The sequence below is a fragment of the Leptospirillum ferrooxidans C2-3 genome (assembly GCF_000284315.1).
Classification (GTDB): domain Bacteria; phylum Nitrospirota; class Leptospirillia; order Leptospirillales; family Leptospirillaceae; genus Leptospirillum; species Leptospirillum ferrooxidans.
The window spans coordinates 632,214-1,554,959 of record NC_017094.1 but is presented as its reverse complement, the minus strand read 5'-3'; the positions used below and the strand labels follow the sequence as shown (position 1 = coordinate 1,554,959).

Sequence of the window (922,746 nt, the reverse complement as noted above, 5' to 3'; positions counted from 1 at the left end):
AAGGTTGCCGTCTGACAGAGCAGCGAGATATTATTTTGAAAGCAATCCTCTCTTTTCCTCTTACCTTTTCGCCCATGGATCTTGAAAAGCTTTTGATGGTCTCTGATCCGGCATTGGGACGTGCGACGATCTTTCGTGCCATTGACCTTTTTTTAGAGATGGGGATCCTTGAAAAAATCCACAGGGAATCGGGAGATGATGTCTATCTTGTGGGATCTGTTGGCCACCATCATCATTTGATATGTCGTGTTTGTGGTGAGATTCGTGACATTGACTCTTGCCCCTTTGAAGAGGGAATTCACGAAATTATGCGGCAGGCAGGTTACTCGGAAGGGTATCACCGGATTGAAATAGAGGGAATCTGTGGGGTTTGTAAAAAGGTTTCTGAAGAAAATCCGGAAGAACATTCTGGCCGATCAAGGGCCCATGGCGGTAAAGTGAGGCAATTCCATTGAGCCCAGATATAGTCCAAAAATCAGGAGTATGACAAGGCCAATAATCATGAGCGCACTATTTTTAAGAGGTTTTCTAGGGGTCGACATGATCAGGATTCTATGGGGTTTTGGTATGGGAGTCAAGCGAAAAAAACTGTTAGGATTTCGAGCTGTTTCCCTATCTGGTGTTTTGTCCATGCTGATTTTTTTTTCCGTTCTGGGATGTTCAACGGAAAGCACAGCTCCCATTAAGGTTTCAAAGATTACTCCCACCATCCTTCGCTTTGACGGAGATCCCGTTCCGACACTGATTCCTACGACCAATCTTTATATCTTTTTAAATTCTGACCGCCCCCTGTATTTTTCTGATGGGCAATATTTTCAATCATTCAAGGGACACTGGTTTTCTTCAAATGGGTTGGAAGGTCCATGGATGACTTGTGAGGAGATGGATCTTCCGGATCTCTTAAGAAGCGTTCCTCCTGAATATTACTATGACAACTTTCCCTCTCAGTTAAAAAAGGACCGATAATCCTGTCGAAAGAAAAAATCCCCTCCCATGGAGGTGGTATGGATATTGATTGCATTTCTTTTTCTTACCGGATCTTCTTTTTGATGTTATCCGGTAGAGTGTCGGATTCCCTTTGTTGTCTCATAGGGAAAACGTTTCCTTTTGTTATCGCACTTCTTTTGTTTTCATCCTGTACAACCCCATCGGCGGCTTCCCATCACACCGAAATGCGCTCCCTGCTCTTCCATAAAAAGTATTCAGCCCTGTTTTTATTATCCAGAAAAAATGCACTGAACGGGGACCCTGAGTCCGAGTTTATTCAGGGATACCTCAGGGAGTACGGGCTGGGAACATCTGTCAATCAGAAGAAGGCTGTCTTCTGGTATGAAAAAGCGGCATCTCACGGAAACAGGGAAGCGATGAACAACCTTGGTGTTTTATACAGCCATGGGTTGGGAGTCCGAAAAAGCAATCGTCAGGCCATTGAATGGTTTTCTCGTTCTGCCCGGTTAAAAAATCCCGCAGCCTATAATAATCTGGCTCTCCTCCTTGAAGAAAAAGGGGGGAGTCATGATAAACGGGAAGCCGCCCGCTATTTTCTTCTGTCGGCAAAAGGAGGAGATGCTGACGCGATGAATAATTTGGGCCTTGTTTATATGAGAGGGGATGGTGTCCCTGTCGACCGGGAAAAAGCTCGTTTCTGGTTTCAAAAGGCAGCGGATCATGGTCTTTTGGAAGCAAAAAAGAATATTGACTTCTTGAGGCCCCGCAGATCTCCTCCCTATGATCCAAAGCCGTCGATCGTGACTCCCGATGGCATCAATAGGACCCCAATAGAGTCCTGGATACAGAATCTTGATCCAGCGCAACAGGTCAAGGCTCACAAGAGCTGGGTCGCTGTCATTATTGGTGTTGACCACTATCTTCTCAAGGGCGTTCCTTCCGCAGAGTTTGCGGATAACGATGCGCGATCTATGGCCGCTTTCCTAAAAAAGATGGGTTGGTCGACGATTTTGCTTGAAAACGGGGATGCAAGCTATTTTGCAGTCAAAAACAGGATTCTGGTCTGGAAAGGATATCCTCTCCATCGTTTCCTGGTCTATTTTTCCGGACATGGCACACTATCTTCTTCGGGGAGTCCTGGTTTGGCCCCTTCCGATATCCTTCCGACAGGGGAAGGGGCCATTCCATTAAAAACATTGAAAAACTGGATCAGCCAGTCTGCTGCACAAAAGAAGTATCTGATGGTTGATGCCTGCTTTTCCGGAGGAAAAAGATTCTTCTTTCCCAAAGGAACCAGACCGTTGATATCGGTTCGTCGCCAGTCCTCTGACCCGATTGATCTTCTGGAGTTTGATGCATCGCAAAGAAACCAGGAAAGCCATGTTGACCCTGTCGCGCACCATGGATTGTTTACGGAGATCTTTCTTGAAGCGGTCAGAAGGTATCTGCCTGATCCGAAGTGGAGCGATGTTTCCCGGGAGTTGCTCTCCCGATTGCCTTTTGAGGCCAGATCAAATGGATTTGATCAAACTCCCTCCATCCGGCCGTCTAACTCTCCGCTCCTTCCGGGATATATCGGCGCTCCGTAGAGGGGTTTCTCCGGTTCTTCGCAAGATCTGTCCTGATCAGATCGGTTCGGTAATCTTGAGTCGCCCCAAATGGTTTTCTTTTTTATTCCCATTTGGGTGGAATGGAAAGAGGCAAGACGGAGTCCGCGATTCTACCTCCCCCCATCTGATGAAAAGTCACAGGTTCCCGTTGGAATGGAATCTATGACTTTTCATGGGTTATTTTAAAAAAGTAACGGATCCAATAGAGTTTCCTCCAGCGTCTTCCCCTCCGACAAGCATGATCCTTCCATCAGGCAGAAGCGCTGCACCGAGCTCTTTCCTTTTTGTGATGTCAGGATGAACATTGCTGTTCCACTGATTTGTCATCGGATCGTAGATGTCGAGCTTGTCGAGAACGCCATTTCTGTTGAATCCGTCGGCCATGAGAACTTTCCCGTCCGGAAGGAGCAATGATGTTGCGTAGAGTCTGGGGGTTGGTGAAGGTCGAATGGATTTTCCCCACACTCGAGTCTTGGGATTGTAAAGATTTCCTGTTCCTGAGATTCCGTTTTCTCCTTCAAATCCTCCCATAAAAAGAACCAACCCGTTGTTCAGAAGAACTCCTGTGCCTCCCATTCTGCTTGTGGGTGCGGATGGAAGGGTTTTCCATTTTCCTGATCGGATGGAGTATTCCTCTGCCAATGAGAGGAATCCGGATTCAGACTGGCCACCAACCACGAGAACATTTCCATTGGGCAATGAAATGGCAACAGCCCCCATTCTCGAGACAGGATCCGGTAAGATTTTGTTCCATGTTCCTGTTTTTGGTGTGTAGATAAAGGCTTCCCTGAGAATGCCCGTACTGTTGAACCCGCCGGAGACAAAAATCCTGTTCCCAGGCATGGATGCCGCGGCTGTATAGGAAACAGACAACGGATAGTCCGGAATGGTTTTTTCCCATTTGTTTTTTAAGGGGCTAAAGACTTCGACTGTCGGGACGATTCCAGCAGCGGCCTCTCCTCCGATGGAGACAACTCGACCATCCGAAAGCGTTACGAGGGCGCCGGAGTCTCTTGGAACCATAAGCGGAGGACCAGAGATTCTTTGTGTCCCAAGGGGAGGGGCATAACGGGCAAAGTCCATGATGATTTTTTTTGCCATCATTCGAGATCTCTTTTGATCGGGCGCGTCTGTTGCCTTGAGCAATCCACGGGAAAGATAGGAGGTCGCAAGGATAGCCGGAGACCATTGTCTGCATAGGGGGATCTTTTTGCCCCACTTCAAGCCATCGGCTTCCCCATCAGAGAGGTCTTCGACAATTGCCCAGGCAAGCAGGCTTGATGGTGTTTCAGCGATGGAGATCTTTGATATGGCAAGGTCAATCAGAGACTCCGCCTTATTCTGTTTCTGCAGGGTTTTGAGGGTGATCAGAAGACCTGAGTGCTGTTCTTGTTCATGGAGATCCTTGAGCGTTGAAAGAACTCCGATTTGTCTTTTTTCTCCTGGTTTCTCGATCATTGCAGAAAGAAACGGCTGATGGTGTTTTGGTCGTTGAGAGCAGTCGGAAGGGACTCTTAATGGAAGAATGACCCTGGCAGGAAAAATGGACCGGGGGAGCTGTATTGAGAATTGTCCTTTCCCATCCAGTTTTCCCCGGATTTCTTCTGAGGCGATTTTTTTGTTTTTTGAGTTGGTTATGGGGCGAATAATCACTGGGCCGGATTGTTCAAGGAGCGTGCTTCCCAGAAGTGTGACCGTTTCTTCCGGAGTGGCAGTCTGATGCATGAGAATAATGGAGATTGGGATAAAAAAGAGAAATGGAATGCGAAAAAAACGGGTCATAGATGGCTCCGGCTCAGTCTGTTTATCCATGGAAAAAATTGGGACACAGTTTGGAACATCTTTATTGTTAGGGTGTTTTTGATCTGATTGAGAGTGATTATTGAATTCGATTCTATCTTTTGGTGCTGAATTTTGTCAAATAAGTGCCACTGATGAAAGAGTGGTTACAAGCTTTTGTATTCGCCCCCTTCCAGAAGGATCCTGATCCTATCTCCTTTTTGGAGGTTCCAGAGTTTTTGGGCGGAGCCCTCCCGTTGAAAGATTTCAAGCCAGCCTGAGCTATTGATAAGAATCCCCAAATTACCAACCGGTACATCCTGGTAAAAACGGACATATGGAATAATCATCGGAGCATCAGGTAGGAGAATCCTTTCGGGTGGGGAACTGACATGGCATCCGAGAAGAATGTTTCCGAAGTGGTCCACGTTCCAGATCCGGCACATTCCGCTTGGAGTTGGATCAAATGATCTTGTTAACGCATCAGGATATAAAGGTGTTCCGAGATGGGTCCCTTTTTTGGCTTTTGCCTGCTGGATCAGTGCCCGGGCAAAAAGATCCCTTCCCTGAAAGGTTGGAGATCTTTCTTTTTCAGGTTGTCCCTCCAGATAAGGGATCCTTCTAAACGAGAGATTGGGGAACCATTCATTCATCAATGCCGGTAGCCCATTGTCGGGCAGGAAAATCCAGCCGAAGGGGGAGTGTATCTGAAGGGGAATCCTGTCTGATCCAACTCCGGGATCCACAATAACCAGATGAAAACTATCCTCAGGAAACCAGGTAATGGTGTCTTTTAAAAAAGGGAGGGCATTACATGGTTTGAAAACATCGAGCTCATGAGTCAGGTCAATTATGGAGGCATCCGGGATGGCTGAGAGGAGAACTCCTTTTATGGCTCCTACATAGGGATCCTTTGTTCCAAAATCCGTCGACAATGTAATGATCGGCTTCAATGGTTCCTCACTGATAATCGCCTCTTGAAAAGAAAGTACATAAAAGTTGTCAGTATGATACCGGAGGCAAACCCTTCCCAGAAAGCCTGGGTGTTTCCTTTCAGGATGAATCCGGAGAATCCTCCAAGAAAGGAGATGTTGAGAAATTCGGAGCGGATTCCTGATGATAGGTTTGCTCCCTCATTTTCGTCAAAGGGATGCAGAAATGTCCTTAAAGGATGGCTGTTGGGAATGAACCCGGGAACGTTTTTTCGGTATTTCTCGAACTCCGGGAAGTGTTTCAGGAGAAATTGGTCCTCATGGTTCGCCAGAAAAAAGATAAAAGGAATGGCAAAAAAAAGGATGATCCCGGCAGAAACGGGAGAGTTCATCGGGGCCAGTGAAAGCAGTATGAGCATTGAGCCCAGATGAATGGGGTGTCTGATCGATCCATATATTCCCCTTGTTTCGAGTGCGCGGGCTCTGGGCATTCCCCCCCAGACGGTCTCAGATCCCAGAATGGAGGATCCGGAGATCCTAAGCCAGAGTCCTGCTATATAAAAGCCCATCAACAAGGTATACGAAAGCCGGATGGCAGATGTGGAGGCGAGTCCCAGCTTGTTGAGAAGGAGGAAGATCACTGGATAGGGGTGCAACATGTTGATTTTCCATAGTCCGGCAAAAACAAGAATCAGGATTGGCACTCTCGCCCGGTAAAGGGTTTGGGATATCATTGTTTTCCCTGATATTTTTTTCTGTTCTTTGATCTTTTCATCAGTATTTCGCGCAGGATACCCTCTCCGGGATAGTCGTTTCATCAGGAGACGGGAGGAATGCGCTTCTCCTTCATCATCTGTTAGGAATTGAGACAGGAAACAATGTTTCCTGTGATGGGTCTATGAAAAAAATATTGAAGGCCAAACTGACCCCGACCAAAGAACAGGCCAAGTCTCTTCTGGAGACGATCGAGACCTTCAAGGAGGCCTGCAACTGGATTTCCAGAAAGTCCTTCGAGGCCGGAACACCTTACCAGATGAAACTCCACCATCTGGTCTATTTTGAAGCGAAGGAGATGTTTCCCGCCCTCACCTCCCAGATGATCGTCCGGGCCATTGCCAAGGTCTCCGGCAGCTACAGGACGGAGAAGAAAACGCTCCATTCTTTCAAAAAGCATTCGGCCATGGAATACGACAAGCGTCTTCTGTCTTTCAAGTCCCTCTCCCACGCTTCCATGGCCACGGTCCACGGACGGATCACCGTTCCGCTGATCTTCGGCCATTACGCTCCGCTCGACCGGAACAAGATGCTCGGACAGGCGGATCTCACCACCTCCGGCGGGAAATTCTTCCTGAATCTCGTGATCGATGTTCCGGACGGAACACCCTATGATCCCGAAGAGTGTCTCGGAATCGATATGGGCATTGTGAATCTCTCCACCGACTCCGATGGAGAATCGTTCTCCGGAGAAAGGGTGGATCAGGTTCGGGAAAAGATCCACACCCTGAAAAAAGTGTCTGGCAAAGAAGCGCGATTGAAAAAAGACACGAATCACTGTCTTTCCAAACGAATCGTTTCCAAGGCAAAAGGCGCCGGACGTGGTATCGCCCTTGAGGATCTCAAGGGATTCAACGGCCGGACAATGGTTGGAAAGAGCCAAAAGGAACGATTCGGAAAATGGACTTGACCAGTTGAGACGCTTTATCGCCTACAAGGCTGTTCTGGAAGGCGTTTCCGTGGTTTTGGTCGATCCACGGAATACCTCCCGCATATGCTCTGTCTGTGGACATTGCGAACAAAACAACCGAAAGTCTCAAGACCAATTCTCCTGTTTGACCTGTAACCACACCGAACATGCGGACATCAATGCCGCACGGAACACTCGCTTCAAGGCCGCAATCAATCGGTCTATCGCAGTCTGAATCGAACGCTTGAAATTTAAATCTCCCACTACAGCCTCGGCTGAGTGGCGGGTAAGTTGATGAATGGATCGAGAACTTCCAGAACCGCTTTTTCTAAAAGTCTCTGGTATTCCTCGACATCAATCGTGGGAACCTCATGGCTGCCATCGGCAACCACATGGTCCCCCATGTATCCCGAATGACGGCCGGCTAGCCAGTATTGGATCCTTGTACCAGCAGTATCATCCGATCCTTTTTTTTGAGCAGCCCTGACAAAATCCGTCATTTTTTTATAGTCGGATAGGTTTTTGGATAAACGAATATTGATAAGAAGATCTTTTAACGGGACGAGCCTGTCATTCAGATCCGACTTCTTTTCCAATGATTGGGCCAAAAGGGATGGAATCGCTTCAATGATTTCTGATGTGGAGTGATAGTGTCCCATTTTTTCCAGAATTTCTTCCTGAACGTCCCTGATGAACCCAGGCGTTGAAGATTGTCTGGACATTATTCCCCTGCATTTGATCCTTCCGTCTGAAAACTTTCCAAAGTACTTTGTCGAGCTTGCTCTTTCCGGATCGGCTGATCCCCGTGGAAAGGCAATCCAGTCATAAATGCCTTCCATAAGGATTGCCACTCCCGTTTTGCTTTCGATTGCTGCGAAAAGGTGATCGAGCTGTGTTTTATGGTCAGGTGCAACAGGGCCAAACCATAATGCATCAACGATGCCATGAATAACTTTATATCCGGAGTCTTCGACAAGATCTCTGGCAACAAGCAGCGTTTCTCTTCCCCATGCGGTTACACACTCATGTGCTTCGACGCTTCCAAATCGAGCATTGTGATAACCAAGATATCCAAAACAGACAACAAGAATCCACTTGAGAGCTTTTTGGCGTGAGTCTAGGTTCTCCCGATCTTGCTGATCAAGCGTTTGTATCTTAAGGTTTTTAAGATACAGGCGTTTTTTAAGGATGGGGAGAAGGACCTCAGGTATGAATCCTTTCCGGCAGCAGCATATCCGGTGGGGGCTGTTGGGTACTGGAGTGCCGGTGCAACAGGTTGTATTGATTGTTTCAGGGGAAATATTTTTTTCGACCATCAGTGATGGATACATGGAGGAAAAATCGATTTCAGCAACCTGATTGTGGACTCCGCTTCTAGGAATCAGCACCATTCCTCCCCGATCTTTTTTCAGCAAATCCGATGCGCGGGAGAAGTGTTCGACGGATTGTCTTTTCCAGGGAATTAAAATCTTTCTTTGAAATGCATGTGCCAGTTGTGCGGACGAGATGGCTTTCCCTGGGGTTGAGCGAGCAAGACCCTGAAGGTCTGTCTGTGCAAAGCGACTGACTTCCAACAGGCCGGGAAGTCCTGATTCTTTTAAGAAAAAAGATGTTTTCGTATCGAGATGCCATCGCCCCCGGAGATGAGGTTTGTTTTCTGCAGAAAGACCTTTTTTGATCGGTGAAGTGGTTTTTCTATGAGGTGGCTGCATTCCGATTCTTTTAAACAGCGGAAACAAAGCATTATCTCCCCCGATTGTCATCAGGATGTCGGGGTTGTGAGTTTTGAAAATGTGTTCCAGATAACTCTTGAGTGCGCTTCCTCTTTCTTCAAGAATGCGTTCTTCATGTTCATCGCAGAGAATAAGTGTATCGGAAGAGATTTTCATTGAAAGGATATTGAGTGCAGAGAGATCTTCAAGGGGCGATTGTTGAGAATCTTCCCGATGGATCAAGTAGCCCTGTTCAGATGTTTTTTTATGGATCTGGATAGGGCAAAGCGGATAGAGGTTTTTTGTGTAAAAATAACGCTGAAGAATGTCTATATCGATGTTGTAGAGAGAGATGGGGCTATTTCGATATTGCTCTGCTGATCTTTGAAACCGACGGAAAGAGTGCAGATGGAGAAATATGATCTCCATGCATGAAACATCTTTTCCTGTTTCAAGATCGTGCCATACGGAGTTTTTGATTTCTATGGATGAAGCGATGGGATCGAGTGTTTTCAAAAATTCCTGACATTGTTTCGACGACCCTCTGGCGATGATGGAAGGTTTGAAGCTGTCATCAGGGAGATAGAGAATCTCTTTTTTGCCAGAAGGGAGAATCCATACCCCGATCGTTTCCAGTTCTTCTGTTACATCGAAAAGATAGGCTGTATCATTCGGAATATCGTGGATCATCGTTCCTCTGGAAAGATTTTTCCTGAGTGTTCTTCCTCAAGCTTTTCAATTCGGGATTCCATTTCCATGAATATGTTCATGATCATGAGCATCAAAGGGTCTTTTTTTCCAGCCATTTCTCCTGCTGCAGGGGAAAGAAAGAGAGCTTTGTTGAACAGCCGTTCAAATCGTTTTTTTTCTTCTCGCGACAATGAATGTGTGTAGTTGTTCCATAATTGTTTTTCGAGTTGGACGAGTTCTCTGAATGTTGGGGTCGATTTTCCCATGATGTTTTGTTCTCCAGATAAGATTTCCCTTGATGGGTTTTGATAAGCGTTTATGAATGATAAAAATGCCTCAATGTTTTGAGGGGATGAGAGACTATTGATGCTGTCCGGTCCGAGAATGAAGCTGATAATGCTCGGTTTTCCACGCTGTTTTACGATCAGCTCCATTTGAGAAACGAGCATATTTTTCAATCGCCTCTTATGAGAGGTGTTATTGTCTTGGGGGAATCCGGAGAAAAGACATATGGAAAGGGATTTTTCTGAAGCGAGCCTGTTTGATAAACGGGAGAGGATGGATTGAGTCTGCTGGACGTTGAATCCTCGGCAAATGAAAATGTTGTGCATAATGCTCTCCCATTCATTTCGGGAGAGTCCATTGCTGGAGATCAGATCGAGCGGATTGGCTATGGAATCCGTTTCTGCGACGACCCAGAAAACGACTCCACCGATGGAGACGGTTTTTCTGATCATATCCCTGAGTTCACTAAGCGTTATGGTCATTATGCTTTCCACAGAATCCATCCATTGTGAGTGTGATGAGTGCGTTCCCATCACCTAAAAGTGAGCCACCCCGTTATTCCTGAATCTCTATACGCATCGATTGGAATCGGACTGTATTTTTTTAATGTACGGAATCTCCCCCAGAAAGAATCCAGAATCAAAATTATTATAGTACATATTTTTTACCCACAATTATTTATCTAGTCAATGGCTGCTTTCTGACCATAGGTTTCCATTCGCGTAGCGCTCTGTCTCGCCAATCTTTGGAGGGGTGCGTTAATGATTTGATATACAAAGATATTTTCTTACTGATGGATATCTTTTGAGTCTTTGGGGACTTCTCTTCGGAAGGGCTTTATTTTCACATCTTTTTGAGATATGATTAAAAGATTCCAAGCCGTAGAATGCGGCGAGCAGGGGGGTTCATTTCGAATGTCAAAAGAGCAGAATTTAGTTCAGGATCATCAAGTCAATGTTGAGGAGTCAGAGTTTACTCCAGAGATGATGGAAAGTCTTTATGCAGAGACTCTCCGAAATCTCGAGGAAGGGTCTGTTGTTGAGGGCCGAGTAATTGATATCTACCCGAATGAAGTCGTGGTTGATATCGGATACAAGTCTGAAGGACACATCGCAAAGTCAGAATTTTCCGACGAGGAGATTCAGGGACTTAAGGTGGACGATATTATCCATGTCTATCTTGAGGAACGGGAAGATCTTCACGGGAATCTTGTCCTGTCCAAGGAAAAAGCGGATCGGATGAAGGTCTGGGATGCGATTGAGGAAAGCTTCAATCGTGGCGATGTTATGGAAGGTAAGGTTGTTGCCCGTATCAAGGGTGGCATGACCGTCGACGTCGGTCTCAAGGCATTCCTTCCTGGTTCCCAGATCGATCTGCGTCCTGTGAGGGATATGGATCGCTTGATCGGGCAGACGATTCAGGTTCGCATTATAAAGATGAACAAAAAGCGTGGAAACATCATTGTTTCCCGTAGAGTTCTTCTTGAAGAGTGGCGTGATCGTCGGAAGAAGGTCACGATGGATGCCCTTAAGGAAGGCGAGGTTCTTGAAGGAATTGTCAAGAATATCACCGATTATGGTGCCTTCATCGATCTCGGTGGCATTGATGGTCTTCTGCATATTACCGATATGTCGTGGGGGCGCGTTAGCAATCCTCAGGATCTGATGAATGTCGGCGATAAGCTTAATGTTGTTGTCCTGAAGCATGATCGTGATACCGGAAGGGTTTCCCTGGGCCTGAAACAATTGAGTGCAGATCCCTGGACTCTTGTGGCCACCCGTTATCCCGAATTTTCCAAGGTTGCAGCCAAGGTCGTTTCCATTACGGATTACGGCGCTTTCCTTGAAATCGAGCCAGGTGTTGAGGGCTTGATGCATGTGACGGAAATGAGCTGGAATCATGAAGTCAAGCACCCCAGCAAGATTATGAATGTCGGGGATGTTGTTGAGGCCCGCGTCCTGAAGATTGACGAGAAGAATCGCAAGATTTCTCTTGGATTGAAGCAGCTTGGACCTAACCCTTGGGATAGTGTTGAAGAGCGTTATCCGATCGGGACCGTTGTGTCCGGGAAGGTCAAGAGCTTGACCGACTTTGGTGCATTTGTTGGTCTTGATGAGGGAATTGACGGCTTGATTCATATTTCGGATATGTCCTGGACAAAGCACGTTCGTCATCCTTCTGAACTCTTTAAGAAAGGCCAGAAGGTTGAGGTTGCTGTCCTTAAGATTGAGAAAGAGCGTCAGCGGTTGTCACTGGGCTTCAAGCAACTCTCCCAGGATCCATGGGACTCTGAAATTCCGGAGCGTTTTGCCGTTGGCGTATCCGTTGATGGAGTTATTACCAAAGTAATGGATTTCGGCTTCTTTGTTGAGTTGGCTGAGGGAGTCGAAGGACTCGTTCATGTCAGCGAGGTCGATATTGAGTCTGGCCAGCGATTGGATCAGTCCTATCAGGTAGGCTCAACCATTTCTGTTCGTGTGATCAAGCTTGATCCAGCTGAAAGGAAAATCGGTCTTTCCGTAAAGCCGATGCCTGAAGGCGGATATCAGGCAGAACCTGCAGTTACACCCGTGGCAGCGGCTCCATCTCCTTCAGTGAGTGCGATGGAAGATGCCATGAAATCGGCTCGCAAAAAAGGCCGAAAAGGGCAAGACTCAGATTCAGAGGAATAAATCACGACAAAAAAGATCTTGTTCGTGGCTAGCTTAGGCTGGCCACGAATTTTTTTGTCTTGGGATGTATATTCTTGCCTCTTGGTTCGCTATGATAAATACTCGCCTTCTTGGAATCATGTTTTCACTCATCGGACTGTCAGCAACTTTTTAGAAAGGCTTGCCTTTGAGCGGGATCCCTTCCGTTCGGGATAAAATATGATGATGAGACTCGGTAAGTTCTTCAAATACATCTTTGTGTTGATCATTGTGACTGCCTCGGTATATCTTTTGGCTCAGATGGCATCTTATATGGGAAAGAGTATCCCTCTGATTGGGGGAGCGCGGATTGGAGTTGTCAGAATTTCAGGGGTTATTGTATCATCCGCTGAAACGATCCGTCAGTTAAGAGCTCTCGATGGGGATCCATCCATCAAGGCCATCATTCTGAGAATAAATAGTCCCGGTGGTGCGGTTGTTCCGTCCCAGGATATTTATGAAGAAGTTGGAAAGATTCGGGCAAAAGGAAAGCCTGTTATTTCATCTATCGGAACACTTGGAGCATCAGGTGCTTACTATATCGCCTCAGGTACGGACTATATCATGGCGAGCCCTGGTTCCCTGACTGGGTCGATTGGTGTCATCATGGAGCTTGCAGAATTTAAGGATCTTTTGGACAAGATTGGCATCAAGAGCGAAGTGCTGAAGGCTGGAGCAATGAAGGATGCCGGATCTCCATTTCGCCCGATGACTCCTGCTGAACAGGAATACATGCAAACTCTTTTGGCAAATATTCATGCCCAGTTTATACATGATGTTTCAAAGGGCAGAAAAATACCGGTTGAAACACTGAAACCCTTGGCAGATGGACGGGTTTTTACTGGGAAAATGGCGTTGGGTCTTCATCTCGTTGATGGTTTGGGTGATTATAGGGATGCCGTTTCGAAAGCCCAGCAGATGGCTCATCTTTCTGGAACACCTGAGTTGAAGGAGTTTCCAAAAAAGACTTTTTTGGATTCGCTTTTTTCCTCGAAGATGTCCTCTTATTTGACAGGCGTAACCGGTGGTTCCGGTGGTTTTTGGGCGATCATGCCCGGCCGAGGTTTTTGAAATTCCTCATTCGTGATTTTTCTTACTGATTAGGAGGATCCATGACGAGAGACGATTTAATTCGAAGAATCGCAGAAGAGATGCCTGGTATTTCAATCCCTGAAGCAAGGAGGTTGATCCTGCTTTTTGTTGAAGGAATGAAGAAAGGCCTTAATGAAGCTGAAAATCTGGAGTTTCGGCGATTTGGCGTTTTTGAGGTTCATCACAGGAAAGCCAGAATAGCGAGGAACCCAAGAACAGGGGCTTCTGTCCAGGTCGGTTCTCGTCGTAGTCTTGTTTTCCGTCAAGGAAAAGTTTTGAAGGCCAGAATGAAAAATCTTACAAAAAGAACAATCTGATGTTTGAAGGATTGTCGCAGCGTTTTGATCAAATTCTGAGAAAAATCACCGGAAAAGGTCTTCTGACTGAATCTCAGGTTGCGGAAACACTTCAGGAGATCCGGATAGCTCTTCTCGAAGCCGATGTGACACTTGACGTTGTCACAAAGCTTGTCGATGCATTGCGCCAGAAGTTAGTCGGCGCAGAGATTGCAAAAGCAATGACTCCTGTCGAGACGGTTTTGAAGGAGCTCTACCTTGAGATTGTCCGGATTCTTGGAGAGAATAAGTCAAATATACAGCTCTCCTCAAAGCCCCCCACAATTATCTTCCTGATGGGACTGCAAGGTTCCGGTAAAACCACAACCGTTGCGAAGCTTGCATATCATTTCCGACAATCGGGAAAACGTGTCCTGATGGTGGCATCGGATCTCCAACGTCTCGCAGCTGTCGAACAGCTGAAGGTGTTGGGCGAGCAGGTTGGTGTTCCTGTTGTTTTGCCAAAGGAGAATGTCACAAGGCCAAAGGATATGTATCCGGATGTCCGGCGCCGGTGGATTGAAGGTATGCACGAGGTTGTCATCATCGATACTGCAGGGCGGCTTTCGATCGATGAAGATCTTATGCAAGAGCTTAAAGAACTGAAGGCTCTTTACAACCCAAAAGAGTCCCTCCTTGTTCTTGACGCAATGACCGGTCAGGAATCTGTTCGAGTTGCACAGGCATTTGACCAGAAGATTGGCCTTGATGGATTGATCTTCACCAAACTTGATGGTGACGCAAGAGCTGGTGCAATCTTGTCAATTCGAAGCGTCCTTGGAAAGCCAATCAAGTTCATTGGTACGGGAGAAAAGACGGATAGACTGGAACCATTCTATCCGGACAGGGTCGCTTCCAGAATTATCGGAATGGGAGATATCCAGACCCTTATTGAAAAGGCTCAGCATGCAGTTACCAAAGAAGATGCTGAGAAAATGGTCAATCGGGTTACGAAAAACCAGATCACGTTTGATGATTTTCTGGATCAGATCCGCACGATGCGAAAAATGGGATCTGTTAATGATATATTATCGATGATTCCTGGTGCATCAAGTGTCAAGGATAAGCTGGACATGGGTGTGGTTGAGAAAGAGATGAAGAGGACCGAAGCCGTTATCTTGTCCATGACCAAGAAAGAAAGGAATTCTCCCGAGATTATTGATGGGAGCCGAAGAAGAAGAATTGCTTCCGGTTCGGGCACAACTGTGCAAGTGGTCAATCAGGTATTGCGTCAGTTCGAACAAGTGAGAAAAATGATGCGCACAGCCCTTAAGCCAAATGGTAAAAGAGCCTTGCGTTCGATGCTTCCCTTTTAGTCATAAGGAGAGGCTTTTGGATATTCAATTTAAGCTAAGGAGATTATTTTGTCAGTAAGAATTCGTCTTTCCCGACTTGGAAGAAAAAAGAGCCCTGTCTATCGCATTGTTGTTGCTGATTCCCGGTGCCCCAGAGATGGTCGCTTTCTGGATATTGTCGGAGCTTACTCTCCAAGAGACAATGATCAGGTGACTTTTAAAACCGAGAAGCTTGAGTCATGGCTCCAAAAGGGAGCAATGCCAACAGATACAGTGGCTCGTCTTATCCGTAAGGCAAAACCATAATAGGTTTTGCCTGATCTTTTCGGGAGGTGATTCTTGGACAACAAGGTTGAATCTCTGGATACTACGCTTGTTGTTGCGAAGGTCGGTCGATCTTGGGGGCTGAAAGGTTTTTTTTTGCACATTTATTAAGTGATAATCCAAATCGCTTTTTAAAAGATCTCGGCGCCACGTTCGTTCTTAAGTCGCCGCTTGGAGCGATTGAGCCGCGCAAGCTTCTTGAATGCAAAAAGACGGAAGGGAAGGACTCGCTTCTTCTCAGTCTGGAAGGGATTGATTCCCCAGAGTCAGCCAAGGAACGTTCAGGTTGGGCTATTTGTTTGGGCAACGCGCTTCCTTGGGTTCCTACGGATGAAAATGTTTACCTGATTTCCGATCTGGAAGGAATGTCTGTTATCGACATTGATTCCGGACAGTCTGTTGGGGTTGTCTCGGGGTTTTATGAGCGTCCTGGTCAGGATATCCTGTCGGTGGATTCAAATGGAGTAGAAGTGTTGGTTCCATTTGTTGAACCGCTGGTCCCGCTTGTTGACCGAAACGCCCGGGAGGTTCATGTTCGATGGAAAGTCCTAGATCCTTCGGCCTGATTACCCTTTTCCCCGATGCTCTGGCTGGAATGCTTGATTTCAGTATTTTGAAAAGGGCCAGGGAAAAAAATCTTGCTGAGTACCGGATGTGGAACTTGCGGGATTTTGGTACTGGACGTTATCGCTCAACCGATGACTACCCCTATGGCGGTGGTTCTGGAATGATTCTTCGTCCGGATCCCATTTTTCGGGCGATAAGAGCGGCCTCTTCGGCTCTAACGGGTTTTGACCCATCTCCGCCAGGAAGTGTGAGACTTGTATATCCGTCCCCTCAGGGACAGATCTTTAATCAATCTGTTGCATGGAGTTGGGCAGAGGATCCTCGTCCGGTTCTTTTTTTGTGCGGCCACTATGAAGGAATTGACGAACGGGTATTGTTGGCACACCCGTTTGAAGAGTGGACCATCGGAGATTATGTTTTAACCGGAGGAGAAATTCCGGCACTTGCCATGATTGACGCTGTGGTAAGATTGATTCCGGGTGTTCTCTCTGACCATCAATCTGTGATGACAGAAACATTTTCTGCTTCTGAAGATTTTGATTTTCCACAGTATACGCGCCCCCCGGATTATGAGGGGTTGGCTGTTCCCGAAGTCCTTCTTTCAGGGCATCATCTTCGGATCCAGCAGTATCGCTCTGAAAAAGCACGTGAAAAGAGAGATCGGGTTCGCCCGGATCTCCGGGCCATTTCCAGAAAAAAATCAGAAATGGCTGTTGCCCCTCAAGAACAACAAGAAAGGATTGAACGTAATGAATGTCATTGATCAAGTTGAGCAGCTCTATATGAAAGAAAATCCACCGGAAGCAAGAATCGGGGAGACCGTCAGGGTTCATTTGAAAATTGTGGAAGGTGAAAAAGAGCGTATTCAGGTTTTTGAGGGCGTTGTCATCGCATTAAGGGGGGGAGGCACCCGCTCGATGATGACTGTCAGAAAGATTTCTTTCGGTGTCGGCGTTGAACGTATTTTCCCTCTTCACTCTCCCCAGATCATTAAAATCGAGCGGATCAGGGTTGGTAAGGTAAGACGGGCAAAGTTGTACTTCTTGAGAACGAAGAAAGGGAAGGCTGCCAGGCTGAAAGAAGTCGAGACCCGAAGAGAGCCCAAAGGATAGTTTTTTGCCACATAAGCGACCCGATGGCTCACTTGAACAATCTCTTTTAGCTCAAGGCTGTTTCAGAATAGCAGCAGTTGATGAGGTTGGTCGGGGGGCTATCGCTGGTCCAGTTGTCGTCTCGTGTGTGGTCTTGACCCCTTCCGTACAGGATTTTTTAGGCCTTGGTATTACTGATTCAAAAGTCTTGACACCGTCGGCTCGGGAGCGCATTTTCAAGTATCTTGATCGTTGGGCTCCCAGTTGTACTTTTGGTGAAGCTTCGGTTGCAGAAATTGACTCGATGAATATCAGAGAAGGAACATTCCTGGCCATGAAGAGGGCGATCCTTTCCTTAAAAGAGGCCCCTGACATTCTTCTTGTCGATGGAAATGAATCTATCCCCTCCCGCTATTTTTCAGGTACTCCTTATGAAAATATGAAGCAGAAGTCCATTGTTGGCGGAGATCGACTGGTGCTGTCGATTGCCGCAGCTTCCATAATGGCAAAGGTCACCCGCGACCAATTGATGAATGAAATGGACTCTTTATTTCCTGGTTACGGCTTTTCAAAAAATAAAGGTTACGGCACTGCCGAGCACAGGGATCAAATGAAGAAGAATGGGCTCACTCGCTTGCATCGTAAAACATTTTCCAAAACGTTTCTGACTCCCAAATGAAGATCCTTGCGTCTTTCTTGTGCGTATCCCGCATTCCTTGAGAGGGAATTTCCGTTTGAAGATCCTTTCCGATGACAGCCGTCCTCATATTATAACCCCTTTAATCTTATCAAATGGAGATTTAGGGGGATGATCCGTTCTTATTCTTTTTTCAGACAATTTGTTTCAATTACCTTTTTTTCATTGCTCTTTTGCGTTTTCTTATGGATGATTTCTTCTTTTCTGATGGTCGAACAAATCAGGACATCTTCTCTTGAGAATACTCATATGGTTGTTGTTCTAGATCAGAAGATCTCGAATTCGGACTATCAAAAGATTTTTGGTCAGCTATCTTTTATCACGACCAATATCAAACCCCTTTCTCTGGATGAAGTGAATCAGTTCGCACAGCCTTCAATAAGTGATCCGATCTCTGGAACAACTAAAAAGATGATCCTTCTGACTCTTTCAATGGGAAAAAACAATAGGGGAGAGAGGGTGACACTGGCTGATCAAGCCCTTTCCATTCACAAAATTCTTTCTGGAAATAGACATGTGCTTCTTGTTGAAGACAATTTGCCTTGGGCGGAAAAACTTGACTCATTAGACCTTTTAATGATTCATCTTAAACGCTCTGGACTCATGCTATTAGGACTTGTGGTCTTGATGCTGATCCTTTTTTGGAGTTTTTTGGGGGGTGTTACCGAGAAGGATGCCGGTGCAGTGGATCCTTCTGGAAATTCTTTTTGGAAACAATCGGATCCTTCTTCTTTCTCGTTTAACCGAGAAGGTTTTCGTTTGGGTTTTTTTGCTGCCTTGGGAGCATGTATTCTTCTTTTTCTGGCTCACCCGGCTCTTTATAGTCCCTCTCTGGATCCATTCCTTGCATCCTCTCAGCTTGGAATCCATTCTAAGTGGGTTTATTTTTTCTTTTCTTTTCCGGTCATTGGCGGGGGGCTCGGGTGGTTGTCTTTTCAGCTGGGAAAATTTTGGCGCAGGGTATTGCTCTCACACTAATTTCTTTTTTTGTTTTTCCTTGTGTTCAGCCATCCCTGGCATCGGAGTCTCATCATTCCATTAAAAAACTGCAGGAAGAGTTGCATCAACATCGCAGTGAATACAATCGATTAAGAAAGGAGTGGATTCGTAATCACAGAAAGGAGATCCGATTCCGTTCCAAAGGCCAGGATTTGAAGTATCGGATATTGGAGTTGAAAATGGATAAGGAGAACTTGCATGTCAAAATTGAAAATGCAAGGATCGATCTTATCCGAATGAATAGAAAGCTGGACTTTTTCAACAACAAGATCAGTTCCGAAAAACTCTTACTGGAGTCTGATCGGAATCAACTGGAAAAGACCAGGTTTGCCTACCTCTCTGATGCGCTCAAGGGGTATTTGATCGAGCTTGACCAAGCACCTTCCCCTCTCTTTTACAAGATTGCCCTTCTTTCTCTCTCTTCCCGTCAGAATACACTCTCCAAAAGGATTGCTATCGAGAAGAGCAATGAGATTCGCTCTATTAATGAGCTTTCTTCGTGGAGGATGAAAAAAAAACGTCTCTTGGCCGATAGACAGAAGACGATCAAAAAAGAGGCAAGAGAAAGATCCAAAATGAATTCGATGAGAAATGAGCTTAAGCATCTTCTTGTAATGGAAAAGAGATTGAAGAAAGATGATACCCGGATCGAGCGCAAGAAACGGCATTTACTTCACCTGATTCAGCATCTTGAAGCAATCTCATCCCACTATCGAACCCATTTTCATGCTATTAAACGACTTCATCTTCTGCCGGGAAGCCTCAAATGGCCAGTTAGAGGAGAGATCGTTGAAGGCTTTGGACATTTTCATGATGGTGTGGATATTCGTGTCCACCCAGGAGAGGTCATTCACTCCTCTGGTGACGGACAGGTTATTTTTGCCCGTCACTATACCGGATATGGACAAATGGTGATTCTTGATCATGGAAATCATATCTATTCTCTTTACGGACATTTAGGCCGAATCGCTGTGAAGAAAGGAGAGAACATTTCAAAAGGGGCTGTCATTGGATATGCGGGAGGTGGCGGGTCACATGGGAAAGATACATTATTTTTTGGACTGACACATGGTGGTAACCCTGTTAATCCAGTTCCTTATCTCTCAAGATAACACTCTTTTCTTAAATCCCTTGCCGATTGGAGAATAGGGTGATACTCTGAAAAGAGTCAGTTTTTGGAGTACGGAAATGGACTTTCCTCTTTTTCTTCTGTGATGTCCTTATTATATCAGGACTTCATTGTCACCTATCATTGGATCCTTGGTCATAGTGAATTTGTTTAGGTCAATATGGGATTACCTCAGGTGAGTCATTTGGAGGTGCAGCAAGAAATGGGGAAAACCATGAAACCCTGTAAAAGAAGGATCGTGATAGAAAATGTGGAAGATGGTCATGAAAACCAGTAGGGTTTTTCTTGTGTTGGCAATTGGCATCCTTGTTGGTGGGGTCGGTCACGCTGTTTTTGCCGATGGAGGGACGGATAAATCATTAAAAGTCTTATCAATGGTTTATTCCTTGATTCAAAAGGATTATGTTGACCCTCTTTCAGGCAAGCCTGTCCTGACATCAGCGATAAAGGGTATGGTCGCTTCGCTGGATCCTCATTCCGAATACATGACTCCCCAGGAATATCACGAGTTGGAAATTGATACGAAGGGACAGTTTGGGGGAGTTGGGATCAAGATCACCACAAGAGGGAAAAAGATCATTGTTCAGTCACCTATCCCCAATGCTCCGGCGGAGAGAGCCGGAATCAAGGCTGGTGATCAAATTGTCAAAGTCAACGGATTGTCAACCGAAAAGCTGGGATTGGCTCAATCTGTTCACTTGATGAGAGGCCGTGTCGGTACTGCGGTGACTTTGACCATTCGCCGAAAAGGTGTTTTTGAAGCCAAGGATTTCAACGTTGTCAGGGAAGTGATTCAAATTCATACAGTCAAGGCAAAAATGATCTCTCCGACAATCGGTTATATCCTCGACAGGGAGTTTTCCGAAAACAATGCGCGCGATATGGGAAAGGCCATTGTTGAATTGAGGAGCCAGGGAATGAAGGCCCTGATTATCGATCTCCGCAATAATCCTGGAGGATTGTTGAATGATGCTGTGGATTCGGCCTCTCTTTTCCTTCCGGAACACAAGGTTGTTGTTTCGATGAAAGGACGTCGCCAGTTTCACGCATTCCATGCGAGAAATGAAAAACCTTTTGAGCATTTCCCCATTGTTGTCCTTGTAAATACGGAGTCTGCCTCTGCAGCGGAGATTCTTTCCGGAGCACTTCAGGACTATCATCGGGCAACAATCCTAGGAACCCAAAGTTTCGGGAAAGGATCCGTACAGACTATTTTGCCATTGTTTGACGGATCTGCATTGCGTCTCACGACAGCTCGTTATTTTACGCCTTCCGGACGTTCCATCCAGGATTATGGAATCACCCCGGATGTGATCGTGAAAGAGGTTATCCCAAAAGGAATGAAGTCGATCAAGGTGCCTAGAGAAGTGGATCTGAAGCATCACTTTCTGAATCCGGATGGAGCAGAAGCAACAATCCATATTCCCAAGTCAAATGTCCAGTATCATCTTCCTATGGGGAGAATTCCAATGAAAGATGATACCCAAGTTCAGGCGGCTATACGTATTCTGGATAAGGATCTGGTGGCTTCGCGCTAGTCATGTGGAGTGTTTTTTTGAGGGGGAAGGGGATAGATATCTCCTTCCCCCTTTTTGATTTCAAGGCCATTTTATCGCCTGAATGTATGGCACACTGGATTTCCCCTTGCAAAGGAATTGGACCTCTGGTATTCTATTATCACTCATGAGGGGTGAGTGCTAATCACCACAAGAGAAGCGTTATTCATCTTAAAGGAGGAGGATCGATGAAGTTTAAACCGTTGAAGGATCGTGTTTTTGTAAGTTATTCCGAGGAGGCCGAAAAAACTCAGGGTGGCCTTTATATACCTGATGCGGCTAAGGAAAAGCCCCAGAAGGGGAAAGTCGAAGGAATCGGCGATGAAGTGAAGTCGCTTAAGGTTGGGGAGATTGTCCTTTTCGATAAATATTCCGGTTCAAAAATCACGATGGAAGGCACTGAATATCTGATCCTGAAGGAAGAAGATATTCTCGGAGTCTTGACCGCCTGATCCATCTTCAAATGATGGGTTGAGTCTCTTTGGATTTTTCTCATTATTTTTGGAGCTAAATGATCTCAAACTTTTCAGGGAGGTTTTCTTAAATGGCAAAACAAATGAGCTACAGTGAAAGCGCTCGTTCCTCGATTCTTCGTGGTGTGACCGCTCTAGCCGATGCAGTTAAGGTAACACTGGGTCCAAAGGGCAGAAATGCTGTGATTGAAAAGAAATTTGGAGCCCCTACCATTACAAAGGACGGCGTGACCGTAGCCAAGGAGATTGAGCTCAAAGATCCTTTTGAGAACATGGGTGCCCAGCTTGTTAAAGAAGTTGCTTCCAAAACAAGTGACATTGCTGGCGATGGTACCACCACAGCCACCGTTTTGGCCCATGCGATCTACCGGGAAGGTGTGAAGAACGTGACTGCCGGTGCCAATTCCATGGATCTGAAGAGAGGAATTGATCTTGCTGTCCAGGCTGTCATTGCTGAGCTGAAGAAAATGTCCAAGCCTTGCCAGGATAAAAAAGAAATTGCTCAAATCGCGACAATTTCTGCAAATAATGATCCTGAAATTGGTCGTTTGATTGCAGATGCAATGGACAAGGTTGGCAAAGACGGTGTTATCACTGTTGAAGAAGCAAAAAGCATGACAACCTCTCTTGATGTTGTGGAAGGTATGCAGTTCGACAGAGGTTATACCTCGCCATATTTCATTACCGACCAGGATCGCATGGAAGTCAGCCTTGAAAATCCATATATCCTGATCCATGAAAAGAAAATCAGCAGCATGAAGGATCTTCTGCCGATTCTTGAGCAGACTGCCAAAATGGGCAAACCAATCATGATCATCGCAGAAGAAGTTGAAGGTGAAGCTCTTGCAACGCTTGTTGTGAACAAGCTTCGTGGAACACTTCAGGTTGCTGCAGTCAAAGCTCCTGGTTTTGGTGATCGCAGAAAAGCCATGCTTGAGGACATCGCCACATTGACTGGCGGTACCATGATTGCCGAGGATCTCGGAATCAAGCTCGAAAGCATCAAGCTTACAGATCTCGGACGTGCCAAGAGAGTGACCATCGACAAGGATAATACCACTATCGTCGAGGGAGCTGGTGAGCATGCCAAGATTCAGGCTCGTGTCAAGCAGATCAAAAATCAGATAGAAGAGTCCACCTCTGATTATGATCGCGAAAAGCTCCAGGAGCGTCTTGCCAAGATCGTTGGTGGAGTTGCCGTCATCAATGTTGGTGCTGCAACAGAAACCGAAATGAAAGAAAAGAAAGCTCGTGTTGAAGATGCCCTTCATGCAACCAAGGCAGCTGTGGAAGAGGGTATCGTTCCAGGTGGCGGTGTTGCACTTCTTCGCTCTATCGATGCACTGAACTCCGTTCAGGCCACAGGAGATCAGAAGATCGGTGTCAACATTATTCGCCGAGCACTTGAAGAGCCCCTTCGTCAGATCTCACAGAATGCCGGACTTGAAGGTTCCGTTGTGGTCCAGAGAGTTCGCTCTGAAAAAGGTACGATGGGATTTGATGCGGCTTCAGAAACTTATGTTGACATGATTCAGGCTGGAATCATTGACCCGACAAAGGTCACCCGCTCAGCGCTTCAAAATGCGGCGTCTGTTTCAAGCCTGATGCTGACAACTGAAGTCATGATTGCTGATATTCCGGAAAAAGAGCCCAAGGCCCCAGCAATGCCAGGTGGCGGTATGGGTGACATGTATTAAATCCGAATGCGTAAGCGTTTGGATCTTGTTTTCAGGAAAGAGGAAGGCAGAAATGCCTTCCTCTTTTTTTTACTGGATAGATTCTGTTTATCTGTTTTTTTAAGGATTTTTGTTTGACAGTCCCGGGATTCGCCTCATACAATAGCGGGATAGGAGATTAATCTGTCTTTTGTGATTTCCCTTGAACGTTATTGATCAAGCTTCTAGCTCTTCGGGAACTTTTGGGAAATCTTTCCCGTGATGGGTTGGGGTATGGTTTTTTCATTTAAAGCAGTGAAGGAGGGTTCATGGCAGGGTCAGTAAAGGAAGTTGGCAGTCAGGAGTGGGAAAAGGACGTCCTTGGATCAAAGGGACTGATGATGGTCGATTTTTGGGCTCCATGGTGTGGTCCTTGTCGCTCAGTTGCTCCTATTGTAGAAGAGCTTTCCGTCGAATATGCCGGAAAGGTCCAGTTTGTAAAGCTCAACACTGATGATAATCAGGATATTGCTGTACGATATCAGGTAATGGGTATTCCAACACTCATGTTCTTCAAGGACGGACAGATTGTTGATAAGGTTGTCGGTGCACAGAGCAAGAAAAACTTCAAAGATAAAATCGATACTCTTCTTGCTTCATAATCGTTGTTGATGCCTCAAATGATCGGGTGCCAGAGTTTTTTTGGCACCCGTTCATTTTCCTTCCGTATTTCCAGGGATATTCTTGATGCTTGAGTTTCTCAATATTCGTTCGATTGCCACGATTGATCAGAACATGATTTCTTTTGGACCGGCTCTGACAGTGGTGACTGGCGAAACAGGTGCGGGAAAATCATTGTTTGTTGATGCAATCGATTTTATTTCCGGAGGGAAACCCAAAGGTTTGAGCATAAGGCCAGGGCATAATGAAGGGGTTGTTGAGGCGGGATTTTCTCCTCTTGGGATCATACCGGAATTTATGAAAGACATTGTGTCTGAAAATGAGGATATCGTCATTCGGCGTGTCCTTCTTGAAAATGGGAGAACGCGCCAGACAGTTAATGGGCACTCTGTATCTGCTGGACAGTTGCTGGAGGTTGGGCGGCTTTTACTCGATATTGTAGGTCAGGGAGAAAGTTTCCGGCTTCTTGATGCTCGCCTGAATCGAAAAATTCTGGATGTTTTTTCGGAAGCAGAGTCTTTGGTCGAAGATTATGAGGTTCTCCGGTCAAAAAGGAAATTGCTTCTTGCCGAGCTTGATCGCCTCTCGGAGATTGAGGGAAGGCTCCTAGCAGAAAAAGATTCCATGATGGAGAAATTTGACGACAGGACTCTTCTTTCCCCCGTGGAGGGAGAGTGGGCAGCTCTTTCTGATCTTCTTTCGGCACATCAACATGCAAAGGAGCTGGAAACCTGTGTCGGGAACATTATCGATACTGTTTATGATGGAGATGTTTCCGTTCTGGGGCAGCTGAGGCATCTGGAGGCGGAGCTCAATCGCTTGACCGAATATGATAGCCGATTGATTGGAATCCATAAGTTGCTTGCAGAGTCCATGACCATTCTTCGGGAACTTTCGGGAGATGCCAGAAGTTATCTTGAAAATCTTGAATTTGATCCCCAAGAGGCGTTGAGAGTTGAGACTCGGTTTGATCTTTACCAGAGGTTATCAAGAAAATATCGGGTAGATCCTCAACAATTATGGAGTTTTTTTTCGGATATCACTCTTCCCCCCTCGGATGAGATTGAGGCACAATTGGCTACAACGCGTTCCGAGATTGGGACTGTTGAGGATGAGCTTTTTGTGCTTTCAGGATTGATCCGGGAGAAGAGAATTGAAGGGGCAAGGAAGCTTGAGCCCATGATGAAAGATCGCCTCACGAAGCTTAAGCTTGAAAATGCCGTTTTTATCGTTGACAGGATGGATCTTCCCCAAGGAGATTTTCCTCCGGGAGGGGCGGATTCTGTCCGATTCCTTTTTTCAGCCAACCCAGGCATTCCTCCCAAGCCCCTTGATGAAGTTGCTTCGGGTGGAGAGGTTTCGAGACTTCTTTTGGTATTGAAATGGATTCTTTCAGACAGGGATGCAGGATCAACCCTTATTTTTGATGAGGTCGATTCCGGAATCGGCGGAGAGGTTGGAGAGGTATTGGGAGACCTTTTGTCAGAAATTGCCCAACACCGTCAAGTGGTGACGATCACTCACCTGCATCAAGTTGCCAGAAAAGGGAATGCCCATTTGCTTGTTCAGAAAAACCTGGTCGGGGATATCGTTCAGTCGAGTGTTCGTGAGATTGAAGGAGAGGTCAGGGTGGGAGAGATTGCCAGAATGTTGGGAGGGGATGCAATGTCTCCTTCGACAAGACTTCTTGCCCGAGAACTTTTACAAGACCGTTTGGGGTAATCCGCACGAAAGAATCCTTTCTGACTCTTCTCTCTCCCATCTTGTTTTCTAGGGGTGTTTTCTAATGGTATTCAGGATTTTTTTCATATCAGCTCCCAGTCTCTGAAGATCTCCATTTCTAAGGGCCCCGTCAGCATCTTTTTCTAGGGCATGGAGTTCTACCCATCCATCTTCTTCCCCAATCCTGGATCGGACTTCATGTTTTTGTGGTGGATTGGCTTCATTCCCGGAAGCGTTGTTAAAAAGGGCGTCGATCGCTTCAGAAAGCGTTTTTCTCATCACGACACGATCACCCATCGAGACAATAACCCTCCTGAGCTCCGGAAGTGCTCCCTGACTGGTGGCCTCAAGATACAGTGGTTCTACATAAAGGAGTGTGCCCGCAACAGGAATGATGAGAAGTGTTCCCCTGACAACATGTGATCCTTGCTGATTCCATAAGGTGAGCTGTTTTGAAATGGGCCCCCTCTGGTCTATGCGGGCTTCGATCTGATCAGGTCCGTAAATGAGTCTTTCCTTGGGAAAGGTAAAGACCTTCATTCCGCCAAGGTGTTTTCCATCAGACCGCCCGACGAGCCATGCGGAAAGATTCTGGCGTTGTGATGGGGTGTAGGGAAGCATCAGGACGTATTCTTCCTTGCTGGAGCCAGGGAGTCTCATGACGGTGTAGTAAGGGCTCATCGACTGCTCATTTCGTGTGGGCAGGTCCCAGAGATCTTCCCTATTAAAAAAAGTATGCGGATCTGTCATGTGATAAGACTCATAGACTTTGGCAAGAATCGAGAAAATACCCGGGGGAAAGCGAAGATGGCTTTCAAGGTCCGTTCCCATCATTTCCATCGGTTTGTAGAGATCCGGGAAAATTGCCCTGTAGGTGGCAATCATGGGGTCACTGGGGTCTGTTACATAAAAGGTTGGTATTCCTGACTGGGGATCGACTATGACTCGGACCGGATTATGGATCATGTTGATTTCCCGGTGCCAGCTTCCCAACGCAGACAGATGTCCACCCGCGAAATGAGACCTCGGGTTGATCATGGCCAATGGACCCGGAACTTCCTTTGAATATGGGACATGAGAAGATGTTGTGTATGCATCAATCATCCAGAGTAATCGGCCGTGAGCGGTGACAATCGGGACGGGATCAGGGTCCAGTGTAAGGTAGGGCGCTAGGTTATGGACGATTGTAAAAATGTTGCGATGGAAAAGAATCCGACTTTCAGGGGTAATGGCATCGGAGAGAAAGATTTTGGGTGTTCCGAAATGATAACTGAACAAGATCTTCCTCATGGTTGAGGATAATCTGATTCCACCCTTGCCGTTATAGTGGCTGTAGACATTTTTATTTCCGCTGGGATAATCAAATTCACCGACTTGTGTATTGACAATCGCATAGGGCAAGTTCCGGTCCGCAAAATAGATCCTTGAATGTTTGAGTGGAAGGGATGCGGGTGTCTCCGGTGGGATATTTCTGATCCAGAAGATAGGGAGTCCCTCGTCTGTTACCCTGTTGACCGGAGCCATGATCAATCCATGTCCATGTGTATAGGCCAGATGAAGATTAATCCAGTTAGGCGAAGGCAGGTTGCTGTAAGACAGCTCCCGTGGTGCCAGAAGAACCTGCCTGAGTTGCCCATTGACCGTGTAACGGTCGGGTGCCAGCAAGGGGAATTGATAGTAAGTCCGTATTTGTTGCAATTGTCTGACTGTCGTCAAAAGGGGACGATGATCCCAGAGCCGGATATTATTGATGGTGGGTGCATTTTTTTCAAAATCCTGTTGGCTGGGTGTCTTGAGTTCCGAAATATGTTCCACTTTTACCCGGTCGAGCCCATAAGCCATTCTCGTCCACTGGATATTTTTTTCGATATAAGGCTTTTCCCGATGGAACTGGTCAGGCAGAACGACAAATCGCTCAAGCATATCAGGATAAATGACTGCTCCGATAAAGTATGCTGCCGCCGCAGTGGTTCCAAGTCCGAGTGGAAGGAGACTCTTTGACTCTGAAAATGCTGCAAGAAGACAGGCAGCCGTTGTCAGAAATGCCATGATCGATGCGAATAGGAGTGCAGGTATTGTTGAGTGAGTCTCTGTATAGCCTGGTCCAGTGATCATTTCATGTGTTTTTGTCAAAAGATCATACCGTTCAAGGAAAACCGATAATCCGAGAGATCCGACTGCTACGGCCAGAAGAAAGAAAAAACGCTTTCTATAAATGGGTTCAAAATGAAAACCTGTCTGAGAGGCCCTCAGAAATCCGGTTAGTTTTCCCAAAATGAGTGAGACAATGACGGATATGATCAGGACTGCAGTCGTGAAGTTAACGAGAGGTTCCCAAAAAGGCAGGTCAAACAAGTAAAAAGAGAGCGGGTGATGAAAGACCGGGTCAGATGGGCCGCCATTGGCTGCCTTGATAACAGATAGGAACGACAGCGCCGAGTTGGGGTCAGAGAACCCTTCTCCCACAAAAAGAGAGAGCAGGAAGATGGCAATGGTGAGGGTCTTTCTGATCCCGGCAACAGGAATTTCCTGCAGCCTTGGACCTACCCGGATGGTGATGGGAGGTATCTTCCCCGGAATGGTTCTGAGTGCGGAGAAAAGAGTGATGAAGAAAAGGCTTCCGAAGATGATACCGGAAAGGAGCCGAGCCCAGAAGTATGTCCAGAAGATTGACAGGGCGTTCAGGGATGAGAACCACAGATAGTCCACGGATTCGTCCATGAGTGTTTCTATGGCCCACCCTGAACCAATGAGAAGGATGAGCAAGAGCCATGGACCATTTCTGACAAGACGATTCATCGGGACCTCTGGAGAGTAAGGGAAGAATCAGACGATATTGATCAATCTGTTGTCTGAGTCAAGACCATCAAGTGTGGCCCCTGTTTCACGCATGAGGATCAGGTGGTCGAGTACTGTTTGTGTTATTTCTTCTCCCGGAATCAGAAGGGGGATTCCCGGAGGATATACGGTCACAATGTCTGCAGCGGTTTTTCCAAGGGCCTCTTCAAGAGGAACGGATTGATGGGAGGAAAAAAAGGCTTCCCTGGGATTCATCCGTGAAGAGGCAATGGCATAAGGTGGCTTGACATTGATTGGAATGATCGATTTTAACGTCATGGCTTGGTGTGAGATGGCCTCCATCGCTCGAACCAGCCGGTCAAGATCTTCCCTGTGATCTCCGATACTGACAATGACCAAAACATGGTGGAGATCGGCCATTTCAACCTGAATGCCAAATTCGTGGTTCAGTTTTTGTGAGACCTGATAGCCGGTCAGTCCGATTCCTTTCACCCCAATCGCAAGCTTGGTCTCGTCAAGGTCGTTATCCCCTCCGGAGGCTGCTTTCACTTCATCTCGGTCAATACAGGTCAGTCCGGGGATCTTCCGAATCCGCTCCCTGGCTTTTCTGGCAAGGTCGATTGCCTTGCTCAGGAGTTTTTTTCCTTCCGTGGCCATTTGCATGCGAGCCAGATCAAGGGATGCCATCAATATGTAGGAAGGACTTGTTGTTTGAAGGTATCGGAGGACGCTGGTCAATCGTTCGATGTCAATATTCGCTTTTTTTGCATGCAGAATGGACGCTTGAGTCATTCCGCCGATGATTTTATGGGTGGACTGAACGCAAAGATCGGCGTTTGAAGCCATAGCACTGGGCGGCAGGTCATCATGAAAGTGGAGATGGGGGCCATGTGCCTCATCCACAAGAACGGTTACTCCGCGGCTATGCGCCTCTTGAATGATGGTGGGGAGATCCAGTGTGACGCCATAATAGTTTGGGGAAGTTAAAAAAAGCTTTTTGGCTTCAGGATGACGGTTCATTGCCTGAATAATGGTGTCTGTCCTGTCATTCAGCAGCAAGTCGCAGTCCGGAGTGGATTGAAGCGGAATGAAGATGGGTTTGCAATCGGTCATGATCAAGCCGGAGACCACTGACTTGTGGAGGATGCGAGTGAGCAGAATAGGCTCCCCCGGTTTCATCACGGAGAGAATCATGGCCTGATTCCCCCCGGATGTTCCGTTGACGAGGAAAAAAGATTGGTCCGCTCCATAGATGTCCGCGGCCAGTTCCTGTGCTTCCCTGATTACTCCGCGAGGTTTTTGGAGGGAGTCAACCTCATCGAGGCAGGTCAGATCTATGGAAAAGACCTTCGGTCCGACAAATTTCCGAAAACGGGTCGAGATTCCCTTTCCACTTTTATGGCCTGGTGTATGGAAAGAGACCTTTCGACTCTCGGCAAGCGCCACCATCGCGTCAAATAGAGGTGTCCGATTATGATCGTATGGAGTCATGTCAGCCGATTAATTAATGGTAAGAGAAAATTGGACGGTTATCCTCAATTACAACATTCGTGGAAGAGAGTTCTTTCCGAATATGTTTGGGGAGGCTGAAGAGACCCTGGTGACAAATCCCGTCATAAAAATCATTGGTTCCCTGCATTCTTTCAAGGATCATCGAGTCAACGCTGTTGGAGTCAAATTTGCGTGGATCCCTGTCTTTGCTGGCAACAATAAATCCCCATGGAAGGCCAAAAGAGGGGATGAATGCCTGATAGGGGGCCACCACCGGAAAGACGGAGGAAAGAGTCTGGAAGACAGCTCCGAAGTTAAAAAGATACGGAATGGCAGCTGTCCCGGCCTGGAGGGATAGTGTTCCCGATGGGCTCAGATGGGAGACAGCAATCTGGTAAAATTCTTTTGTATACAAGAGATAGGCAGGGCCTTCCTCGACCGGTTCCGATAGGTCCGTGATGATAACGTCGAAGGTATCCTTGGATTCCTCAAGATATTTCCTGGCGTCTGTGGCGATAACGACAGACCTTTGATCATCAAAGGACCCCTTGTGCCATTCCGGAAGATGTCTGCGGCTCAGTTCGATGACCTGATCGTCTATGTCGACCATAACCGCCTGTCTCACAGTCTTGTGGCGAAGGACCTCACGCAGTGTCGCTCCTTCGCCGCCTCCTATGATGAGAACTTTTTCCGGCCTGGGATGGGCAAGCATCGCAGGGTGGACCAATGCTTCGTGATAGATGAATTCATCGACCGAAGTGGACTGCATCTTGTCATCAAGAATCAGACATGTGCCGAATGCTCCGGACCTTAGGATATCCATCTTCTGGAAGTTTGTCCTGAGAGATACAACGAGCTCCGATAGCCCATGCATGTGCCCCAGGTAGGGTGAGGAGTACTCAATATACCACTTCGAAGTCCGAGGCTCGCTCATGATCAACCGTTTCCTCTCCTGGCAGTGTGTCTTTTGTCGTTGGTGCCTTTCCGGCGTCTTCAGATTTATGGGGGCGATGGATATTGTCTATCCCGATGATTCCCCTCTTGACTTCATGAATACTTGGGTTTCTGGAAGCAAATGCTTTTGCTAGCGCAATGGCTGCCACTTCCGGCTGGAGTGTGTCACCACAGGTAAAGACATCAACTGCGGCGTATTTATACTCAGGCCAAGTGTGGATCGCAAGGTGGGATTCGGCAATAACGACCACCCCACTAATGCCAAAAGGGCTGAATTCATGAAACTTGAAATCCACAATTGTAGCTTGAGCGTCGCGGGCAGCAGAAAGCATGGCTTCCTGTACAAACTGAATGTCGTTTAATCCGTCATTCTGGCAATCCTTGAGGTCAACGAGAAGGTGTGTGCCGAGAGCGTGCAATTCTTTCCTCCAATCTTTGGGCTAGGTCAGCCCAAATCCCTTGGGCCAGACAAAATGGAGACCCCACCCTCTAAAAGAAAAGGTGAAAAGTGGTCCCAGTTTATCCTTTAAGGGAATTAAAAATAATCTTTCCTGCCACATCCAATCGAACCTTCCGGCCGACATTTTGTGAACTCCTGTGTTTTTCCGGTCGTCAAATGAGATGCGGAGTGCCCGAAAGGAATTGACCGGATCTGTCTCTCGGCTCCCACTGTGAATTCTCGGGGCTTTTGTCCCTCATGTCAAACAGCGGCAATATCATACTCTTTTATTGAGCTATTTCAATACATGCTGCAAGCTGAGTTCGTTTTGAGGCTAAGTGTTTTTGATGATTGGATTTTATTCATGAGGTGAAGGGTTTTATGATCCGTTAAGCCATCAAAAGTCTCAAACGGGTCACAAAACCCCAAGGTCAAAGGAATAAATGGGTTATTTGACAGCCCATGAAATCACCGGTTCCGTATTAATCCTGTTGGCGAAATCCTGAAGAAATGTTGCAAAGGGAACCAGTGCAATTTGCTTGCTGTGACGAATGCGCACTTTTACATAGAGTGATTTGTCTCCCTGGACAAATGTTCCGACATCCTGGAGTTCAACCCATTTTCCATGAAATAGGTCTTTGATCATCATGGAAACAAAGACTCCCCTGTCAAAAACTCCATGATGGATAAGGTGTCCGTTTTTATCGTAGGATTTGACGACAATTCCATCCAGAAGTCTTGGTTCATGCCTGGGGTGCCAGAATCGGAAGGTGACCTCATTGGCGTTTTTGAAAATTGCATTGCGGGGGATGGCAACGATCCTGCCATTGGGATCCCTGTATGGTTTTGTCTTGGTGATATCAATGAAAAGATTTTGATAGTTGATGATGTGTTTCGGGGAGAAGCTTGTTTTTCCATCAAACGCTGAGATGTGTTTGTTTGAAACCATCAGCACTCCGGTCGTCTCCTTTGCTGAAGAGAGAGATGGCACAAGGAGAGTGGTGGAAAACAAGAGAGTTGCCATTGAGAAAATTCCTCGGAACCACGAGAGACCCTTTTTTGATGTTTCTCTGGAAAATGTCATGAAATCTCCTTTTTTATTACAAAAGGTTTTTGATGGATGTTTTTTTGGGCAGTTCACCGAAGTTCAGTCTATCATGAATTTTTGGCCAGTTTGCAATGCTGAAACAATATGAAACATGACTGATCTTCCCCTCGGGGCATGGAAGAGAATGCTTTTGGGGGGCAGCTTTTTAATCTCCCAGCCTCTTTAAAACATCCTTAATCTTTTTGCTGAAACCATCCTTGCCACAGCAAATAACTTCTGTCAAACTTGACTGTGGAACTTTGTATTCCCTGTGTTTTTGCGAGATACACTCAATCCATCCGTTCACGGCCACTTCTGACGAGGGAGAATTTTGTGCGTTTGTTTGCTCTTTCCAGAATTTTCAAGGGAACACTTTCTTTGGGGCTTTTATTTGTTGCCGCGGGTTGCTCTTCAGGGGGGCCTTCCTATTTATTGATCGAGTCGACAGGAGATGATGCGGCAGGCCCCAGTATCCATTGCGCGATTGACCATGTCTGTGCCATTGAACTCAAGTCGGGGCAAAGAATTCGGGATATGCAGGTTGGTTCCTCCAGTGGATGGACGATTACTCGATCGACCTCCGGGGAAAATGATACATCACGTTCTGTTCTGATGATTGAAGCAACAGACAAGGCAAGGAAAAGCAATATCCTGATCACGACAAATGAGGGCACCCTGAATTTCCAGCTGATCCCTTTGAAAAAGTAGTTCTACTAACCTTTCAGAAGCATGCGCTTCTGAACCCCCTTGAAAGAGCAAACAATGTCCAATGCGGCTTTTATTCCCTTTCCGTCACGTGAGATACCTTATGTCAGAATCAATGGAGTCCTGGTCGATCCACAGCTTTGGATGACTGTTTATGACTGTAATGTGACAACTCAAAACTGTCATTCTATGTGCTGTTATCGATCCAATATTTTGGCCCCAGGGGAGGCGGACCGGATTTTCCCCCATATGGAAGGGATTCTGCCCTATATGACCCCCCAAAAACAAAAGATCTTTGAAAAGAGGGGGACATTCGTCGCAGACTGTCGAACCCAGTGCCCTGATGGATGTGAGCTTGACGGAGATGAAGTCCTTGCGATGGCCAGGGCGATCGATCTTGAGTCGGACTACCGCTGTAACGAGATTGTGCGGCAGGGAGGGGAAGGCGGTGAAGAAATGGACTCCTGTATTTTTTTGACAAAAAATGACCGGATGGAAAATGTTTGCTCGATTCATGCCTATGCCATCGATCAGGGAATGAACTGGATGGCGCTCAAACCACTTGATTGTGTCCAGTATCCTCTGGGTGTCTATAACAAGGATGGGGAAACGATCCTCCGATCCCAGTCAACTCCCTACCTCTCCCACCTTCCTTGTCACGATAGCGGAATCGGTCCGCTTATGTACCGCTCGATGGAAGGCACTATCCGATTTTTGATGGGGGATGATTTTTTCGTGGCTCTGGACCATCATGTCCGAAGTCTTGGTTTGTAAGATCCGGAAAGGAATGCTGTTTATCAGGCTGGCCGAATGAAATGGGTCTATACCGTCTTCGGCCTTGGCTATTTCCCTTATGGTCCAGGAACCATAACCAGTCTGGCAACAGTTGTCGTTTGGGCACTCTTTCCAAGTCCGGCGTTCACAACCAAGATCCTTTTGATCCTTGTCATTGTTCTCCTTGGTCTTTTTGCAAGCCATAAGGCTGTTGCCGAGCTTTCTGATCCGGACCCTTCCTGTGTCGTCATCGATGAAGTTGCGGGCCAACTTGTCGCACTTTCAATCTTACCCCACACTCCTTCAGGAATGATGCTGGCATTTTTTCTATTTCGTGTTTTTGATATCAAAAAACCCTGGATCATCGCTGATCTGGAGCGATTGCCAGGAGGGTTGGGCATTATGGCGGACGATGTTCTTGCAGGTTTGGTCGCAGGTCTTCTTGGACAGCTTATTTTTATCGGTCTCAATGCCGGAGCCTCCTTTCAGCCCCATTTTTAGTGGAAAAGAGTTTTTCTATTTCAACATGGGGGGGCTTTTGGTGTAAAATGGAGAACCGTCTGGATTGAATGAATTTTTGTGGGTGGAATTATAGTCTGTTTTGAATGTGGCATTCTGCCACGCGATATCGTACTGATGATTGCGAAATACCTGCTGGTATTTCGGAAGGGGGAATGTTGGCCGAAGAAAAAGAAGTAAATCGTCAAAGATCATTGGAACTTGCCTTGTCCCAGATTGAAAAGCAATTTGGTAAAGGTTCGATCATGCGGCTGGGAAAAGATCAGCCTGTTGTGGTTGTTCCGGCGATTCCGACAGGATCGCTTTCGCTTGATCTGGCACTGGGTATTGGCGGATATCCTCGGGGAAGGGTTGTCGAGATCTTTGGCCCGGAGTCATCCGGAAAGACGACATTGACCCTCCAGGCAATCGCGGAAGTTCATAAACGGGGTGGGATAGCAGCCTTCATTGATGCTGAGCATGCTCTTGACATCAGTTATGCGAGAAAGCTTGGGGTCAAGACGGAAGATCTGCTGATTTCCCAGCCGGATACAGGGGAACAGGCTCTTGAAATTGCAGAGACACTCGTTCGTTCCGGATCCATTGATCTTGTTGTGGTTGATTCGGTAGCTGCACTTGTTCCAAAGGCAGAACTTGAAGGAGAAATGGGGGATTCCCACATGGGGCTTCAGGCGAGACTTATGAGCCAGGCCCTTCGAAAGCTGACCTCCTCGATTTCAAAATCGAATACGACCGTTATTTTCATCAATCAGATCCGGATGAAAATCGGTGTGATGTTCGGCAATCCCGAAACAACCACTGGTGGAAATGCTCTGAAGTTCTACGCTTCCGTTCGTTTGGACATACGGAGAATCGAAGCGATCAAGGATGGGGATCAGGTCCTTGGAAACAGGGTAAGGGTTAAGGTTGTCAAAAATAAGATGGCTCCTCCCTTCAGACAGGCGGAGTTTGACATCAGCTTCAATGAGGGGATTTCCCGAATTGGCGAACTCATCGACCTTGGTGTTGAGAATGGGGTCCTTGAAAAAGCAGGCTCATGGTATTCTCTCGGAACGGAAAAAATAGGCCAGGGTAAAGAGGCTGTCAAAAGTTATTTCAAATCACATCCTGATGTAGCGCTCAAGGTTGAGGTGGCTTTGCGGGAAAAACTGTCAATGCCTTCTTTGCCATTCGATCAGACTGGTGCACCTCCGGCCAATCCGTCGACAGGTGCGAGAAAGGGGCGTGAGTAAAACCCATGACATCCTGGGAAATCAGGCAGAAGTATCTGCATTTTTTTGAATCACGGGGCCATGCTGTCACACCTTCATCCTCACTGATTCCAGCGGGGGATCCGACCCTGTTGTTTACGAACGCCGGGATGGTTCCTTTCAAGGATATCTTTTTGGGACTTGAATCGCCCAGGACTTCCCGTGCTGTTTCTATCCAGAAATGCATTCGGGCCGGCGGAAAGCACAATGACCTGGACAGGGTTGGTTTTACCAGGAGACATCATACCTTTTTCGAGATGATGGGAAATTTTTCTTTTGGAGACTACTTCAAATCAGAGGCCATTGCCTATGCCTGGGAATTTCTGACACAAGAGCTTGCCATCCATCCGGATCGACTTTGGATAACGATCTTTCGGGATGATGATGAAGCCATGGCCTTATGGTCGGCCCTTCCGGGAGTCGATCCCTCCCGGATTGTTCGTCTGGGGGAAAAGGACAACTTCTGGCAAATGGGGGACACGGGTCCTTGCGGCCCATGCTCAGAGATTCTGGTGGATCAGGGGCCAGCGTTTTCCTGTGGATCTCCTGACTGTATGGTTGGGTGTGACTGTGACCGGTATCTGGAAATCTGGAACCTTGTTTTTATGCAGTTCAATCGCTCAAAAGATGGAGTCCTGACGCCACTTCCCAGACCATCGATTGACACAGGAATGGGACTTGAGCGAATTTCCGCAATTATGGCGGGAGCAACAAGTAATTACGAGACAGATCTTTTTCTGCCGCTGATCAACTCCATTTCCGAGAAAGCCAAGGTTCCCTATGAAAATGGAAATGGCCCATTGGACTATGCGTTTCGGGTGATCGCCGACCATCTTCGTTCCGGCGTTTTCCTTCTTCATGAAGGAGTCATTCCATCGAATGAAGGACGGGGTTATGTCCTCAGAAGGATCCTGCGCAGGGCCATCCAGTTCTCCCTGGAACTGGAATTGCCTTCTCCTGTTCTATCGAACCTTGCAAGACAGACAGTGATTATGATGCATCAACCCTATCCTGAGCTAGAGCAATCCCTATCGAGGATAGAGGCGGTTCTTTCCCACGAAGAAGACCGTTTTACAAGGACCCTCTCCGAAGGACTTCCTGTACTCCGCGGATTTATTGACGAAGTGATTTCCCGAAATGAAAAGGTTCTTCCCGGGGAGATGCTATTCAAGCTCCATGACACGCATGGTTTTCCCATCGACGTCTGTGAGGATGTCGCAAGACATCAGGGGATTCATCTTGACTTCAAGGGCTTTGAAGAAAAGATGGAAGAACAGCGGGAAAGGGGGCGTCAGTCCTGGGTTGGGAAAAAAGAGGACTTTCCTGTTCCGTCGTCTCGCATTGCGACTCCTGTTTCCTTCTTGGGGTATGAACGGGATCAGGTAATGGGGGAGGTGTTGCTCCTCGTAAGGGATGGAAAAGAGGTCCCTGAGGTTCATGAGGAGGAGGATGTTTCGATCGTTCTCACTCCAACGGTTTTCTACGGAGAAGGAGGAGGACAGGTTGGGGACCGTGGCCTTTTGCGGGGTCCTTTTGGTCAAATTACCGTTTCAGGTACGAAAAAACCTTGGCCAGGATGGATCCTCCTTGTGGGCAAAGTGTCAAGTGGAACCATTCGGAAAGGGGAACTCGTTGACCAGCAGGTGGATCTCATTGCCCGACGGCAAACAGAAATCCATCATACGGCAACCCACCTTCTTCATGCCGCTTTAAGGCAGGTTCTTGGTGAGCATGTTCGTCAGGCTGGTTCTTTGGTGACACCTGATCGACTGAGGTTTGATTTTTCGTCACCCCATCCGGTTTCAAAAGATGATCTTCTGGAGATAGGGACTCTTGTCAATGAATGGGTCCGACTCGACCGGCCTGTTAATGCATTGGAAATGGAGAAGGCGAAGGCGCAGGAAGTTGGGGCACTGGCTTTTTTTGATGAAAAATATGGGGATATTGTCCGTGTCGTTTCTGTGGAAGGAACTTCGACCGAGTTTTGCGGAGGGACCCATGCCAAGCGCACCGGTCAGATTGGAACCTTTCTGATTCTTCAGGAAAGCGGTGTTGCTGCCGGGATCAGAAGAGTGGAAGCTGTTTGTGGATCTGCAGCCTATGACCGTATTCTTTCCTGGAAATCTTCCCTTGAATCTTTCGAGCAGGAGATGGGCGGTGTAAAATCCGATGAGGCTTTGTCTCGTCTTCTTGCCTTGAAGTCTGAGAGAGACAAGCTTTCGAGAGAAGTGGCCGCTCTCAAGACAAAACTTTTTGTTTCGGAAGATCGTCAGAGAGAGAAGGATTGGATCAAGCTGGATGGCCGATCATTCCTCTTTACAGATGTGGAGATCGATGAAGCCAAGGATTTGAGACTTCGTATTGATGCATTGAAGTCGAACGTCACCTCCGGTGCCGTTCTTCTCCTGGGTATTTTGCCGGACAGGGTGGTCCTTTTGGGTTGGGCTTCAGAGGATGTTGCAAAAAAATTCCCTATTTCCGATCTCGTAAAAAACTTTTCGATTCGCTTGGGTGGAAGAGGTGGTGGAAAACCAATCTGGGCGGAGGGTGGTGGCCCATTGCCGGACAATATGACGGCCCTCTTGTCTGAGATGCGCGAAGCAGCCATCCTGGCGTTTGAAGGCGCTTTTAAGGTCTCATAACCCTTTCGAGCCGACGGGAATGAACGGAGATTGTTTGAATGGTTCCTGATCCGATGACTCAATGGGAATTTCCCGCCGGTCAGGATTCTTTGCAGGGTGTTTCATTATCCGTTGGGGAAGGGGTTCTTCTGGGAGTCGATTGGGGTGATCGAAGGGTCGGATTTGCCCTTTCCGATCGCTCGCGGCGTTTTGCCTGGCCAATCGATCCTTTTATACGGAAAGTGCCGGGAAAGTTTTCCCATGTGAAGGATCTCTCTCTTGTGGAGTCTATTCGTAAACTGATTGCTGAGGAAGAAATCGTGGGCATGGTCTTTGGTGTTCCATACTACCATCTGTCCGGGGACAGTAACCCTAAGGCGCAGGATTTTCTTGAGTCGGGCCGAAAACTGTCCTCGGCGATTTCTCTACCGATCCTCTTTTGGGATGAGGGTCTATCTTCCGATACTGTCAGATCCAACCCCTTTACCCATCAGGGAAAGAAAAAGGGCCGATCTTTTTCTAAAGATCCATGGATTGACTCCCGAAGCGCTTCTCTGGTTCTTGAAAGCTTTCTGACATCGTGTGCACTCTGGTCAAAAAACAGAATGAACCAAGTCTTTTCCAACAAGTTCGGGGTTGACCCCGAATGAGCCCTGAACGGGAGGAAGGGGAGAGTGTGAACAACCACCCCTCTGAATCACTTCATCGTATTTTGGGAAAAAACCCCGTCCGATCCGTTTCCTGGATCTTTTTGATTGTGTTCGCCCTTTTCTCCGCATGGAATATCAACGCGCTCTTTTATGAAGGAAATACCCGCTCGCGCTCTATTCTCCTTGATGTGCTCCCCGGGGATTCCTTTCGGAAGGTCATCACCAAAATGTATGAGGAGGGAATCACCCATTATCCGGAAACGCTTGTTTTCTGGGGTGAGATCCTGGGAATTGATACCAATATCCGTTCGGGAGAATATGGGATTTCTGGAGATATGTCCCCGATTCGGGTGCTGATGGATTTGCATGAGGGACAGAAATACTTTTATAAGGTTACGATTCCGGAAGGCTTTACCCTGAATCAGGTGGCCAAGCGTCTTTCCTCGATCGGAATGGGGTCCCGCGCGGCCATTTTGAAAATCGCACAGGATCCGGCTTTTGTCAAAAGCCTCGGAATTGATTCTACATCCCTTGAAGGATATTTATTTCCCGATACGTATTTTTTCCCAAGAATGGCAACTCCAAGTGATGCATTCCGGATGATGGTTTCACGTTTTTGGCATGACATGAACAAGGATAAAAAACAGAAAATGGAGCGGGAGCACCTTTCAGTGGAAGAGATGGTTACTCTTGCATCCATTGTGCAGGAAGAAACCGGAAACCCCAAGGATATGCCCTATGTCGCGAGTGTTTTTATGAATCGCCTGACAAGGCATATGCGCCTCCAGAGCGACCCAACAGTCATTTATGCTCTTAATGGCAGAAGGCACTTGCACTCAAGAGATCTTCAGGTGGATTCTCCCTATAATACCTATAAATATCCAGGGCTACCTCCGACACCGATCGCAAGTCCCGGAGAGCAGGCCATAGAGGCGGTCCTCTCCCCCAGAGAAACGCCTTTTCTCTATTTTGTTTCGGATGGGCATGGTGGACACCTCTACGCAGAGACACTCAAGGATCAGGATGCCCATATCAGGAAGCTGATCCGGTCCAAAAAGGAGCCATAGACGGGCAGTTCTGGTGCGGTCAGGATACGGAGTGACCGAAAAGGTCGCATGATCGCCCACCGCAGTTCATTTTTTTGATTTTTATTGGAAAGGAATGTTTTTTGTCTACTTCAGAAAATCCACCATTTCAGGAAGATCCGGATTCCAACTCTTTTGGCCGTCTCTCAAGCCGCTATGAACCCGGAACCGTTGAACCACGCCAGCTTGTTGCACTTGAGACGTTCAGCCAGTCTCATCCCGGATCGCCTTCTGCGCCTTCCTTTTCGATGGTTATCCCTCCTCCGAATATTACGGGAAGACTTCATATGGGTCATGCGTTGAATTTGACTCTTCAGGACGTTGTTGCCCGATTCAGAAGAATGGAAGGGGATGATGTCCTCTGGATTCCCGGAACGGATCATGCGGGTATTGCCACCCAGAATGTTGTCGAGCGACAGCTCAGCAAAGAGGGAATTTCTCTCGAGAAAATTGGCAGGGAAGACTTTATCAAAAAAGTCTGGGAGTGGAAGTCCAGCATCCAGGGTGGCATTTTAGACCAGATCAGGAGACTTGGAGCCTCCCTGTCCTGGGATCATGAACGGTTTACGATGGATCCCGGTTTTTCCAAGGCTGTCACAAAGGTTTTTGTCAAGCTTCACGATGAGGGGTTCCTGTACCGTGGGGAACGGATGATCCATTGGTGTCCAAGATGCCTGACCGCCCTTTCCGATGTCGAAGTGACACATGTTGAGCAGACAGGGACCATGTACGAGTTCCGTTATGTGGATTCATCGGACAAAAGCCAGTTTCTGGTGGTGGCAACAACCCGTCCGGAGACCATTCCGGGAGATATGGCGATTGCGGTTTCCCCAGAAGATCCCCGCTATCTCTCCTGGATTGGCCGGACAGTTGTCACTCCTTTTGGTGGAAGAATTATTCCTGTCATTTCAGATCCTTCGGTCGACCGGGACTTTGGAACGGGAGTTCTCAAGATTACCCCCTCCCACGCCATGGTGGACTGGGAGATCGCCCAGCGTCATGGCTTGGGGAACTTCGAGGTCATTGATGCTCATGGTCGCATGAATCCGTCTTCTGGAAAGCTTTCAGGGCTGACCAGGGAAGAGGCCAGGGAGAGGGTTGTGAGCGATCTTGAGGGTCGGGATCTCCTGGTTTCCAAAAACCCATATCCCGGGACAATAGGCGTTTGTTATCGCTGCCAGACCGTTGTCGAGCCCAGGCTGTCGTTGCAATGGTTTGTGAAGATGGATCGTCTGGCGGAAAGTGCGATAGAAGTCGTGAAGGACCGGAAAATCCGTTTTTATCCCGATGGGTGGAAGAATACCTATTTTGACTGGCTTGTGAATATCCGGGACTGGTGTATCTCTAGACAGATTTTTTGGGGACATCCCATTCCGGCATGGCATTGTTCCGCATGCCATCATGTCACGGTCAGGGAAGATGTTCCCTCAAAATGTGAAAAATGCCAAAGTCCGGATATCCTGAAGGATCCGGACGTTCTTGATACCTGGTTTTCCTCTGCCTTGTGGCCGTTTGTGACAATGGGGTGGCCGGAAAAAACGGCCGATCTTGAACGTTTCTATCCCACAAGCCTTCTGGTGACAGGTTTTGACATCCTCTTTTTCTGGGTCGCCAGAATGGTGATGATGGGACTGCACCTTACCGGGAAGATTCCATTTAAGGACGTCTATATCCACGCTCTGGTCCGGGATCAGTTTGGTCAAAAAATGACCAAAAGTCGCGGAAATGTGGTGGATCCTCTTGAGATCATGGAAAAATATGGTACGGACGCTTTCCGGATGACTCTCGTCCAGATGGCTTCTCCGGGAAGGGACATTCGCCTCTCAACGGATCGTGTCGAAGGGTTCAGAAATTTTGTTTCAAAGTTGTGGAATGCGTTCCGATTTGTCGATCGTTCTGCTCAGGGAGAGCTTCTTCCAAAGGAACTTTACCCTGAAGAGGTCTCCGGGATCGCAAACCAGTGGATTCTCATCGAGCTTTCAAGATCTGTCCGGGAGATGCGTGAAGCCATTTCCTCCTACCGTTTTGATGAGGTGGCGAATACGCTTTACCACTTTACCTGGCATCAGTTCTGTGACTGGTATATCGAAGCATCCAAGCCATCACTCGATCTGCCTGACAATGACCCCCTCCGGATCGAAACCCGCAGGACACTTCTTTACACGGCCTCTGTCCTGCTCAAGATGGCTCACCCGATCATGCCGTTTGTCACATCTGAAATCTGGAGCCTCTTCTTTCCGGATGAGCTTCCCATTGGCGCCCAGCGCTTCCCTGAATTCAAGAGTGAGAAATCCCCAGCTGAAACCAATTCAGCCGGATTTTCCAGAGTCATGACTCTGGTGGGTGAAATTCGTCAAATCAGAAGCCATCTCAAGATTTCCCCTGCCCAGGAAATTCCCGGTGTTTTTGTGATCAATGACAAAAACGGGGCAATCCTTGGTGAGAATATGGGACTTGTTTCCCGACTGGCAAAAGTCCGTCCCCTGGTTTCGGTTTCTCCCGAGGATGTTCCTCCAGGAATCAGGGCATCGGTTTCCGAAGGATTTGTTTCCCTTGATATTGCTGGCCTTGTTGATGTGAAAATGGAAGAGGTCCGTCTCAAAAAAGAGGTGGAAAAAGTCCGCCAGAAAAAAACATCGATCGCCCAGAGGCTGGCTAGCCGGGAATATCTCGATAAAGCCCCGCCGGAGGTGATTGAGAAAGACGAGCGGGCGAAGCAGGAGGCTGAGGATGAGGAGCTTGCAATCATCTCGGCCCTCGAGCAGGTCAGGATTCTTGTAACCCGAGATTTGGGAGGATCCGGCAATGGTTGATCTTGCGCCAATGATTTCCTATGACGAACAGCTCAAGCGATTTTTGCTGGAAGATGTTGGCAGCGGAGATGTTACAACACGCTCTGTTTTTTCTGGAGAGAGCCGCCGACGGAAGGTCACTGCAACGATTTTCGCTGAATCCGATGGTGTTTTTTGTGGCGGCCCCTTTGGTGCAAGGATCCTCTCGTTTTCCGATCCGGCAGCAACGTTTGACGCAATCCCCGATGGCCAGTCTTATCGTGCGGGGGAGCGTCTTGTTGTGATGGAGGGGGCTCTCGAGTCGATTCTTCTTTGCGAGCGTGTCATTTTGAACCTCCTGAAACATCTATCAGGGATCAGCTCCCTGACTTTCCTCTTTGTGGAGAAAGCGCGTCTTGGGAGAAACTCTGACCGCCCGCTGAGAATCACCGGAACAAGGAAAACCTTGCCGGGACTTCGGGACTTCCAGCGGTATGCCATACGGGCCGGTGGAGGAGATGATCACCGAATGAGGCTTGATGACGGCATTCTGATCAAGGATAACCACATTGCGGCTTCAGCCAGTCTTCCGGAGCTGATCGCTCGGGTCAGGAGGCAGGCTCCGCATCCATTGAGAATCGAGATGGAAGCCGACACCCCCGAGCAGGCGAGAGAGGCGTGTCGCCTCAAGGTGGATATTCTCCTTCTGGACAATATGTCTCCGGATCTTATGAAACAATTGATTCCGGAGCTTCGTTCCATCCATCCGGGTGTTCTTCTGGAGGTCTCCGGAGGAATTACCCTTGATCACATTCCCGCTCTTTCCACTCTGGATGTGGATATCCTGTCTGTGGGGGCATTGACGCACTCCGCTCCGGATGCATCCATGAGACTTGATCTTTTATCCTGATGCGCCAGTCCCTCCCGGAGGACCTTCTTCGCGAGGATCCGCCGCTTTTCCACTTTTCTGAAGTTCCCTCCACACAAAACTGGCTGAAGGAACGTCTTGAGAGCAATGCTTTTCCCCCCGCAACAGCGGTCGTTGCGGAGAGGCAGACCGCCGGACGAGGGAGACCGGGAAACACTTGGCACCATCTCCCGGGTAATCTGGCGATGTCCTTATGGATCCCTCAGGACAAGACAAGAATGGCACTTCCCTGGACAATCCTGACGGCACATTCTGTTTTATTGGTCCTGGAAAGGGCAATGGGAAAAGTTTTTGGGATCAAATATCCCAATGACATCATCATTCTGGAGTCCGGATTGAAAGTGGGAGGTATCCTCGTGGAATCCATGGGTGAGAAGGGGGATTTGATCGGAATCGGTCTCAACCGCAATACCCCTCCGATATCCGGTGCTGGCGGAATGGTTGTTTCCGGAAAACCATTGCCACCCGGTCCATTGGAGCTGCCATTTTGGATCCAGAATGTCATTCTTGAGCATTTTGGGGGTGGATTTTCGGCTCAGGATCTCCTGAGTTTTCTCGATGACCGGCTACTGTGGAAGGGGCAATGGATCTCCTTCAGCGAGGGAGGGAGAGGTGCCAGAATCGGAAAGATCCTGGGGTTGGGAGAACGTGGACATCTTCGTGTCCTGGATCCGCAAGGGATAGAGTTTCTCCTTCCTGTCACGGTCCGGGATGTGCGACGGGTTACCCCCTGATGAAATCCTTTCTCCCGGTAACCCTGACCTTTAAGGTAGGGATTTCCCGCTGTGTCGCGGTATTTTGGGAAAATGGAAGGACCATCCACTCCATCCGCACACTCAAAACACCTTCGGACGGCTCTCTTGTTCCGGAGTCCATTCTGGATGGCTATCTGGAAAAAGAACACCCCATCGAAAGGGTTTTCCTGTCATCGGTCAGCTCTTTCTGGAGTGCGTCTTTTTCTGAGTATTTCAGAAAACGTTTAAGCATAGCCCCTGTTCTCTTTTCTCTATCCACCTATCCCTTTCCCATCAACTATGCCCCCCCCGACTCCATGGGGTCAGACCGGTTGTTGTCCGTTTTGGGAGTTGTGGAGCGTTTTCCGCATTTTGTGGAGAAATCCTTTGCTGTCGCCGACTTTGGTAGCCATACGACAATGACGGTTTTCCATAACGGCCAGGTGATTGGTGGTTCGATTGCTTCCGGGATACCCCTCTCTCTCGGTGTGATTGGTGGCGGCCGTGTTGTTCTTGGTGACCCGGGAAGAACTCTTCGCCCTTCAAGAATTTCTTTTCCCGGAGGTTCGACCGAAGAGTCCATACAGGCCGGAACAGTCCTTGGGGCCGTTCGTTCGGTTGAGGGTCTCCTCTTTGATGCGGAGGATTCTCTTGGTTGCTCTCTTGAACTTTTTCTGACAGGTGGTCTTGCACCTATCGTGAAACCAATGTTCCATCGGCCTTGTTTTATGGATCGCCACCTTCTTCACCGGGGAGCCATCCGGCTTCTTCGGGGGGAATCGGAAGGTCAGATGACGCGATCAGATGCTCAGAAAAGCGTTTGACAGCAAATCGTCGATTTTTTTTGTTTTGACCAGATGATGTACAGTGTATGTCAAGATCTTTTTCAATGATACAAAAAGGTCAAGATCCACAGACTTATCCACAGGCCATCCCGGATTCAGCCTTGTTTCACTCAACTCTCCCTGACAGAGAAGATCCGGCCGAGCAGTCCATCTGGAGTCATTCCTCTCCCTTGTTTGTTTTCCGAAAACTCGCCGGGACCCTATGGAGAATCTTTTGGACATCCCTTTTATAATCGAACTTCTTATAGGTCGGGGAGGAAGGGTTGTGGCAAGTGATGCAGGTTTCCTGGCCAGGAGCGGCGACAAGACCTGATTCTTTGGCTTTGTGGGGATCGATCATGGTGCTGTAGCGGGAATAGTCTTCTCCGGGACCATGACAGGATTCGCATTGGACCCCATCGGATTTTCGAAATGAGGAAGTGATTTCCGGAAGACTGGCTTTGGAGGCTGTTGTATGACATGAAAGACAGCGGGAACTCTTTTGAGGATCTCCAATGCCCATCTTTTCTGCGATTGAGTGGGCTTCCGGAGAGGAAAGATCGCTGTAGGCCCGGCTATGGGGAGAGTTCTTCCATTTTTGGAACTGATTTCCGATTCTCTCCGATGAATGGCAAACCTCACAGCTCTCGTCTCCAACATATCGATGGATTTGGGCTGTATCGTTCACTCCTGCGTGAATGACTCCGATGGTCCCAAAAAATACGAGAGAGAAGAGTATGGAGAAATAGGCGATTCGCCCGATCCTCACCCGGTTTTTTTTTCCCGAAATACGATTTTCCATCAGTCTTTCCCCTTGATGTGACAGATTATTTGTTGATCGGCAATAATCCGATCTGCCGTTCTTCCTCGTCCTGGATCATCTTGTAGCGGTATCTGTCCGCGATCAGTTCCTCCTGAGCAGAAAGGTACTGCGCCTGGGACTGGATTCTTGTGACGGAGTCGACCAAACCTTTTTGAAAGCTTTTCTCAACCATATTTCTGTTGATCCTGGCATTTTCACGTTTGGCTTCATCGAGGGCTATCTTTTTTTCCTGAGTCTTCAGATCAAACCAGGCTTTTCGAACATTCCGGATCACCCGGATCCGGGCCAGACGGGTTTTGGCCCGCTCTCCCCGGAGCTTGTCCCGTTCGGACTGTGTTTCATGAAGGATCTTCATTCCTGTAAAGATGGGGACAGACAGGGTGATTCCTGTCTGGTAGGTGGGAAGGAAAAGTCCACTGCCCGGGGGCGCTCCGGATATGCCCGGAGGAACCCCATAGAGAAAAAGCCCGTTGGCAAAAGCGGAAAGGGTTGGAAGATTTTCGTCGTAGGCTCTTTTGATCAGCGCATTTCTCCTGTCGTCGAGACTTTCGAGAGACTTGATCAGCGGTCTGTGATCAAGAGCGTAGGCGATCAGGGTGTTTGGATCTTCCGGAATATTTTCCCGTTCTCCTTTTTCAACGGCATGGAAGGCCGAAAAACGACTTGCCCCCATCGAGTACCCCAAATCCGTCTGAGCTTTTCGAAGTTCGTTTGAAAGCGTCATGACGGCATAACTGGCTGTTTCCCAATAGACTTTGGCCTGGGTGACGTCAGGAAGGATCGCCAGCCCTTTCGAAAGTCGTTTTTCTTCGGAGTCCAAGTGAATCTTGGCGGCTTTTTCATTTTTTTTGGCAGCATTGAGGAGATGTTGGACCATGGCCAAATGGTCAAAGGCGATCTCGGCATTCCACACAACATTCAATCGTGCTTCCTCGAGACTCCATCGGGCCGAACGTTTTGCCAGACGAGCCGCCAGAACGTCATTTTTTCTTTTTCCAAAACCACTGATTTCCTGATTCAGTGTCGGATTGAAAAGAGTCAGGGGAATCCCGGTTTCATTGGGCAATGAAATTCCGACAACCGGAGAGTTCAGAAAGAGTTCATCAAGGTTCATGGCAATCTGGGGATAATAGGTCGCTTTCTTGATCCCGATTTCCTCATTTTTGGAGCTGAATTCACTCGCATAAATAACAATTGACGGGTTATTTTCGAGCGCTTTTTGTGTGATCTCGGCTCTTGTGACCGGCACCTCGGGAGATTCAAGCCCGTCCTGTCCGTTTTCTCCCAGCGCATCATCAAGACAGAGAAAAAATGGGAGGAAAATCAGAAAAAGAATGGAAATGGCCCGTATCGGCATTCGGGACAGCTCCCTCATCGATGATCCTTTCCAGATCGGGATAATGGAGACGTTCTGTCGATCCTGACCTCTGCCGACATCCCGGGCAGGAGAATCCGGTTTTTGAGGGAGTCGAAGACGATCCGGACTGGAACTCTCTGGACGACCTTGACAAACGTTCCTGACGCATTTTGTGTCGGTAACAGGGAAAAGGCCTGGGAAGCAGCCGGGATAAACTCCAGGACATGTCCCGTAAAGGTGTCTTTGGGCCAGCCATCGATATGAATCTGCACTTTTTGTCCAGCCCGGATTTTCCAGACCTGTGTTTCCCGGACAAATGCATCAAGCCATATGTTATTGAGGTCCTTCAGATTGATGATGCTGACAATGGGTTGGTCAGCCTTGACCGACTCTCCGAGATTGACAAGCCGTTGAGCGACTTGTCCTTCAATGGGCGCGTACACAATCCGGTTTCTGGGATGAACCTCTGAAATGTCCAGAGACTGCTGTTCCGCTGAAATCAGTTTTCGGCTCTCGACGATTTCAACATGGGTCTGTTGCCAGTTGGTTTTGAGATCTTCCAGTTTTTGTGGAGACATATATCCTTCGGAAAGAAGTGCTTTTGCTCTTTGATAGTGATCGCGTTCATCTTTTTCTCTTTTTTCGAGGCTCCGGAGCTTTGCCATGTCTCGTTTGATCCTGGTAAAGGCCTGAAGATTTTTAGTCGTGTCTTGGGGTCTCAGGTAGGCGTCCCCGGTCCGGTCGATCGTGGCAAGAATCTCTCCAAACTGGACTGGATCACCCTCGTTGACTGCGAGTCCGATCAGCCGTCCGGGTTGCCTTGAGGAGACGTAAGTGATCTTTCCCTGTACATAGGCGTCATCAGAGGATACGTAGCGGGTCTCTCCGTACCAGTGGCTGATTCCCCACAGAACTGTCAGAAGAAAACCCAAAAGGGGGGTGACCACGGCAAAAGAGAAAAGACTGCTTCGTTTTTCCGGACTGTGATTCTGACTTTCTTCGGCCATTCTGATCTCTCCCTGGTCATGATTCGATTTTAAGTGATTTCTGTTTCTTATCTTTTGCCGTTGGCCGGCAAACCTGCCAGTGTTTCTTTTTCCTTGCGATCGCTTTCTCCCACCCTTTTCTCAGATAGGAAAAAAATGAGGACAAATGCCAGAAAAGCTCCGATAAGGCCAATAATTCCAAGGTCATAAAAGATGATGTTGGATGTATAGGACTGTGCGAGCCTATCCGCAAGAAATATGTCGGAATGGCCCATCCTGTGTGTGGAGAGCTGGGGTAACATCTGTGAAAAGACAGGTTTTACATGGAGGACCAGATGTCTTCCAAGCATTGTCCCCCATGCACCTCCAATGAATTGGGCAAAAAGAAGATAGGTTGTTGCGGCCCGGACCTTGCTTTGAGGAAAGAGCTTTGATGCAAGAGGTGGAAGCGAGATTTGTGTCAATGCCAGCCCCGCTCCAAAGATCAATTGGGATTTGACAATAAAGGAGAGGCTGAATCCTGTTGCCGGAAGAAATAGAAAATCGATATTGGAAATGGAGACGAGAATGCAGCCTGTTGTGAGGAGAATTGCCCACTTGCCCGCTAAAAATCGGGAGAAGAGAAAGGAAAGGGAGAGAAGGATTTCGGTAAGGGCTCCGACAGCCACCAGGGCTCCGGCATCATGAGCCATGAAATGGTAGTTTTTTTCGAGAAACGGTGCCAGAAGATAGAGTCTTCCAAAGCTTTGTGTGGACTGCATGAATACGATCGCAAGAATCCCGATGAATAGAGGTTTTCTCAAAACTTCTGTCGGAAGGATGGGATCTCTTGAGAGCGCGGACCAGATCCAGAAGAGAAAAAACAATAAAAGTCCGGAAAAAAGGAGAAACCCCGTTCCAGAAGAGTGCCATCCGACCCATTCTGCCCGCATGAACCCGGTAAAAAGGCATCCAAGGGATGTTGCCATCAAGACAAATCCTGTCCCGTCAAATCTTCGGGGGTCTTGTCTCGGGTGGTTCGAAAGAAACGCCTGTGCAAAAAATATGGCCAGGAATCCGATGGGGATATTGATTGCGAAGGCCCACTGCCATCCGGGATTGTCGATGATGAATCCCCCGATTGTGGGCCCCAGAGTGACCCATACGGCCCCAAAAAGCGCAAAGTAGGACATGGCAAGGGACCTCAGATTTTCCGGAAAAGATTCCTGAATCAATATGGGTGCAAGAGGAAGGAGTATCCCTGCGGATAGACCCTCAATGCCCCGGCTCAGCATCGCTTCCGTAAAATTGACGGAACCGGCCATGCACAGGGATCCCAACATAAAGGTCAGAATCGCTCCGGAGTAAAGATCCTTTTCTTCAAGAAATCCCCTGAGACGATGAGAGAGCGGAACGCCGACAGCAAGAGCCAGGCTATAGCTTGCAGTGAGCCATCCTGCCTCATAGCTGGTGACACCCAGTGTGCTCACGATGAAGACACGTCCGACATTGGTGATCGTTGTGTCGGCAAGAGGCATTCCCACGCCAAGGATAACTGTGGCCAGGACAAGCCATGGGGAGATTTCCCGACTGGAAAAAAATGGGGAGAGTCTCATCTGGAAACCAATGGATAAGGGAGATTGGTAAAAGAGAACTCTGGCCAGTCAAAGGAGGATTCAAAGGCGAGAAAGACAAGTAAAAAGAATGCGGCCAGACAACGAAGTGGCTGTGTCCTGATGAATGCGAGAAAGGCCATTTTCTGTTTATGGGAAGACTTTTCGGGTGCCCTGATCAATGATTCGAGGAACCAGACCAGAAAGAAGGAAGACAGAAGAAGAATCTTGAAAAAACCATCATCGAATAGCACAGCTCCCCCTACTTTTTTAAAGTAGGGGTCATCATCATCCGGTGTCATATCAAACACCGCTGCCGTTCAGGCGAACCCCATCGCCCATGATTCGGAATGATTCAATCCACCATCCCATGACCGGTTTATTATGGATGAAAAGACGATGGAAAACAAGCATTGTTTTCGGGGTTCCGGGTCCATGTTCAAACAGGTTGCTGAATCTTGTTTCCATTCTCCCATGCGGAGCGGACTGCCATTATGATTCTTGTCATAATGGCAGTCCGGAATGACCGTTTCATCTCCTGTCCATCGCACGATTTTCAGGTCCATGAGCCTCTTTGATCTTTTTCAGGAAAAAACAAGGTCTCACTTGTCTTTTTTCCTATGGTGGGGATGGGGAGATCTGTTTTTGTCCTTGTCTTCTTGGCACTATTCGGCTAGTATTTCTGGAATCAGTGATGCTTTGGCCGGTTTTATGCCGCAGTCAGCCGACCTGTCTGTTTTTTGCACAGGGGCGTGTCGTGTTTTGCTTGGATCAGACCGAATACTTTCATCAGATAATTGAAGGGAGGGGCTTTTGGGCCAGAGGAAAAGAAGGACAGTCTCGATTATCGGGGCTGGAAATGTAGGTGCCACAACAGCCCAGAAGATCGTTGAGAATGGATTGGCTGATGTTGTCATTCTTGACGTCCGGGAAGGTATTGCCCAGGGCAAGGCCCTGGACATGCTCGAGTCCGGGCCATTATTGGGTTTTGATACCCGTGTGACGGGATCCGGTAATTACGCTGATATCGAAGGATCATCGGTCGTAGTTGTCACCGCAGGATTTTCCAGAAAACCCGGAATGACGAGAGATGATCTTCTCCACAAGAACGGGGAGATCATGATCGAGATTTCGGAAAAGATCAAAAAACATGCTCCCGAAGCCATTGTCATCATGGTGACCAATCCCATGGATTTGATGGCTTATACCCTCTGGAAGGTCACTGGCTTCAAGAGGGAACGGGTCATCGGCATGGGTGGGGCTCTTGATTCTTCCCGGTTTGCCTATTTTGTCAGCGAGGTCAGCAAGACATCGGTGTCGAATATCCAGACGCTTGTCATGGGAGGGCATGGTGACCTGATGGTGCCGCTTTTGAACTTTTCGACGATTTCCGGTGTTCCTCTTCCGAAGGTTCTCGACCCCAAGACCTTGGAATCCCTTGTCGCCAGAACCCGGGACGGGGGCGGTGAAATTGTCCGTCTGATGAAGGATTCCTCAGCCTATTTTGCTCCAGCGGCAGCGGTTTACCTGATGATTGAGTCTATCCTTCATGATCGTCACCGGGTTGTTCCCTGTTCGGTCTATCTTGAAGGGGAGTATGGTGTCCAGGGCGCTTTTTCTGGTGTCCCGATCCGTATCGGAAGTGCCGGCCTTGAAGCGGTTGTCGAGCTTCCCCTTTCTTCTTCAGAGAAGTCTGCCTTTGAGGCTTCCGTTAAGGCCATTCGCGAAGGGGTAGCCTCCCTTCATCGGCATTTCCCCGATAAACTTTGATCATTCTTTTTGGGTGCGGTGGTTCCTTGGAATGTTGCTCTCCTGAATCGGTGGGGATGAAGGACCCCTTGGAGAGCTCCTGATGGCAAGAGTTTCCAAATGGCGGACTTTGTTCCAAAACAAACCATTCGTCCTTTTCCTTGCGGCGATACCGATCGTTCTGACCCTTGGGGGGCTTGGATATATCGCCCACCGTCACGTTGTTTCAAGAGGGACGGTCCCGGTTGATACCCATCCGGTTCCTCGGGCACAGGTGGTTATTTCGGGGTTTCTGTACACCCGTTCTGTGGATGGCCAGACAAAGTGGTTCATCAAGGCGATGAAGGCCTCCATCGGAAAAGGGGAGACAACGACCCGTCTCTGGAATCTTTCGGCTCATATTCTTGTTAAGCCGGATCTGGTTCTGGACATATCGGGAGACAAGGGTGTGATCGACCAGATCTCCCATCAGTTTTATGTCAAGGAAAAGCAGGTTCCGGTTGCAGCGCGATTTTCGAATGGTCTGGAGATTGTTTCAAGTCGGCTTGACTATGATGATAAGGCCGATTCTATCCATACGAATGGGCAGGTTTTGATTCTGGGCCGTTCAATGATCATTCACGGCAGGGGGCTTCACTCCACGCCAAAAAAGCAGTTTTTCCAGCTTGATGAAGGAGTACGGGCTGTATTTGCGGGCTGAATTCCAGAGAAGATCCTTGATCACTCGTATTCCAACCTGTTCTTTCGGCCGGTTTTATTCCCGGATATTGTTGGGATTTTTCATTTGGTGTTCGTTTTTTCCCCAAATCAGTAATGCGGCATCGGGTGCTTCTCCGGATACCCATGGGGAAGAACCTCCTGTTGTGACCATCATCAAGTCTGATCACATGCTTGCGGAAAACATTGAAAATAAAATTCATTTTTCAGGTCATGTGCATCTTGTGAAAGGTCATCTGAAACTGACAGCCGATACGCTGGATGTTTTTTTTGTTCCCCCCGGAAAGGGGGGAACCCTGATGGAAAACATGCAGGGAAAATCCGGAACACAAAAGGTTCAGACGATGGTGGCGAGAGGGCATGTTGTGATCCTGAAAGATCTTCGCCAGGCTTTTGCTGGAAAAGCTGTCTATATCGAATCAAGCCACCTGTTCGTCCTGACGGAGTTGCCGGTTGTGATTGAAAATGGTGATAGAATTTCCGGAGAACGGATCACCTTTTTTACCAGAATCAATAAAAGTCTTGTCCAGGGACATGGGCTTATGCTTTTAAATGGAAAGGGAACCAAGAAGAAATCCGATGTTTCCTCTCCCGGGAAGAGGGAGCCTTAATGGCAATCACTGTTTCTGACCTGAAAAAAAATTACCGAAAAAGGTGGGTTGTCGGAGGAGTGAACCTGAATGTTTCCCAGGGAGAGGTTGTCGGTCTTCTGGGGCCAAATGGAGCCGGCAAAACGACAACTTTTTACATGATTGTCGGTCTGGTCAGACCTGATGGGGGTAAAATCCTGATGGACGATGACGAGATTTCCCATCTGCCGGTCCATATGAGAGCCAGAAAGGGGATCAGTTATCTCCCTCAGGAAAGTTCCATCTTCCGAAAGCTGACGGTTTCTGAAAATATCATGGCTGTCCTTGAGTATATGGACCTTTCACGATCTGAGAGGCAAAGCCGGCTGGAAACCCTTCTTGGAGAGCTGAACATCTCCCACCTGACAAAGAACAAGGCTTACACCCTGTCCGGGGGGGAGCGAAGACGTGTTGAGGTGGCCAGGGCTCTTGCGACAAAGCCGAGATATATCCTTCTTGATGAGCCTTTTGCAGGTGTGGATCCCATTGCAGTGATCGATATCCAGAAAATCATTGCCGATCTCAAAAGGCGTGATATCGGAGTGCTGATCACCGACCATAACGTCCGGGAAACACTTGAGATCACCGATCGGGCTTATGTCATCAACCAGGGAATGATTCTTGAGGAAGGTACACCGTTTGAAGTTGCCAACAGTCCCAAGGCCAAGGCGTTTTATCTGGGAGAGAAATTCACATTGAACACGCCTGCGGGGGACCATTCATGATTCGGCAGTCGCTGGAAATCAAGCTGGGTCAAAAGATGGTTTTGACACCCCAGCTCCAGCAGTCGATTCATCTTTTGATGCTTTCCCGACTCGACCTTGTCGATGAAATGATCGAAGAGGTTCAGGTCAACCCTCTTCTTGAAATGCTGGAACCCGGGGAAACGGCGACTCCTGACGGAGAAGAGTTTTCAAGTGATCCGGGCTCTGACAGTGAATCGTTTGCTCAGGAAGAGATGGATTCATGGGATGTGGATGCCGCATCCACGCGAGGAGATCCGGAGGATCAGCCATCGGATCCTCTCTCAACATGGGAGCATCCCATGCTTGAGGGGCTTGATGCGGCGGACAGCTTTCGCGATGAACAGCTGAACCGGGAAGAGCCATCTTCCGATTATTCCTACGAGAAATTTCTGGCGGGGGGGACCTCCCTTGAAGAGCATGTCAACTGGCAGCTTTCTTTTTCGGACCTGAATCCCAGGGAGAGGGATCTTGCCTGCTTTCTTTCAGGAAATCTGAATGAAGACGGCTACCTGCAGATCTCCAAAGAGGAAATTCCCGCGGAGTTGCTGGAGGGGGTTTCCTTCGAGCATGTTTTGGGAGTCCTTCAGGAGTGTGACCCGCCCGGTGTCGGGGCCAGAAATCTTCGAGAGTGCCTATTGATCCAGGCGAGACAGCTTGATCTTGTCGATTCCCTGGTTTGGCGCATCCTGTCCGATTGCATGGACGAGTTCCTGGCTTCCCAATTCAAGTCGATCATGAAAACGCTTCATGCGACAGAGTCCGAACTGGAATCGGCTATGGCCATTATCCGTCGTTTTGAGACCAAGCCGGGCCGACCGTTTGATCAGGATGCGCCGACAGCGATTGCCCCTGATGTTCTCTTTCGCGACGCTGGTGGCGGGGAGATTGAAGTCAGCCTGATTGAGGCAGGGATTCCAAGGGTCAGGATTCACCCGACGTACCGGGATCTTCTCAAAAATATGAGGAAGGACGATGTTTCCCGATCCTATTTTGAGGACAAGCTGAAAAATGCCCAGTGGTTTTTAAAAAGTATCGAGCAACGAAAAAAAACGATCCTCCGTGTCGCAGAGGCAATTTTGCGCTATCAGAGGGATTTTTTCTTTCAGGGTCCATCTGCCCTCAAACCGCTAGTCTTGAAAACGATAGCCCAGGATCTTGGCCTTCACGAGTCGACCATATCCAGGGTGACAAACAAAAAATATGCGGATACCCCATTTGGTCTGACCGAGCTGAAGTTTTTCTTTTCCGGTTCAATTGCATCCTCAAACGGGGACGATCATTCTTCTGTGAGCGTTCGTGAAAAATTGAGGGAGATTGTTCGAAAGGAAAGTCCTGAACATCCTTTTTCTGATCAGGAAATCATGGAACAGCTTTCTAAAGAGGGTATCGTCATTGCCCGAAGAACGGTGGCAAAGTATCGAATGGAGCTTGATATACCTCCAGTGAATAAAAGAAGGAAGGCCACCCATTAGGGGTGGCCCCACCTTCGGGAGAATGTTTGTCCCTTAAGGAAATGTTTCCGTCTTTTCGTTGACATATTCTCTTGCTGGATCTAAGTTATGCTCATCTGTTTTTGGGAGGAATTTTATCGGGGGTTTTCTGGAGATCTCTTGCCCTGTCGGGATATTGTGGCTTTCCCGAAAGAGAGGACCGTATTTCGTGAGGATCTGATGTCCATGCTGTTCCTGACCTGTTCCTGGGGTCGAATGCCAAATGCCAAGATGCTTGGTCGTTGATGGGTAATCCATCAGATTGGTTCTAACAAAAACTGAAAGGAAAAGGGAGAGACCGAATGCAAACACTGATGACTGCACGACACATGGAGCTGACTGAGGGTATCAAGGAAAGAATGAATGAAAAAATGGCTGTCCTTGATCGGGTAGCTCCAGAGAACAGCCATGCGGAAATAGTGATGTCGGTGGAAAAGATCCGTCAAAAAGTGGAAGTGACTCTCCATGCCAATGGCCGCATTATCCATGCCGAGGCTGTTACGAACGACCTGTATGGCTCAATGGATCTTGTGATTGAAAAACTCCAGCGCCAACTGGTCAAATTCAAGGAGCGACTTGGCCACAATCGGACAACAGGTGTGATGCCCGTTCCGACAGAGTCTTCGTCTCCAAAGACTCTTCCTCCACTGGTGAAGAGCAAACGTTTTCCCGTGAAGCCGATGAATCAGGATGATGCGATCTTTCAGATGGAGCTTCTCGACAAGGACTTTTTTCTCTATCTGGATTCTTCCGATCAGGTCATGATGCTTCTCTATCGGCGACGGGACGGTAGTCTCGGTCAGATTCGTCCGGAATACTAGAGGTTTTTGGAGAGGGAGATGGACCGGATGCATTTTTTATTTGTAAGTGGCCTGTCCGGTGCCGGAAAGAGCCATGCGATTCAGGTTCTTGAGGATCTGGGTTACTTTTGTGTCGAAAATCTCCCGTCTCCATTGCTTTCAACTTTTGCCGAGCTTTTGTCCCATAGTGTGCCGGCCATTACGAATGTTGCCATCGGTATCGATATTCGGGAAAGAGGCTTTCTGGATGTTTTTCTCCGCTTTTATGAAGACCTTAAAAGTCAGGGGCGAAACTCTGAAATCCTTTTTCTTGAGGCCGATGATTCGGAATTGATTCGCCGTTTTTCTGAAACAAGGAGACCTCATCCGCTCTCCGGATCCAGCGGGATCTCCCTTGTTGAGGCCATACAGGATGAACGGGAAAAACTGGCATCCCTCAAGTCCAGGGCAGACCGGCTGATCAATACGACAGGGGTCAAAACTTCCGAGCTCAAAACAATCCTGTTCAAACTCTATGGTCATGGACAGGAGCACAAGGGGCTGAAGCTTTTCATCATGTCTTTTGGTTTCAAATACGGGGTTCCCATTGAATGTGACATGGTTCTTGATGTCCGATTTTTGCCAAACCCGTATTATGTTCCTGAACTCAGGGAGAAGACCGGACTTGATGAACCGGTTTGCAAAATGGTTTTTGCGGAAGGTGGAGAGTCCTTTCTCCGGGAACTCCATTCTTTTCTTTCCTATCTGCTTCCCAACTATATTTCGGAAGGACGGTCTGTTTTCACTCTCGGACTGGGATGCACAGGCGGAAAACATCGTTCTGTAGCCTTGGCACAGGCATTGGGTGCCGAGTTGCTGGACAAAGGATATGACATGCGGGTTATTCACCGGGATTTGGGGAAATGATGGACTGTTGCCAAGAAAAGATGAATCAGATGGATTGTGCGGAAAATCCCGGAAAGGGGGGCATGGCGCTTTTATCGAGCCTGTTGGCCTGTTCTCTCCTTTTTTTGTCCGGGTGTTCCTCTGCTCCCCCCAAAAAACAGATCTATTCCTATGAGCTTCCATGGTCCGGAAGTTCCATCCATGTTCAGAGCGTGACACCCACTCCTTCCGGGAAGGTCATGGATGGAAATGCCAGACTATCCGCTTATTTGAAGGATCTTGATGAGAATAAACAGAAGATGATTGAGACGATCAGGACACTGTCCCTCTCAGGCAACCAGACCGTGGGCCAGGCGATGGCTACCCAGCCGGCGCTCCTGAGAAGGATCAACCTGTTTTTAAACCAGGCGAAAGTCACTTCGATCCAGAATGTTCCCGGAAAAGGAATTCTGGTTGCCCAGAGCGTCTATCTTGGAGCGGATTTTCAGTCTCTTCTGGGTGTGACATTACATCTTGTTCCCCATAAGAAGAAAAAGAAGATGGGACCAGACAACACAAAGCCGGGCGGTGGGGCCGGTGGTGGAGGCGGTATGCCAATGATGCCGATGATGCCTTGATTCGCTTTCTCACGGCAGGAGAATCTCACGGTCCGGCTCTGGTCGGGATGATCGAGGGAATCCCCTCGGGAATGCCGCTGGATTCGGATATGCTTCGGGAAGATCTTTCAAGGCGAAAAATGGGGTACGGCCGGGGTGGCCGAATGCGGATAGAAACTGATGAGGTTCGTTTCTTGACCGGCGTCCGCCGGGGGGTGACCATCGGAAGCCCCATCACGGTCATCCTTGAGAACAAAGACTTTTCCCATTGGGAAGAGGATATGGCCGTCGGTCCCAGAAGTGGGGAGCCGGAGCGCCAGGTTTTGATTCCCCGTCCAGGACATGCGGATTATGCGGGGGGCATCAAGTACGGCATGCGTGACCTGCGGAATATTCTTGAGAGGGCCAGCGCCAGGGAAACGGCGATGCGTGTGGCACTCGGCGGCGTTGCCCGTCAATATCTTCGCCAGCTCGATATCGATGTGACCTCCTTTGTCCTTGAGATTGGATCTGTTTCCATGAAATCTCCACACATGGAGGTGAAGGATTTTTCGGAGCTCAGATCGCTTGTCATGGCATCAGAGGTGTTTTGTCCTGAGGTGGAGGCATCTCTGGCCATGATTGAGGCGATCCGGACCGCCAAGAGAGAAGGGGATACTCTTGGTGGTGTTTTTGAGGTCAGGACAACACCTCTTCCTGTCGGTCTCGGAACGTATACCCAATGGGACCGTCGTCTTGACGGGCTCCTTGCCCAGGCGATGATGAGCATTCAGGCCATCAAGGCCGTTGAGATCGGGTTGGGTATGGAAGGGGCCCGAAAGCATGGATCAAAGGTTCATGACGCTTTTCTTCCAGCTGGACCAGGCCAGCCTCCAGTGAGACCCACCAATGGTGCCGGAGGACTTGAGGGAGGGATGACGAACGGCCAGCCACTCTTGATTCGGGCCGGAATGAAACCGATCTCAACCCTTTATAACCCGCTTCCTTCTGTCAACATTCGTACTGGGGAATCCGCTCCGGCAACCATTGAGCGCTCGGATACCTGTGCGGTTCCTGCTGCTTCAGTTGTCGGAGAGGCCATGGTCTGCCTGATTCTGGCCCAGGCAATTTCGGAGAAGTTTTCGGGGGATTCGATCGGAGAGCTTAAAGCTCACATGGAGTCCAGCGAACGTGTCGAACAGATGTATTATCCCGGAAATATTGTTTGATGGACCATGAGATCCATCCTGGCAAATCTTCGGGGCATATCTTGCTCGTTGGGCCGAGAGGGAGCGGAAAGACGACGATTGGCCATTCCTTGGCCCGCGTCCGGGATCTCGCATTTTATGATACGGACAGGATGGTCGAAGAGGTCATTCGTGAACCGATTTCGACTTTTTGGGCTCGGGAAGGGGAACCTTCTTTCCGAAATCTGGAATCGGGCGTTCTTCAAAAGCTTCCGGGGGTGAAAGCGGGGGTGGTTTCAACGGGAGGCGGAATCGTTCTTTCTCCTGCAAACAGGGAGCTGATTTCCAAAATGGGGTTGGTTCTCTATCTTTCCGTCTCGGTGGATGTGCTTGAAGGGCGTCTCTCCCATTGGGGGAACTCCCGTCCACGGCTGAACCCCCAAATCCCTTTGTCCGAAGAGATTGCTTTGACGGTCAGGGAACGCGATCCGCTGTATCGGGAAATCGCCGATTATGTTGTTGAAACCGGCGGAATGAGCGTTCCCCAGGTCGTTTTCCAGATCTCCCGACTTTTGGGGGAGGACTGGGCTTCAAAGGTGGGTGGAGTTTGATCAGACATGATGTCCGCTCCCGTCTGGGGGATTATCCGGTCCTGATCGAATCCGGTCTTTTGAAAGGGCTCCCTTCCCTGTTGTCAGGGATGGGATGGCGTTCGGAAGGCCGGGTTGGACTCATTACCAATCCTGTTGTCTACCCCCTTCATGGAGAGAGAATCGTCAAGAGCCTCCTTTCAGGCGATTTTCGTCCGGAGACAATGCTTCTTCCGGACGGGGAGTCCCACAAGACTCTGGGATCTGTTTCTTCACTTCTGGACCAACTCCTGGCGCTCCGGTGGGAAAGGCGCGAACCTCTTCTGGTTTTGGGCGGTGGCGTAACGGGGGATATGGGAGGATTTGCGGCATCGATCCTTTTGCGTGGAGTTCCGGTTGTCCATATCCCATCGACCGTTGTCGCTCAGGTCGACTCTTCCGTCGGTGGAAAAACAGGTGTGGACCACAGCATGGGCAAAAACCTCATTGGATCTTTTTATCCCCCAAAGGCTGTCTGGATTGATCCTGATCTTTTGTTGACCTTACCATTGAAAGAAAGACGCGCCGGACTTGGAGAGGTCATCAAATATGCGATGATCGGGAATGCCCGGCTTTCCGATCTTCTGGAGAAGAACATCCAAAGACTTGGTGGGGAAAAATTCGAGAGGGATCTCTGGTCTGCTGCCATTTCAGAGTCGGTCTTTGAAAAATCCCGGATTGTATCGGAAGACGAACATGAAGGCGGACTTCGGATGACCCTGAATTTTGGCCATACATTTGGTCATGCTCTGGAAGGGGCACTGGGATTTGGAGGGATGCTGCACGGAGAGGCGGTTGGTCTCGGGATGCTTCTGGCCTCCCGTGTCTCTGAGCGGATGGGATTGTCCCGGGGAATTTCGGAGAGGCTTCTTGCCCTCCTGAAGGGAGCTGGCCTCCCGTATCAATGGCCCAAGGATGTTTCCATCGAAGATCTGAAAAAATTCTGGGGGTCCGACAAGAAAACACAAGGTGGCAGGGCGACAATCATTCTTCCTGTGTCCTGGGGAAAGGTTCTGATGACTCGTGACTATGATCTGGAGACCGTTCGTCAGTCTCTTTCCGATCTCTAACCGGAAGACTTTTTGATAAAGGAAACAAGGTGAAGAAAAGTGGAGCAGACGGTCCAGCTCAGGATGAGGACGGCATCAGCCGTCCGCCGTTGGGACATCTTGAAAGTCTGAGGGATGATCGTAATCAGGAAGAGCTGAAAAAGGAGCTACGCCTTCTGCGGGGTCTCCTGCGGATCACTCACAGCGAGTCTCCCCTGGAGGAGCGCCTGGACCTTGCCATCCGGCTCTCCCGGGAGATCCTCAATTTTGATGTGGCGCTGATTTATCTTCTTGATGAAGAAAAGACCCATCTTGTTCTGAAGGCTTCTTCCCTCACACTTCCGGGCTTTTTAAGCCATTTTTCCCTTCGTCTCGGGGAAGGTCTCACCGGTTGGGTGGCCCGTGAGCGATCTCCGGTGATCATCTCCAAAAAAGCGTGGCTCGATCCCAGGTTCAAAACCTTTCCCTCCCTGAGTGACGAATCTTGTGAAGCCTTTATCTCGATTCCTCTGGTGGCAAAGGATCGTCTCCTTGGGGTCATGAATTTCCAGTTCAGGGATGTGTATGAGCCTTCCGACCGGGAAGTTGAGCTTCTGGTGGTTTTGGCTCTTGAACTTTCCCTTGTGATCGACCATGTTCTCCTGTTTGAAGAAGCCAGGAAAAAGGCTAGACAGATTGAAGCGCTGTCCCAGGTCAGCGAATCGATCACCTCCAGCCGGTATCTTGAGGAAATCCTCCATCTGATCGTGACGGTTACAGCCGAAATGACAAGCTCTACACTCTGCTCTCTCATGATTTACGACCAGGAGGAAGGTCTTGTGATCCGGGCGACCCAGACGCTGTCCCAGGAGTACCGGAACAAACCTCCGATCAAGATCGGTGAAAGCATCTCCGGACTGGTGTTTCGGGATGGGCGTCCGATCTGGGTGGAAAATGTCCAGGCAGATCCCCGCTATTCCTTCAAGGATCTCGCGAAGAAGGAAAATCTGGTTTCTCTCCTTTCTGTTCCCATGATGATCAAGAATCGTCCGATTGGTGTCATCAATGTCTATACCAGCAAGGTTCATCGTTTTTCCGAGGATGAGGTGACCGTCTTGCAGACGGTGGCCAATCAGGCGGCCATCGCCTGGGAAAACACAAGCCTTCTCCAGAAAAACATCGAGATGGAAGAAGCCCTCGAGTCCAGAAAAAAAATTGACAGGGCCAAGAGTATTCTGATGAAGACCAACCATATCACCGAAGATGAAGCCTACAGACTGCTTCAGAAGAAAAGCATGAACATCCGCAAATCCATGAAGGAAATCGCAGAGGCCATCTTGTTGGCGAATGATCTGAAGGAAGGGTAGACCGGCTAGCTGGTCTTTGGGGGAAAACGATGGATCACGGACTTCTTTTGGTTGGAGCCATTTTTTTAACGATCGGCTCTCTTTTTGGTGTTGTCCTCGTCACTGCGGAAGTTATGAAGAAATCGTTTCCGAAGCCTTTGGGTTTTATTCATCCAACGCTTGCGATGATCGGCTTCCTGATGATTGTTGCCCGTCATTTTATTCTTGGTCCCCTTAAGTATATGGATTGGGGAATCCTGAGTCTTGTCGGTTCTGTTTTTTTCGGCCTGGCACTTCTCGTCCGGGGATTTCGTGGTCTGGCAATGCTCCGCCTGTTTACTTTTTGTCACGGAATGCTGGGGCTTCTGGGTCTGGGTCTGGTCCTTTACCAGGTCTCTTTGCGTCCTGGTCCCCTGTTTTCGATCGGATCTTGATGAAAGGGTTTCTGAAAAAACGGTTTTCAAACACTGCTGCAAGAGTTTTTTGGGTTGTCTTCTTCCTCTCTGGATCCTCTCTGGCCAGTGGGTTCCCTGATGGGCTTCCTGATCCGCTCCGGCCACTTCTTCCTCCGGGATCAGTTCTCTCTCCTGGGCCCTGGCGATATGATGAAGCCGCCGGTCGGGCCATCGTCCAAGGCGAACACAAGACTACCCTTTCCCTTACCTCATACCGTTGTCTTGTCCGAACCTTCTATCATGAAGAAAAAGTGGGGAGACGTCTGAAAGCGGACGAAAAAATGATTCTTTCGGTCCGTGCACCAGGTGATATCAGGGTCGACCTGCTTCGTCCGAGAAAGGGTGCCTGGCTGATCTATCGAAAGGATACGAACCAGGTTCGGGTCAAGCCTTTTTCTTTTCTTCCGATGATATTGGCTCTGGATCCGGACTCCTCCCTGATCACATCCCGCTTTGGCCATACGATCAACCATGCGGATTACGAAAGTTTTTACTCCAGGGTGCTGGCTCCAGCCTGTCTTCTGGGTGGCTGTGTCTATCTCGACAGGGGGACTTCCATGGACCATGAAGTTCGCATCATCAACGTGGCCCCGGTTTTTGGCATCGCCCGCCCGATTTTCGGAAGGATGTGGGTCAGTTTCGACAGGAAGACAGGACTTCCTGTTTCCATTTCGACAATGAATTCCCGGGGGAGGTTCATGGAGAGAATCACCTATGCCCACTGTCAGTGGAATCCCTCGTTTTCCAAGAAGTTTTTCAGGGAATAATTCCTAGCAATCGTTCTGTTTCTTTTCTCCCTAACGCTTTTTGGAAGATTTTCCGGTGGCTTTTCGCATCTCGGAGTCGATGCTGATGACGGTCTTCACGTTCCCCCTGACATTGAAGTCTCCCTTGACCTCCAGAAAGCTGGGCTCCAGCAGATTCATTAAATCGCGATAAATCAGGGCTGTTACCGCTTCATGAGAGATGGCCCTGTCCCTGAAGCTGTTCAGATACAGTTTGAGACTTTTGAGTTCGACAATCTTTTGGGCAGGCCGATAGCGGATGAGGATTGTCGCGAAGTCCGGATATCCGGATCTTGGGCACAGGCATGTGAACTCCGGGTAGGAAATGTTCGTTTCGTAGATTTCCTCCGGTGCCGGATTGGGCCAGGGCTCAAGGATCGCTTCCTGAATGGCTTGTGTTCCGTAGGGGGAAGCTGGAATGGGGATATGGGAAGGCACGTGTTTTTTTGACATGTGGTGAAACTCCTGAAATGTGATAGAATGCAGGTATTTGGTGTTTGTTTCCCAATCTCAAGGATAGGGGAAAAATCTGGCGTCTGCAATCCTGGACGGTCAATTTTCATTGGGAATGGTTCTTTTGTCTCTTAAGGAGGGTTTTGATGCTGAATTGCAAAAAAGTGCTGTCATTGGGTGCTTCGTTTCTGAGTGTGGGAACTTTTATTGCCTTGGCGGCTTGCAGTTCTGTACAGCAACCTCCAAATCCGTACGGGATTGAACATGAGGTCGCTCATTCCAAAGGATCCCGTCCTGAGTGGATCGACAACATGAGGGCTTACCAGAAATCCCATCCGGACCGAAAGTACTTTACCGGAGAGGCGGATCACGAGTTTGACATGGAAGGCGGACGGACGGACGCTGTTGCCAATGCCCAGAAAGGAATTGCCACGACCATCAAAAATACGGTCCATAACCTTTATATCAAGGCCCGAACCGTTGATGCGACACAGAGTGCCGGTTCCTACAATGCAGATACCCAACAGGCCATAGAAGACGGCACTCTGCAGGTTGCAACCGGTATCATCACCGGAGCTCAACCAGACCGCTTCTGGTGGAGAAGATACTGGATCCAGACCAGCCCGGGTGCTCCGGTCGAATATTTCAACGATGTCTACGTTCTGGAATCGATGTCGAAGGCGGACTATCAGCAGACCGTCTACCAGACCCTGAACGGTGTCAAAAAAGTGGTACAGGCTCCGAAGGCCCATCGGGTCATCAAGACCATGAAAAATCTCTGGCTCAAGCAGAACGCCGGGTAATCGCTAAAAATATCCGGTCAATAAGGGGCCCCTTTTACAGGGGCCTTTTTTTTTGGAATTTTTTATCCGGATGTTTCAGGTTTGTACAGATTGATTGACCAATCAGTCCGCTCTGTGATCCAATACAAAAAATGTTGATTGATTGATCAATCAATTTTTGGGAACCATTGTGTGATCCACGCCAACCAATAGGTCGACAATATGGAAAAGAATTCTTTTTCTACCGATACAGGCCGATCCCCAAGATGCCGGAATATTCTTCAGTCAGCACTGTCCTGCTTTGCGGAGGAAGGATTCCACCGGACGACAAATAAGAAGATTGCGGCTCGTGCAGGAGTGGCAGAAGGGCTTTTGTATCATTACTTCCCTGATAAGGAAGCTCTTTTGTTTGCCATCATCGAAGAGAAGTTCTCTCAGGAGTCTTCTCCGATCCAGAAGGTCTATGCCGAGTGGGAAGAGAAGCTTCAAAACAATGAGATCTCCGGAAAAGATCTGGAGGTTTTTCTCCAACAGGTGGGGGAGGCGACCATTTCGTCCCTCATCTTGCATCGTGATGTCTTCAGGATCGTTGTCTCGGAATATCGTCTCCTTGAAAAAGATCGTGAGCCCCTGTATCCGAGGATGGTCTATGAGCTCAGTCTGAACCGATTCAACCGGATTGTTTCGGTGCTTGCGGGATGGTCAGAGATCAGGGATGTTGCCCAGTACTTTCTGGGGGCACTCTTTTCCAATTTCTTTTTCCAGGAAATCCTTTCAGGAAAAAAAATCTGGCCAGTGGACGACAAGATTTTTCTCTCAAGATTGATTGATCATTTTATGAAGGGATTGGGACCGATTGCAGGATCCAATCTTTTAGAGGGCCAGAATGGAATGGAATAAAAAGTGGTTCAGGTGGGGATTTTCGTTCCTGATTTTTCTGATTGTCGTTTCCGGCGCTCTTGGTATTATCCATGAAGGCCATGCGGGTGCAACGGAAAGCATGTTCCTGCATCGATATGTCGGAGTCCAGTCCTGTGAGGCCTGCCATTCATCAGGCCTTTTAGGGCGGCAATTCCAGGCTTGGAAATCCAGTCCCCATTCCCGCGCCTTTCTCGATCTTTCCTCAAGGGAGGCACTGGATATAGGAAAGCGTCTCGGTGTTTCAGATCCGAAAACCAGCCAGAGATGTCTGTCCTGCCATGTTACGGCGCCAAACGCTGCCTTGCCGGAAGCGGTTTCGACATTCCGGATGAAGGATGGCGTTCAGTGTGAATCCTGCCATGGTCCGGGGGAAGACTATACCCACTACAGCGTTATGATTGATCCCAAAAAAGCCAGGGAAGCGGGTCTGGTGATCCATCCTGATAAGAAAACCTGCCTGACCTGCCATAATCCTTCATCCCCCACTTACAAGGGATTTGATGAAAAGACGGCCATGAGCCAGATCGCTCATCCTCTCCCGCCGGCCATGAGTGAGAAGTTCGGTTCCTCCTTAACGGGAGGTGCCCCATGAGCGAAGGGAGTGATAAAAGGAGCGATGTGACCCTTTCCCCCATGCGATCGCTTCTGTCACCCAAAAAACTGATCCCCATCCTGGGTATCATTGGGACTCTTGTAGTCGTTTTTCTCTATTCAAGATACCTTGATTACTATGTCACCGCGGAAGATGCCATGGTGGATGGAAACATTATCCTGATTTCGGCAAACACCCAGGGGCGGATCATGTCCTTGCCCTACAATATCGGAGATCCTGTTTCAAAGGGGATGGAGCTTGCGAGAATCGATATCACCGGATTTCATGCCCTTTCGGGGATCAACCGGATGAATGCATCGGATTACCGGAATCTGGAATCGAGCCTCAAGGATGAAGAATCCCTCACCCTTCGGGAGAAGCAGGCAAAAGATGATTATGCCAGGGGTGTGAAGCTCCACAAGAACGGATTCATTACCGCACAGGACCTGGAGGCTCTGAAAACCCGGCTGAAGGATCTTGATGTTCAGCTTTACCGTACGAAAAGACTGGTTATGACCGATCGGATGGCATTGTCTATCTCGGAATCCCACCCGCTGAACTATACGGTTCATTCTCCGATCAACGGGCAAATTGTGGAACGGATCGGACAGATCGGGCAGGTTGTCTCTCCGGGTCAGCCGATCTTATCGGTGTCGGACCCCAATGTTTTCTGGATTCTTGCAAAGGTCAAGGAGACCAGGATGGGACATGTCAGGGTCGGACAACCGGTCGACATCGACATTGATACCTATCCCTCACGTCATTTCCACGGCCATGTGGAGAGGATCCTTCCCACCTCCGCCGCCGCAATCTCCCTGTTGCCCGCGGAAAATGCGTCAGGAACCTTTGTGAAGGTTGTTCAGAGAATTCCTGTCCGCATCCAGGTGGATGATGCGAAATCTTTAAAGCTGTTGCCGGGAATGTCGGCCGAGATCAAGATCCATATCAGGAAGGGAAGCCCTTGGTGAATGTCGCGGAAGGACTGTTTGACGAATCTCCCAATTACCGCTGGTGGGCTCTTGGAGCGGTCATGCTGGGGCTTTTTCTTCCGGTTCTGGATACGACCATTGTCAATGTTGCCCTTCCGAATATGGTGGGAAGTCTTGATACCGATATTGACGAGGTTCGCTGGGTCATTTCGGCCTATGCCATGAGTTTTGCCGTAATCACTCTTGCTTCGGCGTGGGGAAGGTCCCTGGTCGGCGCAAAAAAGCTGTATCTGTTTTCGACCTTTCTTTTTACCCTCTCTTCCTTTTTCTGCGGTCTTTCCCCCAATTTGAACGCGATGATTTTTTTTCGGGTCATTCAGGCGATCGGCGGTGGTCTCATGATGCCCCTTGGATTTACGATCATTACAGAGGCGTTCACCCCGGCGGACAGGTCGAAGGCCTTCGGTTTCTTTGGTATCGTGATCGTTCTGGCACCGACGATCGGCCCCATTCTGGGCGGCTACCTGATCGACAATTTTAATTGGAGAGATATTTTTTTCGTAAATATCCCGGTGGGAATCCTGTCGTTTTTTGTCACCTTTCTGATTCTGAGAAATGATCCTCCCGCCAAGGTCCTTCCTTTTGATTATGCGGGCTTTATCTCTCTTGGAATGACTCTTGCCTTTCTGCAGATGGGGATTACCGAGGGGGAACGGTGGGGGTGGGATTCAAGATTTGTCTACGAATGCTGGACAGTCATGAGCATTTCATTCTGGGTGTATGTTTATACAGCCTTTTCGGTCAAACATCCGATCCTTGACCTGTCGATTTTCAGAAACTGGGACTTTTCTCTGGTGATCCTGCTGTCGCTGACAAGGGCGATCAGTCTTTTTGGGCGGATGTTCCTTCTTCCCCTGTTTGTGCAGAGCTACAATCGCTTCCCGTCGATCGATGCCGGACTGGTCCTGTTGCCGACTTCGTTGATGGCGGGAATCTTTATGCCAATCATGGGTATTCTCTCCTCACGGAGTACCGACAGGGGTAAGCGCATAATTCTTTTTGCAGGATTTGCGCTTTTGGGTCTCTCCCAGATGTTTTTCACGTTTTTAACGAATGTCCCTTCGTTTTATCAGCTGCTGTTTCCACAGCTGCTTTTTGGTCTTTCGATGGGTCTGATCAATGCCTTGCTCTCAAGTCTTCCCCAGAATCTGGTGGAGCCTCGTCATATCGGTCTGGCATCGATGCTTCAAAGCAACACTCTCCAGCTGGGTGGAGCGGTTGGAGTTGCCATATTGGGAAATATTCTTGATCATAGAACAGCTTCTTTTGTGGACCAATATCGTTCCCATGATATCCTGAGCGCTTACCCGATGCAGAAAACGCTCGCCCAGATTCACCTTGAAGCCCATCATGGGCTTTTGATCAATGAGAGCGGATCGGGAGTTGCCAACGGGCTTCTTTCCCAGATGATCCATATGCAGGCCAGTATCTCTGCCTATAACAATACGTTTCTTTACGCCGGTCTGTTTGGTCTTTTGGGGATTCCGATCATTTTTCTGATGAAGAGGTTTACCCACGAGTCACTGGCGGGAAAACCAACAGACAAGTCAACAATGGGGGGTTTTGCTGAATGAGGCCTGTTGTTTCAGTAAAAAGGCAAGTCGATCAACAATCCGGTCTTTTGGGGAAATCAGGGAAAAAGCTTTTTTGGATTTTTGCTTTTTCCATTCTTGTATTTTCTCCGCTGTCAGTGGGAAGAGCCCTGGCGGATTCCGGTAACATGACCTTAAAAGAGGCGCTCGACGAGGCATTCAAGCTCCGACCCAACCTGAAGTCCGAAAAGGATCTCCTCAAGTCCAGAACCTATGATGTCCGCGGTGCGAAATCTTCTTATCTTCCCCAAGTGCAGGCAAGTTACCAGAACAACTACGGAAACAGCTTTCTGGGGTATTTCCTTTTTCCGGGCTACCAGTTTCTGGACTATCAGCTTTTTACCGTTGGGGTCAATCAGCTGATTTATGATTTTGGGCGGACAGGCCATCAAGTCTCCTTTGAGAGACGGGCAAGGGATGAGGAGAAAGAAAAACTTCGCAAGCTGTCTCTGGATTTGATCCATGAAGTGGATATTGCCTACCTGAATGTCCTGGACAAGGAGCAGGGACTCAGGGTTGCGATCGCTGGTGAGGATGATGCCAAAAAACATCTAGAAGAAGCGGAGTCACGACTGTCGGCCGGTGTGGGGCTCAAGATCGATGTGACACAAGCCAGGGTCAACCTTGAAAATGCTATCATGTCGAAAATTCAGGCGGAAGGGGATCGGGATGTCGCGCTCGTGACGCTTCGAAAGGCCATAGGACTTCCAAAAGGAGCCCATATTCAGGTCCAGCCGTATTTTCCCGGTGACAGTAGCTTTGGCCATACAAAAGAGGGTGATCTGGAACTGGCCTACCAAAACCGCCCCGATCTGCTGGCTTCCCATGACGCGGTCCTTTCAAGTCATGAAACCCTTCTTGGAGCGAAAAGCCAGAACTATCCTACGCTGACGGGAAACGGATCCTATTTCCTGGCGCAGATACCGACACAGGCATTGGGGAGTCCCGCTATTCCCAACAACGCATTCTCGAGTTTTTCCATCGGGGGCATGCTCAACATCCCCATCTATCAGGGAGGACTTGTCATGGACCAGGTGCACGGAGCCAGGGCCCGTGAAAGTGCTGCGAAAAACCAGTATGAAGAGACCCGTCAGGAGGTCCGCTCACAGCTTCGTTCTGCGGCTATTCTTCTTCGCGAGGCAAAGTCACGGCTCTCCGAAGCTAAGCTTGCCAAACAGTATGCCGAAGAAAATGATGAGTTGATGGAACGGGCATTCAGGGTCGGCACGGCCAGATCGGTGGATGTTGTGGATGCCGAAACGCAATTGAGAAGGTCTCTTTCCATTTATGTCCAGGCTCATTATGACGTGATCATGCGATGGGTGGACTATAAGTATGCGGAGGGGCTTTTAAGCCCCGACGGACATGAAGCGATTCCTTGACGGATGGATTTCTGAAGAAGACCTTGGATTGATCGGGAGGATTCATTGAACAAGCATTACTTGAAGTTTCTGGCAGGCGGTACTTTCATTTTGGCACTTGTCCTGATGGGACTATGGTGGGTCAGGGACCGTGAACGAAATGTTTCCACGACGGATGCCTTTATGACTGCCCGTCCCCATATGGTGACAACACGTATCCCTGGTGTTGTCACCAAAATCTATGTTCATGACAATCAGATCGTCCATCCGGGAGACCTTCTCCTGGAGCTTGATCCCAAAGATGTTCTTGCCCGCCTTGATGTTGAACGGGCGGACCTTGTTTCTGTGACCAGAAAGATCCCCCTTGATGTCAGCCAGATGCGGATTGCCGAACAGAATCTTTTAAAGGCACAATCGGACAGGGACAGGGGAGTGGTCCTTTCCAGGGGAGGATATGCGACGGAGGAGGATCTGGAGCATCTGGACGTTGCCCTGAGGATTGCCCATCACGAGCTATCAAAGGCCAAAAAACAAATTTCCCTTGACCGGGCGATGGTGAAGAAAATGCAGGCTGCCCTGGCAGCCGACTTGCTGAACAAGCACTATCTCAAGATTGTCTCTGATGTTTCCGGGCGATTCACCAACCGGACGGCAAGTCTTGGTATGTATGTCTCTCCCGGACTGTCCCTTGCAACGATCATTCCGTTTCACACCTGGGTGATTGCGAACATGAAGGAGACCAGAATCACGCACATGAAGGTCGGTGATCCTGTCACGATTCATGTGGATGCCTATCCTGACCGGGTCTTCAAGGGGAAAGTCGAGAGTATCCAGCAGGCGACAGGTGCGATCATGGCCCTTTTGCCCCCCGAAAATGCCACCGGAAACTTTACAAAGGTTGTTCAGAGGGTTCCTGTGCGCATTGCCCTTTTGCCGGACTCGGATCCGGACCACCTTCTCATTCCTGGTCTTTCGGTTGTTCCCACAGTCCATGTTGACCCTTCCTACCATCCGGCTTTTGGCCATTAGGAGATCGGGATGACGGAGACTCCTGTCGCCACGGCTGCCCATGAGGGTGATCTGGGCTATCCGATGCGGGAAAGGATCCTTGTCACTGTCTGTGCCATCGGAGCCACACTGATCGAAACGGTCGACTCGACGGTTGTCAACGTCGGTCTTCCGAAGATGATGGGCGGGCTTGATGCCACTGTCGATGAGGTTGCCTGGATCATTACCGCTTATTCGATCGGCAATATCCTGATGATCCCCATGACCCGTTTTTTTGCCGATAAAATTGGCAGAAAAGTCTATTTTACGGGGTCGGTGTTTTTTTTCACCATTTTTTCCTTTTTCTGCGCACAGTCGACATCCATGCCGGAACTCGTGATCTTCAGGATGTTGCAGGGGGTGAGCGGAGCGGCTTTTTTTGCGACAAGCCAGGCTCTTTTGATTGAAGCGTATCCTTCAAGACTTGTTGGTCTGGCCAATGCGCTTTTTGCGATCGGCATCAGCCTTGGCCCTGCGGTAGGTCCTGTGATCGGCGGATATATCGCCTATCATCTCAGCTGGCCGTGGATGTTTTACATCAATGTGCCGATCGGGATCGTCCTGACCGCATTGTCCTACAAGGTGATCAGGAACTCTCCGTTTACCAATCACGAAGAGACCGCTGATGTCTGGGGGATCCTTCTTCTCGCCCTCGGCATTCCTGCCCTCCAGATCTTTCTGGAAAATGGCCAGGAGTTTGCCTGGTTCGATTCTCCGCTGATACGGGCCAGCTTCTGGATCGCTGTGATCAGTCTCCCGCTTTTTATCGTTCGGCAGTTTATGGCGAAGCATCCCCTCATCGATCTCAGGGTTCTGAAAAACAGATCTCTTGCGGCAGGCTGTTTCGGTCTGTTTTTTCTGGGGATTGTGTATTTCGGAACGCTGTTTACCGTTCCTCTGATGGGACAGATCCTTCTCGGCTGGAACCCCTATAAAATGGGGGTTGTCCTTCTTCCGGGTATCCTTTCCTTTACCTTTACCGCCATGTTTGTCGGTGGAGCGATGGGAAAGGCTCCTCTTTTACCCATCATGTTTGCCGGGATGGGCATTCTTCTTCTTTCCCTTCATGGACTCTCTTCCCTTTCGATCCAGATCGGCCCCGATGCGGTTTTCTGGCCCCTGATCGAAAGAGGGATCGGACTTGCCTGCCTCTTCCCGCCGATCATGACCTTGGCCATGTCGACTCTCTCCAGGGAGAAGGTCTCTTCAGGTGCAGCGTTGGTCAGTATGATGGGCCAGATCGGGGGAACGGTCGGCATTGCCTTCATGACGACGATGCTTGAGCGGTTCGAACAGCAACATCGGAGTGACCTTTCGGCACACCTCTCGAATTCCGCTCCCTTTTTTGAGCAACACTCCCAGATGCTGAACTCACTCTTTATCGCCCATGGTGTCTCGCCCCAGGCGGCGGGTCCATTGTCCTTTGCCCTTATGAACCAGACTCTTGATGCCCAGGCGATGATGCTCTCTTTTGGGAATCTCTACCTTTTGACCTCCATCTCCTGTCTGCTGCTTCTGTTCGCAATCTTCGGCTTTGAGCGCTCCGCGATTTCCCATCCGCAAAAAGCGACGGTGGCCGATTAGGTTTTTCTGGTTTGTCTGTCCTTTACCTTGTGCTCCCTGATGCAGAATGGAGCCCTGTTTGCTTGACATCGGGATATGTGCCCTGATATCGTTTTAGCACTCACTTGATGCGAGTGCTAATTTTTGATGGGCACCTGTGCAGATGCAGTAGAGGTGGCAGACATGGATGAAAGAAGTTGGGAAGTTTTAAATGCGACGGTGGTGGGGTATATTAGGAATGCCAGTCCGATTGGTTCCCGGGCGGTCAACCGGCAGTTCGGGCTGAACTATTCCCCGGCCACGATCAGAAATGTCATGGCGGATCTTGAGGAAACGGGTTATCTGATGCACCCGCATACCTCTGCAGGAAGGGTTCCGACCCCAAAGGGTTTTCGGTATTTTGTGGACAACACCCGATTCCCGGGGCTCGAGTCCGAGTCGGTGGATCAACTGGCGCATCTTCTTGATGCGGTTCTTGCGGATACGGCATCGCCGGATTTGCTCTCCGTCCTGTCAACAGTCATCAATCTGGTCAGTAGGATGACTCGATCCACGGGGATTCTCCTGGGAACCGGGACAAATCTTGAGGAGTGCCTTCTCTCTCTCGATCTTGTCCAGATTTCTCCACGGCATGTCCTGATGGTTGTGATAACCGAATCAGGTTCGTTGTTGAAAAAGACGCTTTTGATCCCGGAAAATGTGGATATCCAGGAAGTCATCTCCATGGGGCAGGAGCTCAGCCGGAGAGCCCGTCACAAGACGCTGCTTCAGGTTCGGAGCGAGATCGTGTCGGAGCTTGAGGCGCTGGGAAGGTCGTTGCTGGATGTTTTTACCCAGTTGACATCGCTTTCCCCCGAGCCCGATGTCAGGGTGTTTTGCACCTCTTATTTTGCAGAAGTTCCCGAGTTCAAGAATGCAAATACCTTACGGGAGATCATGGAGGTCTTCGAGGAACAGTCCGCTCTCTACAGGATTTTTGAAGAGCTGCTCACGGAAGACCAGATGGCTCTGAGGATTGGAAACGAAATACCGGTGAGGGCTCTGGAGCCGTGTACCCTGATCTCCATTCCTCTTCGTAACGGGAATGTCTGGCTTGGCTCGATCGGCCTGGTCGGGCCAATCCGGATGCAGTATGACCAGGTTATTCCCATCATGATGTATTTGTCCGATCGTCTGAACTTATGGATTGAAGAGGTGATGCCTCCGACTTCGCACATCAATTCGTAGCGAAGCTCCGGTTATGGATTCGGGGTGTTGATCGTCTTTCCGATTGGTTGTTTGTGTGTTGCGTATCGGTGTGTCAGTCAGGAAAAGAGAACGGGGACTCAAAAAAGACATAAAGAAGAAAAGAGGAACGATGGAAGAGGAATTTCGTGAGGAGAAACCATCCGGAGCAGCGTCTCCGGAAGGGGAAGAGCAATCTGAAAATCCCGTCGGAGGCGAGGATCAGAACGCTCCTTCCGAACAGGAAAACTGGAAAGAGCAGTATATTCGCCTTTTTGCCGACTTTGACAATTACCGAAAAAGGGTCGGAAGGGATACGGAAGAGTCCAGAAAATTTGCGAATGAATCCCTTTTGTCCGCCTTTCTGCCTGTTCTGGATAACCTTGACCGGGCACTGCACCATTTTGAAAAGCAGCAGTCAAGCGGAGCGGATATCAAGTCCCTGATCGATGGGGTCAGACTGACTCAAAAACAGTTTGAGGAGCTTCTGGAGAAGTACCATGTGACAAAAGTGCCGACCCATGGGGAAGTTTTTGATCCGAATGTCCATGAGGCTATGGGGTATTCGGAGACTTCGTCTGTCCCGGAGGGGACGGTCGTTGATGTTTACCAGCAGGGGTATCGTCTGCACAATCGTTTGTTGAGGCCAAGCCTTGTGACTCTGGCAAGGAAGCCTTAGATTTGCCCGGTCTTTCGATTGTCTCCACAATCAAGGACGGGTTCAGTGAGTGATCAGATCGGATGTGCAGTCGCAGTTCATAACGGATAGTCTAAAAGAAGGGACGGTGTTCAAAATGGCAAAAGTCATCGGAATTGATCTTGGAACGACAAATTCAGTGGTCAGCATCATGGAGGGGGGAGAACCGGTTGTCATTCCCAATCAGGAAGGTTCCCGGATCACTCCATCGGTTGTGGCATTCACCGACAAGGGGGATATTCTCGTCGGTCAGGTCGCAAAGCGCCAGGCGATCACCAACCCGGAAAACACGATTTTTTCGGTAAAAAGACTGATCGGCCGGAAATTCAACTCCGACGAGGTTGCCGATGCCCGTAAAAAGCTTCCCTACAAGATCGTTGCTTCTCCAAATGGTGATGCCCATGTCGAGATTCGGGGAAGGGTTTACAGCCCGGCTGAAATCTCGGCAAAAATCCTTGGAAAGCTCAAGCAGGCGGCTGAGGACTACCTTGGCGAGAAGGTAACGGAAGCTGTGATTACGGTTCCGGCCTATTTTAACGATGCCCAGCGTCAGGATACCAAAAACGCCGGACAGATCGCCGGACTGAACGTTCTCAGGATCATCAATGAACCGACTGCGGCCTCCCTGGCCTATGGTCTCGACAGCAAGAAAGAAGAGAAAATTGCTGTTTATGACCTCGGTGGCGGTACGTTTGATATCTCTGTTCTCGAGATCGGCGATGGAATCTTTGAGGTGAAATCTACCAACGGAAACACCTTTCTTGGTGGTGATGACTTCGATATGAAGATCATCGATTTCCTGATCTCAGAGTTCAAAAAGGAAAACGGAATCGACCTTTCAAAAGACAAGATGGCACTCCAGCGATTGAAGGAATCGGCCGAAAAAGCCAAGATCGAGCTTTCGACCGCGATGGAGACTGAGGTCAATCTTCCTTATATCACCGCAGATCAGACCGGTCCAAAGCATCTGGTCCTGAAAATCTCCCGCTCAAAGCTCGAACAGCTTGTGGACGATCTGGTCACCGGCTCCATTGAACCGGTGAAAAAGGCCATGAGCGATGCTGGCCTGACAACCTCCCAGATTGACGAGGTTGTGTTGGTGGGCGGGCAGACCCGTATGCCCAAAGTTCAGGAGACTGTCAAGAAATTTTTTGGAAAAGAGCCACACAAGGGTGTCAACCCCGATGAGGTCGTGGCCATTGGAGCAGCCATTCAGGGCGCTGTCCTGAAGGGAGAGGTCAAGGATGTTCTTCTTCTTGACGTCAGTCCGCTGTCTCTCGGTCTTGAGACGCTCGGAGGGGTGTTTACAAAGCTCATCGAGCGGAACACGACGATTCCGACAAAGAAAAGTCAGGTTTTCACCACAGCCTCCGACAGCCAGGGATCTGTTTCCATCAAGGTCTATCAGGGCGAGCGGGAGATGGCTGCCGACAACAAGCTGTTGGGAGAGTTCGACCTTGAAGGCATTCCGCCCGCACCCCGCGGAGTTCCCCAGATCGAGGTGACCTTCGACATCGATTCGAACGGAATTGTCCATGTTTCTGCCAGAGACAAGGGAACCGGCAAGGAGCAGTCGATCCGTATCACAGCCCAGGGTGGTCTTTCGAAGGAAGATATCGAGCGTCTGATCAAGGAAGCGGAGATGCATGCCGCCGAAGACAAGGCCAAGAGAGAAGCCATCGAGGCCAAGAACAACCTTGAATCGCTTGTCTATTCAACGGAAAAGTCCCTGAATGAGCTCGGAGACACAATCGGGGATGTCGAGCGCGGAACGTATAGGGAAGCCATCGAGACGGCCAAGAAAGCTCTTGAGTCGAATGATCCGCAGGTTCTGACAGCGGCTCACAAGGAGCTTGAAACACATTCCCACAAGATTGCCGAGATGGTTTACAAAAAGTCCCAGGAGGCAGCGGCACCTCCTTCCGATGGTCAGGCACCTCCTCCTCCAGGCGGACCGGAAGTGGTTGATGCAGAATATGAGGATGTCAAAAAGGACAATCACTGATATGATAAACCCCATCTTTGGTGGGTGGACGGAGGGACGCCAGGGTGGCGTTCCTCCGTCTTTTTGTTTCTCATGACAGGTCAGGGTCATTTTGTCCTGACTCATTGTGGTAATGAATGGCCCCAATGGGCCAGTAGGGGTTCCCGGGCATTCTGTCGTTTTTCCCGGTCATCTGTTTCTGAAAAAGGGAGATTGTAGATCGTGGCATCCAAGGATTATTACAATATATTGGGCGTAAGCCGTTCGGCGAGTCAGGAAGATCTGAAAAAGGCTTACCGGAAGCTTGCGATGCAGTACCATCCGGACCGAAATCCCGGAGACAAGGCCGCAGAAGCCCAGTTCAAATCCATTAACGAAGCCTATGAGATTCTGGGAGACCCCAAGAAAAGGGCCCAATATGATAACGGCGGTTTTTCCGAAGGCTTCGACATGGGAGGTTTTTCCGGAAGGGGAGCCGGCGGTGGACATTTCGGGGATGTTTTTGCGGATGTCTTTTCGGAGTTTTTCGGAACGGCTCAGTCTGGCGGTTCCCAGGCCCAACAGGGAGAGCATATTCTCCGTCAGGTCGAGTTGACCTTTGAGGAAGCTGCCCTTGGGCGGGAGATCTCCGTCAAGGTGCCCCGATGGGAGTCTTGCGCTCCCTGTCAGGGAACAGGTGCCAAGGCGGGAAAGGCTGTCAAGGTTTGTTCGACATGCCGGGGCTCCGGTTATGTCCGTATCCAGCAGGGATTTTTTGCCGTACAAAGGGCCTGTACAACCTGTAATGGCGAGGGGAGCCTGATCACGGATCCTTGTCCTGTGTGTTCTGGGCGAGGTCGACAATCGGTTGAGCGGACCATTACCCGTTCGATTCCTCCGGGCGTTCAGACCGGAATGCGGGTCCGTATCGGTGGAGAGGGGCATGCCGGTAGCCATAACGGCCCTCCCGGAGATCTGTTTCTGGACATCATTGTCCGTCCCCACGATATCTTTTCCCGTGAGGGGGATGATCTGGTTGTCGAGAAAAACCTGTCTTTTATCCAGGCAATCTTTGGCGACGAGGTTGAAGTTCCGACCCTTGGAGCCAGTATCAAGCTGAAGGTGGATCCCGGGACCCAGCCCGGAACGCTGAAGCGGTTCCGGGGAAAAGGCCTGGTCAACCCCCAGAACCGCCAGATGGGGGACCTTCTTGTCAGACTGAAGGTGGAGATTCCCACGCAGCTTTCCAAAGAGCAACGTGAGCTTTTGGAAAAATATGCCGAAATATCCGGCAATGTTGTCCATGATTCCGGACATCATGACGGCGGGATTTTCTCCAAGGTCAAATCGATGTTCGAATAGGCCATTTCATGGCCGGTCCCAGAATCTTTTGGATCACTTCCGAAGAGCGGATACTCCCTTCTCTGGAGGAAGGGAGTACACTCATTCCGGGTGAAGAGCTCTCCCTTCATCTGAAGAAAAGTCTTCGTTGCAAGGTGGGGGACTGTTTCTCTTTTTGCCAACCGGAATCCGGTCAGCTTTTTCAGGGGGAGGTCATCCGACTGTCTCCCCTTTCCCTTTCCCTCACCCCGCAGGACTCCCGGAGATCTTATAGGGGACAGCATGGACGTTGCCGATTTTCACTGGCAATTGCTCCGATCAAGGGAGATTTTCTCTCCCAGACTCTTTCTCAGTCGACCATGTGCGGCATCGATCGGCTGATCTGGCTTTCCACCGATCGGGGAGTCGTCAGATGGGATGCAGAAGAGTTTTCCAGAAAAAAAGGGCGGATGGAGGCGATCATCCGGGAAAAAAGCCAACTGTCAGGAAGAACGGACCAGATGAATATGGATGCGCCGATGACTCTGCGGGAGTTGGCGGCTGATCCGGCCGTCTCCTTTCTCTTTTTTGACGAAGCGATTTCCTCCTGGACACCTCAAGCGCCATGGTGGGAGAGAGTGGTTTCCGGACTGGCCGGTATGGAGGGAAATCATGAGCTTGTCGCTCTGGTCGGTCCGGAGGGCGGGTGGTCGGATCGGGAGCGTGGCTTCCTGGAAACTCTGCCAAAAGACCGGTTCTATCCCGAAACGCTCGGTCCGCTAATACTGTCGGCAGAAGCCGCGATTTTGTCGGTGATCTCCCTTTTGGGACTTTCCGGCAGTTATTACAGAAATCATTTTTCTGGCGAAAAGTGATTTTCGTTTTGAAACCGTCTCCGGGAGAATTCAATGGTTCTTGACCGTATCTTGGCATTTGTTCTAGATCTTTCCCTGATCCATTTCCTTTCGACCGGATGGATCACGGTTTTTCGAGAGATTATCCTGAAATCAGTGTCTCCTGAAGAGTTCGACAACCCTTTTCTTTTATGGGCCCAGTCCAATTTTCACCCTGTTTTTTCCATTCTGATCTGGTTTTTGTATTTTTCCGCTTTCCTGACTTTTTTTTCAGAAACCCCGGGGATGTCCATCTTTGATCTGAAGATCCGGAGAATATCGAGATCTTCCGGGGGGATCGGGTGGAGATCGGGGCTTGTCCGTACCTTGGGACTTGTTCTGGAATTTCTGACTCTGGGGTTTGGCCTTCTTCCTGTTTTGTTTTCTTCTTCCGGCCGATCTCTCCATGATTGCCTTTCCGATACGATGGTCGTCAGGGCAAGTGCCCAGGATCTTCCGGTTTTAGATGAGGTCGGACGGATTTGATGGGACTCATTTCGCTTCATTTTAAAGAAAGGATGTTTTGATGCCAGACAAGGATTTCTGGAATTCACGATATGTTGAAAAGAATACGGGATGGGATCTTGGCCTTGTTTCCCCTCCACTTGTGTGGATGGTCGAGGCAGGCTGGCTTCCGCCGGGTTCACGCGTACTGATTCCGGGTGCGGGACGTTGCTATGAGGGAATTTATCTGGCGGGGCTCGGGTACTCTGTGACAGCCGTGGACTTTGCTCCGGAGGCGGCCCGGGAGGCACGGGAAAATGCGGAAAAAAACGGTGTCTCACTCTCTGTCCTTGAACAGGATCTTTTCTTGATGGATCCCAAGGTCACCGGGACCTTTGATATTTTGTTCGAGCAGACCTGTTTTTGCGCGATCGACCCTGAACGAAGGGTTCACTACAAGGAGATGGCGGAAAGAATGATCCGGAAGGGAGGGGAGCTTCTTGGACTTTTCTATGCGCATGGCCGGGAAGGTGGACCTCCATGGACAACGACAGAGGAGGAGGTCCGGGCCCTTTTTGGGGAATCATTCGACTTTTCAGAGTGCGCCATCACCCCCCATTCGGTCGATAGCCGAAAAGGGGAAGAGTTGATGGTGCGGTTGATCAGACGTTAGGCGTTCTATTCTGAAGACGGGAAGAAAGTGATGAAACTTGTGATGGTGACCGGTGGAATCCGTTCCGGAAAAACGGACTATTCAGAGCGATATGTTCTGGAACATGGGGTTTCCCCGTATTTTTACCTTCCGACGGCACTTCCCGGTGATCCTTTGTGGGAAGCCCGCATCTCCCTGCATCAGGAAAAACGTGAGGCCCGTTTTCTGACACTTGAAATAGAGCCTGCCGCACTTCTCAAGAAGGCGGATTCAGGAGAGGTTTTAAAGGAGCATATCCTGCATTCCCTGACCGTTGAGGGGAGTCTTCTCTTGGACAGCCTCGGACTTTTCGTGGCGGCATGTCTTGCTGAAAATGATGCCGTATGGCAGGGGACCGTCAACGGTGTCCTTGATCTTATCAAGCGAAGAACACACCTGACGGTCGTGGTCGCTGAAGAGGTTGGCATGACGCTCGTTCCGGGAACCAGGGAAGGAAGATTGTTCACGGACAGACTTGGAGAATTTCGTCAAATCATCGCCGGATTGTCGGAAGAGGTCATTTTTGTTCTTTCCGGTCTTCCCCTGATGTTAAAAACACGAACCATTCCCGGATGAAAGGGAATGGGTTCAGGATCTTGCCTTAGGCCTATAACGAATTGGGTGAACGCTTAAATGACGATTTTTGAACAGGTGGACCTTTGGGCATCACGCGTACCCATTGATGAAGAAAGAGCACACGAACGGAAAGAGATATCACGCGAGATCCTGTGCCGGTTGAACTCCTTGACGAAACCTCAGGGGTCGCTTGGAAGGCTTGAGGATCTGGTTTTATGGTATGGACTGGCCTGTGGTCAGTCATTGTTCCCGGATCCCGGCGGAGTCGTTTGCGTATTTGCCTCCGACCACGGAATTGCCATGAGCGGTGTTTCAGCCTTTCCTCAGGTTGTAACCGTTGAAATGGTCAAAAACTTTGCAAACGGAGGGGCCGCTGTCAATGTGCTTGCCCGCCAGGCCGGGCTGGAGTTGATGGTTCTCGATATGGGGGTGAATGCCGATCTTTCTTTTCTTCCCTCGGTCGTGAATGCCAAGGTGGCCTACGGGACACAAAATTTTCTGACCCAGAGGGCGATCTCACCATCTGAAATGGTACAGGCGATGAAAACAGGCTTTGACCTTTCTGTAAAACTGAAAGTCCAGGGAAAGGGATTTCTCGTTTTGGGGGAGATGGGAATCGGAAATACCACCTCTGCCTCCGCCCTGATCTCGGCTCTTCTGGAGTTGCCCCCGGTTCTGGTGACAGGGCGTGGAACGGGTCTCGATGACAGGGGTTACCGTAAAAAGCTCGAGGTGATCGAACAGGCTCTGTCCCTGCATGGACCGACCATCAGTTTTCCTCTGGAATGGGGAATGGCTGTCGGTGGTTTTGAAATTGCGGCGATGGCAGGAGCGATTCTCGGGGCGTCGACTGTCGGGTTGCCGGTCATCCTTGATGGGGTGATCACTTCCGCCTCAGCACTTCTGGCCTGGAGGATTTGCCCACGGGTCAAGCATTTTCTTCTGGCGGGACATGTCGGTCACGAAATTGGACATAAGGCCGTTCTGGAGCATATGGGACTGACTCCGGTTCTGGATCTGGATTTGCGTTTGGGGGAGGGCACCGGAGGGGTTCTTGCGTCTCAGCTTCTGAAGTCCGCCATTTGCCTCTTCCATCAGATGGCCACATTTGAAGAGGCCAGCGTGTCCGGAAAAATCTGATGGAATTCTTTGACCGGTTCCGGTCAACGGTTCTGTTTTTAACCCGTATACCGATGGGGACTTCCAGTCTTTCCATCAAGATCTGTCCCGAGCAGTTTCCGATTGTCGGTTTTTTTCTGGGAAGTGCCCTCTGGGGCCTATGGGTTGTAACCTCCTCCTTCCCTTCATTGATCCGGTCGGTTCTCTTGGCCATTCTTTGGGCGATCCTGACCGGAGGGCTTCATTTTGATGGCTGGGCCGATACATGGGAATCCGCCCTGTACTCCGGCACTCTCGAAGACAAGCTCCGGATCCGGAAAGATCCTCATGTTGGTGTGTACGGTGTTCTGGCCCTGGTTTTTCTTCCTGTTTTTAAAATAGCCTGTCTTGATGCACTGAACGATCGTTCTCTCTGGATCATGGCCGTTCCGATTTTTGCAAGGGGCATTCTTCCATTGTCTATGAAGACACTTCGGTTTTTAAATCCCGGAATCCCTGACTCGCCCGGATTGGGAACGATAGCCATGACATCCTTTTCCGGAATATCCTTTTATTCGGGACTAGTGATAACGTTTCTTTCCTGCGGAGTTCTTTTGGGTATCGGGGGGGCTCTTTCTGTAGCAGCAGGATGGGTGGTATGGGTGATGATCGCCCTTTGGGTCCTGAAACGAAGTGATAGCCTTTCGGGAGATTTTATGGGTTGGTCGATTGAGGGTCTTGAGGGCGTTGCCCTTTTTGCGCTGGTGCTTTTTTCGATCAGAGGGTGATGGCTCGACCGTATGGACTTCCCTTAGGGCATGCAAAAAAACGAAAAGAAAAAGAATGCGTTTTGGAAAATACCCGGGAAAATATATGGGCATTGCCGGGTCATCCGGGAAAAGGGCCTTGATTTCCATGCATGATCATTCGAGATTCTGCTCTCAGTCATGATGTTCTATAGGGTGCTGCTGCCCTCTTGAGAAGAGAAGATTTTGAAAATGCCAATCTTCAGGACAGTGGATCTTGAACAGTGGATCTTGAACAGTGGATCTTGAACAGTGGATCTTGAACAGTGGATCTTGAACAGTGGATCTTGAACAGTGGATCTTGAGTGGATTGAAATTAGGAGAAGTCAGGTTGACAGCCTCTTTTTTCCATACAAACGCTGGAAAGCGAAAGCTCTCTTTTCTGTTTTTATTTCTGGGATTTTCCTTTGTTGTTTTTCCCTCTTTCTGTAGGGCCGATTCTTCTCCAATATTGGAGCTGTCCGGTGGAGAAATGATCTTTTCCCAGCAAGCGGCATTCTATGATGCCATGGTCGGGGGACTCTTTCCCCTGGAGGGACTGAAGAGTCTTGCCGATGGACCTGAGCCAGCCTTTCTACATGTATTTGCTGCGGGCAATGTCATCAATTTCAACCAGCCTGCAGTCTCTCCTGAGCAATCGGTGGATGGTTTGACTCGCGAGTCCTATACAGGAGGCGTGGGAGCTGTTGGGCTTCGTATCCCGACCTCTTGGGGGTTCTGGGAGGGGGATATAGGCGGGGCCTATTTTAATGTTGACCAGACATTTTCTCCGGTGAGCACAGTCTCCGGAGTCTATGTCCAGACCGAATTTCTTTTTGATCGGATGGGTCCTGGCGCTCTTGATCTTTTTGGAAGTTATATCGGAAGCATTAACTATTTATTGGGTGAAGGGCGCTACATGATGGATGCCGGAGAGCTTTTTCGCAGGAAGGCGCTTTTCTATGCCGGACCCGAGATCATCGGCCAGGGGAATAGCAGTTACGAAGTTGTGCAGGGAGGAGGAGTCTTCTCAGCAGAATTCCCTTCCCTGCATACTACTTTCTCTCTTGAGGCCGGAGTGCTCAACTCTTCTGTCTGGCCGGGTGTGGGAGGCTACGAGGGGGTATCTTTTTATTATTCCTACTGAGAAGACGATGACCCATTAATGAAGTGGGCACTCATTCCCAAGAGGACAATGGATAGAGTGCCCAGATTATAGACCTTCAAAACTCCCGATCTAGGGAGAGGGAGGAGGAGGCGGTGATCCGCTTGGAGGAGGTGGTGGTGGTGATCCGCCTGGCGGAGGAGGAACAGGTGTCAAACCTGTTGCTACGCCGGAGACAACCTGTCCATGCTGATTGGCGATAGCCGAAAGAGCCTGTCCGGTCATTCCTGACTTGGCATCCTGGGAAATGGTCTGCCCTTGGGAAGAAGCGACTCCTGAGACCGTTTGACCAAAGTTTGCAGGAGTCGGACTCATGTGGGCCATCCCCATGTTGGCCCCACCTGCCGGATGAACATGAATTCCGGGGTGCACCGGAGGATGAACGGGTGGTGTGATTCCGCCCGGATGAGCCATAACGGGGCTCGCAAGAGAAAGAACAAAAAGAAAACCGTTCGCCAGATTGACGGCCGGCCGTATTTTGGGTTGGCAAGTCATGGCTACCTCCTTATATCTGTGGATCTGTTGAACGACTTATGCCAATACCCTCATTTTATTCCTCTTGTTTCAGGCGATTCAAGGTATTCTCCAGTGATATCCATCACGCAATGGTTCAGAAAAATCTCCATAAAGCAAACGGCTGTTCATTTTCTTGGTCAAAGCTCGCTATGGGGAGAGAAGAAAGAACGGAGGTACCGAAGGGAGCTGATTTGAAGATAAAGGTCGAAATGATACCTCCCGCTCCGGCTTCTTGGCGGACTCACCGGTTGGATATCTTGTGATAGGCAGCCTGCCAGAGCAACCTGCTCGCTACCTATCGTTCTGAAGAGTTACCATCGGTTCCGGGAATTTCTTCCTAGTGTGCCGCCCCTGTGGACTTAGGCTCCGGGGCAGGCGGCATGTAGACTCTCTTTAGGGCTTCCTCAGGATATCTGAGCCCCTTGGCGATTCCCAGCGGAAAAAGGTCGGTCAGCCTGACCAGTTCCTGAAAGGGAACGGGAATCGCCAAGCCGTCGACGAACTCATCGATATGGGAAATACGGGAAGACCCCGGAATGGGGACGATATCCGGGCCCTGTGCCAGAATCCATGAAAGAGCCAGCTGGGCGGGCGTCATATGGTTTCTGGTTGCCATTTCCCGGACTTTTTCAGCAAGTTCCTTATTCTTCAGGAGATTTTCTGACTGAAAACGGGGATGGGATTTGCGGACATCTCCGTCCTTGATCTCCGATGCGGAAGCAAAAGATCCGGTGATGAGCCCTCTTCCCAGCGGACTGTAAGCCACCAGTCCGATTCCCAGTTCCCGGCAGGTTCCAAGGACATCGATCTCGATCTCTCTTGTGACAAGGGAGTATTCATTCTGCAAGGCAGCGATCGGCTGGACCTTGTGGGCTTTCCTGATATCCGAAGGATTGGCCTCTGAAAGCCCCACATGCCGGACCATTCCCTTTTGGACCAGTTCCGCCATGGCACCCATGGATTCCGCAATGGGTACCGAAGGGTCGACACGATGAAGATAGTAGAGGTCGATCGTCTGGATGCCTAGCCGGTCCAGACTTTTCTGACAGGCTTCGAGGATATATTCCGGACGTCCATTGACCCCTGTCGGCCGATTGGTCGCCTTGTCCCGGACGATCCCGCATTTGGTCGCAATGGTCAGCCCTTCGCGGCCATGGCTTTTCACAGCCTCTCCCAGAAGTCGCTCATTGTCTCCATCTCCATAGACATCTGCCGTATCCAGAAAAGTGATACCCCTCGAGATGGCATGGAGAAGGCTTTTCATGGCCTCTTCCTTGGAAGGTGGACCATAAAAATCGGATAATCCCATGAGGCCGAAGCCGATGGAAGAAACGCTAACGCCACTGCGACCCAGGTGCCTTTTTTGCATCAGAAGGACTCCTTGTTCAAATTCAAAGGGAAAAATGTTTTTTCATCGGACCATCCTAGCAATTCCTGATTTTGAGGGCAAGCTGCGGGGGAGATGTTCGGGTTCGGGATCGGATGGTGTCAGGAGGAAAAGGATGAATGGGATGTTTGATCCGGATTCGCTTTCAAGGATCCCCCTCTTGGAGATTCGGAGAGAAGCCCTTTCCTACATCAGGGGGCGTCGTTTGGAAACAGGCGGTTTCTGTTATTTCAAATCCATGGGATCAGGGGCGCCTTCTGTTCTGGACACTCATGCTGCCGCTCTTGCCTTTAGACTTCTGGATCCGGGTGGACGGCAAAACCTTCGATCCGATTCCAGGACCCACTCATGGCTCATGGAGAGACTTCTTCTGGAGCTTTCCGGCGAGGATATCACGGGAGTTTGGCATCTGTGCTCGTCTCTTCGACTGATGGGAGATTTTCTTTCGGAGGAGCTGCGACTCCGGGTGATTGCCTTCCTTGAAAAAACGGCAAAACATTTTTTCAGGGAAGGGATTCTCCCGGATGGCCCGCTCGGGAAGACGGGCACTTCCGGATCACAGTCGAGCCTGATCGCATGGAACCGGCTGGCGGATCTTGCCAGATGGAATGGTGATCGTCCTTTTCTGCCAGTCTCAGACGATCCTATCGGGAGCACACTGATCGAAAGATTTTACGAATGGGAGATGGATATTTCAGGATGGTATCCGGGCCGGATCTTCGGATCTTCCGATCTGTCTCCATTTGTCCATGCGGTTTTTGGATACGTCCTGTCGGAGGGATCGACGGCAACGGATATGGCGGTTATTGCAAGCGGGGTCATGAGGGATGTGAAGGAGCGGAAGGGCTGTTCCTTTTCAAAAGAAATTTTGGAGTGGGTAATGGATTCCCGGAGCGTATCCGGAGGATTCGGACGGATTCCGGGAGCCATTCCGGATCTTCTCTCGACCGCCCAGGCAATCTTGATCCTTGAACTTTTGACAGGAGAAGGTTTTTGTTTTGATCAACTGCTTCCCCAAGGTCTTTGGTGGAGCCTTCAGGAAAAATGATTTTGCTGGTTTGTCCGGGAATTTTCCCGGATGGATGTTGTGCTATAATTTTTCCCGAAAATTCCATCGTTTTCCAGATGGACGGAGAGGATCTCCTGTCTGATTTCCCTTATACGCCGGAGTTGTCCATTGACCAAGTCTTCCGACCAGATCCCTGACCGACTGAGAGTTCACCTGTTTCGTCACGGCCATCTTGAAAACTCCGAAAAGAGCCTGATCAATGGCTCGACCGATATTCGCCTTTCGGATAAAGGACGGCGTCAAATGGCTTTTTGGGGAAGCCATCTCCATGGGATGTCTGCAAGTTTTTTTATTTCGAGCACCCTTACCAGAACAAAGGAGAGCCTCTCTCTCGTCCAGTCGGATCGAAAAGGGGAGACTCTGGCTCTCGAATCCCTCAGCGAACGCCGCTTTGGATCATGGGAAGGGTTGACCCGGGAAGAGATTTCTTCACGTGATCCGGAGGGTTACAAACGTTGGCTTGAGGTGGATCCCTCATTCGCGCCTGAAGGTGGTGAGAGCTTGTTCGGATTTTCCAAAAGGGTCCTTTCAGGATGGGATGAAGTTCTTCACAAGTCGGGATTCGGAATAGAAATTGTGATGGTCTGCCATAGCGGTACAAACAGGATACTGATCCTTCATGCCCTTGGCCTTTCCATTCAATCCTATTTCCGGTTTTCGCAGGAACACGCCGCCCACAATATCATCGACTTCTACAGGGACCATCCTCCCTGTCTGATGACGCTCAATCAGACTCCGGAGAGCATTATGGGCAGTGGCAATGTCTGATCGAAGAAATGGACTCGTTGTTGCGGGTCTTTCATCAGGTTCAGGAAAAACGGTTGCCACCATGGCCCTTCTTCGTGGTCTTTCATCCCGGGGATTGGATGTGGCTCCGATGAAGTGCGGACCGGACTTTATCGATCCCCGTTTTCATGAAGCTTGTGTGTCCGGCCCGTCTTTCAATCTGGACAGGTACTTCCTTTCGGAGGAAGGGCTCATAAAACGCTACGAGACTTCGATCTCCGAAAAATCCGGCGGGGTGATCGAAGGCGTGATGGGGATCTTTGACGGAGAGACAAAAGGGACATCGACCGCAGATATTGCTCGGACGCTTGATCTTCCGGTCATTTTGGTGATCAACTCAAAAGGTTTGGCCGAGACGATAAAAGCCTTGGTGAAAGGGGTCATGGTCCATGCTCCCGGGCTTCGGATCCTGGGTGTGATTGCGACCTTTACCGGATCGAAACGGCATGGAGATATCCTGAGGGAGGCTCTTGGGAAAGACGGCTTGCCTCCACTTCTGGGGACGATTGAGCGGAATGTGGCCCTTGAGCTTCCGGAGCGTCATCTGGGGCTGGTTGGTGTGAAAGAGCTTTCGTTGAACGGATTCTTGGAACGTTTTATGGACACGATCGATTCGGAGATTGTTCCTGGATTTTCCTGGGAGCTGATCGAACAACATTTTCAAAAAAGAGATCCCAAACCGGAGATTCCTCAGAATTCGGGCCCCGTCCCTTTTTGGGGGGGGATTCATAGGGGACACAATCTCCAGACGGCAAAGGTGCGTCTTGGAATCGCATGGGATCGTGCCTTTTCTTTTTATTATCCCGAAAACCTTGAAATGCTCTCCGAATTGGGTGTTGACCTGGTCCCTTTTTCTCCGATGGAAGACTCCTCTCTTCCCGAAGATCTTGATGGATTATTGTTTGGCGGGGGGTATCCGGAGCTTTATGCGGAGGAATTGTCAGGAAATCAGGCCATGAAAGAATCGGTCCGTTCCTTTTCAAGGACCGGAGCGCCCATTGTCGGTGAATGTGGAGGCTTCCTGTATCTGACGAGGGGACCCAGAAATCGTCAGGATGGCGAGCTTCTTCATGAATTCACAGGTCTTTTTCCGACCAGTTTTGTGATGGGAGAAAAACTCCGGCGCTTGGGTTATGCAGAGGTGTCCCACCCGGGAAGCGGCCCTTTTGCAATGGCTTCTGGATTTGTCCGCGGCCATATTTTCCACTATAGTTTTCTCCTGAATGATCCATCGGAAGAGGCTTCGACTTCTCCCGCATTTTTGAAAAGCGGGGAAAATGAGGGCATGAAAATGGGCAATGTCATGGGATCCTATCTCCACCTTTATTTCCCATCCAACCCGGAATACGCACGTTCGCTTGTGGCAAGCCTTGCTCGGTCACAAGTGAACAAGGTGAGATTCCTATAATACTAGAGGTTCAGGACGTTCCTGAACGATCAGGAGTGAGGAGAAAACTTGAAGCCAGCCGTTGTGGTCCTGAGCCAAATCAGAAGAAATCATCTCGAAGGAATCCGAAACCAGCTTTCCCGCCATGGGGGCCATCCTGTTTCGGCATCGATCGCGCTTTCGGAAGGTGTCGCCCCGGTCAGGGATTTTCTGGAAACATTATCCCGGTCGGGAGTCCGTCAGCTCGCTGTCTTGACGATGGATGAGGATGCGGTAAAGGCGATCGAGTCATTTGACCGCATGATTGCCGATCTCAAGCCGGAAGGACTTGATATCCGCCACATATTTGGTTTTATCGATACACAGCCGTTCATACGTGCCCTGTCGGAAAAGGTTCGACGGACATTTGCCCCTTCCGAAGAGGATCTTCGTCCGGTCATTCTTCTTCCTGAAAAGATTGAAGAAGAGAGCTTCAGAATTATCGACGAGACGCTTTCAGGGTATGGCCTTGAGAGTCACTGGCATCAGGTGGTCAGAAGGGCCATACACGCCGCTGCCGACTATGAAATGGCCGATATCATGGATGCACATGAAAAAGCCCTCGAGAGTACCGTTTCCGCTCTTTCCGGAGGATGCCGGATCATTGTCGATGTCCAGATGGTGGAGTCAGGACTCTCAAAACCCCATCTTACGGCCAATGGAAACACTGTTTTTTGCCATGTTTCGGATCAGGATGTCAGGGAAGAAGCCATTCGCCTTGGTCTGACCAGATCAACGATGGCCATGAGAAAAGCCAAGAACGCGATGGACGGCTCTGTGATCGTCGTGGGGAATGCACCAACCGCTTTGTTTGAGGTGGTCCGGCTGATCCGGGAAGAGGGTGTCCGTCCCGCAGGAGTTGTGGGCGTCCCTGTGGGATTCGTCGGTGCATCCGAGTCCAAGGAACTGCTCTCGAGGGTCAGGGAGGTTCCATGGATTGTGACGAGGGGACCAAAAGGGGGGTCGACCGTAGCCGTTGCGATCACGAATGCTTTGCTGAGATTGGGTAAGTGAGGAATATTCAAGGGAAAAGTGGATGGTGCCGAGGGGCAGAATCGAACTGCCGACACGAGGCTTTTCAGGCCTCTGCTCTACCGACTGAGCTACCTCGGCACGGGGGGTGACTATAAAGAGATTGATTGATTGTGTCAAGGGGTAAACTATGCTTTGATAGTCTCCCGACCGATTAAAGAACCATTCTCGGGTCTTATTTTGTGATTGTGCATTTTTATTGGACGTTTTCGATGGTTTTTTCTATACTTTATCGGAGAGGTCTCCAAGGACCGTTCCATCTGTTTTTGATTGCATCAGCAAGTCCATTCGATATTAACGATTTCTTGTCAGAGCTGGCATGATTCCATTAATGCAGGGTTTCGTCTTTTTTTGGCAGGCCTCGACTGAAAGGGTCCATTGCGTAATTTTTTCCTGAAACAGAAACAATGGATTGTCCTCGGACTTTTGATGGGTTTTTCTCCTCTTTATCCGCTTTATGCTGCTGATGAGCCGCCAGGTCTCCTGCCGGAGCCCCCTTCACTCTCTCCGACAAAAAGCGCGGCATCGACAGAAAAGCCCATTCTGGTCAGAAAAATCGATTTTTCCGGAAATCACCGCATCGATTTTGAAACCATCCGGAACAAGGTTCACACAAAGGTGGGTGATGTCCTGTCGATCGCATCCCTGGATGCGGATCTCAAGAGTCTTTACGCCACAGGATATTTTGAAAAAGTCGACCTTTATGTCCAGGGCTTTGAAGGTGGCGTCAGGGTCATTTTCAAGCTGAAAGAAGAGCCGACGATAGAAAAGATCGATTTTATCGGAAATAGTGCAAAGAGCTCGTCGGATCTGAGGAAAAAAGTCACGATCCTTCCAGCCTCTTTCTATGATGGCCGCCAGGTTCACGATAACGTCGAGCGGATCAAGGCATCATACCGGTCGGCCGGATATTACAACTCGAAGGTTGTTCCCATTCTCAAACGCATGGGCCGTCACAAGAGAGAGCTTGTTTTCATGATCGACGAGGGCGGTCAGACCAGAATCACGAAAGTGACCTTTTCTGGCAACAAGCACTTTTCTTCTTCCGTTCTGGCAAAACAGGTGAAAACAAAGCCTTATTTTGCACTGACCTCCTGGTGGACCGATGCGGGAATCTACAAAAAATCGGAAACGGACCAGGATGTCCAGCGGCTGAGGAACTTTTATCTGAACAATGGGTATATCAATATCGGAGTGGGACAGCCGAAGGTCGTTTTTACCCACCACCGGAAATCCATGACGATTGTCTTTCCCATTCAGGAGGGTGAGCAGTTCCATTTGGGATCGATCGCCATTTCGGGCAACAAGCTGTTTTCGAACAAACGTCTCCTGAAGGCGGTCAAGCTCAAGCCGCCGATGGTTTTTTCGAGGAAGATGCTTCAAAAGGACATCACCACCCTGACCCGTATGTACGGACACAAGGGGTATGCCTTTGCCATCGTGACGCCACAGATCGTTCCGAACCTTCAGAACAAGACCGTTGACCTGACCTATTCCGTGACGGAGGGGGGGCTCGTCCATATCCGCCGGATCAACATTACCGGAAACGAACTTTCACGGGACAAGGTGATCCGGCGTGTTCTGGGCGTTCAGGAGTCGGATATCATGGACACCCAGGAGCTTCAGAACTCCTACAGGAACCTTCAGAACCTGAACTTCTTCTCGAATGTCCAGATTGTTCCCAAACAGGTCGGGAGCAACCTTGTGGACCTGAATGTATCGGTCAAGGAAAAGCCAACCGGCACCTTCTCGATCGGTGGCGGGTACAGCACACTGTTCGGTGTCATGGGTATGGCGACGATTGCCCAGAACAACATTTTCGGCACGGGAGATTCTGTTTCCCTGTCCGGTGAGCTTGGCGGATTTATCACCATGTACTCTCTTACGATCTCGGATCCCTGGTTCCTCGATACTCCGACGTCGGCGTCTTTGTCGTTGTTTGATACGTTCATGGATTACTTTACTTACTGGAATAGCGCCATCGGAGGATCGCTGACCTTCAGCCGCCGTTTCGGGTATTATTTCTCCACATCGCTTTCCTGGCTTGCGGAATCGGAAAATATTTTCCTTGTCTCTCCGACTCCCCAACAGGCCCTGACCGCCCCGATCCTCGCTCCTTTCCTTGCCCAGCAAGGGTTCTGGACCCAGAGCGGACCATCTGTCGGTGTTTCTTATGATCGTCGGGACAACTATATGAATGCCCATTCCGGATACCATATCTGGGGCAATGTTGGTGTTTACGGCGGTACCTTTGGCGGAGATACAGCCTTCTACTCGACAACCGGTCATATGACGGTCTTTTTGCCGGTGACGGAACATTCAACGCTGTCGTTCCATGTCGGAGGAGGACTTGTGGAGCCGATCGGTCCGGACGGATTCATTCCTGTCTGGGATCGTTTCTATGTCGGCGGTATCTACTCAAACCGGGGATACAACTTCGGTTATGCAGGCCCGATGCCCTATGGCTATCTGGTTGGCGGAAACAAGGAGATTCTCTTCAACTCCGACTATATCTTCCCGATTTTCCCGAAATTCGGGTTCTACGGGGATATCTTCTTTGACGACTCTGGTGAGTTTGTGCCCGGTCAACCGGTCACGCTTGGCGGTATCGACTGGCCTGGTGCCGGTGTCGGAATCATGTGGAATTCACCAATGGGTCCCCTGACTCTTGATCTTGGATGGCCGCTGATCAGCAATGCGCAGATGCAGGCGTTCCCGGGGAACTATCCAGGGCCGGTGGTCAACTTCCAGATGGGATCCCTCTATGGAGGGTAACTGTCCAATCGGGTGCATCTTGCCCAATAATAACAATAAGGAGATTTGACTTATGAAGCTTCAACAAGGATCAAAACTGACAGGGAAGATGACTGTTACGATTGCTGCGGCATTTTCGCTCGCCGGGATTCTTTCGATGGCCACTCCCGCCCAGGCGGCTTCCGATGTCGCGGTTGTGGATGTCATGAAAACCTTCGAGGAAACCGATCTCGGCAAGTCCATCCAGACCCATGTGAAGCGATACTCCCAGTCCAGGGCGAACAAGCTCAAAGGAGAACAGAAAGCCCTTCAGGATGAGAACAATGAGATTCGCCAGCAAAGCGGAGTGATCAGCAAGGATGCACTGAAGGCCAAGGAGATGGAGTTCCAGCAGCATATTGATGCCTATAAGAAGGAAGCCCGAAAGCTCCAGACCGAAATGGCCTCCGAGACAGTGGTGGGACTTCGGAAGTTTATTGATGCCGAAAACGCCGCAGCGAAATCCGTTGCCAAGAAATATGGTTTTTCCATCGTGATAGGGGAACATCCGATCCGTATGCCGATCGGTCCGACACCTCCCATTTTTCGGGGACCCAGATTCTTGTACATCAACAAGAAAAATGACCTGACAGAGTCCGTGATCGCCAAGATCAACAAGGATCACCCTGCCGGCGGCGGAAATTAATGACGCTTTCAGAGATTTGCTCCCTGGTGTCCGGGGAGCTTTTTGCTCCAGTGGGGAGCGAGTCTCAATCCATACGGGGAATACGCTCCATGTCGGAGGCCAGGGAAGGGGATATCACCTTCCTGGCCAACGTCCGCTATCGTCCCGAGCTTAAACGGCTGAAAGCATCGGCTGTCCTCCTTTCACAACACGAGCCGGATGCGACCATTGCCCAGATTGTGGTCCGGGATCCTTATCTTGCCCTCAGCATCCTGATGCAGCATTTTTATCCGATGCCAAAAGGGAGCGGACAAATCTCCCCGATGGCTTTTGTTTCTCCGACAGCCCGCATCGGTTCCGGTGTGGATATCGGCCCCATGTGTGTCGTTTCCGAAGGTGTGACCATCGGTGAGGGCTCTGTCCTGACCTCGGGGATTCATGTCGGCAAGAACACCACCCTCGGAAACGATGTGTATATTCATCCCAATGTGGTCATACGGGAGGATTGCCGCATCGGGAACCGGGTCATCATCCAGCCAGGCGCAGTGATCGGATCCGATGGTTTCGGGTATGCGGTGGATCCTTCCGGGAAAAGGTTCCGCATTCCGCAGGTCGGCATCGTTGTCATCGGAGATGATGTCGAGATTGGCGCAAACTCGACTGTCGACCGGGCAACCTTTGGTGAGACCAATATCGGCAGGGGAACCAAAATGGACAATCTTGTCCAGATTGCTCACAATGTGAAAATCGGTCAGGATTGTGTTCTTGTTGCCCAGTCGGCGGTTGCCGGTTCGGGGCGTCTCGGTGATCGGGTGATTCTCGCCGGCCAGGCGGCGGTTGTCGGTCATATTGAGGTCGGCTCCGATTCTGTCATTGGCGGTCAGAGTGGTGTGGCTTCGAGTCTCTCCGAAGGTTCGAGAGTCTCGGGTTCTCCTGCGATTCCGCACAATATATGGCTCAGGGTGCAGTCCATCGTCAAGGATCTGCCATCGATCCTTGCGCGCATCCGGAAGCTTGAACGCTTGTTCCGAAGTTCGGAAACGGCTGTTTCCGGAAATGAAATCCAAGAAGGAGGAACGGAAAAAAATGGATGAACTGCTTGATGGTCTGGATATTCAGGAGATCATGGAGATCCTTCCTCACCGCTATCCATTTCTTCTTGTGGACAGGGTCCTTTCTGTCGAACCGGGGAAAAAGATTGTGGGTTTGAAAAACGTCACGATCAATGAACCCTATTTTGCCGGCCATTTTCCTGGCCATCCCATCATGCCGGGAGTCTTGCTGATCGAGGCTATGGCCCAGCTCGGGGGGGTTCTCGCGATACTTTCGGGACAGGACAAGACCGAAAAGATCCCCTACTTCATGGGGATTGACGAGGCTCGTTTCCGTCATCCGGTGCGTCCAGGTGACACATTGACCATCACCATGACCAGCAAGGCTGTCAGAGGCTCGACCTGGAAAATGGCCGGTGAGATCCATGTGGGATCAAAGCGTGTATGCGAAGCAGTGATCATGGCCATGATCGCCTCTCCTCCTTCTGCTGGCAAATAGCGGTTGTCCAATCAGGAATCGGCCAGACCGGATAAAAATGCAATGGTCTTATCTCTGGCCAAGACTTTGGGAAGGGCTAACGTTTGAAAAAAGAGCATAAGTCTTCACAGGAACCCGAGGAGTCTTCATTGGACCAGGGTGAAGTGTTTATCCACCCTCTGGCATCTGTCTCCAAGGGAGCGGAACTTGGCCCGGGTGTTTCTGTCGGCCCGTTTTGCACAGTCGGGCCACAGGTGGTCATCGGAGCGGGTACCAGGCTGATTTCTCATGTGGTCCTTGACGGGAAAGTCATCATCGGGCAGGGGAACACCTTCTATCCCTTTTCGTCGGCTGGACTTGTTCCACAGGATCTGAAATACCATGGAGAGCCGAGCTGGGTCGAAATTGGTGATAAAAACACGATTCGCGAATCTGTCACGATTCACAGGGGGACGGAAGGCGGAGGGATGTTGACAAGGCTGGGAGACGGAAATCTTCTCATGGCCTATGTCCATGTTGCTCATGATTGCCGTCTGGGGTCGCGGATCATCATGGCCAATGCGGCCAATCTTGCGGGTCATATCACCATTGAGGATGGAGCCATTATCGGAGGGCTCACCGGAATCCACCAGTTTGTGAAGATCGGAGCCTTGTCGCTTGTTGGCGGCATGAGCGGAATTTCAAAAGACGTCCCTCCTTATGTATGGGCCTCCGGGAACAGGGCGTTCCTTTACGGTCTGAATATGGAAGGTTTGCGCCGGGCCAGAGTCTCTCCGGATTCGATCGCCGCATTGAAGAAGGCCTATGGGATCCTGTTCCGGGGTGGCAAAAACCAGAAGAGTGCCATTGGCGAAGTCAGGGACACTGTGTCTTTGACTCATGAGGTTTCTCATTTACTGAATTTTATCGAACAGTCCGGCAGAGGTGTCCTGACGGCAAGACGCTCCGATGAAAAATCCGCATCAGGTGACCAAACTGCTCAGGAATAGCGGAAGGCTCCTGTCTTCAGATGAGGGAGAGACAATCGGATGACATCCAACGATCGTGTTTCTGGTTCTGTTTCCCCGGCAACCACTCTCCCTGAAAAAATCGGAATGATTGCCGGAAACGGAACCTTTCCACTTCTTTTTCTGGAATCAGCAAGAAAAAAAAAGATTCCGGTGGTTGTTCTGGCCCACAAGGGTGAAACGGATCCCGAGATTGAAACATTCGGTTACCCGGTGACATGGGTAAGGGTCGGACAGGTGTCTCCGATCTTTGATCTTTTTCATAAGGAGTCGGTTGTTCATGCCGCTTTTGTCGGTGGTATCAAAAAACCCAGCCTCTTTGAATTTCGCCCGGACCTGAAAGGTCTTTCCATCCTGGCAAAAGTCGCCATCCATCACGATGACCAGGTCCTTCGGGCTTTGGCGGATGCTTTTTTGAAAGAAGGAATCACTATTGTTCCCTCGACGATTCTCCTTCCCGAGATTGCCGCAGGCGAAGGTGTCCTTGGTGCTTGCCAGCCGACAGATGAAGACATGGTGGACATTCGACTTGCCTTTACCGTCGGAAAGGCTCTGGGGGAGCATGATGTCGGCCAGTGTGTCGTTGTCCGGGAAAAAGTCGTTTTGGCCGTGGAGGCGATCGAGGGAACCGATGAAACGATCCGCCGGGGAGCGCTTTACGGTCCGAAGGGTGTGGTTGTCGCAAAGATGGTGAAGCCCGGCCAGGATCTCCGCTTCGATCTTCCCGCTGTGGGTATGGGAACCCTTGCCGTGATGGAAGAGGTCGGAGCCTCAACCCTTGCGATTGAGGCGGGTAAAACCATCATTCTGGACGGCCATGTTTTCATCTTGAAGGCCAATCAGGCGGGAATTTCGGTTGTGGGGGTGAAATGGGATTGAGATTCGGTGTGATCGGGGTGGGTTATCTTGGCCAGCATCATGCCCGGGTTCTGACGGAAATTCCGGGGGTGACCCTTTCGGGGATCATCGATTCCGATCCCGGGCGCGCCCGGGAAATTGCCGGCCGGCTCATGGTGCCTGTTTTCGACAGTATTGCCGCCATGGCCGCATCGGTTGACGCTGTTTCCATCGTGACTCCGACCACGACCCATTTTGAGATTGTCAAGGAAGTTTTCTCCGGAGGAAAACCGCATATTTTTCTGGAAAAACCCATCGCCGACACTCTGGAAAACGCCCAGAAAATTCTGGATCTGACGGAGCTTCACGGGGTCAAGCTTCAGGTCGGCCATATCGAACGGTTCAATCCGGGGATAGAAGCGATCTTTGAAGCGAATCCCCGACCGGCCTATATTGAGGCGCAAAGACTATCCCCGTTTGGAATCCGGGGGACGGATGTGCCTGTGGTCGTCGACCTGATGATCCATGATATCGATATTATCCTGTCTCTAGTGAGATCGCCTATCGCCGATATCCGGGTGGTGGGAACACCGGTGATTACCGGCCATGTGGATATCGCCAATGCCTGGATCGAGTTTGAAAACGGATGTCTCGCCCAGGTTCTGGGAAGCCGGGTCTCTCTCGACCGACTTCGGAAGTTCCGGATCTTTGATCGTGGAGGACGTTATTTTTCCCTGAACTATGAGACAAGGGAACTCAAAACCGCAAAGGTCGAACTCGAACCCGGAAGTCTTCCGAAGATCAACAGGGACAAGAAAACCTTTGAGCAGGTGGAACCTCTGAAAAAGGAACTCTCAAGCTTTGTCTCTGCCATCAGGGACGATCTTCCGGTGAAGGTCACGGGAGCGGAGGCCCTTTTGGCACTGAAGGTCGCTCTTCAGGTGACAAGACTTGCCAATGAAAGCCTTGCCAGGTTTCATGCGCAAGATGAGCTGAAACTCTCCTGATGGACGGCGATCCTGAAGGAAAAACCAATTCTTCAGGCCAGCCCCATTGAAGATGAAAGTGGAAAACCTGTCCGATGACCCTTTCTTCCAACTCTTCCGCATCTCCCCGTAGTCTTCTGATTGTCACAGGGGAACCATCGGGCGACCAGCATGGAGCGCGTCTCCTCCTTGCCCTTAAAGAGATTGAACCGAATGTTCAGGCCTTTGCCGTTGGAGGAGAAAATCTCCGGAAAGCAGGTGCCGGGATCCTGGTTGATATTGCCGAACTCTCCGTCATGGGGCTTGTTGAAGTTGCCCAAAAAATTCCGGTCCTCCTGAGAGCCAAAAATCGCATTCTGGAAGCGGTTCGCCTTCACCATATCAAGACTGCCGTTCTGATCGACTTTTCAGGGTTTAATCTGAGACTTGCCAAAAGTCTGAAAGCGATGGGTGTCCGTATTTTTTATTACGTCAGCCCACAAGTCTGGGCATCAAGAAAGGGGCGCGTCAAAAAAATCCGGGAGCTTGTCGATCACATGTTTGTGATCTTTCCCTTTGAGCGGGATTTCTACGAAGCGGAAGGGGTTCCGGTGACCTTTGTGGGCCATCCGCTTCTCGATGAGGCCAGACCCCAGGAGGATCCCGAAACCCTCAAAAGACGCTTCTTTCCTGGAATTGCCCCATCGATCACCAAGGACGGGGATCTCCCTTTTCCTAGAGTGATCGGACTTCTCCCGGGGAGCAGGGCGTCAGAGATCCGATACCTTTACCCTCGAATGCTTGCCGCATTCGATCTGTTAAGGACGAAATACCCGGGTCTTCGCGCAGTCGTTCCACAGACGCCCCATTTGAATGACTCCCTTTTCAGTCCGATGGAGTCGATCTATCCCTGGGCTTTGGATCCGGATGTGTTCAGGAGGGTTCCGGGCCGCTTCAGGGAGGTGACAAAGGCCTGCGATCTGGCGATCGTCACAAGTGGAACCGCAACGCTGGAAACCGCTCTTCTTGATGTGCCGATGGTCGTGGTTTATGTGATGAATGCTTTTTCCTACCAGATTGCCCGACGGCTTGTGACGGTGCCGGCAATCGGAATGGTCAACCTGGTTGCAGGTCTGTCTTCTGACGGGAGGACCGCGATGCCAGAACTGATACAGGAGAAGGCTTCTCCTGAGAGGATCTTTTCCGAGGTCTGCCAGATTTTTTCAGATCCCGGAAGGATCAAGCGGATGAAGGAATCTCTTGCCCGGGTTCAGGGCTCTCTTGGGGAACCTGGCGCCTCAGGGAAAGCCGCCGCAGAAATGGCCCGTCTTCTGGGCTGGAAAAAGGAGGACTCTCTCTCATGATGGCGTTCTGGCGGGATCCCGTCTATCTGAAAACCAGAAAGCGTCTCCACCGATGGATTCATCCCTACAGGTTTCTCCTGATAATGGGAATCCTCATGGCCATCATCGGAGCCGGAGTTTCCAGCGGAGTTCCGATTCTCTTGAAAGAGCTGATCGACAAGGTCTTCAGTGAAAAAAATCCGAAACTTCTTTTTATCCTGCCGGCGGCGTTTTTCGTTTTGTATTCTGTCAAGGGGTTGACCGCTTACCTTCAGGCGCTTTATCTCAAAAAAGCGGCCCTTCACATGGTGAGCGATGTCCGAAGGGACCTCTTTGCCCATGTGATCCGTCTTCCCCTGAGCGCTTACGGCTCAGAGGGAACCGGATCGCTCATGAGCCGGGTCACAAACGATACCCAGATCCTTCAGGGAGGAATTGCGGAGATCATCAGGGATCTCATCCGGAACTCCTTTACAGCCATTGGCATGCTGGTGGCGCTTTTCTGGATGAATCCAAAGCTGACTCTCTTCATTCTGCTCTCCGTTCCCTTCACCCTGATACCCATTCGGAAGATCGGCAAGAAGATCCGAGGATCTTCCCGCCATTATCAGGGAAAAATCGGAGACATGAACCAGCATCTTTCAGAGAGCCTGTCATCGGTTCGCCTGATCAAGTCGGTGGGATCGGAAAATATTGAGATCGACAATTTTGAAAAACATTCCGAAGAGTTTACCTCCATACAGTTAAAGCTCGTCAAATATGAAAACATGCTCTCCCCCATCATGGAGTCGATTGGCGCCCTGGGCGCGGGTATTGCCGTCTGGCTTGGGGGATACTCGGTCATTCACGGGACATTGACCCTGGGAACGCTCGTTGGCTTCATCACGGCTGCCCAAATGCTCTACCAGCCGATCAAAGGTCTGGGAAATGCCCAGTCGGGGATCCAGTCCTCCCTTGCGGCGGCGGAGAGGATCAATGAAGTGCTGGACAAGCCTCTTGAGGAGATGAACCTTGCGTCTGGCCTCAAGGTGTCCACACTCGCCACCGGGATTTCCTTTGAACATGTTTCCTTCCGCTACCCGAACAAGGAACAGTCGGCCCTTCTCGATATTTCGATGACGATTCCGGCCGGCCGGTTTGTCGCTGTCGTCGGTCCTTCCGGTTCGGGAAAAAGCACTCTGGTGAATCTTCTTCCAAGATTTTTCCATCCGACATCGGGAAGGATTCTCTGGGATGGCCATGATCTGGAGTCGCTCGATGTCTCATCCCTTCGGGACCGGATCGGTCTTGTGACCCAGGATGTGATTCTCATGAACCAGACGATCCGGGAAAATCTTCTCTATGGCCTTAAGCGGGAGGTTTCCGATGATGAGCTGAATGCGGCGCTATTGTCTGCCAATGCCACCGATTTTATCGATCGGCTGCCTGACAAGGTGGATACCCGTGTTGGAGAACGTGGCGTTTTTCTGTCGGGTGGCGAGCGTCAACGGATCGCCCTTGCCAGGGTTGTATTGCGGGATCCGAGCCTTTTGATCCTTGATGAGGCGACAAGCGCGCTCGACTCTGAATCCGAATTCCTGATCCAGAAAGCCCTTGACCGGATCATGGAGGGTCGAACGACGATTGTGATCGCCCACAGGCTCTCGACGATCAGACATGCCCAGTGGCTCTATGTCGTGGAAGGGGGCCGGATTGTCGAAGAGGGAACGCATGACGAGCTTTTAAAAAACAAGGCCGGCCGATACCTCTCCCTTCTGAAAGCTTCTCTACGCGGAAGCGAGGGATCGGACGGATCCCTGGGAGATCAGGCTGCCCAGGTTCCTGCAGACAGGACCCTGTGAGTCCCGCTGTTCTCCTGAAGGTCGGGAAACTCCTGAATCTTCTCCTGTGGCCTTTTCTCCTGTTGCTATTGCCGCTGGTTCTTCTTTTTTTTCCAAGAGCCAGACCGCATCTCCGGGAACGTTTTGGTCTCGGGGCTGCAAAAGCTTCAAAAAATGCCAGATCCATTCTGTTTCACCTGGCAAGCCTTGGTGAGGCCAATGCGGCAACCCCTCTCATCAGGGCCCTTGAGGGTGATGGCGCTCCCCTGATTCTGACAGCGACATCAGAGTCGGGAAGGGGTGCCCTTGTGAAAGCCTTTCCCGATACCCCCGTTTCCCTTTTGCCATTGGATCTTCCCGGATTGTGGGAACCCTTCTGGAGCTCCCGGAGAGTCTCCCGGATCATTCTTTTTGAAACGGAAATCTGGCCGATGATGCTTTTGACCGCCTATTCCCGAAGGATCCCGGTGATGGTCGTCAATGGCAGACTCTCTCCGGCCGGATTTTCCGCGATGAAGAGATGGCGATTCTTTCTCAAGCCTCTTTTTTCCGGTCTCTCCCGTGTTCTGGTCGCATCTGCTGATGATCGGGAACGGTATCTTGAAATGGGAGTGAAGCCAGATATTCTCGATGTGACAGGAAATATCAAATGGGACATGTCGCGTCCCGAATCGATTCCCGAGACTCTGAGGGAAGAGCTTTCAGGATGGGTTGTCCGATTTGAAGAAGCCTGCAGCCGATTGCTGGGGGAGGGTGGCCGTGTGGCCGCTCCGGTCGGGAATTCTCCTAAAAAGGATTATCTTCGTGTGGTTCTGGGATCGGGTCATCCTGGAGAGACGCTCCGCATTGTCGAAGCGATCAGAAAGGATCCTTTCTTGTCCAGCCGACTCCATCTTCTGGTCGCCCCCAGACATCTCCAGAGATTGTCTGAGTGGATCGGGGACGGATTGACCCTCTCCCGGCTGAATCTGCAGTTTCGCTCCGGAACAAACGAAAACCGGCCCCCTTCCTTTCCGAATGGACCCATTGTCTCGATTCTCGATACCCATGGAGAGCTCAGGACGCTTTATTCCCTCTCTCACATTGCGATTACAGGGGGAACCTTCGATCTGGTCGGAGGACATAGCCCGGTCGAGGCGGCTTCCTGTGCCATCCCCCAGGTGTCTGGTCCCTTTACGGATCATGTTTCGACCCTGATCGACCGTCTTGTCAAAGGGGGAGGGCTGTTTCTCGAGAAGGATGAGCCATCCCTTGTTTCAAGACTCAGATGGTTCTTGGAAAACCCCGGAGAAAGAGAGCGAAGTGGTGAGATGGCCTTCAAGGTTTTTCTTTCCGAACAGGGGGCTCTCTCCAGAACGCTTGCGATTCTTCGGGATTTCCTGAAAGAGGATCCGGGAGAGGGAGTGAAAACTCCATGAATCCCTTGAGGATCTTGCTGCTCCCTTTTTCCTGTCTGTACGGGCTGGGAATCGCTCTCTGGAAAGGGCTGTACCGTTCCGGAGTTTACAGGACAGGGAAGGTCCCGGTCCCGGTCCTTTCCGTCGGGAATGTCACTGTCGGGGGAAACGGGAAGACTCCTATGGTGATCGCCCTGGCCAAATGGCTGGAGGAGAGGGGTCACCATGTCGGGATCCTGTCAAGAGGATATGGTCGGGAGAAATCCCCGGGGAGAGAGGTGGTTGTTTTTTCCGGGAGGGGGATCGGGAAAAAGCTGGTCGGAGATCCTCCGGATCCGAGAGTCACGGGGGATGAACCGGCCCTGATCTCTTCCAGAGTCCCTTCAGCGACAATCGCCCTTTCCTCCGACAGGCTGGAGGGAGCCAGGGCGCTTTTGCCCTTTTCTCCTTCCGTGATCGTGATGGATGACGGCTTCCAATCCCTGGAGCTCTTCCAGGATCTCTCTTTTGTACTGGTCTCCGAGAGCGATTTCCTGAAGATCCTGGACCGATCTGGATGGGGTTGCCGGGATCTTCTTCCCTCCGGACGATTCCGGGAGGGGGAGGAGGCGCTTTTCCGCGCTTCTGCGGTTGTCGTCACGCTTGAGGAGGATCGTTCTCCTTTGGAAATGGAGCGGCTGCGTTCACGTTTTGACCTGTATTTCCAAAAACGCTTTCCAGCCAGAGGGGTTCTTCCGGTTCTCTTTCAGAAAGTGGTCGTGTCGGGGATCTTTTGCCAGAATGAAATGGGAAGTGGGGAGACGGGAAAAGGTCAGGGTCCCGAAGCGATCAAGGGGAAACGGGTGGTTCTGGTATCGGGTATCGCCGCTCCCGGGAGGTTCTTTCGGATGGTTTCGGGATTTGGTGCGGAGGTTCTTGGCCATCTCTCCTGGAGCGATCATGCCTCCTGGAATGAAGGTCGCCAGAAGGAGATTCTCTCCTTTCTGGAGTCTGTTTCCGGGAACGCCAATCCGGAGATGATCCTGACGACCGAAAAAGACCTTGTGAAATGGCCGAAACCCATCCATTTGCCTTATACTGTGTATTCTGTCCAGATAGAATCGTGTCTTTTGGAACCCGCTCACTGGGAGTCGATCTTGTTGTCTGTTGTCCGGAAATCGTCTGTTGCCCCCGAAGGGGAGACCCCTGATGGGGATTGAAACGAAAACACCGATGTGGCTTTTGAACAGCCTTGCCCTTGGGGTCCGGGCCATGGGGCCGGAGTTCGGCTCCAAAGCCGGCTCCCTTTTGGGAGATACGCTTCGGTTTTTGATGAAGTCCAAGGGAAGGCTTGCGAGAGAAAATCTGAGGGCCGCATTCCCTGACGCCAGCGACTCCTGGATCCGCGATACGGAAAAAAAGATGTTTCGCCATCTGGGCAGGATGGGTGTGGAATTTTTGCAGTTTCCCGACAAGGACGAAGCATGGCTCAGAAAGCATGTCCAGGTTTCAGGGATCGAGCGGGCTTATGAGGCGCTGAAGCTTGGGAAAGGAGCACTCATCCTGTCCGCCCATTTCGGGAACTGGGAATACATCTTCAAGCGGTTGTCCTACGATTTTCCCAAGGATGTCTACGCCCTGACACGGCGGATCAAGGATCCCAATGTCGATCTTTTTGTGAAGAAATACCGGGAAGCCAATACGGGGGCGACCTGTATCCTTCAGGACAACGCCGGAAGCCAGATCGTCCGGATCTTGAAGAGAAACGGAATTGTCATCACCGTTCTGGACCAGAACGCCGGGCTCAAGGAAGGTGCGTTTGTCCCGTTTTTCGGAAGGCTTGCCGCAACGTATACCAGTACGGCAAGACTCTCCCTTCGACTAGGCCTTCCTGTCATTCCGGTTTTGGGTCACAGGACGACAGGGCTGGACCACTTTGTTTGCGTGATGGATCCGATCATCCCTGATCCATCTCTTTGCGGGGAAAACGCGGTGGAGGTTTTGACCGCCCGATTTACGGGTCTTCTTGAAAAAGCGATCCGGGAATACCCCGAGCAATGGATCTGGCTCCATAACCGCTGGAAGACAAGGCCTCCTGAGGAAACAGGAGAGACTGTCCAGAACGGGAAAAGTGAGGAACTCACGGCTCCTGGGGATGGCGCTTGAAGGTGGCCGGAGAGGATTGTGTGGAAGGGAAACAGCAGACTTTTGATATCGACGGTGAAAGCCAGGGTTTTGTGTCCGGAGAGAAAGAGAAGGATCCTCTTCCGGGAGTGAAAAATCTTCCCCCGGGATCGAGTGTTCTGGTGGTTCTCCTGGGTCGCATCGGGGATGTGGTGATGACTCTTCCGGCCGTTCTGGGACTCAAGATGGCCCGTCCGGATATTTTGATCGACTGGGTGGTGGAGGATCGCTGCGCCGATCTTTTGGTGAATCATCCGGCGATCAGGAGATTGATCCTTCTCCACAGGCGGGATTTTGAGGGAGATCTCAAAAAGGGAGCCTATCTATCGGCCCTTTCCAACCTGATCGCTTTCAGAAGGGATCTCCGGCAAGAGCGGTATGCCGCGGTTCTCGATTTTCAGTCTCTTTTGAAAAGCGGAGTGGTGGCATTTCTGGCCAAGGGGAAGATCAAGCTCGGTTCTCCTTCCACCTATGGGCGCATGAAAGAGGGGAGCTGGCTTTTCTCTCGTCAGGTGAATCTTTTCGACCCGAAGCTTCATCTGGTCGATCGACATCGTCTCGTGATCAGGGAGCTTCTGGGAGAAGATCCCCCGGTAGCCCCTTTTGTTCTGGGAATCGATCCCGGGGAGGAATGGGGTGTTCTGGAAAGGCTGGATCTCTGGGATCAAAGAATCCGGGAAAAGTCAGATTCGCCAAAAAGACCTCTGGCGCTTCTTCATCCTTTTGCCAGCTGGGTGACGAGGCGCTGGCCGATTGAGTCTTTCGGCCAGGTGGCCATTCGTCTTATCCGGTCCGGTTTCCGGGTCGGGGTGATCGGGGGGGGAGGGGCCGAGCAGGAGATTGCCTTTCTCAAGATCCGTGAGGCGATCGAATCGGGGGAAGAGGAGAAGCCTTTACCCGTTTCCTGTCTTGAAAGCTTTCTTGGGATACTGTCATTAAAGGAGTCGGCGGTCTTGATGAGTAAAGCGGAGATCGTCATCGCCTGCGATTCGGGACCGATGCATCTGTCTTCGGCCATGGGGGTCCGCACTTTGGGAATATTCGGGCCGACCGATCCGCAAAGGCTGGGTCCGGTCGGGAATCTGGGGATGGAGATCCATGCCGATCTTTTGTGCCATCCCTGCATGGGAAGGCGTTGTCCGATCGGGACGGTCTGCATGCGGGATTTGTCACCCGGGAAGGTTATCGAAGCGGCCTTTTCCCTTCTCAAAAAGAGCCCGACGGAAAAGACTTCTCTTTTGGAAGGGCTCTGATTGTCCACCTCACAAACCGGAAATGTTCTTTCTCGAAAAACTTCAGCGGCTGCTCCCTCCGTCCACCGCATTCTTCTGGTGAAGCCAAGCTCCCTTGGTGATGTCATCCATGCCTTTCCTCTGCTCTCTGCTTTGAGGGGGTCTTTTCCGGAGGCGTCGATAGACTGGCTGGTCAACACGGAGTTTTCGTCTTTGGTGGGCCGTCATCCCGGAGTTTCCAAGGTGATCTCCTTTCCGAGATCCCTCTGGCGTAAAAAGGGATTTTTTAAGGCCATGGGGGAGATGCGACGGGAATTTGGCCCTGCCGGCTATGATCTGGTTCTGGATGCACAGGGGCTCATGCGTTCGGCACTTCTTTCAAGGCTTGCGGGCGGCTCCCGGATTATCGGTTTTTCCGATGCCCGGGAAGGGGCCGCATTTCTGTATCATGAACGGGTCGATCCATTCGCCGGTGGGAAAAAAGAATTGGACGGGTCTCCGAGGGTTCTCCATGCGGTTTTGAAAAATCTTTCCCTTTGGCGCCATCTTTCAGGGATGGAGCCAGAGTTTTCCTCACATCCTTTTGAGATCCATTATGGCGATGAAGATAACAGGCATTTGTCGGAGCTCCTTCAGTCGATCGGACTTTCCCCCAATCTTCCCTTTGTGGCGATTCATCCGGGGGCGAAAAGGGAGATCAAGCGGTGGCCGTCCCTGTATTTTTCTGAACTTCTGGATCTTGTCCGAAATAAACTGGGGTTGAATGTCCTTCTTCTGGGGAGTGCGGGAGAGTCCTCGCTTCTGTCGGAGATTGCGACAAGAAGTGGCCCGGGTGTTTACATATCGGCGGGGGATGTTCCTCTTGACCTGATGCCGCTTTGTCTTTCCCGCGCGCGGTTTTTTGTGGGAAATGACTCCGGTCCCCTTCATATGGCGGTGATGATGGGAACGCCAACCTATTCGTTTTTCGGATCTTCAGATGTCCGGAGAACGGGGCCATTTTCTCCGGGGAATACGGAACACCGGACCTTTACCGATCCGGTGCCCTGCGCCCCATGCGGGGATTTCAAGACGAAGTGCAGCCACCTATCCTGTCTTGTCGGGGTCACTCCCAATGTGGTTTTCGATGAGATCCTGAAAAAAACTCAACATTAGATCCGAAAAAGCTATGAGATAATCAGGAATGATCAAATCAACTGAGTTCTATGTTCTGATTCTAAAAGATTAATAGCAAAATCTGGTAAAATATTGGAGATGATTTTCTTTTGGGATGATTTGAGTCTTGATTTATGATTGATCGGACCTTTCTTTTCTTTATTTAAAATATTTTTAAGAGTAAAAAAAGCTTTATCCAAGCTCTATATTTGGACTCATTATATGCTTAAGCGATTTCCGATTCGAAGCAGAGCATGGGGTGTCTGCGGGAAGTGTAGATCAATGGTCTGGAAGGTTTTTTAGCTCGGAGGCTTCGACTCGGAGATGCTCCTGATTTTAACAGTGAGCAGATAAGATATTTTGATCAGGATCCTGTAAGCCGGATATTACTCTAAAGGTTTTTTGAGCAATATCCGTTTATAAATGTAAGGTATTCTTTTTTCAATTATTTCTTAACTCGATTGATTCAGGATTTTAAAATCAGGGTGAGTTTATCTGTTTTCATTTAACCATAAACTCTTTCAGTTGGGTGATGAAGACATCTTTACTGAATTTCTCATGAAAGGTCAGCAATGTCTAAACCTTTAGTTTCTGTTGTTATTTCTGTTTATAGAGAGGGAGAGATTCTGTCAGAAACAATAGAATCTGTTTTAGTACAAACATTTAGAGATTTTTAAATCGTCATTGTCAACAATAATGCAGATGATGTATCTCTTTCAATCATGAGAAAGTATGCGAGTGAGTATCCTGATCTGATCCGTATTGTCGATCAATCGGTTCAAGGAGTTCCAAGCGCAAGAAATAAGGGAATTCTTGAGAGCCGTGGCCATTATATCGCCATGCTTGAGGGAGATGACATGATGCTCCCCAATCGTCTCGAAAAATAGTTGAAATATTTTGAAGAGGAAAAAGATGGATTTTTACTGCTTTCCTCTTACTTTGACCGAGTTGATTGGGAGAATAAGACTCTATTGAATCCCGGAGGAATCGATAAAAACTTTTGGATGTCCTCCCTTAAAATAGACAAAATTTTTGGGTCTCACCCTTCAACTTGGTTTTTTGAAAAAAATACTTCCGTATCAGTAGGAATGTTTGTTTAATGAGGCCTTTAATCCAAGGCTCATCAAAGATGATGATTTCAACTTTAAAATGTTTCTTGCAGGGAGATTGGCGTGCATCCCTGAGAGTCTGGTTCGAGTAAGAATGCCGTCAGTATTCTATAATGACATCAAAGAAGCACAAGCAACCTCACTTCATGTCATTAACAAGCTCGATTTATTTTTTAATATCCTTAAAGAAAAACTATCAGATAATAAGACGGTAAAGATTGATGAAAAGGGATTCAGCACGATTCGCTCCCAGTGGTTGATGGAGCAGGCTACCGGGTTTATTTTGTACGAAAATGGAAAAAAAATTGCTCAGCGTCTGATAATAGAAGCAATAAAAGAAAAACCCTTTGATTACAAAAATTGGAAGGTTTATCTTCGGAGCTTTTCTCAAAAAAAGAAAGTAAAAAATGGAGAGCCAAAACGCCTTTTGCAGGAAGACATTGATTATCTGATGAAGAAAGAGTTTTTTCGACTGAACTGATTTTGATTATAGAAAAATAAATTTTTAAGGCTTGCATTTATGGAGGTGTCGAAGATTGATTAATCTTCCGTATAGATCAAGAACTCCAGTATGTCTAGTCCAAACTTTATTGAGAAATCCCTCACTATTAGAGTTTTTATCCTGTATATTGGGAAGGGTCAAGTCCTAAAAGTGCTGTAAATTGTCTTCCCGAGAAATGGAATAAATTGATCATTCGACCACCGAAAGAAGAGAGGGCGTTTTGAAAGGTTCCTGTTTCTTCCACTCCCAATATTCGGCCATGTCGAAATACTTCTTTCCCGTGCTCCATTGTTCGTGGAATTCCGAAAGAAGGGCTCCAATGAGTCGGATGGCCGAGTCTTCGTTGGGGAAGATCCGGATCACCCGTTCCCGTCTCCGGACCTCTTCATTCAGTCTCTCCTGGGAGTTCGTGCTTCTGAGCCTGACACGATATTTCCGGGGAAAGGACAAAATCGTGAGCGATTCCTCAAATCCTTCTTCGAGACAATCCATCGACTTGGGGGCCTTCTTCTCAAAAGTCTCCAAAATTTCGTTCTTGATCGCTCGGGCTTCTTCTTTGGTATCGGCCCGAAACAGCCGTCCCAGGGCCAGCGCCAGAGGCCCTCGTTGGGAGGCCGGGGCATGACCCAGAAGGTTGCGGAGAAAATGGACCTGGCATCGTTGCCATCGAACCCCTTGAAAATGTCTCTGAACGGCTTTTTTCAGCCCTTTGTGGTCATCGGAGACCACCAGATCCACCCCAGACAGTCCCCGGCTCTTGAGATCCCGCAGCATGTCGTCCCAGGAAGCTTCGTTCTCGCTGTCTCCCAACGTCAGTCCCAGGATCTCCCGCTGTCCATCTTCCGAGATGCCGGTCGCAATCAATGCGGCGACCGGCACCACGCTCTCATCCTTTCGGACATGGATCACCAGGGCATCCAGCAGAAGAAAGGGATACAGACCATTCAGACGACGGTTTCGCCAATGGTTAACCCGGGCCGAAAGCCCCGTGGCCAAAGAACTCACCGTGGACTTCGAAAATGTCGCGCCGCACAACTCTTCCGTGATATGCGTGACTTTGCGGGTCGAGACCCCCTGGACCACCATCTCCATCAGAGCCAGAACCAGAGCTTGTTCGGAACGCTGGTAGCGACGGAACAGATCGGTCGAGAAATTTCCGTCCCGGGTTTGGGGAACCCGAAGGATCAGCGTTCCCACCCGGGTCGTCAGTTGCCGTTCCCGATACCCGTTTCGATATCCCGTCCGATCGCTCGATCGTTCATGCCGATCTGCTCCCAGGTGGTCAACCATCTGGGCTTCCAGAACCTGATTCAAGACCGATTCGACCAGTTTTTTCATTCCTTCGCCACTATCGGACAAAAGATTTGTCAAAAGATCCGGATTCAGGGTAACGTCAATATTGGCCATTGTTCTTCCTCCTTGTTGAGAATAGGTTGTTTGGACAACACCCATTCTCGGGGAAGACAGTGGCCTTTTTCAATTTCAAGCCAACTTCGAATTTACAGCATTATATGGACTCAATCTTGGGAAGTAATCATCTTGAGAAAAGAAAGCATAGGATAATCTGGTCATTACATTCATTGTATAGTGGCTAGGATTGTTTATTTTTTTAGGCATTAGTTCTATCGATCGTCCCGATTGGATTTCGTAAGAATCTTCTGTGATTTTTAATTTCTTGAGTTGTTCTGGAATGCTCATGATTAGCCATAAATAAGGATCAAATACGGTAATAAAGATCATGTATACCTTGAAAAAAAGTGAAAATGATTCCTTTGAATTCTGTAGGTCCTTCTGTGAATGAGGATGATAACGCTTCTTTTGAAAAAGAACGTCTTTCGGTTTGCCTGATCACTAAGAACGAGGAACAAAACCTCAAACGTTGTCTGGATTCTTTAATCGGGCTTGCGGATGAAATCATTGTCGTGGATTCTGGGAGCACCGATCGGACATGCGAGATCGCCAAAGATTTTGGTGCAAAAGTCTTTCAGCATCCTTTTGATGATTTTACCCGTCAGAAGACACGCTCCATCGAGAAGGCCTCATCTTCATGGGTGATGGTGATTGATGCCGATGAGAGGGTGACTCCGGAGCTCAAAGCGGAAATCCTTCAATACTTGATCCATCCGGAAACAATCAGGTCCATCAACGGATTCTATCTCAATCGACTGAATTTTTTTCTGGGAACCCCAATCCATCATTCCGGATGGTCTCCGGATTGGCTGTTGCGTGTCTTCCGGAAAGAATCGGGGGGATTGGATGGCCGGGCGGTCCATGAATCGATTGTCGTTTCCGGACAGACCATGAGACTTCATGGGCTCCTTCTTCATGATACACATCCGACCATCGAGAGATTTGTCACAAAAAATCTGGCCTATGCGAGACTTTGGGCCAAGGAGAGATCTTCCACCAGGGGGCCTTCCCTGATGGGAGTTCTTTTTCATCCGCCTGCAATGTTTTTGAAAATGTATATTTTGAAAATGGGTTTTCTGGATGGTTTTTTGGGATTTGTTCTAGCCGTTCTTTATAGCTATCATGTTTTTATAAAATATCTGATGCTTTACAAAGTCAATATTCCTTTAACCGACAGGGACGGTGTCGATTCATGATTGTTTCAGAAGGGGGGAGATCGGGGGAAACCTACCATTGTAGAGTGATTCCTGAAGACCGTCTTCCTGATGCTTTTCCATGTTCTGGAAATCTGAAGATTAAATGAATGTCTCCCACTCTCCAATCTCTCCCATGATTCCAGAGCATGGTTTATTCTGGGATGGCTTTCCGCTTTTTCATATCCATGATTTTTCTCCTGACTTTTCTGGAAAGATATTTTTTGTTCTGGGACAGGGACTAGGGGATCATCTGAACGGATTCAGGGCTATTTTTGAAATTCGTCTTCGTTTTCAAAAAGCTTCTTTGATTGTTTACGCTGATTTACGCTGGGAAGAACTTGTCCGGAGAATGGACGGAGTTGAAATCAGGTGGTTTCCAAAGGCGTTGGAGGTCCGCTCAAAGGAAGGGACCAATGATCCTTATGCTCTGGCTCACTCTGAGATCAGAAAAGAGATGGATGCTGCGCCAGCTTCTTCCTTTCTGGGATATGACCACTTTCCGATGCCTGATCGGCATGCCAGAGGAGAGGCAACAATACAGGCCACCCTTCGAACGGTAGGATTATCTCTCGGAAAACACCTTCGCCCTTTTGTGCCAATGAAAAAATCAGATCTCTTATGGGCAGATGAATTTCTCAAAAGAAATGGACTTCAATCTGGGAGCTATGCGGTCATCGCCCCTTATACATGGGAAAACAAGCGATGGCCTAAAGATTTCTTCTCGATAACGATCGATCTCCTATACCGGAAACTGGGAATTCGATCTCTTGTGATTGCTTATCCGGAGATGGGAACGTTTGAAAATGAAGGGGCCTTGTGCGCCTACGATCTTTCTCTTTCGCAAATAGCCGCTCTACTGTCCCGCTCCGGAGTCTATCTTGGGCTTGATTCGGGACTCAGCCATATGGCAGCGGCGCTGGATCTGCCATCGCTTGAACTATTTATTGAAAAAAAGGTGATGCCCTTTGAAGTAAGGGCCTGTTCGCCATTTTTTCTCTATAATGTTGAGTCGTTTTTTCTTGATAAACGGATTCCGGAGCCAGAATCGGTTTTTGCATCCATATCTTTTATATGGACAAATAGAGATCATCTTTCCTCTGTGATTCCTCTTTGTCCTGGATGCCGTTCCAGAATGCAATATATTCAAAAGTGCTCTGCAGAAGTCATCGATTTTATGTGCGTCTGCGGCACCTCCCTAACAACACCGAATGGGGATAATGTCAATCTCTCTCTATCCTCAAGAGCGAATTCGGTGGATGACAAGGAGGCGGTCACTGGAAAAACCACTCATGTCAGCCTTGAAGCCGGGTCTGACTTGTCTTCGATCATCTCCTTGATTTCCTGGGAGAAAAGACTAAAAGACAGTTCAGACATTGAAACAGTCGAGGTGTTCTATGAAATTCCGTCAGAGGACAAATCCTGTAGTGATGTCCAGGATTTGTCTCCAAGGATCAATTGGAGGATGGACGGGATTTTCTATTGGATAGAGAGAATGGGATACAGGCCTCTTTCATTCAGTGTATCCCTCAAGAGAGCAGTGATCTGCTTTGCTCCTTTCGTCTCAAAAATCAAATCGGTTTCGGTTCCTTTCACTCTTCCTTGGGGCGGAACCATCCTTAAGATCAACTCTATCGACCAATATCTGAAATGGTATAGTTTTGAGTCTTGGGGAAAGCCGCAGGATCTTGTCGGAATCGTTAAGTCCATGTCGTCTCTGGGGTATAAAAAGGATGCGCTTGAAGCGGCTTGGGTTGCTTTTCGGGCCAATCCGGGATTGAGATCGTTCAGATGGCTTGTGAAGTCTTACTGGGCTTTTTATATCAAGAGGGATTGATTGCCCTTGGAATCTGAACCCAAAAGGATGAAAGTGAGAAAAATGATTGTTTCCGGATTTACCTTTTGCAGAAATGTTTCAAAGCTAGACTATCCCTTTCTTGAGTCCATTCGATCGATCCTTCCGATCGTCGATGAAATGGTGATCAACGTTGGGGATTCAGAAGACAACACACTGGAGCAGATCCGTTCCATTAGAGACCCCAAGATAAAGGTGATTGAGTCCGTCTGGGATCAGGCAATGAGAAAAGACGGACTTATCTATGCACAGCAAACCAATATCGCTCTTGAGCATTGCCGAAAGGATGCCGACTGGGCATTTTATCTTCAGGCAGATGAGGTCTTGCATGAAAAAGATTATGAAGGTTTGCTGAGATCGATGGCCCAATATAAGGATAAAAAGACTATTCTTGGTCTGATGTCGAGGTACAAGCATTTTCTGGGAGACTATCAATCGATTGATCCTTGGGCATACAGAAGGGCCATGAGAATTGTTCGCCCGGGGGGATCTGTGATTTCGGTGGGTGATGCGGTCGGGTTTGCCAGAGCCAGCGACAATCTCTATATCGGAAAAAAAGAAAGGCACTTATGGGAATATGCCGAAGGGCATATTTATCATTACGGTTGGGTCAAAAGTCCCGAGCTTTTGCGAGAAAAAGTCAAAACACAGGTTGAATATTACTGGGAAGGCACGCCCAATGTCGGAGATAAGGAAGTTTTGGCCTCAAAAAAGTTTATCCCCGAGCGTTATTTTATCTTGAAAGACTTTGACGGAACGCATCCTGCGGTCATGAAAGAGCGTATCAGCCAGTTTCCTGCCTTTCCCCCTAGAAAGAACCGTTGGCTTAATCCAGATTTTTATCGCTATGTTTTAAGACATGGGTTCAAGGGATGACAGAGGGAAGACTCACAGCGCCTGAACCTTTAATGGATCTTGTCGTCCCCATTCATGGCCACCTTGAACTGAACCGGCTGTTTTTTCATTACCTTGCAAAAAATACCCATCACTCTTTTCGTCTTATCGTTGTGGATAACTTTTCCCAGGATCAGTCGGCCGCTTTTTTTGAGGAACAGCAGAAGGCCGGACATCATATTCTTGTGATCAGAAATCCCGGAAATCAGTGTTATCCCGTGTCAATCAATCAGGGGGCCATGGCTGGAAGTGCGCCTATTATCGGTCTTTTGAACAATGATATTATTGTTGCCCCAGGTTGGGACAAGCCTCTTGTGCGGTCGCTAATGGAAGACAGAGTTCCTGTTGTCAGCCCGGCCGGTCTTGAGCATTTTCCAGACAAAAAACTGGAAGATGTTCTCTATTACCGTTGGAGATATGTAAACAGGCGAATATGGGATCGAAACCAAAGAGAAAATCTCGAAAAAAAAATATCCATCATGTACGGCGACTTCAATGATATTTCAAGCAAGATTCAAAAAAAATATGAGGACATATCATTTCAGGGGATTATGGGCCATTGTCATTTGATCTCCCGGACTGTTTTTGAGCAACTCGGAGGACTCGATCCGAGGATCCAGTCTGCCGACTGGGACCTTTACCTCCAGATCGAAAAATTGAAGAGAGAAGGGAGGTTTGATCAAAGTCCAATGATCTTGGGAAGCTCTTTTGTTCATCACTTCATTCGGGCAACGGATGCCAGCTCCAAGAGATTACCTGTTGTCTGTTCCCATCCACCGCATTTAAAGCTTGAGGAAAAGTGGAGCAGATCGGATATCATCGATCTATGGCCCTTCAAGGATCAGGTTCCTGGCAGCAAAAGAAGTCTTTCCCAAAAGACAAAAAAAAGGATCCTCAAAATGAAAACCTGGCTCTATTCCTGGAAGAGCGATTTGAAGGAAATTATCTCCATGTAGTGATATTGTCTTTTTTGGAATAAGGGCTCTTCCTTGGATTCATTATTTTCCCAATTTCTGTAATGGATGCAAAAATGCATGAATGGTTTTTTGGTAAAAAGATAGATTTTTTATTTGCCTTAAGGAAATGATGACTCCACTAGTCTCTGTTGTCATTCCAATGACCCGGTATGAATTGGAACTTGATGAAGCACTTTTATCTGTTTTCCAGCAAAAAGAGCATGATTATGAAATTGTTCTTGTCAATAATCATGCCTTGCCGGGTGTTTTGTCGGTAGCTGAAAAATGGCACCTCAAACATCCGGATAGGGTCCGTATTGTTACGGAACCTATTCCAGGAGCGGTATCCGCTCGAAATAAAGGGATCCTTGCCAGCCGCGGAGAATTCATCGCTTTCCTTGACAGTGATGACAGAATGAAGCCGGATAGACTCTCTTTACAGCTTTCAGCTATTCGACAGGATCCTGATATTACGCTGGTGGGATCCTGGAAGGATGAAATATCCCCTGATGGTGAAGTGATCGGGAAAGACTCTGCTCCGCAGATTCCGAGATGGGCTTCCATACTGTTTGGAAAAACGGAGAGATGGCAGCGAGACCCATTTTACGAGCCGCAGACATCAACATTCTTGATCAGGGCTTCAGCGATACAGAAGGCCGGTATGTTTGACTCAAGGTTCGACCCATTTTGGCTCGAAGATACAGACTTTTCTTTCAGGATGTATGAAAAGGGCAGGGTGGTTATCGTCCCGCAGTCATTGGTCGAATATCGGGTACACCCTAAAGCGGATAGTATTCGGAGAATATTCGATTTTGGACTGATTTTAAAACACGATGTATTCTTTTCCATTCTGAAAGAAAAGTATTATCTGAAAGACAATCCAGATTCCAGATCCGCTTTTTTAAAACTCAAGTCAAGATGGCTCAGAGAGACCGGGATCAAGATGCTTGCATACCAAAATGGTGAACGCTATGGAAAAGAGCTGATCCAAAAGTCGCTGGCTTTGAACCCTTCTGATCTTCAGAGCTGGGAGGCTTTTCTCCGAAGCCGCTTTATCAGGAGTTTCTATCCCAGAGCATTTGGCATAAAAGGTCCGATTGATGCAGTTCTTCCGGAATATGTTGATGATGCTTGGGTTTCAAATTTATTTTCTCTGGACAGATAGCTTATCGATTTTTATTGTATGGAAACATCAAAAGATTCAATGTAAATAGTGAGTTACGGGCAATTGGAAGATTCCCAGTTTTTTAGGATCGACTTTTTTGCTTAAAATCCGACTTTCGGATCTGAGGGGGCTTTGACATCTGTGTTACCAACTCGGATCATTGTAAGAATCCCCAACTGGATAGGGGATGCAATTGTTTCCCTATCCTCCATCCAGGCGATACGATCACGCTATCAGAATGTTCAAATCTCTGTAATGGGTCCGGAACCCATTACAGCTCTCTTGTCCGAATTCTCGGATGTGGTGTCCTATAACCCCACCAATATTTCATCGAAGATTTTTTTTGATTTGGGGTTTTGTTTTCCCCTTTCGTTTCGCTCCGCCTATGAACTCTGGAGAATTCCCTGCAAGGAGAGAATCGGCTACGCCCATGAGGGGAGATCTTTTTTTCTCAGCCGCCGGCTGAATTATCCTGCATGGGCCAACCATCATTTCCATCAGGTTACTTACTATCAGGAGATGGTGCAGTCTGTTTTTCACGACCTCTCCTTTAACCCTCCGAAGCTTGTTGTCCCGGATTCCCGCAGAAGGGATGCGATGGCTCGCCATTTGGGAGCTCTTGATGGTCGAGAGATTCTTCTTGCGGTCAATCCCGGTGCTTTTTTTGGAAGCGCCAAGACCTGGCCATCCTCCTATTTCATCTCCCTTCTTTCCCGTTTGCTGATCGATTATCCCAGTATTCGGATCATCCTTTTTTCCGGGGGGAAGGATCGTGAAAAAGCGGATGTGCTCGAACAGGCGCTTCCGAAAGAGAAGGTCGTGGCTCTTCAGGGAAAAACCGCTCTTTCAGATAGTCTTGCGATCCTATCCGGATGTGATTATCTTTTGACAAACGATTCGGGAATGATGCATATGGGTGCGGCTCTTGGTCTACCCGGTACTGTATTTTTTGGTCCCACCGACCCTGTAGCGACAGGGCCATTGGGTGGAAAAATACGAGTTCTGAGCCATCATGTGACTTGTGCTCCGTGCCTTCTCCGGGAATGTCCCATCGATCACAGGTGCATGACCGGTCTGACTTGGGAAATTGCACATGGTCCCATTTTTGAGGATCTGCGGAGAATCCGGATGCAAAAAGAACAGGGAGCGACACCATCAGAATTGGAGAGTTCAGGAAGTGAGGTCATGAACACTTGAAAAAAAGGCCCATCGTTCTTGCCGACAGGGATGGCACCCTGATCCGGCATATTCCATACTTGTCAAAACTGTCCGATGTTGAATTTCTTCCGGGGGTTCTTTCATCCATCAGAAGGCTCAATTCCTTGAAGATTCCGGTTGTGGTGGTCACCAATCAGTCCGGAGTGGCCAGAGGATATTTTGGAGAGGATTTTGTCCGGGAAACACACTCTTATATGAACGGAATCCTCAAAAAAGAAGGAGCTCATCTCGATGGATTCTTCTATTGCCCCCATTTCAGGGAGGCTTCCGTGGATCGTTACCGGGTCTCTTGTGGTTGCAGGAAGCCTCTTCCGGGAATGCTGGAAGAGGCTTTGGAAGTTTTTCATGGGGATCCCGGATCTTCGATGATGGTGGGGGATTCAGAAGGGGATGTTCTTGCGGGGAAGTCTTTGGGATGTCATAATTTCTGGATACTTCCCCAAGAAGCAGGAAAGAGGGATGATCTCGCCTTTCGAGTATCCTCCTTCGAGGAGGCGGTCAACCTCTTTCTGTCAGATACCGAATTGCTGGAGTAGGTTTTTAGACTTGCCCAAATGTGAAAATTGGGGCGACAGAAATTCACTCTTGTTTGAAGTCGAAAGGAACATCATGGCTCTTGACCCGTTTTTAAAGTCCATTCTCGTCTGCCCCAAGTGCAAGGGGGATTTGATTGAGGAAACCTCTCCGCCCGGGCTTGTCTGCGAGAGTTGCCAGCTGGTCTATCCGATCAGGGAAGATATTCCCATCATGCTGATTGAAGAAGCTCATGCGAAGGGTGACCATTCTTCTCCGTGATCACCCCCCCTTTGTTGAGCAGGTTGGAGAATACCAAAAAAAAGAACGTTCTGTTGGTCGGCTTGCGGGCATTTGGTGATATGGTCCTGACACAGCCGGCCATTTCCGCTGTCAGGGACTCCTGTCCCGATGCTCGCATCGACTATGTCATGGAAGCGGCGTATTCTTCGCTCTTCGATGAAGAGCCGGATTTGACGCGGGTGCTTTCACTCCCCAGGCGCAATCAAGAGAAAAATGAATCGTCTTTTGACTATTACAAGCGATACGGATCTTTTCTTCGGGAGATCCGGAGCGCATCGTACGATGTGGCTGTTGACCTTTTCTCCCGTGGGCCCCGTTCGAGATCCTTGGTGTTCGCAAGCGGAGCGGGAAGAAGGGTTGGTACGGCCGACCACAAAAATCTCTTGATCGACCACGTTGTCTATACGGATCAGATTGTCGTTCCCAATCAATTGACCCATCTGACGGATCAGATCCTTCATGTCATGAGTCGTCTCGGTTTTAAAACCCAACGCAATCTCCCCAGATTTGTCGTGACCCCGGAGAATGATTTGTCTGCCCGGAGTCTTCTTGGAAGCTTTGGAGAAAAATACGCTGGAGAATTCATGATCCTTTTCCCGGGATCGGGATCCCCCACAAAAAACTGGCCGGCAGACCGATATGTCGAATTGGGCTTCGAACTTTTGCGAAAGGGGTTTCCCTTGCTGGTTCTGGGTGGAAAGAATGATTCCGATGCTGTGGGATCCGTCGTTCGGGGACTGGGTGCTTTGCCTGGAGTTTATCTTTCCCGATTCAGGGGAATCGTTCAGAATGACCTGAATACCTTAAAGGGAATCATTTCCTTGTCGACCGGTGCGATCGGCAATGATTCCGGCCCTCTTCACCTGACCCAGTCCATCGGAAAAAAGGCGCTTGTCCTTTTTGGACCCGGAGATCATGTGAGTTATCGACCATTCTCCGGGGGAATGGTCCGGAAAGGTTTGGCCTGCAGTCCGTGCCAGAGCTTTTCCTCGCTCTGTCCCGACAATCAGTGCATGAAATCCATAGACGTAAACTCTGTTCTTTGTGCATGGGACGAATTGGAAAATCCACTCTGATGGACAGCATGGTGATCCTGAGGATGCGTTATCTGGGGGATAGCCTTCTTCTCGTTCCAACGTTAAGAAAACTTCTTCTTGCCTATCCGGGAATTTTCCTGACGGTCGTTGTCAATCGAGGGACGGAGTATCCCCTCAAGAACCTTTCCGGGATCAGGGTGGTTGTCTTTGACAACCGATCTTTTTGGGGGAAACTGAAAAGCTCTTATGACATGGTCAGACTTGCCCGCGAACGGAAATGGGATTTGTGGGTTGACTGGACCGTCTCTGATAGAAGCCGACTCTTTTCAAGGCTGGCAGATGCCTCCCGAAAGCTTTCTTGTGGCTGGAAAAAGGATGAAAGGCCTTCTTCCCAAAACTCCATTTATGTTCCAGTCGACTTCAACCATGGTCCCGACCCGGTCATGAATCAGTATGAGTCCTCTCTTCGAAAGATCGGAGTCCATCTTTCAGCCACGTCCGACCCTCTTGTCTCTTCCTCCGCGTCTTCCCGTATGGAAATAGAGACTTGGAGAAAAGAAAACAGGCTGGATCAGGAGACTCCCATTTTGCTGATCCATCCCGGAGGGCGCGAGTGGTACAAAAGGTGGCCTCCAGACAGATTGGCCCAGGTCGGAAACTGGTGGAGCAAGGTTCATAAAGGCGTCGTTGTCATTATCGGTACAAGGGAAGATCAAACGTTGATTCTCTCCGTTACCAGCGGCTTTCAGCCGGAAACCCGATTCCTGATCGTTCAGGAATCGATTCCTTTTATACACGCACTGATGGAATCATCGACACTGTTTCTGGGAAACGACAGCGGTCCGCTTCATCTGGCGGATGCAGCAGGTCTGTATGGAGTCGGACTGTTTGGCTCAACGACTCCCGCAGTGTGGGGGCCTGTGTCAACGGGGCGACTTCTGACCCTTTACGATCCTCCCGCGTGTTCTCCCTGCAGCCATGAAGGTTGTTCCCAGGGGGTGGATAACTGCCTTCGCCGGATTGAAGTCAATCAGGTGATCGAAGGGCTTTCAAGGCAACTGAAGCTTCGGGAAAAACATTTGAAAGAGGTTTCGTTATCTTGAAAACGGAAGAAGGGAAGTTTGTTCCTCCGATTCTTTACTATCACCGGGTTGATCCGGACCTCTCTCCTCACGCTGGAGTGACGCCGGATCAATTTCGAAGCCAGCTTTCCATTTTGAAACAGGCTGGATTTCAGGGAACGACGCTTGATTTTGCAATGAAAAATGGCCATACGGATCCGGTCACTGGCAAAAAGATCGTCGCAATCACCTTTGACGATGGATACCAGGACAACTACCGATATGCGATGCCGATTCTCCAGGAGTTTGGTTTTCTGGCAACCATTTTTTGTCTCTCCGGAAAGATCGGCGGGATTTCCGACTGGACCGAGGATCCCATATGGAAAGGACATCCTCTTTTGGATGCGCCTCAAATGAGGGAGCTTTCCTCCTTGGGCTTGGAAATCGGCAGTCACACCAGAACCCATGTCGATCTTTCCCGGCTCTCATCAACGGATGCCCGGGATGAGATCGTCCACTCCAAGAGCGACCTTGAAGAGCTTCTGGGAGTTCCTGTCCGCTCCTTTTGCTATCCTTTTGGGGCCTACAGGGAGGAAACGCCCACCCTTGTGAGAAGTGCAGGGTATTCCTGGGGGAGATCCGTCACAAGACGTTCGCTTGCCCCGGTGGTCTCCTCGATGCTTCTGCCTTGCAGGCCTGTTTCAGGAAGGATGTTTCTTCCCCGTTTTCTTTCATGGACCCTTCTGACACGGATTACCGGATGAATGTATCGTACAGCGAACCGACAGCGGCACCTTTGAATATACTCCATCTCGACTGCACCACCGGTTATGGAGGGCAGGAGAGGGATCATATCGCAGAAGCCAAAGGGATGAACTCCCGAGGCCACCGTTATGTGATCGGTGCCCGTCCCGGAACGCCTTTTTTTGAGGAGGCCAGATCTCGGACCGAGACGGTCGGGTTTTCGATGAAAAGCAACTTTGATCTCGAGTCGTTCTCCAATCTTCGCCAATACCTGATTCGTGAAAAAATCGATGTTCTCGTGACGACAAGCTATATCGATTCTTTTCTGGGGTATGTCAGTGCGGCATCGCTTGGAAATAATCGTCCCCTTATCATTCGTCAGAGACATCTTTTGAATGTGCCCAAAAGCATGATCCCCTTTCGCCAGTTTTGTGATCGTCTGGTTGTGGTCAGCGAGGCCCTGAGGATTTTTTTTCTGGAAAAGAATCTTCCTTTCTGGCATGTTGTGACCATTCCACGGGGAATCGCCATCAAGGAAAAAAAGGAAGCGAAAGAAATCACGGTTTTGGGCCATAATCTCGATTTGGCCCAGAAACTTGTCGGGAAAAAGATTCTCCTGCAGATCGGCATTTTCCAAAGGGATAAAGGCCATCATCTGATGCTGGATGCGCTGGTCATTCTTTTTCGTCGATTCCAAGACCTTCATATGGTTTTTTTGGGTATAGGGCCGCTTTTCGAAGAGGTCCGGGATCGGGCCCGTCGGCTATTGGGCGAGTCCGGTTTTGCAAGACTTCATTTTATGGGTTCGCAGGATCCGGGACCCTATCTGGCCATTGCCGATCTGGTTCTCCTTCCATCTGTGAGGGATTCCTTTCCGCTGGTGGTGCTTGAGGCGATTTCGGCAAAAAAAGAAGTGGTTGCTTTCCGGGTCGGGGGATTGCCGGAGATGGGAAATGTTTTGCCCGGGATTCATCTGGTGACTCCAAAAGATCCTGTCTCTCTTGCTCAAAAGGTGTCATCACTGTTGTCTGTTTCCGGTCGCCAGGTATTCAAGAAAGAGGATCCATGCAATTATGTGGAGAGAGCGTTTTCCATCGAAGCCTGCAATATCCGGACCGAAATGATTTACCGAAATGCCATCTTGTTGTTAAAAGAGGGAAAGATTGCTCAAAATCCCTATGCTTCCAAGGGTGGGCTGGCCGATCCCTTTCTCTCATGACACCCAATGTAGGGTGTCTTTAGGCCGGTGTCTGGATAAACGATGTTTTATCTTGAAGGAGATTGAATATGGCGAAACAAATACGGATGAACCCGAGAATCGCCCGGGGACTCCCCTGCATCGCCGGGACACAAATTCCCGTTACGGTTTTTCTGGAGCTTTTTAAAAAAGGATATACCCCTGAGCGTATAACGACGGAGTGTTACCCTGATCTGACAGAGGAGGATCTGACAGCAGCGATTGATTTTATGATCGATTGGGTAAGACGCGCTCCGATGTATCTTCCCGACATGATGGAAAATCCAAAGTAAGATTCATGGTGGTTGGACCTTGCCGTGATGTTATGAGGAAGCCGTTTTGGGATGGATCGAAAAAAGGACAGACCGGTCAGAGACGGTGATGAGAGCCGGTAGGGAGATCTCCTCACCGTCGGCCTGACTTCTCCCTGTCCCCCTGATTCCGACCGAACGTGCTTTTTCGAATAGGATGCGCCTGGAGGGGATTTTCCCGGCGAGGATCCCCGTCAAGGCGATCCAGAGATCCATTTTCGATCGTCCTCGAATCAATGTCACCGATAGATTCTTTTGCCAGGGATTCCAGCCCGGATTGATGGTAAAAGGAGGAAAGTAAGAAGGGGATTTCGCCACAATGGCCCAGAGTACGGTTTCTCGATGGAAAACTCCTTCCGTGTCTTCATATTCAACGGATAGTTCGGGAACCGGAGTGTTCAGAAGAGACAAAAACATCTCCAGCGGGTAGGACAATTTTCCCAGCCAATACTTTCCCCGCCTTGACTGATGATGAATGGCTTCACCGTCAAGTCCCGTTCCCACCATCAATACAAAGGGACGCCCATCTGAAATCCCCGGCGCGAAGGATCTGGTCGGGTACTTTTCCGGATTCTTCAGCAAGTCGGTCGGGTTTTTGATTCCGAGAACATACCTGGAAAAAAGATTGCCTGTTCCAATGGGCAGGATCCCGACCGGAAGGTTTGCATCCAGAAGATCCGGCAAAAGCCGGTTGAGGGTTCCATCTCCTCCTCCCACGTATAGATAGTCGCATCCCGATAAAATACCTGCACGAAAACCTTTTTGCCATTCCATGGAGGTTGTTGGATCAATGGGAATATGGATCCCTTTTGGGAAGAGATTCCGGAAGAGATTGGCCATTCTGGGATGTCGCCATCTGAAAAGGGCGGGACCGGAAGTTATGTTATGAAGAAAAATCGGGCGGATTGGCTTCCGCCCAACTTTTTCGTTGGTCAATGAGGTCCGGGTCCTGCAGGAAGGAAGACCCTTTTAAGTCCATCTGGCAGGTCGAACTGGCTGGTGTTTTCTGCTTCGACCTTGATATTGGAAATTCTGGAGTCCTCCACTTCGGTCGCCGGAACCTTGGAGAGATCGTACAGACCGATAGCATTGAGCATTCTTGAAATGAAGCCCGCCTTATAGGCGGTCTCTTTGTGGACGAGAAGGGAAATGGTTGTTGCCTCATCTTTCCGGACGGTTTTTGGATCGATTTTCCGGTCGAGCAAGACGAGGTTTTTCTGGAAAGATTTCAGAAGATCGATTCCAGGAATGCTCTCAGTCCGGCAGATCTCAATGGTTTGATCGCCATTGATCATCCCGACGACAACGCCCCTGAATTTGTGCAGGAGTTTTTCATCGGTGCAGGCGACTCCTGAGACTGTCTCTGTGTGGGGTTTTTCCAGAACCTTGTCTCCCGGATTCTTTCCGGAATGTTTTCCGAGAAGATCGGACATCGTCTGATAGGACAGGACATGATCGAGAGTATCCTGATGATAGGTCTTTTTGGCCGTGTCGATCGCATAGACCAGTCCGGCATCGGTTCTCCAGATGAAAATCTGGGATCCGGAGGCGGTTGTCTGGTCGATCCTCATCATGGTTGGGGTGATGTGATAGGTGATGGTCTGGATAACCGGTTTTGCATTTCCCTTTTGATCGGAAATATTGAGCGTCCATGAAAGTGTCTGGGCATCCGGTGATGCATACGCTTTTTTCAGGGGAAGAAAGGCTCCGAAAGAAAAGAGGGCTCCCAAGGCGATGATTCGTGAAAAACGGATAGTCCGAGGGATGAGTCCTTGTGTTTTAAAAGCCGTTTGCGGAAATATTGGTTTCAATGAAAATCCTTTCAATGCTGGTGTTTTGTTTGACATGTCACGATGGACTCTCCAAGAATCCGGCACATTGTCATCCATTCCTCCATGGAAACCGAGAGGGGAGGAAAGAGGTATGCAATATTTCCCAATGGGCGAATGATCATCCCCTGTTCATGGCAAAGTTGCCTGAGTGCATCCATCTTATCAGATGAGGTGGGCATCTCCCCATCATAAAGGTCGACTGCGATGATCAGACCAATGGATCGATAGTTTTTGACTCCCGGAAGGCCGGCGAGGAGATCGTTTAAAATCGTCCTGGCAATCGCGTTTTTTTCATGAACTTGATCGATGAGCCGGTTGTCTTTGAGAAGGGAAAGTGTGGCTCTGGCGGCGGCAGCTCCAAGGGGATTGGCCGTGAAACTGTGTCCGTGAAAAAAAGCCCCTGGGGCCTCCCGGACCCTTTGGTAGACCTCTTCGGTCATCAGCGTTGCGGCAAGGGGCAGATATCCCCCGGTCAACCCTTTCCCCAAGCATAAAAAATCCGGAGAAACATCTTCAAGATCCGAGGCAAACATGGCTCCCGTTCTCCCGAACCCGGTCGCCACTTCATCAAGAATCAAGGGGATGCCAATCTCTTGGGTAAGGTCTCGGATCTTTGAGAGATACCCATGGGGCCAGACAATCATTCCCCCGGCGGCCTGAAGCGCAGGTTCGCAAATCACGGCGCACGTCTCGTCTTTGTGTGTTGTGAGGGATGCTTTGAAAAGATCAAAGCATTCCTGATGGCAGGATTCTTTCCGGAGACCCACCGGACATCGAAAGCAGTCCGGAGCGGGGACTTTGATCGATGGTGTGAGAAGTGGTCCGAACTCCTGATGAAAAAGGTCGATGCCACCAACGCCCACGGCTCCCAATGTATCTCCGTGGTATCCTCGGGAAAAGGAGAGAAATCGCGATGGGGGAGAGCTTCCATTTTTTCGGGATCGGGAGAGGTAGGAAAGTTTCAGGGCGGCTTCCACCGCTGTGGAGCCATTGTCTGAAAAGAAGACTCTTGTCAACCCCTTGGGAGCGATATCGACAAGCTCCTGAGCCAGGAGAATTCCGGGCTCATGGGAGAGTCCCAGAAAGGTTGAGTGGGCCCAGCGTTCGAGTTGGTTCTTGACAGCCTGATCGATGACGGGGTTTTTGTGGCCCAGAAGATTGACCCACAGGGATGCTGTCCCATCAAGTAGCCTCTCGCCCTTTTCATTGATCAGATAGCTGCCCTCGGCACCCGTGATGAGAGAGAAGGGATCCGCTTCCCACCGGGCAAGAGGCGTAAAGGGATGCATGATCGTTTTTCTGTCGATTTTTCGAAGAAGCTCGATTCCTGTGGGGTCCTGTAGGCTTTTTCCCCTCTCCTGGAGGGATGGAAAAGGAGCCCGGTGGGTGTTTGATTCCTTTTCTGGCATTCCGGCTTGGGTCCTTATTGAAAGCAAGAAAATCTTTGGGTTGAAGGTTATTGGGCGGATGAATCTGAGAGGGATTGCTGGTCAAAAACTCTCTCATCCGCATTATTCCATCCAGTTTTCTGATTGCGCATCTGGGAAAAGATGGTATTGATCATAACAGATTTCCTTTATGAGAAATCTGTTTCCAGTTCGATCTGTTTTGTGACGGGTGATGAATTGAATCCATAATGTATTGCAATCATTTTTCCAATGATTTTTGCTTTGGTCTTCAAGGACCTTTTGATATAATCGTGGCGGCCCCGGGGATGGATGTTTTGAGCGGGAAAGACTAAACAGCGGTATCTTAAAAAGAGGGGAATCCTTTCATTTTATTGGCTTCAGTCGTATCTCTTGATTGAAAATCACCGGAAAAATGATGTAATGGAGATTTCCTGTTTTTGATATTATTAAGACAAGGACTGATCACTTGACTGAATCCGGTAGTGTTCCGAAAGTTTTTCAATCGCCCGATTCAAGAATCCAATCGTTTTCACAGCTGGTATTATCATCCCGGTATGAATCTGTTTTGATTTTTTTTCTGTGCCTTTTTGTGTTCAATCTGAGTTTTTCCGAGGCCATTAAGGAAATCGCGCTTTCTGTCTCCGTTGTCATGGTTATCCCATGGATAATGAAAAAAGCGGATCGGTCATTCTGGCGTCAGCTTTTCCGGAGGAGTTGGCCCCTATGGATTTTTTTAGCCGTATCCCTGTTGTCCGCCCTCAATTCCATTAATTTGTTTCAGGCGATGAGGGGGTTTTGGGGGGACTTGATGACACTTTCGGGGCTTCTTCTTTTCTGGTCGGTCGCTACCTATGGGAGAGAGCCTCTGAATATTGTCCGATGGATGATTCTCTCGCTTTTTGGGGGTCTTCTCTTCGGAGGGATTCTCGGAACTTTGACCCTCCTCATCCAGAAAAAGGATAATCTCGGAATCATGAACCTTGGCGATAAAAACTCGACCGCCCAGTTTCTCTCCTTTTCGCTGATTCTGATGGTTGTCTGCCTTTTTCATCGGGATAAACTCAGACTACCGAAAGCATTTTTCCTTTTGGGATTTCCCTTGATGATTTTTTTCGTTTTGTTGTGCCATAGCCGGGCCTTCTTGATTTCATTGCCCACAGCGATTGTGAGCATGTTTTACCTTCGTGGCCCCAAAATAGCTTTCTTTAAGGCACTCTCGACTGTTGGAGCGGTGTTTATTGCGTTGCTTCTTGTTCCTTTCATCAGGAAAGAAGTCGAGACCGCACTGGCGCCAGGCCATGACGGATCATTCATTTCCCGATACGAGACATGGAAGGGGGCCATTCTCATGTGGAAAACCCATCCCTTTTTGGGGATCGGTCCGGATAATTTCCAGATGAAGAATATTCATGAGATCTACCACCTTCCTCCCTATGCTTCCCATGGCCACAATTTTTTTGTCAACCTTCTGGGCGAGTACGGGACTCTGGGAGTTGTCTCGATGTTTTTATGGCTTGTCCTCTGGGGGTTTTATGCGGTTGGACAGAAAAAGAGACATCTTGACCCTGTCTATGGCAAGGTCCTGTTTGTTGGCGTCCTGCTCAACCTTTTGATGGCCGGTATCGCCCATCCCATATGGGGCGGCTCCGGGTCGCTTCTTCTGATGCTTCTGATGACACTCTCCCTCTCGCCATGGAATGAACGGACGTCCAACCATGAACCTCTTCCGGCAGGTGGTTCGGAATCTGCCGACATTGTTTTAAAAAACCGGAACGGAACCCTCTGATATGAAAAAACTCACGCGCTCCATGATTACCCAGATGCTGTTTCTTGTCGTCACGGCAGTTGCCGGAATCTATGTCTTTACCGTCATCAGGGAGGATCCCTGGCCGGTCGGGCTTGGGATCGGGATGGCGGTCGGCGGCTCCGCCATCCTGGTCCAGTATCTTTTCGGGAAATTTCCTCTCAGGATTGTTTTGGGAGGGCTTGTCGGCCTTTATGGAGGTCTCATCGCCGGCGGTCTTCTCACATACTCCACCGGGACCCTGTTTCACATGTCCCTTGAGCAGACAGCGCCGATGGATGTTTTCATCGGCCTGATCATGGGGTACTTCGGACTGATTACCGGGATCCGCGCCGGCAGGGAATTCCAGCATGCCGGATCCATTCTCTCCTTCTGGCTTGAGGGCTACAGGGCGATTCCTCCGAAGATCCTCGATACGAGTGTGATCATCGACGGGCGTATCGCCGATATCTGTGCCACCGATTTTCTGGAAGGAATCTTTTATCTTCCCCAGTTTGTCATTCAGGAGCTTCAATACATCGCTGATTCGGCTGACGGCCTGAAACGGGCCAGGGGTCGTCGAGGGCTGGATATCCTGCACAGGATGCGATCCATGAGCCAGATCAAGATCCAGATCACCGACGAGGATTTTCCCCATATCAAGGATGTTGACGCCAAGCTTGTAGCGCTGGCGCGCCGGATGAAGGCCCGCATCATCACAAACGACCTGAATCTGAACAAGGTGGCAGAGTTGCAGGGCGTGAGGGTTCTCAACATCAATGACCTTGCCAATGCGGTCAAGCCGGTTGTTCTGCCCGGAGAGGTGATGAAAATCTACCTGGTGAAGGAAGGGAAAGAATTCGGGCAGGCGATTGCCTATCTGGACGACGGGACGATGATCGTTGTGGACAATGCCAGAAAGTCGATCGGAAAAAATGTGGAAGTCTCGGTGACATCGGTTTTGCAGACCTCTGCGGGAAGAATGATTTTTGGAAAGCTCAGGGACGATGGTGACCAAAGACAGGAGTAATCCGCAAGGAGCGCCCGTTCATGTATTGATGGCCGCGGGAGGATCCGGACTTCGGGTGGGAACGGCTGTTCCCAAACAGTTTCTGCTGTTGGGGGACAAACCGATGTACTGGTATTCTCTCGATCTCTTTTTAAACGATCCCTTGGTTGGCCATGTTCTTATGGGACTTTCCCGGGAGCGCATCCCACTGGTGAGAGAAGAGCTTGAACGCTATTTTCCCGAAGATCTTTCTTCTGGCCGCCTTCTTCTCTATGAAGGCGGGCGAAGGCGACAGGATACCGTCTATCGGGGAATGGACCTTCTAAAAAACCTTTCTGAAAAAGAATCTCCCCTACTTGTTCATGATGCCGCCAGGCCTTTTCTCTCCAGGGAAATTCTGGACCGGGCCATCGAGTCGCTTCTGGAGAATCACCCGATGGCGGTGGGGATCCCTCTGGCGGACACCCTCTGGAGAAGCCAAGCCGCTTTGCAAAGGGAAGAGGGTTCTGCCGGGAAAACCATTCCCGAAATTGAATCCCTGGTTCCAAGAGATCTCCTCTATCGGGCCCAGACACCTCAAGGGGCTCCCTTGTCCTGTTTTCTGGAAGCCCGGCAAAAGGCGCTTGATGCCGGTGATCCGGATTTTACCGATGAGGCGGGACTCCTCCTCTGGGCGGGATTTTCCGTCAGGATTGTCTATGGTTCGGAAGACAACCGCAAAATCACGACCCCTGAAGATCTGTCCTGGGCGCAAAAACGTGTTCTGGAAAAAGAACACATACAATCCGGTCGGGACAGTCGGAAAGAGTATTTTGTGATGGACCGTCAACCTCATGAACAAGGAGTCAAGAAGAATGTCTGAACGTTATCCAAGAGTGGGGCAGGGAGTGGATGTCCATCCTTTTGCCGAAGGGCGAAAACTGATTTTGGGAGGTGTTCATATTCCCTTCGACAGGGGGCTCATGGGCCATTCTGATGCGGATGCTGTCGTTCATGCCCTGTGCGATGCTCTTCTTGGTTCTTGTGGCCTTGGCGATATCGGACGACATTTTCCTCCTTCCGACCCAGCCTACCGGGGAATGGACAGTTTGTTCTTCTTGTCCAAAATCGTTTCACTGGTTCGGGGCAAAGGATATGTCCCCTATCAGACGGATATCACAATTCTTGCTGAACGTCCCAAAATGGCTCCCCATGTATCGGCGATGCAACAGATTCTGGCTCCCATCCTTGGCATTTTGCCGGATGATGTGGCCATCAAGGCGACAACGACCGAGAAGATGGGATTTACCGGACGGGAAGAGGGAATTGTCGCGATGGCTGTGGTCACCGTTGTTCCTGTCTGACCCGTTGGCTTAGAATACGAAGATGGATAGTGACAAGGCAAACAGCGGCCGCCTGGAGGCCGACCGAAATCATTCCCGTTCCGGGTTCTGGGAGACACTCCGGTACGATCTTCGCGCCGTGTTCGACCGGGATCCCGCCGCAAGATCTTCCCTTGAGGTCCTTTTGACCTATCCGGGTTTTCATGCCTTGTTTCTCCACCGCTTGGCCCATCCCATCCATCGAAATGGTTTCAGGCTCTTTGCGAGGATTCTGTCCGCCTTCAGCCGATGGATGACCGGAATCGAAATCCATCCGGGAGCCACGATCGGAAGAGGTTTTTTCATCGATCACGGCATGGGTGTCGTTATTGGAGAGACAACGATCATCGGGAGTGATGTGACCCTCTTCCAGGGTGTGAGTCTTGGGGGAAACGGGAAGGACAGGGGACACAAGCGCCATCCGACCTTGGGCAACCACGTTTTGGTGGGGGCAGGGGCCAAGATTTTGGGAGATATCCGTATCGGGGATGGTGTTCGTGTTGGAGCCAATGCGGTTGTATTGAGGTCGGTTCCATCAAACTGTACCGTTGTGGGCATTCCCGGCCGTGTGGTCAGATCCCTTGATGCGGGCTATCCTGAGGAGTTTCTGAATCATCAGGATATGCCGGATCCTTATCTTGAGCGGATTGAGTCGCTTGAAAGGATCATTTCCGATCTCCGGGAGGAGCTTCGTTTCAAAAAAGATCCGTCGGGAAACAGGAAAGAAGGCGGCAAGGAGTGATCGATTCTCTGCAATCACTTGACCGATCACTCTACAATACCGTTTTGTTCGGTCCTCACCCCCATTGGTTGAATTCCGTCATGGTGTTTATCACCGTGCCGGAAAACTTTGCGTTGGCCGCCGTTGTCGCAGCCCTGTTTTTGCTGACGACCTGTGGCAACAGGGGAAGACGTCTGGTTACTTCCCTGTTGTTGGGAGTTGGGGTGAGCGACCCTCTGTCCAGCTTTGGAATCAAGAGTCTGGTGGCTCGCCCAAGGCCATGTCATGGGATTGTCTCGGACCATTTGCTGAAGGGGTGTTCGGATTCCTGGTCTTTTCCTTCGTCTCATGCGGTCAATATCTTTTGCGCAGCCACGATTCTTTCCCGCATCTATCCTAAAGCCACCATCCCGGCCTATTTTTTTGCGGCGGCGGTCGGTTATTCAAGAGTGTATATCGGGGTCCACTATCCGCTTGATGTCATCGGTGGCGCGGTGATCGGAACCCTGTTGGGTTTGGCTGTCACCTGGTCTGTTCTGAAACTGGTCGGACGATTTCCTTTCCTTTCCCCCATCGGGTAGAAATGGATCCGTCTTTTGGACCCTGAAATCCATAAAACCCTACCGGGTGGTTTCCGGGGGCTTTTCTCCGATCGCGTTGTATGGCTCTGGATCCTGGTGCCGTTCATTTTCCGGATGCTTCTGATCGGACGTTTCGACCTTGGAAACGACGAGGCCCATTACTATATGTACGCGGCTCATCCGGACTTCAGCTTTTTTGATCACCCGATGATGATCGGGGTTCTGATTCGCGGCGCAATGTCCGTTTTTGGACAGAACGAATTTGCCGTGCGTTTCTTCGCACCGGTCTGTTTTCTGGTCTCGTCGATCCTTTTTGTATTGATCGCTGAGTCGGTGACCAAAGACAGGCGCATCATCCGACTCTCTATCATCTTGCTGAACGTGATACCCCTGTTTGGAATACTGGGGTCAACACTGATGATTCCCGATGATCCACTCTCTGTTTTTTGGCTTTTGTATCTCTATATTGCCATCACATTTTTTCCAAGGCTCGCTGTGACATTGAGGCAGCCGGACTCTTCATGGTCGATCCGGAAACCGTCGATCCTGACGAACTGGCTAATTCTGGGGCTTTTGTTCGGACTGGGACTTTTGAGCAAGTACAATGCGGTTCTTCTTCCGGCCATCACTTTTTTGATCTTGTTTTTGGAACCTTCCCTCAGAAAAAGTCTCTGGACTCAAGGCCCATGGATTTCCCTTTTTCTGGGGCTTTTGGTGTCTTGGCCGATCTTTTACTGGAACAGTGTCCATGGGGGAGCGTCCTTTCTCTTTCAGCTCACCCATGGGCTTGGCCATTCGGGATTCGACTATGTGCGCTATTACCAGATGATCTTCGGACAGGCAGGTTATCTGTCGCCGATTCTCTGGGTTCTCTTGATGCTTTCGCTGGTCTTCCTTTACCGGAAGATCAAGCATGCCCCGGAATCGGTCGACCGGATCAAATGGAGGATTGTTTTCCTCTTTTCACTGGTTCCGATTCTCTTTTTCAACGCCATTGGAATCCTGCATCCCATTTTGCCCCATTGGCCGGCATTGGGTTATCTTGTGGCCATTCTGGCGCTCTCCTTCTGGCGTTACAACGGGGGATCTCCCCGCATGATTTCGTGGCTTCGGGCGGGTATGGTTTTGGGGGCATTCCTGACGCTTCTGGCGCCTCTTCAGGTTGTTTTCGCTTTGATACCTCTTCCGAAAGAGGCTCCTGACATTCGGTTGACGTTCCATCCACTGGCCATCTTGACATCATGGAAACCGGTGCCGCCATGGGTCGACATCACCAACGACCTTTTCGGGTTTCGCCGTCTGGCCAACCATCTGGGAGATCTTCTTGGTCCAGGTGGAGACCGGAATATGATTTTTATATCGAAGCGTTTCAATACGGCGGACGAACTGGCGTTTTATGAAAACGCTCCTGACAGGACTCTATGCCTGTCCCCGAATCCGAACCAGTTTGATTTCTGGAACCCTCCTCAAAAATTTATCGGGATGGATGCGATTTATGTGGCCACGGACAAGTACCCCAGAGATCCGAGAACCTACTTTCCACCGGGAACATTCGAGTCGATCACGAAGCTTCCGTCTTTTAGGATTTACAGGAATGGACATCTGGCAAGGATCTTTTATATTTATCGGATGAGAAAATTTTTAAAAAATCCCTGGCCCTATAAACAATAATCGGGGGAGCCCTTTTTCGGGTCGATCAGATGAAACATTGCCGTTGGGGCGATTCCAACCAAAGCTCTTTTTAGAGGAGAGAACCCTTGATGAAGCTTTCCGTTTTTGGAAAAGACACAGCTCATTCCATTGAGGTGGCGCTTGATTGCCGGCATTACATCGGGGACAGGCCCTGCAAGTTTAACAGGGAGTGCAGGGAGTGTCCCGAGTATTCCCCCCAGGGAACAAGAATCCTGATCATCAAGACAGGCGCTCTGGGCGATGTCCTGAGAACGACGATCCTTTTGGGCGGGATCAAGCGAAAATACCCAGACAGCCATCTGACCTGGATCACCGCTCCGGGTGCGGTTTCTCTGGTTCCAAAATCCATTGTGGACCGGGTGTGGCCCTATTCGGTCGAGGTGATCGCCCGATTGTCAGTGGAAGAGTTTGATCTTGTTCTTTCTCTCGACAAGGAGCCGGAAGTCGCTGCTCTTTCCATGATTGCCAGATCGAAGGACAAGAGGGGCATGGGGGTTGATGGTTGCGGGGCGGTCTACCCACTCAACAAGGAAATGTCTTATTATTATCGTCTCGGTCTGGATAATGACCTAAAGTTCCATCATAATCGGCGAACCTACCCGGATCTTCTCGCCGAAGCCGTCAATATTCCCTACGATCCCGCGGTTGATGACTACCATCTGGATCTCGGGGAGGCCGATCGGGAAAAGGCCCGTTGTCTTTTCCTGGGGACAGGGCTTTCACCGGGGCAAAAAGTTCTGGGCATCAATACCGGTGCCGGTGGGGTTTTCGTCAACAAGGACTGGACCCTTCTCGGCTATGTAGCCCTTCTTCAGGAGCTGGAAAAGCGCGGCATAACGGTCCTTCTTCTGGGTGGGGACCGTGAGTCCGACCGGATCTCCGAACTCCATCGCCGGTTTGAGGGGCCATTTATCAAGGATGTGGGAACCGGCCACTCCCTTGGAGTGTTTGCCTCCCTGGTGTCGATGTGCCATGTCGTTCTGACCGGAGACACATTGGGAATGCATGTGGCTCTTTCCGTCGGAGCCAGGGTTGTGAGTCTTTTTGGCTCTACACAGCCAACCGAAATCGAAATGTTTGGAAGAGGAGAGAAAATCATCACACCCATCGAGTGCGCTCCTTGCTACAAAAGGTCCTGTGACATCCACCCGTCCTGTATGGAAATGATCCGTCCGGAGACGGTTCTGGCGTCCATATTGCGTCAATGGGATATGCCTTCGGCCAAAAATCTTCGAACGATCGGAAAAAGTTTATGACCTCTCTTTCTTCAAAGGGTGAAGAAGGTGCTGTTCCGGACTTGTCAGGACTATTGGCCCGTCTCTCCGAAAAATCCAATTCCCGGCTGGTTTCTCCCAATGGCTTTACTCCGGGAGATTTTCGTTATGTCATGATCATTCCGACCTACAACGAGAGCATGAACATTATCGCCATGATCGAACGCGTTCTGGCGCTCAACAATGGCGGGGCGGTCATGGTCGCCGATGATAACTCTCCCGATGGGACATCGAGAATCGTTGAACAGTATATTCTGGAGAAAAACGAACCGGTTTACCTTCTGGAAAGGCTTCTGGACCGCGGGCGGGGACCGGCAGGAATCGAGGCGATGGTTACCGCCATTGTTCTTGGTTTCCCTCTGATCGGGGAGATGGATGCGGACGGGTCACATGCGCCGGAAGATCTTCCTGTCCTTCTGGCCGGTGCCGCCGGGACGGACGGAGCGATCGGATCAAGGCTCGTTCCGGGAGGCCGGCAGGTAGGGCGCCCCACATCCAGGGTTCTTTTGACCACATTTGCCAATATCTACGCCCGGGCCGTTCTGGATCTTCCTTACCGCGACATCACCTCTGGTTTCCGGCTCTTTACCCGCGAAGCGCTTTCCGCGGTTCCATGGGAAGATCTTGAAAGTCGTGGGCCCTCTGTCCTGCAGGAGATCCTGATGGTCCTGAACCAGAAAGGGTATTCTTTTTCGGAGGTTCCGATCACCTTCACAGACCGCATTCTGGGGGTCTCCACCCTGAATGGAAAAATCCTTCGGGACAGCCTTTTGAAACTGTTGCATTTTCGAAGGCGCTATCGGAAGGGCCTGGCGCATTGAAAGAGTTTTTCAATCGCCATCCCGGGCGTATTGCCATTGTTGTCACGATGGGAAGCCTTCTTCTCCATCTGGCCCTTTCACTTGGAACAGGGCTTGCCCCGGATGAGGCCTATTACTGGACATGGTCGCTATCTCCCCAGGGGGGCTATTTCGATCATCCGCCCCTGATCGCCTGGATTATACGGGGCTGTACGGATTTATTCGGGAACAATATTTTTGCGATCCGGTTTTTTCCTCTTATTTCAACGATCATGCTTGCCTTCATGCTCTATTGGGCAGGAAAAACCCTTCTGAGAGACCGTTGGGCAGGTCTCTGGTCGGTGGTGATCATCAACGTGACCATCCTCTTTTCGGCAGGAGGATTCCTGATGACCCCGGACACCCCGGAGGTCGTCCTGTACTTTTGGACAGCGCTGGCTTTTTACAGGGGGATTACGGAAAACCGGAAGGGGACCATCCTTTTCTCCGGTCTTTTGTTCGGGTTGGGGCTTTTGGCCAAATATCCGATGATCCTTCTTTTGCCGGAAATCGGACTGTACCTGCTGTTGCTTCCCCAGAGGAGAAAGTGGATCTATTCACCCGTCGTTCTCCTCTCTGTCGGGATTGCCTTTCTGGTCTTCCTGCCGGATGTTCTGTGGAATAAAAATCATGGATGGGCCTCCTATCTTTTTCAGTGGCACCATGGCATGGGTCTTCATCAGTCGCCACCTTGGCAGACCGTTCCCGATTATCTGGGCGGACAGCTTCTGATGTTGACCCCCGGAATTTTTCTCATGGTTCTGGCGGCCGGCTGGAGAGGGTTCTCGAGATGGGTCTCCGGAAAAATCTCCGATCCGGAATTCTATCTTTGGCTGATCTCCTATCCTGTCCTTTTTTTCTTCGGTTATTCGGCCCTTCACGGAAAAGTGGAGGCGAACTGGGCTGTGGAAGGCTATCTTGGTGCTTTTGTCATTTTGGGCGCCCTGATTCCCAGATGGCTTGAAGCCACCGATCGTCTCCGTAAATTCGTACTGTTTTCTGTGGGTCTCGGGTGTTTTATGGTAGGGCTCGTTTCCGTTCAGGCGTTGGTTCCTGTCATCCCCCTGAATCCCCAGAGAGATCCGACCGGGAGACTCCACGGCTACCGGATGCTCGACAGGGAGATCAGGGAGGTCGTTGCATCGCTTCCTTCCGGAGATCGGCCGGCGGGATGGATCTCGGACGGGTACACCAACACAGGGGAGCTGAAATTTCTGGAGTATGGCCGAACACCAGTCTATCAGGTTCACCCGGTCCGCCACTTCCGGACAACAGAGATCACGGCAAATGAAGCGCAAGGACTTTTGGGAAAACCCGTTCTTCTCGTTCAGAATGGTCCTCATGGCCATTTTTTCGAGGAACTCGGCGGAAAGTGGGGAGAGCCTGTTTACCTGAAGACACTTGAAATCCCGAGAAGAGGAGCTCTTTCCAGTCTTCCCATACTGGAAGTGGATCTATACCTGATCCCCTCTTTCAAAAACCCTTTCGGAGCGGGAAAGTCCGCTTCTTGAAAGATGAAAAGCCATTTTTCCACACATTAGCCATCCTGAAGGAGTCAACGACCGATGCAGACAAAAAGCTGGAATCATAAACGGGCACTGATCAGTGTTTCTGACAAGACGGGGATTGTGCCTTTTGCGAAAGGTCTCAAGAATCTCGGCATGGAAATTCTCTCCACGGGGGGCACCGCCAAACACCTTCGGGAAAATGGCGTAGAGGTCACCGACGTCTCTTCTGTCACAAACTTTCCGGAGATGATGGATGGCCGGGTCAAGACGCTTCATCCGGCTATTCATGGGGGGCTTCTTGGACTCCGGAACAATCCCGAGCATATGTCCGCCATGGAAAAACATCAGATTCGCCCAATCGATATGGTCGTCGTCAATCTTTACCCATTTGCGAAGACGATTTTAAAGCCAGGTGTCACACCAGAGGAAGCGATTGAACAAATCGATATCGGCGGCCCGTCAATGATCCGTTCTGCTTCCAAAAATCATGAGTCGGTCCTGGTTCTGACCGATCCGTCCGATTATGAAATGATCCTCCCGCTTCTTGAGAAAGGACCGGAAATCGGGATGGATATTCGACGGAATCTCGCCAGGAAGGCCTTTGCCACCACCGGGGAATATGACCGGAGAATTGCGCTGTATTTTGAAGGGCTGCTTTCTGGAGAGGAGACTCAAACCTCCGAGTCGCAGCTTCAGGAGACACTTTCCCTGTCCCTTACGAAGATCCAGTCTCTGCGCTATGGGGAAAACCCCCATCAGGCCGCGGCTCTTTATGCTCCGGCCGGGGAAAGGACCGGTTTTGCCAATGCTTCCAAACTTCATGGAAAAGAGCTTTCCTACAACAATTTTCTGGATGCTCAGGCGGCGTGGTCTCTCGTTTCGGAGTTTTCTGATCCGTCGGTCGTGATCGTCAAGCATAATAATCCCTGCGGTGTTTCTCTCGGAAAGACTCTTTTATCAGCTTATATCCAGGCCAGGGATACCGATCCGGTCTCTTCTTTCGGAGGTGTTGTCGCCACCAATCGTCCGGTCGATCAGGAAACGGCCCAGGAGATGTCAAAGATTTTCCTTGAAGTGGTGATCGCTCCCGGATTTAGCAAGGACGCTCTGGACATTCTGATGAAGAAGAAGGATATCCGCCTTCTTGTCCTGAAAATGGAATCCTCTTCGAAACGGGGACTGGATCTTCGAAACATCGATGGAGCCTTCCTGGTCCAGACGCCGGATACCCTGGTGGCTCCACCCCTTTCCGATCTAAAGTTTGAGGGGGATATCAAGCCGACCGATGCACAGGTGGCCGATGCCCTTTTTGCCTTTGCTGTCGGAAAGCATGTGAAGTCCAATGCGATTATCCTGGTGAAGGACCGCATGACCATCGGGATTGGAGCAGGACAGATGAGTCGTGTCGATTCGGTCCGTCTTTCGGGAATGAAGGCGACTCGAAGCACTCAGGGAACCATTCTGGCCTCCGATGCCTTTTTTCCGTTCAGAGACGGTATCGATGAGGCTGCCAAACTGGGGGTCGCCGGAATCATCCAGCCGGGCGGCTCCATCAGAGACGCCGAGGTTTTCCAGGCGGTGAAAGATCACGGCATGTTCATGATTCTGACCGGGATGCGCCACTTCCGCCATTGATTCATTCTGATTCGGCCATATAAAGGGCTCCTGTCGGCCATCTTTCAAGATGGCCAGGGGGCCCATTTTCAAGAAGGTGAAACACACTATGTCAAAAAGATCCCCAAAAAAGTTTATTGTTGTCGGGCAGGGGGGACGGGAACATGCCTTGTCCCATGTCCTTTCCCTTTCTTCCGGGGCGGATGTTCTTGTTTCTCCGGGAAATCCGGGTATGGACGATGGTCGTCTTGGTTTTCTTCCGTCCTTCCCCGACGATCCGAAAGAGGCATCCGAGCGGATCGCTGCCGAAAAGCCGGATGTGGTCATCATTGGTCCTGAAAAGCCTTTGGTCGCGGGACTCGCGGACTGTCTGAAGTCAAGATCGATTCCTGTTGTGGGACCGACTTCAGAGGCGGCACGTATTGAGGGGTCGAAACTGTTTGCCAAGGAGATCATGAAGCAGTCCGGAATCCCGACCGCCGAGTTTTCGGAGGTGACGACGGTTGAAGAGATCCGGACTCTGGTCAGAAAGTGGGGATATCCCCTTGTCCTGAAAGAGGATGGACTGGCCCAGGGGAAGGGTGTCTGGGTCATGAAAAATCCAGATGATCTCGATGAGGTTCTGGATCGCTATTTTGACCGGGAAGGCAAAAAGCAGAATGTCGGCAGGATCTATGCTGAAAAGGGGCTATCGGGTCCAGAGGTCTCCTATATTGTCATGACAGACGGGGAACGCTTTCTGCCTTTTCCAACGGCCAGAGACTTTAAACGCGTCGGAGACGGGGACACCGGCCCGAACACCGGTGGAATGGGGGCGCTGACCCCCGTCCCGGGATGGACATCCCAGGATGATGAGTCTGCCCGCATGGTGATTGAACGGTGCCTATGGGGTCTTAAAAAAAACGGGACTCCCTTTATGGGTTTCCTCTATGCCGGTCTGATGAAAACAGCATCAGGGATTATGGTTCTCGAGTTCAATGCCAGATTCGGCGATCCGGAGGCTCAGGTGCTTCTTCCCCAGGTAGGGGAAGGGTTTGCCGATCTGATGGAGGGTCTCGCCAGGGGATCCTTGCCCACTAGCCATCCATTTAAGGGAAAGCCAACGGTAGGGGTCGTTCTGGCCTCTCCCGGATACCCGGAAAAACCGGTGACCGGCGGTCGTATCATCGGGATTGATAAAGTCCGGAAGCTGGAATCGGTGAGTGTCTATTCCGCAGGAATATCCCTTGCTCCCGGCGGAGGTAAAACGGATCTTGTCTCCTCAGGCGGAAGGGTTCTGACGGTTTCGGCGGAAGGGGACTCTCTCCAAGCTGCCCGGGCCCTGGCCTATTCGGCCCTTGAACTCCTTCATCTTCCCGGAGGCCACTACCGTTCGGATATTGCCCTTTCCGAAAGCAATGAACCTTTGTGAGTGTTGCCGTTTATCCCTCTCTATCGGAGCGCTCCGGATGGTGGTCCATCCGGGAGGCACTCCGGAGGGGGGAGGTTCTGGCTGTCCCGCTGGAGGACTCATGGTGTCTTGCCGAGTCTCCAATGGACCTCCCGTTCAATCCATCCGGGAGCGGGATCGATCCACAGGAAGGCTTTTTTCTTTCCAATGTTCACCGGATCAAACGAAGGCCGTCTCAAAAACCTTTTCTCTATATGGTCGGGAGCCTGTCGGCCATTCTTCCATTCGCAGTTCTCCCTCATTCTCCCTGGTGCAAGGTTTGGGTGGACTCCTGGCCGGCATTTATAACGTTGGTCCTTCCGGCCAAACATCTGGCAGTTTCTCTGGGGATGAGCCGAAACGGAGGCGTGGCATTCCGGATTCCCCGGGATCCGGTCCTTCGATCTTTTCTCTCTTATCTGAAAACTCCCATTACCGGAACAAGTCTCAATATTTCCGGATCTCCTCCGCTTGTCTCCATGGAGGAAATCCGGTCGCTTTTTCCCGATCTCGGAGGGATCGTCTCTTCAGAGGAGAAAAACGCCAGCAGGATCTCTCCCATTCTTGACCTGTCGAAGGGGAGCCCTCGTGTCATACGTCCGGCAGGAGGGATGGGGCCAATCTGTGATTTGCGTTACAGAAAGGTGTGACGAAATCCCGATATTCAAAGCGAATTTTTCTTGACTACTCTCCATGGTGTTGATAGGATAACTACCGGTTCCCCGCAATAAAGCGGGAATAACCGGGGATCGAGTGATCCATGATGAGGTTTTCTCAGGAGGTAAGTCTGAACATGAAGAAATTCGGCCGTTTTTTTGGAGCCAAAACCGGAATAGCTTTTACCGCCGCCATTTCAGGTATGGCCATTTTTGCCTTGTCCTTTCAGAGCATGACCGTCGGAACCCCCGCCTTTGCCGATCCGGCTGCCGCTCCGATGGCTCCTGTCCAGGGTATGGCTGGTGATGTCAAGTCAGCAGCAGGCGCCGATGTGAAGGCAACCAAAAAAGAGGTGAAAAAGACTTCCGGAAAGGTTGTCAAAAGCGGCAAGAAAATGGGTCGCCACATGGTCAAGGCTGGAAAGCGCAAAGCTTCCGCCTACATGATGAAAGTGCAGAAAGCCCTTATCGCCAAGGGTGCCAAAATCAAGGCCGATGGTTTCTTTGGGCCAGCCAGCCGGAAAGCTCTTATGGATTACCAGAAGGTCCACAAGATGAATGTAACCGGTCGCGTGGATGCAGCAACCAAAAAAGCACTTGGACTTTAATAACGTCCATCCCGAATTTAGGGAAAAGGGAGTCCCTCAGGGGACTCCCTTTTTTTGTGGCACATGATCCGGATTCAGTCAGGTATTTTGAAGGGGATGTCCCTTCCTTTTGTCCCGGACCCGAAGACCAGGCCAACGACACAGAAGGTCCGAGAAGCTCTCTTGAACAGCCTTGGCGATGCTGTTTCCATGGGATCTTTTGCGGATCTTTTTGCCGGTTCAGGGGCTGTGGGGATTGAAGCGGCATCGAGAGGCGCCCGGGAAGTTCTCCTCGTTGAAAAAGACCGGAAGGTTGCATTGCCTCTCGAACAGTTTCTAAAGACCGATCGAAGAATACAAAAAGCAGGAATACGGCTGATCCGGGAAGATGTTCTTTCGTTTCTGGAAAAATATGAAGGTGATCCCTTCGATATTGTTTTCCTCGACCCTCCTTACGAATATCCCGACTGGGAGAAACTATTGAGGTGTCTTGCCTCAAGTGGTATAGTCCAAAAAAAGGGATCCATCATCGTTCTGGAATATTTTCATCGCGACGATCCTTCTGGAGTGGTCCGGGAAATCTTTCCAGACCATCAGACCAAGGTCACATCTTATGGAGAGAGCCGTATCTTGTTTGCCCGTAATGTGAATCCGTGATACGCCGAGCGGTTTATCCCGGTACATTTGATCCTGTGACGTACGGTCATCTTGACATGCTTACGCGAGGGCTTTCCGTTTTCGACGAAATCATTATCGCTGTTGCGGAAAATCTGAGAAAATCTCCCCTTTTTTCATTGGAAGAACGCATCAAGCTTCTCCAGTCCGTTGTTCCTGCTCCCCCCCCTGTGATCAGAGTGGAAGGATTTTCGACCATGCTGGTCGACTTCGTTCGCTCAAAGGATGCCTGCGCCATTCTCCGGGGTGTCAGAGCCGTTGCGGATTTTGATTTTGAGCTGAGAATGGCTTTGGTGAACCAGACCTTTGCGAAAGAAATCGAGACGGTCTTTTTAATGCCAAGCGAGAAATATATTTTTATTACATCGACAATGATCCGCGAAGTGGCGGAACTGGGTGGGGATCTCTCTTTTTTCGTTCCACCGGCAGTAGAAAAAGCGCTTTTTGACAAGTTTTCCGGAGAAAATAAATGAACCATTCGTACCATCTGGCCGATCGCCTGTCCAATCTCAAACCCTCCCCAACCTTAAAACTTGCCTCGCGGGCAAGGGAAATGAAGGCCAATGGGATTGATGTCCGTGACTTTACGGGGGGCGAGCCGGATTTCGATACACCCGAACCCATCAAGGATGCTGCCATTGCCGCTCTGAAGTCCGGGTTTACCAAGTATACGGCTGTCGGAGGGATTCCAGAGCTCAAATCGGCGATCATTGAAAAGTTTGAACGCGATCAGGGGATTGTGTACAAACCATCCGAGATCGTTGTCTCGAGCGGGGCCAAGCATTCTCTCTTCCAGATCTTCCAGGCGCTGGTCAACCCGGGCGATCATGTCCTTCTTCCGACTCCGGCCTGGGTGTCCTACCCCGATCAGATCCTCTTGAATGGCGGGGTGGTCATCGGTGTCCCATGCCTTCCTTCCGACGGCTTCCGGTTGAGGCCGCAAGCTCTTCTCGAAGCGATCACTCCCCGATCCAGGGTGCTGGTCCTGAACTCCCCCAATAACCCTTCCGGGGCCATCATTCCGAAAGAGGATCTCCTCCGGATCGCCGAAATTGTGAAAAAGCACAATCTGATTGTGATCTCTGATGAGATTTATGAAAAAATCGTTTTTGACGGTCAGGAGACCTCATCGATCGCTTCTCTCGTTCCGGAAATCAGAGACAGGACCGTCATTGTCAACGGCGTTTCGAAGACCTATGCCATGACCGGCTGGAGAATCGGTTATGCTGCCGGCCCCGCTCCAATTATCGAAGCGGTTGAGACCATCCAGAGCCAGACCGCTTCAAACCCCACCTCGATTGCCCAGAAAGCGGCGGTGGTGGCGATCAGAAGCGGAGAGATCTACTTCAAGCCAATGCTCGCAGAATACACGAGAAGACGCGCCATGCTCCTGGAAAGCCTGAACGCAATCGACGGAATTAGAATGAGCCCTCCAGACGGGGCTTTTTATGCGTTTCCGGATGTTTCTGGCCTACTGGGCAAACGTTTTGGGGACATGGAGATCCGAACCGTCACCGACCTGTCCGAATTTTTCCTGGCGGAAGCAAGGGTGGCTCTTGTTCCAGGTTCGGCTTTTGGAAGCGATCACCATATGAGAATGTCTTTTGCGACGAGTCCTGAAAATCTCGAGGAAGGAGTGCGACGGCTGAAAGAAGCCTGTGCGCTTCTGACCTGATTTCTGAAGACATTCCGAGGCAATTGTTTTTTCCGAAGAAAGCCCGGTCGGGTGAAGAATCATCCCGACCGGGCTTTCTTTTTCTGAAGACAAACCTCCGTAATGAACCCCCTCTCAACCCTCTGTATTCAGGGAGCCCCGGAACATTGAGTGAACTCAATGGATTCAAGTTGCGAACAGGCCCTAGTGGAGTGATTCGGCCTGACAGTACCAGCCATCTCCCTTGACATTATTGATGGCATTGATTAAATCCGCTTCTTTTGGGCCATCTGACGCTTCTGCGATGCTTACTTTGTCCTGGCTGCTATTGAACGAAATGTTTCCAACGCCATGAAGCTTCCTCAGAGCATGTTTCACATCGTCAAGATAAACCCCGCAATACTGACCACCCAGTTTGAGCGTGATGTCCTTCTGAGCGCCAAAGGCCATTTGGGGAAGAGACAGCAACCCTAGAGACATCAACAGGACCGTCGCCGTTTTTTTGCGAGCACCACTGATCCATCCCATATCCACCTCCGAATTCTTCTTCTTTAACATGGGTGGAGATCCGCCCTTTTTTTGAAATCATCAGATATTCCGGATCTCCCCCCCCGATATCCTTATTCTCATCTGGGGGGCATATCGGCCCCCCTCCACTTCTTAACGGGTGCAATGATGAGGCGAACCGGGCAATTCCTCGAAAATCTCTTTCAAAATCCTGAGGCTTATCGCTTTTTCCGTCTCTTTATCCCTTGCATTTAAAGGAAAAGGGATCCCTTCATAAGGTTGGGAGCTCAACAGTTCTTCAAACCCTTCTTTCATGGCTGCCCAAATCTCTCCCCTCAATCCCTCTTCCACACCGACCTCGTGGATCAGGTTATCGGCAGCACAGCCAAAATAAACAAGCAAATCCTGTTTCCATTCCGCGATTCCGTCAATCGTTGGATCCGGAACCGCAATGACAGGAGCTCTTGCCCCGGCCATCCTCGCCATTTGTAAAACCTCGTTTTTCGCCACGGTAATCATGACGTTCTCCTTTATCCTGATGGATCTTCAAAAATTCTTTAATAGCCTGACTCTCCAGAGGAAACAGCCTCCAGGCCGGAAGAACTGTTCCCAGAAGTTTTATCCAGTGGTTCCACGATGCCACTTATTTGCTATTTATCAAGACTGATGGGTTATTTTTTTAATTATTTTTAAAATCTATCTATTGTAAAATACCTTTTGGGAGGGAAAGTGAGGCAAGAGATCAGGGGACTATTGCTGATAGCCCTATATGTTCGCTATCCTTAAGGAGAAAATAAAAAGAAGGAGGCTGTCCTTCTGTTATAAACGCTTTTGGATATTTTTATGGAGGTTTTGATGCCTATTTACGAGTATCATTGTGACAAGTGCAATACGACGATTGAGCGAATCCAGAAGTTTTCCGATCCTATCCAGACGGTCTGTGAAGTTTGCGGAGGACCTGTGAAAAAATTGATGGGGAAACCGGCACTTCAGTTCAAGGGGACAGGCTTCTACATAACCGATTATGCCCGAAAAGGCATGACCGATGCCGGATCCTCGGAGTCTTCGTCTTCTTCCGAAGGATCCGAAAAGAAAACCGCAACCGAAAGCTCCCCGACGCCATCAGCTCCTTCCTCGACAGCTCCCTCGAGCGGTTCGGACACAAAAACAGCCTGATACAGGGGCTTTCAGGGTTTTTTTCTTATCCCCCGGAGATCCGGCCATCTTCCATGATGATTATGCGGTCCGCGCGTTCAGCAAGGGCTTCATTATGGGTCGCCATGATCAGGGTGATACCCTGTTCATGGTTGACCGTTCTCAAGAGATCAAAGACTTCAAAACTTGTATGGGTGTCGAGATTCCCGGTCGGTTCATCCGCGAGGAGAATGGACGGGTTCATGACCAGGGCCCTTGCGATGGCTACCCTCTGCTGTTCACCTCCCGAGAGTTCCGATGGCTTGTGGGAGAGTCTTCCTGAGAGACCGACCCGGTCCAAAAGCTCCCGGGCTCTGTTTTCGATAACGCCGACTTCTTCCATGAGGGATTTTCCTGCAATCCACGATGGCATCAGGACATTTTCAAGAGCGGTAAACTCCGGAAGAAGATGGTGGAACTGAAAGACAAAGCCGATATGCCGGTTTCTGAAGGAGGCGAGGTCGTATTCGGACAACTCCGAAACATCCCTGTCTCCATGGATGACCCGGCCCATGGTGGGGCGATCAATGGTGCCAACCAGATGAAGAAGCGTACTTTTTCCGGCACCTGATGCTCCGGTGAGTGCGACAAAAACTCCGGCAGGAAGATCAATATTGATCTCCTTTAAAACAGGGAGTTCTTTTTTCCCCATCATGTACGATTTTGAGAGGTTTTCACACCTGATCCGGTATCCTCGGCTCATTCGTACCGTATCGCCTGAATGGGATCAAGCCTTGAGGCCCTGATCGATGGGTACAGTGTTGCCGCAAAGCTCACGCCGATGGCGGCAACAGAGACGGAAAGGATATCGCTCATCCGGATGATCACCGGAATATGGCTGACAAAGTAAACATCGTTCGGCAGCCGATAGAAATGTTCAAGAAAAAAGCAGATCAGATATCCCAGGGGGAGACCGACCAAGGTTCCGACCCCTCCTATCATGAGTCCATCGATCATGAAAATATGCATGATCTGCCTTTGTGTGGCGCCCATTGCTTTCATGATGGCGATTTCTTTTCCCTTGTCCATGACCGTCATGGTCAGTGTGCTCACAATATTGAAAGAGGCCACCAGAACGATGAGAACGAGGATGATGAACATTACGGTTTTTTCGAGAAGAAGCGCCGAGAACAGGTTCTTGTTCATCTGTAGCCAGGACCTTGGCCAGTAGGGGAATCCCAGCGATTTTGAAAGAGTCTTTGCGATCGGGGAGGCATTCATGATCTTGTTGACCCGTATTTCAAGACCCGAGACATCACCGGGTGGAATCGCAAGAAATCCTCTGGCCTCATCGATGGAGAGAAGGGCCAGTGTGTTGTCATATTCATAGAGACCGCTTTTAAAGATGCCAACGAGGACGAAATGTCGAATTTTGGGGATCATGCCAAAGGCTGAAGGGGTTCCTGTGGGGCTGATGACATCGACCGGGTCGCCTGGGGTCAGGTTCAGGTGATCCGCCAGATCCTTTCCAAGTATGATTCCGGGGAGTTTGGCTTTTCCGTTGGTGGTCAGGAGATCCCGAAGATGGCCGGAAATCATATATCTTGAAAGACTCGTGACTTTTTTCTCTCCTTCAGGATCAATGCCCCTGATGACCGTTCCCGAGACGGTTCCGTCGGAAGAAAGCATCGCCTGTCCCAGAATGAACGGTGAGACAGCGACAACGCCTTTGGTTTTGGAAATCTGTTCCTGAATCATCTCTGGATGTGCCATGGGAACCCCCCGGCCATCCGTCAGGATAATATGGGAATTGATCCCCAGGATCTTGGATCGCAGCTTGTGCTGAAAGCCTGTCATCACGGCAAGGGTTGCCATAAGAGCGGCAACGCCCACGGTCACCCCTGAAATGGAGATGAATGTCTGGAAGGAGAGTCCGCTCTGCTTTCGCTGGGATTTGAGATAGCGAAGCGCAACCGTCCATTCAAAACGGGCCATCAGCCCTCCGGCTTCATTTGCGGAAAGAGGAGGACATCCCGGATGGAGGTTTGTTCGGTGAGAAGCATGACAAGACGATCGATTCCGATGCCTTCGCCGGCGGTGGGGGGGAGCCCGATCTCAAGCGCCCGGATGTAGTCCAGATCCGGGGGGGGAGCCTCCAGGTCGCCAGCCTGTCGCGATTCCATCTGGGCCTCAAAGCGCGCGAGCTGATCGTCGGGATCGTTTAACTCCATGAATCCATTGGCAATTTCGATTCCTCCGATGAAAAGCTCGAATCGGTCGGTAATCTCAGGGTTGTCCTTTGAAGAGCGAGCCAGCGGGGATATCGCTTTCGGATAACCCGTGACGAAGGTTGGCTGAATCAGTCCCTTTTCAATCGTTTCTTCAAACAGGGCATTCTGAAGGTCTGCAAAATAGGGTTTCCCGGCTCTTTTGGGGGGGATAGGGATTTTTGCACCCTTCAGGCATTCGATGAGTTTTGTCTCATCGAACAGATCCTGTTCGGAAAGGGCGAAATGATCCTTGAGGGAGCCAAGATAGGAGATCCTCCGGTACGGTCCCATGAGTTCGATTTCGTGTTCACCAAACTGGACTGTCGTTTTCTGACGGATCTTCTGGCAAAGCTCCGGGATCAGAGCTTCGGTCAATGCCATCAACTCTTCGGGGGAGTGATAGGCCATATAGAATTCCATCATGGTGAACTCGGGATTGTGTCTCGGACTGAATCCTTCATTCCTGAAGTTTCGATTGATTTCGTAGACTTTTGTAAATCCTCCGACCACCAGTCGCTTGAGGTAGAGCTCCGGGGCGATGCGGAGATAGAGGTCCGTTCCAAGAGAGTTATGATGGGTGACGAACGGGCGTGCGAGCGCTCCGCCCGGAGACGGATGCATCATGGGTGTTTCCACTTCAAGAAAACCCCGATCATCCATGAATCTTCGGATCAGGGACAGAATCCGGGATCTGTCTTCAAAAACCTGACGGGCGGGAAGATTGACGATCAGGTCTATGTAACGTTGCCGGTAACGGGTTTCAATATCCGATAGACCATGCCATTTTTCAGGAAGGGGATGGACCGATTTGCCAAGGAACCAGAGGCTGGAGGCTTCAAGGGTGGGCTCTCCCGTCTTGGTTTTGAAAAAAGTCCCCTCGATACCCAGATGGTCTCCCATATCCAGGGTATCGTTAAAAATGTCGAAAACCCCTTCGGGAAGGCGATCCTTTTTGACGTAGATCTGAAAACGGTCTCCATTATCCTGAAGAGTCGCAAAAAAGGCTTTTCCGAAGCGCCTTAGAAGAACGACTCTTCCTGCAATCCGGCTTTTGATCGGGGATTCAGGCAAATGGTCCTTGTCTTGTCCTTCCTTCGTCCATGGCAATAGTTTCCTTTTCAGATCCCGGATGGATTCCCGATCCGGAAAAGCCATCCCGTAAGGATCGATTCCGTTTGAGAGGAGGATCTGTCTTTTTTCCCGGCGAACGCGTTCCTGTTCAGGGAGTTCTGCGTGATCTTGGTTCGTTGTGTTCACCTGATTTTCACCTGTCTGGTTCGTTTGGGATATTTTAGAATGTCTTCTGGATTGAAGGGATTTGATGAATCAGGTCCTGAGGTTTGAAAACGCCGCGCTCCGTGATGATTCTGGTGATGAGCCCGGCAGGGGTGACATCGAAGGCGGGATTGTAGACATCCACACCGATCGGTGCCACACGATTACCATGACCGATGGTCGTCACCTCTTCCGATGAGCGTTCCTCAATGGGAATCAGATTGCCTGTTTCCATGACAAAATCGATTGTTGAAAAGGGGGCCGCGACATAAAAGGGAATCTTGTGATAATGGGCGAGTACCGCCAGGGCGTAGGTTCCGATCTTATTGGCAACGTCCCCGTTTCGGGTAATTCTGTCGGCACCGACAATGACCGCTGAAATCTTGCCCTTCGCCATCAGGGAGGCGGACATTCCGTCGGTGATCAGTGTCGTGGGGATGTTATCGGCCATGAGTTCATATGCGGTCAAGCGGGCCCCCTGAAGATAGGGCCTTGTTTCATCGGCGAAGACATGAATTTTTTTTCCGGCCTCGACTGCCGCTCGGATGACTCCGAGTGCTGTTCCGTAGCCTCCTGTTGCCAAGGCACCGGCATTGCAGTGAGTCAAGACCGATCCCGATTCCGGAAAAAGCTCCTGGCCAAACTTTCCCATGGACCGATTCTGGGAAATGTCTTCCTCGTGGACAGATCGCGCCTCGTCGTAAAGAACCCGTGTGATCTCAAGCGGTGTCAAGCCTTTTGCGTAAAGGTCCGACCAGAGAGTTCTCATCCGGTCGATCGCCCAAAAAAGATTGACAGCGGTCGGACGGGTTTTTCCGAGGGTTCTTGAAACCTTTTCCATCCAGTCGGGATAGGCGCCATCGATCTTTTCCCGGGTAAACTCGTAAGATCCGATGGCAATTCCATAAGCCGCGGCGATTCCGATTGCCGGTGCTCCCCGGACAACCATTTCGCGAATGGAATTGGCAACATCATGATGATCGGTCGAAGTAACGGTCACCGTTTCAAGGGGCAAACGCCTCTGGTCGATCAGATGGAGGGACGGTGGTCCGTTTTTGGGAGTGTCGAAGACGATTGCATTTACCATGGGTCTGTATTGTAACGATGGATCAGACGAGAATCAAGAAAAAGGGAAAAGCGGAAAGGGGATGGAGGTTCCTTTCTTTAGATTTGCAGCTCCTTACGGCACGACGTGGAGAAAAGATTCCATGTGAGAATATCCTTATCAAATTGCTTATGATTGCTGTCGATAACAACTCCTAATGGTTCTAATGTTTTCTTGCAATTTATGATTTGCCACAAGTACAATCCGTTATGTGGCTATAACCTGATCTTTTATCGTTGGAATGGTCTTCCCCAAAACTGAAATCAGGTCTTGGTCCTTCCTTTTTGTTTTATAGAATCGGGAAGTTTTTTCCAGATTTCTCCAGAAAGCACCTGTTGAAATGCTCGACAATGGTGTTTTTCTTCATAACCTGTTCGACCAATCTTCGTTCGCTCATGTATCCTGAATCGAAAATTGGCAATAAGAGAAAGCTTCAGTCTCCCCCTTTGAGGGAGAATCGGCTCCGTCCTTTTTTATTTAAAGAAAGTTCGTTCATTGCTCACAGGCTTGATATTTCCTCCTTCTTTTTTTTCACTTCAACTTCTTCTTTTGATTATAAGCCAGCTTTTTTCCTGTTGCTTTATAACTTGTCTAAAATTTGAGGGTACCGTCTTCAAACAAGGACAAAACTCACTGAATTCTCTTTTCAACGGGTGCATTATATGGCAAAAGTGCTGATCTTCGGATGTAAAAGGGGAAGCGTATCTTTTTAAATGGAGTGAAAGAGTTGTGAGGCTCATAAACGGTTGGCTGTTCGTTCTCTGTCTTATGGTCGCTGATTTGTCGGCCTTCTATTTGTCATTGACAGTCTCCTATTTTTCAAAAGTTCTCTTTTTGGGTCCTCTTTTCGGTGTTGTGGAACCGCATGCTCTTCTGTATTTCCTCTCCTTGTGGTGGATGCCACTTGTGCTGGTTGTGGTCTTTTCCTTTGAAGGACTTTATGGGCGAAGACTTCCTTTTTGGTCCGAGACCCAGAAAGTGACAAAGTCCATTTTCCTTTCTTTCCTGATGCTTTTTACCATCATTTCCCTCGACAAGCTATCGGGAAGTACCTCCCGTCTCATTTTTCTGGAAACAGGGTTTTTCTGCGTTTTTCTCATTCCTTTAGTCCGTCATTTGATCAAACCCCTTCTCCATAGATGGGGTCTGGGGACGCTTGATGTGGTTCTGGTGGGTGGGGAAGAAGGCGTTCGGCTGGTTTCTCTGGGTCTGACGAGAGACCACTACATGGGAATAAGACCGATGGCCTGGATCTGTGCCCCTGCCGGGCTTCCTGTCGAGGAAATCTCCTGCCGTCCCGGGCGATCGAAGGAAGGCAATTTTCTTTCGGAAAAAAAGCCTCCAACCCTTATGTGCCTCGGAAGCTGGGAAGACTGGAGAAGAGGGAATATCCCCCTGGCAGTCCGGGGTGCCGTGGTTGCGGCACCCTCTCTTCACGCCAGGGAGGTAACAGGGATAGCCAATGAGCTCCATCGCGACTTTCGCGATGTCTATATTGTCCCCAATGTCTCCCAGGTCAACCTTGTCAGTAGTGAGCTGATTTTCCTGTTCTATGAGGAAATCTTCCTTCTGGGCATTCGAAACAGCCTTCACTCCCGCTTAAACCGAAACATCAAATCTGTTGTCGATTGGATATTTGCATTTTTTCTTTTTCTCATTTTCTTCATTCCAGCCCTTCTGATTGCCTTGTTGATCCGGGTCTCCTCTCCCGGTTCTGTGATCTTTACACAAAAGCGATATGGCTATCAGGGTAGAACCTTTTCGATCCTGAAATTTCGGACGATGTACAAGGGGGCTCACGAATCGCTTGAAGAGATGTTGTCCAAAAATGTGGAGATCAATACTGAATATCAAAGGAATCATAAACTGAAACACGACCCGCGTGTGACCCCGATCGGGCGATGGTTAAGGGCGACAAGCCTTGATGAGCTTCCCCAGCTCATCAATGTGCTGAAAAGGGAAATGAGCCTTGTTGGTCCTCGCCCCGCTTTTGAAAAAGAGGTCTTCGAACACTATGGGGATCAGGCGAGCGAGTATATGCTTGTGCGACCGGGAATAACGGGGCTCTGGCAGGTTACCGGCAGGAATGATCGTCCTTTCGATGTCCGGGTCAGGCTTGATCTCTGGTACATCCGCAACTGGTCTCTCTGGCTTGATATCATGATCCTGTTCAGGACCATCGGGGTTGTATTGCTCAAAAAAGGATCATACTGATTGCTGTTCCGGAGCGATTTGAGATCCCTTTTTGGGGGTGGTTCATTTTCCCGATTCTCATTTCGAAATGGTCTCGTTCTTTTTGGGATTCTCTGTTTTGTTTCAGGGGAACTTCAGGGGAATGCCAGTGGGCAGACACTTGAGTTTGACGGAGGAGAAACGGTTTTTTCCCAAAATAGCCAATATTATTTTGCCGAAGCCGGTGATTTTCTGAATATTGGAGGGTTGGAGGAAAAGAAAAGCTCGTCGGATCATCCTGAAGTGGGAACTGCCTCAACGGATCTTCCCACACTCCATCTTTTTGTGGTCGCCTCCTACTTTGCCTACGAAACCCCCGGAACATCCACGATGATTGAAAACTCCTACAATGGAATCACTCCGGCTTTGGGAGTGAGGATTCCTTTTCAAAACGGATTTTGGGAAGGGGATCTTGGAATTGCCCTGGCAGAGGCCTATCAGACGTCGACTCCAATCATTTCCCTGATTGGACTGTATGCCCAGACCGAGTATTACAGGACATTCGGACCGGGAGCCCTGGATATTTTTGCCAACTATACCGGTTATATCCAATATATTTATGTCCAGAGCCGATACCTGACTCCCGTATGGGAGGCGAAGAAAAAATCGGTCTCGCTTTATCTTGGACCTGAACTGATAGGACAGGGGAACAACTCCTACAATGCAGGGCAGGGAGGAGTGGCCCTTGGAGTTTCTTTTCCCGCCATCCATTCTTACCTCACCTTTGATGGTGGTCTTCTAAGGTCTTCCGTTTCGTCGGGGTGGGGTGGTTATCAGGGGTTTTCCTGGTATTGGTCTTTCTGAACATCAACTCATTGTCCGGGAAATCAAGAAGACGTCCTTCTGCGCTTGGCAAGCGTTTCGGAAAGCCAGTCTCCAAGAGCAGTCAACAGAGCAGTGGTTGAGAATCCAGTCACAACTTCATTCTGCCACCCCGAAAAGATGTTCCATTTCACTTTCCCCCATGCGATCAAAATCATCCGGGACGCTGACCTGCCCTGACATAAAGCCAAGATGACTCATTTGCCCGGATTCGGGTGCATCAAGGCGGACGACTTTCACCGATGGTTTTCCGGATTGTGCTGTGATGGAGTGCTCAGTATTGACCGCTTGGGCAATGCAGAGCAGTGAGAGACAGGTTTTGTCTTCGTGGATGTTCACGTCTTTCATCATGTCTCCTTTCAGATTCACTTTAAAGGAATGCGTCTAATATCACTATAGAAATCCTCAACCAAAAATATCCCGATTTCCTTTATACTTTTGGTAGATATCTGAGGCTTTTATTTTCCTCCTTGGATTGCAATATACTATCCATGGGTATAGTATCTATTTATGAGAAGATCCACCGTTTTGCACCTGAAAAATATTCAAAAGATCTGAAGGGACAGAAAATTGATGAAAAGCCCCGCTGAACTGATTTCTGCCGGACTTTCCTATTTCGGTTTTGATGGCTTATCAGAAGAGCATGATGCTCACAACCATACCTCTTCGCATTCCCACACACATGGCCATCTCGACACCACCATCACGGCGACACAGGAAGGGATCCGGGCCGTCAAGTGGTCCTTTCTCATCCTTTTGATCACAGCCGGGTTGCAGTTCGGAATCGTCTTGTATTCGGGTAGCATCGCGCTGGCATCGGACATGATCCATAATATTGCCGATGCCACGACCGCCTTTCCCTTGTGGGTTGCATTCAGGTTGGCCCGCTTGAAGCCCAACGCCCGCTTCCATTATGGTTTTGGACGTGTGGAGGATCTGGCTGGGGTTGTCATTGTGCTCATTATCCTTTTGAGCGCCTCACTTGCCGCTTATGAGGCGATCTGGCGACTCGTTCATCCCAGGATCCTTAGCCATCTGGGCTGGATTGTGGTTGCAGGAATGGCAGGATTTTTAGGAAATGAAATGGTGGCTATTTTTCGCATTCGCATCGGGCGAAAAATCAAAAGCGCCGCATTGATCGCCGATGGGTTTCATGCGAGAACGGACGCCATCACAAGCCTCGCTGTGGTGGGGGGAGCCATTGGAGTCTGGATGGGATTCCCTCTTGCCGATCCAATCGTGGGTTTTTTGATATCGATTGCCATTTTCGGGATCGTCTGGCAATCGGCCATGGCTGTTTTCAGAAGGATGCTCGATGGCAGTGAGCCAGCCATTCAGGATGAGGTCAGCCATGCAGCAGCTCATGTCCAGGGAATCTTCTCCCTAAAAGGCATTCGCGCCCGCTGGGTTGGTCACAGGATTTGTCTTGAGGTCGATGCGATCGTTGACGGAAGTTCTTCTGTTTCTGATGCCAACAAATGCGCGACGGCCCTTGAGGAGGAGATCAGGGAACATCTTCCCGCCACGCTCTTTGTTCATGTCCGTATTTGTCCGGATCAAGAGTGATTAATGCATATCCAGAAGCTCTTTTTCCTTCATCGTTGTCTCAGAGGGCATGGATCCCCATGAGTGTTTGGAGAAAGAGGGGGCATTCTTTTTTCCGAGGCATGGATTGATGCGGGAAGCCCATTTCCATAAGGATTCTCCGTAAAAAAGCAGAGGACACCCCTGCCTCTTTACGGAGAATGGGTCTTGTCTCAATCTTCAGGCGACAAAAGAAGCTGGAAGAGCTGGCTTGAATCCGGCATTCTCAAGAATCAAAAGGGTTCTTTCCCGAACCGTTTCCCAAAGATCCTCTTTTTTGAGCCCCAAAACGCCCCAATAGTCTTCAAATCGAATCGGGAGTGCCGCTTCGGTCAGAAGATAGATCTGTTCGAAGATGTCAAGGACTCGTTTCAGCTGTTCTTCCTTCTCGAGATCCGAGCAACCGGCAAGAAATTCATTCCATTCGACAACCCCGAATGATGTCTGTCTCTTTTCATCAATAATGGGGATCCTGAGGGATTCCTGGATAATGGGATCGGCATGTTTTGAAACCCTTTCAACGATCGCGATTCCAATTCCTTCAATTCCCAGCTGAAGCCCGGCAAGAAATCCGAACCAGTCCTGATTGGAAAACCATTCCTTGATTTCACGCCGCTTTTCAAGTGTCAACACCGGCGTGAACGGCATATGAAGCTTTTCAAGCGTCCGGTCCTGAATGCTGAAATGGATGACCTCTTCATTGATCTGGTCCATCAGCTCTTTCCGACCTTTTGCAGAAGGGGCGAATGGGAGTCTGTCGGTGCACAGTTCCAGTGCCAGAAGATCGATATCGGCGTATACCCGAAGAAGCGTTCCTGAAGCCATTCTTGTTTTCTCATCCATCTTTATTCTCCTTCGAAGTTTGAATACAGATCCGACGGCCGAGAAAAAGGGATTTTCTGGCAGTCGGGGGATCACCGGTCCCGATAGACCCGGTCTTTAAAGACTCCGTAGCGAAGAAGATGCCACAGAGGCTTTTTGTAGCCGACAAACCGGATAAGTTTTTGGGTAATCGGGCGAAGCGGCGCCACAACCCCTGGAAGGATCCAGTTGCCCCTTTTGGCTGCGAATTGTTCGAGGTAGGGAAGCAGAAATGTTTTGACGGAAGGGTCTATATAAAAGACAGGTGCCAAAAAGTCTTTCGCTTCCTTGACGTGGCCGGTTTCGAGGGCCCAGTCCCCCATTGGGGTTCGGGGATAAAGCCTGACTCCGGCCATGACAACCACGGCCATCGGCTTGGTCTCATCAATGGTTCTGCAGGTATTTTTCACCGTTTCTGGCGTTTCTCCGGGACCTCCAAAAATCAGGCTGTGGCAGAGGGCAATACCTGCCTTCCGGCAATGTTCCGAGACATCGAGGATCTGGTCTCTGGAAAATCCTTTTCCCAGAGCCACGAGAGTCGACTTGTCAGCGGAATCGCTGCCGACTTCAAGTCCATCACATCCCGCTGCCGCCATTTTCTGGAGAATAGGAAGCGTCAATCCGGATGGAGAGGCATAGGCGGACCATCTGATCCTGAGTTTTCTTCGAATCAGTGCGTCAGCAATCCCCTCGGCGTGGGAGGTGGGAATATTGAAGACACTGTCGACAAAGAAAAATGAACGGATATGGTCCCGTTCAACGATTTCCTGAATTTCATCAGCGACACTTTCCGGATCCCGGAGCCTGTGGGTTGATCCCTCAAGAACAGGGTAGGTGCAGTAGCGGCAATGAAAGACGCATCCCCTTTTGGTCTGTATGTTGGCCATTCCTCCGACACGGCCATATCGTCTGATCTGGAAAAGATCCCGGGCCGGTATCATCCGGCTCCATGTCGAGCCGTCAAAAGAATATTTCTTTTGCGATCGGGAGATGCCCCCTTTGAAGGATTGTTCGGAAAATGCGAGGGGAAGGGGAATCTGCTCTGCCCCAAAGACTCCGGGGATATCGAGAGGTGAGAGACCTTCCTCCAATGCCCAAAGAAGGGCTGGAAAGGCATCTTCTCCTTCTCCCTCGACCCCGTAATCAACACCCAGTGCGTCAAGCATCATCCTTGGCATCAGGCTGAATGCCGACCCACCGGCAATCAGCCAGGGCCGCCCTGATGGCGTTTTGATTTTTCGAGAAAGAGCTGCGGCATCCTTTGCCGTTTGAACAAGAGTCTGATAATCGGGAAGGTAGAAGCGGGTTAGGGGATAGGCAGCGTTGTCCAGATTCCGAAAGGAAAAGGCGATGACTTCAGGAGATTCTTCTGCAACCACCCGGGCGATGTCTTGAACGGGAGATTTTGAAAAAGCCAGATCCAGTACCCTGATTTCATGGCCTTGCCGACGCACGGCCTCTGCAACATAGGCGAGACCAAGAGGAAAAACCGGATCCGGGAATGGTTCCCTGTTTGCTGAAATCAGAAGAAGTTTCAAATGGACCCTCCCTCACCGGAAAACGGGAGCGTTCTACTTAGAGAATGAAGGGCAATGGTTGAATCCGGGATTGGGAGACTTTTGTACGTGGATAAGAAGTCTCTATACCTTACTCCATTTGAAGGATCCGTCAAGGGGAGTTGTTTTTATATTGAGCAAAGCTCAGAATTTTCAGAAACTGAAAAAGAACAATTGATAAAATTACGCAGTAAAGTACTGGCTGTTGGCTCCGGAGACATGCGCGTCCTGAATCGCCGAATACAGATTATCGAACAGCTTTGTGGCCTGCTCGGTTGTTTAGGGGTAGGGCTCTGGTCGTTCGGAATTTCGGTCTGGTTCTTGGCCTTCGTAGATCTCGGGGTCAGCTTGTCGTGGGCTTCAAGTGTCTTTGCCATTGCTTTTGTTCTCTCCCTTATCGCTATTGCACTTGATGCGTAGTTTCCAACTCAGCCAACATTTCTTCTGCCACATTCCAAGGTAGCCTTCGACCATGGGCACGCATGATTTGATACGCGTTGCGGGCGACATGCACCGTAATCTTGCCGGATTGCACCATTTTATTAACCAACCACAGTGTTCCGCGTACTTCGACATTTTCAGATTCAGCCGCCGCTTTCAGATTCTTGTCTTTTGTAAGCAGAGGGCATTGCTCGCTTGCAGCCAGAACCAGAGCAAATAGATCATTGCGGCCTGGTCGTGGATACTTTGTGGCGAATTCGCTAACGCGAGCGACCATTGCCTCATCGAGCTCCTTTGGCTGGAGCCCCATATCAAGCAGATGGGCGTGCTGCCCATCCAACTCCTCATAAAAGAGAATGTCAGGCACTGCAAATTGATATTCGAGCCTGAACATGGGCGCAATGAGACCGCCAATCTCAATATCAATCAGAATGTTCGCATCACTGATGAGTAGCAGCATTACTGCCTTCCAGAGATCGGATTGTCTGGAAGGTTGTGAGCGACATTTTCATCAACTCAGCTGCCTTTGATTCGCCGATGTAGTCTTCACCGAGAGCATGAAAAACTAGTTGCTCGAAGACGTGTGCTTCCTCTGGCGGATAGGGCTTGCCTGGCTCTGTTAGATGCCACCCTTTTATGCGAAACATTTTCGCCTGATCATCACGCCATGCCGTAGAAACGATACCCAAGTCGCGAGCGCGGTAAAGAATGGCAGACATACTAAGCCCAAATTCTTCCTTGAGCAGAGCTAATTCCTTTGGCTCAATGTAGTTGCGATGAGCTCCAAGTTCTTGTGTGACCGATTGACGCGGAATGAGAAATGCACCGGCAAATCGGTTGCATGCAATTTCCTCATTGATGCCATCTGCCAGTCGATCGCCGAGCATTAGATGCCCAAGTTCATGGGCAAGAGTGAAGCGCTGGCGGTCACCCGGCCAGTTGCTGCCAACAACAATGACTGGCATATGATTGACGGAAGCAGCCAGACCATTGAATTTTGGATCGGCATTGACCTCGATCATGAATACGCGAATGCCATGCGTTTCCAAAACGTCGATTAGGTCAGGGATAGGGTCATAACCGAGATCCCATGCCTTTCGGACGGCTTCTGCAGCATCTTCAATTTGCGCGATGTCGCTAACCAATTCAGGCAAACCTTGAACAAGCGCAAACGGAAGAACCGGTGGCGACGGGAATAGATTTTCAAGCTCAATCCGCCGCTCGATCTGATCGATTACTTCGTGCGCAATCGCTTCAAGCCGCTTCTTCGGCAGAGAGCTGCGCTTGCGATACTCGATTCGATCGAGTGCAACCGTTTCCGGACGGAAGAAATATTCTGTGCGTACGTTGAGTGCGCGTGCGAGTTTCAGTAGGGTTATTGACCGGGGGGTTGCCAGCTCATCTTCATATTTCTTGATGGCGGCATGTGTGAGTCCCACTCGGGCCCCTAGATCACGCAGCGACAGACCTGCTGCTTTTCGTGCTCGGTACAACCGTTGACCAATCATGGCAGCTCCTCCTTTGGCAGTCTACAACTGTAGATAATGCACTATGTTTTGTAAACCATAGTCTAGGCCCCAAAACTAAAATTGATTTTTGAAACAATCCCTGAAAGGAGGGTGAAGGAGAGGAATCCTGATCTCAAAAATAAGGATTCCTCTCCTTATACTTTCTTTTTGCTTCGAGATGGATTGAACGTTCCATAACTCCCGTTTTTTCAATCCTAAGGCCGCATTTTTACGCAGATCCACCTTGATGTTCTTGCGGTTGCTTGAAAAATGAAGAGAAGATCCGGGTGGATTTGTTCAGGAGACTCCTTCCCGGAGAAAAAGACCAAAATTTCTTTTCCGGAGAGCCTGAAAGAGGGAGAGAATATCTGGAGACACCTTCAACAGGATGTCCAAATCATGGCGAACCACTTTTCCGGCAACATACTAGAGATTCCAACGTGTTTTCTGGGTCTGGGTATGGCCGAACTTTTGCTCTGTAGACATCGATACCTGCTATTTATCCAGAAAAGATAAGAAGGTATCTTGATTTTAAATCGATTTTATCTCCACTCAATTAGAGTTCTTATGATTTTCAGTGAGGTTGGCTGTGGGATAAGTCGACAAATAATTGAGAATCAACTGGTTTTGGAAGGTGAATTCTGAGGAAAACCTTTTCTGATGCCCCGCTGAGGGGATAACCGCTCAGCGGGGAAGACAGTGAAGAGTTTGAAGATATTCTCTGGAGTGGTGATTCGGTCAGTAGCCGGAGGAGAATCCTAAGAGTTCGACGGTCACATTTTCCGCTCCGAGCTTAGCCTGGCAGGCGAGACGGGATTTGGATCCCACACCGACGACCGCATCGAGTCGTTCATTTTCGAGACGTTCCGTTTTGGATAGGGTCTTTCGTCCTTCGTTGACAAAAATATGGCACGTTCCGCAGGATGCCTTTCCGTCACATTTGTGGCCGATGTTTTCTCCGGCCTCGACGAGGATGTCGAGAATTCTTGTTCCGCTTTCTGCTTCTTTGGTTTTTCCCGATGGCATGATGGTGACGATTGGCATTTCTGTTTCTCCTTTTAAAGTGTTTGTCTGATCCTATCCCTGAGGGATAGGGCAGTTCCAAGACGCCGTTGTCTTTCCGGATTTTGAGCAAAATGAGAGTTGGGCCAAGGCGTGGGAATGGAAGCGCACATGGTCGGATGTTATGGCGTTCTTTGTGACTGCGTCGTCTTTTTGAAGTTGGGGGAGGTACCCGGCCGTCGAAGGTGAGGGTGGAAACCCTTCAGGTCTCGGCAGGTATTTGAGATGGTTGAAAAGATGGGGACTTCTTCGTCCCATTTTTGAATTGGAACAAAAGCCAGGAGACAAACTTCCTGACCTGAACAACATCCAGTCTAAAGATAACGAATTCCCTTCTGTTTCGTCAATTCCTCACCGCTTCCCAAGAACCGCGATTGAAAGAGAAAAAGTGAGGAAAAAAACAAGAAACCCCTTGTCGTTTCTGGTAAAATGGATGTTGTCAAAGACAACCATTTACCCACCCGAAGGGTGAAACGAAAGGGGCGACTTCATGGTACGACAAACCGTTCTTCCATTCAAACTCGAATCGACCGACGACACGATCACCTCTCAGGCGGGGCTGGTTCTGTTTGGGGAGTTTCTTCAGTCTCTCGGACTGAAGAAGAAGATTGACCGGGCCTTCGGGAAGCCCGGAAGCGGAGCGGGGTACAGAGCCTCGTCCTATGTGGTCCCCCTGTTGCTGATGCTGCAAGGCGGAGGACGGAGCCTTTGTGACCTTCGGATGATCGCCCGGGACAAGGGACTGTTGGGGCTTCTTGGTATCGGAGAGGTGCCGTCGACGGACGCGTTCGGCCGGTGGCTCCGGCGGATGGGGGCTTCCGACACCGGGTTGTCGGCACTGGAGTCGGTCATCGCCCGGGTTCTGTCGGTTCTGGGCAAGACACTTCGGAAGAGGTGGAAGAAGGCCGGCCTGTCTTGGGTCCGGGAGGTGACCCTCGACATCGATGCCAGCCAGATCGTGGCGGAAAAGGCCGAAGCCCTGTGGACCTACAAGGGGGAGAAGGGGTACATGCCTCTGGTGGGGCACGTGAAGGAACTCTCCGGGATGGTGATACACGAAGAATTTCGGGAGGGGAACGTCTCTCCGGGAGCGGACCATGTTCCGTTTCTGAAGGACTGCCTCCGGCGTCTTCCGGCAGGGATCCGGATCGCCCGGTTTCGGGCGGACAGCGCGTCGTACCAGGCCTCCGTCATCAATTTCTGCCAGGAGCGGGGAATCCGGTTCGTGATCGGAGCCGATCTGGATGTGGCGGTGCGGGAGGCGATCGGAAGGATCCCCGAGAGCGACTGGAGGCCCTATCAGGACGGTCATATCGCCGAGACGGTGCACACGATGAACAAAACCCACAACGCCTTCCGGCTCATCGTGGTGCGCCGGCGAGTGCAGACCCCTTTGCCGGGAATGGAGGAGGAAGGAGAAAAAGAGGCTTCTCCCGATGTCCGATACAAGGTCCTGGCCACCAGCCACAAGGAGATCCCCGAATGGGTCGTGGCCTGGTACAAGCAGCGGGGAGAGGATTCCGAGAACCGGATCAAGGAGCTGAAGATCGGGTTCGGGATGGAGCGGATGCCCAGTGGAGACACGAAAGCCAACGGGATCTTTTTCCGGATCGGAGTGCTGGCCTACAACCTCTTTCTCCTGTTCCGGGGACAGATTCTGGACGAGAGCTTCAAGCGGGCCCAGGTCCAGACGGTCCGATGGCAGATCTATCAGATGGCCGGGAAAGTGGTGCGTCATGCGGGCGTTCTCGTTCTCAAGGTGGCGGAGGATGTTCTGGCCCCCTTTCGGAGCTTTCGGGAGAGGTGCTGGCGGCTCTGGTGCCGGGAAGGAAGTCCGTAAGACTTCCCTCTTCGTCCACGCCTCCCTGAAAACGCACCCGACCGGATCGGAGGGGAACCTGCGTCCAAAAGAGAGGGGAAAACCCGGAAAAAGCCGAAAACGACCCCGGTTTTCCCTCTTCTGGCCATTAGATCGGGATGCGGTGGGGAATCCTTCCCTTCAAAAATGAAGGCTCCCTCTCTTTACCCCTCTTGCGAGGGCCGGTTTTAAAATCAATTTCGGTTTTTGGGCGCTTCTGAAGATGCGATGGCTCCGGAAGAAGGGAGTGTGTCCGGTCATAAAAAAAGACTTGACATATACTCTAGGGGAGTACATAATGTGGACGCTTTTGAGAGTGTCCGGATTATCATTGATGCAATGATCGTGATCCTCCCTCAAAAAAGCGGGTACGGGAATAGGGTTCCCGTATTTTTGTCATTCAACGCTGCCGGTGTCGGATGATTGTCTGGCAGTTTCGGGAAAAAAGAGCGACGGGCCGTTTTTTTTAAGAGATTTTTAAAACGGGTACCGCCCAAAAGTGAAGGAGTCATTGTGGACGAAGGTCCTAGTCCCATGCGGATGGAAAAGGGGGTGCAGCGACTGACTGATTGATGTCCGTTTTTCGATCGCTGTTCTGTTCTTCCTGTGTTTTTCCCTTTTTCGCCTCCTTTTCCTCCGCACATTTGATTCATCCATTCAACAACTTAAATGACGGAGAGTCTTGCCTTTTTTAGGCTCGGGCTGTTGATGCCCTTTTTGAGCCTTCAGAAAGCATCTCCGATGGAGGTAAACCATGCGAAAAATGGAAACTGTATTGGATCGACTGATCCACTGGTTCAGGAGGATTGTGAAGGATCTTCAGGATGTCCTTTCTGGCCCAGGAACCATGGGTCGGCTTGTGCCCTAGTCGGGTCAAAAAATAAAAAAAGAGGCCATGAAAGAATTACTTCCATGGGCTTAGGAATCAGAGGATCTCTCCCGGGAGTGTCCCGGGGGAGGTCCTTTCCAATGACAAAAAGAATGGCAGGAGTTGCGTGATGATTTTAAAAACAGTCTTTCATTTGAGAACAGGATTGTCTGTTTTTCTGTTGGCAGTGTTTCTTTCCGGATGTGCGGAAACGACTGAACCGGCTGTCAGAGCCTATATTCATGAGAAAAAAGCCTACGCTGAGATTCAGGGCGGCAAGCTTCAGCTGGCCAGCCTGGATCTGAGAAAAGCATTGAAAGACAATCCAGAAGAGCCTTCTATCCTGAACAATATGGCTCTTATTGCCTTTAAGGAAGGCCATACCCGGAAAGCGGTCGGTTTTCTGGAGCAGGCCCGGGCATTGAAACCGGGAAGCAACGATGAGCCCTATATCCTGAATGAAGCCCGAATTTTGATCGCCCATCATGAATATCAGAGAGGACTTTCACTCCTTTCACTGATCGAGCCCCGGCAGAAGTGGCCAAAGGGTTATCGGAAAATCATGGCGGAAGCTCTTCTTCATAATGGGGAGTCCTCCCATGCCCTGGCAATCCTCTTAAAGAAACACGATCTCTCAAATACGATCTCCCGGCAGTAATGGCTGCCTGACGATAAACGATTCTTGATTCCAAGGGGTCTTAAAATGGTGCGGATGCGACCAGGGGAAGTCTTGCGTTTTTTTTGTGTCTTATTTTCAGTAGTGGTTCTCTTGATTCCAGAGTTGGTTTGGGCAGATTCACCGGTGATGGGGGCGGGCACCGGTGAAATGCCATCGGCCGTTCCCTTTTCGAGCGATAGTGATATCTCGAAGGAATTCCAGGCTCTGGCTCCCCCTTTTCTTCCTTGGGGACCCAATACGAGCGGACCTTTTTTTACAGGCACGGCCGAGGTTGAACCGATCGGATCCTGGTATCTTGAGCCCTTTGCATATGATGGGCTTTCACCAGGAAGCTCGTCTCTGTATATGCCCATGCGTCTTGCGATAGGACTTGGTCATAACCTGGAGTTTGATAGCTTCATTCCTCTGGTCCAGAACTGGCAGGGTTTCCCTTTAACGCCTCAGGGAACTTCTTCCAGCCACTTCGGAGTAGGGAATACCCATTTTGAAGTCAAATGGGGTCTGACAAGCGATGAGGACGTCTACCTACCCTTTGCCAGGCCGGCAATCGCCCTGACCTTCGATTTCTGGATTCCGAGTGGGCAGTACCAGAATCTGAACCCGCAGGACTTCGGGGCCGATCAGCTGGGAAACGGTACGTATAATGAAGCGGTCATGTTACTTGTGAGAAAGCATTTCAAGCCATTCATGATCTATTTGCAGGCAGGTGACATTATCGAGAATCCCTCGACAGTCGGAGTCGGGTATACCTTCAACAATGGCATTACCCAGAATATGACCCCCGGATACCATATGGTCGATGGAAACCTTTTGTATTATGCGGGGGCATTCGAACATGTGATCAATACCGATTGGGGTGCTGGCTATCTTCTGGAAATCTACGGACAGTCCCAAAGCGGAGAAAATCTGATCTTTGGACCGTCAAACGCTCCGGAGTTTTCTTTTCTATGGTGGGCTCCAGAGATTGAGATGACCTGGCCATCCACTCCAAAGTTTGCCGCGACATGGGGTGCCGGTGTGGCGATGCCCATTTATCAGGACAATTATCCCAGAACGGTGACCCCAATGGGGACCGTTACCCTTTACTTCAACGGTCCATTCGGATACAGGGGCATGTGACCCGAAATGGATTGGAGTTATCCCCCTTCCGCCAAAGTGAAAGGAAACGACGGGACCCTCACTTTTTTCCACTCTTCAGTTTTCTTCAGAAAGTCTGCAATGTTGTCAGCCGGGGGGAAGTGCCCGTCGTCCTCACCCCTCCGGTTCACTTTCCCTGATGGTGGTCATTGGGACCATCCTCAGGGCCTTCCATCTTTTCTTGAACTCTCCGGTACCTGTCTAAAAAAACAGTTTATTGCAATAGATCGGATTCCATCGATGTTTGAGCTTGGTCCCGACCATGACATCGGCACAGAGACACGATTGAAAATCGCTCTTGAGCAACGGAACAAAAAGGATCTGGTGACTGAATTCGCGTCTTTGATGGGGATGCTGTTCTGGTTGTCATCACATCCCGGCATCAGGTCGTGGGCCGTACAGTCGAGCTTCCGAGATATCCGTGACAGAGGTTTAAAACAGACCTTCGCTCCATTGACGGTTACCTCCCTTCTTTCAGATTCATACCATATTGAGATGAGGCTATTCATTGACATATACGTTCATCGTCCGTATGATCAAAGACGTAGGAGGGATCTATGAGTACAATTGCAGTCAAAAATGCCCGCGTTGAGTTAAAAACTACGAAGGAAGCCAAAGAACTGCTTAGTAAGGCGGCTATTCTTGACGGGTTGGATTTATCTTCATTCATGCTTGCCGCTGCCATCGAAAAGGCGCGAGCAATCCTACGGGACCATACTTCGATTGCTCTCTCAGAAGAAGGTCAGATTCTGCTTTCCCGCTTGTTGCAGGCTCATCCAATGCCCACTGACAAGATGATCGAACTGCGTAGCCTTCCTAGACTACCGGTAAGGAATGAGTGAGTTTTATTATTGAGCTTTTTGACCCTCAAAAAATTTATACTGACTACAAGAAGTTTAATTGTGGGCATAGTGTTACTGACAGTTTTGTTCGATCTTCATTAAGAAATCAGATAATGCAAGGGTTCAGTGTAGGCTATGCCCTTTTAGATACCAGCCAAAATGATCGCTTCGTTGGTTTTTTCACGATTGCAAATCACTCGATTTCTATGAATCAGCTAACTGCCTTGAACCTTGGTTCTTTACCGAAGACTATTCCCTGTGTTCGTTTGATCATGTTGGGGGTCAATAAAAGGGATTCAAGAGCCGGATTAGGGAAGCAATTAATCAACCTCGCCTTTGACCTCGTAAAAATTTCATCTGAGTCCATAGGCTGTTTCGGCATGTATTTGGATGCAGACCCCCAGGCTATTGATTTCTACACAAGCCTAGGATTTTCGCTTCTGGAAGGAAATAAAAACCCACATCCTTCCCCGATGTTTATTCCTGTGTCTGCTATTCCCTGAATTTAGGAAGAGTAATATGGCGAAACGGGCATATTCTTTTCCCCCAGGGTTGGGGTCCATGGCCTTCTTTGACAATTCGAATTAATGATTTTTGCTATAATATCGGGAGATAAAAGCGTATACTGTTCAGGTCTAGTTTATCTTTTTCCAGAGAAGAGCTATTTGGTCGGCCGCGCTTCCCCCAAAAAAGCCAGATGTAAAACTTCTCCTCATACAAAGTTCTCAACCCCCTTTTAACGTCAGGATCCTTTCCATGTCTTTTTCAGCTCTTGGCCTTTCCGAAGAAATTGTGCGCGCTGTTACCGAAAGGGGTTATCTGACCCCGACACCGATCCAGGTTGCTGCGATCCCGGCTGTATTGTCGGGAAGGGACCTCATGGCCGGAGCCCAGACTGGAACCGGAAAAACAGCGGGTTTTACCTTGCCAATCATTGAGATCCTTTCCAGAAAAAATGATAAAAAGGAAAAAGGAAGAAGGGTTCCCGTCAAGGCTCTTATCCTGACTCCCACCCGTGAGCTTGCGGCTCAGGTTGAGGAGTCCGTTGTCGAGTACGGGAAGCATATGAAACTCTCCTCAACCGTTATTTTTGGCGGTGTCAGCATCAATCCCCAGATTCAGAAATTAAGGACGGGAGTGGATATTCTGGTTGCGACCCCGGGGCGTCTCCTCGACCATGTCCAGCAAAGAACGCTGGATCTCTCGCATGTCGAAATTCTGGTTCTCGATGAAGCGGACCGCATGCTGGATATGGGTTTTATCCGGGATATCCGGAAGATCATCTCTCTTCTTCCGAAAACTCGACAGAATCTTCTGTTTTCGGCGACGTTTTCGGATGAGATCAAGAGTCTTTCAAGCAGTATTTTAAAGGATCCGATTCTCATTGAAATCACCCCTAGCGGAAAACCGGTCGAGAAGGTGTCCCAAAAGATCTACCTCGTCGATCGCGACAAGAAGCGAGCGGTTCTTTCAAAGTTGATCAAGCAGCATGATTGGTTTCAGATCCTGGTTTTTACGCGAACAAAACATGGGGCCAACCGTTTGGCGGAACAGTTGAATAAAGATGGAATCTCTTCCCTTGCAATCCATGGCAACAAAAGTCAGGGAGCGAGAACACATGCCCTTGCGGAGTTCAAGACCGGCACCCTTCATGTTCTGGTCGCTACGGACATTGCGGCTCGGGGCATCGATATCTCGGAACTTCCGCATGTAGTCAACTTTGATCTTCCAAACGTTCCGGAAGATTATGTCCATCGGATTGGACGCACCGCCCGTGCTGGTGCCGAAGGAGAGGCCATATCTCTTGTCTGTATCGATGAGCACAAGCTTCTGGAAGGAATCGAGCGTCTGATCAAGATATCTTTACCGAGGGAGGTGGTTCCAGGATTCGAGCCAGATCCAAATGCCAAAGCGGAACCTATCGATAATGGGCAGGGAAGGAGGGGTTTCTCGGGTCGCCCGAAGCCTTCGAGTCGATCTCCCCAGAAAACTTCCTCCGGAAATGATCGCTCGGGAGGGGGTGAGTCCAGACGATCTGGCTCTTCAGAGGGAAGAACCAGAAGGGGGTAAGCTCATTCTTAATAGAGATAAAAGAAGGGTTGTTTCATGCTCGCCAAGTATGAGTTCTTTTCGTTAGCCTAATTATTCTATCTATGATTTTTAAGAGATCTTGATAATGGCTCAAATCGTCATATCTTTTTGGTTTTGAGAGATTAGCTTGCACGTTGGATTAAAAGATAATTTTTCTGGAGATGGTATGGCCGATCCATTGGTATCAATCGTAATTCCCGCTTATAGGTCAGGGGAATTGATTAAGGAAGCTATTCAATCTGTTTTCAATCAATCCTATGAAAATTATGAGTTAATTATAGTTGATAACAATGCAAATGAAGAAACAAAAGAAGTTATCCAAGAAATGATTGCTGAATCAAATAAAAAAATCAGACTCGTTTATGAATCTGTTCAAGGAAATAGTTCTGCCAGAAATAAAGGTATTCTTGATGCTAAAGGATCTTATATAGCTCTCTTAGATGATGATGACATGATGCATCCCTGGCGTATTGAATCACAGCTATCAATCGCGCTTCTTCACCCAGAGGCATCAATTATATATGGTGGTATTGATGTCTGTTCCTACAATGGGGAGGAAATTCATGAACAAAATCTTGCTCCTAATGTCGAGTTTTTTGTAAAACCAATTATGAAATCTCATCATAGATTTAAAGAAGATCCCCCTCTTTTAATACTTCCGTCTGTTATGTTTTTTCAAAAAGAGAAGGCCATAAAAGCAGGACTTTTTGATACGAAATTTAATCCGTGTCATACGGAAGACACAGATTTTTCTTTTCGTATGTGGCACTCTGGCCCCTTTTTCGGCGTTCGGAAATCTGTTTCAATCTACCGTAGGGCGACAGCGTCATTTTTTGAAAAAAAACGTCAAGGGATTTTAGATTGGTATCAAACAAGGAAAAATCAGGATCTATTTTTTCAAAAACTAGTAAGTCAATATTTTAATAAAAATGATTCAAAAAACATTAAAAACTTTCAATTATCACAATCACAATTATTGAGAGAAACTTCTCACAATATCTTAAGATATTCAGATGGAAGAGCTTTCGCTAGAAGACTGTTGTTACGGGCTATCTACGCAGATAAATTGGATTTGAAAAACTGGAAATGGTTTTTGAGGACTTATTATTCTGATGGTAGATTGAAAAATAGTCTTAATATAAAATCATTTGCAAATGGTAAGTTAAAAGATGATGTCAATATTGAAGAATTGGAGAAGTTATTTTTGTTACCATGATTTTTCTCAAAAATCTAAGACAAGAATTGATTTTGCGCTGGTCTCAGGAAAATTAATGTCGGTTTTTATAGAAATGAATTAGAATTTTATTTCATCAAGTGTGAATAAGTTTTTCAATAAAGATTCATCAACCTTCATTGGTAAACTTCCCTTAACTATTTTTTCAAAATGAAAAAAGGATGGATAGTATTTTTGAGGGAAAAAGGTTCGCAAATAAATTTTCCATGTTTTTAGGTTGAAAGGCTGATCTGCTAGTGCTCTAGTCAGAAGCTCCCGAGCGTAAGTTTTTCCTTCTTGATAGGCTAAAAACTTTATGCTTAATTCTCGCATCCATTGGGCCCTGATTTTTTTTAATGCTTTTCGAGAGACAGGATCTTTATCTGATCCAAATTTTTTGCAAAGAATACTAAAAAAATAATTCAGGTTTTTGATCGCAACCCAGTCAAAATCACCTTGGCGTGTCTTAAGATATTCTTTTGATGATAACCGGATTTGGGTTAATGATTCTGGTATTAGATAAATTGGCCCTTTTTCATACATTCTTAATGAAAACTCAGTATCCTCTGTCCAATAAGGATTGAATCCCTCGTCAAAAAGGCCAACCTCAAGGGCTAAGCTTTTACGAAAGAACATCGTAGATGGGTGGGGGTTGTAAAGGGGATATTTTTGATAGTGTTCAGTCTTTCCTAAAAGCTCAGTTGCCCAGAATTGAGGAGAAAAGGTTTTTCTGGACTCAACAACACGACCATCTTCATAAGATATGAAGTCAACAAGATTCGTAACGATCGAATATTCCGGATGTTTTTTTTGGACATTCAATTGTTTCAGAAGCTTATCAGGCATCCAGATGTCATCCTCGTCACAAAAAGTAATAAAATCTCCAGTCGATTCTCTGACTCCCCGATTCCTGGCAGATGCGATTCCCTGAGTAGGTTCAGATACTATTCTGACTATTGTCGGATAACGGTCTCTATATTCCTTGGCTACCATCAATGTTTCAGGGAGAGCATTATTATCGACAAGAATAATTTCAATGTTTTTAAAAGTTTGATTAAGAATGGAATCAAGTGCTTGAGACAGTTTTTGCTTGTGTTTATAGATTGTAGATATAACAGAGATTTTATCTTCAGATTCCAAAAAACCCACTTTTACCTCTAAGTTCATTGAATAAGTCAGGGTAAGATATCAATTATTGATCTGATTATCTTCAATCATATCCATCCGGGATTTTTGGCTTTTATAAAAACATACCTTTCAGCCCATTGTTGAGCTTGTCCATTGATTGCGGTAGCAATCCCTCTTTAGGGACAGCCTCCACAACGGCACGAACAATCCTGACAGGAAGTCTTTTCCCCGGAGAGTGCCGATGTAACCAGAGTCTGAAGTCCGGAGATAAAGTCCTGTCTGGTGTTGAGGGCTGGAGCGCGTAAAAAACGCTTCAAGGGAAGAGTCGAAGCGAGATCCCTGTAGAGAATATCCATTTCATAGAGTGTTTCCTGATGGTCGGAGACGAAGCTTACAGGAACCAGAATCAGGTTCTTGGTACCTTTCTCAGCAAGGGAAACAATTGTTGCCTTCGTTTCCGGACCCAGCCATTTGAGAGGTCCGACCCTACTTTGGTACGCCAGGGAGAACACCAGCTTCCTGTGGGGGAATTCCCGCCGAAGATAAGCCTCTGCCGCCTGGCAGGTGCTCTCCGTATCTTTTTGATAGGGATCACCCTCTTTGGTCACCATGAACTCCGGAATGCCGTGGGCCGAAAAGAGGATTGTGGCCGGCTCATCCTCGGGAACGTCCCGGATCTTTTCCGCAATGGTTCCCGAAAGAGCCGCAATGTAGTTGCTTTCAACGGGATAAGCCGGAATGACTGTTCTCGGGAGATCCGCGAGTTTTGGGAAACCCTTTGAGATCGCCTCGAGGGCTTCCATGAAAGAGGACCTTGTGGTGGTTTTCGAGCGTTGGGGATAGAGGGGAAGAAAGACAAGGTGGTCGGGTTTGAAGCCATCAAGCGCCACAAGAGCTTCCTCGATTCTGGGTGGAGCGTATCTCATGGCGACAACCACCTTGTATTCTTTTCCGGACTCTCCGGCATTGAGGATCCTTTCAAGCGAGCTGGCCTGATCGGAGGTGATTTTTCGAAGAGGAGACCCACCGCCGATCTGGGCATAGTAGGATCGGCTGGTCGGAGCCCTTCTCCGGGCTACAATCCGGGCAATCAATGGCTGCAGGAGTCTTGGAACCCGGAAGATCTCCGGGTCGGAGAAAAGATTCAATAAAAACGGATAGACATCGTCGAGGGTTTCCGGACCACCCAGATTGAACAGGAGCACTCCGATCCTGTTTCCCTGAAACGATGGCTGCCGGTTTGAAGTATGGTGGTCATGGGCATAAGTCATATGGTTCTCCCTGCATTTTCCCCGCGATGAACGGGATGGCCAGAAGTCGATGATTGGTGGCTATTCGTGATTCATGTCCTGTTGATCATCAGGTACAGGACAAAGGCGACGGAAAAGACAATGATATTGGCAAACCATGCCCCCAGCCAGGGAGAAATCACTCCCCCCCTGCCCAGGGAAATTCCCAACGAGTATATAACCCAGTAGGACAGGGAAAACATGAGGCTCAGTCCAAACCCCTTGGCGATCCCGACCTGGCGTCCTTCCCGTATGCCAAAGGGAATCGCCAGGAGAACCATCAGAAACGACGCGACGGGAAAGGCCACAAGGCCATCTTTGACCGTTTCGAATCGTATGGTCGGAAGCTTGCTGTCTTTGAGGACATGGATCGTTTCCACAAGCTCGGGATAGGTCATCCTGGAGATCCGGACGCTTTGATAGGAAAAGTCTTCCGGGCGTCGGTCAAGAGGAGCTTGTTTTTTAAGGAATGGGATCCTTTTCAGGGATCCGTCAGGATTCATTGTTGTGATGACCCCATTCACAAACTCCCAGTGATTTTGGGTCCAGAAGACCTTCGGAGCCGAGATGGTTTCCAGCAGATGAAAATCCTGGCTGATCTCATATTGGGTCACCCCGAAAAGATTCGTACCTCCCGATTCGACAGAGAGCGTGTGAAAAAGATAACGGTCTCCCGAGCGGATCCAGAGATCTTTCAGGATGCTCTGTGAAACTCTTTTTCCCCCCTGGTCGATCAGGACGTCCTTGATATAGTCCGTGTGGGTGTAGGCTGATGGGATAAAGGTGTAGTTCAGTCCGATTTCAAGAAATGTAATGATGATACCCAGAAGGAGAAAGGGCTTGGTGGCCCGGATCAGACTGATCCCGGAGGCCCTGATGGCGGTGAGTTCATGGTTTTTGGAGAGGATTCCCAATGTCAGGATCGTGGAGAGAAGCCCCGCCATGGGAAGAACCCTGAATCCAACCTCTACGAATCGATAGGCAAAATAGAGCCCGATTGTCGCGAGGGGCGCGTGATGGCTGAAGAAGTCTTTCAGTTTTTCCACCGAGTCGATCACGCCGTAGATCGCTTCAAGAGACACCGCGCTGATCAGGAAGATCTTGAAAAGCTCGGATGCGATGTACTTTGAAAGGATCGTCACGCCGAAGCCTTTTTCCGGAAGCGGAACTTGGGGAGGGTCATCTGGGGGATCTCGATCTCCCTGAAAACCAGAATTAGTAGAAACACCATGACCGATCCCAATACAAGATCGGGAATGAGGGATGCCAGAAGGGGAGGAAGAAGTTTTCTCGCAACCAGCAGGTCATCGATCGTATTGAGCATATAGAACACGATGACGGAGGTGGTTGCAAAGACAAACCCTGAAAGCTTTCCGGATCGTTTGGCATAGATTCCGAAGGGGATCCCCATAAAGGCAAAAATGATGCAGGAAAACGGATAGGTGTAGTTTTTGTAACGGTCTTCAAGCTGGCGAAGATCATCCGATTTGGGTGTTTTGCTTTCGCGGATTTTTTTCTGAAGCTCGGAGATGCTCAGGATGTGCCGGGACTCTCCCTTGGGGATGGATCCCAGAATAGTCAGGTCATAAGAATCGAAGCGGACAAATTGCTGGTAGGTCCCTTCCCGGTAAAGGGTGCCCGATGTCAGCTTGAGCCTGAGCCCTGGGGGATTGATCTCATTTTCAAGATGGCCTTCCTTTGCGATGATGACCGATCCGGCATCGTTTTTCCCGACAGGTTTTTCATAGATGAAAATCCCGTTCATCCGCGAAAAAGTCGGCATCCGGTCGACATAGATCACAAATTTGTTCATGAAGTTGTTAAAAGACTGGGGTTTGATCCCGAGAGAAAGTTTTTTCTGCAGAACCGTCAGAAGCATATCCTGTAGCGACATCCCCTGGGTTTCCATGGCTTTTAACGACATTCCCAGACTCAGAGCGAATCCGATGAGGGCAAATAGGGCCAGCGGAGGAATCAGCCGGGAGATTCCGATCCCGGAAGCCTTGATGGCGATGATCTCTCCATCCGATGCCAGCCGGTGAAAAACAGCCGTCGAGGCGGCAAGGACGGAGACCGGGATGATCATGGTCAGAAACTGGGGAAAGATGGCAAGGATTAGCCTTGCCACCGTTCCGGGGGAAAGTCCCTTGTTGACGAGAAGGTTCATGATCAGAAGGGTCTGCTGGGTCAGGATCAGGATCACCAGAATGAAAAGCCCGATAATGAAGGGAGGGATCAGCTCCCTGAAAATATAACGGGAAAGAATGCTCATTAAAGCCCGATACCAACCGCAAGCTCTGTTACCCATTCCCCCTTGAAGCCCGATCGGGTGGTTTCCGTGATCCGGACCCTGGCAATCGAGCCCTGGGAGGGAAGAAGTTCCCGGATGGATGGGCCGTCCCAGGGAAAGGACGGTTGGGCACGGACATTCTGGAACCAGGGAGCCCTTCCAAAAACCGCTCCCGTTTCCGGATCGGCCCGATCGACCAAAATATCGATGATCTCGCCGATATGTCCACTGTTTTTCTTGTGAACGAGCTCTTCGATCCTTTTCTGGAGAAGGTTGAGTCTTGCGACGGAGACGTCTCTCGCCGGCATTCCTTCGAGCTTTTCAGCCGGAGTGGACGGTCTGGGGGAATAGATGAAGGAAAAAGCGCCATCGAAGGAGAACTCCTCGACAGCCGACAGCGTTTCTTCAAACTCTTCCTGTGTTTCACCCACATATCCGACAATCAGGTCGGTGGTGATCGCAATTCCCGGGATTTCATCACGGAGATGTTCAATCCAGCGGGCGAATTCCTTTCGGGTATAGCCTCGGTTCATCCGGGCCAGAACCGCGTCCGAGCCCGATTGCATGGGAAGATGAAAATGGGGCATGACTTTTTTGACATCCTTCATGGCCCGGATCAAATCAATGGACATGTCCCTTGGGTGGCTCGTTGTGAACCGGATGCGTGAAAGACCCTCGACCTCGTCAAGAGCCCTCATCAGATTGGCCAGGGAGGTCCCCTCCTTGATCCCGAAGGCGTTGACATTTTGTCCGAGAAGGGTGATTTCCCGATACCCTTCCCGGACGAGTTGCTCAACTTCTTTTTTGATATCCGAGATCGTCCGGCTGATCTCGGGACCTCTAGTCGCTGGTACGACGCAATAGGCGCAGGATTTGTCACATCCTTCCTGGATGGTCACATAGGCCATGATGCCTGGGGGTCTTGCTGCCGGAGGAGTTATGAGTGGAGCAGGAGGGAGATCCCGTCCCATCACCTTGTGAGATCCTTGTTCCACTTTTTCAAGAAGGGGAATGAGGTTCCTGATCTGGGAGGGACCCATGACCAGATCGGCATCGGGAACCATCCTGAAAAGCTCCTTGCCCTCGCGTTCGGCCATGCAGCCGGTGATGACAAGATGGCGGGAATGTCCATCTTCGGCCACTGATCTGAGCCTTCCGATATCGGAGAGCGCCTTTTGGTCAGCCTTGTCCCTGACCGTACAGGTGTTGACCAGAATGACCGACGCATCGGAAGCTTCCGAAACGGGGGTGTAGCCTGCCTCGGCCATGAGACCCGACATGCGCTCGGAATCATGGACATTCATCTGGCAGCCGAATGTCCGTATAAAAAATGTTTTTCCCTCTTTTGGGGTGGGGTTGTCCTTGCCGATCATCTGGATTCTGTCCTTAATATGTCTATAGGGTCGCTCCGGAGAAATCAGGGGCCACCCGGGTGAAATATCTATGTGAATCTGTAGGTTCTTATCGAGATTCCTCTGATTCAAGCTGATTTAAAAGCCGGCTGTTTCTGACAAGAAAGACGGAAGCAAAAAAACTGTCCCGTCTTCCAATGGCCGATTCATCGTGGGAAGACGTCCGCAAGGAAAGTCGTTCCAGAATAGCGGCATCAAACTCTTCACGGGAGGCCATTTCACCCTTATCCCCGTTTTTGACAAGATCGATAAACTCTTCTGGAGATATCTTCAGATGGTTTAAAAGCTCCATGTCCATTCCGCAGGGAAACTCGTAATCCCCGATGCTGCCGGCATTGATCATCCTGGCTTTGTCGATCATCCGGCCAAGCCAGGGCAGACCACCCACAAGCTCTCGCCCATTTCTCGGAAGAGTGCTCAATCCTGACTCTTTTGCGCTTCGATCACCAGATGCATCGAATAGATTTCCCAGGAACGGATCAGGGAAAATCCTGCCTCCAGAAGGGAAGTGATGATTCCCACCTCTGGAACCCGCTCCGACAGGGGGGGGCCCATAGGTGTTTCTTCGGGTTTCCAGTCGACGATGAAGAGAGAACCGCCGGGGGCAAGGACGCGGAAAATCTCTGAAAGGGAGGTTTTCCGATCGTCGATTTCATGGAACACATTCACCATCCACGCGAGACCCACGGAACCGTCGGAAATGGAGAGCGGGAAGGCTTCAAGAAGGTGGGGTTCCATCCGGGCTGAAAGTTCTTGCTCCTTGGATCTTTTAATCAGATGGTCCAGCATTTCCTTCTGGATATCGACGACATGAACCGGATTGTTCTCCGGAAAAGCCCTGGCGATGGGGAAGGTGAAATATCCCGCTCCCGCCCCGAAATCCAGAAGGGAGGTGTTGGCAACAGGATGCATCTTTTCGATCAGGCTCTGGGGATTTTGATATTCCTGACGCTTGGGGTCATCGAGACGGTGAAGAAGGGACGGGTTAAAAACATGAGCCATGGTTCTATCCTTGTAAAGAGGGTCGATAACGTTATGTCTTTCGGTCTTCGAAAACAGGCAGGATCGGACAAGTGGCCAAGGTCTGTAATGACCGGTGATCCGAATGGTTCATGGCTCTCTCTTCCAATGCTCTTTTCCCAGCGATCGGTCGGGTGTCAGAGAATGGGTACTCAATCATGGGAAGAGAGCCTTTTCGCCTAATATACCCCAATTGGCCAGATCTAAGCCATACATTGGTTTTTCCAGACTAATACGAAGAGTTGTCTTTTCTTTTCAGATTCAGCATTGACCTGTCTGCGAAAAGTGTTAAAGTATCTTTAACCAATCCCTCCTAAACTGTAAGTTGATAGTTTATAAAAGCTTTTTATCATATGCTGTCATTGGTGCAAGAAAAGGGTGCTATCATCGGGAGCATTTCCCGGTGATGTGTGGCCCTCATGACGGCCGTTTCGCCTATCTTCATATTGCTGAAAGGGTACAGGGTCTTCTGGTTCGTATGTTCCGGCTTTGTCTTTACAGCAAGGTCGGGCAACCCATCTGATTCCTCTGATTGATGAGCCGGATCTTGGAGTTCGTATTTCGCTTTTTTGTTTAGGCAGCTCATTTCGATCTGATCGCCAAGGGAACGGGGGACGCCACGGCTATTCTGGATCTTCATGTTTGTCCATGAAATCATTTCATGAGGACGCACGATGAAAGAGCCCCGATGGGTGTGAGGGTTTCGACCGAAAAGAAGATTTTCCTGGGTTTTGGCATCGCGGTATCCGCTCTTGCGGTTTCTGCTCTCATGGCTTTTAGGTCAGCCGGGGATTATCTTCAGTCCGCCGAATGGGTGGACCATACTCAAAAGGTCCTCCGAGCACTTGACAACAGCTGGGCGTTGATCAACGAGGCCGAATCCGCCCAGCGCGCATACCTTCTCACATCAAGCCCTTTCTATCTCCGGGAACGCCAGAATGCCATCCGACGTCTTGAAACCGTTGTAGACGAATTCCCCAAAAAAGTCTCGGACAACCCCCTCGAAGAACGCAGGGCCCTTGAAATCCGGCAACATGTGCAGATGCGGATCCAAATTCTGGAGACCGTTCTCTCCACCTATCAAAAACATGGATTGGGATCAGCTCAGGCGCTTCTTCGGGCCGGAGCAGGCATCGGGGAAATGACAGCGATTCACGATCTGGTCAATGAGATGCATGCAACGGAAAAAAATCTGTTGCGGGAGCGAACGGAAGCCTCCAGGGTGGCAGGGCAAGAAACCCTGTGGGTAATAGCAACTGCGGCAATCTTTCTGATGGCTTTGCTTGGAGGGTTGCTTTGGCGGATCCGGGCAGAAATGCGTGACCGTCTCGAAGCGGAAAACGCATTGGAAGAATCGCTTCTGATCGAAAAAAGCCAGGGGAAAATCCTTTCTCTCTTCAGCGGTTCCGTTTCAGGACTCTCCGAGACACTCCAAACAGTACTGAATATATTGGCAGAGGATCATCCCTTTCCGGTTTCGGCCTTTTATCGTTATGACGAGTGGCAGGGAGTGTTTCTTCTGGAAGCGCACAAGGGTACCGATGATCAGTTGGAAAGAAGTTTCCATCGGGGAGAAGGGATATTGGGAGAGGCCGCCATGGCGGACTCTCTCCAACGGTTGAGACAGCCCGGTGCCACTCCCGGATTCTTGATCAGGACAGGCATCTGTCAATTTTCACCTGTGGAGATCGCAATGCTTCCGATCCGGTTTCAGGACCAACGGTTCGGGGTGATTGTGTTGGGTTCCATTCGGGCTATTGGCGACCGGGAGGCTTCTTTTCTTGAAAAGCTTTCCCTGCAGCTCGGAGCAGCCCTCAACAGCTTTCTACAAAAAGAAAATCAGCAGATCATGGCCTCGGAACTGCGCTCCCATAGCGGGGAGTTGCTCCAGAAAAATCAGTTATTGCGAATGGCGGATCAGGCCAAGTCGGATTTTCTGGCGAACATGTCTCATGAACTCCGCACTCCTCTTAACGCTGTCATCGGTTTTTCCGAGTTATTGAAGGACGGGATCCTGGGTAAACTCTCTCCGGAACAGACGGACGCCGCAAAAGACATCTTTGAAAGCGGAGAGCATCTTCTCTCCCTCATCAACGATATCCTGGATCTCTCGAAGGTTGAGGCGGGCATGATGAAGCTCGAGCTTGAGGCGACCGATCTTCAGAACCTTCTTCAAAATGCATTGGGAGTTGTGCGGGAAAAAGCGGCTGCCCACCAGATATCCCTTAGCATAGAAGTCGATCCGGACTCTCCTCCCGTCGTTCTGGACCAAAGAAAAACCAAGCAGATCCTCTATAATCTTTTGTCCAATGCCGTCAAGTTCAATGTCAAGGGGGGCCGTGTCATTCTTCAGGCACGACGCCACAGCGATTTGAAAGAGCCAGAATTTTCAGATTTTCCCACCTGGCTTGAAATCAGCGTGAAAGATACGGGAATCGGTATCTCAAAAAAGGATCTGGACCGTCTGTTCCAGCCATTCGTGCAGGCGGACAGCGGTCTGGATCGACATTATGAAGGGACGGGACTTGGGCTTTCCCTGCTCAAGCGTATGGCAGAACTCCACGGCGGAAGGGTTTCGGTGGAAAGCGTCCTGGGGGAAGGTTCGACCTTCCATGTCTGGCTCCCGTGGAGAAGCGATCACGAAGAGCAGGAGATCTTGACCTCTCCCGCGTTTCAAAGGAAAAATTCGGACCGGATGACCCTGCTGATCGAAAGTGACGATGAATCTTCGCTTCTTCTGGAGCGATCCCTATCAGAAGATGGCTTTCGGGTTCGGCGTTCCAAAACGGCCATGGAAGGGCTGGCGATGGCCAGGCAGGAGAGACCGGACCTGATTATTCTGGAAATGAAACTTCCCGATATGGACGGCTGGGATTTTCTGTTGGCTCAGAGAAACGACGAGCTCCTATCGGGTATCCCCGTGGTGATCACAACCATGGATTCCAGGGAAGGTTCCGGCTTTTCCCTTGGCAGTGTTCAGGTTCTCCAGAAACCTGTGGATACGAACGAGCTGAAAAAAATTCTCAACAAACTGGGACTGTCTTCCACCCAAAAAGAGCGACATCTGGTATTGGTTGTCGACGACGATGCCCATGCGGTCGAAATCCTGCGCAGACAGCTGACCAATGGAGGATATGAGGTCCTGAGCGCCTATGGCGGTCAGGATGCGGTCTTGATGGCCCGGAATTTTCATCCGGAGCTGATCCTTCTGGATTTGATGATGCCGGATTTCAGCGGATTCGATGTGGTTGAAGCCCTTCAGTCCGATCGCTCTACAAACGCCATTCCGGTGATTGTTCTGACGGCAAAAGTGATCACCACCGAGGATCGTCACAGACTGAACGGATCCATTCTCCAGATTCTGGAAAAAGCCGGATTCCAGTCCGATCGTTTCTTGGGGGAAGTTCATCGGGCACTGGCGAGTGGTGCGTCTGTCCAGGAGAAAGGGACTTCTTGAATCCAATCGTTTGATATCATGTGTTTTTGACCCTGATGTTCGGGGAGGGAGAAGATTTTGTCGAGAAGAATTCTGATCGTTGAGGATAACGAGATCAACTTGAAACTTGTCGAGATCATCTTGCAAAAATCGGGTTACCGGATCCTTTCTGCAAGGGATGCGGAAGAAGGGATTGAGCTTGCCAAATCGCTCCGTCCGGATCTGATCCTGATGGATATACACCTGCCTGGAATGGATGGTCTTGTGGCCATTGGCATTCTGAAAAAGGATCCTTCTACCCGGGAGATTCCGGTTCTGGCCCTGACAGCGCTTGCGATGAAAGGGGATGAGGACAGGATCATCGCCTCCGGTTCCGATGGATACATCCAGAAACCGGTCGGACATGAACATCTCCTTCAGAAAGTCTCCGCTCTTCTCTCCGGAAAAGGTCCTTCCGATGTCTGATCGTCTTCCCGTGGTTCTGGTCGTGGATGATGAGGGAAGCAGTCGCCGCCTCATCACCGCGCTTCTGAAGTCGGAACCCTATACAGTGCTGACCGCGTGTTCGGCGCAGGATGCGCTCGACCAGATGGAGTCGTGTCACCCGGATCTGGTCCTGACGGACGGAATGATGCCAGGAATCAGCGGTTTTGAGCTGGCGGCCAGAATCAAGGGGGACCACCGGTATGGAACGATACCGGTGGTGATCGTCACGGCGCTCGATGATCGGTCGGTTCGGCTCAGAACCCTTGAGGCCGGAGTGGACGACTATCTTTACAAGCCGATCGACCGGGCTGAGCTTCTGGTTCGGGTCAGCAATCTCCTTCGTCTCAAGGAGTACAGCGACCACATTCAAAAAAGTAATGAGCGGCTTGAGGAGGCGGTTCATCAGAGAACCATTCAACTACAGGAAAGCTATCGCCAGACGATTGAGACGCTGATCCGGGCCGCGCAAAAAAAGGACGAGGAAACGGGCGCCCATTTGAAGCGCATTGCCTATTACTGCAAAGAACTGGCCATACGGCTTGGGATGAGCGCTGACTATACGGACCTCATCTTCCGGGCCAGTCCGATGCATGATGTCGGGAAAATCGGGATTCCGGACCGGATATTGCTAAAGCCGGGACCTCTCGACCGGGACGAGTGGTTCATCATGCGAACCCATACGACCCTTGGAGCCAATATTATCGGAGAGAAGAATCTTTCTTTGGAACTTGCGATGGGATATGACATTGCCCTTGGCCATCATGAACGCTGGGACGGTTGCGGTTATCCTTTGGGGAGAAAGGGGGAGGAGATCCCGTTGTGCGCCAGGATCATGGCCCTGGCTGATGTGTACGATGCCCTCAGGAGCCGGCGTCCCTACAAAGAACCTTTCGACCATGACCTGTCGGTCGAGATTATCCTGAAAGGGGACGGAAGGGTCTGTCCGGATCAGTTTGATCCGCAACTGCTGGCGATTTTTCCGTTGGTGGTACCAGCATTTGCCGAGTATTTTGCCACATTGACCGACACCTTAGAACAGTAACCCTCCATGATCGAAAGACGGTTGGAGATTTATCGGGGGAGAGAATTTGTATGGTTGATTTCTGGCAAGAATACAAAACTCGATTACGAGGCTACATCGCCAAGCGCGTTAGAGAAAGCGAGGCAGTGGACGACATACTCCAGAATGTGTTCCTCAAGGCCCACACGAGCCTGCATACGATCAAATCACACGGCAGTATTGCAGCTTGGTTGTTCCGTATCGCCGCAAATGCCATAGCGGACCACTACCGTTCACAGAAGTTGTGGGTTGAGCTTCCCGAGGAACTCGCCGCACCCGAGCCAGAATGCAATTATGTCGCAGAGTTGGCAGCATGCCTTCAGCCATTGATCGCGGATTTGCCAGAGACTTACCGATCAGCCCTTGTTCTATCGGATCTGGAAGGCCTGCCCCAGAAAGAGGTAGCCAACCGACTGGGTCTCTCTCTCTCCGGTACAAAATCCAGGATCCAACGTGGGAGGGAGAAACTGCGTCAGCGTTTGCTCGAATGCTCTGACATCGAAACCGGACGAGTCGGCATCATTGGCTACGAGCCACGCGGCAAGAACTGTGATGGGGGTTGCTACTGAAATAAAGGCTTGAGAGGGATTGCGTCTTTTTCATTGGATCTCCGTCTATAGAGTACGACGCAACGAGCGTCGCAACCTTGAACGACAGGAGAAATTCATGGATGCCTTGAAAAATGACGAAATCCGTCAGGTCGTACGCCAAAAATATGGTCGTGTGGCTGAGGGGTTAGAAACAGGCTGCGGCTGCGGTCCGACATACAGCAGCAGAGCATCAATGGCAAGCTCTGAAAGCTTATCCCAAGGGTTCGGGTACACTGCAGACGATGTCGGTACTGTTCCTCAGGGGTCGAACATGGGCTTGGGTTGCGGAAACCCGCAAGCCATCGCCGCACTGAAACCGGGTGAGATTGTTCTCGATTTGGGTAGCGGTGGCGGTTTTGATTGTTTTCTCGCCGCGCGTCAGGTTGGCGTGACGGGACGAGTCATTGGTGTGGACATGACCCCTGAAATGATTTCTAAGGCCCGTGTCAATACGGAGAAGGGCGGCTACCTGAATATCGAATTTCGCTTGGGTGAAATCGAGAATTTGCCGGTGGCGGATGCGACTGTAGATGTCATCATCTCGAACTGTGTCATCAACCTTTCGCCGGATAAGCCCCGTGTGTTCAGCGAAGCGTATCGCGTACTGAAGCCTGGTGGCCGGTTGGCAATTTCGGATGTCATCGCCTTCGCCGAGTTGCCGGAGGCCGTCCGGCAAGACATGGCATTCTATGTAGGTTGTATAGCCGGTGCTTCCATTGTTTCGGAGGTCGAAGCGTTGCAAACAAGCGGATTCACGGATATTCTTGTGCTCCCAAAAGACGAGAGCAAATTGTTCATCCGCGATTGGGCGCCAGGGACGGATATTGAGGAGTATGTGGTGTCGGCCTCCATTGAGGCCATCAAATAGGGTCAACCCGGACGCACGATTAATCGCGCGTCCGGGTTTTCGGCAGGTTGTGGTCACATTGCACGGTCACTGAAGGATTTGAGGCCAGAGATTGATTGAGATTCACCGCAGGCGCGAAGTGTATTCCGTTTCCCAGCTTCTCACGAAGCTCAATCATTTTCTACCCACATGAGATTCTGTTGATTATGTGCTCTTCGACGTTATGTGTTTGTTCCTTAAAAAACTCCTGCGCCTCCTCGTTCATTCCTTTTTGGAATTCACAAAGATCTGCCTGATTAGCTCGATTGTTCAAGCGACGCTTCGTCTCAAGGCCCTGCACATGCGTCTTTTGGCAGCTACTCTCTCAACTGGGTCCCGTCCGGAGGCTTGGTACGCCTGGCTGAACAATCGTGCTAATCAGGATGCTTTTTGGGGGCTTTGAGCAATCCGGAGAGGAACCGTTAGACACAATCCTCCCGCCAGAGACAATGGATCTGACCGCAAATCTCCGCTTGTCCGGATTCGAAACAGTCGTTATTTCCCTCTGCTCTCTGAATCATTCTGATCAGATCGGCTTTCCGGGATTTTTGGGGCGAAATTCCTTTATCTTGTGCAATTTTTCGGATCTCTTCCATTTTCATCGATTTTCTCCAAGCAAATGTTTGGCATCATGGAAATTGGGAGATCTTGGAGAAAAAGCACTCTTTCACCTGAACCTTCAAGAGTTTCTGCAAGAATCCCTTCAAGAAAAGAAGTGTGGAGATTGGGAGAAATCTCACGAGAAACAGATATCACGATAGGTTTGGCCTGTCAATTTAGGGTTTGGCATCCTGATTCAGATGGTGAAATTTGTTTTAGAAGAGTTTTTGAACCATTTCTCAGGATTTTCCCCGTTATCAGCAGGGGTTCCGAATTCTGACAGAGGAATCGATCAATCAAATTCAGAACTTTTTTGTGAAAGGATATGATCTTTTTTCAGAGATTCTCTTTCAGGAAGAAAGAGGTTGTTCTTTACCATTTTTTAACGGTGTCGAAATGTCGGATGGAAATAATGGAAAAGATGTCCAGGGTTGAACAGGAGCTCTTTCTTGAAGAGGTTTCCGATCATGAAGGGACGTCTGTGAAAAATGAATGGACGGGTCGAGGACTGATATCGTATCGACTCTTTTTTCCGGTTTGTCCTGACGACTGGATTCTTCGGAAAGAATGCTCAAAAGCCATAAATTGAATGCAATCATATGGCATTTTCAATTCTCCCGGTGAAATCTTTTATCCCGGCGGGGAATCCTGTCCAGAGTTTGGGGAGATGAACCCATTGAAATCACTCCGAAAATTCCTTCTGTCTGTCCTCTTCATATCCATGGCTATGATTATTCTGACTGTCGGGGAAGGGAGGGCAGGGGATCTTCCGACAGAGACACCGATCAAACATGTCATCGTGATCATCGGTGAAAATCGCTCCTTCGACGATACATTCGGTGCTTTTGTTCCTCCCCTAGGGCAATTTGTCCTGAATATCCTGTCGGAAAGAATCATTGGAGCGGATGGAAAACCAGGCATAAATGTTCAGTCGGGCCGTCAGAGAGAGGCCTCCGATTTGAGACGCTACAGTGTTGCCCCTAACATCATTGGCGAATTCTCCACTCTACCGTCTCCAGGCAACAGCGAGGTCTTCGGGAGCCACTCGATTGGGGCGGACCCGATGTTCCCCCCGGTCCTTCCGAACGCTCCCTTTCAAATCACGCGCTACGTTCCCTATCGGGATACGTTTGTTGGCAGTCCGGTCCACCGCTTTTTCCAGATGTGGCAGGAGACCGACAAGGGGGCCATGGACCTGTTCCCATGGGTCGGGATGACCGCCGGAGAAGGAGGGGATGGAAACGCTCCGCCGTCTCCATTTGGCCAGGAAACGACGGGAGAGGGATCGGTGTCGATGGGGTTCTACAACATGAGCGCCGGCGACGAACCGGTTCTTTCCCGTCTTGCCCGTCATTATGCTCTGGCGGACAACTATCACCAGGTGATCATGGGCGGAACGGGAGCAAACCATATCGCGATCGGAACGGCCGATGTGGCTTTTTACAGACCTTCCGGAATTCCCTCCACCCCTCCGTTGGCTCAGATTGAAAATCCGGATCCCCGGAAAGGGGGGCTGATCTCAGCTTCCGGAGTGGCGGAGGGAAATGTCTACACCAATGACGGATATGGAGACCACCGGACAGGAATGGGCGGAAATTACGTGGAGTGCGAAAATCTCAAGAGTCCTGGCGTCGGCTCGATCAGGCGCTATCTTTCGCAGCTCCCCTACCGGGTGTTTTCTCCCGGTGGGCCGGCAGACTGCGCTCCCAAGACCTATTATCTGGTCAATAACTATGACCCCGCCTACGATGGACAGGGAGTCAGGATTCCTCTGGTGAAGACTCCGTTTCTGGCTTCGCCCCAGAGCATTCCTTCGATCGGGGATGCTCTGTCGGCCAAGGGAGTTTCCTGGGGATACTTCGGACAGGGCTGGAACCATGGGCACCCCACGAAGGAATACTGCGCACACTGTAATCCGTTTCAGTTTGAAACGTCGGTCATGACCACAGACCTTCGAAAGAATTTGCAAGGGTATAAGGATTTTCGCATTCGGGTCGAAAAAGGAACGCTTCCTTCCGTGTCTTTCGTCAAGCCGGGCAACAGCGTTGATGGACATCCTGGCTATTCATCCCTCTCGAAGTTCGAGCGTTTCCTTGAGAAAACCGTCGCTCTCATCCGGAGCCACCCCGAACTTTATAAGAATACGGCCATTTTCATCACCTTCGACGAAGGGGGAGGTTATTACGACTCTGGCTATATCCAGCCCCTCTGGTTTTTCGGAGACGGGACGCGGGTTCCCCTGATCCTGATTTCGCCTTTCGCCCGAAGGGGGTTTGTCGACCACACCTATTACAATCATGTCTCACTGATCAAGTTTATTGAGAAAAACTGGCATCTTGGCCCGTTGTCGAAAAGGAGTCTGGACAATCTCCCCAATCCGATTATGCCTCGTTTTCCCGAACATCCTGAATCCCTTCCTCCGGATCGTCAAAGGAGCTTTTATATCCCTCAAAATCGACCGTCCATCGGAGATCTGACGAACCTGTTCGATTTTTCCCACAGAGACTGATTCAATCTGAGTTGGGAAGGATAACATGTCCGCTGTGGCCATTTTATGGTTTGGGGGTAGTATCGTTCCAAGGTTTTAACGAAAGAATACATTGATTTTCTTCCTTAGACGGAAAACAAAGGACTGTGTTTCCGGTCGCTGGAACAGATTGTTAGAGATCAAAGACGTGATCACCAGAGACGCTCCCAAAATTTCGCCGGAACTCACATGTTCTCCCGTCATGAAAGAAATACCGAGAGCGACAACCGGCACAAGATTGATAAAAAGAACCCCGTTTACTGATCCCAAAAGGCGATTGCCTGCATTCCAGGCAAAAACGCCCAAGATACCGGCACCAAGGATCATGTAACCAAGATCCCATGTCACCGAATAAAGCTGTTCCTCGTTCGGGAGATGAAGCCAGCCGATCATCGTTCCAACTCCTGTCAATCCGATGATGGAAAGACTTCCCAATGCGCAGGAAAGAGCCGTATACCGAAGCGGCGACCAATCGGGAAACTGGTTCCCTCCCCTGGTGTAGAAAACCCAGCAAAAGACCCCCGCCAATATAATCGTATCGGCAAAGAGACGGGATCCCATTGACTTCAGAAGACTGAAATCACCTTTCGTAACCACAAGAAGAACTCCAATAAATGCGAAGACAAGCATCAATATCGTAAAGGATGCCGGTTTTTTTCCGGAGGCATACCATGTCACGAAGGCCGCCAACAAAGGCATGGTAGCCGTGATGACCGCTGCGATAATGACCCCGTCGTGTCCCGAAATTTCCTGCTGTCCCTTAAACACCAGAAAGCCAAATCCCGCAAAACCCAACGTTCCGAAAACCCAAAGGGAGATCTCCCTTCCTTCTGTAGCAAACGCATGCCGCCCTTCCAAGAAGAAAAGGATCACCAGAAACAAAATGGAGGCAATCCCATAACGAATCGCCGTTAAATAAAAAGGATCCATAAATCTCAAGGCATGCTCCATCACTGGGAACATCGCTCCCCAAGAGGTGACCGCCAAGACACACATGAGAACGCCCAGAAAAAACGAATTCCCCATCACGATCACCTCCTTAAAATACAAATATCGCTTCTTGCCGACTGTTCTATTAAATGATAAAGTGCAAAATTACATTAGTAAAATTAATAATTATCATTTAAAGGATGAGAATAAATTCATATGACAATCATTCAGCTGCGTGTTTTAATGGAATTGAAAGACTTGGGAAACTTTACGGAAGTGGGAGAACGTCTTGGAATTACCCAATCGGCGGTTTCCCATGCGTTGGCGTCTTTTGAAAAGGAAATAGGCCTTATCCTTTTCAACAGGGATCGGCGGGGAGTCGTCCCGACGGAAGCGGGACACCGGATTCTCGAGCACGTTCGGGAAATCCTGCTTCGTGTGGACCGTATTCAGGAGGAGGCGTCATCCCTTTCCGGACTCAAGATCGGCAAAGTCAGGGTCGGCGCTCTCCAAAGCGCAGCGATTCGTATGATTCCTGGGATTATGGGGACCATGAGACAGAAATTTCCTGGGATCGAGATTTCCGTCTTTGAGGGAACCGATCAGGAAGTTCTGGAATGGATGAAGTCAGATACAGTAGACCTAGGAATACTGACGGCCCCTTGCGCTAGTAGTCTGGAGGTATTTCCACTGATCTCGGACCGGATGTTCGGAATCCTTCCAGAAAATCATCCTCTCGGAAACCGGCAATCTCTTTCACTCGACCAGCTCTCCTTGGAACCGATTATCCGGTCTTTGGGAAGTTGCGGAACTCTTGTGGCCTTGGGATTCTCAAAAGCCGGACTATCCCCGGGACTGAAAACAATCGAAGCGAGAAATATTTCAACGGTTTCCGCCATGGTTCGCTCCGGAGCAGGTTCGGCCATCCTGCCTGGATTGGCCGTACCCAAGGACCATACGGGAATCCGGGTCATTCCCATCGACCCTCCCATTTTGAGACAAATTGTCCTTGCAGCTCCAAAGTTCCAATCCTTATCTCCAGCCGCCAAAGTCTTTGTTGAACATACCAGGGAGTGGGTCGGTAAACGGTTTGAAGATTTGGGCTGATGGATTTCCTTTTTTGTTTGATTATTCATTCGGGAATCAGGGAAAGTGAGTGATATTATCCCGAAAATTCTCAGAGAAGAATTTTTAGACCTGAAAAAATCAGAAAACTGACACATTATTCTTGCGGCAGGTGACAATTCATCGTTCGACTCCTACATCCGAGTTTTTTCTATCCAATCTTCCATGTCCATGGACGGAACTGCCGAACATTTCCGTCCATGGCTCTGATTCCAGACCACTCCCAATGCTTTTCCTTTCTAAAAATGGAACACCGTCGGAAGGATCAATGACAAGACGATCAGTCTGGGCAGATCTTTCAAGAGATCCAATTGGTGAATCCCAAAATCGGGAAATTTTTTCAAATATTCTCCGGAGGATCATTAAGTTATTCTGCAAGAGATTTTGGTGATATAATCTTTTTTGCATATTGATCATTTTTTGACAACCAGAATGGGTTTAAGGGGACATAATGGCAAGCCCAATTGGATATCAATGGATTATCGACAATTTGGATCTTCGGGTTCCCGGGAGTACGACCATATCGACCATTGGGGAACCCGGAGAGTCTTACAGAAAAGATCACCCGTTTCAGAATATCAGGGTCTTCCGGAAGGAGTATGCGGTTCCGGATACTCCGATGGCTCACCTCTCTTTTGCACTGAAACATGAAGAAACGGATCTCTTCCTGATCCAGTGCATTTTTGACAAAATCGGAGAAGACGTGATTTCGGATTTTGTCATGATGAATCCGGGAGGGCTTTATGAGCGGAAAATCGGATTTCTCTATGAGTTCCTGACTGGAAGGACACTGCCAGACCCGAAAATCCATAACGGAAATTACGCCGGGTTGATCGATGGCAACTTGTATTTCACCGGAGAAATTCGGAAAAATAAAAAGTGGAGGATCGATGACAATCTTCTTGGGGACCGGACGTTCTGTCCGGTCGTCAGAAAAACCCCGCTCATTTCCGAATATCTGGCCAAGAATCTTGGAGAGAGAGCCAGGGAGCTTCTCAAGTCCTATTCTCCTGAACTGGTCCATCGAGCGAGTCAGTACCTTTTCCGGAAAGAAACGAAATCCTCTTTTCTCATAGAGAGAGAAACGGCCAGTATGAGCCGGATCGAACGGTTTTCCAATGCTCTTGAGAAAAGCTCCTCATATCCCTGTGAATCACTCCGTGACTTTGTACGGATACAAAATCTTGTCGTCGATCCCTCCTATCGGGAATCAGGCTATCGTTCCGCCCAGAACTATGTCGGGGAATCCCGGGTTGGCGGGGAAGTGGTCCATTATATCGCTCCGGATCCCCAGGATGTGGAATCTCTGATGTCGGGACTTGTCCACTCGATGAACCGAATGCAATCGGCCGTGCCGCCTGTTGTCGAGGCGGCGGTCGTCTCTTTCGGATTTGTGTTCATTCATCCTTTTTCGGACGGGAACGGACGGCTTCACAGATTTTTGATTCACAAGATTCTTTCAGAAAGGGGACTGACTCCGGACAGTGCCATTTTTCCTGTCTCTTCCAATATTCTGGCCCATCCGGTCGAGTATGATCACTGTCTTGAGACTTTTTCAAAAAAGGTCATGGCGTTGACGGACTATTTCATCGACAGGGACGGGATCATTTCCAGGGAAAATCGTTTTCCGGGACTCTATCGATACTTCGATGCGACTCCGATGGTCGAATATCTTTACAAGACGATCGAGCGTGTTATCGAAGAGGACCTGAAAGAAGAACTTTCCTTTCTGGTCCGCTATGACGGGGCCAAAAAGGAAATCCAGAACAGGTTCGAACTGCCTGACCGGTTGGCGGATCTTTTTATCAGACTTTCATTGGAGAACAATGGGGTGGTTTCAAAGAACAAACAGAAATCCCTTTTCGGAAATCTCCCTGAAGAGGAGATGGAAGGACTTCGGGAGATTTATGGCAACCATTTTTCACAAGAGGAGATGCCGCGAGAGATCTCCTGAGAGACTTTTGATCAGCAAAGGAGATCTTCTCCTCTGCCTCTTCGTAAAGATGGGTCTTGATTATTTGACGGTGACATCGATCGAGCCTCTGGCTTTTAGCAGATTATGATGGACCGTTGCGGCTCGAAGCATGATCGTGTGAACTCCCTTGCCGAGCGTGAGAGCAAGAGGATTTTGATGAGTGGACTTCAGGAAGTTTCCATCGATGAAGACATGGACATGGTCGGCCCGCCATTCGTGATGAAAGGCATATTTCACCATGACATGCTTTCCGACCACTGCGCCGTTTTTGGGGGAGATAATCTCAACCACAGGTTTTTCCCAGGCCGCTCCGCAAAAAACAAGAACGGACGCTCCCATTATGATGCGACCCAACCACCTGTTCATTTTCCCCCCTTTTGATGATGGTGAACCCCAAAAAAGAGATTTTGGTCTCGTCTTCTTTTTGTGGTTCTCTGCTTTCGACATAACGCCGGAAGGAGGAACCCACAATCGGAAGGGTAGCGTTCAGCGGGCAATTCGATTGTCTTTAAAAGATGGAGCAAAATTTTCTGAGACTCATTTCCTGAGACTCTATGACGAGATTCTATAGGATCTATGACACGAGAAAAAGTCGCTCTCCCGGCGTTTGTTTAAGTTGTTTTGACATTAATAAGACTAGTCTTTAGACTAGGTCGATGAAGGTTAATGTCAGGACATCTTTCACACCCATGGCGACTTACGGAATGGTATCAAGAAAAAAAAGGAGATGCGCCCATTATCCCCGCTTTCACTAAAGGGCCTCAAGGAAAGAGGGGATGTTGCGCTAAACATGATGAAAACAGAAATCGGTGCTTATGAAGCGAAAACGAAACTTTCCGAGTTGTTGCGGTTGGTTGGAGATGGGCAGAGTTTTACGATTACCAATCGCGGTGAGCCGGTTGCGGATCTTGTTCCAAACATTGGCATTAAACGGAAAGACAGGGCTCTTGCGGTCAGGAAACTGAAGGAGTTGATGATGGTTCACCCTGTTCGGGATGTGAACATCAAGGAACTGATCTTGGAAGGCCGGAAATGAATTTTGTTCTGGACAACTCCATAACAATGCGCTGGTTCTTTGGCGACGGAATGCATCAAGAATTAGCCTATGCCACGGGTGTTCTTTCTGCCATGGAAGCTAACGTTGCCGTGGTTCCTGTGATCTGGAGGCTTGAAGTCTCCAATGTCCTCGCCAGAGCAGAATGGAAGGGATTGGTGACAGAAGCCCGGAGTTCATCATTCCTTTCGCTCCTTTCGGAGTTGGATATTGAAGTGGATATGAACACGGTGGATCATGCTCTTTCGGATACCCTTCAACTGGCTCGGCGGTATGCCCTATCCTCTTACGATGCTTCTTATCTTGAACTGGCGCTGCGTCATGGCCTGTCACTTGCGAGCCTGGATGAAGATCTGATGAAAGCTGCCGAAAAATCGGGAGTGAAGAGATTTGTTCCCTGATCTGGGGTTGGAGTTGTCCACGGTGAGATCTGAAGTCGTTTACCGTTTCTGGCATCTGGCCTACTCTGTCGAAAGTGTCGGGGAGGCGACACCAGAAAGCGTCCGTTGTTATGTCGAAAGCCAGGGGAGCAAGGAAAAACCGCGCAAAGCCAAACCGCCCGCTTGAGCCATTCCTGCCTTACAGTCCAAGAAGGGGAATGGGTGGGCTGTTCAACGAACGCTATCGTTCCTGGTCTCTGGATACGGAACACCTTGAGGCGTGTTGCATGCGATAGAGCACCAGAAGCGACATGGCCGCTATGGCCGTGCTTTGCCGATTTCGATGATCTGATTCATACAGTCGCAGACTGCCGTAAACTGGGAATCCGGCAGTCTGCCCATCGGGTGGGGTCCGGCCTTACGAACACGCCAGTCAAACGATTTGGGCTGATGGCACAACACGTAACTTGTTTGCCAGCGTTTCGGTTTTTTGCCGTCCCGACGGGGATGGCGAATGGATTGTCTGCGTTGTACTCGGCCGTTGTCATGGGCAATCCGATGACGAGGGAGGTTCTTTCGTTGAAAATCCGGGGAGAAAGAACCAAGAAGGGGTGGACGTTGCGCATTTCTCGGCCGGACTGCGGGTAGCCGTCGATCCAGATAATGGTCTGGCGCTCCGGTACCCAGAGTGGACCAGCCATTTCTGCAGGTTTCTTCACGGCCAGTTTTCGGCTCCGACCGATTCGGCTGCCATCGATTCTCCTCCGTGCCGGCTCGGATCGAATTGTGCCAGTTTCTCCTTCAGGGAAATATCGCGATTTTTGATCTCCGTGATCACTAAGTGGTTGTTTTCGACCGTGATCCGGACCCGGCTGTTCTCGTGCAGTCTCGCCTCCTTTGCGATGGCGGACGGTATTCTGAGACCCAAGCTGTTTCCCCAGCGTTTGATGTCGAGAACCTCTTCGGAAATGAGCCACCTCCTCATTAAATTGTATAAACATTAGTTTATACAATTTTGCGTCATTGTCTCAAACGGCTAGCCTCCTCCAATATGTGATGATTTTAGGGGAAGGGCCAGATCCCGAAACCCGAAGTCGTTCGAAAAAACAGGAAAGCTTCCCAGGAAAGAATCTCCTGAAGTTCGGATAGCTAAAATCTGGAAAGACCGCTGTAGTTCTCTCTCCAGAAGGCCGGAATGGCCGTGGGACCGATCTTGATCGTTCCATTGACCTTGATGGTGAAGTGAACACCCAGAAAGGGTTGCCCCAGATTGGGGAAGGGGTGATATTGGTCTTGAGCGGTCGATCTTCCGGAACACTCGAATCGTATTCCAGGTAAATGCCCTTTGAAGAGGAGGTTGGTCGTTTCGGTAGAATACCCGAAGTCACGGGCAATGTGGTCGGCATAGAGTCCAGCGGCATTGCTAAGAGCTCGATAGGTGAAGCTTCTTTCGACATCTCCTGTGCATCTGATCTCTTGGAGCCATGTCTTTTTTGGTAAGAAGTTTTTAAAGAATCGCAATCTTCCTCAACCGGCAGAGCCGGATCCCGGCTCTGGCCTGGTTTTTCAATGAAAAGCAGGAAGATCGATCAATCTGCACTCCGAATTTTTTCAAGGATTTTTGATTGGAAGACAATGCATCCTTGTTTGTCAGGAGATAGAGCGGTTTTTTAGATTTTTGAACATATTCATGAACTTTTTTATCCCAAAAGGGAGAAGCAATGCCGCCAAGATTTCCGATCGTGAAATACCGGAACTCTTCTGGCAGTTCAGGAATCACAAAAGCCAACGGTTTTGATCCCACCAGAACCAGAGCCTCTTTCGGAAGTCCTTTTGGGATTCCCCGCACTTGAAAATAGCTTTTCCCCCAGGAGATTCGCCCCCAGTCGGGATAATGGGGATTCATGGCATTAAAGAGAATGAAAGAGAGGGTGACGATCACGGCTCCCTTGCCGAGGAGGTATCGGAGAAGAAGAAAAATCAGAATGGGCGCAAGTTCTTCAAGGGGAGACAAATATCGGTAATAAGAAAAAGTCACTTCCCAGATGATAAAAGAGGCAACAAAAAAGGTCAGGAAAAATTGTTCATCCAAGGGAAAGGTCTTTTTTTCTACTTCTTTGATCTGTCCCACCGGAAAGGCTCTGGAAACAATCATCTTCAGTAAAACGAGAAGAATGAGAACATAGATGAACATAAAGGAATAATTTTCAATGCTCAGTTCGGCAATCTGATGTTGTTTTGTGAAATAGAATGGAAAGAAAATCCATTCGGCAAAAGATGACGGAAACCACCGATAGTCATGGGAATCGACGGAAAGTCCGTAGGGGGAATGAAAGAGAGTGTTGTAATAAGGAAAAAAGGGGTTCCCGAAGCGCTGATAGATTTTAAGAAACCAGAATCCTCCGGTGACAGCAAAACCAACACCACTTCCGGAAAGAAAAGAGATCAGGCGTTTGCTGTTCGTCGTGTTGATTCCCATCGAAAAGAGGACAGCAACGGCTATTCCCAGGATGTAAACGGCGTTCGTAAGTTTGAGTCCGACCCCCATTCCCATGAGTATACCGCCCCATATCCATCCGGAACTCGACTGATCGCCCATGCGGTGGAGGAGTATGGTCAGTCCGGACAATACAAAAAGTCCGGTCATAACATCTCCATTGGTGTTTCCAAGCTGAGAGAGAAAGTTGGGAACATAGAGTCCGGAAAGGGCAAGAAGAGTCTTGAAAACAATGCGGTAAGACGTTCTCTCAATCCTTTTGTCGATGAATATGCCGGCGATAAGATACAGGAAGATAAAGCCAAGACCGTCGAGTGTGCCGATAAGAAGTCCGACCGCGATCGGCGGAAGATTGTGAATCAAGAGAAAAATGAAGATGTTATAAAGCGGTTCGAGTAGGGACTGGATACCGGCTGGCATCATGTCTTTTTGCCAGGATCCTGTCCAGAAGGCATAGCCTGTGTAGTAATGGTAGTTCAGGAGATCCCAGTTCACATCCTGGCCCTGTGTCAGGGCCAGAAGTCCAAAAAGAAAGGGAGGCAGGATGAGAAGTGTCCTTTCGATCAATCGAAAACGACCGGGGCTCTCTTTCAACTGTCCAGAATCTTTCCGTCAAATGGATCAAGAGAAGTGATCTCTGAATGGTCAGGGGAGGGAATGCTCAGAAAGGCAAGCATTTTTGCCTCTTTTCGTCCACGGCTGACGGTATCGAGAATGAGACCCGCGAAAAAGCTTAGAAAGGCAAGAATCATCATACCCGTTGAGAGAAGGGCTGTCGGCAAGCGGGGGACAAGACCCGTCTGGAAATATTCCTGAATGACCGGGATTCCGACGGCCAAAGACATTAACGTCAGGTATAGACCAAACAGTGAAAAAAGGAGGAGCGGTTTTTCCTGTTTCAAGAGTATCAAGATCTGCATGAGGATCCTTTGTCCATCCCTGAAAGAATGGAGTTTGCTCTGGGATCCGGGAGGCCGGCTTCGATAGGGAGCTTTGACATTGATGATCGATACGCCCAATTCCAGCGCATGCACGACAATTTCTGTTTCGATCTCGAACCCTTCTGAAAAGACAGGAAAAGATTTGACAAAGCGGCGCGAAAGGGCCTTGTATCCTGAGAGCATGTCTGTTACCGCATCGCCGAAAAGGAGTTGGACAGTATCGGTCAGGACAATATTGCCGATTGCATGGCCCGGGCGATATGCCTCACGCGTCTTTTCTGCGACGCGTACACCATTTACGAGGTCATATCCTTCCGAGACCAGCTTCACCATTGATCCTGCGATTTCCGGATCATAAGTATCGTCGCCATCCACAAGGAGATAGATCGAAGCGTCGATATCCCGAAACATTCGGGATACGACAAATCCTTTTCCTTTCCGGTGTTCATGAAGGACGGTGGCTCCCCGGAGTCGGGAAATCTCGGCCGATTGATCGATTGAAGCATTATCGCAGACAAAAATAGAACAACCGGGAAGTGATTTGTGAAAATCATCAATAACTTTTCCGATGGTCAATGCTTCATTGAGGCAGGGAATCAGAACGGCGATACGGATCATCTTCCCTCACCGGGGAAATGGCGTGACACAATATCAAGAATCATCAAGTGTGCACCGTAACTTTCTATAAATGAGTCTTTAAAGGTGCCACTAAAGTCGTTGTTTAAAGAGAAACCTTTACAATTATCGCTTTAATATGGAAGGATTTCCAGAGAGGGTTCGCTTGTCCACGAGATAGTATCCCCATGCGAAGAAACCGAATTTTTAAATCAGGCTAATGTGAAACCATCTCAGGAATTGCCTGATCCAGTCTTCCATCCTTCTCCAGTTCTATATCGCTCGAGAATCCATCGGGCGAAAGGAAGGCTTCCGGTAAAAGCGGGGGAGACGGCATTCAAGACATGGATCGACTCCCGGTCGCCTTCGACTAGGAAGTCTGAAACCAGTGTCCGGGTTCTTGTGTTTAAAAGCTGTGCCCGGATGCCGGGTTTTCCCCAATGGGTAAACCGGGAAGGATCGATCTTTTTGACAAGATTTCTGGCCTGTTCGGCCATGTGGAGTTTTCGGTATTTCAGGATCTCATGAAGGGCCAGATCCCGAAACCCGAAGTCGTTCGAAAAAACAGGAAAGCTTCCCAGGAAAGAATCTCCTGAAGTTCGGATAGCTAAAATCTGGAAAGACCGCTGTAGTTCTCTCTCCAGAAGGCCGGAATGGCCGTGGGACCGATCTTGATCGTTCCATTGACCTTGATGGTGAAGTGAACACCCAGAAAGGGTTGCCCCAGATTGGGGACAGGGGTGATATTGGTCTTGACCGGCCGATCTTCCGGAACACTCGAATCGTATTCCAGGTAAATGCCCTTGAAGGGGAGAATGGTCGTGTCGGCAGAATACCCGAAGTCACGGGCAATGCAGTCGGCATAGAGCCCGGCGGCATTGATAAGAGTTCGATAGGTGAAGGTTCTTTCGACATCTCCTGCGCAAGTGATCTCATGAGGGCCAAGTCTTTTTTTGTAAGATGTCCCGTAAAAGAATCGGACGCCAGAAGAGACAAGGTCTTTTTCAAGAGTTCTGCAAATGGCAACCGGGTCGACGGTGGTCGTATTTGGGGACCATAGTGCGATCCCGGAAGTTCGGGCGTTGGGTTCAATATCAGAGAGCTCTTTTTCGTCGATGACGGTGACATTGACACCGTTTCTGTCCCCTCGTTTTTTGAGCTCGAGAATGCCTGCAGCCTCTCCTTCATTCTGGGCGACGACGACTTTCCCACAGGGGTTCATAGGAAGATTTTTTTCCAGGCAATACTCCCGCCAGAGACGATTGCCATCCCGAGTGAATTTTGCCTTCAACGAATCGCCGGTGTAGTAGAATCCGGCATGGAGAACTCCACTATTTCGCCCGCTGGCGTGAAAGGCCGGAGTTTGTTCCTTTTCGATCACGCACACAGTGGCCAGCGGCTCCGATTTCCGGAGTTCTTGTGCCAGAGCAAGCCCCATGATTCCCGCGCCGATGATCAGATAGTCCGTTGATACGGTTTTTTCTTCTAAGTCCGATTTCCTTTCGATGAATACCTGCCTAAAGGTCTTTATGTCGCAACATCTTAACATTCTGAAGGTAGAGCGACAATTTTTGAACTTTTCATCCTTACTGATTGAGTGTTGATCTCCTGATTACCTAATCTGGATCCTGATTGGGATCTGTTGAAAGAATTTCATTTTTGCTAGGATGTAAAGAACTTTTACTTATTTATCGGGATGTCCGGGACAGAGGATTTTTTGTCGCTCCTCTATTCGACAAATATGCCGAATAGATATGGGTAAGGCGACACAGGCTGTTTTGTCTTGAGTTGTCTAAAAACACACTATCATGGAGGGGATTTCAGGGCATTGGGTAACAGAATGGTCGAAAAGGCCTCAGACGATATTCGGATTAGCCTTCTCTCTTATCCTCTCTGGATGACTCTTGGATGGCAGGACATCAAACAGCGCTACCGACGATCCTCACTCGGGCCTCTCTGGATCACCCTGAGTCTCGGAATTACCGTCCTGACCATGGGATTTCTCTATGCGAAGCTGTTCCATCAGGATATCCATACCTATCTGCCCTTTCTCTCGGTGGGAATGGTTTTTTGGGCTTTGGTCTCCTCTTTGATCACCGATAGCACCACCGTTTTTATCGGTGCTGAAGGGATCATCAAGCAGATCCCCATGCCTTTTGGCATCCATGCTCTCAGGATGATCTGGAAAAATATCATTATCTTTTTGCACAACATGGTCGTTGTGGTTGCTGTAATGCTCTTTTTTGGAGTTGCTCCTGGCGTTAATCTTCTTCTTTTTCCCTTGGCTGTTTTTCTGATCATGCTAAACGGCTTCTGGGTTGCAATCCTCCTGGGGATACTGGGAACCCGGTATAGGGATATCTCCCAGGTCGTCTTGAGTGTCGTCCAGATCCTTTTTTTTATTACGCCGGTGATGTGGTCTCCATCAAGTATTCAGGGCAAGGTTTGGATCATGGAGTGCAATCCTCTCTTCCATATGATGACAATCGCCAGAAATAGCCTTCTCGGCGGGCCAGTATCTCTTGGGTCTTGGGGTGTGGTGGCTGGCATGGCTGCTCTGGGATGGCTTGTCGCCTTTCGGATGCTGGTCCGCTATCGCTCCCGCATCGCTTACTGGCTTTGAAACTTCCGAATGACAAGGATTCTCTAAATTGAGCGTTTCGATCATCGCCGACAATGTGACAGTGGATTTTCCGATTTATAGCACCCCCCACCGTTCTCTCAAGAAGAGTCTTCTGAAGATCGCAACCGGGGGCCGCATTTCTTCCGATGCCGGAGGGGCAGTCGTTGTGCGGGCCTTGGATGGGATCAGTTTTGAACTTAAAGAAGGGGATCGATTGGGTTTGACCGGCCACAACGGCTCTGGAAAGAGCACGCTTCTCCGTGTATTGGCGGGAGTCTATGAGCCTACAGGCGGGAGTCTATCAGTACAAGGACGTATTGCCTCACTTCTTGATATTTCAATCGGTATGGATCATGAAGCATCCGGTCTTGAAAATATCTTTCTACGGGGGATTCTTCTCGGGCTTTCCAAGTCAGATATTCAGAAAAAGACCGAAGAAATTATCAACTTTTCAGGCTTGGGAGATTTTATCGATCTTCCGGTCCGGACTTACTCTTCTGGAATGACAATGAGATTGGCATTTTCGATTGCAACGAGCGTGGAAGCGGATATTCTCCTCATGGATGAATGGCTTTCAGTTGGGGATGCCGATTTTGTGAAAAAGGCGGAAGACAGGCTCAAGGCACTGGTCAACAAGACTCCCATTCTGGTCATGGCCTCTCATTCGCCTGAGATTTTGAAAGAAGTGTGCTCTCGTGTCATGCGGCTTGAGAAGGGGAAGATCTGTCTCGAAGGGGGCTGATATGCATTCCAAGCCGATAGGGAGCAGGGGATTCCTCCGATGAAAACCGTCCGGATGTTCGGGATCTCCGTGGCATCGATTACTTTGAGTGAAGCGTCAGAAGTATTTTCTGAGATGGCACGGAAAAAAGAAACTCGAGTGATTTTTACGGCCAATGCCGAACATATTGCTTTGTTAACATCTAACAGGGAGTTTCAAAAGGCTTATCATGAGGCAGATTTTGTTCTTGCCGACGGAATGCCTCTGGTCTGGTTCAGTCGTTTGATCGGAGAAAGACTTCCGGAGAGGGTGACGGGATCGGACCTTCTTCCGGAGCTTTGCCGAATGGCCGAGAGAAAATCGCTAAAAGTTTTCTTTCTGGGTGGAACGGAGGATGTAACTCCCAAAGCCATCGAGAATCTCCTCAAGCGGTTTCCAAGCATGAATGTGGTAGGTTTTGCGACTCCCTGGATCGATTTTGCTCATGACGAAAAGATCCATTCCGATCTTCTCGAAACGATCAATCAATCAGGTGCGGATATTGTTTTTATCGGATTCGGTGCGCCCAAGCAGGAAATCTGGATCGCAAGGAACCAAAAAAAATTAAAGACAGGCATTGTTCTGGCGGTTGGGGGAACTTTTGATTTTTTAGCAGGAAAGACCATTCGGGCGCCTCTTTGGATGCAGAAAACAGGACTGGAGTGGTTTTGGCGACTTATCCATGAGCCTAAGCGTCTCTGGAGGCGGTACCTGATTGGAAATGTGATATTCCTTCTTATAGCTTGGAACGAGTGCCAAAAAAAATACAAAAATGATTTGCACTTCAAATGATATAATATATCATCTGAATTTTTGATATTTAGACGTTAATTTTTTTGTTATTCCCTTTCAACCTTTTTAACCTTTATAGAGGGTCAAAATTTATTCTGGTTTGCTCAAGAGAAGGTTTAAAATGCCTGAGGAATCGATACCTGTTTTGAATTATCGGAGTTGGATATGTATCAAGTCGAACATGACCACCCCGCTAGATTTTTGGCGATCAAATTTGTCCACCTGATTGAATAAAAATCTCTGCATCCCCAATGTCCTGGTTAGAAAATGGGGACCTGCGGAGTGAAAAAGACCTCGCTAAGCCACCGGTTCAAGGATGACTTTCTGTCCCAGTCTGGTTAGAAAATGGGGATCTGCGGAGTGAAAAAGACCTCGCTAAGCCACCGGTTCAAGGATGACTTTCTGTCCCAGTCTTTCAAGCTGTTTTACATATCGCCGGATGGCATGATCTTTCTCCCGCTTCTCCAGAGAGACCGCTCCGAGTTCGGCATAAGGCTTCCGGTCGGAGAGGATGTGATAACTGATGCAGAGGATCGAATGAGCCACCGCCACAATCGCCTTCTTGTGACCCCGATGCCGCATGATTCGGCGGTATTGGGCCGACAGGGACGAATCGGTCTCTCGGACCGCCGCCAAAGCGGATTCGGTGAGCGCGATCCGGAGCCACCGATCCCCCTTCCGGGTCTTGCCGGACTTGTGTTTTCCGGCACTTTCGTTGTTGCCGGGACACAACCCCGCCCAGGAAGCCAGGTGTCCCGACGAAGGGAAGCGTCCCATGTCGGGCCCGATTTCCGCAATGAGGACTTCGGCCGTGCGGCGGTTCACCCCGGGAATGGTGTCCAGCAGGGCAACCGCCTCATCGAAAGGGGTGATCTCCTCCGCGATCCTCTGGCTGAAGGCGTCGATCTCATCCTCCAGGTAGTCCAGATGGGCGAGAATCCGGCTGACCAGAAACGCATGGTGCGACCGGAACCGACCCGTCAACGCCTTCTGCAAAGTCGGCAGCTTCTTCTTCAGTTTACCTCTGGCCAGATCCGACAGTGCGACCGGATCGGCCTTCCCTTCCACCAAAGCTTCAATCATGGCCCGTCCCGAGACCCCCAGAATGTCCGTCGCCACCGACGACAGCTTGATCCCGGCGTCCTGCAAGAATTTGTGCAGGCGATTGGCTTCCCGCGCTCGCTCCTGGATCAGGACCTTCCGATGTCGAGTCAGATCTCTCAGATCCCGGATCGGCTTGTCCGGCACAAAGCTTCCCCGCAGAAGCCCGTGCTCCAGAAGTTGCGCGATCCAGGCGCAATCCACCACATCGGTCTTCCGGCCCGGCACGTTCTTGATATGGGCCGCGTTGACCAGAAGAACAGTGAACCCCTCTTCCAGAATATAGTAGACGGGCTTCCAGTAGACCCCCGTGCTTTCCATTGCCACATGGGTCACTCCCAGGGATTCAAGCCAGTCCCGAAGAGCCAGAAGATCTGGCGTCATCGTCCCGAAGGTCTGGATCTCCTGAACCGTCTTTCCACCTGCTCCGGAAAGGTGGACACAGACCGCTACCGTGTCCTTGTGCACATCCAGTCCTGCACATCGCTCAATCAGCTGTTCCATTGGGGTCCCTCCTGCCAGAATGGTTACGACGGATCAATGAGTTGTCGTTCTCGGGGAGTCCCTCATCAGCGACTCTGGTTGGCGTGCTCGAGGCAACAATGCGGGGTTCCGGAAGCCTCCCTCGTCAGACTAGATACGGACTCTTGTTTCGGTACCAAGAAAACGCGACGTATAGCGAGAACGACAGCAAGAAGGATACCCCATTTTCATCCTGCAGGGTGAGCCCTGCTCATGACGACTAGATAATAATTAAGCAAGAGACATTGCGAAAGACGGGGTATCTACGACTGACTTTTTTTCCTACCTTTTTTATTGTATTGACTCCTGAAACAATTTGAACAGACATCAATGATATAAAGGAAAAAACCCAACTATATAGAGTCACTTAATGAGCTTATATAAAGAGTAGTCCACTCAGTGTTATGAGGGTAAAAAGGTGTTACAAAATGCCGAACAAGAAACAAGGATTGTCTTTTCACAAGAAAATCCTGAATTTTTAAATAATGTTTATATAATTATTCTTAATTATAATAATTATAAAGATAGCTTAGAATGTCTTGAAAGTGTTTTCAGGCTTAAATATGCGAAATTTACTGTTATTGTTTGTGACAATGGTTCGACAGACTCTTCTCTAGAGTTTCTGCAGAGATGGGCACAAGGTAACTTTATTCCTCAGTTTTCAGGGTTGGGAGCATCTTTTCTGGCTGGAAACGTAGTCCCAAAACCTATTCCATATCTCTTTCTGGATAAAGATAATCTAACACAAAGAACAATTAACCAAATTGAACAATTTCAACTTATTTTTTTAGATAATGGAGAAAATATAGGTTTTGGTGCAGGTAACAACGCAGGTATACGATTGGCATTAACGGACCCTAAGCTAGACTATGTTTGGGTACTGAATAATGATACGGTGGTTGACCCAGATTCACTGATACATCTCGTTAGGAAAATGATCTCAGATCCTTTATTAGGAGCCTGTGGTAACACAACCCTTTATTACCACGATCCTGAAATCATACAGGCTTTAGGTGGATTTTCTTTTATTCCTTGGATCGGAATGTCTAGGCAACTCGGTCACCTAAAAAAATGGAGGTCCTTTATTCATCGAAAAGATCTTGAAGAAAAAATAGAACAGAAAATGTATTGGATTCAGGGAGCTTCAATTTTTCTTAAAAGAGAATTTCTGGAAAAAATCGGATTGATATCAGAAGATTATTTCCTGTATTCTGAAGAACAAGATTGGGGTATTCGGAGTAGCCAAATCTTTCGCTCAGGATATGCGTCAAAGAGTATTGTTTACCATAAAGAAGGCCGAACGACAGGGTCAAATTCAATTAGGAGGGAAAAAAAATCCCTTTTTTCTGAATTCTATTTGACTAGGAGTCGGATAGTCTTTACAAAAAAGCACTACCCTCACTTTCTACCACTTATCTGCAGTGTTCAACTTTTTTTAGCTCTGATGAGGCTTTCTAAAAATCAACTAGGGAATGCTTTAACTATTATTCTTTGTATAATCTTTACTGGGAAAGAGAAAGCGAAGCAGATTGAAAATGAACATCCTTTTGAGGAATTTAAAGATTGGATTTTTAGTTCAAAAATTTTAGAGTTAATAATGAGTAGATTTTTTTGAAGGATTATTAAGAATGTGGTTAGTAATTTAAAAGTGAACCAACCGACCCCTCCTTTTAAGTTGTTGACCTCATCGTCAATGCTTTATAAGCGAGATAGGAAGCTTGGTGACGATCCGTAACGCGATTGAGATAACGGAAGCTCCCCGGTGCCAGATTATTTCTGAGAAGTCGACTCCTGTCATAGGACCAATAAAGGCCGTCATTGAAAACTGTCTCAAGAAAGACTTGAACATTCTTTAATGGAGCTTATTTATCATCTTTTTTATGAGTAATAACCTAACTTCTCTTTTGAAAGGAATAATTTTCCTTGTTATTAGGTAGATATCGGATTCGTACCTCGATAGGACATCATGCATGCCGAATATCGACTGTGCTGAATATTATTCTTCCGGTCATCAGTGTTAGATTCCTATGAAAACATAGGGAAAAAGGTGATTTTGTGAAGAAGATGGAAAAAGCCAAGAAGGCGTTATCAATCAGGGAGTACTTGAGATTTTTCCCGGATTTACGGGCATCAGTAAGAGCCCGGGAAACCGGGAATTTGATCGACAAGAACTTGAGCCTGGGGGTGCTATTTGGGAAATTGACAGGTTTTCCATGCACGAAGAGTTCTGAAAATCATGCGTTATAACTAGTGATATCTACAAGTAACAGAATGTAATCGCCTTTAAATCATATTTTGCATTGTTAGTCTTCTAGAAGAAAACTATCCATTTTGATCTATAATTCTAGAAAGGTATACTCCAATTTTTTGGGATTATGTTTATAAATTATTTTCTTTTAAAAATAATGAATTAAAAAATATTTTTCTTAATCACAATAAGGGTTCGCAAATGAAAATTGAAGAACAAGAATTATCTGGTATACTTTTGATTACGCCAAACGTTTTTGGAGATCAAAGAGGTTCTTTTTTTGAAAGCTGGAACCAAAAAGCTTTTAAGGAAGCTAATCTTGATTTTACTTTCCTTCAAGATAATCATAGCCGATCTCAAAAAGGTGTTCTTCGGGGTTTGCATTATCAAATTCAACAACCCCAAGGTAAGTTGGTTCGAGTAGCTTATGGTTCTATATTTGATGTTGCAGTTGATTTAAGGCGATCTTCTTCTAATTTTGGAAAATGGTTCGGTGTTGTTTTATCTGATGAAAACAATCAAATGCTATGGATTCCTCCTGGTTTTGCTCACGGTTTCTACGTACTCTCTGAGAGAGTGGACTTTTTATACAAAACAACAAATTTTTATGAGCCTAGTTTAGAACGCTGTATTCTCTGGAACGATCCTGATGTTGATATTAACTGGCCGTTCAAAGATCTTTCATCACCTATATTGTCAGTTAAAGATAAAAATGGTATCCACCTCAAAAATGCTGAGATTTATCCATAGTAAGATATTATCTATTTCGTATGATTTATTTGTCTACATTTCTAGTGGAAAATAAGTTTTAACCTTACTAATAAATTACTAATTAACTTAATTCTTTTATTTAGGGAGTGAAATGACAGGAAATTTTTTAAAATTTTTCTCTTTTTTAAAAAAATATGGATTTTTAAATACGATATTCTATGCATTTTATAAAATATTTCCAGGGAGCTTTCTTCTTCTTTTATCCAAAGGAAGGGGAGAAGTGCCTATTGCAGAGAATCCAGTTTATGATTATACGGATTGGAGTTCATTTGGAGGTGCACAAAAAATAACTGGCCCTCCCATGGCCAAAAAAACCTTTATCTGGTTTGTGCCCGATTGGTCAAATGTGTGGGGGGGAGGTCATTACACATTATTCCGATTTGCAAATTATTTTGCTCAAAAAGATACCCGGAATATTATTTACGTGTATAACAATGAACGGCATTTATCCAGCAATAATCTCCAGACTGAGTTAAACGAAGCACTACCTGATTGTAGATTAGAAGTTTATGTTGATGGACGATGTCTACCTGAGTGTTCAGCTGCAATTGCTACTACATGGCAATCAGCATATCAAGTCAGGTCATTTCCATTTTCAAAGGAAAAATATTATTTTATGCAGGATTATGAGTGTTATTTTTATCCATTTGGAACGACATCTTTACAAGCAAAAACAACCTATACATTTGGCTTTAAAGGGATCACTGGCGGAGGTTGGCTGAAGCATTGTTTTGAAATGCATGGAGGAAAAGCACAGGATTATTTTTTTGCGGCTGATAAGGAAATTTTCTTTCCATTTAGAGAAGCAAACTTTATTCGTCCTAAGGTAAAACGGATCTTTTTTTATGGAAGACCCTCTACTGAGAGACGCTGTTTTGAGCTTGGTATGAAAGTATTAAAGAAAATATCTGAGAATTATCCAGACGTTGAAATAGTTATAGCAGGGCTTAAACTAGCATTTAAGCCAAACTTTCAAGCTACATTATTAGGGAATATGAGTCTAAAAGATACAGGGAATCTGTATAGAACATGTGATATAGGTATTGCATTTTCTGCGACTAATCTATCCTATTTGCCGGTTGAGTTAATGGCATGTGGCGTTCCTGTTTTGTCAAATAATGGTCCACAAGTTGAGTGGATGCTAAAGAATCAAGTAAATTCATATTTAACCGATCCTGTACCTCAAGCTGTATTTGATGGATTTAAAAAGCTATATGATGACTTCGATTTGCGGCAAATGTTAGGCATAGGTGGGGTAAATACGATGAAGAATATTACTTGGGATAGTGAAATGGAAAAAATATATCATTATATAAACAACGAATAGCTATATTTTTATGGATATAACATGCATTGAACCATAAATAAAGGGGTACTACCCGAGCTTCATCGAATTTAGGAAGTGGCATCTATGCAAAGATGGAAGTGGTCTTCAAGTGGATGTTCCTCTTGCCCGAAGCAAAGAAAAGTCCCTGAGGACACCTTCAAGCAATAAACCATGAGCCATGACTGGATGAAAGAAGAGGAAGAGAAGCTAAAGTGCTGGATCTCGACAAGGTGAAGTAGACTGGGTAGGAGTTCTCCCGTAGAAATCGGTATTCTTTCCAACAGCGCTTTTAGAAAAGTACTCTCCAAGGAAGCGATCATCCGGGCAGAGGGAAAGATTGTGTTTCAGGAGGAAAAGCTGACATAAATCCTGAAAACGAAAGCGGAGCTTAAAACTCAGTAAGAGAAAGATAAACCCGCAAAGAGATGGAGACAAGAAGGAGATCTAGTTTTCGGATCTGGGGATAATCGAGTCTTCATGAAAAATAGCGAGAGTATGTGTACAACGCCCTGCTGGCGGTGAACATGGAGACCAAGATCCATTCTGGGTGGACCATTGTAAAGACGGAGGGCAAAGAGACCGTTTAGGTCTTATCGGGATTAGTTCCAGAAGAAGTGGTTGAATTATTGATGCACTTAGCTGTCCCCTCTAAACTCTTTTTCTCAGGGTTTGTCTGTTCTTCGAAAGGAAATGAATCTCGCGGACAGAGGGATAAGCATGCTTCTGGTGCTGTCCGGTGACTCCATCGTTCCAGACTCCCAGCGGAAAAACTGCTTTCAGGAGATGGTTTGTTTGATTGTCTTTGGATGAACAGATCCACTACACCTTAAGAATTATAAGGGTTGCCGGTGTACTTTTTGTTTAGGTGGTGTGAATAATCAGGGGAAAAATATTTTCTATTCATTTTAGACTAGATCCCTTTATTTTGTATGGAAATAGTCTATTATGATTCCCGTTTTGAGGGGACACTTTTTTCCTCGCCCAAAATACTGTCGGAGGAGCCCAAGTATTCCCAGTATACATGGGAGGAAGTATTTCCCCAAAAATAGCATTAGCGATATCGGGAACACGAATCCGAACGAGCTGTGATTGCCACAATTCATAACGAAACTGGTCAATCAATTCTATGTTGCACGAAGAAGAGGAAGTGAAAATGATAATAATGTTAAATTAGACTTTATACTTAGAACTGGGGGAGAAAGATTAGTGGATTTAAACACATAACATTTATTCTTGAGAGAGAAAATATTAAAATAATATTGTTTAGAGTGATCTAAGTAGGATGCTCCTGATCTTGCTGATCTAACCCTAGTTTATAAAAGGAATTATAGCTCCTTAGTCAATTGATAAAGGTATAATTCAAAAAATTTGCCTTTTTAAACGCTTTATTCATGTTTTGGAAATTATAAAACAATATAAGAGTCTCACGAATCAAATGACAGTTTTTGTTTTTTTACTATGCCCCTTCATTCGTAGAGGAAAAAATGAAGTTAATAAAAAGGTTATCACTAAATGGTGTAGTTCTGTTAGAACCTAATGAGGAATTAAATTCATACTGTTATTCTAATGTGTCATATAACAATGACGATTTCGATTCTTTAATAGGAAAAAAGGTAAGTTTCACTGAAGACAGAGTATTTTCTTTAAAGCAAGCAGAAATTCAAGGACTACATTATCAGATTCAAGACACCCAAGGAACACTGATTACCGTGTTAAGAGGGGAAGTTTATTGCGTAGCAGTTGATATTATGAAAAATTCCAGATTCTTAGGACATTGGAGAGGGGAGGTTTTGTCTCAAAAAAACCATACCCAAATGTGGATTCCAGAAGGTTATGCTAGAGGTTGGTTATCTTTAACAAACGAAACTCTAATTTATTCTAAATATACAAAAAAATGTAATGAATACTATCAGAGATATATTCACCACGATGATCCAATCATTGGAATTAAATGGCCTTTAATTCCTTATGAATATCCAATCGCCTTAGGGTATATCGTTAACAATAAGGATGGCCATTATAAAAAACTCAAAGATTCAGAATTATTGGAGGTAACAAATGAGTAATTTGCTAATAACTGGTTCGACAGGTATGTTGGGTTCTTATATCAGCCGTAATTTGAGTTTGTCCAATTTTAATTTGGTCATTCCACCGAGAAATGAGCTTGACTTAGATAACCCCCAAACTTGTTATGAGACGATATTGAAATACCGCCCGTATTGTATTATCCATATGGCAGCAGAAACTGATGTTGATTTATGCGAGAGAGCACCTCAAATAGCTGCAAGAAAAAATGCTCTTGCGACACAATCAATTGCGCAAGGAGCACGGGAATGTGGATCATATTTAGTATACATATCAACCTCAAATATTTTTAGCTCAGCCAATCAAATAATCTTTAATGAGTTAGATATTCCAAACCCGTCTAATTATTATGGGAAATCTAAATTTTATGGTGAGCAAGCTATAGCAATGTTTGGGCCCAAAGACTTTTTGATTATACGGGCCGGATGGATGATTGGCGGAGGAAGAGGAAAAGACCATAAATTCGTTGGTAAGATAATTGAAGCAATTGAATCAGGGGTTCCTGAAATCAAAGCTGTTAGTGATCGAATCGGTTCAATAACTGAAGCCGAATCACTTTCTTGTTTTATAAAATGGGCAATCGATAATAGACCAGCAGGCATTGTTCATTATGCAAGTATTGGGGGAATAAGCCGTTATGAGATTGCTTTGGAGTTATCTAAGATCCTAAAATATCGTGGCAAAGTGACTTCAGTTTCATCCTCTATGTTTCCATTATCAGCTCCAAGACCTTTGTCTGATGCAATTGAATCAATATACCTTCCATTAATGACTAGTGCTCCTTTTCCAGGCATGTGGAGAGAAGACCTTGAACGGTATGTGATGAATTTCTAGAAGATAATGTCAACAGATCAGATCATAGTTCTTGGAATCGAATTAAAGGTAGAGTATAAAATACGATTCCGTATACTCTTCCCGCATGATCAGCATCCTTTATTCTCACATCCTCCGAACAAGACTTAGGATCTTCTTTATAAACCACATCCAGTAGTTCTCCAAGAGGAGCAGGGGGATTTTAAGTGATTTTCCTTTAACGGTATTTTTAGAAAATCTTTCTCTTTATTTTTTATATCTGAATGCGATTTAATGCTTCTCAACAGAGTGAATTAGACCCATGTGTTAAGATCATTTTTTACTTTCTTAAAGACAATAGCTACAAATGAGGATGAACTGTCACCTTGCTCCTTCAGTGTATTTGACATTAAAAGAAATCTCACTATTCATCATCGGAGCAATCAGTCTCAGGGATGCTTCACCAAAAAGAGACGATTCTGACCATGATATTTAAGCTGGGACTTTCTGCCTAGAAACGGTGGAGAAAGCTCAAGGGACCAACCCCCTGACTCTAATTCTGGAATGAAAAAAATTTAAAGACAGAATCCTGGAGGGAAACTTAAAGCAGGATGCAGCCTGATGCTTTTAAACACGATTTTTGGCTATTTCTCATAATTGGCCCATCCCCGAATGATCGGGTTCAGCAGACCGCTGACGGCTTCTTGCGTCAGCGGTCTAGATTCCTTCAAGAAGTCCCGTACCATGCCCAGAAATGCCTTCACATTGTTGCATAACGCCCACATCCAGCAGTTCTCTCGTGAAGTTTTTGGAGATTTGTAAGTGATTTTCCTTTAACGATATTTTCTTACGAGAAATTTTACTTGATTTTTCATATCTGAGTGCGATTTAATGGTTCTCGACAGAGTGTAATCGGTAGGCATGGGTGGAAGAAAATGGACTCTTATCGCAGGTTCGCCGGATCGACCATCTGGGGATCGTCTCGGGTGTGGCTCGGAAGATCCGTCTGGTGGAGATCATCGACCGGATGATTCCGCCGGCTCCCCAGCGGGGTGTGACAGCAGGAGAGGCGGTCCTGGCCCTGGTGTTGAACGGCCTGGGCTTCGTCAGTCGTCCTCTCTATCTGACTCCGGCCTACTTCGAGACGAAGCCGGTGGGAACGCTGATTCGTTCGGGACTGACGGAAGAAGACCTCAACGAGTTCACCCTGGGCCGGGCTTTGGATGATCTGCACGAAGCGGGGCTCTCCGCGCTCTTCCTGCACCTGGCCAGTTCCGCCGTGGGGTTGTCGGAGAGAGGAACCACCTTCTTCCACCTCGATTCGACCTCTTTCACGCTCTCCGGACGGTATCCGCAGAGCGAAGCCCGGGAGGACGAAGAGGCGGAGGATGAGGGGGAACCGGCCGTGATTCGGATCACCCATGGGTTCTCGAAGGATCACCGTCCGGATCTGAAGCAGTTCGTGCTCAATATGATCACCCTGCACAAGAGCCGGATCCCGATCTGGGTGGAAGCCCTGGATGGGAACACCGTCGACAAGACCAGCTTCTCCCGGACGATCCAGTCCTTCCTGCAGCAGGTCCAGGGAGCGGAGACTCCCATGCTCTTCGTAGCCGACAGCGCCCTCTACACCAAGAAGACGATCGGAGAGCTGTCAGGCAAGATCCAGTGGGTCACGCGGGTACCCGAGACGGTTGGTCTAGTCCGCCACCTGCTGTCGGAGGTTCCTCTCGAGGCCTTCCGTCCGGGAGGAGAGGATCTTCCGGGGATCCGATTCTGCGAGGTGGGAACCACCTTCGGAGGCATTCCTCAGCGATGGATCCTGGTCTACTCCCAGACGTCCCGGGAACGGGAGGAGAAGACGCTGTCTCGAGCGGTGTCCCGGGAAAAGAAAGCGCTAGAGGCCTCCCTGCGCGCTCTGTCCCAGACGGTCTTCTCCTGTTCGGAGGATGCCAGGACCGCCTGGGAGGAGATCTTTGGAAAAGCCCGGTACCACCGGGCCTCCGAATGCGTCGTGTCCGAGGAAACGGGCCATGTCCGTTCCGGACGTCCCAAAAAGGACGCGAAACCGGAGATTCAGGGGTACCGGATCTCGGGATCCTTTGAGCCGGATCCCGAAGGGATCGATCGGGAGCTCCATCGCAAAGGGTTCTTTGTCATTGCCTCAAACCATCTGGATGACAAGGCCCTGCCCGCCCCGGAGATGATCGCGCTCTACAAGTCCCAGGGAACCTCGATTGAACCGGGGTTCCGCTTCTACAAAGATCCGCTGTTCTTTGCGGACGCGTTCTTCCTTAAGAGCGAGAAGCGCATCATGGCCCTGACGGTGGTCATGGGGATCGCCCTCTTGATCTACTCCCTGGCCGAAGAGGAGCTGCGCCGAACCCTCAAGACCCTGAAGGGGTCTGTTCCGGATCAGAAGAAGAAGCCGACCAGTCGCCCCACGATGCGCTGGATCTTCCAGTTGATGGAGGGCATAAACTGGATGCCCTCCCGAGGGGATCCCGCCGGGGCGATCTGGATGAAGGAGGTGCAGAAAAAGATCATCTCCTTCTTCTCCCCGGAGGTGAAAGCGATCTACGGCGTTCCCTGACCCGATGTCTTTTTAAAAGACATCGGGTCTTAAAATAGATCACGTCTTCAACAAGAAGTGCTGAAAGTGGGTTGAGAGTTCTACTTAACTAATTTAATAATTAATTTATTCAATGACTTAATCCAGACATCATTAATTAATATAAGAGGATAAGATATAATCACACTTATTAACAAAGTAAACAAAATTATTAAGATAAAGTAATGAGGATAATTATTTGATATCATATAAATATATAAAGAACTACTAAATGAACAGATAATTAATACATGGATAAGATAAAGAGGGAATGATATCTTTCCTAGAACAACAGCGATTTTCGATTTGAATCCACTCAATCTTAAGTTATAAAGAGAAAATATTAGAAGACAGGATCCAACTGTATTAGAATAAATATAATTTATATTTTTAAAATATAAATAAGCTCCACATGACTGATAATGACCTAAAAGGTATAATCCAATTCCTCCTAAGACAAACTTGAAAGCTTTATATAAAGAATTATTTTTTTCAATTTCAGGGAAATATATTGCACAAGTAATCCCTGCGACAAAGGGCAATAACCAGATATTATTATAAATTACTATCATAAAAATAATTAATAAAAAGTATAAGATAATAACTCTGAGTTCTTTTTTTCTAGAATTAAAATTTAAGATCCAAAGAGCAAGACCAAAGACAACGAAACTCCCTAAGAATTCATTATGCATAGTCCACATAGAAGAGTCATAATAGAGCCTCATCCAATATGGTATGAGTCTGAAAGGGGGTTCGTGATTCCAGTAAGAAATGAGTCTGAAAGAGATCGAATCGTTCATAATATAGGGCATGGTGATCAATATGGACGAGGCGAAGCTCAAAACGCTGATGCAAGTAGAAGAGTTTTTGAAAGGAATAGAGAGCCTGTTCTGTGTGGTCAAGGAGGAACGATACCCCTTTGTTCAGCGCACCCTGACGCGGTTTGGGTATGAGAAACTTGGACGGAAGGAGAAGGGTGTGGTCCTTCGGTATCTTGAACGGATGACCGGACTCTCCCGCCAGCAGGTGACCCGGCTTGTCCGGAAATTTCAGGCCACGGGGACGGTGACACTGGGATACCAGTCGCCCAGGCAGGGATTCAAGAGAGTTTTTACTCCTCGCGATGTGGCTCTTCTGGCAGAGATGGATGAACGGCATGGAACCCTTTCCGGACCCGCCACGAAGAAGCTGATGGAGCGGGCCGTTAAGATCTACGGAGAAGAAAAGTATGCTGTCCTCTCCGGGATTTCGGTCTCCCACCTGTACAACCTGAGGGGCGGCAAAGAGTACATCTCAAAACGCCGGCATTGGACGAAAACCCGGTCCACGAAAGCTCCCATTGGGGAACGACGCGCTCCCCGTCCGGAAGGCTCTCCCGGGTATCTCCGGATCGACAGCGTGCATCAGGGAGACCAGGACGGGCAGAAAGGGGTCTATCACATCAATGCCGTCGATTGCGTGACCCAGTACCAGGTGGTGGCCACTTGCGAGAAGATCAGCGAAGCCTACCTGATCCCGGTTTTAAAAGAGATGATAGAGGCCTTTCCCTTCGTGATTCTGGGCATTCATGCCGACAACGGATCGGAATATATCAACTATCAGGTCGCCAAGCTCCTGAAGAAGCTTCTGATCGAGCTTACCAAGAGCCGGCCACGACACTCAAACGACAATGCCCTGGCAGAATCCAAGAATGCTTCCGTGGTGAGAAAGCATCTGGGATATGCCCATATTCCCCAAGTCTTTTCCAAGGAGGTCAATACCTTCTGTCGGGAGCACCTGAACCCTTACGTGAACTTCCACCGGCCCTGTTTCTTCCCCAGAACCGTGACCGATACAAAAGGAAAGGAGAAGAAAAGCTATCGATATGAGGACATGAAAACACCTTTTGAAAAGTTCAAGTCCCTCCCCTCTTCGGAGAGTTGCCTGAAACCGGGTGTGACCATGTCCCAACTGGAAAAGATCGCCTTGTCAAAGACGGATAATGAAGCGGCAGAACAGATGAATATCGCTAGGGATTCCCTTTTTCAGTCCTGGACAGAAAGACCTGAAAAACGGGCCTGAGGATCAGAAAGCCAAAAACTCAGATCCAGACTTTTAACCAGAAACGATTCTGATCTTTTTCCTCATCGGAGGATCTGATTTTCAGACTCATTCTTCAATTGGAATTGACTAATAGTAATCTCCAATTATAAAAGTTTTCCATAATCCTTGATTTAATGCATCCCAAAATGAGAACAGGAATGGATTGCCAGACGTATATGAATTAGCAAAGCTGCTTAGCCATGGAGAATTAGTAATTTTTCCTGCCTCTTTGAAATGATAAAAATTTAAATAAAAAAAAGTCCATGAAATAAGCGTTGCTATTGTTGTTAAAACCGCTAATCTTGGCAATCTTTTAATGGAATTTATTAAAATATTTTTTTTATTTTCATTTACCAATGCGGTTCTACTTAATACAAAACCTGATAAAACAAAAAATAAAATTACTGCGCCAGTTCCGTTCATTAATACGAAATAATACTTGCAAGGCAATCTGAAATTTATTGAAGAATTTTGAAATATACCAACCCATTCTGGATGGAATCCAAGTATAGAATGCCATAATACAACAATTATAGATGCTAATCCTCTCAATGCTTCTAATGATTCTTTCCTTTTTCCACCCTGTTGGATCCCCATCTGCATTCATCTCTCCTATGCCTGTGCAAGCGAATTTGTGAAAAAAGTTGAGCGTTGATCTACTTTGAAGGTACATATATTTTTCCGGAAATACTAACCAGTTGGATGAGGAGTCATACGAGTTATGATGGAAAGTGGTGTTTGGAGGGATTGAAAAGAAAAGGCGTGTCCTGCTGAAATGTGGTTGCCGAACCACAACAATTCAGCCAAGGGAGCACGCCACATGGAAGAGAATACACTGATCGGGTTTGTGAAGCCAGGGACAGCCTCATCCAATATGGTATGAGTCTGAAAGGGGGTTCGTGATTCCAGTAAGAAATGAGTCTGAAAGAGATCGAATCGTTCATAATATAGGGCATGGTGATCAATATGGACGAGGCGAAGCTCAAAACGCTGATGCAAGTAGAAGAGTTTTTGAAAGGAATAGAGAGCCTGTTCTGTGTGGTCAAGGAGGAACGATACCCCTTTGTTCAGCGCACCCTGACGCGGTTTGGGTATGAGAAACTAGGACGGAAGGAGAAGGGTGTGGTCCTTCGGTATCTTGAACGGATGACCGGACTCTCCCGCCAGCAGGTGACCCGGCTTGTCCGGAAGTTTCAGGCCACGGGGACGGTGACACTGGGATACCAGTCGCCCAGGCAGGGATTCAAGAGAGTTTTTACTCCTCGCGATGTGGCTCTTCTGGCAGAGATGGATGAACGGCATGGAACCCTTTCCGGACCCGCCACGAAGAAGCTGATGGAGCGGGCCGTTAAGATCTACGGAGAAGAAAAGTATGCTGTCCTCTCCGGGATTTCGGTCTCCCACCTGTACAACCTGAGGGGCGGCAAAGAGTACATCTCAAAACGCCGGCATTGGACGAAAACCCGGTCCACGAAAGCTCCCATTGGGGAACGACGCGCTCCCCGTCCGGAAGGCTCTCCCGGGTATCTCCGGATCGACAGCGTGCATCAGGGAGACCAGGACGGGCAGAAAGGGGTCTATCACATCAATGCCGTCGATTGCGTGACCCAGTACCAAGTGGTGGCCACTTGCGAGAAGATCAGCGAAGCCTACCTGATCCCGGTTTTAAAAGAGATGATAGAGGCCTTTCCCTTCGTGATTCTGGGCATTCATGCCGACAACGGATCGGAATATATCAACTACCAGGTCGCCAAGCTCCTGAAGAAGCTCCTGATCGAGCTTACCAAGAGCCGGCCACGACACTCAAACGACAATGCCCTGGCAGAATCCAAGAATGCTTCCGTGGTGAGAAAGCATCTGGGATATGCCCATATTCCCCAAGTCTTTTCCAAGGAGGTCAATACCTTCTGTCGGGAGCACCTGAACCCTTACGTGAACTTCCACCGGCCCTGTTTCTTCCCCAGAACCGTGACCGATACAAAAGGAAAGGAGAAGAAAAGCGATCGATATGAGGACATGAAAACACCTTTTGAAAAGTTCAAGTCCCTCCTCTGTTCGGAGAGTTGCCTGAAACCGGGTGTGACCATGTCCCAACTGGAAAAGATCGCCTTGTCAAAGACGGATAATGAAGCGGCAGAACAGATGAATATCGCTAGGGATTCCCTTTTTCAGTCCTGGACAGAAAGACCTGAAAAACGGGCCTGAGGATCAGAAAGCCAAAAACTCAGATCCAGACTTTTAACCAGAAACGATTCTGATCTTTTTCCTCATCGGAGGATCTGATTTTCAGACTCATTCTTCAATTGGAATTGACTGGGACGATTTCAGACCCGTTGACCGAACTTTTGAGGATGGGAGCCCGGAAATTGATCGAAGCAGCCATTCAGGCGGAATTGTCTGAATTCCTTGGGCAGTTCGAGCAACGGAAGACCTCCGAGGGGAAAAGAGGAGTGATCCGAAACGGGTATCAACCGGAACGGGAGATTCTGACGGGGGTCGGAGCAGTCTCCGTTCGGATTCCGAAGGTCCGGAGCAGGACAGGAGACGCAGTAACCTTTCGATCTGCGCTGGTTCCTCCGTATGTTCGGAAAACAAGATCTCTGGAAGCGGCGCTTCCCTGGCTCTACCTCAAGGGGATTTCGACAGGTGAGATGCAGGAGGCTCTCTCCGTTCTAGTGGGACCCGAAGCCAAAGGACTCTCCCCTGGCGTGATTCGACGACTGAAGGAAAGCTGGCTCCAGGAAGACTCCGAGTGGAAGAAACGGAGTCTGGACAAAGACCGCTGGGTGTATCTCTGGGCGGACGGAATCTACAGCGGAATTCGGGCCAGTTCGGAACGTTTATGCGCTCTCGTGATTGTTGGAGTGAATAATCGGGGAGAAAAGCACTTCTTGGCGATCGAGGATGGAATGAGAGAATCGATCCAGAGCTGGAAGGATGTCCTTCTGGATCTGAAGGAACGGGACCTTTCTTCTCCCAAACTGGCCATTGGGGATGGGGCCATGGGGTTCTGGGGAGCCATGGAGGCGGTCTTTCCCCAAACGACGCATCAGCGGTGTTGGGTTCATAAGACAGCCAATGTTCTCAACTACCTTCCGGACTCCCTTCAGGAGAAGGCCAAGAAAGGACTCCATGAGATCTGGATGTCGGAAGGCCGAGAACCGGCTCAGAAAGCGTTCGACACGTTTCTAAAAACCTACGAAGCCAAATACCCGAAAGCCACGGAATGTCTCCTGAAAGATCGGGAACCGCTCCTGCCTTCTACGACTTTCCGGCGGAGCATTGGATTCACATCCGGACGACCAACCCGATTGAATCGACCTTTGCCACGATTCGACCTCGGACCAATCAGTCCCGAGGATGCTTCAGCAAAGAGACAATCCTGACCATGATGTTTAAGTTGGGACTTTGTGCCGAGAAACGGTGGAGAAAGATCAAGGGGTTCAACCACCTGACTCTGATTCTGGAAGGGAAAATATTTAAAGACGGAATTCTAGAGGACAACTCAAAGCAGGACGCGGCTTGATGCTCTCAAACACCACTTTTGACTATTTCTCAGTTCCAGTCCCCGCGCCCCTAGAAATGCTTCTACTATGGGGAGTACATCCTGTTCCAGAAATTCTTTCGATCTTCCGGTAATGACGAAATCGTCCGCGTACCTCACCATATGGACCAGATGTCTGGAGTGGAAGAGTTCCTTGAGTTCATGTTCCAGACCATCCAGCGCCCAGTTCGCTACCGTTGGGGAAATAATTCCGCCCTGAGGCGTTTCGGCCACTGTGGGAGAGAAGAGTTGACGGTGAATAAACCCTGCCTTGAGCCACTTCTGGAGAATCCTCTTGTCCGTTGGGACATTGGTCCTCAACCAGTTATGGTCTATGTTGTCAAAGCAGCCTTTGATATCCCTTCCATTATCTACTGAGGCGAAGCGCGTTTTGCGAGCAAGGTAAAGCATTGCCCCATGGCATCCGCTGTGGACCGAAAAGGTCGGAACCCATAGGAGTTCGGATCGGCCGCTTCTTCCGAGACGGGGATGAGGGCTAAAAGAAACGTTGCCTGCATCACCCGGTCTTTCATCGTCGGAATGCCCAGCCCCCGAAGCTTTCCGTTTTTCTTCGGAATGAAAACGCGACGGAGAGGAAGGGGGTTGTACCCTCTTCTTCTGAGCGACAACACGGCTCTGGATTTTTCCTCCGGGGTTTTCCAGAGCATTCGGTCCACACCCGGAGTATTTTTCCATTGGTTCGTCGTCACCCGCCGGACCGCAAGAACTTTGGCGGCCAGCGAGCGGGTCAGGATGTGTTGCAAGGATTTGACCTTGCTCTTCTTCCCTTCCCGAAATGCCTTTGCAAGTCGGGTAACCACCCCCTGTGTCAGGATAATTGTCGCATGACTTTGAGAAGTCTTTGAGGGAAGATTGATTCAAAACTAAACAGGCGAGGAGAGAAAACATGGGTCAACAATACGCATTGGAATTCAAGGAAAGCATCGTCAAGAGAATGCTTTCTCCTCAGAACGAATATATCCCCACCTTGTCCCGGGAAACCGGGATTCCTGTCGATACTCTTTATACCTGGAGGGTTAAATATCGATCCCGGTTCATGGGCGCAGCCCTTTTGAAAGATCGGGAAACGTCTTCCCTGAGCTCGGAAGAGAAGCTTTCAATCCTTCTCGAAACAATGTCCTTAAATGAACACGAGTTGGGAGAGTATTGTCGTCAAAAGGGCCTCTACCCGGAACAGATTGAGGCCTGGAAGAAAACGGTTCTGGAGGGGTTGGGCTCTCTCCCTGAAAAGACGCAGAGGGAAAAGGTATCTCAGCAAGCCAAAACGATCCGGCAGCTGAAAAGCGAGCTTCTTCGGAAGGAAAAAGCCCTGGCAGAGGCGGCCACTCTCCTGATGCTTAAAAAAAAGTGGACGCTCTTTTGGAGGAAAAAGAGGTCGGAAGATCGATGGGGAGTCCCGTCAGGAAATGACACGTTTGATCGAGGAAGCCCGAAAGGAGGGGGCTCGCCTTTCCAGGATCTGTGCCGTTCTGGAGATTTCTCCCAGGACGTTCCAGCGACATGGGAAGAAGAAAGCGGGAGGAGAGGACGGGCGCAAGGCAGCCCAGACGAAACGAGCCCCTGCCAATGGGCTCACTTGCGAAGAGGAGGCCATGATTGTATCAACGGTGAACGAACCTCGCTTCGCCTCCATGTCTCCGGCCCAGATCGTTCCGATTCTGGCCGATGAAGAGCAGTATCTGGCATCGGAGTCGACTCTCTACCGAATCGAGGGCAGCTTGCCCATCGTGGGCGTTCCAAGGCCCCGACGCACAAGCGTCCTTCGCCGCTTGAAGCCACCGCTCCGAATCAGGTCTGGACATGGGATATCACCTATCTCTCCCCGACCGTCAAAGGCCATTTTTTCTATTTGTACCTGATTCTGGATCTTTACAGCCGAAAGGTTGTGGGATGGGAGGTCTATGCGGAAGAATCCTCCGAACATGCGGCCGAGACGATCCGGAAAACCGTTTTTCGGGAGAGAAAAGGAGGGATCGCGCCGAAGGTCGTCCTGCACTCGGACAATGGGGCGGCTATGAAGGGAGCCACAATGCTTGGAACGCTCCAGATGCTGAGAATTCGCCCCTCATTCGGGCGTCCTTCCGTCAGTAATGACAACGCCTATTCGGAGTCACTCTTCAAAACCCTGAAATACCGGCCGGACGACCCGGTGGAAAAGCCCTTCGACACACTGGAAGAGGGGCGGAAATGGGTCTCATCTTTCACAGGGTGGTACAACGAAGAGCACCGCCACAGTGCCATCAAGTTTGTAACGCCTTCACAGAGACATAGAGGAGAAGATCGAGAGATTCTGACTCGAAGGGACCGAACTTACCATGAAGCACAAAAGAAAAATCCCGAACGATGGTCCGGAAAAACGAGAGACTGGACGCCTATCGAAAAAGTGACTTTGAATCCTCAAAAAGAGGTGGTCAGTAAAGACCAAAATTTTAATGAGGAAAAGTCCAAGAAAATGCGACAGATTGTTTGACAATTACCGCTACCCTTACCTGCTGAAAAACGTCGTGCCCCAACACCCTCAGCATATCTGGGGCATCGACATAACGTACATCCGTCTTATGGGGGGATGGCTGTACCTGGTGGCTGTCATCGATTGGTATTCACTGTATGTGGTGAGCTGGGAGCTGGATCAAAGCATGGAACAGCCATTTGTCATGAGAGCGGTGGAGAGCGCTTTATCGAAGGGGGTTCCTGTGAGCTGGAACAGTGATCAAGGATCCCATTTCACAAGTGATCTTTACACCAAAAGGCTGGAAATGGAAGGCATTAAAATCAGTATGGACGGCCGTCGGCGAGCCATCGACAACATCTTTAGCGAAAGGCTCTGGAGGAGTCTAAAATATGAGGACATATACCTGAAGGAATACCGCTCTCCACGGGAAGCCAGAACAGGAATTGAAAATTCTTTCCGGTTTTACAATGAAGCGCGACCTCATCAGAGTCTTGACTACAAAACACCGTTAGAGATTTATAAGATTTCTTTGAAGGTCAAAGACACTGAACGACCAAGTGAAGTTCATTCTCATTTGAAGCAATTGTGCTTAACAAAGTCAAAAAATGGTCTTAATACATGGGTCCAATTCAAGAGGTGACAAGAACGGGCCGTGGTTTTACCTGTGCCCCATCTACAAAAGGGACTTGGTAGATATAGATGTTTCCGGGTATGACATCATCATGCATGCGTATATCGCTCCCAAAGGACATCCTCTTCCGGATCGTCGTCGACAACTGTTGCGTAGGCCGCAAGATTGAAGCGGTCATCATCGCTTAGACTTTCAAATTCAGATTTGGGGCGTAATGGCATCAGTATGACCTCGAACTCATCACCCATATCGAGTGGAACATTGATGTGAAGCTGGTGATTCCCATCGACGCGAACGATTTCACGAATGACTTTCTGTTTCATGAGAGTGTCTCCAAACAGGCTCTTATCCCGTGAACTTCATTAATTGTTTTGGAAAATGGATGACGGGTCAAAAGGTACGGACTTTCTTGGGAGTGACGATAACGCACTCTAGGAATCGCTCTCCAATCAAACACGACCGTATTCCTGAATCTGTTCCAACACGACGTTACGAATGTCTTTTTGGTACTGATAGGCGCGGTACCAGACGGAGGTCTCTTCCAAGGCGCTTAGAAGATTCCATCTTGGCCGCCATCCCAGCCGTGCCCTGGCCTTTGAAGAGTCCAGCCTGAGGGAATTGGCTTCATGGGGCTGTTCTCCATCAGAAGTTTTCCATCCGGCCTTCTCACCCCACATGGTTGTCAGCCGATCGGCAATCCAGGAGACCGGACGGGCATCGTCGTCATTCGGTCCGAAATTCCACCCCTCGGCCAATTCCGGACCATTCTCCCATAATTTTTCAGCCAGAAGAAAATAGCCCGAAAGAGGCCAAGAACATGTTGCCAGGGACGAAAGGCTCTGGGATTCCGGATGATGACCGTCTCCTCATTCATGAACGCCCGCATGATGTCCGGAATCAAACGATCCTCTGCCCAGTCCCCACCGCCTATCACATTTCCGGCTCTTGCCGATGACAGTGCCACGCCATGGCAGCTAAAATCCCCAGAAGGGAAAAAGGAGTTTCTGAACGCTGATGTCACGAGTTCAGAACAGGCTTTGCTGTTGCTGTAGGGATCATATCCCCCATCGGTTCATTTTCCCGGTACCCCAAGACCCATTCCCGATTTTCATAGCACTTGTCGCTTGTAACATGTTAGTAGCAAGTAGAGTTGTCCGGTTTTATAGCAAATGAGTTGTCCACTTTTTTTCATTTAAAAACTCCGGGTTTCCCCGTTCTCAGACATGAGCTTCGACCGGGCGGATTCCGGTCGAAAGAGCTTTGGTTCGTGGTTCCTTTTTCGTTTTTGGAATCTCCGGTTTTTCGACAGGATAGTCGGAAAGCTTCCGGGGTCCATGAAACAGGGAGAGCGATCCGTCGGGATGCCGGTGGATCTTGCTGTGGCCCGGACGTAATGGAGCCGGTACCGGTCGGAAGGGATCTGAAGGGTCCGTCCTTCGAAAGACACGCAGTTGTCGTTGCCAACAATCCGTTCGTGGTGCTCGCAGAGAATCTCGTCTATAGAGTCTCCGGTCCAGGGAACGAAGGCCGATCCTTCCTCCGGGGCCCGATGGGAAAATTCGGTATTGAAGGCTGGAAGATAGACGTCGGACAGATAGCGGTTGGCCGCTTCCATCGTCGTGATTCCCGCCAGGGCGAGCTCTTTGGGAAGACGCTCCTGATGGGTCCGGAAAGCCCGTTCACTGCGTCCCCGCGCTTCGGGGGAGTAGGCGGCAATCATTTCGATGCCCAGCTGTTTCATCGCCCGTCCAAACTGGGTGAGGTTCTTCTTGTCCACCTTCCCTCCCGCTTCCGGCGTGACCCAGTAGTGGCTGCCCCGGTCTGTGTACAGGGAGGAAGGAAGCCCTTTTTTCCCGATCACCTCCCGTATCCCCTGAAGGCTGGACGCGGTTCCCTCCTCCTCCACAAAGAACATGCTGTAATGCTCATTGGTCGCATCATCCATCGTCACCACCAGATCCCAGATCTGTCCGGACACCCAGGGATGACTGCTGGCATCCTGATGGATCATCATCCCTTCCCAGGCCGCACGTTCCCGTCTCTTCCGGTGCTTCCCCTTGCCAGGAGCTTTCCGGACCGCTCCGTTCTCCTGAAGCGTCTTCTTGACCCAGGTATAGCTCCGTTTCCCGCCTTCTTTCCGGTACCAGAAGTGAAAGTGTTTCACGTTCCAGCCATCATGCCGGCTCCGGTACTTTTCGACCAGTCCCAGGGCTTCATCGACCGGGGCCCGTCTCGATGAGGCCTGGGTGAGTCGTTTGTCCAGAATCCCCTGGATCCCTTCCTCCTCGACTCGCCGGACATATCTCCGGAAGGTCCTTTCACTCATCCCGAGAATCCGGCCGGCCTCTTCCTGAGTGAGGCATCCTTTCTTCCATTCATTCCAGGTGTCTTCAAAACGCATCTTCCGGATCTCCTGTAGCACATTTGTTCGGTCCATTCTGGGTCCTCCTTGGACCCATTATGGAACCGGACAAGTCTTGCGCTACAAAACCGGACAGATTATGTGTTCCCTACACTTGTCGCTTGTAACATTGACGACAACCCGGGTTCCGGGGATCCGGCGAACCGCGTCCAGAAGGTTCACCATTCCCATGACATTGGTCGCATAGGTTTCGACCGGATTCTGATAGGAGGGTCTGACCAGAGCCTGAGCGGCCATATGGAAAATAACTTCGGGCCTGTGGGATTGGATAGAGGATGGCTGATCCAGATCCCTCACATTTCCGGTGAGAGAAACCATTCCGAAAGCGACGTCTGCAAGCTCAAAGAGGCTGGGATTGGTCGGAGGAGGAAGGGCATACCCCACAACGTTCGCCCCCGCACTTTAAAGCCAGAGAGAAAGCCAGCTTCCATTGAAGCCTGTGTGACCGGTGATCAACACCTTTTTTTTATTCCAGAAAGAAGGATCCATATGTCGTCCCTTTACCACATCTTCCAGGGAGCCTTGCCGGAAGACCATAACTCCTCAAGATGGGTCTTAAGGTATCCATCGGCTCCCAGAATCCCTCATGCAGGTAGGCCGAAATCTGACCTTCTTTTGCCAGTCTCTCCATCGGGGCTCTTTCCCAGATCGTCTCGTCGCCTTCAATATAGTCGAGAACCTTCGGGGAGAGGATAAAAAATCCCCCATTGATCCATGCGCCGTCCCCTTCAGGCTTTTCCTGAAAGTTGATAATCTTGTTTTCACTCATATTGATCGATCCGAATCGGTCGGGAGGCTTGGTGGCGGTCAATGTGGCCAATGTTCCATTTGTTTTATGGAACTCGATCAGGCGAGCGATATCCACGTCACCCACGCCGTCTCCGTAGGTGCAGCAAAAATCGTCCTCTCCAAGATAGCTCCTGACCCGTTTGATTCGTCCGCCAGTCATCGTGCTCTCGCCCGTATCGAGCAAAGTGACGCGCCATGGCTCGGCACTGTTCTGGTGGACCTCCATTTGTCCGTATCTATCCTGAAGCCAATCATCCTCAGTATGACCCCAGTAGCTCCATCCTCCATGTTTCTTATTTTCAGGGGGGAAATGAGGATCGTTTCTCCTTCCTGTCGAGTTTCTTTCAAGGTGCGGAGTGTGTTCCGAAGGCTGAAAGCCTTCGTTCTGATGAGTTGATCCGACGTTGTCCTGATCATGTGTCCTGGATACAGCCGTAGATCTCTTCAACAACAGTCCGGAACAGTGTTTCTCGCAACCATCCTTCCCGACCAATGGATCGCGACCTGAAGGTTACAGTGTCTTCTATTATTCTGGAAAGAATTCTTTTAAGACCACTCTGGAAATCATTTGCAAAAATGAGTCTTCCGCATTTCATTATTTCATTTGTTCCCTCCCAACCGGTAATCCCTTGGAATTGGCCGTTCTGGTCTATATTCAAATATCGGGAAAGATCAATCGGAACAATCTTCCATATCTCGGAGGAATCCCTTCACTCCGATTGATTGGCAATACGGGGAGGGTGAGATGTGGCCCGGATTCTGGTGGTTGGCTGTTTTTCTGATAACGTTCCTTGCCGTGACGCTTCCTCAAAAATCGGAAGGATCTCCCGTTCCGACCGTTGAGATCTCCGGCTTCACTCCCCGCTGGGGAGCATCAGCCGTTCGCCTTTCAAACGGAACAGTCGTTATTACAGGAGGTTTCTCCGGGGAGGATCTGGGCACCACAGAAATCTGGCATCCCGGGTCTCGAACCTGGACCCGTGCCGCATCCGATCCCCAAAGCCGGACAAGCGCTTCGGCCGTGCCCCTTCCCGACGGTACGGTCATGGTGACCGGCGGATATAACGGTCACTATCTCCAGACGAATGAGATTTTTGACCCCGTCCGGAACCGGTGGAAAAAGATCGCTTCCGATCCTGTTCCCCGGGGAGGGGGCGCAGCCGCCCTCCTGCCGAATGGAGATGTTTTTGTCACGGGAGGGTTCAACGATACCGGATACCTGGACTCCTCCGAGATCTACCGGCCCCGTTCCGGACTATGGCATCCTGTCCGCCCAGACCCTGTTCTCCGATGGGCTTTTGTCGCCGTCACCCTGAATAACGGAAACGTCCTGGTGGTCGGAGGGTATAACGGTCAGACATTGGGCTCGGCTTCCCAATACGACCCAAGATCGGATACCTGGAAAACAGTGGCTCCTGACCCTGTCCCCCGATGGGGAGCATCGACGGTTCTCCTCCCCTCCGGAAATGTTCTCGTGATCGATGGCTACCATGGGAGTTATCTGGCCACTGCCGAGATTTATTCCCCTTTAAAAAATACCTGGACCCCCGTGGCACCCGATCCCGTTCCCCGCGAGAAAGCCATCGCCGTTTTGCTATCCGACGGCACTGTTCTTGTGGAAGGAGGATTGAATCCCGGAGGATTTCCCTCAGTCGGAGAGATCTACAATCCCGGAACGGACAAATGGGCGCATCTGCCTTCATCGAATGATAAAACCCCGTGAAGGGCAGGCTGTTCCAGCATTATGGGAAAGGAAGCTCCTTTGCAGAAGGTCGCGATCGTTTACCCAATAACGCTCCTTATGGCCAAAATGGCCAAATTTTTGGAAGAGTCGGGGAAAGCGGACCAGAAGAACGCGATAGCCCATCCGGCAGGCTTTGTGTCCCAAGGCTTCTCCCAGATAGCTTTTGCCCACTCCGGTCGGGCCGGTGATGAGGAGGTTCTGGCGGTTGGCGATCCACTGGCCGGAGAGAAGCGTCTGGAGCAGTGCCTTGGGAAGGTTCCGGGGACTCAGGAAGTCGAGATTCTGTCCCCGTGGAGATCTCGAAGGGGAGCCTTCAGGCGGGAAAAATCTCGGAAAGAAGAATCGATAACCCGGGCAAAAGGGGCGTCTCGAGCCGGTCCTCAATCCCGAATTCCAGGGCGGCCGCATAGTGTCCATCAATAAGACGGAAGACCTGGATCATATTCAGCTTGGGATCCACGATCCAGTACTCGGGAACGCCGAACCGCTCGTAGAGGGAATGTTTCTTCCGTCGGTCCATGATTTCGGTCCCTTCGGACAGGATCTCGACAAGAAGGTCCGGAATCCCCTGGATATTCTGTTCAGTAATGATGGACAAACGATCTTTCGAGACGAAGACCAGATCTGGCTCGACCACCTGAGGCGGGTCTTTGGAAAAAACAACGTCGTAGGGGGCGGAAAAGCTCCTCCCTACCGGTCTTGTTTTCAAAAAAGACCAGAAGAACCCGGAAAGGTTCCAAGAAATTTCCTGATGGCGAGTATTGGGGGACGGGGTCATGCAGAGACCTCCATCGAGGATCTCGTAGCGAACCGGGCCTCCTTCGGGAAGCGACATGAATTCTTCATAGGTCCATTCTTTGAGACTGGTCGTTTTCATCGGAACCTCCTTCTTACCGCAACGCAGGCATGTTGCCATTATACCCCGTTTTTGGGTCCGTTCCAACCTCAAAAAACGTGATGAGAAGAGGCTAGGAAGGGGGAAAGCCAAGGATATGGAAGGCCGCTACTCCTGGAACAGACGCATGATTCGATTCGTGTCTTTTTTGGGTATACCCCATCCTGACGTAAGGCACAGGGTGCAAAACGCGTCAGAATAAGGTCCTTTTTCGCATTATTTGACCCTCTCCCTCAAGGGTCTTAGACTCCAACTGACACTTTTAGACCGGATCTTCCTTATCTGTCCCCTTGCCCCCAGAAAGGCCGGGCCGGACGAAAGACCACCACCCGATGGCTCTTGATGAGAAGAGGCTCGCAGGTCTTGGGTTTGGCCCGTACGATCCGCTCTCTTCCATATCTCGAATGTCCCAAACCCCGTCAGATTGACCACCTTGCCATCCAGAACGGTCTGAGTGATCTCCCCAATTACGAAACCCAGAGCCTCGCGAACAGTCTTCCGTGGAAGATCGGTCCCTCCTCCCTGGCTCCGTGTGGACCGGGCGATGTCGGTTCGATTCAAGCCCCCTTTTTTCCTGTGTGTTTTTTCAGCCTTGGAAAGTGCTCTGTTTTGTTGCACGGGCCAAGTATATCCTTATGCTCCATAAAAACAAAAAATCATATTCGATAAGCGGAAGATTCCTCGGATACTTTATGTTTGTATTTTTGAGCCTTGGCCATTTTATGTTTGCTTTTCTCATCTGGCATTCCCGAGTTTTTGGAAATCTCCAAGAGATTTCCAATGCCAAAGAAGGAATTTCCTTCAGGAAACATCCTTTGATCGATAACAATGGAAGATCTGGAAGAGACTCCCAAGTCGAATTTTGCTCGAAAATTGGAACGATAATGTGTCCGAACGATAATATATTCCTATAAAAAACCATAAAATCTCCGATTCGGGCATTTTATGCTTCCCAACTCATGACTGATTTCTGAAAGGGGGCTGAGTCTACAAGTAGGGTAGCCGGAGACCCTTTCAGCTCCCAAGCCCCCGAGGAACCCGGCGTGAAAGTTTCCCTTCACCGGGCTCGATCACCTCAAAAGCGTTGGCTGTCAGGCCCGCCCGCCTCACTCCCATCCATCGTGGTCACGGAATGCGTTCCCGGAGACCGGATATAGTGGCGCGACCGATTCCTCCCAAAGGAGAATCGAGTTTTTGCACGGGCCAGCGTACAAACGTTTCAATGCGTTCTTTCGGGGGAGAAAGGACAAGAATGAAGGAAGCCACAGAATGGGTCTCCGGAGGGGAGATTTGCCCCGGTCTCAAAGAACAGGGAGCCGGAATCCCCCCCAGGGAAAAAGTCCGCGTGAGTTCTCTTATCGAAATAGCCTTCGAAGCCGCCGGAGTTGTTGAACCAAAAGGACTTAAAAGAGGCTAAACAACCTCTTGACTTTCTGCCCAGACCATATATTTCTGATGGAAAGACGGGAATGCGGAAAAAGTCCAACTCTTGGATTACCAGGTGGAGGAAACAATGGAAAAACTGAACAATATCCATCCAGGAGAAATCTTGAAAAAGATCCGTCCTCTTTCTGCATAAATCCAATGCCTGCTTCCTCTTCTCGATCATCGAGCACCGGCTTCGGGGGAAGGGTGAGATCCGCTCCTGGAAAATGCTGTGCGCCCTTCCCGGAATCCTTTCCCGGACCACCGTCACTGGGCGGGATCCCCATATCGGCTTTGACCACCGCGTCCGGATGACCTCGAAACCCGAGCCGGAATAGAGGGGGATCCTCGACAAGCTCGGCAGCAAGAGCCATTTCCACCGGGTCGTTTCTCGCTGCCGTCCCGAAGAGAGAAGGCGCAGGAACCATCCTCAGGTTTCAGTACACAAAATGAACAATCATAGTTCGCAAGACATTGTCTCGCCTTGATTATTTTTTAAAAATCTGAAATTGGACTAATGGTTCCGCGACTTTAATCTCCCTCCATCCGAGCAATGTTCTCAAGGTCTTTCTTTCGTTGCTTCAGAAGCTTTTCATAAGAGGCCGAGTTTTTCGTGCAGACCAGAGTGTAGGGGCGAGATTTTTTTTCGGTGGTCGAATCCAGGTCCAGGCGGTCTTTTTGTATGGAGATTATTATGTGCTCCCTGCGACTTTCAGCGGCTTTAAAACTCCAGGCGCCGCGATCGGGATCGGCAAGAAATTCCCTGAGGATTTTACAATCGGGACATTTGCAGGAAATCTTCGAGAATCTTACCCAATCCTTTGGGGGCTCAAGGAGACTGGCTGCCCGTTCACGCAAACGGTCGAGACAATGGGTCCTGAGTATTTTAAAGGAAGGACTCGGTTCATTCCCTTTAGAGTTCAAAAAAACAAGAACAGCGGGAATCAGCGATTCGTCCAGACCGTAAGTTTCAGGGTTTTCCAGGATGTAGCGGGATGAACGGATCGAGAGATGGGGAGCGATCCGTTCGAGGGCTTCGAGGAGGTTGACGATGAAAACAGGCTTTTCTTCTTTCACGAATTTGGGGTTCTTTCCGGTCAGAACCTCGACCAGGGTTTCGGCGCTTTTTTCGAGAGGCATCTTCTGCTCTTGATCGTTGTCCGATCTGGCCCATCGTTTGAAGAGATCGGCACATGCCTCCAGCGCAGATTCCGCATTTTTCTCGATCAAATTCGTCATGAGGCTTGAAAAACGGGAAGAAGGCAGAAGGCGGATTGTTCCGATCAATGCTTCGTTGTCCTTATGGCCGTAAACGGGAGGGACCATGTGACGTTCAATGAAGGCTACGATATGGTTTTCATTTCCCAAGCGCAAAAGAAGGTTCAGCATACGAGGCGTGAGTTTTAGCTCAGAACTCCATGGGTTGAGGCGTTCCGGGACAGTCCATGAATTGATGATGAGGGCGGAAAGCTCCTCTGCCTGCTTTTCGAGGAGGGATTTCTGTCCCGAATGAGCGTTTTCCCATTCCCAGATCAGTTTATCCAGAAAAGGGATAGAGATTGCCAGACCTGCCCGATGGATGACAGACATCTTTCGATCTCTGGGCCAGAGGACCAGGGCAGCGCTTTGGTAGCTCCTTTCGAAAGAGGCGCCCTCATTTCCCGTTGCCTCATGAAAGGACTCTTCCAACTCTTCAAGGTTGTCCAGCGCATTTTCCGGGCATAGTTCGTTTTCTTCGAAAGGAAGGCTCTCTGTTTCGAAGGGTACCCCTTCGGGGTGCTGCCAATGGGAAAGGGAGAGGGTTCTATCGAAGACCTCGTCCACTTCAAAGTTGGACTCATCGTCCTCATCTTCTTTCCATCTGGAGCGATAGGAGCCGTTATAGCTTGCTGAACCGCTTTCCTCCATGGATAGAAGAGCCAGATGAAGGTCGCATCCCGATTTTTCTGCAGCCAGGGTCAGGACAGAAGCCACTGCCGCATCCGTTCCCTTGAGGGATCCGAAGGAAAGTTCTGCTGGAGTATAGGCATGTTCCAGTGGATAGATGATCTTTTCCGGAATGCTCGAATCGGGCATTCCCTTTTCGTGAACCCAATCCTTGAGGAATTTTATGACATTGTCTGTTTCCGACTGGTAGTCGGGAGGTGTCGGGAGCTGATCCGTTCCCACCCGTTTTAGATTGTAGACAAGCGTCAGGCGGCATCCCGATGTGACGGGTTCGACTTCGTGTACGCAATCGGCATAAAAAGCGGCAAAAGACAGTTCGGAAGGATCCGAGGTCTGGAGATCGATTCGGGATGCCTTGCCCTTATGGTGCACGATAAGCTCTCCGCCTGTGTAAGCGGAAGGAAGGGCGATCACAAGGGTTGCAAACATGCCAGGGATCTTTTCTGTATCGCGATGATCCAGAAAAAAGCCTCCCGTATCGTAAATCAACAGCTTGTAAAACTCGGCCGCGACAGGTTCTCTCACCCCCAGACCTTCGACCGCCAGAATGACAATGTTTTGTAGTGTTTCTGCCCAGTGCCGGCCCTCGATGCGAATCCGGTCCGGGGGGATTTGTCGGGTGTTGCGAACCGCTGTGTCGAGCAGCGTTTTCCCCCCTTTGCCGTAGGGAGCCTGCTCGGAAACAGAAAAAATTTGTCCGGACTGTTCGAGTGTCAGCGGAAGAGAAACAGACCCGACTCCTTCGAGTATCAGCCGGGGCATGAATGTTTCGATGATTCCACTGGTCTTGAAATCGCCATTGCGATCGATTGTACTTAACAGCTTGGCAAACTTGTTTAAAGAAAATGGCATGGCGGATTCCTCTTTTTAATATCTTGGTGGTTCGGGATTGGACTGATTTTAACCGGATGTTTCTCCATGATTTGACATCCTCCTTTCCGAACAGGCGCTGCGGGCTTGCCCAGCCCTGAGAATATTCCTTGCGGCATTGGCGTCGGCGTTCTCCGGATGACCGCAGGCCACGCAGGCGAACGCCTCCTGCGTCTTCCGGTTTTCCGGACAGACATGTCCGCAGGCAGAGCAGGTCTGGCTCGTGTACCGGGGGGGGAACCCGGACCAGACGTCCTCCGTTTCGGGACAGCTTTTCGTTCAGGAGGGTCAGGAAGATCCCCCATCCCTGCGAGAGAGGATGGAGCGGTTCAGTCCGGACTTCTGCCGGACGTTCTGCCAAGGAGCATCGGCCGTCCTCCGGTCGGATCGGGAGATGTTCCGGATCTTCAGATCCTCGACAAAGACGACGTCTTGGGTTTCGCCGATCGAAGTCGAGATCTTCTCGTGGGTCTTTGCCACGTGGAGCTTCTCTTTCCGGAAGTTCTTCATCATGGACCCTTCACGGTATTCCCGGGAGAGTTTCCTCTGCTCCCAACGGAGCCCGTTTCATGACCAGAAAAGTCTCTGCATCCGGATGGATTCGGAAACCGTCCGATGTCGTGGCAAACGTCGGCCACCCCAAGGTCCAGTGCGATCTCCGGAGCGGTTCTTGTGTTGGCTCCGGAATCTCTCGTTCTGCCTGGACGGAGACGGACCATCGACCGGCCTTGGGAAGAAAAATCCGGGGGAAGGCGTTCCGTTCGTCAGGATCTTTTTCCGACATGTCGATCTTGATCTGGAGGGCGTCCGGGAACCGGAGAGCGTCTCCTTCCTCCCTTTCTTCTTCGTCAGTCCGTCCCAAAACGCCCTCTCCAGGAACTTGGGAGCCCACTGCTGGGTGTGGACAGGACCGGCTGAAAGGAACCCGTACTCGGACAACGGGGCGCCGATGAAGGGAGCAACAATGCTTGGAACGCTCCAGATGCTGGGAATTCGCCCCTCATTCGGGCGCCCTTCAGGAAGTCTGACAACGCCTATTCTGAGTCACTCTTCAAAACCCTGAAATACCGTCCGGACGACCCGGTGGAAAAGCCCTTTGACTCGTTGGAAGAAGCCCGGAAATGGGTCTCTTCCTTCACAGGGTAGTACAACGCAGAGCACCGCCACAGTGCCATCAAGTTTGTGACGCCTTCACAAAGACATAGTGGGAAAGATCGAGAAATTCTGACTCGAAGGGACCGAACTTACCAGGAAGCCCAAAAGCAAAACCCCGAACGATGGTCGGGGAAAACTCGAGACTGGACGCCTATCGAAAAAGTGACTTTGAATCCTCAAAAAGAGGCAGTTCGTAACGACCAAAATTTGAAAGAGGAAAAGTCCAAAAAAATGCGACAGATTGCTTGACAATTACCGGGACAAAGAAGACCCCGCACTAACATGGCGATGTCAAGCCTCTCAAAACCCGATACAAAGGGCGGCTCTGCCGTCCGCGCTTATTCTTTCCCGCCCTGAAGAGCGAGGTTTGGGGCGCATCTGATCAACCGTTATGGGAGATGCCCCTCAAGAATTGGAAAGGGGAAATCCATATGGCAGAAGTTGGAAGAGAGATCCTGTCGGATCAGGTCCTGTTGTATGCACCTGTCATCAACTCATCTCCTTGTAAAGGAGGTTCGTCAGCAGCTCGATCTAAAAAGATCAGAAGATCTTCTGGTTTGGATTGCCCCGTCCTTTTTTTTAAAAACTCTGCAGCTGTTTCGACCAAGCCGACTTTCTCTGCCAGCGCTACTGCTATCCATTGATTGAGAGAGACACCATCTTCATGTGCCAGCCGTTGCGCTGCCGTTTTCAGGGAAACAGATATTTTTAGAGGATAAGAGTCTTGCTCATTGGGAAATCTCCTTGAGAAACTGACCTGGAAGAACGACTCTCAGAGAAAAGCATTCTGTTGCTTTTTGAAAATCGGCCAGATTGTAAGTCATCAGGGCATCGGCATGCTCATTTGTGGCTGCTTCTAAAACCATTTCATCGTCAGTATCCTTCAATTGTGGACGCCATCGAAAGTGAACATCTACCGGTTCACATGCGCTGGCCAGGGCGAAGAGAAATTTGTCGATATCATCCAAGCTCATGCCAATGACCGATCGGTTCTCTGGCCGTTTAAGTACATCTTCGTATTCCAAGAACAGGGCAATGGTAGCGAGTGGGCGAATTCTCTGTAAAGAAACCAGTCTCAGGTGAGCACTTCCAGCGTCAGACGCACTTCGCATGGCGGCAACGATCACCGAAGTATCCAAAACGACCTTTTTCATACCCTACTATGATATGACATTTTATAGGGTATCTGAAACTCTCTCTACTTTCTCAGTCGGGTAAGGGCAGAGCATGACTGCTCCACTTCCCCTTGTTAACGACTCAACGGCTTTTCTTCTGTCCTCCGGGGTTTTCCAGACGATCCAGTACACTCCGGGGGTGTTCTTGCCTCTGTTTTCCGAAATTCGTTTGACGGAGAGACACTACGAAGAAGCCGGAACCCAAACGGGACAATTCGGGACGGCATGTCCGTAACGGAGTACGGGCCAAGGCCGGACTCAACCTGGCGATCCTGTCATCCACCTCTGGCGGTAATTGTTAAGCACAATTGCTTCAAATGAGAATGAGCTTCACTTGCTCCTTCAGTGTCTTTGACCTTCAAAGAAATCTTATAAATCTCTAACGGTGTTTTGTCGTTAAGACTCTGATGAGGTCGCGCTTCATGTCGGGTAGCAAGAAGCCGTCACCGGCTCCCCGCCCTCTGAGAACTCGCCGTGCGAGTTTCCCCGCAGCAAGCTCAAGTCATTGAAAGCCCCGGATCTCACCGGAGCCCGGTATTCTCGCTACCACGCTGTGCATGGACCATAAATTCGGTCCCACTCTCTCTGAAGTTTCGAACGTGTTTTCCGTTCATTGAGATAGTCCGTCCATTTGGGATTGGACGGATGAGCCTGACCTTTGATCTTAACATGTCTCCGGATGGGCGTCTTGAAGCCTTCAACAAGCTCCAGTCTGCCTTTCGGAAGCGTAAAGCCCAAGTTTCTGAGTCCCCGACGCTGAAAGTATTGATGATCGATCCAGCGCCGTCCTTTTTCGGGATGTCTTCTCTTGAGCCAGGTCCACAGCAGGCTCCAGAGGATATCATCGATTTTTCCGAAGGTCGTTTTTGCCACGATGTGCCGATAATAATTGGCCCATCCCCGGATGACCGGATTCAGTGTTTGGATCAGCCATGTCTGGTTTTTTGATTGGGCAAACTTCAGAATATTTCGGACCTTGTCCAAAAAGGAGCTGACGTTGTTCCCGGCAGGTTGATCAGGAGTTTGTCTCCATATTCCCGGACATTTTGGCCCAAGAAAAGAAGTCGAACCCTACCCGGATATGCACGACACGCGTCTTCTCTTGCGAGAGGAGCAGACCTCGTTCCTGCAGGAATGTTTCCACAACAGGATTGACTTCGTATTGAGGGAGATCTTTCGAGCTCCCGGTGATGATGGAGTCGTCGGCATATTTCACAATATGGACAAGACAACTGGGAGAAAAAGGAGGATCCTTAAGGATCTCTTCCAGTCCGTCTAGGACCATGTTGGTCATGGTTGGAGAAGCAATATCCCCTTGCGGGGTTCCTTCCATGGAGGGAAAGAAAGTTCGTTTGTCGATGTACCCCGCCCCCAGCCACTTTTGGAGGACGACCTTCTCCACAGGGATATGGTCGAGCAACCATGGGTGACTGATCGTGTCGAAACAGCTCTTGATGTCGCCTTCCAGAATCCATTGAGGTGATGCTCTTTGAGACAGCAGAACGAAACACTGCCCGATGGCATCGGCCGTGGACCGGTCAGGTCTGAAGCCATAAGAGTTCGGTTCCGCCGTTTCCTCCGCGATAGGGATGCGGACGATGCATGGGATCAAGGTCGTGGACATGATCCCGGGGAGTCCCGGATGTCAGGCGACATGGATGTCCGATGGCGCTCTGATCAGACTTTCGGCAGGGATACCCAGGTTTCTGTGCAAATTTCTGATCATTCGCAAAGTCAGAGGCCGGGTGTGGTTGAGAACTTCGTAGACTCGGTTGAGCCGACCGATCATTGGCTCAAGATCCTTCGGAGTCAACCCCTTCTGATCCATGCTGAACTTGATCGCCTCGACTGGATCGGGCATATCCAGCGGTAAATGTTTTTGCTCGTAGGACTCGATCAGTGTCGTCAGAATGTCGAGCCTCTCACCTTCCGCGGTGTCGGCATCGGCCGTCATCAGGGACTCAACTTCGGCGAGTGCCCCTCGGTAATCCTGATCCGTCTTGATGGGTTTAATATCCATCCTTCTCTCCTTCAAATGCTCTGGACATCTATCTCGTCGTATTGAGCATGCGTTCCAATGAATCGCACATAGCCCACCCGATAAGGGTAGTTGATCCAGAGCACTAGTCGATATTTGTTTCCAGCGATGTTGAACACCACGCGACCGTCGTGGAGGACGCTGGCATTGCCAAAATCCCTCTTTACTTCCGCTGGAGTCGCCCAGTCGGACTTGAGAGCAACCCGATACCATGCCAACGCAGGTTCTTTTGCATCCTGATAAGCCGGATTGTTCTCCCAGAAGGATCTTAGCGTTGAAATGGCAATGATGCGCATTCCAAAATAATAGTCCCGTTTTGGGACAAGATCAAGTATGTCGGCTTGTCGTGCACGACCATGTCAAAGTCGTCACTCGGAACGGCATTGGAATAAAAAAAGTCGGGTAAGGACAGAGCATGACTGCTCCACCTTCCCTTGTTGGCGACCTATCATCTTTTCTTCTGTCCTCCGGGGTTTTTCCTTCTGGATTCTCCCACATTCGAGCCACTGCCAGTTCCTTCGCAGCGGTCGAGTGGCTCAGCAAGCGCTGAAGGTTTTTATCTTCCTTCCACACGCCTTCGCGATGGGGAACGGAAGTCTTTTAACCGTCTGGGCATCTTCACCTGATTGTTCCGTGGCTTGCGCGCAGAGGAGTCCAAAGGGTCGTCAACTGATTTCGTTGTCACTATCTCCTCCTTATGCAAAGTTTCTTCATGTCTTCTCGCGATAAAAGACCATCCGGAAATCAGGAGGAAAGAAAAAATGGATTCCAGGGATTAAACGAATACTGACCACTATGGTGTTTTCAGAACCATGTCTGTCTCAACGATTGAGTCCATATAATGCTGTAAATTCGAAGTTGGCTTGAAATTGAAAAAGGCCACTGTCTTCCCCGAGAATGGGTGTTGTCCAAACAACCTATTCTCAACAAGGAGGAAGAACAATGGCCAATATTGACGTTACCCTGAATCCGGATCTTTTGACAAATCTTTTGTCCGATAGTGGCGAAGGAATGAAAAAACTGGTCGAATCGGTCTTGAATCAGGTTCTGGAAGCCCAGATGGTTGACCACCTGGGAGCAGATCGGCATGAACGATCGAGCGATCGGACGGGATATCGAAACGGGTATCGGGAACGGCAACTGACGACCCGGGTGGGAACGCTGATCCTTCGGGTTCCCCAAACCCGGGACGGAAATTTCTCGACCGATCTGTTCCGTCGCTACCAGCGTTCCGAACAAGCTCTGGTTCTGGCTCTGATGGAGATGGTGGTCCAGGGGGTCTCGACCCGCAAAGTCACGCATATCACGGAAGAGTTGTGCGGCGCGACATTTTCGAAGTCCACGGTGAGTTCTTTGGCCACGGGGCTTTCGGCCCGGGTTAACCATTGGCGAAACCGTCGTCTGAATGGTCTGTATCCCTTTCTTCTGCTGGATGCCCTGGTGATCCATGTCCGAAAGGATGAGAGCGTGGTGCCGGTCGCCGCATTGATTGCGACCGGCATCTCGGAAGATGGACAGCGGGAGATCCTGGGACTGACGTTGGGAGACAGCGAGAACGAAGCTTCCTGGGACGACATGCTGCGGGATCTCAAGAGCCGGGGACTGTCTGGGGTGGATCTGGTGGTCTCCGATGACCACAAAGGGCTGAAAAAAGCCGTTCAGAGACATTTTCAAGGGGTTCGATGGCAACGATGCCAGGTCCATTTTCTCCGCAACCTTCTGGGTCATGCCCCGGCCTCCCAACGAGGGCCTCTGGCGCTGGCCCTGGGACGGCTGTTTCGGGCCGATACCAAAGAAGAAGCCCGAGCGATCAAGAACGAAATTTTGGAGACTTTTGAGAAGAAGGCCCCCAAGTCGATGGATTGTCTCGAAGAAGGATTTGAGGAATCGCTCACGATTTTGTCCTTTCCCCGGAAATATCGTGTCAGGCTCAGAAGCACGAACTCCCAGGAGAGACTGAATGAAGAGGTCCGGAGACGGGAACGGGTGATCCGGATCTTCCCCAACGAAGACTCGGCCATCCGACTCATTGGAGCCCTTCTTTCGGAATTCCACGAACAATGGAGCACGGGAAAGAAGTATTTCGACATGGCCGAATATTGGGAGTGGAAGAAACAGGAACCTTTCAAAACGCCCTCTCTTCTTTCGGTGGTCGAATGATCAATTTATTCCATTTCTCGGGAAGACAATTTACAGCACTTTTAGGACTTGACCGTCTCAACAAAGATCCCTCAGCCACAGACACCAGCATTGATTTGGTTTACATATACGACTAAAATATGGGTAGTAAACTGATTGAAATTCATTTAATGACTCAAATTTGATCTGTAAATATTAGAGGAAAGCATGAACACGGAGTTTCCGGTTTTACTCACGGAAAAAGACGTTCTCCTGAAAATAGCAAAAGACATGCAAACCCGCAGAATCCAGATGGGATTCACTCAAGTGGATCTGGCAGACCGCTCAGGAGTCCCGGAAGGGACACTCAAGAGATTTGAGCAGTCAGGACACATATCCATTAAAAATCTTGTCAAATTGGCTTTTGCATTGAAAAAGATCGACGAACTGGCCACCGCATTCGAGACGAAAGAGATTCCGGATCTGTTCACTCTCCGAACGACTCCTGTCCGAAAGCGCGTTCGTCATAAAGGACACTGAATGCCTTCATTCAAAAAGCTCCAAAAAGTTTCCGTTTCTCTGAGATTCTCTCCTGGATGCGACATGGCTGTCGGGCTGTTGGCAATGCTCAATGGCCGTGTAGCCTTTCAGTTCTCCAAAGATTTTGTTAAAAGCGGCTTGCAAATCTCCCCCTTGACTCTCCCTCTCATGGAGCAACCGACATTTGCTCCAATCGGAAGATATTCGCAAGGGTTGCCTTTCGTCTTGGCAGAATCCCTTTCTGATGGCTGGGGCCGGCTGGTCGTTGATCGTTTTCTTGGTGAAAGAGGGATTAGTCCTTCAGAAGTGGGCCCGCTTGACCGTCTGGCGCTTATCGGCAGCAGAGGTATGGGAGCGCTCGTATATTCTCCAGATCTGACTGAAACGGACCGTGACACAGACACACTCGATCTCGGTTCTCTTCTGGCCGGGGTGGAGCAAATCAATGAGGGCAAGGCAGTGGAAGTACTGCCAAAATTGGCCAAACTGGGGGGATCTCCTGGCGGGGCTCGGCCAAAAATTCTGGCAGGGATCGATGAGAATGACCGCGTTATCTCAGGGACAGAAGATATGCCAGCAGGATATGTTCCCTGTATTCTGAAATTTCCTGTAAAGTCCGAGATTCTTGGTCGTTATGAATGCGAAACAGAATATGCGTATTCCTGCATGGCCAGATTGGCTCGGATCACTATCCCGGAAACAAGATTGCTACAGGTGGGTAAACAAAAGGCTTTCTGCATACAAAGATTTGACCGTGTACAGGGTGTTTCCTCTGATCGGAAAACATTTGGTGACAGACTCCACCAACACACTCTTGGTGGTTTGCTTGGCATGGAGCCAGGCCATTCCGTTTGCGATTACAAACACTTGCTGTCTGTAGCTCTCAGGTTGACCGGAGACAAAAGAAACATCCTCTCCTTGTTTAGACAAATGGTTTTTAATATTGCTACCCATAATCGTGACGACCATGCGAGAAATTTCTCTTTTATGATGGACATCCATGGAACGTGGCACGTTTCTCCCGCCTACGACCTGTTGTATTCGGCGGGGCCAGCAGGAGAACACTCGACTTCTGTCATGGGTGAGTGCAAAAAACCTGAATGGCAAAATATCGTTAGCCTCGGAGAGGAATTTGGTCTTTCCATGTCGGAAATGACAAATGTGATTCAAGAGGTTGGATCAGCTGTTCAACAGTGGGGAGAATTGGCAAAGCTGAGTGGAATTCCCAAGGCCCTGTCCGAAACCATTTCCAAAGATTTTCAGGATATCCATTCCCCGAAAAAAAGAGCAAAAAACACCAACACTGGCCATTATGAATATTAGCGATTGATTTCATCTTTCGTCATTGGATTTTTCAGTTGGCACCCTTGACCTCTCGTTTCCTCCAGACGAACAAAGCCGCATGCTGATTGGTGCAGCCATGAAGGCCTCCAGCGCCTTGATCAGGTTTTCCCATTCGTAAAGCTGGCACCCGTCAAGGCTTTTCGGTTCAGGATGCCAAACTGGATCTCGACTTGATTGAGCCAGGATACAGCAGTCGGTGTAAAAGGAATGGTCCCATTGGGATGACGGCTCAACAACTCCTCATTTTTCTTGTGGATCGATAGCTTATCCACCAATAACGATTATTTTCTGGTCGAAAGGATCACCTCTCACGATTTCTTTCATCAACTACCGGCCACCAAGCCGAGGCTGTAGTGGGGGGGTAAAGTTCAAGCGTTCCTTCAGACTGCGATAGGCCGATTGATTGCGGCCTTGAAGCGAATGTTCCGTGCGGCATTGATGTCCGCATGTTCGGTGTGTTTACAGATCAAACAGGAGAAATACTCTTGAGACTTTCGGTTGTTTTTTTCGCAATGTCCACACACAGAGCATGTGCAGGAGGTGTTTCGTGGATCAATCAGAACCACGGGAACCCCCTTCCAGATTTGACCACCTTGGGGTGGTCACCTTTTTGACTGGCATTCACAACTCCGTGGCCGCCAGAAATCAGGCCACAGAAGCCAGGACGATATGGGATTCAATCTGGTCGAAGGGAACCCAGACCCCGTTTTCGTGATCTTCGATCAGACCGATTTCCTTAAGTGGCTGGATATCGGAATGAACATTCTTAACGTCCCGACCCAGAAGACGGGCCAAGGGCCGAATGCCCATCGGGCCGTTCTTTTGCAGAACGCGCAAGAGTTCCCATCGTTTGGTGGTGATCGTTTTCAAGAGAACCTCCACCGAATCGAAGGTCACGAACTCCCCCTGGGGCTCTCCGGTTTCCCAAGCGGTTTTGAACCGATTCAATCCTTTTTCAAGATTTTCTACCTGAATGACGACTTTTCTCATTGTTGTTCCTCCCGCTTCACATCGGTATTGAAGTCCTCGATGAGGCGATCCACCGTTCTGAACACATACGGTTCTTCCCGATCCCGGTAATGCCGATGATCCCCTTTTCCCTTCTCGTTGTCGTAACCGACGATTCTCTGGCCCTTCCTTCCATAGAAAAGTCGATATTTGAACCCATGGCTCCGGTCCGGATCCGGACGATCAAGTTTTCAAATGACTATCTCGATAATCGCTCCATTCGAAAAGACTTTTCGGTTCCGGTAAAGAAGATGCGCTTCATTCATGTTGGTTATTGTACCAACAATTTAAAAAATAGCCATCCAGATGTCAACAATAGACGCAACGCAATATGTCTTTCATAAGAGACATATTTGGGGGTTTATCGTAACGCCAAATTCCATTGGGGAATGAGATAGTAATCAACGACCCGCCACCAAGCCGAGGCTGTAGCGGGGGGGTTAAAGTTCAAGCGTTCGATTCAGACTGCGATAGGCCGATTGATTGCGGCCTTGAAGCGAATGTTCCGTGCGGCATTGATGTCCGCATGTTCGGTGTATTTACAGGTCAAACAGGAGAATTGCTCTTGAGACGTTCGGTTGTCTTTTTCGCAATGTCCACACACAGAGCATGTGCGGGAGGTGTTTCGTGGATCGACCAAAACCACGGGAACGCCTTCCAGAACAGCCTTGTAGGTGATAAAGCGTCTCAACTGGTCAAACGCCCATTTTCCGAATCGTTCCTTTTGGCTCTTTCCAACCATTGTCCGGCCGTTGAATCCCTTGAGATCCTCAAGGGCAATACCTCGTCCGGTGCCTTTTGCCTTGGAAACGATCTTTTTCGAAAGACAGTGATTCGTGTCTTTCTTGAATCGCGCTTCTTTGCCAGACACTTTTTTCAGGTGGCGTTTGGCATTCTTCGTTCCTTTCTCCTGAAGCGCTTTTTTCAGGGTGTGGATCTTTTCCCGAACCTGATCCACCCCTTCTCCGGAGAATGATTCTCCATCGGAGTCGGTGGAAAGATGGACGATCCCCGCATCGACTCCGAGACACTCTTCGGGGTCATAGGGTGTTCCGTCCGGAACATCGATCACGAGATTCAGGAAGAACTCCGACGGAGGTGGTGAGATCCGACTGTCCGAGCATCTTGTTCCGGTCGAGCGGAGCGTAATGGCCGAAGATCAACGGAACGGTGATCCGTCCGTGGATGGTCGCAAGAGAAGCATGGGACAGGGACTTGAAAGACAGAAGACGCTTGTCATACTCCATGGCCGATTGTTTCTTGAAAGAATGGAGAGATTTCTTCTCCGTCCTGTAGCTGCCGGAGACCTTGGCAATGGCCCGGACGATCATCTGGGAGGTGAGGGCGGGAAACCTCTCCCTCGGTTCAAAATAGACCAGATGGTGGAGCTTCATCTGGTGAGGAGTCCCGGCCTCGAAGGATTTTCTGGAAATCCAGTTGCAGGCGTCGTTGAACGTCTCGATCGTCTCCAGAAGAGACTTGGCCTGTTCTTTGGTCGGGGCCAGTTTGACCTTCAATGTTTTTTTCATAACCTCATTACAGGCAATAATATTTCCTGTGTCAGCCCTTCAACAAAAAGGAGAAGCGCATTCCTCCCGTCTCCTGATGAAACGACCATCCAGGAGAGGGTATACTGCGCGAAAGAAGATGAAGACCCAGAGGAATATGGAAGACATTCCTGGACAGGTCTACGCCAATGCGGGCGAGAGCGGATTCCTGGGATGCTTTCGTTTTTTTCAGGGTCTGGATTTTCATGAAGACTCCTTCCGTAATGGAGACAGTTTCTTTTTGTTTTGAGGGAGAGCTGGTTACAGGCGCCTCTCCCTTTTTTTTTGTCCCGAAAAGGATACTCGATCGGGATCCGGTTCCCACTCCAGGCTGCACGGACCATTCCATTATGCGCAGGCAAATGTTCAAGAAGGGTATAATGGACCCATAGAACTGGACCCAAAAACAGGGGGAAGCAAAGCTTGGTCCGGGCATACTCCGAGAGGAATGACCGAGCCCTGCGAGCATTACTTGGACCCCGGGCCAGGCGGGCCGACATGGCAAATCAACATGAACTGCCACAAGGGTCGTCACTGAAACAGGCGAAAGAGGCTTCGGATGAAACAACTGGAAAACAGATCTTGAGCATGCTCCACATGAGTTGCACATAGCCCACCCGATAAGGGGCGTTGATTCGGGGTAGCAGTCGATATTTGTTGACCGCAATCTTGATCACTTCGCGACCATGAGTCATTTGATCAGTGGGAAGAGTCCTGATCACGCCAACCCCGTTTCAGATCCCGTCTCGCTCGGGAACTGTCTGCATGCAGGTCTTACCCTTCGGCCTCAGAGGGCTTGCCAAAAAAGCTCCGTATCTGGGAACGGGCAAACTCCAGCACCATATGGGAGGTCAGAAGGGGAGGAATGTAGAGCTCATTCGGATTGACGAAGGCATCAATCACGAAAGGAACCTTTGAAGCGAAAGCGGCCTCAAGGGCGGCCGGAACATCTTCCATACTTCGCACGCTGGCCCCGTCCCCTCCGAAGGCACGGGAAAGGGCAACAAAGTCCGGATTCGTGAGCTTGGTTCCGAACACGGGATTCCCTTCGGCCTCCTCTTCATATTCAATGAACTGATAGGAACCGTTGTTATAGACCACGATCACCATTGGAAGAGAATATCGGACAGCGGTTGCAAGATCCCCAAGAAGCATCCCGAATCCCCCGTCTCCCGTCATGGCCACAACCGGCCGCTCCCGGTAGGCAAACTTGGCCCCGATGGCCGCCGGAAGGGCAAATCCCAATGACCCGAGATTCGATGACCAGAGAAATCTCTGCGATCCCCGGATATTGAGGCAGTTATTCCCCCAGACCGTTACCGTTCCCGCATCGAACAGAAAAATCGTGTCATCCGGAGCCCGATCCCCGATCATCCGGGTGAGCTCCCCCGGATGAAGAAGACCGTCCTGTTTGCTTCGCTGGTATCCCTCTCTTTCCTTTTCCCGTTCTGTTCTCATCCGGTCGAGAAAAGAAGCGTCCGTTCGCTTATGGACCTGTTCCGTCAGGGCCGGAAGAACCTCACGGGCCTCTCCCAGAAGCCCCACCTCAACCGGAACCCGACGACCGATCCGGGATGGGTCGATCTCGACCTGAACAATCGGAACCCTCTCCGGGTAATACTCCCGGAAAGCGAAATCCGATCCGACCACCAGAAGGGCATCGGAGTTCTGGACAGCGTGGTTCGCCGATCTTGAGCCCATCAGTCCGATTCCCCCCATGACAGAAGGGTGGAGGGAAGGAAGAATATCTTTCGACCGGGTGGTGTGAACGAGCGGGGCTCCCAGCCGCCACGACAGATCGAGAAGAGGCGCCTCGGCCCTTCGGACCCCCTCTCCATAAAGGATCGTAACGCGTGATGCCCGATCCAGAATCTCTCCCGCCCTCAGAATCTCAGAAAGGGGAGGGTGGAGGATCGAGCGGTGGGCAAAATGGTCTTTTGTGATTTCGGGGGGACGCGGCGGAGCGGGGAGTCGCATGACGTCCGACGGAATCGAGAGATGCGCCACCCCCCGCAACACAAGAGCCTTCCTTACCGCCTGGGACAAAACAGCCTCAAGGTTTTCAGGAGAGCGGACCTCCTGATTGTAGACCGCCACATCTCCAAACAGGCGAAGCTGGTCGATCTCCTGAGGGCGCCCGGTTCCGATCTCATCACGTGGAATCTGGCCGGTGATGGCAAGAACAGGAACATGATCCAGAGCGGCATCGTAAAGACCATTTAACAGATGGATCGCTCCCGGCCCCTGACAGCCGACGCAGACAGCAAGCTTCCCGGAAAGCTTCGCCTGGGCACTCGCCGCAAAGGCCCCCGCCTCCTCATGGCGCATGACCACAAAATGAACCGAACTCTGTATACGGAGAGATTCCATCAAGGAGTCGATGGTGTCACCCGGAATGCCGAAAATCTGGCGAACGCCCATTTCCGCCAGAAACTCGACGATGCGGTCGCTCACAGTCCTGGACAATGTAACCTCCCTTTCTCTCTCTTCGTGAAGAAACACCGCATAGAAGAAACGGATTCCTGGAGATCAGAAGAGAACCTCCATTCCCCCTAACGATACTCCCTGACACAGGTTCGTCAAGTTTTAGAAAAGGCTGGTACCCTATCTATAAAGACCCAGGATGGATCCACGAGGTGTTTTTGGGGAGGATTTTAAAGCTGCTAGGTGATTGAGTCCGGTAGAATGGGGAGCGTTTCTTCTATATTTTGTCTCCGGAACTTCCGGGGAAATTCTTGCAACCTCAACTCCTGTCCAGTATGCCGGAACAAGATCGTTTACCGTTCAACATAAGGAGAGAAGAAATGGGCCCACTCCGGAAACTGCTTCCCCCAGGGGGAAAGCGAAAGAAACGAAGCAGTCAGGAGATCAGGTTGGCCGCAGGAACCGGTTTTGACTATCCGGTCACCCAGGTTGGCGTGGTGGGGAATGTCACGGTTTCTTACGATCCGTTGCTTGGCGGAGCGGGATTGGCTCTTGCCAAAGGGATGCTTAAGTCGGTCAGCGGGCCGTACACGCAGATGGAGGCTTTTTTCGGCATAGCAGGCGGATCGGTCAATGTCGTCATCTCCCCCTTGAGCGGAAAGAACGACGGATCGGGAGGGGCATACCACTATGGCTGCAATTTCACGACAGGTGGCGTGTTGTACCTGGACGCGACTTTTGCAAATCGCACGGTCAACCCATTGAACCTTGAAATTGGCCTCTATGTTGCCGAACTCTCCGAATCCTTCATGGGACCGCAAAATCTGGGATGGAACTGCGGCTACTCGAATGGAGAAGCTCTCTCGAGATTTTGCGCCGAACAGGAAACCCCGGCTGGAACACTCGCCGCATTCGCTACCGGACCCGCGTGGGATCAGGCAGGTCGACCGGACTGGATCGACAAGACGGAGCATACCGATCAGGACCCGGTCAGTACAGGTTGCGGGATTGTCTATATTGACTGGATGCGTTCTCTTGGTTTTGCGATCCCCAAGATCGTTCAGGCGGGCGAAGCAACGTTTTCAGCCAATTACCAGACATTGACGGGCAAAACGACGGCATACAAGGATTTGCTCGCTGCACTCTCGGCTCTCGCGATCACCTCCGACAATCCTTTCTCCGGGTGATGCTTGATTTTGATTGGCCTCAGATTGATGGGGGGTACGAGCAGACACATATCATCATACTTGCGCATTGTCTTATTGACACCCCGACTTCCAGAAGGGCATTGGGCAAGGGTTGGATGGCCTCAAAGGGATTACTCTTAAACTCGCGTTTTATCATTGCATATCTCCTCAAACAGTCGGTTTTGCAGCAGCAGGCAATCTGATCGTCCGTGAGACTCACATAACTCTTCGACAAATTGCGAACGGCCGAGAGGAGATCCTCTTCGATGTTGTCCCGATCCTTCTTGGTGAACACCCGGTCCGGCCCAAACCAATACACTATGCAAGAGGATTTCTAAACACCCCCAGCCGGCATGATTTTCGTCCGGATCAGATCATTCCCCCGAATAGAGAGGTGTCTCAGTGTCGGGAGACGGTCCCCGAGATCCCTGCGGGGGATCATTTTGAGGGGCAATACGGGGAGGACTCCGGGGAAAAAGACCCATGAAGCGTTGTGGGAAAAAATGCCCAGCGCTTAGGGAAGGGAACATCCATCAACTACCCGCCACTAAGCCGAGGCTGTAGTGGGGGTTTGCAGTTCAAGCGTTCGATTCAGACTGCGATAGGCCGATTGATTGCGGCCTTGAAGCGAATGTTCCGTGCGGCATTGATGTCCGCATGTTCGGTGTGTTTACAGATCAAACAGGAGAAATGTTCTTGAGACTTTCGGTTGTCTTTTTCGCAATGTCCACAAACAGAGCATGTGCGGGAGGTGTTTCGTGGATCGACGACCACCACGGGAACGCCTTCCAGAACAGCCTTGTAGGTGATAAAGCGTCTCAACTGGTCAAACGCCCATTTTCCGAATCGTTCCTTTTGGCTCTTTCCAACCATTGTCCGGCTGTTGAATCCCTTGAGATCCTCAAGGGCGATACCTCGTCCGGTGCCTTTTGCCTTGGAAACGATCTTTTTCGAAAGACAGTGATTCGTGTCTTTCTTGAATCGCGCTTCTTTGCCAGACACTTTTTTCAGGTGGCGTTTGGCATTCTTCGTTCCTTTCTCCTGAAGCGCTTTTTTCAGGGTGTGGATCTTTTCCCGGACATGATCCACTCCTTCTCCGGAGAACGATTCTCCATCGGAGTCGGTGGAGAGATTCACAATGCCCATATCGACTCCGAGACACTCTTCGGGGTCATAGGGTGTTCCGTCCGGAACATCGATCACGAGATTCAGGAAGAATTTCCCGCCGGAGGTGGTGAGATCCGCCTGTCCGAGCATCTTGTTCCGGTCGAGCGGAGCGTAGTGGCCGAAGATCAACGGAACGGTGATCCGTCCGTGGATGGTCGCAAGAGAAGCATGGGACAGGGACTTGAAAGACAGAAGACGCTTGTCATACTCCATGGCCGATTGTTTCTTGAAAAAGTGGAGCGTTTTCTTCTCCGTCCTGTAGCTGTCGGAGACCTTGGCAATCGCCCGGACGATCATCTGGGAGGTGAGGGCGGGAAACCTCTCCCTCGCTTCAAAATAGACCAGATGGTGGAGTTTCATCTGGTGCGGTGTTCCTGCCTCGAAGGACTTTCTGGAAATCCAGTTGCAGGCGTCGTTGAACGTCTCGATCGTCTCCAGAAGAGACTTGGCCTGTTCTTTGGTCGGGGCCAGTTTGACCTTCAATGTTTTTTTCATAAGCTTACCATAGGCAATTTATTTCCTATGTCAAATCCAAACAGATTAAGGAGCAGCGCATTCCTCCCGTTCCCTGACATAAACCGTCCAGGGAAGGGTTTCCTGCGCGAAAAATGAAGTCAATAATCAAACAGGGTGGTTGTCATGAAGATTTTCATTGTTTCCATGTGTGTTCTTTTTTATCTGTTGCCGGGACTTGCCATGGCTTCCGCCATGGTTGATGGAACGAATGAATTTCAACTGGGTTCAAGTCACCGTTATGGTGCGCCAACGCTCACACTTCCCAAGTTATCGGCTGGAAATGCCCTCCAGGTTCTCTATCTCGGATTCGGAATGACCGATTTGATCACAAGTTATGGAATTGCTTTGCAAGCCGTCCCACACATTTATGAAATCAATCCCATCTTGGGAACTCATCCGGCCATTTTAACGTATTCCCTGACCCTTCCATTTGCATTTGGAGTGACCAGTGGCATTGCTGCTGCCCTCAATGGCCGGGATCGGGCCATTGTCCTGTTTCTGGGAGGTGCCGGTGAAGCATACAGCTTGATCGGCAATCTTAGCTCCGGCCTTTCTCCGCTACTCTATGCCATTCCAACCTTCCTGATCGGTGTCGGCGTCGGGATTGCTGCGGGAATTCTAGTCTATTACATAGCCCGCGCAGTACTGAAACACTATCACTATTACGATTATCAGCCAGCTCCTTTTGTTTCCAGACCTTGGCCATTGAAAGGAGAGGGGGATCGATCGTAAGGTTCCGTCCAGTATTGAAAATCTTGGGTGAACTTGGGAAGAAACAATTGATCAACATTGAAAAGCAACATTAAAACGATGACGCTCCTTATCGCTGAATGGTTGTCCAATGATCAATATTGCATTTTTCGCTCGAGAATCGTGTCCAAGAGGGAACCGCCGGAACCCCCTCCGGACCGAAGCGCCGGGTCGAAGACCAGCGAAGGGGACAGAGACCACAAGTGTCTCGGTGTCGCGAGCGAAAGGCGCCAGGTGCGATGGGGTGGCCAGGTGAACGGATTTTAAAGCCTGAAAGACATTCTATGAGTGAATATTGGGAGTCGGGGTCGATTTTGCCCATTCAAGACCTTGTGATCGGAGCCAAACCACTCTTTCCCCAGCTTTTCCGGCAAGCGCTCCATTTTCAGGACTGCAGCACATTTCCGGCTGATCGATCACTCCATAGAACGAGACTCGGCGGGCCAAAGAGGGGGAGTGACTTTTTTTATCTTTGAACCCCCCATTGGTGTCGCCATGAGTAGCGACCATCCTTTCCCTTTTCTGGAACTCATCCGAGTTGCCACACTGATTGTTCCTTCCTGCCGTTAAGGAGGAGCGCCCCAGATGGGATGAGCTTTCACACTTGACTAGATAGCCAAAATGGTTACCATCGGAGAGACCGGCCAAAGATTATCAGAATCCCTTCGGATCCAACAGGAATACTTCCTCCCTCCAAATAACCCGGAAAGGAAAGGTGATCCAATTGAAGATGCCATCTGAGCCCAATCCATCCTTCAAGTTATTGGATTTTCTGCTCGGAAGATCCCGATACCTTGTTTTTGTTGCGGTCCTTTCGGTGATGCTCACCGCATTTTCCCTGTTTCTGATCGGCGCCGTCCAGGCCATTAGGGCACTCTATCGATCCTGGTCCGATGTGGCGAATGGAATCTTTTCCGCTCACGGGATTTCGATGAGCCGGGATCTGAATATCGTCAGTACAATGCTTGAAGCGGTTGTTTTTTACTTGGTGGGGGTTGGTCTTTACAGTCTGTTTATCTCGCCCCTGAATGTCGCGGTCGCCCTTGGAATAGAATCCCTGACCGATCTCGAAAGCAAGGTTCTGAGCGTGATCATTGTCATCATGGGGTCAACATTCCTTCAGCATTTTGTTCGATGGAAAGATCCGTCCGGAACGCTTGAGTTCGGTGGGGCATTGGCGATCGTTGTCATTTCTCTCGTTTCACTTCAGTGGCTGGGACACCGGGTGACGGAAACGCAGAAGTCCTCCAGTCTGAAAACGCAGATCAGAGCCCAACAGGAAATGTTTCACGAATCGACCGAGCAACACGAGGTCCGGACGGACAAAATTGAGGAAAATCCGGAATAGGAAAAACAACATCGAAATCCATCGCTACGGAAAGAGTTCCGATAAGCCGGATATATTGGGGCGACCGACTCCTCCTCAGGGAGAATCGAGTCTGTAAAGAGATCACCGGTGAGGCCCTTTCGACGCGTTCCGGGAAGAAAAGAGAGAAAAACCGAGTCTCATCAAAATGGTATCAGAGGGGAAAGATTGGCCCTGCTCCCAAAAACAGGGAGCCGGAATCCCGCCCAGGAGGAACGTCCAGCGAGAGTTCTTGAGGAGAAAAACTCTTGACTTTCTGCCCGGACCATATATTCCCCTTCTTGGCCCACAGGGCAAGAGGGGACAAACGGGCGTTTTTGTTTTCCATCATCGCATTGAGGTATTCTATTTCCATGCAGACCGGCCACCGATTCCTCGCCTATACCACTCCCGTCCCCCCATCTCTCCATGTTTCGGTCGAGGCCGGGAAGTGGTTCCTCTCCTTCTCCTCGGACGACGGTCTTCCGGAATCAAAGGATGAGGACACCGTCGCCTGGCTTGTTTACGGAAGAGGAACTCCGGAGTAAAACTTTGGACTTCGACCGCGACGTGATGATTCCGGTCATGGCAAGCTCCGAGCGAAAGATCGATTTCTCCTCCGTCCAGAAGACCCGGATGGAGAGAAGAAACTGGGCAGAAAACGCTGGCAACAAAAACTGGCCCGACAGGTCAAAGGCTCGAACAGTCGGAGAAAGACCCGGAAGCGTCTTGTCCGGACTTTCGGATACGCAAAAGAGGTCCGAAAGGACGTGATCCACAAGGCGGCCCATCTCTTCGTTTCCGAACTGGACAGGACGATTCGGGACGCCATGTCCGAAACGGAGCAGGGGCCAAGGCCGGACTCACCCGGGCGAGCCTGTCGTCCTGCCGGGGTCTCCTCCCTTTCGTACAAGTCCCTTCAATCCGGGGCTTGTGATCAAGGTCTCACCGCAAGACAGCTCTCAGCGCTGCGGGCTTACAGACAATGCCGAGCACAACGGCAGACGCGTCATCACCCAAAAGGGGGTCCGTCTTCTTCTGGAAGGGAAGATCCAGAAGAAAGAGGTTCGGCGGTGCGGGATCGGGAAACTCAAAACATCAGGGCAGGAGGCCTGTGTCAAAGCCTCTGGAGAGGGCGATAATACGCAAGGGCCCACAATCCTATGCGCATCCTCGGGGAAAGAGGAATATCCTCTCGTGAGAGCTGAAGCTCCCACTTAAGCGTTAGCTTAGTGGCGGGAGAGTTTATTCAGAGTTCATGGAATGATATTTTTAAAGTGCAACTGTGGCAATGTGTTATGAGAAGGAGCAGAGCATGGAACAACTGAATCGCATCACCCAAAAGCCCGATGTGATGGGCGGCAGAGCGTGCATCCGTGGAATGCGCGTCACGGTCGGCATGGTTGTAGGACAAATCGGGGCTGGTCACAGCTTTGATGAAGTTCTGGCCGATTATCCTTACCTTGAACGAGAAGACATTATGCAGGCGCTTCGCTACGCCGCATGGCGAGCCGAAGAACGCGAGGTCACGCTGGCCACTGTATGAAGTTGCTCGTCGATATGAACCTCTCGCCGCGTTGGGTTGAAGTGTTGTCGGGTGCGGGTGTGCAGGCCGTTCACTGGTCGACGCTTGGGGCGAAGAATGCGACGGATTTCGAAATCATGGCCTACGCCGGAGCGAACGATTACGTTGTGATTACCCACGATCTGGACTTTGGCGCAATCCTTGCTGTGACGCACGGCGAGAAGCCCAGTGTCGTACAAATCCGGGCGCAAGATGTCAGCCCGGACGCGATTGATCGGCCGCTTTCAGTTCAGCGGCAAAGGTTGCAAGCGACATCACAAGCGTAAGTGACCTATTGTTCAGTGGAACTGCGCCATACGACGCATACCATTTTGCCGCGCGGTCATTCTTTGTATCGATGATAAGAAGCACGCCGCCCGCTTCGGCTGCGGCGAGCAGGCAACGCCGTGCGGCCGACGCGAGAAGCTGCCCGCCTAGGCCTTGCCCATGCACGCAAACATGCGTCGCAATGCGCGCAAGACGGAACCCCGGAACATCGTGCGGTGCAAGGCCGCGACGAAAAGTCTGCGGCGTATCTGCATACAAGACCGCGCCCGGCGCCAAGCTGTAGAAGCCGAGGATCGTTTTGTTATCGTCGTTGTCGATAGCCAGGAAGGTTTTTGCGCCGCCAAGGTCATGGCTTTGACGTGCATGACGATGCAGAAAATCGTTTAGCTCCGCATCGCCGCAATCGAACGATTTGCGATCATGCTTCTTGGAAACCGGCTCTTCGTGCCAGGCCGGAAACGTCAACTAGGTTTTGGCATCGCGGCAATGGCCCCGCGCAACTTGGCATTCGGCGCAGGCGGATTTTCCAGCAGATCCAGCACCAGCAGGCTGTCTCTTTCCGACAGTCGAATCCGCTCTGCTTCCTCGATCACGACATGAGCCTCGCGCATGGCGATCTGAAAGATGAAATCCGTTAGGGTTGTGTTCCGAAGCGCGGCCGCCCGCATAAGCGTCGCTTTTTGCTCCGGCTGGATGCGAAGCTGCATCCGCTTGTTCTCGTTAACGGCTACTCTGGGCATGGTCGTTTCCTTTCATCTGTGCACACTCAAAGAGTACAGGATTCTTAGCCTTCTGGCAATTAGTACTCCTTCAACTGTTGCCCATTTCACTTGACATGAGTTTTGACGCGACTCACAATCAATCCATGAAGATTCTGGCGCTGCTTCAAAAAAATCTTTTTTTTGCTCTTCTTCTCGCACTTGTCTGTTTTTTGTGCAGGGCAGGGGAGGCTCCCATCGCTCAGGCCATGACGCCATCCATGGCCATGACGGGTGGCCATAGTCTCAAATCCAAAAATGCGATGCCCTCCTCCTGTCCCATGAAGGGAGAGCTTCCCTGTTGCCATGGAAAGAACAGGGTCGCCCTTTGTCAGGCCTCTCTGTGTGACTTATGTGTTCTATCGGTCTCTGGAGAGGAAAACACACCCTCCTTCTCGCGCATATGGCCTCCGGTGCTCCCGATCGTCGCAGACTCTTCTCCAAAACAACCGATTATCAGAATGAAGACAAAACCCTCGCATCTTTTATTTCCAGAGAGACTTTCCTTCTTCCCCCCGGTTAGCCGTCCCCTTTTGATCTGAGACTTACCCAGTTCTGAAAACTTCGGATTTTCACGCCGTTTTTGAACTCGGGGAGGTCTTATGTCATTTCTTCATATTGTCTCTAGTTCTATTTTTCAGAAATTCTCCTTAAAATCCCTGCCTCCCGCAGGAGCGCTCAGGTCATTTAAAAAAACCGGTTTTTGGATGTTGCCTCCAATCCTTCTATCCGGTGCAATCCTGTTCGATGGATCATATCGTGAGGGGGCAATTGCCTGGGCGGGGGAATCTAGTCTACCGGGAGAGTCCTTTCTTCAAAAATCGGACATTCCTGTCCTCACAATCGATCAGGCAGTTTGGGAGGCACTTCAAAAAAATCCCTCACTGGCAAAGGATCAGGCCCGGATAGAGAGGGAAAAGACTCTTTCCATCCAGGCAGGAGAACTGCCTGACCCCAAGCTGGTTCTGGGGGAGCAGTATTTCCCGATCAGTTTCAACATGGGACAAAGCCTCCTGGCCATGACAACCGTAGGACTCAGGCAAAGCTTTTCACCCATGGGGAAGCGAGATCTTCTCCAGAAGAGTTTTCTCAGGAAAGAGAGCGCCTCCAGATGGAACCTGGAAGAACGAAAACTCCGGCTTGTCCGGGATGTTCGACTCAACTGGCTTGATCTCTATCGAAACACCAGGACGGAGCTCCTGCTCCGGTCGATCGGGCTTCTCTGGCAGGAGGCCTTCGATGCAGCCCTGACGAGATATCGACAGGGCACAGGATCTGAGTCCGATCTTCTTCTTGCCCAGTTTCAGAAAGACAATCTCAAAGACAAAGAGGAAGTTCTCGAGATTCAGAGAGAAGAGAGCCTCCATCATCTGATGCGACTCATGCACCGATCCCAACCGTTCAGGATCTCTGACGAAGAGCCAAAATGTCCGCTTCCCCTTCCCGAGTCCTTAATGCTCTCCCAGATCAATCTCCACCCTGCGCTTAAATCCAGCGCCGAAGAAAATACCGCCCAGGCCCTTCGGGTCCAAGCCGCCAAAAAGGACAAAATCCCCGCGTTTTCCGTCGAAGGAGATTACAGCTACTTCATGGGGCCGAGTCTCATTACCAGCACACCAAACCTTTTTTCGGTGGTTCTCACGATGAACCTTCCGCTCCGACCAGGCGAGCGACAAGATCAGAAGGTCCGGGAAGAAGAGGCAAATCTCGAATCCTTTGAGGCCCAGCGTGATGAATTGCGCCAAAAGCTTGCCCAGGAGATCAGAGATGACGAAGCGGGCTACCGTCATCTCTCTCATCGAGCACTTTTTTTCGATCACCGCCTTCTTCCGGAAGCCCACAGAAATACGGAGGCCGCTCTGAACGACTACTCCACAGGAACAGTTCATATGGGACGTGTTCTTGAATCCATGAAAAAGGTCGAGGATATCGAACTTCAGGCGCTTGATATCCGGGTGGAGAAAATCAAGGAAATGGCGAACCTTGACTATCTTAAAGGTCGCCTTCAGGGAGGCTCCCGTGAAAACTAGATCTCTTGTTTTGTCCTTTATGGTCCTTTTTCTGGGGATAGGAATCGGTGCCGGAGCCGAACACTGGAGGGGGTCTTCAAAAGCCCCTTCTCCGCTCATGGCTGAAACGCCAAAATCTCCTCCGAAACAAACGATTCTTTATTGGAGAAATCCCATGAATCCGTCCATTCATGCAGATCATCCGATGAAGGACAACATGGGAATGGATTACCTTCCTGTCTTTTCCAGTCCCGCGAGCTCTCCCGGAACCTCTGTCCGGGTGAGTCCGGAAATTCGCCAGACGCTCGGGATCCGCCTTGCGACAGTCAAGAGACGGACCTTCACCCGTACCATCAGGGCGGCAGCAACAGTGGCCTTCGATGAGCACCGCATCCGGGTCATTACGCCACGATTTTCCGGTTGGATACGAACGTTAAACATTCGATCCGAAGGGGAGATCGTCCGGAAGGGGGAAACCATCGCAGAGATTTACTCCCCCGAACTTGCCAATTCAGAATATGAAGCCCGGATCGCCCTTCTGGCACTCCGGTCCGATCCCGGATCAGCGGACAATCAGAAAATCTGGAACGCGGCACAGGAACGACTAACACTTCTGGGTGTCCCCGAATTTGAAATCAGGCGACTTGTGAAAACGGGAAAACCCCGATCCGTCATACCAGTCATCTCTGCCTACTCGGGCATCGTGACATCGATTCCGGCCCGGGTCGGTGGGGAGGTCTCGCCGAAAAATCCCTTGATGACCCTGGCTGACACCCAAAAACTCTGGGTCAATGTGTTCTTTTATAACCCGGAACTGGCCTGGGTCAAAAATGGAGATGCCGTTGTCCTTCGATTTTCATCACCGTCCAGAAGAACATACCGGGGAAGACTTCAATTTTTAAATCCAGAGGTGGGAAAAACCAGCCGGACGATCCGGGCCCGGGTGACTGTCCCCAATCCTGACGGATTCTTGAAGGCGGGGATGTACCTTGAAGCCACGCTGCATCCTGACCCGCATCCCGATGTATTGGTCATTCCGCGGGAAGCATTGATCCGGACCGGATCCAAAACGGTCGTGATGACAGAAACCGGAGAGGGACTCTTCCGGCCAGCCAGGGTCAAAACCGGAGCTCGGTCACGCCACTGGGTCGAAGTCCTCGAAGGTCTGGGAGAAGGAGAACGGGTCGTTGTCAGCGGACAGTTCCTTCTCGATTCTGAGTCCCGGTTTGAAAATGTTTCTGCCAGGATGTCCGAAGGAGGCCGGCCATGATTACAAGAATCATCACCTGGTCGATTCAGCGGAGGTACTGGGTATTGGGACTGGCCCTCGCCATTGTCGCATGGGGAGCGGTTTCCCTCTATCGAAGTCCGCTGGATGCCATCCCGGATCTCTCCGATACGCAGGTCATCGTCAAGGCCTCTTTTGCCGGCCAACCGCCTTCCGTCGTTGAAAACCAGGTGACCTATCCACTGACGACCGCCTTCCTGACCATTCCCGGAGTCCGCCATGTGCGAGGGTATTCCGACTTCGGGAATTCCCTCATCTACATTCTGTTCAAGGAAGGGACCTATCAATACTGGGCCAGATCCCGGGTACTCGAATATCTCAATCAGGTCGAAGGCCGCCTTCCATCCGGGGTCACCGCCTCTCTCGGTCCGGATGCCACCGGGTTGGGATGGGTCTATGAATACGCCCTCGTCGACACCACACACACCCTCGATCTCTCACAGCTAAGGACCCTTCAGGACTGGTTTCTGAAATTTGAACTGCAAAGCATTCATGGGGTGGCGCAGGTGGCGTCGGTCGGAGGGATGGTCAAGGAGTTTCAGGTGGTCATCGACCAGCGAAAGCTTCTGGCCGACCATATTCCCCTTTCACGGGTCGAGGATGCCATCAGGGAATCGAATGGAGAGGTGGGCGGGTCGGTCGTGGATATGAACGAAGCCCAGTACATGGTCCGGACGAGGGGTTATCTCCATTCGATTTCTGATATCCGGAAAATCCCCATTGTCTCGGGTGCCGGCGGCAATCCGGTTCGCTTGGGCGATATCGCGTCCGTTCATCTCGGACCCCAGCTCAGGCAAGGAGTGGCAGAACTCGACGGAAAAGGCGAGGTCGCGGGGGGGATTGTCATCTCCAGAGCCGGAACCAACGCCTTGAAAATCATTGAAGAGGTCAAGTCGAAGCTCAAGAGTCTCACCCCGATGTTGCCTCCAGGGGTGGAGATCGAAACGACCTACGACCGTTCGAGACTCATTCTGAAAAGCATCAGGACCCTCCTGGAAAAACTCCTGGAAGAATCCGTTGCAGTTTCTCTGGTTTGCATCCTCTTCCTTTCCAGCATCCGCTCTTCGCTTGTGGCAATCCTCTCCCTTCCGGTGGGAATTTTTGGAGCCTTTGTCCTGATGGCCGAACAAGGACTCACCGCCAATATCATGTCCCTCGGCGGAATCGCCGTCTCGGTCGGGGTCATGGTCGACGCGGCGATCGTGATGATCGAGAACATGCACAAACACCAGGAGCGGGCCGACGGGTCGGAAACCTCCTGGGAAACGGCCCTGAGAGCAGCCCGGGAGGTGGGGCCTTCTCTTTTCTTTTCGCTCCTGGTGATTACGGTCTCCTTTCTTCCCATCTTCGCATTGCAGGAACAGGAAGGCCGTCTCTTTAAACCATTGGCGTTCACAAAAACCTATTCGATCGCCATCTCCGCCGGTCTTTCGATCACACTTGTTCCGGTCCTGATGGGATTTCTCCTTCGGGGCAGGATGAAACCGGAGGAGTCCAACATCATCAACCGGATCCTTGTTCTTCTTTATCGACCCGTTATCGGGTGGGTCCTTCGCCACAGAAAACGCACACTCATCTTTTCAGGACTATGCCTTGCCACAGCGGTGATACCCCTTTCTCATCTTGGAACGGAGTTCATGCCCCCTCTCTATGAGGGCGACCTTTTGTACATGCCCACACTGACTCCCGGTGTCTCGGTGGGAGAATCGGCCCATCTGCTCCAGATCACCGACCGGCTCATTAAAACCGTTCCCGAAGTGGAGCGGGTCTTTGGGCAGGCAGGCCGCGCCGAGACAGCGACGGATTCGGCCCATCTCACCATGTTCGATACGGTGGTGATGCTCAAGCCCCGGAGCGAATGGCCCCCGGAAATGACCCTCTCCAGTCTGAAGGAAAAGTTGAATGAAACCGTCCTGCTTCCGGGTATTTCCAATATCTGGACCATGCCGATCATCAACCGGGTCAACATGCTCTCAACCGGAATCAAGTCGCCTCTAGGGCTCAAGGTGACAGCTGCATCGCTCGACACCATCAACCGTATCGACCGGCAGATCCGGGAGGTTCTCAAAAAACTCCCGGAAACCTCCTCTGTCTATGCTGATCGCCTCACGGGAGGACGGTACATCGTCGTGGACATCCATCGCCGAAGAGCCGCCCGTTATGGTCTCAACATCGCAGATGTGAACCGGCTGGTGGAAACCGCCATCGGAGGAGAATCCCTGACCACCGTGATCCAGGGTCGGGAACGATTTCCGGTGAATCTTCGTTTCCCCAGAGAAGATCGGGGATCGCTCGACGCCATTGGTGCATCCCTTCTTTCCACTCCAGACGGAGAGGAGGTTCCTCTTTCCCGTCTGGCATCCCTTTCGATTGAGGACGGTCCCACGATGATCAAAACCGAAAATGCCCGCCTGACCGGATGGATCTATATCGAACCAAAGGGAGGAGATCTGGGTGGCTATGTCGCGCTGGCCCGGAAGGCTATTGCCAGCTCCGTCTCGCTTCCTCCGGGAACGACTCTCTCCTGGTCCGGACAATACACCTCGATTAAACGGGCAAAAAAACGACTGGCCCTGGTTTTGCCACTTGCCTTTTTGCTCATTGTCGGACTTCTGTATATCCATTTCAGGAGTGCTGCCAAAACAGGAATGATCCTCCTCCCCCTTCCCTTTGCGGTACTCGGAAGCCTGTGGTTTTTGTACGGACTTCATTACCGCCTCTCTGTGGCCGTCGTCACGGGAATGATCGCTTTGGCCGGGGTCGCCGCCGAGTTCGGAATCGTGATGATCCTTTATCTCGATCGCTCAGTTGATCTTCGCCGGATGAATGGAACTCTTTCCACACCGGAGGATCTCGATAAAGCGATCCTCGAAGGAACGCTGTATCGTCTGCGCCCGATCGCCATGACAGGAACGGTCATCCTCGCGGGACTTCTCCCGATCATGTGGAGCCATAAGACCGGATCGGATGTCATGAAACGGATCGCCGCGCCGATGGTTGGCGGTATGGTGACCGCCATGATCCTGAGCCTTCTCGTACTCCCTGTACTGTTTCGGATGTGGAAAGAGAGTGATCTCCGTCGGGAAGCCGAAAAAAGAGACTCTCATCCACTCCGTCCACCCCTGTAGAAGATCTCTTCTACAGGCTCTCCCAACCTTAAAGGAAAGGAAACACCTGATGAAATCTTTAAAAAATCACTTGGGAACAATGGCAGGAAGCACGTTGGTCCTGACGGGAATGCTTCTTGCCACGACCGTTGCCCTGGCAGATGACATGGGAGGAGGAATGGGGGATATGAACGGGATGTCCGGCATGTCCTCCGGGACAGGAAGCGCACCGGCATCTGTAGGGCATGGGAAGGGGGTCGTGAAGGCAGTGGATCCGAAGGCCGGAACGGTCACGATTGCCCATGGTCCTATCAAGGCATTCGGATGGAAGGGGATGACCATGGCCTTCGGTGTAAAGCACCGGTCAGAGCTATCCGATTTGAAAAAAGGGGAGCATGTCCGTTTCGATGTGATTCAGGGCACTGAGGGTCCCGTCATCACAAAGATCGAAGAACTTCCTTAAGCTTTCGGTTTTTCTTGGATCCATGTTCCGATGGAACGGGCGTGATCTCAGAGCAAAAAAGCCAGAGATACTCCCCCCATGGCTCATGGGGAAGTGGAGTTAGGTCCATCGACCGGATTTTCCCGGTCGGGGATCCAAATAACAAAAAAGATAATAATCGGAGGTTCATCATGTGTAAAAAACGATACTCATTTCATCGGCAATCTTCTCTCTGGGTTTCCCAGTAGGTGCGTGGGCAGTCAATCCTGCTGATGTCTTCCTGAACCAGAAGATGGATAAATCTGAGGCGAAATTGAGACAGGCCGAAAAGACGAGTGGGATAGAACGCCAGAATGCCCTTTCGGCACAAATAAAAATGATCAAGAACAACAATAAAATCATGCGAAAAGAAATGAACAAGCTGATGCAGGAAAGCATGAAAATGGGAAAGATGACAACGATCGCGGATCTCGTCCGTTCTGATCGCAGGATGGAGCAGTACAATCTTGTCATGAACAAAATGATGGACCAGATGATCAGGGATGAATCCCTTCTACTCGAGATCATTCAGAAAAAGTAAGTCGACCGGAGTTGTTCGATCTCCACTGCATTTTCAATGAGGCCCTCTCTGGCCATGGGGATTCCATGCTCTCCTGCGTCGGGAACTCTCCCGGAACTTCCCGTTCCGGGAGAAGGGCTTTCATGAAAAACAGGGTCCCATCCGGATCCGCGGCAGATGGAATCCCGGAATTTCTGGAGGAAAACATGGATAAAAAATCTTTGAGACGTTTGAATGGCAGTCTTTCGAGAAGAGACTTTTTGCGGCAAATCCCGGTTTTTGCATTATTGAGCGCCGGTTGGATCTTTCTTGAGAGGAATCCGGCTTTTGCAGGAACCCTCAAAATCAGTCAAAAAATCGCCCATTATCAGTCGCATCCAGATCAAGGGAAAATGTGCATGAACTGCACACATTTCCTTCCTGGCAGTCCGGAAATGAAACAGATGATGGAAAACATGGCCGGAATGGGCCAAATGATGCAGGGAATGCGAATGGGAGGAATGAATGGCAAAATGATGGGTAAAATGGGACTCTGTGAAGTCGTCGAAGGTCCCGTGAGCCCGATGGGATATTGCCACTTTTATTCCCCGATTCGCCGGTCGTGAGGTTCGTTATCCTCTGACGCTAAGGATTCTTGTTTGTCTTGCGCTCGGGAACGGTCGTCCGCTCAGGAGAAAACGGTTCGTCCCGAGTTTTTTGATCCTGCAAGGGACGGATCTTTTGTTTCAGATCACAAGCTGCGTATGCAGGGGAAAGTGATTAAAGAAGAAGTCATTAGGAAAAACCCTAGTCTGGAGGGAACTTCTTCGTGAAAATGCCCATACAATGCTTTGTATTCACGATTTTTGCCTGAACCATCCGTGAGACTCTTTCTTAACCACCTTTCCTCATTTCCTTTACAACCTACTATAAATTGCTACTAATATAGTAATGGAGAATCTGATGAGCATGTCAATCCGAATGAATGATGATTTATATCATCAAGCAAAGACGGCCGCAAAAGGCGAGTGTCGCACTATTGCCGGGCAACTTGAGTATTGGGCCAGGGTGGGCAGGGTCGCATTGGAGAACCCGGATCTTCCGGTTGATTTTATCCGTGAGCTTCTCATTGCGAGATCAGAAGAGAAAGATCAGCTCACCCCGTTCAGTCAAGGCCATTTACGTGGCTGAAAGAGTTGTTCGCCAGACCAATGTATTCCTGCGTACTTATAAAAAATCAAGGAGAAATCAGAAGGAGGCAGTTGATCAGGCTGTGGAGAATATCGTTTCTGATCCGGCCATCGGAGAAGAGAAGAAATCTGACCTATCAGGTATTTACGTTTACAAGTTCGACTGTGTGAACCAACGATTTCTTTTAGCCTACGAATACGATCTGGCCAATCGTGTCTTGCTGCTGATTGGGACTCATGAGAATTTTTATCGTAACCTCAAAGGATAAGGGGTTACTTTTCAGAAGTTTGGGGACCTGAACGGGGTTCAGGAGAACGTCTCACAAGAGCCCTGATCTCTTTTTTCACCAGACTAAATCACGCCATCTGTATCCATAGAAGGATGAACCTGGCGATGGTCGATACCCCATGCTTCTTCTTCTCCCCTGACGGCAAAAGCCGGAACAATGCCGACAATGAGATCGTCGATCCTCAGAATGGTTCTCCCTGAAAGCACCACACCCCTTCTGAGCGCGGTTATCATGATGATACCCTGTTCCTGAGCCCTGATCCTGGCTTCATCGACCGTGAGGGCAAGATAGACCGAACGATCCCTGATGGGAATGACCCTTGATTCCAGCTGGTGTTCCGCTATTTTTGCCGAAAGGCCGGCAAGAATCTGCTGGGAGCGGGCGTCTTCAAAAATCATGATCTGTTCTTCGATCTTTCCTTCCAGCCGATCCAGGGATTCAATGCGTTCAATGATTTTTCCGGATGAGCGGTTTTCTCTCAGAGATTCGGAAAACCTGGAAAAAAGGGGAGGGGTCTCAAACGTTTCCTTGCCAAGCATCTTGATCCATTCTGTTCTCCGATTCTTGATCGAGCGTCTTGTGAGTCGAAGCTTGAACCGGAGAATGATCGGATGGGCCAACTCCTGGAAAAGGGCGAGCAGTTCTCGTATGAGTCGCCATTCCTCCGAGAGCGTGTACCGAAACCAGCGATAAATCCGGGCAAAGGTCGTTGTTTTGTCTTGAGAGCCTGAAGGCTTCACGGAAAAACTCCTGATTCAATATGTTTGGTCCGGAACTTGATTCCCCCGGGAATCTTTGTCAGGGTAATGAGGCATGCTTGTATGGTACTTGTATCATGCCGGACGGAAACAGTGAAGAGGGAGGTCGTTTTGGATAAAAAGACACTTGCATGGATAGGACTTGGGAACATGGGGCTTCCGATGGCCAGAAACCTCCATCGGAAAGGCCATCATGTCACAGGATACAACCGGACGCCGGAGAAGGCCCGGGATCTTTCCTCCCTGGGCGTCAAGGTCTTTTCATCCATCAGGGAAGCCATGTCCGGGCAATCCATTGTCGCGACCATGCTCTCCGATGATCCGTCTGTCCGTTCGGCGATTCAGGTCTCTTCGAACTTCTTCCCCCCAATGGGATCCATTTGTCTTTCTCGACCCTTTCTCCCACTTTTGTCGAAGAGATGACCCAGGAACATGAACGTCGGGGACAAATCCTGATCTCCTGTCCGGTCTTCGGACGACCGGACAGGGCCGATGCTGCAACCCTGACGATCGTCACGGCAGGAGATCGGGAGGTCTTGGCCTTAATGGAGGACCTCTTCCAAGCACTGGGATCCGATCTTTTTCATGTCGGAGACAGACCGTCAAAGGCCAATTGGGTCAAAATTCTGGGGAACTTTACCCTGGGAGGGTTGCTTGAGACCCTTTCCGAGTCTTTGTCCTTGGGAGAGCGGGCAGGAATCAATCCGGAAACACTGGTGGAAATTCTCGATACCGCTCTCTACCACTCTCCTGTATTTCGCGGTTACGGCAATCTGATGGCAACAGAAAAATGGGATCCTGCGGGTTTCAGGATGAAACTGGGGCTGAAAGATATCCGTCTGGTGCTGAAAGAATCCGATGCACTGGAAGTCTCCTTGCCATTGGCAGACCTGATCCATTCCGGGTTTATCTCGGGAATCCACAGGGGATATGGCGAATTGGACTGGTCAGCGCTCAAGAAAGTACGAGCTGATGATTCCGGAAGGGAAGAGAACTCCATTTCGTAATTCTTACATTCTCCAGCTCTTAATAAGGGGCAAGAAAGCCGGGCTTAAAATAACCTGATTACAAGGTCAATCGCCGATGTTTTTCAATCTTCTCCAACACCCATGTAGCGACTTCAACAGTACAATCGGATCCTGGCTCTTCATACGTTTAGAATGCAACCTATTGGTTGTATTTTAAAGGAATCATTTTCATGTGGCATCTCACTCTGGAATATTTCTGTATATATTGGTAGTAAACTTTTATGGGCAGTTTTGACAACATCAGCGGGTTTGACTGGGACAATGGGAATGCCCGAAAGAATGAGCAGCATGGGGTGTCTCAATCCGAGGCCGAAGAGATTTTTTTTAACGAACCAATTGTCATGAAGGAGGATGTTCGCCATAGCGAAAAAGAAAACCGCTGACATGCACTGGGAAAAACAAGCTCGGGCCGCAAGCTTCACATCACAGTTACTTTACGCATGGGACATACTTTAATTCGGTTGATATCAGCCAGGGAGATGAGCCGGAAAGAAAGGGATTATTATGGAAAATCTTAAAGATATTCCAGAGTTTTCATCAGAAGCTGAAGAGCAAGCATTCTGGGAAAAACACGATTCATCGGAATATCTGGGTTGGTCCAAAGCCAAGAAGCTCCAACTTTCCAGATTAAAGCCATCGACACAATCCATTTCCGTTCGTCTACCCATTGCACTTCTGGACTGATTCAAACTGGAAGAAAACAAGAGGGACGTGCCATATCAATCACTCATAAAAATTTGGTTGTCAGAAGATATTGCAAATCAAAAACAGGCTTGAGAGCGCTAAGCCCCCGCCAATCATCAGGGGGGGTACGTCAGGACAACAACCAGTTTGGTGCAGGATTCCCTCTACAGGACTTGTTTTTGTCTGGAGAGGGATGAATGCTGCACTGGCAAATGCGATCATGCCACTTGATTCTTTTTCCAATCTGGACTATGATTCTCGAGCTTTTCGATGAAACAATTCGGTAATGCGGGATGAGTGTCCTTAGTTTATATCATGGGGCCGTAGTTCAGCTGGTTAGAACGCTGGCCTGTCACGCCAGAGGTCGCGGGTTCGAGCCCCGTCGGCCCCGCCATTACCAATCGATCGCTTTCAATCTTAAGGTTTGTTCTGTGAACTCTTCCCAAATTCTATCTTCCTGTTTACCCTCCCCGGTTCGAGATTGCTCGGCCAAATTTTTTGACAAATTAACTCATTGGTTCAGGCGACTGCCCCAATCTAAGACCACATGGATTCCCGTGATGAGAATCCTTCCAGAAAGAGTGATATGAGCCTTTTCTCCTTTTTGTCAAATGTCAGTCTTATGGCAGAACTCGTTCTTGGGTTACTTCTTTTTCTATCGGCTGTCAGTTGGGGGATTGTTTTTTTCAAATATTACATCCTGGGAAAAGAAGCCAAGGAAAGTGTTGCCTTTATTAAATCCTTCAAAAGAAGTGAACGGTTCTCAAGGCTTTACGAAGAATCGGCTGAATTCAAAAGCTCCACTCTCGCGTTTCTTTTTCGTTCGGCTTACGAAAAAGTCAGGGCACTCAGGGACAAGACTGGATCTTCTGAATACAGCGAAAGGGATATTGACGTTCTTGAACGCACATTGATTCAGGCTCTTCAGGAAGAGACCGGCCGTCTTGAGACACATCTTCAGTTCCTGGCGACAACCGCCAATATTGCCCCATTCGTCGGCCTCTTTGGTACGGTTTGGGGGATTATCCATGCCTTCAGGGATATTACCCATCAGGCGTCTGCCAGCATCGCCTCAGTGGCTCCCGGAATTGCAGATGCGCTTGTGACAACAGCTGCAGGACTTTTTACCGCCATTCCAGCTGTTATTTTCTACAACACATTTCTTCAGAAAATCCGCAGGCTGACAGCCCTTGGTGATACGTTTACCCTCGAACTTCTGAACATTCTCGCTGAAAGCCGGTGGAAGGACTAATGAAGCTGGACATGCGTTCCCGCAGGAACGATTATCTTGCAGAAATCAACATGGTGCCTTTTATTGATGTTGTACTCGTTCTCCTGATCATCTTTATGCTTGCGACACCGCTGCTTTACAGGGGACTCAAGATCAACCTTCCCAAAACGGCTACCAACAGCCTCAAGAAACCTGCCCCCAAAGTCATATTGACCATTACCCATGACGGAAAAGTGTATGCCGATGCCAAACAGATCACATGGGACCAGGTCAAACCGTTTCTTTCTGCCGCCCATAAAAAAGATGCCAGAGTCACGGTCTATCTGAAGGCCGATAAAAAAGTCGACTATGGAACGGTTGTTCATTTGATGGATCTGGTAAAACAATCTGGAATTGATCGACTTGGAATGATTACGGTACCGGTTCCCCAAAAAGCAGGTTGATATTTCGTGATCCGTTCACAAACCCGTTCGGTTGGCGGACTCTCTCCAGCCTGGTTCTACCTTTTATCCCTGCTGGTTCATCTTTGTCTTCTGCTCGCCATACTCCTTTTTAAGGATCATCGTCCGAAGGGATTTCCTTCCGCGACGACCGTCACTCTGGTGACCGAGACCGATGTCAAAAAAATTCCCTCTCCACCCGTTCCGAAAAAGTCTCCACCGGTCCCGAAACACTCAGAGCCCCAAAAAGCCGTGGTCAAAACCATTCCGGTCCATAAAAATGCGGTTGTCCATGCACAGACAAAGCCTCATCCTGTCGTACACAAGCCAGTGCCCCAAAAAAAACGGCCGGTCATTCACAAAAAAATCCGCAAACCCGTTAAACCCAGCAAACCGGTTGTGAAAAAGCAGTCAAAGGTTTTTCACAAGAGTGCGCCCAAAAAATCTCTTGTCAAACCGCTTCCAACCAAAAGCAGGGTTGAAAATACCAAGCCCAATCCTGTTAAGATGGACATACAGGGGGAGGCATTCCCAACCTTCCTGGAACATCTGCTGATTTCCCGGATCAAGTCGAACTGGTTTCCTCCACCCAATTCCCAAGGGTTAAGAGCAACTGTCCGTTTTGTTTTATTGAAGGATGGTTCGATCAAGGGCGATCCCAAGGTGATCACCGGCTCCGGATCACCTCTCTTTGATGAAGCCGCAACAATGAGCGTCCTGAGGTCTGTGCCTTTTCCCCGGATGCCGTCCTCTTTTCGAAAAGAGGAAGAAGTGGTCACTGTCACACTTGAAGCCACATCCCATGGAGATGTTTTTGATGGAAAATAACAATACTTCCTTTTTTCATCAGCCAATACGCGTTGTTTCTCCCCTATCTCTGGTATTGATCCTTTTCACCACTCTCTTCTTCATGAGCCATGGAGAAAAGGCCAATGCGATCGATCTGAGCGTGATATCCAACCAGACCGGCCTGATGTTCAAACTTGCCTATATACCACTGACACAGGGGGCGGTGGCATCATCGAAGGCGACCAAGGAGGCGCAGGATCTTATTTTTCGGGATCTGGTGGAGTCAGGGTACTTCGATGTCTCAATCCCCTCAAACGAAGCGGTATCCAAGCTTCAGGCGATCAGCCTGACAGGAGAGGGAACCTCCATGCTGGCTTCAGGAGGGTATGAAGGTGTCGCGGCGGCAAGAGTGACCGAAGACGGAACGGGTACTCATGTTCTCGGGGTTGTGAGGGATCCGGTTTCCGGAAAAGTTCTCCTCTCAAGAGAATACACGACTTCCGGTGCGGCAAGGCACGCGATCCATCGATTTGTCGATGATGTCATCTTTCAGTTTACCGGGCTTAAGGGAATCGCGATGGCAAAAATCGCTTTCATCGGAAAAAATCCCAGGCGTGGATATGATCTCTACGCGATGGATTTTGATGGGGAAGGGTTGCATCGTCTGACCTTTGACCATGTTCTCGCCTACTCTCCGGCATGGTCATTAAAAACCCACCAGATCGCCTATGTCTCCTATCTTCACATGGACCCGCAGATTCTCGTTTACGATCTCCGGACGGGAAGAAGAACCGCTCTGGCAAGATTCCCGGGGCTCAATATCACTCCCGATTTTTCACGAGATGGCATTCATCTGGCTGTGGCGCTTTCAAAAGGCAACCGTTCACAACGGACAGAAATTTATGTAACGACCCTCAAGGACAAGACCTTCAATCGATTGACCTTTTCCAGGAGCAACAATCTCTCCCCATCATGGTCTCCATCCGGAAACCAGATCGCCTTCGTTTCCGATCGGGACGGACATCCGCAAATCTTTGTCATGGATTCGGACGGAACAAATGTCCATCGCATTACTTACAATGGTTTTTATAATGTTTCACCAGCATGGGGACCATCCGGAGATCTTGTTGCATTTGTTTGCATGAATGATCGACATCGTCCTAAGATATGCCTGACCACGCCTGATGGATCAAGGTCTATCCAGATTACCCACGGTCGGGGACAAGATGACAGTCCGGACTGGTCACCCGATGGGCGAAGCATCATTTATTCCCATCAGGTAAGAGGAAAAAGCGTCATCATGAAAATGTTTCTGGACGGTTCCCATACCCATCGCATTGGAACTTTTCCAAGGGATGTCATCACTCCCATGTGGGCTATTCCCTGAACTTTCGCACAATGTTCCTTAGAAGGAGTCCTTGATGCACATCCGAGCTCTTCTGTCCCGCTCCTCACTTCTTTTGGCTGGATTCGTCCTGACTGGTTGTGCGACTTCCGTTGACATGTCCGATTTAAGAGCAAGGGTGGACAATGATGAGGCCCGAATCCACAAACTACAGAGTCAGCTGGGGTCCTCAGGAGGAGACCAGCTCAATAGCCAGATTGCCGATATGGAAGCACGTCTTGATCGCCAGAAAGCAAGACTTGAGTCCCTTCGCGGCCGCCTGGATACAATCGATCACAGGATCGATCAGTTAAGGGGCCAGATCGCCTCGGCACCACCTCAACCGGCAGCGCCGCTCTCTGGGGCTACACCTGTCCCGATGGCTCCTTCAGCGACAGTTCCCCAAGCCGGATCTCCGACAGAAAACGCAAAATCCATCTACTCGCAAGCCATGAGGGATTATCAATCCGGCCATTTTTCTTTGTCTCAAAAAGAGTTTTCCGAGGTCATTTCCCGATATCCTTCATCCTATCTGGCGGGGTCAGCCCAGTTCTGGGTCGGTCAATCCCTTTTTTACTCCAAGAATTACAAGGATGCGATCGATGCCTACAACCAGCTCATTCAAAAATACCCGGAAAGCGGAAAAAAGGCCGATGCTTTCTATAAGAGGGCCATGGCCTACGAGCTGTTGGGAAACAAATCCCAGGCGATCCATTATTACAGAAGGATCCTGGATGTCTTTCCCGGCGAGACAGACCTCGATGAAAAGGCAAAAAGACGCATCAAGAGGCTCGAGTAGATCCTTTGGGAATCATCAGGGAACTTCCCATCAGTGTTGTGAACAAGATCGCCGCCGGAGAGGTTGTGGAGCGACCGGCATCGATCGTGAAGGAACTTCTTGAAAACAGTCTGGATGCCGGAGCAACAAAGGTCTCCATTATCGTTTCCGAAGGGGGAATCAGGGAGATATCGATCTCCGACAATGGGTCGGGCATTCTCCCTGAGGATTTGCCAAAAGCCTTCATCAGGCATGCGACAAGCAAGATTCGTTCTTACGAAGATCTCTTCCAGACGGTTTCCATGGGATTCAGGGGGGAGGCTCTCGCGGCCATCGCCTCTGTCTCCAGTCTGGATCTGACGACAAAGCCGGAAGGGGATTCCGCCGGGTCGCACTACGAATCCGTTCCCGGCTCGGATCCCGTCATGCGAGACTGGGACGGACCAAGGGGAACAACGATCCGTATCTCGAACCTGTTCAAAAATGTTCCTGTGCGGCAGAAATTCCTGAAGTCCCCATCGACCGAGTTTTCCCATATCCAGTCAACCGTACTCCAGATCGCACTCGCCCATCCGGAAGTGACTTTTTCCCTTGCGACACCAGAGCGTCAAGTGCTTTCGCTTCCCGCCAGAAATTCCCTGGCAGGCCGACTTGTGGATGTGTATCCGGAGTTTGACCGGAACGAGCTTTCTGAGATTTTGATCGAAGGAGGGGAGCTCTCTGTCAACGCCTTTGTCCTCACTCCATCAAGAATTCGCAAGGACCGACAGAACCAACATCTTTTCCTGAACAGGCGATGGGTGCGCCATCCGGCTTTTTATCAGGCGGTCACATCGGCCGGCCATGGACTGATCCAAAGGGATGTTCATCTGGGAGTCTGGATCTTTCTGGCACTTGATCCCAAAAAAGTGGATGTCAACGTCCACCCGACCAAAAAAGAGGTCCGCTTCCAGGAGCCGGACCGGATTTTTGCGCTTGTCCGCCGCGCCGTTACGGAGGGAATAGAGGCATTTTCCGGAGCCTCTCCCGGGAGAGGCACACCACCTGATCCTTTGGAGGATTCCGGAACCTCATTGGCAAAAGAACAGCTACTCCCGAAAGAGTATGAGGTAAATCCTTCCCGTCCAAAAACAGATGAGGGCTCACCCGCATTTCTGGGGACATTTTCAGGAACACCATCTGAAAAAAACGATGGCAGGTCCGTCTCCCATCCAAGTCCCGTCAAAAACGCCGGGTGGTCACCTGACAGGGGAAGTTTTTCCTATCGCGGCTCTTCGGGGAATTTTTCAGGTCTTTCGGAGAAACTGAAATCCCTCCCGTCACCCGGAATGATCAAACCGGTCTCTCTGGACTTTCGCTCAGACTCACCCGCGAAGGTCTCCTTTCTGGCCCAGGCGTACAAAACGTTCCTGGTGGTCACCATCAATGACACCCTCGCATTGGTCGACCAGCATACGGCTCATGAGCGTGTGAGGTATGACGCCCTGAAAAAAATGTTTTCGGAGGGGGAAATCCGGACCCAGCCGTACCTCTTTCCCATGATCGTCCGTCTCTCCTCCATGGCGATCAGCCGACTCGACTCCCGACTCGATGAACTAAAGGCCATCGGGTTTTCGGTCGAGCCGATCGGTCCAGAATCTCTTAGGGTGGACTCAATCCCTGCCATACTCGAAGGGGAGGATCCCCAGCATCTTCTGGAGGAACTTTCCGAAGCCTCGAACGGTTTCGAATGTTCGCTTCTCCGCTCGGACCGGCTCGACGAGACGCTGATGACCCTCTCCTGCCATACCAGTATCAGGGCCCAGCAGCTTTTGGAAAAGCCCGATGCCGAACGTCTGGTGCAAACGCTCCTGGAGACGGATCATCCCTTCAGTTGCCCCCATGGCCGCCCCACCATCCTCTCACTCGAAAAAGGAACGATCGAAAGTTGGTTCGACCGGACTTGATCGGTTTTGATATGGTTGTTGTTGGACCAACAGCCTCGGGAAAGACAAGGTGGGCCATTTCCTGGGCCAGGGACAATAATGCCGAGATCATCTCTGCCGATTCCCGCCAGATCTATAAGCATCTGGATATCGGAACCGGAAAGCCATCCCCGGAAGAACAGGAAGGGGTGACGCATCATCTGATCGATGTGCTTTCTCCCGAAGAATGTTATAGTGCGGGGATGTTTCGGAGAGATTGCCTCCAGGCGCTGAACGAGATTAAAAAACGGGGCAAAAAAGCGGTCCTTGCAGGCGGTACTGGTCTTTACCTGAGGACCGTCATGGAACGATTCCTCGAGTTGCCTGTTGAAGATCCGGATGAAAAAAGGGAGTTTTATGCTCAGTGTGACCCAATCCCTTCCGGTGATCTGTTTGACGAACTGAAACGTATCGACCGGGTCCGCGCATCAGAAATCATGCAAAATGACAGGGTGCGCATCACGCGGGCCCTCTGGATTCACAGACTGACGGGAAAACCTCCATCGGTCATTTTCCGTGAAAACAGTCTGGATCCGGTTCCATTCGGTCCCGTTGTCGGTCTTTTGTGGACTCCGGAAGAGCTTTCCGGGAGGATCTCTCACAGAATCCGGCAAATGATCGGGAGAGGATGGGTCTCTGAGGTCGAGAAACTTCTCTCTCAAGGATATGGTGGTCATGAGCCCGCATTCCAGAGCCTTGGGTATCCGGAGATTCTGAGCGTTGTCAGGGATGGGGTCGATCTTGAGGATGCGATTGCCACCATCGAGATCAAAACCCGACAATATGCGAAACGGCAAAGAACGTGGTTTCGCCATCTTTTGAATGTCCAATGGCTGACACCTTCCGCTGATTCGATGTTCAACCCGGGCCAAAAATAATAATTTAATTCTTTTGATCTAGATCATTTTTGATTCTGTGTCGATTTTTGCTATTGTACTTGACAAGGATTGTAACACGGACGGAAATCAGAAGGAGGATGTTTGGTGCGGACGAAAAAGCTTCCCCCGGTCGGGATTATTGGTGGGTCCGGCCTTTACCAGATGGCTGGTCTCATCGTGGACGAGTTGCGCGTCGTCGAAACGCCATGGGGGCTCCCCTCGGATCCCTATATGACAGGGAGCGTCAATGGGACGCCTGTGGTCTTTCTCTCCAGACATGGCAAGGGCCATCGCTATCTCCCCTCGGAGATCAACTACCGGGCCAATATCGCAGGTCTGAAATCTCTCGGTGTTGAGCGGGTGCTTTCTGTTTCTGCGGTCGGTTCCCTAAAGGAGGAGATCCCGCCGGGCATGATGGTGGTGGTGGACGACTTCATCGATTTGACCAAAAAGCGCGAGATGACTTTTTATGGCGCTGGCGCTGTCGGCCATACCGGCTTTGGTGACCCGGTCTGCCCCCAGGTCGCGGGTTCTTTTCTCGATGCGACCCAAAAGCTTGGGTATTCCTCCCATAAGGGCGGGACCTATGTTTGCATCGAGGGGCCCTCTTTTTCCACCAAGGCCGAATCCCGGCTCTATCGCAGCTGGAATGCGGATGTCATCGGGATGACCAACGCAACGGAAGCCAGACTGGCAAGGGAGGCAGGACTCTGTTATGCGACTCTCGCACTGGCGACAGACTACGATTGCTGGCATCCGGATCATGACATGGTCACCGTCGCCGATGTTCTGGCCGTCATGCATGACAATGTGGAAAAGGCAAACGCCATCCTCCTTGAGGCGATCGGCAAACTTCCGGAAAGAACATGCAACTGTGCATCGGCACTGAAAACGTCCCTCGTAACGGATCATTCCGTCATACCGGAAAAAACACGTAAAAATCTCAAATTCCTGGGGATCCTTTAATGACTCCTTCTTTGGTAATTGTAGGAACCGTTGCGCTTGATGATGTGAAGACACCTTTTGGAGAGGTTCACAATGCCTTGGGTGGATCGGCCTTTTTTGCCGGTATTTCAGCTTCGTACTGGACAAGTGTGGGGGTAATGGCAATCGTTGGTTCGGACTATCCGTCCAAGGGATTCGAGACCATGAAATCCCGTGGAATGGATGTCGCGGGAATCGAGATTTCTAAAGAGCCCTCTTTCCACTGGAGCGGAGAATATGGCTTCGATCTCAGCTCGGCCAAAACGCTTCAGACCGATCTGAACTGCCTGTTGAGTTTCAAGCCGGATATTTCGAAGATATACCCAGCTGTGCATACGTTGTTTCTGGCCAACATCGATCCGGAGATTCAGAAAAAGGTCATTCTGGACCTTTCTGTCCGCCCTTCGATCATTGCGCTGGACACCATGAACTTCTGGATCGAGAACAAGCGGGAGAAACTGCTGGACGTCCTCAAGCTGGTCGACATCCTGACGATCAACGAAGGGGAAGCCCGGATGCTCTCCGGAGAAAGCAACCTCATCTCGGCCGCGCGAATCATTTCGGCCATGGGTCCCCAAACGCTGATCATCAAGCGGGGAGAATATGGGGCGATGGTTTTCAATCGGGGAAAAATCTTCCTTTCACCGGCATTTCCCCTAGAATCGCTCAAAGATCCAACCGGGGCAGGGGATTCCTTTGCCGGGGGATTCCTCGGATATATGGCTTCGGAGGGCGGCAAGGACGACGCGACGCTCAGAAGGGGCATTGTCGTCGGATCTGTCATGGCATCCTTTTGCGTCTCTGAGTTCAGTTCGGGCGGAATGGAAAACCTTTCTCCCCAGACATTGGCGGAACGTCTTTCCGAATTCTCGGAACAGACTGACTATCGTCCCGTTTCACCGATTATGGGGATGCTTGGGGGATGACTCATCGACAATGGGCAAAGGTTCTTCTGGTTTTTTTGCCCATTATGCTTGATGCCTGTTCCCCTTCGGTTTCACCGAGGAACAGGCATCTGGCGCTGGAGCACTATGAATCAGGGCTGAGAAAGCTCAATCAAAACCAGATTCAGGGTGCTTTCTGGGATTTCGAGTTTGCAAACCACCTCGATCCCAATCTTGGCCGGGTGCATTATGGACTTGGTCATGTTTACTATAAAATGCATGATTTTCAGGATGCGACCAATGAGCTTTTAAATGCCAGGAAATTTGTCCGGGAACGTGCTGCGGCGAACAACTACCTGGGACTGATCGAATTTCGTCAGCACAGCTACCAAAGGGCGATGCATTATTTCAACCTCGCATTGTCCGACAGCCTCTACCGGACACCGGAACGTCCGCTGACCAATCTTGGCCGGACCTATATGGCCATGCATGACCTCGATGCGGCAAGGGATCACTTTTCGAAGGCGATCTTGAGAAATAATTCATATGCCCCGGCTCATTATTATCTGGGAGCTCTGTTTTATTCCCGGGGAAAATTGAACCAGGCACTCAAGGAGTATTCTTTTGTCATTCGCCTTGCCCCAAACTTTCCAAAGCCGTATTTTGAAATTGGAAAGATTTACCTGAAACTTGAAAATCGGGAGAAGGCTCTTGCCGCTTTTCAGGAAGTCGTCAGACTTGAGCCGGATTCTGTCGATGGTGTCAAGGCAATGCATTACGTCAAGAAGCTTCAATAGATCACATGAATTCTCCATTGTCAGCAATATGCTAAAGGAGCCTCGATGAACCCTGAAGATTCCAAATCTCAGGAACCTCCAATGAAAAATGAGATGGACCCTCTTTTGGAAGAGAGGGAGCGCATTGAAGGAGAAATCCGAAACCTCGGGGCTTCTACAATTGGGGAGTTCCTGAAGTCCAAACGCCAGGCGAAAGATCTGACGCTTGACCAGATTGATCTGATCACCCATATCGGTCCCCGCTGGACGGAGGCGATTGAAGAGGGTACCTGGTCCATTTATCCGAGCATGCTTTATGCGAAGGGGCATATCCGGGGATATTGCGAAGCGCTCGGACTACCCTCCGAGATTCTTCTTCATTACTATAGCAAAGAACTGATCACCGCCTTTCCGGAGGAGACCTTTCATCCTCATCCGGTGTTGCAGGTCAATCAGATCCTTCAGGATTCCTCTTCCTCAGATCGAACTGGAGGTTCCTCCGGTTCCTCAAGACTTCTTCTCTGGCTTTTGGCAGCCCTTGTTGTCCTTGTTGCCGCTCTGGGATCACTGAAAGTCTGGATGGACAAGACTGCCAAACGCCATGCCGAAGAAAAAGCCAAAACTCCAGCAGCTCAAAAACCAACCCCCCTCCAGTCTGTCATTCCTCCAGCGACCACCACTGCGCCCTCCCAGCCAGCCGTCGGGCCAACGACTCCCCCGTCAGCGGCTACTCCGACTCCCCAGGCGCCAGTTCAGCCGTCGGGGCAAGGCACACAGAATAGTCCAACACCTGTTCAACCGCCTGCTTCGCCAACATCATTCAAGGAGACGACACAAGCGGCGCCTATAACAGAAGGATCAAAGCCTTCGACCCCGCTGGCAGCTGCCACTCCATCACCTCAGCCTCCTTCATCAGACGGGAAAGTTCAGCCGGATTCCTTCCATAAACTGAAGGTTACGGCATTACGGGATACTCATGTCGCGATCAAGGAAGGGGATGGACGGCCGAGACGGTACGCCCTGAGCAAAGGGAAATCGAAAGTGTTTCGATCGAAGACGGTCTTCTGGATTTCCACAAAGGATGCCGGAGCGATCCTCCTTTCTCTTGACGGACATGCATTGGGTCCTCCAGGACCGGACAATAAATCGATCCAGCATAAAAAAGTGGTCATTCAAAATTAGTCAGCACTGAACCGACCAGCGCAGAATGGGTTTGGGTCCCCGGTAGAGGATGGGGATCATGGAAAAACACAATTTTTTCAAGAGGAAATGGAGCAAAATGTCCACACACGGTCCAGTTCTTTCCAAAACAAGATTGATGCGACTCCTGTTTGGAGCCTTGATGATTATCGCGATCGGGACTCCCATCGGCTGCGCACAGGCACCGGTCAAGCTTGAATACCGTCCCAGCGCCGGCATGACAAAACCTCATCAATATGCTTCATCCCTCCGCTTCGGTGTCGTTCTCTTCAAAGATGACCGGGCCAGCACACTGATGACCGGAGACCGCCAATATATCGGTTGGGGAACGAATACTTACAGGACAGATTCGGATGTCGACCTTCATGTGACCAAGGCATTCGTTGATCAGTTCAACTACCTTGGCCTGAAATCCACACTGATCCATCATCCACCTGCGGACTTTTCTTTCCAGACGAACGGATGGGTCCAGACCCTTCGCTCCCGATTTCCGAATGTCGATGTTTTTATTGTCGGCCGAATCATGAATTACCAGTTCCAGTCCTCGCATACCGGCTATATTGAAGGAACAGGATCCGCGATCTCCAAAGACCAGGTCGAGCTCGATGTGTATTTTATCAATGCCCAGACAGGCCATCCCATTTGGGGAACCAGGATTCATGAGCGTTCAATGACCAAGAGCCAGCATTCCAAACCTCTTGAAGTTGCGGCTGAACGGCTTGACCGGGATCTCCAGAAGGTCATTCTTGGATATGCGGACCGCTCTGTGGGACATCTTGCCAAGGTCTTTCCGGGATCGATCCAGGTCGAAGCGTCGGCCAATCCCGCAACCGTATCCGGAAAAACCCTGTCGGCAGATCAGTATAATCTCCAGAAGAATCCCATCCCGGCAGGCAAGGGAAGGCTCGTGGTCACAACAACCCCTTCAGGCGCGAAGGTCTATATCGATAATGTCTTTTATGGTGTGACACCCATGATGCTTGACCTTGATCCGGGAGTCCATCTCCTGAAGGTCAAAATGAACCAGTACCATACCAGCAGGGACAAGATCGGAATTTTGGGTGGAACGATGACTCCCTGGCAGGAAGACCTCCAGAAAAAGTTCTAGGATCAATCGTATTGCCATTAAGGGCAAAAAACTTTATATTGGCTGGAGAATCTCTCCAGCCATTTGTATTCCCAGCCGGCGTAGCACAGTGGTAGTGCAGTCGATTCGTAATCGACAGGCCGTCGGTTCAATCCCGACCGCCGGCTCCAGTTTTCAAGCCCTTCCGATATTCTTCCCTACCTGGATTTACCCCAATTTACCCTCTTTGTTGCAACAAAATCTGCAACAGATTTTTCCCCTATTTTCCGCGTTTCCCGTTGGCGATACTGTTGACCAGCTGACGAGAGGTCCCGACCGATTTCGCTATGGTGCTTTGTTTCATGCCCTAGCCAAGCATGGCCCGGATCCGGGCGGCTTTCGTGGATGTTTTCTCGAAACCGGAGGAGAAATACGATTCGGCCGACCGAAGCCAGAAAAGAACCCCGCTGACAGGCCACGGCGATGGGGGAATGTCTCCCAGGGCAGCCCCCATGTCTTTTACCGCCGTTTCCCAATCGGACACCGAGAGAGCCTTTTTGATCCGTTCGAACACATGGGGGGCGTCTTTTTCGAGACGACGGGCCAGATCTTCTCTGGCGGAAGACCAGAACCGGCCGATATTCCCGGAAAGAATCCTCTCGTCCGGACCAGCGAGTCGGAACCTGGCATGGCTGAGAACCTTCGTGCGTGGTTGCGAAGAGAACATCTTTGCCGAAACTTCGTTCCTGGGATCAAAACGGTGTAAGGTCACTGGAGTCGATGTCAGAGCGTGAACGACAACGTGAAGAGGAAGACAAGCTTCGCTTTGGTTTTTGAGGGTTTCTCAAGCCCATATTTTCATTATCAATCTCTAGGACACCTAAATTTTGGGATCTCCACACAGATGTCATGGTCATTTAACCGGTTTTCAAAGTTCAGCTGGTTCCCTTTCCAAAGGGGGCCGAGAACCCTTGAAACTTCCTGCAAAAAAGTTTTTTCCGGCCTTAGTGTATTTGGTGTGATAGTCATTTCCGAAAATGTCCTTGTATTCGAAGAAAATTTCCCAAGCTCCGGTATCAATGGTTGAAAAATCAGTATAATTATATTTGTCCTCAAATTTTATCTGTATGGGAACGACATTTTTCATATTACCAATGGTGAACTTGGGCCACTCTTCTCCGACCTGAATCACTCCACTATAGATTGCCTGCTCAAAATCTTTGTTCTTATCCAAAACTCTGAGAACAGTTTTTATATGAGTTGCAGGACCCAATCCTTTATTATAAATGGAACCATTCATTATCACCATTGAGTTCGATGGAGACGAATTCGGGTCTTTAACTAAAAAGAATTGGTTATCCAACCGATAGCCATTTGGTTCCAAGACGCATATCGGCCTTAAATTGTCGATGTGTTGCTGGTTTTCTTGCCTGGTCAGCTTCGTTGTCGAACGGGCCATTTTGCTGGTCGTGAACGCTAGCCAAGCTGTGAACATGGCAAGGATGAATGTGGCGATCATGACACCGATGGAACCAAAGGCCGTCATGGCATCAAGCGTTGCCTTGTCCATCATCCTTTCCCGATCAATATTCTATCTTTGGGTGAAACCATTTCGATCACACCTTTGAATCCAAGTTTATGTGTGAAAAATGCAGATGACCATTACCCAACGGTGGCGTAGAGTCGAAATCCCAGAGGCCGAAGAACTTTGAGAACGGTTGTTAACTCAGGATTTCCTCTCTGCCGATTAGGCCTTGTAAACGCTCTCCCGTCCAAGGACTGTGTCTCGTGCGATTTGCGTCCTTCCTTTCGCCCGTGCAATATCTCTTAGGGTAGCGGCCACGAGTGCGGGGTCTCCATCCTCCAGGGCCGCTTCGAGATATGCGGCCATATCTTCTTCGGTTTTGAGGTGTTCTGCTGGATCCTATGGCCGGGTTTCAAGTTTTTTCATTTTTATGTCTCCCAAGGTATTGTTGAAAGGCCGCTTTTTCCGAAAAATTTGAAGTCATGTATTCTCCAACTTTCAAGAATGATCATCCAGGAACGACTTGCGCCTTTATGTCAACATGGAGAGCTTTTTTAATGGCTGTGATAATGATTGAAAAATTTTCCATCGTTGGATTTCCGGATCTGGACAGCATCCGATGAATACTTTTACTGGATTTATGGATGTCCGTCGCTAAACCTTCAAATCCTATTGTTGCATTCACCAAGTCTCGCAGGACAAGCCTAGCGATGTCTGGTTCACCGTTCAGAAAAAGGTTCACGGCCTCATCGAGCAGAGCTTGCGCAAAAGCAGGATCACTCTTAACGCGAGCGACAACGGTTTCTTTAAAATCTCTGGTTAAAGCCATGTTCACGGACTCCTTTTTATTCCTTTTGCCTTTCGTTTCTTATAGTTTTCCCATAATTGGACCGCTTGTATGATATCTTTCTGCTGCCCCTTTTTTGTTCCTCCGCCAAGCAGGGTAATGATTTTCTCCCCCTCTTTAGCCAGATGGATTCGATAGCCAGGCCCCCAATCTATTCTGTATTCTCCAATCCCTTGGAACCATTTGACATTCGATAGATTGCCTTGTTCCATTCTGATCTTAGCTACGGCGATTTTCGCCGCAGCCGTCGGATCAAGCGATTGGAACCAATCGGCATAGGGGCTTGATCCATTTTCTTCCATCAATTCTTGTACTTGGAAGGACATATTTGATAGTAACTCATATGTTACCATAATGCAAATCGAAACTTCCCATGATTCTTGCTACACATTTCAGAAAAGCCTATGTGGATTCAATTCCCATCACTCCACAGCTTTCCTTTGTCGACAGAGCGCTGAACGTCACGGCAGTTGGTATGCCAAGTACTGTCGTCCCGTGACCTTGGTGTGTGATATATCCAGGGTAAACTCATATTGTTCAACGTTGAGCCGAACGTCTTCATTGATTGGTCCTTTGGCAACGTCATACCCAGCCTTGTCGATCCATGTCCAACCTCCATTTACGACAATCGGGGTAACGTACACTTGATGGTATCGGTAAATATCCCGTTCCCTTGTCAATCGGACCAGTTGCTCAAAATCAACAGGCTCCCTTAAGGTACGCTGACTAGGTCGAGTTTCCTGAGCCCAAACGCGAATGGCGCGTGGATCTAGCAAATCATTCGCATAGGTTTTAGCAGGCCTGGAATCATAGTATTCTTGAGCTTTTTGTTCTGCCTCACCTCTTGTCTTAGTATCGCCTCGGGCCAGAAGGAACGCGGCAACGGGCTCCAGCGTACCCCAAGTGAATAGTTCCTTCATCCAAAAAGCAATCCATGGTAGGCCAGCTCTGGGCCAATCATCGATATTCATCGGTCTTATGGGAGCAAAATCGTTATCGTTTAAGACAACGGCAATCAAACTGCCTAGCCCCCACGAGCTCTGATAGATAAAATTCTTTGACACATAGTCAAACCATTTCGTGATTTCTTTGGGAGACGGATGCTCCTCCAGTGTGTTTTTGCACATCCACCATTGAAGAAGACGTCGCCAATCTGTGAAATCTCTGTTATATGGGCTGAAGTCTTCCGGTCAGACCCCGGTAAGCTCTGCCGCTCACGCCGGGGAGAGGTCACCATCCTCATGGAAATAGGCTCGTGACAAAACTCATCCAGTATTTTGAAGAGAAAAAACTTTGGAACAGCCTGCTCTTATCGCTGAAGGGTGCCGCTTCCGAAGTAGTACCAGAGAGAAAAGTTCGGAGTCGTGGCCAGATATTCGTTGTTTCCCCAAGCGGGAAGAAGAACACCAACCGAAAGGGCGAGTTTGGGTGTGATGTTTACCTCGAAAGTTGGCTGCACCGCGATCAGATTGAAACTTCTGGGGGTGGTATTGACCGGTAGTCCATCGGCCGAAAACGGAAGCTCCGAAAGACCCACCATTTCCAGGATGAATCCCAGTCCGTGCTTTTCGTTGACCACATCTTCAACTGCCATCTTGTACTGGACTAGATCACCAAACTGGGCAAAGATTGGTGAATCGGCCGCAGTGAGCGATTCCATGCCGGGAAATCCGTAGGTGTAATAAAGTCCGCCGTAGAAACGGAGCGGACGAATGTTCTTTCGAAGAAGAAATGTCGTGGTAATGGATGGGCTTCCAAAATGGGTGGCGGGGAGAACCGAAATGGGAGGAAGCCCTCCCTTTGGAACGGGTGTCCCAAGCCAGGAAGTGGTCGGGAGCGTCAAAAAAAGAAACGTCGCGAAGGACGGACGGGCCGAGTTCGGGTCCTGGATAATCCACCGGTGCTTGATTCCGATACTGAAATCATTCAGTCCCCATCCGTTTATCGATGATCCTCCGATCGATGAATCCGTTCCGATAAGAGAAGGAAGAATCGCAAGTTCCGTATTGGATCCGAGGCCAAAATACATGGCTTCCAGGGCGAGCATCTGTGTTTCATAGAAGCCCGGTGGAAGTCCCGTGATTCCCCCGCTGTTGGTGTATTGGGCCTGGGTGAACCGGCTGTAAAAAAAGAACCGGGCATTGAAAACCCCCTCGGGAAGAGTGTCGGCATAGGAGACCATGTTCGGTCCCGCCGTGAGTGGGTTCCAGGAGTGTTTGTAAGCGGAGAGGGCGTCGGGACCATTGAATGAAAGCGGGGTCGTGTCAGTAGAATCCGATATTCGGGAAGAGACGGGAGGGAGAGAGGAAGAGTTTTTAGGGACAGGAATCGCAGGTTGAGGGGAGGGTCCTGGCGGATCGGCCCAAGCGTCTGTGAACAAGAAGAAAATGGTGATGCTTGGGAGAAAAAAAGCAATTTTACCCACAAGAGTTCCTTTCATTCGGAAAGTGTCCGGATTTTCTGGGACGGGTTTATTAAGGGATGGGTTTCCTCGGCACCCAGAGCGACCCAGAGTCCGGAGAGGATCAAAAGTCCGGAGGTGACCCAAAATGTCAATATCACTTCCTGTCTCCACTGGGCGATGGCGCCAAGAAGAAGAGCTCCGATGGCATACCCCGTGTCCCGCCAGTAGCGGTAGGTGCCCAGTGCTTTTCCTCGCCAAGCCGGAGGAGAAATATCCGCTACAGCGGCCACAAGATTCGGATAGAGAAGTGCCATTCCAACCCCCATCACCGTCGCCGAGAAAAGCCGGAATGGCTGGTTTTCGGAGAGCGCCATGGCTAAAATTCCTCCGGCAAGACACCAGAGTCCTGACACAATGGGGATCTTTCGCCCGATCCGGTCTGAGATCCTGCCCGTGACGATCTGCGAAACGCCCCACACCATGGCATAGAGTCCGGTCACCCAGCCGGTCGCGGTGAGAGTGACTCCCCGTCCCAGAAGAAAAACGGGAAGAAGGCCCCAGACCAGCGTGTCGGCGATCTTGTTGGCGATCCCGGCCTGGGAAAGGGCGCGGAATGTGGGGTGGCGAAAGGACACGAGAAGGAAGATTTCTCTGGCTCCGGGGTGTTCGGAGACCCCTTCAGGAAATCGTGGCGGGGGGCCCGAAAAGGTATTATTCCGGTGTTCGGCATGCTCCGCCTTGGCCCATGGGAGTGTTTCCCGGATGAAGCCGATGGCCAGGACGAGGGCGATGGTGACGACCGAGAGGCCGAACCAGAAGAGTGTCTCCCGGGAACCGTAGCGTACGGAAAGATATCCGGTGACGATGCCGGAGATCCCTACTGCGAAATACCCCGCACTTTCGTTTATGCCGGTCGCCATCCCCCTCTCTTCGGGCAATGTAATGTCCACCTTGCTCGTGACGGTCATTGACCAGGCAAATCCCTGGTTGATTCCCAGAAAGACATTGGCCAGAACGATCCACCACCAGTTGGGGGCCATGAGAATAAGAAACGGAATGGGGAGTCCGGCGATCCACCCCATGACCAGAACCCGTTTTCGTCCGATCCGGTCGGAGAGGGATCCTGCGATGAAGTTCAGGATCCCCTTGACCAGTCCGAAGGAGAACAGGAAAGAGAGAAGGAACAGGAAGGACCCCTTTGCGACGCCGAAATCTTTCTGGGCCAGACCTGGCAGGGCCGTGCGTTCCATGCCGATCATGAGTCCCACGAAAAAGACCTGGAGGATTTGCTGGAGAAACTGGTTCAGATTGGGGCGAATGCCTCGCTGGAAAGAATCCGCAGCGGTCATGCCTTCTCTTTCTTCTCCCGGACGAATGGGGTGACGTTCGCTAGACTTTTTCTTTTCTCTGAAGTGGTTTCCATTTGCTCAAGAATCATCTGACGAATGAGATCACAGATTTCGAGAACCTTGGAGCTGGTCAGCCGGTAGCGGCAGGCCGTTCCTGATTTCTCGCAGACAACAAGCCCTCGTGCTTTTAGAACATTCAGATGTTGGGAGACATTGGCTTTCGAGAGGTGTGTCAGTTCAGCAAGCTCACCCGAGCCCCGGTTCGATAGTCCTATATGACTGATGATTTCGAGACGCTTTGGATGAGACATGGCAGAAAACATCTCCGATACGAGAACAAAACGAACGGTATCCATGATTTTCAGGCTCTCCTCAATAATGAATCGTTCAAGACTTTTCATACGCAGTTGGCAGCGACGATTCTCTCAAATTCCGCCGGCTTTTCCGGAATCTCGGCGGTCAGGGCGGAAACGAAAACGGCAGGATCCTTGAGCGCAAGAAAGGGATTGAAGCGTTTTTCAAATCCGACCGTCGAGGAGGGTTTTCCGGAGATGCCCGCACCACAAACACTTCCGGAGGTATGGCCGGGATAGATTTCCACTTCGTCGGGAAGAGAAAGGATTTTGTCGCGGAGACTGTAAAAGATCTCTCCAGCCAGAATTTCCGGTTTCCCTCCCAGGTCCGGTCGTCCGACTGACCCGACGAACAAGGTGTCTCCGGTCAGGACGAACCATGGATCCTCTCCGCGGCGGAGATCAGAGACCAGAAGACAGATACTGTCCGGGGTGTGTCCCGGCGTATGGAGGATTTTCGTCAGGACATTCCCCGTTTCGAGAATCTCGCCATCTTTCAGAAAATGGAAAGGAGATCGTACGATCTTCCCGGCATTTTCGTGAAGGCAGAACTCTGCTCCGGTCCTTTCTGCGAGCCGGCGCCCTCCCGAGACATGGTCGGCATGAACATGGGTATCGACGACATAGGCAATGCGGACACCGGCTTTTTCAGCTTCCAAAACAAACCAGTCCTCATCGCCCAGGACGACATCAACCGCTATGGCTTTGCCCAGTCCTCCACATCCATAAAAATAGGACAGTGTCGCTTCCTGAGTCGCAAATTGTTTGAAAAACATGGGTACCTCTTTGTGTTAGAATTATTTAATTTTAGAAAGATTGCAACTATGAAAACTTTTGACTAGGATAGGCAGGGGTGGAGCATCCTGTCAAGTCTCAATGCAGTCAAAGTCAATGCAGTCAAACTGCAAAGCGCAGGATTCAGGAGCTTTCTGATCCACTTTCTTTCCATCTCCAGGAAAAGACTCTGGAGTCCTCCAGAGATCAAGAAAATGGAGTTCCCTTTATAAGGAGACATCGATGGAGAATACGGAAAAAGCACCAAACGGGGTCAATCTGGAGGCATTGATCGGAACCGTTACAGCGGTCAAGTCTGATCCCTCCCTTGCACGCTTCAGGTTCCGGGCCCATAACAGATGGGTTGCCGGGGCACATTCCAAAACGACAATCCAGGGGTTTTACGGAACGGGAAAAGAAGATTCTTCCAGAAAGAATCCTTTTGTTCTGGAAGGCGATGAACCGCCGGTCCTTCTTGGAGGCGATGCCGGGCCAAATGCCGTGGAGGCAGTTCTTCACGCTCTGGCGTCTTGTCTGGTTGTCGGATTGGTCTACAATGCCACGGCACGCGGAATCGGAATCGATTCCATGGAGCTCGAACTGGAAGGCGATCTTGACTTGCAGGGATTTCTGGGACTCTCAAAAAGCGTCCGTCCGGGATACGAAGGTATCCGAGTGATCTGCCGGGTCAAAAGCAGCGCGACGGATGCAGAGCTCCAGGATCTGTGGACCACATCGCAGGAGATCTCTCCAGTTCTGGATATTATCAGAAACCCGGTGCCGGTTTTTTCTGAGCTGAAAAAAGTCTGAAAAACATCGGCAAAAAATCATTCGAAGAGGATGTCTGAAAAATGGAAAAGTCTCTTCCGGAAGGAGCAGGCTCGTCCTGGCTTCTTTCCTTCCTGAAATTCTGGCTCGTGATACTGGATCATGGTCCAAGCCTTTTACTGGTCGTCCTGATGATTGTTGCTGGGGCGATCGGAACCGCAGGCTGTCCTTTTACGATTCCGACCATGCTGGGGATTGCCGGTACTTCCGGGGCCGAAGACGTCTCTTCCGGAAGAAGAAAGGGCCTCTGGCTGGGATCGGCTTTTGCTGGCGGAATGTGGCTTGGAATGATTCTTCTGGGAGCAGTCGCCGGAAGTGTATCGTTGATGGTTGGCGGGGAAATGCGGCGAATATGGAGCCTCGCCATGGTGGGGCTGGCCCTTTTTGTGGGAATCTGGATTCTCCGGAGAAAATCGCCTGGACATCCCGTATTCAAGTCCAATACTCCGGCAACCATCCCATGGGCTTTTTTTGTCGGGCTGGTCTATAGTCTCGGCGCTCCACTGATTTCTCTCATGGTTCTTTTCGGCCTGGGGATGCCTCACATGACGCCTGCATATGGCGCTTTGCTGGGATTTTCCTTTGGTCTTGGCAGGAGTGCCCCCTTTATTCTGGCTGGGGTTGCATCCGACCGGGTCCTGGAGGCAGGATGCCGGATCAACGGAATCAGCTGGGTGCGCTATGCAAGCGCCACGCTCATGTTTCTCGTGGCCGGCTATTATTTATGGCTGGCAAAAGTGTTTCCGGCTCAGACTTGACCAGATGATTGGAGGGTAAAAAATGCCATGGATGAACGGTATGTGGGCGATGGGCTGGATGTGGATTTTTCCGTTTCTTTTTCTGGCGGGACTCGGAGTTTTCCTGATGGTCTTCATGAGAAGAATGGGAGGGGATTCTTGCGGGAATTCCTCTCCTCCGCGCAAGGAGGAAACTCCGAAAGAAGTGCTGGACCAACGTTACGCAAAAGGCGAGATCACCCGCGAGCAATATCTTGAAATGCGAAAGGATCTGGACTGATTCGGCCGGTCTATCTCGATTACAATGCCACGACTCCCGTAGATCCGGAGGTTGTGGACGCCATGATGCCCTGGTTCCGGGAACGCTTCGGCAACCCGTCCTCCGATCATTTCTTTGGGCGGGAAGCCAAGGAACAGCTGGAATTCTCACGGGCAGAGGTGGCGACTCTGATCGGGGCGAAAGCGGACGAGATTGTCTTGACCGGTTCCGCTTCCGAGGCCAACAATCTGGCGATATTGGGCACCACTCAGGAACTGGGAAGAAGCAACCCCTCCCTTGTGATTTCAGCCGTCGAACATCCGTCGGTATTGCAACCATCTTTACGCCGGAAGGAGGAGGGTTGGGGGTCTGCTTCTTCTCCCGGTCGATTCCTTCGGTCGTGTCGACCTTCGGGAGGCTGAAAGAGCGTTCGGCAAGAACACAGCGCTGGTATCGGTCATGCTCGCCAACAATGAGACCGGAACGATCCAGCCAGTGCGTGAAATTGCGAACCTTGCCCACACCTGTGGTGCATTGTTCCATGTTGATGCGGCTCAGGCGATTGGCAAGATCTCCGTCGATGTGAATACGATCGGAGCCGATCTTCTGACCGTTGCCGGCCACAAATTCTATGCTCCCAAAGGGATTGGGGCCCTGTATGTACGTGAGGGAATATCGCTCTCTCCGATCATGTCAGGTGCGGGCCATGAAAGAGGGCTTCGTCCCGGGACCGAAAACGTCCCTTATATCGCGGCCTTGGGCACGGCCGCCCGACTGGCGCGGGAGAATCTCCGGGAGGAGCCGGCCAGAATACAGAGGCTTCGGGAGAAACTTCACGGAAGACTCTCCGCCGCCATCCCCGGACTCCGTCTTAATGGGCATCCTGAGGATCGGCTTCCCAATACGCTGAACCTCTCTTTTCCCAAGGTAAAGGGATGGGATCTTCTCTCCGCCACCCCCGGGATTGCGGCCTCCACGGGAAGCGCCTGCCATGGGGGAATCCATGCGGCGAGTCCGGTCCTTCTCGCGATGCATCTCGAAAAAAGTCGGGCCTTGGGTGCAGTCCGGCTGACTCTCGGCCGTTTCACGACCGAGTCGGAAATCGATTTTTCAGCGAATCTCCTGATCACCGCATGGCGGGAGCGAACCTCCTGATGGATGCCGCTTCCTACGATGGCTGGTATGAATCTCCGAGAGGGGTTTGGGTTGGAGAAACCGAATATCGCCTGATTTCCCGATCGCTCGATCATCAGGCGGGAGACTCTCTCCTGGATATCGGGTGCGGGACGGGATGGTTCACGCGACGGTTCTTTCGAAATGATCTTCATATAACCGGCCTCGATCCGGATCCTTTCGCGATTGCCTTTGCCAAAAGGAAAGGCCCGGACACGATTCGCTGGATCCGGGGAGACGCCCGGTCACTCCCTTTTCCTGACCGAAGTTTCGATCGGGTCTTTTCTATAGCGGCTCTTTGTTTCATCGACGACGAACTGCGGGCCACAAGCGAAATCGTGCGCGTAACGAAACGCCGGTTTGCCATCGGATGGCTCAACCGGGACAGCCTCCTTTACCGGAATAAGGGTCGGGAAGGGGGAACCGGGGCTTATCAGGGAGCCCGATGGCATCATCGGCAGGAAATTTCCAGCTTTTTTGCTGATTTGCCAGTTCAGAAGCTCAGGATGCATTCCGCTGTTTTTCTGCCTTCAGGAACGACATGGGCCAGGGTGCTTGAGACCGTTACACCAAACAGCTGCCTTTTTGGATCACTTCTCATGGTTTCTGGAGAGAGACTGTGACCGGTCCGGATAAAGACTGATTTCTGCCCGGGTGCCTGTCCTGTCTTCCCCCGCTCGAAACAGGTGATCAGTCCGTATCCCGATCAAAAAATCTCAGGTGGAAAAAGTGGGCGCTCATCCACGGAAGGAGCAGGATCAAAAGACTTCCGGCGACAGCCGCCCAGAATAGTCCTTTTCGTACCCGATCGCTCCGAATCCCTGGACCATCATTCGGTTTACACAAGGACTTCTGTCCCCGTTCCGTGTAACGTCGGATGCCCCACCCAAGTGAAAGAAGAGAAAAAACGATAAGAAGAGGACGAGCCCGGTCCAGAAATTCAAGCCGGCTGGCCCAGGCACCACCCAATCCGAGAGAAATCAGAACCACCGGAATAGCACAGCACCCCACGGATAAAACAGAGGTCAGGAATCCGAAGATCAGTCCAATACTTCCTTTCTCCTCTTCTGGCTCTTTGTTTACCCTTTCTGGTTCCATCACGATTCCGTACAGGTTTCAACGCATTGGCATGCGCCGGTACCATTTGAGGAAGTGAACAGGGACTCTGGCGCACGGTCCTGCACATAACGGCTTCCGGAAAATAGGGAAGCCTCAGCCCGGGCCAGTTCCTGCCCAAGATAGGCGGCATGGTCCAGCCGGGAAACCAAACGATATTTGATTGCCGTTGTGGCGATTTCAGCCGGATCCATCCCTGTGATCACTTTGTTCAGCCGGCCATTGTTCTGATAGTGTTCAACAACAAGTTTTTTTCGGGCAGGATCCGGGTAGACGACAAAATATCCTGCCGGATCGGGAACCATCCGTGCCGGGAGATCCCCCGTCAAAACCTCGATTGTCGGGAGCGATGGAAAAGGATCGGATCGCCCCGGGTTTCTGGTCGTGCACTCCCGGATCCGTGCCAGAATTTCGTCTTGATTTTCCACACCCTGCATATCGAGCAATGTGATCACGTTCCGGAAATGTTCAACGGCATCCCGACCGATGTTTTTAAGTATCGGCCGTTTCCCCAACGCTCCATTTATTTTTCCCTTTTCGTCGAGCCCTGCTGACATCAGGGAGACCAGCGATTGTCCTGGCAAATGTCCAACAGACTGCCTTGAATCCGCTCCGCAAACGATCAGAAATCGGATATGGGGATTGCCCAGAACGTTGGTGATGATCCGTTCGATGCCGAGGTTTTCTGTATGGAGGGTTCCGATAATGGAAAGTCCCGTCTCGACACTTTTAGAAAGTGTTTCGAATAACCGGACATCGCTCAGAGTGCATACCGCGACCGGTGCCTGGTAACGAAGGACCCGGTAGTCCCCAGGAAGAGGTGGCCATCCTTCCTGTGCTTTTGGGAGATCCGTCGGGCAAGGTTCAAGCGACACAGCACCCCCCTCCTCGCTTAACGCATTCAACGCCAGTGCGGGATAGCATACCTCGCACCCCAGACAGTCATAGCGGCGTTCAGTGAGTTTTTCTGTCCCGCCGCGGATCGCATCCGAAAGAACCACCGGCCACCCCGATTCAGGAAGAGATGTGTCAAGAGAACGTAATGCGTCGTGGAAGCATCCGCATGGCCAGCATTTTCTGGCCAAAGAGGCTTCTAGCAAGTGCCCGGCCGCCACATTTGAGGCCGTCGGGATTGCCGGTTCATTCTTCATAGGTGGGGACCCCCTCAGATATCTTGAGCACAGAGGGACTCTTTTGAGGAAGGTCTTCGACGAGGCACAGCCCCTTGTCTAGTAAACTCACAACACAAGGATCCACGATCCGGTAATGAATTTTCAGCCCACTTCGCCTGGAAACAAGGATTCCCTTGTCGGCAAGACGCTGAAGCTGGTTGGAAACGGCCTGAGGCTTCATTCCTATGGCTTCTGCAATCTCCCCGACGCACAGATCCGGGTGGCGAACGAGCGCGTGGAGCAGTCGAAGTCTGGTGTGGTTTCCCAGGATTTTAAAAACGGACTCAAGGCCCTTTGCGAGAGGAGAGTCTATAAGCGGTCTCGTCTCAATCTCGGGCGTCTGGGAAGAAACAAACTTTGATGAAGGGGAAGGAATCGTCATGATCTCTCCTAAGACATAATTACACTGATCAGTGTAATTATGTCTTAGGGCTCTGACGATGTCAATTCGCCAGTCTGAAGAGATCAGAAGACTTCAGGATTATTGGCCGGGCATGGAGTCCACGCTCATCTGCCCCCCATAAATTGAACAAAATCAATCGATCCTTTAGAATTCCAAAAGAAGCGCTATCCGCCATTTTCATCATTCCGGATAGGCAAGTGACCTTTCTGTGACTCCTTTCTTCTATTATCCATCCTCGCTTATGGCCCATTTCGATCAGCCACAGTAGAGAGGGTTATTGTGACAACTGGCGACAGCGATTCTTATATGCATCCCGATCCTGAAGAGGATAAGGATTTCCTGAAAGACAGGATCCGGTTCCTCTATATTTCGGGAACGATCGGAATTGCCTCTTCCGCCATCATGGCATTCATCGAATTTCACAGAGATGAATTTTTTCGGGTTATCCCTTCCACTCTTTTCTCGATCATTGCCCCATTTCTTCTTTTCTCTCTCTATCGTGACAGAAAAAGCTACAGAAACGTGTTGACGGGGTTTGCGGGGTTGATCCTTTTCCAGCAGATTCTTGGCGCCTTTTTGTCATTCAATGAAGTTCTCATGATCATTTGGTATCCGGTCTTCCCATTAACCTACTTTTTTTTGCTCGGATACCAAAAGGCACTTCTCTGGAATGCCGCGGCGGTCATCGGGATTATCGCTGGATACCTCTCTTTTCCATTTTTGAACCACATTCCACCGGTTTCATTTCCGATCTTCCTGAGCTCCCTTTTCGCCTATCTTGTCGCAGTGATACTGGCCTGGTACCACTATGGGGTGATCCATACCTATCAAAATCGCCTGAAAAAAGAAGCTCTCGTGGACAGCCTCACAGGAGCGATGGTCCGAAAGGCAGGTCTTGGACACTTATCCACCCTGATGACCCAAAACGATAGAAACCCGGAGATGACGGTGTTCGTTGTTCTCATGGACATCGACAACTTCAAAGCCATCAATGATCAGGATGGACATCAGACGGGTGACCAGGTTCTTATTCAGGTCGCTGCCTCCATACACCGATCCATCGGAAAATCGGATTCTTTTATCCGGCTTGGAGGGGAAGAATTTCTCCTCCTGATTCCCGGACAATCTTTTGACACCGCCCATTCCCTCACGGAAAAGATCCGCAAACAGATCGAAGGGGATGTCAAACGCTCTGATGGTTCCGGGGTCACCGTAAGCATTGGACTGACACAATACAGGGTGGGAGAGACGCTGAGCAGTCTTTTGCACAGGGCGGACAACCTGATGTATAGCGCAAAAAAAATGGGAAAAAACAGGATTTGCTGGGAAACACCCAAAAAAGGGGGAAATTTTTCAGCCGAACCTTCTCCCTTCCCACAACCTGAAATCTGCTGAGGAGGTTTTGCTTTCCTGCTCCGGCTGATTGTTCAGGAGATCCCCATAAAAACGCAAAGGATCAGAGAGGAGGGCATCCTCCTCTCCAGACTCATCGGGGCAAAAAGAATCCTCTTCCTTACTTCTCTGTAATCAACTCAATCGAAAGGGGAATCGGATTCGTCAGACAATAAACCGCCGGACACTGTTCCCGGGAATGAACTTCAATTTCCTTCAAGAGGCTCTCGTTTGCCTTGCTCTTGACCGTCAACGAAATCCTGACTCCGTCCGTTAAAGGATTTTGAGAGATGCCAAGAGGTCTTGTCATATCGACCGTGTTTTTGACCTGGATGGAAAGCTTATCGATCACCACCCCCTTCTGGGTCGCGACCATCACATACGTGGATGCAAAACATGAGGCCATTCCAAAAAGACAAAACTGAAGCGGATTGGGTGCACTCCCTGTCCCGCCCATGGGCGTCGGGTTGTCCATCGTAAGGGTTGCCGATCCTTTTTCATAGGACAGGGTTGCCTTGAATTGGGGACCGGACTCCTCCATTACCCATTCTCCATTCACGACATTTTCCTTGACGGCCTTTTCCGGTTCTTTCGTGAAGACTTCGACTGTTTTCCTGATGGCATCGAGGTTGACGTGGTTCATGATGATCTCCTTCTGTTTGTAGGGGAGGGGAAGAGTATTTTTTCCGGAGAAGTTTTCATTTTCACCCGGGTGATTTCCTTGGGCGGTTCGATCTGCTCTATTGAACAGAAATAGGGAACTTCACTGTCTTAGCCCATTGATCCTTATTTTGGGGAATGGTGTCAAGGGGAAAGATTAATCATCGGGAAATCCGTTTTGGTTTTCAGAATGCACCTATTGATGGCGGATCAACTCTCCCGATGGAGTTCAGGATTCTTTTCTCTTTTCTCCGGAGCCAGATGATGAGTCGGCCGATGATCTTCCGACCTTTCTGGGAGCCTTCCTGTTTTCTCATTTTCGTAAACCTCCTTCTCAGGCTATAAAAGTCATTGAGGCGACCAAGCCTTTCCAAAACCTCGCGGACCGTTTCAAGCTCCGGCCTGTCCGGGTGATCCCTTTTGTTTTCAGGAAAGAACTCTGAAACGTACCGAAATGTTTTCAGGGCAATCCGGAGCCGATGGGCACACTTTCTGGATGTTCCCACACGAGATCTCGAATGAACTTCCCGTCCAAGAACAAGAATCGCCCGGGCCCGGAAGGAATCGAGACTTTCATTCTCCCCAAGCTTTGAGAATTTCTCCGAGAGCAACCTGGTTTCCAGGATCATCTTCATGAATGGCTTTGAATCCAGGAGTTTATCCGCTTTTTGGGTCGAACGTTTTTGCCGGGCCCTGGAAAGAAGACAGAGGTCATATTGGTCTTCTGATGAGAAGAACCGCTTCTTGATCTTCGGAACAATCGACTGGAAAAAAATTTCCCACTCCCGGGCAGGGGCCAGATTGGCCCGCAATCGTCGGGAGAGACGCTCAAGCTCCGAGATCTTTTGAAGGAGATCCCCAGAAAGGGGAAGGTATTTTGTAAGAACCCAAAAGCTTTCAAGACGGCGCAGGGAGACCCTGACCTGATGGAGGGCATCCGGAATTTCAAACAGGACAAAAAGGGCCGCATTGACCCACATCTGCTCGACAATTTCCAACAGAACAGCAGACAGGGCCTGAGGAAGAGCAATTCCCGGAAGGAGAATGGGCGCATGGGATTTTCTGGCCTCCGGGGAATGAAAGACCGCCTGGGCCTTGTCTTGTCCCGGAAGAAAGCGGAGTTCGTCTGCATGACATTCAAAAAGTTTTGAATGTTTCATATCTCCCTCCCTGAAGGACAAAGGATCAACCGGATCAATGCCCTGTCCGTCTGCCAGTCCAAACAGGATACCAGAGCCATCCCTGAAATAGGGAAGGATAAATACTCCTATTCATATAATCTATCATAGAAATGATAACAAAAATTATTTAAAAAGATGCTAGCAATTTAAATTAAATAACTTTTTTTATTTAATAACATTTTCTCCCTCTAAATAAGGAAAAATTCATTGGTTGGCAACTGTCATTTCGGTTTGGAGGATTAAAACATTACGGTGGACCAAACGCACCCGGAGGAAACGGTCCCTTTACGATGACCACCTTTCTGGGAATTGCCTCTCCGGTCAAAACGCCTGTTATCGGAACACCCGTCGCTCCCTGATTCTTCTTTTCCGGTTGCCCGTCATCCATCGGGCAGCCGGAACTTCACCTTTCCTCCCACATCTCCCATCCATGATTGAGCTCACAAAATAGATGGGGTATCTTTTAGAGAACCATCACGATATTCCATCCGAACAACAGGTTCCTAAAAATCAGGACTCGACCTTTTAAAGAGGGGAGCGAAATGGGCGGTTTGGTGAAACGAAAACTGTCTGTTCTGGCACTTTTTGTCTTGATCTTTCTTCCGGCTTGTTCTGAAAACAAAATTTCACTGAACTACACGCCATTGGTCAATCATTCGCTCCAGATGTCCCACAAGAACCTGATCGTCACAACCCTTCAGGATCACCGCTTCCGACTTTACTCATTTGGAGCGAACTCGATGCCGGATGTCGCCGGGTGGGGGCAGGGGACAGGGACGCTCACAACGCCTCAAAGCATCCCGAAGCATGTCTCCCAAGCCATTGCCAGGCAATACCGGGATTTTGGGGCCGATGTCCGTTACCGGCCGGATATCGCATGCCACATTACAAAAGAAAAAGATGGAACATACAGGGCATCAACGTCATACCCGGGAGCGCTCCTCTGCGGCTCCATCATCGATTACCAGTTCCAGATCGATCATTCCGTTGTCGGAATCGGAACCTACATCTCAACCTTCGACATGGCTGGGGGAGCTGTTATCAAGGCGCAGGTGGCTCTCCACCTTTTTCTCGTCAAGGGCGATACCATCCTGTGGGATGGGTATGTGGGAGCAAGTGACGGGATGAGAGATGTGAAAGGCCCCCACCTGAAAGAAAAGGCGGTTGGTATTCTTGAACATACTTTAGGGCTGACGATCGAGCAGTCCGTGAAAGATGTCTCTGACGAACTGGAAAAAGTCTGAAGCACTGATCCCTGGTGCACTGCTTCTTCAGACAGGACGATTCAAACCCCGTTCGGGAAACCTGTGTTATAACATTCAAATGCCGTTATCCGGTGACACGGATCGATAGAGACCGAATCTATCCCGGAAACGCAATTCATCCCAAGAGAATGGAGTCTCTTCTAAAAAAAGGAGCGTATTTTGCAGCAAAAGAGCGATCATGTCTTTGAACGATGGCCACAGGACGGTCTGTTTTCCGAGATCAATACAAGCAAAGTTGATTTGGGAAAAGGATTGACCGGAGTTCTGGCACTTCCCGAGGAAAAAGGACCACGACCTGCTGTTATTGTCATCATGGAAGCCTTCGGTCTTAATGATTTTGTGGTGGATGTCCTTCGGCTCTTTGCGAAGGAAGGGTATGTGGCCCTCGCTCCGGACATTTATCATGGAGCCATTTATGATTACGAGAACTTTGGTCCTGCCATAGAGCATCTTTCCACGTTGAAGGATCATGAGGTTGTCTCCGAAATCGGCCTCTCCATTGATTACCTGACCCATCGTAAGGAAGTGGATCCCGAACGCCTTGCCGTATCGGGTTTTTGCATGGGGGGACGCCTGTCCTTTCTTTCCCTTGCGACCTATTCGGAGAAGCTCAAGGCCGCCGTGGCCTTTTATCCCGGATCCCTTGCGATCGAAGGAAAAGATCGACTGGGAAGGGAAGGCGTTCTTTCGAAGGGAACTCTTCTCAAATCTCCCGTTCTCTTTCTTTATGGAGCGGATGATCCCTCCATTCCTCCATCAGAGCATGCAAAGATTGTGGAAACGCTGGGTAATTGGAAAAAGGAATATGTCCTGGCAGCCTATCCTGGCGCTGGACATGGTTTTTTTAACGGCAGAAGAAACTCCTATCACCTGGAAAGCGCAAAAAAAGCCTGGGATCTTGCCAGGACTTTCCTGCACTCCTGTTTTTCCGGCACACCGTCCCATTGACGACACTGGTTAACGATCCCCCGATGGGTCCCGAAACGTTACGGGGCCCATCACCTCCCCGAGCAGCCACTCCCAGAAGATCCCGGACAGGAATCAATAGATGCTGAGGTTTTTGAAAAACCAGTTGGCCATCCGTCCTGGTTTTTCCATCGTACCCGGGGTCATACTGTCCGGGGTGGGAGGAGGAATGGCCTTTCCGGTCCTTCCGCTCGCAGCCCTGAATGCCGGTGTTTCCCTGTCCTTCATCGGCCTGATCATGGCCGCCAATCGGTTGGTCAGGATGGTCTTCGCTCCCATTGTCGGGAGCCTGGTGGACCGTTTTGGGGGAAGGGCTGTCTTTCTTTCGGGCATTCTCGTCAACATGGTTGTCATGGCCTTGTTTGCCATGGGAAGTTTGACCGGAAAAGAAGGAGCCTTCTTTTTTTCCGGTCGACTTCTTCATGGTGTCGGATCTGCCTGTGTGTTCGTCTCAGCCCAGACGCTGGCCCTCTTTGCCGGAGGGAAAGAGTCCCGGGGGAGATCCACATCCATCGTCAGGGCGGCCCAGTCCTCAGGAACACCGCTGGGATTTATCCTGGGAGGGGTTCTCGTCACCTTTCTGGGAGAGGTCACGACATTTTTGCTGGCGATGTTTGCTCTTCTCGCCGCGTTTCTGGTGGCATTCCTGACCCTTCCCAACCTGGGAAAAACGGCCCCAGAGCGGCATAAGGAGCTTTCTCCTGAAAAGCTTCACTGGAACTGGCGGTTTATCCCCTTGTTCCTGATGGTCTTTGTTTTTACTTTCTCCCTTCAGGGAGTTCTGCTTTCGACCCTCGTTCTGTGGGTTCATCATCGACATCTTTCCATCGGCCACCTGCAGTCACAGGGTACCGCCGGGATCCTTCTGGCCATTGAGGCGTTTTGCTCGGCGGGATTTTCCTTATTCTCCGGACGGATCGCTGACCGATGGGGGAAACCGGCACTTTTGGCAACGATTGGATTTTCCCTGGTTTTTTCGGGGCTTTTCCTGTTCGCAAAAGAATTGAACGGGATTTTGCTGTATGGCGCCCTGATCCTGCTGGGAATGGGAGCGGGACTGGTCTGGATCAACCTGCTTCTTTTTCTGGATACATTCATTCCTCATGAAATGAGGGGTCGGGGGATGGGGGCGATCCAGTTTGTGGGAGACTCCGGTAGCGCCATCGGAGCATTTATCGGCCCTGTTTTGATGCTAAAGGGGGTAGGGGCTCCCTATTCGATGGCTGCGCTCCTGACGACCGGAGCCGTCGCATGCGGGCTCATCCTTCTGATGGCAGAGAAAAAAATCCCCCAAAGACCATGACCATAAAAATAATGGCCTCTCAGTCTTGGTAGACATTCTCAATCCTACGGGGATAGGAGTGGTCTGAAAGCATCCGTTGGCTCTTCTGTTTTCGGAAAAACGAAACGGGTTGGGCCAGAAAAAACAGTCCGGAAACAAGAGAAACAGCGCCGAGCACTTCAAATGTCCGGGAAATTCCCAATTGACCGGTCAAGGCGGGAAGAAGAGCGGAACCCACTGAAGCCAAAAGAAGAAAGCCCGCACTCAAAAGGCTCATCACACTTCCGAGAGCCGATTTGGGGGTGAGGCAGAAGACTTTCGCATGAACGACCGGATGAATAACGGACAGCAATCCGCCGATAAAAAAGGCTTCAAAAAACGCTTCCGCATTGTTCGACGCATTTCCCAGGAAAAAGATCATTCCGCTTGAAGCCAAAAGGGCCAGAGGAGCCATTTTATCTCCCTGTTCCTTCTTTTTGAGAAGCCCCCTCGACATCAGGACCGACATCGCGAGCTGCCCCACACCAAAAGAGGTCAGCAACCCTCCGAAAGCCATTCCCCCGCTTCCGAGTCTGTCGGCGACAAGCTCGGGCAACAGTAATGTCAGGGGAATGATCAGAAAACCAAAAACAGCGTAAATGGCGAAAGATTCCATCAGCTCTCCCGACCGGAAGATCTCCCTGGCCCCCTCAACCCCCAGGAGTTTGCCAAAAGACAGAGGTTTTTTGGGGAAGACCGATGATTCTTCCGAAGCGGTCGTCCGGATTTTCCAGAGAAAAATGACCGAAAACAGGAATGTCACCGAGGCCACTCCCATCACCAAGGGTGCTGCCACTGTCGTCAAGAGGGCTCCTCCAAGCAGCGGTCCGATCAAGACCCCAGCGTTTCCGGTCGTCTGGATCGTTGAATTGGCTTTCAGGATCTCCTCAGGATTCGATTTTTCCAAAATGGAGGGGATAAATGAGTAAAGACCGGGACCGAAGGCTCCCGAGCAGACCGTTGTCAGAAGGACAATGACCTCAACGGAGGCAATGGTCAGGAAATGAAAGAGATAAAGAACCGGTATGGCCAATGAAAGGAGTGTCCTGAAGAGATCCAGGACGAGAAGGACCGAGCGTTTGTCGTGATGGTCAAAGAGGGCTCCGGTCACCGGTGAAAGCAAAAGCGGCGGAAGGTTCTGAAGAACTCCGGTGAGGGCAACCGCGCCCACCGAGTGGGTTTCCCGGTAGATATAATACAGAAGGGCGACACGGGCGATATTTTCACCCACCTGGGAGACGAATTGTCCGAGAAAAAGGTACCGCATCTTGCTGGCTGTTGTTTGTATCACTCTCAAGGGAGACCTCTTTTCCTCTATGATAGGGTTTCCAATCAAGAAGCAATTGGTGGACCAATCTGAGAGCCAAGACTCATTTCCTTGAAAAAGAAGGACTTAATTTTTTCGTAAATTTTGGAGTGTGTCCCGTTGGGAAAAATAGCGACAAGCCCTGTTTCCAAAAGAAACAGGGCCCGGATGAGAAAGACGCTAGGAGGGTTTTTCCTCAAGATTGGAAAGCTTTGAAAAAGCGTCCCGTATACCGTCGGACCATTGCCTCCTCAATTCATTGAAATAGGGGTCCGATTCAAGGATGTGCCATCTCATGTCGACTTTCAGGGAATCCTTTCTGTAGCACACGAGATCGATGGGAAGCCCGACAGATATATTGCTTCTCATGGTCGAGTCAAAAGAGACCAGAAGACATTTTGCGGCATCGGTCAAGTCCGTATCGGCCCTGATCAGCCGGTCGATGATGGGCTTCCCGTACTTGGCTTCGCCAATCTGGAAGTAGGGGGTTTCCTGGGTGGCTTCCACAAAATTTCCCTGGGCATAGACGTGAAAGAGCCGCGGCTCTTCCCCCAGAATCTGTCCTCCCACTAAAAAGGAAGCATTGCTGTCGATATAGTTCTTGATAAGGTGGGGACCATCTTTTGCCTGGACCTCCCGCAAAACCTCCCCCACCACACTCGCGACATCAAACATCGAGGGTGCGGACCATAATGTTTCACGGCCATCCCCGGAATGGGCCCTCCGGTCAAGATTGGAGAGTGTTGCCTGGGTAATGGAAAGATTTCCGGAGGTCAGGATGACAATCACCCGGTCACCTGGGCGCTCGTAGACCTTCATCTTCGAATAGATGGATATGTTGTCGACCCCGGCATTCGTCCGGGAATCAGAGCCAAAGACAAGACCCTTGTCCATCATCATTGCCGCACAATAGGTCATTGAAACCGTCCTTGCATGGTTGGGCCGCTATGGGCTTCCGGAGAGAAGTAAACCTGCTGGATCTCGTTAGAAAGAGCCTCGATCCTTTTCAGAAAATCATCAATGTATTCATGAAGCCCCACTTTAAAAATGTCCTCAATCCGGGAAAAATGCAACCTGGCATGGATTTCCCCGGCAATTCTGCGAACCTCTCCACCCGAACGTCCGCCGATCATGGAAAGTGTTCCCACAACCTGGTCGAGACAGGCATGAAGGGAGCGGGGCAGATCTTCCCTGAGAAGAAGGAACTCGGCCACCTTCATCGGGGTGATCGACTGCTGGTAGATTTTTCGAAAGGCCGTAAACGCACTGAGGGATCTCAAAAGGGCACCCCACTGGTAATAGTCCGCCGCACCTCCGATATCTTTCGGGTCCGGAAGAAGAATATGGTATTTGACATCGACGATTCGGGCTGTACTGTCGGCCCTCTCAATCGATGTTCCCAGCTGGATGAAATGGAAGCTTTCGTCTTGAAGAATGGTTCCGTGCGTAATTCCATTAAACAGGTGTGCCCTTTGTTTGACCCAGTCAAAAATCGGCCGTAAATCGGCTTCATTCTTGGCTTTCGCCTGAAAGCTTTGATAATCAAGCCATGTGTCATTGATGCTTTCCCACATTTCCGAGGTGATAGTTCCCCGGACCCCCCTCGCATTTTCCCTCGCCCGTCTGAGACTTGCATAGATACTGACCGGGTTGTCCTGATCAAAGCCCATGAACAGAAGAACATTTCTGGGTGTCACGCTTTTGTACCGGCTCAAAAAGGACTCACGGGTATCCGTGATGTTCAGGGGAGCGTTCCATTCGGTAAAGTCGGGGTTCTTTTCATGGGGTATCAAGGACATGATATACATGATGTTGAGAACCCTGGCCGTGTTCTGGGCTCTTTCCATATATCTTGCCATCCAGTAAACATTTGATGCGGTTCTGCTGAGCATCTCATTCCTCCTCCAGAATCCATGTGTCCTTTGTCCCGCCACCCTGAGAAGAATTAACAACCAGAGAGCCTTCCTTGAGGGCCACCCGGGTCAGCCCTCCCGGAATCATCGACACCCCGGTTCCCGACAGGACAAATGGCCTGAGGTCGACATGTCTTGGCGCGATCCCGGAGTTTACGAAGGTCGGACAAGTGGACAGAGAAAGAGTTGGCTGGGCAATAAAGTTGGCCGGATCCGCAAGGATTCTTTTCCGGTAGTCCTCGATCTCTTTTTTGGAGCTCGCCGGGCCGACCAGCATCCCGTACCCCCCGGATCCACCCACTTCCTTAACAACCAGCTCCGAAATATGATCAAGAACATACTGAAGATCCTCATGATTCGATAGACAATAGGTCTCGACATTCTTCAAAAGGGGCTTTTCTCCCAGATAGAAATCGATCATCTTCGGAACAAATGTATAGGTCGACTTGTCGTCTGCGACACCAGTCCCCAAAGCATTTGCAAGAAGGATGTTACCAGCCCGATAGGCATCAAGAAGACCCGCTACCCCGATCATGGAGTCTTTCCTGAAATATTTCGGATCAAGAAAATCATCGTCGATACGGCGGTAAATGATATCGACCTGCTGGGACCCCTGGGTCGTTCTCATGTACACCTTATCGTTTGACACGAAAAGATCCTGACCCTCAACGAGCTCGACACCCATTTGCTCCGCGAGGAAGGCATGCTCAAAATAAGCGCTATTGTAAACACCCGGTGTGAGAAGGACCGAGCAGGGGGACTGATTTCCGTGCTGGCTTCTGAGAAGCTCCTGAAGCGTGTGAAGGAGAGTCTGGGGGTAATGGTCTACCGGGGCGATGTTCATCAGATCGAAGACCTCGGGAAAGAGACGCATCATCATGCTCCTGTTCTCAAGCATGTACGAAGCACCCGAGGGAGTTCTCAAATTGTCTTCCAGGACATAGAACTCATGGGGGGAAACCCTTACGATATCCACTCCGGCAATGTGAACATAAACACCGCCGGGAGGGGTGACATTTTCCAGCTCTTTTCTGTAGAGGGAATTTCCCATAATCTGGGACTCGGGAATAATGCCCGCCCGGATGATTTCCCTACCGTGATAAATATCGTAAAGAAAAGCGTTGATCGCCCTGATTCTCTGACAGGATCCGTTCGAAAGGATTCTCCATTCCGATCTTGAGAAAATTCTTGGGATGATATCGAAGGGGATTTGACGTTCCCCGGACTGTTCGGCTCCATAGAGAGAAAAGGTGATGCCGAGACGCTTGAAAAGGGCCTCCGCTTCAGCCTGTTTGTGATGAAGGATGGAAATATCGACCTTGTCCATCCACCTTTGAAAAACCTCATAGGCCGGCCTGGGTGTCTTTTCTGGAGAAAACATCTCGTCAAAGATTGTTGGAGAAGGTGTTTTTTGTGGGGTCTCTGTCTTGTTCATCGAACCTGCCTCCTCCGGAATGCCGTTGAAGTCATTTCTGGAAATACAGGTTATGAAGCAACTTGTGTGCCACAAATGAAGTGGATTCGGATATTGATGAATCATCATAGATCATAAGATATTTATAATGAATTGACTACAGAACCCTCTCAACTGTTCAAAAGCCTGAACACAACAGAAAGACAATTTTGTTTACATAGTAACTTTTGCGTCCACCTGTCAATAGAAATATTCGTTCCGTCGAATGAAAGGCCGTTCATATGATCAAACTAGTGTCTGTTTTATCGAAAATCATTTTAATTATCGTTTTTATTTACCAATTTGAGGTGATTACTCTCAATAATGCCTGGGGGGCAGACCCTGCACCCAACCCTCCTTCCAGTGTATCCCAACCCACCAAAGATCAAAAATCCGGCAAAATCCCGGTTCAAAAACCCTCCACCAAAACCATCCAGCCCACAAACTCCCAACCCGCCCCTATCGATACCGAAACCACTCCGCTCTCCCGAAATGGACGGGATGCGATCGAAGCCTATCGACATTCCTGGAACCCAATGACCGCCGGCCCGAACTATATGCCCCAGGCGGATTCCCTCCCGGAGGGAGAGTTCAACGGACGATTTTTCTTCTACGGTGCGCTGACTGAAGGAGAATACTCTGACAGCGGGGGAATCAACGGTCTTCCTCAGGGGTTTTCCAAAAATCAGCTTCTGGCTCTTTTTGCCATGTTTTATGGAGTGGATGCCAATACAGAACTTGTTTTTTTGCCCTCTCTCCTCGGCACTTTTTCCTCCTATCAGGGACAGGTCACCGACGGAGCGGGATTCAATGACACCACCATCGGAATCAAGCATCGCTGGGTCATCCAGGATCCCGAAACCTCCAGACCCTCCTTTTCGACGGCGCTTCTTGTGACTGTTCCAACATCTTCCTGGCTTGGCACCCCGCTGCCAAAGAGCTCCACACTTCCTCCCCTGTCAGTGGTTCCATCAACGCATCTCGGGGAACCAAGCCTGACCGCCGTTTTCCTGACCAGAAAAAACATCAAGCCAATCAGAATCTATGGTGATTTTTTGTACTCATACTCATTCCCCGGATCGGGAGTCTTGCCCGGGTCAACCAAATCAACCTTCAATCAATACGGCGATATTGCGCAGTACCGTCTGGGAATTGAAGATGTGATCAACGATCAGAGGGGACTCGGGATCATTATGGAGTTCGTGGGGCTTTCAGGGCTTCCCTTCAGCATCGATGGAAATACAGTCTCGGCTCGACCGAATACTTTCAACATTCTCGGTGTTCAGCCGACCTTTGAAGTCAATCTGACGGAGCGGCTGGCCATGTCGGCGGGCGTTCTTCTTCCCGCATTCGGGACAAATGAATATCTTGCTGTTACCCCTAACTTTTCCCTTTGGTACTACTGGGGAGGAATAGACGGGAAGGTGCTCCCCCGGTAAATCTGGCCAGGGTAGACAGCCTTCCCCCGGAGCTTGCGGAAAAACAGGATGGAGAGGGGACTCGGACATTATTGTCACCAAACCTTATCGGACCGCCTTGACTAGAATGGAGGTGGGGAGTACCATTTTTTCAGAAGGTTAGTTGTCCTGAATCGGGCCTTATCCAAGGAGATGCGTCATGATGGACAAATTTACAGAAAAAGGTCGCAAAGTTATCATTATGGCAAGGGAAGAGGCCGAAAAGCACCAGAATGATTATCTTGGGACGGAACATATTGTCTTGGCTCTTGTGCGTGAACAGGACGGAATACCGGTCTCTGTCCTCAAAAGGATGGGGCTGACTCCCGAACAGATCCGCATGGAAATAGAGAGGAATCTTCTGGGTGGCACATCGACGCTCACCTTTGGAGAGCTTCCTCTTACACCCCGTGTCAAAAAAGTCATCGAATATGCTGTCGATGAAGCCCGTTTGCTGGGCCATACACATATTGGGAGCGAACATCTTCTTCTGGGAGTCCTCCGGGAAGAGGATGGTATCGGTGGAAAAATCCTCAGGGCTTTGGGTGCCAATCTGATGGCGGCAAGACAGTTGACCGCCAGTCTTCTGAAACGGGCAAACTCTGGCTCCGCCAAGGAAAAAGAACGGAAAAGCAACACTCCGGCCCTTGATGACTTTGGCAGGGATCTCACACAAATGGCTGTCGAGAACCAGCTTGATCCCGTTATCGGAAGGACCGAGGAAATCGAACGCGTTCTCCAGATTCTGGGAAGAAGGGGCAAGAACAACCCGATCCTTATCGGAGAGTCCGGCGTGGGTAAAACAGCCATCGTTGAAGGGCTCGCCCAGAAAATCGTGGCGGGAGAGGTTCCCGACAATCTTCTGAACAAGAGGGTCATCGCGCTCGATCTGGGATCCCTTGTCGCCGGGACCAAGTATCGCGGCCAGTTCGAGGAACGTCTGAAGATTGTCATGAAGGAAGTGGTGACAGCCGGAAATATCATCATCTTCATTGATGAACTCCATACCTTGGTTGGAGCGGGAGCGGCCGAAGGCTCGATCGATGCCTCCAACATGCTCAAACCGGCTCTCTCCAGAGGAGAAATCCAGTGTATTGGAGCCACCACACTTGATGAATACAGAAAATACATTGAAAAAGACGGTGCCCTGAAGCGTCGCTTCCAGCCCATTCAGGTGAACGAACCCCCTGTTGAGGAAGCGGAGCGGATCATCATGGGTCTCAGGGATCGTTATGAAGAACATCACGGAGTCCAGATCACGGACGCCGCCATTCATGATGCGGTCACATTGGCCCAACGGTATGTGACAGACCGGTTCCTGCCGGACAAGGCGATTGATATCATTGATGAGGCGGGCTCCCGCGCCAAGCTCAAGAGCTTTTCCCTGCCGGAAGATCTCAAGGGACTTGATCAGGAGCTGAAAAGGGTCATCAGGGACAAGGAAAAAGCCATTCGAGTCCAGAACTTTGAGGAGGCGGTCAGACTTCGTTCGGAGGAGGATGTCCTCAAAAAGCAGTCCGAAGAGGAAAAGCTGCGCTGGAAAACCGAGCAGGAGAGAAACAAGCCTGTGATCGGCCCTGAAGAGATTTCCGTCATTGTTTCCAAGATGACCGGAATTCCCCTCTACAAAATAGAGGAACAGGAAAGCCAGAAGCTTTTGAAACTGGAATCCGAGATGCATCAGAGAATCGTTGGTCAGGATGAAGCCATTTCCGCCATTGCACGCTCGATCAGACGCTCCCGTGCAGGGATCAAGGGAGAAAAGCGTCCGATCGGATCCTTTATTTTCCTGGGACCGACAGGTGTCGGAAAGACGGAGCTTGCGCGAACGCTCGCAGAGACCCTTTTTGGAAATGAAGAGGCTCTTATCCGGGTCGACATGTCCGAGTACATGGAACGGTTCAATGTTTCCAGGCTGACCGGAGCACCTCCCGGTTACGTCGGGTACGAAGAAGGCGGACAGCTGACAGAACGGGTCCGTCGCAGACCATATTCCGTTGTCCTGTTTGACGAAATTGAAAAGGCTCATCCAGACCTTTTCAATGTACTTTTGCAAATTCTTGACGATGGATACATTACGGACAGCCTTGGACGCAAAATCGACTTCAAGAATACTGTCCTGATCATGACATCCAATCTTGGTGCCCGTTCGATTGAAAAAGAGGGCAGCCTGGGATTTCAGCGAGCGGGGCTCGATTCCAAGGAGAAGTTCGTCAAGAACTCCATCCAGGAAGAACTCAAGAGAACCTTCAACCCTGAATTTCTCAACAGGATTGACGATATCGTTGTCTTCCATCCGTTGACGGAGATTCACCTTGAGGCGATCGTTGATCTCAGAATTGAAGACCTGAACAAGCGGCTTGTCGAGAAGGGGATCTCGGTAACACTTACTCCTGAAGCCAAAAAGTGGCTCGTCAAGGAAGGCTATGAGGCCCATTATGGTGCTCGGCCGATGAGAAGGGCGATACAACGACATATAGAAGACAGACTCTCCGAAATGATCATTTCCGGACAGTTCAAGGATCCGAAGAAAATCCGGGTGGAACTCCGGGAAGGTCACCCCGTCTTTATTGAAGAAGACATGATGGCGCAAGTCGGCTGACAGGGAGTTTTTGGAAAAGATTGAAACTTCTGGGTATAGAAACATCTTGTGACGATACATCTGTAGCCCTGGTCGATGAGACCGGGGCTACTTTATTTCTGGAAACGCTTGGCCAGGAAACTCTCCACGAGCGGTATGGAGGAGTTGTTCCTGAAGTGGCCTCAAGGGCTCACGCCCAAATTCTCCCCTCTCTCGTCCAAAAGGCGTTTCAGGAAACCAATACGGATATCTCTGAACTTCTCGCAATCGCAGTCACCAGAGGACCAGGTCTTTCAGGATCCCTCCTGGTGGGGGTCTCCTTTGCAAAAGGTCTTGCCTTCCCCCATGAAATCCCCATCGTTCCCGTCCATCATGTCATTGCCCATCTTCGTGGGGCCTTCGACCAGATCTCGGATCTTCACGGAAAAACATTGGGTCTCGTTGTTTCCGGAGGCCACACCCATCTTTATGACGTGACCCGCTGGCCCAAGCTGAAGCTGATATCCAGAACGGTCGATGATGCCGCGGGAGAAACCTTTGACAAGGGTGGAAAGCTCATGGGGCTGCCATTTCCCGGAGGGCCGGCGATAGAGAGGATGGCCAGTGTCAACACCCGCTCAATCCTTCCCTTGACCAAAGGTCCCATCCGAACGGAAGATCCGCTGAATTTCAGCTTTAGCGGGATGAAAACGGCTTTTTCCCTGAAGCTTCGGCAAACCATCCATGCCAATGCCGGGGTGTTGTCTTGCGAAGATCAGTCTTTATGGGCGGATTCCTTGCAGACGGCGATTTTGGACCATCTGTTCAGCCGAATCACCAAAGTCATCGAAGCTGAGTCACCCGATACCTTTCTCCTGGGGGGCGGCGTGGCCATCAACCGGGCTTTGCGAACACGCATGGAGAAACTGTGTCACCAAAAAGGGATCAACCTTCTGATGGCCCCTCCAAAACTCTGTGGAGATAATGCCCTTTCCATCGCCATGATTGGCCTTGATTCCATGAAACAGGGACTTTTCACCCCTTTTCCCTATCGGAATTTTTCCGTTCAGGCCCGATGGGATCCCTCCGAATAGAACCAAGCTTCTGATCTGCCACCTCGAATGGCTTTCTCTGCTTTTCCAAACTTTAGTTGACTTGACAGACCATCAGTTTTCATGAATTCGATTCCTGTTTTTTCAGATATTTCTTTTATTTCTGCAGAAATATCTCCTCCGTCATTCTCCTTTTCCACTCAATTGACAAGTAGCTTGTGCAGGATCAATATCTCGTTGAACTCATTCTGAAAGGGGACCAATATGTCAACAACATGGATTCTTTCGGCAAACCGGTCAACGGCAACCATTTACCAGAGTCAGGGCACGGGACAGCCATGGACACTCGTAAAAACCTTGGATCATCCTGAAAAACAGTGACATGGCAAGCGATGTCGGGGGAAGAAACAATACCGCTTCCGGACAGGGTTCCCGACCCGCTGTGGAATGGTCGACGTCTCCCCATGAAGCGGATTTGACCCGTTTTACCAGAGTTATTGAAAAAGAGCTATCCAGTGGCAGGACACATCAGAAGTATGATCGGCTCGTTATTGTGGCACTTCCCGAATTTGTGGGAAAATTGAGGGAGTGTCTTGATAACAAGGTTCAGGAAACAATCCTTCAAACGATCGCCAAGGATTATACGGGACTGTCTCCAAAAGAAATGCGAGAGAAAATCAATGCGGTCATTCTTCTCTGAGCCATTCATCAGTCTCTGACTTTTCAAAAGAGGCTCTTTCCCGAAATGGATTCTGAAGACTTTCGGAGGGGTCGCCATGGCCTTGTTTTCAGACCGGAACGATGCCGCCGAAAAGCTTTCGGCGGAGCTGATGTCCTATAAGGGAAGATTTCCTCTGATCATTGCCATTCCAAGGGGAGCGGTCCCCATGGGAGAGATCATTGCGAATAGACTTTCCGGGGAGCTCGATATTGTTCTGGTCCGCAAGATCGGAGCACCCGGCAATCCCGAATTTGCGATCGGATCGGTGGATGAATCCGGGTGGGCTCACCTGTCCGGAGAACCGGGCAGCTCTCCCTCCTATATCACAATGGAACGAAACCGGCAGCTTGCCGTCATAAAGGATCGCAGACGCATTTACACACCGTTCTCGAAGCCGATCGATCGTTCCGGCCGCATCGTGATCGTGGTCGATGACGGCCTAGCAACCGGTGCGACAATGATCGCCGCTCTTCATTCGATCCTTGAAAGCCACCCCTCTCGCCTTATTGTGGCGATTCCGGTCGCAGCCAGGGATGCGCTGGAAAAGGTCAGGGAGTGGGCGGATGAAGTTGTCTGCCTTTCGGCTCCGCAAGATTTTGGTTCTGTCGGGCAGTTCTATGATGCGTTTCCGCAGGTCACGGACAGCGAAGTTTGCGAGATCATGGGACGGACCAAAAAACACTGAAGATCATGGCTTCCTGCCCACCTCCGGTTCCGGATGATTTCTCCAGGACAAAAGACCCACTGATTGAACCGCTTGGCCATCATTGCCCATAGATCTTTATTTCCCCTGATTGAGCGCCACCCCGCAATAATGGTACGATTCAAGAATTGTGTCAAAAAGTGATCTTTTTAATTGGGGAGCAAGATTTGCTGGATCGTTGGCTTGAAAAAAAAATATCTGAGTCTGTGGATGATCTTCTGAAGGAAAAGGGAGTCAATCAGTCCTCCCTGGACATTCTTCCCAAGGGCGTCCGAATAGAGTTCCCCAAAAAAGCCGGGTTTGGAGATCTGGCTTCCCCGGTTGCGATGCATCTTGCGACCTCTCTGAAGATGGCTCCAAGGGCGATTGCCATCGAGCTTCAGAAAAAGCTTTCCGCCCTACAGGAAATTACCCAGATAGAAGTGGCCGGTCCGGGATACCTGAATATTACCTTTACCCTGGAATTTTTGCATGAATGCCTGAAAAATCTCCTCGATACTGATCGCTCGCCCGTGACCCCTGTAACATCCCCCAAAAAGATTCTGATCGAATATGTCAGTGCAAACCCGACGGGTCCATTGCATGTGGGACACGGAAGGGGGGCTGCCTACGGCAACAGCATTGCGAGAATCTTAAAAATACTGGGCCATGAGGTGACTTCCGAGTACTACATCAACAATGCCGGTAACCAGATGGATCTTCTGGCCAGATCGACCTATCTTGCCTGGAGAGCTTTGCAGGGGGATCTGTCCGACGAGGAAAAAACCAGGATTCTTCCGGACGGAAGCTCTTATCAGGGTTCCTATGTCACCGAAATCGCCAGGGAAATCGCCGATAATCCAAACCTCCTGTCGGAGGAAGAGAGGGAACATGCCCAAGCCGGAATGGATCATTCTGCCGGTTTTCTGACCCGTTTTTCCGAAATTGCGGAAGATCGGATCATGGAGGGAATCCGGAAGGACCTTATGCGTTTCGGAATCGGATTCGATCGCTACTTTTCGGAGAAAACCCTGCATGCGGCCGATCCTGTCGAAGGAAAAACAGCCATTGACAGATGTCTTGACGAGATCAGGAACTTTTCAAACGCATCCTCATCGACAGGATTGGCGGATATCCCGGATCTTTTTGAGGAAGAAGGAGCCTTATGGCTCAGGACAACCCGTCTGGGAGATGACAAAGACCGCGTCCTGAGAAAGAGTGATGGGAACCTGACCTACTATGCCGCCGATATCGCCTATCATCGCGAAAAAATTTCCCGGGGACACGATCTCTTTATCGATGTCTGGGGAGCGGATCATCATGGTTATATCCTGCGCATGCAAGCCGCAATGAAAACACTGAACGCCCTTAATGGAACAAACGCCGAACTGAAGGTGGCGCTTATCCAGCTGGTCAACCTCCTTCGTGAGGGCAAGCCGGTGGGAATGTCCAAACGGTCCGGGGACTTCGTGACTCTTTCAGACGTTCTGGACGAAGTCGGGGTAGACGCAACACGCTTTTTGTACCTGACAAGAAGCCATGAATCCTCCCTCGACTTTGATCTCGAAATTGCAAAAAGCAAGTCGATGGACAATCCGGTCTACTATGTTCAGTACGCCCATGCCAGAGTCTGCAATTTGCTCAAGCAGGCCGAAATAAGGGGGATCAGGGTTCCAGCCAGATGGACCCTCGAGCATCTCTCCCCACTGGTCGGTGCCGATGAAAAGACGCTGATCATGCTTCTCGACCGATTTGATCTGGTCGTTTCAGAGTGCGGATCCATGATGGAAGTCCATCCCCTGACGGATTACCTCACTGAGCTTGCCGGGCAATTTCACCGGTACTACTTCCATAACCGGATCCTTTCTCCCGAATCTGGCGGGGAAGCCTTGATCCTTGCCCGGCTCGCCCTTTCCTCCGCAGTGGGCCGGATCATTCAGCTTGGTCTCTCCCTTTTGGGTGTTTCTGCTCCGGAGAGCATGTGAAGTGGATCGAGTCCCACCCGCAAACGGAAGGGAAGCCCAGGACAGGATCCCTTCACACAGAGGCCGGTATTGTTGAAACTCCGAACTTTATGCCGGTTGGCACACGGGGTTCGGTCCGGGGGCTAAGCTCGGATGTTCTCTCAAGGGCCGGAACTGAAATTCTTTTGGTGAATCTCTTTCATCTCTGGCTTCGTCCGGGGGAAAGGATTCTGAAAGGAGCGGGGGGCATTCGGCCGTTCATGGGCTGGAAAGGCCCGGTTCTCTCGGACAGCGGCGGCTTTCAGATTCTCTCTCTCAAGGAACGGAGGAAGGTTTCTGAAGAAGGGGTCCACTTTCAGTCTCCTTATGACGGATCGTCCGTTTTCCTTTCACCGGAAGAGGTCGTCCGTTTTTCCGAAGAGATCGGTGTGACCATCGCGATGGTTCTCGACCATCTTGTCTCTCCGGAAGAGGGGACGGGAAAAAACCGGGAAGCTCTCGAAAGGACCCTCCGGTGGGCGAAGAGATCTCTTGATGCCCGGGAATCGGTCGAAGGGGAGATGGCCCTTTTTGGGATTGTCCAGGGAGGACTTGATCCGGAGTTGCGCCAATTTTGCGCAAGAGAGCTTTCCGGCATGACAGGCCTTTCCGGAACCATATTCGATGGGTATGGAATCGGAGGTCTCGGAATAGGAGAAACTCCCGAGGAGCGAGTATCACTTGTTGCGGCGGCCATCGAGCCTCTGCCAAGAAACAAGCCCCGGTATCTGATGGGTGTTGGATATCCCGAAGACCTGATTCAGGCTGTCGGGGAGGGGGTCGATCTTTTCGACTGCGTATTGCCGACACGAAATGCCAGAAATGGAATGCTTTTTACCAGATCGGGCAGACTGATCATCAGGAATGCAAAATACGGGGAAGACTTTGGTCCGATTGACGAAACCTGCTCATGCCAGACCTGTCAGTCCTACTCAAGAGCCTATCTCCACCATCTGTTTCGGACGGGAGAGATGCTTGGACCTGTCTTGAACACGATCCACAATGTCACTTTTTATCTTTCTTTGATGAAAGAAATGCGGGAACAGCTCGTGATGGGAACCTTTTCAAGGTGGAAAAACCATATGCTCACTCACATGAACTCAAGGGGGAACAATGAATAGCACATCCGCAACGCTTGCCCAGGGGGAGGGGAACCCACTTCTCTCCATGTTGCCAATCATCCTTGTTATCGTCCTGATGTATATACTGATCATCATGCCTCAAAAGCGCCGGCAGAAAAAGCACAAGCTGTTTCTTGAAGGAATCCGGCCAGGATCCAAGGTTCTGACCTCCGGTGGGATGATCGGAACGGTCAGATCCGTTTCCGAGAAAACCGTGGAGGTTGAGATTGCACCCGAAATCGTTGTCACACTGGTCAAACCGGCCATTCTGTCAAGCGCCGCGGATGTGGCCTAGGCTTTCCTGGTCCATTGATCGTCCACTGAACGTATTCGAGATAAAACACTTTTAAAGGATGCCCTGTCGCCGATGAAGAAAAAGCTTGGATTCCGGATCGCCCTTCTGACAGGGGCGGTCATTATTTCTTTTCTCCTGATTTTGCCTTCACTCCCGCTTTGGAACAATGTTCCGGACAGCGTCAAAAAATTTCTGCCGGAAGGCAAGATCTCCCTTGGTCTCGATTTGAAGGGAGGTATGTCTGTCACGCTTGAAGTGGACCAGGACAAGGCGGTTTCAGGGACTATCGATGAAATGGTCACGGGTCTCAAGGAGGCCGGTTTCTCCGCTGTTCGTTCCGGAGATTCGGTCGTTCTGACCGTCCCCCGGGGACCGCATCGGGCTGCAGTCAGAAAGAGCATTTCCAAACGTTATCCCGCCATCACCGAAACCTCCAAAAATGACACAACCGTCACCTTTTCCCTTCCTGCCAGGGAGGTCAAGCGTATTCGCGAGCATGCCATGACCCAGGCTGTCGAAGTCATCAGAAATCGAATCGACCAGTTTGGCGTCTCCGAACCGGTGATTTCCCGTCAGGGAAAAAATCGGATCCTGATCGAACTGCCGGGAGTGAGTGATCCGGAAAGGGCCATGGCCCTGATCGGACGAACGGCCCGACTCGAGTTCATGCTTGTCGATGACAGGAATCCCCAGGCGGAAAATATTATCGAGAAAAAGGTTCCTGTCCCGGCCGATGATATTCTTCTGTCCGGACAGCCTTCGGAGAAGACAGGAGGGCTTTCCACCCCTTATCTCCTGAAAAAACAGGCTTTGATGACAGGCGAGATGATTTCTGATGCCAGAGTCTCGTTTGGTCAGTTCAATGAGCCTTATGTCTCGATGACATTCAATTCGGCCGGGGCAAAACTGTTTGACGAAATCACAAAGGACCACGTCAAGCAGCTTCTGGCCATTGTCCTTGACAACCGTGTCTACAGCGCACCGGTGATCCAGGAAGAAATCTCGGGCGGGCAGGCCCAGATCACGGGATCCTTTTCTCTCAAGGAAGCGAAAGACCTTTCGATTGTGCTCCGCTCCGGAGCCCTTCCGGCTCCTGTCCGCATTTTACAGAATGTCACCGTCGGTCCCTCCCTTGGACGGGATTCCATCCAGTCCGGCATACGGGCAACGGTTCTTGCCGTGATTCTGGTTCTTCTGTTCATGGCCTTTTACTATCGCTTCTCCGGCGTGATCGCCGACTTTGCACTGGTTTTGAATCTGATCATACTTGTGGGAGCTCTGGCAGCTCTTCATGCCACTCTCACGCTTCCGGGCATCGCTGGAATCATCCTGACTGTCGGTATGGGTGTGGATTCCAATGTTCTCATCCTCGAAAGAATCCGGGAAGAGATCAGGGCCGGAAAACCAGTCAGAACGTCCATTGATGCCGGCTATGACAAGGCCTTTTTGACGATCGTTGACTCCCATGTGACAACCTTGATCACCGCACTCATTCTGTTCATCTTTGGAACAGGACCGATCAAGGGTTTTGCCGTCACACTGTCCGTCGGAATCGGAATCAATCTTTTTACGGCGCTCGTTGGAACACGCGTTGTCTATGACTATATGGCCTCCAGGAAAAAGATGCAGAAACTGTCCATCTGAAAAAAGCATCGTATCCGTTTTCGGAAGGCTCGAAATGAATTCAACAATCGGTTTTTGAAGGGAATGGACTAAATGATTGAACTCATTAAAAATCCGTCAATAGACTTTATGGCAAAAAGAAAAATCACGCTTGGAATATCGGCGGGATTTCTGTTGCTGGGCTTTGTTGCAATCGGAGCCATCGCCACTGGCCATGCGAACCTCGGAATCGATTTCGCAGGAGGAACGGCCATTCAGGTTCACTTCGACAAGACGATTCCCGTTTCAAATGTCAGGGAAATTCTTTCGAAGGGTGGGTTTTCAGGAGCGCAGATCCAGAACATACAGTCGTCAAGCGACATCCTGATCAGGGCCCAGGCCCATGAAAACCGCAATGGATCGGTTTCAGGGAAAATCCTTGCGGCTTTAAAAAATGGATTTCCCAACGATAAGATGACCATTGTTTCTGCTACCGAAATTGGTCCATCGATTGGTTCAGAACTTGCCGGAAAAGCCTTTTTGGCCATCTTGTACTCCATTATCGGAATCATTGTCTATATCGCATTCCGGTTCGAGTTCCGTTTCGGTCTGGCGGCAGCCATATCGACATTCCATAATGTGGTCGCCGTACTCGGTCTTCTTTACATCATGGGAACGGAGATCAATCTCCTGATTGTGACTGCCCTGCTGACACTTGCGGGATATTCCCTCACGGATACAGTGGTTGTCTTCGACAGGATTCGGGAACAGATGCGCAGATCCAGCAGACAGAAGATGGAAGAGATCATCAATTCCGGGATCAATCAGGTTCTTTCACGCACAGTTGTGGTATCATCAACTGTGCTGATTGTTCTGGTCGCCTTGTTCTTCTTTGGCGGGCCGGTCATCCATGATTTCTCCCTGACATTGTTGATGGGTGTCATTGTGGGGACCTACGCCTCCATTTTTGTTGCAAGTCCTCTTCTCCTCCTGTTGCCTAAAGGGGTGAAGAAGCCCGTACAGACAGGACGAACCGCCCTGTAACTCTTTTTCCCAATAGTCCTGGAGGTAGCGGATGAGTTCAAATTATGTGGATCCCGAAGAAGTCCTTGGAAGCTTTGGTCTTTTTCTCCTTCCGGTTCTTCTTGTGTTCCTCATCCTTTTTTTGAAAAAGAAGCAAATTCTATAAAAGGATACGAAAGATGCAATCGCCAAGGAATGAGTATGACAGTCCTAACGGTTGGTCGATTCCTCAAATCCATGATGAGAAAATTCTGTCCCTGTCCAGGGAACTGGGAACAGACCCGGTCTGGGCCAGAATGCTTCTTGGCAGAGGCTTTGACGGAGGGTCGGCCAAACGTGCGTTTACTTCGCCCCTTCCTCCCGGTGAGGAGTCCCTTGGGGACTTCACTCTTGCGTTTCAGATCTTGTGCCATGTCCTGGAAACAGCCTCTCCCATAGCTGTCTATGCCGATCTTGATGTTGACGGTGTCACCTCCGCCACCATGTTCTCCAGATTTTTAAGGAGAAGAAAACACCCCTATATCACACTTCTGGTCCACAGAAATGACGGTCATGGCTTGAAGCGGGAACGTCTTCTCGCCCTTGTCGCAAAAGGGTTCCGTTACCTGCTGGTAGCGGATATGGGAACCTCCGATATTTCCCTGTTGGAGGAAATGAAATCGCTCGGGCTCACGACCATCGTTGTGGATCATCATTTGCTCAGGGAAGAGTGGCCTGCCAATCTTGCACTTGTCCATCCACGCGGCCGTTCCTGTCTGACCGCAGTCGGAAGCTTGTATGTCCTTCTGGCTCCTTTTTTTCAGAATGATGAAGAAAGGGAAATGGCGTTTCTGGCCGGCCTCGCGGTCCTGGCCGACAGGGCTCCCCTCCTGGACGGGAACCGGTATTTTATCCGGGCCCTGAGGGACCAAGCCTCTCTTGAAGCCTTTCCCGGAATCCGGTCCCTCCTGAGACGTCGTCTCCAAAGACGGGTTATGGTCAATGACTACTCTTTCCTCGTCATCCCTGCGATCAATGCTCCTGGAAGAATGTCCGATCCATATCCGGCATTCGAGCTTCTGATGGCCACATCGGAGGTCGAAGGAGAACGGCTTGCGCAGATTGTTCTGGAAATCAACCGCCATCGCCAGGAAACAGAGTGGTCCCTCTACGAAGAGATTCGAAAAGTATGGGATGGATGTCCGGTGGTTTTTCAGCCGGGTTGGGCGCCAGGAATCATGGGTCGGATCGCGCACAGGCTCTGTGAAGAATTCAATGTCTCGGTCTTTGTCGGCACATTGACAAAAGATGGCGCAGTCAGAGGTTCCCTGCGTCTTAGGGGAGGGGATACGCTCGATACCGTTCTCAAATGTCTCGAAGGCCTTCCCATTCAGGGCGGAGGCCATGCCAAGGCAGGTGGTCTCGGTTTTCCGGTCGAGATTCTTGATATGGTCAGGAGAAAGCTTTCATCGCAATTGAATAAAAAAGAAGAACCTTCATATGGCCTGAACTCAGATCTTGAAATTGACGCATTTCTTCCTGCCTATTATCGATCCACTTCTTTTTGGGAGGGTCTTGGAGCCCTTCTGCCCTTTGGGGAAGGATTCCAGCCACCGAAGCTTGGCGTCAGGAATGCATTGATTGAAAGGATCGAGGATGGAAGAGGAAGAACAGTGCTGTGCCATTTTCGCTGGAAACATGGTCTTGAAAGGGCGGCGATCAGAAGCGGTCTGCAGGTTCCCCACTCTGGAGAGCGTGTGGACCTTGTCATGACTCCTGAACTTGTTGGAAAGGGGGATAGAGTGGAGAGACACTTTTCGATCTGCTCTTATCGCATCCATGAATAACCATGATGTTTCGGACCTCAAGGAAACAACGGTCATTCCGATCTCTTCGATCGTCCATACCGTGACGATCGATCAGCTGATCGAGGAAACCAGCAAATATAACCTTCCAGAGGAATCACAGGCCAAAATCCGGCAGGCCTATGAACTCTCCGCAAAGGCCCACGAGGGACAGTTCCGACGTTCTGGGGAATCCTATGTGGAACACCCCCTGAATGTCGCATGGATTCTTGCAAGCATGAAGGTCGACGCAACCTGTCTGATTACGGCACTTCTCCACGATACGCTTGAGGATACGACCCTTTCCTCCGAACAGATTGAATCCCTTTTCGGAAGCAAGGTTGTCTCCCTTATCGATGGAGTCACCAAAATCGGAAAGTTCCACTTTCAGGCAACAAAAGCGGAAAAGCAGGCCGAAAACTTCCGAAAGATGCTCCTGTCCATGTCGGAAGATATTCGGGTTATTCTCGTCAAACTGGCTGATCGTTTGCACAACATGAGAACAATCTCCTCCCTGAACATCGACAGACAGAGAGCCATAGCCCAGGAAACACTGGAAATTTACGCTCCCCTGGCCAACCGTCTTGGAATCGGCTGGATCAAATCCGAACTTGAGGACCTTTCTTTTTCCGTTCAGGACAGGGAAACCTATCTGGATCTCAAGGTCAAGGTTTCCAATCGCAGACGGGAAAGAAAAAACTATATCAGCACGATTGTAAAGACCGTCCAGGAAGCCCTGATCGCGAACAACCTTCAGGGAGAAGTCCAGGGCCGATACAAGCATATTTATAGTATCTACAGGAAAATGACCATTCAGGAAATCCCGTTTGAAGAGATTTATGATCTGATGGGGATCCGGATCATCACCGACACAAAGCTCAACTGCTACGCTATCTTGGGGCTCCTGCACAGCTTGTGGAAGCCTATGGCCGGAAGGATCAAGGATTTTATCGCAGTTCCCAAGTCCAACATGTACCAGTCGCTGCATACAACCGTTATCGGCTCCGAGGGAATTCCCGTGGAGTTCCAGATCCGGACGGAAGAGATGCACCGAGTCGCGGAGGAGGGAATCGCTGCCCACTGGAACTACAAGGAAAATGCCGACGGCTCCCCCGCCGAGGGAGAGAGAAAGGTTGTCGCCTGGCTTCGACAACTGGTTGAATGGCAAAAAGAACTGCCGGACAACCGGGAGTTCATGGACTCTGTCAAGGTCAACCTTTTCCCCGACGAGGTCTATGTTTTCACGCCGAAGGGCCAGGTGAAGGAAATGATCAAGGGATCGACGGCCATCGACTTTGCCTACAGCATTCATACAGAGCTTGGACATCACTGTATGGGCGCCAGAATCAACGGACGCTGGTCACCGATCAAGACGGAACTTCAGAGTGGCGACATTGTCGAAATCATCTCCAGCCCCTCCCAATCTCCCAGCAAGGACTGGCTTCGTTTTGTGGCAACACCAAGAGCCCGCGCCAGGGTTCGTCATTGGCTCAAGGAAGAAGAAGACCGGCAGAGTGCGGAAATTGGCAGGAAGTCTCTTGAAAATGAATTCAGGAAAGCTCGCCTGAATCTTTCCGATTACCTGAAATCGCCTTACCTTGAAGTCATCCTCAGTTACTCGGACCAGCCGGCACCGACACTTGAAAATGTCTATTCCAGAATCGGATTTGGCCAACTTTCTCCCAATGTCGTACTCAGGAAGCTCGTTCCTGTCACTCAGGAAACACCCGAGCAGGAACTCCCCCACGAATCCTTCCCTGTCTCCAACCATCCTGTTGTTGTCCGCGGTGGAGGGAAGGATCTTTTGATCAGTCTGGCCCGATGTTGCAGTCCTGTTCCCGGCGAGGAGATCATAGGATATATCTCAAGGGGAAGGGGAGTCGTCATTCATTCCAGAGACTGCCCCAATCTGGTTCACCTCTCTATCCAGAAGGAGAGGTTGATCCAGTCAACATGGGACAATGATCCCAATAACCTTTTTGAAGTCCAGATCAGGGTGCTGATGGAAGACAAGCCTGGAATGCTCGCCGGAGTGTCAGCGGCCATTTCGGAAAAGGGTGCCAATATCAATCATGCTGAAGTCAAACAGGATCGACATAAGATGGCTGTCATTGAAATCGCCCTTGGAGTCAAAAACACTTCGGATCTGGAGTCCATCATGGAAGCCATCCGAAGGGTGAAAGGGGTCATCAGTGTCCAGCGACTCAAACGAATGACCGGGGAGAATTCCCGTAGATCGGAACCCGCATGATTATGGATCGGGAAAAACGTCTTGCAGCTCACATAAAGGCCAGACCTCACCTGAGGGATATCTTTGAATTCCAGCACCGGATTGAGGAGATATGGAATTCCTCATCTCCGGACGATTTTCTGCCAGTTGTCTGTCTTTCCGAGCCGGATGTCCGTCAAAGAATGAAGGAAGGAACACCTCTGATTGACAGGCCGCTTTTTTCAAAGATTTCCCTGACAAATTCGGAAAGTCAGATGAGACGCATCCTCACGGTGATGAAAACCGGTGGGGGAGAGCGTGAGGTCCTCGCTTCAAAAATGGCCTCCTACCTTCGGGGATCGGGAAGGGGTGAGGCCTGGTTTATCCGTTCGATTCTGGCTCATGACGACGGATTCCTGGATCGTGTCTCCCAGGAGACCGAGGTTCCTGGTCCATTGCTTCTCCACCTTCTGAGGATGTCTCTCAGAATTTCCTTTGAGCGTCTTCATGAAACACTGAGAACGGTCCTCCGTAACCTGGACTGGGACTACCCCCTGTGTCCGGTCTGTGGAGCGGCACCGTCCATCGGACAAACGATTTCCCCGGACGAGCGACGTTATTTTTGCTACTTTTGTTCCTTTTCCTGGTTGGCCCACCCTCCGGAAGGCTGTCCTTCCTGTGGACTGATTGACCCGGACCGGGTTAACCTTCTCTATAAACACCCCGAGGAAAACCAGGGGATACTCGCCTGTGAAGGTTGTTTTTCCTATCTGAAAGTCGTCGACCAGCGCTATGCGGAAGAAGATCTTGACTCGGACTTTCAGGAAATTCTCGGGATCCATCTGGATCTCGCTGCGATGGAAATGGGATTTCATCCACTTGGTCAGCCGCCAGGAAGAGCTGAAATCATTGTCAGACCAGGGATAGACAGTCCAAAGTTTTAATCAAAGGGAAGGGGAACCATGGGTACAGATATCGGCAGCAATCTGAACTCTACCGTCAACTATATCATTATCTTCATGGGTATCATTGGGCTTGCCTTTCTTGTGGGGTTGGGCGTTCAGCGTCTGGTCCAATATGAGAAGGTCATGGACAAGAAATTGCCCCCGGATCGGCCAAAAGTCGATCCGTGGGGCTACCCCCTGGAAGAGACCGTAAAGGGAAAAGGGGAAGAAAAGAAATAAGGAACCATGGTCAGGAGACTTTCCCCTGTTTCAAGTCTCTTTCGGTTACCTGTTCCATTTGTCCAGGATAACGAGCTCCTGCGGGCGGTGTCTTTGATTTTCAATATCGTGCAGGAGTAAAACATCTTTTTTGTAGAGATCTTCTGGGCCCTGGAGCTTTCTGATCGGAATCGCGACCAGAATCCTGATCAAGGCCTGCCTGTAGCTTTTCATGTTGTTGTAGACCAGCGAAAGCCCCTCAGAATCAAAAGCGATCCCTTCCGGGTTCTGGATCTTCTGATCAAGGACAAGTGCCTTCTGAAACGAAACGAGGGCATCCGGAAGATCGTTTCCGATCAGATAAAGCCTTCCGATATTTCCCTGATCTTCAGATTCCTTTTTGACATCCTTGATTTTTTTGCTGTAAACGATGGATTTCCTGAAGTCTTTCAACGCCTGATCCCGCTTGTTCAGTCTTGAATGGATCAAACCTCTGACGGAATAAAGTACGGACAACACTTCATGACGATTTTTGCCATGTTTGATCCCTTTGGAAATGGCAATTCCCGCGTCAACTTCCTTTTGGGCATAAGCCGTTTTACCAAGCTGCCATTCGACCTGGGCCACAAGTGCGAGAGTATCCGACTCCAGTGAAGGATCCGAAAGGATGGTCGCGATTGCCAGAGATCGCTGAAACCATAACACTGCAAGGGAATATTGTTGCTGTGTCCTTGCATAGAGGGAACCGATCTGGTTCATCGTCTGGACAGAAAGAGGGAGATTGCCAACCAGCTGATATTGATGAAGTGCCGATCTCAGGACAATGAGCGCTTCTTCGGGATGACCCGCATCAATCAGCTTAGAAGCACTCAAAAGATTATCGTTGGCCTTGAGCATATTCCCTTTTAACTGATGGGAAGACCATGAACATGACCCCAAAGACAAAAGAAAGAATCCTGCCAGAAGAAGAACGGCTTTTCGCTGTTTGAAGGAAGAAAGACTCATGGTGACTTCCCTCCGGCAGACGATGGTTGCGGATAGGGAAGGGAATCCCTTGTCGACTGGCCCAAGGGCAATGTGGCCTGTGGTGTCTGGATCAAATCCCGAAGAGGCCAGCTCTGCTGAAGGCTTTCCAGGATTTCGTCCGCATTGGATATGGTTTTCTTGGTATCAACAACCAATGACAGTGCCGACTTTGAAATCGGTGCCAGCTTGGGTGTGGCCGCTTTGACATCCTTGATGGAGAGATCGACATTTTTCATGATCGACGGAAGCCGGTCAACGGAGTCTCGCACCTTTTCAGAAGTTTGCCGGACATTCCCGGCGGTATCCCGAAGTTCGTCATAAATTTCCTGTCGCTTCAAAATGGCCCCGACCGTTCCTTTTCCGCGATCGACAGAATCCGAAAGGTCGGCAATATTGGCGACAATCCTCTGGAGGTTCAAGATCGTCGGATTAAGCTTTGCCATGATCTGGTCGAGAGTCAGCGGCGCCTCGCCCTTGATCCTGTGGTTTGGAAGGATGACCGGAAGCCATGGAGAACCCAGACTGATCCTGAGGGTCACGTCTCCGGAAATGATCCCGGACTTTTCAACGGTAATGAAGGAATCCTGCCGGATTTTGGGAGAGTACTTTCTGAGAACCTCCATTTCGACACGGATCTGGTTCAGCTTGGTAAAGTCTACCGATTTCACCTCTCCGATGGAGATACCGGCAAGCTTGACAGGAACGCCAGGGACAATACCGAAGGACTGGTCGAGAATCGTATAGATCCGATACCTTTTGTCAAAGGCGTGCTGATTGACGGCCACTTCATACAGACCAAAAAAGAAGCCCAACAGGGGGATGAGAAGAAAAAAGGCAGCAAGCCTCTCCAGTCGTTTTTCGTTTTCCCGGTGAACATAATGAAGTTTCATGATTTTTTTTGTCTCAGGAATGAATGGTTTTCTGCCACAGGCTCCTCGCGGGTTCGTGTGATTGGCATTGAACCGTGTGTTTTATGTTGTCAAAACGAGTTGCTTGTCCAGAATAAGGCTGACGTGAACAGATGGTCATTAGATCATATTGATGATTGCTCCATTTGACAACCTTTAAACTTTCAGAAAAGGCTTTCTTGTTAATGCTGAAACGTTTCGGGAAACTTCAGGAATCGGGAATCCTCGCCATCTGTCTTTTGAAAAGTGTTACCGATTTCCATGAGCAGGTATCTCTTGAAAATCCCCTTGGGGCTGATCGGCTTTCTTGAAAAAAGGAGGATGGTCGTATGCTGTTTCTCTAAAATGGCTTTAAAGTATTGATGGAAAAGGGCGATTCCGTCCTGATCAAGTCCTTCATACGGGTCATCGAGAATGATCAGTCCCGGAGAAAACAGCAGAGCTCTCAGGAGACCAATGCTTTTCTGTGCGTTGATCCCGATCTGGTAGGGGTACAAATGCGCGATTTTTTCCATCTGATGGTCTATCAGAAGCTGATCGACGGTTTCATAAGGCCGTTCATTTTTATTCTGGCTCAGGTATTTCAGGGGAAACGCCAGATTCTCCCTGACAGTCAGGGAGTTCAGTAAAATCCCGTTTTCAGGAAGAAGGCCGATCTTTTTTCGAACATAATGGAGTGTCAGGTTGTCCGGATCTTTCATGGATCGGCCAAAGGCTGAGTAGCTCCCGCTTGAAAGAGGAATCAGCCCCATGATGGATTTGACCAGGAGAGATTTTCCTGTCCCGGCCTTTCCCAGGATGTAGGTGTGTTCTCCCTTCAAAATATCAAGATAAACCGATGATAGCTGGGGACCATCGCTTCCCAGAGGAAGGAATGTCGCATTTTCCAGCTCCAAAAGGGTATCGGTCGCCATGAATGGTCCTTTCAGATCAGATGAATCTTTTTAAAGTTCTGCGATCAGGCAAAGATCAGGAAGATCTGGATAACAGTCAGAACCAGCGTGCATAAAACAATCGCATTGACGAGGGCCTTGTTGGTTTCCCGGGGAACATCATTCGGAGACTGGCCTACGGAAAGCCCATGATAAACCGCAACAGCGGCAATGATCAGGCCAAAGGCCGCGCTGTCCATCAGTGGTACGAGAAGGTCTGAAAGCGTAAGGCTGGTCTTGAGGCTTTCAATCAGCGACACCATGGGCATCGATAGGCCAAAGAGTCCCATCAGGAAACCGCCGGTAAACGAGCAGATGGCGAAATAGAAGGTCAAAGCCATCATCGAGATCAAAACACCCACAATTCTCGGAGTGATCAGGAAAAAAGAAAGATTCACCCCAAGCATCTCGATCGTGTCGAGCTCTCCCGAAACTCTCATGTTACCGATCTCAACGGATATGGCGGAAGCAGACCGGGCGATCACAACCATGGCCGTGGCGAAAGGGCCAACAATTCTCAGAATAATATGAATAATGATGGTTCCGACAAGATTCTGGATTCCAAGCTTGGGAAGTTCAAGGCCGGCCTCGGCAACTGTGCCCATACCGAGCAGGAGTCCGACAATCGTCAGAATGGGAATGGCATCAAAACCGATTGAAAGAATCTGCTGAAGCAGAAGAGGAACGTAGCTTCGCCTTTTCACAAGGATCGAGCCCAAATCATAAAAAGAGGTCAGGATGATTTGGAAGAGGTCCCTCAGATAAAAAAAGATTCGAAAAAAATTCAATCGGTGAAAAATGGCATCCATCTTAATGGCTCATATCGTTTGTCACCTATGATGACTTCGTAGTTTACATAATATACATTATTTGCGAATTACAGGAGGAACTACTCTCCCCTGTGAGGATTTCCGAGATGGTTCGAGATGAATCCATTCACGATGATTTGATCCCACGTCGATAACGGGAGCAAACGTCTCCATGCAGCCAAGAGAATCGGGTCCTTGTATTTTTCTGTGGTAATCACCAGGACAGCATACCCTATCTGCTCCTGCGACAGAAATGCTGAAGGAGGCTTTGGTGGCCCCTTGAGTCTATCAATGGCTTTTAGTGTCTCCGGATCAAGCTTCTTCGGATTGACAAAAAGCAGAACATTTCCTTTTGACAAAACATGAACGATGGTGCAGTTCGAAATATCCTTGAGGGGTGTTTGTGGCTGAGGAATCCATTCGTGAGTCATCGCTCCGGAATTGGGTGGATCTGAGGAATACGCAAACGATTGACACTGGGATGGATCCGACACAAAAACGTGACCCTGTGAGGGGTATTTTAAAAGTGGATCTTTTTGGGTTGTCTGATCGGACTGGGATGATGGACCGCCAAAAGCTGTTCCAAAAAGGGGTGGAAACGGAGTGGGGTTGGTATTCGAGCTGTCTCCCCAAGCCTGATCGATCCTATTTTCGCCAACGGGCAATAGACCGGTCATTGGACATATCAGGCCTATAAAAAGTATAATGGACCATATTCGACAACGGTAAACCATAGTGCAAGCCCCTTTTTATTTTCCGCCAACGTGCTTGTCGTCCATTTTCAAATCTTTTGGAGGGTATCATTCTGAGCAGTCTCTTTCAACATGTCAAAAAATTAAAAAGGCAATCAAATGCTTATATTTTATTCTTTTTTATGGCATTGATTCCATTTTTTTCACCCACTGTTGCCTCAGCTGACAGTGGGTTTATCCCAGGAGTGTACGGAGAGTTCCTGCCAGGGGCATTGACTCCCTCCCAATCAGGTGTTTCGCCCGATCTTGGATGGGGTATCGGCGGAAATGAAGACGGTTTTCTGAATGACACATTTTTTGTTCGTTTTTCCGCAACGCTTGAAAACTACCCCTCTCCAGGCATTTTTCTGGTCCCGCTCACCTTTGGTCCGGGACTTCGTCTGATCAAATCCGACCCGGGTGATTTCTACGTCATCGGAACCATCGGGATTGCTCCTGTCTTCTTTCCCCAGGGAGGTGAGCTTTTGCCGCTCTATGGAGGAGGGATCGGCTATTCATTCAGTCGTTTTTTTGCAGAAGCCCGAGTGAATGTTTTCCCCCAGTCCCATTTCCTGGGAGGATCTCTGATCGAGTTCCCCCTGACCATAGGGATGCATTTGTAATCGATAGACCTCGCGCCCGACCCAATTCAAACCATTGCGCTAGAGATCGTCGGGTGGGCGCCAGTGCAAACAATCCGGTAAACGCCTTCCTGCCGTTTCTGCAGAACATATTTAGCAACAGATGATGAAGGGGGTCCGATTGGATCAAGTGGATATCAACTCAAATGAACTTCTGAGGGCCATACTTGAAGCCTCCAAGGAACCACAGGTTATCGTTGGCTCCGACTTCAGAATTCATGCGATCAATGCCGGCGCCAAAAAACAGCTTTGTATCGCATCTGACGACCGACTTGAGGGACTTCCCTGCAAAACCATTCTTGGCTCGGAGCTTTGCCGCTCAGCCTGCACTTTCAAAAGGACTGTCGCTGAGGGTCCGCTGACACTTGAATCCACACCAGCATGCTTAAGCAATCATGATGAAAAACTGATAACAGTTCAAACCAGCATTCTTTCCCTGGGAAGCGAGCTTCAGGGAGTCCTGAAAACCTTTTCCCCTCCCCGCCCGGAATCAAGCAACGATTTGAGCAATGTGGAAAATCGGAAGATTCTTCCCAGAACCTCTTCCTCTCTTCCGGGAGAACAATTTAACGCTTCCTTGATGAAGATCATCTCCGGACCGGGACAAACATCCCTGCCAATTATTATTGAGGGGGAAACCGGAACCGGGAAAGAGTTTCTCGCCAGGATGATTCATGAAAATGGTCCCAGAAAAAAAGGACCGTTTGTCGTTCTCGACGCAACACATTTTTCAAACGAAATTGCTGACTCGCTTTTGTTTGGCCATAGAAAAGGAACCTTCACCGGAGCAATCGGAGATCAGAAAGGCCGTCTGGAATCATCGGACAAAGGGACCCTTTTTATTGATGAACTTCAGAACATGTCTCTCTCAATCCAGATGAAGCTTCTGAGATTTCTGGACCGAAAAACTTTGGTCCCACTCGGCTCCTCCGCAGAGATCTCTATTGATACAAGGATCCTGGTCGCCACAAACGAGCCTCTATCTGCCCTTCTGTCAAATGGAAGGTTACGCCCCGACTTTTTCTACCGGATAAGGGGAAAAACGATTCGGATCCCTCCCCTTCGTGAACAGCTTGAAGAGATTCCCGACCTGCTCAACTGGAAATTTCAACAATGGGAGCAGGAAAACAAGACCCCTCCTCCGCTTGTTCTACCTGATGCAATGAAAGCACTCCAGTCCTACTCCTGGCCGGGGAACATTCGTGAACTTTTCTCTTTTCTGGACTACTTGCTGGGTTCTTTCGCTTCTGCTGAAAAAGTTCCAGTCAGTTGGGTCAAGGAAGAGCTGAAATCGATTATGCTCGATTTGTCAGGAGGAGGATTTGAGGACCCTGAAGAAATGGCTAGCGAAAGGGAGCTGATCATCCAGTCCCTCCGTTCTGCAGAAGGGGAAATCGGGAGAACGTCAGAATTGTTGGGGATGAGTAGAACCACATTGTGGCGGAAGATGAAAAAACTTGGGATTCGCCCGTTTGAGGGAGATTAGAGACAAAATCACATTGAAGCGGCCGGGTTCACCCGAAAGGAATCTCATCGGGTGGAGGAGTTAAGATAAAAAAAGAGGAGGGTTTCCCCTCCTCCTTAATTCTAATAACTGCCAATGGAATCAGTGATTTATGATGACCTTTGTTCCTAGAGATCCATCCTTAACCAATCAAAGCACTTGAAGAAAGAGCTTGAACGATTCACTCAAGATGCTTGGAGCAACAAGCCAAAAACCACACGTTCTTTATCGGCGGTTTTAGCAAATGTGAATTAGGCGTTAACCTTTGTCACATTGGCGGCTTGAGGTCCCTTGGACCCACTCTGGATCTCGAATTCCACAAGCTGACCTTCTTCAAGGGTTTTAAATCCGGATCCGCCGATGGCGGTGTAGTGAACAAAAATGTCCTCACCGTTCTCTTGGGAAATAAAGCCATAGCCTTTGTTTGCATTAAACCACTTAACATGTCCTCTTGCCATTACGTGTTCCTCCTTGATATAAACCAACGGTCAGTAGATGTGGGCGTCCCGCAGTAAAAAAAAACCGCGAGCTCCAAATTCAAGCTGCGGCTTTTCATTCCGTCCTGAAGACAATCCTGAAATTAACCACACCTTCTTGAAACCCACATTCCTAATTTATCAGGAACAAATCAATCTGTCAACTGTCTCCATCAAAAAAGATTATTCAGGACCATCCATCAGGTTGAGGCTAAAAATCAAAATATGCTCCGAGGGCAACATAATTTTCTTTCAAGAAAGGAAAATCATACATTGGTGAATAACCGTTATAAAAATCAATCGCTGTCCTGAACTGAACCCATGAGGCAGGCCTGTGTGTCAGGATACCGATCTGAAGATCTTCTGACGGGGTATAGCCATTGATCCCCTGGGAAAGAATATTTAACGCCATATAAGCTCTTGAATAGGCTGCCTTCCATTCTGGCGCATAGAGCTCGAACCCCGCCTGGCCAATCAGGGAGTCTTGTGCCGACGGATAGAAGCCCAGACCAACAACACGGTAAGCACCTCCTCCGTAGATACGAAAATACCGGGTCACATCGTATGACGGAATAATCTGGAGTAATTCTTGTCCATAGTCTGTATTCTTATTCAGATTCATTAAACTTGTATAGCTATACCCCGTGTGGGAGCTGTCGTGATAGAAAAAGATCCTGGTGGAAAACTTGTTGTACCGGATCGTGATGGGCAGACCGATGATAAAATCGGTGCTTTCCAGAAAGGTTGCTGTCTGAACAAAGGCAAATCGTGAAAACGCTGCGCCCATAACACCCACCTGAATGGATTTATTGATTCCGGAAACCTCGCTTTCCCATCGGACAATCCCGATATCAGCACCAAACGTCCCGTCGAACTGTCCGTAATGATTGTTTGAGCCCAGGAAGTAGCTGATATTACTCGTCGGTTGTCTCGGATCAGCCAGAAGTGGGGTGAAGGGATCACCTTGTGGAAAAAACAGTACCCTGTACCCGTTTTCATTAATGGCTCCGTCTTTTTCATCTTCTTCCGGTGTAAAGGGATCCTGGTATAGGACCGCTGAAGGAGTTTGAGCTGTTGTGGGATCCGGTGAGGACTGGGGTGCAGACTGAGCAATTGAAGGAGCGACAATCATGGATCCCAGGAAAATGGATATGGCAAGAAAAAATTCGGACGAAGAAAAATATCTTCCGCTTATAGACTTTCCAAAGGTTTTAGAAAGGTTCACAATCTTCTCCATATTACGATCTTGAAACAATTACCCGTGTTATTTCAAAAAAGAGTCAATGTAACATTTCTTGAAAAAATTACTCATTTTCTTAAAGATCTCACAACAATTCTTCTTCCGAGCAGTTTTCAAATGTTTTCCCGAAACTTCCCATATGGGAACGAGCAATATAACTTGGCGACCAAAGCACCCCATTCCAGTATTTTGAAGCCAGATCTTTCCGCTCTTTTTTCAGAAGACGACTTGATACGCACTTCAAGCTGTTGACGAGCATTGATACAGAAACTTTTGGGGGAATCGACACAAGAAGATGCACATGATCCGACTCTCCCCTCATCTGGATCATGTTGGCTTGAAAATCCTCACAAACATTTTTGAAAACAGTCTCGAGAACAGCCAAAGCGTGTTTGTCAAAAACTTCGCTTTTTCTAACCGCAAAGAAGACCAACTCAACAATAATTGAGAAAGTACATGTTCTACCTTTACGAATTTCGTCTTTATTATCCATAGACCAATTCTAAAACAATCATTTGGGATGTGCAATTACCAAAGACAGAAGCCATCACAGAGACGACTATTTCATTGGGAAGGGCTTGACTGTACGCTATGATACTGAAGTCCTGATTCTATTATTATTGGGAGTATCTGCTAGGATTATGGCCATGTCGCACCATTCACCTTCTCATCAAAAATCGCATTCATACAAAGGACAGTCTTTTTTGAAAAAGGAAGAGTTCTTTTTCGGACAATCTGCGCTGAAGACACTCTTCTCCGAAAAATGCGATAGAGGATGGACATTGATTGAAATCGTTATTGTCCTTTTTGTGATCAGCCTTGTCTTTGCGATTGTTTCTCCCCATCTGAAACTTCAAAAGACACCAGGACTCAGAGAGGTCTCCCTGAAAATCGCCGGAGAATACCGGGCTCTTTATTGGGAAGCCATTTCCAGACAACAGGTTCTCAGGTTGAAATATGATCTTGACAAAGGCACCGTATCCGCCTTCAGGATGGCACCGGATGGATCCTTGAAACCCGTATCGATCCGCGGCATCTCTGTATGGAGCATAGCTCCAAAAGTTCGCTTCACCCGCATTCACACACTTCATCAGGGACGGGTCGAATCGGGAAGAACCTTTACCCAATTTTTCCCAACAGGAGCGGTAGAACCGACAACGATCCATCTCTCTGACCGACACTCCCACTCCATGACCATAACGGTCAATCCTGTCAATGGTCGAACACATATCTTCAAGGGCGATGTCGAAGCCCCTTCCCTTCCCCCATTGCTTCCTGGCGGAGTCGGAAACGGAGCCTTCATGGGGGCAGGATGAACCATTCCAGGCGATTGTCGGACAATGCCTTCACTCTCATAGAAGTCATGGTCGCCCTGTTCATTTTTAGTGTAGCAGTCATTGCCCTTCTGGCGATCAGGACGAATGCGTTACAACTCGATGAGAGAGCTCGCGATGAAGTTGAAATGACCATATTGGCTAACAGGAAAATGTCGGAAATCGTGGGACAGGGCTTTGCCCCTGTTGGAGATGTATCCGGAGGTTTTGGAAAAGAACATAAAGACTATCGGTGGGAAGAAATTGTGACGGCTTCTCCATTGCCGATCATTCGGCAGGTCACTGTCAAGATTTCCAAGAAAACAGGCAAGGGAAAAATTGTCGTCACTCTTGTTTCCTACATTTCCGGTATTCAGTAATCGATAAAGGTCATGCTCTGGACAGGAGATCTATCAATAATGGTTCACCGGGAGTTTCCTCAAAAATTCAAAATCCCTCATGAGAAGGATGGCGGATTCACCCTGATTGAAGTTCTTGTGGCATTCATGATTTTTGCCATGATCCTCGGCTTGCTGTTTGGAGCGGTGGAAAGCACTCAAAAGGTCCTGTCAATCGCAAATAACGGAAACAGGATCTTTGAAAATGTTCAGAGCGCCCTGTTTCGCATTCATGAAGAAATTCTTTCAACCTACATCAATCCGAACGATCCGCTCACCTATTTTATTGGGAATCCTCAAAGTGCGGGAGATGAAGAAACGGATACCCTGATGTTCACATCGCTGGGCCAGACAAGACTGATGCAAAATGCTCCGGTTTCCCACCTGATGGGGGTTCAGTATGTCCTTCTTCCGGAAAAGAAAGAAGGAGAATATGTACTGGCCCATGAACAGGATACCAACTTGTTAAGTTATGGAACCCAGGCCGTTCAGGCTGAACCCCTGCTCCACCATGTGTTGTCTTTACGTTTGTTTTATTTTGACAGCCATGAATGGGTTAACCAGTGGAACTCAACACAGAGCCACCTTCTCCCTGTCTACGTCAAGCTGGTCCTTAAGGTCAGAGCGGGGAAAAACGGAGAAAGAACATTTACAGATGTGGTTCCTGTCCCATTATCCACGATGATGCAGACTCAAGGAGGAAGCGTTTCCTCTGTAGGAGGTTTCTGAGCTTCTACTCTCCCCCATCCATATTGTCATAACCATAGGCGAGGTTTTCGAACCTTGTGCAGTGGCCAAGGAATGCGAGATTGACCGATCCGATCGGGCCATTCCTTTGTTTTCCGATGATCACTTCAGCCTTGCCCTTGTTTTCCAGATTTTCCTTGTTATAAACCTCGTCCCTATAGATAAAAAGAACGATATCGGCATCCTGCTCAATGGCACCCGACTCCCTGAGATCAGAAAGAATGGGCTTTTTGTCTTTGGGGCGATTCTCAACGGATCGTGATAACTGGGCAAGCGCGATGACCGGCAAGTTCAGCTCTTTCGCCAAGGCCTTGAGTGAACGGGAAATCTCAGAGATTTCCTGTTCACGGTTATCCGTTCTTTGAGAACCTTTCACCAACTGGAGATAATCCACCACAATCAGGGAGAGATTTTTATTTTGAGCCTTGAGTCTTCTGGCTCTGGCCCTTAGTTCGTAAACAGAAAGATCTCCGGAATCATCGATAAAAAGCGGGACGTCGCTCGCTTCTCCAAAGGCCTGCATAACCGCTCGCCAGTCATCACTCGGAAGCTGCCCTGTCCGAAGCTTCCATGCATCAACACGGCTCTGGGAGCTGATAAGTCGCATGAAAAGTTGTTCCTTCGACATTTCCAGTGAAAAGATCCCAACAGGCAATCTCAGATCAAATGAGACGTATTGGGCAATTCCCATGGCGAACGCTGTTTTTCCCATGGCAGGTCGCCCTGCCACAATAATCAGATCAGAGGGATAAAGCCCAGTCGTCATTCTGTCGAGGTCAATAAATCCGGTAGGAAGGCCAATCACGGCATCTGCGATCTCCCGTGAGCGAAGCTCCTCAAGCTTCTTGAACTGGGTATCAAGATAAGGAACATCCCCCACTTTTACAAAACCACCAGAGTTTTTATGGGAACCGATTTCAAGAATCTTTCTTTCGGCGAGATCAAGGAGGGACTCGACCTCCTCTGTTTCCTCATACCCTTTCTGCGCGATATCTTCTGCCGCCAGAATCAGCTTCCGGTAAATCCCCTTTTCAGTCAAAAGCCGTGCATAGTGTTTTGCGTTGGCAGCAGTTGGAACAATATAGCTTAAGTCTTCTATATACTGAGGGGCTCCGGTCAGCCCATCCCAGCCCTTTTTCTTCAATCGATCCGACAAAGTCACAGGATCAATCGGATGCTGGACTTCTGCCATTTCCCTCATGACCTGATAGATTTTTCGATGGGCGTCAAGGATAAAGTCTTCCTCCTTGACGCTGTCTCCGATCTGGGTCAGAACTTCATTATTGAGAAGGATTGATCCCAGAAAGGATTTTTCGGCCTCTATACTCTGGGGAAGATTCCGAAAAACTTCATGACCGGATTTTCTGACATTTTTCATGAACGCTCCGGTAGATACCCGATAATGTTTTTAGGACGGATTGGAAGGATGCCCTTGACGATGGAGGATGGGATCTTCAGAGGATGAATGTTCTGCCTGGGAAATCCTGTGGGAAGAGCCATTTTTTAAAAAAGAGATAAAGTCATCACCCTTTTTAAAGATCACCTCTGAAACATTTGGAAACCGCTCAAAATAAGAAGGCTCAAGAAGTTTAAGGTCCTTGTTTCCAGGAAAGTCCTGGGGATAAAGGATTCGGACCGGTGGTCTGTTTTGTGTCAAGCCCGAGATAAGTTTCTCGATGAGGTGATAGGATCCGCTATCTTCAGGCTGGACAAGAAAATGGATTTCCTCCTGGTCCCGAATCTCTTTCCCTATGCTTGTTGAGTCGTCTATACGATTCAGATGAAAGGCAAATCCTGTTGCCGGGATATTGGCACCAAAGAGAGCCGGAAGCTTGTCATATCGACCACCAGATGCAATTTCCCTTGTTGAGCCTGGTGTATAGAGATGGAAAAACATGCCGCTGTAATAAGGCCCTACAGGAGCTAGAGCAAGGTCCAGAACGATTTCCGAAGGGCCATATGTCCACTCCTTCACTAGTGACAGGAACGATTCGTCGACCTGATCTTGCGGCAGGCAGGAGATCAAGGATTCAAGAGATGAAATGGTTTCCGGAAGACAAATGACATTTCTGAGGAAAAAAGCCAGTGTTTCCGTAAATATTTTAAGTTTTCCGGATGGAAGGATATTTTTGGAGCTTCCTTCCTGGATAGCCTTGGTCAGGGATCCTGAATCATGGGCATAGAAAAGTCTTGACAATTCCTGTCTTGAGACCTCGGGAGCCAAAGAGGCAATCAAGTCAAGAATGGATGTCTGAAGACCCTGATGGGACAAGACAAGGGTTGGATCCCATATGGCGAGTTTTCTTGCACCCTGGAGGCAAAGATGGATCACTTCCCAATCGCCCCATACGCTTGCATTCCCCCAGTATTCCACCCCGGCCTGAAAAAGCTCGCGCTCCAGAACATGATGATCTTCGTGTCGAAAAACCGTTGTGCTATAGGAAAATCTCAGGTCATCAAATCCCGAGTCGATAGCATGGGCCAGAAGACGGGCAATCTGGGCTGTCGCATCAGGTCTCAGAATCAGAACATGGCCGGAAGTCCGATCTTGTATTGTATAGGCCTTTTCCAGAAGGGCAGGATCAATCCCGGGCCTCAACGCATCAAGATATTCAAAGGCAGGTAAGGCTATCTCGCGATATCCTCTCTGTTTGAAAAGATCTAGTAGTTCTCCAGCTACTTTTCTACGAAAAGTCGGGTTCCCTGAAAAAAGAGGGCCAACCCCTTTCGGAGTCAGCCCTCTTTTTTCTAAACGGGAAGAATTCTGGGACTTTTGAGAATTCTTGCTCATGCCTGGGCAGAAGGAAGATGAAGAATCTTGAGAGAAAGGATATTGGGAATCTTCCTCAGCTCTGAAAGAAGAGCAGGGCTGATTTCATTATCCACGCCAATCATTGAAATGGCTTTTCCACCTGGGTAGTCACGGCCGAATTGCATTCTGGAAATATTGATCTTGTGATTTCCCAAAATGGTCCCGACCGCTCCGACAACACCTGGCTGATCCTGATTGGTGAGGTAAATCATGATGGGCTCGGGGATCACTTCAACCGGAAGCTGGTCCATCGAGACAATCCTGTAATCCCGTTTTTGGAAAACAGATCCCGAAATCTGGTGGAAATCAGTCGGAGAAGAAATCTTGATTGAAAGCAACCCGGTATAATCCCCATTATGGGTCGATCGAACCTCAACGACCTCAATTCCTCTCTCTTTTGCGAGAATGGGGGCATTCACCTCATTGACCATTGTGTCGAGAATCGGAGAAAGGATCCCTTTCAATGCAGAAATCGTAACGGCTGCCGTAGGGACTGTGGCAATTTCTCCAGAATACTCTATGGTCACTTTGGACAAGGGGGAAGAAGAAATTTGGGAAATGATGTTCCCCATGATTTCCGCAAGCTTCTGGTAAGGAGTAACGATGCTCATTTCTTCAGGAGACACCGAAGGAAGATTGGCCGCATAACGGATCACACCCTTGGCCAGGTAATCAACCATCTGGTCAGCAATGGCGAGCGCCACATTTTCCTGGGCTTCCTTCGTTGCCGCTCCGATATGGGGAGTTGAAATAAAGGAGTCTATCTTCAGGAGAGGATGATCCGCAGGAACCGGCTCCTGAACGAACACATCAAATGCAGCCCCTGCGACATGGCCACTCAAGAGAGCTTCCGCAAGGTCTGTTTCATTGACGATGCCACCCCTTGCGCAATTGACGATGTATACGCCTTTTTTCATTTTGGCAATGGTGGTTTTGTTGATCAGATTTGTTGTTTCAGCATTGAGTGGAGTATGCACCGAAATAAAATCCGACTTCTGGTAGATTTCATCAAGGGAGACCGGAGTAACCCCGGATTTTTCCGCCACTTCCGGAGTAAGATAGGGATCAAATGCGATCACATGCATTGAAAGCCCTTTGGCGATCTGTGTCAGATGCTGCCCGATTTTACCCATTCCGATGATTCCCAGTGTTTTCTGAAAAAGCTCCACACCCATGAACTTGCTTTTTTCCCATTTTCCGGACCGATTGGATGCGTTGGCCTGAGGAATGCGTCTTGCCATGGACATCAGAAGCGACATGGTGTGCTCTGCAGTCGTGATGGTATTTCCGCCAGGTGTATTCATGACCACTATGCCGTGGGATGTCGCCGCATCGAGGTCGACATTATCGAGCCCCGCTCCAGCGCGTCCGACAACCTTCAGTCGTTTTGCCCCTTTTAAAATATCTTTGGTAACCTTGGTTCCGCTTCTGATGACCAAACCATCATAACCTGCTATTTCAACAGCAAGTTCTTCCGGTGTTAACTTCGTCTTGACCACAACCTCAAAGCCCGCTTCCCTGAAGATCTTCAAGCCATCTTCAGAGATGGCATCACTGACAAGTACCCTGATATTTTCTGACAACGGTAGTCCTCCGATAGGATGTTCTGATTTTTAATCCTCGATCAATACGGCCTGGGCCTTGGCGACACCCGATCCGAGCGGATGCTTGTATCCCATACGATACAGTGCCATTTCCACTCCACTGATCGCTGTAATGATATCAAAAGTATCGGAATAGCCCATGTGGGAGAGCCTGAAAACCTTCCCTTTCAATTGGTCTTGTCCACCAGCTGCTGTAATTCCGTATTGTTTTCGGAGATTCTTGTAGAGAGCCTCCCCATCAAATCCTTCAGGAGCCAAAACAGCCGTGACCGCATCAGAAGGCGCATTCTTGGCGAACACTTCAAGACCAAATCCTTTCACACCCTCTCTCGTTGCACGCGCAAGTTTTGAGTGTCTTGCGAAAACATTTTCAAGTCCCTCTTCCCGCATCATTTTCAGGGAGGTTGCAAGCCCGATCCAAAGGGTCACCGCAGGAGTCCAGGCGTTTGTATCCTTTAAGAGATTATCCTTTTCTCTCTTGAGATCAAGATAAAATCTGGAACATTTGGCCTGGGACTGATGCTTCCATGCTTTTTCCGATACTCCTATACAGGCAAGTCCAGGGGGAAGCATGAGGGCCTTTTGCGATCCGGTGATCAGAATATCGATTCCCCAAAGATCCATTGGCAGATTGGTGACGCCAAGAGCGGTGATGGCATCAACGACCAGAATCGTGTTCTCCCGAGTTTTGGTAATCTCTGCAATCGATTTGACATCATGAGCCACACCCGTCGACGTCTCGCTCGCCTGAACATAGACACCCCTGATGGAAGGATCCTTGTCAAGATGAGCCTTGATCTCGGATACGTTGACCGACTCTCCCCAATTGACCTTGATCTCTATGGTTGTCACTCCGAAAGCAGTGGCAATCTTCGCCCATCTTTCTCCAAATTTTCCGCCGTTTACAGCAAGGATCTTGTCTCCGGGGGACATAAAATTTGAAATGGAGGCTTCCATTCCCGCTGTACCGCTGCCTGCCACAGTAATGACTTCCTGTTCTGTCTGAAAAAGCCATTTCAGATCTTTTCTGACATCCTGGATTACGGGAATAAAGTCAGGTGATCTATGGTGAATAATGGGTCTGGACATGGCGAGAAGAACTTCTGGTGGAACGGGGGTCGGACCTGGTGCCAACAAATACTGTTTTTTCATTCTGGAGAGCTCCTCAAAGCTGATAATGGACATGTTTTATAGGGAAAATAAATGGCTAATGCCTGCTGTTTCCGACAGCATTCCGCACCCGTAATGGAGGTGCCTCCCACGGCGATCAGATTCATTCACTCAATCGAAGAAAGATACATTAAACATCTTCCCAAGACAAGGATAGCGGACATCTCAGTGATCGATGGAGACCGGAAGTTCTTCTTAGCGGCCATGAAAAACTAATGGGAATGGGCTGGAGGCAATACTGTCCCGCCCCAAAACTTCAATCCTGCCGTATTGCTTCCATTTTTGGTCGTCTGACACTCGTCCCCTTTATTCCCTACCTTTTGGACAGTATCTTCAGAGTCAAGAATGAACCAAAAGTGGCAGGAAGATGTGACCGGCATCATCACAGTAGAAAGTTGATTATTGGAGATATACGTTGTCGAGTCGGCAAAATAAGCCCAAACCGTTTGTCCATGTGGAAGCTTGATGGTTTGAGTTGGAGGTCCCAGCTGATGAAGAAGAACCGTGGATGGCTCTCCCTTGTATGAATCCAGATGGGCTTTAAAATAATCGGAAGTTGGAAAACAGGAAACAAGCAACAAGCAGAAAACAAAAGGAAAAACAAGCCTGATCCTTTTCGACTGGCTCATCGATTTTCCATATGATTGAACTCTCCTTTATAAGGATTGAGCCGGAGGGGAAGCTGGACACCCGGGACAATCCTGTTTTGGAGAAACGGATTTTTGATCTTTTTCAACCGGTCTTTCACTGTACTTTTTTTCAAAAAGTAAAGTATTGTCCGAGTCGAGCCGTATTGAAATTTCTGAAAGCGTTGCCAGTGATGACACCACGGGTTTTCCAAGATTCGTTCGACCAATTTCAACCTGCACCACATTGAGTTGAACCTGAATATGGACAGGGATACTGCATCCCTGACATGGAGTTTGCTTGAGAACTTCCTGAAGGTTCAGTTCAGCCATTGGGGAAAATCGGAAAAAAAGATGTCCCATCGGTCCAGGAATGGCCTGCAATGGCCAATTTCGGATTAAAACCTGACCATCGCAATAATTGCAGGTTAACTTTTGGGCGATTCCTATGGAGACCTTTCCACCAAAAGGCATCAGAAAAGATGGAACGGGGCTTTCCGGGGATGACTGCATCTGAACCCCCTGAAGCCCTGAAAGCGTAAAAAGCTTTGCCCTTGAATCATATTGGACAATGCTCGCGGGAAAAGTCAGCGGAAAACTTTTGACAGATCCTATCTTTTTGATTTCACGATCCAGTTTTTTGTCGAGAGCTTTCTGGCCATCGGGATTTTGGTTGCCCTTTGTCCTGATATCCATGGGCAACCCCAATGAAAGGATCTGATAGTCCGGGGTCATTGTCGGATGCTGGTGGTAGAACAAAAGGAGCAATTGATAAGGATCAAGCTGACTCTCTCCTGGAACTGGCCAACCATCCGAGAGAAGCTTTGCAGTCTGTACTTTTTTTCCGTTCAGATGAAAGGCCCCCAGCATCAAGAGCCCTCCCAGGAGAAAAAAGATCACTCCGAAAACAGCCCATCGAATATTTTTTCTGGTTCCCACAAGGGGAGGCTCCGGCTTATCGAAAGACTCCCTGAGCGTTTTGTACGCCCCGTCGATGATTTCCAGGGATTGAGGATTATCCTTGTATTCCGGATGGATTGAAAAGAGTGTGTCCTTCTTCTTGTCCAGGATTTCAAGGTTTGCAATAGAGGAGATATCAGGGAAACCACCGGCCGGAAAGCGCAGAATCCGTTCAGGATCGTTTGGATCCGAGGCGATAACGATACCCAGAAGATCCGCAATTTTAAAAGCATCTTCGTGGCTGAGAGGAGAAGATGGATGGATATTTCCAAGAATTTCAGGAAGCTTGTGGAGATTGGTAATGATATAGGATCGATCCCTGTTCGGGGGCTCTGAAACAGAGAGTGTGCCACTACTGGCCAATCCGTCAAGATTGGCTTCATCCGGAAAAAGAATGACACCTGTCAGGAAAAGAGAGATCCCCTTGTCCCTGAGAAAAGAAGACAACGGCCCGATTCTGCTTTTGATTTGAGTCACGGGATTCGAGTTTCTGGGGCCCGGGACGTGAATCATCTGATTGTCCGCGCTCCATGAGGAGTTCAAGGTCCCCGTTACCGAACCGATGACATTTTTGCATTCCAAAACAAAAACACCCTTGTCTGTCAACAGGAGCCCGTCAATTTCCTTTTGACCGATGGGTGAATAGATATTCCGTTCATAAAAATAAACATTCACCCCGTTTTGCCAAAAAGGATCCATCCCGATATCGGAAATACGGCTAAGGTCCTTTCCAGAAAGTCCAGTCAGACAAAACTGCCTTATCTCTTCTTCAAATCGTTCTGCGGCGGGCAATGACTTTAGGGATTGCAATGGATTCCTTTCAGAATACGTTATAGAAAAGCAGCTTGTCCGTTAAGGATATCATAGTTTTAGACATATCAGAAGATGAAACAATGCATTAATCCGGAATTTTGGTCACATTCTCGAGATGATCTGTTCCAAGCGGATCATGCCAAAATCCCTTGATGTCTTGATGGACTAGCATGTTGGAAAGACCTTCTGAAAGCGGAATAACCGGTATCCCGATTCTCAGGAGTTGTTTTTGGGCTTTTTTATAGAGTTCAGATCGTACACTCTGATTGTCTGAACTCAGAGCCTCAGACACAAGATGATCAAAAAGGGGATCTCCCCAACCTGTCCTGTTGTTCCCCGAATCCGTCATCATCAATGTCATGAAGGTATTCGGATCAGGATAGTCTGCAAGCCATCCGGACTGATACATTTGAGGAGTTTTGGAGTCAAGTTTCGCTAGAAAAGCCTTCCATTCAAGGGATCTCAGATGAATACTGACATGAAGAACTTTTCTGAAGGATTCCTGAAAGTGAACAGCCAAGATTCGGCTTTGAGTACCAGAAGGGAAAATGAGGGTCACCCTTGGAAAATGTTTTCCACCCGGATAACCAGCCATTGCAAGTTCGGAACGTGCTTTTTGTGGGTCATAACGGTAGCCGCCATTTTTTTCATATCCCAACAATCCCCTCGGAATGAAGGATCGTGATACCGGAAACGCATTCTGGAACAGTTCTCGAAGATCCGAACGGTCAACGGCAAGAGCAAACGCTTTTCGTACGTGAATATTGTCAAAAGGAGGCCGTTTTATATTGAGGCTATAATAGACTGTACTGAACTGGGGGATACGATGAAGATCCGGGGATTGCTGATATTTTTTCACGTAAAAACTGGGAACCCCCACAATATCCAAAACATGGCGGTCATATAAAAGAAGCTGGGTAACAGGCTCCGGAATGATCAGAAAACGGATTCGCCTGAGGGAGGGGGCAGGAACAATATCCTTTCTGGATTCGAGGAGAAGAGAATCTCCATGCCACCAGTCTTTTAGGATAAAACGGCCATTGGTGACCAGATGTTTGGGCGATGTCCATTTGTCCTTGTATTTTTGAATCAGGTCGATTCGGACCGGATCGGTTATGGGGCTGGTCAGCAAAGAAGGAAAGGCCGCCATCGGATGAGAAAGAGACACTTTTAATGTCTTCGAATCAGGAACCTCGATTCCCACTTGGGAGGCAGTGCACTTGTTTTCGTGAAAGCAGGAAGCGTTTTGAACATCGAAAAGATAATATGCGTAGGGAGATGCCGTTTTTGAAGAGAGAAGTCTCAGGAAGGAATTTCTGAAATCGGAAGATCTGACCGGTTTGCCATCACTCCATGTCCGGGAGGGATCAAGGTGAAAAGTAAACTCTTTGTTCCCGACCGTTTCCCAGGAAAGGGCAATATCCGGTGAAACATTAAGGTGTTTATCAAATCTGGTGAGTCCGTCCATCAGGTTGGTGATCACCTCGAAACTGATACCATCCGTCGCCTTGTTCCAGTCCAGAGTGGATGGGTCATCCGCCATTGCCATGAACAGAGTATGAGAGTCATGTTTTGAAACCGGCTGAAAATGGGGAGAACAGGAAAGATCCAAAAGGAAGAACATGGGAAAAAAGAACTGAAAAAAACGGCGAAGGTTCAGTGAATGGAGGAAAGAGCTTCTTGGTGGTCGGGAAATGTCTTCGGTCATCAGAAAGATGCCTCGAGTCTCATAATGGAAAAGAAGTGATTGAGATGAAGGGGACAAAAAGGGAATTAAAAAAAGGGCCTGAACCCGTCGAGGACGGGAACAGACCCAACATTTATTCCGGCAGCGTCCTACTTTCCCACAACCTTGCAGTTGCAGTATCATCGGCCCTGGAGGGCTTAACGGCCGTGTTCGGGATGGGAACGGGTGGATCCCCTCCGGCATGGCCACCGGAAAACCGGCAGGCGAACTGCGGGACCCCTCGTTGTTTTTTACGAGGCGTTCCGGCGTTCGTCAAGAAGAAGGGTCAAACTTTCTAGAGCAAGGACGAAGAGCCATTCAAGTCTCTCGACCGATTAGTACTGGTACACTCAAACCCTTACGGGCCTTACATCCCCAGCCTATCAACCTAGTAGTCTTCTAGGGGTCTTCTGGCCACTTACATGGCGGGATATCTTATCTTGAGGTGGGTTTCCCGCTTAGATGCTTTCAGCAGTTCTCCCGTCCCGACATAGCTACCCGGCCTGCCGTTGGCACGACAGCCGGCACACTAGAGGTCAGTCCATCCCGGTCCTCTCGTACTAGGGATCGATCCTCTCAAATATCCAACGCCCACAACAGATAGGGACCGAACTGTCTCACGACGTTCTGAACCCAACTCTCGTACCGCTTTAATGGGCGAACAGCCCAACCCTTGGGACCAACTTCAGCCCCAGGATGCGATGAGTCGACATCGAGGTGCCAAACCTCCCCGTCGATGTGAACTCTTGGGGGAGATCAGCCTGTTATCCCCGGCGTACCTTTTGTCCGCTGAGCGATGGCCCTCCCACGAGGAACCACCGGATCACTAAGCCCTGGTTTCCCATCTGATCGACCCGTCAGTCTCTCAGTGAAGCTCCCTTATGCCTTTGCACTCATCGGCTGGTTTCCGGCCAGCCTGAGGGAACCTTTGGGCGCCTCCGTTACTTTTTAGGAGGCGACCGCCCCAGTCAAACTACCCACCAGGCAGGGTCCCGATCCCGGATCACGGGATTCGGTGAGGATGCCAGAATCATTAGGGTGGTATTTCACCGTTGGCTCCACGGATGCTAGCGCACCCGCTTCAACGCCTCCCACCTATCCTACACAAATGATCCTAGCAACCACTGCCAAGCTATAGTAAAGGTGCACAGGGTCTTTCCGTCTAGTTGCGGGCAGCTGGTATCTTCACCAGCACGTCAATTTCGCTGAGTCTCTCGCTGAGACAGCGGTCAAGTCGTTACGCCATTCGTGCGGGTCGGAACTTACCCGACAAGGAATTTCGCTACCTTAGGACCGTTATAGTTACGGCCGCCGTTTACTGGGGCTTCGGTTCAGAGCTTTGCGTTTGCACGCGAACCCCTCCCGTTAACCTTCCAGCACCGGGCAGGCGTCAGACCCTATACTTCGTCTTTCGACTTTGCAGAGTCCTGTGTTTTTGGTAAACAGTCGCTTGACCCTCTTTACTGAGACCGACAGGTGCTTGCACACCGTCGGCACCCCTTCTCCCGAAGTTACGGGGCGAGTTTGCCTAGTTCCTTAGCGAGAGTTCTCTCATGCGCCTTGGAGTCTTCCTCCCGTCTACCAGTGTCGGTTTGCGGTACGGTCCGATGATTCACTTCCAGCGAGGCTTTTCTTGGCAGTGTGGGCCCAGCCCCTTCGCCGCTTGCGCGGCTCCCTGTCGCCTCTCGGTTGATCGGATCCCGGATTTTCCTGAGATCCCCCCTGCGGGCTTAGACCACGAAGACCATCTCGTGGCGGTGCCTTCCCTCCTGCGTCCCCCCTCTGGCGCTTTTGTTCGCAAACCACCGGGTACAGGAATATTAACCTGTCTTCCATCGCCTACGAGTTTCCTCCTCGGCTTAGGGACCGACTTACCCTGGGTCGATGAACGTTGCCCAGGAAACCTTAGACTTTCGGCGAAGACGGTTCTCGCGTCTTTTAACGCTACTTATGCCGGCATTCTCTCTTCGTTGCGGTCCAGATGCCCTTGCGATCATCCTTCACCCCACAACGAACGCTCCTCTACCATTATCTTTCAATAATCCGCAGCTTCGGTTCCACGCTTGAGCCCCGTTACATTTTCGGTGCAGATACCCTTGACCAGTGAGCTATTACGCACTCTTTAAAGGATGGCTGCTTCTAAGCCAACCTCCTGGCTGTCTCTGGATATCCACTTCCTTTCCCACTAAGCGTGAATTAGGGACCTTAGCTGGCGGTCTGGGCTGTTTCCCTTTTGACCACGGATCTTAGCACCCGTAGTCTAACTCCTGTACATTCTCTGTCGGCATTCGGAGTTTGGTTGGATTCGGTAGCCGGTGAAGGCCCCTCGTCCATTCAGTGCTCTACCTCCGACAGGATTCATACAAGGCTCACCCTAGAGTGATTTCGAGGAGAACCAGCTATCACGAAGTTTGATTAGCCTTTCACCCCTACCCACAGTTCATCCGAGTCTTTTGCACCAGGCACCGGTTCGGACCTCCACGTGGTTTTAACCACGCTTCATCCTGACCATGGGTAGATCACTTCGCTTCGGGTCTCATCAGAGCAACTTGTCGCCCTATTCGGACTCGCTTTCGCTTCGGCTTCGGAACCTCCTTAACCTCGCTCCTCCGATGAACTCGCCGGCTCATTAAGCAAAAGGCACGCCGTCACACGGCTCTTGCGAGCGCTGTGCTCCGACTGGTTGTAGGCAGACGGTTTCAGGTTCTATTTCACTCCCCTGCTTGGGGTTCTTTTCGCCTTTCCCTCACGGTACTGGTTCACTATCGGTCAGCAGTGAGTATTTAGCCTTGGAAAGTGGTCTTCCCTGCTTCCCACCGGGTTTCTCGGGCCCGGTGGTACTCTGGATCATAAGTCGGCCTTGCTCTCGGTTTTCGTCTACGGGACTGTCACCCTCTCTGGTTGGCCTTTCCAGGCCATTCGCCTAACCGATGCTCGTTCCGGGTGCACTCAAAGTTACACCACCTTATCTCCAACAACCCCGCCGGTACAACGGCTTTGACCTTGCATACCGGTGGTTTGGGCTCTTCCCTTTTCGCTCGCCACTACTTGGGGAATCTCGTTTGATTTCTTTTCCTCCGGGTACTGAGATGTTTCACTTCCCCGGGTTCGCCGCCTTTTCCTATGAATTCAGAAAAGGCTCACTGGGCATTCCCCCAGTGGGGTTCCCCCATTCGGATTCCTCCGGATCATCGCCTGTGAGCGGCTCCCCGAAGCTTTTCGCAGCTCGCCACGTCCTTCATCGCCTTCTGCTGCCTAGGCATTCCCCGTCTGCCCTTTGTCACTTGAACGCTTACTCTTCGCCCTTGCTCCAAAAAGCTTGTTGACTCGCATTCCCCGGGTTCCCCCGGTCCTGCGTTGCCCTCTTCTTGTATTTCTGCCGATTCAATTGTCAATGATCGAAGCCTCTTTCCCCATCCTTGCCCGGGGTCGCTTCCCGACGGCCGGCCTCTTTCCTTTCCTGCCGGTCCACCCTGTCCTTCTTCCTCTTCCGTGGTGGAGATGAGCGGGATCGAACCGCTGACCTCCTGCTTGCAAAGCAGGCGCTCTCCCAACTGAGCTACATCCCCGCAGATGGTGGGCCTGGATAGATTCGAACTATCGACCTCACGCTTATCAGGCGTGCGCTCTCACCATCTGAGCTACAGGCCCGGTTTTTCTCCGGTCCCGGCTTCCACTCGGATCCTTCACAATACTAAATAGGAGCGCTTCATCCAGGACCCTTCTCTCCTAGAAAGGAGGTGATCCAGCCGCAGGTTCCCCTACGGCTACCTTGTTACGACTTCACCCCAATCATCGGCCATACCTTGGGCGGCTCTCTCCTCTTGCGAGGTTAAGGCACCGACTTCGGGTACAACAAACTTTCGTGGTGTGACGGGCGGTGTGTACAAGGCCCGGGAACGTATTCACCGCATCGTTCTGATATGCGATTACTAGCGATTCCGACTTCATGAGGTCGAGTTGCAGACCTCAATCCGAACTGGGACCGGTTTTCTCGGGTTTGCTCCGCCTCTCGGCATTGCCTCCGTCTGTACCGGCCATTGTTGCACGTGTGTGGCCCTAGGCATAAAGGCCATGATGACTTGACGTCATCCTCTCCTTCCTCCAACTTGTCGCTGGCAGTCCCCTTAGAGTGCCCGGCTTTACCCGATGGCAACAAAGGGCGAGGGTTGCGCTCGTTGCGGGACTGAACCCAACACCTCACGGCACGAGCTGACGACAGCCATGCAGCACCTGTGTGATTGCCCGATTTGACGGGTCGCTCCCCTTTCGGTTCGCTACTGACCACATGTCAAGCCTAGGTAAGGTTCCTCGCGTTGCGTCGAATTAAACCACATGCACCACCGCTTGTGCGGGCCCCCGTCAATTCCTTTGAGTTTCAACCTTGCGGCCGTACTCCCCAGGCGGGGTACTTACTGCGTTTGCTGCGGCACGGAGGGTTTAACCCCTCCACACTTAGTACCCATCGTTTAGGGCGTGGACTACCAGGGTATCTAATCCTGTTTGCTCCCCACGCTTTCGTCTCTCAGTGTCAGGACTGTTCCAGGAAGCCGCCTTCGCCACCGGCCTTCCTTCTGATATCTACGCATTTCACCGCTACACCAGAAATTCCGCTTCCCTCTCCCAGCCTCCAGCCTGCCAGTCTCTTTGGCATTCCCATAGTTAAGCTACGGCCTTTCACCAAAGACTTGACAAACCACCTACAGACTCTTTACGCCCAGTAATTCCGAACAACGCTTGCCACCTCTGTCTTACCGCGGCTGCTGGCACAGAGTTAGCCGTGGCTTATTCTCACGGTACCGTCATCGGGGATATTTATTTGACATCCCTTTTTCGTCCCGAGTAAAAGTGGTTTACGACCCGAAGGCCTTCTTCCCACACGCGGCGTTGCTGCGTCAGGGTTTCCCCCATTGCGCAATATTCCTCACTGCTGCCTCCCGTAGGAGTCTGGCCCGTATCTCAGTGCCAGTGTGGCTGGTCGTCCTCTCAGACCAGCGACCCGTCGTAGCCTTGGTAGGCCTTTACCCTACCAACTAGCTGATGGGCCATGGGCTCATCTTAAGGCGAAAGCTTGTATCAGAGGCCTCCCTTTCCCCGGAACCCTTCATGGTCCCGGACAATATTCGGTATTGCCCCTCCTTTCGGAAGGATATCCCCATCCCTAAGGTAGATCACCCATGTCTTACTCACCCGTTTGCCACCCTACCGGGGGATTGCTCCCCTTTCACGTTGGACTTGCATGTGTTAGGCACGCCGCCAGCGTTCGTTCTGAGCCAGGATCAAACTCTCCAGATTCATTTTGTTCCTGTATTTCATGATCAGGGCCCTTTCATTGGACGTTGCTGCTCCTATTTAGTTGTCAATGATCCGAGAACTTCTTCCCTGCGTTTCCACAGGCGCTTTCTCGCTTCGGGGACTTTTTTCTCCCCGAAAGAGTCAACCGTTTGATCCTACACTTAAGGACCATCCCTGTCAACCCCTCCCCCCTTGCTTCCCTTCGTTTTTTTCCAGGTCGTTCGGAGGAGGCTAGTTATAGCCTCCTCCCCCTCTTTTGTCAAGGCAACCCCCGAAATCCCCGAAAATCAGGGGATTCCGCTGAGGACACCTTTGACAGAATAGCTCAGGGAGATGAGGGAATCGGGGTATTCTTTTTGCAGAGGAGCACTTTTCTGATCGAAAAGAATAAAACAGGAACAGCCACTCCTAGCATCACCAGAACAATCAGTGCATTTCCAAGATCGAAAGGAAGATTTTTTCCATAAGGAGACAGCCCCAAAATTCCTCCTGAAGCAAAGATCACCCCACCCCAAAGAAGAGTCATGGAGCCTGTATGGAGACCGATCGACTGAATTTCTTCCGTATTGAATCTTTTTGTCAGTTTAAGGGATGCTCCGAATACTCCCCCCAGAATCATCAGCATAATCATTGTTCCCAACCCAAAAAGAAGACCTGGCAAAAACCCAAGCCAAGCGGATGTCATTCTTGGAGCCGCTGTCGTATAGATAAAGAGCGCAAAAGGACCGAATCCAAAACCCGCAATAAATCCGTGTATCAAGGCCCACTTTGTCGGAATCGCATCAGGCTCTTTATCAGCCCCTTGTTTCGTGTGGGCCTCATGAGCCTCATGGCTCATGGAAAGAACATGGGAATCAGTCTCGACCTCTTGCGGCGATTCATGATGATGCCCGAGAAGATGAAAGTGAATATAACGCTTTTTTCTGATGATGATGATCCCGGCTGTGGACATGACAATTCCTACAATCAGGTCGGCCCAGGAATTCACAACCTCTTTCAAAAGCCAGCTTGCGAGAAACAGATAGGCAAGCTCAGAGGCAATTGCCCTTTGGATCATAAACGCAAGAGAAAAATAAAACCCTGACTTGACGCCTTTTTTACCGGTTGCATTTCCGATTGCGTAACTGAACGTGATTGGCCATGTATGCTCGTCCGGCAGGAGACCGTGCAATAGCCCGTACCCAAGACTTTCCAAAAGTAGTATGATCATTTTCCTCAACCCATATTGTTTTTAATTGTCTGGAGATGATACCAAATATCAACTAGGATCTCAATCCCGCGAGTCAGGGCTCTTTCATTTTGAATTCGATACTGGCAATCTTCTTGTGATTTTCCATCTGCACCATCCCGCGACCCAATGGAGAAACCATTTTCCAGAACCCATCTTTCTGATGAACGGATAGCCATGAATTCAGTGGATTTTGAGCATGATTTAAATGAGGAACAACAAAAAGCGGCACTCGCACCAGACGGTCCCTCTCTGATTCTTGCAGGCGCAGGGTCGGGGAAAACAAGAGTCCTCACCTATCGCGCGGCCTACCTTCTTTCCAAGGGAGTGCCTTTTCACAGAATCCTTTTGTTGACCTTCACAAAGAAATCGGCAATTGTCATGCAAAATCGTCTCAAAGATCTTCTGGGAGACCATCCCCCCCTGCCCTGGGCGGGCACTTTCCACCATGTGGGTTTTCGATTGATCAGGGAATTCGGGCAAAGGGTTGGACTTGCATCCGCTCTGACCATCATGGACAGGGAAGACCAGCTCGATATGATCAAGGCACTTGTCGATACCGTTGGAACAAAGGACTCTGACTTCCCTCCCGCCTCACTGATTCTCAATATCATGAGCCTTGCCTCCAATAAACTCATGGCACTTGAAGAGCTATTGGGAGACAGGTACCCGCACCTGTTCCGCTATCTTCCCGAACTTGAGGAAATTGCAAGAAGATATTTGGTCAGGAAACAGGACTCAAGGCTATTGGACTACGATGACCTTTTATTATACTGGTACCGTCTTTTGGATGATCCGGAAATTCTCCCTCTCCTTCAGGGACGGTTCCGGTTCATTCTGGTCGATGAATATCAAGACACCAATCCCCTTCAGGCAGCCCTTCTCGATCGGCTTGCCCAAGGACATCAGCAGCTTTTTGCTGTCGGGGATGACAGTCAGAGCATCTATTCATTCCGGGGAGCGAATGTTGAAAACATGCTCTCCTTTTCAGAACGATATCCCAATGCGGAAGTCTTCCGCCTGGAAACCAATTACCGCTCAACGGTTTCCATTCTGGACATTGCCAATCGCGTCATTCTCCAGAACCAGAGGCAACTTCCAAAAGTACTCCGCTCAGTGCTGGATCAGGGCTCTCTTCCGGAATGCATAACCTTTTACTCTGATATCGACCAGGCACAATACGTCGCCAAGAGGATTTCCCAGAAAGAAGACCGGGGAGAGATGATGGGAGAGGTTTGCGTTCTGTACCGCTCCCATTATCTCTCTCTTTCCATTCAAATCGAACTGGCAAGAAGAAGGATTCCGTTCACATTGACTTCCGGTTTAAGATTTTATGAACAGGCCCATATAAAGGACATTCTTGCGTATTTGCGTCTTGTTTTGAATCCGAGGGACAGCTCGGCTTTTTCAAGGCTTTTGAGGATGATCCCCAAGGTTGGACCAAAAGCCACCGAAAAGATCCTGCAATGGATGGCGACCTGCGATGATCCGGTCGAGGCCCTGTGCTCCCTCCAGGCCGGAAAAGTCTTAACTCCCAAGCTGGTTGCTGGGGTCACCTCATTGGGAGAAAGACTCTCCTCACTTCGCAGAAGCTATATTTCCGGGACCAACTCGCTTGGCTTTCTGGTCCGGGAGATACTCTCCCTCGGCTACAAAAAGGAACTCTACGATATCAGGGAAAATCCCCAGGAAAGAGAAGAAGACCTTGAAGCTTTTGCAAAGCAGCTGGACAATCAGTCCGATCTTGAAACCTTTCTTTCCGAAATCGCTCTCCTGGAATCCTTCGAGGAATCTGCGCTCGAAGGCTCTGTTGTTTCGGACCGGGTTGTCCTGTCGTCCATTCATCAGGCCAAAGGCCTGGAATGGGATACCGTTTTTCTTTTATCGGTCAATGAGGGACTCTTCCCTTCGGAAAAGTCCCTTGAGCGGATGTCGGATATTGAAGAAGAACGAAGGCTTTTTTATGTGGCCGTGACAAGAGCACGAAAAGAGCTGGTCCTGTGTGTACCGAAATCGGCACAAGGAAGGGGGCGATATGCACCTCTCGCCCCATCCCGGTTCCTGCTTGAGGCCGGAAGTGAACGTTTTAGCCATGAAGACTATGAACACTGGTATTCCTGAAACAGTGGGCAAACCGTGTTTTTAGACGCTGTTATGACGGAGAAACTGTAGATGTCTTCCATTGACCGATTTGTCCACCTTCATGTCCACACCCAATATAGCCTTCTGGATGGGGCAAACAAGATCCCTCCACTCATGAAGAAGGTCCGGGAGACCGGCATGCAGGCCGTAGCCATGACCGATCACGGGAATCTCTTCGGAGCCATCGAGTTCTACCAGGCGGCCCGAAAAGAAGGGGTCAAGCCCATTATCGGCTGCGAAGTCTATATTACCCCAAGATCCCGGCATGAACGACGGGAAATACACTTTATGGGCGAAGGTCCCCATCAGGGGCGCAAGATCAATAACGCCTCCTTCCATCTCATCTTGTTGGCTCAAAATGAAGTGGGTTATAAAAATCTTTTAAAAATTGTCTCTCTTTCCCATATCGAGGGATTTTATTTTCGTCCCCGTGTCGACTTTGAGCTTCTCTCCCGGTACCACGAGGGTATTATTGCCCTTTCCGGATGTCTCAAGGGTCAAATTGCCTATATGCTGACACGAGGAGACGATGAAACCGCCTACGCAACAGCGGGCGTTTTTCAGGATATTTTTGGAAAAGAGAATTTTTTTCTGGAAGTCCAGGCCAATGGACTAGACGACCAGATACGCGCAAACAAGGAAATCATCAAAATGGCCAGGGCGATGGATCTGCCTCTGGTGGCCACAAACGATTGCCATTATCTCGAACGGGAAGACTCTACACCGCACGATATTCTCCTGTGCCTCCAGACAGGAAAAACGCTTTCTGAGCCCAACAGGCTTCGTTTTGGCTCGGATGAATTTTACATCAAGACTCCCAGGGAAATGATCGAGTCCTTCAAGGAGCTCCCGGAAGCCATCCAGAACACGCTGAGAGTTGCGGACATGGTCGATCTGAAACTGGACCTTCAGACAACCCATATGCCCGATTACAAGATCGACGCTGGACAGTTTCCGGAGGTATCCGTAAAAGATCTCTTTGTCTCTAAAACACTGGAAGGGCTTGAGGAGCGGTTTTCTGAATCCCGTTTTTCAGATGAAGAAAGAAACGAATACCGAAAACGTCTGGATCTGGAAATAGCCGTCATCGCCAGAATGGGTTATGAAGGCTATTTCATGATCGTCTGGGATTTCATCAAAAAAGCCCGCGAAATGGGAATCCCCGTCGGTCCCGGACGAGGATCCGCTGCAGGCTCCCTGGTCGCCTACTCCCTCCGGATTACCAATATAGATCCAATCCGCTTCGGTCTCCTTTTTGAACGATTTCTGAATCCAGAACGGGTCAGCCTTCCCGATATCGATATTGATTTTTGCATGAACAGACGCGGGGAAGTCATCGACTATGTTGTCAAAAAATATGGTGAAGACCGTGTTTCGATGATCGCAACCTTTGGAACAATGGGTGCCAAAGGCTCTATCAGGGATGTTGGCCGGGTCCTTTCCATGACCTACTCGGAAGTCGACAAAGTGGCCAAAATGATTCCCAATGCCCTGGAGATGACCCTTGAAAAGGCCCTTCAGGAAAATCCCGAATTAAAAACCCTGGTTTCAACCGATCAACGCATACAGGATCTCTTCACCCTGTCCATGAAGCTTGAGGGGATTACCCGCCATAGCTCGATTCACGCGGCAGGCGTGGTCATCTCAAAAGATTCCCTGATGGAACACGTTCCCCTGATGCGGGGAAGCGACGGGGAAATTGTGACTCAATTTACAAAAGATGATGTGGAAAAAGTTGGTCTGGTCAAATTCGACTTTCTCGGGCTGACCACACTGACCCTGATCCAGGATGCAGTCCGGCGGATTCACGATAGGGATCCCTCCTTTTCAATCGAGAGAATTCCTCTCGATGATGCGAAAACATACGAACTCCTGGCTCATGGAAAAACCCTCGGGATATTTCAGCTGGAATCGAGGGGAATGACCGATCTCATTATCAAGATGCAACCCGAAAATTTTGAAGATCTGATCGCACTTCTCGCTCTTTATCGGCCAGGACCGATCAATAGCGGCATGGTCGACGATTTCATAAAAAGAAAGAAAAATCCGAAAGAGATCGTCTATGAGCTCCCTGAGCTCGAGCCTGTTCTGAAAGAAACCTACGGGGTTATCGTCTATCAGGAACAGGTGATGAAAATTGCCAATATTCTCGGAGGATTTTCTCTTGGAGAATCGGACCTCCTGAGACGGGCGATGGGCAAGAAAAAACCTGAAGAGATGGAAAAAATGAAGGACAAGTTTGTCCTTGGGGCCAAGGGGCTGGGATTTCCCGTTAAAAAAGCCGAACAGGTCTTTGACCTCATGGCTTTTTTTGCGGGATACGGATTCAATAAATCCCATAGCGCCGCCTATGCCCTGATTTCCTATCAGACAGCTTACCTCAAGGCTCATTACCCTCTCGAGCTTTGGGCGGCCCTGTTGACGAATGCTCTCGATGACACGGAAAAGATCGGTGTGTTTTTGGTCGGGGCAAAGGATATGGGAATTTCCGTCATGGCTCCGGACATCAACGAAAGCGAATTCGACTTCAGCCTCCGCTCAGGATCCAAGATTCTATTTGGACTTGGGGCTGTGAAAAACGTCGGAAAGCAGGCGGTCGATGCCATTATTGAGATGAGAAACGAATCAGGGCCATTCAAGGACTTTCCCGACTTTATCAGGAGAATCGAAGGGAAAAAGGTCAACCGTCGAGTCGTAGAGGCACTGATACGATCCGGTGCCTTTCGCTCCCTTGGAATCAAAAGGTCCATCGCCATGGAAGCACTTGACCCGCTCCTTGAGTGGGCAGAAAAAGCCAAACAGAGCAAAAAGTCTCCAATGGTCAGCCTTTTCAAGGAGTTTTCTGTCGATCCCGAAACACCTCCACCGCTCCCGGAACTTCCGGAATGGGATGAAAGAACCCTTCTGAAAGAGGAGCGGGAGGCGCTTGGCTTCTACCTGACATCACACCCCATGGCCAATTATGGAGATCTGATCCAGAAGCTTTCGACAAAAACGACCGGAGAGATTGACTCCATAGCGGAAGGATCAATGATTGGCGTTTTTGGAGTCGTCTCTTCTCTCAAGATCATCCGTACAAAAAAAGGTGACAGGATGGCCCAATGTCTTCTGATTGACCTTGAAGGGTCGATTGAGGTCGTCCTTTTTCCGGATATTTTTCAGGGAATAGAGTCCCGTCTCGATGCCGACATCCCTCTTCTGGTTTCAGGCAGCCTTGAAAGAAATGATTTTGGGACGAAGATTCGGGCAACCAGGGTCGATACTCTCGACGACATTATGAAAAATCTCTATAGCGCGGTCATTCTTCGTCTGCAGAGTGACGGACTTTCGACCCAGGACATGATTGATATGAAAAACCTTGTCGATCGATTTCCCGGAAAAACACCGGCAATCGTTGAAATCGACATCATGACGGAACCGGCATCTTCCTGCTGGCTTGCCGGAAAAAAACTCCAGCTGAACCCGACTGATGAATTCATTCGATCCGTTACAGACCGGTTCGGCGAGGGAGCAGCAACCCGGCTGGAGGCACTACCAAAGGAGTTGAGCGATTTCATGATCCAAAAACGCCGTGAAGAAGGGCGATCCTTCCAAGCTTCCTGATGAAAGGCCGTCCCCGGAACTGTTTACGAAGCATCCTTCCGGGAACCATCCTTGTAAGGGCCCATTTTCCGGAATTTTTCATAGCGGTCATTCAGCAATTCATCGGTTGACTTTTGCGAAAGGATCTCGAAATCCCTTGCAAGAATCAACTTGATTTTTGAAACAACCATTGAAAAGTCTTTCTGGACTCCTCCTGGTGGTTCCTCGACCATTCCATCAACGACCTTCAGACGCAAAAGGTCGCTGGCTGTGATATTAAGGCTCTGGGCCGCCTCGGGTGCGCGTCCGGCATCTTCCCAAAGGATAGCTGCACAGGCTTCAGGAGAGATCACGGAATAGATAGAGTTTTCAAGCATATAGACCCGATCCCCGACCCCAATGGCCAGGGCTCCTCCGCTCCCTCCCTCCCCTATTACAAATGAGATGATCGGAACCCTGATCTGAAACATCTCCATGATGTTCCTGGCAACAGCCTCGATCTGCCCTCTTTCTTCGGCTTCAATGCCCGGGAAAGCCCCTGGAGTGTCAATAAAGGTTACGATCGGCATATTGAACCTCTCGGCGAGGCGCATGATCCTTAACGCTTTCCGATATCCTTCCGGATGGGGCATTCCGAAGTTTCTCGAGACCCGGTCCTTGAAACTTTTTCCTTTTTGATGGCCAATGACGACAACGGTCCTGCCTTCAAACCCTGCAATACCTGAAACTATCGAAGGGTCGTCCCTAAAACCACGGTCACCATGGAGTTCAATGAAATTCGTAAACAGGCGTTGCGTATAATCCAGAGCCGTCGGACGATCCTGGGCTCTGGCAATCACCACTTTTTCCCAGATGGGACTTTCAGTCTTCGATGTTTTTGAATGAGTCTCCAAAGGAGCTCCTTCCTTCTGATAAGGTCATCCTGTTTTCAGGATCGATTGGACTCGAACAGAACCGATTAATGAAGTTCGAGGTGGCCCGGTTTTCCGGGAAGCAACATGGCATCCCTCACGATCCGGATCGTTTTTCTGGCTTCATATCTGGCTTTCTCGGCGCCCTTTTCCAAAATGGAATCGAGTTTTTGGGGGTTGGACAAGATCTCCGAACGTTTCTCCCTTGCCGGTGAGAGAACTCTCTCTATCCCGTTGCGCAAAATGGATTTGCAGTCAATGCATCCAATTCCTGCCGTCCTGCATCCGGTTTCGATCGTGAGCCTCTCCTCCGCCGATGTAAAGACCCGGTGCAAGTCATAAACCGGGCAGACATCGGGATTCCCGGGATCTTTTCTTCGGACTCGCTGAGGATCTGTCACCATGGTCTTGATCTTCTCCCAGATAACCTCGGCACTATCCGTAATATACAGGCAGTTATCGTAGCTCTTGCTCATTTTACGTCCGTCCAGTCCCGGAAGCTTGGGAGTCGGTGTCAAAAGTGGCATGGGTTCGGGAATGGCAGGCCCATAAAAATGGTGAAACCTCCTGACAATTTCACGCGCAAGCTCTAGATGCGGCAGCTGGTCCTGGCCAACAGGAACATGAGTTGCCCGGTAGAGGGCAATATCGGCTGTCATCAGAACCGGATATCCCAGAAACCCGAACATGGAGAGATTCCGATTGTCTAGCTGCTCCTGTTGATCCTTGAAGCTCGGGTTCCGGGTCAGCCAGGAGACCGGAGTGATCATTCCGAAGAGCAGGTTCAGCTCGGCATGTTCCGTGACATCAGACTGCAGGAATATGGTTGACTTCTCCGGATCAAGACCTAGAGAGAGCCAGTCAATGAGCATCTCCCGTGTATTTGAGATGAGATTCCGGGTATTTTCATAGTTCGTGGACAATGCATGCCAGTCGGCGATAAAGAAAAAACAATCATGAGTGTTTTGAAGGGCGATCCAGTTGTGAAGGGCTCCCATATAATTCCCAAGGTGCATCCTCCCCGAAGGCTGTATACCGCTGACAACCCGTTTTTCCTCGAAAGGGGTCGTTTCTTCCGTTTCATTTGTCCTGGCAGATGTCGTCACGAAAGAGTCTCCATGGTCATTATAGATGTTATCTCAAAAAAGCTGTTCCCTTATTCAGGGCTCGCCCCACCCAGATGGAAAAGGGCAGATGGATCATAGGCAAGTGTGATGATGGAACTGGTGGTGGTCTCGACAAGCGGCCATAGCGTTCTTGACAGAATTCCCAGATAGGGATCGAGAATCACCAGTCCGAAGATGATCCAGATTCCGTAAGGTTCAACCCTTGAAAGCGGTGCGGCGATAAAATCCGGAAGAAGTCCGGTTGCGACCCGGCCGCCATCAAGCGGAGGCAGTGGAATCATATTGAAAAAAAACAAGACAATATTGACGGTAATCGATGCTTTCATCATGGCCAGAAAAATCGGCAAAACCTCTCCCCACACCGGAGAAGTCGCTGTTAACGGAAGCGTTGTGAGAAAGGCATGCAGAAGACTCATCGAAATGAGCGCCATCATCAGATTCGAACCCGGACCGGCAAAGGCAACAAGAACCGAATCCCTCCGGTAATGATGGAGATTTCTTGTATTGATGGGAATCGGTTTGGCATATCCGAACATAAGACCGGTGTGCGATAGAAGAAGAATAAGGGGAAGAAGGACCGTTCCGAAGGGATCAACATGAACAAGAGGATTGGCTGACAGTCTTCCCATCATCCTGGGTGTTGGATCACCAAGATAATCGGCAACCACTCCGTGCGCAAGTTCATGGAATGTGACCGCAAAAAGTACCGGGATCCCCCAGATGACAAGCTTGAGTCCCAAGTCGAGAAGCCATGAAAAGCCTGAATCAAAATGAAACAAACCATCTCCCCAGCAATCGTGTCGTTATAATCATGCCCATCAGAACGGGTTCACCCAGAAATGATCTTCCTTCTGCCAGTGTCCATCATTATATCCGAAAACATGAACCTCTTTCTCCGCCTGTCCGGATGGATCCCATCTGAGTTTTCCCGACAACCCGTGATAATGGGTGATTTTTTTCATGGCGTAGGCCATCTGAGAAGGAGTTTTTATGGTTGTCATAAGGGATTTGTTGATCATCTCGGCCGCATCAATTGTTTGGAGTGCGAAAAGGTCCGGCAGAACACCAAAGGTCTGATTATAAACCCTGATATCGGGATTCTCTATCGGAAGGTCGTTTCGGGAAAAAGTCCCAACGGCCTTGATCTTTCCCAAAATAGAGACATCGGGGATCGATGAGTCCGACAAGAAAGTATCATTGCCTATAATGAGCTGGTTTTGAATGCCTTTATAGGCAAGTTCCCTGAGAAGACGCGCATGATGGCCGGAGGTATCCGGAATAAAGATGGTTCGGAAGGACGGAAGGAAAAAGACCTTTTTCGGATGACTCCCTTCCGAGGAAGAAAAAAGAACAAATCTCTCCCCATTGAATCGGATCGAATCTGGGCTTGTTATCTTGATCGAAGGATCCTTGGCGGAATTCTTGTCAATCTGGATGGTTTGGCCAAAAGTTTTCATCGATTCAATCGTTGGCTGGATATCCGGAGCCCCGGAGTTATAGGAGATTCCCCGGAGATACTCTCCACCGCCCTGTTTCAGGGTCTTCGCAAAGACTCTCTCCATCATGCTCCCGTAGGGAACATCGGGATACAGGGTCAGGGCCGGATCTTTGGGCGCAACGGACAAGACCTCCATGGCAGCGGCTTTTCCAAGCATTACCGGCATGGTCGCAACGCTTCTGACCCCTTTGAAGGCTACCGAAGGAGAGAGGGTGGGAGAGACGCAAAGGAAACGACCTGAAGACAGTTGTTTCTTCAAGAGCTGCAGATCCTTGGGAAGGATAGGACCGATACAGGAAATCATCCCTTCCCGGCGTTCAAGTTCGATAAATGTTTTTTCTGTCTCCAGGCTTGTCCTGACGGATTTGACCGATGGGATCCATCGGTGGATTCTATGGGAAGAATAAGCTGCGTAGACCCCCTTCAGCACAGAGCGTATATAAGGGGAAAGAGGATTTTTGACCAGACTTGGAATGATCACTCCGACAGGACGCTGCTCCTTTGTGAAATGAATCCCGTCAAGTCGATTCTGTGCCTCCTGAGTCAGACCGGATTCCGGATAATTGGCCAGAAGGTGGATATACGCAAGTTCTGCCTGATCATCATGTTTTGAGGACTCCAAAAGGTTCCCGGACTTGAAAATGGCAACATCGCCAGGAAACCTGTCCGGGAAAGCGTCCCATATTTTTTGGGCATCCTCCACAGAGGCGACTGACGCCATCACCATTGAGGAGATGAGTGTTTCCATTTTGGCCTGAAAAGCAGGGCTCATATTTGAACGCATGGTTGCAAACATGATAATCGAGGAGATGGGGTCAGTCTTGGCAAGAAGAGGTTCGAGCACATTCGTTGCCGCATAAATGCGAGCGTCCGAATCGAGATCCTTGTAGGCAGGCAATAGATAATGAAGCGTTCCGAGATCATTCTTCAAGGTACTGTCGGCCATCCCGATCAAATACAGATAATCCGTCTTTTCCGATGGTGTGCTCTGGGCCAGAATTTGTGATTTTAAAAGAGGTAGGAGAAGGTTCAGGACGGATGCAGGAAGATCCATGCGATGATCGGCCCGGGCAAGCCCCAGATAGACAGCGAGGGGAACCTTGCCGGCAGGGTAATCCAGAAGAATATTCTCAAACAGATTCCTGGCCTCAGGGTTTTTCCCCTCGTTGAGAGCGTCCGTCGCTTTCTTGATCTCCATGGAAAGATCAATGTCAGACACTTTTGGAAGGGGTTGGGAGGAAACCTGGAAAACAGGCACCTGAGGCATGGTTGAGGCAGGAACTCCGGATTGCTCCGGTGTCTTGTCCGCTGCGGATACCATTTGGACCGATGACAAACAAAGGAACAGGCAGAAAAAGCCAATCCCCCCGCACAGGGCAAGTTGCCTTTTAATGAACGGACTCATAGCAGTTTTCGTTCGAATCACCAATGGACCTTTTCTGCATTTTTCATCGGGCATTCCGAGACAGTTCAAGCCGGGTTCCCCTTGTAGAACAGCCAATACCAGCAGAGCTTGAAGGTGCGGCGGGCAGCCATCGATTCACTTTGAAATAAAACCGGGTAAAAAAGGATACATAAGTGCAGTGCTATGATGAGAGTACAGGAAGACAATGAGCTGAATCAAGGAAGGGCAGATAATTTCCCCTGACAGTCGCCGGTTTCAGGCCATTTCGTCAAAAAAACAAGGAAGGATGGACACAAGCTTGTTTTTTTGTCAAAATCGTCATAAGTTAAGCTGGTTATTCTTGGAGATTCTCTTGACAAGCTTGTCTCTGCTCGGCCGTAACACATTATTTATAAGAACAGGAAGGCGGTTCGGGATGTTTGGAAAAAAACTTTTAATCCTCTTTCTCATCGTTTGCGGATTGATTGCTCCCGGCTCCTTCAAGGCAATGGGAACGACCTACTGGATTTCTTCCGCCAATGCATCCTCAATCAGTTTTCTCACGAACATGAAAGTCGGGCTCCATCGGGATCATATACGGGTTGTTCTGGTGCTCGATGGTCCAGTGAAAAAAGAGTCAGTCTCTTCCCGAACCGGACAGGGAATCATTTCGCTCGAAGGTGTCATGCCTTCCCCTTCCCTCAAAAAATCCTATCGCCTCCGAAACACATATTCCAAAAAATGGATCAGGGAAATCACCGTTACCTATAAGCCCGGAAAACGGACGACCGTATTGATTGTTATGGAGTCAACCACGCTCGGCACTCCCCATATTTTCAATCTTTCATCTCCTTCCCGCGTTGTGATCGATTACCCTGTAACAGGGCATCCGGGCAAGAATGCCCAGGACAATGCCCCCTCCTCCCGCAAGCAATCCCATAATGGAAAGGCGGCGGTCAGCTCGACGCCTCCGTCAAAAACATCCCCAACCATTCAGACAAAACCCGGAAATAATGGGAAAGTCTATATTATTCCCGGAAAAAAACTGCAGGAAAAAAAGAAAGAAACGGGAACAACCTCCTCTCCCCCACCAGTCGCCATTGAGTCCGACTATACCTTGCCCATCAAGACACACCGCATGAGGGTTGTTCTGGACGCAGGTCATGGTGGAAAGGATTGCGGAACCACATCTGTCAACGGTTATTGTGAAAAGGATCTCGTCCTTGATATCGTCCGGAGATTGGGCCTTCTCCTTTCACAGGATGGACGGTTCCATGTCTTTTACACGAGAACAGACGACTCCTTCATCTCTCTGAAGGACAGGACAAGGATTGCGAACCGGGACCATGGAGACCTTTTCCTTTCTGTTCATGCAAATGCCGACCCTGACCCTTCCGTCAGGGGAATCCAGACCTATCTCCTGACCCTTCACTCAAAGGATAAACGAGCCATGGCTCTCGCAAAGCGGGAAAATGCTTCCCTTGGTGCGGCAGGTGATCTGGGAGCAATCCTCCTCACATTGAGGATCAATCACAAAAAGAAACATTCCATGGAGCTTGCCTCATCCCTCGACAATGCCCTCATTGGAACACTGAGCTCCCATTATTCCGGAATTCGGGATTTCGGGATCAAGCATGCGCCCTTCTATGTCATCATGGGAACATCGATGCCGGCGGTCCTGACGGAAGTCAACTTTCTTTCGAACAGGAAAGATGCGGCCCTCATCGCAAAAGGACGATATCGACAACTGGTAGCTGAGGGTCTCTACAGAGGAATTATTTCCTACGACCGCTGGGTCCATCCGGAAAAAATCAATCGCCTCGCAAGTGCCAACCTTCATCAGCCTGAATGAATTCCCCTGACATTCCATTTATGATACGGACCGATTTTGGAAAATGGCCGTTTTCTATGATAGGATGGAGAGTCTTGGTTGTGATGACCTGTTTTAAAACTGGTCTGGCAGACACATTCATCGTATCGAATGATTCAGGATAGATAAAGGGGATCCCAATGGATGAGCCCGAAGAAATTGATCTTGACGAATTGGAGTTACCACTTCACATTCCCAGAAAAAATGGGCCGGATTGCCCTTTCTGCGGAGAGCCTACACTTTCCGTCGACGGGGACTTCGTCTGCATCGATTGTAATGGCACCTGGTATGGACCAAATATAGGATAATGGATCGACAGGGACCGGTTTCCCGACCGGTCCTTTCTTCCAGCAATCACCCTACCAAAATCAAATGCCCCCGTAGCTCAGGCGGACAGAGCAGAGGTTTCCTAAACCTTGTGTCGGGTGTTCGAGTCACCCCGGGGGCACCACTTTTAAAAAAAAAATATCTTGTATCCATAACAACAAAACTCTACCCGAAATGTTTTATTTTCTCACTCAAAGTCTAAGTCACGGGATCTGATAAACTTTTCGGGAATGGTTTGTTTCGCCCAATCAGGCATCTTCTTTGAAAGATGCTTGACTCGACTATGCTCAATGGAAAACAGAAACTTATGTTTTTCTCCCGTATTGTCAAGGATAAAAGTTCGTTCGGCAATATTCAGACCGTTAGATTACTGAGGCTTCTCTCAAAACGCCTTCTCACGTCTCTGGCCGGTACGGAGTGTCCTCCGCTCGAAACGCGCTCTTCTATCCGAACCTGACATAGGGCTGCACTAGAAAGACAGATGAAAATCAGGTTGACTGTAAATCCTGCCGCTCTTGCCCGTCTCATCAAATGAATTTCGCGGTTTCCGGAAAAAGTAGTATCCACGGCAAAACTGATTCCGGAAGCGAATAGTCGCTCCTGTTCTCGAACAGCAGCCCTCCCTGCTTGCATGGGACTCAGACCATGAATCGCTGCCAAATTGTCCGGAGAGACCACGGGAATACGTGAAGCCAGGCAACGCTCGGCAATTGTCGTTTTCCCGCCCCGTTCGGTCCGGAGACAATCCACAACTGCGGCATTACAGATCCCGAAGCACTGTCATTTTCCCATTGGGGTCCACTGAAACAAGCTGTTGACGTCTAACCGGATATTTTTTAATGATTTTTCCAGGATAGCGATCGTCGCCGTAATAAATGGGCCGCCCTGCCGCCAGATGCTGTTGTGCGGCTCGACCGTCATCGTGGGCTAGAGCATTTGCAAACTCTGCCGACAGCAAGTGATTCTCAAGCTGAGAGAGAGGGGTGTTCTGATCGATTTTTCCTGTGAGATTTTTCCTCCGATGGATGATTCAATTCTCTGGCATATTTTGGACCTGTTCTTCAGCAGTCGTTGTTCTTCCGGATCTTTTTCTGGGTCTCGATGGACATTTCCAGATTCCGGTCAACCGTTTTCAGCCACGGATCGTGGTTGTCGCAAAGATCCCTGACCTCGGCTGGGATCCGGGTTTGGGGTACAGTCCGATGCCGTATTCTGAATGCCTTGGATCCCATTTTTTACTGATCACGACCGAAATCATTTCAATCTCTCCGCCCAATCTTTGACCTTCAAATGAAGCTACCGTTTTAAATTCCGGATGATCTTCTGCCTGCTAAAGAAGTTAACCTGCAATGGGTTCAGCCCCTTTTCAAAGAATCAGATTGAAATGCGTGCGGATATTCGAGTCACCCCCTGTACACAATCCTTCATTCGCAAAATCGCCAGAATCTCTCCTTTGGACTCCATGACCGTTCAGGGAATCTCTACCAAGCATCTGGGGTCCCAGTCGACATTTGTTTCAAGCCCATGATACCCAAAGGGATTACAAAGGATTCGTGTCTTTCCAATGCGATAGTCACTACTCGAGTGATGGTGGCCGTGTATCCAGAGATCAGGGGAGAATCGCTCGATCACGTCTTCAAGATCACTTGAAAACGCTCCGGAGATCGGCGAGCCAGAAAACTCTGGAGCATCTGAAAGAAACGATGGCGCATGATGGGTGATCACCACCGTGGGACCGGAAAACTCCTCGGAAAGCCGGGATGTCAGCCAATGGAGACTTTCCTGATATCGTTCAAGGACATCCTGCCAACGGATAGGGGTCCCTTCGCTTTTCAGGATTTTTCTGAAATCCAGAAGTCCCCCATCATAGTCATATCCGGCCTGTGCCGCCTCTCCCTGGGTCTGGTTCTTGAAATCGCTCCAGAGTGTGCTCCCCAGAAAACGGACTCCACCAAGAATAACCTCATCGTCATCGAGAAAATGAAGATAGGGATCCTTGTCACGTGATATCGCATCTCTGTACTGGTTCCGTCCCCGGGCAAGCTCGTACCCGTAAAATTCATGGTTTCCAAGAATCACGATGAGGGGAATCCTTCCGGAAAGGGCTTTCAGATAAGATCGAAGGCCGGTGGTGCTTCCTGCAATATCTCCGGCCAATACCATCACATCACCCACAAGATCGTTTTTACGGATTGGCCGGAAATCAAACTCGGTATGAAGATCTGATGCATATTGGATTTTCAACTTGCTCTCCCGTCTGCTCATTGATTTTGAGGAAAGTCTCCATAAAAAAATTTATTTTTCAACCACATGATCCCGTATATCCAGGGGAATAATCAAAAGAGGAAACTGGTTCAGGTTCCTAGCAATGATTTCAGCGGTGGATTCAAAACCTGGCCTCCATGCCGATTGACCAAGAAGAACAAGGCTCGGATTGATATCATGACACCGTTCAACGAAATGCTCATTCCACTTTTTCCCGGAAACCTCCGATAAAAAAATACCTCCAAAAGATTGCGTCAAATCCAGAAGCATTTTGGAATACAGTCCCTCGCCTGGCTCCCTCCGAACAGAGAGAACGCAAAGCTCAAGGTTGAGCCTGTCCGATAGAACCGCCCCTCTCCGAATGAGAGCGGCGTCTTCCGGACGGTCGGAGACACCTGCAAGAATACGCCCTCCACGACCGCTTCGGATCACTCGTCCACGACCACCGCCCAAAACACATTGCATGGCCAACTCTCTTAAGGCCGTGAGATTATTTTTGGTGAAAAAATTCCTGAGAGCTTCCTCCACCTTTTGGAGGGGATAGACCTTCCCTTCCATCAACCGTGACTGTAAAGCCTCTGCAGTCAGGTCCACCAGAACAATCTCCGAGGCCAGGAGGACGGTGCTGTCAGGAACCGTTTCATGAACCCTGATTCCGGTCTGGAACTCGATGAGATCGTTCAGACTCTCCAAATGCTGGACATTCAACGTTGTAAAGACATGGATTCCCGCTTCCAGAAAAAGGAGTACGTCCTGGTAGCGCTTTTTGTTCAAAAAGCCAGGAGGATTGCTATGGGCCAGCTCATCGACAAGAACCAGCTCCGGTTTTAGTCGGAGAATTTCATCGACATCCATCTCACCAAGCACAAGACCATGATAGGAAATCATTTTTCGCGGAATCACCCGAAGGCCTTCGGCCATCTGCTGGGTCTCCTGCCGCCGATGGGTTTCCAGATAGCCCACAACCACATCTGTCCCACTGGTTTTACGATCCTGGGCTTCCTGAAGCATCCTGTAGGTTTTTCCAATACCAGCAGCCGCGCCCAGAAAAAGGGTCAGCCGCCCCTTCATGCCGGAAGAGACGGGAAGGAAGGAATCCGATTCAGGGGCAGATTCGACAGGGTGGGGCTGGCCAAGGGTCGGAATAAGATGTATCTCCACATCAATTCGGGAAAAGTATCGGAGAACGGAACGGACAAGGGATTTTCTCCAGGGGCTTTGTGTTCCCGCATGACCCATGACCAGTCTGGTTGTCTTTGTCCTCTGAATGAATCTCCATAATGTCCATCCGGGATTTCTTGTCCAGAGGATAGAGAACTTTCCACCGGCCCCTCTCGCCTCCTGCTGGAATCGGGATAAAATCTCCTGGTCGGGAGGGGACCTCTTTCCTAAAAAAGAAATCTTTCTCAGATGCAGGACAAGAAGCTCCCCTCCCATTCTCCTGGAGAGGTTTCCAGCATAACCAACAAGTCGTTCGAGCGATGGAGTGTGCTCCGACACCAGAACAGTGATTCTCTCATAGACTCCTTTTTTCCCTCCCTGCCTGGTCAACTGGGAATCGAGGACCTTTGCCATGAACTCAAGGGTCATCCCCCTGAGCTTTATGAGGTTGGACTCTCTGAAAGCTCCCTTCAGGGCCCGTTCGATCTGTTCTTTGGGGAAAACATTCCCTTCCCTGATCCGGATGGTGAGCTCCGACGGAGGGAGATCCACAACAACCACCTCGTCCGCCCGCTTGATAAAATCCACAGGAACGATTTCCTGGACAGGGTATCCGAGAATTCCCCCAGCGGCCTCCGAAAGATCCTGGACATGCATCGAGTTCAAGGTCGTTACAACACTGATGCCGGCATCCAGAATCTCTTCAATATCCTCCCATCGGTTCTGGTGTCGTGATCCCAGAACATTTCCATGAGCCAGCTCATCGACAAATACAGTGGAAGGCCTCCTTTTGAGAATGAACTCAAGATCCATTTCCGGAAAGGACTCTGATCCGATATGGATCCCGACAGGGGGAATCGTCTCGAACATCTCCGATAACCGGAAGACATCCGGACGGAGATTTTCCTCGATCCACCCGATAACGACATCAACGCCTCTCTCTTTCATCGCGTTCAGATCCAGAAGGGCCCGCCTTGTTTTACCGGTTCCGGGAGCCCACCCAAGATAGATCTTCAGTCGCCCTTTGCCCATTTTGAGGATCGTCCCCAGAAATGGGTCAAAGCGTGAAAAATCCTCTAGTTTTTCATTCAAGGGAAAATCCTCCAAAACTTATCTTCACCCTTTTAAGACGAAACCAGACTTCCATGGGAGTTTTTCAAAGATAGCATACAAGATCTCTCTTCCATCTTGGTCATATGGCCAATGGTTTCCAAAAATTTTCGAGGGTAGCCTTTTGAAGGCAGCAGGATCATTTCGCTGGTCATCACAAAAAATGCCACCCCCTCCTCCCGATCGCATCACTTTCGGGAGGAGAGGCTTAATCGGAGAACGTGAAATGAAATGGTTGGTTTTGGCTTCCCGCACTCAAGAACGGATCGGGTCAGCCATGAAACTTCTTGCGGGAGTGCTGTTTTCCTTGACGGGTCTTTTTTTCGGACAATCCTTTGCCGCCTCTATCGGGGATGAAAAATTCCTGTTGACCGGAAAAGCGTCAAAACTTCTGGGAGGCATTGTTGTCAGGATCCAAAAAGGGGACTTGTCGGATCATGGGACATTTCTGATGAATCTTGTCCCCATCACCCAAACGGGACGACCTCTTTGCCGGAAGCCATCCGGACATCTGGTCACGGTTTTCAAGGATCGAATGGTCCGATCCTTGAGAGATCACAGTGCCTTTATCGTAATGGGACCTCAGGGTTTCTCCCCTTTCCCGCATCTCACAGTCGGGGATTGCCTGACGGTTGCGGCACGAAAGCTGACCCCCCTTTCAGAAATTGAGACAAGAAACGAGGACCAAATCCGGATTTTTCCATCTGGAAATTCTCGAGAGAAATCTTTCTTCCAGGCTTTTCGAATCAAGCTCTGGCAAAAAGATCCGCCAGAGCCTTCCAGGGGATTTTTTTCACGACGATAACCTGTCGGATCTTTGGTGCGGAACCTGAATGGCCATTTGGCCAATTGTAACGTTTTTCATCGGGGTCTATACAGGGACTCGTTGATTATTTTCATACAAATATTCTTTTTTGGGGAAAAATGATGAAACAAAAGGAAATGCAAAATCCAGACATCTACAGGGAAGCCATCTTTCAGTCTCTTGCCATGTTGAATCCGGTCAAGCTCTACAAAAACCCGGTCATGTTTATTGTGGAGATTGGAAGCATCCTGACAACATCACTGGCCATTCATTCCGGATGGACCCATTCGGGCGAAGCCGCTTTTGGAGCGATGATTTCGATCTGGCTCTGGCTTACGATCGCATTTGCCAATTTTGCGGAAGCACTTGCCGAACTTCGGGGAAAAGCCCAGGCATCGACCCTCAGATCCACACGCGCTGAAACCACGGCACGACTTGTGACACCGATAGGATTTTCCCATATTCCGGGAAGCGAACTGAAAAAGAAAGATCAATTTTTGGTGGAAGCCGGAGAAATCATCCCCACTGACGGAGAAATCATTGAAGGAGTCGCAAGCATCGATGAATCCGCCATTACCGGAGAGTCGGCTCCGGTCATTCGTGAATCCGGGGGAGACCGGTCCGGGGTAACAGGAGGAACAAGGGTTCTCGCCGGAAAGCTCAGGGTCTCGGTCAGCAACAATCCGGGAGAAACCTTTCTCGACCGCATGATCTCTCTCGTGGAAGGTGCAAACCGGCAAAAGTCCCCGAACGAGATTGCCCTGACCATCCTGCTTGTCGGACTCACCCTGATCTTTCTTTTTGTCGTGGCCTCCATCCCGGCGTTTTCTTCCTATGCGGGAATCCAATCATCTCCAACGATTCTGATCGCCCTGCTGGTTTGCCTCATCCCGACCACGATCGCCGGTCTACTGCCCGCAATCGGAATCGCCGGAATTGACCGGGCCTTTCGGGCCAATGTCATCGCCAAATCCGGAAAAGCGGTTGAAGTCGCCGGAGACATCGACATTTTACTCCTGGACAAAACCGGGACGATTACTTTCGGGAACCGTCAGGCAGTCCAGTTTATCCCTGTTCCGGGCGTTTCAGAGAAGGAGGTTGCCAGGGAAAGCTATTTTGCCTCCTTGTCGGATGAAACACCTGAAGGGAAAAGCATCGTTCTGCTGGCAGCGCCGCTCCTGGACGCCAAAACACCCCCGAATGGACTGGTGGCGATTCCTTTTACTCCTGAAACCCGGATGAGTGGCGCCGACAGCATCGAAGGAGAAATCCGAAAGGGAGCGGAAGATGCGGTCAACGCTTATGTCGGAACCCCTTTCTCAAGCGAGATCAAGGAGATTATCTCCGCTATCGCCAAATCCGGGGGAACTCCCCTGGTCGTTGCAAAAAACAAAAAACCGCTGGGAGTGGTCCACTTGAAGGACATCATCAAGCCAGGGCTGAAAGAACGTTTTGCAAGGCTCCGCAAGATGGGCGTCACAACGGTCATGGTGACAGGAGACAACCCACTCACGGCCAAAGCTATCGCCGAAGAGGCGGGCCTCGATGATTTTTTCGCCCAGGCCAAGCCGGAAGACAAGATGGCTCTTATTAAAAAGGAGCAGGAAAAGGGCCGACTTGTCGCCATGACAGGCGACGGAACAAATGATGCCCCCTCACTGGCCCAGGCGGACGTCGCCCTTGCCATGAACTCCGGCACCCAGGCCGCCAAGGAAGCGGGAAACATGGTCGATCTCGATTCCGATCCCACAAAGATCATCGAGGTCGTCGAGATCGGGAAACAGCTTCTGATCACCAGGGGGGCCCTTACAACCTTTTCAATCGCAAATGATGTCGCCAAATATTTCGCCATCCTTCCGGCGATGTTTGTAGTGGCCTATCCACAGCTGAAGGTTTTGAACATCATGGGACTTGCCACCCCCGAGTCGGCGGTCACTTCCGCCATCATCTTTAATGCCCTGATCATCCCCGCACTGATTCCCCTGGCGTTAAAGGGCGTTTCCTACAGACCGGTCGGAGCGTCCGCCCTTCTCAGGAGAAACCTCCTGATCTACGGACTCGGAGGGATTCTTGTCCCGTTTTTGGGAATCAAGCTGATCGACATGGCACTTGTGATTTTGCACTTTACCTGAAAGGAGAGAGTTAGATGGGACATTACCTGTTGATGCTGACATTGGGAATTGGGGTCTTTGTGGGAATGCGGGCTTATATCGGATTCCTTGAGCGAATCTGATTATAGGAAAAAAAGTAGGAGGTACCGGTCGTGATCTGGGACATTCTTGGTTTGGTCGTTCTTGTTTTGGTGATTTACCTTTTTGCCACATTGCTCAATGCGGAGAAACTCTAACATGATGATTGCAAATGACTGGATTCAAATATTGGTTTCACTTTCAGCGGTTGTTCTGATATCCCCACTCGTTGGGCGTTACCTGGCCTGGATCTACCAGAGCCACACTCTCCTTCCGGAGCGGATCATCTACCGTCTTCTGAAGATCGATCCGGCAAAGGAGATGACCTGGAAAGAATATAGCGTGGCCATCATAGCGTCAAACGGAGTGTTCTTCGCCGCGGGATTTCTCGTTCTCTGGGGACAGGCGTTTCTTCCCCTCAACCCGAGGCACCTTTCGCCCCTGACCGCCGAGGTCACGTTCAATACGGCCGCGAGTTTTGTTACCAACACCAACTGGCAGGCTTATGCGGGAGAAGCTCAACTCTCAAACTTCTCTCAGATGGTGGCGATCACATTCCTCATGTTTGTCGGTGCCAATACAGGCATGGCGGCGCTTGTCGCCATCTTTCGGGGATTCACCCGATCGGGAATTTCCACGCTGGGAAACTATTGGTCGGACTTTTTCCGTTTTTTCGTCAGGGCCTTTCTTCCCGCCTGTTTTTTGATGGCACTCGTCCACATATGGCAGGGAACCCCCCAGACGCTTGAAACGACAGTATCGGCAAAAACACTCGAAGGAGCCAATCAGACACTAATCGTCGGGCCAGTCGCCTCTCTCGAGGCCGTCAAGAATCTGGGAACCAACGGAGGGGGATTCTACAACGCAAACGGCGCCCATCCCTATGAAAACCCGACCCCCCTGACCAATACGCTGGAATTTCTGGAAATGGGGGTCTTTACCTTCTCTCTTCCCTTTTTCTTCGGCCGCATGATTGGCCGTCCCCGTCAGGGTCAGGTGTTCTTCGTGATCGTTTTTTCCCTCTATCTCGCCGGTCTTGGTCTGATCGAGCATTCGGAAAAAGCAAAAAACCCGCTTCTTTCTCCTGCCCATATCGCACAAGGGACGACTCCACTTCAAGACGGAGGGAATACCGAAGGGAAAGAGGTGCGTCTTGGCATCACCCAGACCAGCCTTTTTTCAAATACGACCATTGCTGCCACCACCGGAGCGGTGGACGGAGCCATGGACAGCATGAACCCCCTGTCGGTCCTCGTCTATCTGGTCCATATGTTCCTGAATGAAGAGCCGGGAGGAAAAGGGGTCGGGTTTGCGGGCCTCCTCAAGGAAGCCATCCTTGCCGTTTTTCTGGCGGGTCTGATGGTGGGACGCACCCCGGAATTCCTCGGAAAAAAAATCGAGTCCAGGGAAATCAAGCTATCGGCCTTGTCCCTTCTTGTGACGCCACTTCTTGTATTGGGGCTCACCGCTGTTTCGGTTGTGATCCCCGCGGGAAAAAGCTCCATGGACAATCCTGGCCCCCATGGATTCATGGAGGTTCTCTACGCATTTGCCTCCGGGAACGCCAACAACGGTTCCGCCATGGCAGGGCTCAATGTATCGACACCCTATTACGCCATTTTAATCGGTGTCGAAATGATCCTTGGACGATTTCTTCCCCTTCTCCCCCTGCTGGCGATGGCATCTTCCCTTGCCAGAAAGAAAACGCTCCCGGAAACATCCGGAACCTTCAAAACCGATACACCGCTATTTGTGGTTCTTCTTTTGGGATTCATGATTCTCTTTGCCGCGCTGACCTTCCTTCCTCCCCTCATTCTGGGTCCGCTCCTGGAGCATCTGTCGATTCTCCATGGGGTCTCTTTCTGAGAGAAGGATCGATTCGGAAAAAACGATCCATATTGACATATGAAACAACTGAAAAAATATTGAAAGGCTAAATAAATGAAACTCTTTGGACAATCATTGCGCGCCACCATTTTCCTGATGATCGTTTGCGGCATTTTTTATCCCATGGCGGTCACAGCCGTTGGAAAAACCCTCTTTTCCCGTCAGGCAAACGGGACGCTGATCCATGCAAAAGATGGACAAATCATTGGATCCGCTCTCATCGCCCAGGGATTTCATGACCCAAAATACTTTCATCCCCGTCCATCGGCCGCCATGACTCCCGATGGATCCGCAGCCCAGCCTTATGATGCGGCCTTTTCAAGTGCTTCCAATCTGGGTCCGGACAACAGTGCCCAGATCAAGGCGGCAACCGATGCGGCAAGTGCCTACCGCCTTGAAAACCATCTCCCTCCCTCCACTGCCGTGCCCATCGATGCGGTCACGGCTTCCGGATCGGGTCTCGACCCGGACATCAGCCTCTTAAACGCCTATCTGCAGGCTCCGCGGATCGCCGAAAGCCGGCACATGACTCCTGAAGAGGTCAAAGCCCTGATCAGGGAAAAGATCACAAGACCCCAACTGGGATTTCTGGGAACAAGCCGGGTCAATGTCCTTGAGCTCAACCTGGCCCTGGACAAACGGCATGAGACCACAAAGGACAATCGACCATAAAAGAACCTCAGACAACGGAAAGGTTTCCCTTCATGTACAGAAATGCGCTCGACCTGAACAATCAAAGAATCCGTTCCAATAAAGTCGTTAGAACACCGTCCGCCGGTCTGGCTCTCGCTTCGGCGATTCTGATCCTGGCCGGTCTCTCCTCCCCGCATCTTTCTTATGGGGACAGCTCCTCTCCTCAAACCACGACAACGGCTCCGGCCACATCCCCGGCGCCTGTCACGCCGTCTGCTCCTCAAACGCCCGCTCCGGCAGCCACGCCAGCTCCAGCGCCGGATCTGATCCTTCCTTCGATGAATGTCCATTTCAAGGGCTTTATCGATGTGTACGGGCAATATAACCCGACCAGCGCGTCGACAACGGATTTCCGGGCCTATGATTACGGCGCAAACTCCTTTAACCTCAACATGGCCCAGCTCAAACTCTGGCGTCCGGACGACGACGGGATCGGCTTTGTCCTCAGAACCGACTTCGGACCCGGCGCCTACGCATCCGCCCAGAATTTTTCTCCGGGGTACTTTGGAGCGCTTGGAGGCGGCCATGGCGGCTCGACCTCCGTGGGACTGGGAAGCGCCACCATGCCCTACTCCGACTTCTGGCTGGAGGAAGCGTATATCAACTTCTTCGTCCCCGACACCAACAAGGAGCTTGAGGCCTATGCCGGACAGTTCCAGACACTGGCGAACTTCGAAGTGATCCAGCCCACCGGGAACTGGATGATCTCCGACGGTTACACCTTTTTGCTGGGACCCTATACCCACACCGGCGTCCGGATGCACTATGCCCCCAATGCCACCACGAATCTCTATCTCGGGGTGAACAACGGCTGGAACGGCAACATGCAATCCAACGAGGGGAGCTATTTCCAGGACATCGAGCTTGGTCTGGTGGCCAATCCCGTCTCCTGGCTCAACATCAACTTCTCCGGATATCTGGGCCCGCAGGTCAGAAACGTCTACTTTGATCCATTGTCCGGAGCCGCCGGAGGGATCGGAGGAGCCGGATCGAGCCTCGCCACAACCTATGGAGAGGCCAACACACCCACTTGGAGAAACTACAGCGCTTTTGTCATCGAGGTGGGTCCGATCGACCATTTATGGCTGGTCACAAATGAATCCTACGGATGGCAGGCACAGGGAGCCGTCAATTCATCCGGCACTCCCGTCGGCAATGCCTCCTGGTATTCCAGTGAAAACTTTCTCCGGTATGATCTCTCCGATACAATGGACATTGTGGCCAGATACGAGGTCTATTACGATCCGAACGGTTTCATGACCGGAATGCCGGGAACCGCGATCAATGACGAGTCGGTGGACTACCAGTGGAACTTCATGCCCAATGTCATCAGTCGTGTGGAGTATCGCCACGACAACGCCAACAATCCGCTTTTTGACAATCCCGCCTACAATGGCGGAAACCGGGGTCCCGCCCTTTATTCGCAGGATACGGTGGATGTGGAACTGATCTATTCGTTCTGAAGAAAAAGACCATTTGCCAAACTCCGCCATGAACCTTTTCGTGGAGAAAAGACCGGTTTGAAAATAAAACCACTCTTTTAAAACTCAAGGAGGATGTTTATTGGCGATATTCAGGCTCTACCACGGAACCAGAAAAACCATCACACGTTTCCGGGAGTCCGTTCTCCAGAGAGTGGTCGGAATCGGTGCCCTGTTTTCATCGGGATATGGAGATGTCGGATCCTCCATCTATTTTGCTCTCGGAGTCACAACCATCTACGCCGGCGGTGCGATGTTCCTGGCCATTTTCATCGCCGGCTTCTTTTTTATCGCGACGGTCCTGTCCTATGCCGAGCTCTCTTCGGCGATACCGGAGGCGGGAGGCTCTTCCCTCTTTTCACAGCGGGCATTCGGTGACGGATGGGCTTTTTTTGCCGGTTGGGCCCTCCTTCTCGACTATGTCATCACGCTGGCGCTTTCCGCCTTTTCCGTGGGCCCGTATCTGGGATACTTTTTTCCGGTCCTGAAAGACAATGTTCAGGCCAATGTGACCTTTACCGGGGCACTGATCCTTTGCCTCATCCTTTTAAATGTCTTCGGGCTCAAGGAGTCCTCCTGGTTCAGCCTCATGCTGGCGGGGTTTGACATCCTGACCCAACTTTCCCTCATGTTTCTCGGGATCTTTTTTCTCTTCAACGTCCCCAAGATCATGCATCAGTTTTCCCTGGGGACCAATCCGACCTGGCCTCATTTCCTGTACGGAATTTCCGTGGCCATGGTGGCCTACATCGGGATTGAGGCGATCAGCCAGATGTCTTCGGAAGCCAGGGATCCGGCCAAATCCGTCCCCAGAGCCATGTTTTTGACCATGGGAACGACTGTTTTCCTCTATTCGGGAATCAGCCTCGTCGCCCTGTCGGCCATGGACCCGAAACTTCTTTCGACGGTATGGGTCAACGATCCGATCGCCGGAATCGCTCATTTCATTCCTCATGTGCACCATTTTCTTGGTCCCTGGATTGCCGTTCTGGGGGCCACGATCCTGACGGTTGCCGCCAATGCGGGGCTGATTGGCGTTTCCCGGCTGGCCTATTCGATGTCGCACAATTTTCTGATCCATCCGATTTTCAGACATACCACCAGAAGATGGAAAACTCCGGTCTATTCCATCGTGTTTTTTGGCGCCCTGTCGGCGACGGTCGTCGCCTTTTTTCCCTATCTTGAAGTTCTTGCCGATCTCTACAACTATGGAGCGATGCTCTCCTTCATGATGACGCATCTGGCACTGATCAAGCTCCGCAACAAGGAGCCGGAACTTCCAAGGCCATTTCGTGTTCCCTTTTCTGTCCGGATCCGAAATTTTGAGATTCCCCTTCCGGCCATCTTTGGCCTTGTCGGAACCGGAGGGGTTTTCATCATGGTGCTCCTCTTTCACAAATACGGTCGGGTATTCGGGACAATCTGGATGATTGTGGGAATCGTCTATTACTACTACTTCCGCCGCAGCACCCGCATGCCCCTGATGGGCCGGGTGGAGATCAGGGAGCTGGTGGAAAACGATTTCGAAAAACCGGTTCCCCACCGGAACATTCTGGTGGCAACATCCCCTCATGCCCCCTCCCCGATCCTCCATGACATTGCCAAAATCGCAAAATCCGACAAGGCCAGGGTAACGGTTGTCACCGTTCTGGAAATCCCCCTCTCTCTTCCCCTGAACGCACCTCTTCCCGAAGAAGAAGCTATCGCGCAAAACACCCTGGAGCTCTGTCAGGCGATTGGAGTCGAGGGAGATATCCTCTTGGACACGCTTCTCATCCGAAGCCGTTCCATCGGGGACTCCCTCGTCCAGGTCTATACCAGACACAAGGCGGATACTCTGGTTTTTAACGATACAAACTCTTCCGTCTCCAAATCGATCGACGCGGCCATCGTCCGTTCCGGTGTCCCGGTGACCGTCTGGAAAATTCAGTCCATAATGGGCCGTTCCGGCAAAAAACCAGGCGACCAATCCATTCTTTCCTCCGGCCATGAGGTTCTGAAAACCTCTACAGACACTCCCTCCCTCCATGAAGACTGACTCCGAAAGCAATCATCCGGAAGGGTTGATCGAAACCGACCCCTTTCCCCAGGCCGCCAACAAAAATGTCCTTTTGTTGGCGGCTCTTCTCTTTCTTTTGATTTTTGTGACCGATGCTCTCACCCCCCAGAGCCTGGTCGTTTCCATCCTGCTGGACATTCCCATTGCACTGACCGGTCTGACACTCAGGAAAAAGGCAACCGTCTCCCTCGTCCTCCTTGGTCTTTTTGCCAATACCTTCGCCGGGATCATCAACGCCAGAACGGAAGGCTCCATCGATACCGTCGCCCTCCTGAACCGGATCTTTTCCGCCGTTTCCTTTTTTCTCGTGGGATACCTGACGCTGAAGGTCCAGGAAAACGCCCATGAAACAGGAGTGGCCTCATCCGAACGGAGTCGTGCCATAAGAGAAAACAAGATCAGGACGTTTCTTGCAGGAATCAGTGCGCAAAACAGCCCTGACCGGCTTCTTCGGGAACTCACCGGCCATTTGCTCACCCTTTTTTCAGCAAGAGGCGTCATTATCTCCCCGTCCGATCATGACCGGTGGCGGTCGGCAACCTATTCCTCTCCGGATGGACTCTGGTTCTGGGAAGCGGGAGAATCCCTTCCCGGAGGATTATCCCTTCTTGCTCAAAAATCATTTTCTCCGACCTGGATCTCAAAGCCGAGCCTTTTTCCGATCCTTGACAATAATCAAGTCTCAAAAGGCGTTGTTGCAAGAATTTCATTATCCCCAATCGACCAGGAGGCTGATTCGGGCCAGTTTCTCTATTTGTTTATTCTGGAACCGGGGGAAAACTCCATCCTGGCAATCCTTACAGAGATCGCGCCGATTATCGAGGAAGTCGTCGCCAGAGTCCGTCTTCTCTCCTACCTGACCCAGTACAACCAGGTGCTTCTCCATCGGAACAGCGTGATTCATGACCTGATTTACGGTGTCTCCCACGATATCCGCACTCCGTTGATCGCCAACAGCATCAATATGAAGCTTGCCCTAGACGGAGCCTACGGACCGATTTCCGATGAATTTTCCTCCGTCCTTGAGCAAACGATCCTCTCGAACCAGTCGATCCTTGAACTTTCAAACAGCCTGTTGCTCCTTTCCCGATTCGAGCTTGATGAGCTCAATCTGATTTTTGAAGCTGTCCGGATCGATTGTCTTTTAATGGAGGTGCTCTTCGATCTGGACCCTCTTTTACAATCGAAGTCCCTGTGTCTGGTGACCGACCTGGAAGAAATCACCCAAAATGGAGACGGAGCTTCGCTCAAAAGGATGTTTCAAAATCTCATCGACAATGCCATCAAGTGGTCCCCTCATGGAGGAACCGTCAAGATATCCTCAAAAAGGGAGCGGTCGGGTGTTACCATTGATATCGTGGACGAAGGTCCGGGAGTGCCGGATTCGATGCATTCCAGACTGTTCACCCGGTTTGGGGGAATCCATTCCGGTTCCGGCTTTGGGCTGGGTCTTTATATCGCCCAGCAGATTGCGAAGCGTCACGACGCTCTGATCGAATATCATCCGTCATCTCCCGGAAGCTGCTTCCGGATTGTTTTCAGAACTCAGGAGATTCTGTTGTGAAAATACGTGTTTTTCTAGTCGAGGACCATCCGCTGATGATGTCCGCTCTCAAAAAATCACTGGAAAGAAATGATTCGATCGCATTCATGGGAGAAGCCCATTCGGGCGAAAAAGCGCTTGAGATTCTTTCGGAGATCCCTCGGGATATCGACGTCGTTGTCATGGATCTGGGACTTCCGGGAATGTCGGGGATCGAAACCACCAGACGTCTGAAAAAGGAGCACCCCGGGCTTCATGTCCTGATGTTTACGGTTCATCGGCTGGAAGAGGAAATCTTTTCGTCCTTTCAGTCCGGAGCTGACGGGTATTGCCTGAAGGAAACCGATATTGTCAGTCTCCTTCTCGGCATCCAGGCTGTGTCCATGGGATCTTTGTATATCGACCCCCAAATCGCCCATCTCGCCGCCCGAAGGATCCAGTCCCCGACCTTTCGAGATGAGGGGAATCCCCTGACTCCCCGGGAAACCGAGGTCCTGAAACTCCTGTCGGAAGGATTTTCCAACAAGGAACTGGCCATGGAGTTCCAGATCAGCCTGAGTACAGTCAAAGCCCACATACAGAGCATCCTCCAGAAGCTCTCTGCCACAACCCGGGCGGATGCGGCCGTCAAGGCCATCAAAAAAGGATTGATCTGATGATCATCCCCAAAAAAGGGACCCCATGACCCGGAAGCCACCCACTCCTCCCCGGGGAAGGGGTGCCCTCAGCCAACCGGACAACCGATTTGAATCCCAAAAACGGGAATCGGTCGAAGAGGGTGCCGAGGAACAGTCTCTCCGGACACAGTTCCTCCCGGACGCGGCTCGAACCATTATCAACCGGAACAACTCGCCGGATGTAGGGTTTTCCCTGTCGATCAACCCTTACCGGGGGTGCGAGCACGGATGCGTCTATTGTTTCGCCAGGCCGACCCATAGCTATCTCGGGCTGTCTCCCGGGCTTGACTTTGAAACGCGTATTTTTTTCAAACAGGATGCCTCTTCCCTTCTTCGGGTCGAACTCTCCAAAAAGGGCTATCGATGTGAGCCCATCGCTCTCGGAATCAATACAGACTCCTACCAGCCCGTCGAAGAAAAGATGGGGATCACCAGATCCATTCTGGAAGTTCTCGAGGAGTTTTCCCACCCGGTAACGATTGTCACGAAATCCTCACTCATCGAGAGGGATATCGATCTTCTCGCGAAGATGGCCAGGAAACAACTGGCCAATGTGTTTCTTTCCATTCCGACCCTGAACGAAGAGCTTTCCCGTTCTCTCGAACCGAGAGCCGCCGCCCCATGGAGACGAATCGAGGTCATCAGGGCGCTCACGGCCGCCGGGATACCGACCGGAGTTCTTGTCGCCCCTGTCATCCCGGTCCTTTCAGACCATGAACTGGAAAAGGTTCTCAGGGAGGCACGGGAGGCCGGAGCGATTTCCGCGGGATATGTTCTTTTGAGACTCCCTCTTGAGCTTCGGGAGCTTTTTGGGGAATGGCTCGACTTCCATGTTCCCCTGTCTTCGCAGGCGGTTCTGGCTAGGATGCGGGAGTTTCATGGAGGAAAACTTTATGATCCCGGTTTTGGAGAGAGGATGCGGGGGAGCGGTCCATTGGCGGAACTTTTGGAACAGCGGTTTCGGATCATCAAAAGAAAGCTTGGATACAGGGAGATGCCGGTTCTTGAGACCTCTCTTTTCCGTCCCCCCTCCGCTTTATCCCGTGGCCGGCTCTTCCCCGACTTTCCGGGTTGACCGGAAAACCCTTGAACTTGAATATGGAGGGCTGGTCAGCTTTTTTCGAGCGTCGACCGATAGAATTCGATCACCTCTTCAGGTGGCAACGGGTGGCCCCAAAGGAATCCCTGGAAAAGGTCGCATCCGATTTCCTGAAGGAAGATCCGTTCTTCCTCAAACTCAACCCCTTCCGCCACAAGCGACAATCCAAGACTTTTGGCCATTGTCACAATCGCCCGGATCATGGACCTGGCGTTCCGGTCATGTCGGATGTCGCGAATGAACGACTGGTCGATTTTGAGGGTATCCACCGGAAATCCCCGCAAAAGCGAGATCGAGGAGTAGCCTGTTCCAAAGTCATCGATCGAAATGCGAATCCCCAGCTCCCGAAGCCTGACCAGGGTGTTCAGGGCATTTTCAGACTGGATGGGGCGACTTTCAGTGACTTCGAACTCGAGGCCGATCTCGCCGGCACTGACGCTGTTTTCATCGAGGATCCTGACCACCATATCCAAGAAATCGGGGTTCAGGAGCTGGACCGGAGAGATGTTGATGGCAATCCGGAATGAAGAGTCCCAACCCGATTTTTTCCAGGACTTTGCCTGCAGGATTCCCTCCCGGATAATCCTCTCGCCCAGGGCATGAATCATTCCGGTTTCCTCAAAAAGGGTGATGAAATCGCAGGGAAGAACGATATCAAAGGGCTGTCGCCTCCATCGGATCAGGGATTCCACTCCGACCATCCGGGTGTCTGACAACAAAAAGACCGGTTGGTAAAACAGCACAAACTCACCGTTTTCAAGACCGCTCCTGACGCTCTCGATGAGGGCGATCCTGTCGGCAGAAAGGTCTTCGCGAAAAAGCTCGAAATACTCGACTCTCCCGCCGCCCCTGTTTTTGGCCTTGTAAAGGGCAATATCGGATTTCCGGAGAAGGCCATCCAGATCTTCTCCATCTTCCGGGCAACTCACAGCTCCAATACTCACATCGATATGAATGGATTGATCCGAGAGCTGGAAAGGATCCCTGAAAAGATCCAGGATCCTCTCTCCGAGAGCGATGGCTTCCTCACGACTGCGGCTATCGGGTTGGACATAGACAAACTCATCCCCTCCCAGCCGGGCGATCGTGTCCGACTCCCTTCCTGAGCGGAGAAGACGCTCGGCAACGAGCTTCAAAAGCATATCTCCGATCTCATGGCCAAGAGTATCGTTCACATGCTTGAAATGGTCGAGGTCCAAAAACAGGAGGTTCACAACCCTGTTTTTCCGGAGAGACGACTCAATATCGCGAGTGACTCGCTCCCTCAGAAGATTCCGGTTGGCAAGCCCGGTCAGAGGATCATAATTGGCCATCCGCCAAATTCTGAGCTCGTTTTCCTTTTTGTGGGTAATATCCCTTTGCACCGAAATGAATCGGTTGATCCTTCCGTCTTCAGCGACAAGGGGCGAGATGGTCTGGGCTGCCACAAACTCGCTCCCATCCTTTCTCCTGTTGATCACTTCGCACTCGAACACATTTCCGGAAAAGATCGTCCCCCAGAGATCTTCGTAAAACTCCTTTCCGTGATGGCCCGATTTGAGGATCCGATGATTATGACCAATACATTCCTCCCTTGAATACCCCGTCAACTGGAGGAATGCATGGTTGACCCACCGGATGGCACCTTTGCGGTCGACCATGCTGATGGCCTCTCCCACAGCCTGGAGGGCTTCATATCCAAAACGGACCTCTTTTTGCTCTTCGGCCAAATCAAACAGCAAAGCAATCCGGTCCGAATATTTTTCAAGGATGGACAGCTCCTCTGGTGCCGGACCAAACATATACCGGGAACCAGAGGTGATCGTTCCCATCACCTCTCCGTTTTTCTGTCTCAGGGGAATCGACCAGATAAAGCGGATTCCGACACTTTCCATTTCCTTTTTGAACACATCCGGATATTTGGAATCCGCAATGGAGATCATATGGGTTCTGCCCTCCCGAATGGCATGTCCGGACACCCCCATTCCCTGGGGTGAATGGTCCCATCTTGCGGGAGTATTGTTTTCATAGCGGATTTTTCCCTTGACATCCCCCGCGACAAGTTCTGTGGCTCCCTCCGGTTCCTTTTTCAGGATTCCCAGGTACATGAACGGGAAAAAGAAAACCAGGGCTTCGCAGAGATCGTCCAGAACCTTCTGGAGATTCTCTCCCATCAGCACTTTCCGTTCCGCATCGGAAAGCATCCGTTCGATCAATTTTTCCCGCCTTTTAAGCGTTTTGTCCCGAATCAGAGTGAGCAGGAATCGCTCTCCGTCCTTTTCAAGGATCCTCGCGGAAACATCCACCAGGATTTCCCGGCCTTCCTTTGACAGGTGAACCGATTCGTAATCATGCTGACCCTTGGCCAGAAGATTCGGAAACACCTCCCGGAGACATTCCTCCCTTTGCGCCGGAGACATCAGGTCCAGCATCCTGAGACTTTTGAACTCGGAAGAAGGATATCCATAAACAAGCTCTGCCCTGGAATTGGCTTCAAGGATCGTCGACAGGGTCCCGTCGGCATTGATCGAGGACAGAAATAATGGCTCTCCCACCATGGAAAAGAGCGTCTGATACCATTCCCTTTCCCGAAGGATCACCTCCTTTTCATCGACAACCCCTGTAATATCCCTGGCGATGACAAGGAGATGATCTTTTTTGCCTTTCCCGATGAACACGGGAATTCTCATGACAGAAAACACATGGATTTTTCCGGTCCGGGAATCCGTGAGCCGTTCGATAAGATCCAGACGGGACCCTTTTTCCCAGGCTTTTTGATCCGACTGGCAAAAATGCATCAGCTCTTTTTGGGTATTGGGGAAAAGATCAATGATCTGGAGATCCGTTTTTTCTTTCCAGTCGGATGTGGAGAGACCAAGGAAAGCCAGCGCCTCATCGTTCGCAAATGTCCAGCGTCCCTCACCATCCTTTAAAAAAACAAGATCCTTCAGATGAATGCTTAGAAGATCGAAGAAACTTTTTTCGATGGAGGAAGGTCTTTCCTTTTTCCTCAGCTTTTTGGTGTGCTTTTTAGTGTGCTTTTTGAGAATCATTTCAGCACCCCCAATAGAAAAAAACGGGATAGGGACAAGAGTTGCCCCGAACGGTCGGAGCAGGAGTTTTTTGACCCGGAGTCCGCACGGAAGAAGCCGTCTTCCGTCTGAATGTCCTTTACCCCGATGACTCCGCCAATCATGGTATGAACCTCCGGCTTTGATATATTTAAAAGCTGTTTTTTGAGGGACCACCCAATCAGTCGAAGGACCCTGTTCCGGTTTTGCAGCGACACATAGAAGAACGATTCTGATGTTTTTGATTTTTTCGGAAATGGGGAAATGTTGATTGAAAATCTGAACCCTGATTTTTTCCTCTTTGAAAAAGACCAAGTATAATGCCCTTGCTTCCCGAATTCTATCATGATTTCATGCTGTTAAAAAAGATTTGAAGCGATCTGATGCCGGGGGAGCAATCCCACCGAACGGCAAAATCCATATTCTCCCGAATCTTTTTTGGCCCGAATCAAAGATCGGGTGAAATCTTTCCAAAGCCTTTCCTTCACCCGATCATCCCGATTTCCTTTCGACTCCGGTTCGATATATAATTACCAGAATCCAAAACCGATAGGGCTTTGGTTCGTAATTTCGATATAAGACTCCACTCTTCCGGGAGACGTATCCCGGAACTCCGCGTGCCAGGGTTTCAAAACCCCTGTTCAAAACATTCTGTCTGATTCCGTAATCAGGACACCTCTCGACGAAGAGAGCATTCCCGCGCCCCCAAAAGTTCCCTTTTGAACCCAAAAAGTGCGTGATTTATCTGCCCGAAAACCGATTTTGCGATCCATGCGGCAAAATCCTATGAAGGAGAATCAAGATGATTGACCCGAGAGTCCCCCGTTTTGACTGGGGCATGGCCGTAACCGCCGTTTCCGACCTCTTTAACGACGGAAGTTATCCCGATCTTGAAAAAGAGGAAAAGATCGTTGCAAATGGAACCCGCGGAGAGATCGTAAGAGTTGGAACACATGAAGACTCGAACACTCCGGTTTACCTGGTGGAGTTTGAAGGCGGCAGGCTTGTCGGATGTCTGGAAGAAGAAATCAGGCCCTTGCTCTGAGAGGTTCCCGGATAAAAAGATGTTCCAATCAGAAGCATGGTCCGCGTGAAAAGCGGACAGGGCCTTTAAGGAAAGACCCGCCGATCATGGAGGAGGGGTGATGAAACTGGACAATATCATGAACGGAAAATCCTACTTTGGTGGTCCGCTCGATCCCGAAATTTCTTCCCTTCTGGAAGATGCGGCCATCCACTTTTCGGATACCGGCAAGGCGCTTTCCAGCCTTCTGGAAGCCAGGGAAAAAGCGCCTTATGCCCTGGCAGTCTTCTTTTCCCTATACAAGTTCTACTTCTATAAAAACCAGCTGGATCTTGCGGAGAAAACCGTGCGGGAATCCTTGTTTGAAGCTGCCTACCAAGGGGGATTTCCGGTGGAGCCGGCTCTCGTTGAAACCACGGGAAACCCTTGTTTTCTCGATCCTTCTTCTCCGCATTATTTTTATCTGTTTTCATCGAAGGCACTCTCCTTTATCCTGCTGAGACAGGGGCGTATCGATGAAGCCCAATCCTTGCTTTCCGAACTTTCAAGGCTCGATCCTTCAGACCGGGTCGGAAGTTCCGTCATCCGTGACTACTTGAAAGGCGCGACAAAGGGAGCGTCTCTTGATTCCGTTCACTAAAATCCCGTCTGAGCTTTGAAGGGAGGGTCCCTGATGGCAACGATCATTTTTTACGAGAAACCGGGATGCCAGACGAACGGCCGGCAAAAGAAGATTCTTTCCGATTCTGGCCATACACTCATTGTCCGGGATCTTTTGTCGGAACCATGGTCTTTCGAAACACTGCTCCCTTTTTTGGAAAAATTGCCCGTTTCCCAATGGTTCAACCGGGCCTCTCCCCGGGTGAAATCAGGAGAAATTTCCCCTGAAACACTGGATGCCAGACAATCGATGGAGTATTTGCTTTCGGACCATCTGCTGATCCGGCGTCCCCTCATCGAATGCATGGGAAAAAAATTGGCCGGTTTTGAAATGGATGAGATTTCCCGGTTGACCGGTCTGTCCGCCCGGATTCATGATGAGGATGTCACGGATTTTTCCGGCTGCGCGCAAGAATGACAGCGGCAATCGACTGCGAGATCTGTAAGCCGTCTCGCTCACCGAACAGCTTCACAGACAGAGCGTAACGCAAAGCGGCCAATCGACGGCCACGGAGACGTTTCCTTGGATGAAAAATCGTTACAGATCATCAACTCCTATCACGAGAGGACAAAGCATCGATTTTCAGCCTATGCCCGGGGTCCGGAGTTTCTCGACTGGGACGATCAGCCCAATCCGTTCCGAAGCTTTTCGGCCACTTTGGCCACTCGGCTTCCCCTTTTTCCCGGCCATCCGGAAACATCTTATTCCGATCTGTTCGATCCGGAAAACAGGATCCCGCCCGTAGCGTTTGACCTGAACGCAATCGCTCTTCTTCTGGAAGTCTCCCTTGGTCTGTCTGCATGGAAAGCCTATGCCGGAACCAGATGGTCCCTTCGCTGCAATCCCTCGAGCGGCAACCTTCACCCCACCGAGGCCTATCTGATCACACCGACCCTTTCCGGCCTTTCCGGAGGAATCTATCACTATCTGAGCCGGGATCACCTTCTGGAACGGAGAATGATCCCACCCGATTCCTGGGAGAAAGCCTGGAAAACGCCCGGGATCCTCCTGGGGCTCACCTCGATTCACTGGCGAGAGGCCTGGAAGTATGGGGAAAGGGCTTTTCGCTATTGCCAGCATGATGTTGGCCATGCCATCGCGGCCATCCGTTATGCCGCCGGTGCAATGGGGTGGAATGCGACCGTCCTTGATGGCTGGAGTGACGGGATGATCTCCCGGATAACGGGAACCGATCGCCATCAGGAATTTCCGGAGGATGAACAGGAGGTTTCTGAAGTGTTGATCTGGATTGGTGACCTTTTGGCGCCCCCAGACCCTTCCCTGCTCCTGGAAACAGCCGATGTTGGCACATGGGAGGGCAAGGCAAGCCAGCTGAGTCCGGATCATCTCGGGTGGCCGGTGATCGGAGAGGCGGAGTTCGCGACAAGAGATCACTCCCTCCCTCCCCAACAACCACATCGTCCCGTCGCCCGCCCCGCCCTTCCGAAGATTTCAGAACCTCTCCCTTCAGGACAGATCTTCCGTCAGAGGAGAAGCGCCCAACGATTTGATCCTAACGGAGAACCCCTTCCCCATTCCCGATTCTTACGGATTCTGGACGCCCTCCTCCCCAGAGAAAAAATGCCTCCCTTTGACGTCCTGACATGGTCTCCGAGGATTCATCCCGTCTTTTTTGTCTACAAGGTGGAGGGAATGGAACCGGGATGCTATCTGTTGCCCCGCCATTCGGCCGTGGAGGAACAGATTGCCCGGTCCCTGACGGCGGATTTCGTCCTGGAAAACTGTGGACAAATTCCCCCGCACATCCCGTTGAGGCTGCTGAGGAGAGGCGATACCCGTGATCTGTTCAGAAATATCTGTTGCCGGCAGGCCATTGCCTCCCAATCGCTTTTTGGCGTGGCCATGCTCTCCGAGTTCGGGAGCTCCTTAAAAGAAGGTCCCTGGTGGTACCGAAGACTTTTCTGGGAAGCGGGGGTGTTGGGACAAAGCCTCTACCTTGAAGCCGAGGCGGCAGGCGCAAGGGGCACCGGAATCGGCTGTTTTTTTGATGATGAGCTTCATTCCTGGCTGGGATTGACGACTCATGAATTCCAGAGCCTTTACCATTTTACCGTTGGCCGGCCGCTGGAGGATCCCCGTCTGGAGACATCTCCACCCTACCCTTCAGCTTAGGTCGGCATTGCCGGTCTTTTTCAGCCTGTCCCAAAGGCTTTTGAAGCGGTCATCGAGCTCCGAGAGTTCTTCATCCTTGGCGATCAGCTCTTTTGTCCGGGGAAAGGGTCTTTCGGAATTTTCGCTGTACCAGGCTTCCATCGAGGACTTTAAAAGCTCGCGCTCTCCGACGACCCGAATGATGGCCTCCCTCAGGAAGGCGAGCATTTCCTGGTCGCCAAGCTCATCGGAGCCGCTCATGAGATCTCCCCGCTTGCCGGATCGGGCAGAAGCTGGAGGTCCGTTTTGATCTCTCCGGCCGAAAGCCAGGCTTCAATGGCCAGAATGATCATTCCCGGATACTGGCTATGGGGTTTTAAAATGTCGAATTCGGCATAGCCGCTTTGATCGTTGTGAAAGATGATTTTCCCGCAGTCCATGCCGGAATTATTTTTCCAGACTCCGATCAGGCTGTCGAGACCACTGTACGGGTCGCGGGACAGGCTGAAACGGGCTCTACTCCAGTCTGCCACGACCTGTTTTGACGAGGCAACGCCCAGTCGGCTTGCCTTGTCCCGAAGTGCCTGACAAATCCGTTCTCCCTCGGGGGTGAGTCTCTCGATGGTTTTTTCGAGTGGTTCCATGCATCCTCCGTCGCGGTATTGTTGGAAACATTCATTTACGATTTTTTTATTAAAACACATCGGAGGTCTTATGAAAACATCCATTCGTAATCATTTGTCTGGCAAAGTTGTCAAAATCATTAAAGGAACCGCGGCATCAGAAATAGAGGTTGAAACAGCGGCCGGGATCATTTCTTCGGTGATTACCACCAGAAGCCTTGAGGATCTGGCCCTTAAGGTCGGGGATTCGGTTCATGCCAGCATCAAATCGACTGAAGTCGGCATCGAAAAACCTTAATCCGCCTTCTATTTCCAAAAGTCCATCACCGGATTGGCCGCCTGGAGAGTTTCAGGTGGCCAAACGGGATAAAAACCAACTCGAAACGACAATCGGAGCGTCGACTGGTTTCAGAGACGGAGCGCATGATGCTTTCAGATAAGGCCAAGATTCAGGAATGGTATGAGGAAGATGTCCCCTATGGAGATCTCACAAGCGAGATTCTGGGGATCGGACAGGAGAAGGCCCGGATCCTTTTCCGTTCCCGTGGAGAATGGGTTGTTTCGGGAACGGAAATCGCGGGAGATGTTCTGGAACATGCCGGCATCCTGGTGGAATCCCTCATTCCTTCCGGCCAAAAGGGCTCTCCGGATCTCCTGATCCTGTCTGCCCGTGGCCCGGCCGCCTCGATCCATAAGGCCTGGAGAATCTGCCTGAACCTTCTTGAGTACTCAAGTGGGATCGCGACAAAGGCTTCCCGGCTTCTGGATGCAGCCCGTCTCGTAAAACCCGGCATTTGCGTCAATGGAACCCGGAAACACCTTCCGGGCCTCCGACGCTTTGCGACCGAAGCCGCAAAGGCCGGAGGCGTTCTTCCCCATCGTCTTGGTCTTTCCGAATCGATTCTGGTCTTTGATCAACATCTGGTCTTGATCGGAGGGATCAAAACCCTCGCAAACAGGTTAGTCGAGTTCAAATCCAAGGTTCCGGGCAAAAATATTCTCGTTGAGCTGAAAGGCGGCCCATCTCTCGAAGAAGAGGCCTGTCTTCTGGCCCGCTCCGGGGTTGACGGACTCCAGTTCGACAAGGTTCGCCCGGAAGAATTGACCGGTCTTCTCAAAAAGCTTCGTCTCGAGAATCCCAAAATGATTTTTTTTGTCGCGGGTGGGATCAATGAAGACAATATTGGCCAGTATGCAGCCACCGGTGTCGACGCGATCGTGACATCGGCCGTCTACCATGCAACACCCGCCGATATCGGAGCCCAAATCATTCCCTTGGCCGGAGAATTCTGACAAACATCCAAAACGGGACAACCGGATCAAGCCTTTCATCCGTCGGAAGAACCCATCCCCCAATCCATGGTAGACTCAAAGGGAGGTCAGGCGAGCCTATCGCGTTTCCTATGGTTTGCAGGAAGGAATCCATCCGATGGTCCGGTTTCGTGTATTTTCGTTCATTCTTTTATTCTGCTTCATTTTGTCCGGCCAATCGGGCGCTGAGCCACAGCCCCCGCCACCTTCCACAGTTTCTGCGACCGCTTCCAGGATCTGGATCTTCCCCCTGACCGGAGCTGTGGGGCCACCCATGGCAAACGATCTTCACCGTTGGTTTGAAAAAGCCAAAAAAACGCCACCGGAGCTCATTATCCTCCAGATCGACACCCCTGGAGGCCTCTCCCGGGCCATGCGATCGATCGTACAGGATATTTTGGCCTCACCTGTCCCTGTCGTCGGATATGTCGCCCCCGGAGGTGCCCGGGCCGCCAGTGCCGGGACCTACATCCTCTATGCCTGCCCCTTGGCGGCGATGGCAGAAGGAACCAATGTCGGTTCGGCGACTCCCATTCTGATCGGAGGTTCCCTTCCCCTTTTGCCCGGCAATCCTCCAAAAAATCCGGCTCAAAAGAATGCTCCCCCCCAAAAGGGATCCAACTCCGGTGATACCGAGGAAAGAAAAATCGAAAACGATGCGGCTGCCTCGATCCGAAGCCTGGCGGAAATGAATGGAAGGAATGCCATCTGGGCGGAAAAGGCCGTCCGTCAGGCCTCCAACCTTTCCGCCCGGGAGGCGCTTTCGGAGCATGTCATCAATATGATGGCAGACGATATTCCCCATCTTCTGGCCAACCTTGATGGCAAAACAGTGAAGGTTCATGGGAGAACAGTGACCCTTCACCTCCTTCCCTTCCGGATACAGAATTTTCACCCGGATTTCAAGGATCAGCTCCTCATGGTCTTGTCCCGGCCGGATCTTGCCTATGTTCTCTTTCTTCTGGGAATCCTGGGGCTGGCATTCGAGTTTTCCCATCCGGGATTCATCCTCCCGGGATTTCTGGGAGTGGTCTCCTTGCTGCTTGCAGCGTTTGCCTTCATGGTGTTGCCTGTCAGCTGGGTCGGTCTCCTGCTGATCCTTCTGGGCATTTTCCTCATGGTTTCGGAGGTGATGATCGGAGCTTTTGGGATCCTGGGAATCGCCGGCATTGTGTCCTTTTTTCTGGGATCCCTTTTCTTGTATCGCCCCACTCTTCCCCGGTCGGAGAATCACCCGACCCTTCCGCTCATTCTTTTTCTTTCGGCCATTGTCGCCGTTTTTTTTCTGGGAGTTCTCCGTATTGCCGTAAAATCCCGATTCCGACCGGAGATTTCAGGAAAAAAGGCACTGATAGGAGAAAAATGCATATCGATTGAAGATTTTCAGGGAAAAGGCCGCGTCAAGGTCAACAGTGAGATCTGGTGGGCCACCTCTCCCGTTTCGGTCAAGGAGGGAGATGTGCTTCTCATCGTGGATGTTTCGGGGCTGACACTTCGTGTCAAGCCGATTCTGGAGGAAAAAACATGTCCAATCTGATTCCGACCATTGTTCTTTTGGGTTTTGCCCTGACCATCCTTTCACGATCGGTCAGGGTGCTGAGGGAATATGAACGAGGGGTTGTCTTTGTTCTGGGACGCTTCTGGAAGGTCAAGGGTCCTGGACTTGTCCTTCTGTTGCCGGTCGTGCAGCAGATGGTCAAGGTCGGACTTCGGACCGTCGTCATGGATATTCCAAGCCAGGATGTCATCTCAAAGGATAATGTCTCCGTCAAGGTCAGCGCTGTCGTCTACTTTCGGGTGATGGACCCCAAACTGGCCATCATTGCCGTTGAGAACTATGAAAATGCGATCAACCAGCTTTCCCAGACCACACTTCGTTCGGTTCTGGGGCAGCATGACCTCGATGAGATGCTGGCATCAAGAAACCAGCTGAATGCCGATATCCAGACGATTTTAGACGAACATACCGATGCGTGGGGAATCAAGGTCTCAAATGTCGAGATCAAGCGGGTTGACCTTGACGAGAGCATGATCCGGGCCATTGCCCGCCAGGCGGAAGCCGAAAGGGAAAGACGGGCCAAAGTGATTTATGCAGACGGAGAGCTTCAGGCCTCCGGAAAATTTCTGGATGCAGCCGAAATCCTGTCAAAGGTCCCCGAGGCCATGCAACTCCGATATCTTCAGACGTTAAGCCAGATTGCGAGCGACAGGACCTCGACCATTGTCTTTCCCTTTCCGCTGGAGATGTTCAGGGAATTCATGAAAAAGACGGAACCGGACGGGCAGAGCAAACTTCCTCCCGACCCTTGAAGATCCCTCAACCGTGGGGTGGCCAAAAAGGTTGCAGGGCGGAGAAAAGACCGGAGACGAGCGAATCGGGTGTTTTCGACTGTCGGGTCGAACCCGGACGAATCCCTTTCCCTCTTCTCGGTCCCGGGAGACTCGCCACTGATCCCGTTAAAGAATAGAAAAAAAATCAATGGCCCAAGAAATGTTCTGGCAAAAAGACTTTTGCGGAAACATCCTTCTGAAAAGAGTCTCCATACTCCTTCCGGACCGGACATACCGGACAATTCATTGGCTCTAAAACCGAGCCCGTCCACTTGTCTCTCACAGAAAAATTCCCGAACCTTGACAACTCCCCTCGGGGTGGTACTGTCTAAACAGGTCCACTTCCAAAGAGAAGGAGGCATGTCATGAGAGACTACATCTGGCTTTTATTGGCGTTTGCCATTATGACCGTCACTTTTATCATCATGAAACTGGAAGCCAATAGCCCGAGAAGGCATCTCCACAAATAAGGTCCTTAACCCGTAAGAGAGCCGGTGATAGGACGAACCGCCCGCAGGCCGGCTCCTCTGAAGCGTGTTTTTGGGGTTTCAGGCGGCACCCCATCTGTTTTGGGTTCTTAGCTGGGAGTTGCGTGTTTTTTCAGCCGCAAGTTTTTTCTTGAAGGTTATGGAAGCTTCTCTCCGTTCTCCCTGAGGGGGAAATCCGGCCGGGTCGTTTGCCTTCGCTCTTGACCGGTCTCTTTTGACGCCATCTTTGATCCCGGGTTATCCTGAGCATCTTTATAATATTGCAAACCGAATCTTTGAGGGGGGTCGTGTGCGTCCAAAAATCGCAATCGTGACAGGAGCTTCATCCGGCATTGGCGAAGCAACGGCGAGAGCTCTTTCCCAAGCTGGCTACCACGTCATTCTGGGGGCCAGGAGAGTGGATCGGCTCCAGAAACTGGCACTGGAGATTTCCGGTGAGGGATATGTCCTTGATGTTTCCGATTCCGATTCCGTCCAGAATTTTCTGGATCGGTTGCCCGAAAGGATCGATCTTCTGGTCAACAACGCCGGCGGGGCTCTCGGGCTCGATCCGGTCGTCTCTGCCGATGAAGAAAAATGGGTAGAGATGTTCCAGTCCAATGTCATGGGAACGCTCAGGATGACAAAAGGAGTCTTTCCACTTCTGGAGCGCTCTGGTGACGGGAGCCATGTCATCAATATCGGCTCTATCGCCGCATGGGAGACCTATCTTGGGGGAGCCGGGTATACGGCGGCAAAACACGCTCTCCGGGCGATCACCGAGACCATGCGGCTCGAATGGCTTGGCCTTCCTGTTCGCGTCACGGAAATCGACCCGGGTCTTGTCGATACGGAATTTTCGATCGTGAGATTTTCAGGAGATGAAACGAGAGCCAGAAAGGTCTACGAGGGAATGACCCCCCTTTCAGCCCGGGATATCGCCGAAGCCGTTGTCTGGGCGGCGCTCAGGCCACCCCATGTCAACATCGACCAGATCCTGATCCGGCCAAGGGATCAGGCCCGTGCCGACAAGGTTTCAAGGGCGTCTTCCTGATTTTTGGGAGTGGATCAAAACATTCAGGTCTCGAGGTTAAAAAGCCCTTTTCTCTGTGACCTGACGGGCGAGATTGTCGAGTTTTTCATGCAGGAGATCCGAGATCCCCAGAAGTCTCTGGAACTCAACCTTTGCAAGGGTGGTATTGCCTTCGGAAAGTCGCTTGAAAATGCGCCTCGAAGAAGCATGGATCCTGTCATGAATGGGTTCAATCTCGAAAAATCCGCCCAAATGCGAATAGCGACTTTTCCCGGAATGGTAATACCATTTTCCAAAACGACACTCCCCGGTCTCCATCTCCGGTTCTGGATCGATCTTCGATGAACCCTCGACCATCTGACGCACTTCCTCTACCCATCTTCTATGATCGATCTGGGCGTAAAGAAGCGTAAGATCCTCGCGGGTCCAGATGGTGCGTGTCGCTTTTTGCCAAAGAGGATCGGGGGACCAGCCCCGGACCCATGATGCGACCTTGTCGGCCGGCATAGGCCGGCTGATGGCATAGCCCTGCATCTGGTGGCATCCGATCTGGGCCAGGATGGTTCCTGTCTGGAGCGATTCCACTCCTTCTGCTGTCACCTCGCGCTGGAAGGTATTCGAAAGAGAGGTGATCGCCTCCACAAGAGCCAGATCATTGATATTTTCATGGATATTGCGAACGAAACTCTGGTCGATCTTGATGGTTTTTGCCGGCAATTTCTGAAGATATGTCAGGGAGGAGTGGCCGGTTCCAAAATCGTCAAGCGTGAAACGTATTCCCAACCGGAGGGCCTCCTCCATGACGGGAACCACTTTGTCCAGATTCTCGAGAGCGGCTGACTCGACGATCTCAAGATCGATCATATCGGGGGGAACTTCAGGAAAATGTTGGAGGCAGGCGATGAGATCCTCGATAAAATGGCCATTCTCCAGATGGCGCGGAGAAATATTGATTCCGACTCTGAAGTCCAGCCCCTGAGACCTCCAGAGACGCGCCTGCACCAAGGCGGAGTGCATGACAAACTTGCCGACGGGTGTGGCAAGATCGGAGTTTTCCACCAACGGCATGAAAGAGCCGGGAAAAAGCAGCCCCTCTTCCGGGTGTTGCCAGCGGATCAGCGCCTCCATCCCGATGACCATCCCCCGGGAAATATCGACCTGAGGCTGATAATGAAGAAGGAATTCCCCGTTGGCGATTCCTTCCATGATCCGGTCAATCTGGGGAGACTGGGCTATCTCCTTGTCGATTTTTGTAAAATTCGCGACGTACCAGAAAATTTCACCTTTATGATTGCGAACGGCACTGATGGAAATTCTTTGAAGGTAGAGTTCCCCGTTTTTTTTCCGGTTGCAGATCTCCCCGTTCCAGAATCCGTTCTGCTGGACCGAATCCCACATCGCCTCGTAGAACAGGGTGTCATGCTTGCCGCTTGAAAGGATCCTCGGTGTTTTTCCGATGACCTCTTCAGGCAGATATCCTGTCGTTTCGCAAAAGGAGGGGTTGACCCGAACAATGCAGGCATTCGCATCGGTGACCATGATACTTTCCGATGTCTTTTCGATGATGGTTTCTGCAAGAAGGATGTCCATGATAAAATCTAATTCTTCATCACGTTAAAGTCAATCGTTTCATTTTCTTATCATGACTATGAACAACCTATCATTGGTTTGCCGAACATTCTGATTTTTGTCGGGAAGAGTTACAAGACTCATCATCGACTCTGGGTCCTTTCTGGATTTTTTCGAAAACAGATGAGATCGAGTCGATTGTAGTGGCCGGCCATCAGGTAGTCCGGCCTGTAGCCGCAGTCCAGAAAAAATCGGACATTGTCCCCGAGCCTGAGCATCGTGCAGACCGAGATCTTGTGGCAAGTTTTCGGGGCAGAGGCTTCGATGACTCCGACCAGGGCCCTGCCGATTCCCCTCTTCTGATGATCGGGGGAAACCGAAAGCTTCCGGATGATCCAGACCCCCTCGAGCTCCCTTGCCCTGACCGACCCGAGAACCTCCCCATCCGCTGATCGGGCAAGCATGACGGTCATTTGATCAAGATCGGCCAGGAGTTCCCCGGGCGTTTCATTTGTCCAGAGAGAAACATCAAAGATCTTTCCATGAGCCAAAAAGGCCTTTGCCTGGAGATTAAGGATAGCAGGAACATCCCGGTCCGTGGCAATGGTCAACGAAAACTCTTCCCTCATGAAAACGCGCCCAGACGGTTCAGAAGAATCTCGGGAGAAACGGCATAAGGGGAAAGATCCCGCACGTAACGGATCGTCTTCAGAATATCGTTCGGCTGGATCATCTCCTTCAGCGGAACGGGCGCCCCCGAAACCATGGGAGTTGCGACATACCCCGGACAAATGGCAAAGGCTTTTACCCCGTGGGGAGCCCCTTCGGCCAGTAGGGACCCGGTCAATCCCCGAAGTGCAAACTTGGTCATGGAGTACAGGGAGGATCCTTCCCACGCCTCTGTTCCGGCAACGGAGGAGATGTTGACAATCAGTCCGCTGCCCCTTTTTTTCATCTCCGGAAGAAATGCCCGGGAGAGAAGAAACGGAGCGCGAAGATTCACTGACATCAATGTTTCGTAGTCCTTGTCCGTGATGTTCTCAATCGGCGCGAAGACGAGACCACCGGCATTGTTGACGAGGATATCGATATGGGGGAGTGCCGACTGTCCCTTCCGGATCAGGCTCAGGATCCCTTCTTCCGTCGAGAGATCCGCCACATGAGAAATGGCCTTCAGATCGTTTTTCCTGGCTTTTTCCAGTACGTCTTCCAGAAGCGCCGCTCTCCGTCCCGTTACAAGGACCGTATAGCCTTCCTCGAGAAGGCCCATGGCGACCTCCCGTCCGATCCCGGAGGTCGATCCCGTTACAATCGCTGTTCTTTCATGCATTTTGGCCTCCCTGAAACCATACCATTATCAGAAGTTATCGTTCAATTCGACGGGCTCCCCAGATTTCATTCGCATACTGGAGAATCGTCCTGTCACTTGAAAATTTTCCCATATTGGCGACATTCAGAATCGAAGACCGGGCCCATCGGTCCTGATCCCGATAAGCCAGATCAACAGCGCGCTGAGCATTTCTGTAGGATGCGTAATCCGCTAGGAGAAAAAAGGGATCGGCCGACAGCAAAGAGTCCACGATCGGCTTGTAAAGGGTCGGCTGGTCTGGAGAAAAGTAACCGGATCCGATCAGGTCGATGGCCTGCTTCAGATCCTTTTGTGTTTCGTAATGCTCCCATGGACGATATCCGGTTTTTTTCAGATGGAGAATCTCCCCTGCTTTCATCCCGAAGATAAAAATATTCTCCTCGCCAACTTCGGAGGCGATTTCAATATTGGCCCCGTCAAGAGTTCCGATCGTCAGGGCGCCGTTTAGGGAAAGCTTCATGTTTCCGGTTCCGGAGGCTTCGGTTCCGGCCGTTGAGATCTGCTCCGAAAGATCTGCGGCAGGAATGATCATTTCGGCATTGGAGACGCTGTAATTGGGGATAAAGACCACCTTCAGCCGGGAACCGACCCTGTGGTCGTGGTTCACGATCTCTCCAACGTCATTGATCAGACGGATGATCAATTTGGCCATCTGGTAGCCGGGAGCCGCCTTCCCCGAGAAAATGACCGTTCTGGGCTGATGGTCCCCACCGGGGGAAGAAATGATCTCCTGATATCGGGTCACGACATGAAGAACGTTCAGGAGTTGCCGCTTGTACTCGTGCATTCGCTTGATCTGGACGTCGAACAGGGAATCGGCCGGAACCTCCAGATGAAGTGTATTTTTGATGAAAGAGGCAAGACACTCCTTGTTGTGTTGCTTGACCTCCCGGAATGAAGTCCTGAAATCCCCGTCTTCCGCCAGGGGGATCAATTTTTTTAAAAGAGCCAGATCCTTTGTCCACCCGGGACCGATCTTCCCGGATATCAGGGAAGAAAGACCGGGGTTGGCCTGTTTGAGCCATCTTCTTGGCGTGATTCCGTTGGTGATATTGATGATTTTCCCCGGGGAAAACCGCTCGAGATCCGAAAAGATGGTCTCCTTCATGAGATCCGTGTGGATTTTTGCCACACCGTTGACCCGGTGGCTCCCCACAAAAGCCAGATGGGCCATCCGAACCTTTTTGGGAGGTCCATCATCGATGATCGAAATTCTCCTGAGAAGCTCGTTGTCGCCGGGGTAGCTTGCCCGGACTTCTTTCAGAAAACGATGGTTGATCTCATAGATGATTTGCATGTGCCTTGGAAGAACCGTTTCCAGAAGCTCCACCGGCCATGTTTCAAGGGCTTCCGGCATCAGGGTATGGTTGGTGTAGGCAAATGTTCTTGTCGTAATGGAAAAGGCCCTGTCCCAGTCGAGGTGTTTCAGGTCGACAAGGATGCGCATCAGTTCGACGATGGCGATGGAGGGATGGGTATCGTTCAGCTGTATGGCCACCTTTTCCGGAAGATGATCGAAATTGTCATGGTATTTTCCGAATCGGTAGAGAATGTCCTGGAGGGATGCCGCGACAAAAAAGTATTGCTGTTTCAGGCGCAGCTCACGGCCCATGAGAGTGGAGTCGTCCGGATAGAGAACTTTTGAGATATTCTCCGACTGATTTTTATCTTCGACAGCCTTGATATAGTTCCCCTCATTGAAGTAGGAGAGCTCAAAATCGTGGGAAGCCTTGGCCGACCAGAGCCGCATGTTGTTCACGGCATCGGTCATGTATCCGGGAACGGGAGTATCGTAGGCCATGGCCATGACATCGTTCGTGTCCATCCAGTGATAGCGGAGAACACCCTTTTCATCGGCATACTCCACGACCCGGCCATAAAACTTGACCGGATAAATGACCTCCGGCCGCGGAAACTCCCAGGGATTTCCGTAGCGTAGCCAGTTGTCCGGACTCTCCACTTGCTGTCCGTTCTGGATGCGCTGAAAAAACATTCCATATTCATAGCGGATTCCGTACCCGAATCCGGGAATTCCGAGAGTTGCCATGGAATCCAGAAAACAGGCGGCAAGCCGTCCAAGCCCTCCATTTCCAAGTCCCGCGTCGGGTTCCGCCTCAAAAACATCGTCCGGAGAAATCGAAAGAGCCTTTAGCGCCTGTTTGGCCATATCGAGAAGGCCGAGATTGTCGAGACTGTTCGAAAGGGCCCGGCCCATGAGAAACTCGAGGGAAAAATAATAGACGCGCTTCACGTCCTGATCATAGTAGCTCCTCATGGTGCTCATGAGCTCTCCTACGACCTTGTCCCGAGCCACATGGGAGAGACTCACAAACCAGTCATGGGCTTTTGCATTGATTTTGTCTTTCCCTGCAGAGTAAGTCAGATGATCCGAGACAAGCTGTTTCAGAGAATCGATCATCTCCTCTGGGATAGGGGTACCCAATGCTTTTTCACTCATGTCATTCTCCTGGTTTAAAAGGATAAGAAAACGATCGGACGCTTTTTCGAGTGTTGCGGTTTGGATTTGAATCGATTGGGGGAAGAGTCGTCCGAGCCATTTGGGCGACTCTTCCCGAAGGAAACGAAAGAACTAGAAGAAACCCGGGAAACCCATCCCCGGCATCATGCCAGGATACATGCCTCCGCCAAATCCTCCGAAACCTCCATCCATTGGACCCATCATTTCATCATAGGGCATGGGAGGTGGTGGCGGAGCCGCGGCATGAATATGATGTGCCCGGATGACGGGGATAACCTTTTCGGTTCCATCAAGCAGCTTTCTCTTGACCGGACTGGTGACCGTTCCCATGACCTCCACATCCCTTCCCGCCTTGTAGCGGTCTTCAGGAAGAGGCTCGTCGGTCAGGATCTCGAAGGTGCCCATCGACGGCTTGTCATGATCCGGGTGCAGTTCCTTTCCAAGAGGGTACTCCCGGACATCGACCTGCCCCAGAAGTCCTTCCCGCTTGACGCTGATGATCACACCACCAAGAATGACATGCTGCCCTTCGAGCGCATGGGGATGACGTTCCACCTCCCTGAAAAGAATCGAGCGGTCCGCCCACTTGACTTCATTGCCACTAAATGGCGGGGGATCGAAATAAGAGCAGCCTCCCGAAAAAGACAAAACAGAAAACGCCGTGAAGGCCCATAAAAACGAGGCGTTTTTTCTTTTGCTTCTGGGGGAGGAAGAAGGGACATCGTGGATCATTGTCGTACCTCCGGAAGTTCGGTTGTGTTGGGTGATCGATAAAATGAAGAACGGGGCAACAGGAAAATAAATGAACCCCGAAAATCATACCATCTCTGGCCGGAAAAAAAAACGATTGCCCCTGATTCGGAGCCCGAAAACAACCATCATTTCCGGTCTGAAGACGAAAAAGGAGACGAAACGGTTCGTCCCGTGGTTTAATAAAGCCATCCAAACATGAAATCACTCACCGGGAAAATTCTTTTAACCATTTAACACCCCCCCAGGAGGCTTCATGAAACTTCTCGCAGTCCATCCAAGCTCCCTGATGTATACCAAAATCTATCTGCGGCTTGAGCCGTTGGGGCTCGAGCTTCTTGCCCAAGCCGCCAGGAAGGCGGGCCATGAGGTCTATCTGATCGATTTACAGGTCGAGACGCACCAGGACCTCTACAGGGTCATCGACCAGTGGAAACCGGATGCGGTGGCTTTTTCCCTGAATTATCTGGCCAATGTTCCAGAAGTTGTCGACCTTTCCAAAATGGCCAAGTCCAGGCGTCCCGAATCTTTTGTCTTTGTTGGAGGCCACAGCGCTTCCTTCGTCGCCAAGGACCTCCTCAGACACGCGGAGGGGGCGATCGACTGCGTCTTGAAGGGAGAGGGCGAAGCGGCGGTTGTTCCCCTTCTCCTCGCGGCGGAAAATGACCGGAGCGCGGTCATCAAGGTTCCCGGAGTCATTACCGAAGATGGCGATGGCCCTCCTCCCCTCTTTGTCGAAAGCCTCGATGACCTGAGGCCGGCGAGAGATCTTTTGAGACACCGGAAAAAGTACTTCATCGGCGCGCTTGATCCCTGCGCTTCCATCGAATTTGCGAGGGGCTGTCCATGGGACTGTTCATTCTGCAGCGCCTGGACTTTTTATGGACGAAGCTATCGGACAGTCAGCGCCGACCGGGCGGTCGAAGATCTGTCTTCCATCGCCGAGCCTGGCATCTTCATCGTGGACGACGTGGCCTTTATCCAGGATAAAACAGGCTTTGAGATCGGAGAAGCGATTCTGAAAAAAGGGATCCGGAAAGAATACTATCTCGAAACGAGAGGGGATGTCCTTCTCCGGAACAAGGAGGTGTTCCGCTTCTGGAAAGAACTTGGAATGCGTTACATGTTCATGGGGATTGAGGCGATCGATGAAGAGGGGTTGAAGATGCATCGGAAAAGGACATCCCTCGGCAAAAACTTCGAAGCCCTTGAGTTTGCCCGATCTCTTGGCATTACCGTCGCCATCAATCTGATCGCCGACCCGAACTGGGACCGGAAGCGATTCGAAGTCGTCAGGCAATGGTGTCTTGAAATCCCGGAAATCGTGAATATCAGCGTCAACACCCCTTATCCGGGGACAGAGAGCTGGCTGACCGAATCGCGAAAAATCCAGAGCAGGGATTACCGGCTTTTTGACATTCAGCATGCCGTATTGCCGACAAAGCTTCCCCTTGCCGATTTCTATGCCGAACTGGTCAAAACACAGCAGGTGCTCAACATGAAACACCTTGGATGGCAAGCCCTCAAGGGAACAGCCTCCATCGTGGCAAGACACCTCCTTCACGGTCAAACCAATTTTTTAAGGATGCTCTGGAAGTTCAACAGCGTCTACAATCCAAAACTTCAAATGGCCGATCACGCCCAGCCGGTCAAGTATGAAATGTCGCTCCCTCCTGCCCTGGAGAAAGGCGTCATGACAAACGTTCTCTTTATCCACGAGCCTCTCGGGAGAAAAGGGCGGGAACTCAATGACACGACTGAAGAGTTTGTCAATGAAACCAGCATGGGGAAACATCTGTAACAGATCGATCCGAATGACATGCTCATACCCTGACTTTTAAGATCACCAGTATAAGAACCCGGACTCAAACGGATAAAAGAGTGCAACTGCGCTCTTTTATCCGCGAATCCTCATGCGTTCATATGCCTGAAGATGACCATTTGTGATCTCCAGAAAGGGCATGACAAGACCCCCAAGACGACCTCTTTTGAGCATGTCCCCTATGATGTGCTCCCCTTCCGTTGGTTTCCCCTGTTCAATATCCCTGAGCATGGAAGAGGTTGCCCTGGAGTTTTTCTTCAATAGCTGGTCCCGGTAGAGCGAGAGTTTCCCCTCCGGCATTCCATGGCCATTCACTGCGGCCGTCTTTTCGCATTCCCCCAAAATCCCCAGAATCAATCGTTCCCCACCATCCGTTTCGAGAATCGTTCCGGTGTCTGCCCGCATCAGGCAAGTGGCTCCCGCCAGGGTGGAGATGAAAACAAACTTCTCCCACATCTCCTGTTCGATGTTTTCAGAAACTCTCGATTCCAGCCTGGCGCATTTGAAAAGATCTCCCAATTCCAAAATCGGTTCGGCTTGCTCCAGAACCCGAGCTCCAATAGTAAAAGAATGTGATCTGTTCAGATGAACGATCTCCCCTTCAGGAGACATCGTAACCGCAATCTGGGCAACCCCTCCGCCGACGCGTTGTTTGCCGAAAACAGAATCAAGACGTTCCAGATGAGAAAACCCGTTCAAAAAGGGTATGACAAGACTCTCATCCCCCATCGCCGGGGCGATGGCTTCGATCGCTGAATCCAGGTCGTAGGATTTCGAGGAGAGGAGAACGATATCAAAGGGGTCTTTGCATTCTCCCGCTGTTAAAAGTTTCACCTGGACATGAAGATCTCCAAAAGGACTGTTCACCTTGAGACCACGGTCCATCAGAAGCGTTTTTCGACCGCTTCGGACCAGAAAGGTCACATCCCCCCCGGCTTCATGAAGTCTCGCCCCCAGATAACCGCCGATTCCACCGGCTCCCAATATCAATATCCGCATCACTCATCCTCGATTGTTTGTCCTGGTTCCGGTCCAACATCGGACCATTTCCGAAAAATGCTTGCGACCAACCATCCTGGCTTCATTACAGGAAACATTGTTTTACCAGAAACAAGAGGCCGTGTTAACCTGAAAAAAGAGGATTACAACCTGACATAACGACCGGCCTCTCTCCTCCCATGGCAACCAAAGGAATCAGAATGGCCGAAAAGGAAGTGATTTCAAGCTCCGCATCCATTTTAAAAAAACAGCATATTGGCATCGTATTTGTCATCATCTCGGCAATCTGTTTTGCCATGAAAGGCATTTTGGCAAAACTGGCCTACAGGGAAGGCGTCGGACCGGATACCCTTCTCACACTCAGGATGATTTCGGCTCTCCCGGTCTATCTCTTTGGCATATTCTGGTTTGCGCGAAAAACACCCGGAGAAAAACCGGCACTCTGGAGCCGGGATTTCCTCTGGATCCTCCTTCTCGGGCTTCTCGGGTTTGATATCTCAAGCGTCCTGGACTTTGACGGGCTTGCCCTGATCAGTGCGGGGGAAGAACGTCTTGTATTGTTCCTTTATCCGACCTTTGTCATCTTTCTGGCCTGGATCTTTACCAGAAGGAAGATTGGATCCCGGGAGATTTATGCCAGTGGACTGGCTTATGGGGGAATTGTGATCGTCACCCATCAAACGTCAGGACCCTCCCATGGAAGCATGACAGGAATCCTTCTCGTCCTGGGAAGCGGACTTTTCTATGCCATCTATCTGCTTGGAGTCGAGGATCTTGTCAAAAGGGTCAACCCCCTCTGGCTGACCTCTGTGGTCATGATCACCGCAACTCTGGCCATCATGATCCAGTCGATGGCCATCGGATCCCTCCATGTCGACAAGATTAACGGAAAAGTCCTGGAACTCGGGATCCTGATGGGAATCTTTTCGACAGCTGTTCCAACTTTTTTGATGTCGCAGGGAATTGCCTATATCGGGGCGAGCCGGGCAGCCATCCTGTCTTTTCTCGGACCGGTGGCGACTCTTTTTCTGGCGATGATGTTTTTGGGGGAAAAGGTATCTGTCCAGGAAGCGTTGGGTTCGGTCATGGTCTTCGCCGGCGTCATCCTGATTTCTCTGAAGAAACGTTCTGCATCTCAAGAAAAAATGGATTTTCCGGATGGACCTGAAAAGGGATTGGCGGAAGAAGCCATTCAAAAAACCATGGGATGAAGCGAAGGAACCAGGTGAACCCTTATGGATTCAATATTTTTTGAACAGAGAGAGACATCCGGATTTGTGTGTCAAAAAGAACTTGTCCTCCCTTCATCGCATATTGCAGTGCCTCCAGGAGATCTTCGGCCGACTCCATATATTCATGGATCAAGCGGTTTCTCAACATGCGAAGTTCAATCCAGCCCTGGACGGATTCTATCCATCCGAATTTTTCAGCTCTTTGGAGGTTGTCGAGCTGGGTCCCGGTACTCTCAAGATTGACTCTTAAAAGAACTGGCAAGAGTTTATCGCCCAAGGTATCTTGCAATCTGGAAAATCTGGAGATAAATGCCTCCAGCATTTCAGCATGCTCATCGTTGTTCTCAAGGGAGGAGACCCAGGAAAGATCTGGAACAATTCCTTCAAGCCTCGACAATGTTCGAAAAAGGTGCCGAGACTCTTTGTCCGTCAATCTTTGGAGTTGGCTCAAAACAAACAAATCATTTTTGCCGGGATTCACAAAATCATTCCCTCCGATATCGCATGGGCATAAATGAGCGGGGGAACAGCCGTTTCGTGTTTGATCAGAACATCGACCCTGCATCCGCCAAGCTTGATTGAAAGAGCGGCCGCAAGACGGCATTCGGCATGAATGCGATTTGGTACGGCAACGGGAGGCTCTATCAACAGGTCGATATCCCCTCCGCGCTTGGTATCATCGGCACGGCTTCCAAAAAGATGGATGACAGCCTTATCCCCAAGCTCCCGGAAGACTTCATTTTTTATGATCATGCGTGTTTTTTCATCTAGGCGCATGTTCTTTTCCCCTGATAACGGCCTGTCGTGAACGGTTCATCACCGGGACACTCTCGCCTTTCCGGGACTCAGTAAAACTCGATGATCTCATGAACTCTCCCGCCCCTACTAAGCGCTTTGCGGCTACCGGAGGAGTTTCCGGTCTCACGAGCTGAAGTTCCTGTTTCTCCGGAACTTGGGAGAAAGACGTTGTCTTTCTCGTCTGACCTGACCTGACCTGTCCGTCCGCAGCCATTTGTCCTCTTATCATATGGAAATGATAACAGAAAAATAAGTCTCCCCCCTCTTGCCATGCTGCCAAGAAGGGAATGCGTTCACGATCTGTTCATCCGCGAATCGTACAATCGACGATCTTCTTATGTGCAGAAGATTTGCAGTCACCCAAGGGAAAAATCATCCAAAAGAGAAATGATCAGGGAGAATCTGACTCAAAACCAAGGAGAGGATTCGCTCCCCGATCACGGACCCGAAAGTGTTTGAAGCGGATCCGGAATACTTTGTCCGGGCCATTGATCCCTGATCAGGAGGGTCTCTTTTTCCGACAGGTATCCTGTCAGCATCCTGTCTCCCAGATGAAGGACAAGCGGGCCATTCTTCTGACTCACCAAAATGGCCCCGGCCTGATAGGAGGTTCTTCTTTCCAGAGAGTCCATGATTTTCTGGCAGTTATTGCGGGCCACAATGGGGTTTTCTGCCGACTGGTGTGCCTCCAGCAGGCGGATACCCATCGACATGGCCAGTATCCCCTCCCCATGTCCGGTCATCGAGATGGCGCCCAACTCATCATCGGCATAATAGCCGGCACCAGGAACGGAGCTGTCACCGATTCTCCCGGGCAACATGTCCCCCATGCCCCCGGTCGATGTCGTTGCCGCAACATGTCCATCGATATCCCGGACAACCGCTCCGACCGTTCCCCCTCCGGGATTACCCATTTTTTGATCCCAGATGGCCATGGCTTTTTCCGAGGGAAGAGAAAGTTTGCCGGGAGTGGAGATATGATGTCTGACGCCCCAGCTCTCGGCCATCACTCCCGAGAGAAGGACATGGCGGGTACGCCCGTATAGCCTGACAAGGAGATCCATGGGGCTCGGCGTGGCGACCAGAGACATGAGTCCCAGGGATTTGAGGTCCTTCCCGTTCATCGTTCCCACGTCCCGCCTGACCACTCCGTCATCTTGAGAGATGGCACCAAGCCCTGCGTTGAAAAGACCGGATTTTTCAAGCTCGGAAACCACCATCCAGGAAATGGAAAGGGCGCTCTCTCCTTCCAGAAGAAAACCCTTAGCCGCCAAAAGGGTTCGGGCAAGGAACTCTCGGGAGGTTGGCGTTTCCTGGGTTCCCAGGCCACAGTGAAGCAAAATCAGGGGAGTCATTCCGGAGAGGACTGCTTCTGGTGGTGGGTTTTCTCGGCAATCATCCCCTTTAACGCCCTGATCTCTCCATGAAGCTTCTGAAGATGCTTGGAAAGGGATTCCAGCCATTTTCGGGTGACATCATCCAGACTGTCGAAAGACGGCACGGCCTGTCCGGAAACAATATCCTCAACCGATTCCCCCAGCTCAACAGCCTCTTCCTTCAATTGCTGCAGTTTCTCGATAGAGCGATTGACCATGGGGTCGTTGAGGACTTCTCCTCTGGCCTTGAGATCCAGAAGGAGGATTTCCACCTTGTCAGACCACCCCGTCAGGGTGGAAATGGCCTTTTCGATCTGTTCACCCCGCTGGATATCCGTTTTTGTCTGGATTCCCGGATGGGGAAGGAGGGAAATCTCACTCATGAGCGACTCTTCCACAAAAGAGATGCGGGCCAGGATATCCGCTGATTCATCGGTGGCGATGGTCGTCTCCTCAGCTGTTTTATCGGACGGGACACCTCCTTCCTCTCCGGTGGAAAAAACTCTGGAACGTCCGCTCTCTCCTTTTTTCCCCCCGTCCTCCGTTTTCGGAGAAGGCTTCTTTTTGGATGGCTGAATCTGGGATCTGGCGATCTTTCTCCCGATCAGGGAACTGTCAACCAACACAAGAGCCATCATAAAAAGTCCAAAAAGCGAAAGGGAAACAGCTGCGAGGATTTTCTGGTTCATCTGGGAAAAAGGCATGATTCCCCAAAGAGAGAGTGTTTTTTCAGGAGAAAGAATCCCTCCGATGGGGGTTACGACGACCACATGTCCAAGGATGTTTTCATCATATCCATGGCATGTCGCACAGGCAGGCTTGTTGGGGATGGGAGTGACCCGGAGAGCAAATCCCCCATCAGGAAGGATCGGTGTAAGCTCCCCGTCCCGATTGGCGATAAAGCTGTGGACCAGGCGGTCCCCGGCCATCCTCTTCGATGAGTCCGAAAGAGATTCCGGCAAATCGGAAGGAGGCCAGGGAAAACGGAAGGGTCCATGTGGGGATTTGTACCACTCGGGGGGAACCGCGACAAGATTCTTTATCCTGTCCAAAACCCTGGTATCCGAGTAGGTCGGATTCCCGTGGCCATCGAGAAGGACTATCCTGGACCCTGACCCCTCAGCCATTGCGGCCAGAGAGTCCGGAACAATCTCCGGATCCCTGGCCTTCATCTGGGATGTGATCATGTCAACAGATGCGTTCGAAAGCTCCCTGGCCTTGCTCATCTGCCTGTTTTCCGTCAAAAGCATGGAAAACAGGAGAACCAAAAAAATCGAAGCGGCAAAAAAAAGACACATGAGTACGAGACGCCCCGGCCAAAAATGCAACTTCCCGGGGGCAGCCACCTATCGGGATCCTGTCCTTGAGGAAGATGTTGGTGCAGGAACGATCGAGAGGATCTCAAATTCTTCTGTCAAAGGGTTCACCAGAAGGGATTCGCAAAACGACTTTGCCACCTGTGCAAAGTCTTCAAACGGTTTGTCTTCGATGATCACCTCGATAATCTTGCCGATCCGGACCGATTCAACCTCATTGGCTCCGGAATCATGGAGAGCCTGGCAGACAGCCTGTCCCTGGGGATCGAGGATTCCGGGACGGATGCGGACCAGAATGGTCATTTTCAGTTTTACGGGTGTCACTTGGGTGTTAGTCATGGCCGGTTACTCTCCTGAACACTTCCTGATAAAACTCCTCAACCTGCCCCAAATCCTGCCTGAAGCGGTCCTTGTCCATCTTCTCCTTTGTCGTGGAATCCCAAAACCGGCAGGTATCCCCGCTGATCTCGTCTCCCAGCAACACCACACCTTTGGAGTCCGTTCCGAATTCAAGCTTCATATCCACAAGGAGGATCCCTTTTTCGAGGAGATGCGCCGCCAGAAGATCATTGATCCTTCGGGCAAGACTTTCGACGGAACGAAGGACATTATCGGAGGCGAGCCCCATCATGCGGATGTGATCCCTGTTGACGATGGGATCTCCCAAATCATCCCTTTTGTAATACCACTCCAGGACAGGCTTGGGAAGGGGCTGACCTTCCGGAAGTCCCGTCCTCTTGGCAAGGGAGCCGGCCACGATATTCCTCATGACCACTTCAAGGGGAATCATTTGGAGTCTTTTGATTTTCATGACATGTTCGGATTCCTGGGAGAGGAAATGAGTCGGAATGCCATGTCTTGAAAGATAGGAGAAAAAGTAGGTTGATAATGTGCAGTTGATCTTCCCTTTTCCCCGAATGGTACCTTTTTTCAAAGCGTTGAATGCGGTCGCATCGTCCTTGAAATCCTGAATGACGACCAAGGGATCTTCCGTTTCTCTCAATATTTTCGCTTTTCCTTCATAAATCTTATCCCCGACGGACACGATTTCCTCCTATTGCCGTTTTATGGAACACTCTTCCGAGCACAATCAACAACCTTCATTCCCGGAATGATGGTGATGCTCTCCCAGTACCCGGTCATAGATCTCATCAAGCCCTGACAAAAATGGAGCGGGGTCAAATGCGGCCAGAAGTTCACTCTCGGGAAAGGATGCAGGCATATCAACATGAATTTTCAGATTGGTCAGAAGGTCATTGGTTCCTGACCAGGTTTGCATAGCCGCATCCTGAACAATCTTATAGGCTGTTTCACGAGGAAGCCCTGCCCGGGTCAGGGCAAGAAGCACCGACTGGGAATAAACGAGCCCTCTGGTCATCTCGAGGTTCTGCTTCATTCTTTCCGGATAGATGATGAGATCCTTCAAGATGCCGCCAAGCCGGACAAGCATATAATCCAGAAGCCCAAACGCATCCGGACCGATCACCCGCTCAACCGAGGAATGGCTGATATCGCGTTCATGCCAGAGGGCAACATTTTCAAAAGCCGCCTGGGAATAGGAGCGAAGAAGCCTTGCAAGACCGGTAATATTTTCCGATCCAATGGGGTTTCTCTTGTGGGGCATGGCGGAAGAGCCTTTCTGGCCAGGTCTGAAAGGCTCTTCCGCCTCCCGCACCTCCGTTCTCTGCAGATGGCGTATCTCGACTGCAATCCGTTCAAGCCCGGAACCGATCAGGGCCAGCGTTGAAAAAAGCTCGGCATGGCGGTCCCTTGCAACAACCTGGGTCGCCATCGATTCCGGTTTTAAGGAAAGATCGGAAAGAATGGCGGTTTCCAGAGAAGGAGAAATGTGAACCGCAGTTCCCATGGCTCCGGACATTTTTCCAACTGACATGGTCCTTCTCGCATGAGAGAGACGCTCGGAATGCCTCTCCATTTCGGCATACCAGGACAGGAACTTGACACCGAAAACGATTGGCTCGCCATGGATACCATGAGTTCTCCCAACCATCAAGGTGTTTTTATGGGCAAGGGCCTGCTCCTTGAGAATGGACTTGAACGCATCAAGAGAATGCTGGATCTGGTCGATCGCCTCCAGGTAGACGAGGGCTCCTGCCGTATCGATCAGATCCTGGGAGGTCATTCCGTAATGAAGAATGGAGCGGGCTCCTTCCGGAAGCTGTTCCGATATCATCGTGAGAAAACTGATGATGTCATGGCGCGTCGTTTGCTCGATCTCATCCATCCGTTTTGGATCGAGACGAACCTTCGCCCCTAAAAGCTCCGAGACCTTCTGCTGGTCGATAATCCCCTTTTCCGCCAGGACCTTTGCCGAAACCTTCTCTACATGGAACATGACTTCAAGACGATGGTCGACATCAAAAATGGCCCTCATGACGGGACGGGTATAACGGTCTATCATTCTTTATCCTTTTTTGAAAAAATGCTTTTCCAGAGGATCATCCTCCCGAAACCAAATATCTTCCTCAAATCGCCACCTTCAAACAGGGGACCGAACCCAAAAGTTGTTCCAGAATATCTCTCCCCAATTTCCCATAAAAGCCCCAAAGATTACAAGAAAAACAGGAATGGCTGAGAATTCGCTCTTTTAGGGTCTGAAAAGAAAGTACCCCGGAAAAGATCAAAAAGGCTTGGCGAAAAAATTCTCTCAGAATCACTGAAAGGGACCAAAGACTTTCATGGATTTTGAGAGTATTCTCCTCGAAATATCCTCAAACCAACCAGAATATCCCTGGCCTCGGCCAGAAAAACCTCATTGATCGGAAACGCTTTATGAAAAGAACCCCTTTTCCCATTGAACTTCCCTTTCGGACTTTTGTCGCCATTACCTTTGCGGGAACGATCGCTTTTCACCTTGTTGGCCTTGCTATTCATACCACGATTTCCAGACAAAAAACGCATCTGGTAGCCCAGATTGAAACTTTGGCCGAAATCCGTAGCCAGGTATCGGGCCTTGATTCCAGTCTCTCTCTATTGAGGGAAAGAGTTGGCCGGACTATGGATCATTTATCAGCTCCAGAGCAGAGCCCAATGAACCAGAGGAATCTCCAGAAGATTTCGGGAGAATTCCATCTGATTTTTATGTTGCTGAAGAGTTTTGAAGCCAATGGAGACCGCGCACAAAATCACCTTGTTCAGAAATGGGTGAAAGAAATGGACGATCTGAACACATGCAAAGTCAATAAGGGACCGGATCTGCACAATTGTCTTTTGGGTGTTCAGGATCGCCTGTCGACTTTTTTATCCCAAATTCAAAAAGCAAGAGGAACCATTTCCTCTGAACTCTTGAGGGTTGAGGCTCATCAGTCCAGACTGGAGTATTGGGATACGATCCTTTATTGGTTAACAACCGTATCCGGTTTATTGTTCATGGGTCTTGGATGGAGAAATGTCCTCCGTCAGGTGGGAAGCCCCATGCATGATGTCACAGACTACCTGGAGAGTTATCAGGAGCACTCTCCCTCGGCACCTCCCATCCTCCCCTCCCTTTTCCAAATACGCGAGATCCGGATCTTAAAAGAGTCCATGACCAATATTCATAATGATTTTCTCACGGGAATCCTCGCCCGGCATGCCATCATGGGGGTTTTAAAGCGGGAGGTCGAACTCTCCGGACGGTCAGGGGCACCATTGTCGGTGGCGATTTTCGATGTCGACTTTTTCAAGAAGGTCAATGACCAATATGGACATCCTGCCGGAGACAGGGCATTGCAACACGTTGTCTTGAAAATCCAGCAATCGATCCGGAAAACGGACTGGTTTGGCCGTTGGGGCGGAGAGGAATTTCTGCTGATTTGCCCCAATCTTCCCAAAGAAGATGCATGGAGCAGACTTGATGAAATCAGGGAGGCGATCCGGGAGCCTCTCGTTCTTTCCCCTGTTGCAACCATCATTCTATCGGCAAGTGTCGGAGTGTCCTTCTTTCCGGAATCCCCCGACCTTGAAACCATCATGACCTCTGCCGACAAGGCGCTGTACATCGCCAAGGAATCCGGACGAAACAGGGTTGTCCTCTCTTGAAGGGATAATGAGATTCAAAAACAGGCTACAGGCAGTCTTCCGGTCCGGGGATGATTCCTTTCGAGATACCGAACGGAGAGAAAAAGGATTCCGCCAGAAAGCTCAAGTATTTTTTTCGGAAAGACTGGAAACTGCGGGAGAGATGCCTCTCGGGGTCATGGAAAAAGAGCTGCTTCAGAGCCGCATGGCCGGAGGATTGTTTTTGGATAATCCTCTTTTTTTCCGACTCTTATGGTGATTTTCAAATCAGGAGTGGCAAGGACTGAAACCTCTGGAAACGTCGACAGGACTTCTGGAGGAAGGGATCTTCCGTCGATAATGACATTATTGACGGAAAGCCCCATCAAAGTGTCCGGAAGGAACGGAAGACGATCCCCAGCCTTTCCCTTTTCAAAGGGAATAATCAGGATGCCGTTGGGGACCGGCGTATCGATGGGATAAAAAAGAAACGATTCCGGATATGGCTTGACCCCCTTCATATGAGGGGACAGCCCTCGGGAAATCATCCCGCTGTGCCAGATATCCAGCCAGGAGAGGAATCCGGAAAGTTTCCGATCACCTCGGGGAAAAAAGGAAATCCACAGGGGAGCGTCAGAAGAAAAAAGAGAGGTCAGTGTTGGAAGTGGAATCTCTCCATGATTGGCCAAAAGGGCTGATTCAGCCACCGGAAGAAAAGAAGGGCCTTTCTGATGATCCGGAGACTCCCCTTCCATCTGTCAGGAACCGGGGTCTTCCCGTTGCGGAACGGGAGCCATGGCTTTTTCAGCGCTATGCTCCATGCCGATCCTGTGAAGAATGCCATTGATGAACGGGATCGCTTCCGGTTCGCAGTACTGGTGAGCCATTTCCAGAGCCTCATCAATGCTGACCCTGAAAGGAATAGTCTCTTCATGCAAGATCTCGTAAGTCCCTATCCTCAAGATATTGCGTTCCACCTTGGCCATTCGGTCGATCGTCCATCCAGAAGCGGTATCAGCAATCAGACTATCCAGAACCGGCTGATTTTCCTGGATGCCCATAAGGAGTCTGTCCCGAAATTCCCGACTTTTGGGATCCAGATCATCTTTTGCCGGAAAAACCTCTTTGGGGGAGAGGTGCGTCCCTTCACCGTACTCTCTCGAAAAAAGAGCCTCCAGAACCATCACCCTGGCTTCCCTCAGCGCATTTCTCCTGGATCGGCCCATCGATTTTGACTGTTTTTTTTCGCCATTCTCCGTCAATGGGTGGCCGATCCGAAGGTATGGGAAAGTCCTGCCATAAAAAGAGCACAACTGGCGGCATCAACACCCTTGTGGCCTGATTTGCCCCCGACCCTGTCGAGTGCCTCCATGAGGGTATTCGTCGTCAAGACACCAAAGATAACGGGAACATGGTGGATCTGGGACTGATTCATGATCCCTGAGGTGACACCTGAAACAACGGCATCATAATGTCCTGTTTCCCCACGAATGACACATCCCAAAGCGATCGCCGCAACATGCCGTTTTTCGGAAAGAACCACAGAAAGGATGTAGGGGATTTCCATGGCTCCCGGAACCCGGTAAAGATCCACGATCAGGTTCTCTCCACCTTTCTGTTCAAGCTCAGAAAGGCAGCCCTCCAGAAGACGGTCGGTAACAATGCTGTTGAAATCCGAAACAACAACAAGGATCCTGCTGGAGCCATCCCTTGTCGGGACGTTTGGCAAATGACGGACTAGATTCAATTGACCTCCTAAAGTTGGCTCAGCAGATGGCCCAGTTTATCCCTTTTGGTCGTGAGATAGCCCCGGTTTTTCTCCCTGGGAGCAATTTCGAGCGGAACCCTTGAGACGACCTCAAGACCGTAACCTGCGATACCGACAATTTTTCTCGGGTTGTTCGTGATCAGGCGAAGCTTTTTCACCCCCAGGATATGGAGGATCTGCGCACCGATCCCGTAATCCCTGAGATCGTCCTTGAATCCAAGCTTGATGTTGGCCTCGACGGTGTCGTACCCCTGCTCCTGGAGTTTATAGGCCTTGATCTTGTTGGCAAGACCAATTCCACGGCCCTCCTGATTCATATACAGGAGGATCCCGTTCCCCTCCGCCTCGATCATTCGGAGAGACTCCTGGAGCTGGGGACCACAATCACATCTGAGAGAGTGAAAGATATCCCCGGTGAGACAGCTTGAATGCACCCGTACAAGGATGGGTTTTTCGGGATCAATAATCCCTTTCACCAATGCGAAGTGGGGTCCCTGATCGACCATGTCCTCAAAAACCACCGCACGGAAATGCCCATACTCGGTAGGAAGATCGGCTTCGGCCACCTGGCACACCAGTTTTTCCTGACGAACCCGATAGGCAATCAGATCGCGCACTGTGGCAATCGGAATATTATGTTCCTTTGAGACGATTTCAAGATCCGGGAATCGTGCCATTGTCCCGTCTTCATTCAAGATCTCGCAAATGACACCGACAGGGATCACGCCGGCAAGACGCGCGAGATCCACTGATCCCTCGGTCTGTCCGGCCCGTTTGAGAACCCCGCCTTCCTTGGCCCGGATCGGAAAGATATGTCCGGGGCGAACAAGATCGGTCGGAAGTGCATCCGGATTGGCGATCTTCTGGATGGTGAGGGAGCGGTCATAAGCGGAAATCCCCGTGGAAATGCCCTCTCGCGCATCGACACTGATGGTAAAGTCCGTACCGTAAGTGGCTTCGTTCACTGCCGCCATCGGATCGAGATGAAGTTTTTCCGCTTTTTCCTGTGTCAGGGTGACACAAATCAGCCCACGACCATATTTTGCCATAAAATTGATCGCTTCAGGTGTCACAAACTCGGCTGCAATGACAAAATCGCCTTCATTCTCGCGATCCTCGTCATCACTCAGAATAATCATCCGGCCATGTTTAATATGGTCAATCGCTTCCTCAATAGAAATCGTTGGCAACGATTATCCTCCTTGTTTCCAATGTACGCCTGGAAATGTCCGATTCAAAACCGAACCCAGACGAATCCCTAATTTCCCTTGAACTGGTTGGTAACCGGAACGCGCCAGTCTTTTCCGAATGCTCTCAGGGATATTTTAACACCGGGAGGAGACTGTCGTCTCTTATATTCGGATCCCACGATAAGACGAAGAATCTTGGCCACCGTCACCGGGTCGTGTCCCCTGGCGACAATCTCCGCATATCCCATGTCTTCCTCGACATAGGCCCGCATGATCGGATCGAGGATTTCGTATGGGGGGAGAGAGTCGGAGTCCTTCTGGTTCGGCCGGAGTTCGGCGGTCGGTTCTTTTAACAGGATCCTCTGGGGAATGCGACCGGGCTTGAGAACATTGACCCGGGTGGCAAGATCATACACGAGAGTCTTGGGAACATCCTTCAAGACCGCAAATCCGCCGGCCATGTCCCCATAAAGCGTCATATACCCCACACTCATCTCCGACTTGTTTCCAGTGGTCAAAACCATCCAGTGAAACTTGTTGGAAAGAGCCATCATCCAGAGGCCCCGGATTCTGGCCTGAAGATTTTCCTCTGTGGTGTCTGCGGGAAGAGTTCCAAAAAGGGGCTGTAGCGTATCGAGCATGGCCCCATAAATCTGGGAGATGTTCAATGTCTGGATCTTGATCCCGAGATTTGAGGACAGGGCAAAAACGTCCTCGAAACTGTCCTGGGATGTAAACTGGGAAGGCATAAAGAGACCATGCACATTCTCTTCTCCCAGCGCATCGACAGCAATCGCCGCCACCAAAGCCGAATCGACCCCTCCCGAGAGCCCCACAAGAATCTCCTTGAAGCGATTTTTACGGACATAGTCCCTGACCCCGAGGCAAAGGGCCTGGTAAATCTCGTCTTCCGATTCGAGCGGAACCGTTTTCTGGGTTTTTTTCAGAGGAGAGTTGTCCAGGAGCGGACTGGCTCCCCTTTTAAGACTATCCCGGATTTCCCATATCGAAACAGGGGCATCCCAGAGTGGATCGCTCTGTGAAGGGAGACGCTTGTCCTTTCGTCGTCTGGGGTCGTGAAGTCGAACCCTGAAGACATGGTCCAGATCCACTTCACAAATCATGAAATCTTCCTGGAAAGCCTTGCCGCGGGCTTCAATCTCTCCTTCAGGACCGATCAGTAGACTCTGTCCGTCAAAAACCAGCTCGTCCTGTCCCCCTACGGTATTGATATAGGCGATATAGGTCGTGTTGTCCGCTGCCCTGGTCTGGAGCATCCTTTCCCGGACCTCTCTTTTTCCGGCGTAAAATGGGGAGGCAGAGAGATTGACGATAATCTCGGCATCCCCATAGAGGGCCTGATGATAGAGCGGACCCTTCGGATACCAGATATCTTCACAGATATTGATTCCGATCCTCATTCCCCGGAAGAGGATCACCGGGTTTTCAGTCCCTTCCTGAAAAGTCCTGTTTTCATCGAAGACACCATAATTCGGAAGGTATTGCTTGTGATAAATCCCCTGGACCTTTCCGTTATAAAGAATCGCCGCAGCATTATAGATATCGTCTTTCCTGTCGACAAATCCGACCACGACCATAAGATCCGTTGCCAGCGGAAGGAGCGAGTCGAGTGCTTCCTTGTTTTTCTCGATAAAAGCCGGTCGAAGAAGAAGGTCCTCGGGCGGATAGCCTGTGATGGCAAGCTCCGGGAATGCAATGATGTCGACCCTCTCGGATCTGGCATGCTCTATGAGCTGACGGATCTTTGCAAGATTCCCTTCTATATCCCCGACGGTCGGATTCATTTGGGCAAGGCCTATTCTAAGTCGTCTCATTGAATCTCCTGTCTGATGACCAATCTGGATTTTTGCTCAAATAGGGGCCGGAAAAACGCCCTCTCAACGAAGCCCTTTTTCCGGAGAAGGATTTCCCACGGCCAGGATGGCGCCGATCAGTTTTGTCGCATCCGGAGAAAGCCAGTCCCTAGGCCCTGTTAATCGCCCGATCAGAATGCCCCTTGAATCGATCAGGTAGGTTTGGGGGATTCCAAGCCCAAAATACCGGGAATCGATTTGCCCCTTCCGCCCCAGAAGGACCGGGTAGGAAATAGGGTACTTTTTCATAAACTCTGTCACATGTTGCGTCCTTCTGTCCATCGCAACCGATACCACCCTGACGTGCGCCCCGGACCATTTTTTGGAAAAGGCATCCAGCGAAGGAATCTCTTTTCGGCATGGGACACACCAAGTTGCCCAGAAATTCAGGACAACAAGATCTCCCCGGTAGTCGGAAAGATGATGGACGACACCGGATGGGTTGGGAGCAGAAAGGTCAGGGGCTATCATCCGGTTGTCAAAGACCTGAAGACCCATCGCCTGGGCAAGGGAATCAGGGATTGTCTGCGTCAGGGAAGTCTCCCCGGCTCCTGCCGATAACGATGGACAGGCTAAACCCATAAAAGTCAGAAAAAGGAGCACGCCAAATGAAGTGTGAAAGAGCCGGTTCATGATGGCCATCAAGAGGAACTCCTTCTGAAAGACCGGAAACAGGAGTGAACGGGGTTCATTTTCTGCCCATGTCGATCTGGGTGTACAAAAAGATTCCTGCCGCAACAGAGAGGTTTAAGGAATCAATCTGTCCCCTCATCGGAAGACGAACTTTCCAGTCGGAAATCTTGAGAACCGGGCGGGAGGCACCTTTTTCCTCCGATCCGATGACAACAAGAAGAGGATCAGGAAATCGGGTGCCATAAACTGCTTCCCCTTCCAATGAGAGAGCCGCGATGCCATACCCCATTTTTTTAAGCCCCAGGATCGTATTCGCAGGGTTGCCACACCTGACAAGAGGAAGCGTGAACATGGCTCCGGCCGAGGCTTTGGCACAAACCGGGGATAACGGAGCCACCCGCCTCTTCGGCATAAGGGCTCCCTTCACTCCGGCTGCATCACATGTTCTCAAAAGTGCCCCCAGATTCCTTGGATCAAGCACCCCATCCACCATCACAAGCGGTGAAGGAAGCTCCATGGAGTTGAATCCGCCTAAAAAGGAGTCCAGGTCCAACATTTCCACAGGCTCAAGAAGAGCGATAACCCCTTGATGGACCAAATCGCCGGAAAGACGGTCAAAAGCCTCCCGTCCAAGAAAATCAACAGCGATGGCAAGAGATCTGGCTTTTGCCACAATCTCCATCCTGCGCTGGTCCGGCTTGTGGTCATCCTTCAGATACAGCCTGGCCACACGCTTGGGATCATGTCTCAGTATTTCAAGAACCGCCCTCAGCCCCCCAACGAGGGGAGGACCGGCTAAATCCTCCGGATCCGTGGCAGACCTCCCGGATTGTCCATCAATTCATACCCCGCCTGCTTCAGGCGATCCCGAATTTCATCCGCCAACTTGAAGTTTTTGGCAGCCCTGGCCTCTTCCCTCTTTCGGATCATTGCTTCGGCTTCAGCCACAGAAAGAACCATTGTTGAAGATCCTTTTTCGCCTTTGCCGAAAACCCAGTCCTCAGAAGGAACCGACAGGATTCCGAAAACCTCCCTGACCGTCAAGAGAAGCCTCAATGCACCCGAAAGTTCGGCTTCCGAAGGATCTCCGCCTGAATCCAGCTTTGGATTGAGTGATGTTTTCGCTTCATGGAGGATCCTTAGGGCAACCGCCGTATCCATATCGTTTGCCAGGGCCTTCAGAAACTTCCCCGATGCTCCGGAAAACAGGGGACCCGGAAGAACTCCCCTGGTGTCGGCGACCTTGTTCAAGCGGATCTGGAACTCATGAAGACTGTCGAGAGAGGCTTTTGCATGACCAAGGGACTCTTCAGAGATATCGACCGGGGAACGATAATGAGTGGAGAGGAAAAAGATCCGAAGCCATTCGGCGGTAACAGGATCTTTAAAGGGGGAGGTTTCAAAAAATGAGCCGATTCTGAAACTGTTCCCCAATGATTTCGCCATCTTCGCATCATTGATGGTCACAAATCCGTTATGAATCCAGGTTGTTACGAATGGCTTCCCGGTTGCGGCTTCGCTCTGTGCCCGTTCATTTTCATGATGGGGAAAAAGAAGATCGAGCCCCCCGCCATGAATGTCGAATGATTCTCCGAGCTCATGAAGGCTCATCGCCGAACATTCAATATGCCAGCCGGGTCTTCCGGGACCGAACGGAGCCTCGTAGTAGGGTTCCCCTTCCTTGATCCCCTTCCAGAGGGCAAAATCGAGGGGATCTTCCTTTTCTTCATCAGACTCCACCCGTGCACCGGATCTGAGCTCGGAAATCTGCTGATGGGAAAGTTCCCCGTAGGCGGGGTAGCTTTTGACCCGAAAATAGACACTCCCGCCCTTGGTATAGGCATGCCCCTTTTCGAGAAGGGTCTGTATCAGGGAGATCATATGGTCCAGATAGAGCGTAGCCCGGGGTTCAACCGAAGGAGAAAGGACTCCAAGACGCTTCATGTCCGAATGGAAGGAATCGATATAGGTCGAGGTGATCTCTCCGATCGTCTTTCCAGAATCATTGGCTTTTTTGATGATCTTGTCGTCGATGTCGGTTATGTTTCGGACATAGCGAACTTCATATCCCAGAGTCAGAAGCATCCTGTTGACAGTATCAAAGACGATCTGGCTTCTGGCATGACCCAGATGACAATCATCATAAACGGTAACGCCGCATACATACATGGAAACCTTGCCCGGCTCCCGTGTTTTCAGAAGCTCTGTCTTTCCGGTCAGGGAATTTAAAAAAGAAGGTGTCAAAAACATCCGTATCTCTCCATTGTCGTTCCATTTCCCAATACATAACAAAACAGCATGCCGGAAGGAATCTTCCGGTAAACATCGGACAACAAGTGTTCCTTTTGCAAAAAATTCACATGTATGATCTTTTTTCCTTCAGAAACGCTCTCAAGCTGTGAAGGATCCTGAACCACCTTGACATGGGGAAGCCCAAGTTCGGATAGAACGATCGAAAGCTCTTCCGCAATTCCAGGATTTTCTTCAAAGATGGAGATCCTGAGTGTCAGCTCCGACAGGATCACCAGAAAGTATGGGTCGGTCGGAGAGATCAGCAGAACCCTGTCCCCTCTTTGTACTCCGGATTCCACAAGGATTTTCGAGACCTCGAAAACTGATGGGGCAGGCCTTCCGGCAAACCCTCCGACCCTTTCTTTACCATAGAGGACGTCCATCGGAATGGACGGAAAAAGGGACTCCCTGGGGTGTTTCAGGATCGCAGAGAAGAGTCTCGGATCCGCTTTTGGAAAAACCCGGGACAGCTCCGAGACCAGATTGTCACGATATCCTCTCGAGTCATTGCCTTTCATCAAAAGCTCTTCATCTCGATGAAAGGAGTTGCCCCGAGATCATCACAAGTCACTTTTGCCCAAAGTGGCACCTTGGATCCCGAAATGAGGGCTTGTTCCACCTGTAATCGATCCATCTTTCTCCCAGTCCGAAATCCTCCCCATCGAAGGGAAATGCGTCAGATCCAAATGAAGCGGCGTAATGGAAACAAATCCATGGTCAATGGCATGCAGGTCGGAATGCGGATCCGGCTCGTAATCCCTGGAGTTCAGACCGATCCAGAAATATGGCCGCCCCCTCGGATCCTGTTTCCGGATAATGTTATTTTCATTCAAGATTCGCTTTCCAAGGTGTGTGACCCTGACCCCTGAAAGATTTTCCTTGGTGCGATTCGGGATATTGACAGAATAGAGCACTTGGGGATCACCAGGATTCTCCAGAATCCTTCCGATCAGATACCGGGCAACATGAAGGGCTGTATCCAACTGGAACGGCATTCCGTCCGCTTCAGGGCTTTCAAGGGAAAACGCCATTGAAAGTGATCCAAGGAGCGACCCCTCGAAGGCTGCAGAAACGGTTCCCGAATAGGTCACATCATCGGCAAGATTGCACCCGTGATTAATGCCGGAGAGTACGAGGTCCGGCTTTCTGGGTAAAATGACAAAACGCGCAAGATTGATGCAATCGGTTGGCGTCCCATTGACCGCATAATGATTCTCCCGCCGCTTGGTATATCGAAGAGGCTGATGGAGGGTCAACGCATGCGATGCGGCAGAGCGCTCCTGGTCGGGAGCAACCACCACGATCTGGCCAAACCCCTCGGCTGCCTCTTCAAGGACGCGGATACCATCCGAATCGATACCGTCATCATTTGAAATCAGAATCAGGGGTTCTTTATTGGAAAAGTTCAATGATTATCCTAATGTTGAAGAAAATCCAAATGTTTTGGGCCATTCATCATTATGGTGCCAGGAAGTGCCATCTGCAATGGGTCAAAACCGATACGCCCCATCAAATGCTCCCAGAGAGACCTTCACAGGAGACTTTCCCTTGCGACTTCAACAGGGGAGTTTTTCGGAAAACCTCCTCCGGCATAAAAAAAAAGGAGGAGCCCCAGAAAAATGGAACTCCTCCAAAATTGGTCGGGGCGAAAGGATTTGAACCTTCGACCACTCCCACCCCAAGGGAGTGCGCTACCGGGCTGCGCTACGCCCCGATTTCGTGATCATTTCGTTCCATGACATGGAGTGCCTTGCGCACATCAGTCAAGACATCCCAAAGCAATACAGCGGACTGCTCCCCTTTTCCACTCATAAGAAGCTCTTTGGCTCCTTCAAGGGAACGGCCCTCATTCTTGACCAGCTGAGTGATACGCCCCAAAAATCGGACATCCTCTTCCGTGTATTCCCTTTGCCCTCCGGGGGTCTTTCTGGGAGAAAGAAGCGGTATCGTACTTTCCCAATAGCGGAGTGTTGAAGGGGAAACACCCAGCATTCTGGAAACATCACCAATCCGGAATTTTTTCTGGGATCGGGAAACCATAGGATCCCCTTCCAGCTACTTTTTGAAAAAAGACCGGCTGGGATGGAAAAGAACAGTATGGTGCTCCGGAATGGGAACAGGCTCCCCTGTTCGGGGATTTCGGCCGGGCCTCGCCTTGATCTTCCGGACAATAAATGTTCCGAACCCTGAAATTTTCACATCTTCGCCACGTTCAAGCGAGCTTGCGATTTCTTCAAGGAAAAAATCGAAAATTTTGCCCACAGATCGAGCTGTCAGCTCCTGATTTTCCCCATCTTCCAGAACATGCCGGACAATATCTGATCGTTTCATTACCCATCCCTTCCTAAAAAAGACCCCTAATCATAGTCAACACCCATTTCCGTGTCAATATCGGGCAACCGTCCGCTCCCATGGCAAACGCCCCTTTTGGAGTCCCGGATAAAGCGGACAAGCTCCCGGACAAGTGGGCTGGGATCACTTTCAAGCTGGAGAAGCCCCCTTTCTTCCATCTTACGACGTCCGAACAAAATTCGGAAGGCCATTTTCAGCCGGGACCTCTCCTCTGCCGAAATGCCGGCCCGCTTGAGCCCGACCCTGTTCAGGGATCTGATCGTATGGGTTCCGTCCATGATGCAATACGGGGGAACATCACGGCTTGTGCGGGAGCCTCCCCGGAGAAGGGCCAGTCTTCCGATCCGGACAAATTGATGAACCAGGACACCTCCGGAAATAAAAGCCTGGTCATCGACATGAACATGACCGGCCAGAAGAGCGCCATTTGCCAGAATCACCCGATTGCCGATCTCGACATCATGGGCCACATGGGATAGCCCCATCAGAAGATTATGGTCTCCGACCACCGTCTTAAGACCTGACCGAGAACCTCTATGAATCGTTACATATTCCCGAATTTCATTTTGGGAACCGATATGGGTCCATGTCTCTTCTCCATTGTAGGAGAGATCCTGGGGAGCATGTCCGATAACGGCACCCATATGAATAATATTGTTTCGTCCCATGATGACCCACGGACCAACAGAGACCCGTTCCATCAGCACCGTTCCGGGTCCGATGGAGGACGGCCCCTTCACATGGCACCAGGGACCAATCCGGACACCCCGGGAGATCTCCACAGAATCCTCAACAATCGCTGTGGGATGAATTTCGGCCTGTGGCCAATGAGGATTTTGGGTCTTGGAATCTGTCACTTTGGCTTTACCCCCGATTTCAATAGCCAATAATCAATGCTGTCTTTCAGTGCCATCAGGCTGGCGCTGATGACATTTTCGGAGACACCGACCGTTCCCCACAGTTGGGATCCGACACCAGACTGGATCAAGACCCTGACACCGGAACTCGTTCCCCTGTCTCCGGTCAACACCCTCACCTTGTAATCCACCAGTCTGATCTCTGAAACCTCAGGGTAGAAAGGTGTCAGTGCCTTCCTGAGAACCAGATCAAGAGCATTGACCGGACCATTTCCCAATGCCGCGGTGTGTTCATGGCTCTCACCAACCCGAATGCGCATGGTCGCCTCTGAAAGCCCCCCTTGCCGCGAGGACTGCTGATCCATGAGAATATGAAAAAATTCGATCGTGAAAAAAGGTTGCATCGTCCCCATCGCCGCGCGCATCAAAAGCTCGAAGGAGGCTTCTGCTCCCTCAAACTGGAATCCCTGATGCTCAAGTTCTTTTAAACGATGAAGAATCTTCTCGGCCTCAGGGCTCTCACCATCCATGGATATTCCATATTGACGGGCTTTTTCAATCAGGTTGCTTTTGCCTGAGTGTTCGGAGAGAAGGATCCGCTGTCGATTTCCCACAGATGCCGGATCAATATGTTCATAAGCCCGGCTGTTTTTTCGGATGGCATGAACATGGACACCGCCCTTGTGCGCAAAAGCCGATTCGCCCACAAAAGGAAGATTTTTGGGAAGAGGACGATTCTGGAGTTCAAAAAGAAGGGAGGCCAAGTGCTTGAGACGGGACAAGGCCTCTGGCGTTGAAACCTCCATCCCCATCTTCAGGGAAAGATTCGCCATCACCGAGAGCAGGTTGGCATTTCCGCAACGTTCGCCGATTCCATTGATCGTCCCGTGAATCTGGCGGGCACCGAGCCTGACGGCACCGAGACTGTTGGCAACAGCCAATTCGCAATCATTATGCGCATGAATGCCAAGAGGCGTGGAAATAGCCTTTTTCGTCTCCCCGAAGATTTCAGAAAGTTCCCATGGGAGGGTCCCTCCGTTGGTATCGCACAGAATAACCCAGTCGGCACCTGCCTCTGATGCGGCCTTGATCGTATCGATCGCAAAATCGGGATTGTCTTTATACCCATCAAAAAAATGTTCCGCGTCATAGACCACTTCACGGCCATGATCCTTCAGAAAAGCAACGCTTTCCCGGATCATCTCGGCATTTTTGGCAGCTGAGACGTTCAGGACCTCTTTCACATGAAGAGACCAGGACTTTCCGAAGATTGTGACAACAGGTGTCTCTGATGCCAACAGGGCTTTTAAAACAGGATCTTCGGAGGTCTTGTTATGGGCTTTTCTTGTAGAGCCAAAAGCGGCCATCTTGCTTCTGGAAAGGGGGATTTCCCGGATTCGGCGAAAGAACTCGATATCCTTCGGATTGGCTCCGGGCCAACCACCTTCAATATAGTCAACACCAAGAAGATCGAGCTCAATGGCGATACGGATCTTGTCTTCGATCGTAAACTGGATATCTTCGGACTGACTACCATCCCTCAAAGTCGTATCATACAGGGTGACAGGCCCCATGAGACCTTCCATGACAACGGGAAAATCCGCTCCGGTTTTGGTCTGCCGCGTATCGTTTTTATCCATTGGGCATCTCTTCTCCCTACCGATTGATCATGATTCAGTTTCCCGAAAGATGCGGCTGTCCATTGGGCAGCGACCGACTTTCAAGCTCGAATTCCTTGTGGAGCGTCCGGACAGACAGCTCCGCATAACGATCTTCAATGAGACAGGAGATTTTGATCTCGGAGGTCGAGATCATGACAATATTGATTCCTTCCTTGGCAAGAGCGGAAAACATCCGGGCAGCGACTCCCGAATGAGACCTCATTCCCACCCCTACAATTGAGATCTTGACGATATCCTCTTTCACCCGGATCTCACCTGCCCCGATTTCCTTCGAGAAATCCAGCGCGATCCTTTCGGCCTTTCTGGACTCCGAGCGGGGAACGGTAAAGGAAATATCGGTCATCTGGTCCTGCCCAATATTCTGGACAATCATGTCCACAATAATCGAGTGGCCGGAAATATCCTCAAAAAGCCTCGCGGCCAGTCCCGGTCGATCCGGAACATCCGATACCGTAATCTTCGCCTGATTCTTGTCCAATGTTACCCCTGATACAACGATTTGTTCCATTCCTTTCTCCTCTTCTGTGACGAGTGTGCCCGGGTCGTCCGAAAAAGTGGAACGCACGCGAACAGGCATTTTGTATTTCATGGCAAACTCGACCGATCTGGTCTGAAGAACCTTTGCACCGAGAGAGGCCATTTCAAGCATCTCTTCATAGGCAATCCGGTCAATTTTGCGGGCCTGGGGAACCAGGTTGGGGTCAGTCGTGAAAACGCCGGTCACGTCAGTATAGATATCACATCTTTGGGCACCAATCGCCACCGCTATGGCAACAGCCGTCGTATCCGAACCACCCCGGCCAAGTGTTGTCACATTCTCCTGCGGACTTATCCCCTGAAATCCCGCAACGATCGGAACGATTCCCGCCTCAAGGCTTTGCGCCAACGGCTCTGACGAGATGCTTTCAATTCTGGCCTTCGTATGGACATTATCCGTTTTGATACCGACCTGGCGCCCAGTCATGGAACGGGCGGGGATCCCCATATTATTGAGACAGATAGCCAAAAGGGCAGAAGTTACCCTCTCTCCTGATGACATCAGCATGTCCATTTCCCTCTCGGGAGGGTCCGGGGAAAGTTCATGTGCGAGTTTGACAAGGCGGTCTGTCTCCCCTGCCATCGCCGAAACCACAACAACAACCTGATCTCCCGAAGAGAGCGTTTTCTGAACAATGCCCGCAACAAGCCTGATCCGTTCAATGGAACCGACCGAGGTTCCGCCAAACTTCTGGACGATTAATGCCATACCACCATTTCCCCCGCAGAATCTTTCCATATCTTTTGCCAGCGGGTGAGATCCCACTGGCTTTCTTTTTCGGCAATAGCCTCTGTGAAACGAACGCCATTGGTCGTTCCAGACTGATTGAAGCTTTTATTTCCCGTCACAATCAGGACAGGAACGGGACCAGCCCCATGCTCCCCCGTTTCCGGGTTTGATCGATGATCCGATGTCAAAAATACTTCGTCCACCTCGCCACTTTCCAAAAGGGAGAGAAGGTCCCGAGAAGCTTCCCGATCAAACCGTTCCAGAAACGACTGTTTCTCCTCCCGGTTTTTACGGTGGCTTGCAAGGTCAAATCCTTCGATGTGAACCACGACCGGAGATATCCCGTCTGCCAGATATCTCCGGGCAAAACGCATGATTGACGGAAAGTCCGTATCGGTCTCACCGGACGCACCGGGAACAAAGGGATGCTCCAGCCCCATATAGGCGCCAATCGCCCTCGCAATGGGAGCGCCTGCGATCATGACCCCACCAGAAGGTGCCGGTTTGGTCAGGGGAACGATAGTGTGCCAAGGGCCGGCTCCCCAAGGCCAAAAACCGTTCAAACGACCGGAAACATCCGTCGTATGGGTAATTTTTTCAAGAAGCCACTGGGCCCAATCACTTCGAGGATACTTTTTCCCCAGAGATGGTGAAACAAAGTCCTCCCTGGAAAAAGAGGAGGCCATTTTCTGGGGGATCCGGACAAGAAGCCTTAAAATGGTATTCTTCCGGGCCTCCCGAAGCGGGTAAATCCTTAAGCCGGACTCCCGGTCATGGTAATAGTCTCCTGCTTCGACCGAGTCAAAAAAAGCCCATAGCCTGCCAATGGACTCACGATCCCCCACATAGTCCTTAAGCCTCCCGTCCGAATCGTAACAGGCAGGGTTCAAAAGAATGGCCATGCTTCCATCTTCGCATTCGGCATGCGGAAAAAGGCAAGACAATAGAGTGGCCCTCGGAGGAAGCGGCTCCTCCTGGGGGAATCCCAAAAGCCTGAGGATACCCCGTTCGGATGATGGGGGATAAAGGGTTGGAAATTCTTCGGTTCCGGATTCCGGTTGAAGATCCAGAAAAGCCAGCCATCCCCTTTGGGCAAGCTCATCCAGAAAGGGTGTCCTGGCCATTTCCATGGTCGTAACCGTCTTCGGGGACTCGCACAATCCATCAAGAATGAACAGAAGACGTCTCATCGCTCGTTTCGAAAAAGCACGTCAGAAACCCAGAACCTCAAGAACAGCCTCTCTTGAAGGCGGAACCGATATATGCGTATAAGGAACTGATAAGGCTGTTTCGGGATCCTTCAGACCATGTCCTGTCAACGTGCAGACAACAACATCACCCTGGCGGAAGAGTCCTTTTCTCGCATAGGCAATCACGCCCGCCAAGGAAGCAGCGGAAGCAGGCTCGCAAAAAACCCCTTCTTCCCTGGCCAGCATTCTGTACGCTTCCAGGATATGCTCATCGGAAGCCGCAATAATCTCCCCCCCCGATTCAACAGAAGCGTTTGTTGCCCCAGTCCAGGATGCGGGATTACCGATGCGGATGGCTGATGCGATTGTCCTGGGGTTGGGGACAACATGTCCGAGTACGATCGGTGCGGCTCCTTCGGCCTGAACACCTACCATTTTGGGGAGGGCCGCAATACGTCCGATATCCCGGTATTTTTTGAAACCCATCCAGCTTGCCGTTATGTTTCCGGCATTTCCAACCGGAAGGAAATGGAAGGTCGGAGCGCTTCCCAGAACATCACAGATTTCAAAAGCCACAGTCTGTTGGCCTTCAATCCTGTCGGGATTCACGGAGTTGACCAAAGCAACCGGATGGGTCTTGGAAACGTCCCGGACAACTTCAAGTGCCTGGTCGAAAAGACCCTGGACCTGAATCACCACAGACTGGTGCATGACAGCCTGCGCAAGTTTACCCTTTGCGATATTTCCCTCTGGAATCACCACATAGACCTTGAGTCCTGCCCGCACACCATAAGCGGCTGCCGATGCCGAAGTGTTCCCTGTCGATGCGCAGATCAGGGCTTTTGCTCCCTTTTCCAAAGCTTTTGTCACAGCGAGGGTCATCCCCCTGTCCTTGAAGCTGCCCGTCGGGTTTTGACCTTCAAGCTTCACATAAAGGGAAATCGGAGCCTTGATGATATCCGGTATGCGGAGCAACGGAAGGAGTGGAGTGCCACCTTCCTTGAGGGTGACAATCTTGGTGGACTCGGATACGGACAAAAACTCCCGGTAGTTCTCTATCACGCCTGGCCAATTCGGGAGGCTCATTCGGAAACCCTTTCAACATGAATCAGGACGGTGGGTTCAGTGACATGATGCGAATGGTCAATGATCTCGAGTGCCGACTGGATGCTCGCTTGCGTTGCGGTATAAGTGAGGATGACCACAGGAACACTTCCGCCTTTTTTACGGCCTTTCTGAATGACCGACTCAATACTGATTCCATGTTCTCCCAAAATTCCGGACAGAAACGACAAGGTTCCGGGCCGGTCATGAGCCATGAACCGAAGATAATACTCGCTCTTGACCTCGGATCTTGGAGTCATTGGTCTTGGATGTCTTGCATCCCATGAAAATCCCAGGGGGGGGACCTGAAGGGTACATTCGGAATGGATTCCACGGGCAAGTTCAAGGATGTCACCCATCACAGCCGATGCGGTGGGATCTGCTCCTGCCCCCCTACCGTAGAAAAGAGCCGTTCCCAAAGCACGACCGGTCACTTCAACCGCATTGAAGACTCCATCGACCTTCGCCAACAGTGACTCCTCCGGGAGAAAGGCCGGGTGAACCCTCAAGTCGACCGAAGTTCCATGATCTTTTGCGATTCCCAAAAGCTTTAGGACGTATCCAAGTTCCCGACCAAATTCGATGTCAAGTTCGTTGATTCCCCTGATTCCATCGACCGGAATTTCCGAAAACGGAATAGGAACACCAAAGGAAAGCGTTCCCAGAATCGCAAGCTTATGGGCTGCATCCATCCCGTCAACATCGAAAGTGGGGTCCGCTTCTGCATACCCGAGTGACTGAGCCTGCGAAAGCGCTTCCGAAAAGGAAATCCTATCCTCGGTCATCTTGGTGAGAATATAGTTGGATGTCCCATTGATGATACCTTTCAGGGACAGCACCCTGTCTCCACCAATCCCCTCGCGCAGGGCCCGCAGAATGGGGATTCCTCCGCAAACAGCGCCTTCAAAGGCGATATCGACCCCATGGGTCCGTACGGCAGAAAAAAGCTCTTCCCCATGCAGGGCCAGCAGGGCCTTGTTGGCTGTCACAACAGATTTGCCCCGGTTGATCGCATCGAGCAGGAAGGTTTTTGCTGGCTCAATGCCACCAATCAATTCAATCACGATCTGGACTTCGGGGTCAGAGATGACATCCATTGGGTCGGTCGTAAGCTTGAATTGGGACAACCCATCCATTTTCAGGGAATGAATGGAGCGGTCTGCAATCGATGAAAGAACCAAAGGGAACCCCAGCCTTTGTTCCAAAAGCTCTTTTTCACGCAAAAAGAGCTGGATCAGTCCGGAACCAACGGTTCCAGCCCCGATCAGCCCTATAACGACTGGTTTTTTTATCGCTGACAACGGCGCTCCAAAATCTTTCGATCCGGAGATCGCTCTCCGGATCGGACTGATTGATTTGGGCAACAGAATAAAGATCTATTGCATGAAAGGATTTTTAAGAGGAAGGGGAATGGTCTTCCCTTCATCCAGAAGAACCGACCGGTAGGCCCTGAAGTAGGCGGCTACAGAGGCATGCTTCCATCCGTCAGGCTGGCTTTTGTCCCAGTTGAAAACAAGAATCTGCAACTCCCTGTCACCATAATCCCAAATCAGGACCGCATCATTGGGAAGCTGGATTCCTTTTTTCTCCTGAAGCTCCTTTGCTTCGATGACGCGTGGCGGAACCGAAAGAAGCTTTTTGGGGAGAATCTGATCGGCCGTCCAGGCAGATGGAGCTTTCGTTCCAGAATAAGGCGCCGTAATCAGTACCGCCTGCAACTTGTTATTTCTGAACTCAAACTGGAACTCCGGACTATAGCGACCTTTGCCCATCGACATCGGGGAGAAAAAATAGTAATGATCACCAGGATGGGCATCAAAGTCGGTATAGATCCCGCAAGGAAGCGCCGTCGAATCCCCTTCGCGGGGCTTCATCTTCTCATCGCCCTTTTTGAAAACCGCAAGAACACTTTCAGCGCTCGATCCAAGAGGCCAGCTCCAGGCAAACGCCTTTACCGGAACAGCCAGGAAGGAGACCGCCATCAGGGAGGCAAGGACCTGTTTTTTTCCGGCATCAAAAAACGTCCGTTTTTTTGTGTCTTTTGCCGCCAGAAAAGAGCGTTTATGGGAACAAACAAAAACTCCAGGGATTTTATAGCGCATGTTCAGCTCCCGATAATTCTGATTTCACCAGGAATCTCCGGATATTCATTGTCGCCTGACGAATCCGGCTTTCATTTTCCACAAGGGCGAATCGGACATGATCATCTCCTGCGCTTCCGAAACCGACTCCGGGAGAAACACCGACCTGCGCCTCCGACATCAAAAGCTTTGCAAACTCAACCGAACCCATGTGCCTGTGGATTTGGGGAATTTTTGCCCATACAAACATCGAACCCTTCGGCATCGTCACAGACCATCCTGCGCGATTCAAACCGTCAACCAGCACCTTGCAGCGTTTTTCGTAGACGGCAGAAATCTTCTGCGGTGTCTGGTCATGGTTGTTCAGCGCATGAATGCTTGCGATCTGGATCGGCTGGAACATACCGTAGTCAAGATAGCTCTTCAACCTTGTAAGAGCCCCAACGATCTGCTTGTTTCCCACCAGGAAACCGACTCTCCATCCCGGCATGTTATAGGATTTGGAAAGGGTGAAGAACTCGGCGCCGACTTCCTTTGCTCCGGGGACTTCAAGAAAGCTTGGAGCACGATACCCCCCGAAGGTGATATCCGCATACGCCAAGTCGTGGATCACGAAAAAGTTTCGCTCGTGGGCAAGTTCGACAACTCGTTCGAACAGCCCATCCGGAACGGTCATCGTGGTGGGATTATGAGGATAACAAAGAAGAACTGCCTTGAGTCCGGGACCGGCATTTTCAATGGCTTCAAGAACATCTGCCTTATGATCCCCCTCGGGATTCATCGGATAGCGGAGAACTTCGGCGCCGGCAAGAGAAAAGGCAAACGCGTGAATCGGATAGGTTGGATTCGGGACAAGAACCTTGTCTCCCGGCTCCATGGTTGCCAAAGCCAGATGTGCAATCCCTTCTTTTGATCCGATTGTGACAACAGCCTCTGTCTCCGGATCGAGAGTCACCCCATAATGCCGGTTGTAAAGGCCACAGATGGCCTCTCTCAGTTTGGGAATACCCTTCGATGCTGAATAGCGATGATTTCTGGGATTCCTTGCAGCCTCAACGAGCTTGTCAACGATCGACATGGGTGTGGGGAGATCGGGATTTCCCATACCGAGATCGATGATGTCTTCGCCCCTTCTTCTGGCGGCAGTCTTTAGATCATTGACAATACTGAAAACGTAAGGGGGAAGACTATTTATGCGGTTGAACTCCATGAAATTCCAGTCCCTCTATAATTTTGGAAGCCATTATGTTGGCACCCAAGGATGTCCCTGATCTGATAGAACCCCGAAACAATCCCCCATCGTTCTCTATAGTTCAGATATCGGGGAAAGCTCAATGGGTCCCTTCATATTTATCATATTTTCAGGAGATTGGATAGAGCAGATGTGGAATAGACTGGCTCAAATTCCTAAACAATCAGTGGAAAGGAGAGAGTCTGAAATTTTTTCAGGACATTCACTTTGAGCTTTGCTTTCTTCTCCTGTCTGGAAGGGTGGTTCGGCAGAATGGCTTCAGGCAAGTCTGTATAATCCATAATTTGCATCAAAAATCTTTTAATGTCATAATGGCTCCATGATTTCAAAGACGGAATTTCGTGTCAGATATTCTGAAACTGACGGCCAAAGAAGGGCTCATCATTCCCATTTTCCAGTATGGTTTGAGATGGGCCGGGCCGATTTTTGCAGAAGTTCTGGATTCAATTACAGGGAAATGGAGGACAACGGACTTTTTCTGGTTGTCGCCCGATTGTCCTGCCGATATGCCGCCCCGCTTGAATACGATGATCTGGTTTGTGTCGAAACATGGCTTTCATCCATTTCAAGAAAAATCATGACGTTTGATTATCTGGTCCGAAACCTGTCGACTGGGCAAATAGCCGGTTCAGGATCAACGACCTTGGTTTGCGTCGACCCAAAAGGCGATCCAAGATCCTTCCCGGAAGGTGTCTTGGAACTATTGTCTCCAAAAGTCTTGAAGTCTGAAGACCTTCCCACCAATTCAAGGGCGGATAGCTCAGTCGGTAGAGCGCAGCTCTTACACAGCTGATGTCGCAGGTTCGATCCCTGTTCCGCCCACCATTTTCGAAGTATCCCGTCCAAACCCCACGAAAGCAAAAATAAGCCTTTTTTATCGTCAAACGTGAGAATTGCTGACTTTCTCCATGGGAACAACCGGCATCCCCGGACCGATCTTCTGCTGATTTCCAACGATAATTCGGTCACTATCGGAAAGACCTTTAACGGCTTCGATCAAATCACCCTCCATGACACCCAGAACAACAAATCGGATTTCAACCTTGTTGTCTCTCGAAACAACATAGACAAACTTTCCGACCTGATTCGACCCGACCGCTATCTGGGGAATCATGAGCGCGTTCTGTCGGTCCCCGATATGGAGCCGAACATGCACCCACTCTCCCGGGATCAGCGTCTTTTGTGCATTCGGAATGGTGACTCTTGCTGTAATCGTCCCTGTCTGCCGGTCAATCACATTGTCCAGAAAGGATAAGGTTCCATTGTAAGTTTTCTGATGATTCCCGGCCAGACGAACAGTGGCTGGCATCTTGCCAGCGGACCTGTTCTTTAAAATATCCGCCAGATCTGACTCGGGCGGATTGAACGTGGCATAAATCGGATCGAGTTGGACAAGAGTATTGATCTGTGTTCCTGAACCAATCAAGTTGCCAGTGTAAACAAGGCTTCGGCTGAGCCTCCCGGAAAATGGAGCCCGGATCTCGGTATAGCCCATGTTGATCTTGGCAAGGGCAAGCGCGGCCTTGTCCGCCAGAATGGTGGAGGCCGCCTGATGCATCACGCTTGTCGACTGCTGAAAAACATCCTTTGAGACATCTCCATTGACAACCATCAGCGCATTTCTTTTCTGATTGGCCCTTGCATATTCAAATGAAGCATTGTCCCTGTCCACCTGAGCCTGAGCCTGAGCCAATGCTGCCCTATAGTTTCTCTGGTCAATCCGGTAGATCAGCATTCCCTTCCTGACATCGGACCCATCCGGAATCAATTGATCTTTAAGATATCCGGTGACCATTGCCTGCAGTGCGACATTCCGGATGGCTTCTGTCGTCCCGACATAATCTTTATAAAGAGAAACCGTTTTTCTCACACCCCTTTGGACGGGAACAGGCATTCCCATCATGGCGGGAGATGTTTTTTCTCCTCCCATGAGCGCAAGCCATCCTTTCTTTTCTGCAATAGAGACACCTCCCACAAGGATCACCGCCACGAGAATGGCTATACGAAGCTTTCCATTTTTTTTGCTATCCATTACAAGATCTCCTCTTTCGGATTTTTCGACAACACATTCTCAATCAGGTGAAGAAGCGTTATCACCCAAACCTGCTTTTTCACGAATACCTTCGATGACTGCGTAGAAGATAGGAACAAAGAAAAGGCTCAACATGGTGGCTGCCAGCATTCCGCCGAAAACGGTCGTTCCGATCGACTGACGGCTTGCGGCTCCAGCTCCGGATGCAAACATCAGTGGAACAACCCCAAGAATGAACGCAAATGCCGTCATCAGGATGGGGCGAAGACGCAGCCTTCCTGCTTCCATGGCAGCCTCAACAATGCCAAGACCACGCTCCCTCAGACGCTTGGCGAACTCCACGATCAAAATGGCATTTTTGGCCGACAATCCAATGAGCATCACAAAACCGATCTGGGAATAAACATCCACCTGTTTGCCACGCAACCATGTCGCGACCATCGCTCCAAAAATCGCCAGTGGAACGACCAGGATCACCATAAAAGGCATCGACCAGCTCTCATAAAGTGCCGCCAGAAACAAAAAGACAAACACCAGGGAAATGGCAAAAACCCATTTTTCAATAGAGCCGACCTTCAGCTCCTGATAGGTAATTCCTGTCCATTCATATCCAAAATCGGAAGAAAGGGTTTTTTGGGCAGCCCTCTCCATCGCGGCAATAGCATCGCCCGAGCTGAATCCTGGCGACGGACCACCATTGATAAGAGCAGAGCCGTAGATATTGTAATGGTTGACCGTTTCCGGACCGACCGTTGGCTCAAGATGTCCAAGCGCATCGAGTGGAATCATGTTTCCGTTTACATTTCGGACATAGAGTCGTGAAAGGTCTCCGGGGTTTCCCCTCGCCCCGTTTTCAGCCTGGAGGGTCACCCTGAAGGTCCTTCCATAGAGGTTGAAATCATTCACATAAAGAGATCCCAGATAAATCTGGAGGGTATTGAAAACATCCGGAAGCGAGAGCCCCAGAAGCTTGGCCTTGCTGCGGTCCAGATCATAGTCAAATTGCGGTGTCGTTGTGGAAAATGTCGTGAAAACCTGACGGGGTTCAATTTCCCGCTGTTTTCTGGCTTCAGCCATGAGAGACTGGGTTGCTTCATCAAGTGCTCGACTTCCCTTTCCCGTGAGGTCCTCAACCTCAAATTCAAAGCCACCTGTTGATCCCAACCCGGGAATCGAGGGTGGATCAAAGCTAAGGACAACAGATTCAGGAATCATGAAAAGTTTGGGCCGAACCGAATTGACAATCATTGAGGCAGTCAGTTCGCTTCCCCTTTCCTCCCATGGCTTCAAAATGGCAAACTCGGCAGCACTGTTGGACTGATTTGCAAACGTCAGAAAGTTCAGGCCGGATATCGAGACCACATCCTGTACTCCGGGAGTTTTGAGGAGGATGTCCCGGACCTTTTTGGTCACATAATCCGTTCGCTCAAGGGAAGCCCCGTCAGGCAACTGAATAATGACAAAGAAGTACCCCTGATCCTCAACCGGCAAAAAGGTTTCCGGAACTCTGACAAAAAGAAAATAGGTCATGAGGATTCCACCCAGAAAGACTCCCATCGCATACCATCGGTAATCGATCGCCCGGCGAACCATACCGGCATACCGGTCACGAGTCCGATCAAAAAACTCGTTGAATTTCCGGAAGAAAAAGAGTTCCGATGGCTTCTGATAGCGCAAAAGCCATGCCGAAAGAGCTGGCGTGAGCGTCAGGGAGTTGAAGGCAGAAAGACCAACGGAAATGGCAATCGTGAGAGCAAACTGACGATAAAGCTGTCCGGTGATTCCTGGAAGAAAAGCGACCGGCACAAAAACAGCTCCCAAAACTGCGGAGGTGGCAATAATGGGCCCTGTCACCTCATCCATGGCATTGCGGACTGCTTCCATAGGAGCCACCCCATGCTCAAGCTGACGTTCGACGTTTTCGACAACAACAATCGCATCATCCACAACCAGCCCAATCGCCAGAACCATTCCAAGAAGACTGACCGTGTTCAGGGAAAAACCGACGATCTCCATGATGGTCAGTGTCCCGATCAGGGAAACCGGAATCGCAATGCCGGCAATGACCATTGTTCTCCAGCTCTGCAGAAAGAGAAAAATGACTCCAACCACGAGGAGCAATGCCTCGATCAGGGTGATGACAACCTCTTTCATCGAAGCCGAAACGAACATGGTGGTGTCATACTTGATGGAATAATCAATCCCCTTGGGAAATCTTTTTGAAAGCTCCTTCATTTTCGCTTTGACCTGACGATCAAGCTCCAGGGCATTCGATCCGGGCGTCTGAAAAATACCGACGACAATGGTTGGCTTTTTGTCCATGTGGGCGGACGACGTGTACTGGAGAGCTCCCAGTTCAATTCTGGCAACATCCCTCAGTCTGACGGTTGCATTGCTACCCGTTCCCGCCCTCAGGACAATCTTGCCGAACTCCTCAGGAGTGCTCAGCCGGCCTGTCGCATTGACCTGATAATCGAACATCGTTCCCTTGGGCGCCGGAGCATCTCCTATTTTTCCCGCGGCTACCTGAACATTCTGCTCGGCAATGGCATTTTGAACATCTACTGCGGTTATCCCCAGACGTGAGAGCTTGTCTGGATCCAGCCAGATCCTCATGGAGTAGCGTCTCTCCCCAAAGATCACAGCATCGCTCACACCGGTCAGTCGTTTCAGTGGATCAACGAGTTGAAGATAGGCATAGTTGCTCAGTGTAATGGGATCAACCGAGCCGTCAGGAGAGAACAGATTGACGATCAGAACAAAATTTGGATTTTTCTTCTGGACGATAATCCCGCCCTGATTCACAATGGCCGGAAGCTGTGGAGTTGCCTGGGAAATCCTGTTTTGGACATCAACCGCTGCAATATCAATCGGGTAGCCGACATTGAAGGTGATCGTAATCGTCGAGCTACCGTCATTCGAGCTTGTCGAGGACATATAGGACATACCGGGAACACCGCTGATCTGTTGCTCAAGAGGAGTCGTAACGGTATCGGCAACAACCTGGGCGGATGCGCCCGGGTAGTTGGCCGAAACGGTCACCTGAGGAGGAGTGATTTCCGGAAATTGCGAAACCGGCAAAAGCTTGAAGGAAATCAGCCCGGTCAAAACCATTATGATCGCAACAGAAGCCGCAAAAATGGGTCTTTTGATAAAAAAATTCACCATGGAGGTAAAGGCCTTTTCTTAGATGTCTAAAGTCAAGTCATTATTTTTTTGAAGAATTTTTAGCCAATTGTTTTTTGGGGAGCCCCACTCCCTTGGGAGTTGCCTTTGCAAGATTCCACCATCCTCCCCCAAGAGACTGGAATAAGGCGACCGTATCGGAATAACGACTTGCCTTGGCCAGAACCAGATTGATTCTCGCTTGCTCATAGCTTTGCTGCGCATTGAAAAGTCCAGGATAGCCAATCGCGCCCACATTGAACTGGCGCTCGGAGATCTTCAGGCTTTCAGAGGCCGCGACAAAAGCGACCATCTGGGCATTTTGCGTTTCCGCATCTGCTTCGAGCGCCCGAAGAGAGTCTGCAACATTCTGGAATGCCTGAAGGACTGCGTTTTTGTACTGGGCTTTTGTCTGCTGAAAGATCGCCACAGCCGCCCTCTTCTTATGAAGAAGTGTCCCCGCCTGAAAAATGGGCTGCGTCAGGGAAGGACCATAGCTCCAGAATTGGCTTCCCGGAGAAAAATAGCCGGCAATGCTTTCGCTACCATATTGCCCTGTCAGGGAAATCTGGGGAAACATGTTTGCTGTCGCAACCCCAACCTGGGCACTTGCGGAATGGAGTTGAGCCTCCGCCGACCGAATATCGGGACGCTGTTCCACCAGTTTGGACGGAAGGCTGACAGGTAATTCGTCGGGTAACGTCAAATCATCCAGGTGAAAGTTCGCGCCAATTTTTTCGCTGGGAAATCTCCCCAGATAAACCGCCATCTGATGGCGCTCGATCGACAACTGTTTTTCGAGAGGAGGAAGTGTCGCTTCTTCTTGTGCAAGAAGCGTTGCCTGGGAGTAAACCGAAGAGCGGGAAAGAGAACCGACTTCAAATTGACGTTTGACAATAATAAGTTCCTGTTTCAAAACCTGAATAATTTGACGGGTTGCCTTGATTTGCTCCCGGAGAGAGGCTTCCTGGATAGCGACAAGGACAATATTGGATGTCAGGGTCAGATAGGCTGCCTCGAGCTGAAATCGCTGATAGTCTTCCTGGGCTTTCAGGGACTCGACCTGTCGCCTGATTCCCCCAAAGAGATCCAAAGGATAGGAAACACTTAAAGAACCGGTATTGAGTGTGAACAGGGAGGACAACTGGGGTGCACCAAAAGCAGATCCATTAAAATATTGCTGAACAGTCGACAAATTTCCGGTTACAGAAGGTGCATAGGCTCCCTGCCCCGCAGAAACATTTTCCATCGCGGAAAGAAGTGACCCTTCCGCCGCCTGGAGTGTCGGATTGACCTTCAGTGCCTGGTCGATCAGATTGTTCAAGGATTTCGAGTGAAACAGTTTCCACCATTGTCCGGGAATGTCCTTCCCTGTCCTGAAACGCTGGACAATATCACCCTTATCCGTGTAAACAGTCTGAGTTCCTAGTGGTGACTTCGTATAAGTGGTTGCTTTAGGGGGAGCTGGAGTATGAAAATCAGGACCCACTGCACAACCGGAAAAAAGCAATAAAAAGGTAAAAACCGCCGGAGGGAAAAAGAAAGAAAATTTGTTTATACTCACCTATTGCGATCCTTGGCTACAGATATTGAAGATTTGTCAATGGTCGGTGAGAAAAGACCTGTAGGTGCATGAGCAAGCCATAATAATGCGTATACGCATTATTCAATATTAGACTTCTATGGTATATTGTTTGTCAAGGAGGATCCCGCATGCACATGGCCAAGGACAATGGCTGCAATGCCGGCGAAGGCGAACCCAATCCATTAAGACACCAGCTGATGAAACTGTTCTGGATGCTGGGTCCCGCCTATATCCGCTGGGCTGAATCGATTATGGAGATGGATGGGCACACTCCCAAAAGGATGTACCTGATGGGGCTTCTTTTCGAATATGGCCCGATGATGATGAGCAACATCAAAGACCGGCTCGGAGTCACAGCCACCAATGTAACAGCCTTGGTCGACGCTTTGGAAAAAGAGGGAATGGTCGAGCGAAAACCTCACCCAACCGACCGGCGGGCAACCATCGTTTCACTGTCATCCAAAGCCGAGGAGTTCCTGACGGTCAACTGTTTTTCCTTCAAGGACAGGGTCTCAGAATTGTTTTCTGTCTTTTCTGTCGAGGAGCAGGAACAGTTTCTCTCGTTCCTTTTTCGGATGCGGGATGTTTTGATCGATAAAAAAATCCTTGAGAGAAAAACGAGATCCTTCGATTCGAAAGAGGACCACACGCCTCAAAACCCCTGAAACCTCTCCCTGCAGAATGCGAAATCCTTCGTCAAACATCAAAATCCGCTCACACTCCCGAAGAAGGCCCCCCTAAAGGCGTTTGGGAAAACGATCCCTATTCGCCTTAAAAAATGGATCTGAGGGTCAAAAAACACCCACCAGACCCCCTGCCCTGAAACGGGGTGAGTTGGAGAATCCAGTCGGCAAGCTTATTCGACCGCTTCAATCCTCCAACCCTGCTCCATCTTTATTTTTTAGGGCTCAATCTTTTTTGGAATTTAACGGGCACGTATTGAAACCAAGAACCTTGTACAAGCCACAGCGCCCGGTAATTCCTGTGATTAATGGGAGAAGACCGATCCAACCCCATGGAGTCTTGGGACCAACATACACCAATGCGATCAGAACAACCCCCAAAACAACCCTTACAACGCGATCAACAGTTCCTTCATTGACGGGCATAGATCCTCCTCTAAAAAACGAACAACTCAATTTTCAAAATCAATATTGCCTTGAAGGTAGGAGAGAACGTCCCCCCTTTCAAGGAAATACCCCATGAACCTCATTGTTAAGCGTATCACGGATTTGGCGGATCTGCCATGAACAATAGAGAATGACAAAGACAATAAAAAAGGGGACCTTCCGGCCCCCTTTTTTACGAAAGAGATTCCATTATCTGACGATCAGAAGGAAACAGACCGGATTGTATCAGCTGGAGTGTCTGTCACGTAAAGGACTCCGTGATAGATCGTAACGGCTCCAGGAAACTCGAAATGTCCAAGTGTCCCGTCACCATCTTCGCGACCCTTGATCGGAACTCCACCGTTGATCGTTGCTCCGGCTACTGTCGAAACAGTATCCGAGTTCAGGTCAATCAAGCGAAGATCAGCATTGGCAGCATCACAGACATAAAGTTTGTTGCCATCAATAGCAAGCATCATCGGATCATAGAAATACGCATCCGGACCAGGACCGTTCAGTGTCCCCGGGAAACCAGGATGACCCGCAAGAGTTGAGACTGAATTGGTTGCCAAAACGAGCTTTCGGATCAAGTGATTGCGAGTGTCTGCAATATAAAGGATTTGACCATCGGGAGAGATGGCAAGGCCACGAGGCTCAAGAAAGGTTGCCTGGGTCCCAACTCCATCAGCATGTCCTGGAACAAGAGCTCCCTGACCGGCAAGAGTCGTCACCTGCAGTGTGGTCAGATCCATCTTGCGGATCATGTTGTTTCCTGAATCCCCGATATAAAGGGTCTTCCCGTCGGGAGAGATGGCCAATCCGCGGGGCTGGGCAAAACCTGCATGATCCCCGATACCGTCATTGCCGCTGGCAAAAGCATGGCCGGCAAGGGTTGATACGGTTTTGGTCGCCAGATCAATCTTCCGGATACGGTTATTTCTGGAGTCTGCAACATAAAGGGTCTTCCCATCGGGAGAGATGGCAAGGCCTTCAGGGTTGTTGAACCTTGCAGCTGCGCCCGCACCGTCACGAAAACGGGCATGATGGTTAACGCCTGCAATGGTTTCGACAGTGCCAGTCCCGGAGCTCATCGTGATCTTTCTGATCATGTCATTACCGGTGTCAGCCACATAAATCGAACCATCTGGAGCTGCTACAATGCCTTGGGGAAATTCAAATCTTGCTGAAGCCCCGTTACCGTCATTGTCTCCTCGCTCATGAAAAGAGCCTGCGATCGTTTTCAAGCTGACAGCCTGAGCCTGAAATGCCTGCCCCGCCATCAGCGTCATGCCGATACCGAGAGAGACAGCTACGGCTGCCGTCTTGATTGACCGAATGCCCCTTCCCTTCGGATGTTTGCTCTTGTTCAAAGTGTCCTCCTTCGGAACGCCTGCTGCCAATTCTTATTGGGCAACAGATGGGTTAATCTCCCCCCCCAGGGGCTTCTGGTCGGGAACCAAGCCGTCATTGCGTCGTCAATCGCGCATGATTATTCATCTATAATGGCTTCCGGCATCATTCCCGCCACACATGGATCGACAGATGTATACACCCTCCCCCCGGAAAATGCAATAAGCAATAGACCAGAAAAGACTGTCATCATCTGAGAGAATGAGGAATCAGGAAAATCCATTCTGAAAAAAGAAAGCTGTTTATTTCATATAGTGGATAAAAATGCAAAAAGCTTTTCCTTTTCAGCCCCATGCAATGAAATTTCACGAAAACCAAGAACAAGGTCTTTCCGATGAAGCGCCTCCTTGGTCGAGTCAAAAATTTTCTGAAGCCGACTTGTGATGATGGATGCATCCGCTTCCAGTGTTTCAGGAAGAAGGAGAAAAAGATGGCCATCTCCCGCACGGGTGAGAGAATCTCCATTACGGATCTCGAGACTCACACCTCGCTGGAAGCGATCCATGAACTCCTCCTCCATTTCAACCGCTCCTTCCTGATGCTTGAGATCCTTGACAGAAAAAACAAAAAGCAGTGTTTCCGTCTTCAACCGGTCAGCCCTTTCAAGCTCCTGGAAAAGCCGGTTCTCGAAACCTCTTCCGTCAAGGACACCGTACCCATCGAATGTATCCTCCGGGATTTGGTAATGGAAACGCGAATAATCTTTCAGATGAAGCTCCAGAGCCGAAAGCAGCTCGACCCGGCTCTGGGAAACGGAGCGAAACCATTTCCCGGAATGTTCGTTTCGAATTTCTGAAAAATAGATCAGATAAGAAACACCCCTCTGGTCGAAAAACAAAACACATAGGGAATCGATATTCCCATCGGTAATGGTCGTCATGCCAAAGGCTGCCTGTTTCCGATCCAAGTCTCCTGTCTTCATTGTCAAAAGCAGATTCTGTGTTGACGCAGACAAAAGTGAGGGACGAAAAAATCTTGGGAAACGTGCTCCTGCCGAACGGGAGAGCAATGTATGAAAAGCGGAATTGCTTTTCAGATGATAAAGCGCTACGCAGGACAAGTCCGGCTCTGAGGAATTGGCCTGAAGTGTTTGAAGAAAGCTGTCCAGCCTTTCCATGTAAGATAAAAACGTTCCTGGAGAACGCGAAACGGTTGAAGACAGGAGGGGTCTCCTGTTTTTTTTCGACCGGGTATCCGGCAAGTCCTTCTTGGGAGGAGATTTTTCCAGTTCCATGCCATCGGAATCATCTGAATCCAGAAAAGAAGAACCCTCGCTCGGGACGGAAGATTCCCTTTTCTGTTCGCTCCGGATAACCCACCCCAACAGAATAATCCCAACCCCCAAAGCAATCAGCAAGACCGAAATCAGAAACGGATGTTCCTCCAGACCGGAGGTGCTTGGGTTTCGATGGGGTGGGTTTTCAATGAGTCCTGAATCAGAATGATCGGGAAGTCCGAGGTCTTGCTGTAAATCCTTTTGCGCCCGCTTGAGAACATCGAAATCCACCGGATGAGCGACAGAAGAAATGGATTCCGCGCCACAGACAGGAGATGTACTGAAACCCCATAGACAAAACAAAATGGCAAGTCCGACAAGCAAGTTCCCGATCTTACCGTATCGCATTCTTTTCCCTCGCATCAGTATCCCCGGCAAAGGATGCTTCCATCCGTCAGAAACATCCACCACTTCAAAGATTGGATCCTATCGCTCAAAATAGTTGAAGCCATGCCGATCTCTAAAAAATTCTGTATCATGGTTGCAGAAGACGAAAGCCGTTTCCGTTCCAAACGAATGAAGACCATTTATGATCTCCCGACATGGCTCTGAAACTGGAAAAACATAAAGATCAAGACCCATCCTGAAGGGATAACTCTTGGTATCCAAGAATTTCTCCATGATAAAAATGCCATTATTTTACAAGATTTTCATCTTTTCACTTTCGATTTTTCTGATCGCGATTCTGGAAGGTGACTATTTACTCGAGAATCAGATTGAAGGGAGAATCCAGGTTCTCCTTGAAAATGAAACCAAAATGATCGCACTTCAGATGGCCAAAACGATTGCAGCTCCACTGCTCCTTGAAAATCGGCTGCAAATCGAAAATGTACTGGCCAATCCCCCCGCCGGCTCCGGAATCAGCCGCCTTCTCATACTCGGAATGGACAAAAAGATCATAGCGGATACAAGAGAAGGCGTTCTCAACAGGAAAATCTCTGATTACCTGAAATCTCTTCGGAAGGGTTCAACGATAAGGATCATCCCGGACATAGACCAGGGAAACGATGCACTTCTCGTAACACCGATCCTCTATGCTGGCATCAGAATCGGGACACTTCTCGTGATCTTCTCCGAAGATCCAGTTCTCGCTGCACAAAAAGACATTCGTCACTCCTTTTTGATCATCTCCCTTTTTGGAGCCATCCTTTCTTTTTTTGGAGCTCTCATCCTTTCCAGAATGCTCTCCAGACCTGTCAGGGAGCTTCACCGTGCCACACAGGCCATTGGAAAAGGAGATCTGTCCGTCACGGTGATTCCAAGCTCCAATGATGAGCTCGGGGATCTTGTCCTGGCCTTTAACGGAATGATCACTGAACTGAAAAAATCCGATGCGCTGAAAAATGCCCTCACACGTTATGTCTCCAGAGATATTGCCGAACGGGTCATGGAACATCCTGAACTCATCCATGTTGGAGGGATTCGCCAAAAGGTCGTCATCCTTTTTGCAGATATCAGGGGATTCAGCACCTTGTCCGAAAACCTGCCGTCAGAACAGGTCGTGACCCTTTTGAATGAATATTATCTTCCCATGTTCGAAATCATCCTGAGCCATTCCGGATACATCAGCAATATTATGGGCGACGGCATCATGGTCGTATTCGGAATTCCGGAATTTCTTCCTTCCAATCCCGATTCAGCATTAAAGTGTGCCATCTCCCTCCAATCGGCCATTGCCTTGGAATCTTCAAAAAGAGTATCGGAAGGGTCTCCCGTTGTTGAGTTTGGCATTGGGATACATCTGGGCGACTGCATCGTGGGAAATATCGGTTCAGGCAGTCGAATGGAGTATACTGTCGTGGGCCAGGCGGTCAATATCGCCTCACGGATTGAATCTCTGTCCGGACCGGGAGAAATCCTGATCTCCGAAGACCTGAAAGAAGCACTGCATGGAGAGATTCATTGCTCACCCCCTCAGCAGGTGCTTCTCAAAGGTATCGAGTCGCCTGTGAGAATCTTGAAAGTACTGGAGCCCGGGTAAGCGAACGAGTATAGTATTGCCTTGTCGACAGCAAACGGCCTACCAGGAAAAAATGAGAATGAACCGATTGGAAAGTCTGAAAACATTGCTCCCGAAGGTGAACCAGACCTTCGTCACAGGATTCTTGTTTCTTTGGATTCTTGCAACCTTTTCTTCCTGCACAGAACAGGTTTCACCACACAAAGAACCTGTCACTCCAACACCACAGGAATTGGACCAGCTGACCATCCAGAGAATCAATCATCTGTTGGCCATCAAAAATTATCCCGCGGCAAAAAAAGAACTCTCCCGGATCCAGAATCCTTCCCTCAAGTTATCCATGCAAAACAAAATCAGAATGGATTGGGACAAAAACGATATCAGGGACGCGGACGAGGATTTAAAAAAAGGGTTGGGCATAGAGTCTCTCGAAAAAATGGAATCCCTTAAAAAAAGGGACCCCGTTTTTTTTAAAAATCATCCGGAGATGATTCCGAATGAACTGACAGAAACTTATCTCGACAGCCTCATCTCCACAGGCAAGGAGTTCCAGGCCTTAAAAGAAAGCAAAAGCAGTTTCCGTCTTCCGAAGGATCTGGAGAAATCGGTTGAGACCGATGCCTATGCCCATCTGGCAAAACGCCGGCTTGATGAAGGGAAAGATCATTTCGCCCTTCTCGATATCAAAAAAGGGCTATCGATTGATCCATCCAATCAAAAACTGGTAGAGATGCAATCCATACTGAAAAAGAAAGAAAACCACCTGACCGAAGAAGGGTTCAAGCAATATGGCAAACAGCATCTCAGGAGAGCCATACGTTACTGGAGTGATGCTCTCCTTCTCTCTCCGGGAGACAAGTCCCTTAGACAAAACATCTCTCAAGCCCAAAAGATGCTTGAACGATTAAAAAGCCTGCAGCATATTGACCAGAACCCAAAATATCCATCCGGTAAATAAATCCTCACATAAGGGAGCCTCACATGACCGACCAATCATCAAACCCTGAAAAAATCATCGACGTTCAATGGTTTACAGATCCTCTCTGCTCCTGGAGCTTTGCCGCAGAAAAAGCCATAGGGGAATTTAAAGACACAATGGGAAACAGGATCGTCTTCCATCATCGAATGCTGCCTCTTTACCAGTTGCTTGATACTTTCCTGGCAGCCCACGAGATGAAAGCTCCTTCTGAATTTGCCTCAAAGGTTCGAAAAGCCTCCAAAGCCACTGGCGTGGAAATGACTACGACCCCATGGGAAAAAGGAATTGTTCCAAAAGATGGTTCCATTCTTTCGAAATGGGTTCTGGCAGCTCTATCGATCGATCCCGTAAAAGGAGATCAATATCTTCGACAACTCCGACGCGCTTTTTTTGTAGAGGGAAGAGATCTTACAAAAACAGGATCGTTAAGGGATCTTGGGGAAAAAGTGGGGTTGGATCCGGAAATATTGGAGAAACTGTCTTCCGGGGAAAGCATCCGTCTACAGCTCGAATCCGATATCAAAAAAGGATCCGAAGAAGGTGTCTCTGTCCGGCCAACTCTTGTCATGGTCAACAGCGGGGGAGACAGGATCTTTATCGGTGGACTGAGGGATCCCGAGCTTTTCATTCATGCCGCTGAAGTTTTGATCAGCGAAGCCTAAGGTCAGCTTGTTTGAAGGTGTCGATAGATTCTCAAGGCTTCCTCCAGGGCCAGATCCACAGACTCGTCCAGCACCGTGATGTGGCCCATTTTTCGACCAACCCTGGCCTCTTTCTTTCCATAGAGGTGCAGTCTTGCCTTGGGGCTTGAAAGGGCGACTGAAAAATCCGGATCGCCCTTCACCCACAAATCCCCCAGAAGATTGACCATTGCAGCAGCTCCAGTCAGGACAGGAACAGCCGGAGGAGCTCCGACCAAAACCCTGATCTGCTGTGAAAATTGGCTAATGCCGCAGGAATCAATTGTGAAGTGCCCACTGTTATGGGGTCTGGGAGCTAGTTCGTTGACAAGAACCCTTCCATGGCTATCCAGAAAAAATTCGACCGTCAGAACACCCTCGTAAGAAAGACGTTCTGCAATCAAAAGAGCAATCTCCCGAGCCACAGCCTGGACGTTCGGATCCACGCTGGCCGGGGCAACGCTTGTATGCAGGATTCCATTGACATGAATGTTTTCAATCAAAGGAAAAAACGCATATCCATTTTTGGGATTCCCCGACAAGATCAGAGAAACTTCTTTTTCCAGCGAAATCCGTTTTTCCAATAGGCAGGGAACATTTCCCAGCTGAAAGTAGGCGGCTTTAAGATCTGTCAGGTCCTTGACCGGAACTTGACCCTTACCGTCATACCCCCATCGACTTCTCTTCAGAATCGCTGGAAAAAGATCCAGTTCTCCATCGTGCATCAGCTCCACTTCTGACTCACTCTGGAAAGATCGGTATGGTACCGTTGGGATGGCCAGTTTATTCAGAAACTCTTTCTCGAGAATCCTGTCCTGAGCAACCATAACCGCCACGGGATCGGGAGATAGACGAACGGACTGGGAGAGAAGGTTCATCAGCTCGGACGGGATATTTTCGAATTCAAGGGTTGCGGCAGAGACTCTGGAGAGAAATTTCTCCCTGAGTGGTGCCGACAGAAAATCCCCCTGAATATGATCATCCGAAAGCATCGCAGCCGGACTTTCCGGGTCAGGATCCCATGTACAGACCCGATACCCCATTGTCCTTGCAGCGATTGCGGCATATCGCCCCAGCTGACCCCCACCAAGGATTCCCAGCGTTTCTCCAGGAAGGATCACTCATCCTCCGGAAAAGAAGCTTCCAGAACAGACTGTGTCAGGTCATTCCGGTAAGCGACCAGCTGATCCGATAGCACAGGGTCAGACAATCCCAGAAGGGAAACAGCAAAGAGAGCTGCATTTTCGGCTCCCGCTTCGCCAATCGCAAAAGTGGCGACCGGGATTCCCCTTGGCATCTGGATAATGGAGAGAAGGGAGTCGATTCCCTTCAGGTAGGTCGATGGAACCGGAACACCCAGGACCGGGAGGGTTGTCATCGATGCCACCATTCCAGGGAGGTGTGCCGCGCCTCCAGCCCCGGCGATAATGACCTCCAGCCCCCTCCCCTTGGCCCCCTTGGCATAGTCATGAAGAAGATCCGGCGTCCTGTGGGCAGAAACAATCCGTTTTTCATAACAGACTCCAAAGCGTTCAAGAATCTTTGAAGCCCCCTTGAGGATCTTCCAGTCCGAAATGCTTCCCATAATCAATCCCACTTTTGGAGTGGACGTTCCCATCATGCCTCCTTGAGATCTTGTGAGCGCCGATAAAATACCGGGCATTATCTCCAAAGATCAAAAATTCTTCAAATTTTTTCAAAATGGGAGGGTTCATCCCATTCCAAGAGCCAAAACATCCCGGTTCATTTGACCAAGATTCAGGGAATCATGTAGATTATCAGGGCTAAACATTATACGAAGGAGCAATCTTTGTCACATCCCGAAACCGGTGTAAAAGTTCCGTTTGAGATTGGTCCCGAACCGGTTCTCATCCGGAAAGAGATTCTTGAGAACGGTCCCAGTATTGAGAGCTATCGCGCCATTGGCGGCTATGACGGACTGACGAAAGCAGTCCGGACAATGACTCCCCATGAGGTGATTTCGGAGGTCAAGGATGCCGGTCTCAGGGGCCGGGGTGGATCCGGTTTCCCGGCGGCGATCAAATGGGAAAAAGTCGCATCGCACCGGGTCAGGGAACACTATATTGTGGCGAATGGCAGCGAGGGAGAACCAGGCAGCCACAAGGACCACTTTCTGATCACCACCAACCCCCATCAGATCCTCGAGGGAATCATCATCGCCTCCTACGCCGTTTCGGCCAAGAAGGCCTTACTGTTTGTCAAGGAAAGCTTCCCGGAAGGAATCGCCATTCTTCAACGCGCCAGGCTTGAAGCGATCGAGGCTGGCTTCCTTGGAGAAAATATCCTCGGATCGGGCTTTTCCGTTGATATCGAGATTTTTGTCGGCCCCGCCGCCTATATTGCAGGAGAGGAAACGGCCCTTCTCGAATCCCTTGAGGGACGTCCGCCAAAACCAAGAACAAAGCCCCCCCATTACCCCACCGAACGTGGACTCTATATGTGTCCGACTGTGGTGAATAATGTTGAAACCTATGCCCATGCAGCCCATATTCTCAAGAACGGCTCGGAATGGTTCCGAAAAAGAGGCACAGCAAAAAGCCCGGGGACAATGGTTTTTGCTGTCACAGGATCGGTAAGGACACCCAAAATTGTTGAACTCCCCCTCGGAACACCCATCAGGGAGCTGATCTTTCGCTATGGTGGAGGGCCACTCCCAGGAGAAGAAATCATGGCCTTCTTCCCGGGAGGTCCCTCTTTCGGTGTTCTCAGCTCAAAGCAAATGGATGTCCCTCTGGAGTATGATGCACTGAGAGCCTTGGGATCCGGCATCGGATCCGGAGGAGCCATCGTCCTCTCCAACAAGGATTGCCTGGTTGCCACATCGCTTGAGTTTGCAAGATTTTATGAAGAAGGCAGCTGCGGTCAGTGCCCTCCGTGCAGAATCGGAACAGAAACAATTGCGGGCCTTCTCGAGCAGATTGAAACAGGACAAGCTCCTCCCGGTATCATCGACCGGATCGTGAGAGTCTCTGAAATGATCAAGGGAAGAGGCAATTGCGGCTTGATCACGGCATCAGCCTTTTCAGCAGAAGCCCTGATGAAACACTTCACCAACGAAATACTTCTTCATATTGAAAAGGGAACGTGTGTCCATCATCACAGAACGCCGATATATAACCAGTTTCGTTCCACGGGGACAGACAAGTAAGCGGGCTCCATAGGTAAAGCCAATTCATGCAGAAAATTTTGGTTTCCCAATGAATTGGGGAGGCGGCTGCCCATTTGAACTCTTCGCCACGATGAACTGGTTCAACGATCATCTTTTTCAGACAACCAGGAGCAAGCGATGTTTTCCCAACCTTCCTGGAAGTTCCATCTTTTCTTCTGTACGGGAAATAAATGTCTGGGAAAAGGATCCGAAGATCTTAAACTTCTCGCACAGAACAAGCTTAGTCAGACAACACATGCAGGAGATCTGTTAATTACAAAAAGTGGATGTCTCGATTTGTGCGACTATGGTCCGATTGCTCTTTTGTACCCAGAAGGAAAATGGTTTTCTTCCATGGACGAAAAATCAACAAGTGCCATGATTGATCAGATTTTAACCGGTCAGGATGTTTTACCAAGAAACATAATCTACCAGATTCCCGGAAAGGACGGTTTAAATAAAAATGGGGTATAGGATTCGGAAAAAGACTGAAGTTTTTGCATCTCCCCGTCAGGAAACGATGACAGACTCACCGTTATCCCGGCCTGCGAGTAGTGGACCAGGTGGAGACCGAACCAAAATCTCCCTGGCGATCGCCGGATCCATTATCCTTATTCTTTTGGTGGGAACAGGTCTTGCATCCCACATCATTTCCGACAAAAAGAAAAAAGAATCCGATGCCGCGACAATCGAGGTATCGGCCGAGCAGTTATACACACAGGGCCAGCACGGAAGCACTGCCGATCTTGAAAAATCAAAAACTATGTTCAAAGAAGTCTATCAGAAGTATTCCGACACCAAGAGTGCGGCTGTTGCACCACTTTTCATTGCAACGATCGACAATCAAGAAGGAAAACCCAAAAATGCAATCGACTGGCTTCACAAGGGATTGGAAAAGAATGCGGGAAATACACGTATTCTTCCGTTCTATTACGAAAGCATGGGGGTAACCTTTACGACAACAAAAGAATATGACCAGGCTCTTGCGATGTTTCAGAAGGTCATCAAATTTCCCGAGAAAATTCTTGCAGATGCTGCCTACTTCAATATTGGCATGATCTATGAAACACTGAACCAGCCGGCATTGGCCCTCATCAATTTCCAGAAGCTCTCAAAGGAGTTTCCGAATTCCCCTTGGGCAGCCGAAGCAACACCTTACCTCCAGCGAAATGGAATGCCTTCATCGCAAATGGCTCCAGCTCCCCTTCCATCAACTCCCACAAAGTAACTCTTCTTTCCGGAAAAAGGCCTCAACGGCTTTTTCCGGAATCATGGACCCCTTTTCTGAACTCCTTCGCATCCAACCAAAGATTTCATGCATTTTCCAAGGGACCCCGGATCGATCCCCTTCAAGACATTGAATCAACAGGATATTCTTTCAGGAGGAATGGCTATTCGTTCTTGACAGAGTGTCAATAAGGTGGTGGAAGGAAGCCATCTGGTCAAAAAAAGGGCATTCTCCCGAAGGAAAATGCCCTTTAACAGTACACCCGTAAAGCGACTTTATCTGGCAGGAACCATGATCGTTTCCCCTTCGCGAAGAAGAGAAGAGTGAACCAGATGATTCTTATGGCGAATGACGCCAATGCTTGTGCCAAATCGTCTTGCAATGGCAAAAAGGGACTCACCCCTTCGGATGCGATGAGGCAACCAGTTGCTTGCGCCTTGCTCTGACCTTGAGGAAGCGATGACATTCCCATAACCTCCGCCTGGAATGGCCAAACGCTGTCCCACACGCAAAACAGAGCGAGAGTGGAGATCATTTGCCGCCATGAGGGAGCTCACCGAGACCCCATAATGATGGGCAATCGTCCAAAGAGACTCTCCGGAGCGGATCACATGGCCACCTCTCCTTGAATCTGCATACTCGACATGTCTCCTGGAAGACGGAAGACTTTCAATGCTCGCCAGAAACTGGTCTCCCTCGCCCTTGGGCACATTGATCGGAACATTATGCATGTAGGGTGGGGTTGACCAACGGGTCAGAGACGGATTCATCTCTTTGAACTCCCTGTAGGAAACACCAGCGGCTCTTGCCAGTACCTTCACTTCAGTCGGCCTTTTCAGCTTCACGGTATCGAGATTGAGCGGATCATCGTACTCGATGTCGGTAAACCCGTAACGGGCAGGATCCTTGGCAATCCGCATTGCCGCGATGAATTTGGGAACATAATCCTTTGTTTCATTCGAAAGGGCTCTCGTATTCCGGATCTCCCAATAATTCTCCGTTCCGGCATCCGCAACGGCGTTAGCAACCTTCCCCTCACCCGCATTATAGGCGGCCATTGCAAGACTCCAAGAATGAAACTCATTATAGAGATCTTTCAAGTAACGGGCCGCCGCGCGCGTGGACATCATCGGGTCACGTCTCTGGTCAATCCAGCCGTTGACAGCCAAACCATACTTCTTGCCTGTTCCTGACATGAACTGCCATAAACCGGCAGCCCTTGAATAGGAATAGGCCCTCGGACTGAATCCGCTTTCAATCAGGGAGAGATAAACCAGATCCTCAGGCAGACCCTCCTCGCGGAAGATTGCCTTCATGTATGGAAGATATCGACCGGAGCGCTCCAGCCACACACGAAACTGCCGGTGAACGGAATTTTGGAAGTACTGTGTATACCAGTCGATGCTCGGATCATCCGGAATCCGTAAAAAGGATTCCTGAACAACCGGACCCGGAGTCGCAGGCTTCAAGAGCGCACCGGTACCCCCTTGGGCAGGAGAAACAGGAACACCCTTCAGTGAATCGGCATGATCGATGGTTGTTGGCGACGGGCTGGGAATGGACGGAGGCAGAATATTCTGTGTCAGGGCCTCGGCTTTTGGGGAAGGACTCCCGATGGAAGAACATCCACCGGCAACCAGAGTAATTGCGATAGAGAAAAGAACCCCCAAACGAGCCTGCGATGATTTACTCAATACAACCTCCTTGATAAAGCGGCTTCCCCTCAAATGCAGGAAGAAAAACCCGAATATAGGCGGATAATACCCTAAGAGAAAGTAAAAATCAATCAATGCAGAAAAGGCCGGATGGGTTTTCGAGAAGAGAAAGCCCTAATAGAAAAGCCAAATGGGCAATCCAATCATCAAAAGCGAAGAATAAATCCATCCAATCGATAAAATAAAAACAAATTAACAATAGTTATATGTTGTAAATCAATTCAATGATCGAGAAATTGACATGGATCACAACTCCTCATCATAATTAAAATGTAAGAGTGATAAATGTTTTTTTATACCAACTGGAGGATTGTTATGTCATTTTTCAATAAAAACAATCAAAATAACAATCTTTCCGTTACATTAAATAGTAATCAAACTCAAAAAAGCATTTTCATGTATCCTGAAGTCGTCAAGTCCATTCTTGACTCCATCCCTAAAGTCGGCATCGCCATTGCCAGAAAGGAGATGGGGAACAGCAAAGTCGGCAACGAGATTTTCTATCTGAATGAGACGATGAAGGGCATCATCTCCTCGATGGAAAAAGACATGATCAAGGACTATGGAGTCGCTGCAAAAGATGTCCTTGGAGGTTCCATCCACCGCTTCCACAAGGATCCCGACAGGATCCGGGGCATTTTATCCAATCTCCGCGAAGGAGAGATCCGAAAAAACCAGATCATGGATATCGGTGGCTCAAAGCTTCTCTCCACATCACAGGTACTTGTGGATCCAGTCTCGAGGGAATCACTGGGGTACATGACGATCTTTATCGACATTACCGAGGGAGATGCCCTGGAGCACAGTATCTCAAGCCAAATGGAAAATGCCTTGTCCGTTTTGAAATCAGTGGGAGACCTCGATACCGCCACAAAAGAAATCTCCAGAAATACCTCGGGAATTGCTGATGTTTCAAAACAGACACAAAAAGAAGCCGAGGACGGGCAGCATGTCGCATCCCTTTTGAAAACGCAGGTGGGGCAAGCGGGCGATGCCATGAACACACTTGGAGATGTCGTCAATGCCCTGGCATCGAGAAGCCTTGAAATTGGAAAGATCATCGAGGTTATCAACGATATCGCCAGTCAGACCAATCTTTTGGCTTTGAATGCGGCGATTGAAGCTGCACGCGCTGGTGAGCAGGGACGCGGATTTGCCGTCGTTGCAGATGAGGTCCGGAAGCTTGCGGAGAGAACGATTCGCGCGACAAAAGAGATCGGGGATACCATCAGGGAGACGCAGGAAGATACCAGCAAGACAGTCTCGATGATCAAATCCGCTCTGGAAAAAGTCTCCGGAAGTCAGAAAATGTCTGAAGATGTCGACCGTGTCTTCTCCTCAATCGTAGCGAGAAGCCAGGATTTATCGAAATCCCTTTCAGAAACAGTCTCTGCCACAAAAAAACAGTCGAATGAGGTTGAAGAGATCCGGAAAAATCTGGAACATGCCCAGCAGGAAGCAGAAAAAACGAAAGAATTGCTCAAAAAAAATAAAGTCAATCTTTAATTCGGGCCGGAGGCTTCCATGGAAGTCTCCGGGAACCGTTCGCCCACATAACCTGATCGATTGCCGATCATCTCCATATTGCCGAATCTGCCTCATTTGACCGCCGACACTGCCTAAAAGAAAACTTTCGTGTATTCTTGTATGGTAAGGGTGTCATTCCATCGTCTGATCAAAACGGATCACAACCAAACACTAAACAGGAAGCTCATACCCTATGACCAACCCCAAAAAGATCAATGAAACCATTCCCCTATTGGAAACGCTTCAGGAAATCGAGCTTTTCAAGGAATTGCCCCCGGAAGATCTGGAGGATATGTCGTCCATCTGTCGCTTGCGCACCTACCGATCCGGACAGATCATCATACAGGAAGCGGATTCCGGCTCGGAGCTGTTCTTCCTTGTTTCAGGATCCGTCAAAATTTACACCGAGGATTTTGAAGGCAGGGAGATGATTCTGACCATTGGATATCCGAATGATTTTTTTGGTGAAATGGCCATTTTCACAAACGATATCAGAAGCGCTTCCGTTTCCGCACTGGAAGCGACCATACTGATCTCGATGGAGCGGGAAGATCTTCTATCCCTTTTGAAAAAAAGTCCGGTCATTGCCTTGAAGATCCTGTCCGTGATGGGAAACCGTATCAGGGAAATGGATAATCGGCTGATGCATATGGCCTTCGGGGATGCCTATTCAAAAATCGCAAGAACCCTTTTGAACCTGATGGAAAAAGAGGGACAAAAGACCAAGGAAGGGATCCCTTATATTCATGACAGGCTAACAAGACAGGAGCTGGCCTCCCTTTCTGGTCTGACGAGAGAGACCGTCTCCCGATCACTTGGGACATTTGTCCAGACAGACACCATTCGCATCAAGGACAACAAAATCTATCTGGTGAACGAAGCCCGACTCAGGAAAGAGAGTCAAACACACCCAATCTGAAAATGTCACAATCATGGAGATGAAAGAATGCAGCCCTACACAAACCCGACACTTTCCCAATGGGGCCCCACCGACTATATCATCGTAACCGGGGTCATCATTGGAATCAGCATGGGCATCTATTACATTTTCAAGGCCATCCGGGCCATCAACAAACCCTGACGGATCTCCGGAGCGGATGGAAGCACTCCGGCATATATCCTGAGGTACTCACCAGTCCGCTCTTCCCATCCATTTTGCTTGTCCATTGAGTGACTTCTGTATGAGAAGAAGGTCTTTTTATCCTGATAAAGGTCTAAAGCGCGATCCAGAACATCGATCACCCCTTCTTCCGAAAGAGATGACATCCAGAGACCATCCACACCGTCTGAAACGGTATCCCGAAGACCTCCCGTCGGAAAGACCAGAGGAATGGTTCCATATCTCATGGCGTACATCTGTGCCAGTCCGCAGGGTTCATAACGGGACGGCATCATGAAAAAATCCGACCCCGCATAAATCTGGTGAGAGAGCCCTTCATCAAATCCGATGACAACATGGACTTTTCCCCTGTACTTTGCCTCGAGTTCCAGCGCTTTTTTTTCAAGAACGGGATCTCCCGTTCCCAAAAGAAAAAAGGAAAAGGGCTTTGCCTGCCCCGACAACCACTGATCAAGTGCCAGAAGCAACAGGTCGATCCCCTTCTGTGATGTCATCCTTGTCACACAACCGATGACCGGAGCATCCGCAGAAGAAAAGTTTCCTTTTCTGATCAGAGAATGGCGGTTGATCTCCTTGCCGGAAAGATCTGTCCTGGAAAAAGGGTGCTCGATCATCGGATCCGTCAACGGGTTCCAGACATCATCATCAATTCCGTTCAGAACACCCAGAAAGCGCTCCCCACGATATTTCAGTGCTCCCGAGAGTCCCGCGCCCAAAGGTTCGGAAAGCACTTCATTTCGATAGGTCGGACTCACAGTCGTCACATAATCGGAGAAAACGATCCCTCCCTTGATCATCGAGAGATCGCCATAATATTCAAGACCGTCAAAACCTCCCCAGGAAGCAGGAAAACCCGTCAGGAAAAAGAGATCAAACGGAAAAAGTCCCTTGAAAGCAAGATTATGAATGGTAAAGACCGTCCGGATGGAAGAAAGACTTGAATCCTCAATGGACTTGAGTCGTAGGAGCGGAAAAAACATCCCGGTTTGCCAGTCATTTCCATGGACAACATCCGGAAGGAATCCAGTCTCCCCCATCCAGACAAAGACCGCCAAAGACCAGGAGAAATAACGGATGAAATTGTCCGGATAATCCTGACCGGCCTCTCCATAGAGCCCTTTGCGATCAAAAAGGTCATCCACCAGAAGGAAATCAAGGATTGGCCCTGATGGACAGCTTCCAGCACTCTCTTTTTGATCCGCTGCCCGAAAGACCCTGAGCGTTTTTTCTCCCCATGGAGTTTCGAACGTCAGGGGACCACCGACGGGCGTCAGCCTCGGATCGGTCTCTGCGCCCAAAAATCCCGGACAGAAAATTCTGACATCCCCCCCATCGGCCATCGAACGAAGGAGCGCTGGAGGCAGTGCCTGGGAATAATCTCCAAGACCACCGGTCTTCATGAAGGGAGAGATTTCAGATGTCAGGAACAACAGGGATCCAGGGGTATCGACAAAAGGAATTTTCTGAACGTTTTCCAAAGATTCCCTAGGCAGCTTTTTCTCCATTATCTCCAACTTGGTTCAATATGAACAAAACTCCGAAAGAGCCACCACGGAGCGACATCATCCTGCACCCCTACTTTTAGAGGGAGTGGATATTTTCGACAGACAGGATTATAGTGGAGCCAAATGGGTGTTGTTCGCAAGTGGTCGAGTTCAAAAATGGAACATCGGGCCGGAAAGTCGGTCTTGCTTACGTTCAGAAAGGGATGTTGTGCATCTACCTATTTCAGAACTGAGAAATGTTGTCAGAGGCTTCAACCAGATTGCCGATGATTCAAACTGGAACAGATTCAGGGATCTTCCGTGGGAACTGCACCGGCCAGAGCTATTGTCCGAGGGGCAGAAGGGAGCCGTCTCCTTTGTGACCATCGTCGAAGATCATCTTCCGGGTTATTTTCAGGAATATCAGAAGCTGTTCCCTATAGAGACGGCTCCGAATCAGGAAGAGGCCATCCATAACAGGGAGCTCTTCCATTTCACCGTACGATGGGGTCTCGAAGAGGATCGCCACGCCCAAGCGCTGGCGCTGTATCAGATCAATTCAGGCATCGAGCCTTCCGAAGAAGCGCTCGAAATCCAGATGATCCAGGAAAATCTGAAAGACTTCTCCATCGGGTTTTCTGAACCGGTGCAGGTCTTTACCTATACGCTCCTTCAGGAAAAAGCCACACAGATGTACTACCAGTCACTGGCCAAGGGTGTGACAGAGCCAGTGCTATTGAAACTTTTGAGCTTTCTTTCGAAGGACGAGGCGAGGCACTATGCATTCTTTGCACAGATGGTCGAAACCTTTATCCGGACCTTTGGCGAGGATGTGCTTCCACAGATCGAGGAAGTCGTCTTCAACTACAAGATGCCCCTCCACAACACCATGAAAGACTACAGAAGACGGGCGATCAAAATGGCCAGGGAAGCTCCGGGATATGACCGGAACGCGCCCCAGTCCATTCTTGTCTCTCTCCTTGAGAAACTCGCCCAGAAAGAAAATATCCCGGCCGCTCCGGCTGTCCTGAAGATGGCCCAGAAAATTCGCGAACGGCTGAACCTGAAGATCACTTACGCCAGCTGAAGAAAACCCCATCCATAATACGGGTGGGGGTAGACCGGAAAAAACAGCTCAGCCTGATGATGAGGGAAGGAACGATCATAACGCTCCCTTCCCTCATTTGAGTTTCTGAACCCCCGGAGAGTTCGATTACAACACCAACCATCAATACCAATCTTCCAAACGTCCCGGCTGTGGTTCCTGTCAAACCCGTTACGCCGTGGTTTGCCCACTTTGACCTCAGACTTCTTCTGCTGTTCCTGAGCCTTGCATTTCTGGCATCATTTTATGGCAGCGCTCTGGGGAAGTATGGACGGGCCGGTCTTCTGCTTCTTCTGATCGGTGTTTACTACTTTGTTCTCTACTGGGCTACTCACCAACCTTGACCGGGTCCTTCTTCCGTTTCACCCCAGCGATCCCCTTGACCCAGTCCATCCCCTTGATTTCAATGAAATCCCGAAAATCCTGATCCGGATTTTTCTCAGAGAGGTAAGACCCAATAATCGACGTCAGGACCGGAGCCACCTGCTCCCCGGATAAACGGACACCCGTTCTCTGGTTAAACGACTTTCTGCTACCGGTCTGCCCTCCCAGGAAAAGCTCGTAGCCGTCGATCGCCGCACCCGACTCGTCCTTGATGGAGACTCCCTGAAGTCCGATCTCGGAAATACGCTGCTGGCCACAATCGTTCGGGCAGGCCGTCACATGAAGATTGAGCGGGTCGGAGATTTCGCCAAAACGCTCATGAAGGGTTAGCGCGAGATCCCGGGAAAACTCCTTCGTCTCAACAAGAGCTAGTCGGCAGAACACGTTGCCGGTGCAGGAAACGGTTCTTGAGAGAAAGGATCCGTCAGTGGGATTGAGACCAAGACGGAACAACTTTTCCAACACCAGTGGAAGATTCTTTTCCGCTATCCCTGTCAGGATCAGGTTCTGCATTGAGGTCAAACGGATCTCCCCGTTCCCCCAGGACTCCGAGAGATCAGCCAGCCCGCTCATCACAGCGGGAGAGAGAGCCCCCTGATTGATCGAAAGGCCGATATAACAATGGCCGGATCCGTCCGGGACCTGATGGACACCGATGTGATCCCTGGCGGACTGAAAGCCCTCGACTTCGATTCCTGATGGCTCCCAAACAACCGGAGAAAAAGAAAGATAGGACAAGAGAACCTCTTCGAAACGATTCCTGTCCCAGCCATGTTCCAGAAAGAGGAACTTCAGACGGGCACGGTCCCTGTTTTCCCGAAGTTCGGATCGGTCCCGAAACAGGGAGGCAATCCCCCTGAGAACGGGAACCACCTCCTCATACTTGAAGAAAAAGTGAAGTGGTATGGAGAAGTGGGGACGTGTCGAGAGCCCACCCGCCACCCGCAGGGCATAACCATCCCCATGAACGGGATGATGGACCGGAACGATCCCGACATCATTGATCTCGGGAAGGGAGCACTGGCTCTTGCAGGACGCAATCGTGATCTTGAACTTTCTGGGAAGATTCCAGAAATCGGGATGGCCCTTTAACGCGGCATTGGCCTCTTCAAGAAGACGCCTGTGACGCTCTGCCAAAGGATCCCCCGAGAGATCGGAGACAGGGCAGCCGGAGATGTTTCTCGTCACATCGCCACAGGCGCCCATGGAGTCGATCCCTACCTCGCCCAACAGTCGAAAAATCTCGGGAAGATCCGATGGCGTGATCCAGTGGAACTGGATATTCTGCCGTACAGTGATATCGGCGGTCCCCCTGGCGTACCGCTCCGAGATGAAGGCCATCTGCCGGAGCGCCGCGGCTTTCAGGATCCCTCCCGCAATGCGGGTCCTGAGCATGAAGTATGGGACAAGCCCTCCGGCCTTCCCCTCTCCGTCCCCCTGTGGGTAGACCCCCCACCATCTGAGCCTGAGGTTCAACACCTCGGGTGGGAAAGCGTCATATCCGGCGCGAGCCATATCGCAGATCTCTTCAAGCTGGGTCCATGGATTCACGATCGCCTTGGATTCTTCATGGGCATCTGCCTTGAGTCGTGCGGAGGATTTGACAGCCGGATCTTTCGACATTTTGCTTTCCCCTTCTGAGAGACAAGTTCTTTCTGGATAAGACCTGATAAATAAAGTTTAATAAGTTACTAACGTATAAACAATACCATAGATAAAACTGGATGGTCAAGACGACAGAATCATCTCGAGGTGTTTTTCCTGAAAAACAAAGAAGATGGGGACGGTTCTGAAATAAATTGACTTATCCCGTAAAATCCCCGATAGTATTGGGAGTTTTGAGCCTTCTTAATCTTGGTATCAGATCAAAAAAGAAAAAAAACAAGCGTCCGGATCGTCTTCCCTCAATACACTCGATGAAGACATTTTCACAGGGATAACAGACAAAATGGTCGGCAGGAGGATTCAGGCAATCATTTCTCATCTTGGGTCTTATTGGGTTGTTTGCGCCTGGGGATTGTCGTACTGATATGAAGCTTTTTCAAATGAATCAAGGCTTATCGCCCACAATATGGAAGTGCGCCGGATTTTTACGCTCACAAAATGGATATTGGAAAGAAAAAGTCTCAAAAATCCCGTTTGAGGCTTCCTTGATTGCGGTTCTTTTTTTGGGTTTTGGAGCCTGCGGACAAAATACCCCGTCAGGAGCCGCCAATAATCTGAATTTTTCCGCCGGAATGGCCATGTACGCCTCTTCAACTCCCGCAAACTCCTTTGCTGTGGTAACCGATTACGGGATCAGGGAGGTGTTGCTCTATCCTGGAACAGATCTGACCCAATATCCAAGCCCGTCGGCGAACCCGACCCAGATCTCCCCTGTCGCAACGATTTCAGGGCCGTTTCAGGGACCTTCCGGGGCTTTTGTCTATCCGCATGCAACAAGCTCAACGCTTACGTATTTCAGTGATATCAAGCCAATACCCGCATGCGGAACCACCAGTCCTCCCGCTCTCATTGTCACCGATGCTGTGGCCAATTCCATCTCGATTTTCTGTAATTTCAACTATACGAACCCTTCCCAGAGCCCAACGGTCACCATCCAGGGGGGCAATACCCAGCTGAATTCTCCGGAAGGAGTGGCTGTCGCGACCGTCCCTCCCACCGGACAAACATCTATTTCCGCTCCGTTCATCTTTGTCACAAATCTTGCGGGAAGCAACGTTCTGGCCTTCGACACCTCCCAGATCACAGCACCGGGGACCTATAACCTCGCCCCTTCCGGAGGAATCAATCCCGGAACAAACGGGACCCCCGGGGCACCCCAATCCCAGCCGACAGAGCTGAACGCCCCTGCCGGGATCTATTTTTCAAACTCGACGAATACTCTTGTTGTGGCCAACACCGGCGCCGGCACCGTCAACCTCTATCCGGATGGAGCGGCGTTTGAAAAATCGTTCTCAAACGATCCTCCTCCGATCTTCTATGCCGGCGGCAATACCTATATCTCAAGCCCGGTGGGAGTCTGGGTGAACAACAACACCCTTTATGTTTCCGATACCAGCGGGAACATTCTGGTCTGGGACAATTTTCTTTCCAGCGGAGGAAACTACAACCCGACACGAAGGATCAACGGGCCAAACGCCAATCTTAATACTCCGTATGCGCTCACGTTTGACTCGATCAACGAAAATCTGTTTGTCTTTCAGCAGACAGGCGATGCCATATACGGATACAACACCCAGATTTTCTATGGTGGAGATACGCCACCGACATATGATGTGACTCCGGTGAACCCGTTTTTGAAATAATCATCCGTCAAGATTGTCCTAGAGGGCGATGCTCTCCTTAATACAGGAAAAGAATCAAAACAGCAGTCAACCGTTACAATGTGAGGATCTGTTCCCATGAAAATTGTCCCTTTTCAGAAAAAACCTGACCGTTCATTCCTGATCAAGATTCCCGCCCTCTTTCTGGCAGTTCTGGCGACATTTTCGGCTTGCTCGGGAAGCAACAATACCTCAAGCACCCCCATTCCGCTTCCCAACGGTCAGGCAGGATCACTCATCACAGCGAACGGGAATCTTGCGGACTGCTTTGCCATCACCAGCACCAGCAGTCTGACACTTTGTACAAGCTCAACTTCATCCGCTGCAGGATCCGAGGGAGTCACCGCATTAAACACTTTTGTTTCATCTTCTTCTCTTCCGGTCCTCGTCGTCGGAGCCAATAACGGTGCGGTCAATGTGGTCCCAAATGTCGATTCCACATCATCATCTCCCATTCCCTGTACTACTTCTTCTTCTCCAACATATGCCATCTCCGCGGTTGCGGGAGTTGCGACATCATCCGGAGCCAATATCTTCGCCGCGTCAGGAAACATGCTGTACGGATTTACATATTCATCATCATCATGTAATGCCTTTAGCTCCAACTCCTCAATCTCCATATCCTCCGGGACGATTACCGGACTGGGGATTGTCAATAATGTGTTGTTCGGGGTCACAAGTAGTGGAAGCTACTTCGCTATTAGCGGTGCAAACGCTTTGACCGGATTTTCTTCCTTTACCACACAACTGACAACACTTCCGAACTATCCCGTTTCCGGCCCTATCATCAAAGGGATGGCCATCGATCCCAACGGACTGGTCTTTTTTGCGGACGCATCCACCAATACAGCAAACAATGGCGGACAGATCACGATTTACCATGTTTCTTCAAGCAATCCAAACACCCTTAGCCCCAACAACGTACAAAGCTACTCGGGAAACAACAACGGCGTCGCCATGAGCGACCCCATCGGCATTGCGGTCTCGGAAACAACCATCACAAACTCGAACTACTGCTCCACCGCCCCATGCGATTATATCTATCTCCTGAACATCGGAAACAGCATCCAGCAATATGTCATGCCGGTTCCCACCCCGATTAACGGGGGTGTGTCAATCAACCCCTTCAACCTCCCCTATACCGGCTGCGAAATGACTGATCCTGTGGCACTGACCTCATTTCCTGCCCTGAACCAATCGCCCTTCAGTACCCAATCACAAACAGGCCCTTTTGTCTTCCTCGGAAACAAAAGTCTTTCAAGTCTTGGGCCCTGTTCGGGAGCGACAAACTCAAACTATGGAAACAACGTCGTTTCATATGGCATTACCGGACAATAGCGATCCTTCAAAGGCCAGTCTTTCCCCACCCCCGGATCCTCTCCCATGACTCCGGGGCTTCGGGACCTTCTGGATCTTTTCGAGCAGGATCTGACCGTGGGATCCGGCTCCGCCCAGAACACCATCCGATCCTACCTTCTTGATCTTTACGCCTTTGAAAAGTACCTCTCCGAACAATCCCAGGGGCTGAGCCTCCTCGATTTTCCGGAATCGGAAGTCCTGGCCTACTTCACATTCCGCTCCGATCTCTCGGTCCGCTCCCGCTCCCGCATGCTCTCCGCCATCCGGAAATGGATCCTCTTTCTCGAACGCCAGGGCTACCCGGGATCCGATCTCTCCAGAATTCCCTCTCCAAGGCTTTCCGCCGATCTTCCGACCGTTCTCTCCAAAGAAGAGGTCAGACGCCTCCTGGACGCCCCTTCAGACGACGATCCTGAGGGAATCCGGGACCGGGCCATGCTGGCCCTTCTCTATGCCTCCGGGATCCGGGTCACGGAGCTGGTCGAACTGACCATCGACAGGGTTGACCTGAAGGAAGCCGTCATCAGGGTTCAGGGAAAAGGAGACAAGGAACGATTGACATTCATGGACGAGGAAGCCATCGAGCGGATCAGAACGTATCTCGAACAGGTCCGGGAAAAAATTGCCAGAAAGGAAAAAATCCTTTTTCTGACAAGACTTTCAAAAGGATTCACCAGACAGGGCGTCTGGGTGATGGTGAAAAAACACGGAAAACTCGCGGGGATACAGAGCGACCTGACCCCCCATACCCTCAGGCATTCCTTTGCGACCCACCTTCTGATGAACGGAATGGACATACGCTCCATCCAGCTTCTTTTGGGCCATGCCGACATCCAGACCACAGAAATCTACACAAAGGTCGACATCTCGAACCTCTCCAAAGAGCTCTCCGAAAAGCATCCCAGAGGGCAGGCAGACCAGGAAAACCCCTCTGTTACAAAACCCGATCCATCCCAAGAATAAGTCCCGAGACCAGATCGTCAAGACGATTCAAACCCTCATCCGTACAGACCACCCTCGAGTTACGTATAAGCTCTTCCTCTCGTACGAATCCGTCCGTAACGTACGAATCAACCATCTTCCGTACATACGCGTCGGGAATCCATTCTCCCAAATCCTTGAGGGAAATTCCTGACCGAACTCGCATACGGGTTAAAAGCCTCTCGATAAAGAGCTCCTCATCGGAAAGGCTCTCCCGTACGGAAAAAGGGTTCTGTCCTTCATTCGTACGATCAACGTACTCCCTGAACGATCGTACATTCTCTGTACGGATATTCCGTACGCGCTGATGGGCCCCCGCACCGATCCCCAGATAGTCCGCCCCCTCCCAGATCAGAAGGTTATGGAGACAACGGCTCTCTTTGCCGCTGGAACAGTTCGCCACTTCGTACCGATCCCATCCGACATCCGAAAGTGCGGCGATACAGTCCAGCCAGTCGGATGCCGCTTCCTCCTCGATTCCCTTGGCCGTACCGCTGCGATCATGATGTGCCAAAAGACTCGTCTGTCCCTCAAGTGTCAATGGATAAAAAGAAATATGCTCAAGACCCGCAGCCAAAAGAGCCCCTGCAAGATCCTTGAACGCACGCGTATCGAAGCGTCCCCCACCCACAATAAAATCCATGGAAACAGATCCCGGGAAGAATGGCCGGATCCCCGAAAGAAATTGGACAGGATCGAACACCGGAGTCGATCGTCCCAGGAAGTTCATGCGATCGGCCTCCCAAGACTCGATTCCAATCGACAGCCTCGTGACCCCGGCCTCGGAAAGAATCGTTAGATTCTCCTGTGTCAGACCTTCCGGACGGCTTTCCACCGTCCACTCAAGAACCTTCTTCCGAAAAGGCTCAAACAGCCCAAGAAGCCTTCCGAGATCCTCTTTGGGAAGAGATGTGGGAGAGCCACCACCGATGTAGAGGGTCAGAGCGGACGCATCCTCGATGTAATCAAGAACCCGGGAGAGCTCAAGCGATAGCGCATCGAGATAGCGCCCCGCCTCATCCATGCGGGTGGAAACAGGTATGCTGCAGTAATCGCACCGTTCAGGACAAAACGGAACCTGCACATAAAGAGGAAGGATGGTGTCCCGGATTTTTTGAGCCATGGACAATCTTACCCTTTCTCAAAAAAAGAGAGAGAATTGGATTTTCTGAAATGATAGGTTTTTCCATTTAAAACAAAAACAACATATTCTAATATAATAAAAAAAAACGAAAACTTTAGTTTAATTATAGATATTGAAGTAGCACAAATTAATGTTGGACTATTAATAGTCTATTTGTTGTCATGAGCCACGAACAAGGGTATCATGAACGCGTTCACACGTAAGAACATCCTCTTGACAGAACATTCGTACAACAGATTCCGAAACAGTTCGTACCATGATCTGAAAAAAGGACAGGATCCTCTCTCCATCGAAAAGGAATCGGACATGAGCTACCAGCAGGAGTCTTACCAGTTTCTTCAGGAGACCCGTCGGGAAATCGACCGGCTGACCCGGAGAATCGATTCGCTGAAAAAGGTCGAACAGCTTCTCGATGGGATACTCTCCGGAACCGCTCCCTTCACCCCGGATCCCCCCTCCCGCCATAGCCAACCGGATCAGAGCCGGGCCATCGATCCTGAACTGTCTGCGCTGCCGCTGTTTTCAGAGTCCAGACGTGGTGAAAAAAATCATGTCTCGCAGATGGACAGACCGGACCAGGACTCCCGCCATACCGGAAAGGAATCTCGAACAGAAGAGAGAAAAGAGCCGGTTCCAAAGATCCTGTTTGAGCCACCCCCTTCCTCCGATACCTCCCGGGCCAGTGGTTCATGGGGAGACCTTGCGATCTTGGCCCTGAAATCCTCTCCCAATCCTCTGAGTCTTGATGAGCTGGTCTCCCGCATTTCGAAAATGGAAGGATGTCCTCCCTCAAACGACCCCAGAAATGCCATCCGGGTGGCGCTCACAAGGAGAAAGGGAGATGTCCGGCGGGAAGGAAGAGGGTTTTACCAGCTCAGCGACGGATAATCGTTTCAAATCAAAACGAAAAAGAGGCGGATTGGAGGTCGAAGTGCAACAAATAAATGCGGTTTTTGAGCGGATCTTCCTATGCGGAAAACTCGACAGGGGTTTTACTCTTCACCTTGGAATGGTGAATTCAGAGTAGCACGTTCGGGAGTTTTTTATACACTTCAAAAACACGGTTGGTGAGACAGCGACACGCTTTGATTTGGATTTGGAAAAAAGGTCTTTTGCACAGCAAGTGGATTTCACGGGAACCACTCCCCGATAAGTCTCTCGTGAAGGATTCGTTTTCCCAAGCCCGACCAGATCCAATCTCCCAAATTTCATTTGGAGAGATTGGCGCCGGAATAAAATCCTCCGTCAGGCCAAGAGTAGTCCGGAGAAATGGATTCAATGCTTCGGTGCCGGAATTCCGGATCGTCCTGCGCTTGCCCTCTCTCCGGATGGTTCGAAAAAAACGGAGATTTCCAAGAATGCCAAAATACAAATCCAGAGCCTGAACGGATTTCAGATGACCAAAATCCGAAAACGAAGACCGACGGGCCTGGAAGAAGATCCTCTCCTGTTTTCAGAGACAGCATTTTTTATATTTCTTCCCGCTTCCGCAGGGACAAGGATCGTTTCTGCCGACCTTGTTCCACCCCAAGGAAGACGGCAGAGCCTGGGCGACAAGGCGAATTTCCGGTAGATCAAGGTCCAGGGAGGAAATCAGTTCGTTGTAAAGATCTTCAAACTCCTGATGTCTCGTTTTCATGCTCGGGGAAACGAACATCCACCGCGAGCGGTTTTCCAAAGCATCTTGGGCCAGAGCGAAAGCCTCTTGTTCCATTCCCCGCTTCCGAAGGGAGAGAATGCGGTTAATGACGATCTCGAGACAATCCGGATTCAGTTCATAGGCACGGGCTGTGCAATCAAACGCGGCACGGGGACGATCGAGGGCAATCAGAAGGTTGCTCAGACGATGAAGAGAGTGCCAGTCACCGGGGCTTTCCCGGATTCTTTCCTTCACCCTTCTGAACGCTTTCGGGAGCGGCTCGGTGAGACCATCGGAGGTCACAGTGTTCAGAACATCCACCAGCGGAGTGATCCTGACCCCGCTCTCATGGGCCATCGAGATCCTCATCATTTCGGCGGTCAGGCAAAAAATCCCGTTTGAGTCGAGATCGAATTCACTCCACCGGTCGCAGGACAGGCAGACAAACTCCCCTGATATCAGCGGCGCGTCGCTCTTGTCCCCAATAAAGACCCTGTTCACGGTGTAAGGGTTTGACTTTCCGCAACTTTGACATCGAAGGGAAACGGTCAGAGAGGACTTCTCCGGATCCATGAGATTTCCGGAGAAATCTTTCGAGAAGATCTTTTTAATCCGTTTCTGCTCCGCTTCGATACCTTCCCTGATTTTCGGGAGTTCCGGGTCCTCGACCCCGAAAAGTCGGCACAGCCGATAGTAGGCCGCATTGACAAATGGGTTTTTCCGCTTAAGTTCGGACTTCAGGTGCGAAAGGAACCTCTGGTCAGCTGAGGCCAGGGCCATGTCGCACCATTGCTCCATGGACTCTTCGTACAGATCGTCGATGTGTGCCAGAAGGAAGTCCGGCAGATCCTTTCCTCCAACGGATAAAATCACCGAACTTCCGTAGATCTGCTGAGAAGAGTCCAGGGTGTTCCATTCGGTCATGAGCGTATTTCCCGCTCTCTCTCCGATCGCGATCAGGGCATCCATGGCAGCCTCGGAGAGAGCGTCTCCCGAGGAGTCATCCATGCAGGAGATCAGAAGGGGGATGAATTCTTCCCGGGCGAGAACCCCCATGGCCTGAACCAGAAAGAATCCTCCATAGAGATCCCTGACCTCGTCTATCGCCCCTTCCATGGCATGGAGAACCTCTATCGCCGGGAATTCCCTAAGATGCTCTGAGAGCGCTTCGACATGCCGGTTTCTGGAGATATCTGTGATCAGAAGAGAGATCGTCTCTTCAAGGGAAAGATTCCTCGTATCGAGGGTTTTTCGCTCGAAGATGTGGGCGACTGCGGCCAATATCAGGGCGAACATCGGTTCGACAATGCTTTCGGACAGGCGCGACCGGTCTTCCGGAAGCGCTTTCAGGATCTCTCTTGGTCCGGCCGAAAGATGGGCGTGTTTTTCCAGAAGGGCAATCGCTTCGTTCAAGGGACTCTCCGAAAGAAGGATCCGATCCATCTCCGAAAAAGGAGCGTCGTCTTCGAACAGGCCAGCCACTTCGGAAAACGAGAAAACTCTTCCGCTCCGGATTTCCGAAAAAAGATCGAACCAGGCATCGTGATCCAGAAGAATACTGGCGATGGATCCAAAGGGATCACCTCCTCCTTCGTCAGCAACCATTATAGCGGCAAGAATTCCCGGAGTCTTCGCGTGTTCGAAGTGGAAAGCCACCCGCAAAAGAGATAAAAGAACTTCGGAGGATGGGCTCCGGCTGAGGATCTGCTCCAGGAGAGAATTTGCCGCCGGCCCGGGCAGAAGAAGAAGGGTCTCCGCGATCTGTCGAAGGACCCGCGTGTCCGTCGGGGAAGCGTCTTCGATGAAACGAGCAAAGAGTTTCGCGGCACGTTCGGGATCGATCACCGAAAGAACGCGGCAGATGGGATTGGTCCCCTTCCCTGCTTCTTCGGGAAATCGTTCGGCCAGAAGATCGGCATAGGAGGCAAAGGAGGAAGGGGGAAGAGTATTCAGCAGTCTGTGGAAGAGCGCCAGTTCTCCCATAAGATGGGAACGAAGTGCCCGTTCGTTGAAAAGAGTCTCCTCCAGCCGTTTTCTGAGTGGAGATCCTTCCGGACGATCCTCGTAGAAATCGAGAAACCCATCCATCATGATGGGGTCCCCTGTCAGTTCAGCGGCAAGGGGAAGCCAGGATGGCTCCATAATGATTCCTTTCCAAAACGGGGCTTGAGTTCCCTTAATTCGATAGTTGCAGGGATCACTCTATCAAAATAATGACTGGCGGAAAACAGGAAAAAAACCGAAGCTACGGAATGGCGGCTTGGCCTCAGGTCCCCGGAAGTTGGCCTCGACCTTGCCCCCCGGAAAATGACCTCCGGTCGATTCCCTCCTGGATTTCGAGAATCCGGGAAAGATCCAGATCAAGGGCCGATGCGATCTGGTCGGGTGTCAAAACCTCCTTTTCAAGGAGTTTGACGACAGCATCCCGCTGGCCTTTCTGAAGCCCTTCCTGAAGCCCTTTCTGCAGACCTTCCCGCAGTCCTTTCTGCAGTCCTTTCTGCAATCCTTCCTCAATCAGAATATCGACAACATTGGGCATGTGTTCCTCCTTGACCAGTTTTTCCGAGATTTTTTTCAAGGTCTCCGGATTGTCGATTCCATGGCATCCGAGAAGATAGTTTAACACAACCTGCGTTCCATTCGCCTCAATGGAACGGAAAAGAGGAAGGACGGAAACGAGGGCCTCCTCAAGACTTCCGAAAATATGTTTCAAGGCCAGGATCGGCACGAGGGTGTCGGGGTCCCCGATGGCTTCCCGGATCTTCTCATCCGGGATCGGGCCCACGTCGAGCACCTCCGGCGCGAAGTCCAGGGCGATGGATTGCAGGACCTCCGGGGTTTTCATGAAGTCGGCAAAACGCCGTGGAAGGTTCCATCGCTGCTTTCCATGATGGAAGACGAGCGGAAGGACTGGCGTCAGGGGGCGCCCATCTTTGCGGTCCCGCGTCCAGAGAGCCAGCATGTACCGCAACAGCCCAAGGAAGGTCTCCGAGTCGGGAGAGCTCTTGTGCTCGACCAGAAGATAGATCCGGGTTTCCGTTCCCGACAGACGGGCGGAGAAGGCCAGATCCATAAAGGAGCGCTCCAGAGCGTCATCAACCGACTCGGTCGGAATGGGGCGAAGGGAGGCGAAGTCGAGACTTCGGACGATATCGGGGGGGAGAAATCCTTTCAGAAGACGGGAAAAAGATCCGGTTCGCCCCAAAGTGGCCTTGAAAAATTGATCGTGAAGGGCAACGTCGCCCATTGGGTCAAAACTCCTTTCCGGGATTCAGCGGATCGTTCCGGTCCACTGGGGATCACGATGAAAAAGGTAAACGGAAAGAGAGCCACGAGATCAACAAGGGATTATCATAACCACGCCATTAAAGACTTGCCCATGCCAGGAATCCCCACAGATTTTTCTGATAGCTCCCGTATGTTGGCTTCATGCCTTGTCGTTTCCGCTTGTCTTTCCATGATGACGACCTGCCATGACGATTCTGATCCCTGAAAACGCCAGTGTGTCTATCGATAGGAGGACAGAATCCGTTCGATCGGACGAATCTCGGTGGGATAGCTCCATAACACATTTTTCAGTCCTGACAGATGGTTCGGCAAAACAGACGATGCCCCCTCGTACAGGGCATTGACCGTTGCCGCCAGAACCACTTTTTTCCATCTTCGATCGGAGATGAAAACCCCCTCGTTTCCAAGGGAACGACGAAGTTCAAATAAACCGTCCCGCGTCTCCGCTTCCCATGGGAGCCTCATTCTGGCAAGCCCCGGGATCAGGGAGAAAAAGTCCGGAAGAAACCCTCCATCCTCATATCCATCAGTCATCCTTTCCCAAAAATCTCCCGACTGGAAAATCATCTGAAAGAAACGCTCCCGGGATTCCATCGGACGCAAAATGCAACGATAGGTGAATCGGTCATAAAAAGCCTCAAGCCCATCTGCCGGAGACGGACTTTGATTACTCGCTCCAAAAAGACTCATAAGCGGGACAGGAACGGGATCCGGATGGTAGAACCGTCGTTCGTTCATGAAGGACAGAAGCCCCAGGAGAAGATCTCTCGGAGCACGAAAGACCTCGTCCAGAAAGACGATCTGGCAGGAAAGAAGACTTTTCCCCGAAAGAGTCGGAACAAGAAGATCGGATAGATGCGAGTCGCCATGCAAAAGCGTCTCATAGAGTGAAATATGTTCAAAAAAACCGGAAAACGTTCTGATGATAAGACTTTTTGCCGTTCCAGGGGGACCGATCAGATAGACATGCTCATTCGCCAAAAGGGCCAGAATGCAGTTTCTGATCACCTCTTCCCGCTCTCCGAATCCCTCATTCATCCGGGATTCTATCCGGGAAAGTGAATGCAGGAGCCGGTCCAGGCGATCCTGGCAAAGCCTTTCCGGACCATCGATCATTTTGGATCCGACTGGGAGACCGACGGAGGAAATCCATGGATGATCATGATGGAAACAGGAGCCCCCGCAGAAAGGGTGTAGGTTGTCTGCTGGTTTGGCACCGGCATGACCGACTGGCTCGACCCGACAACCGCCCCCGCTTCCTGCATGGCCAGATCCGAGCCGATTCCGGCGTTGCCATACCCCATATATCCAATCGCATTGCCACCCATCATGAGGGTGTTTTGCGCGACCGATCCGGCAAACTGGCTGCCCGGATGGCGGGAGACATCGACAGGAACACCCTCCCGCCCCCCCTGCATCGCATACCCCGTCATCTGGGCCTCCAGACCATTGCCGTAGATCACCCGCATAAATCGCATCATGAGCCGATTTTCAGGAGAAAGCCCCACCGGATATCCCATAATCTTCAACGAATGGGCGATTGGGATGGGGCCGGCCGTCTGGGGTGGAATCAGGACAAAAATGGGAGCTCCCCCCGAAGGACCGTCAAAGCGTCTCATGACCCGCCCCCTGAGAATCGTCCCCGCGGGGACCGTCGGTCCGGGAGCGACTCCTTTTTGCCCGGAAGCTTTTCTGGCAAGCGCCAGGGATTGTCCTGCTCCACTGATGAGCGGACCCAGGAGACCAAACATGTTTCCCTCCCCCTGGGGATCCCCAACCGGACTCCCTGTGCCATCAACATAAATGGTACTTCTGGTATTGAGCTCGTGACCCTCGCCGGATTTCCCCCCCTGGGAGTCTCGCCCCATTCCGAAGGATCCCGGATGGATCACAGAAGGAAGATTTTGCCATGACGTCCGGGAATCCAGAACTCTTCCCCCCTCCTGTCCGCTTGTCCATGAATGATCCGCCCGCTGCTCCCGGTGATCATGTTTTCCCGACTGGCCATAAAAAAGGGACAGAACAACACCAGCCACTGCCGTTACAACCAGCAAAACAATCCTGTTCAAAGCCTTTCTCCCGCAGAAACCGCCTTTATCGCTATTTCTCCGCCGCCGGACGTCCGGACCCTTCCCGACAAAAAGAGTCCTTCCCGTTGGGAAAGCGGAGTGATCTTGCCAACCTCAAGAAGAAGACGTACGTGTTGTCCTGCCGGAACGGTCTTGTCCAGATCTCTCGACCAGTCCATCCCATCCTCATAATGGCGGCTCGTCTCCCACAAAAGGGACTTCTGAAATCGTCGAAGCCGGATCCGTCTGAGTGTCACGTCATGTCCAGAGTCGTTTCTGCAGTCGATGACGGCATACTGATTTTGATCCAGTGAGGAAAATCCCAGAAGACGGACCAAAAGCTTGTCCGCGTGGAAGGTCGCCCTAAGAGGATGCTGAGGATCTCCTTCCTTTAAAAAATCCCGTCTTTTCATCGAAAGGTCCTGACTCTCCTCTTCCTTTAACTTTTTCCGAAGAACGGTCTTGATCGGATTCAGGTTGACGACTGTTTCACTTTTCGGAAGGCGAAAGCTCAGAAGGTCGTCCTCCTCTCCGGGAGGAACGACCAGAAGCCTGAAGGACAGGCGATCATGTTCTGTGTAGACAATCATGTTCGTTCGGCTTTTCAGATCGTATGTAATGGGCTTCACCTTGATTCTGGAACCCAAGACCTCCGCCAGAAAGAGTTTGGAATCCCCGACATAAACCTCGCGGGCATCCTCCGGAAGATCGACGATCGTGACATGGGAAAGGGCTGTGCGGAGGGTGTAAAGACGGCTCGCATCATACACGAGGGTCCGGATGGGAGCCCTGTCCCGAACCTCCCCGGAGCTTTCCTCGGGAGGAATCACCTTTTCCGGAAGCTTCTTGACCATGACAATGTTGTCGGAAGGATCGGCTTCTGTAACCGGCGTCGCATGGACCGGAGCAGGTGGCTCAACCGGGAGGGAAAAGGTCGTTCTGGCCTCGGGAACAGCGACCGGAGGAGTGGGAAGAACTCTCGAAGACGATCGTGCATCGATCAGCCAGACCAGGGGAATGGTGATGACAATCAATGACACCAGAAAGCCGGAGAGAAACATCCTGTTCATGGTCGACCGGAGGTTGAAGGTTTGTCGAGGGACTCTTCCGCATAGGATGAGACCCACAGTCCATAAGGATTTTCCGGAGTGGGCCCCCCTGCCCTGATCACCATTCTGGTCTTCAGGAGGTCATCCCTCAAAAATTGCTGGTCGTCATAGGATCGGACATGTCTCACGCAAAAAGCCCGCACCGAAAAAACCCCCGGAGCCACTTTTTTGGACCGGATCCCGCGAACATCGAGAGTGGACCGGAGTCTCGATCCCGTAATACTTTCCATAAAATGATTCTTCGAGAGCTCTGAGCCAAGGGATTTCCTGAGCTCCGGCGTCATCTTCGAAAAAGCCTTTTTGAGCCGGTATGGCTCCTCAAACGCATCATACGCGGCGAGATTATTCAAAAATCCCCTTGAAAAAGCGGCAAGGACCGCTTCAGATCGTTCGTCAGGAGGCATTTGGATTTCAGGAAGTCTCACCATCTCTCCTTCTTTTGAAAGGCCCACGACGAGTGTTCGGCTCGGGACATACCAGAAAATCAGGAGCATCCCCAGAATGTCTGCAAAAACCAGCGCCCAGAAAAGGCGGCTCCCCATTTGAATGCGTCGCTCAAGTTCCAGGATCCGGTCCATTCCGGGAGGCGGAGCCATCTCTCCGGAATGATCCCGGCCAAACAAGAGATTCTTCATGAAGCGGGCTCTGGCGGAGAAACCACTTTTTTCTTTCTGGCTTTGGGCTTTTCCGGCAAAATCTCATCAGGAGTGGAAGAAACGGCAACCTTTCTGGCCGCTCTGGGTTTTGCGGCTGTCCGGGAAGACCGGGTTTTCACCTGGGCAGCCCCGGCATCTCCGTCTGCCAGTGTGGTTTTTTTGGCGCTCTTTCGGGTTTTCGGGGCTTTTGTGGCCTCCCCGGAAGCGCTCTCATCCTTTGGTTTCCGGTTCCACAAAAGAGAGGTAAAGGTATAGGGACCAAGCCTCAATTGACTTTTTTTATAGACTCTTCGCCCCTGACCGATATCTTTTTCAACCTTTCCAATCTTCATTTCACCCACCCCGAAAGGAAGTTCGCCCTTGACCAATGGACGGAGAACACTTTCTTCCAGCATCCTTTTACCGGCCATGGAAGCCTGGGGACCGACAAACGAACCGATCCCCTCGTAAGACTTGTCCATCAGAAGATGGGTCAGGATGGGCACAAAGAGAAACATCATCACCAGAACCAGGATCACGCCGATCGACAGCACGCGGTTTCCGAATGCGGTCATGGGACCTGCGGGATTCAGGGCCTGATAGAGACTGATCGAGGCAAATATCGCAATGAAAATATTGTGGAGAAGAAGCCACATCGCGACTTCAAGGGTGTTTCTCGCCCATTGGGCGAGCAAAAAGAACATTCCCGGTATTACCGCAACAGCACATAGAAGCGGGCCAATCACATACAGGAAAGACAGAAGCGCATATCGGACAAGAGTGAACAAAAACACCAGAACCTTCAGAAGATCCAGGAGAAGGATATAGATGATCCCCATCGGATCGGAGAGAATGCTGACAAAAGAGCCCACTTTCCCGGGAATCAGGTTTTGGGACCAGATCGTTTCATAAAAATCCAGAATCAGATTACTGGGGTAAAGTCGATCGGCAATGGCTCCCACAAGAGAGACGCCATCGGTGAAAAACATGGCATATCCGATCATGACCATAAAAACCAGCACGATCTGGACGAGATTCCCGAAAATGGGTTTCCCGTCCCGGAGCTTTCCCCACAACATCAGTGTGGCAATGGGAATCGTCATCATCAAAAGGACCCGCGCCACAAGAAGCACCTGGTCATGAACAGGGGAAAGGACGCAGGGAATGGTCGTCGAATCCTGGAATAACAAGATTCCTTCCTGTCCGGGAGTCCCCTGGCATCCACCCTGTCCCATCAGCGCATCATGATCCAGCGGGGAAGATCCTGACGGATCGTCTGCTGGTCCTCAAGGTTTGCATTATGGGAATGGTCGAGAATCGCTCCCTCGAGCCCCGTCGTGGAAGACTGCTCTTTCAGGAGATAGAGAAGATCCTGATGAATCGACAGGAGCATCTGGAAAATGTGTCCCTGTGTATCGGCACCCAGTCGGAGAGCCCCTTCCGGACTCGAGGAATAGGCCATCTGATGGATCCCCTGTCCGATGGCTTCCTGGCCTGGAGCGGAGGCGATCCCTCCGAGTGCCGCTCCCATCCCTTCACTTGCAGAGCGACTGATTTGAGAAACAGATGGTGGACTGGCCGGAGCGGCCGTCACAGGAATGGAAGGTGGAAGAGCCGGTGCATTCAGAAAATCCTGCCCCTGATTTTTCTCAAAAATAAAGTTCCTGAGACGGGAAAGAGTTGATCTCGTCTGGCTTTCAACCCAAAGGATCCTGCTTTCGATCAACGTGTTTGAGCCCATGACGGCATAGGCCGGATGAGGAAAAGACAGGAAAAGGAGGAAAATCAGCAAACATCGCCTTTTGATGGTTCCTGATTTCATCTCTCCTCCAAAAGACTTTTCAAGGCTTCCTTGAGTCCACCGGTTTCCAGAACACGCTCTTTGACAACCCGATCCTCTTCCGGAGATTTCGCGGAAAGCCAGTACTCCAGAAGACTCGGCTCAAGCCGGAGAATCATCGACTGTCCCTGCCTCGAAAAAAGAACCTCCGAAAAATCACCGGGACGGGAATCCAGTGTGGAAAGAAGTTCAATCTCCCTGGCCGTCAATCCAAACGCCAGAAGATCCTCTTCCTTGCTCGAGACCGGAAAGATCCATTTCCAGGAAGTGTTGTTTAAAATGCCGGCGGAAAGATCCTCTCCCAGAAAATCCTCCGGAGACTGACTGATGGCAATCACCCCGCCACCATATTTGCGGACGGTCCGGTACAGATGGGAGAGGAACGAGGTTCCCCGGAGATGGGCCAGAATGCGATGGGCTTCATCAAAGACCAGAAAAAGCCGCTTTTCTCCGGAACCGGAAAGAAGCCTCCAGAGGGACAGGCCGGCAATATAGGCAAACACAACAGCCTTGAGTGGCTCATGATGCTCAAGACCTGAAAGGTCGAAGGCCAAGAGGCGCCCGGAGGTGGATATGCCTTCTCCGCTGTTCAGCAATGGACCATACATTCCGCCGACCCACGACTCCAGGATTTTCCCCATGCGATAACCGGTCTCCTCATCCTCCCTGTCCCTTCCCCTGAACCGGAAAAGCTCCCGGACAAGATGCGAAAGGACCGGACGGACATCATCTCCGGGGAGTTGGTCATAGACCTCCTCAAGGCAAAGCGTCAGGATTCTTCGATGGAGGCTTGTCACCTCCATCGAAGAGGCCAGGAATGTCTCCACAACACCGCATAAAAAACCCAAAAGGTCGGGATCATATTCCCTTGGGGGCCCAACGGACATCATAATGAAGTGACGGGTTGGAAACGGATTCAGGGAGTATTGTCCGCTCAGATCGATCCGGACATAATCTCCCTCGAAATACTCGCAATGCCTTTCAAAATCCCCACCATTTTCCACGACAATGACCTGATGTTCCCCGGAGTGGACCAAAAACTGCCCGACCAGCATCTTGATGGCAAAGGATTTCCCCCCGCCGGACCGGCCGACGACCAGTCCATTGTGGTTTGGGTCCTGGGGCCGCCAGAAGTTGAGCCCGGCGCACTCCGAAAGATGATTTTTTCCCCAGAACCATGGATCGGGATCGCACACGGACCCATCCCATACAGGAAACAATCTCGAAAACTCCCGGGAAAGGAGACCCTCCCACCGATCATTGGCATCCCCTTCCAGCGGCAAGCCTGAAAGGAAAAGGGGCCACTGCCGATAGGGATCAACTCCAGCCATCGCCCCATTCATGGCGGCAAAGCACTGGGTGATCTGCTCTCCTCTGGAAACCGCCTCCGCTTCGTCCCGGGACCAGACCCCGATGCACATGTTGATCACAAGCGGTACCCTCGATTCGGCAGGTCCGTCGAAGGATCTGGTGAGAAACTCCTCCGCAGACGAAATGTCCGATTCAATCCGATACGATCGTCCGGGCAGGATATAGGTCAGGAACCGATTGATCGTCGCATCGGACTGAACCTTCTTCGCCAGTTTCTCATGGGCGGGTTTCCAGATATTCATGACCAGGTCATGGGAAAAGTCCAGATCGAAAAGAAGAGGAGAAAGGGTTTCCCGATCCACTTCAAACGGGAGAAGCCTCAATGCGTGCATTTTCCCCGACATCCTGAGACCGGATGGATCAACGGCAATGATTCCGTCCTCTTTTTCCCAAAAGGTCGTCTGGCTGATCCTTTCGCGGAGAGTGGAATGACGGGAATCAGAAAGCAGTTGATCGGGAAGCCCCCCCTTATAGAGGGGATTGGCCAGGGTAAAAAGATAGCGGGCCAGTTCATCCCCCATCATCCGCCTTCCCAAAAGACCACACCCCGGGAGCATGGCTTCCACAAGAGCTCCTGCCTTCCTGAGAGATGAGGCAGTCTTCCCGTACTTGCCTATGAGATCGCCCCCAAACATGGAAGAGATCTGCCGGATCGGGTGCCATGAAGGAGCAAGAAGCTTTTTGGTCTCTTCTCCATAAATGACAAGTGATAAAAAAAGCTCCCTTTTTCTGAGGAATCGAATGGAGGCGTCCCTGATCCTCTCCTCGATGAACATTCTATTTTCAGAAGACGATTGATCCTCCCTTCCTTTCAAAAGGGTCGATCCCCATGGCGGCATGAGTTCAGGATTTTCTTGAGGGATTCCGGATTGTTGGCGAATGCGAAGCTGAAGTCCCATTCCCGAGGGAAGGTGGTGCGCCAAGTTTTCAATTCCCCGGTAAACCTGAAAAACCTCGGGGTCCGATTTCATGAAAATATCCGCACCGGATAAAGCCCATGTCAGGGATCCCCGTCCGGAAACGCCCAAAAGGATATCCTGATCGATTGTCAAAAGATCAAAGGAGGACGAAACAGGATGACCTGTTCCCTTGAGCTGTCTGTGAGAATTCCTCATTTCGATGGAATCTCCGGGAGTGGCTCTTCTCTTTCAGACACACCCTCTTCTCTTCTCAGGATCGCCTGCGAGCTTTCCAGAATCACGGATCGAAAAGGGTCCGGGAGAGCGGGCAAATGCGCTTTTTCCGAAAAGAAAAAAAAGGTCATTCCCCGGAGGGTACCCTCTCCATAACCCCGAAGATGAAGGATCAGTCCAAAAGAGAGAATAAAGAAAATCAGGACGAGAAAAAAATCCAGATGAAGAACGAATCCCAGAAAAAGTGGTCCGATAAAAACCAGCAGATCTTGCGGCAACAGCAATCTCCCCAGAGAAGGTGAAGACAGTAGACTGCGGGAAATACGGACAGGATCCACTAAAAACCCGACCAATTGGTCAACGTTTCCCATATGGACTTGGACATCAGCATCAAGGAACCGCCGGCAATGGTCATCACTCCCTGCCGGATGCCGTCCGCGTCATGACTTTTCATGGCGAAACCCGCTTTCGCCATTCCAAGAACAAATAAAAAACTGCCAAGACCATAGACAACAAAATTGGCGACGCTGTTCGCAAATGCGGTGATCTGGGAATTTTCACCATAGTTTCCGACAAACAGATTGACCAATAAAGCGTGGGGAACCATTCGAACCTCCTTCTTTTGTTTTCCAAACAAAAGCAAGGAGCATGCCAAATAAAAGATACCGTTCACAAAAAACTTTATGATGATTTCAAATACTCTTAGACAAAAACATAAAAGATCTTCAATGAAGAAACGGGCCAAAAAAGAGGAGCCACGTTCCAAAACTTATTTTTACCAATATTGGACATCATGTTATGGAAATGACTGTTTTTCTTGTTGATAACAAGAATCATTATCCTTCACAAACGGGAGCCACGACAGGCCCGAAGGATGGAACAGGAAGTCCTCTTGGGCTAGAATAAATCGATCCATTTTTAGAAAACCTTAATCCGTCAGGAGGTTCAAGATGAACCCGGAGTTGCCGATCATGGCCCCCAAAAACGAAATTCCCGGGATTTCTGCGGAGTATCCCATCCCTCACCTTCAAGAAAGACAAAAACAACCGGATACTCCGCTTTTGGGGTGGATCGGATTTGGAAGCATGGGGTGGGCAATGTCCGGAAGACTCCTTGATGCGGGCATGAACCTGACCGGATACAACAGGGACAGCACCAAAGTTCCCGTCAACAAAAGACTGAAAGTCGCAAAAACCCCCGGTGATGTATCAAGGGATGCCCGAATCCTGTTCATGATGCTGACAGATGGCCATGCAACACATTCCGTCCTTTCAGGCGAAACCGGAATTCTCTCCCGACTGTCTCCCGGGACGATCGTCGTCAACATGTCAACCATCTCCCCGAAGGAAGCCGAAAAAGAAGCACAAATAGTCGAAGACGCAGGAGGCATTTATCTGGACATCCCTGTTTCCGGATCGGTTGTTCCCGCCCAGAACGGACAGTTGCTTCTTCTGGCGGGGGGGCCGGAGAAAGAACTTGCAGAACTTGCCCCCATCCTCTCCATTCTTGGAAAGGAAACGCTTCATCTTGGAGACGTCGGCGCCGGAATGACGGGAAAACTGATCATCAATACCCTTCTTGCCGCACAGATGGAATCCTTGGCCCAGACGGTTTCTCTTGGGGAAGATCTGGGGTTCTCAAGGGAGAGGATTCTCGACCTTGTCTTCAAAAGCCCTTTATCCTGCGCCTTCTATCAGTTAAAAAAGGAGAACCTCACCAAAAGGGACTATCCCAAAGCCTTTTCTGTCGCTCTGATGGAGAAGGATCTCGCCCTCGCACAAAAAGAGTGTTTGGAGCGTTCCATCTCCTCAACCTTTGCAACAGAGCTTCGAGGTCCCTTCCAAAAAGCTCTGGAGCAGGGATTCGGTGATCAGGATCTATCCGCTGTTTTTGAGGTCTTTCGAGGCCGGAACCCGTCATGAAAGCTCTCCTTGCGCCCCCTGATCCGACAGGCTTGAAGGTGATCGCAACGAATGTCGTCAAACACTATGGAGAGTCCGATCCGTCCCGTCCCCCCGTTATCCGGGGCCTCTCTCTTTCCATCACCGAGGGGGAATGGGTCGCACTGATGGGAGACTCCGGTTCCGGAAAATCCACCCTGCTGAATCTTCTGGCAGGCATCGACACTCCCAATGGAGGAGAGATCTCCATCGGGGGAGAGTCGATGATCGCCAAAAGCGAGAAAGAACGAACCCTTTTCAGAAGGAAGCATATGGGGTTCGTCTTCCAGTTTTTCAACCTCTTCCCCACGCTTTCAGTACTTGAAAATGTTCTTCTTCCTGCTAGGCTTCTTCATTTTGATAAAAAACAGGCCAAACAACAGGCGCTTTCCCTTCTTGGAGAGGTTGGACTGTTCGGAAAAGACCATCGATTTCCCTCCCAACTTTCCGGAGGAGAGCAACAACGCGTGGCCATCGTCCGGGCGCTCATCCATCGTCCACGCCTGATTTTGGCTGATGAACCGACAGGGTCACTCGACCACGATACAGGAGAGGGAATTTTGGCCCTTCTCAAAAAGCTTCACCAGCGCGACCGTCCCACCATCATCATGACCACCCACAGCCTCGATGCCTCCCTTCACGCCCAGCGAACCATACGGATCCGGGACGGACAGATCCTTCCGGAGAATCAGGAATTTTCCCATTGACCACACCTTTTTTCTCCTATTCCATTTCACACATGCGCCGGCACTGGCTTGTCACCTTGTTGACCATCCTCGGGATTTCCAGTGGAACGGCCGTGATCATTTCCGTTCTCCTGGCAAATGAGAGCGCCCTTTTATCGTTCACACGAGCCATTATTCATATCAAAGGGAAAAACGACCTCGTCATACGAAGCCCCTCCGGCGTCCCCTTCAGGGATGATCTTGTCGACAACCTCCATCTGGTCACCCCGGAGATCCCGTTCCGCCTCTCTCCGGTCATCACCAAACAGGTCTATTATCAAAACAGTCTCTTTTTTGTCAGGGGAATGGATCTTCTCTCGGAGCTCGACGGAATGCCGAAAGGATCCCCATCCCAGCGCCTGAGAGAAAAAGGCGCTCTGCTTGCTCCTGGCGGACTGAACCGCTACCACCTCCGAAGAGGAGAAACCATCACGGTCGACTCCGGGATTACACATGTCCCGGTCAAGATCCTGGGGGAAATCCCCAAAACCGAATCCACACTTCTGATGGCAGCGAACACATTGATCATGGATATATCCTGGGTGCAGGGTGACTTCCATTCGCCCGGACAAATCGATCAGATCGACTTGTTCTGGAGGGGATCACATCCCCTTACCCCGAACACCCTTTCTTTCTGGGCAAAAAAGATCCGCCAAATTGCCGGACCGGCTCTTTCCGTGGAGTCCCCCGACGCACAACATCGGGAATACGCCCGACTCCTGGATTCCTACCGATCCAATCTGCTTGCCCTGTCACTCGTGAGCCTGATCGTAGGGATGTTCCTGATCTACAACACCATTTCCCTTCTCGTCATCCAAAGGCAAAAAGAGCTACAAACCCTACGTCTCCTGGGAACCACACCCCGGGAAATCCTCGTCATGATTCTTCTTGAAGGAGGAATTCTGGGTGTTCTCGGAGGAGGACTGGGGGTCTTCCTTGGTCACCTCCTCTCCCACATCACTATCAAGGCAGTTGCGGGAACCCTTTCAGCCATCTATCTTCCCCCTCACATCATGCCCAACCTGACACCGAGGGGAGCCGACCTTCCTGTTTTCTTGCTGACGATCGGAGCGTCGGTTTTCTCAGCCTTCTTTCCGGCAAGAATCGCCATGCAGGCATCTCCATCAATCGGTGCAGACAGACCCCACACCGAAGAACGGATCCATCAACAATGGAAATGGCGAGTCTTTTCCGGATTATCTCTTGGACTTCTGGGGGCCCTTCTGTTAAAGACCCCTCCGATTCACGGCTTTCCATGGGGTGGGTATATCGGTGCTCTGGCACTGGTATTTGCCGTTAGCCTTTTTGTTCCTCCGGGGGTTCGCCTGATGGGAGCCCTGCTCCGTGCGCTCGCTCCTCCCGAGTCCCTCTTTCCGGAGGCCAGAAGCATCTGGTCCCATGCATCCTCACAGTTTGTCTTTGGTATCAGTCGAAGCCAGGTCGCCATTTCCGCAGTGATGGTCGGACTCTCCATGATGATCGGAATCTCCATTCTGGTTGAATCGTTTGAACGGACGCTTGAGATCTGGATCCAACAAAATCTCGTGGCGAACCTGTATGTCAAACCGCTCACATGCAGAGCCCTGACCTGTCGGGATACACTTCCCCCGGACCTTGAAAAACGGATTGCCTCCTGGAAGGAAGTCAAGATGGTTGCACCCTATGTCCTCTTTCCCCTCTCCATCAACGGACGGCGGGTCTGGCTCGGCTTCTCTCCCTTGGACCGGCTGATCCAAAAGGCTCCCCTTTCGATCATGGATCCTCACCCGAAAAAAATTGTACGGGAATTCTCAAACGGTGATGGCGTTCTGATCTCTGAAAGTTTTGCGTTCCATTCGAAAAAAAATCCTGGCGATACGCTGGAGATTCCAACCCCAGACGGACAAAAGAGATACCGCATTCTGGCAATTTTCCACGATTACCAGAGTTCAGCAGGACTCATTCTCCTTCCCTGGAACAAAATGGAATCACTTTTTCACACCGATCGGCCCGGAAGCCTGTCCATTTTTTTAAAAAATCCATCAGATACAGAGAAAATCATGGCCCGACTGACCCGGGACATTCCTGGCCACCCGGCTTTTTTCCTGAGATCCCAATCCGGACTCAACCACCGGGTCATGAGGATTTTTCACCAGTCCTTTGCCATTACCTACGCCCTTTTGGGCATCAGTCTTCTAGTCTCCATTATTGGAGTGGGAAATACGCTGTTTCTTCTGATTCATGAGCGGAAATGGGAGATGGAATTATTAAGGATCCTCGGCTTTACCTCGGGACAGATTATGCAAATCATCCTACTTGAGGCGTTTTTCATGGCGCTTGCGGGGACCATCCTGGGCATTTTTCTGGGAACAGTGGTCGGCTATATCATTGTTTTTGTCATCAACAGGGAAGCCTTTGGGTGGACACTTTTCTGGATCTGGCCAGGAGAGCGCATCGCACTTTTATCCATGGCACTCCTTTTGGCAGCAACCCTCTCCGGACTTGTTCCCTGGATGATTTTCAAAAAAAAGCTGGAAAAAGGAATTTCTACATGAAAAGATCTCTCCTGATCGCCATCACCGTTCTTTTTTTCCTCAATGCCAGAAACACCTCAGCACAAACACCATTCACAACGGAGGCCCCTTCCCCGGAAGCGCTTCTGGCTCCCCACCCGGATTTCCCCATTGAATGGTGGTATCTGACAGGTATTTTTGATCATCAGGGAAAAACACCCCGAAAAGGATTTGAAGCGACATTTTTTCGGTTCAACGTCCCTGGAGAAAAAGCACCTTTCTCCTCTCCATGGGATATCCATACGCTGATTTCCGATCACGCGGCCCTCACCGATACCGAAAAGACAAAAGGCCGCCCATTCATCTGGATGGAAAAAACAAGAAGAACCTTTAAAAAGTCCGTTTCCATCGAATCCAAACCCTTTGGAATCAGACTCGATACAAGTTTTCTTGCACTTGGATCGTCACCTGAAACATTGCATTTGCGGGAAGAGTTTAATGGAAGAATCCTCGACCTGACTCTTGATTTACCACAAAAACCACTCTGGGAAGATCCAGACCATCAATTGGTGACAGGAGACGGACCACAGGACAAGGCCTTTTATTACTCTTACCCTGAGATTTCCTTCCACGGCAAGCTTGGAAAAGTCTCGGACAAGGGGGTTGTCACTTGGCAAACGGTCTCAGGAAAGGCATGGTTCGATCATGAGTGGACCAAAAGCACTCTCGGAAAAAATCAGGCCGGGTGGCTATGGCTCGGACTCAGGCTGAAACAAGGAGAGCTTATGGCTTTTCAGATGGAGACAGCCAATGGACCGGACAGCCATCGGGGAGGAACTTTTGTATTCACTTCAGCCTCGGGAAACGGAAAAGTGATCTATTTGAAAAATGCGGATATACAGATCACTCCAATCACCTATGCCAGATCGTCAAAAACACAAATTTGTCGACCACGAACGATACAGATCCGCATCAGCAAGCTCCACATCGAAGGGACGGTTGCCCCGGTCCTTTCCGATCAGGAGCTGTCCGGATCTCCCCCCTATTGGGAAGGGGCCGTCAGATTCCTTTCGAAAGATGCTCCTGGAGAAGGGTATCTGGAAATGACCGGGAGGCAAGACCCAAAAAAATGTCAGTGAGGGATCCGGAATTCGACCGGATTCTCAGTAGATGAGCTTCGCTAAAAGCACCGCTCCTGAAAGAAGTAGCGTGATGGCGTTAAAGAATATGATCGGGGGGGATCCAAGGATCAGGCCATAAACAAGCCATGTCAGAACACCAAAAAAAAACAGGAGATACATTGAAAGAGATATGTCCGTGGTCTTTTTCGACCGATAGACATAATAGACCTGGGGAAGGAAGGAGATAGTCGTCAGAGTTCCCGCAATAAAACCGATGACATTTCCGTGCGAAAGCAAATATCCCTCAAAAAAGAAATCCATCTTTAATGATCCCCTCTGAGGACGCTCGATGACTCTGGTTCACCCGTTTATGGTCCACTTTACAATTACCTGCACACTTCTCGCCATGATCAAATGGTCGGGAATTCCATTTTTGAATGGGATCCCGGAATCCTTCTTCAAGTGGGTACTCCCCCCACTTTTTGTGTTGACGGTCCTGTCAGGGCAATTTTCTCTGGGAGCCTTGAAAGTGGAAAGCCCTCGCCTTTTGACCTCGCTGAAATGGCATCGGGCATTGGGGATCGGATCGGCCGTTCTGGCAATATGGACGATCTTCGCATTCCCGGCCAAGACCTCTTCAGAAGAAAAAGAAGCTCACCGCGTTGCAATAGCCATAAAAAGCCTCTTTTCCCTCCCGGGTCTCGTCGTGGTCATGATTGTTCTGACCGCCACGATTGGAGGACTTCTGGTCCATATTTACAGAGTCGGCGTTCCGGCTCAGATATAAAACATCGGATCGGCTTTTTTCCTGTCAACACGCGCTGCTTCCGTCAACATTTCAAGTGTCACGGACATCAGGCAATTTCTGAGGTTTCGGTCCACTTCCTCAAAAACCTTTTGGGTTTCCCCTCCCCAACTGACCCCATGAAAATTGGAAGGAAGCTCACCCTCAACCCGCTCGACGATTTCAAGAAGCGTGAGGTCCCTCGGATTTTTTCCGACATGATAGCGGCCCTGTCTCCCCCGCTGACTTTCCACAAGTCCTTCTTTCACCAGAAGAGACAGAATTTGCTTTAAAAACGAAGGAGAGATCCCAGAACGCTCGGCAACCATTGCCCCGGAGAGACCTTCCTCGCGGGAAAGGGCAAGTTCGATCAGTGACCTGAGTGCATACTCCATTTTACGGGACATACGACAAAGCATCCAGACACTCTCCTGTCTATCGGATCAAATCTTGAATCGACGCAACTCCTCCTGAAGCTCGCGAGCGACCCGAAGAATTTCTTCCAGACGTTTTTCATCAAGTGGTTTTCGACTATCCCTGATCTTTCTATCCGCAGAGAGCGCGCGAACATCCCGTTCAATCTGGGCCAGCATATTGACTTCAGCGAGGATACGCTCATCCAGGATCGTCAATGTTTTCCCCAACTGGGACATTAAGGCAGAGACACGCTCAAGATCTCCCTGTGTGACCAGAAGCCCTCTTCCCGCTCGGGAAACGTGGTCCAAACCAGCATCAAAGGAATGCGCCAAGGTTTTAAGAGAAACCTGCAGAGAAGCGATTTTCGCGGAAGACTCTCCTGTGACCTCCTGGGTTTTGCGTGCGAGCTGGGACAATGAATCGGAAACCACCCTGAACGCCAATCCGTGAGGTCCGGCCTGGCTGGCCTGAATAGTCGCGTTTAGTGCGACCATGTTTGTTCTATCACCGATGTCCTTGATCCAGGAAAGAAGGGTCTCAAGCTGGTTCTGACCATCACGGATCAGATCCAGATCCCGTGTATTCTCCCTCGAGATTTTCTCCGCATCCACAATCGAGGTGAGGATACCTTGGATTCCGGCCTGAAGGATCGTGGTTCTTTCCATCAGATGGATCAGGTTATCACTTGCAGGTCGAATAGAGCCGGGACCAAGCCCCATCTCCCGCCGGACTCCCAAAAGACGGTTCTGGATCTCCATCAGACGCACAAACTCTTCCTTGTCCTCCTTCTTTTCCTGCTCGAGGCTCTTGGAGAGAAGTTCCGAGTGGGTCAGGACCCACTCGACTCTGTCAGAGATCTCCCCGACCCATCCTTGAAAAAGATCTATAAAACGATTGACAAAGAAAGCCAGTCGACCGATTTCGTCCACCCTGTTCAAGGGAAGCCTCTTTTTCAAATCCATATCTTTGTCGGATATCGCCCCGATCACCCCTGAGACGCCGATAATGGGCCTGACAAGCTGACGGCGAATCAGAATAAGGAGAATCAGGACAATGGTCTCAAGTGTACCCATGAAACCCCAAAACAGATGAGATCGCTGTTTTTTCATCTCGGAATCAAAAACTGAGGTGGAATCCGTAACGGCAATCATCCCAAGAACAGGCTTTTGATCATGGCAGGAAACACAGGAAGGACCGTTCAGGACAGGAGTCATATACAACCATGTCCCCGGAACATTTTTGGACTTCAGTCTCAGGAAGTAAGGCTTTGGATCATTCGGATGAGCCAATACAAACGTTTGGTAAGAGCGGATTTCAAGAGGAATACTCGATAACTTCTTCCAGTCAACCGATGGCGACATCCTTCTGGCAGCGCCGAGAGTGGGCAGAAGAATATTTCTGTTTTTCATTTCCATCAGGACGGCAAGATCAGAAAAGGCCAGCGTCTTCCCATCAGGGCGTAAAAGGTAGGTCCCGTTGGCCAATTGCGAATGAGAATGAAGAAGATCCCTTGAACCAACAATATCTCCATGGCTCATCAGTCGAGAAAGATTTTCGGAAAAAATTCTGGATTTCATGGAAAGTCTATCCCGTTCCTGGGCGATACGTTCGGAACGGTCATTTTGATAGACCACATATCCAAGAGAAGAAAAAGCGATGGACAAGATTAGAAAAACCCATAGAAAGAAACGGGTTGTGATCCGGCTTTTCCAGGGAACATTCGCAAAAAGAGTTTTCAGGGAGGATGATTCTTCCAGGGTGTCCGGGTATTTTTTGAGTGAGGACATGGCGATCAGATCTGTGTTGGTGGTAAGCCGGACGGGCCCTCAGACGGAACCCGATAGGCCCTTATGGCCATCCCGATCCCCAGTATCGCCATGGGAACAGAAAGGAGCTGCCCCATGGTAATCCCATCAAAAAGAAAGCCGATCTGGATATCTGGCTGGCGAAAGAACTCGCCAATTGTGCGAAAAACTCCATAGCCGCCGATAAAACTCCAGAACACAACTCCTTTTGGAAGGTTTCTCCTCGATAAAAAAAAGAGTAGCAGGAAAAGAAGGACTCCTTCCATCCCAGCTTCATAAAGCTCGGAAGGATGCCTGCAGATAGGACCGCCCATAGGAAATTCCATACACCATGGCACATCCGTTTCCCGACCGAAGAGTTCACCATTAATGAAGTTTCCGATCCTTCCCATAAAAAGTGCTATTGGAACCGGAAGAACGGCGAGGTCTGCCAGATCCATGAAGGGAATTCCTCTTTTGCGGGTGAAAAGCCAGCCTGCGATCAAAACGCCTATGAATCCGCCATGAAAAGACATCCCGCCTTCCCAAACAGCAAAAACCTCAAGAGGATGGGAAACATAGTAGGAAAGATTATAAAAAAGGACATAGCCCAGACGCCCACCCAGAATCACGCCAAAGGCTGCACTCGAGAGAAAGTCGTAAATCCCTTCCTGATCGAGACCAATGGGCTTTCTCCTGATCTGGGAACGCAACACAAAATAAGCGGCAATAAATCCAATGACATACATGAGGCCATACCAACGCACTTTGATTGGCCCAGCATGAATTAAAACCGGATCGATTTGAGGATAGGGGATCATGATGTCAAAGCTTTCAAAATAACAGAAGAACCATCAGACAGGAGCATCAGGATCCTTCACAGACTCCTCTCGCTCAATCTTGTCCATCTCTTCTTTTTTCCTCTGACAAACAATACATCTTTGAGCGAAAGGCATAACGGTCAGACGCTTTTCTTCAATATCCCCGCCACAATCATCACAAAAGCCGTAGGTCCCTTCGTCCAACCGGAGAATGGCACTGTCAATGGCTTTTCGGGTATTATTACGCATCTCGAGCAAGGCAAGATCGACTCCCTCACCCATGTCGAGCGAGGAGAGATCACCCTGATCCATTACGGAATCGACTCGGTGAAGATTCTCCGGACCAACCTGCCTTGAAATATGCAAGCGGATATCCTTTTCGACCTCACCTTTTTTGTTCAGGAGAATTTCCTTGAGACGATCGCTTCGTTCATCTTTCTTGATCATGAATGCCGAATCCTTTCCATGGCTCGAAAAGTGAGCGGGGGGATAAAGGGAAAATCCAAAAAACCTGTTGGGCCATCTATTCCGGCAAACGAACTGAATCGATCCGATAGAATGGTCCAAGCTCTCCGCATCATTGATGTGGGGCTAAGGAAACAAAACATTCCCGAACCAGCGGTAGAACTTTTAAAAGAGGCCCGATCTCCTTTTCAGGTCTTGATCATGACGATCCTGTCGCTCAGAACACGAGATCCTGTGACAGTGGAAGCCTTCAACAGACTCTGCAGCATCTACCCTGACGCCAAAAGTCTCTCGACCCTGGATACAGATCTGATAGGAAAGCTGATTTTTCCCGTGGGATTCTACAGGACGAAGGCAATAACAATCAAGAGAATTTCTCAAGAGATTCATGATTCAGGAGAAACGGAACCTCCGAAATCCATGGAAAAGCTGTTGCAGCTTCCAGGAGTCGGACTCAAGACAGCGACGCTCGTACGATCCGCCGGATGGGGCATCCCCGATATTTGTGTCGACACACATGTGCATAGAATCGTCAACAGATGGGGAGTGGTCCAGACCAATAGTCCTGACGAGACCTACCATGCCATAAGCAGACTTGTTCCAGAAGACCACAAGTCTGACGTCAACAGGATTCTCGTCGCATTCGGGCAATCTATCTGTAAACCTGTCTCCCCTTTTTGCTCCCTCTGCCTTTTACCGTCAGCGTATTGCGATCGAGTCAAAGTTGATAAATACCGGTGAATCATGGCTTTGAGCATTATTGATTCGCTCTTTCGGATCCATACGCCCTTCGAGCTCACACCGAATGCACCTTGATGCCTCATTCCATGCATCAGCGACGGTAAAACCGGTCTCAACCTCTGAAAAGCCAACTCTTGCCTCAATCGGCAAAGCCGGCATCGGAACCCTGTGGATCTCTCCCAGAACCATGGGATCCTCATTGATCTCAGGCGTATAGAATGGATAGTTCCTATCAGGATTGCCCTTGAAATACCGATCAATGAAAACGGCACACTGCTCTCCATCCCGAATGGAATGGATCACGTCCAGGGGCCCGGTCATGGCATCTCCACCGGCAAAAACAGCTGGTCTGGATTCGCTCATCAGCGTATCAGGATCAACCTTCACCGTTCCCCACTTATGGAAGGTCACTCCATTTTTCTCAAACACGCTGGTATCCATTGTCTGGCCAATTGCGGCAATGACCGTATCCACATGGATGCTTCGGACCGTTCCCTTGACAGCAACGGGCTTTCTTCTTCCGCTATTGTCAAAGTCCCGGCCAAGAGCATTGACCTGGAAGTCAATAACCGTTTCCTTTTCCCCAGACTCACTCGTATTCTCACGAATCTCAAGTGGTGCCAGTAAAAACTCAAAACGAATACCTTCGTGCTCTGCCTCTTGCACTTCAAAATCATGGGCAGGCATTTCTTCCCGGGTTCGTCGATAATACACAGTGACCTCGTCGGCTCCCATGCGGATCGCAGATCGGGCCACATCGATAGCAACATTCCCACCGCCAATCACGGCAACACGCTTTCCAACCTGGACAGGCTCATCGGTGCAAACTTTCCTGAGGAAGTAGATACCATCCTGAACAGAAGGAAGATCCTCCCCTTTTACATTCATCTTGGAGGGCTTGTGGGCACCGATTCCAAGGAAAACAGCTTCATAGTTCTGCTCAAACAGGTCTTCCATTGAAAAGTCCCTGCCCAGAGCCGTGTTCGTCTTGAACTCAACAGCCAAACCCTCAAAGATTTTGAGTTCAAAATTCAGAAGTTCCCTTGGAAGCCTGTATTTGGGAATACCAACAGCCAACATTCCCCCGATGACATTATATTGCTCGAATACGGTTACCTTGTATCCCATTTTCCCCAGATAAAATGCTGCAGCCAAACCAGCGGGACCGGATCCGACAACAGCAACTTTTTTATTGATGTCCGCATCAGGCGTATAAACTGGCTGAATGCCCTGGTTGTACTCCCAGTCATAAGCAAATCGCTTTAACGCGTTGATGGCAATGGGCTCATCAATATCCCCCCGGGAACAGGGGCTCTCGCAGGGTCTGTAACAGACTCGACTGATGATCCCCGGAAACGGCAGGCGTTTCCTGACCGTTTGAAGGGCTTCAGCATATTGGCCCCGGAAAACTTCGGTGATGTATCGGGGTATGTCGATTCCGACAGGACATTCGTGTTGACAGGGCGCATACACAATCTCTTTGCAGGATTGGGATACGCATTTTTTCCTTTTGATATGGTCTTCATACTCCGCGCGGAAATAGCGGATAGTCGAGAGCACTGGATTGGGAGCCGCCTGCCCCAGACCACACAGAGAGTTGGACTTGACATAGGTAGACAAATTGATGAGATCGTCCAGGTCTTTCATCTCTCCCCGGCCGTCACTGATTCGTTCAATCATGTCCAGCATGACTTTTGTTCCATCCCTGCATGGAGTGCACTCGCCACAGGACTCATCCTTGGTAAAAGACATAAAATATTTAGCGGTATCAACAATACAATTGGCTTCATCAAGAACGATAATTCCGCCGGATCCCATAATCGCTCCAGCAGAAATCAGCGATTCGAAATCGATTGGTGTTTCAATCAAATCCACCGGGATACAGCCACCGGATGGGCCTCCGAGCTGAGCTGCCTTAAATTTTTTAGTACCGCTCATTCCACCAGCGATCTCATAGACAATCTCTTTGAGGGTCGTTCCTGCTGCAACCTCGATGAGACCGGTTCGCTTGATCTTTCCCGTCAGAGCGAACGTTTTCGTTCCCTTGGTCTTTTCTGTCCCAAAGGAGGCATACCATTCCCCGCCACCAATGATGATATGGGGAATATTCGCGAGTGTCTCAACATTATTGATCAGTGTGGGTTGTTCCCATATCCCTTTTTGGGCTGGAAAGGGTGGTTTGGGCCAGGGCATTCCTCGATCGCCCATAATAGATGCCAGAAGAGCTGTTTCCTCACCACAAACGTAGGCTCCGGCCCCCTCCTTGATTTCCAGATGAAAAGACAGATCGGTCCCAAGGATATGATCACCAAGAAGTCCCCGCTCCATCGCCTGCTTGATCGCGCCCTTGAGAAGCCTGATGGCATGGGGATACTCTGCCCTGCAGTAGATGTAGCCTTTGGTGGAGTTACCAATGGCATAAGCTCCGATGATCATACCCTCAATGACGGAATGTGGATCTCCCTCAAGAACGGATCGATCCATAAAGGCGCCAGGATCACCCTCATCCGCGTTACAAACGACGAATTTTGTATCACCCTGAGCTTTTCTGGTGAAAGACCATTTGAGACCTGTGGGAAAGCCTGCGCCACCCCTACCCCTCAGACCGGATGTGGTAACGATATCAATAACCTGTTCAGGGGAAATTCCCGAGAGAATTTTTTTGAGAGCGTCATATCCGCCGGTTGCCAGATAATCATCAATCGATGATGGATCAATCACCCCGCAGCGTTTCGAAACGATCTTTACCTGTTTCCTGAAATAGTCGCTATCGGAACTTAAAGAGAGACCGGTGATCATCGGAGTATCGTTTGATGCCCCTTGAACCTGACCGAAGGCAAGCTCGGGGAGAAACGAGTTTTTCAGGAGATGTGCGTCAAGGATCGAGGTGATCGTTTCAGGAGAAACCTGACGATAGGTCACTTTAGAAAGACCTTCGACCTCAACATCGACGATGGGCTCATTGTGGCACATACCGACACAACCGGTTTGCCTAAGAGTTATATGATAACCGGAATACTGGTCGGTTAAGGTTTTAAGAGATTCATAGACTTTTTTAGCGCCGCTGGCAAGCCCGCAAGTTGCCATTCCGACGGAAACGATCACGTTTTTCATTATTTGGCACTCCAGACAGATTTAGGCTTGATCAAGACAACAGAGGCATATGGGGAATATTTTCGGAAGAATAAGGCATAGAGAAGACTTTTGAACAGGCTCCTAATAGGGAGCCGGGCCAGCAAATATCCGACTAGAAGCTTTTTCAGCAGAACTGGAATAAACATCGAAAGCTCCTCTCCATTGAGAAGTCCTTTGAAAAAATGAAAGAATGAGGAGACAGGAGACCCACTTTAACCGGTTTTGCCGTACTCCAGTCAGCCATTGAAAGGGGCAAAATCGGGTTTGTCCATTCTATTCCTGTCCCTAAACCCTGTCAACTCCGATTGATTCTAGACAAACAACCTAAAAAATTTGGGAGAAAGGAAAAGATCCGGAAAGGGAGTCATGAAGAGAGGTTCTGGAACAAGAAGGATGGGATGGAAGGAAAAGATCATGATGAAGGTGATAAAAAGGGGAGATAAAAAAAGGGCCTGAACCCGTCGAGGACGGGAACAGACCCAACATTCATTCCGGCAGCGTCCTACTTTCCCACAACCTTGCAGTTGCAGTATCATCGGCCCTGGAGGGCTTAACGGCCGTGTTCGGGATGGGAACGGGTGGATCCCCTCCGGCATGGCCACCGGAAAACCGGCAGGCGAACTGCGGGACCCCTCGTTGTTTTTCCGAGGCGTTCCGGCGTTCGTCAAGAAGAAGGGTCAAACTTTCTAGAGCAAGGACGAAGAGCCATTCAAGTCTCTCGACCGATTAGTACTGGTACACTCAAACCCTTACGGGCCTTACATCCCCAGCCTATCAACCTAGTAGTCTTCTAGGGGTCTTCTGGCCACTTACATGGCGGGATATCTTATCTTGAGGTGGGTTTCCCGCTTAGATGCTTTCAGCAGTTCTCCCGTCCCGACATAGCTACCCGGCCTGCCGTTGGCACGACAGCCGGCACACTAGAGGTCAGTCCATCCCGGTCCTCTCGTACTAGGGATCGATCCTCTCAAATATCCAACGCCCACAACAGATAGGGACCGAACTGTCTCACGACGTTCTGAACCCAACTCTCGTACCGCTTTAATGGGCGAACAGCCCAACCCTTGGGACCAACTTCAGCCCCAGGATGCGATGAGTCGACATCGAGGTGCCAAACCTCCCCGTCGATGTGAACTCTTGGGGGAGATCAGCCTGTTATCCCCGGCGTACCTTTTGTCCGCTGAGCGATGGCCCTCCCACGAGGAACCACCGGATCACTAAGCCCTGGTTTCCCATCTGATCGACCCGTCAGTCTCTCAGTGAAGCTCCCTTATGCCTTTGCACTCATCGGCTGGTTTCCGGCCAGCCTGAGGGAACCTTTGGGCGCCTCCGTTACTTTTTAGGAGGCGACCGCCCCAGTCAAACTACCCACCAGGCAGGGTCCCGATCCCGGATCACGGGATTCGGTGAGGATGCCAGAATCATTAGGGTGGTATTTCACCGTTGGCTCCACGGATGCTAGCGCACCCGCTTCAACGCCTCCCACCTATCCTACACAAATGATCCTAGCAACCACTGCCAAGCTATAGTAAAGGTGCACAGGGTCTTTCCGTCTAGTTGCGGGCAGCTGGTATCTTCACCAGCACGTCAATTTCGCTGAGTCTCTCGCTGAGACAGCGGTCAAGTCGTTACGCCATTCGTGCGGGTCGGAACTTACCCGACAAGGAATTTCGCTACCTTAGGACCGTTATAGTTACGGCCGCCGTTTACTGGGGCTTCGGTTCAGAGCTTTGCGTTTGCACGCGAACCCCTCCCGTTAACCTTCCAGCACCGGGCAGGCGTCAGACCCTATACTTCGTCTTTCGACTTTGCAGAGTCCTGTGTTTTTGGTAAACAGTCGCTTGACCCTCTTTACTGAGACCGACAGGTGCTTGCACACCGTCGGCACCCCTTCTCCCGAAGTTACGGGGCGAGTTTGCCTAGTTCCTTAGCGAGAGTTCTCTCATGCGCCTTGGAGTCTTCCTCCCGTCTACCAGTGTCGGTTTGCGGTACGGTCCGATGATTCACTTCCAGCGAGGCTTTTCTTGGCAGTGTGGGCCCAGCCCCTTCGCCGCTTGCGCGGCTCCCTGTCGCCTCTCGGTTGATCGGATCCCGGATTTTCCTGAGATCCCCCCTGCGGGCTTAGACCACGAAGACCATCTCGTGGCGGTGCCTTCCCTCCTGCGTCCCCCCTCTGGCGCTTTTGTTCGCAAACCACCGGGTACAGGAATATTAACCTGTCTTCCATCGCCTACGAGTTTCCTCCTCGGCTTAGGGACCGACTTACCCTGGGTCGATGAACGTTGCCCAGGAAACCTTAGACTTTCGGCGAAGACGGTTCTCGCGTCTTTTAACGCTACTTATGCCGGCATTCTCTCTTCGTTGCGGTCCAGATGCCCTTGCGATCATCCTTCACCCCACAACGAACGCTCCTCTACCATTATCTTTCAATAATCCGCAGCTTCGGTTCCACGCTTGAGCCCCGTTACATTTTCGGTGCAGATACCCTTGACCAGTGAGCTATTACGCACTCTTTAAAGGATGGCTGCTTCTAAGCCAACCTCCTGGCTGTCTCTGGATATCCACTTCCTTTCCCACTAAGCGTGAATTAGGGACCTTAGCTGGCGGTCTGGGCTGTTTCCCTTTTGACCACGGATCTTAGCACCCGTAGTCTAACTCCTGTACATTCTCTGTCGGCATTCGGAGTTTGGTTGGATTCGGTAGCCGGTGAAGGCCCCTCGTCCATTCAGTGCTCTACCTCCGACAGGATTCATACAAGGCTCACCCTAGAGTGATTTCGAGGAGAACCAGCTATCACGAAGTTTGATTAGCCTTTCACCCCTACCCACAGTTCATCCGAGTCTTTTGCACCAGGCACCGGTTCGGACCTCCACGTGGTTTTAACCACGCTTCATCCTGACCATGGGTAGATCACTTCGCTTCGGGTCTCATCAGAGCAACTTGTCGCCCTATTCGGACTCGCTTTCGCTTCGGCTTCGGAACCTCCTTAACCTCGCTCCTCCGATGAACTCGCCGGCTCATTAAGCAAAAGGCACGCCGTCACACGGCTCTTGCGAGCGCTGTGCTCCGACTGGTTGTAGGCAGACGGTTTCAGGTTCTATTTCACTCCCCTGCTTGGGGTTCTTTTCGCCTTTCCCTCACGGTACTGGTTCACTATCGGTCAGCAGTGAGTATTTAGCCTTGGAAAGTGGTCTTCCCTGCTTCCCACCGGGTTTCTCGGGCCCGGTGGTACTCTGGATCATAAGTCGGCCTTGCTCTCGGTTTTCGTCTACGGGACTGTCACCCTCTCTGGTTGGCCTTTCCAGGCCATTCGCCTAACCGATGCTCGTTCCGGGTGCACTCAAAGTTACACCGCCTTATCTCCAACAACCCCGCCGGTACAACGGCTTTGACCTTGCATACCGGTGGTTTGGGCTCTTCCCTTTTCGCTCGCCACTACTTGGGGAATCTCGTTTGATTTCTTTTCCTCCGGGTACTGAGATGTTTCACTTCCCCGGGTTCGCCGCCTTTTCCTATGAATTCAGAAAAGGCTCACTGGGCATTCCCCCAGTGGGGTTCCCCCATTCGGATTCCTCCGGATCATCGCCTGTGAGCGGCTCCCCGAAGCTTTTCGCAGCTCGCCACGTCCTTCATCGCCTTCTGCTGCCTAGGCATTCCCCGTCTGCCCTTTGTCACTTGAACGCTTACTCTTCGCCCTTGCTCCAAAAAGCTTGTTGACTCGCATTCTCCGGGTTCCCCCGGGCCTGCGTTGCCCTCTTCTTGTATTTCTGCCGATTCAATTGTCAATGATCGAAGCCTCTTTCCCCATCCTTGCCCGGGGTCGCTTCCCGACGGCCGGCCTCTTTCCTTTCCTGCCGGTCCATCCTGTCCTTCTTCCTCTTCCGTGGTGGAGATGAGCGGGATCGAACCGCTGACCTCCTGCTTGCAAAGCAGGCGCTCTCCCAACTGAGCTACATCCCCGCAGATGGTGGGCCTGGATAGATTCGAACTATCGACCTCACGCTTATCAGGCGTGCGCTCTCACCATCTGAGCTACAGGCCCGGTTTTTCTCCGGTCCCGGCTTCCACTCGGATCCTTCACAATACTAAATAGGAGCGCTTCATCCAGGACCCTTCTCTCCTAGAAAGGAGGTGATCCAGCCGCAGGTTCCCCTACGGCTACCTTGTTACGACTTCACCCCAATCATCGGCCATACCTTGGGCGGCTCTCTCCTCTTGCGAGGTTAAGGCACCGACTTCGGGTACAACAAACTTTCGTGGTGTGACGGGCGGTGTGTACAAGGCCCGGGAACGTATTCACCGCATCGTTCTGATATGCGATTACTAGCGATTCCGACTTCATGAGGTCGAGTTGCAGACCTCAATCCGAACTGGGACCGGTTTTCTCGGGTTTGCTCCGCCTCTCGGCATTGCCTCCGTCTGTACCGGCCATTGTTGCACGTGTGTGGCCCTAGGCATAAAGGCCATGATGACTTGACGTCATCCTCTCCTTCCTCCAACTTGTCGCTGGCAGTCCCCTTAGAGTGCCCGGCTTTACCCGATGGCAACAAAGGGCGAGGGTTGCGCTCGTTGCGGGACTGAACCCAACACCTCACGGCACGAGCTGACGACAGCCATGCAGCACCTGTGTGATTGCCCGATTTGACGGGTCGCTCCCCTTTCGGTTCGCTACTGACCACATGTCAAGCCTAGGTAAGGTTCCTCGCGTTGCGTCGAATTAAACCACATGCACCACCGCTTGTGCGGGCCCCCGTCAATTCCTTTGAGTTTCAACCTTGCGGCCGTACTCCCCAGGCGGGGTACTTACTGCGTTTGCTGCGGCACGGAGGGTTTAACCCCTCCACACTTAGTACCCATCGTTTAGGGCGTGGACTACCAGGGTATCTAATCCTGTTTGCTCCCCACGCTTTCGTCTTTCAGTGTCAGGACTGTTCCAGGAAGCCGCCTTCGCCACCGGCCTTCCTTCTGATATCTACGCATTTCACCGCTACACCAGAAATTCCGCTTCCCTCTCCCAGCCTCCAGCCTGCCAGTCTCTTTGGCATTCCCATAGTTAAGCTACGGCCTTTCACCAAAGACTTGACAAACCACCTACAGACTCTTTACGCCCAGTAATTCCGAACAACGCTTGCCACCTCTGTCTTACCGCGGCTGCTGGCACAGAGTTAGCCGTGGCTTATTCTCACGGTACCGTCATCGGGGATATTTATTTGATATCCCTTTTTCGTCCCGAGTAAAAGTGGTTTACGACCCGAAGGCCTTCTTCCCACACGCGGCGTTGCTGCGTCAGGGTTTCCCCCATTGCGCAATATTCCTCACTGCTGCCTCCCGTAGGAGTCTGGCCCGTATCTCAGTGCCAGTGTGGCTGGTCGTCCTCTCAGACCAGCGACCCGTCGTAGCCTTGGTAGGCCTTTACCCTACCAACTAGCTGATGGGCCATGGGCTCATCTTAAGGCGAAAGCTTGTATCAGAGGCCTCCCTTTCCCCGGAACCCTTCATGGTCCCGGACAATATTCGGTATTGCCCCTCCTTTCGGAAGGATATCCCCATCCCTAAGGTAGATCACCCATGTCTTACTCACCCGTTTGCCACCCTACCGGGGGATTGCTCCCCTTTCACGTTGGACTTGCATGTGTTAGGCACGCCGCCAGCGTTCGTTCTGAGCCAGGATCAAACTCTCCAGATTCATTTTGTTCCTGTATTTCATGATCAGGGCCCTTTCATTGGACGTTGCTGCTCCTATTTAGTTGTCAATGATCCGAGAACTTCTTCCCTGCGTTTCCACAGGCGCTTTCTCGCTTCGGGGACTTTTTTCTCCCCGAAAGAGTCAACCGTTTGATCCTACACTTAAGGACCATCCCTGTCAACCCCTCCCCCCCTTGCTTCCCTTCGTTTTTTTCCAGGTCGTTCGGAGGAGGCTAGTTATAGCCTCCTCCCCTCACTTTGTCAAGCACTGCAGGAAAAGCCGTAGCGAGCACATAATCTGTCCGGGTTTTATAGCACGATAGTTGTCCGGGTTAATGGAGCTCAAAAGGAATGTCTCAATGAAACGACTCATTGTATCAATGAGATCTAGACAATAGTGATTGATCAGCGCAGTAAACGGCGGAGCCTTCCGTGACTACCCCGGAGACTTCAGCCCAAGTTTCAAAATATTTAGGGAGATTCGGGGAATTACTGCCCCCGGGGGGGAGGTCAGCGAGGAGAAGGGAGATTCCAGAATCAAAATCTCAAGGCCCTTGGAATAGAAGACTTCATGACCGCGATTACCCTGTATCATTTTCTAGTTCCATTTCTGGCTTGTCGAAGTCTCCCCCCTTATCTCGATCCAATGGATTTGGTCTACCGATAGACATCCCGCCGGTGGCCGACCAAGATGATTTCAATTGTGGATAGATCTCTGTCTACGCGATAAACCAGCCGGTAATCCCCAACACGCAGGCGATAGACCGACTCCGTCCCAATCATTTTTTTCACCCCTTGAGGACAGGGATCGTTTTCCAGCATAGATGCCACTTCCCATAACTGTTGAATCCTCTCCTTCGGAATCTTTCGGAGTTCTTTTTCCGCGCTTCGCTTCCAGAGGATCCTATAGGAGACCATCGGCCTTGAGCCTGGCTTCTACGTCCTCGTGGGGAGAAGTCTCCTCGTTTCTTCTTTCGGCAACAAGAGCCAAGTCCTCGACCTCCTCCATCAGGGCTTCGTACTCCTCGACGGACAGAACGACAGACATCTTCTTTCCCTGTTCGTCAGTAATATACCGGGGATGCAAGATCACGTTCATCGATTTTCCTCCTCCAGAGTGTTACATGAACTTCCTTCACCTAAGGGCTTATTCAGTTATAACCATTACATTTTTCGTTGCGGAAATCATGGAATCATGGCAGTACTCCACTTCCAAGGCAAGTTTTGATTCACTTATTATTACACGAGCCCTAAGCGCTTTAAGATAATAGATGGTTTTCCGATCTCACGAACAAATGTTCCTCTTTCGACGAGGATGCGCGAAGGCGTTTCCGCCTTTGCGTCTTATTGTCCTCTCCGGAGGCTTTGACGCAGACCTCCTGTCCTAGATGTTTCCCTTTTTTCGGCCAACACCGCAGGCGGTCATTATGGGATTATACAGCATTCGATCTCGTGAAAGAGCCAGCTTCGCCCCACCTACCGCACCGTCTGAACGGTCACTCGTCCGTGTTTCTCGATCACCTTCCTGACGGGTTTTCCATCGTCATCGATCCACAAGCATAGAGGCCCACGTCAAATCCCTGCAATTTCGAGTCCTGGATGAATGGTCAAAGCCTCGACCCGGCTCTTCGTGATCTCGACACGCTCCGTAAACGGTCTTCCTGAGTTCATCGATCCCCTCTCCCGACAGAAGGAATGAAAATCATTTTCTCGGGAGGAGGCATTTTTCCTGATTTTCTCCATGCCGAACGGATTTCCATCGACAGGGAGAGCCAGGCGAGGAATCCGAGAGCTGGACCGAGGCACCGGAATTCTCCGGGGAACACTTTCGGATAAAAGAAATAGAGAATGCCGAGAGCGATTCCCGCCTGATAAAGCGAAAAGGTTATTAGGGACCGCCTTCTGTCAAGAAGGGCGACAGGAGGTGTCATGTCTTGAGGTCCATTCCGAAGGATCCCGAGAAGCCTGGGGCCGAGATGGTAGAGATGGGCAAGGAAGAACTGTCCCAGCCACCCGACCAGAAAAACCATCAGGAGACCCGGGAGGATGGAATCGTGGGTGACGAGAGTCAGAACAAGAAGAGCCGCTCCCAAAAGAAGCCAGAATGTGGCCGAGACAAGGAACCAGCGGGGAAACGGATTCATGGGACGGGCTTTCCGAAAGGCTGTCATGACCGGTCGACCATAAAGGACGAGTCCAGACATTCCGACCAGTAACCCGAAGGCGGTTAAAAATCGGATACCGGATAGAAATCCGGCAATGCCAAGCAGAACGCCCGCTCCCGTCAGACTCCAGCCAGAAACCGATCGGATGGTCACGACGGGATGGCCAAGGAGCGGACCGGATGTCCTCAGAAAGACCGCCATGACCAGAAGCGTGAGCCATCCCCCGATCATGGAAAGCGCATGGACGAGGGGAATTCGCGTGAGCTCAAAACTGTTCGAAGGATAAAGAAGCGCATAAAGCATCCATAATCCGAGAACGGCACCGGTCACAAAAAACGACAGTGCGACTCCGATCATGAGACCCATTCCCCCGTTCTTCCGAAGCGGCCGGTCCTTCGGAAAGAAAAGCTCCTTCAAGACCCTTCCGAGAAAATATCCGGAGGACAATAAAATGACGGCTCCACCAACGAGAGATAGCCGGAGGTCCTCCAAGAGCCATCCTGTCACGAAAAAGATAGCGCCGAGACCGACGCCCCAGACGGGGATCCGGTCTCCGATGGACTCTCCCACCGGCAAGCCGGCAGCCGCCGGAAGAACGTGAACCAGGACGGAAAAGGCTGCCAATGTCAAGAATCCCAGTCCAAAGGCATGGATCATGGCGAAGAACATCGGTGTCCCCAAAGGTTCTCTCCGCTCGGAAACCCAGAGAAACAGGATCCAGGCCACACCCTGAAAAAGATGCATCAAAAGGAAGCCGACAGGCGAGATAAATCCGGACGTCTCTCCAGCGATCAGAGGGAAAGATGTTTTGAGACCGGTGGATCGACCGGTATTCACGGGAATACCTCCATAGGAAGTGGACCGAGAACTGTTTTTGCCGGGAAGATGACAGGAAAAGTTCTTCGGAGATTCAGGATAGCGCTTTAATTGAAGGAAGGAAACCACGCTCAAGGGAGAGGATCTGTCCATCAAAGAATCCCGGAGAGCTTTCCGGTTGGGAAAAGGAGGACAAAGAGCTGAGAGCCTCCGAAGAAGATATCATTTATGATGATATGACAGAATCATAGGCATCATGAAAAATCGGAGTTAACTTCGGAAAAAGGATTTTGTCAGCGCGAGGAAGAAATAATAGAAAGAGTTCAGGAGAGAAAGGAAAGCGGAAATCCAATAAAAAAGTGAAGAAAAGAGGAAAGGAAAAAAGAAAAAGGGCCTGAACCCGTCGAGGACGGGAACAGACCCAACATTTATTCCGGCAGCGTCCTACTTTCCCACAACCTTGCAGTTGCAGTATCATCGGCCCTGGAGGGCTTAACGGCCGTGTTCGGGATGGGAACGGGTGGATCCCCTCCGGCATGGCCACCGGAAAACCGGCAGGCGAACTGCGGGACCCCTCGTTGTTTTTTACGAGGCGTTCCGCAGTTCGTCAAGAAGAAGGGTCAAACTTTCTAGAGCAAGGACGAAGAGCCATTCAAGTCTCTCGACCGATTAGTACTGGTACACTCAAACCCTTACGGGCCTTACATCCCCAGCCTATCAACCTAGTAGTCTTCTAGGGGTCTTCTGGCCACTTACATGGCGGGATATCTTATCTTGAGGTGGGTTTCCCGCTTAGATGCTTTCAGCAGTTCTCCCGTCCCGACATAGCTACCCGGCCTGCCGTTGGCACGACAGCCGGCACACTAGAGGTCAGTCCATCCCGGTCCTCTCGTACTAGGGATCGATCCTCTCAAATATCCAACGCCCACAACAGATAGGGACCGAACTGTCTCACGACGTTCTGAACCCAACTCTCGTACCGCTTTAATGGGCGAACAGCCCAACCCTTGGGACCAACTTCAGCCCCAGGATGCGATGAGTCGACATCGAGGTGCCAAACCTCCCCGTCGATGTGAACTCTTGGGGGAGATCAGCCTGTTATCCCCGGCGTACCTTTTGTCCGCTGAGCGATGGCCCTCCCACGAGGAACCACCGGATCACTAAGCCCTGGTTTCCCATCTGATCGACCCGTCAGTCTCTCAGTGAAGCTCCCTTATGCCTTTGCACTCATCGGCTGGTTTCCGGCCAGCCTGAGGGAACCTTTGGGCGCCTCCGTTACTTTTTAGGAGGCGACCGCCCCAGTCAAACTACCCACCAGGCAGGGTCCCGATCCCGGATCACGGGATTCGGTGAGGATGCCAGAATCATTAGGGTGGTATTTCACCGTTGGCTCCACGGATGCTAGCGCACCCGCTTCAACGCCTCCCACCTATCCTACACAAATGATCCTAGCAACCACTGCCAAGCTATAGTAAAGGTGCACAGGGTCTTTCCGTCTAGTTGCGGGCAGCTGGTATCTTCACCAGCACGTCAATTTCGCTGAGTCTCTCGCTGAGACAGCGGTCAAGTCGTTACGCCATTCGTGCGGGTCGGAACTTACCCGACAAGGAATTTCGCTACCTTAGGACCGTTATAGTTACGGCCGCCGTTTACTGGGGCTTCGGTTCAGAGCTTTGCGTTTGCACGCGAACCCCTCCCGTTAACCTTCCAGCACCGGGCAGGCGTCAGACCCTATACTTCGTCTTTCGACTTTGCAGAGTCCTGTGTTTTTGGTAAACAGTCGCTTGACCCTCTTTACTGAGACCGACAGGTGCTTGCACACCGTCGGCACCCCTTCTCCCGAAGTTACGGGGCGAGTTTGCCTAGTTCCTTAGCGAGAGTTCTCTCATGCGCCTTGGAGTCTTCCTCCCGTCTACCAGTGTCGGTTTGCGGTACGGTCCGATGATTCACTTCCAGCGAGGCTTTTCTTGGCAGTGTGGGCCCAGCCCCTTCGCCGCTTGCGCGGCTCCCTGTCGCCTCTCGGTTGATCGGATCCCGGATTTTCCTGAGATCCCCCCTGCGGGCTTAGACCACGAAGACCATCTCGTGGCGGTGCCTTCCCTCCTGCGTCCCCCCTCTGGCGCTTTTGTTCGCAAACCACCGGGTACAGGAATATTAACCTGTCTTCCATCGCCTACGAGTTTCCTCCTCGGCTTAGGGACCGACTTACCCTGGGTCGATGAACGTTGCCCAGGAAACCTTAGACTTTCGGCGAAGACGGTTCTCGCGTCTTTTAACGCTACTTATGCCGGCATTCTCTCTTCGTTGCGGTCCAGATGCCCTTGCGATCATCCTTCACCCCACAACGAACGCTCCTCTACCATTATCTTTCAATAATCCGCAGCTTCGGTTCCACGCTTGAGCCCCGTTACATTTTCGGTGCAGATACCCTTGACCAGTGAGCTATTACGCACTCTTTAAAGGATGGCTGCTTCTAAGCCAACCTCCTGGCTGTCTCTGGATATCCACTTCCTTTCCCACTAAGCGTGAATTAGGGACCTTAGCTGGCGGTCTGGGCTGTTTCCCTTTTGACCACGGATCTTAGCACCCGTAGTCTAACTCCTGTACATTCTCTGTCGGCATTCGGAGTTTGGTTGGATTCGGTAGCCGGTGAAGGCCCCTCGTCCATTCAGTGCTCTACCTCCGACAGGATTCATACAAGGCTCACCCTAGAGTGATTTCGAGGAGAACCAGCTATCACGAAGTTTGATTAGCCTTTCACCCCTACCCACAGTTCATCCGAGTCTTTTGCACCAGGCACCGGTTCGGACCTCCACGTGGTTTTAACCACGCTTCATCCTGACCATGGGTAGATCACTTCGCTTCGGGTCTCATCAGAGCAACTTGTCGCCCTATTCGGACTCGCTTTCGCTTCGGCTTCGGAACCTCCTTAACCTCGCTCCTCCGATGAACTCGCCGGCTCATTAAGCAAAAGGCACGCCGTCACACGGCTCTTGCGAGCGCTGTGCTCCGACTGGTTGTAGGCAGACGGTTTCAGGTTCTATTTCACTCCCCTGCTTGGGGTTCTTTTCGCCTTTCCCTCACGGTACTGGTTCACTATCGGTCAGCAGTGAGTATTTAGCCTTGGAAAGTGGTCTTCCCTGCTTCCCACCGGGTTTCTCGGGCCCGGTGGTACTCTGGATCATAAGTCGGCCTTGCTCTCGGTTTTCGTCTACGGGACTGTCACCCTCTCTGGTTGGCCTTTCCAGGCCATTCGCCTAACCGATGCTCGTTCCGGGTGCACTCAAAGTTACACCACCTTATCTCCAACAACCCCGCCGGTACAACGGCTTTGACCTTGCATACCGGTGGTTTGGGCTCTTCCCTTTTCGCTCGCCACTACTTGGGGAATCTCGTTTGATTTCTTTTCCTCCGGGTACTGAGATGTTTCACTTCCCCGGGTTCGCCGCCTTTTCCTATGAATTCAGAAAAGGCTCACTGGGCATTCCCCCAGTGGGGTTCCCCCATTCGGATTCCTCCGGATCATCGCCTGTGAGCGGCTCCCCGAAGCTTTTCGCAGCTCGCCACGTCCTTCATCGCCTTCTGCTGCCTAGGCATTCCCCGTCTGCCCTTTGTCACTTGAACGCTTACTCTTCGCCCTTGCTCCAAAAAGCTTGTTGACTCGCATTCTCCGGGTTCCCCCGGTCCTGCGTTGCCCTCTTCTTGTATTTCTGCCGATTCAATTGTCAATGATCGAAGCCTCTTTCCCCATCCTTGCCCGGGGTCGCTTCCCGACGGCCGGCCTCTTTCCTTTCCTGCCGGTCCACCCTGTCCTTCTTCCTCTTCCGTGGTGGAGATGAGCGGGATCGAACCGCTGACCTCCTGCTTGCAAAGCAGGCGCTCTCCCAACTGAGCTACATCCCCGCAGATGGTGGGCCTGGATAGATTCGAACTATCGACCTCACGCTTATCAGGCGTGCGCTCTCACCATCTGAGCTACAGGCCCGGTTTTTCTCCGGTCCCGGCTTCCACTCGGATCCTTCACAATACTAAATAGGAGCGCTTCATCCAGGACCCTTCTCTCCTAGAAAGGAGGTGATCCAGCCGCAGGTTCCCCTACGGCTACCTTGTTACGACTTCACCCCAATCATCGGCCATACCTTGGGCGGCTCTCTCCTCTTGCGAGGTTAAGGCACCGACTTCGGGTACAACAAACTTTCGTGGTGTGACGGGCGGTGTGTACAAGGCCCGGGAACGTATTCACCGCATCGTTCTGATATGCGATTACTAGCGATTCCGACTTCATGAGGTCGAGTTGCAGACCTCAATCCGAACTGGGACCGGTTTTCTCGGGTTTGCTCCGCCTCTCGGCATTGCCTCCGTCTGTACCGGCCATTGTTGCACGTGTGTGGCCCTAGGCATAAAGGCCATGATGACTTGACGTCATCCTCTCCTTCCTCCAACTTGTCGCTGGCAGTCCCCTTAGAGTGCCCGGCTTTACCCGATGGCAACAAAGGGCGAGGGTTGCGCTCGTTGCGGGACTGAACCCAACACCTCACGGCACGAGCTGACGACAGCCATGCAGCACCTGTGTGATTGCCCGATTTGACGGGTCGCTCCCCTTTCGGTTCGCTACTGACCACATGTCAAGCCTAGGTAAGGTTCCTCGCGTTGCGTCGAATTAAACCACATGCACCACCGCTTGTGCGGGCCCCCGTCAATTCCTTTGAGTTTCAACCTTGCGGCCGTACTCCCCAGGCGGGGTACTTACTGCGTTTGCTGCGGCACGGAGGGTTTAACCCCTCCACACTTAGTACCCATCGTTTAGGGCGTGGACTACCAGGGTATCTAATCCTGTTTGCTCCCCACGCTTTCGTCTCTCAGTGTCAGGACTGTTCCAGGAAGCCGCCTTCGCCACCGGCCTTCCTTCTGATATCTACGCATTTCACCGCTACACCAGAAATTCCGCTTCCCTCTCCCAGCCTCCAGCCTGCCAGTCTCTTTGGCATTCCCATAGTTAAGCTACGGCCTTTCACCAAAGACTTGACAAACCACCTACAGACTCTTTACGCCCAGTAATTCCGAACAACGCTTGCCACCTCTGTCTTACCGCGGCTGCTGGCACAGAGTTAGCCGTGGCTTATTCTCACGGTACCGTCATCGGGGATATTTATTTGATATCCCTTTTTCGTCCCGAGTAAAAGTGGTTTACGACCCGAAGGCCTTCTTCCCACACGCGGCGTTGCTGCGTCAGGGTTTCCCCCATTGCGCAATATTCCTCACTGCTGCCTCCCGTAGGAGTCTGGCCCGTATCTCAGTGCCAGTGTGGCTGGTCGTCCTCTCAGACCAGCGACCCGTCGTAGCCTTGGTAGGCCTTTACCCTACCAACTAGCTGATGGGCCATGGGCTCATCTTAAGGCGAAAGCTTGTATCAGAGGCCTCCCTTTCCCCGGAACCCTTCATGGTCCCGGACAATATTCGGTATTGCCCCTCCTTTCGGAAGGATATCCCCATCCCTAAGGTAGATCACCCATGTCTTACTCACCCGTTTGCCACCCTACCGGGGGATTGCTCCCCTTTCACGTTGGACTTGCATGTGTTAGGCACGCCGCCAGCGTTCGTTCTGAGCCAGGATCAAACTCTCCAGATTCATTTTGTTCCTGTATTTCATGATCAGGGCCCTTTCATTGGACGTTGCTGCTCCTATTTAGTTGTCAATGATCCGAGAACTTCTTCCCTGCGTTTCCACAGGCGCTTTCTCGCTTCGGGGACTTTTTTCTCCCCGAAAGAGTCAACCGTTTGATCCTACACTTAAGGACCATCCCTGTCAACCCCTCCCCCCCTTGCTTCCCTTCGTTTTTTTCCAGGTCGTTCGGAGGAGGCTAGTTATAGCCTCCTCCTCCCCTTTTGTCAAGCGGTCCCTCAAAACCCAAGAACCGCGATTGAAAGAGAAAAAGTGAGGAAAAAAACAAGAAACCCCTTGTCGTTTCTGGTAAAAGGGATGTTGTCAAAGACAACCATTTACCCACCCGAAGGGTGAAACGAAAGGGGCGACTTTATGGTACGACAAACCGTTCTTCCATTCAAACTCGAATCGACCGACGACACGATCACCTCTCAGGCGGGGCTGGTTCTGTTTGGGGAGTTTCTTCAGTCTCTCGGACTGAAGAAGAAGATTGACCGGGCCTTCGGGAAGCCCGGAAGCGGAGCGGGGTACAGAGCCTCGTCCTATGTGGTCCCCCTGTTGCTGATGCTGCAAGGCGGAGGACGGAGCCTTTGTGACCTTCGGATGATCGCCCGGGACAAGGGACTGTTGGGGCTTCTTGGTATCGGAGAGGTGCCGTCGACGGACGCGTTCGGCCGGTGGCTCCGGCGGATGGGGGCTTCCGACACCGGGTTGTCGGCACTGGAGTCGGTCATCGCCCGGGTTCTGTCGGTTCTGGGCAAGGCACTTCGGAAGAGGCGGAAGAAGGCCGGCCTGTCTTGGGTCCGGGAGGTGACCCTCGACATCGATGCCAGCCAGATCGTGGCGGAAAAGGCCGAAGCCCTGTGGACCTACAAGGGGGAGAAGGGGTACATGCCTCTGGTGGGGCACGTGAAGGAACTCTCCGGGATGGTGATACACGAAGAATTTCGGGAGGGGAACGTCTCTCCGGGAGCGGACCATGTTCCGTTTCTGAAGGACTGCCTCCGGCGTCTTCCGGCAGGGATCCGGATCGCCCGGTTTCGGGCGGACAGCGCGTCGTACCAGGCCTCCGTCATCAATTTCTGCCAGGAGCGGGGAATCCGGTTCGTGATCGGAGCCGATCTGGATGTGGCGGTGCGGGCGGCGATCGGAAGGATCCCCGAGAGCGACTGGAGGCCCTATCAGGACGGTCATATCGCCGAGACGGTGCACACGATGAACAAAACCCACAACGCCTTCCGGCTCATCGTGGTGCGCCGGCGAGTGCAGACCCCTTTGCCGGGAATGGAGGAGGAAGGAGAAAAAGAGGCTTCTCCCGATGTCCGATACAAGGTCCTGGCCACCAGCCACAAGGAGATCCCCGAATGGGTCGTGGCCTGGTACAAGCAGCGGGGAGAGGATTCCGAGAACCGGATCAAGGAGCTGAAGATCGGGTTCGGGATGGAGCGGATGCCCAGTGGAGACACGAAAGCCAACGGGATCTTTTTCCGGATCGGAGTGCTGGCCTACAACCTCTTTCTCCTGTTCCGGGGACAGATTCTGGACGAGAGCTTCAAGCGGGCCCAGGTCCAGACGGTCCGATGGCAGATCTATCAGATGGCCGGGAAAGTGGTGCGTCATGCGGGCGTTCTCGTTCTCAAGGTGGCGGAGGATGTTCTGGCCCCCTTTCGGAGCTTTCGGGAGAGGTGCTGGCGGCTCTGGTGCCGGGAAGGAAGTCCGTAAGACTTCCCTCTTCGTCCACGCCTCCCTGAAAACGCACCCGACCGGATCGGAGGGGAACCTGCGTCCAAAAGAGAGGGGAAAACCCGGAAAAAGCCGAAAACGACCCCGGTTTTCCCTCTTCTGGCCATTAGATCGGGATGCGGTGGGGAATCCTTCCCTTCAAAAATGAAGGCTCCCTCTCTTTACCCCTCTTGCGAGGGCCGGTTTTAAAATCAATTTCGGTTTTTGGGTCAAAAAGCCCTGAAGGTAGTACCCATTATGGGATTGATCGGCAAAAATCCTATCTTTCGCCGAATCCGGCACGAGACAGGAAACTTCGAAAAACAGCTTCTCCAGCCTTCTCGCACGTTTTGGCATAAAGCGCGGTTTGCCTTCTCAAATCTCCGACAGACACCCTTTCGGTTTTGGAAATTTCAAAAGAATGTCCGACAAACCATTTTTCCAGATCTGTGGCCGTTGCCTCAAGATGGAACTGCAAAGCCAATAGGTTATTGCCGACTGAAAACGCCTGATTCGGAGTGACATTCGTTTCGGCAAGTCTCGACGCTCCCGCAGGAAGATCGAACGTATCTCCATGCCAGTGAAGCACCTTCACCCCATGGATACCCCCCTCACATCCCAATGGAGACTGAAAACCTTCACTGCTCAGGGAAACCTCGCCCCACCCGATCTCTTTAGACTTTCCCGGGTAAACCCTGGCGCCCAATACCCTGGCGGCCAGCTGGCTCCCCAGACAAATGCCGATGAACGGAATTTCCTTTTTGAAAGATTGCTCAATCAGCTTCATTTCATCGAGCAGAAAAGGGTAATCCCGGTCATCATACGCGCCGATCGGCCCTCCCAGAACCACCAGCAAATCCCCGGGATCCTCTCTGGAGAGGGCACCATCGCTGGCATCCACAATCCTCTGGGAAAATCCCATTGAAGCCAGAATGGGGGACAGGATTCCAGGTCCTTCAAATGCTACATGGCGAATCAAAACAGCCTTACGATCCTTCGTCATTGATCCTCCCTGTTACACATGTCCGGTTTTTTCGAATTTCTCCCTGGGAGCAAAAACAATCGAAAAAATAGCAGGCAAAACCAAAAGTGTCATAGCCGTTGAACTGACCAGCCCTCCCATGACAACAGCCGCTAGCGGACGCTGGATGTTGGCACCTGTCTCATGGGAGAGAAGGAGAGGCAGAATGCCCAGTCCGCCAACCAAGGCTGTCATCAGAACGGGCCTGACCCTCCTGTTTCCCGCCTCTACAATAGCCTCATAAACCCCCTCTCCTTTCTCCCTTGCGTCCTTGGCAAAAGATAGAAGAAGAACTCCATTCTGGACAGCAACTCCAAACAGGGCAATAAATCCGATCGAAGCCGGAATGGATAGATATTCATGAGACAACAGGAGAGCGAGTACACCCCCTGACAGAGAAAAGGGAATATTCAGGAGAATCAGGAATGAATAGGATAAAGACCTGAAATTCCAGTAAAGTAACATAAAAACTATCATTAAGGTGAGCGGCACCAAAATCTTGAGCCGATCCATTGTGATCTGGGTGTTCTGGAATTCACCGGCATAAGAGATTCTCATCCCGAGTGGCGGCGCCATATGAAGACGGATCAGATTGCGTATTTCCTGAACAACATGGCTTGTCGAGCGGCCGCGGATATTGAACTGAACCATCAGCAACCGGTTCCCCCCTTCATGAAAAACTCTTGAGGGGCCGATCTCCCTGGTGACCGTCGCAACCGACCCTAGTGTCAGGACAAGGCCTGTTGGCGTCAAAACCGGAATGGACCGAATGCTCTCCATCGAATCCCTGAAAGGTTTCTGCAGGCGAATGTGAACATTGATTCGCCTGACCCCTTTCAAGACCTGTGTAACCACACCATCCGGACCAATCCCCTGCTGAACAATCCCTAAAATGTCCGAAACGGACAGCCCCGACCGGAAGAGTGCCCTCCGCTTCACTCTGATAATGATATTCGGTTGCCCCATGATCCGCTGAACAGTGACATCGTGAACGCCCCTGACTCCGGAAATCCCTTGAGAAATCCTGTTTCCATAGGTGGCAAGAGCATCAAGGTCGTCCCCATAAATCCTGATGGCAACCTGCGCCTTGACGCCGGAGACCATCTCGTCTATCCGCTCCTCAATGGGCTGGGATATATCGAATGAGACGGACGGAAGAGCCTGGGACAGGGATTTTTCCACTTGGGAAACCAGCTTTTCCTTCGTCATTTTAGCCGGCCACAAGGAACGGTCCTTGAGCTTGACATAAATCTCCGCATGGGAAGGAACATCTGTATCCGTTCCGGACTGTGCCCGTCCTATTCTGGCCTGATCAAGCTCAACCTCCGGATACCGGTGAAGAATCGTATCGATGACCCTGCTGGCATTGGCCGTCTCATCCATCGAGGCGGAAGGCCACAAATCCGCAATAATCAGGAGAGATCCCTCATCCAGAACAGGGATAAACTCTGTTCCAATCCTTGAGAGGGCGACTCCCCCCAAAAGAATCGTCAACGCTCCGGTAGCCAATACCCACCAACGATACCTGAGGGAGACCGCCAAAATCTTTCCATATCCGCGCTTGACCCTCTGAAAGATCCATTCACCCAAACGCGCCAGGAGTCCATCCTGCCGCCCCCGTACAAACGTCATCAGTGGGGGAACCAGTGTCATTGTCAAAAAGAGAGAGGCCCCGAGACAAATCAGAATGGCTTTTGCCATGGGAGAAAACATCTTCCCGGGTATACCCGGAAGGTAAAGGATGGGGAGAAAGACGGCAGCAATAATCGCAATTGCAAAGAGAATCGGACGAAAAACCTCAAGGGCGGCATCACGGATCTCCCATGGGGGGATTCCTTCCCCACCCTGGGGAAAAAGGTGTTCCATATTCTCGACCATCACAATCGATCCATCAACCATCATGCCAATGCCGATCACAATCCCGCCAAGACTCATCAGGTCTGCGGTCAGATGAATCCGGCTCATGACCAGAAAGGTCATCAGGATTGACATTGGCAACGTCAAAGCCACAACAAGGGATGCGCCAGGACGACCAAGGAAAAGGACCAGAACCAAAAGAACGAGGACAGAGCCCTCGAGAAGAGAGTGAACAACGGTCCTGATAGCCGATGTGATCAGTGGTGCTGCCTGGGAAAAGGGAACAATTTTCACACCGGGGGGAAGAAGATGGCTATTGATTTCCTCAACTTTCTTGTTGATCCGGTCAAGCGTCTTGAGGGCATTCTCTCCCCGAAGCATGATCACCGACCCCTTCACAACCTCCCTTCCGTCCAGAAGGGCGGCCCCCCTTCGAACCTCCGGAGAGATCTCAACCTGGGCAATGTCACTGATCCGGACTGGAATTCCATTGTCATAAGAGACCACCAGACGCTCAAGATCCTTTCGTCCAATCAGTCGACCAACCCCCCTGACAAGATAGGTCTCTCCTCCTGTATTGACGAACCCTCCACCAACATTTTCGTTGTTGGCAGAAAAAACCGGGAGAACCTGAGAAAAAGTCAAATGGTGGGCAAGAAGTTTATGGGGATCGATATTGACGAAATAACCTTTGACGTATCCTCCGTAGGACAGAACTCCCGCAACCCCATGAACGGTCAGAAGCTGACGTTTGACCACCCAGTCCTGAAGGGTCCGGAGCTGCATCAGATCCTTCCCCTGCCCTTCAAGGGTATAGCGATAAATAATTCCTGTCGGGGTCGATACGGCCCCCAAAGTGGGAGAGACTCCGGAAGGAAGGGAGCCCCGGGTTTCGGACAACCGCTCCATCATCTGGGATCTCGCCCGATAGATATCCACATCCGGACGAAATAGCACCGTGACTTGCGAAAGGCCGAACAGCGTCTTTGAACGGATTCTGACAACACCAGGAATACCGTTCATAACCATCTCGATGGTATTGGTCACCTGACGCTCAACTTCCACAGGAGCCATGCCGGGAACCTCGGTCAGAATCGTTACAGAGACCGGAGCCACATCCGGCAAGGCATCCACTGTGAGTTGACGGATGGAAAGGATCCCGGCCCCCAGGATAAAAAGAGCCATTGCAAAAATCAGGAACCGGTTCTCGAGAACCCAGCTGAAATATCGCCTGGACACCCTCAGTTTCCCGATTTCTTCATGCGTTCAAACTGCGCCTTGACCCAATATCCATTCTGGTCAACGATCATGGGGGATGGAGGAAATGGACCGCTGACAGGAACTCGTCCGGCCCAAGCGTTCCCCCTTTTGACAGGAACCATGTGAAAATGACCAGGAGTGTTTTCTGTAAAAACAACAGATCGTCCACTGACCAGATAAACCGCCCGGCGCGGTAGCCAGAATCGGGGAGTACTCCCCGACAGACCGATCTTCATCGTCACAAACATCCCCGGACGAATCCTGAGAGGACGATTGGGGAATAGCCCCCTGACCAGAACAGTACGGGTCACCGGATCTTCAACAGGGCTAATGTAGACAACATGCCCGGAAACGTTTTTTTCCCCATCGGGAAGAAACACCTTAAGGGGATCGCCAAGATGAATCCGGTGGACCATCTCCTGAGGCACATGTCCGTTGATTCTGATGACATCGATATTCCCAATCTCAAAAAGCCTTTGTCCCGCCGTGATCGTCTGCCCCTTGACCACATTTTTGACCAAAACAACCCCATTGATCTGGGAGTGGATAACCTGCTCCCGGTGGGGATGTCCTGATCGCTTGAGGGCCTGGATCTCATGAGCGGAGACCCCCATATTTCTGAGCCGCTCAGTCGCCGAAGCGACCACGGCCAGAGAAGCCGAATCCCCTGGAGAGGCTTTCAAGAGAGCAATGGCTCCAAGATAGGCTGCCTGGGCATCGATATAATCCGGACTATAAATCCGGACCAGTGGCTGGCCCTTTCGGACAAAGTCCCCAAAATCCGCATAAACCCCATGAACATGGCCTGCCACCTGGGCACCGAGTCCAAGAACAGGAACGGTCACATCGGAAACCCGATCATCCGCAACCTGGGCAACGCCATAGACCGACAGGGATTTCTTCCCAAGCTCCTGATGGTAGAGGTGCGACTCGATCGAAAGCTTCGATATGGTATCCTCCGGCAGGGAAACCTCTCCGGCCTCAAGCGCATACACTGTTTCATTCCCCGGAAAAAATAGGATCAACACCATTAAAAAAACGATTGGTCCCGGAAAGGTTAAAATTGAACGCTTCCGAGCGGTAAGGATTGGAGTCATGATTTTAGAACCCTGCAATGGAAACGTTTTCCGACTCTCATCTGAAAGCCCGCAGATTGCATCACATGAAAGGGATCGACGACAGTCGTTCCGTCAATATCCACTGATTTTTGTTGAATCAGCTGCTTTGCCTTCGACTCGCTGGGAGCCGCGCCAACCTTCACCATAATGGTCGAAAGCTTCAGGGGAAACGGTTCTTCAAGAAAGAATTCCGGCATCTCGAGTGGAGTCTCCCTCCTCGAAAAAGTCCTGATAAAATTTTCCCTGGACAGATCCGCAGTTTCCCGGCCATGAAAGCGTCCCACAATCGCTGAAGCCAAAGCCATTTTTGCATCTCTTGGATGTCCCGACAGGAGCGAGAGGGGAAGATCCGTCAGAAGAGTCAGCCAGTCAGCCATCAACGCATCGGGTATGGACATCACTTTTCCAAACATTTCATCCGGACCATCAAGGAGACCGATGGCATTTTTCAGACTCTTGCTCATTTTCCTTTCTCCATCAAGACCGACCAACAGAGGCATGGTCATGACCACCTGGGGAGACATTTCATGATTCCTCATCAAGTCCCGGCCAACGAGTAGATTGAAGAGCTGATCCGTTCCCCCGAGCTCGACGTCTGCTCTCATCGCGACAGAGTCATAGCCCTGAATCAAAGGGTAGAGAAGTTCATGAAGAAAAATGGGAAGCCCTTTTGTCATCCTCTGGCTGAAATCATCCCGCTCAAGGAAACGGGCAACGGTTTCTTTTGCCGCCAGCCGGATCATCCCCTCGACCCCGATCTCGCTCATCCAGGAGCTATTGTACAAAACCTCTGTCCTGGCTGGATCAAGAACCCGGAATACCTGATTTGTATAGGTTTTTGAGTTCTCAAGAATCTGTTCCCGGGTCAAAGGCTTCCGAAGCTCCGATCGACCTGTCGGATCTCCGATCATCGCCGTAAAGTCCCCAATGAGAAAAAGGACCTGATGACCGAGGTCCTGAAACTCCCGTAGTTTCTTGAGGAGGACAAAATGTCCGAGATGAAGGTCAGGAGCGGTTGGATCAAATCCGGCCTTGATGCGGAGCGGGGTCCCTGTTTTAAGGAAATGTGCCTGTTTTGTAGCCAGATCTTCAGCATGATGAATATTTGAAACACCCCGAAGAAGAATCTCCATGGCCTCCGATTGAGAAACACGCTCTGGTGCAGTCATCAAATCTCCTTCAAAAAATGATTACTCTTGAACATTCGCCTCCAGGACAAGCCAATCCCCAAGACGGATCAAAAGATCCCTCACAGAATAACGATTCCGCAGAAAACAACAGGACGATTGTGCCATACCTCTGTCTGGGAGAACATCCTTATACCGGAGGGATTGATCAAAACCGGCTGGCAGTCAGGGAGCGGAGACAAATCTCTCAAGGAAGAATCGTATAGGCCCCCGGACTATATTGTCAAGCAATCACGGCCAACCATGGGATTTTCAGAAGACAGGTCCTTAAATGAACGGACAGGTCTTGGCAGGAAAAACATTAAGGAACAAGCGGATAATCAGGGTTTTTTGAGGTTGGGAAGAGATTCATAAAGCGATACCACCCAGTCCTCCCCGAAAAAAGGCAGCATGGACGGATCCGTTAAAAGAGAAAAGGTTCCGTCCCGAAACGCATAGGGCCCTGATCGACGAAAGTGGGGAGAACGCCCTTCAAGAGAGAGGATTGGCCTCGCATCCTCAGGAATTTCCCCCACGACCATTTCCCCAGGTTCTGAATGAAACAGGTCGGAAAGCTTGGACAGAACGGATTCTGATGGGCCTGAAAAGTGAACCTTGGCAACAAGATCCTGCTCTTGTTTGTCCAAAACTTCCAGAAAAAAAGGCTTTTGGGAGCCCCCTCCCGGAATCAGGATCATATCAGGCCAAAGTTCCGGATAAAGGAGGCAAGGGATCCGGATCTCCATCCTTTCCCCCCCTCTAGGGTGACAGGAAGAGGATAGATCCAGAACCCGGTCAAACCGTTCATTCGTTTGGGAATCGATAAAGCCGCGACCTCCTTCCTTTTGGATCTCAATAGGAGCGGAGCCTGCTTTTTCAACACGAATGCCCAGTCTGGTTGCATCCGAAAGAAGTTTCTCAAAAAGGGCCGCTTCATTCACATGATGGAGTTGCCCCAGAAAAAGGCTCAGAACAATACGCTGCACCGTCAGGCAGTCCTTTTCTGAAAACCCCATTGCAGATTCAAGTGCAAAAAAAAGAGGCTCCCAGTCGAAGATGGAATGGATATTTTTCAAAACCTTGTGTTTCAGGAGAAGGCGTTTTGCTTTTCTGACGGGAGAACGGAACCAGCCCAGGGTCTTCCCTGCAAAAGAGTGATAGTGTTCCGCTCTTTCAAAAGATTGACTGAGATCATTGCGGACTTTTTGAAAAAGTGGAGTGTCAATCGGTTTTAAATCATGATAAAAGCGATTTTTTTCTGCCAAATGGGCTTCGGTCAGAACATTATAGATCCCCAGAAGTTCCCATCTCTCCCCCGTATAGAGAAGAGATGGAATGTTCTTCTGAAAAAAACTGTCCTCAAACGAAATCCCCATACCGGAAAGCCATGAGGAAAGAGGGCCGGAATCCCCCAGAAGCCTCCCTGTGGAAGGAGCATCCTCGTAAATGAGCCGGCAATCGTAACCTCGGCGATAAGCCGTAATGGCCGCAGCCAATCCCGGCCATCCCCTGGCTGCTATCAGCATTTTGACCATAACAACTACCTGGAATTCAACTAAAAGATCTCGGCGCCCGAAAAAAAGAAGGCAATTTCCTGTCTGGCATTCTCTTCGGAATCGGAGCCATGAACAGCATTTTCTTCAATCGAAGCACCAAAAAGATTCCGAAGGGTCTGCGGAGCGGCCTTGGCCGGATCGGTGGCACCCAAAAGGTCCCTGTGCCGGAGGACCGCATTCTCTGCTTCAAGGACAAGCGTCATGACCGGTCCTGATGCCATGAAGGCTGTCAGACTTGAAAAAAATGGACGTTCCCTGTGCACTGCATAAAAACTCTCTGCTTCACGAACAGACAACCATCTGACGCGGGCAGCCTTGATTTTGAAACCTTCTTTTTCATAACGGGCGAGAATGGCTCCGGTGGACTGTTTCCGGAACGCATCCGGCTTGACGATGGCAAGTGTTTGTTGTTGCATGATGATCTGGAACCTCCGTCTTGAAATCGCTTGTGATTCAACCCGAATCTTTCGGGCTGACTTTTTTTCTGTCCCTGAAAAATGATCTCAGGCAGGACGCTCCCTCTTTCCAAAGAGGGAGAAATGATCGCGGTGAATAAAATACCACCCGGCGACCATTGTAAAGAGAAAAGGAACAATCTGAAAGACCACGGAAAGGGCCAATGATCTGGAGTCCCCGACATGATACCCCCGAAGTGCATAAACCGTTGCCAGCTGGACAACGCCAACTCCTCCGGGAGATGCCGGAACAAGAAAGGCAAGGCTCGTATATAAAAGAAGAGAGAGGCTCATGGGCACGGGATCCATTGAGAGATCAAAAATCCTCAGAAAAAAGTAACAGGAAGCAAGACTTCCCATCCAGATTCCGAAGCTCAGGAGAAAAAGGGTGAAGGTCTCTCGTATCGATCTCAGGCTTGAAAACCCGTCAACCGCTGTCATCAGCACTTTCCGGAGCCTGTCCCTGAATGCAGGCACTTTCTCGAAAAATCCCAGGATCACGGAAAAAACAGACAGATGTTTCCGGATCAGGATCGCACCTCCCAAAAAGAACCCACCCACCACACAGGCCAGGATGATTGCCGGTGTTCTGAGGTTGGAACCCCCGACAAGAAAGAGATCGATAAAAATGACAAAAGTCAGCATCGTCACATCAAAGAACCGCTCCATGAAGACAGTCGTCAGAAGGATTGGAGCGCCGATTCCCTCAACCTGCCTCGTATAGGCGATCCGGACAAGCTCTCCCGCGCGAAAAGGCAAAATATTGTTTGCCATGACACCCACTATGACCGAGGAAAACAGATGCCCCACCGAAACACGATGTCGAACGGACAATGTTGTTTTCCAGAAAAAGGCCCTGAGCAAAAAGGAAACATTCATCAGCAGGAATATCGGGATCAGCCAGCCATAATGGCCCCGCCACAACGCATGACCAAGCTCCCTCATATTGGCGTGGGCAAGAGAGGCCCAGAGAGCCACTCCACTGACAGCAAACCCCAGAAAAAGCTGAATGCGCTTTTTCACGGATGAAGTCTCGAGCGAAACTCCTCAATCGTAAGATCAAGGCCACGGGAAAGATCGATCACCGGAGACCACCCGAGACGATCTTGTGCACGCGAGATATCCGGACATCTTCTGGCAGGATCGTCTGTCGGCATGGGGTGGTTGACGATGGTTGATGAGGACTTGACCTTGGAAAGGACCAGCCTGGCAAGATCATGGATCGTGAACTCAGTGGGATTTCCCATATTGACCGGAAGTGCCACCACATCTGATTCCATCAATGAAAGAATACCCCTGACAAGATCCGAAACATAACAAAAGGATCGAGTCTGCCGCCCATCTCCGTAAAGGGTCAGGGGGTGACCCAGAAGGGCCTGATGAATGAAGTTGCTGACGACCCGGCCGTCATCGAAAAGCATTCTTGGACCATAGGTGTTGAAAATACGGACAATCCGCAAATCCACGCCCATCGTCCTGGCATAGTCGGATGCAAGCGTCTCCGCCCCCCGTTTGCCCTCATCGTAACAGGACCTCGGTCCCACCGGATTGACATGGCCCCAGTACTGCTCCGTCTGGGGATGCTCCAAAGGGTCTCCGTAAACCTCGGAGGTGGATGCGATCAGAAGGCGGGCACCGGTTTCCCTGGCAAGCTCAAGCATCCGGTAGGTCCCAAAAACCGCCGTCTTGAAGGTATGGACCGGATCGGACTGGTAATGAACAGGAGAAGCAGGGCAAGCCATGTGGTAGATCCGATCATACTTCCGGGCTCGAGAAAGCGGCTCCGAAACATCCTGGACGTAAAGGTTGCTGACCTTTCCGGAAAGATCAACATTTTCCCGTCTTCCCGTATGAAAGTTGTCGAGGACATCCACCTCGTTACCCATCGAGACAAGAGATTCAATCAGGTGGGAACCGATAAATCCGGCACCTCCCGTAACAAGTACTTTCATTGGCTCCTTTCAGTTTCAGCGGGAATCCCCTCTGGAAAAACCGGCATGGAACGCCCTGGAAACAATCCCGATTCTGTGGCTGTTACAGAAAAAGAATAGGCCTCGACCCCTTCCTTGCAAACGGACGCAAAAACCCTGGCATAGGAAGGATCGATCCCAGAAGCTGGCATGACGTATCGACAATCAGACCGCATGACGACGAATACCATGGCGGACCGTATCCCCTCTCTCCGAACCCTGGAAAGCTCAAGGGCATGACGACTTGCCCTTTGGGAAACGGCATCAGGAAACAGGGCCGCATCTCCATCACGATACGTGACACTCTTGACCTCGACAAAGATCTGTCCTTCCGGGCCAGACAGGACAAAGTCGACTCGGGAACCCTCTCCGTAGGGGACCTCCCGTCTCAATTCCGGATAATTTGAAAACCCGGGGAAAAATCCCATCCCGAGTGCCTCCTCAAAGAGTGCATTTCCCCTGATGGGCATAAGCCCGACACGAACACCCGGAATCGGCTCGGACTGCTCAAGACTCCAGGAGGTTTTACGCTCTTTTTTTCCGTCCGGCTCATGGAAAAGGAGATAAACCGGAGTCCCGGGTTCGGTCAGACAGGACAGAAGACGGCCCGGATTGGCACAATGGGCCCAGACCTCCTCTCCGGACAAGAGCCGGCAAAGAACGGAATACCGTTTCTCCCGGCGAAGGAAAACGGCCGGAGTCAGGGTTGTCCTGTAAAGCATCCTCTTCCAACCCCCACACAAGACAGACCATGAACAGCAAGATCAGAAGCCTCATACTGATTGCGACCGTCAAGCACAAGGGTTCCCTTCATCAGGCTTTTCACCTGGTCCCAGTCGGGATTGCGAAACTCTCTCCACTCCGTCAGCAAAAGGAGAATGTCCGCATCTTTCAGAACATCGTAAGGGTTTTCGCAATACTCGACGCCGGAGGGAAAGACAGCCCGGAGTCCGGACATGGCCTCCGGGTCATAGAGGGAAACAAGGACTTTGCGCGCAAGAAGCTCAGAAATGACTGAAATGGAAGGCGCGTCCCGGATATCGTCCGTTTCAGGCTTGAAAGCTCCACCCCAGATGGCGACCTTCAAAGCGGTCTGGTCAGGATAAGACTCAACAATTTTTTGGATCGCCCAGTTTTTTTGCTGTTCATTGATCTTCTCAACCTCTTCAAGAAGACTCATGTCAACACCAATGGATGCTCCAGTCCGGACAAAAGCCTGAACATCTTTCGGAAAGCAGGATCCCCCATAGCCAACCCCCGCATACAGGAATGGGAGCCCAATTCTCGGATCGGAACCCATTCCTTTCCGGACACTCATGACATCTGCACCAACCTTGTCACAAATCTGGGCAACCTTGTTCATAAAGGATATCTTCATGGCCAAAAATGAATTTGATGCGTATTTTGTCAGTTCCGAGGAGAGGACATCCATCATGATGACCGGATGTCCGTTTCGAAGAAAAGGGGCATACAGCTCCCGCATGACCTCCGAGACCTCCGGGTTGGAAACACCGACAACAACCCGATCCGGACGCATGAAATCATTGACAGCGGAGCCTTCCTTCAAGAACTCGGGATTGGAAACCACATCAAACGGAACCGGAACCTCAAGCTTGCGTCCATCCAGAACCCCGGAAATCTCCTCGGCGACAAGACGGCATGTTCCCACCGGCACGGTTGACTTGATCACAACCACCCTATACCCACTCATCGTGAGTGCCACAGATCTTGCAACAGAGAGAACCGACTTCAGGTCGGCGCTTCCATCCGCCCCCATGGGAGTTCCGACTGCAACGAACACGAATAGGGATCTGGAAACAGCCAAAGGAAGATCTGTCGTAAAAGAGAGGCGACCCGCCTTGATATTTCGGTGAAGCAACTCTGAAAGGCCTGGCTCATAGAGCGGAGACTCCCCTTTCGAGAGACGGTCCACCTTCGCCGCATCCACATCCACACCAATGACAGAATGACCCATTTCCGCAAAGCATGTCGCCGTCACAAGTCCGACATATCCGGATCCAACCACACAAATGTTCATCCTTATCAACATCCTCCCTGAAGGAAACGCATTCTCCTCCGCCGTTGAACCGCCAAATCTCCTGTGGGATAATAACAACCCTGAATGAGAGAGGCAATCTTGCCCCTGAAGGTCCGGAAGGTCCCGACTGACAAAGAAAAATCATCCATCCAACAAAAGGACCTCCATTGCCAAGCCAATTCCATGTGAAGACCGTGATCGTTGGCGCAGGAATTATTGGTACTTCGATCGCATGGCATCTCTCCAGGGCCATGGAAACGGACATCCTGATTCTCGACAGGTCAGAGCCGGGAGGGCTTGCAACGAATGCCGCGGCAGGCATCCTCGGACCGTTCAACGAAACCGACCGGGAAGGTCCCTTCCTCGATCTCATGAGAGCAAGCCTGTCACTCTACCCTGATTTTGTCGCTTCCCTCATCGAGGAAACAGGACTCTCCCCCGACTTTGTCAAAAGCGGCATTCTCTCCGTAGCCTCTTCGGATGAGGAGGAAGACGCCCTCAAAAAAAGGTGGCAGTGGCAAAAACCAATCGACCACTCCATCGAATGGCTTTCCGGAAAATCCGCGAGGGAACTTGAACCCCACCTCGGGGAAGAGGTCCGATCTGCCATACGATACCCCCATGAATCGCATGTGTACGCTCCGAGGCTTTTAAGAGCATTACAGGGATCCATCTCCCAAAGAAAAATTTCATGGAGACGGGGAGAACCGGTCACTTCCGTTCGGGAAAATGGATCAAGAGGTGTGGTTGTCACAACATCACGGGGAGATCAGATTTTCGCTGAGAAGGTGATCCTGACTCCCGGAGCCTTTATGGGAGGGATCTCCCTTCCCCCGCCCGTCATGCCGGTCACGCCCGTCAACGGCCAGATTCTGGCGGTTCGGACAACGATGCGCCCATACCGGCACATCGTCTTCTATCCACCCAAAGGGTATTTCGTCCCCAAACTTGACGGCACGGTCGTCATCGGTGCCAGCGAAGACGATTACGGCTTTGAGACAAAGGTCACCCCCAAAGGAATGATCGAGTTCCTTTCCCCCCTGAAAAAAGTCTCGCCGCATCTGCTGGAGCAACCCTTTCATCATGCCTGGTCCGGACTTCGGCCCAAAACCCCCGATGGTCTCCCCATCATTGGTCCCCACCCTTCATCACCAAACATCATGGTTGCGGCTGGACACTACCGGAACGGAATTCTTCTCTCACCAGTCACGGGAGCCATCATTGCCTCTCTCCTGACTGGAAAACCGCTTCCTGTCCCGATTGAGCCATTCAGCCCAAAAAGATTTCAGTCAAACGACTAAGTATGCATAAACAAATCCAAGAATTGCCAACACAAGGAGCGGAATGACCGAGGGAATCGATCTCCTCAAGCCAAGAATGGAAATCTCGTAAGCAGCCTTGGCCAGATTGTTTGAAGACGCAGAAATCATGATAGCGCCTGCCACCATACCCGCCTGATCGGGAGTCGACTGATGCACAAGCCCCAGGACAAAAGGAATGATGTCCGTGAACCCCACCAAAAAGGCCATCAAATCGATCCCTGAAGTTCCAAAATGTCGCCCGACCCAACCCAGAACGACCGTGACAATCACAAGAGACAGGGCAAATACCAATGCAGTAGTGAGCTCCAAAGGGTGGGAGGGGAAGTTTTCGGGGGCGACTGCCCCGTCTTTGGAGACTTTCTTCCGGTAGACAAGATAAAGAGCCATGGCTGAGCCAATGACGCAAGCTCCCAAAAGAGGCAAAAGGAGCGGCCTTGCCATTGCGGGATAGAGGAAGACGACAACCAGAAGAATTCTCAGATACATCAGGGTATTGGCAAGAACAATGGCACCGTGGAGTTCAGCGGACACAGAAGCCTTCTGATCGGGCAAGAGCTCTTTTGCCTTTCTCGAAAGCATCACCGTCGCAGCCGTTGAGGAAACAAGCCCCCCAAAAACGGAACCGGCAAGAAGCCCTCCCTTTGCCGAAAAGAAGCGCTGGATCAAATAACTCGCATAAGAGAGGGACGAAACAACGATCACATACTCCCAAATCTTGTAAGGCGTTAGAGGAAGCCATGCAACAACCAGATGGTCCGGAACCAGCGGCCAGATAATTCCCGCAAGGATCAAAAACTTTCCAGCGGTAAAAATCTCCTCCTGGGGAACGGATTTCGCAAGGTCGTGGAGTCGGTCTCGCCCCCCGAGAGTGAGCACGATGAACACCACAAATGAAATGGAAAACCAATGCGGCAGGAGGATTGTCACCGGCCCCAGAAGGTAAGCCATCAGGGCAATCACCGGATGAATCAGGGAATATCCCTTGCTGTCAGGATCAGGAGAATTTTTGGAAACATGATGGAGGGACAGCCAGAGTGCCAGGGAGAAAAATCCGGCCAGAACAAAAACCGTATTGCCCGGAACAATGACCGTAAGGGTCAGACCCAAAAGCGAAAGAAGAGGAATCGTTCTGATCCCTCCGGGTCGTTCGATGGAGGGAGAGACCATTTCCTCAACAGCAAGTCCCAAAAAAAAGGAAAGTCCCAATAACAGAAGGATCGACTCGATCGGAAGAGTCGCCGCAACAGAAGGAAGCACCGAACCTGTCATCGAGCACTCCAGGAAATCATTTATGCACTCTCCCGCCACTCAGCTGAGGATTGAATGGAGGCCCAGCTCTCACGAACGGATGGTCCTCTTTCGCCCTGGAAAAAGAAAACCCCGCCTCTTGTGATCAGAAGCGGGGCACAGATAAAGATCCGTCTCCGGTCAAAAGATTTCCGGAGACGGAAAGACAGGATCAAATGTTTACTTGAGACTTGCCATGTAGTCAGCCAAAGCGTCAAGATCCTTCTTGCGAAGGTAGTTGAACGCCGGCATCATGGATTTCGGCTGAACGGCCCGTGGATTGGCATGGTGAACAAGATGCCATCCCTTGATGGGCAAACGGCTTCCCACATGGAGGAGGTCAGGAGCCTTTCGGTCAGATCCGAACACTGTCGGGCTCTCGCCCACAAAATCAGCGGCTGTCGGAGGAGCTCCAAAATACTGCCAGTCCTGTGTCTGCTCCGGAAGCAGGGTGTGACACCACCAGCATCCTTCACGAATAAAAACCACTTTTCCTTTTCCGATCATCGTTGGCCGATTGTCTCCGGTCATCATCGGATCCTCAAGGGTCCATCCGCTTTCAGATCCATAGTCCTTGGACTTCTGGACAGCTGTTGCAGTTGGCGGAATCTTTGCCATCTGGAGGGACGGGAACAAAACAACGATCGATAACACGATCACAAAAAGGGTACCGATCATCATGGTGCCAAACTTGTACTCACGATAAGCCATCGCTGACTCCTTGAAAGCCCCGCACCGGAAACTCCGGCACCAGGCGGAATTGCCCAGACCAATTCGTCGCCCACCGATTGATGCAAGAAACACACACCAAGGATCTCTTCCATCCATAGGAGATGCGAACGGTGGCCATTCAGGTCAAGAAGTGTCCGGTTCGGGATCGCTCCAAAAAATGTTTTTAATGCCCTTGCCGAACGAACTGCACTTCTTGCCGCTCGATTTTTCATTATCGATGGTTTGAAAAATTGTGTCAACACCCACAAAACTCTATCCGCTCAAGCTGAAGTCCGGACGAGGGTCCCTGACCCGGCTAAAATGAGCCACCCGGAAACATCACTGCCTTGAGGATCTCCTTAGAGAAGTTCCAGAATCCCTGCAAGGGGAACGTGGCACCAGTCCGGACGGTTGTTGATCTCGTAGGATAGCTCGTAAAAAGCCTTTCTGAGCAGGCAGGCTTTCAGCAATCGGGAATAGGCGCCCCCAGAGGGAAGTTCCCCTGCCCCTGCCATTTCTTGCTGATATTCGTCCAGAAAATGAAGAGATAACTCGGCGAACAGCGCTTTTGAAACGGCCCTGCTTTCAAAATCCGGGAAAATCATTTTCGAGAGGTAGTCCAGAGATCGAACCATTCCGGCAACATCGGACAGGGGAGAGCGTTTCTCCCTGCGGACGGAAATGGGAACGGAAGGTTCCCCTTCGAAATCGATGACAACAATGTCCAGATCACTCGTAACCAAAAGCTGACCCAGATGATAGTCCCCATGGCAACGGATCCTTCCCCCCCAGGAATCGGCCGAGTCTCCATCCATGGGCCCGGAGAAAAAGGCTGGAATCCGTCTCCAAAACGCCCGGGAAGCCTCCTCAAAACCGAGCAGATGGTCCGGCCACCAGGAAGGTGGCAAAGAGCTTCCCTCCGGAAAAACATCCCGTCCCATGGCGAGTACCGATCGCCCCAGAAGCTCCCAATCTTCTGGAAGAAATGGCACTGGAGCCATTTCGGGCGAGAAGGACTCTTCAGAGAGGCACCGGTGCATCAACCCTGTACTTGCGCCTATCTTTTTCACAAGCCTGATAACATCTTTATCCAGAAGACTTTTTTGACCGGAATGGAAGTTTTCGACCACCTTGTCCGGATCAATCGCTTTTAAAAGCCAGCTCCACGCATCTCCCCTGTTTTCCACAAATCCGGACAAGAGGGCGATGACAATCGAGCCCCCCGATTCGGGAGAATGACAGAGTGCGCCCAGAAGCGGTGCCACAGGAAGGCTGAGGGTGCGAGACGAAAAAAACGCTCCCATTTCAAAATCACAATTTCCGCCTTTTTCCGGACGGCGATAGCACTTCATGATCAAGGAGCGACCAAAGAGCAGAGAGGTATTGCTCTGCTCTCCCGACAAGACTCTGGGCAGAATATCCAAATCCGAAGTTCTTGCCAGAGTTGGAAAAAGGGATGTTTGCTGAACAGAGAGGGCTGCAGAATCCTGTTTTTCGAAAAATATCTTTAAAAGGGTCTGGCCCATCTCGGGAATCAGCAAACCATCTTCCAAAACCCCCGAACCATCATCAAACTCAAGCGTTCCCAATGGGAAAAGCGTTCTTGAAGTCTTTCGGGAAAAAGAAAGGGGGATAAAATAGGAATCCCCTTCCCCGGACTCATAATGGAGGTTCAGGAATCCTCCAAAGAAAACCTCATTTTCCCTGACTCCAAGACTGAAATAATCCGAAAAATCCCCTGAGATGATCTTTTTCGATTTTCCGGCAAACCATCGTTGGCTCCCCAGCCACGATGACAAGATCCGGTATCCCCGCTCTCCCTGAAACAGGCGTGGAAGATCCGCAATCTTTCCAGCCATCCGGACCACGGGTCTCTCTTCCTGAGAGGGAGCCATCACCCCTCCCTTGCGAAGATCATGAATGGAGTGACAGATGGATCAATGCGGATAAAATGACTCCTCCCCGTCCATTCTGAAAACGAATCATCCATCAGGTTTTTCAACCTGAACGCGTTGCCAGAACCATCAGGATGATAGGCAAGCGTTCCTTCCACAGGAGCATGCGGATCAAGTGTGACAAGGACAATCACGTCAGGAGAGCCGGATGGACCCGGTTTCAGATAAGCCAGCATCTGGTCATTGTCTATCGGAAGGAAACGGATTCCTTCATTTTTTAAAAGAGCCGGGTAGCTTCTCCTGAACCTGTTGATGCTGGAAATGACCCCGCTGATATCGAACGGGGGCTTCGGTCCCCAATGACGAATCTCATACTTTTCCGAATCGAGATATTCTTCCGATCCTTCTGAGATCGGCTGAGACTCGCAACGCTCGTAAGCCGGACCGAATATTCCGTAGCTTGAAGAGAATGTTGCGGCGAGAACCAACCGGATCACAAAGGCTGGAGGACCTCCTTTTTGCAAGTATTCATGCAGGATATCCGGGGTGTTGGGCCAAAAATTCGGACGAAAAAAATCCTTGACCGGAGCCGTTGTCAACTCTGTCACATACTCTATGATTTCGCGTTTGGAGTTCCGCCAGGTAAAGTAAGTGTACGACTGCGAAAATCCGACCTTTGCAAGCTGGTACATCACATTGGGACGCGTAAAGGCCTCTGCCAGAAAAACCATGTCCGGATAGCTCTTCCGCGCGTTTTCAAGGAGCCATTCCCAGAAAGCGAACGGTTTTGTATGCGGATTGTCGACCCGAAAGGCACGGACACCTTTTTCACCCCAGAATAAAACAATCGCCAGTATCTCCTCCCAAAGCGCCTTCCATTGATCACAATGGAAATCAAAGGGATAAATGTCCTGATACTTCTTCGGAGGATTTTCGGCATAATGGATTGAACCGTCCGGACGCTTCCTGAACCATTCGGGATGATCCTTGACATAAGGATGGTCGGGGGAGCACTGGAGCGCCAGCTCCATCGCGATTTCCATTCCCAGTGACTTTGCCGTGGCGACCAGTTCGGAAAAATCCTCCATCGAGCCCAGATCGGGATGAATGGACATGTGTCCACCTGTGGATGAACCGATGGCCCATGGACTTCCGGGATCTCCCGGAAGACACTTCGGGCTATTGTTGGCTCCTTTTCGGAATGCGGATCCGATCGGAGTCAGTGGTCCCGGATAAATCACGTCAAATCCCATCGATGCGATCTCCGGAAGCCTTCCGATTGCATCCTTGATGGTTCCGGACCTCTTTGAGTCGGGGGAAGCACTTCTGGGAAAAAACTCATACCATGCCCCGACAGAAGCCCTTTCCCTTTCCACCAAGACCTTGAAATCCGCTGTCGTGCGTGCAACCTCAGCAGGATCCGGAAACATCGAGGCAAACAGGATCATCTCCTGTTCGGTTGCAATATGAAGACGTTTCTCGGGGTTCAGTTCTCCATGGACCCTTTCCGCCCATGCCATCAGTCGTTCCGAATCACTGGATCTTTCCGCGGTTTTCCGTATCAGAAGAATGAGCTCCGCATATTCAAGATCCGTCTCCTGTCCAGCCTGAAACTTTTTAACGATCCGGTCCGAAAAGGCTGCATACTCGTCAATCCAGCCTGAAATCCGAAAATGCACCAGCCCCATCTCGGGAAGGGTCAAAGAAGCAGACCATCGATCGTTCCCAAGCGGAGTCATCAACTCCGATTGCCAGGTTCCGGCTCCGGAACAACAATACTCCAGAAGAACACGCAATGGATCCTGACCATCCGCAAAAATATCCGCAGACACAGTCAAGGATTCCCCGGAATGCCTTTTGACTGGATATCCCCCACAATCAATCCTGGGCTCAACACGTTCAATCACAACCCGGCAGGACGGTTTGTCCCCCTTGACGATCGGAAGACCGCCATTCACATCCATCATTATTTCCTCCTCGAGACAGAAGATTTCGGCAATTCAACAGATCGGGACTGTCGCTTTTTCTCTTTTTTTCCGGCAGGAACAAGCTTGAGCCAAAAAAAACCGTATGGACTGAGTGAGAAGTGGTATGGAGATCTTGAAATTTCCGGGAAAGCGGTCTGGCTGAACATTTCAAAAGGTGTCCAGCCAGCATAGGCAGAAAGATCGATCGTAACCGACTCAGTGGAATCGGAAAGGTTGTTCACCACCAGAACAACCTCTCCCCCAAACTCCCTGAGATAGGCCATGACTTTTTGATTCTTGGGAGACAGGACTGTCATCGTTCCTCTCCCGAAAATCTGGACAGACTGACGGACCGAAATCATCTGCCTGAGCATATTGAGAGGGCTTGTGGGATATCTTGACTGAACCTCGACATTCACCACCTGAAACCCGTAAACCGGGTTCTGGATTGGTGGACTGAACAGAGAGGATGGATCCCCCTGGGAAAACCCCCCGTTTCTGTCTGAAGACCATTGCATCGGAGTACGGACTCCGTTTCTGTCTCCAAGATGGATATTGTCTCCCATACCGATCTCATCTCCGTAATATAGGATCGGCGTCCCCGGAAGGGTCAGGAGAAGGCTTTGCATCAGGTCGATCTTTCTTCGGTCGTTCGACATCAGCGGAGACAGTCGTCTCCTGATTCCGATATTGAGGCGCATCCGGTGGTCCGAGGCATAGGTGGACCAAAGATAATCCCGCTCCTGATCAGAAACCATCTCAAGAGTCAACTCGTCATGATTCCTGAGGAAAATCGCCCACTGGCAAGAGTTCGGAATAGGAGGCGTCTGGGCCAGGATATCCACAATCGGTTTTCTGTTCCCCTGGGCAATCGCAATAAAAAGCCTGGGCATCAGGGGAAAGTGATACGCCATCTGAAACTCATCCTCATTTCCAAAATAATGAAGGACATCCTGTGGCCACTGATTGGCCTCGGCCAAAAGCATTCTTCCGGGAAAAAGACGGTCCACCTCGGAGCGGATTTTTTTCAGGAAAGAATGCGTTTCCGGGAGATTCTCGCAGGACGTTCCTTCCCTTTCGTACAAATAGGGAACCGCATCGGCGCGGAGCCCATCGACTCCAAGAGAGAACCAGAACTTGACGACATTCAGCATTTCTTCCTGGACTTTTGGATTATCAAAGTTGAGATCGGGCTGGTGATAAAAGAAACGATGCCAGTAGTACTGGTGGGTTTTTGGCTCCCATGTCCAGTTTGATTTTTCCGAGTCTCCGAAAATAATCCGGGTCTCACGGTAACGCTCGACCGTATCACTCCAGACATAGTAGTCCCTGAACGGTGAGTTTCTGGACGATCTTGCCGAGACAAACCATGGATGGGTATCGGATGTATGGTTCAAAACCATTTCAGCAATGACCCGGATTCCACGAATGTGGGCCTCGGAAAGAAAGGTCTCGAAATCTTTCATCGTTCCATACGATGGGTGGATCGTATAATAGTCCCTGATGTCATACCCGTCGTCCCGCAACGGCGAATCGGTGATCGGCAATAGCCAGATCACGGTCACACCAAGGCTCTGGATATAGTCGAGCTTTTGGGTCAGCCCTTTCAGATCCCCCACTCCATCGTTATTGGAATCAAAAAAGGATTTGACCGGAATTTCGTAAATGATCGCATCCTTGTACCAGAGAGAATCAGCTGTGTTCTCGTTCAAGATCCCCTCCTCCGACTTTTGGCCATTTTCTTTCTGATCGGAGCCTCCAGTAAAAACCATATGGTTGAATACGGAGTCATGGTGATCAGGTAAGGGGCTTTCCCCACCGTGGGAAAAGCCCCGCCTGAAAACATCTCCCGTGGCTTGTAACCGTGCCATTTCGCCAAATCCAGATGTCCAAACATGGCCGATTTTGAAAGATTGTGGATAAAAAGGCCGGTTGCCCCATCACAGGAGCGGACATAAGCCAGGATCGATGCCGACCTTGTTTCAATCAGCTCAAAATCCCCGTCTCCATAAAGAAGAGGATTCTGATTCCGAACTTCAATCATTCTTCGGACATTCCAGAGATGGGAATCAGGAAATCGTTCCTGACTTTCAACGTTCACCATCTGATAGCTGTAAAGAGGGTCTTCAATCACAGGGTTGAAGAGCTCTTCCGGATCCGCCCTGGAAAATCCGGCATTCCGGTCAGCCGACCAGTGCATCGGGGTACGGATCGGGTTTTTTCCCCTGAGGTGGGGATGATCGCCCATACCGATCTCATCCCCGTAATACAGGACAGGAAGTCCAGGGAAGGTTAAAAAAAGACTCATCACCAGCTGGATTCGTCGTCTTCCATTTTCCATGAGCCGTGCCACCCTGGACAGGATCGGGCGATCCTCCGGGAGATCCGGAGCCAATGGAAAGAGCGCGTCATCGCTTGACAGTGTGTCGAGCAATTCAAAGGTTTCTTCCGAACGCTCTCTCAGGTGGATCGTCCTGTTTCTGGAGAGGCTCTTTTTCGAGCGTCCTTTGGGCTTCCCATCAAGGATCGGTTCAAGTGGTGACCGGTCCTCGTTTTTAATCGCAGAGATCACCGCGGGGAAAAAAGGATTGAAATGATAGAAAAGCCTTGAATCATTTACCTGCCCGCGTTTTGAGGGAGGAGATCCGGTTTCAAAAAGGAACATCTTTTCCGGATAGGATTTTTTGAGCGGGTAAATGACAGGATGAAAGGTTTGAAAAGGATCCTGGACGGGAATGATTTCATTTTTTTTCCAGGAATGAAGCCTTCCGGCTCCGGCAAGACGAAATCCGTCCACCTCAAGCGCAAACCAGTGCTCGAAGATGCGACACATTTCGGAAAGCACTTCCGCATCACCATAATTGAGGGAAGGCTCGTCCTTATGATCGCCAAACCAATAGTATCTCCCGGAATCGGCATCAAGGGTCCAGTTGATCTTTTCTGGAGGATCGTGTCTCGTCTCTGGCTCGGGAGGGGGCGTATCAGACCAGAAGTAACTGTTTGAAAACAGGGATCCCCGGGACAATCGGGACTCGGAAAACCAGACATGCTGGTCACTCGTCGCATTCACCGGAAGAGAAAGCAGGACCTTCAATCCTTTCATGTGAGCTTTTTCAAGAAGAAGCAAAAAGTCTGAGAGGGTGCCCAGCTCATGATCCAGTTTCATCCAGTCCAGCAGGGGATGATGATCTTTTCCGTGAACAGACAGAAAAGGACAATTGAGAAGAATCGAACTGACACCCAGTCTGGAAATATAATCCAGTCGGTCCACGATACCCAGAAAATCGCCGGTCCCGTCTCCGGAATGGTCCGAATAGCTCCTGATGTAAATCTCGTACATCACACCGTGCAATATGGGATTAACCGGCTCGTCCACAACCACCTCTTTCCATCTGATAATGTTCGCTTCCGACTGCCTGCTTCTCTGCCCCAGGAGAATCAGGTGAGTTGATGTTGGCGAAAAGCACCGTAAAAATCGCATCGCCAAAAGCATCTATCATCCGGACACTTAAAGGATTCCCGTCTCCCCCATCCTGAAAAACAGGGACCGGGCGTCCATGAAAAGCATGAAACCAGGGGCCCGGCAGCCCCGGAGGAAGAGGCATTCCTCTGTCGCCCCAGATCAATGGGTCAACAGCAATCCCGGATTGCCCGTCAATATGGGACAATGGCTTTCTGGAAACCGCGAACAGGATAGCTTGCTTCCCGGCCATCCGGGCAAATCCGATCATTTTCTCCGACTGCTCCCACTCTTCCGGCAACGGATGGTAGCTTCCCGAAAAAAACAAGTCCGGAACCATGCGTCTCAGCCGAAGAAGGATGTGTGTCACAAAAAGCTTGATCCTTCCATCCTCCCATTGGGAAAGGAGTTCTCTCCATAAATCTTCAGGAGACTCAGCGAACTTCTTTTGAAGACTCGCCAAAAGAGTTTCCCTGAGCCCATACTTCACCGGTCGCCGGTTGTCGGGATCCACAAGGGAAAAATCCCAGAGTTCCGTTCCCTGATAAAAGTCCGGGATTCCCGGCGATAAAAGTTTCACAATGGTCTGGGAAATGGAGTTTTGAGCCCCTCCCAAGGCAATTCTTCTGGCAAACAGGCGGAAATCGGAAAAAAAATGATTCGAACGGTCTTCCCGAAGAATGCCTGAGAGAAATGCCAACAGGCTCTCTTCGTAGACAACATCCGGAGTGATCCAGTCGGAGTGACGCTTTCGCTCCCTCGCGACCTTGACCAGGTAACTCGCCATCCTGGTGCGAAAATCCCCTTCTTCCTTTTTGAATAGTGGCCAAGCACCCAACAAGGTCTGGTAAATGAAAAGCTCAAGGCTGGGTTCCGGGATCCATTCCCCCTGCCCACGGATTTTGGCCTTCTTGTTGAACTTCATCCATTTTTCAACACGCTCGCACCACTCTGAAGAGATTTCGGAAAGCACATTGATTCTTGCCCGTACATCCTCGCTTCGCTTCGTGTCATGTGTCGAGCTTGCAGAAATGGACTTGCTGGCAGACTCAAGCCGCCTGCGGTTCATCTGGTGAAAACGGTCTGTCGAAATCGACAGATGCTCCGGATCACCCCCCACCTCATTGGCAGAGATCAACGGGGAGTAGAGATAGAAGGAAGTATCCTCGACCCCCTTGGCCATAACCGGACCGGTAAACTGCTGCCATCTTTCGACAAAATTGGTCCAGAGCATACGATGCTCCATCGAGATTCCTTCAGGAAAATCCATCATGAAGATTTTTTCGAAAAACTGGTAAAGGCCACGCCTTCTCCCGGGATGGCGTCGCCTTGCCTCCTGAAGAGTCGCCTGGATAATCGATCGATCCTGCTTCGGAACATGACCATCCTGGATATAAGTCCTGTAGACCCCCATACATGCGGTCACTTCCACCAAGCCTGTCTGGAGCTCCCGAAAAGGCAGTTCCCTCGCATATCGGCTCTTCTGGGCAAGATGCTCCAGAATAAAGGTCAGACGTCTGAGCTCACCCCCCAGAAGTGTCTCGCAAATCTTCTTTTTCTGCTGATAGCAGATATCCTTGAACGAAGCACCCGGATCAATCCGCTCGGAATACCATCTTGACAGCCGGTCCGCGCCTTCGGGATCCACGAAGAGACGGTTGGTCTGATTTAAAAATTCATACCCTGTCGTGCCACGGATCGGCCACTGGGGATCGAGGAGCTCGTCATCGAGCACAATTTTTTCAACCCATATATTGGGTTGATCCGGTGAATCCGAGGAATGGGCCAATTCTTCCGATAATCGCCGCAGATAGCCGGAAGGATCCGAGAGACCATCGACGTGATCGACCCTGACCCCGGAGATCCATCCGTTTCGGGAAATCGAGAGCAGAAAACCATGAAGAGCTGAAAAGACACCCGGATCGCCCGTCCGAACCCCGACGAGATCGGCAACATCAAAAAATCTCCGGTAATTCAATGTTCTCGTCACAGTCTTCCAATGGGACAGCCAGTAAACCTGCCCATTGATAATCCTGTCCAGACGGTCCCAGGAAGAGGGAACGCCCCGAACACCCCGGTAGGAGGAGATTGTCTCCGAAACCGCTCTGGCAAAGTCGTGATTTTTACGGGAAAGGCTCCAGATTTTTGAAAGAACCGATCGGGATTTTTGAATCCTCATCCGATTTTTTCTGGGGTCATCGCTTCCCCTTGAGAGGGCGTTCACCGCTTCCAGGATCCCGGACAGATCGATTGCGCCAGAGTCCCCCTCCGGAATCTCCTGGGTGATCTGCCGGTAACGGTCTGCAATATCCGAGACGATCGGAAGGATCGAGAATGGGGAGACGGGCAGGCGATTATCCCAATAATAAATCGCGAATCCCTGACGGTCATAATCCAGCCGTAGCTCTCCGTTTTCAAGAATCCGTCCATAGGGAGCCCCGAGGATCGGAAGGCTGATCCGGCGATGGAGAGCCTCCTGAGGTGGATTCCAGTCGATATCGAAGAAAACGGCAAAGGGAGAAATCTCCCCGAACTCGAGGACATCCCTCCACCACCTGTTTTCAAAATGAGCGGCCATATGGTTGGGAACAATATCCAGAATCATCCCCATCCCTTTTTTCACAAGAGAATCAGACAGACTCGAAAGGTCGGCGATCTGGCCAATTTCGGGATTAAGACAGGTGGGATCGGTCACATCATACCCATGGGCACTCCCCTTTCGGGATTTGAAAAGGGGGGATGCATACAACGTCGAGATTCCAAGAGTGTCGAGATAAGAGACCAGACGGGAGGCGTCCTGAAGCCGGAAGTCTTTTGAAAATCCCATTCTGTAGGTGGCCGTTATCGGAAAACTCAAGAGGCCACCCCCCGGTAGAGAGCGACCTGATAAGGAGCACAAACATTTTCATCAGAAGAGGACTCCAGTCTCTCCGGAAAGAGACTGCCTCCCCCACCCCACCGTTCTTCTTCGGAGTCGAGAACTTTTGACCACCGCCCCGGAGCGTTGGAAAGGATGTTCCCGAGTCTTTGTGGTAACTCTGACAGGTTCCCGACAATCAGAACCACTTCCCCGCCACCCTCCCGACGAACCAGCAATAGGGGAGGATTGGATGGAAGGAGACGACAATCCGGACCAGGAAGAGTGTTCGGCGGCACAAGAGCCGGATAGGATTTCCTGATGCGAATCAGCTCCCGATAAAAGGCATAAAGCTTGAGCGAGGAGCCGATCCGACTTCCGGGGTCGAGCATGGACAACCGGGAGTTTTCAAACACCTCCAACCCCTGCGGATCAAGATGATCCGTCCATCCGGGAAAATCCTGGAACTCCCTTTTTCTCCCCTCCCGAACAGCGTTGATCAGATCCTCGTCTCCATGGCTTGTAAAATAATGGAAGGGGTTCGTCTCGCCAAACTCTTCCCCCATAAAAAGAAGTGGCAAAAAAGGAGACAGGAGCGTCAGGGAAGCCGCGAGACGCAGTCCGGCATCGGGAATTCTTGCGGTAAGCCGGTCAGCCGCCGGCCGATTGCCCACTTGGTCATGATTTTGGGAGAAAACAACGAAGGAAGAGCCGGAAAGCCCCTCAGGAGAAGAGCCCCTGCGACGCCTGAATGAAGGGGCATATTCGCCCTGATACAGAAAACCTTCTGAAAAAATGCGGGGCAGGTCGGACGCTCCGGAAAAGTCCTGATAATACCCTTCCCTTTCCCCTGTCAGGAAAACATGAAGGGCATGGTGAAAGTCATCACTCCACTGGCTGTCGAAACCGATTCCGTTTTGATCTTCCGGAAGAACCGCCCTGCGGTCATTCTGATGGGACTCACCGATCAGGTGAACCGGTCTTCCCCGTTTTTCGGAAATCTGACGACAAAGCCTTGAAACATCTGTCAGAAAAGGAACCGGGGACTGGTCGATGATGGCATGGATCGCGTCGAACCGGAACCCGTCCACATCAAAGACCTCTAAATAGGTGCGAAGGTTCTCCAGAAAAAAATGTCGGACATGATCACTCTCGGGGCCATCGAAATTGATCGCATCACCCCAGGGGGTCCGGGAGACTTTTGAAAAATAGGGAGCAAACTTTCCGAGATAATTTCCTTCAGGACCCAAGTGGTTATAGACAACATCCAAAAGGACCGAAATTCCATGTTCATGACAGCCACGGACAAACCGGCCAAAACCGTCGGGGCCACCATAGGACTGCTGAACAGCAAACAGATAAACGCCATCATAACCCCAGTTCCGCTCTCCCGGAAAGGAGGCGACCGGCATGACCTCAATCGCGGTGACACCAAGCTCTTGCAAATGTCCAAGATGTTGGATGAGTCCGTCGAATGTCCCTTCAGCGGTAAAGGTTCCGACATGGAGCTCATAGATGATCAGGGAGTCGAGCCTGTGGCCCTGCCAAGCGGGGAGAGGAGAGGGAAAGGATTCCTCCGGGAACCACACGGCGGAGGCTTTGTGCACGCCATCCGGCTGCCACCTTGATGCCGGATCCGGATAGATTCCGACTCCCTCAAGCTGGAAAAGATAGCGGGTCCCGACGCCGATACCTGAAAGTGAGAGATGATGGTACCCATTTCCTTCAGAAACCATTAAAAGGGGGGATTTTTTTTGATCGGGCAGGACCAGATGGACATGAAAAAATTGTGGGGCCCACACCCTGAAAAGAACGGAACCATCCTTTTGGAGAACGGCACCAATGGGTCCAAGTGCATGATCAAGTGCGACAGAGTCGATGTCATTTCGGGAAATCAGATGGTGACCGGAACAATCCATAAAACTGATCTCCTTTTGGTTTTCCTCCGGGAGAGGCAATCTTCTGACGAGTTGAAAAGAAAAACAAACACCCCAAAATATGGTTATTGATCCAAAATCTTCAATCGCCAAAAATAAAAAATGGCCGATCGCGAAATCTGGGCGATTGGAGAAAAAGGTTCGATGGAAGTTTGTTTGGTTCGATCAACTTGGGGGTGGTCAAAAACTTTCGGCCGGCCACTCAATGGCTCACAAGAACCCTAGCATGCCAGAGATGAATCTAGCAAGTTTTTTTCCGATTCAGGATTATATCCTGATTAAAAATCAATGCATTACGGAAACAACTTGCCAACAAGTGGACCTTTCCGGTCAATCACGGTCACCGTTCTTCCCGAAACAAGTCTCAGACCGGGAGGAACCTTGTCAAGATGGACCCTTACCGGGATCCTCTGGGCGAGCCTGACCCAACTGAATGTCGGGTTGACATCAGGAGGGCTTCCCGGACGCTCATGCCTCTCCCTGTCCCGAATACCTCCCGCGATACCGCTCACATGTCCCCATATGGAACGACGGGCCCCCATCATCCGAATTTCAACAGGATCGCCGATGTGGATTCTCGACAGTTTTGTCTCCTCAAAGTAGCCGTCGACATGGAGAGAGTCCGTATCGACGAGAGAGAGGACGCCATCTCCACGATGAACATAATCCCCCGGCTCAAGAGTCATGTTTGCAATTTTTCCGTTGACCCGGGCCCGGACTTCAGAACGCTTCTGGTCCAGGATGGAAAGGGAGAGCTGCGCCATCGCTTCCTGATAGTCGGCCCGCGATTTTTCATATCGGGCTTCCATATTTCTCGCCACTTCCCGCGTAGCGTCTCCGTTCAGCATGAGTTGATGGTACCTTCTGGCATTGCGGCCTGCCTCATCCATAACGGCCATCGTACCAAGAACCCTCGCCCGGGCTTGGAGGATCGCGATTCGAAAACGTTCCGGATCGATACGGAAGAGAATGTCGCCTTTTTTGACCTGATCATTCTCATGGACAAAAATCTGGCTGACCAAACCGGAAACATCCGGAGCGACAGAGATAAAGTCAGCCCGGATCTTCCCATCACGGGTCCAAGGAGCCTCAAGGTAATACACCCACAGTCTCCAGCCGACAAAAGAGGACAGAATCAATATCACAAGTGTCAAGGCTACCCGAGACATGAGAGACGAATTTCCTGCCAATAGTCCTCCCCTAACCCAAAAAAGTGACAACGACTCCCGAAACGATCACCCAGAGAGCAATATCCACAAGGGAACGATGCCAGACAAAACGATAGAAACCAATTCTGGCCAACAAAACCCTCAACCATCCAAGAATCAAAAAGGCAATCACTCCCCAGATCAGAAACGGTGGAAAGAAAAGCCCCAAAACATCGATCTCTTTCATCTGGCCCTCCCATCGGAAGATGCCATAAACCCCCCTCCGTCAAGTGTCCATCGAAGACTGGCGAGAAGGGAGAGCGTTTCGGATTCAAGATCCATGTCCGTTGAATCGACAATTTTGAGCCAAACCTCGTCGAACAGGGATTTCAAGACCTTCTTCCCGGCTTCTCCCGGTCGATCGTAATAGGTACCGATGGCAAGTGTCAGCCGGGAAATGGAATCCCCCATCTCCGGAGGCAATTTTTCCCGGATCTCTCCAAGCCGGATCAGGTCGAGACCAACAACCATATCATAGAGTCCATCCGGATGATTTTTCCGCGCATCCATTCCAAGGACGCCCATCCTCGACATCAATGGTGCGATCCTGTCAAACATGTGGTCCACAAACACACTCCGGTCCATCTTTCCCTGAAGGTTCGCCAGCTGGACAATTTCCATATGGATCGATGACAGGATCCTCCGGATGCTGAACGTCACCCCCACCGACCGGACCAATACCGTTGAAAGAGCCGCCAGAAACACACCTACAGCCTCTGAAATCGCGGTATTCCATGCATGGGAGAAGTCTGCATGGTAGGTTGACTGCAAGGCAATCAATCCTGAAAATCCGATCATGAATGGAAGCACTTTGAGCGGACCGTCGGGACGGGCCAACACGATCCCGGCAGGGATCAGGACAATTCCCATAACCGCCATCAGTCCGGCAAAGTCGTGAACCTGGGGAAGGAAGAAAAAGAGTGTGACCAATCCTGCGGCGGATCCGATATTGATCTTTGCCAGAAAATCCAGAATCGCTCCTGAAGGATCATCCATCGCGGCAAAAAAGGTACCGCTAACCGCCGCCATCATTGCTGCGGCAAAACCTTCTGGCCAATCAAGCGCTCTCCAGATGAATATGGAGGTCCCCACAGCAAGAGAGACAGCCAGCGCCGAAAGAAACGGGAGAAGCGGATCACGGAACACCGAAACCCGACCCTTCGGCGTTGGGGGTTCCTCAACACCTCCATGGGCAATTCTTTGGCGCATGCGCCGACAGTCTCCCCAGATTATCACGAGTTCGTGAAAACGCCGGGAAAGTCGCTCCATCAAGGAGCCGAGTTCTGTCGGAATCGTGCCACCTTTCAGTAACCCGAAAGAAATTCCATGTTCCGAAAACCACCGGGAAACCATCTGATCCATCTCTTTTGAAGAAAGATGATGCTTTCCCGACATCCAGTCGTCAATCTCCCTGCCCAGGATTTCGAGATCGGACGAGAGGGCCGGAGAAAAACGGGAAAGGGCTTTTCGATGGATCTTGAGATCGACAAAAACCGGCAGGAGGTCACGCATCCGGGACATCAGTGCCTCCAGCCACCCCGAAACCCTTGGATCCGGGGATTCATACGCAGCATGAATCCCCATGGCAGACATCGTTGAAATCTCCCCGCCAAGGCTATGTGGCACTCCAGGAGTCATACCCCGTCCGGAAACTTCCTCTCCCCCCCATTTCGCAACATGGGAAAGCCACTTATCCATCCGTAAAAGGAGCAGGGGTGTGACTTGACGTGGGAAAAAAAGCTCATTGACCAAAAATGTCGTCAGAACGCCCAGAACAACCTCTTCAACCCGGGATCTTGCCAGCAGAAAGATACTTCCGGGAGAGTCCACCGCAGGAAATCCGATGAGAGCCGAGGTATATCCTCCCAGAATAAATCCGTAGCTCCTTGGTGAGCCATCATAAAGAGACAGAAAAAGACAGATGGCAATCCAAAGGCAAATGGCAATGGAAAACAATTCCGGGGAGTTGATCAGAAGCGGCATGATGAAAACAACAAAGCTGGCACCAACGATCGTGCCAATAACACGATATAGGGCCTTCGAGCGGATCATCCCTGAATATGGCTGGGCAATGATCAGAACTGTGACCAGGGCCCAGTAGGCCTGGGGAAGATTCAGGGAAAAGGCGATATAGAGGGCAAATCCAGCCGCAATAAGGGTCTTGAAAGAAAATAAAACATCTCCGGACACAGACCTTAATCCGGCAATCGACAGAACTTCATCCAAACTTTTCAAATCAGGCTTCCACCAGGATCGATCCGATACATTCTCTAAAAACAGTGTGCACCAAGCACACTCCGACAGCTACTCCCTTATGTTCTCCTATAAACATGGAAAACCTTTTTCTGCAACCCGTCAAATCTGACATCACTTCATTCTCCTCCAGCAATTCAGGGTCAGACAAGTTTCTGTGAATTCTGCCGATAAGAGTATAGTAAAGAGGGTCGATCTTTTGATCAGGAATGCCTTTTCAAAAGGTAGACGGTCATGAGGGCGGATCTCCCCATCACTGAAGCAACCCTAGGGAGTCTTTCTTCTTCAGGGACTTGCATAAAGCCTTTATGGGGAGGGGATGATCTGACAAAAGATTCTCCCCATTTTGGGGCGATCGAAAGCTCCATGAAGATCCGAAAAATGGGAAATCCTGATCATCCGACTGCTTCATGGAAGCTGTCAGGAACTCTCCGAGTCTACCTGAGATGAGCGCTCTTTTGGGCGCTGGGGGTGGTTCGATGCTGGTATCAATAAAAAAACGGCCCGTTCCAGACTGGAAATCAAAACTCTTTTTTATCGTACTGATCCTCCTTCTGTTTCTCATTCTTTTCAGGTGCCTTTTGTTCTGCCTCTCCACCAGACCCTCATTCAACACTGAACTCTCCCCCCAAAATCCTCTTTTTTTCCAGAGAAACTGAAACAGGAATCTCTTGCACGACATGAAAACAAACAACTTCCCTTGACGTTTTTGAACTCCGGAAAGCCGCGGGCAAAAACCTCGTCTATCCCCCGAACCATCCCGAACAGGACTTCATCCTCAGGACCACCAATCGTCTGAAAGATCCTTTTTGCCCCGAATCAGCCCGTTATGTTACGATCCCACAAATACCCGTTCCGACTGTCAGAAAGAATCCAGCATCTCCATGTCGGAAGGGGAAAAATTCAAAACAGCCTTTCAGTCTTAACTTATCTATAAGGGGGAGACCTTGTCCGGTCACTCGAAATGGGCAACCACCAAGCATAAGAAAGCAATCATCGACTCAAAACGCGGAAAGATCTTTACCCGCCACGCCAAGGAAATAGCGGTTGCCGCAAGAATTGGTGGCGGGGATCCAGAGGGGAATCCCCGGTTAAGGACCGCGATCTTGAAGGCCCGGGAAGACAATATGCCCCAGGACAACATCAAGAAGGCCATCCAGCGCGGAACCGGAGAAATCCCCGGAGCCCAATATGAGGAATACCAGTTCGAGGGACATGGTCCAAAAGGCGTGGCGATCATTCTGAAAGTCATGACGGATAACAAAAACAGGACCGTTCCGGAACTCCGGACCATTTTTTCCAAGAATGGGGGAGCTCTCGGGGAAAACGGATGTGTGTCATGGATGTTCGACAGCAAGGGTCTTATTACCGTGGACAAGTCCTCACTTCCTGAAGATCAGGTCATGGATCTCGCCCTCGAGGCGGGAGCGGACGATGCCGTAATCCATGAGGACGTCTATGAGTTTTTGACCGCTCCCCAGGATTTTTCCCATGTTCTTGAAGTCATCAAATCCAAAAAAATCACTCCATCCTTCGCAGAAGTCACGATGATTCCCCAAACAACGGTTCCTCTGGAAGGAAAGGATGCACAAACCATGATGCGCCTCATGGAAATGCTGGAAGATCATGACGATGTCCAGCATGTCTATGCGAATTTTGACATTCCGGATGACATTCTCGAATCCCTCTCATCCTAAAAAGCGAAGGAGACCTGAGCCGCATCATGACTGAAGATCTGGGAAACCTGAGAAATTCCATTGACGAAATTGACACCAGGATTGTCGGGCTTCTGAGAGACCGGGCCGCCATAGCTGCCAGAGTGGGTGATTACAAAAAGGCCAGGGCTCTTCCCTTCCATGTCGTATCGAGAGAACGGGAGATTCTCGACCGGATCACCGAACTGGAATCGGCGCCCTTCCCCAAAGAATCGATCCGGACCATTTTCAGGGAAATCCTTTCTGCCTGTCTGTCCCTGGAAGAACCCGTCGTCATCTCCTACATGGGGCCTCCGGCTACCTATACCCACCAGGCGGCACTCAAGCATTTCGGCCACTCACTGAAACATGTTCCGGCCGCCACTGTCCGGGAGGTGTTTCGGGCTGTTGAAAGCGGCGAGGCCCTCTATGGAGTGGTTCCGATCGAAAACTCGACCGAGGGAATGGTCAACAATACCCTCGACACGCTGGTGGAATCAGACCTGAGAATCTGTGGGGAAATCATCCTCCCGATCCATCATTGCCTCCTGACCAGGGCAACATCCGCAAAAGAGATCCGGACCGTCTACGCCCATCCCCAGGCACTGGCCCAATGCCGAATATACCTTTCGAACGCTCTTCCGGATGCCTCGACCGGTGAAACAACGAGCAATACCAAGGCTGTGGAAATGGCCCTTGAGGATCCTCATTCTGCTGCCATCGCCGGAGAAATGGCCGCAGAAGTCTACAATATTCCAATTTTTTCCAGACATATTGAAGACTTCCCCGACAATCAGACCCGGTTTTTGGTGATCGGAACCATCGACCCCGGAAAAACCCGAAAGGACCAGACCTCCATTATGGTTTCCATTCTGGACCGGGTGGGAGCCCTCTCGGAGATTCTCTCCCTGATAGCAACAGAGGGAATCAACCTGACCCGTCTTGAAAGCCGTCCCTCCAGGAAAAAGGCATGGGATTACATCTTCTTCATGGATATAGAAGGCCATCAGGCGGATGAAAACATCCGGCAACTTTTAACGAAGTTACAGACTCTTTGCCCATATGTTAGGATATTGGGATCATATCCTTTGCAGGATAAACCATCTCAGACCTGACCATGACGCATTCACAGGCCAAAGCATGGAAGCTCATCAGGGAGTCTGCACGACAGGAATAAAAAACAATCTTCCGACGCCTGACAAAAGTCGAGGGGCACACACAATATCATCAGAAGAATTCAGGAGAACTCCATGATTATCGTTTTGAAACCGGAAGCAACCCAGGCAGATATCGCTCACATTTCCGGAAAATTAAAGGAAAAGGGTTTGGCCGTCCATATTTCAAAGGGGTCGGAACGGACCATTATCGGAGCTATCGGGGATGACAGGCTCTTGGCCGAGCTTCCGCTCGCCATTTTCCCGGGAGTGGAAAGCGTTCACAAGATCCTTCAGCCCTTCAAGCTCGTCAGCCGTGAATTCAAAAAAGAAAACACGATTATCCGATTTCCGAACGGAGTCACCATCGGTGGAGAAGAAATCCAGGTCATGGCAGGACCATGCGCAGTGGAATCCGATGAGCAGCTTCTGTTTGTCGCGGAAAGGGTCAAGGAATCAGGCGCAAAAATCCTTCGGGGAGGGGCGTTCAAACCCCGGACATCCCCTTACACTTTCCAGGGACTTGGAGAAACAGGACTCAAGCACCTTTCGAAAGCCCGGGAAAAAACCGGCCTTCTTGTCATTACGGAACTGATGGACCCCAGAGATCTTGACATGGTTGAGGAGCACACCGACATTATCCAGATCGGCGCAAGAAACATGCAGAACTTCCGCCTTCTGTCCGATGTTGGCCGCGCCAGAAAACCTGTTCTTCTGAAAAGAGGGCTCTCCGCAACAATCAAGGAGTTCTTGATGGCGGCAGAATACATTGCCTCACAGGGAAATCAGGACATCATCCTGTGCGAGAGAGGGATCCGCACGTTTGAGACCATGACAAGAAATACGCTCGACCTGAACGCTGTTCCGGTCCTGAAAAGCCTGACACATCTTCCAATTCTCGTGGACCCAAGCCATGGAACCGGACGATGGGATCTCGTCATCCCCATGGCCAAGGCAGGAATCGCCGCTGGCGCCGACGCGCTGATGATCGAAGTCCACAATAATCCTGAAGAGGCCTTTTCCGATGGCGAAGAATCCCTGACCCCGGAAAATTTCGAACGATTGATGAGGGAATGCCGCAAGGTCGCCTCTGCTGTTGACAGGTTTATCGCCTGATGAAGCCGGCGCGTGAGTGCCGGCAACTCGCCATACTGGGAGTGGGACTGATGGGGGCTTCCATTGCCGCGGCCCAAAAGCGGTCCTTCCCCGACACAGTCATTGTCGGATCATCCATCTCCACCATTGATGGCAGGGTTGCGCTTGAAAAAGGGTATATAGACCGCTTTACCCAAAACAACAAGGAAGCCGTTCTGGGCGCGGACCGGGTGATCGTGGCCTCCCCTCCCTCCTCGATTGCCAGCATTTTAAAAGAGATCGCGGAAATGGTTCCGGGGATTCCCGTTACAGACATCTCCTCTGTCAAAACGCCTGTTTACATGGACTTCAGAAAAAATCTCCAGTCCTGTTTTAAAAGCTATACAAGCTCTCACCCCATGGCAGGCAGAGAGGAGTCCGGAGCCCAGGGCGCACGGGCCAACCTGTTTGATGGTCGAAGCACCTTTCTGGTTCCCTTTGCAAGTCCAAAAACTCCCCCCGAAGGAGACTGGGAGAACTTCTGGCTTGGCCTTGGCTGCAAGGGAACCTTCACAGTCGACCCCATGGAGCACGATCAGATCCTCTCCCTCATCAGCCACCTTCCCCATGTTGTTTCCTATGCCATTCTTGAGCTTTTAAACCGGACAGAAGAGAGGAACCACCTGACCCATTTCAACTGGGAGGAACAAAAAGGTGGGGCACTGACAGATATGACCCGGATCTCACACAGCCATTCCGGACTCTGGGGAGAAATTCTCGCGGCCAATCAAGAATTCCTGCTCAACGACCTTTCCCGACTGATCCTGATTCTTGAATCCTGGAAAAAACAGATTGGAAATGGCTCCATGGAAGAGATCTCCCAAAAAATTGAATCTGTCCAGAACCATCACCAATCTCTCAAGAAACTCGCCAAAAAGGAAAAGAAGGAGTCCGATGCCCATTGATGAATATTCCGGAGGTCAGCGAAACGGTTCTTACCGGGTGACATCCTCAAAGAGTGTCTCAGGCTGCATTCGCGTTCCTGGCGACAAGTCGATCTCCCACCGTGCAGTCATGATGGCTTCCCTGGCAATGGGAACAAGCGAAATCCACGGCTTTCTCCCCTCTTCCGATTGTCTGGGCACCCTTCTGGCTTTTTCCCTGATGGGGGTCAGGACAGAACGCATTTCAGAGAATCACGTCAGGATCTCAAGCCCGGGAGCAATAAGTCTTACTGAGCCACAAACCGTTCTGGATCTTGGGAACTCCGGCACAGCCGTGCGACTTCTTCTGGGAATCCTTGCCGGAACAAACTTTCATTCCGTTGTCACAGGAGATGACAGTCTCAGAAGCCGCCCAATGGGCCGGGTGACCGAGCCCCTCTCATTGATGGGTGCCAGCATCGACGGAGTCGCGAATGGCAAGCGGCTGCCTCTGGCCATCCGCGGGAGAAAACTCAAGGCAATCACTTTTCTGAACGAGAAAAAGAGCGCACAGGTCAAATCCTCCATTCTCCTTGCCGGCCTCTCTGCCGACGGGCCGACCACCGTTATCGAACCGGTTGCGACAAGGGACCATACAGAGCTGATGCTTCCCATGTTTGGCGCAACCTGTACTGTGCGGGGCAACGAAAAGACCGTTCACCCAGGGCCCCTTTCCCCATTGGATTTTACGGTTCCAGGAGACCTGTCATCGGCTGCTTTTTTCATGGTTCTGGGATTGATTACGCCAGGAGCCAGCCTCACGATCGAGGGAGTCGGGCTGAACCCGACACGAACCGCAATCATCCGGATTCTGCAACTGATGGGCGGGAAAATCCAGGTAACAACCATGGAAAGTCAAGGCGAGCCTGTCGGAACACTTCATATACAGGCCAGTTCCCTTGAAGGGATCGAAGTCCCCGAAGAACTGATCCCGCAGGCGATCGATGAAATTCCTGTTTTGGCGGTTGCCGCCGCATTTGCCAAAGGGAGAACCATCATCAAGAATGCCTCCGAGTTACGGGTCAAGGAATCCGACCGGATCACGGCAATCTGCCAGGCATTATCCTCAACCGGAATCTCCGTAACAGAGCTCCCGGACGGATTGATTGTCGAAGGAGGAGGTCCTGCCCCCAAGATTCATGGAGCCGAAATCGAAAGCCATAATGACCACAGGATTACCATGAGCATGGTTGTTCTGGGCTCGAGGCTTCCTCCTGGTGAAACACTTTTGATCCATGGTACGGATTTTGTTGCCACAAGCTTTCCGGGCTTTGTGGAGCTGTTCAACAAGACCGCAGGGATCCAGAACTGATGGCCCCCCTTTCCATCGCCATTGATGGTCCTGCCGCGTGCGGCAAATCCAGTCTGGCCAAGGCACTGGCCCGAAGGATTGGGCTCTACCACCTTGAAACGGGCGGACTTTACCGCTCTGTTGCGCTTTTTTTTCTGGAACGGGGAGGGCCGACTGACGATCCGCACAGGATCCTCGACCTTCTTCCCGAAATGGATCTTTCCATTCGTCCTGATGGATCTTCCAGCCGTGAAATCCATTTTTTCCTCGGAGACAGGGATGTCACCGTGGATATTCGTTCCGAAACGGTTGGCAAATGGGCGTCGACCGTTGCGACAATACCGGCGGTCAGGACATATCTTCTCCCGGTCCAGCGCCATTTTGCGGAAAACGATCGCATCGTGATGGATGGAAGAGATATCGGCACAGTCATCCTCCCCGACGCCTCGCTCAAAATTTTTTTGAGCGCCCCGGCTGCAACACGAGCGCTCCGGAGGTGGCTTCAACTGGGCGGAGAAAACGCTCCTCAGAGCTTACAGGAAATCCAGGATGACCTTGAAGAAAGGGACCGTCAGGATCTCGCCCGCTCCATTGCCCCGCTCACACGGGCATCCGATGCGATCGATCTGGACAACTCCCGGATGACGATCGACGAATCGGTTGATTGGGTGATCGAAAGGCTCCCGAAATGATGCCCATTCCGATGGAGGTCTCCCACTTCAAGACCTACAAGATCGCCAACTTCCTGATGAGCATCCTGACCCGTTCATGGCTCAGACTCGAGGTTTCCGGGCAAGAATGGATTCCCTCCGAGGGAGGAGTCATTGTGGCAGCCAATCATCAAAGCTTCCTTGACGTCCCCATTCTCGGCTTTTCCATTCCGCGAGAGTCCCGGTTCCCCGGAAAGTCCGAACTTTTTATAAAAGAGCCATGGAGCAGGCTTCTCCTCAAAACAGGAGGTTTTCCGCTTGCGAGGGGAGAGGGTGACAGAAAAGCCGTGAGTTTTTCACAAACCCTTCTGGAAAAAGGGGTCGTACTTTCGATCTTTCCGGAAGGAACACGAACCCGGACGGGGAAAATCGGAAGCTTTCATAGGGGAATGGGCCTTCTTGCGATCAAAAGCCATGCCGCCATCGTTCCCGCTGCAATATGGGGAACAGGTCTTTCCATGGGTCCGGGAGGAACATTTCCCAGACCCGGCCGCATCAAAGTCGCTTTCTCTGCTCCCATCCTCCCTTGGGAATACCCCATTGAGGAAATGGGCCCCAAAGAGGCCAGCATTTTTCTCAGCAAACAGGCCGAAGACCGTGTCAAAGCCCTTTACGAAACCATCGCCCCGGCAAAATAGACTTACTTTCCGGGAATCAGCGGCCAGATTTTCGGAATAATCCATACCCCCCACCCAATGGTCAGAATGAAAAGACCAAATCCCAAATGAAAAAAGTCCCTGAAGCGATATTCCCCCTCGTTCCACGAGAGAAGATTCACCGGATGGGAAAGGGGTGAGAGGAAAAGGGCCATTGAGGAAATCGCAAGTCCCATCATGAAGGGTTTGGGGGAGAGTCCCATTCCGTGAACAAGGGAGAGAACCAGAGGAGACAAGGTCAGGGCCACAAGCGTATGGGAAAAGAACTGGACCAGAACTCCAGTGAGTACCATCAGTGCCCCCAGGAGAACATTGGGGGAAAGAGTCACACCCCAGTGGAGGAGGTAAGGGGCGACCATCGCTCCGACCCCCGCATCCTCTATCGACCATCCCAGGGGGAAAAGCCCACCCATCAGGAGAAGAACCCTCCAATCAATGGAGTCTCTCGCCTCTTCCATACGGACCACACCAAAAGCCATCATCAGAAAAGCTCCCAAAAGAGCCGCAAGAGAAACGGGGAGCAACCCGGAAAGCGCAACCGAAATGGTTGCGGCTGCGATAAAAATGGCAAGAGGCGCCTTGCTGGTCCGAAAAACCCTCCTGGGAATCTCGTTTAATGAGAGGAACAATCCTGAAGTCTGGACGGCTTCAATCTCCGCTCTTCTGCCCTTGAGCAGGAGAACATCCCCAGGAGCAAGCAGTGTCTCGCCCAACCACCCCTCCTGAGGCGGCGACTCCCGGAAAAGGCCGGCGATCTCGACTCCAGGACCGAGGGCGTTGGCCATCTGCCTCAGACGCTTGTGGATCATTCCCACATCCGGCTGCATGATCGCTTCCAAAAGGACCGTCTCCTCCGAATCGATGGAGTGGGATTTTGAGGAAATCGGGAAACCTGACGGCTCGGGCTCGGATAATGGGCTCAAAAATCCCTGAAGACGAACTCCTCCCAGGTCGAGGATCCGGCCAAGGAGAACCACATCCATCTGAAGACGGACACGCATACCCTTCTTCAGGACCTCATCGGGATTTCCCAGAAGTTCCGGCAGACCAGGAGGAGCGGTCTTCCCCGACATCCTCGCCATGCCCCATGCCGCCTTTAAAAGGGAAATCGCCGATCCTTTACGGTTCGGACCACTTTCCTCAAGAGGAGCCGGTGCAAGGGGACTCGACAGTTTCAACCCCCAATCGACCGCAAGCGGCGTTTCCGAAAATTTCATTCCCCGATAGGGAAAACTCTCGTCAATCAAAAGCTCCACAAAGAACGATCGCCCCGACGATCCATGCCGATTGGGCTCCTGGGAGTCCTCGGGAAAGACTCTCGGGGCGACAAGCCAAAGATAGAGGAGCCCGATTAAAAAGGCCCCTCCTCCAATGGGCAGAAAGTCCAGGATCTTGAATCCTTCCTCATGTCGGGACTCCATATATCCGGAGATGATAATGTTCGAAGCCGATCCGAAAAGAGTCGCGGAACCACCCAAAAGAGCTGCAAAGCCGACAGGCATCCAGATCCGCTTTGCCGAAGCTCCTGTTTCGGAGATCAGGTTCTTGATCGCGGGAAGAAACAGGGAAAAAGCTCCGGTATCATTCAGGATCATCGAAATGATCCCCACGGCTGGGGTCACGATCAGTCCGATCCGTTCCTTTTTCCGATGGACAAGCATCATCAGTCTCATCGTGATCCGGTGAATCACCTTCGTTCGGGAAAGCCCCTCCGAAAGGACAAAAAGGGATGCGACCAGAAACACCGCAGGCTGGGCAAATCCCTGAAGGATACGATCCGGAGGAAGAATGCCGAAAAGACCCAGAACCGCCGGGATGCCAATGGCAACAACCTCAACCGGAACGATGCGTGTTGTGAGAAGAATCGTTACCACAACGACGATCGTGGCAAGCTCCAGAAGCCTCATCGGGAGGAGGTCCAAGTCATGAGAGAAACAGATGGAAGCCTATTCCGGGAGATCGATTCCGGCGACTTGCCAATTGAAAGCTCAAACAGCACAATACCCCCTGTGTCTTCAGAAAAAATGGTCCGGGACCCATATGGAGCCACAAATGGCTGAAAACAGAAGCGATCAGGAAAACACGGCGACCGGCCAGGAAATCCTTCTTTCGAGCAAAAAGGACATCAGAAACGCCATTATTGCGTTGAGAGGCCTCATCACAAAACAGGAACGGGATCGGTTCTCTGGAGAGATTACCAGAAGGGCCGTTTCTTTGCTCGAAACAAGGATTTCCAGCGGCCATTTGAAACCCGGAGCCATTATCCATCTATTTCGCTCTTTTGGGGAAGAGGTCGAGACGGACTTTCTTCTGGAAAGAATCAAAGATATGGGGTTTGGACTGGTTGTCCCCATTGTTCATCACGAGGAAAACCACTCCACACTGATCCTTTCCAGTGTTAGACGGGATACCCGCTGGCGACCGGGCCCCTTTCAGATCCCGGAACCTTATCCGGTGGTTCGGGTCGATCCCTCCATCGTCTCCCTTTTTTTTCTTCCGGGGGTCGCATTCGATCCCGGAGGAGGCCGCATCGGTTACGGAAAAGGCTACTACGACCGGCTTCTGTCAGGGGTCCGGCCGGATATTCCCAAAATTGCCCTTGCCTTTTCCCATCAGGTGCTCGAAAAAGTACCGTCCTCAAAATGGGATATTCCCATGACCATGATCCTGACCGAAAAGGAGACCATTCACTGTGATTGATCAAAAAAAGATCGCTGAAGGATTCAGGCTTATTCTTGAAGGACTTGGAGAGAATCCCGGCAGGCCAGGTCTTCAGGAGACGCCCAGACGGGTGGCCGAGCTTTATGCTGAGATCCTGGGCGGAATCCATGAAAACCCTACAGAAATCCTCCGGCCAATCAAGGGGGAGGATTTTGACGAAATGGTCGCTCTGGCAGGGATCCCCTTTCACTCCATGTGCGAGCATCACTTCCTTCCCTTTTTCGGGAAGGGACATATTGCCTACATCCCCAAAGAAGGACGGATGACGGGGCTTTCATCCCTTGCAAGACTTCTCGACATCTTCGCGAGGCGCCCCCAGATCCAGGAGCGACTCACCGCAGAAGTCGCGGATGGCATTATGGAAGGACTCTCCCCCCAGGGGGTGATGGTTGTCCTCGAGGCCGAGCACCTGTGCCTGTCCATGCGGGGGATCAAAAAACCGGGTGTTCCGGTGGTTACATCCGCCGTGAGGGGGATTTTCCGGAAAAACGCCAAGACCCGACAGGAGTTTCTCTCGCTGATCTCAATGAAAAATCATGGCTGAGGGCAAGGGCTAGTTCCCGCAGTCCTGTCTGAAAAGCTTCCGCTCCTCCTTCCCGAACCGTTCGACTGCAACGCCCATGGTCGTTCGGGAGAGGAATTTCCCCTGCTCCCGGAGAAACCTCCTCAATCGCTCGGGATCCTTTTTCCCCGCCTCTCGAAGAACCCATCCGATGGCTTTCCGGACCAAGATTTCCGGATCCCCCGAAAGCATCCGGGAAAGATGGTATGGCAGATCGAGATCTCCTTTCCTCACCGACCACAACGTTGAGACCATCGCCATTCTCCTGTCCCACATCCGGGAACTTGTGGCGAGAAGCTCGAGCTCGGGGGTCATCGCTCCGTTCGAAATGGTGCCGATCAAAACAGGAGAAAGGTCATCTACAAGTTCCCAGTCATCGATCAGATGGCGATAATCCAGAAACTCCCTGAAGATCCGTTCCTGTTCCCGGGCGTCGACCTTCCTGAATGTTTCCAGAAGGATCAACGCCCCAACCGATCGAAGATCCAATACATTCGAGGAAAAGAGCTCGGAGATCGCAGAAACGGACAGCCCCCGATATTGTTTTGCAATCCTGCGACGAACGGCTTTTTTGACCCCCAGATATTGCCCGGGGGAGCCGGACTTTCTCCATCCGGAATGAACGGCGGCAACACCGTCATCACGATGTGCCAGCAATTCCTTCAGGATTTTTTCTGTAGGGTTTTCCATAGGCTGTTCCTCCAATCCGATCAAAGATGGCTGTTATCATGAACGATTCGATCGCTTTCAGGCTCATTTGCCAGCGGAATCGCGAACCCCGTTTCAGACTCACAGCCTATCGGATGGGTCTGGGGTTAGCGAACGACCTATTTTTCTGTTATCTTTTCCATATCATGGCAGAGATCACCACGGGGTCTCTGTGGCGTCTGCGACGTCAATATCTCCACCAGAAGGCTCAAGGCCGGAACGATCGGAAATGGCTGCTGGGGGAGAAAAAAGACCCGGAAGGAAACATCATTCGCGCACGTCCCGGAGAAACAGGAACTTCCGCTCGCGAGACCGGAACCCCCTCCATAAGCCGCAAAACGCTTGGGGGCTGGAGAGTTCATCTGCCATCCCTCATATCGATAAGATGGGCATGTCTGATGGTCCTGAAAAAAGTGGATCAAAAAGATCATCCCATCAACAATCCTCTCAAACCTCTTTCGGGGAGATCCATTGGCGACCATTTTGAATGGAAAAGAGCTTGCCGCTACATTGCGGGCAGAACAGACAGAAGAGATCAGGAAGCTTGCACCCTTAGCCGGACGTCCTCCTGGCCTCGGAGTCATCCTTGTCGGAGATGATCCTGCAAGCCATGCCTACGTGAAAAACAAAAGAAATGCCTGCAAGGAAGCGGGGATCCATGCTCCCGAAATCAACCTGCCCCATGATACCACCAGGGAAACGGTGATGGAGTGGGTCGACAAGCTGAATGCCGATCCCAGGATTGACGGGATTCTCGTTCAACTTCCCCTCCCCCCCCATATTCCGAAAGATGACATTCTTCTCAGGATCGACCCCGAAAAGGATGTCGACGGATTTCATCCCATCAACGTCGGTCGACTTGTGATCGGAGAAGACACACTGGTCCCTTGCACCCCCACAGGCGTCATGACGCTTCTTTCCCGATACGGTATCCCTGTAAAGGGAAAGAAGGCAGTCGTTCTCGGCAGGAGCTTGATTGTGGGAAAACCGATGGCCCTTCTCCTGCTGGCCGCCGATGCCACTGTCACCATCTGCCACAGTAAAACAGCCAATCTGTCGGAGGAGACACGACAGGCCGACATACTGGTCGCCGCGCTCGGGAAACCCCTCATGATCACAAAAGATTTCGTGAAAAAGGGCGCGGTGGTGATTGATGTCGGGATCTCCCGAAATGACAAGGGAAAACTTGTGGGAGATGTCGATTTTGACAGTGTGGAACCAATCGCATCAGCGATCACCCCGGTTCCCGGAGGCGTTGGCCCGATGACCATCGCAACACTTCTTGAAAACACGCTGAAAGCCTATAAAAAACGAAATCACCTATCCTGATCACACGGAGAACCCAATGACCTTCAGAGAAGCGCTCACAGCCCATTCATTCATGATCACAGGGGAATGCTCCCCTCCAAAGGGGACCCTTGTCGCCCCCTTGCTTGAGCGACTCGTGGCCCTTAAGGGCCGGGTTCATGGCCTCAACATCACGGACAACCAGACCGGAGTCATGAGAATGTGTCCCCTCGCCATGGGAGTCCATCTCCAGTCCATCGGGATCGACCCCATTGTCCAGATCACCCTTCGGGACCGGAACCGTCTGGCTATCCAGTCGGACATCCTTGGCATGTCCTCCCTCGGGATCCGGCAAGCACTCTGTCTCTCCGGAGACCCTCCGACCCTCGGGGATCATCCGGAGGCCAAACCCGTCTTTGATCTTCCGACTCCGGAACTCATCCGGGCCATAACCCTTCTCAACGGCGGGACCGATCTTTCCGGAAAGGATCTCTCGGGACCGACAGACATTCTCCCCGGTGCGGCAACCTCTCCCGAAGGAGATTTCGATGCGGAAACCCGAAAGTTCGAGGAAAAATTTTCGGCAGGCGCCCGTTTTTTCCAGACCCAGGCGGTTTTTTCACCGAAAACAATGGAACGATTCATGGTGTTTGCCTCCCCTTTCAGAGTCCCTGTTCTCGCCGGGATCATCCTTCTCAAGTCCGCCAGAATGGCCAATTATTTGAACGAGAAGGTTCCCGGGATCACCGTTCCCAAGGAACTGATCGCCAGGCTTGAGAGGGCACCCCAGGGAGGAGCGCTCGATGTGGGCATTGAAATCGCAGCCGAGACCATCAGGGCAATCCGGCCCATGGTCCATGGAGTCCATATCATGACTGTCGGGGCCGAGGAGACCATTCCGAGGATTCTCGACCTGGCAGAGTGCTGACTCAAAGATGTCCAGCCGGCTGACCATCACGGAAATCCTGCGTCGCAAAACAGAAGGTCCCTCCATTACGATGGTGACAGCCTACGACGCAATGGAGGCCAGGCTTCTTTCGGGAGCGGAAATCGATATTGCTCTCGTTGGAGACTCTCTCGGGAATATTGTGCAGGGTCATGATTCGACCCTGCCGGTTACAGTCGAAGAGATGCTCTACCATACCCGCTGCGTCCGGCGGGGGCTCGACGGCCCCTTTCTGGTGACAGACATGCCATTTCTTTCCTACAACACCTCTCAAAAAGAGGCGATCACCAATGCCGGGAAAATGATCAAGGAAGGTGGGGCCAATGGCGTCAAACTTGAGGGGGGTGCCGAAATTTCCTCCCTGGTGAGGGCGATGACCAGGGCCATGATACCGGTCATGGGCCATGTGGGATTGAAGCCCCAGTCGATCAACATGACCGGAGGATACAAGGTTCAGGGCAAGGATCTGCAGGGAGCGAGGCAGGTCATCGCGGATGCGGTAGCGATCGAACAGGCCGGAGCCTTTGCCATCGTTCTTGAAGGGATCCCCCCCGATGTGGCAAGGGCGATCACCTCCCGTCTCTCCATCCCCACCATCGGAATCGGAGCCGGGATCCATGTTGACGGGCAAGTTCTGGTCTTCCACGACCTTGTCGGCTGGTCTGACCGCCCCCTTCCCCGATTTGTCCGGCCCTTCGGATCGGTCGGCCTTGAAGCCAGAAAGGCTGTTCTGGCTTTTTCGGAATCGGTCAGGAACCACTCTTTCCCTTCACCGGAAGAGTCCTACCCGGAAACAGCCATTCCTCCAGGAGAGATCCTCCCCAGGAAGGAATAGCAAGGCAGGAGGTGACGACGAATCAAAATCATGCCAGAATGGGACCGACTCTTGGTCAAAAGATGCCCCGGGCGATACCCTGTATCGTTCCATAAAAAGAAAGGAACCCACCCCCATGGCCTGGATCTTTACCTTTGACGAACTGATGTGGGACTTTCCCTACCCGTTTGAAGAGCGGAAAAAAGCCCTTCTTGAAGAACATCACCGTTCCTTCAACTATATGATGACCGATCGCTGGGGAAATCCGACCAACCCTTCCCCGGGACTGGGATTTGAAACCTCCGGCGACTGTCGGGGATATGCCTACCTGCTCGATGAGGACGAGGAAGACGAGATCATTGAAAAGATCAAGGGGAGATACGGGGAGTATTTCACCCTGAAGGAAGGTCCCATGATCATTAATAACGAACTCTCCGAAGACGGGTACTACTTCCTTTCGAACAGGAGCCATCCGGACTATATCGGGAAAATGGTTCCTCAGGAGATCATCAAGATTGCCAAGCAGGGATTCGGTCCCAATGGAACAGGGGTTGAATGGATCATCTATCTTGCGGAAAAATTCCAGGAACTGGCCGTTTCAGATCTGGCGGTCGATGCGGTCATGAGTGTCATGAAGTGGCACGGGCTTGCGGGCAACAACCACCGAACACCCATGTAGCCCTGCGATATCCATGAAACTTGCAACCTGGAACGTCAACTCCTTGAAGGTACGCCTTGAACAGGTCCAACATTGGCTTGTGGACAACAGTCCCGATTGCCTGTGCCTTCAGGAGACCAAAACGACCAATGAGGACTTTCCCCATTCCGTTTTTACGGAAATGGGCTACAACAGTCTTTATAATGGTCAAAAAACCTATAATGGCGTTGCGATTCTTTCAAAACATCCGGTCAAGGATCCTGTCTATGATATTCCCGGATACGATGACCACCAGAAACGCGTTGTTTCCGCCGACATCGGCGGAATACGGGTGGTCAACTGCTATATTCCAAACGGACAGGACCTTGGAACGGAGAAGTTCCTGTATAAAATGGAATGGCTCGCAGCCCTCACGAAATACCTTGAAACGCTTCACCCCAAAGATCATCCGGTCATTGTCACCGGGGACTTCAACATCGCCCCGACCGATCTCGACCTTTGGGATCCGGATGGGATGAGGGACCAGATTTTCTGTTCGAAAGACGAGCGGGATCACCTGCAACGGATTTTCGATCTTGGGTTTTCAGATTGCTTCAGGCAGGATAACCCCGAGGTGCGCCAATACAGTTGGTGGGACTACCGGCAAGGGATGTTCCGGCAAAATAAAGGCCTCAGAATCGACCTTGTCCTGGCTTCAGCCCCGCTTAAGGAGGTTCACCGTCGCTCCTTTATCGATCCGGCGCCCAGAAAAAGCGAGCGTCCTTCGGACCACACGCCGGTCATTTCGGAGTTTTCCGGCCCCCTGAAGTCACCAGGCAACACGACAATCCCCTGAAGAGATCGAAAAGAGTGCCCCCCCGTCCCCTTGCCGGAATGAGACAGAACTTTTGCCTTTTTCGCTTATATTATCTTGGGATCGTTCATTCAAAAAGTCTACCCTGCGCACAGCCATGGCCTGAAAGGAGCGCTTCAAATGAAAAACCATCCCCCCATGCGAAGGATGTTCCTTTGGATCCTGGGATGTTTTTTTCTCTCTTTTTCCGGGTGTGGTGGCGGCGGAACATCACCCTCTGCGGGAGAACCGGCACTGGGGCCGCTTTCGGTCAGCTGTGAGAGAGCTACAGATTCGGGAACCTCGCTCGGTAATATCTTGCCGCTTTATCTGGGCACAGCCGGAGACAACAGTTCGACTGTTTGCGGCTCCGCCATCAATAATCCCTGCACCGACGTCACCATCTGCGACAGCTCCGGAAGCAATTGCCAGACCGTCACCAATATTCTGGTCGACACTGGATCGTCTGGCCTCAGGATCTTCAGATCTGTCCTCAGCAATACCACCACCCTCGACCAGGTGGCTTCTCCCGGGGGAGATCCTGTCGGGGAATGCGAAGCTTTTGGAAATGGAACCTACGGCGACTGGGGTCCGCTTGTCTATGCCCAGGTCAGGCTCGCCGGCGAGCCTCCTGTCACCCTCCCGATACAGCTGATCGACCCAACCTACGCGGGTCAGTACACCTCCAACGGAAATCCGGCCTCTTCAAACCCATCCTGCGGACAAACCTTTACCCCCGACACCTCTCCCTCGAACGCAAGTTTCAACGGGATCCTTGGGGTCGGGCTCTTTGTCCATTCCTGCGGCACGTTATGCGCCCAAAGTATCGATAACGGGGTTTTCTTTTCCTGTTCAGGATCAAGTTGCACCAGCACCACCCTTGGAACCTGCGAGCAGGACCAGAACCCCGTCCCCCTTCTTCCGACAGACCATCAGGGGGTCCTCGTCTCTTTCCCCTCATCCATAACCAGTCCAGAGGAGTCAGCGACAGGCTCCCTGATCCTGGGAATCGGAAGCCAATCGGACAACACACCAGCATCAGGAGTGAAAGCCTATGACGCCGACCAGAACGGAAACTTCCAGACCACCTTTAATCAAACAACCTACTCTTCTTCCAATGGATATGCCTTTATCGATTCGGGGTCAGACGGCGACTTCTTTCCCGATCCACAAATCCCTAACAGCGGCTCCCCGGATTATTACTATGAGCCTTCATCAGCAGAGCCCCTTACGGCAACGATTGCACCGGCTTCGGGATCTCCCGATACCACTGTTTTCTTCACCATTCAAACCCCTCCGACACAGGGTTCGGGGTTTTCAGACGGCGTCATCCCCAATCTGGGATTTGATCAGACCGGCGGATTCGACTGGGGGCTCCCGTTCTTTTTCCTGAAACAGAATGTCTTTGTCGGAATCAACGGGCAGACCATCACCTCTCTAAATGCCACCGGGCCGTTCTGGGCCTTTTAACAGGGAACAGCCGAAAAGGAAAACCCTACCATGGAGGCGTTCTTGAAGAAGGATCAGAAACACAGCTTCCGGAGATCCAAAATGTGGATCACCATTGGAGCTCTCATCTGTTTTCACTGGGGAAGCCATCTGACAAGCGCCTTTGCCGTTCTGGGAGAGCCGGAAAGTTCGGTGACCGCGGACAGGGAACGCTCCCAGGGGAGCCATTCGGTCCGGACCCTCCCCGGAGGAATACGGATGCATAAGATCACGACCGCCGGAGGCCATTACCGGGAGTTTTCCGGGCAGGACGGAGCGATCTTCGCCATCACCTGGAGAGGGACAAAACCGTCCCATCTCGGGGACCTCCTTGGAGCTTACCGGCAGGAGTTCATTCAGGCCGTCCGGACGTTCCGGATGGGCAAGGCTCCCAACCGGAGACGTGGGAGGATCCTCCTCATCCAAACAGACCACCTTCTCATCACCGGCACCGGACACCCGAGAGACCTTCGGGGAATGGTCGAGATCATCGGAAAAACGCCCCCTGGATTCGATCCGGAGAGGATTCCGCCACAAACCCCCTAGGGCAGGACCTTTCCGGATTTTTCACAGATAAAGCTCTCGACATCGGCAAGAGGCAACGGCTTCGACAGCGCAAACCCCTGGATCACGGCGCATCCGAAAAGGCTCAGCATCTCCACATCCTCCATTGTCTCCGCTCCCTCTCCCACCAGATCAAGGTTCAGGATCCTCGCCATCTGGACAATCGTTTTCACAAGATTGGTCTTGGGAAGACTGTCATGCATCGGAATCACAAACTCCTGGGGGATCTTGATCGCATCAAGCGACAGCTCCGACAGATAGGAAAGGGAGGAATATCCTGTCCCGAAATCGTCAAGGGTCATCCGGACACCAAGCATCCGCATCTTCAGGATCAGGTTTGCCGCCTCAGCCGGATCCTTCAGCAAAACACTTTCCGTAAGCTCAAGATCCAGCCAGAAGGCCAATTCCGGATTGGCTTCGAAATGACGTTCAAGATTTTCCCAGAAAGGCGGATGCCAGAACTGGGAAGCCGAGACATTGACCCCGACCCGGATACGGGAAAATCCGGCCTTCATCCATCGCTCAATCGTCCGGAACGCTTCCTCCAGGACCCATTCTCCCAGCGGAATGATAAGACCGGTTCTTTCCGCAAGAGGAATGAAGCGACCGGGAAGAACGAGCCCTTCCGTCGGATGATCCCATCGGACAAGAGCCTCCACGCCAACGATGCGATCGTTGAGCACATTGATCTGGGGCTGAAAAAACAGACGGAACTGACCGGACGTGATGGCTTCATGGAGGGCCCGCTCCCGCTCGTACTGCTCCCGGATCTCCGACTCCATCGCCAGATCGAAGATCTTCCAGGTATTCTTCCCATGAGCCTTTGCCTGGAACATCGCGATATCCGACTTTTTCAGGATATCCCCGACGCTTGCGGAATCTCTGGGAGAAATGGCAATGCCGACAGAAGCGGTCACATGAATCACCGTTCCATCGATTTCCAGAGGATTGGAAATCACTGAGAGAAGTTTCTCCGCAAAAGGGGCCACCGTCGCGAGATCGACCACATCGGTCATGACCAGGACAAACTCATCTCCTCCCCACCTTGCCACAAAGTCCGAAGTCCGGATGACGCTTGAAATCCGTAGACCCATCTCCTGAAGGAGCCGGTCACCAACCTCATGTCCCATGGTGTCATTGATCGTCTTGAAGCCGTCTATATCGAGGAAAAAGACAATGGAAGAGCTTTTGAGCCGAAGATTCCTCTCAATTTCCATGTGGAGACGATCATTCAACGATGTCCTGTTCAAAAGACCGGTGAGGGAATCCCTGACATCCTTCTGGACCCCCACATAATGGGTGATCGTCCCGTCACTGTCCATCATGGGGATGATCACCGTTTCCACCGTATAGAAGGATCCGTCTTTCCTCCGGTCGACAATCCTTCCCTCAAAGATCCTTCCGGAGCGGATCGTCTCCCACATCATCTGGTAGAACTCCTTGTCCTGCTTCCCGGAATGCAGGATGCGGGGAGTCTGACCCACAAGCTCCTTGTCCGAATAGCCTGACAGCTCGCTCATGGCCTTGTTCACCCACAATATCTTTCGATCGGGGTCGGTGATCAGAACTCCGTTCGGCACCAGGTTCAAGGCGGTATTTTGAAGATGAAGGGTCTCCTGTTCCCCGAAGTGCTCCACCAGGATCAGGAAACGATTGATCGTATGACAGATGCGATCGATCGAACTTCCCGACAGGGAATCCAATCGTTCGAATCCGAGAAGAACCACGCCTTTCAGGGAACGGCCCTGACTCTCCCTCTCAAAGGGGAAGCCATGGATTTCCTGAACGCCGTGTTGGGCCAGTAGCCTTCGGTAGCTCGATGTCTTCGGAAATTCGGAAATCAGGAACCGGCGATGATCCCTCTCCTTATGAAAGAAAAGACTTTCCCACTCAATGACAGAATCTTTCTGCATCGCATTTTTCCGGAGAAAGGAGGCGACCAGAAAAGAGTTCTTTCCCCGAACGCAATGAAAGCCGATGGAATGATCATCATCGCGTCTTGAAATGCAGATACAGGAGGGGTAGTAGATCGATTCCATCCGCTCGGAGAGCAGATCCATGATGCCCTCAAGCGTTGTCCCGGATAAGACCAGGGCATCAAGATCCGTATTCAGGCGATCGAGCTCCATGGTTTCATTTTTTTCAGAAATGTCCTCGACCGACAAAAGGATCCGCTTGGGAGACGCATCGTCAGGATCAAGACGGTTACCCGAAACGAGAAGGGTGCGGACTCCTTTCTTCTCGCTCACATAGGTGAACTTGAGAGAGTCGATCGGCTTGTTTTCCGCAATCGAGCCATGTAAAAAACTCTGAAGGTTCCCTTTGGCAAACGCTCCGGACTCCAGATCAAAAACAGATCTGCCGAGAATCTCTCCGGAAGAATACTCGAACATTTTCAGGAAGGACTGGTTTGCCATGACAATCCGGAAATCGGAGTTGAGGACCGAAAACCCGACAGGAGCGGCGTTAAAAACCATTTCAATCTCATATTCACGCCGCGAAATTTCCAGTTCATGTTCCTTGATCGTCGTAATGTCAAAAAAGACCAGGACAGCCCCATCGATCCTGTTATCATCGGTCATATAGGGACGAACCCGAAGCAGATAGACTCTCCCCTCATGATCCCTGATTTCCCGCTCGGAAACCTGAACCTCACGAATAACCTTCAAGACGAACGATTCCATATCGGGACAATCCACCTCGCATCCGATCCTTTCGAGGACCTTTGCTCCGTTCAGAACCGAGAGATTGAAGAGCTTTCCGGCCATGGGGGTAAAACTCCTGAGGAGCAGATCCCGGGAGACCACCAGAATGGCTGTATTGATGCTCACGGACAGATTTTCCAGATCATTGTTGACGCGCAGAAGTTCGGCATTGCGCTCGGAAAGCTCGGTATTGATCGTCGAGAGCTCTTCATTAGCCGATTCCAGTTCAGCGTTCGAAGTCTCGATTTCCTCATTGGTGCTTTGAAGTTCTTCATTGGCGGACTGGACCTCCTCTCCTGTCGCCTGAAGCTCTTCAATAACCGACTGGTGCTGCTCCTTCAGGGAATCCAGATAATCCTGTGTCTCCAGAAGCTCCGACTCCAGAAAGGCAATCCTTGAAAGCGCCTGATCGGCCACAAGAGGCTTGGTGCTGGAGCCAGGCCCATGGAAGCGCGAGGTACGACCTTTTTCCGTCTCTCCTTCTTTCTCAAAAAGGATCAGAAAATAGGGACTTGGCAGGTTTTTGAGAGGAATGACCTTCAGTGTCAGAAGGATATCCCCATCATCACGATGGAGTCCGACACGTTCCCTGATCGCAGTCTGATGCTCACTGCGGACTTTGGAGAGAAGAACCCTGATCTGGGGAACCAGGCTCCGTTTCAACTGGGAGAAGAGATCTAGACTGGGTTTTCCTGAAGGCGGGGACAAAAAATCCGTCGTCGATCCGAAGAAATGGACAATTTCCAGCTGGTCATTGACCAGCACGCCCGGAGGAGCATATTCCCCGATGAGTATTCTCGCGACCTCCTTCTCCGCCTTCCATGCGGGCAGAAGGTCCAGGATTCCCTCATTGCCCTTCCTGATGGGGTCAAACCCCGGAGACTTGGGGGAAACAGGGATTCGTACTGAACCCTTGATCTTTTTTTTCCAGAAGATTTTCAGCTTTTTCTCTTCCGGAAGAAACAGACGGGAATTGGCGCCGACCGACTCGGAAAGACCGAGAAGAAGACAGCCATTTTCGGACAAGGCATAATGAAACAGGCGAATCACCTTGTTCTGGATAAACGTGTCCAGATAAATCAGAAGATTTCTGCAAGAGACAAGATCCATCCTTGAAAAGGGAGGATCCTTCAGGATATTGTGGCGGGCAAACACAATCCTGTCGCGAATGAGCCCCGAAACCCGATACCCCCCCTCCTCCCGGGTAAAAAAACGGGATCTCCTTTCAAAAGACACCCCGTCCATCAACCGGTCTTCATAGAAACCGGCACGGGCTATCCTCAACAGATCCTCATTCAGGTCGGTGGCAAAAATCTGGAATTGGGCAGGGAGAGCCTGTTTCTCAAAAAACTCGGTCAACAGAATGGAAAGAGAGTAGGCTTCCTGGCCAGAGGAACAGCCAACAACCCATACCCGGATCATTTCCCCCGGCCTGCCGGCCAGAAAGCGCGGGATAACGGAATCGGCAATCTTCTGAAACACCGCGGGATTTCTGAAAAAAGAGGTCACATCCAGAAGAATGTCCGAAAAAAGGGCTTCGAGCTCTCCGGCATCCGTTTCCAGAAAATCGGCATAATCCGGCAGGTCCTTCCGGTTTGAAAGAAGCATTCTCCGGGAGATCCGACGAAGTAATGGGCGGGACTTGTAGAGAAAAAAATCGACCCCGGTGCGGAGTTGAAGAAAGGCAACAATCCGCCGGTAGCCATCCGGAACGGATTTGATGTCTTCACCCTCATCCGGGGAAGGTTCGCCGGAAGGGATTGCAAAAGATCCATCCCTGCAAACTCCATCCAACTGGCGAAGCGAGAGGATCTTCTGGACGATCAGGAAAGGCGGGAGAATAAAGTCCACCGACCCTGCGGAAATGGCACTTTGGGGCATTGATGGAAATACGGCTGAATCATCCTGGGCAAAAGTTATTCCACCATTTCTCTTGATGGCAGACAACCCATCCGCCCCATCCGAACCCGCGCCCGAGAGAATGACCCCAATCGCCCGATCTTTTTGATCGGAGGCCAGGGATTCCAGAAAGTGGTCAAAAAGATGCTGCTGATGGGACTGATCCTCATCAAGCGTCGACGGGGAGAGCACCCCGTTCCGGATAACAAGGGATGTTCCCGGAGCAATGACATAGATTTGGTTCGGCTTTGGACGAACCGGAGACCCGATGGAAAGAACGCGAAGAGATGTTCCCTTTTGAAGGATTTCGGAAAGAGCGCTTTCATGGGAGGGGTCAAGATGTTGCAGAAACACAAAAGACAGTCCGCTATCGGGTGGAACTCCTTTTAAAAACTCGGCAAATGCGGAGAGCCCCCCTGCCGAGGCAACGACTCCAACGACAACAGGAAGGGAGTTGTGTCCTTCCGGACGCCCTTTTCCGGATGGTTCGAGGCCTGTCGTCTTATCCATGGGAGATACCCATAGCCACCTCGTCTCTGCGGATCAATCCCAAAAAACTCTGCTTTTTGAAAAACTGGTTGAAGAATACTCTAACATTATTACTCAAAAAATAAAGATCTACCCCATTTTTGAGGATTTTTCACGAGTGGAATCGGCCTCCTGGATAAAAGAATGTCCGACAAACACGCACATGAGCCCATGTCGCAGAACTCCTTTTTTCATACAGTCAGACACGATGGCTTCCCCTTTTTCTCTTTTTGTCCATTTTTCGATAGAGCGTTCTGGGACTCACTCCGAGCTTGAGGGCCAGATCCGAAAGCGGCTCCTCGCTCCTGGACAGGACCCAGTCAAGGTATCGTCCTTCCGCTTCCCGGAGGGAAAGAAGCTGTTTGGATTCCTCCCAAGACGATATTTCCGGAAGACTCTCCTGAAGGTCAGGGAGATGGTCCGGAGTGATCGTCTCTCCGTCTGAGAGAATGAGGGCCCGTTCCAGAATGTTTCGGAGCTCCCGGATATTCCCCGGATACGAGTGGCCCAAAAGAAGGGACCTTGCATCCTCATCGATCAGAACAGGGTGATCCGAAAACCGTTTCATGACACTCTCGATCAAAAGAGGGATATCTCCTTTCCTGTCCCGAAGCGCCGGAAGCCTGATCGGGAAAATGTTCAGCCTATAGAAGAGATCCTTCCGAAAACCCCCCTCCTCGACCATCCGTCTCAGATTCCTGTGGGTTGCAGAGATCAGCCGAATATCCGCCTTGATGGGATCAACCCCGCCAACCCTTCGAAAAATATTGGTCTCAAGCAGTCTCAAAAGTTTGACCTGCATCGACAGGGGCAACTCCCCGACTTCATCGAGAAACAAGGTCCCGCCCCTTGCCGCTTCAACAAGACCGATCTTTTTCCCCTGGGCACCGGTAAAAGCTCCCTTTTCATGGCCAAACAGCTCACTTTCGATCAGTGTCTCCGTCAATCCGGAGCAATCGACCGTAACAAAGGGCTTCTCCCGCCTTGGAGAAAACTGGTGAATGGCATGAGCGACCAGCTCCTTGCCGGTTCCGGTCTCCCCTTCCAGAAAAACCAATGTATTTTTTGAGGCCACTTTATGGATAAGGGAGAGCATTTGCAGGAACATCGGAGAATGACCGACAAGCCCTTCATGGGAAGCGCTCCGGGAATCCAGCGGAGATGGGTGGATCTTCTCGAGGTAGAAAACCTCCTGGCTCACAGGATCCACTCCCGGCCACAGTTCAACCTCCACAACATGGGGACCGGTTGGGCTCTGATGCACATGGGTCACACGATGGGCACCATGATCGGCAAGAACCGCGGAAAGAGGACAGTTCTCGCCCATCTGATCGCATGGAACAGAATATCCGTGAGAAAGCTCGTGACATTTTTTGCCCGCAATATCACTCACTTTTCCGGAAGGATAAAGCGTCATGTATGACCTGTTCGCCGCCAGAACCTGATAGGACGAATCGAGAGCAATCATCGGCTCTGAAAACGCATTCAGAATGGATGAAATTGTGATCGCCAGTGGTTTGTCCTGTTTTTCAGTCGACATCATCCCCCCTTGTCAATTTTGACATGCCAATCTGAACACTATATGCCATTTTTGACACAAAGACAAAATGCAATGAAAAAAAAACCATATCTGAAAGCCATATCTGATCTGGCACCACTATTGCTCCTTCATATTCAACAAAGTCTAAAACCATGGCCGAGGAGATCAAGAATGCCAACCGAGAGCTTAGTGGATCTGTCCCGTTTGCAGTTTGCCATCACGGCCCTTTATCACTTTCTTTTTGTTCCGCTGACATTGGGCATGACCTACATTCTGGTCATCATGGAGACCGTTTATGTCATGACAGGTAAGCCTGTCTACAAGGAAATGACAAAATTCTGGGGAAAACTCTTTGGAATCAATTTTGCACTGGGCATTACGACAGGTCTGACCATGGAGTTCGAGTTCGGAACGAACTGGTCCTATTATTCCCATTATGTGGGAGATATTTTCGGAGCCCCCCTCGCAATTGAAGGTCTGATGGCCTTTTTTCTCGAATCCACCTTTGTGGGACTGTTCTTTTTTGGGTGGAACCGCCTGTCCAGGGGCGGACATCTTTTTGCCACCATCATGACTGCAACCGGCACCAACCTGTCGGCGCTGTGGATTCTGGTGGCCAATGGATGGATGCAGAACCCTGTGGGAGCCCAGTTCAATCCGGATACCATGAGAATGGAGGTCAACAGTTTCTGGGAGCTCTTCCTGAACCCCACAGCCCAGGCCAAGTTTGTCCACACCGTAAGCGCAGGCTATGTGACCGCATCCTGTTTTGTTCTGGGAATCAGCGGCTGGTACCTCCTCAAAAAGAGACACTTCGAAGTGGCCAAACGATCCTTTCGCATCGCAGCGGCGTTCGGTCTTGCCGCCACAGTGTCCGTGATCATTCTGGGAGATGAGTCCGGCTACCTCGATGGCATTGGACAAAAAACAAAGCTTGCCGCGATGGAGGCCATGTGGGAGACCGAACCGGCACCCGCTTCCTTCAATCTTGTTGCCATTCCCGATCAGAAAAACATGAAGAATGATTTCCAGATCAGGATTCCCTGGGCGCTTGGGCTGATCGCCACCCGCACCTATGACACGCCCATTCCCGGGATCAAGGAAATCGTGGTTTCCAACGAGGCAAAGATCAAAAAGGGCATTCTCGCGGTCACCGCACTTGAAAAACTCCGGAAGGACCCCAAGAACGCGACTCTCAGAGCAGAGTTCATGGCTGAAAAGGAAAATCTTGGTTTTGGACTTTTACTGAAAAAATACAGACAAGACGTGGCTCTTGCGACACCTGAACAGATCCATCAGGCTGCATTGGACACCATCCCCAGAGTGACACCGTTATTTTGGGCATTCCGGGCTATGGTGGGACTTGGATTTTTCTTTCTGGCCCTTTTTGCTGCCTCTTTCTACTATTCGGGCAAAAGCCGGTGCGACAAAAAAACATGGCTTTTGAAACTCGCCATTTTCTCCATACCCCTTCCCTATGCCGCAAGCGAGCTTGGGTGGTTCGTCGCGGAATATGGACGACAACCCTGGTCCATTTACGGCGTTCTCCCCACATTTCTCTCCACTTCATCCCTGACAACCAAAAGTCTCGTCTTCTCACTCGCGGGATTTACACTTTTTTACACGGTTCTTCTGGTTGTCGAGCTGGGCCTGATGAGAAAATACGCCAAAATTGGCCCCGTATCAGAACTCTATTCTGAAACCGACACACAAAAGGGCGTTTCCGGAATGCTTGAAAAAGGAGACATCCATGTTTGACTACGGAATGCTCAAAGAGCTTTGGTGGGGACTGGTCGTTCTCCTGCTCTCGGGATTTTTTATCATGGACGGATTCGACATGGGGATCGGATTTCTTCTGCCGTGGATCGGAAAAAGCGATATCGAACGGAGGGTCCTACTGAACAGTGTCGGTCCCCACTGGGAAGGGAACCAGGTCTGGTTTATCACCGCTGGTGGAGCTCTTTTCGCAGCGTGGCCCATTGTCTATGCAACCGCCTTCTCGGGATTTTATGTGGCAATGCTTCTGGTGCTGTGGGCCCTTTTTTTCAGGCCGGTGGGATTCGATTATCGGAGCAAGATTGAAAACCCCAAATGGAGATTATTCTGGGACACAGGTCTTTTTATAGGAGGAACCGTTCCGGCCCTCGTTTTTGGCGTCGCACTGGGAAACCTCTTTCTAGGTGTTCCCTTTCGACTCGACAACCTCATGAGATCTTTCTACGAAGGAAGCTTCTGGGAGCTGCTGAACCCGTTCGGACTTGCTGCTGGAATCCTCTCCCTTTGCATGATCTCGCTCCACGGTGGCGCCTACCTTATGATGAGGACCCAATCGGTCCTTCACCAACGGGCTTCAAAGGCTGTCCGATATCTCTCTGTTTGTACCGGAGTCCTTTATGCGGCTATCGGCCTCTGGGTTGTCCGCATCCCGGGATACAGGATCCTCTCCGGCCCCGGCCCCCAGGACATGCCGAATCCCCTTGCCAAGACCGTGGTCCGGGAACAGGGTGCCTGGCTCAACAACTTCCATGCGCATCCGAACCTCTGGGGGATTGTCATCACCGTTCTGGCAGGAAGCTGTCTTGCCTTTCTGGGAGGGTGGTTCAAAAATGGCAGACTCGCCTTCACCGGATCAACCCTGACAGGAGTGGGTGTGATCCTGACCGCTGCCGTTTCTCTTTTCCCTTTTATTTTGCCCTCGAGCCTTGATCCGGGATCCTCTCTCACCGCATGGGACGCCACCTCGAGCCGACTGACACTCCTGGTGATGTTCTGGGCAACCGTCATTCTCACGCCAATCATCATCATTTATACAAGCTGGGCCTACTGGGTGCTTCGGGGCCCGATCACCGTGGAATCCGTCCAACGGGAAGAACACACTCTTTATTAAAGGAAGGAGTCAGAAACATGTGGTATTTCGTATGGATTGTGGGGGTTACGATGGCTGTTACCCTTTCGGTGATGCATGCGCTGTGGTTTGAGATACAGGAAGACCAGGTCACGATCGATCGATTGAGGGTTGATGGGAAGTACTGACAAGACTTCTTCTTGCCAGAATCCGGGTCATGGATCCGGAAAAGTGTTATGGATCAAATCAGGTTCACAATAGCCAAAATGGAGGAATTCACATGACAATATCGAGCCAGGTCAAGGAAATTGTAGTATTGGGCGCCGGAACGGGCGGAATGCCGGCAGCATATGAACTGGCATCCACGTTGGGAAAGAAGGTTCATGTGACCGTCATCAATGCTTATGACTTTTTCCAGTTTGTCCCATCAAACCCATGGGTGGCGGTTGGGTGGCGAACACGCGCCGATACCACTTTTCTGATTCGACCCTATCTTGAGAAGAAAGGGATCACATTCATTGCAAAGGCAGCAGTCGCATTAAAACCAAAAGAAAACTCCATAGAGCTTATCGATGGAGAGATCATCCGATACGACTACCTCGTCATCACAACAGGACCAAGACTGGCCTTTGACCTGATCGAGGGTGCCGGCCCAGAGGGATTTACCCAATCGGTTTGTTCGGTCGATCACGCCGAAAAGGCCTACGAAAAACTGGGAGAGTTTTTAAAAAACCCCGGCCCCGTCGTTGTCGGAAGCTTTCAGGGAGCCAGCTGCTTTGGGCCGGCCTATGAATATGCGTTTATTCTTGATCGTCACCTTCGAAAGCTCAGGATGAGAAACAAGGTTCCCATGACATTTGTGACAAGCGAACCCTATATTGGACATCTGGGGCTTGGAGGGGTCGGGGACTCCAAGGGTTTGCTGGAATCCGAATTCAGGAATCAGGACATCAAGTGGATTACCAATGCCAAGGTCACCAAGGTTGAAGACCAGATGATGCATGTCGAGGAGGTGGGACAAGACGGGAATACGATCCGGACCCACGACATTCCATTCAAGTATTCCATGATGATTCCGCCTTTCCGGGGCAACAAGGCCGTTGCAGCCGTGACCGACATGGTCAATCCGGGTGGTTTCGTCATCATCGATGACTACCAGAGAAGCAAGGCCTACAAGAATATCTATTCAGCCGGAGTATGTGTCGCCATTCCACCGGTTGAGACAACCCCCGTTCCGACAGGAACACCCAAAACAGGCTACATGATCGAATCGATGGTGACCGCTATCGTCCATAACATCAAGGCGGAGATTGAAGGACGGGAACCCGACACAAAGGGCACATGGAATGCGATCTGTCTTGCCGATATGGGAGACACCGGAGCAGCATTCGTAGCGCTTCCCCAGATCCCCCCCAGAAATGTCGCCTGGATGAAAAAGGGCAAATGGGTTCATCTGGCAAAAATCGCCTTTGAAAAATACTTCATCAGAAAGATGAAAACAGGGAGTTCTGAACCGATCTACGAAAAATACATGCTGAAAGCTTTGGGAATCGAACGGTTACAGCAGTAGAGGATCGCCCCCCGGGACAGAAAAGCATTCCGGGGGGCATCATGATGAGAACGGTCGGCAACAGGGTGACAAGGGCCTGTGCATTCCTATTTGTTCAAAAACGGGGGAGCTCCTCCGTTAGTTTGCCCTTCGGGGTTCTGCCTCCCCTTTTTTACAAAACTCTGCTGAAAAACGAATGCCAGCAAGGGAGATCAAGAGGTTTCTGATGTTGCAGGTGGGTTGGAACGCTCCCAAAAACCTTGCTCCCGAAGAACATCATGGACAAGATCCACCGCCAGACTATACACTGGCATTCCTCCGACAATTGCCCCTGTTTCACAAACCCCGTAAAGCTCGGCGGGTGTCGCTCCCGCCTTCAGGGCCCCCCGCACATGGAGCATGGCCGCCGCCCGATTGCCTTGCGCCAAAAACATTGCCAAATGCACCAGTTGTTGTGTTTTGCGGTCAAGGGGATTGTCATGGATCATCTCTTCCCGAAATCGTTCGATAGCCCCGATAGAGTCCGGCTTTCCTGAAAGCCCCGCCAGGCTGAACCTTTTTTCAATATTTTCAGGAACAAAACCCAGAAGATCCCTATACCGGTTTCTGATATCGTCGTCACTCATCCCAGCACCTTTCCTTTTTCAGGCCATTCCATATACTCCGGGGCTTGCATCCCTTGCTGGCGCATTACCAAATCGATCTGACCCAGATGATAGGCATGATGTCCAAGAATAGACCAGAGAAATCCCATAACCGTATATTTCCGGTCCACAAAAACAATCTCTTTGCCGAGAGTTTCCGATGACAGATTCTGAAGGCGCTGCAGATTTTCCGAAAAACTTTTTCTGTAGCTCAAAACCAGAGTTTTCCCGTCGGAGACGTTCTCCAGGTCGGAGGCCCTTCCCGGCAGGGGAAGTGTTGCACCCGGAGGCAAGGCATCAATCGCACCGATCCAGAAACGTTCGGTGTGCAGCATATGTCTCACCAGAGCGGAAATCGTGATTTTCTGTATCCTGGTTCCGAGGTAAAGGGCATCAGAGTCAACAGGAATGGCGGTCCATTGGGCCATTGACAGATCATGAACTCTCCCGCTCCTAAGCGCTTTGCGCTGTAGGAGGGGTTTCCGATCTCGCGAGCGGAAGTTCCTCTTTCGCCGAGGATGCGCGAAGGCGTTTGGTCCTTCGCGTCTTATCGTCCTCTCCGGAGGCTTTGACTTCGGACCGTTCCGGCCCTAGTGTTTTGAGTTTTCCGATCCCGCACCGCCGAATCGTCTTCTGCGGGACTTTCCCTTCCAGAAGAAGACGAATGCCCCTCTTGGCGATGACACGGCTGGCGTTGAGATCGGCGTTGTCCGCGAGTCCACAGCGCTGGCAGACGAACCCGGCCTGGGAAGGCCGGTTGTCCGGATGAATGTGCCCGCACCGGGCGCATTCCTGCGAACTGAATTGAGGAGAGACCTTGATGACGAGCTTTCCGGATCTCCGGGCTTTGTAGGACAGGAGCACCACGAACAGACCCCAGCAGGACGACAGGATCGCCCAGTTGAGTCCGGCCTTGGCGCGGGCTCCGTTCCGGACATTCCGTCCGGATTCGTCCTTTTTCGGCTCAGGGCTCCTCGTCATGTTTTTGACCTTGAGATCCTCAACAACGAAAAGGGTCCGGTCGGGATCGGACACAAGGTCGCGGGTGGCCTTGTGGATCACGTCCTTGCGGACGTTCTTGGCATACTCGAAGGACCGGGCCAAGCGTCGTTTCGTCCTCTTCCGGTTCTGCGACCCTTTTTGTTGCCGGGCGAGTTTTCGTTGCCAGCGTTTCCGTGTCCGTTCCTTTTTCTCCATCCGGGCCTTCTGGATGTCGGAAAAGTCGATTCTCCGGCCGGAGCTGGCCATCACCGGAATCGTCACGCCCCGGTCGAAGCCCAGGGTTTTGCCCTCAAGCTCTTCTTCCGAAAACATCCGGAGCCAGGAGACCGTGTCCTCCTCCTTCGGTTCCGGGAGTCCATCCTCCGAGGAGAAGGAGATGAACCACTTCCCCGCCTCGACCGAGACGTGAAGCGAGGCGGGACGGGAATACGGGGTCTGGGCCTTGAAGGACAGAACCCCGAGCGGGAATTTCTTTGTTCCCAGAATCAGTTCTCCGCATTGCGTTTCATCGTTGGTCCGGAAGGAGAACAGTTCGGAGGTGATCCAGACCGACTGCCGTCCGTCCTTCCCCTTGAACGTGGGCCGCCGGGCCAGGCCGGAAAAGAAGCGGGCGTAGGCTTGTTTCCACCGGACTGCCCCGTTGCGGAGGATCGGGGAGGGAACCTCCCGGAGCCAGGAGGTCTCCGGTCCGATGAACCGGGCGTACTCCTGGTCGACGGGAACGGGCGTTCCCGAAAGAGAGACCGCTTTTTTGGCGAAGGCCCGGTAATACCGGTCTTCGGACACCTTGGCGTTGTAAATGAACCGCTGGTGTCCGATCCATTGAAGCAAGATCTTTTCTTGGGCGGGAGTGGGATACGCACGGAAGCGCTTGCCGGTCTGCATGAGAGCATGTTACTCTTGGCAACATGAATATTCAACTGAACAGATCAAGCTCTCATGCCGTTTATTCTCTTAAGCTACACATTGTCTTTGTGACAAAGTATCGGCGCAAGGTGCTCTCTCCGGATCTTCTGGAATATTTACAGAGCGCCTTCGGCGAGATCCTGTCGGACTGGCGATGCACCTTGCTGGAATTCGGAGGGGAAGCGGATCATGTGCATCTTCTGGCGGAGATCCACCCAGCCCTCAACATCTCCACACTGATCAACAATCTGAAAACGGCCTCGGCCAGACGGGTTCGCAATCGTTTTTCGGACCATCTGAAGCCATTTTACTGGAAGCCGTATTTCTGGCATCGGGCCTACTATGTGGGGAGTGTAGGCGCAGCGACACTGGAAACGGTCCGTCGCTATGTCGAAAGCCAAGGAACAACTGAAAAAGCGAGAAGAAGAAAAACAAAACCGCCCGCTTGACCCACTCTTGACCCATGGCCTAAGAAGGGGAATGCGCGGGCAAATGTTCAATCTCCTGCATTTGGAACCTCCTTTTCTGATGAAAACAACAGCCAGGAAAAAAATGAAACCACGTTAAATCGTAACATGCTCTACCACCCTCTTGCTGATCTGGCTACCCTTCCGCCACTCCCAACCCTCCAGTCTCCGGGGAAACCCGGAATGATAAATGGCCACCCCGGAAAAGGAAATGAGAAGCAGGATTGTGGACTCACTGGAAAAAGGATTCGAATCGCTGATGGATTGCCAGTCGTCCTATCAGCATACAAAAGGACTCCAGCATGAGATTACAGAAGAGATGAAATTTTCAAGAGAGGTCAACCCTCAAAGAAACCGGCAGAAGCTTTCCCGAACGCTTGCAGTTTACGGGAGACCAGATCGACTACAGGTTGCCCGGCGACAACTATACAACCTCCTGAATCCAAACGACCACTGGAAAGCTTGAAAGGGAGTTCTTTTTATCCGGTCATTCGGGAAAATCGGAAGGATCAAATCTCAAAATGTCGAAAAAGAGCCCCCCCTGGAAGGAATCAAGCTTTCCAGAGGGGTATTTTGACACACTCAGTGTTTCTTGTGTTTGGCCCTTCCATACATTCCCACAAGTGTTGCCTTTTTGATCATCGTCTGATGAATGAAGTACCCGATCAGCGCTGGAGATGCGTTCTCCGGAACATCAAGCTTCGGTGCCTTCAGGGCATAGAGGGTAAAAATGTAGTGATGCGGACGATCTCCAACAGGCGGACAAGGACCTCCGTAGCCCTTTTTACCAAAATCCGTCACCGCCTGAAAGGATCCCTTTGGAAGAGAAGCCCCATCGGAGGTTCCGGCATTTTTGGCAAGATGCGTCGTTGTGGCAGGAAGATCGATCAGGACCCAGTGCCACCAACCCGAACCTGTCGGAGCGTTGGGATCATAAGCCGTGAGGGCCAGGCTTCTCGTCCCCTTGGGAATCCCCTTCCAGTGAAGCTCCGGAGAGATATTCTTGCCTGAGCAGCCGAATCCTGAAAAAACCTGTTCATTATGAATCGTTCCATGATTCTTGAAATCGTTGCTTAAAAGAACCATCCTTGAGGAAGCCTGACTATCGGATGGGTGAATAACTCCCCCCAGAAGAGCCAACAAAACCCCACAAACCAACAGCCCAGATTTTTTCAAAGAGCCGCCGGACACGATTCCAGATGTTCCCAGTTTTCTTTTTTCGATCACGATCGTTTCTCCTTCATCACGATGAAAACCATACGATTCATTGTATTCGTCCTTGATCCAACACTCTTTCAGGACAGGAGATCTGCCAGAAGAACCGCCATATGACGGGAAGAAACATCTCCGGGAAGCCCGTCCGAGAGCTTGATCTGGCAAGCCGGACAGCCTGTCGTCACCGTTTTTGCTCCGGACTGGGCCACGGCCTCCCTTTTTCTTTGAAACACAGCTTCCGAGATTTCCGGATTCTTCAGAAGATAGGTACCGGAACCACCGGCACACCGGTCCGAATCCATCATGGGACGAAAAGCCTCTCCAAAAATCTCCTTCAAAAGTTCGACTGGTTCGGAGACAACCCCAGCCGCTCGCAGATGGCAGGAAGAGTGATAGGAAACAGGAAGGATACCCCCCTTCCTGTTCAGGTTCTGAGCCATTTCCCCCCTGAGGTCACTCGCATCATCCGCCATCATCCACTTTGCAATATGAACCACCCTTTTGGAAAGATCCAGTGCTTTTTTATGTTCTGTCGAACCGTCCGGAAACTGATGGGGCAAATCCTTGAGAGCAAGCGTACAGGACGCACACCCTGTGACAATCTTTTCATAACGAGAAAGACTTTCGAGATTTTCCCGGGCGCAGGATCGTGTCAGATCCCGGTGGCCATAGGTTTCAATCGGGGTACCGGAACAGGTTTGACGGGGAAGGACAACCTGTCCCTTTCCCCGTGACAAAATCCGGATCATGGCCTCCCCGACACCATCATCAAGGTAGTTTGCCGCACAGCCATGAAAATAGGCGACATCCCCCTTGCGCCCCCCCTCTTCCGTCCAATCATGAAAGGAGGATCTCAATGTCTTGCTCCTGAGCCTCGGAAGCTTCAGACCCGCAGGTATCCGCGCATTTTCGGAAACGACCCTGAACAGTTTTCTGGTGATGGCCTCAATTGGGCGACGCAAAGCCGGCCGGTCCCAGAAATTCTGCGTCATCCCCAAAAATTCAACGATGCGGCTGGTCCTCCTTGTCTTTAAAAGTTGTTCGGAAAAAAATCGGGAAACAGGATCCCCACCCCGTTCAGCCCGGGCAGAGAGGACAACTGCGGAAACATCCACCCCTGCAGGACAGATCGTCCGACAGGACTTGCAGTTCAGGCAACCACCCAGAACCGACTCAGGAACCTCCGGAGAGACGGAGGGATCGGTGAGCATCTGAAACCAGCCCCTGGGTCCCATCGCTTCATTTCTCGTGACATCGAAGCTGGGACAGACGGTGTTGCATTTCCCGCAGGTTGCGCAGGACTTCACCACCCGCTCGATATCGATCCCCTCCAGAAAGGACTTTCGGGAGATTTTCACTCCGGGATTGAAGATCCCCTGGGGATCGAAAGACCGCTTTGTGTCGCAAAACATCTGGTAAACCTCAGGTCCGTAAACCGATGGAAGAAATTCCGCCCGGACACGGCCCTCCCCATGTTCTCCGCAGGGAACCCCTTCAAATCGATCGATCACGGTCCGGTGAATTTCCTGGCTGATGTGAAGAAGCCGTTCCATTGAACCAGGCTCCGCAAGATTCATGAGGGGGTTGATATGGGCATTTCCATTCCCTATGTGTCCATAGACCGCGACAGGAACATCCATTCCGGAAAAGAACTCCCTCAAAAACCTCAGAAGCTCCACAAGACGATGGACAGGGACCGCGACATCGTCGGCAAAATTCAGTGGGCGGCGAATACCATCATACCGGTACAATGTCGGGAAAAGCGCATGACGGGCCTGCCACATTCTGAGCTGTTCCCCTGGATCGAAGGAGATTCCGGGAGAGTCGGCCAGACGGATCTTTCCCAGAATCTTTTTGGTTCCCTCGACAAGATCTTCCATGGGCTCGCTGTCGAATTCGATCAGAAGCATCGAGTCGGCCGATGGGGGAATGCCAAAGCGCTCCCGACCGACAAGGTCAAGGGTTCTCCGATCCATCATTTCAAGGGCCGAAGGGCCAAGCTCATTGATTCTGGCAACGGCCGAGCCAAGGTCATCGAGATCCAGAAAATAGGCCAGAACCGTGACGCGACGGCTCGGAAGAGGACGAACCAGAAGCTCGGCACGCGTCACGACACCAAGGGTTCCCTCAGCCCCAACAATCAGACGAGCCGGATCGAAAACCCTTTCCGGATCAAAATATAGCTTCTGGGCCAAATCAAACAGATTGTATCCTGAGGAGTTTTTTGAGACATTCCGGCGTTTTTCGCGAAGAACGGGAGCCCACTCCGCAAGATGATCCAAGACACCCTGAAAACCCGGCGGAAGGGATGCGGGATCCGGGTGCCCGTTCGCCAAAAGGGGTTGTGGAGCGAGCCGGTAGAGATTTCCGTCCGATCCGATCATTTCAAGGGAAAGGATGTTTTCCTTCATGGCGCCATATTTCAGGGCATGAGCACCGGCGGCATTGGTCCCGATCATCCCTCCAATCTGGCAGGCCAGGCCGGAGGATGGATCCGGCGCAAAAAAACGGTCCACAAGAGCAAGACGGTCATTGAGTTCTTTCAGGATCATTCCAGGCTCCACATAAACGGAGCCATCCCCTGCATTTTGGAAATTCCACCGGTTCAATCGGGAGAGCCCGAGAATGATTCCTTCCCCGATTGCCGCTCCTGTAATATTGGTACCTCCGGAGCGAGGGGTCATAGGAATTCCACGGGAGCCCGCCCAGAGAACCACTCTGGCCACTTCCTCCGCATTTTTGGGCAAAACGGCCAGAATGGGATCTTCCCGGTAAATACCCGCATCATATGAGTAGGCCTTCCTGTCCGTTGGGGTCGAAAGAACCCCTTCCGGACCCAGAATCCCCTCAAGATCACGGGCAATGGAAGCCCGTTCAGAGGAATTCATCCGGCACCTTGCCCGTTTGTAACATCCCGATCCCTCCAAAGCGCCACAAGTGCTTCAGGATCCGAGCCCTTGTGCCAGATCTGGGCACCCCTGTTTCTCTCATAGCCCCACTCGTCACCCTCCCCCCCTTTTGCCGCCCTCATGGCATAGATCTGTCCGGAAAGATTATCCAGCATATGTACGGCCATCGCTTCGGGAGTTGCCGGCAAAACAGGGGAACCATAGGCCAATTCCCCGTGGTGGGAGAGAATGAAATGCTGGAGCAGTTTTAAAAGGATCCCGGGAAAATTCGGAACTCTGGAAGCTGTTTTCCGGATAGCATCGCACCCCAAGAACATGTGTCCGAGAAGGCGTCCATCATCCGTATAGGCAAATCCGGGTTGGGCCGAGATCTCCCAGCATTTTCCCAAATCATGAAGAAGGAGTCCCAAAAGAAGAAGATCGCGGTTTAAATGAAGAACCGGTGCGATCCTGTCCCCCATCTCCATAATTTCAAGGGTATGCTCCAGAAGTCCGCCGACAACAGCATGATGGTTCCTTTTGGCGGCAGGAGCCTTTTCCAGAAGGGACCTGACTTCAGGGTCAGCCAAGAGTTCAAGGCCAAACATCTTCAAATGGGGCTCTGACAGGGATTCCATAAAAGCATCCAGCCGGGCCATCCCCAGCCCCGAAGAAAGAGGACTTTGGGGGATATAGGCCTGGATTTCCTCTGGAGAAGCCTTGAGTGGGGTAATCCTTGTCAGCCGGAGCTGTGACTCCTGGTTATGACGCACAACCGTCCCCTCCGCCAGAACAAGCGATCCAGCAGAAAGGGATGGACCCACTCCCCTGGGATCTTCCCAGAGTCTTGCAGGCCACTCTCGAAGCCCTTTTCCCCCTTCACCCTTGAAAACAAGGGTCAGAATCAGGGCGGGAGCCTTTTCTCCCGAACCTGCGTGGCAACTTTTGACAAGAGCCACACCACGAACCTCTTTTGTCTGACTTTTTCCGACAGACGCTCCACCACTGGAGGTTCCCATAGAATCATCCTTTCTTTATAAAATGACAGACTGCCCTTTCCAGATTCTGGGAGACCCTGAGCTTCCTTGGCAAGTCCGGGAGAAACATCCTCCATCACAAAAGCTGGAAAACCTTGCCGAAAAGCCCCCCTTTCGGGAAGGAGCCGTTTTCGGTCTGTCCGGGATCTTCCGGAAGAATGAACAACCCGGTGGCAGATGGAAGAAGCGGGTTGTCCGAATGGACGCGACCAACCGGCTTCTCTCTATTTTTTGTCCCGGAGCTGTATCCGCCAGCTTCCCTCTTCTTGTCTCCACCTTAAGGGAACCGATCCCCCCACAAGTCCCCTCTTCAAAGAGGTTTTCCCAGGAGAAATTCCAGAAAAACAGGCTCTTTCCCGGGATCAGAACCATTTTCCCTTGCATCGGCAGAAAATCCTTGGATATAATCAGAAAGACTGTTCATGCTGTTTCTCCGGTCAATACTTGTTCACAAAACCGGCTTCAGCGGACTCCGGCTTCCCCCCTTGGCCCCGGACAACTCCAATCGCTCCAACCAATTTTCTACAGGATATCCCAAGCAGATGAGCCAATTAAATCAATCGAACGATCCGTTAGCGGAATATATCCCATCTGAAGCCCACACAGATGGTGTCCATTTACCCAAAGATTGCGGGATGACAGGGCCGTTTATCGACCAGGAAAAAGATTCCTGCGCGATTGTCGCCGTTTTATCACGGACGGGAGAACCCACCCACACAACTCTCAGGGAAGCTCTCTCCGGATTACAGATGATGGAACACCGGGCCGGCCAGATCAATAATGAAGGCGACGGGTGCGGCGTTCAAGTCGACATTCCGAGGCACCTTTGGGAGCGGTGGCTCCGGAAGGAAGGCCACGATCCCCAGCTGGCCCATGATCCCCGCTTCATCGTAGCCCATATCTATACACCGCGTGTATCGGAGACAGCCCACAACCCCAAGATGCCGTCGGAATCCTCCTTAAGGGAGGAAATCGCAAGACGTTTCACAGAGAATGGACTCGAGGTCCTGTCCCTTCGAAAAGGTCAGGTCCTTTCCGGACGGATTCCGAAGGAATCGGAAAATGAGCCCCTGTTCTGGCAAGCCGGCCTTCTCGTCAAGGAAGGGCTGATTCCGCGCAAGGTGGCGTTCGATGCCAAGGTCAACATGGAAACGGATGGTCGGATCCATATCGGCTCCCTGTCGGGAGATGTTGCCGTTTACAAGGTCAAGGGAACAAGCTTTGTCCTGGCAGAATACTTTCTCGACTTTCAGGATCCCCAGATGAAAAGCCGTGCGGTTCTGGGCCACAGCCGTTACTCGACCAATACCCTCTCTGTTACGGAAAGGGTCCAGCCTTTCTCCATCCTTGGTCATAATGGTGAAATCAATACCATTGACAAGCTTCGCAGGGAATCGGCCATGCTGGGGATTCCTCCCGTCAAAGGTGGCAGCGACTCCCAGGATCTTGACCGGACCATCGAGGGCCTGATGGTCCAGTTTGGCTTCTCCCTCATGGAAGCGATGGAGATCGTGTTTCCACCGATTACCCACATCATTTCGGCACTTGACCCCAAAATGCGGCAGATGTATTTCCTTTATCGCAGGTTTCTTGGACCACTGGCCCAGGGACCGGCAGCCATCATTGCCCGATATGAAAATGAGGTGGTTTTTTCTGTAGACGCACTCGGACTGCGGCCCATGTGGCTTTTTGAGACCAGAGACATGACGATTGTCTCCTCCGAACGGGGCATTATCCCTTCCTCAAGGATGATCCGGCAGCCGAAACCATTCGCTCCCGGGGAAAAGATGGCTTTTTTCCTTGACAGGGGCACACTCTCCCCCATGATGTACCCCGAAATCCAGGAGACACTCTACAGCCGGTACTCTGAACGATTTCATCCCAAGATTCCGACCTATGTCCGGCCTGAAAACCTGCCTCTCCCCTCTGTTCCGGAAATCCTGCAGTATCCGGCCGGGACATCGGTTGGAATGCTTCCTGCCGCATCCCTCTGGAATCCATTTGGCTATTCGACCGACGATCATGAGATGATCTCATTTTTTGCCCAGACCAGCTTCGAACCCATCGGATCCCTGGGATTCGACGGACCGCTTGCAGTGCTTTCCAAGGACCGGACAAACATTCCCGATTACTTCAAGGAAAATGTTGCGGTTGTGACCAATCCTGCCATTGACCGGGAAAGGGAGATGGAACACTTCTCACCGAGAATCGTTCTGGGACCACGGCCCCTTTTCGGGAATCAGGTGCATACTCCCAGAGGTCTTGACCTGGCGTTGCCGATTCTTCTGGGAGGAGACATGGGGGAACCCCTCTTGCCTCCTGATCGATACAGGGCACTTGCAGACCGTCTGGGGATCCACCTGCTGGAAGATTTGCCAAGACATTTTCCCCAAAATCATATCCGGACCATTTCGTCGACCTTTCTTCAGAAGGAAACGATGAAGGAAGCGCTTGAACGCATCCACAAGGAGGCGATTGCCCATGCGGAGTCCGGGGCTGAAATCCTTATCATCGACGATTCGAGAGCCCTCCTTCCGGGCCATCTCTGGATTGACCCGGCACTCACGACAGCACTTGTCGACCGGGCACTCAGAAAATCTCCCCCTGTCGGAAACACACCCAACCTCAGGAGGAACCTCTCCATCATCGTTCACTCCGGATCGATCCGGAACCTCCACGACACGATCTTCACCTTCTCGATCGGTGCAGATGCCATCAATCCCCATATCATGTTTGAAACAGCCCTGACTCCGGTCAAGGGAGAGAAAGTCTTCGACCTTGATGAGCGGGAGCGACGCATCGAGAATGTCGTGGGAGCCCTCAAAAAGGGAATTGAAAAAGTGATCTCCACCATGGGAATCCACGAGATGCGCGGATATGGCCGTCTGTTTTCCTCTATTGGTGTCGGCCTTGAACTTTCGGAAATCTTTGCAACGCCACACTTTCTTGGCGGCGAAAAAGTCGGACTCTCAATCGATCGCCTCGAACAGGAAGCGCGCGCCCGGGCCCCCTACTTCCACGGGGAAAAAACGGAAAAACTTTCCAAAACCTATCATCTGTACCCGAAGGTCTGGAAACTGGCAGGAGATGTTGCCAATCAGAAAGAGCCCTACAGCAAGTATCAGGACAAGCTTTCCGCCGTCGAGATCGAAAATCCGATCTCCCTTCGCCACCTTCTCGACATCGCACCCGGAAAGAACACTGTTCCTGTTGAGTCGGTGGATCTCAAGGTTGGAGATCAGGATTATCCCTTCATCATCAGCTCCATGTCCTTCGGCTCCCAGGGAGAGGTCGCCTACAGGGCCTACGCGGAGGCTTCCGAGCAGATGAACATCATCTGTCTCAATGGAGAGGGCGGAGAAATTCTCGAGCTGATCGGAAAATACCCCAAGAGTCGGGGACAGCAGATCGCATCCGGCCGCTTCGGCGTCAATATCGCCCTTCTGAATTCTTCCAACCTTGTGGAAATCAAGATCGGACAGGGAGCCAAGCCTGGAGAAGGAGGGCATCTTCCGGGAAAGAAGGTTTCCGCCAAAGTGGCAAATGCCAGAAAAGCCACGATGGGGGTCGATCTCATCTCTCCCTCCAATAACCACGACCTTTACTCCATCGAAGACCTTGCCCAGCTTGTCGCCGAACTGAAAAGCGCCAATCCGAAGGTCAGGGTTGCAGTCAAGGTGCCTGTCATCTCGGGAATCGGCACCATCGGCATCGGTATCGCCAAAGCCGGAGCGGATATCATCACCGTCAGCGGGTTCGATGGCGGAACCGGCGCCGCCCGGATGCACGCTCTTCGCTATGTGGGACTGCCGGTGGAAATTGGAGTCACGGAAGTTCATCGGGCCCTTCTTTATGCCGGCCTCAGGGACAAGGTTGAAATATGGGCCGATGGGGGTCTCAAGTCCTCCACAGATGTCCTGAAAATCATGTGTCTTGGCGCCAACAGGGTCGGATTCGGGACGCTCCCCATGGTGGCCATTGGCTGTACGATTTGCCGGGAATGCCAGATGGATACCTGCCATGTGGGCATAGCCACCCAGATCGAAACAGAAGAACAGGCCAATGAACATGGCCTGAAAAGATTTGTCCCCCGGGACTTTGAATTTTCGGTCAGGCAACTCAAGCACTTCTTTACCGGAATGGGTGAAGACCTTCGCCGGATTCTGGCTGAAATCGGTGTGGAAAGAGCGCAATCCATCGTTGGCGAAACAGGCCATCTGATCCAGATTCGCCATTTCGACCGTATCGATCTGACCCCACTCTTGAATCCTTCCTCCTACAATCTTGATCCGGAAGGCTTCTGCGGCTTGTCTCCACAGGAAGAAGGGGTCACCCTTGGAGAAAAAATCACCTCTGAGGTGGAAAGATCCCTGAGACTTCACCCAAGAGCCGTAACGGTCCAGGTGGATCGAACCACATCAATGGACCGAAACATCGGGACACATCTTTCGGGCGTCCTTCATCGGGAATATCCGACGCACCCGATGGTAACGCTCCTCATCAACAACGGATCGATCACAGGAAACGGCATGGGAGCCTTCATTAAAAACAACATGACAATCCGCGTTACCGGGGGAGCCCAGGACGGCGTCGGAAAAGGTGCCATGGCCGGACGGATTGTTGTACTGAAAGCCAAAAACGAAGAAGGTCAATTCGTAGACGGTTCCGTTGGGAAATCCCTCGCTTACGGCGCGCAGGGCGGACGTTTTCTGATACAGGGAGATTGCGACTCCCGTGCGGGCATCCGGCTTTCAGGGGCAGAAATGGTCATTGGCGGAAGAATCACGGCCCCCATAAACGACCACGTCGGGCATCTGGGAATTCACTCCAACATGAAAGGATTTGCCTTTGAGTATATGACCAATGGCAGGGCTGTCGTGCTGGGAGATCCCGGACCCTGGATCTGTGCAGGGATGACCGGAGGAACGGTCTATCTGCTGAAGCAGCCCAAATGGGGATTCGACGAGGAAGCGATTCGCCGCCGCATTGCAAAGGGTTCGAAGGTTGTCATTCTTCCGATCACAAAAGAGGACGAGGGGCTTGTTCGGGGACTTCTGGAAGACTACGCGGGAGAAATTGTCGCATCAGGCCAGGAAGAGGAAGCGAAGTGGCTTTCCTCCATTCTCAGTTCCGACCTCCGGAAAAACTTCATCAGGATTATCCCGCAATCACTCCAGGTCGAACAGACCGTTTCAACCGAGTAAAAAACGGAAAACGCCCCCGGAAAAACCGGGGGCGTTTCATCATCGCAAAAAAAGTCTCCCAAGCAAGGCCCCTACACGGACAGTGTTGAGACCATACCCGGAGCGAGCTTCTTCACATCAAAACCCAGAACCGAAAATTCCGCAACTCCAGACAAGGAGTAAGGATCCCCCTCAATCATTTCCATAAGGGATTCCCGACTGTTGGCGCGGACCCACAAAATCCCTCCATCCCCCGTCTCCAGGGGACCTGAAGCCAAAAGCATTCCGTTCTCGATAAAACCGTCGAGATAAGCCCGATGGGACTCCACAACAGCCCCGACCTCTTCCCTGGATTTTGCGTAACGGATGACAACGGTATACAAGACCACACTGACTCCTGACTGTTATGCCGGATAGACAAGAATTGACTTGATCGGAACGGGAGCAACTCTCTCCCGGCCACCGATACCGGTGAGTTCAATGGCCACAGATACGCAAAGGACTTCCCCTCCCTGCTTTTTGATCAGATCGATCGCAGCACGGGCTGTCCCTCCGGTGGCGAGCAAATCGTCCACAAGAAGAACCTTGTCCCCGGGCTTGATCGCACCAGCCTGGACCTCAATCGTATCAGTCCCGTACTCAAGCTGGTAAGACAAAGAGGAAACCTCGCCGGGAAGCTTGCCTTTCTTTCGGACCGGAACAAACCCCGCCCCGATCCTGTCCGCGATCGGAGCTCCGAGAATAAATCCTCTCGCCTCAATGCCCACAACCTTTTTAATGGAATCAGAGAGATATGGTTTGGCCATTTCGGCAATCAATGCCCTAAACGAAACCGGATCCTGAAAAACCGGCATAAGATCATAAAACAGAATCCCTTTTTTGGGAAAATCCTGAACACGTCCAACGATTTTGTCAAAATCCATGAATACAAACCCTTCCCTTAAAAAACGATCATGATCTTTTCGATTTACGCCCTTTTGTCTCCGGAGAAGAACCTCCGGCGGAAAAACCCTCCGGGTGCTCAAGGTAGGATCTCATCTTGGCCAAGGCATGAGATTCTATCTGACGGACCCGTTCCCTTGTAACCCCCAGGATCTTGCCAACCGCCTCCAGAGTCATTCCATCCCCGCGCTCGGAGGACTTCCGCCCCCCTTGCCGGCTGGACCGAATTTTGGCTGAAAGGTGATGAGAAGAGTCAAGGTCTGCCGCAAGATGATCCTCCATGGGGGGAGTCGTCACCTCCTCCAGTCCAAAACGGAGTTCAACAACCCTCCGTTCATTTTCCCGGAGGATGGAAAGGCAACGGAGAATCTGTTCATGATCTTCCCTGAGTTCGATCAACCTGATGGCAGAGGGTCTTTCCGTATCCTCAAGGACATCAAGCAAGGATCCATCCTCCCGATCGCCGAGAGGCATGTCAAGAGACAATGGCTCCCTGAGAAGAGGGAGAAGTTCCGGGTGAATCGTAAAGAGATCCTCGCCAGGGTCGATCCCCATCGCAAGGTCATGTTCCCTTTTTGAAAGGGATGAGTTGATCTTTTCCATCAAATGCACAGGAAGCCGGATCATATGGACCTGATTGAGCAGTGCCCGTTCAATGGACTGTCGGATCCACCATGTCGCATAGGTGCTGAAACGAAACCCAAGATCGGGATTGAAGCGGTCAACCGCCTTCATCAGCCCCAAATTCCCCTCTTCAATCAGATCCTCCATTGCCAATCCCCGGTCAGAATATCGCCTTGCAATGGAAACGACCAGCCTGAGGTTGGAGAGGATCATCAGCTCCCGGGCGCTCTCGTCACCATGTCGCATTCTTGTTGAGAGATCGACCTCAGCCTCCCTCGAAAGCAAGTCTGTCGTCCTCATGTTCTGGAGATAGGCTCCCAAGGCCGAAAGAGCGGCACCCCGGGAGGCTCCCTGAGGATCCCGGACGCAATCATTATTCGCATCCGGTCCAGATAGAAAGGATAATTCGGCCGACTCTGAAGGATTCTCGTCACGCCCGGCGGAAAGGTCACTCATGTCAAAGATCCCGGTCAATCACAAAAGGGCCACTCTGCTCGCCAGCAACTCCCAGGGATGTCCTCAACACACAGTCCACACGGGATCCGAAAGGTCCCTTTTGAAGCTCCAGGACCAGCTGATCGATCGCATCAGGGAGCCCGGAAACGACCACAAGAACTGTTTTGTCCTCCTGATTTCTCACTTTCCCCCATAATCCGAGACGAAGGGCATGGGACAAGACAAAAGCCCGATATCCAACGCCATGGACATGGCCCGAGACAATAATCGATTCAGTGACAGCGGTTGTCGGAAAATGAGGTCGTCCAGATGGAGTCTCTGACATCAATCAGCCCCCGGGTCATCTATAGGAAACATATCGTTCGGAGATTGGAGGGAAAAAATTCGCACATCATGAAACGGAAGAGGACTGCACTTGCCGGACTTTATGGATTATGGTCGGGGCGAAAGGATTTGAACCTTCGACCCCACCGTCCCGAACGGTGTGCGCTACCAAGCTGCGCTACGCCCCGACTAGACCATCAATCCCTTAAAAACAAGAACCGGAGAGAAAAATCATATCACGCCCAAATTCGGAATCGGCTCGGGCGCTCAAAACCGAACAGTGCCGCCATCGAATTCAGGACGGCAAGACACACTAAAGCAAGTTGTTACTATACCGTTTTCCCTTTTTGGATTGCAACAGCGGTTACCACACACCACACCCGAAAGAGCCCATCCCTGCCCTCTGACTTGCGGACAGGGATAGGTAAGCCTCCCGAACAATCCTCATTAAAGCTTCAGGAATCCCTTTCCATCTGACCAGTTCAAGCAGGACCCAGCATCTGCTCTGGCCTGACCCATCGGTCAAACTCTTCAGACGTCAAGAAGCCCAGCTTGATGGCAGCCTCTTTCAGTGTCGAGTTTTCCTCAAAGGCAACATGGGCCACTTTTGCAGAGCGATCATATCCGATGTGGGGGGAAAGGGCTGTCACAAGCATCAGGGAGCTTCTGACCGACTCCTCGATTCTGGCAAGATTCGGGCGAAGCCCTTCCACGGCAAAGCGTGTAAAGTTTTTCATGCCATCGGAGAGGATTTCCACCGAATGAAGAAAATTGAACACCATGACAGGCTTAAAGACATTCAGTTCAAAATTCCCCTGGGAGCCGGCAAATCCGATGGCTGCATCATTCCCCATAACCTGAACGGCGATCATTGTCAGCGCCTCACACTGGGTGGGGTTGACCTTTCCGGGCATAATGGAGCTTCCCGGCTCATTTTCCGGAAGGAACAGCTCCGAGAGCCCACAGCGTGGACCGGAACCCATCCAGCGGAGATCGTTTGCAATTTTCATGAGCGACGCCGCCAGACTCTTCAGGGCACCGCTTGCCATGACCAGTTCATCATGGGAGGAAAGTGCCATGAATTTGTTCGGGGCGGAGACAAAGGGATGACCGGTCATCAGGGATATCTCCCGGGCGACTCTCTCCGAGAACTCCGGATGCGTATTCAGTCCTGTACCCACAGCCGTTCCACCAATCGCCAGTTTGTAAAGGGGGGCCATAGCGTAAAGGATATTTGCCCGCGCCGATTCAAGCTGGGCAACATAACCGGAAAATTCCTGGCCCAGTGTCAGGGGAACAGCGTCCATCAAGTGGGTCCGCCCAATTTTAATGATCTGGGAAAACTCCTTCACCCTCTTCGAAAGAGCATCCTGAAGCATGGAAAGTGCCGGAAGCAGCTGTTCTGAAAGGGCAAGAACCGATGCAACATGCATTGCCGTCGGAAAAGTGTCATTTGAGGACTGGGACATGTTCACATGATCATTGGGGTGGACCGGATTCTTGGAGCCGACAACGCCCCCTGAAAGTTGAATGGCCCGATTGGCGATCACTTCGTTGACGTTCATGTTGGTTTGGGTTCCTGAGCCTGTCTGCCAGACAAACAGCGGGAATTCCTGATCAAGATCTCCGGAAACCACTTCCCCGGCCGCCTTGATGATCAGGTCCGCCTTGTCAGAAGGAAGCTTGCCCAAGTCCCTGTTGACCATTGCCGCAGCTTTTTTGAGAAGACCCATTGCCCGGATCACCCTTATAGGCATCCGATCCTGTCCAATGGAAAAATGATGGAGAGACCTTTGTGTCTGTGCTCCCCAAAGGCGATCCTGGGGAACCTCAATCGCTCCCATGCTGTCTGTTTCCTGTCGCACCTTCCCTGAAACATTTCTCTCTTCCGACATGACATCCCTTCCTTCAGAAAAACCTTATCATCCGTATTTCCCATCGATCCAAACATTCAAAACAGCACACTATCCTAAGCAACCGGCCTCAAAAAACCAAGAGGCAACAGCCATGGAAAAGAGTCTCAGCGAACCAAGTCAAACGTTTGAGCCCGACAGCAAGAAAAAAGGCCTCGCCGACATAGCCGGAAAGGCCTCCCAAAACGATTAAAAATCATGAAAAAGAATCCGGATCAGCTGTTTCCCAGTATTCGACGAAGCTCTTCCTCCGGAATTCTTCGTTGATTGCCAGGAGTACGAATCGTCCGAATCTTGCCGCTCTTGTCCCATGATCGGATCGTCACAGGAGAAACACCCAGAATCTCCGCAACCTCCTTGACGGACAACAACTTGGAAAATGGTTCGGACTTCACCATTTCCTTCTTCTTTGTACCGGCCATTACCACCTCCATAAGGGTTGAATGGACAAATTTCATATTTTATAGGGTTCAGAAAAGGATCGTTCACTTTTGGAATCAAAGGGGACTTTCCAAAAGACTACGCATACCGGCGAAGAACCGATAAGATTCACCTGGAGGATCATGCAGGATGCTTCATCATACCATAGGATTTCTTACTTTGAATAGACGTTCGGAATCATTATTGATAAATCCTGAAAAAAATGGAGGATTTGAGAGAACAAGAGAGCAGCCGGAAGAAAATTTATTTTTTTGGGGCCCTCCGATCCTGATAATCGCTTTCATGAAAGCCGCAAAATGGTATCAACAACCCTTTCGGGGTGGGTCAACCCCTGAAAACCAATCCGGATCCAGTCGCCACCATTGGAAGGTCCGAATCCGGAGGCAACCCGGAGCCTGACACCGAAATCCCCAAGAGAGCGATCGGCAAGCTCCCCTGCGCGCGCTCCCCAGCCCGTTCTCGCCAGCAAAAAGGGACCGGCTCCACGGGAAACGGGAATTTTTTCATTGAGAAGCGATTGGGCCAGAATCTCCAGAAGTCCTGAGAGGACCGCACACTGATCCAGAGATCCTTCACGGTTGGAAACCAGCCGAGAGATCACTTCCTGCTCCAAAAGCCCCAAGGACCATGGCCCCAGCCTCCTCCGAACCAAAGACAGAATCTCCGCCGGACCAAACAATGCGCCGGTCCGGATACCGGCAAGCCCTGATATCTTCGTAAAGCTTTTCAAGACATAAAAGGATGATAAAAACTCGTCCTTAAAAGCCAGAACAGAGCTTCTCCCTGCGATGAAGTCCTGAAAGGATTCATCGATCAAGAGAAAGGCTCCTTTTAAAAATAAATGATTTCCCAATGCCATAAGAGAGTCCCGGGAGAACTCCTCTCCGGTCGGGTTAACGGGGTTAACCAAAACCACAAGATCTCCACGACGGGCGTTTTCAATCACACCCGAAAATCCGGGATCCACCTGCCATGGGAAGCGGGAGCTCCGGGTCTCTGAGCTGACAAAGACCATCGGGATGCCAAAAGCCTCTCCAGCCCTGGGATACTCTGAGAAAATCGGTTCAGGGAGAATGAGTCGTAAAGGATTCAGTGTTTCAAACAAGCGATATAAAAGAGCTGTGGCACCAGATCCCGGAAGGACATTTTCATGGGGAAGAGAGTAACAGGAAGCGAGTTCTGACTGGACTTTTCCGGAATATGGATCAGGATAGAAGGCCATCTCCCCCGATAGCTTTTTCCATAAAAGATCCATTGAGAAAGGAGGTCCCAGGGGATTGATCGTGGTGCTGGTATCCAGTTCGCAGCTTCCGGCAGGACCACCCCCATGGTCCCATTTGATCAGATGATCCAAGAATCATCCCCCAGAACGCCCCATCTGAAGGCGAAAAAAAGGATCAAGAATCCCAAAAGAAAAGCAATCTGCTTTCTGTAAAGCGACAAACCGAGAATCAATGCCTCCGTATCGGGGGGCTGAAATCCTTTCCCGATGGATGGCTTTTCAACCCACTGTCCCTGATAGAATGCTCCTCCCCCCAGACGGACACACAAAAGTGCCGAATATCCGGAAATTCCGTGTCCCGAATTGGGGCTTGGATGAAAATGCCGCTCAGAGAGCATCAGACGAAAGGATTCCTTCAATCGGGAACGACCAAGCAACGCAAACCCCATACACAAGACCATTGTCAGTCTTGCCGGAATAAACGCCAGAAGATCATCGAATCGGGCACTTGCCCATCCAAAATCCTTGTAAAGGTCATTTTTGTATCCCACCTGGGAATCCATCGTGCTGACTGACTTATAGAGGACCAAAAGAGGGAGTCCACCCAAAAAGAGAAAAAAAAGCGGAGCCACGACTGCATCGGTCAGATTTTCCGACAGGCTTTCCAGTGCAGCCCGGGAGATCTCCGATCCGTTCAAAGCCTGGGTATCCCTGCCAACAATCTTGCGAAGCAACACCCGGGCTCCAGTAAGGTCTTCCGCTTCAAGAGCTCTCGCAACATCCCTGACATGCTCATAAAGACTTCTCGCCGCAAGCAAGGAATAAGCAAGATAGATCGAAATGAGGTTCCCCCAAAAAGGGGGAAAAAAGGATCCTGTCAAAACAATGGCGAGCCATACGGGAGGCACTGTGACCAGAGACAGGAAAACCACTCCTCCCAGTTTTTGCCAATTTCCCCTTGGAAAGACCTCCATCAAAAATGGTTCCAGAAAGCGTCCCCATCTCCCAATCAGAACGACAGGATGAACAACAGAGAGCCGCTCTCCAAAAAGCAGATCCAATGACAGCGCCATAGGACAAAGGGCCCATGAAGCGATCATGGAACATTTCCAATAATGGGGAAGGCCTTTGAAACCCGGACAGAAAGACGGTCCAGCGCCTCATCCTGGATGGATTCGATATCCGGTCCCCCTGGGTTATTTCCGTTCAGCCACTCATTCAGGATGAATTGCCGGAAAGGTTCATTGTCAAAAAGACCATGAACGGGTGCACCAAAGATCCGCCCGCTGGCATTCATGGAGCCTTCACCCAAAAGTCCCTCTCCGGACTCATCCCTGAGAGAAAAGAGAGGACTTCCCGAATGGAGGCGATTGCGTCCATGGCGGATCTCATAACCTGACAGCCACTTCCCGGAAAGCGCAGCCGATCCGATCCCCGAGCCATCCTGCCACATGAGCGACACTTGCCTGGATAACTTGCCCTTCTCAAAACGGACGGAAAAAGGCAAAAGAGCCAACCCCGGAGTCCACTGCCGGGAGGATTCGACCTTTTCCGGATCCAGGATATCGGATGCCATCATCTGATACCCGCCGCAAATGCCAATCACCCTGCCATGTTCCCGAACATATCCCATAAACCAGGGAAAAAGAGCGCTTTCCCGGAACATCTCCAGATCCTTGACCGTTTGACGTGTTCCCGGAAGGATGACCAAGTCTGCTCCCTCCGGAAGACTCCCGTCCAATGGGCAAAATCTGACCGATACACCAGGATGGTAAAGGAGGGGATCCATATCGGACCGATTGGAAAGATGCGGCCATTCGAGAACAACGACCCTGATCGGAGAATCATGGCTTGATCCGGCCATTTCTGATCCGCGTTTTGAGGTGGAAAAAGAATCTTCGTCCGGTAACGGTAAAGTTCCCAGATGCTCGAGGACTCCTATGACAGGAACCCCTGTGAGACGGGTCAGTTCCCGATGGGCAGAGTCAAGGAGGGAGAGATCCCCCCGGAAGCGATTGATTCCCATCCAGGCAATTATCTCCCTTTCCTTGGGAGGCAATAGCATCCATGTCCCGTAAAGGGAGGCATAGACACCTCCCTGATCGATACTTCCCAGGAGCAGGGCCTTTGCACCCGCTGCTCTTCCCATCCGTGTATTGGCGATATCCTCATCCAGGAGGTTGATTTCTGCAGGAGACCCCGCTCCTTCAAGAACCACCAGATCGAACGCTTCCCGAAGGGCTTCAAATGCCATGACAACCTTGGGAAAGAGCTCCTTTTTGAGCTCCTTGTATTCGCTGATTCCAAACACACCAAGGGGTTGCCCCAGAAAGATGACCTGAGAACGTCCTTCCCCCAGGGGTTTCAGGAGAATGGGATTCATTTCAGCTCTAGGGGTGACCCTGGAAGCTTTTGACTGGAGCCATTGGGCCCGTCCAATCTCTCCGCCTCCGGGAAGGACTGCTGCGTTATTCGACATGTTCTGGCTTTTAAAGGGAGCAACCTTTAGTCCAAGGTTCGACGCCCAGCGGCACAACCCTGCAACCACCAGGGACTTTCCGACACCTGATCCTGTCCCAAGAACCATAATTGGACAATGTTTCATCTTTTACTCCATAAAACGATCCAAGACATTACGAAGTCTGATCGAAAGTCCATTTCTCTGAATGGAAAGGATAGGGACAGGTCTGAAAGTCCATCAGGGCAGCTCTCTCCGGGCAAACAGGACACCCTGATGAAGAATCCCGGGAGAGACCTCCCATTCTGGAGGTCAGCTCTGGCAGGTACCATAAGGAATCGGTGGATTTCGCCAGGGACATGGCCACAATCCAATTAGATAAAAGGAACAGATCTGAAAAAGAGAATCGTCACTAATCATTTCAGAAGACATCACGCAGAAAACGATACTCCTCCTGCGGGCTGTCGACTGCCGGCTCACCGTAGATCCGTCAGTTTAAGCGGGGATCCGGCGAGGTTCCCTGGTCCGTTCCATCCCGGAATCCATGAGAAAAATCCGCTGCGTAAAGACGGCTTCGGACTTGGGCGCGAAGAGTTGGATCGAAGACTTTTCCAACAAGAAGCATCGCCTGACGATGGATTTTGGAAGCCTTCACCATGGGAGCGATCGTCTCAAGTGTCCCCCTCATCATGGTTTCATCCGGCCATGATGCTCTTGCAACAACCGCAGCAGGGGTCTTTGGCGACAGAACCGTCAATAGTTCATCGACCATTTCGTCAATACGGTCGACAGAGAGAAAGATCGCCATCGTTGCCCCATGGCGTGCCAGATCAGCCAGTCCTTCACCGGAAGGCATGGGCGTCCTTCCCGCTGTTCTCGTTAAAATAACCGTTTGGCTCACATCCGGAAGTGTCAGCTCCATTCCAAGGGCTGCCGCGCTGGCAAACACAGAGGATACCCCCGGAACAACCTCCCAGGGAATGTCCTGTGCTGACAGCTCTGTCGTCATTTCGGCCATTGCCCCAAAAATACCCGGATCACCGGAAGCCAATCTTACAACAACCTCGCCGGAACGCGCACCATCCATGAGTTCAGAGACGATTTGCTCCCGGTTCAAACCTGCAGAATCAACCCATCTGGCAACCGGAGCCAACTCAACCATCGCCCGTTCATCCACAAGGGATCCGGCATAAACGACCCTTCCGGCTTTCTCCAGGATTCTTGCCCCCCGGACCGTAATCAGATCAGACGCCCCTGGACCGGCTCCAACAAAGTAAACGGTGCCACCTCTCACTCGACTCATGACTCCTCCCAATCAATTCCCTGTTCCTTGTATAACGCCAATGCCTTTTTCCAGAAGACAACCCTTGCAAGATAGAATCCACCCACCCCGTAAAAGAATGCACTCACAACGGAAAGTTGCCCCCACAAGAGAACGATGACGAGAAAAAATGTCATCACTCCCATCAGATAGGAAAAGGCCACCACTTTTCGAAAAGGGTGGGGCGGAATGGAAAGCCCCCCCTTGACCGGACCGCCAAAAAGACCTTGACCTCCCTTGATTCTTTTATAAAGCCCCGCATACCGACCGGGGTCCAGTTCAAGGAGGTAATACTGGTAACGGGAATGACCAAGACCCAAAAGCGCCGCGCCCAGACCGACCGCCATCCCGTTGAAAACAGGGGAAAGCGTCAGGTCCCCTTTTGAGAAATGGATCATGGTGATCGTAAAAACCCCTCCGAACCCCAAAAGGGCCCATATCGCCGAAAACCGGAGAAGGATCATGTCGACAAAACGAAGAGACTCAATCTGTCCGGGAAGATCAGGACGCTTTGCCATGATCCCCCCATCCGTTTTTCCGAAGGATCAAAAGGGACATGTAAGGAATCTCCCGACCCAGGAGGGATCGGACATCCCGGATAACCAGTTCCCGAGATGTCTCGACATGTTCAAGGTAGAGACATTTGGGCAAAAGGCCACGCTCGTCAAGCATCTTCAGAAGTGATGGGATCACCCTGTTGATTTTCATAAAAACAACGGTTTCGTGAAGATCGATCATCTTTTCAAGATGGCTCGCCTCGTAAGTCGCTGGAATCACCGCGAAGCTTTCCGAACCCTGCACCAGGGGTTCGACAATTCTGGCTGCGGCACCATTAAACGAGGTCACTCCAGGGACCACGGATACCTTCAGGGAAGGAAGCACTTTCTTAAGCCCCGTCAGCAGGTTTCCAAAGGTCGAATAAAAAAGGATATCCCCGATGCTGATAAAGGCAACATCCCCCAGTGCCAGGGACTCACTCAGGAGCCTCGCATTTTCATTACGTGCCTGTTCAAGGATGGTTTCATCCTTGGTCATCGGAAAAACAAGCTCGACAATCCGTGGGACAACCGTTCTCGCCGCGATGTATTCCGAAACGATATCCCTGGCCTGAGAGCCACCATCCGAAACACTTTTGGGGTAGGCAATCGTTGGAACACTCTCAAGGATCCTCAATGCACGAATGGTCAGGAGATCCGGAGAACCGGGACCGACGCTGACGCCATAGAGGGTCGCCCCATCAATGCTCCCTGGCTCACTCCCCTTCATCACTCTCTCCTTCCGAAACAGAGTGATCGTCCAAAGGCAACCGATACTCTTCATTCAGCCACTTCATCAGATCGATTTCACGGCAGGAACGTGAGCAAAAGATCTGGCGGGCATAAAGGGACTCCGGCAAATCCCGTCCACATGTCGGGCAAACCCTCGAAGACGGTTCACCAAGGGGAACTCTGTCTGAAAATGGCTCCAAATAATTCTCTTTCTCGCCGCTGAAACTCAAAACATCCTCCCATACACGTCTATCCAAAATGATCATCGTAAAAAACGTCCCAATCCTTCCATGGTAATGGAAACTCGGCAACTCTGACAGTTCGGTGGAGCAAGAGATTGCAGCCTGTCTCGGATCGATCAGAGGGAATCCATATCACACAGGGAGAAAAAAGAGGATCGGGTCTCCTTGTCAGCCTTTGATCTATAAAGAGCCTCATCGGCCCGTTTCAGAAGCGAATCCGGCTTGTCAGAGCTTCTCGCAATACAGACGCCCATACTTCCCCTGATCTCAAGGGTCTCGCCATCGACAACCGAGACCGGTGGGCCAAAAACCTCCTGCTGTATCTGGAAAAGGAGTGCTGATAAGGCCGCCCTGTCAGGAATGGATTGAAAGATGAGAACAAACTCATCTCCACCGAATCTGGCAATCGCATTGGATGTCCCCAGAACCTGCAAGAGACGCCGGGAAACTTCCAGAAGCAGCCGATCACCCGCATGATGACCATAAAGATCATTGACCTGCTTGAAGTCATCGAGATCAAGAAGTCCAACGGCCACCAGAAGACCTGTCTTTCGCTGAAGATCCAGTGCGTTCTCAAGGAAGCTTTTCAAGAGCCTTCGGTTATGGATCCCAGTCAGTGCATCATGCGTTGCAGCCCATTCATAGCGTTCTTTCTCAAACTCCAGATCCTTTCTCATTGCCAGCTCATCAAGAGCATGGCCCAGAAATCGGGAAACACCCACAAAAAGTTCCACAGTATCAGGGTCAAAAGCCCCAGAAAGCCTCGACATCACCACCAGAACTCCCCAGGGTTTTCCTCCCCGGACAACAGGAACAGCCCCGACCGACTGGATATCGAGTCTGAGCGACAGGGACTTGAGCGCAGGAAAGATATCTCCACTGGGATACTCGTTCAGGTATTGCATCTTGTTGGTCAATACAGCCTGCCCCGCCAGTGTCTTTTCCTCAATACGGATCTTGAGATTTTCATTCAGGAACCGTTCGACACCCTCCCCCATCCCCTTTTCATAGGTAATAGTCTGGTCCTCCCCGATCACACCGAGAACAGCCCAGTCAAAAAAACCGCTTGAGATAATCGTATCCAGGGTCGTATCAACGATCTCCATTTCTTCCCTTGCCATAAGAACAATATCGGAAGCTCTTGAAAACGCCTGCTGAAGACGGTATACCCGGTTGATCCTCGACTGCTCTTCTTCAAGAAGCCTTGAGGCTTTCTGTCTCGCGAACATCTCATCCAGAATGATTTTGAGATGTTCGAGCAGGATCCGATGGTCGGGATGCCTGAAAAACCATGGAAAGCCGCTATAAAGGGAAAAGACAAGAACCCTTCCCTGATCATCCTTCAAGGGGATTGCGGCTGTGGAATGGATCGAAAAACGGATCAGACGATCCTTCCAGGGAGAAAGAATCTCAATCGATTGTGTGTCTTCAAGGACCTGTATCGTCTCCGTTCGAAATGCCTTTCCCATTGTCCCCCGTCCTAGCGGAGTTTCATCGGAGCGGATCTCATTTCCGTCAAGATAGTCCGACATCCAGCCATTACTGACAGCAAGAGCCCTGAACCTGTGTGATTCATCAGGAAGTCCGATCCAGCCTCCCAGAATCGCAAGCTCCTCGGACAACAAGGACAAAACCTTTACAAAACTTTTGAGCGGATCGGCATCATGAACCAAAATGGCATCAAGTCTTGAGATCAACGAGAGAACCTTACCCTGTCCACGCATCATTCCCTGTGACTGAATGGTCAGATGCTCCAGAATCCGGGCTGAAACACGGAAAGACTCTTCGCTGTCATCCAGCTCCCGGACATATTCTGAAAGGACCCAGAATAAAGACTCCCTGACCCACTCGATCGAGACTCCCAGGCGGTAATGATTTTCCCCGATGGAGAGAATCTCCTCCTTCTTGAGGGGCTCGTCTCCAAGGAGTTTTTCAATCATCATTGAAAGGACTCCCGAAAGATGCGATTCCCTTTCGGGTCCCAGCTGAGAGAGAAAAAGGGCCTTTTCCGGGTCGGAAACAATGTGGGAAAAAAACTTCAAGGCGATATCATTCGACTTTTGTTGCACCATCAGCTGTTCTTCCTTGGCAAAGCAAAAACAAAAGGGGAAAAGATTGATGCCTCCTCAAAAAGGAGACCGCTTCCAAGCCATGTCATCTTAAGGTAGGATCAGGACATTATAGAATGCGCGCATCCCATATACCAATATCAGGAATGAGTGAGGGAATATCCCATGTTGAAAAAGTCCGGATCTGTTCATAGACATAGATGGTCTGCAGCAAGAGGCAGCTTTTTGATGCTGACACTCGTTTCAATCGCCCTTTTCCCAACCCTCTCCCAGGCCCAGAGTCTGATGACCATTACCGGATCCTCGATGCTTTATCCTCTTGAGGAAAAATGGGCACAATCCTATGAAAGGAAGCATCCCGGAACCAAAATCGACATCTCTCCCACCGGATCCGGAATGGGGTACCGTCAGGCCTTTCTTGGTGATGTCACAATCGGTGCCTCAGATGCCTACGAGACCAAGAACATCAAAAAACAATACCCCGGAATGGTCAGCATCCCCGTTGCAATGGAAGATGTCGAAGTCATCTACAATCTTCCCGGCTTTTCCAGAAAAACACCCTTAAGGCTGGACGGGAATACACTTGCACTGATTTACCTCGGAAAGATCCAGTATTGGGATGACAGGAGACTTTTGTCCATCAACCCCGGAATACCTCTCCCCCACAAAAAGATTATCGTCATTCACCGCAAGGATCCTTCCGGAACAACCTTCGTCATGACCGACTATCTTTCCAGAACGTCTCATGAATGGAGAGATGAGATCGGCCGGGATATGTCCCCATCATGGCCTGTCGGAAAAAGTTCCAATGGAAACGGGGACATTTCAGCGGACATCAAAAACACACCCTGGAGCATGGGCTATGCCGGACACAACTGGGTTGAACGTTCTGGTCTTCCGTCCGCGGCGCTCAAGAATCACGATGGATATTTTGTGTCCGGATCGGTCGAAAGCATCACCAATGCCGGAAGGAGTGCCCTCAAAAACACACCCGGCACAAACGATCTTGACAGGTCCATTGTGTTCTGGGTCCCGGGAAAAAATGTTTATCCGGCATCAAACTTTGAATATTGGGTCATCAATCCTCACCTTGACTCAGAGAGCATGAAGGATGTCAGACATCTTGTTGAATGGGTTCTGATTTCCGGTCAAAATCCTTCGCTCATAAAGTCAGCCGGATTCGCTCCCCTTCCAGTGGACTCCGGAAAGCCCCTTATAATACGTAAACTTTTCAGGGATCTGCTCCCTGGAAATGCGTTCAAAACGGTAACTCCAGGCTGATATCATCAAAGTGGCCGGAATGTTCCATCACCACTTTTTTCGATGCTGCCTGCACGGAGGATGTATTTACCGACAACATCAAACTCAATGTGGATAAGGTCGCCGGGTTTTCTCTCTCCGATATTCGTTGCCGACAATGTATGGGGGATGATCGCAAGCTCCACATGGACGCTTTCTTCTTCGGGATAATCCGAAAGGGCATTCACGGTCAGGCTGATCCCGTCAACGGTAATGGATCCCTTTGGGATCAGAAGAGACGCATGGCGAATGGGGACACCAATCGTCAAAAAAGTTGTGCCTCCCTCATCACGACGGGATATCAGCCACCCTGTATCATCCACATGTCCCAGGACAAGATGACCACCCAGACGGTCCGAAAGGCGGAGGGCCCGTTCCAGATTCACTCTTCTGCCGGGAGTCCAGCTGCCCATTTGGGTTACGGAAAGAGTTTCAAGAGACAGGTCGACATCGAAGGACATTCGTTCACCATCAGACCGGACCACCGTCATGCAGGCCCCGTCTATGGCGATAGACTCTCCGATGACAAGCTCTCCCGCAAAGGAAACACCCCCAAAGACGAGATGCATGCCACCGTGTTTTTTTTCTGTCTCCATCAAAACACCAACGGTCTCAATGATCCCCGAAAACATCTGAATCCTCCTTGTCGGAACGTCCTGAAACCATCGTTTTTTCATCCCAAAGATCAAGCGACAACAAGACGTCCGACCCCAGACGTGTTGGCCTGATCGGCACAGAAAATCGCTGGGCCTCCTTGAGCATCCCGGGAGAATCTCCTCCTGCGACCCAGTTGATTGAATCATCGCCACCTATCACCAATGGAGCAACCACCAGACGGATCCGGTCCACCAACCTGCTGGAAAGGAATGAACCTGTCACGTGTCCACCACCCTCTACCAGAAGCGTCAGGATGCGACGTTCCACCAGATGGTTCATCAACTCAAAAAGATCAAGCCGACCCATTGCATCCATCTGGCACTGAATCACTGTCGCCCCGGCAGACTGGAGTTCCATGATTTTTTTTGAGGGAGCCTCCTGACCCGCAACGATCCATAGCGCTGCTTCTGAAATCGTCTTGACTGCCTGGGAGTTGACAGGTGTCTTCGCCATGGAATCCAGGATGATCCGAACCGGATTGCGGGTTTTCTTTCCGGGGATTCGGGTCGTCAGAAGCGGATCATCAGAAAGGATTGTCCCGACCCCGACGAGAATGGCATCGTGAGTATTTCTCAGCTGATGGGCCAGAAGAAGAGAGCGATCTCCGGAAATCCACTGGGAATCTCCAGAAGATGTCGCAATTCGTCCATCGATACTTGCGGCGCCTTTCAGGGTAATAAATGGGCGCCTGTTCTTCATCAGGGAAAAAAAACCCCGATTCAACTCGAACGCCTTTTTGGAAAAGATACCGACCGACACATCAATACCAGCCCGCTGAAGCTCCTTCACCCCATCGCCTGAAACCTCGGGGTTTGGATCGAGTGTGGAAATCACCACGCGTTGTATTCCGCTCTGGATGATCTCCTTCGTACAGGGTGGTGTTCTTTTTTTCAAATGGCAACAAGGTTCGAGGTTGACATAAAGATCTCCTCCCATCGCCTTGGGCCCGGCTTCAGCCAAAGCACAAACTTCGGCATGAGCCAATCCGGGACGCTGATGGAAGCCTTTTCCGACCAGTTTCCCCCTCGACACGACAACCGCTCCGACACAAGGATTTGGTGCAACAGTCCCGTCCCCTTTCCGGGCAAGGGATAGCACCATATTCATCCACTTCTCGTCATCCGCCATAGGACTTGTCACCCGGACTTGCTCTCCCCGGCTCCTTCCTGGGAAGGAAGCAACAGCTGAGTCAGAAACGACAGTTTTCCCAAAATTTCAAGTCCTGACAGGATCGTCCCAAGCAAGGCCAGACGATTCGCTCTCAGAGTCTCCTCCGGAGCATTCACGAGGACCGACTCAAAAAACTTTGTAACAGGATCGACCAGAAGCAGCGATCTCCTCCAGATCTCGTCAAACTCCCCGGCTTCGCCCAATAGAGACCAGCCACCTTGTCCGGAGAGACCCAATGACACGACTTGATCCCACAAAAATGTCTCGGCGGGTTCGACCAGAAGTTCCGGACGGATGTCTTGCGGTTGTCGGCCACCTTTATCGAGAATATTGGCAATGCGGCTATAGAGAGTCACCAGAACGGGAAGGGATGGATCGGAAAGGATCGTTTTTTGAAAGGACAATCTTCGACAGGACAAGGCAATCGGTTCAGATGGAGAAACCAGGGCCGCGCGGACAAGAAGAATCGGGGCATCCTTCCCCAGCAGGTTTTCCAGACGTTCCAGAAAGAAGTTGAGAAGAGGCAGATAACAATCGTTTTCTCCAAAAACCCCGGCCGATCTCAAGGCAAGGTCATTGACTGAAAGTGACCAGCCACTGTCCGCTACGATCGCGATCAACCCCGTTCCTGCGCGCCTGACCGCGTAGGGATCTTCCGATCCGCTAGGAGACAGCCCGGCCTTGAATGCTGCCACCAGGTACAGGTATTTGTCGGATGCTGCCAGGATCCTCCCCAGGAGAGATTCCGGTAGGGAATCTCCCGAAAAACGGGGGTGGTAGTGTTCAGCAATGGCCCTGGCTTCAAGAAGAATCTTTTCCGACTCCGAATCCTGTTTCACAATGAGGTCGCGATTTTCCCATTTCCAGTAATGGCCGCCGATCACGCCCTGAAGCTCCGTAAATTCCCGGACCAGCCCTGTTGCAAGGTCGGCCTTGTAAACTGGGGAAATCCGTCCCAGCATCCTGGACAAATCAGCCCTGGAAAGCCCAGTCTCGTCAATAACATGGTCCAGGAACCAGTCCGACAAGTCTCTCGTGGCGCGCGCATGATCCAGATAGGTTCCGGATCCCGGAAAGAGGTTCAGCCCCGAAAGGTCCCGGGAGAAGTCAGAGAGGGATCGTTTCCGGTCACGGTCAAAATAATACTGCGCATCCTCAAGTCTTGCGCGAACCACCTTTTCGTATCCGGACCGGATCACATGGAGATTCGCTCGCGGATTTCCCGCAACGCACACAAAATTGGGAAGGGTGTTTCCCGATTTGTCTTTCAAGATAAAATACCGCTGGTGAACGCGAAGAACCGTCTGGATCAACTCTTGAGGAAGCTCCAGAAATCCGGAGGGGAACGTTCCAACGACCGCCCGGAACTGCTCAACCAGATCTGCAACCTCTACAAGAAGTTCCTCGTCATAGACCCATACAGCCCCGTGGGGCAAAAGACCACTATCGGATTCCATTCTGACGGTTGTATCGATTTCCTGACAAATCATTTTTTTCTTGAGACCGGTGTCGACAGTCAGGGGCCAGTCTGAAATCAAACCGGCATAATGGCTGACATGGTGGACCGTTTGCTCCAGAAACCCCATCGACCTTGGTGTTCTCGTCTGATTCCCGGAGTTTTGTCCGCACACACCAACAGGAACCACGTCCTCGCCAAACAACGCCAGAATCCAAAGAATCGGCCTGAGAAAGGGACCTGCTCCCTCTCCCCATCGCATCGAGCGAGAGAGAGGCAACTCCTTCAGGAGTCTTGAGAAAAGTTCAGGAAGAACCTCTTTGGTCGAAAAGACCGGCAAACTGCGATCGACGGCCAGATAAGAACCTTTCGGTGTCTCCAGAAAGAAGAGGCTGGACAGGGATACCGACTGATTTTTGGCAAAACCGGCCGCCTGTGGGGAAGGGTGGTCCGGAAGCGTTCCCGCAAGCCTTGCAGGAGGACCCATTACCCGCTCGACACGGGCTTCCTGCCTCTCCGGGAGATCCAGCAAAAAAACAATCAAGCGTTGGGGTGTCGCATAAACCCTGACATCTCCATCTCCCAGACGAAATTCTTTTCTCAGGTTTTTGGCTCCCGCAAAAAGAGCCTCCCTGATTCCGGGGAGAAGGCCAGCGGGCAACTCTTCACATCCCACCTCAAAAAGCGCGGCATGATCCAGGGCATGGGTCGGCTTGGGAAAAGAATCATCGAACATCATCGAACATCCTCCCCGGACAGGTCCTTACCCCCGTTTCCCGACCAGATCTCCATGGCGCAAAGCGCCACCGCCCTGGCCCGGCCGCGAACCCTTCCAATGAATCTCTGACGTTCAGAGGTGCTCACAGCGCCTCTGGCATCAAGCAAATTGAAGGTATGGGACATCTTCAGGACCATCTCATACGCCGGCAGATAAAGCCCTTCTTCAACCAGTTGGGTTGACTGTTCTTCAACATGGGAGAAGAAATTTCGGAGTTCCTCAACCGGTGCCTTTGTAAAATTGAAATGGGACTGCTGACGTTCATTTTCAAGATGGACATCCCCATAGCTGACATCTCCCGAATAAGCCAGATCATAAACATTTTCCACACCCTGAAGGTACATCGCGAGACGTTCAAGGCCATAGGTAATCTCGACTGTGATCGGGGAGAGAGGGATTCCGGCAATCTCCTGAAAGTAGGTAAACTGGGTCACCTCCATCCCGTCCAGCCATACTTCCCAGCCAAGTCCCCATGCACCAAGGGTCGGAGATTCCCAGTCATCATGGACAAAACGGATATCATGGTCCTCGAGCTTGATTCCCAGTGATTCAAGGCTCTTCAGGTACAAAGTCTGGGGCTCAAGGGGAGATGGTTTGAGAATCACCTGAAATTGGTAATATCGTTGAAGCCTGTTCGGATTTTCCCCATAACGCCCGTCTGTCGGCCGGCGACAGGGCTGCAGATAGGCGGCTTTCTTCTTTCGGGGACCAAGAGCCCCAAAGAATGTTTCAGGATGAAAGGTTCCCGCCCCCATCTCCATGTCCCATGGCTCCGGCAACAAACAACCCTCTTTGGCCCAGTACCCCTTGAGGGAAAGAATCATCTCCTGAAATGTGTGGCCTGGCATCACCGACATAAACCCCCTCCCCGAATTCTTTCCCGGCAGCCGCTTCCCCTAAGTTCTCCTGTAAAGACCGGGCGAAGCGACGCATCAAGCCCCGATCATACTTTTATTCGGTGTCAAAAGACAACGGATAAAAGGCGTCAGCCTCTCGGTTGGCACCTTTATGAAAAATAAACCCTGAAAAAACAAACTCAGCATTTGGAGGTCAAAAAATAGGACGCAATTTGCATACAGCGATCCATAACCTTATGATTCTTGAGAATTGTTTTTTCTATCGGCCAGAACAGAGGAGCATCCTTGAGGATCATGGCGTCCCAGCATCCACTCATGAGTCAGGCCCCTGTCCTCTATGCGCCAGACAAGGTGGGCAGTGGACTCGAAGCCAACGCCGGAGGACTTCCGGACGGATCATGGCATATGGGATTTTCGAAGGGAGGGGATCTCATCTACCGATCTGACAATTTGCCCCCTCTTTTCTCAACCATGCCGACACTGAAGGCCCAGGATCTCTTTTTTTCCGAACTCTCTGACATCCTACCCGCCACTGAAACACGAACATTTGACGACTTCCGGAACCAGATTTTTTCAGAAAAGAAGGCTCACATCCTCTTCAAGGTCCGGAGAAAAGATCTGACGCTTCCTCCCAGGATGGGGATCTCCGCCAGAAAGTTTGAAAATGGCATTCATGTTATTTTTGTGCCGGAAGGGAAAGGATTAGACCCTTCCGTAGTCAAAAGTCCGGATTTTTTTAGTGACGACACCAAGATACAGCAGGAAATCACGAGCTGGCTGACACGTCTCGATGAGGAAACCCTTTGCACGACGGCTCTCGGAGCTTTTCAATCGGAGTACAGACAACGATATGAGCCCGGAATCCTGTTCAGAACAGCCCATGGAACTCCCATCGGAGTTCCTCCGGGAACCGACTCCGAAAAACTTCCCGGATTGCCTCAAAACTTTTCCGTTATGCCAAGAATCTGGGGATCAACACTTGAAGGAAGCCAAAAAACCCTCGAGCATCTCTGGATCCACACCCTTTTGAGATGTGCCAGGGTTCTCCCGGTCGTTTCCGTCTCGGCCAATGCCGAATTCCTCAAGAGAACCGGACTTGCGACATACAGAAAAGTTCTCCAGAAAATGTCCCTTTTGATTCTCGAAAGTGTCAGGACCTTCACTTGGTCCCCCCAGTACCGCTATGCCAGACAATGGCTAAACCCGGCCGGTTTTGATATCCGGCAGGCAGAGTCTCTCGTCTCGAAGATTCGCCATGAAACCTCCGAGATCACATTCCTTCCCATAAGGGCAAGCGCTTCAACACTCAAGGGCATTGCGGAAAAAACCAGGATGGACGAACCTTTTTTTTGGGATCCAAAAGAAGAGCAGGCATGGATACTCTTGAGGAACGTCTCAATCGACAATGCCGAAACAATGGCCAGAAGCTCAATCGCCAGCAGGCTTGAAACTCTTGCAGGAACACCTGTCTCTCTTGAAAGCTTCCTATTGCGACATAGCAAGCTCCCTCTCCATCGACAAGAATCCTCATCCTTTCAGAGTGATGACGGAGCAATCGCGTAAACCCCCAAAGGGAGCCGCTGAAAAGAATTCCTGAAGGAATTCTCAAACAGACCGCATTCTTGTAAGACAATCAACCCTGTCCGACCATACAGACTCTCTTTTATGAAATATCCCCATTCCCTTGTCAGAAACCACTCAATCTCAAAGGACTTTCTTACCCGCTCCCCTTCTATCTTCCATTTCTGGAGATCATTGACTTCATTAAATGTAACAGTTAAGGTTACAGTATGATTCAAAGTAGCCGATTCGCAGTGGCAACACACATCATGGTGGGACTCGGATATATTCCCAAACAACCGCCCCGGGCGGATCTGCTGGAAGGTCAGTGGATCAGTTCGGAGCTTTTGGCGTCGAGTGTCAAGACCAACCCTGTTGTTGTCAGAAGACTTCTGGTGGATCTTAAAAAAGCGGGATTGGTGATCTCACGACAAGGGAGAGCTGGAGGGGTATCTTTGTCCAGAGCTCCTGAATCGATTACTCTTCTGGACATTCTTGAAGCAGTGGATCAGGGAGAAGTTTTTGCATTCAATCCCAACCCACCCAATACAGACTGTCCAGTCAGCATTAATATGCACAGGCTGATCGCCCCGGTTTTTCAATCCGTTACGAATTCACTTAAAAAAACACTTGAACAGATTCCCCTTTCGGCATTGATCGAAGGGATTCCCTGATAAACGAAATGGAATCAATAACCTGATTCCGTCTGACCCATCACCCATAGAAGGAGATTTTCCCCATGAACCAAAACGCAGTTGACTTGTTCTCATCATACCAGCTTGGCACAACAACCCTCCGAAACAGGATGGTGATGGCACCAATGACCAGAAGTCGCGCTGGAGAAGGCAACACCCCCACTCCCTTGATGGCAACTTACTATGAGCAAAGGGCAACGGCAGGTTTGATCATCACAGAAGCGACCCAGATCTCTCCCGGGGGACAAGGCTATATTCAGACACCTGGTATCCATTCGCCCGAACAGATTGCCGCATGGAAAAAGGTCACAGAAGCCGTCCATAAAAAAGGTGGGGTTATCTACCTCCAGCTTTGGCATGTTGGCAGGATTTCCCACCCTGATTTCCTCCAGGGAAATCTCCCGGTTGCTCCATCGGCCATCGCTCCAAGGGGAATGACAACCTATACACCCACAGGACCTAAAGAGATCCCAACGCCCCGCGCGCTGGAACTTTCCGAGATTTCCCAAATAGTCGAACAATACAAAACGGCTGCCAGAAACGCCAAGGAAGCCGGGTTTGATGGTGTTGAGATTCATGGAGCCAATGGCTACCTCATCGACCAGTTTTTGGAAGACAGCACCAATCAGAGGACAGATCTTTACGGGGGAAGTCTCGAGAACCGGGCGCGGTTTCTCTTCGAAGTTATCGAGGCTGCGACAAGCGTATGGGGCAGTCAGAACATCGGGATCAGGCTTTCACCAGGGGGAACCTTCAACGACATGAACGATAGCAACCCCCAGAAAACCTTTGGATATGTCCTGCAAAAACTTTCGAAGTTGAATCTGTCCTATGTTCACCTTATAGAACCTGCCATTCAGGAGGGAGAGCATCCAACTCCGGACCTCTCTGCCCGATTTTTTCGTCCACTTTACTCAGGAACACTCATTGTCGCGGGCGATTATAACCGGGAGAAAGGAAACAATGTTCTCAAAAGTGGCCTTGCGGATCTCGTAGCATTCGGACGTCCTTTTTTGGCCAACCCCGATCTGGTGGAGCGATTCAAAAAAGGGGTACATCTCAATCCGATCGATACAACAACATTCTACGGTGGAGGCGTAAAAGGCTATACCGACTACCCTTCCATGGACTAACATCCATTTTTTTGGCTTTCAAGCCATTTCACTTTTCACGAAAACACAATCCGATCCTCCTTCCTCAGGGACAGGCGGATCGGATCTTCTCTTTCCTCTTCCCCCAAACTCCTGGAACGAATATGCCGCAACCTCTGCTATAATGGACTCTCCTGTCCTTCTCTTCCGGAAAAGTCTGTCCGCAAGATCCGGAGACGGATATAGCTGAGTGACAACAAATGAAACCTGTCTTTATCTAATCATATGAAAGGGCAAAAAATGGCTGTGCCCGATAAAAAAACCTGCGAACAATCACTCGATCGACTTTCCTCACTGACCAACCTCGCGTTGTCCGGAGAAGGGATCAGCGCGGATGATGCGATTTGGCTCTTTTCACTCCCTCACGAATATTCCGAAAAGATCATGGAGGGGGCCTCCCTGATCAGGGAAACCTTCAGAGGCAATGCCATCGATCCCTGTACGGTAATGAATGCAAAATCCGGAGCCTGCGGAGAGGATTGTCATTTCTGCTCCCAGTCTTCCCATCACTCCACCATTTCTCCTGAGTTTGAAATGGTTTCAAAAGAAAAAATACTTCAGACAGCAACCCTAGCTGTTGCAAACGGTGCCAGAAGATTCTGTGTGGCAACCTCGGGACGGGGATTATCAGACCCCATTGAAGTCGAAGCGATATGCCAGTCGATCGAAACCGTACGGAAGGATGTGAAAGTTTGGTCCTGCGCAACATTGGGAATCCTCTCTGAGGACGTTCTCGAGAAGTTAAAAGACTCAGGCTTGAACCGACTTCACCATAATCTTGAAACATCAAAAGAGTATTTTGGAAACATCGTCACAACACATCAATGGGAAGACAGGGTTGATACGATCAAAAAAGCCCAGGCAAAGGGAATTTCCGTCTGTTCAGGAGGGATTTTTGGACTCGGCGAGTCGGAAAAGGACAGGGTTTCAATGCTTCAGACACTCAGGGAACTCAATGTCGATTCCATTCCCCTCAACTTTCTGGTCCCCATCCCCGGAACGCCCCTATACGATGAAGGAGCCGGAATCGGACCAGAAGAAGCACTCCGGTCCATTGCCGTCGCCCGATATATGCTTCCAACAAAAGAAATCCGGATCACCGGAGGAAGAGTCCAGGCACTGGGAGGACGCCATCCGGAAATTTTCAGACATGGCGCCGACGGGGTCATGATCGGAAATTACCTGACTCGCATGGGGAGACCTCCACTCGATGATATTCAAATGATCAAGGACATGGGACATACCCTTTCCAAAGATCCGCTAACAGGGCAAATGCCAGTTGACCCATCCGGTTCGATTTTGGAAATCAATATTCCCGTAACCACCGGACAAATCTCCTTTGTGAATATGAAAAAGATGGGTGAGACCTGTGACTGAGTCTGATTTCAGCCCCAAACGAAACCACATCCATTCGGAATCGTCCAAAGAGGAACTCCCGGAGAGATTCTTTAATATACGGATGAGAGCATCCTTAAATGGAAAGCATTGTTCCGGAGGAGAGGAGATTCTCCTTGAAAGGAATCTTGAGGAAGGTATTTCCCGGCTTTTCAAAAGAGGGCTTGGATCTGCACCACATCATCTCAAGAACGATCTGACCATTTCTATCAGGGTGGATGGAGTCGCACCGGAACATCTTCAAAGGTCCCAGCTTCTGCCGGTTCGACAACTCCATTCGGAGAGCGAAGAAACCACACGATCCTTTATAAGGTCCTTTCTGCTTTTCTCCCTTGGAAAGATCTCTGTCGACCAAGAAAAATCAACCCAAAAGATACTCGATTGTATCGACTCTCTCCTTAAACCAACCGCCAATCCGCTATGGGGTGCGATACTTCTCTCCCCTTCCGGGGAGAAGATACCTGTTCCTGAGGAAGGAGTCAGAACAACTCATATTGGAATGGAATGGAAAACAAAAGAAGAACTTGAAGCATCAGCAGAATCAAACGGAATCTCCGGAAGGCGCTTTCCTGAAGCACTGATGCTGGCATCAAAAGTCGTCGCCCAACCCCTGATCCATCTTGAACTGTGTATATCCGATGACCCGACTTACACAACAGGCTATATTGCAGCCAAAGATATTGCCTACATCAGGCTACCCCATATGAAAAAAGCCGGAATGACCGGAGGGGGAAGGATTTATCTTCTGAACAGGATCCCCGATGATGATGAGTTGACTGCCCTGATCGCTGGCCTGAAAGAGACTTCCGTTCTCTTTGACAAAATGTCTCCGATCTCCCCTCCACAACATCTTGAAGATCTTCTTTTCACATGCAAACAGGAGCTCGAATGCCCACCGATTCATTCAAATCCAGGATAGAATCCCAGTTATCCAGAATTTACGAGGCTGGACGAAGGAAAAGTCTTCCATCACCTTCCTATCGCCACCTTTCTTCAAACGACTATCTGGGTCTGTCCCGTCACCCTTCAGTTATAGAAGCAATCGTAAAAACAACTGCCTCTGACGGAGCCGGCGCTACAGGATCCCGATTTTTATCAGGAAATCACCCCTTAAATGGAATGCTTGAAGAAGCGATCGCCGATTTCAAGGGAGGACCATCGTCCATTGTCTTCTCGACAGGATACCAGGCCAATATATCCTTGATCCTGGCCCTCTCGACAATCTATCCCTTTATTTATTCCGATAGCCATAATCATGCATCCATTATCGATGGTATCAGGTTGTCTGGATGCCAGTACCAGATTTTCCCCCATAACGATCTTGAAGCCCTCAGGGGAATGCTTGAAAAACGGCCTCTGGGAGAATCGTTCATTATTGTAACGGAGTCTCTTTTCAGTATGAATGGCAACCGTAGTCCCATTGCTGCATTACTGAACCTTTGTGATGAGTTTGATGGGATTCTGCTACTTGATGATGCTCATGGGACAGGGACTCTGGGACAGGAGGGGCGGGGCGGTCTTGAGCATGCGTCACTCGCGTTCAATCCTCAACGGATCGTTCTGACAGGAACATTTTCCAAAGCATTGGGGGGACTGGGAGGTTACACCGTTTGTCACCCGCTCATACGGGAACTGGTTCTTTCCACTGGGAGAAGCCTTATCTATACCACCGCTCTTCCCCCCGGAGTTCTTGCAGGAAACCTTGAGGCTCTGACCATTCTTGATGAGAACGGTGAACTCGTCGAAAATCTGCATTCTCGAGTCAGAAAGGTTCGGGAAGCGATCGGACTTCCCATCTCTTCTTCTCCGATCCTTTCCATCAAGGGCCCTATTGAAAAACTTGAGATGATCTCATCTTCCCTAAAGGAGAACGGGCTCCTCGCTCCTGTCATCCGTTCCCCCACTGTCCCGGTTGGAGAGGAATGCATCCGGATCTGCGTGACCAATCACTGGGAAGACACATTTACCCGGCTTCTTTCAGAAAGCATGATCAAAGCGCAGGTCCTTTTGTAGGAAGAAATTACTCCCCGCGATATCCAAAGGGGCCGTTATAATAAATCGTAACGGTCCCAAGTGGTGTGAACGTCTGCGGATAATTGGACTGATAGACAGGAAGAGCAATCCCGGCCCCCCATGTCACAGTCACAGCCCCTTCATTCGGCCATGAAAACTCTATCGCAGGATCAATCCAGAAAAAAGACCATGCGGGAGCATTCGCTGCCCCAAAAAGACTCTGTCCCGACTGGCTTTCCCCAAAGAACTCCAAAACATAACCGGCTCCCCACTTATCATTTAAAACATGCTCCAGTGCTCCCGCATAATAAAGGAGATTGCCATTTAAAACCGATTGGGAAGCCCCAGTAACGGCAAGACCATTATTGAAGGTAAATCCGGGACCAACATCGGTTGGATTTTCAATAATGTCTCCCACCTGGAGATAAAACATAAATGGCTTGAAATGTTTCCTCAGGATAACATACAAGCCTTCGTTATAGGTCCCGTCACCGGTCTGATCAACACCATAAAGCTGGGGATTGAGATTCAGGAAATGCCCGGTGGGCAATGTTACCTGACCTTCGATTGTCACAGCTGGGCGGGCCCAGAAATGATAGACATCAGAATCGGATGTCAGCTGCCTTTTGACCCACAGAAGAGTGTCCCCCATTCCAAAACTGTTGATCGATTGGCCATTGGGAGTGGTAGGGGCACTTCCATGGTTCGAGACAAAGGGAATCGACATATCGAACTCCCAATTCTCCATAAGTCCGATGGAGATTCTCTCCGGCATCGAAAGTGATGAGAATCCAAGACCGGGCTGAATATAGTCAAACCAGTATGGCTCTATAAAAAACGATCCGACGGGTTCAACCTCCGCTGTCCCCGTAAAGTTTGGACCACTCGTATTGGGCCCCCATGGCAAATAAACTGGCTCGAGCGGTTCAAGATCTGGAATCAGGTCCTTGTTCCTGTCCTCTTCATAAGCTGAAGGAGGAGTTAGCCCAAGGGGAGGATCTTCGGCTCTCACAGAATGGGGGGAAGAAAACACCAAGAAAAAAAAAGTCATGACAGGAAAAAAACGCCTTGAGACAAAACGAATACTCTTAGCCATTTGAAAAATCTCCAAGAGAGGGGTGCCGTAACGACAAACGAGAGAGATAAATGGAAGCAAGTTTATCGGAGGGTCTTTCTGCCAGAATTTCCGAGAAAAGAACTCTTGCAGAATCACGATGCCCTGTTCTCAGATCAGCAATGGCCAAGATCATACGAAAACCTTTTGGCCATGGGCGGGATGCCATCATGGAAAGAAGAACCCTTCTGGCTTTTTCGTTTTTCCCTTCAGCCAGGAACAATCTTGCCTTGTTCAAGAGAAGGAAGTGATCATTGGGGTTCAGCGCCAGACCTTGTGCCAAAGCACCTTGTGCCTTCTTGTAATGATGTGAAAGAAAATCAAGATAAGCGAGATCATTCCATGCAATCGGATCTCTGGGATGGCTTTTCAAAATATCGGAAAGATCCAGTCTTGCCTTCCGAAGATCCCCCGCTTTTTCATCTTTGGAAAAAGCTCCATAAAGCTCCTGCCTTGACAAGGAAGGAGCTCCTGTTGAACAAGCAAGCAAGGTTGAGAAAGCCAGAAATAATAGGAAAACAGGAAAAAGTCGTGTCAAGCGACATAAGATATTTCTCATACGGTACATAATGTTTCCCCCAATTCTCATTGATCGAAAATATCATTCGATGAATCAATCAAAATCATCATGAGACTAAATATCATAGATACCGGGTATCATCTTAATCAACAGGAAGAGCAATGTCAACGAAAAAATATTTGATAATGACTATCGTTTTCAATTAACTCTAGAGAGAAAAAAAAGACTTGTCAAGTAGTGAGATAAAAAAATATGGCTGGAAGGTCGGATGGGGGGAAAAAAAGAAGGTTGGAAAAAAGATTGAATAGAATCCTAAAAGATATGAGGGGCAGATAGTTGTTTTCTGCCCCCCATCACATAAAGTCTATTCCGTATGGCCACTATCCCAGGAATCTTCTCTTCCAAGGTAGGCTGGATGAATAAGGTCCCGAATGGATATCAACCCAACAACCTCATCTTCTTCCATCACCAACAAATGACGAATATGATGTTTGTCCATCAAATCCTGGGCATCATAAATGGACGCATCAGAGTTGATTGAAAGAACTGGAGCACTCATGATCGTTGAAACAGTTGTCACGTATGGAACACGATCTTCACCCACTACCCGCCTGACAATATCTGCTTCGGTAATGATTCCAACCGTTTTTTCACCCTGCATCACCAAAAGGCTGCCCACCTTCTTTGTCTTCATAATTTCAGCCACTTCGCGTGCAGTTGTTGTCATCTCAACGGTCATCGGATTTTTGGTCATTACTTTTTTTACCATTACCATGTGTTTTCCTCCCTTTCAAAGCCACCAGCAGCCGAATAAACGATTCATACCAACTGACTCAAGAATCTACAAAGAAGCACAACCAACACTTTTGAATGGGATCATCAATTGCAAGGATCGATCAGAGATACCGTTCATTTCGATGATTCTACTCGTCCGCATTCTTCCTAAAATATGTTCGAAGTCCCCGGCTTGCAATATCCGTTCCTTTTATTCGCCAGTAACCTCGATCAATCGTTAAAGCTGCTACCGCGATTCGGGGTGTCCCAACAGGCGCCATCCCCATAAACCATTCATAAAGACCTTCCGGATGGAGACCGGACAGAGTTCCGGTCTTCCCTGCAACGGATATCTTGCGAAGGATAGGATCATTATGCCACCGAAAAAAGGCACGCCGTCCTGTACCTTTGACTGTGGTAGAGTGCATCATTGACAGAAGGGTCGAAGATATCCTTGCATCCGCAACAACTGCCAAAACCTGTGGCTTTGGCTGGAAAAAAACTTTACCGTCTGGCCCCTTGATACTTTCAATCAAATGAGGACGCATCATCACGCCACCATTTGATAAAGCCCCTGCAATTACGGCTGCATGAATCGGACTGATAAGCACCTGACCAAAACCAGCGGCACTTCGTGCAAAACCTGCCCTATCTGACGGGATAACAGCTGAACTCATTTCAAAAGGAACATCAGAATCGATTTCCTTATTAAATCCAAAGCGGTCCGCCATTGACTGAAGATTCTGAGGCGTCAGGTAGCGCAGTGCAATTTTTGCGAAAATCATGTTAACAGATTTACCAAGAGCTTCTGTCACAGTGAGATGGAGACGATCCCTACGCCGGTTATCTGTCCAATAAGCCGGACCGATGCAATAGAGACACCCATGAAAATAAATCTCTGTATCAGGGTTGATTTTCCTGTTCTCAAGTGCATCTGCAGTCGTAACAACCTTGAACATAGAAGCAGCAGGATAGGATGCTTTCTGAACCAGACTATCGGACTCAGTCCTGCCTTGGCTGCCATAAAAAGCCAAGAATGCCCCTGTTTTTGGATCAACAGCAACAAACATCCCATAAGGCACCCTGTTTCGAAGAACAAACTTGGCGACATCCTTCTGCAGGGATGGACGGACAGTCCATGTAATCACATATCCTTCGTCCGTTTTCGTCTCAAAATGATCACCGACAGGTGTGTGAAACGATGGAAGAAAATCGGGATCAAGGACAGGAAGATTGGAATTGAAACGAATGGCAGGTTTTCCCTGAACATTCAGAACATCCGGATGACCGGACACAACAGAGCCAAGCAGATCAGGCCCGGCAGAAGCAGAGGAAGGAGTCGAAACGGCAAGCAGTTTGGGAAGCTGCTCCTTAGGAAGGCTTACGGAAGCATTCGCCACCGAAGTTTGAGCGTGCGGAACGCCACCCTGAGTTGGAAGTGTCCAGAAAGAAATAAGGATAAAAAGGGAAAAGATACGTTTTCCCAAAGTCCAGGAAATGGGATTATGGATGATGGTGAGCAAGTGAACCACTCGACGGATCAATGGACAATACCCCCAAGCTACCTGCGCCAATCAACCCAAAAAACACCCACGCAGGCGAAACATCAACCAACAAATAATCAAAGCACTCAATAAAAGCAACTATGCAAATGAATGCGGGGAGATATTAGTCTATCACTTGAGAATTAGCAAGAACCTTAAAGCCTTTTTAAACCCATAAGCCCTTGGAAAAGGGAGTGCGCCAGGAAGACTGATAGACCTTCCCTCTGTGTCAAGACGATATCAGTGCCCTGTCAGCTCCCTTGACTCCAAGAATCTCAAGAGATTCCACGCCCGGAGGCAGAAAAAATCTCCCTTTGTGAACAAACCTACCTTTCTCGAAAAGCTCCCCGGTCATAGATCGAATTAACAGAAAAAGAGATGCAACAGACCAAGCTTGAGGAGAACAGGACGTCGGATAAAGAACCGGCCCCGCAAAGTCTTGTCGGTCAAATCCACAAATCAGTTCAGGCAAGCGGTAATCCTTAAACATCGATATCCCATCGAGATACGCGCTTGAAAGTGTCTTCAGCTCCTTTATGAAACCCATTCGGGACATTCCTGCCAGGATCAATCCATTATCATGGGGCCATATCGACCCATTATGGTAGGAAACAGGATTATATCGAGCCGCCCCCTTCGCCAGAGTCCTGACACCCCATCCACTGAATAATTCAGGATCAAGCAGGGTTTTTGCTAGTCTTCGTGCCAGATTCCTGGGCAAAATTCCAGTTAAAAGCAAATGGCCAGGGTTGGATGATTTAATGACACAAGGCTTGCCCGCTCCGTCGATTGCCATTGCAAACATATTGTATTCAGGAATCCAGAACTTGTTTATGACATTTTCCTTAAGCCTTTTAGCCCGTTTTTTCAGGCTCTTTGACAAGGAAAGGGCTCCAAATTTTTCTGCCAGAGGGGCAAGCATGCTCCAAGCCCAATAGAGATATCCCTGTACTTCTATCAGAGCAATGGGATGCTTTGCCAGACTCCCATCAGCATGAAACACTGAGTCGGCCGAATCTTTCCATCCCTGATTGATGAGGCCTCCATCAGAGCTTGCGGAATAGATCAGAAACTGTGAAACAGGATCAAGTCCATACTGATCAATCCAGAACAAAGCTTTCTCTATCGAAGGCCAAAGGGAAGCCAGTATTTTTTCATCACCGGTTCTCTGATAATATTCGCAAGCTAAAACAATAAATAGCGGGGTGGAATCAATGGATCCGTAGTATCGACCAAATGGGATTTCCAAAAGATTTGAGAGCTCGCCGGATCGCTCCTCATGAAGAATTTTTCCGGGCTGAGAGGCCCTGAAAGGATCAATCTCTGTTGCTTGCCTTTTCTCCAAATATTTCAATACGTTAAGAGCAATATCCGGCCGAGCCCATAAAATGGAATACGCTGTGATGATCGCATCTCTCCCAAAAAAGGTCGAAAACCAAGGTAAACCAGCATAAGGGACCTTTCCCTCAAACCCTCCCGTAAAGAGCATGTCCATATCCTTACAAGCCCTATCATATGAAGCGGAAAGAATCGGGTTGTCCGTCTTTAAAACAGGCCATTTTTCCAGCTCATCAAGATTGTTTTTTCGCATTTTTTTCAAAACAGAAGAAAAAGACTCTGGCGATAATTCAGGTTCATGCACAGAATGCAAAGGAATCGAGCGGGTTTCAACAAGTGCAAGAACCGTTTCAACACAACACTCTTCTCCGGGCGGGATGGTTATTGTCCATCGGACCTCCTTTCCGGCACTTGAAACTACTGCAGGATGCCCTCCACCAAAAGAGATGACCGATTCCCGTACAATTCCATCCTTTCCCTGACAGGAAAAACTCAGCACACCATCACGAAAAACTCTCTCGACCTTTCGGGGAAGGTCAATCGAACTCACAAATCCCCTGACTTCAAACATATCGGCAAAATCAGAATCCATTGCTAACACGACCTGAAGAGAACGTTTCACCCTGGAAAAGTTTCTGATTGAAAGACGCTCACGAACCCCTTCCGGCAAAAGGATTCTTTCTAAAAGAAGTGATACGGCTCCCTCAGCCTCTTCCCCCGAAGAAGATGAAAAAGGAATATATTGCCGAAAATAAGAAACCCCGTTTTCTGGCTCTCCTAAGGGTTCGAGATTCATTGGATGACGTCCTTGGATGCTCCAAATCCACGCAGAAACAAATCGCATCCCATGCCAAAAGATCCCATAAAAGTTCTTTTTCCTGACATCAATCGTTCCAAAAAGATCCCAAATCGCCAGAAGATCTTCTTTTTTAAGCAGGCGATCCTCTGGACCGATCGCCCTGGAAGCCATATGAATCTGATTTCGTCGAGCCTTCAAGAATCCTCCATATGTTCTAGCGAATAAGACCGTCAAACTTGCTGTGTTTAAACGTGAGACAAACCCATACAGCCAAAAGCTTCAAACTCTATCCATCCTGAAACAACGCTTTCCATTTTAAAAAAATCCCTTTAGAATGGGGACATCGTGGTGTGACACACCAAAAGATCTTCTCATCCCAACCAAGATGATTCCGACAAATGCCCCATAATATGGAGCATATAGAAAGAGTCCATTGGGAACAATCAATAATCGCTTCGGAATCTCTTGGCGGCTCATCCACTCATCATTTTCGTGGACCAATCGCCTTTTCATCCAATACCACTTATAAGGAATGAAAGATGTCCGTCTCCAGAGGATTACTCAGCATGACAGGCTTCGGAGAGGCCTCAGCACCATACCCTCTTGATAAATACAGGCTTTCCGCAAAATCTCTCAATCATAAAAATCTTGAGGTTATCCTTAATTTTCCAAAAGAATGGGAACATTTGGAGGTCCCTACTCGGCGATTGGCAGCCTCTTTCCTGACAAGAGGCAGGATTGAAGTGACTGTCTCCCGACCCCCACAGCAAATGGCATCAATGCCGATCTCCCTGGAAAAAGCAACAGCCATTTTCATCGAACTTTCCCAGATCAAGGACGCACTCGGCTTAAGGGAAGCGGTCACACTAACGCACATCCTCACAGTAATGACCCGTGAGGGCAATATCCCCCCCCCTCCCGTCGATACGGAAACAGCTTTTGGGAGCATTGAAGAGCTTCTCCGAAAACTGAAAAGCTCCCGAGAAGAAGAAGGACAGGCTTTGCTCAGAGTCATTGATGGGCTTCTCAGCGAAATTGACGAATATCTCAGGATTATTGGATTGATCAGACCCAAGGCGATTGAAGAAACAAAAAAGACCTTTGCCACAAAAATTGCAAATCTTCTTCAGCAGACAAGCGTTATGGATGCCGGAAAAAAAGTTGAGGAAGAAGCTCTGCTTTACTTGTCCAAAAAGGACAACGAGGAAGAATGGCAAAGATTTAACATCCATATGCAACGCTTCCGGCAAGATATGGATTCTGGGGGGGCTATCGGAAGATCCCTGGATTTTCTCGCGCAGGAAATGCAACGGGAAATATCCACTTTTATTACGAAGGAAGCCAATCCCCTTGTATTTCAGCCGGCTATGGCTATTAGAACAACTCTTACCAAATTGAAAGAACAGATACAGAATGTCGAGTAGGACTCAAGCGTTTGTGAATATCGGACTCGGAAATGTTGTGGCGATGGGACACATTATCAGCATCGTAGGCGTGAACTCCGCGCCTGTCAGAAGAATGAGAGAGGCCGCACAGGAAAAGAACCTCCTCATAGACGCTTCTGAAGGGAGACGAACAAGGTCCGTGATTATCATGGATAGCGGTCACATCATTTTATCAGCGCTGCAGCCCGAAACACTCGGGAACAGAATGAACGGACGGGAAGAGGACTCTGACGCTGGCGATTCTGAGTAACAGGGACTTTCCATGCACCAAAGATCATCCGAAGGAGATATCGTGCTGTCAGACGGACTAAATCAGACAATCTACGGAAAATCAGTTTTCAAACCGATTCTCTTTGTTGTCTCAGCACCATCTGGAGCGGGAAAGACCTCGCTATGCAAGGAAATTGCAAAGCGAACTGACCGGATCCATTATTCTGTATCTTATACAACGCGTTCGCCAAGACCGGGCGAAGTCGACGGCATTGACTATTACTTTGTCTCCAGACAACACTTTCTTGAAATGAAAGAAAGCAATCTTTTCATTGAATCAGCCGAGGTCTACGGGAATCTCTATGGGACATCAAGAAAAACGATCCAGGATTCCTTCCATGCTGGCAAAGATGTTCTTGTCGATATCGACATTCAGGGAGCTGAGCTCATTCGGAAAGATAATTTTGGAAGCGTTTCCATCTATATATTGCCTCCATCCAGGCAAATACTTGAAGAAAGACTGACCAAAAGGGGACAGGACTCAAGCGAAACACTCAAAAAACGTCTGGACAAAGTCCGACAGGAAGTTCATGCTTTCAACCTCTATGACTATCTTATATTCAATGTCGATTTTGGACAGGCTATAGATGATCTTCATGCGATCATCCTAAGCGAGCACCACCGAAGAAACAGGATGGAAAATTTTGTCAAAACAGATTTTTTGCCAAGGTTTGAGCAGGAAAACCCACTTTTGACCAAATCGGCTGATAATCGGTTATAATAAAACCTGTAGTCATTAAAAATTCAGAATTTCATGAAGGAGCCCTTGAGAATGAACGACCTGATCACAAAACCAATAGATTTCACACCGGGAATTATCGATAGCCGATACAGGCTTGTGATTGCAGCGGCAAAAAGGGCGCGCCAGTTGATGGAGGGGTCCAAAGCCCGAACAGCCCATCACTATCAAAAAGAAACAACCAATGCAATTGAGGAGATTCTGGCCTCAAAAGTTGAAATCATATACGGGCAAAAAGCCTTAGAGATTGAACAAAAACGCAGGGAAGCACTTCGCGAAAAAATGAAGCATGATGAGCGATTTTCCTTTTCAAGGGGTTATGCAACAGAACCATCTGAAGTCCTTCACGCAGATCTCCAGACCTATACAGAGCCGGCATCGGATCATTCGGAAACGGAACCTGAGGAACTGGAGGATAGCGACAGCTCGGAAGATTAAACATTGAGTAAAGCCCCTGGACAGGGAAGAAAAGTCATTCTGCTGGGAGTTACAGCCAGCATAGCAGCGCATCGTGCCCTTGATCTGATCAGGGTACTGAAGTCAGCAGACTATGATGTCAGGGTTGTAGCGACGAGAAATGCGCTTCATTTTTTTCCGAAAGAAACAGCCGAGGTCTTTTCAGGCCATAAGGTCGAGACATCAGCTTATGGCTTGGGGCCACGCGTTTCTCACGTTGAATGGGGTCAGGAAGCATCAGCGATTTTGATTGCTCCTGCATCAGCAGACTTTATCGCTAAAATGGCCTTGGGACTGGCAGATGATCTTCTCAGCACACTTTGTCTTGCCTTATCCTCCAAAATTCTTTTTGCCCCCGCCATGGAAGAACGGATGTACAAACATCCCGCTACTCAAGAGCATCTTTCCACTCTGAGGAACTGGGGTATCAAGGAAGTTCCTCCGGACACAGGATCGCTTGCATCCGGAAAATCGGGTGTCGGACGAATGGCGTCGGTTGAATCCATTTTTTCTGCAATTCAAGAAATGCTTTCGAATGAATCGACATATTCCAAAGATCTTCTCGGAAAAACAGTCCTCATTTCTGCAGGCCCCACATATGAACCGATCGATCCGGTTCGATTTATCGGAAACCGCTCCTCCGGAAAAATGGGATATGCACTGGCAGAAGCGTCCATTCGTCGAGGAGCAAAAGTTCATCTCATCTCCGGACCTGTTGCACTGCCTCCACCCCAAGGTGCCAACGTCGAATATGTAGAAACAGCCAGAGAAATGCAGGAAATGCTTTTTAAACATTTTCCTTCAGCAGATATTTTAATTATGGCAGCAGCAGTCTCTGACTATACGACTGATTCCACCTTGGCGCAGAAAAAGAAAAAAGATGGAACAGAATGGACTCTCCACCTGAAGGAAAATCCGGATATTCTCTCTGCATTGACAAAATCTCGTCATCCTGGACAAACGATTATGGGATTTGCCGCTGAAACATCACTTGTCAGAAAAGAGCTCCAGGATAAACTCAGAAGAAAAGGGGTTGACCTTCTTGCATCTAATAATATTTCAGAACCAGGGTCAGGCTTTGGGTCAGAAAATAACAGCATTCTTTTACTGACCCATGATGGGTCTTCATTTGAAGAAAAAAGTGGTTCCAAGAAAGATCTGGCAGATTGGCTTATCGACAGGATTATCCTGCTTAGAAACAGGATACTCAGTCATTAGAATCAATCTCGGCCTTGAATAAAGTCGTTCTCCCCTAATGAAGATATACAGACCAGAAAAGAGAAAACGCGCTCCCGAATCAAATGGGCATCCTTGCCAAAAAGATGATGGATTGGTAGGATGCCCAACATAGGGTTCAAACCATCTGGACATGTTTTTTGTCCACCGGACAATCCCCGCCATAGACCGGCGAAGACCAGCAGATAAAATGAGAGGCACATGACACCTGAAGAAATTTCCGCACTTGAGGAGCGCATTGAGGCTAATCCAAAAAGCAGGTCATTCCTTCAACTGGCGGAGGCCTATATTGAGCTTGGCAAAACGGATCAGGCCCAAGCACTCCTTTCAAAAGGAGTTGAATACTATCCCTACTATCTGGCAGCCCGAATCACCCTTGGCCAGGTCCAGATGGAAAAAGGACTGATCCCTGAGGCCATATCCAATTTTGAGTTTGTATCAAGAACTATCCCTGATAATCTTATCGCCCAAAAAAGCCTGGCTCAGCTCTATTACAAAAATAATGACATGGAAAAAGCGAAAGAAGCCATCACCGTTGCAACATCACTTTCACCTGATGATCCAGAAATTTTAGAGCTTTCGGAAAAAATCAAAACTCCTGTCACCGCCCCTATCGTCAAAGAACCCCTCAAAGAAAAGGATGAATCTCCCTTAAACAATGATCAGAACAGGGACTATTTCTCCGAGAATATTGAGTCGAAACGGGATGAAGTCCCTGAGCCGGAATCTCCAATGGAATCCGTAACGACAGATCCATTGGAGATTCCTCTCCCAAAGGAACCGGAAGAACAAATCCAAAACCAAACCCCTGACAACGATGAAATGGACATGCTGGAGCTTCTGCCAAAAACAGAAACCATGGGTGACCTCTTTATGGAACAAAAGAGATATCCTCAGGCAGAACATATCTATTCTGAAGTCTTGAAAGCAAACCCCGGCAATTTTCAAGTCTCTCAAAAGCTGGCTCTGGCAAAAGCCCACTTTCCTCTCTCCGCACTCATCACCGAAGCGGCTGAAGAGCAACACCTGATAGAAGAGGATGTTCAAGGTGAGGAGCCAGTTGTCGAGCTTGAAAGTTTTCCTGAACCGGCTCCCACTGAAAATATTGCAGCAGACATATCTGATCGTCCGTTAGAGGAACAGGAACCTCTATTTCAGAAAACTGAAAAATCCCCACAATCTTCTCAGAAAACCACCACCCTCCATATCGATAAGCCTCAGCCCCCGAAACAATACAGTCAGAGCGATAGACCCATAACGGAAGACCCTGAAGATCTTGTCAACCGGATTCGCCAGAGACTTCACCGGGATGTTCTTGATGTCATATGGGCGAGTTCCGATGGCCTTGCCATAACAGGCAATGACAGGGACGGATCAGATGAAGTGAACCAGATCTTTGCCGGAGAGGGTGTTGAGTTTTTGCGCCAGATAACCGAGCTTGGCTCTGCCCTTGGGAAAGGAGAGGTTCAGGATGGTTTCATCTGGATGAATGAAGGGATTCTTTATTTTCATGATCAAGGCGACAATGGTGCTCTGTTTATCTGGCTACATCCCAATGCCAATGTCGGCCGATGCCGATACATCATCGGACAGGAAATTGGATCCCATAATGGGCTTCATCAAACCAGATGACCCACTCCATTCTTGTCCTGAATGGACCCAATCTGAACATGCTTGGAACAAGGGAACCATCCATCTACGGAAATGAGACCTTGGCTGAAATGGAAAAAATCCTGCAGGCTCTTTCCAAGGAGCATGGGCTGGGCGTGACATTTTTCCAGTCCAACCATGAGGGAGCCATTATTGACAAGATTCAACAATCTAAAAATGTTGCCAGAGGAATCATTGCCAACCTGGGCGGATTCACACATACAAGCATAGCCATCCGGGACGCGTTTCTCTCTTCGGGGCTTCCGGTTCTGGAGGTTCATGTCTCCAACGTCGCCAAGCGGGAACATTTTCGACAAAAAAACTATTTGTCGGATATTGCTGTAGGATCCATCTCCGGATTCGGTATTTTCGGATATCAGCTTGCATACTTGGCTTTTTTAAAGCTTTTACCAACTCCTCCTCCCTGAAAATAGGGAGGGGGGCAATCAACCCTTATCAGATCTTTGATCCAGGAGTCCAATCAATGGGAGTCATCGTAACGAACGAATTTCGAAATGGTTCTCGACTTGAGCTTGATAATGAACCATATATCATCGTCGAGTTTCAGCATGTAAAGCCCGGCAAGGGAGGTTCTTTTGTCCGGACAAAACTGAAAAGCCTCAAATCCGGAGCCGTCATTGAAAGAACATTCCGTACTGGTGAAAAGTTTGATGAACCGGATATTGAAGAAAAAAACATGCAATTTCTATATGCACAAGATAACGACTATATTTTTATGGACACGGAAAACTACGAACAGATCTCCCTTTCCAAAGCAGAGCTTGGAGACAGGATCCTGTTTTTAAAAGAACAGATGATTGCAACCATTCTATTCTATAGGGGTAAAGCCATTACCGTTGATCTGCCCCTCTTTGTCGAGCTTACCATTGCTGAAACAGATCCAGGACGAAAAGGAGATACGGCATCAGGAGGCTCAAAACCGGCAAAGCTGGAAAGCGGAGCGGTTGTCAAGGTTCCTTTTCACCTTCAGGAAGGTGATGTGGTCAAGGTCGACACCAGAACCGGAGATTATATTGAACGCGTCAAAACAGCTTCATAAGACCTATCATGATAAAACGGACATCACTCCCGCGCATCAAAAGGGAAGCCAATGACAAATCCTGAAATATCTGAAATTTTGGCTCTTTTGCAGGGGACGAACATTACCGTTTTTGAGTTGGAGAGGGAAGGGCTTCGCATTCGCATAGAAAAGCCCGCCTACCCGACCTCAACCGGCATGAAGTTGATCTCAAGGGAGCCAATCTCTGAATACCCTTCCTCAGAAGGATTAAAGCACCCTGCCAATCCCCCCGCAGATAAAGAATCTTCCCGGAATATTACCTCTCCCATCGTTGGCACATTTTACCGCTCTCCTTCACCGGAAGCAGGTCCATATGTTGAAATTGGATCGGTTGTTCGCAAAGGACAGGTCCTCTGCATCATAGAAGCCATGAAATTGATGAATGAGATTGAATCCGAGTTTGACGGCATAGTAAAGACAATTCTGGTGGAAGATGGACGAGCCGTTGAGTTTGGGACTCCGCTCATCGAAATTGCAATCACGCCGGAGAACGGATGACGATTCAAACACCTCCATTCCAGAAGATTCTGATCGCAAACAGGGGAGAAATCGCCGTACGCATCATTAGGGCCTGCAAGGAACTTGGGATTCGGACTGTCGCTATTTTTTCCACCTCCGACCGAAATGCCCTGCACGTTCAAATGGCAGACGAAGCTGTCTGTGTCGGCCCCCCTGAAACAAATTCCAGCTACAGAAATATTCCCAATATTATCAGTGCCGCCGAAGTCACCCAATCCGAAGCGATTCACCCGGGCTATGGTTTCCTCTCCGAGAATGCCCATTTTGCTGAAATTTGCCACTCTGCCGGAGTGGTTTTTATTGGACCATCCCCGGAAAGCATTTCCCTTATGGGAGATAAGGCCCGGGCCAAGGCTCTGATGAGGGAAACAGGTGTCCCTGTTGTACCGGGATCAATAGGTGCCGTAGCATCCGAGGACGAAGGGATGGAAATAGCGGATGAAATAGGCTTTCCTCTTATCATCAAAGCATCTGCTGGTGGTGGTGGCCGAGGAATGAGAATTGTTCATGCAAAAGATGGCTTTTCAAATGCGTTTCAATCCGCCCAAACCGAAGCCTACCAGGCATTTGGCTCCAGAGATGTCTATATTGAAAAATATTTTATTGGTCCTCACCATGTCGAGATCCAAATTTTATCGGATCATGACGGGAATGTTATCGCCATGGGTGAGAGAGATTGCTCTGTCCAACGTCGCCACCAGAAACTGCTTGAGGAAACACCATCTCCCCTGCTCACCCCTTCTGTCCGGTCGAAAATGTCCGAGATTGCAATAAGGGCAGCAAAAGCATGCGGTTATGTAAATGCCGGAACAATAGAATTTCTTGTTGATGACAAACGAAATTTTTATTTCATAGAAATGAACACCCGCATTCAAGTTGAACACCCTATTACGGAACAAGCCTTCAATTACGACCTCGTCAAGGCTCAAATCCTAATTGCCGCGGGCAGATCGATCGAGGACGTTCCTAAAAGCATTGGCCATACCATTGAGTGCCGGATCAATGCGGAGGATCCCTGGACATTCACACCTTCACCCGGAACAATCACCCGGATGATCCAGCCCGGCGGGCCTGGTGTGAGGATTGACTCATGGGTGACAACAGGGTCAGTCATCTCCCCTCACTACGACAGTCTCCTTTCAAAGGTCATTGTCACAGGAAGAAACAGGGATGAGGCTATTGCGAGAATGAAAAGAGCTCTATCCGAATATCTTGTTGAAGGCATAAAAACAACCATTCCGCTCCACCTGACCATTCTGGATGACCCAGACTTCATCAAAGGAAAATATGACACAGGATTCATCGAGAAGGTCATGGCAAAAAGGGAAAAAAGACTTCTTTTAGAAACGATTCAATCACCGGTCCAGGAATAAACTCGTGACATTTCCAAAACTTCTTTATATTGCCGGCAGTCAGGATTTTCCTGATAAGACATCTTTTTTTTCACACCTTGAAAGCCTCCTTTCCGAAGGACTTTCCTGGTTCCAGTTCAGGGAAAAGGCCCTGACGGAAAAAGCTTTGTTTTCCTGGGCTCTCGAAATACGCGAGCTCACCTCAAGCTACAAAGCCCTTCTGACGATCAATGACAGACCCGATATCGCCTATCTGATCGAAGCTGATGGCGTTCACTTGGGGCAAGAGGACATTCCTTCAATGACCTCGGAATTAATCCCCCTGGAGCTCAAAAATCTTCACATTGGCATCTCAACGCATAATCCGTATGAGGTCAAAAGGTCGGTCATCCTTTCTCCATCCTATCTTGGAGTTGGCCCCATCAACCCCACTAAAACAAAAGATCTAGAGCATCCCCCCAGAGGAATTCAGGGCATCATTGAAACTAAAAAAATAACGGCACTTCCACTCGTGGCGATTGGAGGCATCACCCCTGACATGGCTGGAGACATCTTCCGGGCCGGAGCACAAACGATTGCGGTGTCCGGGGCCCTGACAAAATCTCCCGATCCCATTAAAACAATGAAGGATTTTCTGAACCACCATTAGTGCTGCGGGACTCTCTCGCATCTTCCTCATAACCAGGCCATCCACTCCAATACAAGAAGTCTATTGAACAGCGTGTTCCTAAAAGCGATAATGGAGAACATTAGCCTCATAGGGAGAATCTCCCCAGATAGTCTTGGATTCTCAACTGACATCGAAGAGTTTGTCGCCATTCACCATCAAAAATAACTTGTACCAGTTCCGAATTCCTCATGGGACCACAATCAGGAGAGCCCTTTCCATGCCTAGCAGTCAAAAATCAACCTCATTTTCAACTCGTTGGCCATTAATCTTAGTTCTCTTGATTGTCGGAACTTTTCTCGTCTATATCGTGCAACATAAAAAAGCCACCCAGATGAGTGAATCGATCCCCTCACAGCCAGCTCCCGCTGCATCCTCCCAACCATCCCCTGCTGCTAGCACAACAGATCCGGATCTCGGAGTCTTTTACCCATCCCAGGGTCATGACCACTGGGAAATGTCGCAGCTTAGAGGATTTCATTACAATAGTTCGCCACCGACATCAGGGCCACATCGTGAGGAGTTTATTGCCTCCTACTTCCCGGATTCCCCGATGCCGGACTACATACAGGTACATCTGCTGGAACACGGGAACATCTTGATCCAGTATAATTGCAACTGTCCGGATACCGTCACAAAACTTGAATCGCTTGCCCGCTCCTTCGACACTTATGCACCATCTATCGGTCTGGAGGAAGGAAAAGGCGTTGTTGTGGCCAAGAATCCAACACTGCCATCGCGTATTACTGTCACCGCCTGGACAAGACTTCTTTCACTCAATAAGGTTGACGAAAACAAAATCAAAAAGTTTATCGCAAAATGGCTTGCCAATGGTCAGAACAGCCGCCAATAAAGATCAATCACCCCATTTATCCTTACGTAACATCACAGGAGAACTGATCATTTGTTTTTAGTCCGGCTGGCGCTGAAGCGTCCCTATACCATATTTGTCCTGTGCGCCCTGATCACCATCATGGGTGTCCTCGCCGCTCAGAAAATGATTCTCGATATCTTTCCTGCCATCGACATCCCCGTGGTCAAGGTCGTCTGGAATTATCCAGGGCTCTCCCCCACAGACATGGAAGAAAGGATGGTCCTCATATCTGAGAGGGCCTATTCGACCACCGTCAATGGGATCAGCCGTATAGAGTCGGAATCCATCTCCGGAACAGGGTTGATCAAGATCTACTTTCATCAGGGAGAAAGTATTGCAGCTGCAATTGCCCAAATCAGTGCTGTATCAGAAACACTTCTCAGAATCTTTCCCCCGGGAACGATGCCCCCCAACATCATCAGTTACAATGCGGCAAATGTTCCGATCGTTCAGCTCGAAATTCAGGGGAAGCGCTATTCGGAACAGCAGCTTTATGACTACGGACTGAACTTTATCAGAGTCTACCTGTTTACGATTCCAGGGCTCTCAACGCCTGCCCCCTTTGGTGGAAAAATGCGCCAGGTCATGGTGGATATCAATCCTCAAAAACTTCTTGGTTATGGTCTTTCTCCAAATGATATCGTCAATACACTGACTCGCTCGAACATCATTGTCCCGGCAGGCACCGCCAGAATCGGCACAAAAGAGCTGAACATAGAAATTAATGGAAGTCCTTCCAAATTGGCTGGACTGGGAAATCTGCCTGTAAAAGCCATGGGGTCAACCGTTGTAAGGCTCAAGGATGTAGCCCTCGTCCATGATGGATTTGCTCCCCAGGAAAATGTTGTCCGTGTCAACGGAATGAGGTCCACTTATCTCACGGTTTTCAAACATGTCGGAGCATCAACTCTAACAGTTGTTTCGGATGTCAAACGGCTGATTCCGCATATTGAATCCCTTCTTCCAACAGGGATTCACCTGAAGCCATTTTTTGACCAGTCTGTCTTTGTCAAACAGGCTCTCGTCGATGTCATCATGGAAGGAGTCATCGGAACACTTCTTGTTTCCCTGATGATTTATCTTTTTCTGGGAGACCTGAGATCCACGGTCATCATCCTTTTATCCATCCCATTATCCATATTAACGGCTTTATTCTTTTTAAAGATCTCGGGAGAGTCCCTGAATCTCATGACTCTCGGAGGGCTTGCCCTGGCCATCGGAATGTTGGTCGATGACGCAACAGTTGCCATTGAAAACATTGAAAGAAATCTTGCCCTTACAGAAGATCCCCTTCTTGCGGTCTATGATGGAGCCAATCAGGTCGCACTGCCGGCATTTGTGGGAACCCTTTCAATCCTGATTGTTTTTTTTCCGGTCATTCTCCTGCAGGGCGTCTCCCGCTTTCTTTTTACACCTCTAGCGCTTGCAGTCGTATTTTCCATGTTGGCAAGCTACTTTCTCTCCAGAACCCTGGTTGTCACCCTTTCAAAAATCATCCATCAAAAGCATTCCGGGCAAAAGAACCTCACCGATCCTTCCGGACCATCGGCCAGCGGGAAAACCGAACCCAAACGATCAGGAATCTCCAAATTATTTTTACATTTTTTTGAAAAACTGAAGGTACGCTATCAATTCATGCTGGGAAAGGTTTTGCTGAAGCCGGGAATGGTGATTGCCACCTGTCTTGTACTGGCAGCTGGGGGAGTTCTCCTCCTAACAAGAGTCGGTTTTGACTTCTTCCCGAATGTTGATGCCGGTCTTCTGGCTCTTCACATGCGGGCACCAGACGGGACCAGAATAGAAGTTTCCGAACAATATGCGGCCCAAGTCGAAAAAGCACTTCATAACATCATTCCACCATCGGAGCTCAAGTCCGTTGATGTGAATATTGGACTCCCTGTTTTCTACAATCTTGCCTTTTATGAAACAGACAGTATCGGACCAATGGACGCCGACTTTCTGATCTCACTCAAAAAACACCATCACTCAGTCTTCTCCTATCAGAAAGAGATCCGGAGCAAACTGGCAAAGGAATTTCCGGATCTCTCTTTCTGGTTCAAGCCAGCGGACATCATCAGTCAGGTTCTGGATTTTGGACTATCCGCTCCTATTGATATTCAGGTTGAGGGTCGCAATCTGGAGTCATCCTATCAGCTTGCAAAAAAAATCCGGAAAATTGTCAGACAAATCCCCGGGGCGGCAGACGTCTCAATTCCTCAGGTCATGCATTATCCAACCATATTCATCCATACCCACAGAGGCAATGCGCTGGAGGTTGGGCTGACCCAAAATGATGTAGCATCGAACCTTTTGGTCTCACTGGCATCAAGTGCCCTCGTTGCACCAAACTACTGGGTCAATCCGTTAAATGGAATCAACTATATTGTAGCCGTTCAAACGCCAATTCCAGAAATTGATTCCGTCTCAGATCTGAAATCCATTCCCATCAGGGGGACGACACCTTTATCCAACCCTGTCTTAAACACCCAATATCTCTCCAATCTCGCAGACGTCAAAGAAGGAGTCTCGCCAGGATCCATCTCCCATTACACCGTTCAAAGGGTTGTTGACGTTTTGGTCAATACTCAGGGTCGTGATTTGGGATCACTCACCATCGCAATCAAACACCAGATCCAAAAGCTTGCACTTCCACCAGGCACCACCATTCGGTATCGAGGACAAAGTGAGGCAATGCTTGAATCCTTCACTCATTTTGGCCTTGGTCTCATTCTGGCACTTCTGCTGGTCTACCTGCTTCTGGTGCTCAATTTCCAGTCTTTTCTGGATCCCTTCATCATTCTTGTTTCGATACCGATGGGACTTCTGGGCGTTGCAATAGCCCTTTTCCTGACACATACCACACTGAATGTCGAATCGGCCATGGGCGCCATCATGGTCATTGGCGTTGCAACAGCCAATAGCATTTTGCTTGTTACTTTTGCGAATGACGAGCGCGGACGGGGACTCTCCGCTGGAGACTCAGCTCAAAGCGCTGGCGCAACAAGACTTCGTCCTATTCTCATGACGGCAACGGCAATGATTCTGGGCATGTTGCCCATGGCGTTCGGAAGTGGAAGCGGAGGGGAACAGAATGCTCCCTTAGGAAGAGCTGTAATCGGTGGACTTTTGATCGCAACAATTTCGACATTGTTTTTGGTCCCGGCCGTCTACAAGCTTTTAAGACACGAGATTCCCAACAGGTTCCGTTATGATGAAGAATTCAACCGATCGATCAAAACCTCTGCAAAAGAGGATTAATCTGCTGACCCTTAAGTCCTTTTTTATCAGAGCAATCTCTTCGCTTAGCTCTGAAAGATTTTTCGGATGATTTCGTTTCCATCGACATCTTCTCCTGCAAGAGCCATTGCAAGAAGCTGTCCTCCGATAAGATCCGAGGATAAAATCAAATCCGGATGAACGGTGCGGACCCTTGCCAGCTTCTCCCTGTTTCGAACGGAAACAACCGTCTTTGCAACCGAACCGGTTTCTCTCGCTGCAAGCACAACAAAAGCATTATCACCATCATCTTCAAGAAGCGCCAGGATTGCCAAAGCATCGGCAATTCCTGCCTTTTTCAAGACTTCCGGATCTATTGGGTCACCTTCGACCTGATCAATTTTCTCCCAATCACCATCAACTCTCCTCTTTGGAACAATAAAAGTGACAGGAAAGTTCCTACGGGCAAGTTCCTCGTAGGTATTCATCGCCAAAGCGCTGGTTCCAACCAGAATATAGTGACTTTTTCGAACCATCCCTTTTCTTTCTCCCATCAACAGATGTTGGACACGCTCATTCATCAGTGGAAGAATGACCGTGGATAATGACGCTGTAAAAACACTGATTCCCAAAATAATAATCGAAACAGTGAAAATTCGGGCATCATCTGTAACAGGAACAATATCACCGTACCCGACAGTGGACATCGTGACAACAGCATAATAAAAAGAAGTCAAAAGATTTTTGATTGGCGGATTGAACCCCATTCCCAGCAAAAAGGATCCAAATACCGCATACGAAAAGAGAAGAATGATACTGATAAGAGAAAACATCGTTCCGGTTGCAACATTTGACCGGTAGAATTGGCGACGAAAAAGAACCAGCCCAAAAAACAGAACAAGATCTCCGATGGACGGTAAAATAAGATGTCCGTGATTTTGACGGAACAGGATCAAAAATGATGCGGATGAGAGAACAAGCCCTGCAGCCCAAGCAAAACGGGATCGAAATACAAGTCCAACCCCCATCAATATCTGCAAGATACCAATAAAGCTTCTGACACTTCCCATCCAATGCTGAAAAAATGCAGGAAGATGGCTAAAGTCTTCTACCGGTCCATAACGGATAATGCCTTCACTCAAGAGCCTGATCTGCTCGAGAAGGGGCAAGACATTCCTGATCCCCAAAAAGATCAGGATCAGGGCAAGAACTCCATGGGGGAACCAAAATTGCGGATGAAGTTTCCCCAAATATCCATGGGACCACTTCGCAAACAACAGACGAAATGCCCCCACGAATTCTTTCCACTTCAGAATCCATTTCGAAAAAAGATCCTTCAGCATCTTAAAAAGACTCTCTTCCCTATGAAAAAAGGCAGACAAACAAATAAAATTCGTTAAGTTCCAATAATGAAATCGCGCTCAATATCCGTTTAGCAAACAGGAGGGGACTCGTGTGTCTGCAGGGATGGATTCTTCAGGATTCTTGAAGAAATATCAAGGTGTTCAAGGAGGTGCTCCAACATATTTCTGCTGACTTGCTCACGAACAACAACCCTGAGAACAGAAATAGTCTCTGCTTTTGGTGGAAGAGTATAAGCCGGAACAATCCAGCCAAACTTTTTGAGCTCAGCGGAAATCTCCATCTCTCTTCCTCCATGAGGTGATCGAAGAGAAAAAGCAACAATCGGCAAAGAAGGATTGGGGTCAATCGGGACAAAAAAGGAAGACTTTTCAAGCTTGCCAGCAAAGAATCGGGCATTATCAAGACAATTATTCAATATTTGGCGATATCCCTGCTTTCCCAACCTGAGTAAATTATAGTATTGCGCAATGACAAACGCTGCATTTGATGAAAAATTCAGCGTGTAGGTCTCTTCTTCCGCTCCAAGATAATTGACCCGAAAAACAAGATCATCCGGGAGATCCGACCGATCCCGGAACAATAGCCAGCCGACTCCAGGATAGACCAGACCAAATTTGTGTCCGGACACATTGATCGATCTCACATGACTCAACCTGAAGTCCCATACAAATTCCGGTTCGAGAAACGGTAACAAGAATCCACCACTTGCCCCATCGACATGAATGGGAACGAAATATCCTTTCTCTCGATAACGCTTTTCGAGAGATTCATTCAACGCCTCAATCGGGTCCATTTGACCAGTAAAGGTTGTACCCAGAACAGCCCCGACGGCAATAGTATTTTCATCCACCATGGAAAGGGCCTCATTCACATCGAGAATAAAACGATTCCGGGATAATGGAACGATGCGAAGCTCCACATCAAAATATCGGCAGAACTTTTCCCAGACAACATGAACATCCCCCCCCACAACCAAATTGGGAAACTCAGTAGAAAGCCCTTTCTTTTTCCGATTGAATTGCCATTTTTTTTTGTGGGCGAGAAGTCCCAGAAGAATCGCTTCCGATGACCCGATTGTGGAGGTTCCGGTTACATCCTGATCTTCTGGGGCATGAAATAGGGAAGCCAGCATATGAATGACCCGATGCTGAATTTGCCCGGTCTGGGGATACTCACTCTGATCCACAAGATTTTTCTGAAGATTTTCTGAAATCAGTTTTTGCGCTTCCGGCTCCATCCATGTCGTTACAAATGAAGCCAGATTCAGGGAAGGGTTTCCATCAAGATCCAGTTCATCATGAATAATCTGATAGGCGCTTTGAGGATTTGTCCCTTTTTCGGACATTCTAAAGGCCTCCAGATCATTCGTAAAAAACCGGGTTCCATATGTCGGAGTCAAAAACTCTTCGTTTTTTTTGGCATGATGTCTTCTTGTCAGCATGTTCTCTCCCTTCACAGATTGCTTGGAATGGTTCCCGCCGGATCCAAAACAAATGGACCACAAGACAATAAAAAGACTTGAAAATAAAGGACGTCATGTGAGTGCTCTTCAGATCATGAATGCCCTCCTTTCCTATTTTCAATGCGACTGATAAACATCAAGACAGATGGCGTAGCTTTTTCAAATTGGCTTTCGGCTGAAAATATCAGGAATTTCCGGTCACAAAATCGGACTCCATTCTTCATCCATTGGAATCACCCTCAAAAAAGAATATTCTTTTTCTGTGCAGTGATGCAGTGAGAGAGTGATTGACAGGAAAAGTTTTCATCCCCCTGACACCTGCCAGAAAGGATGGGAAATCATGAGAGTTCTCGTCACAAGCGCTCGTCCCTACGAAAAAACCTTTCTGGATTGTGCCAATCAAAATCGCCACCAGATTCAATATCTCGAAAGCGCTCTTGATCAGAATACGGCGCCATTGGCAGCCGGATTCCCGGCTGTTTCCTGCTTTGTTGATGATGTCCTCAATGCAACAGTTCTCAAAACTCTCGCAAAAGGTGGCACACGGCTGCTAGCCCTTCGAAGCACCGGATTCAACCATGTCGATCTTGATTCTGCCCAAAAACTCCATATAACCGTTATGAGAGTTCAGGACTATTCTCCTTATTCCGTAGCGGAGTTTTCCTTGGGCTTGATGCTGATGCTGAACAGGCACCTTCATAAAGCCTATAACAGGGTCCGGGAAGAAAATTTTCTCCTGGACGGACTGATGGGGTTCGATATGCATGGAAAAACTGTCGGAATCGTTGGAACAGGGAAAATTGGCTTTTCAGTCGCCAAGATCCTTAACGGGATGGGCTGTTCCCTTTTGGGTCATGATCTCTGGGAAAATCCCCAATGTCTAGCCCTTGGAATGAACTATGTCGACCTTGATACACTGCTTTCCCAATCACAGATCACAACCCTTCATCTCCCTCTTACCCCCCAGACATATCATCTGATTAATGCAACCACCCTTCAAAAAATGCCGGATTGTGCCATTCTCATCAATACCAGCAGAGGAGCATTAATCGATACGAGAGCTCTCATCGAAGCGCTTAAGGCCAAACGCCTTGGAGGAGCCGGACTTGACGTCTATGAGGAAGAAACGGGTTTATACTTCAAAAACTTCTCCGATGAAATCATTACGGATGACCTTTTCTCCCGCTTACTGACTTTTCCCAATGTTATTGTCACAGGTCATCAGGCTTTTTTTACAAGGGAAGCGATGGAAACGATCGCAGCAACAACCATTCAAAATCTTTCAGACTTTGAAATTGGCAAAACCAATATCAATATCGTGGGCCCAATTTCTCCTGAATGATTTTTTTCCCCTAGCGCCAGAAAGAAAAAATCTCCCGCGAGATCTCTACCCCGGGAAGGTCTGCAGGAATCCAAATATGTGCGGCTGTCCAGATCGAAGGGAAGCCGTAATCATTCCTGAGAAAAAACAAGGCCAATCCAATGAAAAAAAATCCTTCAGAAACAAAGAGAGATAAGCTGTTGAGACCAGATTCTCATACAACGGAAGAAGAAAAAATCCTGCCAATTTCCGATTAAGAAAAGAGTGGTTCTTTTAATGAATCAACCCCTTACGGGACTGGCTTCTGCTGAGAAGTGCCCGAAGAGCATACCAAGCGTGACTGCTCTCTCCAGAAAACCCAAAGATCGGCTAAGGTGCGACTGCCGGGGAACTCACTCCGAGTCTCCAGACCAAGTCTTAAAATGATAAAACGAAGATTTTTGACGGACCGTTCACACCACCACTGGCTGTCCGGATTTCAGGCAGAAAATAGGGACGCCAATCGGGAATTCCAAATCGGTATCCGCATGAGCACATATTAATGAAAACACTTGCCGTTCCCCTTCTCCAACCGGAAGCGCCACGATATTTTCAGCGACAGGGAGAAATCGGAGCGTTGACTCATTTGTCCCTTTTTTAGGTCAGTAAACCCTTTTTGAAAAAGAAATATCATGGGCAAACGGAAGATCACCCTCCTTTGGACATTCCATCCCTGATCGCTGAAAGAACCAAAGTTTGCTCGGAATCTTTTAATTCAGGGAAAACGGGCAATGACAGGACTTCAGATGACAACATGTCCGTTATTGGAAGATTTTGCGGTGGAAGGTGTGCGAATGCGGGTTGTCTATGCTGTGGAAGCGGGTAATAAATTTCTGAGCCGATCCCTCTTTGTGCCAGATATCCCTTTAGCGTATCGCGCATTCCTTTCCCGAGCACCCTGATCGTGTACTGATGCCAGACATGTTTGCCCCCTTCTGCCACAATCGGAGTCAGAATATCCGGAATATTGCACAACTCTTTGCTGTATGTCGTAGCCAATTCATTTCTTCTCTCGTTCCATGAATGAAGGTGAGCAAGTTTCACCCCAAGAATGGCCGCCTGGATTGCGTCAAGACGAGAGTTATAGCCAATCTCATCATGATAATAGCGGCGAAGACTTCCGTGAACACGAAGTGACCGCAAATGGCTCTCAATATTATCGTTAAGAGTTGCGATCATTCCCCCATCTCCCCCACCCCCCAGATTTTTGGTTGGAAAGAAGGAATAGGCCGCCGCAACAGAAGAACAACCTGGAGGCTTCCCATAGTGCTCGGCACCAATTGCCTGACAGGCATCCTCAACGATCCATAGACCCTCTTCTTTGGCAAACGCGGAAATAGAGGACATGTCGGCCATCTGGCCATAAAGATGAACCACAACGATCCCGCTGATCCTCGACCCGGTCATATGGTCATACCAGAATCCATCCCGACGTTCTCCGCGAATGGACAGGATCTCTGAAAGCTGTTTGCTTGTCATATTGAACGTTCTGGGATCAACCTCGGTAAAAAGTGGTATTCCACCTGAAAGGACGATTGATGAGGCCGATGCATAAAAAGTAAATGACGGAACCAGAACTGTTTCTCCAGGCTTCAAGCCGGCAGCCTTTAATGACAAGATCAGGGCATCCGTTCCTGAAGCAACGCCAACGGCATGAGGAAGTCCCCACCAGGAAGCCATCTGGTCTTCAAATCGTCGAACAGTCTCACCCAAAATAAATTGTTGGGTGGAAAGAACAGATGTCACGACAGGAAGGATCTCAGATTCAATCCGGGCGTATTGTCTGGTCAAATCAAAAAAGGGAACAGAGTTAGATGTTTGCTTTTCAGTCGACATGCCCATTTCCTTTCGATCCGTATGAAAGAATCCCTGCCCGAGTTCCGGATGCTGAGTGTTCTCGTCCATCCGAGGATGATGGAGAGGAAGGTATTCTGAGGATCAGTCCCCATGGGAGTTTATTGGGATTTTGAACCTCCGGGGAGTTCGCCCTGAAAAGAGTCCGCCAATATCGGGGATCTCCATAAATAATCCCTTTTGCTGCAACCGTTTCCAGTGTATCCCCTGTTCTGACCCGGTAGATGGATGGTCTCCCTTTAGCAGGGTGAAGAAGTTTCCACTGTCTTTTCGCCTCAAAGAAATCATGCTGGAAAGAGGGATCCTCCTTGGCAAACCATTTCTTGTAAAGAGCAACCCTTTTTGTTTTCATCGGGTGACGCATGATCGATGCCCTCAAATGAAAACGTGCGTCTTCCTTCAGCCTTTTTATGGAAAACTCTTTTGAAAAGTTTTTTTGTGAAAGAGAAGACATCGCGGCAGACTGAGAAATGATCGCTTGTCTTCGCGGGGTCGTGGAATTTCCGGAAAGATCCTTTGCCACCGCCATTTCAATACGCGCCAAGTGTGCGAGAACCGTTGCATCATGCGGCATCAGTCCGTAGGCTGTTGACTCTTCGCGAAGAGCCTTGTAAATCTGTCCCATCCGAAAATAACACCACCCGATACTATCCCTGAAAGAACCATTCTTTGGATCAACAGTCAGCGCCCTCAGGATAAGATACCTTGCGGCGATCAGATTCCCATTGTCCACGACCCAGGTGTAACCCAGATAGTTCAAGGCATCTGCCATTTTAGGATCCAGAGCAATGGATCTCTCCAGATCGCGCTGGGATTGTTTCAAATATTTTTTGTGGTTCCACTGGTCAAAGAGAACACCACGGTTGAAATACAGAACGGCGCTGTCCGGACGAAGCTCCATCGCCTTGGACAAATACTTCTGCGCAACCGGAAAACGCTTCAGATCCATCTCTGCAAGAGATATGGAAAAAGGGATTTCCCATTTGGAAGGAGCCAACTTTTCCGCTTTTAAAAAATTTTTGATTGCAGCTTTTGGGTTTTCAAGACGTCTGTAAAGATCACCCAAGAGAAAATACCCCATGTCACTACTGGGAAATCTCTGGATCATCAGTCGATAGGTATCAACAGCTTCGGGAAGGTGAAGAGATCTCTCATACACTGACCCTAAAAATGATAGGAGCTTTTCATCTCCGGGATTCTCCTGCACAATCGACTGGATTTCCCCGATTGCCCGATCAAGCTGGTTGTCTTCCAATAAAAGGGATGTCAGGATAAGTCCAAAACGTTCGTCATCGGGATGCTCCTTGATAACCTGTCCCAGAAAAGAAATCGCTTCCCTCGTTTTTCCTTCAGAAAGAAGATCTTTCAAAAGCTTGCCTTCCACCTGTGGGTCACCGGGGTGAATCCTGTCCAGGATGATGCGGTAATTTTTGTCGGCTTCAGGAAAGTTCCCAAGTGTCGCGGCCAAGTCTCCCAGAGACTCCCATCCCGGCTCAAATCCTGAATTTCTTTTCACAGAAAGGGAGAATGCGTCTTTCGCTCCTTTAAAATCTTTCTCTCTTGCAAGCTGGAAACCCAGATAAAAGGGCAAATAACTTGATGTTGGATTTTTATCGACTCCCTCCTTCAAGACTTCGATCCCTTTATCTGGTTGTCCAGTCCGGTTATACAAATCATCAATCGCAACATAAACTTCCGATTTCAAAGGATCCAGCGGAAGGACATGTTGCCGATAAAGAGTGATAATATCTTCAAAACGCATATTTCTGAGAGTCGGATCTGAAATGCGGAGAGCCTGAACACGCTCTATCCTGGCGAGGTATAGCCATGGAGATATCCTTTTGGGGTAATCAAGAGTCAGTTTTTTTAGGGTTTCAATAGCCCCTTTCTCATCTCCGGTCTTCTCTTGTAAATGAGCCTTCCTGAGTCGCATGGACAATGACTTTGGTCGATAGTGAAGGACCTTTTCTGTTTCTTCCAGAGCCATGAAAGGATTTCCAAAGTCCTGATTGATATAGGACTGAAGCTCATGGTAGTAGGATTGCCAAGGTCGTGGCGGATCAACAGGCAAAGGTTTCGATCTGGCAATCACTGTCTCGCCATATCCTGATGAGGCTGCTCCCGAACCCGACTCCATATGGCAACCACCCAGTATGGTTCCAAATATCAGAGGAACAAGACCTGCTGACACCCAGGTTTTGAAAGACATTGACTTGCACCTGGCATAAAACCTGTTTTTTGGCGCAATAACCGTGGGCTCAACACCAAAAGCTTCTGTCACATCCCCTCCAGAAATATCTGAATCAATTCAAGAAATCCCAAAGCCAACAAAATCCGCTCAACAGTAATGATCTTGGTAACACTCAAGAAGGTTTGTCTGAAGTTTCCGTAAGAATACCGGACTCAACAGAATAAACGGTGATCAGGGTCTGTTAGAGACATTCACCCTATTTTCCTAGCTGCACAGGAAAAGATTCGCCTTCTGGCAACACAGGAATAATAGAACCCCGACGCCGGCCCTCCGATGAGGGACACCCTGAAATCGTCTCCGAATCCAAGACAGGCATCAGGCTCTGCCCCACAACCCGATCGGTCTGAATGGATGAAGACCTGTAGCCCATGGCAGCAACTTTCCAGCCGGAGTCAAGGACTTTTTGTATGGGGGCTGACCAGCTGCCCTTCACTGACAGGAGAGAGAGTGTCGCTCCGGCATCCTGACGAAAATAAACAACCCCATGTCGAACATCCATAAAGTTAAAGGTCTTCCTCATTGGGAGAGTCGCTCTTACCCTCGCCTCAATAGAGCCACCGCGAGGGAAAAAGACCCCATCCCCTTCAAAGATCCAGCCTTCCGATGGAAGAATTTCCCGAACAGACAAAGCACCTTTGAGTTCAGGAACGGAGCCCAGAAAACCTTTCACACCCTCACATTCGTAATAGCCTGATAAAAAGGAAAGCTTTCCCCTACGAAATCCAGTCATTGTGATGTGAATGCCACCAAGTGTTCGATATGGGAAAAAAGAGACAGGCCTGAGCGCTCGACTCCCGTACGATACAAGACTCGAAGGAATGGGAAGTGCATACAGGAATAAAAACGAATCGAGCCCTTTGTATCCCTTCGGCCCCATTGTACTCTCCTTACGGATTACCCCATTGAAGCGTCACCAGCCAACCACTCAATAAATCAAGTGTATCTGAGGGGGGGATCAAATTCAAACCAAGACAGGATTGAAAAAGGAATATCCTGACCCAATCAGGCAATCATTCCTCAATCACCAGAGCCTACAATGGAGACTGTGGAAAACGGGAACATTTTTTTCATTTTGGAAATTTCAATTGACTCTGGTAGGATTCGCCGGCGGTGGCCAGTGCAAACAGCGTCCAGTTCTTGGGGAAAATGTCTCCTGCACAGACAAACGATACTGGCTCTCATTACTTTCATGGATTATTCCTATCCCGGAAAAACTGAAAAAGTCTCCTTTCTGCCTCTAAAAAGGAGAGAGTACCCCTTTTCTGGTTCGTCGTTTCAAGAAAGAGTGATGTTTTTGGGAGGTAGCTTTTCGGGTTAAAACGGTCAATCCTATAAAAAAGTGAGCATCAAAAAACCCGAGTTCCCGCCTTGACACTATCAACATGGACGGACAGGGACCGAATGAGAAAACCGATCACGGGGGAAAAAGATGAAAATACTTGTCACAGGAGGAGCTGGATACATTGGCTCCCACATGGTTTCATTGCTTGAAAAATCTGGCCATGAAGTGACTGTCATGGATAATCTCTCGAACGGGCACAGGGATTCCATTGGCGAAACACCGTTTATTTTGGGTGACATAGGAGACAGATCCCTGCTGGATCAAGTATTGGCTGAAAACAGCTTTGATGCTGTCATGCATTTTGCCTCCTTTATTCAGGTAGGGGAATCTGTCACATCTCCGTCAAAATACTACAACAACAATGTTTCAAAAACGCTGGTGCTGCTTGATGCCATGGTCAACGCTGGTATCAGGAAATTTATTTTCTCCTCCACCGCTGCAATCTTTGGAGAACCGATTTACTCTCCCATTGACGAGTCCCATCCAAAATCACCAGTCAGCCCCTATGGAAGAACCAAATTATTCGTCGAACAGGTTCTTGCGGATTATAGACAAGCATACGGATTGAAAAGTGTTTCTCTCCGTTATTTCAATGCAGCCGGGGCCGACCCTGATGGAAAAAATGGTGAGAGACATCACCCGGAAACACATCTTATTCCATTGATTCTCAAAGCGGCATCTGGAGAAAGGGACTCCATCACCGTCTATGGAAAAGACTACGAAACCCCCGACGGGACATGCATACGGGATTACATTCATGTCGTTGATCTTTGCGAGGCCCACTTGCTATCCCTTATGCATCTTTCATCCGGGGGAGACTCCGCCGCCTACAACCTCGGAAATGGTCAAGGATTTTCTGTTCTCGAAGTCATTGCAGCAGCAGAAAAAGTGACACAGAAAGAGATACGGGTTAAGAATGGAAACAGGCGTGAAGGCGACCCTCCCCGCTTGGTCGCCGATAGCCGGATGATCAAACAGGAGCTGGGATGGACACCCCATTATCCGGAGATTGAAACCATTATCAAACACGCATGGAAATTTGAAAATCAATAAATCCAGCTGACCAGGCGTTGCATCAGAAGGAAACCTTGTTACTTTTCACCTAAAAAAGAATTTGGACATACTCTCATTTTCGCTGGAGCAATCGGTCTCCAGCGTTCCGGCTGCTTCCAGTTCCTGATCAGTTTTTCTCAAAGACGCGATCGTCGAACGCACGGCAATAGTTACGATAATAGTCTTGAAACAGACGAGCCTTCTCAAAAGCACACTGGATCAATCCAGACGCCCAGTTCTCTTCGCTTGCAAAATGTGCAATTTCTTCTGAAGAAGCCGCACCCTTATAACCGGAAGAACGTATCTGAGACCAGGCAGAGAGAGCCCCCATAGATCCAAGGACCTCTTCCTTTTGCAATATTTTTCCTCTCCATCGGTCTAGATTGACTCGGTGCTCACTTGGTTGAAGTTCTTTGAGAATAAAGGGACGCCCGTTAATGGAAAGAGTGGACAAAAGCGCGGGTGATATCGCTTGGCAACGTTTCTGGATAGCAACCACCCTCTCCGCATCATTTTCCCAATGTGGTTGAATGCTTGAGAATGCCTTACCCAGAGAGGAGCTCCTTGCTTCCTTCAGATCCAATAAAAAATTTCCGGAAGGGGTGCCACGGCCTTCAACGAGCAGTACGTACCTGGAAACACCAAGACTACCCAAACCGGAAATTCGGTCCGCAATATCAAGAACCCTGTAAAATTCAGAATTTTTTTGCATTTCTGCAAAAGCCTCCAACGTTTTGACAACTCCATCCGACTCTCTCTTAGGAGTTGCAAATGCTTTCACCCCATCGATGATCAGCCGTCGTTGTTTGCCTTTCACGATACTCCGGCTCTCCAGAAAAGATCTCCGGTCTATAGATTTAACAGCCTTGAATAGGTTTTTGATCAAACCTTTTGAAAGTGATCGCTCAATCCATCGGGGTTTTTCACTCATGGCTTCAGAGATATAAGACCTGACAAACGATTTGCACAAATCCGTCCTTAGTCGAGCACCAAGTTCAAATCTGTCAGAGGCAACCAAAATACTGGTCAAAACTCGTAAAAGCTCCAACGTACAGGGAGCAAGGCAAGCTTCATCAAAATCATTCAGGTCAAAATAGGCCAGACGGTTATCGCCTTTATAGCTTCCAAAGTTTTCAAGATGAAGATCTCCCGATATCCATACCTTAGGAGCCTGGGTAAAGATTGGATTCTGAGGAAGAGTCCGGTAAAAAAGGTGACATGTTGCCCGAAAGAATGAAAAAGCATCCTCCCGCATACGATGATACTTGAGCCTCACCCTTCTGGGATCCAGATCTTGATTAAAAAGAAGAATCTCTGAGATGACATCTCTTATTTCCATCAGCAAACTCCTGGAAGCACAGCAGGTGGATCCAATTTCATACCGATCCCTTTTTCCTGAGAAGAAAAAGATGAAACCGATTGGAAAGCTTCACTCTCCCAGAATGCTCCTGATAGGGATAAAAATACTCGAGAGTCAATTTTTTCAAGGGCTCCAACCACTCTGGATGATCCTTCAAAAGAAGCGCAAATCGACCCGTATGAACCAGAGAAGAAGCCGCTTCAGACAAATTCTCAAAATCAAAAACCAGATCGCCAGACTCCACTTTCAAGACTTCTAGCCCAGCATCACTTGAAACATTGTTCAGCCAATCACTCATACCTGATGCAAATGGCGAGTCAAGCGATGGCACTGCTTCAGGTGTTGAATGTGGCCATTTTTTGGTCACCTCCTCCGAAACTCTTCTTAAGGCGCAATCCTTTTTTTCTCCCCATGCGGAAAATCCCAGGAACCCTCCACTCCTTAATATTTGAGAGATCATTTGAAGCTGTAAGCCATGATCTGCTGAGAAAATTGTCCCCATGGAAGAAACAACCGCACCGAAAGACCCATTTCTGAAAGGTAAACAGTCCTGATCCGCCACGACCGCTTGTGCACCTGGGTTGCGCTCCCGGGCAATCTTCCCCATCTCGATGGAAAAGTCGCACCCGATCCCACTTACCTCTTGCCGTTTTTGAGATAAATAAAACAAAACCGTACCAGGACCGCAAGCAAGATCAAGAACAGGACCAGGAAAACGATCTGGCAACAACTTTTCCAACCTCATGGCAATACTCTGCAGCTGTGATCCAAGGCCATCCCTGTATCCTCTTGAAGCATGATCCCAGCTTTCTCTTATCAGCGTTTTTTTCAATACCTATCTCCTTGACAAAAAGTGGACTTCCAAAATTCCGTTCAATGACTATGCACAATACTGCCGGGTAAAAGGCTGTCTCTTTCATTCAAAGGATTTGTATCACTGACAGGAGCAAATCATTCATAGTCAATTCCAATTGAAGAATGAGTCTGAAAATCAGATCCTCCGATGAGGAAAAAGATCAGAATCGTTCCTGGTTAAAAGTCTGGACTGAGTTTTTGGCTTTCTGATCCTCAGGCCCGTTTTTCAGGTCTTTCTGTCCAGGACTGAAAAAGGGAATCCCTGGCGATATTCATCTGTTCTGCCGCTTCATTATCCGTCTTTGACAAGGCGATCTTTTCCAGTTGGGACATGGTCACACCCGGTTTCAGGCAACTCTCCGAAGAGGGGAGGGACTTGAACTTTTCAAAAGGTGTTTTCATGTCCTCATATCGATAGCTTTTCTTCTCCTTTCCTTTTGTATCGGTCACGGTTCTGGGGAAGAAACAGGGCCGGTGGAAGTTCACGTAAGGGTTCAGGTGCTCCCGACAGAAGGTATTGACCTCCTTGGAAAAGACTTGGGGAATATGGGCATATCCCAGATGCTTTCTCACCACGGAAGCATTCTTGGATTCTGCCAGGGCATTGTCGTTTGAGTGTCGTGGCCGGCTCTTGGTAAGCTCGATCAGAAGCTTCTTCAGGAGCTTGGCGACCTGATAGTTGATATATTCCGATCCGTTGTCGGCATGAATGCCCAGAATCACGAAGGGAAAGGCCTCTATCATCTCTTTTAAAACCGGGATCAGGTAGGCTTCGCTGATCTTCTCGCAAGTGGCCACCACCTGGTACTGGGTCACGCAATCGACGGCATTGATGTGATAGACCCCTTTCTGACCGTCCTGGTCTCCCTGATGCACGCTGTCGATCCGGAGATACCCGGGAGAGCCTTCCGGACGGGGAGCGCGTCGTTCCCCAATGGGAGCTTTCGTGGACCGGGTTTTCGTCCAATGCCGGCGTTTTGAGATGTACTCTTTGCCGCCCCTCAGGTTGTACAGGTGGGAGACCGAAATCCCGGAGAGGACAGCATACTTTTCTTCTCCGTAGATCTTAACGGCCCGCTCCATCAGCTTCTTCGTGGCGGGTCCGGAAAGGGTTCCATGCCGTTCATCCATCTCTGCCAGAAGAGCCACATCGCGAGGAGTAAAAACTCTCTTGAATCCCTGCCTGGGCGACTGGTATCCCAGTGTCACCGTCCCCGTGGCCTGAAACTTCCGGACAAGCCGGGTCACCTGCTGGCGGGAGAGTCCGGTCATCCGTTCAAGATACCGAAGGACCACCCCCTTCTCCTTCCGTCCTAGTTTCTCATACCCAAACCGCGTCAGGGTGCGCTGAACAAAGGGGTATCGTTCCTCCTTGACCACACAGAACAGGCTCTCTATTCCTTTCAAAAACTCTTCTACTTGCATCAGCGTTTTGAGCTTCGCCTCGTCCATATTGATCACCATGCCCTATATTATGAACGATTCGATCTCTTTCAGACTCATTTCTTACTGGAATCACGAACCCCCTTTCAGACTCATACCATATTGGATGAGGCTTTCATTGGACCCGTCCAATATTCCTTGTTACAATGGAAGTATTTGATGCTCAGGAATACAGGATAGTTTACTCAACATAGAGGGAAATCGATGACTTCCGAAATAATGAAAAAGATACGAAACGCATCCCTGCTGTTACTGATTGCTTTCATCCCTTTGGCTGGCCTTTCTGGCTGCGCAAGTCAGGATGACACAGAGCAAATGACTGTATTTATCGCGCAAAAAACCCCCGATGATCTCCATAGCATTCTGGCAACCAAACCTCTCCCAGTTGGACGCATCACCGTTCTTGGCGGACAGATCATTCGACGAACGGACTCGCCAGTGGGAGCCATCTTCCTGATTCGTGCCCTTCCCCTCACAGAAGACTCTTTTCCGAAACAGCTTTCTGACAAGGAAAAACGAAAAGACATCACAAGCAGGGATACCTTCATTCTCTTCGTCCCTTCGCTAAAAATGATCGGCCAGGCAAAACCCAAAATCAACCCTGAAAGAAGTGGACTCATTGTTTTTGGAAACAATCAGAATCAGACACCTTCCATCGGAACAGGAAACCTCATCACGGCCGTTGGTGAAATCAAGGGAATGGAACGTTTTCCACAGGAACTGCCTGTTTCCATGGCCGGAAGGCACCTCCTGATGGTCAGCCATTATGTCATGCTCTGGTCCTCAGCAAACAAAAAGGTCTATCCACCTCTTTTGAAGCATTGACATGCTCAAAAAGATGGCTGTGACAAGTTCCGCCCGAGGACTCAAGGCCGAACCGGGCTTAAGACAAATGCCTTCGAAGAGACAGACAAGACGATAACGTCAACATCTTTCGAGCACAAGCCGGAGAAACAGGAACTTCCGCCCGTAAGAACGGAAACATCTCGTCATGCTGTAAAGTGCTTATGGGCGGGATTGTTTCATTTCACCATCGATAGGATGGTCAATGCGGCCTTCATCAAGATCTATCAGATCAAAGGGGGATAATCTGGCAACATCCCATTTTTTCGCCACTTCCGGATAAAAAGATTTTCTTGCTCGAGACCGGTCAGCATCAGGCCTGTCTTTCCTGATTGTATCAACCCATTCCCGGATCTCTCTTTCTGTTTTTGCCTGACTATTTTTCAAAATCCAGGAAAGAACCTCTTCATCCGTTTTGGATTTCAAAATGACATTTCGGAGAGCTTCTGGCGAAACACCCGTAAAAAGCAGAAAACGCCCATCAAACGTCTTCCCCTCTTTCAGAAGATTTTCATGATAGTCTTTCGGCAGATCGCCAGTGGCATAAAGCCGGACCTTATCGATCAACCTTGGGAGGAAACAAAACCCACCCAATGTTTCTCTGGGTGAACGGATTAATTCCCGAATACTCTTTTCCATGCTCTCCTCTTCCTTTTACAGAATTCCTAACACTGATCTGGATTCATCAGATCCCTCCAAGCATCGGAGACATCTGATCATACTTTTCCCATCTGGACAGGACTTTCTCCGGAGACGCAACCGCATAACAATAGCGGCAGCCACCAGGACAAGTATCATAGACACCGATATCAACAGATCGGTCACAACCGCAGCCGACCCGGAGGGGAGCAGAAACGGGCTTTCCTGAATCCAATTTTTGAGATCCCCATACCCGCTCAAAATCACTCTTCAATATGCATGCTCCGGGGAGAACCGCTCCAGACAAGCCCGGCTCCGTGCAAGAAAACACTCTTCCGGCAATCGGTGACTTTTCCTGCATCCAACGGAGCGTTTCCTGGACTTCGTCCTGTGATGTCTGTTCATCCAAGGAATTCTTTCCGGAAGGCCACCAAAGATCCCCTTCGGGAAAATTTCTCCGGGTTTTTTTCATCGGATCGATAAGACTGACCATGACACGGTCAACCAAAGGGGCCAGCTGCTCGGAAAGAGATAGGAATCTGTCCCGAAATTCTTGATGAAAATGACCCTCATGGGAAAGCATGGGATCAAATCGCCATATAATGGAACCGGGAGGAAGCATCTTTGAAAGCTCCCTGACCGACAGAATCACATCGTCTGAAGGAGGAATCCTCTGCTCGACCGTTTTGGGAAGCCCTGTTATCGTGACATGGAAGAGAACCCGAATGTTTTTTGAAAGGAGCCGTTCAAGTCTGGGAAGAAAAGGTTTCGGATTCTTGGACCAAAAAACATACCCAAAAACATCCGCTTCCAAAAGGGAAACCCTACGTACTTTGCGGTTAAACGGATTAGGGACGTCTACAAAACCCTCAGAAATCCTTTTCTCAAACCATTCTCCATAAAAAGCGGGTATATCCGTTCTTCTGGATACAGAAATGATATTGGTCGCCCGGTCATCCATACGGTTCAGTTTCTCGTTGATGATGCCCATAGCTGAAGCATTGGTGAAGGCCAAACCCTTCCGCCTGTTCGGTTCGAATAGTCCCACAAACCACTCAGAATAAGAGGCCACCCTCTCTGAGCCCCTTTGGAGAGAAGTCCCGTCGTCGTATTTTCTCCCAAAAATGCGATTCTGGTAATTCGGTCGACTGTATCAAAATCGCTAACACCTTCAGACACAATTTGAACGGCCTCATTTGTGACCGCCAAAAAAACTCCATCTGCCCAGTCAGACAATGCGATAGTGCTTCCCCCATGGGTCACCTCCCTGATAAATGTGTCGGAATCATCATGAAGGAAAGAAGAAGTCATCGCCGAACTCAGGGGAAGCTCCTCCGGAAGCGGAAACGACAACCCATAGTAACGTCTAAAAAAGGTGATCATACCGGAGACTTCATATTCCCCAAGCCTTCTTATCATTTCAAAGGGATGGATTGCGAGCCCAGACTGGGCCAAGGCACGATCAAGCGCATCATGCTCCCCCCTGACCTGTCTCGGAAGCAGAAGTGCCTCGGAAAACAGACGCGCCAAAAGCCGGTTGACAATCCCTCCGGGACCTTCTCTCACAATCGCTGGTTCAAGGTTCAGCATACGCGAGAAATCAGATACTCTTGTGACACACTCAGGAGCTGTCTCGACACCAGAAATAATTTCAAAACTTTGCAGGACTCTTGGAGGCAGGCCAACGGGACGAAGGCCAATAAGTCTTTCCGGATGGGTGATTCTGGATGCGATATGAGAAACAGTCAGGGATTCGAGAAAGACACCCAAAAGGACCCGGTCTCCCAAAAGTTGCTCAAGAGATCTGGCCAAGTCAATTTTTCCCTCAAGATGGTCCCGGGTCCCATCAATGACCAGATCGCACCCAACAAGATCCATAAGACTCGTCGAGCCGGAAAGAAGACTTGAAAGCTGGCTCGTTAAAACATGTGTCCTCTCACCAAGTCTCTCCTCTTCAGCCATTTGGGTTTGAAAAAGAGCCAGACTTTCCTCCAACGCACTGAAGTTCTGGTCAATCCAAACAACCGGATACCCTTTGCCAAGGATCCAGCGAACCACAGGGAGAGTGAATCGACTTGCACCAACAAAACCAATCTTGGAAACAGGGGACAATGGAGGGGTCATCTGCCATCAACGACTGGAGCGTATGCTCCTGAACAGAAAAAATAAGTCCACACAAAATAGTGTTGGAGCCACTACGAACGCAACGAGATCCATCACAAATCTCATTCTCTTGGCTTTGACCATCACAACATCCTCTGGTGCCTGGAGAACAACCATCCAAGGGTGGGGAGCGATTCCCTGGGTATCACTCATCAAGGCTGTTCCAAAAAGATACTTGCTCCCTCTGATATCTGCCTTGTACCCTCCTGAGAACCCTTGCTTAAAATGCTCCAAAACCGATGCCAAACCAATATTGCCCATATTTTGGCCAATGAGTAGCTCTTTTGAACTTGCCAAAATATCTCCATCAGTGGAGGCGATATAGGAAAGACCGGGAGCACCTTTTTTCCGGGGTTGAAAAAGGAACGGATGAAGTGTTGTTGACAAATTCTCAATCCCGACAAGATAGCCCAACGGTTGATCATCCGATGTCTGGCCCCTATGGAGAATAGGAACAGCCAACAGGAGAAGCGCAAGATGGTTGACAGGGTCAATGATCGGCTCGGAAAGTCTTGCCGCTCCTCCTTCGGATTTTAGATCGGCGATAAGACTCCCTGCCTGGCCGCGGTGAGGATTCAGACCTCTGTTTCCAATCCCTCCCAGAATATTTCCGGATGGATCGGTCACTTCCCAAGCCCCAAATCGCTGGAGATGGCCGGAAAGGACATACTTCCCCAAAAGATCTTGGATCCTCCCAGAGCTTTTGAGAATAGCTGGATTGGCAAGCTGATTTCCAAGGTTCAGGGTATCCCTGATATCAGAGATCATGATCTGATCGAGACCCGAGGCCATATCCCTTGCGGACTTTGGCAACGGATTCCTGGTGACATAATAGGTGGCCATGACCTCCCGGTAATACAAAATAACCATGACAGAGCTAGGAATGATCATCATCAAAAAAATAACGAGACCAACATTCCAGCGCCAGGAGGAGGGTTTACGGTTTGAATCTGGAGAAGTCTTTATCTGGGCAAAAATCTCTGTCATGAGCTTTACTCCATCTTTATCAAGAGACAGTCAGAATCGAAAGTATATCTGACTATCCCAAAGGGCTGCTCAGGAAAAGACTCCAAAGCATTCAAAACTACCATTGCTCTTTGTGAACAGATTCTTCCGGAAAAGGGATATCCTGAAAAAACCTGACAGTTTGCTCAACCATCGCTGGAGGGCCACAAATAAAGACCTCCTGCCCATTATAGGAAGGAATCAGTTCAGGAAGAATCGACGTAACCCTCCCATATGCTCCGCTAAAAACCTGCCCCGAAGAAACAGAGCCGGAAATGGCAAGATGGACACTCACTCCTTTTTTCATCCATTCTTTGATTTCCTCTTCATAAATACAATCCGAAACATATCGATAACCGTAAAAGAGCTCTATTGGAACTGGGCATCCTTCTTTCAGGAGAGTGCGGATCATGGCCCGAAGAGGAGCAATGCCACTTCCCGAACCAACAAAAAGGTATCTTTCAGGAAAGCGTTCAGGAGGATAGGCAAGATGAAAGGCTTTTCCGTATGGCCCTTCAATCAGGACAATGTCATCTACTTTCGATTCATGTATCCGGTTGGAAAAATATCCACCTTCTCCAACTCTTGTGATTGTCAGATCAAGGTAACCTTCCATCAAATCAAGCGGAGACGATGCAATGGAATACGCTCGTCTAACAGGACGCCCATCCTCACGAAGAAAGTCCGGGATAGAAGCCATAAGGAACTGTCCAGCCATAAATGAAAAAGCCCCTCCCCCCACTCCCAGACGATAAGTGTTCACTCTTGGTGTCTCTGGAATGATCGAAAGGATAGGGCATTCGACGACTTCACGCTTTGCCATGGTTGGATTATCTCCCGCGAAAAAGATGGTGTCAAACAAAAGTCCATTCGGACAGGCCTCAGAACCTGACTCGTGATGGAACTGGTTCAAAAAAGAAAACTTGGTGCATCATCATGCACCAAGTTTCAAGGAAAACCCTTCCCTTTTGGCTCTGGCCATTACCCAACCAAAAACAATCAGAGCTAAAAAAAGGTAGCAACCATCCAGAAAAAAGGCCACCATAAGCTGTCCTCCGGGGAATCGGCCCCCATTGACCACTTGGCGCATCCCCTCAAAAACATGGGAGGCGGGCACAAACATTGCAATATTTCTAAAAACCGGCGGAAGAACGGAAACAGGATTAAAAACAGCACTGACAGGCTGAAAGAGAAAAATCACTCCCCAGGCCAGGACCTCTGCTTCCTGACCGAATCGCAATATCAGGGCTGTTGTCAGGATACCAAGTGCCCACCCCATGCATAGAAGGGCCAAAATAAAAGGAATGAGAGAAAGACCAATACTAAAAAGAGAGAATGAAAAAAAATGGTAGGCCAAAAAAATCGCAAGCCCGGAAGAAAGAGAGACCTTTAGAATTCCGGTAAGGATTGCTCCAAAAATAACGTGATAAGGAGTTAATGGACTCACCAGAAGGTGATAAAGATTTCTTGACCAGATTTCCTCAAGAAATACCATTGAAATAGACTGCTGCGACCGGTAAAGCATGTCCCAAAGAAGAAGCGCTCCCAAAAGAGAGTAAACAGCATGAGAAGCAATAATGGATCCCTGCCTGAGATACAGCGTCAGGAATCCCCAGACCAGAAGATCCAGTAGTGGCCAGTAAAAGATTTCCATCCACCTTGGAAGGCTCCGCCGATAAAGATAAAATTGGCGCAGCATTACACCCAGCATTGGCCTTATTGTAAAAAGGGAAATGGAGGGGCGGGTGCGGTCCGTTACCATGAGGCCGTTTTCTTGACTGTATCAAGAAAGAGAGATTCCAGATCAGCAGCAGAATTACTTTTTAAAAGATCTCCAATCATTCCCTCTTTAATGATTTTTCCTCCTCCCAAAAGAATGATTCGATCAGAAAGTCTCTCCACTTCCCTCATGTTGTGTGAGGTGTACAAAAGAGACATGCCTGTATCAAGAACCCTTTTTCTAAGGAATTCTCTCAGATGTCCAGACACCTCAGGATCAAGCGTTGCGGTTGGTTCATCAAGAAAAAGAATCTCCGGTTCCGTAAGAAGGGCTTTTGCTATTCCGAGTTTCGCCACCTGTCCGGTTGAAAGGCTTCCCACCCGACGACTGGCAATCTCCGATAGGCCGAAATCCGAGAGAATAGAGTCAACCTTCGTTCTCCAATCTGCCAGATTATAAATGAATGAGTAGACCTTGAGATTTTCAAAAACAGTCAGAGAGTATGGAAGGGAAAGGTCTGTCGAGGCATAGTTAATCCTGTGGGCAATCAGTCTCCTATGTCTTATTGCATCAACACCAAGGATATTGAGGGAACCGGTATTCGGGTGCAGAAGTCCCAAAAGAATTTGAATAAGGGTCGACTTGCCAGCACCATTTGGTCCGACAATCGAGAGGATTTCACCTCTGTAGAGATCCAGGCTTACCCCACCCAAAGCGATTTTGGATCCATTCAGGAAAGTTTTGGAAAGATTCCTTGCTTCCAAAACCCTCTCAGTTTTATCAGGCATAAAAGACCGAAACCTCCGTCATGAAGGAACCTTTAAGCCGGAGAAGTGTATGGGGTAACGTTTTTTTGACATTCCCTGATTTCCCAGAAACCCAATATAAAGGTCAAACTTTCCAGTTCTTGGTTTTTTGACAAAATGAATGGGGAAAGTCACTGTTTCTCCCGGTTTCAAAAGCCTTGACTTATCCCAATCCAGAGTTCCCTCCATAGACCCCTGGCTGCCATCGACCCACCGGGGTGGAGTGGACAAGATAAGCGATATGCCATTTGCCCCTTCAAGCGTCGGCTCGATATGAAGAGTCAGAATCAGCGTAAGGCCATCACCTTCCGATCGAATCCCCCCAACTGATGAAATAAAATAACGATTCTCTTGAGTCAAAATACTTTTTTTAGAAGCCCCCACCCCAGGAAACATTGTTGAAGGGGGAACCGGCAAAGGAACCGAGTCAACCTGGGGCTGTCCGGGTCTTGAAAGAGTATGGTGGTTGGGAAGAGTCACATAAAAGAAAACGGTATAAAAAATCCCTGAAAGAAAAACAAGTGTTACGACCGATGCCAATGCGTAAAATATTTTTTTCTTTCCCGGATCCAATGACTCCTGAGTAATACCCATCTGGGCAAATCTTCGACGATCCTCGTCTATTGGCTCTTTTTCCATACCGAAAAACCCTCCTGGACAAATGGAAAAGCATCTCGCTAACCCAGATAATTCTTAAAAATGGAACGTAATCCCCGCTGTGAGGGGAGTCATGAACAGTGCTTCCCCAGAAATCAGAATCTCGGTAGGCGTTATTTCCATAAAAACACCCATTGGAGAAGAAGGAACCCTCAAAGAAACACCCGCTCCCCCGTCAACAGAAACACCGAAAGGGTGTCCAGACAAGCCACCCGCTCCTGTTGCAGCTAGGTCAACCCCGCCAACGTCAAAACGAAGATAAGGGATGACAACACCGTGCCCAAGCCATCCATCGGGAAGCATTTGGGGAAAGCCCCTTGCAAGGCCAGTTCTCAGAATCCACCCAGTAATACTTGCCGAGCCCGGAACAGGAGATAGGATCGGGGTCTGGGTAGGCTGTCCAAACAGGGAATTCTGGGAAGAAGTGACAAAAAGAGTCGGCCCCGGAGTCATCTGAAGGTAAGATCCATCTACATTCCATCGCCAATGAGACATTGAAGCAGCGAGAGGTTTTTCCAGTTCGCCCCCGATTCCCAATGCGCTGTTAAAATAACGGGAAGCACCGCCACCTGTTAGAGTATAGTACGAGACAAAGGGAGCAATAGTCCAACCTCCTCCATCCATAATTGACGGGGATTCAGTCGGGGGATGCTTCACCATTGGAGCCTCAGGAACAAAAGGAGAGGGGGGGTCAGCCTCAGCCTTGGGTGCACTCAAAAAAATACCAAAGAAAAAAGAAGAACAAAGCACGATGGCATACCATGTTCTCATGGTAAAGGCCCAGAGGGGATTCTGTGATTTCCAAAATCAAAATTTGTTCCCATATCTTTCTTGAGCTGAGCCATATCAATAGATTGCTGAGAACGATCCCTTACGAGGCCAGCCCTTGCTCTGGCCAAATCCCTCTCTGCTTGGGAAACAGCCACGGTTGTCCCGGTTCCAACACGAAACTCCTCCTCAGCCAGAGCAAGGTTCTTGACCGCCTGATCAGTCAGAACGGAAGAATCCCGAATTTTGGCCGCATCCGTTCTCAGGTTTAAAAGATCACTATCAACGGCCTGCACGATTGTTTGCCGTAATGCTTCCCTCTGATCAATTTGCTGTCGCTTCTGGGCTCTCGATTGCCTCACTTGCTCAACATTTAAAAAACCGTTGAAAATTGGAACATTGACTGTTGCAGCCGCCGACCAGTTGTATACAAGTGGAAAGAATTCGCTATCAAAAGAGTAGTTCCCCAGAAGCGTCACGGTGGGAAGAAACTGAGCCTGATTGAAACGGATAGCTTGCTCTTGGGCTCGAAGCTGACTATTGAGAACTCTCAAGTCAGGCCTCCGGGAAAGTGCCTGACTGATAGCGGATGACTCATCCGGTATCACAACAGAAGCATCGTTGACCGGGGCGACTCGATATGGTGATCGCCCAATAACTCCCATTGCATGGTTCAAGGCAAGCTCGTCCACTCTGAGATGGTTTTCATCCTGCACTTCTGTCAAATGAAAATTCGAAAGATTCACTCTTGCATTCAGAACATCGTATCCATTTGCGACTCCATCCGAAAAGCGCGCTTTCGCTACAGCCAGCTGGAGTTCCATATCCTTTATTGTCAGACGGTCAACTTGAACAAGGTTTTGATCTCTCAGTACCGAAAAGTACGCCTTCTCGACATTCAGGATAGTCTCTGACAAGGTTTCCTCTATCTGGCGACGGGAGGCACTTGCAAGTTCTTTATTCTGGGCAACCTGGGCCCGCCGTCGACCAAAGGCAAAGAGTGTCTCAGACAAGGAGAGTTGTGCCTGATAAAAATCGTAGGAAACAGGAGATTCCGGAATGGTAAAGGGAAAGCCGGGCTGGGGTCCGAAATTACCGGTTTCCCTCGTATAGGTGGTTGAGCCGTTAAGGGTAGGATAATACTGGCTTTTGGCAATTCCAACCCCAGCAATTGAAATATTTTCTCCTTCCTCAGCAGCCTTGATTAATGGCTGATCCCGAACAGCCATGCCAAGAGCATTTCTCAATGTCAGAAGATAATAACGCGACGGATCGGAGTCGTTGGAAGAGGATTCAGGGACAGGTGACGAGGCAAAGGAGATTGACTGGTAAGGGAAAAACACCATCAATGACAATAACAAAGAAAGGAAATAGTTCTTCCGGCCCAACATATTCATGCAATCTGTTTTCAAAGGTTATTCACCAAGTTAATCAAAAAACACCACTCCCACGAAAAAGTCTCTTTCCATTTCAGAAATTACATGATAAAATTTATTCATATATTGATCATACCATCGAACAAAAGCATGAAAAAGATCCTTTCAATGCTTATTAACTCAATATGTTAAAAGCATTTATTGTTACTGAAACCCAAAAGGGACACATTATGACACTCTCCCAAATCCACACTTTTTTAACTGTGACACAAACTTTGAACTTTTCTCAGGCAGCTAAAATATTGGGAGTGACCCAACCAGCCGTGTCGACCCAAATCCAGCTCCTTGAAGAAGAGTTTGGAGTCAGACTTTTTAATAGAGTCGGCCGCAGGGTTTTTTTATCTCCAAATGGAATTCTTTTTCTTGATCATGCAAAAAGCATATGGGACCAAGTCAAGAATACATCCAAAATCATGACAGAAAAAATGCCTGCCATAAAAGTTGAACAGCTTTCGGTCGGCATTGGGTTTGCCACCGGATTCACCCGGAATACTCCCTTCACATCTTTTGTTCGCGGGACGTATAAAAACGCTACCGTTTCCATTCATCAGGGACTCGATCAGGATATGATCTCTGAACTCCTTGCCGGAAAAACGGATATCATCCTCACGCATGTTCCAGATGCTCCCCATATCAAAAATGGACTGAGTCATCTATCCATTCATCCGGTTGGAGGCCCCTCAAACTTGCTTATTTTGGCATCTCCAACAATTTCAAAGGAAAAATGGCAAAGAGATGTTGGCACCCTCAAATCTTTCCCACTCATTCTTCCCAACAAAAAAAATCTGTTAAGGGACTTTATTGATTATGAAGCACAAAAAAATGCACTCTCGCTTAATGTCACGATGGAGACAACAGACACAGATCTCATCCTGAAAATTGTCATGACAGGAGTAGGAATAACAATCCTCCCCGCATCTGCAGCAAAAAATGAGCTTGATAGTGGGTCAATTATTGGACTTTCACTACCTGACTTCCTTGCGAATTCCACACTTTGCGCCATTACACGTCAAGAGGTCGATGCTGAACCCGCACCATTGGTTAAGTTGGGAACAAGGATCTTCACATCAGGATGGATGGAAAAAACTTGACCATCTGCTCGTAACACTTTACCTGGTTGAGTATTTAAAGTTTTGGGCTTGCCCACCGGACGCGCCGCAATTCACAAAAAAGTAGTAGTTACATGTCAAAGCGAAGGGATTACCGGCTTGTCCTCCTAGTGAAGGATTATAAGCAGCCGGAGGAACACCAACCTGTCCGTAGGGAACAAGCGGGGGCTGAGCAAATTGATTGAGCAAGGTCGCTGGCCCCATCGAAAAGGCCTGAACGGGAGCTGAAAGACCAGCTCCCTGCTGGATGGGTCCGCCCAATAGAGGTCCAAGAGAGAATAAAACAGGAGCCCCGGGAGAAAATGATCCAAGAGGCAACCCAAGGGAAGGTGGAATAATCGGGGCAGACAATGGCGCGACCGGAAGAGATGAGTTCGGCAGTTGAGGCACAAAAGCTCCGGGAGTTTGCCCCAAAGGGGACCCACCAGAAGGATTAAAGGGTGTCACCGGAGGAATAGCCACAAAATTGGGCGCGGCAGGCAGAGAACTGATATTGGCCCCTTCTGCCACAATTACCCCTCCACAGGAAATCAGCCCAAGGAAAATACTCTGCAGAGCAACCTTTCCTAACCTCACCTCTATAATATTCATCTCCCCAGCCTCGACTGTTCTTGATGGAAGTGTCTCATAAGATCTATACCCCAATTTTACCAGACGAAACCCGTTGAAGAAACTTAAAGAAAGATCACTCCCCTAAAAATTTCAGCTCATCCGATGAGCGCTGTTTCAAGGGAAAGCGTTTGTGTACAGAGAGATAAACTGTGGGTACCAAAACCAGGGTAAAGACTGTTGCAAGAGTCAAGCCACCAATAACAGCCCTTGCCAGGGGCAGGCTATTGGAACTCCCGATATCAAGCCCAAGAGCCATGGGAAGAAGACCAACAACCGTCGCAAGGCTTGTCATGACAACAGGTCGAAGTCGGGTTTTCCCTGCTCGAACAACTGCGTCCTCAAGTGAAAGGCCATGTTCCCGCTGCAATCGATTAGTGTAATCAACCAAAAGAACACCATTGCTCACGGCTATTCCTACTGTCATGATCACTCCCATAAAGGCAATTGTTGAAAAAGGAGTTCCCGTTAAAAAAAAGATCCAGATCACTCCAGTAAAACTCATTGGTACCGAAAACATGATGACAAAGGGATCCAGAAGCGATCTAAACTGTGTTGCAAGAACCATATAGACGAGCAGAATAGACATCAACACGGCGAGACCCAAAGATAGAAATGCCCCTTTTTGCTGAGCAATCTGTCCGGAGAGTTTAACGGAAAAACCGATCGGGTGGGGTGTATTTTTAAGCAGGACTTTCAGGTCCTTCGTGATATCCCCTAGAGAGCGGTTTACTGGATTGGCTGATATCGTAATCAGACGAGTCATTTTTTTTCGATCTATTTCATTGGGACCATTTGATTGACGGATTGTGGCAACGTCTCTCAAAAGAATCGGGGAACCATTCGCATTTGTCAAAAATACATTCTTAAGATCTTCCATCGAATGCCTGTGAATACGATCTAACTGTACAACAATATTATATTCATTCCCGGTAGCCGGATCCGTATAAATTGATGGATTGTTTTCGTTTCCAACAAAACTCCATAAAACAGTTGATGCGATAGACTGCTCGGAAAGCCCTACCATGGCCGCTTTCACCCGATCAACCTGAACATCAATTTCTGGATAATGAAAGTCATTGGGGAGAACTTGAACGTCTTTAACGCCCGAAATTGAGCGCATCCCTTGAGAGAGAACATCTGCCAAACGCTGTGCTGTGGTCAGGTCATACCCATAAATCTCGACATCGATAATCCCTTGGTATCCAAAATTTAAAATTCTTTCAATCAATCCCCCTGGCATAAAGTAAATCCCCACACCGGGAAACTTTCCTCGCATTGCAGTGCGAACTTTATCCATTAACTGATCGGCTGTCTCACTTCTCTTATCGGGTTCAACAAGATTAACCTGGACAAATCCTGTATCAGGCCCTGTATTGGCAGTAAAAACGGATGCAGCCCCATTAGTTCCCCGCCCAGCCGTATTGCGAAGACCAATATTAGAAGCCACGAGCCTGACATCGGATGGGGGGAGTGTTTGCCGGATGAGATCTTCAATTTTTTTCGCAATCTGGGTCGTAATTTCAATTCTTGTGCCAGGGGGAGCCTGAATATTAATTGTAAACTGACTTTCATCAGGAGCAGGAAAAAACTCTGTCCCGATAAAATAAATCAGAGGCAAAGAACCAAAAAAAACACTCAACACACCAAGGAAAATTTTTCGCCTGTGATGAATCGAATACAAAAGAGCTTTTTCATAACGTTCCTCTATGGAGGAAAAGACCCTTTTAAACCATGAAAAAGCTTTGGTCAAAACACCTTCGGAAACAGATTTATGGACTTTCAGAAATCGGTAACATAAAAGAGGCGTTACTGTTCTGGATACAAAAAATGAGGCAAAAAGAGCAAATGTGATCGTAAGTGCCATCGGAGTCAATAAAAGTCTACCAATCCCCTCCATGAAGAGAATGGGGAGGAAAACAATGACCGTTGTAATCGTTGAGGCAAGTATGGGCATAGCCACTTCTGATGCCGCCCCCAAAAGAGCCATCGAACGGGATTCTGTTTCGATGGAAAAATGCCTGTAAATATTCTCAAGCTCTACGATTGAATCATCCACGAGTCGCCCTATCCCCAAAGCAAGCCCACCAAAAGTAAAAACATTCAATGTTTGATGGGATGAGGAAAGAAAAGTTAATGCGACAAGAGCAGAGAGAGGAATGGCCAGACTGATAATGACGGTCGCTGAAATATCCCCAAGGAATAAAAGGATAACCAGAATTGCGAGAATTGCGCCCTGAAAAATTTCCCGATATAAGCTTTTGATCGACTGACGAATATATTGCGACTGATCAAAAAAAGTATCCAGTCGGACTCCTGATGGTAACCCAACAAGCTTCGGGATGGCCTTTTTAACCTCATCAACAACACCCACGGTATTAGACCCTGGCTGTTTGTTCACTGCTAAATAAACAGCATTTTGTCCATTGACCCGAACAATATTCGTCTGTGTCTCAGCTGAGTCAGAAACCTTAGCAAAGTCCTTGATGAAAATGGGAACGATTCTTCCATCCGGAGTCGTTTGGGTTGAGACAGGAATATTTGAGAGAGTATCGACTAAATGGTGGGTGATTTGATTATTGGTAAAAAGATTGTAATCCTTCGAGCCAATCTTGACATCCCCTGACGGGAGAATGAGATTGGCAGCATTGATCGCATTCACTACCTGAATAATAGAGAGATTTCTCGCAAAAAGTTGATGCGGATCCATATCGATATTGATCTGCCTAACTTTCCCCCCATTTACGGTCGCCTGTGAAACATTTGGCAGCTGTTCAAGCTGTGGCTCGATAGTGTTATAAGCAAGATCATACAATTTGACTTGATCAAGGGCAGGATCGGATACAGTCACGGACACAACCGGAATATTGGCAATATCAAACTTCAGGATAAAAGGCTGCTGGATGCCTGGAGGTAGCTGATTCAGAATCTGACTGATTTTCTGAACGGCCTGGACCATCCCCCCATTTAAGTCTTCCCCCCAGTTAAACCAGACTTGAATCGCAGACACTCCTTCTCTTGACTGCGACTGTATATGGGAAACATTATCGATTGTTGAAAGGGTCTTTTCGAGAGGGTAAGTAACACTTTGCTCCACATCAAGTGGAGAAGCTCCCGGATAAATAGTCCCAATTATCAGCACTGGAACCGCAAGATTTGGAAAAAGATCGATTGGTAGTCTGGCGACCGACTGTGCTCCGATCAAGACGATCGCCAAGGAAGCCATCAGAACACCGATCGCGTTCCGAAGAGCAAGTCTGGTCAGCCACATTTCTTAGGACTTTCTGTGAGTATCAGACAAAGAGTCTACTATATAGGTCTTGGCATCTACTTTCTCACCCTCTGCCAGATGTTGTTGTCCCAAAACAACAACATCATCTTCTGGTGAAATACCGGAAAGGACCTGAACATGTCTCTTTCCCCGAATACCAAGCTTGACTTTGACTCGATGGGCAATACCTCCCACGACACTGTAAACGTAATACTTCCCGTTCCGGTTGAGCAGCGCCTCATTTGGAACAACCAATGCATGTGGTATTGTCCGTAAAAGGAGAACCGCCCTCGCAAACATTCCTGGCTTCAGAAGACTGGAAAAATTGTCCATATCAATTTCAACAGCAAGCGTTCGGGTCTGGATATCCAGAGCCGGATTCATTCTTGTGATTTTCCCCGGAAAAACTTTTCCCGGATAAGCATCCACCATCACCTGCAGAGGGAGTCCTACATGAAGGAATCGGACCTGACTTTCTGGAACACTGATCACAATTTTGACAATGTGGACGTCAACGATCGTAAAGAGTGGTGATTGGCCTGATGCAATTGCCCCAGTGGTTGCAGGGATAGTGGCACCCTTGTCAACCATTCGGTTGAAGATATACCCACTAAAAGGAGCCGTTATTTCAGTGTAAGCCAGATTTTTTTTTGCATAAGTAACAGCAGCCTTGGATTGTTCACACTGCTCCTTGGCCAAGTCGTAAGAATCAAGCGACACAAGATTTTTGGCAACAAGTTTCTTGTAACGCTCTGCGTTTGTGCAAGTATAGTCCATGGTTGCCTGAGCTTGCTGCAGCTGTGCCCTATAGGTTGTATCGTTAATTTTTGCCAGAACTTGGCCTTTTTTAACGTGATATCCCCTTCTTACTGAAATCGAATCCAGGTAACCACTAACCTGTGAATAGATTGCGGCTTGATTAATGGGCTGAATATCAGCGGTCAGGGTAATGGATTGGGAAATCGGTGCAAAAACTGGATGGGATACATATACACGAGCTGATGAGGGGCCCATTTTCGTGACGACATTCTGATGGCCAGTATGGTGCAGGAATCGGTAGCCGATCACGAGGAGAAGTCCCGCCAGAACCGCAATCATTATCCTTTTTCCAGTCTTATTCATGAAGTACAACCTCTTTTTTAGTGTTGACATGTTTCCCATTCTCAACGCGGGCAAGTGGATCCATCCCGATGTCCCTTATCAAATTTGCTCGGGCGATTTTATACCCATAAACAGACTGGACAAACTGGGCTCGAGCTGAAGCAAGATCAGCCTCTGCCTGGGTAACAGCAACAGCCGAACCAACACCAACCCGATACTGCCCCTCCGCCAGGCGAAGACTTTCTTTTGCCTGCTCCAAAAGAGTTTTGACTGTATCGATTCTTTCAACGGAAGTCTTAAGGTTAAAAAAGTCCTGCTTGACCTGCATGATGACATTTTGGCGAAGCGATTCAAGTGCATCCTGTGATGCAGCCATCGTCTTCTGTGCCTGTGCAACTTGGTGAACGGTCAGAAAGCCAGAAAAAATGGGAACTGAGATCGTCGCCCCCATAAACCAGTTATAGGTCATCGGCAAAAACATGCTTGCATAAGAATACCCGCCGGTTGCCCCGATCGAAGGGAGGTAGGTACTTTTATAATAAAGTTCATTTTGCCAACTAGCGTTTACGGAATCCTTTGCCGAAATAAAATCTGGCCTATGCTTGATAGCCTTCATAAGAAGCTTATCCAAATCATCATTCATCAGATCAAATTCGAGGGATGGAATGACATGAAACTCTCCACCATAAGAGACTCCCATTGCGTTTAAAAGTCCCACTCTGGCGATTTTGACATTATTTTTTGCTGTGATCAGATTCAGCTGGGCATTCGAACGATTCACTTGAGCATTTAGAACATCAAATTTGGAAGCGGTTCCAACCTGATTTTCCCCTTCGGCAACCTGCTCCTGCTCTTCATAATCCTTCAGTGTCTTTTGAGCGGCATCAACGAGAAGAACATCTTCTGCAAGGGTATCATAAGCTATTTCAACATTTGACAAGAGAGTATAGAGAGTCCATCTCGCCTGATCAGCTGAAGATTTTGCATTAAAACGCGCTTGACGAACCTGAGTGACTCGTTGTCCGAATGTGAAAAGAGTCTCCGAGACATTAATCTGGGCTTGATAATAATTGTAACCGGTATTATTTGGAGGCTGAATGATCGAATACAATGATGGAGGAAAGCCCGGAGAAATGACAAAGTTTCCCGTTTCGTACGTATAACCGGCTCCAGCAGATACATGCGGCAGATAATTGGAAAGAGCCTGGCCGATAATCTCCTTGTTTGCCTGATAAGTGTGAATCGCCTGCCGATATTGAGGATGGGAGCGAAGAGTAATTTCCATAGCATCCTGGAGAGTCAGCTGGCTTGGAATCGTTACCGCCCCCCCTTCACCGGGGGAAGGAAGTTCAGCCGCATGAAGCTCTTTAGGCAAGCATATGATCTTAAAACAAACACAAAAAGAGAACAGCAACATCAAAAGGACTTTAAGGGGAAATGGGGATAAACGTATCATATCATCCGACCTTTAAAAAAATTCTGATTCGTCCCTACGCCTTTCAGAAACATAAAAATAATCTCTTCAATTCTCAATATCAGCCGACCGTCTTTTTCTACAGCTCCCAAAGGAAAAATGGCCTCAACCCAAAGGGAGCCCATCAGACTTTGGGAAAACAGTGTGATATCTATATCCTGCCGAAAATAATTCAGCAAACGTCCTTCCTGCACAACATCCGAGATCATTTGGATCCGCTCTTTTCGATATTGTTGAACCTTTTCTGTTGAACATTGACGCTCTTTAGGCTCTTCAATTGCCATTACCTTATAAATGTCAAGATGCAACCGTATGAAGTGAGCCATGGAAAAAGACATCTCGTAGAGCTTTTCAAGCGGATTCATATCTTCCCTATCTTTGACTCCATTCAGAATCTCCATTAATTTCTGATGTCCGATGTCAAGGATCTCGGCATACAGCTGTTCCTTATTTGTAAAATAACGATAAAGAGTCCCCTTCCCGATTCCCAGAATTTGCGTTAGTTCATCCAGCGTTACCTGATCATATCGCCTTTGGGCAAACAAATTTGCCGCCTGGTCAATAATGCGGTCTTTCTCCATTTGAAAAGCAATCTCTCTGGTGGCAATTTCATTTAACTTCTTGTCCTGAACAACCATCTGTCCCCCCTAAAAATAAAAGGTTGATCCCACAAGAATAGGGATGACAGTCTCTGTCTGAGGACCCAGGAAAAACCATTGGGAACGAACTTCCACAAAAAACCCGATGGGGTATTCAGGTGCCCGACCTTCTATTCCGAGACCAAGATCAGCCATGACCCCATCTTGGTGACCGGAGAGAGCTCCAGCATCGGATACTCCAGCACTCACCCCACCAACATCACTTCTGATATAGGGAATCCATGGCTGATGAATGAAAAAGGAGGGAAAAAAGGGGTTCATTGCCAGACGACTACCAACATAACCTTGTTCATAGGATGCGTCCGCATTATTCCCAACTCCCTTCAGAGGAGGTGAAAAGTGGGGAGAATTCAGGACATAACCGCCTCCCGCAATGACCCTGAGTCCAGTCAAGATGCCATAGGAAATCTCCCCTATTCCACCAAAACCGTTCTCATAAAAAAGATGCGAGGATGGAGTCTGGGCAATATTAAACAGGAAGGCCAGAGAGAGACCAAAATGACCATAGTTTTCATCAAAACTGGCTTCATCTAGAGCATTCCAGTTCTCAGCGGCACTAGGGGCTTTTGTCGAAGATCCTGACGTTGGAGCAGATGGTGTCTCTGTGACGGGAGCAGAGGTTGGGGCAGCATTCACCGGAATATTGGAGACACCTAAAAGGAGTATGATCGACAAGATTGTCATAATGGATCTGGACAAGAACCTTGTCCTCAGGAGTAAAAAAACTGCCATTTTCAATCCGATCCCCTTAAATAAAAGACAAACAAGAACTGACTAGTCAGTTCTTAAGAAACTAAAACACTTTTTCCACCATGTCAAACCGATTCGTCGGAGGAAGATCCCCTTTCGAAACCATCCAATTGGCGGTATCGCTACCTTTCCCGTGAAACAGGATAAATCAGACGGACAATATCTTTTTCCGATAACCCCATCTCCCTCGGATGAAGGGTACGCTTCACCTCTTTCGGTCCAAGGCTCGATTTTACACGGCGAACTGGCCGCAAGAGCCATTCACCGTTCAAGTCTTTCAAAACATAAAGAACAACCTCTTCCGAGATTGTTCTTGTCGGATCCGTGTATCCTCCTACCAAGACGATTTCCCCCCGAATGGTCTCAATGAGGGATCCTGTCGGATAAACCCCTACCATTTTAATCAGATCCGATACTGCTGATGGATCAATCTTGTCCTCAGCGGATTTCAGGAGAATTTCCAGCGTTTTTGCAGGAGAGTACCCTATTCTATAAATACGATTGGCAGTCAATGCCTCATACATGTCCAATGCAATTAGCGATCTAGTTACAGGATTAAGCTTATCAAGAGACATCCCTCGCGGATACCCCGAACCATTTTTTCTTTCATGATGCTCATAAGCAACAGTCGCACAAAGACCTGAAACATCTTTATCGGGATGGTTCTTCAAAATTCGATACCCAATTTCAGGATGTTCCCGAATGATTTTCCAATCCGACTGATTTAGTGGACCGGTCTTTTTTAGGATCGGAAGAGGAATTCCTGTTTTACCAATATCATGAAATAATGCTGCGAGTCCCCATGCTTTAAGGTCACAGGTCTGGATTCCTTTCCGGATAGCGAGACCCAAAGCAAGAATCATCGTGTTGATAGAATGTCGATAAGTTTCATCATCAGACTCTTCCATTTCCATCAGAAAAGTAATCAGGGAAGGGTTATTTGATATCAGGTCAATCATGTTCTCAATCTTCTCTCTAAAAGGGGCAACGGGTATTTCTTTTCCAAAACGGGCATTTTTGAACCCATCCTGAAGCAGGTTTTCCGTTCGCTCCTTCAGATCCTTAAAACTCTTAAGATCCTGAATAGAAGGAAGAGAATGAGATTCCGGTAAAAAAAAGGAAGACTTTGGATCTTCATCCATTTTTTTCAGAACATTTTCTTTTTCATGAATCTCTGCATGTAAATCCGGAACAGAAACCTCTGAACGAGCCAAGTCCACCACCACCACCTGAACACCTGCTCCTTTTAGCTTTTCTATATCACCTTGGGACTTGATCAGAAACTGATGCACAAGGAAATCTGTCTGCCACCATTTTCGATCCAGATCACAGACAAACATTCCGACCTTCAAGCTATCAATAGGGATGGATTTCTTCATAAAATCTCCTCTGGAAATCTATCAAAGAAATTCAGGATAAAAAGGCATGGCAATAAAGCATGTCAGATTCAATCTTCGAAGTATCCATCCTCTAACAACAGTCACTTATGGAATATCTCCATTTTAGAAAAATGCTCCAACTTTGCCCATGGCAACTCTGAGAGCTTCCAAAATATCAGATCATTCTAAAGATCAAGAGCTCGAGAAGGTTTGATGAAAATCTCTCTACTACCTTTAATGTTGATATTATAAAACGAGTTTTCATCCAAACATTTCCATTCTATCATTGATCAAACAAAGTATCCTCATCGCCGATTAACCTCAAAAGAATTCCTGCAAATGCTCATGACTCTTTTCATCATGATAATTGTCACCATTGACAGTCCCTCAGAATCGATCAAAATCAATCAAGTCATTTTTGCTGTTTGACGGAAGTCCACTTTGACGACTAGAATAGAATGCGTGAATACACACTCCCAAAAAATACTATCATCCGACACTTGCACAGCATCTTTCAAAGTTGCAATTCTCCGTTTTCCGGGAACCAACTGTGAGATGGATACATTTGAAGCGGTGTCGAGGGTCTCAGGTCTACTCCCCGAGATTGTTGGGCATATGGCCCAATCGTTGGAACCTTACGATGCAGTTATTGTACCGGGTGGTTTCTCCTATGGGGATTACCTGAGAACTGGTGCGATCGCGGCAAGGACTCCAGTCATGAAGGCTCTTAGGGACTTTGCCCTAGGGGGAGGGGCTGTCTTGGGAATCTGTAATGGTTTCCAGATTCTTGCCGAAGCCGGTCTCTTGCCAGGAATCCTCCTCGAAAACAGCAGCAGAAAATTTATCTGCGCTGATACTCCGTTGATTGTTGAACAAACAAAAACACCATTTACCTCTCTTTTCTCCCCAGGAAGCAGGTTGAATCTGCCTATAGCCCATCAAGAAGGCAGATACTACCTTAACGAAAAAGATTTGGCATTACTGGAAGAGAATGCTCAGGTTGTCATGAGGTATCAAAAAAATCCCAATGGTGCACTACATGATATTGCAGCCATTTCAAATCTCGAAGGAAATATTCTTGGAATGATGCCTCACCCCGAAAGAAGGTCCTCTGACGAAACGGGAAGTACCGAAGGATTGACAATCTTTACCTCACTTCTAAGCAGCCTTCTGAAATCATCTGTACCGGATGGACCAATCAAACTCCGGTGAGCACCATAACCCGCCTTACTCAAGGCATATTCCCGGAAAAATCATGACATTGACAGCAGACAATAGAGAATCCCGATTTCGAATTCCATCACACGAAATGGCAGCCATTTTTTCCCTTCTGGGAAGAGACCCAAACCTGACAGAAGAAGCGATATTTTCTGCCATGTGGAGTGAGCACTGCAGTTATAAGTCTTCAAGAAAGCATCTCAGAAGATTTCAGTCTGCCCATAGCTCACGAGTAGTCTCAGGCCCAGGCGAAAATGCTGGAATCATCCATATTGGTGAGGGGATCGGGATTGCCTTTAAAATGGAAAGTCATAACCACCCAAGCTTTCTGGAGCCATTTCAGGGGGCTGCCACAGGTGTTGGAGGAATTCTCCGGGATATTTTTGCAATGGGAGCCCGCCCAATCGCTTTGGCAAACAGCTTGGTCTTTGGATCATTACGCCATCCCCGCCACAGAACATTGTTCAGACGTGTCGTAGCAGGGATTGCAGGCTACGGAAATCCAGTAGGAATTCCTACTGTTGCAGGTGAAGTGTGGTTCGATGATCGATATTTGAATAATATTCTCGTCAATGTTTTTGCCCTTGGCGTTGTTAACGTCAATAGTGTTATGTCAGCTAAAGCGCCAAAGGCAGGCCTTATTGCCATTTATATGGGAAACAGAACCGGACGGGACGGAGTATCTGGAGCAGCAATGGCTTCACGAGGCTTTAACTCGTCAGATGGAGACCTTAGACCACAGGTTCAGGTTGCAGATCCCTATGTAGGAAAAAATTTGATCGAAGCGACTCTTAAAATCATTCAGGAAGGACTTCCTGTTGCCGTTCAGGATATGGGCGCAGCCGGCCTGACAAGCTCCTCGACCGAGATGGCAGGACGTGGAGGACTTGGAATGGAATTGGACCTTTCCTCGGTTCCTCTTCGGGAAACCAAGATGGAAGGATGGGAGATTCTCCTTTCTGAAAGTCAGGAAAGGATGTTATTTCTTGCCCAACCAGAACAGGTAGAACCAATACTCCAGATCGCCAGGAACTACCAATTGGCAGCCAGTGTCGTCGGAGAAACGATCACCGAGCCACTATTCCGCGTTAAAATGAAAGGCCAGCTCCTGGCAGAAATTCCCATTGAGCTTTTAACAGACAAAGCCCCTGTCTATGATCGCCCAACGAGCACGAATCCCGCTATTGTGATGCCAAATCATATCAAAGCTCAAAGTGGATCCCACGCCATCTTGGAAACATTCAAGGAAATGATCTCGCATCCAAACGGTGGTGACACGACATGGATTCATCAGCAGTTTGACAAGGCTGTTGGTGGAGCAACGCTCATGGGTCCAGGACATGACGGGGCCGTTATGAACCTTAAGTCTCCCCAAAAATCATCTGTTGCAATAGCTTTATCCAGCCTTCCACATACACTTTCGAAAGATGCCTATAGGGGAGCGGGAATAACTGTCCTCAAAGCGGTTACCGATTTGGCTGCCATGGGAGCTATCCCGCTTGGAATGACGGATTGCCTCAATTTTGGAAATCCTGAAAACCCGGAAATCATGGGGCAGTTAACGGAAGCAATCTCCGGAATAGCCGATATAGGAGCAGCCCTAGAGATCCCGGTTGTTTCCGGCAATGTCAGCCTCTACAACGAAACAAACAAACAAAGCATTCCTCCGACACCCATGATTGTTATTACAGGCCGTGTATCTGATTACAGAAACAGAATAGCAGGAATCACAAAAACCCCTGGTCTTACAATCTCTCTGCTGGGATCTTCAAATGATCTTTCCCTCGGAGGCTCCTTTTTCGAATGGATCTCAGGAGATACCTCTCTTGGACCCGTCCCTGAACCGAATCCATCTCAAGTCAAGAGAATAGTCAACCTGATGTCTGGGCTTTCATCAAGACGTCTGGTCACCTGCTCCCGGGCAATTGGGAAAGGCGGCATTTTAAGAAGTCTTTTTATGATGACTCTTGGGGCAACTGATCTTGGAGTCATCATAAAAATCCCGAACCCAATAGAACCTCTTTCCTACTTTTTCTCCGAGGCTCCGGGACGAATTCTCATTGGTCACTCAACGACTGATCAGGAAGAGATCATTCAATGGGCTAAAGAAATGGGGGTTCCATTCCAAACGATAGGTATCACTGCCAAAAAAACATTTTCCGTAAGTTACCGTGAACTTGCCGGTCATGAAAAACATCTTGCTGATTCTCCCCAGACTCTTCAGAATCTTTTTATGAATGCAATAACACAATACATGGAGGATGCACCTTGAGCTCCAATACATCATCCCCAACAGATCTTCCCGATGACCATTTTCATGAGGAATGTGCCGTATTCGGAATTTATGGTCATCCAGAAGCAGCCAACCTGACTTACCTCGGCCTGTATGCACTGCAGCACAGGGGACAGGAAGGAACGGGTATTGCCAGCTTGGAAAACGGAAAACTTTTACTTAGAAAATCACCAAAACTAGTTTCGGAGTTTTACACAGAAGACCTGTTGAATGACTTAAAAGGGAATATCGCAATTGGACATAACCGTTATGCAACAGCTGGTGGAGATCCTGAAAAAGATCTCCAGCCACTGACAGCGTTTTACTCAAAAGGACCAATTGCTCTTGTTCATAATGGAAATTTGACCAATGCAATTGAGCTCAAACGCGAAATGGAAAACGAGGGTGCACTCTTTACAACGGAGGTTGATTCGGAGGTTCTTGTCCACCTTATTGCCAGGTCAACAGGTATGACCATGGTTGAACAAATGGGTGCAGCTCTCTCATCTGTCAAAGGATCCTATTCCTTCATTGTCCTTCTTGAAAACTCAATGCTTGGAGTAAGGGATCCACTGGGACTTCGTCCCCTTTCGATCGGAAAAATTGGCGATGCTTATGTTCTTGCATCTGAAACATGTGCGTTTGATCTTATTGGTGCTGAATTCATCAGGGATGTAGATCCAGGTGAAATGGTTGTTATCAATGAGAAAGGCATGGAAAGCCATAAACTCTTTGTTCGGAAGGATGCACCCTGCATATTTGAAATTGTTTACTTCGCCAGACCGGATAGCCAAGTTTTTGGTTATCCGGTCTATCTCTCCAGAAAAAGACTGGGAGGAAGACTGGCAAAAGATTCAGCTGTTGAAGCGGACTTAGTTATTCCCGTTCCCGACTCCGGTCTTGCTGCAGCACTTGGATACTCAGAAGCATCAGGAATTCCTGTTGATATGGGTTTAATCAGAAACCATTATGTTGGGCGAACCTTCATTGAGCCTCAACAATCCATCCGTCACTTTGGGGTCAAAATAAAGCTTAATGCTGTCCCATCAATTTTAAAGAACAAGCGCATTGTTGTCGTTGATGACTCTATCGTCAGGGGAACAACAAGCCGGAAAATTGTTTCCATGCTGCGTGCTGCAGGTGCATCTGAAGTTCATATGCGAATTGCATCAGCACCCATCATTTCACCATGCTTCTATGGTATTGACACTCCAACAAGAACTGAACTAATAGGAGCAACTCATAGTCTTGAAGAAATCAGGCGATATGTAAAGGCAGACTCATTGGCATATCTGTCTGTGGATGCCATGCAGGAAGAAATAGAAAGAGCCAAAGATCAAAACAACTCCAGAAAAGGCTTCTGCACAGCCTGCTTTACTGGCTGCTACCCAATCCCTTTTTCAAAAGAAGAAAGAATCCAGCATGGCCTGTTTGAAGGCTAATGGCTACCATCTCCATGACCACTCTTTATGCTCCTCTTCCCCGTCTCATTATTTGTTGATGGGGAAGATTGAGGCCCAACAATAAGCGGTTCTCCCTTCGAATTCATTCGATCCTGCTCCACTGTTTCGTTTTGAGGAAGTGCACTAAGGAGAACCCTCGAGATAGTCCCATCTTTTGTATCGATCGTGACATACCCATAGTTTTTCTTGAAGACCAAAACAGGCGTTCTCCCCAATGGAATAACCCAAGATGGCTTCAATGACAAAGGATCTTCTGGATCATATCTTTCCCCTACTGATAATGCTCCCAAAAAACGATCCGCACTGGCTTTCTCAAAAATTGAGTAATAAAGAATATTTTTATGGAAAATCAAACGGATACCACGATGACTGTAATTCCAGATCGTTCTTCCGGCAACAATAATAGGAGGAGTTTTGGGTATCCCCAGCTTTTTTGTGATTTCTTCCATTGTAATTCCTGGCTTGGTAAATAATGATGCGACCGCTTCTTTCTTAAGATGAGGAACTTTGACAGGCTCCAGACCGGATGAAATAGACGCAACTTCTCTCCAACCGGCAATTTTTCCAATCTCCGCAAAAGAATCCATACTCTGAGTTTTATCTCCGTTAAGGTTGCTCCACAGCCCCTCATCGTACATGAGCCTTGGATCATAGGAAGCTTTCTTTACGGATTTTTCGAGTAACCTGGCCCCACTAACAGTATGATGCTCCATTAAAAGCGAAAGGCCATAATCTGCAGCATACCAAGGAGAGTCGGGAATCAGATTGTAGGCTCTTCGAAAATAGGCTCTGGCCTGCTTCCTTTCCCCTTTCAACAATAACAGCCTGCCTTCAGCGTTAAGTGCCGGAACAAAAGCCGGGTTAAGCTGGAGAGACATCTCCCATTCCGACTCAGCAGCATCAAGCGCTCCGATATCAAGCGGAATTGCATGTATTCTGATAGTGGGTATAGGATCATCTACAAAAAGAAAACGATCCGGATGAAAGAATCGACTCTCAGAAAAGGACTGATAATAAGCAAGCCCTAGCAGAAAATGGCCGCCGGCAGATAGAGGAAATCTTGCAAGGAATCGGGAAAGATCATAAATGGCAGTCATGTTATGATGAACAAATGTGGCTATTTGCCCTTCAAAGTATAGGGCAGAACCTTTCAACACCCGAATCTTTTCATCTAACAGGAACTTTCCTTCACCCCCCAGGACAGGGTCCGAGCGAAGTTTTCCCAAAAGTTCTACAGCACTGATAATCCCTTGATAATGATAACCAGCCTGAACCATTGCAAGTGCAGCATATAAAACAGGATCTAAAATTTGTTTGCCATCGACAGGGGATGGCAAGGAATGATCTGATGCAGCCACACCCACAAAATGGTTCCCAAGTTTTGAAAACATTCTTTCAGATAAAAGATATGCAAGAGCGCCGGCAACCTCATCTGTATTTTCAAGAAGTCCTGAGTAGATCATGCCCCTTGATAAAACAAGAGTCTGACCTTTCAAGAGGTATGCAATAGGCTTTTGGCGATCAAGAATAACTATACGAATTTTGAATTCAGGATGATCAAAATACGGACCCAAACGAAGACTAATGGCTTTAAGTGAGGCGTTGGCCGATCGATTTCGAACTAGCCCATACTTGAGTATTAGCTTGTTAAGATCGTCCATATTTTGGATTTTCTGATCACGGACATCGCCCGTAACACCCTTGGTAGAGTCTATCACCTGGGCTTGGGCAATCAGTTGAGCAGGAGAAAAAAAGACCCCGCCTAGCGTCAGAAAAAAAAATATCGCATAAGACCATCTACTCACAAAAATCGCCATAAGCCTCCTTCAACACACAGCAACGCGCTCTGAAAGAACGAAGACGGAACATCTCCTCGCGGATTGCGAATCGCATGAATCAAGAATGCTCAAGATAATTCACATAATCCTGTATCCCCTCTTCCACAGTAAATCGTGGAGTATATCCCAACAAAGTCTTTGTTCCCTGGATGGATGCCTTTGTATGATTCTGAAAAAAGGAATACGGATTATCGAAATATTCTGGAGTCAGATTGGTCTTTAATGCCTTATTCAACCCATCAATAATTTCATTGAAGGATGTTTCAACTCCTGTCCCTGCGTTGACAACTCCGGAAGTCTCTGCCGAAAGGGCAAGAATATTTGCCTCAACAATATCCTTGACATAAACATGATCCCTACCTTGTTCTCCCCATTTAAAAACCCGGGGATTTTTACCAGCCCGCATTTGAAGATATAGCTGGTAGATCATGCTCGCAAACTTGCCCTTATGCCCTTCTCCCGGACCAAAAACATTGAAATACCTCAGGCCAATAACCGGTTTCGATATTTCCAAAGCTAGTTTTCGGCCAATATTGTCAAGCAGCATTTTTGAAAATCCATAAACATTTAAGGGATTGGGATATTGATCTTCGGATTGTGGACTGGGGTTATTTCCATAAACAGCTGCTGAAGAAGCATACACAACCCTTGTCTGGTAAACCCTCGCATATTCAGCTATACGATGAAATCCTTCGACATTCTTTTGAACCATCTCTTCCTGATTCATAACGGTAGTATCAGTTATAGATGCCTGATGAATGATGCCATCAAACGGAGGATAGCTCTTAAATAAATCGATTAGATTCATCTTCGAGATATCACCACAACGAAAATCTCCACGAAAACCTTTTAGGTTTTGAAAAACGCCGGAAGAAAAATCATCGATAACCGTTACATCATGTCGATCCTTTTCCAAACGAAGAACAATGTTTGAACCGATAAAACCAGCACCACCCGTTACCAAATAACGCATCAATCCCCCTCCTCATTCAATTTCCATAAAAACCGAATTTTGCTTAATTTTACACAATACCCAGACACTTGGCCAATAAAAAATATGGAAGAGCCGGTCGATAAAACTGAACTCCGTGATAGAATGCATCGGGGTTGAGCAGCGAATGCTTTTTAAAACCAAGACAACTGAACAAAGATTGGAGTTCACCCTGAGATCGACCCGGAAATCAGCACTTTTGGGCCCCTTTTCATTTCTCAAGCAGTCAATAGACAAAAATCGTTTGAGAGGTGTGATTTTTGCCTATTCATTGTCCCAGTTGAGTGAGGGTCTGACTCAGACAGCTATTACATGGATCGCCTATAAAATGGCGGTAGAAAAACTGACACTGATTTCCAAAATCAGTTTTTTGCAAACACTCATCCCCTTCCTAATCATCCTGCCCATAGGATTTGTCATAGACAAGCTGCCAAAACCTCCATTGCTTTCAGGAATTAATATTTTCAAGGGAGCTACCTATGCCATCTTACCGCTTATCGCGCTTTTTAATCAGACATCCTCCATACAACTGTTAACGATTGTAACTGCTACCGCTTTCCTCTCGTCATTTTTTGGACCTGCATTTAATGCTTTACTCCCTTCATTTGTACCCATCGACCGTCTACAAAGAGCGAATGGTTATATCCAATTATTTGGACAGGGAGGCTATTTTCTTGGCCCATTACTATTTGCATTTTTGCTCTTGCATATGAATGCACCCCAAACACTTCTTGTTTCAGGAGTCGGATATGTACTTTCGGCATCCCTCTTTATATTGATACCCCAAACAATTACACCCTCGACCGTTTTTGAAGATCAATTAACAAAAAACACTTCGCCTCAAACAAAAAGGAAGGGTGAGAGCTCGCTCTTTCATATTCTGAGATCTCACCCAAGCCTACTTTTGCCGATGCTTCTAGGGGCAGTATTTGGACTGATCAATGCCCCCATGTCACTTCTGTTTCCTGCTTTGACAACAGAGGTCTTTCATCAGGGGAAAAGTCTTTTTTCTTTGCTATCAGGAAGCTATTTTGCCGGAAGTCTCACTGCAGGCTGGATTTTGGTAAGATTTCAAAAGTGGAATCCTAAAAAAACAATTGCAGGAGGGATATTCATAAGTTCCATATCCCTATTCCTTTTATCAGCATCCAGAACATCAATGGAAGCAATCGTTCTACTTTGGGCCGCTGGAACTGGACTTGGTTTAATCCTTCCTTTGTCAACATCATTAATACAAAAAGAATCTCCGCAATCAACCTTAGGCAGAGCCCTATCCCTCTCAGGCTTTTTCTTTTTAATCGCTGCAATGGGTGGAATTTACTTAGGCACACGAATTCTTTCTAACAAAGGGACTGTATTTTATCTCTCCGGAGCTGCCGCCATCTTACTCATTATAGCCATCATCATTGTGTTACCCAATGGGACAAAGAAAGACAAATCACTGTAACCAAAAGAACCATATCAGCACACCATTCAAATAAGAAAACCATATTTCATACAGCTAACACAATATAAAACGAACAAATTAATCGGCTTAAAAGTTATAGGCATAGGACTTGCTTATTTAGTGAGTAGTGGCCTCAATTCCATGGAGGGATCGTTGAACATTCAGATAGCCATCGATATCTTAAAAAATCGAAATTTCAGCTTGTTGACAATGGGGCAGGTTATTTCTCAGCTTGGGGAGAACCTCAACAAGGTCGCTATGTTGTGGTTTGTCTACCAGTTTTCCCACAAAGCGGCAGACCTTGCATGGGTTGGAATCCTTCAAACACTTCCTCCCCTTCTTTTTGGTTGGTTCACAGGTCCCATTCTCGATCGGGTGTCACGAAAAAACGTTATGATCTTTATTGATATCACCAGGGGTCTTCTACTTCTTCTGATTCCGGTCCTTTACCATAACGAGCTTCTTACCCTTCCAATCCTATTCATACTTGTGTTTCTGATCTCTGTGGTCTCCGGAATTTTTGGTCCAGCTCTCTATGCCTCGATACCTGAACTTGTCCGTCGGGATCAAATTGTATCCGCAAATGCACTCATGCAAACGACAGGTCAAGTTGGAATGCTTCTCGGCCCAATTACTGGAGGTGTTCTCATCGGTCTCTGGAACGCTCCGTTCGTAATGATTGTGAATGCTGTTACTTTTTTTCTCTCCGCACTCTTTCTATTAATGATGAAACTACCTTCCCCACATAGGTCAACAGCTTTTTCTTTCTTAACATTACTCCAGGAAACACGTGAAGGGTTCCAGTTTGTATTTAATGGAAAAAGTAATCTCCTGCCATTGTTTGTCATCATGACTCTGTACGGATTTATTACCGGTCCTTTTTCACTCATTTTGCCCGTATACACAAAACTTGTTCTCCATCAAGGCCCCCAAACGCTTGGTTTTCTTCTATCAATCATGGGGCTTGGTATGTTGGGTGCTTCAATGTTGCTCACATCAGCACCACCTATACAATACGAAAAATGGATTGCAGGAGCTTTAATTTTTGGCGGACTTATGCTAACGGCAACAGGTTGGTTACAACCGATTCTGTTCGCTTCTATTACAATTGCACTTATAGGAGCATCTTTTTCCGCATTCAATCCATTAGCTCATACTATTATTCAAACACAGGCACCTGAAATTCTTTTAGCAAGAACACTTTCAACAATGTCTATTGGATTCCTTCTTGGAGCTATTGGAGGAATGGGGCTATTCCCAGCACTTCTCCATCTCATAGGAGTTGGCCCTGTCTTTTCAATAATGGGTCTTATTTTTCTTATAGGAGGATTAATCTTTCTCAGGCGCTCCATCAAAAAAGAGTCTCCCCAGGAGACATTATCAATCGCTCAACATTTACCGATATCCATTGGAACGAATAGGAATGAATCATGAAAATAGCCATTGTATCGACCCCTTTCGTATCTGTTCCACCACTAAAATACGGTGGGACGGAGCTTTTTATCTCTCATTTGACCGAAAAACTAATAGACCGGGGTCATAATATCACTTTGTTCGCAACAGGAGATTCAAAATCCAGAGCAGAGCTTGAGTTTCTCTTCCCAAAAGGTCAATGGCCCATAAATCAGATGGATGAGTTGTCCCATATCGCATTTTCAGCAAAAAGGATCCAGGGAATGGATGATATCGATATCGTTCATATCAACTCCCCCTATGCGCTTCCTTTTGCAAACATGCTGGGAGTTCCTACCGTAGTGACATTGCACCATCCCCGAACTCAGGATTTTTCATCTCTTTACCTGCAGTATCCTGATGCAAACTTTGTCGCGATTAGTCAATCACAGCGCCAAGGAGAAGTAGCATTGCCAAATATGAGCGTTATTCATCATGGTCTAGATCCAAATGCTTATCCTCCTTCGGAGCATCCACAGAACTATGTGGCCTTTCTTGGTCGCCTTGCACCAGAAAAGGGACCAGACTCAGCCATCAGGGCAGCTCAGCTTGCAATGACTCCGATAAAATTAGCGGGCTCGGTTCATTGGGTTGATAACGATTTTTACAACGATCATCTCAGGTCTCTCTTGCTAAAACCAAATGTCCAATGGGTTGGAGAAGTTGACCATGTCCAGAAAGTCGCTCTCCTTCAAGGAGCTCAGGCACTCTTGGTTCCCATTCGCTGGGAAGAACCTTTCGGCCTTGTCATTATCGAGGCAATGCTCTGCGGAACACCAGTTATTGCATTTAGGCGTGGATCTGTTCCGGAACTCGTTGAGGAAGGCGTCACAGGATTTCTAGTAGACTCCGAAAAAGAAATGGCTGAAGTCATAAAAAATAAACTCGATAAATTTAACAGGGCCATTTGTAGAAAAAGAGCCGTTGAAAGATTTTCAACAAATACAATGGTTGCACAATACGAAAACCTTTTCCAAAGTCTCGTTCAGAAGAATCGTAAAGAGACTTTTTCCCGTAGAGCACCTTCTCATCAGGCAGCTTCAATATCCTGATGATCAACAAAGGGGAATTCAATCTTTTTTCTACACCAATCGAGTACAAAGGATAGGGTGGATAATAAAATGGACATTGATGAAAGATCGATTTTAAGCGACCAAAATAGCCGTTTTCTTGTTGTAACAAACAGAGAGCCTATCGTCATTAAAGGGGATCAAATCAAACACCCTGCTGGTGGAGTCAGTCAATCTCTCCACCGGCTTTTATTAAAAGAAGGGGGCATTTGGATTGCCTCAAGAGATTCTGGAGGGCCAGACCAACTTCATGTCGAATCTTCTGAAGGGCCTGGTTATGACCTTGAGAGGATGAATATTCCAGCTAATCTCAAATCAGAATTTTATGAAGGATTTTCGAATGACGTCCTTTGGCCAGCATTTCATGGATGTCCAGAGTTTATGGCACCAGCACCCTCTTTTTATTCAAGCTACGACCAAGTTAATCAAATGTTTGCTAGAAAAATCGGAAAAGTTCTTTGTACAGCAAACCCTTCTGTAGTCTGGATTCATGACTACCAACTAACAAGAGTCGCTTTATGGCTCAGGAAAGAACACATTCCCAATCTTCCTCCTTTGGCATTTTTTTGTCATATTCCATGGCCAAAAAAAGAGCATTTGACATATATATCAGAACATAAGGAAATTATTGAGGGCCTTTTATCTCATGACCTCATTGGATTCCAAACAGAACAGGATCGAGAGAACTTTCTCCAGGCGACCACTTCTTTTATTAGAAATACTGAAATTCGTCCAGACGGAATGATCAGATGGAATGATCGACTGATTAAAGCCATTTCCATGCCGATAGGTGTTGACTCAGCAATGTTCGACCGCATGGCAAATAATCCCAGAAATTTGGCCAAAGCCCATGCAATACTCACAGCTAATCAGCTAGGAAATAATGCAAGATTTTTAATCTCGGTCGACAGAATGGATTATACAAAAGGCTTCATTCAACGATTTGAAATCTTAAGGAAACTATTCAGCATTAACCCTGAACTCCGGGGGAAAATCTCTCTGCTACAAATAGCAGTTCCAACCCGCACAGGGCAGAAGGTCTATAGAAATCACCAAGAAAAAATTCGTCAGGGAGTATTGGCTATTAATCAGGAATTTGGTGATAAAAACTGGCTACCCATTATATCGATTGAGGAAACATTAGACCAAGAGACATTATCAGGGCTATACAGACTCGCAGAAGGTGCTCTCATCACTTCTACCATAGATGGAATGAATCTCGTTTCCCAAGAATTTTTGGCCAGTCAGCATGGAGGACACGGGGTACTTTTTCTGAGTCGATACACTGGAACAGCCACTATTCTGAAAAATGCTACAGCAATTGATCCATTGGACCCGCTTCAATCCGCTGAAACAATTATTTCAGAACTAGCACTTCCTATTGAACTGAGACGCAATAGAAACTTATCTTTATTAGAACAAATTCGCCAAAATGACATCAGCCATTGGATATCTTCATTAATGTCAAATATCTCGTCTTACGCTAATATAAAAAAATCACTGGTTGCTTAAGCAATAATGAAACCAATACTAGAAGAAACAATACTGTTTCTTGATTTCGACGGGACCCTTGCTGAGATAAGGGATACCCCTGATGAAGTCTATCTTGATCAAGAACAATGGATGATTCTGGAGAACCTGTCAAAAAAACATTCTTTATTCGTTCTATCAGGCCGTTCCTTCCATGACATTCAGAAGAGAGTTCCAAGATCGCTTGCAGGCCTATCAGGGGACCATGGAGCCATCAGAGAATTTGGCAAAGAAGTATTTATTATTCCAGCAGGTCAGACAATTAAAGAATTGCTTAAAACACTATCTAAAGAAATCTTCTCGTTAGAATCAGAATACCCCAAAATGCTAGTGGAAACGAAAGATTTCTCGCTCTCTATTCACTATAGGAATTTGCCAGAGGAAGAAGTTCCTGATCTTTACAAAAAGATCTCTGCTATCAAACGGCGAGTAGACACAACCAATATTCTTGTAGAAGCAAAAGGAAAGTCCGTTTGGGAATATCGTCACCCAGATGCAAGGAAAGAAAAAGCAGTATCGTGGTTTGTAGAAAAGATAAAAGAAAAAGAAGCATCTCTTAAAAAAACAAGAAACGTCTTTATAGGAGATGATCTAACAGATTGGAACTCAATTATATGGGCAGGAAACTCTGGCGGTAAAGGGATATGGGTTGGAGAGAATTTTCCATACCCTATAGAAACCTATAAACCAGAAAAACGAATCAGTCCAAAAGAAATATGGAAAGACTTAGAAATGTGGTCAAAAGACGATACATTTATTCCATTTTCCGATTAGTTAAATAGGCAGCAAGACCGACTTCCCAAGGTGGCAGTTGAATCCCATATCGACGTGCTTTTTCGTTTGATAAGACGGTATAAGGGGATCTTCTCGCCTTTGAATTAAACGCTGACATTGTTGTTGATTTAAGGATTACAGATAACCCCGCCAAATCAAAAATCTTTTTTGCAAAATCATACCAAGAACAGAAACCGTCAGCGGTCAAATGATAAACCCCAAAAGGGGGTAGTTGCTCGATTAGCTTATTGATGGCAAGAGCTAAGTCATACGTTGGAGTGGGCGATACAATTTGATCAGAAACCACACTGATTGGGTTACCTTTTTGGGCCAACCTCAGCATTGTTTCAACAAAACTGCTTCTCGGTCTAGCAATACTTGCATAGCCATAAAGCCCACATGTTCTAATAACATATGATTGCTTACAACGATTTAAAGTTAAAATCTCACCAGCGCGCTTAGAAACTCCATAAACAGATAAAGGGTTAGTTTCGGATTCTTCAGAAAAGGGTAAGGGTGGGACAGTGGGAGGGAAACCAAATACATAGTCTGTTGAAATTGTAATAAAAATAATTTTATTTATATCACAAAAATTAGCTAATCTAGCAGGGGAAAATGTGTTTAAATTAAAACATGAGTCCATGTCGATTTCCGCCTGATCGACTTCATTGTAAGCACTTGTATTAATGAGAACATCAATTCCCCGGGCCGTGATTTCAGGCCAGGAAGAGGGAATCAATACATCGAATTCCGGCTTGTCTAAAGGAATTGAATCCGCAAGAATCTTTAGAAGATCAGACCCAAGTTGGCCCCTGCTTCCGATAACTCCAACTTTCATCAGTAATCAATGCTTGGCTAACAGAGTTGATAGAGTCTTTTTTTGTTCCGAAGTCAGGACTTTGTAACAAGCAAGATGGGCTTCTAGGTGGTCCGCAGTAGCAATAGCTTCCAATTTTCCAATAGATTGCAGGAGTTTTCTGGAAGCATGGTAATTTGGATTAGAAGATTTCATCAGATCTAGATATTTCCCTTTAAGTCGTTCAATTTGCTTGAGTTGTTTTTGAGTTTTGGGAATAATTTTATGGGTGATTTTTTTTATTTTGTTTAATTGCTGTTCGGAAAGTTTTAATTCTTTTGAATTTTTAAAATAAAACATTGGTCCTGGATGTGTTACAAGAACAGATGGCAAAATGAAATCAGAATGCATTTGTGATTGGAATGTGTTCATATCAAAAGAGCTGCTATCTGCATAACCGGATCGAGGATGAAAAATAGCGGAAAACATTATCATAGAAAGACTTATGCAAGAAACAAGAAATATCCTATGTAGTTTCATATTAGCTCCCTATAGAAAAAAGGTTAGTTGACCGGAACCAATTTAAAAACAAATGTACCGCCATTAGTTACAACAGTTATTGGAGAGACTAATGGTAGAGAAAAGGAGTAACGGACGTAATGAGGAAGGACCTCGACTTTATCCATCTTTCCTTGGTTTTGGTGATTTGCGTTTTTGATTAAAATAAGGCGGATGGTTGGAGGTGCATGGTATTCAAAATGACCATGCCCTAAATACCAAAGCTCGGTAGATCTTGACCTGTATTGTTCTTGAATAGAATTTTCTTTAAGTTTAGAAGGCGAGAGACCTCGGGCATCCAAGATCTGAGCCTCTCTAGCATAAAGAAGTCGATGAGAATGAAGAGAGTGTCGAACTACTAAGAGGGCGACTAGAACCAACGAAACAGTTAAACCTAAAATGGCCCAGATCAGTCTGATCTGTCGATCCATAGTCGCTTCCCCTTATAGACTTCTAAACTGCGGAAGACTCTTTCGCCTCAGTAGTGGGAGTAGAGGGAGATTTTGGTTTTGGTGGAGAAGTTTTAGATTTTGAGCGTTTATCGGAGAGACTTTGTCCCAATTCGACCAACTCAATGATAGCCATTTCGGCGCCATCCCCGATGCGACGTCTAGTTTTAACAATTCGGGTATAGCCTCCAGGACGTGAAATAAAGCGCGGAGCCACTTCATCTAAAAGATGAAAAGCGACATCTTTGTCTCTAATGACTTTTAAAAGACTTCTTAGAGTTGTAACTGACTTAACCCTTGCCTTTGAGATCATTTTTTCAATCATTGGACGAAGTTCTTTAGCTTTCATATGAGTTGTTTCAATTCTCTCGTGCTCAAAAAAAGCTGTAATTAAAGAGCGAAACATAGCTTGGCGGTGATTAGAATCTCTGCCAAACTGCCTTCCCTGTAGTCGGTGCCTCATTAGTAGTCCTTTCCCTCACATTTCCATACATTTAAATTGATCAGGGTGAAATTTCAGGCCTGAGTACTTTCCAGATCCAAACCGAGAGAGAGCCCTATCGCGCCAAGAGCGTCTCGAACTTCTGAAATAGATTTTCTTCCAAAGATTTTTGTATCAAGAAGCTCATGTTCAGACTTTTGAATAAGCTCCCCAACAGTTGAGATATGAGCATTCTTCAAACAACTTAACGCACGAAGCGATAAATCGAGTTCGGACACAGGTTTTGCAAGAAGATCAGAGGAAACTTGATCTATTTTAAGAGCATGAGCTGCGCTGTTAGAAGCGGAGGCGTTAGTCTCTTCGAAGGAGAACAAACTCAAGTGTTCTTTTAATAGAGAAGAAGCCTGAGCAATTGCTTCTTCGGGAGTTAAACTGCCATCTGTTTCTACTTCCATAGTAAGACGATCATAATCTGTCATTCTTCCGACTCTTGTACTATCTACATAAAAATTAACTTTTTTTATTGGAGTATAGATTGCGTCTATGGGTATAACTCCGACTTCTAAAGAGTCCTCTTTAGATCTGTCCGCTGGAACATAACCACGTCCAATTGAAACCTGTAGATCTAAATCGAGAGTTGCACCCTTATCAAGTGTAGCAATTAGATGGTCTGGATCAAGAATTTCAATAACTCCTTGTGTCTCGATTTGGCCAGCGGTTACCCTACCTGGACCAGACGCTTTCAAATGGACCCATATAGGGTCAGTATGGTGAGATTTGACTCGAACCTCCTTAAGGTTCAAAACAATATCTGAAACATCTTCAAGAACACCCGGAATGTTTGAGAACTCATGAAAGATACCTCGATGCCTAATTGCAGTAATAGCTGCTCCAGGGATCGAAGATAATAAAACTCTCCTTAGAGAATTTCCCAAGGTCGTTCCATAACCTCTTTCAAATGGTTCAACAACTACTTTCAGAAATCGGTCTGTCTGTGTTTCATTATCAATCACGACAGATTTAGGCATCTGAAAATCAGAAAACATATTCATGCCTGATGCTCCTTAATAAGAGATAACGAAGTGAAAAAAACTTATATCACCTAGAATACAACTCAACGATGAGATTTTCCGATATAAGGATATTAATTTCTTCTCTTTTGGGTAACTCGCGAACAACTGCTTTAAAGTTGGTTTTATCGAGATCCAGCCAAGAAGGTACTGTTCCGCGAGCTTCTACATCTCTAAGATTGATCTGAATTCGCTCATTAGATCTCGTTTTAGTTTTTAAAGATATGGCATCATGCAATTTACATTGGTAGGATGGAATATTTACTTTTTTTCCATTAACCTCAATATGACCGTGAGTAACAAGCATTCTTGCTTCATTCCTAGATGTGCCAATGCCCATTCTGTATACAACGCTATCCAGTCTCAACTCTAAGCTAGCAAGGAGAGATTCTCCGGTGATTCCTTTTTTTCTGGAAGCTTGCTCAAAAGCTATTCGGAATTGTCGTTCTAAAACACCAAAAATTCTTTTCACTTTTTGCTTTTCTCTTAATTGCGTTCCATATTCAGAGATTTTTGCTCTCGCCTGTCCATGTTGACCAGGGGGATATGTTCTCCGATCAATTGCACATTTAGAGGATAAGCATCGGACACCTTTTAGAAAAAGTTTAACGCCTTCCCGGCGACAAAACCTACATACTGCTCCGCGATAACGAGCCAAAATTTTCTCCTTTGGGTAAAGTGGAAACTAAGCTGTTAGACCCGACGTCGTTTTGGAGGTCGGCATCCATTATGGGGAATTGGAGTGACATCTTTTATAAGATTGATTTTTACACCAAATGTCTGAAGCGCTCGAATAGCGGACTCGCGACCAGAACCGGGTCCCTTAACAAATACGTCACAAGACTTCATTCCTGAATCGACAGCTTTTTTTACAGCTACTTCAGCTGCTTTTTGGGCTGCAAACGGTGTACTTTTTCTAGACCCCTTAAATCCTTGGGCTCCAGAACTGGACCAAGAAACAACATCGCCATTTGGGTCTGCGATTGAGACAATAGTATTATTGAAAGAAGCATGGATATGTATAACACCCATCGGAATCGACTTTTTGTCTTTTTTCTTTGTAGTTTTTTTGACGCCCATTAATCCCCCATAATCTTATTTTTAAGAGAAAACGCTACCCTGTTTTTTTCTTTGCGCCGATCCCCTTTTTGGGCCCTTTGCGAGTTCTTGCATTAGTTTTGGTTCTTTGCCCTCTAACAGGTAAACCTCTTCGGTGACGGAGGCCAGCGTAACATCCGATATCCATTTTTCTTTTGATATTTTGTGTAACTTGCCGCCTCAAATCACCTTCTACGGTGAGAGCTTCTATCATTTCCCTTAGTTTTGCTGTTTCTTCATCCGTTAAATCTTTCACCCTTTTATTGGGGTCTATCTGGGATTTTTCTAAAAGCTCTTGAGAAGTGGAGCGGCCGATTCCATATATATACGTCAACCCTATTTCAACTCTTTTATTTTTAGGTAAATCGATTCCGACAATACGTGCCAATGGATCTCCTCCTTAACCTTGTCTCTGTTTGTGTCTAGGGTTTTCGCACTTGACTCTTAAAATGCCTTTGCGTCTGATAACTTTACATTTAGAACAAATCGGTTTAACTGATGCTCTCACTTTCATTTTAATCCCTCATTTAAAACGGTAAGTTATTCTTCCCCGGGTTAAGTCATAGGGAGATAGTTCGATTGTTACTTTATCTCCCGGGAGAATTTTTATATAATGCATCCGCATTTTCCCGGAGATATGGGCAAGGACCTTGTGCCCGTTTTCGAGTTCGACGCGAAACATAGCGTTTGGAAGGGTCTCAAGGACAGAACCTTGAACTTCAATAATATCTTCCTTTGGCACAAATACTCCTTAAAAAGTCTCTGGCAATAGAGAAAGTATTACCGGACCTTCTTTTGTTATCGCTATAGTGTGCTCATAATGAGCGGATAAGGAATGATCCCGTGTAACAGCCGTCCAACCATCGTCGAGAACAGTAGTTTCGTAATGACCAGCATTTACCATAGGTTCGATGGCTAGCACCATTCCAACTTCAATCTTGATGCCTTTACCTCGAGTTCCATAATTAGGAATTTGGGGATCTTCATGGAGCTTTTTACCAATTCCATGTCCCACAAAATTGCGGACAACAGAGAAGCCGAATGATTCAGCATGTGCTTGAACTGCAAATCCGATATCTCCTAGCCGGTTTCCTGGCTTTGCCTCTGAAATACCAAGGAGAAGAGATTCTTTTGTTACAGCTATAAGCTTTTTGGCTGAATCAGATACCTCTCCAACTGCTACTGTCATCGCCGCGTCGCCATAAAAACCATCAAAAAAAACGCCATAATCGATCCCGATGATATCCCCCTCTTTTAATGCATAGTTGGATGGAATTCCATGGACAACTACATCATTAACTGAGGTACACAATGAAGCAGGATAGGCATGATAACCTTTAAATGCAGGCTTCGCTCCACAGGAATTAGCATGTTCTTCTGCTATTTTGTCTAATTCTAGTAGCGTTGTGCCTGGTTTAATTTGGCGTTTGATTTTTTCTAAACCTAGAGCCACGATTTGGGATGATTTTTTAATCTTACTAATTTCAAGGTCAGTCTTAAGATAAATCATTTAGTGACTAAACTCTCAAATATATTTTTAACTTTTTCTGTAACAGAGGAAATCGATTCACTCGCATTGACTACCTTCAAAATGTGTTTTTTATTATAGTAATCAATTAAAGGATTGGTCGCTTCCCAGTAGACGGCTGATCTTTGTCTAATAATATCCTCATGATCGTCAGTTCTTTGTTTTAAGGGAACTTTGCAAACATCACAAATTGAGTCAACTTTTGGCTTAGCATAGAGTATATGATAAGTCCGTTGACACTGAGGACATAATCGTCTACCAGATAAACGAGCAATTCGGTCTTCCTCATCCATAATAAATTCGATGGCCAAATCGAGATTATAACCTTTTTTTTCTAGAAATTCATCTAGTGATTTAGCTTGTGATAAAGTTCTAGGAAAACCATCCAGTATGAAACCTGTCATTGAAGGTAATTCTAGAATATTTTCATAAATTAATTCTAAGACTAAAGAGTCTGGGACCAATTGCCCGCTGTCCATATAGGATTTAGCGTTAAGGCCAATGGTCGTAGAGTTTTTAAGCGCATCGCGTAGTAGATCTCCAGTTGCAAGCTTAGAGATGTGATAGAGCTCTCCTAAAATATTAGCTTGGGTACCTTTTCCAACCCCTGGAGGCCCAATAAAAACAATTCTCGCATTTATCAAGTTAGGAGGCCCTCCCTTTAATTCGAGTTTTCTTTAAGAATCCATCATAATTTTTTGACATCATATAGGACTCGATTTGTTGGGCTGTGTCAAGGGATACGCCTATTACGATCAACAGAGATGTTCCCCCAAAGTAAAAAGGGACGTGAAGTTTATATATCAAGAGTTCTGGGACTACACACACCAATGATAAATAAAGTGCTCCAACTAAGGTGATTCTATTCATGATTCCGTAAAAAAAGGTAGACGTGTTTTGGCCTGGTCTTATTCCTGGAATATAACCACCATATTTTTGCATATTCTCCGCTATATCAGCTGGATTAAGCACTACAGCTGTATAAAAAAAACTGAAGAATATGATCAACAGGACGTAAAGTAATGTATACGAAAAACTTCCAGGAGCTAAGGATTTGCCAATATTTTGAATCCAAGGAAGAGTAATAAAACTTGCAATTGTTGCTGGAAAAGCTATTAATGATGAGGCAAATATGGGAGGAATCACCCCTGCCGTGTTTATTTTTAAAGGGATATAAGTAGACTGGCCACCCATCATTTTGTTTCCTACCAATCTCTTTGCATATTGTACAGGAACCTTCCTTCTTGCCGTTTCTATAAAGACTATAGAACCGACAATTACAGCCACCATAACCACTAAACCAATAATTAAAAAACCTGATATTTCCCCTTGGTTATATAGTTTATAGGTGTTTAAAATAGCTGAAGGCAGTCTTGCAATAATCCCTGAAAAAATAATCAGACTAATGCCATTCCCAACGCCTCGCTCAGTAATCTGCTCACCGAGCCACATGATGAATGTTGTTGCTGTGGTTAGAGTAATGACGACAAGTATTCTAAAAGGCCATCCGGGATGAGGAACAAATTGTCCCCGGTTCATACTCTCGAGTCCAATCGCTATTCCAAACGATTGAATAAGGGCGATTAGAACAGTTAAGTACCGAGTATATTTTGTAATCACTTTCCTTCCGCGCTCTCCTTCTTTTGCCAGAGCCTGAAGGGAAGGATGTACAACTGTAAGTAATTGAAGAATAATAGATGCAGATATATATGGCATTATACCTAAGGCGAAAATTGTGAGCCTTGATAGAGCACCGCCGGAAAACATATCAAAAAAACCTATTAGTGCTCCACCGTTTTGGTGTAAATAAGCAGATAAGGCATTGCCATTTACACCAGGCGTTGGAATATATGCACCAATTCGATAAACAGCCAACATCCCCAAAGTGAATAGGATACGTTGACGCAACTCAGGTATCTTTCCAATGTTCCCGATTACTTTTGATATTCTTTCAAACAAAGTTTTAGTCCTAACCTATTAAGATTTATTGAGAAATTAAGGTTGAGACCACTTGGCCACCGGCTGACTCAATTTTCTCTTTAGCTGAAACACTAACTTCTAAATCTTCAATTATGTAGGCTTTTGAAACTTCACCATTTCCTAGTATTTTAACTCTGTCGAACTTACCTTTAAGAATTCCCAGATCTGCTAGGGTTTCATAAGATACTTTATTATCAGGAAATGAATACTCTTCTAACCGGGATAAATTGTAGATAACTACATTATCCCTATTTAGAGGAGTGAATCCTCGTTTAGGAATCCTTAAGACTAAAGGCATTTGGCCACCTTCGAACCCTGGTGGCTTAACGCCTCCCGATCTCGCATGTTGTCCTTTGTGCCCTTTAGTGGAAGTTTTTCCATGACCTGAGCCTGGACCACGTCCAACTCTTTTTTTTCGATGGGTTGATCCTGGCGCTGGAGATAAATCGTGTATTTTCATATTGCCCTCATAACATGATTAAACTGTTTTAACTTCGATCAAATGTTGAATTTTAAAAATCATACCTTGAATTGTAGGATGATCAACTCTTGTAACTGTTTGATTGGGCTTGGACAAGCCAATAGCCAAAGCCACTTTCTTTACTTTTAATGGAACCCCAATAAGGCTCCTCTTCAATGTAATTTCAAGGTTCTGTGGAGGATTATTCATGTCACCTTCAATCGTTAGAGTTTTAATTTATAGACTTTCTCTCTGACATCACCTCATGGTAACTATGAAGCTGACTTAGGCCATCAATAGTAGCCCTAACTACATTATAGGGATTGCCAGAGCCAAGAGATTTACAAAGAATATTAGAAACCCCCAATACCTCCATGACGGCTCGAACCGCTCCACCTGCGATCATACCGGTACCTTCTGAGGCGGGTTTGATCATTACATCTTCCGCTCCAAAATGACCCAATACTTCATGAGGAACCGTGGTCTGCCGAAGAGGAACTGAGATCATACTTTTTTTTGCATTTTCTACAGCTTTCTTAATAGCATCAGGAACTTCTCCAGCTTTTCCCTTTCCGAAGCCAACTTTACCATTACCATCGCCTACGACGACTAAGGCTGAAAAGGAAAATCTTTTACCGCCTTTAACAACTTTTGATACTCTGTTGATAAACACTACTTTATCTTTCATCGTTCCTGGTTCTGTTTGGGGAATCACTGATGGTCCTCCTGGTAATTAAATACCTTAAAATTCAAGCCCAGCTTCTCGAGCTCCTTCAGCCAAGGCTTTTATCCGCCCGTGATAAATATATCCACCTCGGTCAAAAACAACTTTTTGTATATTCTTCTCTTTAGCTAACGAGCCAAGAGTTAAACCAACTTCTTTTGCTGCTAAGACTGAATCTTTAGACTTAGCGGTAGAGTTAACCAAAGAAGAGGCTGATACTAAAGTATGACCTGATTTATCATCAATAACCTGTGCATATATATATTTTAGGCTACGGAACACTGTCAAACGAGGACGTTCAGGAGTTCCCTGTATTTTTTTTCTGACCCGGGTATGTTTCATTTTTCGGGTTGAGGCTCTTGTATCTTTAGACAATTGTTACTCCTTTATTTTTTTCCGGTTTTACCTTCTTTTCTCAGGATTTTTTCACCTGAGTATTTAATGCCTTTACCTTTGTATGGTTCTGGAGGTTTGATTCCTCTGATGTCCGCGGCAAATTGACCTAATAGTTGCTTATCAGAACAAGTTAAGGTTATCACTGTTTGTTTTTCGATAGAGGCCTTTACTCCTGCAGGTAGTGGCATTTCTACTGGATGTGTAAATCCAACGTTTAAAGAAATTACAGATCCGTTTAATTGAGCTCGGTAACCGATTCCGACCAATTCAAGAACTTTTTTGAAAGGCTCATTTACACCTTGAATTTTATTTGCTATTAACGAACGATGAAGTCCGTGAAAAGACTTATCTTTCCGTTCATCGCTTGGCCGAATTAATGTGAGTTCATTATCTTTTTTATCTAATGTAAAACCGTCAGGAAGCTCATGAGTTAATGTTCCATGGGGGCCCTTAAACTCAAGAGTTTTTTCTTTTTCAATAACGACAACCCCAAGTGGAATTGCGATGGGTTTTTTTCCAATTCTAGACATTGAATTTCCTTTTGGTTAACGTTTTACCAAACTTGACAGATAACTTCTCCACCGAGGTTTTCGGATTTTGCTTTAGTATCTGTCATTACACCTTTTGAAGTGGTAAGAATTGTTACGCCAAGCCCACCCATGAGAGATTTATGTTCATCACTTTTTCGATATACCCGTAAACCAGGAGAAGAGATTCTTTTAATTCCGGTTAATATTTTTTTTCTATCTTTTACGTATCTCAGGGAGATCAGTAAATCTTTTTTGGAATTTTGTTCTTCGACAGAATAAGAAGAAATAAACCCTTCTTCTTTTAAGATTCTGCAGATTTCTTCTTTAATTTTAGAATGTTGGCAATTAACTTGAGCATGAAGTCTCATATTAGCATTGCGAATTCTGGTTAAGAGATCTGCAATAGGATCAGTCATTGACATATTAAAACCTTTCTACTGGGTTATTACCAAGAAGACTTAGTTACGCCTGGGATATCTCCCTGTAAAGCTAAGTTCCGAAAACAGATACGACACATTTTAAAATCTCTCATGTACCCCCTAGGTCTCCCACATAAGGGACACCGGTTATACTTCCTTACAGAGAACTTAGGGGCTTTTAACGCTTTCAGTTCTAATGATTTCTTTGCCACATTTGCCTCCTAAATTACTTTTTGAATGGAATGCCTAAGAGTTTTAATAAAGTTCTTCCTTCGACATCATTTTTTGCTGTCGTTGTAAAACAAATATCCATTCCATGGAACATAGAGACTTCGTCATATTTAATTTCCGGAAATATGATCTGTTCTTTAAGTCCCGTAGTAAAATTTCCACGACCATCGAAAGATTTGTCATTTAGACCTTTGAAATCTCTAATCCTTGGGAGGGCTATCGAAACGAAACGATCCAAAAACTCCCACATAATATTTCCGCGAAGAGTTACCATGGTCCCGATAGGCATACCTTCTCTAAGTTTGAAACCGGCTATAGATTTTTTTGCTTTGGTTTTAACTGCTTTCTGGCCAGTAATTGCTTCTAACTCTTTAACTGCTGTGTCTAATATTTTAGGATTTGCGACAGCTTCACCTAAGGCTACGTTGATAGTTATTTTTCTTAGTTTTGGAGCTTCCATAACATTCTTCAACTTGAGAGAAGCCACTAGTTCTTTGGATATTTCAGAATCGTATTTTTGACGAAGTCTTGGTACTTTATTTTCTAAAGAGGAGGAAGTTCTGATGATTTTCTTTTTTTCAACATTTGTTTCTGCTGATTTTGCAGAGGGCTTCTTTTTATTTGCCCCTGAAGAAACTGCAGATTTTGTTGTTGATTTCTTTTTATCTTCCATGGTTTTCCTTATTTAATACTTGTAAAATTATCGTTAATTATTTATCAATATGTTCGGAGCAATGTTTACATGATCTTACTTTTTTTCCGGTAGGCAAGGTTATATGACTAATTCTAGTAGTTTTTTTGCAAGAAGGACAAATAACCATTACCTTAGATGCATTTAGAAAATTTTCTTTTACAACGAACCCACCTTGAGGATTTTTTTGGTCAGGTTTAACTGCTTTAGTAATTTTATTTATATCTTCAACAATAATCTTGTTATTTGTTCTGTCGACTTTAAGTACTTGGCCTTCTTTGCCTTTGTCTTTGCCTGATAGAACTTTAACTTTGTCATTTTTTTTTATTGGCGGAAAATTTGGATTATCCAAATTGGAAGATGTGGAATATTTCATTTTTTTTCCTCAGATGACCTCAGGGGCCAATGATAAAATCTTCATGAATTTTCGTTTTCTAAGCTCTCTTGCAACTGGACCAAAGATACGAGTCCCAATAGGCTCACCTTGTGCGTTTATAAGAACAGCTGCATTTTGATCAAAACGAATATAAGAGCCGTCGTCTCGTCTAGCCTCTTTGACTGTTCTAACAACAACAGCTTTGGCAACATCCCCTTTTTTAACAGTCGCATTCGGTGTTGCTTCTTTAACAGAAACAACAATAGTATCTCCTAAATGAGCATAAGCACGCCGTGACCCACCCATTACATGGAAACACATAACCTTTTTAGCGCCGGAGTTATCGGCTACTTCAAGTATTGTTCTCAGTTGGATCATTGTTTTACCTTCCCAGATTCGATTCTGCCAGTTTCGGTTTTGAAACAATTTTGATCACTTTAAAACTTTTATCTTTACTAATAGGTCGAGTAGACATAAGTTGAACTTCTGTCCCTATATCAATCTGTTCTTCAGTATGAGCTTTAATGCGAGACCTCTTGGATACAACTTTATGGTATAAAGGGTGAAGGACTCTTCTTCTCACCTCGACAACGACTGTTTTCATCATTTTGTTGCTAACTACAATGCCTTGCAACGTTGCAATTTTTTTTGAAGAAGTAACTTCACTCGGGTTGTTAGACATTGACCTCTCCTCGTTTCTCCTGTAATACGGTGAGAATTCGAGCAATAGTTCTTTTATGTGAAGACAAAAGATGAGATTGTTCGAGCCGTCCGTTAACTCTTTGAATTCTTAGCATAAGAAGTTCTTTTTTTAGATCTGCGATTTTCAGGTTGAGATCAGAATGGGACAGTTCTCTAAGGGCATTGATTTTCATTCTTCCTCTCCCCGTTTTACTATTTTTGTTGCCATTGGCATTTTATAGGAGGCTAACCTGAGAGCTGCTTCTGCAACTTCGGGTGTTACACCTTCCATTTCAAAAATGATTCTTCCTGGTTTAACTACGGCTACCCAATACTCGGGGTTACCTTTACCAGAACCCATTCGAGTTTCAGCAGCTTTTTTAGTGATTGGTTTATCAGGAAAAACGCGAATCCAGACTTTACCGCCTCTTTTAACATATCTATTGATTGCTATACGACCAGCTTCTATTTGCCTGGCTGTTAACCAGATTGGTTCGAGAGCCTTCAATCCATACTCACCAAAAGAGAGTTCGGAACCTCGGTAAGCTTTTCCTTTGAGGTTACCCTTCATCATTTTTCGGTGTTTTACTTTTTTTGGACTTAGCATTAGTTTCTTCCTCGCTTTTCCTTAACTTTAGGAGATAGTTCCTCTTGACCAGGAAGAACGTCTCCTTTGTATACCCATACCTTAACGCCGATTTTTCCAAAAGTGGTCGCTGCTTCAGCAAAACCGAAGTCAATATCTGCTCGAAGGGTGTGAAGGGGTACCCGACCTTCTCGATACCATTCTGTACGGGCAATTTCAGCTCCGCCTAAACGCCCTGCACAGCGGATTTTGACTCCGAGCGCGCCAAAACGAAGAGCTGAGGATACACTTTTTTTCATTGCGCGTCTATACGAAATTCTTTTTTCTAACTGAGCAGCTATCGATTCAGCTATTAATTGAGCCTCTAGCTCCGGTTTTTTTATTTCTTTAATTGAGATACTGACTTTGGATTTTAATTGCGTTTCTAATTCTGATTTCAGTTTTTCGATTTCAAGACCTTTTTTTCCAATAATTAATCCAGGCTTAGCTGTGTGGATTGTAATTCTAGCCTGAGCGTCCTTTCCGGTTCTTTCAATATCGATCTTGGCAATTCCAGCATGGAAGAGTTTTGCTTTGACGACTTTGCGTATTTTTAAATCTTCATGTAAAAGATCGGCAAATCCTTTTTGTGCATACCACCGTGAATTCCAGGTTTTTATATAACCGAGCCTGAAGCCTATCGGATGAACTTTTTGTCCCAATGGATTCTCCCAATTGTTTCTTTAGTTAGAAACAATAATAGTAAGGTGCGATGTGCGTTTTTTAATCGAGTAGGCCCGCCCCATGGCTCTAGGCTGAATTCTTTTAGCCACTGGGCCAACATCTACAAAAATTTCTTGTATGTGTAACGTCTCTGGTGTTGCTATCTTTAAATCTATAGCATTAGAAACTGCTGATTTTAATGTTTTTTGAACAACTTTAGTAGCACCTCTTGTCGTTACCTCGAGAATTGACATAGCTTCTAATACGGATTTACCTCTTATCGCATTAGCGACATACCGGACTTTTCGAGGAGAAATTCTAATGTACCGATTTTTTGCAATAGCGCTAGCCAAGTTAGCCCCCTTTTATCTTACCTTTTCGCTGACTTCTCAACTTTAGACCCACCATGGGCTTTAAAAAGTCTTGTAGGAGAAAATTCTCCCATTTTATGCCCAACCATATTTTCTGTGATGTAAACTGGTATAAACTTTTTCCCATTGTGAACTGAAAAAGTAAGTCCAATCATTTCTGGCAATATCATAGACCGGCGCGACCAAGTTTTTATGATTTTTCTGTCTTGTGATGGAGAGGTTTTAAGCACTTTGTCAAGTAAATGTTGATCGACGAAGGGTCCTTTTTTAATAGATCGCGGCATATACTCCTACTTTCTTCTACGGACAATAAATTTATCTGTCCTTTGGTTCGTTCTAGTCTTAAAGCCTTTAGACGGTTGTCCCCAAGGAGAAACGGGGTGTCTTCCGCCAGAAGATTTTCCCTCTCCACCACCGAGGGGATGGTCAACGGGGTTCATTGCAACACCTCGAACACTGGGGCGTTTTCCTAACCATCGAGTTCTACCAGCTTTTCCAATCGAAATATTTTCATGTTCCAGATTACCGATTTGTCCAATAGATGCTCGACATCGTCCATGGATTTTTCTCATTTCCCCTGAAGGCATTTTTATAATGACATAATCTTCTTCTCTTCCAAGAATCTGGCAATAAGTACCAGCAGTCCTAGCTATTTTGCCGCCGGCAGCAATTTTGAATTCGATATTATGAATAATTGTTCCAACTGGAATCTGAGATAATTCGAGGCAATTACCAGGTTTAATATCGGCACCTGGACCAGATAGAACCGTATCTCCTACCTTCAGCCCAACAGGTGCAAGAATATATGACCTTGCTCCGTCAAGATAACATATCAAGGCAATACGAGCTGTTCTATTAGGATCATATTCTATTGACTCTACTTTGGCTGGAATTCCATCTTTTACTCTTTTTAAGTCGATTTCGCGGAAGGCTCTTTTATGACCGCCCCCTCTATGACGAACTGTGGTTTTGCCTTTATTATTTCGCCCCCCGCAGGAGATTTTTCCTTTAGTAAGCGGCTTGAAGGGTTTGTCTGACGTAATCTCATCAAACGAATATCCCGTCTTATACCGCATGGCCGGGGATGTGGGATTAAAAGTTTTTATAGCCATTATTATGCCCCTTCAAAAATATTTAACTTATGCCCAGAAGCTAAAGTTACATAAGCTCTTTTACGATCTGGAGTATGCCCTTCAAATCTTCCTAACCTTTTAGATTTGCCTTTGCGAATAACTGTTGTTACATTTTTCACTTTTACCTGAAAAATGTTTTCAATAGCTTTCTTTATTTCGATTTTATTAGCATCTTTTCTAACATGAAATTCATAAGTTGAATTTTTTTCTCTTACAATATCGGCCTTTTCGGATTGAATTGGACGAATTAATACGTCAATTAACTCCATTGATATTCCTTTCTAACAAACCTGCAACCATTGGATAAGCTTCTTTTGTAATTAAAATAGAATCTGCTAAGAGAATATCATACGGGTTTAATTGATGAGGCAAGAGAATTTCTAACCCTGGAATGTTTCTCCCAGAAAAATAAACTTCTTCAGTTAACGTTACCGCTACAATAAGGATTCTTGAAGAACCTGTATTTAAACCACATTTTCCCAAGAATGTTATTAGCTCTTTCGTTTTCCTTGTAGGGAGTTCGATACCATCAATCACTTGAAGAGTTTGTTCTTTGAGGTGAGATAATAAGGCTTCTCTGACAGCTAGTAACATCTTTTTACCAGGCTGTCGGTAATAATAGTCTCTGGGTCGTGGACCAAAGATAATAGCTCCGCCTCTCCATTGGGGAGCTCTACTGGATCCTTGTCTTGCTCGCCCTGTTCCTTTTTGACGATAAGGCTTTTTCCCACCGCCGGATACTTCGCCTCTGGTCTTAGTAGATGCATTACCGGAACGTAAGCCAGCTTGTTGCATCTTGACTATTTCATGCAACAATGGGACGTTGATCGTGTCGAGATCCTCATTAGGAACAGATAACGTTAGTGAGGACCCTGCTGTTCCATCAGATTTAACGGTTTTGATTTCCATGGCAACCTTTCACTTTTTACTTTTTATTAACGAAGACTAAAGAGCCAGTTGCTCCAGGGAGCGCACCTTTAAGAAACAATAAATTTGCTTCAGGTTTTACCGCTATTACCTTTAGATTTTTTACAGTGACTCTTTTGGCTCCCATATGTCCAGGAAGTTTCTTATTTTTTAAAACTCTAGAAGGATAGGCTGATGACCCTATCGATCCAGGCTCTCGATGAAACATGGATCCATGAGTCGCGTCTCCACCACGAAAATGGTGACGCTTCATAACTCCTGCAAATCCTTTTCCTTTTGTAGTAGCTGTTACGTCAAGAAACTCACCTTCTTTGAACATCTCAACAGTGAAAATTGTCCCAGATTCGAAGGACTCATCTTGAACTCTAACTTCTTTCAAAATTCGGTATAAGTCCTTTGCATATTTTTGTTGATGCCCTCGTTCTGGTTTATTAATATTTTTCATTGTGACAACATCAAATCCTAGCTGTACAGCATTATACCCATCAACTGCATGTTTCTTGACTTGGACAATTTCGCATGGTCCTGCTTCTACAACGGTAACGGGAACAGATAGACCATTTTCTAAGTAGATCTGGGTCATTCCTAATTTTCTTCCAAGCAAAGTATTCACTGATTACTCCTTAAAGCTTAATTTCAACATCGACGCCAGATGGAAGTTCAAGCTTCATCAATGCATCAACCGTTTCAGGTGTTGGATCCAAAATATCTAATAAACGTTTATGAGTTCTACGCTCAAACTGTTCCCGAGATTTTTTATCTACATGGGGAGATCTCAGGACAGTAAATTTTTCAATTTTAGTAGGCAATGGAATTGGGCCTTTAACGATAGCTCCTGTCCTTTTTGCTGTAGAAACAATATCTACCAATGACTGATCTAATAACCTATAATCGTAGCCTTTAAGGCGAATTCTAATTTTCTGATCCAAAATATCTCCTTATGAATTATGGGATGGATTTACTGAACTACCTTGGTGATAACACCAGCACCAACCGTTCGGCCACCTTCCCGAATCGCGAATCGCAATCCGTCTTCCATAGCAATCGGCGTGATCAACGTTACTTTGACGCGCACATTATCTCCAGGCATCACCATCTCAACACCTTCAGACAACGTGACAACTCCTGTCACGTCTGTCGTTCGGAAATAAAACTGAGGACGATATCCATTGAAAAACGGAGTATGTCGCCCACCCTCTTCTTTGGTCAGAATATAAGCCTCTGCTTCAAACACTGTATGCGGTGTGATTGATCCTGGTTTGGCCAATACCATCCCACGCTCAACATCTTCCTTTTTTGTTCCTCTCAACAACAAACCAACATTGTCTCCTGCCTGCCCTGAGTCCAATATCTTTCGGAACATCTCAACGCCTGTAACAACTGACTTGGCTGTATCCCTGATTCCAACAATCTCGACTTCCTCTCCAACCTTAATAACACCTCGCTCGACTCGACCCGTCACAACGGTTCCTCGTCCGCTAATGGAGAAGACATCTTCTACTGGCATCAAAAATGGTTTATCCACGTCTCTTGTAGGAGTTGGAATGTACTCATCAACTGTCTGCATCAATTTCAGGATTGGACTGCAGGCTGGGCACTCAGGTTTTCCACAACCACATTCCAATGCTTTTAGCGCAGATCCCTTTGTCACTGGTATATCATCACCAGGGAAATCATACTTGGAAAGAAGCTCCCGAACTTCGAGCTCTACCAGCTCCAGCAGTTCAGGATCATCCACCATATCTGCCTTATTCAAAAACACAACGATATAGGGAACTCCAACCTGACGCGCTAACAAAATGTGCTCTCTGGTCTGCGGCATCGGGCCATCTGCTGCCGACACCACCAGAATCGCTCCGTCCATTTGTGCGGCTCCTGTGATCATGTTTTTGACATAATCAGCATGTCCAGGACAGTCGACATGGGCATAATGTCTTGCTGCTGTCTGATACTCCACATGAGCAATCGCAATCGTAATTCCTCGTTCCCGTTCTTCTGGGGCTTTGTCGATCTGGTCGTAAGCCAAGAACTCTGCCATCTTATTCGCTGCCAAGACCCTGGTTATAGCCGCTGTCAATGTCGTCTTACCATGATCAACATGACCAATCGTGCCAATGTTCAGATGGGGCTTGCTTCGATCAAACTTCACTTTTGCCATTTATTTCTCCTCAAAACATTATAAGTTAGTCTTAATAGTTATTCTAAATTTGCTTTAGCCATAATTTCATCAGCAACAACCTTTGGCGTTGGTTCATATGAAGAGAAAATCATTGTGAATAAACCTCTACCTTGGGTCATTGACCTGAGATCTGTTGCATAACCGAACATTCCAGCAAGCGGTACGTGTGCATCTATAACTTGAGCTCCTGAACGCTCATGCATCCCCAAAATTTTTCCTCTGCGGCTATTGAGATCCCCCATCACATCTCCCATATATTCATCTGGGACAATAACCTCAACCTTCATTACAGGCTCTAATATAATTGGCTTGGATTTTTTAACGCCTTCTTTTATCGCCATTGAACCAGCGATTTTGAACGCCATTTCCGAAGAGTCAACGTCATGATAGGATCCAAAAACAACAGCCACCTTAAGATCTACCACTGGATAACCAGCTATAATTCCTCCAGAAAGAGCTTCAACGACCCCTTTTTCAATCGCAGGAACATATTCTTTTGGAATTGTGCCCCCAACAATTTTATTCTCAAATAAGAATCCGGCTCCCCTCTCCTGAGGCTCTATTTCCAGAACTACGTGACCATATTGACCTCTGCCACCTGTTTGTCTGATATATTTGCCTTCTTGGGTAGTGTTGGAAGTTATTGTCTCCCGATATGCGACCTGTGGTTTCCCGACATTAGCATCTACTTTGAACTCTCTTTTCAATCGGTCCACAATAATTTCTAAATGTAACTCCCCCATACCGGAAAGAATCGTTTGACCTGTTTCCTCATTGGTGTGGACTCGGAGAGAAGGATCCTCGTGACCTAGTTTACCAAGAGACATACCAAGCTTTTCTTGGTCACTCTTTGTTTTGGGTTCAATCGCTACCGAAATAACTGGCTCAGGAAAATCAATTAACTCTAAGATGATCGGGTTAGCCTCATCGCATAAGGTATCACCAGTTGTGGTATTTTTGAGACCGACAGCTGCTGCAATATCCCCTGCGAGAACCTCCTTAATATCCTCTCTCTTATCTGCATGCATACGAAGAAGGCGCCCAATTCTCTCTTTTGCACCTTTTGTCGAATTATAGACATAAGAGCCTGCTTCAAGTTTTCCTGAATATACTCTGAAGAAGGTTAGTTGTCCGACAAACGGGTCTGTCATGATTTTAAAAGCCAAACCTGAAAAAGGAGCATCATCGCTTGCTTTTCTAGAAATTGTTTCCTGAGTTTTCGGGTCGATTCCTTCCGTATCAGGAACATCCAGTGGAGATGGGAGGTAATCTACAACTGCATCTAAAAGAAGTTGGATTCCTTTATTTTTAAAAGCAGCGCCACAGAGAATAGGTGTCCCTTTCATTGATACGGTTATCTTTCTTAACCCTTCAATCAATTCATCATTTGTTATTTCTTCGCCACTTAAATATTTTTCAGTAAGACTTTCATCGTGCTCAACTACAGATTCTACTAGCTTCTCTCTATAAGATTGAGCTATTTCGGCTAAATCCTGAGGAATATCCCTGACAACATATTTGGCCCCTAAGGTTTCATCGTCGTAGTAGATTCCTTGCATTTTAATCAAATCAACTACCCCGACAAAATCTCCTTCTTTCCCGATAGGTATCTGAATCGGAATTGGGTTAGCTTTTAAACGGTCAACCATGGTCTTGACTGACTCATAAAAATCTGCTCCAATCCTGTCCATTTTATTCATAAAGGCTATTCGAGGAACACGGTATTTATCCGCTTGGCGCCAAACTGTTTCAGATTGGGGCTCTACACCTTGAACAGAATCAAAAACTGCTACAGCACCATCCAGAACCCTTAAGGAACGCTCTACCTCAATAGTAAAATCCACATGGCCGGGAGTATCGATAATATTGATTCGATGATCTTTCCATGCAGCAGAAGTAGCGGCGGAGGTAATAGTTATTCCTCTTTCACGCTCCTGATCCATCCAATCCATAACAGTCGTACCATCGTGAACTTCTCCCATTCTGTGCAACATACCAGTATAAAAGAGAATTCTTTCGGTCGTTGTCGTTTTTCCGGCATCAATGTGAGCCATGATTCCAATATTTCGGGTTTTATCTAGAGGGTACTGACGCACCTGTGAAGCCTCCCTTACCAGCGATAATGGGCAAAAGCTTTATTTGCTTCAGCCATTCTGTGAGTATCTTCTTTTTTCTTGACAGCTCCACCTGCATTGTTGGACGCGTCAAGAAATTCTGCTGCCAATTTTTCTTCCATGGAATGCCCTGATCTTTTTGAAGCATTCTCAACAAGCCATCTCAAAGCCAAAGACACTTTTCGATTTGGCCTGATCTCTACTGGGACCTGGTATGAGGCTCCGCCAACTCTCCGGGATTTCACTTCCAGGATGGGTTTAACGTTATCAACAGCTTGCTTAAAGAGTTTTACGGAATCTCCATTAGTCCGAGATGCCATAATATCCAAAGAATCATAAAAAATCTGTTCTGCAACAGTTTTTTTTCCTTTTTTCATGAGGATATTAATCATCTTAGATACTAATCTGCTGTTAAACTTAGGATCCGGAACAACATCTCTGCGAACAACCCTACCCGCTCGTCTTGGCATTTATTTTTCTCCTGAGGAACTCTCATAAAATTCTTTAAAATTGGAACCATTTAGTGAACAAACCTTACTTCTTTGCTCGTTTCGCTCCATACTTAGATCGACCTTGCTTCCGGTTAGCAACGCCAGCAGCATCTAGTGCACCTCTGACAATATGATATCTAACACCGGGAAGATCTTTAACCCTACCTCCACGAACTAATACAATAGAATGTTCTTGAAGATTATGCCCAACACCTGGGATATAGGCTGTTACCTCAAAACCGTTCGTCATTCTAACTCTAGCAACTTTTCTCAAAGCTGAGTTTGGTTTTTTTGGTGTTGTTGTATAGACCCTGACACATACGCCCCTTCTTTGAGGACATGACGTTAGAGCTGGGCTTTTTCCTTTAGCGGAAATCTTTTTCCGACCTTGTTTAACTAACTGATTAATTGTTGGCACGAGTCCTCCTTAATTTTGAAAAACCGGATCATTCTACAGACACAATCTAATTGAGTCAAGGAGATACTTTTTCATAAATATCTCCATTTCCTACTTCCGCATCAGAATTAGCAATAGCTGTCATTCTAAATTTGGGGAACCCAGTACCAGCTGGGATCAATCGACCAACAATAACATTTTCCTTTAATCCCGCTAGGTCATCTGTTTTCCCGTTAATTGCTGCTTCGGTTAAGACCCTTGTAGTCTCCTGAAAAGATGCTGCAGAAACAAAGCTTTCTGTTGATAAGGCAGCCTTTGTTATACCCAATAACATTGCTGACCCATTTGCTGGTTTTTTGCCTATTGATATCATCTCGGAGTTAACCGCATCAAACTGACCTCTATCAACATGGCTTCCGACCAAAAACTCGGTATCACCTGGATCATCAATCCTGGTTTTTCTTAACATTTGGCGGACAATGACTTCGATATGTTTATCGTTTATCGAAACACCTTGCAGACGATACACCTCTTGAACTTCGTTCACTAAATAAGTCATGAGATCTTGAGGGCCTAAGACATTTAAAATGTCATGGGGATTTACAGAGCCATCCATTAATGGTTCACCTGCTTCAACCCAATCATTTTCATGAACACTAATATGTTTACCCTTCGGAATAATATATTCTCTTTCCTCACCTTGATCGTTTTTAACGATAATGATTCTATTACCTCTCCCCTGACGGCCTTCCTTAAATTCAACAACTCCTTCGATTTCAGTGATAATAGCCTGTTCTTTTGGTTTTCTAGCTTCAAACAGTTCCGCGACTCTTGGCAGACCACCTGTAATATCTTTTGTTTTCGTGGATTCTCTCGGAATTTTTGCAACAACATCTCCTGGAGAGACAATATCTTTTTCTTCCACAAGAATATGAGCCCCAATTGGCAGCGGATATTCTTTGCGAATCTTGCTTCCAGTTTCTCTTATTTCAATTCTTGGACGCATATTTTGCTTAGAGTTATCAATAATGACTCGGCTCTTAAGACCCGACGTCTCATCAATTTCTTCTCTCATTGTCAATCTGTCTTGAATATCCCTAAAAAGAACTTGCCCCGTGACCTCTGTCAAAATAGGAGTTGTAAAAGGATCCCATTCAACTAATTTAGAACCTAACGTAACAGTAGCCCCATCTTCTACTTGTACTCTAGCTCCATACACAATCGAATAGCGTTCTTTCTCTCTTCCATCTTTCCCAATAATAACTAGCTTTCCATTTTTACTCATTGCAATCTGAGAACCTTCTTTGTTCTTGACCGTTACAAGGTTCTCATATCTAACCACACCATCCCTCTTAGATTCATGAACGGACTGTTTTGCTACTTGAGCAGTTCCTCCGATATGGAATGTTCTCATTGTTAACTGAGTACCTGGTTCGCCAATTGATTGGGCTGCAATAATTCCGATAGCCTCCCCTAGCTCAACACGTTTGCCTCGAGAAAGATCACGACCATAGCAGGCAGCACATACACCTCTTTTTGCCTGACAAGTTAAAACCGAACGAATTCTCACAATATCAATGCCGGCTTCTTTAATTTTTTCTATTTTCTCTTCATTAATTTCTTCACCAGCAGCGACTAAAACCTCTTGACCTTTTTTCTTAGAGCCTACCATTCCATAAGTTGAAGAAATATCTTCAGATGCAACTCTTCCAAGAATGCGCTCTTCCAACGGTTCAATCGTTTCTCCACCCTCGACAAGGGCAGAAACTTCAATTCCATGCACCGTTCCACAGTCTTCCTCGGTTATAATAACGTCTTGGGCAACGTCAACCAGACGTCTGGTCAAGTAACCCGAGTTAGCAGTTTTCAAAGCAGTATCAGCTAAGCCTTTTCTTGCACCGTGGGTTGAAATAAAATATTGAAGAACATTCAATCCTTCCCGGAAATTTGCAGTAATTGGAGTTTCGATGATTTCGCCGGATGGTTTAGCCATAAGGCCTCTCATACCACCTAATTGCCGGATCTGTTGGGCAGAGCCCCTTGCACCAGAATCTGCCATCATATAAATAGAGTTAAAGCGAACTGGATCTGTTCCCCGTCCAAGCGAAATCCCATTTTGAACAGATAACTCTTCCGCTTTTAATTCCTCCATCATCTCATCTGCAACTTGTTCCGTGACCTGCGCCCACTTATCAATGACTTTATTGTATCTCTCTCCTGCCGTAATAAGTCCTTCGTTGTATTGATTTTCTATCTCTAGAACCTCGCTGTTGGCAACTTCAATCGCCTTGCTTTTATTACCAGGAATTTTCATATCATCTATCGCGATTGAGATGCCTGACTTTGTAGCAAATTCAAATCCAATTTGTTTAATTCGGTCGAGAAAAACAACCGTCTCTTGTCGACCAACCCGTCTATAACATTGGTCAATCAGATTTGTTAGAACTTTTTTTGTCAATTCCCGATTAATTTCTTCAAAGGCGATATCTTTGGGGAGTATCTCAGAAAAGAGCACTCTTCCCACTGTAGTTTCTATTCTCTTCTTTCCATATTTTTCGGAAGAAATTCTAACGGTAATTCTGGCATGAGGTTCTACTACATTAGCATCATAAGCTATGCGAACTTCATGTGCGGAACTAAAATTAGCACCCTCGCCCTTAGCTCCTTTTCTCTCTTTGCTTAAGTAATAACACCCTAACACCATATCCTGAGTTGGAACCATAATTGGTTTCCCATTGGCTGGAGACAATATGTTATTGACAGACATCATCAAAACACGAGCTTCCAATTGTGCTTCTACCGATAAGGGAACATGGACAGCCATCTGATCACCGTCAAAATCAGCATTGAAAGCTGCGCAAACTAATGGGTGGAGTCGAATTGCCTTACCCTCAACTAATACCGGGTCAAATGCCTGAATTCCTAATCTATGAAGAGTTGGTGCCCTGTTTAACAAAACTGGATGCTCTTGAATAACCTCATCTAGAATATCCCATACAATAGGATCTTCCTTTTCAACGCGTCGCTTTGCTGTTTTGATGTTACTAACAAGACCTCTTTCTTCAAGCTTTTGGAAGATGAATGGTTTAAATAACTCCAAGGCCATTTTTTTTGGCAAACCACATTGAGACAATTTAAGCTCAGGTCCAATTACAATGACGCTTCGACCCGAGTAGTCAACTCTTTTTCCAAGAAGATTTTGTCTAAATCTTCCTTGCTTACCCTTCAGCATGTCTGAGAGGGATTTCAATGGTCTCCGGTTTGCACCACGGATTACCCTGCCTCGGCGACCATTATCAAAGAGGGCATCTACCGCTTCTTGCAACATTCTAATTTCGTTATGAATGATCAATTGTGGTGTTGGAGATGATACATCCAACAATCTTTTTAGCCTATTGTTCCGGTTAATGACCCTTCGGTAGAGATCATTAAGATCTGAGGTAGCAAATCTTCCCCCATCTAACGGGACCAATGGCCTTAAATCTGGAGGCAAGACAGGAATAACATCAAGAATCATCCATTCCGGTTTATTCCCAGACTTTCTAAAAGCCTCTACAATTTTTTGTCTTTTAGCAATTTTCTTTTTAGCAGCGGAGCTAACCATTGGATCTGCCATTTGAATATGCATTTCTACGGAAAGCTCTTCTAATTTTAAACCTCGCAAAAGAGTCCTGATCGCTTCGGCCCCAATTTCACCTTTAAAATTTGCTCGAGGAAACTCTCTTTTTATTTTTTCAAAGTCTTCTTTCGGAATAGGTCTGTGTTTTTTGAAGTCTTGCTCTAACTCTTCTCTTCGCTTTTCATTAGAAGAAATGGCCTTGTTAACAACTTGCAAAGTCTCTTCATCTAAAATGACTAGGTATACTTCCCCTTTTAGGGAGGTCTCAGGAAGTTTCAAACCAGCCCTTGTTATAACTTCAGATGTCTCTTCTGAGTAGAGGTCTAAAGTAAGAGGGTTTCGAAACTTAGGTTTTAATGGTGCGGGCAAACCCTCTGAATTTAGTTTAGGCTTGGACTTTCTTGTTTTGGGCTTTTCATTTGAATCAGATGCTACGTTACCCCACTCTTCAAATAAAGAAAGGTCCCTGTCTTGGATAGCTATAAAAGGGGATGTCTCATGATTTGTTAAAAACTCATCTGTAAGAGATTCGTCAATCTTTTCAAACACCCCTTGTTCTGAGGAAACCCGATAAATAGACTTATGATTCTTTACCAAAAGATTGCGGACCAGATTATTCCGATTAGAGTCCATTTGAGTAAGGATATCACCGAGCTCCGTGACAACATAAGCCTCAAAGTAAAGGATTTGATCAAGATCTTTAATGGTCATATCTAATAAATTTCCGATTCGGGATGGGAGACCTTTTAGAAACCAGATATGAGCCACAGGGGAAGCCAGTTCAATATGCCCCATTCTTTCTCGACGCACTTTACTTTGAATGACCTCTACACCACACTTATCGCAGATAACCCCTCTATGTTTCATCCTCTTATATTTCCCGCAATTACATTCCCAGTCTTTAACGGGACCAAAGATTTTGGCACAAAACAGGCCATCTCTTTCAGGCTTAAAAGAGCGATAGTTAATCGTTTCTGGTTTTTTCACTTCTCCAAAAGACCAAGACTTTATTCTCTCGGGAGAAGCCAGCATAATTTTAATAGCTCCAAAAGAAAGGACATCTTGATCTCGATAGAGTGAAGTTGGATGCTGATGACCGGAGTTATCATCAAATGATTGTTCTTCTTGATCAAATTGAAAACCAGCATTGCCTTTATCAAATTGAACCATTTGGTTTTTCTCATTTTCATTGAAAGAACTATTATTCATTCTTATTTCTCCCTTGTTTTAAGGAGCTCAATATCCAGTGCCAAACTCTGCATTTCTTTAATCAGAACGTTAAAAGATTCAGGTAGACCAGGTTCTAAATAATTTTCTCCTCGAACAATAGCTTCATACATTCGGCTTCTACCTGAAACGTCATCGGATTTTACTGTTAAAAACTCCTGAAGAGTCGATGCAGCCCCGTATGCCTGCAATGCCCACACTTCCATTTCTCCAAGCCTTTGACCTCCAAATTGAGCTTTTCCGCCTAAAGGTTGCTGTGTTACTAAGGAGTAAGGTCCAATAGAGCGGGCATGGATTTTATCATCTACAAGGTGGTGGAGTTTAAGCATATACATAACACCTACAGTAACCGGCCTTTCAAATGGAACACCTGTTTTCCCATCCAACAAAACAGATTGTCCCGTTTCGGGGAGACCGCCTTTTCTAAGTTGTTCTTTTATGTCAGTTTCACTGGCTCCATCAAAAACGGGGGTAGCGAAATGTATATTTAATGCTCTAGCAGCCCATCCAAGATGGGTTTCAAGTATTTGCCCAACATTCATACGAGAAGGAACACCCAATGGATTTAAAACGATATCTACAGGGGTTCCATCTGGGAGAAAAGGCATATCTTCTAATGGTAATATTCTAGAGACCACACCTTTATTTCCATGTCTTCCAGCCATTTTGTCGCCAACCGACAATTTACGTTTCATTGCTACATATACCTTGACGAGCTTCAATACGCCAGGAGGTAATTCATCCCCGCGCTTCAGCCTTCCAATTCTTTCGTCGTGTCTTAACTGAATTGACTCAATTTTCTCTTTGGTTTCTGTTTCGATTGCTGTTAACTCTTCTTGTTCCTTGGGATCTGATAGAGTTATAATTGCCAAATCTGTAAGCTTTTCTACTAACTCCGGTGTTAAGCGTCTTTTCTTTTTGAGTAAGACATCACCGCTTTCCGAATCCAATATATCCTCTTTGATGACTTTCCCTATAAGGAACTTTCGAATGCGTTCATTTTTCTCCCGATCTAACTCCCTTAGCTCTTCCTGATAATTCTTCGTCAAAGCGTTGATATCTTGCTGGGAGGTAACAACAGGGAGATCTTCTCGATCGACTCCCTTACGCGACAAAATCTTGACGTCAACAACAATACCTTCGATTCCTGCGGGAACAGTAAGTGAAGCGTCTTTCCAATTTGCAGATTTATCACCGAAAATAGCACGAAGCAAACGTTCTTCCGGGGTTAACTGTGTTTCAGCTTTAGGCGTAACCTTACCAACTAAGATATCTCCAGGCTTAACTTCAGCTCCGATTCTTATAATTCCGCTTTCATCAAGATTTCGTAAAGCTTCTTCTGATAAATTAGGAATGTCTCGAGTAACCTCTTCCTTGCCTTGCTTAGTCTCACGTGCCTCTAACTCAAATTCTTCTATATGAATGGAAGTGAAAAGATCTTCTTGTACTAGTCGTTCACTAACCAGAATAGCATCTTCAAAGTTATAACCAGCCCATGGCATAAACGCGACAAGCACATTCTGTCCCATGGCAAGGTCACCGCGTTCAGTTGAGGGACCATCTGCTAGCACGTCCCCTTCTTTGACTTTTGTACCGGCGGGAAGAAGCACCTTCTGGTTTAAACATGTATTCTGATTAGAGCGCTGAAACTTGATCATGGGAATTGTCACAGGATTGGATCGTTTTTTATATTTCAAAGTTATAAATCTGCCATCTGAAGACACAATTTGACCATCTTCTTCAGCATAAACGACATAACCTGAATCTCTTGCTATAATTTTTTCCATACCGGTTCCCACTAATGGCGCAGAAGCCCTTAACAGTGGGACAGCTTGCCGCTGCATATTGGATCCCATGAGTGCTCGATTGGCATCATTATGCTCAAGAAAAGGTATAAGAGCCGTAGCGACAGATACAATTTGTTGAGGTGAAACATCAATAAATTGAACTCTATCTGAAGTAACTAAAGTAGAGTCTCCCTTGGTTCGGGCAGTAATATAGGCTTCAGTGAAAGCCCCAGTCTTATCCACTGGGGTATTTGCTTGGGCTATGATGTATTTATCTCCATCCATCGCAGAAAGATACACGATTTCGGGAAGCACCCGACCGTTTTCGACTTTTCGGACAGGCGACTCTATAAATCCATATTCATTAACTCTAGCAAATGTTGCCAATGAAGTGATCAAACCAATATTTGGACCTTCTGGAGTTTCAATCGGACATATTCTTCCATAATGAGAGCCGTGAACATCGCGTACCTCAAAACCAGCGCGCTCTCTGGTCAATCCGCCTGGGCCCAATGCAGATAAACGCCGTTTGTGAGTAACTTCAGCTAACGGATTGGTTTGGTCCATAAACTGAGATAATTGACTGGACCCGAAAAATTCCTTGATAATGGCAGAAACCGGTTTTGCATTGATAAGGTCAGAAGTCAGAACTGTCTCAGGGTCGCCTAAATTTAGCCTTTCCTTAATAGCTCTTTCCATCCGAACCAGCCCAACTCTGAATTGATTCTCAAGTAATTCTCCAACAGAACGAACTCTTCTGTTGCCTAAATGGTCAATATCGTCAACTTCCCCTTTATTTTCTAAAAGGCCGACCATATAACGAATTACTTCAACAATGTCATTTTTGGTTAATAAGCGATTAGCAAGGTTTTCTTTTAGTCCAAGTTTTGAGTTAAGTTTTAATCTCCCCACTGAGGACAAATCATATCGCTTTGTATTAAAAAATGACTGATCGAAAAAGGCTCTTGCTGTTTCGACATGCGGAACCTCGCCAGGCCGGATTTTTTTGTAAATTTCGATAACTGCAGGATCTGATTCAACTCTAAATGGATTCCGTCCAAGATCAAGTACTTCCATAAACAAATCAATGGATTTATTATTAGGTAAATACACGATTGGAAGAATATTCATTTTAGATTTTTTGGCAAGGTCAATATCTTCTATTTCAACCTGTTCCCCAGATTCCCGAAGGAACCCTCCTTTTTTAGTCTCTCCTAAAGGAAAGAGAAGAACCCGGCCAGAAAGGGATTCTGGGGTAACTTGCGATTTAGTTGAAAAGACAATTTTTTCACCTAAGAAGTCTTTTTCTAAAGAAATAGAAACAAGAGATTCGTCATTTTTAGATTTAATGACAGTACCTTCTCTTACCTTGGATAACTCTGAATACAATTCAGGACTTACAAGTGTACCTTCACTGAGAAGGAGTTCTCCGTCATTAGTCACAAACTTAAAAGAGGATTTAGAATTTACCCGAACACTGAACAGCCTTTTTTTTGACTGCACGTCAATCTCTTCATAGGATAAATAACGGGAAACAAGAGACATTGTGAGTTCTTCGGGGGTCAGATTAAGTGAGCTAAGGCTTCGAAGAAAAAATGATCGCTCATTATCAATCATCCCGACCTTGTCAGTAGATAAGGTTTGGTGGATAACAGATCTTGCTCTTTGATTGTGAGGAACCAAGTAAGCCGAGATATGTTGAATTCCATGCTCATATAAATTCACAAGCGTGGGTTTTTGACCTTTTTCTCCATCTGACCCAGTAAGCTGCTGGGTGGGGTGGAGCAAAATCTGTGAAAAATTTTCGGGAGATAATACTTCTAAAGCTGAATAATATTCCGCAATTTCTTTTTCTGAAATTGCCTCTAGAATCGCATACGTATTAGCCGAGTTATTAATAGGACGAATAGATACCGGGTAAAAAATCTTAGATCGGTGGTGAATAGTTCCAAGATTGTTAATTTTTGATAATTTCGCGACTAGTTGTTGGGTAAGGGGTTCCTTTTCATTTACAACGGTTTCATCCTGATTTTTTATCTTATCGCCATCATCTTTATATGTACGCGAAACCATACGAAACGGAATCGGATCATTCTCTTTAACTTCTGAGTATCGATAAACCATCATAGTTTGATTGATCATAAACTCTTTAGACTTATTGACAAATGGAAGAATTCCTTGAAGAAGAGCTTCATTTGCTTTTCCTGTAGCAGACAGAATAGACAGAAGCGCTTTAGGCGTTAACGTTTCATTTGATGATAAGGTTGCCCTAGTTTTGAGCTCTGCAGAAATCTGGGAAACAAGAGCTGCTAACTCAGGACTTGCTAAGGAGGTCTTTTCAATAGCAGAAATCCAAGATGAAAGCGGTATCAGAATACCTGGATTTTTTGTTTCAGAAATAATGCGAATATCTGGAACATTTACTTCAAGAGATATAGTAGGGTCTAAGTAACGAAGAGTTATATCACTTCTATCTCTAATTGTTCGTAGCAATTCTACTGGATCTGAAGGAAGATGTTCTTCCCGAAAAATCATTCCGTCGTGATCTCTTAATTGAAAGGGTAATACTTCTCCTGGAACAAGAGAGTAAAAAACACCCAACTCCGGTTGACCTGGTTCAATATACAGTTTTTCCACATGATAATATTCACGAATAATATCTGTGGAAGTCATCCCAAGAGCTTTTAGCATAGCAGTTGCGGGAAATTTTTTCTTTCTATCAATTCTTATATGGAGATTATCTTTTGGATCATATTCAAAATCTACCCAAGAACCGCGATAGGGAATAATCCGAGCAGTATAAAGAGGAGTGCCAGCAACTCTAGTTTTTGTTTTGTCATGAGAGAAAAAGACTCCAGGAGATCGATGCAACTGGCTGACAACAACTCTCTCTGTTCCGTTCACAATAAAAGTCCCTTTAGAAGTCATCAAGGGCAAATCACCTAGATAAATTTCCTGTTCTTTAAGGTTTTTTAATGTATATTCATTATTTTTGTTTGAATTAATGACTTTTATTTTTTCGTTTTCTTTCAGTTTCTCCAGTAATGCTACTCGCACTTTGATTTTCAAAGGGGCAGCATGTGTCATTCCTCTTTCAATCGCTTCTCGTTCGTCATATTTGGGCGTTCCAATAGAATACTCAAGGAAATCAATTTTGATGTTCCCATTGTAGTCTTCTATAGGAAAAACGCTAAGGAAAGCAGACTGTAAGCCCCAGTCTTCTCTTTTTCCTGGGGGCAATTCAAGTTGAAGGAATCTTTCATATGAGTTTTTTTGGATTTCGATTAGATCTTGAACATCTAAATAATGTTGCCCAATCCCAAAAAAATGACGCTCTATCGATGTATTCTTATTCATTCGGAGATCCTCTGTTCAAGCATTGAGTCATTAAAGCCCGGTTATCCCGAAGACGGAATAACCAGTTATTGGTTTGCCTCAAACATAATGTTTGAAAACGTGAATACATCCCAATACAAGGAATATCGGAAAAAGGGCGTAAATATCCTTAAAATAGATTCACCCAGCAATATAGTTTTTCCGATTTCCCTGTCCGCAACAGGGTTTGTACCATTGAAAGAGGAATGACAGATGTATAAACTCACCCTTAGAACGAAGGAGACATTAGTATTTGTAGGGTTGACTAAGAAAGGCAGGCTTACACAGGTAAGCCTGCCTAAAAAAGAGATCCTAGAGAATATATTCTTGTATTACTTTACTTCTACTTCAGCGCCTGCAGCAACAAGCTTTTCTTTAGCTGCATTAGCTTCTTCTTTAGTGACGCCACTTTTCACTGGTTTAGGAGCTCCCTCAACGAGATCTTTAGCTTCCTTCAAACCAAGACTTGTGATTTCACGAACGACTTTGATGATATTGATTTTCTTGTCGGCAGGGGCTGATTTGAGAATCAGATCGAATTCTGTTTTCTCTTCTACAGCAGCTGCGGCTGATGCTACAGGAGCTGCTGCTACAGCAACGGGAGCTGCTGCTGATACGCCAAACTTATCTTCCATACCTTTAATAAGACCAACCAACTCGAGTACGGTCAGATTCTCAATTCCGCCAAGAATCTCTTCTACTGACATTTTAGACATTTTTCAAACCCTTTCATATTGTTATGAGCATTCAGATGGGGCTTCTTAGCCTACCATCCGCCATTGTCCGAACAGATAGTCCGGCAAGACTTCTATTGTTTTGTTTTAGAGTATTCGTTTAAGCCGTATGCTAGCTTTTGAATAACTTGATGCAAACCTCTGGTGACATTAACCAACGGAGAAGACAATAATCCTGCAATCTGAGAAAGGAGAACAGGTCTGTCTGGGATCGTTGATAGAGCGACTAACGCATTTGTATCAAGGCGCTGGCCCTCAAACACTCCTGATTTTATCAACAATAAATTGTTTTCTTTTGAATAATTCACTAAGGTTTTAAGAGCTCCAATTGGGTTGGATTCAACAAAAAGAACTCCAACTGCACCCTTGAAGTCTTTTGCCAAGAGATTGGATTCTGTTCCCTCACTGGCAATTCTAGCCATAGTGTTTTTGTAAATAGAAAATTCTGCACCGCTATTTTTTAATTCCCGGCGTAGAGCTGTAAGTTTTTTAACTGATAAACCCTTATATTCAGCAATAACAGTAAGCTTACTTTTAGAAGCTTTACTCTTAAATTGGGCAATTGAAAAAACTTTGGCTGATTTTGTAGCCATTAGATAACCTCTTTCAACAAACTATTGATGTCGATTAAGACACCAGGGCCCATGGTCGTAGAAAGTACAGCTTTTTGAATGTACTTTCCTTTTGATGTTTGGGGTTTTGCCTTCGATATTGCAGACATTGCCACGAGAAGGTTTTCTTTCAGTTTATTTTCATCAAAAGATGCTCTTCCGATTGGAAAATGGAGGAGACCTCCTTTTTCTGTTTTAAACTCAACCTTGCCCTGCTTTGCTTCCCTGACAGCTTTTCCAATATCGAAAGTTACGGTCCCAGTTTTCGGGTTAGGCATTAGCCCACGGGGGCCTAAGACTTTTCCCAATTTTCCTACCATAACCATCAAATCAGGAGTCGCAACGACAGTATCAAAGTCAAGCCAACCCTCTTGTATCTTTGCGACAAGATCATCCGCCCCAACATAGTCAGCACCTGCCAAAAGAGCTTCTTTTTCTTTATCACCCTTTGCAAAAGCAAGAACTTTTACTGTTTTACCAATTCCATTTGGGAGAAGAACTGCCCCACGAACCATCTGGTCAGAATGCCTTGGATCAACTCCAAGGTTTACGGCCAAATCAACAGACTCATCGAAATTTGCAAATTTAACTTCTTTAATAAGCCGCAAAGCCTCATCTACAAGATAAGGTCTTTTTTCTACTTTCGATTTTGCTAATTTTACTTTTTTACCTTCAGGCATTTTATAATCCTTAAAGAAGTTTCGTTGGAACTAGTTTTCTACAGTAATACCCATGCTTCTTGCGGTACCCTCAATAATTCTGCTCGCCTGTTCAACATCATAAGCATTTAGATCAACTAATTTAATTTTCGCGATTTCGAGGATTTTTGCTTTAGACAGGGATGCTACCTTTTCTTTATTTGGCGTTTTTGAACCTTTCGGAATTCCTGCCGCTTTCTTTAGAAGATCCGAAGCTGGTGATGTTTTCATAATAAAAGTAAAGGAACGATCTTTGTAGACAGTTATCAATACAGGAACAATAGCGTCTCCTTGTCCCTGAGTTTTTGCATTGAACTGTTTACAAAACTCCATAATATTAACACCATGTTGGCCTAATGCAGGCCCAACTGGTGGAGATGGATTTGCTTTTCCAGCAGGAAGTTGAAGTTTTACATACCCAGTAATTTCTTTTGCCATCTCACTCCCTCAATTCAGCCTATTCGTTCTTTTGTCTTTATAACCGTTCAACTTGCAAAAAATCTAACTCAACAGGAGTTTGTCGGCCAAATATGCTAACAAGAACTTTGAGTTTCCCATGATCCCCATCAACATCCGAGATGACCCCCGAAAATCCTTGAAATGGCCCATCTGTAATTCGAATATTTTCTCCTGCAGAGTAATGGAGCGCAGGTGATGGCATTGCAGTACCAGATTCAATCCTGTCAAATAACTCGTTAACCTCCTCATTGGTCATAGGAATTGGGTTAACTCCATTTCCAAGGAAACCGGTAACCTTAGGAGTAGAGACAATAAATTGAATAACTTCTTCCGTAGGATCCATCTGAACTAAAACATATCCAGGGAATACTTTTCTAGAAGTTGTTTTCTTTTTACCTTCCTTTAGTTCCGTTACATTCTGGATCGGAACAAGAACCTGACCAACACTTTCTTTAAGCCCTTTAATTTCGGCGCGCTCTTCTATGCTTGTCTTTACTCTATTTTCAAATCCAGCATAAGTATGAATCACGTACCAATTCATTTCACTCAACGAGTATCCTCCCATTACGGCTTCAAGAAAGAATAGCAGACATAATTCGGGAAAACACACCGTCAACCAAGGCAAGATAAATGGACAGCATAATCACTAGTATAAATACTATACCGGTCGACCCGACTGTATCTTCACGCGATGGAAAGGTTGTCTTCCTAATCTCTCCAACTACACTTTGATAAAATTCTTTCCCTTTTTCAGTAGACTTAGCGAGAGAGAAGTTAGCCATCAATACCCTTTCAACATCTGGCAGGCCAGGAGGGAATCGAACCCCCAACACCCGGTTTTGGAGACCGGTGCTCTGCCGGATTGAGCTACTGGCCTATTCAATTACTTTGTCTCTTTATGTTGCGTGTGAGAATGACAGGAATTGCAAAACTTTTTCATCTCAAGCTTATCTGGTGTATTCCTCTTGTTTTTCATAGTGGAATAGTTTCGTTCCTTACAGACAGTACATGCTAACGTTATAATTTCACGCATAAATTTAACCTTTCACCCAGAAATATCCGGACTATTGAAGTACCTTGGTGATAACACCAGCACCAACCGTTCGGCCACCTTCCCGAATCGCGAATCGCAATCCGTCTTCCATAGCAATCGGCGTGATCAACGTTACTTTGACGCGCACATTATCTCCAGGCATCACCATCTCAACACCTTCAGACAACGTGACAACTCCTGTCACGTCTGTCGTTCGGAAATAAAACTGAGGACGATATCCATTGAAAAACGGAGTATGTCGCCCACCCTCTTCTTTGGTCAGAATATAAGCCTCTGCTTCAAACACTGTATGCGGTGTGATTGATCCTGGTTTGGCCAATACCATCCCACGCTCAACATCTTCCTTTTTTGTTCCTCTCAACAACAAACCAACATTGTCTCCTGCCTGCCCTGAGTCCAATATCTTTCGGAACATCTCAACGCCTGTAACAACTGACTTGGCTGTATCCCTGATTCCAACAATCTCGACTTCCTCTCCAACCTTAATAACACCTCGCTCGACTCGACCCGTCACAACGGTTCCTCGTCCGCTAATGGAGAAGACATCTTCTACTGGCATCAAAAATGGTTTATCCACGTCTCTTGTAGGAGTTGGAATGTACTCATCAACTGTCTGCATCAATTTCAGGATTGGACTGCAGGCTGGGCACTCAGGTTTTCCACAACCACATTCCAATGCTTTTAGCGCAGATCCCTTTGTCACTGGTATATCATCACCAGGGAAATCATACTTGGAAAGAAGCTCCCGAACTTCGAGCTCTACCAGCTCCAGCAGTTCAGGATCATCCACCATATCTGCCTTATTCAAAAACACAACGATATAGGGAACTCCAACCTGACGCGCTAACAAAATGTGCTCTCTGGTCTGCGGCATCGGGCCATCTGCTGCCGACACCACCAGAATCGCTCCGTCCATTTGTGCGGCTCCTGTGATCATGTTTTTGACATAATCAGCATGTCCAGGACAGTCGACATGGGCATAATGTCTTGCTGCTGTCTGATACTCCACATGAGCAATCGCAATCGTAATTCCTCGTTCCCGTTCTTCTGGGGCTTTGTCGATCTGGTCGTAAGCCAAGAACTCTGCCATCTTATTCGCTGCCAAGACCCTAGTTATAGCCGCTGTCAATGTCGTCTTACCATGATCAACATGACCAATCGTGCCAATGTTCAGATGGGGCTTGCTTCGATCAAACTTCGCTTTTGCCATAAAAAGTGCCTCCAGTTTAGATTGGTTAGCGGAACAACGAATTATTGAGAGCTCTTTCAAGAAATTAAATGGAGCCCTTGACCGGGATTGAACCGGTGACCTCATCCTTACCAAGGATGTGCTCTGCCAACTGAGCTACAAGGGCATCAAATAGCCCTGAACGTGCTCGATTGTAATTGGAGCGGGAAACGGGGATCGAACCCGCGACATCCAGCTTGGAAGGCTGGCGCTCTACCGCTGAGCTATTCCCGCATTAAATATTTGGTGGGGAGGGGAGGATTCGAACCTCCGAAGCCGGCTGGCGACAGATTTACAGTCTGTTCCCTTTGTCCACTCGGGAACCTCCCCAATGTCCCTTTCGCGAAGGATCCCAGAAAATGCCATTCAAAAGAGAACCGCAATTTTTTAGAAACCAAGAAAACGGGAAAAAACAAAAGGGGATTATATTGACACATCCCACCTTTGTCAAGCGTAGTAAAATATCTGCTAGTTTTTTAATCCACAATCAAAAATCAGGTTCAGACTCTTTACTTATTCTACTATTAAACGATTCCCTCACCCGGCAGGCTACATACTAAACGATTTCAAACGAATAGTCATCCGTTTAAAAAAATACAGAGAATCTTGTTCAGACGCCCAATTTATATTTACAAATTTCCATATCGGATTTTAGGTACAGGCACCCATTTACCTCTAAGAGATTCTGATGTCTATTATCATTTACACCCGAATAGGCCTATGCGAAATCTCTTCAATTCATAAAAATAGTCTTAAAAAACACTTATACAATAAAAATTTTTCAAAGAATCACTTTCCTTTTAATATTGCATTCAGGGAAGTGAAAACCACATACAATGATTTTTGGACTTCAGGATCTTTAATCAAACTCCATAAACCAATTAATCCGGGAGATCTATCTGGCTTCTGGGGAATCATTCTAATCGCAGTAGAAATACTGTTTTGATAGGCGATCCCCTGGTCCAACAATGTCATGACTCTTTCCAATAGAGTATCCGTCATCAGCCTTCTCAAAGTCACAACCGATCCAACAACTTCTGGCATGATCTCAAGAGCCCCTGAATCCTTCAAACTATTTAGTGCGTTGACTAACTCCTCTACTGGAACAGCTTTCAATTTCTCCAATGTAGCCGCAATGGTTTCCATTTGAATTGCCATTCGTTCAACGAGTGAATCATTGAGGATATCATTTATAGCCTTGGCACCCTGCATGAACTCCATTAGGCTTGACAGTCGACCAGACCTCTCTAAGTCTGAAATGACATTAAGCAAAGCTAAAATTACAGAAGAGTGCCTATCGACTTCGCGAACAAGGCTTACTATGTTTGCTGTAGAGAGTTGATCCAACAATTGGATCGCACTTTCCATTCTCTCTGACAATCGTTCTACCATACCTTCGGTTTGAAGAGTTAAAACGGCATTTTTTGAAGTCAGTAGATCTTCAATAAGATCTAAACGATCAAGCATTCGGAGTAATTGCGCCCTTACTAAAGGGTCAGCAAGGCGAACTGATAGGGCATCTTGTCCATTATCTTCACTCAGCATATCGTCACCCATTTATAATATTCCCCGTGCAGTCAACCAATATAGTCTGTTATAGGATAACTTCATCCAATGCACAGTGGTGGTGGGTGGGGGTGGAACTGGAGGGTTAGAGTAATTGAAGGAAATATATGTTGCTTGGCTTTTTCCTGTTTCGATAAAGCAGAAAACTTTTCCATCGTATAAATGAGTCGCTTCTCCACCTCTTACCACAGAGATAATGTTTTCAACAGCTATATCAGCAGAAAAGTGTGCAGTCGATCCCGCCTTTGATATAGGAAGGTTTGTTGTATCGCCAACAACAAAAACATTTTTATAGCCTTCCATCTGAAGAGTCTGCTTATTCGTAGGAATCCAACCACCTTCACCTAAACCCGATTCAGTAATAACTGAAGCACCCCTATGAGGAGGGATAGAGATTAATAGATCGAACTCAACAGAAGAACCCTCTAAACTAGAGAGCATCTTCTTTGAGACATCAACTTCTTTCATATTAAAAAATGTCTCATATCGGATTCCCCTTTCCTCAAACACGGGAACTGCCCACTTCGCAACAGCAGGTATAGTATGCACTGCCCCAACAGGGTATGTATAAAAGATATCCGTTTTTTCCCTTATCCCTTTTTTACGGAGGTAGTCATCCAACATCAGGGTCACTTCGATAGGAGCTACAGGGCATTTATGAGGAACACCCATAGCAATGACTATTTTCCCACCAGTAAACTCTCTTAAAGCTGCTTGCAGCTTTAAGGCTCCCTCTTCAGTATGAAACCAATGTCCTGCCTCCGATAAGCCTGGGATGAGATCTGGACGAGGAACAGACCCAGTTGCAATAACAAGAACATCGTACTCATATATTTTTCCGGAAACGCCAGTCACCTTATTGGCTTTTACATCTATTAACTTTGCCGAATCAATAATAAAATTAATCAACGGGTCCAAAATAGTACGTTCAGACCGTTTTAGCTCCTCATTACGGACAAGATCGAATGGTAAATAAAGCCACCCTGGTTGGTAACAATGGGTATCGGTTGTTCCCAAAACAGTTATAGAAACATCTCCAGTCTGTAACTCTTTAAAAATTTTACGCACTATTTGATTAGAAACAATTGACCCAGCTACACCACTGCCCAATACCAGAATTCTCTTTCCCATCAGATCCTCCCACAACTTTTAGCTTTTTGAAGATTCATTCAATACTCTTCCCAAAGATTAAAACACAAAAGCATTGTATCGGGAACTCCCCCTAGAACTCAGAAAACTTTAAAACAAGCTTCAATTTAAGGTTACGGATTATTGCGGCTAAAGTCCTTCCTATTGGAATGAAAGTAGTAAGGCTTAAGACATCTTAAATACGTTATAAGATAGCAGAGGATAAAAACTGAGGGCTGATAAGTACACAACTTTATTTTTTGGCATATTAACATTTTATTTACTCATTCAATACCCTCCTTACGCCTTGAAAGGAAAGAGTAAGGATGACTACTACCTGGGCAAGTATTTCTTCTGACCATCTTATCAATACTCATAAAAGCTAATCTAACTTTCATCTCATTTACTAAAAAACGTTTAAAAAATAATAAAGCTAGTTAGATGCTAAATTGAGTTTATAATGTGATGATTAGGCGATACCATTCGGTTGTGAATCGTTGCTTTAAAGATCAATCTTGGTGCGAGAGGCGGGATTTGAACCCGCACGGGGGTTACCCGCCAGATCCTAAGTCTGGTGCGTCTGCCATTTCGCCACTCTCGCAATAGAAGCAGTGACTAGTCTACTAAAATTTTAACACTATGCAAAGGATAAATTAGAATTTTACTTTAAGTATAGGGAAATGAACGGTTCTACTTATAGATAATTTTTTTGATATCTAATAGGTTTGCAGCTAGATCAGTCCTTCAATAGAATTTAAATTTCTTCCAATCTTGACACGACTAAAGAAATGGAGCTTCCAGATCAGGAATGAGAGGTCAAAACGTTATGGTTGAAATGATTTCATTAATTTATTGGCTCTCAAGTATCATTGGTAGCTTAATGTTGAAACCCAAGCTTGAACTCCCCATTATGCATTACCCTCTCTTGATGTTATTACATGAATTGCTCTTGGGCGTTGTTCTTCTTTTACTCTTAAAATACTTTTCTCCTCAAGGAGCATTCAAAAAAATTACTTGGACATTTATTCTTTTAGGAATATTGGTAGTATTGCTTGGTTTTATCCTAGCGCCAAGAACAGATATGATTTCAGATGGGGGTGGATTTATTACAATTGGAGTTATTCTGGCATTGCGCGAATACTTAAGAGATCCATTCTCAATTTTCTTCTGGCCATCAGTCGCTTTAATTGAAACATGCTTATTAGGGATTAAACTTGGAGCGAATCTTAACCGATCATCAGTGGATCCCATCCCTTTTTCAGCAATCGCAACCCATGCAACAGCAGGGCTATTACTTGCATTAACACCGATGATCTTTCTGTTTCATCTCAAAAAAGATCTTATTCTTAATACAAATAAAAAATACACTATGAGTAAATTATGCATTGCAGTTGGAATATTAATATCTTTATATCTTTATCAATTGCCTACACCAAAGAAAAGCCTAATTTTCTTCGTCGCTATATTATCAGCTTGGGGAATCTTTCTAGCAAACAAAAAAATATTGGGCGCTGCTCTTTCAATTACAATATTTCCGATGTTTTACTTCAGTTCCCATATCCACTTTAATGGAGGAATTATTGGGTTAACTCTTTTGGGGTATTCTTTGCTCTTAAGCATCCTTGCATGGAATCCAGAATCAAATCTACAACTTTATTTGGGAGTTATAGGGGCTGCAACTATGCTTTTTGGCCTTCTCTACCAAAACGATCTGTTAACAATCTCTGGCGGTCTAGCTCAGATCGGACTTATACTACGCATAAGCTTTCCAACCATAATTAGAACAATAAACGCAATCAAACTCAAAACCTGAATACCTGATATATCCGGGAAATTGCGTTAATTTATAACTTAACGAACTCAATACAAACGCTAAACAATCGGAGGAACGGAAATCTCCCAAGCTTCCAAGTCGTAAGGATGAGCTTTCGTAATACAACATTCAACAATTTCACCAACTGAAGCAGAACCACTCAAAACAAGCACTTCCCCATCAATCAAATCAGGCGCCATTGTCGCAATTCGCCCCGAAAGGACCAGAGGGGACTGCTCAGAAGGCCCTTCGATTAAAACAGGAACAACTTTCCCCACATAACTCTTATTTTTTTCAAATGATATTTTCTTTTGGAGAGCCATCACCTGATTCCTGCGCTGGTTTTTTATTCTGGCAGGAATTTGTCCGTCCATGTTATAAGATGGGGTACCTTCCTCCCTAGAAAAAGAAAAAACACCCAAATGGTCAAAGTTGGCCCATTTAACGAAAGACATCAACTCTTGGAACTCCTCATCAGTTTCACCCGGGAACCCAACAATAAAAGTTGTCCTTAAAGAAATACCTGGTACTTTTTCCCGAATACGTGATATAAGTCGCCTGCTAGAGTCTATATTTCCAGGACGTTCCATCCTCCTGAGAACCTCTCCATTGACATGTTGTAAAGGTATATCAAGATATTTAACAATAGAAGGAGAATCCCTAATGACATCTAGGAGGCGATCCGTTACAAGTGTTGGATAAGCATATAAAAGTCTCACCCAAGAAACCTTATTTAACCTATCGATCATTAACAATAAGTCAGCAAGGCCATCCTTCAACCCAAGGTCTGAACCATATCGGGTCAAATCTTGCGCAATCAGGGTGATCTCTTCAACACCCTCGTTTCCCAAGCGAGTAATCTCACTTAAAATATCCTCTGGCTTCCTACTAATTTGAGGGCCTCTGGATAATGGAATAGAACAAAAGGTACAAGTGTGATCACATCCTTCAGAAATTTTTACATAAGCCCTATGTCTAGGAGTGAGACGCTTTTCCCTAAAAGGAATAGATTGGGGAATAATCAACTCGGTAGTATTATTTTTTTTGACGTTGGGTTGAGATAACCCGTCAAGAAGCTCTCCCAAACGTGATTCCTCGAATGTTGATAACATTACATCAACCTCTGGAAGAAGGTTCGGCAATGTATCTTTATAGCGAGAAATCAAGCACCCAGTACCAACCAATAGCTTAGCGTTCCCTTCTTCCTTATATCTAGATAAATCTAAAAGAGTATCTATTGATTCCTTCCTAGCATCGGTTACAAAACTACAAGTATTGACTAAAATAATTTCAGCTTTTTCAGCATCAGGAATAATCTTGTAGCCTCTCGACTCAAGATCATTTATCATATTTTCAGTATCAACCAAGTTTTTTGGACACCCGAGACTGACAATATTTACAGTCTTCTCTATAATATTTTTTGAATCCACTAAAGCCTCACTCAAAGTATTGTTTAAACAATTTATCAACTCAAGTTTCATTACAAAATCACAACAAGAAATGAAAAGAATCAAGTCGATTCTTACGATTAGAAAAGGACAGAAATTGAGTGTATCTTGTCTTACGAGTCAGATCCAGTACTTAACCCATTCCATCTTTTTCCTTTGAAGAAGTCTCAACCAACTCATGTCAACTTAGTATAAAAAAATTCATCCACTCAGATCATATTGGAGATAAAATGAGGTTTTTGATTGTCGTTCTAATTTTTATTGTTATTGGACTAGGATACCTTCTGGCTGAAAAAAAAGGAAAAGACAACCAGTTTACTCAACTGGGAGAAAATATTGGAATTACTTCAAAAGGGGTTTCCAATGGGAAAGAAAAAGCCTTGGAATCCGTAAAAAAAATAAGAGTCTCATTGCTCTTGCGCTTAACAGAAAACTCAATAGAAATTGCGTCCAGGGATCTTCTTGACAAAAATTTTGGGAAAGCTAATGAAGCAGTTGTGTCTGCGTTAGGTGACATAAACTCAATAAAAAAAATAAACAAAGATATGGAAGATTTAAACTCAGTTAAAAACAATCTTGAAAAAGCAGAATCAGAAATAAAATCAATGAACGCTGATGCGATAAACACGCTGCTTATCGCCCAGTCGTCCATACGATCTATCAGAACCAAGGAAAACAACTCAGGAAACTAGAAAAATAAGCGAAAAAACTAAATTGGCTCGGGTCTCTTAAAAATACATTGGTATGGAATATCGGGGTTATTCATAACAATGACTTGAACCAGTTCCCACCCATCATTGCCGACAAAGTTCAGTTGGTTTTCGACCTGTTCCCGACTGACCCCAACAACCCGATATTCCCAGCGTGAATTCACTCCTTTTTCCCTTTTTTAACCTCACCGTTTAGCGTGGCCAAAACTGACTTGGCTTGGGCTTTTTTCTGATAGTTCCGTCGAAGCTTTTTCTTAATCCTTTTCAAACGGGAGTTGCCGGGAACCTCTTCAGGAGAAATGGTTGGGAGGATTTCTTTTCTCAAGCTTTTAAGCTTTTCAGACTTCTCAGTACATGTTGTGATTATTGCTTCAATCTTTTCTGTAACACTCATGTTTTTCATCCTTTTAAATGTTTAAAGTTTAACGACAAAAGCCTCTCCGAGACTTTTCCTTAGCTTACTTGCTGCAGCATGCGCAAGATTAAGTGTTGGATAAAGACCAACCCTAATACGATATACCTGCCCGCCCCTGTAATAGCTTGTCACAACTCTTCTATGTGAATACGCCTTAAGATGGTTCATGAATGTTATCGCATCTTTTTTGTGTGTAAAAGTGCCGACTTGTATCGCATAACTAGCTTGTTGAATTTCTTGGGCGAAAGCTGCTCCATTCAATGGGGTTATTCTTACAGGAGCGGTCCCTTTTCCCAGCATATCAATTTTTTTGGCAGCTAGCCAAGAGAGATCAATAATTCTTCCTTCGACAAAAGGCCCTCTATCGTTAATGAGAACATCGACCTGTTTATTGTTGTTAAGATTTTGTACTCGAACTCTTGTGCCGAGCGGTAATGTTCTATGGGCAGCTGTTAACTCATTCTTCCTAAAGATATCTCCGCTCGCCGTTGGCTTTCCATAAAAAGTAGGTCCATACCAAGACGCTACCCCAACCTGGGGGAATGTCTGATCGGAAGAGCCCCCTATCCTTGATGAATTACTCCGATAACCCCAATGGGCATGTGTATCAAAAAAAGAACTGCACCCTCCAAACACGAAGGCCACCGTCAGGGCAATGAGGCTCTTAGTGAATCTTAGCTTCATTAGTCAGTCTCGCTAGTAGATTCTTTCGGAGGGCGTATTTTACGGAAATCTAACCATACATCTAGAATCCCAACAACTGATAGCATCAGAAGAATTAACGGCTGAATGAGAATAAAAGCACTCGTTACAATCCAAAACCAAAGGCCGAATGAACGGGATTTGGTATAGCTAGTAATAACACCGGCACCTTGTGCAATATAGATGGTCCCAATGACAAGCAAAATATTTATACCCAAGGTTCGGGAAAAATCATGTGGTATGGCCAAAAGAGCAAGCGCAATTATAAACACAAATACCATCTGATCCGGCAAATACCATTTCGAAATCCCTTTACGACTCGTTAACTGGGACTTTTTCAAAAGAAACTCATCAACTACAGATACCTGAGTAAATGCAGTCAAAACAATCCCTGACAAAAGGAATCCAGGCAGAATTGCCAAGAAAGATTGAAATAACTGAGGCTCCATCTGTTTAATTAAAATCAAGTCCGAGGGAGAAATAGGTGTCGGAGAGTTTTTCAGATAATTGGCCAAAAACAGATGGAAGGAATCAGAAAAGCTTTTTTGAAGGACTTGAACGATATGCCCTGCAGTTTTGAAATAAGCCAAAGAAATAATAAAAGAGGAAAATCCTGCAATCTGAAGTGATACCATTGCCACGATCTTTGAGATCGGGTAATGCCGCCGGATCAGCTCCCCCGTCAATACGCCCGACATTCCCGCCCAAGCCAAATAAAAAATTAGCCACAGAGGACTATGCGCTAGAACTTCAACAAGAGCACCCGACAAAACCATCGCTCCCAGCCCTAACTGCTGACGGTGATGAGATATCTGAGCAAGTGCAAGAGGAACTCCCGAGAAAAGAGCAAGAAAGAGCCCTACTCGGGGGTAATTGGTGACCCCCAAAAACAACGCAGATGAAGTTGAGACGGCCAGGAGCAGGGCTCCTAATGGAAATTTCGTATTCAGGCTTATTTTTCCTCAGAAAAAGCAAAAAATGCGACATTTCTTCCTTGCTTTATTGCAGCAGCAAGATGGCGCTGATGTAAAGCACATGTACCAGAAAGACGACGCGGTATGATCTTCCCTCTTTCGGTCAGGAAGCTCTTGATGTTATTGACATCCTTGTAATCAATTCCCAACTTTTCGGTGCAAAATCGGCATACTTTTTTTCTTGTATAGGAACGTGCTGGCATTGCCATAATAGATCTCCTTAAAATGTTGGCAAAATTAAAACGATGAATACTACGTCAGCTCTGTCCCCGAATATCAAAAAGGAACATCACTTTCATTAGAGGAATACCCACCAAAACCTTGATCTTCATCTTGAGGGAAGGAAGCAGATCCTGATTGGTTTGATTTTTTTGATCCACCCATAAAGGTTATCGATTGAACAACTACCTCAACCTTACTTCTTTTTTGACCTTCCTGCTCCCACCTTCTCTGTTGCAGGCGGCCTTCCACTAACAAAGGTGCACCCTTCTCCAAGTAGTTCTTTACAAGATCAGCCTGTTTTCCAAAAGCAACCAGATCTATGTATGAAACATCATCCTTGGAGTCACCTTCCTGGCGAGACCGATTGCTATTAATAGCAAGGGTAAAACTTGCAACTGGCGCACCTTCCCTCGTAAATCTGACTTCAGGATCTCTTGTCAGATTTCCCAACAAGATCACTTTGTTGAAATTGCTCAATGAGCATCTCCTTCAAGGATGGCAGAATCATCTTGATCAGAGAGACTCTCCTCTTGGGATGAGTCCGATTTTGGAAAGTTCAGTTTCTCTTTTCGAACAATCATACTCTTCACAACACGTTCATCGATACGAGCCTGTCGGTCAAGTTCTGCGATATCTGAAGGATTCTGCAACTCCAGATACAGGACGACGTACTCTGCTCGCTTTTCCTTATTCAATTCATATGCCATCCTTTTACGGCCCATTTTCTGAATATGATGCACAGTACCGGACTTGGACTCAATGAGATTCGTAAAGCGGGAAACAGTCGCTGCGGACTCTTCATCGGTCAATTGTGACTTTAAAAGCAAAACACATTCATAGAAAGCTGACATAATGATTTTTCTCCATTCAAAGATTAGTTAATGATTGTTTTCATACAAGGCAATCGTTAAACAACAAATCACACATTAAATCTAAAGTAGATGATATCACCATCCCTCACGCGATATTCTTTCCCTTCCAATTTTAGCAGACCTTTTTCCTTGACAGCCTTTTCTGAGCCGAGGCGGTCGATATCCTCAAACCTCATGACCTCAGCCCGAATGAATCCACGCTCGATATCTGAATGGATTTGGCCAGCTGCCTGGGGAGCTAGTGTGCCGTCCTGGATAGTCCAAGCACGAACCTCATCTTCCCCCGCCGTTAAAAATGACAAAAGACCAAGCAGCCTGTAACTCTCCCTAATCAAGCGCTCAAGGCCTGACTCTTTCATCCCGAGGTCTGCCAAAAAAACTTTTTGATCGGCTGGAGAAAGTGAGGCTATTTCTGCTTCTATTTTGCCTGAAATCGCGAGCAATTCACCACCACGAGCCTTCACTGATGTTTCCAAACGATTGTAATCGTCAGAATGAATCTCTGTTCCATCATCAGAGATGTTTGCCAGATAAAGGATGGGTTTTTGGGTCAAAAGGAAAAGACTTTTCCTAAACGCCTCCATATCATCCGAGCATGGAATCATTCGAGCGGGAGTCCCTTCATCCAATCCTTGCCGAAGCTGCTCTAACGCTTCTTTTTGAAGAACAGCTTCCTTTCCGCCTGCGCGGAAAAACTTCTCCGATTTAAGGATTCTTGCTGTAACAGTAGCCAAATCAGCCAATAACAATTCTGTCTCAATAACTTCCAGATCAGAGACAGGATCTACCTTTCCCTGTACATGTATCACATCGGGATCATTAAAAATGCGAACGACCTGAATAATAGCGTCAACATTTCTAATGTGGCTCAGGAACTGGTTTCCAAGTCCCTCACCTTGACTCGCTCCCTTGACTAAACCCGCAATATCAACAAACTCAAAAAAAGTGGGAGTCCTCTTTTTGGGATGATAAATTTGGGTTAACCGATCAAGTCTATGGTCTGGTACGGGCACTACACCAACATGCGGATCAATCGTACAAAAAGGGAAGTTAGCAACTTGTGCACTTCCCGAGGTCAATGCATTGAACAAGGTGGACTTTCCCACGTTGGGCAATCCTACAATACCACATTGAAAACTCACTCAGCCAAACTCCAATCAGGTTTACCAGAAATCATGCCTCTAAAGAGGCTTTCCTCATTGAGAGTAACCACCGGTCAACGATCTCTCGAAAAGGTTTCCATGCGAGAACAAGAGACTCTCTTTCAGCATGGGGAATCTGTCCAAGAACATAATGACTCAGATCAACACCAATTGGTGGACTTCCTACACCGATCCTGATTCGAGCGATACGGTCAGACCCAGCAGCTTGAATAATGGATAGCAAACCTTTCTGTCCCCCAGCACTGCCGCCTTCACGGTAACGAAGAGTCCCCAAAGAAAGATTGATATCATCCGAAAGAATGAGCACCCTATCAGGGAGACCCACATTTTTCTGCTTTAACCATGGAACAACACGGCCGCTCAGATTCATATAGGTTTCAGGAAAAGCAAGAAAGATCTTAAGATCTTCAATCTTCCCTTCTCCCCACAAGATGGCATCTTTTCTCTGGTCCAAAGCTATATTGAAATCTTTGGCCAGATTATCTAGAAAAATTTTCCCAGCGTTGTGCCTGGTCCAACGATAACTTTCTCCTGGGTTACCGAGGCCTATGATTGCACAAGACTTTAATAAGGACATAAGAAATAGACTTACGCCTTTCCTGCAGGAGGTACAGCTACTGATTCAGACCTAGGCGGAACAAGGTGCAGCAATACTGTATCGGGGTTATCAAGGATTCTGATTCCGGAAATAACAGGAAGATCCCTCACATGGAAAGAATCATTCAGATTCATCATTGAAGCATCAACCTTAATATGGTCTGGCATGATAGCAGGAAGACATTCCACCATTAATTCCCTAATATTGTGATCTAACGTTCCACCCATTTTCACACCAACTGGAACTTCCCCAACTATTTCAACAGGAACTCGATTTTTAACGAGATCTTCAGAAGAAATTTCCATAAAATCTAAATGCAGAATACGGCCATTCAGCGGATCCCGCTGAATATCCCTAACCAATGCAAGTCTAGTTTTCTCCCCTTGGATACCATCTAACTCGATTTGAAAGATTGCATGAGATCCCGCATGACGATGAAAAAGTTTCTGAACATGGCTTAACGCCATTGACAAAGAAACAGTTTTACCTTTTCCATAAAGCACAGCTGGAATCATTCCCTCTCGGCGAAGTGTCCTGGCTACACCTTTACCTGAATCATTTCTGACCTTCACTTCAACAATCGGATTTTGCATCATTCCCCCAATGTAAAATACATATGTTTCAACTCAATAATCGAAGCCCTTTAGCTTCGCTTCAAACAAACAAAGAACTCACAGACTCATCATCGTGAATTCTCTTGATCGCTTCTCCCAAAAGTGCTCCAACGGAATAAACACTAATCTTCTCACAAACCGACTCTTTTCCGTTTAATGGAATCGAGTTTGTCACTATCACTTCATCAATTACCGATCGACTCAACCGATCCAATGCCGGGCCAGAAAGAACGGCATGTGTTGCAACAGCCACCACCCTCTTGGCACCTGCATCTTTCGCAGCCTGAGCTCCTTGGGTAATAGTGCCAGCAGTATCGATCATATCGTCTAATATCACCGCGGTGAATCCTTCGACATCCCCGATGATATTCATGACCTGAGATTGATTTGGGCCTTCTCGCCGCTTGTCGATAATGGCCAACGGGGCTTGCAGTCTTTTGGCGAAAGCTCTAGTACGTTCAACCCCGCCTGCGTCGGGCGATAACATGACCAGCTTTTCTGAAAGAAGAATTTTCCTCAAAGGCTCCAGGAGGATTGGAGTACCATGGAGATGGTCAACCGGAATATTAAAAAAACCTTGTAATTGACCTGTATGAAGATCCAGAGTCAACGCTCTGGTCGCACCAGCAGTCGTGATCAGGTCTGCAACAAGTTTTGCTGTGATCGGGACGCGGGGCTGATCTTTCCTGTCCTGACGGGCATATGCATAATACGGAAGGACAGCCGTTATGCGCTGAGCAGATGCCCTTTTGAGAGCATCAATCATGACAAGAAGTTCCATTAGATGATTGTTAACCGGGTCTGAAAGAGACTGGATAACAAAAACATCGTCTCCGCGAACGTTTTCATCAACCCTTACCCTTGTTTCACCATCTGAAAACGAGGTAACTGTCGCCTGCCCCAAACTTGTATTTAAATAGCGGGCAATCTCTAAGGCCAAAGGAACATTGGCATTTCCCGAAAAAATCTTAACGGCCCGCAACGGATTACCTTTCTATTCAGGTCTGAATCTGACGCGGAAATATCCACTCATATCAAAAGTCTAACAAGCAGGAAGAAATCATAGGCTTCCCGACAAGGAACAACAGGATAGGGATCAAGGCCATCCAAAGAGCTTTAGGAAATTCCATATCCAGTCAAATCAGGTTCATCAATCATGTCTGCAAAAGTTAATGGTTGGGGCGCCAGGATTCGAACCTGGGAATGCGAGATCCAAATTCTCGTGACTTGCCGCTTGTCGACGCCCCAATGGAATACATACTAACATGACACCCAAAATCAAAACAGTGGCGACACCTCCAGGGTTTCAAACACATCAGACCACCCACCAAATTTTTCCTGAAGATGTCTGGACGCCTTTTCTGCTTGGGCCCTATCGGAGTAAATCCCAAATAACGTTGGGCCCGAACCGCTTAGCATTGCTTTCTTTGCCCCAAATTCATAAAGACTCTCTTTAACAGTAAAAAGAATCGGGTGGAGGTTAAACGCGACTGACTCAAGGTCATTCACACATTCATCCTCCCGCAAAAGACCTTCAATCTTAGAGATTGCAGCTGATTCTGTCAACTCTTCAGACTCGCTGGCATGAAGACTTTGGTATACAAGTCCCGTTGATAAAGAGAAGCCTGGGTTCCAAAGAACGATAATTTTAGGCTCCATTGGTGACAGAGGGATGATTTTCTCTCCTCTCCCCCAGCATAACGCATGAGAATTCCCTAAAAAAAATGGAACATCACTTCCTAATTCACTTGCCATTTCAGACAATTCCGACAAGGAAAGTTGTGAGCCTAACAAGCGGTTAACAGCAAATAAAGTTCCGGCAGCATCAGAGGATCCACCGCCAAGCCCGGCCCCAACTGGAATATTTTTCTCCAGCATGATTGATATTCTGGGAATACTCTTGAGGGCATACCGATTCAAAACCATCTGAGCTGCACGAACAATCAGGTTTGAGCCTGGATCCCCATCAATCACCCTGCCCTTTAACTGCAAAGTGATAGCACTTGAGGATTCTTCGGCTGTATGGCTCTCCATTTGCAAATGCAGTCGATCAAAGCATGAGATCATCACCATTCTGGTAATTATCTCATGATAATTATCAGCTCTTTTCCCGCATATCAATAAAAATAAATTAATTTTGGCAGGTAAAAAAAACTCAATCATTTCACTCACAATGAAAGAACCATAGGTTGCCAACTCGATTCAGGGGATTGCATCATTTGAGCGATCCAGTTTGAGAATCCTCTCGCGTCAGAGGGAACTTGGTAAACAGTAACTCCTAATCCATTACGGACATCATCAAGACACCCATCATCCAGAAAAACTTCTGAATCTGACTTTAAAACGACATCAGGAATCAATACGCCTGAAATAGGAAGCATTTTATCCGTCCGACAAGAGAGATACTTTTGAACACCGGAAATAATATCCCCTGCAGCGAGCAAACCTGCAACAGTAACAGAAGGTCCAAACAACTGGTTTTCTACTTCACAAACTTCAAAAGCTCCCCTCCATGAAGGGAGTCGCTCCTCAAGCAAACTTATCAAAGAACGCAAAACTTCCGAGAAAGCTTTTCCTGTCACAAGAACCCATGGTAACGGGGGAGAGAGAGTTTCTTGCGATTTCAGTCGCCGAATCCATCTCTTCCACTCACTCTCAAAAAGCGGAACCATCCCCACACCATTACCTATCTGGGGGAGGGTTCCATAGCGAGAGACCGAAGGGAACTTTTTTTCAGCAAGAATATACCATTCATCTGCAGGAAAGATAAACGGATCTCCCAAGCGCTCATTCATCTCTTGTTGTACTTGAGTAATCTTTCTCAGAGCTTTTCTGGCATAAGACATATCAATTGAACGGACAGATGGGAGGTTGTCTCGATGGTTAGTAAGACCCACTGGCACAACTGCCAAGGAATTTACTCCGGGATAGCGAGAAGATAGATCTTTAATCGATCTGTCCAAAATATCACCATCATTAACACCCGGCATTAAAACAATCTGTGTATTCAATCGAATTCCACCTGCAATTAATTTATCAATCATATCCAGAATATTCGGAGCATGATCGTTTCTCAAAAGAATTTTTCTCACATCGGGATCAGTCGCATGCACCGAGATATACAAGGGTGACAGTCTTTGTTCAATGACCCGTTGAAAATCCTTTTCCGATAAATTAGTCAACGTGATAAAGTTCCCGTACAAAAAGCTGTAACGGTAGTCCTCATCTCTTATATAAAGAGTTTTTCTTTGCCCTTGGGGCATTTGATCCACAAAACAGAAATCACATTTGTTCGGACATCGCTTGATTGCCGGAGGATCAGCGACAAGACCAAGACTTTCATCCGGATCCTTATCAAGGGCGAACTCTTGTCTTTCCCCGCGGATATTTTCCCATACCATAAAAACTTCTGACTCTGCTTGATAAAACTCTATATCAATAAGATCCCTCACTGGTTGGCCATTGATTGAAATCAGGCGGTCCCCAGAAAGCATTCCAAGCTGCTCTCCCAAAGACCCTTCAATGACCTCCCTTATAACAACTCCTTGCCCCATCATATCCTCCAATAACCTTATTCACTCTTTATAGTGGTGATACCAATAGAAGCCTTGTGAAACATAATATCCACCAGAAACTAATGACAAACCTACTGCAAGGTCACCGATATATCCCGTTTCAGAAATATTTAAATATCCTGCAAGCCCTGAGAGAATAAAAAACAAGTAAACCATTTCCAGTGTCGTAGAAATCTTCCCCAACCTTGTCGGATTAATAGGCATCGGAGTATCAACCAACCTTAACACAACAAACCCAAAAATAATGATCATATCCCTGCTAACAAGAGCGATTGCAATCCAGACCGGAATCTTTTCGAGGATAACCAACGTCAGAAGTGTAGTCGATAATAATATCTTGTCTGCCGCAGGATCCAAAAATCTTCCAAGTTCTGTTTTCTGACCCAAAAGTCTTGCCATCATTCCATCTAACGCATCGGACAAGCTCCCTATCAGAAAAAACCAGAATGCCTCACGCATTTTTCCATATACAATCAATCCAAGCAAAAAGGGTGTCAAAAATATACGAAAAACAGTAAGGGAATTGGGAAGATTGACTCCTTGAGGCAAACTAGTAACCTCTCACTGCAAGATCAGATAACCTGCTCAGAATCCAGGAGTTTGAGTGACCAGATGCAATTGCATTTCTTGCTGTCCGAGCTTCTGATATTGGCTCATTCAACCCGCCCTCAGCAATCATGAGGTCCTGAAACAAATGAGAGCTGGCTGGACCTCTCAAAATCCATTTCCTTGCCAGAACAACCACTTTTTCATATTGCCCTTTTTGTAGAAGCCTAAACAGAATTGCATGCTTGACCAGCTCAGGTTTCATACGTTGGTTATTAATAATATTATGTGAGCTGGCCCAATCGTCAGCCGTTTGTCCTTGATCAGAAAAAACATAGGCAGCATAAATTGCACCAATCATCCTCTCCGGAATTTTCTTCCCAGGATGCTTCTCAATGAAAAGGTTCGCAAGGCGAAGAGCCTCATGATTGTTTTTTCTCTTCACCTGATCTTCAATGACATAAGACCAAAGCAATCTACTATCAGGAAGCTCCATGAGCCCCCGATATAAAACACTACGCGCTTTTCCGGAATGCCCAAGATCTTTCTCAAGCCTTCTGAGACCGACAATCAATTGTGGTGTAACTGCATGTTGCTGAATTGCAGTTTCTCCAATCAAAGTGGCCTTCTCTGCCTGCCCTGATAAAACAAGTGCCTGAAAATACCCGTTAAAAAAAGTCGGGGATTGAACAGGTTGGCTATTCAGTGTTTTTTCTCCGAGAGCCAAAGCTCTTTCCGTCTGTCCCCTTGAGATCATATGCAAAATCGTTTTTCCCGGCCCTGATTCAGGTTGAGTATCCTTTATAGAAAAATATAGCCCTCTTGTTGACACCAACTCTTCCATTGCTGCAGGAAGTGCGTCAAATGCTGCCTGCTGGGAAAGGAGAATACGACGGCTGACCATACGCTCCAAGGTCAATGGTGACACATTCCAAGTCGTTAGAGTCAGAAAGAGGGTCCCTGGTGTGGAAGACGGGGATATATGAATATCTAGTAAATGGGGAACATGCAATGATCGCGCCTCTTTTGATTCGCACCTTATGGAACGACAGACTAAAGGAAGGGATTTTGCATTCTGGGTACGATTGAGCTTCTCCCCAGAAAGAAGCAAAGCAGAGTGGGCAAAATGGGAAAAACGATCTGAAACATAAGCGTTGAAAGGATTTTGCTGGAAGCTCTCCCCTGCATCAACTCTAACTCCCATAAATAACACCGCACCCGAGAGTTCTTCTGAAGGAGGAGGCACTGAGGAACAACTCTGAAAAAATAGACATAGCGTCAAAAGAAAAGCTCTATATTGAATCATCTTTAACATATGATATGATTTCTCTCCATGGACCCATCAGTAACATCCCTCCGAAATTTTCCAGAACTTATACTATAAACCTGATCATCTTGGATGGAAATAATGGCCCTAAACTGGAAGAAAACATTTCAATGGGGATTCGTCGCCATACTTGCCACACTCATTGGCGCATCAGCCATCAATCGTCTCGCTGGCCTCTTCTATTTAAAAGATCTCAAAACAGAAGACGCCGTTTACCAGTTCACCCAAAAAAAAGAGTCAGTCGATGGAATTACAATCCAGATGGATTTTGTTAGGGAGGGATCACCATATTACAGCCCTGTCATGAGTGCGGACTATACGATTTTCGTAGTCACGATCACAAACAATGGAAAAAGCTTTATTGACTACCAGCCAATGGACTTTTATATGGAGTTGCCGGGCAGCATGACCTCACGACCATTTGATCAATCCGAAATCAGCGAAGCCCTCTCATCAAGCCTTTTGGGCACAGCTATGGCTCCAGGAACGATGGCGAGACTAAACAGAACCAGGAAGATGGTAGACCAAGTCTACCTCCCCCCAGCGCGTGTTTTCCCTAACTACTCAAGAGAGGGGATTGTCGCTTTTCCCCTTATTAGAAGCAGACCGGATTCTTTCGATATCAGGCTAACCCAGCTTTCAATAAACGGGAAGATACTGCCACCCATCATATTTCAAATCAAGAAACTTCCCGCTAAAGCAACTCCACAAAAAAGCTAACTCAGGCACTCATTGCTCCGGAAGCAGTTTTCTTCGGAGAATCATCTCTAATGATCTTTGGCAAGGCTCCATTATTGATGGTTTCCTCAGAAATAATGACCTCACGGACATTTGTTACAGAAGGGATGTCATACATCAAATCGAGCATGACTTCTTCCAGAATGGAACGCAATCCGCGAGCTCCGGTTTTCTGGACAAAAGCCTTGTGGGCAATAGCCTTCAGGGCATCGAGAGTAAATGTGAGCTGAACATGCTCAATTGAAAAAAGTTTTTCAAACTGTTTAATAAGGGCATTTTTAGGCTCTGTCAGAATTCTCAGGAAGGCATCCTCATCTAAGTCTTCGAGAACGGCCATCACAGGGAAACGACCCACGAACTCTGGTATCAGACCATACTTCAAGAGATCGTCCGGGCGAGACTTAACAAGAAGCTCCCCAACTTTCTTACGGTCTTCAACAGTTCGGATATCTGCACCGAACCCAAGATTCTTATTGGAAATTCTTTGGGAAACAATGTTGTCCAAACCTATGAATGCTCCACCACAAATAAAAAGAATATTTGTGGTGTCAACCTGAATAAATTCTTGATGAGGATGTTTGCGACCACCTTGAGGAGGAACATTCGCAACAGTCCCCTCGACAAGCTTGAGCAAAGCCTGTTGAACTCCCTCTCCCGAAACATCTCTCGTGATAGATGGATTTTCGGACTTTCTTGAGATCTTATCGATTTCATCAATATAGATGATGCCCTTTTCAGCCTTTTCAACGTCATAATCGGCTGATTGCAAGAGCTTAAGAATGATATTCTCAACATCTTCTCCGACATAACCAGCTTCGGTCAGAGTCGTAGCATCCGCTATCGCAAACGGAACATCCAGAATTCTTGCCAAAGTCTGAGCCAGAAGAGTTTTTCCTGTACCTGTTGGGCCAATCATTAGGATATTGCCTTTTTGAAGCTCAACATCATCTGAGTTCTGGTTTGCATTGATTCGTTTATAGTGATTATAAACGGCAACAGACAAGACTTTCTTCGCCCGCTCCTGACCAACTACATATTGGTCAAGTATCCGATTGATCTCTACAGGCTTTAAAAGTGCAGCACCTGATGGCTCCTTCTCCTCTTCCCATGTTTCGGACATAATTGAGGAGCATTGGTCTATACATTCATCGCAGATAAAAACCCCCGGGCCGGAAACCATCTTCCGTACGTCTTCCCTTGGCTTTCCACAGAAAGAGCAAGTTACCCCACTCCCGTCAGACTTGTCTTTTTTTTCTTTGCCAGCCATTTAGCGATACCTCCAATAAAGACGGACCATTATACAGAAGGAGTTTCCGTTAATCCGTGTGAGCTCATGACCTTATCAACCAACCCATAATCTTTCGACTCATCAGCTGATAAAAAGTAATCCCTCTCCGTATCCTGCTCAATCCTTTGGAGTGCCTGGCCCGTATGATGGGCGAGCAACTCATTCAGGTGAGACTTCATTTTCAGAATTTCTTTGGCATGAATTGCAATATCTGTTGCCTGCCCCTGAAAACCGCCCAAGGGCTGATGAATCATCACTCTTGCATTGGGGAGGGCAAAACGTTTCCCTTTTGCACCGGCAGCAAGGAGAAATGCCCCCATACTGGCAGCTTGACCGACACAGATGGTTGAAACATCGGGCTTTATATACTGCATGGTATCGTAAATAGCAAAACCCGCAGTGACAACACCACCAGGGGAATTGATGTATATATTAATATCCTTTGATGCATCCTCCGACTCCAGAAAAAGCAACTGGGCTATGACGAGATTCGCAACATTATCGTCAATCGGAGTTCCCAGAAAAATAATTCGTTCTTTCAAAAGTCTTGAGTAAATATCGTAAGATCGTTCTCCACGACTGGTATGTTCAACAACCATCGGTATCAGCATATCGGGCCCTCTTCTATCCTTTTTAAGGAAAAACACTCATTTAATGGGAACAGGTCAACCGATCATCAGTGATTATGGCCAGCATGTTCATGGTTATGATCATGCTCGTGGTCGTGATCATCGCCATTGGCTCCTGGGGGAATGGCAGGAATCCCGAACTTTGAAAAACCAACTTGATCAAAGTATCCGCCTTCTCCAAAATACAAGTCACTGCCACCAAAAGTTGCGCGTCTCAGCATAATTTCTTCCATTTTGACCCGTCTGGCTTTTTCCAGCGCTTGATCTGCCGCCTGACGGTTAATTTCCCGACCCATTTTCTCGCCCTTGGCACTCAGGATCTGCTGATACTCTCGACTGACAACATCATAGTCAGGATGGATTTGCTCTGAGAAAACAATTTCATCTAATGTCATTCTCCATAGAAGCAACTGACGCAAATCTTCTTTTTCTGATTCGGAAAGTTTTCCACCAATTTCCTGCATCTCGTAAGCAATTCGTTTCTCCGGGACAGCAATCCCCCATGAAGAGATAACTTCCTTCCTCAATTCCCTGACCTTCCGGTCAATCATCGCAACAACCTTGCGAGCCATAACGGTTTTTTTAATATCTGCAAGGACATCTTCTTCTTTTACAGAGGGCTCCTGAGAATTTGACTGCATCCTCGAAATGAGTTGCTCTAGCGTTAAAGGGATTCGTCTTTGTATTTCAAGAATTGTCAGATTGGCTGGAAGCCTTTCAACTCTGGTTCCCCTTGAAAAAGATGGATCAGAGATAGAAAGGGGGATTGTGGCTTCAAAAGATTCACCTTGAGAACGACCTGTCAAAGCCCGATTGAGCTCTTCCGGGATATTTTCTCCCTCCACTTCAACAACTTGCTCTGCTGAAAGCGGGGCTCCGCTAACTGGATGGGATGTCTTCATCTCAATTTTCACAAAATCACCTGCAGCAACAGTCGCGTCTGAAGGGAGATTCTGATCAAAATCTGATGACAGGATCAGGCACAAGCGGGAAAGCTCCACCTTGACTTCTTCATCTGACACCTCAAGACTCTCTTCAGGAGACAGGACAACTCCATAAGGAGATACTTTTTCCGGAAGGACAAAAACTTCCAGCTCACCACTTAACGTCAGCCCATCTTTCTCTGCCTTCGAATCGAGAACGACTTGATCTGGAGCCAGGTGAACAATCGTTCCCTTCACGGCTACTACTAACTCATCCATCGCATTTCTGTGCAACTCATCAAGAACATCAGAATGAATTGAGCGAAGAATGTCTTTATTACGGCGAACAATCGCTTCAGGAACGTGACCTGGTCTATACCCTGGAACTTTCAGTTGACCATTCACCCGGCGGATGCTGTCACGGACTTTTTTAGAAACATCTTCGCCTGGAATATTGACGGTATATCGTCGTTGCACTCCGGCACTGCCCTCAACATCAACCTGCATCAAATTGGAACCCCTTCTTCTATTGTATTGTATCAAAGACCGAGAAGAGCGACCCTCTCCCATTAAAAACAAAACTCATCGTTCCATTATAAACAAGATCTGTCTCAAGAGAAAGTGCACTAGTCCTTTTCATTTATTTCACTAAAAAAACATATTTCATCAGGAGAATACATTGAACCCTACTGAGAAATAATAATATTGATCAACATCAACTAAAAAGAAAAAAGTTCACTGCATTAGACCCTTTAAAAAAGCATTTATCCGATCAAAAAGCGACAACGGAAGAAAATCTTCACCTGCAATTGTCCTGACAATCTTTCTATTCAGGGATGGAGTTTTTGAGATCCCCCGAAAAACTTGCTCACGCCCCCACACAATAAGAGGATTGTCGGAATTCCATACAAAACACATTTCATCCGCTAGATGATGAAGTGCTTTCGTCTTTGTAATCCGGATGTTCTCAAACTTTCTTAACTCATCTAAGAGTGAAGTGGATGGATTACTGAGTGCTGTCTCCAGATGAGAAGCAAGGAGTCTCCCATCCTCCATGGCCTGATTCCTTCCTTGGGCAACATGAGGGTTCGTTGCATGGGCAGCGTCACCGATTACAACAGCATAATCCTTAGCCCACTGCTCAAGATCAACCTTCTGAATAACCCACTCTTTTAAAGCAGATACGCCAGGGAATCCTGCAGAGATCAAAACATCCCCCAACCCGGGAATACACTGATCCACACGTTTCAGAAAATCGGAATTTCCCCTCGACACGAATTCATCAATTTTTCGATCTTTCAGCATATAGAGGAAAAATCTTTTGCGGGAAGAGGTTGCAAATAGGAAAAAGATTTCCCCTGGTCCCAGATAGTACCGAGCGGACATGTCCGATGCCGGTGATTCAAGGGAGAGATTCTCCGGAATCTCAAATGACCAAGACACATAGGAATCTTTATACTCTTTTACAACCCCGGGAAGAGCTAGATTCTTCCTTAGCCTAGAATCTCTCCCATCATCCCCTACAAGGACTTTTCCCTGGATGGTTTGTACTCCTCCCCGTTTTTCAATCTGAACATAGACACCATTATCCCGTGTTTCATGGCTCAGGTATCGTCCCCCCGGGAACAGGGTAACTGAAGGCAAACTCTCGAGCATCTTCCACATCAGGCTATCCTGCAAATATGGTTCTACAGAGAGTGCCCAATCATAAGTAAGACCCTTCCCCTGATAAGAGGAGGTCATCAGCGGCTTTCTGTCAAATCCAAAAAAATGAAACTGATCGTACCGGACATGCTCCTGCAACAAAAGAGGACCCAACAAGCCAAGATCTTCGAGGATCCCGAGCCCCAACGGTTGAATCAACTCGCCCCTACCAAGCGGACTCATCGATTCCCGGGGATCGACCAGAAGGACACGAAAACCACGTTTGCCCAGAAAACAGGATAAGGTCAATCCACCCGGACCCGCCCCAGCAACGATAACATCATATTCGTGATCCAATGATAACAAGTCCTTCCCGGAAGGAATCACTCCACCCCCTATATTAAACTATCTGGAGACCCAACCCAGCAAAGCATTTTGAATGGGAATCATACGACCCTGAAACGATGAAGTTATCGGATCATTATATACACGAACAGAAAGGTTAATACTTCTCACAATACGAATAATTATCCTGTTGACCGAATCCTTTTCAGCCTCTTCTTTAGTAAAACCAAAACCTCGGGAAACAAACCTCCGTCCCCATCGAACAACTCCATTCTGATCAACAAACTTCCCTGTAAATAGTAGGGATTCAGAGTAGAGAGTTGCGCCCCCAAAGCTTTTATAACTCGCTGAACGCATATTTAGAGTGCCAATAAGATTGTTCAATGCAGACTTCTTGATTAAAAAACCCTTTTCTTTAAGATTGTCTGACAATTTTAGGGAAAATGGCTGATGCAGTTTTCGATCAGCCTTAAGACTCAGGGCAATCCCATGGAGTTCCCGTCGATGGTAAAAAGAAACGGGAAGGCATGAAATCATTCCTTTGAAAACATTAGGGAGAATTTGTTGACTGTTGGCAACAGGACGAACACATATTCTCCCTTTGTGCCTGAGCACAAGAATATGGGTCAATACACAGTGAGAGATTCCATCCTCATTCGTGACGCCACATTTCCTTTCGATCCAGGAGGATCTCCTGATTTTCTCCAAAGAAGCCAAGTCCGCACTTGAAATAAGGCCTTGATAAGTCCATAGGATCTTCTTTTCCGAAAAACCCGATGGGGGAAATAAAAAGGTGAAAGGGAAATCCGGGAAATGCCGCGAAGGATCCAGAAAAAGATCTAAAGACAGACCTCTGACAAAATATATTTTTCGATTCATCCGGAAAGAGAGTGTCCAGTCATAAGGAATGCTAATTTTTTTTCCAACAGGAACAATCAGTGATTTTTGAGAAACTTTGTAAGGAGAAAGAGTGATGGATCTCCTTATCATCCATAACTCCATAAAAGTTTTTTGACTCAACTTGTCAAGTTGTTTTCTACGAAAGGAAGACATCAATTTCTGTGAGTGAAAACGAGAAGAGGATAATTGATTTTTTTCAAGGGAAAGGATGGCTGACAAAGCATTTCCATTTGATAACTGTTTCGCAACTTCATGATCACGAACAAACATGTTTGTTAACCGATTTTTATCCTCAAGAAGAAATACTCCTTCCAATTTTTTGAGAAACACTGTTTCAACTGAAACCAGTACCCAAGCTTCCCGTGTTTCAGGGTGTATAGATCTTTGAACGAACCATTTATCACAAATAGTGGGTGAGTGGGGATTGTGACAATTTTCCAAAGAAAGGCTGGTAAATGGCGAAACAGGAACAGTCTTGCTCCAATCAGATTCAATGAATTGTCTCTCTGCAGGAAGGACCCGTATCCCTCTTTGGGAAAACCATTCCCATACTCTTCCGAATGCAGCAGATCGCGCCCGAGACAAGGCAATCCGCTTAGATGTACTGGATGTCCCTTTCCCGACAAACCAAATCAGATCGGAAGTTGTTTTCAACTGATGGGATACCCAGACAGGAACTTGTGGGGAGGATTGCCATAGAATCCCTTTTTCCCTTTCATCCGGAAAGCTTGCACAAGCGGAAAGGAATGCCGTCAAGAAAAGAAAAAACGCAAACAGCACCCGTTGAGAAAGTTGTTGGCAATAAAATGTCATAAGCGTCTTTTCAGGAGAGATCAATGGAAAAAAAGTCAACGACTTCCTGAGGGCCGTCGGCTCCAGCAGGATAAAGCTTGGGGTCGCGATTCAAAGAAAGAAATGCCTCCATAAAAGCCCAAGCTTTTTCGACTTCATCATTTCTGGCAAACAAGGTCGCATCCCCGATCATAACGTCATAGATCAACCGGGAATAAGCTTCCGGTGGGTCGTCGGGATAGATCTGATTATAGGCAAAAGTGAGATCAGCCTGATCAATCCTTAGCGGAGAGCCTGGCCTTTTAATACCAAATCGAAGAGATATTCCCTCATTTGGTTGAATCGACAATGTCAAAACATTCTCTGTATCATCATGACACCCGGCCAGCCGAAAAAGTGCCACAGGAGGCTTTCTGTAGTGAAGAACAATCTCTGTTGCCTTTCTGCTCATACGTTTTCCGGCCACCAAGTGAAAGGGAACGCCAGCCCAACGCATATTCTGTATTTCAACCTTCATCGCTGCATATGTTTCGACAACTGACCCTGCTTCAACCCCCTTCTCCTGTCGGTATGCCATCACCGGTTCATCAAGAACTCCTCCTTCAGCATATTGCCCGAACAAGATGGATTCGGATGGCGCCCCCCCCTTCCAGGGAACCAAGGCTCGTAAAACTTTGACTTTTTCATCTCTGATACTATCCGCATCAAAAGAAACTGGTGGCTCCATCGCCGTTAATGTCAAAAGCTGGAACAGGTGGTTCTGAACCATATCCCTTAAAATGCCGGCTTTTTCAAAGTAAGCACCTCTGCCTTCAATCCCGATGGTCTCAAATACACGGATTTCGACACAACTGATCACATCCCGACTCCACAACGCACCAAAAACGGGGTTGGCCAGACGAAGGATGAGTATATTCTGGACTGTTTCTTTCCCAAGATAATGATCGATCCTGTGGACTTCCTCCTCACGAAACACACTAAGCACCGACTTGTTCAGTGCTTTTGCAGACGGAAGATCATGACCAAAGGGTTTTTCTATAACCAACCGTGTAAATCCGTTTCTGCCGGAGGAATCTAGCCTTGGACGAATACGTCCTATCTGTTCCACAATAGGAATAAAGAAAGCAGGAGGAGTTGCAAGATAAAACAGAATATTTCCGTTGACAACCTTCAAAATTTCTGGATCCAGGAGGTATTCAGCCAAACGGTCAAAGTCATCGGACCTCTCAAACGATAGGGGAAAGTAATGAATACGTTCAAGAAATGCCTTCAGATCTTCCGGATCGTCTTTTGGATCCTCTGGCAAATGACGAGAAAAAGACCTGATCCCGTCAACCGCTTCTTTTCTAAAGCCCTGTGAAGACTTGTCCTTTCTGGCAACACCGATGATTCTCGTTTTTGGATGAATGTCCCCCTTGCGGTGAAGCTCATATAAAGCGGGCAAAAGTTTTCGATGCGTCAAATCCCCGGATGCCCCAAAAATAACAAAAATAAGCGGCGGAGGCTCATGGTGAGCCGCCATATTTGGTTCGATTCGGATCAAAGGCAAAGCCTCCAGAAAGATGTCTTCGGATAAAAAGAAGCATGGGTAGCGCCGAGGTTACACCAATCAACTGTCAAATAATTTTCCCTCAAAAGGTTTTCAAAACAGGTCTTTGAATTGGGACTTTATACGCACGAGAATTCCGTCTCGGGAAAAACCAAACTCTTTCATGAGAACTTCTCCCGGAGCAGAAGCTCCAAAATCAGTCATTCCAATTAAAAGATCCCCATCGTTTGAATAAGGAGCCCATGTAAGGGGAGAAAGGGCTTCAACAAAAACGCGTGGAAGTCCCTCTAAAAGAACACTTCGACGGTATTCAACCGATTGAAGGTTGAAAAGTGTCGTTGATGGGATAGAAACCACCCGGCTCCCGATACCCTGCTCAAGAAGAGCATCCGATACCGATAGCAAAAGAGAGACCTCTGAGCCGGATCCAACAAGAACAATCCTTACAGGAAGGACGGTTTCTCTTAATACATAACCGCCTTTCCGGACACCATCAGAAAGTTTCTGATAAGGAAGATCTCCTAGGACAGGAAGCTTCTGTCTAGTCAGAATCAATGAAAGCGGACCATTGTGGCCACTCCAGAACCAGTCGAGAGCTGCGAGTGTTTCATTTGCATCAGCAGGTCGAATAACAGTCATCCGTGGAATGGAACGAAGTCCAACGAGATGCTCTACAGGTTGATGTGTGGGCCCATCTTCCCCCAGTGCGATACTGTCATGTGTTAATACATAGAGAATAGGAAGCTTCATGAGGCTGGATAATCTCATTCCTCCCCTCATGTAATCACTGAAAACAAGAAAGGTTCCACCATAAACCCTAAAATATCCTGTTAATGCCAAACCGTTTAGAATGGCTGACATCCCGTGTTCCCTTATGCCAAAATGCAGATTGGGACCGGCGGGAGTCTCTGGAGAGCAGGCAGATTCTCCCTTGATAAGGGTGTTATTCGATGGAGCAAGATCTGCCGATCCACCAAACAAACCCGGTACAGATTTGAATGCTCCCTGCAGGATCTCCCCAAAAGCCTGTCTTGTTGCCATTCCTTTTGTATCAGCGGGGTAGGGCTTGATGTTTTGAAGTGGTTTGTCGATCTGTTCTGAATGCTGCCATCGTTCCAGCTCTGCCGCCTCAGATGGAAAAGACTGCGCATATTGGCTCTTCATGTCTGACCATGTTTTGAACGAAGCTGACCGACGTTCTGTTTTGGACAAAAACGACTGCCGAACATCATCCGGTACAAGAAAGGAAGGTTCTGTTGGCCATCCAAGATTAATCTTTGTTTTTCGGGTTTCCTCTGATCCAAAAGCGCTCCCGTGGGCATGAGCCGTATTTTCATAAGCTGGGCTGCCAAAACCAATCAATGTTCTGATCGAGATAAATTTTGGACGATTCCTTTCACCCTCTGTCTGAAGAGTTGGATCTGTTGCCCAGGAATATGCCGCACGAAGCTCTGTCAGGTTATTTCCGTCAAGAACATGTCTGACCGCCCAACCCATCGACTCATATCGAGCAGGAACATCTTCCGAAAAAGCTAGGTTCGTCGGCCCATCAATCGTGATATGATTATTGTCGTAGAGCAGTATGACGTTTGACAGCTTCTGATGACCTGCGAAGGAAGCGGCCTCCTGTGCCACACCTTCCATCATGCAACCATCTCCCGCCACTATAAAAACCCGTCCATTAAACAAATCAAATCCCGGACGATTAAAAACCGAGGCAAGACGTCTCAACCCCAAAGCCATTCCGATTCCCATTCCAACACCTTGACCTAACGGTCCTGTGGTTGCCTCAACTCCCACTGTATGGCCATGTTCCGGATGTCCCGGAGTCAAGCTTCCCCATTGTCTGAAATTTTTCAGGTCAGAAATGGACAGAGGATAACCCGTAAGATGAAGGAGGGAATACAGCAGCATTGACGCATGGCCGGCCGATAAAACAAAACGATCCCGGTTAGGCCAATTCGGATGTTCTGGACTATGACGCAGGAATTCCGTCCACAAAACGTACGCAGCAGAGGCAAAACCCATCGGTGTCCCGGGGTGACCAGAGTTCGCTGCCTCAACGGCATCGAGCGCAAGCATCCTGATCGTATTGATCGAATTCAGTTCAAGGTTATTATTTGGACTTTCTACTTCACCCATCATCACACTCCTCATTTTATCATCCAAAACTTCGACAGATTCCTTGGCATTACAAAAGAAGCGCTTCGAATAAAAAACGGATCCCTATATTGACCTATTTTTATAGGAACAGTTCTTTCCGGGGAATTGATACAGACAAAAATCAATACATCATTTTGACAACACGCTCCAAGTCATTCGAGAGAGCAGCCCTGTCGACCCAAAATGTAGCCGACTCACCGATTTCTGCCCGGAGCAAAAGAAGTTCCTGAACGGGAGACGGTTTCATCCGAAGAAGGATATCCTCAAGAATTGGCCGTTTATCTTCTCCCATTACCAGAAAAATCAGATGGCGGGCATGAGCGAGTAAATGATACCCCATCGAAACCCGGGCTTCTCTCTCTTTTGTGGCAGATGAACTCACAACAAGCTGATGGTGTTCAAGTTCAGGGAAAGTACCCGGGAAAAGGCTCGCAGTATGCCCATCCGGACCAATCCCCAAGAAGACATAGTCCAGGACAGGAAGATGCGGGCCAGGCGCACCCAAGACCTGCATGATTTCATGCGCATATCTCAATGCTTCTTCCGAAGCGACAGGAGCTTCTCCCAAAATCCTGTGTATCCGTTCGGGAGAAATTGCAAGTGGATTAAACAGTGTTTCCTTCATCATCCGAAAGTTACTCCGAATATGAGTCGGAGGAACCATTCGCTCATCGCCCTCAAACCATTCCACGTTTCCGACCCAGCCCTCGCATCCAACGGATAAAAGGTGCCCGATTTCGCTGAAAAGACCTCTTGGAGAATTCCCCCCCGAGAGAACAACTGAAGCCGTTTTTCTCGCCAACACATCCTTTTTCAAAAGATCCCTGAATAAAACAGCACCTTCTCTCGCAAGATCCACAGGAGTTTCCCACATTCTAAAAACAGGAATCATCCCTGGATCCTGATGATCTTTTGCTGAATGGGTTGAATCAGTTCCTGTTGTCATGCAATCTCTCCCCTATATGAAAGGACATGGCGACTCGCATAAAAAGCTGACCCGACCAGAGGCGCTTCAGGATCCAGAATAATCCAGACCGGCACCTTCGCCAATAGTTCAGAATATCGCCCCTTTTCTACAAATCTCCTGCGGAAAGCCACGGACTCAAGAAATGGCCTGATCCGAATCGGGATACCCCCACCAATGAAACACCCCCCTCTGGCCAAAACCTTCAAGACCATATTGGATGCCTCCTGTGCCAAAATTTCGGCAAACATTTCAAGAGCCTTCATGCACACAGGATCTTTTTCATCGAGTGCCTTTTGAGAAATTTGAGAGGGAAAATCTGCAGGTGGTTCCGCCTTTGGAATCGGAAGGGGACGATTGGGAGCAGGAATGTCCTTCGCCAGGAAAGTATACAATCGCACAATCCCCATCCCGGAAAGGACCCTTTCCACACTTACATGGGAAAACTCCTCCCACAAATATTCAAGGAGACGTGCCTGCTCCTTATTAACAGGAGCCCAGTCAGCATGCCCCCCCTCTGAAGGAAGAGCAAAAAAGTTCTCGTCCCTGCCACAAAGGACGGCCTCCCCCAATCCTGTCCCGGGAGCGACAAGGACCATCGTCGTTGAGGTGCCCGGCTCCCCTTCCTGGATTGTTGCCAAAGGGATCAGAGGATCACCGCCAACACTCCAGGCCAAAGCTTCAAGATCGTTCAGGAGGTTGACATTTCCTTCCTGAACAGAAATAAGCTTCTCAAGTGAACCGGCATCAACGATCCAAGGCAGGTTGGTTGTCCTGCAGACACGTCCTGTAACAGGACCTGCAACACCGAATGTTGCGGCAACAATATTCGGATCACCCACAAGACGCTCACGGACCCATGAGAGGTATTCCTGAATCATCGGCTCTAGAGAATCGTACCTTTTGCTAGGATATACCGCAGGACAAAGCGGAACAAAGTGCTCCCTCGAGCCTCTTTCTGCCAAAGAAAAAAGTGCCAGGGAAGTTTTTGTCCCACCAATATCGCCCACAAGAACCAAAGGTTGTGCCATTTCAAGCCCTCCACCTTCCGTTAAAGTGTTCTGCACGGTGAATGAAAATCGCTTTACAGCTTCACAAAGTTTATGAATTATCTTGACAGCCCCAATAAGGCGCCCATATGATAACGATATGAGAATAGCCCTTTTGGTCCAAAAAGTCATTTATTCCATTGTGGTCGGACCTTTGGGGCTTTGTCTTTCCTTGATAGACCAAACGATTGGAAAATAAAAATGGCAATATCCCTTCACCAAGCCGTTAAGGTTGGTTCCTATATTCTTAGTCAAAAACTACGTGGACGCCGCAAATTTCCTCTTGTACTGATGCTTGAACCTCTTTTCAGATGTAATCTTGAATGCGCTGGATGCGGAAAGATTCAGTATCCCGAGGAAATCCTGAACAAAAGATTATCCCCTGAAGAATGTTTCAAGGCTGTTGATGAATGCGGAGCACCGGTGGTTACCATTGCAGGTGGAGAACCACTCATTCATCAGGAGATCAGCGAAATCGTTGAAGGAATTGTGGCAAAGAAAAAGTTTGTCTATCTATGCACCAATGCCATCTTGCTTGAAAAACACCTTCACAAACTGAAACCTTCCCCATATCTGACACTCTCGGTTCATCTTGACGGACTTAAGGAAGACCATGACCGCCTTGTTTGCAGAAATGGCATTTTTGATGTGGCTGTCAGAGCCATAAAAGATGCAAAATCAAAAGGCTTCAAGGTGACAACAAATTCCACTGTCTTTGAGGGAGAAAACCCCGAAGACCTTCATAAATTTTTTGATTTTGTTTCCACTCTCAAAACTGATGGCATGATGATTTCCCCGGGTTATTCCTACGCTTGGGCTCCTGATCAGGCCCATTTTCTGAGAAGAGAACGCACCAAGGAGTTTTTCCGGAAGATTTTTGCTCCAATGCATGAGAAAGGGAACACAAAACAGTGGAATTTCAATCACAGCCCCTTCTACTTGGATTTTCTCGAAGGAGCAAGGGACTATGACTGCACCCCCTGGGGCAGTCCGAACTACTCTGTATTGGGATGGCAAAAACCTTGTTATCTTCTTAACGATGGCTATGCATCAAGCTTTAATGAACTCATGGAAACAACTGATTGGGATCAATACGGTCATAAAAGTGGAAACCCGAGATGCCAGGACTGCATGGTCCACTGTGGCTTTGAACCATCAGCTGTTTCAGATGCGACATCAAGCATCAAAAATACCATACGTTCCATATCGAGTCTGATACCTGCAGGATGAACTCCAGCTGCACCAATATATTTGAGCCTGAAACAACACAGTCTTCAAAGAATAAATGAAAGCCATTAGGTTAGTCGCTCCCGGAGATCGGTGGTCGTCACTTCAATACACCGATCTCCCCATACCAGAAATCCGGGCCGCAAACGAAATTCTTGTTCGTGTTCATGCAGCAGGTGTTAATCCCATTGATTGCAAACTCCAGAAAAAAGGGTCCCTGTTTCCTGAAAACCTTCCGATTGTGCCAGGCTGTGAGGGATCAGGAGTTGTTCAAGCGGTTGGTCCGGGCGTAACAGGATTTTCCCCGGGCGACCAGGTTGTCTTTATGTATGGAGGGTTTGGCACAACTCCTGGTACATTTGCCGAGTATACAATCGTTCCTGAAACCTCTCTTTGCAAAAAGCCATCAACGATGACCATGGAACAGGCCGCATGCTTTCCTCTGACACTGATCACCGCATGGGAATCCCTTCATACAAGAGGAAAAATCACCAAAAATGACAAGATCCTGATCCATGCCGGGGCTGGCGGAGTTGGACAAATGGCAATCCAGCTCGCGAAATGCTCAGGTGCACAAATCTTCACCAGCGTCCGAGGGGAAGAAAACAAACAAATCATTCTTCATCAAAAACAAGCCATTCTCCTTGATTCCGAACAGTTCGAAGAACAATTTCTTGAAAAATCAGGAGGCCATGGCCCTGACTTGATTCTGGATACCATTGGAGGGTCCTTCACTTCCAGAAGTCTCTCCCTTCTGGCTCCATACGGAAGGCTTGTGACACTATTGGAGGAACATGTATCCATGGAAGATGCCACGACTTCAAAAAGAAAAAACCTCACCCTCCACTGGATACAGGCGCTTACTCCAAACATTTTAAAGCTTGAGCATCTCCAGAAAGCTCAAACCGATATTCTGAAGAAAGGGGCAATACTGGCTGATGAAGGAAAACTCTCTGTTCAAATCGGTCAGGTTTTTCTGCTTAAACAGGTGGCAAAGGCGATGGATCTCCTTGAATCCGGACATCATCATGGAAGAATTGTCCTTTCCATGGATCTTAAGGAGGATTAGTGGCAACTTACATAGTGGGAGACCTTCATGGGCAAATCCATATTTTGGAAGGACTCCTGTCCAAAGTCTCCTTTTCACCAGGTAGAGATCACTTGATTGCAGTGGGCGATGTGATCGATCGGGGAGAGAACACGGGAGAGCTCCTGCGTTTTTTATTCGCTGGTGCCCGGGATGGATGGTTCAGTTCCGTCAAGGGAAATCATGAAGAAGTTTTGCTTCGACACCTGAAAAACCCCAAGAGCCATCTTCTATGTGTCGATTCTGAATTTGGAGGAAAAAAAACATTGGAGGCCCTGTCCAGAACCTCGGAAAGGAAAGAGATCATCAACTGGATTGAGAGTTGGCCCCTATTCCTAGAAAAATCAGGTCGAATTATCGTTCACGGGGGGCTTCCTTCCATTCAGGGATCTCGAATGGGGGACACAGAACTTTGCGATAAAAGACTTGAACCCATAACGGGCTATCATGCCTGTCTCTGGTTTCGTCCGCCAAAACTGTGCCCATCCTATGATGGACGCACAATTATCTCTGGCCACTCAATTGTTCCACAGGCAGGATCCGTTCAGGATGGGATCATATTAGTTGACACAGGATGCTACCGGACAGGAAAACTATCTGCGATCCGACTCGAGGATATGCTAATTTTTGAATATCAGGGGATCCCCAAATAAGGCACTTTTATGATAAGAATGCCTTTCCGGCCTCTAATCCATTGGTAAATGTCTTCAAAACAGAAATTCCTCCCAAATAGTTTCCAGTCAGAATCATTCCCTCAGGTGTTAGATCTCTTATCCGCTGAATTCGCGAAGCATGACCAGGAGAGTATTGGGAAATACCTTCAGCCCAACGCTGTATTCTGAAAAACTCTGGTCGGGAGTCTAAACCAAAAACCGTTTTAAGCTCTCCAAGAACAATCTGCTCGAAATCCTCATCAAAGGACATGGCTATTTTGGGACTGAGCATTCCACCTGCAAAAATGGTCAAAAGGACTTTTCCGTCGGGAGACCGATTCGGAAAGAGGTCCGAGTTTTGAATGATCCCAAGAATTTTGCGTTTTTCACTCGTTGGAAATAAAACACCAAACCCTGGCAAATATCCTGGCAAAGCCTTTCGGTCGACCCCTATATAGGCAATTGCAATGGGTGCCATCGGGATCGAAGACAAAACGGATGCAATTTCAGGTTGGTTCTTCTCCAGAATTCTTCCAGCATCCGCTGGTGATGTCGCCAAAATCATTTTTTGGGAAATGACCTCCACCCTCTCTTCATCCTGAAGAAGGACACATTGGAACTCGCCAGAAGGAAGCCGATTCCAGTGGATCAATTCACCATGAATCAAGGATTCATCTTTTAAGTATCCGGAAAAGGCCCTGACCATTTCCCCAAGACCCCCAGAAAATGAATAGAGCCCCCCAGGGGGGCCAGTAAGGTTAGCTTTCTTTCTTTTTTTCTCCCTGGAAAGTCGTATTGCACCTCGAATCAGACCCCCACTTTCCTGCTCAAGTCTCGCAAGAAGAGGAAAAGCCGAATTAAGAGAAAGAAGATCGGGGTGGGAGGCATACACCCCTTTTACAAATGGATCAATCAGTTTTTCAAGAAATTCGTTACCCAACCGTCGTCGAACAAAATGCCCGACAGTTTCGTCTGAACCTTCAGGCAACCCGGAACCCGGCGAGATAAAAAACTCTTTGGCAACCCGCATCTTTTCACTAAGTGAAAAAAGAGGCGTTGTCAAAAAAGAGGATGGCGAAAGCGGCACGGGAATGAGTTTTCCCTGACACCACACATACCTGTTTTGAGCCTCTGGTGAGGCTTTTAAAAGTTTTTCGGAAAGTCCCAGTTTATCCAGCCAGACATTGATGGGATCTTCTGGCCCCAACATCATCGAGTTTGGCCCCATTTCCAGGAGGTAACCACTATCCTCAACCGAGCGTATTGCCCCACCAAGATAGCCTCTGGACTCAACAAGAAGAATGTTCTTCCCGGCCTGATGAAGCACCATCGCTGCAGCCAGCCCTGAAATCCCCCCACCGACAATAAGGACATCACATCTGAACACCGTACTCAATGGAACCCTGCCATCGGTGGAGTCGAGCCAGACGGGCCCATCGCAACCATAAACCTGAAAACATATTCCAGAAGTTCAATTCTATGAAAAGCTTCAAGCACATCATTTCCCCAAACAGTCAGCCCATGATGGCGAATCAGGAATGCTGGCAAATGGAACTCATTGAAGACTTGATCTTGAGCAAAAAGTCTTTTGAGATCGAGTGCTATCCGAGAAACATCCAAATGATTTTCAAGGACATCAATTCGGTACCCCAAGGACGGATCCTTAACGCCTAAACCTTTGATCATTTCAAGAGGGGGCAATAAAACGGAATGATCTGACGCCCATTCCGACACGATATTGGATTCAACCGAATGGATATGAAAAACAGCATTGGCCTCTCTCAATTCGGAATATATTGCCTGATGAATGGAAACCTCTGCAGAAGGCTTCCTCCCATTTCCGGATGGACCCGGCAGCTCATAAAGCCCTTTGACGCTCACAAGATCTTCGTCTCCCAACATTCCTTTGGGTCTTCCGCTTGCCGTGATCAAAAAGGTATCGGGAGCAACCCTGACAGAAAGGTTACCCGACGTTCCGACCATCCAGCCCTTATGATAAAAATGACTGGAAACCCTTATAAGCTCATCTTTTTCTGCCGTCCATTGCGAAATACTCAAGAGATCTCCAACGAAGGTTGGCAAATGATCCTGTCCAGAATCCTTGCAATATCAAAAAAATTCTCAAATGGAAAAAAATCAATTTTTCTGTCTTCAAGGTAAGAAGAAAGCCTTCCTCTTGAAAAAACAATATCGCATCGAAGAGCGAGTTGCAGATCCGTTACCGAATCACCGATGCAAATAAAACGGGAGCCGGGAAATTGATCTAGAAGACGGACCTTTGCAACAAGTTCCGATTCGCTTTCCAAATTAGAACTGATTTTTAAAAAAGGACCAGAGTGGTCAACAGTCATCCCATAAATGGAAGAAACGCCTTCAGGAACTCCTTTAAGAGCTGCACGAACAAACTCGGAAACACCCCCCGTGACAATCAGAAAAGGGATGTGGCATGCAGCCAAACCACCAAGCATTTCAAAAAACCCCTTTCGGATCGGAGCGGCAGAGATCATTTCGAGCATTTCAGGATAATGAACGCTCTCAATGGACTCCATGATTCTACGAACACCCTCTTTTAACGTCAGGGTCAAATCATACATCTGGGGAATAAGCTCTGATGCAAGAACAGGAGCAAAGCGAGTAAGAATGGCCACAAATGTTTCATCAAAGGTGATGGTTCCATCAAAATCACAGAGAATAACCCACTTATCCGACATCGATTCTTATTCTCCGATCTTGTGTAAAGGCGAAGGAGATTGTACTTTGAAACCCGCTTCAGAAAGCGCGATTTGAAACGCACGAACCCCTATTGTACTTTGAAACCCGCTTCAGAAAGCGCGATTTGAAACGCACGAACCCCTGCGGAAACTCCATCAGGATGATCCATAATAGCTGTGCCTGCATTAATGATCTGATTGGTTCCATAAGCTTGAACCAAAGGAAAAACAGATCCTGGATTCACTCCCCCGGATGGAACAGGGAAAATGGAAGATTTGTGAAGAGTATCGACCAAAGAAGACTCCTCTTCCGGCAAGACAGGAAAATTGCCGAAACGGGTTGGAAAGAGCACTGCATCTCCACCTGCATGAGCCATCAATGTCCCCAAAACGACACGCGCAGAAAACCCGTAATCGGACGGACCGGTATAAACACCCGACAACGCTGGATGACAAAACAATGGGACATTGATAAGAGGATCAGCCGCCAACGACTCCAAAACGGGGTACCCGTAGGCAAAAACATTCAAAAGTAACGCATTTGCTCCTTCCGAGACCAGGATTCTGGCTTTTTCGATTAACTGATCGGCTCGTCCGGAAAGATTGACTGCGTACAGGACCCTTCGTCGATGAACCCGCCAAAGTTCGTCGACCACCACTCGAATGGAAGCCAAGCGATCAAGAGCCGTGCATTCCGGAATATCCGGCAAAATCTCGTCATCCTTCATCAGGTCGATACCGGCAAATGCAGCTTCCCTGAAGATTTCCCCATGCTCTCTGGCTGTCAAACCCAAAGAAGGTTTAAAAATAGCCATTAAAAGCGGACGATCAAATATCTCCAGAGACCGGCGAATTCCCTGAATCCCGAAGGCCGGGAGAACGCCATATCTCTCCGGTAGCAGCAAATCAACGACTTTCATCGGAAAAGCCATCGAATACTTGCCCATGATGGCCGTCAACAGGGCCCCCGTCGAATCCGGGCAATTTGAGACCGGATAATCGATGGTCGCCAGTCCACCCCCATTATCACTCGGGAAAAGCGCAACAACTTCTGCCAAATGTCCGGAGAGATGATCTTTCCGGCTTTCAAACTTGGGGCTCCAAGTCCCTGCAGATTGACCGATGGCAACCATTCTGGCCATTTTTTCAAGATCGGTTCCGGCTGGGAAGCGATAGGTGACACGAATTTTGGAGTCATTTGAGATCAAGAGATCTTTACCTTTGTTGAAGTATATTTGGGCACCCATCCAGCGGTATCTGAAAAATAACGGATCGCCTTAATACAACGTTTTTCTGTCAGGACAAACCAGTGCTCTGTATTTTTTGGTATACGAATAAAGTCTCCTGGTCCAATCTTCAATAGGGCCTGTTCACCTGTTGGCAGAACAAAACCAAATTCTCCCTCGCCATCAATGATATAGCGCACCTCTTCATCATCATGCGTATGGCACGGAGAAAATCGGTCCAACATTTCAGAAAGTCCTGGGGTTCCTGGATGTAGAACGATCAAGTCCCGACTTTTCATGCCCATCTCTTTTTGGAGACGGAGAAATATCTCCTCAAAGCCTTCAAGGAGGTTCTTTTTTTCCAATTCATCCAAGGAGGGCGTTTTTCGCAACTTCGATGCTTCCATTGCAGCAGGAATTGGCCAATTTGAAAAGAAAACCTCAATGGATTCAAGATAACGATTTATGGCAACCGTATCGTCAGTCGCATAACCAGATGTTGTTGAAATGGTAGCCAAAAAATCCTCCAGCAGAATCTAATGCAACGCTTGCCTACAAAATGGCAGAACATTAAAGAACAATGGGGCGACCAAGCGACAAAAGCTTAATCCCCCCATCCTGTTCAATACCTTAAAAAAATCACAAGGAAGCAGCATGATCCTTCAGATAGCTTTTAATTCCGGCTTCTGTCGCTTTAATCGCTTCTTGACCTTTTTGCCAGCCTGCCGGACACACTTCACCATGTTCCTCATGAAACTTCAGTGCATCCACCATTCGAAGAGTTTCGCCGATCTCCCTTCCGAGGGGGAGGTCATTGACAAGCTGATGGCGAATGATTCCTTTCGCATCGATCAGAAATGTTCCTCTCAATGCAACCTCATCATTCAACAATACACCGTATGCGCGAGAAACAGATTTGGAAAGGTCTGCCACTATCGGAAATTTCACAGGACCGATCCCTCCCATATTGACGGGGGTATTTCTCCATGCTGCATGTGTAAAAACAGAGTCAACGCTGGCACCAACCACTTTGACACCACGTTTCTCAAATTCCGCCAGTCTATGATCAAATGCGATGATTTCGGTCGGGCAGACAAAGGTGAAATCAAGAGGCCAAAAAAAGAGAACTCCAATAGATCCCTTCAAATATTGCGAAAACTGAAATTTTTCATTAATAGAGCCATCACCCATAACTGCCTGGGCAGTAAAATCAGGAGCTGCTGTTCCGATTAAATGAGACATAGAATCCCCTTTCAACAATTTGAATGGTCAACTGGTCTTGGTTCACAAAAAACTTTAACGTAACAAAATGCTGGAATTATTTCATGGACATTTCATGCTTCGTCTCACCTGTCAGGGCATTTAAAAAAGCAACAAGATCCCGCTCGTCCGACTTGGTCAGATGGAGAGGAATAAGGAGGGCATCTTTGGGATAGGGATTTTTCCCTCCACCCTGATTATAGAACTCAACAACATCCATCAAGGTTTTCACAGACCCATCATGCATGTAGGGAGCCGTTAGGGCAACATTCCTGAGTCCGGGAGTTCTGAAGCGCCCCTTGTCAATCGGATCATGAGAAACGGCATACCGTCCCACATCTTTTGACCCCGCCACACCAAGATTATGATATTCCTGATCGCTAAGCAATGCACCATTGTGACACAAAACACACCTTCCCTTACCCTTAAAAAGAGCAAAACCATGTTGTTCCTGTGGCGTCAAGGCGGTTTTGTTCCCCATCAGAAACTGATCATAGGCTGACATTGGTGTTACCAAAGTTCTCTCATAGGCTGCAATAGCCTTTGCGATCCGGTCAATGGAGACTTGACCTCCAAACACAGCTTCAAAAGAACGGCGGTATCGTGACTCCTTCTGAAGGCGACGCACAACACTCTGGTTTGAGGGGTTAGCCATCTCTACAGGATTTGTCAGGGGGCCAATCCCCTGCTCTTCGAGGCTTCCGGCTCGACCATCCCAAAACTGACGAGAGAAATAAGCGGCATTCAAGGCTGATGGGGCATTTCTCGTCCCATGTTTACCACCAACCCCAATCGAAACAGCTCTGGGATCTGCATAACCTTTTGAAGGAACATGGCAGGACGCGCAACTGATCTTTCCATTAGCAGATAGCCTGGGATCAAAAAACAACTCCTTTCCAAGAGAAATCTTTTGCGCACTTTGCAAATTCGCTGATGGAATATCCGGATTAGGTGGAAGGGGCACCAAGGCACCCGCCCATGAAGAGATCGGAAAAACGAGAAATGAGGCAAGAAATGAAGCAAATGAAAAAACTTTCATTTGAAAACGATCATGATTATGCATGGTTCCTCCGAAAAACGGCTTTTTGCTTCAGACAATACTATTTTTCATAAGAAGAATATTGCACCAAAATCTTCTTCCGTCTTTAAAGATACAACAACCGCCTGAAGCTTCGAAATCAAGGAGCTCAATGTCCTCGATAATGCTCGTCTTCAAGACATGAGAACGAACTGGAAGCATTCGGAAAACCAATCCATTTCGCAGTGGTAATTCTAAAAAACGCAATTGAAACGGGAAATAGCAATCGGTTCACTTCATTCAACATTCCGCTTATAATACCAAGGAATAATCTGGGAAAAAACAATGACAAAGCAAGCAATGACACAAGACCACCATCGGATTGAGGAAATTGCATTTTGAATGAACAAGCTGAAATCAATCCATCTATCCCCAAAAAACATAAAATGCCTTGGGTGTTATCCTTACTTGCTGGGGGGCTTGTATCGGAAGGAATCGGGTTTGTCCTCATCCGAAAAGGTTTTGAGCACTCTTCAGCCTTTCATGCATTTTTTTCATCCACCGCGATTGCACAGCTTCTCAAAACAATCGTCACATCGCCTGCCATCTTATCTGGCACGGCATTTGAGGCGGTGCACTTCGGATTTCTTCTTGAGCTTTTGTCGTTATCTGACGTTTCCTTCATCATTCCCCTGACATCCCTTGGATATATCCTCACCCCCATTTTTGCGAACATCTTTCTTCATGAAGCAGTCCCTCCCCTCCGATGGGCAGGCATTTCACTGATTTGTGCGGGCGTCATTGTCCTCATGAGAAAATCTTGATTCCCTTCATAAAACACTTAAGCCCACCAAGATGGTTGACACCCACAGCCATTCTGGGAGAACTCCGGAGAGTCAGCAACTATTGGAGCATTCTCATTATTTCAGCAATTATCGGAATCATTACCGGATTTTTGGTCTCAATTACAGAAACAGTTGTCTACCATATTCTCTTCCTCACTCTTTACAATCATCTGTTCCAAAACTCCTGGATCGTGATTCTTATTCCCATGATTGGTGTCCTCATGACAAGAGTCATCCTCCTTCAGGGTGGAATTGATGGGATGGGGGGAACAGAAGAGGTTGTCAAAAGCTACCATGAGTTTCGGGGAAAGATCAGGCTATCCAGCGTCCTTTATAAAATTCCTGCATACATTTGCACACTTGGATTTGGTGGCAGCGCCGGCATGGAAGGTATATCAACCTATATTGGAGGAGCGGTCAGCTCCCTCTCCTCCAAGATTCTGGGCTTGCTCAATGTTACGGCTGAAGATCAGCGAGTTCTTCTGCTAGCAGGCGCTGGTGCCGGACTTTCAGCAATGTTCAAGGCGCCACTGACTGGAGCGATCTTTATGCTCCAGGTTCCATTCAGAGGTGATTTGGCACCCAATGCTCTTTTACCGACTGTGGTTGCATCTGTTGCTTCTTATCTGGCAATGGTTTCCGTCAAGGGAACTGCTCCCCTTTTCACAATGGCCGCCAAAACACAATTTCACACGAGAGATCTCATCATAGCCATTCTGATCGGATCGCTGTGCGGGATCCTCGCGAGGCTCTTTTTAAAAGCCTACCGTGCCACCAAAGTATGGTTTCTCTCCGGTCCGGCAGTTCTATCCTGGAAAAATCTGCTGGCGGCATTCATCTTGGGGATGACTGGATTTATCGCCCAAAAACATTTTGGCGAAGCACTCCCTCTGGGCCCCGGGTACACCTTCATACAACATCTCTTATCCAATCATGAAACTTTTTTCAATCTCCTGCTTTTACTGCTTCTCAAGACCATGGCCATTATCTTTACGTTCTCCGCTGGAGGCATGGGTGGATCATTCTTTCCCCTTCTTTGTCTTGGAGCCGCTACAGGAGGTTTGATTGCAAATATCGGATCCCTTGAACCATTCGACTTCGGTGTGGTCATGGGCATGTCCTCCTTTTTGGCGGCCGGATATAAAACTCCCTTGGCATCGGTGGTCTTTATCGCCGAGTCGACACATAGTTCCGCATACCTGATCCCTGGGCTGATGGCAACCGTTTTTGCCTATGTCACATCAGGAGCAACATCTATTTCCTCCCATCAGAGGGACCGTGAAGATATCCATCTGTCCCGACGTTTTCACCTGAAAGTCCTACAGGCGATGTCCAAAACAGTTATTGTCGTCCCTGCAGGCATTACCATTCAGCAGTTCAGGGAAAATTTTCTTATGAGATACTTCCATCGCACCTACCCGGTCCTCTCAAAAACCGGATCACTGATTGGCATTGTCTCGGTTCAGGACGTTGAAAAGATCCATCAGTCCGATTGGGAGAAAGAACTTATCGATTCAGTCATGGTCAACAAGGTGATCACAGTCCGGGAGTCTGATACCATTCAAGATGCGATTGGGAGAATGAATCGGCATGATCTTGATTTTCTCCCGGTTGTATCGGATCTGGACCCACAAAGAGTTGTTGGGGGACTTTCCAGAACAGATATTTTTCAGGGGGAATGGGCCTCCAGGCTTTAAGAACCACACACCATTCTCATCCCGACACATGATTCTTTTTTTAAACAATCTGCAGGGGGCATGAAAAAATGGAAAGATATTTTAAGAATAGAAAAATCGCATCAGTCAAAAAGATACGGGTTGTCATGACCATGATCGCAACTGTGTTCATAATTCTTACAGGGATTTCCCTGCCCATTCACAAGGCATTCGCCGAGCAAGCCGCGTCTGAGGGAATGCCTGCACCAAACTTTATCGGAAAAGACCAGGATGGTGATACACATAAGCTTTCCGACTATCGACATCAGTGGCTCATTTTATATTTCTTTCCAAAAGCGGACACTCCCGGTTGCACAACTGAGGCCTGTACGTTCAGAGACGGGATCATGAAGCTCAAAAAAATAGGAGCAAGCGTCGTTGGCGTTAGCATGGACGACAGGGAAAGCCAGGAACATTTTGCAAAAAAATACCACATTCCCTTTCCTCTCCTTGCGGACCATACAGGAACGATCGCAAAAGCCTACGGAGCGGCCGGTGGATTTTTGGGGTTTGATCACCGCTATACTTTTTTAATTGACCCGCAAGGAAAAATTGCAAAGCGATATCTCGATGTTGACCCTGACAGACACTCAAAACAGGTTCTCGAAGATATCAGGAAGCTTCAATCCCAAAAAAGGAACACTCACTCATCAACATAGGAAAAAAAGCTCGAATCCGCTTGCCAGATTTTTCCAGGAATGAGCCGATCTCCTTGAACTATTTGGCCGGATTCATTAGAATGGGTGTTGTTAAAAATGCGCCTGTAGCTCAGTCCGGATAGAGCATCGGATTCCGGTTCCGAGTGCCGGGAGTTCAAATCTCTCCAGGCGCGCCATATTTTATCCGGTACGGTCCTCTTTCCAGAAAAATTTTTTGCCCGAATTTCTTTCTGATCCCGCCAAAGAATGGTACGGGATAAATTAGCCAACTACAGAGTTGGCCTCCTCAGGGAATATCGACCTCTTCAGGATAAAGACGCCCCTCTAAGCATTATCGATACCTCCCGTCAATCGATCAAAAAAACATCGCCTCTTTAGATAATCCCGCTCTCAAGGTACAATACCCCGCTGGCATCACAAAAAATCAGTATCGAACCAAGAAAAACAGAGTCAAGCAAAAAAAACGGGGATTGTTCTGATGAGCCGCTACTGGAGTTCCTTAATCGATAGACTCACTCCCTATATTCCGGGAGAGCAACCAAAACAGCAAAATGTAATCAAACTCAACACGAATGAAAATCCCTACCCTCCATCTCCAATGATCAAAGAAGCAATGATTGGGGAAATGGATCGTCTCCGTTTATACCCTGACCCTAACGCCGATATTCTCAAAGATGCCATTTCAAAGGTTTATGAGGTTTCAAGAGAAAATATTTTTGTGGGTGGAAATGGATCAGATGAAATCCTTGCCCACATATTTCATGGACTTTTAAAACATGATCTGCCTATTCTCTTTCCTGAAATCACTTACAGTTTTTACCCAGTTTATTGCGCTCTCTACGATATTACGTTTGAAAAAATTCCCCTTGATGGCTCCTTTCAAATCAGACTGGGCGACTACATAAGACCTAATGGAGGAATTATTTTTCCCAATCCGAATGCCCCAACGGGATGCATTCGTCCAATCGAGGAAATCGAAAACCTGCTGAAACAGAATCCGGACTCAATTGTTGTCGTTGACGAAGCCTATATCGATTTCGGCGGAGAGTCGGCGATCCCCCTGACAAAAAAATATGAGAACCTTCTTGTAGTCCAGACGCTCTCCAAATCACGCTCCCTTGCTGGTCTGCGAGTTGGATTTGCGATCGGATCCTTACCACTGATAGAAGCTCTTGAGCGTGTCAAGAACAGCTTCAACTCTTACCCTCTGGACCGTCTGGCCATTGCAGGTGCCACTGCATCCATTCTGGACCGAAACCATTTTGAAAAAACCAGACAAAAAATCATCGAAACAAGAGAACAGCTTTCAAAAAAGTTGGAGAATCTTGGTTTTTTTGTCCTACCATCGAAAACCAACTTTCTTTTTGCCAGACATCCAGAGCATGATGGGAAGAGACTCCACCAGATGCTTAGAGATAAGGGCATTTTGGTCAGGCACTTTACTGATCCTAAAATCAATCAGTATCTTCGGATAACCATTGGAACAGAAGAAGAATGTGAAATCCTGACAAAAACACTATCTTCCATTTTAAAAGCTGGATAATGATTCCCCCCTGATTGCTGATGGCGACTGATTCACAGAAAAGCCACACTTCCGATAGGCAGAGTGGTCAATCATTACGATGTTTGACCATTCAAAAAAGAATTTAGGGTTGAAGCAATCGATCAAGCAATCTTCGTGTCCACCAAAACACTTGAATCCAGACAATCCCCTGACAGCAAGACCAGCCAACTCAGGGATCCATTAAAAACGGAGCCATTTTGATCACCGCAATCCTCATTTTTGTATTGACCCTGATTTTTGTCTTATGGCAGCCCCGTGGACTCGGCATTGGATGGAGTGCTCTTGCCGGAGCAGCATTCGCTCTTCTTTTTGGAGTTGTCCATACCCAGGACATTTCCGCTGTTTGGTCAATCATCTGGGATCCCACGATGACTTTTATCGGTCTAATCGTCATCTCTCTGCTCCTTGATGAAGCAGGTTTTTTTGCCTGGTGCGCCATCCATGTTGCTCTATGGGGAAAAGGCAATGGAACAAAATTATTCCTGCTGATCATTTTGCTGGGAGCGAGCGTTTCCGCTATCTTTGCAAATGACGGAACAGCACTGATCCTGACGCCCATTGTTCTTTCCGTTCTTTTGTCACTGGGTTTTTCCCCAAAAAATGCCTTGGCCTTCATTCTTGCAACAGGATTTGTGGCTGATTCAACAAGCTTGCCTTTGGTGATATCAAACCTTGTAAATATCTTGTCTGCCGATTACTTTCATAAGAGCTTTGGTGAATATGCAAAAGTCATGGTCCCTGTCAACTTTGCCGCATTAGGATCAACTCTTCTGATTTCATGGATCTATTTCAAAAGATCTCTCCCTGCAAGTTATAACCTGATGGGGCTCCCCCCTCCAATAACCAAAATCCACGACAGACTGGTCTTTTTGGCAACCTTTCCACTACTGATCCTTTTATTGGCTGCATATTTCATGACTGCAGGCACAAAAATACCTGTTTCGCTTGTAACTGGTGCAGGAGCCATACTCTGGCTCGCAATTGCAGGTCGATGGTGGAAGAAAGGAAAAGGTGCAGTTATTCCTGTTTGGAAAGTCTTAAGGGAAGCTCCCTGGCAAATTGTTCTATTCAGCCTGGGGATGTATCTTGTTGTCTACGGCTTAAAGAATCAGGGACTTACGATGGAAGTTGGCCACCTTCTGACCTCCATGTCAAATATGGGAAGCTTTGCAGCAACGATTGGGAGCGGATTCATGTTTGCGTTTCTATCTGCAGCCATGAATAACCTGCCGACAGTTTTAATTGGAGCGATCGGGATCCATCAGGCACTTCACCTGTCCCCTCTCGTCAAAGAGAGCATGATCTATGCAAATATTATCGGATGTGACCTTGGACCGAAAATGACCCCCATCGGAAGTCTGGCAACACTTTTATGGCTTCATGTATTGGAAAAAAAAGGAGAGAAGATCTCCACCGGAGAGTATATCCGGGCGGGATTCATCCTAACCATTCCGGTCCTTTTCATGACGCTCGTCGCCCTTTATGGGTGGCTTCGCTTTCTCCATTCGTGAAAACAAACCACCCATAAAAACAACCAGAACAGGATATCCGGAATTGACGCATCACAACAAAGGGTAATCAGTTCCCTTTATTAATGAGATTGCAGACATTTGACCCTGAACTCTTCAATCGCATGTATTCCTTCATGATACAGACATCCATCGCGATGGATAAACCAGAGGATTTTGCTTTTGCCCATCCTTCCGGGCTCTTGATTCCTTCCTGAACCCATACTCTGGTAACCTTGGCTCTGGCAGCTTCATCGATGACATCCGGAATATCAGCAGATTTTCGAAAAACAACAACCATGTCAGGAACACCTGGCAATGAAAAAAGATCCGGATAGCAAGCCACATGGCCAACTTCCTTCAATAGGGGATTGACCGGCCAGACATCATAGCCATGATCCTTAAGGTAGCTTGCGACTGTAAGGGATGGTCTTCCAAGCTTATCGCTGATCCCCACAACGGCAATAGTCCTGGATGAGTCCAGAAGATCAAGAATAACCTCATCTGGTAAATAAAATGGCGAGGAAGGCGTCAACATTATAAACTCCTGGTCAAGCGTTTTTTCCGATCAAGAATCAATCCAGACAAGAACCCCTCATTTCTTTTTCGCCAAGAGGGGGAGTTGGATTGATCCCGGACATCCACTTCGATGATGATATTACAAGCAATGGGTTCATCGCTGTCAAGGAAAACGGACAGGAAATCAAAGCATCGATTTGGTTGATGATGCTGGAAGCTATCAAAGGAACCCATCATCGTTATTCTTTAAAGAAGGAAGATCAATTCATGAAGAAAGTATCCGCAACAGAGATTCTGCCAAACAATATTTATAGTGATCAACGTGCAGAAGCCAGAAAAAGAATTATTTCGATCAAAAAAGATCGATCCATCAATCTGGGGCCTTTATTGCGCATCGTTTTTGAAAACCATGATACGGTTCTTTTCCAGATTCAAGAAATGCTTCTGGTAGAAGGCATCAGTGACCCCCAAAAAGTACAAGAAGAGATCGATACATACAATGAGCTTTTACCCGCTAAAAATGAGCTTAGTGCAGTATTGTTCATTGAGATTACGAGCGAAGACAAGGTTCGGGAAACGCTTGACAGACTTCGGGGAATCGATCGCCAGCCATCGATTCATCTGGTTTTTCCTTCCGGAAAGATCAGTGCCATTTTCGAGTCAGATCGTTCCGAAGACTCAAAAATGAGTTCCGTCCACTACATTCGATTTCCTTTGGGAAATACAGGGGCATCTTTACTCAAAAACATGAAAGAGGATGAAAAGGCTTTTCTATTAGCAGACCACCCAGCCTATTCAGCGATGGTCCAACTCCCTCTTCCACTTCTTTCAAGCTTGAGGAGTGACCTTGACTGATAACAGAATCCAGAATACTCCATCAGTAACCCACCTCGACGGAGATAGTCTGACTCCCCTTCGTCCTGGCGTCCAGGAAGCGATCTCAAACAGCCTTTCATCTCTTGCAAATCCTGACGCCCGGTATGCTTCAGCCCGGTATTATGCCCAATGCCTTGAATCGTGCCGCGAAGAAGTGGCGAAAATGATTGGAGCCGATACTTCCGAAATTTTCTTTACATCAAATGCATCAGAGTCCAACACTTGGGCAATCATGTGTGCCGACCTAGGAACCTCACTCTCCTTTGAAGGACTTGTGGGTGGGCAAACCAATCACATATCTGCCATTAATGCCATGTCATCAAGAGCTAAAAGAGATCACATTCCGTTTCAGGAACTGCGGCCCAAAATATATGAATCGATCACATCTCTCAGTTTGAATAAACTTGAACGGACACTATCCTCATTTGTCTGGGCTGATCCTGAGGTTGGTGTTATCACTCCGGTTGAAAGAATTGGAAAAGAGGTAAAGGCAGGGGGAGGAGTTTTCCACGTTGATTTTGTCACTGCTCAACGAACCCAACGGATCAAGGTCAAGGATTTTCCTATCGATATGATGACAATCTCATCGAATGCGATGGGTGGCCCTCCCGGTATTTCTGCCCTATATGTTCGAAAAGGAATTCGTATCAAGCCATTGATCTTTGGGGGGTCCCAGGAAGGTGGGCGCCGTGGAGGAATGATCCCTGTGTTTCTCGCCGAAGGTTGGAAAAAAGCCATTCAACACTGGAATGAACATGTTGATCAGGAAAGAAGAAGGATTGAGACTCTGACAAATGATCTCCTTCAATGGGTCAAGGATACAATTCCCGATGTTGTGATCCCTGCTTCTGATGAGCCTCGTCTTCCCGGAATACTGAACATGCTTGTTCCTGGAATCGACGGTCAGGCAGCAGTCTCAAAACTTGATCTCAAGGGCATTCAGACGGGCACTGGTTCATCTTGCTCTTCCCAATCCCTTAAAGTGTCTCATGTTCTGAGAGCATTGGGTGTTTCTTCACTTTTAGGACAAGGATCAGTCGTTGTATCTCTCTCGTGGAATTCAACTCCATCAGATATGAAATTGTTTCAGGAAGCTTTTCCTGCTGTACTTGAGGAACTCATGGCATTGTCACCGAAGGGCTTGCAACGTTTTCGGAGGGCTTAATATGCACACAGCATTACTGACAGGCGGAACCGGGTTTATTGGACAGGCACTCATGGAACAGCTCAAGACGGATCGTTTTAACGGGACAATACGTCTATTTTCCAGAAAAGGGCCAACCTCAAAACTTCCTGATGGCGTTGAGTCCTATACAGGAGATGTATCCTCATATTCGGATCTTGTCTCCGCCATGGCCGGAGTCGACACCATTTTTCACCTGACCGGAATCTTGGCCGAAACCCGCACACAGACTTATGAAAAAGTCCATGTTCAGGGAACCCGATCCATGCTGAAAGCAGCCAAGATGGCAGGCGTAAAAACAATTATTGCTGTATCCGCAATAGGTGCCTCTCATAGTGCGCAATCACGATATCATAAAACAAAAGCGGTTATGGAAGATGAAATCCTTTCTTCTGGACTGGATGTTTCAATTGTCCGACCAAGCGTTGTGTTTGGGAGACGCGACAAATTCATCAATTTGTTTGCGGGATTGGCTAGAGGCTTACATATTCTTCCCCTGATCGGATCCGGAAAAAATCTTGTCCACCCCATTTGGGTGGGGGATTTGGTCACCTCCCTTTCGAAACTGAACACAGATAGAACCATCAAGCCAACCATTCTCGAAATTGGTGGTCCAAGAATCTATACTTATAGGGAGTTGATGGAAACCATCAAGTCATCTTTAAAAGTAAATGCGTTGATTATGTCCCAGCCACCGTCCATGCTTGCGATATCGGCCTTTTTTCAGGAAAAACTGCTTCCAACCCCTTTTCTGACACGGGAGATGATCCGCATGGCGCTGTCGGACAATGTTGCCAAAGAAAATCATTTGGTAACAGTCCTGAACGTATCCCCTTATCCACTGGAAGCCTATCTTGAAGCAAACGCCAGGCCGTAAAAATTTCCCACAGGGAATAGAACAAACTTGTGGACCGATTGTGGAAACATTTTCGTCAGGACGGCACATTGCGATCGATACTCCAATATTGCCAATCGGTCTTGAGAACATGGTCAGACTCATGTAGAATGTGGGACTGAATCAAAGGAGGATCACAATATGGAAACCCAAACAGAAAAATTGACGGTAAAAGCTTATCTGAAACCAACATGTGGCTGGAGTGGTGGAGTCAGGGCAGTTTTTAGAAAATATAATATTGAATTTGAAGATATCAACATCCTTGCCGATCCCATGGCCTATTCGGAGATGGTCAGGAAGTCCGGACAACGCATGTCTCCCACAGTTGAAGTCAACGGTAAAGTACTTGCGGATGTCAGCGGTGAAGAGGTAGAGGCATATCTTCTCTCCAACCACCTCGTAAAAGCGGTTGAAACCAGCGACAATACTCCTCTTGATAGAGGGTGTGAAAGCCATTAAAACAAGTTCTCCATGTTGCACGAAACGCGGCTGGGGGATCGTTGGTAAAAACTGGGAAGCCCATCAATTGATGGGCTTCTTGTTGAAAGGGATTGCATTGAAGAATGAACAGGCAGTTTGGGGGAATGTTACCGGAGCAAAGGCAGACAGCAGTCTTTGGGTAAAAGTTCTTGTAGCAGGTTTACTTGGTGTATGGGTGCCAATAACCCTTTACTTGCTATTGTTTGCACCTCTTCCAATGATCCATGATGCTATTCACCCTGTCCGTCATGCGTTCAGCTTTGTAATGTGCCATTAATTTCTCATTTCCATTCTGGCGCCTGTAGCTCAATCGGATAGAGCAACAGCCTTCTAAGCTGTAGGTCACTGGTTCGATTCCAGTCAGGCGCACCATACTCCTTGCCGTTTCAAGCATAAAATATCAAACACCAAAATGAGCATTACGCATATTGAACATCTGGATTGCAATGCGATTTTTGATTCTCTTCCCAGTCAGGAGCCTTCCTAGGATCAGGATTCAGTGCCCATTGAGGAGCGAAGTCTACCGAATGTGTTTGTAATCCAGGCAAACAAACTATTCCAGAATAATCGAAAGCATTTTGTGTACAAAAAATATGGATCCAACACATCTGACTTATTGATTTATCAGTATTAAAAAAATCTTTTTTGACTTTTATGCATTTTTTTCGTAGGATTCGCGGGTTAGGCTTTTTTGATCCAGCCGAAGTGGTGAAATGGTAGACACGCTAGGTTCAGGGTCTAGTGGGGGCAACCCCGTGCGGGTTCGAGTCCCGCCTTCGGCACCATTGTTTCCAATCTTTAATGACGGATTCATTCCAACCCTTCAATCTACAATCCATCGCCTGCTGTCACCACTCATATTGCTTGATAACCCATGATCTGATCTGTATCTCTCTAACACTTAACTAAAAAGTTTCATTAGGCCGCTATTTTTCTTCCACCAATAAGTCCTCAAAAAAAAAGACACCTCCTTGGAGACAGTTCTCCTGAGAAGAGATGCCTCCATAAAAGATGTCCGATAAAAGAGCCCCTTGAATTTTTTTTCTAAAAGAATGTAAAACCTACAACGATCGGGATATAGGACATACCTCCCATTGTTCCCTGGGAGGTTGACATGATTGGTCCAGCAATATAAGTGTACCGACCTTCTACATAAACAGGTCCGAAACTGACACCGACACCGGCATCCCAGGTAAAGTTACCGCCAGATGTTCCTAAACCAGTTGTTTCGTTATATCCGGCATCTCCTGCGAGATAAACAGTAAAAGGCAGGAGACTAAAAAGATCCATCTGGACACCGCCTGTTATTGGCAGAATATTGAAAACAGGAGTACCGGCAAAATGGATATAATTGGCCTGAGCACGAAGCGATAAAGGTCCCGGAAGATTAAGCTCGACCATTGCGCCTCCACCAAGACCCAAACCACTGTAACTGTTCGTATTCCCCAAAACCGTACTTTGACCAGAGAGAACATCGACGCCGATCCCCTGGACCGAAAGGCTGACTGGAAGGATAGCGGCTTCCGCCTTCTTTGAATTGGACAGGCAGGTGATCCCAACCGCAACGCCAATGGCCAATAAAAAGCACTTTCCAGCAAAAAAACTTGCTCTGGATCTTTTAAGCATAGTTCCCCCTTTTGACATCTCAAAACTTGAGTTCATGTTCAACGATCTCTTAAGCAACTGCTTCAATCTATAACTTTTTCAAAAGAAAGTGAAAATTCCCCAAGGAAACCTTATGAGTAAATGCTCTCACGATAAGACCTTTCACATCAGGAGTCAAAATCATGCACTTGTCCTAAGTCTCAAATTTTTGAGGGAAGATCTTGTGAAAAAGAATTTTTAACGGAATAAGGACGAATAGAAACACAATTGAGATTATGGTGGCGGCGGAGGGACTCGAACCCCCGACCGAGTGATTATGATTCACCTGCTCTACCGTCTGAGCTACACCGCCACGAAATGATCCGCCCATCATACAGGATGTATTTTTAAAAAATCAACAGCTACCAATAAAAATCCGACATCAAGAGATCAGAGAGGAAAGATGTCGATTCCTGTTAGAACTCACTGTCATTTGGTGCCGATGGACTAACCTTCCAGAACAGGCGATTCCGACCATATTTTTTAGCCTGATACATCGCCCAATCCGCTTGGGTGAGCAGGTCCGTTAACTCCGCACCATCATTCGGATATAAGGCCAATCCCGCACTTGCCGTAACATAAAGGAGTTCATCTCCCCATGCAAATGGTTTGGAAACTTCCTGAAGGAGTTGTTCTCCAAGTCGCTCAATCTCATTTTCATCCAAAATATTGGGAAACAAAATAATAAACTCATCCCCCCCAATACGGCAGACTGTATCCGCTTCACGGATTGACCGCTCAAGCCGGAGAGCCACTTCTTTCAAAAGCTCATCTCCCACCTGATGTCCGTACCGATCATTCACAGGCTTAAACTCATCAAGATCCAGATAACAGATAGCAACTGCCGAATCAGATCGTTTTGCTCCCCTCAATGCCTGATCAAGGCGATCATGAAAAAGCATCCTGTTAGGAAGTCCCGTCAATGGATCATGAAAAGCCAAGCGTCGCATCCGGTCTTCCTCTTCCCGTTGAGCGGTGATATCGGAGAGGAATCCGATAAAATGAGTTAACATACCTTCTTTAGAGCTTATTCCCACAACTGAAAGTCGGTGGAGCCTGATCTGACCGCTTTGTCGCCTGTTCCATACTTCTCCCTCCCACTTTCCAGTGGTTGCAACGGACTTAAAGATTTTTCTGAAAAGATTACGATCATGGGAATCAGAATGGAACACCTTGATATCTTTTCCAAGAATATCTTCCGGCAAAAATCCGGTAATTTCATGGAAGCTTCTGTTCGCCATCAGCACTTTTCCATGATAGTCGGCAATAATGACCCCTTCAATCGCTTCCCTGAAGACAGTTGAGGACAATAGCAGGTTCTCCCGGTGATCAAGACTGTCGATACAGTAAGAAATGCTTTCTGCCATCGATGTCAGGAGAGAAAGGACTTCAGAATGGAAATAGCCAATCTTGTCCGACAGGACAATCAGTGTTCCAATGACATTCCCTTTCTTCTTTAAAGGGAATGATGCCACCGATCGCACGTTCGCATATTTGGCCCTCTCTTTCCATTGCCCCGTGTTCGGGTGAGCTATAAAGTCATTGATAAAGACAGGCCTCCCCGTTCGGACAGACTCACCGACCGTACCGATACCGGCGGGTGACTCGGGGTCGGAGGAAAGCTCAAGGACATCCAGCATTTTCTTGATCACAGGATCAGGACAAGCAGTTGTCTTGATATGAAGTTGTCGGGTGGTCCGATCAAGATCGGCAACCATCGCAGCAACAAATCCTCCATAAGAGACCCCAATCCTGCAGACCTCCTCCAAAAGAGATCCCAAGTCTTTTTCTTGAAGCAGGTTTTGATGGACCAGAGCGGAACCGGCATAAAGATTCTTCAATGACAGAAGCTGTTGGGACAACATTTTCCGATCAGAAATATCGATCATGACTCCAATGACACCAACGGTTTCGCCATGACTATTTTTAAATGGCGTGGCAATCAGATCACAATAAATTTCCGTCTGGTCTTTCCGAACAAAGCGTTTTTCAAATCGGTAGGAGTCAATCTCCCCCCTTATCATTGCCTGAAGAGAGGAGTAACTCTTTTCGGTGTCATCCGGATGTGAAATATCCCGGATACTCTTACTCAGAAGCTCTTCGTTCGTATAACCCAGCATCTGTGCCCAAGCATCATTGATCTTCCAGTAAGACCCGTAAAGATCCACAACACCGATACCTATACCCGTCCAATTGAATACAGATTCGAAGAAATCCTTGTTCAATGGATCAAACCCATCCATGGAATCTTGACTCATCAAACACTCCCATCAGGACAAAGTCTAAAAAATGACAAGAGAATTTCCAATGAAAAGAAGGCCAAGGGACACAAGATCTTATCGTTCGGAGAACCGTGAGCATCCATAAAGATTAGGGATGTGATGATTCAGATAGAACTTACACTTTCAATAAAGAGAGGAGATGATTCTTGGACAGTTTGCCATAAAAAATCAATTTTTAAAATCATAAAGATATATTATAAATACAGAAAATATGTCCATCGGAAAGAAACAAGCAGTCTATTCCGGCAGCCATAAAATTATTATTCGGGTGATGCCTCACACCAGCCGATCAGGATCACATCCAACATGAGAATCTTAGCTCCTCAGACAAACAAGATTCGGCTCAGATCCGAAATTGCGACAAGCAACCTGAGAGCTCTCTCGAAGCGGCCTCCCAAACCCACTGCCCCTTTCTTTTTCCGTTAAGAACCATCGAAAGATACGATGGTGTAATCCCGATCATTTGGGCAAGATCAGCCAACGTCCAATCCCGGAGTAAAAGAGCAAGTTTGATTTGCTTGACCGTTAATAGATCCAATCTTATAATCCCCTAATTTTCTTTTATTTAACAATATATTCCAAATTTTCATAAAAGGAAAATATTATACTTAATGGGTATAAATATCAACCATCACGCCTCTGGTATCGCACAAAGGATCCGTTTCTTGAGAGGAGCTCTTTCACAAGCGATATTGGCTCATCGTCTCGGGATTTCCCAAACGGATATTTCGCGCTACGAGTCCGGCAGCAGGATACCGCCCATAACGCTTTTAACTGCCATCGCAATGGAATTTCATGTCTCTCTGGACTGGCTTGTTTTGGGAGAAAGGGATCAATCTTCAGAAACGGTTGTCAGCGAACCTTCACTCCAGTCGAACGAAGACCGGCAGCTAATGATTCTTATTCGCCAACTTGACCGAAAGGACAGGACATTGATAAAGGAGCTTGCAATGCGGCTTGCCGAGCTCGCCAGCCACCGTATCAGCTGATTTTGAGGGTTCAAAAGGAATGTCAATCATTCTTTTCATTTTTCCTGGAGTTTTTTTTCAAACAACCCGGAGTCATGGCCCAAACTAGCGCCGGTTGCCCACCCGAATACCCCGTTTTCCAACGAAACCAGAAAAATGCCCCTGGTTCCACCACCAGAGGAAAATCCTCTCCCGTCAGGATCAAGGAAGCAAGACGGCCAATCGAGGGTTGATGTCCAACAATGACTGTCGACGACTGAAGTTCCGGCCAATGAAGGAAAGAGAAAATCTGTTTCGCGGAACCCTGGTACAGAAGATCAAGAACCTTTATCTTTCGGCCAAGGCACTGAGCGGTTTGGATGGTTCTCAGTGCAGGGCTTGAAAAGATTACGAAAGACGAATCCAGTCGCTTCTCTATCCGCCCTGAAACTTTTTTGGCATCCCTCCAGCCTTTATCCGTCAAAGGACGGTCAAGATCCCGCATCGGCTCCCCAGAGCTATCTGCCAATACAGAAAGTTCCTCTGCTTTAGCATGTCTCCAAAGAACAAGATCCATTCAAAACTCCTTATTCTTAAAGGAATTCCTCAAAAAATCCGGAGTTATATAAAAATATTGAAATCTCTTGGACTGATTGGGGATCTCCCTGAAAAAAGACTAGATCTCTCCGATCAATAAAGAAATAAGATCCTTATCTGAACGGCAGAAGCGATGCAAAACAGGAATCACAGCGGAGATGACTTCTCCTTTGAAAAGACAATCTCCGCAACAGATTCATCCCGCTTATATTTTGGGAAGATGCTCTGCAGAAAGCTCCTTCAATAAAGGATACAAGGCATCTTTTGCTGAGACGGTCGGAGTCCTTCCTGGCCAGTCGATACCAATATCCGGATCGCTCCAAAGGATTCCCCCTTCATCAGAAGGGTCATACAGTTCTGTACACTTATAAACAAGCTCAGTATTCTCCTCAAGAGAATAAAATCCATGAGCAAATCCCTCTGGAATATAAATAAACTCAGGATTCTCAGAGGTCAAGACCTGACCATACCACTGCCCGAAAGTCGGGGATCCCTGTCGTATGTCCACCGCCACATCAAACAGGGATCCGGCTACTACCCTGACAAGTTTTCCCTGCTGACGAGTCTTCTGAAAGTGAAGACCTCTCAGAATCCCTTTTCCTGATCGGGAATGGTTGTCTTGCAGAAAAATTTCTGGAAGTCCCAAGGCCTTGAACTTCTCAGCATGGTAGGTCTCCATGAAAAATCCCCTGGGATCCTTGAACAGGTCAGGGATCACCCGGAGAACCCCGGGAAGATTCGTTTCAATCACTCTCATGAAAAAAGATCCTCCTCTGCCAAAGAAATCAGATATTGGCCATACCCATTTTTGGACATTGAACGACCGGTTCTCAAAATATCTTCCCGTGAAATATACCCCATCCTATAGGCAACTTCTTCCGGGCAAGCCACTTTCAATCCTTGCCGATTTTCAATCGCGGCAATAAAATTCGATGCCTCAAGAAGAGCTTCATGCGTTCCTGTATCAAGCCAAGCTGTCCCTCTGCCCAATCGCTCGACGCGTAAATCTCCGTTGGCGAGATACAACCTGTTCAGATCCGTAATCTCAAGCTCTCCCCTGTCCGATGGACGAAGCGACCTGGCATACTCTGAAACCATTCCGTCATAGAAGTAGAGTCCAGGCACGGCATAGCGCGAAGGCGGCTCCTTGGGCTTTTCCAGAATCTCAAGAACCCTTCCCTCCGGGTCAAATGACAAAACACCATATCTTTCAGGATCTTTCACCATGTATCCAAAAATCAGGGCTCCTCTTTCAAGACATGCCGACTTTTGCAGGACCTCTGACAATCCATGCCCGAAAAAAATATTGTCTCCCAAAACAAGAGCCACAGGCTCTTTCCTGATAAACTTTTCACCAATCAAAAATGCTTGGGCAAGTCCGGCAGGTGTGGGTTGAACCTCATAGGAGAAGGAAAGACCAAGAGCAGAACCATCTCCAAGGAGCGCCTTGAAAAGGGGGAGATCAGCCGGAGTTGAAATGATCATGATTTCCCTGATACCCGACAGCATCAGAGTTACAAGGGGATAGTAGATCATGGGTTTGTCATAAACAGGCATAAGCTGCTTGCTTACGACATAAGTCAATGGGTGAAGCCGTGTACCGGCACCTCCTGCCAGAATGATTCCTCTCATTTTGCCCCCTTTTTCAAAGGGGGCAATACACCCAGCCTCTCGCCAGCGTATTTCCGTGAACGGATCTCCCTCCACCATTCTTCATTTGCCAGATACCATCTCACCGTTTCCCCTATTGCCGACTCAAAAGAAAACTCTGGAGTCCAACCGAGTTCGCGCTTCAAGCGACTTGCATCCATGGCATAGCGTCGATCATGTCCAGGGCGATCGGTAACATGGCGGACCTGTCCAGAATAAGAATGCCCGTCTGATCTTGGTCTTTCCTGATCAAGGATTGATAGTATCGTCTCGATCACCCTTTGGTTGGTCCGTTCGCTGTTGCCGCCAATATTGTAAGTTTCCCCTGGGATGCCTGCTTCATGAATGCGCAGGATGGCTTGAACATGATCTCCCACATATAGCCAATCCCTGATATTGAGCCCATCTCCATATAACGGAATCTCTTTCCCCTCTATTGCTGCCAAGACGACAGTCGGAATCAATTTTTCGGGAAATTGCCAGGGACCAAAATTATTGGAACAATTTGTCGTAATGACCGGCAGGCCATATGTGTGAAAATAGGCTCTGGCGAGGTGGTCGGAGGCTGCTTTTGAAGCTGCATAAGGAGAGTTTGGAGCATATGGTGTTGTCTCCGTAAAGGGAGGGTCTTCCGCCCCCAGACTCCCAAAAACCTCATCAGTCGAGACATGGATGAATCGGAATGGCTCACCGGGATCTCCCCCACCTCCTGAAAGATATTTGCGGGCTTCGTCAAGAAGAACAAATGTCCCTTCCACATTCGTCTTCAGAAAAATGCCCGGATGGTCAATCGATCTGTCCACATGGGACTCAGCCGCAAAATGAAAGATCGCCGTTGGCTTGAATGACTCAATAAGAGACCTGACCAAAGAGGGATCGGAAATGTCTCCATGAACAAATTCATGGTCCGGATCTTTCTCAATGGCAGAAAGATTCGTTCGGTTCCCGGCATACGTCAAAAGATCCAGAGTCAAGACTTTAGCCAGATTTTTCTTCCGGGCCTCCAACACAAAGTTTGATCCAATAAACCCAGCCCCGCCCGTTACAAGCCATCGTTTCGACATTAAGCATCCTTTTTAAAATTGGTCCATGCACTCAAAAAGAATTTTTGGTATCATATCCTCTCATTTGATCTATTTAAACCCCATGCACCCAAACAGGAGCCATGACAACAATGGGACGAACTCTCTTAGAAAAAATCTGGGATGATCACGTTGTTACAGAATCTGACGGATCGACCCTTCTCTATATAGACAGGCAGCTTGTCCATGAAGTAACCAGCCCACAAGCCTTTGAAGGACTAAAGATCGCTGGCAGGGCAGTTCATCGACCTCAGGCAACACTTGCGGTTCCGGACCATAATGTTCCGACAACCGGAAGAAAGAAAGGGATTGAAGATCCTATCAGCGCCCTTCAGGTTGAAACACTGACCAAAAACGCCATGGAGTATTCTGTCCCCATCTTTACGATGGACGACATTCGACAGGGTGTTGTCCACGTGATCGCTCCTGAACAGGGGTTTACCCTGCCAGGAATGACCATCGTCTGCGGTGACAGCCATACCTCGACCCACGGAGCCTTTGGCGCACTTGCCTTTGGCGTGGGAACGTCAGAGGTTGAACATGTCATGGCCACACAAACCCTTATTCAGAAGAAACCGAAATCGTTTCTCATAAAGGTCAACGGCCATCTCCCCAAAGGCTCGACATCCAAAGATCTGATTCTTTACATCATCGGTCAAATCGGAACTGATGGCGGAACAGGGTATGTTCTGGAATTCTCGGGAGAAGCCGTCAGGGAACTCTCCATGGAGGCCAGGATGACGCTTTGCAACATGGCGATAGAAGCAGGAGCCCGAGCCGGAATGATCGCAGCCGACGAAGTGACCTTTTCTTATATCAAGGGTCGTCCGATGGCACCCAAGGGTGACCTTTGGGAAAAGGCTGTCTCCTCCTGGAAGTCCCTGCACTCTGACCCTGATGCAAAATATGACCGGGTTCTTGAAATCGATGCCACCAGGATCGAGCCCCAAATCACATGGGGAACAAACCCGGGCATGGTTCTTCCTGTCACAGGATCCATTCCCTCCCCCGAAAGTTTTAAAGATGAAGTCTCTAAAGAAAATGCGAAAAATGCCCTCAAATATATGGGACTTGAGCCGGGAACTCCATTAAGCGAGATTTCCATCGACAGGGTTTTTATCGGTTCATGCACCAATGGAAGGATAGAGGATCTGAGAGCAGCTGCAAGCATCATAAAGGGACGCAAGGTTTCTCCCAGTGTCAATGCCATGGTTGTACCAGGATCTGGTCTTGTCGGCCAGCAGGCAGAAAAGGAAGGTCTCGACAAGATTTTTCTCGAAGCCGGATTTGAATGGCGAGAACCGGGGTGTTCGATGTGTCTGGGAATGAATCCTGATCAGTTGTTGCCTGGAGAACGTTGTGCGTCAACATCAAACAGGAATTTTGAGGGAAGACAGGGCAGAGGGGGCAGGACCCATCTTGTCAGCCCGGAGATGGCTGCCGCTGCGGCCATTACCGGCCACTTTGTCGATATCCGAAACTGGAACTGAAAAAAGGAAAAACAGGATGGAAGCCTTTAAAACACTCAAATCAATTGTTATCCCCATCGATCGCGCAAATGTTGATACAGATGCGATCATTCCCAAACAGTTTCTTAAAACCATCCATAGGACAGGTCTTGGAAAAAGTCTTTTCTATGACTGGAGATACCTTTCCGACGGAGTCACACCAAACCCTGACTTTGTAATCAACCAGACGCGATACAAAGGAGGCAGGATACTTCTTTCCAGAGAGAACTTCGGTTCAGGCAGTTCCAGGGAACATGCCCCCTGGGCCCTTCTGGATTTTGGCATAAAAGCCATAATCGCACCTTCTTTTGCCGATATTTTCTATAATAACTGTTTTAAAAACGGGATTTTGCCAATTCGCATTGACCGGATGATTGTTGACGGTCTCTTCAAGGAGATTGACCGGACACCCGGATACCAAGCTGAAATCAACCTTGAATCACAGTTGATTCTCCTTCCGGATGGAAGAACGATTCCTTTTGAAATCGACGCTTTCCTCAAGAAGTGCCTTCTCGAGGGGCTTGATGACATCAGCCTGACTTTTGAGAAAAAAGCGCTGATCACAAGCTACGAAGATCGACGACGCAAAGAAGCTCCCTGGCTTTTTCCAGACATGACTGCATGAATCGAACTGAAGGCGGAAGATCTCTTTTTTTGTTGTTTGGGCTGGCAACGGTTCTGGCATACTGGGTCATTGCTCCCTATCTGGAACCGCTTGTCTGGGGGGCGATTATGGCCTTCGCCCTCTCCCCCATACAACGATTCATCAAAAAATGGGTTCCACAACCATTTATGGCAGCATTACTAACAGTCTTCCTGTTTTGCCTTCTGGTTCTTTTGCCACTGACACTTCTGGCTGTTCCAATCGGGCAGGAAATCTTCCGAGAAACACTGTCCCTCAGGGATTTTCTTCAGGACCCATCTGCAACTCTTCCAAAATGGCTGATCAACCTTCCCTTCATTGGCCATAAAATTGCCCTTTTGGCAACCAGCTTGAAAACCAATACCCAGATGCTGACGGGTGTAACGGGGAAGCTTGAATCCCACCTCATGGAAATCGGGAACCAGTTTTTATCCCTGGCTTCCGGTTTGGGGCACTGGCTGATCAAATTGCTGATCATGCTTCTCGGGACATTTGCATTTTTGTTTCATGGACAAAATGTCTGGGAACAGATCACCCGTCTGTCCGATTCTGCTGCGGGCGAAAACCTGACAAGGCCGTTGGGGGTTATCCCACCGACCACTAAAGGAATCATTTATGGACTGTTTTTTACATCCCTTGCCCAAGCCCTTTTAGCTGCTCCAGCTTTGAAGATCGCAGGAGTTCCAAACATCCTGCTACTCTCGACAGCCATATTCATCACTTCCCTGTTCCCGATCGGGGCAGCCATCATCTGGCTTCCTGCCACCATCTACCTGCTTGCGACAGGGCATCCCATAACTGCAGTTGTCTTTGCATCATGGAACATTCTGGTCTCTGGTGGAATGGAGCATTTCGTCAAACCCATGTTTATCGGCAGAACATCCCATATCCCGTTTCTCATGATTCTTTTGGGAGTACTTGGGGGTCTTGAAACATTTGGGTTAATTGGTCTTTTTATCGGGCCAATCATTTTGTCGGTTTTTCTGGAGGTGTGGCGCCATTTGCTCATAACTGAAAACCCACATTAGTCCCGACAAAAGGAACTTCCCCAAACTCATTCTTTGTTCAATGGTTATAGAAATTCCCCCTGCACAATGGAATTCTTGAGCACCTTCAAAAAACTCTCTCAAGACAGCCATCACCAATCACCCAATAATCAATTGACAAAACAAGCTGTTTACGGCAGAATGTCCCTCGAGCCGCTAGCTCATTCGGTAGAGCATCGCCCTTTTAAGGCGAGTGTGCTGGGATCGAAACCCAGGCGGCTCACCATTATTTAAGCCATTGTTTAAAAAATATTTTATGCCATAATTATGCCATAATAAGCTTGTTCGGAATCCACTTTTCCGGAGGCTAAAATTATGGCGGCAATTCGAGAACGTGGTTCTTATCAATAACAGGCCCAAGTCATTCGAAAGGGCTTCCCCTCCCAATACAAGACTTTCAACAATAAATCCGATGCGGAAAAATGGGCGCGACTGATCGAAAGCGAAATGGATCGGGGAGCTTTTTTTTCGAGAAAAGAAGCAGAGAACACGACACTTTCCGAAGCGCTGGATCGTTATCTGACAGAGATCACGGAAAAGAAAAAAGGCTCCTACCAGGAATCCCGGCAAATCGAAAACCTTAAAATCCACAGTCTTGGAAAACGATTTCTGGCGACAATCCAAGGAAGAGACATTGCAGAGTATCGTGACGAACGGCTCGCAACCGTCTCACCAGCGACTGTCAGAAGAGAACTTGTCATCCTTTCGCATCTCTTCACCGTTGCCAGCAAGGAATGGGGCATGTCAGGTCTTGGAAATCCCGTCCAGGCCATCCGGCTACCTTACGGTCGAGGAGTTTCCCGGGATCGCCGCCTGAACCCCGGGGAAGAAACGGCTCTTCTGGATGCTTGCGAGAAATATGGAGGAGACCTCCCTCATATTGTCCTTCCTGCCCTTGAAACCGCCATGAGGCGAGGGGAGATCGATGGAATGACCTGGGATGATGTAGACTTAAAAAAGAGGACAGTCACCCTTCCGGGAACGAAAACCGGAGAAGTACGGATCGTTTCCTTATCGTCAGAAGCTATTCGGATTCTATCGAGTATTCCTCGTCGAATAGATGGAAGAGTCTTCGGATATACGGATCCTCATTCCATTACCTGGGTCTTCATTCACGCTTGCAAGAAGGCTGGGATTAACGGTCTCACCTTTCATGATCTCCGGCACGAAGCCACGTCAAGGCTGTTCGAGTTGGGGCTGAGCGCGGAAAAGGTAAAAAAAATCACCGGTCACAAAACCTATCAGATGCTGTCCAGATACACTCATTTAAAGACAGAAGACATTGCTGAAGAAATTGACAAACTGAAAAAGGAAAGATCCGGGAAAACGGTCGAAGCCCAGACGAAGAGTTCGGGTCATTAAGTGATTCGTTACGATCCTCACGCTTTTTTCAGATCAACCGCCGGGAAATCCTGACGAGCCTTGTAGAAGAAACGATCGCCAATCCGGATAAATCGAGACCAATGGTAACAAATGCTCCTTTTTAAAATGCTATTCTGAAAGAAGAAAGATGTTGAGAGTCGTTACACGGGAAGACGATCACGAGTATATGATAACCGCGTATTTCGACAGGAGGAAACCATGCGGGTAAGAATAGATCCACAGGCAGACGCCATTTATCTGGATCTGACCGGTGAAAGCATTGAAAGTAGTGAGGAAGTGGCTGATGGCATTATTCTGGACTACGACAAGGAAGGTCACATGGTTGGCATCGAAATTTTAGATGCCTCAAAAAAAGCAGGAGGGTTGAACTCTCTTCTCCAAGTGAGCCTGGACGTGGCCCCTGTTTAATGACGATGCTACTGACACACGATGGATGTGGAAACAATCGTAACTTGGACGTTTGGCGGCTTTATGTGTGAGTACAACCATTTCTTGGCCTCACAGAAAAGCATAATTTGGCCCAAAAACCTGCTTTAACCTCTTCCCATCAGAGTCTTGGATGAGAAAAATCAAGCATAAAATGGCCGAGGCTCAAAAAGACAAGCATAAGTGTCCGAAGGATCTTCTGCTTATCGAGTATGAGTTTTGGGGTATCTGAATTCCGTGATTGATTTTCTATTTTCTCCCCATCCCTGTCTTTTAATGTAGATTCTACTTTCATGATTGACTTCTCAGAATCGGCTCTATAATCTTAATCCATACTTCCTGATTGAAATTCCTCCATCTCTGATGAGCCTATGCCCAAATCCGATTCTCTCGTTCCCATCGAAACCATCACCTCCCGGATCTTTCTCATTCGTGGTCAGAAGGTCATGATCGATTCAGACTTGGCCGGATTATACGGGGTCAAGACAGAACGCCTCTTCCAACAAGTCAATCGCAATTCTGCCCGTTTTCCAGAGAAATTCGCCTTTCGCCTCACCCACGAGGAGTTTTCAAACTTGACCTTGCAATTTGCAAGATCAAGATCCTGGGGTGGCCGCCGAACGCTCCCTTATGTTTTCACAGAACATGGGGCAGTTATGCTTTCGAGCGTTCTTCCTCTAGCCGGAAACGCCGGGTCCGGTGGAAACCGGGCCCTTGAAAGGCTTGAGCTGGCTGCGGTGAGAGTCGCACGGCCAGTTCTTAGAGGGCGGGGAACTGGCAACAGTTCCTTGCTACTCGACTCACCTGAAAGCCGAAGATCTAGCGGAGCTCCTGAAGTGAGCAAACTCGGGAAGCTTCTGGAATCGGTCCGGAACAACCCTCTCGATGTTCGCTTCGATGATGCTTGCATGGTAGCCATGTCCTTGGGATTCGAGAAAAAGGGAGGAAAGACACCAAGGATATCTTGAATCTCCAGAACCGGAGTGGCAGAATTCCAGCATATCAAGCAAGACAATTGATCAAGATGATTGAGAAATTTGGGAGTTCATCATGATAGACCACTATACCGTTGAAGTTTTCTGGAGCGATGAGGACAAGGGATTTATTGCCTTTGTTCACGAACTGGAAGGGTGCTCCGCATGGGGAGGAACCCGTGATGCGGCTCTAAGAGAGGTCGAAACGGCCATTGAACTTTGGATTGAAGCGGCAAAGGAAATAGGTCGTCCGATCCCCCTCCCCAACACTCCCGCCCTCTCTTTCCCCTAAGCTTCATCGATCTCCAGCACGAAGCCTCAAACAGGCTTTTTGAGAAGGGTTTTGATACGATGGAGGTCAGGACGATTACCGGACACAAGACGCTTCAGATGTTGGCGAGGTACACTCATTTGAGGGAGGAGGATTTGGTGGAGAGAGCTTGAAATAGCGCCTCCCTTCCCGTAGAATCATCCAAAAGGAGAACCCATGGCCTCATCCATCGAAGCAATCCAGAAAATTCTCCAGGAAACCGTCGCCCCTGGCATCAGCGATCTTCGGGAACGCTTGACGCGCGTCGAAGTCGAGATCAAGCGACTTGACGACAAGATCGACAACGGCCTTGCCCGTCTGGATAACAAGATCGATTCCGTTCGTGGCGAGATTAAAACGGAAATCCACCACTTGGACGACAAGCTCACAACAGCCCTTGAAATCCGGGAACGCTTGGCCGCTCTGGAGGCGAAGGTGGCCGCCCACTAAGGGCAAGTCCGATATTAACTTGAACAGTTATTTTCGATGGAATAATTCCATTCGCCGTGAAAGTCTGCTTTTTTGAGATTGACGGCAGCCAACTCCTCATCGCTGATACGAAGGCCCTTTTCGTAAAGATTGGTATCCAGTTCAGCCGTGACCGTCAATCCGTTTCGCGTGGTCGTGCTGCCAATGAGATTGACAATGACTTCATGGCTGGTCAAAGGCTTCCCCCGCCAGTTCATGCTGATATAGCTGAACATGCGATGTTCGATCTTGTTCCACTTGCTGGTACCGGGCGGGAAGTGGCATACCGAAAGACGCAATCCGGACTCGTTTGCAAATCTCTGCAGCGCGATCTTCCACAGTCGCACCCGGTAGCCGTTGCCGCCGCCACCATTACCAGATCCAAAGAACTCCAAGATCATCCGGTAAAGTAATCAAGCCAGCGTAAATGCTGGCTTTTTTCATGTCCTGAGTCCTGCAAGATCCGAGAAAATCCATGAGCATTCTTCTGGCTCTCTTCGGCAATAGTTCTGTCAGCCTATTCTAACAGTAATTCAAAATTTGAAATCTGATTTAATAATAATCACTTACGTTTACACGTAGAAATCACTGGACACATCGCATATTTTCCGGCATTCTTGGGACATGGACACTCTTCGGATTCCGAACCCCACTCCGAATGCCATTCCCAGCAAGGCCCAGCCTCTTGTCGACCGGATTTCCACCGCCTTCCGGGCTCTTCCGGACGGCCGGAAGCCCGGGAACAACACGAAGTACTCGATGCATGATGCCGCCTGCTCGGCATTCTCCGTATTCTTCACTCAGTCTCCCTCCTTTCTGTCCTTCCAGAGGAATCTTGCTCTGACGACCGGCCGGAACAATGTCCAGTCCCTCTTCGGCGTACACGATGTCCCAACGGATCCCCAAATCCGGAACATCCTCGATCCGGTCAAGGCGAAGGAGGTGGCTCCGCTGATTCAGGAAGTCGGATACGCTCTGTGGGCCGAGGGATGCCTGTCGGACTATCGGGTTTTGAACGGAACCGTCCTGATCGCTCTGGACGGAACCGACACTTTCTCCTCGGACAGCGGGATCCTCTGCCCATCCTGTCATGTTTCCAACCGTTCGGACGGGAGCGTCCTGCACCGTCACATTGCGATGACCCCGGCACTGGTGGCCCCCGGAGAGCCCAGGGTCGTGGCTCTCCCGCCGGAGTTCGTCGTCCGGGAGGACGGGCGGGAAAAACAGGACTGCGAGATCCGGGCGGCTTCCCGGTGGCTCGACACCTGGGGGATCCACTATGCTTCCTGGGGAGTCACTCTTCTGGGGGACGACCTCTATGCCCACCAGCCCTTCTGCCAGAAAGCGCGGGATGCCGGATTCCACTTTCTCTTCACCTGCAAACCCGCCTCCCACCCAACGATCACCGAGTGGGTCGTCGACTTCGCCCGTTCAGGCCCGATCGGAACCCACAGCGTCATCATCGCCAGGAGCCAGGGAAAGGCCAAGGGCAAGCGGATACCCAGGGTCGTCCGGGAGTGCTGGTCTTTTCGCTTTATGGCCGATCTCCCGCTCCGGGACACCGACGACGCTCTGTTGGCGAACTGGTTCGAACTCACCGTCACCGACGAGGAGACAGGCCAGATTCTCTATCACAATTCCTGGATCACCGATCATCCGGTCACCGAAGACACCCTCGTCGCTCTCGCCAAGGCCGGCCGGGCAAGGTGGAAGATCGAAAACGAGCACATCCAGACCGTGCGACGTGTAAAGCTGTCGCAGTGATTGTTCAATGCAGGCCAGTCTCTACCTGCATAGAGAACCCCGTCTTCCCTGACGGGTAGCCTACCGGAACCGGCGTGGCTGTCAACGGCCGGGTCGGAAGCTTCCGGAACAACGTACCCTCCCGAAAATGGGCTTTTCAGTCCGTGAGGATCGAACAGGACCTGCCAGCATCAGGCGGATCGGGGGCCAGGCTGAAGAAAAGGGCGAACCCAGGTGAACCCTCGTATTAAGGACCGTTATGTGCAATCGGCCATAGATGCTGTTACAGGCCGAATCCAAACGGAACGCAGCGGGTTACTCACTTCGTTTGTGGGAGTACAGGGACGAACGGCTCTCGCCTTCGAGTTCGATCCGGAACGCCTCGAACTCTCCCTTCGCCCCCCGGGCCCGCTCGACCCGCCCATTCTTCTGGCCCTTCTGGCCACTCTTGGAAGGCCGGACCCGGTTCGGCTGACGAGAGCAAGATAAGAGAAGCAGCCTCTTCTCCGACGCGGTACACTGGTATCGATTCCGTAAGAACCATTTGATCATTCACACCCAACAATCTGGAGGATACCATGAACAACGCTGTCTGCTGGTTCGAAATTTACGTTCAGGACATGAACCGGGCCAAGAAATTCTACGAATCCGTGTTCGAAACCCGTCTCTCGAAGCTGGAAAGTCCGGGTGGGAAGATGGACTACTGGACTTTCCCCATGGAAGAAAAGGGCTGTGGGTCTACCGGCGCTCTCGTCCGGATGGAAGGGGCTCCTTCTGGCGGAAACAGTACCTTGGTGTATTTTGATTGCGAGGATTGCGCCGTTCAGGCCAAGCGGGCTGCCGATCACGGGGGAAAAGTCGACAAGGAAAAGTTTTCCATCGGGCAATACGGATTCATCGCGCTGGTATTCGATACGGAAGGAAACATGATCGGACTTCATTCAATGAAATAACGAGGGAGCCCCGGACGAATACTCCCGCGCTTTCTTCGGCGCGTCGGTCAGAATCCGGACCCGGGGCGAACCGGTTTATACAGGCTGCGTTGAGAGGGGGAAGCACCATGAGCGTCACGATCATCCCGCACCTGTGGTTCGACCGGGAAGCCCGGGAAGCGGCCGGATTTTATTGTTCCGTCTTTCCGGATTCGAAGGTTACCGGAGTGACCAGACTTCATGACACGCCTTCGGGCGACTGCGACGTCGTCCGGTTCGAGCTTTCGGGCCAGAAATTCATGGCGATCAGCGCCGGTCCTTTGTTCAGATTCAGTCCTTCTGTCTCCTTCCTCCTCAATTTCGACCCATCGAAGGACAGGCTGGCCCGGGAGAATCTCGACACGCTATGGAAAAGTCTCTCACAGGACGGCAAGGTTCTAATGCCGCTCGACAAATATCCTTTCAGCGAGCGCTACGGCTGGATCCAGGACCGGTACGGGCTTTCGTGGCAACTGATCCTGACGAATCCAGAAGGCGAAGAACGGCCGTTCATCATTCCATCTCTGATGTTTTCCGGGGCCGTGTACGGGAAGGCACAAGAGGCCAGCGACTTCTATCTCTCGGTCTTCGGGCGTTCGAAACGGGGAAGGATGGTCCACTATCCTGCGGGCATGGACCCGCACCGGGAAGGGACGGTCATGTTCACTGACTTCAGGCTCGAAAACCAGTGGTTCGCCGCCATGGACAGCGCGAGAGAACATGATTCTTCATTTAACGAAGCGATCTCTTTTTCGGTGCAATGCAACACCCAAGAGGAAATAGACTACTGCTGGACGAAGCTTTCGGCGGTTCCTGACGCCGAACAGTGCGGCTGGCTCAAGGACAAGTACAATCTTTCGTGGCAGATCGTTCCGGCCGCGATGGATGAGATGATGGGCTCGAACGATCCCGACAAGGTCGCTCGCGTCATGCAGGCCTTCCTCAGGATGAAGAAACTCGACATCGCGACACTCAGGAAAGCATACATTGGTGGGGCCGATGGCAGTCTGTTCCAATTGGAGATGAGTCTCTGAAAAGAAGATCATCTGATGAGGCATCCGGATCAAAATTGTTCCTGGTTAAAAATCTGGATCTGAGTTTTGTGACTGCCTGATTTTCAGGCCCGTTCCATCAGCTTCTTTGTTGTGGAGCCGGCAGGGGGACGGACAGACCGGATGCTTCATTTCAAGACACTTCTATTTTGGATTCAGGACCTTCGGAAGTGTCAGGTCGGCTTCTGGGATCCGGAAAGATTTTCTCCGTCTCTTCGGTCTTTTGAAGTCTTGCGAAGGCGACTCCATCGGATCAGGTCATCGCATCACCGTCGATAGATTGGAACGGTTCTCGGACGTTTACTTTCTCAGGAAGACCTCCCATATTTCTGGGAGTGATCTTATTCCGGAACAAGACATCTTCTCAGACTAATTCTTCTGGATGTTTCTCGACCCATTCCTGGACAAATTTGACAAAGACATTCGCAGCCGGAGAGAGAGACTGGAATTTCTGGGCGGCAAGAGCGATATTTCGCAGAATGGAAGGTTCAAGAGGGATGACACTGATCCCCGTTCGGTTCTTTGGCAGAGCCAGTCCCGGCAAGATAGCGGACCCGGCCCCGGAGCGGACCATGTCCAAGACCGTTGATATGTTTCTCGCTTCAATCGTTTTCATTCCTTGGGAAATCCCAGCCTTTGAAAAGCCCGATGTTACGAGAGTACCGCATCTTCCCAGACACTGGATGACCGGTTCCGATGCAAATTGGTCGAAAGAAAGAGATTGTCGGCTCGCGAGAGGATGGTTCTCCGGAACGATTCCGAACATCCGGTCCGAAAAGAGAGGAATGATCTCCAGACTGTCGCATGGAGTCGTCAGAATCCCGAAATCGATTGTGTCGGAATCGACCCACTCCTGAACTTCCTGATCGGTTCCCTCGAATACAGAGATCTCGATCCCCGGGAACTTCTGTCTCATGACTCCGATGACGCCAGGAATGATCCGAACTGCAGCGCTTTGAAGAGTTCCGATTCTGACTTTTCCTGTCTTGAGGCTGGAAAAGGACCCCGCCTCCTCCCTGATGCGATCCACGCGAAGCAAGATTTCCCTTGCATGTTCCAGAATCCGCTCTCCGGCTTCTGTTGGAAAGATTCCCCGTCGATCCCTGTTGAACAGGACTATCCCTATTTCTCTTTCGAAAGATGCCAAGGCATGGGAAACCGCCGATTGAGAGATTCCGAGACGCTCGCCCGCCTCTGTGAAATTTCCCAAATCCTTCAACTCCAACAGAAGGCGCAACTGGATAATGGTCATATGAGAAAACCCTCATGAGTTCAATGAAAATCATTAATTTTACTAATACAGTTTTGCACTTTATCATTTAATGAATCAGGCAGCAAGAACAAGAAGACGATATTCATTGAGGGAGGATTCTGATGGGAAGTCGGGTGTTTTTGGGTGTTCTCATGTGTGTTCTGGCGGTCACCTCGTGGGGAGCAATGTTTCCGGTGATGGAACATGCTTTGAAATTTATGGACCCGTTCTATTTGACTGCGATCCGGTACGGGATCGCCTCCATTCTGTTCTTGGCAATCCTTTTCGTGTTCGAGGGGCGTCAGGCGTTCAGCCTGGAAGGGCGGGGGATCTCTCTGTGGGTCTATGGAACACTGGGTTTCGCAGGCTTCGGTTTCCTGGTCTTTTGGGGACAGCAGAAAATTTCTGGACATGATGGAGTCGTCGTTGCGGCTGTTATTGTGGCCACATTGCCGCTTCTGGCTGCTTTCGTGACATGGTTCGCCTCGGGAAAGAAGCCGGCGTCCTATACCATGTTGTCTCTCGTTCTTGCCTTGACCGGTGTTCTTCTTGTGGTCACAAAAGGTAACCTGAGCCTGCTCAAATCGATGGGATCCCGCATTGCCGAGGAAGCGATCATATTGGCCGGCGCTTTTTGCTGGGTCATCTATACTTGGGGTGGAAACCAGTTTTCCGGATGGTCGCCTCTCAGATATACTGCGCTCTCCTGCGTTTTTGGAAGTCTTTCCATCGACGGGATCGTGTGGGTCGGAACGATGGCTGGCTGGCTTCGTCTCCCGAACTGGGGACAGCTTCATGAGGTGACATGGGATCTTGGTTATATGATCTTGCTGGCTGGAATATTGGGAGTTTTTGCATGGAATGCGGGGAACCGCCTGTTGGGGACAGTGAACGGGGTCCTCTTTATCAACCTCACGCCGGTGACCGCGCTCGGCATTTCAGCCATGAAGGGTGAACCAGTGATCTCTGGAGAAGTTTGGGGCTCTCTTCTGGTGATTTTCGCCCTGATTTTTAACAATCTGTGTCAGCGCCCGGTGGTAAGGTCTTTTTTTCTCAGACGGGCGGAATCGGGTCTGAAAGGAAGAGAAAATGCGGGGTGTGATCAGTGAAAGCCCTGACCCCATAGGAAATCAGGAGATTATGATGTCGAGGTAGAAGTCACGATAGATTGATTCACAGGTAAAGAATCACAAGAGGAAAGTGTGGGTATAGCGGGTGACGACATCCACAAGACCCTTTCCGGAATCGGCCGACAGGGCTAAGCTTTCGGCCGTCTTTTGAATCAGAACTAGCGCCTTTTCCAGTTCACGGGCATTGTCTTCGAATCTCGTCTGATTCAGGGTGTATCCCCGTAGAAGATGTTGTCTGAGAATTCCGCTGGCCCACTGGCGAAACTGCACCCCTTCACGGGACTTGACCCGATAGCCAACAGAGATAATGCCATCAAGGTTGTAGAACCTGACTGGCTTATCCGAACCAGCAATGTGCAAAATTTGCACATTGCATTTTTCATCCAGTTCCCGTTCATTGAAAAGATTGCGCAGGTGCTTTGTAATCACCGATTGTTCACGGCCAAATAACTCTGAGATCTGGTCCTGAGTCAGCCATACAGTATCATTTGAGACCGTGACCTCGATGGAGCCCCGATCCGTCCGGTAAATGACGACATCCTTCATTCCGTAACCTCTCCAAGCAACTCGGCAATTTTTTTCTCGACCTGCTTGAGTTCCGTATCGATCTCTTCCAGTTTGCGGGGCGTAACGTATTTGTAGAAGAAGCGGTTGAAGTTGATCTCGTAGTCGACCCGGCCGATCTCCTTGTCCTTATGTTCAAGATAATCTCGAACCTTCGTCCGCATCGGCTCAAGAACACATTCGAGCCGTCTCGGGAGGGCAAACGGGAGGATGATCTTTTCGAAGTCGGTGTGCTTGAAGTCACCCCGGAGATCTTCGGCGTTTTTCCAGATGAAGTCCGCAAGTGTTGTCGCCCGTCCATTCCCGTTTTCCGCCATGTCACCTCCAAGCATATTTTTTACACGACCCAGAATATCAGATGAAGGGGTATGTCAACCATATCTTGATCTTGCATAAAACGATTGTTTACAAACTTGCAGATTGGAGGGTTTCAACCACAAATTGCACATAGCCAGAGGAGGATCATGAGTAATCAGGTAGTTTTTTGAGCAGAGTTCTCGGTTTTTTTCGTGAGGGGTCGTTCTAAATTTGTGCTAGTTTGCCGACAGGAACCGGGATCCATATGGAAAGTATCGGTATAGTGCAAGATTGGAAAATGGCTCAAAATAAAGAAATCGTGGAAAATCGGGATAGGTTTGTTGTGTGGGTTGTGCCCTTTTAAGGCGAGTGTGCTGGGATCGAAACCCAGGCGGCTCACCACACAACCCTCAATTATGAGTCTCTCTTCCCTATTCCACTCAAAAAAGACGGCAAAATCACAACAACCTGGATCCTCTTCCCTTTTCATAACATCCCAATTCCTCACAACAGAAAACAGATCCCGTCGTTCTCCTCTCTCAATTTGATCTGTACCTATTCGTTTTCCAGTATGGGCAACAAAAGACACGCAACCCAATCCCGCCATCCCCTATGTGTGATAACGAACAGAAAGCCCCGGAAAAAGACTGTAATCTCGATCCGAGCTTACCATTTGGCTCAAACTAGGCCCATCACATCCCATAAAGGAGTTTCCCATGATGACTGAAACATTAAAAGACAAATCAAAAATGAAACCGCAAGAACACCACAAGGAAGCGGCTCAACATCATGAAGAAGCGGCAAAGCATCACAAGGAAGCCAGCAAGATGTATGAAGCAGGTGACCACAAGACTGCTGCACACCATGCTCACTCTGCGACAGGGCATGCCAGTTCTGCCGAAGAGCATCAAAATGAAGCCAGCAGAAAACACGCGTCCCTGTTTGGTGACAAAAAGTAACAGACTCCATACCGCAGGACCATGGTCCAAACCATTGGATCACACCGATGGTTTGGACCCATTGGACAATAGCATCAGGTTCAAACAAGTTTGACTTTTTTCCACTGGCGACAGGGAATTCAATCCGATCCTGAGCGTCCAACAGAGAGAGAATATCTGACCGCATTTTCAATATGGGCGACAGATAGCATTCCCCCCTTATCAGACATCAAAAAAACAGTGTTTTTTCTATTGCCTATTCGGGATTGACGCGACAATCGGTAGGGAGTCGATGGATAAAGTCCCTTCCAGACAACCTTGTCATTGGCGACCCATCCATTATAGGAAAAAGAAAAGATCTTCCGGGAAATCGGTCCATGCAATCGAACATATCCGGTCGATTTTGATAACCACGGTCCCAAGGGAGGCTTTTTCAATAGCTTTATGGTTGCCTTTCTTTGATCCGGTGCAAGATATACATAGAGGCAGCCCATCCTGTGACGAAATCCGATCACACCGGATGAAATCTCCGGATAAAGCTGGTCAGCATGGTCAAAGCGAACGGTCGTATCCTTTCCATAATCCTCGATGACCCAACCATTCCCTTCTCCAGCACCCTCCTTTTGAATATGTGCACTGATATATCCCTGTTCCACCTTTACAAAACCAGAGGCAAACATCGGAGCAATATTCTGGGTAGACACCCAGGACAACACTTGCTTCAAGGCATTCAGGGAAGACTCCCTCTCCCCTGCATAAAAGTGAAAATAGACGTCGATCGGATCCACTCTCCTTGGTCGATCGGTCCGCTCAAAGGTCTTGATAACATTCAGATAACCGAAATATGGACCTTTCCAGTCATTTGTCAAAATATAGTCATTCACATCACTATTGTAATATTGGGTATATCCATCAACTCTTCTAAAGTAAGGAAAAACAAAAGTATAGGATGGAGCATTATTATCAAATCGGGTATCCGATCCGTTGATATTCAAAACGGAAGTTGTTGCAAGCTGAGCAAGAGCTGCCCGCCCTGGTCTTGTGTCCCCACTCCATTGCAATAGCATGACTTTCTTGCCCGGAGGCAAAAGATTTTGATTGATCCAGTCGATTGACCCGTTTATCTCCATCCTGAAATTCAATTTGTAATGAGGAATCTCAATATGGACCGGTCCCTCATCTTTTTGCTTTTCTGTCGGCTCCCAATAGAAAGGATGTGAAAATGTATGGGAAGCGGCCTCTACATTGGGTAATGCAAAAATTTTTCGTGCCCAGAAAACTCGGTTCATTGATCCCTGGTAGTGCGGGTCAATCTGACTTGTGATAACAGATACGCTAAAGGGAAGATCAAACTTCTGGAACACTTTCTGATAAAGAACTTCAGCAGACATCCTCCGGCGTTCATAGAGGGAGAGGGTATCAAAAGCATCTCCATCAACCTGACTATAAAAGATACGCATCCCGTTAAGGGTCGTCAGGTCCATTCGGGGAGTCTTTCTGACAGCCAGCACTGTTTCAAGAAAACGAAAAGGATCTACGAACCATAGAGTATGGGTGTTATCAAGGATGGGCCACCGAATCATGAACGGATCAAAGACCATCCCACCCCAGCTTCCCGAAATAGCGTAAACACTTTGAAGGCCTTGGTTTCTGGGAAGAGTACTTTTTACGCTTAAAAATACCTGATTTTTGGATGATATGTTGACTAAAGGCCTAAACTCGGAGGGAAACTTCGGAAGAGGGTATTCGAATCCTTCCATTTTTGAATCTTTCGCAACATAATCGAGCCCGAAAGAGTTTGTATCCCAATCTCCAGCTATTTTAAGCCCCATCCGCGAAAGAGCCTTCTCCCTCGATTGCCTGACATCACTTCTGTTCACTTGATCCGGGGGATCTTCAGGAAAGGATTCCAGAAAGATCACTTTGATCTGTCTCTCCAAAAGAGCGTTTATGAAAGTCCATAAAGCCAGTGGATGAGGAACGGGATTGTCATCAAACTGAAAGAAAACAGCCCTGGTCCTATCAAGCTCCTTGAGATGCGGGAACCCATCACGCATATTGCGGTATCGTGCTTTCAACCCAAGGTCATTCAAGGGAAAATCCCAATATTTCCGAAAATTGTTTTCATCCTTTGTTTCACGATATCGACCGTAATAGATCACAAGAACGGACCGCTCAAAAGACGTTTTTGGAGCAGGGTGTGATTCGGTCTTGTTCCCAGGCAATCCGTTTTCAAGAGAATCTCCCGATACGTTCGGCCTTAAGGCAGGACAGAACATCAATGTCAGAATCAATACCCAAAAAGGCAATTTTCTCATATCAGCAAAGCCCTATCAGGTTGTCAGGCAATAGGTTGGCGCGTTTCATTCACCCAACCTTCGGTGGAATAGCAGATAACGATGGAGCGAGTAAGGGTGAAGTCCCTTCCGATGACGATTCCTCGACAGGCAAATAATCCGGTGGCTGCATAAAAACCGTAAATTCAAAGTCATTGACTCCCTGATCGAGGAGAAGATATCCATATACGGCAGAAAAAAGACATGCGCTGAGATAGCCGAATCCTTCGAAGCGAGGGCTGAGAAAGATAGCCAAACTGGTCAGGGATCCATTTAAAAGAAAAAGAACCCAGGCCAGACGAGCCACTTTTTTTTGCTGATTGAAATAGAGAAGCAAGGTAAATTCCATCGTCAGAACCACCTGGCACAATCCGCCAAGAGCTCCCATCCGAAATACTGGAAGAGCCATGAGATCCGCATGAAAAAAACGAAGTATTCCCTGGGCGTTTAAAACAACCATAAAAGTGACCGCTCCCTGGATCTTCAGAATATATCCAAGCCCTCTCCTGATGAAGCGAACCATTTGTTCCTTGGCTTCCAGAATTTCAAAGAATGGACGCTTCCCTTCCAGAAGAACAAAAACCATTCGATATCGTTCATAAAATCCCGTTTCAAAATAAAAGACAAACATGGCCAACGTCGGAATAACCGTCAGAAGCGCAAAAAACATTCCGATATCATATATGTGGTTTATATGAATGAACCCGACTACTTTTTCCGAGCCCGGAGCATACCAGTAAAGAATTTTATCGATCCAGATCCCTAACGTCATCACAAATCCAAGCACAGCAAGATTCCATCTTTTTTTCAAGAAACGCAGGAAACTCCTGTTCCAGAAAATCGGTCCCGGAAACTCGACAAAGATCCTGACCGCCAATAGTGTTACGATCACCCCCTGGCCCATAAGATAGCCAAGAAGGGCGCCGGCAACCCCTCCATAACGTGCACCCAAAAGAGTCCCCAAAACGCTGGCCAGGGAGCCTGAAAAAAAAGCCATCCCCACCGCACCATAATCGTGAAGCGTGGAAACCAGTGATGTCGTTACCCAGAGAAGCATGAGAACAATCAGAAGATTGAAAAAGGAAAGTCTGACCAAAGGCGATAGGTCCAGACAAAAAATCAGAAGCCCTGACAAGGGAATTCCAAACAGAAGTGTTATTCCGGTGACGGTGATATAAATCGAACGGTTATCTGAAAATTTCATCTCAAAAAATCGGTCTGCGATGAAACGTGTCGATGGAAGCTGGATCAATGCAACCAAAATCAAGGTTGCCGCAAACGAAAAGGTCACAAGCGATCTGAAGAGAAGATAATCCTGGACGTGGGTAAAGTAGCCCATGCTTGAATAGCTGACAATCAAAAGTCCTGCTGTTGTCAGGATCCATGGTCCAGCAGCCACAATCGCCGACAGGATAAATCCTGACACAATGGAAGAAAGATCTTCCCGGTTAGAGAGTTTTCGAAGGGCGAATCCGATACCCGCCATCAGCCGATCCCCTCTTGATAAAGAGTCCGATAGGCTTCGAAAAGCAGATCTTCCCGGTAAAAACGTTCCATCCTCAAGCGGGCGGCGTAACCCATTCTCTTTCTAAGGCCATCATCTTTCAAAATCTTGAGCATCGCCAAAGCCGTTTCTTCAGGATTGCCGACCGACGTCACGATCCCGCCAGGACCAAGCGCGACATCTTCCCGAGTTCGACCATTGATCAATTCATTACAAGCTCCGACTCGGGTTGTTACAGAAGGCACTCCAAAAATGGCACCTTCCATCACCACAAGAGGCTGTGCCTCTGAAAGAGATGTCAGGACCAGAAGATCCATCTTCGGAAGATAGTCCTCAACCCGGACCGATCCTGTGAACTGAATCGCATCCCCCATTTTGAGGATTTCAACGAGATTCTGGCATTCCTTCACATATTCCGGATCCTGGTTCATGGGCCCCATAATCAGAAACTGAACTTCGGGCAACTGGTCCCTGACAATCCGGCAAGCCTGAATAAACGTTTTAATATCCTTTATGGGCACCACACGACCAATCATAGCAACAGACAATTTTTCACTCTGGGCTTTTTGAACTTCTCGAATTTTTGTTTCTGAAAACACCCTGATCCCGTTGGGAATGACCTTCGTTTTCTCGGCAGGAGCTCCATCACGTATTTGTATGCGGCGATTTCCCTCAAAAAGGGTAATGATATGGTCAGAATAGTGATAGACAATGCGTCCAAGCTGTTCAAAAATACGCATCCAGAATCCCTTGACTGATGTGTTGATTGGACGAATTGTCATATCGTCGCGCGCGTTTCCGCTTCCAATCCACTGAGCCAGGGCAATTTCTATCTTTCTCTCCCGTGTATACAGACCATGTTCAGTCAATATCAGTGGTCTTTCGTAAGCCAGTTTGCCCATAACGCCCAAAATTCCGGCGTAACCCGAAGCAAGCGAATGATACAGGCGGGCTTTTGGAACCGGACTTGCCAAAAGGGAAAAAAGAGGGAGATGAGTTGTTCTCCACATCCAGAAAAAATCGATGAAGGACTCTTGAGAAAATTGTTCTTTATAAAATTTCTGGATCAAATTCCACGCCTCTCTCCCTGAAGACAGCGTCGTAAAAAGCTTTGAAGACAACCCCATTCGGTAAAAAATTCCAAAGAGTCTCTCAAACGCTTCTGGCGAACCGGAAAGAAGATCCCGATGAAAGCTTTCGATGACTCCAAGAAGTTCATGCTCCTCATTATCATCGAGTGGCTCCTGGGGTTCTTCATTCTCTGATGACCACTGCCCCAAAGAGAGGTTGCTCACGCCAATGACATTATTCGGGCGAGGAAACAACCACGGTCCAGGTTCTTTTTCCGCGATCAAGCAATGGAGGTGAAAGGTAAACTCGGGAAGATTCGTTATAAGCTGATGGGTCCAGGAGGAAACTCCTCCCGTAACATAAGGATAAGTCCCCTCGAGAATCAAACAGATATCGGCAATTTGTGGAGTTTTCGAGTCGTTACTATCCATTGTGCACACCAGAATCTGGCGGATCGGACATCCAGAGATCGAGATAAGGCGGGATCGGAATCTTCTCAAAAAGGCTCAGAGAATCTCGAATATCTTGCTGGAGCTCAAAATACTCTCCATCCTGATATCGCCTCATCCATTTCAGGAACTTGATTTCCTTTCTCCCTCCCAATGTCACGATCCTATCCATAACCAATGTTTCAACCTCCTCATTCCCCTTCGAAATCGCCTGGGATCCAATCGAAACCAGCTCTTCCAAAGAAAAGAACTCATTGCCCCTGAGCGCGATCAGATAGGCGGAAAGCCCCGTCATGATCAGGACCTCCGAAAGTTTCTGTCCCACAAGGTTTGAGATGGCGTAATCAAAATAGGCCTTTCCGATCTCAGAATAGGATTTATGCTCTTCATCCATCTGTTCGAGGGTCCGGATTCGCTCCTGATAGCCTTTTTCAAGTCTGGTCAAAACGGTCGAGGCAAAAAGCCGTACCTCTTCATCAGGATCATTCCATGCCCCCTTCAGGGCTCGGATGGCTCTTGGCGAACCTCCCTCCGAAGACAACCGATCAATGAGTGCCTGTTTCAGGGGAACGTCTCCCCATTTTAAAATATCCCCTGCCGACACAATCTTTCGATCCGCTTCAAGAATTTCCTCAAGCGATACGTAAGTGAGCCGGGTCATCTTGCCGGCGGGGTGGAAAATCGCATTCAAGGTGGGATCGTCTGCCAGATAATTTTGTTGTCGGGAGAGATGAAAAATCAGATAACCCGCACAGCCCAGGACTGGACCTACAATCGGCAAAAGAAATGGGATCGGGAGATAAATCCAGCGAGCCGGAGTATCGATTAAAAAAAATCCGGCAGACCAGAGAAGACAATCCGTAAAAACCCATTCAAACAATTTTTGTCCTGAAAGATGACCCGCCACCAGAAACAAGATAAAAAAAGCAAGGATGGCAGAGAAAAACATGAACAAATAGAGCAACAGTCGACGATATCCTGGTCGGTGAAAAAAATCTCCAGGAAAAAGGCCCTTCTTCCGGGAAATACCTCTATGCGCCAAAATATTTACTCCAACCGGTCAAGTGCAACAGTTGATTCAGATTTTCCGCTTCTAAAAAAGCGTCCGATGGATCAAGCAAACGAGCCTTAATGGAAAGACTCCCCCGTTTAAGCCTTGGAATATCCGTCCCGGACCATGTGCTCAAAACTTCACCCTCAATAAACTCCAGAGCATTCAGGTCGGGCTTGGGGAGAAGAAGCCACAGGGAGTTTCCATCAAGAGGGATTCCGATCAAGGTCCTTTCTGTCAGAAGAGGTTTTCCCTCGAGGTTTCTCATTCCTCTCAATGCCTTTCCAAAAAGAACAACATCCTCCCATGAGGGTGTTTCAAAGCAGACAGCTATCAGTCCGATTTTCTCGGCTTCTTTTTCGATCAGTTGTTTCTCCTTCTGGAGTTCCAACCAAAACCCTTGACCGCTGTAAAATCCGGTTGAGGGGTCCTGAAGGAAAACCGAATCCAGACGAATCATCAACGAATGGTAAAGCTTATTGTCGTTTTCACCCCGACCGTCTGAGGGGAAAAAAGAGTGCACTTGCAATACGGGTGTGACTTCTTGAAGTAACGGAAAAGAGGACAAGAGCTCATCCCATAGAACGAGAAACTTTTTCTGAACAACTTCAGCTCCAGAAAGCGACGTGTGGGGAAGGCAAAGACAAACACCATCTCCGTCTCCGGTCAACCCAGAAAAATCCACATCCCTGAGAAGACGCTTTACAATCTCCCGAACAGACAAAAGGGCCGATCGGAAATCCGTTTTGGAACCCGCACTCGAACGAAAAGAAACCTCAAGCAAGGAAAATGATGCTTGATACCGGTAAGACTTGCTCAATTCTTCTGCAGCTCTCCTCGCAAAAAAAACAGGCCGGAGAAACCCAGTCGTTTCATCTATGGAAACACTTTCCCTCGTTTTTTTGTGAGATTCCAGGAACTCCAGCCGGGAACTCGCCCGATCAACAATCATCCTCATCATCTGAAAGAAATCGGGTGTTAACTTTTCAAACGGAGCATGCCAGATGACCAACAAGAATTCGACCCGATATTCCTCTGATAAAACAGGGTAAATACAAAGAGGCCGATGTTTTTTTCCAGAAGCAAAGACTCCTTCTGGAAAAATCCCATTCTCCCGAATCGTCATGGCCTGCCGTGAGTCATAGACTTTAAAAAATGGGGGATAGGATCTGTCAACCCTATCCGGGCACTGAAAAGATCCTGCAGAGCCTTCAAGGAAGAAGTGATCCCGATCCCGACGATACAAGGCAACGGAATCTGCCCCTACGAATGAAACACAAAGAGAAAGCAATGTTGAAGGAATGCTGTCGATCTCATCTTTTTCAAGAGAACGGAAGACATCAAAAAGCTCTGTCGCCAGATTGGGATCAAGGAAGACTCTTTTTTCAAGTTCCTTCTTTGCCTTGATCAGAATCTCGACTTGAAGGGTCGCGGTCCGGGCCGCATCTTTTTCCTTGATAAATTGGGACTCCAGATCCGAGTATCTTCGGGATTCAGCGTCCCTGAGCTCCCCCACGATCATCCCTGAAAACAGAAATGCCGAAGGCCACAAAAAGGAAAAGTGACCTGGCATCAAGCTATCCCAATGATCCTGCCAGAGAAGTAACAGGTAGTAATCCAGACACCCCAAAAGTGCCGAAACAACTCCTGGCAAAAATCCGTATCTGGCAGCGATGAGCAGAACCAATGGGAGAAACGGATGGAATCGGGGGAGAATGAGTGAAGAGATCCCGTAAAACTCCAGAAAGAATCCTGTCAAAATCAGAATTCCTCCCAGAGCTTCGAGATAAGGAAGCCACCAGAGCTTTTTCTCCCGCGTCCAAAAGTTCATCGGGTCTATTTCCCTCGGGAAACCGAAGTAGAGAGAGTCCAGTCCGATACATAATGGGGGAAATCTTCTCTCCTGGAGATTTGCTCACATTTTTTTGTAAAAGCAGGATGATCGGGATCATCATAATCAAGGGCCAACACGACAAGTTCCGGATTGCGCTTTTTTGCCTGATAGATCAACTGAAGAAAAGACTGTCTTTCATCTTCCGGGACAGAAACATACGTTTTCGTTTCCTCATCGAAACGGGAGCAGAAATCTTCAAAGAGAACTCCCGAGATTTCAGGAGCAATGGAAGGCAGAATCTCAAACCCCCTATTCACAATGATCCGAATACCCGGATAGGAAGCATGGACAGTTTGAATAAAGCTTTTCATCGCCCGGCGAATCCCCTTGCCCTTTATAGGATGTTCCTTACGATACTCCAACGGGGAATCCAGCGTATCCAAAAAAATCCCGCCGAACCGATTCCGGAGATCGTCTTGGATCTGCCTTAAAAGGGCCTGCCTGAAAGAATCCCGCCGGATATCTGCAACTCGCGAATGCCAAAAGACGTTTTTGGATAAGGTCACTCGGGAAAGCTCACCGGGAATTGCTGACAACTCTTTCGACACATTTGTTCCCGGATCAATTTCCCCGAGCGACAGATACGCAAAATAGACAGTTTTCGCATATGGAGCCGGTCGATAAGAATCCTGCACAATGGCCCAGTCCACATGGGAAAAGGATTTTGGGGAAGGTCCATAGTAGACAATGAAGTGTTTTGGCCCAGATGAGGTGGGCAGATGAGAGGCGCCCGGAATCTCATTGTGGCAAGATGCTACCAGGAAAAAAATACCCAAAGCACAAAGAATTTTTAGAGTCTTTTTTTTACTGTCTGACAAAGCGTTCAACCTCGCGTCGGATCAGCTTGCCAGAGAGCGAAGTCAAAGTCTGACTGCAACCCCAAAAACAGGATCCGACCCCAGATGCCCGAACAGACCAGAGAATCTTTCCGCTGGCAAGGTCGGTCATCATCCATGTCAACCCGACAACGGGCTCACTTTCAAGTTCAGAGCGATAGCCATATTCAATAACTGAACCAGACAGGATCATATCGACCCCCATCGATCTGAGCCTGTCCCGCAAACCCGGAGGAATATTCATGGCAGATATCCCACCCGGAACTTCAAAGGGAATCGATTCGGAGGAAACGACCCTTAAGGAGTTTTGACGGATCAGAGATGATATCAGGATAGTCGTTACCGACTTTCCCGCATCAGGGGTTGTCGTCAGATTGGAAAAGGGAAGAATAAGAACGGACAATGGAACATTGGAAACAGGAAGATGTCCGGAATGATTCTCCGATGTGGAAGAACACCCTGAAAACCCCAGAATCAACACAATAATAACAATCCAAGAAAATCTCCCGGAAACAAGAGATGATCCCTTTAAAACCAAAGATTGAATCCCCATACAACCTCCTGAGATGCACCATTGTAAAGAACGGACTGATTGAAATAGTCTCCGCTAGCAAAACCTTCAAGATGAGTCGAAAAACGGTAGGAAAGACCAGCTCCTCCCTCATAGGACGGAATATGGGAATAAATATCTTCATATCCCCCAACCTGGGCATTGAAGTTCAAGCGGTTGTGTATCTGATGCTGGAAAACCAAAGCTGAAAAAAGAAATTGCTGTCTTTCAAGAATAGGCACCAGTGCGGCAACTGATTGGGATGGACTCATCATGCTCCAGTCTTCATATCCAGCCAAAAAATCAATCTGGGGAAGCGGATCCAGCACCCAATCCATCATTCCCATGGTATTGTGCAAGGTGCCAAAAGGAACGGTTGCATTCTCCAGCGTATAATCAAAAAGCCAGCTCTCTGCCACAAAAGAGAGTCTGGGAGATGCGTTCCATGTGATCTGGGCCATATATCCGCTCTGAAGACCATCTCTCACAATCGATTGTCCAAAATCTCCCCAGATCATATCGTCAAATCCCTGAACATCAACGGCAATGGAAGATTGTTGTCCGCTCACATGAATATAAAATCCCGGAGAACCGGTCAGACGTGTATCACCGGCCTCACCGGTTATTTGCCAGCCCGGAGAAGGAGTCCATCGGATCCCGGCATAGGAGAAGTCATTCGTTCCCCATCCTGCCCCCGAACCCACACCAAGATACTCCGTTCGACCTGCAAAATAGTTGATATTTGAATAGAGGGGTGTCTCAATTTTCGTATCGAAGATATAGGATGCTCCTCCCGGATAAAAAATCGCAAAGTTTTGATTTTTCAGACTCCAGTCCTTCATATCATAGAGAGAGAGCAATCCGCCTGTGACTCGGGGAGCCTGCGTTTCCCCCTGGGAAAAGATATGGGAATCGAACGATTCTTCATTATCAAGTGCTCCCTGAACTCGATAAGAATCAACAAGATCATTCCAGATAACCTTGTTGGGAGCTTTCCGGTACAATCGCCAGAGGAGTTTCTGTGCTGTATGAGTGTGTCCTTCTTTCATCAGAAGCTCTCCTTTATAGATCAGAAAATCCCTGTCGTCAGGGTGATTCGACAACCATTTATTCAGGTAGTGAAGCCCTTCTCCGGGAGTCCCAAGTTTTGTGACAAGTCTTGCTGCCCAATAAAGACCTTCCCTGTCGTCCGGAAATAACCGAAGATACAAAAGGACATCCTTATAGGCCACTTTTTCATGACCCAACGCACTCTGAATTTTGATACTGTAGAGAAGTTGTTCTTTTTTCTTTTTGGAAATTCTAGAGAGAGGGAGCATCGGATAAGAGATCTGTGATCGCAAAACATCGGAATTGGAAGGGTCTCCTCCTTTTCCCATTTCACCATTACACTCTGAGAGGTGTTTTTGGAGCAATTTCCATGACAATCGGTCCATTTTTCTGGCCATCCGATTATCCCCCATCTCATGAAATGCCTGTCCCATGTGATAAAAGATCCGATAGTCCAAAACTCCGGCTTTCGTTGCCAGCCGATAATATCGGATAGCCAAACGGAACTCCCCATGGCTATAAGCATGATTGGCGAGAAACAGAAGCGCTGTCCGATTATTCGGTTGAAGCTTTAAAAGATGTTGGTAATGAACCAGGAGTTGCCGATTATCCCCGGACCAGATCTTGTGTTTGATCAAAAGGGCAAAACCTTCCGGATCGGATGGAAGGAGCTCCACAAGCTTTTTATCATAAACAAGCGCACTGGAAAGCTGATCCGCCTCAACAAACCAGTCAGACGCCTGAAAAAGAAGAGCCCGGTTGGATGGATAGGCAGCAATCACCCGATTAATGGATTTTTGGGCCAGAGCGTAGTTTTTCTCCCAGATCAGGATATGAGAAAGCTCCATGCTCATGGACGCGGAAAGATCAGGATAACGGTCAAGAACGGCCACAAGATGTCCCAATCCTTCCTTATGGGGACTCTCTTCAAAAAGGCGAAACAGTTCAAACTGGTCATTTCTAAACTCCATTCGGCCATCTGAACTTGCCAGACGAAAGAAGATCCCCTTGAGTGTCTCCGTCTGACCGGCATCCCTGAAGTAGGGAACGGATCGGCGAATCATCTCCACGTCCCTGATCGCAAGTCCTCGGGCAAGAATGACACCACCCGCCATTGTTTCATCTCCCTGGTCAACGTTATTCTCTGCAAGGTCGGATCTTAAAACATCGAGCTGGGGATTGAGAGATAGAGCCTGTTTGAGCAAAGCTCCCTTAAGAGGGAGATTTTTATGATTTTCAGCATTTTGCCAAGCCAGTCTCAGGTCAGGAAGCGAAGGTCCAGGCGGTTGACCCAACCATGTGAGGAGGTCTTTTTGCGCCAGACCGTCCAAATGATACCTTAGATCCAGGTCCAGCATGCGAACATGAAAAAGTGCCTCAGGAAGGGGGAGTACCTTCTGCCGTTCCTCCATCAGCATTCTCGTTCTCTGATACCAGCCCATCTTGTCGGCCAGCCAGACAGCATTATCCCAGTTATCCTTATTCTTTGGCTCCCTCATCAGTAAACGCTCAAAGATTGAAAGTGCATACCCCTCGTATTTTTTCTGATAAAAGTACCATGCGGCAGATTCCAGGACGCTATTGTCCGAAATATTGGAAGATGCTTGTCGGTAAAGAAGATACGCATCCACAGGGCGACCCAGGTGAAACAGGGAGCGAATAGCCGGCATCAGGGAGCGGTCAAGTCCGGCATTCAGACTTTTCATTCGATCCGTCATCCGGATAGCCTCGGCATATCGCCCCCTTCTATAGGCAAGGTTCATTCTGAGTTGTAGATAGTCGATCCTCTTTGGAAATTCCGTTGTCAGCTTTCGAAGCGTTCTAGCTGTGTCATCAATATTTCCAGTCTGTGAGTCATATATCAGGATCGTTTTCCAATAATCCATATCACGGGAATGACTGTCGGCAAGACGGTGCAGGATTTCGAGGGCGGCATCGGGAAGATCCATCAGATCATATGATTTGGCAAGATTAACCATATCCTTAAGAGGTAATTTTTCATTCTGCAAAAGAATGTGGAGCTGCACCGCAGCTTTGCCCGGCTGATACTGGTCAAGATATAGTCTGGCAAGTTCCAGCCTGTCCTGATACTCCTCCGGATTTTCCGAGACAAGCTTTTCAAGATAACTGGTCGCCTTTTCCGGATAGCCCTGCAATGCGGCCACTCTTGCGGCATCCCTGAGACCCCAGACCGGGACCTTTTTTTCAATCAGAACTGGAGCCAGCAACTGTGAGGCATAATCATAGTTTCCTGAACTGATCGCAAGGTCCACATATTCAGCCCTTGTCGGAATCAGAAAAAGAGAAACCACATAAAAAACAAAAGAGATCAACAAGATCCATACGAATCGAATATTCAGAGTATCAACCTTAATTGAATACAGATTGTTATCGATCAAGAAACAAAGTTTGGGGGATTAAAAAGCATTACCATCATACACCATTAATAATAAATAAATAAAATACAAAATTCAGGAAAAGAGCAAAAACATGAATCAAGCGTCCTGTGTTTTCGAGTCACTTTCTTCTTGAAGCGTGAAATACCAGGTTTGTGCGGAATCGCACATAAGCCACCACAAAAGATCCACAAAAACAAAAAAAGTTAAATATCAAAAATATTTAAATACTGGCACGAAAAATGCTTAATGGTTATCTATCCATTCAAAACACTTGATCCTTTTGACAAAAAGCCAGCGTCCATAAAAAACAAGATTTCAAATATATGATGGAGGATTTTATGACCTTAAACGGAGACATCTTTACTTCAGCACTGATGCTCATTGCCCCATGGCCGCTTCTGATTGTTGGAGCTGCTCTTGGTATCAGGGCAAACAACCATATTGCCCTGATCAAAAAATCATCTCTGGCCGCATCCACATTTGCCTTGATTGCATCGATTCTCGCCGCTTTTTCGTACATCATGACACAAGCCGTTCCCCAAAATTATTTCTCCATAGATCTTCCGGCAGGCCTGGGTGCTTTTTCTATTGATACATCCGTTACACCACTTACCATTATTATGCTGGTCCTGGTCGCTTTTGTCGGGACAATTGTTTCCCGTTACTCTCTGCGATATATGGATGGCGACAGAAATGAGGGACTTTTCCATCGTTGGCTCTGCCTCACGCTTGGTTCATTCTTTACCTTGATCGCAGTCGGCAACATCTGGGCATTCTTTGCCTCTTGGGTTGCAACAAGCCTATTCCTTCATAAACTTCTGATTTTTTACAAGGAGAGACCGATTGCCTTGATGGCGGCAGGAAAAAAATATCTGTTCAGCCGAATCTCCGATGCAACCCTTCTGCTTGCAATCATATTGATCGCGAAAACCCTTCACACAACAGAGTTTTCGGGTCTTAACGAGGCACTTACCGGTTTGCACTCTCCTTTACCCGAATCGTTAATCGTTGCGGGATATTTGATCGTCGCAAGCGCCATCCTCAAAAGCGCCCAATTCCCATTTCACGGATGGTTGATTCAGGTCATGGAAGCACCAACACCTGTTTCCGCACTTCTTCATGCTGGAATCATTTACACCGGTGCATTTCTTGTACTGAGAATGAGTCCACTCTTATCGATTGTTGGAAGTAGCAGAGACGTCCTGATTGTTTTTGGAACCATCACCATCCTGACCACTTCGCTGATGATGCTCACAGAAACGAATATCAAGGAGTCCCTAGCCTACTCCACTTCCGCCCAAATGGGCTTCATGTTGATGGAGTGCGGAATGGGTCTCTACAGTCTTGCGGTCATCCATATCCTTGGACACTCTGTCTACAAGGCTCATGCTTTCTTGTCATCCGGCAGTGTTGTTGACCATTTTCGGACTCCATCATTTAAGGCAAAAGAAACACAATCCTCTTCCCGGAAGACCTTCCCCGGTCTTTTATTCGGAACTGGGATGACCCTAATGGTTGCCTGGCTATTTGGCATGAATTTTCGCGAACAGCCGGCACTTTTGATCCTTGGAACGATTCTCTCCGTTGCTGTGGCTCAACTGATGCTTCCGGCCCTGACTGCAAGACATCCCCGAAAAGGAACATTAATCGTCTGGATCTCTGGAATCAGTGCACTTGTCCTGTCCGGTTATTTTGGGCTTCATCAAATTTTTGAACATCTTCTGGGAAAAACACTTCTTGAGCCCAGATTCCCGGAAAACCTTTCGGAGATTCTGTTAAGTCTCTTCATAGCAGCAATATTCCTTTTGATATTTACTCTTCAGGCCAATCTTCACTCGTTGGAAAAGAGCCCCTTCTGGAATGCCATGTATGTGCACATCTATAACGGGCTCTATGTAGATACCATCATCAGCAGACTGATTCGCCGCCTGAATTTTGGAACCTCGGCAAAGGCGGCAGGATCTCCTGTTCTGAATCATAGGGAGGAGCTTCTATGAAAACGGCCAGTGAATATCTTGACCTCAGTGAGAAAATAGAAGCTGCCTGTCAAAAAATTGCTCCACTATGGCCACTCAAAAATTTTGTGGCAGTCAACCCCTATTTTGGACTCAGGGACCAGCCGTTCGAAAAAGCCGGAAAAACCTTGTTAAAGCTCACAGGGACAGGGCTCTTTATGGACAGGGAGTATTACCTGGAGCAGATGAAAAAAGGTCAGATCAGCAATCAGGATCTTGAGATGGCGTTATCGGAACGAGGAATCCACAGTGGCGCGGAAACATTCAAACTGCAGATGGAAAAGGGTTCAACAAAGAATATCAAGCCGGCTTCCCTTTTCAGTGATATCCTTTCAGAACACGATCATCAAGACTGGTCCGGATTCATCACCGAGAGAATCAGCCACTATTGCGCATCATATTTTGATGAGGGACAAGCTCTCTGGAAAAATCCTTTTAGGAACCAATCCTTATATAACGGTTGGGTTGCATTCTCAAAAATTGATAAGAGCCCATGGGCAATGGGTCTTTCTGAAACCAGGAAATGGGTGGAAAAACTCCCGGACAACCCGGACGACTGTATTTCATGGGCGATACAGGAGCTTGAACTCCCTTTTGAAGCGATTGACCTCTATCTTCACAAAGCCATCCTCAGCATTTCAGGGTGGGCCGCTTGGGCAAGATACCTTGATTGGCAGGCACAGCTCAAACAGGAACAAAATCATTCGGCGAAAGATCTGCTTGCAGTGAGGGTGTCCTGGGATGCTCTGCTTTTCATCATGAAAAAGTCTCCGGAGATTTCCTTAAAATGGAAGCATGCCGCAGATCATTTTCTGACCCAATCACCGCTTCCTGAGCAACCGATAGAATCAGTTCTTCACAGAGCCCTTGAATTCGGTTATCAAAAGCGTTTGATAAATGCCATCAGAACAAGCCTAAACTCTGATGTCAAGGAAATACGACCTGATCTGCAAGCCATTTTTTGTATCGATGTACGCTCGGAAATCTTCCGGAGAGCACTGGAGCAAGTTGCGCCATCCGCAGAAACTTTGGGGTTTGCGGGATTTTTTGGCATGCTGGTGGAATATCTTCCATTTGGTGCCACGAAGTCCAAAAACCATCTTCCCATTTTATTTGCTCCGACATACCGTATCAGGGAGATTCCAGAAGGAGCATCTAAAACAGAGCTAGAAGAACTCTTCAACAAGCGGCATCTGCGGGTAGGAGCATCCGATATATGGAAAACATTCAAAACATCAGCGGCTTCCTGTTTCTCCTTTGTTGAATCTGTGGGAATGCTGTCTGCGGCGAAGCTCATCGGAAACACAATGGGCTGGAGCCGACCAGTCGCTCACCCTAACCTGAAAGGGTTAAAGACCAAAGAACTCCAGAGGATGTCTCCCGCCTTGGGAAAAGGTCCTGAACTCTCCGCAACAGGAAAAGAGCTTGAATCAGGAATCCCGGAACATGAAAGAGCAAATGTTGCAGAGTTTATTCTCAAAAACATGGGCCTTGTCCGGAATTTTTCACCCATCGTACTTTTGGTTGGCCACGGAAGCAGCACACTGAATAACCCTCAGGCAACCGGTCTCGATTGCGGAGCGTGTGCCGGACAAACGGGCGAAGTCAGCGCAAGGGTTGCCGCAGCATTATTAAACGATCCAGACACCCGAAAACAGCTTGCATCTGATAAAGGGATTGTTATTCCGGATGACACATTCTTCATACCGGCACTCCATGATACAACCACCGATAATGTCACGCTCTTTGACATACAGTCACTTCCGACATCTTTGGGAGAAAGTCTTGCTCGCCTTGAAACATGGCTTTTTCAGGCAGGGCAAATCAGCAGGATCGAAAGGGCGGGTCTCCTTGGAATCAAAGAGCTTTCTCCTGAAAAAATTACAGATAACCTCAGGAGAAGGGCCAATGACTGGTCTGAAGTGCGGCCAGAATGGGGATTAGCTGGAAACGCGGCTTTTATCGCAGCACCCAGAAGCAGAACGGTCGGGATCAATCTTTCCGGAAGAGCCTTCCTGCATAATTATACTTGGCAAAACGATCCTGAATTCAAAACGCTTGAACTGATCATGAGTGCACCAATGGTCGTGGCAAACTGGATTAACATGCAGTACTTCGGATCAATGGTGGATAATCGGTTATATGGAAGTGGAAACAAGGTTTTGCATAATGTTGTCGGCGGTTCCATCGGTGTGCTTGAAGGCAACGCAGGAGATCTGAGAACAGGACTTGCCATGCAGTCGCTTCATAACGGAAGAGAATGGATTCATGAACCCATTCGTCTTCATGTTGTCATTGAAGCACCACAATCTCCCATTGAAGAAGTCATCAAAAAACACACCCTTGTCAGGGAACTGATTGAAAACGAATGGCTTTACTTCTTCAACATGGATAGTGATGGAAGGCTCCATCAAAGGATCTCCAATGGAACATGGCTGGAGATCACTTGAATCATGCAAGATTCCAATCTCCATAAAAACAGCGGTTTGCCTTAGGATGGGCCGGAGGAGAAGACCTCCTCCGGCCCTTGAGGTTGCTTTATGAACCTAAATAAGGTTTTAGCCGGACCATTGCAATTGGCTTAATAGTGGTAGAGGACGCTCAAATGAGCAAAAACCGAAAAATCCAATCTGGTCCCAATACTATGTACCCTCTTCCGTTGGATCAGCTCCCGTCGAAAATTGGTGAGAGATCCTTGCCCATTGGAATATGCATATTCAATGCCCATAAGAAAGCTCTTTTCAAAACTCCACTTTTCGAAACCATGTCCAATGGCTTGAGAGTCGAAAAAAAAGGATTTCCTCTTCTTTCTGATGAAATATTATCTTTTACCTTCTCCGAAAAATATGAAAAGGAATCCATCACACAATACCAGACCAAAGACCGGGATGGACTCCCCCATATCATCCTCTGCAGAGTCTTTGCGGTTGAAAAGGGATCTATGGATCCAGCTGTTTTTCTTGCCCATATTCAAGACATGACCGATATCGAAACACAATCAAGGGAAAGCCTCATAATCAGTCGATATCAGGCAGTCCTCGGTAAAATTGCCCATCTGGCTGTCAGTGGGGCCTCACTCAAGGATGTCGCGGATTTCACCTCCAGAGAAACGGCCACAGCTTTAAATGTTGAGTTTTGCAAGATTCTCATTCCTGGGGATTCTGATCCACTCCTGCATCTTCTTGCCGGGGTAGGATGGCAGGAAGGACTCGTTGGGAGTTATGTCCAGGAAGGGGGCATTTATTCACAGGCTGGTTTTGCCATCCGGGAAAAGAAGGCGGTCATTGTTCGGGACATGGGTGTCGAGCACCGATTCTCACCATCGACTCTCCTCTCAAGTCATCATGTTCGCTCAGGTGTCAGCGTACCCATGATGTTTCAGGGACAAGTTCTCGGCGCAATGAGCATCCATACTGTTTCCGCTCGTAGTTTTGATGCCAGGGAAATCGATTTCCTTGAAACAGTGGCCAACACCTTCGCAACAATTCTTGATCGATGGAAAAGAGAAGAAACCCAATTATCCCTCTATAAAAGACTTTTCGCTCAAGTTCAAGATGGGGTGATTCTCACTGACAAAAACGGCATTATTCTTGAATGGAATCCGGCAATGGAAAGAATGTCCGGATGGTCCAGGGAAGAGACCATCGGAAAAACCCCCGCATTACTTTCATCGGGACGACAAAGTCCAGATTTCTATAACTTGTTATGGCAAACATTACTTTCCGGAAAATCCTTTGTCGGGAGGTTTATCAACCGGCAAAAAAACCAATCCGAATTTCTTGTTTGGGAAAATATCAGCCCCGTTATGGATCCTGACAATACCATTCGATATTTTCTTTCCATTCTCACCGACCTTTCCGAGAGAGAAAAGTTACTCGAGGCACTCAGACAGACAGAACAGATCAAGCTGGTGGGTCAACTTTCAGGAGGACTGCTTCACGAAATCAGGAATCCTCTCATTGGAATGGGGAGTCTCGCAGATCATATTGGAGCGTCAAATAAACTTCCAGAGGAGTTGAGAAGACAGGTTCAGCTGATCGCCGGGGAAGCCAGAAGGATTGATGAATTACTGGAGTCCCATCTTTCCGTCATGAGACCCAAATCCTTTGACTTTCAACTTCTCGATCTGGTGGATCTGGTCGAAGATGCACATTCTCTCCTTGCCCAGGCATTCCGTAAGTCTAAAATTCATTTTTCACTTTCTCTTGAAGACCCCATTGAACCAATAGAGGGAGCACGTGGTCCTCTTCAACAGGTCTTTTTGAACCTCATGATGAATGCTATTGACGCTATGCCAGAGGGAGGGAGCATTACCATCGGCATGAAACCCTGCCTCCATCACGATAAAAAAGGCATTAATATAATGATTACAGACTCCGGAAAAGGAATTCCAGACCATATCCTGAAAAGACTTCATGAGCCATTTTTCACGTATGGAAAAGCCAAAGGAGTGGGGCTTGGACTTTCCATTACAAGAGATATTGTCGACAGACATCAAGGGAAAATCTCTATAGAAAGCCCTTCTGGGCAGGGCGTCAGGGCAACAGTGTGGTTGCCGGTAAAACAGGAGGATAAATGATTGCCAATATCTTATTTATAGAAGATGAGCCCTCTATTCGGGAAGCTTTTTCGATAAAACTCTCGGAAAAAGGTTACCTCGTCCAGACAGCGCGTAATGGAGAGGAAGGGATTGGAATGCTCAAGAAATTCAATCCCGATATTCTGATCCTCGATATGGTCATGGCCGGAATGTCCGGGCTCGACGTTTTAAAGGAAGTCAGAAGCCAGGATTCGGAAATTCCTGTTGTCGTACTCACTGCGAGGGGTACTGTTAAGGATGCGGTAGAGGCCATGCGACTTGGAGCCTTTGATTTTGTCACAAAGAGTATCGACATGGATGAACTCTTGCTATCACTGGCCAATGCAACACGATTTCTCTCTCTTTCAAGAGAGGCACGGTATTGGACCGGAAAAGAATCTGAGCGTTACGCACTTGAACATATGGTTGCCGAAAGTGAAACAAGCCTGCACCTCAAAAAACAGGTCCGGGATCTTGCAAGTAATGATCAAGTGACTGTTCTCCTTCAAGGAGAAACAGGTAGCGGAAAAGAATACGTTTCAAAAGTCCTACACTACAACGGACCACTTGGAAACCGGCCTTTCATAGAAGTGGACTGCCCCGCGATTCCTTCAGAGCTATTCGAAAGCGAACTGTTTGGTTATGAGAAAGGGTCTTTTACCGGAGCTTCCGGAAAAAAAGTTGGGTTGATCGAACTTGCCGATGGGGGAACCGTTCTTCTTGATGAGATCGGAGACTTACCTCTCCCCCTTCAGGCAAAATTATTAAGGGTTATTGAGGAGAGAACCATCCGACGAGTGGGTGGAGGCGCACAGTTTCCTGTGAATGTCCGTTTTATGGCTGCAACACATAGAGATCTGAGACAAGCGGTTAAAAATGGGACTTTCAGGGAAGATCTCTTCTATCGCTTGAATGTCGTTGTCCTTCCCATCCCTCCGCTTCGAGAAAGGCGTAAAGACATCATCCCGATTTCAGAGAAGTTCTTATATAAATCAGCGCAAATTTTTCGAAAAAAGATCCATAGAATTTCACCATCAGCAAAGCAGCTTCTAATCAGCTACGACTTTCCAGGAAATATCAGGGAACTATCCAATCTGATAGAGCGCGCTGTGCTTTATTGTTCTGGAACCCAATTGGAATGTGAGCATTTTCCTGCAGAATTACAATGCAAAAAAAACATATCAGGAGAGGATAAATCTTCGGAAAAACATTCAGATCAACAGGAACTGGCTATTCCATTCCGGATTGGAGCGGATTCTCTTGAAAGCCACGAACGAGAACTGATCGCAAAAGTACTCGCACATTCGAATGGAAAAAAGACAATGGCCGCCAAATTTCTGGGAATTAGCAGATGGGCACTGGATCGAAGAATCAAAGAGGGAGGATAAAAAAAGGGGATCGAGAGATAAATCCCCCGATCCCCTTTAAAGTAGCTAGAAATCAGTAGGCTTTGCTGAAACCAGCTTCATCTCCGTAATTCCAAAGCTTTTGAGCTGCAGACCATTTCCATTTTTTGGTCAGGTTCGCAAGCAGAACATCCACATCTGCATCCGTAACGGGACCCTTTGCCATAAATCGGCATCGATACCAGTTGACCATCATCAAATCCGGGCTGACATACCCTGGCCAAACCTTGGTTCCCCTGTTTGAGATGAACTCAATCTTGAAGGCCCCATAATCATCAAAATTTGGAATACCATCTTCTGTGATGATATAGACATCCACGCCGACTAGAGTGACGGGTTTTGCAGGCCGTTTTGCCCGTCTGCTGGTTGCTTCTGTAAGCATCGTAATTCTCCTTATTCTCGATAGAGATTAAACGGTTTCCATTGCCTTGATAATGGCGTCAGCATATTCGTCAGTAGAAGCCGTCCCGCCCGCATCATAAGTCAGATGTTTTGCTTCGGCCAAAACCTTGTCCACACCCTTTTCAATTCGGGTTGCGGCTTCATGCTCGTTCAACCACTTCAACATCATTACACCAGACAGAAGAACGGCGGAAGGATTCACCTTTTTCATGCCGGCATATTTTGGAGCTGAACCATGAACAGCTTCAAAGATAGAGCAGTTATCACCAATGTTGGCACCAGGAGCAAAGCCAAGACCGCCGACTAATCCTGCACAAAGATCAGAGAGAATATCTCCATAGAGGTTAGGAAGTACTAAACAGTCGAATTGGCCAGGATTACGCACGAGCTGCATTGAGCAGTTATCGACAATAATGTCTTCCGCAACGATGTCCGGATAATTCTTTGCAACTTCACGAAAAGCCTCCAAGAAAAGACCGTCGGTCATTTTCATGATATTGGCCTTGTGAACGCACTGCATCTTTTTCCTGTTATTGGCTCTGGCCCATTTAAAAGCAAACTCGGCAATACGAATCGACCCTGGCCAAGTGATGACTTTAAGACACTGGGCCACTTCGTCAGAAACCATATGTTCGATTGCCGCGTAGGAATCCTCTGTATTCTCTCTGAAACTGAGAATATCGATTTTATCCCATGGGCGCTTTAAAACAGGGATCAATTTGGCAGGGCGTACGTTTGCATAGAGATCGAACATCTTCCGAAGAGTCACATTTGCGCTCTTGTGTCCTGTTCCAACGGGAGTGGTCGTTGGTCCCTTGATAGCGATCTTGTTTTTTGCGATCGATTTAATGGTTTTCTCTGGTAAAAGCGTGCCATGCTCCTTAAGGCAATCGAGACCGATCTCTTCATATTCCCAAGTGATATCAACACCACTGTGGTCAATGACCCTTCTCACGGCTTCACAGATTTCCGGTCCAGTACCTTCTCCGGGCAACATTGTAATGACATGCTTTTTCATTAATGAAATCCTCCAAAATACACGATGTCCAATCTTCTCTCATCCCCATTGAAGAGAGATCTGCAAGATCCCTTAAGCAATATTCATACCATCAATTTTTTTCTTTTACTGGTGAACTATTACGCCACAATCAACATGAGTGCCATGAAAAATAGTGCGTTTTCACACTTATTTTTCGCACACAAACTAGTAATACCACAGTCTGAATCGAAGCAGGAATAAAGAGTCATTCCATTTCAAACTGCCTTCTCTTTAATAACCCATCATTCGGACAGTATTATGAAGAGTGAGCGCAGGGGAATCTCCTTTATTTCTCAGATCCTCTTATTTCCCCTTTATCTTTCTCCATAAAGCCTTATCTCCCCTCATCAGAAGATCCTAGATTGACAAGTGATAACACTCTGACTATTATGATTCATGTTGCATGCATCATTTAACCGAGTTGCCCAGTAAAAAAAGTCTAATCGTAAATGTATTTGTAAAAGGAGAAAAAATGGCTATCAACACCGATCTTATCAAGGCAAGTGCCCAATTAATCGCGCCTCTTGGCAGCAAAGTCACTGAGTATTTCTACAATACGATGTTCACAGATCATCCTGAAGTCAGGAAGATGTTCCCAGCAGAAATGGGCGTTCAAGCGCAGCGGCTTTTTGATTCCATCGTCTATATCACCTCCAATATCGATAAGCCTGATGCTCTTGTACCTTATCTCCAGAGACTCGGGTCAGGACATATCAAGTTCGATACAAGACCGGAGCATTATCCAATTGTTGGGAATAGCCTGATGAAAACACTAGCTCATTTCGCTGGCCCCGCTTGGACAAAGGAAATGGCCGAGGCATGGAGTGAGGCCTATAACCTCGCAGCATCTGTCATGATAGAAGCAGCGTCCAAGTCAATGGACCCAGCAAGATATCAACCCATTTCAGCCAAATAAATTTCCGCATACAAAACAAAAGGCCTTGGATAGTCTATATCCAGGGTCTTTTCTTGGGTCATTTTGTGGGATCAAAGAGGTATACTGGTTATCGAAGGGCAATCTTTAGCAGAGGAAAATCCGGTTACTCAAAACAGGAAATACATGGCAAACAAAAACATCCCACAAATCTAATTAGTCAAATACACCCACCGACTTCACAGGGATCAATGTCCCTGCCCCATCAATTTCATCAATCCTAGACTTTCGTAGACTTATCAGACTCTACCTTTGCGGATTCAGGCTCATCCTTATAAGCTCTTCTAAAATTGGATATCGCCTTTCCCATTCCCGCACCAATTTCAGGAAGTTTCCTCCCTCCAAAAACCAAGAGAACAATTCCCAAAATCACTATCAGATGGAGTGGTTCAAAAAGCCCTGTCAACATATAAACCTCCGCTCGAAGTTTGAATCTAACCGCCTCACTTCAGTATAACACATTCTTTTTTTGGAATGTACGAAGATCTCCAGGGATGAAAAAAAAAAGGGAGCCGCATTCGCAGCCCCCCTTCTTCAAACAAGTTGCATACAGAAACTATGATCTCGCAGGCTGAGCCACCGGTGAAACAGGGACAGTCGCTGGAGACATAGCAGTTCTGTAAGCATTATAAACAAAGATCCACTGACCAGTGATGATCAGGAATCCACCCCAGGAACGGGCAACCATGTAAGGATGTGTTGCAACCACAGAGTCGATGTAAGGAACTTCATAGACTTTTGCTGCGGCCTGAATCAAACCTGCTGCAGTCAAGCTCGTCCAGAAGATGATGAACCCGATTGCCGTAAGCCAGTAATGCCAAAGCTCAAGAGTTGGGTTGAATTTCTTCCGGAGAAGACGCTCGACACCGTAATAAGTACCACCAATTTCAATAAAGGTAGAGAAACCCAGGATCCCAAGGTGGGCATGAGCAACAACCCAATGAGTTCCGTGGATATACCAGTTGATGGCACGAGTCTGCTGAAAACCACCCTGGAAGTTCAGGGGAATCGCAAAGAGAGTACCCGTTGTCACCCAACGAAGGGCAGGAACTTCAACAAACAGTCTCCATTTCCCGTACATGGTCAAGAGGGCATTCGCAAGGAAAGCCATTGACGGCACAAGAATCAGCACACCGCTCACAGAGGAGAAAGATTTCAGCCACTCTGGAATCGGGGCGCCCATGAGATGATGCGCTCCTGGTGTGGAGTAGAATGCAAAGTTGGACCAGAAGTTCAGGTGGGCCAACTTATGGCTGTACAAGGGATTCCCTGTCAATTTGGGGATCATGTAATAAGCCACAGCCATGGACATTGGAGTAATCCAAAGCCCAAACAGGTTGTGTCCAGACCACCAGGTGAGAAGAGCTTCATTCAAACCCGTGACATGAAACACTTCAACTGACTGGGACAAAGCAAACGTTGTAGGCAAATACAAGAAACAGCCCATGAAAATCCAGAGAGTCGGGTAGATTCCTTTCACTCGACGGTTCAGAACTGTCATGTAGAGATTGGCTGCCAGAGGAATGAGAATGAAGGAAAGGACATAAACATCGATCGGCCAGATGAAGTCCGAATACTCACGTCCTGACTCAAAACCCAGGTCGAGAGATACATCGGCAACAAAGCCTCCGAGGTTCCACATCCATGCATTGAATACCCCGAGTTTTTCACTCCATAGCTTGTTGCCACAGAGAAGTGGGGTCATGTAAAGAACCGCCGCGCCGAAAGCCATGGAGATCCACATGAAGGCGACCGTCATCACATGGGCGGGACGGATGTGACCGAAGTTCAGGTAAGGCGTTCCGCTCAAAATATCCGGATACGCAAGTTTTAGGGACGTAACAAACCCGAGGGTCGTCCCGATCGCCAACCAGAGGATTGACGAAAAAAACATGGTTCTTGACGCAGTCCCTTCCGGAACCGATTTCTTTAGCATGGAAACTCCCCTTTCAATAATGCATCCGGTGGTAACTTGCCCCACATTTACAAACAGCCGGTTCCTTTGCCTCTGAAAGGACTACAAAGGAAAAGGTTGTTCACAATGTGGAGCTTTCATCACCCTGAATCCGTTCCAGCCAACGGCTTCAGGAGCGACACCCTGTCCTGAGCCCCCTTTATAAGGCCCAGTCATATGGGAAGCGGGATCGCTCCCGCATTCATACGCTCAATCCGGTCTGTCCTCTCGACCAAGGCCTAGAAACTCATCCTGACCGATTTCCGGACCACCATCGCGAATGCTATCAGGAGGCTTGAACCTTGTCAAGGACCTCTCCAGTTGTCATCCAAGTCAATATATGCTTGATTTTTTATGCTTAAATCTTCACATATTCTCATTCTTTAAATCTGCCTTTTTTTTCCTTTAATCAACAAACTCTTCGTCTTTGAAAGCAATACCCTCATATGATATCACCAGAATCCAGAACAAAGGTCACAAACACACTTTATTGCTTATTTCGCTTTACGCTTGGTCTTTTCTAAGATCATGAATCGGATTCATTGCTTAAGACATTAAAGGTCTATAAGATCACAAAAGGACTTTTCGAAAGAATGGATCCTACTCACTTCAGGAAGGACATCACGATTGTTGCCCCCCAAAACCTCCATTAATAATCCACAAGATCCATTGGCATTACTTTCGGACCTTCTCTGCAACAAAACAATATCAAAAGAGTACATGTCAGATGAACGACTTAGGTCCGCTTATCGTTCTTATTATCATGAGCAAAGTTTCTATAAGGCATTATCCCTCTTTGAGGAAATGAACTTGTTTTCTTCTGTGACCAATTTTTTAAAACAACAGAACTCCATTCATATAGCCGATCTTGCCACCGGAACAGGAGGCTTCATCCAAGGAATTCTTCATGGGTTACCACCCACATTCCATTCCAAAATAAGGATATCTCTCCAGGATCGATCAAAGTCAGCACTTGCCGCAGCTGATCTGGAAATTCAAAGTCTCTACCCCGAATTCACTTCTTCAGTCACTACCTACAATGGGATTTTGCCGGACACATTCCCTCCATTATCAGATGTGCACATACTCTCATGGGGCAATATGCTCAATGAATGGAATCTCACCCGGGCATCATCGAAAAATCTTTTGGAATGCATAGATCGTGTTCTGGTATCAGATGGCATATTGCTCATTGCAGAACCGGCAGACCGACTTTCTTCAAGAAAACTCCATCAATTCAGCAATGATTTATTGGAGTATCTTCCCGGATTCAAGATTTTAGCGCCTTGCCCAAATAACAGACGAGAAGGGTGTCCAGCACTTTTTAATGAAAAAGACTGGTGCCACGAAGATCGCCCTCATCAGTTTTCACAGGAATTGATTCATAAAGCGAAAAAACTGGGCCATATTAAAGATTCCCTTAAAATGAGTTATCTCATTTGCCAGAAAATGGATTCCCAATCAGGGATATCTGAAGCAAACAGCTCAAAAACCGAGCTCATATTCAGAATGATCTCAGACATGACTCATGAAAGAGGGCTATCAAAATCTGTTTTTTGTAACGGTCATGAATGGACAAACTATCGCCTGCTCAAAAGATATAAATCTTCAGAAAACAATGCTTTTTTTTCGCTTAAAAAAGGGCAGATGGTCAAACTGATCGTTTCCAAAGAGCCTGAGAAAAAAGGGGAGAGCTTCAATTTACCGGAAGGGACAGCTGTCCAGACTATCGATCCATCCTGAAAAAATAGACATATCATTCGTCTTGGGAGGTTTTATTGGAGATTTTACCCATCCTTGCACCACATTCACCTGATCTTCTTGAGAGCTACCGGCGAGGAAACAAACGCCCCATATTGGAGGCATTATCCCGATTCCATAGCCACCTTGTCAGCCGCCATACACCCATCAGGGCGGTAATCTCCATGAGCGCAGGATGGCAAGTCCCAAACATTATCCTTGTCGACAATAATCCGAAACTGGAGTCTTCCCAAGACTACTCAGGTTTTGGATCAGAACTCCAATATGATCCAAACGGAGATCCGATATTGGCCAATGCGATCATTGCAGGGCTAAAGTCGAAAGGAGTTCCATCTGGTGCAGGGATCCATGGAGTGGACCACATTCTGACCGTTCCTCTCTTTTTCCTGATCCCTGATGCCAGTGTACCGGTTGTGGTCACATCCCAGCCGCTCAATCATGCCCGTTACATCCATGTCCTTGGAGAGGTCCTCCAATCTCTAACCCCATCCGGCCATGGCACAATCCTGCTTCTTCTTTCCGGCATGCTTGCACAAAACGAAAGGATTATGGCCAGGAACCTTCCCGATCCGCTTTTCGAGGAATACGTTGAGGAGATGAAAAGAATGCTTCAGGAGGGAGAGTCCTTAAAACCTTTAAACATTCCAAAGCCCTTGCTCGAAAGGGCAGCTCCGCCTGGAAAATTGAGAGAGCTTCACCTGCTGGCTTCACTTGGTTGCTCAAAGGGAATTATGTGGGCAATGGAAACAGGACCTGGAACAATGCAAGTTTTGATGAGCTTTGCGCCCATTGAACTCGGAGGAGGCAACCTATAACAAAATACACAATGAATGATGCATCGTCGAACTCCAGGAGATCATGAAGGAAGAACCCGATTACATCCTTGGAAAATAAAAATAACTGTCGATCAAAGCTACAAGAAGAGCAAAAGCCCAAGGCAACTGTGGAAGAATTTTCTCAAAGAACCCGGGTGGGCGGCCATCTGTCCTCTCAGGGAGCCATTCTGTCAGCAAGGCTCCAAAAGCAATACCTCCTACAAGTGCCCCTCCGATTAAAAACCAGGAAAAAAGGCCTACCCATCCAATACCTTCCATCAGGGAGTAACGATTTAAAAACATACCGGTCTGAATGGCCAAAAGCTCTACCCCAAGGACTAGAGCAAGCCTCAGGTTGAAAAGACGACGGGATTCCATGAAGTCTCCTTTATCGCTGTTTTTTTCTCCCATGCCAACTGACCGCAGGCTCCCAAAATATCATCTCCTCTCGATTGACGAATCGTCGTTGCGACCATCTTTTCAAGAAGAATTTTTTGAAACAATAAAACATCATCTTTGGAAGGAGAGACAAATGGAGATCCTTCATACGGATTAAATGGGATCAGATTGACCTTGCTTTTGAATGGCGCCAGGAGACGTGCAAGTTTTTTCGCATCTTCCGGACGATCATTCACTCCCGACAGCAACACATACTCAAAGGTGACGCGTTGACGTTTTTTCAGGGGAAGCTGCCTTATAGCATCAAGGATTGCCCTGATCGGGTAATGCCTGTTGATCGGCATTAACTTTTCGCGAGTAGGATCATCCGCTGCTGTCAAGGAAACAGCGAGATTAACCGGTATGCCGGATTGGCCAAGCTCAATGATTTTTGAAGGAAGCCCCGATGTCGACACAGTAATTCTTCTGGGAGACATACCTAACCCATCAGACGATGTTAACGTCCTGATAGAGTTGATCACTTGGTCAAGATTGGCTAGTGGCTCTCCCATTCCCATAAAAACAATATGGTTTACCCGATTCAAAAGTGGTTGATCTTCCAAATTTGATGTCGAGCCATCCTTTATGGGGTTTTCCTTCAATATTTTATTGGCCATTATCACCTGACCGACAATCTCTCCCATTGTCAGGTTCCGGATCAGCCCCATCTCTGCCGTTCTACAAAACTTACACCCGATTCCACATCCAACCTGAGAGGATATACAAAGAGTCGCCCGATCACCTCTTGGAATGATGACCGATTCAATCATTTGTTCATCTTTTAGCTGAAAAAGAATCTTTTTGGTTCCATCTTTTGATTCCAAAACATTCAGCACTTTGGGTAATGTCAGGGAAACTTGTGATGATAGCGCTTCTTGGAGACCCTTCGAAAGATTTTTCATCAAATCCCATTCCGAAATCTCTTTTTGAAAGACCCAGTCAGCGATCTGGTCATATCTCCATTTGGGTAAGGAAAGATCCCTCAAAAGGAAAGGCCAAGTATCTGTTAAATGATCCAGAAGGTTTTCCATGTTTTACGCTTCTTTTCCCGTTTCAATCGTACTGGACTGGAATTGTTCAATCTTAGGCCGAAGATATCTGAGCACAACCCAGGAAGAGAGAGACCCGATAATGGCTCCAAAGAGAACATCTCCCGGGAAATGAGCACCAACATAAATCCTTGAAATTCCTGTCAAAAATGCCAACCCATACAGAAGAACGGAAAATCTCGGATAAAGCCCTGAAAAAAGAGTTGCTGCAGAAAACGCACTGAAAGTATGTCCAGACGGAAATGAGTTGGCCATGAGGTGAGGTCCGACGACGTGAACCGTGACTTGATGGTCGACAATCTTGTCATGGAAATAGGCAAGAGGACGGGGCCTTGCAATCTGTTTTTTCAGAAGTTCTCCGACTAAAAGACTCAGCAGGGCGGTTGAAGCCCATAAAGGAACATCTCGTTTCAAATGTTGCCTTGAGACTAGAATAAGAATCAGGAGGCCGATGGGAAATTGGTAAGCACCATTCCCCATATCCGTCACAGCTGTCATCACGGGATCCAGCCAATCCCGGGGAAAAGCTCCATTTATCAGTAAAAAAAGCTGGTGATCGAAATGAAGCAAATCAGAAAAAATTTCCATTCAACCTCTGCTGAAAAAAACAGCCCCCTCCAAAGCCAAATATAAAACAGACCACTCTGAACAATGAGAAACGACCTAGTCGCTCCGGTCCTTTCCCAAATAACTCAGAATCCTGGACTTAACCAAATTTTTTCCGGCATCTCCGGGAAATCCGACCTCAATCAGCCCACCCGCTTCACGAAACCCTTTTTTAGAAACAAGATACCTCACAACTTCAAGAACCTGAAGATGCCATTCATCCTGGCTGGATCGATCAAAGGACTCTAGGATCAGGTCAAAGAATTCTTCCTCTGTAAATAGCTCATCATGCAAGAGATAGATACGAACAGGATGGGTCCTGTCCCGGGAATAAAGTTCATAAATATGACTCATTCAACCCTCCCCTCCGTTCATTTTGGGATCTTTTTCGAAAAGTATATCATATCCAACCATCCGGGAAGCGAATAACGCCCGATTCATCCTACCGATCACAATCAGTCGCTTGGATAAAAGAGGTCCATGAGTCATTTTAGCGGAAATATTGAAATTCTCATTCTATTACTTGGTGGAACCATTTCAGGAATGATCTCGGGGTTGTTGGGTATTGGAGGCGCAATCGTCCTGATCCCATTTCTCCTCTTCATTCTTCCAATCGCCCAAGGTCCCCATCTCACGCCTTTTGTTGCAACACAGATCTCGTTATTCCAGGTCGCCCTTTCGGGAATTGTCGGATTTCTCTCTCATCGGATCAATGCCGATCTTCCAACAAAAAAGATCCTCCTTTGGGGGGGATCATCTCTCATTGGAGGTGGACTTGGAGGAGTGATTTCCCATGGTCTGAGGGGGAAAACAATCTTGATGATTTACGCTTTTGAAGTTGCCATCGCAGTTGGATTACTTCTCTTTGGCGAAAAGATCCATTCACTGAAAGGTGAAAAACACGCCAAGCCAGTTAAAGAGATGGTGATCATGTCATCGATTGGACTGGTCAGTGGAATACTGGGCATCGGAGGTGGATTCCTTTACTATCCAGTCATAACAGGCATATTGGGGTACGCATCAAGCGTCGCGGTCGGATGCGGATTAGCGCTGATGGTCCCCATGGCCATTGCTGGCTCCATTACAAAAACGATCACGGCAGGATCGATTCCTATAGAAGGGATTCCCGTGATTTTTGGTGCAATACTGGGAGCATTTCTGGGAGCAAAGCTTCACTACCGACTTACGAAACAAGCTGTCAAGCTGGGACAGCTCATTCTGCTTATAGCAACCTTGATACGAATCTTATGGGCACTATACTGATCCGACCCGTGCTTTTGGGCTATCTATTGATCCCCCAGCCCATATTCCCGAATTTTTGCATAAAGAGCTTTCCGGCTGATTCCCAAAATCTCTGATGCACGGGACTTGTTCCCCCTTGTCTCGATCAGTGCTTTTCTAATGAGACTCTTCTCTCCCTCTCTAAGGGATTTTCCATGAGTTTTCCCATCATGATCAGTGAAATCAGCAGAGGTGTTTCCTGATGAAAACCTGATCTTATCAGGAAGCATCGGAGGAGTTATCGTAACTGCCTTCACTCCAGAAAGGCTCGTCGCATTTTGAATCACCAGTGAAACCATGGCATTTCTCAGCTCCCTGACATTTCCCGGCCAAGGGTAAACCTTTAATAGCCGGGAAGCCTCCGGGTCAAAGGTCATGGCTGGAATTTCATCACCTGACCATGATTCCTCAATAAAGTGGATTGCCAGCTGTGGAATATCCTCGCTTCGCTCCCTTAATGAAGGCACATGTATCTCAAAAACATTGAGTCTGTAAAAAAGATCTTCCCTGAAGCGACCTTCCCTAATCAGCTCAGGAAGAGCTTCATTTGTGGCTCCTATGATTCTGGCCATAAATGGAATTTCAGCTGTTCCTCCAACACGATGAAAGGATCTGCTTTCAATGACCCGAAGAAGGGCTACCTGTGTAGCAGGTTCCATGGTCCCGATCTCATCGAGGAATAAGGTTCCTCTACCGGCAACTTCACACCAGCCTATCTTTCGCTCTTGGGCACCCGTAAAAGCCCCCCGCTCATAGCCAAAGAGCTCAGCACTCACGAGTTCCTTTGGAATTGCTCCCGTATTGACCGGTACAAAAGGTTCCCTAGCGCTTGGAGAAAGATCATGAATCATTCTGGCGATAACCTCTTTTCCCGTCCCAGACTCGCCTGTGATCAAAACAGGTACGGGATGGCTTGCGCTGAGATTGATTTTCTGTCTGATCTCAAGCATGAGGGGAGATTCTCCCAAGAGAACCGGGGGAGCCGATTCCGAACGTCGGGAATCAAGATGTGAGCCACCAGAAGGGAGAACTCGCCTTAACGTCTCAAGAAGAATGTCTTCATTTATCGGTTTTTCAATATAGTGAAAGGCACCCTTTTGAATGGCATCAACCGCTGTCGACACTGAAGCATGGGCGGTCATGATAATAATCGCGATAGAGGGACGAAGATCTCTGATGGGACGAATCAGATCTATCCCTGAACCATCGGGAAGTTTCAGGTCCAGAAGAACTGCACCCAGCTCACTTGCACCCTCCTGCCTGAGGATGGAAATCGCCTTCTCAGCCGTTCCGGCTTCCAGCACATCATAGCCGACATGACCGAGGAAGCTTTTGAGCCACGCCCTGGTATTGGAATGATCGTCAACAACCAAAAGTTTGGGACGACTCATTTCAGCGTGTTTTCAAGATTGGAAAGATCTTTGAAGGTTTTTCGGACCTGATCAAGCTTATGTGTCAAGATCCGGTTTGACTCCTCAAGCCTAGCGTTTCGATCAATCATCCTGAGAAGGATATGCGATGACTCACGAACATCATAGGGAACCCGATCGACATCCAGTGTTTTCAGAATTTTTCTGGCTTCTTCCAAGCGCTTTCCTGCAGGGGTCTCAATATCGACAAGTGCCTTGTCATATAAAAGCCTGGCCATGACATCACCCGGAATATCCTTTTCAGACAGCCGTTCGTTTAGTAATGAATCCAGCTTGTCCCAGTCATGAGCATCAAAAAGCTTTGAAAGGCCTGTCAGAAAATGTGATGAACCACCTCCCCAAAACGGCGATACCGCCTGAGGCAAGAAAACAATTCGGGGAAGATCCTCCCTGGGCGCCGGTGGATTGTGCATGGAGTTGCACCCATCCAAAAACACAAGAGGGAAGATCAGAAAAATGGCTCCAATAAAAAAACGCCCACTACTCATCTTGTCCCTCCTTCTCCTGAATGACTGGCTCAAAAGGAAAAGAGACGTGAAAAACCGTCCCCTTTGGCTCATTCTGACGAACATTAATGGACCCGCCCATTGTTAAAATAATCCCCCTGGTGATAGCCAAGCCCAATCCAAGACCTTCCCTTACGCGAGTATTAAAAGGAGTGACCTGGTAAAACTTATCAAACAGCTGAGGGATATGCTCAATCGGTATTCCAATACCGGTATCCCTTACCTCTATCTCAAGGGAATTCACTGACCGGGTGACCCAAAGAGAGATGGTTCCCCCACTTGGGGTAAACTTGAAAGCATTTCCCAGAAGATTTTCCAAAACTTGGGTCAATTTTCCTGGATCGGTACGAATGCGGACAGGAAGGTCCGGATCAAAATGCGTTTCAAAGTTCTTTCCGGTTTCATTACAGGCTAAACTCTGCCGCTCACTCAGACGCTCCAGCAAGCTTGGCAAAACAACTTCCTGTATTTCAAGACTAATCTGTCCAGACTCAATGCGACCGAGGTCAAGCAATCCATTAACAAGTTCGACCAGATGATCGACTTCTTCCCTGACGATAGCCAAGCTTTTTTCCTGATCAGGGTTTAAAGGGCCAAGCTGCCCTCGCTGTAGCATCTGTAGGAATCCACGAATACTCGTAAGGGGAGTTCTCAGCTCATGAGAAGCGATCGTTACAAACTCAGACTTCAATCGATTCACTTCACCAAGACGTCCTGCCATCTCATTAAGGGCTCTGGCAAGGTCCCCCAGCTCATCCTGATTCGGAACCGTAACCGGATTATGAAATATTCCGCCAGAGATTTTCCTGGTTCCCTCAATCAGAATCATCAAGGGAGAAAGGATAATGCTGGAGAAACTCCATAAAAGAAGCATGACAAGAAAAATCCCTACAGACAAAAGTTCGACACTGATGGTTGTCATCTGAGACTGCTCTTGGGTGGTCTGGGTAATCTTGTTTTCAAGATCCAGGGAGAACTCAGCCCTCAACCCTTTTAAAAGAGAGGCCAGATGAATAAGGATCGGAGAGGATTCTGTCTGAGAAATTCTTATGGCCTGGTCCCGGTGTCCGGAGATCAACGCAGCCCATTCACGATCAATGACACTTTGGTAAGAGGCAATATCTTTCAAGGACTCATTTAGCAGAACTCTTGCCTGTGGGGAAGGCGGAGCAAGGCCAAACAACAGGACCCGCCCCAAAGACAAGTCCTTCTCGACGGAAGGTCTTTCTGTGGGAGGCATCGGAGAAAAAAACAAAAACCGTTTTTCATCCGGCAATGCCATTCCGATCTGATGCTGCAGCTTGGAAACGGTAAGGAGTCCCCGAACCGAAGTATCTTTGAGACTAACAAGTATGACATGAAGATGATAAAGACTGAGAATTGCATATAAATTTGATAAAAAAATGACCCCGAGAAGAACAAGGGAAAAAGCAGCAACCTTACCTCTGAGCTTTAATGGACGAATACCGATCAATCCAGTCCTTTCGTCTTGGCATGAAATCACTCTCAAAAGGCAATCACATAGCCCCACACAGTTTCATTGTAATCACAATAAGCAGATTTTTCAAAAAAGACGGGAAAAGTGGCAGCTGGCAGTCATCAGGAAGACAGAACTCTAGAAATCGATAATATATCTTGTTGGATCAACCGGCACCCTGTTCCGGAGAACACCATAATGGAGATGAGGGCCAGTAGACAAACCGGTATTACCCAAGTAACCGATAATCTCTCCTCTTGTCACTTTTTCATTTTCATAGACAACAACCTGATCCAGATGGGCATAAAGTGTTTCAAAACCGTTTGCATGATCAATCCGGACCGACTTCCCAAATCCCTGGTCCCACCCTGAAAAACTGACCACGCCTGATGCAGTTGCAATAACAGGAAGACCGACACGACCTGCAATATCAATCCCAGGGTGAAAGTCCCGACCCACCCCGAATGGGGAATTTCTCCATCCAAATCCTGAGGTTAAAACACCATGAGTTGGCCAAATACTGGGCGTGCTCGCCCATAATTGCGCCCTGTCAATAATTTTTTGTTTGAGCGAAACCAGACTTCCCTCCTGATATCGCATCCCTGAACCGAGATGAGTAAACTGGCGATCCATTTCTTCCATCAACTCGATCATGCCGTTTTGCCCTTTCTGAATCAGAACGGCGGCAGCGGCAAGAGACTCAGGACCACCAACACCCTGAAGCTGACCAGCATCAGGATCGGTACCATCCGGATCCATAATCATCCGAATACGATCTTCTTTTTTGGTTAAATCCAGAAGCCTCGCATGAACCTCTTGAAGACGTGAGTAGATTCTCACAATCTCTTCTTTTTGTTGCTGGCTCTGATGGGCAAGAGCAACCATTTGGCTTTCTTTATGAAGAAGCGAATAGGCTATAACCGAAAAAGTCAGGAAAACAGTCAGGAAAACAGCAGAGAGGACCCACCCTACATAAAGGATTCTCGGAGAAATATCGACCCGGACAACCTTGTCTGATGGAGAAGGGATAAAAAGGAGCGTATATGTTTTTCGATTTTTTTTCGGCGACGGTATGTTCATGGATGGCCCATCCAATACATATTGGTTAATCTCATGCGATTCGAAGCTATTATAAGGAATAAAGCAAGGACCACTCTGGGTATCTGACCAACAACTCAATGGGCGATATTTTCTCTAAAGACGAAAAAAAAGTCAAACCTTTCATAATATAATTTTATATACAAAACAAAAAATGTTTCATTTTTATTATTGAATTTTTACAAAATTGATCTTTTTAGGTTCGCAGAATTGAAATCTTTATAGGAAAGCTTGTTTCAGGAATAAATTCATTGATCAGGATTTTTTGAGGTTTTTTTCATTTCCGGACAAGAGGCGGCGAATATTCTCACGATGATGCCACCAGATCAGAACTGAGATCATCGGCATAGGGGGAAAGATCACTGGATCAAGATGATGCGTTCTCACCAGGGCGGCAGCGAGAATTGGCAAGAGAAAATAGGAGACCAGAGCAGAAAGCGATGAAATTCTTGTCAGGGCAAATATCGTCACCCAGATCGCGATCAGAGTTACCCCAAGTGGAGGACAAACACCGAGAATCGCGCCAAATCCGACAGCAACACCTTTCCCGCCCCGAAACTTCAGCCAGACAGGGTAAAGATGGCCAAGAACAGAGAAAAGGGCAGCATAAGCGACAGACTCATGGGAATGAAAAATAGAGGCAGCAAGCATTGTCGCCAACAACCCCTTTCCCATATCCCAAACCAGCACCATCACACTCAGGAGCTTTCCAGAAAAGTCCTTCCCCAACACCCTGTATGCATTGGTAAAACCGATATTGCCACTTCCCTCTTTCCGAAGATCCACTCCCTTGATCTTCCCTGCAACCACCCCTGCAGGAAACGATCCCAAAAAATAGCCCATAAGGGCTGAAAAAAGAACTTCATGCATAGGATCGTTCATTCTTTTTCCTCTGAACCTGAAGAAGAGACTCCAGAAAGCCTGAGATACCACCTGAAATACCATACGCCTGACACAAGAGTTAATATCAGCGAAATCCAGAAGAAAAACATCCCTAGGGAATGAAGATTAACAGGATTTTTGATTCCAGGAATTAAAAGAAGTCTTTGATTCCAGATAAGGATGGTCAGGGAGATCGTCTGAAAAACCATCTTGGCTTTTCCAAGAGATTCCGCCGGAATGATAATTCCGTCTGCCGAGGCAATCGCACGGAGACCCGAGACAGCCAGCTCTCTTGCAACAATAAGGATCGCCAGCGCTACAGGAAGGAGATGCTCATCAACCAACAAAAAGAGTCCTGTTGTGACAAGGATCTTGTCCGCAATAGGGTCCAGAAGCTTTCCCAACGTTGTGACCATGTTGTAACGTCTTGCAATATAACCATCAAGAAGATCTGTAGAGGAAGCCACAACATAAAGGCATGCTGACCAGAAAGCTGTACCCGAACGCTCCCGGAAAAATAAAAGAACCAGGACTGGAATCAAAACGATACGACCAAGAGTGATTCCATTGGCAAGATTCATGGAGAATCTCCGTCCTGATTACACCTCGTCTCAGAAATATCGGCTGATCGTCCCAGAAGAATCCAGTCAGCGATTTCCCGTACCGCGCCATTTCCGCCAGGCAACCTTGTCACCCAATCTGCCTCGCGCCGAACAACCCATGGAGCTTCCGGAACTGTAATCGCAAGTCCAGAGATTCTCATTACGGGAAGATCGACCACATCATCCCCAATAAAAAGGATTTCTTCGGAAAAGAGGTTCCACTTCTGGAGGATCGATTGAAATATTGGAAGTTTTTCCCGAACACCCAGATATCCATCCTCAATACCAAGTTCCTTCATTCGGCGTCTGATTGCCTTTGAATCTCGACCTGATAAAAGGGCAAGCCTGACCCCCGCTCGTCTCAGAAGCACAAGACCATGGCCATCTCTCAAACTGAAGGACTTCATCTCTTCATCATCAACACCATATGAAATCAGGCCATCGGTCAATACTCCATCGACATCCATGACAAGGCCACGAACTCGCCGAAAATCACGAATCACCCTCGGTGACGGAGAAATCCTCATCAAACGATTTTCTCCCGAAGGCAATCATGAAAATGCAAGACTCCTTCCAACTTATTATCATTGTCTGCCAGTACAACCAGTTGGGAGATTTTTTTTTCTTCCATAATACGGACCGCTTCCGATGCCAGGGTATTACCACTGATCGTGACAGGATGGGTGGACATGAACTCCTCTACAGGGCGGGAGAGCAGGGATGAGCCCATTGAATCAGAGGAAATTTTTGAAACCATGGATATTGCCCGACGAAGATCTCCGTCGGTCAGAATTCCAAGAAGGGTGCCGTTTTCCGACAGAATAGTGGTCAATCCAAGCTTTTTTCCGGTCATTTCTATGATGGCGTCACCAAGTGAAGTCCCGGCTTGAACGGAAGGAATAGAGCTTCCCTTATGCATGATGGAAGAGACCCTGAGAAAGTATCGTCTGCCAAGAGCACCCCCTGGGTGAAGGTTGGCAAAATCCGTGACACCAAAACGTCTTTCGGAAAGAAGTACCAAAGCCAGAGCGTCACCCAAAGCCATCATCGCCGTAGTGGAAGACGTTGGCGCAATTCCATGAAGTCCTGCTTCAGTCTCGACTCCTGTAGCAAGAACAACATCAGAGACACCAGCCATTTCAGAATCGGATCTGGCGACCATTGAAATAATCGGAATCGAAAGCCTCTTCAGAAAGGGAATCAAGGCCATAATCTCCGCAGTGTTGCCTGATTTGGAAAGGGCAAGAACCGTATCTCCCTTGTCGATCATTCCGAGATCACCATGGAGAGCCTCTGCAGGATGAAGAAAAAAAGCAGAAGTTCCCGTTGAAGACAAAGTTGCCGCGATTTTTCTTGCGACATGCCCCGATTTTCCCAACCCGGTCACAACCACCTTTCCTTCTCTGGAAAGAATAAGATGAATCGCATTGGAAAAATCATCGCCCAGCCGGCTTGCCATTTCTGACAACGATTTCGCTTCTGATTCCAGAATGGCCCGGCCCTGATTAACGAGATGATCCTGCGGGGAAAATTCCATCAAGACCCACCCTGACCAAACAAAGGATCTGGCCCCATTTTTTTTCTGGCTTCATGAAAGGGAAGCAATCCGGCAATCAGAGCTTCCAGCTTTGACAAAGGTATCATGTTCGGGCCATCGCTAGGTGCGTGGTCCGGATCAGGATGAACTTCCATAAACAATCCCTGACACCCGACAGCAAGGGCGGCGCGGGCAAGCGATGGAGCAAACCTGCGATCTCCTCCCGACCTGTCACCACTGCCTCCAGGACTCTGTACAGCATGCGTTGCATCAAAAATGATCGGATAACCGAATGAAGACATGATTGGCAATGAGCGAAAATCGACGACCAATGTATGGTATCCAAATGAAATCCCGCGCTCACATAACATCAACTGATCGCACCCTGCCTCTTCCATTTTTTTCACAACATTGGACATATCTTCAGGAGCCATGAACTGACCCTTTTTGATATGAACAAGCTTTCCTGATCGGGCAGCCGCCTCGAGCAGGTCGGTCTGTCTTGACAACAACGCTGGAATTTGCAGAATATCCAAGACTGATGAGGCTTCCGCCACTTGCGCACCATCATGTACATCAGAAATAACCGGAAAAGAATATCTCGCCCGGATGTCTTCCAGAATGGAAAGCCCGGCACTGATGCCAATACCCCGAAAGCTTTTTCCCGATGAACGATTGGCCTTGTCATAGGATGCCTTGAAAACAAAGGGAAGGTTCAATCGATCCCGCATTTCCGCCAAAGCCCCGGCAATATCAAACGCATGCTCTCGAGACTCAATAACACATGGTCCAAGAATAAAAAGAGGGGGTGATTCAGGTCCTACAGTATATGCTCCAGCAGGTGTTTTAATGTGAAGACTTTTCACTATTTCCCCCTGCTTCCCCTTTTGGATGCTGAATGATGATCTGAACCACCAATATAGGAAATAGCTGCAGAGACAAAACCCAAAAACATTGGATTGGGAGCAAGAGGACGGCTGGTAAACTCGGGATGGAACTGTGACGCAACAAAGTAGGGGTGTGCAGAGATTTCCACGATTTCGGGAAGTTTTTTCTCCCCCCATGTAGCGGTGACAGACAGTCCATTCTCTTCCATCACCTTCCGGAACTCATTATTAAATTCAAACCGGTGTCGATGTCTTTCGGAAACAGTCGATGCCCCATAAAGACGGGCGGCTTTTGTTCCAGGAAGGATATCGACCGCATATGCACCCAACCGCATTGAGGCACCCTTGTCAACAACAAGGTCTTGTCCTGGAAGCAGGTCAATGACCGCACTTTTGGTATTCGGATCAAACTCCCGGCTGGTTGCATCACGAATCCCCAATACATTGCGGGCGAACTCGATAACCGAAAGCTGCATTCCAAGACATATCCCAAAAAATGGCACGTTGTGCTCTCTGGCAAAACGAATGGCGGCAAGCTTGCCATCGATTCCCCTGGAACCAAACCCTCCAGGAACAAGGATACCACCCAATCCCTTGAATATTTCCGGATTATCTGTATTTTTCTCTATTTCCTCAGAATCGATCCATTCAAGTTTGACTTTGACTCCAAGTCTCGCTCCCGCGTGACTTAATGCCTCAATCAGGCTCTTGTAGGAATCATGAAGGTCAATATACTTCCCAACTATGCCGATCGAAACGGTTCTCTTCGCATTCCTGATATTGGAAACCAGCTCTTTCCATGGGGCCAGTTTTGCTTGGGGAGTTGGCAGCTTAAGATATCTCAGGATCAAACGGTCCAGATTCTGTCGATGAAATTCCAGGGGAACCTCATATATAGACGGAACATCCCTTGCCGAAATCACCGCTTCAGAGTCCACATTACAAAAAAGGGCAATTTTTGAACGCACATCTTCCGGGAGAGATTCCTCACTTCTGCACATGACGATATTCGGACTGATTCCGATCTCTCTCAGTTTATGCACTGAATGTTGGGTCGGCTTTGTCTTGAGTTCGCAGGAAGCCCTTACATAAGGAACCAGAGTCAGATGAATATAGACAACGTTTTCCTTTCCAACCTCCCTGGGGAACTGACGAATCGTTTCGAGGAAAGGGAGACTTTCAATGTCACCGACCGTGCCACCAATCTCGCAAAGGACAATATCAACATCCTTGCCCCGGTCAAGAATAATTTTTTTGATCTCATTCGTAATGTGCGGGACAATCTGGACCGTTCCCCCAAGGTACTCCCCCCGGCGTTCCCGGGTGATGACGTCGTAATAAATTCGGCCTGTAGTATAGTTGTTGTTTCGTCCCATGGTCAGATTGGTAAATCGCTCATAGTGTCCCAGGTCCAAATCCGTTTCGGCCCCATCATGGGTTACATAAACCTCGCCATGCTGGTATGGATTCATTGTGCCGGGATCAACATTGATATAGGGATCGCACTTCAGAAAATTGATCCGATATCCCCTTGCACCAAGCAACATACCTAAAGAAGCTGAAGCGATGCCCTTTCCAAGAGAGGAAACAACACCACCAGTTATAAAAATATATTTCACAGGATGTTTCTTTTTTATGTCCATGCGGCATCATTCCTGGGTAAGAGGTCAAGATCTGAAGGAACATCAACCCGATAGGACTCATGCTCCGTTCGGGCTACAAAGATGGAAAATCCGTAATCAAGAGCTCTCAGTTGCTCAAGCTTCTCGAGTTCCTCCAGCGGAGATGTCGGCAAACGGGCAAACTCCAGAAGAACATTTCTTCTATAGGCATAAACTCCAAGGTGTTGGTCCCAGGAAAGATCTGGTCTTTGCGGAGAAATCTCATCCCTGTCAGCAGGAACAACGGATCGAGAAAAATAAAGCGCATATTGCGCCTGATTACAAACAACCTTAACGATATTGGGATTCATCCTGTCCATCCGGTTGGCCAGTTTTCTCCGGATTGTTGCTATGGGAACTCTGGGATCTTTCAGTAGAGGCTCGATCACCTGATCGAGGATCCTCGAATCTGAAAGGATTTCATCCGACTGAAGATTCACAAAAATATCCCCTGCCATCTGCGATGCAACTTCTGCCATGCGATCGGTTCCTGTTCTCGCTCCCCCTGACGTCATTCTGACATCATATCCACGACTTTTCATGACATCATGGATTCGCTCATCATCTGTCGCGATAATGACTTCATCCACAAAATCCGACTGAGAGGCCTTCCTGGCTATCCACTCGATCATTGGCCGCCCATTAATCTCATGAAGAGGTTTTCCCGGGAAGCGGGTCGAAGCATATCGCGCAGGAATAACTACAACAACATGGGGACTTTCATCATCATGGGCAAACGGAATTGAAGAGTGTTTTCCAGGAAAAGGAATGAAAAAAGCATTATCGGACAAAGGTTGATCAGCTGGACTCATTTACGGATTTCCGATCCATAACCCCTGGTCACAAAAGTCCCGGTTCTCCGGTCAAAAAGGGGAGATTGTCTCAAAACGCCTTCCAGCTCACCATTGGATATTGCCGCTGTACCAACGATTCCAACAACATATCCTGCAGCAATATTTGACAAAACAGCCGCTTCCAGAAGTGACGCACCTGATGAAAAGGCAAGAGACATTGAGGCAATGACTGTATCCCCAGCTCCTGTAACATCATAGACATTCTGAGCGACTGACGGAATATGAAAGACTTTCAGTTCGTCCGGATTTTCAAAAAGAGTCATCCCCATCTCTCCCCGGGTAATCAGGAGAGATCCACAGTTCAGTCTTGAAATCAGAGTTTTGGCTGCCTTCAAAAGAGACTCCTCCGAATCAATCTCGCATCCGGATGATTGGGAAGCCTCCAGATTGTTAGGAGTCAGAATGGTCGCACCATGAAAGCTGTCGATTGTCGCAACCTTTGGGTCGACAAAAGTTGGAACGCCAAGATCTTTAGCCAAAGCCATTGCTTTTTGTGCAAAAGATGGAGAGAGAACCCCCTTGGCATAATCGGAGAGCAAAAAGACCCCCGCTCCAGGAAGAAGTTTTTCAAGTCTCGATAAAAGCTCTTCCTGAACAGCTTCCGGCAACTCCCCACGATCCTCTTCATCATATCGCAGAAGTTGCTGGCTATGGGCAATCACTCGGGTTTTTGTTGTGGTGGGTCGACTTGAAATAGAAAGGACACCAGAAATATCCACATTTTCCTTTTCCATTTCAGTCAGAAGCTTTTGCCCGTTGGCATCATCACCCACAATAGACAAAAGTGACGAACTTCCCCCTAGTTTTTGTATATTGTGGACAACATTGCATGCTCCACCAAGTCGCACCGACTCGTGAGTCACATTAACCACCGGAACGGGTGCCTCTGGAGAAATTCGTGAAACCTTTCCCCAAACATAACGATCAAGGATGGAGTCACCCGCTACAACCACTCGGGAGTTGTTCATTCGGGACAAAACCTCAAGGAGTCGGTCCAGAGAAACCAGATCCTTTGATACGGGGACTTTTTCGATCAACAACAGCTCCTGAGTTCTGGCTAAAACAAGCCTGTGGAAGTGCTTCCCATCACCTAATGAATGACATGTCCGAGCCGATTCCATCGCGGATCCCTGCCAACATCATTCCATGACCAATAAATCATGAATGCCCTACCAAGGATTTTGTCTCTTTTGACAAATCCCCAATATCGAGAATCATAACTGTCATCACGATTATCCCCCATCACAAAGTATTGCCCGGGGGGAACAAGGGTGTCAGCCATAACATCCCTTCGTGGAACATCCTTCTCATCTGGGTGCAGATATTGGGTGTAAGGCTCCACCATAGGTTTGCCATTGACGTAGACGACCTTACCCTTTACCTGGATATGATCACCGGGAAGACCAATGACCCGCTTGATAAAATCTTTTGTCTCGTCAAAAGGGTAACGAAAAACAACAACGTCTCCCCGTTTAGGACCTTGAAAATGAGTTAAATAGAGCCCATTGACAGGATTATGAATTCCATAGGCCATCTTGAGCACCAGAATCTGATCTCCAACCAATAAGGTCGGAATCATCGACCCTGAAGGAATTCTGAAAGCCTGAATAATAAAGGCCTTCAAGACAAATGCGACCAGAATGGCCGTAATCAAAGCCTCAAGAAGTTCTCTCAAAGCTTTTTTGGCTGGAATCGGAGATTTTTCGGACATCCCTGAAGAACCCGGCTTCTGAACTATTTCATTCTCTTCACCCATCGTCACGAGACCCTTCCGAAACACGAAGGACAGCCATAAAGGCTTCTTGTGGCATTTCGACACGCCCGATTTGCTTCATTCGCTTTTTACCTTCCTTTTGCTTTTCAAGAAGCTTTCTTTTTCGGGAAATATCTCCTCCGTAACATTTGGCCAACACATTCTTCCGCATGGCACCAATAGTCTGACGGGCAATAATGCGCGAGCCGATCGCCGCTTGAATCGCAACTTCAAACATCTGACGTGGAATCACTTCCTTCAACTTTTCAACCAAGGCCTTCCCCCGGTTGTAGGCCTTGTCCTCATGGACAATAAAAGACAAAGCATCAACCTGCTCTCCGTTAATGAGAACATCAACCTTCACAAGGATTGACGGACGATATCCCAACCATTCGTAATCAAAAGACGCATAGCCTTTTGTGATCGATTTGAGCCGGTCATAGAAGTCAAGAACGATCTCATTCAATGGCATTTCATAAGATAGAGAAACCCTTTTGGCATCAAGATATTTCAGCTCTTTCTGAATAGCCCGCCTATCCTGACACAACGACATGACCGGTCCAAGAAATTCGGATGGCAAAAGGAGTGTTCCGGTTATGAACGGTTCAAAAATTTCATCGATCTGCCCCGCAGGTGGAAGGTCAGAAGGATTGACGACAGAAAGTTCATCATCAGGACGACCCGCCACCTTGACCCGGTAGACAACTGTTGGGGCGGTACTGATAAGGGTCAGGTTGAACTCCCTTTCGAGTCTTTCCTGAATGATTTCCATATGAAGAAGGCCAAGGAAGCCACATCTAAATCCAAAACCCAATGCGAGAGACGTCTCAAGCTCATAAGTAAAGGAAGCATCATTCAGTCTCAGCTTTTCGAGGGCCTCCTTCAGCTCGTTATATTGCTCCGTCTCTGTGGGAAAAAGTCCACAAAACACCAGTGGCTTGGCTTCATGGAATCCCGGAAACGGCTCTGGAGACGGATCCGAATCCAGAACAAGTGTGTCTCCTATCCTCGTTTCCTGAACAGACTTGATTCCGGAAACAATGAATCCCACTTCGCCAGGGCCGAGACTCTCCAAAGAAATGCGCTTTGGAGTATTCGCCCCAATCGAGAGAACTTCATGGGTTTTTTGGGTGGAAAAAAGCTTGAACCGGTCTCCAACAGAAATCCTTCCGTTAAAAACCCTCACAAGAATGACTGCTCCCTGAAATGGATCAAACCATGCATCAAACAAGAGTGCCTTCAACATCTTACCGGGTGATGTCACTGGAGGGGGAACCAATTTGACGATCGCCTCAAGAACGTCAGGCACACCGAGTCCCTCTTTTGCTGAGATCAGAAGGGAATCATCCCCATCGACACCGACCGCATCAGATATCTCGTCTTTTGTTTTTTCCACCTCAGCACCGGGAAGATCGATCTTGTTGATCACCGGAATGATGTGGACATTATTCTCGATGGCAAGGTAGGCATTCGCGATTGTCTGTGCCTCAACACCCTGTGAAGCATCAACAACCAAAAGAGCCCCTTCACAGGCAGCAAGACTTCGGGAAACCTCATAGGTAAAGTCGACATGGCCTGGAGTATCGATCAGGTTCAACAGATAGTCCTGTCCATCCTTCGCTCGATAGACAAGCCTCACCGTATGGGCCTTGATGGTGATTCCACGCTCCCGCTCAAGGTCCATTGCATCAAGGAGCTGCTCCCTGGATTCCCGGTGTGAGATCGCACCAGTCATCTCAAGAAGCCTGTCGGCCAATGTTGATTTCCCATGATCGATATGGGCAATAATAGAAAAATTACGGATCCGTTCTATTGGAAAACTCAACATATTCCTCCATCAATAGTCATCCGGGTATCATAACAGAGGGTCTTCCGGGGTTCAACGAACCAATCATCAAACTCATAGAATGCACTTGCCCCAGAGCGGATCTGGAGGTACTCACAGATTCCCTTCCCATGGGTGCGGCTCAACCTGGGAAATGGAATCAAGCTCCATGAGTGTAATCACCCATTCTGCATGACTCCAGACCAAGGGGGAAACAGACAGTCGATCCCCTGTAACAGGATCGACCTGCTCCGGAAGCATTCCACTTCCCCCTGCACGCTCAAATACCCAGGAGAGGAGGCTCATCACTTGGGCTGACTCAAGAGGAGATGGGGTCGACCGCATGAACCAGCGGGCCATCCACAACGTTGAGATCACCCATGGATTAGAAGGCTGGTGATCACCGCTCCTATAGTAGTGATCATTGCTGTATCTGGCCACCCCACCAATAGGTCCGGGTGTCCAGAGAGACTCAAAAAGCCAATCCATCGTCCGAATAAGACGAATATCCTGAAGCGGTAAAACACCATATTCAAAAAGAGCATACATACTTGCATCAGGGGTAGGGTCCGGAAAAGTTTCTCCATCTTTCCCAAGGACCAGACCTCTATAAAAACATCCAGTAGTCTCATTTAACAGATATCGAAGGATTCCTTCCTTTACCTCAATGGCCGCCTGCTCAAAATACCGGGCTTCTGATGGGTCACCAAATCCTGTTGAAAAACTTGCAGCAGCCTTGAGACCTCCATAAACAGTGGCAGCGGTATGTGTTGATACCCCTGCACGCTCTTCCCAGAGGTCATATGAAGGTAGGGGCAATCCTGTTGCAGGATTCCGGAACTTTGCCATAAATCTTGCGGCTGGCAAAACAAATCCCTGAAAAATTGGACGAATCGAGTCAAGATCCCGATATTTTTTAAAATGCTCCCAAAGCGCCCAGATACATAGCGCTGTCTCGTCTTCCTGGATAGGATATGCAGGAGCACCCACAACACCAGATGGATGCCAGGAAGATCCTATTGAAAGGTTGGGGTGATACTTGTGAGCCAAAAAACCTTCCTCACAAATAAGGGTCGGCAACAGCTCATAGAATCGCCTGGACAGATCACCCAGACCAGCCTTGTCCAGCGCATGGGCAATCAAAGCTCCATCTCTGGGCCATAAATAGGAATAGGTATCCCTCGAATAGTTCAAAGAAACAGAATCAATCGCTGCAACGATCGACCCACTTTTTCCCATGTGGGTTCTGATCAAAAAGAGACTTGTCTCATAAAGTCTTATCCATTCAGAAGGAATGGCCTGAGAAGCCAGCGGATGTGAGGTAATCCAGAGTTTCCAAAAACCTGAAGTCTGGGAAAGTGATCTCTCCGGTGTTTTCCGCTTGACCTTTGCGTAAGTTGACAGAACCTCGCTTTGACTGGTTCCGCAAATTGTCAACACAGAAAAAGGTTTGTTTTGTTTTTCAGGTTTCAACATCACCGAAAAAACGGAATCCACCGTACCCTGGGCAATAGGGTTTCCACCAAGACTTCCGTCTTCGGCATCTCGCCATGTCCCTTCCCTGTTGCCATGCCGAGATCCGCATGCATACTCGAACATTGCGTTTTCAACAGCCCTTCCGGGAGACTCCATGAGAGCGCCCACTAGGAAATAACGTTGATCCTTATAGTGAAGAAGGGCTTCCTGCTGAGGAAGATACATGGCCGTATCACCAATATCCTGATGGCTGATGGAAAAATTCTGGTGGAAGAAAAAAGTCACTGTTTCATTGTCCGCTGGAGAATTGATCAACTCGACTCGGCGAAAATGCACATCGATGTCAAGATCCACCCAATCAGTCAAAACACATTCAAGCCCTCCCAGTTCGGGAAAAAAGAGCGATGCCTCCGAAACCATCACAGCAGATCTGTAACGGCGCTTGCGAATATGGGAAGAGTTTACCCAGACGAATTTCCCGGAAAAGAAAAGACCTAGCCGAAAACCGTTGCCCCCGACATGGTTTTCCAGTCCGACATAAGGCCACGTCAGTTCTGATAACAAATGGGATTCATCAAAGGACACAAAAAGTCGGCCATTTGCGACGGGCAAGAATCGTGACATTTAACAACCCCTCATTATCCTGAAAACAGCTTCACAATCTTTGTGGGCAAAAGAGAAGACTGATTTGACATGGGCACCGAAGATTCTTGATGCCAATCCATGTGACAATGTAGTATACACTTTTACCCGAATTCAAAAATCATACTCCACCCTGCCTCTCGCGTTAGATCGGCAATTTCGTCCCGGAGAATAAGAATGCAGCATCCAAAAAACAACACGTTTATAAAAGGGAGTCGCCCGTGATTCATGCTCCCCGAGGTATCAAGGACCGAGTCCCCCCGGAAGAAGATCAGTTCCTCTCCCTTGTTTCCATCGCTGAGAGATACCTCCAGCAAGCTGGATTTAAAAAGGTAGGACTGCCAATCTTTGAATCGTCCTCCCTTTTCACACGATCCATCGGCGTTGAAACAGACATTGTCGAAAAAGAGATGTATCTTTTTGAAGACAAGGGAGGAGAACACTTTGCGCTTCGACCGGAAGGAACAGCATCCCTTCTTCGACTGGCCATCCAACACCATCTAATCGAACCAGCCCGCATCACCAGACTTTCCTATCAGGGCCCCATGTTTCGCCATGAAAGGCCTCAGGCTGGCCGATTAAGACAGTTCCATCAAGTCGGTGCCGAAATATTGGGCTCGATCACGCCACAAGACAACATTGACCTCCTCGTCGTGATTGACTCACTCGCCAGAAAACTGAATCTTCCGGGCACAACACTTTTTATCAACAACATGGGATGTGCCCAATGTCGCCCTGTTTTTCGAAAAGCACTCGTAGAATACCTTTCGAACAACCAGTCCGGTCTATGCACCACATGCCAAAAACGTACTGGAACGAACCCGCTGAGAGTCCTTGATTGCAAAGTGCCGGACTGTCAGCCAATCATTGAAAAGGCTCCTTCCATCATTGATTTCCTTTGCGAAATCTCCAGATCGCATTATGAAGAGGTTTGCTCGGGACTCAGGAACTTATCAATCCCCTTCACGGTCAACCACCGTCTTGTCAGAGGACTCGATTACTATACGGAAACAACCTTCGAGTTTGTATCCAATGCCCTGGGCTCTCAATCCACTTGGGCCGCCGGAGGTCAATATGATGGCCTTATTGGACAACTGGAAGGCCCTGATGTTTCTGGAGCAGGCTTTGCCATAGGGGTCGAACGTCTTGCGCTACTCGCCGAAAAGGCCGGAACGCTTCCAGCGCCACCCACCTACTCCCAGGACGTATCACTCCTTCCCCTCGGCGAAAATGCCATCCCATTGGTACAACGCCTCATCCGGGATTCAAGGGAGGCAGGAATTTCTGCCACCGGCATTTTTGGCGCCACCAAAATCAAGCAGGGCTTCAAACAGGCTGAACGGGACGGCTCACGCTTCCTGCTGATTGTCGGCGAAGATGAAATCGCAAAACAGGAACTTCTCCTCAAGGATCTTCTGACAAGCGAACAGATTTCGCTTCCTCTTTTCCCGCTGACAAGGCTTATAGAGCATATCCGCACTGTCCGGAACCAGGAAAAGGTCTCACCAGTCTTCTAGGAGAAATCAATGGCAAGAGACATACCGTTATCAAATGGATGCCTGTTTCTCTCGTTCGATCTGGACTATCAAATGAGGGAGGTCACATATCCTTTTATCGGACTTGAAAATCAAACAGAAGGGCATCCCCTTCGATTTGGTTTTTATTACGACGGGAGAATGGACTGGATCTCAAGATCAACCTGGGACTTAAAAATGGGCTACGAAGACGGCTCTCTTGTCACACTTGTAGAAGGCACGAATACGTCCCGGAACATCGTATTCAATTCCCGCGATGCAATCGATTTCTACGAAAACTTGTGGATCAGAAAAATCCATATCACAAATATCGGAAGCAATCCGAGGGAAATCAGGACATTTTTTTGCCCCGACTTTCATATCGGAGGGAATGAGGTTGGAGATACTGCCTTTTTCGATCCCTCCATGAAAATTATCATTCACTATAAAAGAGACCGGTATTTCAGCTTTGGACTCATGCATCCCGATAACGGTCCGGGCATTCGCTCCTATGCGACAGGACGAAAGGAAATGGAAGGCAGCGAAGGAACATGGCGGGATGCCGAAGATGGACTATTGTCACAAAATCCCATTGCCCAAGGATCCGTTGATTCCGCTTTCTCCACTTCCCTTGATCTCTTGCCTGGAGAAACAAAAGTCCTCTATTTCTGGATGGTTGCAGCAACAAGCCTGATAGAAACAAGATTGCTGAATCAGGCTGTTCTCGATCGACACCCGGACCAATTTCTCGAACGCACATCCCATTACTGGAATTTCTGGACCGATCCGGAAAAATGCTCAAAGAAAAAATTTGCGGACGATTCACAATCAAAAGCAGATCCATTTCTGGAAAAACTTCGTGACAGAAAAAAAACAAACCTTCTGATTCTTCGAACTCACATTTCAAAAAATGGGGCCAGCGCGGCAGCAATTGACTCTGACAGTCTTGAGCTTGCACGTGACAGCTATGCCTATCTTTGGCCAAGAGACGGAGCCAATGTCGCATTGGCCCTCTCCCGTTCCGGACACCATGGACTAGGGAGAAGATTCTTTGAGTTTGCCGGGGAGATCATTCAGCCGGAAGGATATTTCCTGCATAAATACAATATGGACGGAACGCCAGCTTCCTCATGGCTTCCCTGGATTCGGGAAGGGGCTGTCCAGCTCCCCATACAGGAAGATGAAACAGGGTACGTTCTTTGGGCTCTCAAGATGCAATTCCAAATCGACAGGGACTTCGATCTTATCACCCCCCTCTATAAAAAAATGATTAAACCGGCCGGGCTTTTTCTAAGAGACTACCGGGATCCTGGAACGGGACTTCCTCTGGCCTCCTATGACTTATGGGAGGAACGGCATGGAACATTTCTTCATACAGCCGCCATGACATGGGCCGGACTTGAAAGTGCAGCCTATTTTTCAGACTCATTCGGAGAAACCGTCTTGGCCAGGTCTTTTTTGAAAGCGGCCGATGAAATCAGGGAAGGGATACAGAAACATCTCTGGAATCCGGATGAAGGATATTTCTACCGTGGGGTAGAAATCCTCGACGGAGCAGTGTTGAATAAAGATCCAACTCCGGATATCAGTTCCCTCGTTCTTGTTGAAACCGGATTTCTTGATCCTTCCAGTCAATCCGACAGGGACCAGCTCAAGCTTCTCCTCCAGCGGCAAGAAAACGAACTCAAGATCAATACAGGAATTGGTGGCTACACACGATATAAAAATGATCCCTACTATCTGTCACAAGAATCCAGAAATGCCAATATTCTTGGGAATCCTTGGTTCATAAGCACGCTCTGGATGGCACAAGGATATGCTGCTCTTGGCAGTACCGGAGAGAGCGGAGCGATTTCAAAAACAAAGGAACTCCTCGCATGGGCGATGGAAAAGGCACTTCCGTCCGGAGTCATGGCAGAGCAGCTCAATGCCTTGAATGGAGATCCGATCTCTGTCTCCCCCCTGGCCTGGAGTCATGCGGCGTTTCTCAATACAGTCCACATGGCTGAAGAATACAAGATTATTCCCGCAACAGCCTGAAAAAAGATATGAAACGACCAGCCAATTTTTTTAAATGGGAGCTTTAGAAGGACACAGGTTCGATAATACACAAGACCCACAGAGTGGCTTCCTGGCGACACAAACATAACGTCCATGCAAAAGGAGACGACTCCCCGAATTAATCCAGTCTTCCCGGGGGATGATACTGCAGAGATCCGATTCAATTTCCTCAGGATCTGAGGATACGGTAAGACCAAGCCGGTTGGATACCCGAATGACGTGGGTGTCAACCGCGATTGCCGGAATATGAAATCCATAGGCCAAAACAACACTTGCCGTTTTTCTGCCAACCCCTGGCAATTTGACCAGTTCGTCGATATTATCAGGCACTTTTCCATGGAAGTGATCGACAATTGCCCGGGAAAGACCAATCAATTGAAGAGATTTCCTATGGAAAAATCCGGCAGAACGAATAAGCCCTTCCAGATCTGAAAGAGAAGCTCTTGCCATTGATTCTGGGTCAGGAAATTTACGGAAAAGGGTCGGGGTAATAGTGTTGACCGTTTTATCTGTTGATTGGGCAGACAAAACGGTCGCCACCAAAAGCTCAAAGGGTGAAACAAAGTCAAGCTCCATGGCCGGATGGGGAATCGACACCTTCAGTTTTTCAAAGATTTCCCTTACATATGCTGCATTCGGCTTTTTCAAGAAAACTTCTTTCCAACCTTGGACAAAACCGGCTTCTTCCGTTTTTTAATCGAGAAGCATTCATCAAAAATATCATCAATATGGGATACAAGAACGATCGTCAAGTCTTTCTTCACCTCCTCCGGAATTTCCAGAAGATCTTTGGCATTTTTTTCAGGAATAAAAACCCGCTTGATACCTGCCTCACGCGCACCGATCAGCTTTTCCTTGACTCCTCCAACGGGCAAGACTCTCCCGGAAAGAGCGATCTCTCCGGTCATCGCAAGCGTTTCCGGAACAGGGATCCCAGTCACAAGGGATACGATCGCAACAGCAATCGTAATTCCGGCAGAAGGGCCATCTTTTGGAATCGCACCACCCGGGACATGAACATGAATCTCATTCTTTGAAAAAAAATTCTGTTCGATTCCCAATTTTGCAATTCTGGACTGGACAACCGAAAAGGCTGTTCTGGCTGACTCCTTCATGACATCTCCGAGGTGCCCGGTCAGAATAAAGCCTTTTGAGCCTTCGATCGCAAGCGTTTCAATAAAAAGAACATCCCCCCCATTCGGAGTCCATGCCAGACCGGTTACGACTCCAGGAGCGGCCTTGTCCAGAAGATGTTCTGGTTCAACATACTCATTTCCCAGATATGTGGAAATGGACTTCGGAGTAATGATCACCTTTCGCTTTCTGGACATTTCCGATCGAACCCGAACCACTTTTCGAAGTAGCGTTGCGATTTTTCGATCAAGTGTCCTGACACCCGCTTCACGAGTGAACTCCCGGATCAAGCGAACCAGAGCTGGATCGTCAAGACGAAATTCAAAAGGGTCAATCCCAAGCTCTTTCATGACACGAGGAATGAGATATTGCCTGGCAATATGACGCTTTTCCTCCCATGTATAACCTGCAAGACGGATGATCTCCATTCGATCAAGCAATGGTGGTGGGATCGTCTGAAAGACATTCGCTGTTGCAATAAAAAAAACTTCTGACAAGTCAAAGGGAAGATCAAGATAGTGATCCCTGAAGTCCTTGTTCTGAGATGAGTCGAGAACTTCCAGAAGCGCTGATGCAGGATCCCCACGCTGATCTGATCCCAGCTTGTCGATTTCATCCAGCATAAATACAGGATTATGCGTTCCGGCTTTTCTCATTCCCTGAATAATTCTTCCAGGCATCGCACCGACATACGTGCGACGATGTCCCCTGATCTCAGAGTCATCCCGAACTCCTCCGAGAGAAACCCGTACAAAAGATCTCCCCATTGCACGGGCGATTGATTGACCCAAGGTTGTCTTTCCGACCCCAGGAGGTCCGATAAAACACAAAACAGGTCCCCTGTTTTTCCCTTTTGCCCGAAGGTGAACAGCCAGTTCATCCAGGATGCGGTCTTTGACTTTTTCAATTCCATAATGATCCTCATCAAGGATTTTCTGAGCCTTTTCAATCGAAAAAGGTTCAGTGGAATGTCTTGCCCATGGAAGATCCAGAACAACGTCAAGATAGGTTCGAATGACACCAGACTCTTGCGACTGCCCGTTTCCAAAGCGAACCAGTCGATCAAGCTCCCGGTTCACTTCTCTCAAAACCTCTGGAGGAAGCTGGCTTTTCGCAATTTTTTCCCGATAACGGACAATGTCCTCATCACCCTCTTCCCCGTCACCAAGCTCTTTCTGGATTGCTCGAACCTGCTCCCGAAGGAAAAAGTCCCTCTGGCTTTTCTGAACATCATCCTGAATTTTGGACTTTATTTTTCCACCAAGTTCAAGAAGCTCTATCTCGCGCTCGAGATGTGTCGACAAATTCGTCAATTTGGCTTCAGACGAATCAATTTCCAGAATTTTCTGACGATCTTCAACTGGCAATTTCAAAAACGTCACAACGAGGTAAGCCAGGTGATGGGGGTTGTCAATGTTTAAAGCCATTGTCTCAAACTCGTCCGGAAGGTAAGGCGCAAGCTCTGCCAGTTGCTTGACCTGCCCCAGGATCAGCCTCATCAACGCTTCGGTTTCCACGGAGCGATCCGGTGATTCTGGATCCGGATGAACCCTCACCCGGACAACCGGATCCGTCTGGACGATCTCATCAATTTTCACTCTCCTGATTCCCTGGACCATGATCGCAACCCCACCTGCAGGGATTCGAAGGAGTTTATGAATGAGAACCATCGTCCCGACCTCATGGAGATTTTCAAGCTTAACCGGAAGCTCCGGAGAAACAGTCTCCAGGGAAGCTGACTCTTCTTTTCCGGAATTTCTTGCAGTCACACAGACCAGAGTCTTTGGCTCCCGATTCATGGCCTCATCGATCGCAGCCAGATCCATCGGGTGGTGAAAGGCAAGAGACGTCAATATATGAGGAAAAACAACGGAATCCTGCAAAACGACCAAGGGAGATTCACCAGGTGTCCGAACCTGTTCTTCAACCATTTTTTAACTCCTCTCCGTCGGTAACCTGAACAGTCACAATTTGTCTTGGGGGGCGTCTTTTCACTATAACCCTCAAAAAACCAAGCGAATACTCGGCCCGAACACTTTGCGGATCCAACCCTTCAGGCAATAAAAAGGCCCGCTCAAACTCCCCATAGTTAATTTCCATCTGGAGATAGTTTTTTTTCTTTTGAGGGGCGTAACTTTTAGATTCATCCTTTCTGACACCCCTTACCAACAGTCGGTTTCCATCCATCCCGATCGATATTTCTTCCTTTGGCACGCCGGCAAGCTCAATCTTGATAACAACCTCTCCTTCGGTTTCATAGATATCCGTCATTGGTTGCCACCTTGGCTCCCCCGATGACCGGAAAACAATTTCAGGAGTCAATCCCCTGGAAAGGGCACCCGCCAACTGCAAGAAAAGTGTATCTATATCATGAGGTTTCATCTTTTCACTCCTGAAAAGGTTATTTCCGGACAGAAGAAGGTTTTTCCCGTTGGGACCTCTGGGACAAGCTTCTCTGCAAGTCAAACAAGGAAACAATTTCGGAGACTTCAGTCGCATCTTCGGGTTTTTTATCGGCGCGCACAAAAGAGACCATTCGTGGAAAACGAAGGGCGTAGCCTTCGGGGGTTCCTTCCGTGTTCGAAAGGTAATCCCTGCCAGCGGCATGCATTGAAGACCTGCTGATTTCATCTGCCCTTACGGTGACAACAAATCGTGGAAGGACCCAGAAGTCTGGAACAACATCGCTCATCACATCTACAGGACGTTCCGGCACAACGATTTCTCTCAGCATTGCCGAAAGCATCATCCATTTCTCTTCCGTCAAACCGGATCCGATGCGGGCAATGGAGGCAAACGACTTTGAATCTCTATCCCAGACAGCGGCCAAGATTGCCCCTATTCCCAATTTTAGCCTCTGGCCTTTCCCCAGATAGTACCCGATAATGACCAGATCCAATGTATCCGAAATTTTTCCCTGATAGCTTTTTTTAAGCTTGATCCAGTTGAAATTTCTTGACCCCGCAGTATAAATGCCGTCCAGACGCTTCGCAATGATTCCCTCAAATCCCTCCTCAACCACTTCTTCAAAAAATTCGTTTACCTTTGAGGCCTCATCCGTAAAAATAAGTCGGGAAGAGCCAATAACTCCCGCAGGAGGTCGCTCCACTTCCAAAATATCAAATTTCTCCGCGCCAAAAAGGGTCTCAACCTTAGCTCTCCTTTCGAAGAAAGGCCGCTCCATCCAAGAAACACCATCAAGGTAAAGGAGGTCAAAGACCAGAAGCCTCAAGGGAATCTCCAGGGATTTTTCCAAAACATTATGCTTCCTTTTACGGGTAATCGTAACCTGGAATGGCTGGTAGGTCCCTGTTTCCGGATCAATTCCAAGGGCCTCCCCTTCAAAAATGGCGCTTCTATTTCCAAAGATTTCCTTTGTGGCTCGAACGATTTCCGGAAACATGGATGTCATGGAATCAAGATTTCTTGAAAAAATCTCGACTTTTCCTGCGATGATATGGATCTGGCATCTGAAACCGTCATATTTGCTCTCAATCGAACAGCGTCCGATCTTGGCAATAATGTCTTCCCCGGAAGACAATCTTTCGCATAACGCAACTCGAATCGGAAAGCCGGGACTCGGTTCCAGGGATGACAGGCTTTCAAGACCGCCCTGCTTGATCTTTCTCCCGACAAGTCCCAAGTCTGAGCAAATATTGTAGGCCTTTTCAACGATAGACTTGGTGGCTCTTCCTCCGCCAGAAACAGCCAATGCCTCAATAATGGTTGAATCCCCAACACCAAGTCGAAGTTTCCCCATGACAAACCTTGCAACAAAGCGGGCGGACAATGGGGATAGCCGGGAAAGAAGCGTCGCCAGCTCACTGACCTTGTCGACTTGGGACCCTTCTCCTTCCATTTGGGAAAGCCGCTCAAGAATTCTAAAAACGTCCAGGAATGAAAGCCTTGAAGGACTATTTTGAGAGAGGACCTCTTGTGCCAATGCCCCTGGGTCACCCAAATGAGCGAGCATTACATCCAGGGATTTTTCCATCTTTTTAGCTTCTTCCGGATTAAGGTCGGAGAACGTTTTTTTTGCCTTGACCTCGGAAAGCGCTCGAATCAAAAGCCTTGAAGCCATTCCCATCGGTTCACCGCGAAATGGAGGGGACAACTGTCCCTGAACCACATAGACAAGGGGGGCAATCTCTTCCTCGTCGCAACGGAGAAAAAGATTGCCGAGGATCCCAGCCAATTCGGTCCTCCCTTTTATCGCCTCCATTTTGCTGAAATCTTCACTAATCTCATCTATGCAAAACCCCACACAAACCTCCGTGATTTCGTGTTAAAAAATTTTTTCGCCTTCACTCCAAAAAATGGAGTATACTGAAAGACACAAGAGAGAAAAAATCTATCCTTAATAAAATAAAGATAGCGCAGAAGGTGGACGTTATCAGTGGTCTGGTGTTCGCAAATGATTTTAGTAATTTTCGGAGCAGTTCCCCTATTGGGTAGAACAGTGAGGGTCTCCATGTCCAGAAAAACGATTGTCCGTCAAAGGAGCTTCGGTCAATTCCTCTTGATTTCCCTTCTCGTTGGCTCGGTTTTTTTTAGTGGAATAGCCTATGCCGCCGATAGTGGCACAACCCCTTCCAAAAAAGCCTCTAGTGCAACAAGTGAAAAACAAAAAATTCGCCAGGAGATGGCACCTGTCAATCCGACTCCTCTGGGGCTCGAACCCATGGGGGCAGGACCGGAGAAGTCTCCGACAAATTCCCAGCTACAGTCCGAAGGAACAATGGACCGGGTTCTGCACCATCTACTGGGTGGGCCCGCAGCAGCAGGTGCCTATACCCCACCACCTTCACAGGGCACGACAACCGCAGGAGGCGTTCCAGGGGGAAACTGGCCAGGGAACTGGTGGATAGAAGGCCAAGGAGGAGGATTTAATCCCAACACATCTCACTAGCCACCCGACAGGCTTTTGTGAGTTTGCCGAGGGGGTCCTCTTCTTTCCATCATGATATCTGTTGATCCACCAAAAATCACTTCAACTTAGGGTTGTTCATAGAGATTGGGATGTTTGATTTTGCCAATTGACACATTCGGTTTAAAGCGATGAAAGGTGCCGTGGGCGAGTCGCTTCTTTTTGTCTTGTCAGGATTTTTTTTAGGGTTATTTTTTATCCCTGACAAGATTTCTCCAATGCTTCTGCCCATGCTCCCCTTCCTGTTTGTCCCATTGTTTTTGACGAACTTTTTTCTCTCTCCGGAGCCCAGTCCTTTTTCAAACGGAGCCCGGATACGAAGTTCAGGCAGGTCGTTTTTTTTGGGGTGGATTTTTGGAGTAACCGAAGCACTGACAAGCTTATGGTGGGTCGTCCAGACCATTCATCATTTTGGACATCTTCCATTCATCCTCTCCTTTTTTTCCCTTTTTGTCCTTTCTTCCTATTTGGGACTTTTTACAGGCTTATTCCTGTTTGGTCTCGACATCTGGAAGAAAAACGATCTGAACAATCCTTCAAATCCTGTCGTTTTGGCTCTTTTTGGAGCCTGTCTGTGGACTATTCTGGAGGTTCTCCGATCCGAACTCTTTACAGGATTTCCCCTAAACCCACTCGGAGACCTGATATGGGGGCAAGAACTGCTTACGCCCGATCTATCCATCCTTGGTGCGACAGGAATGTCTTTTGCCATCATTTTCATCTCCGGCCTTCTCTCCGCAGTCATTCTCCCCATTATCAACAAACTCTCCGGCAAAACCTCAGCGGATCTTTTTCGGAAACAGTCACTCCCTGCCATTGCCATGTCTGTACTGACTCTTTCTGCTGGTTTTGGCTCAGCCGAACTACTTTCAAAAGAATCTTCAGCACAGGAAACACAGCATATCAAGGTTGGCATTATTCAGGGCAATATTCCCCAAGACCAGAAATGGACATCACAATACTTAAAAGATACGATACGAACCTATCATCAACTTTCCAAACAAGCGCTGTCACAAGATGCGAAAATTCTTTTATGGCCTGAAACAGCCATCCCTGTTGTGATCGACTCTCCACCCCGGTCCATTGCAAAAGATCTGCAAAAAGCCCTGAACCTGCCAGTACCAATCGTTACAGGAACAATCGGACTTCACAGGGAAGCGGATCGTTTTCGTTATTCTTTTTCAAATGATGCCGCCCTGATATCCAACAATGGTGAAATTCTCGATCGCTATACAAAGATCCATCTTGTTCCTTTTGGTGAATATATCCCTTTCCCATCCATTTTTGGCTGGCTAAGAAACATGACAGGCATCACTGGTGACCTCATTCCGGGGAAGCATCAAAAACTCTTTGCTCCCTTCAAAGAGGAGGATTCAAGATCCCTTCCCGAATTCTACAAAAAGATCCGAATTGGTCCGGTTATCTGCTACGAAGCCATGTACCCCTCTCTCGTTCACCAACTTGTACTGAAAGGGGCAAACCTTCTTGTTGTCTTCACGGACGATGCCTGGTATGGAAAAACGGCAGCTTCCCATCAGCTTTACCAACAAACAATGATACGGGCAATAGAAGAAGGCATTCCATTGCTAAGAGCAGCCAATAGCGGGTACTCCGGAGCCATTTCTGGAAGGGGAAAACTGATAAGGACATCCGGAAGATTTACAAAAGAGTCAATCACCTTGACCGTTCCGCTTGATAGCCATGAAACGTTTTACCAAAAATATGGCGAATGGGTTTTTCGGTTTTCTCTCGTCATTTTTTTATTCCTCCTTGCGACTCGTGCAATGGAACCACATAATGATGGAATAAAATCTTCGCCTCTCCTTGACGACATGCACTAGGTTAAAAGGATAAATCGTCCCAACAATAAGGTTTTTATACTTTGAACAACATTATTTTCATGAGAGGAAATTGAATGAACGAACCGGTCGCATCCATTGAATCACTCCGAGAACAATTCCAGGCAGATGAAAAAAGACTGGACCAGATCCGGAGGCATCTTTGACCAGGGAAGACTAAGGGGACAACTCGAACAGATCGAATCCCAAACGCAATCTCCAGAATTCTGGAAGGATTCCTCCCGGGCAACAAAACTTTTGAAAGAGAAGTCCACTCTCGAAAAGCGACTCGAACAGATCAACGCACTTTGCGCAAAAGAAGAAGAGATCAAGGCACTGATCGACCTTGCTGATGATCCGGAGTTTTTAAGGGAACTTTCAACAGTTGGTCCTGATTTCTCCCAGTTCGTGCAGCAGTTTGAATTGAATGAAATACTCTCGGACAAGGAATCGGACAACCCTGCCCTCATCGATATTCACCCAGGAGCGGGAGGAACGGAGTCCCAAGACTGGGCACAGATGCTCCTTCGCATGTATATGCGCTGGGGAGAGCGCCATGGAATGACCGTCGAGGTCATCGATCTCCAAAGCGGCGATGAAGCCGGAATTAAAAGTGCTACCATCAGAATCAAGGGGGAGCATGCCTTTGGCTACCTGAGTTCTGAAGCAGGAATTCATCGTCTCGTCAGGATCTCTCCCTTTGACTCCAACAAAAGGAGACATACATCATTTGCCTCAGTTTTTGTATATCCGGAACTTGATGATGATATCGTTGTTGATATCAGGGATGAGGACATCAGGGTTGATACTTTTCGCGCGTCATCAGCCGGCGGTCAGCATGTTAACAAAACATCTTCCGCAATCCGACTGACACATATGCCAACAGGAATTGTGATTTCCAGCCAAAATGAACGCTCTCAGCTTCAAAACAGGGAAATGGCGTTTAAGGTTTTACGGGCAAAGCTCTATGAACTTGAAAAAACGAAACAAAAAGAAGAGCTTGACAAGATTGCCGGGGCACAAAACAAGAAAGAAATTGGATGGGGACACCAGATAAGATCGTACGTTCTACAACCTTACCAATTGATCAAGGATCATAGGACCGGATTGGAGTCTTCGCGGGTCAACGATATTCTTGACGGAGAAATCGATACATTCATTCGAGGGTTTCTTCTTGCCCGATGGGAGGGGACTCTTGGCTCAGGAACTGGTCACGATGACCTTCCAGAGAATTAAATCATTAAGAGATCAATCCATTTACGACTTCAAAGTTTTTTTCCATGCATTTTTAGCGTCACGGAAAAGCCCATTGATGCCCAGGCAATATTTCTCCCTGGATCATCTTTTGCCATGACCTCAAGAATCTGGACCTTCCGTTCAGCCATCCAATCCATCAGGACACGGAGAAGTCTTCTGCCTTCTCCGTGTCCGCGATGCTCCGGAAGCACATACCAGTGCAAGATCTGTCCAGCAAAACGGGGGGAACCGTATGGCCTCTCATACGTATATCCGAGAACGAATCCTACGGGGGTTCCCTTATACTCCAGAATCTCACCATGAACACGATCTTTGACCGGCAACATGTTCAAAAGGGATTTTTTACAGTCAGAAAAACCAGTCGGACCAGCCTCGGACAATGGGGGAGCCTCCTCTTCCATGAGCCGGACCCAAAAGGAAGCGAGAGTGTCGACATCCGAGATATCTGCCGATCTAATGGCATATTCCAACGACGAGACTCCTTCAGTACAGGGTGGAATTCTAGAAAAAGTTGTTCAAGCTTCCAAGAAAAGGCTATCATTTCCCAAGAGTTTTGTCAGTGATACAGTGAATTGAACAACCTCTCCTTTTTTTAGAAAATGTCTAGGAGGACTTTTTGTCACAACCACAAAAAGATGCGGACAGTGCTTGGACTGCGGCACTCAAGATCATGATCTCCCAGATCAAGGTAATGGTCATACTACTTGTTGTGTTAATGACGTTTTTCAGTATTTGGGGCAAGAATCACCTTCACGACCGAAGCTATCAGACAAAGATTGTGCAAAGCCATCATCTCGTTAAAGTTGGGGAATACCCGGACCTTGACCAGACAATGAGTCATCTGTCAGAAAGAGTCTCAGGAAAGATATTGACCTTCACCTATTCACCGGACATAACTGTCTGGTTTGGCAACCTGGCTCTATTTGGAATCGCATTTCCTGATGAAAAAGGCATTATCAAGAAGAGTAATGGCAAATATGTTCTCTTCCTGGAGGATTGAGAAGAACAGCTCACCTTTTGAGATATCATTACCGATAGGATATTCGACAATCCTGACTCATTTCATATGCGGAGAAAATCCATGAATATGACTGTTCCTCTCTTTCCCTTGCCTAATGTTGTCCTTTTTCCAAAAACGCTCAGACCGCTCCATATTTTTGAGCCTCGCTATCGCGCCATGATTGCCGAGGCCATCTCCGGCGAAGGGCTAATAGGGATGATGTTCTTAAAAGATGGCTGGGAAAACCAATACGATCAGAATCCACCAATGGAATCGATTGGGTGTCTGGGAAGGATCATTCAACACAATCAGCTTCCTGATGGCCGCTATTATATTACCCTTCTGGGAATATCCTCTTTTGAACTCATCTCAGAAATTCCCTCAGAGCCATTTCGAACAGGAATGATTGAGACGAGAGAAGAGCTTTCTGAGGAAATACTCTCTCCACTCCTTTTTGAACGACTCTCCAATGTCGTTGATGAAATGGTCGAGACACTTGATTTGACAAGAGAGTTATCTTGGATCAAGGAATCCAATCTCGACCATGAATCACTCGTCCATCATTGGTCTGCGTTCCTTCCTTTTACGCCAACGGAAAAACAGTTCCTGCTGGAATCTCCCTCTATCCGGATTGAGGCAGGCCGCCTGTACGATCTCCTCCTGTTTCGGAAATTTGAACTGCTTGAAGACACATCTTCGATCGAACCAGGGAGCGGAACATGCGATCCGTTACTCTAGATGCTTGACAGGCAAGCAGCCGTAGGAGCTCTCTCCAGGGAAGGTCTTGTCTTCCGACTCTTGTCAGAACCTGGTGGAGGCTCGGTGCTATATCCGATCCACCACCCAAGAACCATTTTGGCAGAACAACTTGTTGGAATGGAAAATGCTTCCAAGCAGTTGTTCCAGAACCTTTTGGGGATAAGGACCGGTCTCAACCCTCTTCCAACACTGATTGAAGGCTTCAGGGGCACAGGAAAAACTTCCCTCGCCCTTGCCGCATGGCAGAAGCTGAACACCCCCCCTTTTCCTATCCATAGCGCCCCTTGTCATCTTGTCCAGATAGCAAGGGAGGGTATCCATGATATTGTTCCTCTGATTGATGTGCTTTCAGAAACAACGGCTCCTTCGATTATTTTGATCGATGATCTTTACTTCAGAGAAGGAGATCCTCTCCTTCATACTTTCCGGGGAATCCTTGACGGAGGCATCATGGAATTCCCCTCCCATGTCGCACTCATTGTGACATCCAATCACCGCCATCTGCTCGAGGAAAGGCACTCTCTCCGGGAGGATGCGATACGATCATCCGAAATCATCGATGAAACAATGGCATTGTCTGACCGATTCGGATTGACCATATCCACATGGGAACCGGATATGAAGGTCTATATGCAGATTGTTCTCTATAAGTTGGTTGAAGAAGGAGCAATAGGATCTATCCCTGCCGACTGGGAAAAAGAGTTTTCCCTATTTGAAAATCTAGAATGGGTTGTCGGCCGCTCAGATCATAAAACCCCTCTGTCAGAGATATTCATGATGGCCAAAAAATTTGCTCTTGAGAGAGGATCCAGATCTGGAAGAACAGCAACCCTGTTTGCAAAGATGGTCCGGAGGGGTTTGATTGAAAACTGGAAAGAGCCTCAGTAAACTGTCCAGAACAATCTTACAGGATGGCTTAGGCTCCGTGCTTTCCATGCCGAACGAGCACCACTCTTGATCCGGAGCTCCCCCAACGTGCCGGATGGCCCTCTTTATCTTATTGCCATCGACTGAAAAAGGATCAAGCCCGAACCTCCCTTCTAGCCACAGGTAAACCTCCAATGAGGGCTTTGCTTCCCGTGGTCCCGAGCCCCTTCCCTCATCCGGAAAATCCCGGCAGGGATGACAGCGTCCTCTTGGCAATTCCTCACATCAGGATCCGGGTTCTTTCTCTTTGCTTTTGGTCATCAGAAAGAATGCTCTTGGTGAGGAAGCACGAATTGACCAGATGGCTCCCTATTCTTGTGGGTCATCGACTGTGGCCGGCTTGACCCTCCAGAGTTGCTGGAGGGTCAAGCTTCGACCAATGCCGGATGTCTTCGCCCATATTGACCGACAAGGAGATCCTCTCTGCCTTCCCCTAAACGGTTTCTATGTGGGGGAGAGAAACTCATCCGACCATTCGCTCTCTCTCAAGATGATATTTCTTGATGTGGCGAAAGTTTGGTAACGCTTTCATGGCTTTGGTTTTTCAAAAGTCAGGGGATCCTTCACCTCCATTCGAACGTGTCCATTTCAGCACCATATCATTCACGTTCGTCGGTCATATCAAACGTGGCAGGCGCAATGGATTGACCAACTGCCGGATAACCCCGGAGGAAACAGGAATACTGATACATTCTTTCGGATAGAGTCCAAGCGCTTGAATAGTAAAGTCTCCGGGGAAAGAGCTATTCCAAGCCACCAGCTATTACCCGCTTACCCAGAGAATATTTGACCCATCCATCCAAAAAGGAATATCATTACCAGATATAAAATTTTAAAAGAGAGGTCAGAATGCTTCAAGAACCCGTCCCGACTGGTCTAACCTTCGATGATGTTATTCTCGTCCCACAATATTCAGAGTATATGCCAGGCGACGTTGATACAACGGTTACAATCGTACCTGGGATCACTCTTAACCTGCCCGTCTTGTCAGCTGCGATGGACACGGTGACCGAAGCCCGAATGGCTATAGCCCTTGCACGCGAAGGCGGAATGGGGATCATTCATCGGGCAATGTCCGCTGAAGACCAAGCCCATGAAGTAGATAAAGTCAAAAAGTCTGAATCCGGCATGATCACCGATCCCATCACGATTGGCCCTGACCAAACCGTCGGGGAAGCCTTCGGGATCATGAGCACTTTTAGAATATCCGGCATCCCTGTGATCAAAAACAGGAAGCTTGTTGGCATTGTCACCAATCGGGACCTGAGATTTGAAACCGGCTCTACCAAAAAGATTTCTGAGGTCATGACCAGCAAGAACCTTGTCACAGTCCCGGTCGGAACAACTCTCGATTCGGCAAAAGAACTTTTCCAGCATCATCACATTGAAAAGCTTCCCGTTGTCGATGAAGATGGTCACCTTCAGGGATTGATCACCATCAAGGACATTGAGAAAAAGATCAAATACCCCAATTCTGCAAAAGACTCAAAAGGTCGATTGGTCGTCGGTGCAGCCGTGGGAGTCGGAGCATCGGCAGTAGAACGAGCAGCCCTTCTGGTAAAAGCACAAGTTGACATTCTGGTCATCGATACCGCACATGGCCATTCGAAAGCTGTTGTTGAAATGATCCGTGAAATTCGTAAAAATCATCCTGATCTTCCAATCATGGCCGGCAACATCGCTACTGGAGAAGCAGCTGAAACATTGATTAAAGCTGGCGCTAATGTTCTTAAGGTCGGAGTTGGTCCGGGATCCATTTGCACAACACGAATTGTTGCCGGAGCAGGCGTTCCACAGCTAACAGCCATCTCCAATGTCAGCAAAATTGCAAAAAAACATAAAGTCCCCATTATTGCCGACGGTGGTATCAAATACTCCGGTGATATCACAAAAGCCCTTGCGGCAGGAGCAACTGCCGTCATGCTTGGCTCCCTTTTTGCGGGAACAGAAGAGTCTCCTGGCGAAACGGTTCTCTTTCAGGGCAGATCGTATAAAACCTATCGTGGAATGGGCTCCATCGGTGCGATGGAACGGGGAGGAGCCGATAGATACGGGCAGGCCGGAGCAAAGAAACTTGTCCCAGAAGGTATCGAGGGACGGGTGCCTCATAAGGGGAAGCTCGCCGATATGGTCTACCAGCTAGCAGGTGGCCTCAGATCCGGTATGGGTTATTGCGGTTGCAAAACGATTCCGGAACTTCAGGAAAAAGCCTATTTCATCAGAATCTCCTCCTCCGGTCTAAGGGAGAGTCACGTTCACGATGTTATCGTTACCAAAGAAGCCCCCAACTACCGCCGGGAATGGGACGAAAGCTGATTTTCCATCTCTTTCCATCCAAAAGATTAGTTTTCCCGCCTTTAATCGGAGAATTTGCAATTGAATAATCTCTCAATACCCCGGCCTGTAGTTATCTTGGACTTTGGATCCCAACTGACTCAAAATATTGCACGAAGAGTCAGGGAATTAGGAATCTATTCCGAAATCCATCCCTTTTCGACATCCATTGACCAAGTCAAAGAAAAAGCCCCTCTTGCCATTATTCTTTCAGGCGGTCCATCCTCTGTTTTTGAACAGGACGCACCTTCCATAAACCCGGATCTGTTCAAGCTTGGGATCCCTGTTCTTGGCATCTGTTATGGGATGCAGATCATGGCCAAGACTCTTGGTGGCAAGGTTGTTCCTGCCGATATTAGGGAATACGGAGTGACAGGTTTTTACCGTGAAAAAACCATTTCTCCCTTATGGACGGTATTTCCTGATGGAGATCCGGTCCTGATGAGCCATGGTGACAGTATTATTGACCTTCCCCCAGGTTTTTCCGGGGCAGGACATACAAAGACAACTCCTTATGCCGCCATGGAGAATCCCAAAGCAAAATTATTTGGAGTTCAGTTTCATCCTGAAGTGACACAAACAAGAAGTGGCATCAAATTTATTCAGACATTTCTGAAGGATATCGCTGGAATAGAGCCCAACTGGTCACTTACCGGTTATATCGATCGAAAAGTTGAAGAAATCCGAAATTCGGTGAAAAAGGATTCTCTCATCTGTGCCCTTTCAGGCGGAATTGATTCAACGGTAACAGCCCTTCTTTGCCATAGGGCGGTAGGAAAGCAATTCACCGCGGTTTACGTTGACAATGGGCTCATGCGAGCAGGAGAAACACAATCCATTGTCAGGGATCTACAATCCTTGAAACTCCCTTTGGTGGTTTCCCACAGCTCCGAGTTATTTCTAAAACGACTCGCTGGGGTGAAGGATCCTGAACGCAAAAGAAAAATCATTGGTCGAACCTTTATTCATGTTTTCCAAAAAGAAGCCAAGCAGTTGGGAATGCCGAAATATCTCGCTCAAGGTACGCTCTATCCTGATGTCATCGAAAGTGTATCCAGTAAGGGCTCGTCCAGCGTAATCAAAAGTCACCATAACGTGGGAGGTCTTCCCAAAAGAATGCCTTTTTCTCTCGTTGAGCCCCTAAGAGAGCTTTTTAAGGATGAAGTACGCATCATCGGTAAAGAGTTGGGATTACCAGACCATTTTGTTCATCGACAACCTTTCCCTGGTCCGGGGCTTGCCATCCGGATCCTTGGATCCATCACCACGGATCGCATCCGAATGGTTCGCGAAGCCGACCGTATCGTCCGTGAAGAACTTGATGGTACAGACACCGGGCAATCTCTTTGGCAATATTTTGCAGTTCTTCTTCCTGTTCACTCTGTTGGAGTCATGGGCGATCAAAGAACTTATGAGAATGCGATTGCCGTGCGGACAGTCACAAGTGTCGACGGCATGACAGCCGATATTGGAGAAATTCCCCATAATGTCCTCATCCGGATTTCCCATCGGATCATTTCAGAGGTCAGGGGAATTAACCGAGTCGTTCACGATATATCCCCCAAACCTCCCAGCACGATTGAATGGGAATAGAACGGTTAAAACACCATGCCTGATCAGGATGATTACCAAATAAACAACAATAATGGAAAAAATGACAGCGAATATCCGACAAGCTTATCGGGAGAGGTCAGACTGCAAAAGCTTTTGGCTCACCGTGGAATCACTTCCAGAAGAAACGCAGAAGAACTGATTGCCGGAGGACTTGTTACCGTTAATGGGAAAGTAGAAACAACTCCAGGAACAAAAGTCGATCCAGAAAGGGATGTTGTCGTCGTTGAGGGGAGAGTTCTTCCAAGGGAAAAGGAAACATTTCTGTTTCTATTCTACAAACCCAAGGGGGTCATCTCAGCTGTATTTGATCCAGACGGAAAGCCAACACTCAAGGACTTCTTTCCGAACATATCTCCACTTTTACATATCGGCAGGCTTGATTTTCAAACCGAGGGGGTACTGCTCCTGACGAACAACGGAGATTTGTCCCAACGAATTCTCCATCCAAGGTTTGCGATTCCCAGAACCTATCTGGTCAAAATACAAGGAGGCGTCGACCCGAGACACCTCGACCTCATCCGGCTTGGGAAAGTGCGCCTTGACGGACACCCTGTTGCACCGATTGAAGTCGAACACGAACGGACAACTGAGACGAATGCCTGGTATCGGATTACTCTCACAGAAGGACGAAATAGAGAAGTCCGACGGATTTTTGAAACATTTAATTATTTTGTTCTGAAACTTACCCGCATTTCGTTCGGGAATCTCGATCTCAAGGGTCTTGACCCAGGTGAATTCAGGGTTGTTTCCCCCGATGAAATCAAACAGCTTTTAACGCCGGAAGGGACTTATCCTCAAAAGAACACACAAGGGAACCCTTCCAGATTTCCTACACAACAAAGAAAGGTTGATTTCTCGTCAGAACATTCAAATCACTCAAGGCAATTTGTGGATCAAAAGAAAAAGACTTCAGCAAATCCCGGAATTGTTGAAATAGAAGATCCGTTATTGGCAAAAAAAGAGTCTTATGAGCGGTCTGGAGAAATCACATCCGATACGAACGAAAATAGATCTTACCAGAGGTCCTTTTCCGATCGACAAGACAGGCCCTCAGGGGATCGCTTCCAGTCCTGGGACCGCTCCGACAGGCCAAGAGATACCGGACATTCGCCTTCCGCGGGACGCTTCGATTCCGGCCGCCCGAAGAGATCCTTCTCCGATCGACAAGACAGGCCTTCAGGGGATCGCTTCCAGTCCAGGGACCGCTCTGACAGGCCAAGAGAATCTGGTCACGCACCTTCTGCAGGACGATTTGACTCCGACCGCCCGAAGAGATCCTTCTCCGATCGACAAGACAGGCCTTCAGGGGATCGCTTCCAGTCCAGGGACCGCTCTGACAGACCAAGAGATACCGGACATTCGCCTTCCGCGGGACGCTTCGATTCCGACCGCCCGAAGAGATCCTTCTCCGATCGACAAGACAGGCCTTCAGGGGATCGCTTCCAGTCCAGGGACCGCTCCGACAGGCCAAGAGAGTCTGGTCACGCACCTTCTGCAGGACGATTTGACTCCGACCGCCCAAAGAGATCCTTCTCCGATCGACAAGACAGGCCTTCAGGGGATCGCTTCCAGTCCAGGGACCGCTCCGACAGGCCAAGAGAGTCTGGTCACGCACCTTCTGCAGGACGATTTGACTCCGACCGCCCAAAGAGATCCTTCTCCGATCGACAAGACAGGCCTTCAGGGGATCGCTTCCAATCCAGGGACCGCTCCGACAGACCAAGAGATACCGGACATTCGCCTTCCGCGGGACGCTTCGATTCCGACCGCCCGAAGAGATCCTTCTCCGATCGACAAGACAGGCCCTCAGTGGATCGCTTCCAGTCCAGGGACCGCTCCGACAGACCAAGAGAGTCTGGTCACGCACCTTCTGCAGGACGATTCGATTCCGACCGCCCGAAGAGATCCTTCTCCGATCGACAAGACAGGCCTTCAGGGGATCGCTTCCAGTCCAGGGACCGCTCCGACAGGCCAAGAGAATCTGGTCACGCACCTTCTGCAGGACGATTCGATTCCGACCGCCCGAAGAGATCCTTCTCCGATCGACAAGACAGGCCTTCAGGGGATCGCTTCCAGTCCAGGGACCGCTCCGACAGGCCAAGAGAGTCTGGCCATGCCTTTTCTGGAGATTCCTCAAGGGAACGACAAAACTCGTCTCAGGGAAGTGGCGAAAGAACTCGCCCCCATAATCCAAGCAGCCGGCCAACCCGACGCCCAGGACAAGGTTCGGGGCCGTCAAGAAATGGCAAACCCAAAACAAGGCGCTCTTAACAGATCTATTACGAAAAAGAGGAAGAATTCATGGTTCGATCGCACCCCATTATCGATATTGTTACCCTTCCTATAGGGTCAATGACAACACTTTCAGGTTGGGTACAAACCGTCAGGGATCATGGTTCTCTCCTGTTTTTTGACTTAAGGGATCGATCTGGCCTCGCCCAGGTGGTGATTGATACCGAGAAAAACCCCCATCTGATAGAAGCAGCAAAATCAATGCGGGATGAATGGGTCGTTTCCGTTCATGGAACTATCGAAAAAAGACCTGAAGGAACAGAGAATTCAGCACTTCCTACAGGGAGTCTTGAAATCAGGACAGCCACCATAACCGTTCTCAATACATCCCCCACACCCCCTTTTCCCATCGATGACCGGACAGAGATCTCTGAAACACTCCGACTCACTTATCGATATCTTGACATGAGAAGGCCGGAACTGCGCCGCAACATGAAACTTCGAAGCGAAGTGACCCACTTTTTAAGGAATCATCTGGTTTCTCAAGGTTTTTGGGAAATAGAAACCCCTATTCTGACAAAGTCCACTCCGGAAGGAGCCAGAGATTTTCTTGTCCCATCCAGGCTTGAAAAAGGTTCTTTCTATGCCCTGCCCCAATCTCCTCAACTTTTCAAGCAGCTTTTAATGGTGGGAGGAGTAGAAAAATACTACCAAATCGCTCGTTGTTTCAGGGATGAGGACTTGCGCTCTGACCGTCAGCCTGAATTCACTCAAGTTGATATTGAAGCATCTTTTCTGACTGTCGATCATTTTCTATCCGAAATGGAAAAGATGGTAGCAGCACTCTTTGCACAATTTACGCATCACATTCCGCAAAAACCCTTCATGCGTCTCACGTATCAGGAGGCCATGGACCATTATGGAACAGACAAACCGGACCTCAGGTTTGATCTCAAGCTGGTGCGGCTAGATGAGCATGTCGCTGGAAGCACGTTTAAGGTCTTCCTCGACGTTCTCGAAAAAAAGGATGGCTCAGTCATTGGAATCCGTTACCCTGGAGGCGCGTCCTTATCCCGAAAAGAGATGGACACCCTCACACAATGGACAATTTCCCAGGGAGCCAGCGGACTTGCGTGGATGAAGTGGGAATCCGGTGAATTATCAAGCCCAATCGCCAAATTTTTTCCTGAAGCCACGCAGAAAGCCATTATCAACAGCCTTGAGGCTGAATCCGGTGACCTGCTCCTGTTTATCGCTGATACAAGAAGCAAGGCGCAGAAGATCATGGGACAACTTCGGCTCCACATCGGAGATCGCCTGAACCTTCGCCATCCAGATCACTTTTCACTTCTATGGGTCGTCGACTTCCCGATGTTTGAGTGGAATGATGAAGAAAACCGGCTGGATGCCTTACATCATCCTTTCACATCGCCTCATTTCGATGATCTTGAAAAACTGATGACCGATCCGCTTTCCGTTCGCTCAAATGCCTATGATCTGGTTTTAAATGGAACAGAGCTTGGCGGTGGAAGTCAGAGGATCCATGAACGAACCGTTCAGGAAACGGTTTTGAACCTCCTCAAGATTGAAAAGGAAGAAGCTCTTCAAAAATTTGGCTTTTTACTCGACGCATTGACCTACGGGGCTCCTCCACATCTCGGCATGGCGCTGGGACTTGATCGCCTCATCATGCTGCTTGCCGGAGCCAGCTCAATCAGGGACGTCATCGCTTTCCCCAAAACGCAGAAGGGGTCTTGTCTGATGACGAATGCTCCTTCGGATGTCAGCCTTTCCCAACTGAGAGATCTAGGCATCCGACTAACCTCCAAAGACTAGCTCAAATCTGTATGGAATAAGAGGAGATCAAATTCCTTCTCCTCTTATTCCATACTTTTCCATCCGATAAACCAGTTGCCTCGTTGTAATACCAAGAGCAAGGGCTGCTCGGGTCTTCACACCTCCTGAACGCTCCAGAGCCTTGATAATCCGCTCCCGCTCAATCTCCCGAATCGTATCCGGCAGATCTGTGTTGATTTCATGGACACTGGCTCCCCTTGATGGAGCAGCCGGTTCCCGCCCCGTTGTCGTTGGGGTAGAAATATTACCACTCGACTCAACCGATGGAACACCACTCGAATGAACCGGAAAAAGAGCAAGAGTCTGGACCACATCATCCGCCGTTATAATGTCTTTTCTGGCCATGACAACGAGCCTCTCAACAATGTTTTCAAGCTCACGTACATTTCCTGGCCAATCATATTCCATAAACACGTCAATCGCATCAGAAGCAATCCGGACATCCCTTCCATTCTCCTCAATGAATCTGGATCGGAAGTGCTCAAGCAACAGGGGAATATCTTCCTTCCGATGTCTTAATGGAGGAAGATAGATGGGAATGACATTCAGACGATAGTATAGATCTTCCCTGAACCGGTTCATCCTGACTTCCTGGTCCAGATTGCGGTTCGTTGCCGCAACGATCCGGACATCAATAGGGATAGGTCTATTGGACCCAATTCTTTCAACAACACGTTCCTGGAGAACTCTCAAAAGCTTTACCTGGACGGACGGTGGGATCTCCCCGATTTCATCAAGAAATATCGTTCCTTCATTCGCAGCCTCAAACCTTCCAGGTCTCGACAGGCTCGCCCCAGTAAAAGCCCCTTTCTCATGTCCAAACAATTCGCTTTCAAGAAGAGTTTCCGGAATTGCAGCACAGTTGATTTGAATAAATGGCATTTTGTTTCTGGGACTATTGAAGTGAATCGCTTTTGCAATTACCTCCTTACCGGTTCCACTTTCTCCAAGGATCAAGACAGTTGCCCTGCTTGCTGCCACTTGATGAACACTCTCGGCAATTTGGGCAACAAGCTTAGATCGGCCAATCCAGCCTGAAATCGTATATCTATGTTTCAAGGCATGTTCGAGCCTGCTGGTTTCATCTTGCAACCGTCGTTTTTCATCATCAAAATTATGTCTCAAAAGAACCGCCTGAGCCATGATGGAGCTTATTGTGGTCAATAAGCGGACATCCTCCTCCAGACTTTCTTTTCCACCCGAAGCACTTCTATCTGCAGAAAGGACACCAAGCTTTCTCCCCTGAAAGATCAGAGGAACAGCAATAAAGGCTGTCTTTTCCTTTTTTGATAGTCTTGAACCAGTTCTGTTTAAAAACCGGGGTTCAAGCGAGATATCTGGAACAATGACCGGCTCCCCACTTTCAAGAACCATTCCAGTAATACCTTCCCCTTTTTTAAAACGACCCCTTTCCTTCTCTTCTTCAGAAAGTCCGTGAGCAATCTCTGTTGACAGCTCATCAGACTCCCCTTTCAAAAGGAGAATCGAGCTCCTGTGAAGTCCAAGGTTTTGGTCCAGGATGCCAAGAATTTTGACAAGGGCAACATCCAGATCAGGACAACTTGCAAGCTCCTGACTGATGGAAAACAAGGTCGTTAGCTCTTGGATAATTTGGTGTTCGGATTCCATAAAGCCCTTTCTGATCGAAAAGGTCCGCTATAGATGCACACAGATGGAAAAAATGGTGGAAGAAAAAAGGCCCGAAGGAATCCCTTCGGGCCAACAGGATATATAGATTTTACAACAGAACAGCCAGAGAGAACCTAGATGTCATAATACAGGAAAAACTCATGTGGATGCGGACGAAGGCGAACCTGATCGACATCTCTTCTTCGCTTCTCTGCAACCCACACTTCAATCATGTCCTTGGTAAAGACACCGCCCTTGAGGAGGAAGTCATGATCTTTCTCCAAAGCATCCAGAGCTCCTTCAAGACTTCCGGGCATTTGTTTGATCTTCTTTCTTTCCCGGTCTGACATTTCGTAGATATCCTTGTCGAGTGGGGCTGGCGGAACAAGCTTTCGCTCTATTCCATCAAGGCCTGCCATCAACATGGCTGAAAACGCAATGTAGGGATTTGCGCTAGGATCCGGAGTCCTGAATTCGATTCGCTTTGCTTTCTCACTTTTCGAATACATCGGGATACGAATGCAGGCAGAGCGATTCCGCTTTGAATAGGCAAGGTTAATGGGAGCTTCATAACCTGGAACCAATCTTTTGTAAGAATTCGTTGTTGGAGCAATAAAGGCCAACAAGGCAGGGGCGTGATGCAGAAGACCACCGATGTAGTGAATAGCCATCTCGGATAGATCTGCATAACCACCTTTTCCGAAGAAAAGGTTTTTTCCACCCTTCCATAAACTCTGATGGCAGTGCATACCAGAGCCATTATCCTGAAAAAGGGGCTTTGGCATGAAAGTGGCGGACTTGCCATATTTTAAAGAGGTGTTTCGGACAACATACTTATACTTCATCACATTATCAGCCATCTTGGTCAATGTGTCATAACGCATATCAATCTCGCACTGACCTGCTGTTGCCACTTCGTGATGATGCACTTCTGTACGAATTCCCAACTTTTCCATCGTCAGAATCATTTCAGAACGCAGATCCTGGAGCGTATCATTTGGAGATACAGGGAAATAACCTTCCTTGTGGCGGATTTTATACCCAAGGTTTGGCATTTCGTCCCGATCAGTATTCCAGATCGCCTCGGAAGAATCGACGGAATAATGAGCGTAATTTGAACCCTGACCAAACTTGACGTCATCAAACACAAAAAATTCGGCTTCGGGACCCCAATAAGAAACATCGGCGACTTTCTTGAGGTAGGACTCTGCTTTTTGGGCGATCAAACGGGGATCCCTGGAGTAGGACTCTCCAGTAATAGGATCCTTGATATTACAGATTAAAACCAGAGTAGGAACTTGAGTATAGGGATCCATAAAAGCGGAAGCTGGGTCAGGAATCAGAAGCATATCGGATTCGTTGATTGCCTGAAAACCACGAATGCTGGAGCCGTCAAACCCCTTCCCCTCAACAAAACTTTCCTCGGACAGTTCATGGAGCGATGTCGAAATGTGCTGCCATGCACCAAAAAGATCCGTAAAGCGGTAATCGATAATCTGTACATTGTTCTTTTTTGCAAATTCAAGAACTTCTTTTGGTGTCATCGCGTCGGACTCCTTTCTTGATCAACCTTGATTGATGAGATTTAAAATCCTTAAAAAAATATTAGGATGGAGACACAAAAAAAGCGTCCTTTCATCAAAAAGACGCCTTTGTCTTTCGACCGATGGGAACTGTAGATCACGCTCCGAAGGATTCTAGGCATTCAAATCAAGACTGTCAAGATGGTCAAAAGGAAATCTAGAGAGCACTTAATTTGTCGGATGAGATCCAAACCATTGATCCCCTTTAAAGGGCTCTACAGATGAAAGAGGAGAAAGCTCAACGCTAAGATTTACCAGCAAAATCTCATTTTGACTGCTTACACTTCATCGGTTGCTGACGGGAGTCCTCAAATCCTTTATTATAGTATCCGATAGAAAAGTACACCTGCCATAATCAGCGACACAATAAACTGAAGCGAACATAAAATCAGCGATATGGATAAAATGACTGAAAGCAATCATATTCCCTATAAAACGGAAATACTGGTCATCGGGGGAGGTTCTGCAGGAAGGTACGCTGCAAAAGCTGCGGCACGAAAAGGTGCCCAGGTCATGCTTGTCGACCCTGGACCATTTGGCGGGCTCTGTATTCTTAAAGGTTGTATGCCATCAAAAGCATTGTTGAGATCTGCCCACGTCAGGCACCTCATCGTCTCGGAGCTCCCCGAACTTGGACTCCGACTCTCTGGTGGACAAGTCGACCTGGACATGAACTATATCGTTGATTCAAAAGACAGAATGATTCAGGATTTTGCCGATGATGCACTGCAAGGAATCTTAAACAATCCCTCCATTACCCTTGTTGAAGGGTTATTCCACTTCACCGGGACTCATGAAGGGCTCATTTCAGGTCGTCCAGTCACCTTTCAAAAAGCCATAATCGCTTCCGGAACCCGCATTAGACTCCCGCATATCAATGGACTTGAATCGGAAGATATCATGACCTCGGATGACATCCTGGAAACAAGGATATTGCCAAAGAAAGTCGTAGTGATTGGAACAGGGCCGGTTGGTCTTGAGCTTGGTCAATATCTTCATAATATGGGTTCAGAGGTCACGATCCTGAACATCAACCCGGAATGGGGTCATGGGCTAGACCGGGTGATCTCGGAAGCCTATCTTGATGCCTTAAGGGCCAGGGGACTCTCCATTCAAATGGGGATTACAAATGAATGGGTCGATCGCACGCCAGAGGGTCCAACGTTACACTACACTCATGAAGGCATCGAAAAATCTGTTCCATTTGAACGCCTCCTGTCTGCAATAGGCAGAATACCTGATACCCATTCCCTGGATCTGGAGGCTGCCGGGATCAAGACGGCGGAAAAGGGCATCATCAAGGTTCTCCCCACATTACAAACAACCAACCCTGATATTTATGCTGCAGGAGATGTCACAGGGATACTGCCTGTCCTGAATGTTGCCACATTTCAGGGAGAAATGGCTGGAGAGAATGCAACACGAAAGTCTCCTCTCCCCATTCCTGAGCCCCCGGTTCCCATCGCTATATTTACAGACCCGGAATATGCCCGATCCGGTTTGTCCGAGAGTGAGGCAGTTTTTAAGGGACATTCTGTTGTCACCGGTAGGATTCCCTTTACGGATCTTGGAAAAGCGATTGTTTACCGGAGAACGGACGGATGGCTCAAAATCGTCGCGAATGAATCTGATCACAAAATTCTGGGAGCCGAGATGTTTGGGCCAGGTGCCTCAGATCTTATTCATGTGATTCACGTTGCCATTGCATTAGGTGCCACTCTTGACGATTACCAGAAGATTCTTCACATACACCCGACATTTGCCGAGATATTCAAATACTTGATAGATGAGATGACCGATGCCATCTGACACTCAAAAAATGATGAAAGCCCCTTTTTCACTTCTCATCGTTCGTCCTTCAAGAAAAAATCAGCGAGAATGGATCCAAACGGTACAGACACTGATCCAGAATTCGGATTCCCGATTCAATATCTCAGCATTTATTGATCCGGACCCATCTGAAGATTTTTGTCTAATCGCAAACTATGAGCGGATTCCATTTGGGAAGTCATGGGCAGAGATCAAAACACACAATGAAACTCATGTGGTTCTATATGAGGAGGACCGTCATTACGGGGGAGTTCCGGAGCATCTTCCCATATTCCCGTTTGACTTCATCGAACTCCTCAGGCAGGAATTTGATGCCAAGTTTTCCCTGCTCTCCGTTCTGACACGACTTCAAACTTTTATCCAGACAATTACCAGACTTGGTTCCACTGAGATATCTTTTGCCCAGATGATTTCGGATTCAACTCGAAATTTTCTGAATGCTAGGGGAATCATTTATCTGAAATCCAATTTCCAATCCAAAACGCTGCGAATTGAGGCCAAAAGCATCGAAGGGAATCTACTGATCAGCGGTGAACACGGTCTGCCACCGCCTCAATTTTTAAGGGAACCTTATTACATCAATCATCCGACCACACCTCACGCTTCCGAATCGGCCCCGCCAGAGTTTAGAAGCTTCATTCAGGGCAGTCCGTTCTATCTGCTCCCCATTGACTACCACGCTTCTGCTCCGAAACATTTTCTTCTCGTCATACCTGATCTCATTGAACCGAATGGGTTAAAGGCAAGCGTGGAACTCAAAAATGCAATTGAGCTCTGCTTTCCTCTTCTAGAGACAAGCTTTTCTCTCCATAAAAATCACCTTGCACTCAAAAAGAGAGCAGAGTTTGACACAATGACCGGCACATACAACCGGGCGTCCATTGAGGAATTGCTTTCTAACGCGATTGCTCAGACAAAACTCCAGGGGAGTAGTCTGTCCATTCTGATGGTGGATCTTGACCACTTCAAAAAGGTTAATGATAAGTTTGGCCACCTGGCAGGAGATGAGGTTTTGATTGAGATGACAAGAAGCATCTCTGAAGTTCTACGCTCAGAAGATCGTATAGGCCGCTATGGAGGAGAAGAATTTCTGGTCATATTGCCAGGTGCAACCATTCATACTGCAAAAATCATCGCAGAAAGGATCCTGGCAAAGGTTCAAAAATTGAAGTTTGTAAAATACCCTGATATCCGCCTTACAGTCAGCATTGGAATTGCTTCCTATCCGGAACATGCACCCCATATCCTTGGACTTTTATCACTCGCCGACCAGATGCTTTACAACTCGAAATACTCCGGACGAAATAGGGCTTCTGCCCCAAAAGACCGTCTTGACCCATCCGGAACAGAGAGTGTTCCAAAATGAAACAAACATCCGATCACCTTAATTGAGCAAGGGCTTCCCACTTTTTCCGGTATCGCCTAAAACTTGATTCATTCGACAAGACACTCAAGATGTACTGATCCCGCTCCACACCTTTTCGTCCACTATAAAAACCAATCATTCCGGAAACAGATCCATGAGCCAAAACCAGATCATGGCGAATAATCATCATTCCGACTCGCACATTGACATTGATCAGGTACAGATCTTTAAAAGAAAGTGCCCATAGTCTTGATCCTTTTTTGCGGGCGAAATGTTTTTTCCAGAAGGAGTAGTGGATCTGGAATAGTCCATAATCACCGGAACGTTGATTGATTGCATACGGGTTAAAGGAAGACTCTCTCTGCATAATGGCTACACCCAGATCAACTGGAACACCTAGCAATGCTGACTGACGAAGAATCTGGCGAGAAATATCCCACGCTTGATTTCTGGAGAGATGGACTCGATTATGATCGAAAATATAATGACTGAGAACCTCTTGACTCGGACCAGCTACCCCATCAGCAAAAGCCATAGGAACGCAAGCGGGGGCAACCATAAAAGCAAATATAAAAAAAAGGGGCCCCCTCAACACAGAGAGCCCCTTTTCTATCTTCAAGAAAGATGTTCGAAAGAACAAAAATGCACAGACCTCACTCAACCTAGGTCGAGAAAGAACTTCCGCAACCACAGGAGCTCTTGGCGTTTGGATTCTTGATAGCGAAACCTGATCCATAAAGATTCTCGACATAATCCACTTCAGCGCCATCGAGCAATGGATAACTCTGTGCGTCGATGAAGAGCTTCACGCCAGATTCTTCAATGATCTGATCCATCTCTCCAGGAGCTTCTTCAAATGCCATTCCATATTGGAAACCATGGCATCCGCCGCCTGAAACATAAACGCGAAGCCCATAACCTGCCTTGTTTTCTGAAGTCAGATACTCACTGACTTTTTCAACTGCTTTTTCTGACATGCTGATCATTTACCATATCCTCCTGTTGTGATTCCGTTTGAATGATTTAGTTATATGCCATGATCTTTCGATTCCGGCCTACTATGGGAGCGGGCCTTCGCTTCCTGTTGGAGAGGATCACGGAATCCACAATCTCCCCACAGAGGATGCACCTCCAACCCCGGAAACCCAAATAACCTGTATCGTCATTTAAATCGTTAAATTCTTCTTCAAACATCTCCGTATGGCATCTTGGGCATTCCATCGCTGACCTCCGTCTATTGTCATCAGACAATCCAGAACTTCTTCAACGGTAATCAAGCAATACTCATGCCAATATTATAAGTGCATCATTTTATGGATTTCTTTAAATCAGAAACCGTACCCATCTTTAAAATCATATCAAAATGAAACACATTTTGAAAGTCATATTCCGAATTGATACAGATTATGCCACTCAAAAGTTAGCCTGGTCCCATCACTTTATGATAGAGGGAAAAACCGTAATATGCATTAAAAATAATCACAAAAGTTGGCACAAGAATTGTCAGTATGACAACAATGATTGTAATCCATTTCTTGCTGTCCATTGGCGTCTGCATTCTTTTGCCTCAAATCTAGTAGGAAATTTCCTCAATAGAGTAAACAACTTCTCCTGACGGAATACGAATCGTGACGCTTTCCCCCTTTGAGTGGCCGATCAAAGCCTTTCCTACTGGAGACTGGATTGATATTTTACCGAGCTTTAGATCGACTTCTTCCTGTCCAACCAGGGTATAGCGTTTCTCCTCGCCAGTCTCCGAGACCAGGCGAACGGTTGCGCCAAAGGTGACTCTGGAGGGATCCTGATGCGCCGATGAAACAATAATAGCTGATGATATTTTTTGTTCCAGCTCCTGAATCCTTGACCCCAAAAAGCCTTGCCGCTCTTTTGCTGCATGATATTCTGCATTTTCCGAAAGATCCCCATGAGCCCGGGCTTCCGCAATATCGGCAATATTTTTTGGTCGCTCTACATGTTTCAGACGATCAAGCTCCTCCACCAGTTTATCATAACCTTCTTTGGTCATCGGTAATTGATTCATTTTTTTTCACCTTTTCTTTTCGCTTGAATAATGGCCATACGTTTTTAAGGACAAGAGAGAGCTATCGACGAATCTCTTGCAAAGAAATCACTTCTTCCAGAACATTTCGGTTTGAGGCTTCAAGAAGAGCCAAGGCCAAGGCTTTAGCCCCAGCCACTGTCGTGTAATAGGGAATGTTTCTCGCAAGTGTTTCCCTTCGGATGGACAAAGAATCTCTTTGAGAACTTTTACCGGACACAGTATTGACCACAAGAGCGATTTTACCATCAGCAATCTCATCAACAATGTGAGGAGAACCCTCTTTCACCTTATTCACATGCTCGACATTCATACCTGCAGCAAGCAGTACGTCACGAGTCCCACCAGTGGCAACAAGCTGATAACCCAGAGAAGCAAGCGATTGGCAGATTTCAATGATAGCTGGTTTATCCCTGTCAGCCACACTGACAAAAACACGACCTTGTTTGGGAAGATTCATCCCCGCTCCCTCCTGAGCATCCAGAAATGCTTTTGAAAAGCTGCGGGATAGCCCCATAACCTCTCCGGTGGACTTCATCTCCGGGCCCAGGATTGTATCGACCCCAGCAAATTTCTTGAATGGGAATACAGCCTCCTTGACCGAAACGAATGGAGTTACGGCAACCTCACCATGAGAAAGTCCAAAATCAGACAATGACTTTCCAAGCATAACCTTCATTGCGATTTTGGCCAAGGGAAGGCCAATTGACTTGCTGATGAACGGAATGGTTCTTGATGCTCTCGGGTTGACTTCAAGGATATAGACTTTTTCATTCTGGACAGCGAACTGGATATTCATCAACCCCTTGACGGAAAGCCGAAGCGCCAGCTTGATCGTCTGCTCTTTCAATATTTGAAGAACTTTTTCAGAAAGGTTCATCGGTGGCAAAAAACAGGCAGAATCGCCAGAGTGGATACCGGCTTCCTCAATATGTTCAAGAATACCGCCAATGAAAACGGATTTTCCATCACATAGCGCATCCACATCCACTTCGGTTGCCTGACCAAGGAAAGAGTCAATCAGAAGAGGAAAACGAAAATCCAGATTGGCAGCCCTGTTAAGATATGCCGACAGATCCTCTTCATCATAGAGAACTTCCATTGCTTCTCCACCCAATACATAAGATGGACGAACCAGGACAGGGAATCCGACCGATCTGACAACATCGGACGTCTCCCCGACGGAATGGCTGAGAGCGCTTAATGGTTGTAAAAGCCCCAGGTCCTGGATGACATCACGGAATCTTTCCCGATCTTCGGCCAAATCGGTCATTTCAGGAGATGTCCCCAGGATGGGAATATTTTTTTCTGCGAGGATCGATGCAAGCTTGAGAGGGGTCTGACCCCCAAACTGAACAACAACACCCAATGGTTTCTCTTCTTCCAGAATTCCGAGAACGTCCTCGCTTGTGAGTGGATCAAAGTACAGTCGGTCAGAGATATCGAAATCGGTAGAGACTGTTTCGGGGTTACAATTGATCATGACAGCATCAAACCCCATCTCGCGAGCAGCCATCACCCCATGAACACAGCAATAATCAAACTCGACACCCTGACCAATCCTGTTTGGACCTGATCCAAGGATGACAACACTTCTTTTCTGCGAATCCGGGAACTCCCGCTCATCGACTCCGGCATAGGTCCCATACAGATAAGGAGTCGTTGTATCAAATTCAGCAGCACATGTATCCACCCTGCGATATTGGAGCGCAATTCCTCTCCGTTGACGCATCTCCCTGACTAACGTTTCTTCTTTTTGTAAAAGTTCGGCAATCCTGCGATCGGACAACCCATCTTTTTTGGCTTTTCTTAAAAGGTCATCCGGAAAAAGGGCAAGTGGCTCGTTACAACGTTCGGATATTTCGATTTCAAGATGAACAAGCTCCAGAATCTCGTTCAGAAAGAAGGGGTCCACCCGGGTCCATTCGTGAACCTTCTCCACGGAATACCCTTGTCGAAAGGCTTCGGCGATTCGGTGGATGCGATCGTCTAGGGATACTTTCAACATCTCCGCAGCCTCCACCGGGTTCTCTGGCAGAGCTTGAGATACAAAACCCGAGCGATTATTTTCAAGAGAGCGGAGGGCTTTCATCAAAGCTTCCTTGAAGTGATGACCTATCCCCATCACCTCCCCTACTGATTGCATTTGGGGTCCAAGGACTCTTGAGGCCTGCGCAAATTTTTCAAAATGGAAGCGGGGGATCTTGACCACAACATAGTCAATGCTTGGCTCAAACGCTGCAGGCGTTATCTTCGTGATATCATTTTTGATTTCATCCAGCGTATATCCGATTGCGACCTTTGTGGCAACCCTTGCAATGGGAAATCCTGTCGCCTTCGATGCCAGGGCTGAGCTTCTCGAGACCCTGGGATTCATTTCGATCACAAGAACTCTTCCTGACTCCGGATTGACAGCGAACTGGACATTGGAACCCCCGGTTTCCACACCAATTTCCCTGAGAATCGCAATCGCCGCATTTCTGAGATACTGATATTCCCTGTCAGTGAGCGTCATCGCGGGTGCAACCGTAATACTGTCGCCTGTGTGGACACCCATGGGATCAAGATTTTCAATGGAGCAAATGATGATGGAGTTATCCGCGCGATCCCTCACAACTTCAAGCTCGAATTCCTTCCATCCCAGAAGTGACTCTTCCACGAGGACCTCTCCAACCGGGCTCAGATCAAGACCTGTCAAAACCTTTTGCTCAAACTCCTCCTTGTTTCTTGCGATTCCTCCCCCCGTTCCTCCCAATGTAAAAGAGGCCCTGATGAGAACAGGAAAAGGAAGCGAGGAAAGGGCCAGATTAGCCTCTTCAAGAGAGTGAACCACAAAGCTTTTAGGACTGTTCAGCCCTATCTTCTCTATAGCTTTTTTAAAGAGTCCCCGATCTTCTGCCTTTCGAATGGAGTCAACAGAGGTCCCAATAAGCTGGATTCCCAAGCGGGCAAGCGTCCCGCGGTCAGAAAGGCTAACGGCAAGATTCAGGGCTGTCTGACCGCCCATGGTTGGCAAAATGGCATCAGGACGATCCACTAAAAGAACCCGCTCCAATGCCTCCACAGTCAATGGCACCATATAGGTCCTGTCTGCCAGATCGGGGTCCGTCATGATCGTTGCAGGATTTGAATTGACAAGAGAAACAATGTAGCCCTCCTCTTTCAGGGCCTGTATCGCCTGGGTTCCCGAATAGTCAAACTCTCCCGCCTGACCGATAACAATCGGACCCGAGCCTATGATCATGATTTTTCGAATATCTGTACGTTTAGGCAATTTCCCTCTCCTGGCCCGAAGATGTCATCGGAGTCTTGTCAAATTCATCAAATGTCTCTTCATTTTCCTGGATATAACCTTCAAGAAGCTCCATGGAAAAAAGGGTCTCCATTGCGCTCTCATACTCATCCATCGAGATCGGGCGGTTTATGGACGGATTTTTTAAAGCCCGGTTTGTTGGAAAATATTGGGCCATTAAAGAAATCGCGGAATCCTTCCCAAGATTTTCCCGAATAAAAGACGCAGTCTTTTCAAGACCCCCGATTCCGTTTGGCATAATCAAGTGACGAATCAGAAGGCCTTTTTTGGCCATTCCATTTTCATCCAGTACAAGCGGCCCAACCTGTCGAAACATTTCAAGAATGGCAAGCCTGTTGAATGTCACATAACGATCAGCCTTTGATATGCGCCTTGCATGGCGATCATCAGAATACTTCATGTCAGGCAGGTAGATATCAATCATTCCATCCAGCAGACGTAACATCTCCACATCATCATACCCGTTGGAGTTATAAACGATCGGTATCGAAAGCCCCGCCTCGCGGGCAACGATGATAGCGATCAGGAGAGAGGGAACGACATGGCTCGGTGTCACCAGATTGATATTATGCGCGCCTCTTTTTTCAAGGCTTAAAAAAAGATTGGAAAGCTCCACAAAAGTGACTTCCTTGCCATAATCCATTTGACTGATAGGAAAGTTCTGGCAAAAATCGCAGGAAAGATTGCATGAGGTCAGAAACACAGTCCCTGAACCTCTGACGCCGGAAATGCAGGGCTCCTCTCCAAAATGAAGATTTGCCGCGGAAAGGGAGATGTTGACACCTGTCCGACATGTCCCCGTCTCACCGGAGATACGGTCAACATTGCAGCTTCTGGGGCAGACAGTGCAGCAACGGTACTTTTCCCATGCAAGGACAGCCCTTTGTCTCCAATGTTCACTGCGGATAATCGAAGGATCAAAGGGATCAAATGACAAGATATTACCTCTTCATCATTTCGAGAAACTCTGAAAAAATTGGAAAAGCATCTGTGGGGCCTGGTGCTGCTTCCGGATGGAATTGAACGGACAGGATTGGCGACCGGGAGAAACGGATACCCTCCAGTGACCCATCATACAAACTCCTGTAAAGCGGTTCACACCCGTCAGGAAGACTGTCTTCCAGAACAGCATAATTATGGTTCTGGGAGGTAATCCAAACTTTTCCGGTTTGAAGATCCAGAACCGGATGATTGACTCCGTGATGACCAAAGGGAAGCTTGTATGTTTTTGCACCGACTGCCAGGCTCAATAACTGGTGACCCAAGCAGATCCCCAGGATCGGCAGGCGACCCAGAAGCCCCCTGACCTCTCCGATAATCGATGTCAAACGGGCTGGATCCCCTGGTCCATTCGAGAGAACAACACCATCGGGACGATCATCCAGAATGGACTGGGCCCTTGTATCAGGAGGGACAACACGAACCCTTACGCCAAGATCCTCCAGACATTTCTTGATCGAACCCTTGGCCCCGAAATCGATAAGAACCACTTCGAGTCCTGAGGTATATGACCGTTTAAGAGTTTCATTCAAGGAGAGTCCCTGGCGCACAAGATCAAGCGATTCAATGGCGGGAATCCGGCTTGCACGCTCTATCAGCCGTGACGGCTCATCCATCTCCGTGGTGAGGAGACCTCTCAGCACACCTTTTTTTCTCAAGTGATGGGTGAGTGACCTGGTATCAATTCCCTGAGCCGCAACAGCTCCCTGTTCCACAAGATAGTCCGGCAGGGTTTTCGTACATTGATGATGAGATGGTTGATGACACATCACGGTGGTCAGAAAACCGGAGACCTGAATCTTCGAGGATTCCCCGTCAATCTCATTAATACCGGTATTACCGATCATGGGTGATGTCATCACAACAATCTGACCTGCATAGGAAGGGTCCGTGAGAACTTCCTGATATCCCGACATCGCCGTATTGAAAACGACTTCACCTGAAACCGTCCCTGGCGCTCCAACACTCTGGCCCGGGAAAATCATCCCATCTTCCAGTACCAGAACAATAGGAGGAAAGGATTTCATCGTCCCACCTCTTGATCGTCCGATCGGTCAAAGACAAGACGACCGTCCATAAAAGTCTTTTTGACCTCTCCCCCGATCATTGATCCTAAAAAGGGAGAGTTTCTGCTTTTGGATCGAAAAAAGTCTTTTTCGACTTTCTGACGCTTTGACAAGTCCAGAAGGACAAAGTCAGCGAGTCCATCAATCCGGATTTCTCCAACAGGCAGATTAAAATGGCGTGCCGGATGATTCGCCATCAGAAGGATCAGTTTTTCAAGCTTCAGTTCCCCGCTCTCCACAAGTTCATATCCGATGGAGAAAGCTGTTTCAAGACCAATGATACCAAAAGGTGCCTGATCAAATTCCCGTTCCTTTTCGTGAGAGGCATGGGGCGCATGATCCGTTGCGATCATATCGATCGTGCCATCGGAAAGCCCTTTGATAACCGCTTTTCTATCTGCTTCCTGCCGGAGCGGGGGGTTCATCTTCGCATTGGTATGATGATGCCTGACAGACTCATCCGTGAGCGAGAAATAATGGGGACAAGTCTCTGCTGTCACAGGCAAACCATCCTTTTTCGCCTGACGAACAAGCCGGACACCGCCTTCTGTTGACAGATGCGCAATATGAAGCTTGCCCCCCGTCAGGCGAAGAACCTCAATGTCTCTTGCAATGACAACATCTTCAGAGGCATTCGGGATTCCTTTCAGTCCCAAGGTTGTACTGACCCAGCCTTCATTCATGACCCCACCATCTGAGAGTTCCCGATCTTCACAATGATCGATGATTGGAAGGCCGGTCATTGTGGAGTACTCAAGGGCCCTTCTCATCAGCTTTGCTGTCCGAACAGGCAATCCATCATCGGAAAAAGCGATGCAGCCAGCCTGGGCGAGGGAAACCATTTCGGATAGATTCTCCCCTTTCAACCCGATGGAGACAGCACCAATCGGAAAGATTCTGCATAAACCAACCTCTTTGGCTTTGCGAATCATTTCTCTTGTAACATCGGGGTGATCATTCACCGGATTCGTGTTTGCCATCACACAAACACTTGTAAATCCCCCTGACACAGCGGCTTTCGATCCCGTTTCGATGGTTTCCTTATATTCAAATCCGGGCTCCCTGAAATGCGCATGAACATCGACAAACCCCGGAACAAGAAGCGCTCCACCTCCATCATGAACAGGAATGGAAGGAGACACATCAGAAACAACACCAAAACGAGAGACCCTGCCCTCCAGAACCAGGATATCTCCGAACTGGTCTACTTGTTGGGCAGGATCAAACATTCGGACATTTTTAAGGAGAAAGGATCCTTTCCCTTCACGCTGGTGCACGATTTTCCTCCTCGGGTCGTCCCCCGGCCATTAAAAGGTAAAGGATGGCCATTCTGATAGCCACGCCGTGATGAACCTGATCCAAAATAGCTGAACGGTCTGAAAACAGCTCTTCCCCTTGTATCTCGATCCCCCTGTTGACAGGCCCCGGATGCAAGACAATCGCATCCGGGTTTGCCCAGGAGAGTTTTTCCGGAGATAGGCCAAACAGCCGGGAATACTCCTCAATGGAAGGGATGTAGCCGGATGCCTGTCGCTCAAGTTGAAGCCTCAGAAGCATGATGACATCGGCTTTCTCCAAGCCTTCCCGCAGATTATGAAAAACTTCAACGCCCCATTTTTGAACTTCTCTGGGTATCAGTGTTGGTGGTCCCACAACCCTGACCTTCATCCCCATCATCTGCATGGCAATCATATTTGAACGGGCAACCCTGCTATGAAGGACATCCCCCACAATCGCAACGGTCAATCCCGACAAATTCTTTTTTCTTTTCTGGATTGTAAAAAGATCCAGAAGAGCCTGTGTCGGATGTTCCCGCAAGCCATCCCCGGCATTAATCACATGGCAACCGACTTGTTTTGCAATCCACTGGGGGACACCTGATGAAGAATGACGGATGACAATACCATCAGCGCCCAAAGCTTCTATGGTCCGCACGGTATCCAGAAGACTTTCACCCTTAACCACGCTCGACTGGGTTGTCGTTATGTTGATGACGTCAGCAGAAAGCCTTTTTCCGGCGATTTCAAAGGATGTCCGGGTTCTCGTTGATGCCTCGTAAAACAAGTTGACGATAATCCTCCCCCGAAGAGAGGGAACCTTTCGGACGGATCTTGAAGAAAGGTCCAGAAAAGAATCCGCCGTCTGGAAAATTCCTTCGATCTCAGGAACAGACAGATCCGAAATGGATAATAGATGTTTTTTTTCAAGAGTATGGGCTGGTAAGAAAAGGTTCATGATGGCATCCTGACAAGAGTGACCGACTCATGATCTTCTTCGAAAAGAACCCTCACTTTTTCCTGTCTGCTTGTTGGAATGCTTTTGCCGACAATATCGGCTCGAATGGGAAGTTCCCTATGCCCCCGATCAATCAGGACCGCAAGCTGAACGGAAGACGGACGCCCGAGATCCATTAAAAAATCCAGGGCGCAACGGACGGTTCGACCTGTATAAAGAACGTCATCCACCAAAACAATCCTGCTATCATCAATGGAAAATGGAATATCACTTTCTCTCAAAAACGGCGGAGCGGAGCGAATGGCCAGGTCATCCCTGTAAAGAGTAATGTCCAGTGTTCCCATTGGTGGCGCGATCCCTTCGATGCTTTTGATGACCGCTCCGATCCTTTGCGAGAGGATGGCACCCCCCTGAAGGATCCCGACCAGACACAAGTTTTTAGTCCCCTGATTATGCTCCAGGATTTCATGAGCCATCCGCCGAATCGTACGACCTATCTGGCCTGAATCCATAAGGACACGCTGACCACCTTGTGGGCTCATGGAGACCCCGATCTCATAAGATGTGGTTGTTTTGGAAGAAATCCGGTAGGAAAAAGAAAAGGAAGGTTCTGCGAATAAAAGAACAGGGATAATCGGACAGAAGAGACTTTCACAGGACCCTTTCCCAGGCTCTCAGTCCTGGATTTAAAAGGATAGAACAACTCACTTCAAGAACGAAAAGGAATCAACTCAAGCTTACGATATCGAAGAAAATCAGCCCCTATTTGGAAGGAGATCCATCAGCCTGTCCCTTTCCTTCCATCGCCAAACCATTTTGAAGCCCCATTTTCTGAAATGAGGGCTTGACAAGTTTTGTCATATGGGTCGAACCATCTTCATGCACTTCAGGATAAACACAGTAATTTGCCAAAATGGTTGCCTGAGTATCCTTGAAGAAATTACCGTAAAAGGGACCCCCGGTCAATATGGTTCCGGCTTTCAGCATGAAGCCCCGATACATATCAATATTACGCTTATAGATTTTCCCATTTTCGATATCGAAATTTGGCTTGCCATCAACAATACTGTTTTCATCCTGCTCTACCGTCCAAAGCCACTCCCTCACCCCCTGCAGATTGGTAAAAACAGCGGCCTCACGGGTCCATGGATGCTGGTTGATCGGCATGAAATAAGGGTAGAGTTGATGAAGCCTTTCTTCCGCAAGCATCATTCTCTTTTCCCAGGAGGCTCTCCAGGGAGCATAATCTTTGCGAGAAACGTTTTTTTCGGAGAGGACGTCATCCATCTCCTTTGCCAATACCGCATATTCCGTATAAATAGCCGCCAGTTTCTTGTGGACAGGAGCAACCGGATAATCCGGCTTTCCGGCAACAACCCAAGCTTGGGCATCTGTCTGCTGAAAAAACAGGTTCCCCAGCAACTGAAAAACCAGAACAGACATAATCACTCTCAATATCTTCATCTCAGCTCCTTCAAATTGCATGGAAACCAATCATAAGACAGATGCGTTTCACACTCCACAGTGTACAGGCCAAATTTCTACTTCTGGACACAAACATCCATTTGAGGAACCCGTGAAAAAGCAGGCAACAGCCTGTCGTAAGTCATCAACAAAGACTCCGGAAGGACACGAACCTCATGAATGGATGTCATAAAATTGGTATCGCCATCCCATCTTGGCAATAAATGAGAATGCAAATGTCCAGGAATCCCTGCGCCAGCAGTGCGGCCAACATTCACCCCCATATTGAATCCTGTGGGCTGATATTCATCAAAAAGAATTTTTTCTGCATGTTTCAGCAGGTACATCATCTCGCTGAGCGTTGACTGGGACTGTTCCGAAAACGTTCCGGCATGATGGTAGGGAACAACCATCAGATGACCGCTGGTATAAGGGAATGCATTTAAAACGATATAACAGTCTTTTCCGCAAAAAAGGACAAGACGATCCCTTGCTACACCAGATTTTCCCAGATCACACAAAATACAATCACTCTTCGGGGAAACTTCACCATTTTTCTTAATATATTCCATTCTCCAAGGTGCGCTCAAGCCTTCCATCGCTTCCCGTCATTCAGAAAAAGGTTGAATTCACGTTCAAGGTCTGTCGCTGATAAAGAAGAGGAATGGCTGAAAAGAGAGATTTTTCGTCCCGGATACTCTTCGTCACCATACCATGAAAAAGAAATCTGGATCGTTGTCGAAAAAACACCCCTGGTTTTTTGTGAAACTCTCTCACCCCACTCAACAACGGCCAGTTTTTTTTCTGCATCTTCAGACAGAGCCCATTCAAATTCTTCAGAAGCTCTTCCTGAAAAACGGTCCAAGTCACCATGAAAGAGAGGAATTCTCCCTCCCTCATAAAACTGCCAGGTGAGAAATGTCGGACTTGTCAGGACTTCCTCTATGCCCAATGCGACCGCAACCCCCTTGCAAAAGGTTGTCTTCCCGATTCCCGTTGGCCCCGACAACAGAATGAGTGTTCCCGCAGAAACACCCTCTCCGAAAAACTCCCCTATCTTGAAAGTCTGGAAGGACTCGGGAAGGATCCATTCACAAGATTCAGTCTGCTTCACCATCGGCCATGGCTCGAACAAGATCCCCTCGTCCAATCACTCCCACAAGCTTTCCTTTTTCCAGAACGGGCAAAATATCGACCCCCGTTTTTTCAAAGATCCCGGCAATGTCCGCGATTTGCGCCTCTGGAGAAACTACGGGGGGGTTATGTTGATAGATGTCGCCAACCTGTGTTGCGGCAAGACGTTCGATTTCTTTTTTCAAATGAGATGGAGGCTCCAGAAAAAGCCAAGCATCAAAAAGTGAAATCACTGTCGGAATATGCAAAGGCTTTTCGTGATGAATCAAGTCGTGCTCTCCCACAACTCCCAGAAAACCACCCGGAGCAGTTGACACAACCACCCCATTAATCCGGTGAAGGACAAGAAGATCCGCCAGCTCTCTCAGGGAGGCTTCAGGAGATATTGAAATAACACTGCTAGACATCAAATCCTTTGCGACCAATGAACCCCTCCTTAAAGACCAGAATGTGCTGTTATTGAATCCATACTACACCAAGGCCATTATCTTTTCCATTGGAAGAACCGCCAAAAAGACATAAAGCCCAAGCATGACTTTCATACACTCCGGAATCTTCTCGCATATCCCGTATAAAGGATGATGGCCAGTACAAGCGGGATAACGAGAGTGATTTCAACGGCGACAGAAAGTCCCCAATACTGGGACATTTCTCCAATAAGGGATGGTGAAAGAAGATCTCCCAAAAGATGAGAAACAAGAAGACTCATACCGATCAGAACGGCCGGGGAGAGTGAAGTATTCCTTGAGAGCAGGATCCAGTTAAGGGGTACAAATACCAGAAAAATTCCGGAAATCCCCAGAAGCAAACCGAAACAGCATACAACCAGTGAATTTCCCGCAAGCACAATCAATACTCCAGATAAAGCTGAACAGAGCCCCAAAAGGGTTGGCCAGTGAAATGGACTGTCTGGGTGATTCCGGATTTCTCGATCCAGAAGTTTTCCTCCGCCCAGCATGCCTACGATCCCTCCCAGCAGAAGCATTCCTCCTGTCAAAGACTCGATCGTCGAGACAGGAAACATCTTCACTCTGATAAAATAAAAAGTCATCCAGGCGGCCATTCCGCCCAGAACAAAAGTGACCAGTGTCTGAATTTCGAAACTAATCAAGACCATATCCTTGTCTGACTTGGAAAAACTTGCAAGAAAACGTCTCCACGCTAAAAGATCTCTCAGTGAAAAAGGATCGGGAGAGGGAATGGCCGCCAAACCTTCCTTCCGCAGGATAAAGATCAATGCGAATAAGGTCCCCGGAAGAACAGGTATCAACAAAATATGCTGAACAGTCATCTTCGAGATGAGTATCCCTGCCAAAACAAATCCAAGAGCAGAGCCCAATGGAATGGCAAGATAAAACCAGCCGAGCTTTGCCCCTTTTGAAGACGATGCAAGATTGTATAGATATACAGGTCCCATCGTTGAAAGGACCGCTTCTCCGAATCCGGTCAACGCCCGTCCCCCAAAAAGCATCCACTGATGTTCAGCCATGGAAGAGACCAGCATACCAACTGAAAAAAGCAAGATCCCAGACCCAAGAAATTTTTCCATGCTCAATCGCATTCCCCAAAGGCCTGCCAAGGGTGCTGCCACCAGATAGGCCAAGGTAAAAGAGGAAGAGAGGAGACCAATGACAGGGTCACTCAATTGGTAGAGACTCTTCATCGCTGGAAGAAGGGAAAGAAATAACTGTCGATCAAGATAGTTGAGACAATTGGAGAAAAACAGGAGAATGAGCAATGAACTCTTTAGACCGAAGGGGGAAGGATGGGCTCAGCGTCTTTTGACATTGAATGAAAGAGAGAGCGATTCTTGAGCAAATACCAGACGATCAGGATGTTCACACAAAAGGCAGCCAATCGGAACAACGAGAATTTCTGATCGATGGCATAAACTTCAAAAGGTATCAGCGCAGAGATTTCAATGATCGTCATATACTCGGCCCATCTGAATCGGCGATGCAACCCCCATGCGACAAAGTAGTTCAATATCCCGTAACAGACAATCAGAAAAGAGACCAATTTAAGCGCAACAGGGTTCACCCTGCCAGATGCATGAATAAGGTAATCTAGCCATGGACTATCCAGATCGATATGCAGAGTCATCCCTGCCTTCTGGACAAGACTTGACAAATCGAGCGGCACAAGGGAAAGTCCACCAATTCCCAAGGCCAGTACGAGAGAACCCTTCAAAATGCGTTCCGCAATGATGTATTTTAAAAAAAGAGGGGAAGAGGAATTGATCAACATGAAAGCATTCTATCAAAGGGCCAGCAACCTGTCGAATCAGTTCCGCCAGAAAATGCGACCTGTTCTGATGATCACTTTTTTGGGAACACTTTTTCTACAATATGAAAACGGATTGGCCCAATCACAACAAAAAAGTCTGAAAATTGTTTGGCCCTCACCCGCTAAAGAAAACGAAAGGATGACCATTCAAGTTTTCTTTCCCCAATCCCCTGTCAACGACCAATTTTACCGCATGGAAGTTGACATTGATGGAAAGGCAGTTGCAATATCCGACATAACAAGAACAAAGCGGGCTGCTATAGACCTTCCGCCTTTAACTTCGGGAATCCATGCCATCAAGCTTCTCTGGCTGAATCCTCCCAAAGACCAAAAAAGTGAATATGATGGATCCATCAAGGTGCTTCCAGAAAAATAAACCCTAAGGAAAAATCAGCCATGAAAAAGAAAACCATTTTGGGAGCAGTTGCAATAGGTATGATCTCTTTCTTGTCCGGATGCGCAAGTTCTCTCGAACCCCCGGTCGTTGTCGAAGGACTCAAATTTCCAAAATCTGCCCTGCCTGAAAAATCTTCACCACAAATTTCCGTTTGGCTGCTTCCTGTCAAGGACAATGGAAGTGACAAAAGGCTCGGAACACTTTTTCACCCACTGGGAAGCCGGTCCCATCTGTTGGTCAGGAAATCCTTGCCTCAAAGCGTACAGGAACAGTTGGAGCGTGCCTTGGTCGAAGAGGGAATTTCCGTACAGATGGCAAAAACCACAAACCATCCCGTGTCTGTTTTGGTTTCCATCGATAAGATTGAAGACAGGGTCGATGCAGTTCCCCTCAATGTCCGACAAAAAGCGGTTGTCATCTTGAGTTACAAAATCATCACTCATTCATCCGATGGAACGACCCGATCAATGTCAGGGACGATTACCCGGCACCAATCACCCACACCGGATGCGCTCTTTCATCGCCATATTCCTCCCGCGCTGATTGGAGCGATGGTCGATGATGAAATCAAAAACGAGCTCATTCCCGTTATCATCAGAACAGCAAAGGAGTCTTCATGAGTCCGATTACACCTCCCATGAAGAACTCCACTGCCATTGGGGTAACAGCCCTCTTTGCACTGGTGGCTTTTGCTATCCTGATTTCACTTCCGGAAAAAAAGGGCACCCATGAAATGAAACAAGAACCCTCGAGGGTCTTCCCTCTCGCATCCGGAAAAACACTGTTTGAAGAGTCGTGTGTCCAATGCCATACTCTCCCTCTTTTCAAATCCCATACTCCGGATCAATGGCCAATCCTTGTCAAAAAAATGAATCGTTATATGGAGCAAACCGGAAAAAACTACCTTTCCACAGACGAGGCAGATGCTGTTACCAGCTATATCTTGTCGAACATACCAGCAAAGAACTAAATCAGGTCTTTCTTCTCGTACTCATGATCAGAAAGCAAAAGAGGAAGAAGGGCTTCCCTGGGAAAGCCCTTCAGTCTTTCCTTTTGCTTAACTCCCTTTGAAGTCAGCAATACCTTGAAAATCCGACCCATCTGCAGAGGGTGGATAAGGGTCGCTGCAGCAAGTGCTTCCGTTTCACTTAATCGATTCTCTTCAAGAACCTGCTCAACTCCCAGAGCGATCAGATACGACATCTGGTCGCTATACCCCTCCAGACGATGGCCCAGTTCCAGAAGACGCTTCAAAACACCGGTAAAGTCGACATGAACCGTCAGGTCAATACTGCCTGGAGGATGATCCAGAACCTGATCAATCAATTGATGTCCCTTAAACCCCCTGAGCGTTCCACGATTTCTTCTTTCTGAATACTTCTCCGCCGAACGATCTCCATAATCGATCCACAACATAAACCCCCGGGACATGACTGAATCGAGTTTTTCCAGAATGGAAATTGCATCCAAGGAGATCTCGGCTTCGCACCCTTCCGGCAATTGCACACCTATCCAATCAAAATAATTCTTGACTTCCGGGTTGAGCAAAGGCTTCTGGACTTTCTTCACAATTCCATCTTTTTCGAGTTCAACATGAATCTCCATCAGTTCCCCATTGGTCATGCTAACCCAATGTGCAGGAAGTGCATCCAAAAATTCATTTCCAAGAATAACCCCCTCAATGTTTGATAATGAAAGGGTCTGCATGTCCATCCAGAGCGGAGGATTTTTTAACATAAGCCCCGACAACTGTTTTTCCTGAAATTGTCTTAAAACTGGACTCGCTTCAATGAGGATCGGATGTACTCGATCAAACAGATGGGAATCAATCAGCCTCAGATAAGTTAAGATTGAACGCATCAAAGTGCCATTGCCGGGTCCTGCCTCAATCAGATAAAATTTCTCGGGATTCTCGAGGTACCGGTCAAGTTCCATGATCTGCTCTGATATCAAAAGGGAGAAAACAGGACTTACCTCCGGAGCCGTTACAAAATCATTTCCTGTAAAACCAATTTTTGCCCGATGGGTGTAATATCCTATTTCAGGATCTAGCAGGGACCATTCCATAAAGTCCCGAAAAGTCATTGTCTGAATCGCCATATCATCTGGCTCCATAGAGAGGTTCAATGCTTCTTATAAGACTGTTGTTTTTTCTCCTGCTCATTCCGGGATTCCTGATTTTCTTGAAGATGTTGCGCCCAAAAACAAACCAGAAGCCTCCTGTCTTACAGACTTCAACACTGCAAAGAGATCCGGTGTGTGGAACTTTTGTCGATCCGGAAGCTCCTTCAACATTAAAGATGAAATCGGAAAAGGGAACAGTCTATTTTTGTAGTTTTGATTGCCAAGAAAAATACTCGAGATTGCATTGATAAAGGTCTTCAATTGAATGAAGAGCAGTATTTAAAACATTCCAGAGATGCCATCAAGAGAATTCTGGAAACCATTTCCCCCCGGTCTCTGATCTTCAAACATCTCCCGCTTGATCCTGACAAACTTGGATTGACACCGCCTTTTTTCTTGCTCTCGGTCGGGAAAGCCGCTTCTGGAATGACTGAAGCGATTGCGCCCCGATGGAATATCTCTCCTGAAATGACTGTAACATTAATTCCCAAAGGATCTGCTCCACCTCGAAACTATCCAACACTTTATGGAGAACACCCACTTCCGGGGTCTTTGAGTCTCCAATCCACCGACCATATTCTCAAAAAAATCTCGGCCCTCCCCCCTGAAACAACCCTTCTTTCAGCAATCTCAGGGGGTACATCGAGTCTACTCTCTGCCCCCATTCATCCAATCACCCTGAAACAGAAAGTTCAAGTCATTACAGCGCTCATGAAAAATGGAACGCCTATCGGAGAGATGAATCAAGTCAGGTCTGCATTATCCCGGGTCAAAGGAGGAAAACTCCTGAACTTTTTCCACGGAACAGAGACATTATCCATTATCCTCTCCGACACACCAGGGATGCCGCCCGAAACAGTCGGTTCCGGCCCGACTCTTCCTGCAATCAGGGGAAAAGAAAAGCTCGCGGAGAACATTCTCAAATCATTGAATATCCCTATCATCATACCCAAGTCGTCTCAAAAAGATCCTTTAACACCGTCGAATCGTCTTCTGGTCCATAAACCAATTGTCATCGGAAATACCAGTACAGTCATCAGGAACTCTCTCCCATTTCTTCAGATACCTGATGCCAACACCCATATTTGGTCAGCCTTGCTCAAGGGAGATTCCCAAACGGTCGGAACAACTCTTGGCTCCATCCTTGCGACCGATAGATCCTCATTCAACCGGAACCAGCTTTTTATCGGTGCGGGAGAAACAACTGTATCCCTGGGAGAGTCAAAAGGGAAAGGGGGAAGAACGCTGGAGCTTGCACTAGCACTCTCACAAACCCTTCATGATGGCGGGATACACTCATTTGTTGTTGGGGCACTGGCAACAGATGGAATGGATGGGAACTCACAATTTGCAGGCTGTATTATCGGGGGAGATCAGTTCGGAAAAAATCCTCGGCACAAGATTCAGGAATCGTTATGGAGCCATAACACAAAAACGATTATCCAGAGAAACGGATGGGAGATCCAAACAGGTCCGACCGGAACCAACCTGAATGATCTGTATTGGGTTTATATCCCAAAGTTCAAAGAGAAAGGGCAAAACATTGAAGAGAAATATTTTTTACAATAAATTAAAAATACTTATACTATCATTTTCACTTTTTTTGATTGGATTCGAATCTCAGCCCTCTTACGCTGCAGAGGGGGAGTATTCTGTTGCCTACTGGGGACAAACACATCGTCATTTTGCTCTTAAGATCTACCACTCACTGACTCCTGAACAGATCCAAAAGCTTTGCACTCTTCCTGCCCAAAATCGCCGCTTGATCCAAGACTCCGCTTTATTGAAAATCTGGCATGTGTTTTATCAAAAAAAAAGGGCGGCTTTTTGTAAAAGCCACCCTCAAAAAACATGGAAACTCCTCGGAGAATCTCCTTATTTCATGCTACCACCAAGAGATGGGGACCAGAAATAGAGAGGAGTCGGACCAAGCTTTTTAATGGCAGGAATTAAAAGAGACGGGTCTGCCACAGGTGAACCAACAGGGCTTGACTCTCCAAATAAACCCGTACCGGACAGGAACGGTTCCCGATAACGAACGAGTTCAAACTTACTGACATGCATGACACGCTCAAGATGAGCCACAAGATCTTCCCTGTACCCGATCCTGTCAACAAGGTGAAGCTTGATTGCCTGTTTTGCGGTATAGACCCTTCCATCCGCTATGGACTTGAGCTGATCTGGCGCAATTTGCCTGTTTTTTGAGACAACTCCCAAAAATTGGCTATAGAGATCTGATACGAGGTCTTGAAAAATCTGTTGATCTTTTGTTGACATATGACGGAAGGGGGACCCCATCTCTTTTTCGTCCCCGGAAGTAATGGATCGATCGGTCACGCCAATTTTCTTCATCAAACCGGTCACACCCACATTGAAGACAACCACGCCGATACTGCCAACAATACTAGTGGGATGAACCCATACTTCATCAGCCCCCATGGCAATATAGTAAGCCCCTGAGGCACCTATATCCTCGACGAGCGCAAAAACGGGTATGGGATGTCTTTGACGGAATGAACGAATCATATGATAAATTCGATCAGAAGCGGTTACAGATCCACCAGGGCTATCGATCAAGAAAATGACTCCTCTGACGCTAGGATCATGTTCTGCCTTTTTTAACATTGACCGCATTGCAGTCACAGTATCTTCCCGGCCCCCAAGAAACGGAATTCCCTTTTGAGCCCGATCCCCGATAAAACCATCAACGGGAATCAGCAATAATTTGTCTGGAGATCCTTTTCCAGAAACAACTTCTTCTGTTAATCCATTACTTGGCGGCAAGAGATTTACTGTAATGCAGGATGTCTGGAACAATAATCCCAAGAGCATCAAGGATCCCAGAACTTGTTTTCCAAAGCTCACATTCCCCCCTCTCCAGAAAACCTTCTGGAATCAAGATGACAAATCATAAATTCAGTAAAATCAACAAAACAATCCCCGAAACAAGACTCGACAGAGACCAGAGCCTACCGATAGTTTGTAAATTGTAGATCAATTCCGAAATCCTTGTTTTTCAGAATCTGGATTACTTCCTGCAGATCATCTCTAGATTTTCCAGAAACACGGACCATTTCCCCTTGTACTTGAGGCTGTACCTTCAATTTACTTGACTTTATCTCTTTTACAACCTCTTTGGCTATTTCTGATGACAAACCTTGTTTAAAACGAATTCTCTGGCGAGCTGTTCCCCCCAAGGCTTCTTCAACTTTTTCCTTATCAAGGTTTTTAAGAGAAATCCCTCTCCTCAAACATTTTGAGTCCAGAATTTCATTGACCGATTTTAACTTGTGAGCATCCTTGGCCTCAAGAACCAAATCAGACTTGTCCCATTTGACCTCGGACTTTGTATCCTTCAAGTCAAAACGGGTCAAGATCTCTTTATTGGTTTGCTCAACGGCATTTTTGGCTTCCTGCATATCCACTTTGGACACAATATCGAAAGACATTTCTGACGCCATTTTTTTGTTTCTCCTTCCTTCATTGCATTCCTCAAAAAAGAATCAATAGAGAGCTTAATCTCTCTGAAACTGCCTGACAGAGATGTATAGCATCAATAGACCAAATAAGATAATAATCAATATATCCCGATCGATGGAATAATAAAATGTTCCCAGAAGAATGCCCCTCATCAAGTCGACCCCGTAAGTCAGCGGATCCAACTGTGACAAGACAGATAGCCACATGGGCAATTTATTAAGCGGAAACATCGCCCCGGAGAGAAAATAGATCGGAAGCACAATGAAATTCATAAGCACCATAAATCCCTGACTTGAGCTCATCCGGGCTGATAGAGCAATACCCATCGCCGTTTGGGACAAAGATACAATAACCATTACCCCCAACATCAGCAGCAGATGGGCAAATGAAGGATATATGTGCAGAAAAGGAGCCAGAGCCAATAAAAACACCCCTTGAATCAAACTATTAGAGGCTCCACCCAATATTTTTCCTATAACGACAGCGGTCCGGGAAAGAGGAGCCACAAGCACTTCTTTTAAAAACCCCATCTCCCGATCCCATACAACGGCCATGCCAGCAAAAGAGGCTGTGAACAATATGCTCATCAAAATAATTCCGGGAAAGATAAAGACCTGATAGTTTTCGGTAGACCCTTGAGACAAAACACGCCCTTTGAGCCCCCCTCCCAGAACAAAGAGAAAAAGTATCGGCTGGATAAAAGAACCTACCAGCCGAATCCTGTCTCTCCACAACCGAATGACGTCTCTTAGCCAAAGGGTATAGATACCCCTTAAGTCTCTTAAAAAAGGACTTGCCGGAGTAATCTCTTTTTTGATTTCGGCTGGTAGTTCAAATGCAATTGGGGATTGAGGCGGATTATTCATAAAAGTGAAAACCTTTCCCGTAAAAAACGTGATGCCTGCCCCGATCCGATAGAGACTTTTCCATTCCGGGGAAAATCTTTACAGAACGCCTTTCGGGATATTGTCGAAACTCCCGTACACTTGATGGGGAGAGGATCAAACGATTCAGATCCATATGGCACAGCGAAGAATCGGCCCACTATTTCCAGAGATCAAAAAATTGGAAATCGTAAAATTCAGATTTTGAATCCGTCAACATACAGAAATAAGAGAACTCCAAGAGTAAGAATGAACCGGAAAGATTCATGGAAAAATCTACAAGCTAACCATTGGATCAAAAATCTGTCCTTTTCCCTTCATAAGCCAGTTTATCACTAAGGATTCGCCGAAGATCTTTATCCTTCACTCTTCGTTTATCTTATCACCATCACCAGTGAGAGAGATAAAAACATCATCCAGGGTAGGCGTGCCAATCGTAAATCCCGCAATCACCGGAGGAAGGCTCTGGAGAAGAATCGAAGGGGATGAAATCGTTGAAGGCATTTGAAACTTTAGTATGGAATCCGTTTCAAAGGTAAATCTGGAAATCCCATAGAGTTGGTCCAATTCTGTTTTCACCCGGTCTATGTTTTCAGGTAATACCTCCAGGGTAACAAGGCCAGGACCCAGGGAGGACTTTAAAATTCCGGGTGTATCCATTGCGACGATTTTCCCTTTATTCATGATCGCCACACGATCGGCTCCATCGGCCTCCTCTAGGTAATGGGTCGTAAGAAGAATTGTCATGGCCCATTCTTTTCTGGCCTGATGAATATATTGCCAAATATCCCTTCGACTTTTAGGATCCAGACCAATGGTTGGTTCATCCAGAATTAATAGAAGGGGGCGGTGCATCAAGCCTCGGGCGATTTCGAGACGGCGTTTCATACCGCCTGAAAATGTGCGAATCAAAGAGTTCCTTCGATCCCATAGGTCGACCATTTTCAGTAAGATTTCTGATCTCTGCAGCCGATCGCTCGGTTTCATACCATACAAACGACCATGAAAATCCATATTCTCTTGTGCGCTTAATCGATCATCCAGACTAGGGTCCTGGAAAATGACACCAATATGCTGTCTAACTCCATGGGGGTCTTTTTGAACATCTATCCCATTAATGAAGACATGCCCGCTAGTAGGAGACAAAATAGTAGAAAGAATGGAGATCGTAGTCGTTTTCCCTGCTCCATTAGGACCAAGCAATGAAAAAAACTCACCTTTTTGGACCTCAAAAGAAATCGAATCGACTGCGGTTATGGTTTTTCGTTTTTGGAGATAGTCTTTCCTAAGCTTGTCAACATGAATCATTCTGTTCCCCGATCAAAACGGATTTTCCTGTATATAAAAGAAAACCCCCTTCACCTGACGGCAAAGGGGGTTTTCTTATGAAAGTATATTTCTTTTAATTTTTAAACGAAACTTTTTTAAAGGCTGAATCCGGGAACACTCCGATATTTCCCTTGGTGATAGGGATGGGAACGGGCCTTCCCTGACTTCTTTCAACCGGCAAATATTTTTGCGGAACTGTGATAACGGAGGGATCAACCAAACCAAGGACCCAGACCGTAAGAGCGGTTGTCTGCTCGTCCGTCAGATGAAAATTGGGCATGATGGTTGGAGGAACCTTGAATGCTGGCACTCCAGGAGATACGCGTCTGGGGTTCTTGAAATGCTCCCACTCCCATTCCCTCTCCGAGCGAATACCATTCACATACTCAAACATGTGAACATTATAGAAGCCTAGCTCTGTTCTCGAACCAAATCCTGATAGATCCGGCGCAAGGACTCCGTGTAAATTGAACTGGGCCATCATGTGACAGGAACCGCAACCTTTTTCCTTGATAGTTCTTTTAGCGAGATTAAGATAGGGCGTCATTGGAGGATTCACGCCTTCACTATAAAGATCTGTGTGACATTTCGTGCAGGATGCCTCGGAAAAAGGACCTACCTTAGGCTGATAATTCAAGGTGACATTAAAGCCATGAGCTTCCTTTACGGTCGTTGCCATTCCGTTTCCGTCGTGACAAACGGTGCATCCAAATTTTTCAAAAGGATGTTTGGACATGAATCCTGACATATCGGGATGTGCGGTGAAAGGTTCTGGCATATCCTTGAAAATGGGGATATTGATACCCATATGACATGTTTGGCATCTGTCCGCCTTATTCAGAATGGTGTTCCATGTCTGAACGACTTGCAGAGGAGTATTGGCAATCTCCGGCTTGTTGGTTTTTTTTGCAAGGATTTTATAGAAGTGACTTTGATATGACATCCATTCAGGATGAGAGTCCTTGTACATCTCTACCGCAATCATTACTCCGACAAAAATCGTGGAGAAAAGGAACATGGCGTATATTTTCATCTTCATGATCGAATTCCCCTTTCTTGATCATTGGAAGACGAATCCTTGCGAAGAGGATGGCCTTCTGGGTAAAAACTTCCCTCTTGCCATTTCTGGAACCAGATGACCAGGTAATAGAAAAAAGCTGTTCCAAACAACAATACAAGGGATATTCCAATTCTGTATGGAAATCCAAAAACCTGCTCAATCCAAGGAGCATCAAAGAAACTATGTATCGATCCCATTCAACCTCCCCGAAGGGCGAAGATTTGATCTTCGCCCGTATTTGACTTCTTGCATTTGGAGCCTAGACCAAAAATTTGGTCAAACATTAATCCATGGGGTTACAACGATATACTTGATATTGAAAAGAAGTCTCAAAACAATTTTCAACGCAACACCCATCATGGACAAAAAGAAGATCATGAAAGTGATATATCTCCCCGCCCCCATGGAATCATAAAATTTGCGCATAAACATATAAGGAATCAGCATTCCCAAAGCAAAGTATCCGAGAAAGATAATATCACAAAAACCCTTTGCCACATCCTTTGAGACATGGAGAAGATTGACGAAGACGATGTGTAACGGAACCAGAGTCACCAAGGCCGGGTTCATGTGGGCAAGTTTATCGCTCCAGGGCCAATACCATTGCCAGTCCAACCCACGGAGGTAAGTACCGATGACAATTGTGATCCACCAGAGTGCAAAACCAAAGGAATAATTAAAAACAGCAAACTTTCTTTCGGAGTATGTGTAATAGCCAACACCTTTTGGATTCGTGTCGACGTACGGGAAAATCATCAATCCGACAATAATCATTCCAGGCAGGACAACTCCTGCATACCAGGGGTCAAAATAGACGAGAATTTCCTGCAAACCCAAAAAGTACCACGGGGCTCTCATTGGGTTTGGGGTCGTGGACGGATCCGCCAGAGACCTCAATGGGGCATGCTCAAACTGGACCAAAAGAATCAATGCTGCTGTTACCAATAATGCACAAATAAGTTCAATCATGATGAGATTTGGCCAAGTGTAGACAGTGTCTTCCGGTTCCTTGCGGACAATCGGAGAAGCTCCCTTCATCAGCTCAACTAGACCATAGGATTTCTTTGCATCCCTTGGAAATATTTCTCTTACTGCCTTATTTTCCATAAGATTATCCTCTCCGAAACGAGATTACGCTAACGGCACAATCAATATTCCTCATTGAGGCTTTACAAGGGTCCTGAAAAACCGTCCTTCCGGATTCTCCAGAAATGAACAGCCAGAAACACTGTTACAACAAGAGGCAATACGACACAATGAAGGACATAAAACCGGATCAGTGCGTTTTGCCCAACGACCGTTCCGCCGATCATCATGAACATCAGATCGTTTGTCGGGTTAACACCAAGCTGGGCACCCCATGGACCATTCTGACCGATAAAAGGGGTATAGGAAGCCATCTTGGTTCCCACTGTAACGGCCCAGTAAGCAAGCTGATCCCATGGAAGAAGATACCCTGTCCAACTCAGGATCAGAGTATTGACAAGAAGAACAACTCCAACGACCCAGTTGAACTCCCTGGGAGCCTTATAGGCTCCGGTCAGGAATACCCTCGTCATATGCAGCCAAACAAACAAAACCATTCCATGGGCTGCAAACCGGTGAAGATCTCGCATAAGGTTCCCACCAAAGATCACAAACTGGATATCCTTGATGTTCTTATAAGCCAAACCGGTATAAGGAGTGTAGTAGAACATAAGCCAAATCCCGGTGACGGCCAGCATGATAAAGAGGAAAAGAGTAATGCCACCCAGACAGAATGTGTAGCGCATGCGCAACGCAGTGCGGCGAACCTTCACAGGGTGGATATGAAGAAAGATATTACTGAAGACAACATAAGCTTGATTCAGTTCATTATCAGGATATCCATGTCTAAATACAGACTTGAATAGCTGAGTCTGAACCACTTTTTCTTTCATTTTTTCCAGCATCAAATACCCTTTCCCTTTAAAAAAGGAATGTTTTTAATGTGTGCCAGCATAAACCTACCCAATCAAGCCAGTTGATCCTAGCAAAGCAACCTGTTTGAAGAACACGACCCACCGGATGGAGGAGTATGTTCGATCCAGAACGGATTGACTTCTTTTACCTTTTCTTTTACCCAAAGCCCTTGAGGAGTTTGAGCAGGATTTGGGTCAAGCCGAATAACAGTATTGACAACAAGTGCACCATCAACAGGATCTTTAGTGATTTGCCCTCTCCAGAGAGTCCTTGGAGCTGGTCCGCCTCGAACATTGCCATGTACGTCATAAATGGAGCCGTGACATGGGCAACGGAATCTCTTCTGGTCTGGGAACCAGTTTGGAGTACAACCCAAATGGCGGCAGATGGAGATCATGTTATAGATCCCCCTCATATTTCTCACAACCCAGAAGCGACCCTTAAGTTTCCATCTCTCATCAACACCTAAACCGTACTCCGTAACATGCCCAATCTTAAAAACTGTAGGTGGCTCATAAAGGATCGGGGGGAAAAGGTATTTATAGGCTGCAAAAGTCGAACCGGCCAAAGTTGCACCGACAACACCCCAACCAGCGGCAAGCATAAATTTCCTGCGTCCCTGCTCTGTTGGGCCTAGCACTCCAGAATCATTATTCTGTGGTTGGTCTGCGACAATACTCATGTATGGGTTACCTCCTGTTTGATTTCCAGGTATTCCATTGTGATAGCACCAGTTGGACACCTCTTGGCACATAGACCACATCTGATACATCGGGCGCCATCCCAGATCATTGCCGTGGAACGGCTAAGTTCTTGAAGGACTTCAGTCTCCCCGAGACGCGCCTTTTCGACCCCGATAAATCCACTCAACACATCTGCAGATTTCGGGATATCCAGATCCACTTCTGACAATGGAATCATTTTCAGGGCAAATTCAGGACACACATCAACGCATCCACCGCACATGATGCACTTTTCCCCAACAAAAATGGGGTTTACATGACAAGTCAAACATCTAGACGATTGCTCACGCGCCTCCTCCTCAGTGAAGGAGAGCTCAGCAAGCTCAAAATTGGTACGGCGAAACTCCGGCTTCAACAATTGTGGGTTTTGTCTTGGAATCGTATAGTAACCGTCCACATTAAAATCAACCGGCCACACAGGGGTCGGTGCACCTCTATGCTCAATCGCTGTGGATACGCCAAATATGGTCTTTGGAGTTTCCTTTTGACTGAGATAGCGATGAACGGATGCAGCAGCCGACTGACCGGCAGCAATGGCTTCAATGAAAATCCGTGGCCCTGTCACCACATCTCCGGCGGCAAAGACGCCGGGAATGCCCGTACTCATGTCGCTCATATTCGCACGGATGACTCCGTTACGACCGATAATGGAATCATGCTCGCCTGAAATGAACGCCGTATCAATCGACTGCCCGATAGCGAGGACAACTGAATCAACCGGGACAACAATGAGATCCTCTTCGTTATAGACCGGACTGAAGCGTCCCTGATCGTCAAAAACGGACTTGACACCAACAACCTCAATCCCCTCAACAGAGGAGGAACCAACAATACGTCTGGTTCCCTTGCGAGGCAGAAAATGCACTCCTTCATCAACAGCGTCTTCGATTTCAGCATCATCCGCCGGCATTTCAGCCCAATCTTCCAGAGCGATAACACTGACAGATTCAACACCTGGCAGTCGGACAGCGGTTCTGCAAACGTCCATAGCCACGTTACCTGCTCCAACAACGGCAACACGCCGCCCCAAAGTCACTGGCTGATGGTGGATATAAACAGATTGAAGGAATGGGAGAGCAGAATAGGTTCCCTGAAGATCCTTTCCCTCAAAGGGAATAGGGCGGGATCCCCAAGCACCGGAGGAAATCACAACCGATTTAAAAGATTTATAGATCTCTTCAAAGGAGATATCTTTTCCAACTTTTGTATTGAGCCTGACTTCGACTCCCATACTCAAGATGGCTTCGATTTCAGCCTGAAACAAGGGTCTAGGCAAGCGGTATTCAGGAACCAGGTAAAAGAGGCCACCCAATTTGGAATTTGCTTCAAATATAGTCACCCTGTATCCAAGACGGGCGAGATCATGGGCAGCGCTTAAACCAGCAGGTCCACCGCCGATAATAGCAACTTTCTCTCCAGTTGCCCTACCGTACGGGACACCAGGAGCAGTGGAATAACGAAGAGTCGCTGCCGGATCGAGAACCGCTTCGACACCATACTTTTCCGTTACAAATCTCTTGAGTGCCCGAATCGAAACGGGGCGATCAATATTTCCGCGGGTACAGGATGCCTCACATGGAGCGTTACAAACCCACCCACAAACAGACGCAAACGGATTTGGCCCTCTCGCTATGGCGTAAGCTTTTTCATACTCTCCCGAGCGGATGGCCTGAACATATCCACCAGCATCTGTACCAACCGGACATGATTTCCGACAAGCCACCTGATCGGAATAGTAATTGTATTCAGGAATATGGAGCTTATACTTTCCTTTCATTTATCTAACCTCCGCCCTTAAGACCCCAGGGCCAGACAAGCTTATGTCGATATATGACTGGGAGAGGAGATAGTACTCCCCCCTCAGGGACAGCGCCCTTACAATCCATTTGGTAAAACTGGTGCGATTTGTCACACAGGATCTTCTCTATTGGCTTTTTTTAGTTCGGCGGTTATAGCACTTAAAGATGATAGAAGTCAAGGTGTCATGATTGGGAGTAACCGCTCATAAATTCTTAAAATTTTCAAAGTGGTGAGACCTTTTCACTTTATCGAGGTTCTTCTTTTGTAGAGAATCTCATTGCTCCGGCGCTCAGTCCTGAGTTATCCCCTGATAGGGAAATGGTATAACATTCTCTTCGTCCATTTTTGCTTTCTGATCGGGATAGAATCATTTTAACACTGAATCCCCCCCAACCATCCGGATTTTCCCATTAAAGAAGCGGAGTCTACACAATAAACTTGAATCCCCTCTGGCAAACGTGATTCTTGAATGAATTCACCATATACAAACAATCACACTTTTATGACATCACTGCAGGAAATACGAGAAACGGGGAGGTCATAATAGAACAGCCCTACCGTTTTTTCATGATCCATCGTAGAATACTGAAACTTTTCTTGATAGAGCCTTCCTAGCGGATTGACCGTTTTGTTTACTCGGGCCTCCTCGGAGACATAAATGATGACAAATACTCCCATCGTGCGAGTGGGTATCCTTTGCAAGCCACATCGATCCGAAGCAATCAGATCTATTTTGATGGATCTATTACCATGGATGCGATCCAAAGGTGTTACACCATTACTGGACCATGAAGGAGCAACCCTTCTTCGTGATGAGCCTTCATACTCAAGAGAAACCATTCGGGACGAAAGTGAAGTCGTTCTTGTTTTAGGGGGAGATGGCACGCTTCTCTCTGCGGCAAGACTACTTGCAGGGACCCAGATTCCCATTCTTGGCGTCAATCTCGGGAATCTGGGTTTTTTAACGGAAGTTCAATCCACTGAAGTTTTAGACGTCTTATCCCGAACACTTCAGGGAGATTATTCCATTGAAGATCGAATCATGCTCCAGGTGCGCATTTTTCGAAATCGGATCGAACAATCACAAACCCATGTATTAAATGATATCGTAATCAACAACGGATCCATTGCACGGTTGATCGAGTCAGACATATATATGAATGCACAATTTGTCACATCGCTCAAAGGTGATGGTGTTATTTTCTCTTCACCAACAGGCTCAACCGCCTATTCCTTATCTGCAGGTGGCCCCATACTTTATCCAGGAATGGATGGAATCATCATAACCCCCATTTGTCCGCATACGCTGACCCATAGGCCGATCGTGATTCCTGGTGCGGCAACTCTTGAGATTCTTATCAAAAAAGGAGACTCATCCGTAACCGCAACTCTTGACGGCCAAGTTGGACATTCCCTCAAAGTGGGAGACATGATTGAAATTACTCGCTCACCTCATATTACGAGATTGATCGTCAACTCAGAGAGAAACTATTTTGAGGTCCTGAGAGATAAGCTCAAGTGGGGGGATACCTAGTTCCAGGCCCCCTGGAATCGATTCAGCCATGGCGTTCAATCTGCACGACAGGACAATACCCTTTTGAGTGACGAAATGTCACTTCAGGAGCAAATAGGCCATTCAATTAGAAAGGAGTCGCGGAGGCAACCATTGGACACCAGGGCATTTCATTGCTTCCGCAAAAATAATATATGATGGAAGAGTGTTTTAATCCAAAAGAACTTATCCAGGAAATTCAGGGCCAACATCTTGAAAAGGCAGGATTCAATTCAACACTCTTGGGAGAAATCCAGACAGACATTGGCCCTTGCCCTTTCATTCGCCTGAAACGAAAAACCGGAACGGGGATCCCCAAGGTTCTTTTGTCAGCAGGGATTCACGGAGATGAGCCAGCAGGACCACATGCAGTTCTTGACCTTTTGAAAAAGATTTCCGAAAGAAAAATTCTCTTGCCGCAGATCAATCTCGATATTTTTCCGCTCATTAACCCTTCGGGATTTTTAAGAAGAACAAGAACGAACCAGGATGGGTTCGACCTTAACAGGTGTTTTGCTACCGGTCACCCCCCAAAAGAAATACGGATCATGATGAATTATTTAAAAAATCGAGAATATGATCTGTCTGTCGAGTTTCACGAGGACATTGACACAAAAGGGTTTTACCTTTATGAACATCAACCAGCCAACGTTTCGGAAACCGATTCAGACAAATGGGGACAAGAGATCACAGCCCTTCTTAGAAAAAAGGGCTTTCCGATCAATGACAATCCTATTATTGAAGGAATGCCAGCCATCAATGGCGTCATCTCTCCAAAGAGAAAAAGACGCTCTTTCTTTAGAAGACATGGGTGGCCTCAAGCCTTTTACATGCACAAACATGGCACCAGCCGGACACTCACACTCGAAACACCACCATGCATTTCTATTGCGGAACGGGTCGAAATACACATAGAAACGTTTCTCTTTGCACTCTCCAAGATGGAAAGGTCCTTTACCAAAAACACTTAACATCAGATATCAAGGCACGGGCGGAGGCATAACAGGACTGATTAATTGCCCGATTCCCGCGATCCCGTTCAAAGTCAGAGAAAAACCATATGTCGTCTGAACAGGAAGCGGTGCGGGTTCAATCACCAAGGAATACATCAAGCCAAAGCTCCAGCATGATCCTTGATACCCTGCCGACAGGACTTCCATCTGGATTCCTCCCGATGGACCTGGATCAAGATCATCATAGTATGCAACTGACCCATAGAGACCGAGTTTTGTGGAAACGCCGATCGATGGAACTAAAAATGTGGCATTGGTCGGCTGGGAATACCCTTCTGTTATCGCAAGAGGGGTAAAGTAATTTCCTACCATCGGAACAGTGCCGGCCCTGTAGCTTGTTTCACCTATCTGAAAAAGAAAATTGATCGCTTCAGGCATGACCGCAGCCTGATTGAAGATCATTGAAAGATCCTCTGTCGGAAAAACCTTCGACGTTGCATCATAAAATGCTTCCCCATAAAAAGAGACCGGATCGGATGGGAGAAGGTGTCCTTCCAGAAGGATTGGACTAAGCGGTCCGGGCAAATTGCTAAAAGGGTTTGAAAGTGTTGTTCCACCATAGAAAGTGGGAGATGTGTTGGTAGAGTATGAGTCTATAATGGCTTCCTGGGCAATCTTGAACGATAAGATCTCCGATGTTCCGGATTGTCCATCATAGAAAAATCGATTGGTAATTCCGTAGTAAGCCGCATTCAGTCCGGGAATATTATCTGTCCAGCCGTTTTGGATAATGGCAGATTCATTATTTTGAGGCGAGTATTCATAATCGCCATTAAAAACAATCTGGTGGGTAATCGTTCCTCCCCCAAGATAGGATGGCAGGACAAAGTCTTTTTCAATGGCACTCCTGATGGCAATGCCTCCATTCGGAACAGTTTGGCTGTACGGACTAGGAGAACCGTTTCCCTCGCTATAAAAAGACTGAAGCACTCCTCCATGGGGAGAAATCTCAACAGCGCCATCCCCAAGAGAAAAACTTCCACTCAGATGGGGAAACAGTAGCCCTCGCTGCATTAGGATCGGGCCAGCCATAAAGTCCACTCCGGACAAAAAGCTTGAGAAGTAAAAGGGAGTTTCTCCAAGACGATAGTCCATTATGGCCAAATCTCCTTGTGGAAGCTTTGAGACAGTTGTGTTTGGTCCAGGAAAAATATCCTCGTTATAGACTCCGATCAGGTTCACCTCGCTGTTATCCTGATAATAGTTTGCGTAGATGGATGACATCATTTGCGGGTTAAAGCTTGCGGTGCTACCAACGCTCATCAATTGGTAAAAGTCCTGTGCACTGACAAAGTTGATATTTCCCATCAAGTTGAAATCTTGTCCCGAGTAGTTATAAAGATCCATTGTCTGGGTAATATTGGTGCGCAACCCCAGACTTGGATCATTGACCGCCTGCTGGCTATAGGACAAAAGAAGATTCTGGTTTTGGGAAAAGGATTGCCTATAGGTCAATCCTTCTCCCACACCAAAATTACTCATGTCATCCACCGTAAGCATCAAATCATAAGAAGGGTCTAAATCCCAAAACAAGGAATCCTGAAATACCAGTCCCTGAATCGAGTTATAGTTCCCAAACGGCATCAGCAAACCGGTTTTTCTTGAAACAACCGGGAAAGAAAAATAAGGGAGATAGATCGCTGGAAGCCCCTTGATATGAAGAACATCGTTTGAGCTATCGAAATGATCTCCCAGGTAAAGATCGGCCGAACCGGTTTGCATCATCCAGCTTGGGGTCGTATCCGGAAGACAGTCACATGTCGTGACATTTCCGCTGACCACGTGGTAGTGATCAGAGGAAAGCTTGTCAATCACTTTTCCGGTAATATGATAGGTGTACTCGGCTCTCAATCCATTTCCCGTATAAGGCTGGATCGTATCAACCGATCCATTGATCAGGTGGGCCTTCCCGTTCGAAAGATTCAATCGGAGACGCTTGGCTTTCATCTTCGTTTTTGGCGCACGAAGATGAACATGTCCCGCAGCCCAGACAATGTTTGTCTCCCGATTGATAATGACTTCGTCCGCATTAAGAGAGATATTGCCCCGGGAAACATAAGCATGTCCCACGGCATGGATCAGATGGGTTTTCCGATTGAATCGCAAGTGATCAGCAAGGACAACAACCTTGTCCTGAGAAGATTGTTTTTGGGAAGGAGCGGATTGACCCGCTGCATTGCCATTGACAGGACACAGAAGGATTCCCGAAAAAAAGCACACTAAAACAAAAAGCCTGATGGCAAAAAAAGTTCTCACGATGGTCTATTGTCTTCGGGAGAATGCTCTCCAACGGGAAAATCCGGAATCAATCCTGTCAACCGTTGTCTGACCTCCCCGACCAGATATAAGGATCCTGCAACCACAAGTGGCAACGATAATGAAGCAGCCCTTTCAATGGCTTCCCCAAGGACTTGCTCAATAGGTCCGGATTTCTTCGGTAATGTCGCATTGACAGACGACAACCATTGGACCAATCGCTCAGGGGCGACAGCCCGGTTCGAAAGAGGGGAGGTCAAAAAGAAAGACTCTGCTGATGGAACAAGATGTTCCAAAACCTGCTTCCAGTTCTTGTCTTCAAGAATGCCAAACAGATAAATCACTTTCTGGTCAGGGCCAAAGGCATCCTTGATTGTTTGAGCCAAAACCTCTGCCGCCTCTGGGTTATGGGCTCCATCAAGATAGACTTGGGGACTGTCCGAAATCTTCTCCCATCGTCCCGGATGAACGACCTGGAGAAGTGCTTTGGCGAGCGTTTCTTCTTTTGGCAGCTTCCCTAAAACATCAAGAGAAGCCAATGCCAAGGCAATGTTTCCAATCTGATAATCCGCCACAAGAGAAACAGGAAGCTCCATTGTTCCTGAAGGTCCTTTATAGCTAAACATTCTTTTCAGGGAGGTTTCCGGTGAGACCCATCGTGCGGAAAAGTCCCTTCCCCAGAGAATGGGAATAAAGCCCATGGTGTTAGCATGTCGCTGAAATTCAGGCAAAAGCTCATCAGGCAATTTAGCGATAAAAGGTCTGCCTTCCCGACCTACAGCGATCTTCTCGGCCAGAATCTGAACAAGAGTATTGCCGAGTATCTGGGTATGTTCAAGGGAAACGGAAGTCAATACTGTAGCGAGAGGAATCGCAACGGAAGTCGCATCCCAACGCCCGCCCATACCCGCCTCAAGAACCGCCATTTGGATTCCTGAACGTTCAAAAAGAGAAAAGGCTGCGCAGGTTATGGCTTCAAAAAATGTGATGGGGAGGCCAAGCTCCCGGATGGATCGCTCCGTAAAATCCAGAACCTGAAGCCAGGAGTCCACAGGAAGCATCTGACCCTGGACCAATACACGCTCTCTCAAATCCGACAGGTGGGGAGATGTGTACAAACCCACCAACCCTTCATCATTGGCAGCGAGGATGCTTGCCAAGATTGAAGCCGTCGAACCTTTGCCATTCGAGCCAACAACCTGTATGGAGGAAAAGCGAAGCTGGGGATTACCGGTTCGATCAAGGAGAGCTCGAACGTTTTCCAGTGTTGGATGAATCCCATGCAGGCGGAGACCATTTAAAAAATTCATGGCCTCCAATCGGTCGCTGATGCTCAATCACGCACCAGGGCTTCGCCCTCAGGGTCTCCCTCCGACTGACACTTGGACGTTCCGTTTTGGCGGAAATGACAGATGAGCAGAGAGAGCGTTTCCCGAAGCTTTCCTCTCTCAACAATCATGTCCAAAAAACCATGCGACAGTAGAAATTCCGCCCTTTGGAAACCTTCAGGGAGTTGCTGCTTGATTGTTTGTTCAATGACTCTCGGACCTGCAAAACCAATCAGGGAACGGGGTTCTGCAAGAATGACATCTCCCAGCATTGCAAAGCTGGCCGAGACACCTCCGAAGGTCGGATCGGTCAAAACCGAGAAAAACGGAATGGCATTTTCATGGAGACGGGAAATGGCTGCACTGGTTCTGGCCATTTGCATAAGAGAAAAAATTCCCTCCTGCATTCTGGCTCCTCCAGATGCAGTCACCAAAATAAGGGGAACTTTCAGTTCAAGTGCTCGCTCCGCGGCCCTCACAACCTTTTCACCTACCACAGACCCCATACTTCCACCCATGAACCCAAAAGAAAAAACCCCAAGAACAGCTGGACGAGCATTGATCTTGCAATCACCAATCCGCAACGCCTCTGTCAGCCCTGTCTTTTTTTGAGCCAATCTGACTCGCTCCGGATAACGCATGCTATCGGTAAAATTCAAGGGATCCAACGGTTCAATCTGCCCGGCAAACTCAACGAAGGAGTCCGGATCCGCCAGTTGGGCTATCCGTTCATCAATCGTAATGGGAAAATGGTAATTGCACTTGGGGCAAACCTTACCCGCTTTTTCAACTTCCTTGCGGTAAACGATTTGGCGGCACAAATGACACTTGATCCAGAGACCTTCAGGAATCCGAACTTTCCGTTCACCTTCCTGAACTTCAGGGAGTTTTTTTTCAGAAGTTTTATCTTTCGAATGAGACCTTGAAAGCCAACCCATATTATGACTCCTGATTCAATCTATTGATGTTGCGAAGAAGGCATCGATCTGGCCACTTCGCAAAATTGTCGCAACAATTTTCCCCACTCAAGCGGATCCTTTTCTTCCTGAACCAATCTGGACCCAACAATCACTCCGTCAGAAAACTGGAGAATCTCTTTTGCCATTTCCGGAGTCTGAATTCCAAAACCGACACAAACAGGCAATTTCGTCTGAGAACGAAGATTCCTCACCGACTCTTCCATTGTCGACGACAAGGTCAGCGCTTTTCCAGTCGTACCCAGCAAAGATACAAAGTAAATGAATCCATCCGCTGTTGCAAGAATTTTTTTTATACGGGACGGGCTTGTCGTCGGTGATATAAACGGGATGAGAGCCAAACCCGCCGCTTTAAAAGCTTTCCTGACCTTCTTTGAGTCTTCAAAAGACAGATCCGGTATCACTGCCCCGACGATACCGCCAACTCGACCGGCCTCCTGGATAAACTCCTCAATCGTCAATGACAAAAAGAGATTGAAGTAGGTCATGATAAAAATAGGAGGTCTTTCAGAAAGCGGAATCTCTCCCAGAAAAGAGAGAATTTTGGTAAGGGATGTTTTATCCGATAGGGCCCTGATGGCCGCCTTCTGGATAACTGGACCATCTGCCGTCGGGTCAGAGAAGGGAATTCCCAATTCAACAGCCCATACACCTGCCTTGCTCGCTTCAGAGAGAAGTCGCTTGGTCACCGGGAGATCCGGATCTCCCGCCATAAGATATGGGATGACTTTTTTATCAGAGAGTCTCACTTTTTTAAGGGTCCGGGGCATCATGAAATTTCCCCCCGCAAACGAGCCACCTCCAAAACATCTTTATCTCCACGGCCGGAAAGATTGATGATCAGGATCTTCCCACGCCCCATTTCCCTGGCCAATCGAATACCGTAAGCGATCGCATGGGAACTTTCCAGCGCCGGTATAATCCCCTCCAGACGAGAAAGGGTATCAAATGCCTGCAAGGCTTCATCATCCCCAACCGCATCAAAGTGAACGCGTCCCGTTTCAAAATAATAGGCCAATTCAGGTCCTACCGCTGAGTAATCAAGACCCGCGGAAACGGAATGCGTTCTCAGGATCTGACCATCCGGGTTCTGCAGGACAAATGTCTTGGAACCCTGTAGAACACCAACTCTCCCGCCTTGAAAACGTGCGGCATGATCACCTTCAGACAATGAGCGGCCTCCCGCTTCGATTCCGAACATCTGAACAGATGCATCGCCAATAAAATGATGGAACAAGCCGAGAGAATTGCTTCCGCCTCCCACACAAGCCACCAGTGCATCCGGCAGACGCCCTTCCTTTTTCATGATTTGCTGGCGTGCCTCACGCCCGATAATAGACTGGAACGAGCGAACCATCAAGGGAAAAGGATGCGGTCCAAACGCAGTCCCCAGGACGTAATGGGTTGTCAGGACAGACTGGGCCCAATCCCTCAAAGCCTCACTGATTGCATCCTTGAGCGTCTTCGTCCCGCCATCGACTTCTTTTACTTTTGCACCAAGAAGGTTCATCCGGAAAACGTTCAGGGATTGACGCCTTGCATCTTCAGACCCCATGAAAATTTCACAATCAAAGCCATACTTTGCCGCCACAGTTGCCGTGGCGACACCATGCTGGCCAGCACCTGTTTCAGCAATAAGCCTTTTTTTTCCCATTCTTTTCGCAAGAAGGGCCTGACCTACAGCATTATTGATCTTGTGCGCACCAGTATGGTTGAGATCCTCCCTTTTGAGATAGATTCGAGCACCACCTGCATGGTTGGTCAATCCTTCGGCAAAAGTCAGGGGAGACGGCCTACCGACAAATTCCGTAAGAACATCCTGGTACTCTTTCCGGAATACACGGTCACTCCAAGCTTTTTTAAAAGCTGTTTCAAGTTCATACAGAGCTTCCATCAGTGTTTCCGAAACAAATCGTCCGCCAAATTCCCCAAAATATCCGGAATGATCTGGCATTCGAGAAGGTTTGAGCACCTTCTTCAGATCTTTCAACTCGTCCCCCTTAACCGATTACCTTCTCGCTTCATTAATGAATCTGGCCACTTTATCCAAATCTTTTCTGCCCGGTGATCGTTCTACTCCCGAGGAAACATCAACACCAAAAGGTGATACATCACAAATAGCCTGCCGTACCAGCTCCGGATCAAGTCCTCCCGAGAGGATCAGGGGAACAGATGTTTTGATCCCGGACAATTTCTTGAAATCCCAAAGTGTTTTGGTTCCACCCGGAGCCTTTTCGGTAAATCCTTCCACAAGCAACATACCAGCCCCTGCTTTGGAAGTTACCTCCAAAACTGTTTCAGATGGGCGAATCCTTCGCACATCAATCCAGGGAACTCCCATCTGGTTCATCTGACGGAGACCCTCTTCGGAAAGGGGTTCTCCATGCCACTGAAGCATATCCAGCGGAACCGATCGGACTGCTCTCTCGATATATGGCCAATCAGGATCAACGAAGACACCAACCTTCATGACTCCCGCCGAAACGTCACAAACAACTTCGGATGCACGCTCGATCGTCAACCCCCTCGGAGATTTTGCATAAAAGATCAAACCAATCGCATCCACTCCCATCCGGCTGATCTGTGCGGCTTCCCCCGGCTCGGTCAATCCACAGATTTTAATCCACATACGTCAAGAAATCCTTAAGAGCCAAACCAGGATGAGCTGTCGTCAAAAAAGACTCCCCTACCAGAACGCCATCGTAACCAAGTTCTGCCATTCTCAGGCAATCCCGACCGGTTTTCAGGCCGCTCTCGGCAATCCGGATAACATGATCGGGAATCATTCCGGCAAGCCGGCTTGAAAGGTCAAGATCCATCTGTAATGTATCAAGATCACGATGATTGACGCCAAGAAAAGAGCAGCCTGCATCCAGGGCTCTTTTCATCTCCGTCTCCGAATGAACCTCAACAAGCGCTTCCATTCCCAACTCCCTTGCCTGTTCAATCAGCTTTACAAGAGTCTTGTCGGCAAGTATCCGGACAATGAGCAAGATCATATCGGCCCCAAACAGAAACGCCTCATCCACCTGTCTTGGATCAATGATAAAATCCTTCCTCAAGACCGGCAAAACAATACCCCGAGATAAAAAAGCGGATTTGACAGCAAGGAGATCGGGGAGGCTCCCCCCGAAAAAGCGGGGATCTGTCAGAACGGATATTCCGGATGCTCCGGATTCAGCATACTCCAAAGCAATCGCAACCGGATCATAGTCCATTCGTATGATCCCCCTTGACGGGGATTTGGATTTACTCTCCGCGATCACCCGGACACCCGATCCTCTCTCTTGGCGCCAGCCTGCCAGAAAATCCCGAACAAGTGGAACGTTTCTGCCCGATGAAACTCCAGTCTTTAAAGAGGCTTCAGAGAGATGGGAGATCTCTTCTTGTTTGGACTCCAGAATTTGGGTCAGGACTGGGTTTGGCAAAGTTCCCCCCATCGATCAAGAAGTTGTTCGGCCCGCCGACTCATGACCACACTTCGAGCCATCTTTACTCCCTCAAGAGGACCGTCCACCAGACCTGCTACCTGAAACCCCAAAGCTGCATTTGCAAGGACGTAATCCATATAGGGTCCTTCTTCCCCGGAGAGGACTCTTCTCATGATTGATGCATTTTCCGATGGTGTCCCTCCGCAAATGGCCCCCACCGGAACCAGAGGAAGTCCAAAGTCCCTGGGGGTCAGATAGCCTTCGTGAATCTCTCCTCCACGTCCAAGAGCGAAAGTTGTCCGACCTTCAAGAGTCACCTCATCAAGACCCTGACCAGAAATAACGATAAACTCTTTCGACCCGTGTGCCATCAGAAGCTGTGCCATAGGAGATACCATTTTCTCGGAGGAAACACCCAGTATTTGCCTCGTCACGCCAGCAGGATTGGCAAGAGGAGCGATCATGTTCAAAAGAGTCCTGATTTGAAGGGATCGCCGAAGCGGTGCCAGACCCTTTAAAGCAGGGTGGTAAAGAGGTGCCCATAAAAAAACGATTCCCAATTCCGAAAAAATCTCAAGAGACCTCTCCACAGGAAGGTCAACACGAATACCCAATGCCTCCAAAACGTCGGCTGAACCCGAACGGCTGGAAACAGCCCTCCCTCCGTGCTTGACCACAGGGATACCGCCCGCTGCCAAAACTATGGCGACCGTGGTTGAGATATTGAACGTTCCCATTCCGTCACCACCAGTGCCGCATGTATCGAGTAGTGGCAAGAGCTGATTCGAAGGAAAAGGAACCATCACTCTTTTCAGGGCATCAAGCGCTCCCGACAGCTCGGAAACAGACTCCCCCCGAAATGCCAAGGTAGACAAAACGGCAGCAATAACCGGCTCACTCTCCCGACCACTAACAACATTGCTTAGCCATTGATCCATCTCCAATCGGGTCAGCGTCTCTCCGGATATCACCCTTTGCAAAACGGTCTGGCTCATTTCCCGTGACACAATTTGCCCGACTGAAAAGACTTTGACAGGCGGAGAAAATTCCCCAAAAGAGATTTTCCCTCCTTCGTCAAAATGGATTCCGGATGAAACTGAACACCCCAAACAGGGCGATCAACGTGACGCACACCCATGATTTCACCTTCTTCGGTCCAGGCTGTTACAACAAGCTCTTTTGGCATCGTCTCAGGCAAGATCACTAATGAATGGTAACGCGTCGCATCAAATGGAACAGGCAGATTGGAAAAAAGCCCTTCTCCGGAGTGGATGATGGGGGATGTTTTCCCATGCATGAGCCTTGGAGCCCGATCCACCCGTCCTCCAAAAACCTCCCCGATCACCTGATGGCCCAGACAGACCCCAAAGACCGGAGTATCCGAGGATAGATTGGAAACAACTTCTCTGCAGATCCCTGAATCTTTTGGAGAACCAGGACCTGGAGAGAGAACAATCCCCTCATAATTCCGGGCAAGGATCCAGCTTGAATCAACCTGATCATTTCTCACCACATCCATTTCAACACCTAATTCCCAAAAATACTGAACCAGGTTGAATGTGAAGGAGTCATAATTATCGATCATCAAAAAAGCCATGAGCCTCTTTCCCCATTCGAAATTCGTAACGCTTCCATCATCGCTGCCGCTTTTGCTGCCACTTCCTGATCTTCGTTCTGGGGTATTGAGTCCGCAACAATTCCGGCACCTGCCTGAAGGAATGCGTTCCCTCCCCGAATAAAAATGGACCTTATAGCAATGGCCAGATCACAATCCCCCGAAAAGGAGATCGTTCCGACCGCTCCTGCATAAGGCCCTCTTCGCATTGTCTCCAATGACTCAATAATTTGCATTGCCCGGATTTTGGGAGCACCTGATAGTGTCCCAGCCGGAAAAGCTGCCCGGATCACGCTAAATGCATCATTATTACTGGAAAGCAGTCCTTCCACATGAGAAACAATATGCGTCACATGAGAGTATTGCTCGAGAACCATCATTTCCGGGACACGCACAGTTCCTGGTTGACTCACCCGTCCCACATCATTTCTTCCAAGATCGACCAGCATAACATGCTCGGCAAGCTCCTTGGGGTCGGCTAAAAGCTGTTTTTGCCTTATAGCATCCTCTTCAGGAACACCCGTTCTTCTGACCGTTCCGGCAATCGGGCGAACCTCAACTTTTTCCCCCTTCACCCGGACGAGAAGTTCGGGAGATGAACCCACAATTGCCATATCTCCATCCTGTATCAAATACATGTAGGGAGATGGATTGATCGAGCGCAATACCCGATAGACTTTTAACGGATCGCCATCAAAATGAAACGAGAATCTTTTGGAGAGAACAATCTGAAAAATATCTCCCGATTTGATGTGTTCCTTTGCTTTCAGAACATTCTCTTCAAAAACCCTGGAGCTGGGAGATTCAACAAATGACAGTGGATCGTGTTCCCTGACAGATCCCTCCTGATCGGCATGAAAGGAAAGGGAGCCCTTCAGGGCTGACAACCTTGATGAGGCCTTATCATATAACTCGTCAGAGCTGAGATCCTCCTCTCGGTCAATCCATGTCAGGATTCTGAGTTTTCCAAGAACATGATCAAACACAAGAAGAAATTCCGGAAGGACAAAATACAGGTCAGGGAATTCTTTTTGTGGGGGAAGCAAACTCGGCAATTTTTCAAATTCGCGAACCATATCGTAGGACAGGTATCCTACAATCCCTGCCGCAAGACCGGCTGGGAGCAAGCTCGACTCGATCGATATAGCCTCCATCTCATCTTTCAAGAGTGTGAGGAGATCTCCGTCCCTGTGACATCTCCCACCCGACTCTGACCGGGTCAGATCCGTAATGGAGAGTCCCTCTGAAACATTCCCTTCAAACCGAAACAGGACACCCCCCCCCACATAGGAAAATCGCCCCCAGCTCTCCCCGCCAACAACACTTTCCAGAAGGAAACGATGTGTTAGGGGATCAAGGGATGCATAAGCGGCAACCGGGGTTATTCTGTCCGAAAGGATCTCCCCAAAAAAAGGAATAAATCGTTTTTCTGAAGACAGGTTCCGAAACTGGTCTTTCGACAGGGATAGAATCATCCGTGATCCATTTCCCTTAACCGGCGCCACAAGGTTGAACGGCCGATCTCAAGCTTCCTGGCTGCTTCTGATATATTTCCTCCAGTCATTTCCAATGTTTTGCGAATCATATCATCCTTCACTTTTCGGAGTGGCTGGGAAGTCTCCACAATATTTTCCGGAGCCCGGTTTTCTTCAGGGTTATTGGTAATGTCTGCCGGTAGGTGTTTCAGATCAATGATGCCCCCGGGAGAAAGAAGAACAGCATGCTCGATCGCATTCTGTAACTCCCTGATATTTCCTGGCCAGGAATAATTCAAAAGTACTCCCATAGCCTCAGGAGAGATTCCAGATATTTCCTTACCGGTCGTCAGGGAAAATTTTTCTATAAAAGAATTGATCAGAAGCGGGATATCTTCTTTGCGATCCCTAAGCGGAACCAGTGTCACGGGAATCACCCTAAGCCGGTAATAAAGGTCTTTTCGAAACTCCCCTTTTTCCATGGCTTGCTTCAAATCCCGATTGGTTGCGGCAATAACCCTGACGTCGACCTTGATCGTATGGGTTCCTCCAACCCGTTCGAACTCTTCTTCCTGGAGAACTCTCAGAAGCTTGACTTGCATGGATGGCGAAATTTCCCCTATCTCATCAAGAAACAAGGTTCCACCGGAAGCGATTTCAAAACGTCCAGGGCGACTTTGGACAGCTCCTGTAAAAGCGCCCTTGACATGTCCAAAGAGCTCCGATTCAAGAACGCCTTCGGAAAGAGCTGCGCAATTCAGTTTGACAAATGGTCCTTCTTTTCTGGAGCTCGACTCATGGATCGCATTTGCAACGAGTTCCTTGCCTGTTCCGCTTTCTCCCTCGATCAAAATGGTCGATTTTCCATTCGATATAATCGGAAGAATGTCATACAACTCCTGCATGCGTTGAGACCGACCGATGATTCGACCAAAAGAATAGCGGCCCTTGATTTCCTCTTTCAAGGCAAGAATATGCGTCACATCATGGAAAATCTCCACTCCTCCGATCAACTCTCCATCAGGTCTTTTTAAAAGGGCCGTGTTCACTCGGAGAGTACGGATTCGATGAGAGCGATCAAAGATCGTGATTTCATGATTTCTGATCGTCTCACCGGTCGTAATCGTTTTTTCCAATAAACATCTGGTCTGACAGGAAGATGACTTGAGCGCTTTTTGGCAATCGATCGTTTTTTCCTGTCCTGGTGTCACGGACAGCATTTCTCTTGCAGCTTTATTCATATAAAGGATTTTTCGATCAAGGCCAATGGCAAGTACACCTTCCTCGAGAGATTCCAGGATGATCTCCGGATCAATCAAAGATGCATTTTTGTCCCTGTCTTCTGGTGTTCCGGAGTTTTCTGGAAAAGTTGGAACCAACGATCGGCCACGAAATGGACTCATGGATAGGACTCCTCATCTGCCTTTGGAATCAGAGACAACGCCTTGTCCGGACAAGAAGTCAAACAGTATCTGCAAACAATACAAGTTCCCATTACGGACAGAGCACACCCTTCCTGATCTCCTGATATAGGCATAACCAGAACACCGGTAGGGCATATTTCTTCACACTCAAGACACCCCCGGCAGCGCTCTGAGTCAAGACGAATCATACCTCCTGCAAGAAGATATTTACGGTCGACCAATGAATGGCTCACCGATCGATTCGATTGAGCGACCAGTACAAAGCAAATGCGGAGAGAGTTTTTCCATCACGAATTCCCCCATCGACAATAGATTTCGGAATCGATGAAACAGGGAGAGACACAACATCCAGATCCTCATCCTCATCCGGAGAAGACTCCCCTTGGAGCCCTCCGGTTGAAAGGAAAAGATGAATTCGTTCATCACAAAAACCGGGCGTTGTCATGATTGTACCCATAAGCGACAACTCCCCTCCATAAATTCCTGTCTCTTCCCTTAACTCCCGAATTGCCCCTTCCCTTGGATCCTCGCCCTTCTCCAGTTTTCCCGCCGGCAACTCCAGAACAATCTCCGATACCGATGGGCGAAACTGTCGAACAAAAAACACCTTGCCATCGATAATCGGCAAAATGGCAACACCTTCACCAAAACAGACTGACTCATGAATCCAACCGGACTGAACAGAACCGACCTTGGACAAACAAACGGATATTCTGTTCCCTGAATACACAACGGACCGGTCTCTCTCCTTCGACAGATCCTGTTCCGGCCCGGTCATGAGGGAGTGCCCATACGCTTTCTTTTTTCTCTCGCGACATACCAAAACAAAAGAACAAGTGAAAAGATCAGAAAAGAGCCAATACCGGAGAGTGCTCCGATTGAAGATTTAATCCCGTAAGAAGGGCTTCTCGCTGGATTATAGATCACAAAAAGCATGGTATAAACTGAATAGGCAGTCACAATCGAGCAAATGAAACAGATAAGGGTGACCCAACCCAGACGGCGATGCACATTGGGGTTTTTCACCAATATTCTCTCTCCGTCTTTGAAATCGGTCGAAATAAAACCGTTGAAAACAACCACTCCCGTTAAAACCAATGCCGCCGTTGAAACAAGAGAGTGAAAAATGATTACTGGATAATAAATCAGAAATTTGACGAAGTCCGGTCCACCAAACCCCACAATGCCCACGATGTATTGTTGTGCGATATACATGAGAAACCAGGCCGCCACCAGTACAGAAGATAAAAGCATTGTATTATGATGGCGAGTGCCTTTGTGCTTTTTGGCGAAATATCCTCCGACAGCCAGAAAACTGAACACAATTGTCTCACTCGTTACGGTCAGATCCCACCAAAAATCCGCCTTGGTACCCAAAAAGCCATGCATCTAATACTCCTTATCCAGACACTTCCCCATGAACATCATGAAACAGGGTCACCACTTTCCAATGCACGACACACAAGATACCAGATAGAAAAAGGGACGACAAAGGCAAAAATTCCAACCATGCCAAAAAGCAGGGTAAATCCCATAAAGGCATCCATCGGGCTTTTCCCAACCAACTTAAAAAAAGAAAAAAGGAAGTGACCACCCAGTAGATTGGGAACCATGAAAGTATAGCCAAACCCCCAGAATGCAAAGATTGCAGTCAGGAAAGGATGACGTTTGGCTAGGAAAGGAAGAGAGAGAGTAGGCGGGGCCAAGGGTTGCTCCCTTTAAGGCTTTGGCTTATCCATGTCACGAATGCGGGCAAGCTCTGAAAGGAGATACGCAAAATCATCCTTGCTTACAGAGTTTCTCCTGATCGTAGCTTGAATTCGCCTCTTATCAATGGTTTGGCCCCATAATCCCAAGAGAGTCCGACCACCTTGGAACTGAAGCTTTCTGACAATCTCATCAGCATCCCCATTTTTCCACGTCAGAATCACGGATCGGTGACCAATCTTGATTGATTTAAGGGATTTAGGAAACAGCAAAAGGCAATGAGAGCCGACAGAAGTAAAGCCTGAAAAGAGCGCGAGCCACAATGAAAAGAAAAACAAATAGAACAGGGGAGATGTATGGCTTTTTTGATAATAGTCAAAACTTAGAACGGAAGACATAAAAATAGCTGTACCATGGAACAAACCGCTCCATAAAGCTCCTCTTTTGTCTGGCACCAATTCTATAATCTTATCTGACATGCTCAAACGTTACCATAACTATTGAATAAATTCAACGAAAACAAAGCCTCCGTACGATTTCTTTCAGAAAATTTCAGCCCCGGCGAGAGAGGGATCAATCCTTTTCCGCTACGGAATCTCACAATTCTCTCTAAATTAGGGGATAATGATTGATCCACACCTTCTGACAGAAGTTCTCACAACCCTTGGGAAATATAAACAGACGCTTCCTGAGAAAGCTCCTGTTTCTTGGGATTGTCTGAAATAACATGAATCACAAAGGGGTGGAGCCCCTCTGAGAGATTTCCCTCTTTCGGAAGAATTGATACAGGAATAATCTTTTTACTCCCTGCCGGAACCGTTATTTGGTCAGTTCCGATATGAATACTATTGGCAGGAAGGCCATCCTCCTCAATCCGAAACCGTTGAGAAACTGGCTTTTTATTCGAAATTGCCAAAGAATATCTGGTCAAATGCCCTGGGTTCTGGCTAAAGGTAATATGAAAGGGTACATAAGAAAAAATTCCGTAAATAAAAAGTGATAACGGAATCATAGTAAATCCCGCAGTCAATGCAAAACGATTCACTGCAGGCGAAACTTTATTGATATGTTTCTTGCCATCTTTCCCAATTGAAAAACCATCAAAATGAAACGTCAAAAGGGAGGGCACATTTTTTTTGGCTGAATAATCCTCACAAGCGACAACACATTCCCCACAATTGATACAACGGGTATAATTCTTGGTGTCCCTGGGATCAATGTCAACGATGCAAGACTTCACACAAAGATTACAGCCTGTGCACTCTTCCCTTCTGGCATCATCAAATGCAACTTTCATGGTTGCTTCACTTTTGAACATATGCTGCCACAAGGGGTAAGGGCAGACCCAATTGCACCAGTAATGCCTGATCAAAAATAGATCCAAAACAAACAGGGCCCCTATACCCGGAATGATAAAAAACACTCCATGTGCATTGGAACCCGTCCTGATATCACTCCATAGAATTTTTGGATTGACAAAATAGCCCGCAAAAATCACTCCGAGAGCGACGGACATCAAAACAATGATGGTTCCAAAAAGGACCCAACCGGTTGCTGTTGCCTTGGAACCTTTACTGAGATCACCGCCAATGGTTAAAGAGTCGAGACCCAAGCTTTGCTTTTTGGATTTCAGGACTTTAATCACCAGGAAGTCGACAAACTCTGAAAGAGTATTCTGGATACAGGCCCAGCCGCAAAAGACCATTCCGAGCATGGAATAGATGGTTGCAGCACCTGCTATCAGAAGAAGCCAGAATGGAAAGATCAGGAAAAAATCGCTCCACCAGATCTGATATCCGGCCAACAAAAAACGGCCGGTGGACAGATCGATACGAAATAACCCAGTAAAGGGCAATACAGCTATTGTCGTAAGGATCAATCCTTGAACCAGGTATCTCAGCGTCGTCACACGCCAGAATCTCTTCGATTGAGTATTGGACGGTTTTTTATCGATGCTTGGCATGGGAATCAGCGAAGCATTTTTTACGGAGGATGACATAGCCAACCTTTCAGGAAAGGAGAATCCGGGGGCATTGTTCCAGAAATCTACTCTTCTCCCTGATCATCTCCTGATTTTCCACTGGATTCAATCTCATGGCGCCAATACCAGGAAACACCAAGATATAAAAAAACAGGCGCCAGCACTCCCAGCAAAAAAATGAGATAAGCAATCCATGGAACACCCAGTGTGACATGGACATATCTTGGCATATAGGCCATGGCCTGATCGGGCGAAAACAGATCGAGCCAAAACGTCAGAACAATCAGAGACGCCGCAATAGAACCATTCTTACGATTCAAGCCGATTCTCCAGCCCTGACGGAGACTCTCCCGGGAAGGAGAGCATTCTCCTCAGCAGGAAGCGTTTTCTTTCCCTTAGCCACCTGAACAGAATTGTAAATATTATAGGCAAAAATGAAGTTTGCCAGAAGCACCATCATCCCAAAGACACCGACCAGTTCCATGTATGGGACTTCGACTGGCTTGATGTCGGCGACATTACCGTGCAAAAGGATCATTCCGCCCTTGTATCCTGCAATCGTGAAACAAAGAACCATTCCAACCAAGCCGATGTTGTGCGTCCAGAAATGGATCTTCATTAACTTATAGCTGTAGAGCGGAGAATTATAGAGCCTCGGCACAACATAATAGATTGTTCCGAAGATCGCCATTTCGACCCATCCCAACAAATTGATATGGGTATGACCCAACACAATCAGGTCTGATGGACCACCAGCACCTGCCTGTACAAAATTCCGGAACTGCTCAACACCCCCCATGATTGAACCCCAGGAAAAACCGATGATCGCATACAAAAGACAAGCATAATAGAACTTCATGATGTAGTCCTTGATACCTTCTTCCCGATCCATAATCTCCCCTCTCTCATTCATGAATGACATCCCGGCAAGTCCGGAACCCAAAGAAATCGGATGCGTAATCCGGCCAAGTTGGATTTCTAGCGGTCGTTCTGGCACTGTACTGATCACTTTTCCAGGAACCGCCACGCAAAACCTTGTAGACCTTACCCCTGACCCTATGGAGCGTACCAGTGGCATCAACTTTATACGCCATGAATCTCGCTTTATTGGCAGTGCTTCCAGGATAGGGTTTATAGGTGGATGAGGTCCATTCGAACACATTTCCAGCCATGTCGTAAATCCCGTAGGGACTGACTCCGTCGGCATATCTTGTCACGGAAGTCGTATCCCCTGCACTGTAATTCGCATTTGCCCGTCGGGGATCCCAGGTGTTCCCCCATGGCCAAAGCCTTCCGTCTACTCCACGAGCGGCTTTTTCCCATTCCTCTTCCGTACAGAGGCGGCTTTTCTGCCATCTGGCAAAATCAACCGCATTCAGGTAGCTGACAAAGGTTACGGGATGATCCCCTTTTCCCTTTGGATAGGTTCGATTTTTCCAGCCTGGAGGGGCCAGATAATGGGCTTGATCGATAAACTCCTTGTATTGGCGATTCGTCACCAATGTCTTCATGATGGCATAAGGGGGCAGATAGACCTTATGGACCGGAGTTTCATCGAAATTTGAAAATGAGTCGTCGGATCCCATAATAAAAGGACCGGCAGGGATATACACAAATCCCGGCGGCAAATGGACCCCTTTTGGCGCAGGAACCGCCAAACTGGGAGTTGCAGCTATTTCATTGGCAGCCTTTGAAATCGGAAGGGATGCTGACAGATGCGGAACGACCCCTCCCATTGGCCTGAAATTTCCGGGCGCCGCACCATGTGTCCGAATGCTGGATTCGGAAAGCCTCTTGATACGGTTAGAAGCAAGACTCACAATCTGGATGGCTCCAGCAATCAGGATTAAAACCACCACGGTCACGGAGATCGCTTTCCACGGCAGCCTCCACGGAGACAGCTCCTGAAGTGTCAGATCATCATCATCCATGCTCGTGACTGATGGGAAATGGCTCTTTCTTTCATCAGTGGATTCTTTCGACGGGTCGATTGGCTGCACAATGGAATCATCTGTTTTGCCCGTCATCTTTTCATGCCCTCTCTTTTACAGGAACAGCATCCGGTATCACGGATGCAGATTCTTTTGCAAAATAGGTCCAGAAAATATTGGCCACAAAGGTCCAGTGCGCCAACCCCATGAGAAGAGCCGAAAAAACAAATCCAATCCGGTGGATCGGCTCATAATGGGCTCTCGCCAAAGGGTAAACAATCCCTTCGTCTATCATCCGGTTGCCCTCCAGGATTCCAAAGACCAACAGAGTGACATAAAACAAAAGAACTCCTGAAACCATAAAGTAAAAATTGGCCTGCCCGAGAAAAGCACTCTTGATATTCCGCTTCATCATGCGGGGGATGAGATAGTAGACAACCGCCATCATGACCGATACGACCCCGCCAATCAGATTGATGTGAGCATGTGCCAATGGATCAACAAGGTGTCCGGCCTGCCCTGTGGTATGAACCCAATGTCTCAACCTCGGGGTGGATTGCAGAAATCCCTGGAGAGTCCCTATGAAAAGACAGAAAACACCAAAAAGGATAAACTTCAGTCCCAACCGATCGCTTTCTTCTATTTTCATAGCTGAGTACTCCCTTCGTTTGAACCGTTTTCTAATGTCTGGGTGTTTATTCTTTGTTTCAAGCGCATCTTTCTTGCCTTGTCCTGTTTTTTTCGAAAAAACTCACCGGCCCATCCACCTACAAATGAAACCTCTGGTACAGTGATGAAAAAAATCATCATGAAAGGAGCTGTCGGAAGACCAACCGTATGAAAGGTTCCTGATCTTGAGGCGTTCATGTAAGCCCAAAGGATATAGAGCATCGGCGGAACAGCTCCCCAGTACTTTCCCCACTTCCCAACGATATAGCCCACATAAAACGCGACCAGAGCCGGAACAAGAAGGTATGTCCAGAGAATTCCACCTCCAAACAGATGATGGAATGCACCATCTGTCAGGTGAAACACTGAATCTATGATCCAATAACCGAGTATACCCAACACCAATGCCAGTACGACTCGGAAAATATAATTTTTCTCAAGATTCATCTGGACAGACCTCCCTCAGACCTACTTTCGGTCTTCTAGTTCCTTTTCCTTCATAGCCTCAATATGGTTTTTGCGATCATCATCATCCTCCATAAAAACAAGGTATTTGATATTTTCATCGAACTGGTTGTTCTTATAAGCCCAATAAATACCGATAACAACCAGTACGAGCGAGACCAATCCCGTTGCCGTCCACAAATAGGCAACAATTCCCTCAGGTAATTTCATCTTATACCCCTTCTGACTTATTTTGGCGGTTTAGGATAATTCGGCGAACCCGGAAGAGCCTGGGTTGATGTTAGCAAATCCAGAAGCATCGCCTTGTCTGCCGGAGGAATATCCGAAAAATCCGTGGCAAACTTTCCATCATGCCTTGTGTTGAAAAAAACCTTATGGGGATCCTTCATGTAGGATTCCAGCCATTGTCTGGTCCTTTTTGTTCCTTCCCCGTCCAGATCGGGACCTGCAAAATCCCCGTCTCCATAAAGGACATGGCAGTTTTTACATCCATCCCTTTTAAACACATGAAATCCTGCCTCTGTCTTTTTATTAAAGACATAAACATCATTAGTCGTCCAAAAATTAATAATATGCATCTGTCCCAAGACGTACAAAATCATCACAACCCCGATCATGAGAGCTGTGAGCATAAAGACAACCTTTTCCCCGGTTTTCATTGGTTACGACCCCATCAAACCAGAATTTTCAAGACGAGCTGGACCACTGCAAACAAAAGCACAACCGTCACACCGATAATGCTAAGAATGACGACAACCTGCTCTCCTTTTTTCAGCTTTCCAAAAGGACCAATGATATAACGGGACATAATCAGAAAGACAAAAACAGCAGCGATCAGGAAGGTAAAAATCACAATTGAAACAGATAGTTTGATATTCATACAGGACCCTCTTACCTGTTATTTTACGGCCCATCATCTTCCCGGGTCAACAAAAAGGGCGGTCGCAAGCGAACCGCCCTGGTCCAATATGCAAAAAAAGAAAGGCCGGATTTTATACAATCCGGCCTTCTTCAAAAATGTAGATTACTCAGGCCGTCTCTCATCAATAAAGAAAGAGTAAATAAGAGAACAAGCCAACATCATCATTGTGATGACCCAAAATACATAAGGACTATTTAAATTCCACATATGACCCTCCCAGGAGAGTTCTCTCCAAAAAAACGCTTACAATCAGATACTTAAAATTAGAAATCTTTGGAAACCTCTGTTTTTTTCAACAAAAGCCCCATCCAGACATAAAAGAAGCAAACATAGGTCGAGTTGATGATATAACCCTGATCCCACCATGGACGAGCCAAAGTCTTGGATAGGTGAGCCTTGAGAACAGGTGCTCCCATAATAAGCCAATGATGAGGATGGCCAGGGTATTGCGGACGAGCTCCGAAAAGAGGGAATGTCAGCAATTCAGCCGTCACAACAGTCATTGTAAGAATAAGGATCAACGCTGCAGGGATATTGTTCGTCCCTTCAAGAATACCGTCATACCTTTCATTCAACATTTCATCGATATCAGCCATCTCATAACTCCTTACAAGTATAATTGCGGTGAAACATCTCCGTCAATTGAAGACGTCTATTTCAAGCTTGCCATGTAATCGGCCAGAGCGTCAAGATCCTTTTTGCGGAGATAGTTAAATGCAGGCATCATCGACTTTGGCTGAACAGCCCTTGGATTGGCATGGTGAACCAAGTGCCATCCCTTGATAGGCAACCGGCTTCCGACATGCAGAAGATCAGGGGCCTTTCGATCAGATCCGAACACTGTAGGGCTTTCTCCCACAAAGTCGGCGGCTGTCGGAGGCGCTCCAAAATACTGCCAGTCCTGAGTCTGCTCCGGAAGGAGTGTATGGCACCACCAGCATCCTTCGCGGATAAAAACCACTTTTCCTTTTCCGATCATTGTTGGCCGATTGTCGCCGGTCATCATGGGATCTTCAAGCGTCCATCCGCTCTCAGAGCCATAATCCTTGGACTTCTGGACAGCTGTGGCCGTCGGAGGAATCTTTGCCATCTGGAGGGATGGGAACAAAACAACAATCGAGAGCACGATTACAAAAAGCGTGCCGATCATCATGGTACCAAATTTATACTCACGATAAGCCATTCACCACTCCTCACTTTAGGTTGAGGTCCAGACACCCAACCTGACTTGTCCAAGAACTGGTTCAAGAGTCCGGGAAAAATCCCGAAACATCTAAAAGGAAACTACTTTTTCCCTTTTGTAGGATCAAATTTTGGCTTGGCGCCGATTCCGGTCATGCACTGGATCATAAGAAGCAAACTGGTAAGGGCAGTGGCAGTTCCCATCAATGCCGCAAAAGCCGACACACTGGTATTTCCACCTGGGGTGGCACCACAACAATTTGACGAATCAGACAATTGTGCCAGCGTAGAGAGAAGATCCATCGTTTTCTCCTTATTAAAAATTCAAGAAACCATAAAGTTTACACCGATAACACCACAAAGAGATGATCTGAAAAGACCTAAAGTATCTTTAGGCTTTTCAGCTTGCAATCACCAATTCTCTTCTTTGCGATGAAGTGACCGAGCCCACAGGGAAACGGCCATTCCGGTTATTGCGGAGATGACCATAACATCGTAGACCCACTCATAATCTCCACGCCAGGTCGGAAATCGGTGTGCACCCAACCATTCCTGCAAACAGAAACCAACGACACATCCGCTGCCTACGGCAACAAATGCGCCAACCAATGCATAAGCTACAAAACCCTTCATGCTGTTTCCCATTTTAATACCCTCCGATTTTCCATGGAAACCATGGACCGGTAAACGATCCTACTATCGGATAAACTCCGAAAAATAATAGCTGACGACCTTCCCGCTCTGAACACAAAAAACCCTTCAAAAAAGGTAGATCAGGAGGAGATCGGGTGGATAATACCCCCCGCATAAATACTTGTCAAGAATATATGGGATTTTCAATCGGGATGTTCCCAATTTTTGACTCGACTCGTTTTGGATACATCGTTTTTGGTATGCTTGATTTATGAAAAATTCCTCATCCCCCCTTGAAGCTTGGCATTCTCCCGAAGGAAGACGAATCAAGGATTCGGTTCTTGGAATCAACGATGGTGTGGTCACGGTTGTCAGTTTTATTGGTGGCCTCACCGGATCAGCCTTGCCAATGCATACCATTTTTTTTTCAGGAGTCATGTCCAATGTCGCAGGAGCCATTTCCATGTTTCTGGGAGGCTATATGGCTTCTCGAAGCCAGCGCGATTTTTACCTGAGAGAATCCAACAGGGAATGGGATGAAATCAGGGATACCCCTGAACTGGAAAAGAAAGAGGTCTTTGATATCCTGTTAAAGATGCACTTCTCTCAGGAAGAGGCAACGCTGTTTGTGCAAAGGATCACGAAGGATCCTCATCTTTGGCACTCCTTCATGATGAAGGAAGAGCTTGGATTGAGTGATATGGAAAAGGCACATCCATTAAAGGATGGCACATGGCTGGGAGCCTCCTTTCTCATTGGAGGGATTCCCCCACTCTTTCCCTATGCATTCGTTCATTCCCTGTCTTTTGCGTTTGATCTTTCCCTCGCTCTCTCAATAGTGGTATTGGCAACCCTCGGTGTTATAAAATCCCACTATTCGAATGAACCGGTCATCAAGGGAGCAGGAGAAATGGTCATTCTGGGTGGATCAGCCGCATTGGCAGGTCTTTTTGTCGGAACGATTCTTCCTAAAATCTTCCACCTGTCCTGATATTCACCATGGAATCAACTGTTTGACCTTAACCCACATGGATTGGTCAAACGTCCTTGTTCCAACAACAACCATAATAAGGAGTCAAGAGCAATGGGAAGATTTCGCTATCATCTTTTTGCCTGCACGAATGAACGGCCAGCAAACCATCCAAGAGGATCCTGCGCAGCCAGGGGAATCGCTCCCCTGCTCGACGAGCTGAAGGAAGCCGTCCTGATGAGTCCTGTCCCTGGACCCATCAGGATCAATAAAAGCGGTTGTCTTGATACCTGTGAGGAAGGCCCTGTATTGGCGATCTATCCAGATGGAGTCTATTACAGGATACAAACCTCGGAAGATGTCAAACGGATCGTTTCAGAACACCTTCAAAAGGGACATATCGTTTCGGATCTTCAAATCGACAATCCTCCGGAACTGGGAGGGAGATCTCTTTGAGAAACATCAACATGAATCCTGTCACAGTTTATGCACCAGCCTCTGTCGGCAATATCGGACCAGGATTTGATACCCTTGGGATGGCCGTTACAGGAATGGGTGACCAGATCACAGGATATCTCGAAGACAAACGATCCGGCGACAGGATCCTTTCCATTTCCGGAGCATGGAGCGAATTGCCAATGGATCCAAACCAGAACACGGCAACTATCGCGGCCAGGACTATTCTGGACATGGCTGGGCTAACAGGAAAGGATCTGGTGATATCAATCGAAAAAGGAGTTCCTGGATCAGGACTTGGCTCCAGTGCGGCATCAGCTGTCGGCGGAGCCTTTTTGGGAAACATTCTGGCCGGGAATCCTTTCTCGGAGCAGGAAGTTCTGGAAGCGGCTGCCAATGCTGAAAGCAGGGTGAGTGGCGGATATTTCCTGGATAATGTCTCGGCTTGCCTATATGGCGGAGTCACTGTCTCCATTACCAATCTGAAGAAGTCTTTCCGTTTTGGATCGCTTGATGGTGTTCACCTTCTGTTTATCGTCCCGAGATCCCTTTTGAAAACCTCAGAATCCAGAAAAGCCATTCCGGAAAAAGTACCTTTTAAAAACTCAGTTGAAGCCATTATGAGAACGGCCGGCATTCTGACTGCAGTTTCTTCCCATAACCAGAATCTGTTTTGTGAGATGGTCAACGACCCACTCGTCTCTCCCTATAGAGGCCCTCTCATCCCCTTGTTTTCAGCCATTCGAGATATTGCGGTTGAAGCCGGTGCTTCAAATCTCGTCATATCAGGTGCAGGATCAACAATGGTAGCACTTTCACCCAATCAGACCACAATCCAAAAAGTCCAGGATACCCTGCAACCATTCTTGGACAATCAGGAATACTCAGCGGTCCTGATCCCATCAACCATTGATTCCAAAGGAGCCAGAATTGTCAATCGCACCTCCAGTTTATGACATTCGAATCTCTTACGATGAAAACTACAGGAATGGGCCGGTTTTTGGGATCTCGCCACCTCCCCTTCAGGACACACATCAACTGGTTTCGTTTCTTGGAATACCTTGCCGGTCCAGAATCGGAATTCCGGCAGGACCGCTTCTGAATTCAAGCTGGATCGAGTTCTATTCCAAAATGGGATTTGACATCCTGACCTACAAAACGGTCAGAAGCCATAGCCATCCTTCCTACCAGAATCCCAATTGTCTTTATGTCCCATTTAACCGTCCATTCAAGGCAGAAGACCTGGATTCGCCACTGATTGCAACGCTGGACTTCCATCCTCAGTCCATGAACTCCATAACGATTACAAACTCTTTTGGAATGCCAAGCCAAGATCCTTCCGTCTGGATTCCCGATATCGGAAAGGCGGTCCAGTCTCTCGCCAAGAATCAGGTTCTGGTCGTATCGGTTGTCGGCATTGAACAACCAAACTGCTCCATGCCGGAGGACTTTGCCAGAACGGCAAAAATCGCCAAGGAAGCAGGCGCAATGGCTATCGAGGTCAACTTTTCATGTCCCAACGTCAAGGGAAAAGAGGGGCAGCTTTACCAAAGTCCTGAATCGAGCATGAAGGTTTTGTCCATGGTCAGGGCCGCTATCGGAGACACTCCCCTGATTATGAAGATAGGCCAAATTTCAGACCCCGACCTCGCGAAAAGACTCCTCGAAAAAGCCTCTCCGTACATACAGGGAGTCGGAGCTATTAACACCGTCTTGGGAACAATCATCAACTCGAACGGACAACCGGCTCTTCCTGGGGCAGGAAGAGAACGGTCTGGGCTTTGCGGAGCAGGGATCAGAAATCTTGCGCTTCAAACCGTAGGGATTCTGAGAAAAGTGATTGACGAAGAAAAAATGGACCTCTCGCTCATCGGGGTAGGCGGATACAACACCCCCGATGATTATATGTTATTCCGAAATGAAGGGGCCGACTTTGTCATGTCCGCTACCGGGGCAATGTGGGATCCATACCTCGCCTATGTCACAAAACAAAGAGATATTGACTAGCTGTCCAGAGGAGTCGCCAGTTTATCCGGTGGATCAGAAAAATACTGATCCACCTCGCATTGATATGTTTTAAGTGGATCTAGCATATACAGCACTTCCCCTTCGTTCACCTGAATTCCAAACCACTGGATAATGTAGGATAAATCATTCTCTTCCAGAATATGGTTAACGGCTATTGAACGACCATAGGCCCTTGTATGATCCGGGGGCTTCCCGACTCCATCCGTGATCTGTCTGTCAGAAATCAGCCGACGATGCCTTCCCTCTTGCTCAAGGATACGGAACAGGCCTTTTTCAGGGTGAATATTGTGATACTCCAAGTCCAGACTCTCCAGCCATGGATCGCTCCAGTCGAGCCCTTCGTCTTCCCTGAATTGGTCCAGCAATACATATTTGGCAGCCCAATCAATGCGATCCGCCACCTTTTCCGGATCTTTTTGGCCGAGGTCGGAGAGAAGAGCTGCCCATTCTGAAATTACCCAGTCTGTTTCTTCGTCCCTACCCCGATAATTTCGGTCTGCTGCTTCAAGAAACATCCATTGTAAATCTGTCGCCGTCAGCATCTGGCCATCATTGTCCATTACTCTCCACCCCATTGAAATATCATGGGAAATGGAATGATTGGCCCGGACAGGATCGATAATCCCAATCGCCGGAGCCAGCCCGTCTTCAATAAGGGAAAGTGCAAGTCGGGTCGTTCCAAACTTCATCGCTGTCGCAAATTGGGACATATTGGAATCACCCATCAATAGATGCATGCGCCGAAAAAGAGCCGGATCCGCCAATGGTTCATCTCTTGTATTGACAATGGAACGATTCATCTGAACCCATTGGTAAAACTTGTTCACCACATAATCAGCCCGTTGGGAGAGCTGAAAAGTGACTGGCTTTGCTGTGGGGGGGAATGTGATCAGACTCTCATTGAGATTGGCAGAGCCGACCCGTCCGGCTCCCGTAAAAATCTGTCTTGTCACAAGAAATGCCACCAACGGTTCCATTCCTTTTTCCGTGAAGGGAAACTGCCGTGAGACAAGATAGTTTTCATGAGAACCAAAAGTCGCAAGGGTTTGATGATCTATATTGTTTTTAATCAGGGAGATTTCAGAGGTTAAGCCCAGTTCGTTGATCGCATCCTGTAGAATTTTATCTCCGGCCCTGTCGACCAGAACCAGATCCAGAAGATCGAGAGCTTCAGGGGAGGCGTATTCAAGATGGCCCATGTCAACATAAAGCCTCCCTGCATTCCTCAGGAATCCACCATTGCCAACTGGCTCATCATAAGCTCTCTGATGCTGGTCTATCGCCCCAAGACGACTGGTATGAAAGATGTGATCTCTCAATCTCTGAAAAATCTCTTCCTGGCGAAAAAGATCCCGAACGGAACCGGGATCTCTGTTCAACAGGGTTCCATACTCCGTTTCAAGTCCTATGATGGAACGCAATGGCAACCCCTCCTTCCGGAGAACACATTATTTGTCTTCAGGCAATAACATTCGCTCCAATAACCCGGTTTTACGATCCAGAAGATGGATATCAGGCTCCCTTTCAGAGAAGAACGATTCTTTTTTTCTCTTATAGAGATCCTCATCAACGATATTCCCATCAGAATCAAGTCCCATATCTTCAAAATCCGGGCTTCCGGCAATACAGGCATGAATCAATAAAGGGAGAGCCTCTTTCTTCGTAAGAGTTTCCGTCGGAAGAAGTTTTCGAATGCGTTCCGAGACATCTTCCTCGTGTGAAATGGCCGCAGAACCCTTACTGGGCTGAACCTGTCCACCGAAATCCAGATCAAGGAACAGATCCTCTTTCGGAGTCCCTCCCACTTGCACAAAAATCCCCCTGTAAATCATTGGAGATGACATGACATCTTCAAATGCGGATTTCAGTTTGGGAGAAAGAGTAAACATTGTTAGCCTTCGAATCGATACATCTTTTGAGGACCGGGTGAACCCTTCAACATGGGACGCATTGATGGCCGCCATTCTGATCAACTCGATATCCGCAGGATGTCCTATGGCCCCCATTGCCATCCGGTCATAAATCTCAAAAATCTTCGAGGTCCTGCGAAAAAAGGACACCATCAAGATCCCTTCCTTTACAGATACAGCGACAACCGGAGAGGAACGCTTCAGCTGCTCTTCAATATAGTCCCTGCGCTGATTGATCGCATCGACCCAACGATAAGGTTCATCAAACACCCCGAACCTCCGTTTCCATCATCTCTTTCAGAAGGTCTTCCCCCACCGTTTCGACTCCTTTTCCGGATACCAGTTTTATGACAGGATAGATCCTGTCACCAGCCTGAATGCCTCCTGTTGCCGAATCAAAGTAGGATGCCGTTTCCAGAAGTCTCAGACTGAGAACAATTGCATCTTTTTTTGAAATGGAGGAAAGCCCTCCCGATGGCCCCCAGCGATCAAGAAATCTGAGAATGCCCTGAACTTCAAGAGACCCTGACCCACCTACCGCAAAAGGGGTTCCCTCAAAATGGGCACCAAGGATGTCGTAAAAATAGATCCGCGGTTCATTGGACTCGGGGTCAAAGGTTATAAACAAAGGAACAACCCCGCCGACTCCATTCATGGCCATAGGAAGATTCTCCTTCAGAAGCTGGGCAAGAAGCCGCAACCGTCCTTCAAGAGACATCTCCTCAAGCTGTGTTCGGCGATAATAGCGGAAGGAGTGATCCAGAACCCTTGCCATCTCAATTGCCTGGGCGGGTGATCCAGAAATGGCCAGAACAGAACGGCCGTCAATCTCGATCACCTTCTCTACCCGGTTGGCCATGATCCTATTGCCGGCGGTTGCCCGCCGATCGCCTGCGACAAGAACACCCTCCGAAAAGTGAAAGGCCAGAATCGTTGTCGCTTGAATCTCCTGGAATTTTCCGGCGGACACTTCTCCCGCATGAGAGGGTGAATACGCGCCAGACTGGTGGTTCAAAAGCTCCAGGAAGGAGCCGGATGGTCCGTTGAGAGGTTCGATTCTTTTCATTGGCCAGTCCTTTGCCGGTATCGCTCCGATTGATTGGGGTCGACTTTTTTCATTCTTTCCCGCAAGCGGTCAACTCCATCACGTCCACCATCCGGTTTTTTGGGGATGGGAGCCTCTTGTTTATGCTCTCTCTTTCCCGGGGAGGCTGGTGAAACAGGTTGATCAGGAAAGGCGATGATGAATGAACCTGATGAGTTTTTTCCGGTAAGCATCTTGGACCCTCCTTATATGGTCAAATGTTACGAGCGAGAGAAAGGCTTCTCTATAAAAAGAGAGGCCAGATCTCCCGGGTGCTTCAGACTCCTCACCTTTTTTTCAAGCAAATTCATATCTTCGGGTGTTTCCTTGAGAAAAAGAGGAAGATCGACAAGCGATCCATCCTTGAAACGGATCCTTTCCCATCCAGCCTCTGAAATCCTGTCGCCAAAAAGAGAAAGGATAGCGCTTCTGATTCTGGGCCGACCTTGACTCGGAGGGCCATCGATGGCTCTCAATACGTCTTCCTCACGTGTCAGACGACGCATCGCACCAGATGACTCCATCTCCCAGAAAAGCCCATTCTCCGGGTCCAGATCGTGATAGGCCAGATCCAGACTTTGCAACCATGGATCATCCGAAGCCAACGACTGTTCCTGCCTGAAGGAATCAAAGAGCTCCTTTTTGGCAATCCAGTCCACCCTGTCCGACAAGAGGGATGGATCTTTCCGAAAATCCTCCAGCGCGGTGGACCACTCCCCCAGGACCCATGAGCTTTCCTTGTCATTATGAGAGAACCCCTGACAAACATGCATATAGGACTCGAGAATCTCCAATGCGGTCATATCTGTCCCATTTTCCATCGAAACAGGCTTTTGATCATAAAGGCTCCTCGAAATCTCCCTGATGGCAAGCAACGGGTTCTCCATGGCAACGCCGGAAACGGAGATATCCCGGAGAAGCAAACCAAGAACAAGCCTTGTCATGCCGACTTTCATGGCCGTCTGCCATTCGGACATATTGGCATCTCCAACAATCAGATGGAGCCTCCGGTATGAAGATGTTCTTGCGTGGGGTTCATCTCGACTGTTGACAAGAGGGCGATTATGCATCGTATCGACACCGATCAAGGCTTCCATGAAATCGGCCCGCTGAGAGATCTGATAGCGGACCTCGCCAGAACGCTCGGAAGACTCGGTCGAATACTTCCCCGCACCCACCAGAATGGTCCTCGCGACCAGAAACGGCAGAAGGTGGGAAACAATCCTTTCAAAGGGAATTTCCCTGGGAAGAAGATAATTTTCGTGACACCCATAACTATGTCCGTGATAGTCCGTATTATTCCGGTAGAGAGCAATCCGTCCATCAGGAGCCAGTTGCTCCTCCCGGTTCTTCTTCGCCATTCTCATAACCAGAATCCCTGCCCGATCCTGCGCCAGGAGATCAAAAAGACCATGACATTCAGGCGTCGAATACTCCGGATGGGTGTGGTCGTTATAAAAACGGGCCCCATTGGGCAGGATCCGGTCGCTTTTCATCTCCCTGAACGAGAAGAATCGTTGGTGATCCGATCGGGTAAACTCCTCCTCTTCACGATCCTGCGCCAACCCCTCCGCATGAAAACCGCGAGCATCCATTGAGGGGTCTTCCTCGGAGTAGTTCCACTTCAGAGGCTCGCTACCCTTGTAAGAACGGATCAACTCCATTGACTCAATCACAGGATCCGAGCTTTCGGTATCGCTTCGGACAATTCCGTATTCTGTCTCGATTCCGGCAATAACAGGAAAGAAAAAGTCCATCATTCGATCTGTCTGCGCGCAAGGAAGGAACGCTCTTTCTCTCCGGGGTGGATTCTCCGGATATCCACCACATCCCTTGACGGAAGATCCAGAAGATTCAACCAATCCCTTGCAACATCCGAATCCGGCAAAATATCCCCTTCCTCAAATTCCTTAGTGATCGCATCCCAAAGATCTTCTTCCCGAATCCCGGCGACCTCTTCGGAACTTGAAAGCTCGCGCAAAAGGGCTTTCTCTTTCGCCCTGTCAAAAACAGAAACAAGGATGGCGCCCGACAAGAATGATTTTCTGTAAAGGGTTTCTCTCCGTCCCGAACGGAAGAAGAGGTCCATGACAGCATTTTCCTGACTTTGCGCATACACTCGGTCAAGAAAAGCGGAAAGCATCCGCTCGCGTTCCGCTTCATCAAGGACTTTCAAATCATTCGCTGTTGGAATCGAAGGTGGAATCGCAAGAGACAGGATCTCGAATGCCGCATCCCTGTCCGGACGAAGAACACGGATTTTTCGATCAATCCGGCCAGGACGAAGGATTGCAGGGTCAATGATTTCGGGTCGATTCGTCGCGAGAATCACCATGAATCCGGCTTGGGATGCCAATCCATCCATTTCGGCGCAAAACATTGGAACGATCGTATTGTGAATATTGAAAGCCCTCGAAGACTTCCTGGTCCCCAGAATCGCTTCCGCCTCATCGATAAAAAGGACCGGAAACTCTCCTCTTGAACGGGACTCCCTTCCCTGGGCAAAAAGCTCCCTGACAATACGCTCCGATTCCCCAAGCCACATATTGAAGATCTCCGGTCCCTTCACATGAAAGAAGGTTCCCTTGATCTCCCTGCCTTCTTTCTTGGACATCTCCCCGGCAATATAATTGGCCGTTGCCTTTCCGATCAGGGTCTTTCCGCATCCCGGAGGGCCATAGAGCAGAAATCCCTTTGGAGACTTGAAGTGATATTTTTGAAAAAGGTCGGGATGCAGGACCGGATTCAGGATCGCCTTCTGGATTTCCAGGAGGGCCTCTTTCTGACCACCCACATCTGACCAGGAAACGTCAGCAACCTCTTTGATCAGATAAGGGCTGTCCTGAGAAGAGACTTTTTCAAGAGCCAGCCTTGAGGATGGATCGAGACGAACCGAATCGCCCGGGGCGACAGTCTCCTTCAGAAGCTTCTCCCCTCTCCCCAAAACCATCGAACCCATTCCTGTCCCCATTGAACGGTCCTGACCGATTTCAAGACGGCCATCCGGCAAGATCTTTTCGACTCTTGTTACCGGTCCATGCATGTCTGCGTCCAGAACCCCCACCAGGGACATGGCCTCATTCAGGCGAACCCTCATCCCGGGATGACAGGAAGAAGGATCAATCCTTGGGTCAAGGGCGGCATGATAGTCACCTCCGCCGACCGACACCCAGACAAAGCCATCCTCCATGACTTCGATCAGCGTCCCGATCCTGAAGGCTGGGCTTGTAACCTTTTCAATCACTTCATTCATCTTTTCCTGTTCGGAAAGAAGGCGTCCCCACTCGACTTCAGCTTCGTAAAGGTTTTTCTTGAAACCAAACAGATCCTTTCGGACACCATCCTGGTCATCGAGTTTCTTTCCAATCCGGTCAACAGCATCAATCATGGACCTGAAGAGAGTTTCCATACGGTCTTTCTCAGCGTTTCCCGAAAACTCATGCGGGCCGGAATGATCAGACGGGATCTGATGCTCGGGGGGAGATAGTGAACCATGATCACTCATCGGGGAGGACTCCTTATGTCAGCGGGGGAAAAAGGGGGATCTGGAACCATGCTGTTTTAGTCTAAGAGTCATTCAAACACCAAGTCAATCGATCGGTGCAAATAGATGGGCGCAAAAAAAATTGCCGGGAACGTTTTTCAGAAGCTGAAATCACTAAAATATTTGCTCAATTTCAATCCTTGGGCACTATAGTTGGAACCGATATCCTGCCCATAGATCTTATCAGGAGGGCAATTCATCCGCTCATAACGCAACCGGAAAATCCTTTGCCCGTCAACAATCCTGAAGGGAACATCATGGGGTCTCACTTCCAGGACAGCTTTAGCCCCTTCTTCCGAAAAACCAAAACCAGGGTCAAAAAAACCTGCATAATGCGTTCGGAGCTCTCCTGACTGGGCGTCGAACTCCAGCATCTCGGCCGCAAAGTTTTTAGGGATTTTCAATCTGGAGCGTGATGCAAACAAATAAAACTCTTCCGGTTCCAGAATCAGCGCTCCCCCTGAAGGCGTTTTGATGGGCTCCCAAAATGCCTCGGGCGAAAGGGGCGTCAGAGAGGAAAGGTCGAGTATTCCGGAATTTTTTCGGGCCCGATAGCCAACCACATCCCCTTCCGAAAGATCGACACCAAGAACCAGACCATCCTGCAATCCCCCTTCCGCCTCATCCGAATAAAGCGAATATTTTTTGTGGAGCAGCAAAAGATCCTCGTCCGACAAAATCTCCCTTGATGAAAAAAGCCTTAACTGGGAAAGACAAAGCCCGGAAGATATTCTCAAAGGGAATGAACGGGAAAAAAGCTCAAGATAAAGTGGCCCGTTGTAACCATATGGGACATCGTCGAAACGGTGTCCATTCTCTGTCAGGACACGCGTAAAGACATCAATCCTGCCAGTTGAACTTTTCGGATTTGCTTTCCCCCCCACAGTGGCTGGGAGGGAAAGAGATTCATCGAGGGGAATGATATAAATCGCCCCGGGTTCAATATAAGGATGGGAATTCAGGTCGATCTGATAGAGAGTCATCTCTGGAAGTAACGTTTGAACACTCTCTCCCTGAGGAAGAAAACTGCTCCGGACCCGATAGGCGATGGATCCCAGCCGCAAATCCAGGGAGGCCGGCTGAACTTCGAACTTCTTATAGCGTCTTGAACGAATATGACCTTCTGCTACAAGCCCAAGGATTTCCCTATCACTCAATGTTCCCAAAAAAAATCCTCCGATCGATCAAGATCTTCCCTCAGCTTTTCCAGCAACTCTCCTTCCTGACCATTCCACCGGTCCAGGAAAACCAGATCCGAAAGTTTCTGCCGATAGGCCCAGTCCTCCGTTTCCAGCATGGGACGGTTGGGGAAGATTGAGACGTATCCCAGACACAAAAGACCGATCGGCCTGATATGAAACGGGAGGCCAAGAATGGACTGGACATCCCCTTTTCGGAAAATGGTCACCCACCCCATCCCGATCCCCTCTGCCCTTGCCGCAAGCCACATGTTCATGATTCCGCAAGATGCACTATAAAGGTCCGTATCGGCATCCGACAGCCTTCCCAAAACGTGGGGCCCTTCCCTTGAGGGATCGATTGTCACGGCGATCACCAGGGGAGCTTCAAGGATAGCTTCCACTTTCAATGACAAAAACTTTTCCGCCCTGGGGGATTCAAAAATAACGGCGGCGGATTGTCTCTCTTTGTCCACGGCATGTTTCAGCTGCATCCGTATGTTGCGATCTTCCACCAATATAAAATTCCACGGCTGCATGAAGCCGACCGAAGGGGCATGATGAGCGGCCCTGAGCAATCGAACCAGTGTTTCCTCCGGAATCGGGTCGGGAAGAAACTCTTTCCGGATATCACGCCGTGTATAAATGGCATGATAGACCCCCCTTTTCTCTTCCGGAGGAAAAGAATGATCCGGGCGAGAAGGAGACCCCCCCCCTTCAGGAGAGGGGTCACTCATCTTTTCACCGGGCTTCATCGATCATTCCCGGATGCATGGTCTGAGGATGTGTTTCCCGGTAAGTGTCATTCCCGTCGGAAGAGGCTTTTTCCATTGTTTCCCCACCCGTTGACGGATCCGGGTAGGTAAAGATCTTCCCTTCATAATTTTTCAGGACAACATCGCCATCCCCCATGGAAATCATGTAATCGGATGGAAGAACCGGAATTTTTCCGCCTCCGCCTGGAGCATCGATCACATAATGGGGAACAGCCATTCCCGAAGTGTGTCCCTGAATTTCCCTCATGATCGAAAGACCGGTCGAGACTGGAGTCCTGAAATGATTGGCCCCCCTGGTCAAATCGGCCTGGTAGAGATAATAGGGTTTGACCCTGATGGTCAGAAGCTTTTGAAACAGCTTTTTCAGCACGGCCGGATCATCATTGACACCTTTCATCAACACTGTCTGGCAGCCCAGAGGGATCCCCGCGTCTGCCAACATATTGCAGGCCAGTGACGTTTCAGGGGTAATTTCATCAGGATGATTGAAATGAAGGTTCATATAGACAGGATGATACTTTCGAAGCATTGAAACCAGGGCAGGTGTCACTCTTTGGGGAAGGGAGGAGGGAACACGAGACCCGATCCGGATGATTTCCACATGCGGGATCTCCCGCAAGGACGAAACGATGTATTCAAGATAATCGTCCTTCAGCATCAGAGGATCCCCGCCTGACAGGATAATATCCCTGATCTCCTGATGTTCGCGAATATAGGAAATCCCCTCCTCCACCTCATCTCTGGTTACGACACCTTCCGGGGTTCCGATCATTCGCTTCCTGGTACAATAACGGCAGTAGATCGGACATTGATTTGTCACAAGAAAAAGAACCCTGTCAGGATACCGATGAACAATCGCCGGAACAGGGCTGTCCTCGTCCTCGGACAATGGGTCAAGAGGGCTGTCCATATCCATGATTTCTTCCGGATCAGGAATCACCTGGCGGCCAATCGGGCCCATCGGATCTTTAATCAGGGACTGATAATAGGCATTGATCCTGACAGGAAAAATCTCCTCAACATCTTTTTGCTCCACACCCTCTTTCGCCAGTCGCCAATCCTGGGGAAGCTGGTCCGAGCGACGGATTCCATCAACAAGAAGCCTTTGCCATTCTTCCATATATTAACTCCAAAGCTATAAAGACATTTCCAGTCGAACCGGTGCACCAGGAGCAAGAATCGCATCCGACATGCCATGGATAATCTTCTTGTCCTGTGGACAGGCAGTCATCAGAACACCACCGAGAGTGGCTTTTTCACTTCGAACAAAATAATAGGGGCAGGCACGAACCCGGTATAATCCCGATTCGACAGAATCGGTACCAATATCAAAACAGGAAAATTCATACAGCGATGTGCGAACAAAAGGCTGCAATATATGGGGAGTCAGCGGCCAGGCATTAAAAGCATCCATAACGCTCCGGTTCCAGTCTTCCTCCGACAGGTCGTGGCCGATCACCACGCCCCGGCTCCCCCAAGACTCCGGGGAAAACCCCGAGGGTTTGATGATGAGTTCCCTCTCTTTTTGAGTTAACCCGATCAGGGCCTGAAAGTCCAGAAGCTTCCGTCCTTTCACCTCCAGACCGACAATCGCAGCTCCTGACGGAACGGGAGTCGGATCGAGCGGCCATGTTTTGGGAATAATCTGATCCAGGATATCCCTCAAACTGTCCCGGATCGCCCCTTTCCAGTAATCACTCAAACGGTGATGATGCCAAAGGGCCATGCCCAGCTTCTCTTCAAGCCATGGCTTGAAAGGGGGAGTCACCTTAAGCTTCCCCCCCTTTACAAAGTATTGGAGGATATCGATTTTGGGGATATTGGGAAGATCAAAAAGTTCAAAGAATCTGTATATGATATTGATTCGGACCATCTTTCCCGAAGAGTCCCGCCGAAAAATCCCTTCGCCATCAAACTGGATGTCCCTGGGATGAAGGCACGCTGACGGGAAGTGGTCCGCATCAAGACAATCGGAAAGGTAATGCATCTCCGCACGATAGTCATGGGACTCATCAGACACAAGAATCACAAGAGACGGATCCGGTCTTTGCGAACGGATCATCGATGCAAATCCGGAAAGCATTCCGTCTGTACCGCCAAATGCGCCCGTTCCGCCAATATCCCGCATCGACCGGGTAAGGGCATGCAGCAAGCCAACGCCACCGGGAACAGAATCCATCTCCGTCAGCACAGGACCTGCAGGTGTTATCAGCAGATCCGGCCTGATGATGCCCGGAAGATCCTGCCTGAATCGCTTCGACCTTGCGAATTCGACAAGCTCTCTCGGTTTGCCCCTGTCGAGAATTTCTGCAACAAAAGAGAGACTCGGTTCAACCGATGATTTTCTGTATAATGCATCGAGCGCCCGATAGAATTCGAAAAGGGCCTGCCCGATATTTTCAAGAAGGTTCTGGTCAAGACCGGGAATGGAAATCGTTGAAAGCGGGAGCCTGAACGGTTTTTCAAACAAACCCTTCCCCTCAAGGAATCGGGCTGTATCCACCGTTGCTCCGGGAAAACCGGATGCCATCATTTCAGGATTGGAAGTCATGGCTTATTCTAGCCCAGTGAGGGGAGTTGGGCAAGAATAATAAGGAGTCCGATTTCCATCGGGCAAACCGGTCTCTTATCACCCTTGACAGATACATGCTGGAGGTTCCCCTGTCACCCATTGAAATCTTGCTGATCAAAATAGCTGCCGGGTTCTATTTCGGAGCCTTTGTCCTGCTCCTCGGAGACATTCTCTTCTCCAGGGTCAAACATGGCTCGCTTGCAGGCGTCACAGCCGGTGTCGGCGGGGTATTGGTACACACGCTTGCCCTGTTTATCCACTTCACATCCATGGGACATGTGGCTCTCGCCACATTGAGGGAAGCGGTCTCATTCTTTTCCTGGTCACTGGTCGTCTCCTTTCTCTACCTTGAGCACCAGCGAAAGGGATCCCTTCTCGGCATTCTCATCTTTCCCGTCTCATTCGGGGCCCTGCTGTTCGTCCTCGGAGAAGGGGTGCGATCCGGACCGGCAAAGGAAGGAGCGGAAAGCCTTCTCGTAAGACTTCATTCCATTCTTGTCGATCTTGGACTGGCATCAGCGACCATTGCCTTTTTTCTCTCCATTCTCTATCTGCTTCTGGAAACATTTCTCAGGAAAAAAATCTTCAATACGCTCTTCAATCGCTTGCCTTCCCTGGAATTTCTGGACCGACTGAACAGGGAGTTCAATGGTCTGGGATTTTTATTCTTGACCCTAGGCCTTGTTTTTGTCATGATTTGGTCTTACGGTACATTTGGTGTTTTATGGCCATGGGGGAAAAGGGGCTCCTGGGCTTTTCTGGTCTGGTTTCTCTATCTGGGACTCGTTCTCCTCAGGCTCAAGAAGGGGTTTCAGGGACGACAGGCGGCATATCTTTCCATCGCCGGTTTCTTCCTGTTTGTCGTGACCATTCTGGCGGTCAATCTTTTTGTAGGAGGCGGGCATTCAGTACTTTAGCCATCTGTTGCAAAGCCATGCCATAAAGGGAGGCCAACTGAATTGCTAAGAATGACGCTAGCCGGGGTGAACCATAAGAAAACCCCGATTGAAGTGCGCGAAAAACTCGCCTACCCAAAAGAACATCTAGACGAAGTCATCAGGAATTTAAGCTCAAGGGATGGAATCCTCGAATGCATGGTGCTCTCCACCTGCAACCGGGTTGAGATCATCACCATTACCACCGGGAACAATCCCGACCACTCGTTTTTTCTCGACTTTCTGAAAACCACGCATCCTTCACTTGCACAGGTCAACATTGCCCCCTATCTCTACCACCTCACAGGAGAAGATGCTGTCCGCCACTTTTTTGAAGTCACATCGAGTCTCGACTCGATGGTCGTGGGCGAACCCCAAATCACCGGACAGGTCAAGGAAGCATTCGAAAGGGCAAAAACACTCGGCTATACCGGGCTATTTCTGAACCAGCTCTTTCAGCGAGCCATTTCCACATCCAAAAGAGTTCGAACAGAAACAGCCATCAGCCACCTGCCTGTCTCGATCAGCTATGCCGCGTGCCAGCTGGCCCGCAAGATTTTCCAGACCATGGACGATAAAAACGTTCTTCTTCTTGGCGGTGGGGATATGGCTCAGCTGACAGCCAGGCATATGAAGAAGATGGGAGTAAGATCCCTGACCCTCATGACCAGGGA

856 protein-coding genes, 24 tRNA genes, 9 rRNA genes, 19 pseudogenes and 1 riboswitch (2 of these 909 running past the window's edge) are annotated in these 922,746 nt (G+C 48.8%); of the genes and pseudogenes, 405 read left to right on the top strand and 503 right to left on the bottom strand.

The annotated features are described in order from the left end of the window. The 3 genes in view from LFE_RS07945 to LFE_RS07935 are tightly spaced (at most 38 nt apart) and all read left to right on the top strand, a layout consistent with a single transcriptional unit that may run on beyond the window. On the top strand, positions 1-455 hold the 3' portion of the coding sequence (locus tag LFE_RS07945; RefSeq protein ID WP_014449711.1) for a Fur family transcriptional regulator. 64 nt of this gene lie to the left of the window's left edge; only the last 455 of its 519 coding nucleotides appear in the window; the start codon falls outside the window, past its left edge; it ends in the stop codon at positions 453-455. 28 nt (positions 456-483) lie between these two features. Then, positions 484-966, top strand: coding sequence for a hypothetical protein (locus tag LFE_RS07940; RefSeq protein ID WP_148272595.1), 483 nt, complete (start codon positions 484-486; stop codon positions 964-966). 38 nt (positions 967-1,004) lie between these two features. Continuing rightward, entirely contained in the window at positions 1,005-2,537 is a 1,533-nt protein-coding gene (locus tag LFE_RS07935) for a caspase family protein (RefSeq protein WP_014449709.1), read from the top strand. Positions 2,538-2,735: 198 nt separating this feature from the next. Here the strand turns inward: LFE_RS07935 and LFE_RS07930 are convergent, their stop codons facing one another. The 3 genes from LFE_RS07930 to LFE_RS07920 all read right to left on the bottom strand — a co-directional run bounded on the left by LFE_RS07930 (position 2,736) and on the right by LFE_RS07920 (position 6,003). Next, positions 2,736-4,340 carry a Kelch repeat-containing protein gene (locus LFE_RS07930; protein ID WP_014449708.1) on the bottom strand — a complete coding sequence of 535 codons (1,605 nt, stop codon included), beginning with the start codon at positions 4,338-4,340 and terminating at the stop codon, positions 2,736-2,738. A 164-nt stretch (positions 4,341-4,504) separates the two neighbouring features. Continuing rightward, positions 4,505-5,290, bottom strand: a complete 786-nt coding sequence (locus LFE_RS07925) for an SAM hydrolase/SAM-dependent halogenase family protein (RefSeq protein WP_014449707.1) — start codon at positions 5,288-5,290, stop codon at positions 4,505-4,507. Then, the gene (locus tag LFE_RS07920) at positions 5,287-6,003 is read right to left on the bottom strand and encodes a methyltransferase family protein (RefSeq protein WP_014449706.1); all 717 of its coding nucleotides are present in this window, start codon (positions 6,001-6,003) and stop codon (positions 5,287-5,289) included. Before LFE_RS07920 ends, LFE_RS07925 begins: the two co-directional genes overlap by 4 nt. Positions 6,004-6,167: 164 nt before the next feature. On the opposite strand from LFE_RS07920, the gene LFE_RS07915 reads away from it, so the two are divergent. Continuing rightward, positions 6,168-6,953: a transposase gene (locus tag LFE_RS07915; protein ID WP_014449705.1), complete on the top strand. Its 786-nt coding sequence runs from the start codon at positions 6,168-6,170 to the stop codon at positions 6,951-6,953. Then, the gene (locus LFE_RS14390; RefSeq protein WP_232502512.1) at positions 6,913-7,188 is read left to right on the top strand and encodes a transposase; all 276 of its coding nucleotides are present in this window, start codon (positions 6,913-6,915) and stop codon (positions 7,186-7,188) included. Before LFE_RS07915 ends, LFE_RS14390 begins: the two co-directional genes overlap by 41 nt. Before the next feature lie 28 nt (positions 7,189-7,216). On the opposite strand, the gene LFE_RS07910 is transcribed toward LFE_RS14390, so the two are convergent. Both LFE_RS07910 and LFE_RS07905 read right to left on the bottom strand, forming a co-directional pair. Then, a complete protein-coding gene (locus LFE_RS07910; protein WP_014449704.1) occupies positions 7,217-9,355 on the bottom strand; it encodes a DNA polymerase domain-containing protein in 2,139 nt (712 codons plus the stop codon). Further along, the gene (locus LFE_RS07905; protein WP_041774237.1) at positions 9,352-10,122 is read right to left on the bottom strand and encodes a hypothetical protein; all 771 of its coding nucleotides are present in this window, start codon (positions 10,120-10,122) and stop codon (positions 9,352-9,354) included. Before LFE_RS07905 ends, LFE_RS07910 begins: the two co-directional genes overlap by 4 nt. Positions 10,123-10,554: 432 nt before the next feature. Between LFE_RS07905 and LFE_RS07900 the strand changes: the two genes are divergently transcribed. The 16 genes from LFE_RS07900 (at position 10,555) to LFE_RS07825 (ending at position 25,946) form a co-directional block, all read left to right on the top strand. Continuing rightward, positions 10,555-12,312, top strand: a complete 1,758-nt coding sequence (locus tag LFE_RS07900) for a 30S ribosomal protein S1 (protein ID WP_014449701.1) — start codon at positions 10,555-10,557, stop codon at positions 12,310-12,312. A gap of 201 nt (positions 12,313-12,513) precedes the next feature. After that, positions 12,514-13,401, top strand: coding sequence for a signal peptide peptidase SppA (gene sppA, locus LFE_RS07895; protein ID WP_148272594.1), 888 nt, complete (start codon positions 12,514-12,516; stop codon positions 13,399-13,401). A 41-nt stretch (positions 13,402-13,442) separates the two neighbouring features. Beyond that, positions 13,443-13,739, top strand: coding sequence for an HU family DNA-binding protein (locus LFE_RS07890; protein WP_014449699.1), 297 nt, complete (start codon positions 13,443-13,445; stop codon positions 13,737-13,739). Continuing rightward, positions 13,739-15,073, top strand: a complete 1,335-nt coding sequence (gene ffh / locus LFE_RS07885; protein ID WP_014449698.1) for a signal recognition particle protein — start codon at positions 13,739-13,741, stop codon at positions 15,071-15,073. The genes LFE_RS07890 and ffh overlap by 1 nt, the downstream gene beginning before the upstream one ends. Before the next feature lie 48 nt (positions 15,074-15,121). Further along, positions 15,122-15,358, top strand: a complete 237-nt coding sequence (rpsP, locus tag LFE_RS07880; RefSeq protein WP_014449697.1) for a 30S ribosomal protein S16 — start codon at positions 15,122-15,124, stop codon at positions 15,356-15,358. 92 nt (positions 15,359-15,450) lie between these two features. Then, a complete protein-coding gene (gene rimM, locus LFE_RS13155; protein ID WP_014449696.1) occupies positions 15,451-15,942 on the top strand; it encodes a ribosome maturation factor RimM in 492 nt (163 codons plus the stop codon). Continuing rightward, entirely contained in the window at positions 15,915-16,706 is a 792-nt protein-coding gene (gene trmD, locus LFE_RS07870) for a tRNA (guanosine(37)-N1)-methyltransferase TrmD (protein ID WP_014449695.1), read from the top strand. Before rimM ends, trmD begins: the two co-directional genes overlap by 28 nt. Continuing rightward, complete coding sequence (gene rplS, locus LFE_RS07865; RefSeq protein WP_014449694.1) at positions 16,693-17,055, top strand: 50S ribosomal protein L19; 363 nt, start codon at positions 16,693-16,695, stop codon at positions 17,053-17,055. Before trmD ends, rplS begins: the two co-directional genes overlap by 14 nt. Positions 17,056-17,059: 4 nt before the next feature. After that, on the top strand, positions 17,060-17,713 hold the full coding sequence (locus LFE_RS07860; protein WP_014449693.1) for a ribonuclease HII: 654 nt from the start codon (positions 17,060-17,062) through the stop codon (positions 17,711-17,713). 267 nt (positions 17,714-17,980) lie between these two features. Beyond that, entirely contained in the window at positions 17,981-18,709 is a 729-nt protein-coding gene (locus LFE_RS07855; protein ID WP_148272593.1) for a cell division FtsX domain-containing protein, read from the top strand. A 200-nt stretch (positions 18,710-18,909) separates the two neighbouring features. After that, entirely contained in the window at positions 18,910-19,842 is a 933-nt protein-coding gene (locus LFE_RS07850; protein ID WP_148272592.1) for a murein hydrolase activator EnvC family protein, read from the top strand. Between the two features lie 280 nt (positions 19,843-20,122). Further along, positions 20,123-21,397, top strand: a complete 1,275-nt coding sequence (locus LFE_RS07845) for a S41 family peptidase (RefSeq protein ID WP_148272591.1) — start codon at positions 20,123-20,125, stop codon at positions 21,395-21,397. 206 nt (positions 21,398-21,603) lie between these two features. Then, positions 21,604-21,867, top strand: a complete 264-nt coding sequence (locus tag LFE_RS07840) for a co-chaperone GroES (RefSeq protein ID WP_014449689.1) — start codon at positions 21,604-21,606, stop codon at positions 21,865-21,867. Between the two features lie 92 nt (positions 21,868-21,959). Further along, entirely contained in the window at positions 21,960-23,585 is a 1,626-nt protein-coding gene (groL, locus tag LFE_RS07835; RefSeq protein ID WP_014449688.1) for a chaperonin GroEL, read from the top strand. A gap of 287 nt (positions 23,586-23,872) precedes the next feature. Further along, entirely contained in the window at positions 23,873-24,205 is a 333-nt protein-coding gene (gene trxA, locus LFE_RS07830) for a thioredoxin (protein ID WP_014449687.1), read from the top strand. A gap of 85 nt (positions 24,206-24,290) precedes the next feature. Beyond that, positions 24,291-25,946 carry a DNA repair protein RecN gene (locus tag LFE_RS07825; RefSeq protein WP_014449686.1) on the top strand — a complete coding sequence of 552 codons (1,656 nt, stop codon included), beginning with the start codon at positions 24,291-24,293 and terminating at the stop codon, positions 25,944-25,946. Between the two features lie 48 nt (positions 25,947-25,994). Here LFE_RS07825 and LFE_RS07820 read toward each other — a convergent pair whose 3' ends face one another. From LFE_RS07820 to LFE_RS07800, 5 genes are all read right to left on the bottom strand, one after another. Next, positions 25,995-28,745, bottom strand: a complete 2,751-nt coding sequence (locus LFE_RS07820; RefSeq protein WP_014449685.1) for a UPF0182 family membrane protein — start codon at positions 28,743-28,745, stop codon at positions 25,995-25,997. Between the two features lie 27 nt (positions 28,746-28,772). Beyond that, positions 28,773-30,236 (bottom strand): aminotransferase class I/II-fold pyridoxal phosphate-dependent enzyme, encoded by a 1,464-nt coding sequence (locus tag LFE_RS07815; protein ID WP_014449684.1) that lies wholly within the window; start codon positions 30,234-30,236, stop codon positions 28,773-28,775. A gap of 13 nt (positions 30,237-30,249) precedes the next feature. After that, entirely contained in the window at positions 30,250-31,170 is a 921-nt protein-coding gene (speE, locus tag LFE_RS07810) for a polyamine aminopropyltransferase (protein ID WP_041774920.1), read from the bottom strand. Then, positions 31,136-31,609, bottom strand: coding sequence for an adenosylmethionine decarboxylase (gene speD, locus LFE_RS07805; protein ID WP_014449682.1), 474 nt, complete (start codon positions 31,607-31,609; stop codon positions 31,136-31,138). The genes speE and speD overlap by 35 nt, the downstream gene beginning before the upstream one ends. A 468-nt stretch (positions 31,610-32,077) precedes the next feature. Beyond that, positions 32,078-32,653 (bottom strand): hypothetical protein, encoded by a 576-nt coding sequence (locus LFE_RS07800; RefSeq protein WP_148272590.1) that lies wholly within the window; start codon positions 32,651-32,653, stop codon positions 32,078-32,080. A 396-nt stretch (positions 32,654-33,049) separates the two neighbouring features. On the opposite strand from LFE_RS07800, the gene LFE_RS07795 reads away from it, so the two are divergent. From LFE_RS07795 to LFE_RS07745, 11 genes are all read left to right on the top strand, one after another. Continuing rightward, positions 33,050-33,424 carry a TrbG/VirB9 family P-type conjugative transfer protein gene (locus LFE_RS07795; protein ID WP_014449680.1) on the top strand — a complete coding sequence of 125 codons (375 nt, stop codon included), beginning with the start codon at positions 33,050-33,052 and terminating at the stop codon, positions 33,422-33,424. A 54-nt stretch (positions 33,425-33,478) separates the two neighbouring features. Further along, the gene (locus tag LFE_RS07790) at positions 33,479-34,195 is read left to right on the top strand and encodes a DUF3109 family protein (protein ID WP_014449679.1); all 717 of its coding nucleotides are present in this window, start codon (positions 33,479-33,481) and stop codon (positions 34,193-34,195) included. A 36-nt stretch (positions 34,196-34,231) separates the two neighbouring features. Beyond that, positions 34,232-34,696 carry a phosphatidylglycerophosphatase A family protein gene (locus tag LFE_RS07785; protein WP_014449678.1) on the top strand — a complete coding sequence of 155 codons (465 nt, stop codon included), beginning with the start codon at positions 34,232-34,234 and terminating at the stop codon, positions 34,694-34,696. Positions 34,697-34,869: 173 nt separating this feature from the next. Beyond that, the gene (gene recA / locus LFE_RS07780; RefSeq protein WP_041774228.1) at positions 34,870-35,946 is read left to right on the top strand and encodes a recombinase RecA; all 1,077 of its coding nucleotides are present in this window, start codon (positions 34,870-34,872) and stop codon (positions 35,944-35,946) included. A gap of 5 nt (positions 35,947-35,951) precedes the next feature. Continuing rightward, entirely contained in the window at positions 35,952-38,606 is a 2,655-nt protein-coding gene (gene alaS / locus LFE_RS07775; RefSeq protein WP_014449676.1) for an alanine--tRNA ligase, read from the top strand. A gap of 38 nt (positions 38,607-38,644) precedes the next feature. Then, on the top strand, positions 38,645-39,235 hold the full coding sequence (locus LFE_RS07770; RefSeq protein ID WP_014449675.1) for a RuvX/YqgF family protein: 591 nt from the start codon (positions 38,645-38,647) through the stop codon (positions 39,233-39,235). Next, entirely contained in the window at positions 39,232-40,302 is a 1,071-nt protein-coding gene (gene mltG, locus LFE_RS07765) for an endolytic transglycosylase MltG (protein WP_014449674.1), read from the top strand. The genes LFE_RS07770 and mltG overlap by 4 nt, the downstream gene beginning before the upstream one ends. Before the next feature lie 101 nt (positions 40,303-40,403). Then, on the top strand, positions 40,404-43,133 hold the full coding sequence (locus LFE_RS07760) for a valine--tRNA ligase (protein ID WP_014449673.1): 2,730 nt from the start codon (positions 40,404-40,406) through the stop codon (positions 43,131-43,133). Further along, positions 43,126-44,001, top strand: coding sequence for a carboxylating nicotinate-nucleotide diphosphorylase (gene nadC, locus LFE_RS07755; RefSeq protein ID WP_014449672.1), 876 nt, complete (start codon positions 43,126-43,128; stop codon positions 43,999-44,001). Before LFE_RS07760 ends, nadC begins: the two co-directional genes overlap by 8 nt. After that, a complete protein-coding gene (locus LFE_RS13150; protein WP_014449671.1) occupies positions 44,001-44,753 on the top strand; it encodes a biotin--[acetyl-CoA-carboxylase] ligase in 753 nt (250 codons plus the stop codon). The genes nadC and LFE_RS13150 overlap by 1 nt, the downstream gene beginning before the upstream one ends. After that, positions 44,753-45,577: a type III pantothenate kinase gene (locus tag LFE_RS07745; RefSeq protein WP_014449670.1), complete on the top strand. Its 825-nt coding sequence runs from the start codon at positions 44,753-44,755 to the stop codon at positions 45,575-45,577. Before LFE_RS13150 ends, LFE_RS07745 begins: the two co-directional genes overlap by 1 nt. Positions 45,578-45,755: 178 nt before the next feature. Here the strand turns inward: LFE_RS07745 and LFE_RS07740 are convergent, their stop codons facing one another. The 5 genes from LFE_RS07740 to LFE_RS07720 all read right to left on the bottom strand — a co-directional run bounded on the left by LFE_RS07740 (position 45,756) and on the right by LFE_RS07720 (position 50,637). After that, on the bottom strand, positions 45,756-46,379 hold the full coding sequence (locus LFE_RS07740) for a multiheme c-type cytochrome (RefSeq protein WP_014449669.1): 624 nt from the start codon (positions 46,377-46,379) through the stop codon (positions 45,756-45,758). A gap of 25 nt (positions 46,380-46,404) precedes the next feature. Next, on the bottom strand, positions 46,405-47,775 hold the full coding sequence (locus LFE_RS07735) for a TolC family protein (RefSeq protein ID WP_014449668.1): 1,371 nt from the start codon (positions 47,773-47,775) through the stop codon (positions 46,405-46,407). Then, a complete protein-coding gene (locus LFE_RS07730; protein ID WP_014449667.1) occupies positions 47,772-48,764 on the bottom strand; it encodes an HlyD family secretion protein in 993 nt (330 codons plus the stop codon). The genes LFE_RS07735 and LFE_RS07730 overlap by 4 nt, the downstream gene beginning before the upstream one ends. Positions 48,765-48,811: 47 nt before the next feature. Next, complete coding sequence (locus LFE_RS07725) at positions 48,812-50,338, bottom strand: MFS transporter (RefSeq protein WP_014449666.1); 1,527 nt, start codon at positions 50,336-50,338, stop codon at positions 48,812-48,814. Further along, positions 50,335-50,637, bottom strand: coding sequence for a hypothetical protein (locus tag LFE_RS07720; RefSeq protein WP_014449665.1), 303 nt, complete (start codon positions 50,635-50,637; stop codon positions 50,335-50,337). The genes LFE_RS07725 and LFE_RS07720 overlap by 4 nt, the downstream gene beginning before the upstream one ends. Continuing rightward, positions 50,605-50,683: riboswitch (Fluoride riboswitch) on the bottom strand. Its footprint overlaps the gene before it by 33 nt. A gap of 465 nt (positions 50,684-51,148) precedes the next feature. Here LFE_RS07720 and mdh point away from each other — a divergent pair. The 14 genes from mdh to LFE_RS13145 all read left to right on the top strand — a co-directional run bounded on the left by mdh (position 51,149) and on the right by LFE_RS13145 (position 63,338). Continuing rightward, the gene (gene mdh, locus LFE_RS07710) at positions 51,149-52,105 is read left to right on the top strand and encodes a malate dehydrogenase (protein ID WP_014449664.1); all 957 of its coding nucleotides are present in this window, start codon (positions 51,149-51,151) and stop codon (positions 52,103-52,105) included. An 82-nt stretch (positions 52,106-52,187) separates the two neighbouring features. Beyond that, positions 52,188-52,784 carry an LPS export ABC transporter periplasmic protein LptC gene (gene lptC, locus LFE_RS07705; protein ID WP_014449663.1) on the top strand — a complete coding sequence of 199 codons (597 nt, stop codon included), beginning with the start codon at positions 52,188-52,190 and terminating at the stop codon, positions 52,782-52,784. A 70-nt stretch (positions 52,785-52,854) separates the two neighbouring features. Beyond that, positions 52,855-53,412 carry an LptA/OstA family protein gene (locus LFE_RS07700; protein WP_014449662.1) on the top strand — a complete coding sequence of 186 codons (558 nt, stop codon included), beginning with the start codon at positions 52,855-52,857 and terminating at the stop codon, positions 53,410-53,412. Further along, positions 53,412-54,155: an LPS export ABC transporter ATP-binding protein gene (gene lptB, locus LFE_RS07695; RefSeq protein ID WP_014449661.1), complete on the top strand. Its 744-nt coding sequence runs from the start codon at positions 53,412-53,414 to the stop codon at positions 54,153-54,155. Before LFE_RS07700 ends, lptB begins: the two co-directional genes overlap by 1 nt. Beyond that, a complete protein-coding gene (rpoN, locus tag LFE_RS07690) occupies positions 54,152-55,648 on the top strand; it encodes an RNA polymerase factor sigma-54 (RefSeq protein ID WP_014449660.1) in 1,497 nt (498 codons plus the stop codon). Before lptB ends, rpoN begins: the two co-directional genes overlap by 4 nt. Positions 55,649-55,968: 320 nt before the next feature. Then, entirely contained in the window at positions 55,969-56,487 is a 519-nt protein-coding gene (gene hpf, locus LFE_RS07685) for a ribosome hibernation-promoting factor, HPF/YfiA family (protein ID WP_014449659.1), read from the top strand. 18 nt (positions 56,488-56,505) lie between these two features. Beyond that, entirely contained in the window at positions 56,506-57,372 is an 867-nt protein-coding gene (gene rapZ / locus LFE_RS07680) for an RNase adapter RapZ (protein ID WP_014449658.1), read from the top strand. Positions 57,373-57,401: 29 nt separating this feature from the next. Next, positions 57,402-57,968, top strand: a complete 567-nt coding sequence (locus tag LFE_RS07675) for a hypothetical protein (protein ID WP_148272588.1) — start codon at positions 57,402-57,404, stop codon at positions 57,966-57,968. Further along, positions 57,965-59,155: a chorismate synthase gene (gene aroC, locus LFE_RS07670; protein ID WP_014449656.1), complete on the top strand. Its 1,191-nt coding sequence runs from the start codon at positions 57,965-57,967 to the stop codon at positions 59,153-59,155. The genes LFE_RS07675 and aroC overlap by 4 nt, the downstream gene beginning before the upstream one ends. Then, complete coding sequence (locus tag LFE_RS07665) at positions 59,155-59,724, top strand: shikimate kinase (protein ID WP_014449655.1); 570 nt, start codon at positions 59,155-59,157, stop codon at positions 59,722-59,724. The genes aroC and LFE_RS07665 overlap by 1 nt, the downstream gene beginning before the upstream one ends. Then, complete coding sequence (gene aroB / locus LFE_RS07660) at positions 59,721-60,812, top strand: 3-dehydroquinate synthase (protein ID WP_014449654.1); 1,092 nt, start codon at positions 59,721-59,723, stop codon at positions 60,810-60,812. The genes LFE_RS07665 and aroB overlap by 4 nt, the downstream gene beginning before the upstream one ends. A gap of 29 nt (positions 60,813-60,841) precedes the next feature. Further along, positions 60,842-62,137 (top strand): GAF and ANTAR domain-containing protein, encoded by a 1,296-nt coding sequence (locus LFE_RS07655; protein WP_014449653.1) that lies wholly within the window; start codon positions 60,842-60,844, stop codon positions 62,135-62,137. 29 nt (positions 62,138-62,166) lie between these two features. Then, positions 62,167-62,550, top strand: coding sequence for a hypothetical protein (locus tag LFE_RS07650; protein WP_014449652.1), 384 nt, complete (start codon positions 62,167-62,169; stop codon positions 62,548-62,550). After that, positions 62,550-63,338 (top strand): DUF1571 domain-containing protein, encoded by a 789-nt coding sequence (locus tag LFE_RS13145; protein WP_050989505.1) that lies wholly within the window; start codon positions 62,550-62,552, stop codon positions 63,336-63,338. Before LFE_RS07650 ends, LFE_RS13145 begins: the two co-directional genes overlap by 1 nt. A gap of 30 nt (positions 63,339-63,368) precedes the next feature. On the opposite strand, the gene queF is transcribed toward LFE_RS13145, so the two are convergent. Beyond that, entirely contained in the window at positions 63,369-63,809 is a 441-nt protein-coding gene (gene queF, locus LFE_RS07640; RefSeq protein ID WP_014449650.1) for a preQ(1) synthase, read from the bottom strand. Positions 63,810-63,955: 146 nt separating this feature from the next. Here queF and LFE_RS07635 point away from each other — a divergent pair, with 146 nt between their 5' ends. From LFE_RS07635 to LFE_RS07545, 19 genes are all read left to right on the top strand, one after another. After that, on the top strand, positions 63,956-64,612 hold the full coding sequence (locus LFE_RS07635; RefSeq protein WP_014449649.1) for a hypothetical protein: 657 nt from the start codon (positions 63,956-63,958) through the stop codon (positions 64,610-64,612). A 201-nt stretch (positions 64,613-64,813) separates the two neighbouring features. Next, on the top strand, positions 64,814-65,491 hold the full coding sequence (locus LFE_RS07630; protein ID WP_041774222.1) for a TetR/AcrR family transcriptional regulator: 678 nt from the start codon (positions 64,814-64,816) through the stop codon (positions 65,489-65,491). Then, positions 65,478-66,104 carry a multiheme c-type cytochrome gene (locus tag LFE_RS07625; protein WP_014449647.1) on the top strand — a complete coding sequence of 209 codons (627 nt, stop codon included), beginning with the start codon at positions 65,478-65,480 and terminating at the stop codon, positions 66,102-66,104. The genes LFE_RS07630 and LFE_RS07625 overlap by 14 nt, the downstream gene beginning before the upstream one ends. After that, positions 66,101-67,072, top strand: a complete 972-nt coding sequence (locus LFE_RS07620; protein WP_014449646.1) for an HlyD family secretion protein — start codon at positions 66,101-66,103, stop codon at positions 67,070-67,072. Before LFE_RS07625 ends, LFE_RS07620 begins: the two co-directional genes overlap by 4 nt. Then, positions 67,069-68,667: a DHA2 family efflux MFS transporter permease subunit gene (locus tag LFE_RS07615; protein WP_232502595.1), complete on the top strand. Its 1,599-nt coding sequence runs from the start codon at positions 67,069-67,071 to the stop codon at positions 68,665-68,667. The genes LFE_RS07620 and LFE_RS07615 overlap by 4 nt, the downstream gene beginning before the upstream one ends. Beyond that, positions 68,664-70,067 (top strand): TolC family protein, encoded by a 1,404-nt coding sequence (locus LFE_RS07610; RefSeq protein WP_014449644.1) that lies wholly within the window; start codon positions 68,664-68,666, stop codon positions 70,065-70,067. The genes LFE_RS07615 and LFE_RS07610 overlap by 4 nt, the downstream gene beginning before the upstream one ends. 45 nt (positions 70,068-70,112) lie before the next feature. Next, positions 70,113-71,075, top strand: coding sequence for an HlyD family secretion protein (locus LFE_RS07605; protein WP_014449643.1), 963 nt, complete (start codon positions 70,113-70,115; stop codon positions 71,073-71,075). Between the two features lie 9 nt (positions 71,076-71,084). Then, positions 71,085-72,677: a DHA2 family efflux MFS transporter permease subunit gene (locus tag LFE_RS07600; protein ID WP_014449642.1), complete on the top strand. Its 1,593-nt coding sequence runs from the start codon at positions 71,085-71,087 to the stop codon at positions 72,675-72,677. Positions 72,678-72,839: 162 nt separating this feature from the next. Then, the gene (gene hrcA / locus LFE_RS07595; RefSeq protein ID WP_014449641.1) at positions 72,840-73,883 is read left to right on the top strand and encodes a heat-inducible transcriptional repressor HrcA; all 1,044 of its coding nucleotides are present in this window, start codon (positions 72,840-72,842) and stop codon (positions 73,881-73,883) included. Between the two features lie 130 nt (positions 73,884-74,013). Continuing rightward, positions 74,014-74,559, top strand: coding sequence for a nucleotide exchange factor GrpE (locus LFE_RS07590; RefSeq protein WP_014449640.1), 546 nt, complete (start codon positions 74,014-74,016; stop codon positions 74,557-74,559). A gap of 115 nt (positions 74,560-74,674) precedes the next feature. Next, positions 74,675-76,582, top strand: a complete 1,908-nt coding sequence (gene dnaK / locus LFE_RS07585; RefSeq protein ID WP_041774221.1) for a molecular chaperone DnaK — start codon at positions 74,675-74,677, stop codon at positions 76,580-76,582. A 201-nt stretch (positions 76,583-76,783) separates the two neighbouring features. Next, the gene (gene dnaJ / locus LFE_RS07580; protein ID WP_014449638.1) at positions 76,784-77,902 is read left to right on the top strand and encodes a molecular chaperone DnaJ; all 1,119 of its coding nucleotides are present in this window, start codon (positions 76,784-76,786) and stop codon (positions 77,900-77,902) included. An 8-nt stretch (positions 77,903-77,910) separates the two neighbouring features. Next, positions 77,911-78,735, top strand: a complete 825-nt coding sequence (locus tag LFE_RS07575; protein ID WP_014449637.1) for an RsmE family RNA methyltransferase — start codon at positions 77,911-77,913, stop codon at positions 78,733-78,735. Between the two features lie 33 nt (positions 78,736-78,768). Next, positions 78,769-79,239 (top strand): RDD family protein, encoded by a 471-nt coding sequence (locus LFE_RS07570; protein WP_014449636.1) that lies wholly within the window; start codon positions 78,769-78,771, stop codon positions 79,237-79,239. Positions 79,240-79,279: 40 nt separating this feature from the next. Next, positions 79,280-79,870, top strand: a complete 591-nt coding sequence (locus LFE_RS07565; RefSeq protein WP_014449635.1) for a methyltransferase domain-containing protein — start codon at positions 79,280-79,282, stop codon at positions 79,868-79,870. Between the two features lie 30 nt (positions 79,871-79,900). Continuing rightward, positions 79,901-80,464: a bifunctional adenosylcobinamide kinase/adenosylcobinamide-phosphate guanylyltransferase gene (locus tag LFE_RS07560; protein ID WP_014449634.1), complete on the top strand. Its 564-nt coding sequence runs from the start codon at positions 79,901-79,903 to the stop codon at positions 80,462-80,464. Positions 80,465-80,521: 57 nt separating this feature from the next. Next, on the top strand, positions 80,522-81,604 hold the full coding sequence (gene cobT, locus LFE_RS07555) for a nicotinate-nucleotide--dimethylbenzimidazole phosphoribosyltransferase (protein WP_014449633.1): 1,083 nt from the start codon (positions 80,522-80,524) through the stop codon (positions 81,602-81,604). Beyond that, positions 81,604-82,350 (top strand): adenosylcobinamide-GDP ribazoletransferase, encoded by a 747-nt coding sequence (locus LFE_RS07550; RefSeq protein WP_014449632.1) that lies wholly within the window; start codon positions 81,604-81,606, stop codon positions 82,348-82,350. Before cobT ends, LFE_RS07550 begins: the two co-directional genes overlap by 1 nt. A gap of 349 nt (positions 82,351-82,699) precedes the next feature. Beyond that, positions 82,700-83,494, top strand: coding sequence for a hypothetical protein (locus LFE_RS07545; protein WP_014449631.1), 795 nt, complete (start codon positions 82,700-82,702; stop codon positions 83,492-83,494). A gap of 90 nt (positions 83,495-83,584) precedes the next feature. Here the strand turns inward: LFE_RS07545 and LFE_RS07540 are convergent, their stop codons facing one another. Together LFE_RS07540 and LFE_RS07535 are read right to left on the bottom strand one after the other, a co-directional pair. Further along, positions 83,585-84,007 (bottom strand): hypothetical protein, encoded by a 423-nt coding sequence (locus LFE_RS07540; protein WP_014449630.1) that lies wholly within the window; start codon positions 84,005-84,007, stop codon positions 83,585-83,587. Between the two features lie 358 nt (positions 84,008-84,365). Next, a complete protein-coding gene (locus LFE_RS07535) occupies positions 84,366-85,397 on the bottom strand; it encodes an aldo/keto reductase (protein WP_014449629.1) in 1,032 nt (343 codons plus the stop codon). Between the two features lie 133 nt (positions 85,398-85,530). Between LFE_RS07535 and LFE_RS07530 the strand changes: the two genes are divergently transcribed. The 4 genes from LFE_RS07530 (at position 85,531) to LFE_RS13140 (ending at position 89,710) form a co-directional block, all read left to right on the top strand. After that, positions 85,531-86,463, top strand: a complete 933-nt coding sequence (locus LFE_RS07530; RefSeq protein ID WP_014449628.1) for a prenyltransferase/squalene oxidase repeat-containing protein — start codon at positions 85,531-85,533, stop codon at positions 86,461-86,463. A 129-nt stretch (positions 86,464-86,592) separates the two neighbouring features. Further along, the gene (locus LFE_RS07520; protein ID WP_014449627.1) at positions 86,593-87,252 is read left to right on the top strand and encodes a histidine phosphatase family protein; all 660 of its coding nucleotides are present in this window, start codon (positions 86,593-86,595) and stop codon (positions 87,250-87,252) included. Further along, positions 87,245-88,678 carry a cobyrinate a,c-diamide synthase gene (locus tag LFE_RS07515; protein WP_041774212.1) on the top strand — a complete coding sequence of 478 codons (1,434 nt, stop codon included), beginning with the start codon at positions 87,245-87,247 and terminating at the stop codon, positions 88,676-88,678. Before LFE_RS07520 ends, LFE_RS07515 begins: the two co-directional genes overlap by 8 nt. A gap of 48 nt (positions 88,679-88,726) precedes the next feature. Then, positions 88,727-89,710, top strand: a complete 984-nt coding sequence (locus LFE_RS13140; RefSeq protein ID WP_014449625.1) for a precorrin-8X methylmutase — start codon at positions 88,727-88,729, stop codon at positions 89,708-89,710. 23 nt (positions 89,711-89,733) lie between these two features. On the opposite strand, the gene LFE_RS07505 is transcribed toward LFE_RS13140, so the two are convergent. Then, positions 89,734-89,809: transfer RNA gene (locus tag LFE_RS07505), tRNA-Phe, on the bottom strand. Between the two features lie 297 nt (positions 89,810-90,106). Between LFE_RS07505 and bamA the strand changes: the two genes are divergently transcribed. From bamA to LFE_RS07425, 16 genes are all read left to right on the top strand, one after another. After that, positions 90,107-92,503, top strand: coding sequence for an outer membrane protein assembly factor BamA (gene bamA, locus LFE_RS07500; protein ID WP_014449624.1), 2,397 nt, complete (start codon positions 90,107-90,109; stop codon positions 92,501-92,503). A 52-nt stretch (positions 92,504-92,555) separates the two neighbouring features. Then, on the top strand, positions 92,556-93,167 hold the full coding sequence (locus LFE_RS07495) for an OmpH family outer membrane protein (protein WP_014449623.1): 612 nt from the start codon (positions 92,556-92,558) through the stop codon (positions 93,165-93,167). Beyond that, complete coding sequence (lpxD, locus tag LFE_RS07490) at positions 93,167-94,240, top strand: UDP-3-O-(3-hydroxymyristoyl)glucosamine N-acyltransferase (RefSeq protein ID WP_014449622.1); 1,074 nt, start codon at positions 93,167-93,169, stop codon at positions 94,238-94,240. Before LFE_RS07495 ends, lpxD begins: the two co-directional genes overlap by 1 nt. Continuing rightward, positions 94,233-94,697, top strand: a complete 465-nt coding sequence (fabZ, locus tag LFE_RS07485) for a 3-hydroxyacyl-ACP dehydratase FabZ (RefSeq protein ID WP_014449621.1) — start codon at positions 94,233-94,235, stop codon at positions 94,695-94,697. The genes lpxD and fabZ overlap by 8 nt, the downstream gene beginning before the upstream one ends. Before the next feature lie 128 nt (positions 94,698-94,825). Then, positions 94,826-95,665, top strand: a complete 840-nt coding sequence (gene lpxA / locus LFE_RS07480) for an acyl-ACP--UDP-N-acetylglucosamine O-acyltransferase (protein ID WP_014449620.1) — start codon at positions 94,826-94,828, stop codon at positions 95,663-95,665. Positions 95,666-95,704: 39 nt separating this feature from the next. Further along, the gene (locus tag LFE_RS07475) at positions 95,705-96,562 is read left to right on the top strand and encodes an LpxI family protein (RefSeq protein ID WP_014449619.1); all 858 of its coding nucleotides are present in this window, start codon (positions 95,705-95,707) and stop codon (positions 96,560-96,562) included. Continuing rightward, complete coding sequence (locus LFE_RS07470) at positions 96,553-97,527, top strand: Gfo/Idh/MocA family protein (protein ID WP_014449618.1); 975 nt, start codon at positions 96,553-96,555, stop codon at positions 97,525-97,527. The genes LFE_RS07475 and LFE_RS07470 overlap by 10 nt, the downstream gene beginning before the upstream one ends. 74 nt (positions 97,528-97,601) lie before the next feature. Beyond that, positions 97,602-98,849 (top strand): lipid-A-disaccharide synthase, encoded by a 1,248-nt coding sequence (gene lpxB / locus LFE_RS07465; protein WP_014449617.1) that lies wholly within the window; start codon positions 97,602-97,604, stop codon positions 98,847-98,849. Further along, complete coding sequence (locus tag LFE_RS07460; RefSeq protein WP_014449616.1) at positions 98,846-100,669, top strand: ABC transporter ATP-binding protein; 1,824 nt, start codon at positions 98,846-98,848, stop codon at positions 100,667-100,669. Before lpxB ends, LFE_RS07460 begins: the two co-directional genes overlap by 4 nt. After that, entirely contained in the window at positions 100,666-102,066 is a 1,401-nt protein-coding gene (locus LFE_RS07455; protein ID WP_014449615.1) for a 3-deoxy-D-manno-octulosonic acid transferase, read from the top strand. The genes LFE_RS07460 and LFE_RS07455 overlap by 4 nt, the downstream gene beginning before the upstream one ends. Then, positions 102,063-103,244, top strand: a complete 1,182-nt coding sequence (gene lpxK / locus LFE_RS07450; protein WP_014449614.1) for a tetraacyldisaccharide 4'-kinase — start codon at positions 102,063-102,065, stop codon at positions 103,242-103,244. The genes LFE_RS07455 and lpxK overlap by 4 nt, the downstream gene beginning before the upstream one ends. Further along, complete coding sequence (locus tag LFE_RS07445; RefSeq protein WP_014449613.1) at positions 103,234-104,190, top strand: lysophospholipid acyltransferase family protein; 957 nt, start codon at positions 103,234-103,236, stop codon at positions 104,188-104,190. The genes lpxK and LFE_RS07445 overlap by 11 nt, the downstream gene beginning before the upstream one ends. Positions 104,191-104,192: 2 nt before the next feature. Further along, positions 104,193-105,461, top strand: a complete 1,269-nt coding sequence (locus LFE_RS07440; protein ID WP_232502511.1) for a glycosyltransferase family 9 protein — start codon at positions 104,193-104,195, stop codon at positions 105,459-105,461. Continuing rightward, positions 105,462-106,595, top strand: coding sequence for a glycosyltransferase family 9 protein (locus LFE_RS07435; protein ID WP_014449611.1), 1,134 nt, complete (start codon positions 105,462-105,464; stop codon positions 106,593-106,595). 677 nt (positions 106,596-107,272) lie between these two features. Continuing rightward, the gene (locus LFE_RS13725; protein WP_320409191.1) at positions 107,273-107,482 is read left to right on the top strand and encodes a glycosyltransferase family A protein; all 210 of its coding nucleotides are present in this window, start codon (positions 107,273-107,275) and stop codon (positions 107,480-107,482) included. A gap of 205 nt (positions 107,483-107,687) precedes the next feature. Then, the gene (locus LFE_RS07425; RefSeq protein ID WP_014449607.1) at positions 107,688-108,185 is read left to right on the top strand and encodes a hypothetical protein; all 498 of its coding nucleotides are present in this window, start codon (positions 107,688-107,690) and stop codon (positions 108,183-108,185) included. A 210-nt stretch (positions 108,186-108,395) separates the two neighbouring features. On the opposite strand, the gene LFE_RS07420 is transcribed toward LFE_RS07425, so the two are convergent. Continuing rightward, on the bottom strand, positions 108,396-109,613 hold the full coding sequence (locus tag LFE_RS07420) for an IS256 family transposase (protein WP_014449482.1): 1,218 nt from the start codon (positions 109,611-109,613) through the stop codon (positions 108,396-108,398). 356 nt (positions 109,614-109,969) lie between these two features. Between LFE_RS07420 and LFE_RS07410 the strand changes: the two genes are divergently transcribed. The 13 genes from LFE_RS07410 (at position 109,970) to LFE_RS07350 (ending at position 122,085) form a co-directional block, all read left to right on the top strand. Then, positions 109,970-110,812: a glycosyltransferase family 2 protein gene (locus tag LFE_RS07410; protein ID WP_014449605.1), complete on the top strand. Its 843-nt coding sequence runs from the start codon at positions 109,970-109,972 to the stop codon at positions 110,810-110,812. 103 nt (positions 110,813-110,915) lie between these two features. Then, positions 110,916-112,646: a glycosyltransferase family 9 protein gene (locus tag LFE_RS07405; RefSeq protein ID WP_014449604.1), complete on the top strand. Its 1,731-nt coding sequence runs from the start codon at positions 110,916-110,918 to the stop codon at positions 112,644-112,646. A gap of 27 nt (positions 112,647-112,673) precedes the next feature. After that, on the top strand, positions 112,674-113,540 hold the full coding sequence (locus tag LFE_RS07400; RefSeq protein WP_407081007.1) for a glycosyltransferase: 867 nt from the start codon (positions 112,674-112,676) through the stop codon (positions 113,538-113,540). Positions 113,541-113,572: 32 nt separating this feature from the next. Further along, the gene (locus LFE_RS07395) at positions 113,573-114,514 is read left to right on the top strand and encodes a glycosyltransferase family 2 protein (RefSeq protein ID WP_158310254.1); all 942 of its coding nucleotides are present in this window, start codon (positions 113,573-113,575) and stop codon (positions 114,512-114,514) included. 130 nt (positions 114,515-114,644) lie between these two features. After that, positions 114,645-115,679: a glycosyltransferase family 2 protein gene (locus LFE_RS07390; protein WP_014449601.1), complete on the top strand. Its 1,035-nt coding sequence runs from the start codon at positions 114,645-114,647 to the stop codon at positions 115,677-115,679. Positions 115,680-115,820: 141 nt separating this feature from the next. Beyond that, positions 115,821-116,876: a lipopolysaccharide heptosyltransferase II gene (waaF, locus tag LFE_RS07385; RefSeq protein WP_158310253.1), complete on the top strand. Its 1,056-nt coding sequence runs from the start codon at positions 115,821-115,823 to the stop codon at positions 116,874-116,876. Next, positions 116,873-117,433 (top strand): D-glycero-alpha-D-manno-heptose-1,7-bisphosphate 7-phosphatase, encoded by a 561-nt coding sequence (locus tag LFE_RS07380; protein WP_014449599.1) that lies wholly within the window; start codon positions 116,873-116,875, stop codon positions 117,431-117,433. The genes waaF and LFE_RS07380 overlap by 4 nt, the downstream gene beginning before the upstream one ends. Before the next feature lie 73 nt (positions 117,434-117,506). Next, positions 117,507-117,692: a Trm112 family protein gene (locus LFE_RS07375; protein ID WP_014449598.1), complete on the top strand. Its 186-nt coding sequence runs from the start codon at positions 117,507-117,509 to the stop codon at positions 117,690-117,692. 53 nt (positions 117,693-117,745) lie between these two features. Then, entirely contained in the window at positions 117,746-118,789 is a 1,044-nt protein-coding gene (locus tag LFE_RS07370) for a glycosyltransferase family 9 protein (protein ID WP_014449597.1), read from the top strand. Beyond that, positions 118,789-119,853, top strand: a complete 1,065-nt coding sequence (locus LFE_RS07365) for a glycosyltransferase family 9 protein (RefSeq protein ID WP_014449596.1) — start codon at positions 118,789-118,791, stop codon at positions 119,851-119,853. The genes LFE_RS07370 and LFE_RS07365 overlap by 1 nt, the downstream gene beginning before the upstream one ends. Then, positions 119,850-120,575: a polysaccharide deacetylase family protein gene (locus tag LFE_RS07360; protein WP_014449595.1), complete on the top strand. Its 726-nt coding sequence runs from the start codon at positions 119,850-119,852 to the stop codon at positions 120,573-120,575. The genes LFE_RS07365 and LFE_RS07360 overlap by 4 nt, the downstream gene beginning before the upstream one ends. Beyond that, positions 120,572-121,774, top strand: coding sequence for a glycosyltransferase (locus tag LFE_RS07355; RefSeq protein WP_014449594.1), 1,203 nt, complete (start codon positions 120,572-120,574; stop codon positions 121,772-121,774). The genes LFE_RS07360 and LFE_RS07355 overlap by 4 nt, the downstream gene beginning before the upstream one ends. 68 nt (positions 121,775-121,842) lie before the next feature. Continuing rightward, positions 121,843-122,085, top strand: coding sequence for a DUF433 domain-containing protein (locus LFE_RS07350; RefSeq protein ID WP_014449593.1), 243 nt, complete (start codon positions 121,843-121,845; stop codon positions 122,083-122,085). Between the two features lie 30 nt (positions 122,086-122,115). On the opposite strand, the gene LFE_RS07345 is transcribed toward LFE_RS07350, so the two are convergent. The 3 genes from LFE_RS07345 to bioA form a co-directional block, all read right to left on the bottom strand. Beyond that, positions 122,116-122,943, bottom strand: coding sequence for a diacylglycerol/lipid kinase family protein (locus LFE_RS07345; RefSeq protein WP_014449592.1), 828 nt, complete (start codon positions 122,941-122,943; stop codon positions 122,116-122,118). Between the two features lie 92 nt (positions 122,944-123,035). Beyond that, complete coding sequence (locus LFE_RS07340) at positions 123,036-123,914, bottom strand: hypothetical protein (protein WP_014449591.1); 879 nt, start codon at positions 123,912-123,914, stop codon at positions 123,036-123,038. 11 nt (positions 123,915-123,925) lie between these two features. Beyond that, positions 123,926-125,344: an adenosylmethionine--8-amino-7-oxononanoate transaminase gene (gene bioA, locus LFE_RS07335; protein WP_014449590.1), complete on the bottom strand. Its 1,419-nt coding sequence runs from the start codon at positions 125,342-125,344 to the stop codon at positions 123,926-123,928. 808 nt (positions 125,345-126,152) lie between these two features. On the opposite strand from bioA, the gene LFE_RS07330 reads away from it, so the two are divergent. From LFE_RS07330 to LFE_RS07250, 17 genes are all read left to right on the top strand, one after another. Then, the gene (locus LFE_RS07330; protein WP_014449589.1) at positions 126,153-127,130 is read left to right on the top strand and encodes an O-antigen ligase family protein; all 978 of its coding nucleotides are present in this window, start codon (positions 126,153-126,155) and stop codon (positions 127,128-127,130) included. A 1-nt stretch (position 127,131) separates the two neighbouring features. Beyond that, entirely contained in the window at positions 127,132-128,157 is a 1,026-nt protein-coding gene (locus tag LFE_RS07325; protein ID WP_014449588.1) for a PIN/TRAM domain-containing protein, read from the top strand. Further along, a complete protein-coding gene (locus LFE_RS07320; RefSeq protein ID WP_148272586.1) occupies positions 128,117-128,998 on the top strand; it encodes an IspD/TarI family cytidylyltransferase in 882 nt (293 codons plus the stop codon). Before LFE_RS07325 ends, LFE_RS07320 begins: the two co-directional genes overlap by 41 nt. Then, complete coding sequence (ispF, locus tag LFE_RS07315) at positions 128,991-129,479, top strand: 2-C-methyl-D-erythritol 2,4-cyclodiphosphate synthase (protein ID WP_014449586.1); 489 nt, start codon at positions 128,991-128,993, stop codon at positions 129,477-129,479. The genes LFE_RS07320 and ispF overlap by 8 nt, the downstream gene beginning before the upstream one ends. Positions 129,480-129,501: 22 nt before the next feature. After that, complete coding sequence (gene cysE, locus LFE_RS07310; protein WP_014449585.1) at positions 129,502-130,239, top strand: serine O-acetyltransferase; 738 nt, start codon at positions 129,502-129,504, stop codon at positions 130,237-130,239. Beyond that, a complete protein-coding gene (locus tag LFE_RS07305) occupies positions 130,236-130,799 on the top strand; it encodes a phosphatase PAP2 family protein (protein WP_014449584.1) in 564 nt (187 codons plus the stop codon). Before cysE ends, LFE_RS07305 begins: the two co-directional genes overlap by 4 nt. Positions 130,800-130,814: 15 nt before the next feature. Continuing rightward, positions 130,815-132,470, top strand: a complete 1,656-nt coding sequence (locus LFE_RS07300) for an ArnT family glycosyltransferase (RefSeq protein WP_014449583.1) — start codon at positions 130,815-130,817, stop codon at positions 132,468-132,470. A gap of 89 nt (positions 132,471-132,559) precedes the next feature. Continuing rightward, positions 132,560-133,747 (top strand): glycosyltransferase family 9 protein, encoded by a 1,188-nt coding sequence (locus LFE_RS07295; RefSeq protein WP_148272585.1) that lies wholly within the window; start codon positions 132,560-132,562, stop codon positions 133,745-133,747. Then, positions 133,744-134,586, top strand: coding sequence for a polyprenol monophosphomannose synthase (locus LFE_RS07290; protein WP_014449581.1), 843 nt, complete (start codon positions 133,744-133,746; stop codon positions 134,584-134,586). Before LFE_RS07295 ends, LFE_RS07290 begins: the two co-directional genes overlap by 4 nt. Then, positions 134,583-136,115 (top strand): glycosyltransferase family 39 protein, encoded by a 1,533-nt coding sequence (locus LFE_RS07285; protein WP_014449580.1) that lies wholly within the window; start codon positions 134,583-134,585, stop codon positions 136,113-136,115. The genes LFE_RS07290 and LFE_RS07285 overlap by 4 nt, the downstream gene beginning before the upstream one ends. Before the next feature lie 54 nt (positions 136,116-136,169). Then, positions 136,170-137,747: a bifunctional phosphoribosylaminoimidazolecarboxamide formyltransferase/IMP cyclohydrolase gene (gene purH / locus LFE_RS07280; RefSeq protein WP_014449579.1), complete on the top strand. Its 1,578-nt coding sequence runs from the start codon at positions 136,170-136,172 to the stop codon at positions 137,745-137,747. 88 nt (positions 137,748-137,835) lie between these two features. Next, positions 137,836-139,137 carry a phosphoribosylamine--glycine ligase gene (purD, locus tag LFE_RS07275; protein ID WP_014449578.1) on the top strand — a complete coding sequence of 434 codons (1,302 nt, stop codon included), beginning with the start codon at positions 137,836-137,838 and terminating at the stop codon, positions 139,135-139,137. Further along, entirely contained in the window at positions 139,134-139,805 is a 672-nt protein-coding gene (locus tag LFE_RS07270; RefSeq protein WP_014449577.1) for an L-threonylcarbamoyladenylate synthase, read from the top strand. Before purD ends, LFE_RS07270 begins: the two co-directional genes overlap by 4 nt. A gap of 143 nt (positions 139,806-139,948) precedes the next feature. Further along, positions 139,949-140,419, top strand: coding sequence for a peptidoglycan-binding domain-containing protein (locus LFE_RS07265; protein WP_014449576.1), 471 nt, complete (start codon positions 139,949-139,951; stop codon positions 140,417-140,419). A gap of 63 nt (positions 140,420-140,482) precedes the next feature. Further along, a complete protein-coding gene (gene rsmD, locus LFE_RS07260) occupies positions 140,483-141,055 on the top strand; it encodes a 16S rRNA (guanine(966)-N(2))-methyltransferase RsmD (RefSeq protein ID WP_050989504.1) in 573 nt (190 codons plus the stop codon). Next, positions 141,055-141,546, top strand: a complete 492-nt coding sequence (gene coaD, locus LFE_RS07255; RefSeq protein WP_041774897.1) for a pantetheine-phosphate adenylyltransferase — start codon at positions 141,055-141,057, stop codon at positions 141,544-141,546. Before rsmD ends, coaD begins: the two co-directional genes overlap by 1 nt. Beyond that, a complete protein-coding gene (locus LFE_RS07250) occupies positions 141,543-142,748 on the top strand; it encodes a pyridoxal phosphate-dependent aminotransferase (protein WP_014449573.1) in 1,206 nt (401 codons plus the stop codon). Before coaD ends, LFE_RS07250 begins: the two co-directional genes overlap by 4 nt. 183 nt (positions 142,749-142,931) lie before the next feature. Here the strand turns inward: LFE_RS07250 and LFE_RS07245 are convergent, their stop codons facing one another. Continuing rightward, entirely contained in the window at positions 142,932-143,255 is a 324-nt protein-coding gene (locus LFE_RS07245; protein WP_014449572.1) for a hypothetical protein, read from the bottom strand. A gap of 132 nt (positions 143,256-143,387) precedes the next feature. Further along, positions 143,388-143,753 (bottom strand): hypothetical protein, encoded by a 366-nt coding sequence (locus LFE_RS07240; protein WP_014449571.1) that lies wholly within the window; start codon positions 143,751-143,753, stop codon positions 143,388-143,390. A gap of 336 nt (positions 143,754-144,089) precedes the next feature. Between LFE_RS07240 and LFE_RS07235 the strand changes: the two genes are divergently transcribed. Further along, positions 144,090-144,410 carry an FmdB family zinc ribbon protein gene (locus tag LFE_RS07235; protein ID WP_014449570.1) on the top strand — a complete coding sequence of 107 codons (321 nt, stop codon included), beginning with the start codon at positions 144,090-144,092 and terminating at the stop codon, positions 144,408-144,410. Between the two features lie 25 nt (positions 144,411-144,435). Here LFE_RS07235 and LFE_RS07230 read toward each other — a convergent pair whose 3' ends face one another. From LFE_RS07230 to mtnA, 4 genes are read right to left on the bottom strand one after another with little or no spacing between them, the layout of a single operon-like run. After that, positions 144,436-145,131, bottom strand: a complete 696-nt coding sequence (locus LFE_RS07230) for an ABC transporter ATP-binding protein (protein WP_014449569.1) — start codon at positions 145,129-145,131, stop codon at positions 144,436-144,438. Next, positions 145,128-146,363 carry a lipoprotein-releasing ABC transporter permease subunit gene (locus tag LFE_RS07225; protein WP_014449568.1) on the bottom strand — a complete coding sequence of 412 codons (1,236 nt, stop codon included), beginning with the start codon at positions 146,361-146,363 and terminating at the stop codon, positions 145,128-145,130. Before LFE_RS07225 ends, LFE_RS07230 begins: the two co-directional genes overlap by 4 nt. Beyond that, a complete protein-coding gene (gene lysS, locus LFE_RS07220) occupies positions 146,363-147,895 on the bottom strand; it encodes a lysine--tRNA ligase (RefSeq protein WP_014449567.1) in 1,533 nt (510 codons plus the stop codon). Before lysS ends, LFE_RS07225 begins: the two co-directional genes overlap by 1 nt. Before the next feature lie 34 nt (positions 147,896-147,929). Continuing rightward, complete coding sequence (gene mtnA / locus LFE_RS07215) at positions 147,930-149,000, bottom strand: S-methyl-5-thioribose-1-phosphate isomerase (RefSeq protein ID WP_014449566.1); 1,071 nt, start codon at positions 148,998-149,000, stop codon at positions 147,930-147,932. A 747-nt stretch (positions 149,001-149,747) separates the two neighbouring features. On the opposite strand from mtnA, the gene LFE_RS07205 reads away from it, so the two are divergent. Next, complete coding sequence (locus LFE_RS07205; protein ID WP_014449565.1) at positions 149,748-151,232, top strand: sugar transferase; 1,485 nt, start codon at positions 149,748-149,750, stop codon at positions 151,230-151,232. Next, on the top strand, positions 151,233-152,054 hold the full coding sequence (locus LFE_RS07200) for a hypothetical protein (protein WP_014449564.1): 822 nt from the start codon (positions 151,233-151,235) through the stop codon (positions 152,052-152,054). Positions 152,055-152,171: 117 nt separating this feature from the next. Here LFE_RS07200 and LFE_RS07195 read toward each other — a convergent pair whose 3' ends face one another. Continuing rightward, a complete protein-coding gene (locus LFE_RS07195; RefSeq protein ID WP_014449563.1) occupies positions 152,172-152,420 on the bottom strand; it encodes a hypothetical protein in 249 nt (82 codons plus the stop codon). 225 nt (positions 152,421-152,645) lie between these two features. Between LFE_RS07195 and LFE_RS07190 the strand changes: the two genes are divergently transcribed. Further along, complete coding sequence (locus tag LFE_RS07190) at positions 152,646-153,638, top strand: cation diffusion facilitator family transporter (RefSeq protein WP_041774194.1); 993 nt, start codon at positions 152,646-152,648, stop codon at positions 153,636-153,638. A 198-nt stretch (positions 153,639-153,836) separates the two neighbouring features. Here the strand turns inward: LFE_RS07190 and LFE_RS07180 are convergent, their stop codons facing one another. Both LFE_RS07180 and LFE_RS07175 read right to left on the bottom strand, forming a co-directional pair. Beyond that, positions 153,837-154,499 carry a hypothetical protein gene (locus LFE_RS07180; protein WP_014449561.1) on the bottom strand — a complete coding sequence of 221 codons (663 nt, stop codon included), beginning with the start codon at positions 154,497-154,499 and terminating at the stop codon, positions 153,837-153,839. Between the two features lie 71 nt (positions 154,500-154,570). Next, positions 154,571-156,055, bottom strand: a complete 1,485-nt coding sequence (locus tag LFE_RS07175; protein WP_014449560.1) for a B12-binding domain-containing radical SAM protein — start codon at positions 156,053-156,055, stop codon at positions 154,571-154,573. Between the two features lie 87 nt (positions 156,056-156,142). On the opposite strand from LFE_RS07175, the gene LFE_RS07170 reads away from it, so the two are divergent. Next, positions 156,143-156,493, top strand: a complete 351-nt coding sequence (locus tag LFE_RS07170; RefSeq protein ID WP_148272583.1) for a hypothetical protein — start codon at positions 156,143-156,145, stop codon at positions 156,491-156,493. On the opposite strand, the gene LFE_RS07165 is transcribed toward LFE_RS07170, so the two are convergent. The 3 genes from LFE_RS07165 to LFE_RS07155 all read right to left on the bottom strand — a co-directional run bounded on the left by LFE_RS07165 (position 156,474) and on the right by LFE_RS07155 (position 159,066). After that, the gene (locus LFE_RS07165; protein WP_014449558.1) at positions 156,474-156,974 is read right to left on the bottom strand and encodes a DUF3368 domain-containing protein; all 501 of its coding nucleotides are present in this window, start codon (positions 156,972-156,974) and stop codon (positions 156,474-156,476) included. The genes LFE_RS07170 and LFE_RS07165 overlap by 20 nt on opposite strands. Further along, positions 156,955-158,022, bottom strand: a complete 1,068-nt coding sequence (locus LFE_RS07160) for a helix-turn-helix domain-containing protein (RefSeq protein WP_014449557.1) — start codon at positions 158,020-158,022, stop codon at positions 156,955-156,957. The genes LFE_RS07165 and LFE_RS07160 overlap by 20 nt, the downstream gene beginning before the upstream one ends. 738 nt (positions 158,023-158,760) lie before the next feature. Then, positions 158,761-159,066, bottom strand: coding sequence for a 2Fe-2S iron-sulfur cluster-binding protein (locus LFE_RS07155; RefSeq protein ID WP_014449556.1), 306 nt, complete (start codon positions 159,064-159,066; stop codon positions 158,761-158,763). Positions 159,067-159,574: 508 nt separating this feature from the next. Here LFE_RS07155 and LFE_RS07145 point away from each other — a divergent pair. The 8 genes from LFE_RS07145 (at position 159,575) to LFE_RS07100 (ending at position 167,775) form a co-directional block, all read left to right on the top strand. Next, positions 159,575-160,924, top strand: coding sequence for an IS1380-like element ISLefe1 family transposase (locus tag LFE_RS07145; RefSeq protein ID WP_014449555.1), 1,350 nt, complete (start codon positions 159,575-159,577; stop codon positions 160,922-160,924). Between the two features lie 318 nt (positions 160,925-161,242). After that, entirely contained in the window at positions 161,243-161,365 is a 123-nt protein-coding gene (locus LFE_RS14540) for a hypothetical protein (RefSeq protein ID WP_269763937.1), read from the top strand. A gap of 575 nt (positions 161,366-161,940) precedes the next feature. Next, positions 161,941-162,468, top strand: coding sequence for a tetratricopeptide repeat protein (locus LFE_RS07130; RefSeq protein ID WP_014449553.1), 528 nt, complete (start codon positions 161,941-161,943; stop codon positions 162,466-162,468). A gap of 102 nt (positions 162,469-162,570) precedes the next feature. Continuing rightward, positions 162,571-163,608 carry a hypothetical protein gene (locus LFE_RS07125; RefSeq protein WP_407081006.1) on the top strand — a complete coding sequence of 346 codons (1,038 nt, stop codon included), beginning with the start codon at positions 162,571-162,573 and terminating at the stop codon, positions 163,606-163,608. A gap of 575 nt (positions 163,609-164,183) precedes the next feature. Further along, positions 164,184-164,468 carry a type II toxin-antitoxin system TacA family antitoxin gene (locus LFE_RS07115; RefSeq protein ID WP_014449551.1) on the top strand — a complete coding sequence of 95 codons (285 nt, stop codon included), beginning with the start codon at positions 164,184-164,186 and terminating at the stop codon, positions 164,466-164,468. Then, entirely contained in the window at positions 164,465-164,971 is a 507-nt protein-coding gene (locus LFE_RS07110; protein ID WP_014449550.1) for a GNAT family protein, read from the top strand. The genes LFE_RS07115 and LFE_RS07110 overlap by 4 nt, the downstream gene beginning before the upstream one ends. Before the next feature lie 253 nt (positions 164,972-165,224). Beyond that, positions 165,225-166,538, top strand: coding sequence for a DEAD/DEAH box helicase (locus tag LFE_RS07105; protein WP_014449549.1), 1,314 nt, complete (start codon positions 165,225-165,227; stop codon positions 166,536-166,538). A 187-nt stretch (positions 166,539-166,725) separates the two neighbouring features. Beyond that, entirely contained in the window at positions 166,726-167,775 is a 1,050-nt protein-coding gene (locus tag LFE_RS07100; RefSeq protein WP_014449548.1) for a glycosyltransferase family 2 protein, read from the top strand. A 78-nt stretch (positions 167,776-167,853) separates the two neighbouring features. Here the strand turns inward: LFE_RS07100 and LFE_RS07095 are convergent, their stop codons facing one another. The 7 genes from LFE_RS07095 to LFE_RS07065 form a co-directional block, all read right to left on the bottom strand. Beyond that, complete coding sequence (locus tag LFE_RS07095) at positions 167,854-168,921, bottom strand: glycosyltransferase family 2 protein (protein WP_014449547.1); 1,068 nt, start codon at positions 168,919-168,921, stop codon at positions 167,854-167,856. 155 nt (positions 168,922-169,076) lie between these two features. Continuing rightward, on the bottom strand, positions 169,077-170,171 hold the full coding sequence (hemH, locus tag LFE_RS07090) for a ferrochelatase (RefSeq protein WP_014449546.1): 1,095 nt from the start codon (positions 170,169-170,171) through the stop codon (positions 169,077-169,079). A gap of 71 nt (positions 170,172-170,242) precedes the next feature. Then, entirely contained in the window at positions 170,243-171,331 is a 1,089-nt protein-coding gene (locus LFE_RS07085; protein WP_014449545.1) for an LptF/LptG family permease, read from the bottom strand. Beyond that, positions 171,328-172,461 carry an LptF/LptG family permease gene (locus LFE_RS07080; RefSeq protein WP_014449544.1) on the bottom strand — a complete coding sequence of 378 codons (1,134 nt, stop codon included), beginning with the start codon at positions 172,459-172,461 and terminating at the stop codon, positions 171,328-171,330. The genes LFE_RS07085 and LFE_RS07080 overlap by 4 nt, the downstream gene beginning before the upstream one ends. Further along, positions 172,461-173,852 carry a tRNA (N6-isopentenyl adenosine(37)-C2)-methylthiotransferase MiaB gene (gene miaB, locus LFE_RS07075; protein WP_014449543.1) on the bottom strand — a complete coding sequence of 464 codons (1,392 nt, stop codon included), beginning with the start codon at positions 173,850-173,852 and terminating at the stop codon, positions 172,461-172,463. Before miaB ends, LFE_RS07080 begins: the two co-directional genes overlap by 1 nt. An 88-nt stretch (positions 173,853-173,940) precedes the next feature. Beyond that, positions 173,941-174,312, bottom strand: coding sequence for a DUF5069 domain-containing protein (locus tag LFE_RS13135; RefSeq protein WP_014449542.1), 372 nt, complete (start codon positions 174,310-174,312; stop codon positions 173,941-173,943). Continuing rightward, complete coding sequence (locus LFE_RS07065; protein ID WP_014449541.1) at positions 174,309-174,893, bottom strand: class I SAM-dependent methyltransferase; 585 nt, start codon at positions 174,891-174,893, stop codon at positions 174,309-174,311. The genes LFE_RS13135 and LFE_RS07065 overlap by 4 nt, the downstream gene beginning before the upstream one ends. On the opposite strand from LFE_RS07065, the gene LFE_RS13955 reads away from it, so the two are divergent. From LFE_RS13955 to LFE_RS07015, 8 genes are all read left to right on the top strand, one after another. Beyond that, positions 174,885-175,094, top strand: coding sequence for a hypothetical protein (locus tag LFE_RS13955; RefSeq protein ID WP_148272582.1), 210 nt, complete (start codon positions 174,885-174,887; stop codon positions 175,092-175,094). The two genes, LFE_RS07065 and LFE_RS13955, sit on opposite strands and share 9 nt — an antisense overlap. A 478-nt stretch (positions 175,095-175,572) precedes the next feature. Beyond that, the gene (locus LFE_RS13130; RefSeq protein WP_081495377.1) at positions 175,573-178,368 is read left to right on the top strand and encodes a response regulator; all 2,796 of its coding nucleotides are present in this window, start codon (positions 175,573-175,575) and stop codon (positions 178,366-178,368) included. Between the two features lie 57 nt (positions 178,369-178,425). Further along, positions 178,426-178,812, top strand: a complete 387-nt coding sequence (locus LFE_RS07050) for a response regulator (RefSeq protein ID WP_014449539.1) — start codon at positions 178,426-178,428, stop codon at positions 178,810-178,812. Beyond that, the gene (locus tag LFE_RS07045; RefSeq protein WP_014449538.1) at positions 178,805-179,875 is read left to right on the top strand and encodes an HD domain-containing phosphohydrolase; all 1,071 of its coding nucleotides are present in this window, start codon (positions 178,805-178,807) and stop codon (positions 179,873-179,875) included. The genes LFE_RS07050 and LFE_RS07045 overlap by 8 nt, the downstream gene beginning before the upstream one ends. A gap of 50 nt (positions 179,876-179,925) precedes the next feature. Continuing rightward, positions 179,926-180,462, top strand: a complete 537-nt coding sequence (sigZ, locus tag LFE_RS07040; RefSeq protein ID WP_014449537.1) for an RNA polymerase sigma factor SigZ — start codon at positions 179,926-179,928, stop codon at positions 180,460-180,462. Positions 180,463-180,559: 97 nt separating this feature from the next. Then, on the top strand, positions 180,560-181,351 hold the full coding sequence (locus tag LFE_RS07035; protein ID WP_014449536.1) for an arsenite methyltransferase: 792 nt from the start codon (positions 180,560-180,562) through the stop codon (positions 181,349-181,351). Positions 181,352-182,381: 1,030 nt separating this feature from the next. Next, complete coding sequence (locus LFE_RS14140; protein ID WP_158310252.1) at positions 182,382-182,558, top strand: hypothetical protein; 177 nt, start codon at positions 182,382-182,384, stop codon at positions 182,556-182,558. Positions 182,559-182,645: 87 nt separating this feature from the next. Further along, a complete protein-coding gene (locus tag LFE_RS07015; RefSeq protein WP_014449534.1) occupies positions 182,646-184,478 on the top strand; it encodes an alkaline phosphatase family protein in 1,833 nt (610 codons plus the stop codon). Between the two features lie 75 nt (positions 184,479-184,553). Here the strand turns inward: LFE_RS07015 and LFE_RS07010 are convergent, their stop codons facing one another. Then, on the bottom strand, positions 184,554-185,522 hold the full coding sequence (locus LFE_RS07010; protein ID WP_014449533.1) for a DMT family transporter: 969 nt from the start codon (positions 185,520-185,522) through the stop codon (positions 184,554-184,556). Positions 185,523-185,642: 120 nt separating this feature from the next. Between LFE_RS07010 and LFE_RS07005 the strand changes: the two genes are divergently transcribed. Together LFE_RS07005 and LFE_RS06995 are read left to right on the top strand one after the other, a co-directional pair. After that, a complete protein-coding gene (locus LFE_RS07005) occupies positions 185,643-186,533 on the top strand; it encodes a LysR family transcriptional regulator (RefSeq protein ID WP_014449532.1) in 891 nt (296 codons plus the stop codon). Positions 186,534-187,002: 469 nt separating this feature from the next. After that, entirely contained in the window at positions 187,003-188,505 is a 1,503-nt protein-coding gene (locus LFE_RS06995) for a Fic family protein (RefSeq protein WP_014449531.1), read from the top strand. Positions 188,506-188,565: 60 nt separating this feature from the next. Here LFE_RS06995 and LFE_RS06990 read toward each other — a convergent pair whose 3' ends face one another. Then, positions 188,566-188,892 carry an Ig-like domain-containing protein gene (locus LFE_RS06990; protein ID WP_014449530.1) on the bottom strand — a complete coding sequence of 109 codons (327 nt, stop codon included), beginning with the start codon at positions 188,890-188,892 and terminating at the stop codon, positions 188,566-188,568. Between the two features lie 424 nt (positions 188,893-189,316). On the opposite strand from LFE_RS06990, the gene LFE_RS06980 reads away from it, so the two are divergent. Genes LFE_RS06980 through LFE_RS14135 form a run of 3 tightly spaced genes read left to right on the top strand, consistent with a single transcriptional unit; the run spans position 189,317 to position 190,147 of the window. Next, complete coding sequence (locus LFE_RS06980; protein ID WP_198407998.1) at positions 189,317-189,562, top strand: type II toxin-antitoxin system Phd/YefM family antitoxin; 246 nt, start codon at positions 189,317-189,319, stop codon at positions 189,560-189,562. Beyond that, positions 189,559-189,981: a type II toxin-antitoxin system VapC family toxin gene (locus LFE_RS06975; RefSeq protein WP_014449528.1), complete on the top strand. Its 423-nt coding sequence runs from the start codon at positions 189,559-189,561 to the stop codon at positions 189,979-189,981. The genes LFE_RS06980 and LFE_RS06975 overlap by 4 nt, the downstream gene beginning before the upstream one ends. A 22-nt stretch (positions 189,982-190,003) precedes the next feature. Further along, positions 190,004-190,147, top strand: coding sequence for a hypothetical protein (locus LFE_RS14135; protein WP_158310251.1), 144 nt, complete (start codon positions 190,004-190,006; stop codon positions 190,145-190,147). Positions 190,148-190,278: 131 nt separating this feature from the next. Here LFE_RS14135 and LFE_RS13710 read toward each other — a convergent pair. The 7 genes and pseudogenes from LFE_RS13710 to LFE_RS14280 form a co-directional block, all read right to left on the bottom strand. Further along, positions 190,279-190,661, bottom strand: a pseudogene (locus LFE_RS13710) (type II toxin-antitoxin system PemK/MazF family toxin). A 14-nt stretch (positions 190,662-190,675) separates the two neighbouring features. Further along, the gene (locus LFE_RS06970; protein WP_014449527.1) at positions 190,676-190,945 is read right to left on the bottom strand and encodes an AbrB/MazE/SpoVT family DNA-binding domain-containing protein; all 270 of its coding nucleotides are present in this window, start codon (positions 190,943-190,945) and stop codon (positions 190,676-190,678) included. A gap of 164 nt (positions 190,946-191,109) precedes the next feature. Continuing rightward, positions 191,110-191,481: a hypothetical protein gene (locus LFE_RS06965; RefSeq protein WP_014449526.1), complete on the bottom strand. Its 372-nt coding sequence runs from the start codon at positions 191,479-191,481 to the stop codon at positions 191,110-191,112. Continuing rightward, positions 191,468-193,051: a glycosyltransferase 87 family protein gene (locus tag LFE_RS06960; RefSeq protein WP_014449525.1), complete on the bottom strand. Its 1,584-nt coding sequence runs from the start codon at positions 193,049-193,051 to the stop codon at positions 191,468-191,470. Before LFE_RS06960 ends, LFE_RS06965 begins: the two co-directional genes overlap by 14 nt. Next, positions 193,048-194,016 (bottom strand): glycosyltransferase family 2 protein, encoded by a 969-nt coding sequence (locus LFE_RS06955; protein ID WP_014449524.1) that lies wholly within the window; start codon positions 194,014-194,016, stop codon positions 193,048-193,050. Before LFE_RS06955 ends, LFE_RS06960 begins: the two co-directional genes overlap by 4 nt. Positions 194,017-194,246: 230 nt before the next feature. Next, positions 194,247-194,510, bottom strand: a complete 264-nt coding sequence (locus LFE_RS14285; protein WP_014449523.1) for a hypothetical protein — start codon at positions 194,508-194,510, stop codon at positions 194,247-194,249. A gap of 110 nt (positions 194,511-194,620) precedes the next feature. Beyond that, positions 194,621-195,451, bottom strand: coding sequence for an NAD(P)/FAD-dependent oxidoreductase (locus LFE_RS14280; RefSeq protein WP_198407995.1), 831 nt, complete (start codon positions 195,449-195,451; stop codon positions 194,621-194,623). A 402-nt stretch (positions 195,452-195,853) separates the two neighbouring features. Here LFE_RS14280 and LFE_RS06945 point away from each other — a divergent pair, with 402 nt between their 5' ends. The 3 genes from LFE_RS06945 to LFE_RS06935 are packed head-to-tail and all read left to right on the top strand — an operon-like array spanning position 195,854 to position 198,188. Then, positions 195,854-196,636, top strand: a complete 783-nt coding sequence (locus LFE_RS06945) for an ABC transporter permease (protein WP_070100177.1) — start codon at positions 195,854-195,856, stop codon at positions 196,634-196,636. A gap of 28 nt (positions 196,637-196,664) precedes the next feature. Further along, positions 196,665-197,378 carry an ABC transporter ATP-binding protein gene (locus LFE_RS06940; protein ID WP_014449520.1) on the top strand — a complete coding sequence of 238 codons (714 nt, stop codon included), beginning with the start codon at positions 196,665-196,667 and terminating at the stop codon, positions 197,376-197,378. 39 nt (positions 197,379-197,417) lie between these two features. Then, positions 197,418-198,188 carry a WecB/TagA/CpsF family glycosyltransferase gene (locus LFE_RS06935; protein ID WP_014449519.1) on the top strand — a complete coding sequence of 257 codons (771 nt, stop codon included), beginning with the start codon at positions 197,418-197,420 and terminating at the stop codon, positions 198,186-198,188. Between the two features lie 375 nt (positions 198,189-198,563). Here LFE_RS06935 and LFE_RS06930 read toward each other — a convergent pair whose 3' ends face one another. Further along, complete coding sequence (locus LFE_RS06930; RefSeq protein WP_014449518.1) at positions 198,564-199,793, bottom strand: IS110 family RNA-guided transposase; 1,230 nt, start codon at positions 199,791-199,793, stop codon at positions 198,564-198,566. Positions 199,794-200,229: 436 nt separating this feature from the next. Here LFE_RS06930 and LFE_RS06925 point away from each other — a divergent pair, with 436 nt between their 5' ends. The 5 genes from LFE_RS06925 to LFE_RS06905 all read left to right on the top strand — a co-directional run bounded on the left by LFE_RS06925 (position 200,230) and on the right by LFE_RS06905 (position 207,076). Beyond that, complete coding sequence (locus LFE_RS06925) at positions 200,230-201,426, top strand: glycosyltransferase family 2 protein (protein ID WP_014449517.1); 1,197 nt, start codon at positions 200,230-200,232, stop codon at positions 201,424-201,426. 834 nt (positions 201,427-202,260) lie between these two features. Then, positions 202,261-202,809 (top strand): dTDP-4-dehydrorhamnose 3,5-epimerase, encoded by a 549-nt coding sequence (gene rfbC, locus LFE_RS06920; protein ID WP_014449516.1) that lies wholly within the window; start codon positions 202,261-202,263, stop codon positions 202,807-202,809. 112 nt (positions 202,810-202,921) lie between these two features. Further along, on the top strand, positions 202,922-204,157 hold the full coding sequence (locus tag LFE_RS06915) for a rhamnosyltransferase WsaF family glycosyltransferase (protein ID WP_041774166.1): 1,236 nt from the start codon (positions 202,922-202,924) through the stop codon (positions 204,155-204,157). 1,484 nt (positions 204,158-205,641) lie between these two features. Continuing rightward, positions 205,642-206,223, top strand: a complete 582-nt coding sequence (gene rfbC / locus LFE_RS06910; protein WP_014449514.1) for a dTDP-4-dehydrorhamnose 3,5-epimerase — start codon at positions 205,642-205,644, stop codon at positions 206,221-206,223. Continuing rightward, entirely contained in the window at positions 206,216-207,076 is an 861-nt protein-coding gene (locus LFE_RS06905) for an SDR family oxidoreductase (protein ID WP_014449513.1), read from the top strand. Before rfbC (LFE_RS06910) ends, LFE_RS06905 begins: the two co-directional genes overlap by 8 nt. Before the next feature lie 602 nt (positions 207,077-207,678). On the opposite strand, the gene LFE_RS14725 is transcribed toward LFE_RS06905, so the two are convergent. After that, entirely contained in the window at positions 207,679-207,819 is a 141-nt protein-coding gene (locus LFE_RS14725; RefSeq protein WP_081495375.1) for a group II intron maturase-specific domain-containing protein, read from the bottom strand. Positions 207,820-207,959: 140 nt separating this feature from the next. Between LFE_RS14725 and LFE_RS06900 the strand changes: the two genes are divergently transcribed. Continuing rightward, positions 207,960-209,627, top strand: a complete 1,668-nt coding sequence (locus LFE_RS06900) for an IS1634 family transposase (RefSeq protein WP_050989502.1) — start codon at positions 207,960-207,962, stop codon at positions 209,625-209,627. Positions 209,628-209,707: 80 nt separating this feature from the next. Here the strand turns inward: LFE_RS06900 and LFE_RS14720 are convergent, their stop codons facing one another. After that, positions 209,708-210,445: an acyltransferase family protein gene (locus tag LFE_RS14720; RefSeq protein WP_407081005.1), complete on the bottom strand. Its 738-nt coding sequence runs from the start codon at positions 210,443-210,445 to the stop codon at positions 209,708-209,710. Between the two features lie 10 nt (positions 210,446-210,455). Between LFE_RS14720 and LFE_RS06890 the strand changes: the two genes are divergently transcribed. Beyond that, the gene (locus LFE_RS06890; protein ID WP_014449138.1) at positions 210,456-211,706 is read left to right on the top strand and encodes an integrase catalytic domain-containing protein; all 1,251 of its coding nucleotides are present in this window, start codon (positions 210,456-210,458) and stop codon (positions 211,704-211,706) included. A 108-nt stretch (positions 211,707-211,814) separates the two neighbouring features. Here the strand turns inward: LFE_RS06890 and LFE_RS13700 are convergent, their stop codons facing one another. Continuing rightward, on the bottom strand, positions 211,815-212,330 hold the full coding sequence (locus LFE_RS13700; RefSeq protein ID WP_014449510.1) for an acyltransferase family protein: 516 nt from the start codon (positions 212,328-212,330) through the stop codon (positions 211,815-211,817). Positions 212,331-212,681: 351 nt separating this feature from the next. Between LFE_RS13700 and LFE_RS06880 the strand changes: the two genes are divergently transcribed. Together LFE_RS06880 and LFE_RS06875 are read left to right on the top strand one after the other, a co-directional pair. Beyond that, positions 212,682-213,932 (top strand): integrase catalytic domain-containing protein, encoded by a 1,251-nt coding sequence (locus LFE_RS06880; protein ID WP_014449509.1) that lies wholly within the window; start codon positions 212,682-212,684, stop codon positions 213,930-213,932. 77 nt (positions 213,933-214,009) lie between these two features. Next, positions 214,010-215,253 (top strand): annotated as a pseudogene (locus LFE_RS06875) (IS256 family transposase). Positions 215,254-215,283: 30 nt separating this feature from the next. Here LFE_RS06875 and LFE_RS14715 read toward each other — a convergent pair. Continuing rightward, a pseudogene (locus LFE_RS14715) lies at positions 215,284-216,083 on the bottom strand (reverse transcriptase domain-containing protein); the annotation flags it as partial. 95 nt (positions 216,084-216,178) lie between these two features. Here LFE_RS14715 and LFE_RS13115 point away from each other — a divergent pair. Together LFE_RS13115 and LFE_RS06855 are read left to right on the top strand one after the other, a co-directional pair. Continuing rightward, positions 216,179-217,762, top strand: a pseudogene (locus tag LFE_RS13115) (IS3 family transposase). A 7-nt stretch (positions 217,763-217,769) separates the two neighbouring features. Then, positions 217,770-218,264, top strand: a pseudogene (locus LFE_RS06855) (IS3 family transposase); the annotation flags it as partial. 200 nt (positions 218,265-218,464) lie between these two features. Here the strand turns inward: LFE_RS06855 and LFE_RS06850 are convergent. The 5 genes and pseudogenes from LFE_RS06850 to LFE_RS06830 form a co-directional block, all read right to left on the bottom strand. Further along, the gene (locus LFE_RS06850; protein WP_014449501.1) at positions 218,465-218,698 is read right to left on the bottom strand and encodes a hypothetical protein; all 234 of its coding nucleotides are present in this window, start codon (positions 218,696-218,698) and stop codon (positions 218,465-218,467) included. 126 nt (positions 218,699-218,824) lie between these two features. Continuing rightward, a pseudogene (gene rfbG / locus LFE_RS14710) lies at positions 218,825-219,509 on the bottom strand (CDP-glucose 4,6-dehydratase); the annotation flags it as partial. Between the two features lie 58 nt (positions 219,510-219,567). Beyond that, the gene (locus LFE_RS06840; RefSeq protein ID WP_014449498.1) at positions 219,568-220,812 is read right to left on the bottom strand and encodes an ISNCY family transposase; all 1,245 of its coding nucleotides are present in this window, start codon (positions 220,810-220,812) and stop codon (positions 219,568-219,570) included. A 66-nt stretch (positions 220,813-220,878) separates the two neighbouring features. Continuing rightward, positions 220,879-221,286, bottom strand: a pseudogene (locus LFE_RS06835) (GDP-mannose 4,6-dehydratase); the annotation flags it as partial. A gap of 11 nt (positions 221,287-221,297) precedes the next feature. After that, positions 221,298-221,863 (bottom strand): annotated as a pseudogene (locus tag LFE_RS06830) (sugar phosphate nucleotidyltransferase); the annotation flags it as partial. A gap of 468 nt (positions 221,864-222,331) precedes the next feature. On the opposite strand from LFE_RS06830, the gene LFE_RS06820 reads away from it, so the two are divergent. Then, entirely contained in the window at positions 222,332-223,309 is a 978-nt protein-coding gene (locus LFE_RS06820) for a Kelch repeat-containing protein (protein WP_014449495.1), read from the top strand. On the opposite strand, the gene LFE_RS06815 is transcribed toward LFE_RS06820, so the two are convergent. From LFE_RS06815 to LFE_RS14130, 4 genes are all read right to left on the bottom strand, one after another. After that, on the bottom strand, positions 223,286-223,714 hold the full coding sequence (locus LFE_RS06815; protein ID WP_041774156.1) for an ATP-binding protein: 429 nt from the start codon (positions 223,712-223,714) through the stop codon (positions 223,286-223,288). The genes LFE_RS06820 and LFE_RS06815 overlap by 24 nt on opposite strands. Further along, positions 223,644-224,207: a Uma2 family endonuclease gene (locus tag LFE_RS06810; RefSeq protein ID WP_014449494.1), complete on the bottom strand. Its 564-nt coding sequence runs from the start codon at positions 224,205-224,207 to the stop codon at positions 223,644-223,646. The genes LFE_RS06815 and LFE_RS06810 overlap by 71 nt, the downstream gene beginning before the upstream one ends. Before the next feature lie 234 nt (positions 224,208-224,441). Continuing rightward, the gene (locus LFE_RS06805; protein WP_158310250.1) at positions 224,442-224,786 is read right to left on the bottom strand and encodes an HU family DNA-binding protein; all 345 of its coding nucleotides are present in this window, start codon (positions 224,784-224,786) and stop codon (positions 224,442-224,444) included. 564 nt (positions 224,787-225,350) lie between these two features. After that, on the bottom strand, positions 225,351-225,491 hold the full coding sequence (locus LFE_RS14130; RefSeq protein ID WP_158310249.1) for a hypothetical protein: 141 nt from the start codon (positions 225,489-225,491) through the stop codon (positions 225,351-225,353). On the opposite strand from LFE_RS14130, the gene LFE_RS14385 reads away from it, so the two are divergent. Next, positions 225,478-225,642, top strand: coding sequence for a hypothetical protein (locus LFE_RS14385; protein ID WP_014449493.1), 165 nt, complete (start codon positions 225,478-225,480; stop codon positions 225,640-225,642). The genes LFE_RS14130 and LFE_RS14385 overlap by 14 nt on opposite strands. Here LFE_RS14385 and LFE_RS06790 read toward each other — a convergent pair. The 3 genes and pseudogenes from LFE_RS06790 to LFE_RS13950 all read right to left on the bottom strand — a co-directional run. Beyond that, positions 225,629-226,078 (bottom strand): hypothetical protein, encoded by a 450-nt coding sequence (locus LFE_RS06790; RefSeq protein WP_041774149.1) that lies wholly within the window; start codon positions 226,076-226,078, stop codon positions 225,629-225,631. The two genes, LFE_RS14385 and LFE_RS06790, sit on opposite strands and share 14 nt — an antisense overlap. A 103-nt stretch (positions 226,079-226,181) precedes the next feature. Next, positions 226,182-228,449, bottom strand: a complete 2,268-nt coding sequence (locus LFE_RS06785; RefSeq protein ID WP_014449492.1) for a 2OG-Fe(II) oxygenase — start codon at positions 228,447-228,449, stop codon at positions 226,182-226,184. Between the two features lie 48 nt (positions 228,450-228,497). Then, positions 228,498-228,650: pseudogene (locus tag LFE_RS13950) on the bottom strand (hypothetical protein); the annotation flags it as partial. A gap of 745 nt (positions 228,651-229,395) precedes the next feature. Between LFE_RS13950 and LFE_RS14380 the strand changes: the two are divergent. Then, positions 229,396-229,871 (top strand): annotated as a pseudogene (locus LFE_RS14380) (integrase core domain-containing protein); the annotation flags it as partial. Between the two features lie 479 nt (positions 229,872-230,350). Here the strand turns inward: LFE_RS14380 and LFE_RS06765 are convergent. From LFE_RS06765 to LFE_RS06745, 6 genes are all read right to left on the bottom strand, one after another. After that, complete coding sequence (locus LFE_RS06765) at positions 230,351-230,776, bottom strand: putative toxin-antitoxin system toxin component, PIN family (RefSeq protein WP_014449488.1); 426 nt, start codon at positions 230,774-230,776, stop codon at positions 230,351-230,353. A gap of 21 nt (positions 230,777-230,797) precedes the next feature. After that, positions 230,798-230,929 carry a hypothetical protein gene (locus tag LFE_RS14705; RefSeq protein ID WP_407080998.1) on the bottom strand — a complete coding sequence of 44 codons (132 nt, stop codon included), beginning with the start codon at positions 230,927-230,929 and terminating at the stop codon, positions 230,798-230,800. Between the two features lie 411 nt (positions 230,930-231,340). Beyond that, entirely contained in the window at positions 231,341-231,781 is a 441-nt protein-coding gene (locus tag LFE_RS13090; protein WP_014449486.1) for a group II intron maturase-specific domain-containing protein, read from the bottom strand. 31 nt (positions 231,782-231,812) lie between these two features. Next, positions 231,813-232,421 carry a reverse transcriptase domain-containing protein gene (locus tag LFE_RS13085; protein ID WP_014449485.1) on the bottom strand — a complete coding sequence of 203 codons (609 nt, stop codon included), beginning with the start codon at positions 232,419-232,421 and terminating at the stop codon, positions 231,813-231,815. 21 nt (positions 232,422-232,442) lie between these two features. Next, positions 232,443-232,817 carry a helix-turn-helix domain-containing protein gene (locus LFE_RS06750; protein WP_014449484.1) on the bottom strand — a complete coding sequence of 125 codons (375 nt, stop codon included), beginning with the start codon at positions 232,815-232,817 and terminating at the stop codon, positions 232,443-232,445. Between the two features lie 11 nt (positions 232,818-232,828). After that, positions 232,829-233,131, bottom strand: coding sequence for a type II toxin-antitoxin system HigB family toxin (locus tag LFE_RS06745; RefSeq protein WP_014449483.1), 303 nt, complete (start codon positions 233,129-233,131; stop codon positions 232,829-232,831). A 646-nt stretch (positions 233,132-233,777) separates the two neighbouring features. On the opposite strand from LFE_RS06745, the gene LFE_RS06735 reads away from it, so the two are divergent. From LFE_RS06735 to LFE_RS06725, 3 genes are all read left to right on the top strand, one after another. Continuing rightward, positions 233,778-234,995 carry an IS256 family transposase gene (locus LFE_RS06735; RefSeq protein ID WP_014449482.1) on the top strand — a complete coding sequence of 406 codons (1,218 nt, stop codon included), beginning with the start codon at positions 233,778-233,780 and terminating at the stop codon, positions 234,993-234,995. A gap of 186 nt (positions 234,996-235,181) precedes the next feature. Then, on the top strand, positions 235,182-235,493 hold the full coding sequence (locus LFE_RS06730; protein ID WP_014449481.1) for a helix-turn-helix domain-containing protein: 312 nt from the start codon (positions 235,182-235,184) through the stop codon (positions 235,491-235,493). A 63-nt stretch (positions 235,494-235,556) separates the two neighbouring features. Then, positions 235,557-236,816, top strand: coding sequence for a type II toxin-antitoxin system HipA family toxin (locus tag LFE_RS06725; RefSeq protein WP_158310248.1), 1,260 nt, complete (start codon positions 235,557-235,559; stop codon positions 236,814-236,816). Positions 236,817-236,935: 119 nt separating this feature from the next. Here the strand turns inward: LFE_RS06725 and LFE_RS13935 are convergent, their stop codons facing one another. The 8 genes from LFE_RS13935 to LFE_RS06695 form a co-directional block, all read right to left on the bottom strand. Further along, on the bottom strand, positions 236,936-237,070 hold the full coding sequence (locus LFE_RS13935) for a hypothetical protein (RefSeq protein ID WP_232502506.1): 135 nt from the start codon (positions 237,068-237,070) through the stop codon (positions 236,936-236,938). Between the two features lie 147 nt (positions 237,071-237,217). Then, positions 237,218-237,421: a zinc ribbon domain-containing protein gene (locus LFE_RS13680; RefSeq protein WP_081495369.1), complete on the bottom strand. Its 204-nt coding sequence runs from the start codon at positions 237,419-237,421 to the stop codon at positions 237,218-237,220. A gap of 61 nt (positions 237,422-237,482) precedes the next feature. Further along, positions 237,483-237,827 carry an HVO_A0114 family putative DNA-binding protein gene (locus LFE_RS06720; protein ID WP_014449478.1) on the bottom strand — a complete coding sequence of 115 codons (345 nt, stop codon included), beginning with the start codon at positions 237,825-237,827 and terminating at the stop codon, positions 237,483-237,485. Further along, positions 237,824-237,961 (bottom strand): toxin-antitoxin system TumE family protein, encoded by a 138-nt coding sequence (locus LFE_RS14700; protein WP_407081004.1) that lies wholly within the window; start codon positions 237,959-237,961, stop codon positions 237,824-237,826. The genes LFE_RS06720 and LFE_RS14700 overlap by 4 nt, the downstream gene beginning before the upstream one ends. A gap of 344 nt (positions 237,962-238,305) precedes the next feature. Further along, on the bottom strand, positions 238,306-238,917 hold the full coding sequence (locus LFE_RS14370; protein ID WP_014449476.1) for an RNA-guided endonuclease InsQ/TnpB family protein: 612 nt from the start codon (positions 238,915-238,917) through the stop codon (positions 238,306-238,308). Beyond that, entirely contained in the window at positions 238,886-239,374 is a 489-nt protein-coding gene (locus LFE_RS14365) for a transposase (RefSeq protein ID WP_014449475.1), read from the bottom strand. Before LFE_RS14365 ends, LFE_RS14370 begins: the two co-directional genes overlap by 32 nt. Positions 239,375-239,405: 31 nt before the next feature. Continuing rightward, positions 239,406-239,600, bottom strand: coding sequence for a hypothetical protein (locus LFE_RS13930; protein ID WP_014449474.1), 195 nt, complete (start codon positions 239,598-239,600; stop codon positions 239,406-239,408). Between the two features lie 566 nt (positions 239,601-240,166). Further along, entirely contained in the window at positions 240,167-241,858 is a 1,692-nt protein-coding gene (locus tag LFE_RS06695) for a thiamine pyrophosphate-binding protein (RefSeq protein ID WP_014449473.1), read from the bottom strand. Between the two features lie 338 nt (positions 241,859-242,196). Here LFE_RS06695 and LFE_RS06685 point away from each other — a divergent pair, with 338 nt between their 5' ends. Then, on the top strand, positions 242,197-243,003 hold the full coding sequence (locus LFE_RS06685) for a hypothetical protein (RefSeq protein WP_148272578.1): 807 nt from the start codon (positions 242,197-242,199) through the stop codon (positions 243,001-243,003). Between the two features lie 591 nt (positions 243,004-243,594). Here the strand turns inward: LFE_RS06685 and LFE_RS06675 are convergent. Continuing rightward, positions 243,595-244,665, bottom strand: a complete 1,071-nt coding sequence (locus LFE_RS06675) for an RNA-guided endonuclease InsQ/TnpB family protein (protein ID WP_014449470.1) — start codon at positions 244,663-244,665, stop codon at positions 243,595-243,597. Between the two features lie 144 nt (positions 244,666-244,809). On the opposite strand from LFE_RS06675, the gene LFE_RS06670 reads away from it, so the two are divergent. After that, positions 244,810-245,418 carry a hypothetical protein gene (locus tag LFE_RS06670; RefSeq protein ID WP_014449469.1) on the top strand — a complete coding sequence of 203 codons (609 nt, stop codon included), beginning with the start codon at positions 244,810-244,812 and terminating at the stop codon, positions 245,416-245,418. A gap of 748 nt (positions 245,419-246,166) precedes the next feature. Beyond that, entirely contained in the window at positions 246,167-246,784 is a 618-nt protein-coding gene (locus tag LFE_RS06660; RefSeq protein WP_041774880.1) for a YqhA family protein, read from the top strand. Positions 246,785-246,956: 172 nt separating this feature from the next. Here the strand turns inward: LFE_RS06660 and LFE_RS13925 are convergent, their stop codons facing one another. Both LFE_RS13925 and LFE_RS13920 read right to left on the bottom strand, forming a co-directional pair. Then, on the bottom strand, positions 246,957-247,157 hold the full coding sequence (locus tag LFE_RS13925; protein WP_014449466.1) for a hypothetical protein: 201 nt from the start codon (positions 247,155-247,157) through the stop codon (positions 246,957-246,959). A 115-nt stretch (positions 247,158-247,272) separates the two neighbouring features. Further along, on the bottom strand, positions 247,273-247,572 hold the full coding sequence (locus LFE_RS13920) for a hypothetical protein (protein WP_014449464.1): 300 nt from the start codon (positions 247,570-247,572) through the stop codon (positions 247,273-247,275). Between the two features lie 142 nt (positions 247,573-247,714). On the opposite strand from LFE_RS13920, the gene LFE_RS14120 reads away from it, so the two are divergent. The 3 genes from LFE_RS14120 to LFE_RS14695 all read left to right on the top strand — a co-directional run bounded on the left by LFE_RS14120 (position 247,715) and on the right by LFE_RS14695 (position 248,632). Next, a complete protein-coding gene (locus LFE_RS14120; protein WP_014449463.1) occupies positions 247,715-248,002 on the top strand; it encodes a hypothetical protein in 288 nt (95 codons plus the stop codon). 94 nt (positions 248,003-248,096) lie between these two features. Further along, a complete protein-coding gene (locus tag LFE_RS06640; RefSeq protein ID WP_014449462.1) occupies positions 248,097-248,327 on the top strand; it encodes a DUF433 domain-containing protein in 231 nt (76 codons plus the stop codon). Continuing rightward, entirely contained in the window at positions 248,324-248,632 is a 309-nt protein-coding gene (locus tag LFE_RS14695; RefSeq protein ID WP_081495368.1) for a DUF5615 family PIN-like protein, read from the top strand. Before LFE_RS06640 ends, LFE_RS14695 begins: the two co-directional genes overlap by 4 nt. Here the strand turns inward: LFE_RS14695 and LFE_RS06635 are convergent. Then, entirely contained in the window at positions 248,562-249,098 is a 537-nt protein-coding gene (locus LFE_RS06635) for a GNAT family N-acetyltransferase (RefSeq protein ID WP_014449460.1), read from the bottom strand. The genes LFE_RS14695 and LFE_RS06635 overlap by 71 nt on opposite strands. Beyond that, complete coding sequence (locus LFE_RS06630) at positions 249,095-249,373, bottom strand: type II toxin-antitoxin system TacA family antitoxin (protein WP_014449459.1); 279 nt, start codon at positions 249,371-249,373, stop codon at positions 249,095-249,097. Before LFE_RS06630 ends, LFE_RS06635 begins: the two co-directional genes overlap by 4 nt. Positions 249,374-249,450: 77 nt before the next feature. Here LFE_RS06630 and LFE_RS06625 point away from each other — a divergent pair, with 77 nt between their 5' ends. The 9 genes from LFE_RS06625 (at position 249,451) to LFE_RS06580 (ending at position 258,234) form a co-directional block, all read left to right on the top strand. Then, positions 249,451-249,933: a hypothetical protein gene (locus LFE_RS06625; RefSeq protein WP_148272577.1), complete on the top strand. Its 483-nt coding sequence runs from the start codon at positions 249,451-249,453 to the stop codon at positions 249,931-249,933. Positions 249,934-249,993: 60 nt separating this feature from the next. Continuing rightward, positions 249,994-251,421, top strand: a complete 1,428-nt coding sequence (locus tag LFE_RS06620) for a TolC family protein (protein ID WP_014449458.1) — start codon at positions 249,994-249,996, stop codon at positions 251,419-251,421. Further along, positions 251,411-252,670: an efflux RND transporter periplasmic adaptor subunit gene (locus tag LFE_RS06615; RefSeq protein WP_014449457.1), complete on the top strand. Its 1,260-nt coding sequence runs from the start codon at positions 251,411-251,413 to the stop codon at positions 252,668-252,670. Before LFE_RS06620 ends, LFE_RS06615 begins: the two co-directional genes overlap by 11 nt. Next, positions 252,667-255,816, top strand: a complete 3,150-nt coding sequence (locus tag LFE_RS06610; protein ID WP_014449456.1) for an efflux RND transporter permease subunit — start codon at positions 252,667-252,669, stop codon at positions 255,814-255,816. The genes LFE_RS06615 and LFE_RS06610 overlap by 4 nt, the downstream gene beginning before the upstream one ends. A 49-nt stretch (positions 255,817-255,865) precedes the next feature. Next, entirely contained in the window at positions 255,866-256,258 is a 393-nt protein-coding gene (locus LFE_RS06605; RefSeq protein ID WP_014449455.1) for a copper-binding protein, read from the top strand. 271 nt (positions 256,259-256,529) lie between these two features. Beyond that, positions 256,530-256,817, top strand: a complete 288-nt coding sequence (locus LFE_RS06595) for a hypothetical protein (protein ID WP_014449454.1) — start codon at positions 256,530-256,532, stop codon at positions 256,815-256,817. 122 nt (positions 256,818-256,939) lie between these two features. After that, on the top strand, positions 256,940-257,401 hold the full coding sequence (locus LFE_RS06590) for a hypothetical protein (protein ID WP_014449453.1): 462 nt from the start codon (positions 256,940-256,942) through the stop codon (positions 257,399-257,401). 337 nt (positions 257,402-257,738) lie between these two features. Continuing rightward, on the top strand, positions 257,739-257,966 hold the full coding sequence (locus LFE_RS06585; protein ID WP_014449452.1) for a ParD-like family protein: 228 nt from the start codon (positions 257,739-257,741) through the stop codon (positions 257,964-257,966). Then, positions 257,959-258,234 carry a type II toxin-antitoxin system RelE/ParE family toxin gene (locus LFE_RS06580; RefSeq protein ID WP_041774118.1) on the top strand — a complete coding sequence of 92 codons (276 nt, stop codon included), beginning with the start codon at positions 257,959-257,961 and terminating at the stop codon, positions 258,232-258,234. Before LFE_RS06585 ends, LFE_RS06580 begins: the two co-directional genes overlap by 8 nt. Positions 258,235-258,317: 83 nt before the next feature. On the opposite strand, the gene LFE_RS06575 is transcribed toward LFE_RS06580, so the two are convergent. After that, positions 258,318-258,995: a hypothetical protein gene (locus tag LFE_RS06575; RefSeq protein WP_014449451.1), complete on the bottom strand. Its 678-nt coding sequence runs from the start codon at positions 258,993-258,995 to the stop codon at positions 258,318-258,320. Positions 258,996-259,061: 66 nt separating this feature from the next. On the opposite strand from LFE_RS06575, the pseudogene LFE_RS13665 reads away from it, so the two are divergent. From LFE_RS13665 to LFE_RS06495, 18 genes and pseudogenes are all read left to right on the top strand, one after another. After that, a pseudogene (locus tag LFE_RS13665) lies at positions 259,062-259,546 on the top strand (NAD(P)-dependent oxidoreductase); the annotation flags it as partial. 12 nt (positions 259,547-259,558) lie between these two features. Beyond that, on the top strand, positions 259,559-260,020 hold the full coding sequence (locus tag LFE_RS13465; RefSeq protein WP_232502592.1) for an NAD(P)-dependent oxidoreductase: 462 nt from the start codon (positions 259,559-259,561) through the stop codon (positions 260,018-260,020). 242 nt (positions 260,021-260,262) lie between these two features. Continuing rightward, a pseudogene (locus LFE_RS14690) lies at positions 260,263-260,559 on the top strand (BrnT family toxin). Further along, positions 260,546-260,818 (top strand): annotated as a pseudogene (locus LFE_RS13660) (BrnA antitoxin family protein). The pseudogenes LFE_RS14690 and LFE_RS13660 overlap by 14 nt, the downstream one beginning before the upstream one ends. 224 nt (positions 260,819-261,042) lie before the next feature. Next, positions 261,043-261,119: transfer RNA gene (locus tag LFE_RS06560), tRNA-Asp, on the top strand. A 192-nt stretch (positions 261,120-261,311) separates the two neighbouring features. After that, positions 261,312-261,977 (top strand): MotA/TolQ/ExbB proton channel family protein, encoded by a 666-nt coding sequence (locus LFE_RS06555; RefSeq protein ID WP_014449446.1) that lies wholly within the window; start codon positions 261,312-261,314, stop codon positions 261,975-261,977. Beyond that, a complete protein-coding gene (locus tag LFE_RS06550) occupies positions 261,977-262,399 on the top strand; it encodes an ExbD/TolR family protein (protein WP_014449445.1) in 423 nt (140 codons plus the stop codon). The genes LFE_RS06555 and LFE_RS06550 overlap by 1 nt, the downstream gene beginning before the upstream one ends. Positions 262,400-262,405: 6 nt before the next feature. Beyond that, positions 262,406-263,224: a TonB C-terminal domain-containing protein gene (locus tag LFE_RS06545; protein ID WP_014449444.1), complete on the top strand. Its 819-nt coding sequence runs from the start codon at positions 262,406-262,408 to the stop codon at positions 263,222-263,224. Continuing rightward, positions 263,214-264,572, top strand: a complete 1,359-nt coding sequence (locus LFE_RS06540; RefSeq protein ID WP_014449443.1) for a DPP IV N-terminal domain-containing protein — start codon at positions 263,214-263,216, stop codon at positions 264,570-264,572. The genes LFE_RS06545 and LFE_RS06540 overlap by 11 nt, the downstream gene beginning before the upstream one ends. Positions 264,573-264,606: 34 nt before the next feature. Continuing rightward, positions 264,607-265,368, top strand: a complete 762-nt coding sequence (locus tag LFE_RS13070) for a tetratricopeptide repeat protein (protein ID WP_014449442.1) — start codon at positions 264,607-264,609, stop codon at positions 265,366-265,368. A 5-nt stretch (positions 265,369-265,373) separates the two neighbouring features. Beyond that, positions 265,374-267,293 carry a DNA mismatch repair endonuclease MutL gene (gene mutL, locus LFE_RS06530; protein ID WP_014449441.1) on the top strand — a complete coding sequence of 640 codons (1,920 nt, stop codon included), beginning with the start codon at positions 265,374-265,376 and terminating at the stop codon, positions 267,291-267,293. Further along, entirely contained in the window at positions 267,275-268,189 is a 915-nt protein-coding gene (gene miaA, locus LFE_RS06525; RefSeq protein WP_050989495.1) for a tRNA (adenosine(37)-N6)-dimethylallyltransferase MiaA, read from the top strand. Before mutL ends, miaA begins: the two co-directional genes overlap by 19 nt. A gap of 102 nt (positions 268,190-268,291) precedes the next feature. Further along, positions 268,292-269,155 (top strand): S-methyl-5'-thioadenosine phosphorylase, encoded by an 864-nt coding sequence (gene mtnP, locus LFE_RS06520; RefSeq protein ID WP_014449439.1) that lies wholly within the window; start codon positions 268,292-268,294, stop codon positions 269,153-269,155. Then, positions 269,155-270,099, top strand: coding sequence for a PfkB family carbohydrate kinase (locus tag LFE_RS06515; protein ID WP_014449438.1), 945 nt, complete (start codon positions 269,155-269,157; stop codon positions 270,097-270,099). Before mtnP ends, LFE_RS06515 begins: the two co-directional genes overlap by 1 nt. Beyond that, entirely contained in the window at positions 270,096-270,854 is a 759-nt protein-coding gene (locus tag LFE_RS06510) for a tetratricopeptide repeat protein (protein ID WP_014449437.1), read from the top strand. Before LFE_RS06515 ends, LFE_RS06510 begins: the two co-directional genes overlap by 4 nt. A gap of 81 nt (positions 270,855-270,935) precedes the next feature. Beyond that, positions 270,936-272,015, top strand: a complete 1,080-nt coding sequence (locus LFE_RS06505; protein WP_158310246.1) for a helix-turn-helix domain-containing protein — start codon at positions 270,936-270,938, stop codon at positions 272,013-272,015. Between the two features lie 97 nt (positions 272,016-272,112). Continuing rightward, entirely contained in the window at positions 272,113-273,141 is a 1,029-nt protein-coding gene (locus LFE_RS06500) for a PEGA domain-containing protein (RefSeq protein WP_158310245.1), read from the top strand. A gap of 74 nt (positions 273,142-273,215) precedes the next feature. Continuing rightward, a tRNA-Thr gene (locus tag LFE_RS06495) sits at positions 273,216-273,290 on the top strand. Positions 273,291-273,466: 176 nt separating this feature from the next. On the opposite strand, the gene LFE_RS06490 is transcribed toward LFE_RS06495, so the two are convergent. From LFE_RS06490 to LFE_RS06445, 10 genes and pseudogenes are all read right to left on the bottom strand, one after another. Further along, positions 273,467-273,826 carry a hypothetical protein gene (locus LFE_RS06490; protein ID WP_014449434.1) on the bottom strand — a complete coding sequence of 120 codons (360 nt, stop codon included), beginning with the start codon at positions 273,824-273,826 and terminating at the stop codon, positions 273,467-273,469. A 201-nt stretch (positions 273,827-274,027) separates the two neighbouring features. Beyond that, positions 274,028-274,669, bottom strand: a complete 642-nt coding sequence (locus LFE_RS06485; RefSeq protein ID WP_041774114.1) for a hypothetical protein — start codon at positions 274,667-274,669, stop codon at positions 274,028-274,030. Positions 274,670-274,761: 92 nt separating this feature from the next. Then, a pseudogene (locus LFE_RS14685) lies at positions 274,762-274,990 on the bottom strand (addiction module antidote protein). Positions 274,991-275,132: 142 nt separating this feature from the next. Then, a complete protein-coding gene (locus LFE_RS06475; RefSeq protein ID WP_014449431.1) occupies positions 275,133-275,453 on the bottom strand; it encodes a helix-turn-helix domain-containing transcriptional regulator in 321 nt (106 codons plus the stop codon). Between the two features lie 2 nt (positions 275,454-275,455). Next, entirely contained in the window at positions 275,456-275,797 is a 342-nt protein-coding gene (locus LFE_RS06470; protein ID WP_014449430.1) for a type II toxin-antitoxin system RelE/ParE family toxin, read from the bottom strand. Between the two features lie 135 nt (positions 275,798-275,932). Beyond that, the gene (locus tag LFE_RS06465; RefSeq protein ID WP_014449429.1) at positions 275,933-276,598 is read right to left on the bottom strand and encodes a hypothetical protein; all 666 of its coding nucleotides are present in this window, start codon (positions 276,596-276,598) and stop codon (positions 275,933-275,935) included. A 182-nt stretch (positions 276,599-276,780) separates the two neighbouring features. Next, positions 276,781-277,911, bottom strand: coding sequence for a hypothetical protein (locus LFE_RS06460; protein ID WP_232502576.1), 1,131 nt, complete (start codon positions 277,909-277,911; stop codon positions 276,781-276,783). Continuing rightward, positions 277,908-279,224 (bottom strand): MFS transporter, encoded by a 1,317-nt coding sequence (locus LFE_RS06455; protein WP_014449427.1) that lies wholly within the window; start codon positions 279,222-279,224, stop codon positions 277,908-277,910. Before LFE_RS06455 ends, LFE_RS06460 begins: the two co-directional genes overlap by 4 nt. Next, positions 279,221-279,580 carry an ArsR/SmtB family transcription factor gene (locus tag LFE_RS06450; protein ID WP_014449426.1) on the bottom strand — a complete coding sequence of 120 codons (360 nt, stop codon included), beginning with the start codon at positions 279,578-279,580 and terminating at the stop codon, positions 279,221-279,223. Before LFE_RS06450 ends, LFE_RS06455 begins: the two co-directional genes overlap by 4 nt. A 41-nt stretch (positions 279,581-279,621) precedes the next feature. Beyond that, positions 279,622-280,353, bottom strand: coding sequence for an MBL fold metallo-hydrolase (locus tag LFE_RS06445; protein ID WP_014449425.1), 732 nt, complete (start codon positions 280,351-280,353; stop codon positions 279,622-279,624). Positions 280,354-280,594: 241 nt separating this feature from the next. On the opposite strand from LFE_RS06445, the gene LFE_RS06440 reads away from it, so the two are divergent. The 6 genes from LFE_RS06440 (at position 280,595) to LFE_RS06420 (ending at position 283,971) form a co-directional block, all read left to right on the top strand. Further along, positions 280,595-281,161, top strand: a complete 567-nt coding sequence (locus LFE_RS06440) for an OsmC family protein (protein WP_014449424.1) — start codon at positions 280,595-280,597, stop codon at positions 281,159-281,161. Positions 281,162-281,202: 41 nt separating this feature from the next. Then, positions 281,203-281,937 carry a hypothetical protein gene (locus tag LFE_RS06435; RefSeq protein ID WP_014449423.1) on the top strand — a complete coding sequence of 245 codons (735 nt, stop codon included), beginning with the start codon at positions 281,203-281,205 and terminating at the stop codon, positions 281,935-281,937. A gap of 22 nt (positions 281,938-281,959) precedes the next feature. Then, on the top strand, positions 281,960-282,196 hold the full coding sequence (locus LFE_RS06430) for an SHOCT domain-containing protein (protein ID WP_014449422.1): 237 nt from the start codon (positions 281,960-281,962) through the stop codon (positions 282,194-282,196). A gap of 62 nt (positions 282,197-282,258) precedes the next feature. Next, on the top strand, positions 282,259-282,597 hold the full coding sequence (locus LFE_RS14525) for an aminotransferase class V-fold PLP-dependent enzyme (protein ID WP_014449421.1): 339 nt from the start codon (positions 282,259-282,261) through the stop codon (positions 282,595-282,597). Next, complete coding sequence (locus tag LFE_RS06425; protein ID WP_198408026.1) at positions 282,494-283,330, top strand: cysteine desulfurase family protein; 837 nt, start codon at positions 282,494-282,496, stop codon at positions 283,328-283,330. Before LFE_RS14525 ends, LFE_RS06425 begins: the two co-directional genes overlap by 104 nt. Next, complete coding sequence (locus tag LFE_RS06420) at positions 283,330-283,971, top strand: class I SAM-dependent methyltransferase (protein WP_014449419.1); 642 nt, start codon at positions 283,330-283,332, stop codon at positions 283,969-283,971. The genes LFE_RS06425 and LFE_RS06420 overlap by 1 nt, the downstream gene beginning before the upstream one ends. Before the next feature lie 67 nt (positions 283,972-284,038). Here the strand turns inward: LFE_RS06420 and LFE_RS06415 are convergent, their stop codons facing one another. The 3 genes from LFE_RS06415 to LFE_RS06405 are packed head-to-tail and all read right to left on the bottom strand — an operon-like array spanning position 284,039 to position 286,018. Beyond that, positions 284,039-284,446 (bottom strand): mercuric transporter MerT family protein, encoded by a 408-nt coding sequence (locus tag LFE_RS06415; protein WP_014449418.1) that lies wholly within the window; start codon positions 284,444-284,446, stop codon positions 284,039-284,041. Then, positions 284,446-285,615 carry a DUF4346 domain-containing protein gene (locus LFE_RS06410; RefSeq protein WP_014449417.1) on the bottom strand — a complete coding sequence of 390 codons (1,170 nt, stop codon included), beginning with the start codon at positions 285,613-285,615 and terminating at the stop codon, positions 284,446-284,448. The genes LFE_RS06415 and LFE_RS06410 overlap by 1 nt, the downstream gene beginning before the upstream one ends. Further along, positions 285,605-286,018 carry an ArsR/SmtB family transcription factor gene (locus LFE_RS06405; protein ID WP_014449416.1) on the bottom strand — a complete coding sequence of 138 codons (414 nt, stop codon included), beginning with the start codon at positions 286,016-286,018 and terminating at the stop codon, positions 285,605-285,607. Before LFE_RS06405 ends, LFE_RS06410 begins: the two co-directional genes overlap by 11 nt. Before the next feature lie 300 nt (positions 286,019-286,318). Here LFE_RS06405 and LFE_RS06400 point away from each other — a divergent pair, with 300 nt between their 5' ends. Further along, positions 286,319-287,434, top strand: a complete 1,116-nt coding sequence (locus tag LFE_RS06400) for a GGDEF domain-containing protein (protein WP_014449415.1) — start codon at positions 286,319-286,321, stop codon at positions 287,432-287,434. Between the two features lie 118 nt (positions 287,435-287,552). Here the strand turns inward: LFE_RS06400 and LFE_RS06395 are convergent, their stop codons facing one another. The 3 genes from LFE_RS06395 to LFE_RS14115 form a co-directional block, all read right to left on the bottom strand. Further along, the gene (locus tag LFE_RS06395; protein ID WP_014449414.1) at positions 287,553-288,074 is read right to left on the bottom strand and encodes an OsmC family protein; all 522 of its coding nucleotides are present in this window, start codon (positions 288,072-288,074) and stop codon (positions 287,553-287,555) included. 202 nt (positions 288,075-288,276) lie between these two features. Beyond that, a complete protein-coding gene (locus tag LFE_RS06390; RefSeq protein WP_014449413.1) occupies positions 288,277-289,251 on the bottom strand; it encodes a CHAD domain-containing protein in 975 nt (324 codons plus the stop codon). 268 nt (positions 289,252-289,519) lie between these two features. After that, positions 289,520-289,660 (bottom strand): hypothetical protein, encoded by a 141-nt coding sequence (locus LFE_RS14115; protein WP_158310244.1) that lies wholly within the window; start codon positions 289,658-289,660, stop codon positions 289,520-289,522. 154 nt (positions 289,661-289,814) lie between these two features. Between LFE_RS14115 and LFE_RS06380 the strand changes: the two genes are divergently transcribed. The 3 genes from LFE_RS06380 to LFE_RS06370 all read left to right on the top strand — a co-directional run bounded on the left by LFE_RS06380 (position 289,815) and on the right by LFE_RS06370 (position 292,806). Then, positions 289,815-290,516 carry a hypothetical protein gene (locus LFE_RS06380; RefSeq protein ID WP_014449412.1) on the top strand — a complete coding sequence of 234 codons (702 nt, stop codon included), beginning with the start codon at positions 289,815-289,817 and terminating at the stop codon, positions 290,514-290,516. 180 nt (positions 290,517-290,696) lie between these two features. Then, positions 290,697-291,485, top strand: a complete 789-nt coding sequence (locus LFE_RS06375; protein ID WP_014449411.1) for a dienelactone hydrolase family protein — start codon at positions 290,697-290,699, stop codon at positions 291,483-291,485. Between the two features lie 100 nt (positions 291,486-291,585). Further along, entirely contained in the window at positions 291,586-292,806 is a 1,221-nt protein-coding gene (locus LFE_RS06370; RefSeq protein WP_014449410.1) for an MFS transporter, read from the top strand. A gap of 19 nt (positions 292,807-292,825) precedes the next feature. Here the strand turns inward: LFE_RS06370 and LFE_RS06365 are convergent, their stop codons facing one another. From LFE_RS06365 to LFE_RS06350, 4 genes are all read right to left on the bottom strand, one after another. Continuing rightward, the gene (locus LFE_RS06365) at positions 292,826-294,115 is read right to left on the bottom strand and encodes an MFS transporter (protein ID WP_148272575.1); all 1,290 of its coding nucleotides are present in this window, start codon (positions 294,113-294,115) and stop codon (positions 292,826-292,828) included. A gap of 195 nt (positions 294,116-294,310) precedes the next feature. Continuing rightward, positions 294,311-295,048, bottom strand: a complete 738-nt coding sequence (locus LFE_RS06360; RefSeq protein WP_014449408.1) for a proteasome-type protease — start codon at positions 295,046-295,048, stop codon at positions 294,311-294,313. Continuing rightward, complete coding sequence (locus LFE_RS06355) at positions 295,045-296,022, bottom strand: alpha-E domain-containing protein (protein WP_014449407.1); 978 nt, start codon at positions 296,020-296,022, stop codon at positions 295,045-295,047. Before LFE_RS06355 ends, LFE_RS06360 begins: the two co-directional genes overlap by 4 nt. Before the next feature lies 1 nt (position 296,023). Further along, on the bottom strand, positions 296,024-297,478 hold the full coding sequence (locus tag LFE_RS06350) for a circularly permuted type 2 ATP-grasp protein (protein ID WP_014449406.1): 1,455 nt from the start codon (positions 297,476-297,478) through the stop codon (positions 296,024-296,026). 260 nt (positions 297,479-297,738) lie between these two features. Between LFE_RS06350 and LFE_RS06345 the strand changes: the two genes are divergently transcribed. The 15 genes from LFE_RS06345 (at position 297,739) to LFE_RS06275 (ending at position 315,228) form a co-directional block, all read left to right on the top strand. Beyond that, positions 297,739-298,935: a hypothetical protein gene (locus LFE_RS06345; RefSeq protein WP_014449405.1), complete on the top strand. Its 1,197-nt coding sequence runs from the start codon at positions 297,739-297,741 to the stop codon at positions 298,933-298,935. 178 nt (positions 298,936-299,113) lie between these two features. Next, positions 299,114-301,555 carry an ATP-dependent Clp protease ATP-binding subunit gene (locus LFE_RS06340; protein ID WP_014449404.1) on the top strand — a complete coding sequence of 814 codons (2,442 nt, stop codon included), beginning with the start codon at positions 299,114-299,116 and terminating at the stop codon, positions 301,553-301,555. Between the two features lie 20 nt (positions 301,556-301,575). Continuing rightward, complete coding sequence (tsaD, locus tag LFE_RS06335; RefSeq protein ID WP_014449403.1) at positions 301,576-302,607, top strand: tRNA (adenosine(37)-N6)-threonylcarbamoyltransferase complex transferase subunit TsaD; 1,032 nt, start codon at positions 301,576-301,578, stop codon at positions 302,605-302,607. A gap of 222 nt (positions 302,608-302,829) precedes the next feature. Further along, positions 302,830-302,946 carry a host attachment protein gene (locus LFE_RS14360; RefSeq protein WP_148272574.1) on the top strand — a complete coding sequence of 39 codons (117 nt, stop codon included), beginning with the start codon at positions 302,830-302,832 and terminating at the stop codon, positions 302,944-302,946. A 1-nt stretch (position 302,947) separates the two neighbouring features. After that, positions 302,948-303,265 (top strand): host attachment protein, encoded by a 318-nt coding sequence (locus LFE_RS06325; RefSeq protein WP_014449401.1) that lies wholly within the window; start codon positions 302,948-302,950, stop codon positions 303,263-303,265. A 76-nt stretch (positions 303,266-303,341) separates the two neighbouring features. Continuing rightward, positions 303,342-303,971, top strand: a complete 630-nt coding sequence (locus tag LFE_RS06320; protein ID WP_014449400.1) for a phosphoribosyltransferase — start codon at positions 303,342-303,344, stop codon at positions 303,969-303,971. Positions 303,972-304,156: 185 nt separating this feature from the next. Further along, positions 304,157-305,953, top strand: coding sequence for an arginine--tRNA ligase (gene argS / locus LFE_RS06315; RefSeq protein ID WP_014449399.1), 1,797 nt, complete (start codon positions 304,157-304,159; stop codon positions 305,951-305,953). Further along, on the top strand, positions 305,950-307,092 hold the full coding sequence (tgt, locus tag LFE_RS06310) for a tRNA guanosine(34) transglycosylase Tgt (RefSeq protein ID WP_014449398.1): 1,143 nt from the start codon (positions 305,950-305,952) through the stop codon (positions 307,090-307,092). Before argS ends, tgt begins: the two co-directional genes overlap by 4 nt. Continuing rightward, complete coding sequence (gene yajC, locus LFE_RS06305) at positions 307,085-307,387, top strand: preprotein translocase subunit YajC (RefSeq protein ID WP_014449397.1); 303 nt, start codon at positions 307,085-307,087, stop codon at positions 307,385-307,387. Before tgt ends, yajC begins: the two co-directional genes overlap by 8 nt. Before the next feature lie 72 nt (positions 307,388-307,459). Next, positions 307,460-309,031 carry a protein translocase subunit SecD gene (gene secD / locus LFE_RS06300; protein ID WP_014449396.1) on the top strand — a complete coding sequence of 524 codons (1,572 nt, stop codon included), beginning with the start codon at positions 307,460-307,462 and terminating at the stop codon, positions 309,029-309,031. Positions 309,032-309,103: 72 nt separating this feature from the next. Further along, positions 309,104-310,033 (top strand): protein translocase subunit SecF, encoded by a 930-nt coding sequence (secF, locus tag LFE_RS06295; RefSeq protein WP_014449395.1) that lies wholly within the window; start codon positions 309,104-309,106, stop codon positions 310,031-310,033. A 158-nt stretch (positions 310,034-310,191) separates the two neighbouring features. Further along, the gene (locus LFE_RS06290; RefSeq protein ID WP_014449394.1) at positions 310,192-311,838 is read left to right on the top strand and encodes a DHH family phosphoesterase; all 1,647 of its coding nucleotides are present in this window, start codon (positions 310,192-310,194) and stop codon (positions 311,836-311,838) included. After that, complete coding sequence (locus tag LFE_RS06285) at positions 311,831-314,086, top strand: RelA/SpoT family protein (RefSeq protein WP_014449393.1); 2,256 nt, start codon at positions 311,831-311,833, stop codon at positions 314,084-314,086. The genes LFE_RS06290 and LFE_RS06285 overlap by 8 nt, the downstream gene beginning before the upstream one ends. After that, positions 314,083-314,988: a formate dehydrogenase accessory protein FdhE gene (locus LFE_RS06280; RefSeq protein WP_014449392.1), complete on the top strand. Its 906-nt coding sequence runs from the start codon at positions 314,083-314,085 to the stop codon at positions 314,986-314,988. The genes LFE_RS06285 and LFE_RS06280 overlap by 4 nt, the downstream gene beginning before the upstream one ends. Positions 314,989-315,006: 18 nt before the next feature. Then, the gene (locus LFE_RS06275) at positions 315,007-315,228 is read left to right on the top strand and encodes a hypothetical protein (RefSeq protein WP_014449391.1); all 222 of its coding nucleotides are present in this window, start codon (positions 315,007-315,009) and stop codon (positions 315,226-315,228) included. Between the two features lie 45 nt (positions 315,229-315,273). Here the strand turns inward: LFE_RS06275 and LFE_RS06270 are convergent, their stop codons facing one another. From LFE_RS06270 to LFE_RS06250, 5 genes are all read right to left on the bottom strand, one after another. Next, positions 315,274-316,212, bottom strand: coding sequence for a hypothetical protein (locus tag LFE_RS06270; protein ID WP_014449390.1), 939 nt, complete (start codon positions 316,210-316,212; stop codon positions 315,274-315,276). After that, entirely contained in the window at positions 316,209-317,123 is a 915-nt protein-coding gene (locus LFE_RS06265) for an MlaD family protein (protein WP_014449389.1), read from the bottom strand. The genes LFE_RS06270 and LFE_RS06265 overlap by 4 nt, the downstream gene beginning before the upstream one ends. A 200-nt stretch (positions 317,124-317,323) precedes the next feature. After that, positions 317,324-318,055, bottom strand: coding sequence for an ATP-binding cassette domain-containing protein (locus tag LFE_RS06260; protein ID WP_014449388.1), 732 nt, complete (start codon positions 318,053-318,055; stop codon positions 317,324-317,326). A 44-nt stretch (positions 318,056-318,099) separates the two neighbouring features. Then, positions 318,100-318,861, bottom strand: a complete 762-nt coding sequence (locus LFE_RS06255; RefSeq protein WP_232502575.1) for an ABC transporter permease — start codon at positions 318,859-318,861, stop codon at positions 318,100-318,102. Between the two features lie 101 nt (positions 318,862-318,962). Beyond that, positions 318,963-319,559: a DUF3105 domain-containing protein gene (locus LFE_RS06250; protein ID WP_014449386.1), complete on the bottom strand. Its 597-nt coding sequence runs from the start codon at positions 319,557-319,559 to the stop codon at positions 318,963-318,965. Between the two features lie 260 nt (positions 319,560-319,819). Here LFE_RS06250 and LFE_RS06245 point away from each other — a divergent pair, with 260 nt between their 5' ends. Together LFE_RS06245 and LFE_RS06240 are read left to right on the top strand one after the other, a co-directional pair. Beyond that, positions 319,820-320,236 (top strand): hypothetical protein, encoded by a 417-nt coding sequence (locus LFE_RS06245; protein ID WP_148272573.1) that lies wholly within the window; start codon positions 319,820-319,822, stop codon positions 320,234-320,236. Positions 320,237-320,384: 148 nt separating this feature from the next. After that, the gene (locus tag LFE_RS06240) at positions 320,385-321,740 is read left to right on the top strand and encodes a sigma 54-interacting transcriptional regulator (protein WP_232502591.1); all 1,356 of its coding nucleotides are present in this window, start codon (positions 320,385-320,387) and stop codon (positions 321,738-321,740) included. A gap of 269 nt (positions 321,741-322,009) precedes the next feature. Here LFE_RS06240 and LFE_RS06235 read toward each other — a convergent pair whose 3' ends face one another. From LFE_RS06235 to tnpA (LFE_RS06225), 3 genes are all read right to left on the bottom strand, one after another. After that, the gene (locus LFE_RS06235; protein WP_014449383.1) at positions 322,010-322,216 is read right to left on the bottom strand and encodes a cold-shock protein; all 207 of its coding nucleotides are present in this window, start codon (positions 322,214-322,216) and stop codon (positions 322,010-322,012) included. Between the two features lie 229 nt (positions 322,217-322,445). Continuing rightward, a complete protein-coding gene (locus LFE_RS06230; RefSeq protein ID WP_014449382.1) occupies positions 322,446-323,459 on the bottom strand; it encodes a DUF1207 domain-containing protein in 1,014 nt (337 codons plus the stop codon). Between the two features lie 100 nt (positions 323,460-323,559). Next, positions 323,560-323,967 (bottom strand): IS200/IS605 family transposase, encoded by a 408-nt coding sequence (gene tnpA, locus LFE_RS06225; protein ID WP_014449381.1) that lies wholly within the window; start codon positions 323,965-323,967, stop codon positions 323,560-323,562. A 247-nt stretch (positions 323,968-324,214) separates the two neighbouring features. Here tnpA (LFE_RS06225) and LFE_RS06220 point away from each other — a divergent pair, with 247 nt between their 5' ends. The 3 genes from LFE_RS06220 to LFE_RS06210 are packed head-to-tail and all read left to right on the top strand — an operon-like array spanning position 324,215 to position 325,914. After that, positions 324,215-324,790, top strand: a complete 576-nt coding sequence (locus tag LFE_RS06220) for a prepilin-type N-terminal cleavage/methylation domain-containing protein (RefSeq protein ID WP_070100204.1) — start codon at positions 324,215-324,217, stop codon at positions 324,788-324,790. Further along, positions 324,787-325,167, top strand: a complete 381-nt coding sequence (locus tag LFE_RS06215; protein WP_014449379.1) for a prepilin-type N-terminal cleavage/methylation domain-containing protein — start codon at positions 324,787-324,789, stop codon at positions 325,165-325,167. The genes LFE_RS06220 and LFE_RS06215 overlap by 4 nt, the downstream gene beginning before the upstream one ends. A 39-nt stretch (positions 325,168-325,206) precedes the next feature. Next, positions 325,207-325,914 (top strand): type II secretion system protein GspJ, encoded by a 708-nt coding sequence (locus tag LFE_RS06210; protein WP_014449378.1) that lies wholly within the window; start codon positions 325,207-325,209, stop codon positions 325,912-325,914. A 4-nt stretch (positions 325,915-325,918) separates the two neighbouring features. Here the strand turns inward: LFE_RS06210 and dnaB are convergent, their stop codons facing one another. The 13 genes from dnaB to LFE_RS06140 all read right to left on the bottom strand — a co-directional run bounded on the left by dnaB (position 325,919) and on the right by LFE_RS06140 (position 342,148). Next, positions 325,919-327,310, bottom strand: coding sequence for a replicative DNA helicase (gene dnaB / locus LFE_RS06205; protein WP_014449377.1), 1,392 nt, complete (start codon positions 327,308-327,310; stop codon positions 325,919-325,921). Positions 327,311-327,340: 30 nt separating this feature from the next. Continuing rightward, positions 327,341-328,723, bottom strand: a complete 1,383-nt coding sequence (locus LFE_RS06200; RefSeq protein ID WP_014449376.1) for an ATP phosphoribosyltransferase regulatory subunit — start codon at positions 328,721-328,723, stop codon at positions 327,341-327,343. Continuing rightward, positions 328,720-330,327 carry a phosphoglycerate dehydrogenase gene (gene serA / locus LFE_RS06195; protein ID WP_014449375.1) on the bottom strand — a complete coding sequence of 536 codons (1,608 nt, stop codon included), beginning with the start codon at positions 330,325-330,327 and terminating at the stop codon, positions 328,720-328,722. Before serA ends, LFE_RS06200 begins: the two co-directional genes overlap by 4 nt. A 30-nt stretch (positions 330,328-330,357) precedes the next feature. Further along, positions 330,358-331,500 (bottom strand): pyridoxal-phosphate-dependent aminotransferase family protein, encoded by a 1,143-nt coding sequence (locus LFE_RS06190; protein WP_014449374.1) that lies wholly within the window; start codon positions 331,498-331,500, stop codon positions 330,358-330,360. Positions 331,501-331,730: 230 nt separating this feature from the next. After that, positions 331,731-332,147, bottom strand: coding sequence for a hypothetical protein (locus LFE_RS06180; protein WP_041774102.1), 417 nt, complete (start codon positions 332,145-332,147; stop codon positions 331,731-331,733). A gap of 27 nt (positions 332,148-332,174) precedes the next feature. Continuing rightward, the gene (locus LFE_RS06175) at positions 332,175-333,914 is read right to left on the bottom strand and encodes a nuclease-related domain-containing protein (protein ID WP_014449373.1); all 1,740 of its coding nucleotides are present in this window, start codon (positions 333,912-333,914) and stop codon (positions 332,175-332,177) included. An 88-nt stretch (positions 333,915-334,002) separates the two neighbouring features. Further along, positions 334,003-335,625, bottom strand: coding sequence for a peptide ABC transporter substrate-binding protein (locus tag LFE_RS06170; RefSeq protein ID WP_148272570.1), 1,623 nt, complete (start codon positions 335,623-335,625; stop codon positions 334,003-334,005). Positions 335,626-335,740: 115 nt separating this feature from the next. Beyond that, a 5S ribosomal RNA gene (gene rrf / locus LFE_RS06165) occupies positions 335,741-335,857 on the bottom strand. Positions 335,858-335,957: 100 nt separating this feature from the next. Continuing rightward, positions 335,958-338,933 (bottom strand): 23S ribosomal RNA (locus LFE_RS06160). Positions 338,934-339,136: 203 nt separating this feature from the next. Continuing rightward, positions 339,137-339,212, bottom strand: a tRNA-Ala gene (locus LFE_RS06155). A 5-nt stretch (positions 339,213-339,217) separates the two neighbouring features. After that, a tRNA-Ile gene (locus LFE_RS06150) sits at positions 339,218-339,294 on the bottom strand. 82 nt (positions 339,295-339,376) lie between these two features. Further along, a 16S ribosomal RNA gene (locus LFE_RS06145) occupies positions 339,377-340,938 on the bottom strand. The 16S, 23S and 5S rRNA genes sit together here with 2 tRNA genes alongside, the layout of an rRNA operon. Before the next feature lie 325 nt (positions 340,939-341,263). Then, positions 341,264-342,148 (bottom strand): hypothetical protein, encoded by an 885-nt coding sequence (locus tag LFE_RS06140; RefSeq protein WP_014449371.1) that lies wholly within the window; start codon positions 342,146-342,148, stop codon positions 341,264-341,266. 195 nt (positions 342,149-342,343) lie between these two features. Here LFE_RS06140 and LFE_RS06130 point away from each other — a divergent pair, with 195 nt between their 5' ends. Both LFE_RS06130 and dnaE read left to right on the top strand, forming a co-directional pair. Next, positions 342,344-344,287 (top strand): ATP-dependent helicase, encoded by a 1,944-nt coding sequence (locus LFE_RS06130; RefSeq protein ID WP_014449370.1) that lies wholly within the window; start codon positions 342,344-342,346, stop codon positions 344,285-344,287. Between the two features lie 51 nt (positions 344,288-344,338). Next, a complete protein-coding gene (gene dnaE / locus LFE_RS06125) occupies positions 344,339-347,911 on the top strand; it encodes a DNA polymerase III subunit alpha (protein ID WP_014449369.1) in 3,573 nt (1,190 codons plus the stop codon). A 23-nt stretch (positions 347,912-347,934) separates the two neighbouring features. On the opposite strand, the gene LFE_RS06120 is transcribed toward dnaE, so the two are convergent. The 4 genes from LFE_RS06120 to LFE_RS06105 all read right to left on the bottom strand — a co-directional run bounded on the left by LFE_RS06120 (position 347,935) and on the right by LFE_RS06105 (position 352,831). After that, positions 347,935-348,783, bottom strand: a complete 849-nt coding sequence (locus LFE_RS06120) for an acetyl-CoA carboxylase carboxyltransferase subunit alpha (protein WP_014449368.1) — start codon at positions 348,781-348,783, stop codon at positions 347,935-347,937. Between the two features lie 65 nt (positions 348,784-348,848). After that, on the bottom strand, positions 348,849-349,907 hold the full coding sequence (gene trpS / locus LFE_RS06115) for a tryptophan--tRNA ligase (RefSeq protein ID WP_014449367.1): 1,059 nt from the start codon (positions 349,905-349,907) through the stop codon (positions 348,849-348,851). Between the two features lie 50 nt (positions 349,908-349,957). Continuing rightward, a complete protein-coding gene (locus tag LFE_RS06110; protein WP_014449366.1) occupies positions 349,958-350,707 on the bottom strand; it encodes a site-2 protease family protein in 750 nt (249 codons plus the stop codon). Positions 350,708-350,746: 39 nt separating this feature from the next. Next, positions 350,747-352,831, bottom strand: coding sequence for an ABC transporter substrate-binding protein (locus tag LFE_RS06105; protein ID WP_158310243.1), 2,085 nt, complete (start codon positions 352,829-352,831; stop codon positions 350,747-350,749). 415 nt (positions 352,832-353,246) lie between these two features. Here LFE_RS06105 and LFE_RS13065 point away from each other — a divergent pair, with 415 nt between their 5' ends. Both LFE_RS13065 and LFE_RS06095 read left to right on the top strand, forming a co-directional pair. After that, the gene (locus LFE_RS13065; protein WP_014449364.1) at positions 353,247-354,662 is read left to right on the top strand and encodes an N-acetylmuramoyl-L-alanine amidase family protein; all 1,416 of its coding nucleotides are present in this window, start codon (positions 353,247-353,249) and stop codon (positions 354,660-354,662) included. Positions 354,663-355,054: 392 nt separating this feature from the next. Next, positions 355,055-355,131 (top strand) — tRNA-Arg (locus tag LFE_RS06095). Positions 355,132-355,361: 230 nt separating this feature from the next. Here LFE_RS06095 and LFE_RS13910 read toward each other — a convergent pair. Then, on the bottom strand, positions 355,362-355,757 hold the full coding sequence (locus LFE_RS13910) for a hypothetical protein (RefSeq protein WP_148272569.1): 396 nt from the start codon (positions 355,755-355,757) through the stop codon (positions 355,362-355,364). Positions 355,758-356,032: 275 nt separating this feature from the next. Here LFE_RS13910 and LFE_RS06085 point away from each other — a divergent pair, with 275 nt between their 5' ends. Continuing rightward, positions 356,033-356,290 carry a hypothetical protein gene (locus LFE_RS06085; protein ID WP_148272568.1) on the top strand — a complete coding sequence of 86 codons (258 nt, stop codon included), beginning with the start codon at positions 356,033-356,035 and terminating at the stop codon, positions 356,288-356,290. A gap of 187 nt (positions 356,291-356,477) precedes the next feature. Here the strand turns inward: LFE_RS06085 and LFE_RS06080 are convergent, their stop codons facing one another. Then, entirely contained in the window at positions 356,478-357,251 is a 774-nt protein-coding gene (locus LFE_RS06080; RefSeq protein ID WP_014449361.1) for a metallophosphoesterase, read from the bottom strand. Positions 357,252-357,302: 51 nt separating this feature from the next. Further along, positions 357,303-359,525, bottom strand: coding sequence for a signal transduction histidine kinase (locus tag LFE_RS06075; protein ID WP_014449360.1), 2,223 nt, complete (start codon positions 359,523-359,525; stop codon positions 357,303-357,305). 244 nt (positions 359,526-359,769) lie between these two features. Here LFE_RS06075 and LFE_RS06070 point away from each other — a divergent pair, with 244 nt between their 5' ends. The 10 genes from LFE_RS06070 to LFE_RS06030 all read left to right on the top strand — a co-directional run bounded on the left by LFE_RS06070 (position 359,770) and on the right by LFE_RS06030 (position 371,952). Further along, positions 359,770-360,348 carry a hypothetical protein gene (locus LFE_RS06070; protein WP_148272567.1) on the top strand — a complete coding sequence of 193 codons (579 nt, stop codon included), beginning with the start codon at positions 359,770-359,772 and terminating at the stop codon, positions 360,346-360,348. 122 nt (positions 360,349-360,470) lie between these two features. Further along, on the top strand, positions 360,471-362,480 hold the full coding sequence (gene kdpB, locus LFE_RS06065; protein ID WP_014449359.1) for a potassium-transporting ATPase subunit KdpB: 2,010 nt from the start codon (positions 360,471-360,473) through the stop codon (positions 362,478-362,480). A gap of 131 nt (positions 362,481-362,611) precedes the next feature. After that, positions 362,612-362,695, top strand: coding sequence for a potassium-transporting ATPase subunit F (locus LFE_RS14680; protein WP_081495359.1), 84 nt, complete (start codon positions 362,612-362,614; stop codon positions 362,693-362,695). 1 nt (position 362,696) lies between these two features. After that, positions 362,697-364,403 carry a potassium-transporting ATPase subunit KdpA gene (kdpA, locus tag LFE_RS06060; RefSeq protein ID WP_014449358.1) on the top strand — a complete coding sequence of 569 codons (1,707 nt, stop codon included), beginning with the start codon at positions 362,697-362,699 and terminating at the stop codon, positions 364,401-364,403. A gap of 75 nt (positions 364,404-364,478) precedes the next feature. Then, positions 364,479-365,096, top strand: a complete 618-nt coding sequence (kdpC, locus tag LFE_RS06055) for a K(+)-transporting ATPase subunit C (protein WP_014449357.1) — start codon at positions 364,479-364,481, stop codon at positions 365,094-365,096. 32 nt (positions 365,097-365,128) lie between these two features. Further along, positions 365,129-366,580, top strand: coding sequence for an outer membrane beta-barrel protein (locus LFE_RS06050; protein ID WP_014449356.1), 1,452 nt, complete (start codon positions 365,129-365,131; stop codon positions 366,578-366,580). 100 nt (positions 366,581-366,680) lie between these two features. Then, positions 366,681-368,636, top strand: a complete 1,956-nt coding sequence (locus tag LFE_RS06045) for an amino acid permease (protein ID WP_014449355.1) — start codon at positions 366,681-366,683, stop codon at positions 368,634-368,636. Next, on the top strand, positions 368,626-370,221 hold the full coding sequence (locus LFE_RS06040) for a sensor histidine kinase (RefSeq protein ID WP_014449354.1): 1,596 nt from the start codon (positions 368,626-368,628) through the stop codon (positions 370,219-370,221). Before LFE_RS06045 ends, LFE_RS06040 begins: the two co-directional genes overlap by 11 nt. Beyond that, entirely contained in the window at positions 370,218-370,856 is a 639-nt protein-coding gene (locus LFE_RS06035; RefSeq protein WP_014449353.1) for a response regulator, read from the top strand. Before LFE_RS06040 ends, LFE_RS06035 begins: the two co-directional genes overlap by 4 nt. Before the next feature lie 25 nt (positions 370,857-370,881). Further along, complete coding sequence (locus tag LFE_RS06030; protein ID WP_014449352.1) at positions 370,882-371,952, top strand: PA0069 family radical SAM protein; 1,071 nt, start codon at positions 370,882-370,884, stop codon at positions 371,950-371,952. Between the two features lie 35 nt (positions 371,953-371,987). On the opposite strand, the gene LFE_RS13060 is transcribed toward LFE_RS06030, so the two are convergent. Both LFE_RS13060 and LFE_RS14110 read right to left on the bottom strand, forming a co-directional pair. Next, positions 371,988-375,008 carry an EAL domain-containing protein gene (locus tag LFE_RS13060; protein ID WP_014449351.1) on the bottom strand — a complete coding sequence of 1,007 codons (3,021 nt, stop codon included), beginning with the start codon at positions 375,006-375,008 and terminating at the stop codon, positions 371,988-371,990. After that, positions 375,005-375,151: a hypothetical protein gene (locus LFE_RS14110; RefSeq protein WP_158310242.1), complete on the bottom strand. Its 147-nt coding sequence runs from the start codon at positions 375,149-375,151 to the stop codon at positions 375,005-375,007. The genes LFE_RS13060 and LFE_RS14110 overlap by 4 nt, the downstream gene beginning before the upstream one ends. 677 nt (positions 375,152-375,828) lie before the next feature. Between LFE_RS14110 and LFE_RS06020 the strand changes: the two genes are divergently transcribed. The 4 genes from LFE_RS06020 to LFE_RS06005 all read left to right on the top strand — a co-directional run bounded on the left by LFE_RS06020 (position 375,829) and on the right by LFE_RS06005 (position 378,844). After that, positions 375,829-376,071, top strand: a complete 243-nt coding sequence (locus LFE_RS06020; RefSeq protein WP_014449350.1) for a nitrogen fixation protein NifZ — start codon at positions 375,829-375,831, stop codon at positions 376,069-376,071. Positions 376,072-376,171: 100 nt separating this feature from the next. Continuing rightward, a complete protein-coding gene (locus tag LFE_RS06015; RefSeq protein WP_014449349.1) occupies positions 376,172-376,690 on the top strand; it encodes a tetratricopeptide repeat protein in 519 nt (172 codons plus the stop codon). A 33-nt stretch (positions 376,691-376,723) separates the two neighbouring features. After that, positions 376,724-377,128, top strand: coding sequence for an ArsC/Spx/MgsR family protein (locus LFE_RS06010; protein WP_014449348.1), 405 nt, complete (start codon positions 376,724-376,726; stop codon positions 377,126-377,128). 105 nt (positions 377,129-377,233) lie between these two features. Further along, complete coding sequence (locus tag LFE_RS06005) at positions 377,234-378,844, top strand: SagB/ThcOx family dehydrogenase (RefSeq protein WP_014449347.1); 1,611 nt, start codon at positions 377,234-377,236, stop codon at positions 378,842-378,844. On the opposite strand, the gene LFE_RS06000 is transcribed toward LFE_RS06005, so the two are convergent. Continuing rightward, positions 378,836-379,084, bottom strand: coding sequence for a hypothetical protein (locus LFE_RS06000; protein WP_014449346.1), 249 nt, complete (start codon positions 379,082-379,084; stop codon positions 378,836-378,838). The two genes, LFE_RS06005 and LFE_RS06000, sit on opposite strands and share 9 nt — an antisense overlap. After that, positions 379,081-379,467 carry a hypothetical protein gene (locus tag LFE_RS05995; protein ID WP_014449345.1) on the bottom strand — a complete coding sequence of 129 codons (387 nt, stop codon included), beginning with the start codon at positions 379,465-379,467 and terminating at the stop codon, positions 379,081-379,083. Before LFE_RS05995 ends, LFE_RS06000 begins: the two co-directional genes overlap by 4 nt. 70 nt (positions 379,468-379,537) lie before the next feature. Between LFE_RS05995 and LFE_RS05990 the strand changes: the two genes are divergently transcribed. Next, a complete protein-coding gene (locus tag LFE_RS05990; protein ID WP_014449344.1) occupies positions 379,538-379,744 on the top strand; it encodes a TOBE domain-containing protein in 207 nt (68 codons plus the stop codon). A 125-nt stretch (positions 379,745-379,869) separates the two neighbouring features. Then, a complete protein-coding gene (gene modD / locus LFE_RS05985) occupies positions 379,870-380,739 on the top strand; it encodes a ModD protein (RefSeq protein WP_041774093.1) in 870 nt (289 codons plus the stop codon). A gap of 108 nt (positions 380,740-380,847) precedes the next feature. Here modD and LFE_RS14355 read toward each other — a convergent pair whose 3' ends face one another. Then, the gene (locus LFE_RS14355) at positions 380,848-381,033 is read right to left on the bottom strand and encodes a hypothetical protein (RefSeq protein WP_014449342.1); all 186 of its coding nucleotides are present in this window, start codon (positions 381,031-381,033) and stop codon (positions 380,848-380,850) included. Here LFE_RS14355 and LFE_RS05980 point away from each other — a divergent pair. The 3 genes from LFE_RS05980 (at position 381,032) to LFE_RS05965 (ending at position 384,609) form a co-directional block, all read left to right on the top strand. Then, the gene (locus tag LFE_RS05980) at positions 381,032-382,294 is read left to right on the top strand and encodes an NfeD family protein (protein ID WP_014449341.1); all 1,263 of its coding nucleotides are present in this window, start codon (positions 381,032-381,034) and stop codon (positions 382,292-382,294) included. The two genes, LFE_RS14355 and LFE_RS05980, sit on opposite strands and share 2 nt — an antisense overlap. Further along, positions 382,282-383,067 carry a slipin family protein gene (locus tag LFE_RS05975; RefSeq protein WP_014449340.1) on the top strand — a complete coding sequence of 262 codons (786 nt, stop codon included), beginning with the start codon at positions 382,282-382,284 and terminating at the stop codon, positions 383,065-383,067. Before LFE_RS05980 ends, LFE_RS05975 begins: the two co-directional genes overlap by 13 nt. A gap of 798 nt (positions 383,068-383,865) precedes the next feature. Next, complete coding sequence (locus tag LFE_RS05965) at positions 383,866-384,609, top strand: SDR family NAD(P)-dependent oxidoreductase (protein WP_014449339.1); 744 nt, start codon at positions 383,866-383,868, stop codon at positions 384,607-384,609. Between the two features lie 36 nt (positions 384,610-384,645). On the opposite strand, the gene LFE_RS05960 is transcribed toward LFE_RS05965, so the two are convergent. The 5 genes from LFE_RS05960 to LFE_RS05940 all read right to left on the bottom strand — a co-directional run bounded on the left by LFE_RS05960 (position 384,646) and on the right by LFE_RS05940 (position 390,737). After that, complete coding sequence (locus LFE_RS05960; protein ID WP_014449338.1) at positions 384,646-386,178, bottom strand: EAL domain-containing protein; 1,533 nt, start codon at positions 386,176-386,178, stop codon at positions 384,646-384,648. Positions 386,179-386,300: 122 nt separating this feature from the next. Further along, a complete protein-coding gene (locus LFE_RS05955; RefSeq protein WP_014449337.1) occupies positions 386,301-386,768 on the bottom strand; it encodes a GNAT family N-acetyltransferase in 468 nt (155 codons plus the stop codon). 14 nt (positions 386,769-386,782) lie between these two features. Next, positions 386,783-387,487 (bottom strand): SDR family NAD(P)-dependent oxidoreductase, encoded by a 705-nt coding sequence (locus LFE_RS05950; protein ID WP_014449336.1) that lies wholly within the window; start codon positions 387,485-387,487, stop codon positions 386,783-386,785. 34 nt (positions 387,488-387,521) lie between these two features. After that, the gene (locus LFE_RS05945; protein ID WP_014449335.1) at positions 387,522-389,984 is read right to left on the bottom strand and encodes a glycogen/starch/alpha-glucan phosphorylase; all 2,463 of its coding nucleotides are present in this window, start codon (positions 389,982-389,984) and stop codon (positions 387,522-387,524) included. 132 nt (positions 389,985-390,116) lie between these two features. Beyond that, on the bottom strand, positions 390,117-390,737 hold the full coding sequence (locus tag LFE_RS05940; protein ID WP_014449334.1) for a Slp family lipoprotein: 621 nt from the start codon (positions 390,735-390,737) through the stop codon (positions 390,117-390,119). A gap of 274 nt (positions 390,738-391,011) precedes the next feature. Between LFE_RS05940 and hpnR the strand changes: the two genes are divergently transcribed. After that, on the top strand, positions 391,012-392,556 hold the full coding sequence (gene hpnR / locus LFE_RS05935; RefSeq protein ID WP_014449333.1) for a hopanoid C-3 methylase HpnR: 1,545 nt from the start codon (positions 391,012-391,014) through the stop codon (positions 392,554-392,556). Between the two features lie 96 nt (positions 392,557-392,652). On the opposite strand, the gene LFE_RS05930 is transcribed toward hpnR, so the two are convergent. Beyond that, on the bottom strand, positions 392,653-393,576 hold the full coding sequence (locus tag LFE_RS05930; RefSeq protein WP_014449332.1) for a ketopantoate reductase family protein: 924 nt from the start codon (positions 393,574-393,576) through the stop codon (positions 392,653-392,655). A gap of 200 nt (positions 393,577-393,776) precedes the next feature. Between LFE_RS05930 and LFE_RS05925 the strand changes: the two genes are divergently transcribed. Continuing rightward, positions 393,777-394,787, top strand: a complete 1,011-nt coding sequence (locus tag LFE_RS05925; RefSeq protein WP_014449331.1) for a DMT family transporter — start codon at positions 393,777-393,779, stop codon at positions 394,785-394,787. Positions 394,788-394,809: 22 nt separating this feature from the next. On the opposite strand, the gene LFE_RS05920 is transcribed toward LFE_RS05925, so the two are convergent. The 8 genes from LFE_RS05920 to purB all read right to left on the bottom strand — a co-directional run bounded on the left by LFE_RS05920 (position 394,810) and on the right by purB (position 400,720). Then, entirely contained in the window at positions 394,810-395,289 is a 480-nt protein-coding gene (locus tag LFE_RS05920; RefSeq protein ID WP_014449330.1) for a hypothetical protein, read from the bottom strand. Continuing rightward, positions 395,286-395,585, bottom strand: coding sequence for a nucleotidyltransferase family protein (locus LFE_RS05915; RefSeq protein ID WP_014449329.1), 300 nt, complete (start codon positions 395,583-395,585; stop codon positions 395,286-395,288). The genes LFE_RS05920 and LFE_RS05915 overlap by 4 nt, the downstream gene beginning before the upstream one ends. Further along, positions 395,572-395,820, bottom strand: coding sequence for a hypothetical protein (locus tag LFE_RS05910; protein WP_014449328.1), 249 nt, complete (start codon positions 395,818-395,820; stop codon positions 395,572-395,574). Before LFE_RS05910 ends, LFE_RS05915 begins: the two co-directional genes overlap by 14 nt. Before the next feature lie 223 nt (positions 395,821-396,043). Beyond that, on the bottom strand, positions 396,044-396,961 hold the full coding sequence (locus LFE_RS13055) for an isoaspartyl peptidase/L-asparaginase family protein (RefSeq protein ID WP_014449327.1): 918 nt from the start codon (positions 396,959-396,961) through the stop codon (positions 396,044-396,046). After that, positions 396,958-398,280, bottom strand: a complete 1,323-nt coding sequence (locus LFE_RS13905; protein ID WP_148272565.1) for a hypothetical protein — start codon at positions 398,278-398,280, stop codon at positions 396,958-396,960. Before LFE_RS13905 ends, LFE_RS13055 begins: the two co-directional genes overlap by 4 nt. Positions 398,281-398,328: 48 nt before the next feature. Continuing rightward, positions 398,329-398,637, bottom strand: a complete 309-nt coding sequence (purS, locus tag LFE_RS05895) for a phosphoribosylformylglycinamidine synthase subunit PurS (protein ID WP_014449325.1) — start codon at positions 398,635-398,637, stop codon at positions 398,329-398,331. Further along, positions 398,630-399,343: a phosphoribosylaminoimidazolesuccinocarboxamide synthase gene (gene purC, locus LFE_RS05890; protein ID WP_014449324.1), complete on the bottom strand. Its 714-nt coding sequence runs from the start codon at positions 399,341-399,343 to the stop codon at positions 398,630-398,632. The genes purS and purC overlap by 8 nt, the downstream gene beginning before the upstream one ends. 45 nt (positions 399,344-399,388) lie before the next feature. Further along, positions 399,389-400,720, bottom strand: a complete 1,332-nt coding sequence (gene purB, locus LFE_RS05885) for an adenylosuccinate lyase (RefSeq protein ID WP_014449323.1) — start codon at positions 400,718-400,720, stop codon at positions 399,389-399,391. 371 nt (positions 400,721-401,091) lie between these two features. Between purB and LFE_RS13050 the strand changes: the two genes are divergently transcribed. After that, entirely contained in the window at positions 401,092-402,339 is a 1,248-nt protein-coding gene (locus LFE_RS13050) for a GGDEF domain-containing protein (RefSeq protein ID WP_014449322.1), read from the top strand. A gap of 155 nt (positions 402,340-402,494) precedes the next feature. On the opposite strand, the gene LFE_RS05875 is transcribed toward LFE_RS13050, so the two are convergent. The 22 genes from LFE_RS05875 to LFE_RS14520 all read right to left on the bottom strand — a co-directional run bounded on the left by LFE_RS05875 (position 402,495) and on the right by LFE_RS14520 (position 422,120). Then, on the bottom strand, positions 402,495-403,052 hold the full coding sequence (locus LFE_RS05875) for a hypothetical protein (protein ID WP_014449321.1): 558 nt from the start codon (positions 403,050-403,052) through the stop codon (positions 402,495-402,497). A gap of 3 nt (positions 403,053-403,055) precedes the next feature. Then, a complete protein-coding gene (gene nusB, locus LFE_RS13045; protein ID WP_050989492.1) occupies positions 403,056-403,559 on the bottom strand; it encodes a transcription antitermination factor NusB in 504 nt (167 codons plus the stop codon). Further along, entirely contained in the window at positions 403,556-404,044 is a 489-nt protein-coding gene (gene ribH, locus LFE_RS05865; protein WP_014449319.1) for a 6,7-dimethyl-8-ribityllumazine synthase, read from the bottom strand. The genes nusB and ribH overlap by 4 nt, the downstream gene beginning before the upstream one ends. An 8-nt stretch (positions 404,045-404,052) precedes the next feature. Beyond that, on the bottom strand, positions 404,053-405,255 hold the full coding sequence (locus LFE_RS05860) for a bifunctional 3,4-dihydroxy-2-butanone-4-phosphate synthase/GTP cyclohydrolase II (protein WP_014449318.1): 1,203 nt from the start codon (positions 405,253-405,255) through the stop codon (positions 404,053-404,055). A 68-nt stretch (positions 405,256-405,323) separates the two neighbouring features. Further along, positions 405,324-407,090, bottom strand: coding sequence for an NAD+ synthase (locus tag LFE_RS05855; RefSeq protein ID WP_014449317.1), 1,767 nt, complete (start codon positions 407,088-407,090; stop codon positions 405,324-405,326). A 63-nt stretch (positions 407,091-407,153) separates the two neighbouring features. Further along, the gene (locus LFE_RS05850; protein ID WP_014449316.1) at positions 407,154-407,771 is read right to left on the bottom strand and encodes a TlpA family protein disulfide reductase; all 618 of its coding nucleotides are present in this window, start codon (positions 407,769-407,771) and stop codon (positions 407,154-407,156) included. 46 nt (positions 407,772-407,817) lie between these two features. Then, the gene (gene rlmB, locus LFE_RS05845; protein ID WP_041774085.1) at positions 407,818-408,534 is read right to left on the bottom strand and encodes a 23S rRNA (guanosine(2251)-2'-O)-methyltransferase RlmB; all 717 of its coding nucleotides are present in this window, start codon (positions 408,532-408,534) and stop codon (positions 407,818-407,820) included. A gap of 23 nt (positions 408,535-408,557) precedes the next feature. Beyond that, positions 408,558-410,012, bottom strand: coding sequence for a cysteine--tRNA ligase (cysS, locus tag LFE_RS05840; protein ID WP_014449314.1), 1,455 nt, complete (start codon positions 410,010-410,012; stop codon positions 408,558-408,560). Then, the gene (locus tag LFE_RS05835) at positions 410,003-410,572 is read right to left on the bottom strand and encodes a hypothetical protein (RefSeq protein ID WP_014449313.1); all 570 of its coding nucleotides are present in this window, start codon (positions 410,570-410,572) and stop codon (positions 410,003-410,005) included. The genes cysS and LFE_RS05835 overlap by 10 nt, the downstream gene beginning before the upstream one ends. A gap of 42 nt (positions 410,573-410,614) precedes the next feature. Continuing rightward, positions 410,615-411,463, bottom strand: coding sequence for a 5'/3'-nucleotidase SurE (surE, locus tag LFE_RS05830; protein WP_014449312.1), 849 nt, complete (start codon positions 411,461-411,463; stop codon positions 410,615-410,617). Between the two features lie 228 nt (positions 411,464-411,691). Further along, a tRNA-Pro gene (locus LFE_RS05825) sits at positions 411,692-411,768 on the bottom strand. Then, positions 411,759-412,094 carry a MerR family transcriptional regulator gene (locus LFE_RS13450; RefSeq protein ID WP_014449311.1) on the bottom strand — a complete coding sequence of 112 codons (336 nt, stop codon included), beginning with the start codon at positions 412,092-412,094 and terminating at the stop codon, positions 411,759-411,761. The genes LFE_RS05825 and LFE_RS13450 overlap by 10 nt, the downstream gene beginning before the upstream one ends. 15 nt (positions 412,095-412,109) lie before the next feature. After that, positions 412,110-412,385: an integration host factor subunit alpha gene (locus tag LFE_RS05815; RefSeq protein ID WP_014449310.1), complete on the bottom strand. Its 276-nt coding sequence runs from the start codon at positions 412,383-412,385 to the stop codon at positions 412,110-412,112. Between the two features lie 26 nt (positions 412,386-412,411). Beyond that, positions 412,412-413,263 (bottom strand): acyl-ACP--UDP-N-acetylglucosamine O-acyltransferase, encoded by an 852-nt coding sequence (gene lpxA / locus LFE_RS05810; RefSeq protein WP_014449309.1) that lies wholly within the window; start codon positions 413,261-413,263, stop codon positions 412,412-412,414. Next, a complete protein-coding gene (cimA, locus tag LFE_RS05805; protein WP_014449308.1) occupies positions 413,260-414,903 on the bottom strand; it encodes a citramalate synthase in 1,644 nt (547 codons plus the stop codon). Before cimA ends, lpxA (LFE_RS05810) begins: the two co-directional genes overlap by 4 nt. Positions 414,904-414,937: 34 nt before the next feature. Then, a complete protein-coding gene (locus tag LFE_RS05800) occupies positions 414,938-416,191 on the bottom strand; it encodes an aspartate kinase (protein WP_014449307.1) in 1,254 nt (417 codons plus the stop codon). After that, positions 416,182-417,402 carry an alkaline phosphatase family protein gene (locus tag LFE_RS05795; RefSeq protein ID WP_014449306.1) on the bottom strand — a complete coding sequence of 407 codons (1,221 nt, stop codon included), beginning with the start codon at positions 417,400-417,402 and terminating at the stop codon, positions 416,182-416,184. Before LFE_RS05795 ends, LFE_RS05800 begins: the two co-directional genes overlap by 10 nt. Positions 417,403-417,423: 21 nt before the next feature. After that, positions 417,424-418,488, bottom strand: coding sequence for a threonine synthase (thrC, locus tag LFE_RS05790; protein ID WP_014449305.1), 1,065 nt, complete (start codon positions 418,486-418,488; stop codon positions 417,424-417,426). Continuing rightward, entirely contained in the window at positions 418,485-419,807 is a 1,323-nt protein-coding gene (locus LFE_RS05785; RefSeq protein WP_014449304.1) for a homoserine dehydrogenase, read from the bottom strand. Before LFE_RS05785 ends, thrC begins: the two co-directional genes overlap by 4 nt. Positions 419,808-419,882: 75 nt before the next feature. Beyond that, positions 419,883-420,608: a hypothetical protein gene (locus tag LFE_RS05780; protein ID WP_014449303.1), complete on the bottom strand. Its 726-nt coding sequence runs from the start codon at positions 420,606-420,608 to the stop codon at positions 419,883-419,885. Next, complete coding sequence (locus LFE_RS05775; protein ID WP_014449302.1) at positions 420,598-421,797, bottom strand: aminotransferase class I/II-fold pyridoxal phosphate-dependent enzyme; 1,200 nt, start codon at positions 421,795-421,797, stop codon at positions 420,598-420,600. The genes LFE_RS05780 and LFE_RS05775 overlap by 11 nt, the downstream gene beginning before the upstream one ends. Before the next feature lie 197 nt (positions 421,798-421,994). Next, positions 421,995-422,120, bottom strand: coding sequence for a hypothetical protein (locus tag LFE_RS14520; protein WP_269763954.1), 126 nt, complete (start codon positions 422,118-422,120; stop codon positions 421,995-421,997). Positions 422,121-422,158: 38 nt separating this feature from the next. Here LFE_RS14520 and LFE_RS14675 point away from each other — a divergent pair, with 38 nt between their 5' ends. Then, on the top strand, positions 422,159-422,632 hold the full coding sequence (locus tag LFE_RS14675; protein ID WP_081495457.1) for an acyl-CoA thioesterase: 474 nt from the start codon (positions 422,159-422,161) through the stop codon (positions 422,630-422,632). Continuing rightward, positions 422,589-422,664: transfer RNA gene (locus LFE_RS05765), tRNA-Val, on the top strand. Before LFE_RS14675 ends, LFE_RS05765 begins: the two co-directional genes overlap by 44 nt. A 55-nt stretch (positions 422,665-422,719) precedes the next feature. Here LFE_RS05765 and LFE_RS05760 read toward each other — a convergent pair. Genes LFE_RS05760 through LFE_RS05750 form a run of 3 tightly spaced genes read right to left on the bottom strand, consistent with a single transcriptional unit; the run spans position 422,720 to position 428,600 of the window. After that, the gene (locus LFE_RS05760) at positions 422,720-423,871 is read right to left on the bottom strand and encodes an efflux RND transporter periplasmic adaptor subunit (RefSeq protein WP_014449301.1); all 1,152 of its coding nucleotides are present in this window, start codon (positions 423,869-423,871) and stop codon (positions 422,720-422,722) included. 39 nt (positions 423,872-423,910) lie between these two features. Then, a complete protein-coding gene (locus LFE_RS05755; protein WP_014449300.1) occupies positions 423,911-427,039 on the bottom strand; it encodes an efflux RND transporter permease subunit in 3,129 nt (1,042 codons plus the stop codon). A 40-nt stretch (positions 427,040-427,079) separates the two neighbouring features. Then, positions 427,080-428,600, bottom strand: coding sequence for an efflux transporter outer membrane subunit (locus tag LFE_RS05750; protein WP_014449299.1), 1,521 nt, complete (start codon positions 428,598-428,600; stop codon positions 427,080-427,082). A gap of 149 nt (positions 428,601-428,749) precedes the next feature. Here LFE_RS05750 and LFE_RS13040 point away from each other — a divergent pair, with 149 nt between their 5' ends. Then, positions 428,750-429,286, top strand: a complete 537-nt coding sequence (locus LFE_RS13040; protein ID WP_014449298.1) for a MarR family winged helix-turn-helix transcriptional regulator — start codon at positions 428,750-428,752, stop codon at positions 429,284-429,286. Positions 429,287-429,529: 243 nt separating this feature from the next. On the opposite strand, the gene LFE_RS05740 is transcribed toward LFE_RS13040, so the two are convergent. The 3 genes from LFE_RS05740 to LFE_RS05730 form a co-directional block, all read right to left on the bottom strand. Then, the gene (locus tag LFE_RS05740) at positions 429,530-429,730 is read right to left on the bottom strand and encodes a YgaP family membrane protein (protein WP_014449297.1); all 201 of its coding nucleotides are present in this window, start codon (positions 429,728-429,730) and stop codon (positions 429,530-429,532) included. Positions 429,731-429,951: 221 nt separating this feature from the next. After that, positions 429,952-431,100: an SMP-30/gluconolactonase/LRE family protein gene (locus tag LFE_RS05735; RefSeq protein ID WP_014449296.1), complete on the bottom strand. Its 1,149-nt coding sequence runs from the start codon at positions 431,098-431,100 to the stop codon at positions 429,952-429,954. A gap of 287 nt (positions 431,101-431,387) precedes the next feature. Next, entirely contained in the window at positions 431,388-432,764 is a 1,377-nt protein-coding gene (locus tag LFE_RS05730; RefSeq protein WP_041774080.1) for a hypothetical protein, read from the bottom strand. A gap of 271 nt (positions 432,765-433,035) precedes the next feature. Between LFE_RS05730 and LFE_RS05720 the strand changes: the two genes are divergently transcribed. The 3 genes from LFE_RS05720 to LFE_RS05710 are packed head-to-tail and all read left to right on the top strand — an operon-like array spanning position 433,036 to position 436,017. Beyond that, positions 433,036-434,397, top strand: a complete 1,362-nt coding sequence (locus LFE_RS05720; protein WP_041774078.1) for an adenylate/guanylate cyclase domain-containing protein — start codon at positions 433,036-433,038, stop codon at positions 434,395-434,397. Between the two features lie 58 nt (positions 434,398-434,455). After that, a complete protein-coding gene (locus LFE_RS05715; protein WP_014449293.1) occupies positions 434,456-435,334 on the top strand; it encodes a hypothetical protein in 879 nt (292 codons plus the stop codon). A gap of 23 nt (positions 435,335-435,357) precedes the next feature. Continuing rightward, complete coding sequence (locus LFE_RS05710; RefSeq protein WP_014449292.1) at positions 435,358-436,017, top strand: DsbA family oxidoreductase; 660 nt, start codon at positions 435,358-435,360, stop codon at positions 436,015-436,017. A 2-nt stretch (positions 436,018-436,019) separates the two neighbouring features. Here LFE_RS05710 and LFE_RS05705 read toward each other — a convergent pair whose 3' ends face one another. After that, positions 436,020-437,156 (bottom strand): 5-(carboxyamino)imidazole ribonucleotide synthase, encoded by a 1,137-nt coding sequence (locus LFE_RS05705; protein WP_014449291.1) that lies wholly within the window; start codon positions 437,154-437,156, stop codon positions 436,020-436,022. Next, positions 437,153-437,653: a 5-(carboxyamino)imidazole ribonucleotide mutase gene (gene purE / locus LFE_RS05700; RefSeq protein ID WP_014449290.1), complete on the bottom strand. Its 501-nt coding sequence runs from the start codon at positions 437,651-437,653 to the stop codon at positions 437,153-437,155. Before purE ends, LFE_RS05705 begins: the two co-directional genes overlap by 4 nt. 192 nt (positions 437,654-437,845) lie before the next feature. Here purE and LFE_RS05695 point away from each other — a divergent pair, with 192 nt between their 5' ends. The 3 genes from LFE_RS05695 to LFE_RS05685 all read left to right on the top strand — a co-directional run bounded on the left by LFE_RS05695 (position 437,846) and on the right by LFE_RS05685 (position 440,432). Further along, positions 437,846-439,204: a complex I 51 kDa subunit family protein gene (locus LFE_RS05695; RefSeq protein WP_014449289.1), complete on the top strand. Its 1,359-nt coding sequence runs from the start codon at positions 437,846-437,848 to the stop codon at positions 439,202-439,204. A 138-nt stretch (positions 439,205-439,342) separates the two neighbouring features. Next, positions 439,343-439,678, top strand: coding sequence for a (2Fe-2S) ferredoxin domain-containing protein (locus tag LFE_RS05690; protein WP_014449288.1), 336 nt, complete (start codon positions 439,343-439,345; stop codon positions 439,676-439,678). Further along, positions 439,668-440,432 carry a tetratricopeptide repeat protein gene (locus LFE_RS05685; protein ID WP_014449287.1) on the top strand — a complete coding sequence of 255 codons (765 nt, stop codon included), beginning with the start codon at positions 439,668-439,670 and terminating at the stop codon, positions 440,430-440,432. The genes LFE_RS05690 and LFE_RS05685 overlap by 11 nt, the downstream gene beginning before the upstream one ends. Before the next feature lie 275 nt (positions 440,433-440,707). Here LFE_RS05685 and LFE_RS05680 read toward each other — a convergent pair whose 3' ends face one another. Then, a complete protein-coding gene (locus LFE_RS05680; RefSeq protein ID WP_014449286.1) occupies positions 440,708-442,126 on the bottom strand; it encodes a LysM peptidoglycan-binding domain-containing protein in 1,419 nt (472 codons plus the stop codon). A 336-nt stretch (positions 442,127-442,462) separates the two neighbouring features. On the opposite strand from LFE_RS05680, the gene LFE_RS05675 reads away from it, so the two are divergent. From LFE_RS05675 to LFE_RS14515, 3 genes are all read left to right on the top strand, one after another. Continuing rightward, positions 442,463-443,653: a methyl-accepting chemotaxis protein gene (locus tag LFE_RS05675; protein WP_081495456.1), complete on the top strand. Its 1,191-nt coding sequence runs from the start codon at positions 442,463-442,465 to the stop codon at positions 443,651-443,653. 214 nt (positions 443,654-443,867) lie between these two features. Beyond that, entirely contained in the window at positions 443,868-444,593 is a 726-nt protein-coding gene (locus LFE_RS05670) for a Crp/Fnr family transcriptional regulator (RefSeq protein WP_014449284.1), read from the top strand. 27 nt (positions 444,594-444,620) lie between these two features. Continuing rightward, a complete protein-coding gene (locus LFE_RS14515; RefSeq protein ID WP_014449283.1) occupies positions 444,621-444,755 on the top strand; it encodes a hypothetical protein in 135 nt (44 codons plus the stop codon). Here LFE_RS14515 and LFE_RS05665 read toward each other — a convergent pair. Next, positions 444,716-446,272, bottom strand: a complete 1,557-nt coding sequence (locus LFE_RS05665; RefSeq protein ID WP_232502574.1) for a glycogen synthase — start codon at positions 446,270-446,272, stop codon at positions 444,716-444,718. The genes LFE_RS14515 and LFE_RS05665 overlap by 40 nt on opposite strands. 235 nt (positions 446,273-446,507) lie before the next feature. On the opposite strand from LFE_RS05665, the gene LFE_RS05660 reads away from it, so the two are divergent. Further along, positions 446,508-447,365, top strand: coding sequence for an acyl-ACP desaturase (locus tag LFE_RS05660; RefSeq protein WP_014449281.1), 858 nt, complete (start codon positions 446,508-446,510; stop codon positions 447,363-447,365). Between the two features lie 170 nt (positions 447,366-447,535). Beyond that, a complete protein-coding gene (locus LFE_RS13630) occupies positions 447,536-447,727 on the top strand; it encodes a hypothetical protein (RefSeq protein ID WP_014449280.1) in 192 nt (63 codons plus the stop codon). On the opposite strand, the gene LFE_RS05655 is transcribed toward LFE_RS13630, so the two are convergent. Next, positions 447,711-449,390, bottom strand: coding sequence for a nitrite/sulfite reductase (locus tag LFE_RS05655; protein ID WP_014449279.1), 1,680 nt, complete (start codon positions 449,388-449,390; stop codon positions 447,711-447,713). The two genes, LFE_RS13630 and LFE_RS05655, sit on opposite strands and share 17 nt — an antisense overlap. Before the next feature lie 527 nt (positions 449,391-449,917). Here LFE_RS05655 and LFE_RS05645 point away from each other — a divergent pair. From LFE_RS05645 to xerA, 3 genes are all read left to right on the top strand, one after another. Further along, the gene (locus tag LFE_RS05645) at positions 449,918-451,075 is read left to right on the top strand and encodes an NHL repeat-containing protein (RefSeq protein WP_014449277.1); all 1,158 of its coding nucleotides are present in this window, start codon (positions 449,918-449,920) and stop codon (positions 451,073-451,075) included. 96 nt (positions 451,076-451,171) lie between these two features. Continuing rightward, entirely contained in the window at positions 451,172-452,431 is a 1,260-nt protein-coding gene (locus tag LFE_RS05640) for a hypothetical protein (RefSeq protein ID WP_041774074.1), read from the top strand. A gap of 45 nt (positions 452,432-452,476) precedes the next feature. After that, positions 452,477-453,415: a site-specific tyrosine recombinase/integron integrase gene (gene xerA, locus LFE_RS05635; protein ID WP_014449274.1), complete on the top strand. Its 939-nt coding sequence runs from the start codon at positions 452,477-452,479 to the stop codon at positions 453,413-453,415. On the opposite strand, the gene LFE_RS05630 is transcribed toward xerA, so the two are convergent. Continuing rightward, positions 453,387-454,556: a coproporphyrinogen-III oxidase family protein gene (locus LFE_RS05630; RefSeq protein WP_041774072.1), complete on the bottom strand. Its 1,170-nt coding sequence runs from the start codon at positions 454,554-454,556 to the stop codon at positions 453,387-453,389. The two genes, xerA and LFE_RS05630, sit on opposite strands and share 29 nt — an antisense overlap. 204 nt (positions 454,557-454,760) lie before the next feature. On the opposite strand from LFE_RS05630, the gene LFE_RS05625 reads away from it, so the two are divergent. Next, positions 454,761-455,465 (top strand): hypothetical protein, encoded by a 705-nt coding sequence (locus LFE_RS05625; protein ID WP_014449272.1) that lies wholly within the window; start codon positions 454,761-454,763, stop codon positions 455,463-455,465. Positions 455,466-456,030: 565 nt separating this feature from the next. On the opposite strand, the gene LFE_RS14260 is transcribed toward LFE_RS05625, so the two are convergent. The 11 genes from LFE_RS14260 to LFE_RS05555 all read right to left on the bottom strand — a co-directional run bounded on the left by LFE_RS14260 (position 456,031) and on the right by LFE_RS05555 (position 468,268). Next, positions 456,031-458,358: a tetratricopeptide repeat protein gene (locus LFE_RS14260; RefSeq protein WP_014449270.1), complete on the bottom strand. Its 2,328-nt coding sequence runs from the start codon at positions 458,356-458,358 to the stop codon at positions 456,031-456,033. Positions 458,359-458,482: 124 nt separating this feature from the next. Beyond that, positions 458,483-459,463: an Rpn family recombination-promoting nuclease/putative transposase gene (locus LFE_RS05605; RefSeq protein WP_014449269.1), complete on the bottom strand. Its 981-nt coding sequence runs from the start codon at positions 459,461-459,463 to the stop codon at positions 458,483-458,485. A gap of 260 nt (positions 459,464-459,723) precedes the next feature. Further along, positions 459,724-460,620, bottom strand: coding sequence for an AAA family ATPase (locus LFE_RS05595; protein WP_014449268.1), 897 nt, complete (start codon positions 460,618-460,620; stop codon positions 459,724-459,726). Further along, complete coding sequence (locus LFE_RS05590; protein ID WP_014449267.1) at positions 460,617-461,573, bottom strand: hypothetical protein; 957 nt, start codon at positions 461,571-461,573, stop codon at positions 460,617-460,619. Before LFE_RS05590 ends, LFE_RS05595 begins: the two co-directional genes overlap by 4 nt. After that, the gene (locus LFE_RS05585; RefSeq protein WP_014449266.1) at positions 461,570-462,643 is read right to left on the bottom strand and encodes a DNA-dependent RNA polymerase; all 1,074 of its coding nucleotides are present in this window, start codon (positions 462,641-462,643) and stop codon (positions 461,570-461,572) included. Before LFE_RS05585 ends, LFE_RS05590 begins: the two co-directional genes overlap by 4 nt. Then, positions 462,640-463,317: a hypothetical protein gene (locus LFE_RS05580; RefSeq protein ID WP_041774065.1), complete on the bottom strand. Its 678-nt coding sequence runs from the start codon at positions 463,315-463,317 to the stop codon at positions 462,640-462,642. The genes LFE_RS05585 and LFE_RS05580 overlap by 4 nt, the downstream gene beginning before the upstream one ends. Next, positions 463,314-464,552: a hypothetical protein gene (locus tag LFE_RS05575; protein ID WP_014449264.1), complete on the bottom strand. Its 1,239-nt coding sequence runs from the start codon at positions 464,550-464,552 to the stop codon at positions 463,314-463,316. The genes LFE_RS05580 and LFE_RS05575 overlap by 4 nt, the downstream gene beginning before the upstream one ends. Next, a complete protein-coding gene (locus tag LFE_RS05570) occupies positions 464,552-465,139 on the bottom strand; it encodes a hypothetical protein (protein ID WP_014449263.1) in 588 nt (195 codons plus the stop codon). The genes LFE_RS05575 and LFE_RS05570 overlap by 1 nt, the downstream gene beginning before the upstream one ends. Further along, positions 465,136-467,643, bottom strand: a complete 2,508-nt coding sequence (locus LFE_RS14105; protein ID WP_014449262.1) for a VirB4 family type IV secretion system protein — start codon at positions 467,641-467,643, stop codon at positions 465,136-465,138. The genes LFE_RS05570 and LFE_RS14105 overlap by 4 nt, the downstream gene beginning before the upstream one ends. Beyond that, entirely contained in the window at positions 467,640-467,939 is a 300-nt protein-coding gene (locus tag LFE_RS05560; RefSeq protein ID WP_014449261.1) for a hypothetical protein, read from the bottom strand. Before LFE_RS05560 ends, LFE_RS14105 begins: the two co-directional genes overlap by 4 nt. Before the next feature lie 59 nt (positions 467,940-467,998). After that, positions 467,999-468,268 carry a TrbC/VirB2 family protein gene (locus LFE_RS05555; protein WP_014449260.1) on the bottom strand — a complete coding sequence of 90 codons (270 nt, stop codon included), beginning with the start codon at positions 468,266-468,268 and terminating at the stop codon, positions 467,999-468,001. Between the two features lie 343 nt (positions 468,269-468,611). Between LFE_RS05555 and LFE_RS05550 the strand changes: the two genes are divergently transcribed. The 4 genes from LFE_RS05550 to LFE_RS05535 are packed head-to-tail and all read left to right on the top strand — an operon-like array spanning position 468,612 to position 473,957. After that, on the top strand, positions 468,612-469,583 hold the full coding sequence (locus LFE_RS05550; protein WP_014449259.1) for an NAD(P)-dependent oxidoreductase: 972 nt from the start codon (positions 468,612-468,614) through the stop codon (positions 469,581-469,583). Beyond that, positions 469,580-470,308, top strand: a complete 729-nt coding sequence (locus LFE_RS05545; protein WP_014449258.1) for an ABC transporter ATP-binding protein — start codon at positions 469,580-469,582, stop codon at positions 470,306-470,308. The genes LFE_RS05550 and LFE_RS05545 overlap by 4 nt, the downstream gene beginning before the upstream one ends. Further along, entirely contained in the window at positions 470,305-472,860 is a 2,556-nt protein-coding gene (locus LFE_RS05540) for an ABC transporter permease (RefSeq protein WP_014449257.1), read from the top strand. Before LFE_RS05545 ends, LFE_RS05540 begins: the two co-directional genes overlap by 4 nt. Continuing rightward, positions 472,857-473,957, top strand: a complete 1,101-nt coding sequence (locus LFE_RS05535) for a lipocalin-like domain-containing protein (RefSeq protein ID WP_014449256.1) — start codon at positions 472,857-472,859, stop codon at positions 473,955-473,957. Before LFE_RS05540 ends, LFE_RS05535 begins: the two co-directional genes overlap by 4 nt. Positions 473,958-473,981: 24 nt before the next feature. Here LFE_RS05535 and LFE_RS05530 read toward each other — a convergent pair whose 3' ends face one another. Next, the gene (locus tag LFE_RS05530; RefSeq protein ID WP_014449255.1) at positions 473,982-474,260 is read right to left on the bottom strand and encodes a SemiSWEET family sugar transporter; all 279 of its coding nucleotides are present in this window, start codon (positions 474,258-474,260) and stop codon (positions 473,982-473,984) included. A gap of 28 nt (positions 474,261-474,288) precedes the next feature. Between LFE_RS05530 and LFE_RS05525 the strand changes: the two genes are divergently transcribed. Beyond that, the gene (locus LFE_RS05525) at positions 474,289-474,726 is read left to right on the top strand and encodes a hypothetical protein (RefSeq protein ID WP_014449254.1); all 438 of its coding nucleotides are present in this window, start codon (positions 474,289-474,291) and stop codon (positions 474,724-474,726) included. Here LFE_RS05525 and LFE_RS13035 read toward each other — a convergent pair. The 4 genes from LFE_RS13035 to LFE_RS05505 are packed head-to-tail and all read right to left on the bottom strand — an operon-like array spanning position 474,717 to position 478,192. Then, on the bottom strand, positions 474,717-475,142 hold the full coding sequence (locus LFE_RS13035; RefSeq protein WP_014449253.1) for an RrF2 family transcriptional regulator: 426 nt from the start codon (positions 475,140-475,142) through the stop codon (positions 474,717-474,719). The two genes, LFE_RS05525 and LFE_RS13035, sit on opposite strands and share 10 nt — an antisense overlap. Before the next feature lie 24 nt (positions 475,143-475,166). After that, entirely contained in the window at positions 475,167-476,927 is a 1,761-nt protein-coding gene (locus tag LFE_RS05515) for a methyl-accepting chemotaxis protein (protein ID WP_014449252.1), read from the bottom strand. A 5-nt stretch (positions 476,928-476,932) separates the two neighbouring features. Next, positions 476,933-477,742, bottom strand: coding sequence for a prolipoprotein diacylglyceryl transferase (gene lgt / locus LFE_RS05510; RefSeq protein ID WP_050989556.1), 810 nt, complete (start codon positions 477,740-477,742; stop codon positions 476,933-476,935). A 36-nt stretch (positions 477,743-477,778) separates the two neighbouring features. Then, complete coding sequence (locus LFE_RS05505) at positions 477,779-478,192, bottom strand: TraR/DksA family transcriptional regulator (RefSeq protein ID WP_014449250.1); 414 nt, start codon at positions 478,190-478,192, stop codon at positions 477,779-477,781. A gap of 18 nt (positions 478,193-478,210) precedes the next feature. On the opposite strand from LFE_RS05505, the gene LFE_RS05500 reads away from it, so the two are divergent. Continuing rightward, positions 478,211-478,951 carry an endonuclease III domain-containing protein gene (locus tag LFE_RS05500; RefSeq protein ID WP_081495354.1) on the top strand — a complete coding sequence of 247 codons (741 nt, stop codon included), beginning with the start codon at positions 478,211-478,213 and terminating at the stop codon, positions 478,949-478,951. Here LFE_RS05500 and LFE_RS05495 read toward each other — a convergent pair. The 14 genes from LFE_RS05495 to LFE_RS05430 all read right to left on the bottom strand — a co-directional run bounded on the left by LFE_RS05495 (position 478,910) and on the right by LFE_RS05430 (position 496,381). Beyond that, positions 478,910-482,065, bottom strand: coding sequence for an NADH-ubiquinone oxidoreductase-F iron-sulfur binding region domain-containing protein (locus LFE_RS05495; protein ID WP_014449249.1), 3,156 nt, complete (start codon positions 482,063-482,065; stop codon positions 478,910-478,912). The two genes, LFE_RS05500 and LFE_RS05495, sit on opposite strands and share 42 nt — an antisense overlap. A gap of 510 nt (positions 482,066-482,575) precedes the next feature. Continuing rightward, positions 482,576-482,692: ribosomal RNA gene (gene rrf / locus LFE_RS05490) — 5S ribosomal RNA — on the bottom strand. Positions 482,693-482,791: 99 nt separating this feature from the next. Next, positions 482,792-485,767 (bottom strand): 23S ribosomal RNA (locus LFE_RS05485). A 203-nt stretch (positions 485,768-485,970) separates the two neighbouring features. Beyond that, positions 485,971-486,046, bottom strand: a tRNA-Ala gene (locus LFE_RS05480). A 5-nt stretch (positions 486,047-486,051) separates the two neighbouring features. After that, a tRNA-Ile gene (locus tag LFE_RS05475) sits at positions 486,052-486,128 on the bottom strand. Positions 486,129-486,210: 82 nt separating this feature from the next. Next, positions 486,211-487,772, bottom strand: a 16S ribosomal RNA gene (locus LFE_RS05470). Positions 487,773-488,428: 656 nt separating this feature from the next. Then, positions 488,429-488,689: a type II toxin-antitoxin system RelE family toxin gene (locus LFE_RS14670; protein WP_014449247.1), complete on the bottom strand. Its 261-nt coding sequence runs from the start codon at positions 488,687-488,689 to the stop codon at positions 488,429-488,431. Further along, positions 488,676-488,870 (bottom strand): hypothetical protein, encoded by a 195-nt coding sequence (locus LFE_RS05460; protein WP_014449246.1) that lies wholly within the window; start codon positions 488,868-488,870, stop codon positions 488,676-488,678. Before LFE_RS05460 ends, LFE_RS14670 begins: the two co-directional genes overlap by 14 nt. Positions 488,871-489,438: 568 nt before the next feature. Beyond that, positions 489,439-490,773, bottom strand: a complete 1,335-nt coding sequence (locus tag LFE_RS05455) for a hypothetical protein (RefSeq protein ID WP_014449245.1) — start codon at positions 490,771-490,773, stop codon at positions 489,439-489,441. A 410-nt stretch (positions 490,774-491,183) separates the two neighbouring features. Beyond that, positions 491,184-491,300: ribosomal RNA gene (rrf, locus tag LFE_RS05450) — 5S ribosomal RNA — on the bottom strand. Between the two features lie 100 nt (positions 491,301-491,400). Continuing rightward, positions 491,401-494,376, bottom strand: a 23S ribosomal RNA gene (locus LFE_RS05445). A 203-nt stretch (positions 494,377-494,579) separates the two neighbouring features. Continuing rightward, positions 494,580-494,655, bottom strand: a tRNA-Ala gene (locus LFE_RS05440). Positions 494,656-494,660: 5 nt separating this feature from the next. Beyond that, positions 494,661-494,737, bottom strand: a tRNA-Ile gene (locus LFE_RS05435). Positions 494,738-494,819: 82 nt separating this feature from the next. Continuing rightward, a 16S ribosomal RNA gene (locus LFE_RS05430) occupies positions 494,820-496,381 on the bottom strand. A 408-nt stretch (positions 496,382-496,789) separates the two neighbouring features. Here LFE_RS05430 and LFE_RS05425 point away from each other — a divergent pair. Then, the gene (locus LFE_RS05425) at positions 496,790-498,139 is read left to right on the top strand and encodes an IS1380-like element ISLefe1 family transposase (RefSeq protein ID WP_014449244.1); all 1,350 of its coding nucleotides are present in this window, start codon (positions 496,790-496,792) and stop codon (positions 498,137-498,139) included. A 280-nt stretch (positions 498,140-498,419) separates the two neighbouring features. Here the strand turns inward: LFE_RS05425 and LFE_RS05420 are convergent, their stop codons facing one another. The 10 genes from LFE_RS05420 to LFE_RS05370 form a co-directional block, all read right to left on the bottom strand. Continuing rightward, positions 498,420-499,142: a glutamine amidotransferase gene (locus LFE_RS05420; RefSeq protein ID WP_014449243.1), complete on the bottom strand. Its 723-nt coding sequence runs from the start codon at positions 499,140-499,142 to the stop codon at positions 498,420-498,422. 12 nt (positions 499,143-499,154) lie between these two features. Continuing rightward, positions 499,155-502,256 carry an efflux RND transporter permease subunit gene (locus LFE_RS05415; protein WP_014449242.1) on the bottom strand — a complete coding sequence of 1,034 codons (3,102 nt, stop codon included), beginning with the start codon at positions 502,254-502,256 and terminating at the stop codon, positions 499,155-499,157. 2 nt (positions 502,257-502,258) lie between these two features. After that, on the bottom strand, positions 502,259-503,374 hold the full coding sequence (locus tag LFE_RS05410) for an efflux RND transporter periplasmic adaptor subunit (protein ID WP_041774061.1): 1,116 nt from the start codon (positions 503,372-503,374) through the stop codon (positions 502,259-502,261). Then, positions 503,371-504,564 carry a tyrosine--tRNA ligase gene (gene tyrS / locus LFE_RS05405; RefSeq protein WP_014449240.1) on the bottom strand — a complete coding sequence of 398 codons (1,194 nt, stop codon included), beginning with the start codon at positions 504,562-504,564 and terminating at the stop codon, positions 503,371-503,373. Before tyrS ends, LFE_RS05410 begins: the two co-directional genes overlap by 4 nt. A gap of 338 nt (positions 504,565-504,902) precedes the next feature. Continuing rightward, a complete protein-coding gene (locus LFE_RS05395; RefSeq protein WP_014449239.1) occupies positions 504,903-506,096 on the bottom strand; it encodes a hypothetical protein in 1,194 nt (397 codons plus the stop codon). Between the two features lie 20 nt (positions 506,097-506,116). Next, positions 506,117-506,536, bottom strand: coding sequence for a nucleoside-diphosphate kinase (ndk, locus tag LFE_RS05390; RefSeq protein ID WP_148272563.1), 420 nt, complete (start codon positions 506,534-506,536; stop codon positions 506,117-506,119). 84 nt (positions 506,537-506,620) lie between these two features. Beyond that, positions 506,621-507,595 (bottom strand): lysylphosphatidylglycerol synthase transmembrane domain-containing protein, encoded by a 975-nt coding sequence (locus LFE_RS05385; protein ID WP_014449237.1) that lies wholly within the window; start codon positions 507,593-507,595, stop codon positions 506,621-506,623. Then, complete coding sequence (locus LFE_RS05380; RefSeq protein ID WP_014449236.1) at positions 507,592-508,524, bottom strand: UDP-glucuronic acid decarboxylase family protein; 933 nt, start codon at positions 508,522-508,524, stop codon at positions 507,592-507,594. The genes LFE_RS05385 and LFE_RS05380 overlap by 4 nt, the downstream gene beginning before the upstream one ends. Further along, entirely contained in the window at positions 508,521-509,264 is a 744-nt protein-coding gene (sfsA, locus tag LFE_RS05375; protein WP_014449235.1) for a DNA/RNA nuclease SfsA, read from the bottom strand. The genes LFE_RS05380 and sfsA overlap by 4 nt, the downstream gene beginning before the upstream one ends. Continuing rightward, on the bottom strand, positions 509,243-510,580 hold the full coding sequence (locus LFE_RS05370) for a UDP-glucose dehydrogenase family protein (protein ID WP_014449234.1): 1,338 nt from the start codon (positions 510,578-510,580) through the stop codon (positions 509,243-509,245). Before LFE_RS05370 ends, sfsA begins: the two co-directional genes overlap by 22 nt. Before the next feature lie 167 nt (positions 510,581-510,747). Between LFE_RS05370 and thiO the strand changes: the two genes are divergently transcribed. Further along, the gene (gene thiO, locus LFE_RS05365; RefSeq protein ID WP_014449233.1) at positions 510,748-511,881 is read left to right on the top strand and encodes a glycine oxidase ThiO; all 1,134 of its coding nucleotides are present in this window, start codon (positions 510,748-510,750) and stop codon (positions 511,879-511,881) included. Here thiO and LFE_RS05360 read toward each other — a convergent pair. The 12 genes from LFE_RS05360 to LFE_RS05310 form a co-directional block, all read right to left on the bottom strand. Then, the gene (locus LFE_RS05360) at positions 511,870-513,171 is read right to left on the bottom strand and encodes an MgtC/SapB family protein (protein WP_014449232.1); all 1,302 of its coding nucleotides are present in this window, start codon (positions 513,169-513,171) and stop codon (positions 511,870-511,872) included. The two genes, thiO and LFE_RS05360, sit on opposite strands and share 12 nt — an antisense overlap. A 198-nt stretch (positions 513,172-513,369) precedes the next feature. After that, positions 513,370-513,900 carry a cbb3-type cytochrome c oxidase subunit II gene (locus LFE_RS05355; protein ID WP_014448874.1) on the bottom strand — a complete coding sequence of 177 codons (531 nt, stop codon included), beginning with the start codon at positions 513,898-513,900 and terminating at the stop codon, positions 513,370-513,372. Continuing rightward, a complete protein-coding gene (locus LFE_RS13895) occupies positions 513,867-514,133 on the bottom strand; it encodes a hypothetical protein (protein WP_148272562.1) in 267 nt (88 codons plus the stop codon). The genes LFE_RS05355 and LFE_RS13895 overlap by 34 nt, the downstream gene beginning before the upstream one ends. Positions 514,134-514,259: 126 nt before the next feature. Then, positions 514,260-515,795 (bottom strand): trehalose biosynthesis protein, encoded by a 1,536-nt coding sequence (locus tag LFE_RS05350; protein WP_014449231.1) that lies wholly within the window; start codon positions 515,793-515,795, stop codon positions 514,260-514,262. Continuing rightward, complete coding sequence (locus LFE_RS05345; protein ID WP_014449230.1) at positions 515,795-517,762, bottom strand: alpha-1,4-glucan--maltose-1-phosphate maltosyltransferase; 1,968 nt, start codon at positions 517,760-517,762, stop codon at positions 515,795-515,797. Before LFE_RS05345 ends, LFE_RS05350 begins: the two co-directional genes overlap by 1 nt. Further along, positions 517,762-519,474, bottom strand: a complete 1,713-nt coding sequence (gene treS, locus LFE_RS05340) for a maltose alpha-D-glucosyltransferase (RefSeq protein ID WP_014449229.1) — start codon at positions 519,472-519,474, stop codon at positions 517,762-517,764. Before treS ends, LFE_RS05345 begins: the two co-directional genes overlap by 1 nt. Beyond that, complete coding sequence (locus LFE_RS05335; RefSeq protein ID WP_014449228.1) at positions 519,471-521,138, bottom strand: alpha-amylase family glycosyl hydrolase; 1,668 nt, start codon at positions 521,136-521,138, stop codon at positions 519,471-519,473. Before LFE_RS05335 ends, treS begins: the two co-directional genes overlap by 4 nt. Then, a complete protein-coding gene (gene treY, locus LFE_RS05330) occupies positions 521,122-524,079 on the bottom strand; it encodes a malto-oligosyltrehalose synthase (protein WP_014449227.1) in 2,958 nt (985 codons plus the stop codon). Before treY ends, LFE_RS05335 begins: the two co-directional genes overlap by 17 nt. After that, a complete protein-coding gene (gene treZ / locus LFE_RS05325; RefSeq protein ID WP_014449226.1) occupies positions 524,076-525,998 on the bottom strand; it encodes a malto-oligosyltrehalose trehalohydrolase in 1,923 nt (640 codons plus the stop codon). The genes treY and treZ overlap by 4 nt, the downstream gene beginning before the upstream one ends. Positions 525,999-526,309: 311 nt before the next feature. Beyond that, positions 526,310-527,185, bottom strand: coding sequence for an efflux RND transporter periplasmic adaptor subunit (locus LFE_RS05320; protein WP_041774058.1), 876 nt, complete (start codon positions 527,183-527,185; stop codon positions 526,310-526,312). Positions 527,186-527,216: 31 nt separating this feature from the next. Then, complete coding sequence (locus tag LFE_RS05315) at positions 527,217-527,411, bottom strand: DUF1656 domain-containing protein (RefSeq protein ID WP_014449224.1); 195 nt, start codon at positions 527,409-527,411, stop codon at positions 527,217-527,219. Further along, positions 527,408-529,459 carry an FUSC family protein gene (locus tag LFE_RS05310; RefSeq protein WP_014449223.1) on the bottom strand — a complete coding sequence of 684 codons (2,052 nt, stop codon included), beginning with the start codon at positions 529,457-529,459 and terminating at the stop codon, positions 527,408-527,410. Before LFE_RS05310 ends, LFE_RS05315 begins: the two co-directional genes overlap by 4 nt. 252 nt (positions 529,460-529,711) lie before the next feature. On the opposite strand from LFE_RS05310, the gene LFE_RS05305 reads away from it, so the two are divergent. The 8 genes from LFE_RS05305 (at position 529,712) to LFE_RS05265 (ending at position 537,021) form a co-directional block, all read left to right on the top strand. Next, a complete protein-coding gene (locus tag LFE_RS05305) occupies positions 529,712-529,927 on the top strand; it encodes a hypothetical protein (RefSeq protein ID WP_041774056.1) in 216 nt (71 codons plus the stop codon). A 497-nt stretch (positions 529,928-530,424) separates the two neighbouring features. After that, the gene (locus LFE_RS05295) at positions 530,425-531,174 is read left to right on the top strand and encodes a YebC/PmpR family DNA-binding transcriptional regulator (RefSeq protein WP_014449222.1); all 750 of its coding nucleotides are present in this window, start codon (positions 530,425-530,427) and stop codon (positions 531,172-531,174) included. A gap of 26 nt (positions 531,175-531,200) precedes the next feature. Beyond that, positions 531,201-532,286: a prephenate dehydratase gene (pheA, locus tag LFE_RS05290; protein ID WP_014449221.1), complete on the top strand. Its 1,086-nt coding sequence runs from the start codon at positions 531,201-531,203 to the stop codon at positions 532,284-532,286. Positions 532,287-532,421: 135 nt separating this feature from the next. Further along, entirely contained in the window at positions 532,422-533,441 is a 1,020-nt protein-coding gene (gene aroF / locus LFE_RS05285; RefSeq protein WP_014449220.1) for a 3-deoxy-7-phosphoheptulonate synthase, read from the top strand. Next, positions 533,441-534,364 carry a prephenate dehydrogenase gene (locus tag LFE_RS05280; RefSeq protein WP_014449219.1) on the top strand — a complete coding sequence of 308 codons (924 nt, stop codon included), beginning with the start codon at positions 533,441-533,443 and terminating at the stop codon, positions 534,362-534,364. Before aroF ends, LFE_RS05280 begins: the two co-directional genes overlap by 1 nt. Next, complete coding sequence (gene aroA, locus LFE_RS05275; RefSeq protein WP_014449218.1) at positions 534,354-535,694, top strand: 3-phosphoshikimate 1-carboxyvinyltransferase; 1,341 nt, start codon at positions 534,354-534,356, stop codon at positions 535,692-535,694. The genes LFE_RS05280 and aroA overlap by 11 nt, the downstream gene beginning before the upstream one ends. After that, on the top strand, positions 535,694-536,365 hold the full coding sequence (gene cmk, locus LFE_RS05270; RefSeq protein ID WP_014449217.1) for a (d)CMP kinase: 672 nt from the start codon (positions 535,694-535,696) through the stop codon (positions 536,363-536,365). Before aroA ends, cmk begins: the two co-directional genes overlap by 1 nt. Then, positions 536,338-537,021, top strand: a complete 684-nt coding sequence (locus tag LFE_RS05265; RefSeq protein WP_158310241.1) for a lysophospholipid acyltransferase family protein — start codon at positions 536,338-536,340, stop codon at positions 537,019-537,021. The genes cmk and LFE_RS05265 overlap by 28 nt, the downstream gene beginning before the upstream one ends. Positions 537,022-537,023: 2 nt before the next feature. Here the strand turns inward: LFE_RS05265 and LFE_RS05260 are convergent, their stop codons facing one another. Then, entirely contained in the window at positions 537,024-538,946 is a 1,923-nt protein-coding gene (locus LFE_RS05260) for an SLC13 family permease (protein WP_014449215.1), read from the bottom strand. A gap of 18 nt (positions 538,947-538,964) precedes the next feature. On the opposite strand from LFE_RS05260, the gene LFE_RS14510 reads away from it, so the two are divergent. From LFE_RS14510 to folE, 3 genes are read left to right on the top strand one after another with little or no spacing between them, the layout of a single operon-like run. After that, positions 538,965-539,099, top strand: coding sequence for a hypothetical protein (locus LFE_RS14510; protein ID WP_269763953.1), 135 nt, complete (start codon positions 538,965-538,967; stop codon positions 539,097-539,099). After that, positions 539,092-539,739, top strand: a complete 648-nt coding sequence (locus LFE_RS13030; RefSeq protein ID WP_014449214.1) for a 5-formyltetrahydrofolate cyclo-ligase — start codon at positions 539,092-539,094, stop codon at positions 539,737-539,739. The genes LFE_RS14510 and LFE_RS13030 overlap by 8 nt, the downstream gene beginning before the upstream one ends. Then, positions 539,732-540,304: a GTP cyclohydrolase I FolE gene (gene folE / locus LFE_RS05250; RefSeq protein WP_014449213.1), complete on the top strand. Its 573-nt coding sequence runs from the start codon at positions 539,732-539,734 to the stop codon at positions 540,302-540,304. The genes LFE_RS13030 and folE overlap by 8 nt, the downstream gene beginning before the upstream one ends. A 9-nt stretch (positions 540,305-540,313) precedes the next feature. Here folE and LFE_RS05245 read toward each other — a convergent pair whose 3' ends face one another. Both LFE_RS05245 and LFE_RS05240 read right to left on the bottom strand, forming a co-directional pair. Further along, positions 540,314-541,012 carry a DNA alkylation repair protein gene (locus LFE_RS05245; RefSeq protein WP_014449212.1) on the bottom strand — a complete coding sequence of 233 codons (699 nt, stop codon included), beginning with the start codon at positions 541,010-541,012 and terminating at the stop codon, positions 540,314-540,316. A 137-nt stretch (positions 541,013-541,149) separates the two neighbouring features. Then, positions 541,150-541,392: a hypothetical protein gene (locus tag LFE_RS05240; protein WP_148272560.1), complete on the bottom strand. Its 243-nt coding sequence runs from the start codon at positions 541,390-541,392 to the stop codon at positions 541,150-541,152. 109 nt (positions 541,393-541,501) lie between these two features. Between LFE_RS05240 and folD the strand changes: the two genes are divergently transcribed. The 7 genes from folD (at position 541,502) to LFE_RS05205 (ending at position 547,601) form a co-directional block, all read left to right on the top strand. Beyond that, positions 541,502-542,359, top strand: coding sequence for a bifunctional methylenetetrahydrofolate dehydrogenase/methenyltetrahydrofolate cyclohydrolase FolD (gene folD / locus LFE_RS05235; protein ID WP_014449211.1), 858 nt, complete (start codon positions 541,502-541,504; stop codon positions 542,357-542,359). A gap of 16 nt (positions 542,360-542,375) precedes the next feature. Further along, entirely contained in the window at positions 542,376-543,245 is an 870-nt protein-coding gene (locus tag LFE_RS05230; RefSeq protein ID WP_014449210.1) for a methylenetetrahydrofolate reductase, read from the top strand. Between the two features lie 7 nt (positions 543,246-543,252). After that, a complete protein-coding gene (panB, locus tag LFE_RS05225) occupies positions 543,253-544,098 on the top strand; it encodes a 3-methyl-2-oxobutanoate hydroxymethyltransferase (protein WP_041774046.1) in 846 nt (281 codons plus the stop codon). A gap of 115 nt (positions 544,099-544,213) precedes the next feature. Further along, complete coding sequence (locus tag LFE_RS05220) at positions 544,214-544,756, top strand: gamma-glutamylcyclotransferase (RefSeq protein ID WP_014449208.1); 543 nt, start codon at positions 544,214-544,216, stop codon at positions 544,754-544,756. Positions 544,757-544,769: 13 nt separating this feature from the next. Further along, on the top strand, positions 544,770-545,570 hold the full coding sequence (gene xth, locus LFE_RS05215; RefSeq protein WP_014449207.1) for an exodeoxyribonuclease III: 801 nt from the start codon (positions 544,770-544,772) through the stop codon (positions 545,568-545,570). 138 nt (positions 545,571-545,708) lie between these two features. Then, positions 545,709-547,037 carry a DUF3443 family protein gene (locus tag LFE_RS05210; RefSeq protein WP_014449206.1) on the top strand — a complete coding sequence of 443 codons (1,329 nt, stop codon included), beginning with the start codon at positions 545,709-545,711 and terminating at the stop codon, positions 547,035-547,037. An 81-nt stretch (positions 547,038-547,118) separates the two neighbouring features. Next, the gene (locus LFE_RS05205; protein ID WP_014449205.1) at positions 547,119-547,601 is read left to right on the top strand and encodes a DUF2844 domain-containing protein; all 483 of its coding nucleotides are present in this window, start codon (positions 547,119-547,121) and stop codon (positions 547,599-547,601) included. Here the strand turns inward: LFE_RS05205 and LFE_RS13025 are convergent. Then, entirely contained in the window at positions 547,598-552,733 is a 5,136-nt protein-coding gene (locus LFE_RS13025; RefSeq protein WP_014449204.1) for an EAL domain-containing protein, read from the bottom strand. The genes LFE_RS05205 and LFE_RS13025 overlap by 4 nt on opposite strands. A gap of 217 nt (positions 552,734-552,950) precedes the next feature. After that, on the bottom strand, positions 552,951-554,291 hold the full coding sequence (locus LFE_RS05195; RefSeq protein WP_014449203.1) for a sigma-54 interaction domain-containing protein: 1,341 nt from the start codon (positions 554,289-554,291) through the stop codon (positions 552,951-552,953). A 171-nt stretch (positions 554,292-554,462) separates the two neighbouring features. Here LFE_RS05195 and LFE_RS05190 point away from each other — a divergent pair, with 171 nt between their 5' ends. The 4 genes from LFE_RS05190 (at position 554,463) to LFE_RS05175 (ending at position 558,706) form a co-directional block, all read left to right on the top strand. Then, the gene (locus LFE_RS05190; RefSeq protein WP_014449201.1) at positions 554,463-556,049 is read left to right on the top strand and encodes a cytochrome ubiquinol oxidase subunit I; all 1,587 of its coding nucleotides are present in this window, start codon (positions 554,463-554,465) and stop codon (positions 556,047-556,049) included. Then, on the top strand, positions 556,042-557,178 hold the full coding sequence (gene cydB / locus LFE_RS05185) for a cytochrome d ubiquinol oxidase subunit II (RefSeq protein WP_014449200.1): 1,137 nt from the start codon (positions 556,042-556,044) through the stop codon (positions 557,176-557,178). The genes LFE_RS05190 and cydB overlap by 8 nt, the downstream gene beginning before the upstream one ends. A 17-nt stretch (positions 557,179-557,195) precedes the next feature. Next, on the top strand, positions 557,196-557,324 hold the full coding sequence (cydX, locus tag LFE_RS05180; protein ID WP_014449199.1) for a cytochrome bd-I oxidase subunit CydX: 129 nt from the start codon (positions 557,196-557,198) through the stop codon (positions 557,322-557,324). Between the two features lie 92 nt (positions 557,325-557,416). Beyond that, complete coding sequence (locus LFE_RS05175) at positions 557,417-558,706, top strand: NAD(P)/FAD-dependent oxidoreductase (RefSeq protein ID WP_014449198.1); 1,290 nt, start codon at positions 557,417-557,419, stop codon at positions 558,704-558,706. Between the two features lie 191 nt (positions 558,707-558,897). Here the strand turns inward: LFE_RS05175 and LFE_RS05170 are convergent, their stop codons facing one another. Genes LFE_RS05170 through LFE_RS05160 form a run of 3 tightly spaced genes read right to left on the bottom strand, consistent with a single transcriptional unit; the run spans position 558,898 to position 561,216 of the window. Further along, a complete protein-coding gene (locus tag LFE_RS05170; protein WP_014449197.1) occupies positions 558,898-559,311 on the bottom strand; it encodes a carboxymuconolactone decarboxylase family protein in 414 nt (137 codons plus the stop codon). Continuing rightward, positions 559,308-559,880: a DinB family protein gene (locus LFE_RS05165; protein ID WP_269763959.1), complete on the bottom strand. Its 573-nt coding sequence runs from the start codon at positions 559,878-559,880 to the stop codon at positions 559,308-559,310. Before LFE_RS05165 ends, LFE_RS05170 begins: the two co-directional genes overlap by 4 nt. Further along, positions 559,783-561,216: an RNA-guided endonuclease InsQ/TnpB family protein gene (locus tag LFE_RS05160; protein ID WP_014449195.1), complete on the bottom strand. Its 1,434-nt coding sequence runs from the start codon at positions 561,214-561,216 to the stop codon at positions 559,783-559,785. The genes LFE_RS05165 and LFE_RS05160 overlap by 98 nt, the downstream gene beginning before the upstream one ends. 23 nt (positions 561,217-561,239) lie before the next feature. On the opposite strand from LFE_RS05160, the gene tnpA (LFE_RS05155) reads away from it, so the two are divergent. Both tnpA (LFE_RS05155) and LFE_RS05150 read left to right on the top strand, forming a co-directional pair. After that, positions 561,240-561,686: an IS200/IS605 family transposase gene (gene tnpA / locus LFE_RS05155; RefSeq protein ID WP_041774042.1), complete on the top strand. Its 447-nt coding sequence runs from the start codon at positions 561,240-561,242 to the stop codon at positions 561,684-561,686. Between the two features lie 208 nt (positions 561,687-561,894). After that, positions 561,895-562,170, top strand: a complete 276-nt coding sequence (locus LFE_RS05150; RefSeq protein ID WP_014449193.1) for a hypothetical protein — start codon at positions 561,895-561,897, stop codon at positions 562,168-562,170. 116 nt (positions 562,171-562,286) lie between these two features. Here LFE_RS05150 and LFE_RS05145 read toward each other — a convergent pair whose 3' ends face one another. The 3 genes from LFE_RS05145 to LFE_RS05135 all read right to left on the bottom strand — a co-directional run bounded on the left by LFE_RS05145 (position 562,287) and on the right by LFE_RS05135 (position 566,826). Next, positions 562,287-562,931, bottom strand: coding sequence for a YbhB/YbcL family Raf kinase inhibitor-like protein (locus LFE_RS05145; RefSeq protein WP_014449192.1), 645 nt, complete (start codon positions 562,929-562,931; stop codon positions 562,287-562,289). A 68-nt stretch (positions 562,932-562,999) separates the two neighbouring features. Further along, positions 563,000-565,807, bottom strand: a complete 2,808-nt coding sequence (locus LFE_RS05140; RefSeq protein WP_014449191.1) for an FAD-binding and (Fe-S)-binding domain-containing protein — start codon at positions 565,805-565,807, stop codon at positions 563,000-563,002. Then, positions 565,804-566,826, bottom strand: coding sequence for an HD domain-containing protein (locus LFE_RS05135; protein WP_014449190.1), 1,023 nt, complete (start codon positions 566,824-566,826; stop codon positions 565,804-565,806). Before LFE_RS05135 ends, LFE_RS05140 begins: the two co-directional genes overlap by 4 nt. Before the next feature lie 560 nt (positions 566,827-567,386). Here LFE_RS05135 and LFE_RS05125 point away from each other — a divergent pair. After that, positions 567,387-572,048, top strand: a complete 4,662-nt coding sequence (locus LFE_RS05125) for a glutamate synthase-related protein (protein ID WP_014449189.1) — start codon at positions 567,387-567,389, stop codon at positions 572,046-572,048. Between the two features lie 71 nt (positions 572,049-572,119). On the opposite strand, the gene LFE_RS05120 is transcribed toward LFE_RS05125, so the two are convergent. The 15 genes and pseudogenes from LFE_RS05120 to LFE_RS05040 all read right to left on the bottom strand — a co-directional run bounded on the left by LFE_RS05120 (position 572,120) and on the right by LFE_RS05040 (position 585,310). After that, the gene (locus LFE_RS05120; RefSeq protein WP_070100199.1) at positions 572,120-572,410 is read right to left on the bottom strand and encodes a YciI family protein; all 291 of its coding nucleotides are present in this window, start codon (positions 572,408-572,410) and stop codon (positions 572,120-572,122) included. A gap of 21 nt (positions 572,411-572,431) precedes the next feature. After that, positions 572,432-572,950 (bottom strand): adenine phosphoribosyltransferase, encoded by a 519-nt coding sequence (locus LFE_RS05115; protein ID WP_014449187.1) that lies wholly within the window; start codon positions 572,948-572,950, stop codon positions 572,432-572,434. A gap of 28 nt (positions 572,951-572,978) precedes the next feature. After that, positions 572,979-574,049, bottom strand: coding sequence for a sigma-70 family RNA polymerase sigma factor (locus LFE_RS13015; RefSeq protein ID WP_014449186.1), 1,071 nt, complete (start codon positions 574,047-574,049; stop codon positions 572,979-572,981). A gap of 1 nt (position 574,050) precedes the next feature. Continuing rightward, a complete protein-coding gene (locus tag LFE_RS05105; protein ID WP_050989486.1) occupies positions 574,051-574,374 on the bottom strand; it encodes an acylphosphatase in 324 nt (107 codons plus the stop codon). A 110-nt stretch (positions 574,375-574,484) separates the two neighbouring features. Then, positions 574,485-574,561 (bottom strand) — tRNA-Pro (locus LFE_RS05100). 294 nt (positions 574,562-574,855) lie between these two features. Continuing rightward, positions 574,856-576,268 (bottom strand): class II fumarate hydratase, encoded by a 1,413-nt coding sequence (gene fumC, locus LFE_RS05095; RefSeq protein ID WP_014449184.1) that lies wholly within the window; start codon positions 576,266-576,268, stop codon positions 574,856-574,858. 236 nt (positions 576,269-576,504) lie between these two features. Next, positions 576,505-576,684 (bottom strand): annotated as a pseudogene (locus LFE_RS05085) (helix-turn-helix domain-containing protein); the annotation flags it as partial. A gap of 323 nt (positions 576,685-577,007) precedes the next feature. Beyond that, complete coding sequence (locus tag LFE_RS05080; protein WP_014449182.1) at positions 577,008-578,081, bottom strand: aminotransferase class I/II-fold pyridoxal phosphate-dependent enzyme; 1,074 nt, start codon at positions 578,079-578,081, stop codon at positions 577,008-577,010. After that, complete coding sequence (gene cbiB, locus LFE_RS05075; protein WP_014449181.1) at positions 578,069-579,049, bottom strand: adenosylcobinamide-phosphate synthase CbiB; 981 nt, start codon at positions 579,047-579,049, stop codon at positions 578,069-578,071. Before cbiB ends, LFE_RS05080 begins: the two co-directional genes overlap by 13 nt. After that, complete coding sequence (locus tag LFE_RS05070) at positions 579,046-580,554, bottom strand: cobyric acid synthase (protein ID WP_014449180.1); 1,509 nt, start codon at positions 580,552-580,554, stop codon at positions 579,046-579,048. The genes cbiB and LFE_RS05070 overlap by 4 nt, the downstream gene beginning before the upstream one ends. A gap of 343 nt (positions 580,555-580,897) precedes the next feature. Further along, the gene (gene cobM / locus LFE_RS05060) at positions 580,898-581,710 is read right to left on the bottom strand and encodes a precorrin-4 C(11)-methyltransferase (protein WP_014449179.1); all 813 of its coding nucleotides are present in this window, start codon (positions 581,708-581,710) and stop codon (positions 580,898-580,900) included. After that, positions 581,707-582,246 (bottom strand): hypothetical protein, encoded by a 540-nt coding sequence (locus LFE_RS05055; protein ID WP_014449178.1) that lies wholly within the window; start codon positions 582,244-582,246, stop codon positions 581,707-581,709. Before LFE_RS05055 ends, cobM begins: the two co-directional genes overlap by 4 nt. Continuing rightward, positions 582,230-582,994 (bottom strand): precorrin-2 C(20)-methyltransferase, encoded by a 765-nt coding sequence (cobI, locus tag LFE_RS05050; RefSeq protein WP_014449177.1) that lies wholly within the window; start codon positions 582,992-582,994, stop codon positions 582,230-582,232. The genes LFE_RS05055 and cobI overlap by 17 nt, the downstream gene beginning before the upstream one ends. Further along, positions 582,981-583,196, bottom strand: a complete 216-nt coding sequence (yacG, locus tag LFE_RS05045) for a DNA gyrase inhibitor YacG (protein WP_050989555.1) — start codon at positions 583,194-583,196, stop codon at positions 582,981-582,983. Before yacG ends, cobI begins: the two co-directional genes overlap by 14 nt. A 158-nt stretch (positions 583,197-583,354) precedes the next feature. Beyond that, positions 583,355-585,310 carry a sensor domain-containing diguanylate cyclase gene (locus LFE_RS05040; protein WP_014449176.1) on the bottom strand — a complete coding sequence of 652 codons (1,956 nt, stop codon included), beginning with the start codon at positions 585,308-585,310 and terminating at the stop codon, positions 583,355-583,357. A 225-nt stretch (positions 585,311-585,535) separates the two neighbouring features. Here LFE_RS05040 and pstS point away from each other — a divergent pair, with 225 nt between their 5' ends. Then, the gene (pstS, locus tag LFE_RS05035; protein ID WP_014449175.1) at positions 585,536-586,588 is read left to right on the top strand and encodes a phosphate ABC transporter substrate-binding protein PstS; all 1,053 of its coding nucleotides are present in this window, start codon (positions 585,536-585,538) and stop codon (positions 586,586-586,588) included. 5 nt (positions 586,589-586,593) lie between these two features. Here the strand turns inward: pstS and LFE_RS05030 are convergent, their stop codons facing one another. Genes LFE_RS05030 through LFE_RS05015 form a run of 4 tightly spaced genes read right to left on the bottom strand, consistent with a single transcriptional unit; the run spans position 586,594 to position 591,524 of the window. Next, positions 586,594-587,238 carry a riboflavin synthase gene (locus LFE_RS05030; protein ID WP_014449174.1) on the bottom strand — a complete coding sequence of 215 codons (645 nt, stop codon included), beginning with the start codon at positions 587,236-587,238 and terminating at the stop codon, positions 586,594-586,596. Further along, positions 587,219-588,403 carry a bifunctional diaminohydroxyphosphoribosylaminopyrimidine deaminase/5-amino-6-(5-phosphoribosylamino)uracil reductase RibD gene (gene ribD, locus LFE_RS05025; protein WP_014449173.1) on the bottom strand — a complete coding sequence of 395 codons (1,185 nt, stop codon included), beginning with the start codon at positions 588,401-588,403 and terminating at the stop codon, positions 587,219-587,221. Before ribD ends, LFE_RS05030 begins: the two co-directional genes overlap by 20 nt. Beyond that, positions 588,400-590,628 carry a glycine--tRNA ligase subunit beta gene (gene glyS, locus LFE_RS05020; protein WP_014449172.1) on the bottom strand — a complete coding sequence of 743 codons (2,229 nt, stop codon included), beginning with the start codon at positions 590,626-590,628 and terminating at the stop codon, positions 588,400-588,402. Before glyS ends, ribD begins: the two co-directional genes overlap by 4 nt. Continuing rightward, positions 590,625-591,524 (bottom strand): glycine--tRNA ligase subunit alpha, encoded by a 900-nt coding sequence (locus LFE_RS05015; protein ID WP_014449171.1) that lies wholly within the window; start codon positions 591,522-591,524, stop codon positions 590,625-590,627. The genes glyS and LFE_RS05015 overlap by 4 nt, the downstream gene beginning before the upstream one ends. Positions 591,525-591,809: 285 nt before the next feature. Here LFE_RS05015 and LFE_RS05010 point away from each other — a divergent pair, with 285 nt between their 5' ends. From LFE_RS05010 to LFE_RS04985, 6 genes are all read left to right on the top strand, one after another. Then, the gene (locus LFE_RS05010; protein WP_014449170.1) at positions 591,810-593,087 is read left to right on the top strand and encodes a hypothetical protein; all 1,278 of its coding nucleotides are present in this window, start codon (positions 591,810-591,812) and stop codon (positions 593,085-593,087) included. Positions 593,088-593,314: 227 nt separating this feature from the next. Then, the gene (locus LFE_RS05005; RefSeq protein ID WP_014449169.1) at positions 593,315-593,758 is read left to right on the top strand and encodes an Rrf2 family transcriptional regulator; all 444 of its coding nucleotides are present in this window, start codon (positions 593,315-593,317) and stop codon (positions 593,756-593,758) included. 65 nt (positions 593,759-593,823) lie between these two features. Next, complete coding sequence (locus tag LFE_RS05000; RefSeq protein ID WP_014449168.1) at positions 593,824-594,912, top strand: alkene reductase; 1,089 nt, start codon at positions 593,824-593,826, stop codon at positions 594,910-594,912. Between the two features lie 258 nt (positions 594,913-595,170). Further along, a complete protein-coding gene (bioB, locus tag LFE_RS04995) occupies positions 595,171-596,307 on the top strand; it encodes a biotin synthase BioB (RefSeq protein ID WP_014449167.1) in 1,137 nt (378 codons plus the stop codon). After that, entirely contained in the window at positions 596,300-597,244 is a 945-nt protein-coding gene (locus tag LFE_RS04990; protein WP_014449166.1) for a 6-carboxyhexanoate--CoA ligase, read from the top strand. Before bioB ends, LFE_RS04990 begins: the two co-directional genes overlap by 8 nt. Next, positions 597,214-598,338: an aminotransferase class I/II-fold pyridoxal phosphate-dependent enzyme gene (locus LFE_RS04985; protein WP_014449165.1), complete on the top strand. Its 1,125-nt coding sequence runs from the start codon at positions 597,214-597,216 to the stop codon at positions 598,336-598,338. The genes LFE_RS04990 and LFE_RS04985 overlap by 31 nt, the downstream gene beginning before the upstream one ends. A gap of 7 nt (positions 598,339-598,345) precedes the next feature. Here LFE_RS04985 and LFE_RS04980 read toward each other — a convergent pair whose 3' ends face one another. The 5 genes from LFE_RS04980 to LFE_RS04960 all read right to left on the bottom strand — a co-directional run bounded on the left by LFE_RS04980 (position 598,346) and on the right by LFE_RS04960 (position 604,598). Beyond that, on the bottom strand, positions 598,346-599,434 hold the full coding sequence (locus tag LFE_RS04980; RefSeq protein WP_014449164.1) for a hypothetical protein: 1,089 nt from the start codon (positions 599,432-599,434) through the stop codon (positions 598,346-598,348). Then, positions 599,427-599,912 (bottom strand): tetratricopeptide repeat protein, encoded by a 486-nt coding sequence (locus tag LFE_RS04975; protein WP_014449163.1) that lies wholly within the window; start codon positions 599,910-599,912, stop codon positions 599,427-599,429. The genes LFE_RS04980 and LFE_RS04975 overlap by 8 nt, the downstream gene beginning before the upstream one ends. A gap of 424 nt (positions 599,913-600,336) precedes the next feature. Beyond that, complete coding sequence (locus tag LFE_RS04970; RefSeq protein WP_014449162.1) at positions 600,337-600,747, bottom strand: CBS domain-containing protein; 411 nt, start codon at positions 600,745-600,747, stop codon at positions 600,337-600,339. Between the two features lie 148 nt (positions 600,748-600,895). Further along, entirely contained in the window at positions 600,896-602,290 is a 1,395-nt protein-coding gene (locus tag LFE_RS04965) for a penicillin-binding transpeptidase domain-containing protein (RefSeq protein ID WP_014449161.1), read from the bottom strand. 229 nt (positions 602,291-602,519) lie between these two features. Beyond that, positions 602,520-604,598: an amylo-alpha-1,6-glucosidase gene (locus tag LFE_RS04960; RefSeq protein ID WP_232502590.1), complete on the bottom strand. Its 2,079-nt coding sequence runs from the start codon at positions 604,596-604,598 to the stop codon at positions 602,520-602,522. A 368-nt stretch (positions 604,599-604,966) separates the two neighbouring features. Here LFE_RS04960 and LFE_RS04950 point away from each other — a divergent pair, with 368 nt between their 5' ends. The 13 genes from LFE_RS04950 to LFE_RS04885 all read left to right on the top strand — a co-directional run bounded on the left by LFE_RS04950 (position 604,967) and on the right by LFE_RS04885 (position 617,974). Next, entirely contained in the window at positions 604,967-605,851 is an 885-nt protein-coding gene (locus LFE_RS04950; RefSeq protein ID WP_014449159.1) for an endoribonuclease YicC domain-containing protein, read from the top strand. Further along, positions 605,841-606,122 carry a DUF370 domain-containing protein gene (locus LFE_RS04945; RefSeq protein ID WP_014449158.1) on the top strand — a complete coding sequence of 94 codons (282 nt, stop codon included), beginning with the start codon at positions 605,841-605,843 and terminating at the stop codon, positions 606,120-606,122. The genes LFE_RS04950 and LFE_RS04945 overlap by 11 nt, the downstream gene beginning before the upstream one ends. A 12-nt stretch (positions 606,123-606,134) precedes the next feature. Further along, a complete protein-coding gene (gene gmk, locus LFE_RS04940) occupies positions 606,135-606,863 on the top strand; it encodes a guanylate kinase (RefSeq protein WP_148272556.1) in 729 nt (242 codons plus the stop codon). Between the two features lie 51 nt (positions 606,864-606,914). Beyond that, positions 606,915-607,319: a DNA-directed RNA polymerase subunit omega gene (rpoZ, locus tag LFE_RS04935; RefSeq protein WP_014449156.1), complete on the top strand. Its 405-nt coding sequence runs from the start codon at positions 606,915-606,917 to the stop codon at positions 607,317-607,319. Between the two features lie 3 nt (positions 607,320-607,322). Next, complete coding sequence (gene coaBC / locus LFE_RS04930; RefSeq protein WP_014449155.1) at positions 607,323-608,555, top strand: bifunctional phosphopantothenoylcysteine decarboxylase/phosphopantothenate--cysteine ligase CoaBC; 1,233 nt, start codon at positions 607,323-607,325, stop codon at positions 608,553-608,555. A 219-nt stretch (positions 608,556-608,774) separates the two neighbouring features. Next, complete coding sequence (locus LFE_RS04920) at positions 608,775-610,205, top strand: tetratricopeptide repeat protein (RefSeq protein ID WP_014449154.1); 1,431 nt, start codon at positions 608,775-608,777, stop codon at positions 610,203-610,205. Continuing rightward, complete coding sequence (aroQ, locus tag LFE_RS04915; protein WP_014449153.1) at positions 610,202-610,651, top strand: type II 3-dehydroquinate dehydratase; 450 nt, start codon at positions 610,202-610,204, stop codon at positions 610,649-610,651. Before LFE_RS04920 ends, aroQ begins: the two co-directional genes overlap by 4 nt. A gap of 56 nt (positions 610,652-610,707) precedes the next feature. Further along, a complete protein-coding gene (gene efp, locus LFE_RS04910) occupies positions 610,708-611,283 on the top strand; it encodes an elongation factor P (RefSeq protein WP_014449152.1) in 576 nt (191 codons plus the stop codon). Positions 611,284-611,334: 51 nt separating this feature from the next. Further along, positions 611,335-611,802, top strand: a complete 468-nt coding sequence (gene accB, locus LFE_RS04905) for an acetyl-CoA carboxylase biotin carboxyl carrier protein (protein WP_014449151.1) — start codon at positions 611,335-611,337, stop codon at positions 611,800-611,802. After that, complete coding sequence (accC, locus tag LFE_RS04900) at positions 611,799-613,196, top strand: acetyl-CoA carboxylase biotin carboxylase subunit (RefSeq protein ID WP_014449150.1); 1,398 nt, start codon at positions 611,799-611,801, stop codon at positions 613,194-613,196. Before accB ends, accC begins: the two co-directional genes overlap by 4 nt. Positions 613,197-613,200: 4 nt before the next feature. Beyond that, a complete protein-coding gene (thiE, locus tag LFE_RS04895; protein ID WP_014449149.1) occupies positions 613,201-613,824 on the top strand; it encodes a thiamine phosphate synthase in 624 nt (207 codons plus the stop codon). Positions 613,825-614,062: 238 nt separating this feature from the next. Further along, the gene (locus tag LFE_RS04890; RefSeq protein ID WP_014449148.1) at positions 614,063-614,695 is read left to right on the top strand and encodes a DUF3105 domain-containing protein; all 633 of its coding nucleotides are present in this window, start codon (positions 614,063-614,065) and stop codon (positions 614,693-614,695) included. A 51-nt stretch (positions 614,696-614,746) separates the two neighbouring features. Next, a complete protein-coding gene (locus LFE_RS04885; protein ID WP_014449147.1) occupies positions 614,747-617,974 on the top strand; it encodes an efflux RND transporter permease subunit in 3,228 nt (1,075 codons plus the stop codon). A 44-nt stretch (positions 617,975-618,018) separates the two neighbouring features. Here the strand turns inward: LFE_RS04885 and LFE_RS04880 are convergent, their stop codons facing one another. Together LFE_RS04880 and LFE_RS04875 are read right to left on the bottom strand one after the other, a co-directional pair. After that, positions 618,019-619,275, bottom strand: a complete 1,257-nt coding sequence (locus tag LFE_RS04880; protein WP_014449146.1) for an ion channel — start codon at positions 619,273-619,275, stop codon at positions 618,019-618,021. An 89-nt stretch (positions 619,276-619,364) separates the two neighbouring features. Continuing rightward, positions 619,365-620,738, bottom strand: coding sequence for a glutamate decarboxylase (locus LFE_RS04875; protein ID WP_014449145.1), 1,374 nt, complete (start codon positions 620,736-620,738; stop codon positions 619,365-619,367). 361 nt (positions 620,739-621,099) lie between these two features. Between LFE_RS04875 and LFE_RS04870 the strand changes: the two genes are divergently transcribed. Then, positions 621,100-622,101, top strand: coding sequence for a 2-hydroxyacid dehydrogenase (locus LFE_RS04870; protein WP_014449144.1), 1,002 nt, complete (start codon positions 621,100-621,102; stop codon positions 622,099-622,101). Positions 622,102-622,767: 666 nt separating this feature from the next. Here the strand turns inward: LFE_RS04870 and LFE_RS04860 are convergent. The 3 genes from LFE_RS04860 to LFE_RS04850 all read right to left on the bottom strand — a co-directional run bounded on the left by LFE_RS04860 (position 622,768) and on the right by LFE_RS04850 (position 627,101). Continuing rightward, the gene (locus tag LFE_RS04860; protein ID WP_014449143.1) at positions 622,768-623,955 is read right to left on the bottom strand and encodes a DegT/DnrJ/EryC1/StrS family aminotransferase; all 1,188 of its coding nucleotides are present in this window, start codon (positions 623,953-623,955) and stop codon (positions 622,768-622,770) included. Next, complete coding sequence (locus LFE_RS04855) at positions 623,945-626,182, bottom strand: tetratricopeptide repeat protein (protein ID WP_148272555.1); 2,238 nt, start codon at positions 626,180-626,182, stop codon at positions 623,945-623,947. The genes LFE_RS04860 and LFE_RS04855 overlap by 11 nt, the downstream gene beginning before the upstream one ends. 238 nt (positions 626,183-626,420) lie before the next feature. Beyond that, on the bottom strand, positions 626,421-627,101 hold the full coding sequence (locus LFE_RS04850; protein ID WP_014449141.1) for a hypothetical protein: 681 nt from the start codon (positions 627,099-627,101) through the stop codon (positions 626,421-626,423). Positions 627,102-627,653: 552 nt separating this feature from the next. Between LFE_RS04850 and galE the strand changes: the two genes are divergently transcribed. Beyond that, complete coding sequence (gene galE, locus LFE_RS04840; RefSeq protein ID WP_014449140.1) at positions 627,654-628,619, top strand: UDP-glucose 4-epimerase GalE; 966 nt, start codon at positions 627,654-627,656, stop codon at positions 628,617-628,619. 127 nt (positions 628,620-628,746) lie between these two features. Here galE and LFE_RS04835 read toward each other — a convergent pair whose 3' ends face one another. The 3 genes from LFE_RS04835 to LFE_RS04825 all read right to left on the bottom strand — a co-directional run bounded on the left by LFE_RS04835 (position 628,747) and on the right by LFE_RS04825 (position 632,298). Then, a complete protein-coding gene (locus LFE_RS04835; RefSeq protein ID WP_014449139.1) occupies positions 628,747-629,958 on the bottom strand; it encodes a DUF2252 domain-containing protein in 1,212 nt (403 codons plus the stop codon). A gap of 37 nt (positions 629,959-629,995) precedes the next feature. Then, positions 629,996-630,811, bottom strand: coding sequence for a class I SAM-dependent methyltransferase (locus LFE_RS04830; RefSeq protein ID WP_041774028.1), 816 nt, complete (start codon positions 630,809-630,811; stop codon positions 629,996-629,998). Positions 630,812-631,047: 236 nt separating this feature from the next. Continuing rightward, the gene (locus tag LFE_RS04825) at positions 631,048-632,298 is read right to left on the bottom strand and encodes an integrase catalytic domain-containing protein (protein WP_014449138.1); all 1,251 of its coding nucleotides are present in this window, start codon (positions 632,296-632,298) and stop codon (positions 631,048-631,050) included. A 183-nt stretch (positions 632,299-632,481) separates the two neighbouring features. On the opposite strand from LFE_RS04825, the gene LFE_RS04820 reads away from it, so the two are divergent. After that, positions 632,482-633,102, top strand: coding sequence for a hypothetical protein (locus tag LFE_RS04820; protein WP_041774027.1), 621 nt, complete (start codon positions 632,482-632,484; stop codon positions 633,100-633,102). A 180-nt stretch (positions 633,103-633,282) separates the two neighbouring features. Here the strand turns inward: LFE_RS04820 and LFE_RS13010 are convergent, their stop codons facing one another. From LFE_RS13010 to LFE_RS04770, 10 genes are all read right to left on the bottom strand, one after another. After that, positions 633,283-633,759, bottom strand: a complete 477-nt coding sequence (locus LFE_RS13010) for a DUF5069 domain-containing protein (protein ID WP_014449136.1) — start codon at positions 633,757-633,759, stop codon at positions 633,283-633,285. A gap of 46 nt (positions 633,760-633,805) precedes the next feature. Next, entirely contained in the window at positions 633,806-634,774 is a 969-nt protein-coding gene (locus tag LFE_RS04810; protein ID WP_014449135.1) for a DUF1848 domain-containing protein, read from the bottom strand. Then, positions 634,726-635,883, bottom strand: coding sequence for a 3-hydroxyacyl-CoA dehydrogenase NAD-binding domain-containing protein (locus LFE_RS04805; RefSeq protein WP_014449134.1), 1,158 nt, complete (start codon positions 635,881-635,883; stop codon positions 634,726-634,728). Before LFE_RS04805 ends, LFE_RS04810 begins: the two co-directional genes overlap by 49 nt. 6 nt (positions 635,884-635,889) lie before the next feature. Further along, complete coding sequence (locus tag LFE_RS04800) at positions 635,890-636,909, bottom strand: cache domain-containing protein (protein WP_014449133.1); 1,020 nt, start codon at positions 636,907-636,909, stop codon at positions 635,890-635,892. Positions 636,910-637,006: 97 nt separating this feature from the next. After that, entirely contained in the window at positions 637,007-637,750 is a 744-nt protein-coding gene (locus LFE_RS04795; protein ID WP_014449132.1) for an FAD-binding oxidoreductase, read from the bottom strand. A gap of 111 nt (positions 637,751-637,861) precedes the next feature. After that, positions 637,862-638,581, bottom strand: coding sequence for an ABC transporter permease (locus LFE_RS04790; protein ID WP_232502573.1), 720 nt, complete (start codon positions 638,579-638,581; stop codon positions 637,862-637,864). 101 nt (positions 638,582-638,682) lie between these two features. Further along, complete coding sequence (locus tag LFE_RS04785) at positions 638,683-639,435, bottom strand: ABC transporter ATP-binding protein (RefSeq protein ID WP_014449130.1); 753 nt, start codon at positions 639,433-639,435, stop codon at positions 638,683-638,685. Between the two features lie 18 nt (positions 639,436-639,453). After that, positions 639,454-640,092 (bottom strand): hypothetical protein, encoded by a 639-nt coding sequence (locus LFE_RS04780; protein WP_014449129.1) that lies wholly within the window; start codon positions 640,090-640,092, stop codon positions 639,454-639,456. Between the two features lie 54 nt (positions 640,093-640,146). Next, positions 640,147-640,770 (bottom strand): hypothetical protein, encoded by a 624-nt coding sequence (locus LFE_RS04775; RefSeq protein ID WP_148272554.1) that lies wholly within the window; start codon positions 640,768-640,770, stop codon positions 640,147-640,149. A gap of 107 nt (positions 640,771-640,877) precedes the next feature. Continuing rightward, positions 640,878-642,275 carry a TolC family protein gene (locus LFE_RS04770; protein WP_014449127.1) on the bottom strand — a complete coding sequence of 466 codons (1,398 nt, stop codon included), beginning with the start codon at positions 642,273-642,275 and terminating at the stop codon, positions 640,878-640,880. 164 nt (positions 642,276-642,439) lie between these two features. Here LFE_RS04770 and LFE_RS04765 point away from each other — a divergent pair, with 164 nt between their 5' ends. Continuing rightward, positions 642,440-643,405 (top strand): LysR family transcriptional regulator, encoded by a 966-nt coding sequence (locus LFE_RS04765; RefSeq protein WP_081495349.1) that lies wholly within the window; start codon positions 642,440-642,442, stop codon positions 643,403-643,405. An 18-nt stretch (positions 643,406-643,423) separates the two neighbouring features. Here LFE_RS04765 and LFE_RS04760 read toward each other — a convergent pair whose 3' ends face one another. The 7 genes from LFE_RS04760 to LFE_RS04730 all read right to left on the bottom strand — a co-directional run bounded on the left by LFE_RS04760 (position 643,424) and on the right by LFE_RS04730 (position 652,666). After that, entirely contained in the window at positions 643,424-643,933 is a 510-nt protein-coding gene (locus tag LFE_RS04760) for a hypothetical protein (protein ID WP_014449125.1), read from the bottom strand. Positions 643,934-644,108: 175 nt separating this feature from the next. Next, positions 644,109-647,303, bottom strand: a complete 3,195-nt coding sequence (locus tag LFE_RS04755; protein WP_014449124.1) for an efflux RND transporter permease subunit — start codon at positions 647,301-647,303, stop codon at positions 644,109-644,111. Positions 647,304-647,306: 3 nt separating this feature from the next. Then, positions 647,307-648,425 (bottom strand): efflux RND transporter periplasmic adaptor subunit, encoded by a 1,119-nt coding sequence (locus LFE_RS04750; RefSeq protein WP_148272553.1) that lies wholly within the window; start codon positions 648,423-648,425, stop codon positions 647,307-647,309. Beyond that, positions 648,418-649,779: a TolC family protein gene (locus LFE_RS04745; RefSeq protein ID WP_014449122.1), complete on the bottom strand. Its 1,362-nt coding sequence runs from the start codon at positions 649,777-649,779 to the stop codon at positions 648,418-648,420. Before LFE_RS04745 ends, LFE_RS04750 begins: the two co-directional genes overlap by 8 nt. A gap of 77 nt (positions 649,780-649,856) precedes the next feature. After that, positions 649,857-650,516 carry a TetR/AcrR family transcriptional regulator gene (locus LFE_RS04740; protein ID WP_014449121.1) on the bottom strand — a complete coding sequence of 220 codons (660 nt, stop codon included), beginning with the start codon at positions 650,514-650,516 and terminating at the stop codon, positions 649,857-649,859. 9 nt (positions 650,517-650,525) lie between these two features. Continuing rightward, positions 650,526-651,236, bottom strand: coding sequence for a hypothetical protein (locus LFE_RS04735; protein ID WP_014449120.1), 711 nt, complete (start codon positions 651,234-651,236; stop codon positions 650,526-650,528). A 173-nt stretch (positions 651,237-651,409) separates the two neighbouring features. Next, entirely contained in the window at positions 651,410-652,666 is a 1,257-nt protein-coding gene (locus tag LFE_RS04730) for an HD-GYP domain-containing protein (RefSeq protein ID WP_014449119.1), read from the bottom strand. Between the two features lie 483 nt (positions 652,667-653,149). On the opposite strand from LFE_RS04730, the gene purQ reads away from it, so the two are divergent. Genes purQ through purF form a run of 3 tightly spaced genes read left to right on the top strand, consistent with a single transcriptional unit; the run spans position 653,150 to position 657,598 of the window. Then, positions 653,150-653,878, top strand: a complete 729-nt coding sequence (gene purQ, locus LFE_RS04725; protein WP_041774807.1) for a phosphoribosylformylglycinamidine synthase subunit PurQ — start codon at positions 653,150-653,152, stop codon at positions 653,876-653,878. Between the two features lie 43 nt (positions 653,879-653,921). Then, positions 653,922-656,156, top strand: coding sequence for a phosphoribosylformylglycinamidine synthase subunit PurL (gene purL, locus LFE_RS04720; RefSeq protein ID WP_041774023.1), 2,235 nt, complete (start codon positions 653,922-653,924; stop codon positions 656,154-656,156). Further along, entirely contained in the window at positions 656,153-657,598 is a 1,446-nt protein-coding gene (gene purF / locus LFE_RS04715) for an amidophosphoribosyltransferase (protein WP_014449116.1), read from the top strand. Before purL ends, purF begins: the two co-directional genes overlap by 4 nt. Here the strand turns inward: purF and LFE_RS04710 are convergent. Then, positions 657,595-659,436, bottom strand: a complete 1,842-nt coding sequence (locus tag LFE_RS04710; protein ID WP_014449115.1) for a tetratricopeptide repeat protein — start codon at positions 659,434-659,436, stop codon at positions 657,595-657,597. The two genes, purF and LFE_RS04710, sit on opposite strands and share 4 nt — an antisense overlap. 79 nt (positions 659,437-659,515) lie before the next feature. Continuing rightward, complete coding sequence (gene rfaD / locus LFE_RS04705; RefSeq protein ID WP_014449114.1) at positions 659,516-660,430, bottom strand: ADP-glyceromanno-heptose 6-epimerase; 915 nt, start codon at positions 660,428-660,430, stop codon at positions 659,516-659,518. 145 nt (positions 660,431-660,575) lie between these two features. Here rfaD and LFE_RS04700 point away from each other — a divergent pair, with 145 nt between their 5' ends. From LFE_RS04700 to otsB, 5 genes are all read left to right on the top strand, one after another. Further along, positions 660,576-661,895 (top strand): MFS transporter, encoded by a 1,320-nt coding sequence (locus tag LFE_RS04700; RefSeq protein ID WP_041774021.1) that lies wholly within the window; start codon positions 660,576-660,578, stop codon positions 661,893-661,895. A 153-nt stretch (positions 661,896-662,048) separates the two neighbouring features. Next, positions 662,049-663,329: an MFS transporter gene (locus LFE_RS04695; RefSeq protein WP_014449112.1), complete on the top strand. Its 1,281-nt coding sequence runs from the start codon at positions 662,049-662,051 to the stop codon at positions 663,327-663,329. After that, a complete protein-coding gene (locus LFE_RS04690) occupies positions 663,326-664,399 on the top strand; it encodes a glycosyltransferase family 4 protein (RefSeq protein WP_014449111.1) in 1,074 nt (357 codons plus the stop codon). The genes LFE_RS04695 and LFE_RS04690 overlap by 4 nt, the downstream gene beginning before the upstream one ends. Before the next feature lie 69 nt (positions 664,400-664,468). After that, complete coding sequence (locus LFE_RS04685) at positions 664,469-665,929, top strand: alpha,alpha-trehalose-phosphate synthase (UDP-forming) (RefSeq protein WP_148272551.1); 1,461 nt, start codon at positions 664,469-664,471, stop codon at positions 665,927-665,929. 6 nt (positions 665,930-665,935) lie between these two features. Then, entirely contained in the window at positions 665,936-666,721 is a 786-nt protein-coding gene (gene otsB / locus LFE_RS04680) for a trehalose-phosphatase (RefSeq protein ID WP_014449109.1), read from the top strand. Here otsB and rfbD read toward each other — a convergent pair. The 55 genes from rfbD to LFE_RS04420 all read right to left on the bottom strand — a co-directional run bounded on the left by rfbD (position 666,702) and on the right by LFE_RS04420 (position 706,137). Beyond that, on the bottom strand, positions 666,702-667,559 hold the full coding sequence (gene rfbD / locus LFE_RS04675) for a dTDP-4-dehydrorhamnose reductase (protein ID WP_014449108.1): 858 nt from the start codon (positions 667,557-667,559) through the stop codon (positions 666,702-666,704). The genes otsB and rfbD overlap by 20 nt on opposite strands. Positions 667,560-667,565: 6 nt before the next feature. After that, a complete protein-coding gene (locus LFE_RS04670; RefSeq protein WP_014449107.1) occupies positions 667,566-668,057 on the bottom strand; it encodes a Spy/CpxP family protein refolding chaperone in 492 nt (163 codons plus the stop codon). 23 nt (positions 668,058-668,080) lie between these two features. Continuing rightward, positions 668,081-668,506, bottom strand: coding sequence for a hypothetical protein (locus LFE_RS04665; RefSeq protein ID WP_014449106.1), 426 nt, complete (start codon positions 668,504-668,506; stop codon positions 668,081-668,083). Positions 668,507-668,528: 22 nt separating this feature from the next. After that, positions 668,529-668,987, bottom strand: a complete 459-nt coding sequence (gene rplQ / locus LFE_RS04660) for a 50S ribosomal protein L17 (RefSeq protein WP_014449105.1) — start codon at positions 668,985-668,987, stop codon at positions 668,529-668,531. Between the two features lie 53 nt (positions 668,988-669,040). Continuing rightward, complete coding sequence (locus tag LFE_RS04655) at positions 669,041-670,018, bottom strand: DNA-directed RNA polymerase subunit alpha (protein ID WP_014449104.1); 978 nt, start codon at positions 670,016-670,018, stop codon at positions 669,041-669,043. A gap of 46 nt (positions 670,019-670,064) precedes the next feature. Continuing rightward, positions 670,065-670,694 (bottom strand): 30S ribosomal protein S4, encoded by a 630-nt coding sequence (gene rpsD, locus LFE_RS04650; RefSeq protein ID WP_014449103.1) that lies wholly within the window; start codon positions 670,692-670,694, stop codon positions 670,065-670,067. A 35-nt stretch (positions 670,695-670,729) separates the two neighbouring features. Next, positions 670,730-671,116 carry a 30S ribosomal protein S11 gene (gene rpsK / locus LFE_RS04645; protein WP_014449102.1) on the bottom strand — a complete coding sequence of 129 codons (387 nt, stop codon included), beginning with the start codon at positions 671,114-671,116 and terminating at the stop codon, positions 670,730-670,732. Between the two features lie 34 nt (positions 671,117-671,150). Further along, entirely contained in the window at positions 671,151-671,522 is a 372-nt protein-coding gene (gene rpsM, locus LFE_RS04640; RefSeq protein WP_014449101.1) for a 30S ribosomal protein S13, read from the bottom strand. Between the two features lie 12 nt (positions 671,523-671,534). Further along, positions 671,535-671,648, bottom strand: coding sequence for a 50S ribosomal protein L36 (gene rpmJ / locus LFE_RS13615; RefSeq protein ID WP_081495347.1), 114 nt, complete (start codon positions 671,646-671,648; stop codon positions 671,535-671,537). A 9-nt stretch (positions 671,649-671,657) separates the two neighbouring features. Further along, positions 671,658-671,876, bottom strand: a complete 219-nt coding sequence (infA, locus tag LFE_RS04635) for a translation initiation factor IF-1 (protein WP_014449100.1) — start codon at positions 671,874-671,876, stop codon at positions 671,658-671,660. 9 nt (positions 671,877-671,885) lie between these two features. After that, the gene (map, locus tag LFE_RS04630; RefSeq protein ID WP_014449099.1) at positions 671,886-672,644 is read right to left on the bottom strand and encodes a type I methionyl aminopeptidase; all 759 of its coding nucleotides are present in this window, start codon (positions 672,642-672,644) and stop codon (positions 671,886-671,888) included. Then, positions 672,641-673,306, bottom strand: coding sequence for an adenylate kinase (locus tag LFE_RS04625; RefSeq protein WP_014449098.1), 666 nt, complete (start codon positions 673,304-673,306; stop codon positions 672,641-672,643). Before LFE_RS04625 ends, map begins: the two co-directional genes overlap by 4 nt. Position 673,307: 1 nt before the next feature. After that, positions 673,308-674,621, bottom strand: a complete 1,314-nt coding sequence (gene secY, locus LFE_RS04620) for a preprotein translocase subunit SecY (protein ID WP_014449097.1) — start codon at positions 674,619-674,621, stop codon at positions 673,308-673,310. A gap of 25 nt (positions 674,622-674,646) precedes the next feature. Further along, the gene (gene rplO, locus LFE_RS04615) at positions 674,647-675,102 is read right to left on the bottom strand and encodes a 50S ribosomal protein L15 (protein WP_014449096.1); all 456 of its coding nucleotides are present in this window, start codon (positions 675,100-675,102) and stop codon (positions 674,647-674,649) included. An 18-nt stretch (positions 675,103-675,120) separates the two neighbouring features. Next, positions 675,121-675,312, bottom strand: coding sequence for a 50S ribosomal protein L30 (rpmD, locus tag LFE_RS04610; RefSeq protein ID WP_014449095.1), 192 nt, complete (start codon positions 675,310-675,312; stop codon positions 675,121-675,123). Positions 675,313-675,334: 22 nt separating this feature from the next. Beyond that, positions 675,335-675,790 carry a 30S ribosomal protein S5 gene (gene rpsE / locus LFE_RS04605; protein ID WP_041774804.1) on the bottom strand — a complete coding sequence of 152 codons (456 nt, stop codon included), beginning with the start codon at positions 675,788-675,790 and terminating at the stop codon, positions 675,335-675,337. Positions 675,791-675,844: 54 nt separating this feature from the next. Beyond that, entirely contained in the window at positions 675,845-676,201 is a 357-nt protein-coding gene (rplR, locus tag LFE_RS04600; protein WP_014449093.1) for a 50S ribosomal protein L18, read from the bottom strand. Between the two features lie 11 nt (positions 676,202-676,212). Beyond that, complete coding sequence (gene rplF, locus LFE_RS04595; RefSeq protein WP_014449092.1) at positions 676,213-676,752, bottom strand: 50S ribosomal protein L6; 540 nt, start codon at positions 676,750-676,752, stop codon at positions 676,213-676,215. A 23-nt stretch (positions 676,753-676,775) separates the two neighbouring features. Then, a complete protein-coding gene (gene rpsH, locus LFE_RS04590) occupies positions 676,776-677,174 on the bottom strand; it encodes a 30S ribosomal protein S8 (RefSeq protein ID WP_014449091.1) in 399 nt (132 codons plus the stop codon). Positions 677,175-677,197: 23 nt separating this feature from the next. Further along, positions 677,198-677,383, bottom strand: coding sequence for a type Z 30S ribosomal protein S14 (locus LFE_RS13610; RefSeq protein ID WP_081495346.1), 186 nt, complete (start codon positions 677,381-677,383; stop codon positions 677,198-677,200). Positions 677,384-677,397: 14 nt separating this feature from the next. Beyond that, positions 677,398-678,075: a 50S ribosomal protein L5 gene (rplE, locus tag LFE_RS04585; protein ID WP_014449090.1), complete on the bottom strand. Its 678-nt coding sequence runs from the start codon at positions 678,073-678,075 to the stop codon at positions 677,398-677,400. A gap of 37 nt (positions 678,076-678,112) precedes the next feature. Continuing rightward, positions 678,113-678,469, bottom strand: coding sequence for a 50S ribosomal protein L24 (rplX, locus tag LFE_RS04580; RefSeq protein ID WP_014449089.1), 357 nt, complete (start codon positions 678,467-678,469; stop codon positions 678,113-678,115). Positions 678,470-678,478: 9 nt separating this feature from the next. Further along, positions 678,479-678,847: a 50S ribosomal protein L14 gene (rplN, locus tag LFE_RS04575; RefSeq protein WP_014449088.1), complete on the bottom strand. Its 369-nt coding sequence runs from the start codon at positions 678,845-678,847 to the stop codon at positions 678,479-678,481. Between the two features lie 4 nt (positions 678,848-678,851). Beyond that, positions 678,852-679,151 carry a 30S ribosomal protein S17 gene (gene rpsQ, locus LFE_RS04570; protein WP_014449087.1) on the bottom strand — a complete coding sequence of 100 codons (300 nt, stop codon included), beginning with the start codon at positions 679,149-679,151 and terminating at the stop codon, positions 678,852-678,854. Continuing rightward, the gene (gene rpmC, locus LFE_RS14665; RefSeq protein ID WP_014449086.1) at positions 679,144-679,344 is read right to left on the bottom strand and encodes a 50S ribosomal protein L29; all 201 of its coding nucleotides are present in this window, start codon (positions 679,342-679,344) and stop codon (positions 679,144-679,146) included. Before rpmC ends, rpsQ begins: the two co-directional genes overlap by 8 nt. Further along, a complete protein-coding gene (rplP, locus tag LFE_RS04560) occupies positions 679,341-679,757 on the bottom strand; it encodes a 50S ribosomal protein L16 (protein ID WP_014449085.1) in 417 nt (138 codons plus the stop codon). Before rplP ends, rpmC begins: the two co-directional genes overlap by 4 nt. Next, entirely contained in the window at positions 679,757-680,437 is a 681-nt protein-coding gene (rpsC, locus tag LFE_RS04555) for a 30S ribosomal protein S3 (RefSeq protein ID WP_014449084.1), read from the bottom strand. The genes rplP and rpsC overlap by 1 nt, the downstream gene beginning before the upstream one ends. Positions 680,438-680,458: 21 nt before the next feature. Continuing rightward, positions 680,459-680,791 carry a 50S ribosomal protein L22 gene (gene rplV / locus LFE_RS04550; protein ID WP_014449083.1) on the bottom strand — a complete coding sequence of 111 codons (333 nt, stop codon included), beginning with the start codon at positions 680,789-680,791 and terminating at the stop codon, positions 680,459-680,461. 17 nt (positions 680,792-680,808) lie between these two features. Next, on the bottom strand, positions 680,809-681,093 hold the full coding sequence (gene rpsS / locus LFE_RS04545; RefSeq protein ID WP_014449082.1) for a 30S ribosomal protein S19: 285 nt from the start codon (positions 681,091-681,093) through the stop codon (positions 680,809-680,811). 6 nt (positions 681,094-681,099) lie between these two features. After that, a complete protein-coding gene (gene rplB / locus LFE_RS04540; protein WP_014449081.1) occupies positions 681,100-681,921 on the bottom strand; it encodes a 50S ribosomal protein L2 in 822 nt (273 codons plus the stop codon). 2 nt (positions 681,922-681,923) lie between these two features. Beyond that, the gene (locus tag LFE_RS04535; protein WP_014449080.1) at positions 681,924-682,211 is read right to left on the bottom strand and encodes a 50S ribosomal protein L23; all 288 of its coding nucleotides are present in this window, start codon (positions 682,209-682,211) and stop codon (positions 681,924-681,926) included. Further along, positions 682,198-682,851 (bottom strand): 50S ribosomal protein L4, encoded by a 654-nt coding sequence (gene rplD, locus LFE_RS04530; RefSeq protein WP_050989481.1) that lies wholly within the window; start codon positions 682,849-682,851, stop codon positions 682,198-682,200. Before rplD ends, LFE_RS04535 begins: the two co-directional genes overlap by 14 nt. Before the next feature lie 16 nt (positions 682,852-682,867). Then, positions 682,868-683,482: a 50S ribosomal protein L3 gene (gene rplC, locus LFE_RS04525; RefSeq protein WP_014449077.1), complete on the bottom strand. Its 615-nt coding sequence runs from the start codon at positions 683,480-683,482 to the stop codon at positions 682,868-682,870. A gap of 10 nt (positions 683,483-683,492) precedes the next feature. Next, positions 683,493-683,801 carry a 30S ribosomal protein S10 gene (rpsJ, locus tag LFE_RS04520; protein ID WP_041774017.1) on the bottom strand — a complete coding sequence of 103 codons (309 nt, stop codon included), beginning with the start codon at positions 683,799-683,801 and terminating at the stop codon, positions 683,493-683,495. 26 nt (positions 683,802-683,827) lie between these two features. Next, complete coding sequence (gene tuf, locus LFE_RS04515) at positions 683,828-685,027, bottom strand: elongation factor Tu (protein WP_014449075.1); 1,200 nt, start codon at positions 685,025-685,027, stop codon at positions 683,828-683,830. 38 nt (positions 685,028-685,065) lie between these two features. Continuing rightward, positions 685,066-687,144, bottom strand: a complete 2,079-nt coding sequence (gene fusA, locus LFE_RS04510) for an elongation factor G (protein ID WP_014449074.1) — start codon at positions 687,142-687,144, stop codon at positions 685,066-685,068. 14 nt (positions 687,145-687,158) lie between these two features. Then, the gene (rpsG, locus tag LFE_RS04505) at positions 687,159-687,632 is read right to left on the bottom strand and encodes a 30S ribosomal protein S7 (protein ID WP_014449073.1); all 474 of its coding nucleotides are present in this window, start codon (positions 687,630-687,632) and stop codon (positions 687,159-687,161) included. A 64-nt stretch (positions 687,633-687,696) separates the two neighbouring features. Next, positions 687,697-688,071 carry a 30S ribosomal protein S12 gene (gene rpsL, locus LFE_RS04500; protein WP_014449072.1) on the bottom strand — a complete coding sequence of 125 codons (375 nt, stop codon included), beginning with the start codon at positions 688,069-688,071 and terminating at the stop codon, positions 687,697-687,699. Positions 688,072-688,126: 55 nt separating this feature from the next. Continuing rightward, complete coding sequence (rpoC, locus tag LFE_RS04495) at positions 688,127-692,710, bottom strand: DNA-directed RNA polymerase subunit beta' (protein ID WP_407081003.1); 4,584 nt, start codon at positions 692,708-692,710, stop codon at positions 688,127-688,129. A gap of 170 nt (positions 692,711-692,880) precedes the next feature. After that, positions 692,881-698,040 carry a DNA-directed RNA polymerase subunit beta gene (gene rpoB / locus LFE_RS04490; protein ID WP_014449070.1) on the bottom strand — a complete coding sequence of 1,720 codons (5,160 nt, stop codon included), beginning with the start codon at positions 698,038-698,040 and terminating at the stop codon, positions 692,881-692,883. A 350-nt stretch (positions 698,041-698,390) separates the two neighbouring features. Continuing rightward, complete coding sequence (gene rplL, locus LFE_RS04485; protein WP_014449069.1) at positions 698,391-698,774, bottom strand: 50S ribosomal protein L7/L12; 384 nt, start codon at positions 698,772-698,774, stop codon at positions 698,391-698,393. Positions 698,775-698,866: 92 nt separating this feature from the next. Beyond that, positions 698,867-699,385: a 50S ribosomal protein L10 gene (gene rplJ, locus LFE_RS04480; RefSeq protein ID WP_014449068.1), complete on the bottom strand. Its 519-nt coding sequence runs from the start codon at positions 699,383-699,385 to the stop codon at positions 698,867-698,869. Next, on the bottom strand, positions 699,385-700,083 hold the full coding sequence (gene rplA / locus LFE_RS04475; RefSeq protein ID WP_014449067.1) for a 50S ribosomal protein L1: 699 nt from the start codon (positions 700,081-700,083) through the stop codon (positions 699,385-699,387). Before rplA ends, rplJ begins: the two co-directional genes overlap by 1 nt. Positions 700,084-700,113: 30 nt before the next feature. After that, positions 700,114-700,539 carry a 50S ribosomal protein L11 gene (gene rplK, locus LFE_RS04470; protein ID WP_014449066.1) on the bottom strand — a complete coding sequence of 142 codons (426 nt, stop codon included), beginning with the start codon at positions 700,537-700,539 and terminating at the stop codon, positions 700,114-700,116. A 37-nt stretch (positions 700,540-700,576) separates the two neighbouring features. After that, positions 700,577-701,101, bottom strand: a complete 525-nt coding sequence (gene nusG / locus LFE_RS04465) for a transcription termination/antitermination protein NusG (RefSeq protein ID WP_041774799.1) — start codon at positions 701,099-701,101, stop codon at positions 700,577-700,579. A gap of 31 nt (positions 701,102-701,132) precedes the next feature. Continuing rightward, the gene (gene secE / locus LFE_RS04460; protein WP_014449064.1) at positions 701,133-701,342 is read right to left on the bottom strand and encodes a preprotein translocase subunit SecE; all 210 of its coding nucleotides are present in this window, start codon (positions 701,340-701,342) and stop codon (positions 701,133-701,135) included. An 18-nt stretch (positions 701,343-701,360) separates the two neighbouring features. After that, positions 701,361-701,437 (bottom strand) — tRNA-Trp (locus LFE_RS04455). Positions 701,438-701,443: 6 nt separating this feature from the next. Further along, positions 701,444-701,593, bottom strand: a complete 150-nt coding sequence (gene rpmG, locus LFE_RS13605) for a 50S ribosomal protein L33 (protein ID WP_081495344.1) — start codon at positions 701,591-701,593, stop codon at positions 701,444-701,446. A gap of 31 nt (positions 701,594-701,624) precedes the next feature. After that, positions 701,625-702,824, bottom strand: coding sequence for an elongation factor Tu (gene tuf, locus LFE_RS04450; RefSeq protein ID WP_014449063.1), 1,200 nt, complete (start codon positions 702,822-702,824; stop codon positions 701,625-701,627). 69 nt (positions 702,825-702,893) lie between these two features. Continuing rightward, positions 702,894-702,969 (bottom strand) — tRNA-Thr (locus tag LFE_RS04445). Between the two features lie 32 nt (positions 702,970-703,001). Beyond that, positions 703,002-703,076: transfer RNA gene (locus LFE_RS04440), tRNA-Gly, on the bottom strand. 10 nt (positions 703,077-703,086) lie between these two features. Continuing rightward, positions 703,087-703,172: transfer RNA gene (locus LFE_RS04435), tRNA-Tyr, on the bottom strand. 459 nt (positions 703,173-703,631) lie between these two features. After that, positions 703,632-704,399, bottom strand: a complete 768-nt coding sequence (locus LFE_RS04430) for a DUF1641 domain-containing protein (RefSeq protein ID WP_014449062.1) — start codon at positions 704,397-704,399, stop codon at positions 703,632-703,634. Next, complete coding sequence (locus LFE_RS04425) at positions 704,400-705,539, bottom strand: NAD(P)/FAD-dependent oxidoreductase (RefSeq protein ID WP_014449061.1); 1,140 nt, start codon at positions 705,537-705,539, stop codon at positions 704,400-704,402. It lies immediately after the preceding gene. Positions 705,540-706,052: 513 nt separating this feature from the next. After that, positions 706,053-706,137: transfer RNA gene (locus LFE_RS04420), tRNA-Leu, on the bottom strand. Positions 706,138-706,362: 225 nt separating this feature from the next. On the opposite strand from LFE_RS04420, the gene LFE_RS04415 reads away from it, so the two are divergent. Next, positions 706,363-707,349: a hypothetical protein gene (locus LFE_RS04415; RefSeq protein WP_148272550.1), complete on the top strand. Its 987-nt coding sequence runs from the start codon at positions 706,363-706,365 to the stop codon at positions 707,347-707,349. Between the two features lie 59 nt (positions 707,350-707,408). On the opposite strand, the gene rimO is transcribed toward LFE_RS04415, so the two are convergent. Next, positions 707,409-708,863, bottom strand: a complete 1,455-nt coding sequence (gene rimO, locus LFE_RS04410) for a 30S ribosomal protein S12 methylthiotransferase RimO (RefSeq protein ID WP_232502572.1) — start codon at positions 708,861-708,863, stop codon at positions 707,409-707,411. 164 nt (positions 708,864-709,027) lie between these two features. Between rimO and LFE_RS04405 the strand changes: the two genes are divergently transcribed. Then, positions 709,028-709,489 carry a hypothetical protein gene (locus LFE_RS04405; RefSeq protein ID WP_014449058.1) on the top strand — a complete coding sequence of 154 codons (462 nt, stop codon included), beginning with the start codon at positions 709,028-709,030 and terminating at the stop codon, positions 709,487-709,489. Between the two features lie 178 nt (positions 709,490-709,667). On the opposite strand, the gene LFE_RS04400 is transcribed toward LFE_RS04405, so the two are convergent. The 15 genes from LFE_RS04400 to LFE_RS04330 form a co-directional block, all read right to left on the bottom strand. Beyond that, a complete protein-coding gene (locus LFE_RS04400; RefSeq protein ID WP_232502571.1) occupies positions 709,668-709,910 on the bottom strand; it encodes a hypothetical protein in 243 nt (80 codons plus the stop codon). Between the two features lie 12 nt (positions 709,911-709,922). Further along, complete coding sequence (locus tag LFE_RS04395) at positions 709,923-710,606, bottom strand: septal ring lytic transglycosylase RlpA family protein (RefSeq protein ID WP_014449056.1); 684 nt, start codon at positions 710,604-710,606, stop codon at positions 709,923-709,925. Further along, positions 710,606-711,511 carry a DUF2232 domain-containing protein gene (locus LFE_RS04390; RefSeq protein ID WP_232502570.1) on the bottom strand — a complete coding sequence of 302 codons (906 nt, stop codon included), beginning with the start codon at positions 711,509-711,511 and terminating at the stop codon, positions 710,606-710,608. The genes LFE_RS04395 and LFE_RS04390 overlap by 1 nt, the downstream gene beginning before the upstream one ends. 65 nt (positions 711,512-711,576) lie before the next feature. Then, on the bottom strand, positions 711,577-711,807 hold the full coding sequence (rpsR, locus tag LFE_RS04385) for a 30S ribosomal protein S18 (protein ID WP_014449054.1): 231 nt from the start codon (positions 711,805-711,807) through the stop codon (positions 711,577-711,579). Positions 711,808-711,874: 67 nt separating this feature from the next. Then, a complete protein-coding gene (locus LFE_RS04380; RefSeq protein ID WP_014449053.1) occupies positions 711,875-712,297 on the bottom strand; it encodes a single-stranded DNA-binding protein in 423 nt (140 codons plus the stop codon). Beyond that, positions 712,294-712,671 carry a 30S ribosomal protein S6 gene (rpsF, locus tag LFE_RS04375; RefSeq protein WP_014449052.1) on the bottom strand — a complete coding sequence of 126 codons (378 nt, stop codon included), beginning with the start codon at positions 712,669-712,671 and terminating at the stop codon, positions 712,294-712,296. Before rpsF ends, LFE_RS04380 begins: the two co-directional genes overlap by 4 nt. A gap of 68 nt (positions 712,672-712,739) precedes the next feature. Continuing rightward, positions 712,740-713,834, bottom strand: coding sequence for a redox-regulated ATPase YchF (ychF, locus tag LFE_RS04370; protein ID WP_014449051.1), 1,095 nt, complete (start codon positions 713,832-713,834; stop codon positions 712,740-712,742). Positions 713,835-713,865: 31 nt separating this feature from the next. Continuing rightward, a complete protein-coding gene (pth, locus tag LFE_RS04365; protein ID WP_014449050.1) occupies positions 713,866-714,432 on the bottom strand; it encodes an aminoacyl-tRNA hydrolase in 567 nt (188 codons plus the stop codon). Positions 714,433-714,443: 11 nt separating this feature from the next. Then, entirely contained in the window at positions 714,444-715,046 is a 603-nt protein-coding gene (locus LFE_RS04360) for a 50S ribosomal protein L25 (protein WP_014449049.1), read from the bottom strand. 61 nt (positions 715,047-715,107) lie between these two features. Beyond that, the gene (locus LFE_RS04355) at positions 715,108-716,049 is read right to left on the bottom strand and encodes a ribose-phosphate diphosphokinase (protein WP_014449048.1); all 942 of its coding nucleotides are present in this window, start codon (positions 716,047-716,049) and stop codon (positions 715,108-715,110) included. Between the two features lie 191 nt (positions 716,050-716,240). Continuing rightward, a tRNA-Gln gene (locus tag LFE_RS04350) sits at positions 716,241-716,315 on the bottom strand. A gap of 30 nt (positions 716,316-716,345) precedes the next feature. Then, on the bottom strand, positions 716,346-717,263 hold the full coding sequence (gene ispE, locus LFE_RS04345; protein ID WP_081495342.1) for a 4-(cytidine 5'-diphospho)-2-C-methyl-D-erythritol kinase: 918 nt from the start codon (positions 717,261-717,263) through the stop codon (positions 716,346-716,348). Continuing rightward, complete coding sequence (locus LFE_RS04340; RefSeq protein ID WP_014449046.1) at positions 717,236-718,621, bottom strand: DUF512 domain-containing protein; 1,386 nt, start codon at positions 718,619-718,621, stop codon at positions 717,236-717,238. The genes ispE and LFE_RS04340 overlap by 28 nt, the downstream gene beginning before the upstream one ends. A gap of 21 nt (positions 718,622-718,642) precedes the next feature. Further along, positions 718,643-719,191, bottom strand: coding sequence for a CDP-alcohol phosphatidyltransferase family protein (locus LFE_RS04335; protein ID WP_014449045.1), 549 nt, complete (start codon positions 719,189-719,191; stop codon positions 718,643-718,645). A gap of 1 nt (position 719,192) precedes the next feature. After that, on the bottom strand, positions 719,193-720,503 hold the full coding sequence (locus LFE_RS04330; protein WP_148272548.1) for a hypothetical protein: 1,311 nt from the start codon (positions 720,501-720,503) through the stop codon (positions 719,193-719,195). A 93-nt stretch (positions 720,504-720,596) separates the two neighbouring features. On the opposite strand from LFE_RS04330, the gene LFE_RS04325 reads away from it, so the two are divergent. Next, complete coding sequence (locus LFE_RS04325; protein WP_014449043.1) at positions 720,597-721,235, top strand: hypothetical protein; 639 nt, start codon at positions 720,597-720,599, stop codon at positions 721,233-721,235. 1 nt (position 721,236) lies between these two features. Here the strand turns inward: LFE_RS04325 and clpX are convergent, their stop codons facing one another. The 9 genes from clpX to glk all read right to left on the bottom strand — a co-directional run bounded on the left by clpX (position 721,237) and on the right by glk (position 733,481). After that, positions 721,237-722,520, bottom strand: coding sequence for an ATP-dependent Clp protease ATP-binding subunit ClpX (gene clpX / locus LFE_RS04320; RefSeq protein ID WP_014449042.1), 1,284 nt, complete (start codon positions 722,518-722,520; stop codon positions 721,237-721,239). 29 nt (positions 722,521-722,549) lie between these two features. Beyond that, positions 722,550-723,152, bottom strand: a complete 603-nt coding sequence (gene clpP, locus LFE_RS04315; RefSeq protein WP_014449041.1) for an ATP-dependent Clp endopeptidase proteolytic subunit ClpP — start codon at positions 723,150-723,152, stop codon at positions 722,550-722,552. A gap of 65 nt (positions 723,153-723,217) precedes the next feature. After that, on the bottom strand, positions 723,218-724,600 hold the full coding sequence (locus tag LFE_RS04310) for a trigger factor (RefSeq protein WP_014449040.1): 1,383 nt from the start codon (positions 724,598-724,600) through the stop codon (positions 723,218-723,220). Positions 724,601-724,828: 228 nt separating this feature from the next. After that, positions 724,829-726,094 carry an FAD-dependent oxidoreductase gene (locus LFE_RS04305; RefSeq protein WP_158310240.1) on the bottom strand — a complete coding sequence of 422 codons (1,266 nt, stop codon included), beginning with the start codon at positions 726,092-726,094 and terminating at the stop codon, positions 724,829-724,831. A gap of 48 nt (positions 726,095-726,142) precedes the next feature. Next, the gene (locus tag LFE_RS04300; RefSeq protein WP_148272545.1) at positions 726,143-727,636 is read right to left on the bottom strand and encodes a hypothetical protein; all 1,494 of its coding nucleotides are present in this window, start codon (positions 727,634-727,636) and stop codon (positions 726,143-726,145) included. Between the two features lie 169 nt (positions 727,637-727,805). Then, positions 727,806-729,317, bottom strand: coding sequence for a glucose-6-phosphate dehydrogenase (zwf, locus tag LFE_RS04295; protein ID WP_014449038.1), 1,512 nt, complete (start codon positions 729,315-729,317; stop codon positions 727,806-727,808). Positions 729,318-729,416: 99 nt separating this feature from the next. After that, on the bottom strand, positions 729,417-731,465 hold the full coding sequence (gene tkt / locus LFE_RS04290; protein ID WP_014449037.1) for a transketolase: 2,049 nt from the start codon (positions 731,463-731,465) through the stop codon (positions 729,417-729,419). A 142-nt stretch (positions 731,466-731,607) separates the two neighbouring features. Next, positions 731,608-732,432, bottom strand: coding sequence for a 6-phosphogluconolactonase (pgl, locus tag LFE_RS13005; protein ID WP_014449036.1), 825 nt, complete (start codon positions 732,430-732,432; stop codon positions 731,608-731,610). Beyond that, positions 732,429-733,481, bottom strand: a complete 1,053-nt coding sequence (gene glk, locus LFE_RS04280) for a glucokinase (protein ID WP_014449035.1) — start codon at positions 733,479-733,481, stop codon at positions 732,429-732,431. The genes pgl and glk overlap by 4 nt, the downstream gene beginning before the upstream one ends. A gap of 219 nt (positions 733,482-733,700) precedes the next feature. Here glk and hpnH point away from each other — a divergent pair, with 219 nt between their 5' ends. The 3 genes from hpnH to LFE_RS04265 are packed head-to-tail and all read left to right on the top strand — an operon-like array spanning position 733,701 to position 736,466. Beyond that, positions 733,701-734,729 (top strand): adenosyl-hopene transferase HpnH, encoded by a 1,029-nt coding sequence (hpnH, locus tag LFE_RS04275; protein ID WP_014449034.1) that lies wholly within the window; start codon positions 733,701-733,703, stop codon positions 734,727-734,729. A 55-nt stretch (positions 734,730-734,784) separates the two neighbouring features. Next, the gene (locus LFE_RS04270) at positions 734,785-735,795 is read left to right on the top strand and encodes a zinc-binding dehydrogenase (protein WP_014449033.1); all 1,011 of its coding nucleotides are present in this window, start codon (positions 734,785-734,787) and stop codon (positions 735,793-735,795) included. Then, on the top strand, positions 735,795-736,466 hold the full coding sequence (locus LFE_RS04265; RefSeq protein WP_014449032.1) for a metallophosphoesterase: 672 nt from the start codon (positions 735,795-735,797) through the stop codon (positions 736,464-736,466). The genes LFE_RS04270 and LFE_RS04265 overlap by 1 nt, the downstream gene beginning before the upstream one ends. A gap of 7 nt (positions 736,467-736,473) precedes the next feature. Here LFE_RS04265 and hemG read toward each other — a convergent pair whose 3' ends face one another. From hemG to LFE_RS04230, 7 genes are all read right to left on the bottom strand, one after another. Next, complete coding sequence (gene hemG, locus LFE_RS04260) at positions 736,474-737,853, bottom strand: protoporphyrinogen oxidase (protein ID WP_232502587.1); 1,380 nt, start codon at positions 737,851-737,853, stop codon at positions 736,474-736,476. Positions 737,854-737,858: 5 nt separating this feature from the next. Continuing rightward, positions 737,859-738,524, bottom strand: coding sequence for a methylthioribulose 1-phosphate dehydratase (mtnB, locus tag LFE_RS04255; protein ID WP_014449030.1), 666 nt, complete (start codon positions 738,522-738,524; stop codon positions 737,859-737,861). Then, a complete protein-coding gene (locus LFE_RS04250) occupies positions 738,521-739,177 on the bottom strand; it encodes a haloacid dehalogenase-like hydrolase (protein WP_014449029.1) in 657 nt (218 codons plus the stop codon). The genes mtnB and LFE_RS04250 overlap by 4 nt, the downstream gene beginning before the upstream one ends. Before the next feature lie 89 nt (positions 739,178-739,266). Continuing rightward, positions 739,267-740,385 (bottom strand): RuBisCO large subunit C-terminal-like domain-containing protein, encoded by a 1,119-nt coding sequence (locus LFE_RS04245; RefSeq protein ID WP_198408013.1) that lies wholly within the window; start codon positions 740,383-740,385, stop codon positions 739,267-739,269. Beyond that, positions 740,382-740,921: a cupin domain-containing protein gene (locus LFE_RS04240; protein WP_014449027.1), complete on the bottom strand. Its 540-nt coding sequence runs from the start codon at positions 740,919-740,921 to the stop codon at positions 740,382-740,384. The genes LFE_RS04245 and LFE_RS04240 overlap by 4 nt, the downstream gene beginning before the upstream one ends. Positions 740,922-741,042: 121 nt before the next feature. Continuing rightward, entirely contained in the window at positions 741,043-741,645 is a 603-nt protein-coding gene (locus LFE_RS04235; protein ID WP_014449026.1) for a peroxiredoxin, read from the bottom strand. Positions 741,646-741,721: 76 nt separating this feature from the next. Then, the gene (locus LFE_RS04230; protein ID WP_014449025.1) at positions 741,722-742,726 is read right to left on the bottom strand and encodes a cytochrome-c peroxidase; all 1,005 of its coding nucleotides are present in this window, start codon (positions 742,724-742,726) and stop codon (positions 741,722-741,724) included. Positions 742,727-743,079: 353 nt separating this feature from the next. Between LFE_RS04230 and LFE_RS13000 the strand changes: the two genes are divergently transcribed. The 6 genes from LFE_RS13000 (at position 743,080) to LFE_RS04200 (ending at position 748,975) form a co-directional block, all read left to right on the top strand. After that, positions 743,080-743,505, top strand: coding sequence for an EamA family transporter (locus LFE_RS13000; protein WP_014449024.1), 426 nt, complete (start codon positions 743,080-743,082; stop codon positions 743,503-743,505). Continuing rightward, entirely contained in the window at positions 743,502-745,223 is a 1,722-nt protein-coding gene (locus LFE_RS04220) for a chloride channel protein (protein WP_014449023.1), read from the top strand. The genes LFE_RS13000 and LFE_RS04220 overlap by 4 nt, the downstream gene beginning before the upstream one ends. Positions 745,224-745,291: 68 nt before the next feature. Then, a complete protein-coding gene (locus tag LFE_RS04215; protein ID WP_014449022.1) occupies positions 745,292-745,900 on the top strand; it encodes a peroxiredoxin in 609 nt (202 codons plus the stop codon). A 98-nt stretch (positions 745,901-745,998) separates the two neighbouring features. Beyond that, a tRNA-Arg gene (locus LFE_RS04210) sits at positions 745,999-746,076 on the top strand. A 302-nt stretch (positions 746,077-746,378) separates the two neighbouring features. Next, the gene (hisC, locus tag LFE_RS04205; protein ID WP_014449021.1) at positions 746,379-747,443 is read left to right on the top strand and encodes a histidinol-phosphate transaminase; all 1,065 of its coding nucleotides are present in this window, start codon (positions 746,379-746,381) and stop codon (positions 747,441-747,443) included. Positions 747,444-747,664: 221 nt separating this feature from the next. Further along, positions 747,665-748,975, top strand: coding sequence for an arsenic transporter (locus tag LFE_RS04200; protein WP_041774788.1), 1,311 nt, complete (start codon positions 747,665-747,667; stop codon positions 748,973-748,975). A 67-nt stretch (positions 748,976-749,042) separates the two neighbouring features. Here LFE_RS04200 and LFE_RS04195 read toward each other — a convergent pair whose 3' ends face one another. Further along, on the bottom strand, positions 749,043-749,510 hold the full coding sequence (locus LFE_RS04195) for a CoA-binding protein (RefSeq protein ID WP_014449019.1): 468 nt from the start codon (positions 749,508-749,510) through the stop codon (positions 749,043-749,045). An 89-nt stretch (positions 749,511-749,599) separates the two neighbouring features. On the opposite strand from LFE_RS04195, the gene LFE_RS04190 reads away from it, so the two are divergent. From LFE_RS04190 to LFE_RS04160, 7 genes are all read left to right on the top strand, one after another. Further along, entirely contained in the window at positions 749,600-750,346 is a 747-nt protein-coding gene (locus LFE_RS04190) for a DUF3501 family protein (protein ID WP_014449018.1), read from the top strand. Beyond that, complete coding sequence (locus LFE_RS04185) at positions 750,339-751,532, top strand: cysteine desulfurase family protein (protein ID WP_014449017.1); 1,194 nt, start codon at positions 750,339-750,341, stop codon at positions 751,530-751,532. Before LFE_RS04190 ends, LFE_RS04185 begins: the two co-directional genes overlap by 8 nt. A 1-nt stretch (position 751,533) precedes the next feature. Further along, positions 751,534-752,427: an NAD(P)H-binding protein gene (locus tag LFE_RS04180; protein WP_014449016.1), complete on the top strand. Its 894-nt coding sequence runs from the start codon at positions 751,534-751,536 to the stop codon at positions 752,425-752,427. Between the two features lie 159 nt (positions 752,428-752,586). Continuing rightward, complete coding sequence (locus LFE_RS04175; RefSeq protein WP_014449015.1) at positions 752,587-752,904, top strand: glutaredoxin family protein; 318 nt, start codon at positions 752,587-752,589, stop codon at positions 752,902-752,904. Beyond that, positions 752,891-753,202 (top strand): CbtB domain-containing protein, encoded by a 312-nt coding sequence (locus tag LFE_RS04170; protein WP_148272543.1) that lies wholly within the window; start codon positions 752,891-752,893, stop codon positions 753,200-753,202. The genes LFE_RS04175 and LFE_RS04170 overlap by 14 nt, the downstream gene beginning before the upstream one ends. An 18-nt stretch (positions 753,203-753,220) precedes the next feature. Next, positions 753,221-753,297, top strand: a tRNA-Arg gene (locus LFE_RS04165). A gap of 327 nt (positions 753,298-753,624) precedes the next feature. Then, positions 753,625-753,710 (top strand) — tRNA-Leu (locus tag LFE_RS04160). A 259-nt stretch (positions 753,711-753,969) separates the two neighbouring features. Here the strand turns inward: LFE_RS04160 and LFE_RS04155 are convergent. The 4 genes from LFE_RS04155 to LFE_RS14660 all read right to left on the bottom strand — a co-directional run bounded on the left by LFE_RS04155 (position 753,970) and on the right by LFE_RS14660 (position 757,389). Continuing rightward, on the bottom strand, positions 753,970-754,551 hold the full coding sequence (locus LFE_RS04155; protein WP_014449014.1) for a hypothetical protein: 582 nt from the start codon (positions 754,549-754,551) through the stop codon (positions 753,970-753,972). A gap of 255 nt (positions 754,552-754,806) precedes the next feature. Then, a tRNA-Met gene (locus LFE_RS04150) sits at positions 754,807-754,882 on the bottom strand. A 103-nt stretch (positions 754,883-754,985) separates the two neighbouring features. Next, positions 754,986-756,827, bottom strand: coding sequence for a sensor domain-containing diguanylate cyclase (locus tag LFE_RS04145; protein WP_041774011.1), 1,842 nt, complete (start codon positions 756,825-756,827; stop codon positions 754,986-754,988). 367 nt (positions 756,828-757,194) lie between these two features. Further along, on the bottom strand, positions 757,195-757,389 hold the full coding sequence (locus LFE_RS14660; RefSeq protein ID WP_014449012.1) for a helix-turn-helix domain-containing protein: 195 nt from the start codon (positions 757,387-757,389) through the stop codon (positions 757,195-757,197). Positions 757,390-757,462: 73 nt separating this feature from the next. Here LFE_RS14660 and LFE_RS04135 point away from each other — a divergent pair, with 73 nt between their 5' ends. Next, positions 757,463-757,840 carry a helix-turn-helix domain-containing protein gene (locus tag LFE_RS04135; RefSeq protein WP_050989480.1) on the top strand — a complete coding sequence of 126 codons (378 nt, stop codon included), beginning with the start codon at positions 757,463-757,465 and terminating at the stop codon, positions 757,838-757,840. A gap of 22 nt (positions 757,841-757,862) precedes the next feature. Here the strand turns inward: LFE_RS04135 and LFE_RS04130 are convergent, their stop codons facing one another. From LFE_RS04130 to rfbB, 4 genes are all read right to left on the bottom strand, one after another. Continuing rightward, complete coding sequence (locus tag LFE_RS04130; protein WP_050989479.1) at positions 757,863-758,375, bottom strand: SixA phosphatase family protein; 513 nt, start codon at positions 758,373-758,375, stop codon at positions 757,863-757,865. A 225-nt stretch (positions 758,376-758,600) separates the two neighbouring features. Then, positions 758,601-759,152 (bottom strand): dTDP-4-dehydrorhamnose 3,5-epimerase, encoded by a 552-nt coding sequence (gene rfbC / locus LFE_RS04125; protein WP_014449010.1) that lies wholly within the window; start codon positions 759,150-759,152, stop codon positions 758,601-758,603. Further along, positions 759,149-760,027: a glucose-1-phosphate thymidylyltransferase RfbA gene (rfbA, locus tag LFE_RS04120; RefSeq protein WP_014449009.1), complete on the bottom strand. Its 879-nt coding sequence runs from the start codon at positions 760,025-760,027 to the stop codon at positions 759,149-759,151. The genes rfbC (LFE_RS04125) and rfbA overlap by 4 nt, the downstream gene beginning before the upstream one ends. Beyond that, positions 760,024-761,109 carry a dTDP-glucose 4,6-dehydratase gene (gene rfbB, locus LFE_RS04115; RefSeq protein WP_014449008.1) on the bottom strand — a complete coding sequence of 362 codons (1,086 nt, stop codon included), beginning with the start codon at positions 761,107-761,109 and terminating at the stop codon, positions 760,024-760,026. Before rfbB ends, rfbA begins: the two co-directional genes overlap by 4 nt. Positions 761,110-761,219: 110 nt before the next feature. Between rfbB and leuC the strand changes: the two genes are divergently transcribed. The 10 genes and pseudogenes from leuC to LFE_RS04070 all read left to right on the top strand — a co-directional run bounded on the left by leuC (position 761,220) and on the right by LFE_RS04070 (position 767,867). Continuing rightward, positions 761,220-762,617: a 3-isopropylmalate dehydratase large subunit gene (gene leuC / locus LFE_RS04110; RefSeq protein ID WP_014449007.1), complete on the top strand. Its 1,398-nt coding sequence runs from the start codon at positions 761,220-761,222 to the stop codon at positions 762,615-762,617. 16 nt (positions 762,618-762,633) lie between these two features. Next, entirely contained in the window at positions 762,634-763,260 is a 627-nt protein-coding gene (gene leuD / locus LFE_RS04105) for a 3-isopropylmalate dehydratase small subunit (protein ID WP_014449006.1), read from the top strand. After that, positions 763,257-764,306 (top strand): AI-2E family transporter, encoded by a 1,050-nt coding sequence (locus tag LFE_RS04100; protein ID WP_148272542.1) that lies wholly within the window; start codon positions 763,257-763,259, stop codon positions 764,304-764,306. Before leuD ends, LFE_RS04100 begins: the two co-directional genes overlap by 4 nt. A gap of 168 nt (positions 764,307-764,474) precedes the next feature. Beyond that, positions 764,475-764,550 (top strand) — tRNA-Lys (locus tag LFE_RS04095). Between the two features lie 221 nt (positions 764,551-764,771). After that, a complete protein-coding gene (locus LFE_RS04090; protein ID WP_014449004.1) occupies positions 764,772-765,686 on the top strand; it encodes a site-specific integrase in 915 nt (304 codons plus the stop codon). Between the two features lie 219 nt (positions 765,687-765,905). Beyond that, on the top strand, positions 765,906-766,115 hold the full coding sequence (locus tag LFE_RS04085; protein WP_014449003.1) for a DUF2283 domain-containing protein: 210 nt from the start codon (positions 765,906-765,908) through the stop codon (positions 766,113-766,115). A gap of 389 nt (positions 766,116-766,504) precedes the next feature. Further along, the gene (locus tag LFE_RS14255; protein ID WP_014449002.1) at positions 766,505-767,101 is read left to right on the top strand and encodes an ORF6N domain-containing protein; all 597 of its coding nucleotides are present in this window, start codon (positions 766,505-766,507) and stop codon (positions 767,099-767,101) included. Positions 767,102-767,183: 82 nt separating this feature from the next. Beyond that, entirely contained in the window at positions 767,184-767,399 is a 216-nt protein-coding gene (locus LFE_RS04075) for a type II toxin-antitoxin system HicB family antitoxin (protein ID WP_014449001.1), read from the top strand. Next, positions 767,396-767,551, top strand: a pseudogene (locus LFE_RS14505) (tyrosine-type recombinase/integrase); the annotation flags it as partial. The gene LFE_RS04075 and the pseudogene LFE_RS14505, both read left to right, overlap by 4 nt. A 43-nt stretch (positions 767,552-767,594) precedes the next feature. Then, a complete protein-coding gene (locus tag LFE_RS04070) occupies positions 767,595-767,867 on the top strand; it encodes a hypothetical protein (protein ID WP_014449000.1) in 273 nt (90 codons plus the stop codon). A 14-nt stretch (positions 767,868-767,881) separates the two neighbouring features. Here LFE_RS04070 and LFE_RS13575 read toward each other — a convergent pair. Beyond that, positions 767,882-768,265, bottom strand: a pseudogene (locus LFE_RS13575) (ISAzo13-like element transposase-related protein); the annotation flags it as partial. Positions 768,266-768,509: 244 nt separating this feature from the next. Between LFE_RS13575 and LFE_RS04060 the strand changes: the two are divergent. The 4 genes from LFE_RS04060 to LFE_RS04045 all read left to right on the top strand — a co-directional run bounded on the left by LFE_RS04060 (position 768,510) and on the right by LFE_RS04045 (position 771,633). Further along, the gene (locus LFE_RS04060) at positions 768,510-769,649 is read left to right on the top strand and encodes a hypothetical protein (protein WP_014448998.1); all 1,140 of its coding nucleotides are present in this window, start codon (positions 768,510-768,512) and stop codon (positions 769,647-769,649) included. A gap of 213 nt (positions 769,650-769,862) precedes the next feature. Next, positions 769,863-770,117, top strand: a complete 255-nt coding sequence (locus tag LFE_RS04055; protein ID WP_014448997.1) for a hypothetical protein — start codon at positions 769,863-769,865, stop codon at positions 770,115-770,117. Between the two features lie 89 nt (positions 770,118-770,206). Beyond that, the gene (locus LFE_RS04050) at positions 770,207-770,581 is read left to right on the top strand and encodes a VOC family protein (RefSeq protein ID WP_014448996.1); all 375 of its coding nucleotides are present in this window, start codon (positions 770,207-770,209) and stop codon (positions 770,579-770,581) included. Between the two features lie 107 nt (positions 770,582-770,688). Beyond that, on the top strand, positions 770,689-771,633 hold the full coding sequence (locus LFE_RS04045; protein ID WP_014448995.1) for a VOC family protein: 945 nt from the start codon (positions 770,689-770,691) through the stop codon (positions 771,631-771,633). A 382-nt stretch (positions 771,634-772,015) separates the two neighbouring features. Here the strand turns inward: LFE_RS04045 and LFE_RS04035 are convergent, their stop codons facing one another. Further along, on the bottom strand, positions 772,016-772,903 hold the full coding sequence (locus LFE_RS04035) for a LysR family transcriptional regulator (protein WP_014448994.1): 888 nt from the start codon (positions 772,901-772,903) through the stop codon (positions 772,016-772,018). 122 nt (positions 772,904-773,025) lie between these two features. Here LFE_RS04035 and LFE_RS04030 point away from each other — a divergent pair, with 122 nt between their 5' ends. Next, positions 773,026-774,012, top strand: coding sequence for a DMT family transporter (locus LFE_RS04030; RefSeq protein ID WP_014448993.1), 987 nt, complete (start codon positions 773,026-773,028; stop codon positions 774,010-774,012). A 78-nt stretch (positions 774,013-774,090) separates the two neighbouring features. Here the strand turns inward: LFE_RS04030 and LFE_RS04025 are convergent, their stop codons facing one another. Next, positions 774,091-774,579: a virulence RhuM family protein gene (locus LFE_RS04025; RefSeq protein WP_014448992.1), complete on the bottom strand. Its 489-nt coding sequence runs from the start codon at positions 774,577-774,579 to the stop codon at positions 774,091-774,093. A gap of 140 nt (positions 774,580-774,719) precedes the next feature. Further along, positions 774,720-774,914, bottom strand: a pseudogene (locus tag LFE_RS14655) (type I restriction-modification system subunit M N-terminal domain-containing protein); the annotation flags it as partial. Between the two features lie 696 nt (positions 774,915-775,610). On the opposite strand from LFE_RS14655, the gene LFE_RS04010 reads away from it, so the two are divergent. Then, the gene (locus tag LFE_RS04010; RefSeq protein WP_014448990.1) at positions 775,611-775,853 is read left to right on the top strand and encodes a hypothetical protein; all 243 of its coding nucleotides are present in this window, start codon (positions 775,611-775,613) and stop codon (positions 775,851-775,853) included. Between the two features lie 119 nt (positions 775,854-775,972). Here the strand turns inward: LFE_RS04010 and LFE_RS04005 are convergent, their stop codons facing one another. From LFE_RS04005 to LFE_RS03970, 8 genes are all read right to left on the bottom strand, one after another. Next, positions 775,973-778,150: a polysaccharide deacetylase family protein gene (locus LFE_RS04005; protein WP_041774007.1), complete on the bottom strand. Its 2,178-nt coding sequence runs from the start codon at positions 778,148-778,150 to the stop codon at positions 775,973-775,975. 49 nt (positions 778,151-778,199) lie between these two features. Then, on the bottom strand, positions 778,200-779,654 hold the full coding sequence (pelG, locus tag LFE_RS04000) for an exopolysaccharide Pel transporter PelG (RefSeq protein WP_014448988.1): 1,455 nt from the start codon (positions 779,652-779,654) through the stop codon (positions 778,200-778,202). Beyond that, a complete protein-coding gene (gene pelF, locus LFE_RS03995; protein ID WP_014448987.1) occupies positions 779,654-781,174 on the bottom strand; it encodes a GT4 family glycosyltransferase PelF in 1,521 nt (506 codons plus the stop codon). The genes pelG and pelF overlap by 1 nt, the downstream gene beginning before the upstream one ends. Beyond that, positions 781,167-782,156: a hypothetical protein gene (locus LFE_RS03990; protein WP_014448986.1), complete on the bottom strand. Its 990-nt coding sequence runs from the start codon at positions 782,154-782,156 to the stop codon at positions 781,167-781,169. Before LFE_RS03990 ends, pelF begins: the two co-directional genes overlap by 8 nt. Positions 782,157-782,223: 67 nt before the next feature. Next, on the bottom strand, positions 782,224-784,074 hold the full coding sequence (locus tag LFE_RS03985; RefSeq protein WP_014448985.1) for a hypothetical protein: 1,851 nt from the start codon (positions 784,072-784,074) through the stop codon (positions 782,224-782,226). Between the two features lie 5 nt (positions 784,075-784,079). Continuing rightward, complete coding sequence (locus LFE_RS03980) at positions 784,080-784,955, bottom strand: endo alpha-1,4 polygalactosaminidase (protein WP_014448984.1); 876 nt, start codon at positions 784,953-784,955, stop codon at positions 784,080-784,082. Beyond that, entirely contained in the window at positions 784,942-785,526 is a 585-nt protein-coding gene (locus tag LFE_RS03975) for a hypothetical protein (protein WP_014448983.1), read from the bottom strand. Before LFE_RS03975 ends, LFE_RS03980 begins: the two co-directional genes overlap by 14 nt. After that, entirely contained in the window at positions 785,502-788,906 is a 3,405-nt protein-coding gene (locus tag LFE_RS03970) for a tetratricopeptide repeat protein (RefSeq protein ID WP_014448982.1), read from the bottom strand. The genes LFE_RS03975 and LFE_RS03970 overlap by 25 nt, the downstream gene beginning before the upstream one ends. Before the next feature lie 404 nt (positions 788,907-789,310). Here LFE_RS03970 and LFE_RS03965 point away from each other — a divergent pair, with 404 nt between their 5' ends. The 4 genes from LFE_RS03965 (at position 789,311) to LFE_RS03950 (ending at position 796,954) form a co-directional block, all read left to right on the top strand. Beyond that, positions 789,311-790,969 carry a proton-conducting transporter transmembrane domain-containing protein gene (locus tag LFE_RS03965; protein ID WP_014448981.1) on the top strand — a complete coding sequence of 553 codons (1,659 nt, stop codon included), beginning with the start codon at positions 789,311-789,313 and terminating at the stop codon, positions 790,967-790,969. Further along, the gene (locus LFE_RS03960) at positions 790,966-793,437 is read left to right on the top strand and encodes a YbcC family protein (RefSeq protein WP_014448980.1); all 2,472 of its coding nucleotides are present in this window, start codon (positions 790,966-790,968) and stop codon (positions 793,435-793,437) included. The genes LFE_RS03965 and LFE_RS03960 overlap by 4 nt, the downstream gene beginning before the upstream one ends. A gap of 245 nt (positions 793,438-793,682) precedes the next feature. After that, complete coding sequence (locus LFE_RS03955) at positions 793,683-795,566, top strand: ATP-binding protein (protein WP_232502566.1); 1,884 nt, start codon at positions 793,683-793,685, stop codon at positions 795,564-795,566. Next, positions 795,563-796,954 carry a sigma-54-dependent transcriptional regulator gene (locus LFE_RS03950; RefSeq protein WP_014448978.1) on the top strand — a complete coding sequence of 464 codons (1,392 nt, stop codon included), beginning with the start codon at positions 795,563-795,565 and terminating at the stop codon, positions 796,952-796,954. Before LFE_RS03955 ends, LFE_RS03950 begins: the two co-directional genes overlap by 4 nt. A 52-nt stretch (positions 796,955-797,006) precedes the next feature. Here the strand turns inward: LFE_RS03950 and LFE_RS03945 are convergent, their stop codons facing one another. Next, positions 797,007-797,354, bottom strand: a complete 348-nt coding sequence (locus LFE_RS03945) for a hypothetical protein (protein WP_014448977.1) — start codon at positions 797,352-797,354, stop codon at positions 797,007-797,009. Between the two features lie 27 nt (positions 797,355-797,381). Continuing rightward, entirely contained in the window at positions 797,382-798,392 is a 1,011-nt protein-coding gene (locus LFE_RS03940) for an isocitrate/isopropylmalate dehydrogenase family protein (RefSeq protein ID WP_014448976.1), read from the bottom strand. Between the two features lie 493 nt (positions 798,393-798,885). Between LFE_RS03940 and LFE_RS03935 the strand changes: the two genes are divergently transcribed. Then, positions 798,886-799,329, top strand: coding sequence for a globin domain-containing protein (locus LFE_RS03935; protein ID WP_014448975.1), 444 nt, complete (start codon positions 798,886-798,888; stop codon positions 799,327-799,329). Positions 799,330-799,567: 238 nt separating this feature from the next. Here the strand turns inward: LFE_RS03935 and tatA are convergent, their stop codons facing one another. After that, positions 799,568-799,756 carry a twin-arginine translocase TatA/TatE family subunit gene (gene tatA, locus LFE_RS03930; RefSeq protein ID WP_014448974.1) on the bottom strand — a complete coding sequence of 63 codons (189 nt, stop codon included), beginning with the start codon at positions 799,754-799,756 and terminating at the stop codon, positions 799,568-799,570. A 147-nt stretch (positions 799,757-799,903) separates the two neighbouring features. Continuing rightward, positions 799,904-801,283, bottom strand: coding sequence for a cbb3-type cytochrome c oxidase subunit I (locus LFE_RS03925; protein ID WP_014448973.1), 1,380 nt, complete (start codon positions 801,281-801,283; stop codon positions 799,904-799,906). 738 nt (positions 801,284-802,021) lie between these two features. Between LFE_RS03925 and LFE_RS14650 the strand changes: the two are divergent. The 3 genes and pseudogenes from LFE_RS14650 to LFE_RS03915 all read left to right on the top strand — a co-directional run. Further along, a pseudogene (locus LFE_RS14650) lies at positions 802,022-802,738 on the top strand (small ribosomal subunit Rsm22 family protein); the annotation flags it as partial. An 84-nt stretch (positions 802,739-802,822) separates the two neighbouring features. Next, the gene (locus tag LFE_RS14345) at positions 802,823-803,044 is read left to right on the top strand and encodes a hypothetical protein (protein ID WP_232502564.1); all 222 of its coding nucleotides are present in this window, start codon (positions 802,823-802,825) and stop codon (positions 803,042-803,044) included. 35 nt (positions 803,045-803,079) lie between these two features. Next, positions 803,080-803,877: a DODA-type extradiol aromatic ring-opening family dioxygenase gene (locus LFE_RS03915; RefSeq protein ID WP_014448972.1), complete on the top strand. Its 798-nt coding sequence runs from the start codon at positions 803,080-803,082 to the stop codon at positions 803,875-803,877. A 60-nt stretch (positions 803,878-803,937) separates the two neighbouring features. Here the strand turns inward: LFE_RS03915 and LFE_RS03910 are convergent, their stop codons facing one another. The 4 genes from LFE_RS03910 to LFE_RS03895 form a co-directional block, all read right to left on the bottom strand. Beyond that, positions 803,938-804,255 (bottom strand): hypothetical protein, encoded by a 318-nt coding sequence (locus tag LFE_RS03910; RefSeq protein WP_014448971.1) that lies wholly within the window; start codon positions 804,253-804,255, stop codon positions 803,938-803,940. Continuing rightward, positions 804,228-805,346, bottom strand: a complete 1,119-nt coding sequence (rlmN, locus tag LFE_RS03905; RefSeq protein ID WP_014448970.1) for a 23S rRNA (adenine(2503)-C(2))-methyltransferase RlmN — start codon at positions 805,344-805,346, stop codon at positions 804,228-804,230. Before rlmN ends, LFE_RS03910 begins: the two co-directional genes overlap by 28 nt. Before the next feature lie 3 nt (positions 805,347-805,349). Next, on the bottom strand, positions 805,350-805,952 hold the full coding sequence (locus LFE_RS12985; RefSeq protein WP_014448969.1) for a phosphatase PAP2 family protein: 603 nt from the start codon (positions 805,950-805,952) through the stop codon (positions 805,350-805,352). Between the two features lie 75 nt (positions 805,953-806,027). Next, a complete protein-coding gene (locus LFE_RS03895; RefSeq protein ID WP_014448968.1) occupies positions 806,028-806,324 on the bottom strand; it encodes a DUF6840 family protein in 297 nt (98 codons plus the stop codon). Positions 806,325-806,450: 126 nt separating this feature from the next. Here LFE_RS03895 and LFE_RS03890 point away from each other — a divergent pair, with 126 nt between their 5' ends. Further along, entirely contained in the window at positions 806,451-807,233 is a 783-nt protein-coding gene (locus LFE_RS03890; protein WP_014448967.1) for a sulfite exporter TauE/SafE family protein, read from the top strand. Positions 807,234-807,256: 23 nt separating this feature from the next. Here the strand turns inward: LFE_RS03890 and LFE_RS03885 are convergent, their stop codons facing one another. The 15 genes from LFE_RS03885 to LFE_RS03815 all read right to left on the bottom strand — a co-directional run bounded on the left by LFE_RS03885 (position 807,257) and on the right by LFE_RS03815 (position 823,863). Further along, entirely contained in the window at positions 807,257-808,642 is a 1,386-nt protein-coding gene (locus tag LFE_RS03885; RefSeq protein WP_014448966.1) for a sigma-54-dependent transcriptional regulator, read from the bottom strand. Next, positions 808,639-809,169: a hypothetical protein gene (locus LFE_RS03880; RefSeq protein WP_014448965.1), complete on the bottom strand. Its 531-nt coding sequence runs from the start codon at positions 809,167-809,169 to the stop codon at positions 808,639-808,641. The genes LFE_RS03885 and LFE_RS03880 overlap by 4 nt, the downstream gene beginning before the upstream one ends. Beyond that, complete coding sequence (locus tag LFE_RS03875) at positions 809,162-810,661, bottom strand: HAMP domain-containing sensor histidine kinase (protein ID WP_014448964.1); 1,500 nt, start codon at positions 810,659-810,661, stop codon at positions 809,162-809,164. The genes LFE_RS03880 and LFE_RS03875 overlap by 8 nt, the downstream gene beginning before the upstream one ends. A gap of 141 nt (positions 810,662-810,802) precedes the next feature. Next, positions 810,803-811,744: a M23 family metallopeptidase gene (locus LFE_RS12980; protein ID WP_014448963.1), complete on the bottom strand. Its 942-nt coding sequence runs from the start codon at positions 811,742-811,744 to the stop codon at positions 810,803-810,805. 273 nt (positions 811,745-812,017) lie between these two features. Continuing rightward, positions 812,018-812,644 carry a glycerol-3-phosphate 1-O-acyltransferase PlsY gene (plsY, locus tag LFE_RS03865; protein WP_014448962.1) on the bottom strand — a complete coding sequence of 209 codons (627 nt, stop codon included), beginning with the start codon at positions 812,642-812,644 and terminating at the stop codon, positions 812,018-812,020. After that, positions 812,641-813,225 carry a CDP-diacylglycerol--glycerol-3-phosphate 3-phosphatidyltransferase gene (gene pgsA, locus LFE_RS03860; protein ID WP_014448961.1) on the bottom strand — a complete coding sequence of 195 codons (585 nt, stop codon included), beginning with the start codon at positions 813,223-813,225 and terminating at the stop codon, positions 812,641-812,643. The genes plsY and pgsA overlap by 4 nt, the downstream gene beginning before the upstream one ends. After that, the gene (locus LFE_RS03855) at positions 813,222-813,773 is read right to left on the bottom strand and encodes a KdsC family phosphatase (protein ID WP_014448960.1); all 552 of its coding nucleotides are present in this window, start codon (positions 813,771-813,773) and stop codon (positions 813,222-813,224) included. The genes pgsA and LFE_RS03855 overlap by 4 nt, the downstream gene beginning before the upstream one ends. Next, positions 813,773-814,783 (bottom strand): KpsF/GutQ family sugar-phosphate isomerase, encoded by a 1,011-nt coding sequence (locus LFE_RS03850; RefSeq protein ID WP_014448959.1) that lies wholly within the window; start codon positions 814,781-814,783, stop codon positions 813,773-813,775. Before LFE_RS03850 ends, LFE_RS03855 begins: the two co-directional genes overlap by 1 nt. Then, positions 814,783-815,649, bottom strand: coding sequence for a 3-deoxy-8-phosphooctulonate synthase (kdsA, locus tag LFE_RS03845; protein ID WP_014448958.1), 867 nt, complete (start codon positions 815,647-815,649; stop codon positions 814,783-814,785). The genes LFE_RS03850 and kdsA overlap by 1 nt, the downstream gene beginning before the upstream one ends. Next, entirely contained in the window at positions 815,649-817,313 is a 1,665-nt protein-coding gene (locus LFE_RS03840; RefSeq protein WP_014448957.1) for a CTP synthase, read from the bottom strand. The genes kdsA and LFE_RS03840 overlap by 1 nt, the downstream gene beginning before the upstream one ends. Then, on the bottom strand, positions 817,304-818,143 hold the full coding sequence (gene kdsB / locus LFE_RS03835) for a 3-deoxy-manno-octulosonate cytidylyltransferase (RefSeq protein ID WP_050989477.1): 840 nt from the start codon (positions 818,141-818,143) through the stop codon (positions 817,304-817,306). Before kdsB ends, LFE_RS03840 begins: the two co-directional genes overlap by 10 nt. Next, complete coding sequence (gene rfaE1 / locus LFE_RS03830) at positions 818,140-819,222, bottom strand: D-glycero-beta-D-manno-heptose-7-phosphate kinase (protein WP_014448955.1); 1,083 nt, start codon at positions 819,220-819,222, stop codon at positions 818,140-818,142. Before rfaE1 ends, kdsB begins: the two co-directional genes overlap by 4 nt. Before the next feature lie 53 nt (positions 819,223-819,275). After that, positions 819,276-819,896: a signal peptidase I gene (gene lepB / locus LFE_RS03825; protein ID WP_041774770.1), complete on the bottom strand. Its 621-nt coding sequence runs from the start codon at positions 819,894-819,896 to the stop codon at positions 819,276-819,278. Between the two features lie 37 nt (positions 819,897-819,933). Then, the gene (lepA, locus tag LFE_RS03820) at positions 819,934-821,766 is read right to left on the bottom strand and encodes a translation elongation factor 4 (protein WP_014448953.1); all 1,833 of its coding nucleotides are present in this window, start codon (positions 821,764-821,766) and stop codon (positions 819,934-819,936) included. Positions 821,767-821,877: 111 nt separating this feature from the next. After that, on the bottom strand, positions 821,878-823,863 hold the full coding sequence (locus LFE_RS03815; RefSeq protein ID WP_014448952.1) for a glycoside hydrolase family 15 protein: 1,986 nt from the start codon (positions 823,861-823,863) through the stop codon (positions 821,878-821,880). Between the two features lie 239 nt (positions 823,864-824,102). Between LFE_RS03815 and hisS the strand changes: the two genes are divergently transcribed. Next, complete coding sequence (hisS, locus tag LFE_RS03810) at positions 824,103-825,398, top strand: histidine--tRNA ligase (RefSeq protein ID WP_014448951.1); 1,296 nt, start codon at positions 824,103-824,105, stop codon at positions 825,396-825,398. A 9-nt stretch (positions 825,399-825,407) separates the two neighbouring features. Further along, complete coding sequence (locus tag LFE_RS03805; RefSeq protein WP_014448950.1) at positions 825,408-827,435, top strand: glycoside hydrolase family 15 protein; 2,028 nt, start codon at positions 825,408-825,410, stop codon at positions 827,433-827,435. A gap of 30 nt (positions 827,436-827,465) precedes the next feature. On the opposite strand, the gene nth is transcribed toward LFE_RS03805, so the two are convergent. The 4 genes from nth to LFE_RS03785 are packed head-to-tail and all read right to left on the bottom strand — an operon-like array spanning position 827,466 to position 832,854. Further along, positions 827,466-828,104: an endonuclease III gene (nth, locus tag LFE_RS03800; RefSeq protein WP_014448949.1), complete on the bottom strand. Its 639-nt coding sequence runs from the start codon at positions 828,102-828,104 to the stop codon at positions 827,466-827,468. Then, on the bottom strand, positions 828,101-830,521 hold the full coding sequence (gene lon, locus LFE_RS03795; RefSeq protein ID WP_014448948.1) for an endopeptidase La: 2,421 nt from the start codon (positions 830,519-830,521) through the stop codon (positions 828,101-828,103). The genes nth and lon overlap by 4 nt, the downstream gene beginning before the upstream one ends. Then, positions 830,514-830,972, bottom strand: a complete 459-nt coding sequence (locus LFE_RS03790) for an Hsp20/alpha crystallin family protein (RefSeq protein WP_014448947.1) — start codon at positions 830,970-830,972, stop codon at positions 830,514-830,516. Before LFE_RS03790 ends, lon begins: the two co-directional genes overlap by 8 nt. A gap of 19 nt (positions 830,973-830,991) precedes the next feature. Further along, complete coding sequence (locus LFE_RS03785) at positions 830,992-832,854, bottom strand: ATP-dependent DNA ligase (RefSeq protein WP_014448946.1); 1,863 nt, start codon at positions 832,852-832,854, stop codon at positions 830,992-830,994. Between the two features lie 183 nt (positions 832,855-833,037). Between LFE_RS03785 and LFE_RS03780 the strand changes: the two genes are divergently transcribed. From LFE_RS03780 to prfB, 3 genes are all read left to right on the top strand, one after another. Then, the gene (locus tag LFE_RS03780) at positions 833,038-833,499 is read left to right on the top strand and encodes a hypothetical protein (RefSeq protein ID WP_232502562.1); all 462 of its coding nucleotides are present in this window, start codon (positions 833,038-833,040) and stop codon (positions 833,497-833,499) included. Between the two features lie 149 nt (positions 833,500-833,648). Further along, positions 833,649-835,358, top strand: coding sequence for an apolipoprotein N-acyltransferase (gene lnt, locus LFE_RS03775; protein WP_081495333.1), 1,710 nt, complete (start codon positions 833,649-833,651; stop codon positions 835,356-835,358). Positions 835,359-835,484: 126 nt separating this feature from the next. Beyond that, on the top strand, positions 835,485-836,591 hold the full coding sequence (gene prfB, locus LFE_RS03770; RefSeq protein WP_014448943.1) for a peptide chain release factor 2: 1,107 nt from the start codon (positions 835,485-835,487) through the stop codon (positions 836,589-836,591). 29 nt (positions 836,592-836,620) lie between these two features. On the opposite strand, the gene LFE_RS12975 is transcribed toward prfB, so the two are convergent. Next, positions 836,621-837,082, bottom strand: a complete 462-nt coding sequence (locus tag LFE_RS12975; RefSeq protein WP_014448942.1) for a GNAT family N-acetyltransferase — start codon at positions 837,080-837,082, stop codon at positions 836,621-836,623. Between the two features lie 146 nt (positions 837,083-837,228). Between LFE_RS12975 and LFE_RS03760 the strand changes: the two genes are divergently transcribed. The 7 genes from LFE_RS03760 (at position 837,229) to aspS (ending at position 847,314) form a co-directional block, all read left to right on the top strand. Then, positions 837,229-837,612 carry a hypothetical protein gene (locus LFE_RS03760; RefSeq protein WP_014448941.1) on the top strand — a complete coding sequence of 128 codons (384 nt, stop codon included), beginning with the start codon at positions 837,229-837,231 and terminating at the stop codon, positions 837,610-837,612. 81 nt (positions 837,613-837,693) lie between these two features. Next, the gene (locus LFE_RS03755) at positions 837,694-838,350 is read left to right on the top strand and encodes an LON peptidase substrate-binding domain-containing protein (RefSeq protein ID WP_014448940.1); all 657 of its coding nucleotides are present in this window, start codon (positions 837,694-837,696) and stop codon (positions 838,348-838,350) included. 84 nt (positions 838,351-838,434) lie between these two features. Then, the gene (locus LFE_RS03750) at positions 838,435-839,259 is read left to right on the top strand and encodes a DUF815 domain-containing protein (protein ID WP_014448939.1); all 825 of its coding nucleotides are present in this window, start codon (positions 838,435-838,437) and stop codon (positions 839,257-839,259) included. A gap of 888 nt (positions 839,260-840,147) precedes the next feature. Next, on the top strand, positions 840,148-841,614 hold the full coding sequence (gene guaB / locus LFE_RS03740) for an IMP dehydrogenase (RefSeq protein ID WP_014448938.1): 1,467 nt from the start codon (positions 840,148-840,150) through the stop codon (positions 841,612-841,614). Positions 841,615-841,674: 60 nt separating this feature from the next. Continuing rightward, a complete protein-coding gene (gene guaA / locus LFE_RS03735) occupies positions 841,675-843,225 on the top strand; it encodes a glutamine-hydrolyzing GMP synthase (protein WP_014448937.1) in 1,551 nt (516 codons plus the stop codon). A 15-nt stretch (positions 843,226-843,240) separates the two neighbouring features. Continuing rightward, positions 843,241-845,517, top strand: a complete 2,277-nt coding sequence (locus LFE_RS13570; protein ID WP_081495332.1) for a pseudouridine synthase — start codon at positions 843,241-843,243, stop codon at positions 845,515-845,517. Between the two features lie 30 nt (positions 845,518-845,547). Further along, entirely contained in the window at positions 845,548-847,314 is a 1,767-nt protein-coding gene (aspS, locus tag LFE_RS03725) for an aspartate--tRNA ligase (RefSeq protein ID WP_014448936.1), read from the top strand. A 27-nt stretch (positions 847,315-847,341) separates the two neighbouring features. On the opposite strand, the gene nifA is transcribed toward aspS, so the two are convergent. Both nifA and glnA read right to left on the bottom strand, forming a co-directional pair. Next, complete coding sequence (gene nifA / locus LFE_RS03720; RefSeq protein ID WP_232502561.1) at positions 847,342-848,925, bottom strand: nif-specific transcriptional activator NifA; 1,584 nt, start codon at positions 848,923-848,925, stop codon at positions 847,342-847,344. A gap of 173 nt (positions 848,926-849,098) precedes the next feature. Continuing rightward, on the bottom strand, positions 849,099-850,508 hold the full coding sequence (gene glnA / locus LFE_RS03715; RefSeq protein WP_014448934.1) for a type I glutamate--ammonia ligase: 1,410 nt from the start codon (positions 850,506-850,508) through the stop codon (positions 849,099-849,101). A gap of 444 nt (positions 850,509-850,952) precedes the next feature. Here glnA and LFE_RS03710 point away from each other — a divergent pair, with 444 nt between their 5' ends. Together LFE_RS03710 and LFE_RS12970 are read left to right on the top strand one after the other, a co-directional pair. Beyond that, the gene (locus LFE_RS03710; RefSeq protein WP_148272535.1) at positions 850,953-852,356 is read left to right on the top strand and encodes a dihydrolipoyl dehydrogenase family protein; all 1,404 of its coding nucleotides are present in this window, start codon (positions 850,953-850,955) and stop codon (positions 852,354-852,356) included. Continuing rightward, positions 852,346-853,743, top strand: coding sequence for a GGDEF domain-containing protein (locus tag LFE_RS12970; RefSeq protein WP_014448932.1), 1,398 nt, complete (start codon positions 852,346-852,348; stop codon positions 853,741-853,743). The genes LFE_RS03710 and LFE_RS12970 overlap by 11 nt, the downstream gene beginning before the upstream one ends. A 13-nt stretch (positions 853,744-853,756) precedes the next feature. On the opposite strand, the gene LFE_RS03700 is transcribed toward LFE_RS12970, so the two are convergent. The 15 genes from LFE_RS03700 to LFE_RS03625 form a co-directional block, all read right to left on the bottom strand. Continuing rightward, on the bottom strand, positions 853,757-854,278 hold the full coding sequence (locus LFE_RS03700) for a transglycosylase SLT domain-containing protein (protein WP_148272534.1): 522 nt from the start codon (positions 854,276-854,278) through the stop codon (positions 853,757-853,759). Between the two features lie 127 nt (positions 854,279-854,405). After that, positions 854,406-854,729: an iron-sulfur cluster insertion protein ErpA gene (erpA, locus tag LFE_RS03695; protein ID WP_014448930.1), complete on the bottom strand. Its 324-nt coding sequence runs from the start codon at positions 854,727-854,729 to the stop codon at positions 854,406-854,408. Between the two features lie 587 nt (positions 854,730-855,316). Then, complete coding sequence (greA, locus tag LFE_RS03685; RefSeq protein WP_014448929.1) at positions 855,317-855,784, bottom strand: transcription elongation factor GreA; 468 nt, start codon at positions 855,782-855,784, stop codon at positions 855,317-855,319. 61 nt (positions 855,785-855,845) lie between these two features. Further along, positions 855,846-859,076, bottom strand: coding sequence for a carbamoyl-phosphate synthase large subunit (gene carB / locus LFE_RS03680; protein ID WP_014448928.1), 3,231 nt, complete (start codon positions 859,074-859,076; stop codon positions 855,846-855,848). Beyond that, positions 859,069-860,052: a radical SAM protein gene (locus LFE_RS03675; protein WP_014448927.1), complete on the bottom strand. Its 984-nt coding sequence runs from the start codon at positions 860,050-860,052 to the stop codon at positions 859,069-859,071. The genes carB and LFE_RS03675 overlap by 8 nt, the downstream gene beginning before the upstream one ends. A 4-nt stretch (positions 860,053-860,056) precedes the next feature. Then, positions 860,057-861,142, bottom strand: a complete 1,086-nt coding sequence (gene carA, locus LFE_RS03670) for a glutamine-hydrolyzing carbamoyl-phosphate synthase small subunit (protein WP_014448926.1) — start codon at positions 861,140-861,142, stop codon at positions 860,057-860,059. Beyond that, entirely contained in the window at positions 861,139-862,458 is a 1,320-nt protein-coding gene (locus LFE_RS03665) for a dihydroorotase (protein WP_014448925.1), read from the bottom strand. Before LFE_RS03665 ends, carA begins: the two co-directional genes overlap by 4 nt. Continuing rightward, positions 862,445-863,416, bottom strand: a complete 972-nt coding sequence (locus LFE_RS03660; RefSeq protein ID WP_014448924.1) for an aspartate carbamoyltransferase catalytic subunit — start codon at positions 863,414-863,416, stop codon at positions 862,445-862,447. Before LFE_RS03660 ends, LFE_RS03665 begins: the two co-directional genes overlap by 14 nt. Next, entirely contained in the window at positions 863,413-863,958 is a 546-nt protein-coding gene (gene pyrR / locus LFE_RS03655; protein WP_014448923.1) for a bifunctional pyr operon transcriptional regulator/uracil phosphoribosyltransferase PyrR, read from the bottom strand. The genes LFE_RS03660 and pyrR overlap by 4 nt, the downstream gene beginning before the upstream one ends. 220 nt (positions 863,959-864,178) lie before the next feature. Continuing rightward, positions 864,179-864,880, bottom strand: a complete 702-nt coding sequence (locus LFE_RS03650; RefSeq protein ID WP_014448922.1) for a hypothetical protein — start codon at positions 864,878-864,880, stop codon at positions 864,179-864,181. Positions 864,881-864,957: 77 nt separating this feature from the next. Beyond that, positions 864,958-865,452 (bottom strand): HIT family protein, encoded by a 495-nt coding sequence (locus tag LFE_RS03645; protein WP_232502560.1) that lies wholly within the window; start codon positions 865,450-865,452, stop codon positions 864,958-864,960. Between the two features lie 14 nt (positions 865,453-865,466). Next, positions 865,467-866,015, bottom strand: coding sequence for a tRNA (adenosine(37)-N6)-threonylcarbamoyltransferase complex ATPase subunit type 1 TsaE (gene tsaE, locus LFE_RS12965; RefSeq protein WP_014448920.1), 549 nt, complete (start codon positions 866,013-866,015; stop codon positions 865,467-865,469). Beyond that, positions 865,981-866,421 carry a CBS domain-containing protein gene (locus tag LFE_RS03635; protein ID WP_041774762.1) on the bottom strand — a complete coding sequence of 147 codons (441 nt, stop codon included), beginning with the start codon at positions 866,419-866,421 and terminating at the stop codon, positions 865,981-865,983. Before LFE_RS03635 ends, tsaE begins: the two co-directional genes overlap by 35 nt. 131 nt (positions 866,422-866,552) lie before the next feature. Beyond that, positions 866,553-867,752, bottom strand: a complete 1,200-nt coding sequence (locus LFE_RS03630; protein WP_014448918.1) for an MFS transporter — start codon at positions 867,750-867,752, stop codon at positions 866,553-866,555. A gap of 8 nt (positions 867,753-867,760) precedes the next feature. After that, positions 867,761-868,261: a DUF2127 domain-containing protein gene (locus LFE_RS03625; RefSeq protein WP_014448917.1), complete on the bottom strand. Its 501-nt coding sequence runs from the start codon at positions 868,259-868,261 to the stop codon at positions 867,761-867,763. On the opposite strand from LFE_RS03625, the gene LFE_RS03620 reads away from it, so the two are divergent. Genes LFE_RS03620 through LFE_RS03610 form a run of 3 tightly spaced genes read left to right on the top strand, consistent with a single transcriptional unit; the run spans position 868,251 to position 869,667 of the window. Then, positions 868,251-868,676 (top strand): hypothetical protein, encoded by a 426-nt coding sequence (locus LFE_RS03620; protein ID WP_014448916.1) that lies wholly within the window; start codon positions 868,251-868,253, stop codon positions 868,674-868,676. The genes LFE_RS03625 and LFE_RS03620 overlap by 11 nt on opposite strands. 20 nt (positions 868,677-868,696) lie before the next feature. Next, entirely contained in the window at positions 868,697-869,317 is a 621-nt protein-coding gene (locus LFE_RS03615) for a YajG family lipoprotein (RefSeq protein WP_014448915.1), read from the top strand. Then, positions 869,314-869,667 carry a c-type cytochrome gene (locus tag LFE_RS03610; RefSeq protein WP_014448914.1) on the top strand — a complete coding sequence of 118 codons (354 nt, stop codon included), beginning with the start codon at positions 869,314-869,316 and terminating at the stop codon, positions 869,665-869,667. The genes LFE_RS03615 and LFE_RS03610 overlap by 4 nt, the downstream gene beginning before the upstream one ends. Here LFE_RS03610 and LFE_RS03605 read toward each other — a convergent pair. Then, a complete protein-coding gene (locus tag LFE_RS03605) occupies positions 869,664-870,797 on the bottom strand; it encodes a class I SAM-dependent methyltransferase (protein ID WP_014448913.1) in 1,134 nt (377 codons plus the stop codon). The two genes, LFE_RS03610 and LFE_RS03605, sit on opposite strands and share 4 nt — an antisense overlap. A gap of 285 nt (positions 870,798-871,082) precedes the next feature. Here LFE_RS03605 and LFE_RS03595 point away from each other — a divergent pair, with 285 nt between their 5' ends. Beyond that, positions 871,083-872,390, top strand: a complete 1,308-nt coding sequence (locus tag LFE_RS03595) for a DUF4147 domain-containing protein (protein ID WP_014448912.1) — start codon at positions 871,083-871,085, stop codon at positions 872,388-872,390. Between the two features lie 306 nt (positions 872,391-872,696). Here the strand turns inward: LFE_RS03595 and sppA (LFE_RS03590) are convergent, their stop codons facing one another. The 9 genes from sppA (LFE_RS03590) to LFE_RS14500 form a co-directional block, all read right to left on the bottom strand. Further along, positions 872,697-873,455: a signal peptide peptidase SppA gene (sppA, locus tag LFE_RS03590; protein WP_269763957.1), complete on the bottom strand. Its 759-nt coding sequence runs from the start codon at positions 873,453-873,455 to the stop codon at positions 872,697-872,699. A gap of 335 nt (positions 873,456-873,790) precedes the next feature. Beyond that, complete coding sequence (locus LFE_RS03585) at positions 873,791-874,282, bottom strand: YajQ family cyclic di-GMP-binding protein (RefSeq protein ID WP_014448910.1); 492 nt, start codon at positions 874,280-874,282, stop codon at positions 873,791-873,793. A gap of 54 nt (positions 874,283-874,336) precedes the next feature. Beyond that, on the bottom strand, positions 874,337-875,167 hold the full coding sequence (locus tag LFE_RS03580) for an ABC transporter permease (protein ID WP_014448909.1): 831 nt from the start codon (positions 875,165-875,167) through the stop codon (positions 874,337-874,339). 381 nt (positions 875,168-875,548) lie between these two features. Next, positions 875,549-876,493 carry an ABC transporter ATP-binding protein gene (locus tag LFE_RS03575; RefSeq protein WP_014448908.1) on the bottom strand — a complete coding sequence of 315 codons (945 nt, stop codon included), beginning with the start codon at positions 876,491-876,493 and terminating at the stop codon, positions 875,549-875,551. A 94-nt stretch (positions 876,494-876,587) separates the two neighbouring features. Continuing rightward, positions 876,588-877,553, bottom strand: coding sequence for a c-type cytochrome (locus LFE_RS03570; protein WP_014448907.1), 966 nt, complete (start codon positions 877,551-877,553; stop codon positions 876,588-876,590). Between the two features lie 297 nt (positions 877,554-877,850). After that, positions 877,851-878,681: a cytochrome b family protein gene (locus LFE_RS03560; protein WP_014448906.1), complete on the bottom strand. Its 831-nt coding sequence runs from the start codon at positions 878,679-878,681 to the stop codon at positions 877,851-877,853. A gap of 62 nt (positions 878,682-878,743) precedes the next feature. Then, positions 878,744-879,505, bottom strand: a complete 762-nt coding sequence (locus LFE_RS03555) for a cytochrome b N-terminal domain-containing protein (RefSeq protein WP_014448905.1) — start codon at positions 879,503-879,505, stop codon at positions 878,744-878,746. Between the two features lie 77 nt (positions 879,506-879,582). Further along, on the bottom strand, positions 879,583-880,197 hold the full coding sequence (locus LFE_RS13565) for a QcrA and Rieske domain-containing protein (RefSeq protein ID WP_014448904.1): 615 nt from the start codon (positions 880,195-880,197) through the stop codon (positions 879,583-879,585). Continuing rightward, on the bottom strand, positions 880,194-882,035 hold the full coding sequence (locus LFE_RS14500; RefSeq protein WP_014448903.1) for an FAD-dependent oxidoreductase: 1,842 nt from the start codon (positions 882,033-882,035) through the stop codon (positions 880,194-880,196). The genes LFE_RS13565 and LFE_RS14500 overlap by 4 nt, the downstream gene beginning before the upstream one ends. A gap of 681 nt (positions 882,036-882,716) precedes the next feature. Between LFE_RS14500 and LFE_RS03535 the strand changes: the two genes are divergently transcribed. Then, complete coding sequence (locus tag LFE_RS03535) at positions 882,717-883,592, top strand: NAD(+)/NADH kinase (protein WP_232502559.1); 876 nt, start codon at positions 882,717-882,719, stop codon at positions 883,590-883,592. A 173-nt stretch (positions 883,593-883,765) separates the two neighbouring features. Next, entirely contained in the window at positions 883,766-884,581 is an 816-nt protein-coding gene (locus LFE_RS12960; RefSeq protein WP_014448900.1) for a M14 family metallopeptidase, read from the top strand. A 9-nt stretch (positions 884,582-884,590) separates the two neighbouring features. Here LFE_RS12960 and LFE_RS03525 read toward each other — a convergent pair whose 3' ends face one another. The 27 genes from LFE_RS03525 to LFE_RS03395 all read right to left on the bottom strand — a co-directional run bounded on the left by LFE_RS03525 (position 884,591) and on the right by LFE_RS03395 (position 906,289). Next, positions 884,591-886,879 carry an LPS-assembly protein LptD gene (locus LFE_RS03525; protein WP_014448899.1) on the bottom strand — a complete coding sequence of 763 codons (2,289 nt, stop codon included), beginning with the start codon at positions 886,877-886,879 and terminating at the stop codon, positions 884,591-884,593. Further along, positions 886,876-888,189, bottom strand: coding sequence for a bifunctional folylpolyglutamate synthase/dihydrofolate synthase (locus LFE_RS03520; protein WP_014448898.1), 1,314 nt, complete (start codon positions 888,187-888,189; stop codon positions 886,876-886,878). The genes LFE_RS03525 and LFE_RS03520 overlap by 4 nt, the downstream gene beginning before the upstream one ends. A gap of 23 nt (positions 888,190-888,212) precedes the next feature. Continuing rightward, positions 888,213-889,145, bottom strand: coding sequence for an acetyl-CoA carboxylase, carboxyltransferase subunit beta (accD, locus tag LFE_RS03515; RefSeq protein WP_014448897.1), 933 nt, complete (start codon positions 889,143-889,145; stop codon positions 888,213-888,215). Between the two features lie 20 nt (positions 889,146-889,165). Then, entirely contained in the window at positions 889,166-889,957 is a 792-nt protein-coding gene (gene trpA, locus LFE_RS03510; protein WP_014448896.1) for a tryptophan synthase subunit alpha, read from the bottom strand. Then, the gene (trpB, locus tag LFE_RS03505) at positions 889,954-891,138 is read right to left on the bottom strand and encodes a tryptophan synthase subunit beta (RefSeq protein ID WP_041774756.1); all 1,185 of its coding nucleotides are present in this window, start codon (positions 891,136-891,138) and stop codon (positions 889,954-889,956) included. Before trpB ends, trpA begins: the two co-directional genes overlap by 4 nt. Before the next feature lie 54 nt (positions 891,139-891,192). Next, complete coding sequence (locus LFE_RS03500; protein ID WP_014448894.1) at positions 891,193-891,813, bottom strand: phosphoribosylanthranilate isomerase; 621 nt, start codon at positions 891,811-891,813, stop codon at positions 891,193-891,195. After that, positions 891,803-892,597, bottom strand: a complete 795-nt coding sequence (locus LFE_RS03495) for an indole-3-glycerol phosphate synthase TrpC (protein ID WP_407081002.1) — start codon at positions 892,595-892,597, stop codon at positions 891,803-891,805. The genes LFE_RS03500 and LFE_RS03495 overlap by 11 nt, the downstream gene beginning before the upstream one ends. Further along, positions 892,594-893,610, bottom strand: a complete 1,017-nt coding sequence (trpD, locus tag LFE_RS03490) for an anthranilate phosphoribosyltransferase (RefSeq protein ID WP_041773989.1) — start codon at positions 893,608-893,610, stop codon at positions 892,594-892,596. Before trpD ends, LFE_RS03495 begins: the two co-directional genes overlap by 4 nt. Next, positions 893,607-894,212 (bottom strand): anthranilate synthase component II, encoded by a 606-nt coding sequence (locus LFE_RS03485; RefSeq protein WP_014448891.1) that lies wholly within the window; start codon positions 894,210-894,212, stop codon positions 893,607-893,609. The genes trpD and LFE_RS03485 overlap by 4 nt, the downstream gene beginning before the upstream one ends. Then, positions 894,200-895,705: an anthranilate synthase component I family protein gene (locus tag LFE_RS03480; protein WP_014448890.1), complete on the bottom strand. Its 1,506-nt coding sequence runs from the start codon at positions 895,703-895,705 to the stop codon at positions 894,200-894,202. The genes LFE_RS03485 and LFE_RS03480 overlap by 13 nt, the downstream gene beginning before the upstream one ends. Further along, the gene (locus LFE_RS03475) at positions 895,702-897,108 is read right to left on the bottom strand and encodes a sigma-54 interaction domain-containing protein (RefSeq protein ID WP_014448889.1); all 1,407 of its coding nucleotides are present in this window, start codon (positions 897,106-897,108) and stop codon (positions 895,702-895,704) included. Before LFE_RS03475 ends, LFE_RS03480 begins: the two co-directional genes overlap by 4 nt. Next, positions 897,105-897,317, bottom strand: coding sequence for a 4Fe-4S binding protein (locus LFE_RS14645; RefSeq protein ID WP_081495329.1), 213 nt, complete (start codon positions 897,315-897,317; stop codon positions 897,105-897,107). Before LFE_RS14645 ends, LFE_RS03475 begins: the two co-directional genes overlap by 4 nt. A gap of 41 nt (positions 897,318-897,358) precedes the next feature. Continuing rightward, on the bottom strand, positions 897,359-897,907 hold the full coding sequence (locus tag LFE_RS03470; protein ID WP_041773988.1) for an NUDIX hydrolase: 549 nt from the start codon (positions 897,905-897,907) through the stop codon (positions 897,359-897,361). Beyond that, entirely contained in the window at positions 897,904-898,518 is a 615-nt protein-coding gene (locus LFE_RS03465) for a DUF420 domain-containing protein (RefSeq protein WP_014448887.1), read from the bottom strand. The genes LFE_RS03470 and LFE_RS03465 overlap by 4 nt, the downstream gene beginning before the upstream one ends. A gap of 329 nt (positions 898,519-898,847) precedes the next feature. Next, positions 898,848-899,315: a hypothetical protein gene (locus LFE_RS03455; RefSeq protein WP_148272530.1), complete on the bottom strand. Its 468-nt coding sequence runs from the start codon at positions 899,313-899,315 to the stop codon at positions 898,848-898,850. A 176-nt stretch (positions 899,316-899,491) separates the two neighbouring features. Further along, positions 899,492-900,835, bottom strand: coding sequence for a 4Fe-4S dicluster domain-containing protein (locus LFE_RS03450; RefSeq protein WP_081495328.1), 1,344 nt, complete (start codon positions 900,833-900,835; stop codon positions 899,492-899,494). Between the two features lie 47 nt (positions 900,836-900,882). Then, entirely contained in the window at positions 900,883-901,137 is a 255-nt protein-coding gene (locus LFE_RS03445) for a hypothetical protein (protein WP_014448883.1), read from the bottom strand. Beyond that, positions 901,134-901,709, bottom strand: coding sequence for a cbb3-type cytochrome c oxidase subunit I (locus LFE_RS03440; protein WP_014448882.1), 576 nt, complete (start codon positions 901,707-901,709; stop codon positions 901,134-901,136). Before LFE_RS03440 ends, LFE_RS03445 begins: the two co-directional genes overlap by 4 nt. Before the next feature lie 13 nt (positions 901,710-901,722). Continuing rightward, positions 901,723-902,844 (bottom strand): formylglycine-generating enzyme family protein, encoded by a 1,122-nt coding sequence (locus tag LFE_RS03435; protein WP_014448881.1) that lies wholly within the window; start codon positions 902,842-902,844, stop codon positions 901,723-901,725. 4 nt (positions 902,845-902,848) lie between these two features. Beyond that, a complete protein-coding gene (locus LFE_RS03430) occupies positions 902,849-903,397 on the bottom strand; it encodes a cbb3-type cytochrome c oxidase subunit I (RefSeq protein ID WP_014448880.1) in 549 nt (182 codons plus the stop codon). Further along, positions 903,394-903,864, bottom strand: coding sequence for a hypothetical protein (locus LFE_RS03425; RefSeq protein ID WP_014448879.1), 471 nt, complete (start codon positions 903,862-903,864; stop codon positions 903,394-903,396). Before LFE_RS03425 ends, LFE_RS03430 begins: the two co-directional genes overlap by 4 nt. Before the next feature lie 21 nt (positions 903,865-903,885). Beyond that, the gene (locus tag LFE_RS03420) at positions 903,886-904,092 is read right to left on the bottom strand and encodes a cbb3-type cytochrome oxidase assembly protein (RefSeq protein ID WP_014448878.1); all 207 of its coding nucleotides are present in this window, start codon (positions 904,090-904,092) and stop codon (positions 903,886-903,888) included. Positions 904,093-904,109: 17 nt separating this feature from the next. Beyond that, the gene (locus LFE_RS03415; protein ID WP_014448877.1) at positions 904,110-904,541 is read right to left on the bottom strand and encodes a c-type cytochrome; all 432 of its coding nucleotides are present in this window, start codon (positions 904,539-904,541) and stop codon (positions 904,110-904,112) included. A 14-nt stretch (positions 904,542-904,555) separates the two neighbouring features. Next, positions 904,556-904,762 (bottom strand): hypothetical protein, encoded by a 207-nt coding sequence (locus LFE_RS03410; RefSeq protein ID WP_014448876.1) that lies wholly within the window; start codon positions 904,760-904,762, stop codon positions 904,556-904,558. A 305-nt stretch (positions 904,763-905,067) separates the two neighbouring features. Further along, positions 905,068-905,400: a hypothetical protein gene (locus LFE_RS03405; RefSeq protein WP_014448875.1), complete on the bottom strand. Its 333-nt coding sequence runs from the start codon at positions 905,398-905,400 to the stop codon at positions 905,068-905,070. 56 nt (positions 905,401-905,456) lie between these two features. Continuing rightward, positions 905,457-905,987: a cbb3-type cytochrome c oxidase subunit II gene (locus tag LFE_RS03400; RefSeq protein ID WP_014448874.1), complete on the bottom strand. Its 531-nt coding sequence runs from the start codon at positions 905,985-905,987 to the stop codon at positions 905,457-905,459. A gap of 101 nt (positions 905,988-906,088) precedes the next feature. Continuing rightward, positions 906,089-906,289, bottom strand: coding sequence for a hypothetical protein (locus LFE_RS03395; protein ID WP_014448873.1), 201 nt, complete (start codon positions 906,287-906,289; stop codon positions 906,089-906,091). Between the two features lie 601 nt (positions 906,290-906,890). Between LFE_RS03395 and LFE_RS03385 the strand changes: the two genes are divergently transcribed. The 4 genes from LFE_RS03385 (at position 906,891) to LFE_RS03370 (ending at position 910,052) form a co-directional block, all read left to right on the top strand. Beyond that, positions 906,891-907,610 carry a VIT1/CCC1 transporter family protein gene (locus LFE_RS03385; RefSeq protein ID WP_014448871.1) on the top strand — a complete coding sequence of 240 codons (720 nt, stop codon included), beginning with the start codon at positions 906,891-906,893 and terminating at the stop codon, positions 907,608-907,610. Between the two features lie 93 nt (positions 907,611-907,703). Continuing rightward, on the top strand, positions 907,704-908,045 hold the full coding sequence (locus tag LFE_RS03380) for a (2Fe-2S) ferredoxin domain-containing protein (RefSeq protein ID WP_014448870.1): 342 nt from the start codon (positions 907,704-907,706) through the stop codon (positions 908,043-908,045). Then, positions 908,042-909,001, top strand: a complete 960-nt coding sequence (locus LFE_RS03375; RefSeq protein WP_014448869.1) for a homoserine kinase — start codon at positions 908,042-908,044, stop codon at positions 908,999-909,001. The genes LFE_RS03380 and LFE_RS03375 overlap by 4 nt, the downstream gene beginning before the upstream one ends. Then, positions 908,976-910,052, top strand: a complete 1,077-nt coding sequence (locus tag LFE_RS03370; protein ID WP_014448868.1) for a beta/alpha barrel domain-containing protein — start codon at positions 908,976-908,978, stop codon at positions 910,050-910,052. Before LFE_RS03375 ends, LFE_RS03370 begins: the two co-directional genes overlap by 26 nt. On the opposite strand, the gene LFE_RS03365 is transcribed toward LFE_RS03370, so the two are convergent. The 10 genes from LFE_RS03365 to LFE_RS03320 form a co-directional block, all read right to left on the bottom strand. Then, a complete protein-coding gene (locus LFE_RS03365; RefSeq protein ID WP_148272529.1) occupies positions 910,049-911,494 on the bottom strand; it encodes a proteasome accessory factor PafA2 family protein in 1,446 nt (481 codons plus the stop codon). The genes LFE_RS03370 and LFE_RS03365 overlap by 4 nt on opposite strands. Positions 911,495-911,521: 27 nt before the next feature. Further along, positions 911,522-912,253 carry a 20S proteasome subunit alpha gene (locus LFE_RS03360; protein WP_014448866.1) on the bottom strand — a complete coding sequence of 244 codons (732 nt, stop codon included), beginning with the start codon at positions 912,251-912,253 and terminating at the stop codon, positions 911,522-911,524. Continuing rightward, positions 912,246-913,049 carry a 20S proteasome subunit alpha gene (locus LFE_RS03355; RefSeq protein ID WP_014448865.1) on the bottom strand — a complete coding sequence of 268 codons (804 nt, stop codon included), beginning with the start codon at positions 913,047-913,049 and terminating at the stop codon, positions 912,246-912,248. Before LFE_RS03355 ends, LFE_RS03360 begins: the two co-directional genes overlap by 8 nt. Beyond that, positions 913,046-913,261, bottom strand: coding sequence for a ubiquitin-like protein UBact (locus tag LFE_RS03350; RefSeq protein ID WP_041773986.1), 216 nt, complete (start codon positions 913,259-913,261; stop codon positions 913,046-913,048). The genes LFE_RS03355 and LFE_RS03350 overlap by 4 nt, the downstream gene beginning before the upstream one ends. 27 nt (positions 913,262-913,288) lie before the next feature. Then, a complete protein-coding gene (locus tag LFE_RS03345; protein ID WP_014448864.1) occupies positions 913,289-914,824 on the bottom strand; it encodes a proteasome accessory factor PafA2 family protein in 1,536 nt (511 codons plus the stop codon). Then, the gene (locus tag LFE_RS03340) at positions 914,824-916,572 is read right to left on the bottom strand and encodes an AAA family ATPase (protein ID WP_014448863.1); all 1,749 of its coding nucleotides are present in this window, start codon (positions 916,570-916,572) and stop codon (positions 914,824-914,826) included. The genes LFE_RS03345 and LFE_RS03340 overlap by 1 nt, the downstream gene beginning before the upstream one ends. 137 nt (positions 916,573-916,709) lie before the next feature. Beyond that, on the bottom strand, positions 916,710-917,777 hold the full coding sequence (locus tag LFE_RS03335) for a 2'-deoxycytidine 5'-triphosphate deaminase (protein WP_014448862.1): 1,068 nt from the start codon (positions 917,775-917,777) through the stop codon (positions 916,710-916,712). Then, positions 917,765-918,526, bottom strand: a complete 762-nt coding sequence (gene bluB / locus LFE_RS03330) for a 5,6-dimethylbenzimidazole synthase (RefSeq protein ID WP_014448861.1) — start codon at positions 918,524-918,526, stop codon at positions 917,765-917,767. Before bluB ends, LFE_RS03335 begins: the two co-directional genes overlap by 13 nt. 4 nt (positions 918,527-918,530) lie before the next feature. Continuing rightward, positions 918,531-919,685, bottom strand: coding sequence for a KamA family radical SAM protein (locus LFE_RS03325; RefSeq protein ID WP_014448860.1), 1,155 nt, complete (start codon positions 919,683-919,685; stop codon positions 918,531-918,533). 15 nt (positions 919,686-919,700) lie between these two features. Beyond that, positions 919,701-921,116: a hypothetical protein gene (locus tag LFE_RS03320; protein ID WP_014448859.1), complete on the bottom strand. Its 1,416-nt coding sequence runs from the start codon at positions 921,114-921,116 to the stop codon at positions 919,701-919,703. Positions 921,117-921,142: 26 nt separating this feature from the next. Here LFE_RS03320 and ccsA point away from each other — a divergent pair, with 26 nt between their 5' ends. Both ccsA and hemA read left to right on the top strand, forming a co-directional pair. Further along, on the top strand, positions 921,143-922,054 hold the full coding sequence (ccsA, locus tag LFE_RS03315; protein WP_014448858.1) for a cytochrome c biogenesis protein CcsA: 912 nt from the start codon (positions 921,143-921,145) through the stop codon (positions 922,052-922,054). Positions 922,055-922,105: 51 nt separating this feature from the next. Beyond that, positions 922,106-922,746, top strand: the 5' portion of a protein-coding gene (gene hemA, locus LFE_RS03310) for a glutamyl-tRNA reductase (RefSeq protein WP_232502584.1). The gene runs 703 nt beyond the window's last position; 641 of the gene's 1,344 nt are visible here — the first part of the coding sequence; the start codon lies at positions 922,106-922,108; its stop codon lies beyond the right edge, outside the window.

Excerpts from the sequence above, each read along its gene's own strand:
- LFE_RS07940 (WP_148272595.1), top strand. The coding sequence starts at position 484 with ATGACAAGGCCAATAATCATGAGCGCACTATTTTTAAGAGGTTTTCTA.
- LFE_RS07935 (WP_014449709.1), top strand. The coding sequence starts at position 1,005 with ATGGATATTGATTGCATTTCTTTTTCTTACCGGATCTTCTTTTTGATG.
- LFE_RS07930 (WP_014449708.1), bottom strand. The coding sequence starts at position 4,340 with ATGACCCGTTTTTTTCGCATTCCATTTCTCTTTTTTATCCCAATCTCC.
- LFE_RS07920 (WP_014449706.1), bottom strand. The coding sequence starts at position 6,003 with ATGATATCCCAAACCCTTTACCGGGCGAGAGTGCCAATCCTGATTCTT.
- LFE_RS07915 (WP_014449705.1), top strand. The coding sequence starts at position 6,168 with ATGAAAAAAATATTGAAGGCCAAACTGACCCCGACCAAAGAACAGGCC.
- LFE_RS07910 (WP_014449704.1), bottom strand. The coding sequence starts at position 9,355 with ATGATCCACGATATTCCGAATGATACAGCCTATCTTTTCGATGTAACA.
- LFE_RS07905 (WP_041774237.1), bottom strand. The coding sequence starts at position 10,122 with ATGACCATAACGCTTAGTGAACTCAGGGATATGATCAGAAAAACCGTC.
- LFE_RS07900 (WP_014449701.1), top strand. The coding sequence starts at position 10,555 with ATGTCAAAAGAGCAGAATTTAGTTCAGGATCATCAAGTCAATGTTGAG.
- sppA (WP_148272594.1), top strand. The coding sequence starts at position 12,514 with ATGATGAGACTCGGTAAGTTCTTCAAATACATCTTTGTGTTGATCATT.
- LFE_RS07890 (WP_014449699.1), top strand. The coding sequence starts at position 13,443 with ATGACGAGAGACGATTTAATTCGAAGAATCGCAGAAGAGATGCCTGGT.
- ffh (WP_014449698.1), top strand. The coding sequence starts at position 13,739 with ATGTTTGAAGGATTGTCGCAGCGTTTTGATCAAATTCTGAGAAAAATC.
- trmD (WP_014449695.1), top strand. The coding sequence starts at position 15,915 with ATGGAAAGTCCTAGATCCTTCGGCCTGATTACCCTTTTCCCCGATGCT.
- rplS (WP_014449694.1), top strand. The coding sequence starts at position 16,693 with ATGAATGTCATTGATCAAGTTGAGCAGCTCTATATGAAAGAAAATCCA.
- LFE_RS07855 (WP_148272593.1), top strand. The coding sequence starts at position 17,981 with ATGGTTGTTGTTCTAGATCAGAAGATCTCGAATTCGGACTATCAAAAG.
- LFE_RS07850 (WP_148272592.1), top strand. The coding sequence starts at position 18,910 with ATGGATAAGGAGAACTTGCATGTCAAAATTGAAAATGCAAGGATCGAT.
- LFE_RS07845 (WP_148272591.1), top strand. The coding sequence starts at position 20,123 with ATGAAAACCAGTAGGGTTTTTCTTGTGTTGGCAATTGGCATCCTTGTT.
- LFE_RS07840 (WP_014449689.1), top strand. The coding sequence starts at position 21,604 with ATGAAGTTTAAACCGTTGAAGGATCGTGTTTTTGTAAGTTATTCCGAG.
- groL (WP_014449688.1), top strand. The coding sequence starts at position 21,960 with ATGGCAAAACAAATGAGCTACAGTGAAAGCGCTCGTTCCTCGATTCTT.
- trxA (WP_014449687.1), top strand. The coding sequence starts at position 23,873 with ATGGCAGGGTCAGTAAAGGAAGTTGGCAGTCAGGAGTGGGAAAAGGAC.
- LFE_RS07825 (WP_014449686.1), top strand. The coding sequence starts at position 24,291 with ATGCTTGAGTTTCTCAATATTCGTTCGATTGCCACGATTGATCAGAAC.
- LFE_RS07820 (WP_014449685.1), bottom strand. The coding sequence starts at position 28,745 with ATGAATCGTCTTGTCAGAAATGGTCCATGGCTCTTGCTCATCCTTCTC.
- LFE_RS07815 (WP_014449684.1), bottom strand. The coding sequence starts at position 30,236 with ATGACTCCATACGATCATAATCGGACACCTCTATTTGACGCGATGGTG.
- speE (WP_041774920.1), bottom strand. The coding sequence starts at position 31,170 with ATGAGCGAGCCTCGGACTTCGAAGTGGTATATTGAGTACTCCTCACCC.
- LFE_RS07800 (WP_148272590.1), bottom strand. The coding sequence starts at position 32,653 with ATGGCAACTCTCTTGTTTTCCACCACTCTCCTTGTGCCATCTCTCTCT.
- LFE_RS07790 (WP_014449679.1), top strand. The coding sequence starts at position 33,479 with ATGTCCAATGCGGCTTTTATTCCCTTTCCGTCACGTGAGATACCTTAT.
- LFE_RS07785 (WP_014449678.1), top strand. The coding sequence starts at position 34,232 with ATGAAATGGGTCTATACCGTCTTCGGCCTTGGCTATTTCCCTTATGGT.
- recA (WP_041774228.1), top strand. The coding sequence starts at position 34,870 with ATGTTGGCCGAAGAAAAAGAAGTAAATCGTCAAAGATCATTGGAACTT.
- alaS (WP_014449676.1), top strand. The coding sequence starts at position 35,952 with ATGACATCCTGGGAAATCAGGCAGAAGTATCTGCATTTTTTTGAATCA.
- LFE_RS07770 (WP_014449675.1), top strand. The coding sequence starts at position 38,645 with ATGGTTCCTGATCCGATGACTCAATGGGAATTTCCCGCCGGTCAGGAT.
- mltG (WP_014449674.1), top strand. The coding sequence starts at position 39,232 with ATGAGCCCTGAACGGGAGGAAGGGGAGAGTGTGAACAACCACCCCTCT.
- nadC (WP_014449672.1), top strand. The coding sequence starts at position 43,126 with ATGGTTGATCTTGCGCCAATGATTTCCTATGACGAACAGCTCAAGCGA.
- LFE_RS13150 (WP_014449671.1), top strand. The coding sequence starts at position 44,001 with ATGCGCCAGTCCCTCCCGGAGGACCTTCTTCGCGAGGATCCGCCGCTT.
- LFE_RS07745 (WP_014449670.1), top strand. The coding sequence starts at position 44,753 with ATGAAATCCTTTCTCCCGGTAACCCTGACCTTTAAGGTAGGGATTTCC.
- LFE_RS07740 (WP_014449669.1), bottom strand. The coding sequence starts at position 46,379 with ATGGAAAATCGTATTTCGGGAAAAAAAAACCGGGTGAGGATCGGGCGA.
- LFE_RS07735 (WP_014449668.1), bottom strand. The coding sequence starts at position 47,775 with ATGAGGGAGCTGTCCCGAATGCCGATACGGGCCATTTCCATTCTTTTT.
- LFE_RS07730 (WP_014449667.1), bottom strand. The coding sequence starts at position 48,764 with ATGGCCGAAGAAAGTCAGAATCACAGTCCGGAAAAACGAAGCAGTCTT.
- LFE_RS07725 (WP_014449666.1), bottom strand. The coding sequence starts at position 50,338 with ATGAGACTCTCCCCATTTTTTTCCAGTCGGGAAATCTCCCCATGGCTT.
- LFE_RS07720 (WP_014449665.1), bottom strand. The coding sequence starts at position 50,637 with ATGACACCGGATGATGATGACCCCTACTTTAAAAAAGTAGGGGGAGCT.
- lptC (WP_014449663.1), top strand. The coding sequence starts at position 52,188 with ATGGCAAGAGTTTCCAAATGGCGGACTTTGTTCCAAAACAAACCATTC.
- lptB (WP_014449661.1), top strand. The coding sequence starts at position 53,412 with ATGGCAATCACTGTTTCTGACCTGAAAAAAAATTACCGAAAAAGGTGG.
- rpoN (WP_014449660.1), top strand. The coding sequence starts at position 54,152 with ATGATTCGGCAGTCGCTGGAAATCAAGCTGGGTCAAAAGATGGTTTTG.
- hpf (WP_014449659.1), top strand. The coding sequence starts at position 55,969 with ATGCAAACACTGATGACTGCACGACACATGGAGCTGACTGAGGGTATC.
- rapZ (WP_014449658.1), top strand. The coding sequence starts at position 56,506 with ATGGACCGGATGCATTTTTTATTTGTAAGTGGCCTGTCCGGTGCCGGA.
- LFE_RS07675 (WP_148272588.1), top strand. The coding sequence starts at position 57,402 with ATGGATTGTGCGGAAAATCCCGGAAAGGGGGGCATGGCGCTTTTATCG.
- LFE_RS07665 (WP_014449655.1), top strand. The coding sequence starts at position 59,155 with ATGGACCATGAGATCCATCCTGGCAAATCTTCGGGGCATATCTTGCTC.
- LFE_RS07650 (WP_014449652.1), top strand. The coding sequence starts at position 62,167 with ATGGATCACGGACTTCTTTTGGTTGGAGCCATTTTTTTAACGATCGGC.
- LFE_RS13145 (WP_050989505.1), top strand. The coding sequence starts at position 62,550 with ATGAAAGGGTTTCTGAAAAAACGGTTTTCAAACACTGCTGCAAGAGTT.
- queF (WP_014449650.1), bottom strand. The coding sequence starts at position 63,809 with ATGTCAAAAAAACACGTGCCTTCCCATATCCCCATTCCAGCTTCCCCC.
- LFE_RS07635 (WP_014449649.1), top strand. The coding sequence starts at position 63,956 with ATGCTGAATTGCAAAAAAGTGCTGTCATTGGGTGCTTCGTTTCTGAGT.
- LFE_RS07630 (WP_041774222.1), top strand. The coding sequence starts at position 64,814 with ATGGAAAAGAATTCTTTTTCTACCGATACAGGCCGATCCCCAAGATGC.
- LFE_RS07625 (WP_014449647.1), top strand. The coding sequence starts at position 65,478 with ATGGAATGGAATAAAAAGTGGTTCAGGTGGGGATTTTCGTTCCTGATT.
- LFE_RS07620 (WP_014449646.1), top strand. The coding sequence starts at position 66,101 with ATGAGCGAAGGGAGTGATAAAAGGAGCGATGTGACCCTTTCCCCCATG.
- LFE_RS07610 (WP_014449644.1), top strand. The coding sequence starts at position 68,664 with ATGAGGCCTGTTGTTTCAGTAAAAAGGCAAGTCGATCAACAATCCGGT.
- LFE_RS07600 (WP_014449642.1), top strand. The coding sequence starts at position 71,085 with ATGACGGAGACTCCTGTCGCCACGGCTGCCCATGAGGGTGATCTGGGC.
- hrcA (WP_014449641.1), top strand. The coding sequence starts at position 72,840 with ATGGATGAAAGAAGTTGGGAAGTTTTAAATGCGACGGTGGTGGGGTAT.
- LFE_RS07590 (WP_014449640.1), top strand. The coding sequence starts at position 74,014 with ATGGAAGAGGAATTTCGTGAGGAGAAACCATCCGGAGCAGCGTCTCCG.
- dnaK (WP_041774221.1), top strand. The coding sequence starts at position 74,675 with ATGGCAAAAGTCATCGGAATTGATCTTGGAACGACAAATTCAGTGGTC.
- LFE_RS07575 (WP_014449637.1), top strand. The coding sequence starts at position 77,911 with ATGGCCGGTCCCAGAATCTTTTGGATCACTTCCGAAGAGCGGATACTC.
- LFE_RS07570 (WP_014449636.1), top strand. The coding sequence starts at position 78,769 with ATGGTTCTTGACCGTATCTTGGCATTTGTTCTAGATCTTTCCCTGATC.
- LFE_RS07565 (WP_014449635.1), top strand. The coding sequence starts at position 79,280 with ATGCCAGACAAGGATTTCTGGAATTCACGATATGTTGAAAAGAATACG.
- LFE_RS07560 (WP_014449634.1), top strand. The coding sequence starts at position 79,901 with ATGAAACTTGTGATGGTGACCGGTGGAATCCGTTCCGGAAAAACGGAC.
- cobT (WP_014449633.1), top strand. The coding sequence starts at position 80,522 with ATGACGATTTTTGAACAGGTGGACCTTTGGGCATCACGCGTACCCATT.
- LFE_RS07550 (WP_014449632.1), top strand. The coding sequence starts at position 81,604 with ATGGAATTCTTTGACCGGTTCCGGTCAACGGTTCTGTTTTTAACCCGT.
- LFE_RS07540 (WP_014449630.1), bottom strand. The coding sequence starts at position 84,007 with ATGACTTGCCAACCCAAAATACGGCCGGCCGTCAATCTGGCGAACGGT.
- LFE_RS07535 (WP_014449629.1), bottom strand. The coding sequence starts at position 85,397 with ATGCAAAAAAGGCACCTGGGTCGCAGTGGCGTTAGCGTTTCTTCCATC.
- LFE_RS07530 (WP_014449628.1), top strand. The coding sequence starts at position 85,531 with ATGAATGGGATGTTTGATCCGGATTCGCTTTCAAGGATCCCCCTCTTG.
- LFE_RS07515 (WP_041774212.1), top strand. The coding sequence starts at position 87,245 with ATGTCTGATCGAAGAAATGGACTCGTTGTTGCGGGTCTTTCATCAGGT.
- LFE_RS07495 (WP_014449623.1), top strand. The coding sequence starts at position 92,556 with ATGAAGCTTCAACAAGGATCAAAACTGACAGGGAAGATGACTGTTACG.
- lpxD (WP_014449622.1), top strand. The coding sequence starts at position 93,167 with ATGACGCTTTCAGAGATTTGCTCCCTGGTGTCCGGGGAGCTTTTTGCT.
- fabZ (WP_014449621.1), top strand. The coding sequence starts at position 94,233 with ATGGATGAACTGCTTGATGGTCTGGATATTCAGGAGATCATGGAGATC.
- LFE_RS07475 (WP_014449619.1), top strand. The coding sequence starts at position 95,705 with ATGACATCCAACGATCGTGTTTCTGGTTCTGTTTCCCCGGCAACCACT.
- LFE_RS07470 (WP_014449618.1), top strand. The coding sequence starts at position 96,553 with ATGGGATTGAGATTCGGTGTGATCGGGGTGGGTTATCTTGGCCAGCAT.
- lpxB (WP_014449617.1), top strand. The coding sequence starts at position 97,602 with ATGACCCTTTCTTCCAACTCTTCCGCATCTCCCCGTAGTCTTCTGATT.
- LFE_RS07460 (WP_014449616.1), top strand. The coding sequence starts at position 98,846 with ATGATGGCGTTCTGGCGGGATCCCGTCTATCTGAAAACCAGAAAGCGT.
- lpxK (WP_014449614.1), top strand. The coding sequence starts at position 102,063 with ATGAATCCCTTGAGGATCTTGCTGCTCCCTTTTTCCTGTCTGTACGGG.
- LFE_RS07445 (WP_014449613.1), top strand. The coding sequence starts at position 103,234 with ATGGGGATTGAAACGAAAACACCGATGTGGCTTTTGAACAGCCTTGCC.
- LFE_RS07420 (WP_014449482.1), bottom strand. The coding sequence starts at position 109,613 with ATGGCCAATATTGACGTTACCCTGAATCCGGATCTTTTGACAAATCTT.
- LFE_RS07410 (WP_014449605.1), top strand. The coding sequence starts at position 109,970 with ATGATTCCTTTGAATTCTGTAGGTCCTTCTGTGAATGAGGATGATAAC.
- LFE_RS07405 (WP_014449604.1), top strand. The coding sequence starts at position 110,916 with ATGAATGTCTCCCACTCTCCAATCTCTCCCATGATTCCAGAGCATGGT.
- LFE_RS07400 (WP_407081007.1), top strand. The coding sequence starts at position 112,674 with ATGAAAGTGAGAAAAATGATTGTTTCCGGATTTACCTTTTGCAGAAAT.
- LFE_RS07395 (WP_158310254.1), top strand. The coding sequence starts at position 113,573 with ATGGATCTTGTCGTCCCCATTCATGGCCACCTTGAACTGAACCGGCTG.
- LFE_RS07390 (WP_014449601.1), top strand. The coding sequence starts at position 114,645 with ATGACTCCACTAGTCTCTGTTGTCATTCCAATGACCCGGTATGAATTG.
- LFE_RS07375 (WP_014449598.1), top strand. The coding sequence starts at position 117,507 with ATGGCTCTTGACCCGTTTTTAAAGTCCATTCTCGTCTGCCCCAAGTGC.
- LFE_RS07365 (WP_014449596.1), top strand. The coding sequence starts at position 118,789 with ATGGACAGCATGGTGATCCTGAGGATGCGTTATCTGGGGGATAGCCTT.
- LFE_RS07355 (WP_014449594.1), top strand. The coding sequence starts at position 120,572 with ATGAATGTATCGTACAGCGAACCGACAGCGGCACCTTTGAATATACTC.
- LFE_RS07350 (WP_014449593.1), top strand. The coding sequence starts at position 121,843 with ATGGCGAAACAAATACGGATGAACCCGAGAATCGCCCGGGGACTCCCC.
- LFE_RS07345 (WP_014449592.1), bottom strand. The coding sequence starts at position 122,943 with ATGGCCAATCTCTTCCGGAATCTCTTCCCAAAAGGGATCCATATTCCC.
- bioA (WP_014449590.1), bottom strand. The coding sequence starts at position 125,344 with ATGCCAGAAAAGGAATCAAACACCCACCGGGCTCCTTTTCCATCCCTC.
- LFE_RS07330 (WP_014449589.1), top strand. The coding sequence starts at position 126,153 with ATGACACTTTCGGGGCTTCTTCTTTTCTGGTCGGTCGCTACCTATGGG.
- LFE_RS07325 (WP_014449588.1), top strand. The coding sequence starts at position 127,132 with ATGAAAAAACTCACGCGCTCCATGATTACCCAGATGCTGTTTCTTGTC.
- ispF (WP_014449586.1), top strand. The coding sequence starts at position 128,991 with ATGTCTGAACGTTATCCAAGAGTGGGGCAGGGAGTGGATGTCCATCCT.
- cysE (WP_014449585.1), top strand. The coding sequence starts at position 129,502 with ATGGATAGTGACAAGGCAAACAGCGGCCGCCTGGAGGCCGACCGAAAT.
- LFE_RS07295 (WP_148272585.1), top strand. The coding sequence starts at position 132,560 with ATGAAGCTTTCCGTTTTTGGAAAAGACACAGCTCATTCCATTGAGGTG.
- LFE_RS07290 (WP_014449581.1), top strand. The coding sequence starts at position 133,744 with ATGACCTCTCTTTCTTCAAAGGGTGAAGAAGGTGCTGTTCCGGACTTG.
- purH (WP_014449579.1), top strand. The coding sequence starts at position 136,170 with ATGCAGACAAAAAGCTGGAATCATAAACGGGCACTGATCAGTGTTTCT.
- purD (WP_014449578.1), top strand. The coding sequence starts at position 137,836 with ATGTCAAAAAGATCCCCAAAAAAGTTTATTGTTGTCGGGCAGGGGGGA.
- LFE_RS07265 (WP_014449576.1), top strand. The coding sequence starts at position 139,949 with ATGAAGAAATTCGGCCGTTTTTTTGGAGCCAAAACCGGAATAGCTTTT.
- rsmD (WP_050989504.1), top strand. The coding sequence starts at position 140,483 with ATGATCCGGATTCAGTCAGGTATTTTGAAGGGGATGTCCCTTCCTTTT.
- LFE_RS07250 (WP_014449573.1), top strand. The coding sequence starts at position 141,543 with ATGAACCATTCGTACCATCTGGCCGATCGCCTGTCCAATCTCAAACCC.
- LFE_RS07245 (WP_014449572.1), bottom strand. The coding sequence starts at position 143,255 with ATGGGATGGATCAGTGGTGCTCGCAAAAAAACGGCGACGGTCCTGTTG.
- LFE_RS07240 (WP_014449571.1), bottom strand. The coding sequence starts at position 143,753 with ATGATTACCGTGGCGAAAAACGAGGTTTTACAAATGGCGAGGATGGCC.
- LFE_RS07235 (WP_014449570.1), top strand. The coding sequence starts at position 144,090 with ATGCCTATTTACGAGTATCATTGTGACAAGTGCAATACGACGATTGAG.
- LFE_RS07230 (WP_014449569.1), bottom strand. The coding sequence starts at position 145,131 with ATGAGCCGAGGATACCGGATCAGGTGTGAAAACCTCTCAAAATCGTAC.
- LFE_RS07225 (WP_014449568.1), bottom strand. The coding sequence starts at position 146,363 with ATGGCCCGTTTTGAATGGACGGTTGCGCTTCGCTATCTCAAATCCCAG.
- mtnA (WP_014449566.1), bottom strand. The coding sequence starts at position 149,000 with ATGGTAAATGCAATCGTCTTCGACACTCCCAAAAACGGACCACCGTCC.
- LFE_RS07195 (WP_014449563.1), bottom strand. The coding sequence starts at position 152,420 with ATGAAAGACGTGAACATCCACGAAGACAAAACCTGTCTCTCACTGCTC.
- LFE_RS07190 (WP_041774194.1), top strand. The coding sequence starts at position 152,646 with ATGAAAAGCCCCGCTGAACTGATTTCTGCCGGACTTTCCTATTTCGGT.
- LFE_RS07180 (WP_014449561.1), bottom strand. The coding sequence starts at position 154,499 with ATGGATGAGAAAACAAGAATGGCTTCAGGAACGCTTCTTCGGGTATAC.
- LFE_RS07165 (WP_014449558.1), bottom strand. The coding sequence starts at position 156,974 with ATGCTGCTACTCATCAGTGATGCGAACATTCTGATTGATATTGAGATT.
- LFE_RS07160 (WP_014449557.1), bottom strand. The coding sequence starts at position 158,022 with ATGATTGGTCAACGGTTGTACCGAGCACGAAAAGCAGCAGGTCTGTCG.
- LFE_RS07155 (WP_014449556.1), bottom strand. The coding sequence starts at position 159,066 with ATGCCAATCGTCACCATCATGCCATCGGGAAAAACCAAAGAAGCAGAA.
- LFE_RS07145 (WP_014449555.1), top strand. The coding sequence starts at position 159,575 with ATGGTACGACAAACCGTTCTTCCATTCAAACTCGAATCGACCGACGAC.
- LFE_RS07130 (WP_014449553.1), top strand. The coding sequence starts at position 161,941 with ATGATTTTAAAAACAGTCTTTCATTTGAGAACAGGATTGTCTGTTTTT.
- LFE_RS07115 (WP_014449551.1), top strand. The coding sequence starts at position 164,184 with ATGAGTACAATTGCAGTCAAAAATGCCCGCGTTGAGTTAAAAACTACG.
- LFE_RS07105 (WP_014449549.1), top strand. The coding sequence starts at position 165,225 with ATGTCTTTTTCAGCTCTTGGCCTTTCCGAAGAAATTGTGCGCGCTGTT.
- LFE_RS07100 (WP_014449548.1), top strand. The coding sequence starts at position 166,726 with ATGGCCGATCCATTGGTATCAATCGTAATTCCCGCTTATAGGTCAGGG.
- hemH (WP_014449546.1), bottom strand. The coding sequence starts at position 170,171 with ATGACTTATGCCCATGACCACCATACTTCAAACCGGCAGCCATCGTTT.
- LFE_RS07080 (WP_014449544.1), bottom strand. The coding sequence starts at position 172,461 with ATGAGCATTCTTTCCCGTTATATTTTCAGGGAGCTGATCCCTCCCTTC.
- miaB (WP_014449543.1), bottom strand. The coding sequence starts at position 173,852 with ATGATCGGCAAGGACAACCCCACCCCAAAAGAGGGAAAAACATTTTTT.
- LFE_RS13955 (WP_148272582.1), top strand. The coding sequence starts at position 174,885 with ATGAGCCATGGTTCTATCCTTGTAAAGAGGGTCGATAACGTTATGTCT.
- LFE_RS07065 (WP_014449541.1), bottom strand. The coding sequence starts at position 174,893 with ATGGCTCATGTTTTTAACCCGTCCCTTCTTCACCGTCTCGATGACCCC.
- LFE_RS13130 (WP_081495377.1), top strand. The coding sequence starts at position 175,573 with ATGAGGACGCACGATGAAAGAGCCCCGATGGGTGTGAGGGTTTCGACC.
- LFE_RS07045 (WP_014449538.1), top strand. The coding sequence starts at position 178,805 with ATGTCTGATCGTCTTCCCGTGGTTCTGGTCGTGGATGATGAGGGAAGC.
- sigZ (WP_014449537.1), top strand. The coding sequence starts at position 179,926 with ATGGTTGATTTCTGGCAAGAATACAAAACTCGATTACGAGGCTACATC.
- LFE_RS07035 (WP_014449536.1), top strand. The coding sequence starts at position 180,560 with ATGGATGCCTTGAAAAATGACGAAATCCGTCAGGTCGTACGCCAAAAA.
- LFE_RS14140 (WP_158310252.1), top strand. The coding sequence starts at position 182,382 with ATGGAAAAGATGTCCAGGGTTGAACAGGAGCTCTTTCTTGAAGAGGTT.
- LFE_RS07010 (WP_014449533.1), bottom strand. The coding sequence starts at position 185,522 with ATGGGGAATTCGTTTTTTCTGGGCGTTCTCATGTGTGTCTTGGCGGTC.
- LFE_RS07005 (WP_014449532.1), top strand. The coding sequence starts at position 185,643 with ATGACAATCATTCAGCTGCGTGTTTTAATGGAATTGAAAGACTTGGGA.
- LFE_RS06995 (WP_014449531.1), top strand. The coding sequence starts at position 187,003 with ATGGCAAGCCCAATTGGATATCAATGGATTATCGACAATTTGGATCTT.
- LFE_RS06990 (WP_014449530.1), bottom strand. The coding sequence starts at position 188,892 with ATGAACAGGTGGTTGGGTCGCATCATAATGGGAGCGTCCGTTCTTGTT.
- LFE_RS06980 (WP_198407998.1), top strand. The coding sequence starts at position 189,317 with ATGATGAAAACAGAAATCGGTGCTTATGAAGCGAAAACGAAACTTTCC.
- LFE_RS06975 (WP_014449528.1), top strand. The coding sequence starts at position 189,559 with ATGAATTTTGTTCTGGACAACTCCATAACAATGCGCTGGTTCTTTGGC.
- LFE_RS06970 (WP_014449527.1), bottom strand. The coding sequence starts at position 190,945 with ATGAGGAGGTGGCTCATTTCCGAAGAGGTTCTCGACATCAAACGCTGG.
- LFE_RS06955 (WP_014449524.1), bottom strand. The coding sequence starts at position 194,016 with ATGATCCGTATCGCCGTTCTGATTCCCTGCCTCAATGAAGCATTGACC.
- LFE_RS14285 (WP_014449523.1), bottom strand. The coding sequence starts at position 194,510 with ATGGCCGAACAGGCCAGAAATCTTGTCAAAAAGATCGATCCTTCCCGG.
- LFE_RS14280 (WP_198407995.1), bottom strand. The coding sequence starts at position 195,451 with ATGGGGCTTGCTCTGGCACAAGAACTCCGGAAATCGGAGCCGCTGGCC.
- LFE_RS06945 (WP_070100177.1), top strand. The coding sequence starts at position 195,854 with ATGGTCGAAAAGGCCTCAGACGATATTCGGATTAGCCTTCTCTCTTAT.
- LFE_RS06935 (WP_014449519.1), top strand. The coding sequence starts at position 197,418 with ATGAAAACCGTCCGGATGTTCGGGATCTCCGTGGCATCGATTACTTTG.
- LFE_RS06930 (WP_014449518.1), bottom strand. The coding sequence starts at position 199,793 with ATGGAACAGCTGATTGAGCGATGTGCAGGACTGGATGTGCACAAGGAC.
- rfbC (WP_014449516.1), top strand. The coding sequence starts at position 202,261 with ATGAAAATTGAAGAACAAGAATTATCTGGTATACTTTTGATTACGCCA.
- LFE_RS06915 (WP_041774166.1), top strand. The coding sequence starts at position 202,922 with ATGACAGGAAATTTTTTAAAATTTTTCTCTTTTTTAAAAAAATATGGA.
- rfbC (WP_014449514.1), top strand. The coding sequence starts at position 205,642 with ATGAAGTTAATAAAAAGGTTATCACTAAATGGTGTAGTTCTGTTAGAA.
- LFE_RS06905 (WP_014449513.1), top strand. The coding sequence starts at position 206,216 with ATGAGTAATTTGCTAATAACTGGTTCGACAGGTATGTTGGGTTCTTAT.
- LFE_RS14725 (WP_081495375.1), bottom strand. The coding sequence starts at position 207,819 with ATGTGGGCGTTATGCAACAATGTGAAGGCATTTCTGGGCATGGTACGG.
- LFE_RS14720 (WP_407081005.1), bottom strand. The coding sequence starts at position 210,445 with ATGAACGATTCGATCTCTTTCAGACTCATTTCTTACTGGAATCACGAA.
- LFE_RS06890 (WP_014449138.1), top strand. The coding sequence starts at position 210,456 with ATGGTGATCAATATGGACGAGGCGAAGCTCAAAACGCTGATGCAAGTA.
- LFE_RS13700 (WP_014449510.1), bottom strand. The coding sequence starts at position 212,330 with ATGCAGATGGGGATCCAACAGGGTGGAAAAAGGAAAGAATCATTAGAA.
- LFE_RS06880 (WP_014449509.1), top strand. The coding sequence starts at position 212,682 with ATGGTGATCAATATGGACGAGGCGAAGCTCAAAACGCTGATGCAAGTA.
- LFE_RS06850 (WP_014449501.1), bottom strand. The coding sequence starts at position 218,698 with ATGAAACAGAAAGTCATTCGTGAAATCGTTCGCGTCGATGGGAATCAC.
- LFE_RS06840 (WP_014449498.1), bottom strand. The coding sequence starts at position 220,812 with ATGGACCGAACAAATGTGCTACAGGAGATCCGGAAGATGCGTTTTGAA.
- LFE_RS06820 (WP_014449495.1), top strand. The coding sequence starts at position 222,332 with ATGTGGCCCGGATTCTGGTGGTTGGCTGTTTTTCTGATAACGTTCCTT.
- LFE_RS06810 (WP_014449494.1), bottom strand. The coding sequence starts at position 224,207 with ATGAAAACGACCAGTCTCAAAGAATGGACCTATGAAGAATTCATGTCG.
- LFE_RS14385 (WP_014449493.1), top strand. The coding sequence starts at position 225,478 with ATGAAGGAAGCCACAGAATGGGTCTCCGGAGGGGAGATTTGCCCCGGT.
- LFE_RS06790 (WP_041774149.1), bottom strand. The coding sequence starts at position 226,078 with ATGGTTCCTGCGCCTTCTCTCTTCGGGACGGCAGCGAGAAACGACCCG.
- LFE_RS06785 (WP_014449492.1), bottom strand. The coding sequence starts at position 228,449 with ATGCCATTTTCTTTAAACAAGTTTGCCAAGCTGTTAAGTACAATCGAT.
- LFE_RS06765 (WP_014449488.1), bottom strand. The coding sequence starts at position 230,776 with ATGAAAAAGGTCGTTTTGGATACTTCGGTGATCGTTGCCGCCATGCGA.
- LFE_RS13085 (WP_014449485.1), bottom strand. The coding sequence starts at position 232,421 with ATGTCCACGACCTTGATCCCATGCATCGTCCGCATCCCTATCGCGGAG.
- LFE_RS06750 (WP_014449484.1), bottom strand. The coding sequence starts at position 232,817 with ATGGATATTAAACCCATCAAGACGGATCAGGATTACCGAGGGGCACTC.
- LFE_RS06745 (WP_014449483.1), bottom strand. The coding sequence starts at position 233,131 with ATGCGCATCATTGCCATTTCAACGCTAAGATCCTTCTGGGAGAACAAT.
- LFE_RS06735 (WP_014449482.1), top strand. The coding sequence starts at position 233,778 with ATGGCCAATATTGACGTTACCCTGAATCCGGATCTTTTGACAAATCTT.
- LFE_RS06730 (WP_014449481.1), top strand. The coding sequence starts at position 235,182 with ATGAACACGGAGTTTCCGGTTTTACTCACGGAAAAAGACGTTCTCCTG.
- LFE_RS06725 (WP_158310248.1), top strand. The coding sequence starts at position 235,557 with ATGGCTGTCGGGCTGTTGGCAATGCTCAATGGCCGTGTAGCCTTTCAG.
- LFE_RS06720 (WP_014449478.1), bottom strand. The coding sequence starts at position 237,827 with ATGAGAAAAGTCGTCATTCAGGTAGAAAATCTTGAAAAAGGATTGAAT.
- LFE_RS14365 (WP_014449475.1), bottom strand. The coding sequence starts at position 239,374 with ATGAAAAAAACATTGAAGGTCAAACTGGCCCCGACCAAAGAACAGGCC.
- LFE_RS13930 (WP_014449474.1), bottom strand. The coding sequence starts at position 239,600 with ATGAAAATCCAGACCCTGAAAAAAACGAAAGCATCCCAGGAATCCGCT.
- LFE_RS06685 (WP_148272578.1), top strand. The coding sequence starts at position 242,197 with ATGGGCCCACTCCGGAAACTGCTTCCCCCAGGGGGAAAGCGAAAGAAA.
- LFE_RS06675 (WP_014449470.1), bottom strand. The coding sequence starts at position 244,665 with ATGAAAAAAACATTGAAGGTCAAACTGGCCCCGACCAAAGAACAGGCC.
- LFE_RS06670 (WP_014449469.1), top strand. The coding sequence starts at position 244,810 with ATGAAGATTTTCATTGTTTCCATGTGTGTTCTTTTTTATCTGTTGCCG.
- LFE_RS06660 (WP_041774880.1), top strand. The coding sequence starts at position 246,167 with ATGCCATCTGAGCCCAATCCATCCTTCAAGTTATTGGATTTTCTGCTC.
- LFE_RS13925 (WP_014449466.1), bottom strand. The coding sequence starts at position 247,157 with ATGGAAATAGAATACCTCAATGCGATGATGGAAAACAAAAACGCCCGT.
- LFE_RS13920 (WP_014449464.1), bottom strand. The coding sequence starts at position 247,572 with ATGGGCCGCCTTGTGGATCACGTCCTTTCGGACCTCTTTTGCGTATCC.
- LFE_RS06640 (WP_014449462.1), top strand. The coding sequence starts at position 248,097 with ATGGAACAACTGAATCGCATCACCCAAAAGCCCGATGTGATGGGCGGC.
- LFE_RS14695 (WP_081495368.1), top strand. The coding sequence starts at position 248,324 with ATGAAGTTGCTCGTCGATATGAACCTCTCGCCGCGTTGGGTTGAAGTG.
- LFE_RS06630 (WP_014449459.1), bottom strand. The coding sequence starts at position 249,373 with ATGCCCAGAGTAGCCGTTAACGAGAACAAGCGGATGCAGCTTCGCATC.
- LFE_RS06620 (WP_014449458.1), top strand. The coding sequence starts at position 249,994 with ATGTCATTTCTTCATATTGTCTCTAGTTCTATTTTTCAGAAATTCTCC.
- LFE_RS06610 (WP_014449456.1), top strand. The coding sequence starts at position 252,667 with ATGATTACAAGAATCATCACCTGGTCGATTCAGCGGAGGTACTGGGTA.
- LFE_RS06605 (WP_014449455.1), top strand. The coding sequence starts at position 255,866 with ATGAAATCTTTAAAAAATCACTTGGGAACAATGGCAGGAAGCACGTTG.
- LFE_RS06595 (WP_014449454.1), top strand. The coding sequence starts at position 256,530 with ATGGATAAATCTGAGGCGAAATTGAGACAGGCCGAAAAGACGAGTGGG.
- LFE_RS06590 (WP_014449453.1), top strand. The coding sequence starts at position 256,940 with ATGAAAAACAGGGTCCCATCCGGATCCGCGGCAGATGGAATCCCGGAA.
- LFE_RS06585 (WP_014449452.1), top strand. The coding sequence starts at position 257,739 with ATGAGCATGTCAATCCGAATGAATGATGATTTATATCATCAAGCAAAG.
- LFE_RS13465 (WP_232502592.1), top strand. The coding sequence starts at position 259,559 with ATGGAGGACCTCTTCCAAGCACTGGGATCCGATCTTTTTCATGTCGGA.
- LFE_RS06555 (WP_014449446.1), top strand. The coding sequence starts at position 261,312 with ATGAGCCTTTTCTCCTTTTTGTCAAATGTCAGTCTTATGGCAGAACTC.
- LFE_RS06550 (WP_014449445.1), top strand. The coding sequence starts at position 261,977 with ATGAAGCTGGACATGCGTTCCCGCAGGAACGATTATCTTGCAGAAATC.
- LFE_RS06540 (WP_014449443.1), top strand. The coding sequence starts at position 263,214 with ATGGAAAATAACAATACTTCCTTTTTTCATCAGCCAATACGCGTTGTT.
- LFE_RS13070 (WP_014449442.1), top strand. The coding sequence starts at position 264,607 with ATGCACATCCGAGCTCTTCTGTCCCGCTCCTCACTTCTTTTGGCTGGA.
- LFE_RS06515 (WP_014449438.1), top strand. The coding sequence starts at position 269,155 with ATGACTCCTTCTTTGGTAATTGTAGGAACCGTTGCGCTTGATGATGTG.
- LFE_RS06510 (WP_014449437.1), top strand. The coding sequence starts at position 270,096 with ATGACTCATCGACAATGGGCAAAGGTTCTTCTGGTTTTTTTGCCCATT.
- LFE_RS06505 (WP_158310246.1), top strand. The coding sequence starts at position 270,936 with ATGAAAAATGAGATGGACCCTCTTTTGGAAGAGAGGGAGCGCATTGAA.
- LFE_RS06500 (WP_158310245.1), top strand. The coding sequence starts at position 272,113 with ATGTCCACACACGGTCCAGTTCTTTCCAAAACAAGATTGATGCGACTC.
- LFE_RS06490 (WP_014449434.1), bottom strand. The coding sequence starts at position 273,826 with ATGTTCTCTTCGCAACCACGCACGAAGGTTCTCAGCCATGCCAGGTTC.
- LFE_RS06485 (WP_041774114.1), bottom strand. The coding sequence starts at position 274,669 with ATGGACAAGGCAACGCTTGATGCCATGACGGCCTTTGGTTCCATCGGT.
- LFE_RS06475 (WP_014449431.1), bottom strand. The coding sequence starts at position 275,453 with ATGGCTTTAACCAGAGATTTTAAAGAAACCGTTGTCGCTCGCGTTAAG.
- LFE_RS06470 (WP_014449430.1), bottom strand. The coding sequence starts at position 275,797 with ATGTCCTTCCAAGTACAAGAATTGATGGAAGAAAATGGATCAAGCCCC.
- LFE_RS06465 (WP_014449429.1), bottom strand. The coding sequence starts at position 276,598 with ATGTGCAAAAACACACTGGAGGAGCATCCGTCTCCCAAAGAAATCACG.
- LFE_RS06460 (WP_232502576.1), bottom strand. The coding sequence starts at position 277,911 with ATGAAAGGAACTCTTGTGGGTAAAATTGCTTTTTTTCTCCCAAGCATC.
- LFE_RS06455 (WP_014449427.1), bottom strand. The coding sequence starts at position 279,224 with ATGACCGCTGCGGATTCTTTCCAGCGAGGCATTCGCCCCAATCTGAAC.
- LFE_RS06450 (WP_014449426.1), bottom strand. The coding sequence starts at position 279,580 with ATGGATACCGTTCGTTTTGTTCTCGTATCGGAGATGTTTTCTGCCATG.
- LFE_RS06445 (WP_014449425.1), bottom strand. The coding sequence starts at position 280,353 with ATGTTTTTCAAACAATTTGCGACTCAGGAAGCGACACTGTCCTATTTT.
- LFE_RS06440 (WP_014449424.1), top strand. The coding sequence starts at position 280,595 with ATGGAGAATACGGAAAAAGCACCAAACGGGGTCAATCTGGAGGCATTG.
- LFE_RS06435 (WP_014449423.1), top strand. The coding sequence starts at position 281,203 with ATGGAAAAGTCTCTTCCGGAAGGAGCAGGCTCGTCCTGGCTTCTTTCC.
- LFE_RS06430 (WP_014449422.1), top strand. The coding sequence starts at position 281,960 with ATGCCATGGATGAACGGTATGTGGGCGATGGGCTGGATGTGGATTTTT.
- LFE_RS14525 (WP_014449421.1), top strand. The coding sequence starts at position 282,259 with ATGATGCCCTGGTTCCGGGAACGCTTCGGCAACCCGTCCTCCGATCAT.
- LFE_RS06420 (WP_014449419.1), top strand. The coding sequence starts at position 283,330 with ATGGATGCCGCTTCCTACGATGGCTGGTATGAATCTCCGAGAGGGGTT.
- LFE_RS06415 (WP_014449418.1), bottom strand. The coding sequence starts at position 284,446 with ATGGAACCAGAAAGGGTAAACAAAGAGCCAGAAGAGGAGAAAGGAAGT.
- LFE_RS06410 (WP_014449417.1), bottom strand. The coding sequence starts at position 285,615 with ATGAAGAATGAACCGGCAATCCCGACGGCCTCAAATGTGGCGGCCGGG.
- LFE_RS06405 (WP_014449416.1), bottom strand. The coding sequence starts at position 286,018 with ATGACGATTCCTTCCCCTTCATCAAAGTTTGTTTCTTCCCAGACGCCC.
- LFE_RS06395 (WP_014449414.1), bottom strand. The coding sequence starts at position 288,074 with ATGAACCACGTCAACCTCGATGCCATCAGGAAAACAGTCGAAGTCTTC.
- LFE_RS06390 (WP_014449413.1), bottom strand. The coding sequence starts at position 289,251 with ATGAAACATTCAAAACTTTTTGAATGTCATGCAGACGAACTCCGCTTT.
- LFE_RS14115 (WP_158310244.1), bottom strand. The coding sequence starts at position 289,660 with ATGGATGACGGGCAACCGGAAAAGAAGAATCAGGGAGCGACGGGTGTT.
- LFE_RS06380 (WP_014449412.1), top strand. The coding sequence starts at position 289,815 with ATGGGCGGTTTGGTGAAACGAAAACTGTCTGTTCTGGCACTTTTTGTC.
- LFE_RS06370 (WP_014449410.1), top strand. The coding sequence starts at position 291,586 with ATGCTGAGGTTTTTGAAAAACCAGTTGGCCATCCGTCCTGGTTTTTCC.
- LFE_RS06360 (WP_014449408.1), bottom strand. The coding sequence starts at position 295,048 with ATGACCTATTGTGCGGCAATGATGATGGACAAGGGTCTTGTCTTTGGC.
- LFE_RS06355 (WP_014449407.1), bottom strand. The coding sequence starts at position 296,022 with ATGCTCAGCAGAACCGCATCAAATGTTTACTGGATGGCAAGATATATG.
- LFE_RS06350 (WP_014449406.1), bottom strand. The coding sequence starts at position 297,478 with ATGAACAAGACAGAGACCCCACAAAAAACACCTTCTCCAACAATCTTT.
- LFE_RS06345 (WP_014449405.1), top strand. The coding sequence starts at position 297,739 with ATGATCAAACTAGTGTCTGTTTTATCGAAAATCATTTTAATTATCGTT.
- LFE_RS06340 (WP_014449404.1), top strand. The coding sequence starts at position 299,114 with ATGATGGACAAATTTACAGAAAAAGGTCGCAAAGTTATCATTATGGCA.
- LFE_RS14360 (WP_148272574.1), top strand. The coding sequence starts at position 302,830 with ATGTCAACAACATGGATTCTTTCGGCAAACCGGTCAACGGCAACCATT.
- LFE_RS06325 (WP_014449401.1), top strand. The coding sequence starts at position 302,948 with ATGGCAAGCGATGTCGGGGGAAGAAACAATACCGCTTCCGGACAGGGT.
- LFE_RS06320 (WP_014449400.1), top strand. The coding sequence starts at position 303,342 with ATGGCCTTGTTTTCAGACCGGAACGATGCCGCCGAAAAGCTTTCGGCG.
- yajC (WP_014449397.1), top strand. The coding sequence starts at position 307,085 with ATGAATAGCACATCCGCAACGCTTGCCCAGGGGGAGGGGAACCCACTT.
- secD (WP_014449396.1), top strand. The coding sequence starts at position 307,460 with ATGAAGAAAAAGCTTGGATTCCGGATCGCCCTTCTGACAGGGGCGGTC.
- secF (WP_014449395.1), top strand. The coding sequence starts at position 309,104 with ATGATTGAACTCATTAAAAATCCGTCAATAGACTTTATGGCAAAAAGA.
- LFE_RS06290 (WP_014449394.1), top strand. The coding sequence starts at position 310,192 with ATGCAATCGCCAAGGAATGAGTATGACAGTCCTAACGGTTGGTCGATT.
- LFE_RS06285 (WP_014449393.1), top strand. The coding sequence starts at position 311,831 with ATGAATAACCATGATGTTTCGGACCTCAAGGAAACAACGGTCATTCCG.
- LFE_RS06280 (WP_014449392.1), top strand. The coding sequence starts at position 314,083 with ATGATTATGGATCGGGAAAAACGTCTTGCAGCTCACATAAAGGCCAGA.
- LFE_RS06275 (WP_014449391.1), top strand. The coding sequence starts at position 315,007 with ATGGGTACAGATATCGGCAGCAATCTGAACTCTACCGTCAACTATATC.
- LFE_RS06270 (WP_014449390.1), bottom strand. The coding sequence starts at position 316,212 with ATGAGTCTTTCTTCCTTCAAACAGCGAAAAGCCGTTCTTCTTCTGGCA.
- LFE_RS06265 (WP_014449389.1), bottom strand. The coding sequence starts at position 317,123 with ATGAAACTTCATTATGTTCACCGGGAAAACGAAAAACGACTGGAGAGG.
- LFE_RS06260 (WP_014449388.1), bottom strand. The coding sequence starts at position 318,055 with ATGGCGACCGATACCCTTTTGGAGCTGGAAAATGCGACATTCCTTCCT.
- LFE_RS06250 (WP_014449386.1), bottom strand. The coding sequence starts at position 319,559 with ATGACCGGTCTATTGCCCGTTGGCGAAAATAGGATCGATCAGGCTTGG.
- LFE_RS06235 (WP_014449383.1), bottom strand. The coding sequence starts at position 322,216 with ATGGCAAGAGGACATGTTAAGTGGTTTAATGCAAACAAAGGCTATGGC.
- tnpA (WP_014449381.1), bottom strand. The coding sequence starts at position 323,967 with ATGGATAATAAAGACGAAATTCGTAAAGGTAGAACATGTACTTTCTCA.
- LFE_RS06215 (WP_014449379.1), top strand. The coding sequence starts at position 324,787 with ATGAACCATTCCAGGCGATTGTCGGACAATGCCTTCACTCTCATAGAA.
- LFE_RS06210 (WP_014449378.1), top strand. The coding sequence starts at position 325,207 with ATGGTTCACCGGGAGTTTCCTCAAAAATTCAAAATCCCTCATGAGAAG.
- dnaB (WP_014449377.1), bottom strand. The coding sequence starts at position 327,310 with ATGAAAAATGTCAGAAAATCCGGTCATGAAGTTTTTCGGAATCTTCCC.
- LFE_RS06200 (WP_014449376.1), bottom strand. The coding sequence starts at position 328,723 with ATGAGCAAGAATTCTCAAAAGTCCCAGAATTCTTCCCGTTTAGAAAAA.
- LFE_RS06190 (WP_014449374.1), bottom strand. The coding sequence starts at position 331,500 with ATGAAAAAACAGTATTTGTTGGCACCAGGTCCGACCCCCGTTCCACCA.
- LFE_RS06180 (WP_041774102.1), bottom strand. The coding sequence starts at position 332,147 with ATGAGCCAGTCGAAAAGGATCAGGCTTGTTTTTCCTTTTGTTTTCTGC.
- LFE_RS06170 (WP_148272570.1), bottom strand. The coding sequence starts at position 335,625 with ATGACCGAAGACATTTCCCGACCACCAAGAAGCTCTTTCCTCCATTCA.
- LFE_RS06140 (WP_014449371.1), bottom strand. The coding sequence starts at position 342,148 with ATGATCATACTACTTTTGGAAAGTCTTGGGTACGGGCTATTGCACGGT.
- LFE_RS06130 (WP_014449370.1), top strand. The coding sequence starts at position 342,344 with ATGAATTCAGTGGATTTTGAGCATGATTTAAATGAGGAACAACAAAAA.
- dnaE (WP_014449369.1), top strand. The coding sequence starts at position 344,339 with ATGTCTTCCATTGACCGATTTGTCCACCTTCATGTCCACACCCAATAT.
- LFE_RS06105 (WP_158310243.1), bottom strand. The coding sequence starts at position 352,831 with ATGAGTCCGTTCATTAAAAGGCAACTTGCCCTGTGCGGGGGGATTGGC.
- LFE_RS13065 (WP_014449364.1), top strand. The coding sequence starts at position 353,247 with ATGTTTGGAAAAAAACTTTTAATCCTCTTTCTCATCGTTTGCGGATTG.
- LFE_RS06085 (WP_148272568.1), top strand. The coding sequence starts at position 356,033 with ATGATTCAATTCTCTGGCATATTTTGGACCTGTTCTTCAGCAGTCGTT.
- LFE_RS06070 (WP_148272567.1), top strand. The coding sequence starts at position 359,770 with ATGAAATGGTTGGTTTTGGCTTCCCGCACTCAAGAACGGATCGGGTCA.
- kdpB (WP_014449359.1), top strand. The coding sequence starts at position 360,471 with ATGAAACAAAAGGAAATGCAAAATCCAGACATCTACAGGGAAGCCATC.
- kdpA (WP_014449358.1), top strand. The coding sequence starts at position 362,697 with ATGATGATTGCAAATGACTGGATTCAAATATTGGTTTCACTTTCAGCG.
- kdpC (WP_014449357.1), top strand. The coding sequence starts at position 364,479 with ATGAAACTCTTTGGACAATCATTGCGCGCCACCATTTTCCTGATGATC.
- LFE_RS06050 (WP_014449356.1), top strand. The coding sequence starts at position 365,129 with ATGTACAGAAATGCGCTCGACCTGAACAATCAAAGAATCCGTTCCAAT.
- LFE_RS06040 (WP_014449354.1), top strand. The coding sequence starts at position 368,626 with ATGAAGACTGACTCCGAAAGCAATCATCCGGAAGGGTTGATCGAAACC.
- LFE_RS06030 (WP_014449352.1), top strand. The coding sequence starts at position 370,882 with ATGACCCGGAAGCCACCCACTCCTCCCCGGGGAAGGGGTGCCCTCAGC.
- LFE_RS13060 (WP_014449351.1), bottom strand. The coding sequence starts at position 375,008 with ATGATTCTCAAAAAGCACACTAAAAAGCACACCAAAAAGCTGAGGAAA.
- LFE_RS14110 (WP_158310242.1), bottom strand. The coding sequence starts at position 375,151 with ATGATTGGCGGAGTCATCGGGGTAAAGGACATTCAGACGGAAGACGGC.
- LFE_RS06020 (WP_014449350.1), top strand. The coding sequence starts at position 375,829 with ATGATTGACCCGAGAGTCCCCCGTTTTGACTGGGGCATGGCCGTAACC.
- LFE_RS06015 (WP_014449349.1), top strand. The coding sequence starts at position 376,172 with ATGAAACTGGACAATATCATGAACGGAAAATCCTACTTTGGTGGTCCG.
- LFE_RS06010 (WP_014449348.1), top strand. The coding sequence starts at position 376,724 with ATGGCAACGATCATTTTTTACGAGAAACCGGGATGCCAGACGAACGGC.
- LFE_RS06000 (WP_014449346.1), bottom strand. The coding sequence starts at position 379,084 with ATGAGCGGCTCCGATGAGCTTGGCGACCAGGAAATGCTCGCCTTCCTG.
- LFE_RS05995 (WP_014449345.1), bottom strand. The coding sequence starts at position 379,467 with ATGGAACCACTCGAAAAAACCATCGAGAGACTCACCCCCGAGGGAGAA.
- LFE_RS05990 (WP_014449344.1), top strand. The coding sequence starts at position 379,538 with ATGAAAACATCCATTCGTAATCATTTGTCTGGCAAAGTTGTCAAAATC.
- modD (WP_041774093.1), top strand. The coding sequence starts at position 379,870 with ATGATGCTTTCAGATAAGGCCAAGATTCAGGAATGGTATGAGGAAGAT.
- LFE_RS05980 (WP_014449341.1), top strand. The coding sequence starts at position 381,032 with ATGGCAAACGATCTTCACCGTTGGTTTGAAAAAGCCAAAAAAACGCCA.
- LFE_RS14355 (WP_014449342.1), bottom strand. The coding sequence starts at position 381,033 with ATGGGTGGCCCCACAGCTCCGGTCAGGGGGAAGATCCAGATCCTGGAA.
- LFE_RS05975 (WP_014449340.1), top strand. The coding sequence starts at position 382,282 with ATGTCCAATCTGATTCCGACCATTGTTCTTTTGGGTTTTGCCCTGACC.
- LFE_RS05960 (WP_014449338.1), bottom strand. The coding sequence starts at position 386,178 with ATGGACATCCTTCTTGCAGAAACCATCATCGAAAAGACATCGGAAAGT.
- LFE_RS05950 (WP_014449336.1), bottom strand. The coding sequence starts at position 387,487 with ATGCATGAAAGAACAGCGATTGTAACGGGATCGACCTCCGGGATCGGA.
- LFE_RS05945 (WP_014449335.1), bottom strand. The coding sequence starts at position 389,984 with ATGAGTGAAAAAGCATTGGGTACCCCTATCCCAGAGGAGATGATCGAT.
- LFE_RS05940 (WP_014449334.1), bottom strand. The coding sequence starts at position 390,737 with ATGATCCACGATGTCCCTTCTTCCTCCCCCAGAAGCAAAAGAAAAAAC.
- hpnR (WP_014449333.1), top strand. The coding sequence starts at position 391,012 with ATGAAACTTCTCGCAGTCCATCCAAGCTCCCTGATGTATACCAAAATC.
- LFE_RS05930 (WP_014449332.1), bottom strand. The coding sequence starts at position 393,576 with ATGCGGATATTGATATTGGGAGCCGGTGGAATCGGCGGTTATCTGGGG.
- LFE_RS05925 (WP_014449331.1), top strand. The coding sequence starts at position 393,777 with ATGGCCGAAAAGGAAGTGATTTCAAGCTCCGCATCCATTTTAAAAAAA.
- LFE_RS05915 (WP_014449329.1), bottom strand. The coding sequence starts at position 395,585 with ATGCGCCTAGATGAAAAAACACGCATGATCATAAAAAATGAAGTCTTC.
- LFE_RS05910 (WP_014449328.1), bottom strand. The coding sequence starts at position 395,820 with ATGGCTGCGGACGGACAGGTCAGGTCAGGTCAGACGAGAAAGACAACG.
- LFE_RS13055 (WP_014449327.1), bottom strand. The coding sequence starts at position 396,961 with ATGACTCCCCTGATTTTGCTTCACTGTGGCCTGGGAACCCAGGAAACG.
- LFE_RS13905 (WP_148272565.1), bottom strand. The coding sequence starts at position 398,280 with ATGTGTCTTTTTTTTGCCGCTTCGATTTTTTTGGTTCTCCTGTTTTCC.
- purS (WP_014449325.1), bottom strand. The coding sequence starts at position 398,637 with ATGACTAACACCCAAGTGACACCCGTAAAACTGAAAATGACCATTCTG.
- purB (WP_014449323.1), bottom strand. The coding sequence starts at position 400,720 with ATGATAGACCGTTATACCCGTCCCGTCATGAGGGCCATTTTTGATGTC.
- LFE_RS13050 (WP_014449322.1), top strand. The coding sequence starts at position 401,092 with ATGAAAAGAACCCCTTTTCCCATTGAACTTCCCTTTCGGACTTTTGTC.
- LFE_RS05875 (WP_014449321.1), bottom strand. The coding sequence starts at position 403,052 with ATGGAAGGGGAGTCTCCGGATCATCAGAAAGGCCCTTCTTTTCTTCCG.
- LFE_RS05855 (WP_014449317.1), bottom strand. The coding sequence starts at position 407,090 with ATGAGACGACTTAGAATAGGCCTTGCCCAAATGAATCCGACCGTCGGG.
- LFE_RS05850 (WP_014449316.1), bottom strand. The coding sequence starts at position 407,771 with ATGGCCATCATGAACCGGCTCTTTCACACTTCATTTGGCGTGCTCCTT.
- cysS (WP_014449314.1), bottom strand. The coding sequence starts at position 410,012 with ATGTTTTTGACACCTTCTTTTTTAAATTCCCTGACCGGAAAGACAGAG.
- LFE_RS05835 (WP_014449313.1), bottom strand. The coding sequence starts at position 410,572 with ATGAAAGGCAATGACTCGAGAGGATATCGTGACAATCTGGTCTCGGAG.
- LFE_RS13450 (WP_014449311.1), bottom strand. The coding sequence starts at position 412,094 with ATGGTTTCCCGATCCCAGAAAAAATTCCGGATTGGTGATGTTTCCAGA.
- LFE_RS05815 (WP_014449310.1), bottom strand. The coding sequence starts at position 412,385 with ATGAAACGATCAGATATTGTCCGGCATGTTCTGGAAGATGGGGAAAAT.
- cimA (WP_014449308.1), bottom strand. The coding sequence starts at position 414,903 with ATGGATAAAAACGATACGCGGCAGACCAAAACCGGAGCGGATTTTCCC.
- LFE_RS05800 (WP_014449307.1), bottom strand. The coding sequence starts at position 416,191 with ATGGCATTAATCGTCCAGAAGTTTGGCGGAACCTCGGTCGGTTCCATT.
- LFE_RS05795 (WP_014449306.1), bottom strand. The coding sequence starts at position 417,402 with ATGAGACGTCTTCTGTTCATTCTTGATGGATTGTGCGAGTCCCCGAAG.
- thrC (WP_014449305.1), bottom strand. The coding sequence starts at position 418,488 with ATGAGCCTCCCGAATTGGCCAGGCGTGATAGAGAACTACCGGGAGTTT.
- LFE_RS05780 (WP_014449303.1), bottom strand. The coding sequence starts at position 420,608 with ATGCGCTATAAAATCCCTGGAGTTTTTGTTTGTTCCCATAAACGCTCT.
- LFE_RS05775 (WP_014449302.1), bottom strand. The coding sequence starts at position 421,797 with ATGGAGTTCAACCGCATAAATAGTCTTCCCCCTTACGTTTTCAGTATT.
- LFE_RS14520 (WP_269763954.1), bottom strand. The coding sequence starts at position 422,120 with ATGGATTATACAGACTTGCCTGAAGCCATTCTGCCGAACCACCCTTCC.
- LFE_RS14675 (WP_081495457.1), top strand. The coding sequence starts at position 422,159 with ATGATTTCAAAGACGGAATTTCGTGTCAGATATTCTGAAACTGACGGC.
- LFE_RS05760 (WP_014449301.1), bottom strand. The coding sequence starts at position 423,871 with ATGGATAGCAAAAAAAATGGAAAGCTTCGTATAGCCATTCTCGTGGCG.
- LFE_RS05755 (WP_014449300.1), bottom strand. The coding sequence starts at position 427,039 with ATGGTGAATTTTTTTATCAAAAGACCCATTTTTGCGGCTTCTGTTGCG.
- LFE_RS13040 (WP_014449298.1), top strand. The coding sequence starts at position 428,750 with ATGCACATGGCCAAGGACAATGGCTGCAATGCCGGCGAAGGCGAACCC.
- LFE_RS05740 (WP_014449297.1), bottom strand. The coding sequence starts at position 429,730 with ATGCCCGTCAATGAAGGAACTGTTGATCGCGTTGTAAGGGTTGTTTTG.
- LFE_RS05730 (WP_041774080.1), bottom strand. The coding sequence starts at position 432,764 with ATGCGATACGGTAAGATCGGGAACTTGCTTGTCGGACTTGCCATTTTG.
- LFE_RS05720 (WP_041774078.1), top strand. The coding sequence starts at position 433,036 with ATGATAAAAATGCCATTATTTTACAAGATTTTCATCTTTTCACTTTCG.
- LFE_RS05715 (WP_014449293.1), top strand. The coding sequence starts at position 434,456 with ATGAACCGATTGGAAAGTCTGAAAACATTGCTCCCGAAGGTGAACCAG.
- LFE_RS05710 (WP_014449292.1), top strand. The coding sequence starts at position 435,358 with ATGACCGACCAATCATCAAACCCTGAAAAAATCATCGACGTTCAATGG.
- purE (WP_014449290.1), bottom strand. The coding sequence starts at position 437,653 with ATGGGAACGTCCACTCCAAAAGTGGGATTGATTATGGGAAGCATTTCG.
- LFE_RS05690 (WP_014449288.1), top strand. The coding sequence starts at position 439,343 with ATGTTTTCCCAACCTTCCTGGAAGTTCCATCTTTTCTTCTGTACGGGA.
- LFE_RS05685 (WP_014449287.1), top strand. The coding sequence starts at position 439,668 with ATGGGGTATAGGATTCGGAAAAAGACTGAAGTTTTTGCATCTCCCCGT.
- LFE_RS05675 (WP_081495456.1), top strand. The coding sequence starts at position 442,463 with ATGTCATTTTTCAATAAAAACAATCAAAATAACAATCTTTCCGTTACA.
- LFE_RS05670 (WP_014449284.1), top strand. The coding sequence starts at position 443,868 with ATGACCAACCCCAAAAAGATCAATGAAACCATTCCCCTATTGGAAACG.
- LFE_RS14515 (WP_014449283.1), top strand. The coding sequence starts at position 444,621 with ATGCAGCCCTACACAAACCCGACACTTTCCCAATGGGGCCCCACCGAC.
- LFE_RS05655 (WP_014449279.1), bottom strand. The coding sequence starts at position 449,390 with ATGTCGAAAGATCCGGCTGTCAAATCCTCCGCACGACTCAAGGCAGAT.
- LFE_RS05640 (WP_041774074.1), top strand. The coding sequence starts at position 451,172 with ATGAAAATTGTCCCTTTTCAGAAAAAACCTGACCGTTCATTCCTGATC.
- xerA (WP_014449274.1), top strand. The coding sequence starts at position 452,477 with ATGACTCCGGGGCTTCGGGACCTTCTGGATCTTTTCGAGCAGGATCTG.
- LFE_RS05630 (WP_041774072.1), bottom strand. The coding sequence starts at position 454,556 with ATGGCTCAAAAAATCCGGGACACCATCCTTCCTCTTTATGTGCAGGTT.
- LFE_RS05625 (WP_014449272.1), top strand. The coding sequence starts at position 454,761 with ATGAACGCGTTCACACGTAAGAACATCCTCTTGACAGAACATTCGTAC.
- LFE_RS14260 (WP_014449270.1), bottom strand. The coding sequence starts at position 458,358 with ATGGAGCCATCCTGGCTTCCCCTTGCCGCTGAACTGACAGGGGACCCC.
- LFE_RS05605 (WP_014449269.1), bottom strand. The coding sequence starts at position 459,463 with ATGGGCGACGTTGCCCTTCACGATCAATTTTTCAAGGCCACTTTGGGG.
- LFE_RS05595 (WP_014449268.1), bottom strand. The coding sequence starts at position 460,620 with ATGATCGATGGTCCGGAAAGGCTTTGCCAGGATCGCCTGGACCGGCTC.
- LFE_RS05585 (WP_014449266.1), bottom strand. The coding sequence starts at position 462,643 with ATGAACAGGATGTTTCTCTCCGGCTTTCTGGTGTCATTGATTGTCATC.
- LFE_RS05580 (WP_041774065.1), bottom strand. The coding sequence starts at position 463,317 with ATGAAGAATCTCTTGTTTGGCCGGGATCATTCCGGAGAGATGGCTCCG.
- LFE_RS05575 (WP_014449264.1), bottom strand. The coding sequence starts at position 464,552 with ATGGGACAGGGTGGATGCCAGGGGACTCCCGGACAGGAAGGAATCTTG.
- LFE_RS05570 (WP_014449263.1), bottom strand. The coding sequence starts at position 465,139 with ATGAAATCAGGAACCATCAAAAGGCGATGTTTGCTGATTTTCCTCCTT.
- LFE_RS14105 (WP_014449262.1), bottom strand. The coding sequence starts at position 467,643 with ATGAGGAATTCTCACAGACAGCTCAAGGGAACAGGTCATCCTGTTTCG.
- LFE_RS05555 (WP_014449260.1), bottom strand. The coding sequence starts at position 468,268 with ATGGTTCCCCACGCTTTATTGGTCAATCTGTTTGTCGGAAACTATGGT.
- LFE_RS05550 (WP_014449259.1), top strand. The coding sequence starts at position 468,612 with ATGAACCCGGAGTTGCCGATCATGGCCCCCAAAAACGAAATTCCCGGG.
- LFE_RS05545 (WP_014449258.1), top strand. The coding sequence starts at position 469,580 with ATGAAAGCTCTCCTTGCGCCCCCTGATCCGACAGGCTTGAAGGTGATC.
- LFE_RS05535 (WP_014449256.1), top strand. The coding sequence starts at position 472,857 with ATGAAAAGATCTCTCCTGATCGCCATCACCGTTCTTTTTTTCCTCAAT.
- LFE_RS05530 (WP_014449255.1), bottom strand. The coding sequence starts at position 474,260 with ATGGATTTCTTTTTTGAGGGATATTTGCTTTCGCACGGAAATGTCATC.
- LFE_RS05525 (WP_014449254.1), top strand. The coding sequence starts at position 474,289 with ATGACTCTGGTTCACCCGTTTATGGTCCACTTTACAATTACCTGCACA.
- LFE_RS13035 (WP_014449253.1), bottom strand. The coding sequence starts at position 475,142 with ATGCTTTGTCGTATGTCCCGTAAAATGGAGTATGCACTCAGGTCACTG.
- LFE_RS05515 (WP_014449252.1), bottom strand. The coding sequence starts at position 476,927 with ATGTCCTCACTCAAAAAATACCCGGACACCCTGGAAGAATCATCCTCC.
- LFE_RS05505 (WP_014449250.1), bottom strand. The coding sequence starts at position 478,192 with ATGATCAAGAAAGATGAACGAAGCGATCGTCTCAAGGAAATTCTCCTG.
- LFE_RS05500 (WP_081495354.1), top strand. The coding sequence starts at position 478,211 with ATGGCTCGAAAAGTGAGCGGGGGGATAAAGGGAAAATCCAAAAAACCT.
- LFE_RS05495 (WP_014449249.1), bottom strand. The coding sequence starts at position 482,065 with ATGAAAAACGTGATCGTTTCCGTCGGAATGGCAACTTGCGGGCTTGCC.
- LFE_RS14670 (WP_014449247.1), bottom strand. The coding sequence starts at position 488,689 with ATGGTCTCCTATAGGATCCTCTGGAAGCGAAGCGCGGAAAAAGAACTC.
- LFE_RS05460 (WP_014449246.1), bottom strand. The coding sequence starts at position 488,870 with ATGAACGTGATCTTGCATCCCCGGTATATTACTGACGAACAGGGAAAG.
- LFE_RS05425 (WP_014449244.1), top strand. The coding sequence starts at position 496,790 with ATGGTACGACAAACCGTTCTTCCATTCAAACTCGAATCGACCGACGAC.
- LFE_RS05420 (WP_014449243.1), bottom strand. The coding sequence starts at position 499,142 with ATGACGAAGGATCGTAAGGCTGTTTTGATTCGCCATGTAGCATTTGAA.
- LFE_RS05410 (WP_041774061.1), bottom strand. The coding sequence starts at position 503,374 with ATGACTCCAATCCTTACCGCTCGGAAGCGTTCAATTTTAACCTTTCCG.
- tyrS (WP_014449240.1), bottom strand. The coding sequence starts at position 504,564 with ATGACTGCACCAGAGCGTGTTTCTCAATCGGAGGCCATGGAGATTCTT.
- LFE_RS05395 (WP_014449239.1), bottom strand. The coding sequence starts at position 506,096 with ATGGTCAAAATGCTGATAGCAGCCAGGGGATGGCCGGGATTGGCTGCG.
- LFE_RS05380 (WP_014449236.1), bottom strand. The coding sequence starts at position 508,524 with ATGAAAGTACTTGTTACGGGAGGTGCCGGATTTATCGGTTCCCACCTG.
- sfsA (WP_014449235.1), bottom strand. The coding sequence starts at position 509,264 with ATGCTTTACAGGACAACCCTGACTCCGGCCGTTTTCCTTCGCCGGGAG.
- LFE_RS05370 (WP_014449234.1), bottom strand. The coding sequence starts at position 510,580 with ATGAACATTTGTGTGGTTGGATCCGGATATGTCGGACTTGTGACGGCG.
- LFE_RS05360 (WP_014449232.1), bottom strand. The coding sequence starts at position 513,171 with ATGACAGGTTCGGTGCTTCCTTCTGTTGCGGCGACTCTTCCGATCGAG.
- LFE_RS05355 (WP_014448874.1), bottom strand. The coding sequence starts at position 513,900 with ATGGCTTATCGTGAGTACAAGTTTGGCACCATGATGATCGGTACCCTT.
- LFE_RS13895 (WP_148272562.1), bottom strand. The coding sequence starts at position 514,133 with ATGAAAAATCGAGCGGCAAGAAGTGCAGTTCGTTCGGCAAGGGCATTA.
- LFE_RS05350 (WP_014449231.1), bottom strand. The coding sequence starts at position 515,795 with ATGGCTCCCTCTCAGGAAGAGAGACCCGTGGTCCGGATGGCTGGAAAG.
- LFE_RS05345 (WP_014449230.1), bottom strand. The coding sequence starts at position 517,762 with ATGATGGATGTGAATGGCGGTCTTCCGATCGTCAAGGGGGACAAACCG.
- treZ (WP_014449226.1), bottom strand. The coding sequence starts at position 525,998 with ATGGATTGTTCCGGTCACCATCTGATTTCCCGAAATGACATCGACTCT.
- LFE_RS05320 (WP_041774058.1), bottom strand. The coding sequence starts at position 527,185 with ATGTCTCGGGTAGCCTTGACACTTGTGATATTGATTCTGTCCTCTTTT.
- LFE_RS05315 (WP_014449224.1), bottom strand. The coding sequence starts at position 527,411 with ATGAAAGAGATCGATGTTTTGGGGCTTTTCTTTCCACCGTTTCTGATC.
- LFE_RS05305 (WP_041774056.1), top strand. The coding sequence starts at position 529,712 with ATGAGGGCGGATCTCCCCATCACTGAAGCAACCCTAGGGAGTCTTTCT.
- pheA (WP_014449221.1), top strand. The coding sequence starts at position 531,201 with ATGACTGAAGATCTGGGAAACCTGAGAAATTCCATTGACGAAATTGAC.
- aroF (WP_014449220.1), top strand. The coding sequence starts at position 532,422 with ATGATTATCGTTTTGAAACCGGAAGCAACCCAGGCAGATATCGCTCAC.
- LFE_RS05280 (WP_014449219.1), top strand. The coding sequence starts at position 533,441 with ATGAAGCCGGCGCGTGAGTGCCGGCAACTCGCCATACTGGGAGTGGGA.
- aroA (WP_014449218.1), top strand. The coding sequence starts at position 534,354 with ATGCCCATTGATGAATATTCCGGAGGTCAGCGAAACGGTTCTTACCGG.
- cmk (WP_014449217.1), top strand. The coding sequence starts at position 535,694 with ATGGCCCCCCTTTCCATCGCCATTGATGGTCCTGCCGCGTGCGGCAAA.
- LFE_RS05260 (WP_014449215.1), bottom strand. The coding sequence starts at position 538,946 with ATGAGGCTTCTGGAGCTTGCCACGATCGTCGTTGTGGTAACGATTCTT.
- LFE_RS14510 (WP_269763953.1), top strand. The coding sequence starts at position 538,965 with ATGAGAGAAACAGATGGAAGCCTATTCCGGGAGATCGATTCCGGCGAC.
- LFE_RS13030 (WP_014449214.1), top strand. The coding sequence starts at position 539,092 with ATGGCTGAAAACAGAAGCGATCAGGAAAACACGGCGACCGGCCAGGAA.
- LFE_RS05245 (WP_014449212.1), bottom strand. The coding sequence starts at position 541,012 with ATGGAAAACCCTACAGAAAAAATCCTGAAGGAATTGCTGGCACATCGT.
- LFE_RS05240 (WP_148272560.1), bottom strand. The coding sequence starts at position 541,392 with ATGAACTCTCCAGCCCCCAAGCGTTTTGCGGCTTATGGAGGGGGTTCC.
- LFE_RS05230 (WP_014449210.1), top strand. The coding sequence starts at position 542,376 with ATGACCTTCAGAGAAGCGCTCACAGCCCATTCATTCATGATCACAGGG.
- panB (WP_041774046.1), top strand. The coding sequence starts at position 543,253 with ATGTCCAGCCGGCTGACCATCACGGAAATCCTGCGTCGCAAAACAGAA.
- LFE_RS05220 (WP_014449208.1), top strand. The coding sequence starts at position 544,214 with ATGGCCTGGATCTTTACCTTTGACGAACTGATGTGGGACTTTCCCTAC.
- xth (WP_014449207.1), top strand. The coding sequence starts at position 544,770 with ATGAAACTTGCAACCTGGAACGTCAACTCCTTGAAGGTACGCCTTGAA.
- LFE_RS05210 (WP_014449206.1), top strand. The coding sequence starts at position 545,709 with ATGAAAAACCATCCCCCCATGCGAAGGATGTTCCTTTGGATCCTGGGA.
- LFE_RS05205 (WP_014449205.1), top strand. The coding sequence starts at position 547,119 with ATGTGGATCACCATTGGAGCTCTCATCTGTTTTCACTGGGGAAGCCAT.
- LFE_RS13025 (WP_014449204.1), bottom strand. The coding sequence starts at position 552,733 with ATGGATAAGACGACAGGCCTCGAACCATCCGGAAAAGGGCGTCCGGAA.
- LFE_RS05195 (WP_014449203.1), bottom strand. The coding sequence starts at position 554,291 with ATGTCGACTGAAAAACAGGACAAACCACTGGCGATCACAATTTCATCC.
- LFE_RS05190 (WP_014449201.1), top strand. The coding sequence starts at position 554,463 with ATGCCAACCGAGAGCTTAGTGGATCTGTCCCGTTTGCAGTTTGCCATC.
- cydB (WP_014449200.1), top strand. The coding sequence starts at position 556,042 with ATGTTTGACTACGGAATGCTCAAAGAGCTTTGGTGGGGACTGGTCGTT.
- cydX (WP_014449199.1), top strand. The coding sequence starts at position 557,196 with ATGTGGTATTTCGTATGGATTGTGGGGGTTACGATGGCTGTTACCCTT.
- LFE_RS05175 (WP_014449198.1), top strand. The coding sequence starts at position 557,417 with ATGACAATATCGAGCCAGGTCAAGGAAATTGTAGTATTGGGCGCCGGA.
- LFE_RS05170 (WP_014449197.1), bottom strand. The coding sequence starts at position 559,311 with ATGAGTGACGACGATATCAGAAACCGGTATAGGGATCTTCTGGGTTTT.
- LFE_RS05160 (WP_014449195.1), bottom strand. The coding sequence starts at position 561,216 with ATGCAGACCGGCAAGCGCTTCCGTGCGTATCCCACTCCCGCCCAAGAA.
- tnpA (WP_041774042.1), top strand. The coding sequence starts at position 561,240 with ATGAATATTCAACTGAACAGATCAAGCTCTCATGCCGTTTATTCTCTT.
- LFE_RS05150 (WP_014449193.1), top strand. The coding sequence starts at position 561,895 with ATGGCCACCCCGGAAAAGGAAATGAGAAGCAGGATTGTGGACTCACTG.
- LFE_RS05140 (WP_014449191.1), bottom strand. The coding sequence starts at position 565,807 with ATGAATTCCTCTGAACGGGCTTCCATTGCCCGTGATCTTGAGGGGATT.
- LFE_RS05135 (WP_014449190.1), bottom strand. The coding sequence starts at position 566,826 with ATGGGAACCTCCAGTGGTGGAGCGTCTGTCGGAAAAAGTCAGACAAAA.
- LFE_RS05125 (WP_014449189.1), top strand. The coding sequence starts at position 567,387 with ATGAGCCAATTAAATCAATCGAACGATCCGTTAGCGGAATATATCCCA.
- LFE_RS05115 (WP_014449187.1), bottom strand. The coding sequence starts at position 572,950 with ATGGATTTTGACAAAATCGTTGGACGTGTTCAGGATTTTCCCAAAAAA.
- LFE_RS13015 (WP_014449186.1), bottom strand. The coding sequence starts at position 574,049 with ATGAGTGACCTTTCCGCCGGGCGTGACGAGAATCCTTCAGAGTCGGCC.
- LFE_RS05105 (WP_050989486.1), bottom strand. The coding sequence starts at position 574,374 with ATGTCAGAGACTCCATCTGGACGACCTCATTTTCCGACAACCGCTGTC.
- fumC (WP_014449184.1), bottom strand. The coding sequence starts at position 576,268 with ATGTCGGAAGAGAGAAATGTTTCAGGGAAGGTGCGACAGGAAACAGAC.
- cbiB (WP_014449181.1), bottom strand. The coding sequence starts at position 579,049 with ATGATCGCTTCATGGGCCCTTTGTCCTATGGCGCTGTCATTGGATCTG.
- LFE_RS05070 (WP_014449180.1), bottom strand. The coding sequence starts at position 580,554 with ATGAAACATTGTCCAATTATGGTTCTTGGGACAGGATCAGGTGTCGGA.
- cobM (WP_014449179.1), bottom strand. The coding sequence starts at position 581,710 with ATGAGTCGAGTGAGAGGTGGCACCGTTTACTTTGTTGGAGCCGGTCCA.
- LFE_RS05055 (WP_014449178.1), bottom strand. The coding sequence starts at position 582,246 with ATGGCAAAGCGTCCTGATCTTCCCGGACAGATTGAGTCTCTTCGTTTT.
- cobI (WP_014449177.1), bottom strand. The coding sequence starts at position 582,994 with ATGAAGGGGAGTGAGCCAGGGAGCATTGATGGGGCGACCCTCTATGGC.
- LFE_RS05040 (WP_014449176.1), bottom strand. The coding sequence starts at position 585,310 with ATGGTGCAACAAAAGTCGAATGATATCGCCTTGAAGTTTTTTTCCCAC.
- pstS (WP_014449175.1), top strand. The coding sequence starts at position 585,536 with ATGCTGACACTCGTTTCAATCGCCCTTTTCCCAACCCTCTCCCAGGCC.
- LFE_RS05030 (WP_014449174.1), bottom strand. The coding sequence starts at position 587,238 with ATGTTTTCGGGGATCATTGAGACCGTTGGTGTTTTGATGGAGACAGAA.
- glyS (WP_014449172.1), bottom strand. The coding sequence starts at position 590,628 with ATGATGTTCGATGATTCTTTTCCCAAGCCGACCCATGCCCTGGATCAT.
- LFE_RS05015 (WP_014449171.1), bottom strand. The coding sequence starts at position 591,524 with ATGTCGGTGATGCCAGGCCACACATTTCAGGAGATGATTCTTTCCCTC.
- LFE_RS05005 (WP_014449169.1), top strand. The coding sequence starts at position 593,315 with ATGATTCAAAGTAGCCGATTCGCAGTGGCAACACACATCATGGTGGGA.
- LFE_RS05000 (WP_014449168.1), top strand. The coding sequence starts at position 593,824 with ATGAACCAAAACGCAGTTGACTTGTTCTCATCATACCAGCTTGGCACA.
- bioB (WP_014449167.1), top strand. The coding sequence starts at position 595,171 with ATGGCTGTGCCCGATAAAAAAACCTGCGAACAATCACTCGATCGACTT.
- LFE_RS04985 (WP_014449165.1), top strand. The coding sequence starts at position 597,214 with ATGCCCACCGATTCATTCAAATCCAGGATAGAATCCCAGTTATCCAGA.
- LFE_RS04980 (WP_014449164.1), bottom strand. The coding sequence starts at position 599,434 with ATGGCTAAGAGTATTCGTTTTGTCTCAAGGCGTTTTTTTCCTGTCATG.
- LFE_RS04970 (WP_014449162.1), bottom strand. The coding sequence starts at position 600,747 with ATGGTAATGGTAAAAAAAGTAATGACCAAAAATCCGATGACCGTTGAG.
- LFE_RS04960 (WP_232502590.1), bottom strand. The coding sequence starts at position 604,598 with ATGGCTTCCAGGGCGATCGGTCCAGAGGATCGCCTGCTTAAAAAAGAA.
- LFE_RS04950 (WP_014449159.1), top strand. The coding sequence starts at position 604,967 with ATGTCCGTCTCCAGAGGATTACTCAGCATGACAGGCTTCGGAGAGGCC.
- LFE_RS04945 (WP_014449158.1), top strand. The coding sequence starts at position 605,841 with ATGTCGAGTAGGACTCAAGCGTTTGTGAATATCGGACTCGGAAATGTT.
- gmk (WP_148272556.1), top strand. The coding sequence starts at position 606,135 with ATGCACCAAAGATCATCCGAAGGAGATATCGTGCTGTCAGACGGACTA.
- rpoZ (WP_014449156.1), top strand. The coding sequence starts at position 606,915 with ATGAACGACCTGATCACAAAACCAATAGATTTCACACCGGGAATTATC.
- LFE_RS04920 (WP_014449154.1), top strand. The coding sequence starts at position 608,775 with ATGACACCTGAAGAAATTTCCGCACTTGAGGAGCGCATTGAGGCTAAT.
- aroQ (WP_014449153.1), top strand. The coding sequence starts at position 610,202 with ATGACCCACTCCATTCTTGTCCTGAATGGACCCAATCTGAACATGCTT.
- efp (WP_014449152.1), top strand. The coding sequence starts at position 610,708 with ATGGGAGTCATCGTAACGAACGAATTTCGAAATGGTTCTCGACTTGAG.
- accB (WP_014449151.1), top strand. The coding sequence starts at position 611,335 with ATGACAAATCCTGAAATATCTGAAATTTTGGCTCTTTTGCAGGGGACG.
- accC (WP_014449150.1), top strand. The coding sequence starts at position 611,799 with ATGACGATTCAAACACCTCCATTCCAGAAGATTCTGATCGCAAACAGG.
- LFE_RS04890 (WP_014449148.1), top strand. The coding sequence starts at position 614,063 with ATGCCTAGCAGTCAAAAATCAACCTCATTTTCAACTCGTTGGCCATTA.
- LFE_RS04880 (WP_014449146.1), bottom strand. The coding sequence starts at position 619,275 with ATGCTGAAGGATCTTTTTTCGAAATGGATTCTGAAGTGGAAAGAATTC.
- LFE_RS04875 (WP_014449145.1), bottom strand. The coding sequence starts at position 620,738 with ATGCTGACAAGAAGACATCATGCCAAAAAAAACGAAGAGTTTTTGACT.
- LFE_RS04870 (WP_014449144.1), top strand. The coding sequence starts at position 621,100 with ATGAGAGTTCTCGTCACAAGCGCTCGTCCCTACGAAAAAACCTTTCTG.
- LFE_RS04860 (WP_014449143.1), bottom strand. The coding sequence starts at position 623,955 with ATGTCGACTGAAAAGCAAACATCTAACTCTGTTCCCTTTTTTGATTTG.
- LFE_RS04855 (WP_148272555.1), bottom strand. The coding sequence starts at position 626,182 with ATGTCTTTCAAAACCTGGGTGTCAGCAGGTCTTGTTCCTCTGATATTT.
- LFE_RS04850 (WP_014449141.1), bottom strand. The coding sequence starts at position 627,101 with ATGGGGCCGAAGGGATACAAAGGGCTCGATTCGTTTTTATTCCTGTAT.
- galE (WP_014449140.1), top strand. The coding sequence starts at position 627,654 with ATGAAAATACTTGTCACAGGAGGAGCTGGATACATTGGCTCCCACATG.
- LFE_RS04835 (WP_014449139.1), bottom strand. The coding sequence starts at position 629,958 with ATGGAAATAAGAGATGTCATCTCAGAGATTCTTCTTTTTAATCAAGAT.
- LFE_RS04825 (WP_014449138.1), bottom strand. The coding sequence starts at position 632,298 with ATGGTGATCAATATGGACGAGGCGAAGCTCAAAACGCTGATGCAAGTA.
- LFE_RS04820 (WP_041774027.1), top strand. The coding sequence starts at position 632,482 with ATGACTTCCGAAATAATGAAAAAGATACGAAACGCATCCCTGCTGTTA.
- LFE_RS13010 (WP_014449136.1), bottom strand. The coding sequence starts at position 633,759 with ATGGAAAAGAGTATTCGGGAATTAATCCGTTCACCCAGAGAAACATTG.
- LFE_RS04805 (WP_014449134.1), bottom strand. The coding sequence starts at position 635,883 with ATGACCCCTCCATTGTCCCCTGTTTCCAAGATTGGTTTTGTTGGTGCA.
- LFE_RS04800 (WP_014449133.1), bottom strand. The coding sequence starts at position 636,909 with ATGACAGAGATTTTTGCCCAGATAAAGACTTCTCCAGATTCAAACCGT.
- LFE_RS04795 (WP_014449132.1), bottom strand. The coding sequence starts at position 637,750 with ATGGCAAAGCGTGAAGTCGTCGAATGCCCTATCCTTTCGATCATTCCA.
- LFE_RS04790 (WP_232502573.1), bottom strand. The coding sequence starts at position 638,581 with ATGGAAATCTTTTACTGGCCACTACTGGATCTTCTGGTCTGGGGATTC.
- LFE_RS04785 (WP_014449130.1), bottom strand. The coding sequence starts at position 639,435 with ATGCCTGATAAAACTGAGAGGGTTTTGGAAGCAAGGAATCTTTCCAAA.
- LFE_RS04780 (WP_014449129.1), bottom strand. The coding sequence starts at position 640,092 with ATGGAAAAAGAGCCAATAGACGAGGATCGTCGAAGATTTGCCCAGATG.
- LFE_RS04775 (WP_148272554.1), bottom strand. The coding sequence starts at position 640,770 with ATGGTGAAGCATCCCCCGACTGAATCCCCGTCAATTATGGATGGAGGA.
- LFE_RS04770 (WP_014449127.1), bottom strand. The coding sequence starts at position 642,275 with ATGAATATGTTGGGCCGGAAGAACTATTTCCTTTCTTTGTTATTGTCA.
- LFE_RS04765 (WP_081495349.1), top strand. The coding sequence starts at position 642,440 with ATGTTAAAAGCATTTATTGTTACTGAAACCCAAAAGGGACACATTATG.
- LFE_RS04755 (WP_014449124.1), bottom strand. The coding sequence starts at position 647,303 with ATGTGGCTGACCAGACTTGCTCTTCGGAACGCGATCGGTGTTCTGATG.
- LFE_RS04750 (WP_148272553.1), bottom strand. The coding sequence starts at position 648,425 with ATGAATAAGACTGGAAAAAGGATAATGATTGCGGTTCTGGCGGGACTT.
- LFE_RS04740 (WP_014449121.1), bottom strand. The coding sequence starts at position 650,516 with ATGGTTGTTCAGGACAAGAAGTTAAATGAAATTGCCACCAGAGAGATT.
- LFE_RS04730 (WP_014449119.1), bottom strand. The coding sequence starts at position 652,666 with ATGAAGAAATCCATCCCTATTGATAGCTTGAAGGTCGGAATGTTTGTC.
- purL (WP_041774023.1), top strand. The coding sequence starts at position 653,922 with ATGACATTGACAGCAGACAATAGAGAATCCCGATTTCGAATTCCATCA.
- LFE_RS04710 (WP_014449115.1), bottom strand. The coding sequence starts at position 659,436 with ATGGCGATTTTTGTGAGTAGATGGTCTTATGCGATATTTTTTTTTCTG.
- rfaD (WP_014449114.1), bottom strand. The coding sequence starts at position 660,430 with ATGCGTTATTTGGTAACGGGTGGTGCTGGTTTTATCGGTTCAAACATT.
- LFE_RS04700 (WP_041774021.1), top strand. The coding sequence starts at position 660,576 with ATGCTTTTTAAAACCAAGACAACTGAACAAAGATTGGAGTTCACCCTG.
- LFE_RS04690 (WP_014449111.1), top strand. The coding sequence starts at position 663,326 with ATGAAAATAGCCATTGTATCGACCCCTTTCGTATCTGTTCCACCACTA.
- LFE_RS04685 (WP_148272551.1), top strand. The coding sequence starts at position 664,469 with ATGGACATTGATGAAAGATCGATTTTAAGCGACCAAAATAGCCGTTTT.
- otsB (WP_014449109.1), top strand. The coding sequence starts at position 665,936 with ATGAAACCAATACTAGAAGAAACAATACTGTTTCTTGATTTCGACGGG.
- rfbD (WP_014449108.1), bottom strand. The coding sequence starts at position 667,559 with ATGAAAGTTGGAGTTATCGGAAGCAGGGGCCAACTTGGGTCTGATCTT.
- LFE_RS04670 (WP_014449107.1), bottom strand. The coding sequence starts at position 668,057 with ATGAAACTACATAGGATATTTCTTGTTTCTTGCATAAGTCTTTCTATG.
- LFE_RS04665 (WP_014449106.1), bottom strand. The coding sequence starts at position 668,506 with ATGGATCGACAGATCAGACTGATCTGGGCCATTTTAGGTTTAACTGTT.
- rplQ (WP_014449105.1), bottom strand. The coding sequence starts at position 668,987 with ATGAGGCACCGACTACAGGGAAGGCAGTTTGGCAGAGATTCTAATCAC.
- LFE_RS04655 (WP_014449104.1), bottom strand. The coding sequence starts at position 670,018 with ATGAATATGTTTTCTGATTTTCAGATGCCTAAATCTGTCGTGATTGAT.
- rpsK (WP_014449102.1), bottom strand. The coding sequence starts at position 671,116 with ATGGGCGTCAAAAAAACTACAAAGAAAAAAGACAAAAAGTCGATTCCG.
- rpmJ (WP_081495347.1), bottom strand. The coding sequence starts at position 671,648 with ATGAAAGTGAGAGCATCAGTTAAACCGATTTGTTCTAAATGTAAAGTT.
- map (WP_014449099.1), bottom strand. The coding sequence starts at position 672,644 with ATGATTTATCTTAAGACTGACCTTGAAATTAGTAAGATTAAAAAATCA.
- rplO (WP_014449096.1), bottom strand. The coding sequence starts at position 675,102 with ATGAAAATACACGATTTATCTCCAGCGCCAGGATCAACCCATCGAAAA.
- rpmD (WP_014449095.1), bottom strand. The coding sequence starts at position 675,312 with ATGAATAATCCTCCACAGAACCTTGAAATTACATTGAAGAGGAGCCTT.
- rpsE (WP_041774804.1), bottom strand. The coding sequence starts at position 675,790 with ATGAAAGATAAAGTAGTGTTTATCAACAGAGTATCAAAAGTTGTTAAA.
- rplF (WP_014449092.1), bottom strand. The coding sequence starts at position 676,752 with ATGTCTAGAATTGGAAAAAAACCCATCGCAATTCCACTTGGGGTTGTC.
- rpsH (WP_014449091.1), bottom strand. The coding sequence starts at position 677,174 with ATGTCAATGACTGATCCTATTGCAGATCTCTTAACCAGAATTCGCAAT.
- rplE (WP_014449090.1), bottom strand. The coding sequence starts at position 678,075 with ATGGAAGATAAAAAGAAATCAACAACAAAATCTGCAGTTTCTTCAGGG.
- rplX (WP_014449089.1), bottom strand. The coding sequence starts at position 678,469 with ATGAAATATTCCACATCTTCCAATTTGGATAATCCAAATTTTCCGCCA.
- rplN (WP_014449088.1), bottom strand. The coding sequence starts at position 678,847 with ATGATCCAACTGAGAACAATACTTGAAGTAGCCGATAACTCCGGCGCT.
- rpsQ (WP_014449087.1), bottom strand. The coding sequence starts at position 679,151 with ATGTCTAACAACCCGAGTGAAGTTACTTCTTCAAAAAAAATTGCAACG.
- rpmC (WP_014449086.1), bottom strand. The coding sequence starts at position 679,344 with ATGAAAATCAATGCCCTTAGAGAACTGTCCCATTCTGATCTCAACCTG.
- rplP (WP_014449085.1), bottom strand. The coding sequence starts at position 679,757 with ATGCTAAGTCCAAAAAAAGTAAAACACCGAAAAATGATGAAGGGTAAC.
- rpsS (WP_014449082.1), bottom strand. The coding sequence starts at position 681,093 with ATGCCGCGATCTATTAAAAAAGGACCCTTCGTCGATCAACATTTACTT.
- rplB (WP_014449081.1), bottom strand. The coding sequence starts at position 681,921 with ATGGCTATAAAAACTTTTAATCCCACATCCCCGGCCATGCGGTATAAG.
- LFE_RS04535 (WP_014449080.1), bottom strand. The coding sequence starts at position 682,211 with ATGGAGTTAATTGACGTATTAATTCGTCCAATTCAATCCGAAAAGGCC.
- rplD (WP_050989481.1), bottom strand. The coding sequence starts at position 682,851 with ATGGAAATCAAAACCGTTAAATCTGATGGAACAGCAGGGTCCTCACTA.
- tuf (WP_014449075.1), bottom strand. The coding sequence starts at position 685,027 with ATGGCAAAAGTGAAGTTTGATCGAAGCAAGCCCCATCTGAACATTGGC.
- rpsG (WP_014449073.1), bottom strand. The coding sequence starts at position 687,632 with ATGCCAAGACGAGCGGGTAGGGTTGTTCGCAGAGATGTTGTTCCGGAT.
- rpoB (WP_014449070.1), bottom strand. The coding sequence starts at position 698,040 with ATGAATAAGAATACATCGATAGAGCGTCATTTTTTTGGGATTGGGCAA.
- rplL (WP_014449069.1), bottom strand. The coding sequence starts at position 698,774 with ATGTCTAAAATGTCAGTAGAAGAGATTCTTGGCGGAATTGAGAATCTG.
- rplJ (WP_014449068.1), bottom strand. The coding sequence starts at position 699,385 with ATGGCTACAAAATCAGCCAAAGTTTTTTCAATTGCCCAATTTAAGAGT.
- rplA (WP_014449067.1), bottom strand. The coding sequence starts at position 700,083 with ATGCCTGAAGGTAAAAAAGTAAAATTAGCAAAATCGAAAGTAGAAAAA.
- rplK (WP_014449066.1), bottom strand. The coding sequence starts at position 700,539 with ATGGCAAAAGAAATTACTGGGTATGTAAAACTTCAACTTCCTGCTGGA.
- nusG (WP_041774799.1), bottom strand. The coding sequence starts at position 701,101 with ATGAATTGGTACGTGATTCATACTTATGCTGGATTTGAAAATAGAGTA.
- secE (WP_014449064.1), bottom strand. The coding sequence starts at position 701,342 with ATGGCTAACTTCTCTCTCGCTAAGTCTACTGAAAAAGGGAAAGAATTT.
- rpmG (WP_081495344.1), bottom strand. The coding sequence starts at position 701,593 with ATGCGTGAAATTATAACGTTAGCATGTACTGTCTGTAAGGAACGAAAC.
- tuf (WP_014449063.1), bottom strand. The coding sequence starts at position 702,824 with ATGGCAAAAGCGAAGTTTGATCGAAGCAAGCCCCATCTGAACATTGGC.
- LFE_RS04430 (WP_014449062.1), bottom strand. The coding sequence starts at position 704,399 with ATGGGTGACGATATGCTGAGTGAAGATAATGGACAAGATGCCCTATCA.
- LFE_RS04425 (WP_014449061.1), bottom strand. The coding sequence starts at position 705,539 with ATGGGAAAGAGAATTCTGGTATTGGGCAGTGGTGTAGCTGGGTCAATT.
- LFE_RS04415 (WP_148272550.1), top strand. The coding sequence starts at position 706,363 with ATGGTTGAAATGATTTCATTAATTTATTGGCTCTCAAGTATCATTGGT.
- LFE_RS04405 (WP_014449058.1), top strand. The coding sequence starts at position 709,028 with ATGAGGTTTTTGATTGTCGTTCTAATTTTTATTGTTATTGGACTAGGA.
- LFE_RS04400 (WP_232502571.1), bottom strand. The coding sequence starts at position 709,910 with ATGAAAAACATGAGTGTTACAGAAAAGATTGAAGCAATAATCACAACA.
- LFE_RS04395 (WP_014449056.1), bottom strand. The coding sequence starts at position 710,606 with ATGAAGCTAAGATTCACTAAGAGCCTCATTGCCCTGACGGTGGCCTTC.
- rpsR (WP_014449054.1), bottom strand. The coding sequence starts at position 711,807 with ATGGCAATGCCAGCACGTTCCTATACAAGAAAAAAAGTATGCCGATTT.
- rpsF (WP_014449052.1), bottom strand. The coding sequence starts at position 712,671 with ATGTCAGCTTTCTATGAATGTGTTTTGCTTTTAAAGTCACAATTGACC.
- pth (WP_014449050.1), bottom strand. The coding sequence starts at position 714,432 with ATGTCCTTATTAAAGTCTTGTGCAATCATAGGCCTCGGTAACCCAGGA.
- LFE_RS04360 (WP_014449049.1), bottom strand. The coding sequence starts at position 715,046 with ATGCAAAATCCGATTGTTGAAGTGAAGGTCAGAAATGATTCAGGTAAA.
- LFE_RS04340 (WP_014449046.1), bottom strand. The coding sequence starts at position 718,621 with ATGGGGCAAGGAGTTGTTATAAGGGAGGTCATTGAAGGGTCTTTGGGA.
- LFE_RS04330 (WP_148272548.1), bottom strand. The coding sequence starts at position 720,503 with ATGTTAAAGATGATTCAATATAGAGCTTTTCTTTTGACGCTATGTCTA.
- LFE_RS04325 (WP_014449043.1), top strand. The coding sequence starts at position 720,597 with ATGGCCCTAAACTGGAAGAAAACATTTCAATGGGGATTCGTCGCCATA.
- clpX (WP_014449042.1), bottom strand. The coding sequence starts at position 722,520 with ATGGCTGGCAAAGAAAAAAAAGACAAGTCTGACGGGAGTGGGGTAACT.
- clpP (WP_014449041.1), bottom strand. The coding sequence starts at position 723,152 with ATGCTGATACCGATGGTTGTTGAACATACCAGTCGTGGAGAACGATCT.
- LFE_RS04310 (WP_014449040.1), bottom strand. The coding sequence starts at position 724,600 with ATGCAGGTTGATGTTGAGGGCAGTGCCGGAGTGCAACGACGATATACC.
- tkt (WP_014449037.1), bottom strand. The coding sequence starts at position 731,465 with ATGGGTGAAGTAGAAAGTCCAAATAATAACCTTGAACTGAATTCGATC.
- pgl (WP_014449036.1), bottom strand. The coding sequence starts at position 732,432 with ATGACAACAGGAACTGATTCAACCCATTCAGCAAAAGATCATCAGGAT.
- glk (WP_014449035.1), bottom strand. The coding sequence starts at position 733,481 with ATGGCACAACCTTTGGTTCTTGTGGGCGATATTGGTGGGACAAAAACT.
- hpnH (WP_014449034.1), top strand. The coding sequence starts at position 733,701 with ATGGCAATATCCCTTCACCAAGCCGTTAAGGTTGGTTCCTATATTCTT.
- LFE_RS04270 (WP_014449033.1), top strand. The coding sequence starts at position 734,785 with ATGAAAGCCATTAGGTTAGTCGCTCCCGGAGATCGGTGGTCGTCACTT.
- LFE_RS04250 (WP_014449029.1), bottom strand. The coding sequence starts at position 739,177 with ATGTCGGATAAGTGGGTTATTCTCTGTGATTTTGATGGAACCATCACC.
- LFE_RS04235 (WP_014449026.1), bottom strand. The coding sequence starts at position 741,645 with ATGTCTCATTTAATCGGAACAGCAGCTCCTGATTTTACTGCCCAGGCA.
- LFE_RS04230 (WP_014449025.1), bottom strand. The coding sequence starts at position 742,726 with ATGCATAATCATGATCGTTTTCAAATGAAAGTTTTTTCATTTGCTTCA.
- LFE_RS04215 (WP_014449022.1), top strand. The coding sequence starts at position 745,292 with ATGGAAAGATATTTTAAGAATAGAAAAATCGCATCAGTCAAAAAGATA.
- hisC (WP_014449021.1), top strand. The coding sequence starts at position 746,379 with ATGAGCCGCTACTGGAGTTCCTTAATCGATAGACTCACTCCCTATATT.
- LFE_RS04195 (WP_014449019.1), bottom strand. The coding sequence starts at position 749,510 with ATGTTGACGCCTTCCTCGCCATTTTATTTACCAGATGAGGTTATTCTT.
- LFE_RS04180 (WP_014449016.1), top strand. The coding sequence starts at position 751,534 with ATGCACACAGCATTACTGACAGGCGGAACCGGGTTTATTGGACAGGCA.
- LFE_RS04175 (WP_014449015.1), top strand. The coding sequence starts at position 752,587 with ATGGAAACCCAAACAGAAAAATTGACGGTAAAAGCTTATCTGAAACCA.
- LFE_RS04155 (WP_014449014.1), bottom strand. The coding sequence starts at position 754,551 with ATGCTTAAAAGATCCAGAGCAAGTTTTTTTGCTGGAAAGTGCTTTTTA.
- LFE_RS04145 (WP_041774011.1), bottom strand. The coding sequence starts at position 756,827 with ATGAGTCAAGATTCCATGGATGGGTTTGATCCATTGAACAAGGATTTC.
- LFE_RS04135 (WP_050989480.1), top strand. The coding sequence starts at position 757,463 with ATGGGTATAAATATCAACCATCACGCCTCTGGTATCGCACAAAGGATC.
- LFE_RS04130 (WP_050989479.1), bottom strand. The coding sequence starts at position 758,375 with ATGGATCTTGTTCTTTGGAGACATGCTAAAGCAGAGGAACTTTCTGTA.
- rfbC (WP_014449010.1), bottom strand. The coding sequence starts at position 759,152 with ATGAGAGTGATTGAAACGAATCTTCCCGGGGTTCTCCGGGTGATCCCT.
- rfbA (WP_014449009.1), bottom strand. The coding sequence starts at position 760,027 with ATGAGAGGAATCATTCTGGCAGGAGGTGCCGGTACACGGCTTCACCCA.
- rfbB (WP_014449008.1), bottom strand. The coding sequence starts at position 761,109 with ATGTCGAAACGATGGCTTGTAACGGGCGGGGCTGGGTTTATTGGATCA.
- leuC (WP_014449007.1), top strand. The coding sequence starts at position 761,220 with ATGGGACGAACTCTCTTAGAAAAAATCTGGGATGATCACGTTGTTACA.
- leuD (WP_014449006.1), top strand. The coding sequence starts at position 762,634 with ATGGAAGCCTTTAAAACACTCAAATCAATTGTTATCCCCATCGATCGC.
- LFE_RS04100 (WP_148272542.1), top strand. The coding sequence starts at position 763,257 with ATGAATCGAACTGAAGGCGGAAGATCTCTTTTTTTGTTGTTTGGGCTG.
- LFE_RS04090 (WP_014449004.1), top strand. The coding sequence starts at position 764,772 with ATGGATCGGGGAGCTTTTTTTTCGAGAAAAGAAGCAGAGAACACGACA.
- LFE_RS04085 (WP_014449003.1), top strand. The coding sequence starts at position 765,906 with ATGCGGGTAAGAATAGATCCACAGGCAGACGCCATTTATCTGGATCTG.
- LFE_RS14255 (WP_014449002.1), top strand. The coding sequence starts at position 766,505 with ATGCCCAAATCCGATTCTCTCGTTCCCATCGAAACCATCACCTCCCGG.
- LFE_RS04075 (WP_014449001.1), top strand. The coding sequence starts at position 767,184 with ATGATAGACCACTATACCGTTGAAGTTTTCTGGAGCGATGAGGACAAG.
- LFE_RS04070 (WP_014449000.1), top strand. The coding sequence starts at position 767,595 with ATGGCCTCATCCATCGAAGCAATCCAGAAAATTCTCCAGGAAACCGTC.
- LFE_RS04060 (WP_014448998.1), top strand. The coding sequence starts at position 768,510 with ATGGACACTCTTCGGATTCCGAACCCCACTCCGAATGCCATTCCCAGC.
- LFE_RS04050 (WP_014448996.1), top strand. The coding sequence starts at position 770,207 with ATGAACAACGCTGTCTGCTGGTTCGAAATTTACGTTCAGGACATGAAC.
- LFE_RS04045 (WP_014448995.1), top strand. The coding sequence starts at position 770,689 with ATGAGCGTCACGATCATCCCGCACCTGTGGTTCGACCGGGAAGCCCGG.
- LFE_RS04035 (WP_014448994.1), bottom strand. The coding sequence starts at position 772,903 with ATGACCATTATCCAGTTGCGCCTTCTGTTGGAGTTGAAGGATTTGGGA.
- LFE_RS04030 (WP_014448993.1), top strand. The coding sequence starts at position 773,026 with ATGGGAAGTCGGGTGTTTTTGGGTGTTCTCATGTGTGTTCTGGCGGTC.
- LFE_RS04025 (WP_014448992.1), bottom strand. The coding sequence starts at position 774,579 with ATGAAGGATGTCGTCATTTACCGGACGGATCGGGGCTCCATCGAGGTC.
- LFE_RS04010 (WP_014448990.1), top strand. The coding sequence starts at position 775,611 with ATGATGACTGAAACATTAAAAGACAAATCAAAAATGAAACCGCAAGAA.
- LFE_RS04005 (WP_041774007.1), bottom strand. The coding sequence starts at position 778,150 with ATGAGAAAATTGCCTTTTTGGGTATTGATTCTGACATTGATGTTCTGT.
- pelG (WP_014448988.1), bottom strand. The coding sequence starts at position 779,654 with ATGGCGGGTATCGGATTCGCCCTTCGAAAACTCTCTAACCGGGAAGAT.
- pelF (WP_014448987.1), bottom strand. The coding sequence starts at position 781,174 with ATGGATAGTAACGACTCGAAAACTCCACAAATTGCCGATATCTGTTTG.
- LFE_RS03985 (WP_014448985.1), bottom strand. The coding sequence starts at position 784,074 with ATGAACTTTTGGACGCGGGAGAAAAAGCTCTGGTGGCTTCCTTATCTC.
- LFE_RS03975 (WP_014448983.1), bottom strand. The coding sequence starts at position 785,526 with ATGGGGATTCAATCTTTGGTTTTAAAGGGATCATCTCTTGTTTCCGGG.
- LFE_RS03965 (WP_014448981.1), top strand. The coding sequence starts at position 789,311 with ATGACCTTAAACGGAGACATCTTTACTTCAGCACTGATGCTCATTGCC.
- LFE_RS03960 (WP_014448980.1), top strand. The coding sequence starts at position 790,966 with ATGAAAACGGCCAGTGAATATCTTGACCTCAGTGAGAAAATAGAAGCT.
- LFE_RS03950 (WP_014448978.1), top strand. The coding sequence starts at position 795,563 with ATGATTGCCAATATCTTATTTATAGAAGATGAGCCCTCTATTCGGGAA.
- LFE_RS03945 (WP_014448977.1), bottom strand. The coding sequence starts at position 797,354 with ATGCTTACAGAAGCAACCAGCAGACGGGCAAAACGGCCTGCAAAACCC.
- LFE_RS03940 (WP_014448976.1), bottom strand. The coding sequence starts at position 798,392 with ATGAAAAAGCATGTCATTACAATGTTGCCCGGAGAAGGTACTGGACCG.
- LFE_RS03935 (WP_014448975.1), top strand. The coding sequence starts at position 798,886 with ATGGCTATCAACACCGATCTTATCAAGGCAAGTGCCCAATTAATCGCG.
- tatA (WP_014448974.1), bottom strand. The coding sequence starts at position 799,756 with ATGTTGACAGGGCTTTTTGAACCACTCCATCTGATAGTGATTTTGGGA.
- LFE_RS03925 (WP_014448973.1), bottom strand. The coding sequence starts at position 801,283 with ATGCTAAAGAAATCGGTTCCGGAAGGGACTGCGTCAAGAACCATGTTT.
- LFE_RS14345 (WP_232502564.1), top strand. The coding sequence starts at position 802,823 with ATGACTCATGAAAGAGGGCTATCAAAATCTGTTTTTTGTAACGGTCAT.
- LFE_RS03910 (WP_014448971.1), bottom strand. The coding sequence starts at position 804,255 with ATGGAATCCCGTCGTCTTTTCAACCTGAGGCTTGCTCTAGTCCTTGGG.
- rlmN (WP_014448970.1), bottom strand. The coding sequence starts at position 805,346 with ATGGAAAACCTTCTGGATCATTTAACAGATACTTGGCCTTTCCTTTTG.
- LFE_RS12985 (WP_014448969.1), bottom strand. The coding sequence starts at position 805,952 with ATGGAAATTTTTTCTGATTTGCTTCATTTCGATCACCAGCTTTTTTTA.
- LFE_RS03895 (WP_014448968.1), bottom strand. The coding sequence starts at position 806,324 with ATGAGTCATATTTATGAACTTTATTCCCGGGACAGGACCCATCCTGTT.
- LFE_RS03890 (WP_014448967.1), top strand. The coding sequence starts at position 806,451 with ATGAGTCATTTTAGCGGAAATATTGAAATTCTCATTCTATTACTTGGT.
- LFE_RS03885 (WP_014448966.1), bottom strand. The coding sequence starts at position 808,642 with ATGAGTCGTCCCAAACTTTTGGTTGTTGACGATCATTCCAATACCAGG.
- LFE_RS03880 (WP_014448965.1), bottom strand. The coding sequence starts at position 809,169 with ATGAGTAGTGGGCGTTTTTTTATTGGAGCCATTTTTCTGATCTTCCCT.
- LFE_RS12980 (WP_014448963.1), bottom strand. The coding sequence starts at position 811,744 with ATGAACATACCGTCGCCGAAAAAAAATCGAAAAACATATACGCTCCTT.
- plsY (WP_014448962.1), bottom strand. The coding sequence starts at position 812,644 with ATGAACGATCCTATGCATGAAGTTCTTTTTTCAGCCCTTATGGGCTAT.
- pgsA (WP_014448961.1), bottom strand. The coding sequence starts at position 813,225 with ATGAATCTTGCCAATGGAATCACTCTTGGTCGTATCGTTTTGATTCCA.
- LFE_RS03855 (WP_014448960.1), bottom strand. The coding sequence starts at position 813,773 with ATGAGGATTTCTCCGTCACCGAGGGTGATTCGTGATTTTCGGCGAGTT.
- LFE_RS03850 (WP_014448959.1), bottom strand. The coding sequence starts at position 814,783 with ATGGAATTTTCCCCGCAGGATCATCTCGTTAATCAGGGCCGGGCCATT.
- LFE_RS03840 (WP_014448957.1), bottom strand. The coding sequence starts at position 817,313 with ATGGACATAAAAAAGAAACATCCTGTGAAATATATTTTTATAACTGGT.
- kdsB (WP_050989477.1), bottom strand. The coding sequence starts at position 818,143 with ATGAGTCCAGCTGATCAACCTTTGTCCGATAATGCTTTTTTCATTCCT.
- lepB (WP_041774770.1), bottom strand. The coding sequence starts at position 819,896 with ATGTCCGAAAAATCTCCGATTCCAGCCAAAAAAGCTTTGAGAGAACTT.
- lepA (WP_014448953.1), bottom strand. The coding sequence starts at position 821,766 with ATGTTGAGTTTTCCAATAGAACGGATCCGTAATTTTTCTATTATTGCC.
- LFE_RS03815 (WP_014448952.1), bottom strand. The coding sequence starts at position 823,863 with ATGTCACGATTCTTGCCCGTCGCAAATGGCCGACTTTTTGTGTCCTTT.
- LFE_RS03805 (WP_014448950.1), top strand. The coding sequence starts at position 825,408 with ATGGCAAGAGACATACCGTTATCAAATGGATGCCTGTTTCTCTCGTTC.
- lon (WP_014448948.1), bottom strand. The coding sequence starts at position 830,521 with ATGGTTGAAGAACAGGTTCGGACACCTGGTGAATCTCCCTTGGTCGTT.
- LFE_RS03790 (WP_014448947.1), bottom strand. The coding sequence starts at position 830,972 with ATGAAACCTCATGATATAGATACACTTTTCTTGCAGTTGGCGGGTGCC.
- lnt (WP_081495333.1), top strand. The coding sequence starts at position 833,649 with ATGAAAGGTGCCGTGGGCGAGTCGCTTCTTTTTGTCTTGTCAGGATTT.
- prfB (WP_014448943.1), top strand. The coding sequence starts at position 835,485 with ATGAAAAAAGACTGGACCAGATCCGGAGGCATCTTTGACCAGGGAAGA.
- LFE_RS03755 (WP_014448940.1), top strand. The coding sequence starts at position 837,694 with ATGAATATGACTGTTCCTCTCTTTCCCTTGCCTAATGTTGTCCTTTTT.
- guaB (WP_014448938.1), top strand. The coding sequence starts at position 840,148 with ATGCTTCAAGAACCCGTCCCGACTGGTCTAACCTTCGATGATGTTATT.
- LFE_RS13570 (WP_081495332.1), top strand. The coding sequence starts at position 843,241 with ATGCCTGATCAGGATGATTACCAAATAAACAACAATAATGGAAAAAAT.
- aspS (WP_014448936.1), top strand. The coding sequence starts at position 845,548 with ATGGTTCGATCGCACCCCATTATCGATATTGTTACCCTTCCTATAGGG.
- glnA (WP_014448934.1), bottom strand. The coding sequence starts at position 850,508 with ATGACACCAAAAGAAGTTCTTGAATTTGCAAAAAAGAACAATGTACAG.
- LFE_RS03710 (WP_148272535.1), top strand. The coding sequence starts at position 850,953 with ATGACTGAAAGCAATCATATTCCCTATAAAACGGAAATACTGGTCATC.
- LFE_RS12970 (WP_014448932.1), top strand. The coding sequence starts at position 852,346 with ATGCCATCTGACACTCAAAAAATGATGAAAGCCCCTTTTTCACTTCTC.
- LFE_RS03700 (WP_148272534.1), bottom strand. The coding sequence starts at position 854,278 with ATGGCTTTTGCTGATGGGGTAGCTGGTCCGAGTCAAGAGGTTCTCAGT.
- erpA (WP_014448930.1), bottom strand. The coding sequence starts at position 854,729 with ATGATCAGCATGTCAGAAAAAGCAGTTGAAAAAGTCAGTGAGTATCTG.
- greA (WP_014448929.1), bottom strand. The coding sequence starts at position 855,784 with ATGAATCAATTACCGATGACCAAAGAAGGTTATGATAAACTGGTGGAG.
- carA (WP_014448926.1), bottom strand. The coding sequence starts at position 861,142 with ATGAAATCCTTTCCTCCTATTGTTCTGGTACTGGAAGATGGGATGATT.
- LFE_RS03660 (WP_014448924.1), bottom strand. The coding sequence starts at position 863,416 with ATGAACCTTTTCTTACCAGCCCATACTCTTGAAAAAAAACATCTATTA.
- pyrR (WP_014448923.1), bottom strand. The coding sequence starts at position 863,958 with ATGAGCCCACAAGGTGGTCAGCGTGTCCTTATGGATTCAGGCCAGATA.
- LFE_RS03650 (WP_014448922.1), bottom strand. The coding sequence starts at position 864,880 with ATGAAGATATTGAGAGTGATTATGTCTGTTCTGGTTTTTCAGTTGCTG.
- LFE_RS03645 (WP_232502560.1), bottom strand. The coding sequence starts at position 865,452 with ATGGAATATATTAAGAAAAATGGTGAAGTTTCCCCGAAGAGTGATTGT.
- LFE_RS03635 (WP_041774762.1), bottom strand. The coding sequence starts at position 866,421 with ATGTCTAGCAGTGTTATTTCAATATCTCCTGAAGCCTCCCTGAGAGAG.
- LFE_RS03625 (WP_014448917.1), bottom strand. The coding sequence starts at position 868,261 with ATGTTGATCAATTCCTCTTCCCCTCTTTTTTTAAAATACATCATTGCG.
- LFE_RS03615 (WP_014448915.1), top strand. The coding sequence starts at position 868,697 with ATGAAAAAGAAAACCATTTTGGGAGCAGTTGCAATAGGTATGATCTCT.
- LFE_RS03610 (WP_014448914.1), top strand. The coding sequence starts at position 869,314 with ATGAGTCCGATTACACCTCCCATGAAGAACTCCACTGCCATTGGGGTA.
- LFE_RS03605 (WP_014448913.1), bottom strand. The coding sequence starts at position 870,797 with ATGGCGATTCAGACAATGACTTTTCGGGACTTTATGGAATGGTCCCTG.
- sppA (WP_269763957.1), bottom strand. The coding sequence starts at position 873,455 with ATGCGGTCAATGTTAAAAAAGGCAGAACATGATCCTAGCGTCAGAGGA.
- LFE_RS03585 (WP_014448910.1), bottom strand. The coding sequence starts at position 874,282 with ATGGCGTCAGAAATGTCTTTCGATATTGTGTCCAAAGTGGATATGCAG.
- LFE_RS03580 (WP_014448909.1), bottom strand. The coding sequence starts at position 875,167 with ATGAATAATCCGCCTCAATCCCCAATTGCATTTGAACTACCAGCCGAA.
- LFE_RS03575 (WP_014448908.1), bottom strand. The coding sequence starts at position 876,493 with ATGATTCATGTTGACAAGCTTAGGAAAGACTATCTCCAAAAACGAAAA.
- LFE_RS03570 (WP_014448907.1), bottom strand. The coding sequence starts at position 877,553 with ATGAAGATGAAAATATACGCCATGTTCCTTTTCTCCACGATTTTTGTC.
- LFE_RS03560 (WP_014448906.1), bottom strand. The coding sequence starts at position 878,681 with ATGGAAAATAAGGCAGTAAGAGAAATATTTCCAAGGGATGCAAAGAAA.
- LFE_RS03555 (WP_014448905.1), bottom strand. The coding sequence starts at position 879,505 with ATGCTGGAAAAAATGAAAGAAAAAGTGGTTCAGACTCAGCTATTCAAG.
- LFE_RS13565 (WP_014448904.1), bottom strand. The coding sequence starts at position 880,197 with ATGAGTATTGTCGCAGACCAACCACAGAATAATGATTCTGGAGTGCTA.
- LFE_RS14500 (WP_014448903.1), bottom strand. The coding sequence starts at position 882,035 with ATGAAAGGAAAGTATAAGCTCCATATTCCTGAATACAATTACTATTCC.
- LFE_RS03535 (WP_232502559.1), top strand. The coding sequence starts at position 882,717 with ATGATGACAAATACTCCCATCGTGCGAGTGGGTATCCTTTGCAAGCCA.
- LFE_RS12960 (WP_014448900.1), top strand. The coding sequence starts at position 883,766 with ATGATGGAAGAGTGTTTTAATCCAAAAGAACTTATCCAGGAAATTCAG.
- LFE_RS03520 (WP_014448898.1), bottom strand. The coding sequence starts at position 888,189 with ATGAATTTTTTAAATGGTCTCCGCCTGCATGGGATTCATCCAACACTG.
- accD (WP_014448897.1), bottom strand. The coding sequence starts at position 889,145 with ATGGGTTGGCTTTCAAGGTCTCATTCGAAAGATAAAACTTCTGAAAAA.
- trpA (WP_014448896.1), bottom strand. The coding sequence starts at position 889,957 with ATGATGCCCCGGACCCTTAAAAAAGTGAGACTCTCTGATAAAAAAGTC.
- trpB (WP_041774756.1), bottom strand. The coding sequence starts at position 891,138 with ATGCCAGATCATTCCGGATATTTTGGGGAATTTGGCGGACGATTTGTT.
- LFE_RS03500 (WP_014448894.1), bottom strand. The coding sequence starts at position 891,813 with ATGTGGATTAAAATCTGTGGATTGACCGAGCCGGGGGAAGCCGCACAG.
- trpD (WP_041773989.1), bottom strand. The coding sequence starts at position 893,610 with ATGAGCCAGACCGTTTTGCAAAGGGTGATATCCGGAGAGACGCTGACC.
- LFE_RS03485 (WP_014448891.1), bottom strand. The coding sequence starts at position 894,212 with ATGGCTTTTTTGATGATCGATAATTATGACTCCTTCACATTCAACCTG.
- LFE_RS03480 (WP_014448890.1), bottom strand. The coding sequence starts at position 895,705 with ATGATTCTATCCCTGTCGAAAGACCAGTTTCGGAACCTGTCTTCAGAA.
- LFE_RS03475 (WP_014448889.1), bottom strand. The coding sequence starts at position 897,108 with ATGAGTCCATTTCGTGGCCGATCGTTGGTTCCAACTTTTCCAGAAAAC.
- LFE_RS14645 (WP_081495329.1), bottom strand. The coding sequence starts at position 897,317 with ATGATTCGTCTTGACTCAGAGCGCTGCCGGGGGTGTCTTGAGTGTGAA.
- LFE_RS03470 (WP_041773988.1), bottom strand. The coding sequence starts at position 897,907 with ATGACCGGGCCGGAACAGGATCTGTCGAAGGAGAGAGACCGGTCCGTT.
- LFE_RS03465 (WP_014448887.1), bottom strand. The coding sequence starts at position 898,518 with ATGCATGGCTTTTTGGGTACCAAGGCGGATTTTTGGTGGGATCTGACC.
- LFE_RS03455 (WP_148272530.1), bottom strand. The coding sequence starts at position 899,315 with ATGTCAGATAAGATTATAGAATTGGTGCCAGACAAAAGAGGAGCTTTA.
- LFE_RS03450 (WP_081495328.1), bottom strand. The coding sequence starts at position 900,835 with ATGTCATCCTCCGTAAAAAATGCTTCGCTGATTCCCATGCCAAGCATC.
- LFE_RS03440 (WP_014448882.1), bottom strand. The coding sequence starts at position 901,709 with ATGGATCGGGAAGAAGGTATCAAGGACTACATCATGAAGTTCTATTAT.
- LFE_RS03435 (WP_014448881.1), bottom strand. The coding sequence starts at position 902,844 with ATGACGGGCAAAACAGATGATTCCATTGTGCAGCCAATCGACCCGTCG.
- LFE_RS03430 (WP_014448880.1), bottom strand. The coding sequence starts at position 903,397 with ATGAAAATAGAAGAAAGCGATCGGTTGGGACTGAAGTTTATCCTTTTT.
- LFE_RS03425 (WP_014448879.1), bottom strand. The coding sequence starts at position 903,864 with ATGAATCTTGAGAAAAATTATATTTTCCGAGTCGTACTGGCATTGGTG.
- LFE_RS03420 (WP_014448878.1), bottom strand. The coding sequence starts at position 904,092 with ATGAAATTACCTGAGGGAATTGTTGCCTATTTGTGGACGGCAACGGGA.
- LFE_RS03415 (WP_014448877.1), bottom strand. The coding sequence starts at position 904,541 with ATGAAAACCGGGGAAAAGGTTGTCTTTATGCTCACAGCTCTCATGATC.
- LFE_RS03410 (WP_014448876.1), bottom strand. The coding sequence starts at position 904,762 with ATGAATATCAAACTATCTGTTTCAATTGTGATTTTTACCTTCCTGATC.
- LFE_RS03405 (WP_014448875.1), bottom strand. The coding sequence starts at position 905,400 with ATGGCTGATATCGATGAAATGTTGAATGAAAGGTATGACGGTATTCTT.
- LFE_RS03400 (WP_014448874.1), bottom strand. The coding sequence starts at position 905,987 with ATGGCTTATCGTGAGTATAAATTTGGTACCATGATGATCGGCACGCTT.
- LFE_RS03395 (WP_014448873.1), bottom strand. The coding sequence starts at position 906,289 with ATGGATCTTCTCTCTACGCTGGCACAATTGTCTGATTCGTCAAATTGT.
- LFE_RS03385 (WP_014448871.1), top strand. The coding sequence starts at position 906,891 with ATGAAAAATTCCTCATCCCCCCTTGAAGCTTGGCATTCTCCCGAAGGA.
- LFE_RS03380 (WP_014448870.1), top strand. The coding sequence starts at position 907,704 with ATGGGAAGATTTCGCTATCATCTTTTTGCCTGCACGAATGAACGGCCA.
- LFE_RS03355 (WP_014448865.1), bottom strand. The coding sequence starts at position 913,049 with ATGAAAAGAATCGAACCTCTCAACGGACCATCCGGCTCCTTCCTGGAG.
- LFE_RS03350 (WP_041773986.1), bottom strand. The coding sequence starts at position 913,261 with ATGCTTACCGGAAAAAACTCATCAGGTTCATTCATCATCGCCTTTCCT.
- LFE_RS03345 (WP_014448864.1), bottom strand. The coding sequence starts at position 914,824 with ATGGACTTTTTCTTTCCTGTTATTGCCGGAATCGAGACAGAATACGGA.
- LFE_RS03340 (WP_014448863.1), bottom strand. The coding sequence starts at position 916,572 with ATGAGTGATCATGGTTCACTATCTCCCCCCGAGCATCAGATCCCGTCT.
- bluB (WP_014448861.1), bottom strand. The coding sequence starts at position 918,526 with ATGAGTGACCCCTCTCCTGAAGGGGGGGGGTCTCCTTCTCGCCCGGAT.
- LFE_RS03325 (WP_014448860.1), bottom strand. The coding sequence starts at position 919,685 with ATGGAAGAATGGCAAAGGCTTCTTGTTGATGGAATCCGTCGCTCGGAC.
- LFE_RS03320 (WP_014448859.1), bottom strand. The coding sequence starts at position 921,116 with ATGACTTCCAATCCTGAAATGATGGCATCCGGTTTTCCCGGAGCAACG.